Origin of the sequence: Nitrosomonas sp. PY1, from assembly GCF_022836435.1 — a bacterium.
GTDB lineage: Bacteria > Pseudomonadota > Gammaproteobacteria > Burkholderiales > Nitrosomonadaceae > Nitrosomonas.
Window position 1 is genome coordinate 1,268,772 of record NZ_BQXC01000001.1, and the last position, 922,746, is coordinate 2,191,517.

Here is a 922,746-nt window from a genome sequence, read left to right on the forward strand (position 1 = left end):
GTATTTGACCGCGATTGTTATTGCGCGCAACACGGTGCTGCACAGTAGTTGAAAAATCCCGAATTACAGCATAGTGATTCGAGGTAATGACTAGTTTTGCCAAATCCCGCGCAGTAGAAACATTGCCTTGATTTAAACCGGTTGCATCGGCAAATCGACTGTTGGTCATGCCGATTTTTTGAGCTTTTTGATTCATGGCACGAACAAATGCTTGCGTTCCACCGGGATAAGTACGTGCTAACGCCGCAGTAGCGCGATTCTCTGAAGACATCAGTGATAATCGTAATAGTTCGTGGCGTGCATAATTGCTTCCGACAGGCAAACGCGATGAACTGTGCCTTAGCTTATCTACATCCGCTGCGGTAATAGTAATTCGATCATTCAAAGGTAAGCGCGCATCAAGACTAACCATCGCTGCCATTAATTTAGTGATTGACGCGATCGGCATCACTTTGTCAGCATTTTTATCGTATAAAATACGCTTGTTTTGGGTATCATAAATAAGTGCTGCTTGCGATTTAATATCTAATTTATGGGGGGATGCAAAAACTGTATAAGAAAAAAATAATAGTGCCAAAGACAAGGGAATCGTTGGATTTATCATTGCTGATCTCCCAAGAAAAAATTTATAAAGTTTTTACAACACCGGTTTGAATGAAACTGAGAAAATAAACGCTGAATATAGCAATAATAGCTACCTTCAATTGACTGGAGCGTTATCACCAATCTACAGTGAAATTGCATGATGCAAAGAACTGAAGATCTGAGAGCGTGATAAGATCATTTGAATTATTTATTGTTTAAAATAAAACATTCTGTTTTTTAGAAAACCTATTTATTATAATGAGTTATAATTTCTCTATAAGGGAGAACATTAATAATATAATTCTAACACATTGATGTTTTAAATAAAAGATATTAAAGGGGCTTTTAATGCAAATGCTTCATCATAATCGTTATTTTATTTTTAACAATCTTTCCAACTAAAAAATACAATGCCATGCATAAACAGACGCCTGTGTTATTACGCGTTATTAGAATGACTCGCTTAACTTTGCATGTGCTTTCTGGAGTCATTCAGTCGTTAATCTACCCACATATGTTGTTGCACTACCAGCAACGAATGATGCAAAGATGGGCAGTCGAATTGCTGACATTACTTAACATCAAGCTGTATTGTCATGGAAAACCACCGGGAGTAGACGTACCGCGAGCATTGTTAGTATCCAATCATGTTTCTTGGCTAGATATTTGCGTATTAATGGCTGTGTGTCCAACTCGTTTCGTCGCCAAATCGGAGATTGCAGCGTGGCCAATACTGGGAATGCTATGCAAAAATGCCGGTACATTATTCATAAAACGAACGCAACGCAATGACACGATGCGAATCAATCAACATATTTGCGAAGTATTAGAAGTTGGTGAGCGTGTGACTTTATTTCCTGAGGGAACTACAGCAGACGGTACTTATTTGAATCATTTTCATGCTTCTTTGTTGCAATCTGCGGTGACCGCCGATGCGTTGGTTTGTCCCGTGGCTATGCGCTATCGGAATGCTGATGGCGATGTCTGTTCTGAAGCGGCTTATATCGATCCATCATTAATCTTGTCCCTACAGCAGATTTTAGCGCAGCCACGTATTGATACGGAATTGTTCTTTGGCGAACCAATTCCGGGTGGCATGAAGAACCGCCGCGAACTGGCTCGAATGTCAGAAAGTGTTATTGCGGAAATGCTAATGTTGCCCGTTCGTTACAAGCAACCTGAAATAATTTCCGGTCTTCCAATCTGATTGCAGATAGCTGTCTTCCCCAAACGCACCCGCTATCCAAGGCAATGAGATCTTTCCGTTGATATAATCCGAGCGCTGACCAATGACCACAGATAATCGTGTATTGATTACTTGCGCGATTAGGTAGGTCAAACCAAGGTAAATGATCACGTGGAATAGATTGCAAATCACCTTTAAAGGAAAGATTCATGCCGCCATCCAAAGTACACACCCGCATGCGCGTCATAGCATTGACAATCACGCGAAAACGCTCGAACCCCGTCCATTTTTCTTGCCAGACCCTGGGTTCGTTTCCATATAGTTGTATACTCTGTTGAGAATAATCGTCCTGCTGCAATATACATTCGACTTCTTGTGCAAGTTGAGCTGCTTGCGGAATTGTCCATGAAGGTAACAGGCCAGCGTGTACCATAGCAAAATTATCTTCATGATAGAACAAACGTTGATGACGTAACCAATAAAGCAAATCTTCGCAATCTGGAGCATCTAATAGCGATTGGAAGGTATCACTCGAATGTTGTTGCGATACTTTTCCAGCCACCATCAGTAGATGCAAATCATGATTCCCCAAAGTGATGATCACACAGTGATTCACTTCATCCATTTGCTTGATAAACCGCAATAACTCTAATGAATTTGGACCGCGATTGACGAGATCACCAACCAGCCATAATCTATCTAGCTTGGGATCGAAATGAATTTGATCTAGTAATTCCAGAAAGGATTTAAAGCAGCCTTGAAGATCACCGATTGCATACGTGGCCATTTCATTATTAGCACTTGTTAGAATTAACGCAAACCTAAGACATCTTGCATATCGAATAGTCCGTTAGGCTTATCGGCAAGAAAACGAACTGCTCTCAATGCACCCAATGCAAATGTCATTCGGCTGCTGGCTTTATGCGAGATTTCAATGCGCTCACCGATTCCAGCGAATAGAGCGGTATGATCGCCGACAATATCGCCACCACGGATTGTGCAAAACCCTATTGTTTCAGGATTTCTTTCGCCTGTGATGCCTTCCCGTCCATAGACAGCTACTTCATTCAAGTTTTTTCCTAGAGTTTGTGCGATGATTTCTCCCATCTTCAATGCTGTACCGGAAGGAGCATCGATTTTATGTCGATGATGAGCCTCGATGATTTCAATGTCATAGCCCTGATTGAGGATTTTTGCAGCAACTTCTAGTAATTTGAAAGTGACATTAACGCCGATGCTCATATTTGGGGCAAATACAATAGCAGTGTTTTTAGCGGCTTCTTTGAGTAAAGCTTTTTCTTCAATGGAAAAGCCCGTGGTCCCAATAACCATTTTCACATGGTTCTCTAAACATACTTTTAAATGTGCTAGTGTGCCTGCTGGCCGTGTGAAATCAATTAATAGATCGCAGCCTTTTAGAGCTGAGCTGAAATCACTGGAAATCGGAACACCACAGGGCGATCCAATCAATTCACCAGCATCTTTGTTTAAGAAAGGGCTATCAGGCTTCTCTAATGCCGCGAAAAGTTTCATATCGGTTGCCTGTGTTGTAGCTTCCAATAAAGTGCGGCCCATGCGTCCGGAGCTGCCTGCAATCGCTATTTTATGCATGTTGGTTGATTGTAATGAGAGATTGACAATAATTTAAACGATCAATGCGACAATATAAATTTAGGCTATTTTGTTTCTATATTACTAAAACTGGAGCTATTAGGATCTTCGCTATCCTTTTCCATTCGTTCAATTTTTACAAGATCTTTTTTTGCTTTATCTTTGGGATAGACCTGATGGCTTTCGGTGCTTGTTAGGAGTTCATTTTCAAAAAAAATGGTTAATCTTTTTTGTTCAGATAGTTTGCCTTTGTCACGAAAAATATAGACATAATCCCAACGATTCTCACGGAATGCATCGACGATCAACGGCGATCCCATTACGAACAAAACCTGAGATTTCGTCATCCCAGGCTTAAGCATCTCAGTCATTTCGTCAGTGACGACATTACCTTGCTGAACATCAATTCGATAAGGAAATGGCGGTAAATAAGAACATCCGGTAAATAATAAAACGAGCAGAATACACGCCTTTGCGGTCATATTGTAAATATTGATGTTTCCAAAGTGAGCATAGCACTATATGATACAACAAATAAATTTATCAACAGAGGTAATACGTATGGGTAATTCTGCTGATCTGAAATCTATTGGTCTTAAAAATACAGGCCTTAAAACCACCTTACCGCGACTCAAAATATTAAACCTGTTTGAACACAGTAGTGTACGTCATTTGTCGGCTGAAGATGTGTACAAAGAATTACTAAACGAGGGTGAAGATATCGGTTTGGCCACGGTGTATCGCGTTTTAACACAGTTTGAGCAAGCCGGACTATTGGAACGTCATCATTTTGAGAGCGGTAAAGCTGTATTTGAACTTAAAAGCGATGGTCATCACGATCATTTAGTGTGTTTACAGTGCGGTAAAGTGGAAGAGTTTTATGATGCCGAGATCGAAAAACGTCAAATGCTCGTTGCTAAGGAGCGCGGATTTAAGTTACAAGAACATTCTTTGTCTCTTTATGCGGATTGCATAAAAACCGATTGCGCTGATCGCCGGAAATAGTTGCACGTAACTATCTAAAATATCTATTGTGAGCTTACTACGATCCTGAGTTTAAAAATGAACGATAAAATTCGCTCGCTGACTGAGCGTATCGGGAAAAATGCGCTCAATGCTACTTTGCTATTATCATTTGAAATAATGGCGCAAAGTACAGTGTTAGAAAGTAGCCTGACCAAGGATTTTGATACGTGCGTGGCTCGTATAGCCGAGCGTGCCAAAATGGAAGGCATCTCGAATCAAACTGTTTCACAAACATTAAGCAGGGCCAAACAAATACCGAAAATCATTGAGCTAGATCGGCGTCAGCCAGAATTTTCGCAAACTTTCGCAAACTATTTCAATGTGCGTATCAACGAAGAGCGCGTGCAGCGCGGACGGGAGCTATTAAATCGGCATCGTACGCTTTTGAATCAAATACAAAAAGAGACAGGTGTGCCAGGGCATTATCTGGTTTCATTTTGGGGATTGGAAACAAGTTATGGCAGTCATTTTGGCGACTGGAAAATCACCGACTCTTTGGCAACACTGGCTTGCGATTCACGGCGCGGCACTTTTTTTACCCAGGAATTGATTAATGCCATGCGTATCATTGATGCGGGCGATATCATACCTGAGCGTATGATTGGCTCATGGGCCGGCGCTATGGGTCATATGCAATTCATGCCTTCTACCTTTTTACATTATGCTAAAGATATGGATGGCGACGGTCGCCGTGATTTATGGGGCAGCATACCGGATGCTTTTGGTTCGGCAGCAAACTTTTTGCGGCAAATGGGGTGGGTTCCTGGATTGGAATGGGGGCAGGAAGTCAGATTACCAGAAGTGTTTGATTATACTTTGTCAGGAAGAGGACAAATGTTAAGTCAATCTGAATGGGCAAAGTTGGGCGTATTAACTGCTTCAGGTGCTCCGTTGCCATTGAACGAGCAAAAGTCAGCTTTATTAATTCCCTCAGGTTATCAAGGACCGGCATTTCTAGTAACCAGGAATTTCCAGGTCATTATGCGTTGGAATCGCTCGGAATACTACGCCATTTCGGTGGGTCATCTGGCGGATCGAATTTCAGGAGGGGGCGCTTTACATCGACCACCGATATCCGATTCTATAAAAATAACACGTGAGCAAATACGCCAACTGCAAAAAGATCTGCTCACACTGGGTATCGATGCCGGTGAAATTGATGGCGTACTTGGATCTACCACTCGTCAGGCTATTAGTCATTTTCAACAACACACACAGCGTATCGCTGATGGTTATTTGGATCACAAACTGTTAATCGCCATTCGGCAGGCCGCTCAATCAAAATCTTCTTTGAGTAATAACTAATCAAAACTTACGTAAGACTCGAGCCATTGGCTCATACCGGCTTTTGCAATACGGAATGGAAAATTGAATCCGCAAAGGTCCAAGATAAAACACTCTGATCCATTTCATATTTATAGGTTATTTTTTCTTTCTTTTGTTTCAATCCTTGAAAAACTAAACAATAATAATTATCATTATCCTTCTTATCATTATTTTAAAGAGGTTAAAAGAGAATGTACTTATTCAATCAACTTATAGTCAAGATAAAGAATATAGCGATTATGAGTTTTATAATGCTTCTTGCTTGTAGTAGTAGCGGTGTTTTTGCAGTAACCGCAAGCGTTGCAGATATTCAAGCAGCTGTTGTTGCTTTCCAAACTATAGGAAGTTTACGTCAAGAATCTCCGATTAATGGTGACGCAATTGCAAATGCATATACCGGAACATTACAAAGCTTGGCAATAGAAGTTGACGAAGCGAATAATCTTGAGTTAAACAAGGATATTCAAGTAGCAATTGAAGATATTAAAAACGGTAAAGATCCTGCATTAGCAGCGCAAGTTATCGATAAAACGCTACAACGTGTTTTTTATCAGTCGATATGGAATCGTATTACGGCTATTCGTGATGAATTCAGTACAAGCAATTCAGATGCGTTGACGCAAACACTTTTGCAAACGGAAGCGGCTTTTGTGGCAATTGAAAAAACTGTTGCAAGAGAGAATCAAGTACTCACCGCCGATAAAAAGGCACTCGAAGCGGGCACTAATCCAGGCCTGGATGCAGCGATTAAAGCTTCATTTGCCAGAGTCAAAACAGCATTGAATAAAAGTAATCCAGATGAAGATTTTGCGACCATTCAAGTAGAACGGTATGGCATTCGTATGTCGCTCGCACGTGCATACTATATCGGTGTATTGCGTGAAATCTCTGGAGTTATCAGTAATCGAGATGCTGATACCGATGAAGCGCGTGAAGCATTAAAGGAGGGTGAAGTTTTTTATCGCATTATCGAACCGCTGATTGCGCGTGATAACCCGGCAGGAAGTGCATTTCTGAAGTCTCGTTTGACTGGTAGATTATCGGAAATTGATGCAGATACCATTGTTAGTGAATTAAGTAAGGGATTGATTGGTCGTGTTAAGGCAGAGATGAATGGACAAGCGAGTGCTGTTGGTAGTGATCGCCCGCAAGCAATGGCTGAAGCTGCTGGCGCAGCTTATTTTGCCAAGATTATGTTTCCAGACATTGAGTTACGTTTAGGTACAGCGGCGCGAGTTGGTCTTGAAACAGAGTTTAATAATTTGCAAGTGGCCAGTAGCGAAAACAACGCCGAGAAATCTACGCAAGCGCGTGACGCAATTACCGTTATTCTGGTTAATTATGAAAGCGCGCTGAATGTTGCAAAATACGAAACTTCAACGACTACAATCATCATTGATGAGGCTGTTAAAAGCTTTCAAGCGATTGCTGAATTACGCAAACAAGCAACTATTGATGGAAATGCTATTGAAGCGGCTTATCAGGGCGATTTGCAAGAACTGACAAAAATTATTGACCAAATATATGGCTTATCGATTGACAGCGATGTGTCATCCGCCATCAATGCAATTAAAAATCAAATCGATGTACCATTAGCTGCCCAGATAGTCGACAAGTCATTACAACGTGTTTTTGCCATTGCAGTATATGACAGAACGACGTTGGTGGCTCATCAGTTTGATACCCTTTCTTCCGATCAATTGATCTTGGAGTGGGATAGGGCTTATTCAGCTTTTCAGGCTATTAGTGGTACAGCTTCACGTTTTAACAAAGTACTCACAAGCGATAAAAAATCGCTACAAGATGGCCGAGATCCTGATTTGGATTATCAGATTCTGCGGGCTTTTGAATATGGTAGACATACACTTGATAAAGCTGATGAAGAAAACCGTTTCGATGTATCGATAGCTCGTGAAAACATCGTTTCATCATTAATCAGAACATATCTGATTGGTGTTTTGCGAGAAGTTGAAGGAATTATTGGTAGTCGCGATACCGATGTTGCTGACGCACGAGAAGCTCAGGTCGAAGGTGAATATTTCTATCGTATTATCGAAGGATTTATCGCGCAAGACAATTCGTTCGGCAGTAATCGTATTAAGGCACAGCTAATCGGCGATGATCTCGCTGCTGTCTCGGCAAATGAGATCGTCAGTGATATTAGCAAGGGCATGATTGGGCAAATAAACGGTAGTATTAATCAAATTGCAGCAACATTTTCAACGGATAAAAATCAAGCGTTGATAGCAGTGGAAGCTATTGATCTGTATGCAAGTAGTTTTCTACCTGATTTGGAATTGCGGTTGGATACATTACGCCGGGTGAAGATAGAAAATGCCATTCGTAATTTGAAATATGCCATTCAAACAACGGATTCTGAGCAAGCAATTGCTGCTAAAGCCGTGATCGATGATGTTCTTTCCCAATATCAAGGGCAATTGATCTAGCAATCAAAGATAATTTGCCTAAGAAATTACGGTAAGTTATTTTCAGAATAGCCTAAGTTTCGCCATCAGTTACCATTAACCAAAGCGCTTGATATGCCCTCTCGATGTATATTCGAGAGGGTAGGATGTATATTGTCATGTAAACGTACATACCGTAGATATGGTAATTTCATTTGACATTGAGTAGCGCGGTTTTCATTTGAAAAATATTAATAATGTGTAATTGCTGTATTTTTTGTAATGAATTAAATAAGAAATAAAATATGAATCAGTGTTTATGTAAGTTATTTGTGGCAGTTGTATTATTGATTACACTTCCAACTCTGTCCATTGCTGCGGAAAAAGCATCTAGTATTTCAGCAAACAATCGTCATGGAATTGACAAAACCGTTAGTACTCATGGTTTTATTGATTTTAACAACGCCTTTTTTAAAAAAATGGGAACTAACGATAGAACATGTGCGACTTGCCATGTTCCTACGGAAGGCTGGACAATTACACCAAAAGGAATTCAAAAACGTTTCCGACAAACAGCCGGTCTAGATCCGTTATTTCGCTTGGTAGATGGCGCCAATTCTACAAATGCTGATGTTTCGACTATTGAGAAACGTCGTCAAGCTTATAGTATGCTATTGAATAAAGGCAATATACGTGTTGGTATGGGTGTACCAGCGGATGCTGAGTTTGAGTTGATTGAGACCGATGATCCGTATGGTTTTGCGAATGCATATGAATTATCACTATCTCGAAGACCCATGCCAACCACGAATCTAAAATTTCTTAGCACAGTGATGTGGGATGGACGCGAAACAACCCAAAGCGATATTTCTACGGATTGTATCTTTGGTTCAACGACATGCTTTTCACCTGTGGCTTCTGATTTGTCGATGCAAGCCAATCATGCAACACGAGGTCATGCTGAAGCTTTGGCAGACCTTACTGATGCAGAACGAACCGAAATCGTAAATTTTGAGATGGGATTATTCACCACACAAATAGTCGATAATAACGCGGGGAGTTTGACGAGAAATAGAGCGAGTGGTGGACCTAATTTTTTGATGACTCAAGATTATTATTTTGGTGTTAATGACACTTTGGTTGGGGATTATCGGACTCGTGAATCTTTCGATTCCAACGCTATGTCTTTATATAACGCTTGGGAACGTTATTTCGGTCGTACAACTAATCAAACAGAAAGAGCGCGCGGTGCAATTGCACGTGGCCAGGCTTTATTTAATAACAAATTGATTCAAATTAGTGGAGTCGCCGGTATTAATGACGATCTGAATATTACTGTATTGGAGGGTACTTGCACGACATGCCATAACACACCGAACTCAGGTAATCACTCAACCCCTAGCCGCTGAATATCGGTATTGCGGATGCATCGCGTCGCACACCGGATATGCCTTTATATACATTAAGAAAGAAAGTAACTGGGGAAATTATACAAACTACTGACCCAGGTCGTGCGCTACTAACAGGCAGATGGAAGGATATCGGTCGCTTCAAAGGACCAATATTGCGTTCTGTTGCGTCACGTCCACCGTATTTTCATGACGGCTCAGCAAAAGATCTGAAAGCAGTTATTGATTTCTATGATCAACGCTTTAAAATACATTTGACCGAAAGAGAAAAAGCAGACCTAGTAGCTTTTTTAGCTGCTCTGTAAACTTTTCATCGCCAAACACTAGGGATTCAGTATATGGGCTATTATCCTGTAATCCCTAGCGATAATATCGATATTTGATTTGTTTGAGGCTAACGCTAATTAATTCCAGCATCGCTCGAATTGACGTTACAGTAGTAAAGTATTCTGTTAACTTCCTTTGTTGGCGTAGTATTAAACGGTCTTTTCTCGCGCACAACATCAACGTTTACTTAGATAAAATAATCTCTTGATCATTTCTTCGGTAACAGCATTTTAGAATCTTTATTTTTTCTTGACAATTCAAATAATCCACAGTGAAGATGTGACTAAAAAGTAATTTATAATTTTCCCATAAAAATCATTCATTAAAAATAAGTGTATGATATTAAAAGGATTAATAATGTAGAATAATTAATCAGGTTTAGAAAAAAACCAGAAAATACATATATTAAGCTGCCCGATTTGCGAGTTACTAACAAAGTTATCCACAGATTTTGTGGATAATAATTACTTTCAAATTTTTTACTTGATTTGTAAGCCTAACGTCAAACCAGCTCATAAGATGGCTAGCGATGCCAGGATTGCAACAAGGAGTCAAATACTCAAGTAACCTAGCCTACGGATTATCACAGTCACTCAGCTCGCTATCGATACCGAAGCAACGCTGAATTAAGAAAAATGTCCGGTGGCTTGCGGGTTATAAAGACAAGACCACGCTGATTGATCATAATGGCCACAACGGTTTGGTGATAAGAGCAGCTACAAAAATCCGCTGTCAATACTGTGTGATAAAGCTAAGATGAAACAGGTACGAGATCCTATGCGTTACCATGAGCTAACCAAATCACATATCTGACTATTCTATAGGCCATGGTATTTGGCTTGAAAAGATTGTCAAGATTGTATGTTGAGGATTACTCTGAGCCGCACAATCTAGGCTATCATGTACAGATGAATTAGATTTCTCACGTGCGCGTTCCTGGCTTGCTAATCAAGCGGTAATTTATGGCTAATAGAAACCCTGTTATTAATAAGATTATTGAATCTAATTCAATTTCAGCGTAAAGTGCTAATTCATTACTTGCAATAGATTTCTCTGTTTTGAAATAAGTGATTCATTTTTATTTATAGGAAAGGGGTGTTGTATTATGTTGCTAGAAAAAAATTATAAACCGCTCGTTATGCAGCGTTTCTTAGGTACTGTAGAAGTTTCCAAGCCTTCGCCGCCTGTTTCCGTGACTTTTGAATCACCGGCACTTGAAGTAATGACAGATTTTCGTAAAATACAGGCAGCTGTGATTTCACCCGAAACCCCAATGGAAACAGCTAATATCTATATGATTCAGCGTGGTGTTCGTACGTTACTCGTGATGCGTGACAACGAATCTTTGGCTGGTATTATTACTGCAACCGATATTCTGGGTGAAAAACCTATGCGATTTGTTCAGCAACGTGGCATCAAGCATAATGAAATTTTGGTGATGGATATTATGACACCGCTAGATATGCTAGAAGCTATTTCTCTTGAAGATGTTGAGCATACACGTGTAGGTAATATCATAGCCAGTTTGTATGAGGGTGGTCGCATACATTCGCTAGTAGTGGACAATGCTGGGCATACTGACCTATCGAAAATTTGCGGTATTTTTTCTTGGACTCAAATAGAAAAACAGTTGGGCAGAAAAATTACGGTTCCGGTCAAAGTTGCAAAAAGCTTTGCGGAAATTGAATCAACCTTAATTGCAGATTGATAAAAGTTGATTGTGAATATGCCGGATATATTGATTCCGGCTGTTTGCGCTAGCGAGTTAGTTTATCTCGCAATAATTCTATAAATTCTTGGGTGTGGAATAAGCTTTCAAGTTTTTAATGCCCGGATGTCGTTCTCACCATCAATAAGCTATAATCACGAGCTTTTATCTAATTCGCCTAACTAAATCGTGTTGCAAGGAATCAAAGTCGCATGCGTGCGCGGTGATCGAGAACTCTTTAGGGATATTGATTTTTCTCTTGAAACGGGTGGCTTATTGCAAGTACATGGCCCTAACGGTAGTGGGAAGACAAGTTTGCTACGTATGATATGTGGATTATTATCTCCCGCTTCAGGCAGAATTTGCTGGAATGGCGCCTCTATCGAAACTTTAAATGAAGAGTATTTTGCTTGCACTACCTATATCGGTCATTTAGGCGGTGTAAAAGATGATTTAACAGTAATCGAGAATTTATGCATCACGAGTGCAATGGCTGGATCTGAAATCAACTTTGATGACGCAACTAAAGCACTTGATACTATCGGTCTAAGCGGTCGTGAGCATTTACCGGTTAAAGTATTATCGCAAGGTCAACGGAGGCGAGTTGCTTTGGCGCGCTTATTGGTATGCAATACGGCATTATGGATTTTGGATGAGCCATTTGTAGCTTTGGATGTGGTTGCAGTTCAACTGCTCAGAGAAATATTAGAGCGACACCTGCAACAAGATGGCATGGTGGTAATGACGACACACCAGGAGATTGATATTAACGCATCATCGATTACTCAATTACAATTATCTTGATGCTATGTTTTTGTGGATTATAAAAAGAGATCTTTTGCTAGCAGTTCGCCGGCGATCTGATGTGCTGGTCACGTTATTTTTTTTTGTTATTGTTGTGAGTTTGTTTCCGCTGAGTGTCGGGCCGGAAATGAATTTACTAAGAACCATGGCTCCTGGAGTCGTTTGGGTAGCAGCGTTATTGGCTTCGATGTTGTCATTGAATCGAATGTTTTCTAGTGACTATCAGGATGGCACATTGGAACAAATGCTAATATCTCCACAATCATTATCACTTCTGGTGTTAGGAAAAACTTTAGCGCATTGGTTAGTAACGGGATTGCCATTGGTATTGATGGCGCCAGTGCTTGGCATACAATATGATTTGCCGAGTGATGCATTGTTCGTTCTGGTAATTTCGTTGTTAATTGGAACTCCAGTATTAAGCTTGATTGGTGCAATTGGCGCTGCACTGACATTAGGACTTAGAGGTGGCGGGGTGCTGGTCTCATTATTAGTATTACCTTTATATATTCCGATACTGATTTTCGGCTCTGGCGCGGTTGAAGCCAATATGGCTGGTGTTGATTTTGCCGCACACTTATCATTAATTGGTGCATTTTTTTTAGTATCGCTGGTTTTTGCACCATGGGTGACGGCATGGTCTTTGCGCGTATCGTTAGAATAATTTTTGTTTTTGTAAATCGTCTATCAAATATGACATATACTGTCGTATCAATTTTCTTTGCAAATAGAAAGCAATTTTTCATTGCTTATTTTTAGTATAGAATCACAGGTTAAGAAAAATAATCATAATGAGTAAAGCTATTTTATTGAGTTGTACTCATTTTATAAAAAATTCAAACTAGCGCGATTTACTGTTTTATTTTATGGCAATTAATTGGTTTAAATACTCCTCTCCCGCAAGTTTTTATGTCTTAGCAGGAAAAATGGTTCCTCTGTTTTCAGTGATGGCAATTATCTTGCTGATAATAGGGCTGTATGTTGGATTTTTTGTTGCTCCGACAGATTTTCAGCAAGGCGAGGCTTATCGGATTATTTTTATCCATGTACCCGCTGCGTGGATGTCTATGTTTCTTTATGTGGTAATGGCTTGTTGGGCAGGTTTTGGTCTGGCTTTTAACACGCGACTTTCTTCTATGATGGCTACAGCAATCGCTCCAACTGGTGCAATGTTTACTTTTCTTGCACTTTGGACAGGATCACTGTGGGGCAAGCCAATGTGGGGGACTTGGTGGGTGTGGGATGCGCGTCTAACTTCGGAATTGATTTTATTATTTTTATATATCGGTTTTATGTCGCTACAGGCTGCAATTGATGACCCACGCCGTGCTGACAAGGCAGGTGCGATTATCGCATTGGTGGGAGTGGTGAATATTCCGATTATCTATTTTTCGGTACAGTGGTGGAATACCTTGCACCAAGGCGCCTCAGTCAGTATTAACCAAGCACCAGCGATGGCATCAACGATGTTGACTGGGATGCTTATTATGGTATTTGCCAGTTGGATGTATTCCATTGCGGTAATATTAAAGCGCGTCCGTATTATCATTCTTGAACGAGAAAGTCACACGGCCTGGGTAGCTGAACTACAAAAGGAGGGAGTGGCGTAATGAATTGGTCTGGCTTATCAGAATTTCTCTCTATGGGGGGATATGGATTTTATGTCTGGGGCTCTTATGCAATGACACTAATTTGTGTTGCGGGTGAAATTCTGCTGATTTCAAATCGCCGTCGAACTTTGGAAAAACAATACGGTCACACCAGTGGCCTAGATCAAAAAAGAGATATAAATGAAACCACGTCATAAGAAATTGGCAATGATCGTCGCAGGTGTAACTGCGTTAGGTATTGCTTCTGTTTTGGTACTCAATGCATTTCAAAGTAATTTGGTTTTTTTCTTTAGCCCTACTCAAGTTGCTGCGAAAGAGGCTCCTATTGGAAAAAGCTTTAGGATCGGTGGGCTGGTAACAGAAGGAAGCGTGCAACGCGAAGGTATGAGTACTACAGTACATTTTTCTGTCACTGATACTAGTCACACTATTCCCGTTGTATATACAGGGATACTTCCTGATCTGTTTAAAGAAGGAAAAGGCGTTGTGGCACAGGGAAAAATGTCAGATAAAGGAGTTTTTCAGGCTGATGAAGTATTAGCCAAGCATGATGAAAACTACATGCCACCCGAAGCCGCAGAGGCTCTGGAGAAAGCAGCAAAGGCACAGAAAGCATCATTATCTGAATAGGTTTAATATTATATTTATTCTATATAAAATAGAAAGCATATAATATATTTGTTTTAATTAATTTGTTTCATAGATTAATCAACAAAACAAAAGTACAACCTCAAAGTTGCATTCAGAAGAATCGTCATTAACTCTACTATAACATAAGCTTATTATGATTCCAGAAATTGGTAATTTTTGTTTAATCCTGGCGCTTCTCTTGGCGCTTACTCAAGGGACATTGCCCCTCATTGGTGCGGCACGCGGCATTTCATCCTGGATGGCAATTGCTCGACCTGTTGTACAAGGGCAGTTTGTTTTTATTTTTTTGGCTTTCTCATGTTTAGCCTATTCTTTTGTGACTAGTGATTTTTCAGTCATGAATGTGGCGAGGAATTCAAATACGGAGCTGCCTTTCCATTTTCGACTAGCTGCTACTTGGGGTTCTCATGAAGGATCGCTATTACTATGGGTACTAATGTTAGCTACCTGGTCAGTCGCAGTAAGCGTGTTTAGTAAGCAATTGCCCGACGATATTGTGGCTCGTGTTATTGGTGTTTTAGGCTTGGTCAGCGTAGGTTTTCTAGCATTTTTGTTATTTACTTCTAATCCGTTTGATCGCTTATTACCGGCAGCTCCGGAAGGCAGCGATTTGAATCCGTTATTACAAGATGTCGGTATGGTTGTACATCCTCCGATGCTATATATGGGGTATGTTGGATTCTCGGTTGCATTTGCATTTGCTATCGCGGCGCTATTGAGTGGAAGATTAGATGCGGCTTGGGCGCGATGGTCACGGCCTTGGACAATTGTGGCTTGGGTTTTTCTGACCGTCGGTATTATGATGGGCAGTTGGTGGGCCTACTATGAACTAGGTTGGGGGGGATGGTGGTTTTGGGATCCGGTAGAAAATGCATCATTCATGCCATGGCTTGTTGGTACCGCGTTATTACATTCATTAGCGGTAACCGAGAAGCGAGGAAGCTTTAAAAGTTGGACTGTATTATTAGCGATTTGTGCTTTTGGGCTAAGCTTGTTGGGCACATTTCTAGTTCGCTCAGGCGTACTAACTTCAGTGCATGCTTTTGCCACAGATCCTGCGCGCGGCATCTTTATTTTGGTATTTTTAGTGGTTGTTATTAGCGCGTCATTGATATTGTTTGCGTGGCGCGCACCCAAAGTTGGAATGGGTGGTAAGTTTGACTTATTGTCACGTGAATCGTTATTACTGGCGAATAACCTGTTGCTTTTAGTAGCGGCAGGTAGTGTTTTGTTGGGTACATTGTACCCATTGATTATTGATGCTCTGGGGTTGGGAAAATTATCAGTTGGTCCTCCTTATTTTGAGGCGGTATTTGTTCCTGTTATGACACCCGCGATTTTTCTGATCGGTGTTGGTCCGATTGCTCGTTGGAAGCAAATGAGCCTACCTACTTTAGCCATTCGATTACGTTGGGCGTTTGCTGTAAGTGTTGTTTCTGCGTTGATCACTCCCTATCTCATGGGTGAATGGAAACCGCTTGTCAGTTTCGGTATGCTGCTAGCATTTTGGATAATTGTATGTGTAGCGGTTAATTTAAAGCATCGCGTAAGTAATAGCGGTTCAGGTAGTATTTTTTCTAAGCTGATTCGTCAGTCCAGAAGTTATTATGGAATGCATTTTGCGCACTTGGGTGTGGCCGTTTTCATTATCGGTGTAACGCTGGTAAATGGTTATGAAACCGAAAAAGATGTTCGAATGGAAATTGGAAGCAAAGTCACAGTAGGGGAATACACTTTCCAGTTCAATGGTGTTAGTAATGTTCCAGGACCTAACTATAAATCAGTCATGGGAGATATCACTGTACTCAAGGGAGATCAAGTTTATCGTACATTGAACCCCGAAAAACGTACCTATAATGCATCGGGAATGGCGATGACGGAAGCCGCAATTGATACAGGGCTATTTCGTGATTTATACGTAGCTATGGGCGAGCCCCTTGAAAACAACGCATGGGTGGTACGCGTTTATCATAAACCTTTTGTAGATTGGATTTGGCTTGGATGTATGTTGATGGCTTTGGGTGGGATTTTATCCATTACAGATCGACGTTATCGTTTAAAAATTAGTAAAAAAGATCCTGTTGTTGTTAAAGATGGTGTTGATACTAAAAATCTGAAACCTTCTGCGGATACGCCTGTACCAACGACTGCTACTACACGTACTACATTAGCAACGGAGCATCAGGAATTATGATGCGGTATTTGATCCCGTTATTTGCTTTCATGGTATTAGCAGCTTTTTTGCTGGTCGGGTTAACATTGAATCCGCGTCAAGTACCTTCTCCATTAATTGACAAACCAGCGCCAGTATTTCAATTAAATCAATTGCATGATCCAGATAAAACTCTTTCATCAACAGATAACCTGGGGAAAGTTTGGTTATTGAACGTATGGGCCTCTTGGTGCGTTTCTTGCCGTGATGAGCATCCCTTATTAGTAGAATTATCAAAATCTGGTATTGTGCCTATCTATGGCCTTAATTACAAAGATGAGCGCACTACAGCAATGCAATGGTTAAAACGATATGGCGATCCTTATGCTGTAAGTATTGTCGATGCGGATGGAAAAGTTGGTATCGATTTTGGCGTGTATGGTGTTCCTGAAACTTATATTATTGATAAAAAGGGGATCATTAGACATAAACAGATTGGTCCGGTGACAGCTGATTCTTTAGAAAAAACAATCATTCCCTTAATTATTGAATTACAAAAACAAGCTTAGCGAGGGGATATGATTCAAGATAATCGTTTTCTTTTTTTTAAAGTATTCCAGCCGTATCTCATTACGATATTGCTGATGTTTACGTTAGTAGTATTAATGTTGATATCTGCGCCTAGTTGGTCAAAAGAAGCTATACCTGTAGCAGAAGACCCAGAAATCGAAAAGAGAATGCTAGCTATTACAGTAGACCTACGTTGCCTCGTTTGTCAGAATGAATCAATTGCAGATTCACGTGCAGATTTTTCCAACGATATGCGTCGTGAGATTAGGCAAAAAATCAAAGAAAACAAAAGTGACCAAGAAATTATTCAATTTCTAGTTGATCGCTATGGAGATTTCGTGCTCTACAATCCTCCGATTAAACCAACTACAATGCTTCTATGGTTTGGTCCTATCTTGTTATTTGTAATAGGGCTTATTTCGCTTTTGACTTATTTGAAGCGCCGACGAGAACAAATTGAAGAAGTTTCACTATCTGAAGCAGAACAAAAAAAAGCTGAAGCATTGCTCGGTGAGAAAAAAAGGTAAATTGCATGACAACGTCGTTTTGGGTTATTTCAGGTGTTTTTATTGTTGTTGCACTGTTATTTGTTGTGCCAACTTTATTAAGAAACAGAGATGGTAAGCAAAGTAATTTTGAACATGATACGTTAAATATTTCTGTTTACCGTGATCAACTAGCAGAATTAGACAGGGATTTACAGAACGATATCCTTACGCAAGAACAATACGATAAAAGTAAGCAAGAGCTTCAGCAACGAATGTTGCAAGATGTTCCTGATGACAAAACTGTTTTTATTAAAAAGAGCAGTAAGCTGCAGAATATAGCCACAGTCGTCATTATTGTAACGGCTTTACCTTTGGCCGCAGTTTCTATTTATCTTGCTGTTGGAGATACTCGAGGTTTATTACCTCAGGATCAATTGGCAAAGGTTACGCAACCTCACTCTGGAAATGAGAATGCTCTTGGGCATGATAACTTTGCTTCAGTTCTAGAAAATTTAATTGCTCGACTTGAGAAGAATCCCGGAGATATAGAAGGTTGGGTGATGCTTGGGCGTACCTATGCCATTATGGGGCAGTATAATGAAGCCAGTAAAACATATGAAAAATTAAATGACATTATTCCTAATAATCCGCAGATATTAAGTGATTATGCGGATGTTTTGGCTATGACTAATCAAGGAAATTTACAAGGCAAACCGACCGAACTTGTCTATGCAGCATTGGCGATCGATCCAGCATATCCCAAAGCATTAGCTTTGGCTGGAACGGCGGAATTCGAACAAAGCAAATATACACAGGCAGTCGTTCACTGGGAGAAATTACTTGATGCGATTCCTGCTGATTCGCAATTGGCTAAATCAGTCAAGGATAGTATTCAGCAAGCGAGATCGCTAGCAACTGGCAATGATCTGGAATCTCCAATTAAACATCTGGCACAAGCTGATGCGGCTCAGCAAGTTAAAACGGATACCCCTCCAATGATTGCTCAACAATCTCAGCCACAAGAACAGAAACCTGACCAAATATCGACGGGTATTTCCGGGCAAGTAACACTAAGTGGTGAATTGGTGGGTAAGGCGACACCAAATGATACTTTGTTCATCTATGCTCGTGCTAAAACTGGACCTAAAATGCCACTGGCCATTTTGCGCTTGAAGGTAAGTGACCTTCCAGCGACTTTCACTTTAACGGACGAAATGGCGATGATGCCTGCAATGAAAATATCCAGTTTTCCCGAGGTAGTGATTGAGGCAAGAATTTCTAAATCTGGACAAGCAGTCACATCGAGTGGTGATCTGCAAGGTTTCAGCGATCCAGTAAAAATCGGTACGAGTGGTATAGCTATCGTCATTAATAAACAAGTTCCATAGAGTAATTTTCTAAATAGATAACATTTAATTCATGATAGCGATCGACTCTGTTGTCAGTAATTTTGAATTACCTTCCACTAGTGATAAAAATTTTTCCTTAGCAGAAAATTTAGGGAAAATTATAGTAATTTATTTTTATCCCAAGGATGATACGCCGGGATGTACAACGGAAGGGCAAGACTTCCGCGATCACTGGAGAGATTTTATCGAAAGAAATTGCGTAATTGTTGGAGTTTCTCGTGATAGTATAAAATCGCATGAGCACTTTAAAGAGAAAATGCAATTTCCATTTGAGCTTCTAAGTGATGTTGATGAAGTGGTTTGTCAGCAATTTGGTGTCATGAAATTAAAGAACATGTACGGGAAACAAGTGCGTGGCATCGAACGCAGCACATTCGTCATTGATGCGGAAGGTAAGTTAAGAAAGGAATGGCGCGGTGTCAAAGTGCCCGGTCATGTAGAAGAAGTTCTGAATTTTGTGACGGAGCACTATAATAGCCTTGTGATTAATTAATAGGAAAAATGTACCTCACGACAGTTATATCGTAACTGTTCCATCACTCAAATCTGGTATGTACCATCTGCAAGAAATCTACTATTTCTGTCGCAATTCTTAATTCTACATTCTTCACGATCTCCTATCGGAAGCCTCGGTTTTATAACGATGATGATGTATCAATTCCATTTAAGAGATCTCTGCATAACTGCGTAAATTGGTTGGATTAATGAGAGAAGTATGCAAATGACAGTGTTACACGCCATTTTGGTAGAAAGTGAAGTTTTTTCCCTTTTTTAGAAGAATTTTCCTCCCTTATGCGATATCTGGACGGATTGCTCCCCTTAATGGCTGATCTACGGATGCGGCGGATTGCATCGTACTCCAAGAAACTCATATCATTGTAAACTTAAGTGATGCTTGAAATTATTGTATTCTTCACCACATAGGCATAAATCATTTTCGAAGGAGTTTTTTTTCATGCGTTTTGATAAATTAACGACCAAATTCCAGCAAGCGTTTTCTGATGCACAAAGCATCGCTGTAGGGCAGGACAATCCAACGATTGAGCCACAACATTTGTTATTGGCGCTATTGCAACAAGAAGATGGTAATACGGTGTCGTTACTGCAGCGCTCAGGTGTTAATACAACGGCTTTATTGGAGAATTTGCGGCAACAAGTGCAACGCTTACCCAAGGTAGAAAGCTCAGCGGGTGAGGTCACTATTTCTCGTGGTTTAAATAACTTATTGAATTTGTCTGACAAGGAGGCGCAAAAACAAAACGATCAATTTATTGCTTCGGAAATGTTTTTGTTGGCTGCACTTCAGGATAAAGGTGAGATCAGCGCATTGCTCAAGCAGTATGGTGCAAGCTATACAGCGCTTTCGCAAGCAATTAATACGGTTCGTGGCGGTGAGAAAGTTAATAGTGCGGAAGGTGAGAGTAATCGTGAAGCATTAAAGAAGTACACATTAGATCTCACGGAACGCGCGCGACAAGGCAAATTGGATCCGGTCATTGGTCGAGATGATGAAATCCGGCGCTCCATTCAAGTATTGCAACGTCGCACCAAAAATAATCCAGTACTAATTGGTGAACCGGGTGTTGGTAAGACTGCCATTGTGGAGGGGTTAGCACAACGTATTGTTAATGGAGAGGTGCCGGAAAGCTTAAAAGACAAACGCGTATTGAGTTTAGATATGGCAGCATTACTAGCCGGGGCAAAATATCGCGGAGAATTTGAAGAGCGCCTTAAATCGGTACTAAAAGAATTAACGCAAGATGAAGGCAGGACAATCGTTTTCATCGATGAGCTACATATCATGGTAGGTGCCGGCAAAGCTGATGGCGCAATGGATGCCGGAAATATGTTGAAACCCGCATTGGCACGGGGGGAGTTACATTGCATTGGTGCCACTACTTTGGATGAGTATCGCAAATATATTGAGAAAGATGCGGCATTAGAACGCCGTTTCCAAAAAGTGTTGGTCGGAGAACCCAGCGTAGAAGCGACCATTGCAATTTTACGGGGCTTGCAGGAAAAGTATGAAGTCCACCACGGTGTCGATATTACTGATCCGGCTATTGTAGCCGCAGCTGAATTGTCCAATCGCTATATTACCGATCGGTTTTTGCCAGATAAAGCGATTGATTTAATCGATGAAGCGGCTGCGCGTATCCGTATGGAAATTGATTCGAAACCTGAAACACTGGATAAACTTGATCGTCGGTTGATACAGTTGAAGATAGAGCGTGAAGCTGTCAAGAAAGAAAAGGACGAAGCCTCGCAAAAACGATTACAGCTCTTAGAAGATGAAATTACGAAAAAAGAGCGTGAATATGCGGATCTTGCTGAAATATGGAAAACTGAGAAATTTCAAGTACACGGTTCCCAGCAAATCAAAGAGGAAATGGAAAAAATCAAATTGGAAATTGATGCTGCCACTCGTAAAGGTGACTGGCAGAAAGTTTCCGAGTTGCAATATGGTCGCCTTCCTCAACTCGAAGCACAACTACAACAACCAGTTGATTCCAAAGTAGAGAAAACAGGAAAGCCTAGGCTGTTGCGTACACAAGTGGATGCTGAAGAAATTGCAGAAGTAGTATCACGAGCAACAGGTATTCCCGTTTCCAAAATGATGCAAGGTGAGCGTGAGAAATTGCTACTGATGGAACAAAAATTACATGATCGGGTAGTGGGTCAAGATGAAGCCGTGCGCCTTGTTTCCGATGCGATTCGGCGGTCACGAGCAGGTTTGTCGGATCCTAACCGTCCTTATGGTTCTTTCTTGTTTTTGGGTCCAACAGGAGTAGGCAAGACAGAGCTTTGCAAAGCACTTGCGGGATTCTTGTTTGATTCGGAAGATCATTTGGTGCGTATTGATATGTCTGAATTTATGGAGAAGCATTCGGTCGCTCGTTTGATAGGTGCACCGCCAGGCTATGTTGGTTATGAAGAAGGCGGTTATTTAACCGAAATTGTTCGCCGAAAACCGTATTCTGTAATTCTTTTAGATGAAGTTGAGAAAGCACACCCGGATGTTTTCAATGTTTTGCTACAAGTTTTGGATGACGGTCGCATGACTGATGGGCAAGGCAGAACTGTGGACTTCAAAAATACAGTCATTGTGATGACTTCAAATCTTGGGTCGCAAATGATTCAAGAAATGTCCGGCAAAGACTATTCAATAATCAAACAGGCGGTGATGGAAGATGTGAAAACCTATTTTCGCCCAGAATTCATCAACCGTATTGATGAGGTTATAGTATTTCATGCGTTGGATCAGAAGCATATTCAATCTATAGCAAAAATACAACTCCAGTATCTTGAAGCACGCCTAGCAAAATTGGAGATGAAGCTTGATGTCAGTGATGCTGCATTGGCAGCTATTGCACAAGTTGGTTTTGATCCGGTATTTGGTGCCCGTCCTTTGAAGCGTGCAATTCAGGCTCAGATTGAGAATCCACTGGCAAAAGAAATTTTATTAGGACGCTTTGTTGCAAAAGATACAATCAAAGTTGCGTATGATCATAATCAAATGATTTTCTCTAAGGCCAGCATTTGATGCATTGTTGACGTTTATATCCGATGGCTTGTAGTATGGTGATATTCGTAAAAAATAACTCGTAATGACTATTGTGAACTGCTGAATATTTAGTAACAGTTTCTGCAGTATCTCAAGATTCGGGTAAAATAGAGTTTTTTCACTGGATTTGATTGTTATGCTTAAAGGCAGTCTGGTTGCTATCGTAACCCCCATGCACGAAAATGGCGAACTTGACTTAGACAGTTTTCGTTCGCTGCTCGATTTTCATATTGCACAAGGTACTGATGGTGTTGTAGTAGTAGGCACAACCGGAGAATCACCGACAGTCGATTTCAAGGAGCATTACTTGTTGTTGCGAACCGCAGTGGAACATGTTGCAAAACGCATGTCCGTCATTGCTGGTACAGGCGCTAATTCTACTCGTGAAGCGATTGATTTATCGCTATATGCTAAAGAAGTCGGTGTGGATGCTTGCTTATCGGTAGCACCATACTATAACAAGCCTACTCAAAATGGTTTGTATCAACATTTTAGAACGATTGCAGAGGCTGTTGATATTCCGCATATCTTATACAATGTTCCTGGTAGAACAGTAGCAGATATTAGCAATGATACCGCTCTGCGGTTAGCTGAAGTTCCCAACATTATCGGCATTAAAGATGCCACCGGCGATATTGGACGTGGTTCTGATTTATTACGTCGATCGCCAAAAGATTTCCTTATTTTCAGCGGTGATGATGCCAGTGGATTAGCATTATTATTGCTTGGTGGACACGGTGTGATTTCGGTTACTGCCAATGTGGCACCTAAAAAAATGCATGAAATGTGTGTTGCCGCAGCAAGTGGCGATCTAGTAACCGCACGACTATTGAATAATCAATTACTTCGATTACATACCGATTTATTTATAGAAGCGAATCCGATTCCCGTTAAATGGGTTGTTGAACAAATGGGATTGATCCGTTCTGGCATTCGGCTTCCACTAACTCCCTTATCTAAGCAATATCATTCACTGTTATGGGAAGCCATGCAGCTTGCTAATATCCAAGTTTAAGGGGGAATAGTGTTAAAAATGAAGTGGCGGAGAATGTCGAGGCCTCTATTAGGGGTAGCATTTATTTTTTCAGTTACAGGTTGTAATTCATTTCAATTATTTCCAGAAACTAAAACGATTGACTATAAATCTGCCGGAAAAGTACCGCCACTCGATATACCACCCGATTTGATTAAGCCAGCAATTGATGATCGTTATGCTATTCCGGAACTCGATGCACCCACCAGCACTACTTTTTCCAGTTATCAAAATGACCGAAGCAATCCTTTTCCAGGCGGCGTCAAAACACCCATGTCGCCTACTTCAGTCGAAAGTGTATACATCGAGCGCGCCGGAACGCAGCGTTGGCTTGTGGTTCCCCAATCACCTGAAGCAGTATGGCCAGTTATTAAAGAATTTTGGCAAGAGCTTGGTTTTCTGATTAAAGTAGAAAGCCCGGAAACAGGTATTATGGAAACTGACTGGGCTGAGAATCGAGCCAAAATTCCACAAGATTTTATTCGTAATATATTTTCTACCTTCTTGGATAGTATTTATTCCGCCGGGGAGCGCGATAAATATCGTACTCGTTTAGAGAGAAATGAAGCCGGGCTGACGGAAATTTATATCAGTCATCGAGGTATGACGGAAGTCGTAGAGGGGGGTAATTTACAACGTACGATTTGGCAGCCACGTCCTGCTGATCCTGATTTGGAAGCGGAAATGTTGTCTCGTCTAATGCTTCGCTTTGGTGTTAGGGAAGAAAAAGCCAAATTGGAATTAGCGTCCAGTCAAGGTATTTCGGACCAACGTGCTTATATCGATCAATCGGCAGGTAATAAACTGGTGATTAATGAAGCGTTTGATCGTTCATGGCGTAGAGTCGGTTTGGCATTGGATCGTATCGGTTTTACTGTTGAAGACCGGAATCGCGCGGAAGGAATCTATTATGTGCGTTATGTTAATCCAGAGAAGGACAGCAAAAAAGAAGGTGACGGTAAAGGCATTTTATCGAATCTGATGTTTTGGCTTAACGAAGATTCATCAGACGGCAAAGCGATCAGGTACCGTATACAATTGAATGACACAAGTTTTAACAGGAGTGAGGTTGGTTTGCTCAATGATGACGGTACTGCAGTGGATTCAGCAACGTCGGGGAGAATTCTTAGATTATTGTATGAGCAATTGAGATAAAGTAGTTTTAACGAATATTTACCACTGTACCCTTTGTGATCCATCGACTTAATTGATCAATCTGCTGATTAGTTAATGCAATACAACCATTCGTCCAGTTATAGCTATGATGAATCTCTGGGTTTCCCTTGCCAATACCATGAATACCGATATGCCCACCTAGCGGGGTATTTTGGGGAGGTACTTTCCCCATCATTTTTGCATCCAAGATGGCTAACCAATTTTCGTAGCTGATCTTGTTTTCCAGGTATGCTTGTTTGGCATTCTCTAGGTTCGGGTAATCCAAACCAAAGAATCGATGGAAGCGGCTTTTCTCGTTAACCCAACCGATCTTAAATGTACCGAGTGGTGTCTTGTCATCTTTGGTAATTTTAGTTCGAGTTGTACCATAACGGCCAATGGATACATTCTGGAATACCACCTGAATCTTCTTTCCTTGCATGACCGATAGGGTATGCTCTTGAGTATCGATATCAATCCAAATGGCATCGTTCGCTTGGAGAGAGTTGGATACAACTATTAAACCGAGTATTCCTATCAGCAGCAGCGTTGAAGAATTACACAATCTAAGTCGTTTCATCGTTTGGTTCATATGCAAAATTTCAAATCACTATCTCACAAATGATGGAATTGAATCAGAGCTTCCCTGGTAATCGCTATACTACCCAGAACAATTTTTCTTCTCGCGCTTATACACGCACTATCATTACTTAAATAGATTCGCGACCAGATAGCGGCCCGTGTCGCTTTTTTCATCGCTATGCAACCAAACAGCGATAGCTCTACCGGTTGAACTGACCGCTAGGCGTGGTTCAGTTATGGAGCCGCGTACCGTCTCGAGTGAACTAGCGTTCCATTGATTAGTACCCGCTTGCCTGACGCTTGCCCAATTGTCCTGCAAAGAACCATCTTGAGCCTCTTGCCTCCATACTGCAAACGCTCTACCGCTGGAATCCAAACCGACTTCGGCACCTTGTTTAGTAACCCCTACAGTATTATTTGCTTCGATGATTGTTGGTGTCTCCCATTGGCCATTTTGAAAATAATTGGTAAAAGCGCTGACCAATCCTGAAGAGTCTAATTGACTCCATGAAGCTACCGCATCACCTCTTGCGTCCATGGCAACCCGAACAAAGGATTTGGTTTCCGCCACACGGCCCTGATCGAGGATTCTTACCGCAGGATCCCATCCATTAATGGGATTATAGTGCCAAGCAGCTACTTGAAGTGGATCAGCCAAATTGATCCGAGCAGGAGCAACCACAATTGCACTGCCGTTGTCGCTGATAGCTATTTCCGGTTGAACACCAGGACCTAATTCCCTAGGAGAGGAGTCCCAGGTATTGCTATCTAAACGGTAATGACTGACCCTGATGTTGGGAGTATTGATGCTCGACCATACCGCAATAGCGTCACCATTGTTATTAACTGCCACCTTTGGATTAAAGCTGGCATCAACTTGATCAGGAATATCCAGATCGATAGATTTTGCGCTTCCCCACCCCTGGCCAATGACATACCGATTGGCATGGATAAAAGACTGAACACCGATACGCTGTGACCAGATTACAATTGCGTTACCCATATTGTCCATAGCAACATCGGATTGTGGAAATCCTCCGCCGTCTGAAGAGTTTTTATTTTCTAGCATGACAGCAGTTTCCCAACCAGAATTTACCTGAAATCGCGCAGCCCAAGCATCGATTCCGGATTCTAACTGCTGCATCCATACAACCGTAGCATTGCCATTGGCATCCATGGCTACTTTAGGTTCATAAGCATTCTGAGTGCCACTGTCAAGTAAAGTTGGTCCGCTCCAAGTATCGGCAGTTGCATTGTAATGTACAGCCCAAACACTGTTGATACTGAAGTCAGAGTCGGTTTCAAGCCAAACCGCTACAGCATCGCCATTAGCACTGATGGCAACTTCCAGGTTATCAAAAAATTGTGCTGTTTGCTGAAATATCGGTTCAGCACCTCGCCACTTCTCTTTGGGGATCTGATTGACTAAATTGGATAAGGAATCGATTAATGCGGGAGTGCTTCCCCATGAATCTCCTATGACATAAGCAGCCTTGTCATTTTTGTTGACGCCTGTGTAAATGCCAGCTTCTGGATAGTATCGAAATAGCCAGGGCTCGATACTCGCTTGCGTAGTAGGATGACTAGAAAAGATTTGCGGGTTTGACATTTCCAGCCAATTAAGTACTCTCTCTGTATCGCTGACTACGTCAGCAAACGCGGAATTGAAATTGCAGGTTAGGAAAGCACCACATATCCAAGCACCTGAAGTTTTATTAATTTTTATCATTTGATGCTCCCAAGGAATTCAAAAATAGAAATTATCACACTTAAATCCATAAGCATCAAATACCTCCTTTTCCTATATGTCAACACAATTATTTAGTTTTGTTAGCAGAATAAGAATAGTTGGATTAGATGATCGTTTTAAGCAACGACCTAGTATGCTTCAAATCTCTGATGCTGCATATCGATAACCACCGATTGCACCCAAGATGAGACCTAATGGGGTTGCAATGAAAATGCCAACCAAAGGTCCTTGACTGGTATCTTTAATAATAGCCATGGATCCTAGAAATACCAACGTGAAAGAAATTCCACCGATGATTAATGCGCCGCTGACAATCGCAATACCTTTTCCTGTGCGCTGCCCAGAAGTAAGTTGCCAGCCAAACCAGCCGGATAACAGCGCGAGCGCAAGTGAAACTGTAACATTCAGCCAAATAGGTAAATTGCTGGTAATCGTAAGTATCGTGCTAATAAAGAACAGTACGAGTAAAAATGAAAAGAATGAGGCAAGTATTTTAATAAATGAAAGCATTGCAATATTTTTTATAAGATGGGATTTTAACAATGCAGCATTGTAATATATCCTTGTTATATTTGAACCTAGAAACCTTACGTCTCACTGCATAGTGAGCTCACTTAATTTGATAGAAAGAAAACCAACTAAGATTTCTGGATTGAAACCAGCATAATGAAAAGTATAGATTTATCAAGACGAAGCATATTGAAGCATGGTCTGCTGGCAGTGGGTACATTTATGGGTAATATCTTGTTACCCACACCAATGCAAGCTGCGCTACTGCGGCTAGCCTCCACAGAAGAATTATTACCTCCCGATGAAAATGGCGTACGTTTACCGGCAGGTTTTCATTCACGTATTGTTGCCAGATCTGGGCAAATACTTTTTAAGTATCAGTGGCATGACGCTCCAGATGGTGGGGCAATTTTTGCCACTGAGGATGCGGGATGGATTTATGTTTCGAATAGCGAGTTGGATCATAATACAGGTGGCGTTGGTGCGTTACGCTTTGATCGATCGGGAAAACTCATTGATGCCTACTCGATTTTAAATAATACCAACCGTAATTGCGCAGGCGGATATACCCCGTGGCAAACATGGCTTTCTTGTGAAGAAGTTACAAAAGGACGGGTATGGGAGTGCGATCCTTTTGGCAAAAAAGAAGGTCAGGTCAGGGTTGCTTTGGGTTTGTTCCGACATGAAGCCGTCGCTGTGGATACGATCAACAAGCAGATTTATTTAACCGAAGACGAAACCGACGGATGCTTATATCGTTATACCGCGAGATCTTTTAATACTACGCAAAACCATCCGAATCTAAATGATGGGTTTTTGGAAGTAGCAGAAGTGCTTGAAGGTTCTGCAGGCAAGGTTCGTTGGCATGTATTGCCGGATTCTATGGCGCAATCTACCTTGACGCGTTATCAGGTCGACAACGCAACACACTTTAATGGCGGAGAAGGAATTTGGTATCATCGCGGTGCGATTTATTTCACCACTAAAGGTGATGATTGCGTTTGGATGTATGACATACCGCAACAAGCGCTCAGTATTGTCTATAGTCGTTCACAGTATGAATCACAGGTACTGACCGGAGTCGATAACATTATAGCCAATCAAGCTGGGGAATTACTGGTTGCCGAGGATGGTAGCGATATGCAAATTGTAGTGTTAGTCGCTAATAAAGCGTTTCCCTTGCTGCAATTGGTAGGGCATGAACGTTCGGAGATAGCCGGCCTTGCGTTCAGTCCGGACGGTAGTCGCTTGTATTTTAGTTCACAACGGGGGAGTAGTGGATATAACGATGGTGGTATTACCTACGAAGTTACCGGACCATTCTGATTCGATCTTTGTATATAAATGGTTTTCACTTGCACTTGATAAACTTATAAATCATCTTATCTTTCTTTATCACAAGCATGCGGGTTGTATGCAAAATCAATAAAAGGGGCAGTGAATTTGGAATTTAAAGATTATTACAAAATACTCGGTATTGCACGAGAAGCTACTGTGGACGAAATCAAAAAAGCATTTCGCGGGTTGGCACGTAAGTATCATCCTGATGTATCCAAAGAAATCAATGCCGAAGAAAAAATGAAAGAGGTTAACGAGGCTTATACGGTATTATCGGATCCCGAAAAGCGAGCAGCCTATGATAATTTAGGACAAGGTAGGGATTTTCGGTCGGATAGTGGTTTTCAACCACCTCCAGGTTGGGATGCTGGTTTTGAGTTTAGTCACACACATAGCGATGATTCACAGGCTGCCGATTTTAGCGATTTTTTTGCAGAGTTGTTTGGTAAACAAATGCGAGGAAGGCAACCATACGGCGAGCATAAAATGCAAGGTAACGACCATCATGCCAAAATCATGCTAGATCTGGAAGATGCCTATCACGGTACGACACGTAGTTTGACTTTACGCGCACCGAAATTGGATAACCAAGGTCACGTTACCTTTGACGAGCATACTTTGAATGTACGAATTCCCAAAGGTGTTCATGCTGGGCAAGTTATCCGTTTGGCAGGGCAGGGCGGCCCCGGTACGGCGGGTGAAAAGGCCGGTGATCTTTTTTTGCAAGTTGAATTCAACCCTCATTCGCGATATCGAATCGAAAATAAAGATGTTTATGCTTCTTTGCCTGTTGCCCCTTGGGAAGCAGCACTGGGCGCAACCATTAAAATCCCTGTTCCGGATGGATTTGTTGAGGTTCGTGTACCAGAAAATTCACAGTCAGGGAGAAAATTACGTTTGAAGGGAAAAGGTATTCCTGCTGCGACATCGGGAGATTTATATTTGCTATTGGAAATCATATTACCACCCGTTTCGAACAATAAAGAGCGCGAATTTTATCAAACTATGGCACGAGAATTCGCTTTTAATCCACGCCAGAATTTGGGAGTTTAAAGTCATGTCTGACGAAATTGATGCAACATTGTTGGAAAATGCCATGCTTGATTTAGACAGATTGGCACGATGCTGTCACGTTAGTCGCGAATGGATTATTGAACATGTTCAATGTGGCGTATTACTCAATGATGATTATATGAAAGCGGATCCTACAACTTGGATATTCGATAGCCGGAGTTTAATTCGAGTCAAGCGAATCATACGTGTTGAAAGAGATTTTGAATGCCATCCTGAATTGGCTGGGTTGGTTGCCGATTTGATCGAAGAAGTTGAGGTGTTGCGTACGAAAATTAATATCACAGAAATCGGGAATCGCTAACGTGATTTTGCGCTTACAAAAGAGCTTTGAGTAATATGGAAAACATCACACAAATTTTCTTACGACCTCTCTATAATATCGTGCGTTCAATTGCATGGTAATCAGTTGAATACAACCTTTTGTGAGTTCCGGTGAAGTTCTGCCATTTTAATGACATCTGGTTTTGTACGTTACATCATTGTTGTAAAACATGAATAAGGATTGGAGAAGCTCGATGGGCCAGGATGGAACCTTTGCACGCCTCATTAGGATTACATTAATTGTTTTTGTGGCGACGCTGTTGTTACATAGTTTTCTGTATCACTATTTTCCAGATGTATTGCAACATAATTTATTAAATGGTAACAACCATTCAGTTAATGCCGAGCCACGTATTGTGCAAGCACGGGGTACTTTAGCGGAAGATGAAAAAAGTACCATCGAATTATTTGAGAATTCACGGGATTCAGTTGTTTTTATTACGACGCGTCAGCGTGTCATGGATGCTTGGACAAGGAATATTTTTTCTGTACCCAGTGGCACCGGCTCAGGATTTATTTGGGATAACGAAGGGCATGTGATTACCAATTTTCATGTGATCAAAGGTGCGAGTGAGGCAACTGTGCGGGTTACCGATGGCAGTGATTATAAAGCCTCATTAGTCGGTGCAAGCCCTACGCATGATATTGCAGTGCTGCGAATCAATACGCGCTTTCAACAGCACACACCAGTTCCTATCGGCTCAAGTAATGATCTTAAAGTGGGACAAAAAGTATTTGCCATCGGTAATCCATTTGGATTGGACTGGACGCTGACTACGGGCATTGTTTCAGCCCTGGATCGTTCGCTACCCAGCGGTGACGGACGGAGTATCGATAATCTAATACAAACCGATGCTGCTATTAACCCCGGTAATTCCGGTGGTCCGTTACTTGATTCTGCCGGCCGTCTCATCGGCATCAATACAGCAATTTATAGCCCAAGCGGTGCTAGTGCAGGAATTGGTTTTGCCGTACCGGTCGATACGGTCAATCATGTCGTACCGCAAATTATAAGCCGGGGTAAATATATTCGCCCCGCCATGGGCATTACCGTCGACAGTAAACTTAACAGACGCTTAGCCGAGCACCTGAAAATTAATGGGGTCATTATTTTAAGTATCAGCCCCGGATCGGCTGCCGAAGAAGCTGGACTGAAAGGCGCCACGGTTACCGCCGAAGGTAATATTGTGGCAAACGATGTCATTGTGGCAATTGATGGTAAGTCGATTGATTCAGTCGACAAGTTGTTCTCCCGCATTGATAACTATAAAGTCGGAGACACTATCAAGTTAACCGTACGTCGCTATGGTGATCGAAGTGAAGAAATCGAGGTGCCAATTACATTGCAACCGAGTGAATAGCCTACAATGCCAGAAACAAAAGGCAATATGCCGACAAACGAATGTTCTCTATATGATTTGTTGAATAGAAAGTCATTTTAAAACAATTTAATTAAGCGATTCATGCTTCAAAGGAAATCTTATGCGTAAGAAATTAATTGTGCTTTTTGATGGCACTTGGAAAAACACTAATTCGAAATCTCCTAATTCTCTTGATGGCGGTAGTCAACCCGTTACCAATGTCGTTCGATTCTTGGAGGCACTCAAATCAACGGATAGCCATAGGAATGTACAACTGGTGCATTACGTACCGGGTATCGGCACACGTAAATTTGAACGAATACTTGGTGGTGTTTTCGGTTATGGCATTAGTAGCGCTATCAAAGAGGCTTATTCATTTATCGCGACGAATTACGAACCCGGTGATGAAATCTATTTGTTAGGATTTAGTCGTGGCGCTTACAGTGCGAGAAGCTTGGCAGGTATGATTCACAATGTTGGGATATTGCAAAGACGCTTTCTTTATCTGCTTGATGATGCTTATGATCATTATAAATCTCGTGATCAAGCCTGGCATCCTGATGCTGAAAATTCGATCAATTTCCGCAAACAATTTACATGGGGAGATAATTACAAGCAAATTCGCTTCATTGGTGTGTGGGATACCGTTGCTGCATTAGGTTCGCCATATGGATTGCTCTTTTCAAAGCTAATTGATTATTTGTTTAATCGACATTTTCACGATACCAAGCTGAGTTCTAGCGTTCTGAATGCTTGCCAAGCGGTTGCAATAGACGAGAAGCGTTGGCCTTATCGACCCGTATTGTGGGACCATCAATATGAAAAAAACAGTTCACGTATCGAGGAGCTTTGGTTTCCAGGAGACCATGCTTGTGTCGGCGGGAGTGATAAAAGTACGGGATTGTCTGATATCACGCTTGAATGGATGATGCGTAAGGCTAGGGAATATGGTTTAAGAATAGATACGCAGCTTATTTCTGATCCGATTTTTTCCCCAGACTTTCTCGAACCTATACCTGAAAGAGGATTCTCGAAGTGGATTTACCGAATTGCCACGCTTTGTATTGTCAAGTTCCCAAGTATCTATTATGTGAACGATGAGGATAGGCCTTTGATTAGGCATATTGGCTGGAATGGTGATTATTTACGGCCGATTCGGGATATGAAAGCAGTTAGCCCAGAAGCGAAGATTCGAATGGAAATGAACAAAAGCTATCGCTTATACAATTACGTTGGTAAAGCAGACGCATTCGATAAATCATAGAAACCGCTCAAGTGTGATTCTTGCAGAAGGAGGAATCACGCTGTAACAACAGCGACAGTATGTTGGATAATAGGCGGTTCACTTTTACAACTGTGCCGTGTCAGGTCTGATCGGAGTTAAACACATACAGCACAATTTATGCGAGGGTATCCCGAATTTTGTGTAAACGGTGTTTGTATTAATGGACAGGCATACGCTCCTCGAACATAATGGCAAACCTGTTGAGAGCGGCTTTCCAGTTTAGCAGAGGCATGGTCCATTTGTGGCTGATGTTCATCAGTGCCAGATAAAACAATTTCAGCAATGCTTCATCGCTGGGGAATGCCCCCCTGTTTTTGGTAACCTTGCGCAATGACATGTTTATCGACTCAATGGCATTGGTGGTGTAGATGATCCTTCTGATTTCTGGCGGGTAGTCGAAGAACGGAATGATGCGCATCCAGTTGCGCTGCCAGGATTGCACGATGGATGGATAGTCTGTTCCCCATTTTGCCTCGAACTCAGCCAACCGGGTTTCGCCTTCCACAACCGTGGCAGCAGTGTAAATCAGGCGCAGATCGGCAGCGACTATCTTGCGTAGTTTCCAGCTGACGTAGTTCAGACTGTAGCGCATCATATGGACGATACAAAGCTGAACGGCTGTCTTGGGGTAAACTGCTTCGATGGCTTCAGGAAAGCCTTTTAGTCCATCAACGCAGGCAATAAAGATGTCCTGTACACCGCGATTCTTGAGTTCGGTCACTACCTGTAACCAGAACTTGGCACCCTCGGTCTGAGCGATCCAGATGCCGAGCAATTCCTTTTCGCCAGCCAGGTTGATGCCCAGAGCCAGATAAACCGCCTTCACCCGAACCGTGCCGGTATCCCTGGTTTTAACGTGAATGCAGTCCAGATAGATAATGGGGTACAGCGCATCCAGCGGTCGAGATTGCCATACCTTAACATCGTCAATGACCGCATAGGTGACTGACGAGTCAGCGTAGGAGAAACCTCGACTCCGTATATTTCTTCCAGATGTTCCTGAATCTCCCGCACCGTCATGCCGCGGGCATACAGTGACAAAATCTTGTCGTCGAAGCCCGTCCAGCGGGTTTGATGCTTGGGAATGATTTGTGGCTCAAAACTGCCGTGGCGGTCGCGGGGAATTTCTATCGGCAATTCGCCAAATTCACCCTTCAGCGTCTTCTTGCTCTTGCCGTTCCGGGTGTTGCCGGCAGGGTTGGCAACCAGCTCATTGTGGCCATGACCAAGGTGCTCTGCCATCTCGGCTTCCAATGCTCGCTCGACCAGTTTCTTGGTAAGTTGCTTGAGCAGGCCATCTTCACCTATCAAATCTTCAGGTTTCTTATAATCGGCCAGAAGCCTGTCAATCAATTCGTTTCTTACAGTCATTTCTTCTCCTCGAAAAGTAATAGCAGTTTCCTGCAAAATGACCGTTTACACAAAAATTCTTACACTCTCATTTATGCAGCGATACTATGCCAATCTGCTCGCCAAAACTGACAGCCCTCTTTCTGACAAAGCACGCTTTAATTTCTGCTGAAAGCTAGTATCCCTTGTGCTATCAGCTTTTTATCGATAGCTTCCGCCGAGACTGGACGAGAAAAATAATAACCTTGTCCGATATCGCAGCCAAATTTTATGAGCTTATGCATTTGTTCACCGACTTCTATCCCTTTTCCTACTACCGATAGATTCATATTTTTACCTAAATTTATAATCGTGCGAACGATAGACTCTGCCTTGATATCGCTTACTAAATTATTTACAAAGGATTGATCGATTTTAAGCGTATTGATTGGGAAGTGTTGCAAATGTTGCAGCGATGAATATCCTTTGCCGAAATCATCAATTGCTACTTTAATGCCTGCTTCATTGATCTGATTAAGAATACTGATGGCTTTGTCAAGATCATCGATCAAAGTGCCTTCAGTAATTTCAATTTCGAGTAAGTGCGGTGGAAAATTCAGTTCTTTGAGAATACCAAGTATGTCATCGACTAGATTTGGCGCGCGGAATTGCCGTGCAGATAAATTAACTGCAACGCTTACTTGCATTTTATGAGATTGATTCCAGTTTAAAACTTGTTGACAAGCTTCTTTTATGAGCCATGCACCGATTGGAATAATCAGTTTGGTTTCTTCGGCGTACGGAATAAATTTATCAGCATCCATTAAAGTTCCATCATCTGTGCGCCAACGTACCAGGGCTTCTACACCGATAAACTTCTGGTCGGAAAAACGAATTTTGGGTTGATAAGCTACCTCAAAGCTCATATCTTTCATAGAATGATGGAGTGCATTAATCATTTTTAGGCGATATTCTGCCCGAGCTGTCATTTCCCACTGGAAGAATTGCACTTGGTTCTTGCCCAAGTTTTTTGCATGATACATTGCTAAGTCAGCATGTTTGGATAGCTTTTCTAGTGTATCCCCATCATCCGGATATATGGCAATACCGATACTTGCACCTACCCGTATTTCGTTGGGTGGAATCATAATGGCTTCATTGATTGATGCGATCATCCTGCTGGTAAATGAACCGATTTGCTCTGGTGAATTAATATTCGTCAGTAATATTGTAAATTCATCGCCACCAGAGCGCGCAGCAAGATCAGGTTTTCGTATGCAGTGCTGAATGCGTTTGGCTACTTCTATCAATACCTTGTCACCTGCGCCATGACCGAGTCCATCGTTTACATCTTTGAACCCATCTAGATCTAAATAAACCATTGCAAACGATTTTTTAGCGCGGTGATGATGATTTAATTCCTGCTCAAAGCGTGCTTCAAAACCGGTTCGGCTCAGTAATTCGGTTAATGTGTCAAAATTCGCTTGCTTCCAAATCATCGCCTCGTTTTTTTTCAGTTCTGATATGTCTGAAAATACACAAACATACTGATCGATAACACCATTATTATCCAGCACAACACTGATCGTTAACCAAGTAGGGAATTCTTGACCATTACTTCGAACTTGCTGTACTTCACCTTGCCATTGTCCTTTATGTTTAAGCAATATTCCCATTTCATCGAACACATTATGTTGTTCAATAAATTGCTCAGAACAGAACAGTTTTATATCTTTATCTTTGACCTTTTCCAATAGGTAGCCGGTCACCTTTTCTGCAGATGGATTCATTGAGCAAATACGGAAATTTGCATCGCATACAATGACTGCTTGATCCATTGTGTTAAATACTTGGGCAGCTAATTCGGCATCTCTTTCGCGTTCCAGCGCTTCACTCAAATCCTCAATGAAAGAGAAGCTTAGGCCACTTCCATCAGGGAATAATCGACTCGTGACACTCACGGGCCAAGTAGTTCCATCGGCTTTTACGTGTTGTGCGCGCATTTGTGCATGTCCTTTTTGCGCAAGCAGAGAAAAGTAGGTCGTGATTTCATCCGATGAATGGCTGGCATCCAAGTTGCCGATATTCTTTCCAATTAATCTAGATGCCTGATACCCACTGGTTCTAGCATAGATATCATTAACAGCTACAATCGTTCCATTCGGTTTTGTTTCTAGATATCCATGAGAATACACACCAATCGTCATTGAAGCTTTTGTTTCAGCAAGCTGCCGCGTTTGTTCCATCTGTGCAATATCTGATTGAACTGTGCGGGCCATTTTGTTGAATTCACGAATTAACTGACCAATTTCATCGTTACTTTTTGTTTGAACAGTGACGTGGTAATTTCCGGTAGAAATCTGCGAGGTGCCTTTGACCAGCTTCTGGATTGGTTTAAGGATTTGTCGATTCAGCAGAACTAAAGCCGCTGCCAATCCGAGGATGATAGCAGCCAGTTGAGCCCAGGTTTGATACATTAACTGCTTTTGCTGGTCTTCTAAAAGTGAGGTTTCTCGTTCGGTACGGGCTCTTACCAGTTTCAAGAACCCGTCAATAGGCGCCATAATATCTGCTTTTGCACGGTGGTACTCTAAACCATGTACCAACCCTCTTGCTTCTTCTAGCAATAGATGTCTATTTATGTCCTCAGTAGGTAAGGACATCGCGCGCATTACCAGGCCCATTGCATCGGATTCCAACTTGACCAATGCATCTGAACGTAATTGTGCTGTTGTGAGTAAAGCAAATTCTTCTTGCTCAAACCCTATTTGTGCCATTCGCTTCATCAGAGGGATTTTTTGTAATCCTCCGTCTTCTGGTTCGCGTTCGTTTGGAATAATGAAATCCCAATATACGCCATCGAAATCAACAGGCCGAGGATTCATTCCATCACGAATAGCCAATATTTTATAAAAATAATCCCGGTATGCGTCATTACCAGTCACCACATAGGTACGAACCATGCGAGTAAGGTCATCAGAGCTTTGACGCAATTCATTGGCTAAATGAATAGACTCAATATTATTTTCTCGGGTGAAGATCAAATGTTCATTGAGCGATGATAGTTTCACAACATTCAAAACTAGAAAACCAGAGATAATCGCCGGTATAGCTAGGGCAATAGCTGCGGTTGTCACTATCTTCACTTAAATCTCCTGATATCGCATTCGGTTAGCCATCGCACTCTCACGGTAAAGTTAATTTCACAGCTATTAACTTCCTTAGGATATCAGCTTTATGGTTCTGAGTCATTTTCCACCTCTAATAAGGATATGATTTACTCATCAGAAAGGTGATGACTTCTACTTCGGTCAGCTTAATCTCATCGATATGGTAATTTTGTAATTTGTGTTGATTCAAACTGATAATCAGTAGCTTTTGCACAAAAGACTTTTATCAGTATGATTGTGGGAATTTTGCAGGAATTTATGTATCGCTGTTGACGGTCTTTTTCGCATATTCATCATTACGATCAATCGATATAGAAGATAATTGATTTTTTCTTAAATTTGGTTCGCAAGTGTTGAGTCGTTGAATTTCTGCAGTACTACGAGCGATTTGATTTACTTTAAAAATAGAAATTGCACCAATGAGGTCTTTGGCTTGTTGTTCCAAAGATTTCGCAGATGCCGCAGCTTTTTCGACAAGTGCAGCATTTTGTTCTGTAACTTCATCCATTTGCGTAACAGCTTGGTTGATTTGTTCAATACCCAAGCTTTGTTCGACTGAGGCTGTTGTAATTTCTGACATAATTACAGTGACCTGTTGAACTGCAGAAACAATGTCTTTCATCGTTTTTCCTGCCTCGCTTACCAGACTGTTCCCACTTTCAACTTTTTCCACAGAATCATTGATAAGGTTTCTGATTTCTTTGGCTGCAGTTGCACTTCGTTGAGCAAGATTTCTAACTTCTGTAGCAACAACAGCAAATCCTCGACCTTGTTCACCAGCACGGGCTGCTTCTACAGCAGCATTTAAAGCTAAAATATTAGTTTGAAAAGCAATTTCATTAATGGTGTTGATGATACTTACAATCTTGTTTGAGCTATCGCTAATCGAAGACATGGTATCCACCACTCTATTCATCATCTCTCCACCCTTAAGCGCAATATCACTGGCATTCGTTGAAAGTTGATTGGCTTGCTGGGCATTATCGGCGTTTTGTTTTACAGTAGAAGTAAGTTCTTCCATGCTGGATGCTGTTTCTTCGAGCGAGGAAGCTTGTTCTTCCGTGCGTTGTGATAAATCTAAATTACTTTGCGCTATTTCATGAGATGTTTGTCGTACTAGTTCGGCACTGTTACGAATATCTGAAACAGTTGTTCGGAGATTAATTCTCGTTTGCCCGAGTGAATTAATCAAAGCACCGAACTCATCAGAAAATTCGTTAGCAATGGTGGTTTGCAGATCGCCGGCTGCGAGTGTATTTGCTATTTTGATAGCTTTGTTTAAAGGTTTTAGCGTATTTTTTTTGAGGAGAATTCCGGCCCCGCACATTAGTAGGACACCACTTACAGCGGCGATTGGAATAAAACTGCTCAACCATGATGGAGTTGTCGTCGTTTGCGCTAAACCCCACCACCCGGCACCCGCAGCGCCTAATAATATTAGCGTTGGTATAGACAAATAGAATGCGATCCGTTTCCCTAACGTTATCTTGAAAAATGAAATAATTTTTCCGATCAAATCGGTGCGAACAACGGCGCCATTTTTTATGGTGAGATTTTTGGCCTCCCTATTAATAAATTGGTGATATATTGGCGCTACTGTGTCGATCATCTCGCGTGATGGTTTTGTGCGAACAGACAAATATCCAATAATCGTTCCGTTTTTTACTAGTGGCGTAGCATTACCAAGAACCCAGTAAAAATCTCCATTCTTACGGCGATTCTTAACCAAACCGGTCCATGGTCTGCCTGCTTTAAGTGTTTTCCATAAATCTTCAAATGCTTCTGGCGGCATATCAGGATGACGCACTATGTTATGCGCTTTACCGATTAATTCGTCCTCAGAAAATCCACTAACCTCTATAAACGTCTGGTTTACAAATGTAATCCTTCCCTTTGTATCGGTGGTTGATAAAATGAGTGTGTCATCCCCGATGGGATATTCTGTATTCGAAACGGGAAAATTGACTCGCATATGGCTATTTCCTCACGAAAGTACAAAATTATGCAGTCAATACGAGTTTCTTAATGTTAAAAAAAAGAATGCTAATGACCTCTGTTTTGTTAAATCACAACCAAGTTTATGGTCATGTTAAATTGACTGGGAGCTCATTAATAACCGTAATGCCCAAAAACGGCATATAAGAATATCAAGCGATGTTTTTACGAAAGCCAAGGGATTCTGAGGATTGATTACAATCGCATCAGCATAATTTGCCTAATTTCCTCGTCGGTTAGCACAATAGGATTGGTTTTCATGCTACTACCGCGACAGTTCGCAATTACACTATCGAGTTGATCGTGTTGTAATCCATAATGTGATAGGCGTGGCAATGCCAATTCTTGTGTCCAATTGGTTAGTGTATTCAGTAAAGCTTCATAAGCAGCTTGATGCGTAGCGAAATGCTGTTGACACAGTATTTCAGCAGCGTGTGCATACTTCATTAAGGCTGGATTATCCGGTTCTCGAGCTTGCATGCTGGTAATATTGATTTTGCTGGCAGCAGCAACTAAAGTACCGCAAACCACGCCATGCGGGATCGGAAAAAATGCCCCCAAAGGTGATGCAAGTCCATGTACTGACCCTAATCCAACTTGTGCCAGTGTGATCCCTGACAATAACGCGGCATAAGCCATTTTTTCTCGATTCCGGTGCTGCTGCTCCAAATCTTGATAGTACAGTGGAATCATTGCGCTACAAACAGCTTGTAATCCGCTGATTGCTAAAGTGTCGGTAAAATGATTCGATTTGATGGAAACATAGGATTCCAATAATTGCGTTAATGCATCCATGCCATTCGCAGCGATGATGTCAGGTGGGCAATTTAATAATAAATCCGGATCAATGATGGCATATTCGGCAACCAATTTATCGTGGCGAAATGATTTTTTAAAGCCGTTCTTTCCCTGTACGCTGAGAACAGCGTTCTTAGTAGCCTCGCTGCCTGTACCTGCAGTAGTGGGTGCTGCAATAAAAGGAATAGCCGGTCCTTCGTAAGGCAGCTCTGGACCAACACCTTCTAGATAATCCATCACGGAGCGCTGTACCCGCAACAATCCAGCAACAGCTTTGGCAGCATCTAATGCACTACCGCCTCCAATACCGACAACCGCATCAAAAGTATAATTTGAAAATGCCTGGACGGTAGCATCAACCCAATCCGGCGAAGGTTCTTGAGCTATGGTGCAATGCTGCCAATGGATTTTATATTGCTTTAATTGTTCGATTAAAACAACCCAGTTATCGGTTTCTACGAATGAACGCGCACCGGTTATCAGTAAAACTCGGGAACCGTAAGATTGAATAATACCCGGAAGCTTTTTTATGACGCCTGAACCAAATTCAATGCGAGGCAATCGAGCAATAGAAAAATTAAGCATATCAAGTATTGACAACTGGATAGAGGCCTTGGTATACAACGCCATGGCGTGGCTCCGTCATCCAATCTGCGACTGTATCGCGCCAAACCGAATAATGCTTGGTTTCTTTATGTGCCGCTGCATCTTGTTTTGTTTTATAGGCTTCGTAAAAAACAAACTTCATTGGATCTTCAGCGGACTGAAGAATGTCAAAGTGCAAATTGCCTGGTTCGAGAATTGAATTTTCGTGATTTAATTGAGAAGCTGCTTTGAAAGCTTCAATTTTGTCGGATTTGACAGAGACGTAAACGATTGTAACGTGCATTTTTACTCCTTGAACGGTTTAGAGGTTGTGTAGTTCAATCTAAGTTTTAGTTTTCAATGCTACTTTTAATGCTATCGGATTTATATTTCCACCGTAACCATATCCTTAATCGCCTAAATTCATTTGCTTCAATTCTGTCTGGAAGTATTACGACGCTACAAAAAGGCGATAGCAATACTGGTTTTTCAAGCTTGAAAATTAACACAGTCAGCACGGGTGTAACGAATGAATTCGGCATAATCAGGCAACGGATCGATTTTTTCGATCGTGTGGTAACTGTATATTGCATCTTTTCAAACAAATCAAAAGCAATCACTGCATTATTGCTTAAAAGCAAAGCGTCTTGCCTCAAGTAATAAATACAGCTAAAGATTATGGCGAGAATGATTAATATTTTAATCGTTACTGTTAAAGTTAATAGCCAAATGATAATCACCGCTACGCAGTGACTAGTGATCAGTATCACTGCAAGTAAATAAGAAGGTTGTAAATTAACGTGTATGTGATCGAATTTGTTTGTCATCAATCCAAAAAACTCAGAAAAACCGATAAATTAAAATGGCCTTTGCTATGATTGCAACTTTTGCCATTAATCATATGATTCTTTCGCATATTAATAAAAACAAACCAACCAAATCATAAATGAAAAACGGATCAACACCTTTTAATTAGGTCGAGTAAAACACGAATGGATCATAATATTACGCTTATTTCTACAATTGCTGCCGCGTTCGGTTTGGCGCTTGTTTTTGGATTTATTGCGGAGAAAATTAAAGTACCGGCATTGGTAGGTTATTTGCTTGCTGGAATTGTCATCAGCCCTAATACACCAGGCTATGTTGGGGATATTGGAATTGCTGCGCAGCTTTCTGAGATTGGAGTAATGCTCTTGATGTTTGGTGTGGGCTTACACTTCTCTTTGAATGATTTACTTGCGGTCAAGCGTATTGCGGTACCCGGAGCTATTGTTCAAATGACTGTGGCAACAGTACTGGGAACTATCGTGGCCATGAGTTGGGGATGGACTTTCGGGAGTGGTTTGGTGTTGGGGCTTTCCTTGTCCTGCGCAAGTACGGTTGTTTTATTACAGGCCATAGAATCGCGTGGTTTGCTTGAAAGCATGAATGGTCGAATTGCAGTTGGTTGGCTGATTGTTGAAGACTTGGTCACGGTATTGATTCTGGTTTTACTACCGACTTTTGCAGTCATGCTGGGTGGATCGGATTCAACCGCGGATCCAGCCAATTCTTGGTGGATGAATATAGGCATTACGCTACTATTGGTTTTCGTATTTATTGCCATCATGTTGATTGTCGGACGACGGTTCTTACCTTGGTTATTATTGCAGGTAGCGGGAACTGGTTCACGGGAATTATTTACACTCACTGTGATTGCTTCGGCTATTTGCATTGCTTTTATAGCTGCTAAATTATTTAATGTTTCGTTTGCATTGGGTGCATTCTTTGCTGGCATGGTCATGCGCGAATCGCACTTCAGTCACCGTGCGGCGGAAGAATCCTTGCCCCTGCGGGATGCTTTTTCGGTATTATTTTTTGTATCCGTTGGCATGTTGTTTGATCTGCATATTTTTGTGGATGAGCCGCTGCAAGTCCTCAGTGTGGTCGGCATCATTATTATCGGTAAATCTTTAGCAGCATTGTTGCTAGTATTGATATTACGTTACCCTTTGAGCACCGCACTGACAGTTGCTGCAAGCCTAGGTCAAATTGGTGAATTCTCATTTATTTTGGCAGGACTAGGTGTGTCACTTGGATTGTTATCGTCGCAGGGAATGAGTTTGGTCCTGGCGGGTGCAATTATTTCTATCGCGTTCAATCCCATTGCTTTTGGTGCGGTTGCGCCGATTCGAAACTGGCTATTGAAACATTCGGCATTGGCGCGTAAATATGAAAATCGAGATGACCCGTACGCTGAATTACCGATGAATACCGAAAGTAAATTCCTTCAAGGGCAGGTTGTTTTGGTAGGGTATGGGCACGTAGGCAAGCGAATTGGGGAAGGGCTCATGGAATATGATATTCCGTTTGTCGTTGCAGAACAAAAGCGGGAACTGGTGCAGGATTTACGCAAACAGGGAATCAAAGCCGTATCGGGTGATGCTGCAGAACCTTCCGTTTTGATTCAAGCACATATTACAAATGCTACCATGCTAATTATCGCAACTCCTGATCTATTTGATACGAAGTCAGTAGTTGACACGGCTCGTACCCTTAATCCAGAGATTGAAATTGTTGTTCACGCACGTACTGAAGATGAAACGATGTTATTACGAAAATATAATATCGGCACGATCTTCTTTGAACAGGAAGAATTGGCGAAAAATATGACGCGCCATATACTCAACCGTTTCAATAGCAAAACTAAAAAAGCTTAAGTTTAATGGCTATTAAATAAATACGACCTAAATAATTTAATTAATTCGCATGGGGGCGCGCAGTAATGACTGAACAATCTTATATTGGTATCGATCAAGATGAAAATGGCGGTTTAACGCATTTAGGTCGCATCGTTAGAGATGCTTGGGTCTTTGATATTTTACCTGAAACAGAAACCTGTGCAGGTTGGGATAGGGGACAGATGCAAGTTTTATATGAGAAAGTCTATGAAGCATGGGAACCATACGCGCATTTGCCGAGCCGATTACCGGATGATTTACGCAAACGACATACAGAAATCTATGCAACAGCTATCACGCACGCCAAGAAAAAAGGCTGGAATGCAGAACTCAAGGATGATGATTAAAAGCTTTATTGGTGCGTTGGAAAACGAATAATCCGTGCTGGTCCGTCGAGTTTTTCCTTAGTGACTAACAATTGAAGCGCAGTTTGGAATTCACTGTGTAAGCGTCGCGTCATTTCCGATATGTTTTCTCGATAATAAACGGCTTCATAAGCAACTGGCTGGTCCAACGCGTCGCGTGCATGTGGGTTAAAATTTTGCCAGGCCAAATCAATCCAACATTTGCGTTCTCCATCGATAAACACAAATTCTTCACGGTCTACGATGGCCATATATTGCATGCTTCGGATCGGAACGAATAAATGTTGTGTAGTACAACGAGCCAGTAAAGTAATTGCCAGGTTGTAAATGTTTGCGGGAAGATAACATGTCTCGCGCTTGATTTCAGCATCTCTATAACAAGTGATTTCCATAATTTTTTGAGTTTCTAATAACAATATTAGAAAATTAACCGATTAAATTTTTAATATTTCAAGCCATTAATTTCTACTAATAAATCTCCTCAAATACGTGTGAAAACAAAAGAAAAGCTACCACGCGCGCGAAGCAATCTAAAAACCATTGCGACTTTACTGCCTTATTTACTGGAATTTAAAAGTAGAGTCATTATTGCGCTTAGTTTACTGATCCTGGCAAAACTTGCCAACGTATCAGTACCATTAGTTCTAAAAGAAATTGTCGATGCATTAGATTCTTCGCGTACTGTATTGGTTTTACCGGTTTTTCTGTTATTAGGTTATGGCGCTTTACGATTAAGCAGTACTTTATTCGGTGAGCTGCGTGATGCGATTTTTGCTAAGGTAACGCAACGCGCAATTCGACGAATTGCTAATCGGGTTTTCTTGCACTTACATTCACTATCCTTACGATTTCATTTAGAGCGTCAGATGGGTGGCGTTTCCCGTGATATTGAACGTGGTACGCGCGGCATTTCTTTCTTGATGAATTTTATGCTGTTCAATATCTTGCCCACGTTATTAGAAATCGGGTTGGTAATGATCATTCTCATCAATCAGTATGATATCTGGATTGCCATTATTACATTTACAACCTTAATTGCCTATATCGCTTTGACATTAATCGTAACTGAGTGGCGCATGATTTTCCGTCGCACGATGAATACCATGGATTCAAAAGCTAACACACAAGCAATTGACAGCTTATTGAACTATGAAACGGTCAAGTACTTTGGTAATGAAAACTGGGAAGCGCAACGCTATGATATACATTTACAGTCCTGGGAAAAAGCCGCTATCCGCAATCAAGTATCATTAGCTACGCTAAATGCTGGACAAAGCGCAATTATTGCGATTGGCATGACACTATTGATGTTCTTTGCCGCGGATAAAGTAATCGAAGGTAGCATGACGCTGGGCGATCTGGTATTAATCAATACCATTATGCTACAACTATACATGCCGCTGCATTTTTTGGGTTTCGTGTACCGGGAAATTAAACACGCATTAGCTGATATGGAACAAATGTTTCTATTACTGAATGAGAATCGTGAAATCCAAGATAAACCAGGCGCCCAGGCACTTAAAATTACAAATGCTAGCGTTCGATTTGATCATGTTAATTTCAGTTATGAATCTAATCGACAAATTCTATTCGATATCAGTTTTGATATTCCAGCAGGGCAAAACGTCGCTGTTGTAGGTCATAGCGGTTCCGGAAAATCTACTTTGGCGCGCTTGCTATTTCGTTTCTATGACGTGCAATCTGGCAGTATAACCATCGATCAACAAGATATTCGCGATGTCACACAACAAAGTTTACGGGCTGTACTAGGTATTGTGCCGCAAGATACCGTGTTATTTAATGACACCATTTACCACAACATCGCTTATGGGCAACCGGATGCGACAGAGCAAGCCGTTTATTCGTCAGCAGATTCTGCGCATATTCATAGCTTCATTGGGGGCCTTCCGAAGAAATATGAAACCATTGTTGGCGAACGTGGTTTGAAGCGTGCTTATCCGGTTAACTCCCAAGGTAGCTAGATGTAGTAGTGGGCCGTGATTTTTTTGTATAAAGTTCAGCATACGTCGGCGCAGTGACATCACCAGCAATGCCAAGCAGGGAACGGAATGCGTTGAAAGGGTAGAAACGGCGGTTGAATCGAAACGTGAATTCGTTGAGATAGGCTTGCAGGTGTTGCGGGCTGACGCCGTGGTGAATGCCACGTAACCATGTTTTGAGATTGGAGAACACGAGGTGAATGATGGGCAGAAAAGTTTCGGCAACTTGCATGTCGCCACGTTCCGCAACGGCGGTATGAAGATACCCTCGCTTTTCAAGCGCCGCGTAGCCGCTCCAGTCATCGGTAATGATGGTGGCGCCTGGCGTAACGACGCGCTCAATGAAACCGCCCAACGATTTGGCACTGCGGTCTGGCACCACAGCGAGCCGAACACGTCCGGCGTAACGCCCAGTCCTCCGCTTATTGAGGCTGCCACCGTGCTTGCGCTGTTTAACCTCGACCGCACCGGCGACGAGAACCATGTCGTGAACGCCTCGACCCTTGCCGCGAGTACGTCCTCCGACGTAGGTTTCATCGGCCTCGACGGCATCGAAGGGGTTGCCACCAATCCGATCTTGGTCGGGACGCACCATGCCGACCCGCAGTTTGTGGAGAATCTGGAAAGCAGTCTCATAACGCGACAGCCCGAGTTGCCGCTGGAATTGGGCAGCAGACATACCGGGTGTTTGGCTGGCAACCAAGTAGGCTGCCCAGAACCATACGGAGAGAGGTGTGTGGGTGCGTTCCATGACGGTGCCCGCAGTGAGGCTCGTGTCTCGGTTGCAGTGACGGCACCGACAAACGCTGGGGCGATTGGCGAAGCGATAAGGCTCTCCGAGTGTGCCGCAGTAGTCACAAACGAATCCGTCGCTCCATCGGGCGCGCTCAAGATAGGCCGCGCAGGCCGCTTCGTTCGGGAACAGTCGCTGAAAATCAGGAAGCGAGCGAGGGAACGGCAAATCGTCTCGCTCAAGCACGTCGATAACCATGACCACCTCAGGTTGGCGCAGATGCTCAACATACTACCGGTAGTGGGCTTGGGAGACAACCGGATAAGCACGGTTTGAAGTTATCTGGAGGGGAGAAGCAACGTGTCGCTATCGCTCGGACAATCCTTAAAAATCCAGCCATCCTAGTATTTGATGAAGCCACTTCAGCGTTAGATTCTCAATCTGAAAAACACATCCAGACAGAACTCAAACGCATTGCCCAAAACCGCACGACATTGACGATTGCCCACAGACTTTCAACCATTGCCGATGCTGACCAGATCCTGGTTATGGATCAAGGTCGCATTGTTGAACGGGGAACACATCTAAAGTTACTTGCGATGGGGGGAATCTACACGAGGATGTGGAAATTACAGCAGCAGGAAAATTGCAATTACTGATTATAAAATATAATTATTAATATTCAATTGGTTGATATCGATTATGTTGTATCGAATAAGGTTTATGTTCCTAAGATGACCAGCCATAGTGATACCACCTTATTTCATAAAAGAATTTCTGGATTATCCACAAAATCTGTGCATAACTTTGTTGATAACTTGTAAATCTAGCAGTTTAATCCATGTATTTTTAAGGCTTTTTCTTGACTTGATTAATAACTTAACACTGGAATATTATTATAAATATCAGTAAGTTAATTTTTTGCAAAGAAATCACTATCAATAAAGCATGAATATTGTCAAATTGTGGATTGTTTAGCCGGATGGCGGAAAGCGCGTGGGGCTGCCATTAGCTGCGGAAAAATATTCAAATTGGTGCGTTGCTTTTATATGAGGCGCAAGGTGCCATCATAAAATACCTTGGGAAATAAAATTACGAACACAAAACTACTTTATTGAAATTTATCGGTAATACAAGCAAAAGAAGGTGGATGCTTGATGAAGGGGCTCTGAGAACTAAAACACTGATTTCATAAGTCAAGGGAATAAGGTGTCCGAAAATAATTCCCAGTAAATAGTAAACATATATTGGGTCAATTGCTAGCTAACTAGCAAACAGTATGCTACTAATTGCATATATAATTAACGGTTAGTGACTACTTTCTGAAATGTTCAATTGAATCTAAATTTTTATCCACTCTTGATTATTTCTCAACCATGCGTCCAATTCTAAAATCCAGCAAATTGACCAACGTCTGTTATGACATTCGCGGCCCTGTATTAGAGCGCGCTAAGCAAATGGAAGAAGAAGGGCACCGTATTATCAAGTTAAATATCGGTAATCCGGCGACATTCGGTTTTGATGTGCCAGAAGAGATTTTACAAGACGTTATCCGAAACTTGTCGGATGCTTCGGGTTATTGTGATTCGAAGGGTTTGTTTGCCGCGCGTAAAGCGATTATGCATTACACCCAAGAAAAGCAAATCAGGAATGTGCAGTTAGATGATATTTTTATCGGTAACGGCGTGTCTGAGTTAGTGGTGTTGACGATGCAGGCTTTGCTGGACAATGGGGATGAAGTACTGATTCCCATGCCGGATTATCCATTATGGACGGCTGCGGTAGCACTGTCAGGCGGAGTAGGGCGGCATTATCTATGTAATGAATCAAAAGATTGGCTACCGGATCTGGATGATATGCGTGCCAAGATTAGTAATAGAACACGCGCCATTGTCATCATTAACCCCAATAATCCCACTGGTGCGTTATATCCTAAGGAGCTATTGCTTCAGATTATCGATATTGCTCGTGAGAATCAGTTAATTATTTATGCTGACGAAATTTACGATAAAATTCTCTACGATGGTGTAGCGCATACGTCTGTTGCGTCTCTCGCTGATGATGTTTTGTTCGTGACTTTTAATGGATTATCAAAGAACTATCGCGCTGCGGGTTTTCGTTCAGGTTGGGCGGTTGTTTCTGGTGAAAAGAATCACGCGCACGATTATATTGCGGGATTAAATATGTTGGCTTCTATGCGCTTATGTGCCAATGTCCCATCACAATTTGGAATACAAACCGCGTTGGGAGGCTATCAAAGTATTTATGATTTAACCCTGCCAACAGGGCGATTAATGCGGCAGCGCGATATTGCCTGGCAGTTACTCACAGAAATTCCGGGAGTAACTTGCTATAAACCCCAAGCGGCTTTATATCTATTTCCTCGCTTGAATCCAGAAATTTATCCGATTCAAGACGATCAGAAGTTTGTGCTTGATTTACTATTGGAAGAAAAAGTTCTGTTAGTGCAGGGTAGCGGTTTTAATTGGAAGCACCCGGATCATTTTCGTGTGGTATTTTTACCTAATGTAGATGATCTTACCGAAGCCATCGGTCGTATTGCACATTACTTACAGCGTTATCGAAAACGTTATAACACAGATCATACATATTCTGTCGCTTAACTTTTCCTTTGCTGGCTCATTTATAATCCCCAACTGATTATTACATTTTAAATTTTTATGAAACCTATCCATATTGGCATTTTAGGTGTTGGTACTGTCGGTGGCGGCACATTTACCGTACTCAAACGCAATAGCGAAGAAATTGCACGCCGCGCCGGACGCAAGATCATCGTCAAAATGATCGCTGACAAAGATTTACAAAAAGCGCGGGAACTAGCTGGCAATGAGGCCGTAATCACTGATAATGCCCATGAAGTGACTTGTAGTCCTGATATCGATATCGTTGTGGAGCTAATCGGCGGACAAACAATTGCGAAGGAATTGATTCTTGAAGCAATTGTGCATGGCAAACACGTTGTAACTGCAAACAAAGCGTTACTGGCGAATCACGGTACGGAAATTTTCGCAATGGCGCGTGAAAAGGGTGTCATTGTGGCTTTTGAAGCGGCTGTTGCAGGTGGAATTCCGATTATCAAGGCGTTACGTGAAGGCTTAACAGCCAACCGCATTACTTGGATTGCCGGAATTATTAACGGTACAGCAAACTTTATTTTGTCCGAAATGCGTGAAAAAGGACTTTCGTTTAATGACGTGTTGGGGCAGGCACAAAAACTTGGCTATGCTGAAGTAGATCCAACTTATGATATCGAAGGAATAGATGCAGCACATAAAATCACCTTGATGTCGGCGATTGCGTTTGGTATCCCAGTACAATTTGATAAAGTCTACACCGAGGGAATTACAAAACTAACCGGTGAAGACATCCGTTATGCTGAAGAATTGGGATATCGTATTAAATTATTAGGTATTACCAAACGAGTAGCCAAAGGCATTGAATTACGGGTGCATCCAACACTGATTCCTAACAAACGTTTGATCGCCAATGTGGAAGGGGTGATGAATGCGGTGGTTGTTAAAGGCGATGCCGTCGGTGCTACGCTATATTATGGCGCGGGCGCAGGCGCCGAACCAACTGCAAGTTCAGTGATTGCCGATCTGGTGGATGTAACACGTATGCAAACTGCGGATCCCATGCATCGCGTACCTACTTTGTCATTTCAGCCGGATTTGTTGTCTGATATACCCGTGATCTCGATGGAGAATGTAGAAACATCTTATTACTTGCGCATGCAAGTCGTAGACAAGCCGGGTGTAATGGCTGAGATCACCCGCATTCTGGCAGACAATCATATTTCTATTAGCGCGATGATTCAAAAGGAAGCGAGCGATGACTCAGACGAAGTCAGCATCATTATGTTGACCCATATCACCATTGAAAAAAACATCAATGCTGCAATCAAACATATCGAATCTTTGCCGGTGGTAACTCAACAGGTTTTTCGTATTCGTATTGAAGAATTAAATAAATAGCCGCAATATGCATTACATTTCAACTCGCGGTGGAATGCCGCCAAAAACTTTTACCGAAATCCTGCTAAGCGGCTTATCTCCCGATGGTGGATTAGCAATACCTGAAACCTATCCCAAGATTACATCGGTCGAGCTTAGTAACTGGCGTAATCTAAACTATCAAGCGTTGGCTTTTGAAGTGATTTCACGGTTTGTGGATGACATTCCAAAGGATGATTTACGTAGGATTATCCAACAAACGTATACTGCAGAAATTTTTGGAAACGCAGATATTACGCCACTGAAAACGCTGGAACCAGGATTGCATATTTTAGGATTATCGAATGGCCCAACGCTGGCTTTTAAAGATATCGCGATGCAATTACTTGGTAATTTGTTTCAGTATCAACTGATAAAAACCGGAGACGAGTTAAATATTCTTGGCGCTACGTCGGGTGACACGGGTTCCAGTGCCGAATATGCCATGCGTGGTAAGCAAGGTATCCGCGTGTTTATGCTGTCGCCACTCGGTAAAATGAGTCGCTTTCAAACAGCGCAGATGTTCTCGTTGCAAGACGAGAATATTTTTAATATTGCCATTCGTGGTGTTTTCGATGACTGCCAAGATATTGTCAAAGCGGTTAGCAATGATCACGCTTTCAAGAAGGATCACCGGATTGGTACGGTCAATTCGATCAATTGGGCACGCATTGTTGCACAAATCGTGTATTACTTTAAAGGCTATTTTGCCGCTACCCAGACCAATGATGAGCAGGTATCATTTGCTGTTCCTTCGGGAAATTTTGGTAATATTTGTGCGGGACATGTAGCCAGAATGATGGGTTTGCCAATTAAGCATTTGATTTTGGCGACTAACGAAAACGATGTACTCGATGAATTTTTTAGTACTGGTATCTATCGTCCACGTACTACTACTGAGACTAAGCATACGAGTAGTCCGTCGATGGATATCTCCAAAGCTTCAAATTTTGAACGGTTTATTTTTGATTTAACTGATCGAAATGCAAAGCAAGTTGCACAATGGTGGTCGGCTGTCGATTTGGGAAAAGCATTTGATTTATCGGCGTCACCGTTATTTCATAAGACTAAAGACTTTGGCTTTCTCTCTGGCAGTAGTAATCATGCGACACGGATCGTAACAATTCGTGATATTTATAAACGCTATCAAGTACTTGTTGATACGCATACCGCAGATGGCCTGAAGGTTGGACAAGCTTATCGTGAAGCAGGAGTGCCATTGATCTGCTTAGAAACCGCACTACCAGCAAAATTTTCTGAAAGTATACAAGAAGCTATTGGTTTTGAACCGGAACGACCTGCCGGTTTTGAGAATCTAGAAAATCTTCCGCAGCGCTTTGTAATTAAAGATTCTGATGCAAAAGTAATCAAAGCGTATATTAATGAGCACAGTATAAAACCTTAGTCATATAGCAAAAATATTCAGGTTGATGCGTTCTACATTTTTACCTGATAAGGATTTTTTTTGTTGCATCATTTCTTTCTCTCGGTTAAAACTTATAATTTACCGACGCCAAGAATATTCAGCCCAGGATTTGCCACCCAAGGTGTAAAACCCAGTTGAGATATTTGTTTAGAAGTCTTTTGCGCTAATTCTTTTTGTTCTAAATCTACGTAGTCAATAACGATTATTTGTAGCCCAAAAATCAGCTGTTTTTCAACAGGCCGTCTGAACTACTACACTTCATGTAGTTTTTGATACTCTTTCCCTTGTCCCTTAACATAGTTCCGTATCGTGTGTTCATCACCATGACGACCAACAGTACTCGCAAAATAGCTAACACTTTGCACTAAAAAATGAACATGATCTTCGTCTGTTCCAATCTCCAGAAATTTCAACTGGTAGCGCTTTTCCAGTTCAAGACAAACATCTCGCAGTGTCTTATCTACAGCATCATCGAACACAGCTCGACGATATTTCGCCGGAAATAACAGGTGATAAAGCAACGTTGTTACGTTATCCCACTTATGTATATATTCGCTCACGCAAATATTTTACGCCCCAAGCGGCGAGGAATTAAACCCGGTAGAGATTTAACAAAGTGTAAATTATATGGAAGGGGTTGAGAAATGAAATTGAAACTTGATAATGCCTTACTAATTTTTTGCCATGCTTTGAGCAAAATATAATCGTATTTTACATAATATAAATTATTAGCAATTAGGTTATGACTTTTGCTTTAGCTTTGGAATTTTAGCTATGCAAAATATATTTTTTACCAAAGTGAGTGAAAAACCCAGTTCGAATTTAATGCGCTTGGTCCCAATTGTCTCCAATACCGATCTCTACTAATAAGGGAACATCGAGTGTTAAAACGCTTCCCATATGTTTTGGTAAATATTCTCGAAGCAGGCTTATCTCTTCTTCTGGCGCTTCCAATACTAATTCGTCATGAACTTGCATAATCAATTTGCTACGCAATTTTTCTGTCCGTATCCACTTTGTCACCGCGATCATGGCCAACTTAATAATATCTGCGGCAGTTCCTTGCATTGGCGCGTTGATAGCGGCACGTTCGGCGCCCTGACGACGATTACCATTACTGTGATTAATTTCAGGCAGCCATAATCGACGCCCTAAAACTGTTTCCACATAACCGGTTTGCCTGGCTTTTTCTCGAATATGTTGCATATATCTCTCCACACCAGGATACCGTGCAAAATAACGTTCCATGTAGATGTGCGCAGCACTGCGTGAGATGCCAAGTTGCGATGCCAAACCAAATTCCGACATACCGTAGATCAAACCAAAATTAATTACCTTGGCATATCGCCGTTGTTCCTGATCGACTTGCTCCTGCGTGATACCAAATATTTCTGCGGCTGTCGCTTTATGAATATCTTCACCAGCGGCAAATGCTTTTAATAAACCTTCATCTTGAGAAATATGCGCCATGATGCGTAACTCAATTTGCGAATAATCGGCAGAAATAATTTGATATCCGCCTGGTGGCGCAATGAAAGCTTCTCGAATTCTACGACCCTCTGGTGTACGGATAGGAATATTTTGTAAATTGGGATCAGAACTTGCCAACCGGCCTGTCACCGCAACAGCTTGCGCATAATTAGTATGTACACGATTAGTATACGGATTTTTCATCAATGGCAATTTATCGGTATAGGTTGATTTTAATTTCGCCAAGCTTCGATATTCCAACAGAATCTTCGGTAGCGGGTAATCCAGTGCAAGCTGTTGTAATACATCTTCATCGGTAGAAGGAACACCCGTTGGTGTTTTTTTGATTACGGGTAATTTAAGCTGGTTAAACAAAATATCCTGAATTTGTTTTGGAGAATTCAAATTAAATGGTTGATTAGCTGAAGCGTGCGCTTGTAATTCCAACGTATGCAATTTCTTTCCTAAATCACTGCTTTGCTGTTGTAACAACGCATAATCCAGCAAAACCCCGTTACGCTCGATCTCAAACAATACATCCAGAATAGGCATCTCCAGATTGCAATAAAGTGCACGTAGGCGTTCAATTTGCTGTAACTGTGGAAACAGCGTGTTATGCAACCGCAATGTGATATCGGCATCCTCGGCCGAGTATTCTGTAGCAACATCAATGGTAACTTCCTCGAAACCAATGCGGTTAACGCCCTTCCCTGTCACATCATCATAACGAATCGTTTGGATATCGAGATGCCGCAGTGCCAAATTATCCATACTATGCGAGCGATTTGAATCCAGTACATACGATTGCAGCATGGTGTCATGCGCGATGCCATTTAACTGTATGCCATGATTAGCAAATACATGTTTATCGTATTTTAGGTTTTGTCCCAACTTAAGCTTAGTCTCATCCTCTAACCATGGTTTGAGCAGTACCAATGCCGTTTCTAATGCAATCTGTTCGGGTGCTCCGGCATAGCAATGTGATAAAGGAAGATACGCAGCATGTTCCGTTTCGATACAAAATGAAATCCCCACCAATTGCGCTTGCATCGGAGATAAGCTAGTCGTTTCGCAATCAATCGAAACCAATGACGCAACCTTCAGTTTTTCCAACCACGCTTGTAATGCTGATTCCGTCAAAATGGTCTCGTACCGTGCTGTATGCGTTTGAGTAATTAGGTTATTAGATACATGATTCATCGATCCTTGTTGAGTGATGATTTCCCTGGACTCATAATCGATTTGCTGGCGCAATTCCCGCAACGATGCTTTCATATCGAGTTTTTGGTAAAGGGCCTCAAGCTGTTTATGGTCCTGTGGCTGGAAAACGAGATCTGTGATTTTGACTGGTAGATCTACGTCGCACTTGATGGTGATCAATTCACGTGAAATTTCGAACCAAGCTAGCGATTTGCGTAAATTTTCACCTACCACACCCTTAATTTCATCAGCGCATGTGATGATTTTTTCCAATGAACCATACTGCGTTAACCATTTCACCGCAGTTTTGGGGCCGACTTTTTCGACACCCGGAACATTGTCAGACGTGTCACCTACCAACATCAAATAATCCAATATGCGTTCCGGTGGTACACCAAACTTCGCCAATACCCCTTCTGGATCCAAAGTTTCATTACTCATGGTATTTACCAGAGTAATCTTGTCACTTACTAATTGTGCAATATCTTTGTCACCAGTCGATATCATGCAATGCCAACCGGACCCAGTTGCCTGCTTTGCCAATGTACCAATGACGTCGTCCGCCTCAACGCCGCCAATCATCAAGATCGGCCAGCCCATTGCACGAATACAAGCATGCAAGGGCTCAATCTGAGCGACCAAATCTTGCGGCATGGCAGCTCTATTCGCTTTATATTCTATAAAAAGGTCATTGCGGAAAGTTTTGCCTTTTGCATCAAATATACACGCGCTATAATCTGCCCGAAACTCTTTGCGCAAGCGACGTAGCATATTTAAGACTCCATGAATAGCTCCCGTTGGCTCATCATTTTGGTTACGCAAATCTGGTAGCGCATGAAAAGCACGATATAAATATGATGAACCATCTACCAATAACAACGTTTTCATTATTATTTTTCCTATGAATCAACACAACAATCATAAACCATTCATTCAATCAGTTTCTGACCAACCTTGGCCTGCAAAAGAATCCTGGCGATTATTCAGAATTATGGCAGAGTTTGTTGAAAGCACGGAGCGTCTTGAGGCAATTCAACCTGCAGTAGGTATATTCGGCAGTGCGCGCACTCATCCCGATAGCCCACATTATCAATTGGCCGAGCAGATTGCGAGAGCGTTATCTGATGCTGGTTTTGCAGTGATTTCCGGTGGCGGTCCAGGAATTATGGAAGCCGCTAATAAAGGCGCTTATTTGGGCAAATCGCCGAGCATTGGTTTGAATATCCAATTACCGCATGAACAACAAGGCAATGACTATCAAGACATCAGTCAAACCTTCAAGCATTTCTTTACGCGAAAATATATGTTTGTCAGATTTTCTACTGCTTATGTCGTGATGCCGGGAGGGTTTGGCACTATGGATGAACTGATGGAAGCACTTACTTTGGTGCAAACCGGCAAAACTCGAAAAATGCCGATTATTCTTGTCTATTCGCAATTCTGGCGTGGACTGGTAGATTGGTTTCAAACGATGCTGGTATCGGAAGGTTTTATTTCTTCAGATGACATGGATTTAATCCAAGTAATTGATGAGCCTAGCGAAGTAGTCAACGCAATTTTTAAATATTATGAAACCAAGGGATTTGAGCTTTCCGCTGCAGAGCGAGAAATTCAACTCAATCTGTAAGCTACAGTAGCTAATTTTATGTACAATGATGAAGCTTTTTCTTGGGTAGAAATTCTTATGCACCGATTTATTCTGACACTGTTATTCTTGAGTTTTCCGTTGCTTGGCATGGCGCAAACCGAGCAATCCCAAGAACCTAAAAAATCCATGGATCACCCTTCTCATCCGAAGAATCTTATTCCTTTACCGGAACCCGAACCACCCGAATTATCGGAAAACCAATCTGATCCGGAATTAGAAGAGCAAGTCACCATTATCAAACGTGGAGAAGATACTATTGAAGAGCATCGAGTCAATGGTGAATTGTTAATGATTAAGGTCATTCCACGCATTGGACCTCCCTACTATCTAAAGAAAAATACCATTGTGGATCATCATGCACACCCCAATAGTGATGCGGGAGGACCCAATGTCAGTCCACCCATGTGGCAGTTTTTTAAATTTTAATATTTCTTCTGCAAAAATACGATCATCACTTCTTAATACACAATTACTCATGTCGGTTTTTACGCGTATCACAGAAAATGAGCTTACTATTTGGTTGAAACAATACAAGTTGGGGCAATTGCTTAATCTCCATGGTATTGCATCAGGTATTGAGAATACTAATTACTTTGTAATCACGACACAGGGAAAGTTTGTACTGACACTGTTTGAGAAGCTAAACAGAAACGAACTCCCTTACTATCTCAATCTGATGCTGCATTTATCAAATCACGATATTCCATGTCCAACACCTATTCAAAATATCGACGGTCAAATTCTCGGAGAATTAAACAATAAACCAGCAGCAATTGTCAGTTTCTTATCAGGAGAATCTCTGTCTCATCCCACTCCGGAACATTGCCAGGCGATAGGTGCGGTGTTAGCAAAAATGCATCTGGCTGGCAAGAGTTATTTACAATATATGCCGAATCCACGCGGCTTACAATGGTGGCAGGCCAAGGCGTGTGAAATCGATCCTTTTTTGTCCAATGACGAAAAAATATTGTTGAAATCGGAATTAGCTTTTCAAGCCGACCAACGCCATGAGAATTTACCGAAAGGAGTGATTCATGCCGACATGTTTCGCGATAACGTTCTATTTTTCAATAATAAGCTTGGCGGTATTATCGACTTCTATTTTGCTTGTAACGATAGCTTATTATATGACTTAGCTATTGTGGCTAATGATTGGTGCATGAATGAAGAAAAAACACTCGACACAACACGTGTATACTCACTATTAAAAGAATACCAACAAACTCGTCCGCTTTCTACGATTGAGAGAGCGGCGTGGTCCAGTATGTTGCGGGCTGCTGCGCTCAGATTTTGGGTTTCACGCATGGTTGATTTATATTTACCGCGCTCCGGAGAATTAACGCATGCAAAAGATCCAAATCACTTTAAAGCAATATTAGAGAACCATCGCGAAAGTGTAACAGAGCTCGCATAACGCATTATCTCAGAATGTATTAATTCAGTTTCGATTTTGGAGAATACAATAATGGAAATTCATCAAGTCAATGCCAAGCAAGGATTACAGTGGCTTCTAAGTGGTTTTTACTTGTTTCGCCGTGCGCCGATACCTTGGGTACTCATTTGTGGAGCTTTGTTTCTCATTGCAATCTCCGCTGCTTTAATTCCTTTTATTGGAAGCTTTATTTTCACTATGGCCTATCCTGCATTGATGGGTGGCATCATGCAAGGATGCCGTGCATTAGAGGAGGGAAAACCGCTCGAAATTACCCATTTATTCTCTGCTGCAGAAAGTAATTTCGCCGCACTGATTACCATCGGAGGTATTTACTTAACAGGCTTAATTTTGATTTCTGGTCTTGCTGCATTAATTGGTGGGCCTGCCATGACGGATATGTTGTTATATGGAAAACGAGTCGATGAAACACAGCTAATGGGAGTAGCAAGCAGCATGCTCACTTCACTTCTCATCGTATTAACACTATCAATACCCTTGATGATGGCCAGTTGGTTCGCGCCAATGTTGGTCGTATTTCATAAGATGCCCCCTGTGATGGCTATGCAACAAAGCCTTCTTGGGTGTCTGCGAAATCTTATTCCACTGTTATTATTTCTTATCACATCTACGATATTAGCAATCATTTGCGCCTTACCCTACGGTGCAGGATTGGTGATTCTGATTCCAACCATGTATGCCGCAATGTATGCCAGCTATAAGGATATTTTCTTAGGTGAACCCATTCGATTCAAAGATCATGAAACACCGGATGCGCCTACCCGTTGGCACAATACTGAAGATTCTCCCAAAAAATCGGAACACGATGAGAAACCTGTAGAGGATGTCATTCCGCAAAATAATGACTCTGACACCAAAAGTAAATAAAAGTATAAAAAGATAGATATAATTCACTGCTCATCTGAAAATTTCCTACCATCTAGAACCTTTGTGGTAATCTGCTTCATGTCTTAAGATTTCGATCAGCGGCAGCTTGCAAAGATGAGTATTTTCCACTTTCAATACTTTTAAGCTTCTTACCTCATCAATTCTATGGAAGTTTTTGAAGATACGCGCAGTTAATTTTCTACTTCTGTAGTGGAATAACAGCTCGAAATAATGTAACTAGAACCCCAAACTAGCTAATAAGTCATCGACTTGATCTTGACTACTCACCACATCGCTTACATTTCTAGTATTAGTCACAGGCCCATTCATAAGTCCCACATCTATATTAGATTTCTTGCTAGGGGTATGTGTAAGTAATAATCCTACCAAGTCTTTTTCTAAGTCTTGCACCATATGTATAATTTTTTTTATTACTTGACCAGTAAGATCCTGAAAATCCTGTGCCATCATGATTTCTAACAATTGCTCATTAGTAGCGCGGGTTTGCTCAGGAATCCTATCTAAGTAGCTTAAAGTATCAATCAGCAGCACCTTAAATGCTTCAGCATTTGAGTTTGTTTGTTGTGATTCCAGAGCTCCTTTCCATCGCTCAGACAATTTTATTGCATCTGCCGATAATTTATCTTGAATGGGCATTGCGATTTCAGTTGCAGTTAAAGCACGATCAGCAGCCTGCTGTGTTTTGTTGGCGACATAAGCTAATTTATCTTGTGCTTCAGGCACTTCACTCGCAATTTTTTCCAAGCGCTTATCATATCCTAGCTCTCGCAAACTATCGTGAAAATTACGAGTTAATTGACCAACTTGATCAATAACATTTTTATCGAGATTAATTTCATTACTTTCAACGGTACCAATTTCTGATATTGGCGTTACTTTAGACAGTTTGATAGGTTTTTTAGGTTTTTTGGATTTAATTAAATCGATATCGTCTGATTTGATTTTAGCAAGACATTTGATATTCATGCTGAACTCACTTTATATTAATAATTTAGTTAATATTTATGCTTTTACTGCAATTTTAGCCTGCATATTTTGGAAGATTTTGTTCAATTTCTCCTCAAGGACAGCTGCTGTGAAAGGTTTTACGATGTAACCACTTGCGCCAGCTTGGGCTGCAGCAACAATATTTTCTTTCTTAGCTTCAGCTGTAACCATGAGTACAGGGATATTTTTAAGCGCTTCACTAGCACGTACATTCTGAAGCATGGTAAGACCATCCATATTGGGCATATTCCAATCGGATACGATAAAATCAAAGTCCCCATCTTGCAGCTTACGCAGTGCCGCTGCACCATCCTCAGCTTCATCAACATTGACAAATCCTAGTTCTTTTAGAAGATTGCGAACAATTCTACGCATCGTAGAAAAATCATCCACGACTAAGAATTTCAAGTTTTTATCGGGCATCTCTTTCTCCATAAATATAAGTACCAATTTTTGTAAGTTACCGGTGATAATTAGCCTTGAGTAAATTAATTAATTTACTTATCCCTAGTTTTCTTTATAGCTTTTCTATCGACAGCTAAACTCGAAAGTTTAGAACAAATATATTAAAAAGACCCCTGCACAACCTCTCCTGTCAATGCAATACCCCATTAAAATAGGGGCAAGTTGGAGCAAGAGATGCAGATGAGTTTTGGAATATTGGAATTGGAGATAATGTTCTGATGAAGATTGATGCGCTAATTGAGTGGGAGGAATTACGTCCGAAGCTTACGGGTTTGTACAAGCGCTAATTATCGCATGGTGGAAGGCAGGAACCGTTTGATGGGCTGATGATGTTCAAAGCAATCTTGCTAGGTCAATGGCATAGTGGAGTTGTCTCATTTTGACAGACAGTTTTTCACTGAGTCGGGAGTACCTCGACCTGTGAGAGGGGATTGCAGTTTATCGTAATTTGATTTTGCTCCTTCAATCTTTTTTCAAAATTGTTAGATGATAAGTATCCCAGCCCAGAATGCCTGCGAGTTGGGTTGTACCATGACTCGATCCAGGTAAATATGGTCAGCCTTGCTTCGGTTTTATTTTTCCAGGAATACCTGTCGATCAACTCACATTCCAGAGAAGCAAAAAACTTCCAGCCATCGCATTGCCATAGGCATCGCCCACACTGTCCATCGAGGGATGCACACCCATTTCCCTGCATCGCTTGCCAAACTCAACACTGGTATATTGACATTGTTATAAATGATGTAATCATTTGCATCCAATGCCTTTGAGCCAACCCTGAATTGACTGGGCTGCCGGGGTTCCAGTAGCTGTTAGCTTGGTAAATACCGTATTTTCTAACTGTGTATGGTGTCGTTGATTACGCTATAGTATGTAATTGTGTCGATATGTCCTTTACTGGTGAACTTGAAAACATCATTGCCACCCCCACCCGCCAAAATATTATTTCCTTTACCACCATCTATCTAGTTTGTCATTCCCAGTTCCGCCCTTGAGCGTATCATTACGTCAATAAGCTGTAGTCTGAAACCAAGGTGTCCACGCCTGTTGTGCCAATCACGTTACCTTTAGTTGCATAGAATGTTGCCATGTCAGTCTCCTAGAAAATTTTTATTACAGATTTCTTGCAATAGAGCCAATAAGAATAAGCTGGCGAATGATATTAAAAAGTGAGGCGGCGAGTTTCTCATGACTGTTCCTTCTATCATTTTAGTACATGGGAAACACATGGGAAAAATAAACACTCTTTTTTTCCAAAAAGATTTTACTATACATAAACTTGATGATTAGTCGGAGGAATCCTCAACATTATATTGCTTATAAGAATTTTTTGCATTATTAAATTCCACCGGGCAGGATAATACCCTACTTATTAAAGAATATTAAAAACGAAGCGCACCGATAAAGCAGAAAAAATCAATATTACACTTCCGCCCGATATGTTGAATGTTATTAGGGAAAAAGTGAAGGATAGCCGGGAATCCGAAGGCGGCGCCAGATCATTCGATTCATGCCGAGACGAGCGATCTTGATGACATATATTTTCATTCGAATTTTCATTCGAAGACAATACTCAACTTGGTTAAACTTTGAGTATCACTCCGATTTTAGGTGCACGAAAGGCTAAATAGGAATATACCACACTCTCCGTCATTGCGCACAGTTACAAAAAACAGGGGATCATGCCCCAGCGATCAAGCATTGCTGAAATTGTTTTATCGAACATCAGCCAGAAATGAACCATGCCTCTACTGAACTGGAAAGCCGATCTCAACAGGTTTACCATTATGTTCGAGGAGCGTATACCGATCCATTAATACAAGCACCGTTTACACAAAATTCGTGACACCTTCGTGGTTTCCACACAATTACCCCACCAATGCACTCTTAAATCTTAGTTACAGCATTGATGAATTAATGCATATCTAGTACTAACGTACTAATACCAAAGTACAATTGTCACAGCTATCAAAGCAACTAGAATATCACGCTTCCTAGCGTACCTCGAAAATATTAAGTATCAGGCAAAAACCCCAAATTCTGAGATAACACAGTATTTCACAGCAGATTATCCCGGAATAGGTTTTATTGTAACAACTACTTAAAGGAGCACTTGCAATGGGATTTGTGAACGAAAGATTAGAAAATCATGAGTGGCAAACTATTGATCGGGAGCGGGGTATTGTTCTCAAACGTGTAGGAGGTGGAGGTCCAGAAGACTCTCCTTACGACTTTAATCTAAATATCGCAGGCGAGAGCGTCAATTTTACAGCTTATCAAAAAATAATTTCTTTGGGACGTGAACAGGGCTACGACATCGAGTGGCAAGTTTTAGCGATTTATGCGCCATCTCATATGAAGCAAGATAAATTAAGTTTACACAGTCTGATTACAGAAGCTCTCGATGTATTTGGTTTTGCAGCTTCAAGAAAAAATGTCAAAAATTTGACTGTCACTTTTGCATTCAATGTATAGGAATTCTAACAAATGAATGCATCCAATGCGCTGAATGAAATTACTGCCAATGAAGCCGCGGGCAACCCGATGTCGGTCAATGAGCTGCGGGCACTAGCGAACTCTGTCGATGCCAGCACTGGAAATTCAACTTTGTTGCTATGGAGTGGTGGTGTAGGAAAAGACACTAATTCAAACGGCGAGAAAGAATTTAAAGCCAAAACTATTGCGGAATCACTATCGAACGGCTCTTCTGTTAAAACAATCGCAGACACGCAAATAGGGAAGTTATTAAATAATATTGATTTTCAAACAGCCCTTGAAAATGCTGCCAACCGTGAAGGATTGAATTTTAAAGCTTTATATTTAGGAACTGATGCAAACGGCATACGCATCAACAATACCAGTTTCTGGGACACGGCATCAGCGCGATTGGTCGATGGTCATACTGGGGATTTTCGTTTGATTATGCCTTCCGCAGCAATCGGTAGTGTGGCTGTAGAAACCGAGATTCCAACACTATTGAACAAAGCATCATTATCCGGACAGAAAATCAATGGCGTCGATCTCAAAGACTGGCAAGATCGCTATCAAGTAGACAAGCTACTGAGTGGCGAAAGCACAGCAAAGTCCGAACTCGTCAAATTGATTGGTTCGACATCCAAAGCGGATTTGGCCGATATGCGAATCGGCAAGGATGCGGCTGGCAAATTGTATGTTGATACCAGTAGTTATCTGGGGAAAACATTGGGGTTGCCCACCAAGGATATTCCAACAGGAACTGAGATAACCCGCCTGGCATCATTGGAAAGCATGCGCTTAAGTTATAGCGATATGACACAGTATGTTAAATACGAAGGTTTACTGAATAAAGCAGGATGGGTCGGAGATATTCTGGGAACAGCGCTCGCTATCGCGCAGGCACAACAAGCTTATAACAGCGGCAAACCAACCGAGGCTGGTGCCATCTTAGCAGCCCATGTCGGTAGTTTGGCAGGTGGCATTGCGGTTGGGTATGGCGCTTCACTTGCAGCGGGGCTTTTACTTGTGCCTGGCCTGAATGTCGGTATTGGAACCGGTATGTTAATTACTGGAGCCGCTGGGCTTGCAGGCGGTTATTTCGGTGGATTGGCCGGAGAGAAGCTTTTCGAAGATTTGTATATGAACATTTCAAGTTTCGATATGGCGCTTTTTTTCCAGGATCTAAAGAGTGATTATGCTTGGGCAATCAATCGTCTTGGTGATTTGTTGATGCAAAATATCGGTGAACTTGCTGAGATATCAAACACTGTTAACAATTTCTTCCTGCAATTCAAAAATTGGACTCCGCCGCGTACTGATCCCTTGGTACTCGATTTGGATAACGATGGGATTGAAACCATCGGTATTGGTAGTGCGGTGGTAATGTTCGATCACAATGCTGATGGTATTAGAACTGGTACGGGCTGGGTCAAAAGCGATGACGGCTTTCTAGTGCTGGATCATAACAACAATGGTACGATCGACTCGGGTCGTGAGCTGTTCGGTGTCGATACCATCAAATCCAATGGCAACCTCGCCACCAATGGTTTTGATGCCTTGTCTGATTTGGATTCCAATGGGGATCATGTATTCGATCAGAACGATGAGCAATTTGCGCACGTACAGATCTGGCGTGATTTTAATCAGAATGGCATTTCTACCGTAAATGAATTGTTTTCTTTATCGGAACTGGGGATTATCAGCTTTAGTTTGAATGCCGCCACTCAGAACGTCAATTTGGGTAATGGTAATGTACAAACCGCTGCCGCTGCACATTTAACGGTCGACGGAACCGGTCAAACGGGTAATTTGGATTTGGCCAACAATCCGTTCTATCGGGAATTCGTTGATACTATTCCACCCACTGAACAAGCGCTTAATTTACCGGATACCGTAGGCTCCGGCTGGGTGCGGGATTTGCGCGAGGCGGTTAGCTTATCCCCTGCGGCTGCAGCTGTTTTGACAAACTACGTGAGTCAAACAAATTATGCGGACCAAAAAGCTTTATTGGATGACTTACTATCCGCTTGGGCAAATACCTCGACGATGAAAAACAGTGTCGAACAAGCCGACCAAAAGGGTTATTTCTTAATCTATTTGCCATCTGGTCAAACACAAGCAAGCTATGATCAGCATATGGGATATTGGAACACCTCGGATACCAATATTCTCAATGCGTTAACACCAGAAAAACGCGCCTCATACGAATTACTACAACATCAACAGCAAGAATTTAACGCAATGATTAGCGTGTTGGAGTGTTTCAATGGCACCCCTTATGTCACAGTCGCAACAGATCGGGTGACATTAGGCAATGGTTCACAAGTTATGGTCGGTACCGTGCCCGGTATTCAAAACTCTGAACGAGTGTTTGTATCCCTCTTTTCGCAACAAATCGAGCTGATGCAACAAAGTTACGGAACACTCAAAGAATCTGTTTATGGTAGTTTAGTGCTACAAACACGTTTAGCACAGTATTTAAATAAAATAGTATTAGATGTTGATGCGTCCTCGCAGACTTTTGTCAATTTTACAGCGATGGATACTGCGTTAGAAAACAATAAAGCCACTAACCCATCAAATACCTTAGCTGATCTCATCGAACTCAATAAATATGCTGGTACGACTTTACAAAGTAATGACTGGACTGGTTTGGACATGCTACGCAATTGGATCGACCAAAGAATTGCTGGAACACAGACTGAAGCAATCCTTCAAGATTTAGGGGTGAGTGTTATTGAAAAAAGTGCATTGCCGGATGATGTTGTCTTTAGCGGAGCAAGTAATGCAAACATTAATGGACTAGCTAACAATGATTTTATCAATGGTGGTATCGGTAATGATGCGTTGTATGGCAATGCTGGAAATGATTCACTATATGGGGGCAGCGGGCGCGACTCTCTGATGGGGGGAGATGGTAATGACACGTTACTGGGTGACGATGATTCAGATGCGCTGTATGGCGGTAATGGCAACGACACTCTCAATGGTGGATTGGGTGCTAACGATTTACTGTCAGGCGATGCGGGCGACGATACCTATCTGTTTGCAGCCGGAGATGGCAACACCACGATCAACAATTACGATGCCGCTGCGAGCCGAAGCGACGTGCTACGCTTCGGTGCAGGTATCAGCCCAGCCAATGTTTTAGCGACGCGCTCCGGCAGCGACCTAAAGCTAACGCTGCAAAGCACTGGAGAGGTCATCACGGTGCAATACTACTTCTATAGCGGCGGTACCCAATATACCCTCAATGCAGTTGAATTTGCCGACGGTACCAGTTGGAATGTTGCGACGTTAACCGCGATGGTATTGCAGGGCACTTCCGGTGCTGACACGCTCACGGGATTTGCCACCGATGACACAATCAGCGGACTGGGCGGCAACGATATGATATTTGGAGCTGCAGGTAACGATACCCTATCGGGTGATGCCGGTAATGACAATTTATATGGCGAGGAAGGCAATGACATCCTGAATGGCGGGGATGGTCAGGACAATGTGTATGGCGGTAATGGCAACGACACTCTCAATGGTGGATTGGGTGCTAACGATTTACTGTCAGGCGATGCGGGCGACGATACCTATCTGTTTGCAGCCGGAGATGGCAACACCACGATCAACAATTACGATGCCGCTGCGAGCCGAAGCGACGTGCTACGCTTCGGTGCAGGTATCAGCCCAGCCAATGTTTTAGCGACGCGCTCCGGCAGCGACCTAAAGCTAACGCTGCAAAGCACTGGAGAGGTCATCACGGTGCAATACTACTTCTATAGCGGCGGTACCCAATATACCCTCAATGCAGTTGAATTTGCCGACGGTACCAGTTGGAATGTTGCGACGTTAACCGCGATGGTATTGCAGGGCACTTCCGGTGCTGACACGCTCACGGGATTTGCTACGAATGATATCATTAATGGTCTAGGTGGTAATGATACGTTATATGGCGGTGATGGCGACGATTCTCTCAATGGTGGTACCGGCACGGATTGGTTATATGGCGAGCTAGGAAACGACATCTATATTGTAGATAATGTCGGTGATACCATTACTGAATCTGTCAATGCAGGCACTGATATAATTAGCAGTAGCGTTACTTACACGATTCCAGCAAATGTAGAAAACCTTACGTTAACTGGGACGTTAGCTATTAATGGAACAGGCAATAGTTTAAATAACACCATTATTGGAAACTCTGCCGTTAATCAATTAAGCGGTGGTGTAGGAGACGACACATTAGATGGCAAACTGGGTAACGACATACTTAGTGGTGGTGCCGGCAAAGACAATTTTAATCTAACAACTTCAGGAAATATCGATACAATCACAGATTTTGTTGTAGTTGATGATACGATTAGATTAGAAAATGCGGTGTTCACCAAGCTAACAACCACTGGAACTCTGGCAGCCAGTCGATTCAAGATTGGTACTCAAGCAATGGATGCAGATGATTACATTATCTATAACAGTACCACGGGTGCTTTGTACTATGATTCCAATGGTAATGGTGCAGGTGCTACAGTACAAATTGCAATGATCGGCATTGGATTAAGCATGACAAATGCGGATTTTGTAGTCATTTGACTTTCAGTATAGCGTTGTGGTCTTTTTCTTCTAAGGTAATTGTTGGGTTATTTGTAGCAGTCAGTAGTTAGATACTAATTGAATGAGTTATACGAGATATTAAAAAGAATAGTGACTGTGGGACTACTTTAAAATGTCTGGAAAAGAGTTTTACGATAGCTTATGTGTTAGTTTTGAAATTATTGATTGTAGGAGCGCAGGATATGAAACTGCCAAAATTCACAGATACTTAGTATTCTGCGCGCTATTTCCTTCTGTTCTGGTCAATTTAAATCGGAGCACTTCACAACCCTAATTTGGTAGAAAGTGAAGTTTTTTCCATTTTTTAAGGGAGTTTCCTATCTTAGCTGGTTATTGCACTGCCAGACGAGGTCGTGCAGGAGTATTTAAAGGATAAAGATATACTGAGTTACTAGGAATGCCGTAAGAATTCCTTCGTAAATAATATGTTACCAAAAATTTATTGATCGCCACTTTCCACGTGAAATACGTGAAGTATACGGTGTACAATAGGAGCAAGAATTACGCCAGTAACAAAAACAACAACCAAACCGCAATATAGCGCATATAGGCCGGCAAAAAGCTTGCCTCCATAAGTGATTGGTGTGCTTACTGGTCCCATCCCTCCCAAGAGCATTGATGTATTTAAGAACGCATCAATCCAATTGAGATTTTCCAATACATGATAACCAACCATACCAATGAGTAATGAAAATGCTATGAGTATGAATGAAATAAAACAGCTCTGCGCTAGCCGAATAATAAATTGATACAAAGAAATTACCGGCTGGTTTCGATGCTCAAATTTGGAAAGAAATCTTTTCATTAATGACCTAACACGCAATATATAAAGACCGTGAATATATTGTTTTCTTTTGAATACTGTTCTGGCGAACAACAGTATTTACCTCAAATATTGTGCTTGATAATCATCATAGATACAGAATCTACTTTATTGCAGCACAAACATATTAATTTTTTCTTTAAATAGGGTGCGTTGCATTTTATCTCAGTCATCCACCACATCCTGCCCTGGAAATAATACATCGGCAAAACCAAATGAGCGAAAGTCCTGAATCCGCATTGGGTAGAGAATCCCTTGCAAATGGTCGCATTCATGCTGTACAACCCGCGCATGGAATCCACTGACACTACGGTCAATAGCCCTACCAAATTGATCTGTTCCTTGATAACGCAATTGTGTAAAGCGCGGCACAATACCACGCATTCCAGGTACGCTGAGACAGCCTTCCCAGCCACCCTCTTTTTCTTCCGATAACGGGGTCAAATGCGGATTCAGCAAAACCGTAAAAGGAACTTCGTCTGCATCGGGATAACGTTGATTCTTTTCAAAACCAAAAATCACTACCTGTAAATTCACACCAATCTGCGGTGCGGCAAGGCCTGCACCGTTCAATGCTGTCATCGTGTCTTGCATGTCTTGTAGCAAAACTTGTAATTCGGCCGTACCGAAATGCGTCACTTTTTCAGCTACCTGTAGTAACCGAGGATCTCCCATTCTCAGCACCGGTTTAATCGCCATAACAACTCACGACATATTCCAAAATTTTTCTAACCTTAGTCATTGCTTGCTCCAATATCTCATAACCTTCATGGCAATCTACCACATTGATATGACTATTACGTCCAGCCGCATAGCTAACCACTACGGCAATGGTTGCATAGTTTAATTCCATTTCACGCGCCAAAATCGCTTCGGGCATTCCGGTCATACCCACCATATCTGCGCCATCTCGCTCGAGCCGGTTAATTTCTGCCGCTGTTTCCAATCTTGGACCTTGTGTGGCAGCATACACGCCTCCATCCAGCATTTCCAGATTCGCATCATGCGCACCTTGCAACAATAAAGCGCGAGTCGGTTCACTGTATGGAATAGTAAAATCCGCTTGCTTAAAGCGCTGCTCGGTATCTTCAAAAAAAGTAAATTTGCGGTTATGGGTATAATCGATGATCTGATTGGGTATTACCAGTCGTCCTGGAGCCAAATCGGAACGAATTCCTCGCACTGATGTAATTGCTATCACGTGCGAAGGTTGTAGCGAATGAAGTGCGCAAATATTGGCGCGATAATTGATGGCATGGGGTGGAATGGTAAAATTATGTCCGTGCCGTCCTAGAAAGGCAACCTCATGATTCCTGATTTTACCGAAGGTAAACGGGCCTGAAGGCTCACCATAGGGAGTTCGGATAATCTGCCGGTGGAATATTTCCAACCCCGGTAACTGCGCCATTCCATTACCACCAATAATTGCAAGCATGCTCTTCCTTAATTACCGATTATTGTTTTCATCGCATAGATCGCTGGCAAATTCCGCCAAGCACCGTGTATATCCATGCCAAACCCAAATACATAACGATCAGGCACAGTGAGCCCCACAAAATCCGCTTGAATGGGTTTGCGGAGCCCTGTTTGTTTTTCTATCAAGACTGCACTATAAAATGCCTGCGCACCTTGCTGCAAAGCCTTCTCGCGAATAGTTTCCAGAGTTAATCCAGCATCCAGGATGTCATCTAGCACCAGAATAGTTCTATCACGTAATGCTTCACTCGGCGCCACCTGCCAACGGACTTTACCCGCTTGTAGTCGTTGGTCGTAACGCTTAACTTGAAGATAATCAAAATCCAAGGGAAATAATAGTCTCGGTAACAGCTGTCCGGCAAATACCACGGCACCGTTCATGACGCATAACACCAGCGGATGTTGCTGTGACAAAGCTTGGATTATTTCATCAGCCATACGCTGCAATGCTTGCATCACATCACTCGCAGAATGAATCAATTCTGCATTTGCCAATATTTGTTCGGCTTGTCGATGCGACAACAATGGTGACTCGTTCATTAAAAGCTATTGATTGCGATAGTATAGTTATTATGATGATGCTTTTGTATTGTATAACAAACAAGCTCTTATCCAATAGACGGTATGTTGTATGCCTGATTGAATCGGCAAAAGACAAACACACTTGCCATTCGCATTAGCCGGGGGTGCTACGATAATTTTTGGATAACTATCTAACGATTGTCATACTACACACCTAGATTGGGTCAATCTGTGGTGACATCCTTAATCTCCTTAATAAGGTAGCAATTAATGTACTGCCATCCTAAAGAATAAATCTTTATCGTCGAAAAAGAGTAAGGTAAAACTAATAAAGTTGATGAGGATGAATAAAATGAAAACCATAGCATTTTATATCGTAACAATTTCTATTGTAATTAGTCGCCCCTGAAAAAAGCCTCGACGATTGCTATTTTTTGGGGTGGATCAGATTTCCTTGCTGCATGTAGAAAACAACTTTCGCTGGTTGAAGTTTTCATTAACAAATTGGGGTAATTTGCGTTTTTCGCCATGAGAAGAACAGCCAAAGAATGGCCAGCAGCCATTGTCTCAGATTCCATGCGCAAGCAGCCATCAATAGATTGATACGATCTCCGATAGCACCTTTTAAATAATTTCTGATCAACCTAAAATCCGATTTCAAATGACCAATGATGGGTTCAATCGCTGCACGTCTTCTGCATTGCTTTCGTTTCTTGTCCCTTTGATAACGAGTATCTTGTTTGAGTGCTTTCCCCGGCAAAATAATACTCGTGCCATTAACTTCTCGCTTGCCGCGATAGCCGCGATCACATACTGCTTGTTTGACGGCTTTGCCGCGAGATGCCTCAACATGACGCAGTATTTCCGGCAGCGTATGATTGTCATGCCGGTTTTGTTCGTGACTGACTACACCGACGATCAGATTGCCTTGCGCGGTGCTTGCTATCGATGCCTTGCTGCCATATTCGTATTGTTTGTGGTCTTTTCCTTTGGCCACGCAGTACACCTGCGGCTCGTGCAATGAATAGATCTTGTTTGTGTCTTTAGATTGCTGCCTTAAAATGCGCTCATACATCAGAAAATCTTGTTGGTAGCACTCAAATAAACAGTATTGCGGCAATTCTCGGCGCAGTTCCCGTATTAAGATGCCCGCAATCGTTCTAAGCCGCTTTAGCGCTCGCTTGGCCTTTGCTCTTTTGGTGACGTGACGGAAATGCCGAATAGCCAGACGCAATGATTTTACTTCTTTGACGAAAGTACGCCGCTGTTGAACACCATGCGCTTGGGCTATCTTGTTTAGTCGGTTGATGATTCTAATTGCCAGCTTGCTATCTGTCGGATAGGCGATGTTCTTTTCTTGCACTGTCGTGTCAATGTGAACCGTGTCTTCCAGCGCAGCTTCTCCATGCAAACCAACGCTCATCTGGAAAATACGCTCAACACCTTCAGCGCCAATGCGCTTACGAAAATGCACCAACTCCGTGCTGTGGCAGGGCAATCTTCGCTGAAACTCTTTCATCCCGCAAAAAGCCTGGTAATACGGATTGCGTTTCCACTGCAATACTACTGCTTCATCGCTCAAGTTCTCTAACTGCTTGAGTATCAACAATCCAACCAGCAGCCGAATCGGTTTACTGGGTGCGCCTAATCCTTCGCTGTAGTGTATTGAAAATGCTTCGTCAAACTCAAACCAAGGTATTTCCAATGCAAGCTGTAGCAATGGATCAGAACGATCAAGCTGCAATAACAGGTCAGTCTCAAACAAAACTGGGTTGGTGCAAAGTTCTACTGAGTGTGAGCATCTGTAATCACCATTTCGACCAGAATTTAGCTGCAATTTTAGCATTTCTGGCCGATCGGATCACACACATCTCTGTATTTCTTCTCATTATCAAATAGTTGTACTTTCTTCAGGGACGACTATTTAGTGGTTGTAATACTCCACCCTCAAGAATTGCTCCAATGCATCAGAGTAGTAATCAGTATACAAATTATGATTGCAAAAAATTATCAAAAACATTGAGTAATTTAGATACAACCATTTCAGCACAAAAAAACCAACTGCAATCGGATGCAAACATGGATGCTGGAATCGTCGCTGGTAGTTTGATATTATTACCCGTTGGATTATTTGCTTTAGCGGCAACTGGAAATGGTGATCTAAAAAATGAATACGCCAAAAACTTAGGCAAACAATTGGCTTTAAGGGAAGTCATCGAAGAAAAGGAATGCGATATTTAACATTCACAGTTAACAAGGTACCGAAATTTTCATGCGACTTGATTGTGCTTGATAAAAAACACTAGCTTCACTCAGACGTGTAGTCAAAATTGTTCATTTGACGGTTTATTCCTATACTCCCCTACTAATATCGATCGAGATTACGAGGTGATAACCAAGTAATTAAGACCCGAGCATAGAATTACAAGATCACAGGAATTGACTGTTTTTTCTCGCTTGTTCGTACACTTCGAAATCTTGACGGACGTATTCGCGTAACATCGCCATCAACGGTACTGGTATCTCTGCAGACATATCCTTTTCCACCACACGATGTTCAACTTTCAATTTATTCATCAATTTCCGCGCGATCGATGAAACTAATTCAATATAATCATTTTGATGTATCGATTTAGGCGAAACATTCTCGCTACCTAGAATTAGCTTTTTACCAACTTTGGCGCTCATGTATGTAACGAACCTACTCATTTGATCATAGCAAAAGATTTTCTCTACGCCGATACCCCCCGTTGCATTTCGCAGCATGTCAAATTGACAACCAACTTCTGCAAAAGCAGGCTTGTTTTTGGCAACATAAGCTTCAACGAATTCTACAAAACTAACGCCATGCGTAGAGTTATGATGCGCAGGATGATTCGGATTTCTTAGTTCCGAACGAGCCCTAAATCGGTACCAGCTATATAACCAAGAAACCGGCTCACGAATCAAACAAATAGTCTCCAAGTGATTGACACCGGTTTTTCCAGCAATAAAGGGCTGAATAGATTGTTCGTATTCTAGAAAAGTAGTATGGCGCAGCGCAGGTGTTCCAACAATGACAATGTCACTATGCGGTAACAACATCGTCTCGCTGGATGTTGATGCACACTTTGGCATGCACAGAAAAACAAAATTATTTTTCAAACTAATCAGCATATGCTTTCCTATAACGAAAAATCAAACAATGGGCCAATCGCGGGATATTACAAGCAACAATGAATGCGTATTCTAAATGTTTCGTATACGATATTTAGCATGAAAAAACACATAAATGATCCTTACTTCACGCTACTGCTAATGGTTCTGCAACAGTGCCATGAATTCATCTTCATTAAGTAACGCGATTGCCAAATCGACTGCCTTATCATACTTACTACCGGGATCGATTCCCACCACCACATAATCGGTTTTCTTTGAAACTTGGCTACTCACCTTGCCGCCCAGCATTGCTATTTTCTCTTTGGCCTGTTCACGGCCCATGCCCGATAATGTACCAGTTAATACAAAAACCTTACCGCTTAATGGGCTAGTAATGGCATCCAATTGCGATGATTGGCCTTCGTGTTCTTCCCAATGAATACCACTCGCACGCAATTGTTCGATCACCTCTTGATTGTGCTGTTCAGCAAAAAAATTAACAATACTTTGCGCCACAATAGGCCCAACATCTGGTATTTGTTGTAATTGAACGTCATTGATTGCCATCAATCGATCCAAACTACCTAAATACTTAGCTAAATCTTTTGCAGTAGTTTCCCCAACGTTACGAATACCTAACGCATAAATGAAACGTGATAATGTTGTGCGCTTACTTTTCTCTATGGCTTGCAAAATATTATTTGCCGATTTTTGTGCCATGCGTTGTAAATTAGCCAGTGCTGACAAGCCCAATTTGTATAAATCCGCGGGCGTACGCACGATGGCATGGTCGACCATTTGTTCGACTAATTTTTCCCCTAATCCTTCGATATCCATAGCACGCCGCGAAGCAAAATGAAGAATCGCCTGTTTACGTTGTGCGGGACAAAACAAGCCACCCGTGCAACGGAACACGGCTTCATCAGCATAACGCACGACATGAGAATGGCACACCGGGCAATGTGACGGCATATGAAATACTTGTGCCTGTTGCAAACGCTTTTCAATGATAACCGAAGCTACTTCCGGTATAACATCGCCCGCACGCCTTACTACAACGGTATCCCCAATACGTACATCTTTTCGCGTAATTTCATCGATATTATGCAAAGTTGCATTGGTTACGGTTACACCACCGACAAACACTGGCTGCAAGCGTGCTACAGGAGTCAGAGCGCCTGTTCTACCAACCTGCACGGCTATATCGATAACTTGTGTCAGTGCTTCTTGAGCAGGAAATTTGTGTGCGATTGCAAAGCGTGGTGCACGCGAGACATAGCCTAGTTTTTCTTGGTCAAGCACAGCATTAACCTTATACACCACGCCATCAATATCGTACGGCAAGTTTTTGCGTTGACTACCAATAGATTGATAATAAGAAAGCAATCCTTCCATACCAGAAACAGTTTTTACTTCCTTGGCTACGGGAAAATGTAATGAAGCTAAGTAATCCATCACATGACTTTGCTTGTCTCTCGGCAGGCTCGGGTCATCGAACTCCCCTACTCCATAAGCAAAAAAAGCCAACCTCCGAGTTGCCGTAATTGTTGAATCCAGTTGCCGCAACGATCCAGCCGCTGCATTACGAGGATTCGCAAAGGTTTTTTCGTCCATGCGAACTTGGCGCTCATTGAGCGCCAAAAAATCCGCCTTTAGCATCAATACCTCACCTCTAACTTCCAACAGTGGTGGAGAATGATCGTGTGGCAAAATCAATGGAATCGCGTGAATAGTTCTTAAATTTAACGTGATATCTTCCCCAATATACCCATCGCCGCGGGTAGCGCCTGCTTTAAAAATACCTTTCTCGTAGCGTAAGCTGACAGCAATACCGTCGAATTTCGGTTCCGCCATATACTCCACCGAATTACTCAGCAATACTTCCCGCACACGTCGATCAAAGGCTTGGATATCTTCATCCACAAAAGCATTATTTAAGGAAAGCATGGCGACGCCATGTGCGATTTGAGAAAACTGTTTTAATGGTGACGCGCCAATGCGTTGTGTCGGTGAATCTATTGTAATTAATTGTGGATATTCCTGTTCAAGTTGCTGTAATCGGATGAATAATTTGTCATATTCCATATCCGGAATAACTGGGTCATCAAGCGCATAGTATTGATGGTTATGCCGCTCGATTTCAATACGCAAGCTTTGTATTTGCTGTTTTATTTGTTCAATCTCTGCGCACATTGCTATTTTAATCTATATCCATCCAATATCAGGTTAATGAAACCAGATTCATTTTGTAAAAACCTTAAATTACATGCAGACGATCAATGCCAATATTGGGTATGATATAACATCATATATAGAGAAGCTTCGTTTTGTATGGCTGACAACAAACTCAAAATTCGCATTCAACTACAACAGTCTTCAACAAAAGTAGACGAACCTTATGAAGAAACACCCTCATCCGAGAGTGATTTTAAAGAACAACCATTTGATTGGAAAAAGATTTCTATTGCCGCTGCATTGGTAGTTATTTTATTGGGATTTATGATGTACCTGCTTCTGAGCGATAATGAGAGCACATTTAACCCAGAACAAGATATCGTTCCATTGGTTGATCGAGTAACTACCTCACAAGAAAATCAATTTACAGCAAATCCGTCTGATCACCCAGCCAATACCTTAACGGCTATTCCTGAATCCAGCTCTTCTATCAAAAATAACAGTAATGATGATGACACATCAAAAGCGCCATCAAAAATCGACCCTATTACTATCCCGATTCGAACTAAACCAGAATTAACTGAAACCCCAAAGAAGGGAACAATCCTTCCTGCGCGAAAGCCCCATCCACCGAATAAAACATCCACCATAGTTGCAGAAGACCCATCGAATGCAAAAACATCTAGCAGCGCTCAAGTTCTTAGAGCGCAACTCACGCACGCGATTAAACACAGAGAACCCGTGGACAACATTGAATCCATCTCGCTTAATAACGGAGAATCAAAATCTGTTTATTTCTATTTGCACTTAATCAATCTGCAAGGCAAAGCCATTCATATTGTTTGGTACCACAATAATGAAGTCGACTCAAAGCTAACCATGCAAATTCACAGTAAAAATTGGCGAACTTATGCGAGTAAACATATGAATCAACGCCGTCTGGGTGCATGGCGCGTTGAATTAATGGATGATTCTGGAAGTACCCTAACAGTAAAAAATTTTACTGTGCTTCAATCTTGAAATTACTTTGACAGATTCAAGGACAATCGTATGAAATTTTGCAGCAATTGCAGTGCTAGTGTCGAATTACGTATTCCTGAAGGCGATTCGCTTCCACGATATGTGTGTACCGTTTGTCATATAATCCACTATCAAAATCCTAAAGTCGTCGTGGGCTGCATTCCTGAATGGGAAGACAAGGTGCTTTTGTGTCGCCGCGCGATAGAACCTCGTCTTGGTTGGTGGACTCTGCCCGCTGGTTTCATGGAAAATAACGAAACATTGGAACAAGCGGCAGCACGTGAAACACTCGAGGAAGCCAACGCTCGAGTAGAGATCGGTGATTTATATGCTGTTTATAGCTTGCCTTACATTAGTCAGGTTTATTTTCTATTTCGTGGCAAATTACTGGACTTGAATTTTAAACCGGGTATTGAAAGCTTGGAGGTAGCACTACTTTCGGAACACGAAATTCCGTGGCAAGATATGGCATTTCGCGTAATACATGATCCACTTAAACGATATTTTGAAGAACGTAGCCGTAACGCATTGAGGTTTTACATGGATACTATAGATAAACCCCGCACTATCAGGGAATAACTATGTTTTCTATACTCGTATATTTAAGCAGCAAGCGAAATTTTTAAATTTTAGATTCTCTGTTAGCCAAGTTATAATATGCCATTTACACGACCATCTATGACGCGCCTACTCCTATCATTACTGTTGTATTTCTTGGTTTCTTCGGTATCGGCTCAATCGCAAAACATATCGATTGCAGCAAAAGCGTACATGCTTTCGGATTTTCAAAGTGGTCAGGTTTTAGCGGAAGAAAATGCAAACGAACGTATTGAACCGGCGTCACTTACCAAATTGATGACAGCTTATGTTGTCTTTTCAGCGCTGAAACAGAATCGTTTAAGCTTAGAGCAAATCGTACCCGTTTCAGACACTGCGTGGCGCATGATTGGTTCACGCATGTTTATCGAACCCAAAAAACAAGTCACAGTCGGCGAGCTAATTCAAGGCATGATCGTACAATCCGGCAACGATGCTTGTATTGCCTTAGCAGAGGTTGTTGCTGGTTCGGAAGCTAGTTTCTCTGAAATTATGAACAAAGAAGCAAAGCGGCTAGGTATGAAAAATACGCATTTTACCAATTCTACTGGATTGCCTGACCCGAACCACTATACCACTGCGCACGACTTGACATTACTGGCAACTGCAATCATTCGAGAATTCCCAGAATTCTATCCACTCTACTCACAAAAAGAATACACCTATAACGGTATCACGCAACCCAACCGGAACCGCCTGCTTTGGCTTGATCCACATGTCGATGGCATGAAAACAGGATGGACCAAAAATGCTGGATACTGTTTGATTACCTCTGCCACGCGCGACAAAAGACGATTGGTATCGGTCGTCATCGGAGCAAAATCAGATCACGCACGCAGTGCTGAAAGTCAGAGACTGCTTAACTTTGGTTTCCAATCTTACGAAACGCTCTACTTGTATAAGAAAAACGATACCTTAACCAAAATACCTTTATGGAAAGGGGCCAAGAACGAATTGAAAGCTGGCGTTAATCGTGATGTCTATTTTACTATTCTTAAAGGTCAATCCGATAAACTCAAGGCTTCTCTGGAATTTAAGCAACCACTCATCGCACCTATCCAACTTGGACAAGAAATCGGCGCGGTAAAATTCACCTTAGACGATAAGACTGTAGAAACTTACCCATTAGTTGCTTTAGAGCAGATAGAAACTGCCAGTATTTTTGGTCGCGCATGGGATAGTGTTAAACTGCTTTTTAATTAATCCGATTCGCAAATTACCCTTAGGTTGCTGATATGATCTACTTAAATGGCAAATTCATGCCAATTCATGAAGCTTTCGTTCCTGTTCTGGATCGTGGGTTTATTTTTGGCGATGGCGTATACGAAGTGATTCCAGTGTATTCGCGAAAGCTATTCCGTCTCAATGAGCATCTCAATCGTCTGCAGCATAGTTTAGATGGCATTCGACTTAAGAATCCCCACTCTAGTGAGGAATGGCAGCACCTACTGGAGCAACTAATTGATTACAATGATAGTGACGATCAATATATCTATCTTCACATCACTCGAGGTGTTGCTAAGCGTGATCACGCGTTTCCTGTTAATGTAGCACCGACTATTTTCATCATGAGCAATCCGTTATTACCACCCGCGACAGCACTACTGAGTAGCGGTGTTTCTGCCATAACTGCTATCGACAATCGCTGGGTTCGCTGCGATGTAAAAGCAATTTCATTATTGCCCAATGTATTGCTTCGACAATTGGCAGTCGATGTACATGCTATTGAAACGATATTAATTCGCGATGGTTTCTTGACCGAAGGCGCTGCAAGCAATATTTTTGTCGTAAAAGATAATACGCTACTAGCGCCGCCCAAAAGTAATCTGATGCTACCTGGTATTACTTACGACGTGATACTAGAATTGGCGGTCACGCACCATATTCCACACGAAGTTCGACAAATTTCGGAAACTGAGACTCGAAATGCTGACGAAATTCTACTCACCTCTTCTACTAAAGAAGTACTTCCCATCACAACTTTAGATGAAAAACCAGTAGGTGATGGCAAGCCAAGTATAATGTTCAATCGGTTGTATACACTATATCAAGACTTCAAAAACACCCGTATGCGCGATTCAAGCTAATCATGTACATACTGTATGATAGTAAATTCGATCATCATTCTTGCACATAAGGATTGTCACTATTGTCCATGGAAGAAACATCTCTTATTGAATATCCATCTGATTTCCCGATTAAAATTATGGGAAAATCACACGACCACCTTGTACAAACAGTGGTAGATATCGTTAAACGCCACGCACCTGATTTTGATGAAACTGCTATGCTGACAACACGATCTAGCAAGCATGGCACTTATTTAAGCATAACTTGCACAATACGCGCCACTTCTCGCCCACAACTGGATGCTTTATATCAGGCGTTATCTAATCACCCCATGATCTCTGTAGTGTTATAGGTAGAGTCACATATGCTGCACGCTACATCTGCTGTTATCGAACAACCTTGCTTCCTAGTGAAAAAGCTCGGATTAGTTGACTATTGCACAACTTGGCAAGCCATGAAAGATTTTACTGCCACAAGAACCAAGCAAACTCATGATGAAATTTGGTTGTTACAACACACGCCTGTATTCACACAGGGTATTGCAGGAAAACCAGAACATATCCTAAATGCTCACAACATTTCAGTGATAAAAACCGATCGAGGTGGTCAAATTACCTACCATGGCCCTGGGCAGATTATCGCTTATTTATTATTGGATATTCATCGCTTGAAAATTGGTGTGCGAGAATTGATACGAAGTATAGAAAATGCGGTGATCGGTCTGCTGGCAGAATATAACGTTAGCGCTACTGGATGTATTGAAGCACCTGGTGTGTATGTTGGCAAAGCTAAAATCGCTTCGATGGGATTAAAAATTAAGAAGAATTTTTGTTATCACGGTATTGCATTGAACGTTGATATGGATTTAGAACCGTTTACATATATTAACCCTTGCGGTTATCCAGGACTACGTGTTACGCAAACCAAGGATCTTGGAATTACTGATACTTTAGACAGCATAGCTTTAAAGTTAGCCCAACAAATGCAAGAAAAACTCCTTCATAGGAATATTAAATCATCATGACAGTAGACTCCCGGCAAAAGGGGATAGACAAGACGGCACGTAATCCCATTAAAATAATGCCACAAAGCCGCGATACATTGCTACGTAAACCCTCATGGATTCGAGTGCGGGCATCTCATGGTGAAAACTTTCACAAAATTAAAAGGCTTTTGCGCGAACACCAGCTGCATACGGTATGTGAAGAAGCCTCATGCCCAAATATTGGTGAGTGTTTTGGTAATGGTACCGCAACCTTCATGATTCTGGGCGATTTGTGTACACGCCGTTGTCCATTTTGCGATGTGGCGCACGGTCGACCGAAGCCGCCTGATATCAATGAGCCTTTGCATTTGGCGCAATCCATTGCCGCAATGCGGTTAAAATATGTGGTCATTACCAGTGTCGATCGCGATGACTTAAGAGATGGTGGTGCACAGCATTTCGCAGACTGTATTCGAGAAATCCGTGCGCACTCTCCATCCACAACAATAGAAATCTTAGTTCCAGATTTCAGAGGAAGATTGGAAACTGCATTGGAAAAGCTAATTGCCACTCCACCCGATATACTCAATCACAATCTAGAAACGGTTCCAAGACTTTATAAACAATGCCGCCCGGGCGCCGATTATGTACATTCACTGAAATTGCTCAAAGATTTCAAATCATACCTACCGCACCTTCCCACCAAATCCGGATTAATGCTTGGGTTGGGTGAAACAGATGAAGAAATTATGAATGTATTGCGTGACTTACGTGAACACCAAGTGGAAATGCTTACAATAGGCCAATATTTACAGCCAAGTACTGGCCATCACCCTGTGATGCGTTATGTATCACCAGAAGATTTTAAAGTTTTTGAACGTACAGCACTTGATATGGGATTCAGTCATGCAGCCTGTGGCCCCATGGTTCGATCAAGCTATCACGCGGACCAACAAGCACATGAATCAGGTTTATTAGCTGAAATAAGAAACTTAGGTATTATTGATGATGTATCCGATCAATGATCATTGATGATTTCAAAATTATGGGTAATATCAACCATCTGTTTTAACATCATAGAAGCTGAGCAATATTTTTCTGCAGAGAGGTGAATTGCGCGTTCAGCCTGTTGAGGTTTTATATTGTGGCCAGTGATGATGAAGTGCAAATGGATATGAGTGAATACTTTTGGGTCAATCGTGGCTCGCTGCGCCGCAATCTCAACTACGCAATCCGTGATATCTTGGCGTGCTTTCTTTAGAATCATAACCACATCAAAAGCAGTACAACCACCTAATCCCATGAGAAGCATTTCCATAGGGCGCGGCCCAAGGTTCTGTCCTCCGGCTTCCGGTGCACCATCCATTAATACGGAATGTCCGCTTCCTGATTCGGCCAGAAAACTAACGTTTCCTTTCCATGAAATACGTGTCTTCATTATCTATCAATCACTGAAATAAATAAGAATATCATTATTAGCACAAAGAAAAAGCCGACACAAATTAAGTGTCGGCTTTTTCTAAAAGTACAAATTCGGGCAGATTTATTTCAGTGTCAGAATAAATTCAGCCAGTACTTTAGCGTTGTCGTCACTTACTGCAGTATTTGGTGGCATAGGAACTGGACCCCAAACATCTTTACTACCACCTTTGATTTTACCTGCCAAATAGGTGGCTGCATCAGCTTTATCAGCATATTTAGCCGCAATGTCTTTCAAGCTCGGGCCAACCAATTTGGTATCAACGTTATGGCAGTTCAAACAACCACTATTTTTTGCTAAGTCCGCATTAGCGAAAACAACCCCATTCAGTAACAAAGCTGAAGCAGCAATCGCTCCAATTAGAACTTTTTTCATATTTCTTCTCTTCCTTATTGAAATTATAAAAGGGCTTTTATTTTACCCTGAACTTTAACGACTTGCAGCAAATCCTGCAGTTTGATGCTACTGATAAGTAATGAACTATCATACCTATCCTTGTATCCATTAGATGCAACCACTAAAAGATACGTTACTAAGACTAAACGGAAAATTTATTAGTTCCGTTTAGTTTAGAAAAAATAAACCAAGAATTTTTACTACGATATTTTATTTTTCAATTTTACTTAAATTGGTTCAATCTTTGTTAAACGATTAAACGCGATCCTTTTTCTATTTACATTTAACAAATAGATTGCGCGATGTCATTGAGCGAAATTGCGAAATATATGCCGACGATGGTGCATAAGGATTCTTTTTGAGATCATGCACTGCAACTGAGAATGGAATAACTGCACCACTTTGGTTGAGTATATTGTATCCGCGCGTATTGCAGATTTCTCCAGCTTTCTCTAAACAGTGACTAAAATTCATTTCACTACCACTGCAGTTGATGTTATATCCTTTCGTTCCATCGGCAAAATAGATTTCGCGATGAGTAGCGCAGCCTTGAAATAACATTACTATGATTGTCGCAGCAGCAATAAAAAAAGGACTTCGTCGATCTGTCATATGTAATGTAATACTGAAAAAAAAGAGTTATTAGTATATTAACGCTAAATTCTACAGGATTCTTAAAAACGATCGTTAACATTATGATCAAAAAATAAAACTCATTCAACTCCAAGGAGCAATTGTCCTTGCATCATGCTACCACACAATTTGCTAAGCCAATTAGTCCTTTAGCTCGACGTGGCCTCCTCTACACCAAGGAGTGCAAAAAATACATTTATATTTTTGTATGATCAGAAAACAATATATAAAAATATGGTACACAGAGCCCATAGCAGTTCAAGTATATTTACTATTGTTATTTAGTAAGGAAATCGCGAGCTATCTTTCATTGTCCAGTTCATCCATAGCAATAAGTGGCAACTCCAATCCAGGAATCTCAGGCAAAACACTGCCCGCGATACCTTGCAAATCTCCATACATGCCAACCGTCGATTCAATAACGCCTCGAATTTGTATTTCACGTTTTGCCCAAAGGCGTGTCATGACTTTACGTTCCTTATCTAAATCTGCTTGCATGTCAGAAAATTTCTCTACAATCGCCTCAATCCGATGTCTAAATTTTGCCCCTGTCAAATAACTATAAATTAACTCCATTTTAGTTTCTTGACCTTGTTGCGCTTGGCGTACATTGGCAATTTCAATAAGTGATTGACGTAACGCAATTGCCAATGGAATGGCCAAACGCCATTCCACTACCCATACACCGTCTAGCTGGCAAAAAGTTTCCATATTTTTAGGCAGAATATTGGATACTAAAATCGCTATTTCTGCTTTGGCTGTGCGCTGGTCTCCTTTAAGTTTAGCTAACCAAGCATCACTCCAATTTTTCGTTCTTTTGGTTTCCCATAAAATGGCACCGCACGCTTGTCCATTCGAATTCACTATTTTTTGCAACACATCGCCTCCAAACTCACCTTTAGCAATAGGTTCGATGCGATCAAATGAAAACGCAGAACGCAGAGCAGCTTCTAATTCAAGTTCTAGTGTCTCACCCTGTAGTTGCTGCGACCCCTGTTCGGCTTTACGTTTTAACTCATCAATTTGACGTTGCATCGAAGTAATCTGCGCTTCTTTCTCGGTGACTTTGAGTTTTAGATCATCTTCAACCTCTTGTTTAGCTTTTTGTCGTACTTGCATAATGGATGCTTGTACGCGCTTTTCTATGGTTAAATCCATTTCTCGCTTCGCATCATCTAATTCACGTTCCTTGCGCAACCAATTTGCTTGGGCTTTCTGCGCTTCTTCCAATTTTAGATCTCTCTGATGCAAAACTTGTTGTAATTCTGCAAGCTGCTTCGATTTTTCTTCCAAGTCAGCAGTTAATATTAATTTCGCTTTTTTGGCTTCATCCGCTGCTATTGTGATACGTTCAGCCTTTAATCTTGCTGAAATTTTCTCTTCCAGTTGATTCTGAGCATCTTCCAATGTCTTTTGATGATGTCTTAATACAGCTTCACGTTGCGATATATCAGTCTCTTTTTGCAGAATCTTCGCTTCGTATTCCAGTTGTGTTGCTCGAATCAGCGGAGCAGCCAACGATTCGGTTAATTTGATTTCATTGGTGCAATGCGGGCAAGTAATTGTCGGCTCATTCATGTTTATTATCTGCTATCAAAAGAGTGAGTGGTAGAGCCAGAATATATAGCAGAACCACAAGAAATAAATGTTATTTTAGCTGACTGATATGCTCAACAGCTTGTTGCAGAATCCGATTTCTTTCTTGTTTAGGTAACTCGCTTATTTGCTTAATAGTTTCATAAAATTTACCCATATCACCATCAAGTTGCGTAAGAATTGCTTGGAATGATGGTACGGCTTGCGTATAGATAGAAACTGTCGCTAATAAAGCATTATTTAAGGGTTGCGCAAACCATTGATCATAGCTATTAAATTCAGGATTTTCCGCTTTAATGCGTAGAAACTCTTCTCTTAAATCTCGATAAATGATTGATTTTTGAGTGCGCTTATCGGCATCACTCGCATTGGAATGAAACAACTCGAGTAGTCGCTGGCGATGTTTTAACACCAAATTAATAAATATCATCTCATTTTCATAGCGTACCATTAAAGCCATTTGCTCTTGATCGGTCCCCTTATATTTAAACCAGCGTCTGATGCCTTCATGCTCCACAGCGGTAGCAAAAGACTCGTTAAAGACCGTATCGTCAGGTACAAAAAGAATTTGATGTGCCAATTCATGAAAAATAAGACGCGCCAAGTTCATTTCAGAATAACCGATAAAAGTGTTGAGTACTGGGTCGCTGAACCAGCCTAATGTAGAATATGCACGGATACCACCTACATGAACATCGTATCCTTCCTTTCTAAGTTCCTCCGCAAACTGCTCAGCACTCGCTTGTGAAAAAAAACCACGATAACCGACACAACCAATCTGTACAAAGCACCATTGCTTAAGTGACACAGAAAGCTCGGGAGCAGCAAAAACATTCCATACAACAAAGGGGCGTTTTAAGTCGGTATAACTCGTATAGCTAAGGTTTTCTGGTAACTTTAAATGGTCCGTAGCAAATTGGCGTAATTCAACCACCTTAGTTAAGGCATTTTTGAGTTTAATATCAACATCCGGACTGGAAATAATACGACTAATCGGCTGAGAGCGATTGATAACCTCAAAATGACCACTGATCGCTTGAAAATAATAAGGTAAGTTCACGCAAGAGCCGAGCCAGATAATTTGACCGCCTACCAATGCAGTTTTCCATGTGCGAGCAAACCTTGAACTCACATTAGTCTCCTAGAAGAAAGCGATTCATTGTCATTAGTCTAATGTCGAAGGTATTTATTTCTTCCTCTAATATTACAAAAAACATTGCGCATTTCTCTTCTAACACATTAATTTATTTAAAAATTACCATTCAGAATTGCAACCTAATTAAACCACTCTTTACCAAAAGGCTTTATTTATTCATAAATAAGCCGTTCTAATCCCGGTATTTTTATAAAACAGCGCTAATTACGTAAAAATCATCTTTTGAACCACCACCATATGATAAGCACATTTGAAGAGCTACTAATTTTAGGTATAACGTCAGAAAATCGTCCATTTCGTCCTAGCGATTGGACTGAGCGAATTTGTGGCGTAATTGCCGGTTATGATAAAAATGGAAGATGGGTTTACTCAGAATTTGCACAGCCTGTCATTCATGAAGGGCGCGCTAGTATTAGGGTAAAAACCGTACTGGAGAAAATTGATCCGAATACTTACCAATTTATTATCAATTTTGCTCATAACAATCAACTCCGTATCATTCCTGCTGGGAAAATTACCCCTACTCTCGATATTATTCCAGCTGCTGTCAATGCTAAAAATTTTGAAAATAATTCTAATACAGCTGAAGAATTTGCCTTTTCATTTAAAAAAACAATGACGACAATCGTAGCACTGCAATAGGCAACCAAATTACTTTCATTCAGAAATTTCTAATTTCTTTAATTTTGATTATAAAGATATCTACACAAAAGAAACTCTCTCACATTAATTAGTATCTAAGTATCTGTAGTCATTTCCATCTTCATTAGTTAAGCTAAATCGTTTATTCAACTATGAATAAAGCGTGTAATCACCGAGGAGATTGTTATTAGTAATCTCCAAAATTCAGTTATGATGTAACCTATTTTTTGTGAAGAAGATGTGAAGCAGTTACTCCGATACATTCTCAGAAAGTTTTTATGCAAATTTCATCTCGATATTTATTATTATTGAATTTTTTTGTCTTTGGATTTTTTTCATCGACTACATTAGCACAACCATCCACTAACTTTCCCATTGGAATTGACTCATTATCGCCACCGGCATTCTCACCGCCATCAACTATTGATTCCGAAGCATCGTCTGTTATAAAGCCTCTAATACGAAATGAAAATGAGTCAGATTACCCTCCTCCTTTATTGGATGAGCCTAAAGGACCCATGGTATTGCTAAGTATTGAGGAAATACAACAAATGGGGCTACGTGCCAACGGCATGGTTCAAGCGGCTCGTTCGCAAGTAAGCATATCTCAGGCAGGTGTCGTTGCGGCCGCACAGTATCAGAATCCGGAAGTCATGTTCATGATGGGACCAGCCCACTCAAGAGTTGGAGAAGCCGTTTCAGGACCATTTAATCATCAGCGGTCTATAACGGTAGTTCAACCGATCGAAAACCCATTTATGCGAAGCGCACGTATTAGTGCATCAGAATCTACTGTGAATGCCACTCGCGCTAGTCTTGATCAGGTCAGCGCAGATATGGCTGCGTTGTTACGGGTGCGCGCTTATGAGTTATTGCTCCGAGAAGAACAAGCAGAAATGGAGCAAAATATCCACGACTTACTGAAAGAAGTTCGCCGACGAATTGCTTCCCATGTTGAAAAAGGCGAAGCGGCACGCTTTGAACTGATTCGCGCCGAAACTGAGGTACAAAATGCAGTCAACCGTAGAGATGCAGCGCAATTGACCGTACACCGTGCGCGCGTGCTGCTGATGCAACTCGCTGCAGGTTCACTACCGCTCAATTTTAAAATAAAAGGCTCCCTCAAAGATCCTATAAATTTGCCGCCTTTAGCGGAGCTCCGTGAACAAGTACCACAAATTAATCCGGATATCGTACGATTAGAAGCCGAGCGCGAACGCGCCAATAAGCGGATTAGTCAAGAAAAAGCAACTATTTTGCCTTCCATCAATTTAATTTATACAAATTACGAAGAGCAGCAATACTATTCAAATTCCGCAGGTATTAGCGTTAGACTTCCATTATTCTACCAACGTCGTGGTGAGATTGATACGGCGGTTCATGATTCAGCTCGTATAAGCGAAACATTAGAATATCGGCGGTATGAAATCGCGCAATTATTTGAAGCAGCATGGCACGCTCTACAAATTGCACAACGCCGTGTCGCTTCATTTGAAGGCGGTTTAATTAAGGAAGCAGAGAATGCTGTAAGAGTCGCAGAAGCTGCCTATAAATTTGGTGAACGCGGTCTGATTGAATTTCTTGATACACAAAGGATTTTACGTGGGATTTTAGCCGATTCATTACTAGCGCGTTTTGACCTGCAATCAGCTGCGGCTGAAATTGATCGCTTACGCGCACACTACCCCAAGGAGTTAATAGTCGAATGAAAGCTATATGGATACTGATTGGTTTTGCTGTAATCGCCTCATTAGGAATGGGGTGTAGCGATAACGAATCCAAAGATGCCTCCAATAATGAAAGTGCAGCATCAGAAGAACGCGATTTCAATAACATTGTTGCTCGGCCCGATGTAGTAGATCGCCTTAAGTTAGGTTTCCCCACTTTAGTTGATCTTGCCGATAGGATACAAGTTCCCAGTCGCGTTCAAGTCGATGAAGAACGAACTGCGCACATGGGTTCTTACGTAACTGGTCGTATCATTAATTTATTCGTCATCCTAGGTGACTATGTAAAGCCCGGACAAGCTTTGGCGCGCATTACCAGCCCTGACTTAACCAATTCACAACTGGCTTATCTGCGGAGCCTGTCACGTGTTGTTGTGACGCAAAAAGCCTCAGACCGTGCGCGTCACTTATTGGCTGCGGATGCTATTCCTGTTGCCGAAGTGGAACGCCGGCAATCCGAATTAGAGATTGCCAAAGCTGAAATGGCTGCATCAAGAGATCAATTGATCCTTTATGGTATGGGTGAAGACGATATTAAAAAGCTGAGTAAAACAGGAAAAACCCTACCCTGGATCGATATCAGAACCAACCGAGAAGGTTACGTAATTGCACGCAATGTAATTGTAGGTCAAGTGGTGCAACCTTCTGATTTATTATTTCAGATTGCTGATTTATCTTATGTCTGGGTGATCGGTGATGTTCCTGAGCAAATCGCTCGAGAGGTTGAGTTGGGGCAACATGTTGAAATTAATGTTCCTGCTATCGGTAATCATTCGTTAGATGGTGTCATCATATTTGTATCAGACACCATTAATCGCTTGACGCGTACTGTGATGACCCGTGTTCTGGTCGAGAACTCGGAGCGCAAACTAAAACCCGATATGCTTGCTAATATGCATATTACGGATCCACTGCATAAATCAATCGTGGTGCCTGAAACTGCAGTTGTTCGTGAATTAAATTTGGACTATGTTTTTATATCTACAGGAGAAAATCGCTTCCAAAGAATTCCCGTCGAACTAGGCCCGGAGTTGGAGGGCTTGCGACCTGTGATAAAAGGACTTTCTACCGAACAGAAAATTGTAATTGAGGGTGCATTTCATTTAGATAGCGAGCGTAAGCTTGCAGAACTGGAGTAGCAGGATATGGCTACCATAGTTCGTGCAATGCTAAATCAGCGTTTGCTAGTGTTGGTTCTCGCACTTGGCTTATGTATAGCAGGTGGATTTGCTGCCAAAAATTTGACAGTCGATGCATTTCCAGATGTCACCAATATTCAAGTCCAAGTAGCCACAGTTGCGATAGGACGCAGTCCAGAAGAGATGGAGCGATTAGTCACGGTACCCGTTGAAATTGCCATGACTGGCTTGCCTGGATTGGTTGAAATGCGCTCAATGAACAAAAGCGGGTTATCACTTATCACGTTGGTATTTACTGATGAAACCGACGTGTTTTTTGCGCGGCAATTGGTCATGGAAAGGATTATCGATGTCACGCCGCGGTTGATTCCTGGCATTACACCCGTTCTTGGACCGGTTTCTACCGGTTTAGGCGAAGTGTATCAATACACTATTGAGCATCCTAGTGACGGTAAGCGCTCGTTAACTGAGCAAGAGTTAATGGATCGTCGCACCATACAAGATTGGGTGGTTAGGCCCATGCTACGATCAATACGCGGTGTAGCAGAAATCAACTCCATTGGCGGTTATGTCAAAGAATATCAAGTCTATGTCGATCCAAACAAATTGCGACATTACGATCTTACACTTGCACAGGTAGATCTTGCACTAGCCAGTAACAACGCCAATGCGAGCGGTAACATCCTCGCGCTACACTATGAGCAATATCTGATCCGCGGTGTTGGACTCATCTCTTCGTTAGAAGATATCCGTAACATTGTACTAAAGGAAACGAACGGCGTTCCTATCTATGTCAGGGATGTTGCAAATGTTGTGTTTGGTGGGGAAGTGCGCCAAGGCGCCAGTATCAAAAATGGCGATACTGAATCGGTTACTGGGGTCGTCATGATGCTGCGCGGCGGCAATGCAAAAGAAATTGTTAGCCGCATTAAAGAAAAAGTCGCCGAAATTAATGAGCGCGGAATTCTACCGGATGGATTGCAAATCGTTCCTTTTTACGACCGGACAGATTTAGTGGATAACGCATTACGAACTGTGCAAAGCACATTGATGGAATCACTCATTCTCGTCATTGTCGTACTATCCGTTTTTCTTGGTACTGTACGCACGAGCTTTGTTGTGTGCTTTACCTTAATTATCACACCATTAGTGACTTTCATGGTCATGAATCATTATGGCATGCCCGCCAATTTAATGTCACTCGGTGGACTTACTATTGCACTAGGGATGATGGTCGATCCAACTGTTGTAGTTGTAGAAAATATCTACCAACGTCTGGGAGAAGCCAAAGATACTGGAAAATCAAAATATAACGTGATCGTCGATGCAGTCGCAGAGGTAGGAACACCGGTTATTTTTGGCTTAGTTGTTACTGTATTGGTATTTTTACCTTTAATGACACTGGAAGGCATGGAAGGAAAAACCTTCAGTCCACTTGCTGTCACCATCTCAATTTCACTATTTATTGCATTACTTGTATCGCTCATGCTATCGCCAGTGCTCTGTGATTATTTGCTGAAGGGCGGCAGTGAAGAAGACACTCGGATTATTGCCATAATGAAAAACGGTTATCTAAAGGTTTTTGATTTGGCATCACGTAACCAGAAAAAAGCGATAATGATCGCTATCAGTTCTCTAATGGTAGCCTTTGCGTTATTCCCGCTCTTAGGTAAGTCTTTCATCCCTATCATGAAAGAAGGTGCGGTAACCCCTGTGATTATTCGTGCACCATCTATTTCTTTGGATGAGGCGATCAAAATCGAAATGGAAGGAATGAAAGCTATTGCGGCAATTCCTGGAGTCAAATCAGTCGTCTCTAAATTAGGTCGTGGAGACACCGCTGCCGATCCAGCTTCTCAAAATGAATCTGATCCGATTGTCGATCTTGATCTGGTGAACTCAGGTCGCACACAACTTGAAATCGAGGAAGATATTCGCAAAGCATTGACCATACTGCCTGGTGTAAACATTGTCATTTCACAGCCTATTGCGCAAAGAGTCGATGAAATGGTTACTGGCGTTCGTTCACAAGTAGCTGTTAAGATTTTTGGCGATGATTTAGAAGAACTACGAAAATTATCCGAACAAGTCGCACGTATCGTTAAATCAACGCGAGGTGCCCGAGATATTCGTATTGAACGTTTATCTGGACAACAAGAATTGACGATTAATATTGATCGCCGTGCTATTGCACGACATGGATTGAATGTCTCGGATGTCAATGAATTGATCGCTACCGCAGTTGGAGGTAAAGCCGTTACACAAGTTTTTGAGGGTGAGAGGCGCTTTACCTTATTGCTCAGATTTCCAGAAGAAGTTCGATATGATGTAGAAGCCATTAAAGAATTGTTACTACGTCCTGCAACCATAATAACGGGAAAGGAAGGAGCCGGTGCAGGTGGCAGATTGGTTCCACTGAAGGCTGTTGCGGAAATCAAAGTAGTTGATGGACCAGCAATTATTTCACGTGAATTCGCACGGCGTCGAGTTGTTGTTGGTGCCAATGTGCATAACCGTGACATGGGGGGATTCGTAGCAGAACTACAAGAACGCGCGGCCAAAGAAATTAAGCTGCCCCCCGGATATTATTTTGTCTGGGGTGGACAATTTGAAAACATGGAACGCGCGATGGCTAAGCTTGGAGTGATTGTACCAGTTACCTTGGCAGTCATTTTCTTTCTGTTATTCATGTTATTTAATTCCGTCAAAATGGCGATTCTGATTTATTTGGTGCTTCCGTTTGCATCGGTAGGAGGAGTGGTTGGTTTGTATCTTACCGGACAGTACCTATCGGTGCCTGCATCGGTAGGTTTTATTGCTGTCTGGGGCACATCGATCTTAAATGGCGTAGTATTGATTTCGTTCGTACGAGAATTGCGTCAAAAAGGCATGAGTATTGCAGAAGCCACTCGAAAGGCCTGCTCTCAACGTTTCCGTCCTGTTATGATGACTGCTGCAACAACAATACTAGGGCTAGCACCCTTTTTGACAGCAACCGGACTCGGCTCCGAAGTTCAAAAACCACTAGCCATTGTAGTGATTTTTGGTTTGACTACTGCTACCATGATGACGATGGTCGTTATGCCAATAATTTATCATTGGTTTGATGATATAGTGACAACAAAAGAAAGTGAAACTGAAGGTGAATCAACTGACGCAAAAAATGTAACCGTATCACCGGCTATCAAGTAACTGACCTACTTAACCAGTGCTTACTCAGAAAAATATATCGTTCATTGATTCAAACCATTACAACAGATGAAATATTTCACCTGTTGCTTCACAACAAAATGCCCTGGGGTAAGCCTGGAGTCATGACTATTCTGTGAATATTGTTGAGGTATCGTGGATATGAATACACGATAAGGAACTATGCTAAGAAGCAGAGAAGGATATCAAAAATTACATGAAGTAGGCGGTTTGCTTTTTTCTAACTTCCCATGTCCCACAGTTCTGATACTTCGCTCCATAGGGTAAATCAATAAACTCTCCTACAGCAAGGCTATAAAAAATCTCAAGTTTATCTTCACTCTCATAATACCTAATAGCCTGGTAACTGTATGTGATACAAAGGATATATAATTTATGGATTTTAGAAAAATAAAGTGGTTACAAGAGACCCCCTTGATGAAACTACGCAAGCAAGATTCTCTTAAACATTTTATATATGTCGTATTAACACGCCGTATTTTACTCGTAACATTATTGTTCTCTCTCGCACTTTCAGCAATTGTTCATATCAGTGTCAATAACAGTTTATACGAGCATGTATTCATAACAGCACACGATCGCTTTGAAACACTACGCGCCAGAACGAATGAGTATCGAGAAAACGACGGTGTTTCTTTGCAACAGGCTGTGGACTTAGCAATTAACGCCTTGTCTGCGATTCAATACGATAAAAGCATCGGTAATTTTGTCCATTACCAAATAAACTCCCTTAGTGAAGGTATCCTGGTCGATAGATACGATAATGACTATCCTTATATAGACAAAGTAAAACAGCATATCGCTGATACACAATTTCAGTTTTCGGAAGATACCGGTACTTTACATGAGATCATCAAATTCGATGATCGAAGCTACGTTCACCTTATCATGCCTCTTTACAATAAAACCGGCGATTTGATCGGCCATCTAAGAGCGATGTTCGCACTCACACAAGCTACTATGGATAGATTAAAGAATGAAGTGTATGCCACGATATTTTATGCGGTACTAATCGTTATACTGACAACGGCAATTTTATATCCTGTAATCATTCACTTAACTCGAAGACTTGTAGCCTTCTCTATTGATTTGCTGGATTCCAATATTGAAACACTTCAAGTTCTAGGTAATGCCATTGCTAAACGAGATAGCGATACCAATTCGCATAATTACCGGGTTACCATCATCGCAACTCGTCTTGCGGAGAAAATCAATTTACCAGACCAACAAATCGAATCATTAATCAAAGGGGCATTTCTACATGATGTAGGAAAAATTGGTATTTCTGACAACATACTACTAAAGCCGGGAAAACTCACTGAGTCGGAATTTACTCTTATGAAAACTCATGTGGAAAAAGGGCTTGAAATAATTAAACGTTCCAAATGGTTAACTGATGCAAAAGATGTTGTCGGCGGTCATCATGAAAAATACGATGGCAGTGGTTATCCTCACAATCTCAAATCAAATCAAATACCGATTAATGCTCGCATTTTTGCTATTTCTGATGTATTTGATGCGTTAACTTCTAAAAGGCCTTATAAAAAGGCGTTTACCTTTGAAGAAACCATGAAAATTATTATAGAGAAAAGTGGCTCTCACTTTGACCCTGAGCTTATCAAACATTTTACATTGATTGCCGCTGAACTTTATCAGGAACTATCGGATAAGAATGACGAAGCATTACGAAAAATATTAAATGATATTATTCAAGAATATTTCTCTACAGGAATAGACTCCTTATCATATTAATATATGTATGGGATGATAGTAGATCAGGTTAAGTCCGAACCCACAATGTTCGAGTCGAGTTAACGCCTTGACTCCTCGAATTAGCAACAATATGCCTTTTCAAATTTAGTTGCTAAGATATTTCCGATTAGCTCCAACAACCCGCAATTAACCACTCAATCCACTCCTGATGAGATGCTTTGCGAAGAAAAGAACTCATCAGTTATTATTTTGTATGATCACTATGCTCCGGATGTTGGATACGCAAGCGCAATACAGCTAATCGGTAATCGCACCTACACTGGCACTGGACACCAACTGAGCGTATTTAGCCAAAACACCCCGATGATAACGCGGTTGCGGTGCTTTCCAAACGGTACGGCGTTTCTCTAATTCAACATCGGAAATATTCAATTGCAATAGCCTTTGTTCTGCGTCGATTGTGATCGAATCACCCTCTTGTACCAAAGCAATATTGCCGCCGACATAGGCCTCCGGTGCAACATGCCCAACCACCATGCCATACGTGCCTCCTGAAAAACGTCCATCGGTAATCAATCCAACCGAATCACCCAAGCCTTCACCAATCAAGGCGGAAGTCGGTGACAGCATTTCTCGCATACCAGGACCGCCTTTCGGTCCCTCGTAACGAATCACCACTACATCCCCTGGTTGAATTTTTCGTGCCAAGATAGCTTGCATGCAAGTTTCTTCCGATTCAAAAACACGGGCTGGGCCAGTAATTTTAGGATTTTTAATACCGGAGATTTTGGCAACGCAACCTTCAGTCGATAAATTACCTTTCAAAATCGCCAAATGCCCTTGCGCATACATGGGATTACTCCACTGACGAATGATATTCTGATCGGTTCGCGGTGAATCCGGAATATCTTTTAATATCTCCGCAATTGTCTGCCCACTGATCGTCATACACTCTCCATGCAACAATCCGTGCACCAACAGCATTTTCATGACCTGAGGAATACCACCCGCTTGATGTAAATCTGCCGTCACATAACGACCCGAGGGCTTCAAATCGCACAATACCGGTATCTTTGCGCGAATGATCTCAAAATCATCAATGCACAGCGGAACTTCCGCAGCATGTGCAATAGCAAGAAAATGCAGCACGGCATTGGTCGATCCTCCTACGGCCATGATGACTGCAATAGCATTTTCAATGGATTTTCTCGTAATGACATCGCGCGGCAAAATTTGTTTTTTGATGGCATTTACTAATACCTCAGCCGACTGACCTGCGCTGACCAATTTCTCATTATCTTCAGCCGACATGGTTGATGAATAAGGTAAACTCATACCCATCGCTTCAAAAGCAGATGACATCGTATTGGCGGTAAACATACCTCCGCAAGAACCGGCACCGGGACAGGCATGTCGCTCGACTTGCAGTAATTCCGCGTCATCAATTTTCCTGGCGCTATACTGACCCACCGCTTCAAACGCACTGACGATAGTTAAATCTTGTCCTTTATAGTGCCCGGGTTTGATCGTGCCGCCGTACACAAAAATCGCCGGGACATTCATTCGTGCTATCGCAATCATTGCCCCGGGCATGTTTTTATCGCACCCACCAATCGCAATCACGCCATCCATGCTTTCCGCCTGAATACACGTTTCGATCGAGTCAGCAATGACTTCACGCGAAACCAGTGAATATTTCATGCCTTCGGTGCCCATTGAAATACCATCGGATACCGTAATTGTGCCAAACATCTGCGGCATTGCGCCCGCCTTGCGTAAAGCCGATTCTGCCCGCAATGACAAATCATTCAATCCTTTATTGCACGGAGTAATGGTGGAATAGCCGTTGGCAACCCCGACAATAGGTTTGTTAAAATCTCCGTCACCAAAACCAACTGCTCGCAACATTGCACGATTAGGTGCGCGAGAGGCGCCTTGGGTAATGGCTTGACTGCGCTTGTTATCTGACATGCTGACTCCTGAAAATATTTTTAAAGATAAATTGCGGTTTATGACAAAGAACACATCGGTGCACTTGATATAATGACCTGCATTTTACCGTAATTAGGATAAAAACTATGCTCGTTCATCCGCAAATTGATCCGGTTGCTATTTCGATCGGCCCTGTGTCCATTCATTGGTATGGACTGATGTATCTCATTGGTTTTGTATTATTCATTGTGCTCGGACGTTATCGAATCAAGCATAGCCAAAATTCTGTGTTTACCCAGGAAATGTTGGATGATGCCTTATTTTACGGAATGTTGGGAGTGATCATCGGTGGACGTTTGGGTCATGTATTGTTCTATCAACCCGGCTATTATTTAGAGCATCCTTTAGGTATTTTTGCCGTTTGGGAAGGCGGCATGTCCTTCCATGGTGGGCTTCTCGGTGTTTTTATGGCAATGGTTTTAGTCGCTCGCAAATATCATTTGGCCTGGTTACAAGTGATGGATTTCATTGCACCGCTGGTTCCTTTGGGACTAGGTGCAGGACGCGTCGGTAATTTTATCAATGCTGAATTATGGGGTAGGACAACTGATGTTCCGTGGGGAATGGTTTTTCCTTATATCGATGAACTACCACGGCATCCATCGCAACTCTATCAATTTGCATTGGAAGGAATTGCCCTTTTTATATTGCTTTGGATCTATTCATCTAAACCGCGACCAATCGGCGCCGTATCGGGTATGTTTATGCTAGGGTATGGTGTATTTCGCAGCTTTTCGGAATTTTTCCGCGAACCGGAAGATGGATTTATGGGGATTTCAACATTAGGAATCACCATGGGGCAATGGTTGTCTATTCCTATGATTCTAGTAGGAATAGCGCTTCTAGTTTGGGCAAACAATCAAAAAGCAGATTTGAAAAAACAAAAAACAAAAACTAAAAAAAACCAAAAATAATAAGCCACTTCGTCTATTATTATTGTTATAACTCCGTGGCTTATAAAACAACACTACATTAATTATTATTATTGTAAAAAACTGCTTAAAGTTTTCTTATTTTTTTGCGGCGGCGTGCGGAAAGACCTACAAGCCCTAAACCAGCCAATAACATCGCGTAATTCTCTGGCTCTTGCACAGGTAGTGTCTGCAAAGCAACTGAATATTTCCCCACCGACGCTGAATTTCCTAAATTTCCACTGACATCTAAATAATATTGCCCAGCCTCAAGATTACTAATAGAATTGGCGGGGCTTTCACTAGAAAACTTCGAATGCAAGGTACCTTCACTTAAATGGGTATCATTCCAGACACCAATGGTCAGTCCCGCTATTCCCAGTAAATTAAAGCTACCTAAATTTAGCGCATAGGTGCTTACAGGATTGGTCATAGTTGATAACGTGGGTATAGTGAAATTGACATACTCTGAAAATGATGAACCGGGCGTTCCATTTAACGTAACTGCTAATATGCTAGGTGATGTTCCAATGATGCCCATATTATAAGGATTAAATTCTGTCCCAGTGCCGTTTGCATTCACAACACCGGCATTGGCAACACCGGTTGTTATCAATACAGCTGTTGCTACCAAATTCAGCTTAAAATTAAAACTCCTTTTCACTATAGAATCTCCAAACTAAATTTAAAAGAAACAAACTGAAAATTACTTGCAACAGATTGAAATAAGAAGCATATCTGTTTATTTTCCTCAAGTAAGTGGAACGAATTTTATAGAAATCATCTATCTCTAACTATAGGAGTTCATTACCTTTTTTCTAGTACATTTATACATACTGAAAATATCGTAATGTCACTGATGGTATACTTCAGGTGGCTTATCTTTATGGGTATCTATTTTATACTTCAAAAATATAGCGTTACACAAACTCTCCACTGGAATTGGTGCAGCGTCTTTCTTCATGGCTTCTCTATTCGTACACTTAGGTAAACACTCATGCAAAAACTGCTAATTCACGGTGGAAAACCTCTCCATGGTGAAATTTCAATTTCTGGCGCAAAAAATGCCGCACTACCGATCTTATGCGCCGCCTTATTGACTGATGAATCCTTGCAAATTGGCAATATTCCCGTCCTACGCGATATTGAAACCATGCTAACACTACTCAATCAAATGGGTGTCAGTGTGATGTTGTCAGACCATAATGCATCGGACATTACGCTCTCAGCAAAACAACTTAATAATCCAATTGCACCCTATGAGATGGTTAAAACCATGCGTGCATCGATTCTCGTACTCGGTCCTTTATTAGCTCGTATCGGTCAAGCCAGAATTTCCCTGCCCGGTGGCTGCGCCATCGGCTTGCGCCCAGTAGATCAGCACATTAAAGGTCTACAAGCCATGGGAGCAGAAATTTCTATTAATCATGGTTATATCAATGCGGTCGCAAAAAAATTACAAGGTACACGCATCGTATTTGACATCGTTACTGTCACTGGAACAGAAAATTTAATGATGGCTGCGGTACTTGCGGATGGCGTAACAGTCTTAGAGAATGCCGCACGCGAGCCAGAAATTATCGATCTTGCCAATTGTCTGATCGCGATGGGTGCAAAAATCCAAGGAGCAGGAACCGATGTGATTACAATCGAAGGACAATCATCGCTACATGGTGCAAAATATTCGGTCATGCCAGATCGTATTGAAACCGGTACTTTCTTAACCGCTTGCACTGCCACCGGTGGCGAGATTCGTCTCAATAACACTAGCCATCAATTACTAGGTGCAGTGATTGATAAGCTCACTGAAGCTGGTGCACAAATTAACGTCAACCATAATCAGATACATTTAATTATGAATTCACAGCCTCGGTCAGTGAGTTTACGCACCGCACCTTACCCTGCCTTCCCAACCGATATGCAGGCGCAATTTATGGCGCTTAACTGCATCGGTGCTGGAACAGCAATTATCACTGAAACAATTTTCGAAAATCGTTTAATGCATGTTCAGGAATTAAAACGCATGAATGCGGATATTGAAGTGGAAGGTAATACTGCCATCATTCACGGCATTTCACACTTAGACGGAGCACATGTAATGGCCACCGATCTGCGCGCATCTGCAAGTTTGATTATTGCCGGACTGGTTGCTCATGGTCGAACTACGATTGATCGAATCTACCATTTAGATCGTGGCTACGAAAATATCGAACAAAAACTCTCAATACTTGGTGCCAATATCCAACGTATTAACTAAGAAGCCTTTAACGGTACTCATTAAAGGCTTTTACAGTAAAGTAAAGATCTATATATCAAAACTTCTGTAATTTATAGCTCACAACAACGGTTGCAATTTTCTTATTCAATCCCATTACTGGAACGACTAAAATCTTATTATTGTTAACATCCGATTTAACAGTAATTTTTTGTAAATTGAGTACTTCTTTAGGATACAAATCATTGGCCTTGGATTCTTCAAACCGTTTATCCGTTGAAATCAATAACTGACCTTCATCGTTGATCAAATCAACTCTTTCAGTATTTTTCATTTTGACGACTTCGCCCAGATATTGCTTGATTTGATCAATATTGTTACGAATCAACTCACCACGCACAGCCCATGAAAGTATTTGACCAAATCGCTCTTCTTCCTTTACATATTGCTGATCAGCATACTCACGTGCTTGTTGAGTGATTGACATACGCTCACTCTCAAGCTTTTTCGCCATATCGGACTCTACCTTACCGACAGCAATGGATTTCCAAGCAAAAATGACTATAATAACCCCTATCAGCACCAACAGATATCGACCGGGAAATTGCGTTGTAGGTACATTCCGCAGCCAATCCGCCTTGTCTTTTAGGTGTTCGAGAACTCCATCCATTGTTTTAACAGGCTCAATAGAGTTTTTCTTATTTGTCATCGATCACTCTCCTCGTATTATAACGTTGTAATTAACATCCAAAGGATGCAAATTATCCCCTAATCCTAACTGAAGTGAAAGTAAAACCTACTGCGAGATCACTATCTTGTGGCAAGAATCTCTATTATCACGAACACCGTAACTTTTTTGCGACACACCATTTGGCAATAACTTTGGCTGATCATCAATCACGTAATTAAAACACCTGTCACTATTAGGCCATTCGTTATGCTTTATAATGACTGCTATCGCATTACATTACTGAAAAACTTTCAGAATTAAAAATTATCACAGCTATGAATAGCAATAATTCTCAACAAAATAATAAAAAAACCTGGTCTGGAAGATTTACCGAACCTGTTTCTGAATTGGTCGAGCGCTATACTGCATCAGTTCCATTTGACTATCGGCTTGCGGAATATGATATTCAAGGCTCATTAGCTCATGCAAAAATGCTTTCTATTCAGGGCATTATCAGCAACTCGGATCAAGTAGCTATAGAGCAAGGACTGACTCAGATACGCGATGAAATTCGTAACAATGAATTTACTTGGCAATTAGCGCTAGAAGACGTGCATCTCAACATTGAAAAACGCTTGACACATTTGATCGGTGATGCCGGCAAAAGACTCCACACAGCTCGTTCGCGCAATGATCAAGTTGCAACTGATATTCGCTTATTTCTACGTGCCTCGATTGATAGAATATTATCTTTAATCAAAGATCTACAATATGCCTTACTCAACCTAGCCGAGAAGCATATTGATACCGTGATGCCAGGGTTTACGCACTTGCAAGTAGCTCAACCTGTCTTATTCAGCCATCATTTGATGGCCTATTTTGCAATGCTTAAACGCGACACTGAACGGTTATTAGACTGTCGTAAGCGAGTTAACCTATTACCTCTGGGTGCCGCAGCACTCGCCGGAACAAGCTATCCGATTGATCGTCATTTGGTGGCTAAGCTTCTGGATTTTGAGGGAATTTGCGAAAACTCGCTTGATGCAGTATCTGACCGAGATTTTGCGATTGAATTTTGCGCCAGTGCAGCGCTGATTATGACTCACCTCTCTCGATTGTCAGAAGAACTTATCCTCTGGATGAATCCACGGTTTGGTTTCATTGAATTGGCTGATCGGTTTTGCACCGGGTCTTCCATCATGCCACAAAAGAAAAATCCAGATGTGCCTGAATTAGTTCGCGGTAAAACCGGCCGTGTTAATGGTCACCTGATTGCGTTGTTAACACTCATGAAAGGCCAACCGCTGGCCTACAACAAAGATAATCAAGAAGACAAAGAACCACTTTTTGACACCGTTGATACTTTGATCGACACCTTGCGCATTTATGCAGAAATGCTTTCCGGTGTAACAGTTCATCATAATACTATGCGCCAATCGGCATTACGAGGTCATGCAACGGCTACCGATTTAGCCGATTATCTGGTCAAAAAAGATATTCCTTTCCGAGATGCGCATGAAATCGTTGCAAAGACAGTGCAATTTGCCGAACAAAAAGGCTGCGATTTAAGTGATTTACCGATCCATGAACTACAGCAATTTTCGGATCGTATTGAAGCTGATGTATTAACTGTACTAACATTGGAAGGTTCAATCAAAAGCCGCAACCACATTGGTGGAACCGCACCGGAACAAGTTATGGCAGCCCTTCAAAAAGCGCGACAATGGCTAGAAAACGAATACATTCAACCCCGCTAAGCTTACTTTTAATACTGCATTGACAATGCGGATCGCTTTTTAACAAAAATTACATAAGCAGACCGACATAACTTACTGCATGGATCCTTGGAATGACATCAGTCAGCAAATTGCTACAATTACCCAGCGAAAATTTTTCATAAAAGAAAAAAGGCTACTAACAGGTGGATGTATCAGTCAAAGTTTCAGAATTTCTAATGGCACTCAAATTTATTTTGTCAAACTAAATAGCCGAGAAAATTTAGCGATATTTGATTCGGAAGCCGATGGATTAAATGAAATCCAGCAATCCAAAATCATCCGCATACCCAATACTATTTGTGTGGGTCACAATGCGCAATCAGCTTGGTTAGTGCTTGAATATGTCGCACTTCACTCCGAAATACAGAGTAGCGCCCAGAAATTAGGCACACAACTCGCAGCCATGCATCGCATCACGGCCAAACAGTACGGTTGGAAGCGTGATAATTTTATTGGAAGTACTCCCCAAATCAACACTTGGTCGCACAATTGGATTCGCTTCTGGCAAGAGAAACGACTCAGTTATCAACTTAAGCTTGCTGCTCAAAATGGCTACGGTGGAAAATTACAAGTCTTTGGAGAACGCTTACTCACCGAATTGGAGCATTTTTTCCAAAATCGACAGCCACCGTCATCGTTGCTGCACGGCGATCTATGGCAGGGTAATTATGCTTTCGATAGCAACAACAACCCTATCTTATTTGATCCAGCCGTATATTTTGGCGATCGGGAAACCGATATTGCGATGACAGAGCTTTTTGGAGGATTCTCTCCCGCTTTTTATTCCGCCTATCAAAATGATTACCCATTGGATTCTGGGTACAACATGCGCAAAATAATCTATAATCTCTATCATATATTGAATCATTTAAATCTTTTTGGAAATAGTTATCGACCTCAAGCAGAGCATATGATGGCAACACTGCTTGCTGAGGTTCGATCTTGAGCTTGATCGATTTAACGTTTCCTACATTTTTTATTTTCTAGGCCAAATCCTTTATATTTTGACTATTGATCCATGACAAAGTATGTATTTGTAACAGGTGGCGTGGTTTCTTCTCTCGGTAAAGGTATCGCTGCCGCATCCTTGGCTGCCCTCCTGGAAACCCGTGGAATCAAAGTCACGATGCTTAAACTCGATCCCTATATCAATGTAGATCCCGGGACCATGAATCCATTCCAACACGGTGAAGTGTTTGTTACCGAAGATGGCGCAGAAACCGATCTGGATCTTGGGCACTATGAGCGCTTTATCAGCACGCGCATGACCAAGCATAATAATTTTACTACCGGACAAATCTACGAAAGTGTCATTCGCAAGGAAAGACGAGGCGATTATCTTGGTGGAACCGTACAAGTGATTCCTCATATTACCGATGAAATAAAACGCTACATTCAAGCTGGCGTGGGTGATGCGCAAGTCGCGATTATCGAAATTGGCGGTACTGTCGGAGATATTGAATCACTACCCTTTCTAGAAGCCATACGCCAAATGGCTGTACAAAATCCACGAACAGACACTTGCTTCATTCACCTCACTTTATTGCCTTACATTGGTTCTGCTGGAGAACTTAAAACCAAACCGACGCAACACTCGGTAAAGGAATTAAGAGAAATTGGTATTCAACCCGATGTTTTACTATGCCGATCCGATCGCGAAGTTCCACAAGAAGAACGCCGCAAAATTGCACTTTTTACAAATGTTCGAGAAGAGGCTGTAATTTCTGCGGTCGATGTGGATAGCATCTATAAAATTCCTGCTTTACTGCATGAGCAAATGCTGGACGAGATTATTTGCCATAAACTGAATATTCTCGCCAAGCCGGCCGATTTAAGCACATGGAAAAAATTGATTTATGCATTGGAATATCCAAAACATATCACTACGATAGCCATTGTTGGGAAATATGTTGATCTGACTGAATCCTATAAATCACTTTCTGAAGCGCTGATCCATGCGGGCATTCATACACAAAGCCGGGTCAATATATGCTATATCGATTCTGAAAATATTGAGAAAGAAGGAACAGGCTGCCTAGTCGGTATGGATGGTATTTTAGTACCGGGTGGATTTGGTAAACGTGGCGTTGAAGGAAAAATTATGGCGGTGCAATATGCGCGTACCAAACATATCCCCTACCTCGGTATTTGTCTTGGATTACAGCTTGCAATTATCGAATATGCGCGCAACAAAGCTAACATGAAAGGTGCACATAGCACTGAATTTAATTCTGATACGCCCTTCCCAGTGATCGGGCTCATTACTGAATGGCGGACGCGCGATGGACAACTGGAAACTCGTGATGCGTACTCCAACATTGGTGGTAGCATGCGCCTAGGTGGCCAAGAATGCCTACTGAAAAAAGGATCGTTGGCGAATAAAACTTACGGCGCAGAAAGAATTATTGAAAGACATCGCCATCGTTATGAAGTGAATAGTGAGTTCATCCCTCAATTGGAGCAAGCAGGGCTTTGCATCAGTGGTTTATCGAAGGAAGAAAATTTATGCGAAATGATAGAATTGCCAGAAACCGAGCATCCTTGGTTTTTAGCGTGTCAATTTCATCCTGAATTCACCTCCAGACCGCAAGCTGGCCACCCTCTTTTTAAGGCCTATATTCAGGCAACGCTTACCGCCGCCAAAAAATACTCGACCAATGACGATAAAAAACATCAGGCTGTTAGCACAGCTTTATAAGTATCTTATGGATATTCAATCATCATAAACGTACAGTAGTAATAACCATACCATTAACAGGAAGACAGTAGATGAGTGCAATTGTAGATGTCATCGCCCGTGAAATTCTCGATTCTCGTGGCAATCCAACCATTGAAGCCGATGTATTGCTGGAATCAGGTGTGCTTGGTAGAGCCGCCGTTCCCTCGGGTGCATCCGTTGGTACCCGCGAAGCGGTAGAGTTGCGAGACAATGATAAACAACGCTATTTCGGTAAAGGTGTATTGAAAGCCGTGGAAAGTGTCAATGGCGAGATTTCTGAAACACTCATGGGATTGGATGCGGTTGATCAAAGTTTTCTCGATCAGGAATTAATCGCATTAGATGGCACAGAAAATAAATCAAGACTTGGTGCCAATGCAATCCTGGCAGTATCGCTTGCAATCGCTAAAGCCGCGGCAGAAGAATCTGGTTTGCCACTCTATCGATATTTAGGTGGCGCTGGATTGATGTCGATGCCTGTTCCTCTGATGAACGTGATCAATGGTGGCGCTCATGCTAACAATAACATCAACATGCAGGAATTCATGATCGTTCCGGTTGGAATTGAGAATTTTCATGAAGCTGTTCGCTGCGGCGCTGAGATATTCGCCACATTAAAGAAATTGATTGATCGTCGAGGTATGCCAACAACTGTTGGCGATGAAGGCGGCTTTGCTCCCAATCTGGAAAATAACGAAGCAGCACTGCAATTGATTGTGCAAGCGATTGATGAAGCCGGTTATCAACCAGGCAAAGAAGTGGCTATTGGCATCGATTGCGCCAGTTCAGAATTTTACAAAGAAGGCAAATACCATTTGGATTCCGATGGATTACATTTGACTTCTGCACAGTTTGTCGATTATCTATCATCCTGGATTGATAAATATCCAATCATCACGATTGAGGATGGCATGAGCGAGCATGACTGGAAAGGCTGGGAACTTCTCACAGAAAAGTTAGGTAAATCCATTCAATTGGTGGGCGATGATATCTTTGTGACGAATACTAAAATTTTGCAGCAAGGTATTCAATCTAAAATAGCCAATTCAATACTGATTAAAGTCAATCAAATCGGCACATTAACAGAAACTCTTTCCGCGATTGAAATGGCAAAGCGCGCAGGCTATACTGCCGTAATTTCGCACCGATCAGGCGAGACCGAAGACACCACTATTGCCGATATCGCTGTTGCCACTAATGCACTGCAAATCAAAACTGGTTCATTATCCCGTTCTGATCGTCTGGCAAAATACAACCAATTATTGAGAATTGAAGAAGATTTAGGGGATGCAGCGCAATACGCAGGGCGAGGCGCTTTTTATCAACTTAGATAATGAAATTTTTAGCACTCATTCTGTTTGCACTGATTGTCTTACTGCAATATCCACTTTGGTTTAGCAAATCCAGTTGGAAAAGAGTTTGGCTAGCAGAGGAAGAAGTCAGTGCCGCACGTCAAAATAATCTGGCGCTCCAACATCGCAACGATATGTTGGAAGCTGAACTCAGTGATCTTAAACAAGGCTTTGAAGCCGTTGAAGAACGCGGACGCAGCGACCTAGGTATGATCAAGCAGAATGAAATTTTATTTCAAATTGTCAGAATTGAATCACCTGCTCCTAAGCAAGAAACTTTACCAACAAAGACTCTAAATGATTAATCCACGAATGACTGGTTGCACGACCTACCTCACTCAGTAACATCCCTTGCCGAACTCTTATTGATTTTTTTAAACTAACTGATAAACATTTTTCAGTATTTTAGAATTACTTGAAAACTAACTAACTAATCCTATATTACTATCGTTTTTAGCGACTGTTTTATTATCTACGGAGTTAATGAATGAAAAGAATCGTACTTTTTTTAGTAACTAACTTGGCAATTATTCTGGTTCTAAGTATTACGCTAAGGTTATTGGGATTTGAAAGAATTCTGGATGCGCAAGGAATCGGGCTCGATATCAATTCGTTGCTTGTATTTGCAGCCGTTTTTGGGTTTGGTGGCTCGCTGATTTCGCTCGCGATGTCCAAATGGACCGCAAAACGAATGACTGGCGCTCAAGTGATTGATATGCCACGCAACGCTCAAGAGCACTGGCTATTCACCACGGTACAAAGACAAGCGCAAGCAGCCGGTATCGGTATGCCAGAAGTAGCCATCTACGAAGCATCGGACGTCAATGCTTTTGCCACTGGCATGTCGAAGAATGAGGCGCTTGTTGCGGTCAGCACCGGATTACTCAATAACATGAACCAAGATGAGGCTGAAGCCGTGCTTGCACATGAAGTCAGCCATATTGCTAATGGCGATATGGTCACCTTGGCACTCATACAAGGTGTTGTTAATACTTTTGTTATCTTCTTTTCTCGAGTGATTGGTCATACAGTTGATCGTGTCATATTCAAAACGGAAGAGGGTCATGGACCTGCTTTCTGGGTCACCACGATCATTGCCGAATTACTATTGGGAGTACTCGCCACTATTATCGTAATGTGGTTTAGTCGACAACGCGAATTTCGCGCTGATGCTGGCGGTGCAAGCCTGGCAGGTAAAAACAAAATGATTGCAGCGTTACGCAGATTGCAAATCAATTCGCAGCAACCGGCGCAACTTCCGGATCAACTTGCCGCATTCGGCATTTCCAGTGATGGTAGTAACAGCCTAAGCAATTTATTCAGAACGCATCCAACTCTGGAAGAAAGAATAGCTGCATTAGAAATGCAAAATTAATAACTTTGAAGACCCGTCATAGCCCGTGCTTCCCAAAGAAAAACCCAATGAAAATCCACAAGTCGTTTTTTATCGGAAGCACGGGAGTGTTTGTTCACATCAAAATAATAAAGCGCAGTGAAATAATCAAGGATCAATTTTAGTAATTTTAGTACCCTGAATACCAAGTCCAGCCATTAATCCTTTTTGATCAAAAACAATTGCATAAATATCGTCTTTAAGCGTAGTCGAAGATAATACTTTTCCAAAACCCTCATCGACTACTACTAAGCTTGGACCTACACCAATTTCCCACCCTGAGCTGTTGTCTATATAAGATAAGGCATCAGTATTCATAAAAAACAATACATAGCCAAATTGTTGTACCCCTGCCTGCAATCCATATGAAGCCGCAATACTATTATAATAGCCGACCGTTTTACCTCCTTGCAAAAGTGCTCCTTTGCCATATTGGGCGCCAGCTATAAAACCTGCTTTCAGGATACTAGGAAAAACAAGAATTCCGACTGCTTTCTGCCCTAGAATTTTTGCACTTGAGTCTGTTGCATAAAGCTTATTTAATGCAGTTGTAGCCTCTTGGTCAATCTGGATAGCTTCGACCGATTTTTCCTGGGCTGGTTTTTGTGTCGTCGAAGTTGAAGTTGAAGTTGAAGTACTTTGATTATCAGAAGTTGACTGACAAGCAGATAATAATACGAATAGAACCATTGTTATCCAGACAATATTTATTTTAATCATAATGCTACCTTTATCTACAATGTTTTTATAAAAGAGAGAATTATCAATTTATGACCACCGCACTGGACTATATTTCAGAACCTGCTTGCAGTAGTTATAAAGTATTTAGATGTTGACTGCCACGTTAACGCTTGGAATTTTGAATTTTATCGTTGACGCCAGAGAGTACTCCGCTGGCAATCTTCCCTATAAGATCAGCCGTTGCGTGTACCAAACTAACACCTGTTTCGAATTGCGCTTGCCCTATTGAAGCAATTTGCTGTTTAAAGACTTCAAGCGTCTCTATCAGTTGCGAACCTACCGCAGTACCGTTATTTTTTGCATGCTGGCCTAAGTCATGCAGAATATCAGCAATCGGTCCTTTTGCCGCATTTGCAGTGTTATGCAATATATCCAAAAACAAGCTTTCCAGACTTTCCAGTTCAGAATGTGCTTGCTTTAATTCTTTCTCAGAAAATTTTTGAGTTTGACCAGCCGCTTCTTCCAGAGCTAGCTTAGAAGCTTGAGCAAAGCTTGCCAAAGCAGAATCTAAACCGGCGACAGCTTCGTGGATTTGTGATTTTGCGGTTTGCGTTTGATTGATAACATGCTGTAGTTGTTGCGTTGCACCATCATGAACACCTTGTATGATAGCGGTAATGATTCTCTGTAATGAAACCAAATCCAAATGATGCGCATTCATAGCATTCAGAGTCAAATGGCGCACTGTTTCTCGTGTATGTAATCCCTTCGCTACAGCTTCTCGTACTTCTTCTTCCAATGCTTCAAGGTGGAAAGTATTATCAGCTTTATCATCCTTCATGATTAGGAATCCTATATTGTATTGGCGTTTATCTTGTACTCATTTTCCCCCTTTCATTCCGATTAGGTCAAGACCGTTCATATAAGAACTTAGCACTTTGGGTATCGTGACACTACCATCGCTATTCTGATAATTCTCTAATACCGCCACTAAGGTCCGCCCTACTGCCAAACCAGACCCGTTTAAAGTGTGCAATAAAGTAGGCTTTCCATTCTCATTACGGAAGCGTGCTTGCATGCGCCGTGCCTGAAATGCTTCGCAATTACTACAAGAAGAAATTTCACGATAAATATTTTGTGCAGGTAACCATACTTCGATATCATAGGTTTTAGCCGCTGAAAAACCCATATCGCCAGTACATAAAGCCATTACACGATAAGGAAGATCAAGCAATTGAAGAATCTTTTCCGCATGACCGACAAGTTGCTCCAGTGCTGAATAAGACTGATCCGGATGCACCAACTGAACTAATTCAACTTTATCAAATTGGTGTTGGCGGATCAATCCACGCGTATCTCGACCATAGCTACCAGCTTCGGAACGGAAACACGGCGTGTGCGAAACATATTTCAACGGCAGCTCTTGCATCGGTACGATTTCGTTACGCACCATATTCGTAATTGGCACTTCGGCGGTTGGAATCAGATGGAACGATGTCCCATTGTCATCTTTAGATACGCCACCTGCCCGAACTGCAAATAAGTCTTCAGAAAATTTCGGTAGTTGCCCAGTGCCACGCAAGCTATCGGCATTCACTAAATATGGTACATAAATTTCCGTGTAACCGTGGTTTTGCGTATGTTGATCCAACATAAACTGCGCCAATGCTCGATGTAGTAAGGAGAGGCTGCCTTTCATCACACTAAAGCGCGCGCCACTTAACTTAGCGGCAGCTTCAAAATCAAGTAATCCCAGTCCTTCACCGATGCTGACATGATCTTTAATCTCAAAATCAAATACTCTAGGTGTACCCCAGTTACGCATTAGCACATTGCCCGTTTCATCTTTACCTTGTGGTACGCTGGAATGAGGTAAATTTGGAATTTCCAGCAAGATTTTCTGCAATTGCTCTTGAACTCGCTCCAATTGAATTTCAGCTTGTTTCAATTCATCACCGAATTGCGCAACCTCTGTCATAATCGCAGTAGCATCTTCGCCTTTACTTTTTGCGTAGCCAATTTTCTTCGATGCGGTATTACGTTGTGCTTGCAATTCCTGTGTTTTGGCTTGAATGGCTTTTCGTTCCGCTTCCAGTGCACTAAATACATCGCTTGGAAAAATATAACCTCTTTTTGCTAATTCGCGAGTAACATTATCCAGATCGGTACGTAGTTGTTGAATCTCTAGCATGTAATGGCTCCAAAACCCAATAATTTTAGAAAGTTATATTTTGCGACTGGCTTGTTCATCCAAAGAACGTAAATAAGCGAGTTTCTCTTGAATCTTTTGTTCCAAACCATAACCAGTCGGTTGATAAAAATTGACTGCCGGCATACCCTCTGGAAAGTAATTTTCTCCAGCCGCATAAGCATCCGGACAATCATGCGCGTAACGATAGTGATCGCCATATCCTATCTGTTTCATGAATTGCGTTGCCGCATTGCGCAAATGAACAGGAACGGGGCGTGATTTATCCTGTGCAATAAACTGACGTGCTTTATTGTAAGCTTTATAAACCGCATTGCTTTTTGGCGCGCATGCCAAATATACGACTGCTTGTGCTAATGCTAATTCACCTTCGGGACTGCCAAGTCGTTCAAAAGTCTCATAAGCATCCAATGTCAGCCGCAAAGCACGTGGGTCCGACAAACCAATATCTTCGGTTGCCATACGCACCAACCTTCTTGCAATATACAAAGCATCGGCGCCACCATCCAACATACGACAAAGCCAGTACAGCGAAGCATCCGGAGCTGAACCACGCACAGATTTATGCAACGCCGAAATCTGTTCATAAAAAGTATCGCCACCCTTGTCAAACTGGCGTGTATTACGTGAAAGTGTATTAACAATATAATCTTTACCAACCTCAAACGCCTCTTTAGGCTCAATAGCATGGTCGATTTGCTCCAATAGATTGAATAAACGACGCGCATCTCCATCGGAAAATTCGATTAATAATTGGCGAGCATCATGAGTAAACTGTAGATGCGGAAAAACGAGCTTGTTCGCGCGTTCAATCAATTGCGATAATTCCAATTCTGATAAAGTCGTGAGTATGTAAACTTGCGCGCGCGACAATAACGCATGATTGATTTCAAACGACGGATTTTCCGTGGTAGCACCGATAAAAGTGATTAATCCTTGCTCTATATACGGTAAAAACGCATCTTGCTGAGATTTATTAAACCGATGAACTTCGTCGACGAACAAAATCGTATGCCGCCCTTTTTGCTGCAATACCAACTCCGCTCGATCCATTGCATGACGAATTTCTTTAACGCCAGACATAACTGCTGACAAAGCAATAAACTCACTATCGAATGAATTCGACATAATGCGCGCCAACGTGGTTTTCCCGGTTCCCGGAGGTCCCCACAAAATCATCGAGTGTAATTTACCGGACTCAAATACGATACGTAAAGGCTTTCCGATGCCTAGTAAATGATTCTGGCCAATAACATCGTTTATATGCTTCGGTCGTAATTGCTCCGCAAGAGGCGCTTGAGGAAGATTGGCTGAAAATAGTACGTTATCATTCACGGATGACATCGGCGTTAAGGGGTGGCGTGAAATTGAACAAACTCTCTGATAGTTGCGGATTCTTTTCTAATTCTGAAAAAGTCAGTAAAGTCGTCTGACCTAAGCTATCTCGTAACGCCATCAGCTTGAGGATACCTTGTGGTGAAAAAGCCATTTGAATAAATTCGAACGTGGTTTCTTTATTTTTAGGAACAGCTTCTAACCACTCCATACCATCTTGCAAGCCAAGCTCTGTTAAATCAAAATTTTCTTCCAAATTGCTATTACCCGCTAATAAGGCAGCCGGGCTACTGCCAATTGCGAGATTAAACGGCCTTATGGTTACTTGATTCAGATCATGATCATAAAACCAAACTTCTTTTCCATTACCTACAATGAGTTGCTCGTAAGGTTTTGCATAAGACCATCGAAATTTTTCAGGGCGTTCAAATTGCATCGAACCTTTAGAATCTTGAATCGTGCGTCGACTCTTGTCATAGAGTGTCTGAGAAAAGTTAGCACTGACTGTACTAGTTTCGGCAATAAATTTTTTTAAATTATCAATTGCGGCCGCTTGCGCTGACATAGGTATCAGGCTGATCAATAATAACGTAAAGAAATGGCTTGAAATTGGCATATGCGTAAAATGTCATAATTTAATCAAATGGTATTGTGCGCGCAAAATGCGCTATTCACTTCGTGATGGCGCGAGTACTTCACGATTGCCATTGCTTTGCATAGCAGACACCAAGCCTGTTCGCTCCATTTCTTCGATAAGACGTGCCGCACGATTATAGCCTATGCGTAAATTCCTTTGCACTAAGGAAATCGAAGCTCGGCGGGTCTTAATAACGATAGCGACAGCTTCATCATACAAAGGATCAGATTCGCCTTCTGATGATTTCTTTGCCTCTAAAATACCTGACATTTCGTTTTCTTCATCATCGGTTTGCAGGATTTCCTCAATATAACAAGGCTCGCCGTGCTCTTTCAAATATTCCACAACTTTATGCACCTCATGATCCGCGACAAAAGCACCATGAACACGTTGCGTATAGCCGCTTCCCGGAGGCAAATACAACATATCGCCTTGTCCAAGCAAGGCTTCGGCACCCATTTGATCCAAAATGGTACGGGAATCGATTTTGCTGGATACTTGAAAAGCAATCCGAGTCGGAATATTGGCTTTGATCAAACCGGTAATCACATCGACCGAAGGACGCTGTGTCGCTAATAGAAGATGGATACCCGATGCGCGCGCCTTCTGGGCAAGCCTTGCAATAAGTTGCTCAACTTTCTTCCCAGCAACCATCATCAAATCAGCCAATTCGTCAATAACTACTACAATCATTGGCAATTCGTCCAAGTATTCCGGTGCTTCATCTGGACCCAATAAAGGATTGATTACCGGTGTTTCCCCTTTTGCGGCATCTTTTATTTTTTGATTATAGCCACTCAGATTGCGCACTCCCAAAGCTGACATTAATTTGTAACGCCTTTCCATTTCAGAAACACACCAGCGCAAAGCGCTTGCTGCTTCACGCATATCGGTTACAACTGGTGTAAGTAAGTGTGAAATACCCTCGTAGACGGATAATTCAAGCATTTTAGGATCGATCAAAATGAGTCGTACTTGCTCCGGTGTAGCTTTATAGACCAAGCTCAATATTACTGCGTTGATAGCCACTGATTTTCCCGATCCGGTAGTACCTGCAACGAGTGCATGAGGCATTTTGGCGAGATCCGATACAATAGCACGACCGCTGATATCCTTACCCAAAGCAATTGTGAGTGGTGAAGCGGAGTCTGCATAAGCTTGGGAACCAAGAATTTCTTGTAAACGAACAATTTGCCGCTTCGGATTTGGTAATTCTAACCCCATGCTGGTCTTTCCAGGAATGGTTTCTACTACACGAATACTCGCCACCGATAGTGCGCGCGCAAGATCTTTGACTAAGTTAATGACTTGGCTGCCTTTAACACCCACTGCCGGTTCAATTTCATAACGCGTAATGACCGGACCAGGAAATGCGGCAACCACTTTAACATCTACACCAAATTCTTTGAGTTTGCGTTCAATCAAGCGTGAAGTAAATTCCAGCGCTTCTTTCGATAAAACCTCAAAATCTTTTTCGGGCTCATCCAATAAATGTAGCGGTGGTAACGAAGAATCCGGCAAATCGGAAAATAACGATGCTTGTTTTTCTTTAATTATCCGTTGAGATTTTGCAATAGCTGAAGTAGGTAATTCAATGTGCAAGGAAGGTGTTTCCTCAATACGTTTCTTCTCATTTTCAACCAACTCGTCACGCACACGTGCTGCGAGCATTCCAGCTAATTTATCTCGTCGTGTTTCCCATTTGTTAATAATGAAAAAAAACAATTCTTCGATTTGTTCACCAATTTTTTCTACGAATCGCACCCACGACAAGCCGGTAAACTGACTAAATCCAACCGCAATCAGAGTAAGCAGTAGTAACGTCGCACCTACAGCGCCAAATACTTTGGAAAAAAAATAACTGATAGCATTGCCAAGAATGCCCCCAGGCGCAAGCGGAAGCGAAGCGTTGATGGTATAGAAACGTAACGACTCTAATCCGCTGCTGGCTATCAGTAGCAACAAAAAACCACCGATAGAAAACATGATCGATTGCTTATCAAAAATACCGCCGGAATCAATTCTGCGATAACTCCAAGCAATCATCGAAAGAAAAAAAGCAATCCACCACCACGCAGATACTCCAAATAAATACAAAAGCAAATCAGCCAACCAAGCACCGGCATATCCTCCAGTATTTTGGATTTCATCAAAAGCTCCGCTGTGCGACCATCCCGCATCGCCTCGATCATAGCTTACAAGAATCATGATCAGGTAAAGTGCAATACCCACCAACAGTAGATAGAAAGATTCTCGCAACAATCGGGCTACTTTGGGCGAAAAAGCATGGCTTGCTGATTTCCTAGCCATAGGTTTGTTTATAAGACTCATTGAGACTCTCGTTATGCCTTTGTCTAAGCGCTACTACCAATTATATAAGATTAACGAAAGGATGATCGTTTAATGCACACTAAAATTATAAGCATCAATAATGCCTATAATTTTAGTGGTTGATAAAATTTACAAAATAGCAATCAAATAATAGCGCTTTAATTTGAAAGATTCTCTCACTGGATAGTTAATCCAAATATTGACCTGGCAAAATGAAGCGAATCGCTTAATTAGCTCTTGAGCGAGACAAAATCGCTGGAACGATATTTTTGTCTTTGTTATTAGCAATCTCCGGCAAAGTGGATACTTGGTGCTTTTCGCTTTGCTTCGAAAGTGACAAAGCGGCTTCAGCTCGTTGATATAAATTTAAACTGCTATCATTTTCTTCGAGGGTGGAAACCCCAATGCTAGCAAAAAATTTATTATTCATTCCATTGGCTGTTGGGAAAGCAGTTTTATTACGAATAATTTCACACACATCTTTTGCTTCGGATAATTCTGTTTCGGGAAACAGTATCACAAATAGCTGTTTATCAATTTGATAAAAAAGATCCGATGTTCTAATTTTAGATCGGATATTACTTGAAATCTTTTGCATAATTTCCACTATGGAATACTGAATTTCTTGATTATGAGCCAATTGACGCAAATCAATGTCAATTAATGCAATCGATAAATTCCGCCGATAGCGTTGGCAACGAAACGTTTCTGTGTTGAGATCAACACTAAATGCGTGCATGTTTTTAAACCCTGAAACAGGGTCAATCAAGTTATTTGTCAATAAAGCAGACATATCAACGTTAGTCTTCTTTATCTTAGTGACCATAATTGTGGCACATACAATCAACAGCAACGTAAGAATTCGATTTATAAAAGAAACTTCTAGCGAAACTACTATATTCCCCGGGGAAAAATAAAAGCCTAGTACAACGAATACAAAGCTTAATATTGAAACAACGTAAGTAAAGTAAGTACCACTCACCCATAAACAGCCAAAAATGACCAATGCATAAGGTATACCCGCAGCCACTCCCACTCCAAGTGGTAAGTTCAAATCAATAATAAAAATGAATATCGTGGCAAAAAAAATAATCAGACTATTTGGAGAAATTGAAATTTCCCTGAAAAAGAATTTTAAGATAACAGCTACCGAATGAATATATTCGCGCATTTGATTTTATTTTAAGCTCATGAAGGCTTGAGTATTTGAATTAAAAATAATAACCGTTTTCGACTTCGCTTCTTATAATTCCAAAAAACTATCAAGACAATAAAAAATAACTTTAAGAACAGTGCATTACCAAATAACCCTCTTAAACCCTATGACCATACTGATTATAGTTTAATAATCCGGGTTCCCGCAATCCGATCATGTAAAAATTGCCGATCACGATCAAAAAATATCCAAATAATTCCAATGCAGAAAAAAGGATAGACAAACAAAGCCAAGAGATAACGTGTTATAGCTTGCTTCTTAGTAACGCCTTCCCCATTCGCACCAACCAAACGTAATTTCCATGTCTGCATAGCAAGTGTTTGTCCTCCATGCGTCCAAAACCAAATGAAATACAATCCCATGATGGTTAGTAAATAAAATTGATAAAGAGGCTTAAAATACTCACTATTCATTTTGGAAAATAAAGGCACAAAAATGAAACTGGCTATAAAAATAATAGCTAACAGTAATAGAAAGTCATAAATCAGGCACAAAATACGTTGCCATAACTTAGGAGTTACGTGAGATGTTATTGTTTCTTGCATAGCTATTATTTCAGGCCATTTCTTGTTTGGTTAGTGATCATTACGTATCATCAAGCGACTATTTGCATAACCCAGCAACAAAATAAAATTCATAGATACAATCCAATTCGTAGTCGACATTAAGATTATATCTCGCATAACCAACAAACAATAAAGTATGAATTGACCACACTTACAGATTGATAATTATTATCGTTTCGGTTAATATTCATGCTTATCAAAGTACTTTTAATCCATTATATCGAAGATCAATCGACTATCGCCATCAAACAGATCACAAGTCAAAGCAGTTTTTGTTTTTAAGTATGCAAACACTTTTATTGTCTCAGAATAAGTATCAAATTTCTCAGCGCAGTATTATATCCTTGCCGGGCTTATTGTTTGTTTTGGCCATTCACGCTGGATTATTATATTTTTTTTGGAATCAGAAATTAATCCCTCCTCCAGAGAAAATGGTGACATTATTTGCGCAATTGATTACGCCAGCAGTACCTATTCGTGAGCAAGCACCTAATCCTGTCAACCTAAAACCTCAACCAGTTAAAATTGAGCCGGTCAAAAAACCACCTCCCCCGGTAAAAGTTAAAGAGCAACAAATGACTACTAAGACAGCAACGAAGCCTGAACAAAAAAAGGTTGAATTGCCACAAAAACACACTTCCGATTTTCTCAACAAAAATACTACCGAGTCAGAACCCACCACGGTAGCTTCTGCTCAACCCACGCAAATGCCGGTGGCACCAATAACGCTATCGTCAGAATTGTCGGTTTCTTGTCCACAGCAAGCAGCGCCTGTTTATCCAGCGATTTCCAGACGCATGAGCGAAGAGGGAAAATTAGTTTTGCGTGTGGAGCTCGATGAAAAGGGTTATGTTGATAATGCGAAAGTAATTAATAGTAGTGGGTATGAGCGCCTTGATAACGCTGCATTAACTGCGGTAAAGAGCTGGCATTGCAATCCATCGCTACGCGATGGCCAGCCGGTTCGAGCAGTTGCACTGCAACCTTTTAATTTTGTTTTGCAAGGAAACTAATAGATATGGAACATGGTCTTGGATTCGCAAGTTTTCTTGCGCAGATCGATGAAGTAGGCATGGTTGTTTTAGCATTACTTGTTTCACTTTCTGTGGCAAGCTGGTATTTAATTATTACAAAAGGCATCGCAAACTTTGTTGCAAAACGTCGTGCCGAATCTTTTCTTGCTCGCTTTTGGAGCCTCGATTCACTTCGAGCGGCAAAAATAGATTTCAAAGATCACGAACCTGATAATGCATTTGCCGAGTTGGCCAAATTGGGTATTAATGCTGCAAATGACTCGGAAAACTATCATTCTCACAAGCTTGCGGCAGCAGGCGGTCTCAGCGAGTTGATTACTCGCACATTGCGTAATGGTATCGATCAAGAAGCCATGCGGGTTGAAAGTGGATTGACTTTGATCGCTTCAGCCGGCTCAGCCGCCCCTTATATTGGCTTGTTTGGAACGGTCTGGGGCATTTATCATGCTTTAATCCAAATTGGCCTTTCTGGTCAAGGCACGTTAGACAAAGTAGCTGGACCAGTTGGAGAGGCCTTAATCATGACCGCATTAGGTTTGGCTGTAGCTATTCCAGCTGTGCTTGCATATAACGCCTTCGTGCGCAGGAATCGAATATGGCTGGCACGTTTGGAAGCATTCGCACATGATCTTTTTACCCTAATTACTGTCAATGCAGATAAAGCATCCACATCAACAGCGGGTCAAATGAAACATTCTGCAGAGCATACCGATTCACCATTAACACCCTATAATGGTGCAGCAAATGCTCAAGCAATTTCTACAAATGAGAGGTTATAGCGATGGCTTTTGGTGGCGACATACAAAATAGTGGCGGCCAAGTACCTATGTCCGAAATCAATGTTGTCCCGTTGGTTGACGTCATGTTGGTGTTATTGATCATTTTCATTATTACTGCGCCATTATTGACGCATTCTGTCAAAATCGATTTACCGAAAGCTGACAACGTACCTAATATTACACAAATCGAAAATATAGAATTAGCCATTCAAGCAGATGGCAGTCTATTCTGGAACGGTCAGCCGGTAGAGTTCAATGAATTAACATCACGCTTTACCTCGACAGTAGCTGAAGCACCGGAAATCGAACTGCATATTCGCGCAGACAAGCTGTCTCCCTATCAACATGTTGCTCGTGTAATGAGTACTGCGGCTAAAGCAGGGGTAGCAAAAATTGGGTTTATTATGGACCCTTCCGAAGAATAAACCCCACGAAACACCAAACTCATTTCATAGAAGAAATAGGGCTTACTTAATCGAACTCATAATCTTCTTCAGGATTAGTCTTTCTCCGTTTGGAATGAAAATTAACTAAGAATCAGCTCGGGGCTTACCCCCGAGATTTCCGTTAAAACACACTGACGATCCCTACGAAATAATGCGCACGACAAAACACTTTGGCAACGTGTTTTAGGAAAAAAATTACCTAATCCATCCACACGCATGATCCTGAAGTAACCTATCATTTTTCAAGTGGCCAGCCAATCAATAACACCGTAATCGTAATAATTGCTGTCAGAATATTCATCGGTATGCCGGCTTTCAGGAAATCGATAAAATGATAACGCCCGGGACCGTACACCATCATATTGGTTTGATAACCAAGCGGCGTAGCAAAACTCGCAGAAGCAGCCATCATGATCGCCAAAACGAAAGGCACATTGTTTAAATCTGCCTTTCCCGTAATTTCCAGTACGATCGGTAACATCAACAAAGCCGCTGCATTGTTAGTAATGACTTCGGTCAATATCGAAATGGCTATATAGGTTAGAATCAACAATAACCAGGGTCTGCCTCCACTCAAATCGACAATATTCTCCGCCAAATACTTCGCCACACCGGTTTTTTCAAGTGCCACTCCTAAAGCAAAAGAACAGGCAATGGTAATGATCACTTTCAAATCCAAGCTCCTTTCTGCTTGATTCGCAGAACAACATCCGGTCAAGATCATCAAACCTGAGCCAATCAGTGAAGCATTTAGCATGCTAATGATCTCGAAGCTTGCCAACGTAATAATGCTCACCAAAATAACCCAGGCGATATAAGCCTTTTCATGTCTTGGTGATTCTGTTCGCAAATCACTAATCACTAAAAAATCTTTGTTATATTTTTGGCGGCTAATGAAAGCGGGTCTGGCTTCAAGTAATAACGTATCGCCGGCTTCCAAGATAATGCTGCCGAGATTTCCTTTGATGCGCTCACCGTTCCGGGCAACCGCCAGTACTGCTGCGCCATATTGAGCACGAAATTTCGCCTCTCGAATCGCAAAACCGAGCGCTGAACAATGTGGCGAAACAACAACTTCCACCAAGCGCCTTTCAGCATGCCGTAAATTAAAGGTCTCGGTTTGTTCTTCTTCGGTAGAAGGCACAATTCCGTTAATCCGCAGCAAATCTGAAATAGCTTCCGTATCCCCGGCAAACACGAGCCGATCTCCTCCTTGTAGCACTTCCTCCGGTGAAACAACCGTGATCGGCATACCATTACGATCGATCTCTACCAAGTAAATTCGTCGCAAATGCCGCAATCCAGCTTGTTCAATAGTTTTTCCGACTAAAGGTCCACTTGGTGCAACGGATACTTCCAAGGTAAATTCACGTAAATTAGCAAAAGTATGATCTTGGCTATGATCTGGTAATAACTTTGGGAAAGTTAACCACATGAGTACAAAACCTGCGATAGCTACCGGCAGTCCTACTGCAGTAATTGAAAACAAAGAAAAACCGACTTCTCCTGTAAGTGCTTGGTACTGCCCATTGACGATCAAATTGGTGCTAGTACCAATTAAGGTAACTGTACCACCCAGTATTGCCGTATAGCTAAGCGGAATCATCAGTTTAGAAGGCGAAACACCAATCTTCCGACTCCAACTATATATGGCCGGAATCATGGTTGCCACAACCGGCGTGTTATTCAGAAAACTACTGAGAAAAGCAACCGGCCAAAACATACGGTTCAGTGCGGCACGAGGAGTTCTAGGTCTACCCAGCAACAAATTCACTAATAAATCAATCGCACCTGATGCATGCATACCCGCAGCCACAACAAACATGCCGACAACGGTAATAAGCCCAGAATTACTAAAACCACTTAACGCATCATTGGCCTTCAAAATTCCAGTCGTGCTTAAAATCGTCAATGCACCGGCCATAATCAGATGAGGACCTACCCGAGTAAATATCAATGAAGCCAATACCGAGACACACAATCCTAATACAAACCAGCCCTGCCATTCCATAACCATACTCCTGAAAAATTCTGCAATATATACTTCGATAATTCAATTGAAATTAATAATTCGTTATATTTAATAGTAACGTGCGGTGCGATTTTGACATCATACGATAACAGAGCAATTTATTATGTATTTGACATACTTAAATGCTTCTTACAAAAAATCAATTCAATAATCATCAATTCAGTCCATGAACCGAAATAAATCGATTTTTCATATCACTTGACTTAGTGAGCGCATGACCTTTTCAGGTCTTCAAAAGAGACGCGCAGGTCGAATCCTGGTAATATCCTCAGGCGGCACGATTGGGTGCGTACAGAAGGAAACTGTAATACCGTTATGACAAAAGTATTCATCAGTTATAGTCACGATAATGCGGCACATCAACAACGAGTTTATGCGCTGGCGGATCGTTTAAAAAGTGATGGTGTCGATATTATACTGGATCGGGATTGGGATCGCTTTGGTGGTCCTGATGAAGGCTGGGATAAGTGGTCGGAAATGCAAGCCGAAAAAACCGAGATCGTCCTATCCGTATTTACACCGGAATATCGCAAATGCTGGGACGGCGACCAAATTCCCGGCATGCGCCTCGGCGCAATCCACGAACTCAAGGTACTTTATCGACGGCTTTACAATGCCGCTTCACAAATCAATTTCTATCGCATTCTGATCTTCGACGATGATCATCGTAACAGTATTCCGACTTTCTTGGCGGGATTGCCAGCCTTCGATGTTCATAGGAACTATACTGAAATTTTGGCTTGGCTTCGCCTAAAAGGCGCTGCTGCTTCTAATCAATCCGATATCAACTTGACCTGGCCCATCATACCCACTGAATACCAGTGGGCGCTAGCCGATCGCAAAGAGACATTTAAAGCATTTCAAAGCATGGTCGAGCAAAAATCACCATACCGTATCCTGTTGATCCAAGGCGCCAGCAATACCGGCAAGACCATACTGCTTCGCGAATTATTCAAGCTAGCACAATCGATTAATTTATGTTCGGTATTACTCGACTTGAAAGGTTGTCCCAATCTAAACGAATTGCTGGATTTATTAGCACTCGATGTCGATTCAAGTGTCTTACCGTCATTTCACAGCGCCAACGGATCAGCACGAAAACTTGCTCTATTGAAAGATTTGGAAAACTTAAAAACACCTTTATTAATCGGATTCGATACTTATCAACACATTGCACCGGATATCGCAGAATGGCTGGAAGGTCAATTTTTGCGCCGCATCACGCAATGCCCTGGATTACTGGTGCTAATTTCCGGCCAAGCAGTACCAGACCAAGTCAGATATCCGTGGAACGATCGGGCGGAATTGCATCGGTTACAACCCATTCGCGATATCCAATATTGGCGCGAATATGTGGATCGAGTTTTGCATAATACGCAAATCACCACGGACCACCTCGAAATGTTGATTCACGTGTATCAAGGCGACCCCGGTCAAACCAGTGCTGTGTTGCGGTCATTCTCCGGTAAAAAAGAGTGTTAATAGGCAAACCATGGATATACAACAAACCCTCAATCAACTCCAGCAAGCACAAAATGATCCAGATCCGCAAGCACTGACAGTAGCAACGGCCCAAATCGCCTGTGCTCGAATTCATCCCGATTTGTTTGAAATCTTGCAGGCCGCTTCGATCCCGCATTGGTTCGATATAGAAATACTCGCCCACCTGTTGCATACCGACACCGATACCGCGTCGTATTGGTTAGATCGATTGAAACAATTGCCCATGGTCGAGAGCTATGCTGCACGTCAAGCTTGGAATGTACACGAGACGACTCGGTTGGCACTGCGTAGCTCACTATTCAATACCGATTCGGAACAATTTAAGGCGCTCTCTAAACGTGGTGCGGATTACTTTACCGGCTTGGAAGCATTTCATCGCATTGAACACATTTACCATGTATTATGCATTGGCGATCCTAGCGCAGCCAAACAATTGCTCGCTCTCTATCATGATTGGCACCGTACCGGAGAATACGATGCGCAACAAACTTTGGCGCTGGTATTGCAAGAATTGTTACAGAAAAACTTACTGGACGGTGTAAACCTTGGCAGAGCACTGATCACCCGAGGTTGGATTCGTACCGGCCGCATACCGCTCAAACAAGTCATAGCCCAAACCCGTCAAGCCATGGCTTTATTCGTGAAAGCCGGAGATAAATATGGCGAAGCCGACGCTCATCAATGGCTGGGCCGCACCCTGCAAGCTCAAGGCGATCTGAAAGGGGCACTGCAAGCATATCAAGCTGGATTGAACATCATGCATCAGCTATGCGAGCGCGATCCTGACAATAGCGATTGGCAGCGAGACCTGTCGGTTTCGCATAACTGTATAGGCAGAATCCTACAAGCTCAAGGCGATCTGAAAGGCGCACAGCAATCGTATCAAGCTTATATGGCTATCATGCGCCGATTATGCGAGCGCGATCCTGACAATAGCGATTGGCAGCGCGAGCTGTCGGTTTCGCATAACTGTATAGGTAGTATCCTACAAGCTCAAGGCGATCTGAAAGGCGCGCAACAAGAATATCAGACTGATTTGAACATCATGCATCGACTATGCAAACGCGACCCTAACAATAGCGATTGGCAACGGGATCTGTCGGTTTCGCATAACTACATAGGCAGTATCCTACAAGCACAAGGCGATCTGAAAGGTGCACTGCAAGCGTATCAAGCTTATATGACTATCATGCGCCGACTATGCGAGCGCGATCCTGACAATAGCGATTGGCAGCGCGAGCTGTCGGTTTCGCATAACTGTATAGGCAGTATCCTAAAAGCACAAGGCGACCTAGGAGGCGCGCTGCAAGCATATCAAGCTTATATGGCTATCATTCGCAAGCTATGCGAGCACGATCCTGACAATAGCGATTGGCAGCGGGATCTGTCGGTTTCGCATAGCTGTATAGGCAAAATCCTACAAGCACAAAGCGATCTGAAAGGTGCGCTGCAAGAATATCAAGCTTATATGGCTATCATGCGCCGGCTATGCGAGCACGATCCTGACAATAGCGACTGGCAGAGGGAGTTATCGGTTTCGCATAGTTGTATAGGCAGTATCCTACAAGCACAAGGCGATCTGAAAGGTGCGCTGCAAGAATATCAAACTCATATGGCTATCATGCGCCGGCTATGCGAGCGCGATCCTGACAATAGCGATTGGCAGCGGGAACTGTCGGTTTCGCATAACTGTATAGGCAACATCCTAGAAGCACAGGGTGATCTGAAAGGCGCGCAGCAAGAATATCAAGCTCATATGGCTATCATGCGCCGACTATGCGAGCGCGATCCTGATAATAGCGATTGGCAGCGGGAACTGTCGGTTTCGCATAACTGTATAGGCAGCATCCTACAAGCACATAAAAATTTAACCGAAGCACGGACGCATCGGGAAACAAGTTTAGCAATCATGCAACGCTTAATACAACTCGACGCCACAAATATTCAGTGGCAGCAAGACCTACAAGAATCTCTTCAGGCTTTGGAAGCTTTAAAAAATTACATGCAGCAAGACCTACAAAAATCTCTTCAGGATTTAGAAACTTTAAAAAGCCGTACCGACAAACCCGATGGTTAGAATAACCATTTGCACGTCATCGATAAGCCCCAGATCAAAGTATTGTAAAGATTACGATCCATTCTTCATGTGGTTTTTAGCAATCCAGTTTAGTATTCACGATTCAGGATTTGATTGCAGCGCATGAGTCCAGTACAGCATAAAACCGGTGAACAACATACCACCGAACAAATTGCCTGCGATCACCGGAATACCGTTCCACAACCACCAATCCCACCAAGAGATGGGAGCACCCAGTAAAATCCCCGCAGGAATGACGAACATATTCACAATCGCATGCTCATAGCCCAAACCAAAGAATGTCATGATGGGCAACCACATCGCGACAATTTTTCCAATCGTGGCTGTCGACGTGAAAGCCATCACAGCGCCCAGCGTCACCATCCAATTACACAAGATCGCACTGGTAAAAGCGGTTACCGTTCCATCCCAACCCAATTTTGCGTATTCGAGCGTCTTAGCCTCCGCGATCATGATCGTGCGTTGCAACGCTGGTAGCGTTTCCGGGTCGACCGTACCCATTTTGGTCGCCACGATACAATACAAATAAGCATACGTTACACTGCCCAAAAAATTCCCCAGCAAAACCCAAAACCAATTCTTCAATAACGATTGATATGAAATTCTATGATCTTTGACAGCAATCGGTATCAACGCAAAATTACTGGTTGCCAATTCCAATCCAAGCAGTACGATCATGACTAAACCAATTGGAAACACCACTGCACCCACGATCCCCCACCCGGTTTGTGTTGTTGCCAGTATGGCCAACGTAGTGGCATATCCCAAAAAAGCGCCCGCCAGAAAACCGCGAATCAATAAGTGCTTGACTGGTAAGGCAGCTTTCTTAGCACCTGCCTGTAGCATGCTTTCAACAACGTCATGTGGTTTTACGTAACTCACGCCCGCGCGCTCCTTCCATTCAAATCAAATCGGCAATTTTACTGTATATAGTTGGTTTGTGATGCAAGCGCATCGGCTTCCGGCAGAAAAATTTGCAGCAAATCATTCAGGAAACGCTTGCCTAAAATAGTGGGTTTGATATGAAAAGCATTACTTACGATTAAGCCACGCTGTTCGGCTTCTTGTAATTGCGATTGAATGACATTCAGTGACAATCCGGTACGTTCCTGAAACAACTTCGTCTCAAATCCATTATGAAGCCGCAGAGCATTCATCATGAATTCAAAGCTGCGATCAGCATTTGAAAGTACCTGTTGCGTTTGAGTGAACGATGCTCCATCGCGACCGCGCGCCAGATATTCCTTGGGTTGTTTGTAACGCATTTGTCGAATAATTTTATCGGCAAAGCTGATTTTACTGTGCGCACCCGCACCGATACCAAGATAGTCACCGAACAACCAGTAATTCAAATTATGCCGCGATTCTTTTCCCGGTTGGGCGAACGCCGAAGTTTCATAGTGACTATAGCCTTTCTGCCGCAAGGTTAGTTCGATGCTGTCCTGCATCGCAGCGGTTTGTTCATCATCAGGCAAGGATGGTGGATAACGATGAAACAGCGTATTCGATTCCAATGTCAGATGATAGGCGGAAAGATGCGAAACACCGAATGCACAGGCCGTATCGATATCACGTTGCGCTTCGGCGAATGTTTGCCCAGGTAAAGCATACATCAAGTCCAGATTAATCGTATCGAAGTTATCTTGAGCAATTTCCACGGCACGCAATGCTTCCTGATCGTCGTGCACACGACCGATTGCTTTCAACCGATCGGGATTAAAACTTTGAATACCGATGGATAATCGGTTAATTCCGGCCAATCGATAATCTGCAAATTTTTGTGCTTCAAAAGTCCCGGGATTAGCTTCCAGCGTAACTTCGGCAAAATGCTCCAGTGGCATCAAAGTGCGCACTGCCGTTAAGATTCGATCAATCGAAGATGCGCTGAACAAGCTCGGCGTGCCACCACCAAAAAATACGCTGTTGATCCGCCTACCCCATACATCTGATAATGCCATTTCTAGGTCGCGCATCAATGCTGCGACATAGCTCTCCTCCAGCAACGATTGCTCATCGCCGACGGAATGAACCGCATGCGAATTGAAGTCGCAATAAGGGCATTTTTTCAGACACCACGGAATATGAATGTACAAACTCAATGGCGGTAATGCCAGTAATTTAGGAATCGTACTCATTACAATTTTGCTTGAATAATAAGCTACGCCAGCTTGCGTAATGTGGACATGGGTGGCGTCGATAATGCGGCGCGCGTTCCGAGCATGCCAGCCACTAACACGATGAAAGCGCCTAACGGCGTTGCAATCAACCCAATCCAAGGATTAAAGCGATATTCAAAGTGCAAGATATGTTCAGCGATGACATAACCCAGTATACTCGCCCCTGCGGCTGCCAATAATCCTGCTAGCCCACCCAGCAATACAAATTCTACCGCCCAGGCGCTTTGCAGTTGTCGCCGATGAGCACCTAACGTACGAAAAATGGCCGCTTCATAAATGCGTTCATCCTGCGTAGCCGTGATGGCGGCATATAACACCGAAAACCCTGCCAGTACGGTGAATATGAAAACAAAACGAACCGCTTGCGATACTTTCTCGATCATTCCTTGTACTTGATTGATCACTGTCGCCATATCGACCACGAGAATATTCGGAAAAGCACGCACCAACTCATGCATGCTATTCGATTCTGCGGTCGGAACATAAAAGCTGGTGATATAACTGAGCGGATACTGTTCTAGCAGGCCAGGTGGCGTAACGACAAAGAAATTGACACGAAAGCTATCCCAGTTGACTTTCCGGATACTCGTTACTGGCGCAGAAAAGTGACTGCCTGCAATGTCGTACGTTAATTCATCACCAAGTTTAATGCCAATGGTTTTAGCAATCCCTTGCTCAATCGATAACTCGGGTTTGGGTTGCGCAGAACCTCCCCACCAGATACCCTGAGTCACTTGATTATCCGAGTTGAGCTGACTCGTCCATGATAAGTTAAATTCGCGCCGTATATGCCTTTCTGCATGTAAGTCATGAGCAAAATCCTCCGGAGCAATCATTTTGCCGTTAATCTTGATCAACCGCCCTCTTACCATCGGAAAAAACTCTGGATACTCATTACCCTGCTGTCGAAAAAATTTTTTTAAGGAATCCAATTGATCTGCTTGTATATTAACCAGAAAATAATTGGGTGCATCAGGCGGCAAGCTGGTATGCCAATCTTCAATCAAGTCATCTTGAATCAATGTCATCACAAATAAGGCCATTAGTCCCAAACCCAATGCCACAACCTGCAAGATACTCGATATTGAGCGACGGTGAATACTTGCCAAACCATACCGCCAGGTGTTGTTTGTATGCTGTCTAAAACTTGCAAGTAATTTGATTAACAACCAACCAAAGCCACCAAATAGCAATATGGCCAAAATGAAACCCGTGACAATATATAGGCCCATACTTAAATTCTGCGCTTTCCAGATAAAAAGCGCTGCCAATACCGACAAACCCAATAGATAGCCAATTAACCCATGCTTATTGGATAGCCCGATGTCCCTGCGTAACACTCGCATGGTTGAAACACTTCGCAAATTCAGTACCGGTGGTAACGCAAACCCCAACAATAATACCAATCCAATTGCAAAACCATGAATCACTGGCCAAACACTCGGCAACGGCAAAACCGTTTCAGTGAGCCCTGTTAACCAAATCGATAAGATTTCCTGCGTAGCAAATCCAATCAAGCACCCGATACCACTGGTCATTAAACCAAGGTTCAGAAAATAAACAACATACAAAACCAACAATTGATTTTGGCTTGCTCCTAAACTGCGCATAATCGCGCATCCATCCAAGTGCCGTTGTGTAAATTGACGTACCGCTAGAGCAATTGCTGCAGCCGCCATGACAACCCCCGCCAACGCAGCCAGGTTTAAAAATTTTTCCGATCGTTCCAATGCTTCCTTGATTTCTGGTCGCGCATCACGAATACCTTCAATACGTTGCGCTTTATTCAAACGCATTTGAGCCCAATGACGAAAACGCTGCACCATTTCTTCATCTCCTGCAACCTGAAGGTTATAGGAAACACGACTGCCAAGTTGAATTAACTCGGTTTTCTCAAGATCGTCAGCATTCATCAGGATACGTGAACCCATGCTGATAAAACCTACCGAATGATCTGGCTCGCGCGCGATAAATTCACTCACTTGCAACTGAATTGCCCCAACATCAATACTGTCGCCTTTTTTCAACACAAGCTGGCGCGACACTTTTTCATCTGCCCAAATCGTGCCTGATTGCGGAATACCGCTTGCGGCCTGCCATATTGATTGCGCTGCTATCGAAGATAAATCAATCGACGTATCGGAGTGTAACTGTACACTGCCTCGCAGCGGATATCCTGCAGTCACGGCACGTATTTCAGTTAATAGACTGTGTTCCCCATTAGAAATCATGCTGGGAAATTTAATAATCTCAGCGGTCTTTAATCCCAGGCTTTCCGCTTCTTTTTGAAAAATATCCGGAATCGGTTCGCTGGAAATAATGAGCAAATCGGCGCCCAATAATTGATTACTTTCACGAGCCAGGGCGTTTTTTACTCGGTCGATAAAAAACTCCACAGTGGTCATTCCGCTGATCGCAATCATCAGTGCAACGATCAAGACATTCAACTCGCCCGCCCGCCAATCTCTGTATAACATACTGAAAGAAAGTTTATAAATGGATTTCATGATTGCTAAATTATTTTGCCATGAGACAAGCGAATTTGACGTGAACAGCGCCGTGACAGGATTTCATCATGTGTTACCAAAACTAGCGTAGTACCTTGTTCACGGTTAAGTTCAAACATCAAATCTATAATTTGCTCACCCGTTTCTGCATCCAAATTACCTGTCGGTTCATCCGCTAATAACAATTTTGGCGTGGAAACAAAAGCACGAGCAATTGCAACACGTTGTTGCTCTCCACCTGACAACTGTTTGGGATAATGATGCAAACGTTGCGCAAGCCCAACACGTGCCAGTAATTGACGTGCCTTTTCAGATGCCCGGTCAGCATTCGCTAACTCTAATGGCAACATGACATTCTCTAAAGCAGTTAGCGCAGGTAACAATTGAAACGATTGAAAAACAAACCCTAGCACTTTGCTTCTTAAAGCTGCGCGTTGATCTTCATTTAATAAAAAAATATCTACTTGATCCAAATAAACTTTTCCTGAGGTTGGAAGATCCAAACCCGCCAATAATGCCAACAACGTCGATTTTCCAGAACCGGATGCACCGATAATGGCTACTGTTTCTCCAGAATTTATTTGTAAGTGGATATCTTGTAGTATGGTAAGGTGCGTATCACCCGTACCAACTTGCTTGGTCAATGCACACACCGAAAGAATAGATTCTCGATCGCCCTTATTAATCATGAAAAAAAATGCCTTAATTCTTTTATTATTACTGATTGTTTTTACGATACCGATTGCGAAAGCAACACCTACAACGATTTTAGTTTACGGTGACAGTCTTTCTGCAAGTTTTGGCATACCGATCGAAACAGGTTGGGTGTCATTATTGGCGCAGCGCCTAAAAGACCAGTATACCCATTACCAGGTTGTTAATGCCAGTATCAGCGGCGAAACCACGCTTGGAGGGCTTAACCGGATTGACCAAGCACTTGCCGCTCACAATCCTGGCATTATCATTATTGAACTCGGCGCAAATGACGGTTTGCGTGGAACATCTATCCAAACTCTGTACGAAAACTTAGCAGCTATGATTCAAAAATCACAGAAAAATAACACCCGTATTTTACTCGTAGGGATGCAACTTCCCCCCAATTATGGCATGAGCTACACACAAAAATTCAAAGAAACTTTTATACGTTTAGCAAAAGACTACCAAATTCAATTAATACCTTTTTTATTCGAAGGATTCGCTGGGAGTCCTGATTTTTTCCTGGCAGATCGCTTGCACCCCAATGAAATAGCACAACCTAAGATTCTTGAAACCATTTGGCAAGGGCTGGAACCGATGTTAAAAAATCATTCAAGTTCGGCGTCCAATTGATTAACGAATCCTTGTAAATCCTTGGCGAGTGGCGCATGTAATTCCATGGGCTGATTAGAAACGGGATGAGTAAACTGCAAGGTGTGAGCATGCAAGAACATACGTGACAAGTGCAATGCATAATCGGATCGAGTAAGCTGTTTATTGATTTCGAAGTTTCCGTATTTATCATCACCTACAATAGGAAATCCATGGTATGCAAGATGAACGCGAATTTGGTGTGTACGGCCGGTTTTCAATTCAGCATCCAGCAAACTAAAGTTATTCCAGTTTTTCTTCAATCTAAAGATGGTATGAGCTGGCATCGATTTAATCATCTCGTTGTTGTTTCGCTCTTTAACCACGGCCACGCGTCGCTCACCATAAGCGGTTGTGTACTTATGCAATGACAACTTAATATGTTGCACCGAATTAAGCCAATTTCCACAAACCATAGTCAGGTAGTGCTTGCGCGTAAGCCCGTCGCGGATCTGCCGATGCAACTCTACTAGCGCATGACGTTTTTTAGCCAACATCAATAAACCTGAGGTTTCTCGATCAAGTCGATGTACCAGTTCAAGAAACTTCCAAGAGGGATTTTGTGCACGTAATTGCTCAATTACGCCAAAACTGACACCACTCCCACCATGGACGGCAATTCCTCCTGGTTTATCAATCACTAATAACGCCTCATCCTCAAAAAGCACACGAAAGGTGAAAAATTTCTCAGGAGCAAGAGTTGCTGGCGCGCAATCTTTTTCAGACAAACGAATCGGTGGAATTCTTAGAATATCGCCAAATTGTAAACGATAATCCGCGCGAATTCTTTTTCCGTCTACGCGCACCTGCCCGCTTCTCATCAATTGATATATATGGCTTTTGGGTACATTCTTAAACCGTTTAAATAAAAAATTATCGATTCGTTGATCGTATTCTTCGTTAGCGATTTGAATTTTTTGTACCATATGAATAGAACTTTTTTTTTGTTGGCTATTCATAGTTTATTTAATATTTGCTTTATTTTTGTAGATCCTTGGATATAATTCCTAAGGATTTATGCAATTGTTTAATTTTGTTACGTTAGGGATAGTAGTACAATTATATTATCATCGTATTTTATGATGTAATTGATACAGTCAATTAAAATATTTACAGAGACTGCTTGAATTGGAAAGGTTCTTTTTTGAAATTTGACTTATAATCTTCTAGGCTAAGAAAATTCAGCCAGACTCAAAGAAATGAGAAATATTGTTCTTATACAATAACAAATTAAGTGGCACGCAATCACTATTTATACCTCTTCTGTCTGCAGCGGATTTCGGTAGGAAATGGATAATTTTTCAAGAAAAACATATAATTGACAGATTCTTTTATAGAAAGTTATTACAATATCTTCGTTATTACAACTGCATAGAAAAAATGAAACAATCTGGTGCTTCCAAGTACCGACATACTAACAATTAAGATATTCAAGGTTTGTTGTAAATGAAACGAATGTTATTTAATGCGACACAGCCAGAAGAGCTACGGGTTGCTATCGTAAACGGTCAAACACTTATTGACTTAGATATTGAATCTATTGGCAAAGAACAAAGAAAAAGCAATATCTACAAAGCTGCGATCACACGTGTAGAGCCCGGCCTTGAAGCTGTTTTTGTTGATTACGGTTGCGAGCGTCATGGCTTTCTGCCCTTCAAAGAAATTTCCCAATCTTGCTTTGAAGATGGCGTAGACTTAAGTAATTCCCGTATTCAAGATCTTCTGTACGAAGGACAAGAGATTATTGTTCAAGTGGACAAGGATGAGCGAGGCAATAAAGGAGCCGCCCTTACCACTTATATTTCCCTTGCAGGACGATATTTAGTTTTAATTCCCAATAACCCGAATAGCGGTGGCGTATCTCGTCGGATAACCGGCGAAGAACGCAATGACCTACGTGAGGTTTTGGCGCAGTTACAAGTACCCGATGGGATGAGCATTATTGCCAGAACTGCGGGTATTGGCCGGAGTGTAGAAGAACTACAATGGGATCTAAATTATTTAACACAACTCTGGTCTGCGATCGAATCCGCAGCAAATAATCAAGACGGTGTTTTTCTTATCTACCAGGAAAGTAGCCTAGTTATCAGAGCGATTCGCGATTATTTCAATCACGAGATCGGCGAAATTTTAATCGATAGTCGAGAAATTTACGAACAAGCCAGTCAATTCATGTCGCATGTCATGCCTGCGAATGTGGATCGACTAAAATATTATCAAGATGACATTCCTCTTTTTTCGCGTTTCCAAATCGAACATCAAATTGAAACGGCCTATTCAAGACAAGTTTCTCTACCCTCCGGCGGCTCTATTGTTATTGATCACACCGAGGCGTTGGTATCTGTAGATGTCAACTCCGCCCGTGCCATTCGGGGATTGGATATTGAACATACTGCTTTAAATACCAACCTAGAAGCAGCGGAAGAAATTGCACGTCAACTGAGGTTGCGAGACTTAGGTGGACTAATCGTAATTGATTTTATCGATATGGATGTTCAACGCAATCAACGCGACGTTGAAGCCAAACTACACGAAGCACTTAGGCAAGATCGTGCCCGCATTCAAGTTGGAAAAATTTCCCGCTTTGGTTTATTGGAGTTATCTCGTCAGCGCCTAAGACCTTCCTTGAGCGAAGGCAACTATCTATCGTGTATTCGTTGTAACGGCACAGGTTTCATACGTGGAACAGATTCGTCTGCTCTGCATATACTACGTATCCTTCAAGAAGAAGCCCTGAAAGAAAATACCAATACGCTCCATATCCAATTACCTGTCGATGTTGCAACATATTTATTGAATGAAAAGCGCTCTGAAATATACGATATCGAGGTCAAGCAAAAAATTAGTATCGTACTAATTCCTAATATCTATATCGAAACCCCGAATTACACCATAACACGCTTACGTCACGAAGACATCAAATCTAGTGAAATACCAACCCCAAGCTATAAAATGGTTGAGAAAAACAGCGAGGAAAGCGTTTATCAAACAACATTTGACAAAAAAGCCCAACCCACAAGACCGCAAGCAGCCGTTCAAGGCGTTACCCCAACTCAACCAGCGCCCATTCGTGAAGAAAAACTAAAAGAATCTTCGCTCATTGATAAATTCTTTGGTTGGTTTAAACCTGTAAATAGCAAAGCAGACGAAGAGATTAATCAATCCACCGCAGAAAGGGCAAAATCATCTGAGAAACCAAGAAGGTCTCGCCGTGGGAGAAACAAAGGAGACACCAATCAAACAAAGCAATCTAGGCAAAAAAAACCACTAAATGCCGTAACTGATTTGAATATCAATGAGGAAGCAATTGTCCAGAAAGAAATGAAATTTGAATCTAATGAGAGCACGATTGAGTTTTTTCACGAGACCGATTCAAAATCCGATGATAGCTCCGTATTAATTGAAAAAGAACATCTGGACGATGCCTCTCCAAAATCGGATAACAGAAGACGTTCACGTCGATTTCGTGGCGGCAAAACTCGCAACATGTCCAATCGGGCGCGAAACTCATCAGACAATGAAAATGTGATTATTGTTTCTGAGAACTTGTCGAATACTTCTGATTTCGTGAATAACTCCTTAAATCAAGAATCTCTTGAAGAAAAAGCATCTGGTACGCTTGCCGAATACGTAAGTAACCTGAACACTGCAAGCAACAATGATTCATACATTAATACGACACATGAAAGAAAAGAAAATTTCTCGAGCAACGCTCAGCCATTAACTGAAGCACCGCCAGAAGACACATCAAGTACATTTGACGTTAGCAAGGAATTACAATTAGGCATCGAGAAAAGCGGACTGGTTATGGTTGAAACGCCATCCGAGAAAATCCAAGAAACCATTTATGAAGGAACCGCAACGCCCAAAAGAACAAGAAGAAGAGCTAGAAATGTAGAAACTACCGAGATTGGTCCACTTATGCAAGTAGAAACAAGAGATTAATATTTTTATAGTCCGAGTTAGTAGCTGAGTAAAAGGCTATAAAACATCTTCGCATGTTACTTAAGCATGTTCCTTAAGAATCTGCTAATAATATAAAGAGCAAATTCTTAAGGCTGTACAACTTAACAGTTAGTAAGTTGTCTCGCGTGAAAAATCTTGCCATATGAAATGTGGCGTTACGGATGGTTTCGTGGGAATAAAAAAAGTTGCCACATCTAACACACCAACCAAGCTACGCCCTACCGTATGCATAACCCCCATCGCCAAACCAATAGTAGCGCCATAAATAGGTCCTTCGTTTCGCGAAGTCAAAGCAATATTCTTTGGTAATTCTACCCACCCTGTTAAAGCATTGGTAAAACCTGTAACCAATTTCTCTGAAGCGTTACCAAAATAACTGTCGGATGCAAATGTATTGGATGAGAACAACAAAACGACAATACTAACCAGAGAAAATTTAATAACTGCATGCATACGCATATTCCTCATAAAAATGAATAGGATCGACACGATTAATCTAAATTAAATAATCTTCCCTATATTTAGTAGAGAAGATAGCCTGACTCCTAGAAAAATTTTAACGGTTTACAACCAAAGCCTCAATTCCATTTATATAAAAATTGGTATTTAAACTTTGACATCTCCATTTTGTTGCAAAAAAAAACAGCTTTCCCATAAAAGCAACGATTTATAACTCGTACCTATTTACATTGCAATTAATCACATGCATGATGTCGACCGAAATGACCCTGATATAAACAACGTTATCAGTTTCAATTCATACAAAGTACGAAAAAAATATTAACTTTTTAGTTGACTTAAGAAAATATCATAAAATGCTTTTTGTAAGCATAAATGCATATTCATAGGTCTATTTGGTCGTTCATTTTTTTAAACAGGACTATCTTAATGAAAATCGCTCGCAATCAAAAAGGCTTGGAAAACAATGCGATTCCACTTTCTCCTTCCCGAAACCCATTTTACGATGAATATAACAAGGAGGTCATAAAGAAACTTCAGCAGAAACTCATAAAGGTCATTATTTTTATGAGTTTTTTTGTTTTATGCGCAATAAATGTCAGTGCCATGGATGTTTCCATGAAGCCCATTTCCGACAAGCTGATTCTTAAAACCGATGATACTAAATGGATTCGGATTGGAGCTGGCTATCGCGGGACTGTTGCTTGGACAGAAAACATCGGCACAGGCAACCTTAGTGAAGGTCGATATAGCAATGATAATGCCCGTATTTATTTAAATGGGCAATTCGGTCCTTACCTGAAATTTGAAGTCAATACTGAATGTTTTTGGTGTAATAACACGAAATCAGGCGACAATCCAAGAATGTCATATAACATTTTGGATGCCATTGTAAAATTTGAATACAACCGCTACCTAAATGTTTGGGGTGGCCGTATGCTTGCTCCAACCGAACGGGGAGAATTGAGCGGTCCCTTTTTTCAATCGACACATGATCCCTTTAGAACACCTTTCTTCTCACAGGATTTTAGTACCAGTTTTAGCCATAACAATGGAGCTGGAAGATATGGTCGCGATGATGGTGCAACCTTCTGGGGCAGTGCAGAACCTAAAATTGTCCCTGGAACTTTTGGCTATGCAATGGGAATTTTTCAAGGACTACGTTCGACTAATACCTTTGGCCCGAATCCAAATGATAATGTTCTAATGGCAGCGCGTTTTACCTATAATTTCTTAAACCCTGAAAAAAATCCTGGATACTATACAGCGCAGACCTATTATGGTAAGGCAGGCGATATTTTGGCGCTTGCATTTGGTATGTCTTATCAAAAAAACGGCGCCGGCTCTTCTGCTCATCGAAGCGACTTTCTAGGTTTTACAGGAGATCTCTTGTTTGAAAAAGTATTGCCTAACAATATGGGTGTAGCGACTGTTAACTCAGAATATAAGCAATTTTATGCGAATTACGACGTTGCAGCGTTTAATGATCGTGATTGCTTTTGTATGTTTGATGGTAAATCATGGACGGTAACCGGTCTGTATATGTTTCCGATGAAAGTCGGCATCGGAAATTTCCAACCTTATGGGCGCTATACCAGCATTCAACCCAATAGCAGTAATGATAGAAATCGAGAGGAAATTGAAGCTGGCTTGAACTACATTATCGATGGCTTTAATGCACGTATTTCTGCATACTATCAACATGGCGATCTTATAACAAGAGGGTTAAATTATTCCCCTTTTGCGGTAGGTGGCCCAGCGCTTGATGTTTATAAACTTTCTTTTCAACTACAGATCTAGCGCTCTGGTATTGAATAGATACTAATACAAACTTAAAATGCCAATATCCGCATATAAAAAAGAAATATTCGAACAACAGCGGGAAAAAGTAAGCGCTTCGGGGTACTCAGATCCAAATCAGTTGATTGATACGGAATCAGGTTCTGAGTACACCCCATTACAAGCCAAACTTTCACTAAAATTCTCAGAAATTGATGGAACAACGCGATTAGTTGAAAAAGATCGATTTGGTCCTTTATTAGTACAAAAACCGCTCTATCCAGAAGGAAATGAGATTTGTCACGTGGTGGTTATCCACCCCCCGGGAGGTGTGGTCAGTGGCGATGAACTTGAACTGTCTGCAAAGATAGGTCCATCGGCAAAGGCTCAAATTACAACGCCAGGGGCTGCCAAATGGTATAAATCCAATGGTAGAACAGCTCGGCAGGCCATCAAAATTGACGTTGATACAGGCGGCATGCTTGAATGGTTACCGCAAGAAACTATTTTCTTCAACAATACTAGTGTTGCAATTGACCACCAGGTATCGCTTCAGGACGATTCGATTTATCTAGGTTGTGAAATACTGTGCTTCGGCCGAACTGCATCAGGAGAAATTTTTAATAACGGGAAGATTAAACAACGTACAAGCATTAAACGGAATGGTAAAACAATCTGGCTTGAACAAATCAGTTTAAACGGTGAAGACTCTGCGCAAAATAGATCGTTGGCGCTTGGTAAACACACAGTATGTGCTACCCTATTATTATCAGGAAAATTGATTCCTGCCGCCGTTATTGATCAAGCACGACAAGAGTGCATCAGCATTATCAATAACAGAGGTCAAGTCGGTATATCTCAACTCAAATCAGTATTAGTTGTACGCTATTTGGGTCCTTCCAGTGAAGTAGCTCGTCAAGTCATGCTTTGCTGCTGGAATTTATTTCGTCAGGAATTCTTTGGCCGTATCGGAATCACTCCACGCATGTGGAATACATGATAAATCAATTTTAGCTCATAGAGGAGGGATATCCAATTATCTCAAGCATCAAATAATATAATAAATTAAATTGTTATTTAACTCAGGAGAACCTAGGAGAAAGACTATGGACTTAACACCAAGAGAAAAAGATAAATTACAAATTTTTACTGTAGCCATGCTTGCCGAAAGACGTAAAGCGCGCGGCTTACGTCTTAATCATCCAGAAGCTGTTGCACTGATTACCTTTGCTGTTCTAGAAGGCGCCAGAGATGGTCGCACAGTGTCAGAATTAATGTCAGCCGGTCAAAAAGTTTTATCTCGTGATGATGTAATGGAAGGCGTTCCGGAAATGATTCCAGACATTCAAATCGAAGCCACATTTCCTGATGGAACCAAATTGGTAACCGTTCACAATCCAATCATTTAATAATCAAAAGTGGAGAGAATAATGAGAATACCTTTAATTCCAGGTCAAATCTTCCCAGAACCCGGTGACATTGAACTCAATGTAGGAAGGAAAACAAAAACAATAACTGCGGCAAACACCGGAGACCGCCCTATACAAATTGGTTCGCATTTCCATTTTTATGAAGTTAATGAAGCAATGAAGTTTGATAGAGAAGCCGCCTACGGCATGCGTCTGAATATTATGGCTGGTACCGCTGTTCGCTTTGAGCCAGGACAAGAAAGAACCGTTGAATTGGTGGAATTGTCTGGTGATCGCACAGTGTATGGCTTTAATCAAAAAGTGATGGGCAAGCTTAAATAAACTTATAACAAACAATTTTATAGGAGCAATAACATGAGCGTAAAAATCCCCCGTCATGTATATGTAGAAATGATGGGTCCCACAACAGGCGATCGGATTCGTTTGGCGGATACAGAGTTATTTATTGAAATCGAGAAAGACTTTACAACCTATGGTGAAGAAGTAAAGTTTGGTGGCGGTAAAGTTATTCGTGATGGTATGGGACAATCACAACGTAATCATAATGATGTCATGGATACGGTGATAACCAATGCAGTTATTCTTGATCATTGGGGCATTGTTAAAGCGGATATCGGCATTAAAGATGGCAAAATTGCTGCCATTGGTAAAGCCGGAAATCCGGATATTCAACCTAATGTCACAATGGCAATTGGTGCTGCGACTGAAATTATCGCAGGTGAAAACTCAATTGTAACTGCAGGTGGTGTGGATACGCATATTCACTTTATTTCACCGCAGCAAGCTGAAGATGCGATGATGAACGGTATTACTACCATGCTAGGCGGTGGAACGGGCCCTGCAGTTGGAACAGCTGCAACTACCTGTACACCAGGGCCGTGGCATATCCATTCAATGCTCAGAGCTTCTGACGGTATAATCATGAACACAGGTTTCTTTGGTAAAGGTAATGTGAGCTTACCAACACCGAATGAAGAACAAGTTCTCGCAGGTGCTTGCGGCTTGAAACTACACGAGGATTGGGGAACCACTTATGCTGCCATCGATAATTGTTTATCGGTAGCGGATAAACTTGACGTGCAAGTTGCCATTCATACCGATACAATTAATGAAGGTGGTTATTTAGAAAATACCGTCAAAGCGTTTAAAGATAGAACTATTCATACTTTCCACACCGAAGGTGCAGGTGGTGGTCATGCACCAGACATTATTGCAGTAGTTGGACAAGACAATGTATTGCCGTCTTCAACCAATCCAACACGTCCTTATACTTTCAATACGCTTGATGAACATTTGGATATGTTGATGGTATGTCATCACTTACATGCCAACATTGCTGAAGACTTAGCTTTTGCTGAATCGCGTATCCGCAAGGAAACAATTGCAGCAGAGGATATTCTGCATGATATGGGCGCTATTTCAATGATGTCGTCAGATTCTCAAGCAATGGGACGTATTGGTGAAGTGGTATTGCGAACATGGCAAACTGCTCATAAAATGAAAATCCAACGCGGGTCTTTAGCAGAAGATACTGCACGTAATGATAACTTCCGTGTAAAACGCTATGTCGCTAAATATACGATCAACCCAGCCATTACACATGGAATTGCTCACGCAATCGGTTCTGTAGAAGTTGGTAAATATGCTGATTTAGTCCTCTGGAGACCGGCCTTCTTTGGTGCTAAGCCATCCATGATTTTAAAAGGTGGTATGATCGCCGCAGCACTAATGGGTGACCCTAATGCTTCGATTCCAACACCACAACCTGTCCATTATCGTTATATGTTTGGCGGTTACGGTGGCGGTATCAAAACATCCTGCTTTACATTTGCTTCAAAAGCCTCATTAGCTGCAGGTTTAGTTGACCAGTTGAAATTGGATAAAACACTTATTGAAGTAAAAAATACACGTAACCTTCGCAAGAAAGATATGATTCATAATGGCTTGACTCCTAAAATGGAAGTCGATCCAGAAACTTACGAAGTACGTGCAGATGGACAGCTATTAGCTTGTGGTCCTGCATATGTGTTACCAATAACACAACGTTATTTCTTATTTTAATAATGTAGCACTGTGAATGCTCCTTGCTTTTCATGTAACTGATTAATGAGAAGCAAGGATATTCTATCTTTCCAAATGCTTTATCAAAGATATTTGTTGTATCGCGACATCACAATGTTCGCTGTTCTTCTATATAAAAATAGATATAACTAAAAAGATAACCCAATGCTTACCCTAAACTCAAAAATAGATCATGCAGAATCGATTTCCTCTGATCTTGTACTTCCTTATGAAATGCGTGAAAACAGCCGGCTCAGAGCCACTCTCGCCTCGGGTGAAGAAGTCGCAATTTTAACCACGCGCGGTACTGTTTTACGTAATAACGATTTACTTAAGAGCGATGATGGCCGTGTGATCCGTATAGTCGCCGCACATGAGCCAACTTATAAAATTACATGTAAAACACCCTATGATTTATTACGTTGCGCTTTTCATTTAGGCAATCGACACACACAGACTCAAGTAGGTGAAGGCTTTCTACGCATCCATTGCGATTCTGTATTAAAACAAATGCTGGAAGGACTAGGCGCAACAGTCGTTGATGAAAGCGCGCAATTTGAGCCTGAATCTGGAGCCTATAGTGGAGCAGCAGGTGGTCATCACCATAGCCACGAGCATAGTCACCACGACGAGCACCATCATCACGATGGGCATTATCATGCGCATGGTCCTCTCGCACCGATTCCCATTAGACAAAAAATACATCGACCATCTGATTCACAATCGAAAAAGGATTAGAATCATGCAATCGACTCTTTTACTTCGATTATTGCAGCTCGCAAGCCCTTCCCTACCTATCGGTGCTTATACCTATTCACAAGGACTGGAGTCAGCTATCGAAAAAGGATTTGTGCATCATGAACAATCTGCACGCGAATGGATTACCGAATCACTTAATATCATTGGAGATTTTGAGGCTCCGATAGCTTGGCGACTCATGCAGGCTTTTTCTCGCCGCGATTCTGAAGCAATTATCTATTGGACAGAATGTTTTATTGCGGCACGAGATACCTCGGAATTCCGTGCTGAAACAATTCAGATGGGGTATTCCTTAAGCAAGCTTATTACCGATTTAAAGATTGCGGATAAATCTCTTCAATCAATTTTATTACATCAATCAGAAATTCCCTTACCAACCGCCTTCGCATACGCCACAGAAGCGTTAGGCGTGCCGCATGAAGCTGCATTACTGGGAATGTTATTTTCATTGGTAGAAAATCAAGTACTCGTTTGTGTCAAATCAGTTCCATTGGGACAAGTATCGGGCCAGAACCTATTATTTTCACTACACCCAATCATTGAATCGATCGCTCAGCATGCGCAACAACTCGAAGACGATGAATTATCGAACTGGGCACCTGGGTTATCGCTATTATCGATGCAGCATGAGATGCAATACAGTAGAGTCTACCGCTCATAACCTCACTATACTAATATTATGAATAATCAATCAAATCCACTTCGCGTAGGTATTGGAGGACCCGTTGGGTCCGGGAAAACTGCGCTATGTGAAGCACTCAGCAAGAAAATGCGTGATCGCTATGAAATGGCTGTCATTACAAATGATATTTACACGAAAGAAGATATGGAAATCTTGTTACGTGCCAACGCTCTTCCTCCAGAACGCTTGATGGGAGTTGAAACTGGCGGATGCCCACACACAGCGATTCGCGAAGATGCTTCAATTAATCTGGAAGCTATCGCACGCATGACAGCCGATTTTCCCAATCTAGATTTAATTTTGGTTGAATCGGGTGGCGACAACCTTGCATCAACATTTAGCCCCGAGCTTTCGGATTTAACAATTTATGTGATCGATGTTTCTGCGGGAGAAAAAATACCCCGCAAAGGTGGACCGGGCATCACAAAATCGGCACTGCTCGTTATTAATAAAATAGATTTAGCACCTTATGTCGGAGCCAGTTTAGAAGTCATGGAACGTGATGCCAAGAAAATGCGGGGTGATCGACCTTTTGTATTTACCAACTTACACACAGGAGAAGGTGTCGATCAAATTGTAAACTTCATTGTTAAGCAAGGCTTATTAGATGAAATAAAACATCGCGCATAAGGAGCTTGTTATTTAATCAAACCAGAAACCAGGCACCATTCAAAAATTCTATTTGTATAACTGTAATTTTAATTATCTTTTCTTAAAAATTTTAGGAGTAATCACAATGGATTGGTCTTTATCGATTGACAAAGCATTACCCAGGCCTCTACGTGTCATCTTAAGAGGTGTTGGACAAGTATTCTTTTGTTGCAATGCTGTAACCGGCTTGATATTTTTAATTGCTTTGTATGTAGGTGGCATCACTGCGGGTCTGGCTGCAACCGTAGGTGTAATTTCCAGTACTGTCGCTGCTTATGTGCTAGGTTTTTCAGAAGATGATATCGATGCGGGGTTATACGGTTTCAATGGAACTCTGGTCGGTCCTTGTTTATTCTTGTTTCTTGAAAATACACCACAGCTCTGGCTGTACGTTGTACTTGCCTCTATATTATCGACTGTGGTTTTAGCTGCCTTGATGAGAATTCTACAACCTTATAATATCCCTGCATCTACATCGCCGTTTGTTTTAACCTGTTGGATGTTTATGGTTGCCGTATTCGCTTTTGATAGCTTTTCACGTGCTCCGGCACTACCTGCAGCAACCACACCAACTGAAATAGCGGATACTGCCGCCGCTGCAGTAGAGTCTGCAAGCTCCATTGGCGCTTGGTTTGGCTCATTCACCAGCGAAGTAATACAAGACTGGTACACAGCTATTACCAAAGGTGTTGCAGAAGTCATGTTTGCTGATAGTATCATCGTTGGTATATTGTTCTTGATCGGTATTGCAATTACCTCAATGCGCGGCGCAGTCATGGCATTCTTTGGTGCTATCGTTGGTGTAGTATTTCCAATACTGCTCGGTGCAGATGCAGGTGTTATTAAAATGGGATTGTATGGCTTCAATCCAGTCCTTACAATGATGGCAGTTGGCTGGGTTTTTCTTAAACCAACTACTGGAACTGCATTACTTGCATTGCTTGCAGGAATTCTAACAGTCATTTGCCAAGGAGCCTTGGGTAGCTTCTTAACCCCCATCGGATTACCTACACTAACGTTCCCATTCGTTCTGGTAATGTGGATGTTTCTGTTCGCAGCAAGCAAATCCAAATATTGGTCGAATTAAATTGACACTCACCTAAACAATATCTGCTTTAAAAAACTTTTAATTAAAAGCCTCTTCCATAATTATGGAAGAGGCTTTTAACATCGAACGCAGCTATATCTGAAGTGTCGAAAGAAAATAACATCAGGAAAGGCACGCGATGAAAACAATTATCACAAGCATCATAAGTCTAGCAACTATGATGTTACCTATTATGGCTATATCAGAGATAAAAACTTTAAAATCAAATCAAACAATTAACTCAAAAACAGAATATATTGTTTTGGGAATGGGTTGTTTTTGGGGAGCCGAGAAACGCATGAGCGAAATATCTGGCGTCCTTAATGTAGAAAGCGGCTATGCCGGTGGCGATATTCCTGACGCCAATTATCAACAAATATTAGATTACGAGAAAGCGCTTCGCTTTGGGAAAGTCAATGGCCGCAACCATGCCGAGGTCGTCAAGGTAACTTTTGACCCAACAGAAATAACACTGGAAACTGTTTTAGCAAAATTCTGGGAAAACCATAATCCGACACAAGGTGATCGCCAAGGTAATGATGTGGGTAGTAACTACCGAAGCGCTATTTATTACCATGACGAAACTCAAAAAGACTTAGCGCTAGCATCCCGAGAAACCTATCAGCAAGCAATGAATATCGCAGGACACGGTACAATTACAACTGAAATCCTACCATTGAAAAATTATATTACTGCTGAAGAATACCATCAGGATTACATTCAGAAAAATCCCAATGGATACTGCGGTCTTGGTGGTACTGGCATAAAATACCCAATATCAGAGCGAAAATCCTCACAAAACGCACCCTTAAATAAAATTACCACAACCGATCATATCAATCCGTTAGTGGGTAAAGATTTAGACTTCACACAACAACTGGTTGTTTTCGAAACTGAAAATTGTGAGTTTTGCAAACAATTTGAGAAAGATATTTCTAGTAACTGGAAATCAGAACTACCTATTACTGCAACAAAAAGCACTACCCCCCCTGTCGGGTGGATATTGGAAAAACCATTATTTGCAGCTCCTACCATCGTACTATTCAGGAACGGTAAAGAACTAGCCCGTTATACAGGGTATAACGGAGAAAAATCCAATTTTTGGAAATGGTTGGGATTTCAATTGCTCTCACCCGAACAGCAGAAAGTTGCTTTTGAGCAAAGCACCGAGCCGCCATTTACGGCAACCAATTTAGATGAAAAACGCCCAGGTAAGTTTGTCGATCCGATTACTGGCGCCACACTTTTTCTTAGTCAAACCAAATTCGATAGTAAGACCGGTTGGCCCAGTTTCTTTGATCCAGTGGAAGGATCTGTTACACTCCATGACGACAATTCGCATGGTATGAAACGAATAGAAGTCCGTAGCGCCAGCTCCGGTATTCATCTTGGACACGTTTTCAACGATGGCCCTCCTCCCAGTAACAAACGTTATTGCATCAATGGTAATGTATTAAAATTCATTCCGGATTAATGAATGCCTTTCTCGTCAATAGGTAACATAAGTTTGGATAATGATGATCATTTTTCTATAACTCAAGGCAAACCATCAAGCTTCTCGCTATGCGGTTAAATTTCCGATAGTAGTGATCCACGCAACTTTGATATTGATCAAGGATACCATTATCAAATAGAACTCATTTGAAAGACCTCTGCATAACTATGTTTTTGAGCTTTTGATGTATGCTGATATTCATGGAGTCCGAAGTTTCATAAAATGAGGGGATGAAATGGAGGATAAGAATGGAATTACCGCGTACACAGTATAGTTAGGAGTTTCGTAAGGAATCAGTAAAGTTTTTCAAAGCAAGTGGATTGACGTTGGCTGAAGCGGTAAAGCGACTGTCATTACCCAATGGGGACGCTAAAGAACTGGGTTTATGCTGACGGGGAGAACTCGCTGCGGTAGGCAAGCGTCAGAAGGCGCTGACTGAAGTTGAACTAGAGCTATCCAGAGTGAAACGGGAATTAGCGGAAGTGAAGCTGGAACGTGATGTTATAAAAAAGTGTGCGACGTATTTCGCCAAGGGGTCGCGGTGAGATACGATCTGATCGAATCGCTGCGACAAAGCTATCCGGTTACGCTCATGTGCCGGGTGCTTGAATTCAAGGTGACGACTAATTCTAAGCATAATCTGCCAATTGTCCCCAATATTTTAGAACGGGAATTTACTGTTAGAGCGCCCGGTAAAGTATGGGTCAGTGACATGACTTACATTCCTACCGATGAAGGTTGGTTGTATCTGGCTGGAATAAAAGATCTATTTAATGGCGAGTTAGTGGGCTATGCGATGAATGAGAGAATGACAAAGAGCCTGGTTATGCAAGCATAATTTCGTGCAGCTGCAAGTAAACATTTAGATCAAGGTAGCCAATACTGTGCGCACGATTACCAGAAGCTATTGCAACAATTTGGCATAACCGCCTCCATAAGCCGCAATGGAGACTGCGATGACAATGCCCCGATGGGAGGAAGCTTCTGAGGGATACTCAAAACCGAACTGGTGCATCACCGGAGATTCAAAACACGCCAACAAGCCATCACTGAGATTACCGAATATATCGAAATATTCTATAACCGACAGCGCAAGCAAGAAAAATTGGGCTATTTATCGCCTGTGCAATTTTCGCAGCGATACTATGCAAATCTACTCGCTGCTTAAACACATGGACTCCATTTTTGACAGCACACCTCACTAAGATCATGAATGGCTGTCATAGCGTTTTTCTCCACACAAGTCGATTATAAAAAGCTTACGAAATTCCGTGTGCGGCGTTATGCGGATCCTTGCCCAGACGCTTGCGGCGAAATTCCTCAGTCCAGCGTGGAAAAACATCGGTATGAAGATCGAAGAGATCAAGCACACGGCCAATGCTGTGATCGACGATCTCGTCGACCGAAGATGGCGCGGTGTAAAAAGCAGGAACCGGCGGAAAAATAATGCCGCCCGCTTCCGTCACAGTTTGCATATTGCGCAAATGAATCGTACTGAGCGGAGATTCGCGCACGAGCAATACGAGACGCCTGCGCTCCTTGAGTACGACATCGGCGGCGCGTGTTAGCAAAGTCGAAGTTACGCCTGAAGCGATTTCAGCAAGACTGCGCATGGAACAGGGCACGATGATCATACCCATCGTCTTGAACGATCCTGACGAAATCACAGCTGCAACGTCATTGATGGAGTGAACGTGATCTGCGAGGGATTCAAATTGTTCGCGCGAAATATTACTCTCATAGGCGCGCATCAATTCGGCAGAGCGTGATACAACCAAATGCGTCTCGACCTTCAGCGACCGTAAAATTTCCAATGTGCGCGCCGCATAAACAATACCTGTTGCACCCGTAACACCAATAATTATTGGTTTATTACTTGCCATAATATACGCCCCATCTGTATAACAATAACATTCCAGCTTCAGCATATCATTTTCAATTTACAAGAAGCAACTGTAACTAATGTGTCCACATTTTAGCGGGGTCTTTTAATTTAAATTGAAGGAACTTCGAGAATGACCAAGTATGACCAGGAATTAGATGGCGCAAAACTACAAGTCTGCTTACATCACCTGAGTTTCGCCAGTAGATGGTGGAGTTGGTAGCATTAGGCAAATGCCTCAAGCAATTATCAATTACTTTGTCAGAAATCTATCGCCCGAGTCCAGAAAAGATTCTCAGAAATCTTCGCCGTGCATGGGAAACCGGTAGATTATGCAAAAATGATATTCTGATCATTTGTTGCCGGTTTCTCTGAGAGATTCGTGACTGACATCATCAGTAAGTTTGAGAATAGTCCGAGGCTGGTGGCAAACCAAGCACGCAACTCAATGAGCAAACCTTCATCTACCGAAGATAATCTAGCTCCGACAAACACCTAAAGATTGCTCCAAATCCGCCAAAATATCGTCAATATTTTCGATACCGACGCAAAGCCGAATCATATCGTGCGTGACTCCCGCGCTGATAAGCTCTACATCGGTCAATTGACGGTGAGTTGTGGATGCTGGATGCGCAGCCAAAGATTTAGCATCTCCGATATTGACCAGTCGTTTAAATAATTTTAGTGCATCATAGAATTTCACACCGGCATCAAATCCCCCTTTAATGCCAAAAGTGATTAATGCCGACGGGCGGCCTTTCATATATTTCTGTGCGAGCGAGTAGTATTCGGATGATGGTAAACCGGCATATTTAACCCATGCGACACCAGAGTGCCGTTCAAGGTATTGCGCAACCTTGAGCGCATTCGCGGTATGCCGTTCCATACGCAACGACAAGGTCTCTATACCTTGCAAAAGCAAAAAAGCATTCATTGGTGATAAAACCGAACCGGTATTTCGTAATGCGACGGTACGCACACGCCCAATATAAGCCGCCGGACCGAATTCCTGTGTATAAACGACACCATGGTACGCCGGTTCTGGATTATTGAGCATCGGAAAACGGTCCGCATGATCCTCCCAGAGAAATTTACCGGAATCCACGATGATGCCACCCACGGATGTTCCATGCCCACCCATATACTTGGTTAACGAATGCACGACAATATCTGCACCAAATTCGAAAGGTTTCATCAAAACCGGCGTGGGTACCGTGTTATCGACAATCACTGGAACACCGTATCGATGTGCCATCGTGCAAATAGCTTCCATATCCGGAATGTTTCCTGCCGGATTACCCAGCGATTCACAAAATACCGCCGCTGTTTTATTATCGATCAACGGTTCGAGACTCGCGGGATCATCGTCTTTGGCAAAACGCACCTCGATACCCAACTTAGGCAGCATGTGCGCAAATAGCGTATACGTCCCACCATAAAGCAGTGGCACGCAAACAATGTTATTGCCCATCTCAGCGATATTGATGATTGAATAGTGAATAGCCGCTTGGCCAGAACTGAGTACCAAAGCTGCCACGCCCCCTTCCAGTGCGGCAACCCTCTGCTCCAGCACACCGTTGGTCGGATTCATAATGCGCGTATAGATATTGCCCGGTACGGCGAGATTAAATAGGTCTGCACCATGCTGTGCATTATCGAATTCATAGGCAACGGTCTGGTAAATAGGGACTGCCACCGATTTAGTTGTTGGGTCGGTGTTATAGCCCGCGTGAATTGCGATTGTCTCATCTTTCATTTGTTTGTTTTGCTGATATGACTTTAGAATGAATAAAGTGTAGCAGGTTTATGCTTGCAATCCAGGATTGCAACTCATAAGGAATAAATTTTCAATCCTATTTCATGAAATTTTATCGCCTCATAAAGCCATCAAATGATCTTGTTCATCCCTAATCATGCTTGTTGAATCAATTTAGCACTGACAGACATAGAAAGAAACAGAGTATATCCACCCTTCTCTCCTATCATTCAATCCCTTGCGATCTAAGATAATCTTCATAATTACCTTTGAAGTCGTTAATACCTTCCGACGTCATTTCAAGCACTCGCGTAGCCAGTGACGAAACAAATTCTCGGTCATGAGAAATAAAAATCAATGTGCCGGTAAACTTTTCCAGCGCGCTATTCAGCGATTCTATCGATTCCATATCCAAGTGATTGGTCGGTTCATCCATCAATAAAACATTCGGTTTCTGCAAAATCAACTTACCAAAGAGCATACGGCCTTGCTCTCCACCGGAAATAACACGGGTGGATTTTTTTACCTCATCGCCTGAAAACAATAATCGCCCCAGCGTACCACGTATCGTTTGATCGTCATCACTGCCTTGCCGCCACTGATCCATCCATTCGGTCAATGACAGATCTTCTTCAAAATCGGCCGCATGATCTTGTGGAAAATAACCGGGACGTGCCTTCTCAGCCCATTTGATCTCGCCGGAATCTGGTATTAGGTCACCCGCAAGGCAACGCAACAGCGTGGTTTTTCCGATGCCGTTAGGGCCAATGATGGCGACCTTCTCGCCAGCTTCGACGTCAATGCTTAAATGATTGAATAGCGGTTTGTCCAAGCCAGAAAAACCCTTGCCGATTGCTTTAATGGAAACCGCCAGACGATGTAACTTATCTCTGTCATCCACTTCAAAGCGAATGAACGGATACTGACGACTGGAGGGTTTGACATCTTCCAGTTTAATTTTCTCGATCTGCCGTGCGCGACTGGTTGCCTGCCGAGCCTTCGATGCATTCGCAGAAAAACGGCTGACAAACGATTGCAAATCGGCAATCTGTGCTTTCTTCTTGGCATTATTAGCCAGCATGCGCTCGCGCACTTGGGTCGAAGCAGTCATGTAGTCATCGTAATTACCAGGATAGATTCGCAATTCACCATAATCCAGATCAGCCATATGCGTGCATACGCTGTTCAGAAAATGTCGGTCATGGGAAATAATGATAATGGTATTCTTGCTGGCATTGATAACATCTTCCAACCAGCGGATGGTATTAATATCGAGATTGTTGGTCGGTTCATCCAGTAATAGAATTTCCGGATTAGAAAATAAAGCCTGTGCCAGCAACACGCGTAACTTGAATCCGGGAGCAATCGCGCTCATCGGTTCCTGATGCTGATCGGAGGAAATACCCACCCCAAGTAACAACTCTCCGGCGCGCGCTTCTGCTGAATAACCGTCCAACTCGGCAAACTGAGATTCTAATTCGGCGGCGTGCATATAATCATCTTCGGTAGCATCCGGGTTGGCATAAATGGCATCGCGTTGCTGTTTGATACGCCACAATTCCTCGTGCCCCATCATCACCGTGTCGATTACCAAACACTCTTCAAACGCAAATTGGTCCTGGCGCAGCTTGCCCACCCGTTCACCGCTGTCGACCGTAACATTACCAGCAGATGGCTCAAGATCGCGGCCCAAAATTTTCATGAAAGTCGACTTGCCGCAACCGTTCGCGCCAATCAACCCATAGCGGTTACCCCCACCGAATTTGACGGAAACATTTTCAAATAGCGGCTTGACGCCGAATTGCATGGTGATATTGGCGGTTGTAATCAAAGTGGATACCTACAGATAATGGTTGCAAGAAAGGGGTACATATTTTAAACGTTTTTCAATGGAACTGCTGGATTATGGTGGACGTTGCGTTGATATCAACTGCATAGAACTGAGGTTGATGGGTATGCTTCGCAAGTATAGAATCTTCGAGTATGAACACAATACTTTCTTACGATTAAGCTTGAGGCGACGACAGTCTTATTAAGGTAGTCTGAGTATTGGTGCAGCTAACCCACGTAAAAAGGAGATAACATGGCAAAAATTGCAAAGAACACGATCTGTCTCTGGTACGAAAATGACGCCGAGGGTGCTGCGCGATTTTACGCTCAGACATTTCCCGATTCATCAGTCAGCGCGGTGCACCGCGCTCCAGGGAACTATCCATCGGGTAAAGAAGGGGATGTCTTGACTGTCGAATTCATCGTAATGGGCATCCCATGTCTCGGACTCAATGGTGGGCCTGCGTTCAAGCACACTGAAGCATTCTCGTTTCAGGTTGCGACCGAAGATCAAAGTGAAACGGATCGCTATTGGAATGCGATCGTCGGCAACGGTGGCCAGGAGAGCGATTGCGGCTGGTGCAAGGACAAATGGGGTATTTCTTGGCAGATTACACCAGTTGTCCTGACGAAAGCATTCACCAGTGCTGACCGCATTGCCGCCAAACGAGCGTTTGATGCGATGATGACGATGAGGAAAATCGACATTGCCGCAATCGAAGCGGCATTTCGTGATTAATATGCAAGTGGCCTAAAATCCGCATAAGGTGAAAATTGAAAACGCTCCGTCGGATGAAAGTGCTCCACCTAGATAACATGCCCGGTCTTGAATTAACACATATCACCAGAATCAGCACGATAAGTTAAGAATGATATTAGGAATCTCAGCCCATCCAACGGTTGGTTTTATCTATCCGGTACCACCTGCAATAATTCACGCTGCGGTTTAATGCGCCATCGTTTTACGCGACGATCATCCAATCACAGATAATGAAAAATACCAATCAGTGAAGCGCCTCCGGTTGCATAAATGAGTGGACTATCCCAGGTATGAGGAGAAAACGCCTCGGCTAGCGTGATCAAGGCCGGCATTACTAATAGAGCAACCAATAGCTGATTAGCACTGAAATATGGTTGAAATGCCAGTATTGCAATCACCGTTGTCACAAATACGCATGCGCTGCCTAAATAGCTTCGAACATATCTTTGCTTGGTAAAAAGTGCATATGTGGTATATTTTTTCTTGCCAAATCGTATGCCGACGGGTTCTGCAAGCCCATCGCCGATACCGTTGGCAATGATGATGATCATAACGAGCGGCAGCATCTCACGGCTTTCGAAATAAATCAGCAACGGAATCAACACCAAGTAACTGGCAATAAACTGGGTGTATAACCAGGTCAAGGTAAATGGCCGATCTTCCGGCCGATCGAACGAACTGAACATGATGGCGAGTACCCGGAAGTTACTTCGCATAGGTTCGATGAAAAATGTCAGATAAACAAATGCGCAGATTAAATCGATGAGAAATGTTGATGGGCTATACGGGTATTCAATGATTAACGACAGTAACGAAGGAAGAAAAAAGAATGCGAAATGATTAACTTTACGCGTGTAGTTAACTTTAACGTTCCGATGAATGACCAGTAATCCGCACGCATAATGAATCAAAAAAAGTAACGCATAGAATATGGCATGATGCAACCAGAATTCGAAAGGAATCGGCATGTACGAATTGACAATGGCTTATCAGCTTAATCGCGATAACATTTTACGGTACCACATTGTAGCCGATTATTTGAGCTTGCCTGAGTTGAACGTCATCGTGGCGATTAATAACCCGAGCCATTGAAAAACCAGCGAATCGATACAATATAAAATTCAGCATTCCGAATTGCACCACCCAAGTCCTGTTTTAACACCATAATGGTGGCACAGACGAACGCGATGAAGCACGATAAACGAAGGAACGAACCGCGTAACAAAGCGATTCGCTCGCGCAGTGAATTAGTCAGCGTCCTTTAAATGAGCATCAAAATATAAACTTAGTATTTACACCTATGAAAACTCCAAAAAGAATTGAACCGCTGATCCAGGATGGCTTTATCGATGAGGTTATCCGTCAATTAATGAGTGGCAAGGAAGCTTCAGTTTATGTGGTTCGTTGCGGCGAAGAGATACGCTGCGCTAAAGTGTACAAAGAGGCTAACAAACGCAGTTTCCGCCAAAGTACGGATTACACCGAAGGTCGCAAAGTAAAAAATAGCCGTCGCGCACGCGCCATGGAGAAAGGAACTCGATACGGACGCAAAGCACAGGAAGAATCCTGGCAAAGTGCCGAGGTAGACGCCCTTTATCGGCTCGCTGCTGCGGGTGTGCGTGTACCCAAGCCACATCATTTTCATGAGGGCGTATTACTGATGGATTTGGTAACCGATTGCAATGGCAACGCAGCTCCGAGACTCAGCGAGCTTGTGCTGACTGCAGAGCTATCTCGTGAATATCATCGCATACTCATTACTCAAGTAGTTCGCATGCTGTGTGTAGGGATTATCCACGGCGATCTGTCTGAATATAATGTGTTGGTCGACAGCACCGGGCCTGTGATCATCGATTTGCCGCAAGCTATCGATGCATCTGCCAATAACCAAGCGTGTAAAATGCTGTTGCGTGATGTCGAGAACCTGGCAGTTTACTTCGGTCAGTTTGCACCTGAGTTGCTAGCCACCCGTTATGGCATGGAGATATGGTCACTCTACCAAAGCGGACAGCTCCATCCGGAAAGTGTTTTGACCGGACACTTCGAACCCATCGAGAAACCAATCGACCTTCAAAGCGTTCTACGCGAAATCGACGACACGCTGAAGGAAGAAGAAGCAAGGAGGCTTTATCGTGCATTGCAAACCCATCAATAAGATACGGTTTGGATTCGCCGTAGGGAATAACGATTAATACATGCCTTGCTCGCGGCTATTCAATTCTACAGAGTAGCCATTTTTCTCCTTGAAGATAAATCTTGCTATTTAGACCTGGAGTCCTCCAGTTTGCTTCCTACATCTACGGTGTGCTCCGCTCAAGATAGCGCCGATTCCTTCGAGGATGATTTATCGGTTTAGTGGTAATCAATAGGCTCCATTATTATGAATAATACCCTGCAAATTTATGTCTGTGTCGATACAGATTGTCGTCAGCACAGCGACTGGTCCAGGAAATCATGCCTATGAGATGCGTACAAAAATCAATAAAAATACTTAAATATTCCAACAAGATGTCACCTATTATTTGTTAGAATTTTTTGTGATTGAACTGATTGCATCCTGTTTTGAATGTTTTTTATCGGACCTTAAAAGATTACATTCTTTACTGTTAATATAGGACTCTCCACCAGGAACTTGCATGATTTCTTCCCGCGACAAGGATATCATTGTGTTAAATTTAGCATTTATTTTTCCTAGTTTGCTGATTTTAATGGACATTATTTTTCTCCTGTAAAAAATATTCTAGAAATTCGAGATGCTGTTTTCCGAGAGGCACTTTATTTTCAACCGGACCCAAGCAATTGATAGTTCTGTCATGACCATCTCTGCTTTTTTATTTTTTAACAATTAGTTGCAAATATATTTCTTATTAATGCCATTAAAATCTATGGCGTATACCAACAGTCCATGTGTTTCTGTCGCGATCCTTGATATTGCTTTGATCGTCAACATTGACTCTTTGGTAACCACCAAAAATGGATGTTCTTTTAGATAAATTATGGATAGCGCCCAGGGTAAAATTTTCAGAATTTTTCTTATGCAGCGCATCAACCGCATGTGCGATGGTCATCCCTCCTTGTGCAACGAAGCTAGTGTTACCCCACATATACTGACCGCTCGTAAACCAGGTGTAACCATCCCCGCCGGGATTCATAGCAGAGTTACATTGCCGAGTGGGATCTCCAATATCACCAAGGGCTGCGGCGTTAGAGCACGTTGCCGCACCTAATGCATTGCTTATCCTTTCAAATTGTCCCTGAAGTTGGTAATTTTTATATGCCCATACCCCTCCGATTCGACCTACTTCTTCGGTTCTAAGGTGAGCGAAAGGATTGTGTTTTTGCTGAGAACTGGCGTTGTCTCTGGAATATCCGCCGAATATAGCTAACCTGTGATCCAAGTAATGAAACTCATATTTCGTGCCTAATTGAACATCCCATTCGCCATTAGCTCCACCCGTGTTTCCAATGTTATTGCCAGCTCCCCCAAGTAATCCGCCTAGATTTGCTTCTAAGCGACTGGAATCGCCCGGCATAAGCATGGCAGCAAACGTAAAGCCATTGAAATTCACTGAATCGAATCGTAAAACGCTGTTGACAGCAGTATAAGCTCCAGATCCCAATCCATTTGCGCTGGCAATCATCGCTCCACCGCTTCCAGCAGCTTGTAAAGCAGTGTAAACAAGTGGATCAATGGTCCAACCGCCAATATAATCAGCGAAAAGTGAATGAATTCTCCCAAACTTTAGAATTCCAAGCGAGTCTTTGGAAAAAGCGACATACTGTTCTCGCGCCCCGGTTGGACTACCTGTTCCGGTACTAAAACCCCAATCTATCATGCCAATCGCCTTTAGTCCGTTTCCTAGATTTTCTGAAATACGAAGCCCCCAGGATGAAAAAAAGGTTGGATCATTTAAAGCTGTTTGACTAGAAAATCCTTCGACATGCACCGCATGGTATTCCGACTGTAAACGCCCAGTGATTACTAACTTGGTCCCAACAGCATAATCAATGGGTATTAGTAAAAATAACAAGCCAAAAACTAAGCTTCTAGCAATTCTTTGACACATAAATAACACCCCTTTAATTTAGAAAAATAGGTTTATTTAGTATCAATTCACAAAATAAATCGGTCTGTGGTTTATGTCACTTCCTAAGGAATTTAAAATATAAAAATTCTTATATCTTATCTATAAATGATAATGGAATAAAAATTAACTAATTAATAATCAATTAATTAAACTTATCTATCTAATATAAATCTCAAGATACAACATATCTGTGATTTATATCACCTCCTTAGGAAATTTATATTGATATACTGACACCTGACTTATCGATACCAGAATTTTTTATTAGATAAGTCATTGATAAATTTAAATGGGGGAGTTTAATCATGACCAAAAGAAAGAGCTTGACAAACATTATTGCTATATTATCAGCATTGGGTATAGCAATATTCGCAACTGGAATTGCTCTTGGTGAAACGGGGAGAGCCGCAGTGCCGGATCAATTGAACATTGCACCACCTCAATATCCGAACGTTTATAACAATTATCTTCAGCCAGTAGCAACGGCCATCGACTACTATAATGGTATGTTGTATCTGATCAACTATGACAATGATAAGCTGATCATCATCAACCCAACCAGTTTAAATGGATGGCCAGGTAATGTTCCTTTGCAACATACGCTGGTATTGCCAGAGGGTAACAAATTCTACGTAACCTCTGACAATACGAAAGAGCATCCTTCTTATATCATTGCTTTAAGAGTTAATAGCATTGATTGGGATAATAAAAGCGCTGTCATAACGGTTGAGTCAGTAATGGCCGCGGATACTCCGGACAATCCAAGTGAATTGCCGCATGTTGAAGCGATCAATAACAGACAACCGATTCCAAATTGGTTAGTAGGTCGTGGTACGCAAATTCACGGTCCAACAATACTGCCTTACTCTGACTACATATACTTTACCGAATTTACTTCGGATAGAGTGCGTGTGGTTAACCACAAAACCAATGAGTTAGTAAGTGGTGTAGATCCTATTGTGATACCGGGATATACCGAGCAAACGCATGGGGTAAATTTTAATCGCTCTGGAAGTGTAGGCTTGGGAACTGGGTATTTTTTCGATAACAACATCATTGATATCTACAAGCCAAATCGCGAAACAGGAGAATTACGTGCTGTTGGTCAAATTATGTTAGGAGATGAAAAACAATATGCTGCATTAACGCACTTCACCTATTGGATCGATGAACGCTATGCTGTCACTGCTACAATGCAATTTGATAAAACTTCTCTGACCCCTTCTAATACACGAAAAATTATTCCACCAAGTGTTTGGTTGTTGGATACACAGGAAGCCACAGCGAAGAAAATTGTTTCCCAAGCAAAAAACGTTAATGGACATGGCGTTTTTCGTTCACCCTCTGACATATCTATTGTCAATGGAAAGCTATATATCGCGGAAGAAGACTCATTGGACAATACGTTTGCTGAGGATGGATATGTTTCGGTATTTGATTTATCCGATCGCAATCATCCAAGATTTATCAAACGTCTAGGACCCAATCAAGGCTTTCCTCCTGGATATGCAGTAGCTCATACCATTGCTCCGACAGCAGACAATCGCTTCTTGTTGGTAGCCAGTTGGGTATCCGGTTATGTCGTAAAAATCGATACAGCGACAGATACTGTCGTCAAAGTTTGGGGCCCGGAAGATGGCTTGGTTAAACCACATGGTATCTATGCGTCCGGCGGTTTGCGTTAAACTCACGTTGTATTAGCTCGATCCGGCTTGTGCAAAATTCCCATGAGCCGGGTCTCCTGAACTCCAGAATTAGCAAACCACAAAAGGATTGCCAAATGAAAACCTCGATTCAAAAGCAAAAGATCCTGTTGCTACTGATAATGACCGCTTGGGGATTATTGATACAACTTGATGTTCAATCAGCTACTGTTATCCTAACCCGCCCAATAGCCTTGCAAGATAACGTGATCTCCTTGTTAAATAAAGCGCACGGAGCGGAAAAGCAACAATGGAAACTTGTCGTATTTGGGTTTGTTCATTGCAAAGATGTTTGTCCCTTATCGCTAGCCAATTTAGCTTTAATCGTAAAAGCTGCGGCACAAGAGAAAATCAACTTAGACGGTATTTTTGTAACAATCGATCCGGATAGAGACACGGCAAGCGTTTTATCTCAATATACAGAGAGCTTTGGTCCCAATGTAGGATACCTAAGATTGGAAGGAGAGAAATTAGATTCTTTCAAAGCCACTTTTGGTGTCGAAACCATTTTTTATACCAAGAACGAAGGGAATCTCAATCATTATCAGGTTGATCATAGTACCTCAGCATTTTTGATAGACCCGGAAGGAAAAATAAGAGTAATGTTTGATGCACTTAAAGATGCCAATAATATTACTCGCTTATTTGTTGATAAACGAACATTATTCTCAAAATGAAATCTCTCTTGATCATAGCAATATTATTACTCGCAGCAACAAATATTAACGCAATGGAAATTAACCGAGATCCTCGCACAATCATTTCTTTTCGGGATAATTCAATATCGCCAGAGCTTGATATACTGAGGGTTACAACCGATATTTCCAATGATGAGCAGTTGTTATTCCGGATAAGAAATAGAGGGGAGTCAACCGAAGGCAATGAAAATAATTACTTTATCTTAAGTATGTTACATAACAAGCATTATTTTTTAGTTGTACCGCTTAATACACAACAAGAAAGTATCGTGTCAATTTATGAAACATCCTTAGAGAACCCCGATCTATCCTTATCGCAAGATTACTCATCGACTCAAGAAAAAGATTTAACAGTAGCGATGAGCCGAATTACAAACGGAGTCGTATTTTCTGTTCCCATCGCTTGGATTGATTTTAGCAAAAATATTGGCTTTGACGCTTATACTGCTAAGCTAATAAAGCAAGACAATAAAATGCAAGTTACGCATATTCATGATCAAGCTATTAAAAGTAAGACACAAGAGAAAATGTTCCCAGCAATAACGCTTTTTAACAAACTTTGCGCACCAAAACGGCTAGCAGAGAAATAAAATACCCCACCAACTGCGGAGTATTAATTGAGGTATGCTACTAAAAATGAAGTTCATTGAATTCAAGTAGTTTTGCATAGTATCGCCACGTATAGGTTATGCTAGCGCATAGGCAACCTTTCCTGCTTGCAGGAAAGGCTATTGAAGATTTCTATATATTTAGTAATTAGCCATGCTTTGATCAGTACGCTGTCAAAGAGACAGGATAAGTAGCTGCGTAAATCAAGACAATACCAAGGCCATACAATTAATTATATGATCGTCAACACGACGAAATGACACTCGATGAAGTTAATTAAAGTATTGTATTGAGAAAATTCCGTAGAATTCTATAATTGATCGAATTAGACTAGGTTTAATTGCATTACAAAAGAAGTTTAAACGTTTTTTGATATTGATAGATTGGATGACGACTAAAAGCATGATTCCTGTCTCATCTAATAGTTTTCCTTAGATTAAAACCAAGGTTTCCCCAATTTATCTCTGGCATTGGAGTGATTACTATAGAACCATGTTAAGAATTTTAATTTGGAGGCAACAATCATGAAAACGCAAAAACCTGTTACCGTCATCGCATTAATAGCTGCTTTATTTTTTGTTGCTTTGCCTTTCGGTTCTGCAAGCGCGGAGCAATCAGTTACCACAAGCAATCATACGCAACTTGCTAAACATCATGAAGCTTTGTTGAAAGAAGCCGAAGCGAAGCTTGAAGAGCACAGAGTGGCTTTAGAAGACTATCAATCGAATTTCCAATATTATGGTAGAAGAGGCCAAGAATTCCAATCTCACGAAACTGCTAATATTCGTGAATACGAAAAAGAAGTAGCTGAGCACAGGGCTCAAGCAGAATTGCATTACAAATTAGCTGCTGAAGAAAATAAATCAACGACATTTGCCAGTAATGGTAACGCATCACAAGCTAATTAATAGAGAACTACCGCTTTAAATAAAAAAGCCGCTTACAAGCGGCTTTTTATTATCTAGTTACATAATATCAAAATAGAAAATACACCTTCGATATTATACGGTAACTACCCCCATCTATCACCAAGCCGAAAATTGCACTTGTTATAAACGGCTTCTTCAAGCAAAATCTTCTCTAGCCTCGACCAAACTTCATCATTGATCGAATATTACCATCCAATGTTAATAGACCGTAGAATCTTGGTACTTATACAACAAAAAAACGATTCTTCAATAAATAAAAAGATTAGTCAATATGAGTAAAACTGTCTCAGAAATTATCGTCGATGTTCTCATTCAGTCTGGAGCAAAGCGATGCTATGGTATTGTTGGGGATACAATCAATCACTTCACTGATGTGATCAGTAGAACCAGTCTTGAGTGGGTGCATGTTCGTCATGAGGAGGTTGGTGCATTTGCAGCGGGTGGCGAAGCCTACATGACCGGAGAACTAACAGTCTGCGCAGGCACCTGTGGTCCAGGTAGCCTGCACTTCATTAATGGCATTTATGAAAGCCATCGCAATGGCGCACCAGTTCTTCTCGTTGCATCCCAGGTTGATCGTATTCAAGAAGGGCTAAACTACCCACAGGAAGTCGATCAAGTCAAAATATACGAGCAGTGCTCGGTGTTTTGTGAAAGTATTCGCCACCCTGATCAAGCGCGACGGATTACCGTAATGGCAGCGCAAGCTGCACTCATGAAACGCGGCGTAGCCGTAATTGTGGTCAACGGTGATATGTTCAATGAAATCTCCGATGACGATATCCCTTGGGCTGTACATCGTTCTACCCCAGTCATTTATCCAGACGAAAATCACCTAGAAAAAATGGCAGAAATGATCAATGCCGCCCAAGGAGTCACAATTTATGCTGGGATTGGCGCGCGAAACGCTAGAAAAGAATTGATGATGCTGGCTGAAAAAATCAAAGCACCTATCGCTCACACATCTAGATCTAAAGAATTTATCGAACCCGACAACCCATATAACGTTGGAATGACAGGTATTCTCGGCAATAAAGCCGGACTTCACGTTTTCCAGAACTGCGATCTGCTACTGTGCATGGGCAGCGATTTTGCCTATACGCAGTTTTATCCAGAAGACGCTCGAATTATTCAGATTGACACTGAACCATTGCACATTGGTCGCCGCACACCTGTAGACTTAGGACTGGTTGGTGATGTAGCTGCAACCGTGAAAGCTATTTTACCCAAGATTCTAGATAAAAATGATGACGGTTTCTTAATATCCGCTCGCAAGCAGTGGCAAAAAGATATAGAAGCTTATAGCCATCACGCCGAATCCGGCGAGGATCTTATTCATCCGCAAACGGTCACACACATGCTGGACGAATTGGCTTCAAAAGATGCTATTTTCACTTCCGATGGCGGTTCACCAATAGTTTGGTTGTTACGTCACTTAACGGCTAACGGGCAACGGCGCTTCCTGACAAGCTTATCGCACGGCACGATGGCAAATGCCTATCCACAAGCGCTCGGTATCGCGTTGGCATATCCTCATCGTCAAGTCATCGCAATGTGCGGAGATGGAGGCATGACCATGCTGATGGGGGATTTATTAACACTTGCGCAAGAAAATATCCCGGTAAAGTTGTTGGTGTACAACAACCATTCTTTAGGATTTGTTGAAATGGAACAACGTGTCGAGGGACTGTTGGATAATTTTACTGGTTTGAAAAACCCAAATTTCGGAGAACTAGCAAAAGTCTGTGGATTAGAAGGCTGGCAGGTCAAACGAACCAGTGACCTAGAACCCGCTATGAGAGAATGGCTTGCCTCTGATAAACCTGGCATCCTGGATGTTCATGTCAATCGAATGGAGCTTGTTATGCCACCGGAAATTAAAGTATCCCAAGTTGCATCGACGGCTCTCTTTGGTGTTAAGGCCGTACTAAACGGGCGCACGGACGAAGTAATCGCTCTGATTCGTGATAATTTTGTACGATAAAAGAAAAATCTTTTATAAATCGTCCTTCTTTTCTGGTCAATTTTTTATAATAATTTGTTCAAGCATCCCGTTCAAAGGAGGAAGTTTCAACGATCTCTAATCTCTACGAGCGTGGCGTTTAATCTTTTTAATTTGCTCCACGCATAAAATCCATTAAAAATGCATAAAACATATTGGCTTGATCGTTGGGAACGTAAGGAAATTGATTTTCATCAAACCGATATTAATCCCTATCTACAAAAATACTGGCATCGTCTCGCCATACCATCTGGCAGTGAAGTATTTGTACCGATGTGTGGCAAAAGCCACGATATGCTTTGGATTTATCAACAAGAACAGGCAGTTTTAGGTGTTGAATTGAGCGATTCAGCCGCATTATCTTTTTTCCAAGAAAATAATCTACCCCTCACGCGTACGGAATTTGCTCCATTCATTCAGCTAGAATACGATCATTTACAGATCTTATGTGGCGATTTCTTCGATCTAACAAAAGAGCATGTACAGCATGTGCAAGCTGTTTATGACCGCGCCGCGATGATTGCACTTCCACCTGAAATGCGTAAGCGGTATGTCAATCATTTATTGGCTATTTTACCGAAAAACTCCCCTATTCTCCTGATCGCACTTGACTACCCGGATTTGGAAATGTCAGGGCCACCTTTTGCTGTAACATCGCAAGAAGTCTTAACAAGCTACTGCTCCTATGCCAATATCGAGCTGTTGGCACAACACGATGTTTTACTGCAGAACCCACGCTTTCAAGAGAGAGGCTTGAGTCGATTATGTGAGAATATTTATTTGATATCCAATTAAAATCATTAATAGAGACCTTACATGGGCGCCCACAATTTGCAAGGGATTCGATTGTTGATGATGAATTGGTTTAGATTGCAGCCATACATTCGGATTATAGTTGGAGAAGGTTCTCCTATCCCTGATGGAATTCGCTAAATAGCCCCTGATCATTGCAGCGCACTCGAAGTGCCAGGTCTCGTTAAGGTTAAGCTATTTACGGTCTTACCAGATTCGCCATCATGTCATGATTGCCCTAGCAATCTGTGAAAAATTGTCCCTATTTAAAATACCAGTCTGTTTTATCGATTGTTAATCAAATTAATTCCAATACCAGTTACACTGGTACGCAGTTGGCCTTAAAGGAAGTGCCTTTGGTCAGGAGTGCCCAAATAATACGCGCATTTTTGTTGGCCAAAGCGACTGCCACTACATTTTTATTGCGCCTGGTCAATATTTTTCCAAGCCAGTTGTCAGATATTTCCTTGTTATCGGCATACCGGATTACGGCGCGTGCACCATGAATTAACAAGGTACGCAAATAACTATCACCCCGTTTGCTGATACCGAGCAAGACTTGCTTACCTCCGCTTGAGTGTTGTCTGGGAACCAGACCTAGCCAAGCCGCTAATTGCCTGCCGTTCTTGAATTCTCGTGCGTTACCTCAGGTGGCTACGATGGCGCTTGCGGTAATGGGGCCAAGACCAGGGATTTTTGCCAGCTTCCGGCTGGCTTCGTTATCTTGGTGCCAGCGCTGAATTTGTATTTCCAGTTCATTGACTTGCCTATCTAGTTCTTTCAGGTGATCAGTCAAGCGTGCTAGTAATTGTCGCATGGTCTGTGTCAGCCCGTTTTCACCATCTTCTAGTATGTCCGGTATTTTCTGAGTGATCGTGCAAATTCTATGAGATAAAACAATGCCAAATTCAGCAAGTAAACCACGTATTTGATTTCCCTGCGCCGTCCGGGCTTTCACAAAACCTTGCCTTGCTCTATGTACCGACAGAATCGATTGTCGCTCAACGGTCTTTTTGGTGACAAAACGCATCGTCGGCCGGCCTACTGCTTCGCAGATGGCTTGCGCATCTGCTACATCATTTTTATTCGTTTTGACATATGGCTTGACAAATTGTGGTGCCATAAGCTTCACCGTGTGACCGTAGAATTCCAATTTCCTAGCCCAATGGTGTGCGCTGCCGCAAGCTTCCATGCCGATCAAACAGGGTTCAAGGTTAGCAAAGAATTTCGCCATCTCACTTCGGCGCAACTGCTTGCGTAACACAGCTCTGCCTTGCGCATCCACACCGTGAATTTGAAATACTTCTTTTGCCAAATCAATGCCTATCGTTGTAATCTTCATGTCGGACGCTCCTCTCTTGTTTAGTGGGCTTTATTGCACCATTACTTTGGCACTTCGATGCCGTTTAGGGTAGTGGGCGTCCATTCCATTATTGCAAAACCCCATTTCTTAAAATCTTATATCAATAAAAACAATAATCTGGAAATGTGTCAAAGGACTTTTGCAATGATATCAATATGTTGAAATATTCGCTGCTGCCTAATGCGCAGGATGTTTGGGCGGAAATATACAATTATTATCCATCAATAATTTTTCAAATGCCTTTGCCTTAATAGGCTGCGAATATAAAAAACCTTGCCCGTAATCACACCCGAGACGCATCAATAACTCCTGTTGCGCTTTTGTCTCAACTCCCTCTGCAATAGTTTTAATTTTAAGCTTGTGCGCCATCACAATAATCGCCTCGACCAAAGTGCGATCAGTTTCATTTTCCATCAATTGATTAATAAAAATCCGATCTATCTTTAAATAATCAATATCAAACTTCTTGAGATAGGATAATGACGAGAAACCCGTACCGAAATCATCGATCGATACCTCAATACCATTATTGTGGAACTCGAGTAGATGCTCTTGAACAACCGATGAGTCCTTTAATAAAAGGCTTTCGGTGATTTCAACATTAATACTGTTACCGGGTAATCCGAGCCGCTCTAGCTCCTTTAACCAGCTAAACTTATTCATAAACTTGAATTGTAGCGGTGACATATTGACGCTGATCTGTACATTACAACCCCACCGCTCAGAGCACTGCTGAATCAGCGCGATGGCATGCTTAAATACCGCATCACCCACTTCTAAGATCAAACCACTCTCTTCTGCCAGAGGAATAAAAACACTCGGACTAACTAACCCTCGGCGCTGATGATTCCAACGCACCAACGCTTCTCCTTTCACAAAACAACCACTTGATAGATCGATGATAGGTTGATAATACACTTGCAGTTCATTTTTCTCGATAGCTTGACGCAGGTCGCGAATTAATATCATTTTCTCATGCGCTTCGCGTTGCATGGATGGAGTAAAACACGAAAAACGATTACGCCCTTCATGTTTTGCGGCATACATTGCTTGATCGGCGTGCTTCATTAGAGTTTTCATCTGCATGCCATCATCTGGATAGAACACGATCCCGATACTGGTCGAAATATAATAATCCGTTTGGTTACGATCAAAATTAAAAGGCTCGTTCAAGCTCTGAATAATACTCTGCGCAATTAGTCTGATTTGCGTGCGATTAGCGATCATTGATAAAATTACGGCAAACTCATCCCCTCCCAAACGGGCTACGGTATCCTGCTCCGTGATACAATTCTTGATACGGATAGCAACCTGCTTTAATAATTCGTCGCCTTTATCATGACCCAAAGTATCATTGATATCTTTAAAATGATCTAAATCTAAAAATAATAATGCTAGCAACGAACCATTCTTGCGAGATTCTTGAATTTTCATCTCAAGCCGGTCTTTAAATAAATTACGATTTGGTAATCCCGTCAGTGAATCGTAATTCGCCTGGAACAAAAGTAACTCATCTTTCTTTTTCTTTTCGGTGATATCGGTAAATTGCGATACATAATAATGAATGCAATTATCTTTGTGGCGAATCACGCTAATGCTGACCCACTTTGCATGTAGCGTACCATCTTTATGTTTATCCCAGATTTCACCTTGCCAATGATCATCGTTAAAAAGTGTTCGGCGTATTTCTTGATAAAAATCGGCATCATGACACCCAGAACGCAAAAATTCCGGACTTTTACCTTGAACATCCGTTAAGGTATACCCCGTCATTCGTGTAAAAGCTGGGTTTATTTGTATAATCAAATCATTTTCATCGGCCACCATAATCGCTTCGCTACTCGATTGGTAAATGGTTGCGGCCAAGCGCATCGAATCGTAGGTATGCTTTTCTTTAGTGATATCCTGATAAGTTCCCAGCACACCAATAATTTCATTGCGGTGATTTCGCAGCGGTACTTTCGATGTCCTTTGCCACAGAATCCTTCCATCGGGCGAATTACGGGGCTCCTCGTAAGCCAGCTTTGAGAGACCTGTATCAATTACATGGCGGTCATCATTACGATAAATATCCGCATGTTTCTTGCCATGCAAATCATAGTCGTTTTTACCAATAATTTGCTGCATCGATTCCGCCCCATTATCCTTAGCAAAAGCTGAGTTACAGCCGATATAATTTAATTCATTATCTTTCCAGAAAATTCGAACGGGAGCCGTATCGATAATTGTTTCCAGAAGATTGCGAGACTCGACTAACGCTATCTCCTTCATCTTCCTATCGGTAATGTCCGCAATAGTACCTACATAACCCAACACATTTCCTCGACAATCACGTTCTGTTTGCGCGCGCCCAACAATCCATTTAATTTTTTGCTGCTGAGTTTGGAATCGATATTCCGAAACGAATTGCCTTTGTTGCTGTACGGTATTACGCCATTCGTATAGAACGCGCACTCTGTCGTCGGAATGAACGCAGTTAATCCACGCGGACCCCAACACCATTTCATCGCACACATCGGCAATTTCACACCATCGTTCATTCACGTAAACATATTCCCCTGCAGCATCGGTTCTAAAGATACCGATGGGCGCTAGCTCTGCTACGCTACGAAAAAGCTGCTCATTGTCGCGCAAAGTTTTTTCAATATTTTTTTGTTGGGTAATATCAATAATAATGCCACGCCAACAGGTCGCCTTATTTTTATTGCGCTGCGGAATAGAATAGCTCCATATCCATTTCTCACCGCTTGATGTTTCAATAGGATATTCATAAACCCACGGTACTAAATTCTCTAAAGAATTTTGCAAAGAAGCTTCTAAAGCTGGAATAAATTCGAGAGGGACCTTATCGAAAATAATTTTCACATTGGCCATACATTCAGCTGCAGTATAACCAATCAAGTCAACAACACTTTCACTAATAAAAGGTAAAGATCGATATTTTTCTTCATCAACGCAAAACTCAAAAGCAACACCGGGAACGCTTTTGATAAAATCATCAAAGCGCTTATCACGTATTCTGAAACTAGTGGAATCTTGATTGAGTAAATGACCTAAATCTGGTTTCATCGTTAAGCATTCATCCCTTTATTTAATGATTAAAAGCTTATACCGAACACATCGATTACAATACTATGTAGCAAATAGTTGAGATTAACACATCATATATATTTAATTAACAACCACATAAAAAAATCATAACCACCTTCTAACAGAGTGCATAGTGAAAATTACAGGTTTAGCTGGAGCAGTTGTTTTAAGTTTAAGCCGAGCGAACTTTATTCCTTTTCATACATCTTTGTCACATTGCGGTAAAATCCACACTTTCATGATAATTTAGAAGCTGGTAGTAAACTTCTAAGTATGTTTTTTTTATTCACAGGTTACTACTGTATGTTTATTAGTACGCTTGATCTTTTCAAAATTGGTATTGGCCCATCCAGTTCACATACTATGGGTCCGATGGTAGCAGCTAAGAACTTCCGTGATCTTCTGGAAAATTTTATTTCCAACAATACCGTTTCCGATTTTCTTCATGTCCGTTGCACGTTGCGAGGATCGCTTGCTTTTACTGGTAAGGGTCACGCCACCGACCGAGCTGTTACCTTAGGTATGTATCGACATACTCCGCAGGCTCTGGCAAAAATAGATGTCAACACACTTTTCCAAGAACTCTGGCAACAGAATTCTTTTTATACCGATAACGATAGATTAATTCACTTTAAGCCTATCGAAGACATCGTTTTTGATCGTAGTGACCCGCTTCCTGAGCACCCTAACGGTATGATCTTTCAGTTGCTCGATGGCACAGGTAAAACGCTACTTAGCGAAACCTATTTCTCAATTGGTGGAGGCTTTATTTCAACCATTGCTGAAATTGGACAAATCGTCGCACCTCTCAAAATTGAACCAGTACAGTCGTGCGGTTTCCCTTTTGAGAGCGCCAATCAAATGATGAAAATGTCACTCGATAGTAAGTATTCGGTGAGCTCTATGAAACGTAGCAATGAGCAAGAGCGGATGAGTGAAATAGAACTGAATCAAGGTCTCGATGCGATCTGGGATGCCATGCGCACTTGTCTAGAAAAAGGACTGATCACGGAAGGAAGGTTACCGGGTGGGCTCAATATCAAGCGTCGTGCAGTTGCTTTATATCAGCAACTACAAAACCAACCAGACAAAGCCAATATGAACGATTGGCTTTGTGCTTACGCAATGGCTGTAAATGAAGAAAACGCTGCAGGCCATATGGTTGTTACTGCTCCAACCAACGGAGCAGCCGGCGTTATACCAGCAGTCATTTATTATTTAGTTAAACACGAAGGTATTACTCTCGAACAAGTGCGTGATTTTTTGCTAGTTGCAGGTGCAATTGGCGGATTAATCAAACACAATAGCTCAATTTCAGGAGCAGAAGTGGGTTGCCAGGGCGAGGTAGGCTCTGCTTCGGCGATGGCGGCGGCTGGCATATGTGCTGTTAAAGGTGGATCCACGGAGCAAATCGAGAATGCTGCTGAAATCGCGTTAGAGCATCATTTGGGAATGACTTGCGATCCAGTCGGTAGCCTTGTTCAAGTACCTTGTATTGAGCGCAACGGTTTTGGCGCAATCAAAGCTTATACCGCTGCGTCGCTTGCCATACGTGGAGATGGTCAACACTTCATGTCACTCGATAATTGCATTGCAGCAATGAAACAAACCGGATTGGAAATGTCAGTAAAGTATAAAGAAACTTCATTAGGAGGCTTAGCCGTCAGTATCACGGAATGCTAAGACGTTCTTCCGGAAATTTAAGACATATCCAATCAGACTGAAAACTATATGTATTCTTGTATGGTGGATACTCGCTTATTTTTTGATTTCTGTAGATGTCACAAAAATTAAAGTAGTGAATGTGCGATTCAGCGTTTTGCTGGTAAAGTTGCTCATCGTCATGTTTTTCACATAACGAATATGATCGCCTTTCTTGACCTGCGTAGTAGGTGCGGCGATCCAGAAACGCCCCCCTGCATTTTCCAGCTCCATATAGGTATAACCAGTTGTATCAATCACATCAACCACCACACCTTCATTTTTCGCCGAACTGTCATTGGATAATTGTATATTTTGCGCGTCTTGCGGCTCATGATGCAACGCCATGACATTAAATGAATAAAACATCAACAAGGTAATTAATGATAAAAAAGAAATCTTCATAAGCACTACTCCGAAAGTTACAAATAGATAATATCTGCGTATCATACACTGTGGCGTTATTTAGCATCAATCCTATTATCTGCAGCAATATTGTCTTGCCTTACTTTTTCAAACATACAAATCGCAGCTGCTGCAGCCACATTTAATGATTCTGTTTTACCAGGCATTGGAATCCTAATAACCTCATCAGCTTGTTGCATCAACTCGGAAGATATCCCGCTACCCTCATTACCAAACACGAAAGCTACTGGGCCTCGTAATGAAATATCAAACAGGTCTTTTGTTGCAGTAAGCGAAGTAGCAACCACCTGACCCGGGAAGCCTTGGGCAATTTTAACTAAATTACTATTTTCATAGATATCTAAAAAGAATTGTCCCCCCATACCTGCACGTAATGTTTTGGGCGACCAAGCATCACTACAGTTATTCGATAAATAAGCGTTATTGGCATTAGCTGAAGCAGCAGAACGTAAAATAGAACCAAGGTTGCCAGGATCTTGAATATTTTCTAGCAACAGGGAAAAATCTTCCACAACATTATTGTCAACTTTCTCTACCACCGGTTTAGCAATGATTGCTAATATACCCGTGGGCGCTTTAACCGGAGAAACTATCCGCATTAGCGCATCACTTACAACCACAATCTTTGGCAAAGCAACGCCCAAAAGCTCATGTAAGCTTTTTGAATTGTCGCAATGTCGAAGATAGGATTCGCTGGCAATGACTTGCTCAGGAAAGCCCCAAGCGGCTCGATATGTTTGTATCAAATGCAAGCCATCAAGCAATGTCAAGTTTGTTTCTTTGCGATAATGCGTGGATTCTTCTAGTTTGATTAAACGTTTAATCAATGGATGCTGACGAGAAGTGATCATCGCAACCGATCAATATTAAAATCAGCTATGCCACTAATCTTTAAAGCGATATTCTGCTGATCGTGCGTGAGCTTGTAAACCTTCACCATGAGCCAATACCGAGGCAATCCTACCTAATTTGGCAGTATCTTGTGGTCCTACTTGTATCAAGCTACTCCGCTTCTGAAAATCATACACGCCAAGTGGTGAGGAAAAGCGGGCAGTACGAGAAGTCGGCAGTACGTGATTGGGTCCCGCGCAATAGTCGCCAAATGCTTCGCAGGTATTTTTACCAATAAAAATAGCGCCTGCATGATAGATTTTATCAAGCCATTTTTCTGGTTGATCAATCGATAACTCTAGATGCTCAGGTGCAATTTTATTGGATATTTCACATGCTTCATCCAAGCTTCGCACTTGAATTAGGGCGCCTCGATTTTTCAATGATGTACGAATAATCTCCTGCCGAGGCATTTCCGGTAGCAACCGCTCGATACTCTGCATAACTTGCTTTAAAAATACTTGATCGGGGCATAGCAAAATCGACTGTGCCATTTCATCATGCTCAGCTTGAGAAAATAAGTCCATCACGATCCAATCAGGATCGGTTTTACCGTCACATATTACTAAGATCTCGGAAGGACCCGCTACCATATCGATCCCGACAATACCAAAAACGCGCCGCTTAGCAGCGGCCACATAAGCATTGCCTGGACCGACAATTTTATCGACTTGTGGTATGGTTTCCGTACCATACGCTAACGCACCAACCGCTTGCGCACCACCAATGGTAAATACACGATCCACCTGACTAATTGCTGCGGCTGCCAAAACCATATCATTTCTTTCCCGATCTGGTGTAGGCACTACCATAATAAGTTCTTTGACCCCGGCAACTTTAGCTGGAATGGCATTCATCAAAACCGAGGAAGGATAAGAGGCCTTGCCCCCAGGAACATATAAGCCAACTCGATCGAGGGGCGTCACCTTCTGACCTAATAGACTATTCCCATCCTGATACTGCCATGAAGCTAACAGTTGCTTTTCATGATAGCCGCGAATCCGGTCGGCTGCTTGCTGTAAAGCTGTACGTTGCTCAATCGGCAAAATCGCTAAAGCATGTTGCAAATCAGCATGTGTTAATTCCAAGTCTTGTGCAGCATTAATCGAAAGTCGATCAAAACGATTGGTGTATTCTATGACCGCACTATTTTTTAATTCACGGACATCGGCAAGAATCTTGGCAACGGCAACATCGATTGCATCATCCTGCGCGTTTTCAAAAGCCAGCAGCTTGTCAAGATTTTGCTGAAAATCAGTATCGGTTGAATTGAGTTGTGTTATCTGCACCATCAGTAAATAATGAACATCTCTATATTATTTTTTAACCGTTTCATTAAATGCATCCAAAATAGGTTGAATCGCTTGAGCTTTTAATTTTAACGCCGCTTGATTAATAATCAATCTCGCCGAAATGGGTACGATCTCTTCCACTGCTTTTAAGTGGTTAGCTTTCAAAGTATTCCCGCTGGATACCAAATCAACAATTGCATCAGCTAGTCCGACTAAAGGCGCCAGCTCCATCGATCCATATAATTTGATCAAATCGACATGAACACCTTTATTAGCAAAGTGTTCTCGCGCAGTTTGGACATATTTCGTAGCTACGCGCAGTCGTGCACCTTGTCGTACTGCAGACTCATAATCAAATCCATCTGGTACGGCTACCATTAGACGGCAGCGTGCAATATTCAAATCCAACGGCTGATAAAGCCCTGCCCCGCCATGTTCCAATAGCACATCCTTACCCGCGACACCGAGATCGGCCGCACCATATTGCACATAAGTCGGCACATCCGTAGCTCGCACAATGATCAATCGAACATTGGAACGATTGGTGGACAAAATCAGTTTGCGCGATGATTCTGGGTCGTCGCTAGCAATGATTCCGGCCGACTTAAGTAGCGGCGTAGTATCCTCGAAAATCCGCCCTTTTGATAAGGCGATGGTGATATCCGTCATAAAACTAGAATCTTACTCGAGATTGGCTGCAGCAAAATCCCAGTTAACCAACTTATCCAGTATCATGTTCACATAATCTGCACGACGATTCTGATAATCAAGATAATAGGCATGTTCCCATACATCAATGGTCAATAACGGACGAAGGTTTTTGGTGATTGGCGATTCAGCGTTACCGGTCTTAGCAACAGTAATTTTTCCGCCATCAACCACTAGCCAAGCCCAGCCGCTACCAAATTGCGTAACAGCAGCTTGTGCAAATTCCTTCTTGCAATTCTCTATACTGCCAAATGAAGCTTCAATTTTTTGTTTTAATGTACCAGTCGGTTCACCACCGCCGTTAGGCTTCAAGCTATGCCAATAAAACATATGATTCCAGACCTGTGCAGCATTATTAAAAATTGCTGCCTTATCAGCCTGTCCAGCAGAAGCTTTGATAATCTCTTCGAGAGATTTACCTGCCAAATCGCTATTTGCAACCAAATTATTCAAGTTATCGACATATGTTTTATGGTGCTTGCCATAGTGAAAACTCAAAGTATTCGCAGATACTACAGGCTCAAGCGCATTATTAGCATAGGGTAATGGTGCCAAAATGTATTGTGAGCCGGATTGCGCAGCCTTAGAAAAATTACCAAGATTGTAATTAGACATTATTTTCTCCTTATAAAAAAGCCGATTCTGATTCTTCAAATATCATTCATTGTAAACACAGTATTCCATTAAGTTAGTCAAGCAAGAAGAAAAAACTTAAGCAGAATTAGTTTATTCTTGTGAACTTGTTTCTGTAGTGAACGTAATTTTACTATGCCCAGCTAAGCGAGCGGCTTCCATGACTGTAATGACGGATTGGTGTGCTGCTTTTGCATCAGCATTTATGATGATGAATGGATCGGTCATATTTTGCGTAGCAATTTGCAATGCATCGCGCAAACTTTCGATACTAATAAATTTAACGGGGATTAAATTGATAGTATATTCTCCTGTAGCACTTACGGTGATATCAATCGTATTTGGTTTTTCAACATTCTCATTGACTTCTTCCGTTCCCGCTTGTGGCAAATTGATTTCTAATTGCGCAAATTTTGAATAAGTCGTCGTTACTACGAGAAAAATCAAAATCACCAGCAAAACATCAATCATAGGTACTAAATTGATTTCTGGTTCATCATTTTGTTTACCGCGCTGAAAATTCATAAAACTATCTATAATGTTGTTAAAATGAAGAAAAATCAGTTTGAATTGTTGTAAGTTTAGTGATTGAAAGAAATCAACTGCAATCCATCTAGTATAATACCAATTATGCTTCTGGTTAAAGTGAATCCAATAAAATTACCGGGCAACAAGCATTAATAAACAACTGACAAATATTTGGCTGTATTTTTAATAAGGAAAATAATGGCCCACAAAAACCTATCATTAATTTCTTCCACGGATGAAAAACGTGTGATTCAACCATCAGTCAGTGTGGTGATGGGCAGTAAAAGTGATTGGCCAGTCATGCAACATGCTGTTGATATTCTGAAAGAATTTCGTATCGATTACGAAGTAAAAGTTGTTTCAGCACACCGCACACCTAATTTAATGTTCGAATTTTCCGAACAGGCAAGAACACGTGGCATTCAATGCATTATCGCCGGTGCAGGAGGAGCAGCACATCTGCCTGGCATGATTGCAGCGAAAACCACACTCCCTGTGTTAGGTGTTCCAGTTAATTCAAAATATCTACAAGGTGTTGATTCATTACTTTCCATCGTACAAATGCCAAAAGGGGTTCCTGTTGCCACGTTTGCTATTGGTGAAGCCGGCGCAACTAACGCTGGATTATTTGCTGTTGCACTACTAGCGAATAACAATAGCGAAATGAACGCACGGCTCAATCAATACCGACAAAAACAAGCCGAATCAGTACTGACGGTCGATTTGAAATAATGCGCAACAAAATAATGCCTGGAGCCATGCTCGGCGTACTAGGTGGCGGCCAACTAGGTAGTATGTTTGTAACAGCTGCGCAGAAAATGGGTTATTTTGTAACAGTATTGGATCCATCTCCGGACAGTCCGGCTGGACGCATTGCAGACGATTTTATTTGTGCAAACTATACCGATCAATCGGCATTAAAAAAAATTAGTAACCAATGTGCTGCGGTAACCACAGAATTTGAAAACATTTCTGCCGATGTATTAGAAGCACTATCTGCTCATTGCCAAGTTAGTCCTGATGCGGCAAGTGTTCGTACAGTGCAAAACCGAATTACTGAAAAACAGTTTCTGGCAACAAATGGTTTTACAATCGCACCCTATTGTGTCATTCGACACGCTGAAGATTTGTTAACACAAGGCGTGGATAATTACTTACCAGGCATACTCAAAGTCAGTCAGTTTGGCTATGATGGCAAGGGGCAGAAACGCGTTGAAAATGCAGCTGATCTTAAGTTGGCTTTCGAAGCACTGAATCATTCTGTTTGTGTTCTAGAGAAACTCATACCGTTGAATTTAGAGGTTTCTGTTGTGGTTGCTCGAAGCGCCACTGGACAAATAGAAATTTACCCAGTCTCAGAAAATCAACATGTTAATGGTATTCTTGACATTAGCATCGTTCCAGCGCGCATTACAACATCCCTGGCTAATCGTGCGCAAATGGTAGCTTGCCAGATTGCTGAGAAACTTGATTATTGTGGTGTTTTGTGTGTGGAATTTTTTGTGTCCGCCACAGTCAATGGTGAGTTACTTGTTAATGAAATTGCTCCACGCCCGCATAACAGCGGGCATTATTCCCTGGATGCTTGCATCACTTCGCAATTTGAACAGCAAGTTCGAACATTATGCCGCCTCTCACTTGGCGAAACCACGCAACATACGCCTGCCATTATGGTCAATATGCTGGGAGATTTGTGGCATAACGGTGAACCGAATTGGAATCATGTATTGCAACACTCTTCGACAAAATTGCATTTGTATAGAAAAACTGAGGCTCGACCGGGCCGAAAAATGGGACATTTCATAACCCTAAATAACTCTTTAGAAACCGCATTACAGCAGGCCATTGCCATCAAAAACAGTCTTAACTTAAACTAATAAAACACATCACATGATAACTACCGACGCTTTATTTGAAAGCACAATTCAAAGCCTGCCGCTGGTGCATCGCGGTAAAGTGAGAGATATCTATTTTGTTAATGACGAGCATCTATTAATCGTTCAAACCGATCGTTTATCCGCATTTGATGTCATCCTGCCAACTCCCGTTCCTGGTAAAGGAAAAATTCTCACCGCACTATCGGCCTTCTGGTTTAAGAAACTTGCACACATACTACCTAACCACTTAACATTTATTGATCCCGAATCAGTAGTAGCCGAAAACGAGCGACATCAAGTGCATGACCGTGCATTTGTCATTCGCCGATTAAAACCATTGCCGATTGAGGCCATCGTGAGAGGTTATGTGGCCGGTTCCGGATGGAAAGACTATCAGCAAACCGGTGAGATCTGCGGCATTTCAATTCATCCTGGATTAGATTTAGCAGAAAAGCTACCTGGTGGTGCTATTTTTACACCTTCCACCAAAGCACCTGTCAACACGCATGATGAAAACATTACTTTTGAGGTCGTTGAAAAAAAATTGGGCGACATACTGGCTGCATTAGTACGTAAAAAAGCCATCCAGTTATATTCTGAAGCGGCAGATTACGCCATACAACGCGGCATTATCATTGCGGATACCAAATTTGAATTTGGTCTTGATAATGCCGGTCAACTTTATTTGATTGATGAAGTATTAACACCTGATTCATCACGTTTCTGGCCAGCGGATCAATATCATACCGGGGAAAATCCACCGAGCTTTGATAAACAATTCGTGCGTGATTGGCTGGAACAACAAAATTGGAACAAAAAAGTACCTGCACCAGAACTATCGAAGCAGGTTCTGCAACAAACGATAGAAAAATACCAAGAAGCCTTACATTTACTAACTACCAATGATTAAAAATCTTTTTTGTATATTTTTATATTGAATAGTTTCTATTGAAACCAAGAGGCGGGCTATCAACTTCAACTTTTACATGATCTAAATGCTTTTGGACAAGTCGCTATTAATCCGCCTGAAGGTTCTCTCGTTTGGTCCGGTTCGTTTAAAACCTGTAACAATCTTGAAAAATGCCGGGGCTCCCGAGTCCAAATAATATAATTGGCTTTCAAATTATTTTTAGCAAATGAAAGCAGTTCTTGAATTGAAGGCTCTCTAGTCTTTTTATTGTGTTGTGTCATTACGTAATTAGATTGCATCACAGAAGGCGCTATTGGAACAATTCCAGAAAGTTCCGGATAATAGTGATAAATACCCTTACTGGTATTTTTGGTTTCTGGTGCATTCATTGACGGGTCTTCAAGGAAAATATCAGGCCCACTGAGTGCTGTTCCTATTGATTTCATTCTATCTGTAAATGACTTAAGAATTGACCTAGGATGATTGACAGATTGTAATGTAACCGTGTTAGGAAAAGATCGACGCATTGCTTGATGCACAGTCAGGAGATTTATAAAAAATTGATCCGTTTCCGTTGTGGTAAATTTTGTTAGCGGCTCTCCTAGAGCCGTTTCAGGCAGTCCAATTCCTTCAAAATAAGGATGCGCATTGTAACGCTCCCCAAGTGCTTGAAACAAGGCAATCAAACGATCACGAACCAAAGGATTCCACAATTTAATATTTTCACCTTTTGGTTTTTTTTCTCCATAAGTTACAAAAATATAAGTACCATTCTCATATTTATCCGCTTTTAAATAATCCGGTACAGATTTATACTTCGGATTAAACGATTTTGTTTGTATCAGAATAAAGAGACGCTTTCCTCTTTTTGCCAATTCATTAAGGATAGCGTCAATTGGCGCAAAATTATATACTCCTTCAGAAGCCTCCAATTCTGACCAAGCGTATCGAACTTGTAATCCTCGTAACGCTTGTGTTTGTTCAAGCTCTGCATAAACATTCTTCATGTAGGCAGGATTATTTTTTCCGTGCCCCATCGTTGCATAATAGTGCCCAGGATGCCATTTAACGCCATCGCTTGCAAAAGCTGCTCGAAAAGGGATAAGCATAACAACGACCAAAATCAATATTGATTTCCAAAAAGAATGATTCTGAGTGTATGTGATCATTTTTGAGAAAAATAAACTACCTAATACTATTTAATAATAATCCAGAAATATTAAATCATGCTTGATCGGGTTCGGCTCAAGCAATCTAAGAAAACGATATTGTTATTTATAATCAACATTATTATGAAACCTTGAAACCTTTGAGTGACGCCACTCAAACCCATTTCAGCTTCCTAAGATTATTCCAAAATGGCCCATATTTTCCCCATTCTTTGGGTCCTAGAGCCGGCATCCTATCAGCTAATATGATAGCTCAGAATGCGATAGGTCATTAGCATTCCGAGAAATAGGTATCTACAAGTAGCAGAAAACTTATCAAATGTTGCATAGCTAAATGCAAAACGGCATTTTGATTAACTGGTCTTTTGAGTTAACACCTATTTAGATTTTATGCTTGCTTAAAATACGGCTAACGCTTATATCAAGCATTTGATTAAAAGCGAGTGTTGTATCAAAAAGGCAAACTCTGCGAAAGCGGAGGGCGCAAAGTCACTGATCTAACGGGTTAAATCCCTATGATGGCAGGACTGCCAAGAGCGCATTCGATTCACAGGCACTGTGTATATTTTAGTGCTTCTAAGAAACGATCTGTATGCGTAACAACGCAGTTCTTCCTTTTCTTATCATTAAGGAGGAATTTTCTATGAAAACCAACTTCGAGTTCCCATCCACTATCCCATTAGCGATGGCCCCTTACGGTTCTGGTTCTAATTATAAACTTAAGGCAGCATTTATAGCAATATTTATTTTTATAGTGTTTATAGTGTTATTTTCTTCGGGAATTATCCATGCTGCTGATGGCGTTAAGTGGCATCCTGGGCATTATTATCAGCTTTTAGGTGGAGCAAAAAACAATCCTAAATTTATGATGGATGCAGTATATAAAGATTTAGTAAATACGCCAGCATTACGAGGAATTCAAGTGCGCTATATGTGGGGAGATATTGAAACCGCAAAGGGTCAATATAATTTTGCATCAATTGATAAGCATTTAGCAGAATTACAGAAACGAAATAAACGTTTGGTCATTATGATTCAAACAAAGTCTTTTAGTGCGAATTCAGTAACCTATGTTCCACCTTATCTAAGAAGCGTTGAGTATGATGGCGGCGTTTTTACTTTCTCTGGCTCAGGTCCAAACAAACCTACGGGTGAAAATTTAAAGTTGTGGAACCCTTTGGTTCGTGACCGTTTGTCCGAGTTATTTCGTGCCCTTGGAAAACGTTACAACGCACATCCTTATTTTGAAGGTATCGGAATGTCAGAGACAGCTTTAGGTGCCCCATTGAATCCTGTAACAGGCACTCAGACTAACGATTTCTATAAAAACTTACATATGGTATTACAAGAGGCTCGCAAAGCCTTCCCCAATACCATGGTGATGCAATCAGTAAATTATCCGAGACCAATTATTGCTCCATTAGTGGAAACTTTGAAGAAAATGGGGGGGGGTCTCAGTCATCCCGACACATACCTTGAAGAACGTGGATTATTAATGGAAGGAACAAAATATACTCCGCCGGGTGTTTATACACACTATCCAAAACTCTCAGGAATCATACCGCTAGCCCCTACAGTTATGCATCATAACTATGCAAACACTAAAAGCGATTCATCCGGGTATAAACCTACCGTATCTGAGTTACTTGATTTTTTGAGAGATGATTTAAAAGCCAATTACATTTTCTGGACCCGCGACCCCAAGTATTATCAGGGCGTACTCGAAATGCTCAATTGGAGTGCACAAAAAGACAAGGATGCTGGCGGATTAAGCACTACTTGCCCAAGTACTTATAGCTCTTGCGTGCAATAAAATAGCTAGTTAGAGATCAAGAACAACAGAAGATGTGCGGATTATCCGCATATCTTCTCGTTTCATCGTAATAATCGGCATAATCACCAATTATTTTTTTATGATTTGGTTATCAACCTTTTTTACACCATCAATGATCCAACTATGCATATTCACACGTGTAAGTTGATCTTCACTAATAACAAAACCTGTCAGCGATACATTTCCATCGGTTACTTTGACTTCAACATTACTTCCTTGCAAAGTAGGATCAGATTGTATTGCAGCCATGATTCTGGCATAGATAGTGGAATCGTCATAGACCGGAGCAGAAGGCGGTGGCACCCAAGATTTATGGGTTTTCTCGGCATAGTTCTCACAACCGGTTAACATAAATAACATAATCAACGGTATTAGCAAAAATATGAATCGTTCGTAGCAAGTTTGCATGATAGTTTTCCTGATTTTATTTTTTTAGCTGCTTCAGTATGATTATTTTATGCTCAAACTAGCTTTCGTAATAGACTAATTGTAGCCTGCTAGTATTAGCTATACATTTCTATGAGATAAATATACACAAAGCAAGTTAGCGATTCTAACAGTTATTTTCTCCATTCTTCTGATTCTACTGTATCGCTAAACCTTCACTGATCAATCCGTAGCTTACTACTTTTAATTCAAACTAACCCTGATGTAAAATTTTTCTCAAATCCGGTATTAATTGCAATGCCAAAGAACACCTTTTGAACGTCTTCTGTAAAAAATAAGGAAACCATAGAATCCTCGCCATGCAGATAGGATATTTTTTTACTATTTAAGCTTTCTATTACTGCACTAAATATGAATCAATCTTTATTAATTTGATCATTAACATCGCTTTTACTTATTGATCAACACAACTTTTATTTAATTCTGTATTCTCAGCCAGCGGCAGGATATTCGGATAATCCTTACTAAAATGCAGGCCACGACTTTCGTGACGCAATATGGCACTCCGTACAATTAAGTCGGCTGCATCCACGAGATTTCTAAGCTCCAAAAGATCGCTGGTGACGCGAAAATTCATATAATATTCATTAATTTCTTCACGTAATAACTCAATCCTTCGTTGAGCGCGCTGCAGACGTTTAGTAGTGCGGACTATTCCGACGTAATTCCACATGAATCGTCGCAATTCGTCCCAGTTGTGTGCAATAACTATTTCTTCGTCGGCGTCCGTTACTCGACTTTCATCCCAATCGGGTAATTTAGGAGGTACATTAATTTGTTGATTCACGATATCGTCAGCTGCGGCATGACCAAACACCAGGCATTCGAGTAGAGAATTACTGGCCAGCCGATTAGCGCCATGCAACCCGGTATGCGCAGTTTCGCCAATCGCGTAAAGATTGTTTAAATCCGTTCGCCCGCATTTATCCGTCGCAACACCACCACAAGTATAGTGAGCAGCCGGAACAACAGGGATGGATTCTTGGGTAAGATCTATCCCAAGTTCCAAGCAACGAGCATAAATTGTTGGGAAATGCGACTTAAGAAAATCTGCTGATTTATGTGAAATATCCAGATATACGCAATCCAATCCTCTTTTTTTCATTTCAAAGTCGATGGCGCGTGCCACAATGTCACGTGGCGCAAGTTCAGCGCGCGCATCATGCCAAGGCATGAAACGCTCGCCATTTGGCAATTTCAGAAGCCCGCCCTCGCCCCGAACCGCTTCACTGATCAGAAACGATTTGGCGTGCGGATGATAAAGACAAGTCGGGTGAAATTGCACAAATTCCATGTTAGTAATTTTGCAGCCAGCACGCCAACCCATTGCGATACCGTCTCCGGTCGCAGTATCGGGATTCGTCGTATACAAATAAACCTTATTAGCGCCCCCGGTAGCAAGCACGGTATTCTGCGCAGTAAAAGTAACAACGTGGCCTTTTTGCTTATCAAGAATATAAGCACCCAAGCAACGCCTTTCATGGTCCGGTGTAGTAACACTCAAACGATCGCTAGTAATCAGGTCCACCGCAATATGATGCTCAAATACTGTGATATTGGGATGCGCCATTACTTTTTGTATCAAAACCTTCTGTACCGCGTTACCTGTTGCATCACCGCTATGAATGATTCGTCGCACACTATGCCCACCCTCCTGCGTCAGATGATAACCAGTTTCATGCTCAGAGCTTCGAGTAAAATCAACCCCCTGCTCTATCAACCATCGAATGGCTGACGGCCCATTTTCGGTCACATAGCGCGTGGCGTTTTCATCACATAATCCAGCGCCGGCAATTAAAGTGTCTTGAACGTGCTTAATAGCGGAATCATCGTCCGATAAAGCCGCAGCAATGCCGCCTTGTGCCCAACCACTCGCACCAGCATGGATGGTTTGCTTAGTAACAATACAGATTTTTTGATGATCCGCTAAACGTAATGCCAGTGTAAGCCCGGCTAATCCACTGCCAATAATCAGCGTTTGAAAATAATGGTTCGACATATCGATTGAATAATTATAAATTTCGCGTTTTTAAGTTGCTACTGTAAACAACTAGATGTGATTAAGCCAATACGTTTTAATTGAGAACAATGAAGGACTGTAATGTTATTCTAGTCCCGCATCACATTTCCAACATAATTGAAAATTATCGGGATTTTCTTCACCGCATTGCCGACAATAAATATTATTTGTTTTAACTGTTGCCTGCTCATACGATTGCACCACACGTTTACTGCGTTCATAATCTTCATCCCTTATAATCCATACCTCAGGATAAGCATGAACAAAAGGTATATCCCCTGCTGCTCCTTGTGCGTATTGGTTAAACAATCTCGCCGGAATAAAAGCATGCTCAAGCAGATTCAGTACTATTTGCGCCTCTATTAAATCATTGGCCGAGTATACTTTTTTCATATTAAAAATGAACAAACAAACTAAGAAAAATATATGTGGTTTCGTAATTTACTAGTCTATCGCATTACCAGCGGCAACATTACGCTAAACGAACTTGAGGAAGCTATTTCCCAATGTCCGTTACAAGCCTGCATGCAAACCGAAATGCAAAGCCGTGGTTGGGTTCAACCACACGAAGAACACAGTAGTTTTGTTTATGCCTTGGGACAACAGTGGCTAATTGCATTGGGAACAGAGAAAAAATTGCTGCCTAACTCCATTGTGAATCAGCATGCCAAAGATCGGATTGCAAACATACAGCATATACAAGGATACAAACCCGGGAAAAAACAAGTCCGCGATATCAAAGAAGCAACACTGATTGAACTACTACCCCGTGCATTTACGCAAAGACATAAAATATACGCCTGGATTGATGCAATTAACAATCGCTTAATTATCGATACAGTCAGCCCAAGTAAAGCAGATGAATTTATCGAGAGCTTTCTAAAAGCGATGCACAGTATCGCTTTAGCACCTCTGGAAACCAGAATCTCCCCTGCCACGGCCATGACACAATGGCTCTCAGGCGAGGATTTATCATCCATTTTTACCATTGATCGTGATTGTGAATTACAGAGCATGAGTGACGAAAAAGCCACAATTCGTTATACGCACCATGAATTGAGTACGGAAGAAGCATCACGGCACATTCGAGTGGGTAAAAGAGTTACCAAACTGGCTTTAACCTGGCAAAATAAAATATCATTTTTATTATATGACAACCTACAAATCCGTCGCATAGCACCCCAAGATATCCTCAGAGAATCTACCGAAAGCGACGAAGATTTATTTGCCAGCGATTTTATATTGATGACAGCCGAAGCCAGCCAGCTCATTTCAGATCTAATCGAAGTATTGGGTGGCGAGGATTGATCCGTAACCAATTGTCTCTACAAAACTCCATTTCTTAGAATCTAACACCGATACGCGAGTAAGTTGAAAATGCGCCAAAAGACTTATAAATGCAAATACCAATTTCACCGAAACTCAGTATTTTTATTCATTGGTGTGTACTTTATGCGGCGTTTCAATTGGTGAGACACGCCAAACGATGTTGCCTACATCATCGGCCACGAGCAACGAACCTGTTTTATCGAGTATAACCCCGACCGGCCGTCCTTGTGCTTCCTCTTTTGCATTTAGAAAACCGGTGAGAAAGTCAATGGGCATACCGTTCGGCTTACCGTTATTAAATGGAACAAACACCACCTTGTATCCAGCTAGAGGATCGCGATTCCATGATCCATGCTCGCCAATAAAAGCTCCTTTATCGAAAGGCGATGGCATTGAATTACTCGAAAAAGTAAGCCCCAAGGGGGCAACATGCGTACCAAGCGCATAATCTGGTGCAATTGCCTTAGCTACTTTATCCGGACGAGGTGGTTTAACTCTCGAATCCACGTGCGCACCAAAATAGCTCCATGGCCAACCATAGAATGCTCCATCCTTTACAGAAGTTAGGTAGTCTGGAACAAGGTCGTTTCCAATTTCATCTCGCTCGTTGACGACTGTCCACAACGTATTAGTTTCTGGCTCCCAAGCCAATCCATTAGGATTGCGCAATCCACTAGCATACAGACGCTTCTCCTTGGTCTGGATATCTATTTCCCAAATGGCGGCCCTACCTTCCTCGATCTCTAATCCATTTTCGCCAATGTTGCTATTAGAGCCTACTGTCACGAATAGTTTTTTGCCATCTGTACTGGCGATTATATTCTTTGTCCAATGATGATTAATGCCAGCTGGCAGATCTGTGACTTTGACGGGTACAGTATTGATCTCGGTCTGGCCATCAGAATATGGAACTTTGACAACGGCATCTGCATTCGCAATGTAAAGCTCATTGCCAACCAACGCCATCCCAAAAGGTGACATTAAGTCTTTCATAAATACCGATCGGAGCTTTGCGGTTCCTTCAGGCGTGATCCCGCGAAGAAGGGTAATTTGGTTAGCACTGGAAACATTTGCTCCAGCGCGTCCCATCAGAATTGACTGAGCCTTTCCTCGAATCCAAGCATAAAGTCCACTATCATTAGCTTGATTATCTGTTGGCTTAGGAGGTCTATTACTCTCCGCCACAAGAATATCACCATTAGGCATTGTGTAAAGCCAACGAGGGTGAGCTAAATCACGCGCAAAAGCAGTAACTTGAAAACCTGGCGGAGCAGATGGCGCTGTCGCTGCAGGCCACCCTACTGCTTCGGCTATCTTAATGGTAGGAATCAAAGTGGTGGTTGGCTCTGGTAAATGAGGATTGGGTCCCACGCCAGCTTCAAACGAAGATTTAGAAGATATTTTATAACTTGTCAGCATAACAACCAAAAACATCAATACTAAAATTTTATATTTCAAGGCCATTTTGTCTCCTGTTTTGTGTCTTTGTCTTGCGACTCATTTTTCTTTTTGGTTCTTTCGGGATATCTGCGCGATTAATTCTCACGTAAATTGTTTCAAGATTGGCTATCTTCCATCTTATGATATTGCCAAAGAAGCACCCATTGTGATTTAAGCAATTCGGTAATCTTCTTAAATGACTTGTTATCGCGTTTTGAATTTTCGGTGATGCAAGTATTTCGCTACTGTGGGTCTCTTCCATGTATGCTGATGTGTGATCAGCATTTCTATTTTTTAACCTTGCAAGCTCTCCATTGCGTTTACAAAGTGAATGAACACTTTGGGCATGAAAGGCACTCTCAAAAAAATTAGATAGTGCTTGACAACAACACGTATGCGATCGAATAGCCTCATTGCATTGACTCAATCGAGCGGTGCCTCACCGCTCCCTCTTTGAATACAACCACACACCTTTTATAAGGCTATGTTCCATCTTTAATTCTGAAATCCCTAACACAAATTCAATCAGTGTCTTCTGGTCCTCACCTATCAATGCAGGTTCTCTCGTTTTCGCTTATAAAACTTACGATTGCCTCCAAACTTCTGACTATATTGTACGTGCGGTAGTCCCACCTCCATCCTTCATTGCATGAAACTTCGGATTAATTAGGAATCAGCATACCTTATTATCTATGCTTGTCAGCATGATGTGTTTTATCAAACCGCCACGGAACAAATCGATCCGATCAAAAATATTAATATTTTCCTAAATTGTCACAAGCTTTGCATATTCCACTAGCAACCACTTGATTCCGGAATTTTCAAAATTAACCTGCACGCGCATATCGTTACCGGTACCTTCAAAATTAACGATAATACCGATGCCGAATTTGGCATGAACAACCTTTTCACCCATTCTCCATGGATAAGTCGATAAATCATTTATCGTTGAGCGACTCCACTCTTTCGGTTTCGTATTGCCTGCTTTGGAATTGAATGTATTGATCGCAGGCTGCGACTGTAACCATTTTATGCAATCTTCAGGAATTTCATGTAAAAAGCGCGATACAACATTGTAGCGCGTCTGGCCGTGCAGCATGCGGCTTTGCGCAAAGCTTAAATGCAAACGACGACGTGCACGCGTCATCGCCACATACATTAGGCGTCGTTCCTCAGAAATACCGTCATTTTCATTCAAACTATTTTCATGAGGAAAAAGTCCCTCTTCTAATCCACTTAAAAATACAGTATGAAATTCCAATCCTTTTGCGGCGTGTACAGTCATCAACTGCAGTGCATCTTGGCCACTTCCTGCTTGATGTTCTCCAGCTTCCAACGATGCGTGTGCAAGAAATTCCGTTAAGCTATCATTACCCGTCTCATGTACAAAACTGGTAGCAGCATTTACTAATTCTTTGAGATTTTCCAGCCGCTCTGCGCCTTCACGTTCTTTGGCATAGTGCGTGATTAATTCACTAGAATTGAGCATTTGTTCGACAATTTGCGGTAACAATAAAGTAGCGCAGCGCTCACGTAGTGCCACTATGCGCTGTACGAATCCGGCAATACCTTTGAGCGTTTTTTTTGAACCTTCTTGCAGCATTAAGGAATCTTGCCCACCTGATTGCTGAACAGCCGCTGCCCATAGACTTATACCGTTCACTTTAGCCATAGCTTGTAGTTGTTCCAGGCTACGCGTTCCAATGCCACGCGCTGGAAAATTGATTACCCGTAATAGCGCGTTATCGTCTTCAGGATTAGCGATTAAGCGCAAATAAGCGAGCGCATGTTTGATTTCCTGTCGATCGAAGAAACGCATGCCGCCATATACCCGATAAGGTATCGCCGCATTAAATAAGCTATGTTCTAGTATGCGCGATTGCGCATTCGATCGATACAGCAATGCCATATCATACAGCGCAATACCTTCAGCGCGCAGAGCCCTTACTTCATCGACGACAAAGGCCGCTTCGTCAAAATCACTCAGCGCATTGTAGGCTCTTACGGGCTCACCTTTACCTTCTTCCGTCCAGAGATTCTTACCCAAGCGATTCGCATTATTACCAATCAATGCATTGGCTGCATCCAAAATATTGCCATGCGAACGATAATTTTGTTCGAGTTTGATGATTTTCGAGATATTAAAATCCCGCTCAAATTCTTTCATATTACCCGTATTAGCACCGCGAAACGCATAAATGCTCTGGTCGTCATCGCCGACAGCAAAAACCGCCGCACCTACTCCTTGAGCAGCTTGCACGCCAGCCAAAAGCTTAATCCATTGATATTGCAATGTATTTGTATCCTGAAATTCATCGATTAAAATATGACGAAATCGTTCACGATAGTGTGCGCATAAAATCTGGTTGCGTTGTAGCAATTCATAACTGCGTAGCAATAATTCCGCAAAATCGACCACCCCAGCTTTGTAGCATTGTTGTTCGTATACTTGATAAAGCTCGAGCAAACGAGATGAAAAAGTATCATCCACGGTCACAAACGCAGCGCGCAAACCTGCTTCCTTGGCATTGTTAATAAACCATTGCAGTTGTCTGGGAGCAATCTTTTTTTCATCCACAGATAAATCTTTCATCAACCTTTTTATGAATGCCAATTGATCGGAAGCATCCAGAATCTGGAAAGCTTGTGGTAAACCGGCATCTTGGAAGTGTGTTCTTAACAAACGGTGGGACAACCCATGAAAAGTACCGATCCACATACCTTTTGGGTTAATCGGCAGCATTGCGGTAATCCGTGCCAGCATCTCCTTGGCAGCTTTGTTCGTAAAAGTTACCGCGAAAACGCTATGAGGACTGGCTTGCCCGGTTTGAACGAGATAAGCAATGCGTGTTGTCAATACTCGTGTTTTACCACTGCCAGCTCCTGCCAAAACTAGTGCTGACTGATGTGGTAGTGTGATTGCTTCTAGTTGCTGCGGATTTAAATCAGACAATAACGAGCTCATAAAATAAAGATGGCCGAGAAAATCCCGGCCATTATTATGAAGTAGTTGAAAAAAATAACTGATTCAATGTTCCAAAAATTGGAGTTTCTACAATCCTTAAGAACACTCAAACAAAGACATCAAAATGATTGTTATGCTCTACTTTTTGCAACAATATCCAGAATTAATGGCGTTAAAATTAATTCAATCGCCATCCCCATTTTGCCGCCAGGAACGACAATCGTATTGGGGCGAGACATGAAAGAATCATGAATCATATTCAACAAGAAAGGAAAATCGACCCCTTGTGGGTTTCTAAAACGAATCACCACCATACTTTCGTCTAAAGTTGGAATGGCACGCGCAATAAACGGATTGGAAGTATCAACAGTCGGGACGCGCTGAAAATTAATATGTGTACGTGAAAACTGAGGTGTTATATAGTGCACATAGTCATGCATGCGCCGTAAAATGGTATGCGTGACAGCTTCGGCAGAATAACCGCGCGCACTGGTGTCGCGGTAAATTTTTTGAATCCATTCCAAATTTACAATAGGTACTACACCTACGAGTAAATCAACATGCTTTGCTACATCCGCGTTATCAGTTTTTACACCGCCATGCAATCCTTCGTAAAATAACAGATCGGAACCCGGCTCAATGTCTTTCCAAGGAGTGAAAGTACCTGCTTTTTGCTGCCAGGGTTCGGCTTCTTCATCATTATGCAAATATAGACGCGTTTGTCCTTTACCACTATCGCTATATTCCTTGAATAAAGCTTCTAATTTCTCAAACTCATTCGCTTCTGGACCAAAATGACTGATCGAACGTCCATTATTCTTTTCAGATTCCGTCACCGCTTTTTTCATGGCCTCCCGGTCATAGCGATGAAAACTATCGCCTTCTACGATAGTTGCTTTAAGTTTCTGACGGCGAAAAATCTGTTCAAAGCTGTTTTTAACTGTTGAAGTACCTGCACCTGATGATCCGGTTACCGCAATAACCGGGTGTTTTTGCGACATGCTAATTCCCCTTAAAATATCAAAAAACGAAAAAGATTAAGATTTCGTATCGTTACCACACTTACAGTATTGCTCTGCGAGTCTGTTATCATTATTTTTCTCACAGTAAAGAACAGAAAGTGAAATAACGATCCTAAAAATTAAATAGTTGTAAGTTAAAATATGATCGCTTGAAATTTATTCAAATAACTTAAAAGCTATTATACCAAGTTCATGAAGGAATTATCTTTCGTATTATTCTATATGTGCCATAGCTTTAAAAGTTACCAGAATTCACTCGCTTCTATGCGGTTTATGTAGTCTTATGTAAGCAACTTCTTGACTGTTCCCTGTAAAATGAATCGCGCATCAAAAAAGCATGGTTAAAAATACTTTCATAACTGAATACTTTTCAGTTGAACTGTATAGAATTATCAATCGGTTTAATTGAACATACTTGGTATTTAATTCAAATAGGCTTTTATTGATGAAACAATTATCTATATTTATGTGGAGAAAAAATGAATCTTGATCGTGTAGGCTCTGGAAATGATATTCCTAATGATTTTAATGTCATTATTGAAATTCCAATGAACTCAGATCCTATCAAATATGAGGTCGATAAAACCACTGGAGCAATGTTTGTTGATCGATTTATGTCAACGTGTATGCACTACCCTTGCAACTATGGCTATATTCCACATACGCTATCGGATGATGGCGACCCTGTAGATGTTTTAGTAATTTCACCCGTACCGTTAATCACAGGCGTCGTTGTCCGGTGCCGACCATTGGGTGTATTACGAATGCGCGATGAAGCGGGTGAAGATGCTAAATTGCTGGCTGTACCCATCACAAAGCTATGCAATCTCTACGAAAAAATCGCATCCTGCGAAGATTTACCCGAGCTTGTTCGTTCTCAGATTTCTCATTTTTTCTCGCATTACAAAGATCTGGAAACAGGAAAATGGGTTAGAATCGAAGGTTGGGATGGCGTAGAATCCGCAAAACTAGAAATTACCTCAGGAATTGAACGCTTCAACTCCACCAAAGATAAACCCATGTTCTAGTATGACTCTCCAATTTATCGAGACTTCTGTTTGAATAAGCAAAGCGGCAAAGCTACGATATTAAGTCGATGGCTGTTGTCGCATCATGCTGATTAAGACAATGTTTGCTACTACCATTACCACGCCAAATATCAACCAGACTTTTCCCATTTTTTTGGCATCCGGGTGATCCTTGCGCAAATAAGCAAACCCCATGAGAAGCCCTACTACCGGAAATATCACCGTTGCAATCATAATTGTAATATTCAGACCTGTGGACACAACAGGTTTATGTTGATTATTAGAATTCTGCGTAGACATTTTTAATCAATTCCTCTTACTTAAGTGCATTATTTTTATTGAACATCTGATACCATTTTCGTAAAACCTTCATAAAACCGCACTGAGGTCAGCTGCTTTGACAGTCAGCTGACCAGTTTTATTCCCTTATACTTTCACAAACTCTTAGTAAGTATGCTAATACTTACAAACACTTGATCCATTTATCAACAATCCGCTTGGTTGTGGACAATATAAATCATAACCAAATAGCGTTTTAAAAGCGAATGTAGGCCTCTGCTGCCAAATCAGTGATGTCGGATTGGTCTTCGCAACTTCTGGCTCAGGGGCATGGAAACACCGTGCAACATCTTGATAAAAAGCCTGACGCTTCCAATAATCCACGTGAATACCATCCGGTCCAAACCAATGTGGATCTTGTTCATACAACGTAATACCTTTGCGCAGCGCCAGCGCAATCAAACCCGCATGCAATTCACGCGCACGTTGCACCGTAATGTCTCGTGGCAACCGACAAAAAGGGTAAAAAATATTCCGAAAAAACAGATACCGTCTCTCAGTAAGACTTTCAATTAATGCAAGTGGTAGGTTGGTTATAACGATTTGCGCAGATTGTTGTTGCAATTGATCGATACATCGCTCAACACTACCCAAAATTTGCCCAGGTAATAATTCATACAATATGTCATTGCCAATATCTGTCAGCAATGCATAACTGGGTAGCGATTCACTGGCGGCAAGCCGTGTCCACAATCCACTATCAAGAATCCCCGGTAATCTACGTTGCATGATACTACTGCAAATACCATACGCACGACCGTGCCCTAGCGCCACCAATACCTCACTGGGACTACCTAGCCGCTGCTGTACAATTTGGATTGCCAATCGCAGCGAAAGCGTCAAATTACTCGCACCTAATAAAATGATACGGTTTATCACAATATCGAAGATACTTTAGTTTTCATTGATCGCCTGTAATTCAAAAGCATTTCATCTAAATGCTGAAATAGTACCGTAAAACTGAAATGATCCATAAGAATAAGCGTAATCTTTAGATAAAATCGAGAACTGCGATTTTGCTTCACGTTTTTGACTCATGCATTAATACTTCGGCTTCGCGCAATAAAAAATCTCGGAACGTATTAGCAACATTTGAAAGTCGCTTATTTTTCCGGTTAACAACATGCCAGTAACGCATGATTGGAAAGTTTTGGATATCGAGAATTTTCAATCGCTCGGTTTCAAGCTCCAATTCAACGGTATGCTTCGACATAATACCCAACCCCATACCTGCTTGAACAGCTTGCTTAATTGCTTCGGTGGTATCTGTTTCCATCCCTTTGTTAATTTTTATTTCATGAGCGGCAAAAAAACGCTCCATTGCGCTGCGTGTTCCTGAACCCGATTCACGCACCAAAAATATTTCACTCGCCAATCGCTCCACTGCAATATTTTTTTCCACGCATAAAGAGTGACTTGGCGGAGCAACGACAACTAATGGGTTTTCCATGAATGACTGACTATCAATATCCAAGTGATCGGGTGGTTGGCCCATAATTGCCAAGTCGATCAAATTATCGTTCAGTTGTTTCAGAACCGTTTCGCGATTGGAAACATTCAAGCTAACCGTCACACCTGTATAACGTTGACAAAACTTCGCCAATAAATGAGGAGCAAAATAATTTGCAGTAGTCACCACAGAAATATTCAGCTTACCGCGCTCCATTCCCTTGAGTTCATCCAAAGCCACTTCCAGATCAGCTAATTGCTGTGAAATCGCTCGACTATACTGATACAGTTCTTGTCCCGCTTCGGTCAAAAAAATACGTTTACCAAGCTGTTCAAACAGCGGTAAATTTATGTTATCTTCAAGTTGTTTAATCTGCATCGAAACAGCGGGTTGAGTTAAGTACAACTCATTCGCCGCACCTGAGTAACTCAAATTTCTTGCAACAGATTCAAACACTTTCAGTTGTCTTAAAGTAACATGCAACATAATATAATAGCCTTATCAGTTTTTATTAGTATAAGTATAACCTTATTGCTTGTATCAATAATATTGATTTGTTCTTATAGATATTTATCGCTATAGTGTCAGTTATCAGGTTGTAGTAATTTTAGTCACAGTTGTAATACAAATCCGACAGTCAGTGCTTTTATGCTGACTCTAAATTAGAATGAATTGGAGAAAATATCATGGCAAAAACGTATAACGCAGGTGTTAAAGAATACCGCCAAACTTATTGGATGCCCGAATACACCCCTTTAGACACAGATATTCTGGCTTGTTTTAAAATTACCCCACAACCCGGGGTAGATCGCGAAGAAGCTGCTGCAGCGGTTGCGGCTGAATCTTCCACAGGTACCTGGACAACAGTTTGGACAGACTTGTTAACCGACTTAGATTATTACAAAGGCCGCGCCTATCGCATTGAAGATGTACCTGGTGACGATACTTGCTTTTACGCTTTTATTGCTTATCCAATCGATTTGTTTGAAGAAGGATCTGTTGTCAACGTGTTTACCTCCCTCGTTGGTAACGTATTTGGCTTTAAAGCAATTCGTGGATTGCGTCTGGAGGACGTCCGCTTCCCCATCGCCTATGTTAAAACTTGCGGGGGTCCTCCACATGGCATTCAAGTTGAAAGAGACATGCTCAATAAATACGGACGCGCTTTATTAGGCTGCACGATCAAACCGAAACTTGGTTTGTCTGCTAAAAACTACGGTCGCGCTGTTTACGAATGTTTACGCGGCGGTTTGGATTTGACCAAAGATGATGAAAACGTCAACAGCCAACCTTTTATGCGCTGGCGCCAACGTTTTGATTTTGTTATGGAAGCCATTCACAAAGCCGAACGTGAAACTGGTGAACGCAAAGGTCATTATCTGAATGTGACCGCACCAACCCCGGAAGAAATGTATAAACGAGCAGAATATGCTAAAGAAATCGGTGCCCCGATCATTATGCATGACTATATTACCGGCGGTTTCTGTGCTAACACAGGTCTAGCAAATTGGTGTCGTGACAATGGCATATTACTGCACATCCATCGTGCAATGCATGCTGTGATTGATCGTAACCCGCATCACGGTATTCATTTCCGTGTACTCGCCAAAGTTCTTCGCTTATCCGGTGGTGATCACCTGCATTCAGGTACAGTCGTCGGTAAATTGGAAGGCGATCGTGGCGCCACATTGGGCTGGATCGATTTGATGCGCGACAGCTTCATTAAAGAAGACCGTAGCCGCGGCATTATGTTCGATCAAGATTGGGGTTCTATGCCTGGCGTGTTCCCAGTTGCTTCCGGTGGTATTCACGTTTGGCACATGCCTGCATTAGTAGCCATTTTCGGTGATGATGCTTGCTTACAATTTGGTGGTGGTACTCTCGGACATCCATGGGGTAATGCTGCTGGTGCAGCGGCAAACCGAGTTGCGCTGGAAGCTTGCGTAGAAGCTCGTAACCAAGGCATTGAGATTGAGAAAAAAGGTAAAGAAATTTTGACTGCAGCAGCAAAAAGCAGTCCTGAACTTAAAATTGCTATGGAAACATGGAAAGAAATCAAATTTGAGTTTGATACCGTTGATAAGCTAGACGTAGCCCATAAATAAAAACTTACTTTCGGTGCACTTTCAAATCCGCATTGAGATTGCACCAAAAAAATCATCTAATTAGGAGTAGTATAAATGTCAGAAATGTTGGATTATAAGAGCCGTCTCAGTGAGCCAGAAAGCCGTAGATTTGAAACATTTTCTTATCTACCAGCAATGAGCACCAAGCAAATCAAACAACAAGTGGAATATATTGTCAAAAAAGGTTGGAATCCAGCTATTGAGCACACGGAACCTGAATACTTGATGGACAACTATTGGTATATGTGGAAATTACCGATGTTTGGCGAAACCGATGTAGCGCGCATTCTAGCCGAAGCTGAAGCTTGCCATAAAGCCAACCCCAAGAATCATGTTCGCTTGATTGGATACGATAATTTTGCTCAAAGCCAAGGCGCTTCAATGGTGATATATCGCGGAAAAACGGTTTAAGCGGAAACGGGTTTCTAACCCTGAAACCCCCATTTCCTCTTATAAGAGGCTGGGGTTTTTTTCCGCCATACGTTTCTAGTATAAGAACTATAAAAGATATTAATCGAACCTTATTACAAAGTATTCAAGAAAAAACTAAAAAAGGTATTCATAAGGAGTCCACCATGAGTAAAATCATCGACCAATACCGCGTTACTAAAGAGCCTTACTACCACTCGGTTACTGATGAAGTAAAGCTATACGAAGCAGCTTATTCAGTACGCATGCCAATGATGCTAAAAGGCCCGACCGGTTGCGGAAAAACCCGCTTCGTTGAATATATGGCATGGAGATTGAAGAAGCCATTAATTACGGTTGCTTGTAACGAAGACATGACCGCATCCGATCTGGTTGGGCGATTCTTGTTGGATGCCAATGGTACACGTTGGCAAGATGGCCCCCTTACTGTTGCCGCCCGCTATGGCGCTATCTGCTATCTTGATGAAGTGGTTGAAGCGCGTCAAGACACGACTGTAGTGATTCACCCTTTAACCGACAACCGTCGTGTTCTACCGCTTGAGAAGAAAGGAGAATTAATTCAGGCACACGCTGATTTCCAAATTGTCATTTCTTACAATCCAGGCTATCAAAGCTTGATGAAGGATCTAAAACAATCCACTAAGCAACGCTTTGGTGCGTTGGATTTTAATTACCCTAGTCATGATATTGAAAGCGAAATTGTTGCGCATGAATCGGGAGTTTCACATGAAATCGCTGAAAAATTAGTATCAATCGCTGAGCGTGCGCGCAATCTCAAAGGCCATGGTTTGGACGAAGGCATTTCAACACGTATGCTTATTTATGCCGGTAGCTTAATTGCTAACAAAGTGGAAGCGCATGCCGCATGCCGCGTTGCTTTGGTGCGCCCAATCACAGATGATCCAGATATGCGTGACGCGCTGGATGCCGCTGTCAGCACATTCTTTAACTAAAAAATTGATTCCCTATCAGTTATTGATTCGCACAACTAACGGGTGTTTTTATGAGTATCAATCTAGATGACTATCAAGAATTACTGGAAGACTTAGAACCAGAATCCACCGAATTGCTTCATCATGCCTGGCCGGAGGCCGTCAAAGTTTTTTCACCACGTGGCTTAGATAACTACTTAAAAGGTGTTTCTGCACTACGGGGGTTAGGACGTGGACGCAGCCTAGTGGATTGCTGGATTGATGAGATACCATTAGTTGCTAAGGAAATCGGTGAAGATATCATCGGTGATTTGGCAACCTCAGTGCTATCGTTAGCCTCCAGGACTTCTGGCGCAGTCATCGAACTGGTACTTGCGACCTCACCTACCGCTGCCAAACGACTTGGCGATGCGCATTTGTTCCAAAATTACCTGCAATTTCTGAATACACTTGTTGCGCAAGCACCTCGTGGTATTCGTCCGATGCTGAATAAGCTGGATATTTTGTTTAGTCAATTGACTTTGGGTGGATTGCGTCGTTGGGCTTTGTGGGGTGCACACGCCTATAGAACCGATTACGAAGAACAAATACGCTACTTTGGTTTGGATTCCAAGGAATCGCTCGCGCTACTACAAAAAGAACGCAAAGGGACGCTATTTGTCGACGTACAACGTCGCATCAATATGTACCTGAGAGCCCTTTGGGGGCGTGATTTCTTCATGAAACCCACTTCCGGCGATTTTGAAACACGCGAAGGCTATAAACCATTCATAGAAAATTATTTTATCCACCTACCCGATGCTTACGATAACGTCGGCGATATTACCGCTGTCGAAGTATACCGTGCGGCGGCCGCCCATGCGGCGGCTCATTTGGTTGAAACCAAACAGCCCATCTCTGCAGAAAGCTTAAATCCAATGCAAATGGCTGTTATTGCTGTCATTGAAGATGCACGCATTGAGGAACTATCGATCCGACGCTTTCCGGGTTTACGCAAAACTTGGGCCGCACTACATTTTGCGACTTCTGACATGGATACTACCATGGGAAATTATCTGGATCGTTTAGCACGTGCATTGCTCGACCCGGAATATCAAGACAAAGATCCATGGATCAAAGAAGGACGTCAGTTATTTAAAAACGCTCATAGTGCAATCGACTCGCAACAAATTTCTTGGGATATTGGTGTACAACTAGCACATAGTTTTACTAGTAAAAATATACCATTTAATATTCGAACCGATGTATTGACTGCGCCGTACCGAGATGACAATCGTTATTTCTGGGAATTTGAAGAATTTGATTTTAACAAATCACTATCCGCTGGTTATGATGCTCCCAAACAAATCCGCAAATATGTCAATGTGATGGAGTTTGCCAATGAAGTCGAGGTAGAAACCGCTGGTGATGATGCTCAAGAGATTTGGGTAATGGGTAGTGAATTTTTCCCTTACGAAGACAGCGGTATCTCCTATAACGAAACAGAGGGTAGAGAGCCGGTCTCCGCGCCATATCATTATTCCGAATGGGATTATCAAATCCAATTAGAACGGCCAGATTGGGCCACCGTACAAGAGAAACGCACACCGATGGGTGATATGCAATGTATCGACGCGATTGCTCAACAGTACAAGCGCGAAATTGCACGCATGAAATTTTTGCTAGACGCTATGCAACCACAAGGAACACGGCGCATCCGAAAACTCGAAGATGGTGATGAAATAGATATCAACGCGGCGATCCGTTCAATGATCGATATCCGTATGGGTATGCAACCAGATCCTCGTATTATGATGCGTTCTGTACGCAAAGTTCGAGATATTTCTGTATTAGTATTACTAGATTTATCCGAATCCACCAATGAAAAGGTGGTCGACCAAGATTATACCGTGTTGGATTTAACACGCCAGGCAACCGTTCTGCTTGCCAATGCCATCAATAAAATTGGTGATCCTTTTGCCATTCACGGCTTCTGCTCAGACGGACGGCATGACGTTCAATATTATCGCTTTAAAGACTTCGATCAACCTTATGACGAAATTCCAAAAGCACGCTTGGCAGGCATGACAGGTCAGCTTTCAACTCGAATGGGTGCTGCAATGCGACATGCCGGTCATTATTTAAAGCTACAAAAATCAGCGAAAAAACTGCTACTCGTTATTACCGATGGTGAGCCTGCCGATGTTGATATACGTGACCCGCAGTATTTACGTCAAGACACCAAGAAAGCTGTGGAAGAAGTAGGTCGAGCAGGTATCATTACATATTGCATGAGCTTGGATCCACGCGCAGATCAGTATGTATCACGTATTTTCGGTGAACGTAATTACTTAGTAGTGGATCATGTGGAGCGATTACCAGAAAAATTACCGATTCTATATGCCGGATTGACAAGATAAAATTAGGTATCTATGCTTGAAGCATCAATAATCCATAAAATACCGATCCCTTGAAACTGCATTTAGCAAATTTTGCTCAACAAAACATTTTTACCGGATATGGAGATAACTATGTATCAATTAACCAAATCCGCCATGAAAAAAGCTTGATTGTATTACCTGATCATTTGGTTGATCAATGGCCCGTGAAATCTGTATCTGATATGACTATTGAGCATTTTAAGCATTTACTATCTTATCATCCGGAAATTATCCTATTAGGTACAGGCGCCACCCATCAATTTCCAAAGCATTCACTAATGATCGATGTACTGAAAATGAACGTTGGAGTGGAAGTTATGACTACGCAAGCATGTTGCCGCACTTATAATATTCTAGTTGAAGAAGGCCGACGCGTTGCAGCAGCCATTATTGTTTGATTAATTCTCGCAAAATCAACTAAATATATTCAGTCTTCTAAGTCATTTTTTAAGGCCTTGCAAAATTAACGCGCCTTATAAGAATGAAGAATGTATTTCTTAACTGAGGTTACGAAGAAATATGAGCAAAAGGATCAGAAGAGCATTGCACACACTGGAATGCAAATTGGAATCGGTGCCATTACAATAGCCTGAATCTCTTATATTTGATGCGCATATCACGGCATTTGCTTGCTTTGGTAGCTAATAAGCAGTGTACCTCGTCAAATTAATTTGAGCCAAGATAGTAATTAAGAGGTGGTAGTTCATCGCGATTGGTTAATAGGTTTTATTAGCACAGAACAACTGGCGTCGCAAAACTAAGGTTTGTCGTTTTATTTTTTCACGTTTATTCAGAATAAGATTGCCTCGATGATAAAAAGGCATCAGATGGCCCTTAGATTATTCAATGACAGCCGTCGAACTAAAGTATCTCATAATTCAGACGCTTACAAGTATCTTAAGTTGTCACTTGGATTACGATATTCTATCCATACAGGAAGTTATTTATTTCAAAAACAGAGAGAGACTTTATTATGAAACACCACATGAAGCAGATTATCTTATCTACGTACACATTTTTACTGCTCGGAAATATCCATTTTGCTTCGGCCGATATTGACAGTGATAGCGAAATATTGCTCAATTGGGCTGAAAATAATTATTCACAATATTTTTCAAACCATCAGGTTACACAGAAAATTGATCCTTGGATTTTTAGGTTTTACCCTGATACGGGTATTTATGCTGGTGTGAACAGAAACGATAACAATGTCTATGTACTGGGAGGACCTTGGGCAGATAGTCCGACACTAATCGACACACTGCCAAATTTGATGGTGCTGGCAAACTCCGGCAATAATAGCATTCCTTCGTGCGATACTGCTACCGCACCGGCTGGATTAGTTTATACACAAAGCGGCAATGTCATCAATGTCACCACCAACGGCAAATGTATTTCACTACCCACCAACAATAACTTGTGTCAGGTACCCCAACAAGCAGCAGCAACTGGAATTTCAGTATTGACGAACTACGAGGTGCTCTCGTCTGAATTCAAAGGATTTAAGATTGATATCCCTGGTATTCCAAATCCATTCGAGTCTTATGCTAATAATTTTTCCAAGAGCAAACATTGCACCATCAACATTCCCGCAGAAGGAGCCAACTTGACTATAAACTCCGATGTCTGCTACGACATGACTGCACAATTTGGTGATCAATATGAAAACATTCCTGGAATTACGATTACTCCACCGATTACACTAGCGACTAAAAGTACAGCTATCAACCAGAGTGTTCCAGATTGTTTTGCTACTGACGCTGAGTCGATCTACGATGCATTCGCCAAAGAACTCTGGATCAAAAAGGATGGTGCTTTCGTGAAACAATAGTCAATAATTTATGGTGAGATAATGGAATGGACGCCCACTACCCTAAACGGCATCGAAGTGCCAAAGTAGTGGTGCAATAAAGCCCACTAACCCAGAGAGGAGCGTCCATATGAATCGCCCCGGGTTTTCCGGAGACTGTTTGTCTTGAGTCAAACCGCATCGGTTGGCTCTCTTAGTTGGCGATAATATGCCATTTCAAATTCTGCCGGTGGAATATTTCCAATCGGCTCCAGTAACCGGCGATTGTTAAACCAATCTACCCATTCCAAGGTTGCAAACTCCACATCGTCGATATTGCGCCACGGGCCGCGATGCCTAATCACCTCGGTCTTGTATAGTCCATTAATTGTTTCCGCCAGCGCATTGCCATAGGAATCTCCGACACTGCCAACAGAAGCTTCAATATTGGCCTCAATCAGGCGTTCCGTATAGCGAATCGACAAATATTGGCAACCGTGGTCACTATGATGAATTAACCCCTCGATTTTCCGTCGAGCCCACAGTGCCTGTTCCAGTGCATCAAGTACCAGACCGGTCTGCAATGACCGGCTGACCTGCCAGCCAACAATGTATCTGGCAAAAACATCGGTTATAAAAGCTACATAAACAAACCCCGCCCACGTTGCAACAAAGGTAATGTCTGCCACCCACAATTGATTGGGCCGGATTGCCGTAAATTGCCGGTTGACCTTGTCGGATGGCCGGTAGAGCGAATCATCTGCAACGGTTGTCCAACACTTCCTGCCGCGCCTGACACCTTGTATCTCAAGCTTCTTCATCAATCGTTCGACGGTGCAGCGGGCAACATCAATACCTTCTCGCAACAACTGCCGCCATACTTTGCGAGCACCATAAACACGGAAATTGCCTTCCCATATCCGCTGTATATCGAGTTCCAATTTTATGTCGCGCTTGATGCGGTCAGGCAACCGGTCCGCATCTCGCTCGCGCGCTTTATGTGCGTAGTAGCTCGACGGGGCAATCCAGATTTCATTGCAGATTGGCTCGACCCCGTATTTTGCTTTGTTGCTATCGATAAATGTCACCATTATTTCGGTCGGCGGTCGAGCTCCGCCTGTGCGAAATAGGCCGATGCCTTACGCAATATTTCGTTGGCACGCTTTAATTCATGATTCTCCCGTTCCAATTCCTTGAGTCGTTCACGATCCAATGTCGACATACCGCCTCGAATTCCTTGATCCGTCTCCGCTCTTCTTACCCAAGTGCGCAACGTCTCCGCTGTACAGCCAATCTTCGATGCAATCGATTTGATCGCCGACCATTGCGATTCATGCTCTGCCTGATGCTCAAATACCAACCTAACCGCTCGTTCCCGTACTTCCGCTGAATAACTGATTTGATTTTTCATCTCTCCTCCTCTCAAATCATTTTATCTCCGGAAAACCCGGGGCGATTCAACTTCTTCATCGTAGAATCTCCTGTCTTTATAAATTACTAGAAAATTCTACTGCTTTGCTCCTCTAATTTTGGGGGGATTACCAACCGACCGTGTTTAACGGATACAGCGATTTAAGAGCCCCTAATACTGGTTTGTCAATGAGAGAACGATTTCAGGTTTAAGTAAGTTATGTGGTCGCGCCATAACACTAGTAGCTGCTGGTGGAGCGTGATTTCATAAAAGCGCACAACATATTCTCCTAAAAAATCGCAGTGAGTTACAATTTCATTGAACTCTTGCGACAAAGTGAAATTGGCAAATATTGAAATAGTGTGTATAAAATAAATTTATACTGTCTGCATTGACCAGCAATCAATAGCGCTAATGTTTTAGCGATAAATGTTTCAGAAAAACCAATGTATTAGTAGAGAAATCTTTGGACTGAATTGTACTTGGTTTTGTACTTAACCACATCGCGAAAACCTTAGAAGCAGACTCTCGGGCTAGAAAGATAGGAATATAAGATTATGGCATTAGAAATTCTATTGGATCGATTCCATGGATACCCAAAAATTTGGAAAAATATATCAGCCCTAAGAATCTAAGAATAAAGAAGAAATATTTCTAATAAGATGGGTTAAGAGTACAAAACTAACAGGAGTGTTTTGTTGAAACATAGGCAATGTTAATGAGGAGGCTATTCGTTAGGATATAGAAAATCAACTCAATGTAATGAATGAAACAGAAGAGATTTTTAAGCAATTATCGCTCTTCTAAAACTTGATCGTTTACGATCGAGTTCTTTATAAATGACAATTGACGAGCTTCTTTTTTTCTCGTCAGAAACTAAAAGGGAGAAAGATATGAGTATGGAAAGTGAGATGAGGGCGAAGTTTGGAGGGGTTTGGAATTCGCTCCTTTTGCTTTTTGTGGTAATTGTTTGTATACGTTTTGCTAGCCTTGAGCAAGCAGGAGAAAGTCTAGCAGAAAGGATTTTATGTGGCATCCACTTGTTTTTAGGGTGTGTTGCCGCTGGTTTTTTGTTAGGGATCTTAAGAATTTTTCTAGGATTTTCTAATGATACTTATACACGCGCACCGGCATCAGCCAATTTCACTCAAGGCCTTAAATATGGGATAGTAGTGGGTGGTATGTTGATTTTTATCATTGGCATATTACAGCTCGATAATTTTTTAGGTGTATTCCAACCCATTGCAAATGGATTAATAACAAAATTGACTGGGATTTTTGCATAATTCATGCCTACCTACCTATCACATCAAGATTAAGTAATCGTTGATCTTGATGTGATAAGGTTGCTAGGGTAATCCTCCCATTATTAACCGAAGTTAAAAGTAGAGTTAATGTTTTAATTGATCGAGTTTTTGTTTTGGTGTGATTCCTCCAATGGCCATGTTAGGGCGTTTATGGTTATAAATCTACAACCATTGAGTTGCAAAGTCCTGAACATCGGCGATTGATTCAAAGCGGTGATGGCTCAGCCAGTCGTACCGTACAGTTCTGTTGTAACGTTCAATGTATGCGTTTTGCTGAGGTTTTCCGGGTTGTATGAACTCCAGCTGTATGCCGTTTTTTGCCGCCCAGACAGCGAGTACGCCGCTGATGTATTCAGGGCCGTTGTCACAGCGAATCCGTTTGGGTTTGCCGCGCCATTCGATCAGGTGCTCCAGTGTGCGTATGACGCGTTGCGCAAACAAGGAGAAATCCACTTCGATACCTAACCCCTCACGGTTACAGTCGTCCAGTATATTGAGTAACCGAAAGCTGCTGCCATTCCCCAGTTGATCATGCATAAAGTCCATTGACCAGGTTTCATTGATTGCTAACGGTACCGCCAGCATTTCCGGCTTGTCACGTTTGAGCCGCTTTTTCGGCTTGATCCGCATATTCAGCTCCAGTTCCCGATAAATACGGTAAACACGCTTGTGATTCCAGGAAAAACCTTTCACGTTGCGCAAATACAGAAAACATAAACCAAACCCCCAGTTTCGTTGGTGATGTGTCAACCGAAACAGTCAATCAGCAATTAGACAGTTATCCGTACTGAGTTTAGCTTGATAACGGTAACACGTCTCGCTGACACCATAAGTTTCGCAAGCCAGGCGGATACTAACCTTTCCCTGCTGAACAAGCTGTTTAGCCATGTCGCGCCGCCGCCTGGGTGCTACCACTTTTTTTCGAGTGCCTCCTTGCGTAACTCGGATTTTAACCGTTCCTCGGCATACATCTTCTTCAACTGCCTATTCTCTTCTTCCAGTTCCTTGAGCCGGGCTATCATCGACGCATCCATGCCGTCATATCTGCTGCGCCATTTATAAAACGTCGCATTACTCATGCCATGTTCACGGCACAATTCAGGCACCGGAACGCCTGCCTCAGTCTGCTTCAGTATCGCCATGATCTGACTGTCACTAAATCTTGACTTCTTCATCGTAGAATTTCCTGTCTTTATAAATTAATAGAAAATTCTACTTTTGAACCCTGTTATTTTTCGGGGGAATTACCCTAGGAACTCGTATTGTGATTTGATTTTTCTCCTTCAACTTTCTGCCAAAATTATTGAGTAATAGGCATCCAAGCTCGAAGTATCTGTGAGTTGGGTTGGGTTGGGTTCTGTCGCAAATTTTAGCGTGTGGTGTTAGTCTTGGTATTTTCCTTATCGCCGCAACACCGATCATGCTCACTTTCAAAGGTTGCCATTACCCGAAAGCTATCATCCTTTATGCCGTTTACTTTTATGTCCGCTACAGCGTGTCGTACCGGGACCTGGAGGAGATCATGGCTGAGCGCGGTGTCACTCTTGACCACGCCACACTTAACCGGAATCTGTTGCAACTGTTGGGGAAAGATCGGATTGGGGTGTAGTTGAGCGTTATGTAAAGAATCAAGGAAAACCAAAAAAAGAACTGCATCAACTTGAGCTTTTCTAATACCCCGTGGTCTTGCCACGGGGTTGTTTATTTTTAGGGATGACTACTTACACTTTCGTTTGAAAAATTCTTCTGCCTGATCTGTAGGTAATGGTTTACTTAGATAATAACCTTGAACGTCATTACAAGATTTATTTCTCATGAAATTCAACTGCGTATTAGTTTCCACTCCTTCAGCTGTTACTCTCATATTCATACTAGTAGCCATCGCGATAATTGCCGTAGCAATTGCTCCATTATCCGAGTTTTGCTCTAAGTTACGAACAAAAGCCTGATCAATTTTTAATCGATCAATAGGAAAATTCATTAGTCTACTTAAGCTTGAATAACCAGTTCCAAAGTCATCAATGGCAAGCTGCACACCGACTTCTTTGAGTTGTTTCAATACCTCGATTACAAGCTCTACATCATTGATTAATGCACTTTCAGTCAATTCCAACTCCAGAATGCCTGGATCCAGCATGCTCTCAGCTAATATACCACTTACCATGGAAGCAAAGCCATTATGAAGAAGTTGTCCAGCTGAAACATTGACTGCGACACGAGTAAGTGGAATTCCCTGATCACACCATACTTTAGTTTGGTGGCAAGCTTTTCTTAAAACCCACTCACCAATATGAATGATAAGTCCCGTTTCTTCAGCAAGAGGAATAAATTCAGTAGGTGGGATTTTCCCTAATTCTTTGTTTTCCCAACGTAGCAAGACCTCTACACCATTAAAACTGCCTCCTTCAATATCAAATTGCGGTTGGTAGTGCAAATAAAACTCTTCACGTTCAATTGCCTTACGCAAATGGCTTTCCATGGTTAATTTTCGTACTGCTCTCTCCATCATGAAGTTGGAAAAATAACAGTACATGTTTCCGCCTGATCGCTTGGCATAGTACATTGCAAGATCAGCATTTTTAAGGAGATCTTCTGTAGTCTCACCATCATCTGGATAGATTGCAATGCCGATGCTGGTGGTAGTTGTAAGTTCGTGTTCACCAAAAATCATTGGTTGCGCCAGTTTTATTCGAATGCGCTCAGCTACAATAGCCGCATCTTCATTACGTTCGATTAACGGTAACAATGCAGTAAATTCGTCGCCCCCTAATCGTGCAAGTGAAATGTCGCTTGAACTAGTAACTACTGGTTGCGCAAATGTATCGCTAACTCGAATACTTTTTTGTAAGCGCTCGCTTGTTGCTTGCAGAACCAAATCACCTAAGTGATGACCTAATGTATCATTAATACGCTTAAAACCATCGAGATCTAGAAATAATACCCCTAACTTCAATTTTTTGCGTTGTGCTAAACCAATCATTTGTTGCAAGCTTTCTTTAAAGAGATGCCGATTAGGCAATTCAGTTAAGTCATCAAAGTATGCCATTTGGTGCAAACGCTGTTCACTTTGCAACAACTGCTGGGTAGTGTTACTACCTTTAAGCATGTACCGAACGCGATAACTTAGCAGAGGGATGTTGATTGGCTTAGTAATAAAATCGGTAGCTCCAGCTTCATAGGCTCTGTTAATTGATTCGATGTCTTCTAATCCTGTCATCATCAGGATTGGCAAGTGTTTTCCTTGGGGCGTATTTCTCAGTTCATAGCAAGTAGTATATCCATCTATCCCCGTTGGCATGATTACATCAAGAAGTATTGCATCAATTTTATTATTTTTAAAAAGATGCAATCCTTCTTCGCCGCTTGAAGCTTCAAGTGTATTCATACCAACAGCTTGCAGCGTTTTTGCTACAACCAATCGTATCAAAGGATCATCATCAATAATAATGACGGTTGATTGGGATGACATATCAATGTATTCCAGAGTTGATTGGTAATGAATCTAGATAAGATTTCAGCGCTTTGCAAGCTTGTAAAAATTGTTGTTTAATTACAACTAAGGCTTGACCAGATACGTCATAAATATCATTACGAGCCTCATTTTCAACGTTTCTAAATAGCTCAGCCAAGCTATGGGCACCTACCTGACTGCTGCTTGATTTAAGTGTGTGAGATGTCATTCGTATGGCTTTAAGATCACCGATGTTCCAAGCCTGCTCAAGGTTTTGCATTAATTTGTTGGAATTATCAAGATAGGTACTGATAACTTGTTTAAGTAATTCATCACCATAATCAGCCTCTAAAGAACGAATGGATGCTAGAGCATTCGGATCAATATGACCTTGATTATTAGATGGTTCTAACTCTGAAGGATTATTTTTTGATCGAATTGAGTTTGAATGACCTAGCCATAATTCAATGATATTGGCCAAGTCTTTAGCTTTTATGGGTTTCGCTAAATAATCATCCATACCAGTTGTCAGGCACTTTTCTCGATCTCCTTCTATCGCATTGGCAGTTAGCGCAATGATTGGGAAGTGATGCAATCTGCCAACGCTTTGTTGACGCCTAATCTCGGTAGTTGCCTTGTATCCATCCATTTCAGGCATCATGCAATCCATTAATACCAAATCGTAAGCTTTATGTTGTACGGCATCTATTGCCTCTAATCCATTTTTTACTACATCAACGATGTAACCAAATTTACGTAGCATTCCCAAAGCAACTGCTTGATTAACAGGGTTATCTTCTGCTAATAACAAATGCCCTTGCGTTGTAGATGAAGATTGCGTGTCAAATTGCTTCGCGGTATTTTGAGAAGTAGAATCTACGGATTGCAATAACGTATTTAACGTATTATCAGTTATTTGCAATGACTTTGCTTGTACTAAGCATTGATATAGATCATTTTTTCTAATGGGTTTTGTTTTGTAAACTGCAAACCCAGTTTTCTTTGCCTCGTCAGCTTCACCTTTATAATGTGTTGAAGTCAGCATGATGAGGGGAATTTTATTCCAATCTTGATTAGCTTTAATCTTCTGTCCCAACTCTAAGCCATTCATATTGGCCATTTTCATGTCTATCAAAACAAGATCATAAGCTTGGTGATTTATAGTAGATTCATATAATCTATCCAATGCTTTTTGTGCGCTGGATACCGAGTCTACAAGCATTCCCCAAGATTTTGTATAGGCACTTAAAATACCACGACTGGTGGCATTATCTTCCACAATTAAAAGCCTAACTCCGGTTAGCTCGGAATTTTGTTTCACTGATTTCTGCGATTCAGTACAATTTCCTATCAGTAAAGGCAAAGTGAAAGAAAACGTGGATCCTTTACCAAGGTGACTATTTACTTTAACTTCAGTTCCACCCATCAATTCCACCAGTTGTTTTGATATTGCAAGACCTAGCCCCGTACCGCCATACTTGCGGGTGGTAGATCCATCTGCTTGAGAAAACGCTTGAAACAAGTGCGGTACTATGTCTTGGTTAATACCAATTCCGGTATCAATAACAGTAAAACAAATTCCAATTTGGTCGATATTTTTATTGCTATTTTGTTTGATGGCACTGAAAGTCGAATCTAAGCTTACATCAACAACAACCTCACCATATTCAGTGAATTTAATAGCATTCCCAATTAAATTGCCGAGAACTTGCCTTATTCGGGTAGGATCTCCCTTAACCCATTCAATGACACTTGGATCAATGCGATAGTTTAACTCCAGATTCTTACTATGCGCTCTCTCAGAAAAAAGCTCATTAACATCTTCAATTAATTTATATAAATCAAAATCTATGCTCTCTAATTCGAAACGACCAGCCTCTATTTTAGAAAAATCGAGAATATCATTAATAATCGATAACAATGATTCGCCTGAATTATGTAATACGTTTATGAAATGAAGTTGCTGCGAGTTTAGTGGTGTATCCAACAATAATTCGGCCATTCCGAGCACGCCATTCATTGGAGTACGAATCTCATGGCTCATTGCAGCCAAGAATTGAGATTTTGCTAGGTTGGCAGCCTCAGCATTTTCTTTTGCATGCCTTAATTCAATGGTTCTTTCTTCAATTTTATTTTCCAGATCAGAATGATACTGTACCAATTCCTTATCTCTAATTTGTATCTGTTCAAGCATACTATTAAAGGCATCTACTAAAGTACCAACCTCATCGTTTTCAATATGCCGAGTAACACGGAAAGAATAATGACCTGAACGAGAAACTTTTTCTGCTGTTGTTGATAAATCATAAATAGGTTGTACTACCCTAGATGTCATACGTTTTGCTAAGAATGCGGCCGCTATGAAAGCGATTAGCATTGATAGGGCAGAAACCATAAGACTCCATCCTAATTGCCTCCACATTGTTCCTAATGCATATTTAATTTTCAAATTCCCAACATATTCTTCTCCTACTACAACGGGTTGAATGATGTGCAGATCTTGAAATGGCAACCAACCAGGAATCCATATTTGATTTTCATTAGTTAGGCTGGCTATTTCTTCGCCATCATGCGTGGTTAGCGATGCTTCAATGATAGAAGGAATTTGTCGCAATGAATTTAGAGTTTCTTGAGCATTCTTATTATCCAGGAACGCTAGAGATGCTTGCGAGTTATTGGCTGTTACTCGCGCAAGTCCAGTAAGTTGCTCTTCCGCAATATTAAGTGAATTTTTAATTTTATTAACTGTCACCAGAGCAAAGACTAATAGCATTGAAGAAGCTAGACTGATAAAGATAATTAATAATAGCTTATCAGTGATAGAACGACTCTTCCGTGATAATAATCTTGTTATCATTATTAGATTAAATTGGATTCCAGAATAAGACCATTTAATGGTTTTAACGTCCTCTTACATCGCGAGCTATTTGTAAGAGTTGAGCGTTAAGTTTAAGTCCTGCGTATTTAATACGCTCGAGATCAATTTCAAAGCTTAATGTTTTGCCATTATTGATTAAGATAATCATACCGCCCATATCGAGAAATTTATTAGCATTGCTGACTATCAATATCGGTTTATGATCTGTAATCTTGAGCCATTGTTGGATTTGGTCTATATTTTCTTCTCGTGATAGATACAATAACTGACAGTCACTTTGAAATTCACGGAAATTAACACGCTGAATTATTACTCGCTTACTTTGAATCAATCGTCCTGAGATGGTATCAAGTTCCTTGAAAACTTGATCTTCGGTAACACAGAGTTTTAATTCTTCCGTAACTATTCCATCTGGCCATTCAGTAAATTTAAGAAAATTAAAAAGAAAGGCTGCTATAAGGGATTGTTCGCTAGCAGTAGTTGATGCCATAGATATGGAGACATGGGCAATATTAATAGTTACCAGGGCTAGCACAAAAATAATTGCCCGAATAATAATCCGGAATTGTCGCAACATATTTAGAAGGATTTTTCCAGTCGGAATCTTACAGTGCGGCCATCCATTCGAATCACATCCTGAATATGCTCGGGACCACCCACCATCTGAGGATGTTGGTTTAGTACATTATAAAGACCCAAGGACGCTTCGAAACCATAAATAGGTTTAGTCAACGACAGATTGATATTAAATATGTGATAAGCCGAGGCAGAATGATGACCCAAGGTTTGTCGGTTATCTACAAATATTTCCTCGAAACCGAGACGCAATCGATTATTGAATAGCGGTTCTGCATAATGCGCTTTAACTAGATTTTGTGGTGAATTAATAGCCTTGGACCAATGGTTATTGAGAAAATCGTCACGCATATCTGTATTATTATACGTCCAAGATATTTTAAACAAGCGACCATTGTCCCATCTTTTCTCACCTTGTAATTCAAAACCTAAACTTCTTGCGCCACCGCCGTTCATGAATTTTTTTGAATCGGGGTCTGGATCAGGATAGGGGTTTTGTATTAGGAGCTTACTTAAATCATTAAAAAACAAAGTGCTTAAAAACCTAATTCCATCGGTAGGATACCACTCAACAATTGCTTGATAGCTTTTGATCAATTCTTGACGGTTATTTGGGTTACTCACGTTCGTATCCAAAAGAATATAATCTCTTTCGTAAATATTAGGGGCGCGAAAGGCCGAACCGTATAATAATTTGCCGGTGAGAGTTGGAGTGATATTCCAAATTAAACCGACTCTTGGATTTACCTGGATATTTTTTATTAAATGATGATGATCTACACGAATACCAAGATTCAACATTAGGTTATCTGAAATTCGATACTCATCTTGCAAATAACCACCCACTCTCACACCATGATTATTGCTTTGATTAAATAGTAGATACTCAGGTACATAATCGAAGTTGGTCATTCGCTGGCGTTGATCGTATTGAAAATCAATGCCGGTTATCCATTTATGATTTTCAAAATGAGTTCCAATCAATTTGAACTCACCACCCCACCAACGTGCCGAAGTTGCATCTTTGTTGATGGCTCGATATGATGCGGCTTCATTATTGGTATTGAGATAAACTTCATTGCTATGATAATCATACCAATGATGGAAGCCGCGTAACTGTAACGCTAAGTTTGCATTAATAGATGTGTTATAGTCCAAATCGACAAATGTTTGTCGATCAACCATGGTAAACGGTTTATCATTAAAAATGGCACCAAACGAAGCTGTAGGAATTTGCTTAGAACGGTCTACGTAACCTGCGCTTAGTGTAAAACCCCGGTAACTAAGTTGGCCAAACAAACGACTACTACGTTCCCGATCAAGGTTACGTGCAATACCGTTATTCGTATCAATGAATTCCGGAAAGAATAAGCTTCCATTTCCCCGGCTTGAAAATTGCGAGGCATTGAACAGTAAATTAACACCATTATCCCATTGTTTGCCATAAGTGAAGCGACCGCGGTAAGTATCCTGGCTTCCTACTTCGCCAGTTAATCTCAGTCCATTAATATCCTTTCCTTGCTTGGTAATGACGTTAATTACGCCGAGTAAAGCATTAGCACCGTAAATGGAGGAGCCTGAACCAGGTATATATTCGATACGATCAATGATGTTCATGTCTAGCATGAAATCTTCGCCAAGGAAGCCTTGATCAAAAATGGCATCATTCATACGTCTTCCATTGATCATAATCAGAATCCGTGAGTTATATTCACCGACTGGCCCAAAGCCTCGAACACCGAGGTAGGTATAGTTACGGTCGTTACGCACGTACAAACCTCGTATAGCGTTAAGCGCATCTGACAAAGTTCGCCAATTAAAACTACGGATATCTTCTGCCGTCAAAACTTCAACCGAGGATGGCGCTTCTGAAGATTTTTGTTTGAATCGAGAAGCGCTTTGCACTTCTACATTTACAAGTTGAGTAAGCGGCAGATCAAAAATATCTTGTTTCTTATTAGTTCCTGCAATAACTGTATTTGCTAAAAGAAAAAATATTAAGAAGCTATATAAACGATGTATTAAATAGCATTTCTTGTTTTTTTTCATAAGGTGTAGTTATTGATTTACCATAGAAAGAAGCTAATCGATATCGAAAATAAAAGAGACAAATACTCTTCAATATAAGAATTTGTCACTAATGTGTTCAGCTTATTGTGCAACGTAGATATCTCATTGCTTTCATTGGATTAAAGGGCTTTATTTCTTCCTTTGAAGTAGAAAGCATAATAATTTGCTGCACTAAGCTCCAATGAGTGAATTAGAGCCTGTTTTGGCACTCTTTTTTATCGAATGTTGGGGATTTTTGTGTGGTTTTAATATTGATTAACCACCTAAGATTTATGATTGTTTCTTTAAGGCAGTGGTATTGAAGTGTCGCGCATGAGTTTCTCGGATACGATGTAACGCGTTGTACCCGGAAAGGGAATTTCTTGAGGTAAATTGTTCATTTATTGGACTGAGATCCTATAAAAAAAGCGATCGAAGTTTATTATTCTTCGGTACGATGTGTGAGTCATTCCGCGTATTCTGAGTTGCTGTTTTCAAAATGTGCTACTGATAGGAATCAGGAAGAACCTGAACGATAGCAACCACTCCACGAGAATTAATCAAATAGGGATCTAAAATCGAGTAAGCAGGAAAAATCAAATCATCTACATCAATGCAATTTTTTCTTGAGAAATTACGCAATTCTGATCATTGTAAAGAACAATATAAGCTCATTTTCTGATAGTAAGTTTCACTTATTAAGCATTCGCGCCAATCGCGTCTAACTCGCGATAACAAGATATCAAACCAAATTATTTTCATGATATCATTCTAAAAATGATAATGATTATTATTTGTAGTTTTATTACATAACAACCAGAGAAGGTATCAATTTATGAAAAAACGGATAAAACCAATGCTAATTGGGGTCGCAACTTCAATATTCGCTGCCGCTTCACATGCCGAGCCACCAGAAGCACCAAAGCTATATATTTCCACCAATGGTCCGCAAGTTAGCTTTTACTGGGATGAGGTTTCCAAGGCTGATAATTATATTTTAATCGCGTCTAATTTAGATGATGGATCGCCCTTTGGCCAATTTGATTTAGGCGCCGGTACTCGATTGAATGCTCCTTTGCCTGAGGGATCCGGGTTTTTTGTTTCGATCCGCGCAGAAAATGCGGATGGAAATAGTAATTTTTCAATACCACACTCACTGGTGGTTCCATCTATTTCTACAGCAGCGCCCTCAATAGAACAGGTGATTCAAAATTACGCACGTAATGTAATATTGAATACCTACTCTGATTTGGCCGAGCAAACAAAAATACTGCGTGCGGCGATTATCGAGTTGCAATTTGAGAAAACAGATAAGAATCTCTATAAAGCCCAAAACGCATGGCGCAACGCGCGCCTTCCTTGGGAGCAATCTGAAGCATTTGTATTTGGTCCCGTGGACACTAACGAATTGGACCCTGCTCTAGATAGTTGGCCAATAAATGCTACGGATATACAAAATATTGTAAAGAGTGATACTCCCCTAACGACAAAAGCTGTTAGTACATTTGACCCCACATTAAAAGGCTTTCATGTCATTGAATACTTATTATTTGGTAGTAATAGCAATAAAGCAGCTTCAGAACTAACGGATAGAGAGCTGGCGTACCTAATTGCAGCAGCTAGTGTACTTTCTAACGATGCTCAAGCATTAGTTGATGCATGGAATCCTAATGACGGAAATTATCTTTCTGTATTTTCTCAGGCTGGCGCAGGTAGTACGGCTTATCCTAGCCAAACTGCTGCGCTACAGGAAATGCTTATTGGCATGATTGGAATTGCAGATGAGGTGGCCAATGGAAAGCTTGGTAGGCCACTTACACAACAGGATGCTAACTTTATTGAGTCTCGGTTTAGCGCCAATTCGCGATCTGATTTTATGAATAATATTAGAGGCCTTCTAAATGTATATACTGGGAACTACATGTTATCCGAAGGCCCCGGTTTGGATGCTTTGGTGAAATCAGTTAATCCAGCATTAGATGAGGCCATTCGTGATCAAATTGAAAAATCCATTGCTGCAATTTACGCAATACCTCAACCATTCAGTGAATCTATTATTAATAATCGTGCACAAGTGCAAGCCGCCGTTGACGAAGTGAAGGCATTATTATCAATACTCATAGATAAGTTACTGCCATTGGTTCCCGCGGTTTAACAAAATGGCAGTGTTTTACTGAACTTGAGTATCGAGATTCATTTAAAGATAAGCGTTAAAACGCTGCCAGTAAAATAAAATTCCTGTTCTGTTATTTTTGATAAAACTATGAAATACCGTATTTTTATTATTTTAATCATATTAATGTGCTGCGGTTCAATCGTACAAGCTGCGCCCCCGTTAGCTCCCATTATAGCTTCTTCTGTCGAAGGTAATCGCGCTAGCGTCAGTTGGCTGCCAGTCGATGGCTCTAGAGCATACAGGTTATATTGGCTTCCTTATCCGATGCCTAATCCAATCGAATCGATCAATAGCATGGATCTTGGAAGTGAAACACAAATATCTGCAGAATTGGACGATGGGACTATGCTCTATGTTGCCTTAACTGCTTATAATCAGGATGGAGAAAGTGCTTTTTCGAATATAGAAGTCATTGCTATTAATAATGAGCTTTCTGGTGGTAGCACAACTATTTTCAACGAAAGCAGTTCTGCTTTTAGTAATCCAGCTCCGAATCTTAGTCCTGAAGGATTGTCTCGGCACTTAGCAGGTGACTCAGAATTTGAACAAAGCTTCGTTACGGCTCCCGCATTAATCAATGCTGGATTGGGGCCGGCATTTAATAGCAATAGCTGCATATCGTGCCATCCTAAAGATGGTCGTGGGCGCCCCCCTGAGGAGGGTGGAATATCTAATTCATTTTTCCTCCGCGTTAGCCTTCCTGGAGTTGATTCAAAAACTGGAGGATCGTTGGCTGTACCTGGGTTTGGCACTCAGCTTTTTGATAAAGCGGTATTTGGTGTTCAGCCGGAAGCCACCGTTAAGACAACATATACCGAAGTCAATGGAAAATTCGGTGATGAAACTCCCTATCAACTACGTAAGCCAACCTTTACTATTACTGACCCTTATATCGACTTGCCGAGCGTGTATTTAATTTCGCCTCGTGTTGCTCCGCCTGTATTTGGGCGCGGCCTGCTAGAAGCTATTTCTGATGAGACTTTGCTTGGTTGGGCTGACGAACATGATTTGAATAACGATGGCATATCCGGTCGTGTTAATCGAGTTTGGGATGTGGTTACGCAAACGACTGTAATCGGCCGCTTTGGACTTAAAGCTAACAATCCTTCAGTATTGGTCCAAAATGCTGGCGCATATCATAGTGATATGGGTATCACCAATGAGCTATTCCCGATAGAAAGTACTGTTGGTCAAACCCAGAATAATAGCGCGAACGATGGACCGGAACTCAAGCCTGGCGTTCTCGATGATGTAACATTCTATATACAAACATTAGCGGTACCTGCACGTCGCAATATAAATGATCCTGTCGTAAAAAAAGGGCAAATACTATTCGATCAAGCTGGTTGCGCCGCTTGTCATATTCCTACCGTAACAACCGGTGTTGTTGATGGCGTTCCAGAAATTTCTAACCAGATTGTTCATCCTTATACTGATTTATTACTTCATGACATGGGTGAAAGACTTGCCGACGACCGGAATGATTTTATCGCGAATGGGCAAGAATGGAGAACTCCTCCACTCTGGGGAATTGGCTATACTGAAGTTGTCAATGGCCATACTTTTTTTCTGCATGACGGACGTGCACGTAATTTAACAGAAGCCATTCTTTGGCATGGTGGTGAAGCAGAATCTTCCAAAGAATATTTTCGCGTACTTTCCTCTTCTGATCGGGATGCTTTAATTAAATTTCTTGAATCGCTGTAATGTTTATGCTGCTTAATCTCAAACTGGTTTTGACCAATCCCAAGAACATTAAGAGACTATGTATGTGAGGGATTTATCTAGGCAGGTTAAATGAGATTCTGTCGCAAATATTTAAACGAGGTACAGCGAGCACACCCTTCAGGCAAAGTTATCCTGCAAGAGTAGCAAACTACTGAAATCCGGACAACCCTTGTCGGTTCAGCTGCCCCTTTCGGATCATGTGTGCGGTTTCAATGCCAGCCAGAGTCGCCTCGGCAGAATGGAATGCCTTGAAACCCAGCATAGGCCGGGTGATTCTTTTGATAAATCTATGGTCTCGTTCGACGATGTTGTTCAGGTATTTGATTTGGCGAATCTCAACCAGGTGGTGCCAGCCAAGCCACAAAAGAAGAAGGTTGAGGTTCAACAAACCGGCATAATTGGCTCCACTTTTGTCGATAACGACCTTTTCTAGCAGCCCGTTTGAGCCTACCGTGCGCAGAAAGAAATTGGTGGCTGCTTCTTCGTCGCGGCGTTCGGATAGCATGAAATCCAAGGTATCGCCGTACTTGTCGACGACGGTACAGAAATCCATTGCCTCTTGACCTTGATATACTTGATGACCCAGCGGTTAAGTGTGGCGTGGTCAAGAGTGACACCGCGCTCAGCCATGATTTCCTCCAGGTCCCGGTACGACACGCTGTAGCGGAGGACATAAAACTAAACGGCATAGAGAACGACAGCTTTCGGGTAATGGCAACCTTTGAAAGTGAGCATGATCGGTGGCGGTGACAAGGAAAATACCAAGACTAACACCACACGCTAAAATTTGCGACAGAACCCTCTGATGATGATCGGAGATTCCAAATTATTTGCAGTGCAATGTGGTTTTGCTCACTGCATGTTCCGCATCATATCAAATATTATGGGTGTGCTGAGACCAGCCACATAACACCGGAATCATACCGGCGATGTGACATTATGCTGAATAATCAATGATGAGCCAAGAGTCATGGGAAACGACAATAATCAAGATTCCAAGAATAGCCTGATTTCGATTCTGTTATTGATCATGCTCGCGACCGGTACACTGATTAATCCGTTAACCAGCTCACGGCCATTCGACCCGTTCAATCAAAAATTGCCATTATTGGATGAGCAAAAGATAGATGCCCGGCTTTGGCAAGACCCAATCGTGGCAACCGAGTAGTTTCTCAATAACAGTAAAAAAGCAAAGGAAAATGACCATCGTACTTATCATTCGATTGCCAATTTTATTGGAGAAATTGGGCAGGAAATCAGTGATAAAACTAACTTGAAAGTAATTGCCGTAAGCATACCGGGTAGTTCTTACTCCGAACCGGTTGAGTACCGGCTTCGCTATCGCTATGCGGTTGCATCTGCATTGGGTTCAAGTGAATATACACCGCAGGACAATGAGCATATTAGATATTTTCATCTAGACACAGAACCAGAACCGTCCCCCAGTTGCGGTGTTTGCAGTGTTAATGGCGTCGACGCCAAGATTACTTTACCTTATGAATGGTACGAGAGTAGCTCCCAATCAGAAAAAGTATTGGTTATCTGGTTGAACGAAGACAGGATTCCGAAAGGAAAATATCGAGATTTTATTGGTTTTCTATATCAAGAATCGAAGAAAATCGAGCCAAAAGTTAAAAAATTCGATTTTTCCTTGATTGGACCAACCAATACGGCTTTATTGATGGAGCTAATAAATAACGATCCGATAGAGAAAAATGCGCAATCATTCAGGATTTTCTCAGCCAGTGCAACGATCTCCAATAATGTTTTATCAAAAGAAATTAAGCATGGCATCGATCATACTTGTTCCAATAAACCAGAAGATGCAAGAATTCAATGCCTATTGGATGAACGTTCGATTGTACGTACGATTGGGCAAGACAGAAACCTAGCAACAGCACTTCTTTGGGAATTGGAACAACGCGGCGTTAATCGTAAGAATCCAATCTTTAAAAAAGACTGCAAAGATCAGTTGATACTCATTAGCGAGCAAGATTCTCTGTATGCCAGAAGCCTGGTTGAGCACTTTCGTTCCAGTTTAGCGAAACAATGTGGCGGAAAAGAAGGATTGATGACAAATTTTACTTATTTGCGGGGCTTAGACGGAAAATTACCTGGACTCGATGAATCGAATAAAAAATCGCAGAGTGAAAAGAATACCCAAGAACAAAAAAATCTTTTGACCCCATTCGACGATGCATCACCCGAGCATGCCGAAGGCCGCAATCAATTCGATTATTTGAGGAGACTGGTCGACAAAATAGAACAGTTGGGTTCCGCTGATGACAATAGGGATCCCATCAAAGCAATCGGAATCATCGGAATCGATGTTTACGACAAGCTTCTGATTCTGCACGCATTAAAGGATAGTTTCAAACATAAAATTTTCTTTACCACGGATCTGGATGCACGTTTTCTGCACAAAGATCAATTTACATGGGCACGTAATTTAATAGTCGCCAGCAATTTTGATTTTGCTCTGCATCCAAAATTGCAAGGTACGACGATGCCTTTCAGAGACAGCTATCAGACTTCGATGTATTTGGCTACATTGTTGGCTGTCAATCCGCAGGCAACTGAAGATTGGGTAAATATTTGGATGATTCAATATAGCAACAATTTTCAATCCAGGATAATTCTAAATAATCAATTCAATGCGTTGTTAGTTCCGCAAATTTTTGAAATTGGTAGAACACAGGCTATTCATTTAGCATCGCCTTCCAATAAATTTCTCGATGAGTGGGTAACTAATCCTATTCTAAAATTTACTGAGTCTAAGGAAATTATTAACAGTAATTGTTTGGTAAACAATTTCATAGCATGCAACACCATCGAACCGGATCGTACTAAACAGATTGATTGGTCTATCATTTACATTACTTCAATATTACTCATTTTCGCTGCTTATATTTCCCGTGGCTTCTTTAACAGGCTGTTGAGAAACGTTTTCAAGCCGGCCGATACAAAGCAAAAACAGACAAGGAAACACAGTTTATACGTAATAAATGAATATGTTAAGTCTGTTTTTAAAACCGTAGCGACATTACTATTTGCTTTTCTTTTGCTGTTTCTTTTGTTGTTTTCGATCTACAAAGATAATTATCCGACTCATGCGGACGGAGAACCATTCTTATGGTTGGAAAGGGTGAGTGTCTGGCCCAATCTGGTTATCCGATTTTTGGGAGTTATTGTGATGATTCTTCTCTTTATATATTTTTTTTACCACGATAGAAAACAAGAGATCGAAGCCATCGAGAATAATTTCGGGCTATGTAAAAAAACTTGCTTGCGAAGTTGGCCAGTAGCTGTTCGGAATGGTCCATTCTTAAATCTTCCCGAGACAAAAAGAACGCATATTGATCATTTATGGCCTGAGTACAAAAGCGCTATTCAATGTAAAGAATCAAAAGGATACCTTTGGATTTTTCTGGTTAGTGCAGTTTCTTTGGGATTTACCCTATATGCTTTTTGGGGACTGGGTTATTTAAACTTTCCAGCACGCGGTATTATTACATTCTATTCTCATTATATCATTGTAACTATTCAGTTTTTTATATTATGGGGATTGGTTTTCTGGGTTGCTTATGAAGCAATCGCATGCAGACAGCTTATTGAAGGAATAGAAATTGACCAAGCCAACCCAAACAAAACGGCATGGTCGTCGGAAATGCGCAAACGACAAAAAATAATGACCGGACTTCCGGTAGACAAACTAAATCCCTATTTGCATTTTTTATTGATCACCAAATTGATTAAAAGTATCAATAGCATCATTTATCTACCATTTATTCTAATGCTGATAATAGCGATTGGCCGCAGTGATATTTTCGACAACCTGGGATTCTCACCGGCGTTAATCCTTGTATATATCTCGGCATCCGCATATCTAATCGCCATTTTGTATTTGTTGAGAAAAAGTGCTGAAAAGCAATGCGGAATGGTATTGCAATACTATGAAGACTATCGGATGCGCTTGGTGGCAACTTCATTTCATCAGTTAAGCAAAATAGATAACTTGCTGACCGAGATCCGCAATGTGAAGCAAAGTACTTTTGTGCAAATCCTACAGCGACCGGCATTGCTTGCATTTCTTTTACCGGGCGGCGGTATTGGCTTAACAAGTATTATTGAATATCTGTACAATTGAGATTGAGACCGAATGTGTCCATTATCTGTTACAAACGAGAACGGCGGTTCTGAATAACGATTTACACCGTCATTTCGAACGCTGGTATCCTGGGTTAAAGATCGAGAAAAATGCGGAAAGACCCGCATCAATCTTGAAAATGGCGGCCTGATTTGAAAAACGGTTCTGTCGCAAATTTTAGCGTGTGGTGTTAGTCTTGGTATTTTCCTTGTCACCGCCACCGATCATGCTCACTTTCAAAGGTTGCCATTACCCGAAAGCTGTCGTTCTCTATGCCGTTTAGTTTTATGTCCTCCGCTACAGCGTGTCGTACCGGGACCTGGAGGAGATCATGGCTGAGCGCGGTGTCACTCTTGACCACGCCACACTTAACCGCTGGGTCATCAAGTATTCCAGGGCACTTGCCCAGGTAGCGAAGAAAAGGAAGCGCCCCGATAACCCGTCATGGCGGACTGATGAGACCTATATCGAGGTCAAGAGGCAATGATTTACCTGTACCGTGCCGTCGACAAGTACGGCGATACCTTGGACTTCATGCTATCCGAACGCCGCGACGAAGAAGCAGTCACCCATTTCTTTCTACACACGGTAGGCTCAAACGGCCTGCCAGAAAAGGTCGTTATCGACAAAAGCGGAGCCAATTATGCCGACGCGACCCTGGCTGGCATTGAAACCGCACACATGATCCGAAAGGGGCAGCTGAACCGACAAAGGGTTGTCCGGATTTCAGCAGTTTGCTAGCCTTGCAGGATAACTTTGCCTGAAGGGTGTGTTCGCTGCACCTCGTTTAAATATTTGCGACATAACCGATTAACTGTAAGACGCCCAGGACGAATGCGCCCATTCGCATAAAAACGTTTAAAATAAACCATCTTCTGCGTTTTACCAATTTTTTTGAGTTGCTTTAAAATGGTAAGTGTTACCTCATGAGTTTCAGCAGCATATGCATTAATAAGCAGAATTTCCCCAGCTTTACAGTCTTCTGAAGAAAGCTCATTTGTTCCGGCAAGCCACATCTCTCCTTTCTCTTGTGTAGTTAGTGCCCAGCCCAAAAAGCCAACAATTTGTTGTTTATCTGAAGCAATTAGATAATGGCCGCGATTAATTTGTCCAACTAGAATTCGAGACCAATGGCCAAATGGCAAGCCCGCAAAAGCAGGTTTTGTCATTAAATAACTAACGATCAGACCAAGTGCTTGCGCAGATTTTAGTCCAGATAAGAGCTGAATGTCAGGTGTATGTATTAAGGAGTTATTTTGCATAGCAAGAAGACAACAAGCTAGATTTTAAATGCCTATCTTTGCAATCTTCAGGTGGACCCTCCTATGCTGTTTAGCGGTCTTTATAGGCACTTAGATACCATTTAAGATAGCGAGCGTCCATTCCCTTAGGTCACAAAAACCATAATAAGTACACAATAAGAATTATCATTGGAGATAGTGGTAAATGACTGCCACAAAATCTCCCGCAGAAAGAGAGGAAACACCGCCTACAATATTTACAGGATCAACAGTTGCAAAATGATAACTGTCGCCACTTATATTAGAAGTTGGGTTATACCATATATTTCCACTTGCAGTATCAACATAGATGCCACTTAATTGACTACCATTGCCATTAAAACCGTAACCTTCGAAATAATTACCAGCATTTAATGTTTTATCTGAATTAAAAACTAATCTGTCAAATACTCCCACCATTCCTAAACCTCTGTCTAGACCAATTAGATCCTCTGATGCATTAAACGATGAAATAGTATCAATACCCGTATAAGATTCAAAATCGAATCTGTCCGCACCGGAACCGCCTATAAGTTTGTCATCACCTAATCTCCCTACGAGAGTATCATTGCCTTCACTACCCTCTAGAAAATCGTTTCCAATTCCTCCATCAAGGAAATCATTGCCTCCGCCACCTACCAGATGATCGTCCCCAGTTCCACCATACAATCTATCATCCCCACCTGCTCCTTTGAGCGTATTACTTACACTATTACCTTGTATTGAATTGCTAAGATCATTCCCTTGACCACTAGAAGCAGTATTTCCCGTTAAGTTGAGGTTTTCGATATTGTTGGGTAAAGTTAAGTCAATAGAACTATTAACCGTATCAAAACCTCCAAAAGAATCAATTGCTTTATCAGAAGAGTTATCTATTACATATTGATCGTCACCGGCTCCCCCATACATAGTATCAGCACCAGTTCCGCCGTCCAGATAATCATTGCCAGCATATCCTTGCAAGATATCATTTCCATTTTTACCAAAAATTGTATCTGCAGAACTAGTCCCTTTTAATTCAGGATAATAAAACCAAAAAAACCCTGATCCTTGAAAAGTATTATTGTCATTTGCGTTAGTACCATTGATTAGTGCCATTTGGAGCCTCCATTTTTCTTAATAAACAATTTGTTTAGAATAAAATTTAATTGGTGCTACACAAATTAATTTATCAATACTCGCGTTACAGATCCGTTACAGATTGGAGGATAATTGGCAGGAGATTTTTTTGAAGAAGTGAGTTCTTGTATTTTTGCTTTATTGAATATTGGCGATCTTATGATAGAGGGCTTGAATACCCGCGGATGGGTTAATACTCAGGCGATTCTGAAGAGATTGACGGCAACGCTGATAAACTAACACTGCATCATTATGCCGATTAAGTTGTATATAGATATTCATGAGATTAGTGTAGAAAACTTCTACCAAAGGCTCGATATCAATGGCTTTTAGGTAACATTCAATGGCACCCTCCCAATCACTATTTTGTTCAAGCAATTTCGCATATTGCTCAATTATCCGTGTGTAATGTGCCCGTAATTGATTGCGAGAAGTAATTGCCCAAGGTGAAGTTTCCCCCTCTAAAAAATGACCTTGGTAATAATCCAGTGCTTTTTGCAACAATAGCCGGTCGCTTACTACGTTCTGCTGATGTGCGATGTGATCAAATGCCCCACAATCTGTCCACACGTAGCCGTAATCTAGGGATAAATATTTGTCCTCCAAAATAATTGCCTGATCAAGTTGCAGCAATTTACGCAAACGATGCAAAGTTGTCCTGAGCGCTTGTTCCGCGGCATCCCCCATAGAATCTGGCCATAAAGCATCTATTATTCGCGCTTGATTGATTGCTTTTCTACCATGAGCACATAAGTACTTCAGGAGTTCCAATGGTTTATGCTGAGCTTTTCCATGAAATCGAAGCGGTACATCATTGAGATGTATCTCAAAGCTTCCAAGTGTAAAAATTTTAATCGGCCATGGCCAAAAATCCCCCTCGGCGGACTCAGCTTTGATGTTACGACGCCGAATCACGCTTCTCACATACTCAACTTCGATGCCATGCTCTAGCGCTAACGAAAATAATCGCGCCATCATTTGTGGACGCCACCATAAATTGAGACATAGAAAATCATTCTCACAAGCAACTCGCAAACCCGCACGTAATGAAATGAGCGCTTCTTCTGTGTCATATTGCTTTAAATACGAATAGGCCATTATCAACAAACAATGATGTTCTAAAAATGGACTTCGGAAAAGGCGTGCGTATTGAATAGACTGATGAAGGTGAGTACGAGCAGCTTCCATTTCATTGATTTCAATCAACACTTGTGCCAAACATGAGCGAGTAGATTCTACTAGAAATGGTCTTCCTACTTCTTCATGATGCTGAAGCGCTAAGGTGATCTTCTCTTGTGCAAAGAAAAAGTCGCCTTTCAAAAACTCAATCCCTGCTTTCAAAAAATGGAATTGAACAACTTCATGTTTACGATGCACAGAAAGATTTTTTTCAAGTTCATCCAGACAAATTTGTGCTGAAATAACATTTCCAGAAGCTAATCCACCGTAGACACCTGTGGCCCACAACAGTACATTCAATACAGGTATACCCGCTTCTTCTGCAATTTGAAGTGTTTTATTGAATATTTGATCAGAATCTTTATGGGTAGCTGTTGTTGACCAATTATATGCACCTTCAACAACTCCCCAAAGAATGTGCAATATCGGAGGTACAGATATATTCCTCAACAGGAGATTAACTTCATCAATGATACGTCGAGATTTCCGCGTATCACCACGCCATAGAGGTAACCATATAATGGAAACTGCAGCGGCTATCCTAAGGGAAGGATCTACTGCAAAATATTGTAAATTATCAAATCTTTGCTCAAGTATTTCTAGAAAGGGGTGATGCGGCGCCGCATAAATAAGTCCTTGAATACTAGATAAGAATTTTAATTCAACTTCGAGTGATGGAAAATCTCCGCATTCTCGGAAAAGAGATTGCAGCTTTTCTGCCCAAACTATTACTGGTTTGATATTGTCTTCTGAATAAGTGTATGCTTCTATTATTCCTGCACCAGACAAAAAAAGGCCCGAAAAATCATTCTTAACTTGGAAACCATTAAATGCCCTTTCAAAGTCATTCTTAGCGTCCTGCGGAGTAAACAATACAGAACTTATTCCTCGCCAATAAAGCAACCAAGGTTCCTGATTAACAATCTCTGCAGGCAGCATAGCAATAGCTTCTTGCAGGGTCTGATGTCGCCCTTGAGTAAGTAAGGCCGATGCTTGCCTATTTGTCATCTTGGTAAACTCTTGCCATTTTTCCGCTTTTGTTAGTAATTCTGCGGCAACCAAGATTTCGCCTGATTGTTCAGCAATACTAGCTCCAACGCATCTTAATTCTTGTAGCTCTGATTTAGTGAAGTGGTTAAGCGCCCGATCCAGCAAGTACTCACGAAATAACGCATGGTACTGATAACTAATCTCGTCACCACTCATACGCCGATCGGTAAATAATTTACGGCGATAGAGATAATTTAACCATTCTTTCGCTTTTGCGCTTTTACCCATTTCTGTTGCTGTTCTAATGGTCAAATGCGATAAAATAGCTGTGCGCATCAGGAACTCACACATCTCTGCCGGTAATTGCTCAAATACCTGGCCAGTAAAATAATGAAACACGGTTTCCATAGTGTCAGATTGAGAAATCTGGTTGATCGTCCCAACTTCTTTAACGCGTTCCATCATCAGCACTAACCCGGCTATCCAGCCATTGGTTTGTTCTTGCAGTAGAGTTAATGTTTCTTCAGTTGAATCAAGCAGATCTGTAGCCGCCACGATTGCTCTCGTTTCTTCTAACGTTAAACGAAGATCGTCCCAATTGATTTGCCCTATCCAATTATTTGCTAACGCACGAGCTAGTTGCGGTGGCAGGTCTGTACGACTAATAACAATCAACTTGTGTACAAGCGGGAGCTCAGAAATGATCACATCAATGACGGTATGAAATGAGGACTCAGGGATAACTTCCTGATAATTATCCAGTACCAATATGAATGGCTCTGTAATCGTAGAAAAAAGCTTACGAAAAAAACGGCGGGCAAATCCAGGAAGATCCGACAGATATTCAGGTGTTAAGAGCGGCAAGAACGAACGTTTACGTTTCGCCGCTACCTGCCCTGCCAAACCCATATAATAGAAGAATGTCGCCAGATCCGCATCACCACTATCAACCTGGTACCAGATCGCGGTTAATTGACGCGCATCTAAATAACTTGCCACAAGCGTTGTTTTGCCTGCTCCCGCAGGACCTGCAATCCACACCACAGGATAATTTGATAACCCCTTTTCTAGCTGAGTATGCAAGCGGTCTCGGCCAGCAACACCCGAAATCCTCGGTTGGGTCAGCTTTGCAAGCGCTATTTGTCTTGGCACAGATCAACCCCTTCAACATGTCGATTCATGTCTAATATTGACATAAATCGATAATTAGAGCTAAAACCTTGCATGAATCAAACAAATTAATACGTGAATACTTTATTTATTTGGGAAATTTAATGAAAAATTGTTTCTTTCAAACCACTTAGTCCACATAATTGATCTCAAAATCTAAACATCATGATACCTTCTATTGAGCTTTGGAGTAGGTGAATGATAATTCGCCGCTCTTGTCCAGATATCCCCTTGATCATTCTTGATATGTAGCGGTATACCAAGCAGCCAAATTATAAGCACAGCAACCTGCAGTTGATACATGATCAGGTGTAATGCCATATTCAAGAGAAAACTCAGTTAAACAGCATTTAACGACATCACATTTTCGTCAGAAAAATTCATTATTTTTATAATAGTATTATAATTCATAGTATTAGGTGAATTTGTTAGATTTAACAACTCAGAAGTTGGTTGCTTATTTTCTCATATGGAAATCAAAATTTTTTCATTTGTTACCCTAATTTTTCATCCAGATAAATGCCAGTATTTGCCAATCAGTAACAGATCTGTAACGCACAAATTGCTAAATTAATTCCGTAGCGCAGTGAAAATACTTTAATTTTAAATATGGAGGAACATCATGAGAGAAACTTCTACATTAATATTTGTAGGAATAATGGTTATTAATAGCCCAAGCTGGGCAATGGATGATGATTCCCAGAAAACACATGCCCAAGTCAGCCCTACAGTAAATTTTGGTGAAGAAAAAGAAAGACCAGTAATAACCAATAAAAAAGATATTGCACCAGGAAAACAAGATCCTAGAAATCTTCAATTAAATGAAACTAATAAAAAACAAGCTAGAGATACAGCACGACGAGTACCCAGCTTTTAATTTTTGGAGAATTAATTATGTGTAAGCAATATACGCTAAATCTAGTCGTAACAATTTTTATTTCATTTTTGTTAGTTACAAATGCTCACGCATGGTTTCAGTTTAAGAACAGTACATCAAGTACTGTTTGGGTAGCTTTTCAATGGTATTCACCAAATTCTTGCGCTAATGATGCGCAGCATGATGGTGGATTATGGGAAACAAAAGGTTGGTATAGTATAGCTCCTGGTCAAACTAAAATAGTTTTTGGATCAGATTTACAGAGCACAGGTAATAGGTATTATTATTGGTACGCTGAATCAAGCAACGGATCTGTATGGAGTGGAGCATATAATACTTACGTACCCAGCACCGCTTTTGATTGGTGCCTTAACACTGGTTCAACCAACTCCAGAATTGTAGGATTCCGCGAAAAATATATAGGAACCTCTAATAATTACACAGTTAATTTAACTCCATAAACATATCAATTTAGATTGTTCGGCAATTATTACTAAACTTTAAATTTAGATACTTATGGATATTTAAAAATAATGCCGGTAAGGAATGGAAAAAATAGTTACTATCTAGAGAAAATTATTATGGAGGATATTGTGATTAATCAATTAATTAGATTAAGTTTGGTCGCGTTCTTATACTTTCCATTTTTTGCACATACCAGCCAATTCGATAATACTCTTTGGTTGGGAAATAATAAAGTCGCTGATTTAGGAATACTGAATGTTGATCGGAATGGGAAAATATTGCGCCGAATTTTTAATGCCGAAGCAACAGGAATTGCTATAGATAAGAATAAGAACTTAATATTTTTTGGCGTTCATACAGGAGAAATTACGGCTCGAGACCTCAATAATCCGGCTTTAACTCTCAAAACCTTGAATCCACCAGTTTCTATTGGCAGTGATATGGCTTTTGATGGAAAGTTTATTTGGCGTACAGATGTTAATAACAGAGAAGTACAAAAAATTGATCCTATAACAGGTTCGGTTGTTTTTTCGTTTGTACCTGATTTCTATGTGATCGGAATAGCTTGGGATGGTCGTTATTTATGGATGAGCGAATCGTTCAATTTACTCGACAAGGAATACCAACCGGAATTGAGTTTCCTACTCGTGTAGTAAATGATTTAGTGGGAGGGTTAGCTTTTGATTCAACAGATAATACTCTATGGCTTGGAGCAAGAAACAAACTCTATCATTACACTACTGCTGGCGTTCTACTCAGGACAGTACCGATTGCTACTGCCGGTCGCTTTATAGATGGCCTTGAATTTCAAGGTATTGCTGCTTGCTTTCAACAATAGCACACCTAACATGCTTAAGAAGTAATAATTTTGTAAGATAATACATTACAGGATTCTGTCGCAAATATTTAAACGAGGTGCAGCGAGCACATCCTTCAGGCAAAGTTATCCTGCAAGGCTAGCAAACTGCTGAAATCCGGGCAACCCTTGTAGGTTCAGCTGCCCCTTACGGATCATGTGTGCGGTTTCAATGCCAGCCAGGGTCGCCTCGGCAGAATGGAATGCCTTGAAACCCAGCATAGGCCGAGTAATTCTTTTGATAAATCTATGGTCTTGTTCGACGATGTTGTTCAGGTATTTGATTTGGCGGATCTCAACCAGGTGGTGCCAGCCAAGCCACAAAAGAAGAAGGTTGAGGTTCAACAAACCGGCATAATTCGCTCCACTTTTGTCGATAACGACCTTTTCTGGCAGGCCGTTTGAGCCTACCGTGTGTAGAAAGAAATGGGTGACTGCTTCTTCGTCGCGGCGTTCGGATAGCATGAAATCCAAGGTATCGCCGTACTTGTCGACGGCACGGTACAGGTAAATCCATTGCCTCTTGACCTCGATATAGGTCTCATCAGTCCAGCATGACGGGTTACCGGGGCGCTTCCTTTTCTTCGCTGCCTGGGCAAGCGCCCTGGAATACTTGATGACCCAGCGGTTAAGTGTGGTGTGATCAAGAGTGACACCGCGTTCAGCCATGATCTCCTCTAGGTCCCGGTACGACACGCTGTAGCGGACATAAAAGTAAACGGCATAGAGAACGACAGCTTCTGGGTAGTGGCAACCTTTGAAAGTGAGCATGATGGATGGCGGTGACAAGGAAAATACCAAGACTAACACCACACGCTAAAATTTGCGATAGAACCACCCAATGGACCTCCTCCTTCTGATTTAAATTCAGATGAATATATCAAACCAACCTTTTCAGTAAATCTTTCCCTCCCAACTCCAAGAATAAGAGAACCTCTTCAGTAAACCTATCTCCCAATTTGTTGACAAATATGGCGCAGATGGAATGCAATTAATCCAAATCACTTTCTCGAATAATACGAGCAAGATCGAGAAAATTTTGCGCACCGGTTTTATACATAATATGCGATTTATAAATTTCCACGGTGCGATGACTGATTCCCAGACACGAAGCAGTTTCTTTATTTGAAAGCCCTTGTATCGCTAAAACCATGACTTCACGTTCGCGTTTGGTTAGCTTCGCCAAGCGCGACGTCATTTCCTCGTTACGTACCAGGGCACTGACTCTTTTTTCCGCTTCTGAAAAAGCAATGTTTATGCTGCTAAGTAATTTTTCTCGTATTACAGGTTTTGTCAAAAAATCTAGTGCGCCAGCTTTCATGGCTCTCACACTCATCGGGATATCGCCATGCCCTGTCAGAAAAATAATGGGTAATACAATTTTTCGCCGCGATAATTCTTCCTGAAACTGCAATCCATCCATCAACGGCATTTGTATATCCACAATGATACAGCCCAAAAAACTTGCGTGGTAAACACTTAGAAATGCTCTTGCGCTAGCGAATGACTGAACGCTCATACCTGCCTGTTCAATCATCATAGCAAGGGAATCCCGCACGGCTATATCGTCATCTATAATAAAAACACTTGGTTTATTATACGTATTCATAATGTAAAAGGTAGCGTGAAATGGAATTTAGTTCCAGCTTGAGTATTGCAATTCACCCAAAGCTGTCCTCCATTGATTTCAATTAAAGCCCGGCTAATGGGAAGCCCCATGCCGATACCTGTTGGTTTTGTGGTAAAAAATGGTTCAAAAATTCGTTCCGCAATTAAAGTATCAAACCCCGATCCATTGTCTTGCACGGTTACTAGCGCCATTCGCGTATCCATCGTAATATGCATGGCGGTTGTAATTGTTAGTGTTGGTGATTCAATAGCATGCATGGCTTCAATAGCATTTCTGAACAGATTAACCAGAACTTTCTGTACTTGATTACGGTTACATTGAACATCTGGAAGATCTGGTTGCAGATTCAGTACCGGATCAAATTCGCCATAATTATCAAAATTGACAATACTTAATGCGTCATTGATAAGCTCATTGAGATTCGACCGTTCGGTAATCAGTTTTCCTTTTTGTAGAAAAGCCATGAGTTCATGCAAGCTTCTACCAGCACGCTGCGCTTGACTAACACAGCCATCCAGCGCTCGCTTTAAATCATTTGAATTAGGAACTTTGTTATGCAGCTCATGCAGCGCCACTTCGCTATAAGCGGAAATGGCCGCGAGTGGTTGATTGAGCTCATGAGCAATTGCGGAAGCCGTCAGTGAGGCCACTTGTTGTTTAAAGATGTTTTCTGTTTCGTTACGTTGCACTTGCAATCTTTTCTGTAGATTTTTTTGATCGGTTATATCTCGTGTAACGCCAATGAGTCGGTAGGGTTGATTATTTTCAAAATAAACTCGCCCTCGTGCAGCTATCCAGCGTGTAATCCCATTAACAGAATTGACGACACGATATTCCACTTCGAATTCACCACTGCTGTTCGGATCCATTGCACGATTAATGGCAGACTGCCTAGAAACACGATCTTCCGGATGAATTCTAGCGATAAATTCGTCATAACTTACGGTTTTGCTCGCACGCTTGCCCCATAACATGCTCATTTGCTCGTCCCAATAAACGATATTGTGTTTGAAATCGTAATCAAAAATACCCAACCCTGCTGCCTGCTTTGCTAGGCGTAATCGTTCTTCACTGGCACGAAGCGCTTCTTCAGCCTCTATTCGACGAGATGCCACGCTGAATGTAATAAGAACATACAACTTTTGTTTTAGTTTAATAGGGCTAAAACCGGTATCCAGTAATATTTCTTTACGATTACGATCTTGTACAGCGAATCCATTACCGGCGCTGATTGGATGTTTGAGCGGGGTGTTTAAAAATAGCTCTCGATAGTGGTGATACTGCTTGCGATACCTTGGAACTATCAAAAATTCGATGTTTTTCCCTTCAAGCTCATCCTTGCTATAACCAAATATCGCTTGTGCCATCGGATTCACCTGCACAATTTGACTTGAATCATCAATTAGCAGCAGCGCATCCACTGCTGCATCAAAGAATGTTTCAAAGCTTAATTGTTTGAGTTCATGAATCACATTTAATTCTCACTAAATAACATTCAGCATTTTTTAAAGCTTACGCCAAAAAAACGTACATTTCTATGAATCTTCCAATGTATTAGGGTTTTACCATAGGTATTTATACGAATATTGCTAGCTATTTTTCTTAGGTACTATCCTTGTACGAATGGATATGACGACATTTAGTGGAAATTTACTTTATTCGAAGCTCACTTTAACCGTAAGGGATCAAAAATTTAAAAACACCTCGAAAATGAACAGGTAGAGTCGGAATACGAACCTATAAATCTCAAATCGAGTTTATTTACAAATGTAAAAATTCATTGAGAAACCGTGCTACAGCAGAAGGTAGTTAACCCAATGATAGCTGTATTTTTTTAACATACGAATCAATCTAAACACCGCATTTCGAAGGGAAATGTAAATTGATTACTTTCATTCAATTAATACAATAATGAGGAAAATATAAAAATGTCACTCTCCAGCCTTCTCGTACCAGCAATATTATTTTTCGCTCTGGGAATGTTCGCTTGCATAATCAAGTCTGATTTGAAATTCCCACCTGATATGCACAAGATGATTGTGATTTACTTGTTGATCGGTATCGGGCTTCATGGCGGCAAAGAGCTTGCCGCATCTCATCTGGCAGACGCTATTCCTGCAGTATGGGCAGCACTAGGATTTGGTGTAGGCTTACCCATCATTGCTTATATAATCTTACGTTGGCTCGGAAAAATTGATCCTTTAAATTCCGCAGCCATTTCTGCACACTATGGTTCAGTAAGCGCAGGAACCTACATGACCGCAGTCGCATTCTTGGGAGGGATTGGTGTGACTTATGAACCCTACCCTGTAATTATGTTGGCTATTATGGAGTCACCAGCGATCATGATTGGCTTAGTACTCGCCGGTTACTCTCGAAGGATCATGGGCGCATCGAGTGAGACATCCACAGCAGCTAAAAAAGGAATGATGAAGCATTTGTTAATCGATGCTTTTACAAACGGTAGTATTTTGCTGCTGTTCGGTTCCATGGCAATTGGTGCAGCGGTTTCCGAAGCCAGCTACCACAAGATTGAACCGTTCTTTGAGCTTATTTTTATGGGTGCGCTATGCATCTTTCTCTGTGACATGGGAATGGAAGCAGGTAAAAGGCTATCGGAATTCAAATCAGTAGGCGTCTTCCTTGTTAGTTTTGGGATTGCTATGCCATTGATTGGCGCGGCATGCGGATTAGTCGTTGGACATTTCGTCTTAGGTTATTCAGTGGGGGGCATTACATTGGTGACGGTATTGGCAGCCAGTTGTTCCTACATTGCGGTCCCTCCGGCAATGCGACTTGCGGTTCCTGAAGCTAATCCATCGTTCTATCTGACTTTATCGCTTGGAGTAACCTTTCCATTTAATGTAGTAGTTGGTATCCCTACTTATTATGCAGCAGCCCAATATCTGCATGAAAGTTATTATCCTTGGTAAGGTTTGTTTCTAACATTTGGCAGTTGATTGTAACAATAATCTATCAACTGCCGGATGTGTCTAAAAAATGCAATCTATAAGAATTGAATGACTCTAATAGTTTTCGAAGTCTGAAAAACAGGAATATATACATAAACTTTCTTTTGGAGATAATTATGCCACTAGGATCTGAAATTTTAAAAAAAATGAAACGCATTGAGATCGTCATTAACGAGGATTCTCTTGAGGAAATGTTGGAATTGCTGCGAAATGTTGATGTTCGCGGATACACTGTTATAAAAGGTGTTGGAGGATTAGGCTCAACCGGTGAGCGAGATCCAGATGCTTTTGCTTTGGAGCAATCGAACGCTTTTTTAGTATTAACATGCGAAGAAGCCCAAGCCGATAAGATTGTTCTGAAATTGCAACCCGAGCTAAAGAACTTTGGAGGGATGTGTGTGCTAACTGATTGCCATTGGGTTCTAGGACCAAAAGCATCTTATTAATGAAGATTAAAATAAATTGTTGGAGACCTTTGCAAAAACCTTTTGATACATCTTCAGGTTACTGTTTTTATTGATATTAAGTTTCAAGAAATGAGGTTTTGCAAAGGCCTCTGTATGTCTCTCATGCAAAATGCTCAAACTCCTCTCTGGGGAGTTTAGAGTCGCGCAACTCTCTGAGAATTCATATTATCCTCATCGAAATATGGAGAATCAGTCACTTCTTGGCTTGGCGGTACTATTACTTGATAAACCAACTACCGTGGTCTGACGTTGGCATTGAAGAATGGCTTGTACTTGCTTTTGAATAAAGATCATCAGAAAGTAGTAAAGGAAGTGGGCATCAATGACAAGATTCTCCTTTAGTGTTTTCGACACAGCACTATGCGGTTGTTGCGGGTCGGCTTCTTTGTATTTGCCGATCCGCCTAGTTGGTTTCCTTGCTGTGTTTGAAGCATACACTCAACTTCAGTGGTGACGAATAGATCATTCGATGATCGGAAAATGTCGTAACAGTATTTCAACGGCCAGAAGCACTACGCACCGAAGAACCATTTAGTTTTGATTTTCCTCATTCCTCATTCGACTCCAATTTGGTTTGATCAAATTTTCTCAATGCATTTTCTTTGCTAAGTAACTCTAATAACACTCATCAAACTCAGTGATGTTTTTAACACGGCAGTATCTAAGCGTTTTTTTACTAAGCATAATTTTTACGAAGATCCTTTGGAGACCACTCAATATATTGTTTTTATTAGCATTAAGTTCCAATAAATAGCGTTTCGCAAAGTTTCCTAAGTGTTTCACCTTAGGTAGTCACCCGAATTTTTCCACCTTATATTTCGAAGTATATTCAAAAACATTAACCGACAATATTGGATTTGTGATTTGGCATAACATAATTATAAAGGAGAAGATCTATATGTCCCCCCCTAGAAGTAGCCTCACTTACGGAATTGCCTTATTGCTGATGGGATTTTTATCGAGCAACGATTCACTCGCAGCTGCAATAGAGGATACGAAAAAGAAGAAACCTAATCGAACACAAGTTGCTAATGCGGATGTAAAAAAACTCGATCAAGTACCAGTTATTGCGCAAAACCCTACAACCGGGAGCGCAAGATCATTCAGCACAACAGAATCACCCGGGCGTACAGTGTTTGATTTCGATAACCTACCACATTTGATGGAAGAACATAAAACTCCGCTAGCGGCACTTATGCCTGATTGGCTCAATGTAGCCATTGAGCATCGGACACGATATTCCTTATATGACAATGGTTTTACTCGAAATATTCCCGGCTTTAACGACATGGTTCATCAGCGCACAAGGTTTTTATTTGAAGTCTTTAAGGCTACGGATCCCCTGAAGTTTACGTTAGAACTCACAGATATCCGCGCACCACTCGCTAATTATGGTCAAGCTCATTCAAATGTTTTCGCCAACCACTTTGATTTTACCCAACTTCACGTTGGTTTGAATTCTCAAAACTTTCTGGGAACAGGGTATGCCGCCAAGTTCGAGGTTGGGCGTTTTGTTATGGATTATGGTGAAGCGCGTTTGATTGGTGGACATCGGTGGGGTACTTTATCGCCTACCTTCGACGGCATGGTATTCACGGTCGGCAATGAACGAGAGAAATGGGGATTGCGTGTATTCGGTACGCGCCCGGTTAATCGTGAGCCGACGCATCTCGATTGGAATACTCCGGCAACATACTTTTCAGGTGCGCAAATTACCAACCGCGATATATCCTGGGCTAATGTAGATGCTTATTTTTTCCAGTTAAATGAAGGTAATAAAATGAGGCAGCGTAATTTATCAACGACAGGTTTCCGATTGTTTGCCAAACCCGTTACCGGTAAACTAGATTATGAAATCGAATCCATGTATCAGTTTGGCGATACTCGTGACAAACACCTTTTTGCGCATCGTCATCATGGCGAGGTGGGTTATTCCTTCAAAACAGCTATGCCTTTCCGCCTGATTTATTTGTTCGATTATGCTTCCGGAGACCGTGACCCTGACAAGAATTTTGATATTTTGTATGCAAAGCGACGAGTGGAATATGGGCCAACCGGAATGTTTGGACCATTCTTCCCTTCCAATCTTATGTCACCCGTAGGTTTTCGTGCAACGCTGATACCAACGCCAACGGTCAAACTTACAATGTCGCATCGCGCCTATTGGCTGGCTGATAAACATGGCGCTTATGTCGGTAGCGGTCTGCAAGATACAACCGGTAGAGCAGGAACTTTTCTGGGTAACATGCTTGATGTCAGTGTTGGTTGGGATCCGCAATGGAGTTATTTGAAACGCGTAAGTTTTGATGTCGGTTACAGTCATATATTCAAAGGTGATTACTTCGATAAAGTGGCACAAAGCCCAGGTTCGGCTGACACCAATTATGGATACATGATGACGACTATCAGATTCTAAAGGGTATGCGTGACGCTATTGGCTCAATATAGTTAAATATTTGTTAAACCTGAACAGTATAAAAAGAGTTAGTAATTATGAACATTACATACAAGGAGTTTATAGCATGAGTGGAAAGAAAATTATCGACACAAAAAAACTTGCTGGTATGGCCTGTAACGATACGTTAGGAGAATTGAATAAGCAAGGCATTGCGAGGAGAAAGGAATCGGACCTAAAGCTACTATTTTTGACCACATGAGTAGTACAGAATTTAACGATGAATTCATGAGAAAGGTAGCTTTAATTTTTGATCACATGAGTAGTACAGAATTATCGATTAGTAACTACTTGAACCGAAATCGAAGAAAAATTGCGGTGCAAAAATATTCAAGATAAAGTTGATATAGCTTCTCACTTATTGATTGAATGGTCGGGGCGAGAGGATTTGAACCTCCGACCACTTGCACCCCATGCAAGTACGCTACCAGGCTGCGCTACGCCCCGAACAGAAAATTATAGCAAACTAGAAAACTTACTTTATAAAAAACTTACTTTAAAGAATTTATTGCCAGTTGAAAGTACTATGAAGAAAGAATAGACATGATGCTTCTAACCTGATGTCGAATATAGTTTAAATCTACTGTGGACATCGAAGGGTTATTGACTTTAGATGCTGGTGGTATCGAGGATAAATTCTTTGATTTTGTGTCGGCATTAATCAATCGACTACGTGCCCCATTGATAGTGAATCCTTGTTCGTAGAGAAGTTCTCGAATTCGACGTATCAACAGCACCTCTTGATGTTGATAATAGCGTCGATTACCTCGACGCTTAACCAGCTTCAGTTGTGCAAACTCCTGCTCCCAATATCGCAATACATGAGGCTTAACATCACATAATGTACCAACTTCTCCAATCGTGAAATACCGCTTGGCCGGAATAGGAAGTAAAGCATTATGTGGTTTTTTGTTTTCCATGGTAATTTTTTTCAACCAAAGTCTTTAGTTTTTGACTAGCATGAAATGTTACGACACGGCGTGCTGTAATAGGAATCTCTTCTCCCGTTTTAGGGTTTCTACCTGGACGTTGGGGTTTTTCTCGTAACTGAAAATTACCGAATCCTGATAGTTTTACACTATCATTATTCTGCAACGCAATTCGCACTTCCTCATAAAAGAATTCCACCATATCTTTTGCTTCGCGCTTATTCAAGCCCACGTTTTCAAATAATAAATCTGCTAATTCAGCTTTGGTTAATGCCATATTTTTACTCCATTTCGATAATAATTGCTATAAGCTTTGTGCTTATAGCCCGATTCACGCGAAATGCCGCCATGATCGAAACAACACTTATTTATCCATTACGTAACGTTGCACAGAATCGATTTTCTAGTATTTTTATCAATTTTAATACTTCAGAATCCACTTCTATGTCAGTCAATGTTTTCTCAGTATCTTGTAACAATATACGGAATGCAAGACTTTTTTTGTTATTTTCCATACCTTTACCGCGATAAATATCAAATAAGGCAATATCGATCACTGTAGGAGATTTTTCCTCATTCATACAGGACAATAATGTCTGTACATTAATATCGTTATCTACAATGATGGCAATATCGCGTTGTACAGGGGGAAATTTAGATATCTCCTTGGTTACATGAATTGCTTGAGGAAGCAAATGCTCTAAATTGATTTCGAACAACACAGTATTTTTTTGCAAATCGAATTTTTTTTGCCACTTGGGATGCAATTCCCCTAGCCAGCCGATGGAATTATCCGCAATAATTATTTGTGCGGATTTACCGGGATGCAAAGCAGGATGTGAAATTTTCTTGAAAAGTATTGCTGAATTACCGCACAAATTTTCAATATCACCTTTAATATCATAGAAATCGGCACTTCGAGCAGGTATACCCCATTGTTCAGGAACAATATCACCATAAATCAGCCCCGCTAATTTCTCTATTTGTACACAATCAATTTCAGTGGATCTGATGAAACAACGTCCAATTTCAAATATCCTGACTCGTGATTGTTTGCGGTTCAAATTAAATTGCAAATTAGCGATCAGTCCACCAACCAATGTACTTCGCATTACGCCCATCTGACTTGCAAGTGGGTTTACTAGCTTGATTGGTGTGTCATTGCCTGCGAAATCCAGCTCCCAGTTTGCATCAACAAAGGCATAATTAATAACTTCCTGATAATCACGATTTACTAATGATTGTTTAATCTGCTCGACAGGGCGAATATTCTCGATTGCCGGCAACATTGCCATACGAGCTTGCGGATAATGCGCCGGAATCCGATCATAACCGTAGATACGCGCCAATTCTTCGATTAAATCTTCTTCGATTGTCAAATCAAACCGATAACTGGGTGGCGTTACAGTAAAACTACCATCTATCTCCAAGAATTTGAATTTCAATCGTTGGAAATAAGTCTTGATTTGCTGTACATCTAATTCGATTCCTAGTATGCGTTGGATGCGAGTTCTTCGCACTTGAATCGGAGATCTGGCAGGAAGCTGATAACGCTTTTCAACAATAGGCCCCGCTTGTCCTCCACAAATAGTTTGAATCAAATATGATGCGCGATCAATAAAGTCGTGCGTTGCAGCAAAATCGACACCACGCTCAAAGCGATAAGCAGAATCGGAAATAAAGCCTAGTTGAAACGATTTGCCACTAATGATCGATGGCATAAAAAATGCGCTTTCCAGAAAGATATCCACGGTGCCATCGGTTACACTACTATCTAATCCCCCCATAATACCCGCCAGAGCAAGCGGTTTACTTTCATCTGCAATAATAAGCATATCAGGCGTAAGATTAACGATATTATCGTTGAGTAATGTTATCTTTTCACCTGACTTCGCATAGCGCACCTGTATCGATCCATTTATTTTATTCAAGTCAAATGAGTGCAGCGGCTGACCTGTCTCTAATAAAATATAATTGGTAATATCAACGATTGGGTTAATTGAGCGAATACCACTTCGTTCCAAACGCTGTGTCATCCACAAAGGAATCCTCGCATTAATATCTATTCCTTTGATTACTCGGCCACAATATAGTGGACATGCCTCAGGAGCCATGATATGCACATCCAAGACATCTTGGATATCAACTAAGGTCGCAGGTGATTCTAATGGTATTAATTCGCTAGCAGTAATCGCAGCTACTTCACGTGCCACTCCCAGTACGCTTAAGCAATCCGCACGGTTCGGCGTTAAACTCAGAGTAAAAATGCGATCATCAAGCGAAAAATAACTACGAAAATCTTTGCCTACCGGGGCGTCTTCCGGTAATACCAGCAAACCATCGGCTATTTCAGCCAGACCCAATTCTTTCGCCGAGCACAACATACCTTCAGACTCAATACCGCGTAATTTTGCTGATTTGATTTGTATTCCAGGTAGGTTAGCCCCTATTAATGCACACGGAACCCTCATTCCTTCGCTAACATTAGGTGCTCCGCAGACAATCTGTAATAAATCAGCCTGTTGATTAGCTTTAACTTGACAAACCTTCAAACGATCTGCACTGGGATGACTTTTTACTGAACATACTTCTGCCACTACCACCTTGTTAAAAGTAGCAGCAACAGATTCTACACTTTCCACTTCGATACCCGCCATGGTTAATACATGCGCAAGTCGCTCGCTAGACAACGATGGATTAACAAATGTGCGTAGCCAATTTTCCGAGAATTTCATACCAACCTATTTGTATTGGAATGCCAAGACAAAAATAACCTTAATTAAATTGTTTCAAGAACCGTAAATCGTTTTCAAAAAATAACCTCAGATCACTGACACCGTAACGCAGCATGGTTAAACGTTCAGCACCTATACCAAAAGCGAATCCCACATATCGTTCACTATCAATTGAAACATGTTTAAGCACGTTTGGATGCACCATGCCACACCCCAGAACCTCCAACCAGCCAGTGTAACTACAAATACGACAGCCCTTTCCATTACACATAACACAAGCAATATCCATTTCAGCTGAAGGCTCTGTAAAGGGAAAAAAGGAAGGCCTAAATCTTACCGATAAATTATCTTGCTCGAAGAAATGCGCCATAAAATCAGCTAATACACTTTTCAGCGCAGCAAAATTAACATTTTCATCAATCCATAGCCCTTCGACTTGATGAAACATTGGCGTATGAGTTACGTCCGAGTCACAACGATACACTCGACCGGGAGCAATAACTTTCATTGGAGGTTGATGATTCTGCATATAGTGAATTTGCACCGGTGAAGTGTGTGTACGCAATAAATTACCATTATCGATATAAAATGTGTCATGCATTGCACGCGCAGGATGATTTTCAGGAATATTCAATGCAGTAAAATTATAGAAATCTGTTTCAATCTCTGGCCCAGAAGCAACATCGAACCCGATTGAATGAAATAATTTTTCAATTCTTTGCAAAGTTTGAGTCACGGGGTGCAGACCACCGCTACGCATTCCTCTACCGGGTAAAGTTACGTCCAAAGCTTCTTCATTAAGCTTAATAGCCAATTGTTGAGCGTAAATAGCCTCACGACGATATTTGAGTGCTTCTTCTAATTGATTTTTTGCTTGATTTATTTTACTTCCCACAAGCGGGCGTTGTTCAACCGGAATTTTACCAAGCTGTTTAAGAAGTCCTGTCAGTACGCCATTCTTACCAAGGTAGTGTACTTTGATATTTTCCAACTCAATGGAGTCTTCAACACGATTCAATAACTGCGTAGCTTCGCTAACGATTGCTTCCAGGTTTTCCATATCAGTAGATTACTCATATCGACAAGTAATTTAGAAGAAATTTGAACAATAAAAAAGGAGGTAAGGTATTTATCCCGACCTCCTAATATGACTTCCAATACTTAATTAAGCAGCAAGACTGGTTTTTGCTTGCGCTACAATTTTCTCAAAAGCGCTTTTATCGAATACTGCAAGATCGGCTAATACTTTACGATCAATGTCGATGCTTGCTTTCTTCAATCCATTCATGAACACACTATACGATAGACCGAATTCTCGTGCAGCCGCATTGATCCTTGCAATCCATAATGTACGAAATTGTCTTTTACGTTGACGGCGATCTCTATACGCATATTGACCTGCCTTCATAACGGCCTCTTTAGCTATCCGATAGACGTTTTTACGACGCCCACGATATCCTTTGGCAAGCTTTAGTATCTTTTTATGGCGCGCATGCGCTGTAACACCACGTTTAACTCTTGGCATAATGAATTCTCCTAATTATGCGTATGGCATCATGGCGCGAATAGAATCAGCGTTGGTAGCATGCACGCCAACAATACCCCGCAATTGTCGTTTGTTTTTGGTTGTTTTTTTAGTCAAAATATGGCGCTTAAAAGCCTGTGGGCGCTTAATACTCCCCCCCGGGCGAAACTTGAAGCGCTTTGCAGCACCACTTTTGGTTTTCATTTTTGGCATACGAACTCCTTTTATATGAAACTAGGTATTTCCAGATTAGAAAATTTTTAAAACCCAGTAATCACTATTTTTTAAAAACTAATTTATATTAACCATTAGGTCGTCAAGCTAGGGTCACTTACAGTTGCTTTAGGTGGCGATGTTCTTTCGGATTTCCCATCTTTCCGTTTAGGCGACAATACCATCACCATTTGGCGCCCTTCCATCTTAGGAAATTGCTCTACTATTGCGTAGGGTTCCAGATCAATTCTTACTCTTTCTAGTAAACGCATACCAAATTCCTGATGCGCCATCTCCCGGCCTCGGAAGCGTAGTGTTACCTTAACCTTATCGCCTTCATTCAGGAAACTGGTTACGTTCCTCAGTTTAATATTATAATCTCCTTCGTCAGTATTCGGTCTGAATTTAATTTCTTTAATTTGTACTTGTTTTTGCTTCTGTTTCGCATCATGCTTCTTCTTGCTTTCTTGATATCGAAACTTACCATAATCCATTAAGCGACACACAGGAGGCTGGGCTGTCGGCGCAATTTCTACTAAATCAACACCAGCTTCATCGGCCAGCTCAATTGCTTCAGTTAGTTTAACAATTCCAATTTGTTCCCCATCTGCACCAATTAAACGTACTTCCGGCACATCTATCTCATGATTAATGCGTGCTGCTTTTTCCTGAACTATGACATTTCTCCTATCAAATTAAGAATTATTTCTTTGTGGCTATCTCTTCCTTTAATTTATTCACAAAATCCTGTACGGTCATTTGACCTAAATCTACACCACCCCTATTACGAACAGATATTTTATCAGTATTCATCTCTTCATCACCGACAATTACTTGATAAGGAAGCTTTTGCAAACTGTGCTCGCGGATTTTATAGGTTATTTTTTCATTTCTCAAGTCCAAACTGGTCCTGATCCCGCTTTGCTTTAAGTGAGTATGCACCGATTGCGCATACTCACTCTGCCCCCGAGATATATTCATTACCACCACTTGTTCAGGCGCCAACCACACGGGGAAAGCACCTGCGTAATTTTCTATCAAAATACCAATAAATCTTTCCAATGACCCTAAAATAGCTCTATGCAACATTACAGGAACTTTGCGTGTGTTATCTTCTGCCACATATTCTGCACCTAAACGATTTGGCATTGAAAAATCTAATTGTAGCGTACCGCATTGCCATACCCGACCGATAGAATCTTTTAATGAAAATTCGATTTTAGGCCCATAAAACGCTCCTTCCCCAGGCTGCAATTCCCACTCTAGTTTTGCTTCACCCAAAGCAGCTTTAAGCGCGTCTTCTGATTTGTCCCATTGTTCATCTGAACCCACTCGTTTCAAGGGACGAGTCGATAGTTTTACCAACAGCTCATTAAACCCAAAGTCGGTATAAACAATTTTAAGTAGATCAATGAATTTAACAACTTCACTTTGTATCTGTTCTTCGGTACAAAAAATATGCGCATCATCCTGAGTAAAAGCTCGGACACGCATAATACCATGCAATGCGCCCGATGCTTCATTGCGATGACAGGAACCAAATTCTGCTAATCGAATGGGTAATTCACGATAACTTCGCAAACCTTGATTAAAAATTTGCACATGGCCTGGACAGTTCATTGGTTTAATTGCAAATTCTCGTTCATCTGAATGAGTTGTAAACATGTTTTCTCTAAAGTTCTCCCAGTGTCCAGAATCAACCCAAAGGTTTTTATCCAGTATTTGCGGGGTACGTACTTCTTGATAATTGTTTTTATCTAATAAATCTCGCATATACTGCTCAACTTGCTGCCATAATAACCAGCCTTTTGGATGCCAAAACACCATACCTGGAGCCTCTTCCTGGGTATGAAATAAACTTAATTGCTTACCAATTTTTCGGTGATCGCGCTTATCCGCCTCTTCTAATCGATGTAAGTAGTTTTTCTGATCTTCTTTACTAGTCCAAGCTGTACCATAAATACGCTGCAGCATTTCATTTTTTGAATCGCCGCGCCAATATGCTCCAGCTACTTTCATCAACTTGAAGACTTTCAACTTTGCCGTACTGGGCACATGCGGTCCTCGACAAAGATCTGTAAAATCACCTTGAGAATAAAGTGATAAAGCTTCAGCACTGGGTATAGCCTCAATGATTTGAGCTTTATAGTGCTCACCTTGTTCTTTAAAAAAATTGATTGCTTCTGTGCGCTCCAGTATTTTCCTCCGTACCTTAAGATCACGTTTACTGATCTCAAACATTCGTTGTTCAATTGCATTAAGATCTTCAGGCGCAAAAGGGCGTTGATATGAAAAATCATAATAAAATCCGTCTTCAATAACAGGACCAATTGTCACTTGAGCTTCAGGAAACAATTCTTTTACCGCCTGAGCCAACAAATGTGCGCACGAATGACGAACGATTTCTAATCCTTCCGGATCTTTCTCAGTTATAATGGAAAGATCTGAATCTTCAGTAATTAGACTGTCCACATCAACCAATTTTCCATTCACTTTCCCGGCGATTGCTGCTCGTGCTAAACCCGGCCCGATTGCCATTGCAACCTCCATAACGCTAACAGACTGCTCAAATGAGCGTACGGATCCATCTGGCAAACGAATTTCTGTCACAAAAACTCCTTTTCTCTTTCCATAATCATTGATTAAACGCACCCTAAAACACAAAAGAAGGTATATATTTTGCTCAAAATAAAACGCTCTTTCAATGCAGTATTGCTTTATACCAATTATTCATTTTTTGTAAACCACGGAAGATTTTAGGTGCAAAACCAATCGCAACAGCATCAACCAAGCAATACCAGGCAGCCACCCCGCTAGGTGGATTTCCTTGTGTCCAATTAAAAACTGGCTCAATTGGTGCCCATCGCCAGGTTCCAGAAGCTGTTCCGACAATTTCCAGCCATGTGCAAATAAAAAAAGCACCCAAATACACCAATGGTGATCTTCCCTTGAAAATACAAAGAATAAAAATACAAAATAAAAATGCACCTACTTGATCACCCTGTTCAGGTATACCGCTAATCCCCCATAAAGACCATAATCCACCTGTTATAAAAACAAAACTTGCTATTTTTTTTGCGTGCATCAAAAAGAATCTAGAACGTGCAAGCGCAACAGCTGTTAAGTAAACCATACCATGGCCTGGCGGTACATACAAAGGAACATTGCCAAAGCGGTAGGTATAACCTTCCATATAAATGGATGCAAAATGCTCACCAGCAGTTGCAAATGCAACGGCTATGATTACTTGCATCCTTACTTCACGATTCTCTCCAATTAATAACCCAATTAAAAAAATCCAGGCGATAACCCCCAATAAATTTTGAATTTCAAAGCTAGCGCTGCCATCAATCACCAGGCTTACGCCCACACAAAAGAATGTGAAACCCGCAATAAAGTAATTTCGATTTTGATGTGGATAATTTATATCTGGTTTCGGAAAATGATCTAGCATTACTTATTTTGTTTAGATGTCAAATTAATAAAAAACCCGCAATAGCGGGTTTTTTATTAAAGATAGTTTAATCAATTTAATTTGAAAAATATTTATTAATTAATCAAGTAGCTCAAATAGCTTTATTAAAAAAATTCCACATTGATCAATTCAATTATCTATTTTTTAATAGGCTCACTGAAGCCGTTGTCGTCTTCGTCTTCCTCTTGATCTTTGTCACTATCATCCTCATCATCGCTGTCGTCGTCAGACGATTCGGCGTCACCAGTACTCGAATCGGATGATTCTTCAGATTCGGACTCTTCTTCCTCATCGTCCTCTTCTTCCTCTCCCTCACTACCTTCTTCCTCTTTCGCCAACACCATCTTGCCCGCAGCTAAACTCGCATTCAAGTCCGTCTTCGCTACCTCTTCATGCACCAAATTCTGATGACAATCTATACACGTCGCACCTTCCGTCTTCAACTTCTTATGCGCTTCCTGTGCGTCCGCTCCAGGTGGATTCGGGTCCCTATGACAATCTCGGCAAGTCACACTGTCCCATTTCTTCAGATTCATCCGCGCATCGTGCGCCATGATCAACCGACGTTCGTTAAATTTCTCTAGCGTCGAGTAATCGTTAACCAACTCCAAGTATAACTCTCTCGCACCATCTACCGCATGCGTATAGAGCGCTAAGTGGAAATTCTTGAATCCTTGCGGTATGTGACAATCCTTACATCCAGGATTTACCCCCAATGCACCATAATGCGTCGAGTCCTTCAACTCCTTCTGCGTGTACGTCATCGAATGACAGCTGGTACAAAACTCTTCCGTCGATAACGCCGCTTCCCCTCCAAATACTACCGCAACCAGTACTATCCCCAACAGTCCTCCTGTCAGGAGCGTACCTATCGCACCTTTCTGTAATCCTGTCATTACTCTTTCCCTTTCTTATCTTTTTTGTCCGCAACCTTTTCCTTAGCATTCGCTTGGAATTCATCGTGGAACTTGAATTTAGGCTCTCCTACAAAAGTCCCGTCCAATTTGTAGTGCTCGTGCATCGCCTTCACGTCTTTCACCATCTTGTCAAAATCAAATGTGTATTTCTTGTCAACTTCCGGTGTAAACGGTGTATACGGCGCTTTCGCTCCTTTCCACGGTGAACCTTCATAGTTCAGATGGCATGCACTACATGCTTCTTCAAACTGAAAGTCTTGTCCTTTATCAGCCAATACCTTACGTTGCATGGTGGTACCCTTGCTTTCAAAGGCTTGCCCACCTTTACGGTGATCTCCACGATAGGACTTGCCCGGTCCATGGCAGGATTCACAGCCAACCGCAGCAAGTGGCTTCTTCGCAGCTTCAATGGTGTATCCACCTTTCTTGCCAAACCCATCTACGTGGCAACCTACACAGTCTTTATCTTGTGTATAGTCTTTCTCCGGATCAAGCTTGGCTTTCACTTTGGCTTCCTTGCGCGCGCCCGGCTTCAGCGATTCCATCGCCTTAGCATGCGCCGTATCTTTCCATGACTTGGCTTGCGATTTGTGGCATGAACTACATTTGGTACGACCTTCAAATGTGTCGGCTAGTACTGTGCCAGTAAAAAATGCGCTCAACGCTAGTACAACAAAACCATATATCACTGTGTGCTTCATCTTTCCTCCTTGTTGTGCCTGTCTTATTCTATTTTTCTATTTGCCACTACGCCGTGTATTGTACGCTATCGTCAGATTGTGTAAATATTTTGTCGCGACCTCAATTGCCTTTTAGCGCTTTACGGTATCTTGTAAACCCAATAACCACCTTGCTGGTAGGCCACTGGCGCAATGTCTTGCTCAGTCGGCGCCGTTTTGTCCACAAACGGCAATAGCCTCGCTATCAGTGTCTCACTACTCATTTCATCACTTAAAAAGAATACGCGAATTTCATCGTCCGCTAACGATTGGAGTGTATAGGTGTGGAAATCGTTTTCTTTCAGTTGCACTTTCATGTGATTGATCATGCCGTGCATGTTGCCAGTCAATGGGAAGTTCTTATAGGCAACGCCAATTTTATCCGGGTACATGAGACCCAGCTTGTATAAGTCGGTGACATGAATAACCAGATACGCTTCTCGGTCACGGCCAATCAGTTCGCGTAGTTTCTGAATGCCCTGTTGCGCAGGAAGCGCTAAAGCAGCACTAAACCGCTTGAAATTTTCTTGTTCCTGCGAATCTGTCGTATTACCCCAAAATGCCGCTTCGTAGGCTTGTATGGCCTTACTTTGCTCAAGCCACGGTAACGGCAGTATCAGCGGTTCGTTTAAATGGTCGGTAAACAGCGTGTCTCGGCCCGTTAGAAGTTTGATTTGCCGCGCTGTGTCCCACCAGGATAGTATCAGTGATTCCGGCGCCGCATGTTTGCCAATGACTGTCACTAGCTCCATCAGCTCACTGGGCTTCTTTTCTAAATTATAGAGTACCTCTGCGGTGTTGTTTTTCCAGTCCAGTAATACCGGTGCATCGCTACCCTTTCGAGCAACTATCATTTCCGCAATCGGCTTTTCTACATCGATTGTCTTAACTTGATATCGCTCTAGCTTTAGTTCCGGCCAGTTACTCAGGTCTATTTTCGATATCCGCTTCTTGTCGCCTTGGTCTAAGGGTATCTGTTCATAACTGTAAAAAACTGGCAGCGGTTTAAACCACAGATAAAAAAACCACCCCAGCAAAAGCAAACCTCCCGTCACTAGAATAATCCCCAGTGACGGGAGAAATTTGTCTCCCGACCGCACTGCTTTTCCCGTGCGGTCAGTCGCGTTCACGTCTATCAAACTTGTTCGCTTTGTTTACGTTTACGCCAGCCTACTAAGGCCAATGTGCCCGCTAGCAACATACCGCCTCCCAAACCACCCAGAGAAATCTTCTCGGTCGTGCCGTCTAGGTCTAACAGGCTTCGTTTGCTTGATGATTCAAGATTTTTAACACGTTCTTGCAAGGCAATCATCTCGCGGATACGTGTGTTTGCATCTTGAATTTCAACATACGCACGATTCATCGGTCCCCAGCCTTCTGTGTAAGTCCATCCACCCGGATTCACGTGGGCTAGGCCTACGTGCATCTTAGCCAGATCATTTTCATGCATTTCCAATACCTTCAGTTCCAATGCCGCAGGACTGTTGCCTTTCGACCAGAATAATTGGGCAAAGTATGCATAGCCTTCTTTTTCTGGTGGCGGAGGTGCCGGACGGTTGGTCTTCTGACCCGTCAACAAGCCTTCTTCGTATAGCTTGTGCACAACATCATTGGCTTCTTGGTATTTGGCCAAGCCTTCCAAAGTGCCTTTGTCCATCAACTCAAGGTAAGAACGCGCAAAACGTTCTGAGTGACATTGCGTACAGGTAACAACCCATGAGTCTAAACGAGTCTCTGCCCATTCGCTTTTGATGTTCTCAGCTACACCCGGCACAAATGGATAGTTCGCCCAGCGAATCTTCCTAACCATATTGTGCGTGAACTCACCTTCATATTCCATGTGGCAGTAAGCACAGGTCGGCGCATTTTGCTTGCCTACCGCAAATGCATCTTTCAGTTGAACTTCCCAGTTCCACTTGTCTCCCAGCATCGCTACCATCTTGCCGTGCTTAGACATCGAGTACGCTTCCCAGTTGTTATGGTCTACACCACTATGACAGGTCGCGCAAGCTTCCGGTTTGCGTGATTCAGCCGCTGAAAACTCATGGCGTGTATGGCAAGAATCACATTTGTTTTGATTGGTATGACACATAGAGCAGCCTTCCGCTACTTCACGTTGCGGCATCGCAGCCCATACCGTCGTCTCTACGTTCGCTTTATAGTCCAGCGCATGCGATGGACGTCCATCCGGCCATTGACCGTGCGGCCATATCATCGTGTCTCTTTCCGATTCACGCTCAGCAAATTCTTGTAAGTGACAAACACCACACACGTCTGCCGTCGGCATACGTATGTCTTTGGTATGGTCCGCTTTTTTCTTCGTACCAATGTCCACGTGACAGTCTATACAACCAACTTCCTTCAGCTGCTCGTCTTGTCCCAGTCGCCCCATCGAACGCAAGTTCTTCTCAACATCTTCTAACTTGCCTTTCTTGTAATAGGTCGGGTCTTCCGGTTTCAAATTCCGAATCTTGTCTAAGTTCGAATGACTGCTGCGCTTCCATGCCTGCACCCATACCGGCGATTCGTCCGCATGACATTCCACACATTCCTTGCGGCTCGCTACTTCTTTGTTCGTCGTCGGTGATTTGTAAAATGTCGCCGGATCTAAATAAATCCCATACGGTATCGGCTCCCAATATTGCGCTAGCGTACCCCTGCCAGCACCTTGCTCCGGATCCTTGTAACGCTTCACTAACGCCTCATGCAACTCCTTCGGCGTTACCTTCGCACGGTCTATCTTCAATGCCTCAAATAACTCGTTCGGTACACTCGGCATGCTGTTCGCTTGCACTAACCCAACAAACATACAGCCTAACATTACCACCTGTGCCCTCAGCCATAACTTCATAGCCATCTCCCATCTCCCCCTTTTTAATTTAAGCCATTGACTTAATTGCAATCGATAATCGACTCTTGTAGCGTGCGGCTTTATTCTTATGAATAATTCCCTTGCTTGCAATAGAATCGACTATACCAATAGAAGTATTAAATGCAACTTGTGCTGTTGCCTTGTCTCCAGATTGGATCGTCTTTCTAATAGATTTAATAGCAGTACGCAATTTTGATCTTAAACTTACATTATGAATTCTTTTTTTGATTGCTTGCCTAGCACGCTTCCTAGCTTGAGCACTATTAGCCATAAACCTCAATTCCTATAATAAAATGGTCACGATCATACTTTTTTTTTGGTGGTATTGCAACTTAGCCAAAGTATTAACTACTCCTTTTTAATAAATTCTGTAGCTGACTTTAGAAATTAAACAATAGACCAAAGAGTTATGTGAGTCAGTTTAAATACCCTTCCGCTCTTTATTCTTAATTTTTTAGATACTAATCCCCTACCATTTTCGACTAAGTGCTTCCTTTCTCAATCTATGCATATATTTTATATACCTCAATAACTCGGATCGTACATCAGCGACTTCACATAACTATCCAGATCTTCGGGTAATTGAGTTTTAGCGAGACCTTCCTGTATGGCAACTCTGCAAATGGCCACCGCAATTGTATGTGATACTGCACGTACTCGCGTGATTGCAGGATAGATTGCGCCCGCGCTTAATTCTTGATCAGTAACAGACTGCGCAAGAATCTCAGCCGCCACCAAAAACATTTTTTGTACCACAAATCGCGCTGAACTAGCGTAAATACCAAGCCCCACGCCAGGATAAACATATGCATTATTTCCTTGCGCGGGCCGAAACCACTTATCAGCGTAACGCACCGGCTCAAATGGACTACCGCTAGCAAAAATTACTTTCCCTTCACTCCATTGATAAGCTTGTTCAGCAGTACATTCAGTGTTAGATGTTGGGTTGGATAAGGCGATAATAACCGGATGTTGATTAGCATGGGTCATTTTCCGAATAATAGCTTCAGTAAATGTTCCGGCAACACCTGTGGCACCGATTAGTACGTCTGGTTTAATGTGATCAACCGCATCTTCGAAATTGTACTCAGGATACTCCCGAGTAAATTTCACGATACGTGGTTTAACATTCGTACTCTTAGTTGTTAACAATCCTTCTCGATCAACAATCCAAATACGCTGGAGTGCTTGCGATTCGCTTAAGCCTGCCGTACAAAATGCAGCCACCAATAGCTCCGCTACTCCGCATGCAGCAGAACCAGCACCCAAAAACATGACATTTAAATCGGTAAATTTCTTACCGGTAATACGGGATGAAGCGTAGATGCCAGCCAGGGTAACCGCAGCCGTTCCTTGTATGTCATCATTAAAACAACACACTTTGGATCCATAGCCATCTAGAAATTCAAAGGCATGCGGTGTTACAAAATCTTCAAAATGAATTAGTGCACCAGGAAATCTTATTTGCACTCCTTGAATGAACTCATCAATTAATGAACGATAAGCATCCCCATGGATTCTTGAATGTGGATACCCCAAATAGAGTGGATCTTCTCGTAACGCCTTGTTATTGGTACCCACATCCAACATTACTGGCAGACAATGCGCTGGATTCAACCCCGCACAAGCCACATAAAGTGCAGTTTTTCCTATCGATATACCCATACCATTCGCACCAAGGTCTCCCAATCCAAGAATTCGCTCACCATCTGTTACAACCACAATGCGCACATCCTTTTCAGGCCAATTCTTTAGAATCTCCGCAATATTACCGCGATCCTCAGGGGTAATATAAAATCCCTGGGGTTTTCTAAAAATATGTGCAAACCGCTTACATGCCTCACCGACCGTAGGAGTGTAGATCAATGGCATAATTTCTTGGATATGATCAATCAGCGTACGGTAAAATAGTCGTTGATTGCGTTCCAACAATGAGTTTAAGAAAATATATTTCTCGATATCACTGCTTTTGCTGCGCATGCTTTCTAGAACGCGTTCTTTTTGCTTATCCATACTTGCCACGTCATAAGGTAGCAGTCCACGTAAGCCATATTGCTCACGTTCAGCACGTGTAAATGCAGTGGACTTAGTGTGCACTGGATCAGTTAACAACGCTTTGCCAATTAGCATAATTATTACTCGCAGTTCATGAAAATAGTATCAAATGAATGAAGACTTTTTATGAAACCCATTTTGCAATCCGCTATTCGAATACAAAAACGTTACCACAATTATTACTGCTATTTACTTATACTTTTTCTGTTCCATTGAATGAAAAGCATCATTAGCAGAGCAAAATCAGATCATTGCAAGCAAGGTCATTTAAAATATTTCTTGTAAAAAGTTTTCGATTGATTGATAGGCTCTTTTTGCTGCAACCTCATTGTACATCGTTCCCGAACTTGGATTGTTCGCTTTTGGATTGGTAAAAGCATGCACCGTTCCACCATAGATATGCATTTGCCAATCCACGCAAGCTTCGGTCATTTCGGTTTGAAAATCTGATACTTGTTCCGGAGGTGCCATGGGATCATCATGTCCATGCAAGCAAAGCACTTTAGCGGTTATTTTTTCATTACTTGTTTTTCCCGGCGTCAAAATACCGTGTATGCTGATAATTCCCGCTACATTAGCTCCAGATCTCGCCAGTTCTAATACGCACATACCTCCAAAACAGTACCCCATCGCAGCGATCTTATTGGCATCGACTTGCGGTAACTTTCTCGCAGTATGTAACGCAGCACCAATTCTGCGTCGAAGTAAAACCCTGTCTTGTGCAAACGGAGCCATTAGCGCACTATTTTTTTCTACATCACCATCTACACCGAAAATACCCTTACCATACATATCTAAGGCAAAACCTACATATCCCATATCCGCAATTTTTTCGGCACCTTTACAAGCCAATTCTCTGCGTCCTACCCAGTCATGCGCCACTAGTACTATCGGCTTCTTCGCATCACTTTCATGGTAAGCCAGATAACCTTCCAGCTTTGTATCACCATCTTGATAATCGATTGTTTTAGTAATCATAGCTTCATCCTTTTTTGGTTTCTATTAATAACATTCATGAAATTCTTGCGGAAAAATTCAATAAATAAAAATCCAATTCGTTAACAGTCTTGTCTTATCGCTTCGCCACTAACACTAAAATCTTTAGTACGCGGGGTATCAGCAATAAGAATTCTTGACATTCAATACAAGTTAGTTGTGTTTATGTCGGAAATTGTACATCTTCAACCACTCAGAAGGAGCTTTTGCAATGAAGTCTTCAAAAAAAACAGTGTCTTTAACATTCCTTATCGTTATTCTATCATGCATAAATAGCACAGTATTCGGTGATAGCATTGCAATCAAAGATAATCAAATATTTATTGCTGATAAAGGGTTAACCGCTAAAAATCTGCTTACAGGACAATCCAATCAATGTCTTATCCCTCCATTATTAGATCCCAGCGGCAATGATGTTACCAATTTATTATCAACCGCCACAGATGTTGTTATTAAACGTAATCTTGCCGTGGTGACAACACACCCTACTAATGATCAAGGTAACACAACCACGGATACCGTTATTGTCGATGTTTCAAAATGCCTTGATAAAAAAAATATCCCGGTTAAAGAGTGCATCTCAACAGTTGATATGGAGAAAGGAGTACTGACAATTCCTTGTGTAAAATTCAATGATAATTACCTTACTGTGAATATGGATCGACGTGGCAATTCCTCTAATTGGGAAGTTACTTTTTTGAAAGATAATACAACAATGACCGGCTACAAACCTGAGGATGACGAATCCGATGATGATTCAGATGATAGCGACTCTCAAAACAAAGCAACCAAACGATAATACCATTTAACAACCACATCTTATAACCAAGGAGCAGTAATCAAAATAGCGACTCTGCTCCGTCAATTAAATTTCTCCATCTATAATCGACAGAAAATCTGCTGTAACTTCAAGCTCAATTCGATGTACGATGTCAGTACGTTATTTATTAGTTAAGGAGGAAAGTATTATGACGAATACTTTACAGCGATTTTCATACATAATTTCTAGCTTATTACTGTGTATGGCAGCCAATCCAGGTTTTTCACAAGATATGCCTACACAAAAGCTGCTGCCACTAGAGCTTTCCACTCAAGCGGCAATGGCTGCCATTAAAAAATGCCATGATGATGGTTTTAAAGTCAGTGTCGCTATCGTTGATCAATCAGGATTACTTAAAGTACAACTAAAAGCAGATGGCGCTGGTCCTCATACTTTAGATAGCAGTCGGCGCAAAGCTTACACTGCAAGTAGTTTGCGAGATTCTACCCATAAATATGCAACTTTAATCGCTCAACGACCTGAATTACAAAGTTTGTCACATTTGAACGATCACATTCTATTACTTGGTGGTGGATTTCCAATCAAAATAGGTGGCGAAATCGTTGGTGGCATTGGTGTCGGTGGCGCACCTGGTATTGAATTCGATGAAGCTTGTGCCAGAGTGGGATTAAAAGTACTAAAAGCGGAAGAAGTCTATGAAAAAAAATAATATAGAACTATTTACTGCATAGCATAACGCTGTACCGAATAAACATTTCTTCGAGAAATAATCGGGCATTCAATGGATGATACGATAGCTTCTGATGAGTGCTCAATTCTCTGAGAAATGCCGTATAAGCGATCAAATCAACTTGCTTGCTTAAAATTTGGATGGCCGGTAATAGTTTTAAATAGTAACGAACTCTACCAGTGACTCTATAGCTCACAAGGTCATAACACCATTTTTGCAACCAACCCACTACCGTTGATAAATGAATTTGTTGTAACGATAGTGCCAAAGCAAATGGATCGAAGTTTTGTCCTTGTTTTATTGAATCAACAAAATACTGATGAGGCACTGTGAGTTGCTCTCGAACAAATGACCATGTCAACAAAGGCGAAAAATCATTTAACGGTAAAATTAGTTCTGAATCGTTAATACTATGCTGCTTTAACCACGCAATCGACACTTCGGTACTAGGTGCCGGCATCACAACTTGCTGGCAGCGACTACGGATGGTTGGCAACAAGCGCTGTATTTGATGTGTCACCAAAATAAACAAAACATTCGCCGGTGGCTCTTCAAGTTTCTTCAGCAACGCATTGGCCGCAGCATGCGTCATCGTTTCAGCAGGATAGATGAGAACAACTTTATATTCCTTTTGGTGACTGGTCAGGTAAATAAAATCGTTTAAGTAACGAATTTGATCAATACTGATTTGTTGGCTAAGGTTTTTTTTACTTTTCGATAGTGAGCTCGATCCTTTATTTTCTTGATCAGCTATAGCAATGGTGTCTGTGGATAGTGCTTCTGGAATCACACAGTGAAGATTAGGATGTCCACCTTGTTCAAACCATCGACAACTTAAGCAAGCACCACAAGCGATATGTTCGGTTGTAGTTGAATGACACAATAAAGATTTAGCCAGTTGACGCGAAAACGTATATTTGCCAATTCCCCTTTTTCCGGTAAGCAATAAAGCATGACGCCAATATTGCTGATTTTTCAGCAATATTTGCCAGATTTCTTGCTGCCATGGATAAAGCTCAAACATGCTTTAACAAGGGTTGCAAAGCCTGTTCAACTGCAATCTTTACTGCTTCCAGGCTGAGGCCACCATCAATCCTACAAATGCGTTGTGGATACAAATTAGCGCGCTCCAGATAGGCTTCTCTCACACGCTGGAAAAAATCAAATTGTTCTTGTTCAAAACGGTCTGCATGTTTGACTTGCTTAACACGCTGTTGTGCCAATTCCACCGGAACGTCAAAATACAGTGTCAAATCAGGCTGTAAATCGCCTTGCACCCATTGCTCAAGGGTAACTAATTTGCTATTCTCCAGTTCTCTACCGCCGCCTTGGTAAGCAAAACTCGCATCGGTAAATCGATCCGATATGATCCATTGTCCATTCGCCAAAACCGGCAAAATGACTTTATCAAGATGCTCCCTCCGCGCTGCAAACATTAGCAATGCCTCAGTTTCTGCATGCATCAAAACCGTTTTATCCAGTAACAATTGACGCAACTGCTCACCTAATACAGTGCCTCCAGGCTCTCTAGTTACAATATAGGTTATACCATGACGTTGTAGGATCTCAGCAAGCCAAGCAAGTTGCGTGGTTTTTCCAGCACCATCAATACCTTCTACCGTAATGAACTTACCTTTCATACGTCATTTGCTAAACCAGTTATCAACTTTGCTATTATAGCTAGCATGTCAAGTATAAGCATTTGCATTCGCTTTTAATCTAAGAGAATCCTTAAAAAGTAACTTATAATCAAAGGCATATTACTGAAAATTTGATAGAATAGATGATAATGACAATCAGAAATACAGAATCCAAGATTTCTTCTAGTATTATCTCAAACTCGAGCATCAGTAGGTTTTTATGCTGCAGCATACAAATTTCGTGAAATCCCAAAATAAAAAATATCTTGATACATATTATGTATATTGATGCCGATGGCTTGCTAAATACTGCACATTTTATTTTTTCTCCCAACTATGACGATCGACCCCATGGAATAGACATCAATCTGCTCGTTATCCATAACATCAGCTTACCCCCCAATGATTTTACCGGCAATGGCGTAATTGATCTATTTACCAATCAAATTGACCCACAAGCACATCCTTATTATCAAACACTCGCTGGCTTAAAAGTCTCAACACATTTTTTTATTCGCCGTACCGGTGCCGTAATTCAATTCGTCTCCTGCAATAAGCGTGCCTGGCATGCCGGTATTTCATATTGGCGAAAGAAAGAACGTTGCAACGACTTCTCGATTGGCATTGAATTGGAAGGCAGCGACACGATTGCTTTTACTGATAATCAGTACACACAGTTAATTGCGCTTACACAGTGCCTATACCAACGATACCCGATTCAAGATATCGCAGGGCACTGCCATATTGCTCCAGAACGAAAAACAGATCCAGGGCCCTATTTCGAATGGCAACGATATCTGTCAGCACTTAGAAATGACAATAAAGAATTTCAATAGCATGCATCCTTTTATCAGAACGACTCATCAATGGCAATCTGCTCTTGAGTAACATCACGTACTGAGATATGCTGATATTCAAAGAAAGAATCCGAAGTTTCATAAAATGAGGAAATGAAGGATAGGAATGGAGTTACCGCGTACGCAGTATAGTCAGGAAGATTGACATTGCTTGAAGCGGCAAAGCGACTGTCGCTGCCCAAGGGTACGTTAAAGAACTGGGTTTATGTTGCTAAGTAGAAATTGAAATTCAAGGTGACGACGGATTCTAAGCATCATTTCCCCATTGCACTCAATATACTGAATCGAGAATTTAGTGTGTTGCACCTAATAAAGTATAGGGTAGTGTTCCTATCGATGAAGGTTGGTTGTATTTAGCTGGCGTAAAAGACCTATTTACCTATTTAATAGCGATCTGGTGGGCCGCCATGAATGAGAGAATGACCAAGCTTCTATGGTAGCGTCTTAGTAAATTGGCCTGTTGAGAAACTGCAATCACACGACGAGCCCGTGTAAGAGGTGTTAAGTGAACGCTCCTTAGTACTTTTTACCAAATGAAATTGATAAATAACCCTATGTCTTGCCCAGAGCCATTTATTAGCATCATGCGGTTTTGAATACACCGATCAGCCTCAGTCTGTCTTTATTTTGTACAGCCCGAAGTAAATCCCGAATAAAAAAATCTTGTGCTTTGTATGCGCTATCAGTATCTTGATCTATTGAAGAGATTCTTACCAACATACCATCTGGAATCTTCCCTGTTAGGCCATATTTTAGTTGCTGCATTTTTTGCTCTAACCCAGGCAACACCGCTTTATCTCCTACCGTCACCCAGTAGGTAATGGGCTCATTACGATTTCCTTTCACGGCCAACAGTCGTTTTGCTGGTAATAACCCAAAATCAGTATTTAATTGCTTAGAAGAATTATTTGAAATTTCAAACCCTTGAACGTAATAGCATACCTCGGGTTTATGTAATGACAGATTATCTCCTCGATCCCCTCCATAAGCGATGGAAAGCATAATACGATTACCCTGCGAATTAATATATGTCCTAGCTAATATTTGATTATACAGCTTATCAAGCTTAGCCTGAGTATCTGCATCTACTTGAAGAGGTACTATCGATTGATCGATTTTCCAATCAGCAAATTGTGGTGGAATCATCGCATCAAGATTAATCTTTTCCTGCAAATCCGCTATCTTCTCTGTTGGCGTCAGCGCTAATGTTAGTGCGGCTGAGAATATCATCAATATGCCTAGAAACAAACTCGTGATCATCGACTTCTTCATCACTTTTCCCCCCTAAGAACATGCACCAAAGGCGATAATTATGATAATGCAATTATCGTGCGTAAGGACGCAATTCCTTACTAACGTATCTTTTATTAACAAAGTACTGCAGAATTCCATCGACACTAAGAATAAGTATCAATGCACTGGCAAATAAAACCATTCCAGCAAAATCATGAAGAAAGCCTTGTCCTGCCGCATCACCAAAATGATATGTGATTAAAGTAAGAACTATTACCCGAATAACATTGGCAGAAAAAGAGATGGGTACGATCAGGATTGCCAATATGGCATTACGATAAACCGAGCTATGATTTACAAGATTCAAATAAAATAATCCAAGCGCTTCTAGTGTTAGTAGTGTCTGCAGGCCTGCGCAAGCATCCGCCACCAGAAGCTGGTATTGCCCTATTTGCAAAACAACCCCATTCCTAGCTATCGGATAATCAAACAAAAACAGAGTTTGCTCGGCAACATATGAAACTGCCATTTTCATTGGCATGGTTAGAAAACTTACCAAGGATCCTGGCAGCGGAATCATGAACAACAAAAAAAATAATGGAAACCACATTACCTTTAGAGCCACAAATCCTTTCTTTATCAGTAATATGGCGGACAGCATCAAAATAAATGAGCTAATCTCGAATACCAGTATTTGCTGCGAACGTCCGATGACATAAAACAAGAGGCCAACAAAAAAAACAGCCCATCCAATACTTGTAACTGACCGACCATCACTTACTTTTAACATACTTGGCCACTGACGAATCATTAGCCAGATCGATAGTAATAAAACAATTGGGCCATGTGCTTGATCTTCATTCGTCCATAACCCCGTCGCTAGGCTATAGAAAGTAGGCACATACAAAACTAACAGACCTACTGCAATAGGCAGCCAATTAGCAGCAATTGATCTCGAATCAATAAACTGATAAATCGACATTCTTGTCAGTGTTAAAAATCAATTAATACGGATCCCACCACCTCTGCACCACTACGATTAATTTGTTCATTCATGATATTCACATCTGTTAGGCGTGTGTTATTCTCATGTACAATCGCTAATGCTCCTCCTATCCTAGAAGTAATCGTTAACGCATCAACACCACTTGAAAAAGCCAATGTATCATAAAGAATGACGTCGAATTGTTTAACCAATTGACCGTTCAATTCATCAAATGAAGCGCGATTCAGAAGCTCCAAAGGATTGGGAGGGAGAGTTCCCGCAGGCAAAACCGATAAATCTACGAAAGAATCAATCCTAGAAATGACTTCAAAAATATTAGCGCGATCGGCAAGAACGTCAGATAATCCTCTTTTATTTTTTAGATTAAAAATCTCATGTTGCTGCGGGCTTCGAAGATTTGCATCGACCAAAAGTGTCCTTTCTCCTAATTGAGAGAATACTACGGCAAGATTTGCAGTAAAGAGGCTAATACCGTCGTTAGGGTTGCAACCAACCACCGTTAAGGCTTTATGGCCCGTGGCAAACCATCGTAATACCAACTGACTTCGAATAGCTCGAAAAACTTCTATTTGATTTCCAAATGGCTGATACGCAACGACTAATTCTGGAGAATGATTTCCTTCACCAGGTAATAAATAGGGATAATCAAATTGCTGGGCTAGTACTTGTTGAATATCACCTTCGGTAACCAATCCTAGCTGAAGTGCAGCCTCACCGAAGCGTAATCCATTTTCTTTCTGAAAAAGGAGTATATGTTCCGCCTCGATAGGTGTAATCTTACCCATATCCAGAAGAATGCGACCGATACTATATTTATGCATAGTAGACGGACTCATGTTAGCAAATCCGGAATTATTTGATTGCTCTGTTTCTGAGGAACTTAGTGTATTCATTCGTCATTCCTTATTTAGAGGTTAAATTACGGGGTTGGAAAAAACTCAACCAAGAATTCAACTTCGATTCCTTTTGCTTAGGTTTCCCCCACTGTACCACACCAAGCACCGGAGCTTGAAACACATCGACCAAATCTTCCGCAGACCGCACACGCTGATCAACCATTTCAACAATTAGACTAACTCCCAAGCCCAGTAAAGTGCCTAAAAATATCGATACAAAAACATTCAACAATACTTTGGGGCTATCAGGTTTATCTGGAACTTTTGCGGTATCCAATATGGAGACACTTGATAAATTGGATTTTCCTTCAAGATCTGTTTGACTCAATCGCTGCATAGCACTGTTGTAAGCTTGTTGAGCACTTTCAACTTCTCTTGTTAACAGTAGCAACTCATCTCTAGAACGATTTAATGCAAGCACCTTATTTCTTTGCACTTCTAGAGCTGCACGTAATTCTGAAATTAAGCCGGCTGAAGTCTTGTTGGTAAACTTAAGATGATTGTTAAGTTCTGATCTTAATTTACTCATTTCAGCGCTTGCACTTTTGTAGCTAGGGTGATTACGCCCATATTTCTGAGCTATCTCAGAAAACTTAGATTCTGCTTGTGACAATTCTATTTTTAAGTTAGTAATAATAGGATTATTCGCCATTGACGTTGCTTCATCGTTTTGGTTTCCTCCTATCAAACCAGATTCTGCATTGACCAATTGAGTCGATAAATCATTTAATCGCTTGGTTTCCACATCCAAGCGAAGGTCGGCGTCAATAATCCCTTTCTCATCACGATATTGTGTCAGTTTTTTCTGGGCAATCTCCGCTTTACTGCGTAAGTCATTTAATTGCGCAGTAAAATAGCCAGCAGCCTTTTGCGAGGGCTCAGCCGTTAATCGAACATTTATTTCTTGATATGCATATGCAAAAGCATTTGCAACAGCGGCAGCAAATTCAGCATCCGTACTGGTATAGTTGATATGAATAACCGTACTATCGCGCGCAATATCAAGATACAGGTTTTTTATCAAAGAATTAGCCAACCAATTACGAATATCCAGATTGCTTTCACTTTGTTGATAATAAAACTTTGCGATATCGCTTTGATCAAGCTTTAGCTGATCCACCACCATCAATGCCGTTTGGGTGCTTCTAATCACATCCAATTGCGTAGCCAAATGACTGGCTATCATGGGTGCAGATATGATTGTCACCCCTGATACCGGATCGGGACTCTGGGTAGTCACTAATACTGTTGCAGTTGACTTGTAATTGTTAGGTAACAATAGGCTAACAATTAGAGTAGTCATTACTGTAACCAATAGCGTAAAAAGCATAATCTTCCAACGAGCTATTAGAATCAAAAAAAATCGGTGATAGTTCATCTTAAGATCTCATTCCCATTGAAAAATTATAATTACCTCGATTAACAAATAAATACATTCCTTTCAAATCTTTTTCTTAGCACTAAAATAGGCTTTCTCTGACATAGATCACATCATCCGGTTGTATCAGATCATTTGGCTTAGCATCCAAGGTTTCAAGATTACCATTCGCATCACGACGCTGAATTTTTAGCCCGCGCTCAGTCCCTTTTGGATTCAAGCCCCCTCCCACTGATAAACCTTGAGTCACTGTCATATTGCGTTCCAATCGATAAGAACCAGCTCGCTGTACCTCGCCATAGATATAAAAGCGCGGCGCTCTTTCAACATAAATGAGATCGTCGCTTCTTACCAATATATTACCCGCCATATCATTTGATTTAACCATATCCAAAACATCAACGGTTTGCTTGGTCCATTTATCGCCATCCAATCGTATTAGCGTCACAACTTCCTCTCCTTCGGGAAGAATTCCTCCCGCCATGGTGAGAATATCCGTTAAGCTACGTTTACCTTCGATCGGATAGCGACCTTGATTACGCACGTTACCCAACACGGAAACCATTTGACTTTGTAATGAAGAAGTCAAAATATTAACTTGTGGATTACGAATAAGATCCCGGCTCTCAAGTAACTTTGCAAGCTTTCTCTCGGCTGCAGCGGGTGTTAAGCCATCAACTAACACTTCTCCAATCAATGGGAAGGTAATATTTCCTGCATCATTTACTTTCGTTTCGGTAGTTAAATCTGGATGTCCATATACAAAGATTTTGATGGGGTCACCTGGCCCTAGTACGCTTTCCTTCTTGCCTGCTGCCAACACAGTATTACCGCAAAGCCATGAAAGCAAAAAGAACATCAACAAATACAATTTTGATTTATTTGTCACAAGCAACATTATTTTACGCTCCTGGTTAAATGTATTTAATTTTGTTTGGTCAGTATAAAATATCGCATTCAAAACATGATCTATTTTAAACCCATCATACCACGTTCGATTGATTGTTCGATTGGCATTGAATTGGACTGATTTAAATTATTACTGTTATTCTCAAGACCTTTTTTCTCCAAGAAAGACTCCGATGACGGTGTATTCGTATTGGCGTCTTTCAGGCTTAAATCGGGTGCATTTTTTCCAAAATACTCTATCTTCGCTAAAGAACGTAACCGGTTAATTTCCTCTTCCGATGCATACTTATATTTTTGATTAGCTAGAAACTTAATAATCTGAGGTGTAGCTAAATCAAGTGATAGTGGATTTTCTTTAATCGCATTAACAGCAATCAGAAGATTATGAGTGCGTTCTTGCATAACAAAAATATGATTTTTACCCTTCTCAAGTATCCTATTCACTATATTCGATGGCAAATCGATGGTACTACGTAGCACCAAATTACGAGTATATTGAATGCCTCGCTTATCCAACCAAGCAGTAACTTCATCGATAGATTTTGCAGTATCCAGTACTGCCTCTAGTTCTTTATTTAAATCATTTAAGGCAATTCGAACAATTGTCAGATCAAATTGTTTGTGTTTCTCAAAATACTCTGAATTACGTTGATAAAACGCCTCGATTTCTACTTGACTCGGCTTACCGAGTTTACTGGTAATTTTTTGCAAGTAAGCCTGCGCAATGACCTGTGCATTAGCTCGTTCGCGCGCTTGCATTACTTCGGGTGTTCGATCAAGCTTGGTACGTACGGCCTCATCTACAATCAATTGACGGGTAATTAATGATTCTAGTATTTGCTTACTTGCTGCTTCAAATTGCTCCGCGCGTATGCCCGCTCGCGCTAGTTCATCATTAAGCTGAAGTATGGTTATTTCATTTCCATTAACGCTTGCTAACGCTTGACCTGGCTTCTTTTCCGCGCTTTCCTTAGCATCACCACAAGCCGACAGCAAAAATACAATTATCAATACAATCAATTTCAATTGATTTGTGCAGTTTAATGCTTGCATTACACGATCCTTCATTTTTAAGAAGTTACAATAATTCAGATGTATCTACTCGTGCCTACACACGTCGCGATTAACCTATTGTAAATAACCGAGCCAATTATAAACTCTCTAATTTTAAGAAAAATATGGAAAAAAACATGATATCCACTCTATTTCTATAAATGAATCTTTTTGTATAAATAAACTCATCCACAATCCCATCAAACTCTCAATCTATCCTAAAGAGCAATAAAGCATTTACTTCGTATTTCTGGATAATTTTTAGGTGTAATAAGCTAGTAGTCTAGCATTTAACCCGAGATTCACTCTTATTGAAGCACAGCAATCGTTTCAATAATTCATTGACCGCTCTTCGTGGTGCAGCGATATTTAAACGCATAAAACCACTTCCTTCCGTACCGAATAAAATCCCAGGACTCATACCAATACCCACTTGATGTACAAAAAAATGCTTCAATTGTGCGTCAGTCATGCTCCAAGCACGAAAATCAAGCCACATCAAATAGGTTCCTTCAATCGGTGTGACTCTAACCTCAGGCAAATGGTCGTATAGAATTTTTTGTACGGCGTCACGAGTATCTTGCAAGTAAGCTAACAATGCTTCTAACCATTCCTCACCCTCGCGATAGGCCGCTTCGAATGCAACAATGCTAAAAGGATTAGCTGGATTGATATGTAAGTTACTAAATACGCTTTTGACAGCATTACGTGTAGGCTTATCAGGAATAATCAATGCGGACAAATTGAGACCGGGAATATTAAACGTTTTGCTCGGTGCAACAGCAGTAATGATTTTAGCAGCATCGTTTGATAACATTGCCAGAGGATAGTGTTGATTGTTCGCATAAATCAGATCGGCATGAATTTCATCTGAAAAAACAATCAAATTATATTTTTCAGCAATCCCCAGCAATCGCTTCAATTCCTCGGGAGACCAAACACGCCCTACCGGGTTATGCGGGGAACATAGTAACAAGAAACTAGCATCTTTAGCACACTGCTCGAGATGATCAAAATCAATGATATAGCGATTATACTGTTGATTCTCTATGCGCAGCGGATTATAAATCAAGTTCCTGTTCGCTTGAGTAACTGCAGAAAAAAAAGGGAAATAAACTGGCGGTTGCACAATAACGCCATCACCCGGCTGAGTCAGTGCAACAATCGCAGCATTGATCGATGGCACAACACCAGGACACATAACTATCCAATCACGCTGAATGTCCCAATGATAACGGCGTTTTATCCATACAATCAGTGCCTCATACAATCCCTCAGGGAACATCGTATAACCATAAATCGGATGCGCTGCTCGCTGTATCAACGCCTGTGTCACTGCGGGTGGCGCAGAAAAATCCATATCGGCCACCCAAGCCGGAATAATATCGCTCCTCCCAAACATGCTGTAACGCCCATCATACTTTGTACTACTGGTGCCATCTCGGTTAATTTCCTGATCGAAATCAAAGCTGCCGCTCAAGAGATTTTCTCCCAGATAGTCACTTCAGAGAACGTATGTTGGAACTTCCGTTTGGTCTCACGAATGACAAAAGGCACTGCTTGTGGGCCTTGAATTAACCTAAAATGCTTACCTAAAATTTCCTTTAAACCATCCAGCGTAGTGAAATTCTCTCCGTCTCGCTTGAATCCACCGATCCAAGATTCTTTTTTGGTATGTTCTGCCAACCAAGTATAGGGCGAAGCAATCAATAATAAACCGGATGGATTGATGCGCGTATGAATGTTATTGAGCAATTTTGCAGGATCGTACAAACGGTCGATCAGGTTTGCAGCCAGAATTAAGTCATAGCCAGTTAAAATGGATTTCAGATTGCAAGCGTCACCCTGATAAAACTCGACTTTATCCTTGATACGATCTAAACCCAGATTTACCAATGTACTCTCTTTATAGCTGACTAAATCACCTTCATCAGTAAGCACGTAGCGCAAAATACCGTGCTGAACAAGCTGAACACCTTGACCGATAAAACGCGCGGAGAAATCGATACCAGTAACAGACTCAAATGCGCGCGCTAATTCAAATGTTGCTCGACCAGATGCGCATCCCAAATCTAATGCCTTTCGCTTAGGTCGATCACCCATCGCTGCAATTGCGATTTCTGCTAAAGCTTTAGCAAAATTCGGCACATCAAAATAGGTGTCACCGTAATGAAACTCAGCGTATTCGGATAACAACTTATCCGTTTCATAGCGTGAGCTTGTCTGTATTGCCGGTGCTTCAGAAATTACATAACGAAAACCTGCGTGTTGAAAAAAGTGTCGACGAAAAGCATAGCGTGCACTTCGTAACGACTCGTTACCACAAGAAATCCATGAGCCACCTTTGATCAAGTTATGCTGGCCATCAAAAGTTGGCGTAGTAAAATCATCGTATAGCGGATGCACATCAAAGCCCGGGAAAGGATAAATCGGTGTCTCGGTCCATTGCCATACATTACCAACCACATCGAAAAATTCACCATGCTTAAATTCCGTTACCGGACAACTAGATGCGTAGTGATCCAAATGCAAATTGCCGTTCGCAGGCGCATCGATCGGTACTTCGGATAATTGTCCAACATCGTACAATCGATACCATTCATCTTCAGTCGGCAAACGGACAGATTGCGCTGTAACTGCTGCCTTCCAATTACAAAATGCCTTGGCCTCATGATAATTCACTTCCACAGGCCAATCCCAAGGCATAGGAATTTCTTCGGTCATGATACGCAAATACCAATCCTCACCTTTTTTAATCCAGAAAACAGGATGCACTGCTTGCGTAAATTTTTGCCAAGAACGTCCTTCTTCCTGCCAATATTTTTCAGATTGGTAACCTTGTGCTTCAATAAAAGCGAGAAATTCTTGATTAGTTACTAAGTATTTGCTTGCTTGAAACGCTGGAATATCGATTTGATGCAAACCAAATTCATTGTCCCAACCATAATACTCGCAATCGCTCTTATTTTTATTGAGCATCACTGTCCCTGCCGCAACCGGAAGCATTCGATTTTGAGGTGCTTGGGTAGATTTCTGGCAAGCTTTCCAATCAGCATGCGGTTGCACAAATTTAAGTGCATGCTGACGAATTAGCACTGATGAAGTTTCTAAATGAATACGCTCATGTTCAATACCCATTAGGATCGGCCACCAAGGACTTTCCCAAGTAATCGGCAGTACTAATGGCATCTGCGTAATTAGTTGATCAATCCGAGTGCGCATAGCGTTGCGATATTCGCGCACCGCTTGCACCGTAGGCCAGTTGTAATGTGTACTATCGAGATCATCCCAACTCATCTCATCCACACCAACCGCAAACATCGATTCTAATTTGGGATTAATACGTTCGGATATCAAGCCCGTAAGAATAAGCTTATTAATATAAAAGGTTGCAGTATGCCCAAAATAAAAAATGAGTGGGTGGCGCAATGAAATCGGTTTTATATAATACGCTTCATCAGAACGCAACGTCTCAAAAAGCCGCTCATAACAATCGAGCGTAGCGTGAAAGTATTTCTGAATCTCTTTGCGTTTTAACTCGGGGTTATTACCATTCAAAAAAGGTGTTCTGAGGAATACTGATCTTGACATATTATTATTAACTAATGTTTCACCTGTTGGAGCATTATAGCCTTTCATTTTTTCGCAAAACACAATTCCCTTAAAAATCACTAGCCATTCGGTATAAAGCTTGAAGTTTTTATACCGGGTTCAGTTAATGCTATTTGGTTAGAGTAACGGAAATCACCAAAAGTTGATACCAGTGAATCCAATATTACATCTCGTACTGATGCAGCAGTTTCAGCTACTTCAATCATCTATAAATTCTCAATGCCATTCTGCAATATAGTTCACATCAAAATAAAGTATCGCCCACCGTAAGTGGCGGAATATTAATTGCGATTGTGCTCTTCAATTCGCTATTGAAGCCATTTTGATCGATAACGCCAGTACCAATCGAGATTCATAAAAATAAAGAAGAATTTCAAAATAAGATTTAAGGAGCATAATTTATCTGTAATCTTAAACAGCAGTAGTAGTTGTTGTTTTTTCCGTAATCTTTTTTTGAATAAATTGAACCAAAGTCCCCAGTGTTTTGAACGTCGCAGCACTGATTTCGTCATCATGGATTGAAATTGAAAACTCTTTTTCTAGCGCTAAAATAATCGATACTATAGAAACCGAGTCGAGTTCTGGAATATTACCTAATAAATAAGTATCCATAGTCATGGCATCATATCGATTGGTTAGTGCCAATGTACGCTTGATAACTTTTTTTATTTCAATATCGAGTTTCATTTTGATCTAACAAAGAGTCATTCCTTAGAATACTTGAATAAAACATAAGAGTGAAATATGAAGGTGAATAATATTTTTTCAAATATCCCAGTCGTTCAACAAGAGGAGCTCTTTGAAGTTCTAATAAGAAATGATGCCATCAGAATAGAAAGGATTATTTCAGCAAGTCAAACATACCAACCATCCGATGATTGGTATGATCAAGAAAAAGATGAATGGGTAATAGTGTTGAAAGGAAGAGCAGCGTTATCTTTTGAGAATCAGCCAACAATTCATCTCGATGAGGGAGATTACATCAATATCCCCGCTCATGTGAGACATAAAGTGAGTTGGGTAGATCCAAACAATAAAACAATTTGGCTTGCCATTCACTATTAAGGAGCGACTCGCATTTTCATAAATAATCTGAATTAATGCGATACCTGTTTACCATATTTCTGACGGAATTTCTCAACCCTCCCCGCGGTATCTACAATCTTTTGTTTACCGGTATAAAATGGATGACATTGCGAGCATACTTCAATATGTAAAGGCTTATTCAAAGTAGAACGTGTATTGAACACGCTTCCACAACTGCAAGTTACTGTTATTTCGTTATAATCAGGGTGAATATTTTCTTTCATGAGATATGACCTATCGCTTATAAAAAGCAAACCTATAAAATATGGCATTATCCTTTAATGTCTTAGTCAGCGCAACCATGTAGAACCTACGTTAACCTTGTAACCTTCATTCTCAATAAGGGTATGCAAAATTGAAATTACATCAAGATTACATCGTATTGCTCCTGCGTGTAAGATTCCTCAACCTGCAATCTGATAGGTTTAGCAATAAAATCCTCTAATTGGGCCAGACTTTGTGATTCTTCATCCAAAAACAAATCAATTACTGGCTGCGAAGCTAAAATACGAAACTCATTGGCCTCAAACTGCCTAGACTCACGTAACAATTCACGCAAAATTTCATAGCAAATGGTTTGAGCAGTTCTAATCTCACCTCGCCCGTGGCAAGAAGGGCACATTTCACAAAGTACCTGTGCCAGGCTTTCACGAGTCCGTTTGCGGGTCATTTCAACAAGTCCAAGCATGCTAAAGCCACTAACATTCACTCGTACACGATCCTTTGATAAGGCTTTATTGAATTCTGTCAAAACGGCATTGCGATGCTCTTCAGAATCCATATCAATAAAATCACAAATAATAATGCCACCAAGATTTCTTAATCGTAACTGGCGAGCGATTACTTGTGCTGCTTCCAGGTTTGTTTTTAAAATCGTATCTGCAAAATTGCGGATACCAATAAATCCCCCGGTATTTACATCCATGGTAGTTAGTGCTTCAGTCTGATCAATAATCAAATATCCGCCTGATTTTAAATCGACTCGTCGAGCTAGGGATTTCTCAATTTCCTCTTCTACACTATACAAATCAAATAATGGTCTATCCCCCGTATAAACACTAATTCGATCGGTAATGTACGGCATAAAATATTGCGAAAAATTAACTAATCTTTGATAATTTTCACGTGAATCCACTAATATTCTAGCCGTATCTTCATCCACAAGATCACGCAGCACCCGATGGCTCAGATCCAAATCTTGATAGAGCAGTGAAGGTGCAGATATGCTCGTGCTTTTTTGCTGGATATCGTGCCATAGCTTATGCAAATACTCTAGATCGGAGCACAGATCCTTATCATCAGCCGTCTCAGCCATAGTACGGATGATATATCCTCCTTTCTCTTCTTCTGGAAGCAGCTGTTGTAGTTTCTCCCGCAGCAATTCACGTTCACCATCATTTTCAATACGTTGAGAAATTCCAATATGTGATTCTTGTGGCAAATAGACTAATAAACGCCCTGCTAAGCTAATTTGTGTCGATAATCGCGCACCTTTAGTTCCAATAGCATCTTTAACTACTTGAACCAATATGTTGCTACCTTCGTGCAGCAGTTTCTCAATCGGTTTGATATTGGTTGCTTCGCTTTGATACAAGCTCCAGATATCTGCAACGTGTAAAAATGCTGCCCGATCTAAACCGATATCGATAAAAGCTGATTGCATACCCGGCAATACGCGACTGACACGACCGCTATAAATATTTCCAACAATACCGCGACCGCTCGTGCGCTCAATATGAAGTTCTTGTGTTATGCCCTGTTCTAGAATAGCTACTCGGGTTTCTTGAGGCGTAATATTGACAAGAATTTCATTATTCATTGTGACAAATCAAGCAAAAATTTCAATGCCGATTTCTTCTAATAGCTGCGCTGTTTCATATAAAGGCAGGCCCATTACACCACTATAGCTACCAGATATTTCAACGATAAAAACCGCCGCCAGTCCTTGGATCGCATAGGCGCCCGCTTTATCTAGAAAATTGTTTGATGCCAAGTATTTATGGATTTCATGCTCAGTAATTTGTCGAAAACGAACAGTTGTTGCTGTTAAACGGATTTGTATTTGATCTTTAATTCCCAGTCCTATTGCGGTTAAAACTTGATGGGATCTGCCAGACAAGGCCTTCAACATTTCTTCAGCTTCGTGAATATTCTTTGGTTTACCTAGAATAATGCCATCTAGAATAACAATCGTATCAGCCACCAATACCGGTAAAATCGGAAATTTACGTTGTAATATCCGCTTATACCCTTCACTTGCTTTTGCTCGAACAATCCGATAAATATAGTCAGTCGGTGACTCACCGATAACTGGCTTTTCATCTACATCTATGGGACGACCTAAGGTTTCTCGCATTAATAAAAGGTTAAACTTAATTCCAATTTGTTTAAGCAACTCTCGTCGTCTCGGGCTTCGAGAAGCCAAGTAAATTTGTTTGTCAGAAAACATTATTAAATCAATAAAAAACAGTAAATGAATTGAGTGCGATCATATTACCGCACGATCTAATAATGCAATAGCTTATCTCAATTTATACTCAATTAATTTCGATGATAAGGATGACCTTGCAGCACCGAAACAGCGCGATAAAGTTGCTCAGCCAATACCACACGCACCATTGCGTGCGGTAATGTTAAATGAGATAAAGCGAATGTTTTGTGCGCAGCACGTTTGAGGCTTGAATGCAGTCCATCCGCGCCACCAATAACAAATGCGATCGCACTACTATCCAATAACCATTGATTGATGGCCCGAGAAAATTCTAAAGTTGTCCATTGACTTCCATGCTCATCCAACACAATCATTCTACAAGCAGTAGGCAGCGCTGCAAGAATTCGCTCCGATTCAGAACATAGTAATTGTTCTATCGTTTTTCCACTGCTGCGTTTTTCAGGCCTGATTTCAATTAACTGTAAGGATATTTCATGCGGTAACCGCTTAATATATTCATTAAAACCTTGCTGAATCCAACTCGGCATTTTGTTACCGACCGCGATAATGAAAACTTTCATGTTCGATTGAAACAGTCATCAAAATATTTTTTGATTTAATGCCATATCTATCTTCATTAACGGAACCATAGTGCTTTCAAATCGTAATATTCACGTATTGCCGGAAGCATCACATGCACAATTACATCCCCTAGATCTACCAACAACCATTCACCCGTTTGCTCGCCTTCTACGCTATAAACTACTCCACCAGTTGCTTTGGTTTTTTCCGCCACATTACGAGCAAGGGATTTGGCCTGTCGCGTCGAATCCGCACTAGCAATCACCACATACTCAAACATCGATGTTATTTTTGATACATCGATGACATCTATGTCGTAGCCCTTAATATCCTCAAGTGCATCAACCGCAATATTTACAAGCTCTTGAGAATTCATATTCTCTCTGTATAGATATGATTCGTTGAAATATAATCAGAAACTCTGTCCGGAAGCAGGTAACGCACACTTTTATCCACACTGACGAGATGGCGAATTTGCGAAGCCGATATTTCTAGTAGCGATGTTTGAGCAATATAAATCAAACCTGCTGATTGCTGAGTTAAATAATTGACCGATATAGTGCGTCTCAACATGAACTCCTGCACAACTTCTTGCGGTACAGTTTGATTGTCATAAATAGCGTCATAACCCGGACGCGCAACTACAAGTAGGTGGCATAAATTGAAAATTTCACGCCACTGATGCCACTGATTGATTTTGATAAATGCATCGATCCCTAATATAAAACATAGAATGCGGTTGTCGACCGATTCACGTTGAAATTCACGGAGTGATTCAACCGTTGTACTTATTCCAGGTCGATTGATTTCACGTTCATCAATCGAAAATCGATGATTATTTTGAATGGCTAAGCGAATCATTTCTGTGCGCTGGTGCCTTGTTCCAATCGGTGCCCCCCTCAAGCGAGGCTCACCTGATGGGACAAAAATAATATGTTGCAGATTTATAGAATCAATTAATTCTTCGGCAACACGCAGATGACCAAAATGAATCGGATCAAACGTTCCACCATAAATTCCCACCAAAGAAGGTTTGTCAGCATCCACTAACTAAAACGCTCGCTTCTGCAAAAATGCCCTTTCGAAGAGCTCATCATAGTAAAGCCAAGCGCATATCGGTCAAAACCTCAACTAAATGCGTTGTAAATCTTGCTGCTGAGGCACCGTCAATCACACGATGGTCATAGGAGAGCGATAACGGCAGCATGAGTCTGGGAACAAATTGTTGATCACGGTAAACTGGCTGGATGCGCGCTTTTGAAACGCCCAAAATAGCAACCTCTGGTGCATTAATGATAGGCGTAAATGCGGTTCCGCCAATGCCACCCAAGCTTGAAATCGTAAAACTCGCACCTTGCATATCAGTTGGTTTTAATTTGCCGTCCCGCGCTAAAGCTGCCAGTTCAGATAATTCATTCGCAATTGCAATAATGCCTTTTTGATCAACTTGTTTGATGACAGGAACCATCAATCCACTAGGCGTATCGACTGCAAATCCGATATGATAGTAATGCTTGATGATTAGTCCAGTATTACCTTCTACAGAATGATCTAACGATGCATTAAATTCCGGGAATTTTTTTAGTGGCGCGATCAATGCCTTCATCAGAAACGCAAGGAAAGTGAGCTTAACCATATCTTTCCGGTTACTTTCATTGAATTCTTTCCGCATATCTTCCAAATTGGTAATATCGGCTTCATCAAATTGCGTCACATGTGGAATCATAACCCAGTTTCGGTGCAGATTCGAACCAGAAATTTGCTTAATACGCGATAAAGGCTGCAATTCGATTGGGCCAAACTTAGCAAAATTAACTTCCGGCCAAGGTAATAAATTAAGCTCGGTACCAGTGGTACTGCTTGTATTTCTTGATTTAGATAATTCCGCTTTTACAAATGCTTGTACGTCTTCTTTCAGAATTCTTTGCTTAGGTCCACTACCAACGATCAATTCCAGATTGACACCAAATTCACGCGCCAAACGGCGAATCGATGGGCTAGCGTGTGCTTTTACCGGTATGTTTAATGGTGTAGTGGATGATTCTATTGCTTGCGGCAGCGCTGCTTGGGTTAATGGTACAGATTGTTTTTCGGCTACCACCGGCTGTGATGGCATCGCTGGTTTTTTTTCCGGCGCGCTTTCTTTTTTTTCATCCTGGCGTACCGCTTCATTTGTGGCGTTTTGCTCAGCTTCAATAGCCAGAATCGCGCTGCCTTCTGATACTTTATCACCGGCCTTAATATAAATTTCTTTGACTACGCCGGAATACGGTGATGGGATTTCTATCGTGGCTTTTTCCGATTCAAGTGTGATTAAAGAATCTTCCTTATTCACTTCGTCACCGACTTTGATCAATATCTCAATCACCGGGACATCTTCAAAATCCCCAATATCTGGTATCAGTACTTTCTTTAATTCAGCCATTCTGTCTTTACTTTATTTTACCGTCTACACCGTAGTTGGATTTGGTTTATCAGGGTCAATGCCAAACTTTTGAATCGCTTGAACGACTTTCTCATGAGGGATTTTCCCTTCTTCCGAAAGCGTTTTGAGTGTTGCAACAACAATATAATATCGATCAACCTCGAAAAAATGGCGTAATTTCTCGCGTGTATCAGAACGACCGAAACCATCCGTACCTAACACTCGATATTTTCCTGGAACAAACTCGCGAATTTGGTCTGCATAAATTTTCATATAATCGCTTGCGGCGATCACAGGACCTTGCCGGTTCTTCAAACAATTCTCAACATGGGAAAATCGTGCCGATTGATCAGGATGCAACATATTCCAACGTGACACATCTAGCGCTTCGCGCCTTAATTCATTGAAGCTGGTTACACTCCATATATCCGCAGTAATATTGTACTCTGCCTCGAGTAATTCAGCCGCCGCAATCACTTCACGCAAAATAGTTCCTGCTCCTAGAAGTTGCACATGCAACTCACCACTGTTACCTCCTTCGCGTAACAAATACATGCCTTTCAAAATATCATTTTCAGTATTTTCAGGCATTGCAGGATGCTCATAATTCTCATTCATCACCGTAATATAGTAATAAATGTCTTCTTGTTCTTGATACATGCGACGCAGACCATCTTGAATAATGACTGCAAGCTCATAGCAAAATGCGGGATCATACGATACACAATTAGGGATAGTGGAAGCAACCAAATGACTGTGCCCATCTTCATGCTGCAATCCCTCACCATTCATGGTAGTACGTCCAGCCGTACCACCAAACAAAAAACCTCGACAACGCAGATCGCCCGCCGCCCATGCCAAATCACCGACACGTTGAAAACCGAACATAGAATAAAAAATAAAGAAAGGGATCATCTGTACGCCATGTGTGCTATAAGCTGTTGCGGCAGCAATCCAAGAAGACATAGCGCCTGCTTCATTGATACCCTCTTGCAAGATTTGCCCGTTTTTATCTTCCTTATAGTACATCAATTGATCTGCATCTTGCGGCGTATACAATTGCCCAACGGACGACCAAATTCCTAACTGCCTGAACATTCCCTCCATACCGAATGTACGTGATTCGTCGGCCACAATAGGGACAACATGTTTACCGATTTTCTTATTTTTAACTAACGTATTGAGAATTCTCACAAAAGCCATCGTGGTCGAAAACTCGTGTCCTGCCTCACTGCCTTTTAAGAGCGCCTCAAAATCGGACAATGGCGGTATTTCTAGTGGCTGCGCATGCGTCCTACGGCGATGTAGCGCTCCCCCCAATGCTTTTCGACGTTCTTGCATATAAACATATTCAGGCGAGTCGCTCGCTAAGGTCAAATAAGGAATTTCATCGATCTTGTCGTCAGGAATATCCAAGCCAAATCGATTACGAAAAGCTTTCAATGATGTGGTGCCCATTTTTTTTTGCTGATGTGTGATATTTTGCGCTTCACCAGCCTCTCCCATTCCATACCCCTTGATAGTTTTGGCAAGAATAACGGTAGGTTGGCCAGTATGCTTCACTGCCTCCGTATAAGCTGCATAAACCTTATAGGGATCATGACCGCCACGATTGAGGCGCCAAATGTCATCGTCCGACATATTGGCCACCATTTCTAGCAGCTCTGGGTATTTACCAAAGAAATGTTTTCGCACATACGCACCATCTCTGGATTTGAAAGTCTGATATTCCCCATCCACGCATTCCATCATGCGCTTCTGTAACAATCCTCGAGTATCTTTAGCCAACAACGGATCCCAGTATGACCCCCAGATTACTTTGATTACATTCCAGCCAGCGCCACGAAATGCGCCTTCTAGTTCTTGAATAATTTTGCCATTGCCACGCACGGGACCATCTAAGCGTTGCAGATTGCAATTAACAACAAAAATGAGGTTATCAAGCTTCTCACGAGACGCCAGCGAAATCGCCCCCATAGATTCGGGCTCATCCATTTCCCCATCGCCCATAAACGCCCATACTTTTCTATTCTCAGCTTTAATCAATCCGCGACTATTCAAGTATTTCATAAAACGGGCTTGATAAATCGCCATCAGAGGACCCAATCCCATTGAAACAGTTGGAAACTGCCAGAAATTAGGCATTAGCCATGGATGTGGATAAGAGGATAAGCCGTTACCCCCCGTTTCCTGGCGAAAATTATCCAATTGTTCCTGGCTGAGCTCTCCTAGCAAAAAGGCATAGGAGTAAATGCCTGGGGAAGAATGGCCTTGTACATAAACCAGATCACCATCATGCCCTTCAGATGGCGCATGCCAGAAATGATTATAACCAACGTCATACAATGTAGCAGCAGAAGCAAAACTAGCAATATGCCCACCGACATTGGTATTTTTATTAGCGCGTAATACCATTGCCAGAGCATTCCAGCGCACATAAGAACGAATCCGATGTTCAATCGCATTGTTTCCTGTTGAACGCACTTCTTTGCCAACCGGAATGCTATTGATATAAGCAGTGGTCGCGGTATATGGCAAATAAGCGCCAGAACGTCGCGCTTTCTCAATTAGTATTTCCAATAAAAAATGCGCGCGTTCCCCCCCTGCATTAGCAATAACAGAATCCAACGCATCCAGCCATTCCTGTGTTTCTTGCGGGTCAATATCCGGTTGTTGTTCCATATTTGATAATATTTAAAATTAAATTATTTTCTTGTGATGTTTGCGCGCTCAGCTGCTAGAATCGTGTTGCCCAACAACATAGTAATCGTCATAGGTCCGACACCATTCGGAACCGGAGTGATATAACCGGCCACTTCTTTCACAGACTCAAAATCCACATCACCGCACAGCTTCCCGTCCGGCAATCGATTAATACCTACATCAATCACTGCAGCACCTGGTTTTACCATTGCGGCGTTAATCATGCGAGGTTTACCGACCGCGACAACAAGAATATCAGCGCTGCGAGTAAAATCAGGTAAGTTACGTGTTTTGGAATTACATATTGTCACAGTAGCACCTTGCTCCAACAACATAAATGCCATCGGTTTACCAACAATATTACTACGACCGATGACCACTGCATGGCGACCCTCGATCGGAATACGATTGCGATGTAGCATTTCCATGATACCAGCTGGCGTGCAAGGTGAAAAAAGGCTATTGCCCGTCACCAAAGCACCCACATTGTACAAATGAAATCCATCGACATCTTTTTCGACTGCAATCGCACTAATCACCCGATTATTTTCGAAATACATCGGTAGCGGCAATTGAACCAAAATACCATGAATATTGGTATTCTCATTTAGTGAATGAATACATTGCAAAACCTCGGCTTGCGATGCGTCACTTTGAAAACGATGTACTTCCGAATAAATTCCGGCTTCGCTGCACGCTTTCACCTTGTTCTTGACATAAATGCTCGATGCAGGGTCTTCACCCACAATAATAACAGCCAAACCCGGCTTTATACCTTGTTTTATTAACTGTTCAGCACGAGACTTCCATTCTAGGCGAACCAATTCAGCTAATTTCTTACCGTCGATAATCTGCACATTATTCATTTATTATTAGAATGTACAATTAATTGATAATGCCATCATTCAACAACGTACAAATAAATTAGCACAATACAAAATATCAAGCATCTTGTTTCAACCGTTGCGCTTTCTTAATTTTTGAGCGGTACATCAAGATGCCAATTAAAAATACCGGGATCACGAATAATGCTGCGGCTATCAATCCAGCGGCGAGTATTGCGATCGCACTATTTCCTGGCATAAACAAAGTAACAAACCAAATCACTACGAATGCAATCGATAAGCCGCCATAGAGCATAATTTTGCGAAATCGATCATATATCCGCCAGAAATCGCCTGAAACCTGCATGTCATCCACATAATGATCGAATATTTCGGCCAAGCTGTTATCATCTGGTTCAGATTCATAACCAACTGCGACTGCCAAGGCGTTGCGATCATCTTCTACTTTTGACATTTTTCGAAGAAACTCAATCCGCTTATCCGCCTGACGTTTACTTAAGCCATCTTGAATCAAATTAGCTTTCAGCGCTGAAAACGCCAGTTCGCGCGCATCATTTGAGTTATTTCCCAAAGTTTCAGCATGACGCCACATCACACCTAACAGGTACAATTGCGTCATCAATCCTTGAAACTCGGGCGCAAAATCGTAGCCTTTATCTTTAATGCGCTCAAGCTGCTTTGCGATAACCGCTTGCGCATGCTCAATACATTGACTGATCGTTGATGCATCCGCCACCACAACCTTAGGATTCAATTGCCCTTCATTTGATTTACCAGAATCACTAATTACTTCTTTTTTCATTTAAATTCCTATGCATTGCTGTCCCCAGAGACGATTTGTATTATATACCGGCTAAGTATCTCGATACTTAGAAAAAATAATTTATGGATTGAATCAAAGTTAACACAAAGGGATCGAAAATGATCTCTGGGTCGAGCTTAAATAATAAAATTAATATCTGGATCGCGCTATGACTTAATCTTAATCGTTTTTAAGATTAAGTCGCTGGCAAATCGCAGAAGTCAAGCCAGCCGAGTTTAACGTATAGAAATGCAATCCTGGTGCACCCGCTGCCAATAATCGCTCACATAAATCTGTGACTACATCCAATCCAAAAGCGTGAATCGAATCGATATCATCAGAATAATTTTCTAATTTTTTACGTATCCATCGCGGAATCTCCGCACCACATGTATCTGAGAATCTGGTCAATTGAGAAAACTTGTTAATCGGCATGATTCCTGGAACCACCGGAACATTTAATTGAGCAACTTCACACAGCTCTATGAAATGATAATAAGCATCTGCATTATAGAAATACTGAGTAATGGCCGAATTGGCTCCCGCTTCAATTTTTCGCCTAAAATTTTCAAAATCAGCTTGAGCCGAACGAGCTTGGGGATGATATTCCGGGTAAGCTGCCACATCAATATGAAACCAATCTCCAAATTCTTGCCGAACAAAAGCAACCAATTCGCTTGCATAACGAAACTCACCTGCTTGCGCCATTCCAGATGGAAGATCGCCTCGCAGCGCCACAATATGCCGAATGCTCGCTTGATAATATTTCTCTAATATCTCTAGAATATTGTTCCGGGTCGATCCAATACAAGACAGATGCGGTGCAACCACATAACCTTTTGCTTTCATTTCCAGTACAGTTTCCAGAGTACGCTCTCGAGTCGATCCTCCAGCACCGAAAGTTACCGAAAAAAACTTAGGGTGATACTGAGCAAGTCGACTGCAAGCTAATCGAAGCTTTTCGACTCCTTCAGCTGTTTGAGGCGGGAAACACTCAAAGCTGTATGTAACAGGGAATTTTTTTTGTGAATCCATTTTCCATAAACCTTTTATGCGAGCCTTAAATTAACTCGCATAATCATCAATGTAACAAAATGACAAGTACGAAATTATCAATAACGATACATTGCTGGCTTATAGGGCCCGTTTTTATCCAATCCGAGATACTTGGATTGTTCATCTGTGAGTTCGGTTAGCTTTGCACCAAGCTTCCCAAGGTGCAAGCGTGCAACTTTTTCATCTAAGGATTTAGGTAACACATACACACTTTTCTCATATTTCGCGCCGTTTTGCCACAACTCCATTTGCGCCAATACTTGATTAGTGAATGAACTTGACATCACAAAAGACGGATGTCCCGTTGCACAACCTAAATTAACCAGGCGACCTTGCGCTAAAACAATAATACGGCGACCGGTAGGAAACAACACATGATCAACTTGAGGCTTGATATTTTCCCACGAATATTTTTGAATCGAAGCGATATCGATCTCTGAGTCAAAATGACCTATATTACAAACAATCGCCTGATCTTTCATTTTTAGCATGTGATCATGGGTGATCACGCGCAAATTACCGGTTGCCGTAACAAAGATATCGGCTTGCTCACAAGCGCTATCCATAGTAACAACGCGATACCCTTCCATAGCGGCCTGCAAAGCGCAAATCGGATCAATTTCGGTAATCCAAACTGTTGCACCTAAACCGCGTAATGATTGCGCACAACCCTTACCGACATCTCCATACCCGCATACGACAGCAATTTTTCCTGCAATCATTACATCGGTAGCTCGTTTGATACCATCAACCAAAGATTCTCTACAGCCATAGAGATTATCGAATTTAGATTTTGTAACAGAATCATTGACATTAAATGCAGGAAAGGGAAGTTCGCCATTTTTTTGCATTTCGTATAAACGATGCACGCCGGTTGTCGTTTCTTCAGTTACGCCACGAATTCTGGCCAGATTTCGCGAATACCAATGGCGATCAGAAGTCAATTTGCTTTTTATCGATGCAAATAACGCAGTTTCTTCTTCATTAGTAGGATGATCAATGAGAGTCGGATTTTTTTCAGCTCGGGCACCAAGAATCAACAATAAAGTAGCATCACCCCCATCATCCAAGATCATATTGGCACCTTCAGTCTGTCCACCCCCCCCCCATTCAAAAATGCGGTGCGCATAATCCCAATAATCTTTTAGCGACTCACCCTTATAAGCAAAAACAGGGATACCTTTTGCTGCAATCGCAGCAGCGGCATGATCTTGCGTAGAAAAAATATTACAGGAAGCCCAGCGCACTTGCGCGCCAAGCACCACAAGCGTCTCAATAAGTACCGCTGTTTGAATAGTCATATGTAAAGAACCGGCAATACGCGCGCCAGTCAGCGGTTTTTGATCAGCGTATTCAGCACGTAATGCCATCAAACCAGGCATCTCAGTTTCTGCAATCGCTATTTCTTTACGCCCCCACTCAGCCAGGGATATATCGGCAACTTTATAGTCAATAAATGAACCAACCTCAGGATTGAGCACAGCGTTCATAATTAATCTCCTTAACAATATGAACGAGCGCCGTTGTAACGATATCTTCGATACCAAGCCTCACGAGAAAAACCGTTGCAGCGCTCCTTGATATGTCAGAAAAACTTCAGGGGTTATTGCACTAAATATAACCTCGATAAATTGATAAAAACAATCGGAGCTTACAACCCCGCATCTGCGCGGAGCTGTTCTGCTTTGTCGATACGTTCCCATGTAAAGTCATCATCATCACGACCAAAGTGTCCATAAGCGGCTGTTTTTGTGTAAATAGGACGTAACAAATCAAGCTCATGGATAATTCCACGTGGGCGCAAATCAAAATGCTTTTCGATCAGCTGTATTATTTTTTCATCATCGATCTTACCAGTTCCGAAAGTATTTACCATTAATGAAACTGGTTTTGCAACGCCTATCGCATACGCAACTTGTATCTGGCATTTATTGGCAATGCCCGCAGCAACGATATTTTTTGCAACATAGCGTCCGGCATAGGTTGCAGAGCGATCTACCTTAGAAGGATCTTTTCCAGAAAATGCACCCCCACCATGAGGTGCACTACCACCATAACTATCAACGATGATCTTGCGCCCTGTTAACCCGCAATCCCCCATTGGCCCACCCACCACAAAACGACCAGTTGGATTAACCAAATATTGAATGTCAGAACCGATCATTTCTTCTGGCAATACCGGTTTAATGATTTCCTCAATCACAGCGGACTTTAAATCTTGATAAGCAATTTCAGGATCATGCTGTGTTGAAATCACAATCGTTTCAATACACTTCGGCTTGCCATTCTGGTAACGAATAGAAACCTGCGATTTTGCATCCGGGCGTAACCACGATAGACGACCATTTTTCCTTAATTCCGCTTGCCGCTCAACAAGACGGTGCGCATAAAAAATCGGCATTGGCATGAATTGTGGTGTTTCATCACAAGCGAAACCAAACATTAGGCCCTGGTCACCAGCACCTTGATCCATCTCTTCCTCTTTAGAACGATCGACACCTTGTGCAATATCCGGAGATTGTTTATTGAAGGCTGTTAAAACTGCACACGTAGTCGAATCAAAGCCAACATTTGAACTGGTATAGCCAATATTCTTAATTGTTTCGCGCGCAATAATATTGTAATCAACTGATGCGTGTGTCGTGATTTCTCCCGACAACACGATTAAGCCCGTGCTACACAACGTTTCACATGCCACTCGGGCATTCTTATCTTGCATCAAAATTGCATCTAGGACAGCATCAGAAATTTGGTCTGCAACCTTGTCAGGATGACCTTCTGAGACCGACTCAGAGGTAAAAAGATAATTATTCATAGAAATAAGGGGCGATATATTCGTAAAAGCTGGAAAAACCGTGAAGTATATCGCTTCCTAAACTATATTTGCTATATTTGAAATATCGAAATGAAAACTAAAAGTGTTACTGCCCTATTTTGTATGAATCAATCATCATATCGTCACGGGCATGAGAACACACGATAAAGAGATATAGGTAAATAATATCAAAGCGATATGAAAATTGGATAGCTATACCTTTCTAATTTCTCACACCATGCAAGCTCTGATACTTTACAAAAAAGACATTCGTTAGGTTAGCTTCTTCTCAAAATACGTAATTGTTAATCCGGAAACTTTCGGGATGCCCAAATTTACCGGACACAAGTCAATTTTACCTGTTGGGTAATAACCCCTTCGGCGATAAAATGCGATCAATTCTGGTCTTTGCGATACGACAAACATCACAAGCTTGTGTACTTGCATTTGATCTGCAGCAAAAGCTTCAACTCGATCCAAAATATATTTCCCTAGTCCTTGTCCTTGAAAATTAGGATGAACGGAGAAAAAACCCAGGTAAGCAACAGCGTTTATGTGCTTTCTTATATGAGCGCATGCGATTAATCGTTGCAACTGATTAATCGCAAAAAAATGTGTATTCGGTTCCATCAAGGTTAATTCTATTTCTTGAAGGGTTGTTCTATTCCCTCGAATAATAGATGACTCATTGGTCCACCCTTGTTCACCGCGATAAGCCAAGTTAACCAAATCACAAATTTCCTGTGCTTGGCTAGCATTTGCTTTTTGAAAAAGCAAATCGCAAGGATCGACTAAGCCCATAGTGCAAGAACAAACACAGTAACCTTACAACTTACACTAACCCTAGCAGTGGATCTTTATTCAACGCAACCAATACTATATAAATAAAAACACATTGGGCTCCGATCCATGCTGCAATACGTGTTTTTTTTGTTTGACCGAATCGTATTGCAATCATCCCTAGAAAAATATAGATCAGTAAGCCAATCACTTTTGCAGTCAACCAAGCATTATTCAGCGGGTCCTGCTGAATGAGTATGGCCAATGCAATAGCACTGGCAAGCAAAATAGTATCAATAACATGCGGTAAAATTTTAACCCAGCGCTGCCGCAAGTTATTTGAATCCTGCATCAACCAAATGCCACGCAAAAAAAATAGCGAGTAGCTGATTACGGCGCTGCTGACATGGATCATCTTTAACAATAGATAACTCATGTTGATTAGCGCCCGAAAATCAACCAACCATGACTACCAGCCACTGCACCGGCAATCGTCAGGAAACTCAATAACAACAAAAAAAGATGTTTGCGCTGAATGTTATCGAATGTTTCTGAAGTGATATTTTTTTCGCCAGAATTAGTTGATTGATTTCGACGACTACGCGGTTCCATGATGAATAACATCACACTAAAAAACAACCAGATCAATACCATCAGATGCATCCACCAATACTGCCATTGCGTGAATCGCTCCCATGCATTGAGTACATAAGTCATGTAGAGACCACTTAAGCCAACCAATAATGTTGCGTAACGTGCGTGTGCAGCAAAGCGTCGTCTGATACGCTTAAAAATCCCCATCGCTTCAATTGGCGATTGCATTTGCGATAAAGATGGCAGCAAAACAAGCGTCACCATGGCAACGCCCCCTATCCAGACAACTACTCCCAGAACATGCAATACTCTGGCAAAAACCAATCCATCCATAGCAAAAGATATTTAAATATTATTTAGATAGCGATACTGAAATATTCCGAGAACCCAAGATACCTCCCATCGATCCGCCGAGTACGATCAAGGCAATTCCTAGCCAAGCAATGGGTGTCACCGCTTGATCCCAAAGAAAGAGATCCCATAAGCTTGCAAATAGCACCGTACTGTAACCGAGAGAGGTCACAACCAACGTAACACCTTTATGAAAAGCACGGGTCATTGCTATTTGCGCAAGTGTTGCAGTGATCCCAATACCCAATATTACCAGTAATCCATGCCAAGTTATCATACTAAATGTAGTCAACAACAACCATGCACCGGTACCTAAGGTAGATATCAAGGTAAAGTAAAATACTACGTGCCATTCGGATTCACCTAGATTTCCGAGTTGTTTCACATTCACATAGGCTAATGCAGCAAAGAAGCCCGAAGCAATTCCAATCAAACCTGCAAACCATTGATCTTCAGGCAATGCTGGCCGTAACAAAACGATCACGCCCATAAAACCAAGTAAAATAGCAAAAACCAGCGACCATTGAAGGTGCTCTTTTAAGATTAGCGTGGAAAACAAAGCCACAAATAACGGCCAAGTGTAATTCAACGAAACTGCTGTTCCCAATGGAAGCTGTGTTAAGCAATAAAAAAACATAAGCAGGCTGATTAAACCTGTTACACCACGCCAACAATGAATACGCCAATGCGGTGTCATGACAGAAAAACCATGCGAACGAATAATGGCATAGGTAACCCATACGCCAAACAGAGAGCGATAAAATACAAGCTCAATACTGGAAAAATGTATTGCGCCCAGTTTAACCAATACACTCATGCAAGCAAACAAGAATGCAGCTAATAACATCCATAGCGAACTCAATTAATCATTCCCTCAAATCCGTAAAAAAATAAAGAATAATCACACGTAGCGTTGCATCTTCTGTCGTAAGAATCGATGAAATTGTTCTAACCCCTCTTCCATGGGAATTTGATAGGGTCCAATTTCATTGATGCCTTGCTCGAATAAAGCACGACGCCCTGCAGTCATCATCTTACAAATCTCGTCATCTTCCAAAGCCGTTTCTTGATAGGCTGCCTGCTCCGCTTCGACAAAATCACGCTCAAATAGTGCAATTTCTTCCGGATAATAAAATTCCACGGTGTTTCTGCAATTTTCCGCATCGGTAGGCCATATCGAGCTAATTACCAAGGTATATGGATACCATTCCACCATAATATTCGGATAATAAAGTAACCATACCGCACCATGCGAAGGTAACTCGCCTGCCGTATACTGCAATACTTGGTCATGCCATTTAGCATAAACCGCACTACCAGGCTTTTGGAAACGCGCACGATCGATCGCCACCGTTTGTACGCTATACCATTCGCCAAATTCCCAATTCAATCGATGCGTATCAACAAATCCATTCAAGCCTGGGTGAAACGGTTCTACGTGATAATCTTCCAAATATACTTCAATAAAAGTTTTCCAATTACACGCATAGTGATTTGTTTGTACACGATCTAGAACATAGCCAGAAAAATCAAAAGCTTTTAGTACACTCAGTTTTTCCATGTCTCTGGATATGTCGCGTTTGCCATTGAATAGCAATCCATTCCAATTCTTTAAAGGCGTTTTATCCAGATTCAAGCAAGGGTTACGTTCAAAATGCGGCGCACCAAGTAATTTGCCATCTAAAGCATATGTCCATCGGTGAATAGGACATACAATGCTTTTTGTGTTGCTTCTCCCCTTAAGTAAAAGCGCTTGTCGATGACGACAAACATTAGAGAGTAATTCGACGCCATGATTGTTTCGCACCAATACTTTGGCGTCATTCGTCCATTCAGGTACGTAGTAATCCCCAATATTGGGCACCATTACTTCATGGCCCACATAACCAGGCCCTTGATCAAACAAAATACGTTTTTCTATTTCGAGAATTTCGGGATTCAAATACCATTCGATGGGAAGCTGTGTTGTCATTTCTGACAACCGTGAGATCTCAGCCATATTAGACATATAAAACCTTTAACCACCTCCAAAATTGAATAAAAACAGCCCATAATAGGACTAATACAAAAGAAAATAGATTGCTTGGTTATAATAACAATCTTGATAGTAAAATATCAGTGTTCACAAATACCCGAAACAATTCAAAAAAACAATTGTACAAAACTGAATTATTTAATTTAACCCAAAAGAGAGCATCTGAATGAAATCTATTCACTCATTAACAAAACTTTCCTGGCTAACTGTTCTACCTGCTGCATTAATCGCTAGTTTAACCGCTTGTGATGGAGGGGGTGAAAAAAACCAGGATGCTACCTCGTCATCCAATTCCAATGCCACTGCTTCGGTTAAAAGAACCACACAAACAGGTCCAGCGACCGGTATTTTAATCGATTCTCCTGTTTCGGGCATTTCCTATAGTGCGTCATCTGGGAAATCAGGCGTAACCGACGACAAAGGTCAGTTCAATTTTAATCATGGCGACAAAATTGAATTCAAACTCGGCAATTTGACTCTGGGTAATATCCCAGGTTCATTGATCGTCACGCCAATCGAACTCGCCGGAGACAGCGATAATAAATTACAAAATCTACTTGTTTTATTGCAGTCATTAGACTCTGATAGCGATCTTACCAACGGCATATCGATATCACAAGAAACAGCCAACGCAGTCAGCAACAAGATCAATTTAGACAGCGATCCAACAACCTTTGCTGAAACTGCGCAATTGCAAAGTATCATGGAAGCAAGCAACATCACTGGAAGCGTAAGATCTCCTGATGAAGCGCGCAAACATTTCTTATCACAAGGTGTGGCCTTATTGAATGCGCAAATTTGGGTCAGCTTCGATAATCAAAACGCGAGTGTTTTACGTGTAGCGGGCGATGGTAGCGGAGAATATTTACACGGTGACGCAAGAGTGGATGACTCCTGCGATGAAAATCGCGTGTGCGGCGGAAAAACTATTTTCCAATCCGGTGTTGAATACGGTATCGCAGAAGCAACCGATTTTGATAATCGAGGATTTAAATTAATCAGTAAACCCTCAGTAGACACCAATTTAAAAGGCGGACTTTCCAATCCTGGCCCAACGCGCCGGATGCGTACTGACGGTTCTGAGTTAATCCACTCCGATATTGTGACCGTACAAAGAGCGCGTGAAAAAACCAGTGTTTTTGGTGAGCTCTTTCACATTGCAAAACCGATCCAACTCAGCAATGAAGAAGAAGTAGCAGAAAAAGAAATTAAAGAAACGCGCTTTGCCAAAATGGATAATGATGCTTCCGGAATCGTCGGTGCTTGGGCTTATGACAAGGAAACCATCAAAACACCGACATTGATATTTTTCCCGAACGGAAAATTCATGATGATTGACCCGACCGGTGAAACACAAAAAGCCGAGCAGCAAAAATGCGCAAAACCGGGCATTGAGTTTTCTTCTTATGCTTACAATAAAGGAGCAAGTAAACTCAATCTGACCAGTTTTACGTATAACACGAATGGATGCGCCGGTTTTTCAGATCTGGATACGGCCGTCGATCTGGTTATTCAATCCGATGGAAGCACTGCAAAGCTGAGCAAACCTGGAGAGGATGCTATAACACTCTATAGAGTTTCTCATTAAAATATTCCAAATAGTCATACAATATCGCTCGTCACCCACTAAAAATTGATCAACTTTTAGTGGGTGAATGCTTTGAGTACCGATGACATTACAATTACTTCACCGATTGCCTGATTGCGCCATCATACCAATATCGTTATTTGGAATTTACTCGCTGCGTTGTTTCTTGAAATTATTCAATTCTGGAGCACCCAATGCACAATCTGTAACAATCGATTCCAAGTTCCAAGCTAGTAATCAACCCCCTTAAAAACACTAATCCGATTGAAACTGAATATCCATTAATCTTATGCCCATTGTCCGGGTCGCACTTAATGTTCCTGTCAACACACTGTTCGACTATTATGCAGAACGTGCAAGTCAAGAAAACATAGGGTTGCGCGTTAGCGTACCTTTCGGAAAAAGACAACTCGCAGGCATTATCATGGAAGTGACTGCCGATACAAAGGTTTCTCCTGAGAAACTCAAAGCAATTCGAGATATTTTCACTGATAGCAGGCCATTACCGAAAGAACTTCTGGATTTATTCGCTTTTTGTAGTCAGTATTACCATCATCCGATCGGAATGGTTATCATAAATGGACTTCCTGCCGCTTTGCGTACCACCAAGCCCATTAAGCAGCAAAAAGATCGTTCTGCAACATGGCGCGATACACAATTAAGTTTAACCGATGTCGGAAAGCAAATCGCCTTATCCAGTATTCCGAAGCGTCAACGAATTGCACGCAGCTTACTTGTCCGTTTTCAACAAGTCGATTCGATACCCGGTGAAGTATTTAAAGAAGATTCTTCGCGCATCAAGCAACTCATTCAACAATGGCTAGAATTAGGATGGATCGGCGCAGATACCCACCATTCTGAACGAGATAACACAGTAACCGACAGCAGCATCCCAACGCTTACAGTAGAACAAAATCACGCAGTCAACACGATATTATCTGCCCAGAATCACTTTCATGTCAGTCTTTTACACGGCATTACCGGGAGCGGTAAAACCGAGATTTATCTACGTTTAATCGCTGCCATGTTGATGCATGATAAACAAGTTTTGGTGCTTGTACCGGAAATCAACTTAACACCGCAACTCGAAACCATCTTTCACAATCGATTTCCATGCACAAATCTAATCAGCTTACACAGCGGAATTAATGATACGGAACGCTTACAAGGTTGGCTACAAGCACAATCCGGCGAAGCGAAAATTGTATTGGGAACAAGGCTTGCTATCTTTACACCACTACCGAATTTGGGGCTTATTATCGTCGATGAGGAACACGATCACTCATTCAAGCAACAAGACGGGTTGCGTTATTCCGCGCGCGATTTAGCGATATTCCGCGGCAAACAGATGAGTGTTCCGGTAATTTTGGGTTCCGCCACGCCTTCACTGGAAAGTTATCACAGTGCTATTACCGGACGTTACCGCGTCATTCAATTGACTGCTCGCGCTATCAAAAACGCCACACTACCAACCATTCAAACCATCGATACGCGAACTCACAAAACATTCAACGGGTTATCGCAGCCTTTGCTGCAAGCACTACGGACCAATTTATCCGAACAGCAACAAAGCATTATTTTTATCAACCGCCGCGGTTATGCACCAACCCTGCTGTGTAAATCCTGTACTTGGGCAGCAACCTGTGCACGTTGCTCCAGCCGTTTGGTTGTTCATCTGCAAGACAAAGATTTGCGTTGCCACTATTGCGGCCATCAAGAGCACCTACCAATCCACTGTCCTGAATGCGGTAATCAAGACCTCACACCGTTTGGGCAGGGCACACAGCGCGTGACTGAAGCATTGAGCACTTACTTCCCAAACGCACGTATCTTGCGTATTGACCGCGACAGTATTCGCCGCAAAGATGCATGGCGTTCCATTCTACAAAAAATCCACAAACAGGAAATCGATATCTTGGTTGGCACTCAAATTCTGGCTAAAGGGCATGATTTTCCGAATCTATCACTAATAGGGATTTTAAATTCGGATAATTCGCTCTACAGTACCGATTTCCGTGCCAGCGAGCGACTATTTGCGCAACTCATGCAAATTTCCGGTCGGGCCGGGCGTTCCAATAACAAAGGACAAGTCTTGATTCAAACAGAATTCCCCGATCACCCGTTATATCAAGCACTGCAAAGACAAAATTTTGATGCTTTGGCTAAAAGTTTACTCATGGAGCGAAAAATCGCTGGCTTTCCTCCCTATACGCATCAAGCAATATTACGAGCCGAAGCACATCGTATTGAGACAGTTATAGATTTCTTAAGCACTGCTGCAAAACTTGCCAAAGACCATGAGTCAATCGAGCTATTCGATCCAGTTCCTGCACAGATGCTGCGTTTGAAAGGTATGGAGCGCGGTCATCTCCTGGTACAGTCCTCTTCACGTAGGCAGTTGCAGATTTTTTTGCTCCAATGGCAAAAGCAGCTTAGCATGGTACCCGCTCAAAAGATCCGTTGGATATTGGATGTAGACCCCGTTGAATTGTAGTAACCCCATACCCACAGATTGCATTGATGAATTCAACAGTATCCTAGATACTTATTCCAATGGATAAAACAACACTGCCGCATACCCCCCAAAATACCAAACCAAAGCCAAAGCGTAGGCGTGTCGCAACCATACGAAACAATCATAGCGATTACAAAAACGATCATCCGAGAAAAAGAAACCAAAAAATACAACCCATTGGGCTAAAAAAGAAAATATGGCTAACTATCATCGAAATGATCAGCTTGAGCGTCACCGCTATTTTTGCCATTATCATGCTGCTTGGCCACTCCGCCAGTCGCCTCTCGGGTACTAGCTTTTGGAACAACCTATTACCGTTTGCAGTCGGTATATTAGGCTTAATCGTGACAGCAAGTATTTTTCTGGTCGGTTGGTGGAAATTAAAAAAATGGCTTAACCAGCACTCGGAATTTCTCAGCCCGACTCTATCGTTGGCATTAATGCTGATGGTTTCCTGGTTGATAACGCATGATCAAGTTACATTAGCTTACGGTCATTTTCGCACATTGGTTGGCGGCAAGGCAGAAGTAGGACGCATAACGATTTCGCATCAAGTGTATGCAGCTTACCGCCGGCATGATTCAGCACAATTACAAAAAATGATTGATCGTTCACAAGAATTCCGACGGGCAATTGAAGAAGCGGCTCGTTCTTTTAACATTGATGTCAATCTGTTACGCGGCATTGCCGCGACGGAATCATCTTTTATTCCACGTAACAGCAACGACGGTGGCAAAGGATTGTTTCAAATTACCAGAATTCCAACTCCAGTTATTGCAGAAGCCCAAAAAGGTCTCGGCTTAGAAAAAATTAATTTGAAAAATGATCGCCACAATGCTTTTGTCGCTGCCGCCACATTCAAACATTACTTGGCAGAAATGAATAACGACCTGTTTCTGGGACTACTGGCCTATAACATCGGCCCTGCAAACGGAGGATTACGGTTTATCATGCAACAATACGGAGCCACCGACTTCATCACGATACAACCGTATTTGCAAACGCTACCGCGTGATTATCCTATCCGAGTTCTTGCTTATTCTCTGGCATTTCGTATTTGGGATAAAAAAGGCAAATTACTTGCATATGAAGAAGGTAATAATGCCATTCACATTCAACGTATTGGCATTCCAGGATTGAGTATTGGTTTGTAGCGCTTCATAAGAAACTAAGGACTTTTATTAGATAATCGTTACCACGCAAATATAGCGTTCGAAAACAATAGACCTTTTGTTCAATTCCAATAAGACATGATCGCGCTTATGATGCTTTAATTCTCCATACCTTCAGGTAGCGATTGGTGTTAACGCGCAATAAACTTTTAGCTTTTGTTTTAGGGGCTGGATTGCTTCAGCTACAAGCAGAACTACTATCATTACAGTGGCTTTGGATTTTATTGCCAGTCACATTATTGTGCATTGGCTTATGGCAATATTCTAATGAATCGGCTGCTTTAATACGCCTCAAGCAAGTAATGCTATGGTTTATTTTTTTCGCCTTAGGCTTTTTTTGGGCAACAAGCTACGCTCATTGGCGTCTAGCAGATTCGTTACCTGCCGAATGGGAGCGCAAAGACATACAAGTCATTGGTGTCATCGCAAGCTTGCCGCAACGACACACGCATTCCGTGCGTTTCAAATTTGATATAGAGCATACTCTCACTGAAGGCGCATACGTTCCAAAACATATCTCGTTGTCTTGGTATGCACACCAAGAGTCACCATCCGATATCGTCACATTGTCGCAACTAAAAGCAGGACAACGCTGGCAACTCACTATTCGCGTCAAACAACCACATGGCAATGCAAACCCACATGGATATGATTATGAAGCTTGGGCACTGGAACACAATATTCGTGCAACCGGCTATGTTCGCTCCTCAACATTTAATAAATTACTACAATCAATCGTTCATCACCCAAAGTACTGGATTGAACACTTGCGAGAAGCAATACAACAACGATTTGAAGAACGACTGCCTAATAGCCCTTATGTCGGTATTTTGCAAACATTGGCAACCGGCGATCAATCTGTAATCGCGCGAGATCAGTGGGAAGCGTTGACTCGTACAGGCACCGTTCATTTGATGGCGATTTCAGGATTACATGTCACGCTGGTTTCAGGTTTAACTTTTGCACTGATGCTGGCTTTATGGCGCAGAAATACTTATTTATCATTGTATCTCCCAGCACGTAAAGCAGCCATTGCTGGTGGCTTACTGGTAGCTTTAGGCTATGTGTTGCTGTCGGGTTTCGCAATTCCGGCACAACGTGCTTTCTGGATGCTTTTTGCAGTAGCTGTTGCCGTCTGGCGTGGTCACATGATTTCGCCGGTGACAGTATTGCTATGGGCATTGTTTTTGGTCGTGTTATGGGATCCTTGGGCAATCCAATCAACAAGCTTCTGGTTGTCGTTCGGAGCAATCGCCATAATTTTATGGATTACAGTAAATCGACTAGATGCTATTCAAGGATGGAAGCAATGGTTTCGTATTCAATGGGCTATTACATTAGGTTTGATGCCATTGTTATTAGGATTGTTTCAACAATTTTCATTGGTTTCTCCACTGGCGAATCTGATTGCCATTCCTTTTATGAGCTTAGTGGTCATTCCGCTGACGCTGCTCTCAACGCTCCCCTTACTCGATCAAATTCTGCTACCGTTAGCACACGCTGTATTGTCTTTCGGTATGACATTGATACAATGGCTAAGCGATATTCCTGATGTCATGTGGCAGCAGTATATGCCGCCGCTTTGGGCAATATTTGTTGCAATGATCGGAATAATCTGGATGCTACTGCCGGGAAGTATAGGGCTCTATTGGTTCAATGGCTTTCCTGCGCGATGGTTGGGACTAATCGCACTATTACCACTCTTTACAACACCCCCATCCAAGCCTCGTAATGGGGAACTATGGTTAACCGTACTGGATGTCGGACAGGGATTATCGGTAGTGGTACGCACCGCAAATCATAATTTATTGTTCGATACGGGTCCCAATTTCGGTGAAGCTGATAGCGGTAGCCGAATTATCGTTCCTTATCTACGCGGAGAAGGCATTCATCAGCTCGATACACTGGTCATATCGCATGCTGATTCCGACCATAGTGGCGGTGTTTTGTCAGTGATCAAAGCAATCGACGTTAAAGCAATAACATCATCGTTAGAGATTGGGCACCCACTGCAACAACAATTCCCCGATCATGCACGATGCAGCAATGGAACTATTTGGGAATGGGATAACGTCCAGTTCGAATGGCTGCATCCATCTATTACGGCTTACAACAAAGTAACTGGTAAAACGAATGATCGAAGTTGCGTGCTAAAAATAACCAGCTCTCATGGGAGTGTATTATTACCTTCGGATATTGGCTTTAAAGAGGAGCATGCGTTGTTAAATCATTTTTCTGAGAAATTACCTGCGACGGTATTGATCGCACCGCATCACGGGAGCAATTCATCATCGTCAGCAACTTTTATACGGACAGTGAATCCAAAGCTTGCGATATTTCCAGTTGGATACCAGAACCGCTATAGCCACCCACACCCTGATGTTTTAATGCGCTATCTCAATGAAAACATACCCTCGTTCCGCAGTGACATACACGGTGCCGTTTTGATACGTTTCGCTGACAATCACCATAGCGTCGATCATTGGCGGGCATTACACAAACGCTATTGGCATCATATCCAGTAAACCAGACGATACGCGACACCTACATCCCAATGGCATCCTTGAATCATGCATCGATATTTACGCATTGATTATCGCCAGAAACTCATCGCATACGCCAATTGCGATCAATCAAGTTATGAAAAATTTATATTCAATATTCATTCGCCCAATAATAGGATTACCTGCAATATCTCTCCCGTCGAGTTTGATTTGGCGTATTATCATTAGCGAGAGGAATCAATTCGTGTGAATAGCCTTCGAAAAACACGCGATGATTCAAGACGACGAAACTAAATCTTTATATAACCAACAATAAAAGCATTATTTGTTGATTGTTCATTGATAGGAGTTTTCTTGTGTCAAAATACATTGTATGGTTTGATCAGTTGACGATGAAAAACGTAGACTTGGTCGGCGGGAAAAATGCTTCGCTGGGAGAAATGATCAGTCATCTTTCTCAAGCAGGCGTTAATGTACCAACGGGTTTTGCCACCACGACCCAAGCTTATCGGGAATTCCTGGTTGATAATGGACTGATTGATCGCATCAATCGTGCATTAGATACCTTGGATGTTGACGATATCAATGCACTGACAACCACAGGTAAGACAATCCGTTCCTGGGTGCTTGACGCGGCACTACCGGACGCCATTTTTCATGCAATATCACAAGCCTATGAAGAGCTTGTCGCCAATAGCGGCAATCATGATGATATTTCGTTTGCGGTGCGCTCATCGGCAACTGCTGAAGATCTGGCAGATGCATCGTTTGCCGGTCAGCAGGAAACGTTGCTGAATGTTCACGGAATTGATCAAATTATTGCTGCGATCAAAATTGTGTTTGCATCACTATATAATGACCGGGCGATCGCTTATCGCGTCCATCAAAAATTTCCACACGATAAAGTACTTCTATCGGCTGGCGTTCAAAAAATGGTGCGCAGCGACCTGGGTGCCAGCGGCGTAATGTTCACGCTCGATACCGAATCCGGATTCCGGGATGCTATTTTTATTACATCCGCCTATGGTTTAGGTGAAACGATTGTGCAGGGCACTGTCAATCCCGATGAATTCTATGTTTATAAACGCAATTTGACACTAGGTCATCCTGCGATTCTCTCCCGGCGGCTCGGCACCAAAGCCATCGAGATGATCTATGGCGACAAAAAAAACATCAATGATACATTCACGCTGACGCGTCATGTCGAAGCCGAACGCTGCTCCCGTTTTTCTTTATCGGACAATCAGGTGGAAGCGCTGGCGCGTCAAGCCATGATTATTGAGCAACATTATGGCCGTCCGATGGACATTGAATGGGCTTTGGACGGGATGGATGGACAGTTATACATCGTACAAGCACGCCCCGAAACGGTTGAAAGCCGCTCCAGCCAAGTCATCGAACGATTCAAGCTAAATGACCCAGGAAACGTGCTGGTCGAAGGCCGCGCGATAGGCCATAAAATTGGCCAGGGCACAGCTCGCTTGATCACGGGTACCGATCAGATGCATGAAATTCAGTCCGGCGATGTATTAGTGACCGATATGACCGACCCGGACTGGGAGCCTATTATGAAACGAGCCTCTGCGATAGTGACCAATCGCGGAGGACGCACTTGTCATGCAGCGATTATTGCACGTGAAATGGGAATTCCCGCGGTGGTGGGTTGTGGCGACGCAACGGTGCGTATTCAGGATAATTCCACGGTTACGGTTTCTTGTGCCGAAGGGGATGTGGGATACGTGTATGCTGGATTATTGCGTTACGAGCACACTACCGCCAACACCGGCAAATTACCGGATTTACCGGTAAAGATCATGATGAATATCGGCAATCCGTCGCATGCTTTTGCATTCTCCCGCATCCCCAATCAAGGAGTTGGGCTTGCCCGATTAGAGTTCATCATCAACAACATGATCGGCATTCATCCCAAAGCGCTCTTGGAGTTTGATCAATTACCCGATACGTTGAAAACTGAAATTGGCAAGCGCATCGCGGGATATGCAAATCCGGTCAATTTTTACGTGAATAAGCTGACCGAAGGCATTGCCACATTAGCAGCCGCTTTCTATCCACATCCTGTGATTGTACGCACATCCGATTTCAAGTCGAATGAGTATGCTAACTTGATTGCTGGCAGCCGTTATGAGCCGGACGAAGAAAATCCGATGATCGGTTTTCGTGGCGCATCGCGCTACCTTGCGCCGGCTTTCCGGGATTGCTTCGAGCTCGAATGCCAGGCTTTGCGAACGGTACGCGATGACATGAAACTAACCAACGTTGAGATCATGATCCCGTTTTGCCGCACACTGACAGAAGCCGAGCAAGTAACGCAATTACTGGCGACACAAGGGTTGATACGCGGAAAGAACGGTTTGCGCTTGATCATGATGTGCGAAATCCCTTCCAACGCGGTATTGGCAGAAGAATTTCTGCAATATTTCGACGGCTTTTCTATTGGTTCGAATGACATGACCCAACTCACGCTCGGTATCGACCGTGATTCCAGTTTGGTGTCGCATTTGTTCGACGAGCGTAATCCGGCCATCAAGAAACTGCTGAAAATGGCAATCGATGCATGTCATCAGCAAGGAAAATATATCGGTATTTGTGGACAAGGACCTTCAGATTACCCGGATTTTGCTTCCTGGTTATTCGAGCAGAAAATCAGCAGCTTGTCGCTCAATCCCGATTCCGTGGTTAAAACATGGTTAGATTTGGCAAAATTGCATCGTGACTAAGCAGAAGCGTACGGTTTTTTATTTGTCGGATCGTACAGGTATCACGGCGGAAACACTGGGACACAGTTTACTGACTCAGTTCGATGGCATCGAATGGGAAACCGTTAATGTACCGTTTCTGGACGATCTGGACAAAGCTCGGGCGGTATTGATACAAATTAATCATGCGACCGAACGCGATGGTTATCGCCCTTTGGTATTTAGTACTTTACTGAAACCAGAAATCCTAGAAGTCATCAAACAAACGAACTGCCGCGTATTTGATTTTTTTGAGACCTTTATCAATCCTATCGAACAAGAATTAAACCTGCCTTTTGCCCGTATGGCCGGGCGATCGCATGGCTTACAACACCATTTATCTTATTTCAAGCGGATTGCTGCGATCAATTATGTATTGGCGCATGACGATGGCGTCAATCCTAAAAATTTTGATCATGCGGATATTGTTTTAATTGGAATCTCCCGTTCCGGAAAAACCCCTACCTGCCTGTATTTAGGGCTGCAATACGGCATTGCGGCTGCCAACTATCCGTTGACCGAAGAAGATATGTCCGCTTTGCAACTGCCCACGGTATTGGAAAATTTCAGAAACAAAATATTCGGACTAACGCTGAGCGCGGCACAATTGCATTTCATCCGCGAAGAACGCCGCCCCAATAGCCGGTATGCGTCATTGGCACAGTGCCAGCAAGAAATTTCATGGCAAGAATCGCTGTTCCAGCAATGTAATATTCCTTATCTGGATACGACGCATATTTCTATTGAGGAAATCAGCGCCATCATACTGAATCGTTGCGGGTTGAAGCGTCAGTTATACGGTTAAAAAACTGGGCGGGTTGACCGTTAAGTGTGATTTTTCTCACGGAAAAATTCCTGAAAAGCTGCTAATCTTAGGGCTTATTTTATTGAATATCGCTGATTGCTGTCGATCATAAAAACAAACGTCCCAAAACATGCCCCCTTCACGCCCGGAAATCTTCATCAGCGCAACCACCCGCGATCTCGGAACCTGCCGACAACTCATCAAAGAAGTGTTGTTGACCTTAGGCTGCACCCCTGTGGAGCAAACCAATTTTCCACCTGAGGCAGGTTCGGTGCATGCCATGCTGCGCAAGCGAATTACCGATTGCCATGCTGTCATTCATGTGGCGGGCGAAGTCTATGGCCATGAACCGCAGCAGCGATCAGCGGGTGAGCCTCGGCGCAGTTACACGCAAATGGAATATGACATTGCGCAGGAATTGGCCAAACCCGTCTATGTTTTCATCTGCAACGAAGGATTTCCTTACGATGCTCCCTCCCTTGAGGGTGAAGCGCAAAAGACTCTTCAACGGTTACACCGCGAAAAGCTCCGCGGGCTTGATGCACTTTATGAAACGGTTACCTCACGTGAACAGTTGGAGAAACGTATTTATGCTTTGCCAATACGTACCGAGCAACTCATCAAAGTGTTAGAAGCAACGCAACAAGAGCGAGATGAAGCAAAATCACGCATCCAGCAAACTGCGGATTATAAAATTCTAAAAGAAAAGCTGGAAATGGCTAAAAGGAATGCCGCAAAGCTTCCAGGAGATCCGGATTTTATTCAGGAACTTCGGCAAGCTGAAAAGAATCTAGAAAATTTTACGCAAGGCATCATTAAACTCGCTGAAGAAATCAACACAATGCCGATCAATAGCGATCGAGGCAAAAAAGCTAGAACATACTTTGAACAGAGAGACTATCAGGCCGCTCGCGACATTCTGAATGAAAAGGAAATGGATGTTGAAATGCAGGCACTTTTAAGAAAAAAGGAGCTTTTAAAACAACAAGAGGAAGAAAACCAAGCACAATTGGATGATTTGGCTGCCGATTACCTTCTAAAAGCCAAACTTACTGCGTTTGACTACCAATTGAATGAACAGCGCATACCTCAAACGCGCCAGTATTTTGAAAGGGCGTTAGCGCTTGGCAGAACACCGGAGCGGTTGTTTGCTTATGCTCACTTTTTACAAGAGAATAATCAATTTTCAGATTCAGAAGCGCTTTACCAGGAAGCTTTAAACGCATACCGTGCACTGGCCAAATCCAATCCAGCGGTGTATCTGCCGGATGTAGCAACGACGCTCAATAATCTGGGCGCATTGGTAGCAGACGACAGTAGCAGGCGCAATGAAGCCGAGAAACACCACCACGAAGCTTTAAATATTCGCCGCGAACTGGCCAAGGCCAATCCGGCGGTGTATCTGCCGGATGTGGCGATGACGCTCAATAATCTGGGATTATTAGTAGCAGATGACAGTAGCAGGCGCGATGAAGCCGAAAAGCTCTACCAAGAAGCTTTAAACACATACCATGCACTGGCCAAATCCAATCCGGCGGTGTATCTGCCTAATGTAGCGAATACGCTCAATAATCTGGGATTATTAGTAGCAGATGACAGTAGCAGGCGCGATGAAGCCGAAAAGCTCTACCACGAAGCTTTAAACACATACCGTGCACTAGCCAAATCCAATCCGGCGGTGTATCTGCCGGATGTAGCAACGACGCTCAATAATCTGGGTATTCTGGTAGCAGATGACAGTAGCAGGCGCGATGAAGCCGAAAAGCTCTACCAAGAAGCTTTAAACATCTGCCGCGAGCTAGCAAAAACCAATCCAGCGGTGTATCTGCCGGATGTGGCGATGACGCTCAATAATCTGGGTATTCTGGTTCAAGCTGACAGTAGCAGATACGATGAAGCCGAAAAGCTCTACCAAGAAGCTTTAAACATCCGCCGCGAGCTAGCAAAAACCAATCCAGCGGTGTATCTGCCGGATGTGGCGATGACGCTCAATAATCTGGGTAATCTGGTTCAAGCTGACAGTAGCAGGCGCGATGAAGTCGAAAAGCTCTACCAAGAAGCTTTAAACATCTGCCGCGAGCTAGCAAAAACCAATCCAGCGGTGTATCTGCCGTATGTAGCAACGACGCTCAATAATCTGGGTGTTCTGGTTAAAGCTGACAGTAGCAGGCGCGATGAAGCCGAAAAGCTCTACCACGAAGCTTTAAACATCCGCCGCGAGCTAGCAAAAACCAATCCGGCGGTGTATCTGCCGTATGTAGCAACGACGCTCAATAATCTGGGTAATCTGGTAGCAGATGACAGTAGCAGGCGCGATGAAGCCGAAAAGCTCTACCACGAAGCTTTAAACATCCGCCGCGAGCTAGCAAAAACCAATCCGGCGGTGTATCTGCCGAATGTGGCGATGACGCTCTATAATCTAGGAATATTGGTAGCAGATGACAGTAGCAGGTACACTGAAGCGGAGAAACTTTATCAGGAAACTTTAAACCGTGCTTATCCGGTTGTCTCCCAAGCCCACTACCGGTAGTATGTTGAGCATCTGCGCCAACCTGAGGTGGTCATGGTTATCGACGTGCTTGAGCGAGACGATTTGCCGTTCCCTCGCTCGCTTCCTGATTTTCAGCGACTGTTCCCGAACGAAGCGGCCTGCGCGGCCTATCTTGAGCGCGCCCGATGGAGCGACGGATTCGTTTGTGACTACTGCGGCACACTCGGAGAGCCTTATCGCTTCGCCAATCGCCCCAGCGTTTGTCGGTGCCGTCACTGCAACCGAGACACGAGCCTCACTGCGGGCACCGTCATGGAACGCACCCACACACCTCTCTCCGTATGGTTCTGGGCAGCCTACTTGGTTGCCAGCCAAACACCCGGTATGTCTGCTGCCCAATTCCAGCGGCAACTCGGGCTGTCGCGTTATGAGACTGCTTTCCAGATTCTCCACAAACTGCGGGTCGGCATGGTGCGTCCCGACCAAGATCGGATTGGTGGCAACCCCTTCGATGCCGTCGAGGCCGATGAAACCTACGTCGGAGGACGTACTCGCGGCAAGGGTCGAGGCGTTCACGACATGGTTCTCGTCGCCGGTGCGGTCGAGGTTAAACAGCGCAAGCACGGTGGCAGCCTCAATAAGCGGAGGACTGGGCGTTACGCCGGACGTGTTCGGCTCGCTGTGGTGCCAGACCGCAGTGCCAAATCGTTGGGCGGTTTCATTGAGCGCGTCGTTACGCCAGGCGCCACCATCATTACCGATGACTGGAGCGGCTACGCGGCGCTTGAAAAGCGAGGGTATCTTCATACCGCCGTTGCGGAACGTGGCGACATGCAAGTTGCCGAAACTTTTCTGCCCATCATTCACCTCGTGTTCTCCAATCTCAAAACATGGTTACGTGGCATTCACCACGGCGTCAGCCCGCAACACCTGCAAGCCTATCTCAACGAATTCACGTTTCGATTCAACCGCCGTTTCTACCCTTTCAACGCATTCCGTTCCCTGCTTGGCATTGCTGGTGATGTCACTGCGCCGACGTATGCTGAACTTTATACAAAAAAATCACGGCCCACTACTACATCTAGCTACCTTGGGAGTTAACCGGATAAGCACGCTTTAAACATACGTCGTGAACTGGCCAAAACCAATCCAGCGGTGTATCTGCCTAATGTAGCGAATACATTAGGCGCACTTGGTTATGCGCACCTACACTGGCAGCAACCCAAGCAAGCAGAAATTTATTTGAAGGAAGCGATAGAACTGTTGATGCCGCTTGCCCAACACGCCCCGCAGCTTTTCAATTGGAAGTTGGATTTTGCTAAGCAACTATTACAACAAGCTTTGAATACACCCGATACGAAATAAAATCGACTTAAATTCCTCAACCCAATTTTTAAGAACCCGCACAAAAAACCGTCAGACCGTTCCACCATTCTCGAGCCATTGACGGCAATCTGCGGTCAATGTGCGCTTACAAGCAGCGTCATAGAGCGCCAGTTCTTCATCGGAGAGTGTATCGCGCCAACGGTTGTTGGTTCCCTTGTGCATAAAAGTTTTCGCGCCTCCTTTCCAGAACCGCCCTCCCCCCGGTGCATACAGTTCTCCTTGGCGTTTCATTTCCGAAAAGGAAATCGCTTTGATGATGCCATCCCAGGCTTGCTCCGGTACGTCAATTTCTAAAAATGCGGCGATGCGGCGAACTTCGCGTTCGGTATCCGCGAGCATATCGGCATAGTGAAACAACTGAATGTTAGGCAGGTGGCGAAAATTCCACCAAGATTGAACATTCGCAAGATGTGACCAATATGGCCAACCGTCGGTTTCCCACACGAACGAACCACGGGTCATCCAATTCCGCCAGAAGGCATGAATATCGCCCGATGGCTGCGGAAGTTCGTCTCCCACTCGCCCAGGCAACGCATTCAGCAGCATAAACATTTCGTCATTCATACCGGTGTAGTGATTCCACAACGACATGAAAACATCGCGGGCATCACGGGCAACATAGAGGTATTTGATCTTTTCATTATAGGGCAGGCCATCGAGCGGCAAATGCGTCTTGATAAAGCGGCGGTGTTGCTGCGACTTCAAATTATTCAGAACCACTTCGAGCGGAACAATCCGCATATCCAGCCACGGAGACATTTGCGCGGGTGGAGCCGGAAAATTCCCATCCGGAAACAGTAAATGCGCAACGATTGCTTGCGCCCAGGTTGTCCCTGCCTTGTACGATGTCGTAATGACGATATCATCTTCGCGCGATTCGAAATAATCCCAACGCGTACTGTCGAAGTGATGGTTCTGATAGATGTGTATGTACTGCGGCAAGTCTTGCATCTAAGCGCCTCGTAATTAAATATTGCCAGTATTTAAAATATAGAGATGTACCCGGTTTGGCAAGCAATTTCAGTATGCGGCTAAAGCAGAAAATACAACTCCGCATTTATTTCAGTTGCTTAGATGTAATACTCTTCATGATTTATGGATGATTGGTGTGGACTGGCTTGGCCCTCCTCTCCTGGAAAGCTATATGCGCCTCCACGTGGTGCCTTGTGCGCTATCCTCCAAGACAATCCCTTTGGCAAGCAGTTGCTTACGAACGTTATCCGCATCGGAATAACGGCTCTCTGCGCGTGCAGAAACACGCTCACGGATTAATTGTGCAATCTCATCTTCGGTTAATACATTTGAGTCATTGCCAGATGGTCTACTTTGCAGGTAATCTTGCGGGTGCTGCTGTAACAATCCTAACAAGCCACCTAGCGATTTTAATAAAGCTGCCAGTTCCTTCGTGCCACTTTTATTGATTTCACTGGTCAATTCAAACAATACCGCTATCGCTTCCGGTGTATTGAAATCATCTTCCATCGCAGCTCTGAATCTTTCAGCATAAGTATTATTCCAGTCGACCGCCGATGAATGGTTATTAGTAAAATCAACTTCTTTGAGTGCTGTATACAAACGATCCAAAGCCAGCTTGGTGTCTTTTAAGTGCTGATCGGAATAATTCAACGGACTGCGGTAATGCGCGCGCAATATAAAAAAACGCACGACTTCTGGTTGATAGTAATTAAGAATTTCCCGAACGGTAAAGAAATTCCCCAACGACTTTGACATTTTTTCATTGTCAACACGTACAAAACCGTTATGCATCCAGTAATTTACAAAGGGATGATCATGTGCTCCTTCGCTCTGCGCGATTTCATTCTCATGATGCGGAAATTGCAAATCTTGACCGCCTCCATGAATATCGAACTGAGCACCCAACAGTTGACCGCTCATCGCCGAGCATTCAATATGCCACCCCGGCCTTCCTCTTCCCCACGGCGAATCCCAAAAAGGTTCGTCAGGTTTGGCTGATTTCCATAGAACAAAATCCAACGGATCTTTTTTATTGGAGTCGATTCCAACCCGCTCTCCTGCACGTAAATCCTCCAGTGATTTTCCGGACAATTTACCGTAATTGGGGAAATCATGGACTGAATAATATACGTCGCCATTGGATGCGTGATAAGCCAAATTTTTCTCGACCAAGGTGCTGATCATACGAATCATAGATTCAATATAAGCAGTCGCACGGGGTTCATGTGTAGGTTGCAACACACCTAACGCGGCTGCATCCTGGTTCATGGCTTGGATATAGCGATCCGTCAAGGCTTCGATTGATTCCTGGTTTTCTTGCGCACGCTTAATAATCTTGTCGTCCACATCCGTGATATTACGAACATAGTTCACCTCAAATCCGCTGATTTTTAGCCAGCGAATGACCATATCGAATACGACTAGAACCCTCGCATGCCCCAGATGACAATAGTCGTATACGGTCATACCGCAAACATAAATTTTTACTTTTCCCGGTACCAATGGAACAAATTCCTGTTTTTCTCGAGCAATTGAGTTGAAAATTTTGAGCATAAAAAAATAAGCGGATTAATTGTAGAATTGCATTACTTCTTGGTAAAATTCTAGACACTCAGTGCTAAATTAGCGAAACTCGCATAGCACGATAAGTATAGCATACCGCCGGAACTGAGGCTTTCATCACGTTTACAACCGATAATCTTAGGCCAATTCTTCTTCACTTAAACAGGAAAAAATATGTATAACCGCGTTAGTCTGTTTGTATTGCTTTTCTCTTTTCTGTTCTTATCATCAAATGGTCATGCAGAAAATACCACTGTAGAAATAAAAACCAACTTGGGAAATATCGTCATTGAACTTGATTCCGACAAAGCACCCAAAACAGTAGCGAATTTCTTACAATATGTAGACGATGGTTTTTACAAAAATACAATTTTTCATCGTGTTATTCCAAACTTCATGGTGCAAGGCGGCGGTTTTGATGCCGATCTGAATCAAAAACCTACACGCCCGCCAATACCGATCGAATCCGATACCGGTTTAAAAAATGACATCGGAACGATAGCTATGGCACGCACTGCTGATCCCAATTCAGCGACGGCACAATTTTTCATTAACGTTGCCAAAAATGATTTTTTGAATTTCAAAGCACCTAATGCCAGTGGTTATGGCTATGCGGTCTTTGGTAAAGTGACCAAGGGTATGGATGTGGTGAATAAAATCGCCTCGATACCGACAGGTCCTTCTGGTCCATTTTCAAGAGATGTTCCTAAAACCGGTATTATCATTCAGGATATCGCTCGTATCTCGAATCCAGAAAAAACTCATCAATAATTCAATAACAAACTGTATCAATTAAGGAAGCACTATGGTCAAACTACATACTAACTTTGGCATTATCACTCTGGAATTAGATCAAGAAAAAGCCCCCATAACCGTGGAAAATTTCTTGCGTTATGTCAATAGCGGGTTTTACGATAATACGATATTTCACCGCGTCATCGACGACTTCATGATTCAAGGCGGTGGATTAGAATCCAATATGAAACAAAAAAACACGCAATCACCGATTCAAAATGAAGCAGCGAATGGCCTAAAAAATGACGCTTACACTATCGCCATGGCAAGAACTACCGATGTTCATTCAGCTACCTCGCAATTTTTTATCAATGTAACCAATAACGGTTTTTTAAACTACCAATCTGCAACACCGCAAGGCTTTGGCTATTGCGTTTTTGGCAAAGTTGTTGAAGGCCAGGATGTCGTCGATAAAATCAAAAAAGTAAAGACGGGAGACGCTGCCGGACATCAGAACGTACCGGTTGAAGATGTCGTTATCGAAAAAGCAGAAGTCGTATAACCACAGATGAATCTTTCAGATGATTACCGCCATAGAGAAGAATCTGCAAGCGACGCACGAAAAATTGATGCAATAATAGGATGGAGCCATCTGCAAGCTCCAAACGCTGATTAGTTAGTGTTGCCTTAAATCCTTTATTGCCGTCTTCTTTGCTAAAGGGAGAATCGACATGGATAAATTAGGGTTTTCCGATTGTTTTACTGGCAGCACTATGGGCTGCCAAACACTACGCTGAGTTTCTTTCAGATCATTAATGCTCGCCGTGACATGATGTTTGAGATGATTGAAATCTCGTCACAAGAGCAATTATTCTTACAGCATTATCTGGATTTCTAAGTTTGGGTGGATGTGCAGTCATGGACAGCAATACACCGAGCCGGTCGAAATATCGTAATCCTGATGAAACAAATGAATTGCGACTCGCTTCCAATAGCGTCGGCGAAGGAGGCCCTGTTTTGCTCATCCATGGCATAACTGAATTCGCAGAAAATGATATTTTCCCCATACTGGGGAATTTTTTTATTTTTTCCGAGCTGTCTGTATGAATTGGTCAGAAACCTTATTGAGACAATGTTTGCCTTGCTCAAGGTCCGTAAGATTCGATAGTGTTGTCATTGCAATATTTTCTAAAGCGGTGATGGTAAAAAAAGCTTGATGTCCAGTGATCAGAACATTTGGAAATGTTAATAACCGCGCAAAAATATCATCCTCTAGAATTTTGTCTGAAACATCTTCAAAAAATAAGTCGCCTTCTTCTTCATACACATCAAGCCCCAAGTATCCAATTTTTCCGGACTTCAAATGCTTTATTACCGCTACAGTATCAATAAGCGCACCTCTGCTCGTATTAATCAGCATAACGTTTGGTTTCATACACGCCAATCTCTTGTCATCAATTAAATGATAGGTTTCGGGTGTCAGCGGGCAGTGCAAACTAATAACATCGGATTGTTTCAGGAGACTCTCTAAATCGGCATATTTAACGCCGTATGTCGCACACCGCTCATTGGGGTAAGGATCATAAGCGAGCACCGTGCAACCAAAACCAGACATGATTTTACAAAAAACCGAGCCAATTTTCCCCGTGCCAATGACTCCAATTGTTTTGGCATTCAGATTAAAACCCAGCAAACCTTCTAGTAGGAAATTATTCTCTCTTACCCGATTATATGCGCGATAAATTTTCCTATTTAAGCCCAGTATCAACGCAACGGCATGTTCTGCCACACCATGTGGCGAATATTCCGGAACTCGAACCACCGTAATATTCAGTGAAGCAGCAATACCCAGGTCTACATTATTAAAGCCAGCGCAACGAAGCGCAATGATGGCTATTCCCAAATCCGATAATTTTCTAAGGCAACTCTCGTCGATCTCATCATTCACAAAAACACAAACTGCTTTGAATCCTTTTGCCAGCGGCGCTATCGCCGTATTCAGGTGCGCATCGAAATAAGTCAACTCATGATTAAATTCGCTATTGGCTTGATCCAAGTATTTTCGGTCATAAGACTTAGCTCCAAATACTGCAACCTTCATTGATGTAATACCTCCCTATCATCTTGCCTTAAAGCCGCAAGGTCATTTTTTAAGTATGCTTGTCTTCGAGAAGAATGATCTCAACTATTATTGCAAGTATTTTATACCCTTATAAATAAATACTTGATTAGACAACAAATCAAGACCAGGCTTGTCATATAAAAAAAAATCATTTTCCCATTGCAAAATTTCTGGCAATTTATTGCGACTGATAGATTTTTCACCAACCAATGATAAAAACTTACAAACCGCACCTGCCCAAACATCAATCGGTGTCCGCCACACACTACTTCCAGCAATTTTAGGATTATATGGATAGGCTATATATTTTTTTTGCAGAGAGTCCCCTTGGAAGTTGCCAATTGCCAGACTTGGTTTGATAAATATCGCTGGTATAAGCGCTAATTCATCCTTTAGTGAGTTCTGGTTAATTTGATCAGTATCAAACTGCTTTAGCCATAAAATGGCAATTTTATTTTTCTGATAGATCGCCTCTGAATTATTAATTATCTCTAGCATCCCATAAGTACTAGCCATTTTAGCAGCAACAGCAGCAAGCTTTGTACTAAGGGAATTTTTCGGTTCAGAATAAATACGTAATTGCATATAGCCTTCTGCTTTAGCAGATTTTAACAAAGCCAGTATTTGAGACTCAAGACCTGGGAAGGGAAACACCCAGTTACTTTCATCGGGTGGATTTAACACCGAGAATGGTAGAACTGTCGGTACGTTATTGTGTTGCATTGCTTCGACATATTGTTGCTCCCAACCTAGTAAGAAAGGTGCGAGAACCAATGCATTCATATTTTTTGACAAACGGTTATTCAACTTAATCATTGCATCTTCCGGCGTATCGAAATAAAGCATATCGATGGCCGTAATTGGAGAACCATTTTCTGTTGTAGGACAATTTTTAAGCTTTGAATCCAATGCATCGGCGAGTGTATTCTGTCCTGATTTTGGAAGCAGACCCAAAATAATCAACCGGTTTTGTTCTGTATGTTCTGGTTGATCAATAGTACCAAGATAAACGATTAAGCCATTTATTTCGTCGTCTGCCAAATCAAAACGAGGCATTATCGGATCCAATCTTCTGTCAGTAGCTGTTAAACCCGTTCGCAGTACTTTAGAAAAACTTGATTGATCGTAGGACATGCTGGAAGCAGCTATACGTCTTGCTGGATAGGGTTTGCTCAGATTCAACCAACGAATATCAGGCGCCTGAACAAATGCTTCTCCACCACCGCGCGCATCGCTTCCATGACAACCGATACACGCAATTGCAGCACCTTTCAAGGAAATACTTTTATGTATCACTGCACCTATTTCTCTACCGTCTCGTCCGATCCCTTTTTCATAAATTGAACGCCCCAGATCTACCGGATCGGTTGCCAATGCAAGATTGATATCACTAATTAAGTAGAAACCAAGCAAAAGCGTAACAGTGTGTAGCCACGGCACTTTTACTCCCCAGCCAAACGAAGTAAATCAGCCACGATACGCTCAGGTGGCGAATCCGGTCGCAATTTAATCCAGTGGGCGTTACGTGCGTGGCCAGCAATTAACATAGTACTATGATTGCTTGGATTGCCAGTCCACTGATTGAGGCGACTCAAAATTTTTGTCATGGTTACTTCATCCGCTGTGAGAAACCACCATCCAGGAATATTTGCTTGTTGCTTCTCCGCAAAAGCCTTTAATGCTACTGGACTATCCCGTTTGGGATCCACAGATAACGACAAGAAAGCAATCTGAGTACCGAAATGCTTTCCCAATTGCCTACGAACAACTTGCATTTTTTGTGTTTGTATTGGGCAGGCATCTCGGCAATTCGTAAAAATGACATTGATCAATACCACATGATGGCTCAGTAAATCGCTGACAAATCGATGTGACGCGCCATGCTGGTCAATTAAAAGATCATCGCCAAAATAAGTACGCGCACGTTCCAATCGATTCTCCGTCTGCGCATCAACAGTCGAGGCTTGAATGGTTGTCGATACCAGATCAATCAATCCCAACAGCATTGATAGCGTTATTATTTTCATCATTTCCCCAAATTATCTTTAGCAAGTATATTAATTGCTTCAATGATATTTTCCGGCAATGGAATACCAATCCAGCGTAACCAATTATCAGTATCAACATTACCGACCAGAATAATTGGTGGATGATCTTCGGGACGTCCGGTTGGCATCCCAAACGCTTTCAATAGCTGATTAACTTCGGATGGTCTTCCGGTCAACCAATACCAATATTGCCCCGCATTAAATTTCTTCGCGTATGCGCGTAATTTATCCGGCGTATCCTTCGCGGGATCGACAGAAATAGAAACCAAAATAACGCCTTTCCCCAATTGATCCTGCAATTGCTTTTCAATAGCTTGCATAGTGGCACTGAGTACCGGGCAAATCGTCACGCAGGAAGTAAAAACAAAATTCACAAGTGCAACTTGACTTTGTAACAAATCCAGAAACCGATGTTCTTGATTCTGATCATCCAAAACGATAATGTTAGGCAAAACAAGATGCGTTCGATGTGCGGTGTTTATTTTTTCTGGTTTTTTTGAGTTCTCGGATGGCTGCGCCCATAGCGTAGTTGCTATCAAGGCAATCAAGATAACGCTAAGCTTTGCAAACATTAATTCCCCGAAATGTTTTTTGATTTTTCTACGAGTACGGTGGAGAAAGTGGATTTTAATGGTCTATTTCCTTCAATATGAACGTAATAACCGCCACTCTGCGTAAGTCTCCCACTGGTAAACCACTCTCCCGGCTTTTCAGGGTCGGGTTGCATTGACCAGACTGTGGAGATTCCACCTTGCGCAGAAACAATCCGTAATTTCAATTGATCGACAAGCAATACCGCATCAGCAGTTGGTTTTTTAACTTTGACGCGGAAACTCACCGGCAAATCAGTGCTCGTTTTTTGCACACTGTCACTGAGCCAGTATACGGCTGTGGCATCATCGCCACCCGCGATTGTAGTCGTATCAACCTTTAATCCTAAGCACTCTCGCAATACCGGTGCTTCACTCGCCAAAGCCAATACCATACGCCCCGCAGAAGGCAAGCGAATTACCGTTGAATATTGCCCAGGCTTTAGTTCGCGTAATCCACGCTGCACTACCATCACTGACATGGGTGTATGCCCAAATGTCTTTAATCCGGAATTGGGTGCATTCATACCTTCCATATAGTGATAAAGTGTGCGCTCAGAAGGTGTTGCGAAAAAGGCACCAGAACGACCCAATGTCAGCGACATACTGGAAGCGCGAGGAAGATTCTGCGTTTCCGACAATGCATCTGCACCTGTAGGTATCAACTTCACAATCGGTTGCTGACTATCAAGGCTACTGAGCGACAACAATCCAATTTGCTCACTTTGCAATGTCCGAATATATGCATATTGCTCAGAAAACAAAATATCGTATGGCTGCCCAGAAAGCGTAATGCGGTGTCTTTCCTTACCGGTTTCGATATCAAGCACATGAATCCAGTGCTGACTGGGGTTGACTGTCAATACATAGCGCATATCTGGCGTTAATTTGATCGGCCCCAAACCAGGTTCCAATACCAGGTCATCGATTGGATTTCCCCGCGCATCAAAGCGATGAATTCGCCCAGCCTTAGCATTGATAATCCACAGCAATGACTGCTTGTCTACAAAAAGTAATCCAAGTGGCTCAAAACCCAGATCAACTTCACGTATCGTTTTTAAGGAGACTGCATCGACGATGGTCATCGACTTGCTTTGTCGGTTGCTGATAAAGGCATATTGGCCATTATCAGAAAAAACAATTTCGTGATAGCCGGAAGGTAAGGGAATTCGCGCTATGGATTTATCATTCACTGTATCGATAATTTCCACCGCATTTTCCTGCGCACTTGCTCCGGTCAAACCAACCCACAACAAACGCTCATCGGGTTGCAATGCCAAGCGTGTAGGTTGACCGGGAAGAACCAAATGATTCAGTACGCTCAGCGTCTGCAAGTCGGCGATCGCCAGCTTCTTTTCATTGGGCAATGCCACGAATAACCGCATATCATCACTGGTTTTGATCCAATCGAATCCTTTTCCGTCCAGCTTCATTGCGCTATACAAACTGCTACGTCCGCTAAAGCTGACCGACGGGTCCAATACTGATACGCTGGATTCAGCGTCCAGGCTCAGCACATAGTAACCGGTCAGATCCAACAACGGTCTTTCGATCAGGTTACCGCTGAGATAACGCGCCACTCTTTGCCTGCAAACGGGTACAGCGCCGGATATTGCATCGGTTTCGCGATCCAACCAAGCGCCAATACGCCAATTGCTCAGCGGTTGATCATCTGCAAGGCGTTTACCATCAAGCGATAATCTTACCCATTGGCCCGCTTGTGGTACCGCTGGAGCAACCTCCTCAAGCGCCTCGATACGAACATTTAGTTGTATGCCCTCTCGCTCAACTGTCCGGTCAACGTAACGTGGCAAATCTGCCTGTGCAGTTGCCATCGAGAGCAATTGCATCAGGCAAATCAAAATCAAACGTTTCATGGCGACACTGTATTAGCGGCTACAACATGGCAATTGGTTCTTAGCGTTTCAGGACCGAATCCGCCATACCCGGCTTTTTCTGGAGCATCTTCGACTCGGATTAATGCCCATAAGCCATTGGTAATACCAAAACCACCATGATCGCGCCAGAGATAGTCTCCTGTTACACCATACTTGCCACCCGCTCTTGGAAAGATCAGATCAAAATGCGCCATTGGCGTCAAACTTTCCTGACCACCTAAGTGCATGGCTAGCGCATTCTCACCGATACACTTGGATGGCGTACCCCAGCCCGGATGGAACTTCCATTCGCCGTCATAGAATCCGTATTGATTACCGCCTCTAGGGTATCCTTCAGGATGGACAAATTCTGCCAGGTAGGGATCGCGCATCCAACTATGACCATGCAATTCCACCGTTGAACCACGTCCCGTGCCTGTCGGCATCAAAGCACGAATGCGCATCTCCTGACCGGCATAGGCTTTCATGATCGGTACATAGGGTTCATTAACTGGTTTGTCGGCACTGATGACTGTACCGATTCTAGCGCCCATACGAAAGACACCATCTTCTGCGATATGCGCCGTCACAACTTTTTCTCCATTGCTACAGCAAGTATTGCTGAACGCTTGCCAGGCGCTATCAGCCCCACCAAATCCAGCCTTTCCGAATGGCGCATCGGGCGGTAATCCAAAGCGGAACCACAGCGGTTCTGCGCCGTAATTAATCGCCATATGGCCGGAATCATGCGCGTCCTCGGGAGCCGTCTGTGCTGGATTCTCACCGGCTTTCTCTTTCTCGGCCGCTAAATTCGCGATCGCAGATCCATCTTTATAACGTAAATTTAGTCCCTTCTGATGCACCATCACTAGATCGCGGAATTTACGTTTCTCTTTTTCTGTTGCGGTTCGATATGCCACATCAGCCATGGTTCTGGTATAGCGCAGATTAACCCTCCCGACATCCAGATGTTGTTGGCGATCAAAAACCTGATCTGTTTTCTCTGCCCATGTGGCGCCTTCCGGTTCTATCACCAGCGCGCCAATCGCTCCTTTTTGACCTTGTTTGATGCGATCAGGTGGAGTTAGGTTGACGCCACCGTATTCAATCGGAACGAAATGCGCCATTTGCTCAGGCTTGCAATCTTTTGGTACAGGAATTCCATTTTTTGCAATGTGTATCAGCCTAACATTTCTATCATTTCTTCCATCTTCATTTGAATTCTTTTGCTGGAATTTCACAATAGTTGTTGGGCGACCTCTACACTCGGCCAAGCTATTCATGGCATGTAATATTTTCACTCGATCAAACAAAATAAGATCTTTATCTTTAAGCTTCTCAAGCTGCAGTTCTTTGAGGACATTACCAACGCAATCTTTTTTTACCTCTCCCAATCCAAGTTCATATTTTGCAAACAATATACTTCTCATGAACTTGGCTAATATCCAATTGCGGAACAAATCCCATTGATCTCGTATCCCACCTGTCAAGTCGTGCACTCGGTTATATTCATCTGTTCCTGCTTGACGCCATAATTTATACAATCTCCAAATAGAGTCTTTTGTATATTCTGTTTCTATATTCTTTTGAAAAAAACTGGCTGCAAAATTTCCGGCAATCCGGTCATCCATCTGTGTGAGAATATTTTCAATAAACTGACCATAATCATCAAAATTAAGGGATCCGGAAGACAAAGAGCTTATGTACGGATAAGTAAAGCTACTAAGATTTTCAATATCGCTATCAACTACACACGCATTCTGTGGAACTTCTATCTTACCTGCGTACCATGTATACCTTTTAATGTTATCGGGGGCTACCGTACTCTCAGTATTAAATCCTATATTATTACCATCAGATTCTTGTACATCGTAACTGACCATTTGTGGATGCAGGCCAATATGATTGGATGGGCGAATCAGATTATTATTAAATGATGTTAATGAGTTATCAATATATTCTTTCTGATCACAGTTTTCTTTTTCCTTTCTGTGAGTTAAAGATTCTTTTCCTAAATCGGGGCAATTCCGGGGAATAATTCCAGAAACGGAGGTATAGCCATCAAGATCCGGCATATCATTCGGATTTTTCGGCAATCGATTGGTGAGTGTAACCTGGATACAATCACCGGCTGCTGCTCGCAATATTAATGGCTCTAATGGAGCATCTGGTTTTAAATAACCATTCTTCAAATCCTCATCGCGAACAAACATAATTGCAGTTGGGTCATGTAATGGCCCGGCACCATATTTTTTGGTTTCAACGACTCTTCCAAACTCATCCACGATCTCGATGCTGATTTCTGTTGCCCGTGGGTTATAAACTAGCGATCCGCCTTTAATATCTAAGTTCGATGAAAATGGATACGAATCAGATTTTTGTTCAGGGATTTTTACCTTAAGATCATTGTTAAGCACCTTATTCGCTAAAACAGCAGAAATTTGATAAGACCTTATAGGTGCATCCGACGGACAGACATTGTCTAACCTCTCATGCGGATTGTCTTTGTTAAAAACGCCAACGGCTAGGATAGTCGGCACATCATTAACAGGCAATGCGTGCAACAACTGTTTTTTAGGTGGCGTTACATTATAGGTTCGAATTGCGCCCCATACACCACTCCAAAATCCGTCCTGGCTGGCATCAACTGTATACATGCGGTCATTAATGCCAACCGGTGATTCGTAATCAATTATTCCTGCTTGGAAATTGAATTGCTCCGACAAACCTGCGTTTTGTGCGTTACGTCGGCCTGAATGCGGTGATTGACCGTAACCGGAACCTCCCTGCAACCAGGAAAGCCCGTTGATTGAAGCATTATGTTCGTGTTCGTGTGACCCGCCTTGAATTTTAATTTTAATTTGATCGCCAGAGTAAGCCCGAATAAGTGGAGTAAATGGGTCGCCAGGATATCCGCCAGAAGTTAAAGGCTCATATGGCGTATTTCCCAGTTCTGTATTCAATGCTGCTATAGCGCGATCATCTCTGGTTTGCATTGCAAAAGCCAGATCACCCTGCTTACCATCAGCCTGCATTCCTTTTTTACCGTCCGGCCCAAGTTTGTTGGGATCATAAACACGGGCACCGATCGGCTCATTACGATAATTCACCACCATCATACCGACATCGTCGGCTGAAATCGCCTCAGGACATGGGCGAAGCGGTTGTTCTTTGGAATTGTATAAACTTAGATCATTAAAGTTTGTGTCAACATTATAGATCGCTCCAGGCAATACCTCTGATCCTTTACCACCGGGGCAAATCGGTTCAAATGCAAGAATGTCGGGGAATACCGGTTGAGCAGGTTTTCTAACCGAAGGATTGATGGCAAAACGGAAGCTATCGGGTGTTGGTTTTGCTTCTTCTTTAGGATCAAATAACCAACCAACTCCTTTTTTATTGACGCCATAATAAGCGCCCTTTAAGTAAGCATGCTGGAAATCACCGAATTGAAGGAAAAACTCACGGTGCGAATCATCGCCTTTCAAGCTGCAATCACCATCTTTATCAATATCGATACATTTGCCATTTTTATCGATAATAGCCGCTTGCCAGGAAGTTGGGCCACCGTCGGTACGTGTATAAAGCTTTTCACCAGTTTCATTATGCCGCCATTCAGATCCCGGTGGTTCCGTCAACATCGTGGCATAAAGCCCTAATTGTTGGTGCGTAGAAGGTCCTAAGTGATCATGTGTAAAAGTCGTCCCTAATCCTCGATGGATCCCTTGACGATTCACGATTGGATCAGAAAACCAACGTTGCAAAGTCGTGCGTGCCCCCAACCAATCACAAGCACCAGGTATGCCATACTTGACCTGGAATTCGAGCAACCCTTTATCTTCTTTACGCATACATTCATTAAATTTTTGATCATTCTCAGATTTTTCCTTACACAAAGTTTCTGCTTTTCTTGTGGCCTTATCTAAGGTGTCGCGCCATAGTGTCAGGCAATTATTTCTTTGATGGCTAGAGATTTTTTCTCCGTTGAAATAGACGTGAATCTTCGGTTCCAAAAATTCTGGAGAAATTAATTCTCCATTGGCCCCATAATCAGAAGGCGGGATCACTTTATTATTCTTATTAAATTCATTCCATTTATTAATCGCGTCGATACGCTCACGAACCGTATCCGGTGAGAATGTACCATCTTCATAATTCCAACCATTCGCGCTACCGTCCGCCGAAGTCAAATCCCACTTCGGCAAATGAATATGTTGCCCGATGACATCCGTTGGTGTTGTAATTTGATAATCATCGGCGTTAAAAATTGCGGGTATTAGATTCGTGTGCGCATACATAGCACAATCAAAAGTATTCATCCGCAAGACAAGCGGCTCAGGCGCTTTCGGGCGCTTTCCCTTTAATTCACTTTCTGGAAGCATTATATTGAGTAATGGCTCTACATCTTCCCATAACGCCAAAATCCGCTGCTGCGGATAGTGATACCCCAGTTTATTAAAAACCACATCTAACTGTATATTGGCGCCTTTATAAATACGTGGACTATCAGCACCGAACTCGATTCCTCCGGATAGCGATGATTTGACGTTAATGTATTGATTGTTCCCGACATAGGTTCCACCAAAAAACCGGCCATCTTTACCTTTTTCTAAGCGTTTGCCATGATCATCCATACATGGCTCATTGAATGGAGCTCCAGGAATTGGTTCCGCTCCATTGGTAACAAAAACTGAAGGAATAGCCTTGCTTTCTTTCTCTTCACTACCCTCTTTTTTGCTCACTACAATCTTATGTGTGGCATGCTCACGCTCTGCATGATAGGCCATTGCCATTCGCTCAAGTTTTGTACCTTGTTCCGGGTAATAAATTGGCATGGCTTCTTTAATCAACTTTAAAGCAGAGAAACGATCAAATTCCGAATACGACAATCCATTTGCTGAATAACCTGCTAGGGCGTGACGAGGTAACCCTCCATCGCCACCTTCAAGCCCAAGTGTTTTACCGATGAATTCCGGACATTTTTTTTCATTGCACATATCCAGAGGAGGCGTGGTTGGGCGCGAGCCCACTGATACAAATTGATTTTTATCGACTTCCTTTCCATCTTCTGTATAAGTGGCTACACCTGCCATCCAAAATGGATATCCAGGATTGGGAAGTTTAATTCCCGCCGTTTTCTTTTTCTCTGTTTGTTTGTCATCTTCATCATTTTGAGGAATATTCTCAGCATTCTCATCTGGAGGAATATCGACGACCGCAACCGATCCATGTTCCATGCCATCCAGTCTTCCTATGCGAGGTTTAACGCTCACATCAAGCGGCATGGGTGCCATGCCTTTTCCAGGTAATGGAACAATTGCCGGAATCGGAACACCTGCTACAATTTCGCCATCGGGCAATGCGCGAGCAGTTTTTGCTGGTTCACCCGACATTAATTCAAATGGTTTTTTATGATAATGCTTTGTGAGATCAAGCTCAGCAGAGTCTTCGCTGACGGCTAATTTCGTTCCTGCCTCAAACACATCATGATTACGCCACAGATACCACATACCTTGTGCGAAGTGTGGATAGAAATGACAATGGAAAATAGCATCGCCTACGGTTTTATTGCGATTGCCTGATCCACCAAAAGCAATTTCATAGGTATAACCTGAACCTGGCCCTATGCCTTGTGCATCGATATAATTAGAGTTGTCGTCATTGGGGTTGAATAACCATTGATGATTATGTAAATGGAAAATATGTTGTTCTTTACCAGAATGCAAATTACGAAACTTTACGAAATCGCCAATGTAACTATGGTGCACATTTGCGGGATCATGCGGATAATAGGCTTTTGTCGCGAATTGATCGGCTGGTTGTTCGCAAAACTTCCTCCTTTCTGCTTCATAATGAGGGTCCGGTATTTTATTGCCTTCAGGATCATCCGGGTTTTTGACCATTCGAATATATTCAGGTTGGCATTGGCTGATCACGAGATTAGCCGGTTTGTCTACTAACATAGCTGGATCGCCCACTGCGAAAGACGATAAAAAGAATTCCTCGTAAGCACAATCTAGGCAATCGTGCATAGGACCGGCTTTTAGTCGATTGGCTATGATTTCCGCACCAATGCCACCAGAACCATAATTAATCATAAATGCATCCCGAACTCCATGGAGCGTATGCCCTAGCTCAGGATGTTCGAAGAAATATGGAAAAGCTTGCGTTGCGGCATTTTCATCGTGAAAAATCGAGACGAATTCACGGAAAGGTTCCAGGCGATTGGGTAAAGTAGGATTACGCTCCCCGATCTTCTCAAGTGGATAAGTATCATTGGGAAAACTACCATCAGCATTGGGGCCGATAATCATTGCGTTGATATCGCCATGAATAATACGATTATCTTTCTCCCGTACCATATTCAAAATAGGTTTGCCAGCTTTTCCTTCCTGACACCAAACTCCATTGATTGCACAATCATCGGGATAGGTTGCTTCATAATTGACAATAGGATGTCCGTCTGATGTCGTTCCGCTAGTTGCTAGCCGTAACTCTTCTTCTGTTACTTGGGCGCGATAAAAACGCGTTTTTTGGCTGCTCTCTTTACTGCTTGGTTGTACTGTTACCGCACCAAACAATCCAACTCCGCTATTGCCTGAAGTGCCTTCACCGCCAAAAACAGCACCATCGCTGCTAACGAGATAAGCGCCTTCATTTTCCGCACGGAAGCAGTAAGTTCTGGTTTCACCGGGAGCGGGCGAAGCCAAACTGTTTTTATTTTTTCCTACGTAGGAACTGTCATCATCAATACTGGTAACCAGCTCCAGTCCTTGTGGGTGGAAACCGGCATTACGGCTCGCTACCTGATCATCGCTGGTATAGATTTTGTGGAGATCGGAAATGCCCAATGGGTAGCTCGTGTCTGGGTCTATATGCTTGTTGATAGGCGCATGTTCCAGCGGGTGATCAATCTCTTTTAGCGGATCAGGATAATCAAAGGGATTGGCAAAGTTGGGTTGAGAAAATGGAAGATGCTTCAATTTTTTATGCAACAAATTAGTAAAATTCACTTTTAAAAAGCCACCTGCTGCTACACGCAACACTAATGGGCGTGGCCTCAAATCGGGGCGTAAAGCGATATCACGACTCTCATTTCGTTTTTTTACCTGTTCAAATAATTCTTCTTTATCGTAATCAAGTGTTTTCCGGCTTTTTAAATCAATGACATCGTGCCGTAAGGCATACATCATCCAATCAACATTCTGCGCACCCAAGCGATTAAAAATCATCGGATGATCGATTGCCACCACATCGGCTATTAAGGCTGAATCTGGGCAACTTACAGGTCTTGAAGCAATAATAGAGTGAGTATCAGAGATTGGCTTTAGATTTAGAGTCGGTTGAGCGAATGTCGCTCCTGCCGTAATATGAAGTATTAATAACCAAAAATAATTTTTGATTTTCATTTTTCCCTCCAGGTGGTTATTTCTTTAACTAAAGCACCGCATAATTCGACTAAACACCTAAGAATGCCTGTGCCGTTAAAACTGGATATGAACAAATGTTCGTACTAATCGATAAGCATGTCAATCAATAAAAAAACATATTTACTTATTGAGACCTTTGCAAAACCCCACCTCTTAAAATTTAATGTTAATAAAGAAATAATATGAAAATATACCAAAGGACTTTTGCAAAGACCTCTTATCGTATTATGGCTATTCGGATAAAAGCCCAGCAAACACTAGAAACAGCATAATCACGGTATAAAAAACGAATAACAATGAGAATAATGATAAAAAATAAAATGATTGAGCAAAACTTAAAATTATTTGGTGTAGCAGCAGAAAAAAGCAGGTGGTTATTGGTAATTATTGGACTATTAATCAATGTTTGCCTTGGATCTATTTACGCATTCAGTATTTTTAGAAAACCTTTGGAATCATTGTGGGAGATCACTTCAAGTCAGAGCGGTTATCCATTTATGGTTTTCCTGGCCATATTCGCAATTACGATGCCACTGGCAGGAAACCTGATGGCAAAATGGGGACCCAAGAAAACCACGATGCTTGGTGGCTTACTCGTTGGAACAGGGTGGGTTGCTGCAAGCTTTTCTCCAAATATCACCATCCTAACTCTTTTATATGGTGTCATCGGCGGCGCAGGGGTCGGCATTGTTTACGGCTGCCCGATTGCGGTTGTTGCAAAATGGTTTCCACAAAAAAGTGGTTTAGCAATTGGCTTAACGGTTATGGGCTTTGGTGTATCTGCATTGGTAATGGCCCCACTCATGAAAGCAATGATCGATCATCCAGATATTGGAATACTTCAAACATTTCTTTATTTAGGAATCTCACTGGGAATCGTGATCCTGCTCTTAGCGCAGTTATTGAGTTTTCCACCAACCGGATGGATACCCGCAGGAACAAAACTGACTGCAGTAATTGCAACGACCACCACCTCAACCTCGGATCTTAGCAGACAAGAAATGCTCAAGACACGTCATTTCTATGCGTTATGGGCTACTTACACGATCGGTTGCCTGTCTGGATTAATGGCCGTTGGAATAGCATTCCCTATTGGAACAGAAATTACCAAGCTAAATGCAGCCATGGTGGCACTCGCTGTTTCCTTATTTGCGGTATTTAATGGCCTGGGGCGACCACTTTTTGGCGCCATGACCGATAAACTGGGCCCGAAATACACCGCCATTATCTCATTTGCCATGATACTAAGTGTATCTCTACTCGTGTCTTTTTTTGAACAAGGAAGCACGATACTGTACCTATTTACATTCTGCATATTATGGATGTGTTTGGGAGGATGGCTTGCAATAGCTCCCACATCGACCGGAATATTTTTCGGAAAGAAGCATTATGCACAGAATTACGGAGTGGTATTCACTGCATTTGGTGCTGGAGCTATCCTAGGAACGCTGATATCCAGCAATATTAAAGACATTACGGGAAGCTATTTGGGTATGTTTCCGATTCTAGCGGGATTAGCAATCCTTGGGATGATTATTGCTGCTATCGGACTAAGTCCCATAAAGAATAAGTCGATTGAAAAGTAGGCGTGATATCAATATTTGTAGAGGATACCTACCGATGCAATCATATAAAAACAAAGTATTTTTCTCAGAGCAGAGCTGCTTATGAAGAAAATAACTCAATGAACTGATAATCTAATATCAGTGGCTTGCAAGTAATTTTGCTCGGTATTTAAGTCCAATAAAGTAAGTGGATGCTGCTCCAACCAGGCATCAGGAAATATTAAATCGATGCTATCTTTATTGGTATTAACTGCGATCTTTGAAAGATCAAGAGCAGTTCTTCCGCGATGCAATACAACTGCAAGTCGCAATAGTACGCAAAGTTTCATCAATGACGCTTTAGTGGGAGCGACAATCGATTGAAATTCTTCGGTTGGAAATTTACGCCGATGACTTCGAACAAGCATGGCGAGTTTTTTTTGATCTTGTTGAGAAAATCCTGCCAGATCCGAGTTAGCAGTTAAATATGCGCCATGTTTGTGATACTGATAATGTGCAACGGATAGACCGATCTCATGAATCATCGCTCCCCACATTAGAATTTTTAAATCGACCTTTTCATCCAATTGCCAATTCTCTCGTACCTGATCAAACAGTGCTTTAGCCGTACCTTTAACACGATTAGCTTGTTGTATGTCAATATTGTAACGATTAGCAACGGCAGTAATGGTTTTATCACGAATATCTTCGTTATGTGTTCGGCCAATCAAATCGTATAATAATCCCTCGCGTAGCGCTCCATCCGATACATTCATTTTCTCTAAGCCAAATGTTTCAAAAATTGCCAGTAGTATAGCCATACCGCCGGCAAAAACAGGCTTCCTACGCTCGGATAATCCTTCTAGGTTTAGCGCTTCGCTGTCACCAATTGCAATCAAAAGCTCTGTCAAGCGCACTAACGCTGAAGCAGTAATGCCAGAATCGCACCAACCTTGAGATTGAACGACGTCACGAATCGCCAAAATTGTTCCGGAAGATCCCAATGCATAATCCCAACCAACGCTCTTATATAGATTGCCAATCGATTCCAATTCTTGCATTGCAAATAAAGTAGCTTTGCGCATTTTTTTGGATTTGATTTTCCCGTCTTCAAAAAACCGTTGCCCCATATTGACGCATCCCATATGTAAACTCTCAGTTTGGAAGGTGTCATAACCCTGACCGATAATAAGTTCAGTACTCCCACCTCCGATATCAATCACCAATCGTTTACTCGTTTCGTCATATGTACTGTGGGCAACTCCCGAATAAATGAGCCTTGCTTCTTCGCGTCCAGCAATAATTTCAATTGAGTGCCCTAAGGCCTCATGTGCTTGCGATAAAAATAATTCTTTGTTGCGAGCCAATCTCAAGGTGTTTGTTCCAACCGCACGTACATTAGTTGTTGGGATCTCTTTGATACGCTGACCGAATCGCTGCAAGCACTCGAGTCCTTGTTGTATGGATTCTTCCGATAAATCTTTTTTGCTGTTCAGCCCAGAGGCTAGTCGCACCATTTCTTTCATGCGGTCAATAACTTGCAAATTGCCGTCGACAAAGTTGGCGACAACCATATGAAAGCTATTCGAACCTAAGTCTATAGCCGCATAAGATTCTTCTAAAGCTGACATTGTAAAATAGGAGAGATTCAGGAAGTAAGAACGTTACTTCCATGGATGGGAACGATAGAAATCAAACTTATGCTGCATGTCAATACGGGCATCGTTAGGACGGATTCGGTAGGTATGTTAATGGGTCAACGGGCTTACCATTTTTACGAATTTCAAAATGCAATTGCACTGTATCTGAATCCGTATTTCCCATTTCCGCAATCTTCTGTCCTTTGGTTACCGAGTCACCTTCTTTCACCAATATTTTACTGTTGTGCGCATAAGCACTAAGATAGGTATCGTTATGCTTAATGATGATTAAATTTCCATAGCCCCGCAAACCATTACCACTATAAACCACTGCGCCAGATGCCGAAGCTAGAACAGCCTCTCCAAGTTGCCCAGAAATCTTTACACCTTTAGAATTTTTGGAGAAAGTCGAAAGGATTTTTCCATTGGCTGGCCAAATCCAGTCGGCAGACAAATCATGGGAAGTTCTTTCATTCTTTTGAGCTTCCGCGGAAGGCGCTGGCACAATTCGAGTATTTCTCTCGACCGGCGGGGTAGTTAGTTCTGATGTATTATTGGATGATACTGCTGCGGCACTCGATGTAGCAGCCATGGGCATCATTCCCGCTTGTGTATTCGACCGTTTTAACTGTGCCATATTTTGCTCTGAATAAGGCAATTTAATCGCCTTGGGTGTTCTTTTAATATTATCGTGATGAGCAGTAACGCTTGCATTACTAACAGCATTTTCTGGTGGCATGGCTACGCTGGATGACGGCACTGATTCTGGCATGCTCTGAATGGGTTGATCGGTCAAAGCGTATAACGTGGGCTGAGAATCAGGCTTTGGAATGTATAAATTAAGTCTTTGACCGATTTTAAGTGAACGAGGATCAGAAATATTATTCCACTCTGCTAGTTTTTGCACATCAATACCATGAGTCGTACCAATGCTATGCAAGGTGTCGCCCCTTTGCACGATGTGGTATTGGTTAGTTAAATCCCCGATTCTACTCGTTCCAGATTGCACTGCGCTTACTCTTTCTCGATCGACAACAGGTGCAGGCTTTTGTGTAGTACTACATCCAATCAAATAAAAAATAGCCACCCAAAAAGGTAGGTTATGCTTTTTGATGGAAATCAATCCTCCAAATATCTTTAAAGTAGCATCTCGATATTTTTTGTTGATTGTTAGTAGCCCTAAACTATTCGTCATATCGGATATCCTCAGTATCATTACTTTTTAACCACACCTGATAGCAAAGGTACAAAATTCACTTCTTCTAATATTGTTTCAGAATAACCTGTACTAGTACGTTCAATCATGTATAAATTCTGCTTTTGCGTCCCTTTCGGAAAAACCATGCGCCCTCCAATATTCAGTTGCTCCAATAACGAAGACGGGATATGTGTAGCAACTGCTGTCATGATAATACCATCAAATGGAGCTGCTTCTGCGAAACCATGCAAACCATCGGCGTGCCTTAAATGAATATTTTTAATCTGCAGTTCTTGCAAGCGTATGCGCGTTTTAGTCAACAAAGGACCTATGCGTTCAATCGAGTAAACTTTCTCAGCGATACATGCCAGTATTGCTGTTTGGTAACCACAACCGGTACCGATCTCAAGTACCTTACCTAATGGTTCATTAGCGCGCAGCAACTCACTCATGCGCGCTACAGTCCAGGGATTCGATATTGTTTGTCCATAGTTGATTGGCAGTGAAACATCCTCATAGGCTCTGCTTGCCAGAGCTTCTTCCACAAATATATGCCGGGGTAAAGAACCTATCGCTGATAAAACGACCTCATCAGCGATACCTTGTGTACGTAGCCGTTCGACCATTCGCAACCGCGTACGTTGCGACGTCATACCAATTCCAGAATGACGAACACTCACCAATGAACACCCATAAGAATTTTTAAGTTACTGAAATCTATTAACTATTATATCTTGTTATTTAACCAAGTATTGATTCGATCCAATTGATCATAGCGAGTAAGATCAATTTGTAATGGTGTTACAGAAACCATTTTGTTTTCAATAGCATAAAAATCCGTCCCCTTCCCTGCATCTTGAACAGGTCCCGCCGCACCAACCCAATAAACAGACTCCCCACGAGGACTTTTCGTTTTAATGACGGGTTCTGCTTTGTGACGGCGACCTAAGCGCGTCACTTCAATACCTTTAATTTGATCATAATCAACATTGGGAACATTGATGTTCAATAATACCGAACCGGCAATATTATTTCTGCTAAAACGCGTAACCATATCCACTGCAACGCGAGCAGCTGTTGTAAAATTACCATCAGACGCATCTACTAGCGAGATTGCCAATGAAGGAATTCCAAGTAGAAATCCTTCTGTAGCTGCAGCAACGGTTCCAGAGTAGATGGTATCATCGCCCATGTTAGCTCCGTCATTGATTCCTGATACGATCATGTCTGGCATGATGTCAAGCATTCCTGTTACTGCTAAATGCACGCAATCAGTTGGCGTTCCATTGACAAAATAAAAACCTGTATGCGATTTATGGAGATTCAATGGACGATCCAACGTCAAAGAATTACTTGAACCGCTGCGATCTCGTTCAGGTGCCACTACAATAACTTCTGCAATTTTGGCAAGATGTTCCGCAAGACAAATAAGACCGGGTGCAAAATATCCATCATCATTACTAAGTAATATGCGCATTTTATTAATTTAAAGGAGATTGAGAAAATTTTCTATTTTGTTAGTTATAAGGTTTTGATCATTCTTTTGATCTGATCACTGAATATATTGCTTCCTAACTAAAAACAGATGCTTCTTAAGCATTTAACAGCAGATTTGACTGAGTATACAACCTTAACGTATATTTCGAATCGGAAAGAGTATTTGTTTTGCCTATCTATAAACATCAACGAATAAATTCACCATATGAAAAAAATGCACAGAGTCGTCATAGCCTTTATCATGGTCGTGTTTTTCTCAATCGCAGTCGCCTGTACATCAAATACCAAAATGATAGGCTCCTGGACCAATCCTGAAAAGAAAAGAGGCGAGTATCATGACATCGTAATTTTCGGTATTTCAGAAAATATCATCAGCCGAAAAGCCTTTGAAAATCACATTCAAAATGCATTGATCCAGGATGGAATCAAAGCATCCAATTCTTCTGTAGTCATTCCTCAAGGCAAAAAACTCATCGAATTTGAAAAGGAAAAATTCATCAAAACCCTTCAAGCTCAGGGGCATGATGCAGTTTTGACCGTTGCTCTTTTGGATAAAACCACTGAAACCAGATACGTGCCTGGAACTGCAATGTATGCTCCACCCATGGCATATGGCGGATATTATGGTTCTTATTGGGGATATTACAATTATTATAGCCCTATGATGTATGATCCTGGATACTATACCACCGATAAAAATTACTTCTTAGAAGCCAACGTGTACGATGTAGAAACAGACTCTCTGATCTGGTCCGCTCAATCTGAAACTACCAATCCGGATAATCTGGAATCCTTTGCTAAAAGCTTTGCTAGTGTGATTTCAGAACAATTGATCAAGGATGGAATCATTATCAAGAAAAAATAAAAACACTTGGACTAGCTTACAGAATTTACGGTTCCTTTTTCTTTTCGATACCTACGCATCATTCGAGTCCATTATTCGAATCTATTTCACATTCGCTCACAGCAGAAAATTTTGAAAATAAAAACTAAGTTTTAATTGATAATTTTTTGTAATTCGGAAGCTATTTCATGACTGAAGATTCCGGTTACTTTACTTTGTGTTTCGACAATGTCGGCAAAGTCATTACTACCGGCTGTCTGTGTAATAGCACTTTTATGTGCATGTACGGTCTTGCCGTCTGATTTTCTTCGAATGGTCCAGTGCGCGGATAGCTGAACCTTGTTGCTAAGATCCACATCAAAACGTGCAACTTGAATAATCACCTGATAATCAATATCTTTTGAATTATTCCAAGGAAGTGTGGTAACAAATGCATTGTTCAACAGTATTTCCAAATTATCGGATAGCACTCTCAGAAAATTCTTATCCAGCGGTTCAGCCCAACGGTGATAATCATTGATAACAATTTCCGCACCAGGGTCTCGGCCTCGTACTATGATTGCCGATCTGTCCAAATATTCCGGGAATTTTACCGGTCCCAAACCAATTCGTACGCTGGAGGCACCTGTTGAAGAGGCATTTTCACGGGTATTATCCTCAATACCGGTTAACATATAGTATTGAGTAGGCTGTGTAGAAACGCACCCTATCAGGATTAAACCAGATGTACAGATAACAATGTGCGATATTAAAAGCCGAATTCTTGAGAGTACCATTTATTTTCCTGTTCCTTTTCCGTGTATCAATACTTCTGGATGATTCTCCAGCATATCAGCCAACGTTCGTATCGATTTCGCGGCTCGTATCAATTCATCCATTGCAGTGTTTACTTTATAAATTGTTGGTGATTCTGTATCACTTAGCTCCTTGAAGTTGGTCGCTGCAGTATCAATTCTAGATAGCGTGCCTTGTAATCCATCCAGCAACCGTTCAACTTTATTCGACAAAGGGATGAGTCTAGCATCGGCTGAATGCGCTAGGGAATGTATCGTTGCCAGTGTCGTTTCAAGTTCTCGAATTGATTGACCCAATTCCGGTTTGTTAGCCAAGTGGGAAATTGCCTTGGCAGCTGAGGACAAATCCTCGACCAGTGAAGACAATTCAAACTTCTCCAGTTTCTTTTCCAGCAGTTCCAGCGTGGATGGTATAATGGGAATCTCGATTATTTTGTCATCATAGTCATAATCACCATCATCACCATCATCGTCATTCCCACCGTAGTACCTGTACGCGGTTCTTGGATGGAAATCTAACTGTACATAAAACTGGCCTGTTATTATGCTTTGCGTCTGCAGCTGAGCACGCAAGCCGAATTCTTCTACTAATTTTTTTGCGGTTTCCTTAACCGGTTCGGTTTTTTTCTTCCCGACAGGTATAACATTACCGGGATAAAACTCTGCAACGACGGGAATGATTATCTCTCCTCTAGTAAAATCCTGAACCAGAGATATATGTTTAACGATACCCACTTGTACACCGCGCATAGTAACCGGTGCTCCAACACTTAGTCCATTGACAGAGCCTGAAAAGTACATGACAAAATCATGCCTCTCTTTAAAAAACCCTCCTTTACTCAATAAAACAATAGTCACAATGCTCAGAATAAAACCACCCAACACAAAAAGCCCGATGATGGCGGGATTTGCTTGCTTACTCATATTTCTCCTCGATTTAAGAAGGATCTCACTTGCGGAATATCGGATTTATCGCGCAGAATTTTGGGGTCACCAGTGGCTAGCATTGTCTTTGATTCAGCATCCAGGAACACTGAATTATTACCAATAGTAAAAATACTGGCTAGCTCATGCGTCACAACTACAACTGTTGCTCGCAAGCTATTGCTTAACTCTAAAATCAGATGATCCAATCGTAATGAACTGATCGGATCCAGCCCTGCCGAAGGCTCATCAAAAAACAGAATCTCTGGATCCAATGCCATGGCACGCGCTAGACTTGCTCGTTTCTGCATACCGCCACTGATCTGAGAGGGATAGAAAGTTTCAAATCCCGATAGACCAACCAGTGCTAATTTAAAGGAGACTATTTCAGCAATCTCCTTTTTGGATAATCGCGTATATTCCCCCAAAGGCAGCGCGATGTTTTCTGCCAGTGTCAACGAGCTCCAGAGCGCTCCCGCCTGAAACATAACACCAAAACGGCGCTTGATTTCTTCCTGTTGATCCGGTTGTGCTTTCCAGAAATTCTCATCACCAATGAATATATCGCCGCTGGCAGGTGGCTTGAGTCCGATCAGATGTTTCAGCAAAGTACTTTTGCCGCAACCGCTACCACCCATGATAATAAATATATCACCTCGATTTATCGTGAAATTGAGATTACGTTGAATAACGTAATCTCCATAAGCCATGGTAAGATCGCATACTTCAATATGCGGACGAGCGCTTTGTCGAACAGCAGCAGTGCCTTTTTGGTGGACTTCAGAAGGTGATGTCATTCAATCAAATTCCCAGATTATGAAATAGCACGGTAAGCAGTGATGCAAATATCACAATCAATAATATACCGGTCACTACTGCCGATGTTGCCGCCTGTCCTACTGCTTGAGCGCTACGACCGCACTGTATTCCTCTGAGGCAACCTGCATATGCGACTAAAATGCCATAAACCGTACCTTTGGCGATTCCAACCGCAAACTGATTCAGATCAAGCGCACGTACCGTTTGATGGTAATACTCAAAGACTCCAATATCAAAAACAGTGTAACCGATGATCGCCCCGGCTAAGATACCGACAATTCCAGAATAAATTGTCAGCAGTGGTATCATTAAAATCAATGCTAGCAAGCGTGGCAACACCAAAAAATCCATAGGTGAAATTCCTAAAGTTTTAAATGCATCGATTTCTTCATTTACTTGCATTGTTCCAAGCTGTGCGGCAAATGCGGCACCAGTACGGCCTGCAATAATAATTCCTGTCATCAGTGCACCAACCTCGCGTACCATACCGATACCCACAAGATCAGCAACAAAGATTTGCGCTCCAAACTGACTCAGTTGTATTGCTCCCATATAAGCCAAAATCAATCCAACCAGAAAGCTAATAAGCGATACAATTCCGAATGCTTGCGGTCCGACTTCTTGCACAATCATGAAAAAATCGGATTTCCGATATTGTGCCTTGCCAAGCAAAAAACGCTGAAAAGACAATATTATTTCACCTAGAAAGGCGAGCATTCCTATTGCGCCACGGTACCAATCTAAGGTTGAATTACCCAATTGCGTAACGAAGTTTTGGGAAGTCTTTTTTTTGTTGGTATTAGGATTGGGAGTTTCAATACTTGCCAAATCCATCAAACGATGCACGCCATCTGGCAAACCGGAGTGATCAATTTCCATTTGGTGCTGTTGGGCAAATTTAAATAACCCAGAAAGGAAAATCAGTAAGCTGGTATCCCAGTCGGCCAATGCTTGGCTATTGAAACTTACCCGAGTGCGTGTCGTATCGCGCACTAATGACTCAATATCAGTAAACGACGGATGATTCTGCTGTATATGCCAGCTACCCGTCAACACAATATTCAGTTCATTCGTGCCAATCTGATTCAAATCAACTTTAGCCGTGGATTGTTTTACGATAGTTGCTTGCATGGGTACTGAATATTGATTTTTTTGATATATCAGATTGATTTAAAAACGGAACTCAAACTGAGGTTTCAGATCAGTTTGCGGTGCGGAAAGCTTATCGAAGCTATCGAGAATCCTACTTGGATGTTGTTCATTATTATCTACGTGGTGAAATTCAATCCCTTTCCAGCGATATACCCTAGACGGCTCATCGGTATGCTCGGGCCATTGCCGTGCCTTGGTTCCGGGATTAGGTGTCTTGGTTCCGGGGTTATTTTGTGACTGGGTACGACGATTGAATTCTGAATCGGATAACCGCTTATTATAAAATTCATCTGGAAAATCAAGCTTTAGCTTTGTTTCTGCCATGACTATAGAAACCAATAATACTAGCAATATGGCAAATACTCTCCGATCACATATCGTGCAAGCGATCCGATCGAATGAAACGGCTGCCATTATTTCTTTTTCCAGTCTAGCGATTCAAACCAATGCTTATGTCTGGAGGAAATCCATCCATCCGCATCACGAACAGTAATCCAAGAATTAAGATAATTCAGGAATTCCTGATCGCCTTTATTGATGGCCATTCCAGCTTTGTAGCCAAGCAAGGGCTCTTTAAGCGGGGTGTCTACTTTATCGGGATATTCAAGTGCCAGATAGCGTGGAATTGGTGTCGAATCGAACCACGCATGAATTTCATTATTCAATATGGCTTTTCTGACATCGTAGTGTTGTTTAAATGATTTTATGGTGGCTTTCTCAAATATTTTTCTGGCTAATTGCTCGGGAACAGTATTGCTTACCACACCGATTGTCATTTCAGGGTGATTCAATTCACTCAAAGAATTAATATGGGCTGTTTTTGAAAGCGAAGCTGCGACATCAAACCCTGCAGATGCATATGCATTGGAAAAATTGGCACGCAATGCACGCTCCGGCGTTATCGCCATACCAGATATGATAATATCAATCTGCTTTGCCTCAAGAGCATCGATCAATTGTGACCATTCAAGAGTAACAAAGACAGGTTGAACCCCCAGATCTTTCGCAAGCTGTTTAGCCAACTCAATTTCAAATCCGATTAAGTCGTTCGCTTGGTTCTTAAAAGCCCAAGGTTCGTACAGCGAAACGCCAACGCGCAGTTGCCTGGATTCCAACGCTTTTTCAAGAACACCAGCATGGGTATAGTTAGTGAAAACCAGAAAGATCATTACAAAAAACAAAGACTTTATTTGATTCATACAGTTAAACGTCATTTTGTGATTCAATAATTAAATTACATGATTAACCAAATACAAAGAATTAAGCAACAATTGATCAATCCTGAATAATATTCAGTAAAATCCTTTCCGTTTAAAAATAATATATCTCTTTCGCATGATGTGGTCCGCTGAACCCGATGAGTCTGGATTCTACTCCTCATCTTTTAAGACGAAGAATCTATCGCTAAAAACAAATTTGGCTCGAGCAAAGAAATCAAATCTCTGAGCTTATTTTTTTAACGGGTAACGCAAAAGCAACAATATAATCCCTCTAATCACTCGGGTTGTAACGAGCGCCACTAGCCGTCGTAACTACGAATTAGCATCCTGTGCATCCATCAATATAAGTCATCGGGGTCGTTTGCGCGCCCGAAGGTAACCTATCCTGCCAAAGAACTTCGCCTATTTCCACATCATACGCGCGAAGATAATAATCCTGTGTGTTTCCATGAAAAACACACACACCCTTGTTGTCATCGGCCGTCCAAGGCTTGGCATACCAACAAAAAAACCTAAACTCGGTTGGATAGTACTAATAGTATAATCTTTTGCAGTGTCTGTAGGTTGTTGTCAAATGAGTTGTCGACTACCAAATCGATTCCGGAAATTATCCCCCATGGCGAGCTTGTTTAAAGCTGATTCGACACAGCATGTGATCAATTGGCGTGCTCCCCACATACGTTTTTCACTCAAGGACTTCGTTCCAATTGCGGGCATTCCGACTGAGAATGATTGCGTCTCGGCATAATCCTCACCATTCGAAGTCTCATTTCGCTTGAGTGCAAAGCACTGCTCAACTTTAGTTACCGGTTCACCTGTACGGCGGTCAAGTACAAAGATTTTTACCACGCTTGGTTACCTGAATCAACAACGGGATTGTACCGCCATTGTCATCGGGCATATCGACAAACATCGGCTGCACTGGCAGATCGCAATCCCAAATATCATGATTGGCCCCAAATACGGCGACTTGTATCAAGATCAAGCGCTATGATGGAAGAGTTATATTCGTCATCGAAATCCCGTCTTTTCCCTCCATAATAATAGCCAGGAAGAGGTAGATTGGTAATAGATGGATTGCCAAGATCCCAAGCCCAAATCTGCGCACCTGTCTTCGCATACTGTTCCATCCGAAGCACATAACGATATAAGACAGGTGTCAATCGTAGATAGAATAATCGTGAGCAGCAACCATCAACCCAAAACCTGCAAGCGTGTCATACCAAGATTCATCAAGCGAAATCAGATAAACTCCACCAGGTGCAAAGGGAAGTCCTACAATACCCAAGATCACCGCATAAAATAACCCCATGTGGGCGATTTTTCATTTATTATTCCCCATGTAACCCGAATAAGTGATTAACTGTTATTAATACAATCACTTATCCAACCGCTAATTAGTACTTCATCCCTTTTTAATTACCTTTCAATCGAATAGTAATTGAATTTCTAAGAGTTTCTCGAAGATTATCAGGTCTAAGTCAACCGCATCAATTGACCCTTCCTACTGGCGATCATATGCCATTTCGAATTCTGCATATGGAATATTTTCAACCGAATCCAATAAGCAACTTGACAGCAAAACCAAGAAGAAACAAAAGTTCAATAATCAACTGAAGAATGTCATTGTGTTTTTTGTCACAACACAGATTAGCGGTATAGGGTATATCGTATTCTTCCTAAGTATTTTTATCAAATAAAAGCAAAAATATGTTGTTCAGCTTCCATTAATTCTTTTTTAATATCCTTGGGTTTCACGAACAACATAAAAAACGAATTCAATCATGTCAAAGTCGCATACACAGAATGTAAGTGAAACACAACCGAAATCGAACGCGATTGAATGGTTAGCCTTGATTGATGAGCAATTCCGGAAACAAGACTACCATCAGGCCCGTAATTTGATTTTGAAGGCGTTATTGATTTTTCCAAACTATGCTGTACTTCTGGATCGGCTGCTCATGGTGGATCCTCACTGGAGTAAGCCGATTGTCAGTCGAGGAATTCATCTCGCCATACCGACAGAAAGTGATTTTTCCTTTTTGCAGCAATGTTATGACAATGAAGCATTCATGCAGCAACTGCTACCAATGGGAAGAAAAAAGCAAAGCGCCGAAGCAATACTGCATGCACTCAAGAAAAGTGAATTTTCCGTTGCGCATTACCGGAGCATGCACCGAATCATCAAAAAAGCGGTGTGTTCCAATCTTGAACAACCCCTTGCTCAATTCAATTTAAAACCAATCGGACTAGCGAGTCTGGTGGATATTCAAATCGCCCACAGACGGGCCGAACTGCTCATCGGCATCCCCGATCAGGCCGAACGCCAGCGAGCAACGGCTGTTGTCATGATGCTCATCATGGATCTGTCTTTTAATCAGATTGGATTGCATAAATTGACATCACTCGTGTTGGCCAATAATCCTCATTCACAGCGAAGTACAGTAGCTATTGGGTTTACTCAAGAAGGTCTGCGTCGGCAGCATTTGTGCGACCCTCAAACCAGGCAGTGGATGGATTGTTATGAAAACGGCATCGTTGCTGATGATTTTTATCACAACCCGGTCATCGCTCGTATATCAAGGCGATTGATTGGACGGAATATTACTGTAAAGCCTGTTTGAAGTATAACCAACTGAGAGGAGGAATTGGAAAATGACGGATTAATGACCGTGTATTGACTGCATACTTAGAAAGTTAGAAATAAAACATCCATTAATTTGTTAATCAAGTAACTCAATACTAAGGAAATATTATGGCTATTTATATTGGTAGAAATGGAAACGATACTCTGGTTGGTCTGGATGACGTATCCGATGATTTGACGGGTAAGTTAGGTAATGATGTTTTGATTGGTGGTGATGGATTTGCAAAGGACTGGGCGCATTATGACAATGCACCAGCCGCAGTGACAGTCAATCTTGCGGCTGGTACTGCTAGCGGAGGAGATGGCAACGATACTTTAAGTGGTATTGAGGGTGTGACCGGTAGTAAATTCAACGACACGTTGCGCAGTGGTACCGGCTTCAATACCAGTATTTTATTTGGCGGCGCCGGAAATGACACACTGGTCGGAGACACCGGTTCTGATTTTCTGAAAGGAGGCGCAGGTAACGATGTCTTAACAGGAGGAAGTAATTACGATACAGCCGATTATTCCGATGCCACATCATCGGTAAACGTCAACCTCAGGACAGGAACAGCAACTGGGGGCGCTGGAAAAGATACGCTTTCAGGTATTGAACAAGTGATCGGCAGCGACTTCAACGACACTTTGGTTGGTGGAATTGATGTTTCCGATTTCGGCAATTATGTCTTATCTGGTGGCAAAGGCAACGATTCCATAGTGGGAGGCGATAACGCTTTCAACGTACTGGATGGCGGTAATGGAAATGACTCGTTAATCGGAGGCTTTGCCGATGATACACTCATTGGGGGATTGGGATCGGATACCCTGGTTGGTGGAGATGGTTGGGGAACCGATACCGTTTCTTATTTTGGAGCACTTTCTGCAGTAACGGTTAATCTGGAAAATGGAACAGCCTCTGGAGGAGGAGGAAACGATATTCTGAAAGGAATTGAGGACGTTGAAGGTAGTATGTTTACCGATACTTTAATAGGTAATTCTAGCGATAATACTCTATTTGGCTATGATGGAAACGATGTTTTAGTGGGAGGAAATGGTAATGATTCACTGACAGGCGCAGATGGTAATGACTCGCTGACAGGTGGAGATGGTGATGATCAGCTCACTGGTGGATGGGGAGATGATGTCTTGACCGGAGGCAAGGGTACTGATTGGGCCTCTTTTTATGGCAGTGTAACTGTCAACTTGGCTAATGGAACTGCCACAGGAGAAGAAGGAAATGATACTTTACAAGGAATTGAAAATGCTACCGGAAGTTTTTCCGATGACATTCTGATCGGCGATGCTGGCAACAATACTTTAGACGGGGGAGATGGCAACGATTGGCTGACTGGAGGACAAGGAGACGATACTTTGATTGGAGGTAAACTTGTCGATTGGGCCAGTTATAGTGATGCCACTTCAGCCGTGACGGTAGATCTTGCTGCAGAAACTGCAACAGGCGGTGCTGGTAACGATACGTTACGGGAAATCGAAAACGTTCAAGGCAGTAAGTTTAGCGATACTCTGAAGGGTGACGATAAAAGTAACAGTCTGGATGGCGGAAGTGGATATGATACGCTCAAGGGGGGTGATGGCGATGACACCCTCGACGGACAGCAAGGCAAGGATACGCTGACCGGCGGTGCCGGCAGCGATATTTTCAAATTCACCGTGAATGGTTCCGCTGATAAGGTCACCGACTTTAGTGTGGCCGACGATACCATCCAACTAGAAAGCAGCGTATTCAAGGCGCTAACGGACACAGGTGTATTGGCTGCTAATCAATTTAGGGTGGGAACGAAAGCTGCGGATGCCAATGACTTTGTTATCTACAACGATACAACCGGCGCTTTGCTGTACGATGCTGATGGAAATGGGGCCAATGCAGCGACTCAGGTTGCTATTGTAGGCGTTGGGTTGGACATAACCAATACCGATATCATCGTAATCTAGAACAAGTTCCGAAAAAAGCCCGGAAATGGCAGATACTCCATTTCCGGGCTTTTTGTATCTGTTTTTTCCGATACAAACAAAGCACCACCAACGCAAAGATTTGAATTCAGCAGCGGAAAATAGAAAAGTAGAACAATATATACGATATGATAAACTGAGGAGGCATTATGAAGGTATGATAACTATGGTGTGAATGCCTGTGGTTATCTATGTGAAATGCCAACAAATCCTATAGTACATTACCAGTATATCTTTTAGCAAAACCCAACACATATGTACCTAGGGTAATTAAGCCCTAATCCGTAAGATATCTCTCAAGAAGCAACTGTTTTGTTTTCTCATAAATTGACCTCTGGAGATATATCATGCAAAAGCTGTTTAAATTTATATCACTCGCATTTGTTTTGCTAACCAACCCATTTTCAATATTTACTGCACAAGCAGATTTTGTTTCATATCCTAATATGGGATCGGCTAATACACAAACCTATACTTTTACTGCCACATCGACTGGAGAAATCGGTGCTTATTTTTTAGGAAGTTCGGCAGCTTATACAAATACCGTCTCATTGTTGGTAAACGGTGTTATTACTCCGGAATCATCATCCGGTTTGTTTAATAACCACACTTCTAATTTTGGTGACTATATCGTTTTTGGACATGTAAATGCAGGAGATACGCTAACGTTCCAGTTAAATGTATCTGACACAGGGCAAACATGGTCTTCAAACACATCTCAAAATACTGATCATAGCAATCACATTTATTCCGCCTCTTATAACGGAGATTCCGCTCAGCACATTCCGGCTGGAACATATATTGGATTTGAAGATATCTATGGAGGGGGCGATCTTGATTATAATGATGAATCTTTCCTCTTTACCAACATCAGTCACGTAAGCCCTGTACCGGAGCCTGAAACCTATGCAATGTTACTGATAGGGTTAGGTTTAATTTTTGGATTTACCAAGCACAATAGGAGAAAAATAAGAATTTAGATCTGAAGGTAGTAGAAACTGAGGAAGATTTTCTCTAGACGCTTTTGAAATAAATATTTCATTCATAGATAGAAACAAACTCGTAATATTGAGGCCCCACACCGCCAGTAAAGCGAGTTTGTGATACCCCGATTGATTCTCAGATCACATAATGTTGTTGTCATTAAGCAAAGTATCTCTATTGATCGAGAAAAGCTTTGAGCAATAGTTTCAGCTTGGAATCCTACTCCCTATAGTTTGGCAAAATCTCTTATAATAAGAGAATAACCCCTCGATTTCTTGTTTTCTAACGCCCCTCTAAACTAAAAATTGTGTTTTGCTAGTTTACTAAACTGAATATAGTCCTCGTCTATGAAAGCCATTTCTGCATATTCTTTTGATCTACAGCAACGAAGTATGGCAGCGGTTTGGCACCCATGTAGCATCATGAAGCAGCATGAAAATCATGCTTTGATTCCGATTGTACGTGGAGAAGGTACTTGGTTATATGATGCCGATGGCAATCGCTATCTTGATGCAATTAGTTCTTGGTGGGTTAATCTGTTTGGACATTGCAATCCTGATATTAATGCTGCAATACGTGATCAACTCGATAAGCTAGAACATGTGATGTTAGCCGGGTTCGCGCACGAACCAGCAATACAACTAGCGGAAAAATTAAAAAGCTTGACTGCGAACCTACTCGGGCATTGTTTCTATGCCAGTGACGGTGCGTCTGCTACAGAAATTGCTTTAAAAATGAGCTTTCACTACTGGCAATTATCCGGTAAGCAACAAAAAACCAATTTTATTCATCTAAAAAATAGCTATCACGGTGAGACACTCGGTGCATTATCTGTAACAGACGTTGTAATTTTCAAACAAATGTATGCTCCCTTACTACGTCAATGCGCTACCATGCCAACTCCTGATTGGCGCTATGCAGACGCTGGGGAATCACATAAAGATTATGCGCTTCGCGCCGCAAGTATGTTGGAAAATTATTTGGCGCAGCACCATGCAACTACCGCTGCATTCATTCTCGAACCCTTGGTTCAAGGTGCTGCTGGCATGGGTATGTATCACCCTGTTTACTTGCAACGCGCCAGAGAGATTTGCACACAATACCAGGTGCATTTGATTGCTGACGAAATTGCGGTTGGTTTCGGTCGAACAGGAACTTTATTTGCCTATGAACAAGCTGATGCTGTACCTGATTTTTTATGCTTAGCCAAAGGACTTAGCGGTGGATATTTGCCACTTTCCGTGGTAATGACTTCCGATAATATTTACCAACCCTTCTATGATGAAAAATCATCTCGCACCTTTCTACACTCTCATTCACACACTGGTAATGCACTCGCATGTCGAGCCGCTTTAGCCACACTAGATTTATTTGAGCAGCAAGATGTAATCACAAACAATCGTGGAAAAACAACATATTTAAACAAAATTTGCGAACCGCTTGCCACACATCCCAGAGTACGAAATTTTCGTAATTGCGGTATGATCTGGGCATTTGAGTTTGAAACTGAAGAACATGATTTCGCAACACAGTGTTTTCAAGCCGCATTAAAACAGCAATTACTGCTGCGTCCGTTGGATAAAACAGTTTATTTTATGCCGCCGTATATTATCAATCAGCACGAAATGAATTTACTCGTTAGCGGGACACTCAATGTACTAAACACATTATCAAAATAATCCCCTAAAAAACTACCCACGATTATTCTCAATCGCCTTACGAATGGCTTCAGTGAAATCTTCAGCCGAAAACTTAACTACATACGCATCTGCACCAGAAGATTTAACGAGGCTTTCATTGGCCTCACCCGTCAATGATGAATGGATCATCACCGGAATAGATTTGAATCGATGATCGCTTTTAAGTTTACGTGTCAAAGTAAATCCATCCATTTCCGGCATTTCCAAGTCGGTTAACACTAAAGCAATTTTATCTTTGATTGTTTTACCCTCAGCGACTGCTGCATCCGATATTGCTTGGATTCGCTCCCAAGCCTCTCGCCCGCTTTTGGTCATAATAAATGACGCACCTTGCTGAGCAAGTCCTTTCTCGATCATACCACGTGCGAGCGGAGAATCATCAGCAACAAGAATTGAAGCTCCTGCCAGTATATTAGCCTTAACAACACTTCTTTCTTGCACCAAATCACCCGTGGCATTTGGTAAAACATCACGCAAAATTTGCTCTACATCCAATACCTGCACCAGAGCTGAATCAGCATTACGATCTAAGCGTACGATACTGGTAACCAGACCTGCCCCCCTTCCCTCGGCCGGGATGACCTGATCCCATTCCAGGCGTATGATCTCACTGACTTCTTCGACAGCAAAAGCCTGTGTAGATCGCGCATACTCGGTAACCAATAGGATTGGAGTATCTTTTTTAGGCACACATCCAACTACTTTAGGCAGATTGATGACAGTGATAATCTGGCCGCGTATATTAGCAACACCCATCACGCTGCTGTGTACATTGGTAAGCGCGGTAATCGTCGGCATCACCAAAATTTCCCGAACTTTGAAAACATTAATACCAAATAACTCGCGGTGATCTGTTCCTGGAGCCTCACCTAACCTGAACAACAACAATTCAAATTTATTGCTGGCCGTTAGATTAGTACGTTCATCTATCTCATGTAAAGCTGTGCTCATGAACCGCCCCCGCAGAAATAAAGTAAGTTAGGCACCGAGTGTAGCTTACTTCACTACCTAAAAAAGGAAGAAGCAGTACTGAGAAAGGACTGCTTATCTAAATTTTAAACCCCAGAAAAACACTCTCATCATCAAGATCGCTTCTAGAATCGTTATGATCAGACTCCAGCTTATCCGGGGCTTCTCCGGTCTATTCAACAATGCCTTGCAATCTATCAACGTTCAATTGCCATTTAGATGGATCTTCAATACTATCGATACTATCCGAGCCCTTCGATAGATCTATAATTTCTATAGGTATATGCATATTAGATCGCACTGAAAAAAATACCTTGATAATCGGTGTAACCAGGCTTTTTTTCGATTGCTCAAGCACCACACCGAGACGGCCCGATTTGAGTTTCAGTAACGTGCCACTTGGATAGATGCCGATAGTTTTGACGAAAGCATGAAAGATTGTTTCATCGAAATGTCCTTCTCTCCATGCCGTCATTTTGCTAATCGATTCGGCTGGCCCCCAGGCTTTTTTATAACATCGATCGGAACTGATCGCATCATAGACATCACACACCGCACCCATGCGGGCAAACAAACTCAAGTCGTCGCCCGATATTTTCTCAGGGTAACCTCGACCATCAACGCGCTCGTGGTGATGCAAACACACATCCAAAGCCACATTGTCAACTTGGTAGCTCGCTTTAAGTATTTCCCAACCGTGCTGCGGATGCCGCTTTACGACATTAAATTCTTCATCCGTCAATTTACCAGGTTTGTCCAATACTTCACTAGGAATTGCCATTTTCCCTACATCGTGCAATAGCCCCGCCACGCCCGCCTGTCGTGTTTGACTCTCAGACAGCTTCAATTGCTTCGCCAATGCAATCATCAACATGCACACCGCAACCGAATGCAAGTATGTGTACTCATTAGCATTCTTTAATCGCGCCAAACTCAGTAGCGCACTTGGATTCCTCTCGATCGAAGATTGAATGTCCTCCACCAATCCTTCTGCTCCCTGAACATCCAACGCCTTCCCTAAACGAGCATCGCCAAACATCGACGTTACAACCTTTTTAGCCTTAGTGTGTATTTTTTTTTGCAACAACCAATTCGTCGTCAAATGATACTTGTTTCTTAATCGCTGGTTGCATTTTAACCGGTTCAGATTCAGGCTTCTCAGGCTCAAATTCAGGCTCTTTAGCAGATTCCGAAACCACCGCTACTGCCGCGACATCAAGTCCTTTATTCGTATCAATCCATATTTCATGGACTCCAGAATGAATCAATTTTTGTAAATCTTTAGGATCATCCAACTTAAAGGATTTTTTCCAGAATGGATGTTCCAACCAATTCCCACGCAGCTCATGGATATACATTCCGAGGCAGACTTCGTTAACATTCACTTTTTTGATCATAAGGCGGAATAGTAATAAACCAATTTATTAACTTGATAATTAATATCATACTGCTCTATGCGCTCTATCGAAAATTATAATATCTTAGAAAGAACTAAGACAATTTAACGAATTGTTCGTTTATCTTGCTTAATTTCTCTGTAAATGCTTGTAGTCGCTCTTTTTCCTGAAGCACCACACTTTCCGGAGCGCGTTCAACAAAACTCACATTCGAAAGCTTTGCTTGCGCTTTGGCTATCTCTGCTTGTATCCGAGTCATTTCCTTAGATAAACGATCACGCTCGGCTGGTACATCAATTTCAACTTTAAGCATCAGTCGAAAATCTCCAACAATTGAAACCGGAGCACCGACGTTCGGTAAATTTTCTGAAATATGCACATCAGAAAGCTTCGCTAAAGTAGATAAGTAAGGTGAGAATTCATTCAAAGTTCTAGGATCACCAGTAACCCACAGCGGTACTTTAGTGGCAGGAGATAAATTCATTTCACTGCGTAATGTACGGCACGCATTCACCATATCTTTCAGTAAGGCGATTGATTCTTCCGCAAGCGAATCAATTCGCTCTAGATTTGCTTGTGGATATGGTTGATTCATGATGCTAGTACCCGTTCTTCCAGCAAGCGACGCAACAGTTTGCCACAATTCTTCGGTAATGAAGGGAATAATCGGATGCGCTAATCGCAGCATAGCTTCCAACACACGCACCAACGTCCGGCGAGTAGCGCGTTGCACTGCAGCATCCTTATTATTCAGTTGTACTTTGGCCAATTCCACATACCAATCACAGTATTCATCCCATACCAATTCATAAATCTCTCTCGCAGCGAGATCGAAACGAAAATCACTGAATGCCTGTGCAATGTTGTACTCAGCCTGTTGCAAACGACCGATTATCCAACGATCTGCCGCATGATAATAAAGTGGCTGTGACTCATCCAAGCCGGTATCCTCACCGTCACAATTCATTAAGACATACCGAGTCGCATTCCATAATTTGTTACAAAAATTGCGATAGCCCTCGCAACGCTGCATATCGAATTTGATATCGCGGCCATGCGATGCCAGACTCGCAAACGTGAAGCGTAACGCATCTGTACCAAATGCCGGAATTCCTTCTGGAAAGTGTTTACGGGTAGTTTTTTCTATGGCCTCGGCCTGCTTGGGATTCATTAAGCCCGTCGTACGTTTGGCAATCAGTTCCCGTAACGTGATGCCGTCGATCAAATCGAGTGGATCCAACACATTGCCTTTGGATTTACTCATTTTCTGACCTTCAGAATCACGAATCAGTCCTGTGATATACACTTCTTTAAAAGGCACCTTACCGGTGAAGTGCAACGACATCATCGCCATGCGCGCAACCCAGAAAAAAATGATATCAAAACCTGTGATCAACACCGAAGTCGGTAGAAATGCTTTGATCTCGGCAGTTTCATCTGGCCAACCCAAGGTTGAGAATGGCCATAATGCGGATGAAAACCATGTATCCAATACATCTTCATCCTGTTTCAATTGATGAGTACCGGATAATTTCTGCGCTTCTTCCAAGTTGTGTGCAACGAATACATGGCCTCGATCGTCATACCACGCAGGAATGCGGTGTCCCCACCAAAGCTGGCGCGAGATACACCAGTCTTGAATATTCTCCAGCCATTGATTGTAAGTATGACTCCAATTATCCGGAGTGAACTTAATATCACCTTTTGCCACTGCGTCTAAACCGCTTTTTGCCAAACCTTCCATTGCCACATACCATTGATCAGTCAACATCGGCTCGATAATTGTATGCGTGCGATCTCCTCGCGGAGCCATTAATTTATGATCTTTAATTTCAACCAACAAGCCTTGTGCATCCAAATCGGCAACAATTTTCTTCCGTGCATCAAAGCGATCAAGCCCCTGATAAGTGACTGGTGCATTTTGATTGATTTTGCCATCTAGTGTCAGGATATTAACGGGTTCGAGTTGATGTCGTTGTCCAATCTGATAGTCGTTAAAATCATGTGCTGGAGTGATCTTAACGCAGCCAGTACCGAATTCTTTGTCGACATAACTGTCCGCAATAATCGGAATCGTTCGGTTACACAACGGTAGCTGTACTTGCATCCCTATCAAATGCTGATAACGTGGATCCTCCGGATGCACAGCGATCGCAACATCACCAAGCATTGTTTCAGGTCGCGTGGTAGCCACCACCAGCGACTCGGTTTGGTGAGTGCTATCGGCTGGACTCGTTGATGCTAACGGATAACGAATATGCCACAGTGAGCCATTTTCTTCCGTCGCGACAACTTCCAAATCGGAAACTGCCGTTTGTAGTACCGGATCCCAATTCACTAACCGCTTACCGCGATAAATCAATCCTTCACGGTACAAACGCACAAAGACTTCCACGACAGCGCGCGATAACGCCACATCCATCGTAAATCGTTCGCGCGTCCAGTCACAGGAATTCCCGAGCCGACGCATTTGCCGCGTAATAGTTGAGCCCGATTGTTCTTTCCACTGCCAAACACGTTCGAGAAAAGCTTCCCGCCCCATTTTGCGGCGATCCAGATTCTGTTGATCCAATTGACGTTCAACCACGATTTGCGTTGCAATACCAGCATGATCGGTACCTGGTTGCCACAAAGTGTTTTCGCCAAGCATGCGATGATAACGCGTTAATGCATCCATCAACGTATGCTGAAAAGCATGCCCCATATGTAATGTGCCGGTGACATTCGGAGGCGGCAGCATAATGCAATAGGCAGAAGAGTTTTCTGTCATTTCCGGCTTAAAATAACCGGCTGACTCCCAAATCGAATACCAACGATCTTCGATTCGTTTTGGATCAAAGCTTTTTTCAAGTTCCATGGAGTGAAGAATAAATGCGACGGATAAAAACCGCTATTATAGCGGATGAGGTACTGTATGCTACAGGGCCATCAAGTCTCGATATTCAGCAGATTATTTTTAAATTAAAAGATTGTGTTGTACTATGCTTCCTAGTCGATGCACTCAATACGTTAGCTAATGATTCAGCAAAACGTAGCAAATCACCTAGCTAGTGGAAAGGTCATTTCATTTATGAATCAGCTTAACCAGATTATCCGAATAAATACCTATTCATATACTGCACCGATGTTTCTAGACTCACGCTACTCTCAGCTTTTCAAAACATGAAATTATCCGCGCTTTATTGGCATCGATTTACTCCTCTGCACATTATTTTATGGCCGATTAGCCTAGTCTACGAGTTGTCCCTGATAACTAGAAAATTATGCTATTGGCTGGATATTCTTCCGTCCACTAAATTACCCGTTCCAGTTATCAGTGTTGATGCTATCAGCATTGAGGCTAATGGCAAGACACCGTTAATACTCTGGTTAGTCAATAACTTGGCGAGACACGGCTACACACCCGGAATTGTGATTCGCAGAAACTTTAGCGCAAAACCGCCTATTGCCATTACATCCGCCACGACACCTGAAACCACTGATAGTGACACACTATTATTTACACACCATCTCGGCGCCACTTGCCTGATTTGGACAGGCAATGATCGCATTCAAACGGCCCAAGCACTACTGTATGCTCATCCAAATTGCGACGTGCTTATTTTTAGCGACATACTGCAATATCACCAACTCGAGCGGGATATCGAAATAACCTTGGTTGATTTTTCCGATTATGCCTACGGCAACGGACTTTTATTGCCTGCTGGTCCATTACGCACTAACCCTCGGCGACTAAATCAAGACAGTATTATTCTCGTAGCCGGAGGAGAACATAATTTTACAATGATCACCGATAATTGGCATACAAAGTATCCAATTAAATGGATCACAGAAACAGTGTATAACGTACTTAAACCCGAAAACCGTCGATTATTATCAAGCTTCGAAGAAATACCGATACATGTAATAGTCGATGAAAGTGACGAAGAGTGGATGTTTGCTGCGATACAAACAGCCGGACTAAATACTGGTGCCATATTACATTCATTCTCGGAACATCATCGATTTGTAGCAAATGACTTCGACTTTCCCCCGAATGAAGTCATCCTCATGTCTGAAAAAAAAGCTCTGTTGTGTCAAAATTTTGCCACTGAGGTACTATGGGCATTGCCAGAAGAAGTCTGGATAGGTATTGAGTTTGAAAACACCATTTTGAAGCAACTTAAAATCAAAACCGAGCAATGCTGAGATGTGCTGTCAAAAATGGGGTCCATGTGTTTAGGCAGTGCGTAGATTTGCATGGTACTGCTGCGAAAATTGCACAGGCGATAAATAGCTCAATTTTTCTTGCTTGCGCTGTCGGTTATAGAATATTTCGATATATTCGGTAATCTCAGCAATGGCTTGTTGGCGTGTTTTGAATCTCCGGTGATGCACCAGTTCGGTTTTGAGTATCCCCCAGAAGCTTTCCATCTGCGCATTATATAGCAGTTACCCTTGCGGCTCATGGATGCGGTCATGCCAAATTGTTGCAATAGCTTCTGGTAATCATGTGCACAGTATTGACTACCTCGATCTGAATGAGCAATGAGTCCCTGATTTGGATATTTACTTGCAGCTGCACGAAATAATGCTTGCATAACCAGACTCTTTGTCATTCTCTCATTCATCGCATAGCCCACTAACTCGCCATTAAATATGGTCTTTTACGCCAGCTAAGTACAACCAACCTTCATCGGTAGGAATGTAAGTCATGTCACTGAACCATACTTTACCGGGTGCTCTAATAGTAAATTCCCGCTTCACTCTGGATAGCTCTAGTTCAACTTCAGTCAGCACCTTCTGACACTTACCTACCGCAGCGAGTTCTCCCCGTCAGCATAAACCCAGCTCTTTAGCGTCCCCTTGGGTAATGACAGTCGCTTTGCCGCTTCAACCAACGTCAATCCACTTGCTTTGAAAAACTTAACTGATTCCTTACGAAACTTCCTGATTATACTGTGTACGCGGTAATTCCATTCTTATCCTCCATTTCATCCCCTCATTTTATGAAACTTAGGACTCCATGAAAATCAGCATACTTCATTTCAAATCAAGCAGTTTCTCTAGCAGCTGTGCTTTTGTCATGTTATCGCTGTACCAAAACTCGGCGATGGTATGCTGCAATTTTGTTCGCAAATGTTCTTTCATGGTAATTCTTGTGGAGAAAATCCGTTTAGAAGGAATACCCAGCGAGGCATACCGGTCCCTGATGCATGGTAGCAATTCGCTGGCGCTGACATCCTTGCGCACTGGCGTTGAGCCTTTGTGGTTCGCGAATGTGACTTGCTGCTGACGATCAAGCAGAAATGCCTGCATGAGGGCTTGGCCGTCAATCAAGGATGGCTGCGTTAGCCGCGGATAGGCTATCGAATCGAGCGCGATGATAAATTGTCCGTCCGATTCTGGTACTGGAGCGCAAAGATAATCGCGATTCACCGTCAATCCAGCCGCAACAAATTCACCGAGCACCCAATCTCCCATGACCAGCATTGCGGCTTTTCCATCCATTACGAACTTGGTCGCGTCGCTCCAAGATTTCATTAGTCCAGGCGAGGGGCGGTAGTGACGAAGTTGATAGAGAATATCGAGAAGACGCTGAAATTCCTTCGATGAAAGAACGCTGAGATCCTGTTCCTTATAGAGTCTCTGATAACCTGAACGACCCAAGATGCTGGCCACAAGATTCGAAAACAAAAACCGAGTCGTCCATGGATCGTCGCTGATGGCAAGAGGAGTGATGTTGTGCTCATGAAATAGCTGCGCTTGTTTTAGCAATTCGTCCCAGTTTTTCGGTGGTTTCAATTTGAATTTTCGGTATAACTCCGCGTTGTACCACACCCAGTTCTCGTTGTGTATCGTTACGGGTTGAACGACTACTCGATTACCGACTGTTATCAAATCCATGACGAAGTCATGCATGAAAGATTGCCATTGCTGTTGTTCAACTACTTTATTCAATGGATAGGTAATACCTAAATTGTAGAGGTGGGTAATATCCTCACCAGTTAGCAATAGCACGGCTGTTGGTGGAAAACCTGCGGCGAAACGCATGAGTAGATCCCGTTTCATGTGCTGGTAGTCCGCTTCGCTGGACGAATACCAAATACCACCCCGGTTCTTTACTTGGGCGGAAATAGTATTGAGGGCGCTTATCTCGCCCGGGGATATCCAAAAATGAAGAAGATCGACTACTGGCGATTCTTTAGCAGCCTCCGCATTGGAGAATGGCGTGAATGGTGGGGTGCACCACAAAAACATCAGCAACATGATCATCGCGACGGCTCTGGGAGAAAGAGTCATTGTGTTTTCCTTAGAGTAGCGCGTGCGCACCAGCGCTTCTCCATGTCAGGAAGCGCTTGTATTAACGAATCGATTTCCATAGCTTCGGAAAAATAATAACCTTGGCCATATAGACCACTTGATCCTGAAAATGACTTGCACTGTTCGGGAGTTTCAATACCTTCGAGCACGACCGACATCCCTAGCGTGTGAGCCAGATTTACTATACTGTTAACGATTTTTCCCGCATTGACATCGTTAATCATGTCTCGTACGAACGATTTGTCGATCTTTATTACATTGCAGGGAAAATTTCTTAAGTGAACGAGCGATGCATATCCCGTGCCGAAGTCGTCTAAGGCCACCTCGGCACCTAGCTGGATGCATTCATTCAAGTTGTCTATGACGGTGTCGTGAGAACGCTGAAAAAATACATGCTCCAGAATTTCGATACTTAGCCAACTTAAATCCCGTGTGCCTGTTAACGTCATTATTTTGTTGATCATTCGCTTATCGACAAGGAAGCATTGTGGCATATTTACGTGTAGCCTAAAACCCTGCAAAGGTAAGTTGGACAATCGATTGAGATGATTGCCGACTTGTTTTAGAATGGTTTCCGTGAGCGCATACTCCAACTGGAAATCAATAATGATGTCTATGAATCTTCCCGCGGCTATCAGGCCGTTGTCCGTTCGCCATCGCGCCAATGTTTCAAATCCGACGATCCGAAATGTGGTCAGATCAACGATGGGTTGATAACAGGGGATGATATCGCTTTTTCGAATGGCCGATAGCAGTTGCTGTGCTTTGACTTCTCTGGCGGCTTTCGTCGAGGAATCGCTCTTGCTGTAGATGTAATAATGTCCTTTTTTGTTCTTCTTGATTGACCGCAGAGCGAAATCGGTTTTGCTCAGAGCGTTCTCGGCGCTGTCACGTAGATCAGGATGCTTAATGAATCCCCCGATAGATACGTGACATGGAATTTCAATCCCGTTGAACAGCGCCGGTGACGACAAGACCGACGATAAACTCAATAGATATTCATCGACATCTATTTTATTTTCATTTCGATCAATCAACAATAAGAATTCGTCTCCACCCAAACGGTAGGAATAAGAGCCTTTGGAGAATTGAGAACGGATAGCTTGGGCAACGTGATGTAACAAGGAGTCACCCGCGGTATAACCATAAACATCGTTAGTGGACTTGAATTCGTCCAAATCGATCAGCAGGATTATCCACTCGCGAGGCGACTCTTTCACTTTCTCTTCGTAAAATGAGAGAAAGGCGCGTCGGTTTCCAATGTTTGTCAGCGGGTCGAGCAAAGCCAAGTCCAGTAACTTATTTTGATAAGCCTCCAGTTTGGCGTGCTCGTTTTTCAATTTTTGAAGCAGCGGTCTGATTGAACTGAAGAAAAGCATTGCGAGCAGGACGAAGCTTCCGATCAAGTTGATACGATTTAACTTATTTAAACTTTCGATATATAAAAAAGACCGTTTATTCAGTAAAGTTAAGTAGGCACCCAATTGCTGCTGCATGATGCCATCGGGGGCGAGATCTTTGATAATGGGTGCCCACAAGGAAAATCGCCATTCGATTAATTTAGGGTCGACTTCTCTCAATTGGCTTAAATTGACAGTTAGTCTGTCAATAGTTGTCCTCAACCCGTCCAGATCCGGCAATAAAAAATCCGAAGCTATCATTGGGAACGATAATTCATTGAGTTTGTTAAGATGTTGATCAATATGCAGTTGCCGCGATGAAACTTCCTCGGCTAGCTTGCCAAGCTCCTCTTGCCCTTGTTTGATGAGATAGCTGGGCCTTTCTTCCCTTTGGAATGCCGTTAAGAGCATGACAAGTATTTGCGAGATACGAGTGAAACTTTCTTTTTGTTTCGTTATCTGCTTAACTAAATGTGAGGTTTCGCTCTTGGCGTTGATGAGATGACGATATAGAAAGAAGTCAACCGTGCTGATCATGGAAAGCAATAGCATCCACGTGATCATCAAGGTGCGAATTTTTGAAGTAATTCTTCGGATCGATAGAGATGTTTCGTGATTCGAGGAAATATTTTCTCCTGTCTTGCTTATCTTTTTCATTGATCTATCGATAAACCAAACCTGGTTGAATTGTTTTTCAATGCTCGCAAGCAATTAGAATTAGATTCACCCTCGATTCATGGATACAACATAAAACTAACCTTAGTTGTAAGAAAACGCAGGATTACTTACAAAGTGGTTAATAAAAGTAAGTGCCAAGTATTTCATAAGAGGTAACATTGTTCAACTCTTATGAGGTTTGACGATACTGTTGTGGTTCAATAAAACCAGATACCTTGTTAAGAGAGCTTACTATTAACTAGCGAGGTGAAGGATGAAAGAATCAGGAAAGCGAAGTCTCTATCCAGAGGAATTCAAGAAGGAAGCTGTATCACTGGTTACTGAGCGCGGCTACACTATTGCAAGCAGTCCAAGGGTTGATACGAGTGAGAAGAATCTGCAGCGGTGTGTCAAGCAACAAGCGCAAGAAATAAACGACCCCGTGGTAAGACCACGGGAAATCGCAAGTTGATACAAGCACCGTTTACACAAAATTCGTGATACCTTCAATTAAATATCACTCCCTCTCATTCACCTATTTCGTTCTTATCGCGGAGCTCTTAGATAGTGTTAACAGGCTCTAGATTTCGCCGCGAATAGATCGTTCAAGTTCATCTTCCTGACATCTCTGATAGTTGACCCGGTAACATCGGCACTTCAATCCAGGGAACCGGAGTTATCTAGCGTCGTGGACGCTGATGTACGGCGTTTGTCGGTGCTTGCCTGCATGATGATGCGAGAGCCACGGTAACCGATGCTATGATTCCATACCCAGTTCAAGGCGACACTGAGGCGATTTTGCGCACCGATCAGAAAGTAGATATGCGCAAGCTTCCAGACCCACCACGCAAAGGCACCACGCAACTTCACCCGTCCCATGTCAATAACTGCCAAGCTGCGGCCGATGGTTGCCAGGTTTCCCTGGTGCTGGTATTTGAAGGGTTCGTCAACGGGCTTTCCCTTCAAGCGCCGTCCAATGAGGTTGGCGACGTACCTACCTTGCTGTTTGGCTGCCGGGGCGATGCCCGGTACAAGCTTCCCGTCGGCCATGGCGCATGAGGCCGTATCGCCGATGGCGAAGATCTCCGGATGACCAGCCACCGTCAGGTCAGGGCCAACGATCACTCGGCCAGCACGATCAGACTCCACATCCAACCAGCGGGCCGCTGGGGACGCCTGAACCCCGGCGGCCCAGATGATGATCTTGGCCAAAAGGGACTGGCCACCATACACCACGCCGTCCGCCGAGCATTCGGTAACCGGAGTACCAAGTACGACCTCGACTCCGAGCTTCTCAAGCGCCTGGCGCGTATAGGCCGAAAGTTCCTCCGGAAAAGCGGACAACAGACGCGGACCAGCCTCGATCAGTACAACACGCGACGTGCTCGGGTCGATTGAACGGAAGTCATGCGCCAGCGTGTCTCGTGTAAGCTCAGCGATGGTTCCGGCTAATTCAACCCCAGTGGGGCCACCACCGATGATGACGAAGGTCTGTAGCGCGGCACGCTGCTGAGGATCGCTCGTGCGCTCAGCCTCCTCGAAAGCCATGAGGATGCGGCCTCGAATGGTCACAGCGTCTTCCAACGTCTTCAACCCCGGTGCGAAAGCACCCCATTCGTCATGTCCGAAATAGGCATGGGTAGCGCCTGTCGCGAGCACGAGAGTATCGTAAATTTGCCGTGATCCAGTGTCCAGAATGATCTCGCGCGTGTCCTGGTCGATACCTTCCACTTCCGCCATCAAAGTATTCACTTCCGGGCGATTGCGAAAGAGATAGCGGATAGGCCAGGCGATCTCCGATGTCGAGAGAGACGCTCCTGCAACCTGGTAAAGCAACGGTTGAAACAAGTGATGGTTGCGCCGATCGATGATCGTCACATCGACCTCGGCACCCGCAAGCTGGTTGGCAACCTCGATCCCGCCGAAGCCCGCTCCGATGATGACGACGTGATGCCGAACTTTAGTGGTCTCCATGACCTGATCTCCTCTCGTTCAACGTTTCAGCGCCGATGCATGGTATGCCATATGCTCGCCAATGAAGCTGGCAATGAAGTAATAGCTGTGGTCGTAGCCTGGGCGCAGATTCAACGTGAGCGGATGCCCTATCTCGTCACAGACCTTGCGCAGTAGATCGGGCTGAAGCTGGCGCTCCAAGAACTCGTCGTCCAAACCCTGATCCACCAGCAGCGGCAAACGCTCCTGCACAGTGCGGATTAACTCCACAGTGTCGTACTGCTTCCATGTTTCCCGATCGCTACCCAGGTAAGCCTCGAAGGCCTTATGCCCCCAAGGAACCCGAGTGGGAGCGACGACCGGCGAAAAAACTGAGACGCTTCGATAGCGGCCCGGGTTGCGCAAGGCGATAACCAGAGCACCGTGCCCCCCCATGGAGTGACCGCTGATGCTTCGTTCCGCCGTCACTGGAAAATTGGCTTCTATCAGTGCCGGCAATTCCTGCACGACGTAGTCATACATCCGATAATTCGCAGCCCAAGGATCTTGTGTTGCATTGACGTAGAAACCCGCCCCCTGTCCAAGATCATAGCCAGAATCATCGGCAACGCCTTCGCCACGAGGACTGGTATCGGGTGCGACGACGGCAACGCCATGTTCGGCCGCATAGCGCTGGGCTGCGGCTTTTGTGATGAAATTCTGTTCGGTACAGCTGAGGCCCGACAGCCAGTACAACACCGGTACTTTGCTGTGCCGTGCCTGCGGTGGCAGATAGGCACCGACCTTCATCGTGCAACTAAGCACCGTGGATTCATGCTGGTAGACGTCCTGCCAACCATCAAAGCTGGCGTGATGTTCGACGCGTTCCATGTTGTTCTCCTGTATTAAAACGAGCAGCGCTGCAATCGCGCGCCAGGACGGCAATCCGTCAAAAAAATTTCTCTTCCGTGTCGCGGGCGTGCTCAATCCTGTACACGACCTACCAATCACTATATAGGCACCAGAATCGCCGTGACCGGTACCCAATGTCGTAAACAACAATCGGTATAGGCGCGTGTGCCAGCCCTTTCAGAACGCCTCAATGCCTGTGTTTTCAGACGAAGGTGTACGAGCAAACCTTATTACCCGCCGGATCACGCAGGTAGGCCGCATAAGCACCCGGCAAGTGACCACGCGGACCAGGCTGACCCTCGTCAGTGCCGCCTGCGGTAAGGCCGGCGGCATGGAATGCATCTACTTCGGCGGGAGTTGCGGCAGCGAAGCCGATCGTTACGCCATTGCTAGAAGGTGCTTCACCGTTGCCAGGACGGGCAATGATGAAAGCAGGTTTCTCACGACCGAAAAGCACCCAGCCGTTGTTGAAAGGACCGAGGTTCTTGATACCAAGGACACCCAGAGCGGCGTCGTAGAACGCGGCCGACTTCTGAACGTCGATGGCGCCGATAAAAACGTGCGAGAAAGCGCCGTCACCGGAGATAACTGGATTGGACATGATTGGTCTCCTTTATGCTTAGTGTTTGATGTTGAGAATGGATGATTAGAGTGGCCTATGGATCAGTAGTGGATCACTGTGCGAATCGATTTGCCCTCGTGCATCAGATCGAAGGCTTTGTTGATATCGTCGAGACCCATGGTGTGGGTAACGAACGGGGCGAGATCGATCTCGCCTTTCATTGCGTCTTCCACCATACCGGGAAGTTGGGTGCGTCCCTTGACGCCACCGAAAGCCGAGCCCTTCCAGACCCGGCCAGTGACCAACTGGAACGGACGGGTCGAGATTTCCTTGCCTGCACCGGCAACACCGATGACGATCGACTGACCCCAGCCCCGATGAGCAGCTTCCAACGCCGAGCGCATCACGTTGACGTTACCAATGCACTCGAAAGTGTGATCAACACCCCAGCCCGTCATTTCGATGAGAACCTCGTGGATCGGCTTGTCGAAGTCCTTGGGGTTCAGGCATTCGGTCGCGCCGAATGTGCGGGCCAGTTCGAACTTGGCCGGATTGGTATCGATGGCAATGATGCGACCCGCCTTGGCCTGACGTGCACCTTGGATCGCAGCGAGACCGATGCCGCCGAGACCGAAGATGGCCACCGAGTCACCCGGTTGCACCTTGGCCGTGTTGCGAACAGCGCCGATGCCGGTGGTCACACCGCAACCCAGCAGGCAGACATGCTCAGGATTGGCATTCGGATTGATCTTGGCTAGCGATACCTCGGCCACCACGGTGTATTCGCTGAAGGTCGAGCAGCCCATGTAGTGGTAAAGTGGCTGGCCGTTGTATGAAAAACGAGTTGTCCCGTCGGGCATCAATCCCTTACCTTGGGTCGCGCGAACCGCGACACACAGATTGGTTTTGCCGGACTTACAGAACAAGCACTCGCCGCATTCGGCGGTGTAGAGCGGAATGACGTGATCACCAGGTTTCACACTGGTCACGCCTTCGCCCACTTCCACGACAATGCCCGCACCTTCATGACCCAGCACGACCGGGAAAAGACCTTCTGGGTCATCGCCCGACAAGGTGAAAGCGTCGGTATGGCAAACGCCGGTATTCGTGATCTTGATGAGAACTTCGCCCTTGCGCGGCGGCTCAACATCAATTTCGATGATTTTCAGCGGTTTTCCAGGCTCGAAGGCAACTGCTGCACGTGATTTCATGATATTGCTTCCTTTTTAGCTAATTATCTACCCTCATCGAGGGCATCTTGATGCCTCTACCGCAGATAGGATCGAACGATAGAGGCGATTTCGTTAATCGACTTATTCTGTGAACCGTTTCTAATTTCGCTACCGGGAAACCCTTCCCGCAAATAACTTTCTAGAACCGTAACCATCAAGCCATTGATACTCCGCGAACAACCATAAGCCGCTGAAGAACCACAAAATAACACCACTCACATAGGCACTTGCAGTACTTGCTTCTTTTCTCGCGGATTGAGTAGTATCGAACACCGCTCCACTTGGCACGTCACCGTACAATACTACAATACTCAATACTCAATACTACTCGATAGTTGCTGATACCGTTTTAAAGTTAAACCGCCGGCTCTGCTGCAAAAAATTCGAATTCCATAATAGCGACACGACCTAGGCAGTATCATTTTGAGCTGTATCAGATGGCATCACAAGCCAGCCATAGCTGGTAGATTGATGAGAGACCTTACATGGACGTATATGGACTCCTCCGTTTTGTGTGAGATTTTTTGATGAGGTTTTAGCTGAAGCACTTGCACTCGTATATCCGGCCTGTAATGGGATCTGTTTATTATATCCCTGACCTTGATGGAAATTCGCTGCTGGGGCCTCATCGCCCACTCGTGATCATAAGCCACTGTCCATGTATCAGGCTTCCCAGCTGCGGATGTACCCGCTTTACCATCACTCGAAATCACACTGCAAATCAAAGAAATCTATTACGTTTGTAGCATACCTCTATTTACCCTAATATTGGTGGCAAGCCAATACCGTATGCTAATGTTGTCTAGAGTTATCCATGGTGGCTTGACGCTGCACCCTCAATAGTGCTGAGCGACAAGTCGCTGTGGATAACTCGGGTCATAAGCGCAGTCGTTAGTAAGTACCGCCCAGATACGCCTTGCCGTTCGGTGTGCCATCGCCACCACCACTTTGTTGAGAGTCTTTCGTTGCAGCATTGCCTGTTGCCAACTGTTGAGCTTGTCGATACGTTTAGCATAGCTCAGGGCTGCACGAGCACCATGCACCAGCAGGCAACGCAGATAGATATCGCCGCGTTTGCTGATGCCCTGCAACTGGGTTTTGCCGCCGCTGGAATTTTGTCGCGGAACCAGCCCAAGCCAGGCTGCGAACTGGCTGGCGCTCTTAAAGTTCTGGATATCGCCAATCGATGCCACTACAGCCGTAGCAGTCAGCGGACCTACTCCTTCGATCTGCAGGATACGCTGACATTCCTTGCTGCTACGAAGATGCGATTCGATCTGCTTATCGAATACCTTGATCCGGCAAGTGAGATTGGTCAGCTCCTGAAAGAGTGAGGAAAACATTACATTGAGATCCCTGGGTATTTGGCTATCTTGTGAACTGATGATCTGTATCAGCCGTGTATTGAGCTGCTTGAAGCTCCGCGGAATAGTGATGCCGAACTCAGCCAATAGGCCACGAATCTGGTTGCCGAGTGCAACGCGTTGTTTGACGATGCCGGCACGTACGCGGTGTAACACAAGCACTGCTTGCTGTTCCTCACTTTTGATCGGTACAAAACGCATATTCGGACGTGTCACTGCCTCGCAAATTGCCTCCGCATCACGAGCATCATTCTTGTTGGTTTTGACATAAGGCTTGACAAACTGAGGTGGCATCAATCGTACTGTATGTCCCATATCCGATAGGCATCTGCCCCAATAATGGGCAGACGAGCAAGCTTCCATGCCGATCAGACATGGGGAAAGTTGTGTGAAGAATTCAATCATCTGTCTGCGAGAGAGCTTCTTCTTCAGGACAGTAAATCCTGACGGATTAGTGCCATGTATTTGAAAAACGTTTTTGGCAAGATCAATTCCTATTACAGCAACTTGTTTCATTTTGGTCTCCTCGGTTAGTTAAAGATACTACCGTACCCCTTCCTGGAGGGAGGAGTCCATTCCATTGCCCACAATTTGCAAGGGATTCGATTGTTGATGATGAATTGGTTTAGATTGCAGCGCACTCGAAGTGCCAGGTCTCGTTAAGGTTAAGCTATTTACGGTCTTACCAGATTCGCCATCATGTCATGATTGCCCTAGCAATCTGTGAAAAATTGTCCTTAATGAATGACCCCGCTCCAAGGGGCGAGGTATCAGAGCTGTGATATGTGGGAAGTTAGAAAAGTGCAAGTTGCCTATCTTCATGTAGTTTTTGATACTCTTTCCCTTGTCCCTTAACATAGTTCCGTATCGTGTGTTCATCACCATGACGACCAACAGTACTCGCAAAATAGCCATCACTCCAAAAATCACCGCCCCAGAGTCGCTTTTTGACATGAGGACACAAGCGAAATACTTCACTTGCTGTATTGCTCTTAATTACTGTTACCAGTTTCGTTACGCTATATGAAGGAACACTTTGCACTAAAAAATGAACATGATCTTCGTCTGTTTCAATCTCCAGAAATTTCAACTGGTAGCGCTTCTCCAGTTCAAGACAAACATCTCGCAGTGTCTTATCTACAGCATCATCGAACACAGCTCGACGATATTTCGCCGGAAATACCAGGTGATAAAGCAACGTTGTTACGTTATCCCACTTATGTATATATTCGCTCACGCAAATATTTTACGCCCCCAAGCGGCGAGGAATTAAACCCGGTAGAGATTAAAACGCCAGATCCTATAATCGAGAAGATGACCGTGCAAAGACCTTCTAACATCATTCTGAATCAGTGCGTTTTGTCAACTGTTTGGACGTTTGTAATGATTTACTCTCATGAGCTTGCGTCGATAGTGGCGTGTCATTTGCAGCAATAGGTGATGTTTTGACACCAAGAAATTTTGCCAGTTTATTCAATAATAATTTGATGAACCGCCATAATTTTGGTAATGCCCACACCGAAAATCCCATGAAAATGACAAATAAAATCAAAAAAACTTCTGGGTGATTTAAAGCAGCCCACATCCCAGAAAGCACCAAAACATCTTCTGTCAAAGACGCAGACCAATTAGATACGGGTTCTGGAGAAGTATTTATCATTACACGCGCACCCGATTTTGTAGCGTGTGTAGTAGCGGCAACACTCCCCCCCAAGAGTCCTGCGGCAACCTCTAATGCTGGCGTGGTATCACCCACCGTTCCAGCAGCAAGCATTGCACCGGCAGGAATACGAATAAAAGTGTGAATGGTATCCCAAGCCGTATCAGCACCTGGGATTTTATCCACGAAAAAATGAACAACATACATAACCGCTGCCGCACCAATTACCAGAGGATCTTGTAGTACGGACAGTTCGCTAGGCAAATCAATATGACCGGTAGAACCACCCAACCCCAAAATGGCAATCACTGCATAAATATTAATACCGCTTGCCCATGAGCTTCCAAGCATCAATGCAAGCGTAGCCATCAAGGCCTCATAACTTTCCATAATTCTATGAATATCGGATATTGATTCTGAGCATATTGTAATTAGAAATCGATAACACAGGAAATATGGAAATATCGCTAACCACCTTAGATTTAATCCAGCAATACATTAGAGTGGATTGGCACGCAATATTTTAAGCAGTTCGTCATACAGGTCATCATGACGGTGATTAAAACGAAACTCCGTTTCTTTTAAGTGCAAAAAAAATGTTTGCATCGGTATTCCGTTGAATTTTGCTAATCGTTGTTTGGTATAAACCCAGAAGGATTCTATATCATTTTCACCCGTCTGAGCACGATTACTATCGACAGAATGAAGCTGATACAATTGCATACGCATACCTTGGTATACACCAATCAAAGCCTCATAACCACTTAACCCCAGTTGCTTAATAACACCCTCCTTCGAGGCAACATTATCGGATTCTAGCAGTTTTATATCAGATTCCACTTGAGAAGGAAGAATCACTGTAAAAATATCATTTTGTTGCTTTAGAATCCCGTAAACACCTAATAAATTAGCGTTATTATCAATCGACTGAGATGGCATGGCCGGTATTTTCGTCAAATCCGCATGTATGTCTGTAGCACTCTGATATAGAATTTCATTGTTTTCTTTGATACGCTGGCGTATCTTAAGATAAATTGTATCGTGCTTATCCGGTTAACTCCCAAGGTAGCTAGATGTAGTAGTGGGCCGTGATTTTTTTGTATAAAGTTCAGCATACGTCGGCGCAGTGACATCACCAGCAATGCCAAGCAGGGAACGGAATGCGTTGAAAGGGTAGAAACGGCGGTTGAATCGAAACGTGAATTCGTTGAGATAGGCTTGCAGGTGTTGCGGGCTGACGCCGTGGTGAATGCCACGTAACCATGTTTTGAGATTGGAGAACACGAGGTGAATGATGGGCAGAAAAGTTTCGGCAACTTGCATGTCGCCACGTTCCGCAACGGCGGTATGAAGATACCCTCGCTTTTCAAGCGCCGCGTAGCCGCTCCAGTCATCGGTAATGATGGTGGCGCCTGGCGTAACGACGCGCTCAATGAAACCGCCCAACGATTTGGCACTGCGGTCTGGCACCACAGCGAGCCGAACACGTCCGGCGTAACGCCCAGTCCTCCGCTTATTGAGGCTGCCACCGTGCTTGCGCTGTTTAACCTCGACCGCACCGGCGACGAGAACCATGTCGTGAACGCCTCGACCCTTGCCGCGAGTACGTCCTCCGACGTAGGTTTCATCGGCCTCGACGGCATCGAAGGGGTTGCCACCAATCCGATCTTGGTCGGGACGCACCATGCCGACCCGCAGTTTGTGGAGAATCTGGAAAGCAGTCTCATAACGCGACAGCCCGAGTTGCCGCTGGAATTGGGCAGCAGACATACCGGGTGTTTGGCTGGCAACCAAGTAGGCTGCCCAGAACCATACGGAGAGAGGTGTGTGGGTGCGTTCCATGACGGTGCCCGCAGTGAGGCTCGTGTCTCGGTTGCAGTGACGGCACCGACAAACGCTGGGGCGATTGGCGAAGCGATAAGGCTCTCCGAGTGTGCCGCAGTAGTCACAAACGAATCCGTCGCTCCATCGGGCGCGCTCAAGATAGGCCGCGCAGGCCGCTTCGTTCGGGAACAGTCGCTGAAAATCAGGAAGCGAGCGAGGGAACGGCAAATCGTCTCGCTCAAGCACGTCGATAACCATGACCACCTCAGGTTGGCGCAGATGCTCAACATACTACCGGTAGTGGGCTTGGGAGACAACCGGATAAGCACGAATTGTATTAACCGACCGTACAGAAATGCGCGTTAACTGCGCAGCTTTTGTTGCAGTTAGATCCAATGCATAGCAACGTACAAGCTTACGAAATTTTGCTTCTTTGATTCGAGAGCGGAAATAGTATTTATTTTTGGTAGTCATTTTTATTTTTATTTTTATAAGTTAGTAAATCAATGAATAGCCTGGACATATTGATTTTCTGGGCTATTTCATTGACCATTGATCACTCTACCACACCATAAAAACTCCCAAATAGTCTAGTTGTCAGAAAGTTAATAGTAAAAACATCCTATAAATCCCTTAATAAAAAGATCTTTTTAATGGGATTTCGTTCCTGAAGATTCTTAAAATAATGAATAAGCATAGCCAAACACGCCATGCTTTCAAATTAATGACGTTCTATTTTGCTTAGGTGGTTTATATGAGGTCAGGTTATGAAAGAAACGAAATCAACTTGATAAAACTGACAATTACTGAATCCGATATGAGCAACCGGCAACCTCTAATTCTGTGTGAGAAATAATCAAATGCAGTGTACGGAGAATAAAACGACGACTTGTCCCTGATTTTCGTTTATTGTTTCATGCCATTGACGAACTTAAAATTTTTTTAACCAGATGAGCCGATTGATCGATTAAGAATCGATACCGTTGAAACCATGACTGCCAATTGCCATGATGGCAAGCTGCGATCAATATTGCTTGATAAAACCAAAATCGAAACAAGTTTCAGGGTATGGTTTTAAAAAACAGATTGTTGACTTTGTGGCAGTTACAGCATAATCGCTTTACCGCCTAAACCAAGAAGTGGCGCCATAGCGCCTTTATCTCTTGGTTTCTTGCAAAAAAACTACCAGAATTTATAGAATTTGCAATGGAAAATAATGGTTTTGCAAATATCTCCATCAATCTCTAGATTGGTAATAGGATTTGTGTGTAATCGCAATGGTTTTATCGTTACCTGTTCCTGAATGCTGAATGTTTACAAACAACGTATGCGGATCCTTACCAAAATAAATGCCCGTACCTTCAGCCGATTTGTCTTTTAACGATGCAAATAAATGCACGCCATCACTGTATCCATCTCCGTCTTCATCAGGCATTGCAACCCAAATGTCACTGTTGTCATTATCTTCAACAATCCATAATTTGCCATCCGGACCATAGGCCAAGTTATCTGGACGCTTGAATCCAGTCACGCCGCGGACTGTATTCGTTGGCTTGATCTCGAAAGGAACATTTACACCGGGCTGCACAAAATAACTCACTTTAGGCGTAACTCCTAACTTGACTGCAAGTATGGCTCCTGGGCCATCGATGTTATTAGGATCTGTGGCATCTTCGCAAGTCAGTGCAGCATATAATGTATTTCGAATACGTTCTAAATCTTCTGGGCGACAGAAAGGTGTCGCATTGACTTCTTGAGCAGCCACTCTGGCATTAATCTGAACCTGATTCATGTCCAAAGCTATCCACTCAGCCTGACCGACTTTCATTCCATTTTTAACCCGTAGCGCATACAATTGGCCACTGCTCAGATCACCATAACTGTCTGGAACGAATTTATAGATCGATCCTTTTCGATCTTCGTCAATGACGTACACATTACCTTCTTCATCAACTTCAATGCCTTCATGCGCTAATGATCCCAACATTGGCCGTACTTTAATTTCCTTGATCTCGGTTGGCGCATCCTTTTCAAACTTCATTTCATACAGCATGCCACTTTGTGCTCTGGGTGCATCAGGGTCTGGGAATTGTGCAGTAATGGTTTCTTCAGCAAACAGGATGGATCTCCAAGGTGTCCACACAAGACCATCGAGTGCTTCCCAATCGGTACGCTGAGCAAGAATTTTTGCCTTTCCTGTTTTCAAATCCACAACTGAAACTGCACCTCCTAAGAAAGGCTCTGCTCCAGGGCGCATTTCGTGAGTACGATAAAGATATCTACCAGCGTGCTTTCCGGTTTCGTTGACGGTATTCATGTCAGTCCAATCGCCAGAATTTGGGTAGATATCTAGATCCGATTCATCAGAAATAATGCGTTGCGTGAATCCTTTCGGAATCACCCAAGGCTTACTGTTGAGAATTGCTGGGTCCGATGTTGTTTGTTCGTAAGCGGAAGCAGCTATTGGCCGGAATTTCATCGGGCCATTTACAAATACTGCATCTGCATAAACCATTGTTGTCAGCGCTATGCAAGCGGGCAACGCTAAAATTGACTTCTTCATGAATTTTCTCCGATAAGTTCGCAATCGCATTGAAAAAAGAGAAGGATAAGTAAGCACCATGGGCTTTTTCCTCATAGCTACTCTAGCGTTACTATATGAATTTCTGATGTCAGCAAAATGAATCTTTTGTGATATTTTTGCGTCAGCGGCTTCGAACCGCAGTGACGTTCAAAAAAATCGCTGAAACCGGGGAAGTTCCAGCGATTGAGGCTACAATGAGAGAACTACTTATCTACAACGTGGTACGTTACGTTAATACTTTTAATTGAAGGGAAAAGTCCATTCTTGAGTCCAATCATCATTTTGGTCCTTGAATGCACCTATATAATCAACCAACGTGAAGAACGGATCGTTAACCGCTATGCCCCCTAACGTCAATGGTGAACCGGCTGTCGGCAAATAACCGCTCAACACGGGATCAGCAGCATGGTTGCCTGACTGCGAAGTAAACCAGTTTTCAACAGTAAATGTGGCACCTTCACCCTCTTGATAATTGACCGCACAGTTCACATATGAGTTTTGCATGGTTAATGTACCGGATAAGGCTCCTGGAGCACCTGCGCCAATAAAGGTAGCTGGACTATCAATCATTAAGCAGACCGGAGAGCCTACAATCACCGCGTTCAAAATATTACCGCCAGTACCACGGCGCAACAATATGCCTTGTGTAGCAGACTCACCAGAACGACCGATAATGGTTAGATTCGACAAAATCGGTTGCGTTTTTGGAAGGCTGTCGTGATTTTTCTCGTTATTGTCTGCTTCGATTCCACGGTCACCTACATTGGGGTTCTGTTTAATCAAAACAAATTGTGCTTTACCTTTCCAGCCACTGGCCCAATCCAAAGAATCATCCTGAGCATTGGTGATCACCAAGTGTTTCATTTGCGCCGTACCGCCGAAAATCTCGATACCGTCATCCAAACCTTCATGCACTTGGACATAATTAATCACCGTTCCAGAACCAACGCCATTTAACGTAAAACCGTTGAGTTCTTCATCTGGGCGCACAGCAGTACCAGCAAAACGAATCTGCACATATTTCATAACACCGCTGTTGTCAGCAGGATTGTTACCGCCAAATAATTCTGAAACAACCGCTTCATATGGAATTTCACATAAAGGCACGCCGTCATTACAACCATTCACCGGCGCATTGCCAGAAATCAGAAATCCACCCCAATCTCCGGCAGATTGTTCCGTTGATCCGGTCATCACGATAGGATTATCGGGCGTACCTTCTGCCATGATTTTTGAACCCCTTCGAATCCAAAGATAAGAGGATTGATCACCTTGTCCTGGCATGCCGACCACTTTGGTTCCTGGATTGATCGTCAAAGTGGCGCTTTGTGCATTATCGCCACCGACAAATACAGGCCCCTGTAACAACCACTCGATGTTCTTTGTCAGAGTAGCATCCGAAGTAATCGTACCACTCAGAATACAAGAATTTGCCGTCGGCCCTTGTTGCGCAAAAGTGGGACAGCCTCCAAAAGCATTATTCGCCAATTGGTCAATGCTGAAACTCATAGGATTGGATCCTGGAACATACTTTAATTTGACGTAAAACTTGTCCGCACCCACTTCCACCTCTTGGATATGCACAGACTGAGTATCACCGTCGTATACATTACGTTGCCCAGTAACCGCAGCAATAGGCTGCGCACTTACCAATTGCAATTGACCGCCAACTAATTCTAGTTGCGCATGATAAAAGGTCGACGCTCCGTCGCCGAGCACTTCAATTACCGGCATATCCACCAGGCCCGTTGCCGGATCATAAGTAGCCGTTGCTGCGTGTGTATTGAAAGCAATTGCGCTTAATAAAACTGCGGACGATGTTACTACTTTCGATTTTATTCGTTTTAACTCAAACATGACTGACTCACCTCCAGTTGTTATATTTAGGGTGAGTCAATGTAACAAAGCAACATGACAATCATGTGACGCTTATATGTCAGTGTCACCTATCTTTTCACGGGTTTTATTGATTGTCTATCGCATTAAAGTGCCTATTAAACACATCGAACGCTGGTAAATAGCGATTGTCTGGAATAAAAAGTGGAATTCATTGATAGTTTATGCAGTAAGCAGACTTGTATTTCTATCGAATCTGTGATTTGGAAGAAAGAATCTCGCTATCTTTTATAGCAGGTCAATTGAGCGAAGAACTAGAAGTTATAATGCCTCTTCTGTTCCTGCTTCGAGGGTACGTATGACCCGGCACGGATTCCCAGCAGCAAAGACACTCGCAGGAATATTCCGTGTAACAACGCTTCCCGCGCCAATTACAGAACCAGCACCGATGGTAACTCCAGGACAAATGACTGCCCTGCCGCCAACCCAGACATGATCTTCAATAGATATAGCCTTCCCCGACTCAATCCCCTTGTATCGCTCGGCTGCATTCATCGGATGAGTTGCGCCATATACATGAACACCAGGTCCCAACAGCACATTGCTTCCGATCTTCACAGCAGCAATGTCAAGAATGACGCAGTCGTAATTCAGGAAAGTGTTCCGACCTATGTGAATATTGTATCCATAGTCGCAGCGAAACGGCGCATTGATCGTGACGGATTCGTGTGCATCCATGAGTTCTTCAAGTATGGCGGTTGCTCTTGCAATTGCTCCAGGCGGCAAATTGTTAAATTCGTAGCAAAGCATACAGGCGCGTAACCGGTCCGCGATCAATTGCGGATCCATTGGGTCATAGAGTTGACCACCAACCATCTTTTCGCGCTCGCTCGGAATACTCATGCAGGTGAGATACGATACTTAATGTTGAAAATTATCCGGTTCTAGTATATCGAAACATGGGGTGTATATGTACCCGGTAACTTTGATCTGCCCTCAAGGAAACGGCGTGTTAATAGATTATTTTTCAAAGCATATCGCTCGTAGTTTACCGAGCTCATGCAATCAATACCAAAGTATCGCCTGATGCGATTGTAATACGCCTCGATATACCAAAAAATTGAACGCCTTGCTTGATTACGCGTTTTATACTGCCCCGATATACTAGTTCTGTTTTCAACATATGAAAGAAGCTCTCACAAACGGCATTATCATAACAATTACTCTTACCATTCATACTGCACTTAAGTTGATATGAATCGCCCCGGTATTGAACTGACCCCAGAAGTCAGTTATTCACCGGAAATACGGGAACGAGCGGTTAGGTTGGTATTCGTCCAGCAAAAAGAGCATAAATCGCAATGGTCTGCGATCAAATCGATTGCATCTAGGATTAGTTTAACAATCGCCGGTTACTGGAGCCGATTGGAAATATTCCACCAGCAGAATTTGAAATGGCATATTATCGCCAACTAAGGGTGTCAGTTAATGCGGTTTAACTCAAGGCAAATAGTCTCCAGACCGGGGCGATTCAATTAGTGTTGCAATTGGCTTGATTGTCAAAGTAGTTTGGAGTGCATTTTTTAGTTAGTAATCTCACTATTCTTCTCTTTCGGCAACGATTTCAGCTCTTATAAAAATTCGTTGAATAACAGGAAATCAAAAATGATACCTCTCATTAAAGCATTCTTTGATTCGGCAACGTGGACGATAAGCTACGTTGTTTTTGATGAGCCAAAGGGAAGTTGCGCTATTATTGATCCAGTTCTGGACTACGAACCAAAATCAAGTAGAACAAGCACCCGCTCAGCCGATAAACTGATTGAATTTGTTAATCAACAACAATTATCTGTGGTATGGATACTTGAAACACATGCGCATGCAGATCACCTATCATCTGCAGATTATCTTAAGAATAAACTGGGTGGCAAAACTGCTATTGGTAATAATATCCCTATCGTTCAGAAAACCTTCAAAGCGATCTTTAACATGGGCGAAGAGTTTGTTACGGATGGCCATGATTTTGATCACCTATTTGCTGATGGCGAATTATTCCAGGTGGGTAAATTAACAGCTAAAGCTATCTCCGTATCAGGTCATACACCTGCTGACATGGCTTATCAATTTGGCAATGCCATCTTTGTAGGTGACACACTTTTCATGCCGGATATTGGCACTGCTCGCGCCGATTTTCCGGGCGGCAATGCATGTCAGTTATTCAGGTCTATTCAAAAATTACTGGCTTTCCCACCGGAAACAAGGCTATTGATGTGCCATGATTACCCGCCCGCCAATCGCTCTGCCGAATGGGAAAGCACAGTTGCACAACAACTTGCTCATAACATCCACGTACATCATGGCATCAAAGAGGATGAGTTTGTAACAATGCGTAATAAACGCGATGTCACGTTAGAGATGCCCAATTTGTTATTACCCTCGATCCAAGTAAACATCAGGGCCGGAAAATTACCGCCGGTCGAAAAAAATGGCGTTGCGTATTTCAAAATACCAATCAACCTTATTTAATCAGAATCTTCCAGGGATATTGCTTCATTCTAAAGGCCTCTGCATAACTGCGTAAATTGGGTTTTGACTAATGAGAGAAATATCCAAATGACAGTTGTTACACGTCATTTTGGTAGAAAGTGAAATTTTCTCTTTTTCAGAAGAGGTTTCCTCCCTTATGCAACATCTGGACGGATTGTTCCCTTCAATGGTTGATCTACGAAGACTTGAGGCATGCTGTCAAAAATGGAATCGATGTGTTTAAGGAGCGAGTAGATATGCATAATACTGCTGCGAAAATTGTACAGGCTACTGATCATTAACCGCAGCATTATTTTCATCAATGTGTACAATGGAGCTAGGCGAGAATGGCTATTCTACCGTTGATAATCAATCATGATAATGAATCGTATTTTATGTGAGGAGGCTCCATGTCGATATCCAAGTACCCTATTATAGACGACCTGGAAGTTCCTGAATTGATGTTCAATTCATGGCAAGAAACCGTAAATCTTATGGCTGAAATTTTCTTGATACCTACTGCGCTCATTATGCGAGTCCACGCAAGAGACCTTGAAGTATTTACTGCAAGCGGCAATAAGGAGAATGTTTTTCGACGAGGTGTAAAATCACCTTTAGATATGAATCATTATTGCGAAACTGTCATGACTACGCGAAATGAGCTGCTAATCCCCAATGCACTTAAAGATCCCAAATGGAAAGAAAATCCCGAAATTACCCTTGGCATGATTTCGTACTGTGGCTTGCTGCTTACTTGGCCTCACGGAGAAATCTTTGGAACTATTTGCATACTCGATAATAAGGAAAACGCCTATTGTCAACAATACTTTCAAATATTAAAGCGCTTCCAACAAAGCGTACTTTATGGACTGGAAACCATTTACCAGAAAAATTATTACGCGAAAGAAGCGCATACAGCCAATGAAAAACTTAATATCATGTTGCAAGCATTGGAACAAAGTCCCCATGCTATTGCCATCACTGATATGGAACTGAATATTATCTACACCAACCAATGTTTTGAAGAATTACCTATGTCTTTCAATAATGAAGCATCTGATAAGATGCTGGAGAGATTATTAAAAAATCAAATTTCTAACTTGACTGAAGAAGTTATCCGACGCGAATTACTTGCCAATAATTATTGGGAAGGGGAAATTCAAAATCTGGATAAGAACAACTGCCAACATTGGGAACATATACGAATCAGCAGTATTCTGGATAGATCTGGAAGCCCCAATAACTATCTGCTGATCCGAGAAAACATCACCGAACAAAAAATACATGAAGACAAGCTCCGCCAGCTTGCATTATTCGATCAGTTAACTGGATTACCAAACCGTAGGCTGATTATTCATCGGTTAAACCAACTAATCGAAGATGCTCAAAAGAATGGGCAAAAAGTAGCTGTTATTTTTCTCGACTTTGATAATTTTAAAAAAAATCAACGATACCATGGGACACGAGAGTGGTGATGAATTGATCGTTAATATCGCTGGTCGGATAAATACCATCCTCCGTACAAGCGATACACTGGGTCGATTTGGGGGGGATGAATTTATCATCTTGATGAAAAATACGAGTGATATTTCGTCTATTCAACAGCTAATGATCAGAATTAGTGATTTATTCAGCAAAGGTTGTCAAATTAGGAATCGCAATTTCCTGATATCTGTAAGCATGGGAATTGCCATTTATCCTGAAGATGGCGACACTCCGTCGCTTTTGATTAAAAACTCAGATACGGCAATGTATCATTCCAAACAAAATGGCAAAAATACCTATACATTCCATACAAAATCGATGAATCAAATAGCTGAATATCAAGTAAAGCTCGAAGAACAGCTTAATAAGGCTTTGCAGCTTCACGAATTAAAGGTATTTTATCAGCCTCAAATTGACATCGCTTCAAGAAAATTAATTGGATTTGAGGCGTTAGCACGCTGGCATAATTCAGAATTAGGTGAAGTTCCGCCAGATGAATTTATTCCCTTAACGGAACAAACTAATCTAATCGTTCAGATCGGTGAATTTGTTTTGGATCAAGCATTGATGCAACTTTCAATCTGGCAGAAGATGCAAGGCCAACCATTAAAGATGGCAATTAATTTTTCGCCACGCCAATTTTACGATCCATCATTGTTCAGTATGATTGAAACCACACTGGCAAAACACAAACTCAGTGCTAATAGTTTGGAAATCGAAATTACCGAAGGACTATTAATGAGTAAAAATTCACATGTATTTGATACACTGACCCGGCTCAGAGCGTACGACATAATGATAACTATGGATGATTTTGGTACGGGTTATTCCTCATTAAGCTACTTAAACCGATATCCATTCAACATGATTAAAATCGACCGCAGCTTCATCAAAAATCTAACAACCGATACACAGAGTCAGCACTTAGTTAGTTCTATCATCACCATGACACATGGCATAGGTTACAAAGTTACTGCTGAAGGCGTTGAGAATGTAGATCAGTTGAATATTTTATCTCGACTTCAATGCGATTATGCACAAGGTTATTATTTTGGAAAGCCCTCGTCTGCAGAAGCCATATGCCAAAAATATTTGTGAAATATGCTGTCAATTTAGCGTCAAACGCATGTATATATAGAAGTTTTTTCTAAAAAGATAACCGTACACTCAGATTAAATATTCGACCACGACGAAACTGGCGTGCAATTTCATCACCTTGCATGATAACTACATCATCATCCAAAAGATTATGTGCGGATAATTGACCGGACAATCCTTTATATAAATTCTGGCTCACAACGAAATCAAGCTGATTGAAAGGTCGCTCATATTTATCCGGCGCGCCTCGTATTCCTGCCGCCATGATTCTTTCACTGGCAACGTTATACAGTAGAGTTGCTTGTGTTTTCCAAACGGGATTGTCATAGCCTAATTGTAAATTCACAATATGTTCAGAATGTCCCTGCAAAGGTCTATTGTTGGTTGTTTGCGCTTGCAAGTTTTCGGCATTGAGTTGCGCATTCGATAAAGACCACGTGTAGTTCCCTCCGATGTAAAAATGATGCAGCGCCGGATGAATAATATCGAGTTTTTTCATCAATTCCAACTCTACCCCATAAACCTTACCTTTATCGATATTCTGGTAAGTATTGAGGCCAGCCGTTCCTTGAACAGCGATCAATTCAATCGGATTCGTCAAATCTTTCCAAAAGAAACCAGCAAATATATTTTCGGTTGGAGACAAATAATATTCCCAACGTGCGTCCCAATTGGTAATAGCTGTCTGTTTCAATTTTGGATTACCGATTGTTTCCTGATTAGTGTTCATATCAAAAAATGGTGCCGCTGCTAATTCTCTAAAATCTGGTCTCGACAATGTTTGACTAAACCCTGCGCGCAGTTGCTGTTTATCACTCAGGAAAAGCGTCGCCACAACGGATGGCAACATATCCACTCGGCTGAGTGCAGCCGTTGTCGCTTGGCCATTACTCAACACGGTATGTACTTTCTGATCGTTATCTTCCCAACGCAATCCACCAGTAATGTTGAGACGATCATATGACAATAAATCTACCTTACCATAATAAGAAAAAAGGTTTTGGGTAGCATGATATTGATCGCTTTTACGTGTCACATCTCTAAGCTGGTAGCCATTGGGACCTATATACCGGGGAGTCAAGATGCTCTCCAAGGAAGGCTGTGAATATACCTGAGAGTTATTAGCGTCGGGCCCGAATCGGAAAAAGCTGAATCGTTGGGAACCGGCTTCTCTATTTCTAGACTGATCAATAAAGCCGCCACTAAAGGTGACTTTATGTTGATGTGACAGTTGCAACGGTAATTTTCCATCAACGCGCCAGCTATTATCTTTATCGGTCAAGTTTGAGTACGAAAGGGTATTACTGTCGACCCGCTGAGCAAAAATAAACTGCCCCGTTTGTTGACTCTCATCGTAACGGTAATCGCGAGTTTTGGGCTCGTCTCGCTTGGCTGTGGCATCGGTATATAACCAGTTAATCGTAAAATCTTTCAATCGATCAAACCGGTGTTCGCCACCAAATTGATTCATCAATAACTCGTTAGAAAAGAATCTTAATCGTGTTTTCCGAACATCGGTCGTTTCAGCATCGGTAAATCCTTGCGAAATTCTTGCTTCATCAATGGATTGGCGCAAAAACATCGTTCTAGCAAAGAGCTTATGCGTATCTTTGTATTCCAATTCCGTCGCTGCATAGCCCGTTATGTGGATCTCACGTAAGGAACGCTGCACATCGAGGTCTTGAACTTTTGTTAAAGACTCGGAAACATATTCACGATTGATTTCATTCTGCTTCCTAAACTCTTGTTTCCAACCACCTGCGGCAATATAGCCCAATCTAAAATCCCCCAGTGAAAAACTATCTCCCATGGAAGCTTGGAAACCCGTATCCGGCGCTTGTTTTTTCTTTTTCACATCCCAAACACCGGAGATATCCTCACCCATGCTTTCAAGCTGAGTCGAAGTAACGCCATTGGGATTAAACACAGACGCCGGTTGTAAATTCCCATTCTGAGTCGCATCAGCAATCGAATCCGGCAATGCGCGCGCACCATCATCATAACTGGTAAAATCTATGCCTCCGCCTTTATAGGTCAAACCATCTTGAAAGGTCGTTCGATCATTGATACCCACTTGCAGATTAGCATTAAAGAAAAATTGATCCGGTATGCCACGGGTGCGCATTTCTATTGTTCCACCAGCAAATTCCCCTTGTCTATCGGGCGAATAGGTTTTTTGCACCAGCACGCTTTCAAGAATATTCGTTGGAAATAAATCGAGTGGAACAACCCGACGGGTAGGGTCTGGGCTTGGTATTGCAGCGCCATTGATTAGCGTAGTAGAAAATCGTTCTCCTAAGCCACGAATAAAGATAAACTGGCCGCCCACCAAAGTCAGCCCCGAAGCCCTCCGCAATGCAAGAGCGGCATCACTATCGCCCGCCCGGCTAAATTGCTCAGCGCCTATAACCGTTGCAACCGATGTTGCCGATTTCTGTTCCTCAATCACCGAAGCAATGGTACCGGCCAAATGCGGTTCTAATACCACGTATTCAGCCAACTCAACACCGGCGGGTGTAAGTTTAAAATTCAGATTCGTTTTGAGATCTTTTTCGATCTTAACTTCGTCTTGCGTTTGACTGCTATAAGCGCTATGCAGCAAAGACACGCTATAACTTCCAACAGGTATCGTAGCCAATAAGATACCGTGCTCGTCGGTACGGAATTTTTCTTTCAGGCCACTCAAAAACACTTGCGCATCTTTAACCGGCTTCCCGTTTTCGACCGAAACTACTTGCACTCGCAAAAAACCCTTGCCCAAATCGCGCTTGACGATATCATTGCCATCCGCACCAGCGATTGTGCCAGCAACAGAGCTTTCAATATTCAATAGCGGTTTTTTACTCCCTGAAAAGAAAGTCACTAGTATTTGCACATTCTCAACCGTGCGCAGCGGTAATTTAAAAGAAAAGCTTTGATCTTTGGTTTTGATATGGATCTGGTAGGAGCCGGGCGGCAATTTTGCTGCCAGACTACCGTTGACATCTGTTTTCAGCGGCGCATTATCTGCCGCTTTCCAGCTATAAGTCGAAGGGGATGCTTCAAAAATAAGCTTTGCGGTAGTTTCCTCAGCCGATTCGCTACTAATAATCAATTCTGCATCTTTGATCGGAAGACCATCTTGGAATAGATGAATGGCAAATTCCGCCATGTCTTGATTGGCTTGTGCATAAATGGACGAACTTACTGTCAACCCAACCAGCGGTATCATTACAGTCCTAAAGAAATAACTTACAATTTTCTTGCTATTTAATTCTAAAAAATTCTTTATATCAGCGTTCATGAGGCAAATTAATCCCTTCTTCACGGCCACACTATGTGCTCGTGAAAGTATTTTTATGATTAATGGGTAGATTGTTTCTAGCTAAGTACTAGCGCGATGAAGAGAAAATAGAAATGTCATTGATGATAGTAATCTTCGAATTATGTACATTGCCAAGGTTCATCTTTGCAAATCTCCATCAAGCGACGCAGTTCGGTACCCTTCCGGAATAACTCTGCATTGGTCAAATGGTCCAAGTGTTTAGCCGCTTGTGGAAAGCGTCGATTAGAAAAATAGGCATATGCCAAGGCATAGCGCACATCTTGGTCTTCTAGCAATCCAGTACGGTAGAGACTGGCTTCCATATTGGCAGCACCTTCAAATCGCTTGAGCGCCAATAATATGGATAGCCGCTGTTTAAGCTTTACTTTCTGATCGTTGATACTTTCATTCAGTGTCAACGCAACATGAAAGCGTCCTGCACGTCGATAAAGCTCTGCGGCTTCCGCTTGTAATTTTGGATTAAGCAAAGCTGCTTGTTCGAGAATAAAAGCCGCTGAATTAAGCTTGCCTTGATCCAGATAGGTATGCGCCAGAAGTTTCGCAACCATTTCATTGTCTGGAAACTGTAATCTTGCCACTTCCAATATATTGAGCGCCTCGGCATATTCCTTGCTCATTCTCAGCGCATTTCCAAGCGCAATATAATCTGCAGCAGAGGCTTCGGAGCGTTTCAAGAAATCCCGCCCTAACCGCACAGCCTCCTGATAAAGTCCTAATTCCACAAAATAAAACACTTGGCGCTTTTGAAAACGAAAATCAGTAGGAAATAGCCGTTGCCCTTCATTTAAAGCATTAATGGCGGCACCGACATCTTGCAAATGCCAATAGGATTCCGCTTTCATACTTAGTAATGTGGGATTTGTATTGACCTGATTCCCCGCTTTCTGAATAGCATCAACGGTATTTTGATAGTCTTTCAATCCAAAATAGCTTTGAGCCAAATGAACATAAATCGCTGGGTCATTCTGTCCATTTTTGATTGCAAGCTGCAAGCTGCCTTTAGCCGCTTCCAGATCATTCAGGCCCATGTATGTCAAACCTTGCAGTGTATAGAACCGCGCCAGATCAACCTTCTTATCTTCCAGATCAACGCTTTGCAAAGCCAGTAATGCTCTGTCATGATGACCATCTCTGAGCATCACCGCAGCCAGTTCAATATGATCGATTCCATCTTTTGGTTCTTTTGCCCAGCTAAAATTGCTACAACAACTCAGCAATAAGACGGTAATGAAAAAAATCCGGTAGTTCATGATTATTTAAACTATTATGCTCATCCACCTATCAAGACAGATCGAAGCGGATCTTTTGCTTGGCCCAAACTCTCACGGTGTCACCCTTATATTTGGCCGGCTCAAAATGCCATGAGCGAATACCCTGCAAGGCTGCTGTATCAAAAATACCGGATGGACTCGATTCCAGCACTTGCACCTGATTGACCGATCCATCGGTCTCTACCAGTACTGACAGCACAACATAGCCTTTGATACCGTTTCGTTTAGCAGTTGGTGGGTATTTAAACGCCCCCCGTGTAATTGGCTTGGGCGGAATGTCGACCAAATCGGCCGTCATGACTGCATTACCAGTCTTGCCTAGCAAGCGATCGTCTAAGTCCCCGCCTTGGCCACTATCAAGCCCTAGCAACCCTAGATCGATGCCAGACAAAGCAGTATCCAGACCTTTAAAGGGTGCCGGTGCCTGAGGGCGAGCTACTTGTTTCTTAGGTTCTATTTTTTTAATTTCTTTTTTAGGTTCCTGTTTAATTTCTTTATCGATGCTGATTTCAGTCACCTCTTGGGGAAGCGATTTCTCAATCTTTCCCATAAAGTGGTTCATCAACACCACCAATCCGAATACCAACACCAAACCAAACAACATCGCAACACCCCCTGCAATGTGTTGACTCATTTTCATCGTTCCTGTCATCATTTTGATTTACCCCGCTTCTTTTTTCGTTGCAACACCGACACTTTCAGCGCCGGACAATCTTGCTTGATCGACCACTTCCACCAGTTTTCCCGCAGGTACACCTTCATCCGTCACGACCAAAACTACCTTGCTGCTCGATGTGCTCAACAAATCACGTAATTTGCTCTGTATCAACCACAAGCGAATCGGCTCACCATCCATATAAGTATCGCCATTACGATCAATAAACAGGCGAATCGCCTTACTGGATGCGGTAACTGCACTACTGGCTTTGGGTCGTTCCAATTCCAATTTCATATCTTTGACAAAAGTCGTTGTTACCATAAAGAAAATCAACAAAATAAAAACAATATCGATCAGTGGCGCCATATCGATGGTGGCTTCGGCTTCAACGGGTTCTTGATTTCTCATAAAATTATGCTCCGTGTGATTGTGATGGCTGCGTTTGATGACACAATAGATCTTTTACTTGTGCGAGATCTTGTTCAATCTGCTGTTGCTTGCGGTTTAGTATGCTATGCACCAATAAACCTGGGATAGCCACGGTCAATCCCATTTGTGTAGTAAACAGTGCTTGCGAAATGCCACCGGCAATGCCACCCGATTGAGAATACAATGTCATGGTAGCCAATGAATCGAATGTCTCGATCATGCCAATTACAGTACCCAATAATCCCAACAGCGGCGCAATGAGAATCACTACTCGCACCAGCACTGAAAATTTCCCAAGCTCTTTCTCATAACCATAGAAAGCCGCATCCAAGTGGCGTCGCAAATTTTTAACGCCTTGATGCTTGAGTTGGAGACCTTGTTGTATGGCTTGTACAACGATATTGCTAGACAAAGGTGCATCGCGCTGCTGCTGATAGTACTGCAACAGATCGCGAGTACCCATGCGCTTAGGTTTGGGTTGCTTCATCAGCCAAAAACGATATCCCAATCCATACCACAACAATAAGATACAGATCATCAGCGGTGGCATTACAACACCACCTGCTGCAAACAGTTCTTTGATCAATACGATAAGTTCTGCAATCGTCATATCAGGCCGGGTATGGAGTTAAAGTAATAGAGCTTTCGGATGATTTTTCCATAACCTGCTCAGTACTACTTCCACCTAGAAATACGTTGATTATCCGTAATGCCGAATATTCCATATCGCGTTTGATGCTGCGCGACCACGAAGTCAACAACGAGCCCAACAATAAAGTCGGGATGGCGACAATCAAGCCCAATTCTGTGGTAACTAAAGCAATCGCAATGCCCTCAGACAGCAGCTTTGGATCGCCGGTACCAAATTCAGTAATCATGTCGAACGTTTCGATCATGCCGGTCACGGTCCCCAACAAGCCCAGTAATGGCGCTATCGAAGCGATGACAAGAATAGCTGATCCAAAACGATCTAGCGGACCGGATTCCTGCAAAATCGCTTCATATACAATGCTCTCCATGTGATCACGATCATCTTTCAAATGACGCAGTGTATAGTGCAATACTCGACCAATTGCTGACGAACCATCTTCGCATTGCTGTTTTGCAACCACCAAATCATCGGCATCCAATTGCTGAAGAATCTGCTGCGTCATATACTCGGTATCTGCGCTATTACTGCGCAACCAATAGCTCCGGGCCATGATCAGCAGTAAAGCGATAAACCCCAATATCACAATGACCCAACCGATCGGTCCACCCGAATCGATGACGCTCTTGATGGTTTTTTCCGGTGTTTCTTGCACTGCATTGGTACGTGACTCGAATAAGTACAATTGCAGCGCATCAGGTTGTTGATCGTTATCCAAAGCCGCAGCAGTCTCAGCACCCGAAGTTTTCCATATCTTAAAATCTCCACCACCCGCTGGTACTAGGCTCCCCTTACCTTCCGGGCTAACACCAAAAGCTGCGATATTGCCTAAATGAATAATATTGCCTTGCGTTTTTTTGCCATTTTCCAGATAAAAATGACCGGGCCTAGTTTGAATCGCACTCAATTCACTCAACAGCGTCAGTGCCCGTGTAAAAAAGTAACCTACTTTGTCTAGATCTCTATTTTTGCTATCTTTAAGCTCGATTGGCATCTCGATCGCATGATTTTTCAGTGTGGATTCAGCTTGTAGAAACATTGTTTCCAATGCATCATTGCGCTCGGTAACTGCCGCTTCTTTACGCTCGCTTTCGGTTAGCTGGCTAGTCAATTGATCGATCTTGGCAGAACGCTCCACGGATGCGCGTTCCAGTACTCCAATCTTGCTTCCCAGTGCTTGTTCCTCGCGACTCGCGCTAGCTTGATAATTTTTCAATCGATCGATTAATTCACGTCTTTGTGCTTCCAAGAAAGCATATTCACGCTTGTATGCAGTTTCCAAATCAATCTGTTTGGGCGCATTATTCTTTTTCTTCGGTGTTGTGGTTTCGTTGCTATCTCCACTAGCCGTTGCGGAAGCTTTTTCAGTTTGCTGTGGATTATTTTGTGCTTGAGCATGCGCTGAAACAAAAATGCTACCGAGTAGTAATCCAATGATGATGTTTTTTTTCATTTTCTTAACGGGTTCGGAATTTCGAAATAGCCTTGACGAATTTGTTTCTTCAAGGAATCGAACAAGATTTTGATACGCTCTACATCATCGGCACTATTGACCACTTCAAATTTCCAGTTACCTTCTGTCGAGCGTTTAGCCATACCGCTACGGTTATCCCTCGTTTGAAAAAAAAGAAATACCGTGCCCAACTTGGCAATATCCACCAGCAAATTCTCCCCATTCAGTTCGACGGTTTGCTGATAAATACCATTTTCCTTACTCAAACGAACCTCGTCTTCCACCAAGGCCCATGCCTGATTGATCGCTTTATTGGGGTCGATTAGCTGATTATTGATACTATTTTCAAGATTGGTGACCGCTTTAAGCCGGTCGTCCTTTTTGAATGGAAATCCTGCTTGAATATAATTTTTGTAATCATTCAAAATCGTTAGTAGCACAGGCTTCAGCTTATCGCTTGATTGTTCCGCCTTTTGGGTACTTTCTGTTAATTTTTCGAGAGAGTTTTGCAGCTTTTCAACACTCAGCTTTTGCCTTCTTTCTTCCACGCTCAAATCTGCCAATTGCGAATTCAATGCCACCGTCCGGCTGCTATGCTTTTCTTTTTCCATATCCAGCTGTATTTGCAGCGTTTCGACTTCTCCACGAATCTTAGCCAATGATTTTGCAAGATTTTCCAAGTTATTGGCCATTGATGGAAAAGATAAAAGAATCAATGCAATCAATAAAATACCACTTGAAACACTTCTAACGATACGTATACCCATATACTATTTGATGAAATTAAAATTACAGGATGTCGGATCAAAAATATCAAATACCTGTGATAGTCGACATTACGAATACTATCGATTGAATATGTCACTTTAATGACGAATTTATGTCAGCAAAGTAACTGCCTTTGTGCATACCTACTTGATTGATAGCACTACTAATATCAATCAGCCTATGAAGCAGAATTAGAATTAGCCACTGTAAAATAACTGACACGGTAATGTCATAAAACTGCAATGACTTATTTATAAGATGGCAAAAATTTGAATTATTATTTATTGATTATTCATGGAGCAAGTCATGGTTGTAACAATTCTACTGGTTGAAGATGAAGTGGCGATTCAAGAACTTATCGCGCTAAATTTGAAACGTGCTGGGTATTCGGTTCTCTGCACCGAAAGAGCCGATCAAGCCAAATCACTAATCAATAATGTTTTACCGGATTTGGTATTGTTAGACTGGATGTTGCCCGATGTAAGCGGACTGGAATTTGCTCGCAAACTCAGGCAAGAAGAGCGTACTCAATCGATTCCTATCATTATGCTGACAGCCCGCACTCAGGAAAATGACAAAATTTCCGGATTGGAAGCCGGCGCCGACGATTACATCACCAAACCTTTTTCACCCCGCGAATTACAAGCCCGCATCAAAGCGGTGCTGCGCAGGCGCTTACCGGAAATGTCCGAAGAAATCATTGAACTCGGCGGATTAAGGCTTGATCCGTCCACACATCGAGTGCATGTCAGAAATAATAACGGTTCATCACAACTGACCGAAATTAATTTGGGTCCCACCGAATTCCGCTTGCTGCATTTTTTGATGGCTTACAAGGATCGCGTTCATTCCCGTGCGCAACTATTGGATCGAGTGTGGGGAGATCATGTGTTCATCGAAGACCGCACTGTCGACGTACATATCCGTCGGTTACGCAAAGTTTTAGAAGCCGTTTGCAAAGAAAGCTTAGTGCAAACGGTGCGAGGCACGGGTTATCGATTCTCGGTCGAATACCAAGAGCCAAGCATAGGGTAGCGAAGAAACCAAAATCTGAACGGAACCAGAATGTTTTATTTCTGGTCCATCCCAGTACATCGTGGGCTAGATAGTCCTTGCGCCAATCAGCATCAAATAGCGAATACAATTCATGTTATAGTAACCAGGTACATACAATGTACATAAAATTGTTATTTTTTATAACTACTAAGGAAAAACATTCATGAAATATTCAATTTGTTTTATCGCATTATTTTTTGCAATTTCGCTGGCTGCTTGTGGCAAACCAACCGCACCTGAAAGCGCGAGTTCTGATAACTATGGAACAACGCACGAAGGCAAGCCAGCCGAAGGTCGCAATGAACTTCCAAGTAATAAATAAGTAATCAACAGACTACTTAGATAACTTCTTTAGTTTTTAAGTAAGTATACGTTTTAATATTATGAGTCAGTATTAGAAGTTTTCTCCAAATGACGATTGGAATCATTAATCAGAATCATCATTCAGAAACTTCCAGGCAATACCTGTAGGAATGCTATTTCTGTTCCTACAGGCGCTAAGACCCTAAGATTCTTATTGTAGATAAGTTTTCAAAAAATAATTTCCGCTTTTTTTCGCCCACGCTCCTCATTGACTGTAGTCATTAGCAGAAAACCACTTATAAAAAAACCTAAAGTGCTAAGTAATGCTATGCGGTGGTCGCCTTCAAACCAATAAACCATTCCACCATACGTGATTGGGCCAATAATTGCGGATAATTTCGTTGCTAACCCCCACAATCCAAAGAACTCTCCTTGCCGCCCCAAGGGAGTTAATTTCCCTACCAATGCACGCCCTGCAGATTGCGCACCACCCAACGCAATACCGATTAAATTCGCCGCAACCCAAAACAGCATACTGTCCGTGGCATAATAAGCACAGGCAATGGCTCCCGACCAGATCAACAAAGTAATCATAATGCAACGAACCGAACCAAATTTATCTTGCAAATAACCGAAAAATAAAGCGCCAATTGCAGCCGTTATATTCACCACTATAATCAAGACAATCGTGTCTTGTGTCTTGAATCCCATAACTTCTTGCGCATATACAGCAGCCAGCACAATCACGATATGAATCCCGGCATAATATGTCGTTAACGCTAACAAGAACCGAAATAAATCGGCGTATGCGCTGGTATCCCGCAATGTTGTTCTTATGCGCGTAAAACCCGCAGTCAGAATCTGCGCAGTGATGGGTATTTTCTGAATAGCACCCCTCTCTCGCAACCACAGAAGTGTCGGTAATGCAGCTAAACCAAATATAACAGCAACAATCAAAGTAGAAACCTGAACATAATGCGTAGCATCGTATCCCTGCTGTTCTGCATAAGTCACGTAACCGAGACATAGTATCAATGTGAACAAACCGCCTAAATAACCCAATGCCCAGCCATAGCCAGACAACCTCCCCATCGTTTCTACATCGCTGATTTCCGGTAAAAAAGCAGCAATTAGATTTTCACCACTGGCAAACATGAAAGTAGCTAAAACAACCAGCACGATGGCCCAATAAATATCGCCAGGCCCAATTGTACTAAGTAGCGCTGTAAACAATACACAACCTACGGTTGAAATAAACAAAAAACGCTTTTTAGTACCCGAATAATCCGCAATGGCGCCAATCACGGGCGCACTGACCAATACCAATGCGTTGGCAGCAGCCATTGCGAGCGTCCACAGTAATGTCGCTTGATCATTACCTTCCTCTCTCGCGACTACCCCAACGAAATAGGCATTGAAAACAGCAGTCAAAATGACTGTGGTGTAACCCGAGTTAGCAAAATCATACATACACCAAGCAAAGCGCTCGCGTTTCGTAACCGGGTTACAATCATGATAGGATGACATGCTATATCCGATTAATCACAAGATATATTGTGACTCTTATTTTCCAACCATTTTTTCTGGTACAACCCAAGCATCGAACTGTGCAGCAGTCGTATATCCCGTTGCAATCGCCGCATCTCTCAGCGATGTACTTTCGCGATATGCTTTCTTAGCAATTTCAGAGGCCTTGTCATAACCAATATGAGGATTAAGTGCAGTAACGAGCATTAAGGAGTTGTGCAACAAAAGATCAATACGCTCTTCATTGGCAGTTATGCCGACTGCACAGTTACTATTGAAGCTCACGATAACATCCGATAGCAATCGCACGCTTTGCAAGAAATTGTGAATAATCATCGGCCTCATGACATTCAATTCAAAGTTTCCCATAGCCCCACCAATGTTGATTGCAACATCATTTCCCATGACTTGGCAACATACCATTGTCATCGCTTCTGACTGTGTTGGGTTCACTTTTCCCGGCATAATTGAACTACCCGGTTCATTCGCGGGAATTTGCAATTCGCCAATACCACAGCGAGGACCCGAAGCAAGCCAACGAATATCATTGGCAATTTTCATTAATGATGCGGCTAATGTTTTTAACGCGCCATGCGCATGCACTAACGCATCGTTACTAGCCAAGGCCTCAAATTTATTAGGTGCGCTGATGAATGGCAATTCAGTTAAACGTGAGATTTCTTTCGCTACTTGCTGCGCAAACTCCGGATGTGCATTTAATCCAGTACCAACAGCGGTACCTCCCAAGGCCAACTCAAACAGATGGTTCATTGAGGCTTGAATATGTTTCAATCCATGGTCGAGCTGTGCGACATAGCCTGAAAACTCCTGTCCCAATGTCAGCGGTGTAGCATCTTGTAAATGTGTGCGCCCTATTTTCACGATATCGGAAAATGCTGCCATTTTTGCCGCAAGCGTTTCGCGCAACAATCTTATAGCTGGCAACAGCCGATGAGACAATTCCTCGACGGCAGCCACATGCATTGCTGTAGGAAACACATCATTGGACGATTGACCTTTGTTAACATCATCATTCGGATGAATTTTACGATCAGCGCCACGCCCCCCTCCCAACAACTCAGAAGCCCGGTTTGCCAGCACTTCATTGACATTCATATTAGTCTGCGTACCGGAGCCTGTTTGCCATATCGCCAATGGAAACTGACTTGCATGATCTCCTGCTATGACCTCATCAGCCGCCCGAATGATGGCTGCAGTGCTAGCAGCATCCAATAATCCCAAATCATGATTGACAGTGGCAGCCGCACGCTTAACCTTTGCCAGCGCAGCAATCAGCGCAACCGGCATTTTCTCGGTAGAAATCTTGAAATTCTGGAACGAGCGTTGTGTTTGCGCTCCCCATAATACGTTGGCAGGCACCTCCACAACGCCCATCGCATCCTTTTCTTTTCGAAATTTCACAACTTTGATCCCCTTCCTAATTTGATCAATGCATTAATCCCAGCTCAATGCTCCGCCTGTTTGATATTCCGTGACCCGAGTTTCAAAAAAATTCTTCTCTTTTTTCAAATCAATCATTTCAGACATCCATGGAAATGGATTGCTGGCATTCGGATACAATGCATCCAACCCAATTTGCTGGCAGCGTCGATTGGCGATATAACGTAGATATTCCTTAAACATTGCAGCATTCATACCCAACACACCACGCGGCATGGTATCTTCGGCGTAGCGATATTCCAATGCCACTGCTTTTTGCATGAGCCTAGTGATTTCTTCACGGAATGCTTTTGTCCATAGATGTGGATTCTCCATTTTAATTTGGTTAATCACATCAATGCCAAAGTTACAGTGCATCGATTCATCACGCAAAATATACTGATATTGCTCAGCCGCACCGGTCATTTTATTTTGCCTACCCAATGCAAGAATCTGTGTAAAGCCCACATAGAAAAACAATCCTTCCATAATACAGGCAAACACGATCAAGCTTTTTAGCAATTGCTGATCAGTTTCCAGTGTGCCGGTTCTAAAACTTGGATTCGTCAAACTATCGATAAACGGGATCAAGAATTCATCTTTGTCACGAATCGAAGGTATTTCATGATACGCATTAAAAATCTCACCCTCATCTAAGCCCAGTGATTCAACGATATACTGATATGCGTGCGTATGAATGGCTTCCTCAAATGCTTGACGCAACAAATATTGTCGGCATTCTGGATTGGTAATGTGACGATAGGTACCCAACACAATGTTATTCGCCGCCAATGAATCAGCCGTTACAAAAAAACCCAGGTTGCGTTTTACTAAACGACGTTCATCATCAGATAATCCATCTGGGTTCTTCCAGAGCGAAATGTCGCGGCTCATGCTGATTTCTTGCGGCATCCAGTGATTAGCGCAAGCATTCAGATACTTATCCCACGCCCATTTATATTTAAAAGGCACCAATTGATTCACATCGGATTTACAGTTGATAATCTGCTTATCTTCCACCGAAACGCGTCGATTAGCATTTTCAGCAATATTCTCCATTGCAGTTACATCCTCATGGCCTACTGCTGTTCGTTGCAGTAAAGACGATTGCACCTCTTCATTACGACTAATTATGGAAGAATGTATCTTGTTCGCTACCGAAGCTTCGGATTGAGTCGATTCGTCTTCAAATGTCAGCATGCTTTATTGCTCCTTAAGTTTTATTGGAATGATTGATTGAATTACTGGCATGATTCACAACTTTCATCATCAATCGCACAATATTTGATTTCAACCGAGGTCATCTCCATTGAGGTATTGACTGCTGCAATGCCATTCATCCCACTTTTGATACCGCTATCAGCAGGTACCGCATTTAATGAGCCTGCTCGCACTGTCGATTTTTCGGCAGCAGTGGCTCCCATAGAGCGCAAGTAATACGTTGTTTTCAAACCACGAACCCACGCTAACTTATAAGTTTCATCGAGTTTTTTACCTGATACACCTCCCATGTAAATATTCAGTGACTGTGATTGATCAATCCATTTTTGCCTTCTTGCACCCGCTTCGATCAACCAACGCGGATCGATTTCAAAAGCAGTGGCATACAATGCACGAACTTCTTGCGGAATGCGATCAATTTTACTGACCGCACCATCAAAATACTTCAGATCGGCAATCATCACCTCATCCCAGAGATTAAGTTTTTTCAGATCGTTAACAAAATATTTATTGGTGATAGTAAATTCACCGGACAAGTTAGACTTGACATAAAGATTCTGATAGCTCGGCTCTATGCTAGCCGAAACACCCACGATATTAGAAATGGTTGCCGTCGGCGCAATGGCTAAACAGTTTGAGTTACGCATACCATATTGTTGAATGCGCTGACGTAAAGCATCCCAATCCAACGTTGTCGATAAATCTGTTTCGACAAAGCCGCCACGCTCCTTACGTAAAATTTCTAAGGTATCATGCGGTAGAATGCCGCGATCCCAAAGGCTTCCTTTATAACTGCTGTAGCTTCCACGCATTTGTGCCAGTTCGGTGGAAGCCCAATAAGCTTGATACGCAACCGCTTCCATCGAGCGGTCCGCAAACGTCACTGCAGCCTCGGAGCCGTATGGAATACCCAGTTGATGCAGGCAATCCTGGAACCCCATGATACCCAACCCAACTGGGCGATGCTTCAAATTTGCATTGCGTGCTTTGGCAACCGCATAAAAATTGATATCAATCACATTATCCAGCATACGCATTGCAATACTGATGGTGCGCTTCAGTTTATCCATATCTAGCACCCCATCTTTCAAGTGCGCCGCCAGATTAACCGAACCCAGGTTACATACAGCAATTTCTTTATCATTGGTATTTAAGGTAATTTCCGTACATAGATTGGAACTATGTACAACACCCATATGGTTTTGTGGCGAACGAATATTGCACGGATCTTTAAAGGTAATCCACGGATGGCCCGTTTCAAATAACATACTGAGCATCTTGCGCCACAACTGTACCGCAGGAATTTTCTTGTACAGCATCAATTCACCACTTTCCGCCTTGGCTTCATACGCCAAATAAGCTTGCTCAAACTGCTGACCAAATTTTTCATGTAAATCGGGTACATCTGAAGGAGAAAACAACGTCCAATCGCTGCCATCCATCACGCGCTTCATAAATAAATCCGGAATCCACGTAGCAGTATTCATATCATGCGTGCGGCGGCGATCATCACCGGTATTTTTACGTAACTCGAGAAATTCCTCGATATCCAGGTGCCAACACTCCAGATAGGCGCATACCGCTCCTTTACGTTTACCACCTTGGTTGACAGCGACTGCGGTATCGGAAACCACCTTAAGGAATGGCACCACCCCTTGCGATTTACCATTAGTACCTTTAATTCTCGCACCCAAAGCACGCACTGCTGTCCAATCGTTACCCAATCCGCCTGCATATTTGGCTAGCAAAGCATTTTCCTTAATGGCTTCATAAATACCATCAAGATCGTCTGGAACCGTGGTGAGATAACAAGAAGACAGTTGTGAACGGCATGTACCAGAATTAAACAATGTAGGTGTTGAACTCATAAAATCGAAGCTGGACAAAACTTGATAAAATTCAATCGCACTGGCTTCGCGATCTATTTCATTCAAAGCCAAGCCCATGGCAACTCGCATAAAAAAGGCCTGCGGCAATTCAATGCGCTGCTCTTTGACATGCAAGAAATAACGGTCATAGAGTGTTTGCAAACCCAAATAATCGAATTGCAAATCACGATTTGCATCCAGAGCTGCAGCCAAGCGTTTCAAATCAAACTGGCCTAACCGCTCATCCAAAAGATCTACTTCGATACCACGTTTAATAAAGAGTGGGAAATAATCTTGATAAGATGAAACCATCGCTTCTTGGGAAATTTCTTCACCCAATACTTCATGACGAATGTTATTCAGCAAAAGTCGCGCGGTTACATAGCTATATGCGGGATCCTTCTCAATTAAGATGCGCGCCGATAAAATCGTCGACTTTCTAACCTCATCCAGTGACACGCCATCATACAGATCTTTTAAAGTCGCTTGTAATATCAATGAAGCATCAACGCCTTCCAATCCATAGCATGATGACTCAATGAGTGCGGATAGTTTTGCAATATCCAAAGGAATGCGCCGAGCATTATCCGTAACATAACGTGTTTCCGTTCGAGTCGCTTCATTCTGCTTTAGCAATGCCCTTTCCTGCGCGCGTGCCTCACGATATAGTACGTACGCACGCGCCACATCATGTTCACCCGAACGCATCAACGCCAGTTCGACTTGATCTTGGATATCTTCAATATGAAATGTACCACTATCCGGTTGACGCCTCAGCAATGCGTTCACCACATCGTTAGTCAAATAAGTTACCACTTCACGCACCCTAGCCGATGCCGCACCTTGACCGCCATCTACAGCAATAAATGCTTTGGTCATAGCAATGGATATTTTGCTCGGCTCAAACGATACTACCGCACCATTACGACGAATGACTTTATGTTGTAAAAAATGCACTTTTTGAGTGCCGTTACCGCGATATATTTGACTTGCAGAAACAGGTTTGAGACTAGTATCTTCCGTTACGCATTGCATAAGCGATCTCCCCTGATGAATAAAGAAGGAAATAAATCTCAAGAATTTACTGGAATAAATTAATGAAATTTCATTTTTCCAATATATAACACAAACATACAATATATAGTAGTTTAATATAATCAGAACCACATAAATTGTGCTTAACAGTATACGAATTTTTTATAAAAACAGGAAGATTTTTTTAGAAAAATTGAACCGAAGCAAAGTAAAATAGCGTCAATAAGTTGAACTTATGAGCTATTTTGCATGGCAATGATAAGGAGATGATTATGTATAGATGGACGTTGGGCTTAGCACTTATCGGCTCGATTATCTTGAGTGGTTGTGGTTACAACACATTGCAATCAACCGATGAGCAGATCAAGGCAAGCTGGGGAGAGGTATTAAACCAATACAAACGGCGCGCCGATTTGATTCCCAATGTGGTTAGCACGGTAAAAGGGTTTGCTAAACACGAAAAAGACGTTTTGATCGGTGTTACCGAGGCACGCTCCAAAGTAAGCACCATTCAAGCAACCCCAGAGTTGATCGACAATCCCGATGCATTCTCCAAGTTTCAGCATGCACAAGGAGAATTATCCAGCGCCCTGTCGCGCTTGATGGTAATTGTAGAAAAATACCCGGAACTCAAGTCAGATACAAATTTTCGTGATTTACAAGCGCAGCTTGAAGGTACTGAGAATCGCATCACTGTTGCTCGCAACCGCTATATTCAGGCGGTAAAAGATTATAATGTTACTGTGCGTTCTTTTCCCAGCAACCTGACGGCTATGATGTTTGGATATACGGTAAAACCGACTTTCTCAGTTGAAAATGAACAAGAAATCGTCACGCCACCAATAGTCGATTTTAATTCAAAAGTTGCACCTGAGAAGTAATGCATTGTCCAATAGTGTATCAATAACCCTTTAGCGGTGGTTTATGTATATGCGAAATAGGTTGGTTCTAATCATACGAATGTGGCACAGATATTTGCTAGCAATCAGTTTAATTGCGATCATAGCAAGCGCGAATGCCTGGGCACAATTGGCCATTCCCGAGCTCAAATCTCGTGTTACTGATTTGACTGCGACGCTATCGTCTAACGAAATGGCGCTCATAGAACAAAAACTCAGTAATTTTGAAGAAAAGAAAGGTAGTCAAATAGCTGTGCTTATCGTGTCAACCACACAGCCAGAAAGTATTGAGCAATATGCACTACGCATCGCAGAAAGCTGGAAGCTGGGACGAAAGAATACCGACGATGGCGCGTTGCTTGTCGTCGCTAAAAATGACCGCAAGCTTCGAATTGAAGTAGGCTATGGCCTGGAAGGTGTGCTATCCGATGCTAAAGCCAAACAGATTATCGAGCAAATCATTATTCCTCAGTTTAAAAATGATAACTTCGTACAAGGAATTGAAGCGGGTGTTGACGCCATGCTGCAATTGATACAAGGGGAGCCGCTTCCATCTCCCATCACTCCAAAAAAAGAAGGGGGTTTCACGGATTCAACAAAAACTCTGGACATCATCGTTCCCATACTGATCGGATTTTTTATCCTGGGAAAAATATTGGAACCGCCACTAGGACGCCTGGGGGGAGCTGTTATTACGAGCATTGGCGCAGGATTTATCAGTTGGTTATTAATGGCCTCCATTGCTATTGCCATTACCGTAGCAATTTTTGCATTAATAATGGGGCTTTCTCACAGTCCTGGCACAGGCATTTACCGCGGTGGGCGTAGTCATTGGCCAAACGATTCATACAGAGGGAGTGGCGGAAGTTTTGGTGGCGGAGGATTTAGCGGAGGGGGTGGCGGATTTGGTGGTGGTGGCGCATCTGGGAGATGGTAAATGAATTTACTGCGTATTCTACGTCATTTTAAAACAGGTCAACTCTCATTACGGCGAATTTTTACGGATACCGCTCTAGCAGCAATTGAGCAATCTATACAACGCGCGGAATCGAACCATGAAGGAGAAATTTGTTTTGCTGTCGAAGCATCGCTGAGCACAACCGCATTACTCAATAATCAAACCACGCGCGAGCGAGCGATTGAAGTGTTTTCTCTATTACGTATCTGGGACACCGAGTGCAACAACGGTGTATTGATCTATTTGTTATTAGCTGATCGAGATGTGGAAATTGTTGCAGACCGGGGTTTAAATACCAGAATAACCGACATCCAATGGCAAGCAATTTGCCAAAAAATGGAACGGGCGTTTGTACAGCAGCAATTTGAAACCGGCGTGATCGAAGGAATTCATTGCATTAGCATGTACTTGAACGAACATTTTCCCTGTCATGGCACCAGTAAAAAAAATGAACTCTCCAATAGACCTATTGTTCTTGGGCGTACACCCAGAGTTATTAAATAACATCAAACGGTAGCTCTGCCTGTAATGGTATAGCGGAAGCATTATTTTCGTAATGAAAAGGAGATAATGAGCTTACCCTGACACCTAACAAACGAATTTTCTTCTGAATAACAATACGTCGCAGGCATTCTCTTGTCGCTGCAAGAATTCTTATCTCATCATCGGTATAAGTCGAAAGAGTGATATTTCGCGTCAATGTCTGAAAATCTGCAAAACGCAATTTGATACAAATCGTTCTACCAATATAGTTCTTACGTTTCAAATCCTGCGCCACTTTCTCACATAAATTATTCAATGATTCCGTCAATGTAGCACGGTCACGATATAAATCGAGATCACGCTCAAATGTTGTTTCTCGGCTTATCGATTTGGTTTCTGGGTTGGTAATAATCGGACGGTCATCGATTCCCTGCGCCGCTTCCGCTAACCATATTGCATAGCTATGCCCGAAATAGTGCTTAAGAAAGCTTAATCTTGCCTGTGCTAATTCTCCGATAGTATAAATACCTAAAACCGCAAGTTTTTTAGTAGCTTTAGGGCCAATTCCATTGATTTTTTTGACTGATAATGGCCAGATTCGATCAGGGATATCCGATATTTCCATAATCGTCAAGCCATCTGGTTTTTCCAGATCCGAGCAAATTTTTGCCAACAGCTTATTCGGCGCAATACCAATAGAACAATAAAGCCCGGTGGCCTCTTTCACTGTTTGCTTAAGCAAATTGCCCAGCGTCTTCGAATCATGGGGAGATTGCGTCAAATCAATATAGATTTCATCAATGCCGGAATCTTCGATCTGAGTTGTTAATTTTGCCACCGCAGCTTTGAACAGCTTAGAATAGTATCGGTAATCAGCAAAGTTTGCAGGCAATAAAACCGCATTGGGCACCAGCTGAGCAGCTTTCATGATGCTCATCCCAGAAAACACTCCGGCTACTCGCGCTTCATAAGTAGCCGTTGTAATGACGCCACGCCCAACGTACTCATGTAACCGGTGAACACGTAACATACCATCAGATTTAGTAGTAGGTTGTTGCTCCGTTCGTCCGCCCACAACAACGGGCAAACCGCGTAACTGAGGGTAGCGAATCAGTTCGATCGATACGTAGAAAGCATCCATGTCCAGATGAGCAATTCTGCGAGGAGTAGCGTTTTTCATTGCTATCGATGCCAATTCCAAGAAGTGAGCACATTTTTTATTAATTGAAAGGCTCTAGGCTACCATAAGCAATTTGTTAGTCCGGTAGGATGTTAAAGAAACAGAAAATTGTAACTATTACATTAGAAAACAATCCAGCTTCTACATTGACAATCTGCTAGCAAAGTAGCTCTGTTGCTAATTAAGAATCATAACGCAACGCAATTAATCGATGGTATGACATTTTAAAGAAGTAATCTATTGAACCCTTAAGAGTAGATTGCTGTGATAGTGAAAATTGATGCGGGTATAATAGTTTGACAGGTGCAAGATACTCCAAGATCGCGTATTGGTATCCATGGCGACATCGGGATAAGCGCGGCTTCCTCAACGATACCGAGTCGTTTTAGCCTTCACCAAACGGTAGCCTGCAAAGCTTAAGAGTACGCCAACCAACTTAAATACATTTAAAGAATCGGAATAGTGCTAGAAAAACATTCTGATAAGCTTGCCGGTGCGCTAGATAGCTCATCAGATATGACTAACTTAATAGTCAAAAGCCTTGAGAAATACAGCATAAACCTTCGTTATTCAAACAAACATAAAATTTAATAAGCGATATCATAAAGCAAGTTATGGTGGAAACTTTGAACGTAAACGAATATTTACTTTAATTAAAGCCTCCTCCATTAATTAAATAATAACCAATTCATCATTAAAAAATAACTTTATGATTTATAGAGAAATAAAAAACAGGATTGCGATGATCACCGTACTGAGCATCATCGCCATAGTAGGCTCTATCAAAAGTTTTACCGTACTTGGCGGAGACCAATCCTTATTTGTTGTCATTGCACAAATGTTCGATGCCGGAAAAATTTTGTATAAAGATTTATTCGATTTCAAGCAACCAGGTATTTTTATTTTTTATTTTTTCGCTGGAAAAACACTGGGGTGGAGCGATGTTGGCATTCATTATTTCGAGTTAGGCTATTGGTTAATATTTTCGCTAGTTCTCTATTTTTCTATTAAACAATATTCACTCTTCTATAAAAACGAATTAAGTAGCAGCTTATTTCCACTATTCGTTATTGGCGTTTATTACTGCAATGCTGCCGCATTACAACTCACGCAACTTGAGGCACTGATTAATGTTCCCTTATATCTAATTGTCTGGCTACTAGATAAAGCATACAAAAACAAGATTAATTTATTAATAGCTTACTTCTTAGTAGGATTATTGATGGGCATCGTGGTGCTTTGTAAATTAATTTATATCCCGATTATTTTTGCCTTCATGCTTATTCATTTTATATTTTGCTTGAAGAATAAAGGGTTAACGCACATTCTGGTTACACAATTGCCCCCAATAATTATTGGTTTTGTTATTCCAATCATCATTTTCTTGAATTATGTTTTTACGCACCACATCGAGAATTTAGTCACTGATATCTTTTTTAAAATACCTACACAGGTTATCAACTTAGGAGACCAAGTACATCCAGAAAGATTATTGAACTCAATCAAATGGTTCGGCAAGCTCATGATTATTTATTTAATATTAGCTGCTATCGGTATTTTTCTGACTCCCAAAAAAGAATTACATTTTTTTGGCATGATCATCGCTTGGGGAATCATCGGATTTGCACTCATTGTCATACAAAAGACTTCTTGGTGGTCTTACCATTTTCAACTGCTGTACGTACCCATTGCGTTATTTTCTGTACTTGCTTTGGATTATTTGATCTATCACTTACTGGTTTATGTGGAACTCAACAATTCACTCAAAAGAATCCCTATTATTCTGATTATTATAGCTTTTGTTACTCACAACCAATTCAAATCCTTGGAGATTAGTCTATACTCCCAAAATTATGCAAGATTGCTCGGCTATGATTATGCAAAAAACCATGTACTATCGGTTCTCAACCTATTGAAAGAAAAAGATACTATTTATGTATGCGGTAACCCTAGAAAATATTTAATCACATCACGACTACCAGAATTAAGCACTAATGGTTGGATTCTAGAATATCAACTAGATTATCAATGGGAAAATTTCTATCAGGAATTCCGAAATAAGCCGCCCACTTATTTATTTATCAGCAAGGAATACGAAAACCTCATTCCAACGAAACAACCTAAATTATGGAGTTTTATCACTGAAAAATATAACCAATTAAGCCTTGAAGAAACCGGTATATGGTACAAGAACTCAAAAAATTGATGGCGTTATGAAACTTAATGTATTTAGATCGATTGACTGTTTATACAACCAGGATCTCTGTACAATCCTCTTCCATCCTGCAAATCCTTATATTTATTGATTAATAACTTCCGAAAAATTACGTTTCTCAAAAAACAAGCCAATCTAATTTCTGTTTCCACAATGTTTTTATTACGCTTTCCAGGAAAAAGATTCTAATGCTTGGTCATTTATTTGTGAAAATTATTATTCATAAATTCCTCATCATAGAAAAAACAAAGGGAAGATTATATTTCCTAACCTCTATTTTTTTGGTAAGATCCAACTGGAACGGATAATCATAACAAGTATAATCAATGATGGGCTTTGAGCCCATTTTTTATTTGTAGTCACAACTATGGAATTGGAAGTATTAATAGCATCAACTCTCGAAGGAATGGGTTATGAGTTGGTAGAAATAGAACAATCTGCACATAATAAATTATTGCGAATATTTGTGGATAAAAATGAAGGAATCGGTATTGATGATTGCGTATTAATAAGCAATCACCTTACTCGTTTACTAACAGTAGAAAATATCGATTATGGTCGCTTGGAGGTATCGTCGCCGGGGCTAGACAGGCCTTTACGAAAGGAGTCTGATTTTACTCGTTTTAAAGAAGAAACGATCAAGTTAAAACTACGCATTCCGCTTGAGGGGCAAAGAAATTTTATAGGAATTTTGCGGGAAGTTAACAATGGTGCGATTAAGCTTGAAGTGGAAGGAAAATTATTGAATCTTGAATTGAGCAACCTCATGAAAGCTCGCTTGGTTCCAAAACTTTAACCGCATTAGATTTGAATGGAGAACTATGAGCCGAGAAATTTTACTGCTGGTAGATGCACTAGCGCACGAGAAAACTGTCGAAAAAGAAATAATCTTTATGGCACTTGAACTCGCATTGGCATCTGCTACCAAAAAGCGCTTCCAAGAAGACATAGACATTCGGGTTTCCATTGATAGACAAACGGGTGATTATGAGTCTTTTCGTCGATGGCTAGTAGTAGATAATGGAGCAATCGAAAATCCGACACGTCAGATTACACTTGATGATGCGCAGAAAATACATAACGCTATTCAATTAAATGATCATCTTGAAGAACCTCTTGAAGGGATTGAATTTGGTCGCATTGGTGCACAAGCAGCAAAACAAGTCATTTTTCAAAAAATTCGTGAAGCGGAACGGGAACAAACGCTCAATCAATTTCTCGAAAGAGGAGATTACTTGATTTCTGGCACCATAAAGCGCATTGAACGTGGCAATGCGATAATTGAATCTGGAAAAATTGAAGCTGAGTTATCGCGTGATCAAATGATTCCGAAAGAGAACCTGCGTGTAGGTGATCGTGTTCGCGCCTACTTACACAGAATTGATCGAGCCGCACGAGGCCCGCAACTCAAGCTCTCGCGCATTTCACCGGAATTTTTGACAAAATTATTTGAGCTGGAAGTTCCCGAAATAGAAGAAAGGATGATTGAAATTAAAGTAGCTGCGCGCGATCCAGGTTCACGCGCAAAAATCGCGGTCAAATCAAACGATCCACGGATCGATCCGATTGGCACTTGCGTTGGAATGCGCGGCTCACGTGTACAAGCCGTCATCAGTGAACTTGCTGGTGAACGTATCGATATTATTCTATGGTCAGATGATCCTGCCACTTTCATCATTAACGCCCTAGCACCTGCAGAAATTAGCAGCATTATGGTTGATGAAGAAAAGCACAGTATGGATATTGTCGTCGACGATGACAACTTGGCACAGGCAATTGGACGAGGCGGACAAAACGTTCGACTTGCCTCCGAATTGACAGGTTGGGATCTGAATATTATGACTGTTGACGAATCTAAAGCCAAGCACGAAAAAGAAACTTCACAAATTTGCCAGATTTTTATGGAGAAGCTGGATGTCGACCAAGAGATTTCAGAAATATTGGTGCAAGAAGGTTTTTCTACGCTAGAAGAGGTTGCTTACATTCCTATAAACGAGATGTTAGAAATCGAATCCCTCGATAAAGATATCATTCATGAAATACGTAATCGAGCTCGCAATGTATTGCTGACCGATGCTATTGCTAAAGAAGAAAAAGTCGAACATATCTCCGGCGATTTACTGGCACTCGAAGGCATCGATGATGATATCGTTCGCCAATTAACGTCGAACGGTATTAGTACCCAAGCTGATTTGGCTGACTTGGCTGCAGATGATTTGGTTGAAATGACAGGTATTGAGGTTGAACGCGCTAATCAGCTTATTATGAAAGCACGTGAACCGTGGTTTACTTAATATTGAAATATCATCAATAAATAATACGTACTGAATATTATAGGATTTGCTGATAATTTTGATTACAGAGAGGTTATAGATTACAAATGGCTCAAATCAGTGTAGAACAGTTTGCTAATGAACTAGGCCTGCAACCAACCGTTTTACTAGAACAGCTTAAAGCTGCTGGCGTAAAAAAAATCATGGCAGAGGATGCTTTAACCGAGCAGGACAAAACACAACTTCTTGAATATCTGAGGAAGACACACGGCGCCTCAGAATCAAAAAGCAGAATCACCTTAACGCATCGTCAAACCTCGGAAATCCGAAAATCGGATAGTACCGGACGTCCTAGAACGATTCAAATCGAAGTCAGAAAAAAACGCGTATTACAAAAAGTGACCACGCAAGCTTTAGAAGAAAATCCAAAACCAGTGCCTGAAGTAGCTGTTAGCATTTCAACACCACCTACCCAGGAAAAAAACAAAGAGTTTGTGATCGACGCAGAAGAACTTGCTCTGCGCCAGGAAGAAGCTAGAAAACAAGCAGAACTAATCGCTCGTCAAACAGAAGAAATTAAGCTAAAGAAAACTCGCAAGAAATCTGAAAAATCGGATGACATCAAGAAAGAACCACAATCAGCGATCTCTGGCACAGAAAATCTTCCCGCTCCCAATGAATCCGCTGACCAATCATCGCATCAATCTGCAGAACCTGCAGCAGCCGTATCATCAGAAAAAGCACCAGAATCCAAGGTTTCAGCTCCTTCATCCGGTAATCTTTCTTCCGAAGGTACATTGCACAAACCGGTAGTTACAGCAACCGAGAAAAAGAAAAAGCAAATCAAAGAACAAGCCAAAGAACAAAGTGTTTGGAAAGATGATAGTATCAAGAAGCGCGGCTTCAAGACACGCGGAGAAGTCGCAAATAACCAAGGCTGGCGCGCATCACCACGCAAAGACAAGCACAATAAGCAAGTTACGACAGATGAATCTAACCTACATGCATTTTCAGCACCGACCGAGCCAATCGTTCGAGACATCATGGTACCTGAAACCATCTCTGTTGCCGCCCTCGCTCAGAAAATGTCCATTAAAGCCGCCGATGTCATCAAAGTGCTAATGAAAATGGGTAGCATGGTTACCATCAATCAAATGCTCGATCAAGAAACCGCAATGATTGTTGTGTCAGAAATGGGGCATATCGCGAAATATGCGGAGATTGATAATCCAGAAGCTTTTCTAGCTGATAATGAAGCTTCAAATACAGAAGCGGCGCTGGATCCTCGTGCGCCAGTTGTTACCGTTATGGGACATGTAGATCATGGTAAAACCTCACTATTGGATCATATTCGACGCACTCGAGTAGCAAGCGGAGAAGCAGGAGGGATCACTCAGCATATCGGTGCTTACCATGTCGAAACGGATCATGGCATGATCACGTTTTTGGATACACCGGGACATGAGGCATTTACTGCCATGCGCGCACGCGGTACTAAAATAACCGATATCGTCATTCTAGTTGTCGCTGCAGATGATGGCGTTATGCCACAAACTATTGAAGCAGTACACCACGCAAAGGCAGCCAAGATCCCAATCATTGTTGCCGTCAATAAGATTGATAAACCGGAAGCCAATCCTGAGCGCATCCGCCATGAACTGGTAAATCATGAAGTTGTTCCGGAAGAATGGGGTGGCGATACGATGTTTGTCGAAGTATCTGCAAAGGCGGGTACCGGAATCGATTCGTTATTAGAATCTATTTTACTGCAGGCTGAAGTACTGGAGTTGAAAGCCCCTACCACTACTCCCGCAAAAGGTGTCGTAATCGAATCACGATTAGATAAAGGACGTGGGCCAGTGGCGACCATTTTAGTGCAATCCGGAATTCTCAACCGCGGAGATGTATTATTGGCGGGCGCAGTATATGGAAAAGTACGCGCCATGAATGATGAAAATGGTAAAGCCATCAAATCGGCAGGCACATCCATTCCTGTGGAGATTCAAGGCCTTTCTGAAGTACCTGAAGCGGGAGAAACAGTCATCGTACTCAATGATGAGCGTAAAGCACGTGAAATTGCGTTATTCCGACAAGGCAAATATCGCGATGTAAAACTTGCCAAACAACAAGCAGCAAAGCTCGAAAACATCTTCGATCAACAAGATGACGTAAAAATTCTCGCACTGATTATCAAATCGGATGTTCAAGGCTCATGTGAAGCATTAGCTTATGCACTACAAAAACTTTCCACAGATGAAGTCAAAGTCAATATCGTTCACAGTGGCGTAGGCGCTATCATTGAATCAGACATTAATCTTTCCCTTGCTTCAAAAGCCGTCGTCATCGGTTTTAATGTTCGGGCTGATGCCAGCGCTCGTAAACTGATTACCTCGAGCGGCGTCGATGTACGCTACTACAATATTATTTACGAAGCAGTTGATGAGATAAAAGCAGCGCTTTCCGGCATGATGTCACCCGATCGCAAAGAAAACATACTGGGCATGGTCGATATTCGCGAAATCTATCGTATTCCTAAAGTTGGTACTGTGGCTGGATGCTATGTGTTGGATGGTATTGTAAAAAGAAATTCTCAAGTCAGAGTTATACGCGATGGTTTAATTGTGCATAGTGGTGAACTGGATTCATTAAAACGTTTTAAAGATGATACTAAAGAAGTACGCGAAGGATTTGAGTGTGGTATCTCCTTGAAAAATTTTAATGAAATACAGGTAGGCGATCAACTGGAATTATACGAAATCGTCGAAACAGCACGTACTTTATAATTTTTGCATTCAAAATAAATGCTTACACGACAAGAAAATTCTCGTACATTACGCGTTGCCGATCAAATACAACGTGAATTGGCAGACCTGCTGCGGCATGAAACCAAGGATCCGCGAGTTAAGAACATCACAATTACTGCGGTTGAAGTCACCCGAGATTATAGTCAAGCAAAGATTTTCTATTCCATACTGGGTGATTCCGAAGAAATTTTTCTCACACAGAACGGCCTGGAAAATGCCAAAGGTTTTCTACGCTCACAGTTATCGCATCGTATGCAGTTACGAATCACACCGCAATTAAATTTTGTTTACGATGAATCGGTGGAACGAGGTACGCGCTTATCCAAATTGATTGATGATGCTGTCGCACAAGATAAAGTTTTGCAACAAAAGAACTCTGATCAATAGTCGTTTTTCATCTAAATCCACATCTCTCCCTGAATAAAAACACTCAAGAAACCAATCCACGAAACATTAGTGGTGTTTTGTTATTGGATAAAGCATTAGGCGCTTCGTCCAACAAAGCCGTTCAATCGATCAAACGACTCTTCTTTGCCACCAAATGTGGGCATACTGGAACTTTGGATCCGATGGCCACGGGTCTATTGCCTCTCTGCCTTGGAGAAGCTACGAAATTTTCCGCCATGCTGTTGGGTGCCGATAAAACCTATCAAGCCACTTTAATACTGGGATACCTCAGCACAACCGGCGATACCGAAGGTGAAATCAGCAAAGTGATCAATGATGATTTTTGCCCCCCAACTCGACAATACTGTGATCGCATACTGACACAATTTATCGGAACGATCACCCAGATTCCTCCCATGTATAGCGCACTTAAATACCAAGGAAGACCGCTATACGCCTACGCTCGAGACGGAAAAACAGTAGAACGAAAAGCACGCCAAGTACAAATTTATCAATTACATATTGAATCATTACAAGAATATGAATTGCGTTTAACGATCCACTGCAGTACAGGAACTTATATCAGAACGCTGGCTGAAGATATTGGTAAAGCTTTAGGATATGGCGGTGCTTACTTGACACAACTTCGTCGCACTCGGATCGATTGTTTTGATATTGCTCAAGCGCAGACGTTTGCAACGTTAGAAAAATTGGATACCGTATCGCGTGACGGATGTTTATTGCCTATTGATTGTCTGTTGCAAAAATTCCAGGCCATCACATTAGATGACGCAGCGGTGCTTCATATTACACAAGGACGAATTGTTTCGGATCAACTGAAAAACGTACTACCGAAGGACACTTCTATTAGGCTTTATAATCCACAGCAGCAATTCTTGGGGTTAGGAACGGTTACTCATGATCAGAAAATCATAGCGAAACGCCTACTTGCAACTCATAAATACTCAATTATCTAGTTCGGAACATAAAATACACTGCGCCAACCATGCATAAGCCTGCCCACAAATAATCGAGTTTCAGCGGCTCCTTCAAATAAAATAGCGCAAACGGTACAAATACCGTCAAAGTGATTACTTCCTGAAGAATTTTGAGCTGCGCAATAGTGAGCACCGTAAATCCAATCCGATTGGCTGGCACTTGTATCATATATTCAAAAAACGCTATCCCCCAACTCACCAGCGCAGCAATAATCCAGGGCTTATGATTGAGTTCTTTCAAATGCGCGTACCAGGCAAACGTCATAAACACATTGCTCATAGTCAGTAAAACGATCGTTTGCCAAATCTCTTTCATTCAGATAATACGCTTTTTTTAAAAACCTAACTCCTGCCACATACCGTCGACTCTTCTTTTGACCGCTTCATCCATGGTGATGGGCTTTCCCCATTCCCGATTCGTTTCACCAGGAAGTTTATGCGTTGCATCCAACCCCATCTTTCCACCCAATCCAGAAACAGGGCTTGCGAAATCGAGATAATCGATCGGCGTATTTTCCACCAACAATGTATCGCGCACAGGATCAACGCGTGTGGTAATTGCCCAAATCACCTCTTTCCAATCACGTATATCGATATCATCATCAGTCACAATAATAAATTTGGTATACATGAATTGACGCAGGAAGCTCCAGATTCCAAACATTACACGCTTGCTATGCCCGGCATATTGCTTTTTCATACTTACCACTGCCATGCGGTAAGAACATCCTTCCGGTGGCAGATAAAAATCGACAATCTCGGGAAATTGTTTTTGCAATAATGGTACAAACACTTCGTTCAGCGCCAAACCGAGGATTGCAGGTTCATCGGGAGGCTTACCCGTGTAGGTGGAATGATAAATAGGATTGCGCCGCATGGTCATACGATCGATCGTCAAGACTGGAAACGTTTCTTGCTCGTTATAGTAACCGGTATGATCGCCATAAGGTCCCTCCAGCGCCGTTTCTCCGGGATGAATCACACCTTCGAGCACAATTTCAGCGCTGGCAGGCACTTGCAAGTCATTACCAATGCACTTAACCACTTCGGTTTTGGCGCCACGCAACAACCCAGCAAACTGGTACTCACTCAAGGTATCCGGTACCGGTGTTACAGCCCCCAATATCGTTGCTGGATCCGCTCCCAGTGCAACCGCAACGGGATAGGGTTTGCCTGGATTCATCAAGCAAAACTCGCGAAAATCCAATGCCCCGCCACGATGCGCCAACCAGCGCATGATAACTTTATTAGGAGCGATCACTTGTTGACGGTAGATACCCAAATTTTGCCGAGTTTTGTTCGGCCCTCGCGTTACGGTCAGCCCCCAAGTAATCAGTGGCGCAACGTCACCCGGCCAACAAGTTTGGATCGGAAGTTGACGCAAATCTACCTCGTCACCTTGCAGAATCACTTCTTGACAAGGCGCGTTGCTTAATTCTTTGGGCGCCATATTCAGCACTTGCTTTAATAGCGGTAGCTTATCCCATGCATCTTTCAATCCTTTGGGTGGGTCTGGTTCTTTTAGGTACGCCAACAATCGACCGACTTCGCGCAGCGCTTCTACCGATTCCTGTCCCATTCCCAAAGCCACTCGCTTAGGCGTGCCGAATAAATTACCGAGTACCGGTATGTCATAACCTTTCGGGTGTTCAAATAATACGGCAGGTCCCTGTGCTTTGAGCAAGCGATCACAGATCTCGGTCATTTCCAATATAGGATCGACTTCGGCTTGGATACGTTTAAGTTCTCCCGTGGATTCCAATTGCGCAATAAAGTCACGCAAATCTTGATATTGCATATAGGATGCCTTGTTTGATTAAGTATGCGGAAAAACCAGGAAATCGATTGCAATACCTAAGAACACAACCATTCCCACCCAATTGTTATGCAAAAATGCTTTGAAACATAACGCACGATCGTGATGGCGAATGAGCATATATTGATAAACCATCAAACCAATTGCTATCATGAGTCCTACGTAATAAACCAAACTCATTTGTTGCAATCGCCCAACCACTATCATCAAGGCGATAAAGCTCGCATGGCATAACATGACACCCAACACATCATAGCGCCCGAAAGTAATGGCTGATGTGTGAATGCCAATTTTCAAATCGTCCGGTTTATCGACCATTGCATACGCGGTATCGTAAGCAATCACCCAAAACAAGTTGGCGAGTAATAAAACCCACACGATCACTGGCAAGCTATTCGTCTGAGCCGCAAACGCCATAGGGATTCCAAAACTAAATGCAACGCCTAGATATGCCTGCGGTATGGCAAGAAAACGCTTGGTAAACGGATATGTCCCGGCCAAGAATAATGCCGGAACGGATAATAATATCGTCAATTGATTCAAGGGTAGAATCAATATAAAGGCACATATGCTCAAGCCAGAAGCAAGTACGATGGCTTCTCGAGAACTCACCTTCCCTACTGCCATGGGACGATGCTTGGTACGATCAACGTGTGGATCGATGTGACGATCTGCAAAATCGTTGATCACGCAACCGGCCGAGCGCATCAAAACCGTACCTGCGATAAAAATAAACAAGATATGCCAATCGGGTACACCTTGCGCGGCGAACCACAATCCCCATAACATTGGCCATAATAGCAATAGAATACCAATCGGCTTATCAAGCCGCATCAATTGCGCGTAGATTTTAATTCGATCTGAAAAATTCATATTGGCAAATTTAGAATGCTTGGCAAGAATACTTCCGTCACTAAGATTGACTGCCCATTTAGGGTAAATAGCGAACGCCGCGCCCACAAACTAGCGGGCTTGATAGGCAGTGACACACAAGCCCGGTCATACAGAAAATGTCCTTGCTTAACTTTCTTGAACTCCAGAGGGGTACGCTTAACTCGTGGATTATTGAATAACATCGTACCTAGCGATTTATTACCTAGTCCATTTAGCCCGCGCCATACACCTCGTAAGTTTCGACGTGTTACGGTCGAATGCGCAAAAACCACCGGTGTTTCACCGCAATATAGAAACACTTCACGCACCATCACTAGCTCATCAGAACGAGCACCCATGACACGCAATTCATCGCCATAAATTCTGCTAAATGCTTGAAATATCGGCTTAACAAAAAATTGCTCACAACAATCTTGAATGCGTCGCGTCAACGAACCTCGATCTTGCAACCAATACCTCTGGCGGTAACAAACCGACACCAAAGTCGTATGCCATGTCTGCGAGTGTGTGCTACTCATAGCCATGAAAATTGTTCAACGAAATCGCACCCATTACACGTACAGAAGTTCCTACCGAGTGATTATTAGAATAATGCACAGAATTATACAATAGTTAATAATATGGCAAGTTAGGCGGTTCATATATCTTACTTATGAAATCTAGATTTCTGCTGGCTGCCATTTTCCATTTCGCTACGATTTTGGAATTGATCCCGTATCCTTGCACCTAAATGTTCAGTCTCTCTTGACCATATTTATCGCTCGATCACTGCTGAAGATTCTTGCGATGCGATTAAGATTCTACAATCCTAGAAATCCACCGGATTGGTGGCTCCATAGCTGCGCATACAGTTGATTATTAGCAATGAGCTTGGCGTGGCTACCCTGCTCTACAATTCGACCTTTATCGAACACGATCAATCGATCCATTGCAGCAATAGTAGACAAACGATGTGCGATAGCAATAACCGTTTTACCTTCCATTAATTGGTATAAGCTGTGCTGAATACCCGCTTCGACCTCCGAATCCAGGGCTGATGTCGCTTCATCCAGTACCAAAATAAGCGCATTTTTTAACAATACGCGAGCAATGGCAATCCGCTGCCGCTGACCTCCTGAAAGCGTGACGCCGCGCTCACCAACGTGCGCATCATAGCCCGTACGGCCTTTAATATCTCTCAATGTCAGAATAAATTCATGCGCTTGCGCTTGTTTTGCAGCAGTAATCATTTGCGCATCAGTGGCATCGGGTCTGCCAAACAAAATATTATCGCGAACGGAGCGATGCAGCAGAGATGTGTCTTGCGTCACCATGGCAATATTGGCGCGCAAGCTATCTTGCGTCACGGCGCGAATATCTTCCCCATCGATGGTAATATTGCCATGCTGCACGTCGTAAAACCGCAGTAGTAAATTGACAAATGTTGATTTGCCGGCCCCTGACCGACCAACAATGCCAACTTTCTCACCCGCGACAATATGCAAATCGAGATTGTCAAAAATTTGCGCTGAATACTGCGCATTGGAATGATAAGCAAAGCCCACATGATTAAAGCTAATCGCACCATCTTGAATGTGCAAGTCTTTGGCATCAGGGCTATCAACGACTTGCTGTGGCTTGGATAGTGTATTGATACCATCTTGAACAGTACCGATGTTTTCAAATAACGCATTGACTTCCCACATCACCCAATGCGATAAGCCCGTTAAGCGAATGGCTAAACTCATGACAATGGCAATTGCACCCGGCCCGATATCGCCTTGCAGCCACAAATGAATACCCATTGCGCCCGTAACAAATACCAAAAGCATATTAATAATCCAAACACAAACGTTAAGCCCAGTCGACAACCGCATCTGTGGATGAACCGTTGCCATAAATTCCTCCATGCCGGCCTTAACATATGCCGATTCACGTTGGCTCTGGGAAAAAAGTTTCAGTGTCAAAATATTGGTATAGCTATCGACGATACGTCCGGTCATGATCGATCGCGCATCTGCCTGCAATGTAGAAACATGCTTAAGACGCGGCACAAAATAACTCAAAATAGCGATGTATAAAATCAACCAAGCCAGCAAAGGTAAACACAATATTAAATTGGCATTGATAATTAAGGTGAACGTAGTAACCAAATAAACCGAAACAAACAGCATGACATCCAATAGCTTCAATACTGTTTCGCGGACTGCCAGCGCGGTTTGCATGATTTTTGTCGCAATACGTCCGCTGAATTCGTGCTGAAAAAAAGTATAACTTTGTCCTAACAAATAACGGTGCGATAGCCAACGCACTCGCATCGGAAAATTACCCATCAATGTTTGATGAATCACAGCAGAGTGCAATAACACCAATGTCGGAATTACCAATAACACGAAAACCGACATGATCAGCAGGACTACCCATTCCCTAGCAAAAAAATCGACGGTATTTTTCTCTGCCAACCAATCCACTAATTGGCCAAGCACACTGTATAGCATCGCTTCACTGATAGCCAAAAGCGTAGTTAATACTGCGAGTATGGCTAAATGAACTTCAATACCGCGAACGTAATGGCGACAAAACTGATAAACCCCTTTAGGTGGCTCTACTGGATGCTGCGGCGGATAAGGATCAATGAGTCGTTCAAAAAACCCAAACATAGATCAACTGCTAGTAAGTTGCTCAAATATTCTGAAACCAGCGACATAAGTACCGATGGCAGAACCTAAAGTCGACAAGATAAAAGCCAATAATGTACGGGTAACACGATTATGCCACCAGCCCTTTGGCGTCGTAGCATCAGTTCTAAGTCGATTGAAATCTTCGACTTTCGGTTTCCGTAGATAAACTTCAACGGCTGCAACCACCATACCTGCACCGATGGTCGGGTTTAACGAAGTGATAGGCGCCGCAAGAAAAGCAGTTAAAATAGAGAGCGGATGCGCAAACGCAATCGCTGCACCGAGCGCAGAAAGCCCTCCATTGATGACAATCCAATCGATCAGCATGGCCGTGCCGATATCCGGACTGCGGGAAAAACCAATCACAAAATCCGTGACGATCAGTGCCACAATGACCCATGGAATAATTTTTAACCATTTCGAAGACTTAGGAATCGTGTCAAGTGTTGCAATAGTAACATCTGGATCGTTAACCGATTGTTCCACCAATTGCTTCGCCATTCCAGGTAAATGCCCGGCGCCCACAACCGCGAGAATATGCTGATAATTATTTTCTTGGCACTCTTTAACCAGTCGCGCCGACATATATTCATCCCGTTCACCGATCAATGGGCGAAATAAATCATGCTCATTTTCTGCAAATTGTGAAAAAGAACTTTCTAGCACATCGCCCTGCTTTAATTTTTCAATTTCTTCAGCACTGACCTTTTCATTACTGATCACGCTAGCAAGCAAACCTGCAAATAAATTAAACCGCTTCCACCAAGGTACATTGTGGTAAATCCGCTTCATAGTAGTACCAATCTCACGGTCAATCAGCATTACAGGTAAATGTGCCGCTTGAGCGTTTTTAATCGCAACGCGCATTTCAGCGCCCGGCTCTATGTCGAATTGCTCCGCCATCCGTTGCTGAAAAGCACTCAACGCCAAATTGGCTGCAACCATGCTGGCTTGACCTTTTTTAATCACCTCAAACAAATCCATTTTGGCAATTGCGTCCGGATTAACGATCACCTTGTATCGACTCGGACATAACTCAACGGCCACCGCATCATACTTCCCCGTAGCAATCAGCTCTTCAACTTTATCGGCGCTAGCCTTGGAAACATGTGCCGTTCCCAGTAACGTTACGGTACTGTTATTAACTTTAAGCGTTTTAATGGGTTCATCAGCAAGTAACCCATCGGTATTTGGCACGGAAGAATTATTCATCAGTAGTTGGGGTGTTTATAAAACTTAGGAAGTTAAGCTATATAAGATAGCGCTCAATCTCGTTTATAGATGTAACAAAAATAGAATTCTAAAACTATAAAAATCGTACCACAATTCACCAATGACATGACAATTTTGCATCCACTCATCCCGTATTACCGAGTAATCAGCAATAGAGTCTGTAAATAGTGAAACGCAAAGTCAAACCGTAACAAATGCTGGATCATGGGCTGTAGCGTCTAAAGACAATCATCCAGCGGCAAGAGCATATGCTACAAGAAACAACGCATTCCTTCTTTCTGTAGCTGTACGTACATCTCACCGGTATAACATGGGACTAAACAGCTAAGATTATGGTCTTTATGAAATAAGAGACGAGGTTTTGTCGAGAATTACAAAATACCGACAGAATCTAAAATTTTTAGATAATCACAATAAAACCAGATTATTCCGATGTATCAATTCCGGCTCCGCTACGTATCCTAATATATTTTCGATTTCATGCGTAGTTGTTTTTAAGATTCGCTGTGTTTCCATGGCATTGTAGTTGATCAATCCACGGGCTATTTCCTTACCCTCTTCATTCAGACAGACCACCGCTTCACCGCGCTCGAAATTTCCTTCGACTTGCGTGACACCGATTGGTAATAAACTTTTTCCATCAAGAATCAGCGCATTCGCTGCACCTTGATCGAGCCGCACACTACCACGAACCTGCAAATAGTCGGCAAGCCACTGCTTACGCGCTGCCAACACCGGAATTTTGGCTTGCAAATGTGTACCGATCACTTCACCCTGACTGAGGCGAATGAGTACGTTTTCTTCATGCCCAGAAGCAATCAAAGTATCTGCACCGCTGCGTGCTGCGCGCTTGGCGGCAATCACCTTACTTTGCATACCGCCGCGGCTGATATTACTACCCACCCCTCCCGCCATTTTCTCCAATAGCGGATCCCCAGCAGTGGCTTGATACAATAACTGTGCATCTGGGTTTTTACGTGGATCGCTGGTATATAGCCCAGCCTGATCGGTGAGAATGACCAAAATATCAGCCTCAATTAGATTAGTCACTAAAGCGGCGAGTGTATCATTATCGCCAAAGCGGATTTCATCTGTGGCAACAGTATCATTTTCGTTGATAATTGGAATGATATTAAGTTTTAGCAACGTCGTCAGCGTTGAACGGGCGTTAAGATAACGCTTCCGATTGGATAAATCTTCGTGCGTCAGCAATACTTGAGCTGTTTGCAATCCATAATGAGAAAAAACCGAAGCATATGCTTGTGCCAAACCCATTTGCCCTACTGCCGCTGCGGCTTGCAATTCATACAATGCAGTCGGTCGGCTATCCCAACTAAGACGCTGCATACCCTCCGCAATTGCACCAGAGGAAACCAAAATAATTTCTTTAGCTTGATGTTTAAGTGTAGCAATTTGCCCAGCCCATTCCTCCAATGCTACATGGTTAAGTCCTTTTCCTTGATTGGTAACTAAGCTACTGCCTACTTTAATCACAATACGGCGTGCCTGCTTCAGCATACGTCATCCCCTTGATTGAGATTATCAAGAGCAGTTTCGGTGTTCGCTATCGGTGCAAGTTGTTCGGGCGTTAATACGTTTTGTTCTAAATACTCCATAATGGCATATGTCAGTTGTTTACAGCCTTCTCCTGTAAGGGCCGATATCATAAAATAGTTTTCTTTCCAGCCCAATGCTCGAACAAATTCTTCGCAAGCTTCAGCTTGCTTCTGCAGAGGTAGCATATCGATCTTATTCAGTACCAACCAACGCGGTTTTCGATACAGCAATTCATCATATTTTTGCAGTTCCTTAACCAGCGCATGCGCTTCATGAACAAGATCGGTATCTTGATTTATTGGTGCCATGTCAATGACATGCAACAACAATCGAGTTCTCGATAAATGCTTCAAAAAACGATGCCCCAAACCAACACCCTCGGCCGCACCTTCAATTAATCCGGGAATATCGGCCATTACAAAGCTACGGTTGGCATCGATGCGTATGACCCCTAAATTAGGTTCCAATGTCGTAAAGGGATAGTCCGCGACCTTCGGACGAGCCGCCGAGACAGCGCGAATTAATGTAGACTTACCCGCATTGGGCATACCCAATAAACCTACATCGGCTAATACCTTTAATTCAAGTTTCAGTTCAAATTCTTCGCCCAGTTCACCGTAAGTAAACTGGCGCGGTGCACGGTTGGTGCTTGATTTAAAGTGAAGATTGCCTGCTCCCCCGACTCCACCTTTGGCAAGCAACACCTTCTGCTGATCCTGTACTAAATCTGCAACAATCTCTTCAGTATTCAGATACTTGATCAGTGTTCCAACCGGCATGCGCAATACGATATCTTCAGCACTGCGACCATAGCGATCAGATCCCTGTCCGTTCTGACCGTTCTTGGCACGGTGGATACGTGCAAAACGATAATCAATCAAGGTATTAATGTTGCGATCAGCGATTGCATAAATACTTCCACCACGACCACCATCACCGCCATCTGGACCTCCACGGGGAATATATTTTTCCCGACGAAAACTCGCTACGCCATTACCACCTTTACCCGCAAGCACCTGGATGACCGCTTCATCAATGAATTTCATAACAATCAATTTATTCCTGAATACATACGGTTATACCACTTTCCAGTTACAAATAAAAAGCCCCATCGTTTTAAGATAGGGCTTCATGAGATAGAAGGTTAATTCTTTATACTGGTAATATACTGACCGTTTTACGCTTAAGCGCGCCTTTAACAGCAAAACTGACCTTTCCGGTAATCTTTGCAAATAAGGTATGATCTTTTCCCATCCCAACATTTTCACCTGCATGAACTTGCGTACCACGTTGCCTAACGATAATCGAGCCGGCAGGAATTAATTCGCCGCCATAACGTTTTACACCGAGCCGCTTAGAATGTGAATCACGACCATTTCTTGAACTTCCGCCTGCTTTTTTATGTGCCATTTATTTTACTCCTACTCCTAAGCCGAGATGCCAGTAATCTGAATTTCGGTATAGTATTGTCTATGTCCTTGGTGTTTCTGATAATGTTTACGGCGACGCATTTTGAAGATGCGAATTTTATCATGGCGACCTTGTGACAAAACGGTTGCATTCACCTTTGCACCGCTAACCAGTGGATTGCCAACAGATACTTGATCGTTATTCGCAACCATCAACACTTGGTCAATGACTAATTCATTTCCTGCTTCAACGCACAGCTTTTCAACTTTGAGCTTCTCGCCCACTTGAACTCGGTACTGCTTGCCACCGGTTTTTATTACCGCATACATAGTATAAACTCCAAATCCACATACAACAAAACGCGCTATTATAACGATTTACCGACTGTTTGTGCATAAAAATATACCGTGTTATTCATTTATATTCATGCTGCAACCCTTCTTTCTCTCTTTTATGCTTGACACTAAGCCATCGTCATTTCTAACATAGCGCTTTCTTTAAGGTCACATTGTGTCAATCGAATACATAAAAAGTTTCATCGCTCGGGATATGGATATCGTTGATGGCGTTATCCGAGAAAAACTCCACTCTCATGTTGCTCTCATCCGTCAGGTTAGCGAATATATTATTAACAGCGGAGGTAAGCGTTTACGACCAGCGTTAGTCATTTTGTCAGCAGGCGCTTTTGGTTATTCCGGAAAGTTTCATTACAATCTTGCAGCCATTATTGAATTTATTCATACCGCCACGTTGCTACACGATGATGTAGTAGACGAATCTCAACTGCGCCGCAATCAAGAAACTGCCAACGCTTTGTTCGGCAATGCTGCCAGCGTGTTAGTTGGAGATTTTCTTTATTCAAGAGCGTTCCAAATGATGGTAGAAATCGATAATATGCGAGTCATGCAAGTTCTAGCAGACGCCACGAACACCATCGCCGAAGGCGAAGTTTTGCAACTTCTCAATTGTCGCGATCCTAATGTTACAGAAGAGAGTTATTTACAGGTTATTCGCTACAAGACTGCCAAGCTTTTTGAAGCAGCCAGCTACCTTGGCGCAATATTAGGCAATGTATCTGACAAAGAAGAAGAAGCGATGGCGGTATATGGCATGCATTTGGGAACGGCATTTCAATTGATTGATGACATTCTCGACTATTCTGGAAATAACAATGACATCGGTAAGAATCTCGGTGACGATCTTGCTGAAGGAAAACCGACATTGCCGCTGATATACGCAATGAAGACTGGCACACAACGCCAAGCTGATATTATTCGAAAAGCAATAGAAGATGGCGGACAAGACGGTTTCCAACCCATCCTGGACATTATCCAGCAAACAGCTGCTTTGAATTATGCCAGAAATTGCGCTGAGTCGGAGGCCAAAGCAGCAATTGCAGCTATTCAATTTTTACCAGAATCCGAGAATAAAAAATGCCTGCTCGATTTGGCAGATTTTGCAATTACTCGTAATTATTAAATTTAATTGATTATTGCAGCACCATCAATATTTTCTCGACAGAAAATAGATTCAAGGGTTGTAGTAGATCGGGTTAAAACTGAGTTCAGTTTTTCAATATTTCTTAACTGTTGTGTTTAGGTATTCCACAGCATCTTCTTCAAACATGTTTAGCGAAATTCCAGAAGTTTTCAATGCCATTACTAGTGATTCTTATTTTGTGTAAACAGCGTGAAGGTGATTAATTCGCTCATGGTTGCAGCAGTCCGATAAAACCGGACGCTTTATTAAGTTCTTTTTCAAATTATATTGGTGTCACATCACAAGTTTATTACTCCTGAAGATGAATTCTTAAACAGATTTGGATAATGACTTACCATGACCACTAATCAAATAATCCTCCGACTGCATTTCCATTAATCGTGAAATCACGCGTTCAAATTCAAAACCAATGTTGCCTGAACAATACAATTGTTGAGGTGGCGCCACAGCGGAACATAGAAATTTGACGTTATGCTCATATAATGCATCAATAAAGTGCATAAAACGAATGGCCTCGCTAGTGTTTTCATCCGTAAACTGCGGGATCGCAACCATAATGACAGTATGATAAGTTTTTGCAATGGCAAGATATTCCGCAGCACCCAGAGGACTCGCACAAAGGCGCTTGAAAGAAAATACGGCTACGCCACGTGCCGATTTGGGAACAAATAATTTACGTCCTTGAACAACCAATTCACCACTTGGTACTTTGTCGCGATCCGCGATATCGCGATCTGTCAATCGAAAAAAAATGGTCGATAGTTTCGCTGTTGTTTCTTCATTCACTGGATGGAAATAGGTTTCGACGCCTTTCAAACGATCATAACGATAATCTACCGGACCATTTAACGGAATAATCTCCATTCTTTCTTTGATGCGATCAATGAAGGGCGTGAAATGATGCCGATTTAAGCCATCTTTATAAAGATCATCTGGCGCTCGGTTGGATGTGGAGACAACTATCAGACCTCGATTAAATAACTCTTGAAAAAGACGTGCAACCACCATTGCATCGGCAATATCGGTAACCTGTAGTTCATCGAAACACAGCAGTGTGGTTGTACTGATTATTTGGTGTGCAATAGCGGGCATCGGATCATCAAAATCAACTTTTTTATCAAAAACAATATTCTTTAAAGCCAGCTTGCGCTGCTGCATCGAAAGGCTATGCCAGCTTCTTAAACGCTCATGAATATCCAGCATGAATTCCTGAAAATGTACACGTCGTTTGGTAGATAACGGTGCAGTTTCATAAAACAAATCCATTAGCATAGATTTTCCACGACCAACGCCACCGAATAGATAAACGCCTTTAGGAGAGCTTGAAACACTGTCCGTGTGAGAAAATAAGCGCGATAGCCAACCGCCGCTTTGCGCATTGGGAGGGGAATACTGATTTAACGCTTGATGCAGATGCTCCAAGGCATCGACTGCCCTGGCTTGATCTGGATCAGGTTTGAGTTCACCATCCCGCATTAATGCAAGATACTCAGCATGGGGGGTATGTTCTTTATCGATAGCCATCGACTAATCCGAGAGAGGATAATGGCAAATCATTTGCAATTTATGCATATATCTCGCTTTTGATATCGTATTTTCATTCTACTTTACAGATTATTCGAAAAATTAGAGTTTCCGTTTCAATTCCGGATAGAAAGCAATCCAATCGCACCTGTTTCTTCCTTACTGCATATTCTTGTCAGATAGATTGTACAATCACTCGTTTTCAAGTAACTGAAGCTATACTTGAACAATTCTATTGCCAGCCACTTACTCTCCCGCTCACACCTACAAAATAGAAGACTCCTAATTGTATGAAAGTACCTTCAGAAGCATTCAGCGCACGACAAGACCATATCTCACTGTAATTCCTTGCAAAATATGTCGCACACTTTTTTATGTAATCACATTCTACCTGAGATGGAGCGTAAAAATTACTGGCATTGTCGGGCGGTTATCGCGGGTCTGAAGCGAGTTGAACGGATTTGAAACAGCGCGGCCTTGAATGTGCGCCCGAACTGGCGGTTGGTGACGGTGTCTTGGAATTGTGGAAAGCTATTCCAAATGCTTGCCTCAGACCGATCAACAGTGTTGTTGGATGACTGGTTGAAGTACTATAACGGGAAATGTACTCACCAAGGAAAAATCTGCTGCGAGCGCACGCCAATGCAAACTTAATTGACGCAAAAGAGGTATGGGACGATAAAATCACCTCATTGAATAGCTAAACTTGATCTAACAGGTACATCATCAAATCGGGGATTGCCAGATCGGGTCTGAATTACCACAATTTAATAGCTTTTCTGAGAGACGTATTAGTCAGGATATCTACAATCGCCCACACATCTAATCCTAAAACCATTAAACCAAACAATCCTCCGATCTGATCCATTTTGTGACTCCAATAGCTTTCCGTAATGTCTTCTACCTAACTTTAGAGCTAAAAAACTAATCTGCGGCTTTCCCTTATAATCGTTTCAGTAATGGCTTTCACTTAGCTATTACTATTATTTACTGCCTGTTATTTTAGCGACAATATAGCCAACGAAAAAAGCAATAGCGACACTGGTAACAGGATTTTTCCTCACGCGAGCACTAATTTCTTCCAAGCCATCGTCCGCAGCTTGTTGTGTATCACGTATTTTATCGGTTGCTTTTTCGCTGTAATGCTCAAATTCTCTTTCAATTTTATCGCCAATATGTTCAATACCTTTTTCACTGATCCTTTTAATATCTTCCATTAACTCGCTGACTTGAGCTTTAAGTATTGCAAGATCTTGTTTTAACTCTGCTTCAGTTTTGAGTTCCTTAAGATCTTTTAAGTTGCTTGGATTGGGTGTAGCTTTTTCCTGAGCCATGGAAATCTCCTATAAGTATGATAGTAATGGAATGCACTAAATGATAGAAACTACATATAACTGCACTATAGCGTCGGGTCAGTTATATCAGAACAAAAGAAGAAACTCTATGATTAATATTGGATACAAAATAGTCATTGCGCTAGATTTTTTTACTTGAAGCGAACTTATAAAAAGATTAAAACTTTTTTGTATTCTTGTTGTAATCTCTAACTCTATGTAGTTCACTATATAGAGAAACAATCATAATGAAATTATCTTTTGTTAAATCCGATACATCATATTCATTTATTTCGATGTTGATAAGTATTGCCTTGGTATTAGCATTTATGTACTGGGCGCGAGTTATTGTAATTCCCGTTGCATTATCGATATTAATTACTTTTTTATTAGTACCCACAGTCAACTGGCTAGAAAAAATTTATATTCCTCGTGTACTCGCAGTGATACTGATGACAGTTATTTCGTTGTCATTATTTTTGGGAGCTACCTATGCCATTACTAAGCAAATCGACAGCTTGGTAGATTCATATCCGCAGTATGAAGACAATATTACTGCAAAAATTTCTCAAATTAATGAGCAAGGCAGTAGTGGCCTATTTGATAAATTTCATAGCGTAGCAGAGCGACTGTATGAGCAATTAGAGCAAGCTCAGAAAGACTCTAAAATCCAAAAGATATCCTCTTCAGGAAGTCAGGAAGCGTCACATGCACAACCAGTAAAGATCGTTGAGGATAGCCCATTCCATTTCTCTGCGTTATGGGGAATCGCAGGTCCTGTACTTGAGCCGTTAGCAAACATTGGCTTAGTGATTGTGCTGATAATTTTTATGCTAATTAACCGAGAAGACTTACGTGACCGGTTCATTGCACTGGTCGGCATTGGTCAAATGACCGATACCACACGTGCACTCGAAGATGCAGGGGACAGGATCAGTCGTTACCTATTAATACAATTATTTATTAATTGTTGTTATGGTATGGCAGTGGGTATAGGTTTATGGTTGATCGGTGTCCCATACTTCATATTATGGGGTTCATTCGCGGCATTGTTGCGTTATATTCCTTATTTAGGCGCTTGGTTGTCCGCTTTGCTGCCAATTGCTTTGAGTTTACTGATTTCGCCAGATTGGAGCATTGCGTTAATGGTTATCGCACTATTCTTAATGTTGGAATTGGTTACTAACATGATTGCTGAACCAATGCTATATGGACGTGGTATAGGTGTATCACAAGCGGCGTTACTCGTTACCGTGGCATTCTGGGCGTGGCTATGGGGCCCCATTGGTCTTATATTGGCTTCTCCTTTGACAGTTTGTTTGGCAGTTTTAGGCCGACACGTCCCTTTTCTTAAGTTTCTCGATATTTTGCTCGGTGATCGACCCACTCTATCGTCTTCACAGCGTTACTATCAAAGACTCTTAGCCAAGGATGAAGATGAGGCTTCCGATATTATTGAAAGATACATTGAAGATGACTCCATGGTTCATGCATTCGATAAGATTATTATTCCAGCGTTGTCATTGGCAAGAGCAGACTTAAGATCAGGCAAATTGGATGAACTCAGCCATAAAGAAATGGTGGAACTGAGTGGTAGTATTCTGGAAGATCAACGTAGTGAAATGTATGTTATCGAATCAAAAGAAAAGAAAACAGAAAAAGAAAGCAACGATGGAGCCACATCCCCCTTGCCTGTAACTTCCGTGTTAGCTGTTCCTGCGCGTGATTCGACAGACAAGTTGCTGGTTGATGCCTTGTCGATGTTACTCGATCCCAGTCGTTTCGAGATTCATGCCTCACCTGGAGGCATAGTGTATGATATTTTAGCTGATGTTAAACGGCGTACTCCAGATGTGTTAGTGATTTTATCCGTTCCTCCAGGAGGAGTTGCGCATGTGCGTCATATTTGTAAACGTATTACCGCACGATTTCCAGATTTACGTATTGTCGTTGGACGGTTAGGCTTGTACGAGGAGGATCAGGAAGAAAATCGTAGACGATTAAGTGAAGTAGGCGCTGATTACATTGTTTTTAGTTTGGCAGATGTGGTATCGGAACTTAATAAATTATCAACATTAGATTAGTGACTCTATGGTACACGGTTACTACTTTCCTTTTTTAAGGTGCAACAAAATACCAAATAGCTATTGAGCTTTATATCAATAATTTAAAAATAAACAAATAAATAGTTATGAGAATAATAATCTTAACCTTAATAAGCTTATTGGGAGGATCGCAGGCTTATGCTTTTGACATCAATCCATTCAAAAAATATGATGGCAGCCATGAGCTAGTTCTTAATGATGAAAATACCCAAAAAGCCGCTGGCGTTGTTGCAAGCATCATTATTCACCCGGTTCATGAGGAATTGACTGTTCGATCATTTAATTTAGTCAAAGAACGGAGAATGCCAGGTTTTGAACGTATTAATGATGAATTGATTGAGACAGTAATTCGTGGTGTGCGATGGAATGATGATCCGCTCAACTTATTACCGGATCATCCTATAGCTTGGTTTGATAATTTTAAGAACGCAAGTGAAAATTCTGATCGCATTACCAGTCATTACGATTTGTTTTATCGTAGCCATCACCACGATCTACAATTCTTGCATGCGATGGCTTCTTCGGATCAGGAAAAAGCAGGGGATACACTAAAAGCAGTTATGATGTGGTCCGAGTTTAGCTACAAAGTAGCGAGTGGATTTATTCCTATTCACACGCATTTAGATAAAATGCATCAGTTTTTGTCACCTGAAGCTGCACGAAGCTTTAAAAAACATTTTACCCATGATGGGTTACGTAAAAAATGGACACCAGCTTATTTATTTTCGCTAAAGTGTATTCGAGAGAAAGTGGGATCTAATTTATTTACGCCTCTGGATTGCTCAGAAACAGATTGGCGGCCAATGAAAAAGAATGTGCAAAATATCGCGTTAGGTAGCTTGTTGCATGTTATTCAAGATTCATTTTCTGACAGTCACGTTTCCCGGAATCCAGAATATGAAGGCGAATATTCTTTGATTCATGGTCGATCCAAGATAAATAATTTTAATGCTTATACCAAGCAGAGCTTCAATTTACATCGTGGCGCCGATGGTTATCCCCGTGATTTTGAAGCCGCTATGAGTGAACAGGATTTAAATCTTGAAGAGGCTTGTGCGCAAGTCATATCCAATGTATTGCTCGATCGGAACAAATCGAAAAAAGGAACGCACTGGCGCAAAACTGCGAATTATTTAGAAAATGGCGTTTTTCGCATTATCAATCCTAATGCTTTAGCTGGCGCCGGTAAATATGAATGACCCCGCCCCAAGGGAAGGTTAGATGTGATCGAAACAACAAAAACGGGAGATCAAAAACAAGTTGCCGCTTGATTCTCCGTACACCAGATTTGACTATAGCTCAATGACTAACTAGATCAGCAATATTAAGTATTTCTATCAATTCAAGTTCAATTGCTAAAAAATTTTGATTAAGGCTCTGAATGGGTTGATATAAGACCCATACCAACAGTGGATGATACGGCAAACCTATTAGAATTATCCCAAAGAATCATTCTAACTAATACCTCTCTAAATGAAACAAGCTCAAAAACAAAGATGTTTGTATGACAAAGAGAATATTAATCGTTTCATTACTGCTGGCAATAGCTTTTCATATGTATTACCTATTCACCGATGATGGCAGAGTCTTAGCGTTTGAATTAATTAGCCTGCTTGTTGCATTTAACTGCTCAATGATGTTGTTGGCAGAAGATTAATTTCCACAACAAATTTAGGTTAACGGATGTGTAAAATTTTGAGAAGTGCATTTCAAAATGTGAGTAATTTTAGGTATCTAAAAAATTAGCTCATTATTGGCGAATGCTGATAAAGCATTTTATAGACTCTCCTCGCAAGTAGCTACTGAATATTAGATTTATATAGGGTGTACTATAATTCTATTCATTCAAAGATTGAGGTGTGGAAAATTGAGAGATTTGCAGCAAGAAATTGATTGTAATGTGCAAAGTGCTTTACGAGAAGATTTAGGTTTAATTGGCGACATAACAGCTTCTTTAGTTCCAAATCATAAACAATTACGGGCTGAAGTAATTTCTCGAGAAAATGCAGTATTGTGTGGTACAAAGTGGTTTGAATCCTGCTTCTTAGCATTGTCATCTGAGATAGAAATCTACTGGTTTGCATTTGATGGTGACTATGTTCAGGCAAACGATAAGCTGTGCCAAATTCAAGGAAATGCGCAAGCATTGCTGACTGCCGAACGTTCGGCGCTGAATTTCTTGCAACTATTATCCGCGGTAGCTACGCAAACCAGGCACTTTGTTGATGCTGTTGCTGGCACTACAGCGACTATCGTTGACACAAGAAAAACTTTGCCAGGACTACGTATTGCGCAAAAATATGCTGTCAAATGCGGCGGTGGCACCAACCATCGCTTAGGTTTGTATGATGGTATTTTAATTAAAGAAAATCATATCTTGGCTGCAGGAGGGATAGCAACGGCAATAAAAGATGCACAGGCTATCGTGCCCTTAGGTGCATTTATTCAAATTGAGGTGGAGTCATTGAATGAATTGGAGCAAGCATTAACAGCCGGAGCAGAGATGATTTTATTAGATAATTTTACCCTCGAGCAGATAAAAGAAGCGGTTGCTATTACTCGATACCAGCATGGACATAAAAAAATCATTCTAGAAACATCAGGCAATATAACGTTACAGAACGTGCGTGAAATCGCTGAAACAGGTATCGATAGAATTTCGATTGGCAGTTTAACTAAAAACATACATGCCATTGATTTATCATTAAGATTGTACGATTTACAGCCTCAATTGTATTAGTCCATTTAGCTTGAATCTGCTATAAAGCTTCTGTACGAGATTGAGCTAGCAATAAAAAACTCACTAGGTTACTGGATTTAGAGTTTTTGTATAACCTAACACCAAAATAATTATAAGAACAGAAGATAGGTAATCAAAGTAGGTACCTTCCCCCAAATTAATTGATGCCAGCGTGATTTTCTGGCATCAAAGATTCTATATTTTGCGTATGTTAAGCGAAATGATTATGAAAAGTGTGTATTGCTTTGGGATCTAAGTGGTTGATGGTTGCCATAATTTGCTCGGGATCAGCGAGGGAAGGTGCCATGCTCCAACGATCCAATGCAGCATTGCCAATACGTACCATGCCGGTATGATTGTCTTTGACTACATCAAGCTCAACTTCATAATCAAAGAATCCTAGTTTGCGGCGCAGTAATTCAATATCGCCAGGAGCTCCAGTGAGAAATTTCCAATTTCCCTGAATGCCAAAATTTTCGGCATAATGTTTAAGCACTACCGGCGTATCCAATTCTGGTTGCAATGTGATCGAATACATGAAAACATCTCGCCCTGCACGTTCACCAAGCATATTTTGTACTGCAAGCAGATTGGCAGTCGTTTTCGGACAAGTATCGCCGCATTGCGCATACATCATATTAATCGCAACTACTTTGTCGCGAATCAAGTCATCATAGAAACGAACGGCTTTCCCTTCATGGGTATATACCGTGACGTTTGGAAACGGCGCAGAAGTATCTCCATCCCATGTGCTTGTTAAGGCACTGCTGCCGAATTTATCCCAAGTTGAGCTTAAACCAATGGCGCCCAGCGCGCCCAAACCAACTCCAGTCAGTATTTTTCTACGGGAATATATAGCATTTTTTATTTTATTCATAATATAACCCTCTTTAGTCAACGATATCCCAACGTACCATCATGGCATGATCCTCATGGATCATATTGTGGCAATGCATGACATATTTACCGGGGAAATCTCGGAATCGCATGAATAACCTCACCCTTTCACCCGGCCCTAATACATACACATCCTTCCGCCCTCTTTCGTGAGTCGGTATGGGTATTGCTACTCCATTCCTGAATCGATTTAGAATGTGCCCTTCCTCGAAATGGATATGGACCGGATGTGCCCAGCCACCGGAGGGATTATCCAAGTCCCATATTTCTGCACCACCTAACTCAATCCGTGCAGCGGCAGAATTAACGTTGACTAGCTTGTCGTTGATGCTCCAGAAGCCATTTCTACGGGAAAATACCCACCGCCTAACGGGTGCGGCGGCGATTTCTGCCGCTGTTGGACGACGAATGGCACGCAGCGCAGTCGGAACACGGCTCACATCTGCTACTGGAGGATTACGGTTTACAATAATTTTCATTATCCGAGTACCCGGAGCTTGTACTGCACCCGGGCCACGGGTCGAAGTTTGCGTTAAACGGTTGACGAGATAGAGTTCTGTGTTTAATGCAAAACGAGAAAAATCTACTACGATATCCCCCCGTTCAGCGACGCCTAATCGAACTCTCGTTTGGTTTTGCAACGGCGCGGGTAAAAGGTTACCGTCGTTAGCGATATAGGTAAATGGCTGCGCTACATTTGCAGTATTAACCAAATAAAACTCATAAAAGCGACTGGGTCCAGCATTCAATAAGCGAAAACGGTACTTACGCCGAGCAACATTGAGTACCGGTTCAATTTTGCCATTTACGGTGATCTTGTCACCCAAAGTACCTTCAGGGTCAAGTTGATCGAAAATATGAATTCCATTGACATCGAAGCGTTTATCCTGGAATGCTAATGGATAGTCGTACGGACCGCTTGGTAATCGCAATGCAGCCGGATTAGTATCGCGCTCATCCCCCGAATCGATATCATCATAGATTAAATAAAATCCGGCCATACCGCGACTTGCGTTGGCTGCGGTAAAATCTAAGCAATGATCGTGGTACCACAGCGTACCCAATGCTTCACGTTTGTCACCACCGACCGGATTGCTCGTATTGGTATTGCTATTTGGGTTTCTTGGAAACTCATCGAATCCGGCATAGATATTTGGATAAAATTGATCTTTAAATTTTCCTGGTTTATTGAGTGTTGGCCCTGCTTTAGTTTCACTAAAATAATCGCCCGGAAATCCGTCGCTCTCAGAAGGCGTATGTAGATTATGCAAATGCAAACTGATTTCCGGTGTGCCAAACCCCGTATGATTAGCTGGTAACTGGTTATGTAACCGAACAATGACCGGCCGACCGTAGCGTGCATGAATGGTAGGATTTGCATAAGGATTACCATTTGCATCCTTGCCCATATATTGCCAGCTTAATTGCGGCGGATAATCTGGATGAAATACATGATTCGTAATAGCCTGAGCTTTTAGCTCATAAGTATCCGCCTCATCGGGTGGAAGCGTTGGCTCATTGAAAAACTCACCCCAGCGTTGATGATCGTTCCGTCCGCACTCATCAAAGTCAGTGTTGGCTCCGCCTTGTGGGATAAGATTATTATCCGTAAAAAGATCCGTTTGCGGTAACGGTTCTACTGCATCAGGTAGCGTTACTAACCATGGTGTTGTTGCTGGACTTGGCGGTGGTGCCGGCGGAGCAACCTGTGCTGTGCTTTCTCTCGTGGTTAAAATAGCGGGAGCTGCTAGCAATGTAGCACCAGTTGCTTTGAAAAATGTGCGCCTCGATGTATCTACTATATTTAAATCATTGGTACTTTTGTGCCCAAGATCCTTTTCTTTTTGTTTCATTCCATCCCTCTCTTTTTATGGATCTACAATTCGCCTCTACAATAACCAAAATTAATGTAAATCAATGGAGTTACTTTTTAGTTTTTGTTATTTACTTGAAATACCTTAAATTATTGCGAGATAGACGATCGCAGAATCCTATAAGCAGAGGATTTTTCTGTAAATAAGCGAAATGCCTGTTTTCATATAAGTAGTGACTTAGTTTTTGTTCATTTCTGATACAAATTACTAATTAAGTAAATACTTATATAAAAACAGGCATTTCGCTTATTTATTTATAGCATTAGCTACTTTAGTCTGTGACATGTAGCGATGGATGCGATTTTTAAGAATTTGAGCAAAGTAACATCAATACTTTTGCTATCCAGATGAGCATGGATGTGTTCATCAATTAAATTGCAAAAACAGAAACGGATAGCAATACGACTAATGCTAAGACATTAAAAATCGCCGAAAGAGCAGATTAGCACGCATCAATAATAATAACAATAATAAATGAGGCGATTAAATGGCAAAGCTTAATAGAGCAGACCTTGATTTTCTATTACAACAAATTCTTATTTCCGAAAGTGATTCAGCTGCGCAATTAGTGGGTAATTTCGACACACTTCCTATACTGGTCGGGAGTCCATTGTTACCGAATGGCTTAAGAAATGTAAATGGCACCTATAATAATCTGATAACGGGACAATCTTTGTATGGAGCAGCTGATCAAGTTTTTCCCCGTTTGTTGACACCGTCATTTAAAAACGGTGAGGAAGTCCCCGTAGGCTTCGGCTTCAATCCGAATCAACCCGAAGGTAGTTCAACTTTTTATTCACAAACCAGCGGCTTAGTATTTGATTCTAAACCACGCTTGGCAAGCAATTTGATAGCTGACCAAACAGACAACAATCCTGCAGCGGTAGCTGCTGCGGCACAAACAAACGGTTCGGAATTGGTAAATGGTGTCCGCATGGATGGCACACCTTTTCAAACCCATTTTATTCCAAATGTAACTCCCAATGCCGGAGCAGATGCCCCCTATAATTCCTGGTTTACCTTATTTGGACAATTCTTCGATCACGGCTTGGATCTGGTAAATAAAGGTCAGAGCGGAACAATATTTGTACCTTTGCAACCTGACGATCCACTTTATAATCCGACCCCTGGAGCAGCCAATTTTATGGCTGTGACGCGTGCAACTAATTTGCCAGGTGCTGATGGTATTGTTGGAGATGATCCTTCAACGCTGGGCATCGACGAAAGTGCCGATGATATTCATCAACAAATCAACCAAACAACGCCTTACGTCGATCAAAACCAAACATATACTTCACACCCTTCGCATCAAGTGTTTTTACGAGAGTATGAGCTGAAGGAAGGTAAGCCTGTTGCAACAGGACGATTGATTGAGAATAGTGCGACTGGAGATGGACTTGCTACTTGGGCAGATATTAAGACGCAAGCACACCAATTGTTAGGAATTAATCTTACCGATGCAGATGTAACCAATCTGCCATTAATCCTAACCGACAGTTATGGCAAATTTATTCCGGGTGCCAATGGTTTCGCGCAAATGATCGTCGGCGTCGGAACAGACGGTATCGCAAATACACCTGATGATAATTTGGTTGAAGGCGATCCTTTGGCTAATGGCGGATTGGGGGTTGATATACCAGTCAATGTGATTCGTACCGGACATGCATTCTTGGACGATATCGCTCATAACGCCACGCCGCGTAGCAGCAATGGCACAATGAAAACCGCTGATACGGACAACATTATTAATACCACCCCAGTTACATCGGGCGAATACGATGATGAATTACTAAATGCTCATTTTATTACGGGTGATGGACGTGGTAATGAAAACATCGGCCTGACGGCGGTTCATACGGTATTCCATGCGGAGCATAATCGGACTGTTCAGAACATCAAAGACCAGGTCACCGCAAGCGGTGATAGCGCATTTATTGCACAATGGAAATTTCCGGATGGTTCATGGAATGGTGAGCGCTTGTTCCAAGCGGCAAAATTTTCCACGGAAATGCAGTACCAACATTTGGTATTTGAAGAGTTTGCGCGCCGTGTTCAGCCTAACGTTGATGCATTTGCCGGTTATAACAGCACGATAGATCCTGCCATCATGGCTGAGTTCGCGCATGTGGTATATCGCTTCGGTCATTCAATGCTGACTGAAACGGTTGACCGAACCAATTTGGACGGTACGCTGAACAATAATGACATTGGATTGGTACAAGCATTTCTTAATCCAGTTGAATTTGGTGCAGACTATGCCAATAATTTTGATGCAGCGGCAGCAGTAGTTAATGGTATGACGCGACAAGTCGGAAATGAAATCGACGAATTTGTAACAGAAGCATTGCGTAACAATTTGGTCGGATTACCACTTGACTTGGCTGCCATTAACATCACACGCGGCCGCGATACAGGCATTCCATCGCTAAATGAAGCCCGGCGTATGTTTTATGAAGATACCGGTCATAACAGCGCTTTATTGCCTTATGACAGTTGGGCTGATTTTCAGCAAGGATTGAGACATCCGGAATCTCTGGTGAATTTTATTGCTGTGTATGGCCAGCATCCATCTATCCTGAATGCAATAACCATGAGTGATAAACGAGCTGCGGCAGATTTATTAGTTAATGGTGGAGATGACGCTCCAATTGATCGTGATGATTTCATGAATGGTACGGGTAATTGGGCCAATTTACCATCAGGCGCTACAATCACTGGCCTTGATGATGTAGATTTCTGGATTGGCGGTATGGCCGAAGAGCAAGCACCATTCGGTGGCTTGTTAGGATCTACATTTAATTTCGTATTTGAAACACAAATGGAGAAATTACAAGATGCGGACCGATTCTACTATCTTGATCGAGTAGCCGGTTTAAATTTCTTGACCGAATTGGAACAAAATTCCTTCGCGGAAATGATTATGAACAACCTGCCTGGTGCAAAACATTTACCTGGCAATGTGTTTTCAACACCTACTTATACATTCGAAGCAGCTAATGTTGGAGCAAGTGGCCCCATTTTGAATGATCCTGGTACTGCTTATAATGAAACCTCGTTGCTGGTTCGAGACAATACTTTAGGCGGGCTAACCATTCGCTACAATGGTCAAGGACATGTTGTCATGGGAGGTACTTCTGGTAATGACAGAATGCGCTCCGATGCGGGTTCAGACACTCTCTGGGGAGACGGTGGGGACGATAGATTGGAAGGCGGCGTCGATAACGATTTTCTATTTGGTGGTAGCGGCAATGACATCATTACCGACGCTTCCGGTGACGACACCATCAAGGGTGGAGATGGTCATGATGTGATTAATGCCGGTCCTGGTCTTAATATTATTTTCGGAGGATCAGGACAAGATTTTGTCATTACCGGTAACGATGCCTCAGAGCTTTTTGCGGGCGAAGGCAATGATTTCATTTTTGGTAATATCGCTAATGGAATCGTAATGGGTAACGAAGGTAGCGATTGGATTGAGAATGGCGGCGCAGGTGCTCAGGTAGGCGATAATAACGATCCTTTCGGACGGGATCCGATTCGTGGGAATGATGTGTTTATTGGAGGCGGCAATGCCGATGGATTCGTCGGGGAAGGTGGTGACGACATTATGAATGGCATGCTTGGCGCCAATCGGAGTGATGGAGGCAGTGGATTTGATTGGGCATCCAGTGATGGTAAGAATACTGCAGCCAATATCGATCTAGCATTGGCTATACTACCGGGCCCTTTTGTTCCGACCACAGATCGTTTCAACTTTGTTGAAGCTGCATCTGGGTGGAATTTTAATGACACGATACTGGGTGATGATTTAACGGCTACAGAATTAACATTGATCGATCCGATATCAGGGCAAAACAATGCATTGGATAACGCAAATAACCCAACTGGTGGCGGACATAGCGCTGCGGACAGAATTGCTCAGATTAATGGATTAAGCACGATCTTGGGAGGAGCAACTGTTTTTAATTCTGGTAATATTTTATTGGGCGGTGGCGGTAGCGATCTGATTCAAGGTCGCGCTGGTGACGATATCATCGATGGTGATGCTTGGTTAAATGTCAGGATCAGCGTTCGTGATAAGCTCAATCCGAATACTGAAATTGCGTCTTTTGAAAATATGACGACCACATTGAAAAGCGCAATGCAGAAAGGGACATATAGCCCCGATCAACTCAAGATTGTGCGTGAGATTAAATACACTGCCGCACCTACGGACATAGATACCGCTGTTTATCAGGATCTTTTCTCCAGTTACATTCTGACGTTTAGTAATAGCTCTCCAGGTACAATTTTTATCGATCACACCATTATACCCAACGGTGGCGGTGGCGCTCGAGATGACGGAAGCGATACATTACGTAACATTGAACGAATACAGTTCCTTGATAAAACAGCCTATATTGGTACATTTGCCGATGATAATCTGGTTGGAACCGCTAATGATGATGTGCTCTATGGCTTAGCAGGTAACGATACACTCAATGGCCTAGGAGGGCTAGATATACTGATCGGTGGTAATGGCAATGACAAATATATCATTGATACTGCAACCGATACGATTACGGAAACTACTGGCGGCGGTATAGACGACACCGTAGAAAGCTCTGTCACGTATACCTTGGGACTAAATCTTGAAAATCTAACTTTGACTGGCAATGGCGCTATCAACGGCACAGGAAACGCTACTAATAATATTCTTATCGGTAACAACAATAATAATACTTTGAGTGGCTTGGCCGGGAATGATACTTTAGAAGGTGGTGGCGGTATTGATATTTTAATAGGAGGTGCAGGTAATGATATCTATGTGGTGGATACCAATACTGACACGATTACTGAGGCTCTCAACTCAGGTGTTGATACCGTACAAAGCTCAGCGACATTAACTTTGACTAGTAATATTGAACGATTAGCGTTAACAGGTACAAATGCAATTAACGGCACGGGCAATGGGCTAAGCAATTTGATCACTGGAAATTCTGCTAATAATACATTGGACGGTTCAACTGGCAACGATACGTTAATCGGTGGCGAAGGAAATGACATACTGGTCGGTGGGGGTGGCGTCGATTCACTGACAGGTGGAAACGGTAACGATAGTTTTAGGTATTCTATTGTCAGTGAATCATTACCAAGCGGAAAAGATACTATTGCAGATTTTCAAAGTGGTTCTGATGTCATTGATCTTTTTACCATTGATGCAAACTCAGGAATTGCAGGCAATCAAGCGTTTGTGTTTATTGGAAGTGCCGCTTTTACAGCAGCCGCTCAAATACGTTATTCGAATGGTCTGTTAGAAGCAAACGTTAATGGAGTACTTACCGCTGATTTCCAAGTTCAATTGACGGGAACACCTGCATTAGTAGCAAGTGATATTGTTTTGTAATTTTATTAGAACATGAAAATGCATAATTCCGCTTTTAAGTGAAAATAAAAGTCGGAATTATGCATTTGTAATACCATGAAGAGAATCGCTATTTTTGAATAATATTGTAGTTAATAGCCATACGAATAAGTTGCGTAGTATTTTGCAAATCCAACTTCCGCATTAAATTGAGTTGATGAACACTGACTGTTTTAGGACTAATTGAGATTTTTTTAGCGATAGCAGTATTAGAGTATCCCTCGGCGACCAACTTAAATATTTGAAACTCTCTGTTGGTAAGAACATCTAGTAGTGTTTCATGGTTTTCTGTACGTGTTGCATGCATAGCAAGTGTTGTGGCTAAATCTGATTCAATGTAGGTTTTTCCTAAGCTGACTTGTTGCACTGCGTGTATCATTTCTCCAATACCGCTTTGCTTGCTGATAAAACCTGTAGCCCCTGCTTTTATCGCACGATAGACCATGGTTACGTCGTTTAGCATGCTAAAAATTAAAACCCTTGCCATAGCATCGTAACTCAAGATACGTCGCATCGTTTCAAAACCACAAATTCCGAGCATATTTAAATCAAGAATAGTAACGTCAGGTGTAAACTGTTGCCACATCTGGTAACCACTTTCGCCATTATCGGCTTCACCAATGACAAGCATGCCAGGATTGCTTTCCAACAATCTACGATAGCCGGTTCGAACTACAGGATGATCGTCAATCAATAGAATGGTGATTTTCTTGTTCATGGTAGGTAGCGTTAGTTTTTTGCGAAGAAAGGTAATCGAATCGTAATTTCTGTACCGAGATCTTTAGCGCTTTTGATCACCATTCTGCCATCCAATGTAATGACGCGCTCACGCATGCCAACAAGCCCAAGTCCTGTCGAGTTTGCTTGGAAGTTAAAACCTTTGCCGTTGTCTTTTATCTTCAGCAGCAGGAACTCAGCTATTGGATTGTCCATAATAGTTTCACGGCTTAAGAATACGTCAATCTGTGATGCGTCTGCGTGCTTATAGGCATTGTTTAATCCTTCTTGTATAAGGCGAAATATATTAATATTTAGCCTCTCCCCAAGTACTGATAAATTACCATTGAGTTCAAACCTGAGAATGGTGCCGGCGTTATGTGATATCCACTGTTTTTTAAGCTCATATAGCGCATCAGGCAGCCCAAGCGTATCCAGCAATATCGGTCGTAATCGATGTAGCATGTTACGGATGACTTGATGCATTTTTTCAGTGCATTCTTTAATCGCTTGGGCACTGGTAAAAATGATCGATTTTTTATCGGTATGATTGAGAATAACTTCATTTTCGACGCGAATAGCGGTAAGCCATTGGCCTAGAGCATCATGCAGTTCACGAGCCAGTAAACGACGCTCTTTTTCTTGAATACGAAACAATTCCTTCATTAATTGCCGATTCTCAATCAACAAATCATGATTAAGATTAATCATTTTTTTCAATTGACTAATATCGGACATCATCATGCGGCACATATTTTTGCTACTAATTACGGTACTTTCTAGTCGCACATAGCTTAAGACATCATCAATATTGCCTATTTTTAGATCGATAGAAGTTTTTCTTGATGAAGAAAAAGTTTTTTGTAAATAGGCCACAAAAGCTTGTTTATCAATATTTGCAAAATAGTCCGAAAAAATCTTACCAATAAGAGTGTGGCGCTCTGCTTTAAGGAGAGATGCTCCGGTTAAATTAATTGAAAATATTCTTCCATTATTATCGAGTGTTAAATACCCAACGGGTGCATGGTCATAAAGATCAACATAGCGATTACGAGACTTTTCCAATTCTTGCTGTTTAAGCTGAAGTTGATTGGAAAGTAATTGCATTTGATTATGCAATTCAAAGTCAACCAGTCTGCGATATTGGCTTCGCTGATTCATGTTAGTTTGAGAATGATCAAAACAATATTTAAATTTGTATGAGAATCATCAAATATTAAACTCAACAAGTCAATAATAACTCTTTTATGGTTATTTTTTTTCGATGATATTGAATTATATCGACTCTATGTGTGTTTAATTGAGTATTTATGATCCAATCAGAAATCTCAACTGACTATTTGAGTAAGCATTTGCTTATTAGATTGGAGTTGAAGCAAGGTTTTCCATTCATTGTTGGATAATGGGCAACGCGCTTACCAAGAGTTACGTGCACAAATGGGGTATTTCAAAAGAATCAGCCTCTGTACTAATGACAGACCAGCTGATCCTTCGAACTGGTTATGTATACACACGAAACCAGATACCCAAAAAACCACACTTACAATGAAGCCGAGATGAATTGCTGAATCGAATTACGAGCCATGGCTACTGATAGCATGTAGCACACGGGTTCATGATCCTACCTTTGAAGAATTATCAACGATCTAGTAATCCGGTTTGCTACAGCCACTTCATCAATCCCATCTCCATGGGATGCGTCAACAAGGGGTGATGCGGATAAATACGGATAAAATATTCTTGCCGTCCGCATAGCTCAGGTGTCAGCTTTAATGCAAACAAATGCTCTTCACCTTCTCGTTTGTTGGTAAAAACAAAAGGGAGACGCGTAAAATTGTGTAGTCGCATCGTTTTGAACTGCCGGTTGATTAGTAGCTCAACCACAACATCCTGAGGTTCCAATTGATTCAATCGCACAGCTACTTGTAACGCCATAGCTTCACCGAAACTTACGCGCTCGAGCGGCGTGTCTATACGGCGTATTGTAATACCATGCCAAGCATTTCGTATTTTAGTTTTCCAAGCGGCTATAGTTTTCGCATCAGCAAAATCGTTTTGTGTATAGCGCCTACTTTTGTCACTCGCGGGCAGATAAAATTTGTGCACATATTCGTTGACCATGCGAATACCGTTGAAACGTGGCATGATTGATTTCATGGAATGCTTGGCCATTTTGACCCACTCTGTCGAATAACCATTTTTTCCATGACTGTAATACAACGGTACTACTTGATCTTGCAATATTTCATACAAAGCGCGGCTTTCTTCTTTGTCGCGTTGCACAGGATCCATATTTTCAAAACCAGGCTTGATCGCCCAGCCATTTTTGCCATTGTAGCCTTCACCCCACCAACCATCAAGTATGCTCAAATTAATGACACCGTTGATTCCTGCTTTCATGCCAGAAGTTCCACTGGCTTCCAACGGATAAATGGGGTTATTCAACCAGACATCGACTCCAGCCACCATGCGCCGCGCCAAACCCAAATCATAGCCTTCAATCAATATCAATCGCCCTTCAAATTCAGGAAGGTGTGCAATTTGACTGATGCGGCGAATCAAATCCTGACCTGGCACATCAGCAGGATGAGCTTTACCGGCAAAAAGCAGCAATACCGGACGACCTTGATCCAATACAATCTTACGTAACCAATCAAGATTATCAAATAACAAAGCAGCACGTTTATACGTTGCAAAGCGTCGGGCAAAGCCAATCGTCAAAATATTAGGATTAACCGGATCGACGATTTTCAATAATCGATCTAGATGTGCTTCAGAACCACGATTTCTGGTATTTTGTTCGGTCACTTGTGCACGAATCCGATAAAACATTACTGACTTCAATGTTTGACGAACACTCCAGAACAAATGATCTGGTATTGCATCAATACCTGACCAATACTCGGTTTCGCACATTTTGGTACGCCATTCATGGCCAAGATAGCGATCAAATAAATCAGACCATTCTTGCGCCAAAAAGGTAGGAACATGCACACCATTGGTAATATAATCCATCGGACTTTCTTCTGGTTCGATCTCAGGCCATAATTCCCGACAAATACTGGCAGAAACTCCACCGTGGATCTTACTGACACCATTATGCGTGCGTGAACCATGTATCGCCAGCGCCGTCATATTAAAATCCGAGCTACCGGGAATATGTCCCAGCGACATGAATTGTTCTTGGGAAATATTAAAACGTTGATAATATTGCGCGAAATATGTTTGTATCATTTCGATCGAAAAATGATCATGTCCGGCCGGTACTGCAGTATGTGTGGTAAATACTGTATTAACCGCGACACTCTCTAACGCAGTAGCGAAATCCAATCCTTGTTGTACTAAATTATTGATACGTTCTAATATCATGAAGGCTGCATGTCCTTCATTAATATGCCACACTGTCGGTTGGATACCCAATGCTTGCAGTGCGCGCACACCACCCATGCCTAAAATGATCTCTTGCTCGATACGCATGGTTTTGTCGCCACCATACAAATTTTCTGTAATGTTACGATCTTCAGGTGAATTCTCTGGTAAGTCGGTATCAAGCAGATACAAAATAACATTACCAACTTTGACTTGCCATATTTTGGCAATCACATTGCGTTGCGGAAGCTCAACGGTAATCTGCACGCTTGTTCCATCCTCACGCAACACGGGTGTAATGGGCAGATCCTCAAAATCTGAGGTTGTGTGTGTAACTTGCTGATTACCCTGGCTATCAATGATTTGAGAAAAATAACCTTGACGATACAGCAAACCGACTGCAACAAACGGCAAGTGCATATCACTGGCCGATTTACAATGATCCCCCGCTAAAATTCCCAAACCACCGGAGTAGATTGGTAAACTTTCATGAAACCCAAACTCAAAGCAAAAATAAGCAATTTGATCGTGTTTGCTGAGTTCCTTTGCTTCCTTCTTAAGCGACGATTTATCATGGTACGAATCATAAATCGATAGAATACTTTTGTAGGACGCCATAAAAACACGGTCTTCAGTGACTTTTAGCAAGGCTGATTCATCAACGCGCTTAAGAAATGCCTTCGGATTATGTCCTACCACTTCCCACAAATAAGGGTCGATGCGTGCAAATAATGTGCGAGTATCACGATCCCAGCTATACCAAAGGTTATTAGCCAATTCTTCCAGGCGCCCTAATAGCTTAGGAATCTTCGGATTAATAGTAATGATAAAGGCCGTCCTAGAACTCATCGCAATACTCCTCATTTAAAATTAGGCGCAATCTTAACAGGTTAAAAAAGAAAAAATGCTGATTTAATAATACTTTTAATGTTTATTTATTTGAATTCAGCAAATCACATGCCGCTAGTCGAGCACCTAGCAAACCAATTTCAGGATTGATTACCACATGCACCGGAATTTCACGCATTAATTGGGAAAATCGACCCTTATCACAAAAAGCCCGTAGAAACCCCCCGCCCTTCATGATTTCAAGAATTTTCGGGGCAATACCGCCCGCAATATAAACACCGCCACGACACAACCCCACAAGCGCGAGATTACCTGCGTAGGCACCATAAATGGTAACAAATAATTCCAATGCCTGTATCGCAACACGATGACGTTGTTTCAAAGCAAGTCTCGTAATCACGGCACCACTGTCCTCTGGTAAATCGCGTACGATCGGATCATCTGCTTTTTGATGGTCTTGTAGAAACTTAAAAATATCCGTTAACCCTGGGCCAGACAACAAACGTTCCACGGATACATGACCGAATTTTTTCTGCAACGCTTTCCATAAATCTATTTGTAAATCATCGGTCGCAGCAAAATCGATATGTCCGGCTTCAGATGAAAAAGGATGGCGGCGACCGTCAACCCAAGCCGACCATGATACGCCCATACCGGTGCCTGCTCCTAAAATCACACGCATTCCTAGCGGATGCGCTAGCCCTATTTGCAAAACCTCTAAATCATGACTCGATAACGCATCAATCCCAAGAGCCGCCGCCTCAAAATCATTTAGTATCATCACTTGTGGAAGCGAGCATTGCGCAGCGATTTCTGAGCTATCGATAACCCAGTTCAGATTAGTCAACTTCGCTTTCTGGTGATCGATAACGGGACCCGCCACAGCAAAACACGCGGCTGAAATTGTTGGATTGATTTCTGCATGCTGCAAAAAATCTTTGACCATATCAACAAATGAAATGTATTCCTGACTCGAATATTTACGGGTCAATACCACATCAACCCCTGCATCATCTATTTTAGCCAACTGCAATAGTGTTTTGGTGCCACCAATATCGCCATAAAAAATATGAGTTTTCAATTCAGCAGCCATCACTTTAAAATTTTAGAAGTAACCATATGCCAACGGATAACATTGATCCATACACATTAAGAATTATACCTTGAGTACAAAGCTCGTATGATTGTGATCGCCATTTGACATACTGGTATTCATTCAGTACATTCCATCAATAAATAAGTTTATTTTTAATGACTTGGCTATTAATTTTTTATAGGTAACCTATATATGCTCGATCCCTTAATCATCGCCAAAACAAATGACAATGAACTGGCCCTGCTACCAGCCATGTCGAACCGGCACGGCTGCATTACCGGTGCAACGGGTACTGGCAAAACAGTCACACTGCAAAAGCTAGCGGAAAGTTTCTCAAGTATTGGCGTGCCTGTATTTATGGCCGACGTCAAAGGTGATTTGAGTGGAATTTCTCGACCTGGAACACCCTCAGAAAAAATGAAAAAACGGTTAGATATGCTGCAAATCGATACGCCAATCTGGCAAGGCTATCCAGTCACTTTATGGGATGTTTTGCAAGAAAACGGACACCCGGTTCGCGCGACCATTTCCGATATGGGACCGCTATTACTGTCGCAACTTTTGAGCCTTAATGAAACGCAAGAAGGTGTACTGGCGCTAGCTTTTAAAATAGCCGATGACAATGGGTTGTTACTACTGGACTTGAAAGACTTACGCGCATTATTACAATTCATCGGTGACAACGCAGCAGAATTCAAAACACAATACGGCAATGTTTCATCTGCTTCGATCGGCGCAATTCAACGCGGCTTATTGCAGATTGAACAGCAAGGCGGTGACAAGTTTTTTGGCGAACCCATGCTGAACATTGAAGATTTGATGCAAACAATAGACGGGAAAGGTGTCATCAATATTTTAACCGCCGATAAATTACTTAACTCGCCCAAGTTATATAGCACCTTCCTACTATGGATGCTATCGGAGCTATATGAGAATCTGCCCGAAACCGGTGATCGCGAACAACCCAAGCTCATTTTCTTTTTCGATGAAGCACATTTACTATTCAGCACGGCAACACCTGCATTGCTGGAAAAAATCGAGCAAGTAGTACGCCTGATCCGCTCCAAAAGCATTGGTATTTATTTCGTGACACAAAACCCATTGGATATTCCAGAGAAAATTCTTGGTCAATTGGGTAATCGCATTCAGCATGCATTGCGCGCATTTACACCACGCGATCAAAAAGCAGTCGCCACAATCGCAGAAACCATGCGCCCGAACCCTGGGTTCGATATCAAACAAGCCATCACAGAGCTATCAGTAGGCGAAGCATTGATTTCTTTTTTGGATACCAATGGCTCGCCCAGTATAACCCAACGTGCTTTTATTTTTCCTCCGACTAGTCAAATCGGTCCAATCACGCCCGATGAGCGCAAGCAATTGATCGAATCTTCCTTAGTTGCAGGTGCTTACGAGCAGGCTGTGGATCGCGAAAGCGCCTTTGAGATGTTGCAAGCTCGGATTGGCAGTACAAATCACCCAGAAAAATCGTCGGAAAAAAATTTCCCTAGCAATCAAGAATCAAACGGCAGTGTTGGACAACAAGTAGCTGAAGGTATTTTAGGAGGACTTGGAAGTTTGGTATTCGGTTCAACAGGAAAACGAGGTGGACATCGCGATGGTATGATCAGCGCGTTTGCGAAGAGTGCTGCACGCTCGGTAGGAACATCCGTCGCACGCGAAATTACTCGAGGATTACTTGGATCATTATTGGGTAGCACGAATACCAAAAGAAGACGTTAATCGGACGCTCAGAGCAATCAATTGCGTTCTTCTTCATCCATGCAAGAACAAACAGAGCAGGAGGAAATATAATCATACCTCCTGCTCTTGATTGAAATTGTTGCTAATTTTTCAGCATTTCTTTCTTGATTCTCCATCCTGGTAGAGCGTCGTCAAATATACGCACAGTATCCATACCGCCTTTAAAAAAAGCCGCATCTTCAGGAGGAGGAATCGTCCTATGCTTAGCACCTATCGCTAAGGGTTCAGTATTGACACAAACAGGACCAGGAACCAGTACAGGAGATTTACCCGCCAACACACCATTGATATATATCCTCAAGATGGTGCCATCGTAAGTCGCTGCCACATGCGTCCATGTATCCATAGGCACGGTTCTACTACTATCGAGTATAAAGTAGGAAGCACCATTACGACACCCCCCAAAAAAACCACCGACCCTTACCTTGCGAGTATCCTCTCTGATGTTAACCCAGAAAGAACCCGCTTTCTCCATCAGTTCTTGTCTATCCCATGTGCTGGGCTTGAATTTTATCCAAGCCATTATGGTGTAATGGTTAAAATCGAAAATAGGATTATCAGAAACCAGAACGAAATTATCAATTCCATTCAGTTTTAGAGCTCTTCCACCAGAAATACCTGTAGCAAAATGCCAAGCGCCGCCACCTTCAATATCCCCATTGAGATCATTTCCGCTGGTATCGGATACAATCGATCCATTATCCGATGCAAACTTATACTCTAGAACTAAACTCTCCGCAAAAACAGAAATTGGAAAAAATAAAAAAAGAAAAAACAAACCTGATTGCAAAGAAACGAATTTTCTATTATTCATGATTTGAATTTGAGCACCAATATTAGCGAGAAAATTGAATTGTTTCGCTATGCTACTGTTAATTGTGCAATAAATTTTCTTATTTATTACACAATTGCTCTAACATAGCTCTATCGTTTTACTAATCACGCAGATATTGAACGGATACGGATTTAGAAGCATTTGGCCCAAGAGTTCCTAAGCCATACTGGATCGTACTGTTATAATCTCCATATAGCGGGTCACCACTAGTTAAATCACTTGGATTACAAGAATTATCTAGGAGAGCTGTCGTTTTTGCATCATAAGTCGTTGATGTTGGAGATCTCGTGATGTGTCTGAGGCGAACCGCATAAGGAATGCTTGTACTCTTGGTTCCAAAAGCCGAAGAAGAATCTCTTACTGAATGATGCCATTCATCATAGATAGAATTGATATCAATATTGGTAAGCCGTCTCAATATAACATCGTTAACATTGGCACCGGTTAGATTTTTAACAGTCATTTTGATGTTAAACGAACGATCCAAATTCGTTGGTTTAGAAAGCTCTTGAACCAAACTCATTTTGCCATCAGTAGTATTACGCGTGACTTTGCAGGTATTTCCTACACAAGTGCAGGTTGCAGGACCAAATCCAGATTCAAGATAGTTGGTGCTATAGCGCGAAACACCCGAGCTACATAAAGCATATCCTTCATCGAAAATATGATCTTGTTGATTCGAGCCTTGGAAAAGTAAAATATTTCCTTCTTTAGAAATGGTAATTTTTGGTGCGCCCGTGAAAGTCTTACATACAACATCGCCGGCAGCAAGAATTGCAGCGGCCTTATCTCCTCCTTTCTCATGGCTAATTTTTCCCGCATTGACTGCTCCTGCAAGGAACAACAAACTCATTGAAACCAGCGTTAACACTGACGATACAATCGATTTTTTCATATATCCTTCTATTTTTAATAGTTTAAATTTCGTAAAATTATTACTATGAAACCCATTGCTGCTACTTTTTATTACACGAGGCCAGTGAAACGCTTTGGAGATGACTACTTTCAGTTCTAGCGTTTTTAATTGTGAGAAGCTAGCGCAATCTAAATCATCTTGTTTAAATGGTCAAATCAATTTACTCCTAGTTGGAATATAGGATATAAGTCCCAGAATTTCAGTGTAAAACTCAAACCAGATAGCGAAAGAGAAAAATCCAATCTTGAAGTATTTTTGCTGTCATTTAGTTATCTGCAATTATTGATTTCTATCAAAGATCATCACCTCCAAGATAAATGAACCAACCATCTCCAGATGACTTTTCTAAAAACTAATATAGTGGAGGGAAAGAGTGAAGTGCCCAGAAAACGATCATTACAGTAGGTTTGTTACGATTAGTGCTCGAGAAGCATCGGTGCGTCGGCATTCACAGCAAGAATCGTAACAAACTGCTGCAATTCATTCCAAATATCACCATCCACAATACCTTTCATCATACGATCCATTCTGGCGGCATGAAGGATTGCTTGTCGCAGAGATTCGAATTTGAGTTGCTTAACTGCATTCATGACAGTTTTTTGGCGATTTTTCCATATTCTCTCCGTCTGCAGTAATGATGCGATAGGGCGTCCGCTATTGATACCTTTTCGAAGATTGATTAATTGACGGATTTGTTCGGTTAGCACAGTTAATATCAAAAGCGGCGCCATACCCTCGTTTTTCAAAGCACTCAGAATGCGGGCAAAGCGCTCTTGATCCAAAGCAATCAATGCGTCAGCCAATTGATAAACATCGTAGCGCGCCATATTAAAAATAACTGCACGAACTTCATCCAAAGACAAGTGCCCGGCTGGATAAACAAGTGCCAGTTTTTGTATTTCTTGATGTGCTGCCAATAGATTACCTTCAACCTGATCTACCATAAATCTAAGCGTCGCGGTATCAGTTTTTTGCTGTTGCTTCTCAAGTCGCTTTGCAATCCAATCAGGCAACTGCTCGCGCTCAATTGCATTGAACGGAATGACAACGCCTCTATTTTCGAGTGCTTTGAACCATGCTGCATTTTGTGTAGCTTTATCGATTTTCGGCAGCGTCACTAGCGTTAGCGTATCAGGTGGAATACTGGCACAATATGCTTCAATCATACCCCCCCCCTCTTTGCCTGGTTTCCCTGATGGAATGCGGATATCGATGATTTTACGCGAACCAAATAACGATAAGCTATTACTGGCATTGCGTAGACTCAACCAATTAAAATGCTGTTCGACCGTATAGATTTCTCGTTCTGTATAACCCAACTGTTGCGCGTGGAATAGGATTAAATCCATTGCTTCCACCATCAACAAAATTTCATCGCCAAACAATACATACAACGAAGCCATCGACTTTCGCAAATGATCGGCAAGTTGCTCCGATGATATCCGCATAGTTACAAATAAATGCCTATCAAAAAGAAAGTAGCAAGCTATCCTTTTCGCTTTAAGAAGTTGGTTCTTCGGGATTCGGTTTATACGTAGACAAACGCCAAAGAATCTGTTGAATTGCATCTGCCTGCATGTCTTTTATTAATAAATTTTCTTCGAAGCCTTTAGCGACAATCTGCTCATCCAAAAACGGTAAAATGCGTGCCAATAAGATTTCCGTTGGTGGAATGATTTGAATCCTTTGTTGATTGACTACGCGGTAACTAACGCGATACACCACATTAAAATCCCGCACACGTCCACCTCCCGAAAGTGACAAAATGCTCTTTTCACTGACAGCGCCGATGATTTCGATCATTGCATCGGCGTTATCGGGCTCCATCACCACTTTAGTAGTTGGTGTCGTACGTATCGCCCGCTCCAAGTGAACGCCAAAAATTTGCCCAGGTCCATCCGGCGCTAACACATACAGCGATTTGAACGGCAAAGATACTGTCTCTCCGCGCAATTTAAAGCCGCATGCGGTCAAAATGAATACAGCAATCAGAAATACCGAAATAAAACCTGTATGTTGCTGGAAATTATATTTTCTATCCATAAAACACCTTAGCAAGCCAGTTAGAGGCAATTAAAAAACTATTAAATGACGATGTTTACCAACCGATTAGGAACAATGACAATTTTTTTGATGCTTTGTCCATGGATAAATTTCTGCACATTCTCATTCATTAACGCGGTCTGCTCGATGGATTCTTTTGTTGCGTCACTGGCCACGTTGATTTGCCCACGCAGCTTCCCATTGACTTGCACGATCAAAATTATCTGGTCTTGTGCCATGGCAGCTTCATCCGCGCTTGGCCAGGATTGGTCAATAAGTTCGCTGCCGGGTCTTAGTTCTCGCCACAATTCATGGCAAATATGCGGCACGATAGGAGCCAGCAATAAAACAATATACTCCAACGCTTCTTGCATCAAATTGCGGCTGTTCTCATCATCACCCTGGCATTTGGTGGATAGGTTATTGATCATTTCCATCACCGCCGCGATCGCCGTATTAAAAGTATGGCGCCGCTCCAAATCATCAGTTACTTTTGCAACGGTTTGATGCAACTGACAGCGCAACATTTTGAGTTCAGTTGGTAACGCTTGCAGTATTGCAAAATCTACCCTCACCGCACCTAGCTCTAGGTGCAAATACACTTGCCTCCACAACCGCCTTAAAAAACGGTACGCACCATCTACCCCAGCATCCACCCATTCCAAAGTTTGTGTCGGAGGACTGGCAAACATCATAAATAGTCGAGCAGTATCCGCGCCATACTCATCCACTAATTTTTGTGGATCGACGCCATTGTTTTTCGATTTTGACATGGTGCCAATACCGGCCGATATCACCGGCAAATGATCGGTTGACAATACTGCACCCGTGCGTTTTCCTTGCTCATCTACTTGAATATTGACATCGGCAGGATTGTAATACGTGATGCGCCCAGTATCCGCTTTACGGAAAAAAATTTCATTCAGCACCATGCCTTGCGTCAATAGATTGGTAAAAGGCTCATCCAATTTCAACAAACCCAAATCCCGCATGACCTTGCTCCAGAAGCGCGAGTACAACAAATGCAGAATGGCATGTTCAATACCACCAATATATTGATCCACCGGCAACCAGTAGTTAGCACGCTCATCGGTCATTTTCTGTTTTTGATCCGAGCACGTATAACGCGCGTAATACCAAGAGGAATCAACAAACGTATCCATCGTATCGGTTTCTCTGCGTGCGACTTTGCCGCATTTCGGGCAGGAGCATTCATAAAAAGACAGTGTTTTGGCCAATGGATTGCCCGAGCCATCGGGCACCAGATCTTGCGGCAATACGACCGGCAATTGATCATCCGGCACCGGCACCACACCACAATCGGCGCAATGAATCAATGGAATCGGACAACCCCAGTAACGTTGGCGAGAAATGCCCCAATCGCGCAATCGATATTGTACGCGTTTATTACCGAGGCCTTTAGCTTCAAGATCGGCAGCAATCGCATCCACCGCAGCGCTATGACCAAGGCCATCGTATTTACCCGAATTAATGCAGACGCCTATTGCTTTGTTTTCATACCATTCTTGCCATTGAGAAGTGGAAAAAGGTGTATCAATCCCACCACTACCGTCTCCGCTTCCATCCCCAGAACCTGCTCCAGAGCCTGTTCCAGCACCATAACCACTTCCATCACCAAAACCGTCTTCCCGGCCTTTTGTAATCACTTGTTTGATTGGGAGTTGATATTTTTTTGCAAACTCAAAATCACGCTCATCATGTGCAGGAACCGCCATGACGGCACCTTCGCCATATCCCATCAGTACATAATTGGCTACCCACACCGGCAGTTTGTTGCCACTGAGCGGATGAACCACGAATAAACCGGTGTCCATGCCCTTTTTTTCTTGCGTTGCCAAATCCGCCTCTTTGGCGGATCCTAATTTGCATTCGTGGATGAAGCTTGCCAAGTCCGGATTGTTTTGAGCAGCATACAGTGCGATCGGGTGTTCCGCCGCAACAGCAACGTAAGTCGCTCCCATTAAAGTATCAGCACGCGTGGTAAATACTTTAACATCCTGCGGTGTACCAGATAACGGATCCGCTGAAAAAGTAATATCCACACCATAACTTTTACCGATCCAGTTCGCCTGCATGGTTTTGACACGTTCCGGCCAACCCGGCAAAGCATCCAAGGCTGTGAGTAATTCATCGGCATACTGAGTAATCCGCAAGTAGTACATTGGAATTTCACGCTTTTCTACTGGCGCCCCCGTTCGCCAACCACATCCGTCGATTACCTGTTCATTCGCCAACACGGTTTGGTCAATCGGATCCCAATTAACTGTACCGGTAGTTTGGTAAGCCAAACCTTTCTCTAGCATACGTAAAAATAACCACTGATTCCAGTGATAATAACTGGCATCGCAAGTAGCGATTTCACGATCCCAATCGATACTCAACCCCAAGCTTTTAAGCTGTTTGCGCATATACGCAATGTTGTCGTAAGTCCATTTTGCGGGAGAAACATTATGTTGCATCGCAGCATTCTCAGCCGGTAAACCGAACGCATCCCAACCCATTGGCTGCAGTACGTTATATCCCTGCATACGGCGATAACGCGACAACACATCACCAATGGTATAGTTACGCACATGCCCCATATGCAACTTGCCAGAGGGATAAGGAAACATCGATAAACAGTAAAACTTTGGCTTCCCTGGTTTTTCAACGGCTTTAAATGCGTTAGCCTGCTCCCAACGAGATTGCGCATTTTTTTCAATTTCTTTGGGGTGATATTTTTCTTGCATGAAATTAATCGGTTTTGATGGTTAGTGGAAAGTGCATTATTATAGCGCCAACTGTATCAACAAGTTGCATCCCACTACTTGCTCCGCTTAATCGAGACGAAAGCCTACTTTGATTTTCACTTGAAAGTGCGCCACTTTGGCATCTACAATGTGGCCACGCGTTTCCACTACCTCAAACCAGTCCAAATTGCGTAAACTCTTACCAGATTTGATGACCGCTTGCCGAATGGCATCATCACTGCTCACAGTAGAAGAGCCTACCACTTCAATGACTTTGTATACATGTTCGCTCATAATCAAATACCTCTTCGTTTTATTGGAAGGAACAATGTTTATATCATAGTTTACATAGGTATTGATTTGAGAACTCTAAAATGCCATATTAACTTCCACGGTCATCGCACTATCAACGTATAAAATATCACTCCAAGTAATATAATAATGTGGCACCTTTTTACTCCTATGGAAAGCTCTGATTATGACTATTAAACGTAACATGTCGTTTATTCTACTGATGGTGGCAACGCTTGTGGGTTGCTCGACCACTCCCACCGGAAGGAGTCAGCTTGCATTTATGCCCGATGCCGAATTGGACGCGATGGGCTTGCAAGCATTTAATGATCTAAAGAAAGAAAAACCGATCAGTAACAACGTGAAAGAAAATGAATTTGTACGCTGCATTGCGGATGCGATCACACATGAAGTAGGTGGAAAATGGGAGGTAATCGTATTCGAAGACAAGTCATTGAATGCATTTGCATTACCCGGTAGTAAGATTGGTGTCTATACCGGTCTGGTCGATTTGGTAGATAACCAACATCAACTAGCAGCGGTAATTGGGCATGAGATCGCTCACGTACTTGCACGGCATAGCAATGAACGCATGTCGCAACAAATGGGTACCAAAATCGGCATGAGTGTGGCCTCCATATTGATGCCGCAAACAGCAGCGGGACAAGCTACCCTAGGATTGCTAGGCGTAGGTGCGGAATATGGTGTAATTATGCCATTCAGTCGTTTACACGAAAGCGAAGCCGATATCATCGGATTAGATCTGATGGCAAAAGCGGGTTTCAATCCGACAGAGAGCATTACGCTCTGGCAAAAAATGTCGCAAGCCAGCCAAGGATCTCGCCCTGTAGAGTTTTTGTCAACGCATCCATCGCATGAAACACGCATCGAAGAACTACGTGAACATATGCCTAAAAGCATGGAACTCATGCGCCAAGCACATGCTATCGGTAAAAACCCGAATTGCCAAAAGTAATAACACGCTTTAACGCAATCATTTTAATTCAGGCTCATTAGCCGGAAAATCCAGTTCAATTTTTGCACCGTCTGGGTCATGGAAAAACAATTGCCATGTTCCAAAACCTTTTAGACGATGCAGATCATATGGAATGCCGTGTTGTTTCAATACATCAACCGTTTGTTGCAAATGACTTGCACTAAAAGCCATATGATCAATCACACCAGCAGGTCTTTCCGGCATAGGCTTACCCGCTATGATGTGCAAAATGGCCTGACCACCTGCATATAGCCAGGCTCCCGGGAAGGAAAAATCCGGCCGGCTACCTTCTTTCAGGCCGAGTATTTCTACGTAAAAACTTTTGCTGCGATTTAAATCACTACTCAATACGGTAAAGTGATTCATACCTTGTATTGTCATAGATATTTTTCCTGTCTTCAATAATTTAGTAAATCATCTCGCAAGTATCTTGCGCTTGTTCTGCCTGCTTATAGTCAAAATAGTTTGTTTTTCACTGCCTTATTCAATCTTTCTAAAATTAAAACCATTTTACAATATTGACTACTATTGATATCAGCAAGTCTTTCTATACTCAATAGTTAACTGGTAATGCCTACCATGACTCAATGCATTGATTTTATCAATATGGCTATGTTTTAAATAATAGGCAAAAAGGAGCATTATTTATGTCGCAACAATCTGTATGTGCAACGACCCAATCATTCGGTGAAGTCACAGAAAATCCAGTGTCTGGAGAATTTTTAACCCTCCGTTTAGGTGCTGAAGAATATGGTATCGACATACTTAAAGTACAGGAAATTCGTGGCTATGATGCCATTACCCAAATAGCCAATGCTCCAGAGTTTATCAAAGGTGTTGTCAATTTGCGTGGTGAAATCGTACCGATTGTTGATATGCGTATCAAGTTCCATTTAGGTAATCCAACATACGATCAATTTACCGTCGTAATCATCCTCAATGTAGGTATCCGAATAGTTGGCATCGTGGTGGATAGCGTCTCCGATGTACTCAATTTGACCAGCGAGCAAATACGCCCTACTCCAGAATTAGGTTCAGTCATTGATACAGAATTCATCTCCGGCTTAGGAACCGTTGATGAGCGCATGCTAATCCTGATCGACATAGAAAAATTAATGAATAGTGCCAGCATCGGGTTATTAGAAGAATGCTGACTGACCGTTAATTTTGTGTATTTGATAGAGATTAAATAATGAGCAATCAGATAACACTGGGGAGAATGTTATGTTTGCAAAATCAACAATAAAGTTTCGTTTGAATTTTGTTCTAGGAATATTTGTAACACTGATGATTGGCATTGGAATATTAGGATTGTACGGCTTAAATGAAACCAATAATGCCTTGAAAAGAATTTATGAAGACCGTCTAATAACTTCGCAACAGTTGGGAAAAATCCTTGATTCCTGGTATCAAATCCGCAAACTGACGGAAGCCAGTATTGATATAACCGAGACTGAAAGCGCCAAGAGAAATTTAGACGCAGCAAACAACCTAGTTAAGCTAAATGAAGGCATATGGGAAGAATATTTAAAAACTCAATTAACCCCCGAAGAAGTCATACTCGTTAAAACGAAAGAAAATCAACATGTGCAATACATGGAATCCTTTAACCGAAGCCTAAAATTAGCCACTTTAGGAAATTTCGCAGATGCCAAGAAAAATTTTCTAAGCGATACCATACCTAAGTTTGATGCATTGCGAGATACCGTTTTTGCATTACTGAATTTGCAAGAAACAGTAGCAGCGGAAGAACTATCCGCATCACAAAATAACTTCAATACCTTATTCATGGTATCCACATCTACCATAATCATAAGCGTTATACTGTCGATTATTTTTGGTATACGGTTATCAAAATCGATTATCGATCCTTTAGATGATGCAATCGCCATCGCACATAAGGTTGCGCAAGGAGATTTAACCTCCAACGTCGTGATATCTGACACTAAAGCAGAGACTGGGCTATTACTGCAAACTTTAAAAGTGATGAACGATAACTTGGTCAATTTAGTCGGTCAGGTGCGCATAAGCACCGATCAAATTTCCACTGCATCGAGCGAAATTGCATCTGGCAACTCCGACTTGAGTCAACGCACCGAGAAACAAGCCTCAAATTTGGAAGAAACCGCCTCATCGATGGAAGAATTGAATTCGACGGTAAAACAAAATGCTGATAATGCAAATCAAGCTAACCAATTAGCAGCCAGCGCATCGGAAGTTGCTACAAAAGGTGGGGAGGTGGTCGGTCAGGTTGTACAAACCATGAGTTCCATCAATGAAAGTTCCAAAAAAATTGTTGACATTATTAGCGTTATTGATGGTATTGCATTCCAGACCAATATCTTAGCGCTGAACGCAGCGGTTGAAGCAGCGCGCGCCGGCGAACAAGGTCGTGGTTTTGCGGTGGTTGCAACGGAAGTTCGTACATTGGCGCAACGATCTGCCGCTGCGGCCAAAGAAATTAAGGAATTAATCAATGATTCGGTTGCTAAGGTTGATGAAGGTACGCGCTTGGTGGATGAAGCTGGATATACGATGGAAAAAATCGTCACTTCCGTAAAGCGCGTAACGGATATCATGTGTGAAATCACTGCGGCATCTCAAGAACAAAGTACCGGCATTGAGCATATCAGTCAAGCTGTCACTCAAATAGACGAAACGACACAGCAAAACGCAGCATTGGTTGAGGAAGCAGCTGCTGCAGCAGAATCAATGCAAGATCAAACCAGAGCATTAATGCAAGCAGTCAGCGTATTCAGAATTTCTAATGGTCGTGCACCTTCAGCATCTGTAAAAAAGAACAACCACTCCAACGCCCTGGCTACGGTTACCAAAATTCAGAACCGAGAATCTACCGGAATGAAAGCTGCAACGAATTTCAACAAACCAATATCGGCGTCTCGTAAAACTACCGCAAGCGGTGGAGAAGACTGGGAAGAATTTTAATTCTGACACTAAATGCACCGACTCAAATCTGAGTTGGTCAGTAACTCATTTTTTAGAGAATTATCGGATCAGATTTGAGCTAATTTTTACACGGATTGTTTTGCGGAATTATTCACAGATTTCGCTTGTTTGTAGATCCGCCGGTTATGTCAATATGGGCGCCTTACAATCCCTTTACACGGTCCGGCTATTATAACGCGAATTATTCATCACTTTCTCGGGTACGTTCTTGGCGCGAGGCAAACGTACTTCCCCAAGAAGCAAAATGTGTTTTACTGAAAAACACTCGTTGATCCGGTGTTTCGTCTATCGATTCAAGCGATTCTACTAATGCGACACGGGGTGCAAGTCCGGCAAAATTGGCGACTTGAATCGATAGCCCTGGGCGCGCATTAAGTTCAATAATCATAGGACCTTTATCTCGATCAAGCACGAGATCAGCACCTAGATAACCCAACCCAGTCATCTCATAACAAGCTGCAGCAAGTTGTAATAATTTATCCCAATGCGGTATGACTAGTTCTGAGAAAGTTTTCTGTGTGTCAGGATGGTGAAACACTGTTTTACCAAACTGCACCGCATGCAATGCGCGGCCTGTTCCAACATCAATCCCAACACCCACAGCGCCTTGATGCAGATTGGCTTTGCCATCAGAGGCATGCGTAGTCAACCGCAGCATTGCCATGATCGGATAGCCTCTGAATACAATAATCCTAATGTCAGGGATACCCTCATAGCTATAATCAGCAAAAACTGGATCCAATTGAATTAACGATTCGATCATGACAGTGTCGGTCTTTCCTCCTAGACTGTGCAATCCACTGATGATGTTTGAAACATGACGTTCAATATCGACCAATTGGAGCACTTCACCGCTCGGTTTGAAGTATTGCTGATGCTCATCATGCTTAACAATCACCAGAATTCCCTTCCCTCCACTACCTTTAGCCGGTTTAATGACAAACTGTTCATGCGGCTGAAGGATTTCTCTCAATAACTTCACGTCATGCTGAAATTCAACGGTGCCTAATAGAGTTGGAACAGCAATCTGGGCTTTTTGTGCGAGAAGCTTAGTTTTCAGCTTATCATCCACCAAAGGATAGAGGGAACGTGGGTTATAGCGAGAGATCAAACCAAAATTTCTCTGATTCATTCCGATGATACCCATACTGCGTAGTTTCTTAACGCTGGTGAGTAGCATTACGTCTTTCCAAAGAATGGAAACGATACAATTCCGACAAACGGTAGCCGGTATATTGCCCAAGTGCGAGAATGAAAGCCAAGTTGACTAACATCAGTTCAGGAAAATTAAACGTGAGATACTCAATTGTTCGATTCGTCATAAAAAGATAAGCAATAATGGCAGTTAATAAGCTACCACCACCCTGAATCAATACTTCACGCGGCCCATCTTCTTCCCATAACACGGACATTCTTTCAATGGTCCAGGAAAGAATAATCATCGGAAAGAAAGTCACCGTCATGGCTTGATCGATGCCAAATTTGTTACTGACGATACTGATGCCAGCCATAATCATGATGACTACAATAATCACCGCGGATATACGCGCGACAAAGAGTAAATTTAAGCGCGATAAATAGGAGCGAATAAGTAATCCGGTACTAACCACCAATAAAAAAATAATAATGCCGCTGACAAGTGTCGTTTGTATCAAAGCCAATGCAATCAGAATCGGCATAAAAGTACCCGATGTTCTGATGCCGATCAGTAGTCGCATGATTACCACAATTAGTGCGCCAATGGGCAGCAGCAAAATCATCTTGAATGCGTTTTGTTGTTCAATCGGTAAACTATAAATGGAAAAATCCATGAATGTAGCTTGTTTGCTTAAGTTATCCTTTACCGCCAGATTGCGGGTTGAATGCACATTCTTGATGATCGAAAAAGAAATTTGCGAATCCTTTCCACCAACAACATCGAGAAGCGATTCGTCGCCGCGTTGCCATACTAAAAAGTTTTTCGGTTTTCCAGTTTTCCCAGTAGCTTGATTAAACAGCAACCATTCATTACCTATATAAATCTCCACAAAATTACTTAGCGATTGCCTACGGCGATTATTTTGCAAATAAAGGCCGCGTACAATGCGGGCACTGATACCTTCCAACGCCAGTAAATCAATAATAAGCTGTGTCTTGTAGTCTTCAGTAGCTTGTTCCTTTAACAATAAACTCCGATTCTGATTGGGAGTATTGGAATTGAGTGTAACGATTAATTCACGAACCAATATTTCGGTATTGGCTGATTTGTTACGCACTTGCTCCAATAAGGTAGTAGCGGCCGTTCTATGCAGTTCGTCAAACTCAGGTTTCTCGGGCTCTGTCGGCAAATCGCTTGCCTGTTGAGATGCGACAATATGATCAGCTTCATACATACTCAAGCGATAGTACGCTGTTTGCGGACCGGAAGCCGTTCTCTTACTCCATTGCGCACGCCTCCCCGCTGTAGAGGGCAATTCACTAAACCCATAATCCGGTGAAGCAAATTCTTCTTGAGTAAAAATGATTCCGGGTGTTTGTGGTGGAAGCGCAAAAGAAACAATCACCGGATTGCCGCGTGCGGTAAAGTCGATTTTAGCTTCAACCGTCCAAACGGACTTTTTATGATCGGGCAATAAAGGAAATCCCAATACATAGTGCTTGTATAAAATCAAACCGATACCCAGGCTCATCAGCAGAATAACCAAAATATAGAGCCGCAGCTTGGCGTTCATGGCTTAGTGGCACCAACTGGAGGCATAGCGCTATCGACTTTCGTCATATACCGTTCACTTACATCGACAACCGCAAGATCGCGTAAAAGATTGCGTCCAATCAATACTTGGTGTTTGAATTTACTACGATTCTCCAAAGTAAAATCAATTAATTCATTGATGCTGCCTAATGTAACCCGCATTCTTACTACCGGGCGTTGTTGTGCTTCCCTGTTGCCACGTTCTTTGATTTTTACATATCGGCGCAAGCGCCGGGTAATTTCTATAATCTCATCGGTCTGCGGATTTCTCAAAGTAAACTTCACATATGGCTTACCATCGCGCTCAAACTCCGTGAGTGTTATGGCATTTAAAGAAGATGTACGGGCGCCCGTGTCAATACGTGCACTGAATTCGAGTCCCGGAGGATCCAAGTAAACATACTCCAAACTGCCAAATACGACTTTATTTTTAATCTGCTGCAATCCTGCATCTGTTTTTGTGGATGGGTTACCATTGGTTGTCGGCAAACAATCAGGCTGCTGCGAATCCGGATTTTCCCCGGATTCATCGGAGTACTTCACTGCATGCTGATCTTCTAGCGACTTCTTTTGCGCCACCAGTTCAGCAAATAAGGTCACCAGCTCAGATTCTCTGGTATTAACATAAGCCTCACGTTCCACCAATCTATCCTCTCGAGCGCTATCATTACAAGCGGATAATATTGGCAATGTGCAACATAAAATCAACAAGCGGATCGCGTTAGACCAAGCACGATAGACAGTCGTCGCACACATAAAAATTAAATTCATTACAGCGAGAATCAACCAAAATATTAACGAATTTGCTAAGAGTGGCACTCGATCTATGATCATGGATTGAATTTTTATTCGATAAAACTAGCATGAAAATTACCTGGATACTACGGCTTCGTTAACTTAATCAGCGTAGTAGCATTTTTATAGGTACAAGCATAACGATGAATACCCAAGCAGTGTGATGTAACCGTAAGCTGATAAGCTCCAGGTGCTTCATGTTGCGTATCGAATTTGAATTTAAACTGGCCTTGTGAATCACTTGGATAGGATTTATCCACGATGATATGGCCGTCAGGATGCAGCAATTTAAAATTTAACAACACATCTGCCGTAGGTTTTTCTCGATACATTACCCAGCCTTGCACAACAACAGTATCACCAGCAGTATATTGGCTTTGTAAACTTTCGATGACCGGTTGAGAAATATGCGTTGCCCATGCCTGACTCGTAAATCCAAACAGAATCAACGATATTAATGCAATGTGGTATGTTTTTTTAAAAAATATCGACATGATGATATAAAAATTATGTGATTTTGGGGTGCTAGAAATATAAGAATGAAATCAGTATTTATTTCTTTGGTAAAAAAAGATCAGTAATGGTTCCCTCGGCTATTTCAGCGGCAAACAAAGTAGTTTCAGAGAGCGTTGGGTGAGGATGGATCGTTAAGCTCAAATCTTGCATATCCGCGCCCATTTCCAAAGCCAAAACTGTTTCAGCAATTAATTCTCCGGCATTGATACCGACGATACCGGCACCAAGGATCCGGCGCGAATTCTTTTCAAGAATCAATTGTGTCAAACCTTCTTCTCGCGACATGGAAATAGCACGCCCACTAGCAGCCCAAGGAAATCTGACCTTTTCATAATCAATATCTTGTTTAATCGCTTCTTTTTCTGTCAATCCCATCCAAGCAATTTCCGGATCGGTATAAGCAACGGAAGGAATCGTACGCGCATCAAAAGCGACTTTGTGTCCAGCAATCACTTCAGCGACAAGCTTGCCCTCATAAGTTGCTTTGTGTGCCAGCATCGGCTCTCCAACGATATCTCCAATTGCAAAAATATGATTTAGATTGGTGCGCATTTGCGAATCCACTGGAATAAACCCTTGCTTGTTCACGTGAATACCGATTTCTTCCGCACCGATTGCATGTCCATTCGGGCGGCGCCCAACCGCCAACAAAATTCGATCGTATACCTGAGCATCAGGAGCATTTTCACCTTCAAAAGTCACTTCCAGTCCCTGCTCGGTCGCAGCAATCTGCGTGACTTTGGTTTTTAAATAAACCGCTTCGTAACGTTTTTTGATCCGCCGCTGCAAAGGTTTTACTAATTCGGCATCAGCACCGGGAATTAACTGATCCATCCATTCCACCACTGTAATTTTACTACCGAGAGCAGCATAGACCGTGGCCATTTCCAGACCAATGATACCGCCACCGATAATCAGCATGCGTTGCGGAATATCCTGTAGGGCTAGCGCAGCCGTTGAGTCCATCATGCGTGGATCTTCATATGGAAATCCTGGAATACGCGTAACACTGGAGCCGGCCGCAATGATGCAGTTCTCGAATGAAATTGTTTTTTTACCTGACTGCGTTTCTACTTCTATTAAGTAAGGATCGGTAAATTTTGCAGTGCCATAAACGACTTCTACCTTACGCTGCTTGGCCAATGCGCTTAATCCTTTGGTAAGCTTGCCAATAACCGATTCTTTCCAATTACGTAGCTGATCGATATCAAGCTTTGCTTTACCAAAAGTAATGCCATGGGCTTTTGCATCTTCAGTATCGGTAATCACTTTAGCCGCATGCAATAGCGCTTTGGATGGAATACAACCTACATTCAAGCACACACCGCCTAACGTTGGGTAACGCTCGATCAATACTACATTTTTCCCGAGATCTGCAGCACGAAAAGCAGCCGTGTAACCACCAGGACCAGCACCAATCACAACAACATCAGCATGTATGTCCCCGGATGCAATGGTAGGCTTCGGTGTATTAGCAGATTGTTGTGTGGTATCGGAAGATACCGTACGGTCGACCGCTGGTTTTGCATGATCATCAGCATCCGGGATCGTTGACTCTGGTAGTTTCTCGGGAGCATCTGCTTCTGCAACTGCTAGCGTTAACAAAACCGAGCCTTCCGATACCTTATCACCCACTTTAACTTGAATTTCATTGATTTGGCCCGCTTGTGGAGAAGGAATTTCCATCGAAGCTTTCTCAGTTTCTAGCGTAACCAGCGCTGTTTCTTTCTCAACGATATCGCCTGGAGCGACTAATATTTCAATAATGGGAACATCCTTGAAATCACCAATATCGGGTATTTTTATTTCAATCATGCGTGTCATATTTTGCACCGTATTTACTATGTGTAACTCTAACTAAATTTCAGTGGGTTGCGTACTTCGTAAACAGATTAGGATTTACAGTAACCGGGTCGTTGCGGTTTTATCGATTACTGTCTTACCTCACCATTACCCAGTACGATAAATTTTTGACTGGTAAGCCCCTCCAAACCCACAGGGCCACGAGCGTGAATTTTATCAGTGGAAATGCCAATTTCGGCACCCAGACCATACTCGAAACCATCAGCGAAACGCGTTGAAGCGTTGACCATCACTGAGCTGGAATCGACTTCTCGGAGAAAGCGCTGCGCATGCGAGTAATTTTCAGTAACGATAGCATCCGTGTGTTGCGATCCATATTGCGCGATGTGATCAATTGCCTGATCCAGGCTATCAACGATGCGAATGCTTAAAATCGGTGCCAAATATTCTTCATACCAATCCTGTTCAGTTGCAGCTTTCATTTGTGGTACCTTGCCACAAGCTGTATCATCCCCTCGCAATTCTACGCCTTTCTCTATATAAATTTTGCTCAATGCTGGCAATACCTTGTCCGCAATCGCTCGATGAATCAACAGTGTCTCCAAGGTATTACACGTACCGTAGCGCTGTGTCTTCGCATTGTCAGCAATCCGAATAGCTTTATCGATATCAGCCTGTTCATCAATATACACGTGGCACACACCATCTAGATGCTTAATGACCGGAATACGTGCTTCTTTTGCTATTCGCTCTATCAACCCTTTACCGCCACGGGGTATAATCACATCGACATCATCCTGCATCGTGATCAATTCCCCTACTGCAGTGCGATCGGTCGTTTCGATTACCTGCACCGCGGTTTCTGGCAAACCTGCTTTTCGTAGACCTTCTTTGACGCATGCCACGATCGCTTGATTACTATGAATAGCTTCTGAGCCCCCACGTAAAATAGCTGCATTACCTGCTTTTAAGCATAATGCCGCTGCATCGGCAGTTACATTGGGACGTGCTTCGTAGATAATGCCAACGACTCCCAGCGGCACACGCATCTTACCCACTTGGATTCCAGAAGGTCGATAACGGAGTTCGCTGACTTCGCCCACCGGGTCAGGTAGAGCGGCAATTTGTATTAAACCTTCCGCCATTGTCGCAATGCCTTTTGTAGAAAGTGTTAGGCGGTCAATCATTGCTGCTTCCAATCCTTGAGCACGTGCGCTATCCACATCTTTGTTATTAGCTGCTAATAACAAAGCTTCATCCCGGCGAATAGCATTAGCCATTGCTATCAATGCATTATTTTTTGTTGCCGTATCCGCTTTGGCGACTAATCGCGATGCTGCGCGCGCCATTTTTCCTACGGTTTGCATATATTGCTTAATATTGAGTATGTCCATGTATTAAGAATGAGTAACTGTTAAAATTGCTGGTCGATCAGTATGGCTATAGTACAAGATGTAGCTCCGCTTGGTTAGGGAGTTTTTTATTATAAAGGACTCGACCGTAAGCAACCGGGTTTTAGAAAAGGGATAACTGGTCAAACCTTCCTTCACTTCACCCATCACTTTGATTTGATTTTTTTACACATGAACGAATAATCTCTTCGTTAGCCTCGCCTGCCTTCAATAAAATAGCTTGTGCCCCCATAGTACACCAACCGGGTACTTTCGTTTCTATGCCCACGACCGGCCTAATTGACCGACGAATTATGTCAATTTATTGTCAGATTGATCCTCTGTGGTACTGTGGTAATAAAATACAGTGCAAAAAATAGATTCGATACGAGATGCTATCGTCGCAATACAATGCATGTGGCGTGTTGAGTAACTCTTAGCAGATTGATAGAAATACCATTTTTTCCATTTTCGACATCAAGCAAAAGGTAAGCACAATATTTTTTATGATTAAGCGCAAGCATCGAGTTGAAGAAGTTGAAGAAGATGAAGCAGACAATGGCAATCGTTCCATGTTGGTAATGTCGTTGTTGGCAATTGGAATCGGTATTCTTACGGGCCTCGGTGCTGGCATTTTTCGAGCATTGATTGCTCTGATTTACAATATATTTTATTTAGGTCGATTTTCTTTCGATTATGATGCCAACCTGCTTGATCCAGTTAGTCCATGGGGGCCATGGATCATTTTATCGCCAATCATCGGTGGCATTGTGGCCGTCTGGTTGGTGCGTAACTTCGCACCTGAAGCCAAAGGTCATGGTGTACCTGAAGTGATGGATGCAATCTTCTACAAGGGCGGGAATATTCGCGGTGCGGTAGCGGTAATCAAATCACTGGCCTCGGCTTTTTCCATTGGCACGGGTGCGGCCGTCGGCCGCGAGGGGCCAATTATTCAGATTGGTGCCGCACTCGGTTCGGCCTTTTCACGTATGCTCGGCCTGACAACTACGCAGAAAATCACGCTATTGTCCGCTGGCGCAGGGGCCGGTATTGCCGCAACATTCAATACACCGCTAGGCGGCGTATTGTTTGCGGTGGAAATTCTTTTACCGGAAATTTCCAATAGAACGTTTCTCCCGGTGGTACTGGCCTGCGGAGCAGCAACCTATGTAGGGCGATTAATATTCGGTGTTGCACCGGCCTTTGTGGTACCAGACCTTACTCATGCGGCAATCAGTGGTGTAACGATCTGGGACATCGGCGTAATTGCCGCTCTAGGTGGCGTTTGTGGTATTGCCGCCTGGGCTTTTGTCAAAGGCTTGGCATATATGGAAGACTTTTTTCCAACTCTGCCGGGTGGAGCCTATGTGCAGGTGGTGCTAGGTATGTCGGTGATTGGCTTGATGATGTATGGTTTTACCTTGGCAACCGGTCATCCTTATATCAATGGCGTCGGCTATGGCATGATCCAAAGCGTATTGGATGGACATATGATCGGCGTACAACTGTTATTGCTGTTGTTTATTGCCAAATTGGCGGCAACATCGATCAGTCTAGGTTGCGGTGCATCGGGTGGAGTATTTTCACCATTGCTGTTCATGGGAGCGGCGCTTGGCGGTGCAATTGGCGTTGTAGCCAACATGTTTTCGCCAGATGCAGCAAATCCAACGGTTGCTGCCATGATTGGTATGGCGGCCATGGTTGGCGCCGGAACGGGAGGCGTCATGACTGCCATTGTGATGATTTTTGAAATGACGCTCGATTATTCCATTATGGTACCGTGCATTTTGACGGTGGCAATTGCCTCTGGTGTGCGCCAAGCATTGATATCCGATACGGTCTATACAATCAAGTTGCGTCATCGTGGTCACCAAATTCCACAAGATCGTCATGCCAACCTGTTTCTGGTCGAGCAGACGAAAAATATTATGGAAACAGAGTTTCTTGTCGTTGAAGCTGGTTCGCGGTTGATCGACATACTGCAGAACCACGCGAATTGTACCAGTGTTATGCCGCCAGTGGTGGTTTCCCGTAATAGTCACATTGTTGGTTTAGTGCCGCCACGTTCGAGTCTGTGGCCTAAACCGCTTACAGATCCGAATTTGATGGTGGATGAATTGGCTGATCTAGATGTACTATTGGTGCAAGAAAATGATCTACTGGGTCGATTGTTTTTTCGCATGAAGTGGCACAACAAAGAAGCGGCCATTGTAGTTACTGGTGATGGCGTACCACGCGTGGAGGATATTCGCGGTATCGTTACTAAACGTGCAATTGCCAACACGGTTATTGCCTCATCCTCTTGAATAAAACTCTTCTCAACCGTTCAACATTACAGGTTTCTTGCCTGATAATGTTGCTTGAGCACACCCCATTACTTCACCCAGTAGCGTAATATGTCGCGGGTATCGAAATACAAATATGTATTGGATCTGACTCCAAGATAAGATCCAATGTAAGAAGATCCAAATTTGTTGTACTCCCAAATATCTCCGGTGGAACTCTGACGCGTACCATAACACCAGCCACATGGCTTTCCCCAAGAAGCCAAAACTTGATCTTTTGTCATGCCAACCATGATGTCTTTATTCATGATTGTTCTTCTTATCTCTGGAGAGAGGTCTTCTCTGGACAAAACATCGTTCCTGGTTTTTTCGTAAGCCGTAGCACATCCTGAGGTTATAATTAAAAACGATATAGCTGTTACCAGATTCTTCACCATTTAATATTTGTCTCTTATTATTTAATGACCATTTTTGTGAGATTCACGATTCCCAAACAAATATTACTCTCATTAAGATTACCTTAAAGATAATTATATTAATAGCACTCAAATTGCACTTTCTGACATTTAGAAAGGTATCTGCACGATCAATTTGGCATGATCGCTTCCATGAACCGTAAAAGTGACGGCTATGATTAATGCCTCAATGGAAAACTTCTGGGAAATACTTAAAAATTAGATTTCTTATCCCAGCAAGTGTATTTTAAAATATCCTTGCATAATTTTAAACCTTAATGTGGTGATTTGAACTTATGAATTTTGGCATTGTAGGACTCGGGCGAATGGGTGGAAACATGGCACGTCGCTTGTCCCAAAAAAACATCAGAATTGCGCTAATGAACCGGACGCTCAGCATAGCAGAAACTTTGGCCGCAGAAACCGGGCACATAGCATGTGTGGATTATGCCGCATTCGTGAAAGCACTCGAAATACCTAGAATCATATGGCTAATGCTTCCTGCCGGTGATGCTACTGAGACCGCATTAGAAACCTTGCTGCCGATGCTATCACCAGGTGATTTGTTGGTCGATGGCGCAAATGCGCACTACAAAGATGATATCCGTCGAGCGCAGCGATGTAGTGATTTCAATATTGAATTCTCCGATGCTGGTGTATCAGGAGGCATTTGGGGACTGGAAAACGGCTACTGCATCATGCTAGGAGGGTCGGAAATTGTGGCTGAACGCTTGCAGCCTTATTTGCAAGCGCTTGCACCCACCCCATCCACAGGATGGTTACATACTGGCCCCGTCGGTTCTGGGCATTATGTGAAAATGATTCACAACGGCATTGAATACGGCATGATGCAGGCTTTCGCCGAAGGATTCGCCATGATGAAAAACAAATCTGAATTTGCTCTCGACTTAGGGGCAATTGCAGAGTTATGGCGTCATGGCAGCGTAGTACGCTCTTGGTTACTCGATTTGTCGGCTGAGTTTCTGGCCAATGACCAATCCTTGGATACCATTCAACCTTTTGTCAGCGATTCTGGAGAAGGTCGATGGACCGCACTCGCATCTGTCGAACAAGGAATTCCCACCCCGGTAATGTCTTTGGCATTGGCAATGCGTTTTGCATCGCAGGGTAAAAACGATTACGCAGCAAAGATTCTAGCAAAAATGCGCCAAAGTTTTGGCGGACACGCCATCAAGGAGAATTAATATCGCTTCCATAAGGGAAAAACCCTCCGAACCACAACCATGTTCGTTTATTATTTTCGGAGCTACAGGTCATTTGACAGCCACCAAGCTTTTGCCAGCTTTGTTTCATTTGGAAAGCTGTGGACGTATAGCAAAGAATATGGCCATCACTGCTTTTGCCCGGCGCGAATGGTCACTGGATCAATGGAAAGCACATGTCTGCGATTCACTGAAAGATAAAATCAGCTCGCAGCAACACAAAGCTATTCTAAAACGATTTCTCAAGCGTTTCCGTTACCAGCAAGGCAATTTTGATGATTTGGCAGCTTATCGACAACTGGCCGATAACTCACAATGCGAATCACCATGCACACAAACAGTATTTTATCTAGCCATCAAACCTACAGTTTTTTCGACTGTGATTAAAAATCTGGAACTGGCTGGACTTAACAAACCTTGCGGCACAAGTCGCATCGTAGTGGAAAAGCCTTTCGGACGAGATCTAAATTCTGCTCGCGCACTCAATCAATTGCTGCATCAATCGTTTAATGAAGAACAAATTTATCGTATCGATCATTTTCTCGGAAAAGAAATGGTGCAAAATTTGTTTGTATTTCGTTTTGCCAATACGTTAATTGAATCACTATGGAATCGAAACTATATTGATCATGTAGAAATCACGGTGGCAGAATCGACTGGTGTTGGGAATCGCGCGGACTATTACGATCAAGTAGGTGCGCTGCGCGATATGGTGCAAAATCACCTGCTTCAACTGTTAGCTGTAGTCGCAATGGAACCCCCCTGTTCACTCGATGCTGATGAATTACGCGATGAAAAAGTTAAAGTGCTTCGCACCATTCGACCGATTCATAGCAACCAAATCGACGAATACTCAGTGCGAGGTCAATATACACAAGGCAATATGGATGGAGAGCAAGCTGTTGGTTATCTACAGGAAAAGAATGTTAAGAAGGATTCCATTACCGAAACTTTTGCAGCCGTAAAATTCTATATTGATAACTGGCGATGGAGTGACGTACCTTTTTATTTACGTACGGGCAAACGATTAACACAGCAATCCTCCATGATTGCCATTCGTTTTAAGCTTCCGCCGCAACAACTTTTTCGTGAAACGCTTTCACAAGCAATTGCACCGAATTGGATGCTATTTTCTATTCAACCAGAAAAATCAATGAAGATCGAAATTCACGCCAAACAACCCGGCCTTGGCATGGAAACACGTATAACGCAAATGGATGCCAATTTCCTGAAAAATAATGAACAAGGCTTAGATGCTTATGAAACACTACTACTCGATGTCATCGAAGGCGATCGTTCATTGTTCATCCGTTTTGATGAAGTCGAAATGGCTTGGCAAGTCATCGAACCGATTCTGAAACATTGGCAGAAAAAAGCTACCGCTATTGCGATTCCCACCTATCCCGCAGGAAGCTGGGGGCCTGAAGACGCTAATCAGTGGTTCTTCAACAGCCAAAATCAAGATTGGCGCAATACGTCTTGAAACGATCTGCTGATTCAATGAATAGGAATATACATTGCTTTGTGTAAAATCTATTAGGATAGATTACTTATTGACCCTAATAGATTTCTTGAATAGAAAACTCCCAGATTTAGAAAAACTAATAAACAACCTCGTGGCAAGACCACGGGAAATCACAAGTTAACACAATATGGTTTATCACGGTTTTATCAGATAACGGGATTAATTGATATTGGCAATTTAATAAATTTGATTCGAATCTTTCTCATGATCGGCCGTGTTATCTTTTGATAAAATTCAACTGAATAAATTGAATTTTACAAACTGGCATTAAAAACTCGATTACATATAGATTTAATGCAAAAACATCTGATCAACAATCTACCAAAACCTCAACACACAAGATCGAAATTTTCATTAAATACAACATGCTAGAAAGCGAATCTTCACTTAAACAACAAATTGTTAGCGATCCCGATGAAGTACCTTTAATTCTTCATTCGCATATCAATCAACCCATTTCAGACCTATCCCTACTTCAAAAATCCTTGCTATTCGCGGAATTATCCATGATCGCGTATAACGATCCTGTTGAGGCCGAACGTGCTGTTAATCTCATGGGCTTTCCCACTAGCATTTTCTTTGATTATGATGGTGCGCAAGGTTATTTTTTTGAGAACGATCACGATAGTGTCATTGTCTGTCGCGGCACTGAACCTAATGAATGGAACGATATTCACGCAGATACCAATGTGACAACCGTAATAGCCGAAACAGCCGGACGTGTACACCGTGGCTTCAAGCAAGAAGCTGATGATTTATGGCCTCTGATTGAGAAGCATATCAAAGGACTCAACAAGACTTTATGGTTCACGGGACACTCATTAGGGGCAGCCATGGCCACGGTATGTGCTTATCGATGTCGTATCTCGAATGAATGCGCCAACCCGAAAGAACTCTATACGTATGGTAGTCCACGTGTCGGTAACAACCGCTACGTTAATTTTGCAAAACTAACGCACTACCGATGGGTAAATAACAACGATATCGTGACACGTGTTCCACCGATATGGATGGGCTACCGTCATACCGGTATAGAAATGTATCTCAACCGGAATGGCATGATAAAAACACTCAATTATGCTGCGAAACGACTTGACCGCTGGCATGGATTTCTTCGGGGACTGAGAAGGTTTCGCCTCGATCATTTCTCGGATCACAGCGTACATGAATATATCACGCATATCTTAAAAGCCGTAAAGAGAGAAGAAGACTTAAAAAAATTAAGTGGTTAATCTCCTTCATCCTTCAAATTACTACAAAAACCGAAACGATTTAGATTATTCGGCGGATCGAAATTTAATAGGTGTTTTGCAATTGTTAGTCTTGTTCCTTACGCTCTTTGTATTTAATTTCTCGTAGCAATGAATTCAGCCTTAGAAAAATTATTCGCTTTCCATCGTTTTAATAAATGCATTCGCTTCATTGATAGATTTTTCCATCGACGCAACCAACGTGGAAACATCGGATTGAATGTTTCCCAATTCACTTTTCAGCGATGCAATCGCGCGAGCATTCAGGTTGTGTTTTAAAAACATCACCTGATCTTGAAAAACTTTCAGTACTGGATGAATTTTGGCTTCGGCTTGTTTCATCGAAGCGATTAACTGACGGTAATGTTCTTGTGTTGCTGTAAGTTTTTGCTGGCTGCTTTGTTTGAAACTCTGATTGCTGTATTGCGTAATTTCCTCTTTCCACTCAGCAAACAACGCATTCGATACGCTTTCGATATCGGCGATTCTGGTCCTGACTTCTTCCGCTTTGCTGCTGCTTTCTTCATAAGCATCGTTGAGTCGTTTGTAGGTATCCTCCAAATCGCCGCCTTTGAAATTAGTCGCGGCCGTAAATTGCTCCAATGCGGACTTGAATTGCTCTTTAGTTTCTTCTTGTGTATCGCGTGCTTTCTCAACACGGTACACCATCACGTCACGCTTGGGAATCCCGATTTTTTCCAAACTTTCCAAGTACATCGTGGAACATGCACTCAGCATCAAAAAGACAGAAGCCAGCAATAAACGATACGAGCAATTCATAAGATGATCTCCGAAAAAATGTGCGCAAAGTATACGCGAAACAATCCTCGATTGAATACAGCATGCACGAATCAACAATCAGCGCAGCACGCCACGGCGCAATAATTGCCGCAACGCAACCAATCCCAGCAAAATCGGATGACGGCGTAGCATCGGAGTAACCTCAATTCGCACCCCGGTATGCCGCTCGATTTTCCACACCGCATACTCGACACCGTTGACAAACGTAAACACCGCTTTTCCCAATCGTAGCAAAGACAAGACCCGCCCCTGCCAGCGGCGCAAACGCCAACGCCAATGCGCTTGCCGTTGCATTGCAGGCGTGGTCAGGCAGCGATATACTCCATCTTGCTGTTGTAGCAATAATGACGTCAGCATCGGACTTGCCGCTTGCGTCCAGCGAATAAACACTGGCAGATTGGTTTGCGCTAAATGACGCGCGCGCGTCTCCTTCTCAGCACGTAGCTCGGATGCATAAGTCAGCATTAAACAGCGCGTCCAAATTTCTTCTACATTCAATTCTCCGGCCTCGATCGCAGGCACTCCTGATTTTAAAAAAGTCATAACCGAGTGCGCGATCGCCATATGAATCCGCTGATGAACCGCATCGTCACGCGCAAATAATAAACGCGAAGGCTGCGCAAAACGTGCCCAGATATAGGAATGAAACCAGAACTGCGCACCGCGCTCAAAATCAGCCGTTGAAATGACAGCGTATTTCGCTCGTAAAGTTTTTCCTTGATGCGCTACTTCGAGATAAAACACGTTTGGCGGCAACCATCCATTGAAAAGAGCTAGCAATCTTTGCTGGGGGTAAGCTTTACGGTAATCATCGACCAATACATACAAATCAACAATGCCTTCGTCCAAGCTGCAATCGGAATGCAAGCACGAACCATACAACAACACTGCATCCAATGAATCCGAAAAGCGTGTCGTTAAAGCTGTAACGAAAGATCCCAGTTCCAATGGAACCGACAAATTGCTTTGTGCCGCGACTGCATCGATCAATTCGGCCGGCAATCGATGATCTGCTGCTTGGAAATTCGTATCCATGGTCGCTATATCACTAGAAACGTAATTGGGGGAGTCGCTGAGATCCGCAAAGGTTCATTTTGGTTGTCGGAGCGATATAATTCACCGTCCACCACATACTCATCCTTCACATAAAGCGATAATGTTTGCATATTCCGGCTGAAGTAGCCGTCCGACTCTTTCAACTGCCCCCCCTGACCTGTCAACAACGGCCATAGTGAACGCAAAAGCCGTCTTGGATGCTGCTTAACCCAAGTAACATGCAAAGGTAATGCCTCCTTCCCCCAATAAGGACGCATATTCAGTAAGATTCGATGCGATGCACTGATCAGCGCAAACAAAAAAACACCTTGATGTATGCGCTGTTCAGATTCAACGAGCTTCATTGTTACCGGCATCCAATCGGTGTGGTGCCGTCCCAATAGAATGCCAAACAGCGCTTTCATTACAGAATACAGCATAATCAAAAAAGTATAACTATTCCCTGTAATTCCTACTTGTTTAACCGGACTCCTTGAAAACTTTACCCCGCGCGCCACCAGACCCAGCGCAAAAAACATACCGTACAATTTATTGATACCCGCTTGTTCGATACAAAATGCAGCACGTTGCACCAACTGAGGAGATAAAGGTTTAGCCAGATAAGCCTGTAAGCGATGTAGCACCTGATCTGGCTTACCTTTAATTCCTAAATCAAAAGATGTCATGTTGGTGGTACCACCGGGCACAATCAGTAAAATGGGCCAGTCATCACAGGATTTAAAATACTGGAATAAATGTGCAAAAATTGCATGCGTAGTGCCATCCCCCGCTACAATCACCAGTAAATCAATTTGCACTTGAAGCAATTCATCGAGTGCAATTTTAAAAGAAGCCGCATCGGTACCTTCACGAAGTACGATAGCGGGTATTTGCTGCAAAATCTGTCGAATTTCTAACAACCTAGTTCGTGCTCGACCTCCGTTCGGATTCAGCAAGCAACCGATCTTAGCCGAGCCAGTTTTTAAACGATCAATTCTTTGTGGCAACAGCATTGGGTAAAATTATTAATAATTCAGTGCAATGACTTCGTTGACAAGCTTCTTATATCCAATGGGGCACGCGTAAATATTTTTACCGCCCATTGATCGCGATCATGCGCGGGATCAATATCTTGTAACCAAGATCGCAAACTACCCTCTTTATGTTTAGTTAGCCAAGCAATCATCAAACGCCAAATCAAAACGCCCGTCGAGATCAAATGCCACACCACTACTAGTGCAAGACCCAAAGCAGGCTGCCCAATCAACCAAGAAAATGTGAGCAAAAGCAAATTTGGATTGCGGCGCGCAGTGATCAACCGGCTAAATGAATCCAATCTACGCCAAATAAAAATATCGAATGGCGCTAAAGAAAACTGGAAAACTCCTTCGCATAGCCGACCGCCAATGTAACCGACAAACATCAAAAAGATCAGTATTTCAAATCCTGGAATTGCCTCGGCTGTACCAATCAAACCTGCCCCCCAAGCCAAATACCATAATGGCGGATGGATAATATCCAAACCATGATCCAGAACATCACCAAGTCTGCTCGATGTGACAGTTACGCGCGCCAGCTTACCATCCACGGTATCAAGGAAAGTCATGATCCATGCCATCAACAAACCAATACCATAAAAACCGCCCCAAAACGCCAGCCCAGCGGTGACCGCCAAAATGATGCTCAAATAAGTCACGTGATTCGGCGACCAACCTTTACGTACACAGTAATGCGTTACCCAAAATGCCGGTTCCGGCCACAACCACTTGGTAATGAAGTCTGTAACACCTTTATAAGAACCTGAAAACAGCTCTCGCTCCAGTAGTGTCCGATTCGCTTCATTGATCGGCAAAATGTACGGTGGATCCTTTTTCTTCAAGTTTTGCTGAAAGTCAATTTGCAGATCATCCAAACCAATCCTCGGAATAGTCAACAAAGCAAATTTATAATTATGATCCTTATCTTTATCTAAATTCCTTAGCAACTGCTGCGCATAATCCCCATCGGTACGTATTGCAGCTGGACATCCATCCACACTATACAATGCGACCTTCTTGTCTAACCCCAACAATGCATTAAGTACACGTCCGTCAAATAAAAAATTAGCATTGAGAAACAACGTCGCTGCACCAGAAGGTATCTTGTCGACACTGTCTACAAAAGTAACATTTGTCTGCGTGCTGAGCATGCGACGCAAACGCTCCTGTCCGGTCAATCCCCAAATTTTTGGCTCGCCGTCACCAAAAAGATAAATATAAGTAGTTGTTGGCATACTTGATCTATACCTGATTTACAAATGAAATGAAAAAACTATCAAAGATTAGTACTCATTGGATAGGAAATATACATACTAACAGAAGCCAATCATTACTAGCCACATCAAAAGACTTTGCGTAACCACAGGTTCGCAATCAGAATTATAGTAATACTGGGCGCAAGCGCTACAAATATCGGATTGAGATTCAATATCAACCCTGCGTTGGCAATGATTTGATCCAGCAAATAAACCGCTACACCGATCAAAGCAGCAAAAACTAGCTTATTACTTAAACCGGTGCGGATAGAGCCAAAAACGAACGGAATCGACAATAACACCATCGCTACGGTCATCAATACGCTTCCAAGTTTACGCCATAGTGCCAATCGATAAGAATCAAAATCTTGTCCGGTAGCACGCAAAAATTCAGTATGCTGTGCAAGCTCAATGGGTGAAAGACTCTCCGGTGGCTTGGTTAGCGTGCGAATATCATCAGGACGCAAAAAAGAACGCCAATTGAGTGAATTCAAATGTGCCGCAGAAATTCCGTTGCTTGTGAATGTTCGCGTAATAACATCATGCAATTCCCAAAGATCGTCATCAATAATTTGCGCAGACTCCGCCAAAATATGTGAAGCCAAACGGCCTTCCAAAGAAAATTGCAGAATCTCAACACCAACAGCCTGCCTCGAGTGCAGCATTTGACCGATACGAATAATATTATGCTCATTACGCGCCCAAATACCCAAATTTCTTCCCAATTCGGCACTTAAATTTAGCGCCAATGCACGATAGGTAATCGCCTTTTGTTGCAATTGCGGCGCAACAAATTGCTCCAATACAACAACGCTCAATAACAACAACGCTCCCGCACTGAGCGATGCCAAGCTAATTCGCTGCGGTGAAAGGCCAGCCACACGCATTGCGATAAGTTCCGAGTGCACCGCCAACCTTCCTAGTGCAATGACCGTACCCAATAGCGCGACAAACGGCGCGATCTGGATGAATCTTCGCGGCATCAGCATCGTCGTGTATAAAAAAGCATCTTTCGTACGGTACGTACCTTTACCGGCATCATCCAACTGATCGAGTAGATCAAAGAAACCAAATAGCGGCAACAAAATTGCTGTGGCGATCAGAAAACCCCATAGCACTTGAATAATCACATAGCGGTAAAGTATCATGCCTGCTTCCCGAACCACTGATATTTCAAGAAAAACGCATATAAGCTGAGTCCAATCAACACCGACACATCTAACCACCACATCCCTGGAAAAGTTCCTACTACACCATTCTCCACCCAGTTTTTTGCCAATCCACTCAAATTATAATAAGCCGCAAACAATAGCGCGGCAATTAAATAGGTTCGATCCGTCTTATCCCGTCGCGGCGAAATGCGAATAAAAGTTACCGCAAGCAACGCCAGCAGAATCGTTGCTAACGGTCGGGAAATACGCCATTGAAATTCAGCAATGTCACGCGGCTCGTCCGATTCCCATAGTGTTCGTGTAGGTGCAGCTTTACGACGGTAATTGAGTACATAATCGGTATTAATATAATAGGTCATGTTTTCAAATTCTATTGCATCATCCACGCTGGCATCGTTACTAATCTTATAAATGATGCCATCAGACAATTGGATATAAGGTTTTTCCTCGGATGATAACGGCTGAACTTGGAAAGCCTGCTTAGCGATGACTATTTCGCTGTTATGCGGATTCTTCACATAGTGAAAAATGTGCTGCATCTGCTTGATCGAATCATTTTTTTCTTGCACATAAATCACCCGGCCGGAACGCTCACTACCGTGAAAACGCCCGGCCTGGAAACGATTAGTATTTAATTCCGCTTCGGCTTGCGCATCAAGAATATAGCTTTCTGCGTATGCCCAGGGACGAATATAAGAGGACAAAATACCGCTGATAATCCCTATGGGTATAGCAACGGTCAAAACCACCCATACGATACGAGTTGTACTGATTCCAACTGAACGAAGCACTGTCAACTCATGGTCTTTATTCAACCTGCCAAGTCCGATGATGACAGAAATATATAAAGCAATTGCAATTAGTACTTCTAACGAGATTAGCGTCTTAAGAAACACCAGCTTGAAGAGTGCAAAAATACCAAGTGATTCAGTCACCGCACCAGCAAGCAGTCTTGCACTGCTGAAACTGGCAAATAATCCGGTCAGAATCAATATGACTACCGCAAAAGGTAGCAAAATTTCACGTGCGATATAACGGTCGATCAGCTTCATCTATTAACAATTCCAGCTTATTCCTGCACCCTAAGCATTCATTTTTTTACTTTTTAATAGCAATTCCACCAACTGCAGATCTGCCACTTTATCTACATCAATTCCCGCACAAGGATCATCCAATTCAATCGCGCGTATCGCAACACCCGATTTTTCTGACACTGCGGCCAGGCCTTGCTGCAATGTCAATGTCCCTAGTAGGTAGGCAATCACGGTTCTAAAACCGAGTACGCGAGCAATCAATTTCCATGGCTTTTTGCGTAAATCTTCAGCTTGGCGCCAGAAATTCACGAGAGCACGCCCTCGAGGCGTAACGGTAAACAAATTGCAGCCACAAAACCCTCCATCGTGCAATCGTATCACTGTCCGTTTGGCATCGGGAGAAACTGCAGCAATGCGCTCTTGTTTCACGATACCGACAGTAGCATCCCCGGCGATCACACTCGATTGCTGCAGAAATTGCTGCACAATCGCCGATGTTAACAAAGCATGATCCGCAGTGGTGATTAATACAGAAGTGTCCGCCGGTATTTGCTGCAATGCGCTATTCGCACTGCGACTGGGTGAATCCAGATTAGGAATCCATGTCACCTGTCCAGAGTCAATTCGCCGTTGCAATTCAGGGCAATGATTATGCAGTGTTTCTGGTGGGCCGCACAGAATGATTGAAGTAATTTGCTGGCAAGCCTGCAGCGCATCCAATACGCGAATAATCATAGGGATACCCCCTACCTCTGCAAAAGCCTTACACGCAGCACCGGTAAATTGCGTAACCGGGTCTTTTCCAGTGCGGTCTGCGGCTAATACTATGGCAGCAAATCGCTTATCCGTATTGTGATTCTTTGTACTCACAAGTTTTTTTGATAAATACGATAGCGCTTGTATTCTTTACTACCAATACTTTTGAGAATATGCCGCATGGGTAAGTTATCTTCCAATATCCAAGATAATTCGACTTCATCTATCCCGCGGGCCAGTCCAGCGTGACGTGGCGCATCAATGATCAAGCATGCTAGCGCCAAGCCTAAGGGCGTATTCTGGAATTCCTTGCGTACTCCCATCAACGGAATACGGCCGCTACGGATCTGATTATTTTTGATCCGCTTAATAATTTTCATCCAACCAAATGGAAATAAATTACCGTTCAGTTCAGGCAATACTTCGTTTAAATTGGGTAAGCCCACCATAAAAGCTGCTGGCACACCATCCACTTCAGCAATTTGAATAAATTCATCTGGTAACAGCCACTTCAAGGTACTGCCCAGCTCGGCAAATTCTTCTTCAGTAAAAGGTATAAATCCCCAGTTTTCACGCCAGGCATCATTGAAAATACCTCTGAGAATTTCCATTTCCTCAGTCAACCTATTGCGCTGTAAAGTACGCAGTTTAATTTTTGACGAAAATCGATGTATGACCGCCTTCATCACGGCTGGAAATTCAAAATCGACATTGATTTTATACGCCAGCATATCCTTTGCCGGAACATATCCCTGTCCTTCCAACAACCGCCCATACCAAGGTGCTGAATGAGTCATCATAATCATGGGTGGCGTATCGAATCCATCCACCAAAATTCCAATCTCTTGATTGATCGAAAAATTAAATGGCCCAGTAACATACCGAATACCCCGTGCAGCTAACCAAGCTTCTGCATGCAGCATCAGCGATGCAAAAACTTGCGCATCATCAATACATTCCATAAAACCAAAATGGCCGGCGTCAAAACCGTAACGCTCGCGATGAAGTTTATCCACCTGCGCGCTGATACGCCCAACTGGCTGTCCATCTCGATAGGCAACCCAGAGCTGCCAATCACCATGTTTGGAATAAGGATTGAAATGTGATAAATGAAAGCGCCGCTCAAGCCTGAGCGGCGGAACCCACATGGGATCATCCGCATAAATACGCCAAGGTACGTTTATAAACTTACCCACATCATGGTAGGTCATTGCGGGACGAACGATTACCGGTGAATTACTAGCTGCCAACTGTTTAGCCATTGCGATGAAAAAGAGTCAAAGCGAACTGTAAGTGTTTTAAACTAATCCACTTACATATGAGTATATTTAAGTAGGTCATCCACCAGTTTATGAAAAACTTCTTTAGGGTCTTTTGCAGGCACCTCTTGTTGATCGCCGGTCATTACTTTGGGCCTATAAGCATTGGCTTCGCATTGTTCATCGGTAATATTGCGACAAAAATCTCGAAAATTATTCCAGTCGGTATTGTACTGAAGCAAACGATCTTGGCGAATAAATAATCGCAACACTTCAAAATTATGTTGTAACTCAGGCATGCGTACTGCAAAAAATTCCTGAATGTTCTTAGGCCAAACTTTGTGCTTCGGATATAAAGCCGCAAACTCTGTCTCAATCGTATTACGAAAATTCTCAATCGCATAGGAACGCCGCTTGCGATTAATGATTTCGATAAGAATCCCTCCCATGATCGCAAAAGTAAATAAAGCAATCGCCCAAAACGGCACCATTTCGATATATTTGGTTATCTGACTGATATTCTCGTTCAAGGTTATTTCATTCCTAGATTAGTTTGAATAGCGAGATCAATACCCATTCCTATTCAGATGAGCTTTGATTGGTAATTTGTTATCTTGCCACAGTGAAACTGATGTATCAACAGATAGTCATTATAGCCAAGTAAAGCGCTGACGCACTGACCTACTCAATATTCCTTGTAGGATTATTGAGAGTAAATTTTGCGTCAATCCTTTTATTTTACAGCGAACTGAAATAATTGCATCACAGCAGCAAATTTGCATTGACCTAGTATAGTCAATTGCGCTATTTTTGTTTCCTTTTTCACAATCAAAACTACCTGTTGATATTTTTTGTTTTTTTGCTGCATTTAATTCTTATGGCCAAACCTTCCAAAAACACTACTGCTAACACAGAACCTGAAAGTTTCGAAGCAGCTTCGGAAGAATTGGAAAAAATTGTAGCTGATATGGAAGCCGGGCAAATGTCTCTGGAAGCATCCCTCGTGGCTTATCAACGTGGAGCCGAGCTACTACAATACTGCCAAAAAAAACTTCAAGGTGCGCAACAACAAGTTAAAATACTTGAAGGTGACATGTTAAAAACTTTTAATACTACAAACACAAACGATCTTGATGACCGCTGATTTTCAGAACTGGGCCAGTGATTGTCAGGCACATATTGAAGTTTTTCTTGCATCCAGGCTTCCTGCCATTGATTGCATTCCTATCCGTTTACATAAAGCCATGCGCTACTCTGTTCTAGGTGGCGGCAAGCGAGTACGCCCTTTGCTCGCTTTTGCTGCGGGTGAATTAGTGCAAGCCGATAAAGCCCGTGTAACCATTGCAGCCGCTGCTGTTGAGCTCATTCATGTATATTCGTTGGTGCATGACGATTTGCCTTGCATGGATAATGATGTTTTGCGGCGTGGCAAACCAACTTGCCATGTGGAGTTTGACGAAGCAACCGCACTACTAACGGGCGATAGTCTACAAACCCTCGCTTTTGAATTACTTGCAGAAAAAAAGCTATCCGACACACCTGAGATACAGTTAGAGATGATTGCTCAGCTGGCTCGAGCTTCTGGATCACGCGGCATGGCTGGTGGCCAAGCGTTCGATCTTGATAGTGTCGGTAAAACATTGAGTTTGCCAGAACTGGAATTTATGCACATTCATAAAACCGGCGCATTGATTCGTGCTGCTGTGATGTTGGGTGCACGTTGCAGCAACCACCTGAATGAAGCACAATTAAAACAATTAGATCATTTTGCCAAATGCATCGGCTTAGCATTTCAAGTAGTTGACGATTTGCTTGACGCCGAAGCCACGACCGCTACACTTGGAAAAACTGCCGGTAAAGATGCCGAAAACAACAAACCAACGTATGTCAGTATTCTAGGTATTAACCAAGCACGAGAATTGGCACAGAAATTACAACATGATGCCTATCAAGCTTTAGATCATTTTGGTGATAATGCGTTAAGATTATGTCAGGTGACTGACTTTATTATTCAACGCAAATTCTAATTACAATTCTTTCTTAACTTTTTAGACTCTGAATGTATCCACTGCTCGATACCATTAATTTACCTTCACAGTTACGTGAATTGGACCCAAAGAGATTACCGCAATTTGCCAACGAATTACGTAATTTCCTTGTTGAATCGGTAGCCAAAACCGGTGGACACTTATCCTCTAATTTGGGCACGGTTGAACTCACCGTTGCAATGCACTATGTTTTTAACACACCTCATGATCAAATTGTGTGGGATGTGGGCCACCAAACATATGCCCATAAAATCTTAACAGGGCGACGGGAAAACATGAACAAGCTGCGCATGCATGGAGGCATTGCCGGCTTTCCACGGCGCGATGAAAGCGAATATGACGCTTTTGGTACCGCACACTCCAGTACCTCTATCAGTGCTGCATTAGGTATGGCGGTAGCGACACAGCTGAATCAGACGTGCAAGCGTGCCATTGCAGTCATTGGCGATGGCGCCATGAGCGCTGGCATGGCGTTTGAAGCACTGAATAATGCGGGTGTAATGGATGCCAATTTACTGGTGATTCTCAATGACAATGACATGTCGATCTCTCGGCCTGTCGGAGCGTTAAATAACTATCTGGCCAAATTAATGTCCGGGCAATTTTACGCAACAGCACGGCGCGCCGGTGAAAAAGTATTGGGCGTCATGCCACCGATGCTTGAGCTAGCAAAACGTGCTGAAGAGCATGTTAAAGGAATGGTTACACCAAGTACCTTGTTTGAAGAATTCGGATTTAACTATATCGGACCAATTGATGGTCATGACCTGAATGTTTTAATTAAAACATTAAACAATATCAAACAGCTCGATGGACCGCAGTTTCTACACGTCGTTACCCGCAAAGGTGCTGGCTATAAACAGGCCGAAGACGATCCAATTCTGTATCATGGTGTCGGAAAATTTGATACCAAAAAAGGAATCACTCCCAGCAAAACCATTGCAAAACCAACTTACACACAAGTTTTTGGAGATTGGTTATGCGATATGGCAGCACAAGATTCTCGCTTAATTGGTATTACTCCCGCCATGCGAGAAGGCTCCGGATTAGTTCGCTTTTCACAGGAATATCCGACGCGCTATTTTGATGTCGGTATCGCCGAACAACATGCCGTTACTTTTGCAGCAGGTGCTGCATGTGAAGGACTAAAGCCTGTTGTAGCTATTTATTCAACTTTCCTACAGCGCGCTTACGATCAATTAATTCACGATGTCGCAATTCAAAATCTACCTGTTGTTTTTGCCATTGACCGTGCGGGGCTCGTTGGTGCCGATGGCCCTACACATGCCGGAAGTTTTGACTTGACCTATTTACGTTGCATACCTAATATGACCGTAATGGCTCCCGCCGATGAAGATGAATGTCGTCAAATGTTGTATACCGCTTTTAAGACCGATACGCCCACGGCAGTTAGATATCCAAGAGGCAGTGGTAGCGGTGTACCGACTCAAAAAGAAATGCGCATGCTGCCGATCGGACGTGGCGAAATTCGCCGCCAGGGAGAAAAGGTTGCTTTATTGTCTTTTGGCAGCATGCTGACTCCTTGTCTTGCTGCCGCAGAAGAATTGAATGCTACTGTTGTCAATATGCGTTTCATCAAACCGTTAGATGATGAATTAGTCGCCTCACTTGCAGCCAATCATAGTTTGCTAGTAACTGTAGAAGAAAACACCATCATGGGTGGTGCCGGCAGCGCGGTCTCGGAATCGCTCTATAAACAGAAAATCTACACTAAAATGCTTCAATTAGGTTTACCTGATACGTTTATCGATCAAGGAGACCATGCGCAAATGCTTGCTAATTGTGGCTTAGACAAAGATGGCATTATCGACTCAGTGAACTCAATGCTATCGAATGAGTCATTATTGTAAGTTTGCTGTAGTACGTGCGAAGCCATTAGTAGGTCGTTAAAAAACATATTCGAACATCGGCAAGTACCACAAACCATTTTTCAGACAATATACTATTAAAAAATAGAATGCCTTGATCAGAAGGAGAAAAATAACGTGAATAAACAAATAGACCTGCCAATTGCAGATGTACAAAGCACTCCAGATACCCGTCATATAGCGATTGACCGAGTGGGCATTAAAGCGATACGTCATCCGGTTATTGTTGCAGACAAAGACGGGGGAATTCAACATACCATAGCTATTCTCAACATGTATGTTAACTTGCCACACAACTTCAAAGGAACGCATATGTCTCGTTTTGTCGAGATTCTAAACAGCCGAGAACGCGAGATCTCGGTAGAATCCTTTGAATCTATTCTGCGTGAAATGGTAGAGAAATTGGAAACTGATTCTGGGCATATTGAAATGAGCTTCCCTTATTTCATCAACAAATCAGCTCCTATCTCTCAGGTCAAAAGTTTACTCGATTATGAAGTGACCTTTATTGGCGAGATTGTTAAGAATGAATATATTTTCACCATGAAAGTCATTATACCCGTAACCAGCCTATGCCCTTGTTCTAAAGAGATCTCCAGTTATGGCGCACATAATCAGCGCTCACACGTATCAATCTCGGTGCGTACAAATAGCTTCGTTTGGATTGAAGATATGATCAGAGTCGCAGAAAATAACGCTTCTTGTGAACTATATGGCTTGCTTAAACGCCCTGATGAGAAGTATGTCACTGAACGCGCTTATGACAACCCGAAGTTTGTCGAAGATATCGTCAGAGACATTGCCGATACGTTAAATCGCGACAATCGTATTGATGCCTATGTGGTGGAATCGGAAAACTTTGAATCCATACATAATCACTCGGCTTATGCGTTGATCGAAAAAAACAAAAAACACCATTAATAGCTTTATAAATATATAAGCCTGAGATTTCGTTTAAGCTATAGTGCTTGTTGTTTGGCAAAATCCTTTAAGCGAAATCCCAAAACCCACAGTGCAGCAAAGTAACTTGCCGCGCCCAAACAAACAATCCAACTCAGCTTTACCACACGCTCCAAAGTGGAATTGGCTAACCAACCGGCGTGATCACCAACTGTAAACCACAGAACGCTTCCCATAACCGCCAGTGCTACTAATATTTTAATAAAATACATAGCCCATCCCGGCTGTGGTCGATAGATATTTTGACTGCGCAATTGATAATACAATAAGCCGGCATTTAAGCACGCACCCAACCCTATTGCCAGCGCCAATCCAGTATGTTTAAAAGGAATTATGAATGCCAGATTCATTAATTGAGTGGCAACGAGTGTAATGATGCCGATTTTTACCGGTGTTTTAATATTCTGACGAGCATAAAACCCTGGTGCCAGAACTTTTACAAGAATCAATCCAATTAACCCAACGCTGTAAGCAATCAATGCTTCACGCGTCATCCACACATCGTGATCAGTAAAAGCACCGTGATGGAAAAGCGTTGCAATCAACGGCGTCGATAATAATCCCAAGGCCAACGCAGCAGGGAAAGTTAGCATTATGGTCATGCGTAATCCCCAATCCAACAAACGTGAGAATTCATCAGCACTGTTGCCGCTATGATGTCGTGCAAGCGAAGGCAACAAAATCGTACCCAATGCCACCCCCAACAGTCCGGCAGGAAATTCCATTAATCGATCTGCATAATAAAGCCAAGATACACTCCCAGTAACCAACAATGAAGCAAAAATAGTATTGATCAACAAACTAATTTGACTTACCGATACCCCAAAAACTGCAGGTCCCATCAATTTAATCACCCGCCAAGCACCACTTTCTCTAACATTAAAACGAATCCGTGGTAATAATTTGAGGCGCATCAAAAAAGGTACCTGGAAAATCAGCTGCAGTACTCCGCCGATAAAAACCGCCCACGCCAACACTAAAACAGGCATTTCTACATATGGGACAAGCCATAGCGAGCAAGCAATAAAAGACAGATTCAAAAAAGCGGGCGTAATCGCCGGAATACTAAAATTCCCATAGGTATTTAAGATACCTCCGGCTAAAGCAACCAATGAAATGAAAAAAATATATGGAAATGTGATGCGCAGCAAATCAACCGTTAAAGCAAATTTATCGGGGTTATTTAAAAAACCCGGAGCGCTGACATAGATAATTAAAGGTGCCGAAATAATACCAATCAGCATAATTACAAACAATGTAACAGCCAAAAGCGTGGCAGTGTGATCGATTAAATCACGTGTTTCCTCGGCAGAACGCGTATTTTTATACTCCGCCAAAATAGGAACGAAAGCCTGTGAGAATGCCCCTTCAGCAAATAATCGCCGCAACAAATTGGGGATACGAAAGGCAACAAAAAAAGCATCGGTTGCCATACCTGCACCAAAAATTCGTGCAATGATCATATCACGTGCAAAACCGAGAATACGCGATATAAAGGTCATGCTGCTAACCGCAGCCAAGGCTTTGAGTAGATTCAAAGTTTATGCAATACGCAATTATGAAGCATGAAAAACAGTATCAATTATTTGGGATTAAAAATTGTGACTTACTATGTAAAAAAACGTCTCAGTTTCTGAATCAAACTTTCTCTCTCCCATTTCCAATGTAAGCAATATTCAGTACCTACCTCAGGATTCTCAATATCCGCTTCTATTCTTGTTTGTCCAGTAACGACCGGTGTTACCAGTGTTGCCTCAATGCCATTTTTTTTACAATACAATCTTGCCGAAGAAACTGCGCGTCCTTTGGGCAAATCCACAACCAGACTCAATTGTCGCGTATCGCTATCCACCACATGCGAGAAAATTCCTTCGGGGTGTGTATAAGCTCCCTCGCACTGATAAGATAAAACCAGATCACAGCCATCCGTTACTTTAATCTCCGCCGGAAACCTTGTACAAACTTGATAGCCATCATCAGTATTTATTTTCGCGACAGGATCGCGATCATTCACCCGAATGTTGTTAATACTTCCGATAGCACGAATAATTCTAAACCAGTATTCAGTACTGCCAACATAACAAGCTCTTGTCCTTTGGATTTGCCTTACTGTTGCTTTGTTGCCACCCGTATCGTGCACGGTTAACACTTTATTTAAACGATCAATCGTATGTGTCGACTTATTTTGTTCAAATTGATCATAAATTAAAACTGATGCGCTTAAAACAAATAGCAACCCCATCACTACATATGGCGTAAACAGCGCCACCAGCACCCCAAAAAGTACTATGCAGCTATTGAGATAAAAAACAATTTGGTTGGACCTATCAAACATACAAAACTCCCCTTCTTAATTACCTTGTCACAATATTTTCGTTAATCGCAGAGTTTATCAGAGATAACCGGCAGAAAAAATAACACAGCAAATCCCTAGAATAGCCAAACACTGTCTTATATAGGTAAGAAGCGATACGTGACTCCCAAAATAAATCAATTAAAAATCGATTTATCTAATTAAAGTTTGGCGAATTCAAGTCGTTAAAATCTAGGAATAATCGCTCCACAACAACGTTACCCAACCATTAATCAGTTAAACTTGCTTGGAAGAGAATAATGAAAATCCTTGTAAACTTTAAATCAGGTTTTAAACAAACTTTTATCGTTCCTAAAGAAATGCTGACGGTAGATTTTAGAAATATGGCTAGGGAAATTGGTGGAAATATTGAAAGTATCGAATTTTCATTACCCTCACGCCAGCAAAAATCAATGAGCTCCAGAGCGAATCTCAGTATCGGTATCGTTCAAATACCAGACAAACGATAATAGAAAACTCAAGAGCTATTATCTAAAACTCAAAAAGGTATATCATCATCCATATCGTCAAAACCACCGACTCTTTTGGAAGCACCTGTGTTTAGATCTTGAGCATTTTCTTCATGATCGACAGGTGCTTCAAAACTACCGCTTCCCGTTCGACTTCCTAGCATTTTCATATCCGTTGCAATAATGTCCGTTGTATAGCGCTCGATTCCATTTTTATCTGTCCATTTACGTGTTTCCAATCGACCTTCAACATAGACCGAACGGCCTTTTTTTAAATACTCTCCGGCAATCTCGGCCAATTTTCGATAAAATGTCACTCGATGCCATTCAGTTTTCTCTTGCTTCTCGCCATTCTTGTCTTTCCACGTATCGGTAGTCGCGAGCGTAATATTCGTGACTGCTTCGCCACTTGACATATACCGTGTTTCTGGATCTTTCCCTAAATTTCCGATCAGTATCACTTTGTTAATCGATGCCATTTATTTGACTCCTTCCTCAAGTAATTTAATGACGCTGGTTTCATCAAAACCTTGCACATCCACTTTAAGATAAGCTACTTCTTCATTAACTATTACCAAAGCTTCGTAGACACCTGGCAATTCCGCGAGCCTGCGTGATAACTCCTGAGACTGCCCCAAATCCATAGCTTGCACGGAATACATTTTAGAACGAACCGCAGCCGGTGCTTTCATTGTGATGGCCAATATTAACCACACGATCAGCAGCAATCCACAGAAACCATAAAGCGATTGACTGCCAAAGTTGCCAAATAAGTATCCCCCAACAGAAGCTCCTGTAAAAGCACCAAGAAACTGTGTACTACTATAAATACCGATCGCTGTACCTTTTGCTCCAACGGGTGCAATTTTAGAAATTAGCGATGGAAGGCTCGCTTCTAGCAAATTGAATGCGGAAAAAAATACCCACAAAGCAATTGCAGTAGCTGTAATCGAATCTGTAGTAATTGCTAATAAGATTTGCCCTAATAATAAAGTAGCAATAGCCACAATAAACACCTGTTTTAACTTGGATTTTTTTTCTGCGTAAATGATGGCGGGAATAATGCAAGCAACTGAAAGAAGCAGCACAGGCAAATATATTTGCCAATGATCATTCGCTCCCATACCCGCGTCACGCAAAGTCAGAGGCACAACCAACCAAAGCGCCATCAACGTTGCGTGCAATGCAAAAATGCCATAATTTAGGCGTAATAATTGCCTGTCGCGTAACACATCTCGAAAGCGAGTTGCAGCAACTTCTGTGTCCGAATGAAAGCGGCTTATTTGTGGATCAGGGATTATTTGCTTTACCACCAGCATTGCCAAAACAGCCAGAACTCCGGTCAAAATAAAAATCCCCGGTACCCCGATCCATTGATTCAAGGTTGGCGCTATCGTCAACGAAATTGCAAAGACCATACCAATAGTCATGCCTATCGTCGCCATTGCTTTGGTACGATGCTCTTCTCGCGTTAGATCAGCGGCAAGTGCCATCACAGCAGCTGATATCGCTCCGGCACCTTGGATAACACGGCCTATAATCACCCAATAGATATCTACAGCAATCGCCGCAACCAAGCTACCTATCGCGAATAAAATTAGGCCAAAATAAATGACCGGTTTTCGCCCAATTCGATCGGATAGCCAACCAAACGGAATTTGTAATATTGCCTGTGTTAAACCATACGCACCTAAGGCAACACCAACCAGTGTGTAATTATCTCCACCAGGCAAATCTTCAGCATAAAAAGCAAATACCGGCAAAATAATAAACAACCCAAACATACGCAACCCATATACCCCTGCCAAACCAATGGCTGCGCGCAATTCTAATGGGGACATTTTTTCAGATGAGACAGACATGAATCAGAGATTGTGATATTTCTAAAAAGTTGGGTATATTAACAGGTTGACCAATACATAGATAGCCGATGGAATTTATAAAAATACGCGGTGCACGCACCCATAACCTAAAAAACATTCACCTTATCCTCCCCCGCAACAAGCTAATTGTGATTACCGGATTATCTGGGTCGGGCAAGTCTTCGCTTGCCTTCGATACGCTTTATGCAGAAGGCCAACGACGCTACGTTGAATCACTTTCTGCTTACGCACGCCAATTTCTACAGCTTATGGAAAAACCGGATGTTGATTTGATCGAGGGATTATCGCCTGCCATTGCAATTGAACAGAAAGCCACTTCACATAACCCGCGTTCGACCGTCGGCACAGTCACAGAAATCCACGATTATCTACGCTTACTGTTCGCCCGCATCGGCGATCCTTATTGTCCGGAACATCACATTATGTTGTCGGCGCAAAGCGTTTCGCAAATGGTGGATCATGTTTTGCAATTGCCTGAAGAAACACGCTTAATGATCCTTGCGCCTCTAATCACAGAACGCAAGGGAGAACAAACCGAACTGTTTGACGAATTACGCGCGCAGGGTTTTGTCCGGGTACGCATTGATGGCGAAGTATACGAAATCGACGCATTACCAAAGTTACAAAAAACCAAGAAACATACTATTGAAGTCGTTATCGACCGACTCAAGGTTTCCTCAGAAAGCAAACAGCGACTAGCGGAGTCTTTTGAAGTAGCGTTGCGTCATTCTGATGGTAAAGCACTCGCGATAGAGATGGATACCCATACTGAGCATCTTTTTTCCGCTAAATTTAGCTGTCCGGTCTGTAGTTACTCATTATCCGAGCTGGAGCCTAGATTGTTTTCGTTCAACAATCCACTGGGGGCTTGTGCTAAATGTGACGGTTTAGGGCAAATTACCTTTTTTGATCCGACACGGGTAGTTGCTTTCCCTCACATATCATTAGCGGGAGGTGCTATAAAAAATTGGGATAAACGGAATCAATTTTATTACCAATTACTCGCTGGACTTTCGGAACACTATCAATTTGATTTAAATACGCCATTCGAGAATCTCGATGAATCCATCCGCACCATTATTTTGTATGGTTCCGGCAAAGAAAAAATACAATTTTCTTATTACACGGATAGTGGAAAAAAATTCCAAGATATTCATGCATTTGAAGGTATCATTCCCAATTTGACTAGGCGTTATAAAGAAACTGATTCGCAAACAGTACGAGAAGAATTGGCCAAATACTTAAACGCTCAAGTATGCCCGGAATGCCAGGGAACACGGCTGTGCCAATCTGCACGCCACATTCAAGTTGCAGGACAAGCCATCTATCAAATTAGCGCACTGCCACTCAAAAAAGCACAGCACTTTTTTGATCATATTGAATTATCAGGACAAAAGAAATCAATTGCTGATCGCATCATTAAGGAAATTTCCAGTCGTTTACAGTTCCTTAACAATGTTGGATTAGATTATCTTTCGCTTGATCGATCTGCGGATACGCTATCGGGCGGCGAATCCCAACGAATTCGGCTTGCCAGCCAAATCGGTTCAGGTCTAACCGGTGTAATGTATGTGCTTGATGAACCTTCCATCGGACTGCATCAACGCGACAATGGCCGCTTGTTAGAAACACTCAAAAAACTACGCGATCTAGGCAATAGCGTTATCGTAGTAGAACATGATCAAGATGCGATAGAAATTGCGGACTATGTCGTCGACATGGGTCCCGGTGCTGGCGAGCATGGCGGTTATGTGGTCGCACAGGGTTCTCCCCAAGATATCCAGCAAAATGACGCTTCGATGACTGGTCAATACTTATCGGGTAAGCGTTCGATTCCTATCCCGCAACACCGACACCCTCCCGCTACTGACCGTATGTTACGGATTGAAGGCGCATCAGGAAACAATCTTAAGGCCGTCACACTAGATTTACCGGTTGGTCTGTTTATTTGCGTGACCGGGGTATCAGGATCAGGTAAATCGACCTTAATCAATGAAACGCTTTACCGAGCAGTCGCTCGACACTTATACGGCAGTAATGTGGAGCCTGAAGCCTATAAAAGTATAGAAGGACTGGCCTTTTTCGATAAAGTCATCAATATGGATCAAAGCCCAATTGGGCGTACACCTCGCTCCAATCCAGCAACCTATACCGGGTTGTTCACACCAATCCGCGATTTATTTGCCGGCGTACCGCAAGCACGCGAACGCGGTTATGCGCCAGGCCGGTTTTCCTTCAATGTGAAAGGCGGCCGTTGCGAGTCTTGCCAAGGCGATGGCGTCATTAAAGTAGAAATGCATTTTCTACCCGATATCTACGTCACATGCGACGTTTGCCATGGCCAGCGTTATAACCGAGAAACCCTGGAAATTCAATATAAGGGCAAAAACATCAATGAAATGCTGCAAATGACGGTTGAAGTAGCGGCTGAGTTTTTTTCTGCCGTTCCGGTTGTGGCGCGTAAATTACAAACACTCCTAGAGGTTGGCCTTGGTTATATTACTCTAGGGCAATCTGCGACCACACTATCCGGTGGCGAAGCACAGCGAGTAAAGCTTTCGCTTGAACTCTCTAAGCGCGATACAGGGCGTACTTTATACATTCTTGACGAGCCTACCACAGGATTACATTTCCAAGATATCGATTTGTTGTTAACCGTTCTGCATCGGCTACGCGACCATGGCAATACCGTTGTGGTCATCGAACATAATTTAGATGTCATCAAAACCGCCGATTGGATCATCGATCTGGGCCCTGAAGGCGGCGATGGCGGTGGTCGTATCATTGCAGAAGGCTCTCCAGAAGCTATCGCAAGCAATAAAGAAAGCTTTACCGGCGAATATCTTTATCCGATTCTTACCAAATGAATCTGAATCCACGAGACTTTTTATTGCACAGTTTTACTGCGGCGATAAAAGCAGCCGATCCCTTGCTCCTTGTTCCACAGTATTTACCTAGGCCACCTAAAGGGCGAACTTTCATCGTAGGAGCTGGCAAAGCCTCTGCTGCAATGGCGCTTGCCACAGAAAATGCTTGGCCACAAGACATACCGTTAGAAGGTATTGTTGTCACGCGTTATGGACATACGCTACCCACCCGAAGAATCAAGATCATAGAGGCCAATCACCCGATTCCGGATAGCAATGGTGAACACGCTTCAAAACAAATAATGTCCGCCATCCAAGCACTTCATGCTGAAGATTTGCTGCTGTGTTTATGGAGTGGCGGCGGCTCAAGCTTGCTACCTTTACCTATTTCAGGTGTCTCACTACAAGATTTACAATACGTCACTCGCCAATTACTCAGTTGCGGCGCCAATATTCAGGAAATCAACACCGTCCGCAAGCACTTATCGGCAATGCAAGGTGGAAGGCTTGCCGCTGCTTGTAAAGCCCCTATTCTCTCGTTGATCATTTCCGACGTTACCGGAGACGCTGCCACACATATCGCATCGGGACCTTGCGCACCCGACCCGACGACCTGTGCCGATGCATTGGCTGTGATTAACCGCTACAATCTTCAGGTATCCTCGAACATTCGTGAAGTATTATTCGATACAACAAACGAAACACCCAAACCCGGTGATGCAGTTCTCAATCACGTCAAAAACCAAGTGATCGCAACAGCCCGCCAGTCTCTGAATGCCGCCACACAACATTTTCGTAGCATCGGTATTCATTCCCTGATATTAGGCGATACTGTCACCGGAGAAGCACGAGAAATCGCAAAATCCTATGCTGCTTTAGCGCGCGAAATCCGCTTGCATCCGCAACAAAATATCAAAGCACCTATCGCATTACTATCAGGTGGAGAAACTTCCGTCACGATCAAAGGTCATGGGCGTGGCGGACGAAACACGGAGTTTCTGCTCTCCTTATTGATTGCGCTCGATGGAGTCGAGAATGTCTATGCATTAGCTTGCGATACGGATGGAATCGACGGCAGCGAAAATAATGCCGGCGCAATAATTACACCCGATTCCTTAACAAAAGCACAACGGCAACAGCTAGATCCAACTGCGTTTTTATGCAACAACGATGCATACACCTTTTTTGCCCGATTAGATGACTTAGTGACAACCGGGCCCACCTTTACCAATGTCAATGACTATAGGGTCATTCTCTTGCTATAGCTTATAGTTTTTTACGCAAACGCTTGATACCATAAAAAATAATCAAAACTACGATTGGAATAGCGATACCCGTTAACAATTCTACATTGATATCATTGCCAGCCGCTTTGAGTGCTTTGAATCCATACCCTAATATACTCAACAAATAATAACTCAATACCACGACCGACAAGCCTTCCACTGTTTCTTGCAAACGCAATTGCAAGTGCGCGCGCTGATCCATCGATTTCAGCAAATCCCGAATCTGTGCTTCCATCGACAAATCGACTCGCGTTCTTAATAAAGCCGTTGCACGCTCTAAACGGGTCGACAATATTTCCAATTTAGAATGAACGAGTTCACACGTTCCCATAGCCGATGATAACCGTTGAATCATAAACTCCTGCAACATCTGCAATCCTTCGATGCGTTCCTCGCGTAGCTCGGTGATACGCAGCTTCACAATATCGTAATAGGCACGGGAAGCATTAAAACGATGACTCGTTTGCGCAGATAGGCGTTCGGTTTCGGCAGCCAATTTGGTCAATTCATAAAGCAAGCGTTGCTCATCTTCAATACAGCTTGCTTTGACGCTATCGGCTGTTATTTCAGCCAGTCGTTGATCGGCGCGCGCCAACTGCGGAATGATGGTTCGGGTAATCGGCAAAGGCAACATCGCTAACATGCGATAGGTTTCAATCTCCAGCAAACGCTGTATCAACCGCCCCACCTGGCGACTACGCAAGTTTTCGTCATGAATTAAAATGCGCCCAAAACCATCTGCATGAATTTGGTTGTCACTCCACACCGTCGCGGCTCCACCTGCAACCTTCGAACCGATCACCGTTCCTGACGTAAAAAACGCTGACAATTCATGCAAGCTTCGTTTTGGGCGTGTTCGATCTTCCAGCACGATATGCGCTGCCACCAATAATTCACCGGGTAAACGATTCAACCAATCTTGCGGTACATATTGAATAGCTGGATGTTCGAAAGGTACTTCAAAGAATTGCGTGCGATAAATCGTATACGTTGAGTACTCGGTATGCCGCTCCCAGCGTAAGCGAAACTCACCACAATCCACGCTGAATTCGTTTTCATGCGCACCCGGAGGGTTGACTTGGAAACGCGTACATAACTCATCAATCAACTGCCGCTCTTGTTCTATCCAATGGCGGTCCGATAATAAAACCAAATGCGAAAGCTGCAATGGCGGCACCAGCAGTTCATACACAACCGCATTGAGTTCCGCATGCAGTTCCTGTCGCCCCGTATATTCAGGAATTGTAAGTGTTATAGCATTCGTAGCCGGAGTCGGTTGAATTGGTGAAGGTGCTGTTAAATTCACTAAATGACCCAATCATGTTTAATAGATCTCATAGTGTAATGCAGAATCATTGCATTGCCATGACCATATGATAGAAAAAATTGGTTGCGATCATTCTGTCAGAATTACGCCGGAACGATAGGGTTGCGACATTTTGCAAAGATCGCGTGGTCCATGCAACAGCGGTTGATCAATAGCTTTTACGCAAAAAACGAAGTAATGGAATGGACGAGCCATGATCATTTCTGGTGTATGACAGGAGAAGAAAGCAATGTAACCCGTTGGTAGAGATCTCGGCAGATCAACCAATAAAAAAGGAAGCACCGCAGTGACAGATAATAATATTGTCTCTAGACTAGCAGAAGTAATATGTTAGTCTAGAAAGATGTTAAGAAATAGTAAATTAAGTGACTATTCAGTTAAAAAAATAATTCAATGCTTTTGCATTGATATACCTGCCAGCAAAGCGGCACTGCTGTTGGGCAAAAATCGTAACACGATTAATCGTTGGTATGGCATATTCAGGCAAGCAATATATGGCCATCAGACAGCGCTAAAAGACAAGTTGTTAGGTAGAGTGGAAGTTGATGAAAGCTATTTTGGTGCGAAACGTCACCGTGGTTATCATGGCAAACTCAAACGCGGTCGCGGCACATTAAAACAACCCGTATTTGGTGTTTTTGAGAGAGACGGCAGGGTATACACCGAGATAGTACCGGATTGTAAGCGCTTGACTTTGCAAGCGGTAATACTGGGTAAAGTATCTATTGAAAGTGTCATTTATAGTGACGGCTGGCGTGGTTATAATGGTTTGGTAGATGTAGGTTATTCCAAGCATTTTCGAGTATCGCATGGTAACAATGAATTTGCCCGGGATGGCCACTGCCACATTAACTGTATCGAATCGTTCTGGAGCTTTACCAAGCGACGGCTGGCAAAGTTTAACGGCGTATCAGTTAACTTTGAGCTGCATTTAAAAGAATCTGAATGGCGATGGAAAAAGCAAACGGGTGCGGCGGGTTACATCATATTCAGAAAAACTCATAGCCATCGCTTCAATACGGTTGTTTTAAAACATTATTGTAACGCCAGATCCTATAATCTGTAGTAGTTCAGACGGCCTGTTGAAAAACAGCTGATTTTATGCTCAGGCTGGTTTATATAGAAAAAGTTCGGATATGTGCTTAAAGTAGGACTGATAGTTTTGTGCACTCAATATTTCTTTTCTGAAATACGGATATCTTCTTAGATACCAATAAATATCAAATAATTGCTTAATGATTCGCTTAATATTCTGGGCCATTGCAGTCATCAGAGCTTGAATCGATACTTTTTGTAGTCCCCGGTAACGGGCACGCCTTAGTCCATGGAATTGCTTGGCTTCAGCGAATAACCCTTCTATCGTCCACTTTCGCAGTATCATCTTGGAGATAAAGGCCTTGGTTTCCTGCCGTGCACGAACCTTATCGATTTCCTGCTGATGCGGACTCCGATAGACAAATCGAGCTCTGCTTTTGGCCGATTCCGGTAAGCAATCAGTTCGCCTGGGACACATGCGGCAGTGTCCGCCCATGATTCGGTATCGTTTGATCAGCCCGTTATCCAATTTTTCATACGGATAGAGAAAATATCCTTCTGGACATTGGTATCGATCAGTTTGACCGTGATACTTGAACGTAGTGGGCGTGAGTTTGCCGTTACCAAGGCGAGCATCGTGCAGGGGTATATAAGTGCGTATTTTGCGTTGCCTGAATGAACTATAAGTGGGTCCCCGGCCATATCTACGATCAGCAATCACTTCTTGAACGTCAAAACCCATCTCATTACATAAATAGTCGATTCTGGCAGGAAGTATAGGACCTTCATGGGTAGCGCCCGTTGTGGTATAGCAATCGGTAATAATTCGCGTCTTTACATCAGCGCTATAGTGAACCTTATATTTAAGACCGCCCTCAGTGCCTTTACGATATACCATTGTGGCATCCGGGTCTGAGGCACTGACATGGGTCTGATTGGCTACCCGGCGTTTGCGTTTTCCATGCTGAAAATCATGATATTGCTTCTCATATTGCTTTAAAACTCTGGCGTCAGGGTCGGTATCCTCGCGCTTCACCAAGGAATTCATGGAGGCGTTAGCTTTCACGAGCGTCGCATCAGCAACAATTTGCTTGCCGGTAAATCGACCTTGCTTTTGCCATTGCAGCAGTATCAGTTTAAATATTTGTCGGTATCTGGATTCTCCCATTCTGTCCCGTATGCGGGTTAATGAGGAGTGATGCGGTACAGGCAGGTCAAGGGGGAGCCAACAAAACCAGCGATATGCCAAATTTAAGTGGACATCACGGCAAAGCTGGCGGTCAGACTCAATCCCAAACAGATAACTGATCAATTGCATCCGAAAAAACAATACCGATCGATGGAAGCTCGTCCATTGTCCAAACAGTAGAGCTCTCCTGTCAGATCATACAAAAAGTCTAAATCTAATAGCTTATCCACCTTACGTAACAAATGATCCTTAGGAATGAAGCTTTCCAGATCTATCGTCGAGAATAATTCCTGTTGATGCGTTTGCTTGCCTTGCATTGATCTTTATCGGCAGTAGATAGTGAAGCTCCTATTTTATTATTAACTCAACGTAGTATTTGGGGTTTTTCAACAAGCCGTCTGAATTACTACACGTTAGTATCGTTTTGGCCTGTACTACATTTGGCATTTCTGAGACCTGCTATCGTTATCGGCCGGTTCTCAACGATGAGAACAAGGAAATCCCGGTTGGTTACTACGTTTGACGGCTTGCTACAAGCGCTGGGACTTTGGTTTATGTTTCCTTTATTTGCGTAATATGAAGGGTTTTGGATGGAATCACAAACGTGAGGCCTTTGCACGGTGGAAAGCAGATTTAGCTGCGCAATGCGGTACAATTTGTTTTTGAATTTTACGAGAAATATCTCTTTGTGCTTGTTGATTCATCAACGATTCCTTGAAAACAGTTCAATTTATCAAAACTGTTAACCGAAGTCGTAAGATTCATAATTCAGCTTTGCCTAATAACACGCCATTTTAGTTTTTTGTATCTTATTTAAAGTAAGCGGTATTGACCAATCAACATCAAAACGTTAACATCACTCTCCTTATCCGTTCCCTGATAGCTCAGTCGGTAGAGCGACGGACTGTTAATCCGCAGGTCCCAGGTTCGAGCCCTGGTCGGGGAGCCATTTAACTCAGAGAGTTAGCTGACTTAAAGCTCTGATTAACATCTTTAGCGTGACAAGAACGTGACAGCGGAATTACTTTGCTGTCTCTTCCCGTTTCAATCCTAGACGCTGCAAACGCAAGATTCTCAGTCGCAAACTTGGCATAACGATCCACCATATTGCGTGATTTCCAGCCGCCCAAGTCTTTTAGTTCATCACAGCTCGTTCCAGCCTGCCGATGCCATGAAGCCCAGGTATGCCGTAAATCATGAAATCGGAAATCTTCCAATCCTGCTTTCTTAATCGCATTCATCCAAGCCGTATTGGTTAAATCCCAAAGAATCGGCTGATTGCGATAAGTAAAACAAAACTGCTCATGCTTACCCACTTGTTCCTGTAAAACTAATATCGCATCCGCATTTAACGGAACGCCTCTCGGCGTGCCATTTTTAGTACGACAACCATGCAGTATGTCGATCTAAATCGACTCGATTCCACTCCAATCCGGTTATCTCACGCGCCCGGCAATCTGCTTCGGTAATCCCCCCAAAATTAGAGGAGCAAAGCAGTAGAATTTTCTATTAATTTATAAAGACAGGAAATTCTACGATGAAGAAGTCAAGATTTAGTGACAGTCAGATCATGGCGATACTGAAGCAGGCTGAGGCAGGCGTTCCGGTGCCTGAATTGTGCCGTGAACATGGCATGAGTAATGCGACGTTTTATAAATGGCGCAGCAGATATGGCGGCATGGATGCGTCGATGATAGCCCGGCTCAAGGAACTGGAAGAAGAGAATAAGCAGTTGAAGAAGATGTATGCCGAGGAACGGTTAAAATCCGAGTTACGCAAGGAGGCACTCGAAAAAAAGTGGTAGCGCCCAGGCGGCGGCGCGACATGGCTAAACAGCTTGTTCAGCAGGGAAAGGTTAGTATCCGCCTGGCTTGCGAAACTTATGGTGTCAGCGAGACGTGTTACCGTTATCAAGCTAAACTCAGTACGGATAACTGTCTAATTGCTGATTGACTGTTTCGGTTGACACATCACCAACGAAACTGGGGGTTTGGTTTATGTTTTCTGTATTTGCGCAACGTGAAAGGTTTTTCCTGGAATCACAAGCGTGTTTACCGTATTTATCGGGAACTGGAGCTGAATATGCGGATCAAGCCGAAAAAGCGGCTCAAACGTGACAAGCCGGAAATGCTGGCGGTACCGTTAGCAATCAATGAAACCTGGTCAATGGACTTTATGCATGATCAACTGGGGAATGGCAGCAGCTTTCGGTTACTCAATATACTGGACGACTGTAACCGTGAGGGGTTAGGTATCGAAGTGGATTTCTCCTTGTTTGCGCAACGCGTCATACGCACACTGGAGCACCTGATCGAATGGCGCGGCAAACCCAAACGGATTCGCTGTGACAACGGCCCTGAATACATCAGCGGCGTACTCGCTGTCTGGGCGGCAAAAAACGGCATACAGCTGGAGTTCATACAACCCGGAAAACCTCAGCAAAACGCATACATTGAACGTTACAACAGAACTGTACGGTACGACTGGCTGAGCCATCACCGCTTTGAATCAATCGCCGATGTTCAGGACTTTGCAACTCAATGGTTGTAGATTTATAACCATGAACGGCCTAACATGGCCATTGGAGGAATCACACCAAAACAAAAACTCGATCAATTAAAACATTAACTCTACTTTTAACTTCGGTTAATAATGGGAGGATTACCCCACTACATTTTTCTTACAGAAAAATTCTTCAAAAACTGCTATCTTGTAACTTGTGCATTAGCAGCTCCCCGTGTTACTTGAGCGGGTTCCCGTCTAACTGGTAATCGGTACGAATGTCTCAATTATTTTTATTTGTTTTTTGAACTAACCATGTATAGGGAAGAATGAAAACATCATGTTTCACGCTGTAATGATAATGCTTGTTGTTTTGTCTCTTTTTTTTCTCAGTGCTTGCGCGTCAAATGAGCCATATATCAAGCATAATACAAAAACTGAAGAAGTAATAAATGAAAAAGACTTACCTCCTAAAGTTTCGCAGGCTTTATCAAAGGAATACAGCAAGGAAGGATTAGTCTATAAGCGAAAACGAAAAGATGGCGTAACTGGTTACGTGATAGAATATAAAAAAGACAAGGAGAAGTTCGCTATCGCATATAGCGAAGATGGAAAACTCCTAAAAGAAGAAAAAGAAATAGAATTCTCAGATATACCTCGTAGTATCAGAACATCTGTTGACAAAAAAATATCCTCATATTATCCCGGCTACAAAATTATCTCAGTCGAAAAGGCTTACATACATCAAGAGATGTTATTGGAAATTGTTTTCTCCCATCCAGAATCCGAAACAGGACTTGTTGAAGCAGCTTTCGGATATCGTACTGGTACCTTTAGAGAGTTTATAAATATAAAAATGGAATCCATCGAAACTCTTTACTAAAACGTTAGTCACCATTGATACTCTTATAATTTGTGAAGGTTCGCTTACGTCTATTTGTTACATTTCTGATCTTTAGCGGTAGTGTTTGCGCAGAAACACAATCGAATTATGGAATCCGGTCCCAAATATCTATAACCAAAGCTGTATCCGGTCGATGGGATGTGAATTTTTATGGCTCGGATAGCGCTCTCATAGATGAAAAATCTCATGGGCACGAGAAATCACTCTCTGATTTGCAGCAAATGTTCCAAGTCAGTCCAATTTATAAATATAGTCCTAATTTTAATTTTGTCTTTTTAGGTTATACCTATCAAGGATCTGGTTTTTTCTTAAAGGACTCTGCTTATGAGAACCGACTCTTCCAGCAAGTTGTTTATAGAAAAAATTCAGATTTTGGAGTGTTTACTCATCGAGTGCGTCTTGAAACAAGATTTATTCAGAATGAAGAACCTAATGAATCGCTAGTAAGCACAAGGCTTCGTTATCAGCTTGGATTTCTCATGCCACTAAAAGGCGACAGAATAGAGAATGGAAAATTTTACTTAAATGCTTACAATGAATTTTTCTTCAACCTCACAGGAGCTGGGAATTCCGTGTTTAACGATAATTGGAGTTATATCGGAATTGGCTATAATACGTTGCGGTATGGGAAGTTTGAGACGGGCCCTTTAGTGCAAAGGGCCGTTATTAATCACCATCATGATGTACGTTATACCACGATGTTACAAGTTAATTGGTCATATGATTTTTGATCTAGCAATCAGGGAGCAAAGAAGAAAAACCAAACCCCAAATAACTTTCCATAAGGTTTACTGTATTAGATTTGATATACGCTCAATACCATCATAGTTAGTCATTTTCAGCACCCAGATTTATCCAGCTGGGTAATCTACAGTGATTACCCAGATTGAGAAGGTTTGTCACCAAGTTTTTCGCTATGCGATTAAATTAGAATCTAAATTACAAAATCCGGAACGTGTATTTTTTCTTTATTCGGAGAAAATAGGTTTATCCTTTTCGGTTTAATGAAAATTGTGTCGTTTTTTACAAACTGCAGTTCACGAAATTGCTCTTTACTTATTTCAACCCGAATAGGAGTTTTTTCCCTATCGTTACTACGTGTCACTTCTAACCTAACAATCGGACCCAATGCCGTAACCTGATTCACTTTGGCTGCTATGCCCGTTTCATCGCCATTTGCTCTCAGAACTTCTATTTCATGCGGACGAATATACGCGATAGCAGCGGTTTCTTCGTCACTTGCCAAATGTCCGTGCGTTTTAATTTCAAGATCATCAATCCAAAGCCGGCCGCGGTGTAATCGGCCATGAAAGGAATTTACGTTACCAAGGAATTCGTATACGAATGGACTTGCTGGATGTTCATATACTTCATCAGGCGTACCGATTTGCTCGATTTTTCCTTCATTCATGACTACAACCCGATCAGCGACTTCAAGGGCTTCCTCTTGGTCGTGAGTTACAAATATACTGGTAATATGCATTTCATCATGCAATCTTCTTAGCCATGACCGCAATTCTTTCCGAACTTTCGCATCCAAAGCACCAAAAGGTTCGTCCAGTAGCAATACACGCGGCTCGACAGCCAATGCTCTTGCCAATGCAATGCGTTGACGTTGTCCTCCGGAAAGCTGATGTGGATAACGATCAGCTAACCAATCCAACTGAACCAGTTGCAGTAATTTTATTACCCGCGATTGTATCTCTTTATTGTTAGGTCTAAATTCCTTAGGCCTAACACGTAAACCGAAAGCGACATTTTCAAAAATAGTCATATTGCGAAACAATGCATAGTGCTGAAAAACAAACCCTACTTGGCGTTCACGCACATGTTGATCAGTAGCATCTTTCCCATGGAACAACACTTGCCCGCTATCAACGGTCTCAAGTCCCGCAATTACACGCAACAAAGTGGTTTTTCCAGAACCAGAAGGTCCAAGCAGGGCTAGTAATTCACCTGCATTAACTTGCAAATTGACATCCTGTAACGCTGTAAAATTGCCAAACTTCCTGGACAGATTTAGAACTTCGATACTCATTTTTCACCTCGTTCTTTTAAATTCTTTTTATTATGAATTTCAATCAGTGTTTTTAAGACTAGAGTAACCAACGCCAGTAAAGCGAGCAGCGACGCTACAGCAAACGCTGCTGCAAAGTTATATTCGTTGTACAGTATCTCAACATGGAGAGGCATGGTGTTAGTACTTCCTCGAATATGGCCAGAAACTACCGATACGGCACCAAATTCTCCCATCGCTCGGGCATTACATAGAATCGCACCATACAATAAACCCCATTTGATATTCGGCAGCGTTACTTTATAGAAGGTTTGCCAGCCGCTAGCTCCCAGAACCACCGCAGCCTCTTCTTCCTCTGTGCCTTGCGCTTGCATGAGAGGAATTAACTCCCTCGCAATAAAAGGAACCGTGACAAATACAGTTGCCAAAACGATTCCTGGAACAGCAAAAATAATCTTCATATCATGTTCTACTAACCATGATCCAAACCACCCTTGCAATCCAAACACCAGTACATAGATCAATCCGGAAACAACAGGAGAAACCGAAAAAGGCAGATCAATCAAAGTAATCAGCAAATTTTTACCACGAAACTCAAACTTGGCAATCGCCCACGCCGCCGCGACCCCAAAAACCAAATTCAAAGGCACAGCAATTGCTGCTACCGTTAAAGTTAATTTGATAGCGGAAAGCGCGTCGGGATCAGTAATTGCAGCCAAATAAACATCCACTCCTTTTTTGAAGGCTTCATAAAATACTGAAATCAATGGAATAAACAAAAATAATGTTAGAAACACAAACGCCAAAGCGATTAGCAACCATCGTACCCAATCAGGTTCTTGCGTTGCCCGCTGAATAGACGTTTGCGGAAGTGCAGAGATACTTGTGGTCATTATATTTTTCTCATGTTTTACTACTGCGTCGACGACTCCACCATTGCAGTAGATTAATGATTAATAACAAAGTAAATGAAATTATTAACATCACTACAGATAGCGCGGTAGCGCCTGCATAGTCGTACTGCTCCAGCTTAGTAATGATTAATAGGGGTGTGATTTCGGAGACCATTGGCATATTTCCAGCAATAAAAATAACCGAGCCATACTCGCCGATAGCACGTGCAAAGGCGAGCGCAAATCCTGTCATCAATGCTGGGAAAATTACCGGAAAGATCACCCGTGTAAATGTTTGAAACCGATTAGCACCGAGCGTGGCTGCGGCCTCTTCCAACTCGGCCTCAATGTCCTCGAGCACTGGTTGTACAGTACGTACCACAAAAGGAAGGCCGATAAAAGTTAGCGCCACAAAGATACCCAGTGGAGTAAATGCCACTTTGATACCTAATGGCTCTAGAAATTGACCAATCCAACCATTACCTGCATACAAAGCCGTCAATGCAATACCGGCAACCGCTGTTGGCAATGCAAAGGGTAAATCGACCAAAGCATCGACAATTTTTTTTCCGGGAAAATGGTAACGTACCAATACCCAAGCCACGAGTAAGCCAAAAACTACATTCATAGTTGCTGCTGCCAATGATGCGCCAAAGGTTAAACGATAGGAAGCCATCACCCGTGGTGTTGTGACAATAGACCAGAATTCAGGCCATGTCAGTTCAGCCGTGCGCAAGAATGCAGCCGACAAAGGAATTAGTACGATTAAACTCAAATATACTAAAGTGAATCCAAGTGCCAGATTAAATCCTGGCAAGATGCTGTGCTGCTTTAAAGTAACCAAATCTGACTCCTATTACTTTTGTTGTTTTTGTTGTAAATGCGTATAAATTGATGGTGAACTCAGAGTTTCTAAAACCGGCAAAGCATCAATGCTTCTGATTGCTTGTTGTGGTTCGCTGAGTAAATTTCCTTGCAAATAATCCACCTTTGCTCGCAACGCAGCGGCTAATTCGGCAGATGTTACAATTTCACCTGCTAGCAATTTTGCGTCGAAGCTATGAACCGTATCTATCAGCTCGTTAATGGATTCATGTTTCAGTAAATCGTAAGCGCCGATTCGTACGATATCTGGATATAAGCTTCCTAACTCCACCATCCAGTCACTTCGAGTGCCGCTGTAATTGGCTGCGATTTGATAGCCACGAGACCGATAATTAGCGATGACATGCTGCAGAAGTTTCCAATTTCGATTCACGATTGCCGGGATTTGTATGACAACTTGTGATGTCCTCACCCCAATCAAATCAAGAAAATTCTCAAATGCCTGCCCATGATCGTCTTTAACGCTCTCCAATAAGCGCGGATGCACATCGACCAATAAATGGGTTAATTTGGAAGTATTATTAAGATGATAATTGAGCGCATGAATTACCCGGCACAAACGATCCAATCCAACAAGTTGTTCGTCTTTAGATGCTAAAGAAAAAAAAACCTGCCATGGCCAAAGCGCTACATCTTCATCCGATTTAGACCGGATATAGGCAGCGTGACCAATAGTTTTGTTTTGATCAACGCTAAAAATAGGCTGAAAAACACTTGTTAGCTCGCAATGGTAAAAAAATCCACTGATCCAATTATTCTCACCACGTTTTAGCGAGTAATCTGTCGCGGATTGAATAAGTTCAAATTCATCTTTACTGCTAGAAATAGTATGTGCAAGTGCGTTCATGATACTTTCTCCGTCGGAACTGCTATCAACATCGTTTGATTTTTCAGTAATGGTCCTATGAGGACTTCAATAACTGAGTCTGTTCGCTGTCAGTAAAATCACAACAATACTTTTCACTTGTTTCATACATATTGCGTAATTTGTGCTTCAGCTCATTAACAGAGCGGCGGCAAAAAATTAATGGGATACTACGTTGTTTCGCTTTCTTTTTTATTGAGTAAGCAAGGCTGTGACTGATATAGTCGCAAATCACAATTACTATCCGTATTTCATTAGAAAACACGCGGCTATTAAACTTTCTTTTGCGACCATCCCAATGCTCGACAGGCATAGCGTGCTGCGTAGCAAACACTTGTATGAACGAAGCAATATAATCCCCCCCGACGATTAGAATGGTCATGATTAATCCTTTTTTGTGAGTGCGTGAAGCGTGTTGCTATTTCAAGTAAATCTGATCAAATGTTGCGCCATCGGCAAAATGAAGCTTGTGCGCATTTTTCCAGCCGCCAAAAGCTTCATCGATCTTGAATAATTCAATTTTGGGAAATTTACTTGCAAATTTCTCCGCAATTTTTGCATCGCTTGGCCGGAAGAAATGCTTACTCGCTATTTCTTGGCCTTCTTCTGAATATAAGTACTGGAGATAAGCTTCCGCAAGCTCACGTGTGCCACGCTTATCAACGACTTTGTCGACTACTGAAACTGCAGGTTCTGCAAGAATGCTCAGCGATGGAACTACAATTTCAAATTTATCTGCGCCGTATTCTTTTAATGCCAAAAAGGCTTCATTTTCCCAAGAAATTAAAATATCTCCCACACCTCTCTCGACAAATGTAGTAGTTGATCCACGCGCACCCGAATCTAAAACCGGGACATTTTTATAAATCGATCCAACAAAATCTTTTGCCTTATCTTCCCCGTACTTTCTTTTACCATACTCCCAAGCAGCAAGATAATTCCATTGAGCGCCACCAGAGGTTTTCGGGTTTGGAGTGATGACGGAAATGCCCGGCCGTGCTAGATCGTCCCAATCCTTAATGCCTTTGGGATTACCTTTTCGAACTAAAAAAATGATCGTCGAAGAGTATGGCGTACTGTTGTGAGCTAAACGTTTCTGCCAATCTTCTGGAATCAGTTTGGCACGCTCGGCAATCGCGTTAATGTCATTTGCTAAAGCAAGCGTTACAACATCCGCCTCTAAACCGTCTATGACCGATCTGGCTTGTTTTCCTGAGCCACCATGCGATTGTCGAATCGTGACTTTTTCATTTTTTTGGGCCTGCCAATGTTTGGCGAATGCCGCATTAAACTCTTGATATAACTCACGAGTAGGATCATAAGAAACATTCAATAGTGTTTTTTCTGCCAACACGTTGCTTGTAATAAATAAAGCCATAGTGAATAAAATTGTTGCAAGCCAAATTTTGGTTTTCATCATTTTTCCTTTTTATTAAAATTTGAAAGTACCTATAACAAACTGATTAATACTTCAAAGTATAGAAAATCCGTGTCTCCTGAACGTTGGTCGACGCAAGGTTGTTGGTGAAGCACATCGCAAGAATTTGCTGCAATTCGGTTTTTGACAAAGTCTCCCGCCGTAAAATGGGTGTAACCCAAGATGGTATTAATTCGTGGTGTGGGTTGATAGCGTATGCGTCCTTCGAATGCATGGCCACCGAAATCACCACTTTGTCCAGTGCGGTCGCGATTGAATCCGGGGTCTTTAACGGTGTTACTGATATTGCCATCGAGAATATCGAACATGCGATCGGTTCTACTAGCCAGCCAATACGCACCATAACCAAGCTCAAACCCGATTTTCTGAGTCGGAGAAGCTTCAAACCTGATTTTCGGGGACTTAAGATTCTCATAGATCACATAGTGATCGGCTGACCAAGGTCGTGCAAACCCAAAGAAGCGATCAAAACGGTTGTCGACATTGTCGTTGGGATTCTTGTCACCGGTGGCATAACCATAAAACAACCCAACCCGAGGCTTCCATGCGTGGTCGAAGTTTTTACCGATCTCGATGGTATACCCATGTGCATCCATACGATTAGTGCCTGAATACCCTAGTTGCTGGTTATAACTAACATCGAAATCGAAGAAATTACCTACTTTCCCGTAAGCGCGGAACCCGGGCATATGAATCTCTCGATCCAATCGGTTGGTTGCAGTAAAGCCGTCCGGATCCGCTGTTTGCTTTTGACCCAAATAGTAAGGCTGAATGGTAATGATGTCAGACCATTTACGCCAAGTGCCGATGGCACCGAAGAACCATAGATGATGATTAGCTTTATCAAACTTAGTTTGCAATCGTCGAACGGGTTGCATGCCAAATAAATCAAGCTCCCAGTCATTGGCTTCTTTTCCTAGAGTAAGTCGGAAGCCCTCGAAGCTGTTGGTCGTATTGCGCCATTCATTTCTAGCGATAAAACGACGATCGGTAGCTTCATAAGCAAAACGGCCAACACGAAACCTGATTGGGCGGTCTTGATTTCGATTATCTACACCCAATCCCCTTTTAAAATACAACTCTCCGTATGCATTAATAAGGTCATATTCATTCCTTTCCTGATCCGTACGGACATACTTACTGTTATAAGATCTGGAGTCTTGGAACTCAACCGCAAACCGGAATGGATCCAGGATATCTTTGATACCGATCCACGCACGATGACGTAAAAAGAAGGGATTGTCTGTTCCGCCTTCAATACGCCGTATGTCATCATGGCGCATCTCATAACGTGTACGGTGCTCAAGACCAACCTCTAACCAATTGATATTATTATATCTCTCTACCCCAATTTCACTTAATTTCCGCACATAGCGAGGAGGGTCAGAATCTGGATTGGTAGCGTAGCTATTCGAGCGCTGGTGATAGCTAGTAGTGATTTGTTTATTTGCAGCAGGTACGATAGTAGGCAGAGATTTTTCAACCTCAGCAGATTTAGCATCTTGTGAAGATTTTTTATCGGCCGTTGCATTTTTGTTGGCGCTATTTGCTTGAACAATTTGCACAATGTCCTGTTGCATTGCTTGAAAATCAATGGATTTTTTTTGATCGGATGCAGCATGATTAGAGCTTATAAAAAGTATGCTCAATAAAACAATCTTCCAAAAAAGATTCAATAACCTCATTTTGTTATTCCCCTAAGTAGCTTCTTTGGCAATCCGGTTGATTCACTTATTATTAAGTTACTCAACCTTCTGTTTTGGTCGGGTATCACGTTGTCTTTAAAAATAGAAAGATGATTTTGATTTGACTATTTAACGCAAAACTCACTAAAGGTGAGATAGCTTGCATCTTACGATTCCATGATCGTTTAGCAGAAATTTTTCTCGATATTCTATTTGTACAACTTTGTTGTCATGGACGACTACTTCCACTGATCCATATTCGATGCTAGAAACAATGCGCAAAATTTCCTGCACAACAGTTGCCGGCAATTTATTATCGGTATTTGTATCTTCTTCTTTAAGTGGTGAACGCGTATCCATTTGATTTCTTATTTATCAATACGAGTAATGAAGGATGCGAAAGATAACAGCATTTTCTTATAATACAAAATACTGTTTATATATTAACTAATAGCTATTAGTTATATAACATGCGCTGCTTAGAAAATTCAGCATTGCAAAGTAAGCTTGTGAACAACAGCTCAGATTTTTCCGATTCTCTATTCACCTAACTTAGAGGATATGTCAACTTCTCCTAAAAAGCCGTACACTTTTGGAAGAACCTTAAATTTAAAGAGATTGGCTAATTTGAAATGTGCTGTCAAAAATTGAGTCCATGTGTTTAGGCAGCGCGTAGATTTGCATAGTACTGCTGCGAAAATTGCACAGGCGATAAATAGCGCAATTTTTCTTGCTTGCGCTGTCGGTTATAGAATATTTCGATATATTCGGTAATCTCAGCAATGGCTTGTTGGCGTGTTTTGAATCTCCGGTGATGCACCAGTTCGGTTTTGAGTATCCCCCAGAAGCTTTCCATCGGGGCATTGTCATAGCAGTCACCCTTGCGGCTCATGGATGCGGTCATGCCAAATTGTTGCAATAGCTTCTGGTAATCGTGCGCACAGTATTGGCTACCTCGATCTGAATGAGCAATGAGTCCCTGATTTGGATATTTACTTGCAGCTGCACGAAATAATGCTTGCATAACCAGGCTCTTTGTCATTCTCTCATTCATCGCATAGCCCACTAACTCGCCATTAAATATGGTCTTTTACGCCAGCTAAGTACAACCAACCTTCATCGGTAGGAATGTAAGTCATGTCACTGACCCATACTTTACCGAGCGCTCTAACAGTAAATTCCCGGTTCAGAATATTGGACGCAACCGGTAGATTATGCCGGGAATCAGTTGTCACTTTGAATTTCAGTTTTTGCTTGCAGCGCAAATTCAATTTCTTACGCAATGTTCGAACTCGGTAGGGTGTGGTCTGTACTCCGCGATCGGCCAAATCACGATGCAGACGCAGTGCGCTGTAAGTCTCTCGTGTACGTTGATGTGCAGCTAGTATCTCTATTTCCAATCTTGCATTCTCCAGCTTACGCTTACAGAGCGGACGTGAGCTTCGCGCATGAAAACCACTTTCAGAAACATCAAGCACCCGACACATGAGCGTAACCGGATAGCTTTGTCGCATCGATTCAATCAGATCGTATCTCACCGCAACCCCTTGGCGAAATACGTCGCACACTTTTTTATAAAGTCACGTTCCAGCTTCACTTCCGCTAATTCCCGTTTCAGTCTGGATAGCTCTAGTTCAACTTCAGTCAGCGCCTTCTGACGCTTGCCTACCGCAGCGAGTTCTCCCCGTCAGCATAAACCCAGTTCTTTAGCGTCCCCATTGGGTAATGACAGTCGCTTTACCGCTTCAACCAACGTCAATCCACTTGCTTTGAAAAACTTTACTGATTCCTTACGAAACTCCTGACTAGACTTACTGCGTACGCGGTAATTCCATTCTTATCCTCCATTTCATCCCCTCATTTTATGAAACTTAGGACTCCATCAAAATCAGCATACATCATAAATACATGACCTCATTTTGACAGTACATATCACGTTAAATATTGATCCCTCATCTTATCATCGCGGTGGGGGCGGTGGTGGATTACCAGATGGCGGCGGCGGTGGCGTAAAACCGGGTGCTGGTGCAGATGATCTTTGATAATTATTACTTGGAGCGTCATTACTAATTCTGCCATCTATCGGTACGCGATGCCCTTTTGCATACATGCATTGAATATAGCTAATATCGTAACGACGCTGTGCCTCATAACCAGAGGTCGTAGCACTCCCCGAGCCCATCAGTCCACCCATTAATAATCCAGCTCCGGCACCAATCGCAGCGCCTTCTCCTCCTCCCATCGCAGCACCCGCCGCAGCTCCAAGACCGCTACCAACGGCTACACTCTGCAAACCGCTAGTATTGTAAGCAGACTGCACAGACTTCCCTCCTAATTGCTCAATAGCATACTGTCGGCAAGAAAACTCATCCGCGCGAAACTGCTCAAAATTTTTTCCTGAACCAGGTAGAGTCATAACGCTCGGCCCGGAAGGCATATTGACACATGCCGATAATAAAAAAATGGTTGATAGTATACAGATAACGATAAGCTTATGTTTTAACATAATTTTACCTCAAAGTGTTATGGTGCGGATGGTCGTGCAGGAACAAGTATCCAATTCCGTGAGCAGTCTTTAACTGTCGGATAATAACCAGCCGGATTCTGACAGTAGTGCCAATAACCTGCTCGCGGCTGAGACACGTTAGGTTCTTCTTTCTGAATATAAACGGGTGGCCTTACCGGAACCGTAACGATCGGTGACGTATAAATCGGAGGACGCATAAAAAATGGATCCCAATAATAAGAACGGTAATTATAGAACCCTGGAGACCAAATACCGGGGCGGTATACCCCTGCACCATAATAACCAGGATAATATCCACCGCTACCCAAGCTGATCCCCCAATTAACGTGATGATGATGTCGGTGTCGATGAGATTCTCCCGCCCAAACGGTATTCATCATTACTATCAACAAAATGATGAACCAGCTCATCAAGCAAATAAAATGCGATCTGAGATTTTTCATACTTTTGCCTTATATTTAAAATCTTTACTTTCCGTTTCATTAGACAATAATGAATCACTTTTAATTACACAACGAAATAGTATAGAAATTATAGGCCTTAAAACTGAATGAAAACTGAATCAAGTTATTCGTTTTTATTTCCAATCATACTTTATTGGATTCTGATTTTAGGAGCCTCGACCAACCATAATCCATTATTCATGGCTTGTTGTCCATCAAATGTTACGTAACTGTTTTTTTCATGATGCGGCAACTGGGAAATGATCGCGCCAAGCGATTTTAGATCTTGGGCAGCTATTAGAACGATAGGGGCGCCGTTAGGCGATCTTGTTATCCAAGCCTGCGCCGTGCTATTCGTTTTAATTTCATCAGACAACGGTGATATTTTGTGTGCGGCAATGAACTTCTCTATCTCGAACTGTAAACCGATCACGAGCATAGGCTTGGCTGGCAGTTCCTGCGATACAGTAACAATCCGAGGTGAATGTTTTTGTAAACGGATGGCGAGAAATTTAGCCAGTTCACGAACATCCGTTCTCTGTGACAACAAAATGGTTCGTGTATGTCGATTAGATATCACTGCATGTAAGCTAAGTGGTATTTCATCATCAGCTAATTTCCTCAACACTCGGAAATCAGGATCAAGCGTAACCGACAATGGCTTATTCACTGAAGTTAACATAAATGTTTGTTGTCCTTGCGTTAAATTCAACCACTGAAGCTCGGTATCAGATTGGCTTTGAATATTGACAGGAACACGGAGCTGATAGACTGGGTTTGTTTGATGCAATGTGAGTGTAAAACCATGAGTATCGGAACCTTGAGATACGCCTTTTGCGTTCTGAATGAAAAGATCTGGAATACCATCGCGATAAATCCATTGATCAAAAAAACTTCCCAAGTTTCTTCCAGAGATAATTTCAAATAATTGCTGCAATTGCTGCCAAGAAGTCGCTTGGAAGCGCCGTGTTGTCCAAAGCGCTTGTATTGCTTGTTGAAAAATAGCTTCACCCAAACAATCTCGCAACATTAAGAAAAACATTGCTGCTTTACATTTCTCTGCATGTTCCGTACCAGGTATCACGGTACTCAGAGAAACGCCTTGCCCGATAGACAATAAGGTTAAATCATACATCCACGCTAAACGCATACCACGTGCTTGCTCGCCATTAAACCGCTCTTGGATAGCATGGTCCGCCATCAACATAATCAATCCATCAGTCCAATTGCCGTGGTGATGCTCGGAATAAACACCATTACCCCACCAATTACTCAATATTTCACGAGCAATTAAAATATCGCCATGATTCAACAACAATTTCAACATGTCGGCGCTAAGATAGGCGAGCGTTGGAAAACTGAGATTATTCGATTCCAGATGAGAAACTATATTAAATTCAGTATAAGGATACGCACCTATCTGCGATTCATACATCGCCAAATACCGTTTCGCCAAAGCTAAATAATCTTGGGAGAGATGCGCAATTCGTTGATGAAAATAAGTACGTAACTGGATCGAACGTCCATTACTCCCTTGGTACGTTTGCTTATTGATTTCATAGGATCCCATAACAAGGTTGATACCTTCAGCCGGATACAAAAACTCAAAAGTCGCGCGATATCCTAGTAACGAATCCTGCTCGTGAACGATTTGACCTGGCACCAATCCTCGTTGGCCTGGTGGCAATTTCAATTCTAGCTGATAGCTGGCAAGCTCTCCCACCACACGCGGGTACCATAAAGACGCATCTTGTAAGGAGGCAATTGGTTTCTCATTAAGCTCGAGAAATTGTAAACCTTCCGAGTGAGTCAACAAACCTTGCCAATGAATCTCAATTTGATGTTGTGAGTTGAGGATAAACGGAATATGCCAAATATGCGGTTGATCGACCTGTCGCCGTCCGACACCTAGTTCTCCATCGTTGAAATATGCTTTAGTCACATCAAAAGCCGACCCAAGCATTAATTTTAATTCTTTGGGTCTTTGAATCGTGATGATACTTTTACCTTTCAGCGTACCTTCAATTGGATCGATCTGCACGACAATATCGTAATGAACCTCATTATTTTTGACCGCAAATGATTTCACCTTAGGCGCAGCCGAAACCCATTGTGAAAAAAATCCGATCGAAAATATCAGTAGCGTAAAACAGCAAAAGCGACTCATCATAAATGACATAAGGAAATATTGTTACCTATATTATTTTGGTGGAAATTTAGCAATAACTTGCATTTCTGTATTATTACGACTGATCGTTATTGGCAACCAAGTACCAGGTGCCTGCCGTTTTACAATGTTAATCACATCTTCAACTTTCGAGATAGGCATACCTGCCATTTTTAGAATGACATCAGAGTCTTGCAAATTCGCAGTCTCAGCAATACTATTTTGTTCAACTTGTAGCACAACAGCACCACCACGGCCAATTTCATATCGAATGCCTAAACGTTGAAACTGCGGTTGAACCTCGTTGGATGCGTACGGTAAAACACCAAATACCGCATCAGCAAACCCTTTTACCAATTGTTTACAGGAACGGTCAGTGTCCCACGGTAATAGTGCAGCAATATTTTTCACGCTCAGATCCCGCAATTGGTGCGCAACGCCATAACCATACACAATATGACCTGAACCCATAATACCCACTACAAGCGGTGATTTATGTTTCCCTGATTTTGCCAAAGGCTGCTGTAGCACCTGCGCCATCGCACGATCCCACAATTGTTGCCCACCGACAAATCGTCTAAAGTCCGGATCGTCTCGAGTAATTTCGCCTTGCCTGCTAATTTTTCGATCGTGCTGCTTATAAATGGGTAGCAAATAGTCCATATAAGCCTCACTCGGTTCTGCGGGACGAGTCAATCCTTCACGCTCCTCGACAGGTACACCATAAAAACCTTTTGCTGCAACCTTATGTCGTAAATTGTGTTCGATATTCAAAGCCAACATCGGGATGCGATTCATACGTGCGAAATGAAACAATGGCAAATACAAATTAGCATCGGTATTCCACACGCGGTCCCATTCGGCAGCACGTAAAAACTCTTTTTCAGTCAACTCACCAGCGACCCAACGATCCAACACAGATTGGATGCGGCGCGGGAACATTTCGAAGCCTATTACCATATCCGGGCGTTCGGCATACAATGCCATTAATGCTTGCAATTGCCAGCGATGATGATCGGCGTTGACGTGCGTTTCCCCCAATAATACGATGGATGCTTTAGCGGCGCGGGCCATGATGGCTTGTTGCGATGCTTTACCTGAACCCGGAATCATCCAGTCTCCCACTGCAACGCATTGATCCGACTGCGATGTCTTGTTTGGAGTATTTTGACTCCATGCGTAATTGCCATAACTGCTCAGAAGCCAAACAGTTAAAATGAAGAATCTATAGCTGAATGTTATTTTATGTAATGTCATAATCAGTATCCTGTTGCAAGTAAGTATTTTTGAAACTAGCCGATCCACTTCCGTGCATTGCGAAATAATCGCATCCAAGGTCCATCTTCCTGTTGAACCGATTGGTCGGGGTACCAGGAATGCTGCGAAATGCGGAACACTCTTTCCGGATGCGGCATCAGCACATTGAAGCGCCCGTCAGGTGTAGTCAGACCGGTAATTCCTTGCATTGATCCATTAGGATTGTAAGGGTAGTTCTCTGTTATTCTGCCTTGATTATCAATAAAGCGCAGCGTTACAAGATTAGCCACATTGTCAGATGCATCGGCTGCAAATTCAACCCTTCCTTCGCCATGCGCAACAGTAATCGGCATACGGCTACCCACCATTCCATCGAAAAAAATGGAAGGTGTTGGTTGAATTTCTACCATAACGAAGCGCGCTTCAAATTGTTCTGACAGGTTACGTTTAAAGCGTGGCCAGCTCTCGGCTCCGGGAATCATTTTCCGCAAATGACTCATCATTTGACAGCCATTACACACACCCAATGCAAAGCTATCTTGCCGTTGAAAGAATGCTTCAAATTCATCACGTGCACGCGGATCCAATAAAATGGATTTAGCCCAACCCTCACCTGCACCCAATACATCACCGTAAGAAAACCCACCACAGGCCACGATACCTTGGTAATTTTTAAGCGATATCCGCCCAGACAAGATATCACTCATATGCACATCAATCGCCGCAAACCCAGCACGATCAAATGCAGCCGCCATTTCGACATGGCCGTTTACGCCCTGTTCGCGCAAAACAGCCATGCGTGGACGAACATTGGTTTGAATATACGGTGCAGCAATATCATCCGCCGCATTAAATGACAAATTAACGTGAAGTCCAGAATCAGCAGCATCCAAAATACGATCGTATTCCTGTTGTGCACATACCGGGTTATCGCGTAGCTTCTGCATGCGATGCGTTGTTTCTGACCAAATACGGTGTAAATCACAGCGTTTTTCGGATAGCAACGACCGATTATTACGCATCAATCGAATCTCATCGACCGCGTTCACGTGCCCAATGATAAAACTACTCTCGCGCAATCCAACATCATCCAAGATAGCCATCACTTCAGACCGCTGCTCAGTACGAATTTGCAATACCGCACCCAGTTCCTCATTGAATAAAACCTCCAGCAGTTTTTCCTGAAAATGCCTCCCCGATTGCTCAGGATGCAATTCAGAGCCATCCAAATCGCTGCGATGCGGATCAAAACATAATTGATCGAGATTAATTGTGATGCCAACATGTCCGGAAAAAGCCATTTCGCAAAGTGTTACGAACAATCCGCCATCGGAGCGATCATGATATGCCAGCACTTTGTTTTCAAGGTTTAGGCGTTGGATTGCTGCAAAAAATGCCTTAAGCCGCTGTGTGCCAATTTCACCATCAATGTTCGGAGCATTATTTCCGATTTGTTTAAATACTTGCGCTAATGCTGAACCCCCCAAACGATTTTGCCCTGCGCCCAAATCAATCAATATCAATTCGGTTACACCACAGTCATTGCGCAATTGTGGTGTCAGTGTATTACGTACATCGGTAACGCTAGCAAAAGCCGACACAATCAACGACAAAGGTGCGATAACCTCTTTATGTGTCACTTTACCGCATTCCTGGTCAATATCTTGCCAAGCAGTTTTCATCGACATGGAATCCTTACCGACTGGAATGCTGATCCCCAACTGCGGACACAACTCCATACCGATACTGTAAACCGCATCATACAATCCGGCATCTTCACCTGGATGTCCCGCTGCCGCCATCCAATTAGCCGATAATTTGAGCTGTGCAATGTCCGCAATTGATGCCGCGGCAATATTCGTAATTGCCTCACCTACTGCCATACGTGCCGCTGCTTTTGTATCGATCAAGGCCACCGGTGTGCGTTCCCCGATCGCAAACGCTTCTCCTAAATTCGTCTGAAATCCTTGACTGGTAACAGCCACATCGGCTACCGGTACCTGCCAGGGTCCGACCATTTGGTCACGCACTGTCAAACCACCAACACTACGATCTCCAATCGTAATGAGAAAGGTTTTATCGCCCACGGTCGGTAGCCGTAATAGACGATAAACCGCTTCACGCAAACTTATATCTGACAAATCTATCGCAGGCAAATGCTCGTTTTGATGCACCACATCGCGCAGCATTTTAGGAGGCTTTCCCAATAACACGGATAGCGGCATATTGACCGGAGCCATCTTAGATTCAGAATCAAGAACTACTAACTGCTCTTCTAAGGTCGCCTCACCTATGACTGCATAGGGGCAACGCTCCCGTTCGCAAATATCGTGAAATAAAGCCAATGATTCAGGTTTTATCGCCAGCACATAACGTTCCTGGGCTTCATTACTCCAGATCTGCATCGGTGACATGCTCGTCTCCTCAGATGGCACTTTTCGCAAATCAAAACGCCCTCCTCGACCGGAATCATGTACCAATTCAGGAAAGGCATTGGAAAGCCCTCCTGCTCCCACATCGTGAATAAATAAAATAGGATTCTTCTGATCGGCGCTTTCTAACTGCCAGCAACGATCGATCACCTCTTGAGCACGTCTCTGCATTTCCGGATTACCACGCTGCACTGAATCAAAATCCAACGTTTCGGTATTACTGCCCGTATCCATGCTAGAAGCCGCACCGCCTCCCAATCCTATCAACATGCCAGGACCGCCTAGTTGAACCAACAACGTGCCTGCTGCAAATTTTTCTTTATGCACATGGTGATCGGAAATTTGCCCAATTCCACCAGCCAACATGATAGGTTTATGATAACCCCGCATTTTTCCGGCAACACGCTCCTCAAAAGTACGAAAATAACCTGCCAGATTCGGTCGGCCAAATTCATTATTAAATGCCGCGCTACCGATCGGACCTTCCAGCATGATTTGCAATGCCGAGCTAATGCGGTTTGGTTTACCGTAGATTGCATGATTGTCTTTTGACAAGGAATCATATTCCCACGGTTGCAAACCATCCGGAATATTCAAATTGGATACGGAAAATCCGCTCAAGCCAGCTTTCGGTTTGGCGCCTCGTCCGGTTGCACCCTCATCGCGTATTTCACCTCCCACACCGGTTGCCGCACCCGGAAAAGGCGAAATCGCAGTTGGATGATTATGCGTTTCTACTTTCATCAACCAGTGCGTTTTCTCATGTGAATACCGGTATGTTTGCTCATTTCCCGGATAAAAACGTGCAATCGTACCTCCCTCAATGACACTCGCATTATCCGCGTAAGCAACCAAAGTACCCTGCGGGTGCGCCCGATGTGTATTACGAATCATGTTAAAAAGCGATCTATCCTGCGGCTTGCCATCAATTACCCAATTCGCATTGAAAATCTTGTGACGACAATGCTCGGAATTGGCTTGGGCAAACATCATCAACTCAACATCGGTGGGATTGCGATGTATTTGCCGATAATAATCGAGTAAATAATCCATTTCATCTTCCGACAAAGCGAGTCCCAACGCTTTATCCGCTTCATACATCGCACTGGCGCCACCAGAAAGAATGTCAATAATCTGCAACGGCTTCGGCGTCAATTGTTGAAACAATAATTCGGCATCCGCCAATGTATAAAATACCGATTCAGTCATGCGATCATGCAGTAAGCGCATCAGTCGATGTCTATCCCGCGCAGAAAATACTTGGGTAACTTGCAAGTGAAATGCAATACCACGCTCGATACGCTCAACTTTCCTAAGTCCGCAGTGGTGCGCGATATCCGTAGCTTTACTTGACCATGGCGAGATGGTACCGAGACGGGGCAACACGAGAAAGAATTCCCCAGGATACTGATAATGTTGTTGTTCAAGATTAACATTTAACAACTCGCCCAAAGCGATCATTTCATTCGATGTTAATTTGCTTTGCAAGTTACAAAAATACCAATACTCAGAGTGTATCGCTGTTACCGATGGATTACATGAAGTAATTTGCCGCAGTAATTTCTGCAAACGAAAATCAGAGTGTGCGGGCTCGCCACGAAATTGAAGCATTAGTAGAATGTCGATTAGTAATAAAGAAGTGATTTTACACGAGAAGCCATTCCAACCGTTTATCCTATTCAGCATTCAACCATAAGTACGAAATTCATCTCTATGCAAAACAGTGCCATTTATCTTACTGAACAAATACGTAGCATTGAACACACAGTTTTCGCATTACCTCATCCACCAGACTTGATGATGCGCGCAGGATATGCAGTAGCGCGAATCACTCGAAAGTATTTCCTAAAAAACATAACGAGTGCTCAAATATTAGTATTAGCAGGACCCGGCAATAATGGCGGAGATGCTTTTGTCGTAGCGCGTCATCTAAAAGACTGGGGGCATGCAGTGACAGTTGTATTTACAGCAGATACAGAGCCCATGCCGCATGACGCAAAAAATGCTTTGCAAGCATGGCAAACCGCTGGAGGCAAAACGATCACGTCAATTCCCAATGAAACTGTGTATGACGTGATTATTGACGGATTATTCGGCATCGGATTGGATCAATCCCAATCGCGCCCGATCGAAGGCACTTACCGACAATGGATTGCAGCGGTCAACCAGATGAAATGCCCCGTCTTGTCATTGGATATTCCATCCGGATTAGGCAGCGATAACGGCAGCATTTACGGGATAGCGATACAAGCCACGATTACAGTGACTTTTATTGGCTTAAAGCCAGGGTTGTTCACGAACTCTGGCCGTGACTGTTGCGGGCGGGTGATCTTGGAAACATTGCATATTCACCCCGATCATTTTCCCGAGCCGCATAGTTGGTTACTAACTGAATCCTTAATACAATCTTTATTGCCACCACCCCGAGTGGCTAACAGTCATAAGGGGTCTTACGGCAGCGTTGCCATCATCGGTGGATCCGATAGCATGATAGGCGCGCCATTACTGGCCGGGCGCGCTGCTTTGCATTTAGGATCCGGTCGAGTATACGTTGGCATGCTTGCACAATCAGCACCTGTTGTAGACTTTTTGCAACCAGAACTGATGTTGCGCACACCTGCTGACTTATTCGCGGTTGAGTCCCTTAGCTGTATTATTGCCGGTCCAGGCATGGGTACTTCGGAACTTGCACTTGAGTTACTGGCGTGTGCGATCGACATGCCGGTACCGTTAATATTGGATGCCGATGCACTCAATCTCATAGCCCAGCAGCACGAAATCGCACGAAAAATCAATCAGCGTAAAGCACCGACTTTGCTAACACCCCACCCAGCCGAAGCAGCCCGCCTGCTTAATTGCACCACAGTTGCAATACAAAACAACCGCATGCAAGCAGCCTTACAGCTTGCGCAACAATTCAATTGCCAAATTGTATTAAAAGGCGCTGGCAGTATTTGTTGTTTATCCGATGGTCAACGTTATATCAACATCACAGGTAATGCCGGACTTAGTACCGCAGGCACAGGCGACGTGTTGACTGGCATGATTGCGGCCTTTTCTGCGCAAGGCTTGGAACTTGGACACGCATTGTTGCTGGGAGTCTATTTGCATGGCGCCGCCGCCGATGATTTATTGCAAGAAAATCACGGTCCGGTGGGCATGACTGCATCTGAGCTACCTACTCGTGCACGTAAACTTCTTAATCATAAAATACATCAGCTTGGCTTAGGAAGAACAATACATTTTAATTCCTAAGTTACGGTATTAAAGGTACATTCTACTGCAAACTTGGTGTTATCATTTTCAAGGGTTCATCATGCAGTCATGCCTTAACAAGGCCGTTGAAAAATCATCTGCGATGCCGCTACGGCGCTAAAAACAAGCTCATAATGCTTTTTTATCATACATAAACTACGTTTTTGCTTATTTTTCTTGCACTGCTTTTCTCGAAAATATTTTTCAGCGGACTGCTCATTGTTTAAGTGATCGAGAATGCAAGATTTGAATTGTCATCGATAATTTTCTTGCAGCAAACCCCGGTAATTTATCGTGAATCGATATTCACGGAATTTTGCTAGAAATCGTATTCAATAATTAACACAATAAAGTAAAAGGAAATAGTAATGGCAACATGGCAAGAAGTTTTAAACTCCTATAATTTAGATCAAAAAACTGCGGTAGATTTTTTGATGGCAAACGTTAACAATCCTGCGGTAATTTTTAAAGCAGCTCTCGACAATGGCGTGACGGTTCAACATCTCAGTGATATTTCAGGCTACTCAACCAACACCATCAGAAACTATTTCGCAGCTTCTAACCTGGATAGCACATGGCTTGATGAAGTCAAGGTGCTGTCGAATATCAAACTGGGGAATCTCGAGCAATTGGTGGATTTCAACAATCACACAGGAGCTCTGTCGACATCCACGCTGAGAGACCTCGTTAAGGGATCTTTGGAAGACCCGGGAGATTATGAGAGTTTTTTCCGATCAGAATATCTTTACCAAGAAGCGGATGGTATATATACGCCCGATGAAACAGGCGTACCACACTTGGGAAATATTCAATCCACCCCCGAAAATTTGGAATCGATATTCTATGGCACTTTGATCAATTTCTTAAATGTATTGGATGAGGAAGAATTCAGTGCACTTCTCAACCTTCCTGATCCACCATTGGGCAATGTAGACGACTATCTTGCAATCTTATCGGAAGCAGCGAAAGACAGTCCTGCAGTACCCTACTCCGATGATTTTCTACAAGAAAACACGGTGAGCTATGCTGCTAACTTGATCGACAATCATTGGAATCCAAATCCTACATCGATAGGCATTCTCGATGGCAGTCCTTTTTTAGAGTTAGTCATCGCTTAATTTTCTAAGGAAGCCATTTTCGGCTCTGTTGCAAAAATAGAATCGTTTTGAAAACCAACACAGGCAAACATCCTGTGAAAAATTCATCATGCACTCATTCACTTATTCTTTGCAACGGAGTCCTCGAATCCGATCAATGCGTTCCGCGCAGCCATAGCTTCGATCGTTCGACACTATCCTATCCAGGGCTCAAAACCTTTCCACTTCAACCGCATCTCTATCAGCCATGCTTGCCATTCAGTACAATATCGTGTTTAATCCCTGAAGTGTAAGTCTTTTTCATACTTATACTGTAATGCTTGGAACGGTTTTTCTCCGTACTTGATCGAGTAATTTTTTAGCGGACGGCAATGTCTTATACATTACGTTATACCTTAAGGTGAGATCATGCCATTCACGCCACTACACATGGGAGCAGGAGTAGCTTTAAAAGCAGTAACGAGAAACAGCTTTTCTCTGGTGGTATTTGGCGGATCGCAGATTGCTATAGATATTCAGCCTTTGGTTGTCATGCTGACGAACAAAGGCGAGTTGCATGGTTTTTCACACACAATTTTGGGCGCAACATTAATAGGCTTGTTTTGTGGGTTGGCAGGCAAGCCTATCGGCGAGTTATTTTTGCGGCTAATCCGTAAACCAGGCTATCTGCCTATTGATTGGCGTGTTTCATTTGGCAGCGCGTTCATTGGCACATATAGCCACATATTCATAGACAGTATCATGCATTCTGATGTCACGCCGCTGTCACCATTCAGTACAGCAAGCCCACTATATGGCATTATCAGTATTGAAACATTGCATGTTTTGTGCCTTGCTGGTGTTTTTGTAGGTGGCTTGGCTTATTGGGCAGTGGAGAAAAAATGCAAAAAAACATAACAAGTCATTCAAGTACGTCCAGCGCTTTGCGCTTCACTGGACAACTCCAACTCCATAATAGACCACACAGTCGAGAGAAAATTGTCCTCGCAGTTGCAAAGGCATCGCGCTACAGAAATCCTGGCGTGACACAAATCAGCAAAGCAAGGAAGAGCATGATAAAGCTATCTTCGGGAGGGACGCTCCAACAGCTGGCTTCGGCTTCGCCGCCTGTTCTCGCGCTCCTCAAGCTAAACGTTAGGCATCAATTGGCTTCATCATGACACCACGCACACCTCTGCCAATCGATGGTTCACTGCAGACTGAGTATTACCACCTGCAGAAAACCATCGAAGACTTCGATGGCCGAATCCTCATCATCAAGGCCTGGAGCGTCACGTTCGGCTTGGCTTCACTGGTCGGAGCGTTCGCAAGCAAAGGCCAGTTGGTCTTCCTATTCGCATCTGCCGGCGCGTTGATGTTCTGGTTGCTGGAAGCGCTCTGGAAGAGCTTTCAGATTGGATACTATGAGCGATTAAAGCAGATCGAAAGCCACTTCCGAAGCGAAACCGAATTAGAGTTCGCTCATCAGATCTCAACCACGTGGCAACAATGGTGGGAGTCGCAGACTTGGTGGGTTTTGGCCAGAGTAGGAATTTGGGTTCACGTTGCCTTACCTCACCTATTCGTAGTCGCAGCGGGTCTTGCTTGCTACTTTACGGTCACGTTCCCGTCGGCAAAGTGACGTCTCACTCCTCCGCCAAGGAGCAGTCGTCACATGCCAATATATTCACAGTCCTGAACAAACGATATCCAGGCGATGGTAGACAACGCATCTATCGTGAGCACTTGGAGTACATAGTCCACGAATTCGCGCAAAGCAGCTTTGCCGATCCAAATTTTCTCGTTGAAATCACATCAAGATATGAAACCAAATTCTGAGAGACCTTTGCAAAAGCCCTTTGATGGATCTTCAGGTTACTGTTTTTATTGATGTTAAATTTCAAGAAATGGGATTTTGCAAAGGTCTCCAGCAATGTTGATGAACTCGGAAAAATCAAAATGGATGCAATGATTACGTTCCTCAACGACTACGAAGAAGGTAGAAAATCAGGAAGATACATTGCAGCCTCGTTACCAACACTGCCATTTGAAAATAATACTTTAGCCTTGTGCTCACATTATCTATTTTTATATAGTGAGCATGTAAACCAAGAGCAACACTTATTGTCCATGAAAGAGTTATGTCGTGTAGCCAGTGAAGTTGTATACCCATTACTTTCAATTGGTAATAACAATAAGTCACCGCATCTCGAACCTGTGGCAATGGCTTTAACCGACATTGGCATTAGTATTTCATTGGTTCCCGTTGGGTATGAGTTTCAAAAAGGAGCTACTGAAATGTTGGTAGCAAAATATACCTAATTTACGCTCAAGCGGGACTGCGCAAAAATTATGCTTTTACTTCGTCTCTTAGTGCCACTTTAGACCGTACACCTCACTCGTTCCGGTGAAAGATACGTAGGGCTTATTGACAACGCCCCGTCCACACATACAATGTATATCTATGATTAAATTCGAATGGGATGCGACCAAGGCGGATTCAAACAAGAAGAAACACGGCGTTTCCTTTGAAGAAGCACAATCTGTTTTCTACGATGAGTTCGCCGTGCAATTCTTCGATGAAGACAACTCCACATCGGAAGATAGATTCTTGATGCTTGGCTTTAGCCATGAAGCACGCCTCCTGATTGTCTGCCATTGCGAGCATGACCGAAGCAATACCATTCGAATCATTTCAGCACGGAAAGCCACAAAGAACGAAAGCATATTTTATCGAGGTATTAAGTCATGAAAACCGAATACGATCTATCAAAAATGAAATCCCGCAAAAATCCTTATGCGATCAAACTTAAAAAGTCTGTCACGGTGCGTTTAAGCGAAGATGTGATTGGTTATTTCAAAGAAATGGCTGAAGAAAAGGGCATTCCATACCAAAGCCTGATTAATCTCTATCTGCGTGACTGTGTTTCGAATCATAGAAAAATTGATATTACCTGGCAATAAGCGCGCTGACCTCACAGCCAAGCGAGATGCTGCACTAACTACCGTGGCAAAAATGAAGTCAATGGAACGCAAATCGTTTTACTTTACTAACAAGATTCAATAAACGATCTCGACATTTTCCGTTTTGAAACGCGTATGCAACGCTTGCAGTAAATCATTGTGCAAAATCACTTGCCAATTTTTTCCAAACTCGATCGGGCTTATGGCAAATTCATTACGGTAAACCAAAGTAATCGGGCAAGCGGCTGGAAGACTATTTGATTCAACGATCGGTACATCCGCTGTGTATAGCGCCAGTAAGTTTTTAAGATTCGCGACAGATCCAATTGTAGTGGCATCGCAATGAATTTTAAGTTGCTTGGCAAAGCGTGTGCGAATTTGCGCGAGGTCATATAATTGCTCAGCAGTAATTCGGAGTTCATCGTCGCCTTCGTTATTATAGTTCCGGTTACTGATTTTCACTTCGACGATCAGGAGTTGGTCTTCTTTCAGCCGTGCCCGATGAACATCGAACAGCTCATTAAAAACGACGACTTCGACCCGTGCGTTGCCATCATCCAAATTAATGACAGCCATGCGGCCACGACGCGTCATTTGAATGCGAATCGAGTGGATAATGCCGGCAATCAATTGTGTTTCGCGCTGTGGGCTTAACTGATCCAAACGTGTGCGAACGAAACGCTTGAGTTCCGAGGCATAAGTCTCATAGGGGTGGCCACTGAAGTAATATCCCAAGCCGATTTTTTCTTGGTGCAACTTTTCACGCTCTGACCAAGCCTGCGTTTGAACAAGTTGCATTTTCGGCAACGGTTCGCTGGTTTCAGCAAACAAATTAGCTTGATTGGACGATTGATTCATTTGTTCGGCTGATTCAATCGCCATTCCGACCGAAGCCAACAAACTATTACGGTTGCCATCAATCAAATCAAATGCGCCGACGCGTATCAAAGATTCTATGGCGCGGCGATTGACAATGCGCCGGTCAATTCGGTTACAGAAATCGAACAAATCATCGAAAGAACCGCCACTTTCACGTTCTGCAACAAGCATATTAATCGCTGACTCGCCCGATCCTTTGATTGCGCCCAAACCAAAACGAATGGTTTTGTCATTCACCGGAACAAAGTGATATGTCGATTCATTAATATCGGGTGGCAAAATGGTCAGTCTGTTCGCCACGCTATCCTCAATAAAAACATGAACCTTATCGGTATCATCCATATCAGCAGACAAACACGCCGCCATGAACTCGGCTGGATAATGCGCTTTCAGATAGGCGGTCTGAAAAGCAATCAACGCGTAGGCGGCTGCGTGAGATTTGTTGAAACCGTAACCCGCAAACTTTTCCATCAATCCAAAAAGCTCGGTCGCCTTGCTTTTATCCAAGCCATTATTAACTGCGCCTGCCACAAAAATATCACGCTGTTGCGCCATTTCTTCGACCTTTTTCTTGCCCATCGCGCGACGCAGCAAATCTGCGCTGCCGAGACTGTAACCTCCAATGACTTGGGCAATTTGCATCACTTGCTCTTGATAAATCATGATGCCATAAGTAGGACCCAGGATCGGCACGAGGCGGGCATCAAGGTATTCAATCTGTTTTTTACCATGCTTGCGCTCAACAAACTCCGGAATCAAATCCATCGGACCGGGCCGGTACAATGCCACCAGCGCAATGATGTCTTCAAAACAATCCGGCTTGGCGCGCTGAAGCAGGTCTTTCATGCCTTGCGATTCAAACTGAAATATGCCGACCGCATTACCTTTGCGCATCAATGCATAGGTTTTTTCATCCTCCAACGACAACGTTTGCAAAGAAAAAATATCGCTATGCTGTACTGCATTGACTTCTGATTGCTTCTGAGATTCACGGATATAACTCACCGCACGGTCGAGTGTAGTCAATGTTTTTAAGCCCAGAAAATCGAATTTGACCAGGCCAATTTTTTCGACATCGTCTTTGTCAAGCTGACTAACAGCCGACTCAGCCGATTCAGTACAATAAATTGGGCAAAAATCGGTAATATCGCTAGATGCGATCAACACACCTCCAGCATGCATGCCAATATTGCGCGTCACGCCTTCAAGACTTTCAGCGAGCTCGAGCAAGTTACGCACATCTTCTTCCTGGTCGGCACGCTGATTGAGTTGCGGTTCCAATTGACGTGCCTTTTTTAAGGTCATGCCGATTTCAAAGGGCACCAGTTTGGCCAATTGATCAACGAAATTGTAAGGCAAGTCCAATACCCGGCCTATGTCCCGAATCACCGCTTTTGCAGCCATCGTACCAAAAGTAGCTATTTGCGAGACTTTACCGGTGCCATAACGTTGCTTTACGTATTCAATGACCAATTCACGTCGATCTTGGCAGAAATCGATGTCAAAATCCGGCATCGATACACGCTCTGGATTGAGAAAACGCTCGAATAATAAATCGTATCGTAATGGATCGAGGTCCGTAATACCGAGTGAGTAAGCTACTAACGAACCCGCGCCAGATCCTCTTCCAGGACCAACCGGAACATTATTTTGCTTTGCCCAATTGATAAAATCAGCGACGATCAGAAAATAACCGGAGAATCCCATTTGAATGATCGTGTTGACCTCGAATTCCAGTCTCGCTTGATATACTGCCACCCTACTTTGACGTACTTCATTTTCAGGAAACAATTGCGTCAAACGTTGTTGCAATCCTGCGTTGGCTTGTTCGCGCAAATACTGTTCCAAGCTAACTCCATCGGGCGTAGGAAACAACGGTAACCGATTGATGCCCAACTCCAAAGTTAAATTACACCGTTTCGCAATCTCAATGGTATTTGCCAAAGCGCTTGGAATGTCAGCAAATAACTCAACCATTTCAGTTTGCGTTCTAAAATACTGCTGTTCGGTAAAACTCTTGGGGCGACGTTTGTCCTCCAAAACGTAGCCCTCGGCTATGCAAACACGCGCTTCGTGTGCCCGAAAATCTTCTGGATTCAGGAACTGCACGGCTTGTGTAGCAACCACCGGTAAATCGCATTGCTGTGCTAGCAATAAAGTGCTTTGGATCAAGGCTGCTGTATTTGCATGACCATCGCGTTGAATTTCCAAATAAAATCGATCGGGGAACAGTATTGACCATTGTTGCGCGAGTGTTTTTGCGAACTCAAAATTTTGATGTGTCAACGCGATCCCAATCTCTCCCAAGCGCGCACCGGATAGTGCAATCAAGCCTTGCGTACCCCACTCTGTCGCATGAAGCCACGTAGACTTAATTTCTGCACGACCATGAAACTGGTTTTCACGATATGCACGCGATAGCAGTCGCGAGAGTAATAGATACCCTTCGCGCGATTGACACAGCAGTAGCAAGCGATAGGGCTTATTTCGATCTATCTCATTGGTGATCCATACATCGCAACCCACAATCGGCTTGATTCCATTTTTGTACGCAGCTTGATAAAATTTTACCAATGCAAATAAATTGGCCAGATCCGTCAATGCGAGTGCAGGCATCTGGTCTGCCGCCGCTTTAGCGATAACCTCCGGGATCCTGATAGTACTATCCAAAATGGAATATTCGCTGTGCATGCGTAAGTGAACAAAGGCGGGATAAGTTGGCATGATGTACAATTCAAGTCAGCGCATTAAACTATGAATACAATCGAACACTATTTTACCTTATGTTGAAATCACCTGAACTGCTACTTCCTGCCGGATCATTGGAAAAAATGCGGATGGCGTATGCCTTTGGCGCAGATGCCGTCTATGCGGGACAACCCCGTTATTCATTGCGTGCACGCAATAATGAATTTGCTTTGGAGCAAATCCAAATAGGCATTACCGAAGCACACCAGTTAGGTAAAAAATTTTTTGTTGCCAGCAATATTATGCCGCATAACGCTAAAATTAAAACTTATCTCGCAGATATGGCACCCGTCATGGCACTGAAGCCAGACGCGCTGATTATGGCAGACCCGGGATTGATCATGTTAGTACGCGAACAGTGGCCAGACATGCCGATTCATTTGTCGGTACAAGCCAATACCGTAAATTATATGGGTGTCAAATTCTGGCAAAAAATTGGTTTGACCCGCGTGATTCTATCGCGCGAATTATCACTGGATGAAGTTGCACAAATTCGCGATTATTGCCCCGACATGGAATTGGAAGTATTCGTGCATGGTGCATTATGCATCGCTTATTCTGGACGCTGCTTACTTTCCGGCTATTTTAATCACCGCGACCCGAATCAGGGAACCTGCACCAATTCTTGCCGTTGGGACTACAAAGTAAAGCCCGCTGAAGAAAATGCCAGTGGTGACATCGAAACTATCGAAAAGATTGACTTCAATTTTGGACAAGCCATGCAGCAATCAAATCAACAAGATATCTCGGGCAAGGGTTGTGGTTCGATTCCACGCCATCCATTGGCTGACAAAGTTTATTTGATTGAGGAGAGCGAACGGCCGGGACAATTGATGCCCATTACGGAGGATGAGCATGGCACATACATCATGAATTCTAAGGATTTACGGGCGGTTGAGCATGTAGAACGGCTCGTGAAAATTGGCGTCGATTCGTTAAAAATCGAAGGCCGTACCAAATCGCTTTATTATGTAGCGCGCACCGCGCAAGTCTATCGTAAAGCAATTGATGATGCGGCAGCTGAAAAACCGTTCGATCCACGACTGCTGGGTGAATTGGAAGGATTAGCAAACCGCGGCTATACCAGTGGTTTTTACCAACGCCACAGTACACAGGAAACACAAAATTATCTGCGCGGTCATTCAGAATCCAACCGCAGCCAATATGTCGGCCATGTAACTGGGTTTGACAATGACAGCGGATTAGCCGAAGTATTGGTTAAAAATCGCTTTCAAATTGGAGATCGGCTGGAAATCATTCACCCCAGCGGAAACGAAATCATAGAGCTATCACACATGCTCGATTCAAAAGGCCAATCAGTACAAGTTGCACCGGGCAGCGGTCATCGGGTGCAAATTCCATTTACAAAAAATATTAAAAATGCATTTGTAGTTAGATTTTTCTAAAAAATAAAACTTTACACTGTACTCACATTGCATGTCTTGTATAATTTTCCCACGAAAACTCATTCGTAAAAAACTATAACGATAACTTCAACCTAAAATTTGCTACTTTAATAGGGATATTTGTGATTTGATTTTGTCTTATCTGTAAATTAACCGCAGATATTCAAAGTAATAATAACATCACTTACTCTTCAAATTCAGTACTCATGAATCGACTTCGCATTCTATGATTCTGATATCACAAAGGAATTCAACTATGGCTTCAAATCAATTGTTCACATTTAAGAACGCCTGCTTCTTGACTCAAAAATATTTCGTAACATTCACAATAGCAATTTTATCTGCGTTATCCCTATCCACCGAAATACAAGCTGCGGTACCTGCTGGATTTACGCAAACCAATATCATCAATAACCTCAATAATCCAACACGGATGGCAATTGCACCCGATGGCCGTATTTTTATTACCGAACAAGCCGGGCGCATCAAAATTGTGGAAAGAGGTCAATTGCAGGTACAACCATTTCTAAATATCGCTACACGCGTTGATAGCCAAGGAGAACGCGGATTACTAGGAATTGCTTTTGATCCAAATTTCTTGGTAAACCAATGGGTCTACGTTTATTACACCAGCAAGTATCCGACTATCCATAATCGCGTCAGCCGCTTTAAAGCCAATGGCGACACAGCGCTATCCGGCAGTGAAGATGTATTACTCGACATTCAACCATCCGGCTCTCAGACAAAACACAATGGTGGTGCAATTGGTTTTGGAACAGATGGGAAGCTCTATATTGCGGTAGGTGATGGAGACGTTCGCAGTAATGCACAATCTTTATCAAACTTAAAAGGTAAAATACTGCGCATTAATAAAGATGGCAGTATACCGAGCGACAATCCATTTTATCAAAGCACCGTTGGTGTCAATCGCGCCATTTGGGCAAGAGGATTACGTAATCCTTATAGTTTTGATGTACAACCCGGCTCCGGACGCATTTATGCCAACGATGTCGGAGCAAGTGCCTGGGAAGAAGTCAACCAGATCATCAAGGGCGCAAATTACGGCTGGCCAATCGTTGAAGGGAAAAGTAGCGATACACGATTTCGTAATCCCATTCTCGCATACCAGCATAATAATACTGCGCCTTGCTACGCAATTGTCGGCAGCGCGTTTTACAATCCAATCAATGATCGATTTCCAAGAGATTATGTAGGTGATTACTTCTATGGCGATTTCTGCGGTGGTTGGATTCGCCGCTATGATATTGCAACGAAAACATCCTCTTCTTTTGCTTCCGGGCTGGGGATGATTGTCGATATTCAAGTATCTCCTGACGGAAACATGTATGTTCTAAGAAAAGAAAACGGAATCATACAGATACGTTCAGGAAATTAGCATGGCGACTTAAAAACACGCGTTATCCTGGAACTCAATGAATACTCAAATAAAATGCGCATCATTCAATACAACTTACAACTCCCATTGCACCGCAAGTAATAATCACCGGGATAACGCCAATTTTAAACCGCACTAAAGCCAACGATCCAACGTCTTTCTACCAAGTTCCTGGTGCAGGATCGCAATTTGGCTAGAGAGACCGCCAAAGTTGATAAACCCCAATTTCAACCAATATCCAAAAGTTTCATGAAATGAAACGGGTTGCGGATATAATTTGGGCAATTGTGTTTTACGCACGACAAACCGCCACCCGATACAGCGACACTCGAATTTCAAGTGTCTTTTAAAGAATTAGAAAAATGTAAGTTTTTGAGCGCAACTACATTACCAGGAAACAGCTCAAAAGAACCAATCACAACCCATAAAGTAGCTTATCTGGATAGCAAATAAACTCTACTAGCCAGATAAGAATAATCATAATTTGTCATTTAATAGCCCGAATCCATTGGCCTACTTGGATTCAACATTCTTTGTTGGCTATTGGCCGGAGGCGGACTGTTTATATTCAACCGATTAGTTTGCGCGGGCATGCTTGAGGCGGATGGATTGGCCGGACTCATCATGGGTATTTCCTCACGAGGTTTTGCGGGTGCATCTTCCGCTGTCTTAGCCTGTGCGTCATCAGGATTGGATGGAGAAACACCTGCACCGCTCTTGTTGCGACTGATTAAAGTCGAATCAGATTTTTCGGTTTGCCCGATATTTTTCTTGTCATCCGTAACATGTTTTGGTACAGGTGGCAGCGGATTGGCCAATAATGATGTGCCAAATAATCCTAGAAGCAAACAACCGATAATACGCAGAAAATGGCTTTTACTTTTAAATCTATCCATATCAATACTCCTTTAATAATAGATATCACAAACAAGACCATGGCTTTACTGCAGTCATACATTTATAAGCATAGTCTACGCGGGTAAGATTCACAATCCTTTTATAGTCACCTGATAAGAGTATCCGCGATATTGCAATTTCACTCACTGGATTATTGTTTAAACTCAACTCTGATTAAAGAAATTGAATATCCTTTCCGGCAACCAATCCAATCTGCCTGGAAATGCACCTTGTAGAAACCCAGCGTGTCCGCCTTGCTTGGGAAATTCCAGCATCACCTTGGACGATACTTCTTGCTGTTTAGGTAAGACAGAAGCTGGCATGAAAGGATCGTTGCACGCATTGATAATCAGAGTAGGTACGGTTATTTTTCCTAACCATTGCTTGCTGGCAGAAACGTGCCAATAATGATCGGTATCACGAAAACCATGTAACGGTGCCGTCACCAGGTTATCAAAATCATAAATAGTGTTACATTTCTTCAGTGCTTGACGATCAAATAACCCAGGAAATTGCTGAAGCTTATAAAAAGCTTTGCGTTTCAATGTCGCTAGGAAATGCCTCGTATATACTTGATTAAAGCCGTTATCCAATGCAGCCCCCGCCGCTGCCAAATCGAGTGGAACAGAAATGGCAGCCACACGTGAAACCAGGTTGTTTGCTTGTTGGTTCTGCTCCCCCAACCATTTTAATAATGCATTGCCGCCCAATGATACTCCCACAACAAACAACGGTTGCGAAGATCGACTCTTCACACGTTGTAGCATTTGCTCGATTTCTGCAGAATCACCAGCATGGTATGCACGCGCTAACCGGTTAGGTGTTCCAGAACAACCACGAAAGTGAATCACCACAGCAGACCAACGATGCTTCACCAAGGTATTGATAGCACTAATAATATAGTGACTGGAAGAATTGCCTTCCAAACCGTGAAAAAAAACCACCAAAGGAGAATGAGCAGTACCATCGACCCAATCCACATCGACGAAATCGCCATCATCCAACTCCCAACGCTCCCGCCGATATTGAAACAGTCTCGCCGGCTTAAAAATGTAAGGATAGATAGTTTGTAGATTCCCTCCAGGCAACCAAATCGGAGACGAATAAGTAGAAACAGCGCGTAATCCTGGCATCGTTCAAAACGATAGAATCGACTTTTGATAGAACTGGGTAATTTGTCTGAGCACGAAAATGGCTTACACGAGCAAGAAAAAAGGAAAACGAATATTGATCAATCGAAACTTAATCGCTTTTCACGATCAACTTCCACAAGTTGGCCGTCATCCTAGAATCCAGCTCATACAGCATTTCTTGAAGTCAATCAATCTACGATTGATTGACTATCCTCTCTATCGACACTTCTCAGATCTAGCTTTGAAATATTACACAGATATCTACGCCTCTAACAACGGACTAATTGGATACTCTAAAGCTTCTTTCATCGCCACCAAGGCCAGCACAGCTTCTCGACCATCGATGATGCGATGATCGTAGGAAAGTGCTAGATAATTCATTGGTCGGACAACAATTTGACCATTTTCCACAACGGGTCGATCTTTGGTGGCATGAATACCGAGAATCGCACTTTGTGGCGGATTAATGATTGGCGTTGACAGCATCGAACCAAATACACCGCCATTAGTGATCGAGAAAGTACCACCACTCAGTTCTTCCAGCGTGAGCTTACCTTCCTGTGCGCGCTTAGCAAAGTCTGCTATTTGTTTTTCAATCTCTGCTAATGTCAACTGATCGGCATTACGAATCACTGGAACCACCAATCCACGAGAACTTCCCACTGCAATGCCTATATCATAGTAATCGTGATAAATAATATCGTTACCATCAACGGAGGCATTAACAATAGGAAATTTCTTCAATGCCGCAACAACTGCCTTTACAAAGAATGACGTGAAACCTAGCTTGACACCATATTCTTTCTCAAATTCCAGTTTATAGCGTGCGCGCAGATTCATCACAGCCTGCATATTAACTTCATTAAAGGTCGTTAAAATCGCCGCTGTCGATTGTGATTGCACTAATCGTTGCGCAATCGTTTGACGTAAACGAGACATCGGTACCCGACGTTCTTTCCGAGAATCACTCGGTGGCAACTGATTCGCATCGGTAGATTGTTGCGGCAAGAATACTTCTGATTTCGCCTGTGATTGCGGTGGCGTTGCTCGCGCAACCTGTTCGGTAGTATTCGTTGCTTGCTTATCGACCAAAGCCTGCACATCTTCTTTTAGAATACGCCCCCCTAATCCTGTGCCTTTGATGTTAGCAATATCGGAAGGGTTCAAACGATAATCATCCGCCAATTTACGCGCAGCAGGCATCAATAGAGACTCCGTTTGCGATTCCTGAGATGCGGTAATCGTCTTATCAGCAGATGCTGCAGATTCTTTGGGCTGAATGTCCATAATCGGCTTGGTTTCTTCCGACTCTTTATCTTGTGCCTCTTCGACCGCAGCGTCCGTATCAATCACTGCGATCACTTCGCCACTGGTAACGGTCGAACCATCAGGCTTTCGAATTTCTTTCAGCACGCCAGCGTTAGGCGCAGGCATTTCCATCACAATTTTATCGGTTTCGATATCGATCAAATTTTCCGAGCGTTTAACCGATTCACCAATTTTTTTATGCCAAGCTACCAAAGTAGCTTCAGCAACGGATTCTGATAACACAGGTACTTTCACTTCGACGAGCATAATTTTTCCTTTGACTAAATTTTGTCTCTGAAAGCCGCTTCTATCAACTCATTTTGGGTAAATTTATGCCTGGCTGCATAACCCACTGCCGGCGACGCGGCTGACACACGCAAAGCATAATCCAATATTTGATTAGGCCACATATGCCGCAACAGATAATGTTGGATTCTATGCCAAGCGCCTTGATTGCCGGGCTCCTCTTGACACCATATCACTTCTTTCGCATTTTTGTAGCGATCAATCTCGGCCTGAAACTCTTGATGCGGAAATGGATATAATTGCTCCAGGCGAATAATCACCATATTGGTGATATTCTTCTCTTTCCTGTAATTGATTAATTCATAGTAAATTTTTCCACTACAAACAATGATACGCCTAATTTTTTTAGCATCCAGATCATCCACCTCAGAAATTACTGGATAAAATTGCCCCTGAGCCAAATCTTCCAAACGCGATGTGGATTCCTTAAGTCGCAACATACTTTTTGGACTCATGATAATCAGCGGTTTACGTAATGGACGAATGACTTGCCTGCGTAACACATGAAACATTTGCGCGGGCGTAGAAGGAATACAAATCTGAATATTATAATCCGCGCAAAGCTGTAAGAATCGCTCAAGCCGGGCGGAAGAATGTTCAGGACCCATTCCTTCATAGCCATGTGGCAACATCATCACCAACCCACACAAACGCCCCCACTTAGCCTCACCGGAAGCAATAAATTGGTCAATAACGACTTGCGCACCATTGACGAAATCGCCAAATTGCGCTTCCCATATGACTAATTCATTGGGTTGCGTTGTAGCATAACCGTATTCAAAACCAAGCACGGCTTCTTCGGATAACATTGAATCGATAACCACGAAATCAGCCTGCTGAGGATCAATATGGCATAACGGTACATAAATTCGCTCACCTTGATCCGTAACAACTTGATCACGTATCACCGCATGGCGATGAAAAAAAGTACCACGTCCAGAATCCTGTCCGGTTAACCGAACACCATGGCCTTCCTGCAATAGAGAGGCATAAGCTAAATTTTCCGCCATACCCCAATCAACCAATAGCTTTCCTTCGCCCATCGCACGGCGATCCGTCATAATTTTCTCAACGCGCGAGTGCAACTTGAAATCAGCAGGAACATCCGTTAAACGCTTGGCAAGCTTCTTTAGCGTCGCAAGCGAAATACCCGTTTTAATACTTTTGTTCCACTTAACCGGCTTTAAAAAGGGAGCCCACGCGCTGGTCGCTTTATGATCATAATAATGAACACTTTTATTGGGATTCGTCCCCGCGTCCATAGCTGTACGGTAGGCCTCAATCATAGCATCGGCATCTTCCTTACTGATGATACTTGCCGCAACCAATTTATCAATATACAACCTCATTGTACCGGGATGCTTATTGATGATTTGATACATACGCGGTTGTGTAACCATCGGTTCGTCTTGCTCGTTATGGCCTTGACGGCGAAAACACACCAAATCGATGACCACATCCTTGTGAAAGCGCATCCGAAAATCAAATGCCAACTCTCCAACCATCAATACTGCTTCTGGATCATCGCCGTTCACATGAAAAATAGGCGCTTCAATCATTTTCGCCACATCCGTGCAATAAAATGTCGAACGGCTATCTCTTGTATCAGAAGTGGTAAACCCTATCTGGTTGTTAATAATGATATGCACCGTACCACCAGTGCCAAAACCCCGTGTTTGCGATAGATTCAGCGTTTCCATGACCACGCCCTGCCCTGCAAAAGCTGCGTCACCATGAATCAAGATCGGCATCACCTTATCGCCGACGAGATCTTTTAAAACATGTTGCCGCGCTCTCGCGGATCCTTCTACAACCGGATTGACGATTTCCAAATGCGAAGGGTTAAATGCCAAGGCTAGGCGCATCACCCCGCCTTGCGTCTGAATAGCTGAAGAAAAGCCTAGATGATACTTGACGTCACCGGATGGTAAATCGTGCGGTTGCGTTCCTTCGAACTCTTGGAATAAATTAGCTGGCATTTTCCCAAGCGTATTGACCAATACATTCAACCGAGCACGATGTGCCATACCCATGACGATCTGCTGCACACCCGAGGCCCCTGCGCGTTGAATCAAGCCATCCAACAAAGGAATTAGGCTTTCGTTACCTTCCCCTGAAAAACGTTTTTGTCCTACGTAGCGGCTGTGCAAGTAGCGTTCAAGCCCCTCTGCGGCTACCAACCGTTCTAAAATATGACGCTTATATTCATCGGAATAATTTGGAGTTGATCGCTGCCCTTCCAAACGTGCTTGTATCCATCGCTTTTGTTCCACCGAAGAAATATGCATATATTCGGTACCGATAGAATTACAGTATGTATCGCGCAGAATCTGTAGTATATCGCGCAAGGTCGCATGTTCAGGACACACTAAAGAACCGCTGTTAAATACTTTATCTAAGTCCGCTTCGGTGAAACCATAATGAACCGGATCAAGCTCTGGCACATCAACCGGCTGAACCAATCCAAGCGGATCTAACTTTGCTTGGCTTAGTCCATGATATCGATAGGCGTTAATCAGTTGCAGTACGGCAACCTGCTTACGGTCATCCGACTCAATCGGTGCAACATCAACAATTTTTGGGGATTCTTCAGTCGTTTCATCGACTGCTACCGAAGCGCCATTGCTGGGTTGCAGATTGACTTCAACACTCGCCTGATCAGCCTGCATGGTATCGAAATAATCACGCCAGATCGGCGCCACAGAATAAGGATCATGCAAATAATTATCATACAAAGCTTCGATAAAAGCAGCATTTTCCCCATACAAGACCGATTGATCGATTTTTGAACTATTCATAAGTTAAACAAGTTTATTAAAAATCAAGCTATCTTTTACTATAGGCAGCCGGAATATCGCGCATCGTCGCTCCTTCATATAACTGACGAGGACGGCCAATCTTATAATCCGGATCAGAAACCATTTCGTTCCATTGCGCTACCCAACCGACCGTTCTCGCCATTGCAAAAATAGCGGTGAACATGATAGTAGGGATACCTAATGCGCGTTGCACGATACCCGAATAAAAATCGACATTCGGATAAAGTTTTCTAGAAATAAAATAATCATCTTCCAACGCAATTTTCTCAAGTTGTAGCGCTAGCCTAAATAACCGATCATTATGTAACCCCAGTTCATTCAGAACTTCATGGCAAGTCTCCCGCATCAATTTAGCACGCGGATCAAAATTCTTATAAACACGGTGACCGAATCCCATCAAACGATAATTGCTGTCTTTATCTTTGACGCGTTTGATATATTCGTCAATGCGCGATACATCGCCGATTTCTTCCAACATATTCAAGCAAGCTTCGTTCGCTCCGCCATGTGCCGGACCCCATAAACAAGAAATACCCGAAGAAACGCATGCAAACGGATTAGCGCCACTGGAACCGACCAAACGCACCGTCGAAGTCGAAGCATTTTGCTCATGATCGGCATGCAAAATCAGAATACGATCCAATGCCCGCACAATCACAGGATTGGCGACATATTCCTCCGAAGGCACAGAAAACATCATGTGTAAGAAGTTTTCCGCATAACTCAGGCTGTTCTTCGGATAAACATAGGGTTGGCCAATGTTATATTTATAGGCCATTGCTGCAATGGTCGGTAGCTTGGCAACCAATCGGAAAGCCGATTTTTGCCGATAATCCGGATCAGAAATATCCAATGCATCATGATAAAAAGCCGACAATGCACCGACCACACCGACCATCACAGCCATTGGATGCGCATCGCGACGGAAACCGTTAAAAAACCGCACGAGTTGCTCGTGCAGCATTGAATGTTCTTTTATGATTGTATCGAAAGAATTCTTTTGCTCTGGCGTTGGCAGTTCACCATTCATCAACAGATAGCATACATCGATAAAATCGCAATGCATGGCCAATTGTTCGATTGGATAGCCACGGTACAACAATATGCCTTTTTCACCATCGATGAATGTAATCGAAGATCTATTGCTGGCTGTGGATAAATAACCCGGATCATAGGTAAACATACCGCTTTGCTTATGCAAAGCACGGATATCAATGACATCGGGGCCCATCGTTCCAGATAAAATCGGCAGCTCAATAGGCGCTGAACCATTATTAAGATTTAAAGTTGCTGTTTTTTGTGCCATATTCTCTCCACCAGTTACTTACAATTGACCAGTATGCGCAATGCATACTTTATTTAAAGAATTCCCCAAAATACTACACGCAAAAAATTAACTCTTTTGCAGTAGATTCAACACGATAAGTAAACGATTGTCTTTTAACACTTGCCGCCCTGTGATTAAATCCCATAAATCATTATCTGGCAAGTCAAGCAAACGCTCAAATTGCTCCAGTTGTTGATTATTTAATTGTAGGTAATAGGAATCTAGGAAGCGCTGCAGAATGATATCCAACTCAAGCATCCCACGCCGACAACGCCAGCGCGCCCGCTCAAACTCTTTCATACCATTCTTTTAACCATCATGTCCTTAATTTTACCAATCGCGCTGGTTGGATTTAAACCTTTAGGGCATGCATCCGCACAATTCATAATAGAATGACAGCGAAATAACCGGTAAGGGTCTTCCAGATAATCCAATCGCTCGGCTGTCGCTTGATCACGGCTATCGGCTAGAAAACGATAAGCTTGTAGCAATCCCGCAGGACCCACGAATTTATCAGGATTCCACCAAAAAGATGGGCACGATGTCGTGCAACAAGCACATAAAATACATTCATACGCTCCGTCCAGTTTAGCCCGGTCTTCCGGAAATTGTAATCGCTCAGTCTCGGGCGGCGGATCATTATTGATCAAGAAAGGTTTGATCGAGTGATATTGTTGATAGAATTGCGTCATATCAACAACCAAATCACGAATGACCGGCAATCCAGGCAAGGGACGGATTTCAACTGGCTCTTTCAAACTACTGATCGGTGTGATGCACGCCAAGCCATTACGGCCATTGATGTTCATAGCATCCGAACCGCACACCCCTTCACGGCAGGATCGGCGCAAGCTCAAGCTATCATCTATCGACTTTATCCGTAGCAGTGCATCCAGCAGCATTTTGTCAGTACTGGATAACTGCACGTCATAATCGTGCATGTAAGGCTTTTCATCTTTATCGGGATCATAGCGGTAAATAGAAAATTTCATGTCAGACTCCAAATGATAGGAAAGTTGCTTAGAAGCAATCACAATGACTCAGTACAGTGCAGAGTATACAGATTTAAAACCAGATTAACATGTATGATTTTAGCGGGATCAAACAGCTCAGCTTGCAATACGCATTCTAAGCAACCTTCCTTTTCCCAATAGTCGAAAAAATCAAATCCTCAGAGGTGTTGCGATCAAATAAAACCGGATTAAGCTCTTTTTCAAGTGCTATCGGTGCCGCATCATCGATCGCCGTATGAATATGTTGAGAATTATAGTAACCCATCTAAGCATAATTCCGGCAAGGTCAACATGATGATTATCGATAATACCGTTATACTTATGCATGCAATTGATATCTCTAATAATTCCAGTTGTGCCGTTCTCCCCGAACATGACAACACCATGCATAGAGGGCGTCATACATTACCATTCCATGTGAAAGCATTTCATGGTCATCTTTAAAATTGTGCGACAAACCTAATGATATCGCCAATAGGCCAGCACACTGGGGAGTCAGTTCAAGACGATCCGTATCGGCACCACGCACGATGACAGCCAAATCTTGAAGCGTTGGATTAGTCAGATTATATTTCTTGAGGAATGTATCAAAGCTGCATTCCTCGCCCACATGGGACAATTCGACATTCGGTATATCAAATGGAATTGCACCAGTGGATTTAGCCACAGCTATTACACAATCGGACGGCACAAATAAGAATTCAGGCTCTTTGTCAATAAATCGAGTAATCAGCCAGGGACAGGCGATTCGATCAATTTTAGGGCGCTCGCGTGTGATCCATTTCATAATTCACCTCACAGAAAAATCTTCAAAATTAACCCAGTGACCGCACAGGCCGCTATGACTTCAATTACGTTGCGTTTAAAGCGAAACAGCGCGATAGCCGCCATCAAGGCAATTAAGGCCGATATCCAATCAAATGTGCCGGCAAAACCATTCGGCCACAGCACATAATAGCCAAAGAACATGGCTAGGTTTAAGATGACCCCGACAACGGCTGCCGAGATCGCGGTCAGAGGCGCGGTAAATTTTAGATTACCGTGGGTGGATTCCACCAGCGAACCGCCGGCGAGAATGAAAATGAAAGACGGCAGAAAAGTAAACCACACCACCAGTGTCGCTGCAGCGGCTCCAGCTAGAAATAGCATGTCCGGACCAAATAGCGCATTTACATAGCCCCCAATGAAACCTACGAAAGCTACTACCATAATCAGCGGTCCCGGAGTAGCTTCGCCAAGTGCCAAACCATCAATCATCTGTGTTGGTGTGAGCCATTCGTAAAATCCAACCGCACCTTGATAAATGTAGGGCAATACCGCATAAGCTCCCCCAAAAGTCAGCAAAGCGGCTTTGGTAAAAAACCAACCCATCTGCGTCAATGTGTGATTCCACCCATAATTGGTTGTTAGCAGCACTATCGGCAGCAACCATAACAAACCGCCAACCATCACTATCTTTGCCAACCGTGACCAAAGAAAACGCGCATGTTCTGGCGTCGGTGTGTGGTCATCAATCAATGCTGCACCATAAGATTTGTTTGCCTGCCCATGCCCGCCACCAACCTTGAAATGGCTGGGTGAGACACGTCCACCTACATAGCCAATCAATGCCGCACTCGCGACAATGATCGGGAATGGAACATTTAGTGCGAAGATTGCAATAAATGAAGCTACTGCTATTGCCCATAGCAAATTATTTTTTAGCGTTCGCGAGCCAAGTCGATATGTTGCTTGCATCACAATAGCGGCTACCGCCGGTTTGATGCCATAAAATAGGCCAGCAACTATTGAAACATCGCCGAAAGCGATGTAAATCCATGAAAGTGCAATCAGAATAAATAAAGAAGGTAATACAAACAAGGTTCCGGCAAGGATTCCACCCCATGTACGATGCAACAGCCAACCGATATATATTGCAAGCTGCTGGGCTTCTGGCCCTGGTAGCATCATGCAGTAGTTGAGTGCATGCAAGAAACGTCGCTCTGAAATCCAACGCATCCGTTCGACTAAATCCTGATGCATGATGGCGATTTGGCCGGCTGGTCCTCCAAAGCTGATGAAGCCAAGCTTTAGCCAGTACCAGAAAGCCTGCGATAATGTAATTTGTTCAGGTGGTTGCGTGTTATCAAGAAACTGTTGCTTCGGTACGTCCATTACTCCTCCTTGGAATTACCCAATTATAGAGCAGTCCTTGGACGAAGGATCGTCTTAAAGCGGGGAGGCTGCTTTATCCCCAATTGCGGCTATTGTCTACTTACCGGCGATAAAAAGCAATATAGCAAGATGGTCTTTTGTTGATTGGTAAGCGGCAATAAGATCATTCCCTGCCGCATTTTTCTATGAATTGATAACCTCATGAATCCCAGCAGTGTATCCACAAACGAGCCCAGTCGCCAGAAACCCGCCTAGGCTGTGGCCGGGGTAACCGTGAACGTTGGCTTCAATGTGCCATCGCTCAACCAGGTTTGAACTTGGGTTTTAAGGCTAGCATACTGTGGCTGCAATACCGTGGTGCCGAAGATTGCAATCGGTAAACCAGCAAAGATGTCACCTGGATCTGTGATTTCTGTGCCACGGATGGCTAGAAAAGTTTACTCAGTATTCTTATCGGCGAAAACTGTCGCTGACAAGCCGGTGGCTGGGTCATTGTATTGGGTTACTACGCGGTAGGTTGTTGCAAAGGTAATAGCTTGAACTTCAGAAAAACTTGCAAATACCAATGCTGCTCGATCTGGTGCCCCGGTATTCAAACTTGCATAAGCTGCTAATGCTAATTCAGCTTGTTTAAAGTATTCTTGATTCATTCTTTACCTCTCATCTATTTGGATAAAAACACGCTGAACTAAAAACGAATCTGTAGCTTTATCAGGACATCTAAAACTTGATTCATGCCAAGGTCCTGGTATGTCACCACCTTTTCTCGCATAGCTAATCGAGTCTCCAAGTATTTTTGAATCTGATCGTCTTATTATTTGAAAATGATCTCTTCGCATACTAGGATTTCCTTCCTTCAATTTCGAGACATTCCAAGCTAAGTAATATTCATCATCGTTATTTAGCTTTTGATATGGAAATGTAGTAATTTTTTGTGTGTATCGAACAAACTTCTCCGCTGGCAACTGCACCGTTTCATACACCTTAATCCCACCATCAATCGCGCAAAGCCGCCGCACTTCATCATCCAGTTGAGCTTTGCTCGGACCTGCACAGGCAGCAATAAGCGGTAGCATCGATAAAAAAGCAAAGAAAGTTTTCATATCGCAAGTCTCCATTGGAAGGTGATCTTCGTTCTAGCTTCAGTCAGTGTTAATGACAGAAGCACAATACATCGCAATCATTTGATACTCAATGATTTATTAAAAAATTTTATTCAGTGATACCGGACGCATCAACCAAGTTATTGGGTTTATTAGGTGTGAGGTTTAGCGGTAGCGTGAAGTAGTCGTGCGGACAAATCCACAAAAAGAATGAAGATAGCCCAAATCCTGTTACATAAGTTGCACATACGACCCTCCACGTTGCAACTTGGATTATTTTGGATTTGTGCGAATAAAAGATTGGCGGAGGCGGTGAGATTCGAACTCACGGTAGAGTCACCCCTACGGCAGTTTTCAAGACTGCTGCCTTAAACCGCTCGGCCACACCTCCGAATTGAGGCCTGTATCATACCTTTATGTCGTGCAATTGACTAGCCTAAAAACAAAGATCTTTGCAGCAGTGACTTTGGTTTGATTTTCGCCGCTTTCTCTCTATGGTTATGCCTCACCGGCAGTTAACCGCGCTACGATTTCTATCAAACAATGGATAAGACTATTTTTCCGGCAGGAATGCCTGCGTACAAGTATCTAATCGCTTCTTGAAAATATGGTCCCTGAATTTTCTACTCTTTAAAATTTTTCCAGTATGGTAATCTGGCTCTTCTAAGAAATTACTGAATAATCCTCATGCATCACTCCGAGCGAAGTGAAGAATCTTATACAATCGATAGGGTAGATTTTTTATCCTATTCCAAATGACAATTACTCAGAATTTTCTTAATCTCAAAGTCTTATATTTTTTCCTAGGTGGTATATGAATAATTTAATCTCAAAGCTGGGCTGGCTGTCACTTTCTCTTGCCGGTGCATTTGCTTTTGGTGCTATTGCGTTAAACCGCGGAGAATCGATCGGCGCGATTTGGATTGTCATAGCGGCGATGTGCGTATATTTGATTGCTTACCGTTTCTACAGCCTATTTATTGCGAGTCGTGTGTTGAGAGTGGATGCAACACGCATGACACCTGCGTACAAGCATAACGATGGTTTGGATCATGTGCCTACAAATAAGTATGTACTGTTCGGACATCATTTTGCTGCAATTGCCGGAGCGGGACCGTTGGTTGGGCCGATTTTAGCGGCACAGATGGGGTATTTACCCGGCATGCTGTGGTTACTGGCTGGCGTTGTGTTTGCAGGAGCGGTGCAAGATTTCATTGTGTTATTTGTTTCAACTCGACGTAATGCCCGTTCGTTAGGTGATTTGATCAAATCAGAGCTAGGGCAAATACCGGGCATGATCGCATTATTTGGCGCGTTTTTCATTATGCTGATTCTATTAGCGGTATTGTCTTTAATCGTGGTCAAGGCGCTGGCCGAATCACCCTGGGGCTTATTCACCGTTGCAGCAACGATCCCTATTGCGCTATTCATGGGAATTTATTCGAGATTCATACGTCCTTGCGCGATTGGAGAGGTTTCGTTGATTGGTTTCGCACTATTGATGCTATCCATCGTAGCAGGACAATATGTACAGGAACATCCTGTTTGGGGAGAATTTTTTACCCTGACCGGTGAGCAATTAACTGGGTTATTGATCGGCTATGGTTTTATCGCATCCGTGTTGCCAGTTTGGTTATTATTGGCGCCGCGCGATTATTTATCGACATTTTTGAAAATCGGCACGATCGTTGGGTTGGCGATTGGCGTGGTGATCGTTTCACCCGAGCTCAAAATGCCAGCATTAACACAGTTTATCGATGGCTCCGGGCCGGTTTGGTCTGGTGATTTATTTCCTTTCTTGTTTGTCACCATTGCGTGCGGTGCGATTTCCGGTTTTCATTCATTGATTGCTTCCGGCACGACGCCGAAAATGATCCAAAATGAAACTGATGCGCGCTTCATTGGCTATGGCGCCATGCTGATGGAATCGTTCGTGGCCATTATGGCATTGGTTGCGGCAGCGGCATTAGAACCGGGAATCTATTTTGCAATGAACAGCCCGGGCGCAATTATTGGCACAACAGCGGAATCAGCAGCGCAAACCATTTCGCAATGGGGATTTTATGTCACACCGGAGATGATTAACCAAACAGCGCAGAATGTTGGTGAGCACAGTATTATTTCTCGTACCGGTGGCGCACCGACATTGGCGGTCGGTATGGCGCAAATCTTATCGGAAGTGATTGGTGGCACTGCAATGATGGCCTTTTGGTACCATTTTGCCATTTTGTTTGAAGCTTTATTTATTTTGACTGCGGTCGATGCGGGTACTCGCGCCGGCCGATTCATGTTACAAGACTTGCTCGGATCGTTTATTCCAGCAATGAAGCGTACCGATTCGGTCATAGCCAGTTTGATTGCTACCGCGTTTTGTGTGTCGGGTTGGGGTTATTTTTTATATCAGGGTGTCGTGGACCCATTAGGTGGTATTAATACCCTATGGCCATTATTTGGTATTTCCAATCAAATGCTAGCAGGCATCGCGCTGATTTTATGCACAAGCGTGTTATTTAAAATGAAACAAGATCGCTATGCTTGGGTTACGGTAATTCCATTGACATGGGTCAGTGTGTGTACTTTGACCGCAGCCTGGCAGAAAATTTTTCATGATAACCCGCGTATCGGTTTTCTGGCACACGCCCGACAATACCAAGAAGCCATTGCGCAAGAGATAATACTGGCGCCTGCTAAGTCGATTGAACAAATGCAGCAAGTTGTCTTTAACGATTACGTGAATACATCATTGGCAGCTTTATTTATGTTGGTGCTAATCAGCATGCTGATATTTGGCGTGAAAACCGCATTGCAGGCCCGTGTAATGAATCAGCCAACAGTGCAGGAAACACCCTTTGAATTGCTCCCCTCCCATGTGATGCCACAAAAATAACAGGAGAAACAAATGATATTTGAAATATTCAATACCACAATGACACGTGTAAAGCAAAGCATGCGACTGATGGTGGGTGTGCCCGATTATGAAGCTTATGTGAATCATATGAAAGCAGCTCACCCGGAGCAACCGGTGATGTCATACCCAGAATTCTTCCGTGAGCGCCAGGAAGCGCGTTATGGTGCCAAAGGAAGACTAAATCGCTGTTGTTAAAGCATTCTAGTGTCGGTGGTGGCGTTTCTTGGTTTGTAATAAAACCAGAACAGCACCACCGCCTCCATCCGATGGTTTCGCTTGATAGAAAGCCAGTACGCTAGAGCACTGCGCTAACCAATGACCGACTTGTTTTTTCAATATCGGATCGCGATTGGGTGAACTGAATCCTTTGCCATGGATAACACGAACGCACCGAAATTGGTTTTCAGTACAGTTTTCCAAAAATGCCATCAATTCCTGACGGGCGATATCGCGGGTATAGCCATGCAAATCTAAATTATCTTGAATTGGCCAATAACCCCGGCGTAGGCGACGAAGTGTTTGATGTGACACACCAGGCCGAGCAAAAGACCAATCATCACCCGACTCAATGGATGAAATAAGAGAATCATCAGTAGTTAAATCTACAGAAATATTGATCAAACCAGGCTTTTGCTTCCTGGGAATTGATGTTATCGAGCGCTTGTCCGGAACTATCCGATTGGGAGTGGATAGCGGTGCCACGTCCCGCATAGCATTTCGAAATAAGGCATTATCGCTAATATCACTTAGCATCGCAGTTTCTTTTGTATCACCGTCAGAATCATTCATTTGCCACTTTGTAGCTTGTCGCCATTATCGTTGTTAGGATTGTTTCAAATGATCCAGATATTTCTCGGCATCCAAAGCAGCCATACAGCCGGTTGCGGCACTTGTCACAGCTTGACGGTAGATATGGTCTTGCACATCTCCAGCAGCAAATACTCCAGGAATACTGGTGGCAGTTGCATTGCCCTGATTACCTCCGCGCGTAATGATATAACCTTTTTCCATGTCTAACTGTTCAGCGAAGATATCGGTATTAGGTTTGTGACCAATCGCGATAAACACACCGTGTAGGTTGATTGTTTGTATAGCATCGGTTTCGGTACTTTTAATACGTATACCAGTAACGCCGGATGCATCCCCTAAAACCTCATCGAGTACATGATTGAGCGCCAATTTGATATTGCCGTTGCGAACTTTTTCCATAAGTTGATCAACCAAAATCTTTTCCGAACGAAATTGATCGCGGCGATGTATCAATGTGACCGTACGCGCGATATTTGCCAGATAAAGTGCTTCTTGCACAGCAGTATTACCCCCACCGACTACTGCAACATCCTGCTCTTTATAAAAAAAGCCATCACAAGTAGCACAACCGGAAACACCGCGCCCCATAAATTGTTCTTCCGAAGGCAAACCTAGGTACTGTGCCGAGGCGCCCGTGGCAATGATTAATGCATCACAGGTATAAGTTCCTTGATCGCCAGTGAGTGTCATAGGCTTTTCAGATAGTTTGACTGTATGAATATGATCGAAAATAACTTGCGTATTGAAGCGTTCCGCATGCTTCAAAAAACGCTCCATCAAATCCGGTCCTTGCACGCCCATCGCATCGGCAGGCCAATTATCGACTTCGGTGGTTGTCATTAATTGGCCACCTTGTGCCAAACCAGTAATAAGGACAGGATTGAGATTGGCGCGTGCTGCATAGACTGCTGCAGTATATCCAGCTGGCCCGGAACCAAGAATGAGCAATTTGTGATGTTTGATAGTCATAAATTTGTGATTGTGGATTTAATTAAACTGAAACAATATTGTATTGGCAAAATATGCATTCTTTGTGACTGACCGTTTCGCCGAATCATTCCATATCACTTTCTAATTAGATATATCCATGCTATGGCTTAATCAAGCGACTCGTTACAGATTTTTGCTGCAACATGGTACAAAATGGACTGCTTAGAAAAATCGAACCAATCGCCGGATTCCTTATGACTAGCACCGTTGGGTGTAGTTGCAGCGTTTTTATCAGGATAAAATAGTAACGTAAGAATTCTGGCTTTGTGGTCGATACAATTAAACTCGTAATGCGTTTTTAATGAGTGAAACCGACCGGATTGTTGTTTCTCATAACTCGATAATACCCAAGCTTTTCTAAAATGTTCATTCTTGTCGATAGTTTCCCAATCAACAAAATGCTTTTCCCCGCGTTTGTTTCCTTGGTCAATCGCAGTCCATTCTGCTTGTAAAGGTAACGCAAAGAAGGTCAGAAAAAATAGTATCAGTAATCGATTTGTCATTGTTAACAATTCCGATGAATAAAGCTGCTTAGTTTATGAATGTATTAGATTTCGCGAAGAAAATGCAATATTCATGCAGGATGTTGTAAAAGTGTATTATTTTGCAATAAAAAAGTTTCCACTGTGGAAACTTTGGTCTATTCTTAGCGACGGGTCTCTCAGTGCCAAGTTTTTCTTCAACCAATGTCAAATTACATATCGATCAGCGTGCTTTATGCACGTTTTATTATATCTGGAATAGTTGTGTTTTTTTATAGTCACAGTTAGGCATATTATAAAGTTTTTTATTTTGGAAATCTTTAGAACTGTTACAAACCGCTAGCAATGTTATATATCTTCAACTTGGAGTTAAGTTAATTATGGAAGAACTAAATCAGGCCTGGGTGATGTTGAAGCTCGGTGGCGTTATTATCATACCGCTGGTGGCGTTAGCCATAATTGCAGTGGCAATTATGCTTGAGAAAGCTTTTATTTATTGGCGTTATGCGCGACTATCTAATGATTTGTTAAATCTGGTAGAAACTTATGGTTTTAAATGGAATGACTTAGAAAAAATTCTTTCAGGATTGGATAAACGACATTATTACAAACGCTTCTTCGAGGTAGTCATTTCCAATCGACATAAACCCGCTTGGTGGACTGAATCACGCGCCGCCGATGAGGCGCAAATCATTGAAGAATCTTTGGCGCGTCGTCTTTGGGCACTGGAAACGATTGTTACCGCAGCACCGCTATTAGGGTTGGTAGGAACTGTGGTTGGCATGATGCGGGCTTTTCAAGTGATCGGAAGTGAAGGCGTTGTTAATCCTACCGCAGTAACGGGTGGTGTTGCTGAGGCATTGATTGCAACTGTAGTGGGATTGGCTATTGCACTAGTGGCTTTATTCGGCTTCAATTATTTTTCCCGTTTACAATCATTGACAATGGATGAAATGGAGCGCTTGGGTACACGATTAATCGACAATATTCGACTCGATCAGCAGAGAGATTCTCATGAAGCTTCGTAAATCTCGCGTTGTTTCAAAGGGTAAAATCGAAATCATTCCGATGATTGATGTGATGTTTTTTTTGCTTGCCACGTTCATGCTGGCATCGTTATCAATGCAAAATCTGGATTCTCTGCAAGTCAATTTACCTGAAGGCGAAGCAGAAAAATTAAGCGCCGAGAAACCTGTAACACTTTCGCTGACCAAGGACAGTAAAATTTATATCAATCAAAAAACGGTTACATTGGATACATTAGCCGAGACACTTAAACCGCTGCTTGCGGATTCTAAACAAAAACTGATAGTTTCGGCTGATAACGAAGCTCCACAAGGTATTGTGGTACAGGCGATGCTTCGAGCCCGGAAAGCTGGAGTACAGCATTTTCTTATTGCTGTAAAACATAAATAGCGCAGATCATATGGCGAGCTCCAGATCTCAAGAGATTCGTCTATGGTGGCCACTACCACTAGCGGCTCTGATATGGTTGCTGATAACTTGGGGGGTAGGTTTCTTACTATCGTTACCAGAAGTCGAGATCGATACACCTCCACCAATTGCTGCCAGTTTTATTGATCTCAACGAAACGGAAGATGCAACAAACTCTTTGCCCGCTTCCGCGCCAAGCGCTCCAACACCACCGCAAGAAAAGCCCGTACCAACGGAAGTAGCGCCTAAGCCAGCACAAAAAATGCCAGCTCCATCTGCTCAAAGCCTGCCACCAGCACGTCTACCGAAACCGAAAGTCGCTGATAAAGCCGTCTCTAAAAAACCCGAAAAAACCACCCCAGATCGATCCATTGATTTATCGGATTTTATTAATAAGAATCGGGCCAAACGTGGTGAGCCTGGGATCTTCGATCACCTTAATGATATGCCGCCGAATAATGCATTGTCTTCGCCTAATGAAGCGCGTATGGCCAATGTCAGGCGGAATCTACAAACAGCCGGTACGAGTGGCATATTTCAGATTCTCCGGATAGGACCTCGTACCGCTGAATTCTCATTTCGCGCATGGACAACGGGACAAAGCAATCCTCGTTTGCAATACATTCAAGTAGATGCCGGTCCGGACGGTAGCGTTGAACGCGCCATTATTCGGCGCATGATTCAATTGATCCGGGAATATTATAAAGAGGATTTTAATTGGGAATCCCATCGCTTACACCGTGTGGTGGTTTTATCTGCACGTGAAAAAGACACCAAAGGACTTGAAGATTTTTTGATGCGAGAGTTTTTTGTAAATTAACAGTGATTCACCATAAAACACCCACATCTAAACCCTAACATCCACCGATTTCTCCTTATTGATTGCGGCTAATCTATCTCAGTCTATCGGCGCTAAAGTGACCGCGTAGCAACATCGGCGAGCAGTGTCTCCGCCGCCAGTTTACCGAGATTATTAGACGCCAGCGGGCTATCGCCGGTAAGTAGGCGGCGATCCTTGTGAACCTTCCCAGTAATATCGGAATTAAGGATCTTGACACCCAATTCGCGCAGGCGCTCTCCGACCAGCCAGGGCATCGGACCGGGAATGTAGCCGATCTCGATATTGGCACCGGTATCTAGGCTATCAGGAAAAACGCAGATCTCATAACCACGAAACAAGAAATCTTCCTTCTTCTCGCCAAGGCTCGCGGCAAGCAGCCCGGCTGGTCCGTGACACAGTGAAATCACATAGCGATCATTGTCTCGTGCCCAGAATAGCGCTTTCTTCACATCCTCACTAAAGGGAACATCGTTCAGAACGCCATGGCCTCCGGGAATAAATACGCCGATATAATGATCCAAATCCTTTACAACATCTGGCAGCTTCTTCGGTGCCTTGAGCTTGGCCCGATACTTTTCATACGTTGCCTTGACAACCTCGTCTTCCTGAGGGAAGGCCCACATCTCAAGCTTCACCGGATCGCCAGACGGTGTGGCAATGTCGACTTCAAACCCCGCAAGATCCATATGATACATCGGCAGCAACATCTCAACCGGGTGATTGCCGGTGGAGAAGAACTTGCCGTTCTTCATCATCAGGTAGCGCTCTTGCGATGCAATCATCAGTACTTTCCACTTTCCACCCTTATACGGGTTAGGATAGGTCGTACCGTCGAAATCTGTCTTCGAAGAAGTGTACTGGGTAAGTGAATAAGGCGACGGGAAACAGGCGTTTTCTTCCGCCGTATCAGGAGTTGGTCTGCGGTCTTCTTGTTGTGTGTCGTTCATGGATTCTCCTTGTTACATGTAAAAATTATTCGGGTTATAGCACAATATTGTTTACTGGGACAATGAGCGTAGGTAAATCTTTTTCATTGAGCATATCCCGCAGATCTATTGCTATGGTACGACTCATCGAAGCCATCGGTATATCATTTGTGCCGCCTTCAAAAGGGTTTTCTGTGGCCTGCTGCTGGCCCCACTCGCTCCAGCGAAATAAAAACCAGGAAACCACTACAGAAAGGGTATGTGAACCATATAAGATGAACTCCCAGCGAACGTCATATAAAACTGTGGGGATTGCGGCTATGAGAATGAGTGAATAAATGTCTCTTCGAGTCCATTTTAAGGACTCACCTACCCGGTAATAATTACCCGTAGCATATTTTAGTTGGCTGATTGTAACGAAAACTTGCAGTTGTAGACACCCTAGCCAAGTATGAGCTTCACTAAATCCCAAATATGCAAAACGGCCAGCTGCACTCGATACTAGTACATTCAACTACGATTGCTAAACTTACCTTTATATTTTTGAGTAAGCTCTAGATATGCAATGCACGATTATCGGCACCCAGCGCTGCTTCATGTAATGCTTCTGATAAAGTCGGATGGGCATGAATGGTACTCGCAATATCCTCACTGCTAGCGGAAAACTTCATAGCAATCACAGCTTCTGATATGAGTTCAGAAACATGAGGGCCGATCATGTGAATTCCCAACACTCGATCTGTTTTTTCATCCGCCAAGACCTTAATAAATCCAAAAGAGTCACCAATTGATCGCGCCCGACCATTGGCCATAAAAGGAAATTGTCCAACTTTATAGGCGATATCGGCGGCCTTAAGTTGTTTTTCATTTTTCCCCACCCAGGCTATTTCTGGAGATGTATAAATTACCCAAGGTATCACATTAAAATCAACGGGTTCGCATTGCTCAATAGTCTGATTTTTTTCTAAATGTGCAATCGTTTCTGCCACCGCCATACCTTCTTCCGATGCTTTATGTGCTAGCATAGGTCCACGTACCACATCACCAAGCGCATAGATATTGGTGAGGTTAGTGCGACAGTATTCATCTACTGCAATAAACCCTTTTTCATCCAATGCTAAGCCATTTTCATCAGCACCAAGTCCAGCTGTATTTGGAATCCGACCGATTGCAACAATTAGTTTATCCACTTCAAGCGTTTGCTTCTGCTTATCTGCATCTGCGTAGCGTAATGTTATTTTATTTTTTGTCACTTTAACGGATTCGATTGCAACACCCGTATGAATCTGTAGACCAAGTTCTTTATTAAAGATATTTTTTGCTTCTTTAGCGATTTGATCGTCCGCTGCCATCATAAATTCTGGCATAGCTTCTAGAATTGTTACTTCGGAACCGAGTCTTCGCCACACGCTTCCCATCTCAAGGCCTATAACACCCGCCCCGATGACACCCAATCGCTTGGGTATTTCAGTTAAAGATAAAGCACCGACGTTATCAAGAATTTTATCGTTGTCAATCATCGAAAGCGGGAATGGCCTTGGCACCGAGCCGGTTGCTATGATGACATATTTGGCCTGTATCGTTTGTGTACTACCCGCATCCTCCACGGCAACTGTCCACTCTTTTGCGGAGTTGGATTGCTTTTGTAACGTTCCCTTACCGTGCATCGATTTGATTTTATTCTTCTTAAACAGTGATGCGATGCCTGCTGTAAAGCTAGTAACTATTTTCTCTTTGCGTGCAATCATCGTGGAGACATCTATGCCAGCATTTTCGCAATGTATGCCGTGCGCTGAGAACTTGTGCTGGAGCTGAAAGTAATTCTCTGAAGAATCAAGCAATGCTTTGGATGGAATACAACCAACATTCAAACAAGTGCCGCCAAGGCACGGTTTTCCCTTGGGATTTTTCCAATCATCAATACACACAGTATTCAAACCCAATTGCGCACATCGAATTGCCGCAACATATCCACCAGGTCCTGCACCAATCACTGCCACATCAAAAATATCAGACATAATTCACCCTAATCCTACAAAATTTTCACTAACACGTTCTAATTTAGAGTAGAAGCTCTTATTTATGCTTTTTTAATGGAATCGATTTCGTCAACAGCTTGTATGTAATCTTTCTGTTCCCGTAATTTTAACATCGAGTCGGCAAGCTGCTTGGCATGCATGCGAGCCAAGCGCAAACGGCTGGTTGCTAGCATATCCCATTGCAATGCCTGTAGAATTTCATCAACGCCATCCTTATTATTACACACTAATATCATGTCACAACCTGCAGACAATGCGGCTTGGGCACGTTGCAGCATAGTTTCGCAAAATTCAACCCCTGCCCCACGCATAGTTAAATCATCCGAAAAAATGCAACCGTCAAATTGCAACTCAGTACGTAAAACCTGCTGTAACCAAACAGCAGAAAAACCGGCCGGCTTCTGATCGACTTTTGGGAAAATAACATGTGCGACCATTATCCCAGATACCCCATAATCAATCATTCGGCGAAATGGTATTAGATCTATTTTGCCGATATCATTCAAAGATCGATCATCCACACAAGCTTGTAAGTGCGAATCCGCTTGAATATAACCGTGACCGGGAAAATGCTTTGCAACTGCAAGCATACCACCTTTCTTGAGGCCTTGCGTAATACACTGCGCCAAATTTATAACAACATCCGGATCGCTATGAAAAGCACGATCGCCAATCACGCTACTCGTGCCATGATCGATATCCAGAACAGGTGTAAAACTAAAATCGATTCCGCAAGCATTGAGCTCTGCCGCTAAAACATAACCTACTTGAAAAGCCAAATGCCTTGCAAGTTCAGTCCGCTGATCCCAAATCACGCCTAATTCTCGCATCGCGGGTAATTTGGTAAACCCTTGTATAAAACGTTGCACACGGCCACCTTCATGGTCAACCGCGATTAATAGCGACGGTGTCCTGAGTGCATGAATGTGCTGGGTTAATTGTGATAATTGTGCGATATTCGAATAGTTTCGCGCAAAAAGAATCACGCCGCCAACCAGTGGATGCGAAAGCCTATCAATATCGATTTGCGTTAGTTCTGTACCGGCAATATCGATCATTACCGGTCCTAGCTCAAGTGATAGTGACATAGTTATTTTTCCAGTACGACAAATGCACAAACCACATTAACTTCATCGCTGATCGAAAGATGATGCCGCGTGATTCCTTTATCGCTGATCAGCTGACTGAGTTCTGGGTGAAATTTGAAAAAAGGCTTTCCCAATTCATCGTGGGTAACGATTATGTAATTTAAGCTAACTGGATGACGTAACCCCGTACCCATTGCTTTTGATAATGCTTCTTTTGCGGCAAAGCGACTAGCAAGAAAAGAGACACGCTTGCTACTAGCATGATATTCCAGCAATTCACTATCCGCCAGAATACGTCGCGCAAAACGATCACCATAGCGACTCAATGACTGTTTGATTCGATAAGACTCTACAATATCAGTACCTATGCCATAGATCATTGCCGTGCTTCAAGCATCAATCTTTTCATTTCTTTTACTGCTTGTTCAAAACCAACGAAAATTGATCGAGCCACGATAGCATGACCAATATTGAGTTCAGAAATACCAGCGATAGCTGCGATCGATTGCACATTACTATAATGTAAACCATGTCCAGCATTTACTTTCAAACCAAGATTAATACCTTGTTGGACGGCTCTTTCAATTTCGGTGAAATAAGTTTTTTCCAGTTCCGGTGTCGTCGCGTCTGCATAACTACCAGTATGAATTTCGATAACGGGAGCACCCGCACGTGCAGCCGCATCAATTTGATATTCATTTGCATTAATGAATAGCGAAACACGAATATTTGCATCAGCAAGCCGATGACATACCCGCTTGATGTGATCAAAATATTTAATCACATCCAAGCCACCTTCCGTGGTCAATTCTTCGCGTCTTTCGGGTACCAAGCAAATATCATGCGGCTTTATTTTGAGTGCGATGTCAATCATCTCATCAGTCACAGCACTCTCGAGATTCATTCGGGTTTTCAGCCGTTCACGTAAAATTGCAACATCTTGATCTTGGATATGACGCCTGTCCTCCCGTAAATGCAATGTAATCGCGTCTGCTCCCGCTGTCTCTGCAATCAAAGCAGCTTCGATTGGACTAGGATAGATCGTTTTACGTGCCTGCCGTAATGTTGCAACATGGTCTATATTGACACCTAACTCAATCATTCTTTTCGTTTCTTTTCTTTTAAGGCATCAGTATGAATTTCCATCTGCCGCACACTATAGTTCATATCCAAAGCTCTTTAAAACCGCCTCATTATTGACCCAATCTCTTTTAACCTTGACCCAAACCTGTAGAAATACTTTTTTCCCGAATAGTAATTCCATCTCTTGACGCGCTTTCATTGCAATTTGTTTAAGTTTCTCGCCATTCTTTCCAATGATAATCGCTTTTTGATTGCTTTTTCCAACAAAAATTGTGGCATGAATCCGAATCAACTTTTCTTGATCAATAAATTGATCTATAACGACTGCTGTTGAATAAGGTAACTCATCGCCAGTTAAACGAAACATTTTTTCACGAATGAATTCACCAGCAATAAGATATTGACTGCAATCAGTAATTTCATCACTACTATACAATGGTTGCGAAATTGGCAAGTAACTATAAATAGTGCTGAGAAGCTCAGTAAGCTGTATTTTTTGTGATGCACTGACCGGTACAATTGCAGCGAAATCAAACTCACTCGACATTCTCTGCGTGAATGGCAACAGAAGGTTTTTATCAGCCATCAGGTCTATTTTATTCATCACTAAAATGACAGGAATATCTTTAGGTAGCTCGCGCATTGCAACAATATCACGCTCGCCAAATAGCATGACTTCAATAACAAACAATACCACATCGACACCATGCATTGACCGCCTTACCACACGATTCATCGCTGAATTTAGGCGACTGGAAAACTGTGTTTGGAAACCAGGAGTATCAATAAAGATGTATTGCGCATTCGATTCAGTCAAAATCCCGTTAATTTGAAAGCGAGTGGTCTGCGCTTTCTTGGAGGTAATGCTGATTTTTTGCTGCAACAACTGATTCAGCAAAGTCGATTTGCCGACATTTGGACGCCCAACAATGGCAATATGCCCAGTGCGAAAATTATCCATCACTGACATACTATGATAACTCTGACATATAATGATATGGATTCACAACATTTTATCGATTTTGTAATCTCGATAAGTTCTCATAGGCAAGCTTTGCCGCCTCCTGCTCAGCACTTCGTCTGCTAGTGCCCTCACCAAAGGTTCGCAAGCTAAACTTTGGCACATTACACTCGACTTTAAATTTTTGTTTGTGCGCCTCACCTGTCGTAGTAACGACTATATATTCTGGAGGAGTCATTTTCCTGCTTTGCAGAAATTCTTGTAACAAAGTTTTGGGATCTTTCTTTTGAACACCTATATCAACGGTGTTCATCAAAGGTTGATATAGCGCAACCACAACAGCTTCCACTTGAGCAAAGTCACTATCCAAGAAAATCCCCCCAACAATCGCTTCAAAGGCATCTGCGAGAATGGAAGGCCGCATGTATCCACCACTTTTAATTTCTCCTTCACCCAATCTGATCACATCATTCATTTGTAATTTTAATGCCAATTCACAGAGTGCTTGCTGATTAACAAAGCTTGCACGAATCCGTGACAAATGCCCTTCGGGTAATTGTGGAAAAAATTGGTAAAGCATGTTCGCAACAATACAATTCAGAATCGCATCCCCAAGAAACTCTAGGCGCTCATTGTGCGAAGCACTATGGCTTCGATGTGTAATTGCTTGGATAAGTAACTCAGATCGCTTAAAAGAGTATCCAAGTCGACCACAGAATGCATGCAGTGAGTGCGAACGGAGACTACTCTGCATGATAGCAAAATACTAAGAACGAGGCGGAATGAATCAGACCATCACTCACTGGTAGCTTCAAAATCAATCTTTAACGATAGGTTAGAAACCAGAGGTATTTGTTTGGAATACTGAGTGCTTAGAATAGTCCGCCCATTGACTTTGTTTATTTTTATGTCTTGCGCAGTAATGGATTTAATATTATCAATCTGAGCTCGCTTAGCAAAAGCCAGCCTAATTTGATTAAAATCGGAATCTTGTATACCTACCTCTTTTGCCGTTGCCACTAAGTTTTTCTGAATGGAGGAATATTCTAAATAGGCAGGGACTAACTTCATACCTAACAGCGACAAAAGGATTAGAAAAAATGAAACGACTAATAAACCAGATAGACTAAAGCCCTTTTGCTGCTGTATTGCCGTGAAATAATACATATCTCCCCCTTCACAGAAAACCCTATTGAATAGACAGACCAATACGACTTAAATCATTAAAATTCCACCAAATCATAAAAGCTTTACCTACAATATTTTCTTCTGGTACGAATCCCCAATACCGGCTATCACTACTACTGTCGCGATTGTCACCCAGGGCAAAATAATTTCCTGCAGGAACTTCACAGGTAAACCCTGTCCGATTATATTTGCAGTTTTCACGAAAAGGATATTGCCGGATATTGGAATACTGTACTCCGCTGGCATCTTGGTTGATCAAAATAGAATGTTCTTCATCACCCAAATGTTCCGAGAAGCGATCCGAATAGATATAGCCAAAACCCGACTCTATATACTTGTAATCCTCTTCGTATTCCGTCTTAACGGCTTCGCCATTAATTGTTAGTCGTTTATTGTGATATGTAATTACATCACCAGGAATACCGACGACTCTCTTAATGTAGTCAATCGAGGGGTCTTCTGGATATCGAAAAACTAAAACATCTCCACGTTTTGGTTCACTGATATCCCATACTTTCTGATTGATCACAGGAAGACGAAGACCATATGTATATTTATTCACCAAAATAAAGTCACCAACCAGTAAAGTTGGAATCATTGACCCTGAAGGAATTTTGAAAGGTTCAATTACAAAAGACCTCAGTGTGAACACGATCAAAATAATTGGGAAAAAACTTTTAGGATATTCTACCCACCAAGGTTCATTTTGATCAGATGCTCGCTGCTTTCTTAATAAGAAAATATCCAGTAACCAAATAGCACCGGTTAGCAACAATAAAACAAACAAAATTAAAGGAAAATTCATTATGTTCCCTTTAAAAAACCAAATATAATCCAATTATCGTCATTGGATAATGATATGTTAAATGAAATGCAAATTTGCATAAAAAATTTCTACAATTACAGCATATTGTCATTATTTATTATCAACCTGCAATATTGCTAAAAATGCCTCTTGTGGAACTTCCACATTGCCTACTTGTTTCATTCTTTTTTTACCTGCTTTTTGTTTTTCAAGCAATTTTCGTTTACGCGTTATGTCACCACCGTAGCATTTTGCCAACACATTCTTACGCAATGCTTTAACAGTCTCTCGCGCTATAATGTGCGCACCAACCGCAGCTTGTACAGCAATATCAAACATCTGTCTCGGAATTAATTCACGCATTTTTTTTACCAATTCCCGCCCTCTATATTGGCTGCTATTTCTATGAATGATAAGTGACAACGCATCAACTTTATCACCATTAATTAACACATCGAGTTTTACTAAGTCAGAAACTCGAAACTCCTTAAATTCATAGTCCAATGAAGCATATCCTCGACTAACGGATTTTAATCGATCAAAAAAATCCATGACCACTTCGTTTAAAGGCATTTCATATGTCAACATGACTTGTTTTCCCATATATTGCATATTCATTTGATTGCCACGTTTATTGACACACAAAGTAATCACTACACCTACATATTCTTCAGGTACAAGTATGGTTGAGGTAATAATCGGCTCGCGAATCTCAGCAATCTTCGAAAGATCTGGAATTTTAGAGGGATTTTCAATCTCGATTAAGGTTCCATCGCGTAACAGCAGTTGGTAAACTACTGTGGGTGCAGTAGTAATTAGATCCATGCCGTATTCTCTTTCCAGACGCTCTTGCACAATATCCATATGCAGTAGCCCAAGAAATCCGCAACGAAAACCGAAACCCAAAGCTTGCGAGACCTCTGGCTCAAAATGCAAGGAAGAATCATTGAGTTTTAACTTCTCTAATGCCGAACGCAATGCATCGTATTGATTAGATTCAATCGGATATAGCCCAGCAAATACTTGCGGCTTAATCTCCTTAAAACCTTGCAAAGGTTCTGTAGCAGGGCGATTCAATAAAGTAACAGTATCGCCGACCTTGGCAACATGCAGCTCTTTGATACCCGAAATAATAAAACCCACTTCTCCTGCATTTAACGAATCTCGATAAACAGATTTCGGCATAAAAATACCGACCTGTTCACACAAATGTGCGGTTTGGCTTGCCATTAATAGTATTTTATCGCCTGGTTTTACCATGCCTTCCATCACTCTCACCAGAATGACGACGCCAACATAGTTATCAAACCAAGAATCGATAATTAGCGCCTTGAGTGGTGCGCTTGAATCTCCCTTTGGCTGTGGAATTTTCACGATCAAAGTCTCAAGAACTTCTATAATATTTTCACCTGTTTTAGCGCTGATCCTGACTGCATCTTGTGCATCAATACCAATAACTTCCTCAATATTTTGAATGACTCGTTCAGGATCTGCTGCAGGCAGATCAATTTTATTGAGTACAGGAATAACTTCGACACCTTGCTCAATCGCGGTATAGCAATTAGCGACCGTTTGCGCTTCCACTCCTTGCGATGCATCAACAACTAACAACGCGCCTTCACATGCCGCCAACGAGCGTGAAACTTCATAAGAAAAATCGACGTGTCCTGGCGTATCTATCAGATTCAACAAATAAGTTTGTCCGTTTCTAGCTTTATAGCGTAGTGCGACAGTTTGTGCCTTGATCGTAATTCCCCGTTCTCTTTCAAGATCCATGGAATCGAGAACTTGCTCCTCCATTTCCCGATCCGATAATCCCCCGCATAAGTGGATAATGCGATCAGCAAGCGTCGATTTGCCGTGATCAATGTGAGCAATAATGGAGAAATTACGAATGTGTTGCATTAGTCCATTGTATACAAGGAATAAATAAAGGGTAGGAAAACAAGTTCAAGATAGTTGTCTTCGATCTTTTTTAGGAAGATAAGATTGTTAATCAAATGAAATTAACAAAAGGCAGCATTCTAGCGGATTTTGCCAAGATAATCATCTAAAGCTGAGACATCAAGAAAATGATAACAAATCACTTGATGATTTGGGGATACTAATACAGGTATTTTTTCTCCATACATAGCTATTAATTCAGGATCTGAATCAATATCTATTACTTGAAAATCGAGCGATACTTGCTCGGGTAAATTAGTTAGAGCAAGTATCATTTGTTGACAAAGATGACAATCCTCACGAATATATACAATGAATCTACTAGGTTGTTCGATTCCTTTTAGTGACGAATCGTTACTTCTTAAGGTCGTCATTTAATTTCATTGTGATGAAATTGATTACATCTCCTCTTTTAACCAGCAGAGCTATATTCTTACCATTTGGCACTTGATTTAGCATTTCATTAAAATGCTCAGTATTTTTGACATCTTTGCTATTAAACCCAAGAATTATATCACCCACCCGAATTCCCGAACGGCTCGCAATACCCGGTTGAATACCTTCTACTAACAAGCCATTTGTAACATCCAATTGCTTTTTCTGTTGTGACGTTAATTCACTTAATGCCAGCCCAAGGCGATTAGTGATAGGCTCTTTTTTACTTTTCTGCTTTGATTTACGATTTTCAGCCACATCATCACTCGGTATCTCGCCCACCTCGACTTTAACAGTCTTTATCGAGCCATCCCGCCAAACTTGTATTGACACCTTTGAATTAGGTTTAGTGTTACCAACTATGCGCGGCAAATCAGCTGAAGTCGCAATATCTTTATCATCAAATTTCAAAATAATATCTCGCGCTTTGATACCGGCTCGGTCTGCAGGACTATTTTTTTCAACCGATACAACCAATGCTCCATTGTTATTGGCCAAACCAAAAGAATCAGCTATGTCTTTTGTAACTTCCTGAATCATTACACCAATTCTTCCTCGATCAATTTTTCCATTCGTTTTTAACTGATCAGCAATTTCGGTTGCAACATTAATGGGTATTGCAAAAGATAAGCCCATAAAACCACCCGTCCTACTGTAAATCTGGGAATTAATTCCAACAACCTCCCCTTTCATATTAAACAGAGGACCTCCAGAATTTCCAGGATTAATTGCAACATCAGTTTGTATAAAAGGCACATAATTTTCTTGCGCAAGTGAACGCCCTTTTGCGCTAACAATACCGGCAGTTACACTATGCTCAAAACCAAAAGGTGAGCCAATTGCAATCACCCATTCACCTACTTTAAGATTATCAGGGTTGCCTTGCATCACTTTTGGCAAATCATTGGCAGTAATTTTGATTAGCGCGATATCTGTCTTTTTATCTGTGCCAATTATTTCAGCAACAAATTCACGTTTATCGTTCAGTTTGACGGTAATCTCATCCGCGGTTTCTACCACATGCGCGTTTGTCAAAATATAACCATCTGAGCTTATGATAAATCCAGAGCCTAAAGACCTAGGTTCCGATTTTCTGGGCGCGGAAAAAGGTTGCATATGACGCTTAAAGAATTCATAAAAAGGAGAGTTCTCAGGTATTCCAGGTATCTCAGGTATCTCAGGAAATATCTGTTGGTTTATATCATTAGTGCTTTGTGTCGCACTAATATTAACCACTGCAGCACCATACTTTTCCACTAGACCTGTAAAATTAGGCAACTCATTAAGTTGCGCACTAGCTGTACTAGAACAAAAAAACAGAAAAAATAATAAGTATTTTAACATTGCCATGCTTACCTTATTTTTACAGTCAAAATTTCAATAATCATAAAACTAAAACGCCTTTCTAATATTTAAGATATTCTTCGGAATTCAAAATTGTAACGAAGATAATCTATGAAATTGCAACAGGATAATAATATAAAGTATAAGAAAAAAACAAATTGATTTTCTTGTGAATACTTGTAATTTAACGGTAGATAATAAGTGATGAAGATACAGCACAAAGCAAAAATAGAAATTCAATCAATCTAGTCACTAACAAAAAACGAAAAACATTCTTTTTTTACATTGAATTAGTCTTCAGATTATTAGTGAGTAAAAAATATACTATTATGTAATTACGGTTTGTTATTCGGTGATTTCTTTTTTGTGATACTCAATGGATCTCGGTGTACTATTATTTTGTCTTTGAGCACTTATATAATTTGTATAAATAGGCTGCATTTCATTTTGCAATAACAAAAGATTACTTCTCTCAAAAACCACCGGGCCATTTTTTATCGGTTGTAATTGTGAAGAAACGGTTATGGGAACGACACTGTGGTCAATAGTTTCCTGCATCTTCTTCTCAGCGAGAATCTGCTTATCAGCCTCTTGTGAAGAGTGATCCAAACCAAGCCATGTAGAAATACCCAACACAACAGATGCAGCTAACGCAAGCGTAGCAATTTTACGTTTCTGTTTTTTAAATAACAGTAATTCCGATACGTTAGGAGAATAAATAATGGGCTCATCCTTAAGCTTGGTAGCTACAGCTTCAGACAAATTCATAGAAAGCTGAGATGATTGCCTAAGTGCGTCACCGATAAGATGGTAGGTTTCCCAATGCTGCTTTAATTCACTATTTCTATCAAGCATCTCAACCACTCGCGAAACATCTTCACTTTCTAGCTCCCCATCCATTAGGGCAGATACTTCATTTTCCAAAATTACCACCTCCTATCCTTACTAGTTCCTAAAAGAGGGCGCAACTGCTCCGATATCGCTTCACGTGCACGAAAGATTCGCGAGCGTACTGTGCCTACTGGGCAATTCATAATAGTTGCAATTTCTTCATAACTTAATCCATCAATCTCTCGTAATACTATTGCCGAACGCAATTCCTCCGGCAGAATATCGAGTGACTTACTTACCGTTTGGGCAATTTGTTTACTCATTAATTCACTTTCGGGTGTATTAACTTCCCTCAGCAAGCTATTATCTTCAAAATCTTCAGCATCTTCATTATTAACTCCTTCTATAGTCGGAACTTTACGTCCTTGTGATACTAAAAAATTCTTGGCAGTATTAATTCCAATTCGATATAACCACGTATAGAAGGCACTATCTCCACGAAAAGACGGTAGCGCTCGATAAGCTTTGATGAAAGCTTCTTGTGTCACATCCTCAACCTCAGCCGCATCACGAATAAAATGAGACAATAGCCGAGCTAATTTACGTTGATATTTAATAACGAGTAAATCAAATGCATGTTTATCCCCGTTTTGAACTCTTTCAACTAATTGCTGATCGACTTCTCGATCACCCATACCCCTTGTTCCTCGAACATTTTATAAATCTCGACCTAATCAATCTTATTCGGCCAAAAGTTCAGCATAATGACACAATCAGGTCAGGATATCTACTCAAAAAATGTCAAGAATCAGCGAATCGCAATACTCACAACAAAGACAATTGAATTATCTAATTAGTTCATAATTTCATCAATCGATAAACGAATTAAAAACCGAATAGCACACACTTAGAGCGAAAAAGCCTGCCATGACCATCTCTACATCAGCATACTTTCTCGCCTCAATCGCTATACCAGTCCATTATCAATAATTCATCTGCAATTTTTACTCCAACATCACTACTTTAGTTCGCTATTATGCTGATCGGAGAGAGTCAAAGGAACCTTAATTCACCGACTCATGCAGCATAATTTATAATTTGTCCAGATTTTAAGTGTTAAGCAGAAGAAGCTAAAATAAAAACTGACCATACCAAATGTGAATTTATAATGTTTGTACTACCAACTGTAGTACGCCTATATTGATATGCAGCGATAGTAAAAATCTAAAAATCGCCAGATTTAATTAATCCCAAATAACCATTTTGAAGCGCTCTTTAACGATGCCAAAGTAATTACACTTCCAATCACTTTGTGCAAAGAAATCCAAACAATGCCACTGATCCTTTAACTTCAGCATATTAATTGCAGCATCATCCCAATCGATCGAAGCAAATTTAATTTGTAATTGTTGCTTACGATGCTCTACTTCTTCGTAGTTAAAACCATCGTACTCCCAATGCAATACCTCAAATACATTGCCAGATCGATCGACGTAATCCATACTAAAATCCAGTCCCCATTTAGGGCGCATTCTGATTAATTTATATACCAACGGATTAGTTTGCGCCCATTGCTGCAATTGCTCCAATGCCTCACCGCAATATCCTTTACGCTCAAATAATAAGCTGTGGTTGAGAACAGCGCCCTCTAGCTTACTTTGTTGGGTAAACCATGCTGTTTTCAAAGCATGTCGATGATCTCGATGAGCATGAAATGGCGCTAAGTTAGTTTGGGCAAAACGCTGCTCTAATTTTGTCAAATCGTAGCCATTCTGATCGAAAAGTGCCAGATCAATCGCTGAGGGAGATGAAGTTTCATCAACTGGATTATTCCAATATCCCTCAGAATTAAACTGATTATCGGTTAGAGCGATATAAGACATGGCTTAAAAAGTATACTGGTAAAAATATGTGGCAATAAGATTCAATTATGCGGGCATTAATTTTTGCTAGGGTTTCGTTTTTGAAAAAAATAGTAGATGCCAATTCCAATGACACAAGCTGCGATGAGCAGTAATATAATTTGATGCAGGTATTCCTTGATCAGTGCTTCATTTCCGCCAATAAAATAGCCTAGCAAGGTTAAAATCACGACCCAAATTCCAGCACCAAGACTGGTATAAAAGCAAAAAACTGCTAGATTCATCCGTGCCAGCCCAGCGGGCAAAGAAATATACTGACGTATTACCGGGATCAAGCGGCCTGTCAAAGTTGAAATGTGACCGTGACGAGCAAAAAAACTCTCCATTTTCTGCATATGCTTTTCTTCGAACATGACATATTTGCCATATTTGATTAGTAATTGACGTCCTAATCGAATCGCCAGAAAATAATTAATCAAAGCGCCTGCCAAGCTTCCTAATATGCCGCACAAAATAGCAATAACAATATTCATTTCACCTTTTGCTGCCAGATAACCCGCAGGTATCATGATTACTTCGCTCGGGAAAGGAACAAAGCTGGATTCAATCAACATGAGTAGAAAAATACCGGAATATCCTAAACCACCTATAGTATCGACAATCCAACGAACAATATCTGTAAACAAAGCTTGCGCCTTAATATAAATTAAAAAAGAAAATCATATACCTGTTATGATCAATCGATAATTAAGAAATGCTGAACAAATTAGCGATTAATATTTGTTTAAACAACAGCCCCATCGTTTTCCAATGGTTTCTTCTCCAAAGAAACCAAATCTTCTCTTTTAACACCCAAAAGCATAATAATAGAACTTCCCACCATGATTGATGAATAAATACCAAATAAAATACCTATGGTTAAGGCGAGCGAAAAATAATAAAGTGTTTCTCCGCCAAACAATAACATGGCAATGACTACCAATTGTGTACAACCGTGCGTAATAACCGTACGCGACATAGTTTGAGTAATGGCATTATCAATTACTTGTGTCACCGATGCTTTTCTCAATTTACGGAAATTTTCTCGAATACGATCAAAAATGACCACCGATTCATTCACCGAATAACCGAGAATCGCAAGTACCGCAGCAAGCACGGTGAGCGAAAATTCCCATTGAAAAAAAGCAAAGAAGCCAACGATGATAACCACATCATGTAAGTTCGCGATCATGCCGGCGATACCAAATTTCCACTCAAACCGTACTGCCAAATAAGCAATAATTCCAATTGAAACGAATAATAACGCTAATGCGCCATTTTCTAGTAACTCTTCACCTACTTGCGGCCCAACAAACTCAACACGACGAATTTCTACAGCGGAATCAGCTTGTTTAAGAATTTCAAAAACATGTTCCGATAATTGTGCGCTGGATACCTCCGTTTTAATGGGCAAACGAATTAGGACATCTCGTGACGTTCCAAAATTTTGCACGCTGGCATCGGTAATACCTTTAGTAGCCAGTGTTGTTCGTATTTCTTCCAGATTAACAGTCTGTTGGTAATTAACCTCTAAAATTGTTCCGCCGGTAAAATCTATCCCTAGATTTAATCCCTTGGTTGCGATAAAAAAAATAGACAGGACAAAGGTCGCAATTGAAATAACAGCGCCTATCCGACGCCAACGCATGAACGGAATGTCGTGATTAAATCTAAAAATTTCCATAGTTGTTTCCTATAAAGAATGCGCTGCTATAGTGTTTAAGTAATGTTCGGCGATTTTTTCTTGCGTTTATTTTTACCTTTGTTTCGTGATACACCAATATTAGGTTTCATCGTTGAAGCCTCGGTCGCAATCTCACTTTGAGAATGGGAGGGACTGTAAAGGTCTGATTGGGCAACGGATTGCTCAATATTGGCCTCCGATTTATCTATAACGCTTGGCGTGCGCTCGTTGGGTTCAGAAAGTTGCTCGCCAGGTGCATCAAAAGCATCTGACATCTCGTCATTTCTTTCCTTTCCCTTACCTTTAGGTATCCATATCTTCCCAATAGGTACAGTATTTAATCTGCGATTTCCATATAGTAAACTCACTATGCCACGCGAAACAAAGGTTGCGGTAAATACCGAGGTTAGAATCCCCAAACACAACACGACAGCAAAGCCTTTCACTGGACCAGAGCCCAATGCAAATAACGCAACACCGGCAATCAAAGTTGTAATGTTGGAATCTAAAATAGTACCGAAAGCACGTTCATAGCCACTTTGTATAGCCTGTTGCGGTGACGCGCCTGTGCGTAATTCATCACGAATCCTTTCGTTGATCAACACATTGGCATCAATTGCCATACCCACCGTTAGTGCCAGTGCAGCCATACCTGGCAAGGTAAGGGTAGCTTGCATGATCGATAATAAACCAACCAGCAGCAATAAATTAAGCGCCAACGCAATGACTGAAATAACGCCAAAAGCAGCATAGTAAATCGCAACGAAAACAGCTACCGCTAGAAACCCATACAATGTCGAATTAAATCCACGACTAATATTTTCGGCACCTAAGCTAGGGCCAACCGTACGCTCTTCGATAATATCCATCGGTGCGGCAAGCGCACCAGAACGAAGCAGCAACGCCACATCTCGCGCTTCCGTATTGGTCATACGACCACTGATCTGCACGCGCCCTCCGCCAATCTCCTCGCGAATAACCGGAGCAGTGATAACCTCGGCTTGATTTCTTTCAATCAAAAGAATAGCCATTCTTTTGCCAACATTGTCACGCGTCAATTGTTTAAAGATACGCGACCCACCACCATCAAGATTAATATGGACTGCAGGTTGATTATCTTTATCAAAGCCTGGTTGCGCGTCAGTTATATGCTCGCCAGTTAACAAGACTTGTTTTTTTACCAGCAATGGACTGCCACCGCGTTCTTCATACAATTCCAACCCCGCGGGCACTTGTCCACGTATCGCCGCATCTAAGTCGCGCGCATCATCCACCATACGGATTTCCAGCGTTGCCGTACGCCCCAAAATATCTTTCGCCTTGGCCGTATCCTGAACCCCTGGTAGTTGAACAATGACGCGATCTTTTCCGGCTTTCTGAATGATCGGTTCTGCTACCCCTAGCTCATTAACACGGTTACGTAATGTCGTGATATTCTGCATCACAGCAGAATCTTGCATGCGAATCATTGCTTCTTGCGTGATTGTAGCAACAAGATCGAAGCGCTCTCCGACTCGCTCATGCACAAAACCCAGATCGGGATAATTTGATTTTAACTCGGCTTCTGCTTGCGTACGTGATTCTTCATCACGAAATTTCAGAATTATTTTCTTATTGAGCCTTTCGATACCTGCATAGGAAATCTTTTTTTCTCGCAAAGTAGTCCGCACATTCGAGCCATAGCGCTCAAGAGCCTTATCTAAAGCGCCTTGCATATCGACTTCGAGCATAAAATGCACGCCACCACGCAAATCTAATCCCAAATACATCGGCAAAGCGCCTAAACCGGTTAACCATTGCGGGGAATTTGGTAATAGATTCAATGCGGTAATGTAATCTTTACCGAACGCCGATTCGAATAAATCCTTGGCTCTAATCTGCGTATCGGTATCAGCAAAACGCACTTTGACACTATTACCTTCGAGAAAAATACCGTCTGCCTTGATATTGGCTTGTGTCAGTGTTTCTTCAACTTGCTTCAGTAGTGCAGTGTCAGCATTTAAAGATGCGCGCAATGGTGAGATTTGTACGGCTGGCGATTCACCATAAAAATTCGGCAAGGTATACAGCAGCCCAAGTACAACAGAAACTGCAATGATGAGATATTGCCAAAGTGCAAAACGATTCATGGATGTTAGTATGTATTAGGGAGTTACAAAGACGGAATCAAAAAATCAGGAAAACGACGCAAACAAAACTTATTTATTGGATTGTTGCGTATTTGATTGATTGGTATCTTCCGTGGTGTTGGTACTTGTAGTTTCTGCCGTTTCACTTGATTGTGATACCGTACTATTACTGTCTGCTGAAATAGACTTTCCACCTTTGCTTTTTGTAGTTGATTTACCTTTGGGGTCAATGCTTTTCAGTGAGCCTTTAGGCAACAGAGTTTGAATCGAAGATTTAAGTATGGTTACTTCAACAGCAGGTGCCACTTCTACTATCACATACGATTCGCTTACATTCATCACTAACCCTAATATACCGCCGTTGGTAATGATCTCATCACCACGCTGTAAGGCATCGACCATTTGTTTGTGTTCTTTGGCACGCTTAGATTGCGGGCGTATTAGCAAAAAATAAAATAAAACAAAAATAGCAACCAGGGGTAGCAAGCTCATCAAGCTTGCATCAGCTTGCGCCGGTGCAGCAGTTTGCGCAAAAGCATCGCTTATCAACATAAAGCTCTCCAAAAACATTTAAAAAGGCATATTTTAGCATGCTGCATGCTCAGCCAGAAATTCTTGTGCGAATTCTTGAAATTGCTGTTTCTCAATAGCGTTACGAATTTCTGCCATTAATTGCTGATAATAGAACAGATTGTGTACGGTATTGAGGTGTGCGCCTAGCATCTCATTGATACGCTGCAAATGATGCAGATAGGCTAACGTGAAATTTTGACAGGTATAGCAGCCGCATTGCTCATCAGGTGGTGACTTGTCCAGACGGTATTGACTATTGCGTAATTTAATAACGCCACGGCGCGTATATAACCAACCATTGCGTGCATTGCGTGTTGGCAGCACACAGTCAAACATGTCGATACCTTGCGCAACTGCATGCACAATATCCTCAGGAGTACCCACGCCCATGAGATAACGTGGTTTGTTAAAAGGCAGTAACGGAGCAGTATGATTCAAAATACGTTGCATATCGATTTTTGGCTCGCCCACCGATAAACCGCCAATCGCATAACCATCAAAACCAATCTCCTGTAAGCCTGCTGATGATTCATTCCTAAGTTGTTCAAACATACCCCCTTGCACGATACCAAAGAGTGCGTTGGCATTATTACCATGTGCTTGCTTGGAGCGCTCTGCCCAACGCAAGCTAAGCTCCATAGAAGTACGAGCGGTTATGTCATCAGCCGGGTATGGCGTACATTCATCAAAAACCATAACAATATCGGCATTTAGTATGCGTTGAATGCGCATCGATTCTTCCGGTGACAAAAAACAACGATCACCGTTGACGGGCGATTTGAAGTGTACGCCTTGCTCAGTGATTTTGCGTAAATCTCCCAAACTGAAAACTTGAAAACCACCAGAATCCGTTAATATCGGTTTGCGCCAGCCCATAAAATCGTGCAGCCCTTGATGCGCATCAATCACTCCCAATCCCGGCCGGAGCCACAAATGAAATGTATTGCCTAATATAATTTGTGCTTGAATTTGCAGAAGCGCTTCGGGTGACATACTTTTTACCGCACCATAGGTACCCACCGGCATAAAAACAGGGGTTTCAATGATGCCGTGCGCAAGTGTTAACGTGCCACGGCGTGCATGATGATCGGTAGTATGTAGTTCAAATTTCATGACTTATGATTTCTTTCGATTAACATCGCATCACCATAGCTGAAAAATTGATAGCGCCGATCGATTGCATGCTGATAACCGCGTTTAATTATATCCATGCCGGCAAAAGCAGCAACTAACATCAACAATGTTGAACGCGGCAAATGAAAATTAGTCAGTAAGCGTTCAACAATACGGAAGCGATAGCCGGGTGTAATAAAAATATTTGTATCTCCATGACCCGCAACTAACCGTCCATCGTGCTGCATTGCACAGGCTTCCAATGCACGTAGCGAAGTTGTTCCTACCGCTAAAATGCGCCCACCGTTTTCCTGTGCTTGTTGAATGATATCAACAGTCTCCTGTGGAATATGAAACACTTCATTGTGCATGGCATGATCCTCAATTTGGCTAACACGGACCGGTTGATAAGTTCCCGCTCCCACATGTAAAGTCAGATAAGCAATGCTGACACCAAGATCACGCAGCTGAGTCATGATATCCATATCAAAATGTAGCCCGGCAGTAGGCGCAGCAACCGCGCCTGGATTACTTGCGTATACAGTTTGATAACGTGATTCGTCCAATTCCGTAGACTCTCGAGTAATATAAGGCGGCAGAGGCAATTGTCCATAACAATCCAACCAATCATCGACAGAACGACTATTGTCGAAATACAAGCGATAAAATTCACCAGCACGATCTACCACGGTTACTGGAATCACATCATTTAAAATAAGCTTAGAATTTACCTTGGGAGCATGACTAGCACGAATCGATGCCAATACGTGATGGTGATCGAGAATTCGCTCGATCATCACTTCCACTTGTCCACCGCTCTCTTTTTTTCCGAATAACCGTGCTTTTAGCACTTGCGTATCGTTAAAAATCATCACATCACCTGGCTTAAGGTAATCTGGCAAATCAACAAACCTGGTATCTTGCCACTCTCGCAAGTTATTCAGATAGAGCAAACGGCTGCTGGTTCTTTCTTTGGCGGGAAATTGCGCGATTAGGTCCTTGGGCAGATCAAAATCAAAATCCTCAGTTTTCATATGCACATTATACCGGGGAAGTGAATTTTCGCCCATGCAGCTTGATGTACTAGCGCTTTTCAGTGATAATTGCGCCTTGCTTAATTTATGAAACGTAGCAAAAAACTAGGTAAGTTTTTTGCCGGGATGGCGGAATTGGTAGACGCACGGGACTCAAAATCCCGCGATGGTGACATCATGGGGGTTCGATTCCCCCTCCCGGCACCAAAACAACATTTCAAATAGTTTCACATCGCATCAAATTCCTTGAATTAACTGGCTTTAAGAGGAAATGATAGCTTCAGACTGTATCACAAAGTATCTGTACATACCATAGTTTTAATGGTACTTTTGTTGGTAGATTTGATACCATCAATTTTGATACCAACAAATGATCACGGATGTACTGATTCGGCAAGCCAAGCCTAAGGACAAGCCTTACAAGGTCAGCGATGGCGGTGGCCTGTATCTTTTGATTAATACCACAGGCAAATACTGGCGATTGAACTATCGTTTTGCTGGTAAGCAGAAAACCTTGGCGGTAGGTGTTTACCCAGCAGTATCACTTGTCGACGCCAGAAAGAAGCGTGATGAAGCTAAGGTATTATTAGCCAAGGATATCGATCCTTCGGTAACCAAAGCACTCAACAAGCGAGCGGCACGTACCGCGGCGGAAAGCACCTTTCAAGCCATAGCATTGGAATGGTATGCAAAGAATCGGCATATCTGGACGGAATCAACGGCTACGACCATTTATCGTTTTCTGGAAAAAGACATATTCCCTTGGTTAGGCAATCGCCCGATCAACGATATTACCGCACCAGACTTGCTGGCGGCACTGCGCAAGATAGAAAGTCGAGGCTTTCATGAGAAAGCTCACAGATGCAGAATGTATGCAGGCATGGTATTTCGCTATGCGGTAGCGACCGGACGCGCTGAACGCGATCCTAGTGCAGACTTAAAAGGTGCGCTGACACCGATTAAAACCAAACACTATGCCAGTATCATCGATCCAAAAGCCATTGGTGCACTCGTTCGCGCCATAAAAGGCTATACAGGCTCTTTCGTTACGAAGTTCGCTTAGCTTTGCCCCGCTCCTTTTCGTTCGCCCTGGCGAGCTTAGACATGCCGAATGGTCAGAGATCGATTTTGATCGTAAGGAATGGCGAATCGCAGCGCATAAAATGAAAATGCGTGAGCAACATATCGTGCCACTATCACCACAGGCAATTGAAATCCTTCAAACCGTCAAGTTACTGACAGGCGACGGGCAATATGTTTTCCCGAGTATCAGAAGCGGATCGCGTCCTATGTCAGAAAATACCATCAATGCCGCACTAAGACGTTTAGGCTATGAAAAAGAAGAAATGACAGGTCACGGCTTCCGGTCAATGGCAAGCACTCTCCTACATGAGCATGGATGGCCGCATGAGGCAATTGAACGACAGTTAGCACACGCTGAGCGTAATGCTCTGTCGTAGCAGCTTATAACTATGCCGAGCACCTGCCTAAGCGACGGGAAATGATGGATTGGTGGGCGGATTACTTGGATGAGTTAGCGACAGGGGCGAAGGTGGTTAATATTAAGTAATGATTGAAAAAGAATACGAAACTAAAGATGAGCATGATGAGCGAGATGCAGCATTTTGGGATGCAAATATTGTTTTTGCTAAACTCGCTTTAGGTCATCAACTAGAAGATACAATCATCAATAATGCCGCAGAAGTATTGACAGCTTGCGCTTTAAATAATGGCGATCATTTTGAATTAGCTTGTTTTATCGTTGCGTTTTCGGATTTTGTGGATGCCAACAAACCGCCACCAATGGCTATGTTAAGAGGGCTGCGAAACTCGCTAGAAAGATTTCGTTGTGAAACAAAGTCAATGGATAAAGCCTTTTATCTTAATAAAGAAAGAAAAGGCAGGCCAGAACACTCTTCTGTTGATAGAGCGTTAGGTAGGACGATTGCCAACCATGTAGTCTATTGGGTTAGTAAAGGCAACACCTTAGAGGAAGCTATAGAAAAAACTGCGGAATATTATAAAAAAGAAACTACTAGAATTTCAGAAACAAAAATAAAACGTGATTATTTGAAATATAGGAAAATAAAAAAATCATTTAATCAATAATTAATGACCCTGAAATTTAAAAACCATCACACTATGATCACTGCGGATCTTTTAATAACACTCAAGATTACGCAATAAATATTCTAGTTTTTACCTATTTTTTTAGACAGCACAATAAATATGGCTCTAGACTAGTAGAAGTGATATGTTAGTCTAGAAAGATGTTAAGAAATAGTAAATTAAGTGACTATTAGTTAAAAAAATAATTCAATGCTTTTGCATTGATATACCTGCCAGCAAAGCTGGCACTGCTGTTGGGCAAAAATCGTAACACGATTAATCGTTGGTATGACATATTCAGGCAAGCAATATATGGCCATCAGACAGCGCTAAAAGACAAGTTGTTAGGTAGAGTGGAAGTTGATGAAAGCTATTTTGGTGCGAAACGTCACCGTGGTTATCATGGCAAACTCAAACGCGGTCGCGGCACATTAAAACAACCCGTATTTGGTGTTTTTGAGAGAGACGGCAGGGTATACACCGAGATAGTACCGGATTGTAAGCGCTTGACTTTGCAAGCGGTAATACTGGGTAAAGTATCTATTGAAAGTGTCATTTATAGTGACGGCTGGCGTGGTTATAATGGTTTGGTAGATGTAGGTTATTCCAAGCATTTTCGAGTATCGCATGGTAACAATGAATTTGCCCGGGATGGCCACTGCCACATTAACGGTATCGAATCGTTCTGGAGCTTTACCAAGCGACGACTGGCAAAGTTTAACGGCGTATCAGTTAACTTTGAGCTGCATTTAAAAGAATCTGAATGGCGATGGAAAAAGCAAACGGGTGAACTTGCTAGTGAACTATGGCAGCTCATCAGATTTTATTAATCTCTGCTAGTCTAGAGCCTAAATATTTATTGCGTATCTTCACTTCATGAGGTTACGTATAATGTCAAAAAGAAGAGCATAAAAAAGTGGGGTGTATTTTTTTCAAATCAAGCCGCGATTTTCAAAATTGCTGCAGGTTTTTCTGCATTTTTCTTGATCTTTAACCCCGGATACCATCGTTCAAAATGACGATGTAAATCGTTATTCAGAACTGCCGTTCTCGTTTGTAACAGATAATGGGCGCCTTTATGTGTCCATTGCATTTGCTGCTTCTTAACCATTCGTTTGGCGACGACTTCGTTAATCGTCGACTCCACAAAACTGGTCGAAATTGCTTTGCCATAGCGCCACTTCTCGCCGTAATTTGGAATCAAATGTTGGTTATTTCGAATATAAATGTCCAATTCGTCCAAGTGCTTTAGAAATTTCTTTCGGTTTGTATAACGAATTGTTTCATCACCGCTAACCACTATACAATCCTCGATTCGGTCTAGCGCTCTTTCAACATTGCCATGCCAAAGGTACCATTTGGTGCTTTCTAAGGCTTTGGTGATTTCCGCCTCTGCATCGGGATCCGTATGCACCATCCCTTTGGCAAATTGATTGAGCACCGTGAGTTTCATCGTTACATGGAACCAATCTAGAATATGCTCAGATTCCGGGTACATATAGTATTGTAAATCTCTAATATTGTCGGCACCGTCCGATAAAAAGGTAATCTGTTGATTGGCCTGCATGCCTTGTTCTGCCAATATGTTCATTAAGCGTCGCTGTGGCTTATCATCTATTTTCTGGACAAAACCGAATTGTTTAGATGGCTGGGTCGTCGAAAACGATTTTCCAGCGATAACCTCAAAGTGGGTATTTTTCTCATGCCAATTACAAACATAACCCCCATCAATGCCAACAGTCATCGGCTTATCTGGCTTCGGCAATTTCCCCCAATCTCTCGGACATCCCGATAAATGATCCGGCTTTCCTTCGAGCTCTGCCTCCTGGCGTTTGGCTACTTTGTGAAGATGATTTCGCACGGTAACGGGATTCAATGACTGATTCACCGGTAATACATCGTGTAGTAGATGTGCGGTTGAACCATAAGACATTAATGAGGCCCATTTCGTTTCGATATACAGTAACTCCGGACTGGTATGCTCGAGTAACCATTCGGATAACAGACTGAATGATTCCGTCGATGAGTTGGCGCAGGCACAGTGATAAAGGCGCACGTTTGGTATGGAAATGATTCCAAACAATGTTCTAAATTGGAAAGTGTGGTAGCTTTTGATCGTACGTTTCTTGTGGCAGCCCGGGCAATCTTGATGAGAAGCAGAGTAGCGTTCGGCTTGATTGAGAACCATCGTTTTCTGCAATGCTTGTAGTAATTGCTTTGATTCCAAAAGCGATAAACCCAAGGTACTTCCTGATTCACACCTCTTATCGAGATGAATAATGTCCTCGATCGTCATGTCGCCAGATGCCTCTTCAATGACCACTTGTATTTTAAAATGCATCATCGGCCTCCGTCAAATAAGTAGCAATACTATCTTGGATCATATTATGCTCTTTCAGAGCGACAGGGTCGCTAAACGATGATTGATCTTTTTGCGATTAAACCACACCGCATCCAGCGCTTCTATTTGGTCGCGAATATCGCCCACCTTGGTGGATTCATCCGAATTAATGATCACTTTAATGAGATCCATCACTCGTTCAACTTCATCGTATCGAGCGGCACCAGGCATGCCATTGCCCTTCACACAAAATGGGAACGTAGGCGAAGTCACTCTCGCTTCTATCGCTTCAACCCGGATGTCATGAATCCAGGATTCGAAAAAATTATATTCGTAAACAAACCGATCGCCCACATCAAAACCAAAATCGTCAATAAATACCGAATGAGCATCATCAGAAAAAGACGGTCCTCCTACATAGGCGATACCATAATCTTTCCCATAAATGTGGAAACGGTGCAAATGCTCACTGTCCCAGTTAAAAACGATTTGAATCACATGGTGAAAATCAGCTAATGAGGTATGACCGGGAATCCGAAGACGACGCCAGATCATTGGACTCACGCCGCGAAGAGCGATCTTGATGACATACATTTTCATTCGAGACAATACTCAACTTGGTTAAACTTTGAGTATCACCCGGATTTTAGGCGCACGAAAGGTTAAATAGAAATACACCCCACTTTTTTATGCTCTCACAAATGGATGAAAAGAGATTAGCATCATTTCTGCATCACCTAACTATTGCTCGCAATCATTGTGCCCATCATGGGCGTATCTGGGATAGAAAGATGACAGTTAAAATGAAACTGCCAAAAAACCCGAAAAATTTGGCTAGCGCTTTAAATGAAAGCAAGGATGTACATGGAAAATTATACAATACCCTTGTAATGCTCAATTTTTTATTAAGTATAGTTAGTCCGGCATCGCAATGGCGAGGTAAATTAATAACACTTCTGGAGGAATCATCCGTACACGCATCCACAGCTTCAATGGGCTTCCCTAATGAATGGAAAAGCTTGCCATTTTGGGCAAAAAGTTAGGGTTATGATGAGTCAAAGGTCATGGAATTCTGGGATACGATTAGGATCGCAATCTTTTATGCTGATTGTAGCGCTTTAAACAATTCGAGCCAGTTCTGTTAATAACTGTACGCAAGAATAAAGAAAGATAGACTCAGCTAAATTTGTAAACAATTATTAGCTATTTTAAACAGAACTAATCTTTAGGGACAAATAGCTTATTGATTTAATTCCCGATTTGTTTAGAATGAGCGGCTATCTAAAGGGGAGGATCATGGAAGGAAATTTCATTTTCGCCAAGCTGAAGCAACTACTGATAGCTTTTCCCTTTCTTTTCCTGATTTCTCTCAGCAATACGAATGTCTATGGGTTTGAGCGCGGGCCGTTGGCAGTTTCACCTGGGTCGCCATATCATTACGCTAATTTACCCGTATCTGCCTGTAAGGACGAAATAAACTCACATAGAGGAACGCCATTTTTTCCTGTGCCTGGTCCAGAATATGTGGATATTTTGAGTATAACTGTAACTTATGCAGACCAAAATGGTTATCCGATTTCTTCTGGTCCAGCTTTTGCTTATAGATGTAATGCTAGGGTAAATTATATATCTCAAAATATAATTACAGATATTAATGCTGCAGCTTGGGTTTATCCCGTGTGCTATGTGGGAGATTTAGTTTCTGGCACGAATACAAGCGACATGATCTGCACGATTCCCGATCATATTCCAGACAAAGGAGCAAACGCTGGGCAACCACAATTTGGATCATGCGCAGGAAACCCGATCAACACAGCCACGGGTAACAAGTATGCTGAAGAAACCGATATTGCAAGTTCCGGTGGACTAAGCTTCTCACGTTATTACAACTCAACCAGTTTATCTGGTGGATCTTCAGTAGATTCATCCTGGAATCATGCTTTTCAGCGCAGTTTATTTATTAACTCACAAACGATTACGGCTAGCCGCCCCGATGGAAAAACAGCTTATTTCAAGTTAGTCAATTCTGTATGGGTGAATCAACAAGCAGGCGGTGATACGCTGACTCAAATAGCAGGTGGAACCAGCTGGCAATTGACGACATCGGATGACGAGATTGAAACCTACGATACGTCTGGTAGGTTGTTATCGATTGTTGATCGCAACGACCGCACGCAAACGTTGAGCTATGACGCTAACGGTCGCTTGATTACGGTGACAGACGACGTGGGCCGTGCCTTGAGTTTTACTTACGACGGTTCCAGCCGCATCAAAACGATGACCGATCCAGGCAATGGCGTCTATCAATACGCCTATGATACCAATGGCAACCTCACCAGCGTGACTTATCCGGACGGTAAAATCCGTATCTACCATTACAACGAATCGGTTTACACCAGCAACGCCAATCTACCGAATGCACTGACCGGCATCACCGACGAAAACGGCGTGCGTTTTGCGACCTATACCTACGATACCCAAGGCCGAGCAGTGGTGACCGAACACGCAGGCGTCGTGGAACGCTATGTGCTGGGTTATAGTACCGATGGCAGCAACACGATGGTGACCGATCCGCTGAATAGTCAATACACACACTACTTTCAAACCATCCTGGGGGTTGCCAAAAGCACCGGCCAATCGCAACCGGCAGGATCGGGATGCAGCGCTGCTTCAAGCGCAATCACTTACGATACAAACGGCAATGTTGCGAGCCGCGCGGATTTCAATGGCAATAAAACCTGCTATGGCTACGATCTGACGCGAAACTTAGAAACCGCCCGCATCGAAGGTTTGGGTAGCGGAGTCAACTGCCCAACCGACTTGGTCAACTACAATCCCGCATCTGGAGGCCAGGAGCGCAAGGTATTGACGAACTGGCACGCGAGCTTTCGTCTACCGATCAAAGTTACCGAAGCCGGACGGGAAACGACCATCAGCTATGACAGCCACGGCAATGTCACGCAGTATCAACGCAAGGACACGGCCACCAACGCCACGCGCACTTGGACGACCAGCTACACCTACCACGCGAGCATTCCTGGCGTGATCCTGCAAAAAACCGAAAACGGCCCGCGTACTGACGTCTCCGATATCACAACCTACAATTATCATGCACCCGATGCGAGTTGTAATGGCGGACACCTCGGTTGCCGCGGGCAAGTCTCGAGCATTGCCAATGCATTGGGTCACGTGACGCAAATCACCCGCTACAATGCACACGGCCAACCGGAAGAAATCATCGATCCCAATGGACTGACCACAACGCTCGCTTACGACGTGCGCCAACGGCTGTTGAGCCGCACGGCAGGTACGCAAATCACCGGCTACCAATACGATAATGCCGGGCAGCTCAAGAAAATCACCCTGCCGGATAACAGCTTTTTGAGCTACACCTACGACGGCGCGCATCGTTTGACCGATATTGCCGATAACCTCGGCAATCGCATCCACTACACGTTAGATGCCATGGGTAACCGCACCCGGGAAGAATTGTTCGACGCCGGTAATAATCTTGCAAGAACCCAGCAACGCGAATATGACGCGCTCAATCGCCTTTGGAAAACCATCGGCGCACAAACCCAAACCACGCAATACCAGTACGACGCGCAAGGTAACCTGAAGCAGATTGCCGATCCACTTTCGCATGCGACGCACTTTCAATTCGACACGCGCAACCGCCTAAAGCAATCGACCGATCCGGCCAATGGCATAACGCAACAAACACTGAATGCACTGGATCAAATCACGCAGGTATCCGATCCCAGGAACATCAACACCACCTACGCGTACAACGGTTTTGGCGATGTGACGCAGGAAATATCGCAAGACCGGGGCACCACGACCTACACTTTTGATGCTGCCGGCAATGTCAAAACCATCACCGATGCCCGTGGCGTCAAACATACCTATACCTGGGATGCGCTCAATCGCCCGACCAAACGCACGCATACCACGGTTACCGGCGTGCCAGGGGCTACCCAACTCGTTTGGAGTTACGATACCGGCGCCAATGGTATTGGACGACTGACCGGCATGACGGACGAATCCGGTTCAACCAGCTTTGGCTACGACATACATGGCAACCTGCTCACTAAGACGCAGATCGCCAAGATCGGCACGATCAATTACACGCAAACGCTCAGCTATCAGTACGACAGCTTTGGTCGCCAGAGCCAGATGACGTATCCGTCCGGCACGCAAATCACCACCACCTATGGTGCCGATGGTCGCGCAAATGAATTACGCATCAATGGCAATCTGCTCTTGAGTAACATCGCGTACCAACCGTTTGGCGAACCCAAAAGCTGGGTGTGGGGCAATGGTCAAGCGTATACACGTACTTTCGACACCGATGGACGGCTTAAAACCCACCCGGTTGGCGGCGATACGCGCACGCTCACCTATGATCTGGCCAGCCGCATCACACAAACCACGGACACCAACCCGATCTACAACCGCAGCTTCGACTACGATGTGAACGATCGGTTGACGAATCAATCGGACAACACCAGCTTTAAAATCTGGAGCTATGACGCCAATAGCAATCGCACGCAATATGAAGCGGGCAGCGCAACCTACGTATATACGACCGCCGCCAACAGCAATCGCCTGCAAACGGTGTCAGGGCCAATGACCAAAACCTACACCTTTGATGCCGCAGGCAATCCGCTGAGCGATGGTTTGACGACCTTTACCTGGAATGCCGCCGGAAAACTCGCAACCACGGTCAAGAGCGCCAAGACGCACACGTACAAATATAACGCGCTCGATCAACGTATCAGTAAGAACGGTCCGGTTAATCCCAAGCAGATCTTCTACTATGACGAAGCAGGACAACTGATCGGCGAATACACGGACAATGCGGCTACTACCACGCCGACCAATGACTGGCTGGTTAGACAGGAAACCGTGTGGCTGGAGGACATTCCAGTCGCCGTGATCAAGAAACCCACCGCTACCAGCGCAATCCAGGTTCACTATGTTCATGCCGATCACCTCAACACTCCGAGAGTGATCGTCAACACCGCGAACACCGCCGTCTGGCGTTGGGACAACGTGCACGCATTCGGCGCCAACCTGACTGACGAAGACCCCGACGGCAACGCACAACTGTTCGAATACAACCCACGCTTCCCAGGGCAGTACTTTGACAAAGAAACTAGTCTCCATTACAACTACTTCCGATACTATGAACCGGAAACCGGAAGGTACCTGACACCTGATCCGATTGGGTTGGCGGGGGGAATGAATATTTATGCCTACGTCGGCGGGAATCCGCTTATATACATTGATCCATACGGCCTTTGGTGGATTCCTGGAAAAGATTCTCTTCCTCAGAGTTTTGCCGATTTTACTACGGGTGTTGCAGACGCAGCATCGCTGGGTCTAGGGCCTCTAGCAAGGAGTGCACTTGGTGTAGATGGCGGAATTAATAGATGTTCATCGGAATATTCGGTAGGACAATGGGTATCTCTTGCCCTTGGTGCTGGGCGGATGGCGTACGCGAGTATTGCTAAGCTTGGCGCGGTTACAGCGGCAGATGGTGCAGCTGCTATGGCTTTCCGAAATGGATTAAAAAGAACCATGAGAGGGCCATTGGCAGGGTTAGGCTATAGAATTAAGAGTTATAGGGACTTAATGCAGAAATATGGTTCCGATGAGGCTATTCAGGCAGCGGCAGGGCGAACTAATCGCGCTGTTAACGCTGTGGGGGCAAATTTTTCCGTAGGTGGAACAGTTGGTGCGGCCAGCTCTGATTGTGAGTGTCAGTGATGAGAAAGATTATTCATATTCTTATTTGGTTGGTTATATCACTTTTGACTGGTGCAATGAGTAACTATTTTTTTCATTTGGATTTTTGGTTGTCTTCCTTCATCGCAGGAATTGCACTGATTGCCAATGGATTGATTGCTGAATGGGAAGATCGTAAGACTATGTAACGAGAAAAAGACGCAGGATTTATTCCTTGCCATATACACAAAGCCTGGCTGACGAAGACCCTGATGCAACAGCAAATTATTCGAATACAACCCACGCTTACCTGGGCAATACTTTGGGTTAAATCCCATAAAGGTACGTAATAAGTAATAAAATAATCACTAACACCATGAATTGTAGTTAAAAATAATGATCTCCTACCTCCCAAGATTTTGAGTGTTTGTTGTACCTTAATTTAGAAATTGAAGAAAACGAAATATTTATTTAATTACAAAAAATTAGCAATAAATCTATTGGTAATTACGTACCTTTATGGGATTTAACGCATCATTGGAGAAAGTAAAAATAAATTTAGACATGAGATGATAAAACTTGATTAGGAGTATTATGGCAACAATATCCCTTTATTTGCGAGTTTGATAGATTTACTTAAAATAATCGATATGTGCCGCTATTGTTAGCATTTCAATGATATGTTTTTAAGATATTTAAAATTTGAATGAATAGGTATTTTTTTAATTATTCTAATGAATGGTTGTGCCATCACAAGTAATAATGAAAAATTAAACAATAAAATAGCATATGAGGGTTGGTATGGTCTTGGTTTAGGTATTACACCTTCTTCAGGAATCGCAATTCAATACGAATTTTTGTCTAATGTTCAACAGGAAATAACGCTAACAGCAAAAGAGCTTACGGGAATTATCCTGGAAACATTACAACAAAGTAATTCAACCCAAGATTTACAGGAACAGAATATTTATTCCATTGAGGATAGTGTAAACAAATGGACTGTATCTTCAATATATCATGACACAATCACTACAGACTGGAAATCTATTAAAGGGCGAAAAGCTGGGGTTCTGTGGTGGACGAAAGAGTATGAATGTCAAGTAAGTCACAAAATTACCATTAATAAATCTTTGAAAAGTCCTGATCAGTCATTAAATTATAAAATAGCAACTATAGTAAGAGAGCGTCCCAATGATAATTATTCATGGAAACTTGCCAATCCGGAATTAGGGAGGCTTTCGTACGAGAATTTAAAAAATAAAATTATTTCAGCAGTAAATTCTGAAGTGAAAAAAAGACGTGATCCTAGAGGTAATTTATAAGTAATGAAAATTAATACGCTTCAGGCCATTTTAAGTATCCTAATTGTTACGGTGTTTTTGGGAGTTACTGCTGTTGTAGCATTAACTCCAGTTTTAGGTGGGTACCCTCCTGAGCCTTACACAGAGCATCGTAAAACTTTTTCTGCTCTTTATTCAGGAATTATAGAGCTTATTGTAGGTTTTTTCTTTGGCAGGCACCTTGATAACAAAGATGAATAAATTTTAGGCTTTCTCATTTTTAGGGGCTGTAGTAGATCAGTTTAAATTTGAGTCCAATTTTTCAATATTTTTAGTTGATGTTTAGGTGTTCCATAGTTGAATCTAAATTCACATTCTTTAAGAAAAGATGGAAATGACTCTTTGGGAATTCCATTGCATTTTCTTAAAACACGTTTGGCCTGATTCCAAAAATTCTCAATCTGATCTTGCTGTAACTTCCAGTACAAAAAATTCCAGTAACCTAACTGTACTTTCCTTTATAATCTACAATGACTTATCTTCATTTGATCAGCTTAACAACTAAGCTACTACAGCCCCAATTATTCTAAACATAATTTCTCCAAACTTTCTTCAGAAAAAAGATCTTCGTCTTCTAAATATTTCCAAAGAAGTTTGTGTACATATTCATGTAAAAGTTTTGTCATTGACACAACATCTTTATCTTTATTGTCACCAGAATGAACAATACTTGATCTAATAGCATAAATCTTTTTCCCTTCTTTAAATACTTCATTGGTGGGAATAGAATAATGTTTATTAATAAATTTTGCTAGTCTCAGGCTAAAGCGATAGCTTAATTCGCTACTTACTCCAGGAAGTAACAAGATCTCTAAGATTATTGATAATTCTAAGAATCTACTTTCAGAACGAATTTTGTCTGACATTGCATTAATATAAATTTCAGATATGAGATTAAATTTTCTAGTTTTATTAGCATTAATTTGCGCAACAAGTTTAGTTACTTTGTCTACCTCCGCTTGTGCGACAGTAAGTGCTGGAAGATTTAAATCATAAAAACAATTTTTCATGATTATTCGACATGGAATTGGATCTCCGTATCCAATATACAAAGAAGTACTTGATAATTCCAAAAGTTTTAATGCAAGATTAAATTCCTCAGCTGAATTTGATTCGGAAGTGATAAGAATATAATTGCTGGATTTAAGATGGTGTTTATTCATAAATAAAACGCCGTCTTCATAAGAAGAAAGTTGCTTGCTGTTATATTCAGTCAATAAACCATTTTCCCCAAAGGTTGTGTTAGTAATTCCAAATATTCTTTCCCTATCATTATCATCCATATTTCTTATAAGTAAATTTTCATTTATTTTAAATTCTTTAAGATTAGAGCTTAATCTAAATGGAAATTGATAAGAATCGATAGTCTCGGGTTTTGTCATACTTTAAGTGAAAGAATTTTTATAAATCAAAAATAATGAATAAAGTTTCTTTGATCGATGGTAGATACTCGCTTTCTAGCGTTCCTTGTTTTTTACCGATCCGGGAAATATCAACCGCACGCAGTTGTTTGAGATTGATATGTCGGTCTTTATCTAGGCCATTATGATTACTCGGTATCAAGTTCACTGCAAATGGCCAAGGCTTATGATTTAGAAGTAAAGGCGCCACAATCAGAGTTTTTGATTGGATATTCACCAGATCACTTTGAATGATCACGCATGGTCGGAGTTTTTGCGTTTCAGCACCTTTGGTGGGTTCCAAATCAACCCAGTAAATATCAAGCTGCTTAAACTCAATCATTTGAAAGACCATCGGACAGAGTTTTTTCCCATTCCTTCAATTCTTGCTGATAGTCAGAATCTTCGGCTTCCTCTTGGTTTGCTCTTAGCAAAGCTTGCCTGAGATGATTTTTGCGTTCCTGCTTTAGAAGCTCATTAATATATGCACTGCGATCGTCACCGGCAATATTATTGAGAAATGCATAGCTCTCATCATCTAAAGTAATGGTCGTTCGATGTGCCATAGAATTATCACGTCAAAATGAATACATTATTATCATACTATAATGTACTCAAACATTACACTCTATCAATTAGAATAATGATGTTTCTATATGTGATAATGTCCTTTATCACATATAGAAACAATAGTAAAATTCAAGCATTCAAATTGCTTTTTTACCCGATTAAAAAATGTCGAATCTCACTTCTCTGACAAAAATTTCCTGTCCGACACTGGTCACTGCATCCGGTGAACGAGCCAGACTTCGTTTCTTGGAATTTTTTGCATCCAATATCCGAAATCCTCACACTCGACGTGCTTATGTGCGTGCAGTTCTGGATTTTATGAGTTGGTGCCAAACCGAAGCCCAGGTTGCCGCATTGATCGATATCGAGCCATTACATGTTGCCGCGTGGATTGAGCTGCAAACCAGACGATTGTCAGCTCCGAGTGTTAAGCAACATCTTGCGGCTATACGTCATTTGTTTGATTGGCTGGTAGTCGGCCAGATTGTAGCATCCAATCCGGCATCTTCTGTCAGAGGTCCCTCGCATCGAGTAAAAACCGGGAAAACTCCCATTCTGGATAGTGAAGATACCCGGCAATTATTGAACAGTATCGATATCAGCAAACCTTCCGGATTAAGAGACCGTGCACTCATAGCATTGATGGTTTATTCTTTTGCAAGGATTGGCGCTGCTTTGGCGATGAAAGTAGACGATGTTTATACGCAAAACAGAAGACTCTGGGTGCGCTTGCACGAAAAAGGTGGAAAACGACATGAAATGCCCTGTCACCATAATCTGGAAGAATATTTAAGCACCTATATTAATGAAACCAATCTGCGGGATGATCCTAAGGGTTTTTTATTCCGTACCGTTGGCCGCGGAACTGGACAATTAACTTCCTCTCCTTTAGTACAGGCCAATGCACATGCCATGATACAACGGCACATCAATAACTCTGGCATAGCCACCAAAGTTGGTAATCATAGCTTTAGAGCTACCGGCATTACTGCGTACCTGAAAAATGGCGGCACATTAGAAAAAGCGGCAATCATGGCCAATCATTCCAGTACAAGAACAACACAACTATATGATCGGCGGCGCGATGAAATGACGCTCGATGAAGTGGAAAGAATTATGATTTAAATATTCCAAACGGCGCGAAATAATTGTAGAGGCGGAACTTTCGGATCAGAGCAAAAATTGCCTACCAAGAATAAATAATCAATAGTTTCATAAAGCCCTAATAATGTCACACAACTTTGAAGTATTAGTTTGGAATATATATCACTAAGTGATATGATTAAACCATGAAAGATGTTGGATGACAGTATACAAAACACGATGGTTTGCCCGTTGGGCAAATAAACAAGGAGTACCCTCGCTCAGTCCTGTACGCGAGATGGCTGGTGGACTGTACGATGCTGACCTCGGCAATGGATTATTGAAGAAAAGAATCGCACGATCAGGACAAGGAAAGAGAAGTGGTTTTCGTACATTGGTTGCTACCAACAAGGGGGATCGTTGGGTATTCTTATTTGGTTTCCCTAAGAACGAACGCAGCAACATCGACAAAGATGAAGAAATTGCGCTAAAACTGTTGGCGACTCACCTATTATCACTAACAGCTCAGGATCTCGATCAAGCAATAAATATGGGAGAATTAATAGAGGTTAATTGCAATGCGGAAGACTAGATCAATCATTCTCGAAGCGGTTCATGACACAGCCAAAGGATTACGCAAAGCTGGCGTGCTTGATCAAGTTACGATGCGCGAATTCGATCAATTGTGCTTGCAACCTATTGAACCACTAAAACCAGAGCAGATAAAACAGATTCGCGAGACTACACGTGTAAGTCAAGCGGTGTTTGCTGCCATACTAAACACAAGTGTTTCGACAGTACAAAAATGGGAAATTGGACAGAAGCGGCCAACAGGCACTGCGCTTAAATTGCTGCATCTCGTACAAAAGCGCGGCCTGGAAGCCGTTGTTTGAACCTATAACTTCTCATGGTCTTGTGAGATCATCCTAAAAGTTCGACTACCATTAAAATATGGGATTACCTCTGAATACTCCGGTGAAGCGATTTTTTTCTTGCGCTGCTAACAACCTGGAGACACCCCATTTTTTTGTACTTTCCGATATTCTAGGAATTCTTGATTTATTATGCATAATTATCTATGATTGTATGCCTTATAGAAGGGAGTATTATGAGAACTACTCTGGATTTACCCGAGCATCTGTTGAACGAGGCAATGCGTATAACTAATACTAATACTAAAACAGCGGTGATTATGTTGGCGTTAGAAGAGTTAATTCGCAAGACAAAGGTTATCGAGCTCAAACAATTTAAGGGAAAAATAGAACTGGATATCGATCTCGATAATATCCGGAACCGTCGGTAATGGCAGTTCTAGTGGACTCTTCCGTCTGGATTGATTATTTTCGCGGGGGCCATCAATCAGCTGAATTGAGTCATCTCATTGATGAGAACATAATCGTTATCAACGAATTGATTCTAGCTGAATTAATTCCTTTCTTAAAACTGAAACGTCAACTGAGAGTTATAGAATTGCTGAACGAAGTAAAACGACTGCCATTACAAATTGATTGGAATGAGATTATCGAATCGCAATGGCAGTGTTTGGAATCCGGATCAAATGGAATAGGCATTCCAGATCTCATAATTGCACAAAATGCGAAAGAAAATCATTGCGAGATATTCTCTTTCGATAAACATTTCCAAATATTGACCCGAATAATTAAAGTCAGATTGTATAATCAGAATTGACATTTTTCATTGAGTGCTTTTTTAAGCTGATGAGTAAGATAGGACTGATTCCAGCAGATGATGCTATTCTGTGAACTTTCAAGAATAAATAAATTCTGTAGGGTTTTTGTCTCCTATTGGGCTAATTTTACCTTTTCGAGGGGTTGGGCAATAATAGCCGGTTCTGTGAGAGCATAAAAAAGTGGGGTGTATTTCTATTTAACCTTTCGTGTGCCTAAAATCCGGGTGATACTCAAAGCTTAACCAAGTTGAGTATTGTCTCGAATGAAAATGTATGTCATCAAGATCGCTCTTCGCGGCGTGAGTCCAATGATCTGGCGTCGTCTTCGGATTCCCGGTCATACCTCATTAGCTGATTTTCACCATGTGATTCAAATCGTTTTTAACTGGGACAGTGAGCATTTGCACCGTTTCCACATTTATGGGAAAGATTATGGTATCGCCTATGTAGGAGGACCGTCTTTTTCTGATGATGCTCATTCGGTATTTATTGACGATTTTGGTTTTGATGTGGGCGATCGGTTTGTTTACGAATATAATTTTTTCGAATCCTAGATTCATGTTGTGGTCAAATAAATCCGGACACTTTATTAAGTCCTTTTTCAAATTCTATGGGTGTCATATCATCAATCGTTGTATGAATACGTTGAGCGTTATAGTAACCAATATAAGCATGGATATCAGCAATGGCAGATTCTCTGGTTTGAAAAACATTACCAGTCAGCCATTCACGTTTCAAGCTACTGAAGAAACGTTCAGCAGGAGAATTATCCCAACAGTTTCCCTTTCGACTCATTGAGCACACCATACCATGCTGTTTAAGCAGTTGTTGATAGGCATGACTAGCATACTGGCTTCCGCGATCGGAATGATGAATCAATCCGTGAGGAGGATTACGTAGATTGATTGCCATCAATAATGCCCGAATCACCAATGATTGCTTCATTTGCTTATCCAGGCTCCAGCCGGTCACACGACGTGAGTACAAATCAATGACTACCGCCAGATATAGCCAGCCCTGCAATGTCCAGATGTAGGTAATGTCAGTCGTCCATACCTGATTGGGTTGTGCTGGATTAAACTGTCGATCCAGTATATTAGGTGCTATCGGGTAAGAATGTTTGCTGTCTGTGGTTAACACAAATCGGCGCTTACGTTTAACAATCAATCCCAGTTTCTTCATGAGAAAACGTACTCGATATCGACCTACTTTAAAGCCTTCTTTGCGTAATTGCTTCATCATGCGTCGGCTACCCATGCTTTCTCTGGATTGAATAAAGTGCATCTTTATTCTCTGACACAGATTCCAGATTTGGCTATCTATAAGTTTTGCACCCTTTTTTCGCCAATCATAGTAAGCGCTGCTACTCACCCCCATCAATCTACAAAGCATAATCACTGGATAATGATTTTTCCGCACTTGAATGAAACCATATTTCACTTCATTTCTTGCGCAAAGAAGGCACTGGCCTTTTTTAGAATTTCTTTCTCCATGCGCAGCGTTTTTACTTCTCGCCTGAGACGATTTAGTTCTGCACGTTCATCGCTTATTCCTTGCACTTGTTGCTTGACCCACCGCTGCAGATTCTTCTCACTCGTATCAACTACTTGGGCTGCTTGCACAATAGTGTAACCGCGCTCAGTAACCAGTGATACAGCTTCCTTTTTGAATTCCTCTGGATAGAGTCTTCGCTTTCCTGATCCTTTCATCCTTCACCTCGCTAGTTAATAGTATAACTCTCTTAACAAGGTAGCCGGTTTTATTGAACCACAACATCATGACATCCGGGTTGAAGCGATAGAAGCGAGAGTGACTTCGCCTACGTTCCCATTTTGTGTGAAGGGCAATGGCATGCCTGGTGCCGCTCGATACGATGAAGTTGAACGAGTGATGGATCTCATTAAAGTGATCATTAATTCGGATGAATCCACCAAGGTGGGCGATATTCGCGACCAAATAGAAGCGCTGGATGCGGTGTGGTTTAATCGCAAAAAGATCAATCATCGTTTAGCGACCCTGTCGCTCTGAAAGAGCATAATATGATCCAAGATAGTATTGCTACTTATTTGACGGAGGCCGATGATGCATTTTAAAATACAAGTGGTCATTGAAGAGGCATCTGGCGACATGACGATCGAGGACATTATTCATCTCGATAAGAGGTGTGAATCAGGAAGTACCTTGGGTTTATCGCTTTTGGAATCAAAGCAATTACTACAAGCATTGCAGAAAACGATGGTTCTCAATCAAGCCGAACGCTACTCTGCTTCTCATCAAGATTGCCCGGGCTGCCACAAGAAACGTACGATCAAAAGCTACCACACTTTCCAATTTAGAACATTGTTTGGAATCATTTCCATACCAAACGTGCGCCTTTATCACTGTGCCTGCGCCAACTCATCGACGGAATCATTCAGTCTGTTATCCGAATGGTTACTCGAGCATACCAGTCCGGAGTTACTGTATATCGAAACGAAATGGGCCTCATTAATGTCTTATGGTTCAACCGCACATCTACTACACGATGTATTACCGGTGAATCAGTCATTGAATCCCGTTACCGTGCGAAATCATCTTCACAAAGTAGCCAAACGCCAGGAGGCAGAGCTCGAAGGAAAGCCGGATCATTTATCGGGATGTCCGAGAGATTGGGGGAAATTGCCGAAGCCAGATAAGCCGATGACTGTTGGCATTGATGGGGGTTATGTTTGTAATTGGCATGAGAAAAATACCCACTTTGAGGTTATCGCTGGAAAATCGTTTTCGACGACCCAGCCATCTAAACAATTCGGTTTTGTCCAGAAAATAGATGATAAGCCACAGCGACGCTTAATGAACATATTGGCAGAACAAGGCATGCAGGCCAATCAACAGATTACCTTTTTATCGGACGGTGCCGACAATATTAGAGATTTACAATACTATATGTACCCGGAATCTGAGCATATTCTAGATTGGTTCCATGTAACGATGAAACTCACGGTGCTCAATCAATTTGCCAAAGGGATGGTGCATACGGATCCCGATGCAGAGGCGGAAATCACCAAAGCCTTAGAAAGCACCAAATGGTACCTTTGGCATGGCAATGTTGAAAGAGCGCTAGACCGAATCGAGGATTGTATAGTGGTTAGCGGTGATGAAACAATTCGTTATACAAACCGAAAGAAATTTCTAAAGCACTTGGACGAATTGGACATTTATATTCGAAATAACCAACATTTGATTCCAAATTACGGCGAGAAGTGGCGCTATGGCAAAGCAATTTCGACCAGTTTTGTGGAGTCGACGATTAACGAAGTCGTCGCCAAACGAATGGTTAAGAAGCAGCAAATGCAATGGACACATAAAGGCGCCCATTATCTGTTACAAACGAGAACGGCGGTTCTGAATAACGATTTACATCGTCATTTTGAACGATGGTATCCGGGGTTAAAGATCAAGAAAAATGCAGAAAAACCTGTAGCAATTTTGAAAATCTCGGCTTGATTTGAAAAAAATACACCCCACTTTTTTATGCTCTCTAGAAGGTCTGAAGGTGCCTGACTAACAGAAACCTCGAGGTCGTCTTTGGTTCAATGATGGTAGTTGCCTTCGGCTGCGACCGGAATATCGTAATCATGTTTGGAGCTATGATTTTGTTTTGATCCGAGACGCATACGGTCGCAAGATTCGTATGCTCACCATGATCGACGAATTCAGTCGAACCTGTCTGGATATTCATTGCGCCAGGCGCATTGGCGCTGATGAAGTGATCGCCCAATTGGCCAATGCAATGATAGTTCATGGCATTCCAGAATACATTCGCAGTGATAATGGACCAGAGTTTGTGGCCACTCGATTGCGCAAATGGCTGGCAGACATCGGCGTCAAAACAGCTTATATCACGCCTGGCAGTCCTTGGGAGAACGGTTACTGTGAAAGCTTCGACGGAACGCTACGTGATAATTTACTTAATGGTGAAATCTTCTATGGGGTGCGGGAAGCTCAGGCTATCGTAGATCAATGGATTCGTGAGTACAACACTATCAGACCTCATAGCTCATTGGGTTATAAACCACCAGCTCCTGAAATCATAGTGACTCCATCATCACGAAATTTACATCCTTTCATACACTAACGTATGATACAAACCCTCTCTCATCAATTGGTACTAAATCGACAGCAGTTCAGCAACACCAATGCCTTCTCGCAACAACTACCGTTATACTTTGCAAACACCACAAATCCGGAATTTGCCTTCCCAACGTGTTGTATATCGAGTTCCAGCTAATTCCTCATTCAAGAGTCATCACTGAGCATCGATTGGATTCAAACAACGGGCGCAACAGAAATGGCTCCGGATTCAATCGAATCGCACCTGGCTTGCATCAAAACATCACCAATACCTTGCAATAATAAATCAGCACGAATGATCTCGAAATGACCGGCTTCAATTTCGAACGAATGAATCTTGGCGGGGGTAATCTGTTGTGCAAGTGCGGCACGATGGCTCTGTTCACGGTCCGATGCCCACCAGCACACAGGATTTGTATTAAGCACTTCTAATCTTTCTATTTGCAACGACAACATTTTCAAACGTCGTGCTACTAAAAAAACAGACGCCAGTTCATCTGTTCCCATGGCGACATAGCCAGTGGTTTTACAAGTGCCTGATTGGCTCGTGAAAGCAGCGTCGAGTATATCTGTCACCACTTGCTTGGTTGCATCCGTTTCCGGTGAATAAGCAAATGCACTCGACAATACACTATCAGGCGCCACACCAGGAGCAACAATGGTCACAAAATCGGCCAGATCTTGCTGCCAGCTATCCGATTGTGATAGTTCCACACCCGGAATGTACGGATCTATCAATCCCAAAAAAGCCACAGGCTGGCGCTTAGCTTCAAATATTTCCGACATCAATATCGCCAGCGTTCCTCCCAAAGACCAGCCGGCAAGATGCACTGGACCTTCCGGCTGAACAGTGCGAATCAAGGCACAATAATCTTGCGCCATCTGATGCAACGAAACATCCTGATGCGCTGGATCGGCAAGCATGCGGCAAGGCAAACCATACACTGTGCGTGCTTCCTGCAAATACCGTGCAAGCGGTTGATAATCGAAGACCGTCCCCAATCCCGCATGAATACAGAACAAGGGGTGCCGGTCGCTATCAACAACCGGCTGATTCAATATCAGCAAACCAGTCGTAGCCTGCTGATCAGTCAATCCTAGCAAGCTTGCAATAGTCGGTTTCTGCATCAGATCGCGTAACTTAATATTGAGATTCAGATGTTTCAGATTCCGGATACGAGCAATAACTTTGAGGCTGGATAGTGAATCACCTCCCAAGGTGAAGAAATTATCCGTTTCACCGACTTGTTCCACACCTAGTACTTCCTGCCAAATTTCAGCCAATGCCCGTGCTTGCGGCGTGGATGGCACACGAAAATTATTACCAATCGCTTCTGGCTCAGGCAATCGTTTACGATCCAACTTACCACTCAGTAATCGAGGCAATTCATCCACGGCAATCCAATATGACGGCACCATGTATTCCGGTAGCTGTTGCGTTAATGATTCTTTCAACCGGGTTAGTAACGATTGCTTCATGGTTCGGTTTACTGGCAAGATGTAAGCCACCAGTTGCGACCCGTTGTTGCCTGTGTGCACAACTATTGCCACATCGGTCACGCCACTCTCCACACGGATACGCGCCTCGATCTCACCCAACTCGATCCGGAATCCGCGTATTTTCACTTGATCGTCGGCACGCCCAACGTACTCAATATTACCGTCATTCAGCCAGCGCACCAGATCGCCAGTACGGTATAAACGTCCACCTGCAGAATTGAATGGGTCGGCGACAAACCGTTCCGCGGTCAATCCCGCTCGCCCCAGATAACCTCTGGCCAAGCCATACCCGCCAATATACAGTTCACCCACAACACCATCTGGCACCAACTGCATACTGGTATCCAAAACGTAGACCGTGCGATCCCCAACCGGACGGCCAATCGGCGCATAAGCGCAATCAAAACTACTTGCGGTATCAGTTTTCCAGATCAACGGCGTCACCACGGTCTCGGTCGGCCCATAACCATTGATCAATCTATCCGATCGCAAAGCCTGGCGGATCAGGTCATAAGAGGCTTTTGGCATCGCTTCGCCACCGAAAACATATAGCTCAACCGGAGGTGGATCGGTTCTGGATGACGCCCATTCGGCAATCTGACTCAAGTACGCAGGCGGAAAGGCAGCATTGGTAATTCCATAATGATGCAAGGCATCATAGGTTTGCTCGACCGTCCATAATTCCTGATCGCGTACCGCCAATCCAGCGCCAACCGTCAATGCAGTCAACCAGCGCTCATGTGCGCCGTCGAAGGAAAACGACATGAACAACAGCTCGCAAGAACCAGGATGCATCTCGTATATCTTTGCGGTTGCCTGACAGTGCATCGACAACGGACCATGTGTAACACCGACGCCTTTGGGTAGGCCGGTTGATCCAGAAGTGTAGATAACATACGCCAATTGCTGTTGATGCACCGCAATTACCGGATTTTCTGTGTGTTCGAAATTTCGATCAATGTCTTCCAGCACAAGCTGTGGCACATCGCTGTCAAAAACATGCCGGGTAAGTATCGCACGCTGCGTGATCAATAACGATAATCTGCTGTCTTTGATCATGAACTGCAACCGCTCGGTTGGATAATCTATATCCAGCGGTACATAAGCAGCGCCTGTTTTTAAAATAGCCAGGAATACCACGATGACATCGAGCGACCGTTCCATAGCCACGCCGATACAGGTTTCAGGCACCGCACCTAGCTGCATCAGTTCATGCGCCAAGCCATTGGCTCGCAAATTCAGTTCAGCATACGACATCTCCTGCTCACCCAATAACAAAGCAATCGCATCGGGTTGTACTGCCGCATTACGCTCGATCAGCCGGTGTACCGGATGGTAATCTTTTGTTACGAGTGAAAAATCGGCAGTACTACGTAGTGATAGTAATCTGACACGCTCTCGTTGATCGACCCACGACAATTCACCGACGGGACGAAGCGCATCAATCATCATTTCACGCATCAATGATTCCATGTGCGAACGCAAGTTTTGCACAAAACTTTCGGTGAAATCATTACAGCTATAAGCATACTCAATTTCCAACGTGGTTCCGATAACGACTTGCAAATCCATTGCATAACCCGTCATTCCGTTGCTTTGCATGACGCCGAACCGCAGATCATCGCTTTCCGAATTGCGCAATGTGGCGTCAATCGGATAGTTCTCAAAAACGACAATACTATCGAATAGAGGCTGGCCGGAATAACCTGCCCAGCGCTGAATATTCGCCAGTGCGGTGTGCTCGAAGTCTCGCAAACGCACATTTGTCTCCTGCAGCGCTCGCAGATATTTTGCGACAGTTTGGTGATTGCGGCGTGGCACCGGCACTGGAATGGTATTGATGAACAAGCCAATCATCTCATCCGAATGCGCGAGACTCAATGGACGCCCCGCCACCGTGGCACCGAATACGACGGTTTCTTTGTTGCAATAGCGCTGCAACAGCAATGCCCAGGCGGCCTGAACAAAGGTATTTAACGTGATGCGATGGCGTTGCACAAAGTCCTTCAAACGATCAGTTTCATCCACGTCCCACCGAGTATAAAGCAACGCAAAATCCGTCGATCTATTTCGAGGTGCAACCTGCCTAACGGCTTGTGCCAGCAACGTCGGCCCTTCCAACTGAGCCAGCTCGCTTTTCCAGAATTGCTGCGCCGCCTGGTTAGGCTGTTTTTCAAGCCAGCGTATGTAAAGCCCATAATCCGGACCAGCTTGACGTAACGGTTTGCCATAATATTCATCCAGCCAATCACGAATCAGCAAGGTATGGCTCCAACCATCAAATAGAATATGATGATGTGTCCAAATTAACTGGTGGCGGTTTTCCCCGATTCGAATCAAGCACAATCGCGCCAACGGTGGATGGAGGAAATCGAGCTCCCGTTTTAATTCCGTTTCGGCGTATGCTGCGATCAATTGCTGAAGATTGCCTTTATCCTGCCAATCTAATTGTACAACCTCGGCAACAGCACTTCTAAATACCATCTGCAATGGCCTTGAAAGCCCAGAGCGCCATAAAAGACCGGTACGCAACACTGCGTGCCGGTCTATCATATGCTGCCAAGCTTGCTCCATACGGTCGGTATCGAGTCCGTCTACCGTCACGCTGATCTGGTTAACATACAACCCCGTACCCGGCGTTTCCAGCGTATGAAACAACATACCTTCCTGAGTGGGCGACAATGGATACACATCATCAACTCGATCCTTCCTAATTCCCAGTGAAGCAATCATTTCAGCATCGAGATAATCATCCAGTCCGGCGCGTTCCACTTCCGCCTCGATTATTGTGGTTGATCCGATATTCTCCGCCACCAACGCCAGCGCCGCCACAGTCTGCTTCTCGAACAACTGCCGCGGTGTAATTTTCCAACCGGCCTGATGTGCTTTCGAGACGATCTGCAAGCTCAGAATCGAATCTCCTCCCAATTCGAAGAAATTATCATACCGACCTAAGATTTTAACGCCCAGCACTTCCTGCCAGATTCCGGCCAATATGACCTCAACTTCCCCCTGTGCCAACTCATAACCAGATACGCCGGAAAATTCCGCCTGTGGCAACCGTTTACGGTCAATCTTGCCATTGGCATCGAGAGGCAGTTGATCCAGTATGACAAATGCTGCCGGTAACATATAGTCGGGCAAAACAGATGACAGTGCCGCACGAATTTCTGCAACGGTGAGCGATTCATCCGGAAATAGCGTCAGATATGCTACCAATCGCGTACCGCTGGCCGCAGCTTGTGCCAATACAACTGCTTGACGAACTTGTGGAAGCGATAGCAAGTGCGTTTCTATCTCACCCAATTCAACTCTATAGCCACGGATTTTGACTTGATGATCCCACCGTCCCAGGTATTCGATCTGTCCATCCTCATGCCAGCGCGCCAGATCTCCGGTACGATACAACCTACCGCCCTTTCCATCGAATGGGTCGGCAATAAAGCGCGTTGCGGTTAAACCCGGCTGTTCCAGATAACCCCGCGCCAGCAATTCCCCACCGATACACAATTCTCCGGTTTGGCCACAAGCAACCGGAAGCAGATTATCATCCAGTATATAAATCCGGCGCGATGGCAACGGCTTTCCAATGGCGACAGGCTGCCATTGCTGTCGCTCGTCATGTCGATAGTCGCGACAATCAAACGCAGTCGCGGTGACCACTGCTTCGGTAGGCCCGTACACATTGAATAACCTAATGTGATCCAAACCGACGGCATGCCATTTTTGTAACGATTCCGGAAGCATGCTTTCACCACCGACGTTGATATGCCGCAGCGCAGAATAGCGTTCGTGCTGGAGCTGGTCACATTGACTGAGTAGAACGGACCAGTAAGCTGTGGTCAGATCAGCAATGGTGATACGTTTGTCGTGCAATTCACGATAGAAAGTTGCAACATCCCATAATTGCGAATCACGCAACACAACTGCTGCCCCATTGCATAATGCGGGAAAGAGTTGATCGATAAAAGCATCAAAATTAATGGTGGAAAACTGCAATATGCGATCGTCACACCGCAAACCATAACTGAATGCTGCCGCTTGAGCATGTTCAGCCAGAGCATGATGGGCCACACCGACACCTTTCGGCTTTCCGGTCGAGCCAGATGTATAGATGACATATGCCAAATGCTCCATGTGTAATACCACATTCGGATCGTGTGCCGGAAAACCGCTGAAACCCGATGCATCCAGCTCCACAATCGGACAAGTCACCGCTTGTTCGATTTTTGTGCGAACACGACCGTGCGTCAATAGCAGAGCAATACCGCTATCTTGGGCAATATGTGCCAGGCGTTCGCGCGGATAATCCGGATCCAATGGCACATAAGCCGCGCCAGCTTTCAATGTGGCTAGCAAGGCGATAATCATTTCAAATGATCGATCCAATGCGATACCGATCCGCTGTTCAGGTCTGATTCCAAACGCAATCAGATGATGCGCCAAGCGATTTGCCTGTATGTTCAATTCCTTGTAACTCAGTTCCCGATCCCCTAGAATCAGTGCCGCCGCATCCGGATGCAGTGCAGCCTGATGTTCAATCAGCCGATGCACCGGTTGCACCGCATCATGATCTCGCGTATTAATCCCCCAGTTCTGCAATTGCTGCCATTCTGCATCACTCAACAGCGTCAATTCACTTAAGCGTCGATTTGCATCTATGATCATCTCGCGCAGTAGCTGTTCAACCTTTTCAGCAAAGCTGGCTATAGTCTGAGGCTCGAATTCTGCGCATGCATAGCCGAAATGCAAAATCAATCCATCGTTTTCTATCACCGACACTGTCATCGGATAATGGGTTGTTTCATGAACCTTGACGCCGGAAAAAGTCAGTCCCCCTGGTGTGTGCTGTTGTAGAGTTGCGTCGACTGGATAATCTTCGAAAACCACGATACTATCGAACAGCCCTGTGCGTTGATAACCAGACCAGCGCTGAATCTCGTACAATGCCGCCTGTTCATGCTCACGTGAAGTCAGGTTTTGCAATTGCAAATCGTGCAACCACTGCCCAACAGTCCATTCTGGTTTGAAAGTAATTACGACTGGTAATGTATTGATAAATAAACCAAGAATATGGTCGGCATCAGGTAGCTCAGCCGGCCTTCCGGCTACCGTAATACCGAAGGTTATCTGTGATTGCCCGGTACGCTGCTTCAAAACCAGGGCCCAGGCAGCCTGTATGAGTGTATTCAGAGTAATGCGTTGCTGTACCGCAAACCGCGATACAGCCGATATCAATTCGGATTCAAGCACATGGGTATATTCTGCAAAACCGGAGTCAGCCTGCAACTTACCACTGGACGAAACTAGCCGTGTAGGTTCAGTAATCGTGTGCAGCAACTTCTTCCAATAGTGTTCCGCCGCATCCGTATCACGACCGGAAAGCCATTCAATGAAATCGCGGTAGCGGCTAGCCGCTAATGGAGGTTTCTCTCCGCTATAAATCCGCAACACTTCGCCCAGCAGTTGCGAAGTGCTCCAGCCATCTAGCAAAAGATGATGAAGTGTCAGAATCATGTGTGACTGTTGTCCGCAGCAATGCACGAGAACAATTTTAATCAGCGGTGGTTGATCCAAGCGGAATCCGGTTAATAACTCCGATTGTGCCAGCGCATCTAGTGCTACTTCCACGTCATGCTGTGAGACAAAAGCCCTGTGGCGCCAATCGTACTCGGTGAACGGTAAAATTGCGGTCTTTGCTACCCATTGTAGCGGCACTTGCCCTTCCGTCAAAAACCCGGTGCGCAAAATCGAATGCCGGTTCACCACCGTTTGCCAAGCCTCCCTGAATCGCGCAACCGAAAGCTTCATGATATTCGCACGTAATTGATTCACATAAGCTCGGCTATCGGTTTCAAAAACGCTATGAAATAAAATACCTGTTTGCAGCGGCGAAAGCGGATACAAATCCTCAATCCGTTCGATTGCAACAGGCAAATCATTCAGCTCGCTCTGAGAAACACGCACCAACGAAAAATCTGAAGGTGTAGCAACACTGACTCCGCTGGTACAATGCGCGATGATTGCACCGAGTTCCTGCAACAGGCGATGCCCCAATGCTGTTATCGCAGTCTGTACATGACGCGCCGAACTGAAATTGATATCGATACACAACTCGCCACGGGTAACATAACAATTGATAGCCAGATCATGAGTTTGCGGCATACCTGGATCAATCAGATCGCCAACCGGTTCATCAGCGAGTTGCCACAGAGAATCTGTCGTGAAACTGGCATCCAATTGTCCAAGATAATTGAATACCACTCGAGCTTGCGGTAATGCAGCGATGATCTGCCGTTGCTGCGCTGAACCGTGATATTTGAACAGCCCGTATCCTATTCCTTTGTTCGGTATTTCCCTTAGTTGTTCTTTGATTTTCATGATGCGCTGCGGCAAATTACCATCAGCATCGAGCATTACCGGAAATACGGTCGTATACCAACCAACCGAACGCGACAAATCGATATCCCGAAAAAGATCCTCGCGTCCGTGGCCCTCAAGATCAACGATGATATTCTGTTGCTCACATTCATCTCGCAACGCACCAGCCAATGCGGTTAATAGCAAGTCGTTCACTTGAGTGCGATAAGCGGACGGCGCATCCTTGAGCAATGCACGAGTTTGCTGTTGATCCAGCATTACCGTAATTTTGGTGCGATTCACGGCATCGTTGGCACCCTGCGGAAAATCACACGGTAGTGTGACCGGTATACCTTTCAAGTTTTGCCAATAGTCAAATTCGCTTTCATGTTGCAATGGATATTGCATCAAGCGCCGCGACCACACAGCATAATCGGTAGTCGCTCCGGGCAAATCGATATCATTTTGTCGTGCTGCCTGACGGTACGCCATCTCGAGATCTTCCACTACGATGCGCCAGGATACACCATCGATCACGGTGTGATGAATCACCAGCAGCAAACGCTGAGTATTATCGATCCAATCGATCAGCACCGTATGCAACAGCAATCCTTGCTGTAAGTTCAGATTACGCTGGGCAGCGTTACAAATGGCCAGAAACTGTGCTTCATCTTCTGCTTGTCTGACCCACAAGTAATCATGTTGCGATGCAGTGCTGGCTGTTTGCTGCCAAAAACCATGGGCATCCTCATCAAAACGAAAGCACAGCGCGCGATGGCGTTGCACCAAGGTAGTGATCGCTTGTCGTAGCCAATCGGCTTGTAATTTTTCCCGGCATTTCAGCAACACAGCTTGATTCCAATGAGATCGAACCGGTATCAATTGCGCAAAAAAATCCCGTTGCACCGGCAGTAGTGGAATCTGCGTCAAATCATCAATTCGGCCGAATTGTAAAGCAGCCTGATCACTTGTTTCAACAGGCGTTGCTTTCTGCGCTAAAGCAGAAATGGTTTGGCATTCGAACAGTTGCCGTGGTGTGATTTTCCATCCGGCACGGCGAGTTTTTGTGACTATCTGCAAACTCAGAATCGAGTCTCCGCCTATCTCAAAAAAATTATCATGACGACCGACACGGGAAAGATCTAGTACTTGTGCCCAAATATCGGCCAAGATATTCTCCACCTCGGTCTGCGGCACCTCGTATTCTTTGTCATGCGTAAATTCTGGTTGCGGCAGACGATCACGATCAACCTTGCCACTGGCATTCAGTGGCAAATGATCCAGAATCATGATCGTGGATGGCAGCATATAATCCGGTAATACGTGTGCCAATGATTCGCGCAAAACCCCACCGTCTTCCACCCGATCTTCATGCAGCACGGCATAAGCGATCAGCCTAGCTCCATGCGGACCTTCTTTGATTGCCGCAACAGCCTCCCGTACTGCCGGCTGTCGTAACAATTGCGCTTCGATTTCACCGAGTTCGATACGGAAACCACGAATTTTGACCTGATGATCCAAGCGTCCAAGATATTCGACTTGACCGTCGCGCCGCCAACGTGCTAAGTCGCCGGTGCGATATAATCGATCGCCCGTCTGACTGAACGGGTCAGCGACAAAACGCTCGGCAGTCAAACCGGGACGATTCAGGTAGCCGCGTGCCAATCCGACTCCACCCAGATACAATTCTCCTGGCACACCAACTGGTACCGGGTTCATATCGGTATCGACGATATAAGCGGTACGATCCCCCACCGGTGAACCAATCGGCAAATAACTTGAATCGAACCGGGTATCCGAATAGGCTTTAAAAATAAGCGGCGTGATGACTGTTTCCGTAGGGCCGTAGCCGTTGATAATACGCGGCGGTTGCAGGGTTTGCTGCACAAATTCGAAAGCGCTGCGACTCATCGCTTCCCCTCCTGCCGTATATGATCGAATCGGTAGGTTGCGCCCACCATTGCCGGCAAATTCAGCCAGCTGCTGCAAATAGCTTGGAGTAAAACAAGCAATGGTAATACGATGTTTGGCGATCTCACTAGCAGTCCGTTCGGCGGCCCACAATTCATAATCTCGCGGCATCAGTGTCGCGCCAAAAGCCAGCGGCACCAGCCAGCGTTCGTGTGCACCATCAAAATTGATCGAAGCAAACTGGAGCTCACGGTCTGCCGATGTCATACCGTACAACTCACCGATCGATTGCACATGCATCGCCAACGGTCCGTGCGCGACCGCCACTCCCTTTGGTTTACCGGTGGAGCCGGAGGTATAGATGATATAAGCCAGGTGTTCAGGATGTAGCGCCACGCTCGGATTGTCTTCCGGATAATCCGCAAAGGTTTCGGTATCCAGTTCCAGCACCGGGCAATGTTGCGCGCAGGGTATCTTTGCCCTGACGTGACTTTGTGTCAGCAGCAATCCGATGTCGCTATCGGTAATCATGTGTTGTAACCGCTCCGACGGATAATCCGGATCCAACGGTACATAGGTACCGCCTGCCTTTAATACCGCCAGCAGCGACACCACCATCTCGATCGAACGCTCTAATGCAATGCCTACCCGGCTCTCCGGTTTAACACCCAAAGCGATCAGGCGGTGCGCAAGTCGATTGGCGCACCGATTCAGGTGCGCATAACTCAGCTCTTTATCTTGGAAGATCAATGCAATCGCATTCAGCTGTTCCTCAACACGGCGTTCGATCAAGTGGTGCACGGGTGCAGTACCAGCATAACGCTGTTCGTTGACCCCCCACTTCAGCAGTTGATCCCATTCCGCCGTACTCAATAGATTCACATCACCCAGGCATTGCTGCGCATCGTCTGACAGATGCTGCAACAGACACAGATAATGTTCGCTCAGACGTTGTATCGTGTCCGCTTCGAACAATTCCGCGGCATAAGTGAAACGTGCTGCGATCTGTCCGTCCGGAGTCTCCACCGTATCCAGCACCAGTTCGAATTGCGCACTGCGTTCACCCGGTTCGAATTCGCTCACCGTCAGCCCGGGTAATTGATACAGCGCGCGGTAATCCTCGCGCAGGTGGTTGAACATCACCTGAAACAGCGGATTCTGGTGCAAGCTGCGTTCCGGTTGCAGCGCCTCGACCAGTTGTTCGAACGGCAAGTCCTGATGCGCCTGTGCACCGAGTGCAGCATCACGGACTTGGCCGAGTATCGCCGCAAGCGTCATGTGGCTATCGATACGGTTGCACAGTACTTGTGTGTTGACGAACAAACCGACGATGCGTTCGGCTTCCGTGCGGTGCCGGTTGGCGACCGGCACGCCGACGCGGATATCGTTTTGTCCGCTGTAGCGGTATAACAACATCTGAAAACCGCACAGCAGCACCATGAACAGCGTGACGCCGCGTTCCTGCGCCAGGCGCCGCAACCCGGACGCCAATGGCGCCGGAAATTGAAAGCTCGTGTGTGCAGCACAATAACTGTTAACCGGCAATCGCGCATGATCCACCGGCAATTGCAAGATCTTGTGCGTATCGCCCAGTTGCGCGCGCCAATAAGCCAATTGGCGCTCTTTTTCTCCGGCTTCGAGCCAGTTACGCTGCCAGATCGCATAATCGGCATACTGCACCGGCAATTCCGGCAACTGCGGCGATTGCCCTGCCAGGCAAGCCCGGTAGCATACCGCCAGTTCATCGATGATGATGCGGTTGGACCAGGCATCGGAAATGATGTGATGCATCGCCACGATCAGATGGTGTTCGTGCCCATCAATGCGGATCACCGCCACACGCAGCAGCGGTCCTTGCGTCAGATCGAACGGCGTCGTGACGATCTGCTTCGCTTCCTGCGCCGCGCGTTGCTGCCGCAAATCCGACGGCAATGTGCTCAGATCGATTGTTTGCAACGAAAAATCGTCAATCGCTTCGATCACCTGCTCCGCTTGTCCATGCGCATTGGCACGGCACACCGTGCGCAGCGATTCGTGCCGCTGCACCAGTATGCGGAAACTCGCCTGCAACGCCGCAACGTCCAGCTCACCGATCATGCGCAACGCTGCGCTCAAATGATATGCCGTACTCTGTGGGTCCAGTTGCCATAAAAACCAGTGCCGTTGCTGCGCATAGGATAATGGAACCGGGTCCATGTTCGCACGACGCACAATTTGCGCTTGTTGTGGTGCCGTTTGATTGCCGGTTTGAATTCTTAACGCCAATCGTTGGCGTTGCTCGGGCATCAGGCGCGCACGCCGTTGCTCCAATTCATGCTGCTTATTTATCATCAGGAACACTCAATCTCATCGAGTAATCTGGTTTCCACCAACGCGGCCAAACTAGCGATAGTGGGCGATCTGAAAAAATCGGCGGGATGCAAATCAATGGCAAAACCGGTTCGCACCCTCGCTAACAGTTGTACACCGAGCAACGAATCGCCGCCCAGTTCGAACAAATTGTCATCGATACCCACGGTATCGATACCGAGCAAGCTCTGCCAGATTTCCGCGATTTTGCTTTCCAGATCATTGGCCGGTGGATTGAAAGGGGTTTGCAACGCCGGTCTGGGAAACCGGTTGCTTTTCGTTTTCTCGGAGGGTATCAGAGCCAGCGGTTGCGTCAGTAGATCGTGCGGCGATTGACGCAGCCGTTCGGACAAATCGCTGGTGGATACGATGATCTGCGGAATGTCTGGGCCATTCACGATCAGCTCGAACAATTCCGCGCCTTCCCCGGGTGCAATCCCGATGCCTTCCGGCATGTCCATATCGGCGGCCATGCCGACTTCGCGCCAGCTGTCCCAGTTGATGGAAATAACCGGATAGCGGCCTTCCCGGTAAGCAACTTGCGCACTCGCATCCAGGTAGGCATTGGCTGCGCAGTAATCGATCTTGCTCAACCCTCCGGCAATCGTTGCCAAGGATGAACACAACACCATAAAATCCAGCGCTTCATCACAAAAAGCCGCCTGTAACGCTTGCATGCCTTGCACTTTTGGTGCTAAAACACGCGCGATGGTTTCATCAGTTTTAGTCGTCATCAAACCGGAACTGACTTCCCCGGCGGCATGGATAACGCCATCGATCCTGCCGAAATAGGCGCGTGCGGTTACCGCCGCTGCCTGTAACTGCCGGGTATCGGCGACATCCGCCTGGAGCGGCAGAACCTTGGCGCCAATTGCCTCCAATTGCTGAATTGCCGTAATCTTTAGCCGTAACGACGGATTCATTTCATCCGTCAAACCATCCTGCCAAACTGCTCTTTCGGGTAGATCGGTACGCCCCAACAGAACTAGCTTCGCGCGGTAGTTTTGCGCCAAATAGCGCGCCAGTGTCAGCCCGATTCCTCCCAGACCTCCGGTAATGAAATACACACCTTCTTGCTTAAAGCGTTGTTTCATCGTTGCCAACTTATCGACTGGCAGATAGTTTTGAATCCAGCGATGCGGGCCACGATATCCCACCAAGGTGTCATCGCTATCCATTTGCGACTCGGCAATCAACTGCCGGATCAGTCGTAACGGTATATCACCCACCGCATGCTGCGACTCGATATCGATAATCCGACAACTAAGATTGGCATATTCCTGTGGCATCACTTTACAAGGACCAATCAGCAGTGATTTCAAGGGATGCAGTGTCTCGCTGCCAGTCACATCCGCCATTCCGTTGGTAATCAGATTGATAGTGATTTTTGTGCCTGACGATGTAGCGCTTTGCGTGACTTCCAGTGCTTTGGCCAGATTCAATACGCTATAGAAATTTCTGCTAATGCCTTCTTTCAGAGATTGAACGCCTTTGTCACCGCTCACGCTCCACAAATGAAAAATTTGCCAACCTCGGATATTTGCATCATCGAACCTACCCAGCAATTGCACGAAGTCATCCGGTCTGTCCGGATTGATCGTATATTCGGTATCGTTAGCTTGCCGGAACGATTCGCCTGCGGTAACCACGACCGGATGTGCGCCTTGATCAATCAGAGCAGTCACAAGTGCAACCGAAATGGCATCTTCATTACTGAAAATTAAATAGCGATCATCTTGTTTTAGCATCCGTGTTTTTTCCACATCGACAGCCGTGCGTTGCCATGACGGAACGTACAACCAATCCTGAATCGAGTTTATATGTTTCGTCCTTGATTGGGGTCGGTTTGCCGCAACCGGCTGCGAGATCTGTTGTTGATCCGCTTCGATCCAATACGATTTCCGTTCGAACGGATACGTCGGCAAGGAAACACGGCGGCGGCGTTCCTGCGCATAAAAACCGATCCAATCGATATCGACACCATGCAGCCAGAGTTTCCCTAATGTTCGATAAAGATGCTGTTGTATAGATTGAACTTGGCTCGAGTGCGGCAACGATGACACGATCAATTGTTGTGGTTGCGCCGATGGATGACGCTGCGCCAGCTTGGTCAATGTTTCCCCAGGGCCTACTTCCAGCAATATCATGTCGGGTTGGTTCAACAATTGCTGCAAGCTATCGTTGAAACGTACCGTAGCGCGCAAATGCTGTCCCCAGTACTGCGCATCGGTGGCTTGTTGCGGTGTAATCCAGTCACCGCTGACATTGGAAAAGAAACGGATGGCAGGCGGATTCAACTTGAGTTTGGCGACACGCTCAACAAATACCGGTAACAACGCATCCGTCATGACGGAATGAAAAGCATGCGAAACATGCAATCGCCGGCAAAATACACCCCGCTCGCTTAGGTTCTGTTCGATAGTATCGATTGCCGCAACAGTTCCGGACAACACACACAATTCCGGCCCATTGACTGCCGCCAAATTGCAACCTTCGATCAGATAAGGCGCGAGTTCGGGTTCGGGCAGCGAAACCGCCAGCATGGCGCCGGACTCCATTTGTTGTAACAGAGAACCGCGCATCGCCACCAGCCTCAATGCATCCTCCAGCGTGAACACTCCCGCCAGACAAGCAGCCACATATTCGCCGATGCTATGACCGATCATCGCTGCCGGTTGAATACCCCATGTCATCCATAGCCGTGCCAGTGCATACTCGATCACGAACAGCGCCGGTTGCGTCACTTCGGTCTGTTCAAGCCGCGCGGCAGCGATCGACCGTTCCTCGTCGTTTTGCGGCAACAGCAACGCGTGCAAATCGTAATCCAGATACGGTTGCAATAAGCGCAAACAACGATCCAGCTCGACTTTGAAAACCAGTTCGCGCTGATACAAATCTTGCGCCATTCCGACATGCTGCGCCCCTTGACCGGGAAACATAAAAGTGACCGGATGATGTCCGTCAACCGATCCTTGCGAAAGAAAACTCGCACTATTCCGGCTGTGCAGCAGCGACACGGCATCATCATGATCCCAGCACAGTGCAACGGCGCGATGGGCGAAATGTTTCCTGCCGAGCTGCAAGGTGTAAGCGACATCTGCCAGCGCCAGTTGCGGGTGTGCGGCCAAATGCTGCCGCAGATTCGCCACGGCTTGTTCCAGTGCAGCGGAACTGCGAGCCGAAATGGTCAGCAATTGCCAATCACGCGATGAAGTGGATGGTTCTTGCGTTGGCGCCTGCTCCACGATCACGTGCACATTGGTACCGCCGATGCCGAACGAACTGACTCCCGCACGGCGCGGCAGCGCGCCGACCGGCCAGGCTTTGCAGCGCGTGTTGACGTAAAACGGACTGCTGTTGAAATCGATCTGCGGATTGGGTTGTTCAAAGTGCAAACTGGGCGGCAGCATTTCATTTTTCAGCGACAACACGGTTTTGATCAGACCCGCCACACCGGCTGCGGCATCCAGATGTCCGACATTGGTTTTGACCGACCCGATAGCGCAAAAACCGCGCTGCTCAGTGGTTTCCCGGAAAGCCTCCGTCAATGCGGCGATTTCTATCGGGTCACCAATTGTTGTACCAGTACCATGTGTCTCGACATAACTGATGGTATCCGCAGAAATACCTGCGATTGCCTGCGCAGCTAGAATCACTTCCGCCTGTCCTTCGACGCTGGGTGCGGTATAACCAGCCTTAGCAGATCCGTCGTTATTGACGGCCGAGCCTTTGATCACGGCATGGATGGTATCGCCATCCGCCAATGCATCGGCCAGCCGTTTCAACACTACGATACCGGCACCGCTGCCGATCACGGTACCGGCCGCCTTGGCGTCGAATGCCCGGCAATGCCCGTCCGGTGACAAAATCGCACCGGGTTGATAGTAATACCCTTTGTCATGCAACAAATTAACCCAGGAACCGCCGGCGAGGGCCATATCCGTTTCGTAATTCAGCAGACCGCGGCATGCCACATGCACCGCAGCCAATGAGGTCGAACAGGCCGTCTGTACTGTAATTCCAGGTCCACGTAAATTCAGCTTGTAGGCAACCGTGGTAGTCATAGAATCCTTGTTGTTACCATTCATCAGGCCCTGCAATGCAGAAATATCCTGTTTGTTCGCCATGCGATCGCTGGCCAGCAGATTGAGCATCAAATAGGTATTGACGCCGCATCCAGCATATACACCAATCTGCTGAGCATAGCGGCTAGCATCGTAACCTGCGCTTTCCAGCGCTTGCCAAGCCACCTCTAGAAAAAGCCGGTGCTGCGGATCGGTCTCCGCCGCCTCGCGCGGGGTATAGCCGAAAAAAGCGGCATCGAAGCCGTCGACCCCGGTTATCTCCGCACTGGCTTTGATGTAATGCGGATCGGCCAGTGCTTCCGCAGACACACCCCGTTCAAGCAATTCCTGGTCAGTAAAAAACCGAATCGACTCAACGCCATCCCTCAAATTTTGCCAGAACGATTCGGTATCGTTCGCCCCAGGAAACCGGCACGCCATACCGATCACTGCAATATCGATGGATGCAGCATCGGCTAATTGTTCGGAGTTATCCATTAATTTATTTTCTCCAATTTCTGTTTTCTTGACAGGAAAGCACTGCGTTGCCGCTGTGCTCGTTGTAAATGGCGAGGCAAGGATGAAACTGTATGCATTTCACTTTGCCCAAGAAATCTGGCCAAGCTGGCTACTGTGGTGTATTTGAACAAGTCGACAATGGCCACCGATATGTCCAATTCGGCCTCCAGGTTTTGCTTGACCTTGATCAATAACAGCGAATGGCCACCCAAATCAAAAAAATTATGGTGCAGCCCCACTTGCGGAATGTGCAGCACCGCCGCCCAGATTCCGGCAATCTTCGCTTCCAGATCGTTAACCGGCGGATCGTAATCGGACGCATCCGAATGATCCGGTACGGGCAGCGCCTGCCGGTCGATCTTACCGTTTGGCGTGAGCGGCAGCGTATCGAGGAAAACGATCACCCCCGGCACCATATAGTCCGGCAGTACCGCCGACAATACCGTTTTCAACGTCGGCGCATTCCTGTGTCCGGCATCCGGCATACCGACATAGGCGATCAGCCGCAAACCGTGCGGACCGTTCTGCGCAATCACGGCAGCCTCACGCACATGATCCAGCGCCAGCAATTGCGCTTCGATTTCACCCAGTTCGACGCGAAAACCACGCAACTTGATTTGCTGATCGGCACGCCCCCAGTATTCCAGTTGAGCGTCGCTACGCCAGCGCACCAGATCGCCGGTGCGGTACAAGCGTCCTCCCTGCGGATCGAATGGATCGGCGACGAAACGCTCGGCGGTCAGACCCGGCCGGTCGAGATAGCCGCGCGCCAAACCTGTGCCGCCGATATAGAGCTCCCCGATGGCACCAGAGGGCGCGAGATTCAATTCCGCATCCAGCACGTAAGCACAGCGCTTGCCCACCGGCTGGCCGATCGGCATGAATTCGCCATCCAGTTGTTCTAACAAATCCTGCCCAGAATCACCGACCCAGGCGGTCGGAGTGATGATTGTTTCGGTCGGACCGTAGGCATTTACCAGCCGCGCTTGCCGGAATCGCGCACGCGCTGCGGCAACGTCGGCGGTATGCCAGGCTTCGCCACCGACAATACAGACCCGGACCGAATGATCGATCCCCTCCAGCAATGGCAGAAGCATGCGCAAATAGGCCGGTGGCAGATGCAAACGATTGATGTGCTGCGTCGCGATGAGCTCGGCAAATCCCTCGCCTGCCAGTTGTTCCGGAGAAGACAATACCAGAGCAGCGCCCGCCATCAACGGTGTCATCCATTGTTCCGCAGCCGCATCGAAGTTGATGGAAAAAAACATCAATTCCCGGTCACCGGCGCGCACATCATAAACCGGCTCGATTGCAGCCAAATGCATCGCCAATGCGCCATGCGCCACTGACACCCCCTTCGGCCGTCCGGTCGATCCCGAGGTATAAATGACATACGCCAGATTGTCCAGATGCAGTACAACCATCGGATTGTTTGTATCGCCTGCTGCGGTGATTGCATGATCGAGCTCGACCACGGTCAGATCATCCCCTGTCGGCAGTTTTTCGAGAAATTGCGATTGAGTCAGCAGCAAGCGAATGCCGCTGTCCTTGATCATGTAATCCAGCCGTTCTTGCGGATATTCGGGATCGAGCGGCACATAGCAGCCGCCAGCCTTCAGTATGGCCAACAACCCGACCGGCAAAACGGCTGAATCACGCGCCACGGCAATACCCACACGCACTTCCGGTCGCACACCTAGATTGATCAAGCGGTGAGCCAACTGGTTGGCGCAGTTATTCAATTCGGCATAACTGAGTTGTAACGACCGGGTAACGATTGCAACCGCATCGGGATGCTTTTCGGCTTGCATTTCGAAACGCTGCTGTACCGGTGAACCATGCGTGAAATTCGCATTCGGTTTTCCCCGGGTATGCAGCAACCGAATTTCGGCTTCATCCAGCAATGCGATTTCGCCGATGGCTGTTCCGGGGTGCGTAGCGAGCGCCTGCACAATGCGCAGATACTGGCTTGCCATCCGCTCCACCGTCGCCCGATCGAACAAATCGGCCGCATAAATGAAGTGACCGCTGAGCTGTCCATCGGGCGATTCGACCGTCTCCAGGCGGAACTCCAGCTGACCGTCGGACTCCGGCAAGGCATACCCGCTGGCCTGCAATCCCGTGTACTGCTGCAACAGCCGGTAATCCAGTTGCACATGATTCAACGTGACTTGAAACAGAGGGCTGTGCCGCAAATCCCGTTGCGGTTGGAGCGCTTCCACCAATTGCTCGAATGGCAAATCCTGATAGTCCTGAGCGTTGATCGCATCCTCCCGCACCTGCAGCAGCAATTCATCGAGCGTCATGCGCCCGTGCAAGCGCCCGCGCATGACCTGGGTATTGACGAAAAATCCGATCAGCGATGCCGTCTCGATCCGGTTACGATTGGCAACCGGTACACCAATCCGGATATCCGGCTGCCCCGTGTGACGGTACAGCAGCACCTGCAAAGCGACGAGCAGAGCCATGAATAAGGTGATCTCCCTGGCTGCCGACAACTGCCGTAACGATTGCACGGCATCATCCGGAAAATCGAAGCGGTAGCGTGCAGCGCGATAATGCGTCACCGGTTTTCTAACATGATCGACCGGTAGGCGCAGCACGTCGTGTTCCGAGCCCAGGTAATTCTTCCAGTAAGCCAGTTGCCGGTCTTTTTCACCTGCATCCAACCAGCGCATCTGCCATTGCGCGTAGTCCGCATATTGCACCGGTAACGCCGGCAGACTGACCGTCCGTTGTTGCACGTGCGCCTGATAACCGGCTGCCAGTTCATTCAGCAATATTTGCAGCGAAGCAGCGTCGGAAATGATGTGGTGCATCACAAGTACCAGAATCTGTTCGTGACTGGTTAACCGGATCACCGCAACTCGCAACAAGGGGTCACGGGTCAAGTCGAATGGCTGCGACAGCAAGCGCGTGACTTCCATTTGAATACGCCGGTCGAGCTCCGATTGCGATATCGCTGTCAGATCAATCTCCGGTATTGGCAGGTGCAGCGACGGCAAAATCACCTGTCCCACGATACCGGTGCCACTAATGCCGTAATTCGTGCGCAGCGTTTCATGGCGTTCGATCAAATCATCCAAACTGACGCGCAGCGCATGCAGATTCAGTTCGCCCGTCAGGCGGACCGCATGCTGAACATGAAAAGCGGTACTACCCGGGTCGAGTTGCCACAAAAACCATAACCGCTGCTGACCGTACGACAAGGGTAACGTAGCGGTGCGTTCGCATTGGGTGATTCTGTGCTCATCGTTGATCCTCCCGCCTTGCACTCCCCGATTCGCGATCAGTTGGCGGATGATCGCCGCGCATTCATGCAGTCGCGGGTTTTGAAACAAATGACGCGCAGTAAAAGAAATTTGCCAATGATCACAAATCCGGGCAACTGCTTGAATCGCTTTGAGTGAATTGCCGCCGACTGCAAAGAAATGATCGTCGCGGCTCGGTCCGGTGCTCCCCAGTATCGCTTCCCAAATGACGGCGACCTCACGCTCGGTATCATCCTGGAACGCTTGATCCATTCGATTGCCACCGCCGAGCGCGAAACGACCGTATTCATAGATTGCATAAGCATCCAGCGTATGATCGATCCAGCCTTGTCGGCACGCGGCACGTTGCAACTTTCCACTCGAAGTTTTAGGCAATGCGCCGGGATTCAACAATACGGCGACCGACAGAGATTCATGACAACTGGCACTGACAGCTTCTGCGAGTACTTGTACCAAAGTTTCCGCGCTGACCAGTTTTTGCATATTGCGCGATATTTCGGCGGCGACACCGATGCCTTCGCCTTCTTCGCTCTCCACGGAAAATACTGCGACCCGGCCTTTGCGCACTGCATCGACTTCATCCTCGATGATCAGTTCTATATCCTGCGGATAAATGTTTTGTCCGCGCATGATGATCAGATCCTTGAGTCTTCCCATGAGGTAAAGCTGCCGTGCATGCACGAAACCCAGATCGCCGGTACGCAACCAGCGCGACCCGTCATGCTGCACAAATGCTACCGCGGTTTCTTGCGGGCGCTGCCAGTAACCCTGCGCCAGACTGTCACCGCTGGTCCAGATCTCGCCAACCTGATCGTCCGACAATGCAATATGTGTCTCCGGATCGACGATTCTGACGGCATGGCCGGATGCCGGGAAACCACAGGCAACGACCGGAATCCCTTGCTCGGATCGCTCCGCTCTGCCTTGCGCCAGTAATTCAGGTGAGAACTGCTGCGCTTTCATGCCTTCACCGCGCACCCCGCCGGTCACGAACAGTGTGGCTTCCGCCAAGCCGTAGCAAGGATATAGGGTTCCCGCAGGAAAGCCAGCCGGTTCGAAACGCTCGACAAAGGCACGCATGGTGTCTCGCCGTACCGGTTCGGCACCGCAGAAGGCAACCCGCCAGCAGGACAAATCCAATGCCTGCAATTGCGAATCTCTGATTCGATCGGCGCACAGCTGAAAGGCGAAATTCGGTGCACCACTGACCGTGGCACGATAGCGTGAAATGACTTCCAGCCAACGTACCGGGCGCTCGATAAAAAACTTGGGGGTCATCAGGATTACCGGCACCCCGCGGTGAAGCGGCTGCAACAACCCGCCGATCAATCCCATATCGTGATACAGCGGCAGCCAACTGACAAAAATATCGTCGGCAACGATCGACATGCCCTCTTCAAATGCCCGTGCATTTGTCATCAGGTTATGATGACTGACCATGACTCCTTTCGGAACGGCCGTTGAGCCCGAGGTATACTGTAAAAAAGCGATATCCTCAACTTGCGGTTCAAGTACTCGCCAATCCAGCGAACGGTTATCATCGACGGTATCAACGGTCAACACCGGAATACCGCCTAACTGCATCGTGCCGGCATCATTCAGCAAAGGTACGCCGTCACGGATGGTCACGATGCATTGTGCCCGGGCATCCGCAGCGATTGCCAGCAATCTTGCCATATGCTGCTCTTTTATCGTTTCCGGTGGAAATACCGGCACTGCGATTGCTCCGGCGTAGAGACATGCAAGGAAACCGATCACGTAGTGCTCATCGTTTTCCATCAGCAACAGCACTCGCCCACCTGGCATCACATGGCTCTGCAATTCTGCTGCGAAAGCCTTTGCACGCTGATCAAGCTGCCGGTAATCGAAGCGCTTCTCCTGCCAGCCGCCATTCACTTCGGATACGGTTATCAGTGCTGTATCATCGGGCCTTGTCAAAGCCAATTCTTGCAGGTGTGTTACCAGATTCACCGGAAAATCACGACTCGGAATCAATCTTGTGTTCATAACAATTTTCCTGGGGTTGCCCTAATGATAGGAAGTACCTGATATTTCAGATATGAAAATGTTAAAAATTCCCTGTCTCATGGTGATTACTCTGAATTAGTGAATCAAAGCCAGTGCCGCAGCGTAATTCTCTGGAGCTTCAATTGGCCAGGCGCGGATATTCCCCCAATCCGGATGTTCATGCGCGATGCAGTAACGACTACCAGGTTCAGGCAACACGGAAATGTCTTGCAGATTCTCCGCAATCCCCAGTCCCAGGGCTTTCAATACCGCTTCCTTCGCTACCCACAGATCGACAAACCGTTTTTCCGGCCAACATGCCCGGGTACTTTCCAACGGCGATAACACATAATGGATTAACCCGGTGATATCGCGATCGCACCGTTCGATGTCAATCCCGATTTTGCCCGCTGAAGACATGGCAATCAGCGCAAAACTACCGGCATGAGCGAGATTGAATTGAATTTCGGTATGTTGTGCCAGATAAGGCTTACCGAACGCAGTGATTGAGATGGTTAACCGTTCAGGCAAAATCCCAACACGCTCAGCCAGCAATCGCTTCAATGCAGCGCGCGCCGATACGAAGCGGATCTGGTCTTGATAGTGATGAAAACTTCGCGCCCGGAATTGTTCTGTTACGCTGAGAAGTGGCCAGTCGTACGCTAACTGTGCCGAGGTAAATGCGAATTCGAGCAACCATGCATCGATATTCTCCGGTACTGCCTCAAGCCGTCGCATAGATGTCACACCTCCCCCCTTCTTGGCTCTCAAGCAAGCGTTTCTTTACAACATGGATGAACCATTCTTCCGATTGTCGCAGAAAGAAATGTCCGCCGTCGAACCAATCGAGTGTAAACGTTCGACTGCCTTCCTGTTGCCATAGATTCAGATTGTTCGCCCCGATCGTATCTGACCTGCCGCCGAAACAGCGAATCGGAACAGGAAGTGGTTCATGCTTTGTATATTGAAAACTGCCGCATACGCGGTAATCGATCCGTAGCAAGTCCAATATCATGGCCAGCAATTCTGGACTGTTGAGTACTTCTTCCGGCGTGCCGCCTTGCTTACTCAAGTCCGCGATCAATGCGGCTTCAGTGCAGATTTTTTGATAGCGCTGAGTATCTTGCTGTGCCGGAGCCGCACATCCCGAAACCATCAACACGTCCGGCAGGTGCGCTTTCAATCGATGTAAATGCTGTGCGATACCATAAGCCAACAACGCTCCCATACTATGGCCGAAAAGCGCGTAGCTTCCTTGAGCCGTCAATGCAATTTCCCGACTCAGGATGTCAACCAGCATCCGGTAATTTTCTTGTGGATTTTCACCCAAGCGGCTACCACGCCCCGGTAATTCCACTGGAACTACTTCTATCCATGAAGGCAACAATCTTTTCCAGCGCAAATACATCATCGCGCTGGCACCTGCACACGGCAAACAATAAAGTATTAAGTGGCGAGACATATAAATACCCGCCTACGACGCATTGTCCATGAATTGCCGCAGACTGAGCGGACGCATGTCGGTCCATACATCCTCGACATAACTCAAACAGGCTTTTTTATCACCCATAAACCCGGCATCACGCCAACCATCAGGTATTGCTTTCCATTCCGGCCACAGTGAATACTGCTCCTCGTGATTGACCAATACCCGGAACACACCATCTTCACGATCGAAACAACTCGTCATTGCTATTTCCTTATCAATTAAATTCAATCATTATATTAATGAGAATAAGAATGCTTCTTACTCCAATAGACGAATCAATTTAGGAAAAATCCAAGGAATTTATAAAACTTTTAAGTTTGGTCCAGCTTATGACCTTCTGGATAAAGCTTCTTTGCAATGACGAACAGCGGTATGGATTAGAATGTTTACTAAAGAAACAGATATTTGGAGTTCTTCCGCAATCATGCGTTGCGTGTATCCCTCAAGATGATAAAGCTCAAATACCCTGCGAGTTCTCTCCGGAAGCTCGCCTAATGCCATCACTATCAGATTTAAACTCTGAGAGTGCATCAAATAGATATCCGGTGTGCGTAGCTTGTCAGGCACTAAAAGACCTTCTTCTTCACTATCGAACAAACCTAACTCGAACATGGAACGACGATATTGATCAATTGCCATATTACGCACAGCCTGGAATAAATAGGCAATTGGCTGTTTTACTTCCGATTTATTATCGGGACAGTCCAGAATCTTGAGATAAGCATCGTGAATCACATCATCAGCTCGATCCCAGTCTCCTAAAATCTTAAATGCGACTCGCCGCAATTGCGTTCGATGCGCAATAAATAACATATCGACTTGCAAATCCCATCCATCTTCAGCATTCATAATAATGAATCAATTGGCTGGAAATTAAGGCGGCATGGTTGTGCGGAACTCTGTAGATTAGTAACTCGGAATAGTATCTTTCGCCCACCAATAATGATTGACCAACAATACGATATTAGAACCGTATACTTAATTTTCTTTCTCCCAACCATGACGTTATCTCCAAATGAGTGGCGTGATAGCTGGCTGGCAAATAATGTGAGTTTGTTGGCTGGCTAGAAGTTATTTTCTTACTGTTAAGCTAAGATACAAATATTGTTTAACGGTGCAGATCTGATTAAATGAGAATATTCAGGCAAATCCAAAAGTTAAATTGATAATAATAATTATTATCAATTAAATTGTAAAATTTAAATGGAGAGTATAAAAAAGTGAGATGTATTTTTTTCGGTTATGTCGCAAATATTTAAACGAGGTGCAGCGAGCACATCCTTCAGGCAAAGTTATCCTGCAAGGCTAGCAAACTGCTGAAATCCGGGCAACCCTTGTCGGTTCAGCTGCCCCTTTCGGATCATGTGTGCGGTTTCAATGCCAGCACAGGGTTGCCTCGGCAGAATGGAATGCCTTGAAACCCAGCATAGGCCGGGTAATTCTTTTGATAAATCTATGGTCTCGTTCGACGATGTTGTTCAGGTATTTGATTTGGCGAATCTCAACCAGGTGGTACCAGCCAAGCCACAAAAGAAGAAGGTTGAGGTTCAACAAACCGGCATAATTGGCTCCGCTTTTGTCGATAACGACCTTTTCTGGCAGACCGTTTGAGCCTACCGTGTGTAGAAAGAAATGGGGGGCTGCTTCTTCGTCGCGGCGTTCGGATAGCATGAAATCCAAGGTATCGCCGTACTTGTCGATGGCACGGTACAGGTACATTGCCTCTTGACCTCGATATAGGTCTCATCAGTCCGCCATGACGGATTGCCGAGACGCTTCCTTTTCTTCGCTACCTGGGCAAGTGCCCTGGAATACTTGATGACCCAGCGGTCAAGTGTGGCGTGATCAAGAGTGACACCGCGTTCAGCCATGATCTCCTCCAGGTCCCGGTACGACACGCTGTAGCGGACATAAAAGTAAACGGCATAGAGAACGACAGCTTCTGGGTAGTGGCAACCTTTGAAAGTGAGCATGATCGGTGTTGCGGTGACAAGGAAAATACCAAGACTAACACCACACGCTAAAATTTGCGACAGAACCTTTTATTGCAAGTCCTTATAAACTCTGGGATTCTGGAAGATTATGCAACCTCCGCGCAGTGCTGAAACTGGCTTTTCCGGGTGGATTCCAATATCACCGAAATACAGGACTTAGAACCGCTGAAACCCCATTACCGTTCAAGGTGTTAGGGAGGCTAGAAAGCAAGCAAATTGAAGTGGCGGAGACGGAGTGTGAATCTTCGAACCGCATTTTGGAGGTTTTAGAGGAATGGAACGACTATCTCAAGCATAATGTTCCGTACTATCAGGAGCCGTTACCATGAGCGGCTTTCTCAATATTCAATCGGTAAAACAGGCATTCTCGGCTGCCGTCGCCCAATCACCTAAGAAGGGAAAACGTCGCAATACCCCGCCGTTTTCCCTGCGCTTGACCATTGACGAACGCAAGAGGCTCGATGAAATGGCGGGCAGTCAACCGCTGGGCTCATATATCCGTAATCGCTTGTTTGCTGAAAAGGTTGAAAAACGCCGCACGGTCAGAAAGCCCGCGCCCGATAGCGCCATGCTGGCTTTATTACTGAGCGAATTAGGTCAATCGCGACTAGCTTCCAATATTAACCAATTGGCCAAAGCCGCTAATATGGGAACATTGGATATAACGCCTGAAATCGAGCGTGAGATCGAGCAAGCCTGTAGTGAAATCCAAGCCATGCGGGCATTACTCATTACAGCGCTTGGCGTAAAATCGGTAGACGGCGAATGATCCTTGTCGGCAACCAGCGAGGCGGGGCAAAGGATTTGGCTCTGCACCTGCTCAAACAAGAAAACGAGCATGTCGAAGTTCATGAGGTGCGTGGATTTGCCTCAAATAATCTTATGGCTGCACTGAATGAAGCCCGTGCCATCAGCCGCGCCACGCGCTGCAAGCAGTTTCTATTTTCTCTCAGTCTCAATCCACCTAAAAACGAAAGTGTTTCAACAGAAACATTCGAGCAGACCATTGATCGGATCGAAGAGAAACTTGGATTAAACAATCAGCCCCGCGCCATTGTGTTTCACGAAAAAAATGGGCGCAGGCATTGTCATGCCGTATGGTCGCGGATCAAGGTGGATGAAATGAAAGCGGTACAGCTTTCTTTCCCAAAGAAAAAATTAATGGAATTATCGCGTGAATTGTATCTCGAACACGGCTGGACTATGCCAGATGGTCTTAAGCAGGCTCATGCACGTGATCCGCACAATTTTACGCTGGCCGAATGGCAACAAGCCAAGCGAATCGGCAAAGACCCCAAACAAATTAAAGCAGTATTTCAGGAATGCTGGTTGCTCAATAAAACGCAGAATGCTTTTGCAAATGCATTGAAAGAACACGGCTATGTGCTTGCTCGTGGTGATCGACGCAGTTTTGTCGCGGTGGATCATCGGGGCGAAGTGTTTGCTGTATCCAAATGGATTGGTATCAAAACCAAAGAAGTACGCGAGCGCCTGACCGATGAAACAGCGCTTCCATCGGTGAATGATGCCAAAATTCAGATTGCCAAGGATATGTCAGCACGGTTGGAAAAGATCTCTCAACAACAAGAAATTGCACTTGAATCTCGACGGGCTGAGCTAGAAGAAAAACGCCAAATGTTGATACACCAACATCGATTTGAACGAAAAAAACTACACGATGCCCAGCATTCATACTGGCAGCACAAACAGCAGGAATGGCGGAACAATTTCAACACAGGTTTTCGCGGCCTGTTTGATCGACTTACAGGCAAGCGCCATAAAATCGAAGAACGCAATGAACAGGACGCATGGAATGTCGAAATGCGCCAGCAGAAGGAGCGCGACGCGCTCATTTTTCAGCAGCTAGAAACCCGCCGTACCCTGCAATCGCGCATCGAGCGACTGGAATCATTGAAAACTTATCGACTAGATGAATTGGAGCACGACAGATCGAAATATCAGGCCATGCGCGAGCAGCGCCTTGAACAGCTTGAGATTCAACGCCAAGAACAAAACCGGGATCGACCGCGCTCGCGCCAGCGCGGCCATGATTGGACGCGCTGACGACTGAGTACATTCAGGCATCAGTGATTCCAGAATATATGAACGGTTTCATACCCGGCCTCAATCGTAAAAACATCGCCGCTTAAATCCATATCCCGGCCCATTCGCTCAAAATCGATATAATAAGAAAGGTTCTCTGGAATCTGCGTAGTTTCCTCGGTCAATTCCTGCGCATAATCGGCCAGCGATTTGTAACAGCCGCAATAATTTTCCTCGGCGGCAGTTCTGGCATCCTCCAAGTCACCGCCAAAATGATTCAGCAATTCACCGCCTTCATATTCGCTCAAGGTATAACCGCTAAACCCTTCATAATCGTGAATGGCGTACTCTTCTGCAAAACCTTCCGGACTTTTAGCCAACATTTCATTAATCTGTGCTTTGATAACGTCCAGATCATCGCAGGCATTGATCCATACACCGTGCAATTTTCCATTATTGTGGGCGGCAAGATCGGCAACATAAATTCTGATTTCCTCGCTTCTGTAAGGTTAAAAAACAACCCCCCGCTGGGGTTGGAAAACCCCAGAGAAAAACGAGTGAAGCGAGCGCAACACAGGTTCTGGTGGAAACAAGTCAGGGGGAACCGCCCGGTCTGCACAAACGCCGCTTGCGGCGTGTGGAAGATTGGGGGATGACTTGGTGGACGCAGGTTCTGTGTTAAATTAATTGATTCCCAGCGGGGGAGTAAAAAAGAATGAACCGGAATGGTTCACAATTTAGGAGTCTCATACTTACAAGAAATAGCACGTGTTGCGTACGCTATTTCGGCTGGTTTAGCTAAATCCGGGCGCTGAGCTCCGAAAATACTCCTGATTTTTTCCAGAGGTCACGATTGCCCACCACATAAAGAACCTCTTGAGCACGCGATACAGCTACGTTCAACAGGTTAGGCGACCCACCCGCCCATGCCCTGGCACCGATCTGGCGGGCAAGCGGCGCTCCAAGAACGAGAATAACCGCCTCTGCCTCACGACCTTGCACGGTATGCACAGTACCGATCCGCTCGTAAGGCCAGCGGTTAGAGTTCTGGACCCAATCGATTAGTATGCCGCTCATCCGAATGCGTTCCCGCAACCGATCTTGCACAATGACGAAGGGTGTAACGATATAGATATTTGGCTCTATTCCGGCGCTTTTCAGACGGAGGAGCATCTGCAAGACATATTCGCCTTCCGATTCACACCATTTGTCTTGACCTTCGCCTTCTATATGATGCCATGCTGGTGGGCCTAGAACGTCCATTACGCATGATTGCTTCGGGGCTTTCGCTTGCACCATGAGATTTTCATAGGCAATGGAATTCGAAATTGAGAACATTGGATCGGCACACCGACGGTGAACGAGAAGAGGAACACCGACCTCACGCGATCCTGCCTTCGTCTCAAAGGATGAAAAGCAGGGCGTTGCGGCGTCTGCGAGAGTCTGTGCAGAGGCGGCGGGCGCATTGAATCTTGTTTCATCTATCCTGAATTCCCGGCAGATAGCTTCTGTCAGTTGATCAGGCAGAACGACAACGGGTTCGATCTGCAAGGGATCACCCACGACAACCGCTCGTTTACATCGCATCACAGCACCCACAGCGGTTTGAGGAAGAGCCTGCCCTGCTTCATCAATCAAAAGCCAGCCAAGTGTGTCCGGTTCAAGCCTTTCAAACATCCGCCCGACCGATGCAAAAGTAGTCGATACGACAGGAACGGTGAGAAATAAGCTCGACCAGAGATACGGGATGATCGCATCTTTCTCTGGCGACCCAAAAGACCGCACACCAAAGGAGTCCATGAGAAGACCGAGATTATGGCGCAAGGGTTTCGCAGCGACATCTATGAATGCGCGATGTAATTCCATAGCGGCTTCAAATACCGTGTCCCGTGCACGCGAGGCCGTTGTATTGAACCAAGGCGATGCAAGCTGACGCTCTCTATGACTACCCTCGAAGTAGCGGCGATTAATGAGCGTGCCCCCCAAGGATAATTCGAGCTCTTCAAGCTCCGTTTTCAGTGCTGAGGATTCCTCTTTCACGCGCGTAAATTTTGAATTTGCCGCTGATATTTCTTGCTGCACAGAATTCGCTGCACGCTCTTTCTCTTCCTGCCGCTCTGTTGTTGCTTGTTGATTTTTTGTCGCTATATGAAATTTCTTTGTTGCGCTTTCATATTGAGTTTTCCATTCCCGGTAAGCCTTGCGATGAAACAAGCGGCTAAATAATGCAGGTTTCACTTGGACAACACCCTGCAATGTCAATTGCGCTTCTTCAAACTCTTCATTCGCCCTCCGCTTTTCGCCTTCGGTGGTTTGCAGTTCATCCTTCAACTGCTTCATATATTCGCTTAACGACCCCAAATCCGCTTCCAGCTTGGAAAGGGTGTCTTTCGCATTTTGAAGGAGCTGCGGCAGGTCTGCGGCGCGTGCTGCATCGCTTAGGATTTTTTGGGAAGCCTTTTCCGCGCTCAAGAATTTTTTGCGTGCTGTACGCCAGCGATTGAGGGCTTCCGTTTTATCCGACGGGGGGTGCTCGTTTGTGACGATCAAGGGTGGGCGGTCATATTTCTTGCCATCCTCGTCTGTTGCGGAAATCACAGTGGGTGTACCGCTTACATGTTGAAGATAACGGGAAAGCCCAACGTCATCATCCCACCAAAACTGTTGGCGAAACCGTGCACGATTGGCAGCATTTCCTAAAACGGCGGCAATCAAGCCCCATGTATCGCGCTCAAGCAGTGAGTTGGACACCGTCTTAAAATACCCTTCTGTAAAAGCATCTGTCGCGACAGCTTCTATACTCGGCAATTCGGCGCTGACATTTTCAACAGCCTTGTTGTTGGACGAAGCAACGACAATCTCGAAACCACGCAAGCGCTCGTCTAGCTTATAAAGCCACAGAAACGCATTTCCTCTTTTTATCCTGAGGTTTGTGTTCTCGAACGCGTCTTCCGGATCATTGAAGGTTGACATGATCTTCGCGCGTTCAGTGACGACATGGGCGACGATATCCCGGAGAAGTGTAGTTTTCCCGGTTCCGGGCGGCCCATTCACTGCAAGAATGCCATCATGCTCCAGATTGTGCGCCGATAGGTTGACGGCGGCTTGTTGCAAGGCCACGAGCGGGTGCCTCCCCTTGGCTGGCCATCGTCCAAAAGGAATTTTGGAAGGGTGAAGCGCATCGGCGAGAGCATTCTGATCTCGCAAAAGATCTCTGCGCTGGCTCGGCTTGTCCTGCCCGACATAGCGACGAAGATTTGGTGTTGCCGTGTTGGATTTGAAAAGACTTCCCGCTTTATCGAGATCAGAGAGATAAAAGGAGTTGAGGAGCAAAGCCTCGGGCAGATCGTCGGTCTTGAAATATTGATAAGATTTCACCGCGAAATACGGAGACGCAACCATATTATCCGGCAATTCGAGTTGGACAACTAGCCAGTCATAGATTTGCTGGATATTCTGGCGCGTCAGCGGAAGCAGATTGCCGTCATCGTCTTGCAGTCTGATCCGTTTATTGAGTTCTTCAAGCAGCGAACGCTCTGCTGAAGGCCAATCCCCCAGTACTTTGAGATTGCCTTTCAATGCGACGGGAACACCCCAAGCAAAGCTGGAAACAGCTACCGCGTCGTTGTCGGGCGGATACCCATCGCGGTCCACGACAATCGCTGCCAGTATGCTTTCGCCGTTCTTAGGGGGTCGTTCATCACGCTTGTCGGTGTAGACCGTCAATAGCTGTGTGATGGCAGGCTCCATTTGAACCGTGCCGAGGACGATTTGATAATAGAGACGATAATTCGGGCGAGATCTTTCTCCGCCATTCTCCCAAGGCAAGGCATCATCCAGCTTTGTAATGCGGTTACGCTCCCCACCAGCAAGGTCCTCGGGCTTTAAGAAGCTCTGAGGCGATAAGACTTCCAGTGCAGTCCATGCCAGCATGACGCGCTCGGGTTCTGCCATGCTCGACAGATTGGTTTCGGCACGCGGAAAGACAATCCGCTGGGGAGCAGAAGTTTGCTCAGGTTTATCGCTCAACCCCTTTACAGCCTTAGGCAGTTTAATGGACTGTGGCGCATCGTCTTGTGGCAAAGGTCGCTCGATTCCGTCGTGACCTTGTGATTTTGGACGAATAGACGATGCAGATTTTGGAAGAGCTTCCAATACCTGAACGGTTCGGTTTCTGAGGTCGGTTGCTCGCTTCGTCTTGCGGTTCTCAAGCTCCAAAAGAAGTGTATTCAGAAATGCAGGATCATGCTTTTTCGCATCGAACAGCTCTTCTAATTCATGGATACCAAAATTAATCAGCGGACGCATGTCAAATCAATCAAGAATAAACACCGCATATCAAATATGTATTTCTTCCTGTGGTTTCCACGGATTGATATTCTGGATTTTTATCCCTAGTTCGGTTCTCGCCTTATCAAGCTCATAGGTTTTTTGAAGGTTCAACCATAATTCCGGGCCGGTGCCGAAGAACCGTCCTAACCGTAGAGCTGTATCCGCTGTCAAGTCGCGTTTGCCACGAATGAGCTGTGAGATACGGTTTGCAGGCACATCGATTTGCCGCGCAAGCTCTGTTCGCGTCATACCAATTTCCTCCAATTCATCGGCAAGAAATTCGCCGGGGTGAATAGCTTCTCTCGTCATGTTCTGTTCCCTTTCTCTATATCCACTTAGTGATAATCCACGATTTCCACATCATTTACCCTTTCATCCTATGTAACGCAGACACGCCATTGTTGGTAGCTGCCTCAATTTACTATTTACTCTTGCGGTTACTTAATACCGAATTAGCATAACGTGCAAATATAGCGGGTATTTTATCCGTAAGAATATTTCCTAACCAAAGAGGGTCATTGATATCAGTAAGTAGATATGGATCGGCAGCCTCCAAGATCGCAACTATCAAACTCCATTGACGCTTGGGAGTAGCCGATGGGAAATCGGAAAAAAGCATACGAATATAACCCTCTCTTCGGTGATGCTCAAGCGCAACGAGGGCGGCGTACCTTACTTCACTGAAATTCTCATGTTCTGCTAGATGATCAAGGGCATTTGTAACCTCAGGAATAGGCAACCATTTAGCTAATTCAGCAGTTACTTTGCGTTCAAGTGAGCTTAATCCATTCAAATGACTAATGATATGAAATGAAACGATTTTTGGATCAATCCTCCGCAACGACTGCCCGACAGCGCGGCTAAAGGATTCACGCTGTATTAATATCGCCGCATCTATAAGCTTCTCGACTGCATCCTCAGGCGCTATGCGAACGAAAAGATAGCAGAGTTCACGTTCTGATTTAGGATAAGATTGGATTGCTGATTTAATAGCTTCCACAGCCCGTGTTGCATCGAATTTTGCCAAACCTTCAATAGCCCGAAGTTGCTGCGTTGGCATGATTGAGTCAATTACAAAGGCAGCGTCAAGAATTTTCTCACGTAAATTTGGTTCATTTACTTCTGCAGCAATATCGTATAGTGCGTCTTGAAAATAATGCGTACGTTGGCAGTATTTGACAGCGGCATTGATACTTTTTTTTCTGCTTACTGGATTCTCATATAATGCGCGTATTATTTGATCTTCATGTTTTATAGATTGATTAGTATTTTGTATTTCTAGTAACTCTGCTACTAGTTCGAAACCACGATTACCCATATTGAGCAATGCATTAAGCCCCCAAGTTGAATTCGATTTTGTGTAAGCCAAGCGATTCGCAAATTCCATAAATTCATCTGAAGAATCTCCGAGTTCCTCGAGTGCGATGCACGCATAGCTTGCGACCGAGCTTTCCATGTCTGTTTTTGTAATAACCGAACGAATGGCAGGGATAAAATATGAATCATTACTGAGCCACGCAATAATCAATGCATTTAGCAGTTCAATTTCTGACGAAGCTGAATTCTGAAGTGCTTGTAGTGCCTGTTTGGTTAATTTCTTTGACATTTGGCCACGATGACCTCGAAGCCTTACAAGATCTTTCGGAACTTCGATAATGCCGCTGTGTTTTAATGCTTCAAGCAAAATTGCATCACTTCCAATTGCGGCAAGAGCAGTTATCGCTTGATAAAATTCCATATACTGCTTTGATTTTCCATTTTCATCATACGTAGTGGGACGAGAGGCAATCTCTGCAAGTTTTTTGGCAATGTTTTGATCAGGGCGAACAAATGCCCAGTTTAACCCGCTATGTCGTACCCAGTAATGCTCGCTATCAAGTTCTCGTTTTATAAGAAGGGTAATGGCATCGCCTCCCATGAGAATCAGAACACGACGTGCATTTTCGCGAAGATGGTTAAAAGTTCTACTGTTTGTGTCTAGTTGACTACAAGCGATATCAGCAATCATTTCTTCCAGCTTTCCACCAGCTTTAGCTTCAAGTATTGACAATAATTCTGGATTTGTTATTCGCCCTAGAAAATCCAATGATCGATTAAGCCAATTTGGCTCATCTTTGGTACCTGCCATTAAATGTTTTTGCAATTTTTCTTCAAGTGCATTTAAAATAAATTGCAATATTGCAGCATTAATCTCATCTGGTCGTTCACTGAAAAAATTTTCTATTAGTCGGTGCCCGCGAGACTCAAATTTAGCTAGTTCAAGAATACGTTGGTGCATTAATTCAGGTTGAGCACGCAAAAGAATTGGAAGCCATTGGTTACGTGAAAAGTAAATTTCAGATTCTTGAACTTCTGCAAGTCGGTTAATTGCAGCCAAGGGCTCAAGGACTGACAACGCTACAAACGCTGCAACGCAAGCATAATCTTCCGAGCATGATAGATATTTAATTACAAAATCTTTCTTCTCATAATCTGAGAAGCGTGCAATACAATGAAGAAGGCTGCGCGGCTTATTTGTTGGAATTTTATCTATTAGTACATTCTTAGTTTCTTCCCAGATTGCCTTCGCATTCGAATGTTCGAGCACCTTAAGTTGAAATCCAAGCTCTGAAACTAATTCAGTATTCGCGTCAGCTATGATAATGCGATGACGGAGCCAATCTGGATTTAGTGCTATTGCCGCGCGTAGCGCAGCAAAATAGTCTTGATAATCTATGTGGCTATAATTGTCTGTTTTGGTTTCCCACGCTTTATAACATTGTTGATGAATTTCCCACAAACGATCAAGTTGGTTGGTATCAGGTATCACCTTCAGTATTGCAATAGCAACTTTTTGTCGGCTCCAGCAAGGATTCTTCAACAATAAGTCTATAGTGCTCTTCAAATCGACACTTTCTTGTCGCGCAAGATTAACAAAAGCCTTGCCAATCAGGCTAATGTGATAATCATCATTTGAATCGGCAATGATTACTGTCAGCCGATAAAGAAGAACAGCAACAGCCCGATCACCAAGGGTTGGCAATAGATAAGTATACAAATCCTCTCCATAACTTCCAAAATATCGGCTATCCTCAAGTTGTAGAATAAGCCGGTTAAGTATTTCTGAGTTTTGCTCGTTCTCTGCCAGTAACCACAATGTATCCATAGTTACATAATTGAGATGCCTGTGGATGGGTCGGTATTCATCACCAAACTTGCCAGCGAGGAGAGATCCCAGATCTGCGACCAACAATTTTTTGCTTTGGAGCTGATGCACAAGAGATTTAGCTACAGCCCAATTTAGTAATCGATCATGGGCAAATGCGATCTCGCCATTATCAAGACAATGTAGCCATCCGGCGGCATCCAAACGTTCAAGCGCTAAACTGTCTAGGCCAACATCGCTCCAATTGGATCGAGGTAGTGGATATGGTTTTTCTTGGTACATATAAGCAGCGAGCGAGGTTACAATTCCTTGGTCACCATGCCGACCTTTCTCAACGATTCTGAGCCAAAATTCTTCAAAGATTTCATACTCACTGTGTAATGCATTTTGTATTGAAGCATAGGGAAGTTTAAGAAAAATGCTTGCAAGAATTGGATTGCGCAGAAGTTTCTTCATGTCAGCAGGAAAATCGACCCACTTTTGACCATTTTTCTTCAATAAATCATCAAGCTCGTTTATCGAAAAATTATCGACATAATGCACATGAATAGAATCTTCATCAGTTAGTTGGAGTGATTGCGCTGTAGTGTTCGGAACAGTTAAAGCAAGATGCATATCCAATCCGATCCAATCTTGACGTACAAGATCGCGCGCCAAATCAACGTCTTGAATATCATCAATTGCGATGATTACTTTAGGCGTTTTTATATTAGGTGCAAGTTCATATAAGAATTTTGATACGCCGGTAAGATTCTTCTCGGAAGTATTGTTGAGCCCCGTTTGCCACAAAGCACTTGCAGTACGGGACAACAACGTTTCAGTAGACTTGGCTGTAGGCACCAAAATGGCAATTTGATTTTTTTCTTTATAGGTTTGTAGCAACTTTACAAGTTGCCATGTTTTGCCTACACCACTTTTTCCAGTAATTAATAACACTGGTTTATTGTTTGGCCACTCGGGTGCATTGCGTACATCCTGATCAGGTTTATATCTGATATGTGACAGATGACGGCGCGTCAATTCCCTCATTGTTTCAGAAAGTACAGCCACTTTTCTTAGTCGATCTGGACTGAGGCCAACTATATTAAACAATGCATTAATCTTGTTAAGATCGAGTCGCGCTTCGCCTTTGCTCAACATTTCAAATAATTGACCAATTAGATCGGTTCGAATTTTTTGCTCATCTCCAAGATCAGGAACGTAGGGACGCAAAATTATTTCAATCTCTGCAGCAATGTCATTCGCATTAATGCAGAATTTCATATCAAAACAGGACAATAGATGGAAGATAATTGAAATTTCATCTCTATTTTCTTGCCTTTGGCTATCCCGTGTTACTTTAGCGATATGATTTAGGAAATCACGATTGGTACCACTGAAATCAGTGCAGAATTTTTTGTACTCAACGATGTCAAGATCATTTGTATTGGTGGCTATCTTTATTTCATTCAGAAAAGCAGTAAAAGTTTCTAACCTACCTGGACGACCATCTGTTACAAATCGATAAATGGCATGTTTAGGGAGTGATGGATGAACAGCTTTACGAAGATCACGAAGGACAGACATTATGTCCGAGACAGCCCAAGTCCGATTCTTTCTGGTCTTATATTGTTCTACAAGATAGGTATTGGACGCTTCAACACATGCATCTCCACCACAACGAGGTTCCAGTACAAGACAGGCATTCTTGATTTCTTGGCCGTTCAATTTTCCTGATAAAGTAACACCAGCTAACCAACCGATATGGTGAATAATTTGATAAAGAAAACCATTAATTGCAGCAGGGCCACCAGCTTGCGTCATTTCAGTATTTCTTCCAAATTTTGGGCATTATTTCAAATAATAAGACCATATATTTTTAACTACACAATCAGTATTATTTACCTCTAAAAGTAGTTAAAAAAACACATAGCGATTTACTTATAAAAATTTCATAATTTATCAGAGAATACTTGCTATATTCAATTGGCAGAGTGACGATCAAGATATTGAAAAGGACTAAAAATACTTTTTGGATATGATGCCTTGAAAGAAACCGAAACTGACGTGGTCAAGTAAAACCGGACAACTCAGTTAAGCAACTTTCTTTACATTTTCAATTTCTACCTCATATTGATTTGGGCTCTTGTACCCCAGGTATGAGTGCAGTCGATGACTGTTATAAAACATGGAAATGTACTGCAACACATCTTGCTGAGCTGAGAAACGAGTTTGATAATGGCGCCAGTGGATTCGCTCCTGTTTGAGGCTGCCAAAAAAGCTTTCTGCCACAGCATTATCAAAGCAATCGCCAGTGCGGCTCATACTACCCACAAAGCCGTGTATTTCCAGAAGCCTCCGGTGCTCCCTGCTGGCATATTGCGACCCGCGGTCCGAATGTACTATCAGTCCTGCTTGCGGCTGACGCTGCCAGATAGCCATTCTTAATGCATCACAAACCAGTCTGGCCTTCATTCTTGGACTCATGCTCCAACCGACTACTTTCCTGGAAAATAAATCAATGACCACAGCCAGATACAGCCAACCTTCCTGAGTCCAAATATAGGTTATGTCGCCAACGTAGACTTGATTGGGAGTTGCAACATCAAATTGCCGATTTAGCTTGTTCTCAAATACCGGCTTCTTGTGATCGCTATGGGTTGTCACTTTGTATTTCCGGCGATGTTTGACTTGCACACCGGCTTCCCGCATCAGGCGTCGAGCCTTCCAGCGACCAACCGGATAACCCAGCACATTCAGTGCTTTTCCGATTCTGCGGCTGCCATAACTATAATTGCTGGATTTTGCTATATCCCGCACCGCTTCAAGTTTTTCCTCGTGACGCTGGTTTTCAGAACAATTATCAACGCACCGAACGTAATCATAGTAGGCGCTACGACTTACACCCAAGAGTTGGCACATCAAGCCAACAGGATAGGTCTTTTTCCTCTGGGTAATGAGCGAATACTTCACTTCGTTTCTTCGCTTCAATCCCCGTTGCTTCCTTTAGTATTTCCCTCTCCAGCTTGAGCTGCTTGATTTGCGCTTTCAACTGCCGGATCTCTTCCTGCTCTGGCGTCAGCTTCCCATTACCCCGGAATGACTGATCAGCATCATCTGCCTGGTATTCCCTGATCCACCTCCTCAACATATTGGGCGTGATCTCAAGGTTTCGTGATACTTCTGACGTCGTGTGACCCTGATCCAATACCAGGCTGATCGCATCCAATTTAAATTCTTTTGTATATTGTTTTCTCGTTACCATTTCTTCCTCCAATTAAGCTATTTTCTCTTAACTGGGGTGTCCGGTTTCAGTAAACCACGTCAAAGCATCCATATCTTCAATGGCATTTTGAAGTTCCTTGTAATCTTCAAATGAAACCATATCGTCTTTGACGACCTTCAAATTGTCACTGGCTTTTTTTGTTTCGGAACCCATGATTATCGCCTCACACTGCATTGATATAACGTAAAGCGCCGACAAACTCATCAAGAGTTTCAATTGATCCTGTTGGATGAATAGGCCGTAACTGTTTAGGTATTTCTGGTTTGCCCTTCGCTTCCAGGAGCATTGCTTCTAATTGATGAACATCCACAAGACGCTCTATCTCCGCATAGCTGGCAAGACCAAGCAACAAAGCGCGATTGATAGCTTTTCGTTGTTCCTTATCCAAACGAAGATAATTCTCTTCAGGCTTATTGTTTTCTATAACTTTTAAACTGCTGACTGTATTACTTTCGGAACTCATGATTTCCTCCGGTGAAAGTTTCGTCAGCCTTTCGTTTTATTCGATAAAACCACTATCTGAAAATTGAACCCTCAGAGTCACAGCACAAAAAATTGTTGGTATATTTCAAAACCTAAGAAAACAAAATCATTACGAAACAATCATCATAAAGTTATTTGCGGTTCCCCCTCCCGCATTTTTTGATACTTTCGATCTACCATCAGAATCACTAATCCGATTGGGTCTGTATTGACTATACTGTCAGACTCAGAACTACTAGAATTAAAAATTATGGTAATTAGATAACGTCACTCATGATAAGGCTAAGTCCGTTAACGTCATTAAATATACATGTTAATCTATATAAATAGTTTTAAGCGGTGGAAAACCGTTAAATTCAACCGATGAGTATGAGTTGGTGTAAGCCCCCGTCGTCAGCCAGTAAAGCTTGTCTCCAATAGCTAGATTTTGTGGAAGCTTGTAACCTGATTGCTCGTACATGATATCGGTTGAATCACAAGTGGGGCCTGCTAATATCACGGTCCCTTCATCATCGTTACGCTCCATCTTCGGTGTATAAACCGGGTATTTGATTGCCTCACCTAAGGTTTCAATCAAGCCCTGAAATAAACCGACATCAGAATAGACCCAGCGTGTCAGATCAGTACGAGATTTCCGAGAAATCAATACTACTTCGGAGACTAAAACCCCCGAACCTGCCACTAATGATCTACCGGGTTCAAGAATAATCTCGGGAATATCGTCTCCATGGTCATCCTTAAGGTATCGAATGATTTCTTCAGCATACACTTTAAATGGATTAACCTCGGAAATATAGTTTGCCGGAAAACCACCCCCCATATTGATCATTTTCAGCAGAATATCTTCTTCATATTTCATCCAGTCAAACATATATTTGACTTTTGATAGCGCGTCATCCCATACAGCAATATCCTTTTGTTGACTGCCGACATGGAAAGAAATGCCATAGGGCTCTAAACCAAGCTTCTTGGCATTCACCAACAAATCAATCGCCATATCCGGATGACAACCAAATTTACGTGATAACGGCCACTCAGCGGTATCCCCGCCTTCTACCAAAATACGAACAAAAACCCGTGAACCTGGTGCATTCTCGGCAATCTTCTGTATATCAGCCTTTGAGTCGGTGGCATAAAGACGCACACCTTTGTCATAAGCATACTTGATATGGGCTGCTTTTTTGATAGTGTTACCATAAGAAACTCGATCAGGTGTAACTCCGCTATCAAATACCCGATCTAGTTCAAATATAGATGCACAGTCAAAATTGGATCCCAAGTCACGCAATAAATTAATTACAGGAACTCCAGGATTCGCTTTCATGGCGTAATGAATCTTTGCATTGGGAAAATACGTCACCATTTCTTCAAATTTTTGCTTAATCAGCGATAAATCTACGAGCAAAAATGGTGTTTCATACTCAGCCGCAATCTTCTGGAATTTTTGCCATTGCACTTCTGAGAAGTAATCTTTGATTTTGATCATGGTGATTTCTCTCTGTGACCAGTGTTATAGATGGGTACCTTGTTGAATTAAAAAAGTACGAATATTGCTACTAGCGACCGCTAGCTAATGCTACTTTAAAATTCAAATGAAACACTGCAAATTTTCCATGGATGGCAATCGAGATGATTATAGGACGAGAATTGTACCTCAGCTTGCCAAGTCAGGGCCAGCGGCTTGTATCACTCGGGACAAGGTTTTACAGGCTGCACGCATACCCAACCCCATTTGGAGAAGTGTACCGATTGGAATCGATCGGTTAAGGACTAATGTGAGAACGCGAAACAGATTGGCGCTACCATCTGGCTTAACGGCATTAAGCAATGCGCCAGGTGGCGAAAATTCGACAGGATCAACGATGGCACGTACCGCAATGAAAGGAATCGCAGCATCTGCTGCAACTGTTGCAACCGCGCTGCTTTCCATATCCACAGCACAAGCACCTGTTATTTCCGCAAGATTAAGCTTGGATTCCATTGTAGTGAGCGGCTCAACACTATTTACCAACACACCATTAACGATTACTGTGTTGCTGGATAACCGATGCTGTAGGTGATTGCGCCAATCTAATGCAACTGGTAATAAATTTTCACCGTAAACCGCATCTGGCAGCACTAGATCGCCTGGTTTGAGCTGCGCATCCAATGCACCTGCTACACCAAAACTTACCAATCTCGTTACCCCAGCATCGCATAGCTGCTTTGCAGCTTTTCTTGCTGATTCAGCCCCCATACCGCTAAGCCATAGCATCGTATGCTGGTTAATTACAATTTTTTTGTTCATTGGGATAGGCAGTGACGTTACACAGCGCGCTTCGGCACGTAACGCCACCACCAAGCCAGTTATATCCACCGAATCAATCTCGGGTCAGTACACGATAACGTGCAAGCGCCCATAATGGGAAAAACTTTGAGTACCCATAGTAACGCAAGTAGAATACTCGCGGAAAACCTGGTGCAGTAAACCAAGGTTCGTCCCACAAGTGATTATGTTCTTGCTGTGACAATATATAATTAATTCCTCTGCGAACCGATTCACTTTTGACTTCACCGGCTGCCATGAGTCCCAATACTGCCCAAGCAGTTTGGAAAGTCGTACTAGTTTTAAGAAATTGACCCGCTATCTTTTCATCAAGATAAGAATCATTCGTTTCGCCCCATCCCCCATCAACACGCTGTACTGACTCTAACCACTGCACAGCTCGGCGCACAGATGCATGCTGCATATCAAATTTGGCCAAATAAAAAGCTTCCAACACAGACCAAGTACCATAAATATAATTGGTCCCCCAGCGACCAAACCAAGAACCATTAGATTCTTGTTCGCGTAGCAGAAAACCTATGCCTCGCCATACCTCCAATTGATGCTTGCCATATTTACCAAGCAATCCTACACATCTTGCTGTCACATCACTGGTAGGTGGATCGATAAGAGCGCCATGATCGGCAAAAGGAATTTCATTTAAATAATGATACACATTATCAATATCGAAAGCCGCAAATCCGCCATTTTTCGATTGCATTCCAGCTAACCAGTTCGCTGCACGCTCTAACGCGTATTCATGTCGTTCCAAGCCGCCTTGTTCTAGCGCCCAAGCAACTGCAGCCGTATCATCTAAATCCGGATAGTGTGGATTAGCATATTGAAAAGCCCATCCACCACCCGCCAAATCTGGTCGCTTATCACGCCAATCACCAGGGGCCTCTAAAACTTGCTGTTTTACTAACCAATCCATCGCGCGGTGTACAGGCTCTTGATCAGTCTCAAGATCTTCTTGTAATGCAAGACTCGTTAACACGGTATCCCAAACAGGCGATGTACAGGGCTGACACCAAGCTCGCTCTCCTTCATCAATCAGTAAACCACGAAGTGCGTTGCGGCACTTTGCACGACTGGGGTGATCGTAACTGTAACCTAATAGAGCGAGCGCTTCATGTGCATTGACTATGGCTGGAAAAATTGCGCCTATACCGCACTCCCCGTTTAAACGCTCTAATACCCAATGTTCTGCAGAATTAATCGCTGCTTGACGCAATGATTGCGGAAGCTTTGGCTCATAGCGCGACAGCAAGCGCTCAACCGCCATAAATACCCGCTTCAACAAAGTATCAGGTTTTGGAAAATAGTTTTGCTCTTCTTCGGGTGGTGTAATAAATAATTCGCGGATATCCACCTTCTTTGGATTAATCGCTTTAGCCTTCAAAGTGCACAGAATTGACAGAGGCACCATAACAGTGCGCGACCAATAAGAAACTTTACTCAAATGAAACGGTGCCCATTTTGGCAAGAAAATTAGTTCAGCAGGCACTACAGGTACCGCTCGCCAAGGAATTTGCTGATACATAGCGAGCAGTAAACGTGTAAATACATTCGCTTTTGCAGCTCCCCCTCTTTGTAGAATTGCTTCGCGCGCGCGCTTCATATGCGCATCTTCGGGAGAATCACCAACTAATTTTAGTGCGTAATAAGATTTAATCGTACAACTAATATCAAATGCTCCATCATAGTAAAGCGGCCAACCCCCATGATTCATGTCCTGTTTGTCACGAATAAAACGGGCAATTTTATTTTCCAGAACAACATCCACTTCATCCATAAAGTGCATCATCAGTATATACTCGGCCGGAATTGTGCAGTCGGCTTCGAGTGGAAAACACCAATGTCCGTCTTTTTGCTGTAACGCCAAAATGGCAGAACGAGCTTGAATAAATTTTTCCTCAAGTTCATTGAGATCAACCGTCTCTTGATTGATATGAGACACTTCAACAGAAGTTAGATTGTTCTTTCCCTTCATCGTAACTGATCGTTGATATTGCGATATATCATGAATTGCTTGGGGTCTATTCATAGTTTTCTGGGGGTCCTATTTAATACAAACATTAAAGAAATGATCAATTTCACTCGAGCTATAAATTATAATTTTATGAATTATAGTGCTTTTCCCATAAAATCTCAGCATATAATCATCGAGTATTGCCAAACTCCCGTCATCCTGGGCAAAAGCTCAAACTTCTACTTTTTACCATCTTTATTAAAGGGATTATCCTGAAAAGGCTCGTAATATAAATCCAATGGCAGTTTACCGTCATTCACTAAGAATTCACGTTGTTGCATAGAAGCTTCTCTCACGAATAGATAAGGGTCAATAGCCGCTTCATCGCGAACTCTCATCGGACCAACCAAGCGAGCCCGTTTATCGAGAGCACCAAGAAAGCCTAATGGAACTGTGATAGGAGAACCAATGATAAGACCTGTATAGAAAAGTGCATTGGTTAAAAGACCGACCGGTATGCCTGTAACATCACGTTGACTACTTGGCCCGAGTAGCGGAATAAATAGATAAGATCCTGGCGTAACTCCCCATACCCCAAGTGTCTGCCCAAAATCCTCGTCATGTTCCTGTAATCCCATATGCGTTGCCATATCAAACAATCCAAACAAACCAATTGATGAATTAATGGCAAAACGTAACGTATCTTGAAATCCCTGTTTAAACTTACCTTGCAAAAAATCATTCAATACCACATTGGGATATGATAAGTTATCATAAAAATTCCCAATGGAGCGCTGCGCGGCATTCGGCACATAGTCAATGTAGGTATTGACAATCGGCATAAATACGGCGCGATCAATGCGGTCAGTAAAATCATACGCAGCACGATTCATATCCTCATGAGGATCGACCGCATCTAGCTGGTGGTCACTCGATTCTGGTGTTGAAACACAGCCCTGAAAAAGCAAAGCAACGAACACGACTAAAACACACAATAAAAAATGCTTCCTAAGAATACAATCCACTGTAGTTAAAATTGGGATATTTCTTTTCATTTATAAGTATTTTTTCATACTTCTCTTACATCTGACAAAATGCAGTGACCTTGTATTGATCTGTTCTAAAGTGATTGACAGCTTCCGCCATCAAGACTTTTCGTAGCAATTCTTGTGAAACACTAAATTTATACCTCGTTTTGCTACTGCTAAAAAACATACACACTCTTCTCGAATTTACAAAGTCTAAAATTCTTCTCATGGTCGAACTGACTAAACGATCCTCCTATTACCTACCGACAAAGCTGCGGTTTAGTAACCTTTTGCTCAAAAAAATAAAACAATTTAATAAATTTTCTTGCGGAACAATTGATTCAGTCAAAATTACACGACCACCTCAATTCATATTTATTGCTGATTAGAACGATTCGTGCACTCGTAAGGTTGACCAGATTAAAATTGCTTTCATTTTCCTTAAAAAGACTCAAATCCACCGGGAAGAATCAATTTTCTCGCTCGCCATGCACCATTTCAATTAGCTTTAATGCTTGCAATTCCATTTCAAGTACAAAGCCGTCGACTTTTGCACGAAAATAACGGTAAAAAATCATACTCGGTATCGCTACTAATATACCAAACGCTGCATTATATAACGCGACCGAAATTCCATAGGCTAATTGCGCTGGATTACTGCCAGTGGGAGAATTAGAACCAAAAATTTCAATCATACCCACTAACGTACCAAATAACCCCATCAACGGGCTTAATGCGGCAATCGTACCCAATGTTGTCAGATAGCGACTCAAATCGTAGGCAACCGCTCGACCAGATTCTTCTATGGATTCTTTCATTATCTCGCGCGATTTTTTGATATTTTTTAACCCGGCCGCCAGGACCTCTCCTAACGGAGAATGCTTCTTCAAACGCTCAATCATTTCTGAATTGACGCCATTTCTCTGATACTCACTAAACACCTTAGAAACAAGATCCTGCGGTGAAATTATCTTCAAACGCAAAGCCCACATCCGCTCAATAATGATACCCACGGCAACAATAGATGCAATGATGATTGGCCAAATAGGCCAGCCGGCTGCTTGAATCAAAGATAACATGCATAAATCTCCTTAATGGCAAATGAATTGGAATATGCTACAACAAGGAACATTTTACCCAAATCCGCTATTTTATAACTTTATCTGAGACTTTGACAGTTGATGATTAACTAAATCATGCTATCCAATTCTAGCTCAATCGATATACTTTAATTTTTCATCCATAATTTCTATGATTTGCTTAATGATTAGTAAATCCATAAAAGTTGTAATCACTATTATGAGATTACCCAGATACCCTCTTACCTCTATTTTTCTATTTGACAGAAGGAAACATTGTTATCCATGAGCCTGCCTTACTCGCTAGAAAATTCGACATCTCGCATACTGACCATTAGCGAATTAAACCGCAACACAAAGCAGTTCTTGGAGCAAAATATCCCTTTATTATGGGTGCAAGGAGAAATTTCCAACTTGAAATGTTATCCCTCTGGACATTGGTATTTTTCTTTAAAAGATAACGCTGCCCAGATTCGTTGCGTTTTCTTCAATCACAAAAATTATGCAATAGATTGGCAGCTCAAAGACGGCATGCACATCGAAGCTCTGGCGCGGGTAACTATTTATGAGCCTCGCGGAGATTATCAACTCAATATCGAAACCATACGTCAAGCAGGCCTGGGGAAACTGTATGAAGCATTTGAACGATTAAAATCCAAGTTAGAAAATGCTGGATTATTTTGTACCGAAAATAAAAAAACGCTATCAAACTTTCCTAAGCAAGTTGGCATAATCACTTCACCTAATACCGCAGCGTTACGCGACGTAATCGCTACGATGCAACGTCGTACTCCCTCTCTTCCTATCATCATCTATCCCACATTGGTGCAAGGAAAAATGGCCGCTACTGAAATCGCCCATGCCATAGAGATTGCATGCCGACGCAAGGAATGCGATGTATTAATTCTTTGCCGTGGGGGAGGCAGCATAGAAGATTTATGGGCATTTAACGAAGAAATTGTTGCACTTGCTATAGCCAATAGCTCTATTCCAATTGTCAGTGGTATCGGTCACGAAACAGATTTTACTATTGCTGATTTTGTCGCGGATCGACGTGCGCCAACACCGACCGGTGCAGCTGAATTGATTGGTCAAGATCACTCCGAACTGAATCATCATCTCAAAAAGCTATTTGCTCATTTAAATCAGAGCGTACTTCACCAAATAGAACGGACGATGCAAAAAATTGATACATTCTCCTATCGACTCATCTATCCAGGAAACAAAATTCAGCGTCAGGCGATACGCTTACACTACCTAACAAAGCAATTAAACAACACCTGGAAACATGTAATAGAAAAAAAAACATGGAAGCTAAATCAGCTTAGAAAGCACCTTCTAACGAATAGCCCCAATATCTCACAAACTTTGATACACACAGCAAAACTGGCAATGTCTCTAAACAATGGTTTTTCTCGTTATACTGAATTACGACTACATCGCATCAAGTCACTCGATTCACTACTAGCGCAATTGAATCCACAATTAATATTAAAACGTGGTTACAGCATTACGTATAACATCAGTGACGGCTCATTGATACGCAGCACGAAACAAATTAAACCGGGCGATAATATTCAGGTAAAATTCGCTCATGGATCCTGTGAAGCACATATCAAGAAAATAAGTAATGTCTGATACATTACTTGAGGATACAAAACTTAAATACGCTTTTCTTGATCAAATAAAATAATCCCTCTATGTCAAAAACATTTCTTATTCTAGGTACGCTCAATACTCTTATTTGTATTTTATTAGGCGCTTTCGGTGCTCATGGTCTGAAAAAAATGTTATCCAGCGATATGCTGGCCGTATATAACACTGCTGTGCAGTATCATTTCTACCATGCTTTCGGTATTCTTATAATTGGCTTATTATTACAGCACTTTCCCAGTTCGCGACTGATTCCAATTGCCGGTTGGTTAATGCTCGTTGGTATTGTTCTATTCAGTTTCAGTCTTTATGTTATAAGCATCTCTGGAGGCATACCGGGTCTCGGTATTGTTACACCTTTTGGTGGCATTTCATTTCTGAGTGCATGGTTGTTGCTTACCTATGCAATATGGCGAGGAAAATAATAGCTATTAAATGAGATTAATCTTTTTATTAATTTTTTTAAGCTGCATTAGTCTTTTAGGCTACGCGCAGTACCTACAGCACGTCCAAGGATTATTACCATGCCCATTGTGCGTAGCGCAGCGCGTTGCTTATTGGCTGATCGGTGTGACCGCTTTAATAGCTTTTCTGCACAGTCCTAGTCTGGCTGGGAGTCGCTTCTACAGCATTTTTATAATGCTTTTCGCTTTCGTGGGAGGTATTGTCGCTATCCGTCATGCATGGCTCATACGCTATCCGGAGTCATTTGAGTGTGGTATCAGCCCTGAAGAAGCCTTTCTTAATGCTTTGCCAATCGCAGAATGGTGGCCTGGAATGTTCGAGGCCAACGGTGACTGTGCCGATATAGACTGGAATTTTCTCAGCTTAACGATACCTGATTGGTCATTTTTTGCTTTTATTGCATTTTTTCTCATAGCATTTTTCCTTATATCAAAATACAGGAAAAATCTAAACAATAAACCTATTTAAACGGAAAATCACTTAACTTTACTACCCTCTCGGATGGTGTTCTGCATGAATTTGTTTTAATCTTTCACGCGCGATGTGTGTATAAATTTGTGTCGTTGATATATCAGAATGCCCGAGTAACAACTGTACGACGCGCAAATCTGCTCCATGGTTAAGCAGATGTGTGGCAAATGCATGTCGTAACGTATGCGGGGAAAGTTGTTTAGTAACACCGACTAACAATGCATAGCGTCTGATTAAATACCAAAATGCTTGCCGAGTCATTGCAGCACCACGCATTGTTACAAAAATAGTATCGGTTACTATGTCCTCTAAAAGCTCCGGACGAGCCTCTTTAGTGTAACGCTTAAGCCAACTCAACGATTCCTCGCCCAAAGGTGAAAGACGCTCCTTTCTACCCTTACCCATTACCCTGAGAACTCCGGCATCCATACTCACTTGTGAGTACTTCAAATTGATTAGCTCAGAAACACGTAAACCTGTTGCATAGAGCACTTCTAACATCGCTCTATCTCTCAATCCGAGTGGCTGCTTAACATCAGGCATACTAAGTAGCTTCTCAACTTCTTCTTCAGTGAGACTTTCTGGTAAACTGCGTACAAGCTTAGGTGTTTCAATGTTAAGACTTGGATCTGATGTGATTCTTCCTTGTCGCAGCAAAAAACGGTAAAAACGTTTTAGACTGGAAAGTTCCCTGCTGGTAGTGCTAGCTTTAATCCTGGCAGATACACGCGAAGCAAGGAATTCAAGTAAATCCGAGTGCGTAGCTCCAGTCAGTACGGGAACATTATCCTGCTTTCTTATTCTTAGCCAGTGACTGAAAAGTCGCAAGTCATTTCGATAGCTATCTAACGTATTACGCGACAATCCATCCTCAAGCCACAAAGAATCAGAAAACTCATCCAATAAGCTCGCATCCAGATCAAGCACTTTCATGTTGCAATAACCACCTTTTAATTTCAAGAGGATTGCCATCACTTGCATTCATAAAACCACCTAAGCCACCATTTTTAGCTATAACACGATGACAAGGTATGATAATCGGTAGGCGGTTTGCTCCACAAGCTCGTCCAACTGCTCTAGGCGCCGAATGCAGTTGTTTTGCTATTTCAGCGTAGCTTGTTGTTTCACCGGTCGGAATACTCTGGATTGCTTCCCACACACGACGTTGATGAATTGTCCCACCAATATGTAGATTCAAATCGAACACAAAATGCGGTTCGGTCAAATACGCCTTTAACTGATTACAAACCTCTTTGGCCAAATGATTCGTGGGTGGCAGAAGTTGAGTATCCAGTGGTAAATACTCAATATCTGTCAACCAATCTTCTTCAACTAGAATTCCCAGAACTGCAAAAGGAGCAAGTAACCGTGCTTATCCGGTTGTCTCCCAAGCCCACTACCGGTAGTATGTTGAGCATCTGCGCCAACCTGAGGTGGTCATGGTTATCGACGTGCTTGAGCGAGACGATTTGCCGTTCCCTCGCTCGCTTCCTGATTTTCAGCGACTGTTCCCGAACGAAGCGGCCTGCGCGGCCTATCTTGAGCGCGCCCGATGGAGCGACGGATTCGTTTGTGACTACTGCGGCACACTCGGAGAGCCTTATCGCTTCGCCAATCGCCCCAGCGTTTGTCGGTGCCGTCACTGCAACCGAGACACGAGCCTCACTGCGGGCACCGTCATGGAACGCACCCACACACCTCTCTCCGTATGGTTCTGGGCAGCCTACTTGGTTGCCAGCCAAACACCCGGTATGTCTGCTGCCCAATTCCAGCGGCAACTCGGGCTGTCGCGTTATGAGACTGCTTTCCAGATTCTCCACAAACTGCGGGTCGGCATGGTGCGTCCCGACCAAGATCGGATTGGTGGCAACCCCTTCGATGCCGTCGAGGCCGATGAAACCTACGTCGGAGGACGTACTCGCGGCAAGGGTCGAGGCGTTCACGACATGGTTCTCGTCGCCGGTGCGGTCGAGGTTAAACAGCGCAAGCACGGTGGCAGCCTCAATAAGCGGAGGACTGGGCGTTACGCCGGACGTGTTCGGCTCGCTGTGGTGCCAGACCGCAGTGCCAAATCGTTGGGCGGTTTCATTGAGCGCGTCGTTACGCCAGGCGCCACCATCATTACCGATGACTGGAGCGGCTACGCGGCGCTTGAAAAGCGAGGGTATCTTCATACCGCCGTTGCGGAACGTGGCGACATGCAAGTTGCCGAAACTTTTCTGCCCATCATTCACCTCGTGTTCTCCAATCTCAAAACATGGTTACGTGGCATTCACCACGGCGTCAGCCCGCAACACCTGCAAGCCTATCTCAACGAATTCACGTTTCGATTCAACCGCCGTTTCTACCCTTTCAACGCATTCCGTTCCCTGCTTGGCATTGCTGGTGATGTCACTGCGCCGACGTATGCTGAACTTTATACAAAAAAATCACGGCCCACTACTACATCTAGCTACCTTGGGAGTTAACCGGATAAGCACGCAAGTAACTTAGCTTGGTAGTGCTTCATTGAATCAGTCATGTATTTTTTATAATTCAAGTTCTAGCAAATCAAATTCAATTGAATTCAATTGTTAAATCCTTCTGAAAGAACTCTTACATACTGAATCAGACCAGAAAATAAAAATTAAGTTTCTTCAGTTCTAATTCTGTTTATATTAACTTGCACAAAGCCTAGGAATATATTATCACCATATTCACTCAAGATTTAAGTAATAACAGCTCATTCAATCTCTTCACAAAAGCTACTGGATCTTCCAATTGCCCACCTTCTGCTAATAACGCCTGATCAAATAGCAAATGACTCCAATCGGTAAAATTCTCTTCTTCCAATTTCAAACGCTCAATCATAGGATGATGTGGGTTAATCTCGAGTATAGGTTTTGTATGTTGGATTTTTTGTCCTGCCGATTTCAGCAATCTTTCAAGATTCCCTCCCATATCATAAGTATCGGCTACAAGACAAGCTGGCGACTCGGTTAAGCGAAAAGTCACACGCACATCTTTGACTTGTTCGCTCAGAGTAGTTTTCATTTTTTCGATCAACTCTTGATAGGCATCCGCTTCTTTCTTTTGTTCTTCTTTTTCAGCCTCATCTTCCAGATTACCTAAATCTAACCCGCCTTTCGCAACCGATTGCAAAGATTTTCCTTCGAATTCGCTTAGGTTAGTTACCAGCCACTCGTCGATACGATCAGATAACAATAAAACCTCTATATTTTTTTTACGGAATACTTCTAGATGAGGACTATTTCTTGCTGCTTTGAGACTATCTGCAGTTACATAATAGATTTTTTCTTGCCCATCTTTCATACGCTGAATATAGGTACTCAATGCTACACTCGGCTCGTCCGAATCACTTTGCGTAGTAACAAATCTCAGCAATTTTGCGATTCGATCACGGTTAGCAAAATCCTCTCCCACGCCTTCTTTGAGAACTTGACCAAATTCACGATAGAATGTTTTAAATTTATCATTTTCCGCATCACCCTCGTTACTTGCTAAATCTTCAATCAAACCTAATACTTTTTTTACCACCCCGGCACGAATAGAATCGATATCCTTTGATTCTTGTAGAATCTCACGCGAAACGTTTAACGGCAAATCATTTGAATCAATTACACCACGAACAAAACGCAGGTAATTCGGTAACAGCTTCTCGGCATCATCCATAATGAAGACGCGCTGCACATACAATTTAACACCACGACGATGGTCACGATCAAATAAATCAAAAGGTGCGCGTGAAGGAATATAAAGCAATTGAGTATATTCTTGCTTACCTTCAACCTTGGCATGCAAATAGGCTAATGGTGGCTCAAAATCATGTGCCACATGTTTATAGAATTCCTGGTATTGTTCTTCAGTAATATCGTTTTTGGAGCGCGCCCATAATGCGCTCGCTTGATTAATCGTTTCATCTTCATCAATTATTTGGTTTTTCTTATCTTCGTGAGACCACTCTTCTTTCTTCATCACGATCGGCAATGTAATGTGATCGGAATACTTTCGAATGATATTGCGCAGTCGCATTCCATTGAGAAACTCATCCTCATCTTTACGCAAATGCAAAGTTATCTCAGTGCCACGAGTATGCTTTACGATTGCTTCTAATGTGTAATCGCCTTCGCCTGTCGACTCCCACTTCACTCCTTGCTCTGCCGTTAAACCTGCTCGTCGTGTAATTAATGTGACTTTATCCGCAATAATGAATGCCGAATAGAAGCCAACACCAAATTGCCCAATCAAGTGCGCATCTTTAGCTTGATCTCCTGTTAAAGAATCAAAAAATTCTCGAGTACCTGATTTAGCGATCGTTCCAATATGATCAATAACTTCCTGCCGTGACATGCCAATACCATTGTCAGCAATCGTAATGGTCCTAGCTTCACTATCATAGCTTATGCGTATTTTTAATTCTGAATCAGACTCATACAACGAAGCATTGATCAAACCTTCGAAACGCAACTTATCTGCGGCATCCGAAGCGTTTGAGATTAGCTCGCGCATAACGATTTCCTTATTGCTATATAAGGAGTGAATCATCAGCTTGAGTAATTGTTTTGCTTCTGTTTGAAAATTTAAATGTTCTTTGATCGTTTCAGCCTTCACATTAATCTCCTGGTAAACTTAGTTTCCTTCACAATATAGCGCCAAGAATCAAAAATTCAAGTGAGCATCGAGAATTCTTGACATAATCTTTAGAAATAAAGAGATAGGAAAAAAGAAAGAGAATACTCTAACGAGTATCATTGGATGCTGTTATATAAACCCAAAATGAAGAGAACCAGCCAATAAGTCTTTTAGAAAATTAAACGACTATAACTGCTACAGAATACTGCACTAACGTGTACAGCTACATAGAGTTTTGTATGGCATATAAACTAATTCCCATCAATGCCTGAGGAAAAATACCCAGAGCCAAAATTGCTATCCCATTAGTGCTCAGTAAGATTTTCACATCACTATTAGTCAAAATAGGCTCGTTGGTTTCAGGTTCATCAAAATACATGAATTTAATGATCCGTAAATAATAAAAAGCACCAATGAGCGAAAACAACACCGCCACAACAGCCAACCAAACAAAGCCAGCATTAACTACCGCTTGCAGCACCGCTAATTTCGCATAAAAACCAATCATCGGTGGGATACCTGCCAGGGAAAACATCAACAATAAAGTTATAAAAGCGTACCATGCATTTCTTTTACTCAACCCTTTGAAGTCGCTTATATTTTCCGCTTCAAAACCACTCCGGCACAGCAACATGATCATTGCAAAAGTACCCAGAGTCATTAACACATAGGCAATGACATAAAACAGCGCTGAGCTGTAACCATTGACATCCACACTAATGAATCCCAATAATAAAAACCCCATATGAGAAATAGTTGAATATGCCAGCATGCGCTTTATATTGGATTGCGCGATCGCTGCAATATTCCCTATTGCCATTGACATAACTGCCAGGATCACCAACATACCCTGCCAATCAGACGCCATTTGCTCTAATCCTTCAATCAAAAGGCGCATGATAAGAGCAAACGCAGCGAATTTTGGAGCAGAACCGACAAACAGAGTTACTGCAGTCGGGGCGCCTTGATAAACGTCCGGAACCCACATATGAAATGGTGCCGCACTTAATTTAAAGCTAATTCCCGCAACAATGAATACCAACCCTACCACTAAGACTTCTTTGGCATTCACTCCGTTTTGAATTGCTTTTGTTACCTCGGTTACTTGTAATGAGCCTGTTGCACCGTATATCATCGACATTCCGTATAACAGAAATCCTGAAGCCAGGGCACCCAGCACAAAAAACTTCATGGCTGCCTCGGTTGAAACAACCGAATCGCGTCGTAGAGCAACCAATGCATACATAGATAGCGAAAGAATCTCTAAACCTAGGTAGAGCGTCAGGAAATGACTAGCCGATATCATAACCATCATTCCCAATGTCGCAAACAAGATCAAGCTAAAGAATTCACCGCGCAACATACCGCGATCAGTAATATAAGTGTGAGAATAAATTAACACTGCCGATACCGTTCCATAGGTCATCAACTTCAGAGTATCCGCCAATGTATCATCTACGAACATGCCTGAAAAGGTCAGTACTATCTCGTTGGAGAACGAACTAAAAGTCAGCACTGCACAACCAAATAAAGTAGCTTGCGTCAATAAATAAGTAACATAGCGTCTATTCTGGCCCACGGTCAAATCCGCCAACATCACCACACACACCATAATCAACATAAATATTTCAGATGATGCCGGTGCAAAATCGGGTGGCATAAAACTCATTCGTTCAAATCCTTTAATCGGAGAAATATCATTAACTCAACATTTATCATAACTTGCTATTACTGACATGAACTAGCAACTGATCAATAGTCACGTGCATTACTTCTGTCAACGGGAATGGATACACACCAAGCCACAGCGTGAATATGGCTAAAATCGCTAATAGCGCGAACTCTCGTTTGGAAATATCCTGCAATTGTTCGACAGCATCATTAGCCACTTGACCAAATATCACTCTTTTGTACATCCAGAGGGTATAGGCCGCTCCCAAAATTAAGGTCAGCGCAGCAAAAAAAGCATACCAAAAACTAATTTTCATGGCACTCATAATCACCATAAATTCACCGACAAAACCGCTGGTCCCTGGCAATCCTGCGTTAGCCATCGCAAATAGCATAAAAAAAGCCGCAAAAACCGGCATCTTATTAACTATCCCGCCATAATCGGCGATTTGCCGTGAGTGCATGCGATCATACAATACGCCCACACAAAGAAACATAGCACCAGAAACAAAGCCATGCGAAATCATCTGGACCATTGCACCTTCAACACCATATGCATCAAACAAAAAAAATCCCAGAGTGACAAACCCCATATGCGCAACCGAAGAATATGCAATGAGCTTCTTCATATCTGCTTGCATAAGCGCGATCAAACCAATATAAACCACTGCAATAAGCGATAACACAATCATCATATCCGCTAAATAATGACTGGCATCAGGTGCAATCGGCAAGGAAAACCTAAGAAAGCCGTATCCACCCAATTTCAAAAGGATTGCCGCTAGTACCACTGAACCACCCGTCGGTGCTTCAACGTGCGCATCAGGTAGCCAAGTATGAACTGGCCACATAGGGACTTTAACTGCAAAAGCTAGTAAAAAAGCAATAAAAATTAAAATCTGTGGTGTTAGCGGTATGGCTAATTGATGATAATCCTGTATGGAAAAACTTCCTTCTGATGTTTTATATAGGTAAATAAATGCAACCAACATCAACAAAGAACCCAACAAGGTATACAAGAAAAACTTAATAGCTGCATACACGCGATTTGGACCACCCCAGATTCCAATAATTAAAAACATTGGAATCAGAGAAGCTTCCCAAAACACATAAAACAGCATCGCATCAAGCGATGAAAACACGCCATTCACAATACCTGACATTACCAGAAACGCACCCATGTACTGCGATACTCGTTCCTTAATGACTTCCCATCCGGCAATCACAACAAGTGGAGTAATGAAGCAATTGAGGAGAATCAATGGCATTGATATACCATCGACACCAATATGATAATTTACATTAAACCGTTCAAACCACACATAATTTTCGACAAATTGCATGGCCGTTGACCCTATGTTGAATTGGGTATAAAGCGGCAAAGCAACCATAAAACCAAGAGTGGATCCCACCAATGCAATATAGCGGGCGAATTGTGCATTCCGATCATGCCCCGTTGCGAACACAGCTACACCAAACAAGATAGGCAACCAGATAATCAAACTTAGCAATGGAAAGTCAAACGACATACTTATTCCGTTTATTTATTAGTTCTTATGAATTTCAAATATATTTTTGATGAAAATTTATTTTCTGAGATAAGCTTTAAATTATTCTAAAATTTCCTATCACACTCTTATTTTAACCATAGCGTTAAAATAACAAATATCCCTACAATCATCGTAAAAGCATAATGATAAATATAACCAGTTTGAAACTTGCGCACTATCGAAGCCGTAAACTCAACAACACGCGCAGTTCCATTTACAAAAAAGCCATCGATTAATTTGATATCACCGTACTTCCATAACGTATTACCTAATATGCGAGCCCCCCCGGCAAAAATCCATGAATATAATTCATCAATATAATACTTACGGTCTAATAAGTGGTACAAAGGATATAGAGTATTTTTGATTTTTTCCGGTAGGTCTGTTCTTGCGCTATATAAAAACCAAGCTGTAAAAATACCTGCAACGGAAAACCAGAATGGCGCAGTTAACAAGGCGTGAGTCATCATTCCAAAAACACCAGTAAATTCTGCGCCCAATTGCTCAATCGCATCATGCTCAGAGGCAATATAAATTGCATTAGAAAAATAATCACCAAACACAACCGAACCAATAAACCAACCCGATATGACAGCAGGGATGGCTAGAACAATCAAAGGTAAAGTTACCACCCAAGGCGACTCGTGCAAATGTTCCTTAGTATGAGAATCCATACGTGGCTGACCATGGAAGGTCATAAAAACCAGACGAAATGTATATATTGCGGTCACAAATACCGTCGTTAAAGCACAAAAATAAGCGAATTCAGCGCCAGGGATATCGGCAAAATGTACTGCTTCGATAATCGCATCCTTAGAAAAGAAGCCAGAAAAACCCGGCACGCCGCAAATGGCTATTGAAGCAATCAGCATAGTCCAATAAGTAATAGGCATATATTGCTTCAACCCACCCATTTTTTGCATATCTTGCTCATGGTGCATAGCAATAATCACTGAACCTGCACCTAAAAACAACACTGCCTTGAAAAAAGCATGAGTCATCAAATGAAAAACTGCAGCTGAGTATGCGGAAGCACCTAATGCAATCGTCATATAGCCAAGCTGCGACAAAGTAGAATACGCGACAACACGTTTGATGTCTGTTTGCACCACGGCAACTAAACCCATGAATAAAGTCGTTATACCGCCAATAACTAATATCATCGACAGTACTGCATCGGACAGTTCAAATAATGGCGACATGCGCGCAACCATGAAAATCCCTGCTGTAACCATCGTGGCCGCATGAATCAATGCCGAAATTGGAGTAGGTCCTTCCATCGAATCCGGTAACCATACGTGCAGCGGAAATTGAGCTGATTTACCCATGGCGCCGATAAACAAAAGAACACAAATGACTGTAACAACAAGCCACTCAATACCGGGAATGAGCTCAATTTTCTTGTCTGTAATATCCGATGCGTGCTCAAAAACATATCCATAATCCAGCGATCCAAAATGAACTAAAATCAACGCAATCCCCAGCAAAAAACCAAAGTCGCCGACGCGGTTAACAAGAAAAGCTTTCATATTGGCATAAATAGCCGTGGGTCTCGTGTACCAAAAACCGATTAACAAATAAGACACCAATCCTACCGCTTCCCAACCGAAGAATAACTGCAGGAAATTGTTGGACATGACCAACATCATCATGGAAAAAGTAAACAAAGAAATATAACTAAAGAAGCGTTGATAGCCAGAATCATCATGCATATATCCAATGGTATAAACATGCACCATCAGTGAAACCAGGCTAACCACCACCATCATCAATGCCGATAATCGATCGATTAAAAAACCCACTTCAAAGCGTGTATCTCCCGAAATCAGCCAAGTATAAACTGTGCCGTTAAAAACATTACCTTTCAATACATCAAAGAAAATAAAGATAGAAGCAAGCAGCGAAATGGAAACCAGGGCAATTGTGACGCGGTGACTCCACACGCGGCCAATGCGTCGACCAAATAAGCCGGCAACTATTGCTCCCAGTAAAGGTGCTAATGGCACTAAAAGATAAAGTAATTGCATATCAGATGAATTATTCAGATTTTTCTTTGACTGTAAAACACATAAAAAACGTTAACCTTTCAGTTTATCCAGATCATCCACGTTAATAGTTCGTTGATTGCGAAACAATACAACAAGAATCGCTAGACCGATAGCTGATTCCGCTGCAGCCACGGTGAGGATAAAAAATACAAAAATCTGCCCTGAAGTATCCTGCAAATAATGAGAAAACGCCACAAAGTTCATATTGACCGCCAGTAGCATCAATTCGATTGACATCAATATAATGATGACATTTTTTCTATTTAGAAAAATGCCAACGATGCCAATCGAAAACAAAATTGCACCGAGTATTAAATAATGTGATAACGATATCACGTTAAATTCCTTTTTCGTAAGAACACTTAAAGACTAGATAATTTTAAGCTTATTATGGATTTTTCTTTTCTGCTGGCATCGATACGATACGCAAACGATCTTTCTTTTGTACGTTGATTTGCTTTGCAGGATCAACAATCTTCTTGTCTTCACGATGACGCAGCGTCAACGCTATTGCAGCAATCATCGCAATTAGTAGTAGCACAGCAGCCAGCTCAAACGCATAAACATACTCAGTATAAATTAAACGCCCTAGTTCTTTGGTATTACTGTAATCCGCAGCATGCGGTGCTGGCACTGGCATTTTGTCCAATCCAAAATACTTGCCCATTAATACAATCGAAATTTCTCCAACCATGACTAATGCTATTAAGCCACCAAAAGGAAACCACTTCCAGAATCCTTCCCGAAGCCGATCAAGATTGATATCCAGCATCATAACAACAAACAAAAACAATACCATCACCGCACCGACATAAACTAACACTAAAGCAATGGCAAGAAATTCTGCTTCCAACAGCAACCAAAGCCCCGCACATGTTACAAAAGAAAGCACTAATAACAATGCCGAATAGACTGGATTACGGAAAGTAACAACACCCAATGCCGAAGCAATTAGAATTGTAGAAAAAATATAAAAAATAATATCTTGAAAACTCATTATGTATGAATACCGTTATTAACGATAACGTGCATCTGTTTGTCGATCTTTGGCAATCTGCTCTTCATAGCGATCACCCACAGCTAACAACATTTCTTTGGTATATATAAAATCTTCTCTCTTCTCGCAGTGATACTCCAGAATACGTGTCTCAACAATCGAATCTACTGGACACGATTCTTCACAGAAACCACAAAATATGCACTTACTCAGATCAATATCGTAGCGTGTAGTACGCCTTGTTCCATCTTCACGTTGCTCCGATTCTATCGTGATTGCCATCGCTGGACATACTGCTTCACATAATTTACAAGCAATACAACGCTCCTCTCCGTTTGGGTAACGACGTAATGCATGCAAGCCGCGAAAACGCGGCGATTGAGGTGTCTTTTCTTCCGGATAATGCACAGTAACCTTGGGTTTAAAAAAATACTTACCCGTGACTGCCATTCCTTTAAACAACTCAAACAACAAAAATGTATTAAAAAATTTCTTGATACGATTCATAGTATTTTCTCCATTTAGAACCAGATATTTAATGGAAATACACTCCGTACCGATTCAGGTAGTTGCATTATAAGACCTAAAACCACAATCCAGATTAAAGTAATTGGAATAAAAACCTTCCAACCTAATCGCATAATCTGATCATAGCGATACCTTGGAAAAGTCGCTCGAAACCAAAGAAAAAAGAATAGAATAAATGCTATTTTCAGTAATAGCCAGACAAAACCAGGTATCAATGTAAAAGGCATGATATCAATAGGTGGTAACCATCCGCCCAAAAACATAATTGAGGTCAATGCGGCGACCAGTATCATGTTCGCATATTCTGCCAAAAAGAATACAGTGAATGCCATACCTGAATAATCGACATGAAAACCCGCGACGATTTCAGATTCTCCTTCAGCCACATCAAAAGGAGCGCGATTGGTTTCTGCCACACCCGAAATCAGATACACTAAAAACATCGGAAAAAGTGGTATTAAATACCAATTTAGAAAGCTACTGCCTTGCTGTCCACTTACAATGTCGCCTATATTTAGACTTTGCGACATCATCAGCACGCATACTAATGCAAACCCCATAGCCAATTCATAAGATACCACCTGTGCCGCCGAGCGCATCGCCCCCAGAAACGCGTATTTCGAATTAGAAGCCCATCCGGCGATAATAATGCCGTATATCCCCATCGAAGTCATTGCCAGTATATAAAGCAGTCCTGCGTTAATATCTGCAAGCACTAATTCTGGAGAGAATGGAATAACGGCCCACGCCGCCAGAGCGGGCATAATTGTAAGTACTGGTGCTAAAATGAATAAGAACTTATTTGCTCCTGTCGGAATAATAATTTCTTTCATAATTGCCTTGACAGCATCGGCAATCGGTTGACCCCAGCCCCTCAACCAAGGAATGCCAAAAAAAGTCACCCGGTTCGGACCAACACGAATTTGCATATATGCAATGATTTTCCTTTCTGCAAAAGTAAGATAAGCAACTCCTAGCAACAAAGGCACGGCAATAGCCAAAATAAATACTATATTTGTCGTCAATGAAAACAGCATACTCCCCCACTGCGTTCCAAAGAACTGAACAAAATATTGTTGGATTGTTTCCATTAACCGCAAACCTCGCCTATCATCATTACATTTTCTCTACATTGATTGCGCCAAACAAATCACCTAATAACTGAGTATCGGGATGGGCGCAAGCAATACGTACACAATTATTCGGTAATTTATCATCACAATCTGTTTGGAGCTGAATAGTATTCCCGCCTTGCTGTACTTTAACTGTGTTTCCTATAGAAATGCTCAATTTCGACATTAATTCTGAAGACATCCATGCCTTAGGTGGTAAAGCATCATTTGTTTGTTGTAGTGATTCCGCGCGCCTAACAATTGGATCTGCTCGATAAATTGGTACTTCACCAATGCGTTGCAAATTATGTTGATCAGATTCACTTATTTTAAAATTAAAATCTTTCAATACATTATTCAAGTGGATTGTAATATCAAATTCAGGCGGAAATACTTCGGTACGAACCTGTTCCGATGTATCGTAATCAAATTTATCCAATGTCAGTAAATTTGCCAGCACGCGCAAAATTTTCCATGCAGGACGCGCTTCACCAAGTGGCGAAACGACACCATTGAAGCTTTGAATTCGTCCCTCTGTGTTAACAAAAGTACCCGAAGTTTCTGTAAAAGGCGCCATTGGCAATATTACATCAGCATAATCAAGCGCATTACCTTTATACACACTCATCGATACTACAAATTGCGCCTTTTCTACAGTCTCCAATGCTTTTTGTGAATTGTATGCATCAAATTCCGGCTCAATGTTCATCAATAACAATGCGCGACATGGTTCCACCGGAAGATCTGCCGCGAAGCCTAACATTTGCGCTGCATTCAGCCCAGAAGAATTATGCGCCTCGCTATGTTGGGTATTCCTTAGCGCAAACACGTTAGGTATTGCACCTGTCAAATAAGCACCAACACTGTTTGCTGCTTCACCCAATACGCCAAAGTTTGCTCCAGTAACTTTCGCTATCAGACTGGCCAATAAAGTTATCTTTGAATAATCAGGATGATGTTGCGCTAAATTACCTAAATAAACCGATGCTGAAGTAGTATTCTCAGCAAGGCTAGTAGCAATCGCAAAAAAACTTGAATTCGTTTCAACAATCAACGAATCAAGATACTGTTGAATATCATCAGAAACTTGTAATCCACTGATTTGAACTACCATTTTTAATATTTTTGCTAGCGACTCAACAATACCATCGGGTGCAACAATTATTTTATGGCCTAACTTAGTTAATAAATCATCATCAACCGGGTTGATTATACTTAACCGCATGCCATTTTTGACTGCTTGGCGAAAGCGCTGTGCAATTAGCGGATGATCTTTTCTGAGAGTACTGCCAACGACTAACACGGACTTTAAGTGCGACAATTGCGCAATACTATTTCCCAGCCAAGGAGCGCCTTGCAGGTATTTATCACCGCGGAAATCTGATTGACGCGCACGATGATCGACATTATTGCTACCCATCGCTCGAATTAATTTTTGTAACAAATAAAGTTCTTCGCAAGTACTATGAGCTGATCCTATTGCGCCGATGCTCTTTGCACCAAATTCATTTTTTATAGCAAGCAACTTAGTCGCTGTAAATTCTAAGGCTTCTTGCCAATCGCATTCACTCCAATAACCATCACGTTTAATCATTGGTCGAGTTAATCGATCTTCAGAATTTAGGCCTTCATATGAAAAACGGTCTTTATCCGATAACCAGCACTCGTTAATATCTTCATTTTCTCGCGGCAATACACGCATTACCTTATTTTGCTTTACTTGAACAACTAAGTTCGAACCTAATCCACAATGCGGGCTAATAGATTTTCTACGTGACAATTCCCAAGTACGCGCAGAATAACGGAATGGCTTACTGACCAACGCCCCCACTGGACAGAGATCAATCACATTGCCGGATAACTCGGAATCAACTGTTTTTCCAACGAAAGCTAAAATCTCAGAGTGCTCTCCTCGACCAATCATTCCAAGCTCCATAATCCCAGCAATCTCTTGACCGAAACGAACACAGCGTGTGCAGTGAATGCAACGCGTCATATCGGTAGAAATCAACGGTCCCAAATTTTTATTGGTAACTACACGCTTCGATTCTGTATAACGCGACTCACTCGCACCATAACCAACAGCCAAGTCTTGTAATTGACATTCACCGCCTTGGTCACAAATCGGACAATCCAACGGGTGATTAATCAACAAAAATTCCATCACACCTTTTTGTGCCGTTACCGCTTGTTGCGAATGGGTAAAAACTTTCATGCCATCCATTACCGGTGTTGCACAAGCTGGCAATGGTTTAGGTGCTTTCTCAACCTGCACTAGACACATACGGCAATTAGCCGCAATAGATAATTTCTTGTGATAACAGAAATGCGGAATATAAATGCCAATTTGCCTTGCACCATCCATAATGGTGCTACCTTTAGGAACGGATACTTGCTTACCGTCGATTTCTATATTGATCATCAGGCTAAACTTGTTCGGTTGTATTCAAATTCTATGTTTAATAAAAAATCAGACCATGCATTTTTTATGTTCAACGTGGTATATAAATTCATCTCGAAAATGCAGAATCATGGCTCGTACCGGCATAGCGGCTGCATCTCCTAATGCACAAATAGTACGTCCCTGTATGTTATCCGCCAAATTATTGAGTAAATCCATATCTTCTGCACGTCCCTTTCCGTGTTCAATGCGATTTACGATTCGATATAACCATCCTGTACCTTCTCTACATGGTGTACATTGACCGCAGGATTCCTCATAATAAAAATACGATAATCGTTCAAGCGCTCTCACCATACAAGTTGTCTCATCCATGACGATAACAGCTCCGGAACCCAACATTGATCCTGCTTTTGCGATGGAATCATAGTCCATATCGATATTCATCATAATATCTCCCGGCAAAACCGGCGACGAAGAGCCCCCAGGAATACAGCCCTTTAGTTTTCTTCCACCACGCATACCTCCGGCCATTTCTAGCAATTTCACAAAAGATGTACCCAATGGAATTTCATAATTCCCCGGTTTATTAACATGACCCGATATGGAAAAAATCTTAGTACCTCCATTATTGGGCTTTCCTAATTCCAGATATTTTTGTCCTCCATGTCGAATAATCCATGGAACCGAAGCAAATGTCTCTGTATTGTTAATTGTAGTCGGTTTACCAAAAAGACCAAAATTTGCGGGGAAAGGGGGTTTAAAACGTGGTTGCCCTTTTTTACCTTCAATGGATTCCAACAAGGCGGTTTCTTCTCCGCAAATATAAGCACCATACCCATGATGATTATATAGTTGAAAACTAAATGATGAACCCAATATATTATTCCCAAGAAAACCAGCAGCACGAGCCTCATCCACAGCTTCTTCCATACGCTCATAAACAGCCCAAATCTCACCGTGGATATAGTTATAACCCGCTTTGACACCCATTGCATAGGCAGCGATGATCATACCTTCGATCAACAAGTGAGGATTATATCGCATGATATCGCGATCTTTGAATGTTCCTGGCTCACCTTCGTCTGAGTTACAAACAATATATTTATCGCCTTCATACCCCTTCGGCATAAAGCTCCATTTTAAGCCTGTTGGGAAACCCGCTCCGCCACGACCTCGAAGTGCTGATTTTTTAACTTCTTCTATAATCTGCTCAGGGCTAATATTCTCCGACAGTATTTTTCTAAGTGCAGCATAGCCTTCGCGTTTTTCGTAGCTTTTCAGATGCCAGTTATCAGGATCGGAACTATCAACACCATGCATAAGCGTTAGCGGATACTGATTATTCATCGCTCAGATCCTTTAACAATTTATCAATCATCTCATTCGACATGAAACTGCACATCCGCTTATTATTTACCAATAAAACTGGCGCATCACCACATGCACCGAAGCACTCGCCTTCTTTTAAAGTAAATTTCCCATCGGTAGTTGTCTGATTAAATTCAATACCAAGCTTTTTCTTGATATACGCGGCGGATTCATTACTTCCAGATAATGCACATGGCAGATTAGTACAAACCGTAATCTTATATTTACCTACCGGCTCCAGATCGTACATATTATAAAACGTTGCCACTTCATACACTGCGATAGGAGGCATATCCAAATATTCTGCAACGAAATTGATTGTTTCGTTCGCCAACCAACCTTTTTCGTCTTGCGCTATAGCAAGTGCAGACATTACCGCCGATTGCTTTCTATCACTCGGATATTTTGCAATCTCTCGATCTATTTTCTTAAGAGAATCAGCACTTAACATCTTTATCTGTCAATTTCACCAAAAACTATATCCTGTGTACCAATAATTGCAACAACATCGGCGATCATATGCCCCCGGGACATTTCATCCAATGCCGCTAAATGTGCGAATCCTGGAGCACGTATTTTAAGTCGATAAGGCTTATTCGCACCATTCGAAACCATATAAATACCAAACTCACCCTTAGGATGCTCTACCGCCGCATAAACTTCACCCGGCGGAATATGGAAGCCCTCAGTAAACAACTTGAAGTGATGGATCAATTCTTCCATATTCTGTTTCATCTTGACCCGAGATGGCGGCGCCACTTTATGATTATCGACTATTACTGGTCCTGGATTTTTACGTAACCAATCCACACACTGCTTAATAATACGATTAGATTGACGAAATTCCTCGATACGCACCAAATAGCGATCATAGCAATCACCATTGACCCCCACAGGAATATCGAACTCAACTTGATCGTATACTTCGTAAGGTTGTGTTTTTCTCAAATCCCACTCGACCCCAGACCCCCGTAACATTGGTCCAGTAAAACCAAGCGCCTTTGCTCTCTCAGGCGAAACAACGCCAATATCTACCAGCCGTTGCTTCCAAATTCTATTATCTGTAAGCAGGGTTTCATATTCATCTACATAGCCTGGAAAACGATTGGTAAAGTCCTCAATGAAGTCCAGCAAAGTACCTTCTCGATTCGTATTACGCAGCTGCGTTACTTTTTCATTATGAATCTTAGAAGACTGATAACGTGGCATTGTATCCGGTAAATCACGATACACTCCACCAGGGCGATAATACGCTGCGTGCATCCGAGCACCAGAAACAGCTTCATAACAATCCATCAAATCTTCGCGCTCACGAAATGCATAGAGAAACATGGTCATTGCACCCACATCTAATGCATGCGCTCCAATCCACAAAAGATGATTCAGAATTCTTGTAATTTCATCAAACATCACCCGAATATACTGAGCTCGGACAGGCACTTCGATTTCTAATAATTTTTCAATGGCCATGACATATGCATGCTCATTCACCATCATTGAAACATAATCCAATCGATCCATATAAGGCACCGATTGCAGGTAAGTTCTATTTTCCGCTAGCTTCTCGGTCGCCCTATGCAGCAATCCAATATGCGGATCAGCACGACGCACTACCTCACCATCCAACTCAAGCACTAACCGCAAAACCCCATGCGCAGCGGGATGCTGAGGTCCAAAATTCATGGTGTAATTACGTATTTCGGCCATAAATCACTTAAAAGAATTATTATTGATGCACATTAACATTTTTTGAACAAGTGTCAAAACTCTGTATCTCCGTAATGCTCTTCGCGTATTACATGCGGTGTTATTTCACGTGGCTCGATGCTGACGGGTTGATAAACTACCCTCATTTGTTCCGCATCATAACGCATTTCCACATAGCCACTTATTGGAAAATCTTTGCGAAATGGATTCCCAACAAAACCATAATCCGTCAGAATCCGACGCAAATCAGGATGTCCGGTAAAAACAATTCCATAAAGATCGAATGCCTCCCGCTCAAACCAATTTGCAGCGGGCCAAATATCACTAACCGAATCTATTACAGGTAATTCATTATCTTCTGCCAATACTCGAATGCGCAATCTATGATTGAGCTTTACTGACAATAAATGATAGATAGCCGCAAAACGTCGCGCGCGCAAGCCTGTTTTTACTGACAGCTCATCACCATAGGTAAAGTAATCAATTCCACACAAATCGATTAGGGTATCAAAGCCAAAGGAAGGATGATCGCGCAGTGTTTCACATGTACTCAGAAGATTACTGGCCTGAGTGACAATTGTTATTTCATCATGCCGCTTTTGCAAGCTAACCAGTTGGTCAGAAAAAATATTTTTTAAATTATTCTCGAGATCTTCGAGTCGAATACTGATAGACATGCTCTAAGCTAACGCGCAATGGTATTGGTACGATGAATTTTATTTTGCAATTGAATAATACCGTAAAGCAAAGCTTCTGCAGTAGGCGGACATCCTGGAACATATATATCTACCGGCACAATACGATCGCACCCTCGAACCACTGAATATGAATAGTGATAATATCCACCACCATTTGCACAAGATCCCATGGATATCACCCAGCGCGGCTCTGCCATTTGATCGTAAACCTTTCGTAAGGCAGGTGCCATTTTATTGCACAATGTACCTGCTACAATCATGACATCCGATTGCCTCGGGCTTGGCCGAAAAACGATACCAAACCGATCAAGATCATAACGCGCTGCTCCAGTTTGCATCATTTCTACCGCGCAGCACGCCAAACCAAAAGTCATTGGCCACATCGACCCAGTTCTTCCCCAATTAATTACCGAATCTAAACTGGTAGTAATAAAACCTTTATCAAGAGCTCCTTCTATCCCCATAACTTCAATCCCACTCTAATGCGCCTTTTTTCCATTCATAGATAAATCCGACGACTAAAATTCCCAGAAACACCATCATCGCAAGAAAACCAAACAATCCGATTTCATCAAGAACCACCGCCCAAGGAAAAAGAAAGGCAATTTCCAAATCAAATAATATAAATAAAATAGCAATCAGATAATACCGCACATCAAATTTCATACGTGCATCTTCGAATGCTTCGAATCCACATTCATAGGGAGAAAGTTTCTCGCTATCAGGATGGTTTGGCGCCAACAACCAGCCACCAATCATACATCCGGCCCCCACTATGAAACCTATTATCAGAAACAACAATATTGAGAAATAATTATCAAGCATTATTTAGTATGAATACAAAAATCGTAAGAAATTTCATTTATAAAATTATTTGGTGCCGACGGCGAGACTCGAACTCGCACAGCTTTCGCCACCGCCCCCTCAAGACGGCGTGTCTACCAATTCCACCACGTCGGCAGGAAAATCCTGGGGTTTCTATCTTATTCTAGTGCTCAGTTAATTTAAATTTTCTCTAAGTAATATGCATGCAAAACTTAATTTGGTATCTGATCAGCTTTTGAATTACCGGCACCATCAGATGATCCATCGACGTCACCCTGCTTTGCTTTCTTAGTTTCAGCGTTTGATTTTAAATCACTTTCATTCATATCAATAACGCTATCCATAATACTATTATCGCTCTTGGTTTGATTAGCGGAAAGATAGTTTAAGCTCATGCTTGAAATAAAAAATAGTGTCGCAACAATGGCTGTCGAGCGACTTAAGAAATTAGCGGATCCACTTGCTCCAAACAGACTCCCTGCCGATCCACTACCAAAGGCAGCTCCCATATCCGCACCTTTACCATGCTGCAACAAAACCAAAACAATCAATATGATCGCTAGTATTACATGCGCCGCCCAAACCAAAGTTTCCAATGCACTATACTCCTAATAATTATTGACTTGCGGCCCGACAAATCGCCACAAAATCATCAGCAACCAAAGATGCGCCACCGATCAGCCCCCCGTCGATATCTGGCATCATAAATAATTCTTGAGCATTGCTCGCTTTCACGCTTCCACCATATAAAATTAATAATACATCAGCAATCACCGAATTCTGATTCGCAATTATTTTTCTTATGAATGCATGAACATCCTGAGCTTGTTGTGGCGATGCCGTTTTACCAGTACCAATGGCCCATACAGGCTCATACGCAATTACGGCTTGATTAAAAAAATCAATCCCAATGGATTGGATGATCGCATCCAATTGCTCTTTAATAATTTTCTCTGTAATTCCCGCCTCACGCTGTTCATACGTTTCACCAACACACAAAATCGGTGTGATTCCAGCACGCTGCGCTGCTGCACATTTCTCTGCCACAACCTCATTAGTTTCGCCATAAATTGAACGGCGTTCAGAATGACCGACGATCACAAAATCACATGCGAAATCAACAAGCATTCCAGATGAAACTTCACCTGTATATGCACCCTTGTCAAACTGTGACAAGTTTTGTGCTCCCCAGCTTACCGAAGTATTCTGCAGCATAGCCTGCACAGACGGCAAGTAAGGAAAAGGCACACACACGGCAAACTGCGCTTTTTCATGCATGTTAGAAACATTCGTAACAACTGACTCGAGTAATTGCCTATTTTCAAGCAAGTTACCATGCATTTTCCAATTACCAACAACAAGCTTCTTACGCATTTTCAATTTTAATTTTTTTGTTATTTCTCAGAGCCGTCGATCCTACCTAGGATTCACTGTTGAGTCAATCTATCTTATTAACTATTGGATAAGCATTTCACTAAATATTTTCTTTTGCTTCACAAGAAAAATAATTCCAATTACTTTAACCAAATCGCCCAGTAATATAATCCTCTGTCTGCTTATTTTTTGGTTTTATAAAAATTGTATCTGTCACACCAAACTCAATTAATTCCCCCAAATACATGTACGCCGTATAATCCGACACTCTCGCAGCCTGCTGCATGTTGTGCGTCACGATCAATATGGTAACTTTATTCTTCAGATCTGTGATTAGCTCTTCAATACTAGCTGTAGCAATGGGATCAAGCGCAGAAGTTGGCTCGTCAAACAATAAAATTTCTGGCTCTGTTGCCAACGCGCGTGCAATACACAACCTCTGTTGTTGTCCTCCAGAAAGATTAAAGGCTAAATCGTGCTGGCGATCCTTTACTTCTTCCCATAAAGCTGAATTCCGTAATGCCAACTCTACACGCTCATCAAGGATTGCTCGTTGCTTAATTCCTCTGACACGTAATCCATAAGCCACATTTTCATAGATTGATTTAGGAAAAGGATTCGGCTTTTGAAATACCATACTGATACGCATGCGTACCTCAATCGGGTCAACGTTCTGAGCCAAAATATTTACATCGTCAGGATACAGAATAATCTCGCCATCGTAGCGATTACCTGGATATAAGTCGTGCATACGATTAAAACAACGCAGAAACGTTGATTTTCCGCAACCAGAAGGGCCAATTAACGCAGTAATTTTTTTATCATGAAGCACCATATTGATGCTTTTTAATGCGTTAAATGTTCCGTAGTAGAAATTGAGATTCTTTACTTTAGATTTATACGTTATGGTTTCAATTTGTTCTTCTTGAGCAATCTGCATTATTTCTTTTACCACTTTATTGTCTTTCGCATACGGTAGCGTAAATAAATAGCCAATCCGTTCATTGCCAAAGTCATCACCACTAAGACAAGTCCAGCAGCAGCAGCATTGAATTGAAAAGCTTCTTCTGGGCGCGAAACCCAGTTAAACATTTGAATCGGCATTACCGTGAATGGTGCCGTTAACCATTCAAACGATAAAAACGGAAATTCATTTTTTATAGGTGCTGGCGGCAAAAAGGCTATAAATGTCAAGGCACCAATTGTGATTACAGGAGCCGTTTCACCAATTGCGCGTGCCAAACCTATAATAATGCCTGTCAAAATACCCGCCGATGAATAAGGCAATAAATGATCAATTACAGTTTGCCACTTAGTCGCCCCGAGTGCATATGCTCCCTCACGAATCGCTATCGGTATGGCACGTATTGCCTCCCGTGTCGCAACTATGACCACAGGTAATATTAATAGAGCCAAAGCCAAACCAGCTGCCAAAATACTCTGACCAAACCCTAATTGGTATACAAATAATCCTAGAGCTAGTAACCCATAAATAATCGACGGAACTCCAGCCAAATTAGTTACATTAATCTCGATTATTTCAGTTAAAAGGTTTTTCGAAGCGTATTCTTCAAGATATACACCAGCACCGATTCCAAGAGGCACAGCAGAAGCTGCGGTCACAATCATAACCAAAGTCGTTCCAACCCAGGCTGATAAAATCCCAGCCATCTCAGGACGTCGTGATGGAAAGGAGGTAAAGAAATCCCATGATAATCTGGGTGCACCATCTATCAACATATGCGCGAATAGCACAATAAACGTCATGACTGCAATCATCAATGCAAGAACACCTGCAACAGTAAAAGCCAAATCCCACTTTCTATGCTGATCAATGATTCTTCTGATTTCTTTTAAGTTATTAATATCATTCATAGAGATTAGTATTTTCTAGAATAGTGCTTACCTTATCTCATCTCAGAATCTTTCTTATGAGGAAATTCAATCATACTTTGGGTGATTGAGGTCCCTTAATCTAATAAACTTCCCGGTATCTTTTACGCAAAACATGACCAATGATATTAAAAATGAGCGTTAGTATCAGTAAAGTTAATCCCGCAGCAAATATCGTTTGATATCCAATACTACCGTGCGGCAAATCCCCAAGACTCACTTGTACTATATACGCAGTAATTGTGGCTGCTGGTTCCATAGGATTCCAAGTCAAATTTGGCTGCATCCCAGCAGCAATTGCAACAACCATTGTCTCTCCAACTGCACGGGATATTCCCAATATATAAGCAGCTGCGATACCAGAAAATGCTGCCGGCATAACGACACGAATCGCTGTTTGAAAACGTGTCGCCCCCATCGCATATGACCCCTCCCTTAAATTCATAGGCACTGCTCGCATGGCATCCTCCGTCATTGAACTGACATAAGGGATAATCATAATACCCATTACCAATCCCGCGGAAAGCAAGTTAAATCCTGGCAGCTCTGGAAAAATCGCTTGCAGTAACGGAGTTACAAATAACAATGCAAAATAACCATATACTACCGTTGGCACTCCTCCCAATAACTCGAGAAAGGGCTTGGCTACCTCTCTCACGGCAAATGGAGCAAATTCGGAAAGATAGACAGCAATAATTGTCCCTAATGGCAATGCCACCGCTAAGGCTATGAATGAGCTCACCAAGGTGCCAGATACTAAAGGCAAAATTCCATAATGAGCGTCATCAAACAGTGGCGTCCACTGAGTATCTGTTAAGAAGTCCCAAAGCGATACATGCTGAAAAAATACCCAGGATTCCTTCAGCAACATCGCTATGATCGCGAACATAATCGCAATTGAAAGCACTGCAGATAAAAACAAAAGGAATTCTATGAATTTTTCATGTAAATGGCGACGAAAACTAAAACCAAGCTTACTCACCTTGTCAGTTTTATTATGTGGCCACTCCGTCACTTCTAGGAATCCTTTTGTTTTTTGTATTAGCTGTTACTAGATCAAATCTAATTTAAGTTAATTAGTTTTTTATCCATAAGACGAAAATCATAGGCGATTTATTATAAATACAGGTTTATCCTGTAAGGGGAATGCACTAAATTATTCTTCATCATCCTCATCATCGCTGTCGTCGTCAGACGATTCGGCGTCACCAGTACTCGAATCGGATGATTCTTCAGATTCGGACTCTTCTTCCTCATCGTCCTCTTCTTCCTCTCCCTCACTACCTTCTTCCTCTTTCGCCAACACCATCTTGCCCGCAGCTAAACTCGCATTCAAGTCCGTCTTCGCTACCTCTTCATGCACCAAATTCTGATGACAATCTATACACGTCGCACCTTCCGTCTTCAACTTCTTATGCGCTTCCTGTGCGTCCGCTCCAGGTGGATTCGGGTCCCTATGACAATCTCGGCAAGTCACACTGTCCCATTTCTTCAGATTCATCCGCGCATCGTGCGCCATGATCAACCGACGTTCGTTAAATTTCTCTAGCGTCGAGTAATCGTTAACCAACTCCAAGTATAACTCTCTCGCACCATCTACCGCATGCGTATAGAGCGCTAAGTGGAAATTCTTGAATCCTTGCGGTATGTGACAATCCTTACATCCAGGATTTACCCCCAATGCACCATAATGCGTCGAGTCCTTCAACTCCTTCTGCGTGTACGTCATCGAATGACAGCTGGTACAAAACTCTTCCGTCGATAACGCCGCTTCCCCTCCAAATACTACCGCAACCAGTACTATCCCCAACAGTCCTCCTGTCAGGAGCGTACCTATCGCACCTTTCTGTAATCCTGTCATTACTCTTTCCCTTTCTTATCTTTTTTGTCCGCAACCTTTTCCTTAGCATTCGCTTGGAATTCATCGTGGAACTTGAATTTAGGCTCTCCTACAAAAGTCCCGTCCAATTTGTAGTGCTCGTGCATCGCCTTCACGTCTTTCACCATCTTGTCAAAATCAAATGTGTATTTCTTGTCAACTTCCGGTGTAAACGGTGTATACGGCGCTTTCGCTCCTTTCCACGGTGAACCTTCATAGTTCAGATGGCATGCACTACATGCTTCTTCAAACTGAAAGTCTTGTCCTTTATCAGCCAATACCTTACGTTGCATGGTGGTACCCTTGCTTTCAAAGGCTTGCCCACCTTTACGGTGATCTCCACGATAGGACTTGCCCGGTCCATGGCAGGATTCACAGCCAACCGCAGCAAGTGGCTTCTTCGCAGCTTCAATGGTGTATCCACCTTTCTTGCCAAACCCATCTACGTGGCAACCTACACAGTCTTTATCTTGTGTATAGTCTTTCTCCGGATCAAGCTTGGCTTTCACTTTGGCTTCCTTGCGCGCGCCCGGCTTCAGCGATTCCATCGCCTTAGCATGCGCCGTATCTTTCCATGACTTGGCTTGCGATTTGTGGCATGAACTACATTTGGTACGACCTTCAAATGTGTCGGCTAGTACTGTGCCAGTAAAAAATGCGCTCAACGCTAGTACAACAAAACCATATATCACTGTGTGCTTCATCTTTCCTCCTTGTTGTGCCTGTCTTATTCTATTTTTCTATTTGCCACTACGCCGTGTATTGTACGCTATCGTCAGATTGTGTAAATATTTTGTCGCGACCTCAATTGCCTTTTAGCGCTTTACGGTATCTTGTAAACCCAATAACCACCTTGCTGGTAGGCCACTGGCGCAATGTCTTGCTCAGTCGGCGCCGTTTTGTCCACAAACGGCAATAGCCTCGCTATCAGTGTCTCACTACTCATTTCATCACTTAAAAAGAATACGCGAATTTCATCGTCCGCTAACGATTGGAGTGTATAGGTGTGGAAATCGTTTTCTTTCAGTTGCACTTTCATGTGATTGATCATGCCGTGCATGTTGCCAGTCAATGGGAAGTTCTTATAGGCAACGCCAATTTTATCCGGGTACATGAGACCCAGCTTGTATAAGTCGGTGACATGAATAACCAGATACGCTTCTCGGTCACGGCCAATCAGTTCGCGTAGTTTCTGAATGCCCTGTTGCGCAGGAAGCGCTAAAGCAGCACTAAACCGCTTGAAATTTTCTTGTTCCTGCGAATCTGTCGTATTACCCCAAAATGCCGCTTCGTAGGCTTGTATGGCCTTACTTTGCTCAAGCCACGGTAACGGCAGTATCAGCGGTTCGTTTAAATGGTCGGTAAACAGCGTGTCTCGGCCCGTTAGAAGTTTGATTTGCCGCGCTGTGTCCCACCAGGATAGTATCAGTGATTCCGGCGCCGCATGTTTGCCAATGACTGTCACTAGCTCCATCAGCTCACTGGGCTTCTTTTCTAAATTATAGAGTACCTCTGCGGTGTTGTTTTTCCAGTCCAGTAATACCGGTGCATCGCTACCCTTTCGAGCAACTATCATTTCCGCAATCGGCTTTTCTACATCGATTGTCTTAACTTGATATCGCTCTAGCTTTAGTTCCGGCCAGTTACTCAGGTCTATTTTCGATATCCGCTTCTTGTCGCCTTGGTCTAAGGGTATCTGTTCATAACTGTAAAAAACTGGCAGCGGTTTAAACCACAGATAAAAAAACCACCCCAGCAAAAGCAAACCTCCCGTCACTAGAATAATCCCCAGTGACGGGAGAAATTTGTCTCCCGACCGCACTGCTTTTCCCGTGCGGTCAGTCGCGTTCACGTCTATCAAACTTGTTCGCTTTGTTTACGTTTACGCCAGCCTACTAAGGCCAATGTGCCCGCTAGCAACATACCGCCTCCCAAACCACCCAGAGAAATCTTCTCGGTCGTGCCGTCTAGGTCTAACAGGCTTCGTTTGCTTGATGATTCAAGATTTTTAACACGTTCTTGCAAGGCAATCATCTCGCGGATACGTGTGTTTGCATCTTGAATTTCAACATACGCACGATTCATCGGTCCCCAGCCTTCTGTGTAAGTCCATCCACCCGGATTCACGTGGGCTAGGCCTACGTGCATCTTAGCCAGATCATTTTCATGCATTTCCAATACCTTCAGTTCCAATGCCGCAGGACTGTTGCCTTTCGACCAGAATAATTGGGCAAAGTATGCATAGCCTTCTTTTTCTGGTGGCGGAGGTGCCGGACGGTTGGTCTTCTGACCCGTCAACAAGCCTTCTTCGTATAGCTTGTGCACAACATCATTGGCTTCTTGGTATTTGGCCAAGCCTTCCAAAGTGCCTTTGTCCATCAACTCAAGGTAAGAACGCGCAAAACGTTCTGAGTGACATTGCGTACAGGTAACAACCCATGAGTCTAAACGAGTCTCTGCCCATTCGCTTTTGATGTTCTCAGCTACACCCGGCACAAATGGATAGTTCGCCCAGCGAATCTTCCTAACCATATTGTGCGTGAACTCACCTTCATATTCCATGTGGCAGTAAGCACAGGTCGGCGCATTTTGCTTGCCTACCGCAAATGCATCTTTCAGTTGAACTTCCCAGTTCCACTTGTCTCCCAGCATCGCTACCATCTTGCCGTGCTTAGACATCGAGTACGCTTCCCAGTTGTTATGGTCTACACCACTATGACAGGTCGCGCAAGCTTCCGGTTTGCGTGATTCAGCCGCTGAAAACTCATGGCGTGTATGGCAAGAATCACATTTGTTTTGATTGGTATGACACATAGAGCAGCCTTCCGCTACTTCACGTTGCGGCATCGCAGCCCATACCGTCGTCTCTACGTTCGCTTTATAGTCCAGCGCATGCGATGGACGTCCATCCGGCCATTGACCGTGCGGCCATATCATCGTGTCTCTTTCCGATTCACGCTCAGCAAATTCTTGTAAGTGACAAACACCACACACGTCTGCCGTCGGCATACGTATGTCTTTGGTATGGTCCGCTTTTTTCTTCGTACCAATGTCCACGTGACAGTCTATACAACCAACTTCCTTCAGCTGCTCGTCTTGTCCCAGTCGCCCCATCGAACGCAAGTTCTTCTCAACATCTTCTAACTTGCCTTTCTTGTAATAGGTCGGGTCTTCCGGTTTCAAATTCCGAATCTTGTCTAAGTTCGAATGACTGCTGCGCTTCCATGCCTGCACCCATACCGGCGATTCGTCCGCATGACATTCCACACATTCCTTGCGGCTCGCTACTTCTTTGTTCGTCGTCGGTGATTTGTAAAATGTCGCCGGATCTAAATAAATCCCATACGGTATCGGCTCCCAATATTGCGCTAGCGTACCCCTGCCAGCACCTTGCTCCGGATCCTTGTAACGCTTCACTAACGCCTCATGCAACTCCTTCGGCGTTACCTTCGCACGGTCTATCTTCAATGCCTCAAATAACTCGTTCGGTACACTCGGCATGCTGTTCGCTTGCACTAACCCAACAAACATACAGCCTAACATTACCACCTGTGCCCTCAGCCATAACTTCATAGCCATCTCCCATCTCCCCCTTTTTAATTGCTTCACTACTTAGTATTTTCGGTAAAATCTATACAGCATTATCAGCAGATACCTCTAATTCAATACCCAGCTCTGGAGTTTTGTTTTGATTCTTACGTTTATTATGGAATGACAGCCCTGTTCCAGCTGGAACAAGTCTTCCAACAATAACGTTTTCCTTAAGGCCACGTAATTCGTCTTTTTTACCCATAATTGCTGCTTCCGTTAATACGCGCGTCGTTTCTTGGAAGGATGCCGCAGAAATGAACGAATCTGTCGATAGTGATGCTTTAGTGATACCTAACAACATAAATTCATAAGTAGCCGGAATTTTTCCTTTACTGATTAAGCGTTCATTCTCATTCAGTAAATCCGCACGCTCAACTTGTTCACCTGGTATAAATGTCGAATCTCCAGCATTGATAATTTGAACCCTTCTGAGCATCTGGCGCACAATGACTTCAATATGCTTATCATTGATCCTAACACCCTGTAAGCGATAAACATCCTGAACCTCATCGGTAATATATCGCGCCAAAGCTTCAACACCTTGTAAACGTAAAATATCACGGGGATCAGCCGGTCCATCGACAATTACCTCGCCTTTATTAACTACCTGACCATCATGAGCCGTAACATGCTTATCTTTTGGAATCAAATATTCATGCACAGCACCCTCAAGATCTGTAATAACAAGTCTCTGCTTACCTTTGGTATCTTTACCAAAAGAAACAATTCCTGTCACCTCAGCCAACAAACCGGCATCTTTTGGCGATCTCGCCTCAAACAACTCGGCTACTCGAGGCAAGCCGCCAGTAATATCTCTGGTTTTAGATGTTTCTTGTGGAATTCTTGCCAAAACTTCACCTACGCTTACTTGCTGACCATCGCGCACTGTAATAATACAGCCGATCTGAAATGTAATACCAACGGATTGATTGCCGCCAACGATCTTGATTTCATTGCCATCGTCATCCAAGAATTTAACAAGTGGACGCAATCCCTTGGATTGAGCCACACCGCGACGTTTTGGATCTATAACTACTAAAGTAGACAATCCAGTAACTTCATCAATTTGTTTCGCAACGGTTACGCCTTCCTCAACATTCTCGAAGCGAACCTTACCCGCATATTCGGTAATAATCGGACGTGTGTGAGGGTCCCACGAAGTCAAAATTTGACCGGCTTTAACAGTTTCTCCATTGCGAACTAATAAAGTAGCGCCATAAGAAGCCTTATGTCTTTCACGTTCCCGTCCGCTTTCATCTTGAATAATAATTTCGCCACTTCGAGAAATGGCAATTAATTCATTTTGCGCATTTGTCACATACCGCATGGTAGAAGAATAATGCGCAGTACCGCTTGATTTACTCTCAACTTTGCTAACAACAGCAGTTCGAGATGCGGCACCGCCAATATGAAACGTACGCATCGTCAGCTGCGTACCGGGCTCACCGATTGATTGTGCCGCGATAACGCCAACAGCTTCACCTACATTGACTAAGCTGCCACGGCCTAAGTCTCGCCCATAACATTTTGCACACAGACCATAGCGAGTCTCGCATGTTAATGGTGTGCGTACTTTAATCTCATCAATACCCATCGACTCAATCAAATCTACTGCATCTTCATCCAATAAAGTACCCGCAGTAAAAACAACACTTTGATTTTCAAGGTTAATGATATCTGTCGCTACAACTCTACCAAGAATTCTCTCACGTAACGGCTCGATTATTTCTCCGCCTTCAACTAAAGCTTTCATTACAACACCATTGCCTGTATCGCAATCATCCTCAGTAACTACTAAATCTTGCGTAACATCCACCAAGCGACGCGTTAAATAACCTGAATTTGCTGTTTTTAAAGCTGTATCTGCCAATCCTTTACGTGCACCATGAGTTGAAATAAAGTACTGCAGCACATTCAAACCTTCACGAAAATTAGCTGTAATTGGTGTCTCGATAATTGATCCATCAGGTTTTGCCATTAATCCACGCATACCAGATAATTGCCGGATTTGTGCTGCTGAGCCGCGTGCACCCGAGTCAGCCATCATATAAATAGAATTAAATGATTCTTGCGTGACTGGTTTACCTTTACTATCGGATTGAATTTTATTGGTTACTTGATCAAGCACAGGCTCCACACCCAATTGATTCATCATCGCTTTTGCTACTTGGTCACCCGCGCGTCCCCAAATATCCACTACCTTATTGTACCGTTCTCCCTGCGTCACTAACCCAGAAACATATTGTCCCTCAATCTCTTTCACCTCTTTTTCTGCCGCGGCAATAATATCGCCTTTTTCTACCGGCACGAGCATGTCATCCGCACAAATTGAAATACCAGCGCGAGTTGCGTAAGTAAATCCAGCATACATGAGCTTATCTGCAAAAATTACGGCTTCTCGTAATCCGCATCGTCTGAAGCTAGCATTGATCAGTTTAGAAATTTCTTTTTTCTTAAGCGTAGCATTTAGTAAAGAAAAAGGCATTCCTGGTGGAAAAATTTCAAATAATAATGCGCGTCCCACAGTGGTTTCATATCGACTACTTTTTTCAACGATTTCATTCTCGCTATTTTTATCATACTCTTTAATTCGTACGGTAATTTTTGCGTTCAATTCTACGTTGCGACTTTCATAGGCACGTGATACCTCATCCACATTCTGAAATAACATACCCTCGCCTCGCGCACCTACCTTTTCTCTCGTCGTGTAATACAACCCAAGAACAATATCTTGCGAGGGCACAATAATCGGTTCTCCATTAGCAGGCGACAGTACATTATTGGTTGACATCATCAAGGCACGACATTCCATTTGTGCCTCTAATGAAAGTGGCACATGAACGGCCATTTGATCGCCATCAAAATCCGCATTAAATGCAGCACATACCAGCGGATGCAATTGTATGGCTTTACCTTCAATCAGAACTGGTTCAAAAGCCTGAATCCCCAAGCGGTGTAATGTCGGCGCTCGATTGAGCATCACCGGATGCTCACGAATGACATCCTCTAAGATATCCCAAACTACAGGAGTTTCATTCTCAACTTCACGTTTCGCAGCTTTTATAGTACTAGCAATCCCCATGAGCTCTAATTTATTAAAGATAAATGGCTTGAATAACTCAAGTGCCATTTTCTTAGGTAAACCACACTGATGTAGTTTAAGTTGCGGCCCCACCACGATAACCGACCTACCAGAATAGTCGACACGTTTACCCAGTAGATTTTGACGAAAACGACCGCCTTTACCTTTAATCATATCGGCGAGAGATTTGAGTGCACGCTTATTGGCACCCGTCATCGCTTTACCGCGACGACCATTATCGAGCAACGAATCAACGGCTTCTTGCAACATACGTTTTTCATTGCGCACAATAATCTCTGGCGCTTTCAATTCAAGCAAGCGTTTTAAACGATTATTACGATTAATAACTCGTCGATATAGATCATTAAGATCAGAAGTTGCGAAACGACCGCCATCCAGTGGAACCAAAGGGCGTAAATCTGGAGGCAGTACTGGAAGTACAGTGAGAATCATCCACTGCGGTTTGATGCCTGATTTATTAAATGCCTCCAGCAGCTTGAGTCGTTTGGAAATTTTCTTGATTTTTGTTTCGGAACCAGTGCTTTCAATTTCTTTACGTAAATTCTCAATCTCAGCAGTAATATCCAGATTGCTTAACAAATCACGAATTCCTTCAGCTCCCATACTGGCGCTAAAGTCATCACCGTATTCTTCGGTTTTGATAAGATAATCGTCTTCAGTAAGTAATTGACACCGAGATAACGGTGTTAGTCCGGGGTCAGTCACAACGTATGCTTCAAAATATAAAACCCTCTCGATATCGCGTAAAGTCATATCTAGCACCATACCCAAGCGAGAAGGTAATGATTTTAAGAACCAAATGTGCGAAACCGGAGTAGCCAACTCAATGTGTCCCATACGTTCACGACGAACTTTAGATAAAGTCACTTCAACGCCACATTTTTCACATATAACACCTCGGTGCTTGAGACGCTTATACTTTCCACACAAACATTCGTAATCCTTGACTGGGCCAAAAATTTTGGCACAAAACAAACCATCTCTCTCTGGTTTAAATGTACGATAATTGATGGTTTCTGGTTTCTTAACTTCACCATATGACCATGAGCGAATCTTCTCTGGAGACGCCAATCCAATTTTAATGGCGTCAAATTCTTCCTTTTGAACAACCTGTTTAAATAAATCTAGCAGTGCTTTCATTTGTCACTCCCATAATCAGGGACAATATTGGTTCTTGTTATAATTCAGATAGTAATCAGAGAACGAAATACAGTTCTGGCTAGCATAACTGCATTTTTATCATCGCCAACAATCAATGCTGCTCCAAATCAATATCCATTCCCAATGATCGGATCTCTTTAACTAACACATTAAACGACTCTGGCATTCCTGCATCAATTTTGTGATCTCCCTTAACAATACTTTCATATACTTTGGTTCGCCCAGTTACATCATCAGATTTTACTGTCAGCATTTCTTGTAATGTATAAGCAGCGCCATACGCTTCTAGTGCCCAAACCTCCATCTCACCGAAGCGTTGTCCACCAAATTGCGCCTTTCCACCCAACGGCTGTTGCGTAACCAAGCTGTAAGGGCCCGTTGAACGAGCATGCATTTTATCATCCACCAAGTGGTGCAATTTCAGAACATGCATATATCCTACCGTTATGGATCGATCAAACACTTCACCCGTACGACCATCGTATAAGGTAACTTGACCTGATCTAGGCAACCCCGCCAATTCCAACATATCTTTAATTTCACCTTCGGTAGCGCCATCGAATACCGGCGTTGCGAAAGGAACACCTTCTTTCAAGTTCTCAGCAAGTGCCAAAATGTCGGTATCGCTCAACGCAGAAATATTTTCCTTATTACCACCCGAGTTATAAATTTTATCAAGGAATTCTCTGATTTCTTGGACGTTTTTTTCCATCCTTAACATTTCATCGATTCTTTTCCCAAGACCTTTGGCTGCCCAACCCAAATGCACTTCGAGAATTTGCCCCACATTCATTCGCGAAGGAACACCAAGTGGATTTAATACCACGTCAACAGGTGTGCCATCGGCCATATAAGGCATATCCTCTAAAGGAACAATTTTTGACACAACCCCTTTATTACCATGGCGACCTGCCATTTTATCCCCTGGCTGTAGGCGACGTTTAACGGCAATATAAATTTTTACCATTTTTTGCACACCGGGTGCTAACTCATCCCCTTGCGTCAATTTCTTTTTCTTTTCTTCAAAAGCTACATCAAATGTTTTACGCTTTTGCTTTACACTTTCATGTACTTGCTCGAGCTGTATGCTAGCTTCTTCATCCGCTAATCGAATATCAAACCAAAAATGTGGATCAAAGCTCCGCAAATACTCTGAAGTAATTTCCTTACCTTTACCCAGTTTCTGCGGTCCGCCAGTAGCGATCTTGCCAACTAATAAACGCTCTAGACGTTCAAATGCATCTTGTTCCATAATCCGCATCTGATCCGCCAAGTCCTTTTTATATTTGGCAAGTTCATCATCAATGATTTGCTGCGCTCGCTTATCGCGTTGTATTCCTTCTCGTGTAAATACTTGCACATCAATAACAGTCCCTGAAATGCCAGACGGAACACGTAAAGATGTGTCTTTTACGTCAGATGCCTTTTCACCAAAAATAGCACGCAATAATTTTTCTTCAGGAGTAAGTTGCGTTTCACCTTTAGGCGTCACTTTACCAATCAACACATCACCAGCTTCGACCTCTGCGCCAATATAGACAATCCCTGATTCATCGAGTCGACCGAGTTGGTTCTCAGAGAGATTAGGAATATCTGCTGTAATTTCTTCAGTACCCAGTTTAGTATCTCTACTAACAACTGATAATTCCTCGATATGAATGGAAGTAAAACGGTCTTCAGCAACAATACGTTCAGAAATAAGGATTGAATCCTCAAAGTTATAACCATTCCATGGCATAAATGCCACTAGCATATTTTGCCCTAGCGCAAGTTCGCCTAAATCAGTCGAAGCGCCATCTGCAATTACGTCATCTTTGTCGATTTTGTTGCCGACCTTAACTAAAGGTCTCTGATTAATATTGGTATTTTGATTAGAACGTGTATATTTTGTTAGGTTATAAATATCCACGCCAACTTCACCAACAATAGTTTCATCATCATTAACTCGAATCACAATCCGCCCGGCATCAACATAATCGACAATTCCACCGCGACGTGCACGAACTGTTGTACCTGAGTGAACTGCGACCACCCGCTCAATTCCGGTACCTACAAGGGGTTTCTCTGCACGCAAGCAAGGAACAGCTTGGCGCTGCATATTGGATCCCATAAGTGCACGATTTGCATCATCGTGTTCTAAGAAAGGAATAAGCGATGCAGCAACTGAAACAATCTGCGCAGGTGCGACATCAACATATTCAATGCGATCAGGCGAAGAAAGAGTAAATTCATTTTTATTTCGACAGGAAACAATTTCACTGATAAATTGATTCTCTTCATCCAATGCTGCATTTGCTTGCGCAATAATAAAATTACCTTCTTCGATTGCAGAAAGATAGTCAATCCGTTCCGTTACCTGACCACCTTCTACCCTTCTGTAAGGAGTTTCAATAAAACCATAGTCATTAGTTCTTGCATAAAGTGCTAACGAATTAATAAGACCAATATTCGGTCCCTCAGGGGTCTCAATAGGACACACTCGACCATAGTGCGTTGGATGAACGTCTCGAACTTCAAAACCAGCTCTTTCACGCGTCAATCCTCCCGGCCCTAAAGCTGAAATACGTCGCTTATGCGTTATTTCAGAAAGGGGGTTGGTTTGATCCATAAATTGAGATAATTGACTCGAACCAAAAAATTCGCGTGCTGCTGCAGAAACCGGTTTTGCATTGATCAAATCATGCGGCATCAAGTTATCCGATTCTGCTTGGCTAAGACGTTCTTTTACTGCACGCTCTACACGAACTAAGCCAGATCTGAATTGATTTTCTGCCAATTCACCTACTGAGCGAACACGTCGATTTCCTAAGTGATCAATATCATCAATTTCACCTCGACCGTTACGCAATTCCACTAAAATTTTAATGACTGCAATAATATCTTCATTGGATAACGTAGAAGATCCTTCTAATTCGGTGCGTCCCACTCTACGGTTGAACTTCATTCTTCCCACAATGGACAAATCATATCGCTCTTCAGAATAAAATAATCCGTAAAACAACGCCTTAACAGCTTCTTCCGTAGGCGGTTCTCCAGGACGCATCATACGATAAATTGCAACCTGTGCAGCCATTTCATCGACAGTTTCGTCAATTCGGAGTGTTTGAGAAATATACGCACCATGATTCAAATCGTTGATGTAGAGCGTATTAATTTTTTTAATATTGGCCTTTCGTAACTTAGCTAATAACTCTTCCGTAATTTCATCGTTCGCTGAAGCTACAATTTCGCCAGTTTCCTTATCAACAATATGCTGCGCAAGAGCTCTGCCAAACAAAAAATCCTCAGGTACATCCAGTTGTTTAATGCCCATTTCTTGCATCTCACGAATGTGCTTGGCTGTAATACGTTTGTTTTTCTCAACAATCGTATTTTTATTTTTAGCAACAATATCAAAGCTCGCCACCTCACCTCTTAATCGCTCTGGCACCAATTCAAATTGAATACCCTTATCAGAAAGGTAGAAACAGTCAAATACGAAAAACTCTTCTAATATTTGCTCAATCGTACAACCAATCGCTTTTAATAGTGTAGTGACAGGCATTTTGCGACGGCGATCTATCCTAAAATAGAGACAATCTTTAGGATCAAACTCAAAATCTAACCAAGAGCCACGATAAGGAATAATACGTGCAGAGAATAATAATTTTCCTGACGAGTGCGTTTTACCACGATCATGCTCGAAAAAAACTCCGGGAGAACGGTGTAACTGAGATACGATCACTCGTTCCGTGCCATTAATCACAAATGAACCGGTTTCCGTCATCAGAGGGATTTCCCCCATATAAACCTCTTGTTCTTTGACTTCTTTAACCGTTGGCTTCGAAGACTCTTTATCCATAATCGTCAACCGCACACGCGCCCTCAGTGGTGATGCATAAGTGAGGCCACGTTGTTGGCATTCTTTGACATCGAATACGGGTAACCCTAATTCGTAACTTATGAAATCCAGTCGTGCATTTTTAGTGTGACTCTCAATTGGAAAAATTGAATTAAAAGCAGCCTGAAGCCCTTGATTCTTACGCTTATTCGGTAGCATTTTTTCTTGCAAGAAAGCAGCATAAGATTCCAATTGAGTTGCGAGGAGAAATGGAATCGGCAATACACTTGCACGTTTAGCAAAGCTTTTACGAATACGCTTTTTCTCGGTGAATGAATAACTCATGAATTTTCTCCGAACGAAGAAGATAAGAAATTGAAAAAGCTTAAATTAATGATAATTATCACTATCTTATATAATTGCTGATATTTTCATGAAAGCTTATTTATGAAATACCAAAAGGCCGGCAAGATTTAGAATCTACCAGCCTTAATTCTGTCTACCGACAGATTATTTAATTTCGCAAGTTGCCCCAGCTTCAATCAATTGTTTTTGAATTGCTGCAGCATCCTCTTTCGATATACCCTCTTTAAGAGGCTTCGGTGCGCCATCGACTAAATCTTTAGCTTCTTTTAATCCCAAACCTGTAATTGCTCTGACAACTTTAATAACATTTACTTTACTTTCACCCGCAGTGGACAGGATAACAGTAAACTCTGTTTGTTCAGCCGCCGCAGGAGCAGCTCCACCTGCACCACCAGGCGCGGCAACAGCAACAGCTGCGGTTGCAACGGCAGATACGCCAAATTTTTCTTCCATTTCTTTGATTAATTGCGACAACTCCAATACGGTCATATTTGCAATTGCATCTAATATTTCAGCCTTTTCTACAGCCATTATTTTCTCCTGGTTAAATTATGTGTGTTAATTACGAGTTAAATAGAAGTATCATGAATTTTTACTATCACGCACCATCGCTAAACCACGAACAAATTTCGTCGGAACCTCGTTAAGTGTTTGAACAAATTTACTAATAGGTGCTTGCATCGTTCCAAGTAATCTAGCCAATAATTCTTCACGGCTAGGCAATGCAGCTAAAGCAGAAATTTCTTCTCGAGACATAACATGCTGTCCCATTGCTCCTGCTTTAATAACAAATTTCTCATTTCCTTTTGAAAATTCGTGTAGTACCTTCGCAGCTGCAACAGGATCAGCGCTTATACCATATACAAGCGGGCCAACCATATGCTTAGCTAATTCTGCATAAGGTGTATCAGTTACAGCACGTCTTACGAGAGAATTTTTAATGACTCGAAAATAAATTCCCGATTCACGTGTTTTTGCTCGTAATTGGGTCATCTCACCCACTTCTATTCCTCGATATTCAGCAATAATAATAGCTTGAGCATTCGCTACCTGTGCACTTACTTCCGCTACAATTGCTTTTTTATCATCAAGATTAAGACTCAAGGTACATTCTCCATCAGTAAAAACAGTGTTTGATTAGATAAGTCATACGCCTCATATTTATTTCCAAACACTATATAAACTGGTGACCATATAACCAGGAAAATCATTCCCGTTTGGATTCACCATCTACGCTGGGCAAGTCATTAATAAGCCACACTATAAAAACTGTGTGGTGATTTATCTCTTTCTAGGTTTAAGCCATTACAAAAACATTTCATACTTTTATGTTCTATATGAAAAGACACTGTGTAAGCCCCAACGGTCTTTGATAATCTACTTGAATAAGCTTTTATGCGAAATTCAAGCAGTCCAAAGTTCTTCATTGCTGCACAACGCTAGATTGATCCACCCGCACACCAATCCCCATCGTGCTGGAAAGGGATATCTTTCTTAAATAAATCCCCTTAGATGCTGCAGGTTTTGATTTATTTAATGCTTCTATCAAAGCCAATAAGTTTTGCTTCAATGCATCAATCTCAAAAGACGCTCGACCAATTGTACAGTGAATAACTCCCGTTTTATCCGCTCTAAATTGAACTTGTCCAGCCTTCGCATTCTTAACAGCACCGGCAATATCTGTCGTGACAGTTCCAACTTTTGGATTTGGCATCAAACTACGTGGGCCAAGAATCTGTCCTAACTGACCAACCACTCTCATGGCATCTGGACTCGCAATTGCCACATCAAAATTAATATTTCCCAATTTAATATCAGCAGCCAGATCATCAAAACCAACAATATCTGCGCCAGCCTCCTGCGCCTCTTTTGCTTTGTCGCCTTGCGCAAATACTGCCACACGGACGGTTTTTCCGGTTCCCGCTGGTAGAACAACCGATCCACGCACAGCCTGATCCGATTTTTTTGCGTCAATACCGAGATTTACCGCAACATCTATAGACTCATTGAATTTCGCTGTTGCATATTCCTTAACTAATGCTAGTGCATCGTTCAATGGATAAATCTTACTACGATCAACCTTTCCAATGATGGCTTTATAGCGCTTTGATATATGTGCCATTTTATATACCCTCTACCTCAATACCCATACTTCTTGCACTACCCGCAATAGTCCTAACCGCAGCATTTAAATCTGCTGCAGTCAAATCTGGCATTTTTGTCTTTGCAATTTCTTCCGCTTGGCTTCTACTCAATTTACCCACTTTATCCAAATGCGGCCTAGCACTACCTTTGCCAACGCCTGCTGCTTTTTTGATCAAGACAGATGCAGGGGTAGTTTTCATTACGAATGTAAAACTTTTGTCTGCATATGCGGTAATAATCACGGGAACTGGCAAGCCTGGCTCCATTTTTTGTGTTGCCGCATTAAAAGCCTTGCAAAACTCCATGATATTCAGTTGACGCTGCCCAAGTGCAGGTCCAATAGGAGGACTAGGATTTGCCTTGCCTGCTGGTACTTGTAACTTAATATAGCCGATTATTTTTTTTGCCACTATTTTCTCCTTGAGGTATAAGCGAACAACCTACTTGTTCTCCCTCATAAATTAAGATTTTTCTACTTGATTAAAATCCAACTCCACCGGCGTAGGTCTACCGAATATAGAAACCGAAACTCTAAGCTTGCTTTTATCGTAATTTACATCTTCAACATTACCATGAAAATCTGTAAAAGGTCCTTCTCTTACACGAACCGCCTCTCCCATTTCAAACAATATCTTGGGTTTAGGCTTTTCGATACCTTCTTGAATTTGTTGGAGAATATTATCAACTTCTTTTTGACTGATTGGTGTGGGTCGCATCGCCGATCCTCCCACGAATCCCGTAACTTTATCGGTATTCTTTACCAAATGCCATGATTCATCCGACATTTCCATTTCGACCAGCACATAACCAGGGAAAAATTTCCGCTCACTGATACTTTTCTGACCGCTTTTCATTTCAATAACTTCTTCCACTGGAATTAAGATTTGACCAAACTTATCTTGCATACCAGCGCGCTCAATACGTTCTTTTAATGCACGTTGAACGCTTTTTTCATACCCTGAATAAGCGTGAACCACATACCATTTCTTATTCATTCACTTTCCCTTTATGGAAGCTGTTACACTTCTTGATTCAAGAGCAATTTTACAAGTGACATCAAGGCAGCATCTATTAACCATAAGAACAAAGCCATCGCAATAACAAACGCAAACACCACACCTGATGTTTGAAGAGTTTCTTTGCGGTTAGGCCAAACCACTTTTCTAGTTTCTTCTATAGATTCTTTAGAGAATGCGTAAAATTCCTGCCCTTGCGTGGTAAATTTAGCAGCGATCCCAGCCAGCAAGAATCCAATCAGAATTGAAAGAACACGCAACACCATTGGACTTTCACTGAGATAAATAAAACCCGCAATCCCTACGATAAAAAATACTAATACTAATAAAAGCTTCAGTTTATTCACACTAACAAGGTCCTTTGCATCCCAGTTCTAGGCATAACAGCAACCTATCTATAAAATAGTTACACATCTTTTGGAGTAATATGACAAGCTTTATATTGCAATTTAGAAAATCATTATACTAATTATATTTTTTGCATTTGCAGTTTCTCTCGAATAATAACGTGGCAGGCCAGGAGGGCATCGAACCCCCAACCTTCGGTTTTGGAGACCGACGCTCTGCCAATTGAGCTACTGGCCTTTATTATTAACATTTATGATATGAGAGTTCTTTCGTAAATAAAATTCAATTCTCTGAAACAAAATAACAAATTACTCAATAATTTTTGCGACGACACCGGCGCCAACGGTTCTTCCGCCTTCTCTTATCGCAAAACGTAAGCCTTCTTCCATCGCAATCGGCGCAATCAAATTGACTGTTACCGATACATTATCTCCTGGCATCACCATCTCCGTACCAGCAGGTAACTCAATCGCACCTGTCACATCAGTCGTCCTAAAATAAAATTGTGGACGATAACCCGGAAAAAATGGTGTATGCCTACCGCCCTCTTCTTTACTCAACACATATATCTCTGCTGTAAACTTGGTATGCGGCGATATACTACCAGGCTTCGCCAACACCTGACCCCGCTCCACCTCTTCTCGCTTCGTACCGCGTAACAGTATGCCCACATTGTCACCAGCTTGACCTTGGTCCAGCAATTTCCTAAACATCTCGACACCCGTGCATACCGTCTTTAGCGTCGGCTTAATACCTACAATCTCAATCTCTTCCCCAACTTTGATTATGCCCCTTTCCACTCGACCAGTAACCACAGTCCCACGACCAGATATCGAAAAAACATCCTCTACCGGCATAATAAACGCACCATCAATTGCGCGCTCCGGTTGCGGTATGTAACTATCCAATGCATCAGCAAGCTTTAAGATCGCACCTTCACCTATATCACCAGAATCCCCTTCCAATGCCTTTAGCGCTGACCCTACAATAATCGGAGTATCATCTCCAGGAAATTCATATTTCGACAGTAACTCGCGAATTTCCATCTCTACCAATTCAATCAACTCAGCATCGTCGACCATGTCCGCTTTATTCATGAATACAATGATGTACGGAACACCTACTTGACGCGCCAACAATATATGCTCACGCGTTTGCGGCATCGGACCATCTGCTGCAGATACCACTAAAATCGCCCCATCCATCTGCGCAGCACCTGTAATCATATTCTTCACATAGTCCGCATGACCCGGACAATCCACATGCGCATAATGACGCTTCTCTGTCTCATATTCCACATGTGCCGTGTTAATCGTTATACCCCGTGCACGCTCTTCAGGCGCCGAATCAATTTGCGCATAACTCTTCGCTTCCCCACCAAATTTCTTCGTCAATATCGTCGTAATCGCCGCCGTCAGCGTCGTCTTACCATGATCCACATGACCTATCGTCCCTACATTTACGTGTGGCTTCGACCGCTCAAATTTACTCTTCGCCATGATCCGCTCCCTTTTTTACGTACAAACCCTTTAATTCACAATAATCTTAGCCTATGGAGCCCATGACCAGGATTGAACTGGTGACCTCTCCCTTACCAAGGGAGTGCTCTACCACTGAGCTACATGGGCAAGCATAACTCTATTTAATGCTTATTCGCTTCGCAATGATTTACACAATTGGAGCGGGTGAAGGGAATCGAACCCTCGTCGTAAGCTTGGAAGGCTTCTGCTCTACCATTGAGCTACACCCGCACAAATACTACTAAGAATATGCTTTACCATCACTTGCAAAATATACAACCTCGCTAGGCCATACATTTTTACCACTAACCAATTGACTTGGTGGAGGGGGAAGGATTCGAACCTTCGAAGGCAGAGCCGTCAGATTTACAGTCTGATCCCTTTGACCGCTCGGGAACCCCTCCAAGCGAAACCGCGAATTATGAATATTTTACTGCTATAAGTCAATCTGATAGTAATAAGTGCCACAGATAGATTAGAAGATTACGGATACTTTAGTCATAACACTCATCTCATTGATAAGCTAAATCAGGCGGATACGTGGATCAACTAAAGTATAAGATATATCCGTCAAAATAAGCCCGATGATGTAAAGCACGGACCCCAAGAACACCATTGACCGAACAATAGCAAAATCCTGAGAATTGATTGCATCAATCGTATAGCTACCTAGACCGGGAACACCAAAAAACGATTCGATTAACAAGCTTCCCATAAATAGCAACGGCACAACTGCAATTGCCCCAGTCATAATTGGAATCATCGCATTTTTTAAAACATGCTTGAACAATACCAAATACTCTGCCAACCCTTTGGCGCGTGCTGTACGTACATAATCTTTATTCATTTCTTCCAAGAAAATAGTTCGATACCAACGAATATTTGCTCCCGCGCTGCTTAGTATTCCAATAATCACCGGCAATATCAGAAACTTGCTGATGTCCAGCCCGTCTCCATATCCAGAAATAGGCACTAAACGCCATAACTTCCCTAACAAAAACTGCCCCGAGATGATATAAAACAGACCTGAAATCGACATCAATGCCACACACAAAACCATACCCCAGAAATCAATATAAGTAGCCCGAAAAAATACCATCAATAACGCGAAACTCACATAGCTTGCTAGTCCTAGAAAAAATACTGGAGCCGCAATTGCCAGACTGGGCAACATGCGTGATTTCATTTCTTCGGCAATATCACGCCCATCATCTGCTTGACCAAATTCAAACAAAAACATTGCAACCGATTTTTCAAAAAAAATTGTCTCAGTCAATTGATTTTTCAGGTTTTCTTTTTGCGAATTGAAAAACAATGGCTTGTCATAACCTTTATCAGACTTCCACTTTTCTATCGCTTCAAGAGTCACGTGCTTCATCCCCAATTGCATACGTGCCATATCATCCGGTGTATTCACAACAAAAAAAAGCGCGAAAGTAATCAAGTTCACGCCAATTAAAATTGGAATAGCATACAAAATACGTCGCACAATATAGTCAAGCATTGCTATTTTATGCCTCGTACCTATTGCTTAGTATTGCCGTACTTTTCTCTCGACGTCGAAAAGCAATTATTGCAGGAATGCTTCCAACTATCAGCAATACAAAAAACACTAAAATTGGTCCAACTACAGGCGTATTCCATTCTTTTTGTTTGTCCTGTCGCATATCTCCATCAATCTTGAAATACTTAAGCGTATTATTGGATATCCTATTGGGTTTCACATTTTGATACCAAGCATGATACAAACCAAAATCCTTAGGGTGATAACCCCATAGCCAGGGTGCGTCATAACGCAATATCTCCACCATGCGATCGATCAACAGCTGCCTTTCTGGGTTATTATCCATATTCTTCATTCTTTCGAAGAGTTGGTTATATTCAACGTTATCATAATTCGCTGCATTTTCACCGCTATTCCCGACCTTTCGTTGCGGTCCGTATAGCAAAAACAAAAAATTCTCAGCATCTGGATAATCTGCATTCCATCCCCATTCAAAGATTTGTGCGTTACCTTTACGGATCTTATCTTGGAATCGATTATAGTCCGTGCTGCGTACTACCAACTGAATATTAAGCTTTTGAAATTGTTTACGCATCCAGTCTAGTTTAGACTTGTCGTCAGCACCACGCGCTGTAACATCGTAATAAAGCACCAACGGTGATCCTGTTTCTTGGTTGATGCCATTAGGATACCCCGCTTCTTCCAGGAGTTTTTTTGCTGCTTCGATCGATTTTCGCTTAGCTTGCCCATCAATCCAATCATAAACAATTGGATTCATACCTCCCTTACCATCTCGATATCCTATAATGCCTGGAGCAATCGGCCCATGCGCCACCAAACCACGACCATTCGCAAAAATCGATATGAATTCTTCATAGTCTACTGCGATGGAAATCGCTTGACGTAATTTCCTTGCTGCCTCACGTTCTTTGGCGCTATCGCCGCCATCACCCACAATCGGATTCAGCATGTTAAATCCCATGTAATAGGTTGAGGCAGCAACTGTCGTTTCCAATCGAATGCCTTGCTCGGCCATTTCTTGCGTGACTATAGTCTCCCCATACCCCGTCAATTGTATTGCCTGATCAAAGCTATCTGAACCAATTCCAGCAAAATCATAATATCCCTGCAAGAATTTGTTCCAGCGTGGAATATTTTCTTTCTCACGTGTAAAAATGACTTTATCAATCAATGGAAGCTTCTTATTCGCATCAATCAGCAATCCTTTCTCTTCGTCTTCTGGCATTCCATCAACAGGATAGCGTTCTTCATGAAAATTGGGATTCTTCTCCAACACCATGCGTAAGTTCGGATCATTCTCTGTCAACATATAGGGCCCCGTACCTACCGGAAACCAGTCCAATGTTAAGTTTTTCTTTATTAATCCTGGCTGTGAGTAAAACAAATCGACTTCCCATGGAATTGGGGCAAAAAATGGCATTCCCAGCCAATAAGAAAATTGTGGATATTTCCCTTTAATTTTAATGCGATAGGTATAATTATCAATTACCTCCAACCCATCCAAGGAGTGCTTCCTCAAATCCAAAAAATAATGATCGCGCGTTGTCTGCGAATCTACTTGTTTCAATAACGCAGCATACTCCCTAAGTCCGATGATATAGTCTGCCATTAACTCAAAAATTGGCGAATGCAATCTCGGATGCGCCAAGCGTTTAATTTGATAAACATAGTCTTCTGCTACTAACTCACGCGTACCTGTTCGAGAAAAGTCGCTTGGTTTGGAAACTTTGGCTGTCTCTTGCTCACTGAGTTGATGATAAAGCCATTGATCGTTCTCATCTTTTGCGAATGCGGGATGCGGTTGATATAAAATACCAGGAACAATAGTAATTTGGTAAACACTATAAGCTATCTCATCAACGGACTCACCCGATACTAAATTTTCATTTTTATCCAGATACTGAATCATTGGAAGTTCTGTCGCAGTCGCTGGAATCAGTGTGAAAGGGCGCTTGAGATAGTGATACTGTAGCGGGGGCTCATAAATCTGTGCAGTAAATTGAATCTCACTTGAACTATATGATTGCACTGGATCAAGATGCTTTGGTCGTTCGCTAAATACACTATACAAAACATTTTCTTGAGCATCCTTTTCTGAATACGGATTATTCCAAACATTCAGCTCACACGAAGCCAGCAACAAAAGATAACTGATTGACATTACAACAAAGCTTATTCTTTTTAACACTGAATAATTGATTTTTAGGTTCAAAATGGCTCTCTGAATGAGTAATTTACTCATATTATCTTATTTACGAATCGCAGCCTCGCTATCATCAGCTATAATGACACGGCTTGATCAATATTAAAGGAAATTTCATGGGATTTCTCGCCAATAAACAAATACTCGTAACCGGCCTACTCAGCAACCGTTCTATTGCCTACGGCATCGCCAAAGTGATGAGGCGAGAAGGCGCAACCCTAGCATTCACTTATCAAGGTGAAGATATACGTGGTCGAGTTCAGAAACTAGCTGCAGAATTTGATTCCACCTTATTATTTCCTTGTGATGTAGCTAGTGACGATGAAATCATGGCTTGTTTTGACAATCTGAAGCAGCATTGGGATGGATTGGATGGCATCGTACATTCTATCGCATTTGCGCCTCGCCACGCCCTTTCTGGCGATTATCTGGAAAACATAGATAGAGAAGCGTTTCGCATTGCGCACGATATTAGCTCTTATAGCTTCTCTGCACTCGCCAAAGCAGCCTTACCATTGATGGAAAACAGAAATGCCGCACTCCTCACTTTAAGCTATTTAGGTGCGGTACGAGTCATGCCAAACTATAATGTAATGGGACTAGCCAAAGCCAGTCTAGAGGCAAATGTGCGTTTTATGGCTTCTAGCCTAGGCCCCAAAGGCATTCGCGTTAATGCGATTTCCGCCGGACCGATCAAAACCCTAGCTGCCGCGGGCATTGGAGATTTTGGAAAATTGCTGGGATATACTGAAAAAATTTCACCGTTACATCGCAATGTAACTACCGAAGAAGTTGGTAATACGGCTGCCTTTTTATGCAGTGATTTAGCAAGTGGAATTACCGGCGAGATTACTTATGTTGATGCAGGTTTCAATACTGTTGCTTTCGATATTAGAGCTTCTGAAACCTAAAAATAGAGCTTCTGAAACTCCTAAAAACCATCTTGATTTATTTTTACGTCATATTGCTTTCTAAGTCCAGATAGATAGGCTACTGTTTCTTCTTGAGTGATCATTTGTTGTAATTGTTTCCTGAAGGCATCAAGCTTTTCCTTCTCCATAGCACTCGGTTCTATAACTTTACTGATCCTCAACAAAGTAAATCCATCAGGGCTTTCTAATCCGACATATACCGGCAATTCCTTCGTATCTGCTTTAAAAACAGCATGCAGTTCTTCAGAATTCATATTTTGCGAACGCATATAGGATACCAATTTTGGCTCATCCCATGTAACCTCCTCTGTATCATGGGAAGTTGCTTGTTGAAGCTGTGCCAGCTTTTTCTGTCCAATTTCGATAGCTTTAGCTCTCGCGGCTTTCTTTTTCAATGTCTCGGTTATCTGAGTTTCAACCACTGCAAGAGGCTGAACTGTCTCTGGCTGATGCTCAATGACACGCGCTGCAGCAAATGTATCAGGTTCAATTTCTATTACTTCGGTAGATTTTTGACCGGTAATCGCATCGCTTGAGAAGATCGCCGATAATAAACGGTCATTGCTCAGTATCGGCAATTCAGAACCATTCTTAGTTAGCCACTCGCTTTTATTAATAATCAAGTCGAGCTTATCCGCCACAGCCTGTAAATTCTCATTTTGCTCATAAACCATGTTACTAAAATCTTCAGAGATCTCTCCAAAAATTTTTCCAGCTGCTTGTATTTTCAATTGCTGTTCAATTTGTTCACGCACTTCCTGTAACTGAGGCCTCTTTTCCGCCTTAATATCATTCAACTGAATCACATGAAAACCGAAATCTGTTTCCACAACATCACTAATTTCGTTTGTTTGCATTGAAAAAATCTGTTCTTCAAAAGGCTTAACCATAACGCCGCGACCAAAAAATCCAAGATCACCGCCACTATTAGCTGAACCAGGGTCATCTGAAAATTCTTTTGCAATTTCCGCAAACCGTTCGGGGTTTTGTTTAATCTGCTCTTGTACTTTCTGTACTTTTTCTCGAGCCAATTGTTTGTCTTCTGGCGAAGCGTCTGCGGCTACACTTATCAGGATATGACTCGCTTTACGTTCTTCTGGTTGGACAAAACTATCGAGATGTTCGGCATAATAAGCTTCAATGGCTTCATCGCTAATCACTTCTTTTTTAGCTACATCAGCTAATGACAACACCACATATTCCACACGAACCTGCTCAGGCAAATAAAAGTCCGCTTGATTTTTATCATAATAAGACTTTATTTCCGATTCACTCGGTTGTATTTCAGAAACAAATTGTTCTGTTTTGGTAATCGACTGACTGACTTCACGTTGCACTTCACTTAAATAGGATACTTTTTTCGCGACTATACTTGGTACAAACGCATTTTCACTATATCCATCCATTAACTGCTGTATCATCAATTCTTTACGTACACGCGATTCAAAAAGTGCTGGCGTCAATCCTTGTGCTCGCAATAAGTCTTCGTATTGCTGTTTAGAAAATTTACCATCTTTTTGAAATGCTTGGATTTCCCGGATGGTTTTGATGATTTGCGAATCCAGCACGACAAATCCATTCTTTTCCGCTTCCGATTGAATCAAACGTTGCTGAACGAGACGTTCCAGCACTGAGTTTCTAACTTCAAAGTTATCTAGCATCGAACTATCGAAATTAGCACCCATCATCCCACGAACGCGTTCATGATGGTCTCTTAGTGCCTGTTCAAATTCGCGCCGCGAGATTTTATCACTCTCAACAATAGCAACGAATCCATCGTCACCTTTATCACGATACGATTCTACCCCCCAAAACAAAAATGGCAGTACCGCTAATGCCATAATGATTTGAACAATACGTTTCTTACGATTGACAAAATCAAACACGAAATGAACCTAATTGAATATTAAGATTGATATGCGATATTTTCACAAAGAGTGAATTCATGGCGGAGTGGACGGGACTCGAACCCGCGACCCCCGGCGTGACAGGCCGGTATTCTAACCAACTGAACTACCACTCCCTACAAACTAAAAACTAAAGCTTGATACTAACGATTTAACTGGTGGGTGCTGACGGGATCGAACCGCCGACATTCGCCTTGTAAGGGCGACGCTCTACCAGCTGAGCTAAGCACCCCAGCAAAGTGCGCTAGTTTACTGCATCTTTTAGCGCTTTACCAGCACTGAATTTTGGAACTTTGGCTGCTTTGATTTTTATGGCAGCACCCGTACGTGGATTACGACCTGTACGTGCAGCTCGTGTACCTACCTTGAAAGTGCCAAATCCGACTAATGTTACACTTTCATTTTTTTTAAGGGCTCCTTTTATTGCAGACAACGTTCCGTCCAAAGCATTTCCAGCAGCAGCTTTAGAGAGTTTAGTGGATTTTGCGATTGCTTCAATGAGTTCGGATTTGTTCATAACATTCCCCTTCAAAGTTAATGGTAATTAAATCACAAGCAAATACTGCAAGCGCACTTATATCAAGCCATCAAAGCTTGGTCAAGATAATTAAAGCACTTCAGTCTCATGATTTATCAATCTTTTTTTAATTACGCTCAAGACAAGTTCTATTTATAAAAAATATTTTACCATAAAAAACAACAATATACAATAATAACTTAAAGAATATGTAGAAGTCTATAGCTATCAATACGTTTCTGTTTTTTGTTCGCGATTTAACAACACTTCTACCGCCGAACGAGGAGATACTCGTTCATGAAGAATGCTATATACCGCCTGCGTAATCGGCATCTCGATATTTAACTGGTCCCCCAGCTGCAAGACCGATTGTGTTGTATGCACTCCTTCTGCAACATGGCCTAATTGTGCAAGAATTTCATCGATTGACTTTCCTTCCGCAAGCATTAATCCGACCCGACGATTGCGTGATAATTGGCCGGTACTCGTTAAAATCAAGTCACCAATCCCAGTCAAACCCATAAAGGTCTTTAAATCGCCACCTAATTTCAATCCCAACCGAGTTATTTCAGATAGCCCTCTAGTAATTAAAGCGGCGCGGGCGTTACTTCCAAACCCAAGTCCATCAGAAATCCCCGCTGCTATGCTGATCACGTTTTTTATTGCACCACCAATCTCTACGCCAATAACATCTCGACTAGTATAAATACGTAATTTCGAACTATGCAAACTAGCTGCCAGCTGCTTGGAAAATTCTATATCTGTTGAAGCCAACGTTAGTGCAGTCGGTAAATTTCGCGCTACTTCATCAGCAAAACTGGGGCCAGATAAAACACCACACTGCGACATGCGTCCCGGGCACTCTTCTTGAATGATTTGGTGAGGTAATTTGGCAGTACTAGGCTCAAAACCTTTACACCCCCACAATAATGGAAGTTTAATTCGAGATACTATAATTTCTCTTAAAGTTTCACGTAAGCCTGAAATAGGAACCACAATTAGTGCAAAATCAACCTCTTTTAGAGCATCCGCAAGTATAGCTGAGACAGTGACAGTTTTGGGCAGAACATAGTGCGGTAAATACCGTTGATTAATACCCGTTGCCACCATTTCCGCGGCATGATGACTATTTCTAGTCCAGAGATTTATCTGATGATACGATGACAAATTTATCGCTAAAGCTGAACCCCAAGCACCCGCGCCTAATATCGCAATTCTCATGAACCCCAAACCTGAATGCTCTTCACGTACCCCATTTGTCCATCTAAGTGACGCACTTTGATCCAACCTGGATTGTCAGCATCCATCCATTCCATAACAACATTTTGTTCAGCCTGAAACAATAGCGCCGAATTAGCATCCGGAGCTTGATGTACACTTGCAATAGGAGCGGTAACAACAACGTAACGCTTATCACTTAAAGCTTTTTTTTCTATCCAGGCCAGTACTCCGCTACTATCCCTTACCTTCACCCAATTCTCGACATCTACGATTATCTCAACAGGGTAATAAAGACTCGCCACATATTGTTTCCCTGCTTTCAGAGAAGGCGCGTCGTACATTATTGCACCGTTCTCAGCAACAGAGAAATATGACATTTCAGCCAAGACATAATTCGAAAAACACAACCCCACTACCATTAAAGCAGCGCGTAAAGAATGTGAAAATCTCTTCATTTATTCCCCATACCAATCATTAAAACGTTTAGCTTGCCCCATTCACGGCAGAATCTGGTTTCTTTTGACGATATATAGCCTCAAAATTAACTGGATTAAGAATAACTGGCGGAAAGCCCGCACGCATAACGATGTCCGACACCACTTCGCGTAAATACGGAAAAATAATATTTGGACATCCAATACCCAATAACGGTCCAATTTCATCTTCGGAAACATTGTTTATGCGAAAAACGCCGGCTTGTTGAGCCTCCACTAAAAATAAAATTTTATCTTTAATTTTTGCTGTTACAGTAACCGTTAATAAAACTTCATAGAGACCATCACCCAAGCTTTGATTTTTACCGCCAAGCTGCATATTAATTTCAGGAGTCTCTCTTTCCAAAAAAACCTTGGGAGCATTCGGAATTTCTAAAGATAAATCCTTAACATAAAGTTTTTCTATTGCAAATATCGGGTGTTGCTGTTGCGCTGGCTCGCTCATATCATTTTTATCCAAAATTAGTATTAAGCATTAGTTTTTCTTATATAGCTCTTGATCTCAAACCCCATCAGATTGCAAGAGTAAAGTTGACAATTCACCTTTGTGGTCTAGCAATGACAGATCATCATAACCGCCAATATGTTTTTCATCGATATATATTTGCGGTACTGTGCGTCGACCGGTTTTAGCCATCATTTCATGACGCAAGTCAGAATTTAAATCCACACGGATTTTTTCGATATCCTGCACACCTTTTGCTCGTAATAAATTTTCCGCCATCCTACAATAAGGACAAGATCCCGTCACATACATAGTAATCTTTGACATCAATTTCCTTCATCGCTTTACTATAGGGAGATTCGCTCTTTTCCAAGCATCAATTCCACCCATTAAATTAAAAATCTGGAGAAAACCATTCTTTTTTAACAGAGCACTTGCACTACTGGATCGCACCCCTCCACGGTAAATCATTACAATGGGCTTATCTTTGTATTTTTCCAGCTCTTTCCAACGCTCCCCCATTCTTTCAGCAGGAATATGCTTAGAATTTGGCAGATGCCCATTGGCATATTCACTGTCGTCGCGCACATCGACAATCACCGCATTTTCATAATTAATTAATTTCACAGCAGCTCTAGTATCAATTTCTTTAACCCCGCGTTGCACTACCAAGGTCCACAATAGTATTAAGCCACTAACAATTGCTGTAACCAAAAAAATTAAATTTTCAATTCTTAAAAGAAAGTGATTTTGAAATAGTGATAGATCCATGTTGATAATGTTATAGCTTTAATAATTTTAAGAAATTTACTTCGATTGAAAAATGCCGGATTTTATTTACCATATTTTATATGGGCACGTATATTAACACTATGTCTGCAAATTAATAATCTATATCGTCTTTGAGTAAGCCACACTTGATATAGCTTAATTGTAAGCAGAATTCGTTATTTAAGAATGTATAAATGCACGCAAAGGTACTGCAAATAACTCTAGAATATACTAGAATATAGGGATTTTATTTCCGCACTACAATTATTATTTCCATTCCCACTCTAAAAAACATGAAGAAAATTGTTCTCCTGAGACACGGAGAGAGCATTTGGAACAAAGAAAACAGATTTACCGGTTGGACTGATGTAGATTTAACACCGCAAGGGATACAAGAAGCCAAGAATGCCGGGCAGCTCCTTAAAAATTTAGGCTACTCGTTCGATATTGCTTACACTTCTGTGCTCAAGCGAGCTATTCGCACCTTATGGATTACCCTCGACGAAATGGATCAAATGTGGATCCCCATTGAGCATACTTGGCGTCTAAACGAAAGGCATTATGGGGCATTACAGGGACTAAATAAGGCCGAAATCGCTGCACAATATGGTGAAGAACAAGTTTTGATATGGCGTCGCAGCTACGATGTAAAGCCGCCCGCTTTAACACCGGGCGATCGTCGTTACCCCGGTTCCGATCCTCGCTACAAAAATCTAACTGCCAATCAATTACCGCTGACCGAATGCTTGAGAGATACTGTAGAGAGATTCTTACCTTATTGGGATACCATTATTGCGCCGCAAGTAAAGTCTGGCAAAAACATAATTATTGCAGCTCACGGTAATTCATTACGAGCATTGGCACAATATTTAAATAATTTTTCTGAGGAAGAAATACTCAATTTCAATATCCCGACAGGTATTCCACTGGTTTATGAACTAGATGACAATTTGAAGCCGATCCAAAGCTATTACTTAGGAAATTTATCTGAAATACAGCAATCTATTCAGTCAGTTGCCGATCAGGCAAAGACAAAGACTTAAAACATTAGTAACCATTTACTCAAACCAAAAAATAACTATAGGCTAGGATATTTTTAAACAGATTGGATAGTTCTTTTTATCAAACCCAATTATGCCGCGTCCGCTCCCTTATAAGAGGACACTGTATCTGTTTTCTGATATTTTTTTGCTCATCACCAGTTTTTTCTGATAATCAACAAAAACTAAAGTCAGTGCAAGAGCGTATTCAATCCTTACAAAAGGATTTAGCGCACAAAGAAACAGTCAAGCAAAATACTGCGATTAAAATACAGGAAACTCAGCGCGCTATTACCGATATCACGCACCAATTACAAAAACTAACAGAAAGTAAAAAAACGGCCAATCAGGAATTGCAACATTTAACAACACAACTACATCAGCTTGGTCATGAGCTTATAAAAGAACGAAGCCAGCTAGAGCAATTGTTCTATCATTATTATGTAAATGGGCAACGTAACTATCTACAATACATTTTTAATCAGAAAGATCCCAATCAAATTCTCAGGGACATGTATTATTTTAAGCAGCTACTGCTGGCAAGTTCGGATAGCATCCAGAATCTACTAAATCATCAGCAGAGGATAGCAAATCTGTCAGAAGCACAGCAAAAAAAGCAGCAGGAAATAAGTACCATACAATCGCAATACGTCTCTCAGCAAGAAAATTTGGCGCAAGAAAAAAATAAACATCAAACTATGCTTACACAGGTTTCAGGCCAAATTACACAGCAGCAGCAAGAAATTAATAAATTACGTAATGACGAGAAGCGCATTTCACAACTCATCAGCAAAATTACTCAGGCTATTCGCCAGCAGCAAGCACGAGAAGAAAAGCGTGCGAAAACATCTCAAGAAAAAACGACTATTAATGGCAATAAGCCCCCAGAAACTAAAGCATCCAATTCATCGCCTCAGTTATTGAAAGGCACACTCAAATTACCAGTTCGCGGGAAACTTATGAATCGTTTTGGTGACCAAAGATCTGGAAAACATGTAATTTGGAAAGGACTTTTTATTCAATCCGATGCAGGCAATGAAATCAAAGCGATTACCGATGGTAAAGTTGTATTTGCTGAATGGCTGAAAGGTTTTGGAAATTTGCTCATCATAGATCACGGCAGAGGCTACATGAGTCTTTATGGTAATAATGAGACACTCCTCAAACAAGTTGGCACAATTGTTCGAGCAGGTGACACCATTGCTATTGTTGGAAATAGCAGCGGCAATCTTGATTCTGGGTTATATTTTGAACTACGCTACAATGGTAAGCCGCTTGACCCCCTAACCTGGATAAAAATAGAATAATGAGTGCCTTAGAAAGTATTTTTAAAAACATACACAAATCGATCAGTGCGGAGAATGCATCATGAGTCATATTGTTAAGAAATCTGGATTATTAATCGTTGGCATAATCGCTGGCATCATGATCAGTTTGAATTTCTCTGCCATTGCAAAGAAAGAGCATTTAGAGACAGTTCATCCGCTTCCTATTGAAGAATTACGAACTTTTGCACAGGTTTTCGGGCGCATTAAAAGTGATTATGTAGAATCCGTAGAAGACAAAAAATTAATCACCGAAGCGATTAATGGAATGCTGGTTGGCTTGGATCCGCACTCGTCCTATCTTGACAAAGACGAATATAAAGAACTGCAAATAGGTACCCAGGGCGAATTTGGCGGATTAGGAATACAAGTTACCATGGAAGATGGCATTGTCAAAGTTATCTCTCCCATTGAAGACACCCCCGCATTCCGCGCTGGCATTAAAACTGGTGATCTGATTGTGAAACTGGACGACAAAGTCGTCAAAGGCATGACACTGAATGATGCCATTAAAATGATGCGTGGCAAACCAAAAACCTCTATTAAAATTACTATTGTTCGTGAAGGTGAATCAGAACCCCTGATATTTAAGCTGGTTCGAGATATTATTAAGATACAGAGTGTAAAATCAAAAATGATTGAACCTGGGTATGCGTATATTCGCATTACACAATTTCAAGAACAAACCGGTGAAAATCTAGCACAAGCCATTAGAACATTATTTTCTCAAAATGATGGTGCAATGAAAGGCTTAATTCTGGATTTGCGTAATGATCCGGGAGGATTGCTAAACGGCGCAGTAGCGGTCTCTGCAGCGTTCCTACCTGAAAATGCATTGATTGTTTATACCGAAGGACGTAGCGCCGATGCAAAAATGAAATTACTTGCCAGCCCAGAATACTATTTGCGTGGCTCTGACGACGATTTCCTAAAAGGACTACCGAAAGAAGCGAAAACTGTTCCGATGATTACGCTGGTTAATGGTGGATCCGCCTCAGCTTCTGAAATCGTAGCAGGTGCTTTACAAGATCATAAACGCTCAATAGTAATGGGTTCGCAAACCTTCGGTAAAGGCTCAGTTCAAACCATATTGCCACTGGGTAACAATACTGCAATAAAGTTGACTACTGCACGTTACTACACACCAAACGGTCAATCAATACAAGCTAAAGGAATTACCCCTGATATTCTGGATAAAGCCGATAACGACGATGAAGGGAATCGACTACGCGAATCCGATTTGAATCGCCATCTTTCGAATGGAAAAAATGATAAGAAGAATAAGACATCTACGAATTTGGATTCAGCGATACAAGTAGAAAAAGCTATTCAAGAGACTTCAGATGAAACAAAAGGAGAAAAAGTCAAAAGTAAGAAAAGCAAAAAACCACTGGAATTTGGCTCTGAAGAGGACCAATTACTCGCTCAAGCCATGAATTACTTTAAAAATGATGCTGCTACATCACCTCCAACACTCAAAAAGAAAAGCGATAAAACCGATAGTTAAAATGTTGTGAATGATCATCAGCTGATTAGATATAGCCGACATATTCTGTTGCCGGAGATTGATATTGAAGGACAAGAAAAACTTAATCGATCACGTGTATTAATTGTAGGAGTAGGCGGATTAGGTTCTCCGGCTGCGATGTATCTCGCAGCCAGCGGTATTGGATACTTAACGCTTTGTGATGGTGACCAAGTAGATTTAACCAATCTACAGCGTCAAATTATTCATCATACTGAATCAATTGGTTTAGCAAAAGTTGACTCAGCAAAGCAAGCTCTTACAAAAATCAATTCTGGAATCGATATAACTATAATTCCCCAACGAGTCGAATCAACTGCATTACAATCCCTCTTACAGGATGTTGATATCGTTATCGATGCTAGCGATAACTTCCAAACGCGCCATCAAATTAATCAAGCTTGTGTAAAGCACAAAAAGCCTTTGATTTCAGGAGCAGCGACACGATTTAACGGACAAGTTACTGTTTTTGATACACGATACCCCAATAGTCCGTGTTACCATTGTCTGTATCCATCCGAAGGAGAATCAGACGATATGCCATGTGCCGTAATGGGCGTATTCTCACCTTTAGTTGGTATCATAGGCAGCATACAAGCAGCCGAAACAATAAAAACCCTACTCAATATCGGTGATAACCTACAAGGTCGCTTACAGTTATTGGATGGTTTAACGATGAATTGGCGTTCGGTAAAGCTTCATAAAGACCCACATTGTGAGGTATGTGGAAACATCTAAAGTTATGCCGGAAAAATAAGATATCTGAAAATAACTGATAAAACTCCTATTCGTTAACACATCGTGTTGTTTTTTACAGCACTCTAAAGGCGGCAATAGCTACCAATGTTGGAGGTATAGCCGCAGCTAATAACCCCAACGGGTGGATAGACTGCTCGTCAAACTTACTTTTAAGAATAGAGAAACCTGCTGGATTGGGTGCATTTGCTATCACTGTTAAACCTCCACCTGTCACCGCACCTGCCACTAAAGCTATTTTAAATTCCTCAGTCAGCCCTTCCACCAACGAACCTAAATATGTCAGTGCGGCATTATCAGTCACTGCAGTCAGTGCTGTAGCGCCAAAGAAAACAGCCGTTTCATTCATATTCATTAATAAGGGCTGAAGCCACCATTGCTGTTGTCCCCCCAGAACCACTAATCCTGCCAGGAAAAAAGCAACCAACAAAGCTTCTCGCAAAATCAATGGACTTTGATGACGTTGATAGGCCGTCGTATAGCCAAGAAAAAACAGAAACATCCCCATAAACACGACGGGATGATGCGCGAACACAACCACCAACACTAAAAAAAACAAATGGATCAATACAACGGATAAGGGAATTTTATGGACAACCGGTTCTTCATCCTTTACTGGATCTACTCCGCTGAATTCTCGACGAAACAACCAAGTTACTGCAAGCGCATTCGCCAAAACAGCAATCGCCGCCTTCCAACCAAAATTTGTTAGCATAAACATAATATCCCAATTCCATTTTCCAGCCACCATTAAGACGGGTGGCGCTGCAAATGGCGTTAAAGTACCTCCTATTGAAATATTGACAAATAACACACCAACCGTTGCGTATTTAAAGCGTGTTGATATATTCCGACTAAACAGTGTTTCGCGTAGCATCAATGCTGCCAATGTCATTGCCGCAGGTTCGGTAATGAATGACCCGAGTAGAGGAACAAAGGCCAGTAACAAAAAATACATAACCATGCGCTGGTTGAGTGGTACCATCATTGCTATACGCTGTACCGCGTCCGCAACAAAATCCAGAATGGGACGCGTTCCAGCAATCACCATGATGACAAAAACAAACATCGGTTCGGTAAAGTTACGTGACTCAAGATAAGCAATTGCGTCATGTTCTCCGCTAAGCGCAAAAATGAACAAGATCAATATCATTGCCCACAAACCAAAAACTACCTCAACCTCACCCAACAGATGCCAGACACCAGCATGTTGTGGCTGAATATGCGCAAGATGCTCAAAATACTTGGTTGAAAATGTATGCGTTATAGCTAATGCAAACAATATTGCTGCAATCAATTGAATCGAGGTAGGGTCAGTCATATTTTTATTTTATATATCTCTAAATACCACGTAATAGTTCATTTATGCCTATTTTAGAACGTGTTTTTGCATCAACCTGCTTGACAATGATGGCGCAGTAAAGACTGTACTTCCCATTCTCCGAAGGCAAATTCCCAGAAACCACCACCGAGCCAGCTGGAATACGCCCGTAACTGACTTCCCCGGTATCGCGATGATAGATTTTAGTACTCTGACCTATATAAACTCCCATCGAAATTACAGAATTTTCTTCGACAATAACCCCTTCCACAATCTCTGAGCGCGCACCGATGAAACAGTTATCTTCAATGATAGTTGGATTGGCTTGTACAGGCTCCAGCACGCCACCAATACCGACACCACCGGACAAATGCACGTTCTTGCCAATTTGTGCACAAGACCCTACCGTCGCCCAAGTATCAACCATCGTACCTTGATCAACATAAGCGCCAATGTTGACATACGAAGGCATCAACACCACATTTCCCGCTATAAATGATCCTTTCCGCACGGCGGCAGGAGGAACCACACGAAATCCACCATTCCGGAAATCTCTGGAGCTGTAATCAGCAAATTTTGAAGGAACTTTATCAAAATAATTGGAAAAACCGCCTTTGATGAAACTGTTGTCCTCTATGCGGAAAGACAACAATACGGCTTTCTTGATCCATTGATGCGTAACCCAACTATCATTGATTTTCTCGGCTACGCGCAACTTACCGCTATCCAGCATAGCCAAAACTTGGGCAATGGATTCTTTTAAGCTAGCTTCAACATTTCGAGGGGTAATATCTGCTCGACGTTCAAAAGCCTCTTCAATGATGCTTTGCAATTCACTCATATTGTTGTTCCTTTATTGGAATATCTCTTAATTTAAATCGCTTATAAAATCCTTAATCCGCTGCATGGCTTCAGCGCACTCTAAAGGCGTTGTTACCAGCGCGATTCGCACGTAATTTGCTCCAGGATTGACGCCATGCACATCCCGAGCCAGGTAACTACCCGGCAGCACGGTAACATTATAGTCCTGATAAAGTCTTTTGGTGAATTCAGTATCACTGATTGGTGTCTCTAACCAGAAATAAAAGCCCGCATCTGGCATCTGTATATTGATCACATCCGACAAAATCCGCATTGCATCAGAAAATTTTTGCGTGTACAAACGTCGATTTTCAATTACGTGCGTCTCATCATTCCAAGCGGCCGAGCTTGCTGCTTGCGTTACCGGGCTCATAGCAGAACCGTGATAAGTTCGATAGAGCAAAAATTTTTCCAATATTTGAGCGTCACCCGCCACAAATCCAGAACGTAGTCCCGGCACATTGGATCGCTTTGATAAACTATTGAACACGATTAAACGTGGAAACCCATACCGTCCCATTTGCTGTGCCGCATCCAATGCACCTAAAGGAGGGGACGCTTCAGCGAAATAAATTTCCGAATAGCATTCATCCGATGCAATTATAAAACCATAACGATCTGACAACTCAAATAATTGTTTCCATTCTCCCAAAGTCATGACACGACCGGTAGGATTACTAGGCGAGCAAACATAAACGAGTTGCGTGTTAGACCAAATCACGTCGCTGACCTGGGAAAAATCACATGCAAAGTGATTTTTTGAAGATGCATTTATGAAATATGGCTCAGCACCTGCTAACAATACAGCACCTTCATAAATTTGATAAAACGGATTCGGGCAGATCACCATCGCCCTATCCTTATCGGTATTTATAACCGCTTGCGCAAAAGAAAATAACGCTTCGCGGCTACCGTTCACTGGGATAACTTCAGTATCAGGATTGATTTCCGTCAAATTAAATCGCTTCTGAATCCAATTCGCCAAGGTGTTTCTGAGCGAAATAGAACCCAAGGTCATAGGATATGCTGACAATCCATTTATATGGTCGATCATCGCTTGTCGAATAAACTCGGGTGCAGCGTGCTTCGGCTCACCAATCTGTAAATTAATCGCAGATAGTGCGCTATTGCGCGTCACACCACCAAGCAGCTGTTTTAATTTCTGAAATGGGTAAAGTTGCAACTGGTTCAGTTTTGGATTCATGACAAGTAATGAATGGTAATCACTGCTTAAATTTAATTACCGTTATCAATGCGAAATAAGCCTTAATGAATTCTGAAGTGTGGAATTCGAATTATAAATCGCACAGGAAGGAATAACCAACAAAAAACCAAAATTGATGACACAGGTAATACACCAACAATTCCCCAAGTATTTTTGGCCTAAATTGTCAGTGTATGCCTGATGAAGGATAACGCAAATTTTACTTCAACCGCCTAAAGCATTAAAAAAATTTATGACTAGAGTTAATAGGTGGATGCATCTTTTGCAAAGCAAATTTTTCCCCCAAGATTATGCAAATTTTTTGAAAATCCATGCGAATCACTGCAGGTTTCTGCTTTAAGTAAGCTGCCAGTATTCTGGAATCTGTTGTTTCTAAAACAAAGCATGCTTCTACTAAGCGTTGTAACGAAGGAGGTAATGTATTATATCCATCAATAGACTCGATAAGGCGCGCTGCATGCAGCTTTGCACGTCGCATTTGACCAGATTCATAAAAAGACTGGGTGTTTCTTTGTTTGACCGATGACGTGTTTACTACATCTGTTTTCAGATCAATTTGTGATTGTAATTGCTTCATTTGAACTCACTCCTTACTACTTTTTAAGGATAATCTCAAGATAGCAAATGTATGTGACAAGAATATAACAAAGAATGTTAATTTTTTGTTATTGCACTCTATCTCATAAAAAAAACAAAATAACAATGCGACAAATTGTCACCTTGTTTACAGCCATCATTCAATAATATTATGATGGAAAATATTTTTTCAACTTTCATAAAAATGCCACGTGTTTGATTTGAGATCCCATTATAAGGATGTTACATTTGTATCTCCCTTGTTTGTCACTCATAGGAAGAAAAATGTTCCACTTTGTTTTGATATTTTTGTTTGCCGCAGCTTTTCTTTCGGACCAACATGGCGGACATTGGCTATCCACGGCTCATGCGCAGCGATTACAGCCAGAATTTACTGTACAACAGGTTGCAACTGGTCTTAAGCTTCCTTGGGGAATGGCATTTCTACCTGATGGTAGTATTTTGGTAACCGAGCGCATTGGTCAACTGCGCATCATTTCCGCCAATAGCAAAATATCCGACCCGATTCAAGGTGTTCCAGAAGTATTTTTCAAACAACAAGGTGGCCTACTTGATGTTGCTCTTGATCCCGAATTCTCTAAAAACCGACTGATTTACCTCTCTTATGCTGAACCGGAAGGCCATAAAGCAAGTACCGCAGTTGCTCGAGCGGAATTAATTCATGGTCAACTCAGAAACTTACAGGTAATTTTCCGGCAGTTGCCCAAAACTGGGGACGGCGTTCATTTCGGATCACGCTTAGCATTTGCACGCGATGGCAATCTTTTCATTACACTGGGTGATCGTGGTAGCCGCGCCCATGATGCTCAACAACTGGATAACTATTTTGGTAAAATTATCCGCATCCGTCCTGACGGAACAGTGCCGCCTGATAATCCATTTGTTAAAAATCCGCAAGCAAAACCGGAAATATGGTCCTACGGTCATCGCAGTATTCAAGGTGCTGCCATTCACCCTAAAACTGGCGAACTATGGATACATGAGCATGGCCCTAAAGGTGGCGATGAAATCAATATTCCGCAACCTGGGAAAAATTATGGTTGGCCATTAGCATGCTATGGTTCCCATTATGATGACACACCGATTAAAGACGAGCATGCCGAACAAGGCTTCGAAGAACCCATTCGCTATTGGACTCCATCGATTGCACCCTCCGGCATGGTGTTTTATACCGGTAATCAATTCCCTACGTGGCATGGCAACCTGTTCATTGGTGCATTGGCCGGAAAACGCATTGTACGTTTAAGCACAGATGGCAATAAGATCACACATGAAGAACAGTTACTTATGGATATGGCTCGTTTTCGCGATGTGAAACAAAGCCCCGATGGGACACTATATTTACTCACCGATGATATTAATGGAAAACTATTAAAAATAGTACCCAACGTTCAATCTTAGTAAATTGCATGTTGTCATCATAAATTCGCAGATTCATCTCCAACAATCCTCTAATATTGATAATTTCTTCTGTGATTACTATACATTTTCTATGCATTACAATGGAATAGTATAAACAGGCTGAGATTAGATAAAGCATTATTATAAAAACTAGTTATCGCTAATGGATACCACTGACCTCAAAAATCCAACGCTTTATATCAACCGTGAACTGAGTTTACTCGAATTCAACCTACGTGTGATTGAGCAGACAAAAGACGAAAATCTCCCTTTGTTAGAAAGATTGCGCTTTTTATGCATTGCCAGCACAAACCTGGATGAGTTTTTTGAAATCCGTGTAGCAGGACTCAAACAACAAGCAAAATATGGCTTAACACAGACTGGCCCTGATAATCTATCCCCGGCTGAAGTACTAGTGCGTATCAGCGAAACAGCGCACCGATTTGTCGAGGAACAATATCAGGTCTGGAATGAAATGATGATACCGGCGCTCTCCAAAGACAAAATTCGCCTGCTACGTCGAGCACAGTGGAAACCACAAATGAGTCGATGGATTCATCGTTATTTTAGAAATGAAGTATTACCGGTACTAAGTCCTATCGGACTGGACCCCGCTCACCCTTTTCCCAGGGTACTCAATAAAAATTTGTATTTCATCATATCATTAGATGGTAAAGATGCATTTGGGCGTGATTCCGGTCTTGCTATCGTGCAGGCACCTCGTTCCCTTCCTCGTATTATCCAAATACCTGCACGGTACAGTGGCGGCGATCATGATTTCATTTTACTTTCATCTATTATCCATGCCCACGTCAGCGACTTATTTCCAGGTATGAATGTAACGGGTTGCTATCAGTTCAAGGTAACGCGTGACAGCGATCTGCTCATCGATGATGAAGAAACGGATGACTTATTGCGTACCTTGGAAGGCGAGTTACCTTCTCGCAGATTTAGCGATGCCGTTCGGCTTGAAGTAGCCGATAATTGCCCTGACGAATTAAGTCATTTCCTATTGCAAAAATTTGAACTGCGCCAAGAGGATCTCTATCAAGTAAATGGCCCTGTTAACTTGAGTCGATTATTGGCAATTTGTGATCTGGTCGATCAGCCGGAACTAAAGTTCCCAGGATTTACTCCTGATATTCCGCGTCGTTTAGTAAAAAACACATGTATTTTCGATACCTTGCGCAATGGCGATATATTGCTGCACCACCCTTTTCAATCATTTGCACCGGTCATTGATTTTTTACGCCAGGCAGCCACGGATCCCCATGTACTGTCGATCAAACAAACGCTTTATCGCACTGGAACTGAGTCGGTCGTAGTAGAAGCATTAAAAATTGCTGCGCGCACGGGCAAAGAAGTCACCGTTGTCATTGAATTACGTGCAAGATTCGATGAAGAGGCTAATATCGAGTTAGCTAATGAATTACAAGAAGCTGGCGCGCATGTGGTATATGGCGTAGTTAATTACAAAACACACGCTAAAATGATCTTGGTAGTACGAAGAGAAGGCCGTAGTCTACGCCGTTACGTTCATCTAGGCACCGGTAATTACCATGCTAGAACCGCGCGGCTGTATACCGACTATGGCCTACTCACCAGCGACAAAGCAATTGGTGAAGACGTCAATAAATTATTCCATCAACTCACTGGACTCGGTCGAGCCGGGCGCTTAAAAAAACTGCTGCAGTCACCTTTCACATTACATAAAGGAATCCTAACTTATATCGATAAAGAAATCAGCTTAGTCAATGAAGGCAAAAAGGGATGGATCATTGCTAAAATGAACGCATTGGTCGACCCAGAAATCATCATAGCACTTTATCGTGCTTCTCAAGCCGGTGTAAAAATTGACCTGATCGTTCGGGGCGTATGCTGTCTTCGCCCAGGAATCAAAGGGGTATCAGAAAACATCAGCGTACATTCTATTGTCGGACGGTTCTTGGAACACACGCGAGTATTTTATTTCCATCAAGATGGGAAAGAGTTACTATTTTGTTCGAGCGCTGATTGGATGACGCGCAACTTGCATCATCGTGTGGAAGTATGCTTTCCGATTGAAGAAAAACGGACCAGTGACACGGTTATTGAATTGGGTCTGCTGAATTATCTTTCCGATAACATGCAAGCTTGGTCATTACAAAGCGATGGTTCCTATAAGCGACTAAAACCCGGTACACATAAGCCTCGCTCCGCACAACAATTATTACTAGAGCATTATTGTAAATAATATAGCGATTATGTAATTATTGCGTTTAATCTTTTCCAATGATTGCGGCCACACACCCGACTCCCAATGGATTATTTCCAGAATGCAAGCAATCCACCCAAGAATTCCTACAATCTATTGTTTTTCAGGTATACCCTCTTGAAAATGAAGCTTTGCAAAGCACTCATCTATTTATAGAAAGGACATATTACTTAGACAAATAGTACATCTGTCTCATAACCAAGCTCAAATGAATTGATAAAGTCGATCGATAGCGAATGGTCATTATTTGACTTTTTAGTTTTAACCAGATTCACCATCTAGTAAAAAAATATTCCGCTGATTTAACTTTAACTTACAAGAATTTTTGTTTGGAGCTTGTAATCATGACAATAAAGCTATTTATTAGTATTCAAAAAATCATACAAAATACTTTCAGGAAAATACTGTTAGTAGCTATGATATTTTTAAGCACTTCCATGCCAGTTCTGGCAACCAACTCAACAGCCCATTTACAAGGCGTTTTCGGGCCATTGCATGATTGGCCAATCATTCCAATTGCAATGATGTTAATGCCAGACGGAAGAGTATTTGCTTATGGAACAAACTTAGCAGGCATGCAAGGCGCCAAAATGCATTATGTCGTTTGGGATCCTTCTTTGGGTACGGGATCAAACGCATTCACAGTATTACCAAACATCACAGACACCGATATTTTCTGCGCAGGTCAATCCATGATACCAGCTACCGGTCAGGCATTGATTGTGGGTGGTGATGCGCTGGTAAATGGATTACGTAACTATGCTAACAGCGATGTCAACATTTTCGATCCTGCCACTGATACTTTGATACGCCAATCCCATCAAATGGCCTATAAACGCTGGTATGCAACGACGGTTGCTTTGCCAAATGGTGAGCATGCAATATTGGGTGGACGTAATGACAGATTTTTTGCGGGAAATACTAAGCTGCCGGGCACTACAGCCTCATATTCTCCTATTCCAGAAATCCGTACCCTTGATGGAAACTGGCGCTCGCTTACCACTGCCGAAGATAATTATGCTTATGGTGCACTGGGCTCATCCTCTTGGTACTATCCGCGCGCCTGGGTGAATCCACAGGGCAAAATTTTTATTCTTGGGCACTATGATGCTGCATATAAGCTTGATATCTCAGGTACAGGCACGATTACAAAATATCCAACGACAAAACCCAAAGGAGGACGTTGGGAATTACCTAGTGTGATGTTTGCTCCAGGAAAAATCCTTTCATTACGTAGAAATAAAACTGCCGTTACCGTAAATATCAATAGCAGCGGTGATCCTATTGTCTCGTCCGCAGGTACCGTAAGTATGGAACGCCTGTATGGCAGCATGACTGTACTAGCCGATGGCAAAGTCTGGGTAAATGGTGGTTCTTCATCGGGCAATACCCTCACGGGCGCCACATTGACATCGGAACTCTGGAATCCAAACACAAATACATGGACAGCAACTGCAAATGCTTCCGCAGTAAGACTTTATCATTCGGCTTCGATCTTACTACCGGATGCAACGGTTATGACAGGGGGGGGCGGAGCACCGGGCCCGATTAAGCAAATGAACGGTGAAATTTATTATCCGCCCTATTTATTCAAAACCGACGGCAGCGGAGAATTTGCCCCACGTCCCACAATCATTGACGCACCATCTAATACGATTACCTGGGGTCAAGATTTCTCTATTGAAGCGGATGAAGTTATTCATCGTGTAACGCTACTTCGATTAGGCGCCGTTACACATAACATTGATGTGGAAGTTCGTTTTTTTGATCTACCTTTTTCGCAACCTAATAATATTGTAACGATACAGTCGCCAGCAACAGCCAATATTGCTCCCCCGGGGTTTTACCAGCTATTTGTTTGGAATTCTGTAGGTGTGCCTTCTATCGCCAAAATTATTCATATTCATTAAATATCGAAAAACAAACCAAACGATATTATTATGAATTAGAAAGATTTTTCTAACCCCAGGGTCTTGACAAGAAACTAATTCTTTCTTGTGATTCCGAATAACAGTATAATTCCTGCTATTCTTTGTACATATACATAATAATGCCTAATGCCACCAAATATTATTCAGTGATTGGTGGATCGATTCTTAGAGGGGTTAGAAAAAAAATGAAGCCACCTATTCGTATAGCCGTTACAGGCGCAACAGGACAAATTACTTATAGTCTGCTTTTTCGTATTGCTGCGGGCGATATGCTAGGTTATGACCAGCCGGTCATACTGCAACTGTACGATATCACCGAAGCGCAGCATGTTTTTAAAGGCACTGTCATGGAATTAAATGATTGTGCCTTTCCATTATTAAAACAAATTATTACAACAGATAATCTCGAGATTGCTTTTGGTGATGCTGATATTGCTTTGTTAGTAGGTGCGCGCCCTCGTGGTGAAAATATGGAACGAAAAGATCTTCTCGCTGCGAATGGTTCGATTTTCATACAACAAGGAAAGATGCTCAATGCAGTTGCCAAAAAAAATATCAAGATTCTTGTAGTAGGAAATCCTGCTAATACCAATGCATGGATTGCTCTAAAAAATGCTCCTGATCTTGATCCTCGTAATTTTTCCTCCATGCTACGGCTCGATCATAACCGTGCGTTATCTCAAGTTGCACAGAAAGTTAACGCTCCTGTATCAGAAGTCAAAAGAATAATTGTATGGGGTAATCATTCCAGTACGCAGTTTCCGGATTTAAGTCATGCTCTCGTTAAAGACCAAAAGGCTCTTTCATTAATTAATGACCCCAATTGGATAGAAGGTAGCTTCATTCCCACAATACAGGATCGTGGCGCCGCCATCATTAAAGCTCGTCAAGGAAAATCGAGTGCTGCTAGCGCTGCAAACGCTATTATTAATCATATGCAAGATTGGATTTTTGGCACTAAGGAAAACGATTGGGTTTCGATGGGTGTTATCTCAACAGGATGTTATGACATACCAAGCGGCTTGTTTTACGGTTTCCCAGTAACTTGCAGTAACGGTCAATATAAAATTGTAGAAGGATTAGAAATTAATCCTTCTAACTACAAGAGAATGCAAAAGAGCTATCAAGAATTAATTACTGAACAAGGAATGATTCAATAGCATCTATGGAGCAGTACAAAAAATACACCTTTAAGTAAATATTTATTGTAAATTCCCTTCAAGCAAATCATTTGCTCACACGGGTATTCCAGTAATACTCGCGTCTTATCCATATTTTTTCCGATTTCGTCGCCTTTTGTTATGCGCTGTTCGTAACTCGGATTCTGTCGGTGGCGCTGGCTTCTTATCGGAATAAGGATTGTGCCCAACTTTAAAATCGACACGTAACGGAGTACCTATCAGCTTAAAAGTTTCACGAAAGAAATTCTCTAAATAGCGCCGATAACTTTCTGGTACATGTCCCAGCATGCTGCCATGTACAATAATCAAAGGTGGATTTGATCCACCTTGGTGAGCGTAACGCATTTTAGGTCTTGACATACCTCCGCGTGGCGGAGGGTGTCTCTCTACCGCCGCAATCAAAGCACGCGTCAACTTCGGAGTAGGCAAATTTATCATTGCAGCAGTATAAGCTTGATCAATAGAAGGTAATAACTTACTGATACCTATGCCATGCAAAGCAGAAATATAATGCAGCTGTGCAAAACTTAAAAATTGCAGCTTGCGATTCAATTCACGCTTGATTGTATCTCTCTGGTATTCATCTAAATCATCCCACTTGTTGACCGCAATGACTAATGCGCATCCTGCTTCTAAAATAAATTGAGCAATATGTGCATCTTGATCTGAAATTTCACTATGCGCATCAAGTACCAATACGACCACATTAGCATCCTCAATCGCCTGCAATGTTTTGATAACCGAGAACTTTTCTATAGTTTCATTAACTTGACCTCGGCGTCGCAATCCGGCGGTATCAATTAACGTATAATTCTTGTCCTTGTGCTGAAAATCAATATAAATACTATCGCGTGTTGTACCGGGTTGGTCAAAAACAATCACCCGCTCTTCACCTAGTAATGTATTGACTAAAGTAGATTTTCCTACGTTAGGTCGCCCCACAATTGCAATTTTGGGATGCTTATCTTGTAGCAACCCATCCGTTGCATCTGAAAAGTCATGCAATACCCATTCGACCAAGTCATTAACATGATCGCCATGCATCGCAGATACAGCGCAAGGCTCGCCTAAGCCCAGTTCATAAAATTCAGCTGTTACAACCGAAAGCGCCATACCCTCCGTTTTATTAACCACCAGTACAATTTTTTGCCCCGATTTACGCAATTGTTCTGCAATGATTTTGTCATGCGCAGTAACACCTTGCTTCCCATCGACAACAAATAGAACTTTATCCGCTTCATCAATTGCTTGCAAAGTTTGCATTGCCATAGCGCGCAGAATGCCTTCTTTAACGACAGGTTCGAATCCTCCAGTATCCATGACCAAATAAGGCTTATCGCCAACTCTTCCCTGTCCATAATGGCGATCACGAGTCAAGCCAGGAATATCTGCCACAATAGCATCCCGTGTCCGTGTCAAGCGATTAAATAAAGTTGATTTGCCAACATTCGGTCGTCCAATGAGAACAAGGGTAGGTTTCATAGTATCAAGTCACCACTATCCATGAAGCACATTGCGTGTTCAAGAACAGGGAGGCCAGAAAAAGGTGAAATAGTGTGAAGCGCTATTGAGCTAAAAAAGTATCTACAGAACAAAAATATCAAATCATCAAAAATTAGTACTAAATACAAACACGCCCCCCTTCGCCGTTTGCACTGCAAAACCATCATATAGTAAAGTAGGTGGTGCTTGTATACGACTGCCATCGGTTGCTGAACGTGCAACTAAAGTTCCATCATAGTTACGCAACAAATTTACAAAACCCTGATCATCACCAACAATCACATATTGTCCTTGTATCATAGGCCGGGTCAGTCTTTTACTTCCGAGTCTTGATTGTTTCCACATTCCTGCGCCACTAACCAGATCATATGCAGCCACAACCCCTTTTTCTTCAGTGACATACACGTAATCTTTATCCATCGATAATCCGGCACTACTGGATGATTCGCGCGACCATATCTGCGTACCATCATTTAATACAAAACAACCCAATCTCCCTTGGTATGCAACAGCACACACAAATTGATTACTCACCACGGGCGCACTCGTAATATCCGTAATTCTCTCCAGTTCGGTAACACCGCGAGGAAATGATACGGCTACCTCCCATCCTACGTTACCGTTAAACGAGTTCAATGCAATCAATTTCCCTCCCGGGAATCCGGCAAATACAGCCCCATGCGCCAATGTTACCCCTGCTGTACTTCGTACAGTCAGTGAAGGTGTTGCGCCCTGATAGACCCATTTACGCGTTCCATCAACAACATCCAATCCAAAGATTCGCCCATCCAAAGTTCGGACGGCAACAATATTGTTATATACCTGCGGTGGACTCAAGATCTCACTTGTGACTGATGACTGCCAAACCATTTGGCCCGCATCATTATAGGCCAGCACCTCACCTTTGAATGTGCCAACTAAAACCAACTGCCCATCAACACTTACACCGGCAGAAAATTTTCCATCTGTTTTAAGTTGCCAGAGTTGTTCTCCAGTTACTGCATCAAATTTTGTCACCCCGCCCGTTTCATCAGCGACATATAATGCGCCACTATCATAGGCTATCTGAAAATACCCAATACTGCTCTCTTTAACTGTAGCTTTCCATTTTAAAGGAATCTCCTCAGCCGTTTTAAGCGTATCTAGCTCTTCTTTGTCGTAGACAATTTCTTCGTCTGCCACAAAAAAATCAGATAATCCCGTGCTCATTGACTCCACCATAGGGGAATCCAATGGGTTGGGTATGCTACTACAACCTATCAGCAAAAAAGTCAGTATTACGAAGAATGAGGAGGATGACCAGAATTTGGCGCTATGTATTTTCTGCACCATGCGTCTAATCAAGTATTTATTCAACTTCACCCAATGCATCCAATTTCATTTGGACAATATTGTAGTAATTATTGGTTTTGTTTAATTTCTCAATCGCTTCCTGATAACTTAATCTCGCCTCGGAAAATTTATGGTTTGCAACTAGAATGTCTCCTTTGCGATCCAGATATAAGCCCGAGAAATTATCGCCATGCGGAACACTAATTGCTCTTAGCGCTTCATCATATTTTTCTTCATCCAATAGAATACCAGCAATCCTCAAGCGAGCCAAATCACGCAAAGAAGATTCCTTTGCATGATCAACCACCCATTGCAAACTCTCTAGCGCGCGCTTGGCATTACCATTTTTTTCATCAGCTTGTGCTGTAATGAATGCAGCGCGCGAAGCATAACCACTGGATGGATAACCTGCCATTACTAACTGTGCCGCATCATTAATTTTCGTTGCATCATCTGAAGCTTGAATTTGCTGCAACAAAACATATAAATCAGCCGCTTGGTAGGCTTGCTTTTGTTGATAGTATTCCCACGCCTTCATACCTCCCATGGCAAATAATGCAACAGTAAGTAGAATGACCAGCACCGTCCCGAATTTATTCCACCAAGCCCTAAGTCCGTCAATTTTTTCCTGCTCTTCAAGAGAATAAGCCGCCATGCTATGTTCCTAGAAAAATGATTAATTATTGTTTAATAAACTGCATCACATCATTCAAGTTTAACCTGACTTGCTCAGACATTTGACGTAATGATTTCACTGTAACTTGATTTGTTTTTACTTCCTCATCACCAATGATCAAAGCGTAATAAGCACCAGATGCATCAGCTTTCTTCATTTGCGCTTTGAAGTTTCCGCCACCGCAATGCAAAATAACATCTAACCCTTTATCCCGTAAAAATTCCGCACACTTCCAAGCATAATCGCGCGTGGTTTCTCCTTGATGGACAATGTAGCAATCTAGATTGGATTGCATTTCTGCAGGATCATGTTGATCCATCAAAGCCAGCAAGCGCTCGACCCCCATCGCAAAACCGCATGCTGGAGCTGATTTACCTCCAATCTGTTCAATTAAACCATCATAACGCCCACCTGCGCATACCGTACCTTGTGCGCCTAATTGATCGCTAACCCACTCGAACACAGTACGATTGTAATAATCAAGCCCTCTTACCAGTCGCAAATTGATCATAAAAGCAATTCCCTGATCTTGCAAAATAGCTTGTAGCTCATCGAAATGATTTTTTGATTCTGAATCTAAATATTCTATTAATTTAGGCGCATTCTCGATGGTCTCCTGCAACTCCGGATTCTTACTATCCAAAATGCGCAGTGGGTTAGTATGCAGCCGCCTTAATGAATCTTCATCTAGCTTATTACGATGACGCTCTAAATATTCAAGCAAATGGGTGCGATAAGCCGCGCGCGTTTCGCTATTTCCCAAAGTACCAATTTCAAGACGCAAGCCCGAAATTCCAAGTAGCTTCCACAATCTCGAGCACATAATCATCAACTCAGCGTCAACATCAGGACCACCGTACCCCAATGCTTCAACACCGACCTGATGAAATTGCCGATACCGCCCTTTTTGTGGTCTTTCATGCCGAAACATCGGGCCAAGATAATAAAGTCTTTGTGGGCCGCTATATAACAAGCTGTGCTCAATCACCGCACGCACGCAAGACGCTGTACCTTCAGGACGCAACGTTAAACTATCATTATTCAACTGGTCCGTAAACGTATACATTTCTTTCTCGACAATATCAGTCACCTCACCGATCGAGCGTACAAACAAATCAGTCTGCTCGAGAATGGGGGTACGTATATTCCGGTAACCATACGATGCAAGCCACTGATGTATGACTTGCTCAAAGTAAATCCATCGATAGGTTTCACTTGGCAGGATGTCATTCATCCCGCGAATAGCCTTGATGCTACTGACCATCAGATATGTTTTCTTGGGTACTTTTCACTGACATAATTGGCAACAATTTGCCGAAAATCGCTGGCAATGGTATCCCCTTTTAACGTGACCGTTTTCTGACCATCGACAAATACTGGTGCGACAGGACTTTCACCGGAGCCAGGTAGGCTGATACCGATATTTGCATGTTTGCTTTCGCCTGGCCCATTTACCACACACCCCATCACTGCGAGTGTCATATTTTCTACACCCTCATACTGGTCACGCCATATCAACATTTCATCACGTACATAGGCTTGTATGCTTTCTGCAAGCTCCTGAAAATACGTACTAGTTGTACGGCCGCATCCGGGACATGCCGCTACCAAAGGAACAAAAGCACGCAATCCCATTGTCTGAAGAATTTCTTGTGCAACAACCACTTCTCGCGCACGAGAGCCTCCTGGCTCAGGAGTTAATGAAATGCGAATTGTATCGCCAATGCCTTCTTGCAGCAAAACAGCTAAAGCTGCAGACGACGCAACAATTCCTTTAGAACCCATGCCTGCTTCAGTAAGCCCCAAATGTAACGCATAATCACAACGCGCTGCCAGCTCGCGATATACCATGATTAAATCCTGCACGCCGCTTACTTTACAAGATAAAACGATTTTGCTACGACTCAATCCAATTTCCTCAGCCTTAGCTGCACTCTCTAGCGCTGATGTAATCAACGCTTCGCGCATAACATACTTTGCATCTTGTGGATTGCTGGAAGCTGCATTTTGATCCATGATTCTTGCCAGCATCTCTGGATCAAGGCTACCCCAATTAACTCCGATTCGAATCGGTTTATCGTACTTACATGCGCTTTCAATCAACGTGGCAAATTGTTCATCGCGTTTTCTTCCATGCCCCACATTACCTGGGTTAATACGAAACTTACCCAATGCTTTAGCACATTCAGGATGAGCCGTTAGTAATTTATGACCATTGAAATGAAAATCACCAATCAATGGCACATGACATCCCATATCGTCAAGATTCGCACGAATACCCGGTACAGCAGCAGCAGCCTCCATTGAGTTCACAGTAATACGTACCAATTCGGAACCTGCTCGAGCTAGCTGCATTACCTGCTCAACAGTAGCTGCTTCATTCGCAGTATCAGTATTGGTCATTGATTGCACCACAATCGGCGCATTACCACCAATTTGGATATCGCCAACGCAAACTCCAACACTCATTCTGCGTTTACGAGACAAGCCATTCTCAGACATAATAAATAATTGATTAAACCATGTAATGATTACAGATTAGGAAACCCACGGCGCTATTGCAGCTTAAACCGAGCAGTTCCATCTTGCTTTTTATAGGAATCGATATTAATTTCTTTGTCATTATAGGTGAGATTAACGCCAGATGCATTGCCAATCACGATACTAAATGGCTTCTTCCCCGTTAATACTTGTTCGCTGCCCTTTTTACGCACTTGTTCTAAAAGAGATGCACCCTTTCCATCCACAACTTTAATCCATGAATCAGCAGTAAATGTGAAATATAAACTTCCTTCATCTTCGGCCAACAAATCTTTTTGGGCAATTTCCTCTTCTTCAAGCGCCGCATACTTATTCTCCATGGGAGAAACGGCTTCTACAGTTCGGGCATTTTGCTTACCCAATGCTTCAAAAAGCTTTATGCTATCAAAAGATGAAGATGCATCTTTTCTCGCCTCGTTATTTAAATTTTCGGGTGCTTTATTAACAGAAAGATCAGTTTCATTTTTTGCCGAACCAGAAATCGGCAGTTGAATTTCTACCGACCCTTTTCCACTTTCTGATTTAATGCCTTTTTCAGTCATTTCACCGACGGAACTCTGCAGCCACGTATTATTTTCCAGGATATAGTAAACCCCAAAAATCACTAATAAAAGCATTACAATTGATATCAAGCGACTACCACCCAGACTTTCTCTACGATTGGCAGAAAAAGATAATTGCTTATCTTTAAATGGTATACGTTCTTGGGCTGAAAGTATCGGCGAGTTACCCGGTAACGACTCCAATAATGGTGCAGGCTCTAATTGAACGAAGTTGGCGTAATTACGTACGAAGCCACGTAAAAAAGTACGTCCAGGCAATTTATCGAAATCTTCTTTCTCAATAGCTTCAACTTGCTTAACCGAGATTCGCAATTGCCGAGACACATCTTCGGTACTCAATCCTCTAGCTACTCTCGCATTGCGCAATACATGACCAACGCTATGCACGAAATTGCCCGAATGAACATCATCATTTACTAACGTACCCGCACCAACACTGTTATCATTATCCAAGTTCATAGTTATGTATCCATTTTATAAGTCGCAGTAGATTCAATCTATCTTTGAAACTAAAAAACTAACCATTCCAACTTCTACTAATTGATTTTTCCTTCTCGTACTGATACCGCTTCTTTCGAATCGGGAAATCGCTTTTGTAACTGAAAAATATAGCTATCCGCGCTCATTTGATCACCGACGGCTTGTTCAATTTGAATCGCTAACAAAAGACTTTCCGGGGTTGGTGAATTGTTTTGCATTAATTCAACCAGTTTTGATTTAGCCTCAACCAATTTACCGCGCCGAAAATCCATATCGACTAGAGCGAGTAAAGCTGCGAAGTATTTAGGTTGTATTAATAACGCTCGACGTAAATATGTCTGTGCTTCATCGTAGCGTTCGCGTTTGATTTCGCAGATTCCTGCATTGGTTAATGCCATCTCTGGCGTAGCATACAACGGATTCTGTATGGCTTGTGTAAATTGCTCAATTGCTTGGTCCATTTGTTGAGGAACGCGTTGGCATAAGAACCAGCCATAGTTATTGCGTATTTCAGCATCCTCTGGTGTTAATTTCAAGGCTTGTGTGAAATTCTGCAACGCTTTCGCATCGTCATTTAACTTCATATTCACTAACCCCAGTACATTATAAGCGGGCGCATAATTAGGCTCGGCTTTTAACGCTTCATCAACTTCCTCCAGAGCGACATCCATCTGCCCTCGGTTATAGTATTCCCCAGCTAATTCGGTATGTACTTTAGCGCTTTGGAGTGCACGTGCACTTTTTTCTTCTTTGGTCGGTTCAGCAACCTTCGGTTGTTGCTGTACACAACCACCAAATCCTAAGACAAGAATCAACAAAGCTGATATTGGCGCAATAATCTTTTTCACTTGACGTAGTTTTGAATTTACATACTAATAGCTGCCGTACGGCGCGTTCTATCCTTTACTTGCCCTGCCAACTGACCGCAGGCGGCAGCGATGTCGCCTCCTCGAGTTTTTCTGACCGTAACAACATAGCCTGCTTGCATCAAGATATCACGAAAAACACGAATATTCTCCGATGCAGATCGTTTGTACTCGGAGCCGTGAAACGAGTTAAAAGGAATCAGATTAAACTTGCAAGGCGTATCTCGAACCAACTGAATCAACTCACGCGCATGTAGCGCAGTATCGTTAATGCCATCGAGCATTACATACTCAAAAGTCACAAAATCTCGAGGAGCCACGGCAAGATATCTCCTGCAAGCCGCCAGCAATTCTTGAATCGGATATTTCTTATTAATAGGTACCAAATGATCTCGTAACGCATCGTTTGATGCATGCAATGATACGGCCAATGCTACTGGACAGCGCTCACGTAACCGATCCATCGCAGGGACCAATCCTGAAGTGCTTACAGTAACACGCCGCCGAGATAAACCATAGGCATGATCATCCAACATCAGGTCCAGCGCCATAGCCACATTCTCGAAATTGGCTAGCGGCTCACCCATTCCCATCATAACGACATTACTGACAAGGCGCTCCGAATCAGAAATATCATTTGAAAATTGTCGCAAATCCTCTCGAAGTAACTTATTGGCAATCCATAACTGTCCAATAATTTCCGCGACAGTCAAATTACGATTGAAACCCTGCTTACCGGTCGAACAGAAAGTACAAGCCAGCGCACATCCGACTTGGCTAGAAACGCACAATGTACCACGGTTTACTTCAGGAATAAAAACAGTTTCAATAGCATTTTCAGTACCGACTGACAATAGCCATTTACGTGTTCCATCAGATGCGACATGATCAGAAATTACTTGCGGTGCTTCAATAACCGCTAAGTCAGTCAATTTATCGCGTAAGCTTTTTGCTAAATCGCTCATGCTGGCAAAGTCAATTACGCTGGATTGATGAATCCAGCGTAATAATTGCTTCGCACGAAAAGGCTTTTCGCCGATTTCAATACAAAAATCAGTCAATCCTTTTGCATCAAAATTAAGCAGATTCGCAGTCACTATTTTCAATAAGTAATCAAGTACTAACGTGAATAAACATTCAGAGCAGGAAAGAAACAAGCAATTTCGACTGCCGCCGTTTCTGGAGCATCTGAACCGTGAACGGCATTCGCATCGATACTGTCGGCAAAATCAGCGCGAATAGTACCTTTGTCCGCTTTTTTAGGATCAGTCGCCCCCATCAAATCGCGATTCTTCTTGATGGCATTTTCACCTTCTAAAACCTGCACCATTACCGGCCCAGAAGTCATGAACTTGACTAAATCCATAAAAAAAGGACGGCCACGATGCACCGCATAAAATTGTTCAGCATCAAATTGAGACAGGTGTACCATTTTTGCTGCGATAATTTTCAAACCATTTGATTCAAAACGTGAATAAATTTGCCCAATAACATTCTTTGCAACCGCATCCGGTTTAATAATGGACAACGTTCTTTCAACTGCCATCAAATACTCCAATAAGATTCGTTAATTAATCGTTCATTTTAACAAAAATCTGTTATCGATTCGGAAAAACATCGAAACGATTTTGTACACATGCACTTAAGCAGAATAAGCCAATCTATCTCGTTGCATATTCATTGACGACTTAAGTCGGTCGATTGCGAAAGTAATTTTTGTTACGATAATAAGATTTATCATTGTTGTTTTTATCCCAATCAGGATATCCTAACAAAGGAACAGGCGTTAGGTCAGCATTCGAGGAAAAAGATTCTAATAAATGCAGCCTCAGCATTACGTCCACAGCTGCCAACTGTTCTGGCACTGCCTGCTCAAAAAAGCTACTCTGCACATGAAAGCACATTCCTTTACCAGTCATTCCGATATACGGATTCAATGCTTTTTCATATAACCCATGACCGAATACATAAAAACGCATCTCCGATAAAACAGCCGAACGCTCATTCCAAAACAATTCCTCCCAGCAAAATGCTTTCAACATACTAATCAGTTTAACACTGCTACTCACAACGATAACACCCGACTCATCAAAAATTGTTACAGCATCTCTTAGCGGACTGCGTTGTTTAAAATTATGCGCGGATTCCAAATGCTGTGAATGAAAGTGCAAGTAATTCAATACGGATTTAGCAATGGGAAATACCTGCCAAACCAATGCGTTAAAAAAATCATGCCAATTACCGAAACGCGTAGGAATCTCTCCGGTTAAATAGATTCCTGTTTCATAACTTCCTTCGACTCCTACTTTGCTTGCGTGTGGCGGAACAAAACAAATACTTTTATCGGATTGCGTGCGCATTTCATAGCCTTTGAGTGCATTCAAATGATTAAAATCATCATAGGTTGGCCATTCCCGCATACTCTCAATGTATTCTTTAAACTGCAAGAATGAACCAAACATAGGGGATAGCGCCATAAAATTGGCATTCCAAACTTGCGGTGGCATAACTTAAGTCGAATAAGAAACCGAAGCTATTGGTACAATTGGACAGTATCCGTCTGAGTAGTTTTTAGGCGTAAAAGCTCTAACTGATGTAAACCGAAATGAATAAATGCCAGTGCTGTAAAAATCGGCGCAAAAAAATTCAGTATAGGAACAAACTGCATCAACCCAGTCAGTAAGCCCAGTACCCAGAGAGCATATTTATTGCGCATCACGACTGCTTTAATTTCTTGTTTATTCGCATGCTCCGATAGCGCATCATAACGAAATAATTGCTGATTCATAAATGCCGCAGCAACAAAAGGAACAACAAACCCAACACCTATCGTCCACAAAGGCAAAGTAACAATCCAGATTACGATAAAAATACCACTGGCTAGCAGTGTATTCACCACACTGCCAGTTACGCCACCACCATTTTCCCGCATAAGCTTTGGATAACTTCTATCAGCAACCAACTTTATCAATGCTGGCATTACAAAAATAGACGTGATTATCAGGGTAGTGATGATAACCAAAGGACCTATGATCAAGATATGCAAAAGAAACTGAATGCTTGAAGCAAGCCACGGCGCTTGAATATTGGCCAATCGCTCTCCAATGCCCATCAGATCGAATGCTTGATACATCAAGACCGATAATTCATCCCAAAAAATATATCCAATGCCGAACCAAAAGGTCGCTGAAAGCATTAATGGCCAAATAATGATCCAAGCAACTCGGAGCCTAAATAAATCGCGCAATGCATTAACAATTGCTATAAAAACGGAAGACATATTGATAAATTTTATTAATTAAAGGATGTTATTTTCAGAATAGGCACTAATGATACTATTGTGTGCGTATCATAGTTTATCGGTATACTAACCATCAAAGATATTTCTTACTTCTCTACGACGCATCCATTAAGGAGAACACATGAGTAATGCATTTTTTTATGTTTTTATTTATTTTCTTGGTTATTACGGTTCAAACGTTCTAAATATGTTGACTGTACGCCCAATCATCACCAATCGCTTTGTTGCCGCACTCATTCCAGTTTATGGCTTTGCTTTTACACACACCTATATGATTGTCAACAAGGCGCCGCCTCCAGGTATCACTATCGAATCCACAATATTTTTTTCAGTTATTACACCTCTTGTGTTAATAACGGTCGGTGCAATTTATTTTATGTGGCGTAGCAAAGACAGACAAGATGCGGAGTTAGATCAAACAGCGCAGTCGAGTATTGATCAACGAATTACCGAATCCACTGAAGCTCATATAGCAGAAATTCCCGAGCAAAAAGCACAAGCATCGGAAAAACCTGAGTTATCCGGTACAAAACCGCTACAAGATAGCAATAAAACACGACACTAGAATTCCGACCAATGGTTATCGATCGATCAGAGACCTAGAAGACTCTATCCTGGTGAGTGCATCTTCTCGACAGCCACATGTTCCTTTTGCGCGCTCAAAGTACCCTGCTCAATGATCGCTAGAGTTAGCCTTGAGATAGCAACGCGTTTCCCGGTTGCCTCTTCGGTGATGTCGGTTTGCCATACCTGTGTACGCTTACCAACGTGCAATGGAGTGCATGTGCCAATGACGCTACCTCGAGTTACCGCGCGAATATGATTAATATTAAGCTCCAATCCGACCGCACGGTATTTGTCTGGATCAATTGTCATCCACCCAGCAATACTTCCCATGGTTTCAGACAAAACACAACTGGCACCACCATGCAAAATACCAAAAGGTTGCATGGTACGATAATCTATCGGCATCCCTCCTTTTAAAAAATCCGCACCTATTTCAATGAAATGAATACCGATATATTCCGCCATATTTGCATTACGCAATCCTTCGAGATATTCAACCGTATAATCTTTAAACCAAATTGATGTCATTTTCTCAGTTTAATTTTCTTTAGAAAAATCAGCACGCTACAAAATTCAATTCACTTATCTTCAATTCAGAAGCGCCAAAATAAAAAAACCGCCAGATGGCGGTTTTTTTATTCAACCTCATGAATTAATGACCTTCTTTGCCTTTACCACCATATGGGCGTGGATCAGCACCTTCTTTCAAACAATTACCATTACCATCAAGACCATGTGGGCACTCAATGGATTCGCCCTTCATCATTTTCTCATAATTTGCTTTTTCGGTTTCAGGTAAAGCTTGTTCAGGTCTACCACATGCTGACAGTCCAAAAGCGAGTATTGCAGCCAAAAGAAGTGTATATTTCATTTATTTTATCCCTTTTAAAATATTTAACTTTAAGTTAGATCTTGCAGTATATAACGAATTTGACGAATCGTTACGCTTTTTTTCGCCAAAAAATGACACAATAAAAAATAATTATATAGAAAACAATGGATTAAAAACCTAAAATCATTTAAATTTTCAAAGTAAGTATCTCATCTAACACTCGCAACACTCCGTTTTGCCAATTCGGCAAACTTAGTCCAAACATTTGTTCCAATTTTGATGTATCTAGTCGAGAGTTTAACGGACGCTTCGCCGGCACCGGATAGTCGGTACTTGGAATTGCAATGAGTTGACTGGGTGGTTTAGTAAAATAAGTATACTCTCGCTCGACATATTTCAAAATAAACTGAGCAAACTCGTACCAGCTCGTGCATTCTTTGGCCGTCAAATGATATAGCCCGGATGCTGTAGATTGAAACTTTAATGTATGCACTGCATGCGCGGTCACATCGGCAATCAGTTCAGCGCCAGTTGGAGCACCAATCTGATCATTCACGATACTCAGTTTCTCACGCTGCTGTGATAGTCGCAAAATCGTTTTGATGAAATTATTCCCATGCGCCGCATAAACCCAACTGGTGCGAAAAATCAAATACTGACATCCGGATGCAATGATATTGCTTTCTCCTTGCAGTTTGCTATTTCCATAGACATTCAGTGGATCAGGTAGATCCGTTTCATGATAAGGCTTATCACTTTCACCATTAAATACATAATCCGTTGAATAATGAATCAAACAGATATCACGTTGCTTAGCTTCTTGAGCTAATAATGCCGGCGCTTGGGCGTTAAGAATATCGGCTTGTTTCGCATCGCTTTCGGCTTTATCAACTGCTGTGTAAGCAGCCGCATTGACAATAACATCTGGTGCAACACTTTGGATCGTCTGACGCACATCATCAAAACGCATCAAATCGCCACATAGTTCTTGACTGGATGAACTTAACGCTACTATTTCTCCTAATGGCGCGAGGCTGCGTTGCAACTCCCAGCCAACTTGCCCATTTTTACCGAATAATAGAATTCTCATAATGTTCGTTGCTGGTAGTTTTTTTCAATCCATTGACGATAAGCGCCTGTTTGAACATCTGTCGTCCATTGCTGATTATCCAAATACCAATGAATAGTTTTACGGATACCGGTTGCAAAAGTTTCTACTGGTCGCCAATTCAATTCACGCTTGATTTTTGTTGCATCAATAGCATAGCGCCTGTCGTGTCCAGGGCGATCGGTAACGTGCGTAATCAATTGTAGAAACTGCCTATCTGGATAGATTTCTGTCAAAAGTTCGCAAATTGTTTGAACAATCTCGATATTGGCTCTTTCATTCCATCCTCCAATATTATAGGTATCCCCAGGTACTCCCATTTCCAAAACTCGGCGAATCGCTATGCAATGGTCCGTTACAAAAAGCCAATCCCGAATCTGTAGACCATCGCCATAAATAGGCAAGCTCTTTCCTGCCAACGCGTTACAGATTATCAAAGGAATTAATTTTTCCGGAAACTGATAAGGTCCGTAGTTATTCGAACAATTCGTAGTCAGTACGGGCAACCCGTACGTGTGATGATAAGCGCGAACCAAATGGTCACTCGAAGCTTTACTCGCCGAATACGGACTGTTAGGTTGATAGCCGTGTGTTTCAGAGAATGCTGGGGAATGCGGTGCTAGCGATCCGTACACCTCATCAGTAGATACGTGCAAAAAACGAAAATCGGATCGGGCTACATGATCCAATTGTGCCCAATAAGCACGGACGGCTTCCAATAAACGAAACGTACCCAAAATATTCGTTTGAATAAAATCTTCCGGACCATGAATCGATCGGTCGACATGACTCTCTGCTGCCAGGTTTACGATAGCACGCGGTTGATATTGCTTCAGAAGTCGCGTGATCAGCTCGACATCACCAATATCACCTTGGATAAAAATATGTCGAGTATCATTTTTAATACTGGATAAATTTTGCAAATTACCGGCATAGGTCAATTTATCGACATTGACAACACCCTCATCACTCTGCTGCAACCAATCCAAAACGAAATTACTACCGATGAATCCTGCTCCACCCGTTACCAGAATCATTCAGGTTCCTTTATTTATGCTTTTAGTATGTTCAAATTCCATTAAGCAGTGTTTTTTATCTAGAAATCTTTGCATTTTCCAGGCTTAGTTATTTTCATAGGGTGCCAGACTGGCAAAACCCCCATTTCGCCCGATTTTACTTGAAAATCACAATCGATACCGATGCCAGGCACCCAAATCAATCGATCTTCACAAAACAACAAAGGTAATAATTTACGATGCCAGGGAGGTATAAAAGCTTCTTGTAATAAATTTTTCAAGCTGCGGTTCGGACGATTACACGCCGGTTTAAAACTTTCCCCACCCACACGCAAACGAATCGCCAACAATCGGCTAGCTATTTTTTTTCGACAAATACCTTGGCTCTCAGACCAGGAAAATTCGATTTTTCCATACGCATATTGCATTTCCTGCCCAATTTCATCATTCCAAATCACGCTTTCAGAATCAATGAGGTATCGTTCGTGAGCTTGGATTGGTGCTGATTCAATTTTGTGCAAAATATATACAGCTCCTTTAAAGCAGCGAATTTCATAATCAACCAAATCAACTCTAAGCTGAGCATCGTCGCGCATTAATAACAACTGCTGCGTCAAGTTTTCCATTGTCCCAGTGTTGGGTAGCTGTATTCCTTGACGCACTAACGTATACCGTAAAAGATTTTTCACGCGCGGTGCCTCTAGTCTGCGCAAACAACTTAAATCAAGCTGCCCAGAAACCATACACCGTTCACTGTCTATTTCTGCCAATTCATCCAATAATGCGGAAGCTTCGGAAAGATGGCGACTTGTTCTGGTCAAGGTCTTGGCATAATTGGTGTAGCGCTTTTTTAATACCGGCAATACCTCGTGGCGCAAAAAATTTCGATCATAAGCCGTATCATCATTACTTTCATCAACTACCCAAGTTAAGTTGTTACATTGCGCATAGCGTTCTATTTGATGCCGCGATACGTTTAATAATGGTCTTAATAGTTTAGCTCGATGCCGTTGCTGTTGCTGCCGAATAACCGGCATTCCGCTTAACCCTCTGATCCCCGCACCGCGTAATAGTTGCAATAACAAGGTTTCCGCTTGATCGTCCAAATGATGTGCCAGCACCACATAATCCGCCGAAACTTCACTGAAAACACGGTAGCGCTGTTCGCGCGCGGATGCTTCCAGGCTCACGCCTCGTGCTTTACGGACATGCAAATAAGTCACCGAAATAGAAACACCGTAATCATAGGAACGCTCACAACAGAATTGAGACCATCTCGTCGCATTATTACTGATACCATGATTGACATGTACGGTCGACAAAGTAAATTGCATTTGCCGTGAAAATATCGCCAACACGTCGAGTAACACCATCGAATCCACACCGCCACTCAACGCAATGCATAAATGCTCACCTTGTTTCACATGCGTGTGCAATACTTGTTCAACCTGAGCGGACAGATCGAGCGGTTGATGATTCGGCTCAGGCTTCCTTAAATGATCCATAAGCCATTAATCGTTCATGGCGTTTTTTCAACAGCGCATCGATAGAAAGCGCTTGTAATTTATGCAACGACTCTTGCAATACAGCATTCACAGAATGCATGATGACCGAGTAATCGCGATGAGCACCGCCAATCGGTTCAGGAATAATGCTATCGATTAAATTCAAAGCCTTGAGACGATCAGCAGTAATCCCCATGATTTCCGCCGCTTCAGGAGCTTTATCCGCGCTTTTCCACAAGATGGATGCGCAACCCTCGGGTGAAATAACGGAATACGTTGCATATTGCAACATATGCACAACATCGCCTACCGCAACTGCCAAAGCACCCCCGGAACCCCCTTCGCCAATGATGACACAGATAACCGGTATTCGCAGTTCGGCAAGCACGTATAGATTTCTACCGATTGCCTCTGATTGCCCTCTTTCTTCAGCATCAATGCCTGGATAAGCACCAGGTGTATCGATAAAAGTAATCAGCGGCAATGAAAATTTTTCCGCTAAACGCATCAAGCGCAGTGCTTTGCGATAGCCTTCCGGTTTAGGCATACCAAAATTACGGTAGATCTTTTCCTTGGTATCCCGCCCTTTCTGGTGTCCAATCACCATCACTGGTTGTCCATTGAAGCGCCCTAAGCCACCGACTATCGCGTGGTCATCGCCAAAATTGCGATCGCCATGCAATTCTTCAAAATCAGTGATTAAGTGATGAATATAATCTAATGTATAAGGGCGCTGCGGATGTCTCGCCACTTGCGAAATTTGCCAAGGCGTCAACTTAGCATACATACTTTTCGTCAATGATTGACTTTTTGCTTGCAGTCGCTCGATTTCAGACGAAATATCCAATGCAGAATCGTCTTGTGCAAAGCGCAGTTCTTCAATTTTGGATTCAAACTCTGCAATATTTTGTTCAAACTCCAGGAAAGTAATTTTCATGTAGGCTGAGATATAATCTTAAAACCTGAAATGATACAGGATTTATCAGTAAATCGGCATGCGACGCAATTAACTCAACGGTATACAAAATTGGCTGTTTTATTGACAGTATTAACAAATGATTCGCACTAGCAACATAAAACGGCGTTGCATTCTTCGAGCATTGGGCATTATTTTCTGTTCACCTATCGCTTCGGTATTAACTTTGTCGCAGGTATCCGCCAATTCATATTTAAAGCCACTTAATAAGCCTCGCATCGCTTGGCGCACACAACTTTCGCTCGAAGCTTATCAAGTGTTATTCGAACATCATACAGAGGAGCCTAATAGCAGCGAACTCAATCACGAGTACCGCGAAGGCACGTTTATCTGCGCCGCATGTTATCTACCGCTGTTCCAAAGTCAACACAAATATGAAAGCGGTAGCGGCTGGCCAAGTTTTACACAACCGATTACACACCATGTTGGTACCCAACCGGATCATCAATTCGGTTTTGCGCGCACTGAATATCACTGCATCCGTTGTCACGGACATCAGGGTCACGTCTTTAACGATGGACCGCTTCCAACTAAACAACGTTGGTGCAACAACGGATTAGCTTTAAATTTCGTGCTTAAGGCCGACCCGCTCCCCTTACTTCGAAGCTAATCATACTTACATGAACATTTCTCCTTTAATTTCTTTAGGAAACATTACACCAGAATGCTTTTTACGCGAATACTGGCAAAAAAAACCTTTGCTGGTAAGAAATGCAATGCCCGATTTCAACGGTCTACTCTCACCGGCCGCATTAAAAAAACTCGCTTGCCATGACGAAACCCAATCCCGGATCGTTATTCATGAGAATCAGCAATGGCATTTACGGCACGGCCCGTTCCGCAGTCAGGATTTCAGGAAATTATCTGGCAAGCAATGGACTTTGCTAGTGCAAGAAGTGAATCACTTCTTACCGGCAGCGCGCGATCTGTTGACACAATTCCGCTTTATTCCACATGCGCGTTTGGACGATCTGATGGTTAGTTATGCTCCGAAAGGCGGAGGAGTCGGTCCGCACTTCGATTCATACGATGTTTTTTTGCTGCAAGGGCTTGGCACCCGGCGCTGACAGATCTCCGCACAACCGGATCAGACATTGATCGCCGATGCACCATTAAAAATCTTAGAACACTTTCATGTCGAACAAGAATGGTTCCTTCATGCCGGTGATATGCTTTACCTGCCGCCACAATACGCCCACAACGGTATTGCGGAAGACGATTGCATGACTTATTCAATAGGTTTTCGCGCACCGAGCCATCAAGAATTGATTGAACAATTCCTCATCTATTTGCAAGATTCGATCCAAATCGAAGGTTGGTACTCAGATCCAGATTTGCAATTGCAACAGCATCCTTCCCGCATCGGTTCCGACATGCAACAACAAGCACGCAACATCCTTAAGAAAATCCACTGGAACGAAATGACGGTGGAGGATTTTCTTGGTCGCTACCTATCTGAGCCAAAATCACACGTATTCTTCGACCCACCGGAACAACCCATGACGCAGCGTCAATTTCATAAACATCTACAGGAAAATGGCATCGCGCTCAACTTAAAAAGCCGCATGCTAATTACCGATAACGCCTTGTTTATCAATGGTGAAGCGTATCCTGTCAACAAGCCTGCATTTATAATCCTGGCCAAACTGGCTGACAACTATATGTTGCCCGCCGCAATGCCTATCGACAAAGAAACAGAAGCATTGCTGTATCAGTGGTATCTGAGTGGTTATTTAGATTAAATTGGATCAGCCACTCAGAACATACTTACCTTTTCCTTTCACTAGGTGCCAATGCCAGTTGCCAACTAGGCGGGTACTTGGCTTCCAGCAAACCGGTCAGGCGAAAGTTAATCCATTTACGCGTGGGTATTTCCAGGTGCCGGTAACTCCAGACCGCTATTAAAATAACCGAACCGAGCATACCCGCCACAAATAGTATGGATCCCACGACACTACTTTCCACTGGCAACCCGGTGAAACTTTCCCAATCCTGTTTTGCAATAAACTGGATCAGGTAATGCCACATATAAATGGAAAATGACAATACTCCAATCGTGTGTAGATAGCGCGTGTCCAGACACTGGCATAAGTAACCACGGTCTTCCCAGGTCACCAACACGATCAAGGCCATCCAGCCAATCACTAGAAGATCGTTTACGCCAAAGTGGAGCGAAAGAAAAAGTGCAATACAGGCAACAATCTGAATACACGTCAGGCATCTTTCTGACAAAGTAGAAATCGCGCTACGCGCTAAGAACAACAACATGCCGATAGTAAAAGCGGATGCGGCGCGTATGGTAGACAAACGAAAGTTGTCATTGACATCGCTATTCGTCGCAATACATAAGCAGTAGAACAGCGCTGCCATACATGACAGCACAACCAGAACCAGCTTACGTTTAGCGCTATTGATAGTGAGAAGCGCAGCAAAGACCAGATAACAAAAAAATTCCGCACTCAGCGACCACGAGGGGAAATTCCACGTAACCCAATCAAACATGCCCCACGAGTGGACCAGAAACAGGTTGGCGGCTAGTGATTCGGCAGTGCGCAAGGACCCGTCGAACACACAGCAATCCTCGCCTCCAGAATCCCGATTGATCAGCGCCAGCAGCGTAAAAAACAGTAATGTTGCCAACAATGTAATGAAATGTAAGGGATAAATTCTGGCAATCCGCGCAATCAGATAATGCATAGCATCACGCATGCTATAGCGTCTGGGATGTTCGATGTCATACACATAAGCCATCACAAACCCACTGAGAATGAAGAAGAAATCAACCCAAAGATAACCTTTGTACAAAAAGAAGGTAATTTCATCGGGATCGATCGATGAATGCAAATAATATCGAAAATGCACGAAGACAACCATCAAGGCTGCCCAGCCACGCAAAGAAGTATGCGAGCGAATTTCTTTTTTATTTAAAATAGAAGTCATAAAGCAAGCTTTCCAGTGATGCCCCTCATTATTGCTAGCAAAAAAAAGGGTACTATTTATTACTATTGATAGAAATATGAGTGTTGATATACCAGACTAAATTAGACAGTTACCGGGTAAAGCGGATATCTGATGTTTGTTAGATGAATATGGCTACGTATTATAAAGGCATTGAGCAATGAATGCGCTTTTTAATATCAAACTCATTATTAGGTAAGAACGTAATCAATCTTAAAAATTCCCATCACGATGGCCGCGATGGTTCTGTTGCAGGAAATCTGTATTGTAGCTTAGCATTGGTTTTTTAGATGAGCAGAAGCAATGAGTGATTTTAAATGGCGGAATTACCAGGACGGTATCATTTTGGGCTGTGTCAGATGGTACTGCAAATACGAAATCAGTTATCGTGAATTGGAAGAAATGATGCTGGAACGGGGATTTGAAGTAGATCACCCAACGATTTATCGTTGGGTTCGGCATTATGCACCGGAAATAAAGAAGCGCCTACTATGGATGGTTAAGGCAGCTATTTCACCCACTTTTTTCAATTACAGGATGAAAGTATGGATTACAAAATTTTATTGACGATTTTCGCCACCGTATTTCTCGCGGAATTGGGCGATAAAACGCAATTAGCCACGATGCTGTTTGCTGCCGACAAGGAAGTCAATAAATTGACCGTATTTGTCGGAGCGTCTTTAGCTTTAATTATTGCCTCCGGAATCGGTGTTTTAGCCGGTAGCTTTTTATCGGACACAATCAATACTCGGTACTTGCATTACATTGCAGGTGTCGGATTTATTGCGATTGGAATCTGGACGCTAATGAAAGCATAATAACCATTAAAAACAGCCTATAAACCCTGTAATATACTATCAACATTTCACTCCAGCCCTTCCATTAAGCGAGCTACTCTTGTAAATCATCATTCCCATGTCCGGTTTTGGCGAGCGGTTTCGCCGTGCCGGATACACCATACCCAAACCGTTGATTGAAATCGAAGGCAAGCCAATTATTGCGCACGTTATTGACTTATTTCCGGGAGAAACGGATTTTATTTTTATTTGCAATCAGCAGCATCTCGATGAACCGGATTATCGCATGCACGTCATCCTGCAGCATTACTGTCCTTCCACTAGAGTTATCGGCATTGCACCACATAAGCTCGGACCGATCAATGCAGTACGTCAAGCGGAACACTTACTCGACCCCCAATTACCGGTGGTAGTGAACTATTGCGATTTCACGTGTTATTGGGATTGGCAGCATTTCAAGCAATTCATTACAAAAAATCAATGTGCCGGCGCAATTCCAGCCTATCGTGGATTTCACCCACATTCGTTGGGTAACACCAACTATGCGTACATGCAAGAAATAGGCGGCTGGGTACAGGATATTCAGGAAAAACAACCTATACCGAAAACCGAATGGATGAGTTCGCTTCCAGCGGCACGTATTACTTCGCGTCCGCTCGGGGGTAGATATACCCGGGGTAGGATGTGCCAGGAAAAAATGTCACAACTTCAAGAAAATGACGCTTGCCCTTTTTGGATTGTAGATCAGTGCTTCTAAAGCTTGAAGAAAACACTGAAAAATACCTTATTTTGAAGCAGTATCGTTTGAACACTTCTTTCTAAGAGAGTTCATCTTATTCTTAATAATCATTCTATAAACTAAAGCTCCAGGAGCAAAAAAACGACAATAAAACCAGTCTAAATTAAAGACATTATCTTCAAAATCATCATCCAAAAAATATTTGTTTCTTAGAATGTTTGTTCTGTCTTTAGAATTTAGATCTTTCATGCGCTCAACTATTCTTAGTTGTTCCAAAGCTATAGTTTCAACGTGAGATAAATCAAACACACGAGATGAAATGTCTGTCACTTTTTCCTTTTGTGTAGAATTTATTTCTAATAGAGTCTTATCTAATACTGCTCTTATGCAATAAACGGCCTCCTCAAATGATTTTCCTGGAATTTTTTGTATTTGAATAGATGCAAGTTTAAATAAAATTTCCCACATATTATAGTAAATAATAAACAAAGGAGGCAGAGACATTGATGAAGATTCGCCGTAAGTCTTTGTAACATACTGCGCCGATCTAAACAGCGTAATAATTCCATTTAATGAATTTGAAATAATATCACTCTTAGAGTCGAACGTTATTTCGTTATCACTCTCCGACTCTAGCACGCGTGATAAATACTCACGGCCTTTTAGCCATAACATCGTGGAATAATATCGAATACTGTAAGGCAATATTTCACCTTTTATAAGTTGATCTCCAACATCTTTTTCCCTACTTATATATCCATCGCCATCAACCGGTATTCTAATGCTATTAATATTTTTAACAATTAATTCTTCCCAATACATAGAAGCTATAATTAATTGACCAAAAACCGAAAAATGCTGATTCATTTGTTCTTGTAAAAATGAAGGATGCAAGAATAGATCTCTTGGATTTCCTTCAAGTTCGAATGGCTTGGGTAACTCGGTATTACCCAAGTTTCTTAAAGAGGTAGTTTTAATAAAATGCGAAAAAGCTTTCCCAGTGTTATAGCTGATATGTTTTAATGCGCTCTCTTGAGCCACATAAATAAAGTAATTGCTCTTTCCTGTTGAAGCGTTAGAATCACTATGAAAATTGTCAATTTTTTTCTGTATATACTTTATTGCTTCTTGAACTGTAATCGATTTATCTCTTCCATCTTCTTCATCTTTTATCTCTACAGTACAGTTTGATGAGAATTCTTCCGATATAATTTGCCTCCAGGGGAGAAAATCCAGTAAGGCGGACCACATCATTACGATGCTCAACTTTGAAATAGCAGTATTAAGGTTTAGTCGCCCTTGAGAAAAATAAGATGCAGAGAGATGCATTAATTTAAAGGCCGGAATCAATTTAGAGTGATTATCTTCAGATTTTAGATTATGCCTATTAATATTTTTATTTTTAATTTCCTCTTCAAATTTATCTAAATTTTTAGGATTAAAATGTTTAAATTCAAACTCAGATTCATGGTGAATTTTTCCTAAAAAATCAATCAGATATGATAATGACTTGACAAGAACAGAACAAATTGCTTCATTAGAGTTCTTGTCCTGATAACAGGATCTTTCAATTTGCAATTCTTCATATAAGCGATTACTTTCTTCGACCAATAAACTAAACGCTGCTTTTAAGTATGCGTTACCTAGTAAAAAATATGATCTCTCGCTTGCATGGTCAACAGAACGAGCAACATCCAAAAATGTACGATATGATGTTTTTGGGTTTTCAAGAAAAAGCAAAAGTACTGCTTCACGATATTTAGTTACATCCGTTGCGCCTGGTAAATCAGAGAAGTTGCTTGTATCGTGAAGATAATGAATTCCGCTTCTTTTTAGGTTCAAAAAATTTTTTGCCCACCTGGGTTGTTTTAATACATCCCATTTCGAATCATGGCTTTTAACGCCTGTACTCAAAACAATTTTTAAACATTCATCTGCCCTAATCTCGGCATTTAGGTAAATTGCTGAAGCTTTAGCATAGCTTCCAACACGTTCTGCTACCGATCCCTGCCTCAAATATACTTCAACCAACTGTAATATAACGTTTATCTTGTCAATATTTGATGTGTAAGACGAGATCTCTTTATTTAGAATATCTATTGCTATCCCATAATGAATTTGAGCTTCGTCATAGGATTGTTCCCAGAAATGAAAATTTCCGACAACAACATGGATTGAAGCTAAAGCAGTACTTCCATAATTCTCATCTGTATGTGAATAATGACTAGAAGTAATTAAATTCCTGAAATGTTGTTTTACAGAATCCATCGCATTGAGTGAAAAACTAAAAGCGGCAGATTCATCATCATTAATATTTGTTATGAAGTGAATTTCTTTTTCGTGCAGAAAACTAAATCGGTATCTATAAAAACCATTACGAATCCTTCTTATATGATTTCTAAGAACAGTATATAAAATTACATCTAATATCTTTGCTAATTCGGGAGAACTATGTATGTTGACTGTTTCGTACATTCTCAATATATTTTCTCTTGAAAAACCGAAGCCATGATATTTTAGTATTTGATGGAATAATGAGAAGGCTGAGACTACTAATTTGTCATCCGAATTCATAAGAATCCTACTCAAATTATGATGAAACATTATGTATAAATTGGATGCCAGAATAAATCTTTGAATATCAACTGTATAGAATACAAGGGAATATCCAGTTGATTCATCTTCTTTTGTGCCTTCTTCAACAACAACAAAAGACTCGAATAACGTAATTAATCTTTTGTAGTTTCCCCAAGAATGCAGGGTTAAGAAGTGCAAAAAAATTTTTAGTATGAAGTTTGTTTGAATACGCGCGTCTTCATTTATGGTTTCTGCAAATTCCCGAAGTGTCAAGTAAGTGTATTTTTCCTTCGTTCCTTCCTTAAATTGTTTTTTTTGATTTTTTGATAAAAGATGTGAAACTAAGAATGCCTCGATCATAGAATCAAGTAAATACACTTGCTGATCAGAGTGATCAGTTAATAAGCTTGGAATATAGATATGATCATTAAACAAACTTTCATACAATGAATTTGTACTACCTCGCTCTGATAGGTATGCATCATACATATCCCTTCCGGCTATAAATATGAATTTTGCATTTGAAGCGGTAACAAGATTTTTTAGATCTCCCAATATTCCATCAACTTGTTTCTTTCTAAGCTTTGTTTCTTTAACTAAGTCTAAATTTTCTGTGCCATCATTTATAACATTTCCAGTTAGTTTATCTAACTCGTCGAAAATAAATATTATTTTTATATCTTCTTTTTCTACTATATTATCAAGAAATCTCCTGAGTCTATCTTCAATTTGATTATTATCTAAAGGCGGTCTTAATTCTTTTGCTCCATAAAAAAAGAATTTGTTTTCAATTTTGAATTGTTGTTCGTATGCAGCGTGTATTTCGTTCTTGAGCGATAGAATTTCAAGATAGTGTTTAAGGATAGGTTTTTTTTTGGCTGTGGATGAAGAAACAGAAGATACAATTCCAAAGCAAATTAGCGAAGAAAAAGTCCACAGTGCCAAAACTAAAATAGGCTCACTTAGACAAAGATAATTGTTAATTTGATTTGAGGAGAGTAATAATAAAGAAAGTAGAAATAGCGAACTCAGAATAAATGTTTTATTTTGTTTTAAAACAAAATAATCCAAACAATCATATCGACTTTGCCCCTTTCTTATTCTTTGTTCAAAGTTGTCTTCTAGTAAAGATATCATGCTGAATAAAACGGTTCTAGAATCTAATTTACTATCGCTGCCAAGATTGATACGAACATCAATCCAATCCTTTTTAGATTTATCGAAAGTGCATTGTTTGTTTTGCGCTTCTTTCAGTGCTTCTTCTACAAATCTTGATTTACCAGCGCCTCGATATCCTGATACTAAATATGATCCTTTTGAACCGTTTATTAAATGATCAATAAGCCTAGTAAGTAATTTTTCCCTACCAAGGAAAAAGGGATCTTGGTTTTCGTGTTCTTTAGTTCTATTTTCTTTTCTTTTACCTAAAGATCTTCTATTACTATATTCAAAATCTCCTAGTTTCAGTTCAAATGTAGGTTCTTTTTCGATATCTGAGCTATTGCAGTTATTCAATTAATCATCCTTGATCTAATATTTCTTTTTGCAGTAACTTTACTTAAGGCTAAGTTACTACAGCATAAACTATTTATTTATTTTTGGAAAAAATAAATAAGAAAAGTATATTTTTTAAAACTTTCATATACTTATAAATAATGTATCATTAAGTATGTATGACTACTTTTTCAAAAGAATTCTAATTGCCCACCGAATTTCTCCATTACATTTAGCGCCCTCCAACCAACGATATACCTGCCTCGAACTTTTACCGAGCTCATGTGCGAGTTTAGGGACTGTCCACCCATGAGCAATCAGCGCTTTCAGCTCATCAACAACAGGCCCAGATTGCAAATTTAAAGAGTTAAAGTTTTGTAGAGAAATTTTTCTATAAATAGCGGTGTAAAAATGTACCACTGAGGGATACTAAAGTATGAAGTTTTCACTGATTATTCCTTGCGTGCTTATCCGGTTGTCTCCCAAGCCCACTACCGGTAGTATGTTGAGCATCTGCGCCAACCTGAGGTGGTCATGGTTATCGACGTGCTTGAGCGAGACGATTTGCCGTTCCCTCGCTCGCTTCCTGATTTTCAGCGACTGTTCCCGAACGAAGCGGCCTGCGCGGCCTATCTTGAGCGCGCCCGATGGAGCGACGGATTCGTTTGTGACTACTGCGGCACACTCGGAGAGCCTTATCGCTTCGCCAATCGCCCCAGCGTTTGTCGGTGCCGTCACTGCAACCGAGACACGAGCCTCACTGCGGGCACCGTCATGGAACGCACCCACACACCTCTCTCCGTATGGTTCTGGGCAGCCTACTTGGTTGCCAGCCAAACACCCGGTATGTCTGCTGCCCAATTCCAGCGGCAACTCGGGCTGTCGCGTTATGAGACTGCTTTCCAGATTCTCCACAAACTGCGGGTCGGCATGGTGCGTCCCGACCAAGATCGGATTGGTGGCAACCCCTTCGATGCCGTCGAGGCCGATGAAACCTACGTCGGAGGACGTACTCGCGGCAAGGGTCGAGGCGTTCACGACATGGTTCTCGTCGCCGGTGCGGTCGAGGTTAAACAGCGCAAGCACGGTGGCAGCCTCAATAAGCGGAGGACTGGGCGTTACGCCGGACGTGTTCGGCTCGCTGTGGTGCCAGACCGCAGTGCCAAATCGTTGGGCGGTTTCATTGAGCGCGTCGTTACGCCAGGCGCCACCATCATTACCGATGACTGGAGCGGCTACGCGGCGCTTGAAAAGCGAGGGTATCTTCATACCGCCGTTGCGGAACGTGGCGACATGCAAGTTGCCGAAACTTTTCTGCCCATCATTCACCTCGTGTTCTCCAATCTCAAAACATGGTTACGTGGCATTCACCACGGCGTCAGCCCGCAACACCTGCAAGCCTATCTCAACGAATTCACGTTTCGATTCAACCGCCGTTTCTACCCTTTCAACGCATTCCGTTCCCTGCTTGGCATTGCTGGTGATGTCACTGCGCCGACGTATGCTGAACTTTATACAAAAAAATCACGGCCCACTACTACATCTAGCTACCTTGGGAGTTAACCGGATAAGCACGATTCCTTGCTATAACGAGTCCGCCAACCTCCCTTTATTGCTGGAGCGCTGCAAACCTTTGGAGATGCAGTCCGGTATTGAAGTCATCCTGGTTGACAATGGCTCAACCGATCGCTCACCAGAAGTATTGCAAAGCTTATTACCCCAATATCCAGGTTGCCGCAGTATACGCGTAGACAGTAATCAAGGGTATGGGTATGGCTTTGGCATTCTATCCGGTCTCAAAGCGGCCAAGGGAGAGATTCTCGGTTGGACACACGCTGACATGCAAACTGATCCGCAGGATATGCTGCAGGCATGGCATTATTTGATCGCTACGGCAACAACAGCTTTATCAAAGGACAACGCTACGATCGTCCTTTCATGGATGTGGCATTTACCATCGGCGATGGCCAAACCGATGTGGGACATCAATGCACAACCGACGCTTTTTCCGCGTGATTTTTTTCTTACCTGGCATTCACCGCCGCATGATTTCTCATTGGATTTATATGCTTACTATCAAGCGCAACGACAAGGATTAGCGGTGCATCGCTTCCCCGTTAAATTTGGTGAACGGGCGCATGGTGTATCGCATTGGAACGTCAATTGGACAGCCAAGTGGAAATTCATTCGTCGCACCGTTGACTTTAGCTTGCAACTGAAAAAAAATATCTCGGCATGAAACTCATTGCTCACCGCTGCAATACCATCAACGAGCTACGTGCCACGGATTCACAATATGGCGTTGAAATCGATATCCGTAGCTTTGATGGTCAACTGATTCTACAACACGATCCATTTCTCAACGGTGAATTACTGACCCGATGGATCGATGCCTATCAGCACGGAACTTTGATTCTCAATATCAAAGAAGAAGGATTAGAAGCACGGCTGATCGATCTGATGCGGGAAAAAAATATTACGGATTATTTTTTTCTCGATCAATCTTTCCCGTTTCTAGTGAAATGGTCAAAGGCTGGAGAGCGCCGCTGTGCGGTGAAAGTATCCGAATTCGAGTCGATTGAAACCGCTTTAACATTGACCGGCAAAGTGGATTGGGCATGGATTGATTGCTTCAGTCGCTTTCCCTTGAGATCGCATGATGCGCAACGGCTCCGGACAGCTGGCTTCAAGTTGTGCCTGGTTTCCCCAGAATTGCAAGGACGAGACGCGCATAGCGAAATTCCCGCCTTGGTAAAATTGCTTAACGAGCACGTTATCGCTGCCGATGCTGTATGTACCAAACGTGCCGATTTATGGGAGCAGCAACTTCCTAAAGCATGAAAAAACTACTACTACATGAACAACCATAACGATCAGATACGAGCGCAAATCATTCAGTTTTGCGCTGATATTGGAAGTAATCCTTTGTTGGTACAGGGCGCGGGTGGTAATGTGTCATGGAAAGACTCTGGCACATTATGGATCAAAGCATCAGGAACCTGGTTGGCTGAGGCGGATCAACACGACATTTTCGTTCCGGTCAATCCGAATGCACTACAACACGCTATTCAGCAACGTAATTTTGCTGTAACTCCTCAATTGATAGATACGCGCGAATTAAAACCTTCGATTGAAACGCTGCTGCATGCGCTAATGCCACAGCCAGTTGTAGTTCATTTGCATGCCATCGAAATATTGGCCCATTTGGTACGAGCTGATTGTGAAAAAACTTTGATAACGGCGCAAGGTGATTCGTTATCGAGTGTTTTAGTGGCTTATCATAAACCTGGGGAAGACCTTGCCCAAGCAGTTTACGATGCGATCATGCAGAAACAAGATGTTGATGTCGTATTTTTAAAAAACCACGGTGTGGTGCTAGGTGGATCCAGCATCGCAGATATTGTGACAACACTCAACACGCTGATTACCATACTTCAAACTCCGGTTGGCGCAGCGGATCATACACGCCCTATTCCTGTTTCTAGACACCCGAGTTATGTGCCAATTCAAGACACTACATTACATGAATTGGCAACCCATTCAACGTTGTTTGACCGACTCACATCCGACTGGGCACTTTACCCCGATCACGTCGTATTTCTTGGTCCGCAAGCATATACCTATACGAATTGGGAACAGACCGAAACCCTATTCGCCATAAGTCCCAATGAAAAACCTGAATTGATATTTATCCGCGACCATGGTGTCTTTGTCACCCGTACCTTCAGTATCGCAAAGCAAGTTCAGTTACGCTGTTATTATGATGTCATCAAAAGGCAAAAAGCCGGTACTATGCTGACATCGTTATGCCATAATCAAATTGCAGCCTTACTCAATTGGGACGCGGAAAAATATCGTATGCGTTTAGCAAATATCCCCTAAATGTTTAACCTAAAAACGCCATGCTGAAATCTGCCCTTTCGTATCTACAATTTTTTCGCGACTGGATGCTACATAATGAAAGCACGCAACCGCTGAACGACGATCACCCCCTGCGTCCAATCCTGTTTTTCCTATTGTGTGTTGTTTCATCCTGTATCTATGTCGTTGCGCTGCAGTACCAATGGTTATTGAGTGGCGAAATGTATGCTGAGATGGCGACCAATTACTTCCTCAATGCAAATAGCCCTTCGTTATACGACAATTTATTTGCTACCGATGCAGGATATATTCCATTGTTACCGCGCATGATTGCTTTGCTAGGTAACCTTTTAAATCTCCCAGCATCGGTTATTCCTTATTTTTATAGCAGTTCTGCCATTATCCTTGCTGCTGTCATGATCAGTACGTTCTGTTTACGCCCTTTCCGTATCTTGATACAAAGCGATGCATTACGCTTTTTAACGGCCATTGCGGTTACCATGGTGGCTGATTTTGAAACACGAACATTCATTAATTTTTCGTATTTTTCAGCTTTCTTTATCGCCACTATCACGGCACTCGCTTTTGTTGAAAAGAACCGTGAAGTTCCTTGGTGGTCATGGTTTATCCCCTTATTAATTCTTTCCAAACCGGCTATTCTTGCAACGCTTCCAGCAATGGTAATTACAGCGATGGTCAGTAACCACCGTTTCCGCAACATTACGATTGTTTCTACAGTACTGGGCTGCCTGCAAATCATTCAGCTATTTATAGATCGATCGAATCATTCCGTGATTTTTCAAGCTTCTGATAACACGCTATCGTTAAAAATCACTGCTACCATTGAATACGCTTTAGGGTTTATCGGAAAAATTGGAATAGGTCCTTTTTTTCGTGAATTACCAGCTTCTACGAGTATTTATATAGGCATGATGCTTTTTAGTCTTATGATCTTGTTCATTCTCTGGCGACGAAAAGCATCGGGAGTTCTTGCATTGATCGGCTTATCATTGCTATTTTTCCAATCCATGATCAATGTATTTGCAATGAACGTTTCATGGAACCAGGATCTGCTTCATCTCCAACAACTTGCTCTTAATCGGACAATCATTTTGATGTTTTTCGGCATGGCGCTAGCTCTCAGCGGGGTCTTTGCATTGTTTACCATCAATGTTGCTCTCCTTCAGAGAAATAAAATGACGATTTCAGTTTTCCTGTTTGTATTCTGGTTTGTATGTTCCGGTTGGGCCGCTTGGGGGGTTAAAATTAGCAAATCCCCTTCGTTCCGGGCTATCTATTCCTCGCAGTGGCAGCACATGGCATCGTTGATCGACTCGAATGTGTCTCCTCTATGCGTCCCCATCGATCCAGCAGGCTGGTATTACTTGAGAAATTGCCGACAAATAGATCCCGATCCCGCATTACATCCGCTGATGCCAATTACTTTTGACTCACTTCTTTTAAAGCAAGCTCATCAGTCGATTGCCATTCAAATCCCTAAGAATCTCACAGGTTCGCAATTACTGGCTTTGGGAATCGTTGTCCGCCCCTACGACAAAGAAACTTCCTATCCAATTCAGGCCGATGCAGTCTTCACCTTAAAAAACGGTGAGATTTTATCGCTCTCGGGTGAGCGTCAATTAAAACTCTCAGGTGGACTCATCACAATCCACACGAATGCTGCCATTCCTATCCAAGCAATCGAAACAATAACATTACAATTCGATCAACCCGTAATTGTGGGAACGTACTTTAGTCAACTGGAACAGAAGCCCATAATCTTTTGGATGGGAAATTAAAAATCCGCATAGTGTCTTTTTTATTTGATAATCGTGTAAAATAGCGCAGTTTTCCTACTGTAATAGGTTAGTAATTCGTGACGTTCTATGTTCAGAAGTATGGTGGCACCTCAGTCGGTAGCACTGAGCGGATTAAAAATGTAGCCCGTAAAGTCGCCAAATTCCATTCGCAAGGACATCAGCTAGTGGTAGTCGTTTCAGCCATGAGCGGTGAAACCAATCGACTAATCGCGCTCGCACATGAAGTACAAGCGTTACCTGATCCACGCGAAATGGATGTAATGGTATCCACCGGCGAACAAGTTTCGATTGCACTATTATCTATGGCACTCAAGGAACTCGGTGTCAATGCTAAAAGCTATACCGGATCGCAAGTCAGAATCTTAACTGACAGTACTCACACCAAAGCGCGCATACTGAATATCGATGAATCTAGAATCCGTACCGATCTTGAGGCCGGTTATGTCATCGTTGTTGCCGGATTCCAAGGTGTCGATGAAAAAGGCAACATTACTACGTTGGGTCGCGGGGGTTCGGACACTACGGGCGTTGCATTAGCGGCAGCACTCAAAGCCGATGAATGTCAGATTTATACCGATGTGGATGGCATTTACACCACTGATCCACGTGTTGTTGCTGAAGCCAGGCGCTTAAACACCATCACATTCGAGGAAATGCTCGAGATGGCTAGTCTTGGCTCTAAAGTGTTGCAGCTCAGATCAGTTGAATTTGCAGGAAAATTTAAAGTCAAGTTGAGGGTGCTTTCCAGCTTCGAAGAAGACGGACAAGGCACGCTGATTACTTTTGAGGAAGACGAGAATATGGAACAAGCCGTTATTTCAGGAATAGCATTTAACCGAGATGAAGCAAAAATTACGGTCGTTGGCGTTCCTGATCATCCGGGTATTGCTTATCAGATTCTGGGGCCAGTTGCCGATGCCAACATTGATGTGGACATGATCATTCAAAACGTTGGGCAAGATGGGTTAACAGACTTTTCATTCACAGTTCATCGCAATGAATTTAATAATGCAATGAATATCCTTAAAGAAAAGATTCAGCCACATATTGGTGCCCGTGACGTCATCGGAGGTGATAGAATCGCAAAAGTTTCCGTTGTCGGTGTTGGCATGCGCTCACATGCCGGTATCGCTAGTAAGATGTTTCGCGTACTCGCTGAAGAAGGCATCAATATTCAAATGATCGCAACATCTGAGATTAAAATATCCGTAGTAGTTGATGAGAAATATATGGAATTAGCGGTTCGGGTTCTGCATAAAGCATTTGATCTGGAACAGGCTCTTTGAGTAGCTGGCTGCTGCAAGTAGCAGTCGTGCTGAGTTTCAAAATTACTAATACTGATCATTTATCGTAACAAAACCGGAGAGATGGCCGAGTGGTCGAAGGCGCTCCCCTGCTAAGGGAGTATAGGCTCAAAAAGCTTATCGAGGGTTCGAATCCCTCTCTCTCCGCCAATTCAATTTGCTTACTTCCGAGCCTCCCTAACACCTTGAAAGATAATGAGGTTTCAGCGGTTCTAAGTCCTGTATTTCGGTGATATTGGAACCCACCCGGAAAAGCGAGTTTCAGCACTGCGCGGCGATCACTCAACCGCCCGGAATCCCAGAGTTTATAAGGGCTTGCAAGAAAATCCAGAGCGGTTCTAAGTGCCGCATCGTATGAACGCATTGGACGGAGGGATTGAGTCGATTTTTCAACCAGAACTGCTTTGTCGGTTTCCAGTTGCTTAATCCGATTTTCATACGCCTTGATCATCGTTTGGCTATCCGTTTCAATTAATCTGTCCATCAATTGTTCAATGGACTGATCCAGCTTGCGTATTTCTTTTTCCATCGAGTGCCCGCGCTGCGCAATTTGTGCCTGCCGATAATTCCACCAGACCTCGAACATCTTTGTTGCGGTTTTGAATAATGGAACGGATGGCACAAGCTGGTGCAGCAGGCTCACGAATTCTCCCTCTAATTTATCGCGGGCAATGGCTTTACCGTAGCCCTCACAGCGTTTGGTAAAGCAATAGTAGTACGGATAATGCTTGCTACGGCCCTTCGTCCAGCATGCGGTCAATGGATTATCGCAGTCGCCACACCTTACTGCTCCTCTCATCGGGAAATTTTCGTTTAAGTCCTTCCGCGCCGCTATCTTGGGTTTCTCTTGCATGCGCATCTGGATTTTCTGATAAGTTTCCAGCGAAATCAGCGGCTCGTTCTGTGCCGGACGCAGAGATACATCCATGATGTCCGATTGAATATGTCCGGCATAAATTACCCGGCTTAAAATCCGGTTTACATGCTCGTTGCTGACTTCGCCCTTGGCATCTGTCGGAAACTCTGGAAACTGCTCAAAAAAGCGTTTCACTTCCGCCCTGATTTCAAAGCGTCCGCTGGCATAGCCTTCCAATCCTTCAGCTACGATACTGGTTAGCGGTTCGTTTCTAACTAAAACTTTTCCGTGACCGGGTTTCGAAGCGTACTTATACCCAATCGGCGCAAAATGCACCCAATAGCCATTGAGCATACGCGCTCGTCTTCTGTTACGCGTTTGTTCGGCATTTTTCTGCCGATGATGCTACGACACGCTGGCAAGTAAGTGCTCTACGAGGATGGAATCCGAGTCTTCTCCGAACGTCATACTGGGTGAAGCTAATTTCGCACCTACGCTCGCAATTTCTGTCCGTAAGCGAATATGGACCTCCATCCCCCTAGCGAGCCTGCTCACATCATCCACTAAAATTGTAATATTATCTTTACGATGCGCTCGCAGGAATTTGAGCATCGCTTGCATACCGGGTTGATCAATCAGCGAGCCGGATTGAGAATCCTGAAATACTTCGACCACTTCCATATTCCGATAGCGGGCAAACTCACGGCAACGAGTGGCTTGCGAAGCCAGACCATCGCCTTCTTTCGTCTGCCGCTTGGTGGATACCCGACAATAAATTACCGCTTTATCCATTGTTGCTCCTTTCGCCGTTTGTCTTTTCAGTGGCTGGTTCAGTTTGGTCGGTTTGCCGTTTCGCCTCAACATCTTCGTCATTAAATGCCTTGCAAAGCGTTGGAGGCATCAGCATATGCACTGCATCCATATCTAAATTAAGATCAACCATCATGCGCATAATATCCCACACAGTAGCCAGATATTCATTTTCCTCCTCGGTTGAAAAATCGCAATCAGCCAAGTCTCCCCGAAATGCGTCACAATCCAATACAGGGACAGGAATGACTTTCTGTTTGTTTTCCTTCTGTTCTGCCGTATTGTTACTCATCTTCGCCTCCTTGAATTATTCAAGGCGCTGCCTTGAAAGGGTTATTTATTCATAATTTCGTGTCCCTCCCTGTCGTCTAAAACACGAACAAAAAGAGAACATATTCTTTTAAAGCTGGCAATAAAAAACGTACCTCGTGTATTCAATTTCCGGAACTATTTAACGTTCTGTCCCGTGACGGCACTGCCTTTGTTCCTCCCGATCCCTATGCATGGAATGATCGGGACTTTCCCGCCGCTGTGCACGTTGCCGCTCCAGTTCATTCAGCCGGGCTTCCCGCTGTTCGCGCAGCCATGCCCGGTTGAACGTTTCGCGGATGGGCGCTTGTTCATGTTCGGGACGAAGCTCCAGATGCGGTTTATCCCGTTTCACCATTTCCGATCCGCCGCTTCGTTCACTGTCGCCGCGCCGCTGCGCTTCGGTCAGTTCCATCGCGTTCAATTGTTTGGCGATATAGGGATCGCGGGCATAATCGAATTCCCGGCGCTGCAAAGGCGCGTTGCGAAAGCTATCAGGTACATCGTTCGCAAAATCCGGATGCTTGCCTGAGAAGCTTGTCGTTTGCGTCGACAATTCGTCGCCATAACGTTTATTAGCGTTCGTACCCATGATCGCGGGTTCGGGTATTGTTTACAGGTTGTTGTTTACTTCGTTCATCCTGATAGTCCTGCATGCGCTGATCCCTTTGCTCACGCAGCGTAATGCGCCCGTCCATCGGAATACTGTCCAGTACCAGTTCAGAACCTCGTCCATCCTTGTGTTTCCACATCGCCCCGATGCGATTCCAGTATTCCTTGCCATTGCTTGTTTCTCGCACCGTATAGGCAATCTGGTCGGGCTTGCGTCCTGTATGAGATTGAGTAGCATCATTCGGTGTGTCGTTTGAGTTTCTATTGCTCATTGTTATCTCCTGTCGTTGTGGTTAAAAATTTAAGGTTTTTTTCTGTCGATAATCACGATCACGGGGCATTCACCCCAGTTATCGAATTCCCTCAATCCTCCTCCGCCCAGATACAAGCAATCGCTATAGACGCGGTATCCATTGAATTCTTTGTAGGTGTACCAAACCAGCAGATGAGGGCCGACTGGTGAGATCATCAGGTCTGCAACCAATAGCAAGAACCAATGGCGCAGTAGATAAGCCATACTGCGAAGGCCAACCGATAACCATGCAAAAGGACGGAATTTTTGAGGTGAATACATTTTCATGAGTTGCTCCTATAGGCGTAGTTTGACTTTTCTGCGAAAAGGCTTGCCGTGGAATGGATTGATGCCCACTTGCGAGCGCCAAGGCTCGATCTCGGCGTAAGATACAGGTTCAAACAAAATCGGACGGTATTGGCGCACGAATAAAATACCTTTCTTCATGCGCCGGATTTCGTCAGGCGTAGCTAACGGGCGGCCCACTTCACTAATGGTTTCATTTAAGCCTAGATGCTCGATGGATCGATTGCCGCCCATGGCTATTACAGACTGTTCTCCCAGCATTTTGGAAATCATTTCTAGCGTTTTAGGCGAGCGCTGGCCGGGCAGGAATTGTTTGATCTCAGTTTCGCTAAGAAGAGTATCTAATGCCGTTTTAGAGTAAGTCCGCTCAAAAGCTGCAAAATCCTGAAATATTAGGTGAAGACGAATCCCATACGATCTGCCCCACGTCAGCAGGCTCTCCAGCCCATTGATCTTGTAATTCGTGGCTTCATCCAGAATGAAATACACAGGGCGATCTTTGGCAGGATGACGCTTCATTGCCGTCGTACAACACCACTGCATTAAACCGATATAGGCTTTATAAGCTTCCATACGGCTGGCATCGGCTACGATGAAAAGCGTAGTCGGTTTCTTGCCTTCCTTGAGATCGCGCATAGCAAAGGTAGAGCGGGCCATGGCGGGCGCCAAGCGTCCGAAGGCGAATGGTGCCAAGGCTTGTTGCGCTCCGGTGATAAAGCTATCGAACGTGCGGCTGTCGCCCGACATCAAGGCAATGAGATTAAGTGCTCTGGCTCTGACCAGCTTCGCGAATTCGGCGACATCCTGTGGGTCGTGAACCTTTGCCCATTCGGTACGCTCGATTGGAAAAGGGCCATCCGGGTGTGGCTTTCCATCGATATCAACACCCGTAATCCATCTTGCCAAATCCTCGAGACGCTGGCGATTTTCTAGCAATAACGCAACGGAAGACAGCATTGCGTCATATAAATCAATCATGATTTCAAATATAACACCTATTGAAATCAGGGATCTACTTCCTTCCCTGAAGTAGGAATTATCGGTTTCCTTACCCGCCGGTTCCGGTAGTATCTGTGCAGCCATCTCGCGCAAATCATCCATCACATCCCGCAGACCTCCGGGACGCATCAGATCGTCGGCAATGATATCGAGCGGATTGTATGAATCGCTTGGACCGATAATATCCGACCATAAATTGGCGGGATTAAGTTTTCGAACAATTTCGCCGCGTTTTTCTAAAGCAGATTTCAGCATAACTACTAGCTCTGATTTAAAATCCGTCACAACTTTTCCGTGCCGAATGATCAAAATAGATGGAATCACTGTATAAATTCCCTTTCCGGAACCCGCAGAAGCTATGGTCAAGGCATTCGAAACAACATCGAAAAAGAGAGCGGGTGAAGAACTTCCTGCAAACCGTCCCCAGAAAGGTCCGCTATTATTTTTAGTTAATCCGTCTTTGAATTCCTTGAGTGTGGACCAAGCGGCGCTACCTTTTTGCCTTGTGGGTTCATGACTAGCTAAAAGATCGATGTAGTGTGCGAGATTTTCAAGCAAACGGATTAGGGTTTTTAGACTGGCAAGGACTGCCGACAAGTAAATTAAAGCACTAAGCCAATCTATGCGGCCATCAAGAAGCGGCGGATTGAGACTGGTTGCCCACCACACCAGTCCGGCTGTGATGCTTAGGAGCGCGAGCAGACTGGTGGGATGTTGATTGGAATATTGGCGAGCCATCGCTTTTACCCTGCGGTATGGCCTTCGCGAATGCGGATAAACGTAGGCTTGACTGCGCCATTACCTGTAAAGTAGTCGCGCCAAAAGGTGGTCAATTCTTCTTCGTTCTTACAATATTTTAGGAAATTAGGGTGACCGTAACCATAGCGCTGCAATAGAAGCACTGTCACATCGATACCTTCCAGTGAGTCTGGCATCAACCGTTACTGATAGCTTTCTTGTTTGCGAAATATGCGAAATGGCGGCATTTGGTTCTGTTTGATGCAAAATTGCGCGGTATCTGAGTTTTGCAAAAGGTCGCTAAGAAGAATTAATCGGCTGCCCGGCATGAAATCCTTCATGTGTGAAACATTCTTGACCATTTCCAGCATTGGCGATTGCGAAACTTGCTTGCGCGATTCATCCGGTATTGGTGACAGCATCGCATCGACTTGCGGAGCGTAAACATTCTCATACAGGCGCTGCTTTTGTTTTCTCAGAAAACCTACCGATGCGCTTTGCGCACCGATCTCATCAAGGTCGTCAGAAGTTTTCGCTGTGCCGCAAACATGGAAGCGGGCTTTCGGTGTCGAACTGATCTGGTCGCCTTCAGTAGTGATGAAACTCAGGCGTTCATTGAATTCCAGACTGGCATACAATTCATCCAGATAATGTCGCACCGAGCGGTGCTGCTCTACGTTCAACCGAGGCTCGCTGGCATCGAATAGCACAAAGGTGTTGCGTTGTTTGATATCCTCGAAACAGCCATATTGATCCGGTGTCGGTTGGCCGAAAGTATTAAATGCGGCATAACCCATAGCCCCCGTGCACACAGCCAATACGGCGCTCAATGCGATGATTTTGGGTAAATCTTGCTTTTTGTTTCTTCGTCTCATGGAAATCTCCTAGAAAATTAAGATTGAATAGGTTTAAGCATGCCGTTTCAGTACATCGCTCAATCGCTTGAGCGCCGCTGCTTTTGCCTTGGCCAATGCGGGATCGTTCTCGCTACGATGGGAAGGATGGTAAAACTCGGGTAACTCGATTTCGGTTGCATCGTTAAAGGGAAAATGATTGAGCAGGCCATCCGGGATAGCGATTTCTCGGCCTTCGAGCACTGAGTGCGTGTTGATGACCCTGATAGCTTCCGCCGAGAATTCGTTTTCAGCAGCGCGGGTTGCTTCTTCAAGCTCGCGGGATGCCTGATGGCATTCAGCAACCTTTTTGTTGTATTCTTTAATTGCTTTTGACTGAGCAGTGATTTGATCTTGCGCATCATCTTCAACAGAATCGCAAGCATCCTCGATTTCTTCTACGTAATCTTCATACGACTGATACAGATCGTCATGAGCGGCGGTAACGCTTTGCTGATATGTGCTGTAATCGCCGTATGGGTGACTGAAACCCGTTTTCCCTTTATTAAACGAAAAGACAGCAATGCAAATGTTGAGTAGAACAAGAAAAACAGCTTCAGGTGTTACGATCAATTCATGGTAATGCGCGAGTGAATGACCGATTTTGTCCAGAGATTCCGTTGATCTGACTAGTCCCACAGTCAGAATAAAGAAAACCATCACAGCGATAAACACTTTGAACTGCCATTTGGCGCGATCTCGAATGGCTTTAATTTCTTGCGTATCGGTATCCATGCTGCGTGAACCGTAATTCAAGAAACGCCCGATGTAATATCCCCCACAAACAGCTAGAACCACGTTCGTCAATGAGATTAAAGAACTGACAAGCAACGCAGCAAATGGCCCGCTGACCATGTGGGCGTTATACAGGAATGAACTATTAACTCCTGCATCGATGAACACGCAAATACCGATCAACAGCACGGATATCACGAGGTTCGGTGTGGAAGACTTATCGATGAGATTATGAAGTACGGAATATGCCCTCTCAGCTTGTTGGGCTTGATGCAGCGCATGAGCTTTTATAGGAAGCATCTGCTCAGCCCGAGTGATAATGCTATCGAGTTTTTGTGTGATACCTAGATTCCCGGTAATCGAGGGAATTTTAAGTCGGCTTTTAAGATTAGCCGCTTCCTTACAACGTGTTGAAAGTTTGCTTGCCATCAACTCTAGCGGCCTCTTAAGACCATTATAAATATGGCTTATGGTAGTAAGTAATCCATATATTCCTCTCAAAAAATGGACAAATTCATATTTGGGAGGAATCATCGTACTGCGAAGCTAAGCGCAGGAACTATCACCAATTTCATTGAAAATTAGCGCAGATTCTCTGCGCTAATTCTTAAATTTTTAATTAAATAAAATAATTGACAAATCATATACTTGCCTGTTAATCATGCCCGAGAAAGGATTACGGCAAATGACTAAAGCTAACAAAAAAGTAAATCTAGCTATTAAGGATGTAGATGGCGCAGCACGTTATGCTTTTGATATAGCTTGCAAATCTTTAAATCCATCGAAAGGAGAAATCATTTCAGAAATGATGCTACTCAAAGCAATTGAAGTTTTAGGTCCAGAGAGAGTGGAATACTTACTACAAAGATATGCTAAAAACCTAGAGTTGGATGAGCTCTTGAAAAAGAAGAGTAATAGTCAACCACCTGAGCCCCTATAATGAAGTAAACTCAGAAACTTACAATCTCTTATAATCTTTATTATTTCGCTCCGGCAGCATCAAAATTATAAACGTCTTAATATATGAGCAGCTTAATCTATTAATAAAGGCTCATCTTTGGTAACGAAAATTAAAATCTACAAGGATTCTCTAAATAAATTTAAACAAGAGTATCAAGAATTTAACTATCGCCATTTATTAGATGCCATCGTTGATGATGTTTCTTATACTCAACGGTCTATATATGAGAAAGATATAGCAATTAATCCACTGTTCAGTGGCGAGGATTATCATTTCGCAAATACGTAACTCCTGCGGATTCTGAAAAGAAAAAAATATTTAGAGATCATGCCAAATTTAAAGAAGCAACAAGCATTGGATACAAAACTTTTGAAGCTGTAGGTCGGCAAGGTCTTTCTCCTGATTCCGCGCTCAATACAATTTTTTGGTCAGCTTCTGTGCAAGGATATACAAGTCTCACTAAATTTTTATTCGATTTTGTTGAGTGCTTTCGTCCAAAATTTGAAAGCTTAGATGAGTTTAGAGCGTTTAGAAAAATTATAAAGAAACTTAAGAAATCTTCCTCTACCAGCAGTTTCACCACTACCGAGAATAAAAATATTTCTCAAAAGCCTATTACTAATCAAACTAACGTTAATCAATTTTTTGAGTATTTAGCGGGGTATTCGAAATCAGCTTTGAGCAACTTTAAAGCATCGAATCCAATTCAACAATTAGACTATTTATCATTAGAAGAGCACCATTTATTTCAAATCATACTAGAAACAGCAAACAGTAAAGCCGTCCATACTGATCTATCGGGAAGGCGAATTATTTTTAATTTTTTAAAGTTGATTCCCGAAGAAAGAATAGATGTCTTTAAGCATATTTTAGAAAACAGAGTAATGCAGTACGCTGATCAATTCGGTGTATCTTCCCGCACGATATACCGTGAGCTTTCACGATATGCAGAAGTTGAGGAAAGGCTATCGATCAATGCCGGATAAGCCGAACAAAATCCGTCACTACCGCACCTACATGGATATGTACGGAAAAATGCTGCAAGATTTATCACATTCTGAAAATTATATCACTCGCCTGATCAACAATAACAAACTGGATGAATTTGAAACGAGCCTGCGAGCGTTGATCGAAAAATCTTTCAAGCGCTGATGTAGTACAAATTCCATTCGGCACTACAAGCCACTTCCCGCTACGCGCAAGAGGTGCGGGGTACTACACATACTACAAAATGTTCCATTTTTTCGTCCCCCCGCATCTTGGCAAAGGGGCCCACTGCGTGCCCCTGTTGCATACCCCCGACTTAGTGGTGCAGCACAGGCATTGAGCCTTCTTGCGCCACTGCTGCGCCGGTCGAGCACGTTAAAAGGTATGCTCCCGCCAACATTCATCGATCACATCTATGCGGTTTGGACACCAGAAGCGAATCGGCATTGCCTTGCTGTAAAGCGAGACATTTACCATATATACCGCTATATTCACTCAATGGATACACGTACACCCGATCAACGTCGGCGCATTATGCAATCCGTCAAGACTAAGAATACCGGACCCGAACAGCAAATCCGAAAGGCCTTGTTCGCCGCAGGTTATCGTTATCGCCTCCATCGCAAGGATTTGCCAGGTTCTCCCGACATCGTTTTTCCTGCTAGAAAAAAGGCGATCTTTGTTCATGGTTGTTTTTGGCATGGACACAACTGCCCGAAAGGTCGACTGCCCAAATCCCGTATGGACTATTGGGGACCTAAGGTCGAAGCTAATCGTACTCGGGACAACCGGAATGTCATTGCCCTCAGCGCGGAGGGCTGGAATGTACTTGTCATCTGGCAATGCGAGCTTACCGATTTTCCAGTTGCTTTCGACCGCATCGTAAGATTTGTGGAAGGCAATCAAAATTCGATCGACTTTGAATCCGTCCGATGTTAAACTTCGTCTATGACGAATCGTGTAGCCCCTAAAAAAAAGACCATAACCCGTCCAGTAGGCATTGATCTATTTGCTGGCGCAGGAGGTATGAGCCTTGGTTTCGAGCAGGCAGGCTTCGATGTTGCCGCCGCTGTCGAAATCGACCCCATTCATTGCGCTATTCACAAACGCAACTTTCCAAATTGTATTGTTATTCCGAGCTCGGTAGCTGACTTGACTGGCGATGGAATCCGACGCATTGCAGGACTTGAAGGGCGCGAGATCGATTGCGTGTTCGGTGGGCCACCGTGCCAAGGATTCTCGATGATCGGTCAGCGAGTCCTCGACGATCCACGCAACAGTTGTGTTATGGATTTTGTAAGGCTGGTGACCGAGTTGGATGCAAAAACGTTCGTATTCGAGAATGTCAAAGGACTCACTGTTGGAAAGCAACGTGCCTTTCTTGACGAACTTGTGGAAGCTTTCAAGGTACGTGGATACCAAGTTCGTATGCCTTGGCGCGTCCTCGATGCAGCTAGTTACGGCGTACCCCAGCATCGCGAACGTTTGATTCTGTTCGGCGCACGAAAAGATATTGAGGTTCCAGATTACCCCTTAGCAATAACTAACCCTGCTGATGGGAAACGAAATATTCGGGGCCTGCCATTCGGTCCAACTTGCGAAGATGCACTCGGCGATTTACCCAATGCGGAGTGCTTTGAAACCCTCAAGAAAAGCGATGCGGTGAGGACTAATGCTTTCAAAAAGCCCTCGGATTATGCCGCTGAAATGCGTTGCATGACTGAAGGTTCATGGCATTTAGGATACGTGCGCGATTGGCACGCTCATTTTCTGACCTCGAGCGCACGTACTGTGCACACTGTGATTTCGAAAAGGCGATTTGCGATTACAAAACAGGGTGAAGTCGAGCCCATCAGTCGATTTCTCAAACTTTCTCCGACAGGTCTGTCGAATACGCTTCGTGCAGGAACAGATGGGGCGCGCGGTGCTTTTACCAGCCCGCGTCCGATCCATTACAAATATGCACGCTGTATAACGGTTCGGGAGATGGCACGACTTCATGGTTTCCCCGATTGGTTCCGCTTCCACGCGACTAAATGGCACGGCGCACGACAGATAGGAAATGCCGTACCGCCCCCTCTGGCACGCGCCATTGCAGCGAAAGTTGTTCAAACGCTCGGCGTAAGTATCAAGGCGGTGAAAGTAATGCAGAAACTTGGCGACGCTAAGTTTCTTTATATGGAGATGTCGGAGGCTGCCGAGCATTTCGGAGTAGCAAAACCATCGTCGAAGCGCGACCGAAAAAGTGGCGCGAAGAAACGCAAACAATCGGAAATTGAAGCTGCTCATAAACGCTGGAAGGTAGTCAATGGTTAAAACCGATACCAACCGTTATCGAACGCTAATTGAGCGGATTTTTTTTAACCACTGGACCGAAGGAACGAATGAATTCGAATTTGCCCGAATTGAAATCGAAGAGCATGCGAAGGAACAAGAAATCGCTCTACCGAAGAATCTCGGCGACCTAATTTATTCGTTCCGTTTCCGTATTCCATTGCCGCAGAAAATTCTCGAAACACAACCAGAGGGACTTGAATGGATTATTGAGGGAGCTGGACGAGCACGTTATCGCTTCCGTCTCGTTACGATTACGCGAATTGTTCCGAGCAAAGCACTTGTAACCATAGCAATACCGGATGCGACACCTGAACTTATCAGAGGATATGCATTAGATGACGAACAAGCTTTGCTAGCAATCGTACGATATAACCGCTTGATCGATACTTTCCTCGGGCTTACTACTTACAGTTTGCAGAACCATCTTCGAACGACTGTTTCGGGCGTAGGGCAGATTGAGATCGACGAGGTATATATCGGACTCGACAAATACGGATGCCACTATGTCATCCCAGTCCAAGCAAAAGGTGGTAACGACCAAATCGGTATAGTGCAGATCAGGCAAGACCTCGCTTTCGCCGCAGAGAAATTCCCCGATATGCGCTGCCGATCGATTGCAGCGCAATTTATGCCGGGCGAGATAATAGCTCTCTTCGAGTTAACTTTAGACGACAGCCAAGTGAAAGTTGTCGAAGAACGTCATTACAAGTTGGTGCCCGCTAATGAGCTCGACAAAGAAGCAATTCGATCTTATCGTACGAGCTCCTAGTTATATGTAGAAAAGTAACGCAAATTACAAAAAAAACTATTCACCCCAACTAATTAATGAAAAAATTATCGATAAAATTAAAAAATTGCTACGGAATTAAAAATCTCGAAGAAGAAATTGATTTTTCCAAAAAAAAAGCACAAGTAATTTATGCTCCAAATGGAATCATGAAAACTTCGTTTGCACAAACCATGTGCGATCTTAGTAATAATGAGGAATCAAGAGATCGAATTTATACTGATCGCGAAACTGAGAGAATAATTCAAGATGAAAACAACCAAAAACTTCAACCTGAAGAAGTTTTTGTAATAAAACCGTATGAAGCAGACTATGAATCGCCCAAGCTTTCCACTCTGCTTGTCAATAAAGAGCTTAAGAAAGAATATGACGAAATTTTAGCTGAGATCGAGATAAAAAAAGAAGCACTTTTGATTGAGCTAAAAAAAACCTCCGGCCTTAAAACTGAAGTTGAGGAAGCAGTATCGCAAGTTTTCACTAAAGAAAAAAATAAATTCCTAGTTGCGCTAGGAAGGATTGAAAATGAAATACTTTATGAAGAGAAAAATGATTTAGAAAAAATATCTTACAACAAAATTTTTAACGACAAAGTTGAAGACTTTTTAAATACTAAAGGATTTAAGGAAAAGCTTGCGGAATATACCAAAATATATGATCAAATTTTAAGTAACTCTACTTTTTTTAAAAAAGGAATTTTTAATCATTATCAAGCAAGCGAAATTGCGAAAAATTTAAAATCTCATGGGTTCTTTAAAGCAGAGCATTCGGTGTATGTGAATTCAGATACCCAGAAAAAAGAAATCACTACAGAAAAACAATTAGAAGACTTAATTCAAAAAGAAAAAGAAACTATCTTAAGTAGTACTGATCTTCAAAAATCTTTTGAAGAGATTGATAAAAAGCTTAAAAATGAAGACTTGCGTTCATTTAGGGAATACTTACTTAACAATCAAGATATTCTACCTGAACTATCCAATCTTGAACTTTTTAAAGAAAAACTTTGGAAATCCTATCTCGTTACGCACATAGAACTCTTTAAGGCTCTTATGGATGTCTACAATAAGGGCAAGAAAAGAATTCAGGAAATTACAGATGAGGCATCGAAACAAGCCACTCGATGGCAGGAAGTAATAAACATTTTCAATAGACGATTTTCTGTTCCTTTCAAAGTAGCTATTGAAAATAAGCAAGACGTAATTTTGAATCGTGTATCGCCTAATATTCAATTTCAATTTCAGGAAAATGGAGATTCTCCACGACCTATTGAAAGAAACAAGTTGGTGGAAGTGCTTAGCAATGGTGAAAAAAGAGCACTATATATTTTGAATATTATTTTTGAAGTTGAAGCTAGAAAAGAGGAACATCAAAAAACATTATTTGTGATAGATGACATCGCAGATTCATTTGATTACAAAAACAAATATGCCATCATTGAATACTTAAATGACATTTTGCACGAAGGTGATTTTTATCAAATAATTTTGACTCACAATTATGATTTTTTTCGCACTGTAAGTGGGCGGTTGCAACTATGGGGCTACAATTACAACACGATAAAATCAAAAGATGGAATAAAATTCGTTAAGGCTGAACATTACAATAATCCATTTAAAAAATGGATAAAAAATTTAGATGTTGATGAGAAGCTTATCGCTTCAATACCGTTTGTAAGAAATCTTGCTGAATTTTGTGGACATGATGAGCATGAAACAAAATTAACATCTCTGCTTCATGTAAAACCAGATACTCATACATTAAAAGTAATTGATTTGCAGAACATATATAGAGAAATCCTTCATAATAAAGCTGATTTAGTATTAACTAATCCTCAAAAAAACATAATAGATTTAATATTTGAAGTCGCAGAAAAAATATCTCAGGATACTGAGATGGAGGTGGAATTAGAGAAAAAAATTATTTTATCAATCGCGATTAGATTAAAAACAGAAGAATTCTTAATTAAAAAAATCAATGATAATATTTTTGTAAATGAATTAAAAAATAATCAGACTCTAAGATTAGTGGAAAAATACAAATCCCTATTTAAAAATACACCCGCTGAGCAAGAAAACATTAAAACGATTGAACGGGTTAATCTTATGACTCCCGAGAATATTCATATCAATTCATTTATGTACGAACCTATCTTAGACATGTCTAATGAGCATTTGAAAAACCTATATCAAGAAATTCAAGCTTTGAGAGCTTAATTTCAGTTTTCTCGCAAATATAATATCAGCCATTTTCATCACAAATTTTCATTTCCTAAATCTATAATTCTGCAAAAAACTCAAAGATAAAAGGTTTTTGCCATATACGCTAATTTTGCACTCTCATATCGGATTGGTATCAAACCTGTCTGAACAGGACTTTCCAAGGTATTGTTTGTTTTTAGATTTAAAGCAATTCTAATAAGAATACCGATTATTGAAGCTAATAAAGTGAAGAACGCAATTTTTTCATTGCTACTTAATAAATCCCACTATTCTCGCATTTTTATTTCTCTAAAAAACAATTAGAAATTTTAAACACTTATCTCAATCGTTTTTTAAGTTCCTTAAAGGGGAAAACCTTCCCCTGCTGCAACCGCAGCATAGCTGCGTTTTCCGGCACCCCCATCTGCGGGGATACCCCGTAACGCCCCATCTATTGTGAACCACCATCGGTTCACTTTTTGATTTTTACTTCCCCCGCTGGGAATCAATCAATTTAACACAGAACCTATCTCCACCAAGTCATCCCCCAATCTTCCGCACGCCGCAAGCGGCGTTTGTGCAGACCGGGCGGTTCCCCCTGACTTGTTTCCATCAGAACCTGTGTTGCGCTCGTTTCACTCGCTTTTCTCTGGGGTTTTCCAACCCCAGCGGGGGTTGTTTTTTTAAACCTTACTAAAGCGAGGAAAAAATGAGTGAAGAAATCAGAATTTATGTTGCAGATTTAGCTGCCTACAATAATGGAAAATTGCACGGCGTATGGATCAAAGCCTGCGATGATCTGGACGTTATCAAAGCACAGATTAATGAAATGTTGGCTAAAAGTCCGGAAGGTTTTGCAGAAGAGTACGCCATTCACGATTATGAAGGGTTTAGCGGTTATACCTTGAGCGAATATGAAGGCGGTGAATTGCTGAATCATTTTGGCGGTGACTTGGAGGATGCCAGAACTGCCGCCGAGGAAAATTATTGCGGCTGTTACAAATCGCTGGCCGATTATGCGCAGGAATTGACCGAGGAAACTACGCAGATTCCAGAGAACCTTTCTTATTATATCGATTTTGAGCGAATGGGCCGGGATATGGATTTAAGCGGCGATGTTTTTACGATTGAGGCCGGGTATGAAACCGTTCATATATTCTGGAATCACTGATGCCTGAATGTACTCAGTCGTCAGCGCGTCCAATCATGGCCGCGCTGGCGCGAGCGCGGTCGATCCCGGTTTTGTTCTTGGCGTTGAATCTCAAGCTGTTCAAGGCGCTGCTCGCGCATGGCCTGATATTTCGATCTGTCGTGCTCCAATTCATCTAGTCGATAAGTTTTCAATGATTCCAGTCGCTCGATGCGCGATTGCAGGGTACGGCGGGTTTCTAGCTGCTGAAAAATGAGCGCGTCGCGCTCCTTCTGCTGGCGCATTTCGACATTCCATGCGTCCTGTTCATTGCGTTCTTCGATTTTATGGCGCTTGCCTGTAAGTCGATCAAACAGGCCGCGAAAACCTGTGTTGAAATTGTTCCGCCATTCCTGCTGTTTGTGCTGCCAGTATGAATGCTGGGCATCGTGTAGTTTTTTTCGTTCAAATCGATGTTGGTGTATCAACATTTGGCGTTTTTCTTCTAGCTCAGCCCGTCGAGATTCAAGTGCAATTTCTTGTTGTTGAGAGATCTTTTCCAACCGTGCTGACATATCCTTGGCAATCTGAATTTTGGCATCATTCACCGATGGAAGCGCTGTTTCATCGGTCAGGCGCTCGCGTACTTCTTTGGTTTTGATACCAATCCATTTGGATACAGCAAACACTTCGCCCCGATGATCCACCGCGACAAAACTGCGTCGATCACCACGAGCAAGCACATAGCCGTGTTCTTTCAATGCATTTGCAAAAGCATTCTGCGTTTTATTGAGCAACCAGCATTCCTGAAATACTGCTTTAATTTGTTTGGGGTCTTTGCCGATTCGCTTGGCTTGTTGCCATTCGGCCAGCGTAAAATTGTGCGGATCACGTGCATGAGCCTGCTTAAGACCATCTGGCATAGTCCAGCCGTGTTCGAGATACAATTCACGCGATAATTCCATTAATTTTTTCTTTGGGAAAGAAAGCTGTACCGCTTTCATTTCATCCACCTTGATCCGCGACCATACGGCATGACAATGCCTGCGCCCATTTTTTTCGTGAAACACAATGGCGCGGGGCTGATTGTTTAATCCAAGTTTCTCTTCGATCCGATCAATGGTCTGCTCGAATGTTTCTGTTGAAACACTTTCGTTTTTAGGTGGATTGAGACTGAGAGAAAATAGAAACTGCTTGCAGCGCGTGGCGCGGCTGATGGCACGGGCTTCATTCAGTGCAGCCATAAGATTATTTGAGGCAAATCCACGCACCTCATGAACTTCGACATGCTCGTTTTCTTGTTTGAGCAGGTGCAGAGCCAAATCCTTTGCCCCGCCTCGCTGGTTGCCGACAAGGATCATTCGCCGTCTACCGATTTTACGCCAAGCGCTGTAATGAGTAATGCCCGCATGGCTTGGATTTCACTACAGGCTTGCTCGATCTCACGCTCGATTTCAGGCGTTATATCCAATGTTCCCATATTAGCGGCTTTGGCCAATTGGTTAATATTGGAAGCTAGTCGCGATTGACCTAATTCGCTCAGTAATAAAGCCAGCATGGCGCTATCGGGCGCGGGCTTTCTGACCGTGCGGCGTTTTTCAACCTTTTCAGCAAACAAGCGATTACGGATATATGAGCCCAGCGGTTGACTGCCCGCCATTTCATCGAGCCTCTTGCGTTCGTCAATGGTCAAGCGCAGGGAAAACGGCGGGGTATTGCGACGTTTTCCCTTCTTAGGTGATTGGGCGACGGCAGCCGAGAATGCCTGTTTTACCGATTGAATATTGAGAAAGCCGCTCATGGTAACGGCTCCTGATAGTACGGAACATTATGCTTGAGATAGTCGTTCCATTCCTCTAAAACCTCCAAAATGCGGTTCGAAGATTCACACTCCGTCTCCGCCAAATACCCTCCAAGCGTTACCCAACATTGCCAACAAAGTCTTTATAAATAAACAGCATCGAGATAATTTAGCCAACTATTGGCGTTTGCCTACTGCAGCCAGTTCTCCCCGTTTTTCAGCATAAACCAAGTCTTAAGCGTACCCTTGGGTAGCGACAGTCGCTTTGCCGCTTCAACCAGCGTCAATCCACTTGCTTTGAAAAACTTAACTGATTTCTTACGAAACTCCTGACTATACTGCGTACGCGGTAATTCCATCTTCATCCTCCATTGCATTCCTCATTTTATGAAACTTCGGACTCCTTGAATATCAGCATACCCCACTTAAAGATAAACTTAGAATTACACCGAAATGAAAAATTCGTTTAATTTTGCAAAAGTCTCATATAATCGCCAAGGCGTTGTCGCCAAAATCTTTGTGATAACTTAGGCCTTCAAGTAGTAAAACACCATTTTCTCAAGGGATCATCATGAGCATTTCATACAAATGCATAAAACTTAAATTTATTACAATTTTCTTTACTGGAATTTATGCCGCGGCAAATTCTGCAATAATAAATGCGGAATGGTCAATTAGAGGATTAGGCAATTTAGGTGAAACCGATAGTTTTGTAAGTGCAATTAACGACTCTGGCCGGATAGTGGGAAACTTTCTTAACAATGGCGTTTATCATGGTTTTATATCAGGTAATGACGGTATAGGTATGACTGATATTAGTACCTTGGGTGGAACCGAGAATTTTGCTCAAGCGATAAATAATGTCGGGCAAGTAGCGGGTGAATCAACCAATTTTGATTCAATTTTTTCCCATGCATTTATAACAGAGTCTGGCGGGAAAAATATTAATTACGTAGGTAATAACATAGGGGTTAATGAAACAGTTTATGGCATTAACGACTCTGGACAAATCGTCGGAGATTTTGATTTTATCAATGCTAGCGGTTTTCATGCTTTTATCACGGGCTCTAACGGTAATGGCATAACGGATTTGGGTACGCTGGGAGGGTTATATAGCTCAGCTACAGGCATCAATAATTCTGGACAAGTGACGGGATGGGCTCAAAAAGGAAGTGGCGGCAGTGTTTCTGTTGATAGCCATGCTTTTATTACCGGGCCTAATGGCGTAGGAATGATCGATTTGGGCACATTGAATGGTAATTTCAGTGTTGCCAATGGTATCAATAACTCTGGACAGGTCGTGGGAAATGTGGGAGAAGTTAGCGATATTTATTATCATAACGCATTCATTACAGGGTCTGACGGTATGGATATGACTAACCTCGGTACATTGGGGGGCTACTTCAGTGATGCGCTTAGCATTAATGACGCAGGGGAAGCAGTTGGCTGGGCTGAAACGGCAAGCGGAGATATTCATGCTTTCTTATATAGTCATGGAGGGGTAACTGACCTTTCGTTGTTAGATGTGGTCACCGCTGACGGATGGAAAAGCATTTCCTCGGCTATTGACATCAACAATAATGGGCAAATCATAGGAAATGGAGTTAACGCTCATGGCGCATCCGAAGCTTTTTTGCTGTCCTATACGCCTGATACCATATTTACGCCGAATCCCATATTTATTCCATCGCCTCCTCCGCCAATTCCTGAACCTGAAACTTATCTCATGTTATTGACTGGATTAGGGGTGATTGGTTTTATGGCGAGGCGAAGAAAATATAACGAGACCTTTGCAAAAGCCCTTTGATATATTTCCAGGGAACTGTTTTTATTGATATTAAATTGGCTCTAGGCTAGCAGAAGTCATATGTTAGTCTAGAGCCATTCATAATAAGCCACATTGTTGTTTATGCTATTAAATAGAGCATTATGTGAATCCCACCTTCGTCAAATACCCTCCCACTGTTACCCAAGATTTCCAACGGAGTTAACCGAAAGTTAAAAGTAGGGGTTAACGCACTAATTGAGCGAGCTCTTGTTGTATTGGTATTATTCTCCCGATAATCGTGTTAAGCCGTTCGTGATTATAGATCCACAATCATTTTGTTGCACAGTCCTGGATTTCGACAATTGGCTCAAAGCAGTGTGCATAGCACCCCATAACGCTCGGTTCTACTGTAATGCTCAATGTGGTGGCATTTTTGCTGAGATTTACCCTGTTCAATGAATTCCAACTGCATTCCATTCTCTTTACTGTCCAGCTAATTATTGTGTCACCGATATATTCAGGTATTGTCGCAGCGAGTCCGGTTAGGTTGTCGCGGCTCGCTCCATTCGATCAGGTAGTTCAACGTACGTATGACCGTTCTGCTGGCATGTAAAATGTCGCTTTGCACCTAGCTTGGACACCGTAATTCCTGTTTCAGCTTGTTTGAGTATCGCCATGACCCAGTTTCACTGAGCCTCGATTTCTCCATTACAGAATCTCCTGTCTTTAAGTTACAAGAAAATTCTACTTTTAAATCTTGCTATTTTCCAGGGAGACTGCCATTCGGTAATCTCGTTCTAAATAATTACCATCCAATTTTAAGAAAAATTTTGCAAATTAACCACATGAAAGAATTCAACATTAAATATTGAATTTAACAAAAGATAAGTGGCCTTTTTAATAAATGTTAATTTATGTAACGTTGAATATCTATACCATGCGACAAGTTAGGTCATCATGACTGACAAAAACATAACCACTTACAAAGTTAGTTAACTCGCCTTTGTTATAGGTTTGTCATTTAAATTTTTTAAGGAAAATATTATGAATTGGGATGAAATCGAAGGAAATTGGAAGCAACTCAAAGGCAAAGCCTTGGAAAAATGGGGTGAAATCACCAACGACGAAATGGATGTTATCGCTGGAAAAAAAGATCAATTAGTTGGTCAAATTCAGGCTAAGTACGGCGTCACAAAAGAAGAAGCTGAAAAGCAAGTCAAAGAATTCTCAGACAACTGTCGTTGATAACTAATAAAACTATTTCTTTTACTAATCAGGGGCTAAGAACTTCATAACTTTGAAATAGCATAGCTCCAGATTCAACAGTCTGCTGATAAGCAAACTGATTAATTGGAGAAAAAGTTGAAGAATGCTATATGCTTGGCTTTGATGATAAAGGCTACTCAGGGTTTATCGGTTGGTTCAAATGATTTTATTAAGTAACTCAAATTTTAATTATTGCCGATAACTATGTAGAATCGAAGATGATACAAGCTGGGCTTGTTTGTTGATAAGGACGGTAAACCAATTTTTCTTATCATTGAGTACAAACAAGGGATTATTTTTCTGTAAAACAGATATATCGCCGCACTCTTCACCAATATCAAAACAGAGTTAGAATTAATAGATTTTTCGCGTTGGTTTAGCAAGAAAGTACTGAATCAGTTTGTTTATTAACAGAATTATTTAGGTAACTTTAACAAATCTTGCAAGAAATCAATGAAAGTAAAAAAACAAGTCTGTGAAGCTCGTAACAAAGTTTTTAGCAATAACAAATACAATCATCTGTAATTAATACTAAATTTATAAAGGAATATAAAATGAATAAATTCGTTAAATTAGTGATATTGAGTAGTTTAGCAGCTTTTATTTCTGCTCCATTAATTGCTGCCGAAACAATGAAAGAAAAAACAGAGGCAGCGACCAATGATGTTACTCGTGATGCCAAAAAAAGCATAAACCGTATTGAAGAAGCCGCATGCACTGAAGGCGACGTCGAGTGCTTAGCTCAAAAAGCTAAAAACCGCCTAGATGAAGCGAGTGATGCAACAAAAGATAAAGCGACAGAATTAAAGAATAAGGCTGATTAATAGCTTATAGTACCTAGTCAACCTTTATCTGGATAAGACTGATATTTTTCTGTTTAAGGCGAGTATCAGTCTTTATTTTTTAACCGACTCGTTTTTTTCTGTCAAGCTCTTGAATTTCCGATTGATCGTAGGCTAATTTTCGCAAGCCTTTCACATCGATCAAATGAATATGGTGCTTTTTCTTAGTGACAAAATCCATCTTTTCCAATCTATTAAAAATACGGTGAGTATGAATGTAGGAGATACTTAGAACCTCACTCAATTGAAGTTGGTTGATAGGAAAATATTTAGCATCTTCTTCTGGAATACCTACCAAATTTAAACGAGAATAAAGAAGTGTTAGTATTTGTATCATTGAATTAAAGCTGCTCGATGCAGTCAATGAAATGATTCGTTTTTCTAATTCTCTTTGATATCTCTCCCTTTTTCTCAAAATTTGAAATAGCAAATAAGGTCTGGTTTGAATCTTTTCCCAGAATGAAGCCTTTTCAATTCCTAATACTTTTACGTCAGTCACAGCTTCTATCATATAAGGGCTCTTTTCAGTTTCATCGAATTGCAGCCCGACGATATCGCCCGGCAAAACATAATTAACAATTTGTTTATGTTCATCTCCAAAAATTTTATGACTATTCGCCCAGCCTTCTAAAAAAATATAAATTTTATTGGGTTTGTCATTTTGATAAATAAGGTACTGCCCCGCTCTAAAGCTATACCTTGTACCGAATATATCCAGAATCCATCGGTTGGATAGTTCATGCAAAGGTAAAGAATGAACAATTTTTAAAGAGCTATTTGGCATAAGATATCCTAAGTTGTTGGTTGAAAATTAAAATCGCCAGTAATGATTTTTAGATAATAGCCCACATGACTAGTTTCCCTATTTCATTAAATGTTATTCAACTAACAAGTCTTTTTCCGCTTCCTTGTCATGGAAACGTGAGCATAAAGTGCTGCTTGCATGTTACTTACACAGATTGAATTGCTATTTCGTTTTAGTACCTTAGGTAAAAAATGAATCAAGCGCAGCTTTCCGGTTTGGATAGTTTGAAGTATGGCGATTTTAGTGGAATCCAAAGCTTCATAAAATGAAGATATGAGATAGAGAAATAAATGGAATTACCTCGCACGCAGTATCGTCAAGAATTTAGAGAGCAATCAGTAAGGTTTTCAAAGAACGTGGATTGACATTGATGGAAGCGTCAAGGTGACTGTCATTACCCAGTGGAGACGCTAAAGAACTGGGTTTATACCCTCCAAGCAGGGGTGCGCTTGCACAAATAATCAATGGATCCAGATACGGCACCTTTTATCGCCATGTAACAAATTACGCTTGTTATAAATCGCTTCTTCAAGCAGAATCTGACTTTGATCGATAAAGTCGAGATCCAGTCGGGAGCCCATGTTCATGTCGACAAAGCTTATTGCAGCCAAAAACATCGCGATGCCTTGAAATCACGCGGCATCAAAAACGGCATTCAAGATAAAGCCTTGGAGAACAAATCGTTGATTGCGCGGCAAATACAGCGCAATCGCTCGATTACGAAAGCCCGCTATGTGATAGAACGTACCTTTGGCAGTCAGACACGCTGGTTTGGTAGCAAGATCCTGCGTTACCGTAGTCTGGCCAAAGCACATGCCTGGCATATCCTGCAGGCTATGGAGTATAACCTGAAAAGGTTGCCAAGATTGTATGTTGAGAGGCTTCTACCACCACAACCACAAGATAGTTGCGTCTTTTAACCAAGCAATGGCGCAATAATGTCTTTATCACTGGTTTTTTTTGCTCTTGCAGCAATCAGAGGGATGGGCATGAAATTGAATCTCTAGTGATCTTTTTATTCGTTGGCTGGACAATGACTATAGCTCGGTGTACATATGAGAGGGATAAGCGCAGAAAGATTGATGGAGTTATTTTCAGGAGATTGTGGCAATGGGCTTTTTCGAATGGCCGTGTGAACTGTTTTTCAGTGTTTGCACCTTTTTTGTAGCGACAAAGGCTCTGTTGGCATTGATTCTATGCATTATCACTGGCGGGATGATTTTCATCGTAATAAAACAAATAATCAAGGATTTGAAGAAATAGCACTCAGGTAAGGCAGTGCATGAGGTTGAATCAGTGAGTTTCATACAATCCCATGAATACCGGCAAACATACTAAAAACGGGTAAATTTAAGGGTAATTTCTTATCCTTAAATTTACCTCCCTTCAATACTCCCGCACATAAAATTTGACTTGGCGAACGGTCTACAAGCATAAAATTGTAGGCTTTCACCCGCCCCCTGGTTATGCAGTAGTTTGGTAATCTGTGATAAAAGGCATAACAAATGCCCCTACTAACCCGTGCAGACCAATGCTCATACCATGACACAACGGCACATTAATAATTCTGGCATAGCTACCAAAATAGGCAATCATAGCTTTATGAGCTACCGGCATTACTGCCTACCTAAAAAATGACGGAACTCTAGAAAAAACAGCGACTATGGCCAATTATTCCAGTACAAAGACAACACAACTATATGATCGACGTCATGATGAAATGACGCTCGATGAAGTGGAAAGGATTATGATTTAAGCGCCTTTCAAAATCGAATTTCATCAATATTTACTAAAATTGATATTAGAACTATTGGAATTGCAGGCTCCACTGCGTCTGCTTGGAGTAATAGTGAATATTTCTCCTGCTGAGGCAAAAATTACTATAATCAACATAATAAACACTTGAACAAGAATATTTCACTTTAACCAAATTGCCTCCGCAAAAGCCGTGGCTAGCCAGAGTTTTTATATGTTAAATTTATCAATACTTAAGATCGACGCACTCAGTGACGTGCTAGAACGTAATTATCGCGAAGTATTTGGTCCCGATGAACCGATTTACGCTACGAAGCTGGGCCTGGCGGCAAAACTCGTTTTGGAGATGATCGCAAACAGTGATGCCCTATATCACGATGTAGACCATACAATAATGGTTACCTTAGTTGGCCAAGAAATCCTCCGTGGTAGACATATAAAGACCCAACTAGCACCGGTGGATTGGTTTCATTACACTGTAGCGACACTATGCCATGATATTGGTTATGTACGTGGTGTGTGCGCAGCCGATACAAGGGATTCGTTTGTAATTGACGAGGCAGGTAATCGAGTAACGCCACCTCGAGGAGCATCCGATGCATTTTTTACGCCATATCATATTAGTAGAGGCAAGATCGCGGTTAGGGAACGCCTTGGACCATTAAGTTATTACGATGAGGAACGAATAGCAAGAGCTATTGAGTTAACTCGATTTCCGGTGCCAGACAAAGTAGATCATCGTGAGACGAATACTGAAGCTGGGTTAGTACGTGCCGCGGATTTGATTGGTCAGCTTGCTGATCCGAATCATCTTTTGAAACTCAATAGGCTCTACTATGAATTCGTTGAAACGGGAGAAGCTATTAAACTTGGGTACAAAAGTCCCGCTGATCTTGTCGATTCCTATCCAAGCTTCTATTGGAATATCGTCTCACCCTACATTGGTGACGCGATAAAATACTTAGAGCTCACTCAGGAAGGAAAACAATGGATTGCTAACCTATATAGTAACGTGTTTGTGGCTGGAAAAATGCAATATCGACTAGGTCCGGATCGATAGTATTGAAACGCTGATTAAGCATTGGCGTAACTTGAGTTATGCTGATTTTCAAGGAACCCAAAGTTTCATAAAATGAGGGAATGAAATGGAGGAAAGAATGGAATTACCGCGTGCGCAGTAAGTCTAGTCAGGAGTTTCGTAAGGAATCAGTTAAGTTTTTCAAAGCAAGTGGATTGACGTTGGTTGAAGCGGCAAAGCGACTGTCATTACCCAAGGGGACGCTAAAGAGCTGGGTTTATGCTGACGGGGAGAACTCGCTGCGGTAGGCAAGCGTCAGAAGGCGCTGACTGAAGTTGAACTAGAGCTATCCAGAGTGAAGCGGGAATTTACTGTTAGAGCGCCCGGTAAATTATGGCTCAGTGACATGACTTACATTCCTACCGATGAAGGTTGGTTGTACTTAGCTGGCGTAAAAGACCATATTTAATGGCGAGTTAGTGGGCTATGCGATGAATGAGAGAATGACAAAGAGCCTGGTTATGCAAGCATTATTTCGTGCAGCTGCAAGTAAATATCCAAATCAGGGACTCATTGCTCATTCAGATCGAGGTAGCCAATACTGTGCGCACGATTACCAGAAGCTATTGCAACAATTTGGCATGACCGCATCCATGAGCCGCAAGGGTGACTGCTATGACAATGCCCCGATGGAAAGCTTCTGGGGGATACTCAAAACCGAACTGGTGCATCACCGGAGATTCAAAACACGCCAACAAGCCATTGCTGAGATTACCGAATATATCGAAATATTCTATAACCGACAGCGCAAGCAAGAAAAATTGGGCTATTTATCGCCTGTGCAATTTTCGCAGCAGTACTATGCAAATCTACGCGCTGCCTAAACACATGGACTCCATTTTGACAGCACATCTCATTTTTAGAATAAACGGAGTATAAGTTGACTGTAACAATTCTACTGGTTGAAGATGAAGTAGCGATTCAAGAGCTTATCGCGCTAAATTTGGAACGTGCTGGGTATTCAGTTCTCTGTGCCGAAAGAGCCGATCAAGCCAAATCACTGATCAACAATGCATTGCCGGATTTGGTATTGTTAGACTGGATGTTGCCCGATGTAAGCGGACTGGAATTTGCTCGCAAACTCAGACAAGAAGAACGTACTCAGTCCATTCCTATCATTATGCTGACAGCCCGCACTCAGGAAAATGACAAAATTTCCGGATTGGAAGCCGGCGCCGACGATTACATCACTAAACCTTTTTCACCCCGCGAATTACAAGCCCGCATCAAAGCGGTGCTGCGCAGGCGCTTACCGGAAATGTCCGAAGAAATCATTGAACTCGGCGGATTAAGGCTTGATCCGTCCACACATCGAGTGCATGTCAGAAATAATAACGGTTCATCACAACTGACCGAAATTAATTTGGGCCCCACCGAATTCCGCTTGCTGCATTTTTTGATGGCTTACAAGGATCGCGTTCATTCCCGTGCGCAGCTATTGGATCGAGTGTGGGGAGATCATGTGTTCATCGAAGACCGCACTGTCGACGTACATATCCGTCGGTTACGCAAAGTTTTAGAAGCCGTCCGCAAAGAAAGCTTAGTGCAAACGGTGCGAGGCACGGGTTATCGATTCTCGGTCGAATACCAAGAGCCAAGCATAGAGTAACAAAAACGAAAAAATCGGCTTTCCAGAAATTTATACGAATTGCCCAGCTGCATAACCAGATGACCATGCCCATTGAAAATTAAATCCACCAAGATGCCCAGTAACATCCACAACTTCTCCGATAAAGTATAATCCAGGCACGCGATGGGATTGCATGGTTTTCGAAGACAATTCATGCGTATCCACACCACCGATCGTCACTTCGGCTTTTTTATAACCAACAGTGCCACTGGGAAAAATCTGCCAACTATGCAATCTGTTTGCAATACGTTGCAGCTCAGCATCAGAATACTGCTGCATGGACTGAATTTCGAGCGATAACGCATTGCAAATATGTTTACACAAAACTTGTACAAACCGTTTTGGTAAATAGCGCGACAATACGTTGTATAACAATAAGGAGCTATGCCGAAACTCGGTAAATATTTTCATGGCATTCTGGCAAGGCAATACATTGATGTCAACAGCTTGGTTAGGTTTCCAATAAGATGAAATTTGCAAAATGGCGGGGCCGCTTAAACCACGATGCGTAAACAATACTTGCTCACGAAATACAGCACCATTACAACTCACCTCCGCCTCAATGGAAAGCCCTGAGATATCCTTGAATTCCGTAAAGTCCTCAGTATTGAAAGCCAAGCCGACCAATCCAGGCTTTGGCGGTACAACAGCAATCCCAAACTGATTGGCAATTTGATAGCCGTAACCACTCGCGCCAATTTGAGGAATCGATAACCCTCCTGTAGCAATTACTAATGAAGCAGCTTCGATCACATTACGTTCAGTCGTCAGCAAGAACCTTTGCGTTACGGATTGTGATTCGTCTGCTACACGATACTTCACTTCTTTAACACGCGATGGCATTTGCCACTCAACTCCAGCCACCGCACATTCTTTCTGCAACATAGCAATGATTTGCAATGCGCTATCATCACAGAATAATTGCCCAAGCTTTTTTTCATGATAGTGAATGCCATGCTTTTCAATACGTGCAATGAAATCTTGCGGCGTATATCGCGCCAATGCAGAACGGCAAAAATGCGTGTTATTGGAAATAAAATTGTCTGAGGTACAGTGTCGGTTGGTAAAATTACAGCGACCGCCACCGGAGATTCTGATTTTTTCTGCCAACTTATGTGCATGATCAATCAGTATCACACGTCGCCCGCGCTGCCCAGCTTCAATTGCGCACATCATACCCGCAGCACCTGCACCTATGATGACTACATCTTTAGATAGTCTATTCGCAATACCGGAGCGCACGATGACTGAGGTGCTTGCTTATACAACAGAAGTAACTGCAATAGCTTTACCAGTAACTGGAATTGGAAGTCATCTCCAATCGATGAGCGATCATCATGACAATAAACAAGAAAAATGACAAACCGATACGGATGCTCAGTGATCTGACCATGCGCGTGGAGTGACCTTTATCCTTGTACATGTAGTAAAGTGCAGAAGCCATGCTGTACACAATAAATAGAAAAACAACAATAGCAAAAATTTTCAAAATTGATCCCTATCAAAATTCACCTACTTGAAGTGTAGCCGAGTTTAAGCATTTGTCCAATGACTACTTTTATCTCAAAACATAACAGAATCAATTTCCGAGATTGCATTTCGTGCTAAAAATACCGACCATTCGATAGTACAATCTGCGATTATCCGAATGAATTGACTCCCAAACCCATTCACTCTTTATGCATTTATCACCCGCTATCTTTCTAATGGGTCCCACCGCCAGCGGCAAAAGCCAGATTGCCTTAGAGATTACAACACACTTCCCGGTTGAAATTATTAATGTGGATTCTGCACAAATCTATCGTTATATGGATATAGGCACCGCCAAGCCTAGCTCTCTCATATTGCAGCAAATCCCGCATCATCTTACCGATATCATCGATCCGGTGCAGCACTACTCAGTCGCTCAATTTCGTCAGAACGCATTAGCATTGATGCAAGACATTACTGCGCGCCATAAAATACCCCTGCTAGTTGGCGGCACGATGTTGTACTTTAAAGCGCTACTGGAAGGTCTCTCTGAATTACCCTCGGCAGATAAGAATTTGCGCTCAATGCTTGAAAAAGAAGCATCAGTGGTTGGTTGGCCCGCTATGCACCAGAAACTTCTACAGCTTGATCTGGAAACTGCCAAACGAATCCAACCAACCGACAGTCAACGCATCCAACGCGCATTAGAAATTTGCTTGCTAACGGATAAGCCCCTATCTGAAATCATACAAGCTTCTCAACCTTCAGTCGACTTCCCCTACCATCCGATTCAGATTGCGTTGATACCTGACAATCGAAGTGAATTGCATCATCGTATCGCAAAACGTTTTCAGAACATGCTAAGCAGCGGATTAGTTGAAGAAGTATCCTTACTTCGCAAACGCTTTCCTGAACTCGATACACAACACCCCTCCATGCGATGTGTCGGATATCGTCAAACCTGGCTTTTTCTGAACAATCAAATCAGCCGAAATGAGCTGCATGACAAAGGAATCGCTGCCACACGCCAATTAGCAAAGCGACAACTAACATGGTTGCGTAGCTTAAACAAGCAATATCCTATACAAACATTTGACTGCTTATCTTCTCAGCTCTCACAACAAGTAATCCATTTCTTGACCACCCAAATCGACAGAATTCAACTCCGCTGACAGAAGTAACCAATATAACAAGGCATACTCCAACCATTCGGGCGGCATAAAATCCTAATTCTCTTATTAGTGTGAGATCTCTCACAGATTATAGGGTGTTATATCAATAGCATCCCTCATTGCTGTAGCAATTTCCTAAAAAACAATGAGGAGCCATGATGAAGCAAATAGTAGCTTTAGTCGCCATCTTATGGATGACATCTATTCATGCTGAGGCAGATTACTTCCATCGAGATTCTAAAATTTTTGGTACTGTCTTAACGGATAGCTCTCAAATCAATGAAGTTATTCCGCATACCAATGCATTTGGATTTGCACCCAATACTATCGATGATATTACTGAATATCTCAATAGGAATGACAGTCGGCTTTTACCTGTGATTAGTATTAGTCATCTATTGCTTAACTCTGAAACTGGACTATACCGACACAATGTAAATAGCATCATCCAAGCAATCGAGAAAGCTGATATTCACAATCATGAGTTTTTATTTTTAATTGATGAACCCTTATGGATAATTAGATCCACCTGCAAAGAAAAAAATCAACCTGCCGCTTGCAATGAGATTACTAACAACTACGCTAAAACATTAGCAACCTTCCGTAAAGTCGGTAAATTACTACGGCAAAGATTTCCAGGCTCAGGAATCATGCATATAGAGTCATGGGCAGAATTAGCCATACAAAAACAACAGCGACCTCATAATCACGTAATTATGCTTGATGATGCGGAATTCTTGGGTTTCGATTGTTACGGCGACATTGATTCCTGCGGATCACATGAGTATGGCTATCGCAATCAAATTGAATACGGAACTTGGGTATGGGATGCCATGCTTGCACTGGAATCTCGGAAACCAATCAATCGCAAGTTATTCTTGGTTCCTGGTTCCTTCCTAATGGATGAAGGCCCAAACGATATCGATAGATTACTCAAGCAATTAGGATTTTATGCTTGGGTTCTACAAGCATCCGATAAGATCGGCGGGTTTGGCACGTTCTTGTGGGGCGATATGATTGAAAATGGAAAATACTTTACCGGAGCGAGAAACATCCGGTCAGTTGCTGACTTCCTTGCGAATATCGCGGAATATTATAATGTAAAAAACTGACAGCTTTGCCACCACACGGCTAGCGATAAATGAAGCTACTTCTATCAGCGAGCTGCTCTAATCATAGCTATTAGTGAAGATTATTAAAAATATCTTGCCACATTTTAATGTTCGCACTTGCCCTGCATGAAATACTTCCGCATCCTAACAAAACGAAAGGCAGCATAGCTAACAAACCAAATAATTCAGAATTCATTTTTCAAAACTTACAAGATTCTTAAAAAACAAATAAAGGCTACAACGATTCAAATATGCCAGCGGCACCCATACCGCTTCCGATGCACATTGTCACCATACCGTATTTTTTATGATGACGGCGCAAACCGTGCAATAAAGTCGCCACGCGGATAGCACCGGTTGCGCCCAATGGGTGACCTAACGCAATTGCTCCTCCCAATGGATTAACTTTTTCACGATCCAAGCCCAGATCACTAATGACCGCAAGACTCTGCGCGGCAAATGCCTCATTCAATTCGATCCAGTCTAAATCATCCTGCTTCATATTGGTTTGCGCCAACACCTTGGGAATGGCCTTGATCGGACCAACCCCCATAATTTCAGGTGGCACACCGGCTACCGAAAAACCAACAAAACGAGCTAAAGGGGACAAATTAAAGCGCTGCATTGCTTTTTCATTCATGAGTACGACTGCACCCGCACCATCTGACATTTGCGAACTGTTTCCCGCCGTCACCGAACCTTTGGCAGAAAAAACCGGCCGTAATTTCGCTAGAACTTCAAGGCTAGTATCAGCGCGCGGCCCCTCGTCCGTATCCTTCAGCGATTCTTGCTCTAGAACCTTATCGGTTTCTAAATCAGGTCTTTCTTCTATTACTTGGTAGGGAGATATTTCTTGTTTAAATTCACCTGAACCGATAGCTCGCAACGCACGTTGATGGCTCGTCAAAGCAAATTCATCCTGAGCTTCGCGGGAAACATGCCATTGCTCGGCGACTTTTTCACCCGTCATTCCCATACCATATGCTATTGCGACATGTTCCTGGTTTGTAAAAATAGCCGGATTAATTGCTATTTTATTGCCCATCATGGGTACCATACTCATACTTTCTGTACCAGCTGCGATCATAACATCCGCTTCTCCAAGACGAATTCGATCAGCAGCCAAAGCCACCGATTGCAAGCCCGAAGCACAGAACCGATTAACGGTCATACCAGAAACACTATTTGGAAAACCTGCCAACAGTAATGCGACACGAGCGACATTGATTCCTTGCTCTGCCTCTGGCATGGCACAACCAACGATTACATCATCAATCGCAGCGGGATCGAGTCCCTCACATTGTTTCATGACTGTTTGCAGCACATGCACCAGCATATCGTCCGGACGTACATTTCTAAACATACCTCGCGGCGCTTTACCAACCGGTGTACGGGTAGCGGCTACGATATAGGCTTCTTCAGTTTGTTTGCTCATGAAAGTCTCCGAGAATCGGGAAGATTAATCAATTTCGTAATGGTTTACCAGTTTTGAGGGTATGCTCAATGCGTTGCTGTGTTTTTTCGGTTGCTATCAACTCCATGAAAGCAGCGTGCTCCAACTCAAGAAACCACTCTTCATCCACCAAACTACCAGGCGTTAAATCACCTCCACACATGACATATGCAATTTTTTTACCGATCAAATAATCGTGTTCTGAAATAAACTGGCCTTCAAACAAATTAACGAGTTGTGCTTGTATGGTTGCAATACCAGTATTGCCTGCAACTGGAATTTCTCGTACGCGCAGCGGTGGACGATAGCCAGTTTCTGCCATTGCTGATGCTTGCGCTTTGGCAACATGCAGCAATTCAAAACGATTCATCACAATGGTATCGGAATGACGTAGATATCCAAGCTCTTTCGCTTGCTCTGCACTTTTCGCCAATTCGGCCATTGCTATTGTTTGGAAATAGTTTTTTAACCGTGGAAAAGGATCCCCATCAACCGCATTTCGCGCAGCCTTAAGCGCAAATTCCTTACACCCACCGCCGGCTGGTAACAAACCAACGCCTGCTTCAACTAGACCGATATAGCTTTCCATCGTTGCCACAGCCCGATCACAATGCATGACAAATTCGCATCCACCTCCCAAAGCCAAGCCATCCACCGCTGCAATCGTCGGAATCATAGAATAACGCAGTGCTAATGACGTTTGGTGAAATTGTCGAACCATGCGGCTGACTTCATTCAACTTACTGGCCATCAATGCGTCAGCCATATCCAATTCACGCGCAGCTTTTAGTATCGTCTTTTGCGTAGTTTTTATAAATTTTTTGAAAAATTGCTGGAACACTGACGGCGGCGCAGGTCGATAACCTGACGGTTTTGATTTTTCAGTCGCTTTTTGTAAATTGGCGCCCGCAGAAAATGGTGGTTCTGTTTGCCAAATCACCAATGCGCGCCAGTTCTTTTCGGCTTCTGTAATGGCTTCTTGTATGCTTTGCATTACTTCAATGCCGATGGTATGCATTTTGGTGTTGAAGCTTAGAATGGCGACTTGATCAGCATCATCCAGATGCCACATTCGAACTGCGTTATTTTCAAAAATCGTTTTACCATATTCCGTTGCTTCTCCGACGAGACGGTCCGGAAAAAGCTGGCGCCGATAAACCGGCAGTCTTGAGCGGGGCTGCAATTGGTCGAAAGCTGGCGCATAAGAGCCTTGTGGTGTATGTACGCTTTGCATACTACTTTGCGCGATTTTATATACCCATTGCGGTAACGGCGTAGAACTCATACTTTTCACTGAGGCGATATCTTGCTCGACCCACTCGACGATTTGCTTCCAACCCGCAGCTTGCCATATTTCAAAGGGTCCTTGATTCCAACCGAACCCCCATCTCACGGCCAAATCAAGATCTCTAGTATTGTCTGCAATATCTTCCAATTGTACTGCGCAATAATGGAATAAATCCCGGAAAACCGCCCAAAGGAACCGAGCTTGTTGCTTTTCGGCAGTACGCAATACAGTAAATTTTTCTACCGGACCGCTAAATTTCAATAAGTGTTTGATATCTTCATCCACTTTGCCTTCCGATAACCGATAGCCTTGTGTGGCTAAATCAAACACATGAATCTCGCCATTTATTTTTTGGTAAACGCCGCGCTTAGCTTTCTCCCCCAACGCACCGGAATCAATCAAGCCTTGCATCCAATTGGGTACTTCAAAATAGCGATGCCAAGGATCATTCGGTAGTGCATCGCGCATAGTATTAACCACATGCGCTAAAGTATCGAGCCCAACCACATCGGCTGTACGAAACGTGGCACTTTTCGGTCGTCCGATCAGCGTGCCGGTCAATGCATCAACCTCATCGAAACCAAAACCAAATTCTTTCGCATGATGCATGGTCGCTAATAATGAAAACACACCAATGCGATTAGAAATGAAATTCGGTGTATCTTTGGCACGAACGATACCTTTTCCGAGATAAGTCACCAGAAAGGCCTCCAGATGATCCAGAACACTGGCATCACTTGATTGGCATGGAATGAGTTCCACCAAATACATATAACGCGGCGGATTAAAAAAATGTACGCCACAAAAACGATGTCGCAGCTTTTCAGGAAAAGCTTCGGCCAACTGGTTGATTGAAAGCCCCGAAGTATTGGATGCAAAAATAGTTTGCTCGCTCAAATGTGGTGCGACTTTAGTATACAGATCACGCTTCCAATCCATACGCTCGGCAATAGCTTCTATCACCAAATCACACTCTTTAAGCAATCCCAAGTCTTGCTCATAATTGGCGGGACGAATGGACCTGGCTTTGCTTTTGACTGATAAAGGCGCGGGCTTTTGTTTGTCCAGTTTTTCTATTGCCTTGAGTACATTGGCATTCGGATTCTTTTCATCCCCCGGCAATTCAAACAACAGCGTTTCAATATTGGCATTAACCAAATGCGCTGCAATTTGCGCACCCATGACGCCGGCACCTAATACGGCCACTTTTCGGATAATAAAGCGTTGATTATTCAATTTCGCTTCTCCTGCTTGATTCAGTCGTTGAACAGATCTCTACTACGATCGTAATCCAGAAATAGAGAACACTATACGTACCAGCACATGTCATTTTACTGATAATGAAATTGCCGTCTTAGATTAGAAATATAACGTAAAGCAATCGATATCGCCAGCAATCTTCTGAAAAAAGCGAACTTAAGCGCTACCAACACAAAGCAGAAAAATTTATCACTGCCATATTGCTAAAAATTGTTCCGCATTAAATCCTACTGTTGCGCGTTTCCCATCCGTTAATAATGGTCGTTTGATCAAACGACCATTCGTTTCCAGCAAATTGAATATTTCTTGAGGGGTCAGTGTAGGAAGTAATTGCTTAACATTAAGCTGACGATATTGTTCTCCGCTTGTGTTAAGCATTTTTTGCGGTAATACATTAGCCAGAGCCGAAATTCTAGCCACCTGAGCCGCATTGGGAGGACTCTCTGTAATGTCGATAAATTCGTAGGCCAGCTTATTTTGCCGTAAATATTGCTCGGCCTTGCGGCAATTCGAACACTTTTTGTAACCATACAGCAGAATCACCATAACGAAGTTAGTAAGCAATTACGAGCGAATTGTCAGTCAAGGATCTTCTCCGCCCTTAGGTCCCCAAAAAACTACCCATGTGATGAAATCGGAAGAAAAATTTTCAAATCGATGCTCAACATGCGCAGCAACGAAGAATACCATTCCCGGTGCAAATAAATGCCGCTCCCCAGCAATAACCAACTCACCCTGGCCAGAATAAATAAAATATAACTCATCCTGATCATGAGGAGTCTGGATATCTGTTTCTTTAGGCGTATAAATCTCAACAGACATGGAACCATGAGCGAATGCCAGCGCAAACGGCTCACCCATTGGCCATTCGTCACTCGCTTTACCCGGAATTTTATTTAAAAGCTCCGCAATAGCCGCTTTCATTCGATTTCCCTAAATATTTCTAATAGTATCAAAACATCAGCAGATGTTTCTTACTTTTATTTTTCGCTTTTGTTAATCAACCGAGTAACAGCACCAATGGCTTCGTTACACATTGCATCGCGACTCTGATCATTAGCAATTTTAACAAACTCGCTATCCCCTTCTCCTCGCCCTTTATCAAACTCGGCTTGAATATTAATTCCGAGCTCGCGATAGGTTTTCTCGCCACCCGCCATATTCGCATCAAAACTTTCTTTATATGCGACGAGCACTTCACTTGAAGCTCCACATCGCTCAATAAATTGATGCATTCTTCCTGCATTCAAAGCGCTCTTCAAAATAAAATCCTTAGCACTGCCACCGCCTGCCAAAGGATGCTGCTGCGCGTATGCCACAGAAGTAACAAAAAGCAGCAGCCCTAACAAGCTTAATACATTTAGTATTAACATTCTTTTCCGAAGTTTATTTTCGTGATCTGTCATAGTATTTATTCAATTCAAATTATTCCTCGTTTAATCTGCCGATAGCTTCACTTAAAGTATCCAGGATGGTAACACAATCACCTGTTAGCAAAAAAATTCTCAATTTCTGATAATTCGCGTGTACGCTTCATGGGCGGCAAGCTTTGCCATATCTGCTTACCGTAGGCTTTAGTAATTAAACGAGGATCACAAATCATCAGTACCCCTCGATCTGTTTCATCTCGAATCAACCGCCCAGCACCTTGCTTTAAATTAATCACCGCACGTGGTAATTGGTATTCAATAAAAGCATTTCTCCCTTCAAGATTGATCTTTTCAATTCGAGCTGATAACACGGGGTCATCAGGCGGCGCAAAGGGCAGTTTATCAATAATGACTAATGAAAGCGCTTCTCCCCGCACATCAACACCTTCCCAAAAAGATTGACTGCCAATCAAGATAGCATTTTTCAATTCCCGAAATTTCTCTAAAATATAGGACCGCGAGCCTTGGCCCTGTAGCAACAAAGGATAATCCAATGCTTCAGCAGCTTGCAGCAATTCATAAATACGCTGCATTGCGCGCAAACTAGTACATAAAAAGAAAGCTCGACCGCTACTGGCACGCAATACCGGCAATGCTGCCTGAACCACCTGATCAATATAGCTTGGATGATTAGGCTCCGACAACCCTGTTGGCACATACAACAGCGCTTGTTCAGGGTAATTATAAGGACTCTCCCAGTATGCGGTATGCGCTGAAGCCAACCCCATTTCTGCGATGTAGTGCGCGAAATTCTGCTTAACGGACAAGGTAGCTGAAACAAAAATCCAAGCTCTTGCCGTCTCGCTGAGTTGCTTTTGGAAAATATCCGCAACGGATAATGGCGTTATGTTTAATTGTAGCGCTTGATGAAAAACCTCAATCCAACGTATCTCACTTTGTGATGACTGTTCGTCACGCCACCGCTGCATAAAATGCAAGTGATCGGCTGCACGTTGCCAGCAATTTTTTAATCCTTCTGAGCGTTCGGCCTGATTTTCTAAAAACTTAACCAATTCAATTAATTGATCGATAGCGTTATTGAGCGCATAGTTAAAATTTTTATTTTTTCCTAGCATTGATTGCGATAAACGGATGTTTTCTTCTGGGATAGTTAAGCGAAAATCGCGTACGCTTTTTTCGAAACCTGCATTCATCAATGAAAGCGCTTGAAAATCTCTTGCTGCTTCAACAGCCTCAACTTTAGTGTCGCGCACTAATTCCAATAATTGACCTGTACTAACCGATTCACCAAAAAATAGACTGGCAGTTTCTGGTAATTGGTGCGCCTCATCAAAAATAACCGTATTGCATGCCGGCAGTAATTCATTCAAACCTTCATCACGCAACATTACGTCCGCAAAGAATAAATGATGATTGACTACCACAACATCTGCTGATAAAGCTTGTTTTCGCGCCTCCATGACAAAACAATTCTTGAAATTTGAGCATTCTGCACCGAGGCAATTGTCTCGCGTTGAAGTTACCATTTGCCATATGGATGCATTTTCTGGAATTTCACTTAATTCACTTTTATCACCAGTCTGGCTGACACGAGCATAACGCTCGATGGATTGTAGATATCGAATATCTTCACGTGTCGTAAAACTGGTACGATCATCCTGCAAACTCTTTTCCAAATGATAGTGACAGATATAATTAGCACGACCTTTCAATAAAGCAACCGTAACCGGGGTTTTTAGTGCTGCTCGCACGTTTGGAATATCTCTTCTGAAAAGCTGGTCTTGTAATGTTTTGGTTCCTGTGGAGATAATCACTTTACCACCATTGAGCAAAGCGGGAACTAGATAAGCGAGTGTTTTCCCCGTTCCTGTACCCGCTTCTGCCACCAGAATTTGTCGCTTGTTAATCGCATTGTCAATAACATTCGCCATTTCCAATTGCTGGCGGCGTGCGTGAAATTCTTTAATATAGCTTGAGAGAGCACCGTCTTCTGAAAAAATTGATTCCATATCAAACATAGGTGTGTAATAGCGCGATTAATCCTGGACATTGATGATTGAAAAAACGATGATTCGTCAAAAGAGAAACAATTTAATAATGAGTGAGCGCAAATAAACAATATCTTAATGAATGCATATAGATTTACAATTATAATGTCGTCACATTTTTTTAGAATTAGAAAGAATGCGATTCAATTTTGATGTATTCTCCCTCATGCTTATAATGAAGGTATTAGATTAGATGAACTCCGTCTCAAATGTGTAATTATTCAGCCGCCGATAAAGCTCCTTGATTGAAAGTAAAACAGAACTAGGAAAATTACTTTGCTCAAGTCTGAAAATCTATCTGATTGCCATCCCATCTTCTCTATATTTTTCAATAGGCAGCTTTTCCAGAATAGTTGCATTTTACTGCTATTGTGCCTGCTTCCACTGACTGGATTAAGTGATGAGTTGCCAGCCACTCAATCTTCCGAATTGGACGAAAAATCAAAAGCGACCGTTAAACCACAAAGAAAGCCAGTTTATATTGAAGCGGATAATATTAGCGGATATTACAAACAAGAGGTAGAAGCAAGCGGAAATGCCGAATTACGGCACGGCAACGACATTTTAGTCGCTGATCGCATGAAATACTTTCAAAAAACCGAAGAAACAGAAGTCGAAGGAAATATTTATCTGGATAGAGTAAAAGAAATTATCACGGGCGATCACTTAAAACTCAATCTACAAACCAATGAAGGTCATATGTCCGACCCAAAGTATTACATAAAAACTGGCAAAGGTCGGGGAGCAGGGGAAATACTTTTTTTTGAAGGTAAAGATCAATATCGCATCGAAAAAACCAATTATACCACTTGCCCTGAAGGCAATCACGATTGGTATATTCGTGCGAGCAGCTTAAAAATTGATCACAACAATGAAGTTGGTACAGCCCGTAACGTCAGCATTGTGTTCAAAAACACACCGATTTTGTATTCCCCATGGCTGGATTTCTCTTATAGTGGCAAGCGTAAAACTGGCTTACTGACTCCTTTATTGGGCTATAATGTTCATACTGGATTTGATACGGCGTTACCTATTTATTTGAATATCGCCCCTAATATCGATGCAACCGTAGCCCCCCGTGTAATGACCATGCGTGGCTTTATGCTAAGCAACGAGTTGCGTTATATGGGAGAAAAGATGTATGGGAACTTACTTTTTGATATTCTTCCGATGGATATCAACACCAACAAAACCCGCTGGGGTGTTTTGTTCACACATACACAAAACTTCGGCAGAGGATGGCAAGGGATACTCAATTACAATCGAGTTTCCGACGATCAATATTTTCGAGAATTGACGCCCAATCTTTCTCAAACCAGTTTGACCAACCTCTCCCAAATGGCAGCTACATCCTATAATGGTCGCTTAGGCCTTGATGGCACGATCAGTTTCGACGCGCTGGTTCAACGTTTCCAGACCATTCAGGACAGAATACCATTATTTACCTCACCCTATGCACGCCTGCCTTACTTATCTTTGGCGGCCAACAAACCCAGTTTTGGGGGGTTGCTTGAGTTTGGCTTAAATAGCAGCTGGGGAAATTTTGAGCATCATGCAATACGAACCGTAGAATCAACCAAATTTCTACCCGATGGACAACGCTTTGTAATTAACCCACACGTCAGTATGCCGTTGCAAAATGAATATGGTTTTATCAAACCCAAAATCGGCTTTCACTACACACATTACAGTCTATCGCATCCTGTTCAAGGCTATGAAAACAGGGGTACAAATCATGATCGCGCTCTACCCATTTTTAGTGTGGATAGTGGAACAACATTTGAGCGACCAACCCAAATGAGTGGCATCAAATTCACACAAACATTGGAACCACGATTGTTCTATGCATACATTCCCTATAGTAATCAAAAATATCTTCCCGTCTTTGATTCGGCAATCAATGACTTTAATTTTGCACAGATACTGCAAGAAAACCGTTTCAGTGGTAGTGACCGTATTAATGACGCAAACCGATTAACCGCTGCATTAACAACTCGCTTTGTGGAACAAGAGACCGGTATCGAGCGACTCAGACTCGCTGTCGGTCAAGTATTTAACTTTAATGATCCTAAGGTAAAGTTTTTAGAACCCCAAGTCACAAGCGGAAAATCCGATTTTGTCGCTGCCATTTCTGGACGATTAACACCGCAATTGAGTACTGACGCTAACATTCAGATGCATGAAAAGGGACTGGAAATTCAGAAAGTTCGCTCGGGCTTGAGTTATCAACCCGAACCTGGGAAAGTTCTCAATTTTGGCTATCGGTTTACACGTCATGTTTTGGAGCAAGTTGATTCATCGATTCAATGGCCTATTATCCCTAATTTGCACGGCGTCGCACGCATCAATTACTCGCTAAGAGATGATAGGGTTCTAGCGGGGCTTGCCGGTATTGAATATAATTCGTGCTGTTGGGCTCTACGGCTCGTCATGCAACGCATAACAACTGCAACACAAACTACCACCACTGCTTTTTTTGTACAGTTGGAATTAAAAGGTTTGATGGGAATTGGCAACAATCCGCTACAAGTATTGCAAAGCACCATTCCTGGTTATACCAGCATTTATTAATTAAGATAACACGCTCTTATTACGCTTATTTACCTAGCCTTATCAAACATGCATCGAAGAAATCATTTTCATCTTCTTCTATTGGTCGCATTGTTAGCGCCCCACTTGATAAGCGCACAAGAAACACTTTCTGATTCCGTCGCACAAGACATTCCTACCGATACACAGGTCAGCAAACCTCTTAATCGCATTATTGCAGTAGTCAATGAAGACGTGATTACCGAAAAAGAACTCACAGACGCTATCAAAACTGCCACTAAACGGCTGCAATCGCAAGGAGTTCACATACCCGACGACCCGAAACCACTCCACAACCAAGTTCTCGAAACAATCATTACTAAACGTATTCAACTACAACATGCGAAAGAAACAGGATTAGACATCAATGACAATGAACTCGATGAAACAATTAATCGCATTGCTGATGAAAACAAAATGTCCTTACCCGAATTCTCAAGAGTACTCGAGAAAGATGGTATCGGCATAGAAAAATTTCGACAGGAAATACGTGATGAAATGATTATTTCACGCCTCAGAGACCGTGAAACAAAAGCACAAGTCAATGTTACCGATGGAGAAGTCGAGAATTTTCTTCGGACGCAAGATACCTCATCGATTGGCAGTGATGAATACCGCCTTGGGCATATCCTGATAGCAATGTCTGAAAACATGAACAGTGCACAAATTCAACAAAGAAAAGAGCGTGCAGATTTAGCTTATGAGAAATTAAAAGAAGGTGTCGATTTTTCTAGAGTTGCGTCAGAATTTTCCGATGCAGCTGATGCAGCACAAGGTGGAATTGTCGATTGGCGACCTGCATCACAATTAGGCCCACAATTCGTTGAATTGCTTGGTACGCTTCAGCCGGGTGATTTGACACAAATCATCCAGAGTCCGGCTGGCTTTCATATTTTCAAATTGGTGGATCGCCGTACACAAGAAGTACCCACAGTGATTATAGATCAGACACAAGCACGGCATATATTAATAAAAATTAATGAGTTAAATTCCGATGCTGATGCAAAGCTTAAGATCGTCAAACTAAAAGAACGCCTTGATAAAGGCGAGAACTTTGAAGAACTTGCCAAACTTTACTCGGAGGATGCCAGTAATAATTCCGGCGGAAGTCTTGGCTGGCTATCTCCAGGCGATACCGTACCCGCTTTTGAACAAGCCATGAATGCCTTGGCGCCAGGTCAAATCAGCGAACCGGTTAAATCACAATTTGGTTGGCATTTGATTCAAGTAATCGAACGCCGTACTCAAGACATTAGTATCGAGCGACGCAAACAAGCAGCTCGCCAAGCAATACGTGCCCGCAAATCCGACGTAGTCATTCAAGAATGGATAACACAACTACGCGATCAAGCGTATATTGAATTACGCCTGGAAGACGACGATTAGTGAGACCAGATCGATTGCCAACGTTGGCCTTGACTGCAGGTGAACCTGCCGGTATTGGTCCTGATTTATGCATACAAATTGCACAGCAATCCATTGCATGTAAATTAGTGATTATTGCGGATCGGGAATTATTGCAAATTCGCGCGCAGCAACTTAAGTTACCGATACAAATTCAAGATGCTTCCATTCATAGCGACATACACAAGCCAGGTAGCTTGAATGTATTGCACATTCCATTGTCACAGCCGGCATTACCCGGAAAGTTAAACTCGCACAATGCACAATACGTACTAAAAACACTCGATATTGCAATCGCGGGATGCCAATCGGGCCAATTCGATGCCATGGTAACTGCCCCCGTTCACAAAGGTATCATCAATGATGCCGGCATTACGTTTACCGGACATACCGAATACTTAGCGGAAGCTACGCGAAGCCCTGTCGTAATGATGTTAATAGGTGGCAATATGCGTGTCACAATTGCGACCACTCACATACCCCTCAAAGATGTAGCAGCTGCGATTACACCTCAACTTATCGAAAATAAACTACGCATTATTCATCAGGACTTGATCGATCGCTTTAAAATCAGCAAACCACGCATTGCCGTCGCGGGGCTCAACCCACATGCAGGAGAGTCAGGTCATTTGGGCCGCGAAGAGATTGATATCATTATCCCGTCAATAGAGAAATTAAATGCCGAAGGTATGCGTTTAATCGGTCCCATTCCTGCAGATACACTTTTCAATCCCTCACAACTGAATCAATATGATTGCATTTTTACCATGTACCATGACCAAGGATTACCGGTACTTAAACACGCAAGCTTCGGTGGTGGTATTAACGTTACTTTAGGACTCCCAATTATTCGCACATCAGTCGATCACGGCACAGCTTTGGATTTAGCCGGAACAGGACAAGCACACCATGGCAGCTTAATCGCTGCAATCAATATGGCCATTGAGCTTGCCAATATTCAGTTTGCTTAAATGCAGCATATCCCACGTAAACGTTTTGGTCAGAATTTTCTAATCGACCCATACATCATCGCTAACATTGTTGCCGAGATTAATCCACAAAAAGACGACCGTATGATTGAGATTGGCCCTGGACTAGGCGCACTAACCAATCCACTGTTACAACGCCTTAATCATCTATCTGTGATCGAAATTGATCGCGATATCGTTGCGCGACTCAAAACACTATTTTCTCCGGATAAACTGACCATTTATGCAATTGATGCCCTTAAGTTTGATTTCTCATCCCTGGGTAGTCAACTTCGCACCGTTGGAAACTTGCCTTACAATATTTCGACGCCTTTGTTATTCCACCTAAGTCAATATTCAGAAAACATTCTCGATATGCATTTTATGCTGCAAAAAGAAGTAGTGCAGCGCTTAACTGCGAAACCTGGAGTATCGGATTACAGTCGCCTTTCAGTAATGATGCAATACCACTTTAATATGACACATGTTTTCAACGTGCCACCGCAATCATTTTCACCAGCACCTAAAGTCGATTCCGCTATCATCGAAATGATTCCTCGACCCCGAAAAAATAAAAACGCTCACAATGAGCTATTATTCTCGCAAATTGTTTTAGCAGCGTTTTCTCAACGTCGCAAAACATTGAGAAACACGCTTCAGCAATATTTGGCTGCTAATGATTTCAATAAAATTGGCATCGATTCAAGAATGCGCGCAGAAAATTTATCGGTAGAAAATTTTGTCACGATTACAAACCTTTGCTACTCTAGAAAATAGAATTCGCATTCGATTATTTAGGCGCCAATCACAGCACAACAACATATCTCATTGAATATAATAATTATTTATTTTCCCCTGATATTACCAAGCGGGATTGATTGTGATAAACTAACCAGCAGCTAAATCAGTTTCCGTAGTTTAAGCTGTTTATAGCGCTTGCATATTTAATGACTTCATATCGAGGAAATTAGATTTTTATAACAACTAGAAATAAAGAAACTTTTATCGAAAAGGAATACAAATATGGATCTTTTTGAAAAGATTGCCAGTAAATTCGTTACCGATACTAACAATGACGGTAAGATTGATGCACAAGATGTTGCTAACACATTTAAAAGCTTGGTTTCTGAAACTTCAGACTCAATCGATCTAAATGGCTTGGTAGAGAAGTTTAAAAAAGCGAATTTATCCGAGACAGTTTCATCTTGGTTGAGTAATGGAGAAAACAAGCCTATTACTGCTCAACATATTGATGAGGTTTTTGATACCGAAAAATTAAAAGCCTTTGCAAACTCTTTAAAAATGGAAATCACTGAAGCAAAAGAAATGCTTGCAAAAGCCATTCCAAATTTAGTCGATAAATTCAGCAGTGACGGTAAACTGTTGGATATCAAATCTACAGATACCACCAGCTTACTCGACAAAATTAAAAAGCTGTTCTAGTTTCTGATGTTTCAATAGGCCGTTGGAAAACGCATTGAATGTAACCGATACAAGAGAAAAATGAGAGTCTATACTCAACGCATGAATATCTTGAACCTTTTAAGTAACAGCAACGCAAATAGTTTTTCAACGGGCCTGCAAGCAAGCCCGCTTATATCAGTGCAGAGCAGTAGATTTTCTGCCCATAATCTTCTGAATGGATATTGTTACCAGTAAGGTCACGCCACCAGCAGTAACTCCAACGAACGCGTTACCCAGCATCTTAATCAGATTTTTTACAAAATCACCATTCGAATTTTGTGCTAATGCATCCAGCCAACTTGTTAAATCAGGTATCCCATGTACTAAAATTCCGCCACCAACCAGAAACATAGCTGCAGTCCCAATAATTGAAAGAAAACGCATTAACCAGGGGGCTATCTGCAATATCGATCTTCCAATAGCTCTGAGAATAATCGAACGGCTATGTTGCAACCACAAACCAAAATCATCCATTTTGATAATGAAAGCGACGAATCCATAGACTATTACCGTCATAAACAATGCAATCGCACTCAATACGCCTATACGTACCATTAATGTCTCAGTAGCTACGACACTTAAACTAATGACAATAATTTCAGCCGACAAAATAAAATCTGTCCGAATCGCACCTTTGATTTTATCTTGTTCAAAAGACGCCAAATCGGCCGTTGGATCTAAGATATGCGGTAACTGGTCTTTCTCCTCTATCGCTTCTTTTTGATCGCGTAAGAAACGGTGCGCTAACTTCTCAAAACCTTCATAGCATAAAAAAATACCCCCCATCATCAACAAAGGCACCACCAACCACGGCACAAAGGCACTAACTAACAATGCAGCAGGAACCAAAATGGCCTTATTTAAAATAGATCCCTTAGCAACTGCCCAAATCACTGGTAATTCTCTGTTGGCCTGCACACCTGTAATTTGCTGCGCATTCAAGGCAAGATCGTCGCCCAATACGCCAGTAGTTTTTTTCGCAGCCAGTTTACTCAATGCGGCCACATCATCCAATACACTGGCAATATCATCCAGGAGAGCTAATAAGCCTGCAACAGCCATAATTATATAAACACCATAAAATTATTGATTATAATCAAATAGCAGAAGAATTTATTTTAATATCAAGACTGAACAGCACAACGCATACCAATCTGAACGTTCGGGATTATACGCATGCCATATCTTATGGCAACTTCCTGGCAACAATTCAAATAGCTGATCTATTCAATAAAGAATCACATCAATCGCGCTATATATTCACCAATGTGGTGGCTCATAAAGATTAGCGTTAGCAAAAATTGCCCTTGTAATCAACACCGATTACTAAAAGCGCCAATCAAGCTGCAAGCCACCAATATTGAGCTGCTCTGAATAGTGGCCAACCAAAGTATCGGCACTTACACCTTGCTTATTTATTGCCAAATCACCCACAAATAAATGCGCATAAGCACCATGAATGTGAATATTTTGAGAAAGCGCGTAAGTAAAACCAAAGGTCAGCCAATACCTATCACCATCCGGAATCCTAGGAGATCGGAGTTGCGCTCCAGAAACTGGACTTTGATCATATGCAAAGCCACTACGCAATGCCCATTTATTCGATTCTGATTGATAATTAGCGCCGAATGCATACCGCCAAGTATCACGCCAATTTAATGTTAATGTATCATCCGGTTGTATTGATGCAAAATCTGTTCTCAGCTCACGTATTAAACTCCAGTGCGTCCACAAAGCATCGGCCGACAAAGTCCAATGCGGTGTAATACGATAGGAAAAACCAAATAGCACATTATCGGGTAATGTTACGGAAGCCTTTGCGTGAGTATCAATGAACTGACCTCCTCGTGTAAACATGGCAGCATTATCTGGAACCGAGAAGTCTACTTTGCTATGCACATCATGTGATACTCGGGAACGATAACTGGCACCCAGACGAAAATTCTGAGTAAGTGCATAAAAAGCCCCAAAATTATAACCAAAGCCGACACTATCGCCTTTCAAAGAAACATGCCCATCATTTAATTGTGGCAGCGCGCCTTGACTGAAACACTCAGAAGGATTTCTGAATTGCACGCATATTGCGCCGAAATCTATCGCGTTGGTCAATGTCGTTTGCATATATTGCACATTAAAACCAACTCCCAATGAAAACTTTTCTGTTACTTTAAACGCAACCGAGGGATTAAAATTGATGTGCTTCAGTTCGGAATCCAATGCCTGATATCGCCCTTTCCAATCGGAATTGTAGCTATTCTTCATACCAAATAATGTATTGACCCCGAACCCAAGTGTTATCCGATTAGTCAATGGATGCACATAATACATATTGGGAATAAAAGCCCAATTCCCAGCATTTCCACCATCATTGCCTAGTAACGGGAAACTACGAGAAGCGGAACCAAAATGTGAACTATCATTGTGAAAATTAACTGATGGCGCAATCACATAACCCGCGACCGAAAGTAGCCTACTTTCGCTTTGACTCATCGCGGCAGGATTAAAAAATACTGTACTGGCATCACTAAAATTAGTCGGCGCACCAGAAAACGCTTGACCCATTTCCTTAGCACTTTGTTCCATCAGCGCAATACCACTACCGAACGCCGACATTGCCGGCCAAAGTAAGATACAGCCCAGGAAATTAAATATTCTATGCCAATAATATATAATGGCACGGTACGGTTGAATCATTGCTATTCCTGATAAAAATTTCACACCGTCAAATAAAGAAAGATCCGTGTTTTTTATTATCTGTTTTTCTCTACGGGTATAATCTGATTATGCAATCGGAAAGATAACTATTTAAACACTCAATAAAATGATTTGGAAGATATTTTTATCAATTAAGTATATTTAGATTCCTACGGAAATTATCATATAAACTCAATCCAGACTTGAAATGAAGGCTGAAGAAAAACAATCAGATCTAAATCACCTGGATAAAAATCACTTATCTGATCGGTCTAATCATTCCAATGCAGTGCTTGCAGAGCAAATCAAATTACTCTATTTTCAAACAAATAAGGCGCTAGCAGCCTCGTTATTGATATCTTTTGCCTACGCTTTCATTTTATGGGATCACATTTCTCAGCCGATATTACTGGGCTGGTTTTCCGCGATTTGTTTACTAACTTTCGCCCGATTCTTACTAGCAGCTACTTATTTTCACAAGAATCCCGACAATGCAGCATCTCTTCAGTGGGGTAATTATTTTCTTGTCGGCGTAGGGCTATCTGGAATTCTTTGGGGTATCGCTGGAGGAGCTTTCTTTGTTTCAGACGATATGCGGAATCAGCTGCTTCTTGCCTACATCCTGGGAGGAATGATTGCGGGCGCAATGGCTGCTTTATCTTCATACCCCGGTGCCTTTTTGCTATTCACAATTCCTGCTATCGCGCCTTATACTTATCGCATATTCACTCATCCGAATCATGATCACATCGTAATTGGCACTACCGTTTTGCTTTTCGCTTTTTTGATGTGGTGCATATCACGTCGACTGTATCAAACCATCATTGATTCATTAAATCTTCGATTTGAAAATCATGATTTGATTAATCATTTACAACAAGCACATAAATTACAGAACACTGTAAACTCAGAATTACAAACCCAGATTACCGAAAAAAATCTTACGCAACACGCATTGCAAGCATCAAAACTCGAACTCGAACAACGTATTCTAGAACGAACAGCCGAATTAGCTCTATCAAATGACCGCTTGTATCGCGAAAAAGAATTGTTCCAAGTTACTCTAGCCAGTATTGGCGATGCCGTCATCACAACAGATGCAATGGATCGAATCAACTATCTCAATCCAATCGCAGAAATATACACCGGATGGAATAGTGATAAGGTTCATGGTATTCCGATACAAGAAATATTCCGAGTTAAGGATATCATCAATCAGAATGTTATTGGAAATCCACTCTTTATTGATTTATCTTCAACCGGGACAGGCAAATCCAAAAAGAATCGGGAATGTATACTGACACGTAGGGACAAACATGAATTCATCATTGATTACTCGGTGGCGCCGATACGTGACCACCAAAACCAAATCATCGGTAGCGTATTGATTTTTCGCGATGTAACTGAACAACGTAAACTAACCGACAAACTTACTTATCAAGTCACGCATGACTCTCTAACCGGTTTGTTAAATCGCGGTGAATTTGAGAAGCGCTTAAGAAAAATACTCAAATCATTTCGCCAGTATGATGTTCATGCACTGTTATTCCTAGATTTGGATCAATTTAAGACCATCAACGACACTTGTGGACATAGTGCAGGCGATGATTTACTACGACAGGTCACCGCGCTGTTAAACTCTAAATTACGCACCAGAGACACGCTTGCGCGACTGGGCGGTGATGAATTCGGTGTTATTCTAGAGCACTGCCCTGAAGAAGAAGCTTTACAAGTTGCAAATACTTTACGGGAATTAGTACAGGATTTTCGTTTTCAATGGCACGATAAAACTTTCTCCATCGGTGTCAGCATTGGCCTCTATTCAATTAATCGCGCCAATCAGGCATTAGAAGATGTTTTGAATGCTGCCGATAATGCTTGTATGGCTGCTAAAAACCAAGGTCGGAATCAAGTACAGATCTATCGCGAAGAGGATTTTACGGCACAGGACAATAATGAAGCTCAATGGCTACCACGTATCCAGAGTGCCATAACAAATCAGAATTTATGTCTTTACTTCCAACCAATTGTTGCCATTTCCCATTCCAGTAACTTGAAGGAGCATGGTGAAATTTTAGTGCGGCTTTATGGCGAGAAAAATCAATTAATCCTACCAAATTCTTTCTTACCCGTAGCTGAACGCTATCACCAAATGCTAGAAATCGATCGTTGGGTCATTAAAGAATCGCTAGAGCTCATCAATATTCGACTTAAACAACAATCAAGAGGACTGTATGTTATCAATCTATCTGCACATGCCCTTAATAATGAAAACTTTCTAGATTATGTTGTCAACCACCTTAATCAACAAACTTTCCATGCTTCGAATATTTGCTTTGAAATTACGGAGAATATTGCACTTGCCGATTTACAACGCGCAGTAGAGTTTATTGGTGCACTCAAAAATTTAGGTTGTCATTTCTCGATGGATGATTTTGGTGGTAATCCATCTTCTTTCAGTTATTTAAAGAATATTCCTATCGATTACTTAAAAATTAATGGTCAGCTTATTAGAAACCTCCGCAATGATACAATTGATCGAGCCATGATCGAATCAATCAATCACATTGCACATCACATGAAATTAGAAACCATCGCAGAATGGGTTGAAGATATTCAAACACTACAGTTACTCGAGGAAATTGGTATCGACTATGTACAAGGATTTGGTTTAGCTAAGCCATACCTATTCTCCTCAGCAGCTCCGCAAAAACAATACATAATTCACTAGTTGGTAACAAGTTACCCCTTTAAGAATGGTTGGGGTTTTTCGGCTCGGCAAGACGAGTCTCCAATGCATCCGCTAAAGCACTCCGTTCGAGATTATTCATTTCAATACCTACATCTTTTAAAGCAACATCCAACACATATCGGATCGGTGAGTTTCTTTTAGTTTGCAATTGCATAACAGATTGATGCAGCACTACCATTTCTGAGAGTATCGGTATATTGCTTGTGTCCAGCTTTGGTCTATCTCCACTAGATTGATTCGATTCGGGATTTTCGTTCTGCATGCTATTAGTCCCACTTTCAAGCTGATTCTGATATTTATTCAGTAGGTTACTAAACTTTTCAAGTATTTCTGTATCATCAAGATCTGCAGAAGAGTCGTTTTCAAACATAATAATGTGCCAAATCAATAATTTTAAGAAAGTACAGAATCATTTAAATCATAATGTTGAATATGCAATCCCATTTGCTTATAGTTGCGGTAGCGCTCACGGGCATTCTCACTGTCTTGATTGGATAAATCCGCGATTTCAATCAATCGATCAAATTGTTCAAATAACGGCGGACATTGATCATGCAAATTCAATAAAACATCATAATCTTGATCTGAATGAATTTGATTGCTAATAATCGCGGGTGACAGCTTATATACTTGCTCATTGTCTTTACCTAGCGCTGAACAATGCGGCACAAAGCTAATTGCAGAAAAAGTCCACAGCAATTCATCCATCTTTTCCGCCAAAGCAACATCGGGGGTATAAATAAGCACTCGCATATTTTTCTGAAGCGCTTTAGCGCAAAGACGACAGGCTGTGACTAATTTGTCACGTGCACCAGAATAAAAATAAATCTGTGTCATTCACGTTAAAATGGCTAAATCAGTTCAAAAATTCCATCAAAATTAACTATTAACCTGCGATTGCGTCATCAAGAATTGACATAATAACGGAACAGGGCGTCCAGTAGAGCCCTTATCTTTACCTGATTTCCACGCAGTTCCGGCAATATCTAAATGAGCCCAACGGTATTTTTTTGTAAACCGTGACAAAAAGCACGCAGCTGAAATCGTTCCTGCGGCCCGACCACCAATATTTGCCATATCGGCAAAATTACTTTTCAGCAAATCTTGGTATTCATCCCACAAAGGCAACTGCCATGCGCGATCGCCAATTTTCTCACCGGCCGCCAATAATTCTTCCACCAAATCATCATTATTTCCCATTAATCCACTCGTAAAATTACCAAGCGCAATGACACAGGCCCCTGTCAGCGTGGCAATGTCAATCACTGCTTTGGGTTGAAAGCGTTCGGCGTAGGTCAAGGCATCGCATAGTATCAGTCTACCTTCCGCATCGGTATTTAAAATTTCGATTGTCTGCCCTGACATGCTGGTAACCACATCACCCGGTTTGGTCGCTTTTCCACTGGGCATATTTTCCGTTGTAGGGATAATACCGATAACATTAATGGGCAATTTCATTGCTGCAACAGCATACAGTGTCCCTAATACACTGCCTGCCCCACTCATATCGAATTTCATCTCATCCATATCTGCTGCCGGCTTAAGCGAAATTCCACCGGTATCGAAAGTGACACCCTTCCCTACCAGCACATAGGGATTATCTTTCTTCTCTAATCCGTAATATTCCAAAACAATCAATTTAGCTGGTTCATGACTACCTTGCGCAACAGACAAGAGCGATCCCATACCTAGTTTTTCCATATCTTTCTCATCAAGCACGTCGGCTTTAATTTTATGCGACTTGGCTAAATCTTTTGCCTGTTTAGCAAGATACGTAGGTGTACAAATATTCGGCGCCAAATTGCCTAAATCTTTTGCCAAATTCATTCCTTGTGCAATGGCCAACCCTTGGTGCATAGCACGCTCGCACACTTCGAGTTCAGCGCGATTCTCGATATAACAAATCACTTTCCGCAAGCTGCTCGTTTCATCATCAGGATTACTTTTAAGTCGATCGAATCGGTAATTGCTACCGACTACTTGAATCACAATCTGGCAAACTTTCCAATCGTTAGTACTTCTTTTCATTGAAAAATCAGACAGGAATAAAGCCACATCAGTTACTCCCGTTTTTTGCAAAGTGGATAAAATCGAGCCAATTACTCCTTGCAAGGATTTTTCATTGAATTCTTGCTCCTTACCCAACCCGACTAACAACACTCTTTTAAATAAAGTACCTGGAACATGATGTAATAATAGGCAAGTTCCAACTTTACCTTCCATGTCTCCTAAGGTCAGTAGATTTCTAATATACCCTTGAGAAGCTTTGTCCAGAATCTTCGCTGAATTAGCTAATTTCCTAGAATCAAAAACACCTACTACCGCACACGCACCCCTTTGTTTTTCAGCGTTTCCCACTTTAATTACAAAATCCACCTTAGACTCCTTTTTATGAAATTGTCCTAATTATTTTTCAAGATTAAGTAGCATAGCACTTCAACATTAAAAAGAATAACATCAAACATACAATCAGTTATGTTTCTAAGGAAAATAACCTCTTTTTCCTGCCCTACTCAAGCTAAGCATATGAATAACCTTTATACTATAATGACTGCTTATTGCTGATTGACCAATTAATGTATTTGAGTTGAGAGAATGATTAAGTGCTTGATGACAATATAAAACGTCGCCTAGATTTTTGCACCACACTACCTAGTCTGCCAGCAGTTGCTGTAAAAATCATTGAATTAGCCAATGATCCTGATGCAGATATCGGCACCGCATGCCAATACATCTCAATGGACCCAGTACTATCCGCCAAATTACTTAAAACAGCCAATGCACCTTTATACAAATCTCGGCGAGTTGCTACTAATATCCGACAAGCTGTTAGCATACTTGGCACCCACTCCGTTATCGTAATAGCACTCTCTTTCTCATTAAGCAATTCATTAATGAAGGGATCACGCACTGGATATTTGGCTTCTTTTAATCACGACAATTTCTGGCGCCGTTCCATCACTTCAGCGCTTGCCTGTCGTGCACTTGGAGAAAAGCTAAACTTAAGCTTTTTAGATGATTTATTGCTCGCAGGGCTAGTTCAGGAAATTGGCATCCTTATTTTTTCAGCAATCATGCCTGAAGAATATGAGCCACTCTATTCAGCGCACAAAAATCATGATTCATTGCTGAAAGCTGAGCGTAAAGTCTTTGGATTTGGGCATGATGAACTAGGTTATGCTTTGCTTAAAAAATGGCATATTCCTGACTATATTGCATTATGTTGCGTTGCCAGTCATGGCCATCCTGGTCCAAAAGATCACGGGCCTACACTGCAAGCCTGTGTTGCCACATCCCGTTATTTGGCTGGTTATTTTCTTTTTCCGCAAGAAACTGACAAGCTTGATAGCATGGTTGAGTCCGCGCACGAATGGCTAGGTGTGGATTGCGAAACATTACTTGAAGTCATCAAAATTATGGAAACCGGTTTAAAATCCATCGAAGATTTGTTTGATATCAGCATCTATGGATCGTTGGATGCTGCAACAATTATGTCCGAAGCAAAAGATTTATTAATAGTCCATAATTTAGCAAAAATTAAGGATTTAGAAGAAAAATCGCAACGAGATGGGCTAACAGGTGCTTATAATCGCCTTCATTTCGATGAAACGCTACTTCGTGAATTTCATTTATCCACGCAATACAAGTTACCCCTCACCATAGCTATTATCGATCTAGATTACTTCAAGCAGATTAACGACAGCTACGGCCATGCAGCGGGCGATGCACTCCTTACCGCAGTAGTAGGCGCGATCTTCGACCAAATACGTCAAGACGATACGCTCAGTCGTTTTGGTGGAGAAGAATTTGCTTTAATTTTACCCGGAACCACATTGGCTGCATCAAGAAATCTTATTTCACGCCTAAAAGATTCTATTTCAGCCATTAACTTCAAGGTCAATAACAATCGAATTGTTAATATCACAGCTTCAATCGGTGTAGCCTCGAATGAAGTAGACACGAACAATTTTCTTACGCCATTGGACATGATAAAAGCCGCCGACACTGCGCTTTATGCGGCCAAAAACTCTGGCCGCAATCGTATCATCGAATGGCATCCTTTGTTATCATCATTCAAATTTTAAAAAATTCTTCTGTCTTTTACATGAATCTAATCATCCAAGGTCTGGACGTCAACAATAGTGATTTACGTGCGATTGCAAAACTATCATTCGCCGATGGCATTGAAAAAATCACCGGGCAAGCTTTCCGCTTAACGCATGCAATGCATACGGAAAACAACATAGAAATTGCGGAATACTGTGCACAAGCGCAATTGGACTTTGCTTTCGTCGATCCAGCTCGTAAGCTGTCTGATTTCAAACTCATCGCCATGGATATGGATTCCACTCTCCTCGCGGTTGAAACCATAGATGAAGTCGCTGACATGCTGCATATCAAACCCCAGGTGGCTGAAATTACATTACAAACCATGCGTGGTGAAATAAGTTTTGAAGAAAGTCTGACTCGTCGTACTGCGCTTCTGGAAGGCCTGCATCAAGATATGTTACAAAGCGTGTATGACGAGCGCATCAAGCTAAGCCCGGGTGCCGAAAGAATGCTGCAACAAGCAAATAAACATGGTATAAAAACTATGGTCATTTCTGGAGGATTTACTTTTTTTACAGATCGCATTCAAGAAAAGTTACGATTAGATTTTTCGAGCGCTAACGTATTAGAGATCGAAAATGAAAAACTTACCGGAAAAGTAGTAGGGAAAATTCTCGGCAGGCAAGGCAAAGCTGAGAAACTCAGAGCGATCCAACAGCAACTCGGAATACAAAGTGCGCAAACAATTGCAGTCGGAGATGGTGCCAACGATTTGGATATGATGCTTGAAGCAGGAGTAAGTATCGCGTACCACGCCAAACCCATTGTCAAACAACATGCTACTTATGCCATCGACTATGTAGGACTGGATGGTATCATTAGTTTATTTGCTGGTGACTGAATTACACACCATCCGCATTAAAAACCGAAATACAAACCAGAGCAATATGCATATGCGTAAAAAACAAACTCAAGATTAACTTGACTTAATACTATCTCTATTCGTTTTTGTATGTTTATCGATTCCCATTGTCATCTTGATTTTCCTGATCTGGCCAAAGATCTGGATATACTGCTAGGAAATATGCGAGAAAATCAAGTCACGCATGCACTTTGTGTTAGCGTCGATTTGCCCAATTTCCCTCGCGTCCTTGCTTTAGCAGAGAAACACCAAAACTTGTTTGCTTCTGTAGGCATTCATCCTGATTATGAAAATCAACGTGAACCCAGTGCCGATGAATTGGCTGGATTAGCCGACCATCCTAAAATTATCGCTATCGGTGAAACTGGTTTAGATTATTACCGATTGCAAGGTGATCTGGAGTGGCAGCGGGAGCGTTTCCGCCAACATATTCGTGCCGCAAAAAAAATCCGCAAACCGTTGATCATACATACACGTTCGGCAGCAATCGATACATTACGTATTATGCAAGAGGAAGGCGCGCATGAAGTAGGTGGTGTAATGCACTGCTTTACTGAAAGCTGGGAGATTGCTGAGCAAGCCATCGCGATGAATTTCTATATCTCTTTTTCGGGTATCGTGACTTTCAAAAATGCCGTGACGCTCAAGGAAGTCGCCAAAAATGTTCCATTAAGCCGAATATTAATTGAAACAGACTCTCCCTATTTAGCACCGGTGCCTTTCCGTGGCAAAACCAATCAACCTGCATTTGTACGATACGTAGCTGAAGAAATTGCAAAACTTCGTCAAGTCCCTATAAATGAAATTGCTACCGCTACAACACACAATTTTTTTGATTTATTCAAACTCAACAAAAATGAATTGCAATCGCATTAAACTGAATTTTTTGACGATTTCAATTGCTGCAATCACATTTTTATTATCACTCAATGTCGCAGCGGATGTTCAAAGCGATTTCTTTCGTGCCATTGATAAGGATAGTCTATCGTTAGCTTCTGAGGCTATTAAAAACGGCGCCAATGTTGACCAGCCCAATCAGCAAGGCTATACACCACTGATGATTGCAGCACAAACAGATAATTTAAGGTTAACGAATTTCTTGCTGGAACTCAATGCAAACCCAAATCTGCGCAATCAACATGGTGAAACAGCAATTATGCTAGCCAGCTATTATGGCCGTACCGATATGGTAAAAGTACTCTATTCGAAAGGAGCGGAAATTCATCATGCTGGATGGAATCCGCTGATTTATGCATCAACCAATGGCTTTCTGGATGTTATGTGCTTCTTGCTTGATGCAAAAGCAGATATCAATGCGGTCTCTCCGAATGGTACAACCGCATTAATGATGGCTGTTAGAAGCAATCATTATGCCGCAGCAGAGCTATTGTTGGAACGCGGTGCCGATGTCAATATTCGCAATGAAAATGGCGAAAACTCGCTTAACTGGGCAGAAAAAGCAGGCTACTCTAGTATTGTCAGTTTATTAAAAAAACATGGCGCCACACAATAATTTGATTATTATCACTATATGCTTAGATAGAAAATGAAATCACTGCAAGGTAAAGTTGCACTTGTAACAGGTGCTTCCAGAGGCATCGGTGCAGCAATTGCGTTAGCGTTAGCTAGAAATGGCGCTAAAGTAGTCGTTAATTATGCGCAGAATCAATCGGCGGCTGACAGCGTATGCACAGAAATCCTCAAATGCGGCGGCGAATGTATCGCAGTACAAGCCGATGTCAGCGATCCAGTTGCAGTCAAAATGCTTTTTGCCAAATCCATCTCGCATTTTGGCACAATTGATCTGCTCATTAATAATGCAGGAATTCTAGTTTTTAAAGAAATAACAAATATTCAAGACGATGAAATGAATCGAATCATCGATATTAATTTCAAAAGCGTTTTCTATGCTTTACGAGAAGCCACTACTAAGATTTCTGATAATGGTCGGGTTGTAACAGTTTCTAGCACCGTAACACGTATGATGCTACCTAAATATGGGATTTATGCTGCGACTAAAGCTGCAATTGAACAATTAACGCGAACTTTTGCTTGGGAAATGGGGACACGCGGCATCACTGCGAATATCCTGTCACCAGGACCGGTCGATACGGAATTATTTCGGACAGGAAAAACGATTCAAGATATAGAGCGCATGTCGGCAATGGCTGCATTAGGCCGACTTGGAGAAGTCGATGACATTGCCCAAGCGGTTTTGTTTCTAGTCAGCGATGAAGCTCGATGGATAAATGGGCAAAATATCGCAATTAATGGCGGAATTATCTAAAAACCAAATCATGCTTGCGGAGAAATAAATGCGCATTGGCGTACCCAAAGAAATTAAAATTCACGAATCCCGCGTGGGACTAACCCCCGCTACGGTGCGCGAGCTAATTGCCAATGGGCATCAAGTAATGGTGCAAGAAAATGCCGGGTTACCGATCGACCTGGGAAATGATAAGTATCGCGAAGCTGGAGCACAAATAGTTGACACGCCCGAAGAAATTTTCGCACAAGCGGACCTAATCGTTAAAGTTAAGGAACCGCAGAAATCTGAAATCCCGTTGTTACGTGAAGGCCAGGTAATTTTTACTTACCTGCATCTGGCACCCGATCCGATTCAAGCTAAAGGCCTATTGAACTCTGGTTGTATTGCAATTGCTTATGAAACTGTCACAGATAAATCAGGAGGACTACCTTTGCTTGCACCAATGAGTGAAGTTGCAGGCCGCATGTCGATTCAGGCAGGCGCACATGCATTGGAGCTCAATCAAGGCGGGCGAGGTATTTTACTCGGCGGTGTTTCAGGCGTACCCCCAGCACAAGTCGTGGTCATTGGTGGTGGGGTGGTCGGAACCAATGCGGCCAGGATTGCGATGGGCATGGAAGCACACGTTACACTGCTCGAAAAATCGATCCCTCGCCTCCAGCAGTTGGATTCTTTATACGGATCAAGATTAAATACCATATTTTCGACCACCGATGCACTGGAAGAATACGTTACCACAGCAGATTTGATCATTGGTTCAGTATTGATTCCCGGCGGCGCAGCACCAAAACTGGTCAACCGCGAAATGGTAAGCCGTATGAAGCGCGGTTCGGTATTGGTTGATGTAGCTATCGACCAAGGCGGTTGCTTTGAAACTTCAAAACCAACTACATTGGCTGACCCAATTTTTACTGTTGATGAGGTGGTGCATTATTGCGTTTCCAATATGCCCGGTGCAGTCGCTCGTACTTCAACTTTCGCTTTGAATAATGCAACGCTGCCATTCGTATTAGCATTGGCCAATAAAGGCTATCGCAGAGCGCTTACCGATGATCAGTATTTTCGTGATGGTTTGAATGTGTATCGCGGACATTTAACGCATGCTGCCGTTGCACGGGACCTTGGTATAACGCACACAGATGCATTAAATGCGTTAATATAGTTCGTCACAACTTATTTTAAGAGTGAATACATCCAGTAAGATTAGCTAACAATACTCTTACTTACTGGGAAAAATGCGATAAAACTATTATGAAATATTTGCTTGCCTTAGCTTTGATTTTATTTTTTGCCAATACCCATGCAGTAGCCGAATGGAAAAAAATTGGCGAAAGTGAAAAAAGGGACGGCTACACAGCCTATGTCGATTTGACTTCAGCTCGGAAAGCAAACAATCGAGTCAAAATGTGGGTCCTTTTTGATTACAACAAAGAACAAAAAGTTTCTGGCTTTAATTTCTTGTCTGAAAAAATTCGCCGCGAATATGATTGTGAAGAAGAACAAATGCGAATGTTGTCCTTTGCACTTTTTAGTTGGAATATGGAAAAAGGAGACTTGGTGCGTTCCTATAACCAGCCTCAAAAATGGGAAAAGATTCAACCTCAGAGTATGAATGAATTAGAGTGGAAAGCCGCTTGCCATTCAACGATCAAATCATAAACACTTGAATTTGATACGCAGTTGCAGTTTCAAATTTTTTGCCAGAATTTCTGGCAACGGCAAGCAGGACCGCGCCTCTGCTCACCGCTACCGCTTCTTACACAAATATCCAGTTTGTACTAGCTCAACACACTAACATCATCCCAAGAAATCTGATCAGGATGCACACCCACCAACGTGATAGAAATACCAGGGCCGAAATCTACAATAAAATTATCGCCTTCCTGGCGAATTTCATGAATAAAGCTAGCCAAGTGATCTTTTGACGTTAAACCTAGCCCCGTATCGAATACCAGAGTATCGTCGTCAGAAAAGAAATCCCCAATTCTTAGATGACTCGCCTCGCGAATCACAAAATCATCAGACCCTCTGCCACCATGACAATCTTCACCACCACGAACAGCAATGAAATCGTCACCATCGGTTGGTAAATACTTGAGATCATCCTTCAATTCAAAGCCGTCACCAATCCATTGCTCAGAAATACGGTTGTATACACCGCTACCATCGGTATCGGCATAGCGCGTAATTTCCGTTCCGAATGGCTTGGGCTCGCGATGCTCCACCACACCATTTGCATCAACTGTATAAATATCATCCGCATCAATTGATTTTGATTGATATGAACCATCTTTAAATTCGAAAACCTGGGTAACCATACCATTATTGATCGTAAACTTGAATTGTTTATGACTTCCTGATTGAGGAGAGTCATCATTAAAATCATCGCTTCCAGAACTCATTTTTTTCTCCTAATTAGAATTAACTTAATTCCAATTAGATTACAGTGCATCGAGAAAAACAATGGTACAAATTCCCGATTATGCGGTGATACTTGTCATACACCCTACTCACTTACTGTTTGATTGGATTACGTTGCGCTGCTGTAAGTTGATTGCCCCAATCTGCAGGCAAATTTTGTACCCAGCCGTTATAAACCACCGGAATCGGTAATATCCCTTGCCCATCTATGCCTGTATTGGTTGCGATTACATCATCGCTAACTGTTGCACTTTGAGAAAACAAACCGATTCTACCAACCACAGCAGCATCGACAGGGCTTCCGTCACCGTTTGGATCGGGATCAACAACCAACATACGGTTAGAAAATTTACTGGAAACATAGGCATAATAACCGCCGCCTTTGGTCGGTTCGGTATTGAATGGCATATTTGTGGCGCCGGTAGGATAAATCAAACTGGTTCTGGTGTGTATAGTATTTGAATTGCCAGAAAAATGAACGATCCCGCCCCAAGGGGCGAGGAATTAAACCCGGTAGAGATTAAGAATAGCTCCATCACTAACAAAGTCCACGTGCAAGGTCACTCTGTAAATCTTGAACAGCTTCTAATCCAACAGCGATTCGCAATAATCCATCAGAAATACCCGCCGCATCACGGGCATCTTGGCTAATTCTCGCATGTGTGGTAGTAGCCGGGTGAGTTAACGTGCTTTTGGTATCTCCTAAATTAGCTGTTATCGAAATCAACTGAGTTGAATCAATTACTCGCCACGCCGCTTCCTTTCCACCTTTTACTTCAAAAGCAACAATACCTCCACCTGTTTTTTGTTGCTTCTTCGCAAGCTCATGTTGAGCATGTGATGCCAGTCCTGGATAAAACACCCTCACCACATTCGGCTGAGATTCCAACCACTGTGCCACTTTCAGTGCATGATTCGAATGTGCTTCCATGCGTACTTTGAGCGTTTCAAGTCCTTTCATGATCACCCAGGCATTAAACGCACTGAGTGTAGGACCAGTTGTACGCAAGAAACCAAAAATACCACCATCCATCAACAAATCTCGCTTACCTAATACGGCCCCACCCAACACTCTACCTTGCCCTTCCAAGTATTTAGTAGCGGAATGAATAACAATATCGGCACCTAATTCAAGGGGTTTCTGTAGCGCAGGTGTACAAAAACAATTATCGACAGCTAACCAAATCCCTGACTTCCGAGCTACGGCTGATAATGCGGCAATATCCGATATTTCTGTCAACGGATTGGAAGGAGTTTCAAGAAAAAAAAGTTTAGTATTCGGTTGAGTCGCGGCTTGCCATGAAGAAACATCCGTAGCCGATACAAAAGTGGTATCGATATTAAACTTTTTCAGAATATTATTAAACAGATTAACCGTAGAACCGAACAAACTTCTGGATGCAACAATATGATCGCCTGCAGCAAGCAAACCCATTACACATGAAAGTATCGCAGACATGCCCGATGAAGTGGCAATGCATGCCTCTGCTCCTTCGAGTACAGCAAGGCGTTCCTCAAAGGCCGTCACAGTAGGGTTGGTAAACCTTGAATAAATATTGCCTGGCTCACTACCGGAAAAACGGGCTGCTGCTTGCGCTGCACTATCAAAAACGTAACTCGACGTCAGATAGATTGCTTCTGAATGTTCGTTAAATTGACTGCGATGAATACCGGTATGCAGCGCGAGCGTTTCCGGTTGCAAATGATCAGACATATAGATGCGTCTCAAATAAATAATTAAAAATCTGACACCAAGCTTGTGATACGTGCTACATCAACTAAATAATTCTATTATGAATACATGAAGTTCAGAAAGATCTCAATCAGGAACCACCAGACTCAAGTCTAGCTGCGTATTAGGATGAGAACGTGTCAATGGCGGGCAAGCTCGCTGTAGCTCAATCCGCTTTAGGTATTCCGCAGTTACATCTTTAGTTAAATAGATTCCATCAAAACAAGAAGTTTCAAACTTATCCACTTTAGGTAGCGCCTTTGAAACAGCCAATTTAAGTGCATCCAAATCCTGAAACACCAGATAATCAGCACCAATCTCTTGGCAGATCTCATCCGTACTACGGTCTGTTGCGATCAATTCCTGCCTTGTCGGCATATCGATTCCATACACATTAGGAAATCTAACCGGAGGAGCCGCAGAGGCAAAATAGATTTTGTTAGCACCTGCTTCCCTACCCATTTGTACAATTTCACGGCTAGTCGTACCACGCACGATAGAATCGTCAACCAGTAAAACATTTTTCCCGCGAAATTCCACACTAATTGCATTAAGTTTTTGTTTGACAGATTTGCGCCGTAATTGCTGGCCAGGCATAATAAAAGTTCGCCCAACATAACGATTTTTTACAAACCCTTCGCGAAAGTTAACACCCAATTGATAAGCCAGTTGTAATGCACTCGGGCGGCTTGAATCCGGTATCGGAATTACTACATCAATATCCAAGTGATGCATGGATTTCTTAATTTTCTCAGCCAAATGCTCACCCATATTCAACCGCGCCTCATATACTGAAATACCATCCATCACCGAATCAGGGCGTGCCATATAAACATACTCGAATATGCAAGGATTCGAAGAATATTCCGTAGCACACTGTTTATTATAAAAATTACCAGCTTCATCAATAAAAATTGCCTCTCCCGGTTTAACATCCCGAATCAGTTTAAAACCAAGCGTATCTAATGCGGCACTTTCTGATGACACCAAAAATTCTGTTCCATATTCATTCTCTATCGAACCGAAGACTAATGGCCTGATACCAAATGGATCTCGAAACGCCAGTAATCCATACCCTGCAATCATAGCTACTACGGCGTAAGCACCTCGACAGCGTTTATGCACGCCAGCCACGGCAGTAAAAATAGCTTCAGGATCCAACTGATAATTACGCGTACTCGCTTGTAATTCATGCGCAAAAACATTGAGCAGCACTTCAGAATCGGAATTGGTATTAACATGACGTAGATCGGTTCGGAATAACTCCTCATTCAATTCCGCTGCATTCGTCAGGTTTCCATTGTGACCGAGAACTATACCGAATGGCGAGTTGACATAGAATGGTTGCGCTTCGGCTGTGGAGCTCACAGATCCGGCTGTCGGATAACGCACATGACCAATCCCCATATTACCAGCGAGAGCACGCATATTCCTGGTACGAAACACATCTCGCACCATACCAAGACCTTTATGCATATGGAAAGTATTGTGTTGCGCTGTAACAATACCACCCGCATCTTGTCCACGATGCTGTAGTGTTAGCAATCCATCATAAAGCAGTTGATTAACAGGCGATTGCGCAACTACACCCAAAACTCCGCACATAAAGAAACCTCATTCGTTTCAATTACTTGAACTGATCAATAACAAATAAAATTATCAAAAAGCACAAATAAGTTCTAAAAATCAATAACTCTCTTTTCTACTGAAATTAATATGTTGCGCTAGGTCTTCGGGTAACCAAGTTACAACCTGATTTGCCACCATTTCTAATGGCGCACTGAAATAGGCCTGCTGCCAAAACGATTGTGTCGGAATCTTCGTCAATCCAGCTATGAGCACAACGACAGTCACGATAATCAGTGCTCTTAAAAAGCCAAACAAAGAACCGAATAATCGATCGATAAACCCCAATCCGATATTCTTGATCAAAGCAGTCAATAACATCGTAAGTAATGCAGTATTCACTAATACCGTGAGAAATACCAGCACAAAAGTAACTAAAAACCGTAATGTCTCGCCTACAACAGCATCTGGAAGAAATTGTACAAAATAGGATGTATACGCGCCTGCTACAACAAATGCCGCAATCCAGCCAGCAATCGACAGCACTTCACGGACGAATCCTCGGGTGATACCTAAAATAACCGATACCAAAAAAATAACGCATACAACATAATCAAAAACAGTCATTGTCAAGAAATCGTTCTCGCGTATCAAAATCCTATGTTTCTAACAATAAATGCTCAAACGCCGATAATCACTTCATTATTTGGAAGTGATCACACCATCAAAACCCAATTTATTTAGTTTCTTCAATTCATTCTCTGCAACGCTTCTTGAAGCTAGTGGGCCAATCCGCACGCGAGTTACTTCGCCACTACTGGTTTTAATAATCTCTGTGTAGGCTCGGAATCCACTCATAACCAAATTTTCTAATTGTTGCTTAGCCTTTGATTGGTCGGAAAAAGCCCCCAATTGTATCACCACACCTCCTTTAGGAATCTCAGTCGTACCGATAACATCGGCAGTGGCATTAGCAGTATTATTTGAACTATTTGGAAGATGTGTTGTAGAGACTGCCGGAGACTTTGGTTCCATTACTACCGTTACACGCTTAGCATCTATTTTTGGCTTGATACCAGGTATAGGAAGACGTTTTTGCTCGTCTTGAATCGCTTCAAAATCATCCACGAATGGCACATTCTCCTTCATGGAATCAGGAAGCTGATTTGCTTCTTGAATCAGGTCATTCGATGGAATAGATTGCTTAGGCAAATGAACTGGAGCAGTGTTATTACCCCTATCTGCATCATGCAAGTTAATGACGACTTCCTGCTGTTCATTACCCGTTTTAGGCTCGTCAAAAATAGCAGGCAGCACGATAATTGAAACTATCACCAAAACAATCGCTCCAACCAGTCGCCTTCTTGCGCGTTTTCGCAGTAACAGCTCTTCTTCACTAATATTTTTGTTCATTTATAATCCAATGAAAATATCTTTCAAAGCGTCTTCCAGTGCCTCAGTACATCACCCACCGTATAGAAGGATCCAAACACACAAATTCTATCATTTTTAGTCGCTTGTCCACAGGCAAAAACGAATGCATCAATTACATTTAAAAATGACAAAACACCATTTTTGTCAGCACTAATACCGGCATCATATAGCTGACTACAAATATAATCCGCCGTTGCTGCACGTTCGGAATGAACGGATGAAACCAACCAAACATCAATCTGCTGTTTTATTTGTGAAACGACACCCGATATATCTTTATCTGCAAGCATGGCAAAAACCGCATAGGTTTTCCCGGTCGGTTTAGTTGCTGCTAAGTTACTCGATAGCACCGAAGCCGCGGCCGGATTATGTGCCACATCGAGAACAATCATCGGGTATGTAGATACGACTTGAAATCTTCCCGGTATGATCGCTTCACTCAATCCATCGCGAATATTTTGCATCGTCACCGGCAATATGGCTTTAAGTGCATCTAAAGCAGCCAAACAAGTACTAGCATTTTGTAATTGTTTCTGACCTCGGAGTGCAGGAAATGGAAGTGAGTATCGACAATCTTTTGGTCCCCAGTAATCCCATTGCGATAACTTATCAACATAACCGAATTGTTTATTCAGCAACAACAAATCAGGATCGATTTGATTGATTTGTTGCCATACCTTGCTTGGCAAATCCGTCTCAGCACAAACCGCAGGTTTTCCTTTTCTAAAGATAGCAACTTTTTCACAACCTATTTTTTCACGGCTATCACCGAGATACTCCATATGGTCAAAATCGATACTCGTTACAATGGAACAATCTGGGGAAAATACATTAACTGCATCCAAGCGACCACCTAATCCAACTTCCAAAATTGCTACCTCTACCTCAGATCGAATAAACCAATCCATTGCCGCTAGGGTGCCAAATTCGAAAAAAGTCAGCGATATATGACAAGATTCTCTAGCTTCATTGATACGTTCAAATACTCGGCATAAGCTTTCATCATCAACTTCTACTTTGTTAATGCGCATTCGTTCGTTATACCGTAACAAATGAGGCGATGTATAGCACCCGACGCGATAGCCTGCTCTCGTTAGGACAGCTTCAAGTATGACGCACACTGAGCCTTTACCGTTTGTGCCGGCGACAATAATAAGAGGGAATTTAGGATTTAAACCGAGTTGCTCTTTAACTCGACTAACTCGCTCCAGACCCATATCAATCATTTTTGGATGAATAGCCTCAAGATAGGCTAACCAATCAGACAGTGAACGTAATGAGGGATGGATGTCTGAACTCCTGATCAATCAATACAGATTATAATCACTGAAAAACATTGTGTTAGTTCACAGCCGACCGGCACATCAATTGCATACATAAATTGGCGATCTTTTCGCGCATTTGTCGACGATCAACAATCATATCGATTGCACCGTGTTCCAATAAAAATTCTGAGCGCTGAAACCCTTCTGGAAGCGTCTGACGAACCGTTTGCTCAATTACGCGCGGCCCGGCAAAACCGATCAATGCATCCGGTTCAGCAATCACAATATCCCCAATGAAAGCGAAACTAGCCGACACACCGCCCATAGTAGGGTCTGTCAGAACAGAGATAAAAGGCAAGTTACAATGACTTAATCGTGTTAAGGCCGCAGATGTTTTTGCCATTTGCATCAATGAAAACAAACCCTCCTGCATACGAGCGCCGCCACTGGCGCTAAAACATACAAAAGGCATTTGCTGTTCAATACACGCTTGTATACCTCTAACAAAGCGCTCACCTACTACTGAACCCATCGATCCACCCATAAAACCAAATTCAAACGCCGCCACAACAATCGGGAGGTCTTTAATTCTTCCTTGCACGACCACCAGAGAGTCATTCTCATCAGTGCCTTCTTTCGCTTGTGTTAAACGATCAACATATCGCTTGCTATCTTTAAACTTCAATGCATCAATGGCAATCACTTCGGCACCGATTTCCATACGATGATCAGGATCCAGTAGCCAATCAATCCGACTACGAGCGGAAATACGATTATGGTAGCCGCACCTCGGACAAACGTTTAGATTCTTTGCAAGATCCGAATAGTAAAGCACAGCCTCACAATTTTTACATTTGCTCCACAAGCCTTCCGGTACAATCTTCTTTTCACCGGCTCCCTTCTTCTTAATTTTTGGTGGAATTATTTTTTGAAACCAGCTCATACGTATGTTATGCGGAAAAATCCGTTCATCACTCTATTAATGTTGTTCGTCCATCGCCTGACGAAAACTCGTCAGCAGTACCCCTACTTTTGCTAATAAGTCGTCTTGTTTCGCATGCTCAATTTCTTCAATAATTCGACTCCCTATCACCACCGCATCAGCTAAGTTAGCTACAGCCCAGGCTGTAGCGCCATCGCGTATACCAAACCCAACACCAATAGGAATCGCAATATGTTTTCGTAACTCTTTTAACATCATGTTTACATTTTCAAGATCGAGATGCGATGCACCAGTTACACCTTTTAAAGAAACATAATACACATAACCTTTGGCGAGTTTGGCCACATGCTCCATCCGAGATTTCGGTGTAGTCGGAGATAACAAGAATATGGCATCAATGCCATATTCATTAAGACATTTCACCCATTTTCCTGATTCTTCTGGAGGATAATCCACAATCAATATTCCATCAACACCGCATTTTTTTGCTTTGCTTGCAAAAGCTTCATACCCCAATGCTTCGACTGGATTAGCATAACCCATCAGAACGATTGGTGTATTAACATCTACTTTTCTAAATTCCTCAACAAGGTCCAGCACTTTATTAAGGCTAACTTGATGCTTCAAAGCGCGTTCGGTTGATCTTTGTATTGTTGGACCATCCGCCATAGGATCGGAAAAAGGAACTCCCAATTCAATGATATCAGCGCCCGACTGTACCAATTGATGCATCAGTTGAACGGTTACTTCGGGGTATGGATCGCCTGCAGTGATAAATGGAATCAGTGCCTTGCGATTTTGCATCTTCAGATTTGCAAATGTTTGAGCAATTCGATTCATAATCTAAAACCTAAAGTGACAAGCCAGACATTTGCGCCACGGTTGCCATATCTTTGTCACCACGCCCAGATAAATTGACCAATAATAACTTATCCCTAGGTAGAGTTGGCGCATATTTAGCCGCATGAGCCAGTGCATGGCTTGACTCTAACGCGGGCATAATACCTTCATATCGGCATAAATCATGAAAAGCCTGCAATGCTTCATGATCAGTAATTGCAACATACTCTGCTCTTCCACAATCTTTAAGCCAAGCATGCTCCGGTCCAACACCGGGATAATCCAATCCAGCCGATATTGAGTGTGTTTCGACAATTTGACCATTCTCATCCTGAATAAGATAGGTACGGTTCCCATGCAATACACCAGGCCTCCCTGTAGACAAAGTAGCAGCGTGTTGCCGGGTCTCAATACCCTTGCCTGCGGCTTCAACACCGATCAAGCGAACACCACTATCATCAATATACGGATAAAACAAGCCAATTGCATTAGATCCACCACCAACACAAGCAATCAGCGCATCGGGTTGGCGTCCGAAAAACTCTTGCATTTGTACCTTAGCTTCCATACCGATAATTGCTTGAAAATCCCTTACCATCATCGGATAAGGATGAGGTCCGGCTACCGTACCAATAATATAGAAAGTATTTTCGACATTAGTTACCCAGTCTCGCATCGCCTCGTTCAGCGCATCTTTCAATGTGCGCGATCCAGACTCAACGGGTACAACCGTAGCACCCAGAAGTTTCATACGATATACATTGGTTGCTTGCCGCTTCACGTCTTCAGATCCCATATATACGACACATTCCATGCCGTACCGTGCAGCCACAGTCGCGCTCGCAACACCATGCTGACCTGCTCCCGTTTCCGCAATTACCCTTTTTTTACCCAAACGCCGTGCTAGCAGAGCCTGACCAACAGTATTATTGATTTTATGCGCTCCAGTATGATTTAAATCTTCCCGCTTTAATAGAATCTGGGCGCCACCTAGATATTCTGACCATCTTTTCGCATGATAAATCGGACTTGGTCTACCAACATAGTGCTTTAGTTCATAAGAGAATTCGGCCTGAAACTCAGGATCGGTACGATAGTATTCATATTTTTGGCGCAAATCTTCCAGCGCTGAAATCAATGTTTCCGCTACAAAAATTCCACCATAGGGACCAAAGTGGCCGTCCCGACCAGGAAGATCATAAGTACTCACCGCTTAACCCCCTGCATAAAAGCAAAAATTTTTTCTTCGTTTTTAATTCCTTTAGAAACTTCTACCCCACTAGAAACATCAACAGCCCATGGCCGTGTTTCCCGAATGGCATTTGACACATTTTGCGGGTTTAGCCCACCCGAAAGTATCAATGGCAGCGGCAATTGTTGTGGAATAAGGCCCCAATCAAAAGTATGCCCAGTCCCTCCAGGTATACCGGGCGTATACGTATCGACAAGTAAGCCTTTGGCAGCTTTATACTGCTGTGCATATTGTAGCAAATCCGTATCTTCTTTCATTCTTATTGCTTTGATATACGGCACAGCGAATTGCGCACAAAATTCAGGTGATTCATTACCATGAAATTGCAATAAATTTAATTTAACTGCTTTTATGGTTTGCTCAACCCAAGACACATCCGGATCAACATAAACACCGACAACAGTAACAAAAGAAGGTATCTGACAAGCAATAGAGTAGGCTGAATCAATATTAATATAACGAGGGCTTTGTGGCCAGAACACAAAACCAATCGCATCTACACCAGCCTTAACGGCTGACACAGCATCCTCACGGCGAGTAATCCCGCATACTTTAACACGTACCGACATAATGCTATTGATTATATAATATCTCTGGCACTAAAGGCATTACAGAGAAATCTGGTAATGCCCATTGGTCGGGATAAGACACTTTTGCCAAATATAAACCCGCTGGTGAAAATGTTGGTGCCGCTAGCATACGGTTACCACCTTGTAGTAAGTCTTGCATCCATTCTGGGGGATATTTGCCTTTACCAATGTATACCAAATTACCGATAATATTTCTGACCATATGTTGCAAAAATGCATTCGCACGCAAATCAAAAACGATTAAATTACCGTAGCGCTGTATTTGTAAGTGTGTAATGGTCCGTATGGGCGACTTTGCTTGACATTCAGCTGCTCGAAAAGAAGAAAAATCATGCTCACCCAGTAGCAGGTTTCCTGCAATTTGCATTTTCTCCAATATCAACGCTTGATGAAACCACCCTACCTTTCCTACCTGTAGTCCTGGGCGTGTGGGTTGATTCAGAAGCAGATAAAGGTAGCGCCGTTCAAGTGCACTGTATCTTGCATGAAAATCTGATAAAACCTCAGTTGCCCAGCGAATTGCAATGTCATTCGGTAATTTTGCATTCACCCCGCGTATCCACGCACTAATAGGACGCTTCGATTCGGTATCGAAATGCACAACCTGATAGAGTGCATGTACACCTGCATCAGTACGACCTGCTGTAGTAACATGAATTTTCTCTTGCGCAATTAGAGACAAAGCCAGTTCAAGAATATCTTGAATTGCGCAGCTCTGGGGTTGACTTTGCCAACCACAATAACGACTTCCGTCATACTCCAGTACTAAACAAATTCGCACGAACCAGTACTACTTCTATTGCGTGTTTTGAACAAATTTAATTATCAATGCAAATTGTTACAAGCTCTTCATTAGCTTTTTAGCAGCTCTTTTTTGTTTTGCATCTCCATCGCGAATAACTTCTTCCAACATTTCTTTAGCACCTTCTTTATCATCCATTTCTTGGTATGCTTTTGCCAAATCAAGCTTAGTTTCAACCTCTTGCCATTGCTCACTATTCTCACTTAAATCTGATTCCTTATCTTTTTGAGCAACAGAATCAGCGCTTTCAATATCCAAATTTATGCTTTCCAAACCCAATTCAGGAACAATTGGAATAACTTTTGAAGTAGTATCAACTTCATCAGAATCGAATTGCTCTGAGATACTTGGTTCATCCATTAGCTCCAGTGCACTCGGATGATCATGGTTTGGCGCACTTGCTTTATCGCTTTTTGCAAGTTTTGCATTCTGAATAGCGTCATCTGCTAAATTAATTGCATCTTCAGAGAAATCAAAATCGATCGTGTTGCTTTGGTCAGTGTTTGATTCAGTCACACTGTCAAAATTCAGTACCGTTTCTCCCACTTCTAAATCTTTTACTGATTCGTAATCCGAAGAATCGATCTTGACTTGATCGTTTTGGACAGATTCATTCGCATCCGACAAATCAAATTCTGTTTCGTAATTCACTTGGACAGGATGCACGTCAGTATTGATGCCATCATCAGTCAAGTCAATATCTCTCGATTGATGAGAATGCTTTGTTTCATTATTTTCCGAATCTATCTGTAGCTGAGAATCAAATTCAGCCGCATCCGACTTCTCGGGAAGATTTGCGTATAAAACAGTATTCTGTTCAAAATCTTGATCTTCTTCATTAGATTGCTCAGCACTCGCAGCACTCTGGTAGGTTGAATCTTCATCGCTCGACTCAGCATAACCATCTGCCGCAGCAACTTGTTGTGCGCCGGACATGGCCGCCATTCTCGATTTCATCCTAGAGGAAAAGCCTTCTGCTGCTTTGTCGTTTTTATCATCATCTTCTTTATTTTGCCGACGCTTACGCACCCACAATAATGCGGACAACAAAGCCACCATTAAAAAGGCACCCACATACTCAATATTGGCAAAAATCTGATCGGTTAGTGACATCTCCTCATCATTCGTATCTGATACCGGTAGTGGTAGCGATGCCGGCATTACCGCTTCCACAGGCGCCGACTGTTCGGTAGGTGTTGTTCCCGCATCTGGAATTGTTACATCTACTTGATCGTTTTCAGTTACCGACTCACTGTCTTGCTGTAACTGTACGGATGACTGTTGAGGAGGTTGTGCAATCACAGCCTCAGGCCTAATTTCCGGTTCAGTTGCTACTTTGCCAGTGGATTCCGCTCTGACTTGCGCTTGAGCAAGTGTGGCATCTTTCAACTCTAAAAGTTTTTTTAAATTCTCAACGCTTTTTTCAAGCATTGCCACACGTTCATTCGCTTCTTTAAGTGAAAGGTTTTTTGCGATAGCATCTTCTTCCATCATACGCAAACGGTCTGCCACATTTGATGGAGCAGCAGAATCTTTATTACCATCCGTTTGTAACGCACTGGATAAGCGCAACACTTCTTTAGGTTCCACATTCGAGCTAGTCGCTTGTTTCTCGATTCGAGTGGTAATTTTGCCTTGATCTGATTGACGTATCGTTCTCCGAGAAGATTCATCACGGGATGAAGACGCTAATCTTGAGCGATAGTTTTGCCAATCAACCACTTGCACACGAATTTCTGAGTTCGCCGATTTTTTGTCGATCGCATCAGCTTCACTTTTCTCTGGTATTTTCAAAACCGCACCAACTCTCAGCAAATTCATATTGCCAGCAATAAATGCATCACGATTGGCACGATAAAGCGCAACTAACATCTGATTCAAGTCAACACCTGCGGGCAATACTTGACGTGCGATCACTGACAAATTATCACCAGGAACGACAGGACCGTAAGTTCCTGTCGTTCTGTATGCTGAAGAATTATTTTCAGTTGGCGGAGCTTGCTTGTCTTTAGGCGGTATTTTTTTAGGTATCTCTGATTCTGTAAGCTTATTTTGCTGAGGTGCTGCCACGACAGGCGATGCAACACTTGGTGCGGTGACTTGCTGCGGAGAAGATTCTGCTGGATCCAGCAATACCGCATATTCGCGCAGAATCCGACCAGACGCCCAATTCAATTCTACTAATAAATTCAAAAAAGGATCGTTGATCGCTTGTGGTGAACTAAGCTTTATATAAGGATTGCCATTTACTCTCGATTCGACAGAAACTTTAACTGTTGAAAAAAAAGGCTCATATTGAATACCAGCCTGAGCAAACGCCTCTTGCGATGCAATGCTCGCCCGAAGTGAAGGAATCTCACTTTTATTGGCAGTAACAATATCGATTTCAGCACTCAGTGGTTGCCCTAAAGCAGACATGAGCGATAATTTACCCAGTCCTGCTGCAAAAAGTACCGAGGGAAGGAACAAAATGATTAAGAACAAGCTTACTCTAAAGGAAGTTTTATACACTGAGATACCCTCTTTCTTTTAAAAAATAAATATTACGAGGCCAGCATTACAACGTAGATGCTCAAATGTGCTACGTTTTGGATATAAACCGATCATTTAGTAAACTGTTATTCAATCACATAGGCAACTCATTTTAAATTTTAATTTAATAACGCAAGAACTCAGTGTTGAATTAATATCCGCAGCATTCTGCGTAAAGGTTCTGCAGCTCCCCATAATAACTGATCGCCCACGGTAAAAGCAGACAAATACTCACCCCCCATCGCCAATTTACGCAGCCGACCGATATTAATCGACAAAGTGCCCGTCACAGCGGTGGGTGTCAGCTCTACAGTTGTTTCTTCACGATGATTAGGTACAACATGAACCCACTCATTAGCGTTTGAAATAATTTCTTCAATTTCGTTTAGAGGAATATCTTTCTTCAATTTAATGGTCAGCGCTTGGCTATGGCAACGCATCGCACCAACACGCACACAAATACCATCGACAGGAATTTGATGATCAAATCGACCTAGAATTTTGTTCGTCTCTGCCTGCCCTTTCCATTCCTCTCGACTTTGTCCATTTGCAATTTCTTTATCAATCCAAGGAATCAGACTGCCTGCCAATGGCACGCCAAAGTTTTCTGTTGGAAATTTTTTATCGCGTAATGTTTCTGCTATCTCACGATCGATATCGAGTATATTTGAGGCAGGATCATCCAATAAATCCTTAGCCGCGCGATGCGTTTCTCCCATTTGTTGTATCAGTTCGCGCATATTCTTGGCTCCTGCTCCAGACGCCGCCTGATAAGTCATGGCGCTCATCCATTCCACCAAGCCTTTTTCAAACAATCCTCCAACTGCCATCAGCATCAAGCTCACGGTACAATTGCCGCCAATATAATTTTTTACTCCATCTTGCAATGCTTGCTCAATCACAGGTTTATTGATCGGATCAAGAATAATCACAGCGTCCTTTTCCATGCGCAGTGCCGAAGCTGCATCGACCCAGTAGCCCTGCCAACCAGACTGGCGTAATTGACCAACAATCTTATTGGTATAGTCACCACCTTGGCACGAAACTATGATATCCATAGCGCTGAGCTGTTTAATATCGCACGCGTCTTGCAATACCGGAATTTCTTTTCCGATATCTGGGCCTATCCCGCCTTTTTGTGATGTTGTAAAAAAAACCGGATCAATCAGTGAAAAATCATCTTCTTCACGCATGCGTTGCATAAGCACAGAACCTACCATGCCGCGCCAACCAACAAAACCAACTTGTTTCATTACCCTATTTACATCCTAAAAATTAACAAAATGGCAAACTAGTAAAAATACTCGATAAATATTAACTTATTTTATAAAGTTACAACAAATGATTTAGCAGGGTGTTACTATTTAATTTAATTATTTGTAACATTTTCATGTAATTTAAATTCTTGAGCTACAGTAGCGACAGTACTGCATCGCCCATAGCTTTGGTCCCAACCACAGGCATATTGGGTTCGGCTATATCTTTTGTTCTCAATCCAGACGCCAGTACTTTTCTTATGGCTTGTTCAATCCGATATGCAGATTCTTCATGATTAAACGTATAGCGTAACATCATGGCCACTGACAAAATCGTCGCCAATGGGTTGGCTAGGTCTTTACCAGCGATGTCCGGTGCTGAACCATGAATCGGTTCATATAATCCTTTATTATTCTGATCCAAGGAAGCCGATGGAAGCATGCCAATTGAACCTGTCAGCATCGAAGCCTCATCAGACAAAATATCGCCAAACATATTGCCTGTAACCATCACATCAAATTGCTTAGGGTTTCGTACCAGTTGCATTGCTGCATTATCTACGAGCATATGGGAAATCGTGACATCCGGATAGTCTTTGGCTACTTCTGTTACAATATCACGCCACAACTGTGTACATTCCAACACATTCATTTTATCTATAGAGCACAATTTTTTCTGGCGCTTCCTAGCTGCTTGAAAAGCTACGTGTGCAATGCGAAGAATTTCTGATTCACTGTAGATCATCGTGTTAAAACCAACACGATGACCATCACGTATATCAATACCACGCGGTTCGCCAAAATAAATATCACCCGTTAGCTCACGTACAATTAAAATATCCAAACCCGCAACGACATCATATTTCAAACTGGATGCACTCGCCAACTCGGGATATAAAATAGCCGGACGAAGATTAGCAAATAAATTCAGCTCCTTGCGTATAGAAAGCAAACCTCTCTCAGGGCGTTGGTGACGCGGCAATGCATCATATTTTGGCCCACCTACTGCACCCAATAAAATTGCATCAGCCTGACTGGCTAAACGATGGGTCGCTTCAGGGTAAGGCTCCCCGGTCGCATCGACAGCGCAGCCCCCAATTAAACCATATTCCAATTCAATTGGTAGACCGTCAGCTTTTAATGCCTCTAACACGCGAACAGCTTGTGCCACGATTTCTGGTCCTATGCCATCGCCTGCTAATACTGCTAATTTCATAATATTTGATTAATCATTTCATTTATTAGAATAACCAAGGTTGTTCTTGACGTCTTTTATTTTCAAAAGCCTTGATTTCATCCGCATGCTGCAGAGTAAGTCCGATCTCATCCAATCCGTGCAATAAGCAGTGCTTACGAAAAGTATCTATTTCAAACTCAAAGCTCCTATTGTCAGGTGTACAAACACTTTGCTTTTGAAGATCTACGGACAATTGATAGCCTGGATGCATTGCAACCGCCACAAACAGTAAATCCAATATCGCCGTATTCAAGACGATCGGCAGCAATCCTATCTTAAAACAGTTATTAAAAAATATATCTGCAAAACTCGATGCAATAACGACTCGAAAGCCATAGTCCTGTAGTGCCCACGGTGCATGTTCCCTGCTCGACCCACAACCAAAATTAGCACGCGCTAATAAAATTTGAGCTCCTTGATATCTGGGCTGGTTCAACACAAACCCTGAATTAAGCTGACGCTTTGATAAATCCATACCCGGTTCTCCATGATCCAGAAAGCGCCACTCATCAAATAAATACTGACCAAAACCGGAACGCTTGATGGATTTGAGGAATTGTTTGGGAATAATCGCATCGGTATCGACATTAGCGCGATCAAGAGGTGCAACTAAACCAGTAAATGTTAGGAATTTTTCCATTGGATTATGCGAACACACATATTAAAGTAAGGAAGTTATTATAACTTGCGCACATCTACAAAATGCCCAGTAATAGCAGCAGCAGCTGCCATAGCAGGACTCACTAGATGCGTTCTTCCACCAGGTCCTTGCCGTCCTTCAAAATTTCGATTAGAAGTCGAAGCACAACGCTCTCCCGGGCCCAAACGATCATCATTCATAGCCAAGCACATCGAACATCCTGGTTCACGCCACTCAAATCCAGCCGCCATGAAAATCTTATCCAATCCTTCACGTTCGGCTTGTTGCTTAACCAATCCTGAACCGGGAACCACCAACGCCAGCTTTATGCTTGAGGCAATTTTCTTATCTTTTACTATCTGTGCGGCTGATCGTAAATCCTCAATACGCGAATTTGTACATGAACCGATAAAAACCTTATCAATGGTAATTTGTTGAATTGGAGTGTTAGCTTTCAATCCCATATAATTTAGCGCAAGTTGTATATTCTTACGTTTCGTTTCATCAGTAACATGCGCAGGATCTGGCACTCTACCATCGACATCGACAACCATTTCGGGCGAAGTTCCCCAAGTAACTTGGGGTTTGATTTGTGCGGCATCCAATATTACCGTTTGATCAAAAACAGCGCCAGGATCACTATGTAAGGTTCTCCAGTAAGCAATCGCACGCTCCCACATCTCTCCTTGAGGAGCAAAAGGACGGCCCTTGATATAATCAATCGTAACATCATCCACGGCTACGATGCCTGCGCGTGCGCCCGCTTCAATTGCCATATTACACAACGTCATTCGCCCTTCCATTGATAGCGCCCGAATGGCGCTACCAGCAAATTCAATCGCATGCCCATTACCGCCAGCCGTGCCAATTTTACCGATAATAGCCAGTGCGATATCTTTTGCGGTAACACCCAGGCCTAATTGACCTTCAACAAGAATACATAAGGTTTTCGATTTCTTCATCAGCAAACATTGCGTTGCCAAAACATGCTCAACCTCAGAAGTACCAATTCCAAATGCCAAGCACGCAAAAGCACCATGCGTACTGGTATGCGAATCGCCGCATACCACCGTCATACCTGGTATCGTTGCTCCTTGCTCCGGACCAATAACGTGTACGATACCTTGACGCAAATCATGCATTTTGAATTGAGTAATACCCAATTCATCGCAATTTTGATCGAGTGTATCCACTTGTAAACGCGAAAGTGGATCATGAATTCCCTGACTCCGATCAGTTGTTGGTACATTATGATCAGCAACAGCTAGAATGGAGTTCAGTCGCCATGGCTTACGTCCAGCAAGCTTTAGGCTCTCGAATGCTTGTGGGCTCGTCACCTCATGCACTAGATGACGATCAATGTATATCAGTGACATGCCTCCCACGTCAGTTGATTCAGTCGGAACTATGTGTTGATTCCAAAGTTTATCGTATAACGTTTGCATCCTATTTACTCAAAATTCACATTAGGATGCAATTATCCCATAAAGTTCTAAAATCAAACAAACTAAACAGATGCATTAATTGATGCATGAATAGACTTCATTTTCCATAGGATCAAAATTAAACTGATACCCACAATCGCAGCGCTAATTGAAAAAGTGATATCAGGGCCCAGCTTTTCCCACGTATAGCCGCTAAATACTGCACCAGCCGCTCCCCCTAATCCATAAACCACACTAGAATATATCGCCTGTCCTTTAGCTTGATGGCGTCCTCGAAAAAAATGATGAATAATCATCATTGCTGCGATATGGTGTGCGCCGTAAGTTGCCGCATGCAATATCTGTGCGAACACTATCAATAGTGGCCACTCAACACACCAGCCAATCAATAAAAAACGAACAATGGCAGAAACAAAACTAAAAACAAGTATAAGCTTTAGGCTAAAATGCTTCAGTAACCAAGGCATCAGAAAAAAAATTCCTATTTCGCAGATTACACCAATAGCCCAAGTCCATCCCACGAATCCCTTGGTATAACCATGCTCAACCAAATAAATTGAAAAAAAAGTATAATAAACCCCATGTGCAAATAGCATAAACAGGCTAACGGACAAAAACAGTATTACTTCCGGGCGTAAACAAATCTCCCGTACTGAATGATGAAACGTTGCAACTTCTCCGATTATCTCTTTCTCGCGAACTTGATAAGAAAATATGACAATAAAGGCCTTTAAACTCAATATAATCCAAAGTAACCAAAAAATTTCTATCTTATCCAGAACATAACCCACACCAATTACTGTTAAAACAAATCCTACTGAGCCCCATGAGCGAATACGGCCATAGTGCATCGTACGCTCGCCTAAATGTGATAGCGTTATAGCCTCCATCAATGGTAACGAAGCGCTCCAAAAAATACTCATCAACAGCATAAACAAAAATATCCAACTAAAAGAATCTCCAACAAAAAAGCCACAAAAAGTAATTAACCCCATCACTGCAGCGACTTGAACAACTCGAGCCCGTTTTCCAGTGTAATCAGCCACCCATCCCCAAAATGCCGGAGAAAATATCCGTGTAACGAGTAATAATGACATCAGCAAGCCAATCTGCAATGAATCAAAATTTAATGATTGCAGATATAAAGTCCAGTAAGGTGAGAAAGCCCCTATCAAAGCAAAATAAAAGAAATAAAAACCAGAGAGTCGCCAATAGGGTAATAAAGGTATATGGTGGGTCAGTTGAAACAAAGACATACAATCTGATTCCTATAAATAAACTCAATTCACATCGAAAGATTTTAGAAGCCTGGAATCAATGGCAATTTCATGAAATCAACTAGAAAAGTATGCTTAATTGATAAATTATGTTACGCATCAACAAGATTTCGGTAACGAACGAATTAGTCATTCGTGGTATTCCTTGACAAAACATACAGCATCACTATAATCCACCCTTTGTTTCTGAAGCTTTCTAATCAAACCGTAGCGAAGCTTCATAATGCGGGAATAGCTCAGTGGTAGAGCACAACCTTGCCAAGGTTGGGGTCGCGAGTTCGAGCCTCGTTTCCCGCTCCACATCACCATCAGAAAACAAATTTGCACATGTTGGTGATCCACACAAATAAGGCGGGGTGGCAGAGTGGTCATGCAGCGGCCTGCAAAGCCGTCTACGCCGGTTCGATTCCGACCCCCGCCTCCATCGCACTATTTATTTCAATATTTATCACCGACACTACTTTGAGCCCCTTACATATAGATTCAATCCACTAGCGCGGATCAAAAAAGATATATACGAGAAATAGTAAGACAGTGATTTTAATGTTATTGATGCTTCTTTATCGTTTCTGCAATATGTTCGGCCCAAAAATTGATGCGATCTTCGGATTCTCCCTCTACCATCACTCGTATCAGTGGTTCTGTACCGGAAGAACGAATCAAAATTCGACCGCTATTCTTAAGTTCAGACTCAGCTTCTTTGATTAATTCCTTGAGTTCACTGTCAGCATTCCATTGATAAGATGGGGGTACTTTTACATTAATAAGCCGCTGTGGATAAAGCACCACCTCTTGCGTAAATTCTGCCAGTGTTTTTTGTGAATCTCTCAATGCATACAAAACCTGCAAAGCTGAAATAATACCATCGCCAGTAGTATGTTTATCCCTACATATAATATGGCCAGAACCCTCTCCCCCAATCTGCCAATTTTTTTCTTGTAGTAACTCTAAAACGTATCGATCACCGACATTAGCACGCAAGAAAGGAATTTTATGTTCTTTAAAGTGATTCTCAATCGCTAGATTTGTCATTAAAGTCCCCACCACCCCTCCAGTAAGTACTTTTCGCATTTGACGATGCTTAGCGATAATATAAATCAGTTGATCACCATCGTATACCTTGCCCGTTTCATCCACCATCATCAAGCGATCACCATCACCGTCCAATGCAATTCCTAAATCAGCGCCATGTTCCTTAACAGCATGTTGTAACGTTGCACAGTGCGTAGCACCACACTCATGGTTAATATTCAGCCCATCTGGGTCTACACCAATAGCGATAACCTCGTCAGCGCCTAATTCATGCATTACGTGTCTAGCAATGTGATAAGTTGCGCCATGTGCACTATCGACTACTATTCTTAATCCATGCAAGTCAAGTGGATAAGGAAAAGTACTTTTACAAAATTCGATATAGCGCGCATCAGCATCGCGTAACCTACGAACCTTTCCAAGCTGAGCGGACGGCTTAGTTTCTATCGGTTTATCTAATTCCGCTTCAATTTTGTGCTCCATATCATCAGGAAGTTTGGTTCCTGCAGCGGAAAAAAACTTGACACCGTTGTCTTCAAACATGTTATGCGATGCTGAAATCACAATCCCTGCTTGTAGGCGTAGTGCTCGGATCAAATAAGCAATTGCAGGTGTGGGCATTGGGCCTGACAAAAACACATCTACACCAGCTGCACATAATCCAGCTTCTAAAGCCGATTCAAACATGTACCCAGACACTCTTGTATCTTTACCAATCACTACCGTAGGACGTTTTCCCTCCATAAGATGCCAATCTGCATCCGCTAAGGCTTTACCGGCGGCATATCCCAAATGCATGACAAATTGCGGTGTTATTGGGCCTTTCCCAACTCTTCCTCGTATACCATCTGTGCCAAAATATTTTTTAGTCATATTTCCAGTATTTAATAGTTAGGTAAATGAAAAAATAAGAAGTAACGTACAGTTACTGATAATCTTTATACCGCATGCCTCATTGCCGAATAGATAGCTATGGCATCTTTTGTAGCCTTAACATCGTGCACTCTGACAATTTTGGCACCTTTAATTATGGCTAGCAAGGCGGCAGCTATACTTTCATGAATTCTTCGGTCAACACTATTGCCAGTAATACCGCCAAGCATAGACTTTCTCGATATCCCTACAAGTATTGGGACACTCAATGTAATTAATCGGTCGAGTTGCTGTAATAATTTATAATTGTGTTGCAATGTCTTACCAAAACCAAAACCTGGATCAATAATAAGTTGCTCTTGAGAGATGCCTGCAAGCTTTGCTGCGTCAATTCGATGCTGCAAAAAAATTTTCACCTCAGAAACAATATCCTGATACTGAGGATTACTTTGCATGTCAACAGGGATACCTTGCATATGCATTAAGCAGACGCGCACATGACGATATTGCGCAACTATATCCAATGCTCCCGGATTGCGTAATGCATGAACATCATTAATCATAAAAGCACCCGCATTAATAGCTTGTTTCATAACCTCGGGTTTTGAAGTATCGACAGAAATAGCTACATTTCGACCCGAAAGTCCCTCCAACACTGGAATTACACGATGCAATTCCTCATCAATGCTAACAGATTGACTACCAGGGCGAGTCGACTCACCGCCAATATCCAGTATATCCACACCCTCATCAATGAGGCTCATTGCATGCGCGATGGCCTGTTGAGTCGATTGGTAACACCCTCCATCTGAAAAAGAATCGGGTGTCACATTAACAATCCCCATAATGAGCGGACGGTTAAGTGAAAAAAGTTGGCTGTATGATAGTAAAGTCAATTGCAAAAAATTGAGTTCTGCAAGCTAAAATGCGGGATGCGATTTAAAATCGCATCCCGCATTTTAGCTTATTTAGCTTAACCTTTACTCAACTTCTTTCACTATTTCTTGTGGCGTTGATTTGGGTTCCTCTTTAGCATCCGACGCAGGCGATGAAGAATCACCGCTGGTTGTTGAAGACATTGATTGAGGTGGTTTTGGAGGCCGAGGTTCGCGACCTTCCATAATATCCTTGATCTGATCACTATCAATAGTCTCCCACTCCAACAAAGCCTTAGTCATCGCTTCAATTTTGTCTTTATTCTCTTCAATCAACTTACGCGCCAATGCATATTGCTCGTCTACAATACGGCGTACTTCCACATCAACTTTTTGCATGGTTGCCTCACTCATGTTTTTATGAGTAGTTACTGAGCGACCGAGAAAAACTTCACCCTCATTCTCACCATAGACCATTGGGCCGAGAATATCTGACATCCCCCACTGAGTTACCATTTGCCGAGCCAATTCAGTTGCGCGCTCAAAATCATTCGATGCTCCAGTAGTCATTTGTTTCATGAAAACCTCTTCGGCAATACGACCACCGAACATTACCGAAATTCTTTGTAGAATTTCTTCGCGCTCCATACTAAACCGATCTTCAGTAGGCAATTGCATAGTTACACCCAAAGCACGTCCTCGCGGAATAATCGTTACCTTATGAACCGGATCAGTCTTAGGTAACAATTGAGCCACTACAGCGTGCCCCGATTCATGATAAGCAGTATTCCTGCGTTCATGCTCTGGCATTACCACTGAGCGCCGCTCTGCACCCATGAAAATTTTGTCTTTCGCACGTTCAAAGTCATCCATATCAACCAGACGTTTATTACTTCTGGCAGCAAATAACGCCGCTTCATTGACCAAATTTGCAAGATCCGCGCCCGACATACCAGGCGTACCACGCGCCAGAATATCTGCTTTTACATCGGGTGAAAGTGGCACTTTGCGCATATGCACATGAAGAATTTGCTCACGTCCACGGATATCAGGCAACGGTACAGTAACTTGACGATCAAAACGACCGGGGCGCAACAATGCAGGATCCAACACATCGGGTCGATTGGTCGCAGCAATGACAATTACTCCCATAGCCCCTTCAAATCCATCCATCTCAACCAATAATTGATTCAGAGTTTGCTCACGCTCATCGTTACCTCCACCCAAGCCCGCACCACGCTGACGGCCAACCGCATCAATTTCATCAATAAAAATGATGCAAGGAGCATGTTTCTTAGCTTGCTCAAACATATCACGCACTCTAGAAGCACCTACACCAACAAACATTTCAACGAAATCAGATCCAGAAATACTGAAAAAAGGAACCTGTGCTTCACCAGCAATCGCACGTGCAAGCAGCGTTTTACCGGTTCCTGGACTACCCACCATCAATACGCCGCGTGGAATACGTCCTCCTAATTTCTGAAACTTAGACGGGTCTCGTAAAAATTCGACCAGTTCAGCAACTTCTTCTTTTGCTTCTTCACAACCGGCAACATCGCTGAAAGTAACTGTATTGGCTGATTTATCAAGCATACGCGCTTTACTTTTACCAAAAGAGAAAGCGCCACCGTTACGTCCGCCCCCTTGCATTTGCCTCATAAAGAAAATCCAGACCGCAATGAGCAACAACATTGGAAACCATGAAATAAAGATACTCATCAACATTGAAGGTTCTTCTTCTGGTTTGGCTTCCACAATAACGCCGGCTTTCAATAAATCGCTCACCATCCAAGGATCTGATGGCGCGTAGGTCGTGAAGCGTCTCCCATCGGATTTTGTGCCTTTAAGGGTACGCCCCTCAATAACTACTTTAGCAATTCTGCCTTGATTCAGCTCAGTAATAAATTGAGAGTATTCCATCGGTACTTGCGTCGGTTGACGTACGCTAAATTGATTAAATACTGTCATCAACACAAGTGCAATCACTAGCCAAATGGCCATATTTTTTATTAAGTTATTCAAAATAGCTCCTTGGTTTGCACCTTAAACATCGATTAATCATTCTAACCCTATTTTTAAAAATATAATACAACAGAGTTATACCTCATTCATCTCTCTCTAAAACAGTAAAAAGCCGCGCTTACTTTGTTTATTTAGTTCCATCATTCAGAAAATTAATTATCTTTTTCATAATTTATTTATTTTCTTCATTCCCAACAAATACAATTCATTACTGCGGTTACGTGAAGCTTTAGGTTTTCTTATTAATACATTCTTAAAAAGTAAGCGCATGTCACGCAAATAAGAATCAAACTCGCTCCCTTGAAAAACTTTGACTAAAAAACTCCCATCTAAGTTCAGTTGCTCTACAGCAAAAAGTAATGCCAATTCTGCCAGATACATACTTCTTGCCTGATCATTCGTCACGATACCACTAATATTTGGTGCCATGTCAGAAATTACAAGATCGGGTTGATTGTTACCAAGTTTCTCCTTAAGTTTTGAAACCGCGCTTTCTTCGCGAAAGTCGTCTTGTATGAATTCGACACCAGGTAGTGGCTCCATATCCAAAATATCTAACGCAACAACCAAGCCATGGTCACCCATGGTGCGACGAACGACTTGGGACCAGCTTCCAGGTGCCGCACCTAGGTCAACGACAGTCATGTTTGGCCTAATCAAGTGATCTCGCTCGGCAATTTCAAGTAGTTTGTAAGCCGCACGAGAGCGATAGCCTTGCATCTTTGCTTGCTTAACATAAAAATCACTCACGTGCTCTCGCATCCAAGCGTTGCTGGTTTTCCCTTGTTTCATCCAGTAAAATGAAATATTTTTGATGGAATTTATGTTAATACTGACTATTGCTCAAAAACGAGAACTCAAGGCACGCGCTCACCCGATCAATCCTGTCGTAATTATCGGCAAAACAGGACTAACATCAAGTGTTATTAAAGAGCTCAATTGTGCTCTTCTAAGTCATGAGTTGATTAAAGTTAAAGTTCAAGTGGATGATCGCACACTTAGAAATGCACTTTTCGAAGAAACCTGCCAACAGCTTGATGCTGCACCTGTACAGCATATCGGTAAGATTTTTGTGATCTATCGACCTAAACCTGAAGATTCGAATATCAAACCAACAAAGCAATGCTCTGAAAAAAATAAGCGCACCTCAGCTCATCGAACAAAGCGTAGCTTTCAAGGTTAAACCTCAGAGGTTATTAGTACTTCAATAATATCAAATATACTTTACATTCAATATTTCGTACTCTCGAAGACCACCGGGTGCTTGCACTTCAGCGACATCACCTGAATATTTACCAATTAAAGCGCGAGATATTGGAGAGCTAATCGATATTTTCCCTTCCTTAATATTCGCTTCATCGTCACCTACTATTTGATAAGTAACCATATCACCGCTTTGCAAATCTTCCAACTCAATGGTAGCACCAAATACACAGGCTCCATCCGCATTAATTAAAGCCGGATTAATAATTTGTGCACTAGAAAGCTTGCTTTCTAATTCAGCTATCCGCCCCTCAATGAATCCTTGCCTTTCCTTCGCCGCATCGTACTCAGCATTTTCTGAGAGATCGCCATGCGAGCGAGCCTCAGCAATTGCCGCGATTACTGCGGGGCGGTGCACCGTTTTCATTTCATGCAACTCTTTGCGTAGCGCCTCTGCACCTACGACCGTAATTGGAATAGTACTCATTGTAATCTTTACCTTTTACAATAACCGTTTTATCATTAATTAGCGATAGCCAAAGGGATTAAGTAGCACACGGCTTTAGCTGGGCATGTAATTTTTGTAAATTATATGTTTGCAATTCGTGTCCACTATTGGTTATACCAACGCAAGCAGCACGGGCTCCTGCCAAAGTCGTGTAATAAGTAACTTTACCCTGCAGTGCAGCGCGACGGATAGAATAGGAATCACGAATCGCGCTTGGTTGATTTTTTACTGTATTAATAATCAAACTAATCTCACCATTCTTAATCATATCAACAATATGCGGTCTCCCTTCTGCAACTTTATTAATAGCAATCACATTAATACCAGCTTCTTTGATAACAGCTGCAGTGCCACGAGTAGCATAAACGGTGAATCCAAGTTCCGCAAGCGTTCGAGCGATTTCTACCGCATCCAGCTTATCTGAACGCTTGACACTGATAAAAATTTTACCAGCACTCGGTAATCGCACATCGGCAGCTAACTGCGATTTAACAAAAGCCTCTGCAAAAGTCACACCCATCCCCATTACTTCGCCCGTCGACTTCATTTCTGGTCCAAGTATGGTATCAACTCCGGAAAGCTTAATAAAAGGAAAAACAGCCTCTTTAATCGAATAATAGTGAGGCACAATTTCTTTAGTTATTCCTTGTTCAATTAATGTTCTACCCGTCATACAACGAGCTGCGATCTTCGCCAACTGTAGTCCGGTCGCTTTCGAAATAAACGGCACAGTGCGAGAAGCCCTAGGATTCACTTCAAGCACATATACCGTGTTATCTTGGATCGCAAACTGCACGTTCATTAACCCTACGACTTGCAGCGCACGCGCCATCTCTCCCGTTTGACGACGCAGCTCAGCCAACAACTCTTGTGACAAATTAAATGTTGGCAAGGCACACGCCGAATCTCCGGAGTGCACCCCTGCTTGTTCAATGTGTTCCATGATTCCACCAATTAAAATGGTTTCACCATCATAGATTGCATCAACATCTACCTCAGTAGCATTATTCAAAAAATGATCCAACAAAACAGGAGAATCGTTAGAAACCTTTACTGCTTCTCTCATGTAGCGCTCTAAATCAGCTTTTTCATGTACGATCTCCATCGCACGACCGCCTAACACATAACTTGGACGCACCACCAGCGGATAACCGATTTCTTCAGCTACTAGCAAAGCCTCGTCAGGACTGCGAGCTGTTCGATTAGGTGGTTGCTTGAGTCTCAATTGCTGAAGTGTACGCTGAAAACGTTCTCGATCTTCAGCGCAATCAATCATATCTGGACTAGTACCGATAATAGGCACGCCGTAAGCCTGCAAATCACGTGCAAGCTTTAAAGGTGTTTGGCCACCATATTGTACGATTACACCTTCAGGTTTTTCGACCGCTGCAATTTCAAGTACATCTTCCAGAGTGAGTGGTTCGAAATAAAGCCGATCAGAAATATCGTAATCAGTCGAAACGGTCTCCGGATTACAGTTAATCATAATGGTTTCAAAACCATCTTCGCGCAAAGCCAGGGCCGCATGCACACAGCAATAATCAAACTCGATACCTTGTCCGATGCGATTTGGGCCGCCTCCCAACACCATCACTTTTCTATTATGAGTGGGGCGCGATTCACATTCGTCTTCATACGTTGAGTACATATACGCTGTATTGGTTGCGAACTCGGCTGCACATGTATCAATTCGTTTATAAACCGGATGCAAACCAAAACTATGACGGCGCTCCCGAATCATGGTTTGATCTGTATTGAGCAATTTTGCTAAGCGCCGATCAGAAAAACCACTACGTTTTAGCTTACGTAAAGCTTGCTGATCCAGTGCGGACAAATCAACTCCTTTAAGTGCCTGTTCCTGCCTCACCAGATCTTCTATCTGTGCGAGAAACCAGATATCGATATGTGTCAATTGATGGATCACTTCTATCGACATATCGCAGCGGAAAGCATCCGCGATGAACCAGATTCTTTCGGGACCGGGATTTGCCAACTCACTGCGAATAAGATCTAGATCCATGGTTTTTTCATCCAAACCATCGACCCCAGTTTCCAAACCCCTTAATGCTTTCTGCAAGGATTCCTGAAATGTTCGACCAATCGCCATAACTTCACCAACAGACTTCATTTGAGTGGTCAAGCGATCATTGGTTTGTGGAAACTTTTCAAAAGCAAACCGAGGTACCTTCGTCACAACATAATCTATGGCTGGCTCAAACGAAACCGGTGTAACGCCACCGGTAATATCATTACCCAGCTCATCTAAGGTATAACCCACAGCAAGCTTTGCCGCCACTTTTGCGATTGGAAATCCTGTCGCTTTAGAAGCCAGAGCAGAGGAACGAGAAACACGCGGATTCATTTCTATTACCAACATACGGCCATCATCAGGATTGATAGCAAACTGCACATTTGATCCGCCAGTTTCTACGCCAATTTCACGCAATACTGCAATCGCCGCATTACGCATCAATTGATATTCTTTATCGGTCAGTGTTTGAGCTGGTGCTACGGTAATCGAATCGCCAGTATGCACACCCATCGCATCGACATTTTCAATGGAACACACAATGATGCAATTATCCCGTTTATCCCTAACCACCTCCATTTCAAATTCTTTCCAACCGATTACCGACTCTTCAATTAGTAACTCCTTGGTTGGGGAAGCATCTAGGCCACGTTCGCAAATCGATAAAAACTCTTCCCGATTGTATGCAATCCCTCCGCCACTCCCACCCATGGTAAATGAGGGCCGAATAATAACCGGATAGCCCACCATCGCTTGCACTTGCATGGCCTCTTCCATACTATGCGCTACAGCAGAGCGGGCCGAACTCAAGCCAATGCGAGTCATAGCTTGCTTGAATTTTTCACGATCCTCCGCCATATCAATGGCCTCTCGTGAAGCACCGATGAGTTCAACACCGTATTTCTTCAAAATACCATGCCTCACCAAATCCAGAGCACAATTAAGCGCCGTTTGCCCACCCATAGTAGGCAGCAAAGCCTCGGGGCGCTCTATCGCGATAATCTTTTCCACCATAGCCCAAGTAATTGGCTCAATATAAGTCGCATCAGCCATTTCTGGATCAGTCATGATAGTGGCCGGATTAGAATTCACTAAAATAATCCGATAACCTTCTTCTCGCAAAGCTTTGCAGGCTTGCACACCTGAATAATCAAACTCACAGGCCTGACCGATGATAATCGGCCCGGCACCGATGATGAGAATAGATTTTATGTCGGTACGTTTAGGCATGCTCTCTCTAAAAATAAGTCCATTAGTTCAAGTTTTTTATGATGAGAATCACTATAAGATTGTAGATCTGTGGCTTTCCATAGCCTTAATGAAACGATCAAACAGATAATCAGCATCGTGAGGTCCGGGACTGGCTTCGGGATGGCCTTGAAAGCAGAATGCTGGTTTATCAATAAACTCAAAACCCTGCAAGCTCCCATCAAACAATGATCTGTGGGTAATTCGTATATTTTTTGGCAACGATTCCGCATCTACTGCGAAACCGTGATTCTGACTAGTGATTATCACTTTACCGGTCATGACATCTTGAACTGGGTGATTAGCACCTCTGTGCCCGAACTTCATTTTTACGGTCTGCGCACCGACGGCCAGACCCAATATTTGATGCCCTAAACAGATGCCAAAGATAGGAATCTTACTATCTAGTAATGCTTGTGCAGCAGAAATGGCATAATCACAAGGCTCCGGATCTCCTGGACCATTCGAAAGAAATATCCCGTCAGGTTGCAATGCCAAAGCTTCCTGTGCATTAGTCTGAGCCGGTAGCACAGTAATCTTGCACCCTCGTTGCGCCAATTTACGCAACATGGTGCGTTTAATTCCAAAATCGTACGCCACAACATGATATCGATGATCCTCTCGAACCACATAGGTTTCACCAAGCAACCACTCTCCTTCATCCCAGTTGTACGGATTTTGGCAGCTAACTACTTTGGCAAGATCCATTCCGGATAGCCCCTGAAATGTCCTTGCAGCCTGCAAAGCCTGTTGCTCACTAACGAACTCACCAGCTATTATGCAACCGGATTGAGCGCCTTTTTCGCGTATGATTCGTGTCAATTTTCGCGTATCAATCTCAGCAATTGCTACAACATTCTGAGACTTCAAAAATTCTTGCAACGTTTGTGTTTTTCGGTGATTACTAGCAACAAAAGAAAGATCCCGTATCACCAAGCCTGCAGCATGTACTTTTTCAATATTTCCTGATTCAATATCATGCGAATTCGCACCGGTATTTCCAATATGCGGATAAGTTAAGGTAATGATCTGCCGGCAGTAGGAAGGATCCGTTAATATTTCCTGATACCCGGTCATTGCCGTGTTAAAAGCAACTTCGCCAACAGTTACTCCTGAAACCCCAATAGACACGCCATGAAAAATAGTCCCATCCGCAAGTACTAAGATGGCGCGCTGATAGTGTAACACAAAGAAACTCCTTGGAAATCAACAGGATATTGGAATACTGACATTACAAACTTGCTTAAGATAACAACCGCTTGTAGGCGGTGATTATACTTGAAATGAACATGCTTTTGCATTTTACTCTACAGCACGAAGACGCCACCGCTTTGTGCAACTTTATGTAAGTCTGCGCAAGCTTAGTTTAAATAGCGCTATTGATAAAATGCAAAAAATCAACATATACTTTTCCCTCGTAAAAATAATAGTTTTTAGAATGAAGAAATAATTTTCTAGCATTAAAATCATTCAACCCCACAGAAACACACTGCAACTAATTACATTTACGCTGTCCCAATAAAAGTACACCTACTAATTGACCAGACCTTGACAGACCTTAAAAATCTTTATTTAACTAAGGAGAGTTGTTTATGCGTACATTAATCATCATTGTGTTAGTCATTTTTATCGCTGGATACGTCACTTTAATGGTGCAGCATTTTTGAAATATTTCCAACTTTATATCAATAATATGCAGGGATACAGTTTTGTATTTCACATTAATCATTTATGTGAATTTTTTTAACTTTAAATCCATCATTTCAAGTTTACTGTATGCCATTATTCAAATTCAACTGCATGCTTTTTATATTACTGACAGTTATTACTCTCTTAGCGCATCTTTATCTCGAGCGGTTTCAACCCACAGGTGCCGACTTATTAACCGCCTCATGGTCCACTCGCACTTCTGGAAAAAACCAAATCGATATCGGCAAAGACCTTATTCGTATTTCCTCGAATGATCCTGAAACGATAACTTCAGCGTTTCAATATCTACAGCAGGTTCCCTATGGCCAGCTAGTGATGTTCTCAGCAGAAATAAAAAGCCATGATGTTATCAAGGGAGAGCGCCCTTGGAATACCGCTAGGGTCGCGATCACACAAAAAGTTAATGAAACACATGACCAATATCTACCACTAGTAGTCCAATCACTGATTGGCACGAATGAATGGAAAACCTATCAAGAGCACTTTTATATTCCTCCAGATGCAAAAACTGTCCGTTTCTCAGTAGAATTGCACCACGCAACTGGATTACTTGAAATCAGGAACTGGCGTTTATATCCTGTCATACAACTGACACCATATTCATGGAGCAGAGATATTATCCTATATGCATGGGGTGTTTTTTTTATGATACTCATCGGCTCTTGTTTTTATACTCAGCAAAAAAATTTCTTGCTACGCTTTCTACTAGTTTCTTTTTTTGCTGTCATTATTATTGGTATAAGTTTACCTGGTGATATCAAAACATTTATATTTGAAAACATTGACATTCAGATTGACAGCGCCAACCCACTATTTAGTCCTATCAGCGTGTTACCGTGGGATTTATCCAAAGTTGGGCACTTTGTTTTTTTTCTGGGATTCGGATTGGTGCTACGATTGACAGCCAAGAATACTGGTACGTGGAAAGTTTTGACAATAATCATTATGATGGCATGTGGCACTGAATTGGTTCAAATTTATATCGATGGACGAACACCGCTTGTAAGCGATGCCTTCATTGATACAACGGGCGGTACTCTTGGTATTTTCTTTGCAAGAGTTGCAGCATACCCATTTAGATAATCAATTCACATTTCTAACGCTAATATGAGGCATAAAAACGACCATACACAAATTATTTATAAATCATCGCGTATTATTGACTTACTCAGATTGCGTTAAGATCGAGAGAATGTGGTAACTCACATCGCAAAATTAGAAATTAGTAGTATCAATTTCGATAAATCTAAATATAATTTCTGCGTTTCTGTGTTTAACTAAGCAGGATCACTACTTGGTTTGTCATTTACGCAGAAGATCTTCACAATGAGTGATATTTTTTTCTTATGGAGAGAAACAATGAGATTTACCAATAACAAAACCTTTACAACGATTATTCTTTTATCAGCCACAATCACACTTTTCGCTTGCAAACCGATTATTGAACCCAAACACAAGCAAAGTAAAGATACGGCAGCAGAACCAGCTAAAGCAGCAGACGCAACGCCTGCACCAACAACGGCACCGGCACCGGCACCAGCACCAGCACCGGCCCCTGCAGCCGACACAATTGGAGATGTTAAAAACATACCAGTTCTACCAGGCTCTGCAGTAGCAGACAATACAGCCGATGATGCTGAAATGATGGTTGAAGTAGAAGAAGAAGTAACAGAGCGTGTTGTCGTAGCTACGCAACCAGCAAAAGACGCTAGCGCTATAAATACTAGAGACGATGGTAATGATGTGGTGCTTTCATCACCTCAACTAATGCGCGAAATACAACAAGCACTGGCCGACCGTGGTTTTAATCCAGGTCCAATAGATGGCAGAAGTGGCGCCAGAACCAAGGCAGCTCTCAGTAATTTCCAAGATCAACATGGCATTCCTCCTGGCAGGTTGACTAAAAAAACACTACGCTTACTAGGTGTTGATTTCTAATTGGAAAATATCGCGGTATAAAGTTACACCTTAACTTTCATCAATACACCAGGAAAGTATAAGTTTTCCTGGTGTATTTCCTTTTTTTTGTTTTCTGCAATCTTTCGGTTTGTTGTATTCATTTCACTTTTCAGCATAACCGTCTTGTATTCAATGCTTTTTGTCGATTTAAATTTGCCATCATAAAAAGCATGTTTTATAGTGCTGACTAATACATTGATTGAAAAATGATCTATGAGTGAAGTTTTCTTATTCACGCCATAAATCTGTTCAATCGAGAAACCAATGTTTATCAGGCATGCCCTTATTTAAAAAATTCAAGGAGGTTTTTAATGGGAGTTCCATTACGCCAACAAATCGCAGTTGGCACTTACTTAATCAAACAAAAATTAAAAGGCGTCAAAAAATATCCATTGGTTCTCATGTTAGAACCTTTGTTCCGTTGTAATCTTGCATGCGCAGGTTGCGGAAAAATTGCGCATTCCGAAGATATACTGGATCAAAGACTCTCCTACGATGAATGCATGCATGCCGTTGATGAATGCGGTGCACCTATGGTTTCAATTCCAGGCGGTGAACCATTGCTACATAAAGAAATGCCGCAAATTGTTGAAGGCATCATCCGCCGTAAAAAATATGTCTATCTGTGTACTAATGCGCTACTTTTGAAAAAACGCATCAACGATTACAAACCTTCTCCCTACCTCACGTTTTCCATTCATCTGGATGGCATGAAAGAGCGTCATGATGCCTCGGTATGTCAAGATGGCGTATTTGATCGTGCTGTTGAAGCTATTCAACTGGCTTTGAGTAAAGGATTTAGAGTCACCGTCAATTGCACGTTATTTCAAGGTGAAACCCCGGAAGATGTCGCTGAATTTCTGGATTACGCGATGGAATTGGGTGTTGAAGCCGCTACGATTGCTCCCGGATTTAGCTATGAAAAGGCACCGAAGCAAGATGTATTTATCAAAAGTAAAGATACCAAGGTTCTGTTCCGCGGCATTTTCGAACTGGGTAAAAAACTAAAACGCAAATGGCGTCTGAATCATTCCGCGCTCTATTTAGATTATCTAGCAGGTAATCAAAATTACAACTGCACCCCCTGGGGCAATCCAACCCGGAATGTTTTCGGTTGGCAAAAACCCTGTTACCTGTTATCGGACGAGGGCTATGCAAAAACTTTCAAAGAATTGCTTGAAGATACTCCTTGGGAAAAATATGGTACAGCGAACAATCCCAAGTGCGCGCAATGTATGGCACACTGTGGTTATGAAGCGACGGCCGTGGAAGACACCCTGCATAACCCTTGGAAAGCTTTCATCACTTCTTTAAGGGGACCGCGCACAAAGGGTCCTATGGTTGAAGAACCTACACCAAAGTGGACAATGGAAGAAGAAAAAGCTTTTAAAAAGCTTGATGAAATTCCGGTAACAGTCATCAATAAATAATATCGCACCGACTATCCAATTTAATTCTGAAATTTTATTGGCATGTTAGAAGTCTTGGAACTAGTCGAATATTTAGCGATTTTTGGTGTCGTTTGCTGGTATGCAGTGATATTTCTGCCGTGGCGCCCTTGCGAAGTTCGCGAGAAACTCGAATGCCCTGTTTCTGTAGACGAGCCGCCAATAACTGATCCACCAGTAACTGATATTACCGTTTTAATTCCTGCTCGCGACGAAGGCCTCTATATTCAGCGCACGCTAGCAGGGGTTAAACAACAAAGCGTGAAAACGCAAATCATCGTCATCGATGATCAGTCGTCTGATGATACCGCAGAACAAGCTCTCGCATGCAATGCACAGGTAATCTCGGGAACATCACCACCACCTGGTTGGAGTGGAAAGCTATGGGCACTTCAGCAAGGGCTACAGCATGTCAAAACGCCTTTTACGTTACTATTGGATGCTGACATCGAATTAGCACCGGGAATTGTCGCTGAATTGCACAAAAAAGCATTAGCAGAAAACCTTTCTTTAGTATCATTAATGGCGGAACCGCCAATGATGAATTTTATCGAGCGGCTTTTAATGCCGGCGTTTATCTTCTTCTTTAAGCTACTATACCCATTTAATTTAGCCAATAAAATGACCTCCCCCATCGCAGCAGCAGCAGGAGGGTGTATTTTAATAAAAACGGAAACGCTGCACGCTATTAACGCCTTTTCGAGTTTGCATACCGCATTGATTGATGATTGTACTTTGGCCGCATACGTAAAGCGCACAGGAGAACGTACATGGATTGGCTTAAGTCATGCCGCCCGTAGCCATCGAGGATACTCTGGGCTAATGCAAATATGGAATATGGTAGCGCGTACGGCATTCACGCAACTGCGCTATTCATCGGTTTTGCTAATCTTATGCACTTTTATTATGATCGCAATGTTCTGGATAGGACCAATGGCTTTCTTATTTTCTAGTACACAACTTTTATTGCTAATCGGCATGTTCAGTTGGATTGCGATGTTTTTTGCCTATATCCATACTTTGGTTTATTATCAACGGTCAATATTATGGGTGCTGGCATTACCCCTTATTGGCACACTGTATCTTGCCATGACCTGGACATCAGTACTGCGGTATTGGAATGGAGAACGTGCTCATTGGAAAGATCGTCGCTATGAAAGCAAAGCAAATAATTAACATGAAACTAATTATCAAATTCAAGCTTGCAGTGTTGCTACTGCTAGTCAGCATAACGGTTATCGCTGACAACAATTCACTTAATGAAAATCCAGAACAGGTCATCGTCCAAATGCAATCATCCCTCATTGAAGCAATGAAGAATGGTGAAAAACTGGGCTATGAAGGTCGCTTCAAATTTCTTGAACCAGTTATTGATCAATCACACGACATTGAGCTAATTATCAAAACGATTCTGGGTTCAACCTATTGGGCACAGTTGGATAATGAGCAAAAACAACTGATTATAAAAACCTTCAGAGAACTAAGCATTGCAACCTATGCAAGTCGATTCACACAATATGAAGGTGAACAATTCGAGGTCATTGAGCAACGCGACCTGCCACATGAACAAAAGCTTGTACGCAGTCAATTGATAAAATCAGATGGTGGAACAGTTAATTTTGATTATGTTTTGCATAAAACCGAACAAGGATGGCGTATTGTCAATATCCTATTTGACGGTGTCAGCGATTTGGCTATCAAGCGCGGCGAGTATCGGGCGGTAATGCAGCGTGACGGATTTCAAGCTTTGATCGAATCACTCAAAGAAAAAACCGCATTAGCACAACAAAGCTAATCCTCAAATTTCGAACATCTTAATACAACTTTTTAATCTTGGAAAACCCCAATCCTTCGGATCAGCGCATTTTTGGACGCTGGGCTGGTACCACATACCGATATGCAATCTGGGTTATTCTCGCTTTATTGTTGCTCACAGCTTGCAGTATAAAATACATTGCTGATAATCTGGAGGTAGATACCGATACCACAGATATGCTTTCGGAAGACATTCCGTTTCGCGCAAATCATATTCGCTATCGGCAATCGTTTTCTCAATATGAAGACACACTACTACTAGTAATTAACGCTCCTACTCAAGAACAAGTACATTCAGCAGCTAAACGGCTCAACACTTATCTGCAGGAAAAGCGCGAACAATTTCCAGAAATCTATTATTTAAGCGGTGAATTGTTTTTTCAACAAAATGGATTGCTATTCAAAAACATTGATGAATTAAGCCGCATCACCGATCAGCTAGCCTCAGCTCAACCGCTGGTTGCCCGCATAGCCGAAGATCCTAGCCTGACGACCTTCTTCGCCATTCTAACCGAGGCTATAGAAGCATTACGAACGGGACAAACATTAGAACTCGGATCAGTATTTGATCAGGTCAGCAACACCATTCATGCACGCTTGGCCGGGAAGCCTCATGCACTCTCATGGCAAGCATTGCTCAGCGGCGAAATTCAAAAAGGCAATTATCAAGAATTTATCGTCGTTAAGCCAAAGCTAGATTATTCACAGATATTTGCTGCGAAAGAATCCATCGAATTGATACGGAATGCAGCACCAGGATTAGGATTCTCCCTCGAATCGGGCATTACATTACGGATCACCGGTGAAGTTGCACTTGCACATGATGAAATTGATAGCGCCATGCACGGTGCGCAAGAATCCGGCTTATTGGCATTGGTGCTGGTAGCGATTGTGTTATATCTGGCGCTGCGTTCGGTTGGAACTTCTATCGCTGTAGTAATCAGTTTAATTGTCGGATTGATATTGACGGCGGCGTTTGCCGCCCTTGCTGTCGGTCACCTGAATCTGATCTCGATTGCATTTGCCGTGCTATATATTGGATTAGGTGTTGATTATGCCATTCATTTTTTATTCCGCCTTGAAGAATTGAAAAATACCCGAAACCCCGATGTAAAAGCCATATCCGATACGGGCAACGATGTAGGTCAGGCACTTCTGATTTGTGCCATTACTACTGCGATTGGTTTTTATGCTTTTATACCAACGACCTATCGCGGTATAGCGGAATTGGGAATCATTTCTGGCACCGGTATGCTGATTAGCTTTACCGTCACTATGACGCTTCTTCCGGCATTACAGAAATTTTTTCCGATACCCACGACCAAGCAAACTTCTTTAACGAATACTTTAAAACCAATTAACAGAATTCTGGATTTTGCCGGTCGCTCACAAAAACTGATCCTGACAAGCACGGCCATCGCAATCATCGCGGCAGTAATCATCACACCACAGATCCGATTTGATTACAACTTGCTGAACATGAATAATCCGCGCGCCGAATCGGTGATAACCTTTCAAGAATTGTTGAGTCATTCTGAGGATTCACCGTGGCATATCGAAATTCTTGCTGATAATCTGGTCGAGTTAGAACAATTAAAAAAGCGCCTCAAAGCGCTTCCTGAAGTGAAAACTGTCGTCAGTATCACGGATTTAGTACCGGAAGATCAAGAAACAAAAAATCAGCTAATTGCTGAAATGTCAATGACACTCGGTCCCATCTCTTTCGCAACACCATCGCATAATTCGAGTCATTCGCAAAAACAATCAATTGCTGCACTCGAAAAATTAATCGCTAAAATAAACGTTTTTCTTCAAGAGCGACATGATCACCCTGCTAATGCTTCGATACATGCTTTACTAGAATCTTTGTCTAAGCTCAAAACACAATTACTACTGGATAACCATTCGAATCATAAGAACGATCAACTATTGCAATCACTCGAAAGCGATTTGCTAAGCCTACTACCGGAATCGATTCAACGTTTGCAGTTAGCATTGGGCGCCAAACCATTCACACAGGAAACACTACCGGAAGCTTTCAGTTCACACTGGCACAGTCACGATGACCTTTATCGAATTTCAGTGTATCCGTTAGAGAACATCGATGATAACGACGCATTACGGCGCTTTGTTCGAGCTGTACAACAAGTAGCCCCGACCGCGACAGGCGTTCCAGTAATTAGCTTAGAAGCTGGAGAAGCGGTTGTGGACGCTTTTATTCACGCGTTTGCACTGGCGCTGATCGGCGTTATTGTAACGTTGTTGTTGATGTTACGCAGCATAAAATACACATTGTTAGCATTAGCGCCGCTACTATTAGCGACTTTATTTACCGGTGCATGCATGGTTTTGTTCGACTTGCCCTTTAACTTTGCTAACATTATCGCATTACCGTTACTACTTGGAACCGGTATCGATAGCAGCTTACACATTGTGCACAGAAGACGCAGTCAATCCGACAACAATCTCCTTCATTCCAATACCGCACGTGCAGTTTTTTACAGTGCTCTCACAACATTAGTTGGCTTTGGCAGTCTGTTTTTCTCATCACATCAAGGTACCGCCAGCATGGGATTATTACTAACAATCGGTTTATCAATTACATTGGTATGCGTGCTTGTCATACTACCGGCATTGTTGCAGTGGAATGATATCGACAAATCAACAAATACGTAACCACAATCTTGCTGTGCACTATCAATACAACCCGGAATCTTTGGTTCAATAAAGATATCACTGCTCTATTTTAGCCACCACGCACCAAAGCCGCCGCAAAAAAGCCATCGGTTTGATGTTGTTGCGGATTGATTTGCAAAAATTCTCCTGTATCCAATGCAATTTTCTGCTGTGCCAGCAATTCTGTGGAATTCAACACCGCAAATTGCGGTTGGCTGTTTAGAAAATTAGAAATAATCTCTTGGTTTTCTTCGGCCAAGAAACTACAGGTGGCATAAACCAAGCGCCCACCCGGTTTGAGTAGCTTGGCTGCAGCAGAGAGAATCGCGCCTTGCTTGGTTTTCAATTCTTCGATGCTTTGAGAAGATTGGCGCCACTTTAAATCGGGATTACGGCGCAGCGTTCCAATACCGCTGCAAGGTGCGTCAACCAGCACACGGTCAATTTTTCCTGACAAACGCTTTACTTTACTGTCGTTCTCATCATTGATTCGTTGGATATGCAAGTTGGATAAACCCGAGCGCTTGAAGCGCGGTGTTAAATTGCTCAGTCGCTTCTCAGATACATCAAACGCGTACAATCTCCCTTTTGAATTCATTAAAGCACCCAGCAATAAAGCTTTACCACCCGCGCCAGCGCAAAAATCCACGACCATTTCACCGCGCTTGGGCGCCAGCAAATAACCTAACAATTGACTTCCCTCGTCCTGAACTTCAATTTTCCCAGACAAAAACAATTCATGACGATTAATCATCGGTTTTCCAGCAAGCCGTATACCACACGGTGAATAAGGAGTGATTTGCGCATCAATGCCCTCTCCCTGGAGTATTGCAATAACTTCATCACGTTTCGCCAACAACGTATTCACGCGCAAATCTAGCGAAGCAGTTTTTTGTAGTGCAAGCCCCAATGCTAGGATTTGCTCATCGGATAAGTTAATTCTGAGTTTCTCAATCAACCAATCTGGAAGTTCAGCACGAATGGATAACGATAATCCATCAATCTTGATTCCTTTGATTTCGGCAAGCCACTTTTTCTCGGATTCACTGATAAAACCATCAAGCTCTCTTAAATTCAATCCGTGATATTTGATCAGATAAGCCAATACCAGTGCGCGCGGTGTAACCGGATGAGCCAAACTCTCAAGAAAAAAGCGGTGCCGCAAAACGCCAAACACTACTTCTGCGACAAAAGCGCGATCTTGTACACCGAGTATCGCATTATCACGAAAGAAACGCCGTATGATCGCATCAGCGGGAAATTCCAACGGCAACAATGCACGCATTGCAGCGATAGCCGCATTTAATTGGGATAAAATTATTGGCATCGGTTTTGACGTGCGGTTTCAGGTTTTGTCGATTTGCTGAAACACCGGCCATTACTGTAGCGGACATAAATACTAGTCACAGTTTTATCGATTTCTCGGCCATTTTCTTCAATCGAAACGATACGCACAGGCAGCATGTGATAATCCGGGGCAAGCCAAATCTTTCTTTTCAGCTTTGAGCCTTTTTCTTCCTGGCGCGTTATGGCAATCGTATTAAATTTCCCAAACGCAGTTTTAAAATGCTCCTCAGTGACTTTATACTGCGATAATCGAATCTGGTCATTATGTGCCACATACCGCTCCAACGATTCTTTTGGTGGCGGTGCAAAAATAAAGCTATAAGACATACTTAGACGATCCATGGTATCGGGAAAAAGCTTTTCTTTCGTCTCCACACCTTTGTGTTGTAAGGTAGCGCGCATATGATCCCAATCGAATACGACCGAACTGGGTTCTTTTTTTCCACGCTTTTCATATGCACGTAAAGGACGCAGTCCTTGTTTGGTAACCAAGCCTTCACTGTGACGCACTAAACTGCTCGGCTCAATGATTTTAAAAATACCTGTTGCCTGCGCTTCACTATTAATTACATAGCTATCACCTTTCTTGGTGTGCTTAATATCCATTACTTCTTGGATTTCGCCATCACCGATATCAGTAGAAACCTGATAACTGATTTCGATACGAACAGGAGTATCCGTTGCCCATACTGAAAAACTTAAAGCTGAAAATATAACAAAGAATGCGAAAAACCTCATTCAGTTAACCCTGGAGAATAAAGCGTTATTTGACTCATACAGGTATGGTTTATTTCTATTTGAACCATATCACCCGTTAACTTAAGTTGATCATCTACGAACCACCGCACTGCCTGAGGGAAAATGCGATGCTCTTGTTGTAAGACACGATTCGCCAGCGATGTTTCCGTATCTTCTGGCAATACCACAACAGCCGCTTGAATAATAATCGGTCCATGATCCAATTGTGGTGTCACAAAATGCACCGTGCAACCGTGAATCTTCACTCCCTCCCGCAATGCACGGTCATGCGTAGCCAGACCCGGAAATGCCGGCAGCAACGATGGATGAATATTGATCAACCGGCCCTGGTAACGATGCACGAAGTCATCGCTCAGAATACGCATGAATCCAGCCAATGCCACTAGTTTAGGCTGGAATTCTGCAATTTTTCCCGCCAACACTTCATCGAAATCTTTCCTATCCTTAAAATTTCGGTGATCGACAACGTAGGTTTCAACGCCTTGTCGTTGGGCGATCTGCAAGCCTTCTGCTTGCGGATTATTGCTGATCACGATTATGCGATCCACGTTGAGATCAGCATTCAACAATGCTTGCATATTGCTACCGCGACCGGAGATTAGGATCACCAGTGTTTTCATCAGAGCTACGTACTACATGAATTGCGTTGCTGAATGGGATCCGCGCGGCCTGATACAACCAATTTGCCAAACCGTCTCACCCAAGTCCTGCAATAATTGCATAGCCTTTGCAACCTGATCAGGAGCAACCACAATCACCATACCAATACCACAATTAAAAACTCGTGCCATCTCATAATCCGTCACATGACCGATTTGTTGGAGCCATTCAAATAAAATTGGCATCGGCCATGCATTTTTCTGGAGCACCGCTGCCATCGAATCGGGCAGAATTCGCGGCACGTTTTCTATTAATCCACCTCCAGTAATATGTGCCAAACCCTTAATCGGAATTCTCCTAATCATTTCCAGTACTGGTTTCACATAGACTCGCGTCGGCTCCATAATATGTGCTGCCAGTGTCCGCTCGTCAAGTAATTGCTGCAAATCAACCTGATGTGTGCTGATGATCTTGCGAATCAACGAGTAGCCATTAGAATGCGCACCACTCGATGCAAGACCAAGAACGATATCACCGCTTTCAATAGTATCACCACTAATAATTCGTTCTTTTTCTACAATACCCACGGCAAAGCCTGCTAAATCATATTCCCCGGCTGGATACATGCCTGGCATTTCGGCAGTTTCTCCCCCAATTAAAGCGCAACCTGCCAATTCACATCCTTGAGCAATTCCGCTAATGACTTTGGTCGCAGTCACCACATCCAGTCGCCCACACGCAAAATAATCCAGAAAAAACAACGGCTCCGCGCCTTGCACCAGAATATCATTGACACTCATGGCTACCAGATCGATACCTATCGTGTCATGTTGGTCGAGTTCAAAAGCCAGCTTTAACTTAGTACCCACGCCATCAGTACCGGAAACCAACACAGGATCTCGGTATTTTTTTGAAATTTCAAACAACGCACCAAATCCGCCAATACCCGTCAAGACTTCCGGGCGCAACGTTCTTTTCGCCAGTGGCTTAATGTTTTCTACCAACCGATCACCGGCATCAATATCCACGCCGGCGTCACGATAGGAAAGCGGTGTTGCATCGGAGGTATTACAACTGGATGAAGTCAAAATGAATTCTCACGCGATCCAAAATGAAAAATATACAAAGCGTCATTTTACCGCAAATCTGATATACAGGAGATACGGAAATGACTAACTAGCGCACATCCTATAAGCTGGATAAGCTGTACTCCTTCAGTCTTAAAGAAATCGCGGCGAAGCTGTTAGTGGAAAAACCTACCCAAAAAATATGCCTCAAGGATCGAGAAACGATACGTAGAATACTCCGTGCGCGAAAAATTTGAGATCATTCACTTGATTAAACAACCCAATTTATCAGTACGGCAGACATTGCTGTAGGTCAGTTTCGCAGATCTACTTTCTACAATTAGTCAAAGCACTATTAATCGAGCGACATAGACACATTGTAAGATCGTGTTCGTCAATTTGTTGATTACATCTGCACATATTGCTTTGGTATACGGCTTCAAAAAAATTCCCGGATTCAATGAAGCACATCAAAACCCAGTAAAACCCAATTTGCCAACATAAATATCGTATCACTTATCTCTTTAGATATTCCCTTATCATGTAAAGGTCTCAGTAAGTCTTTATGCGAGAACACTACACTTCTAACAGCATAAAGAAGAGAATGAATGGTATGATTTGCATTGATTTTACTTACAGCGATACCGCCGAATGGCGGTATTAGTTTTTTCTATTTTCGGGAGCTTTTGGATTCCAACCTCCGATTTTGTCGGCGGCTTTTTTTACATGTAGAGGTCTTTCATGTCTTTCAGTATAGCCAGTCTATTATCACAACATCGTTCCGATAAATTTGACTTGCATGATCGGTATTTAAATGCCCAAATGGTTAGAGTTCTCAAAACCATTGGCTACGATCGCAATTATCAGCGCGCTGTTGGCCAATATCTATATGACGAGCACGGTAATGAATACCTCGATCTATTAAGCGGTTTCGGTGTTTATGCATTTGGACGTAACCATCCGACGATGATTAGTGCGCTCAAGGAAGTACTGACTTTAGAAATGCCGGATCTGGTGCAACTTGATGCATCCATTCTAAGCGGCTTACTGGCACAAGAAATATTGACCACCACGCCTGATAATTTATCGCGTGTTTTCTTTTGTAATTCCGGAACAGAAGCAGTCGAAGCATCCATAAAATTTGCTCGCTACGCAACCAAACGTAACCGCATCATCTGTTGCGATCATGCCTACCACGGTTTAACAATGGGGGCATTGTCGCTGAATGGTGAGCAGATCTTTCGGGATGGTTTTGGTCCACTGTTACTCGACTGTGGCTCTGTACCCTTTAATGATCTTGCCGCTTTAGAAAAAGCATTGTGCAATAAGGATGTAGCCGCTTTTATCGTGGAGCCAGTGCAAGGTAAAGGAGTAAATATTCCTGATGACAATTATCTACCCGAAGTAGAACGGCTATGTAAACAATACGGCACACTATTCGTCGCCGATGAGATACAAACCGGCATCGGACGTACTGGAAAATTCTGGGCGATCGAGCACTGGCAAGTCAAACCTGACATGATTTGCATGGCAAAAGCATTATCAGGCGGCTTTGTACCGGTTGGTGCGGTCGCCATGACGCAGAAAATTATGGACAGTGTATTTAATCGCATGGATCGCGCGGTGGTTCATGGTTCGACTTTCTCAAAAAACAACATGGCGATGGCAGCCGGTTTAGCCAGTTTGGAGATTATCAAAACCCAAAAATTGGTAGAAAATAGTGCCAGAATCGGCTCGGAAATCGTCAATCGCTTAAATGTCGTAAAAGGACAATTTGAATTTTTTAAAGAAGCCCGAGGAAAAGGCTCTATGATCGCAGTCGAATTTAAATCCCCTAGTAGCTTATCTCTAAAAGCTGCTTGGATGATGCTCGAAACTGCAAACAAAGGATTGTTCTGTCAGATGATTACTATTCCTTTGTTTAAAGAACACCGAATCTTGACGCAAGTAGCCGGACATGGCATGAATGTAGTTAAGCTGCTCCCACCGTTGATACTGCAACAAAGAGACCTGGATCACATCATCGCTGCATTCAACAAAACGATTGCCGATACCCATCAAATTCCTGGCTCCATTTGGGAATTAGGCAAAAATCTTGCTACCCATGCATTAAAAGCTAAAGCGGGCTAGAATATATAAGGTCCATGGAAAATAATACACATACAGATAATTTAAATTACCTTTGGTGGTTACTCCTCTCGTGTGTAGCCGCTAGCTTGATCTATCTGCTCAGTCCGATTTTGACTCCCTTTTTATTTGCTGCTGTGATTGCTTACATCTGCAATCCAATCGTCACCTACTTAGCCAATAAAAAACTTTCCCGCACGGTCGGCACGATACTCGTCTTGATTATGTTGACGGGATTACTTGCAGCATTGGTGTTCATCATGATCCCGCTGATACAAAAAGAAACCAGTCGTTTCTTCGATAAGGCACCCGCCTATCTCGATATCATTAAAACTAATATTATCCCTTTGATCGAGACCAAGTTGGATGTAAATTTAGAACTCGACATGATTGCGCTAAAAGAGGCTTTTTCCGAGCACTGGAAAAGCGCAGGTAATTTTGCGGCAAAAATTATACCGTCATTGACTGTTGGCGGTATGGCAATTGTGGAATTCTTAGTTAATTTACTGCTGATTCCTGTTGTTTTATTTTATATGCTGCGGGATTGGGATCAATTAATAAAACTGATCGATGAAATGATTCCTCGATATTGGCATGAAAAGATTTCCATGTTGGCATTTGAAACCGATGCCATACTGGCAGAATTTTTACGCGGTCAACTCGCGGTAATCGTGTTAATGAGTTTTTTTTATATCACCGGCTTATGGCTGGTTGGATTAGAATTTTCTCTGCCGATAGGCTTGGTGGCTGGTATTTTAGTATTTGTACCCTACCTCGGTATGATTGTCGGTTTAACGCTAGCAATCCTTGCCGCCTTGATGCAGTTCCATGATTGGACTGGGATTATTTATGTAGGGTCTGTATTTGCTGTCGGTCAATTACTGGAAGGTATGCTCATTACACCTTGGCTAATAGGTGACCGTATCGGATTACATCCAGTCATGGTTATCTTCGCCTTACTAGCATTTGGTCAATTATTTGGTTTCTTTGGAATTTTATTAGCTTTACCAGTCAGTGCAGTGCTATTGGTATGGCTGCGTCACTTGCATCAACACTATCTGGAAAGTGAATTATATTCCGATAATAAACAAGACTAATCACACTAATGAGTTCCGTGCGCGCTGATTTTAGTAAGCAATTATTATTGGATATCCATGCTTCATTTGTGCCCACGCTGAACAATTTTTTACCCGGACGCAATATTGAGTTACTGCAATTACTTAAAAACGTTCTTTTACGGCACGAAAAAGAACGTTTCATTTATTTATGGGGCAATCCTGGGTGCGGCAAAAGCCATTTATTGCGAGCCATGATTACTGAATCTGCCTCTACCGGTCAAAATGCCGTGTTCTTTTCTGCCGACAAACAACATGATTTCTTAACATCGATCGACATCGATTGTATAGCTATTGACAATATCGACGCATTGAATACTCCCGGTCAAGCAGAATTATTTAAACTGTATAACCAACTACGTGACGAGAGCGAAGCTATATTCTTAGCAAGCGGTTCCGTCGCTCCAAAATATTTGGATATGCGGCAAGACTTGGTAACGCGCCTAGGATGGGGATTAGTTTATCAAATACACGATCTGAATGAAGAAGAAAAAATACGTGCACTGAAAAAGCACGCTGCCAATAGCGGCTTTAATTTATCACAAGACGTTTGCCTATACTTATTGCGGCATGGCAAACGTGATCTATCGTCGCTAATGATGATTATTGATGCATTGGATCGTTACTCGCTTGCGAACCAACGCCATATTACAGTTCCTTTATTACGAGAATTATTACAGGTATCTTCATGAATTTAGCATTATTTGATTTGGATAACACACTTATTGCAGGCGATAGTGATTTTCAATGGGCACAATTTCTAATTACAAAAAAAGCACTCGATCGCGAGTTACACGAAGCTAAGAATATCGAGTTTTACGAGCAGTACAAAGCCGGCACATTAGATATCCATGAATTTCTAGACTTTCAACTCAAACCACTGGCACGTCATCCACGCGCTCAACTGGAAGCTTGGCGCAGCGAATTCGTTCAGAAAAAAATTGCACCGATTATTGCTCCCGGCGCCCGCCCTTTGATCGAAAGACATCAGTTAGATGGCGATCTGTGCATTATCATTACCGCTACTAACAGCTTTGTTACTACACCAATTGCACAACTATTGGGAATCGATCATCTGATTGCAACCGAACCGGAGCAGAAAGAAGGCGAATTCACGGGCAGGATCACAGGCACACCCTCGTTTCGGGAAGGTAAAATCGAACGACTGGAGGAGTGGCTCGACAAGCACAATTTAACATGGCTGTCGTTTTTGCGTAGTTGGTTCTATAGCGATTCCCTCAACGATTTGCCACTCATGAGTAAAGTCACCCATCCAGTCGCAGTGGACCCCGATGTCACACTCAAAAACCATGCGGAAAGAAACAATTGGCCGGTCATCAGCTTACGCTAGTATCGGCAAACGTCATCCATCCTCACGCCGTAACTGTGGGAACAAAATGACATCACGAATGCTCGGATTATCCGTCAACAGCATTACTAAACGGTCAATGCCAATACCCTCTCCCGCTGTTGGCGGCAAACCATATTCCAGCGCACGAATGTAATCAGAATCATAGTGCATCGCTTCAATATCACCAGCATCTTTAGCTTTCACTTGTTCCAGAAAACGCGCAGCCTGATCCTCTGGATCGTTCAACTCGGAAAAACCATTGGCAATTTCACGTCCGGCAATATATAGTTCAAAACGATCAGTAATATCTGCATTGTTATCATTACGTCTCGCTAATGGCGATACTTCTGCCGGATAATCAACAATAAACGTTGGTTCAAACAACAAATGTTCGGTAGTCTCATCAAACAATGACAATTGCAACCCACCAATACCATCGTTGCTATTGTAATGAACACCGAGCGATTCCAATGTATCAATCAAAAAACCTCGATCATAAAGCTGCGTATCGGTATAACTCGGATGAAACTTCTGAATCGCCTGCGTGATTGTCAACCGCAAAAAAGGTTTTGACAAATCGATGGCTCTTCCCTGATAAGTAATTTGCTGAGTACCCAGGACTTTCTGGGCAACATCCGCAAACATTTGTTCGGTTAAATCCATTAAGTAAGTAAAATCCTGATAGGCCTCATAGAATTCCAGCATTGTAAATTCTGGATTATGCCGAGTAGAAATACCTTCATTACGAAAATTGCGGTTGATCTCAAACACTTTCTCCATACCGCCTACTACCAAGCGCTTCAAATACAACTCAGGTGCAATACGCAAGTAAAGCTCCATGTCTAGGGCATTATGGTGCGTGACAAAAGGTCGTGCTGAAGCACCACCCGGAATTGAATGCATCATTGGTGTCTCGACTTCCAGGTATTCACGAGCAACCAAGAATTCACGAATCACTTGAATCACTTTTGATCGCGTCGTGAAAGTTTTACGCGCTGCTTCATTGGTAATCAAATCCAGATACCGCTGGCGGTACTTTTGCTCTTGATCGGTCAAGCCGTGAAATTTTTCCGGTAATGGACGCAATGATTTTGTCAGAAGTTCCAGGCGCGTCACACGAATCGACAATTCCCCGGTTTTGGTTTTAAATAAAACCCCTTGCGCACCTAAGATATCACCCAAATCATGCTGCTTAAAAACCAAATGCGCACCTGCGCCGGTATGATCATCTGAGATATACAATTGAATCCGACCGCTCATATCTTGGATCGTTGCAAAGCTGGCTTTTCCCATCACTCGCTTGAGTGTCATGCGCCCCGCTACTTTAACCGCAACCTCTTCTACTTCGAGCTGCTCCTTGGCATGATCATCAAATTGATGATGCAATTGAGCGGCTAAATGCTCACGTCGAAAAGTGTTCGGAAAAGCATTGCCTACTCCGCGTAGCTCAGCCAATTTAGCACGCCGCTCTGCGATAATTTGATTCTCGTCTTGAATAACGAGTGAAGAATCTTCTTGAGTCATAAAATATATTTTTTAATTATTCTTATAGCACGATAACAACTTGTTTAAATCAGTAGGCCATTATACGCTGAGTGCTATGAGAATGCTCCAATGGAAACTTCCATGAGGAATTCTTCGCTCATACCGATGGGATTCCTGTAGCATGTTGTTTTCTCACATCGGATTAATAAGTAACCTTATGCCGAATATCCATCGAACAATAGTGTTACTTGCTTTGTTATTGCTACTAAACAGTTGTAGTTTGATGCGATTGGGGTACAACAACGGACCACAGTTAGCTTGGTGGTGGATTGATAGCTATCTTGATTTTAACCGAGAGCAAACACCGCGTGTCAAGCAAGCAATCCACAATTGGTTTAGCTGGCATCGCGTGACTCAATTACCCGAATATGCCGACTGGCTAGCTTCTGTACGCAGTCAAATCGACGGTTCATTGACATCAACCCAAGTTTGCAGTTGGTCGGAGCAACTACAACACATGCTCACACCCGCCTTCAACCAAGCCGCTCTACTTGCAGCTCCGCTGGTTCCGCAATTAACAGCTTCTCAATTACACCACCTCGAACAACGCTTCAGTAAAAGTAATAGCGAGCTCAGAGACAATTTTCTACAACCCGACCTGAATGAACGCAAACAAGCATCCATCAAGCGAACTACTAAACGTGTCGAAAATCTGTATGGCGACCTCGATAGACGACAGCAACATTTGATCGCTGTCAGCATTGAAAATTCACCGTTCAATCCCGAAGCCTGGATGATTGAGCGCCAGCGTCGACAACAAGATACCTTACGAACACTGCGTCAATTCATCAATGAGAAAAATGCTTCTACTGAGGAAATAGCTGATTCATTACAGAAAATCATTGAACACACTCATCGCTCGAATAATCCTGAATATCGTGCTTATCAATTAGAATTAACTGAATATATCTGCGATTTTATCGCTCGCATGCATAACCTTACCGCGCCAATCCAACGCCGTCATGCTAGTGACAAGCTAAAAGACTGGGAAATGGATATGCGCACGTTGACTGCTGAAAACCCTATCAACCCTACAAAACAATTACAGTAGCCAGCGTTTTGAATTTGCATCGAACTCGGAACTGAAGCACTACGTTATGGAATCAATCCAATTCTATTACATCTCATACATAAAAAACCCATTGACTCGATGACTATATTTGATTCACACCAGTGTTAATTTTTGGAAGCACCTATCCTATTTCCTTTCTTCAACCCCTGACGCACCTTCATTTGATCTGGATTTTAATGCAGGATCCAAATCCTGTTCATCTGCTTTATTTGCACGCTTTGAAGATTTATCTAATTTGCGTGATTTTATTTCCTTATTAATTTCAAATAAGAAAGTAATATTATCTCGGCGCACTTTGTCGTTTTTAAGCCATGAGGCGCATGTAATGATGCCCATTACAATCAAAATGATACTCAAAGCATCAACACCATCGAGAAAGATAAACGCAACACCGGTGGAAATAGCTAAAGCACCTATCAGCGCGGTCAATAATCCTAATTTTGAGTTTGCACCTTTATCTGCGCGATTTTTCAAAGCCTCCAAGTTATCTCGCGTTGTAACCAATTCTTCGTCTGTCCATTTTTTCATACTCATAACACGCTATTCCTCACTCATGATAATAGTAATTGTACAAAACCTTGAATCAAGCCGTCTGATTCACCCTATTTGAGTATCCACCATACTTCTTCTTACAGCAATAAAAAAGGCACCCAAAGGTGCCTTTTTATCCAATCAAACTCGATTAGAAATTGTGACGCATACCTACTGTGTAGGTGTTGCTGTCTCTAAACAAACTAGTACTATTACCGGCCTTATCATCAACCATACCGCGTTGATAACCACCGAACAAGCTTGAGCGTTTGCTCAGATTATGGATTAAGCCAACGGTAAATTGACTAAATTCACGTTTTGCTAAATCACCAACCGCTCCTGGAGCTAAATTCGTGGTTGAGTTTGCTTGCGACATACCACCTTGTGCAACCAAACTGGTATTACCCCAATCGTATTGACCACCGACGAACCACAACTGTCCATTACCACCTAAGTGCATGGCAGAATTACATTGGCCATAGGTATCTCCTAAACCCGTTGCCGGATTTCCCAAAGCTGCTTGATTAGAGCAAGTTGCCGCACCAATTGCATTGGTTACACGTTCATATTGCCCACCCAGTCTAAAATTCCGGAAGCTCCAAAATGCACCGCCACGCCATACATGTTCATTACTGGTCGTACCTAAAGTAGCCTGTTGCCGTTTACTAATGTTATCACGCGAATAGCCACCGAAGACGCCAAAATCGTGATCTTGTATTTTAGCATCGTATTTACCGGCCACCTGAAAATCCCATTCGCCATCCTCACCACCTGAATTAGATTGACTACCGCCCTGCGAGCTGGTAGCCGGATAAAAATTGGAAGGATCCAAACGATTTGCATCACCAGGCATCAAAATTGCCGCCATACTAAAACCTTCAACGCGTGGTGAATCATAACGAGCCGCGCTATTAACAAAACTGCTTGCACCAGAACCCAAACCATTCGCTGAAGCCGTCATCAGTCCACCACTACCAGATGCTTGCAGTGTTGTGTACGCAAATGGATCAATAGTCATACCACCCGCGAAATCTTTAAAAGGTGATTGAACGCGACCCAATTTCATTTCACCCCATTGATCATTAGCTAATCCAACCCAACGTTCACGAGCAATACCCAATGCACCGCTACCCGTACTAAAACCATATTCAACGCGCGCTTTGGCTTTCAATCCACCGCCCAATTCCTCAGTGATTTGAGCACCAAATTTTGAACGGCCTGTCTCGTCTCCAATTAGTGCTTGACTACTTTGTCCATCTTTATTGACTGTCGCATATTCAGCTTGCACACTACCAAATAATGTTACATTGGTGCCTTGAGCCGATGCAACCATTGGAGTTGCCAGTGCGCCAGCTACCGCCAATGAGATAAGTTTCTTCTTCATACGAAGTTCTCCTTTAATGTTAAAACGATTGGGATGTTCAATTCCACTAAAAATCAAGAAGTAGAACGCACAACATTAATCCGGACCCTCCACACTCAATTCGCATCTCGGAAGGTTTGATCAAATTGTGCACAACCCAGCCATGTACTGCAAGAAAAATTAGCGCTTCTTTGCAAAAAAAACTCTTTTTTGTTGTATGCGAGCAACACGATTGTTGTTTTTATGACTATGCCAACACCTAACTTATCGCAGTTAGCGAGCAACCAAGAAGTGCAAGTAACTGATAAAAATAGAATAAAAAATTACAATTCATCACACTTCCAAAGGGAAATAATTGTTCAAATCCACTTTGCATTTCATCCATTACTTTAAATTGATTTTGTACATATTGATGAATAATTTCCTCATTGATTTTACCGAGATCTTTACGCAACAAAGAGCATGAGACTTTTGCAAAAGCCCTTTAATTAATCTTCAAGTTACTATTTTCATTGATATTAATTCAAGAAATAGGGTTTTGCAAAGGTCTTTTTAAGTGAATATAATTTCGTTAACTTGATCGACTTGTTAAATCCATCAATAATTTTGAGGAAAGTCGTTAAGTATGAAAGAAAAAAACTAATCAATCGTACTTTATATGAGCTTCGCGAGTTATGTTTTCCATTGATGAAAAATCGCAAGCCAGATAAAACTGGGTCTAGTTAGCAGGTTTCTGAAAAACCCCGCCACTACAATTAATAATGCTAAGGCATGCCATTTTATTTTAATGACTCTGAGTCTAACAACCTTATTACTAAGCTTTGACGATGGCAAATTGGACTGATAGACTGAGATTGAAGACAGCACGCCTCTACCTTACTTTTTATCTATACTTTACGCAGATGGAAACTTATAAGCAACAAACACGCATTAGTAACAGGTGGCGGTGGTTTTATTGGCTCTCATCTAGTGCAACAGTTACTAGAAAACGGTGACTCTGTCAGAGTTTTAGAACTACCCGATACTCCTTTACCAGAAAATATAGAAATAATACGTGGATCAATCTGCGATCCTCGTATTGTTAGTGAAGCACTCTAAGGTATCGATCACGTTTATCACTTGGCAGCCAATCCTAATTTGTGGACGCACGACAAAAGCCACTTCAATCAAATCGATTTTGAAGGAACACGCACTGTACTTGCAGCAGTCGCCAAATGCGATATTGAAGTGATGGCGTATACTTCAACGGAATCAATAGCCCCTAGAAATGCACTTATCGATGAGCTGGCAGCGCCTGTGCAACGCACTCTTGCCGAAATGCCAGATCCATACTGCCGATCTAAATTCTTGGCTGAGCAAGAAGCCTACCGAGCAATCGGTCAGGGAATGCCAGTAATCATTGTTGCCCCAACACTTCCAATAGGTCCTGGCAATCGAAACATCACACCACCGACAAAAATGATTTTGAATTTTCTAAATCACAATATGCCTGCTTATCTCGATTGCGGTCTGAATATGATTGATGTGCGTGATGTTGCCAAGGGGCATATACTGGCAGCAAAACATGGCCGGATTGGTGGATATTATATTTTTGGAAATGAAAATCTGACACTCGCAACTGTATTGCAATGGATAGAAGAAATCACTGGTCTGCCGATGCCTAAAAGACGTATACCTTATTGGTTAGCTTTAGTTACAGGTGTAGTCTGAGTTGATTGCCGATCATGTAACTCGCCATCCACCGCAAGTTCCGCTGACAGGAGTTCGTTTGGTACGCAATCCTATGTTTTTTCATAGCAAGAAAGCTATTAAAGAGTTCTGTCTTCCACAAAATTCAGTACGGCAGGCTTTATCCGATGAAATTCATTGGCTATTTAATCAGAATGTTATCACTAGGCACTGCCACTTTTAAACAGAGCCTAACTTTTGTATATGTTTTTTGCCAAGTAGAATCTCGTTAAACCAGATAGGTATCAACGCCAGACAACATTAAATCGTATTGTGCTTCAACAATCTCTTTAATTGCTAAAGCCGAGATTCCCGTCACTAAATTACTTCTAGTTCCAAGCCAACCTACCGCATCATGCGCACCCAAATTAACGACGCTCCCTAAATCTTGATGTACATATGGCTCAAGTAATCCAGGAAAGCCAGCATGCCGCAATATATTACGAGCAGTCAATTTACCTTTTCGCACCGCAGCTTGTGCAGTACGCGCATTGCTTCCAATCGATTCATAGTTAGAATAGTCACCTGCCGTAAAAACATTTGGTAATACTTGATGATTAACGATTACCTGCCCAAATGCATTTGCCGACAGATTATTTTGCATTTCTTTACCTAAGAACACCAAGGATGCTATCGATGGCAATGCAAATCGTTTTTCCGTGAGTCTATTCGTTAATTGAATCTGACCGGATTGTTGCTGATAAAAATAGCAATTTGGATAAAAGTTAATTTCCAGGTCTTGCATGCGAGACTGAACATAATCATTAAAACTAGCAGGGAATAACTCTAGCACACGTCCCTTGGAATGCACCAAATTCAGTGTTGTTTCGCTATTAATTCTATTAAGAAAAAATCTCAATTCAAATAAAAACTGTATACCTGTCGCACCGCCACCCACGACTGAAATCGATGGATTCGATTGATTACTGCTATTCAATATTTTAGTAATCAGCTCTGATCCAGGTGTTGCCTCAAAATCTTTTAACAATAATTTCTCATGCGATTCCTCCACCACTCGATCTCGGCAACCTACTGTAACGACAAGATAATCAAAATCAAAGACCTCTCCGTCAACAATAAGTCGTCTATCCTCCTGGAAACGATGTAAATCTTGGCATGTGAAATCAATCGACGCTTTGATATGACGACAACCAAAACGGTTTTCTATGTCATGAAAAGGCACCAGAATATCTTCTAATGGATAACGAAATGTCTCATGCAGATGAGTCGTTTTGACGTGTTGATCTCTTGGATCAATGATGGTGATACTGGTATCCGATGCATAACGCGCAAGCGTTATTAACGTGGCCATACCGGCATATCCTCCACCAATAATCACTACTTTGATTTTTTTTTGCTTTGCTATGTTAAATGGCAACAGAGCCACATCATCTCCTTGGTTCAAAATTCCTCTTCAAACTCATCGTCAAGCACAACTATTGATTCCTCGCGCAGAATCCCGAGGAATCTGCTGTATTCGCCAATTTTTCTTCGCCCATTGCCAGAATGAAGCAATATCACCTTGCACAATTTCCGCTGGAGGATTTTGTCCAAGGAACCGTATTGCTTGAACTAAATACATTAATGCGCAAGATAACTCGATTGCTGGCGCGCGAGTTTGTTTACTCAATTTCTCACCCACTGAATTGATTACTACGGGCAAATGCATATAGTAAGGAGTATCATAGCCCAGCAACTGCTGCAGGAAAATCTGGCGTGGCGTAGAATCGAGCAAATCAGCACCACGTACTACATGCGTAATACCCTGTTGCGCATCATCGACAACCACAGCCAATTGATACGAAAAAAAACCATCTGCGCGACGTAAAATAAAATCGCCAATTTCCTGCTTGAGATTTTGCATGCATAGTCCTCGCAAGAAATCTTTGAATACAATTGGCTTATGATGTGTTCGAACTCGTAAAGCATGCGCATCTTTGACGAACATCGGTCCCTCACCGCAAGTACCTGGATAAATGGGGCCATTGATACCGACAATGCTAGAGTCCGCGATTTCTTTTCTTGAGCATACACAAGGATAGATTAGATCTCGTTGATTTAATTCATCCAATGCCGCTTGATAGTACGTTAAACGCTGACTTTGGTAAACGACTTGACCATCCCATTCCATTCCTAATGCCTCCAGTGTATGCAATATGCGACTTGCCGCTCCTTTAATTTCACGTTGCCGATCCAAATCTTCAATTCTTACGATCCATTGGCCATCATTAAACTTCGCATCCAGATAACTCCCCACCGCCGCAACCAACGATCCAAAATGTAGAGGCCCCGTAGGTGAAGGCGCAAATCGCCCGCAGTATGCGGATTTAGCGATCTTAACTCTATTTCCCAAAAAGTATTACCTATCAAAGTATTTCTGACCAAAAATACCAATACTCAAAATCTGTAATGTCATATGGCACAAATTGCGGCGGTTACACACATAGTAAATCGACTATAATTTAATTACGCATGGTTTCATAGCGAATTTGCTCATTCTATTTTTTATTTCTTAAAATTGCATATGCATATTCATATACTTGGAATTGGTGGTACCTTCATGGGCGGAATCGCCGTTATCGCACGCGAATCCGGATTCAAGGTGACGGGCTGTGATCAAAATGTCTATCCGCCAATGAGCACTCAACTCGAAGCTCAAGGAATAGAATTGATTTCAGGGTATTCCGCAGATCAAATTTCGCTGCGACCGGATTTATACGTAATTGGCAACGTAATTACCCGCGGCAACCCTCTGATGGAAGAAATTCTGAATCAGAACTTACCTTACATTTCTGGCCCGCAATGGTTATCAGAAAACATTCTGCGCCATCGTTGGGTTCTCGCAGTCTCCGGTACGCATGGAAAAACAACGACCAGCTCAATGGTAGCATGGATACTTGAGTACGCTGGATTCAATCCAGGGTTCTTGATTGGCGGCATACCCGAAAATTTTGGTATTTCCGCAAGAATAGGCAGCATACCCACCGACTCAAAGTTATCTGACGATAACGTCGAATTCTCTCCTTTTTTTGTCATCGAGGCGGATGAGTATGACACTGCATTCTTTGACAAGCGCTCTAAATTCGTTCATTACCACCCTAGAACGGTCATCCTCAATAACCTTGAGTTTGACCACGCCGATATCTTTCCAAACCTTGCTGCAATCGAGCGTCAATTTCATCATCTTGTCCGTATCGTGCCCAGCACTGGCTTACTCATCTCGAATGGTAGAGACGCTAACTTAAATCATCTGCTTCAGCAAGGTCACTGGACGCCGACCGAGGAGTTTGGCATTGAAACCGGTTGGCATTTTGCAATACAGCCCGATAATGGAGTAAAAATATTTTTTAAGCAAACTTATCAAGATAGTCTTTATTGGGATTTATTTGGCGAACACAATCATATGAACGCATTAGCCGCGCTATTGGCCGCCCGTCACGCAGGAATTCCGATCCAAATCGGTATCGAAGCCCTGATGCGCTTCAAGAGCGTCAAGCGGCGCATGGAAAAACGTGGCAGCATTAATGGAATCACACTTTATGATGATTTTGCACATCACCCAACTGCGATACGAACAACACTCAGTGGACTTAGAGCACATATTGGTAAAGAAAAACGTATCATTGCAGTATTTGATCCTCGCTCAAACACAATGAAAATGGGTGTTTGGAGAAACGATCTTGCGGATAGCCTTGCTGATGCCAATCAGATCTTTTGTTTTACCGCCGACGCACCATGGGCCAAAACAGCTCTGAATCAATTAGCAGGAAAAGCGAGTTGTCATGATGATTTGGGCCAAATGATTCAGGAAATTTGTATTACTGCGACACCTGAAGATCATATTTTAATCATGAGTAATGGTAGTTTTGGGGGAATTCACGAGAAAATATTGTTACAACTAAAAAATAGGCTGTTTAAATAAAAACACCTTTACCGTAACGGAGTATTAACTATGCTCTCAGTCTATTGTTTTCAGACACTCTCACACACCCCAGGGTAGAAAATCGAATCCACAGAAATTAAAAAACTCACACTCTCTAGTTACACAAACAATACCTAGCTTCCTGAAAACTCACACAGTGAAAATACCTTGCATCCCATATTAGTCAAGCGCATCCTACCACCAACATCAGGCAAGTCAATTACAAAACAACATTCAACTACTTCACCTCCCATATCGTGTATCAATCCTACGGCTGCTTCAGCAGTACCACCGGTCGCAATTAGATCATCAACCAACAACACGCGCTCTCCGGGTTGAATTGCATCAATGTGGATTTCGATACGGTCACTACCGTACTCCAATTGGTAATTTCTACCAATCGTTTCGGCAGGCAATTTGTTTTGCTTTCTAATGGGAACAAAACCTTTTTGTAATTGAAAGGCGACAGGGGCACCAATGATAAATCCCCGAGACTCGATCCCAACGACTTTATCAATACCTACATCCCTATAACGCAATGCAATTTCATCAATAGCTGTGTGAAATGCAACGGCATCTTTCAGTAAAGTAGTGATGTCACGAAACATAATTCCATCGCGTGGATAGTTAGGAACGACACGAATAAGAGAGCTAATTGGCATAATAATTTTCATTGATTTATGGTAAGAAATAATAAAGGCCTCAACCACTCTAGGTTGAGGCCTTCGATATTACTTAAAAGCTACACGAGATTTTTTTCTTACATCAAAAAAATCTTAGTGATCCATAGCAGCTTTTGCATCAAAGCTAGCTGGTTTTTTAAGTTGGATCATCATGTCGTCGTCCCATTTACCTTCGACATTCATGTGAAGCGCAGCACCTAGCAACACGGCTTCAATCAAGTTATGGCTTAGATAAACATACAGTCCTGGCTGTTTGAATTCATACGCAGCAGCAACTGCTGAGCCAGCAGGAACAAACCAAGTCTCTTGACTGGTTAAAGGAACATCGCTGAATGAACCACCAACCCAATATAGATCAGCATGACCACCTATTAAGTGTGGATAAGAAGGGCGGTTAGCTTGCGAGTGAATAAATAGAACTTTTTCACCAACTTTCGCTTTCAATGCATTGTCACCAGTAATTGCACCTACTGAACCGTTAAATACTACGTGCGAAGGAATAAGTCCTTTGGCAGTTTCCAACATTTCGTGCATACCTTCAGCCGGTGAAGCAAAAGATTTGTATCCACCTTTACCATCTTGCGGTAGATAAAAGTCTTGCTCGCCAATATAGAAAGCTTTGTCATACTTGTATTGCTTGCCTTTGTTATCTTTCAATCCATCACGCGGCAACACCATAACAGCACCATTCATACCAGAGATCACGTGAAAAGGAATCATCGTTCCTCCAGGTGCACAATGATAAACAAACACGCCTGGTTTAACTGCCTTCCAACGAAGTACAACTTCTTCGCCAGGTTGCACCAAGGTCAATCCTGCGCCACCTAAAGCGCCAGTTGATGCATGAAAGTCCACGTTATGCGCCAAGGTGCTGGTTTTTGGATTAGACAATGTCAATTCCAGATAATCACCCTCGTGCAAAACAATCAGCGGACCTGGAACGCTACCATTGAAAGTTAAGGCCCAAACTTTTGCACCAGGAGCAACTTCAATTAATTTTTCCTGGGTTTCCATACGAACTTCAACAATTCTCGGTCCGCCAGTCACGACTTGGTCATGCTTTGGAGCATTTGGTGGCGCCACCAATTCTTGTTTAATACGCGGTAATTTAGAATAATCTACTGCCGCCACAGCGGACTGCGATGCGGCAAAACAGAGCAATCCTAATCCTAAAACTGCCTGAACTGCTTTAATCATATCTCCCTCCATAAAAGATGAACTTTATGCTTGTTTTATTCTTTCGCAAAAAATCTAACCTGCCAAGTAACATTCTATAATTAAAAAATTATTTATCGATTACATCAGCATCTACCCTTTTTCTAAAGAGCCAGGGCGGAACGGCGAATATACACGTTCCAAGAAAAACTGTCCATGCCTCTCGCGCATAACATTCGGTAATAAAAGCCTTATTAATATTATTGTCATTGCAAGTTTAGCCTGTTTTATCCTTGCATTAATTTGATTTCCGCGGCCGCCAGATTTTCTTGTGTTCCTTTAAGTACCACCACATCGCCTGCTTCCAATCTCGTATCAACACTCGGCAATAATCCGCGGATATTGCGCCGACGCACAGCGATCACCTCTACGGTCAGAGTTTTTAAATCGATTTCTGCCAATGTCTTGTTAATAGCCGCTGCCGCTGGCAAGATCGTAAGCGTATGTAAATGCAAATGCGAGAACAGGCTATCATTCGCTTCACCCGCCTCATCCGATACCCCATGATAGAAACCACGCAGCAAGCTATAGCGTTCCTCGCGAATACTCCGGATACGACGCAATATCCTACCGGTAGAAATATTCACAAACATCAATGCATGCGATGCCAACATCAAACTTCCTTCCATAATCTCCGCAACTACTTCTGTAACACCTGCTTTTTTCAATACATCCACTTCTGATTCATCCATAACTCTCGCTACCACAGACAGTTCCGGGTGCAATTCTTGTACATGCGCAAGAACTTTCAAAGTGGAATGGATATTGTGATAACTCACCACAAGTACCTTGGCACGCATCAATCCTGCTGCGATCAAAACCTCACGTTTTGCGGCATCGCCATAGACAACTGATTCACCCGCAGTTCTTGCTTCATGAATACGCTTAGGATCAAGATCCAAAGCAATAAAGTTAATTGATTCTTGCTCCAGGATTCTTGCTACGCTTTGGCCGCTACGACCATAGCCGCAAATGATGACATGGTCTTGCTGCGACATCGTTTGTGCCGCGATAGAGGTAATCTGCATTGCTTTTTGCATCCAATCCGAACCATAAGAACGCCGAATGATGGATTCACTATACTCAATCAAGAAAGGTGCGATAAATAATGATAATACCATCGCTGCCAATACAGGTTGCAGTACGGTACTGCTGATCAACTGCAAAGCGCTGGCTTGCGCCAACAAAACAAAACCAAATTCACCCGCTTGTGCTAAATTCATACCCGTTCGAATTGCCACACTTAAATCGGCGCCAAATAAGCGGGATAATCCAATAATGAGCGCAGTCTTTAATACAATCAAGGTCAATAAAATCACGAATACCCAGAAAAAATTCTCAATGAGCACCTGTACATCAAGCAACATACCTATCGTGACAAAAAACAACCCCAATAACACATCCCGAAACGGCCTAACATCTTCTTCTACCTGGTAGCGATATTCCGTTTCAGAAATTAACATGCCGGCAAGAAACGCACCTAAAGCCATTGATAGTCCTGCCATTTGAGTCACCCAAGCCAAGCCTAACGTAATCAGCAATACATTCAAAACAAATAACTCAGGTGATCGTTGCTGCGCCACAACATGAAGCCACGAACGCATTAATTTCTGACCCAAAAACAGAATGATTGCTAGTACCACTGCAATTTTTACAAAAGCTATCAATAAATCGCTGGTTTCACTATCAAAACCAGAGCCCAGTGCAGGAACAATAACGAGTAATGGAATTACCATCAAATCCTGAAACAACAGTACACCAATAATTTGCGTGCCATGCTCGGAATTTAATTCCAAGCGTTCTGCCAGTAGCTTAATCACGATTGCTGTGGATGACATGGCAAGAGCGCCACCCAACACAAATCCGACATACCAATCCAAACCGATAAGCCACGCAGCTCCCATGACTAACGCAACAGTACATAAGACTTGCGCGGTACCGAAACCAAATACAAGGCGCTTCATAGTCACCAATTTAGGCAGACTAAACTCCAGGCCAATAGTAAACATCAAAAAAACCACACCAAATTCTGCTAAATGACGTGTTTCCTCGTCTTCAGAAATCCAACCCAATGCGTGCGGTCCGATAATCACGCCGACCAACAAATACCCCAACATAGGTGGAAGCTTTAACAAGCGAAATATCACTACGGCCATTACCGCAGTTACCAATAAAATAAGCACAGGCTGAAGAGGATCGGTCATAACAAATTAAGCAATAAAGAAAGCTAATGATCAATGAAGATACTGAATGATTGCTAGGTTCACAACCTATTCCTAACATAATGCTATAATGACGACGAATTAATACTTCAAATAGAAATGTCAATACCCCATCTTTCAACCGCATTACGCGGTCCGCTGCTTGATCTTGAAAACCGAATAATCAATGCAATGCCCGACATCGAGCATTGGCTACGAAAGAAATGGCGGGATCATACGATACCTTTTTATTGCTCGGTCGATTTACGTAACAGTGGATTCAAGTTGGCCCCGGTCGACACTAATTTATTCCCGGGTGGATTTAACAATTTAAATCCAGATTTCACCCCGTTATGTATTCAAGCCATGATGAGCGCAATCGAGAAAATTTGCCCAGATGCTCATAGCTTACTGTTAATCCCGGAAAATCACACACGCAATACTTTTTACCTGCAAAATATTGCCACATTGCAAGGCATCATGCAGCAAGCCGGACTTAATGTTCGCATCGGTACTTTATTACCGGAAATTTCGGTTGCCACAAAACTGAATCTACCTGATGGACAGAGCGTTACATTAGAACCCGTGATACGAAAAAATGGGCAATTAGGTGTACAGGGCTTCGAGCCTTGTGCTGTGCTGCTAAATAACGATTTATCCACTGGCGTTCCTCCCATTTTACAAGACCTAAACCAGATTGTAATTCCACCATTACACGCCGGCTGGTCCACACGAAGAAAGTCACGACATTTTGCAGCATATGATCAAATTGCCGAAGAATTCTCAACACTACTTGGAATTGATCCATGGTTAATCAATCCTTTCTTTACCGCATGTGGACAAATTAATTTTCGCGATAAACAAGGCGAAGATTGTGTCGCGAAGGCAATTAACCAAATACTCGATAAGACTAGGGAAAAATATCACCAATATGGAGTTAAAGAAGATCCATTTGTGATTGTCAAAGCAGACTCAGGAACCTATGGTATGGGTATCATGACTGTTAAAGATGGCTCTGATATTTATAACCTAAATCGGAAGCAGCGCAACAAAATGGCCGTCGTCAAAGAAGGATTGCCGGTTTCCAACGTACTCGTTCAAGAAGGCGTCTACACTTTTGAAAACATCAACCAAGCAGTTGCAGAACCCGTTGTTTACATGATTGATCGTTATGTTGTCGGTGGATTTTATCGAGTACATACTGGACGAGGCATTGATGAAAATTTAAACGCTCCCGGTATGCATTTTGTCCCATTGGCATTTGAAACCACTTGCTTGGAACCAGACACGAACCGGCCCAATTCGATTCCTAATCGCTTTTATTCCTACGGCGTCGTCGCCCGCCTTGCACTTTTGGCCGCTGCGCTTGAATTAGAAAAAGATCACGTTGAACTTGAGTTGAAGCAAGATTATTTGAAGACCCCCGAAGTCTTACCCACATAATCCACGATATGAAGCTAGCTTTTATTGTTGATCCGCTTGATTCGATCAAGATCAACAAAGATTCCAGTTATGCAATGATTTCCGAAGCTATTTCCCGAGGGCATGCTATTTATGTGCTTGAGCAACATGATATAGCCTTGGTTGACAATCAAGTCATCAGTAATGCACGTTCATTACATTTGAAATCTGCTTCCCAATATAACCCACAATGGTATGAACTCGGTCATGCTGAAAAGCTGTCCTTAACTACGTTCGATGCTGTTTTGATGCGTAAAGACCCACCTTTTGATTCAGAGTATGTATATAGCACTTACCTACTGGAATTGGCAGAAACACAAGGTGCCCTGGTAATCAACAGCCCTCGTGGCATCCGCGATCATAATGAAAAACTCGCTATCGCAAAATTTCCGCAATTTATTGCGCCCACGTTGGTTACCAGCCGAACAGCTCTAATCCGCGAATTTATTACTATTCATCGCATTGCCATTCTAAAGCCACTTGACAGCATGGGAGGAACTAGTATTTTTCAAGTCAGCGAATCAGATGCTAATCTTTCTGTCATTCTCGAAATTATGACACAGTATGAAACACGCACAATCATGGTGCAGCGTTATATTCCTGAAATTACACTCGGCGACAAACGAATATTGATTATTGACGGAGAAGCCGTTCCCTATGCCTTAGCTCGCGTGCCTAAGCCTGGTGAAACACGTGCCAATCTGGCTGCTGGCGGCATTGGAAAAACACAACCGCTTTCAGTGCGCGATCAAGAAATCGCAGCATTTATCGGTCCAGAATTAGTAAAAAATGGTTTAATGTTTGTCGGATTGGATGTTATCGGTGATTATCTCACCGAAATCAACGTAACCAGTCCTACAGGAATACAGGAAATAACTAAACAAAGTGGATTTGATGCGGCGGCAATGATAATCGACAGAATCGAAGCGATGGTAAACAAAAGAAAACAGGCCAATCGTCATATATGATCAGCCTGTTTGATTCATTCCATTCTCTATTTGCGATAAATATATTTAATGCTAGTGTAGTGTAACAGCTTCTTTTTCTTCGCAAATCAGATTTTCACAATACGTTTCATGTATGCCATCCAAGAATTTCCACAAGGCGTCGCAAGCCTCCTCAGTTGCGACTAAAATCTCTTCCTGTTTTTCCGGTGTATCCGCAAAACGCTCAATCAACGCCCATTCAGCTTGTGAATGATATACATCCGCTTTTTGATGCACCGAGAAGAATTCATATTCATCCGGATTATTCATACCATAAAACTTCGCCAATCCATCAATTTTTACTGCAGCGACGTCAGGAACTTGAGATTCAAAGGCATGTAGCGCCGCCAAACCTGCATAAAAAGGACGATTGATACAAATGCTTCTAAAGGTATTCACCAGATTTTGAGTCGTTGGCAATGCTGCGGCACTCGACAGTATCTTATCATCCGCACCCAAAGCAAAAGCGAATTTCTTCCACAATGCAGGGTGATTTTTATCACCATGCTCTTCATCAATCAAATTTTTAAGCACTTCCTGGCGCACGCTGATATCACCGCTATTAGTTTCTGAGTGGATATGCGGCGTATTAAAATGTACAGCACTTAAATAGGTGGGTTCAGCGAGTACATTATAGAAATACTGCTCTGCGTAATGCCGTAGCTGTTCTTTTGTTAACTGACCTGCCGTCCAAGCAACATAAAACGGATGTTTCAGTAAATGTCTGCTACTGATAATGGCATTCACTTTTTGTTTCAAAACAGTCGGTGTAATCATTATAAAAACTCCTTCTAAAACCGAAAAATGTAAAAAACACATCTATCATCGCTAAATAATATCTGTAAGTCAAATAAAGCCTGGATAGCCGCAGCCTTACTCATACTAGGATTAGGGTGTTGGATGCTTTTTGATATATTCAATGATATCACCGACATTACGAAAATTTTTCACTTCGTCCCCATCAAAGCTGATTCCAAATTTCTCTTCTGCATCGAATAACAATTGAATAGTATCCATCGAATCGAAACCTAGCTCCGAAAATTGCGAAGCAGTGGTAATCTCAGAAGCATCTATGTTTTCAACTTTTGCGCTAATAAACTCTAGCACTTGTGCTTCCAAATTTGTTGTATCCATCGTGAAGTAATATCCTGTTTAAAGATTAGTAAAAACGATGCTGACATTATTTCCGCCGAACCCGAATGCATTGCACATCGCCGTATCTACTTTTCTTTCTACAGCTTGGTTGGCTGTATAGTCAAGATCGCAGTCGGGATCCGGTTCAACTAGATTAATTGTAGGATGAATCATCTGCGTACGTAATGTCTGAATCGTCGCAATGGCTCCGATTGCAGCGGAAGCACCAATACTATGACCAATCATGGATTTAGTAGCACTGATCGAAAGCCTGCTCGCATGCTCAGCAAATAAATGTTTGATAGCACGCGTTTCGATAATATCTCCCAAAGGCGTTGAGGTTGCATGTGCGTTAATATAATCGACGCTGTCTGGCTTTACGCTGGCATCTTGAAGTGCCGTTTGCATTGCAGCCACCTGCCCCACCATATCAGGTGCCACGATGTGTGTCGCATCACAAGCACATCCGTAACCAGCAAGCTTCGCATAAGTTTTGGCACCACGACCCTCAGCGTTACTTTGCTCCTCAAGGACCAAAACACCAGCCCCTTCCCCCATAATAAATCCATCACGTCCGTTTGCAAAAGGACGTGATGCGTACTGTGGTTGATCATTAAAACCTGTTGATAGCGCATGCAATACCTCAAACCCTTTCATTGTCAAAGGTAAAACACAGGCCTCCGCGCCCCCCACGATAACAGTATCTGCTCTGCCTGAACGCAACAAGTCTAGCCCCATACCAATTGCATTCGCACCAGACGAGCAAGCCGTGCTGCATGTTAGGTTAACGCCTTTGAATCCGTATTTAGTTGCAATCCAAGCACCTGCAGAATTTGCCATGATGCGTGGTACAGTAAATGGTGGTATCGAGCGATCTTGAAATCGGCGTAATGCTGAGGATTCAAATGTGGAAAATCCACCCATCCCAGAACCCAGAACTACAGCTATACGGTGCGGAGAATAACAGTCTAAACCACCAGCATCTTCGATAGCTTGATTTGCCGCATGCAATGCGAATTGTGTAAAGCGATCCATTTGATCAATATATTTCGGCGTTAAAAATTCTTTTGGATCAAACTGCTTTACCTCTCCCGCTATTTTAGAGCTTAACTTCGATGAATCAAATGATTGAATTTTATCAATACCACTGACACCCTTGATAGCAGCGCTCCAGAATTGTTCTACACCAGTGCCAATAGGTGACACAACGCCCATTCCGGTTACGACAACATGCATACGAGATCTAAACTGAAGATAAGATAATAAGGAAGGTCAAAGTTATAAAATAAATAAATTACTTATATGTTCTTTTGAATATACTGAAAGTCCCATACGCTGTCAAACAAGGTTTGGTTTGATATAACTCGATAGAATACTGAAGCAGTCTGGTTGAGAGAAAACATTTTTAACTCAAGAAAAAACGATAAATCTACAAATCTGTGCCACAAAATTGATGCTAGAATTCTAGCGCCTCAAACCAAACATAGTGAAAGGAATAAATTAAACATTAAATTTAAGGCATGTATATTTAGGAAATTGAGAAAAGCTTGCTTTTTTGAATTGCTTTGAGTATGGCAAAGGTAAGAATTTTTCGATCAATTAACCAATTACTACAAAGGATTAAAATATGTTTGAAAGCCTAATTAAATGGTGTAGAGATTTCTTCAGTACTCAAGATACAGCAAACGCAACAAGCACGCCATCCAATCAACCACCACAGCCGAATAATGCTCGGGCAAACTATCACACTCTAGGTGAATTCAATCTTGGACTAGGTGCGATCGGCCCAGAAAATCGCACAGATGTCGATCAATCAGTTGTAAACGCTATGTACCAAACAATCGCTTCCGGGAAATTTAATATTCCAGTTGGCGATAGCGTACCGTCTATTTGTGTCGATGGCCGTTGCAACAAAGATGGCAAGCGCGAAGTATCGCCTTCTGCCGCAGGAGGTACGCTTAGTATCGTATATGGTGCAGATCTCGGTGGCGCATCTACATCCAGTGACACCAACGAAATCACGCTAGCAACAAGAATTTCGAATACGCTCAAGGAAAAGGGACACGCAATTGGTGTACATGGTGACGATCACAGTAACTGCGGTTGCGGTGCATGCGCTAAAGTAAAAAACATTTATCAACATATCGCAGAAAAAATCAACGATATCGTATCACTGACCAGTCAATATGGCATTACCCTATCGCAATCCGAGAAGGATCGTATTGTTCAACAAGCGCAAAACCGTTTAAATCAATCGAATTTTTTCGCCGAAGACAGATCCAGTGTACTGAAAAATTCTCAAGAATGCGGTTCGGTATATGAGGAGCTAGTGGGCGCACATAATGAACTTGGTATAGCATTGAATACGAAACCAGGCACCACGGTTGATCGCTCTGCAATCCGTGCACAATATGGCCCACAGTATGACATGTTTGTTGTAGACGCATGGACTTTTGCCAATGCCGCAAAAGCAATCAACAGCAATGAAGATGCCATGGCTACAGAATTGATCGCAAAAGCCATTACGTTGCAAAATGTAGCTACTGCCTCGGTTCTAGGACACGGATCTCTACGCATAATTCCTATCAGTTAAACAAACATCACACCTCCGGCCTTGCCGGAGGCTTTAATATTAAGGGTATTCGTTCTGCTATTCACAATCTTGGGCTGCGATATCACTTTCTAAACATTAATTGCTCGTAATCCTATTACGCTGCTCGGTATGCAATTAGTATTTCTGAGGCTTTACGCGTGTGACTTCAGGTATCGAAGCAGCTTGCCTAGACATGGACAAAAGGTCAATTATGATTGGATTAATAAATCTTCCAATTAATCCAATCCGGGTTACGGTAACTGGTGAAACACTACCTTGGCTAGAAAATAAGCGTGATTTGTATTCGAGCGTCTGTATCTGCCTGTGAGATATTGAGATGATCGTATAAGCTTAGCCAATTTGAATCAAGTTGACTGGCAGTCGATTTTAATGACATCAGTACTCACCCATAATGCCCCTGAAATAAACTTCAACCGGCATTCCATTCATCAGTCGATTATTGACTTGATCTATAAACTCCATTCGTGCAAGAACTGCTGAGCGCACAGTTTCGAGTGGACCACTTTCATCAGAAGTGGATTTCTGCACAATTCCAGGAACGGCAACAACTTTTGCTTTAGCAATCTCGCCATTAGGGAATTTGACTTGAGCAACTTGCCCAATAACCGCATAATTCTGGTGTTTTGGCGGGATAAATGCATCAATATAGATCGTATCTGGAATAATAATTTCCATCAACGGCTGACCTTTTCCAAGATATTCTTCCGGTTGTACAAATATCTCGGTCACCATTCCTGTAATGGGTGCAATAAGCTCTAGCTGCGCTACTTGATTGCGAATATTTTCAAACTCCAGCATCCTTTGATTCATATGATTACTGATTTGGATCATTTCAGGCGCTAGATTTTGCGCACTGTGTTGTGCTTTTTGTAATAACACCGAATTTTCCAAAGCGGCTTGATATTGGCTATGAATCGTCGCTACTTCCGCCTGTGTTGCGGCACCTTGCTGGAATAAAGATTCATATTGGCGTAACCGTTTGTGCAAGAAATCTTTTCGTTCTTGCGAGAATTTCAATAATTGCAGAGAGGCCGATTGGGATTGCCCGGCATGATCCAATAACTTTTGCTTTTCTCTCGCTAATGACGCAACTTCCATTTGCACGCGATCATGTTGTTCTTGCAACAATGTATTTGCCAATTGTGCTAATGGCTCACCCTCCATCACTCTTTGCAAGGGTTGCACCCATATCTGCTGAACATGACCATCAACCGGAGCCCGCATCACAAAATTAGTGACTCTGATCCTCCCATTCGCTTCAATCGCAACGCCATCCCAAATAATCAACCCTAATAGATACAGCAAAGGTAGGCTAACTACCAGCACGATTAAATACCAACGCCAGGATTTACCTAAGCGCTTGGCATGACTGTATTGAACAAGCAATCCCCGATCATGATCAGGGCTCATAGCCTCGGGCTGATTAAATCGAATTTTCATAAAGATAACTCTCAAAGTCCTGCCAAGATTGAATTACAATTCCACTAAAATTATGATTCTGGAGCTGAGTATTAAATTGCTGCATTGCTTCATTAAAAACAGCAGGAGATTGGCGAAAGTAACTGTTCTCCGGTCCTAATACCGGTTCCAGGCTTTGCGCCAGACTAAAAAACATACTTGGATGCTTATTCATGGCATCCCTGAGCGTTTTAACAATTGCACTGGTATTTATTGAGTAATACATAATGGCAATTTCTCGAATACCTGCTTGCTTGAGCTTGCACACAATACATAAATCAAACGATAACTTGTTATGTAAGTAGCGGTGATGCATACTAACTCCGACTGGCCAAGGTGAAATAGCGGTTGCTTGACGAACGGTTTCGACAAATGCGATTAATCGTTCTTTTTCAGTTAAGGCATCCTCAAGTTGATCAGGCTCTATATCCAGATGCAGCCCATCAAAACGAATATCTGCCAATGAACCAATAATTGTCATCAACTTGTTTCGATATTTTGGCAGAATCCAACTGGGGTCACCTAGTAGCAATTCCACCCTACTTCCATGACGATGCGCTTTTTCGATAAATTGATTAAGTTTGCCTGGATTGGCAGAAAATCTTAAAATTTGCTTTGCATTCAGCGAAATTAAAAAACGATCAATTTTCTCAATAGATTTTTGTTGCCAAAAGTATGGACGATCGACCAAATCCTCGAAATTCCATACATAGGTCGCAAACTTAACATCCACTGATGGTGTGCTTACCGGCAAAACAAACCCGCTGAATTGTTGCACTTCGGCATTCTTTTTCTCTCCATGAAGAAACCGCTTTGCCTGATTCAATGGTTCAATGAGCGAAACAATATCTACTTCGGCATCGTGATCTTTTGATTTATTGCTCTTAGCTGGAAGTGATTCGGAGATATATTGGCGTAAGCGGATATGTATCTTCCAATGCTCAGATTCTGCTTCGATATATTCTGTCGCAACACGGTAATAGGTATTAACCGCTTGCAGATATTTTTCCAATACATCGCCATCCATAACACGCATGCGCAGATCCCTTTCACGCATCAATTCTTTCGCCGCCGCCAGTCGAGTATGTAGGAATTTGATTTGTTGAATCGTTTGCTGATAATTATTAAAGAGTGTATGGAACTCATGCTGCAACTCTTGCTCGCGTCGAGCATATTCACTTCGGAAACTGATCAACTGACTATTCAAACGAGAACGTTCGCTTTTTCTGTAATTTACGATTTCGAGAGGCATCCTAAAATTAACACCAACAGCTCCACCGTAGCCATATTGCATCGAGTCTGCAGAAGGATATGGAATGGCCGGACCAACAAAAGCCGTAGTGGAAACATCCGACTCGATACCTTGCCACTTCTCGGTTTCTTGGGTGTTTTGTAAATTATCAATCTGCGTTCTAATAATTCTCAAATCCGGCTGATCATAATCCGCCGTAAAATTATTGGTAATTTCCGCCAATAAAGGTTTCACTGCCTCGAAAGGCATGACCGTCGAATTGGTTAGGTGAGATAAGCGATTCAATGCTTGTTCCCGATTATTGCGATATTCAATCCGGGTACGTTCAGCGCGATCAAAAGCCGAAAGAAATTCCAAATAATCGGACATAAATAACAATCCAGCTTCACGCCGTTTGCTGATGGCCTTTTCAAAACCCTCATCTCGCAAACGAATGTATGCCTCGCTCAAGGCCAACATCTTCTGCGAACTCCAATACGCCGCATAACTTTCTTCCAGAAAAGAAGCCGCTAAACGCCTACTCCATCCCAGTCGGATGTCTTCAATCTTAACTTGTGTAGCCGCATCATTAACTGCGCGCTGTTGCCTTTCAGCGCTTCCCAATAAAGGATAACGCAGTCCAATACGTGCCATGGGATCAAAAAACCGTCCGAAAGGCTCTCTTGCAAAAGGACTTTTTTGATAACCGGCTGAAATACCGCCAAATACTTCCCAGCCTCTCTGAGCCTCTTGTGCCAACAAATTAGATTGCTGTGCTTCCAGATCTGCTTGCGCTTTCAGTACAATCGCGGCTTGATCCAGTTTAGAACTAAAATCATTCAGCAATCTTACTTGCGCGGCCACATTGGAAGCCAATAGCGCTAGTAACAACCATAAAAGAATAAGCTTTTTCATTGCTTGCCCTTTTTAAGCACCCAAAGTGGCGCCATAGCGGAATCCAAATGTCCTTTATTGAATATTTGATTGAGAATGGCCACTGCACTCCAGGTGCGCCCGATAAACTGAAAGCCTGGATAAATCAGCAAAACCCAAAAAGCTTGACAATCCTCCAGCCTCCGATCTGAAAGCAGGACCAAATAAAGGATGTATTGAATGGAAACAAGTACGGTATAAAATAAATACACCAACACCATACTCAGCAAGAAAATATGGGAAGGAAGCATGACCGCCATGTATAACGTGTAAATAATAATAGAAAATGGCATGATGACTTGGAATAAAACGCCGTACCACAGTAGGAAAATGAAGTTTTTCCAACCCATTACAGATGCAGCAATACCGAATTTATGTTTATTCGCATAGATGTACCAGGTATCTCCATCCCAGCGTAAACGTTGCTTGAGAAAACCCAATAAACTCTCAGGTGCATCGGTATGGGAAACAGCATTCGGTTCAAAAGCGAATTTAAGTCTTGGATGGCGTACGTGATATTGTTTGATGCGTAAGGTCATATCGAGATCTTCAGCGGTACCTGTATTCCATCCACCAATTTTTTGAATAAAGGATTTACGAAAAACACCAAATGCGCCGGGTACATTGTTAATCACACTGAGTTGTGCAAAACCAAGCTTGCCCACTTGCATGGTAAGCATGTACTCAAGGCTTTGTAGCCGAGTAACTAGCGTACTCTTGGCATTACGTACTCGCATCGGCCCGGTTACCGCAACCGTATCGGGATCCCCAAAATGAGATACTGCACTACTGACCATTTGGTTATCAAACGAGGTATCTCCATCCAAGGCAAAGAAAACCTCACCTTGCGCACGACTCAACCCAGCATTAAGTGAAGAAACTCTGCCTCCCCTCTGAATTTTGGGAAGAATCGTCAAAGAGCGATTAGCATAATTTTTAACTAAAGGTAGCAATTCCTTAAGCGCCTGATAGGTCGGTAAATTCTTTTTCACACCATCAACCGCAGCTATGATTTCGATATGCCCCGGATAAATTTGCTCCAGTAAGGAAAGCACAGTATTTTGTACTGCCTTGCCTTCTGAATAGCAGGTGATCGTACAAGTTACACGTGGAGAATAAGGGGCAATCCATGGGATATCATTCTTTTTTCGATATAAATACCGTAATACCCCCAACCAATTGACCAAGTACAGCGGTAATTCCAGGAATAATACAAAAGGAATGAGTATAAGCACGTACTGCAGCTCACTATATTGAGCAATTGTTAAGCGAAAAACATACCAAGCCTCTAAAAACATATCCATTTAGAGCAACTCACCGGAAAGCCTTACCAATAGCAATTCTGCATCTTCTTGATCGGATAATTGATCCGAACTAATACTACAAAACCGATAAATAAGTTTTTGATCACTTTCTAGCACGAGCTGATTCATGCTGGCTTCTATTCGTTTATGAAAACCAACAAGCCCCTGTTTATCGGTATTTGGCAACAACAACCACAACATATTCTCGGCTGTTCTCGTCGAAAGATCGGGTGTACGCAATAGATTTCTCAACCGCTGCGCAAATGATTCCATCACCTGCAGCAATCGAGCATGACCTATCTCATCGACCAATTCCGTAAGATTGCTAAAATAAATTCCAAACAAACTAAAATTAATATTCTTATAACGATGAGATAGCACCATCATCCAATCCAAATCGTGGATGAACAATTCTTTGGATATAAAATCCAACTGATCGAATCCAGAAGACAAGTCAAAAACTTCCCCACGGAATGCAATCACCCTACCCCGATCACTAAGCCGCCAATGCTGAATTTCGTTAATGACTAATTCATCGGGTTTCATAGATTTCTCACACACAGCGCAACGCACTCGAATTTCACCTTCGCTAAATGTATGATTGCAGGATTGGCACTGATAATTCTCCAAAGGCCTATCGTAGTCACTACCGATATGGCGTAAATGCGTGTTGCATTTGGGACATTTCAACATGCCTGCATGCAGGAATTTATCCTGTGCATCGACACAGCCACAGGTAAAGCAATGCAAGGAGGGTCGCAGCGCAATATCAATTTCGAAACAATTTGGGCAAATATCGGTAAAACTTAAGTGTGCCGAACGACAATGTGTACATTCTCTTTGTCTATCAATGAGTGAAACTGGCTCCAATATTCTGGCAGCAGCCAATTTCCTTAACCATCCAAATGAATCGCCAGTATCGTTATTAAGCGCTTCTAATAATGTATAGCGATAATATCGAGCATTCTTCCATTCATGCTGCGGCTGAATAATGAAATCAGGGCGCAACCACAAATATTTGATTAGTCGCCCTTGCGGAGTAATACAGGCTTCAGTATTCTTAAATGATTTTGTTAAACCCTCTGTATCACTTATCTTTTTCTGTAGCGCAGATGGTTCTGTTAGTTGTCCATCCAGTAATTGGCTATCTAACGCAATAGACGATTCTGTAACAAAACAAAGTGATGCAAAAACTGTATCGTCCCGGCGAATCTCATTGATTATTGTATTGACATATTGCGCATCCTCGCCATCAATAATGAAGGCCAATGGAGCCATTTTTGTGAGTTTCCATTCAGAAAAATTGCTGTGACGTTGAATGCGATATAAATTCGCATATACATCAGGAAGCACAATATTATTAGGCGAAAAAAGTATCAGCATTTCTGGTGATTCCCATGAATCGATTCACATTGATTCAACCTAGTCAACGAGCACATTTTAATTTCGCTTTTCCTCTTCAAATTTTCTGCGCACTTTCGTAATATCTAAACAATTGCATTATTCATTCTCAATTTAGATAATCATCAAAGAAATAAAACAACTATTCCCCGCCTTATTACTACTTAACAATAGGAAGTAATGAAGGATATTTACCGGATTAAGACGAGAAGAAGACACCACCACGACCTGGAGCAATGCGGACTTACAAATCAAGCTCCTGAAGCAATCGACGAATAAAGAATCACCTGGATCATATTTCTGCTCCATCTGATTTTCTCTATGATTTGTTACAACAACAAAAAGTAACGCCACTAACAGATAGACATTTCAAAGCAACAGGTTTTGGAAAAGCACTGATACCACAAATTTTAAATACTTTTACATTGATATACTTATCAGACTGGAGAAAGCACCCACTGCAAGTATCATTTATGGTAATGGTTGGTACGGTTATAATCGTTCGTTAGATATAGGGGCGCTCCGAGCACTTTCGTGTATCTCATGACGGCAATGAATTTGTTAACAAACTATAGCAACTGATCAGATATTATTAGCTGCCGATAGTTTAAAACCATAAAAATAGAGAAAAATCTTGTGTATAAAATTAGCTTAATGAAATTAGGGTGGTATAGTTTTGCTGCCTTTTCGATGTTTGGTTGTTCAACCGTAGTTGTACAAGAAAATGCTTCAACGGTAGAATCTTCGAGTGGAAACTCTTCAATAGTTTTCCATTCGAATACAGAATCCGAGGTTCCGGTAAATCAATCTACTTCCGAAAAAAATATCTCTACAGTTCTTCCTGCTGAGCAAAATCCACAAAAACAAAACCCAATAACCAAGTTATCGAATGATGCATCGCAATGGCCCGTGGAAACCGGTATGGCTACATATTACGCAACGGAGATGGAGGGACGTTTAACGGCAAGTGGCGAACCATATTCACCTGAGTTGTTAACCGCAGCGCATCGCACACTACCCTTAGGAAGCATGGTGCGCATTACGAATTTAAATAATAATCAACAAGTCGTTGTGCGAATTAATGATCGTTGGGGTGGCGGAAGTGGTCGCGTGATCAATTTGTCGAAACAAGCAGCGGTCGATCTTGGATTTGGTTCTTCCGGTATGGTTTCAGTACGCCTCGATGTTGAATTATTATCTTCACAGAAAGCGATGCAACCAGCGAGCATAGCGCAACCATTACCCACACGCATTGAAGTGAGTGACCCAAAAAACCATTCAAAACTGAGTATTTGTCAAAATGAGGCAGATATACTGGGATTATCAGGGAGTTTTTATAACAATCATATCGCAGCCTGTATGATCCGGGGAAATTAGCTAGCTGGGTAAACAAAATCAGGTTCTAAGGCGTTTCCGACTAAGAATCTAAGCGGATTCATTACATTCTAAAGACTCTTGTGAATTCTAATAGGCGATGTCACTAAGTTGTCATTGGTAGATCGCAGCTTCATTTTTAGCATAGTAGCATTGACCAATCTTATAAAGGAAATTCATGAATACTTCATCGCATAAATGGCGTTTCTTTCGCTCAGGTGGCTTTGATCAAGTACGACTTGAAACAGGCGAAGATATAAAATTACTGACGGAGCTCGACCCTAAGCTTTGGGCGGCGCTGAGTTGCCCGACGACGAACTTGGAGTTTGATCAGAAAACCTTGGAGTTTCTCGATTCGGATAAAGATGGTCATATTCGCGTACCGGAAATCACTACTGCGGCCAATTGGGCTGCTTCGATGTTGAAGAATCCGGGAGATTTAGTAAATGGATCCGCCGCATTGCCTTTGGAGGCTATTGACGATAGCAGCGTCGAAGGTGCAGCCTTACTGGCGTCAGCCAAGCAAATATTGCATAACATCGGAAAAAAAGATGACATCACAATCAGCGTTGAAGACACCTCTGATTTAAATAAGATTTTTGCTAGCACAAAATTTAATGGTGACGGTATTGTTCCACCGGGCGCAGCGGGTGATGCTGACATCCAAGCAGTAATGGAAGAAATAATCACTTGTGTAGGATCCGAGCTAGATCGCTCAGGGTTACCCGGTGTTTCTGAAGAAAAATTCAATCAGTTTTTCACCGAGGCGCAGGCATTTTCTGAATGGTGGCTAGAAGCTGATCGAGATGCAAGCAATATCTTGATACTAGGTCAAGAAACCGAAGCAGCCAAAGCATCTTTTGATTGTGTTAAAACCAAAATAGATGATTACTTTACTCGCTGTCGCTTGGCAGAATTTGATCAACGCGCGAGCGAACCCTTAAATCCTGCACTAACGGGCTATGAAGCAATGGCAAGTAAGGATTTATCTGCCACATCTGAGCAATTGATCTGTTTGCCACTGGCAAAAATTGAAGCTGGGAAACCGCTCCCGCTTGAAACAGGAATCAATCCGGCATGGTTGCATGCAATTACCGAGTTTAAAAACAAAGTCGTTGTACCTTTAATCGGTAACAAAAATACTTTGAGCAATGCCGAATGGGAGGATTTATGCGAGAAATTCGCAGCACACCAAATCTGGCTCAACAATAAACGTGGCGAAATTGTTGAAAAACTCGGTATTCAACGTATTCGCAAGATTTTTTCAAATGGTTATCAAGAAAGCATTAGAGCATTAATTCAGAAAGATAAATCGCTTTCTAGCGCCTCCGATGCAATTGACTCGGTCGAGAAACTGATTCGTTATCATCATCATCTATTTCAATTACTGAATAATTTTGTATCGTTTCGCGATTTTTACACGCGACGTGACAAAGCAATTTTTCAAGCGGGGACACTTTTCTTGGATGGGCGTAGTTGCGATTTCTGTTTGCATGTTGTCGATGCGGCGCAACATAGCGGCATGGCGAACCTGAGTGGTACTTACTTAGCCTATTGTGAATGCAAGCGCCGGGGCGACGACAATCAGAAAATGAACATTGTTGCAGCATTTACGAATGGTGATGCAGATAATTTAATGGTCGGCCGCAATGGCATTTTTTATGATCGTAAAGGCCAAGATTGGGATGCTACCATCACAAAGATTGTTGAACATCCAATCAGCGTACGCCAGGCATTTTGGTATCCCTATAAACGGATAGGCAAAATGATTGGCGAGCAAATCGAGAAAATGGCCAGCGCACGCGAGAAAGCCGTACAAGCTCAAGCTGCATCGGGTATTTCAAGCTCCGCACAGTCGATCGAGGTAGGCAGTAAAACGCCGCCGGTGCCGTTTGACGTGGGTAAGTTTGCCGGTATTTTTGCTGCTATTGGCTTGGCAATTGGTGCAATCGGTACTGCAATCGCATCCGTAGTTACAGGTTTTATTAGCCTGACTTGGTGGCAAATGCCGCTGACAATATTAGGGCTGATTTTATTGATTTCAGGTCCTTCCGTTTTGTTGGCTTACCTCAAACTGCGCAAGCGCAATTTAGCGCCTTTACTCGATGCCAGCGGCTGGGCGGTCAATACCAGGGCAATCATCAATATACCATTCGGCGCTTCATTGACCAAAATGGCCACATTACCTCCGGGGGCGCAGCGTTCAATGGTAGATCCGTATGCTGAAAAAAAGAGTCCATGGAAGTCCTATTTGTTTATTTTGCTATTGTTAGGAGGATTCGGTTACCTTTGGTATGCAGGTTATATCAATGAAGGTACGGTTGATCAAATCCGTAAGCATTTTGCTGGTGAAGAACCAGCTATAACGATGGATAAAGCAAAGCCGGATGCTCCTGCAAAGGATGCAGATGCTAAGCCAGAAACGACCTCTACCGTTTCCGCCGAACCTGCTGCACCAACAACGAATGATAAACCAGTAAAAGAAGAGGCGCCGGCAGTTAATACAGAAACACCCGCTCCAGCCCCTTTACCTGCAAAAAATGTCCCTTCGGCTAAACCGGCTCCAGCCATTAAATAGGTTCCATCTGCTTCGGTTCAGTTGATACAAGCGGTAACCTAGTCCTATTTGCTTCTAACAGGACTAGGTTATTGTAAGAATGCTCCTGCCAGTAATACGATTACTTCAGAAAATTCGACTAACGCACCTGCAGTATCCCCGGTTGTTCCCCCGATACGTTCTAACATCATGTAACGCAACAATAAAAACATTGCAAGAACTGCCAACACTAATACATAACCGTTTTGTATAAACCCTATTGTGCACAGCAATACCACGATCACGGCCGCGATACATTTGCGGCGAGGGTGATAAGCGGATAAGCAAGCACCTAGTCCAATGTTTCTAACATAACGAGTTGTTAAAAATAACAATACCAACATCGTTCTGGCAAGTATTATGGAAGCTAATAGAGTAACCCATCCATCGACTTGGATTAAAACATGCAATGCAGTAATTTTAAGCAACATGACTAATACGATTGCAATGACGCCCATTGGACCACAATTGGGGTCTTTCATAATAGCGAGGGTTTTGTCGTGATCGCCCATTCCGCCCACCCAAGCATCAGCGCTATCGGAAAGACCATCCAAATGTAATCCTCCAGTTAACAAAACCCAAACAGTGAGCAGAATAGCAGCGCTTATCCAAGGCATTGAGAAACCACCCAATAACCAACCTAAACTGATTAAGATCATTCCAATCAATACACCGATCAATGGATAATAAGCTAAAGAACAACCAATTTCCTGTTCCGTGGGTTGGTCTTTTAAAGCGACAGGTATACGCGTCAGGAATTGCAAGGCAATGAGTACAGGTTTATGCATCAGATGGATGATAGGTAACGCTGATATCTTCTATGGTCTCGGTAATGCGTATAGCGTACTTATCTGCATGATTGACTTTAAAGGTTAATAAATTCTCCAGCGGTTGGTTCTGAATGTAGCAAAGAATGCTACGAATTACGCCACCGTGTGTAACCAGGAGTACCTTGTTACCGGCGTGCCGACGGATTAATTCTTGCCATGCCGATAGAATGCGACAGTTAAAATTCGATAACGATTCAGCATTTGGCGGTGTATTGATCAAAGGATTGTTCCAGAAATGCGCGAGTGCATCTGCATCAGTTTGCATTAAATCAGCAAGTGATCGATTTTCCCAATCACCGAAATGAATTTCCTGAAAACAAGCATTTTCAATGACTGGGATATCGTTACATCGTCCAAGTTCAGTCGCAAAAGCAGCGCAACGCTGGAGCGGAGAGGTCACAATATATTGCCATGAGGACGAATCGGCATTCTGTATTTTGACTGCTTGCCATAACTGCTGCCACCCTAAAACCGAGAGTGGATGATTGGTACTGCCGCAGTAACGGTCACTGTATTGTGTTGCACCGTGCCGTAATAAATCAATCTCGGTCAGCAAAATAAGTAGGCTGGCTGAATTGATAAAATTGAATCAAATTTTCTCGGAAACTTGCGCTTCCGTAAAAGTCGCCATTTCATTATGCAATCGGCAAGCTAATTTCAATAAACTGACTGCCACCGCAGCACCGCTACCCTCACCCAAGCGCATCTGTAAATCCAATAAAGGTTGTGCATTTAGTTTATCCAATACGAAACGGTGGCCTTTTTCTTGCGAAATATGCGAATAAATAAACCAGTGTTGACATCCAGGTTTGATCGATTCAGCAAGCAACGCAGCGACTGTACTGATAAAACCATCAACCAATACAGGTATCCCTATTTGCGCACAGTGTAGATAAGCACCAGTCAGTGCGGCAATTTCAAACCCTCCGAAATAACGTAATGCCTCCAAAGGGGAATTTATACTGTGTTGGTGGCATGCAAGCGCTTTTGAGATGACGCTAATCTTATGCGCGATACCGCGTGCATCCAATCCCGTTCCAGATCCAGTAAGCTGTGCCGGAGGAATATTAAGCAAACAACACGCCAAAGCAGTTGCACTAGTGGTATTACCGATACCCATTTCACCACCGATAAATAATGAATTAGGGTTGTTTGAGATTCGTTCAATGGCATCGTGACCTGCGTGCATTGCAGCTTCTAACTGATCGGCTGTCATAGCTGGCTGATACAAAAAATTCGCCGTACCTGGGCCTAGGTTGTAATTTCTGACAACGGGCAGTGTTGAAGTATCGTTAACCGTGCCTAGATTAATGATCTCTAATACTGCATCTTGTGCTCTAGCCAATACATTAATGGCTGCACCGCTTCGGGTAAAATTTTTGATCATTTCAACCGTGACCGATTGCGAAAAAGCTGAGACGTTTTCTGCGACAATACCATGGTCACCGGCGAATATCGTGATAAAGATCGAGTCGACTGAAGGCCGCCGAGTCTGTTGCAGCGTTGCCAAATGAATGGCTAATTCTTCTAATCGACCTAGTGATTTGGGAGGTTTTGTCAGCTGCGCTTGCCGTTCCTGTGCAAATTGAGTAAATACTGCATTAGTAACAGCAACAGGCGTGCTAAATAGCCAATCATAAGCAAGCTCTCGATTCATGAGCGCTCTCCTTTTAATATCAAAGGAAGCCCTGCAATAGTCATAATGACCTGATTGCAAAGTTGCGCAACGTCTTGGTGTAACTTGCCTGCTTCATCGCAATAATAACGACTTAACTCACCCAACGGCGTGACACCCAGATTCGTTTCATTACTTACTAAAATGATTCGCCCTGCGAGATTCGAAAGTGTATCGAGTAAGGCTTGCCGCTGTTGATTAAATTGCTCGGGATCATTTTGTACCAACAGATTGGTCAACCATAATGTGAGGCAATCAATCAATAAGCAATGAGAAGGAGCAGCATACTGCTGTAGAACAGCAGCCAATTGAATCGGTTCTTCGATAACCTGCCAGTGATCCGGTCGATGAGCTTGATGCAGCGCGACACGTTGCCGCATTTCTTCGTCTTCGATCGTTGCAGTAGCAACGTAAATCACCGGCAATTCAGTTTCATGAGCCAGCCGCTCTGCCAAGCGGCTTTTTCCCGATCGAACGCCGCCTAGAATTAAGGTTTTTGTATCTTTCATGACACTACAAATCAATGCCTTTTTGCGCTTGAATCCCTAGTTGAAACGCATGTTTAACGTCTTGCATCTCCGTTACTGTGTCGGCAACTTCACAAAGTGCATCTGGCGCAGCACGCCCGGTAATAATGACATGTTGCATGGGGGGGCGGTTTTTCAAGTCACGAATGACTGTCTTAGTATCAAGCCAACCAAACTTCAAGGGATAGGTTAGCTCATCCAATATAATCAAATCGAATGATGGGTCACTCAGCATTTCTTGCGCAATAGCCCAACCACGTTGCGCAGTAGCGGTATCACGCTCAAGATCTTGGGTGTCCCATGTAAACCCCTCTCCAAGGACATGCCAAACAACTGCGCTTTGTTTACGAAAAAATGCCTCTTCACCAGTATCCGAGCGACCTTTGATGAATTGCGCTACACCGACGCGCATATCGTGACCCAAGGCGCGCGCAATCATACCAAATGCCGCAGAAGATTTTCCTTTACCGTTACCAGTGTGAATTAACAGTAATCCTTGAGTACGATCAGCTTTGGCAATCGCGGCATCAACGATTTGTTTTTGTCGCTGCATGCGACTGCGATGCCGCTCAGAACGAGTTGTATCAGTCATTTGTGATGGATATGCGTTTGCTGCACAATGGTGGCTAACAAAGCATGCAATACAATAGCAGTCGCAACATAGAGCACGAAGGATTCCGCATACGAAGGGAAATATTGCATAAACCTAGCAGCGTATTCACCGAACGAAGTCTCACTAAAGCGTCCAGAGAAAAAATAAAATCCCCCGCTCGAGAAAAATTCGCAGGCTAACAATCCTGTAATCATACTGGCACCCAGCCAGGTAATGTTATGCCAAGAAAATTGATATTGCTTGGCGTACCAGCGTCCAGCAAACCATAGTGAAGCGTAAGCGGGAATTAAAAACAAATAAGCTGGTGTAATGCAAAAATCACTGACACCGCCCCAAGTATAAGCAACATAATCCAGACTCCATCCGAGAAGAAGCAATCCGAACAGAGGCCACGCAGGACATAAATAAATCCCGGCCAGAAAAAATACCGCCCAAGAGGCATCGGCCAAATTATGAGCCCAAACCAAGTTATAGCCCCGAGTGACGATCATCATCATAACCAGCAGTAGACCGATGATGATTTGATTGCGAAACGATAGTATCAGCATAGAAGTTCCTTATTAAGGTTGATAACGTACCATGGCAATAAAATTCCGCCCAGGTTGATTGAAAAAAGCCGCGGTTTCATAATGTTCATTAAATAAATTCTCAATACGCCCTTGTAGACGCCAGCGCTTGTTAATTAAATATTCAGCGCGCAAATCGAATTTAATGTAGCTATGCAGTTTTAAGGTATTAGCGATGTTATCGTAACGCTGTCCTTCAACCAATAATGTGGCACCGAGCATATAAGAACCGAATTGCCGGTCTGCATTGATGCGAAAAGATTGCTCTGCGCGCCGTGGCAATATATTACCGCGATTTGAATCATCAGAGCGGTTTTGTGGATCCAGCAAGGTTAAGTTGGTATTGAATATCCACTCCTTGATCTGCCCGCTAAAAACACCTTCAAACCCTCGAATTCGAGCTTTATCAATATTGGCAGTCGTAAATGTCATACTATCGAAGGCGATCAAGCGATCAATATGCGTTTCGAAAAAATTCAGCGACCAGTCTCCAAAGCTTATCTTACCACGCGAACCAAATTCATAACTGCGCGAATCCTCGGGACGTAGATGGGGGTTACTAAAGCCAGGAAAATACAACTCATTGAATGTTGGCGCTTTAAAAGCACTGCCAAAATTTGCTAGCAAGTGAACATTTTCAGTAAGCGGATACCCCCAACTCACATTACCGGTAACTCGGCTGCCAAATTGCTGGTTATCATCATGACGAATTGATAATAAAAAATCATGCTTGGCAATAGTCGCTTGGTGTTGTCCAAATACTCCCCAGTTAGTTCTGGAATCGACAGTGAAAGCCTCGGTGCTCTTGACATGGTCATTCTGGAAATCTGTACCGACAGTAAGTCGATGATTAGGATTAATGGTGAATTCATTCAATACGGAAACTGTAGTACGCGTCGTATTAAAACGCGTTTGAAACGCACGCCTAAGAAAATTGTCGGAGTCCTCGTGGCTTAATCCACCGATTAAACTTACTCGCCAAAAATCGGTAGGTGAGTAACGCACTGTGCCTCCAAAGACTTGTTGCATCATCTTTGCTTTGTTGACAAAATCACCGTCATATTCGGTTTTTCCAGAAGATTGCATGAAATTACCATCAATCTCTAACCCATTCTGGAAGCGATAGCCACCACGAAAACTACCCGCCACATTCCGATAACCATCGTGATCCGGTTCAAAAGTAAAACACCCTGCGGTGTAACTACCGTTGCAAGAATTGAATCCTCGTGTGCCAAATCCGCTTGCAGTTAGATTAATCCAACCCTGTTGCCAAGAACGCGATAAGCTGGCCGATCCCTCCAACGTACCATAGCTACCACCACCAAAATTAAATCTAGGAGTCAGCTTCTCACCGCCACCTTTACGCGTAAAAATATGAATCACACCCCCAATGGCTTCGGAACCATATAAACTCGAACGTGGGCCGCGCACAATTTCAATTCGTTCAATCTGATCGATCGGAATATTTTCAAATGCAGTCGTACCAGAGGTCGCTGAACCGACTTTAATATTGTTGATCATGACCAGTACGTGATCGGATTCGGTACCGCGCATAAAAACATCCGTAAATTTACCAGCACCGCCACTGTTAGAAATACTGATTCCTGGCAAACCACGAAATAAGTCCTGCACCGAGCGCACTTGTTGGCGCTCGATATCTTCGCGAGTGATTATGGTCATCGAAGCTAACGATGCATCGGCCGTTTGCGGTGTCCTCGTAGCGGTTATCACCATGGGCTTTTCTTGCTTGATATTATTTTTGGCTGATAGATCAGCTAAGATACTAAGCCCCAGTATCATGCCAACACCATAACGAATTTGAAGCATTCAGAGTTTCCTTTGTACACACCCGCACACAGTTAAAAATTGAAACTGGGATGAGAAAGGAAATAGGGAAAGACAAAAGCGTGCAACGTACTCCAAATATAGACTACGATCACATCATCTCTAATGCCTTCGATCGCCCTCCGCAATACCACAGTCATATTGGCTTCGGGCCGGTCTCCGGACTGATGAGTGGAATATCCCAATCCGCGCCTTCCCATGTAACAACACAGTGACGTGATGCAGATTGTTAGCTCATTTACCGTTGCGGGGGCAGTGCTGGCTTTGTTAATGATCGATAATCGGTCTACGCACCAGCTTCCCGTTTAACCATCAAAACAGATAATCTTGAGGGCACCTGAAGCAAGTCCCGAAGGCTACAGAAATGATTTTAGCGTGTCAAGTGAAGATGGAAGGAAGTTACCTCCTTTAACAGAGCAAGACCTTACATGGACGCCCACAATTTGCAAGGGATTCAATTGTTGATGATGAATTGGTTTAGATTGCAGCCATACATTCGGATTATAGTTGGAGAAGGTTCTCCTATCCCTGATGGAATTCGCTAAATAGCCCCTGATCATTGCAGCGCACTCGAAGTGCCAGGTCTCGTTAAGGTTAAGCTATTTACGGTCTTACCAGATTCGCCATCATGTCATGATTGCCCTAGCAATCTGTGAAAAATTGTCCCTATTTAAAATACCAGTCTGTTTTATCGATTGTTAATCAAATTAATTCCAATACCAGTTACACTGGTACGCAGTTGGCCTTAAAGGAAGTGCCTTTGGTCAGGAGTGCCCAAATAATACGCGCATTTTTGTTGGCCAAAGCGACTGCCACTACATTTTTATTGCGCCTGGTCAATATTTTTCCAAGCCAGTTGTCAGATATTTCCTTGTTATCGGCATACCGGATTACGGCGCGTGCACCATGAATTAACAAGGTACGCAAATAACTATCACCCCGTTTGCTGATACCGAGCAAGACTTGCTTACCTCCGCTTGAGTGTTGTCTGGGAACCAGACCTAGCCAAGCCGCTAATTGCCTGCCGTTCTTGAATTCTCGTGCGTTACCTCAGGTGGCTACGATGGCGCTTGCGGTAATGGGGCCAAGACCAGGGATTTTTGCCAGCTTCCGGCTGGCTTCGTTATCTTGGTGCCAGCGCTGAATTTGTACTTCCAGTTCATTGACTTGCCTATCTAGTTCTTTCAGGTGATCAGTCAAGCGTGCTAATAATTGCCGCATGGTCTGTGTCAGCCCGTTTTCACCATCTTCTAGTATGTCCGGCATTCGCTCGGCGATAGTATAAATTCTCTATGTACCGACAGAATCGATTGTCGCTCAGCGGTCTTTTGGGTGACAAAACGCATTGTCGGCCAGCCTACTGCTTCGCAGATGGCTTGACAAATTGTGGTGCCATGAGCTTCACCCTGTGACCATAAAGCTCCAGTTTCCTAGCTCAAGTCGGACGCTCCTCTCTTGTTTAGTGGGCTTTATTGCACCATTACTTTGGCACTTCGATGCCGTTTAGGTTAGCGGGCGTCCATTCCATTATTGCAAAACCCCATCTCTTAAAATTTCATATCAATAAAAACAGCAACCTGAAGATCCATCAAAGGGCTTTTGCAAAAGTCTCAGTAAATAAAATTCATTGACATTGACATTGACATTGACATTGACATTGACATTGACATTATCAATAATCTCTTAGATGATACTGTCACCATTGTCAATAAGGGCTAACACGTATAAATATCATAACGTATCTTTTGACTTCCGATGCTTGCTACTCATTTATTATCGCGCTGCAATTCAAGTGAGAAACGATCAGCTCGTTAGCACCATCGAATCGATTAGACCGTAGTATTTATATTGTTGGCAATGGCTAAAGCTTAAATCTTTTAAATTACTGTGCAAATTAAGTGCTACTTAATGTCTAGGGAGTTAAAAATGAAAAATATAGACGCCAGGTCTAAGCTGATTGGAGATTTTTTTGATCGTGATATAACTCAATTAAAAGAGGATTATCCTTCCATCGTGGAAACTAATACTCGGAAAAAAACTTTTCTTTATCGCCAAGGTGATTGCTGCTCCAATTTATTTTGGATAAAGAACGGTATTGTTAAGCTTTCTCATTTAACGGAGCGAGGAAATGAAATTACTATTGGTTTACTTAGAAAAGGAGATGTTATTGGTCGCCTTCAAGATAATTCCGTCGATCAGGATATAGATGAAACTGCGGAAGCATTGAATGAAGTTAATTGTTATCGAATATCACATAGCGATTTTAAGACGATGATGTCTCGTCAAACAGAGTTAGCTTGGCTTATCATTGAAGATATGTATGCCAGGAAGCAGAGAATAGAATCCAGATTAAGAGCTATTTTGACTCAGCCCATTGAGGTGCGAGTTGTATCTGCATTATTGGAATTGGCTGAGATGTTTGGAATAAAGTGTACTCAGGGTATACCTTGGAAATCCATTTAACTCAGCAAGAAGTAGCAGATTTAATTGGAGCAAGTCGCTCGGTTGTAAGTACGGTTTTGAATGACTTCAGAAATCGTGGAATGCTTGAATATACGCGCGAACAGATCTGTATTAATGACGTTGCTCTTCATGATTCTTACGGATTTTAGTACTCCCAACAACTCAGTAAAGTAAGTCTCCGGCTTTGCCGGAGGCAACTTAATTTGGTACGAAATGAAGCGAGACCTTTGCAAAACTATGTTTTTGAGCTTCTCTGTTCATTTTCGATATATATAAATCAAATACTTGTGATTTATATAGTCTAGAAAATCAGTTATGCATGGGTTTCATCACTGTTTTTCTGCGGCGATTTAATTGTCAGAATGCACGACTCTAAGTTGGCGACAACTATCATTTTCGTGAGGGAACTCGAATACCACTTCGGTCTGCCTCAAGGTCTCTTTTGCTTGGACTTGTTGCACCGCCAATACCGCGATAGAGGCAAATTCATGAACCATTGACAGATCGGTGAATGTGGGTTCGCACAGCGTTCGGTAACAAATGATGAAAGCACCCAGAACTTTGTCGTTTTCGTCCTTAAAAGGCAACGACCAACTCGCGTGAAGATTGGCTTTGTGCGTCAATTCCAGAAATTGATTGGCCACTGCATTGTAATCATCCGGCAAGCTAAGTGAAGCGCCATGCTTCAAACGGCTCGCACGCCTATCTAGTAATGAAATGGAAACCAGCATATTGGAGTTGACTTCTTCCAGGCGTTTTGCAATATCGTTCAAGATCGCTGGCAATGGCTGATTGGCTATGATTTGATTCAATACGGACTGGTGCGTTTGTCTGATTAACTCAATCCGCTTGTGCTTGCTGATATCCAGCCAAGCACCGACAACTTCACGCGGTTGGTCACCACTATTTTGCATCAGCCGCAGTTCGTCTAAAATCCAGATGAATCGTCCGTCATGATGAGAAAAACGGTAACCGTGCGTTAATTGATCTTCGGTAAGCAAGGTCGATTGACGCGCCACCGCCAATTCGCGATCATCCGGGTGCAAATGGGAAGGCCACCAATCCGGATTCAGCGCTTCTTTCGTCGTATAGCCAAGCAGCCGTTCCACATTCTCACTGACCCAAACGGGCTGCGGCACGCTCTCCATAAAACGAAGGTTGTACAACACCACCGGACTGGCAGCCAGCAAATAAAGGAGGCGCGAATTGGCTTGCCTCAGGCTGGCATTCTCACGCACCAGCTCGGTTTTCCGCTGCGCTTTTTCCAAGATGGCGGGAACTTCGTAAAAATAGCCTTCATGCTTGGGCAAATAATCTTCCACACCCAAATCTAATGCGCGCGCGACCACCATCTCACCGCCTTGACCGGTGATCAACACGATGGGCAGGTTCAACTTGCGCTCCTCGCGCAACAATCTGACAAGCTCAAGACCGTCCATTCCCGGCAAATGGCTATTGATCAGCAATATATCGAAATCAGCAATCTTCTCCGGATCGGCGGGCAACAACGCCAGGGCGTCTTGCGCACTCGATACTGCAGTAAGATTGATGTGTGGCGCATGCTGGGCCAGATGGCGATGCATCAGACAACTATCGAAGCTGTTATGTTCGACGTACAGCACCCGCGATGCCAACGAATTGTAATCCTCGCCTTTGCTGCGAAAACGCGCAAGCGCACTGCGCAATGTGTGCGGCAACCGCTCCAGATAGTTACCTTCCTTGATCAGATAATCATCTGCGTTGGCTTTAAATGCCGCGGTCGCCGCATCATAATCTCCGGATCCAGCAACCACCACCGCCAGCGGCAGCCGCCGCTTCCTGACGCTAATTACTGCTTCAAGACCCGAGCCATCGGGCAAGTGGAGATCCGTCAGCAACGCATCGTAATAGTCAGGCTTCTCGAGGCATTTCAAACCTTCTACCAGTAATGTCACCGTGGTCAATTCGATATCGGGCGCCGTCCGCGCCAGCGTACGCCGGGCAATATCGGCGTTAGTAAGAGTATTGTCGATATATAGGACTCGCATCGCAGCTACCTCCGTTCAGTTGAAAAACACACAAGGAGGAGAAGCTAAAATTCAGCGGGTTATCTTTAACACGGTGAATAAAGTGAGATGAATTTATCATGATGACTCCATCGTTATTCCAGGCTCTCCTGTGCTGTGCAGGCGACTGCAAATCAGAACAAGCGCAATTAGTCGATTGCTTTTATTACGTGAATTCGGTCTCTCTATTCTCTACTTCAGATTGATAATCAGTAAGTAAGCTAATAACGATAATGGTAATGCCCATCGCAATATAAAAATTTCTTACTGCCGCTTCGGTTAAAAAATCAAGAATAAAAGGTATGGTTATTAACAGGAAGCCAATCATGCGCTCAATCCAGTTATAAACAGTAAATGAAATCAGTTTGACTACCCCCAAAAGAAAACTCAGAAACCAAGGTAACAGTCAGATGTACTATCGCAAAGCCATAGGCAAGTATTACTGATAGTTGACCTAATACTAAAAACGTAGGAGCAAGCAAGAAAATAACGGCTATCAAAGAATCAAAATAACCGTGTATGTGCGGTGAGATCACTTTCATGGAGATGCTCTCCTGCATTAATTCTTGGTCACTACGACCTATAAAATAATACAGTGCATCGTTGGTGTCTGTTATCTACAAAACAAATTCACAAATACTTTGAGACCATACATGGAAGTTCACGATTTGCAAGGCATTCAATTACAGATGATGAATTGATTTAGATTGCAGCCATACAATCGGATTTTTGTTGAAGAACTGACTCCTATTCCTGATAGAATTCGCTAAATAGCCTTCTGATCATTGCAACGCACTCGAAGCGCCAAATCTCGTTAAGGTTAAGCTATTTGGAGTTGTCCCCTTTGAACGGACACATTATGTTCTGTTTAAAGGGGACAACTCCAACTCCACTATGCATCTACACCGTGAACTTGAAATACTTCTTTTGCCAAATCAATACCTATCGTTGTAATCTTCATGTCGGACGCTCCTCCCTGGCTTAGTGGGGTCTATTGCACCGCTACTTTGGCACTTCGATGCCGTTTAGGGTAGTGACCGCCCATTCTATTACCTCAGCAGATTCTTAAGGAGAAATAATGCGGCACACGATCGTTAATTGCACCTTCGAATGTCACGCTGGAGCAATCTTGGAGATATTCAACGAAGTCATTCGGAACACGACGGCACTCTACGATTACAAACCGCGCACAACTAAGAGTATGATGGACTGGTTTCAGGTTAAGACTACCGGAAACTTTCCGGTGATCGGTATCGAAGACAGCAGAGGTATGTTGCTTGCATTTGGAAGTTACGGCACATTCAGGGCTTGGCCTGCATACAAATACACTGTCGAACACTCGGTGTATGTTCATGCAGACTACCGCGGCCAGGGATTTGGCCGAATCGTGATGCAGCAACTGATCGCAGAAGCGCATAAAAACAACCTGCATGCAATGATTGGAGGAATCGACGCGACAAATACCAGCAGTATCACTTTGCATGAACACTTTGGCTTCAAGCATGTTGGCACCTTCCAACAAGTCGGATTCAAGTTCGGCTGCTGGATTGATCTGTCTTTCTATCAGCTATTGTTGGAAACACCTACGCATCCGATTGATGGTTAGCATCCTTGTAGACTGCTCGAATTTCCAATTCATTCAAAAGTGGAAAGAGTGTAAATTGAAAATTCGCATCACTTCCCCATACCCTAAGAATGTCGATGAACATCCAGTATTTTCAGTTAATCTGATCGAGTTGGCTGAGTTCTGTTCCGCACAATGACTATCTATTCAATTACTTTTTTCGTGTTATGGCGATACCTTTTACTATCTCATCGACATTGAAGTTATGAACTGAGTACCTATTTCAATGTAAAATCTTTACTATAAGACGCTCATCAATACCCAGTTCATTTAACTAATTAGCTCCCATATTCGCTATCATTTCAATCCTTTATCAGATATGAATTCGATTATCATTACTACATTCCATTCTAAATATTTATAGTAATTCTGTATTTATGAATAAATTATTTATTGCTTTCCTGATGATTTCATTAAGCTTTTTTAACAAATTTACTTACGCAGAAACTTGGACTCTACCACCGAACGGAATAGATATATTTGGTCAAATTAAAACGATAAAAGTTAACAGCAAAGACACTTTATTAGATATTGCGCGGCAGTATGATATAGGGCAAGCCGAGATCTTATTAGCAAACCCCAGTGTTGATCGTTGGTTACCAGAAGACAATGATGAAGTAATTTTACCGAGTCGCTACATTATTCCCAATGTTGATCGCAAAGGATTGGTAATCAATTTAGCAGAAATGCGAGTTTATTATTTTCCCGAAACCAAAAATAGCAATAATAAACCTGTCGTTATTACCCATCCCGTTGGTATCGGTAGAATGGATTGGATAACACCGTTAGGAACATCCAAAATTATAGAAAAAAAGAAAGATCCCACCTGGACTCCACCAAAATCACTTCAATTAGATCGCATTGCCAATGGCGAACAACCTTACCCGAGTGTTGTACCCCCGGGACCAACCAATCCTTTAGGAAAATACGCCTTGCGCTTAAGCATCACGGGAGGCAGCTACTTGATACATGGGACCATTAAGCCATTTGGAGTAGGAATGCGTGTATCAGCCGGATGCATTCGCATGTATCCAGAAGATATTGAAGCATTATTCAACAAAATCCCTGTTGGAACGCAAGTGCGCGTCATTAATGAACCCATAAAGCTTGGCTGGTTATTCGACTCACTTTTCATCGAATTACATCCTCCATTGGAAGAAGACCAAGAAAAATACCAAAACTATGAACGAAGAGTCATAACATTTATTAATGATTTTTTCGCTTCACAAGGTGATAAAAGAATGCAAAATATCGAGATTGATCAGGAAGCCTTAAAGCAAGCTATACTCAAAAAAAGCGGAATACCTGTTTTAATATCACGCTCCGATATTGAAAATACTTTAGCAATTAATCCGTAAATAAAAAAGGCTCTATTATTTCATAGAGCCTTCTTCCATAAAACAAAAAAACTAACTTATTTGTACATTGATTTGTTAAATGCACGACCAAGTCTTTCTTCAGTCGCAAGCGATCTTTTGTTAGCTTCATCCGCAATACGCAGTGCTTCACTGGCTTTGGAATTTGCCGCCGCCGCATCCGCCTTAGCAGAAGACGCATCAGACGCAACAGCATTGATTTTAGTTTGTAATTCCTCAAATTGTCCAGTCGTAGCACAACCTGTGAGCCCAATAAAAGCGCTTGATACTACCGCCAGTGTTAACATGCGAATTGAATGCTGGGTATTTACTTTCATTCCGATCTCCTCAGTAATTGATCCTATTTCCAAGATACATATAATATCCGCTATTTCACTAGCCACTGACATTTTTATGAATATCAGCAACCTGCTGGGATCTTATCCGATTTTTTCTGTGAAATAAACGAATTTTGCGACAAATGCTACTACCATAAGCATATTGTTACTTATTTGTCACAATATGCCATCAATGCTATCGGTGAAGATCAGCATTAATTTAGGCAGTCGTATTAATATTTTGCCCTAGGTGTGGCGGTAAACTTTGTATGGGGGAACTCTCAGGTATCGCTTCAATCAAAGTAAGCGCACCTGCCGCATTAATATCCATAGCCTTTTTAAGCACTGCAATACTTACCGCCTGATCGGTTTTTACGCTATTCATTGCAGTTGCAGTATTGGCGATATCAGCAATGTCCATTATATTCTCCTTACTTTAGGAAGATAATAAACTTAACGGAACAATACGCCAATATTTGAGTGGTTAGCTTATTACTCTTTTTTAAGGAATGTTGATACAGCTTTCTTAAAGTGATCTTTCCAATCCTGCCCAACTTTTAGCGGGATCTTTATAGTGAATTCTTTATCGTCTAAGCCTTTTCCAATAAGATAAATTGTGTAATATCCCAAATCTGTGAGTTTTAATGTGTGCGTCATCACACCAGATGCATGCTTTTGTGCCGGAATAACCAACATTTCCACCTCCTTGACAAGCGCCTTGTCTCGATTACCATCTGCACGTTCGTTCTCATCATCGATTCTTACTAAGCGCAAGGCCAAAGGAGTGTCACGAATGGATTCTGGATAGAGCAAATCGATACTAATGTCTAATATACCTGGGCCAGGCATTTTGCCGCATTGAATCGCAAGATTAGGTGTATGAATAGCATTCTCAGGCATTTCGTAATCACTCGAAAGATAGTAGCCAGAATAACCTATTGTCGCCGAGCTGGTTTCTATTGTGCAGGTACCACCACGAAAACCTTTAGGGTAAGTATCTGAAACATCTCCCTGAGAACTGGCCTGATACAATGCGCCAAAAGTTATAAAAAGCAAGAAAACTGCAATCCCCACCAGTATCTGATTTTTATGTGAAGATAACATTGATTGTGTCGGCATGAAATTCCTTACGATAAAAGGCCATTCAAAATTAGTAACGTAATTGGTTAAATAGTACTACAAGCATCATTTTTAATTATTAAGATTTTACATTGCAAATTACCTGAATCTAAAATATAACTTGATTTTATCAACGCACTTAAAAGGGAAGCAATCATCGTGTATAAAGAATATAAAGTATTGCATATCGTTGAAGGCGGCATTGGCACATTGTTTCTAGGATCGTCCGGAATTCCCATCAAGCAGCTAGAAACAACTTTGAACAAAGAGGCTGCAAACGGCTGGACATTGGTCTTTCAATTTGTCGAGAAAAAACGCTTTCTACTTTTTTGGGAAAGAGAAGCTGTCATCGTGACACTAGCACGCGAATAGAAATCAATCGGAGCTATAAGTTCGATGTATACTTTTAAGAATGGTTTCTCGCTCACTTCAGCATCAAATCAATTGTTATGAAATCAAAGCGACAGCTTGAGGAAGATGAAGAAGAAATTAGGACTCTAGTGCGCAGACTACCGAATGAACAACGATCCGTTTTTTATAGTCAAGTTGAAGAAAATTTGAAAGATCCTGACACATATGCTGCACTCAACTTTATTTTTATCGCTGGACTGCACCACTTCTATCTAGGTAAATGGATTCGCGGTACGATCAATATCACTATATTCCTGTTAGGTGTAGCATTCATCGTAGCAAACTATTTTCTGATTGGGTTTCTGATTATCTTAGCAATTAGTATTATTGAATTATGGGCACTTTTTCAAGCACAGCACATAGTTCATGCATACAACAATAAGCTTATGAAAGTGATTTACCAAGGACTAGCATGTAAGCAAATACATTCCGATAAATAACAAGATGCTTATGGCTTATGTTATGTTAGCGTTAGTTGGAGTATGCCTAACATCCATGCTTTTGCTAAAAAGCTTTAGAAAATAATTTGCGTACGAAAAGAAAATATCGACAGATGATCTCGTCTTACTGGGGTATTGTTCCCTGCATTACCAAGCATTGCTTCGGCAATACTGTAATTTGCCATAAAGCGAATATTTGGATGAGGGTACCAGTTCATACCCAAAGAGAGTACCTCGGACTGGCATTTAGAAGTACCCGTCTTGCACGGATTCTCCATTAGATTCTGGCTCGAATTTTCAGCAAAGTCATAACGCCCTACCAGTTCCAGAGCACCCCATTTTCCCATAGGTTGTGGTTTCCGAAAAACACCACGATCTTTACTGTAAATGGTTTGTTCTCCAGTTAAAAACCAACTCGCTTGCACGTAATAGGCATGAATCAATGAATCCTTGAGTGCGCCAGTAGTAGTTTGATGCGTGTTATCTAATTTTGAAATAGCATACTCACTCTGTAAAGTCAGAGACTTGAATGCGTACGCTGCTTCTGTGGAAAAAGTAGATTGGCTATTATGATCAGGCGCAACAGGTGCTGCACCTGCAGTACCCAGTGATAGCTTGAAGCCACTAAAACCACCGTACACATCAGTTACTTTCGCAGGCAGAGAATCTCGATTGGAAGTATCCCGACTGACAGAAAACCCCAAATGCAAAGTGTTATTTGCTTGATTAATCGGTAGCCAGTAAACGCGACCACCGTAAGTAACGCCTTCTAGCGGCAAACCTAAATGTGATAAGCTCATGACATTAACACCAACCCTCAGGTTATCCTTAACCACAGCACGGTAACCGATACCTGTTTGGAATTGCCGACCACTATACATACCCGAAGATGAGGTAGAAGGACGTTCACTAAAGGTTATATCGCTCGCGCTAGTAAGCTCTTCCATTCCCCGATAAGCCTTGAACTGACCAACAGTTAATTCCCCAGGTCCAATTTGGGTTGCTATCCATACTTCACGAAGGCTGTGCGGAAAAGGCGTCTTGACAGCATAGTTATTGTCAAGCCTGAAACTAAAACGCTGCACTTTTGCCGAGAACATGACGTAGTTCCTCCGCCAACTGAAACCATCATTACTATTACCGTCCAACAATTGACTACCAAATGCAGGATAATCAGCATGCGCATGATCCGGATAAAGTGAATGCATATCCATATAAATACGAGTATTCATTCCGAACTCATACTGACCGTCTGCAGACTTGATTTTAGGACCACTATTAAAAACGATGTCAGAAGCATGGCAGGAAAATATTACTACCTGCGCTATACATATACAGGAAAAACCGAAAATTCTTACAAAGCGCCTCATGTCTTGTCGAAGCGTGCAACTATTAGGTAAAAATCATTGTAGCGGATTGACCGCAGTACAATACTCACCTACCCAGTGTGCTTTAGTCTCTGCTGAAACAAACATCGGAGCACCATTTACCGCGCTATCGAATTCAGTACTACCTGCAAAGCTTTCCGTTGTAATGAAGGTACCTTGAGCCGTCCCATTACCTTGGAAATGAGAATTCTTGCAAGATAAATCCATTTTGTAACTATTGCCGATACGAGTGGCATTTTGCACAGTGCATCCTGAGCGATTCTCGTAAAAGTATGTTGGAATTTCCTGTTGTGCCATTTCTGCAGTAATACAAATATGCGAGATAACCGCACCATTATCAATTTTTGGCATCTTGATGCCATATTGGTTGGCAAGCTTTTGTAGCTGTTGCATATTCTCAGATGGAATATGCGGCACTAAAGCCAACAAATCGGATCGCGTAGTAACCTCCCACAACCCAACACGGATATGCTCATGCGCAAATACAGAAAATGACATGAATATACCGAATAGAACTAATACTGCATGGACCTTCATGGCATAAGCATAACCAACAACCAAAGACATTCTCTTAATTGTCTAGTCATATCGATTTGTCTTGCTTCTTCAAAAAAATCAAATCCCAAATACTGTGACCCAACCTAACACCACGTTGTTCAAATTTGGTGACTGGTCGATAATCAGGGCGTGGCAAAAAATCATTCGTGCTGTTTCGCAAACAAGGTTCTTGTTTCAGCACTTTCAGGATATGCATCGCATAATCTTCCCAATCGGTAGCAATGTGAATATACCCGCCAGGTTTTAAGCATTTACACAAACGATCTACCAAACTGGGTTGAATCAAACGGCGCTTATGATGCCTAGCTTTAGGCCAAGGATCAGGAAAAAAGATATGAACCCCATCCAAAGATTCCGAAGGCAGCATATAGCGCAAAATCTCAACCGCATCGTGCTGAATTATGCGCAGATTGGTCAAACCTAGGTCCTCAATTTTATTCAGTAAACTACCCACGCCCGGTGTATGCACCTCAAGTCCCAAATAATCATTGTGCGGATTTAAATGTGCAATAGTAGCGGTACTTTCTCCCATACCAAATCCAATCTCCAGTATTTTGGGCGCTTGACGGCCAAACACTTTCTCAAAATCGAGAATATCTCTCTGAAAAACAATACCATAGCGCGACAGCAATGTCTCGCAAGCGCGACGTTGCGCACTGGACAACCGACCTTGACGCAGAACAAAACTGCGAATCGCATGTTGTGTAGCCAGATCAATGCCCGTCATTGAAAATCAAACAGGCTTTGGGGCGCTTTTTTTATCACCAAGCGTTTGTGCAATTACACCATCGACCGGGGAACTAGGACTGGCACTATAGAGTTTTCTCGCCATACGTCCGGCCAAATAGGCTTCACGCCCAGACTCCACTGCTTTGCGCATTGCAGATGCCATCAGTACCGGATCTTTCGCCATCGCAATGGCGGTGTTCATCAACACACCATCGCATCCCAACTCCATCGCAATGGTCGCATCCGATGCCGTACCAACGCCGGCATCGACGATCACCGGCACTTTTGCATTGTCGATGATGATCTGTAAATTCCAAGGATTCAGAATTCCCATACCGGAACCAATTAATGACGCCAACGGCATGATGGCAACACATCCTATCTCTTCCAACTGCTTAGCAAGAATAGGATCATCCGAGGTATACACCATTACCTCAAAACCTTCCTTGATCAGAATTTCTGCAGCCTTCAACGTTTCCACCACATTTGGAAACAACGTTTTCGGATCGCCTAGAACTTCCAGCTTGACTAAGCTGTGGCCATCCAACAACTCCCTTGCCAAGCGCAAGGTGCGCACAGCATCGTCAACTGTGTAACAACCTGCGGTATTCGGTAATAAGGTATATTGTGACGGCGGCAAAACATCCAACAAATTCGGTTGATCCGCTGTTTGCCCGATATTGGTACGACGAATCGCCACGGTGATAATCTCCGCACCACTGGTCTCGACCGCTGTGCGCGTTTCATTGAAATCCTTGTACTTACCTGTGCCAACCAGCAAACGGGAAGTATATGATTTGCCGGCGATCACCAAGTTATCCATAAAATCCTTATACTGCATGCAATTAATTGTGAACAAGCAAAATAAACCAAGCACCTAACCGCCACCGACTGCCACAACGACTTCCAATTGATCGCCATGCGCCAATAATTGTTCGGAGAACTGGCTACGCGGCACGATTTCACCATTACGCTCAATGGCAAAGCGTTTACCGTGCAAGGCAAGATGATCAATCAGTTGCGTGACATTAATCGGTGCTTCAAATTGCTGAGATTGACCATTAATGGTAAGTTGTATCATGAATGACAAAGCTGGAGTCGATATTTTGGGCTGGCACAATAAACAATCAAAAATTAGATGAATTTTATCATGCAGTGATTGGCTCATTTGAGAAATTTATCGCTATCGTGATGAGTCGATTTGACATTGCTCAAAAAGAAAGCGTATGCACAAAAACATTGTTTGACTTTTAGAATCAATTTGGTTCGTTACAGAAAAAACACCATGAAAAATAATACAGTCGTTTGGTTTGAAATTTACGTACAAGACATGGAGCGCGCTAAAGCATTCTATGAGTCTGTACTCGCAATAAAGTTGGAGAAAATGCCAGCACCGACAACGGAAATGAATATGGAAATGTGGCGTTTTCCTTCAGATAAGGACACCGCTCAAACTACCTACGGTGCATGCGGCATGTTGATCAAAATGGAAGGCGTTCCCTCTGGCTGTGGCGGTACACTCGTTTATTTTGCTTGTGAGGATTGCGCGGTAGAAGCAGCGCGAGTTGCCGAGAATGGTGGCAGTATTTTCAAGGAAAAAATGTCTATTGGTGAGCACGGTTTTATCGTTCTCGCTAAGGATACCGAAGGCAATATGATTGGCTTCCATTCCATGGATTTCTAAAAATCTACTGCGATAGGCGGAATGCGTGATGTAACTCTTTCATTTGTAAGAAAGTCGGAATTTTTCTGCTTTTTCTATGAACAACTAGAGGCAATCAATCCAATTCAGTTCTCGGTAAAAAGCCTGGGCAGCCTTTTCAAATTACATGCCCATTACCACAGATGCCAAGATGCACTCCCCGCAACATACACACATGAGATGCCGTCAATCTAGCCCTGAAGCGCAATAGCACATGGAATGAAGTAATAAAAACCAGTACGGGATTTATAGCTTTCAACAATACCCAGTAATTTCCTGCGATTAATGCCACTTTCGTTAAGTAACAATATCATTGTTGGAAACTCTGATACCTACAGCAGGAATATCCGATACAGCATAATTAACTTGGTTTTCTGAAACGATATATCCTGTAGATCCCGTCTCAATTCGGATGGTCTTGTTGGCTGCATAACTACGAACGGTATTGTTCTGCACAATAGCATTTGCAACACCATTGACACGTATACCGCTATGGCCTTTAGTCATCATTATATTGTTATTGCGTGCAACAGCATTGGCACCCAACGTCATGCCTTGAGCAGAATTGCTAACGTTGTTATCCATACTGATATTATTCGCAGTGAACGACAAATTGCTATTTGCCGAACCAACCCCAAAAATTCCATAGTAATACGGTTTTGAAAGTACATTCCCCAAAATACTGACATTAGTCAAGTTGCCATTGAGTGATATACTTGCATAACCGTATTTAATTGTATTTCCATTGACGATGGTATCTGTTGCAGTCGATATTTTTATCGGATTGTGATAAGTATCCGATGCTTGATATACCATAGCCATGACATTTCCTGTTACAACCACATCTGAAACCCTACTCAAATTTATTCCGGCATTGTAAAATTGATTATTGCTGATATTTATTCTTGTTGCTGTTCCTGATCCAGTGTCAGAAACATCTACAGCTATCAGATCCGACGCAGCAAGAGGGGTGTCATTATAAAAACGGTTATCCGCAACAGTTATATCAGTAATGCTCCGATTGGGACCACGAGCCTCAATCATGTAAGTTGACATATTGATAATATCATTATCAACAATCCTGAATCTTGAATTGTCAACACTATCAATCTCGCCTACTCCAGCTCTTCCCAATTCAAGTCTATTTCCCTGAATCAGATAATCACGCGCACCGTTACTAACGGTAATAGATCCGCCGCTATGGCCAACCACAGAACCCTGTATATTTGTGTTGTATATGTAGTTGTTAGTTATCCTTGTGCCTTGGCTTCCAGATAAGTGGATACCGTTACCGTTGCAATTTGTAATAGTATTGGCATCAAATACATTTCCAATACTCGCATAATTTCCAGATCCAGTTTCTTGAATAGCCTCACCCGGAGCCGCATCGATTGTCACATCTCTAATCGTATTATTACTGTGTGCCGCATGTATTTCCGATGCTATCTCCCAACGATAGTATGACCAATTAGACCTATTACCGTTTAACGTCAATCCGAATATTTCGCACCCATCAGCCGTAAAGATCGTATCAAACGACAAGAATACCTTCGGAGACACGCAATTAAGACCGCCAGCCAATGTAAATGACGCTCCCATAACGCTAATTGTTTTAGTTGCAGTATCGATTGATGCTATTTTCGAATTTGATGTCGTGTAGTGAGTGCTGTCTACATACAACCCAATTTGCTGACCAACTTCAAACCCTGTTACATTAGCCACAACAATTGATGTTGCTCCATTCGTTATGGTAGCACTTGATGTTGTAATAATCTGATTGATACGTTTTACTATTGCACCATATCCGAATATTTTTTGTTTTGGCAATAACTGTATCTTGCGATCAACCAAATAGGTTTTTCCTGGTGTTAGGTTGATTATTCCTCCAACGCCGGCTGAATTTATTGCATTCTGAATCGTAGTAGAATCAATAGTCATATAACAGTCCACAAATAAATAATCTGATTTTCAATAGCTTTAGGAAATGTATCTTTGGATTTTCCGGAAGATTCGCTATTGACCTCAAACCAGGATCTCCTTTACTCATTGTAGTAGATAGTTGATGGAAGAAGGTAAAGGAGTCAATACTTGAGGTCTATCTGACTCAATACCGTTGATCGAAGAAGGAAGCAGTGTTTCGCGAATTGGCTGTGTATTTGAAGAACTGCTAGCTTGTGTCAAACTTTTGTTGCGAACAAGCCTTTTCAAAGTAAAAAAAGATTGCTGAGGATTATAATTATAATCAAAAATCAGCATGTTGGAGATTGTCTGTACTCTGCTGGTGTGAAATGAGTTAAACGAGCCTTTGCCTGCGCTGAAATCTGTCACAATCGAATTCACCAGAATAACCAATTCGTGTCCGTTAAAGTAACCCGTAGCATCCAACGATTCAAGTGGCTGTGGTGGAATAGTAAAATCCGGACCCCCCGAAGCAAAATACCCTAAAGCAGCCACGTGATCAATACATACATTTCCACTTGAATCAACAAATCTTGGAATACCACCCGTTAAGTTCAAACGATACATTCCTTGACCAAGATCTTCTATTACTTCAAATTTACTCTGGACAGGTAGCCCTGATGCTGTTACATCGCTATCGTTAGTGACATTAAAACAATCAATTCCATCGTAAACTATCGCTATGGCAAAAACATTACTACAAAAACCATGAAAAACTGCTAAACAAATCAACATTCGGATTATCTTCATGACAGCACCCTCCTGATTAAAAGCTAAACAATTCATTCACGATATTGGAATCGGCAAACTCCACTTCATAGAACTTTAAAGACTACGACCTTATTAGCTTGTATAATTTTGCAAATGTATCACCTACATACTTTATTTGCTCCGAAGTGTGTGCAGCATTAACGCTACAACGTACCAGAGATTTTCCTTCAGGAGCAGCCGGAGGCAAAATAAGATTCACATAAATGTTGTGCTCCAATAAACTATTCCACATAAGCAACGCTTGTTGCGGCGTATCTAGGATAGCAGCAATAACTGGCCCTGGATCTGGTCCTAATTGATAACCTGTTTCTTTAAGTTTTGTATAAAGCTGCGTGCAATTTTTCCATAACTGCGTGCGTAAATGGCTACCTTTGCGTAACAATTCCAAAGCTGCTCGTGTTGAAGCAATAGTTGCTGGTGAAGGCGATGCAGTAAAAATATAAGGATGGCTCACGTACCGTAATTGCTCAAGCTGGGGATGATTGCTAACACAAAAACCACCGATACTACATAGGCTTTTACTAAAAGTGCCCGTAATAAAATCTACTGCTTTGAGCAGCCCCGTTTTTTCTACCAAACCTTGACCTGTTTCTCCGAGTACACCTAGTGAATGCGCTTCATCAAGGAGTAAAATACAGCGGTATTTATTCTTCAATTCAATAATTTCAGCCAGAGGCGCCTGGTCGCCCAACATACTATAAATGCCTTCGGCAATAATCAATGTTGTTTCGGCACGCTCTCCTAATCTACGCAGCCGCTTTTCCATATCGGCAACGTCATTGTGTCGAAAGCGAACAATATCTGCGCCACTCAGTATGCACCCATCATAAATGCTTGCATGAGAATCGCCATCAATCAGCACGGTATCGCCCGGCCCAACCAAACCCGAAATCGTACCTAGGTTAGCCTGGTAGCCGGTAGTAAATACGATTCCTCCACTACACCGATAAAAATCAGCAAATTCCCTTTCCAAGGCTCGATGACCAAAATAACTTCCATTCGCCATCCGAGAGCCCGTAGTCCCAGTACCCTCTTTATCAAGAGCTTCGTGCGCTGCTTGAATACATTCCGGTGCAAACGTAAGTCCAAGGTAATTATTGGTGCCTAACAATAATACTCGCCGATCACCAATACGAGCCTCAGTAGCAGAGTATACTTCCTCAATTGGTATGCCAAATGCACCTACACCATCTGGCAGCAAAGACTTTCTTGCCGTTGCTGAGGCATCTAATTTCTCAAGTAAATTCATTATGATGCGGATTTAATTTTATGAACTAATTCGGCCAATTCATGAACCGTTTGTATATCTGTAAGCGCATTAATCGGAATTGAAATATCAAAAGCGTCTTCAATTTCCATAATTAAATTCAATAGCTTAATAGAATCTATAGATAATTGTGTGATAAGGTTTGTTTCGGGCGAAATACTCGCTTCGGATGCTTTAGACAAGTCGGCTAAACGATCACAAAGTAATTGAACTATCTGGTCGTAATCTGCTTCACTCATATATTATTTGTAGAATTTTAGATTTTGTTTAGATTACTTCAGATAATGAATCTTGTAAACGAATACGAGGCCTCCATTCAGGAAGTGCGTGTTGTATGGATGTGTTATCGCACACCCAATTAGTATGCTGCAATTCATTGACCTTACCAGGCGTCAGCATAGGAGAATACCGCAACAGTTTGGATAAAGCCAAATTCAAAAATGCGATGCCGCGAATCAGTGGATCAGGTATCGAAATACACCGAACGGGTCGCCTCCATTCACGTTGCACCAAATCCGATAAACTTTGATAATCATATCCAGTAGGGGTACCATCATCAAGCTCAAATATCCCCCTCACGGGTTTCTCTGAAGACAACCAACATAGCATGGCCGCAACTAAATCTTTTACATGTAGCAACCCGAATCGATTATGTATTCCACTCACTACAGGAAGTAGACCGCGACGCATCGATTGAAAAAGAGGCTTTAATTCTTTATCGCCGGGGCCATATACAGCAGTAGGGCGAAATACTGTCCAATTCAGTCGATCAGAGTATTGATACAAAGCCTGTTCCGATAAATATTTGCTCTGTGCATACCAAGATAGCTCCGGTTGCCTGGCGGCTAAAGACGAGATATACAAAAAACGTATGGATTGGGGCTGCTGAACGATTGCTTCCAGAAGATTTCGTGTACCCTGGATATTGATATCTGAGAACTCCTTGAATGAACCACCCCTAACAGTTGCGGCACAATGGATAACAGCAGATACATCACGAACCAAATAATTTAGTGCTACAGAATTACCTAAGTCACCTTGAATCCACTGAATTGATTCATTGCTAGGTTGATATTTTCGTCCAAGCGCGCGAACTTTATAACCATCCGCAATGAGTTTTTCCGTTAGATTCTTACCGATGAAACCTGTAGCCCCGGTTACAGCTACAAGTTTCAACATTTCTCCTTATCTATCGCCAGATTCCACAGCAGATAATTGTTGGCTATTCAAGTTTGTTCTTTGAATATAACCTTGCCTCGCTGCAAAACGCGATAGCTTTCCTGATGATGTTCTCGGTAAAGTATGAGGAGGCACCAATTCTACTATGCAGTTTACCCCAAACGCCATGTAAACTAACTGCTGCAAGCGAATTGTCAATGATTGACGTTCAGCAACCGCAGAAAGCCTACATTCAATTACCAATACAATTGTCGTTGCTCCGTCTTCATCACTAACACCAAATGCTGATGCTTCTCGAGATCTCACCTCCGGTTGTTGCTCCGCGAGTTCCTCAATATCTTGAGCACGTATATTGCGACCATTTACGATAATAACGTCTGTACGCCTTCCAGTGATATACAAATCACCTTCAAAGAGAAAACCTATATCGCCGGTATCTAACCAATTACCTAGCTTCAGCGCTTTGTTGGTCTCTTCAGCATTATTGAAATAGCCCGTCATTACGCTATCGCCATGTACTAAAACACTACCAACCATCATTTCAGGCACTTGTTCACCTGCTTCATTAACTATTCGTACGATATGTCCAGGCAATGGTCGACCGCAATTTACAAATTCACTTTGCTTACGCCCTTCTGCTTGTATTCGAATAGCAGTTTTTCTATCAATCAGAGCTTTACTATCTATTTGTATGCTTCTGCAGCCCTCATTAATTTTCGAAAAAGTTACAGCGAGTGTAGATTCAGCTAAACCATAGCAAGGTAAAAATGCACGCTCACTGAATCCAGCCGACGCGAACCTCTCAGCAAAATTCCTAAGAATATCAGGCTTAATCATTTCCGCGCCAATTCCCGCTGCTCTCCAGCAACTGAGATCCAAGTCTTTCAAATCAGAATCTCTTACTCGCATCGCGCACAGCTTGAGACCAAAAGGTTGACTGAATGCAACCGTACAACGATTACGGCTGATAATCTTCAACCACTGCAGCGGCCGTATAGCAAAATCCCTGGTAGCCAAGTAATCCACTGATATTTGCGTTACCATCGGAGCCAAAACTAATCCGACCAACCCCATATCGTGATAAAACGGCAACCAAGATGCCGAGCGATCATTTGGCTTTATTTCTAAGCCATTTTGAACGATTCCTTGCAAATTACACATTAAAGCCCGCTCAGTGATTACCACTCCACGTGATGCGCGTGTGCTCCCAGAGGTAAACTGCAAGTATGCAGTCTCACTCGGATGATTATCTTGAAAATCGACATCCTTAATAGGGAATTCGCTTAATTCTGCTGGAGTACCTACCCACTGCAAGCCTTCGACATGTTCAGCTGCCTCTTTCAAGAAGCCTACATAGTCAATATTCGCCAAAGCTATACTAGCTTGACCACTTTCAAGCATACCTCTAAGTTGTTGAACATATATCGCGTGACTACCAAGATTAACAGGAACAGGCATCGCGAATGGAATTAAACCAGCATAGCGACATGCAAAAAACAACTCAATAAACTCAGGAGAAGTATCGGCAATAATTGCCACTCGTTCGCCGCGAAACAAATTCAAGCCAAATAAACGTTTTGCCAAAACTCGCGCGTTTTCCCTTAATACACTATAAGGTAAAACTGAACGTAGATTCCCTTTGGCATCGTAAAAGTTATAGCCTGTAATTCCTTTTGCCGCATACTCCAACGCACTCGTTAATGTATCAAAACCCGCCAATCTTTGAGTTAGCGTATTGAGTGTGGGTGTTATTTGTAATTCGCTTGAAGGCTGAAAATCAAACGCTTGCGTTAGCGGAGCGTTCAACTTGGTTATTGTCGAACTCAAGATCTTCCCCTCGAAGTAATAGTACTAGTCATTTCGCTTCTTTCATTCAAAAGAGCAGAAAAACGCGGTCGCGTGTACCAACGCTGATTAATAAATAAAAAATCACATTCTTTTGGCTTGAAATTTATCATTCAAATCCTTACCGCTGACGTTTCTTAATAATATGAATATGTCATATTTGACCACACCGCAGCTTATATAAGGTGCTTTTTACTGTCAAGGCAATATTAAAATAGTGTTGCGCACAAACAACAATTTAGGTTCCATATCTTGCTCACTTCAACTTATTTGTAACAACGATTATATAAATAATGTTTACCGTTGAGCGTCTTCTAAAGACTCAATAAGCTTCAAACTGGCTATTTCATTTACTTTGAGAACTGATCACCATATGTCGTTTTCAAACAAAGCAATAGCTGAAACAAGAAATATACACCGACCTGAATTCTTAGAAGAAACCCGATCAATTACTCGGTAGTTTCATATAAAACAAATGGCGGGATCGATAGCATTTTTTTTAATTTTAGCTCTGCTAAACCAGGGATTTCGTAACCTTCTGCACTAAATACATACAACCTCCCTCTATTCTCCTTAAGAAACTGAATATCCGAAGCCGTGAGTGTTGAACAAAAAACAATCGGCTCGAAGTTCGTAGGCACGTATTCTGTACAAGGCTCACTATCATTTGGCCTTTTTTCTATCACAAAACTCTCATCACCAGAATTTTTTTTACCAAAATACCGCAACAATTCTACATAGCTTTGTAGCGAATGCTGCCCGATAGGTGCTCCCGACCAAGTTAAGTACGCTTTGGTATTAAATGCATAAAGATAATCTCCTATTTCCTTCGCTTTTAGAAACTCAATCGTCCAGCGTTCATACATAGGACGCACAAACAAACCTAGTTTTGAATCGTAAGACTGTTGATTGGGCTGAATGTTGCCTCTTCTGACTAATGAAGTGAATAAATACTGTTGAATTTCTGAAGGAAGGTGTGTAACTGCGAAATTACGCACATTTAATATCATAGAATAAGGAATTAGAGCTATCATCAGCGTCACAGAAAGCGCTAAAACAACTGGCAATATCCGCTTTTGTTTAGTAAATGCTTGAATGATTCGCCTCCACCCTTCCCCAGCAAGAATCAGTAATGGTAATACAATATAAAACGCCATACGCGATTGAACTGCGCGCTCACTCAGACTATCGATCAACAAGGGCAATAGTGAAAGCAACAACCAAATCATTGCGAAAAGAATAATAGGCTCACGCCACCGCAATGCCCCCACACACGCCCCAACCCAAAGCAATCCACCTGCAATGACGATAGAGAATATGCTTTTTAAGGGCGCCGAAAAAAATACTTCTTTTGCATCAGATGAAAATTCCAACAACACCTGTGGGTTTACTAAGGGATAGAACCACCACGCATAAACCAAATATAAAAATAACGAAACCAAGCTTGTGGCAGCAATAACGGATAAAGCATTTAGCCTTTGCATAAATATTAATGTACAAGCTATTAGCACCAAAAATATAACGCCAGGCAATACCGCATCGACACGAATAAAAAATAATAAGAACAATAAAACACCCGCACTTGATGCGACGAATAAAGAATCACGTTCAATCGCTTTTAATAGTGCAATAGCGAACAAAACCAATATCAGGAATGCAGGGGGCTCGCTGACAAAATGCCCTTGAAGGCCACGATAACTATCCGACGCGATATATGTTATTGCTGCAAAAAGATAGCCCACCCACCAAAATGAGTTTGCAAAATTCGAATCGAGCGCATTACGCTTGAACAACTTAATAATCTGATGAGAAAGTACAATTGCCAGTGCGATACCCAATGCCATAAAAACTCGGTATAACCACTGCATTGCTATTAGCGCAGACTCATTAGCGCCAAACAATCGCGTAATCTCGCTTAATAAAAGAATATGGCCGATACGCATAAAGTACCAATGCGCACCATCGCCAGGACCCAAAGGAATATCCTTAGCATATTGATGATAATCAGCTAAAGTATTTGTCTCTGCGGCGCGCTTCGAAAGTTGTAGATAAATAGGAGAATCCCAGTGCGTTTCCTCTAGCGGCATTAAATCCGAATGAAAAAATAGTCCTGCCAAAAACACCAGTACTAACACATGAGTCAAACGAATCCATTGCAAATAATTTTCAAACATATTGTGGAATTAGATATTGAAGAATCGAATAATCATTCGCATCACAGAAAATAATCAACCTGGCAATCACTTAAATCTTTTCTTAAGCTACGAAACTTATTCAATCAATCTTGCAGTTACGTATTTGTTATTTCATAACGAATATACACTATCAATCATGATAAAGCTTACATAGCTATCTTGTTCTATAATTACCCTTACCCAGAAATAACTCTCAATAATGATAGTTAATACAATTTAACTAAGAAATTTAGCGGCTCTCGCATAGCTCTTTTTTTAAAAGAATACAGTGTGAAAACAATTCGATATTACGTCAATAGCAGAGCCAAAAAACTTCTTTTGTCCTCTATTATAGGCATCCTGGGTATATGCCTATACGCATCGCCTCTTGGATCGCTGCTAGAAACAAAATATGGCTTAGATTGGTTGTTCAAAGCACGTGGAGCAATTTCTCCGCCAAGTAACGTTGTTATCGTATCCATTGACAAACCCTCTGCGCAACAATTAAACATCGATATTTCCACAAAAGAATGGCCGCGAAATATCTCAAAATGGCCGCGGGACTTGCATGCGCAATTAATTAAAAACCTTTCGGAAGCAGGGGCCAGTCTTGTTGTTTTTGATGTAATATTTAATACTCCTAGCGATCAACTCGTGAATGATGAAAAGCTTGCCTCTGCAATGAAGGAATTTAATAATGTTTTTCTAATTCACAGACTTGATCGGAATGATTGTGAGAATGCTCCCAGCAAACTTCTGCGAAAAAATGTTCGCATTGTTGAAGAATGCGCCAATGCGCTTCTACCGCAATTTGCGGCGGCTGCAAAAGCATCCACACCTTTTCTTCTGGCAAGAACACGTCAAACGAGGGACTACTGGATTTTTAAGGAAAGCTCTGGAGATGCTCCAACAGCACCGACTATTTTATTACAAGCACTGGCCTTACCGCTGCACAATGATTTTGTTCGATTGATATCCGAAGCTGATCCAAGCCTTAAAGAAAATTCCTTTCTAAATACAAATCCGATCGCTTTGCCTTTACATGACTTAGCTTTAGATTTTAGAAATTTATTTATTAAAAATAAGCAGTTAACTGAGAATACACAACATGAGTTACATAAAAATTCCTTGCTGAACATTGTTCAGAAACAGCGGATTCAGACTTTACTGAATATCTATTCTGGCGAGAGCAGGCGATATTTAAATTTTTATGGCCCACCTAGAAGCATCCAAACTATCCCCTATTATCAAGCATTACAAGCCACCAAAAATACAGATCCCGATAAGCTTTTCAATAAATTTGATTTTCAGGGAAAAATTGTTTTTGTAGGTTTTTCGGCAGCGACTTATAACGAACAAGATATTGGCAGAGATGATTATTACACAGTATTCTCGGATCCAAATGGCTTCAATACCAGCGGTGTCGAAATTATTGCGACAGCTTTTGCGAATTTGTATGAGAACAAATCTATCCAGTCGTTTCACTATACTGCCAATTTTGCAATACTATTCATATATGGCTTTATGATCAGCATGACATTGCTGTTATCACGTCATCGAGTATCATTTGTTAACAAAATCATTGCAACTGCTATCGTTATCTCAGTTTATTGGCTTTATGCGTATTCTTTATTTAAAGTGACTGCTACCTGGTTACCACTTCTTACTCCATTGTTACAAACAGCGATTGCTTTAATAGCAATTTTATTTTTTAAGCTATTTGATAGCCAACAAAGAGCAAGAGAATTTGAGTTACAGTTAAAAACAATACGTAATTTTTTCGGCTCAACATTTCCGAATAGCGCACTCGAAAAAGCGATTGGAAATAATCAAGATGAACAAGGTATCTACGGCTGCTGCCTAAATACCGATATCGAAAGTTATACAACAATCGCGGAACCACTAGAGCCCAAGCTATTGAGAGAACGGCTAAACGAATATCACGGTCTTCTTAAGGCTCCTATAGTCTCTCAAAATGGACATGTCATGGATATGCACGGCGATTCGATGCTCGCTGTCTGGATCGCCAATACTAATGATGACACACAAGCACGAATCAAAGCTTGCCAAGCATCGCTTGATATCGCCATGGCTATTGAACAATTCAATCACCAATCACACGAACATATGGCTTCAATGCCCACGAGATTTGGACTTCATTTTGGGGAAATGTCTTTACGAAGAGAGCAAGGTTCTTATAATGTAGTCGGCGATGTTGTTAATACATCGAATCGTATCCAAGACTCAAATAAGCTATTTAAAACACGCATATTGATATCTGGAGAAATCAACAAAGGATTAGATGGTTTTCTTATCCGTCCATTAGGCTTAAATTACTTGCGGGGTCGGATGCATCCTATAGGTCTTTACGAATTGATCAATTACAAACATTTAGCAACCTCCGATCAATTATTATTATGTGAAATCTTCAAAGAAGCCTTCATGCATTATGAATCACAGAATTGGAGCTTAGCAAAACAGTATTTTTCAGAAACATTAAAAGCTTTTCCACACGATGGACCAGCACAATATTTTATAAAGAACTGCCAAACTCAACTCTCTTCCAAGGGGTAACGTTATCCTTGGAAAACCATCCTTAAATTTAAATACTAGCTCCGACAATGGTCATAACATCGACCGCTTCTAAATTTAAGAGCTGCGCAATTTCTTCATAATCATCAGGTAATGCTGCATCATCCCAGCCATTAGCAGAGTGCCTAGCCAGATTCACTGCAAGAATCACGTTGCGAACCCTTTGTTGGTCTTGATTGTTGTCATCGGTCAATGCAATGAGCAGTTCAGGGAGTTCCCATTTAGTAGCGAGTTCTAATTGCAATTGATTAAGAGTAAACCCTAGGATATTTTGTTGCGCTGCAGCGCTCCTCATTGATTTATCTTTAATTTGCAGTTGTTTGATTTGTAACATTTCCTTCGGTGAGAAACACCACATTAATATCTCCGCAATATCATGCAAAAACGCCGCAATACGAATTTCTTCATAATGCAAATCGTGTAACCGAACGGCCCAATCAAAAGCATACTTTGAAGCAATATTGGCACGATGAACGGTTTTAAGTAGATAAACCAAAGCGGATGTGTTACTGCTTTGAGTCAAGATTTCTTCAACTAGAGGCTGAGCAGGTACTTGTTCAAGTGTCGTTTCCAATCCGAGCATCAATGCAATTTGTTCAACTTCAAACACATCGTGCTTTTGTGAGAGATGCTTATGTGATTGCATATATCGCAATAACTTTACCATCATAAAAGGATCATTTTTGACTATTTGGGCAAAAGCACGCGCATTCATATGTTGTGCATCTTGCTGGAATTTAGAGAGACTACGAGCTGTTTGCTTAAGGACGGGAATTTCAGCAAAAGTAAGAAAATCGACCCATTCTGATAATTTTCTTGGCTTATCTTGAGACATACTGAACTCCTAATATTGAATAACTTATCAAATCCTACGACACTCCTTAATCAATATTTAGGAAACAATGTCTTATAAATCCCTAGTTAGTCAATTTGCCGTTTAACATTTCCAACACTGCACCAATTCTCGTATATCGAATCCGTGTAATTCCCCCATTATTCACTTTGATCAGATAGAGATTTTTAGGAGAAATATCAAGTATTTGAGCAATAATGGCACGAATAACACCAGCATGAGTCACTATCAACACATGATTATTTCGATGACGTTCGACAATTTCTTGATAAGCAAGGCTGACTCGATCAATAAAATCACCTAGAGGTTCAGCACCGTCCGGACGTTGCTTGACCGGATCACCGATAAAGGCGCTATACTCTGCGGCACGATCAATTTTTACAGCATCATGACTCAACCCTTCCCACACACCGAAGCCTACTTCTTTAAAACGCGACTCGACCGTTACGTCAATCCCGTAACGCTCCCCTAATTCATGCGCAAATACTTGGCAACGTTGCAGCGGTGACGTAATAATATGATCCCATGTATTACATGCCCCAACTCCGCTCCACATTTGGGACCAACCTTTTTCAGTTAGTGGGTCATCAATAGCATAACCGCGGTAGCGATGCCCGCCGACTGGTTCTCCGTGACGAATCAAATCAATTATGGTACTAGGCATAACAATTCCAAGACACCCATGAATAACAAAGAAAATTTACTCTTGGAATCGAGCGAAGTTCCCTAGTTTAACAGTTCGGTCATTCGTTTTACTGGCAACACTGCGCGCAATTTTAACGTACTCAGCATACTCTAATTCATCTTCTTCATGGATCGGTGCAGACATAACGAAATCCGCATGACGGCGCGCCTCTTTCGCTTGGCCTTCGTCATATAATAGGTCGGCATAAAAGGCCCTAGTAATGACATCTTTAGGAAATAATTCATACGCTCGTTGTAAATGCATCAGCGCTTTCTGGTTACTACCGAAACTAACTGGAAAACCAGGAAGCAAATGATAAATACGACCCAATGCACGATGCGCACCCGCATTCTCATAAGTTTCATCCAACATAATAACTTTCAATAGCAGTCCTTCCATAGACCGTATTAAACGTAACGCATTGAGCATACCGCTATCTTCCGCTATTTTCCCCATCGTAACCGCCTTCCAGAAAAGACCTCGAACATCATTAGCATTCAGTGCAAGTGCCCGATTAGCAGTGGCAATACAGTTTTCAAGCAACTCCATCCGACGCTGCTTATTTACTTCAAGCTGTGCACGCATATACTCTAAGCGTGAAAGTTCAGCGATAGCCTCAGAATCCTTTGACTCTTGCGTTAAACCCCGCAACCACTGAATCGTTTCGAGCAATAAAGGTGTATCAACAGCATAACGCCATGCTGCCCATTCGATCTTTTGTTTGTTTTCAGGTGTCAATAAGGTTGCCGAGGATTGTGCATTACCGACTGGAATCCACAAAGAATAAAATAACCCAATAAAAGCAAAGGTATATTTTAGAATATGCAATGATTCTTTCATAGCTTTGATAAAAATAAACGTGTCATCGAATCAATCACTCAATAAAATGCAGCCTTGAATGGCTATTCTACGATATATGTTCATTATGTCGAGAGATTTCATTTATACTGAAAAAGGAGGGCTCACAAACTCCCCAAGTAATTAATATTCGTTTAATCGAATGTCTTACTGAAAAATTCATACATTATCGCATCAATATACTGGTTTTTATCTTTTCAAAGATATGCGCTGCCAGTGTAACAATCAGTATTCAGCTTTGCTGCTTCAGTATACCTATTTATTTTGTGGCTTCAAATCCATCCACACTCGCATATTATTACGATCTGCCAAAATTAAAAGACTGAGATAAAATCCACTAATTATCTCCACGCATCACTGCAAGCCAATGTAAGTTTATAACCTAGACCTCATCTTCGCTGCACTGATCGATTAAGAAACTTTTCTATCTTCAACCAATAACACGCGCATCCGACAACTATCTTTGATTGATAATACAACCACACCAGATTGCCGCAGTCTTTCCCTACCGAATCAATTCATTTTGTTTAAGCGATATACAAGCAAGAAATCACAAGAATTACGCAATCAATTGATTAATATATATTTACTCATGACGCGATAACAAATTGCGAGTCCTCGGAAATGCCACTATCGATATTATCAGTAAACTTCAGGAATTTTCTCTTAGCTTTGAAACGGAAAAACCACTCTATTCATAGATTACAGTTTGCAAATCAAATGAATAATTCACGATCACCAATGACATGCAACAACATTTCTTTAACAAAATAAATAACAAAGAGATAATCAACTTGTTCTACGCCAAGAATGATGTCATCAAAAATTTACCGCACCTCGTCCGGCAGGAATTTCTGGGTTAGAATGAGCCAGATACTCTTTTGAAGGATGCGGTTCCTCACAAACGCCACATTTTCATGGACAGTAACTCATAAACCATATAAATAATCTGCGGAAAAACCCTTACTCATGATCAAATGGATCTTAGTCATCACGATTCTAGCCCTCATTGTACTTTCATCCCGTTTCAGGAGATTTGCAGTAATATTCATCTTGATAGCATCAATCCTGGGTATATCGTTATGGCAATATCAAGAATATGAGAGAAACAAATCGAAAAGCAGTATTCTTCCTTCAGAATTGACTCTACAAAATATGGAATTCAAGCCTTTGGATAAGAATCACGAATTCCAAATGACAGGCCTAATCATCAACAACTCCGAGAAATATACTTTAAAGAGCATTACACTGACCGTAACAACGCAAGAATGCAATACCGATCGAACTAACTGCTTGACTGTTTCGGAGCAACAAGAAAATGTGTACATTACAGTACCGCCCCATCAAGCAAGATATTTTAAGAAAGATATCTATTTATATTCCAATCAAGATGTTAAAAATGATCTTATCTGGGGCCATTCGATTCGCTATGCGATTTCGGAGTAATCGCCATGCTGTAATCGCCTCACCATTTTAAGCAGATTTTGCTGACTGAAGGATTAATCTAGAAACCACGTTATCCACAGCCTTTTTGCATTCCTTTGTTTGATATACTGTTTGATTTGCAAGTGGGTCAATCGTCATGTCGACAGTCAAAGTGGAATTTAAGAACCTACAGGGCGATCTCCTGTCCGGTTTATTGGAAACACCTTCAAGTGAAACTCAAGCATATGCGCTATTTGCCCATTGCTTCACATGCTCTAAAAATAGCCTAGCTGCAGCAAGAATTGCTAAAGCCTTGGCAGATCAGGGAATAGCAGTTCTACGTTTTGATTTCACTGGAATAGGTAATAGCGAAGGAGATTTTTCGGATACCAATTTTTCTTCCAATTTAGAAGATCTAATAGCTGCTGCTGACTATCTTGAGCAACACTATGCAGCTCCAGAATTGCTGATTGGACACAGCCTTGGCGGCGCAGCAGTGCTCGCCGTTGCTCAAAAACTCCCATCTGTCAAAGCAGTATCCACTATTGGTGCGCCAGCAACCGCCCAGCACGTTCAGCATATTTTTCCTGATGGTTATGAAAAATTAAAAGAGCAAGCTTCAATTCAGGTAAAACTTGGCGATCAGCGTTTTAAAATTCACCAGCAGTTTTTTACAGATTTAGAAAATTATAACTCCGTAGCATATATCGAGAAGCTTAGAAAGGCCCTGCTAATATTCCATTCTCCGCTGGATAATGTCGTTTCCATTGATGAAGCTGCGAGAATTTATAGTGCAGCAAAACACCCCAAAAGCTTCGTGTCGCTTGACCAAGCCGACCATTTGCTTACACGACCAGAAGATTCGAGTTATGTCGCCGTTGTTTTGGCTTCGTGGGCCAGTCGCTATTTGACACAATCGGCTGATGCTCGGTCAGAAAATTCAACAGTCACTGCAATTGAACCGGGAACTGTGATTATTCGTGAATATGACAAAAAATTCACTCGTGAAATCCTAACACAGCACCATCGATTAATCAGTGACGAACCGATAGCAGTGGGAGGGTCTGATTTAGGATTGAATCCATATGAATTATTGTTGTCTGCATTGGGGAGTTGTACATCGATGACTTTGCGTATGTATGCCAATCACAAAAATATAGATCTTCAAGATATTCAGGTTGAGCTTCGCCATAACCGTGTACACACTGAGGATTGTATTAATTGCGATAAAGCTTTGAACATGATTGATATAATTACGCGAAAAATCACTCTAAAAGGGGAATTGGATCAACAACACCGTAAGCGTCTACTGGAGATTGCCAATCGTTGCCCAGTACACAAAACGTTACAAAATAAAATTCAAATTAATACTGAGTTAGCCAACTAATCACACAAAAATGCCAGTTGATCACGATATAGAAAAACAGCGCATTGATAAATGGCTTTGGGTCGCGCGTTTTTTTAAAACACGTTCACTCGCATCGGAAGCGGTTGAACGTGGACGCATCACACTCAATGGAGACCGAATTAAACCAGCCAAGCAAATCTCATCAGGTGATATTCTGATAGTACGTATCGAGAGTTATTCCTACGAAATTAAAGTATTAGGATTATCCGGCCAGAGAAAATCCGCGATGGAAGCCCAGAAACTCTACCTTGAAACGGATACGAGTCGAGAACAAAGAGAATTATTATCGGCCCGTCTAAAAGCACAACCACCACTATTTTATAACAAAGGGCGACCCACTAAGCGTGACCGGCGTGACATAGAGCGATTTTTTACAAATCAAGAGGATACTTAAATTGTGCAGATCCAGCGAAGAACGCAATTATTCAAACAAATCTCATTTTTAATATAAACCCAACTATATGATGGAAAATAAAACCTTTAATTTGAGCAAAGATGAATTAATGCAACAATCATTTGCACAAATGGATGTACACCTGCAAAACGCACATTATAGTCAAGCGCAAAAATTAGCATTAACTTGCCGTATTTTATTTGATAATGGCCATGATTCTGGGCTGGCTGGACAAATTACCGCGCGCGGTGAAATGCCAGGTACTTACCTAACGCAACGCTTGGGTTTAGGGTTTGACGAAATTTGTGCAAGCAATTTATTACTTGTCAACGAAGACTTGGAGGTTATTGAGGGAGATGGCATGGCTAATCCAGCCAACCGCTTCCATTCGTGGCTATATCGTGCCAGACCGGATGTACAGTGCATCATACACACGCATGCAATTCATGTCGCAGCGCTTAGCATGCTAGAAATTCCGTTAGAGATCTCACATATGGATAATTGCGTACTTTATGATGATATTGCTTTTTTACCCACTTGGCCTGGAGTTCCTGTGGGAAATAATGAAGGAGAATTAATTTCTCAGGCAATTGGGCATAAAAAAGCGCTTTTACTTGCACACCATGGATTATTAATTGCTGCCTCGAGTATTGAAGAAGCATGCATATTAGCACTCGCTTTTGAAAGAGCAGCTCGAATGCAACTATTAGCTACAGCTGCCGGAAAGATTCAACCTATAGATCCAGAGTTAGGACAAGAAGCACGTGATTGGATTTTGCGTGGACAACGTTGCGCGGTAAGCTTTGCTTATTATGCACGACGTAGTTTGCGTAAAAATATAGAATGTTTAGACTAAAGCTCTCTTTGAAATGAAATAAATTAGCAGCGAAGACGAGACGTATTTATATTTCGATAATAAAGAATTGTTTGTACCGATAGAACGTTTCGGTTAGAATTCCTCGTTCCCAGGCGCGTAGCTCAGTTGGTTAGAGCACCACCTTGACATGGTGGGGGTCGTTGGTTCGAGTCCAATCGCGCCTACCAAATCAAATTCCGCAGCAATCCAAGATCATCCATAAGCCCGTTTAAATACGGGGGTTTTTATTGTTTTAGCATCCGTAATAATCCGCAACGATTCTATTGCATCCAGTATCAAGTGGGGGTATAAATATGGGGTACATCTTAAAATATAAGAAACGATACCCCCAATGGATGTTGTAAATACCACCAGTCAAGGATCTGAAGGAAGGACTAGCAAGTCAGACCTTACTGATACTGCTATTCGTAATGCCAAACCCGGAGATAAACCCCGAAAGCTGGCAGACAAAAAAGGGCTGTTTCTGCTTATTCATCCAAATGGATCTAAGTATTGGCGATTGAAATATCGATATGGGGGCAAAGAAAAGATGCTTGCCCTTGGTGTTTATCCCGATGTTGGTTTAAGAGAAGCACGCGATCGTAGAGATGAAGCACGTAAGCTGCTGGCTAATGGGGTTGATCCAGGCATTGTCAAGAAGCAGTCAAAGCAATCAATCAGAGAATCTATTGAAAACAGTTTTGAAGCAATAGCCAGAGAATGGTTTGCGAAATATTCTACTGGATGGAGTAGTGAACATAGTGAGAAAACCATACGACGTTTGGAACGCGATATTTTCCCATGGATTGGCGGTCGACCAATTGCAGAAATAACCGCCCCTGAATTGTTAACTGTGGTGCAGAGGATAGAAAATCGGGGCGCATTAGAAACTGCCCACCGTGCACTGGGAAGCTGCGGGAAGGTATTTCGCTATGCTATATCTACTCAGCGCGCTGTGCGTGATCCATCGGCGGATTTACGAGGCGCATTACCACCGTTTAAGAGTAAGCATCATGCCAGCATTACTGATCCTAAAGCTATCGGTGAATTGCTGCGAGCCATACAAGGATATAAAGGTTCATTTGTTACTAGGTGCGCTCTGCAGCTCGCACCATTACTTTTTATTCGACCCGGAGAATTGCGCCGGGCCGAGTGGTGTGATTTTGATTTAGATGCATGTGAATGGAGAATTCCGGCACTTAAAATGAAAATGAAAGCTGTCCACATCGTGCCACTCTCTAAACAATCTATTTACATCCTTAAGGAATTACATTCATTTACAGGGCATGGCCGCTATTTATTTCCAAGCGTTAGAACACCTGATCGATCATTGTCAGAAAATACCGTGAATGCTGCTTTACGTCGACTAGGATATGAAAAGGATCAGATGACAGGACATGGTTTTAGAAGTATGGCCAGTACAATACTGAATGAACAAGGCTGGAATTTTGATGCTATTGAACGTCAGCTTGCTCACTCCGAACGCAATACAGTTAGGGCAGCATATAACTATGCTGAGTATTTACCTGAACGTAGGAAGATGATGCAGCACTGGGCTGATTATCTTGAGTCACTACAAATTGGCGCTTCAATCATTCCAAAGCTCCTTACATAACTAGTTTTCTCGACCACAAAGAAATCACAAGCATTTGATTTACATATATCGACAATGAACGAAAAAGCTCGAAAACATAGTTGTATAGGGGAATTTTTCAACGTTCAGTAAATTGGCTTGATTTTCTGAATCACTACTTTTTTATTCCACCCCTTCATTTTTTAGTAGGGCAAGTAGGGCGGAGTCCTTGAAACCATTATCATTGCTTGATTATAGCCGCCCTACTTTTTCAAAGTTACCACCTAAAGCAGTAGGGCGTGCCCTACTTTTAGAGGAGATTCTTGGATTTTTCTCTTATATTACTCTCCTGTTTTTAGTGATTCCGGTATCGATTCAGGCTTATTTAACGAGATCCTTGCAAAATCCCATTTCTTAAATGCTTAAAAATTTCTTTTTGAATTGCAGTATAAAAACACATCTCTTTGATCGATCTCTCGATCCACATTAACAACACAATTAGTACATTTTTTAGCATTGACTAGTACAAATGTTCCTAGGATTAGGAGTTCTGAAGCATTATTATGACTCCCCCGGATTTTTCTTTGACTTTCATTCCATTTGCAACGTGGAGGGTCGTATGTGCAACCTATGTAACAGGATTTGGGCTATCTTCATTCTTTTTGTGGATTTGAATCGCCCCGAGTTTTGAGGAGGCTCTAAATCTTGAGAGAATGGAGCCATGAACAAATCAAATAAATTTTCCCCCGAAGTCAAAGAACGAGCAGTTCGTCTGGTGCAAGAGCATCGCAGTGAGTATTCTTCGCTGTGGGCAACGATAGAATCGATAGCGCCGAAGATTGGCTGCACACCGCCGACATTGCATGATTGGGTAAAGAAGCATGAGATCGACACAGGCCTGCGAGATGGCATCACCAGTGAAGAGCGTCAGCATATCAAAGCACTGGAACGTGAAGTCAAGGAATTACGTCGCGCCAATGAAATTCTGAAACTGGCCAGTGCTTTTTTCGCCCAGGCGGAGCTCGACCGCAAACTCAAATCCTGAGGTCATTCATCGATCGGCATCGCGACACCCACGGGGTCGAGCCGATCTGCAAGGTATTGCAGGTTGCCCCGTCAGGATATCGACGTCACGCTGTCGAGCTGCGTAATCCGGCATTGCGCTGTGCCCGAGCTATTCGCGATGATGAGCTGATGCCGCAGATACAACGAGTCTGGCAGGTCAACCTGCAGGTTTATGGTGCCAACAAGGTATGGCGGCAACTCAAGCGCGAAGGGATGCTGGTAGCTCGCTGCACAGTAGAACGGCTGATGAAACGGTTGGGGCTGGAAGGTGTGCGGCGCGGCAAGATTGTCCGCACGATAGTTCCTGACAGGGGGCTGCCATGCCCACTGGATCGCGTGAACCGGCAATTCAAGGCGGATCGCCCAAACCAGTTGTGGGTGTCGGATTTTACTTATGTTTCCACCTGGCAAGGTTGGCTATATGTCGCGTTCGTCATCGACGTGTTTGCCCGGTACATCGTGGGTTGGCGCGTCAGTTCCAGCATGCACACGGACTTCGTACTGGATGCACTGGAGCAGGCTTTATACGCTCGGCAACCGGAGCTAGGTGCCTTGACTCATCACAGCGACAGGGGTTCCCAGTATGTTTCTATCCGTTATACGGAGCGGCTTGTCGAGGCTGGAATAGAACCGTCAGTAGGAAGCCGTGGCGATAGTTACGACAACGCACTGGCCGAAACGATTAATGGGCTGTACAAGGCTGAATTGATTCACAAACGAGGGCCTTGGAAAAACAGGGAATCTGTTGAATTGGCGACGTTAAACTGGGTATTCTGGTTCAATCGCCAGCGTTTGCTGGGATCTATCGGCTATATACCGCCGGAAGAAGCTGAGGCACAATACTACCGGCAGTTAGCCAACTCGGATTCTGCCAGTGTTACTTAAACCAAATAGCCTCCACAGAATCCGGGGCGATTCAGATTTGTCCGCACGACTACTTCACACCATCGCTAAACTTCACACCTAATAAACCCAATAACTGGGTTGATGCGTCCGGTATCACTGAATAAAATATTTCAATAAATCATTGAATATCAAATGATTGTGATGTGTTGTGCTTCTGTCATTAACACTGTCTGAGGCTAGAACGAGGATCACCTTCCAATGGAGACTTGCGATATGAAAACTTTCTTTGCTTTTTTATCGATGCTACCGCTCATCGCTGCTTGTTCCGGGCCAAGCAAGGGGCAACTGGACGACGAAGTGAGGCGGCTTTGCGCCATTGATGGCGGAATTAAGGTGTATGAGACGGTGAAATTGCCAGCGGGAAGATTTGATAAGTATGGGCAAATACGAATTCCGTACAAGGAAATTGTTGGGCCGGGTGATAGGTATTTCTACGAATCGTCTCAGAAATTCCTTGTTGAAGGTAATCCAGCAATGTGGCGAAACCATTATAAGGTGTTTCGAATATATGACAACAAGATTCTTGGAGAATCAGTTAGTTATGCAAGACGCGGCGGAGATCTTCCAGGTCCTTGGCATGGCACATCGTTTGGATGCCCTGAGAAGGCAAGTATTATTTATTTGAATATGCAGATATTTATTAAAGAATAAGGAAAAAACTATGAATCGACAGGTCGATTATTTTAAACAAGCAGAGTTAGCATTAGCGACATATGCAAGTCTACTTACGGAGATCCCTGATCCAGATGAATTGAAGAGAGTAGATTTTTCTGATTCTCAAGCTACTAATTTCTCCAACACCTACCGCGTAGTAACCCAATACAACGATCCAGCCATTGGCCTATCAGCAACAGTTTTCGCAGATAACGTAACTGAGGAAACTTTCCTTGCCATCCGTGGCACCGAAATCACCGATCCAGGTGACATATTTGCTGGTTTACCGATTGCAATCTTCGGCACCACGGTATTGCAGCCACAGTATGCTAGCCTTAAAACCCAAGTTCAAGCCTGGTTAAGCGATGGCACGTTGAAGCCAACGTTCACGGTTACCGGCCACAGCCTGGGCGGTTTTCTGGCCACAGGTCTCGTTGATGACCCTGCATTTGCCAGTCACATTTCGCACGCCTATCTTTATAATGCACCGGGAACAGGCGGCATCGTGGGTTCGTTTGCGGACACATTACTGGGATTCATGGGGCTATCACCATTGGGCGACTCCTCCAAAATCAGTAATATCGAAGCCGCAATCGGTGCAAACCCGATTGCCGGATTAGGTTTCAACGCTGCTCCGCCGATCGACATCATCATTGAAAACCAAACCCAAATCAGCGGCTCACCCCCTTCCAAAAACCACAGCCAACAGGCGCTGACCGATGCTCTAGCAGCTTATAACGCCTATTCCAAGCTAACGCCCTCCTTGGCACAGAGCCAACTGAATGACTTGATCGATGCTTTTGGCACCACGGAAAACATAACTTCTAATGGCAGAACCCTAGAATCCGCGCTGGATGCGCTGTATTTCATTGCTTCAACAGACAACGAAACCAAGATGAAAATCGAATGGAGGCTTGCTGCATGAAAACACTGCTTGTGATTTTATTTACGTTGCTACTTGTTGCTGCTTGTGTCGGGCCAAACAAAGCTCAACTGGATGCTGAGGTGGATCGCTTATGCGCCATCGATGGGGGTATTCGGGTGTATGAAACGGTGGCATTGCCGGCGGATAAGTTCAATAAATGGGGAGAAATCAATTTTTACAAACCCACCCAGAAAATCGAAGATACGTTAGGTCCGGAATATATCTATCAATGGGATATGCATTACTACAGAAAAGGTGATCCTTTTAGTCAAGGTGCTCAAGAAGTAGTTATGAAACGAGACCATATCCAGGTTTTTCAAAGATCCAGTGTGAAATTATTAGGTGAGCTGATTATGTATCACCGTGTTGGCGGTGATTTACCTGGCCCATGGATGCCTTCTTCATATCATTGTCCTGATAAATCAGTAGCAAGAGAATTTATTCTGTTAAATCGCATTTTTGTTAAGTCTATGGTGAAAAAAGAGAAATGAGTAATATTAATGTAGGGGCTGTAGTAGATCAGCTTAAATTTGAGTCCAATTTTTCAATATTTTTAGTTGATGTTTAGGTGTTCCATAGTTGAATCTAAATTCACATTCTTTAAGAAAAGATGGAAATGACTCTTTGGGAATTCCATTGTATTTTCTTAAAACACGTTTGGCCTGATTCCAAAAATTCTCAATCCCATTAATGTGATTCTTGCCTTGCGCAAATAACGTGGAATGATTAATCCGTTCATGGTAGAAGTGGCTCACATCAAGCGCATTGTAACTGCGATAACAATCTGTATAAACTACGCTGTCAGGTGCTATTTTTCTGGTTATCAGCGGCATAAGTGTTTCTGATTTAGTGTCGCCTACAACTTTTGTGTATACCTTACCACCACGCTTCAATATGCCGAACACAGCCACCTTACCAGCAGCTCCACGGCCACGTTTACCTTTACGAACGCCACCGAAATAGCTCTCATCCAACTCCACTATACCATCAAAGATTTCGTGAGATTCCCGCTCCAGATGATAAGCAATAACTTCACGTATTTTACGATAAAACAACGCGGCGCTATTGGGTTGTATTCCGAGTATATTGGCTGCTGATCTTGCTGTAACTTCCAGCACAAAATTCCAGTAACCTTAACTGTACTTTCCTTGATAATCTACAATGACTTATCTTCACTTGATTAGCTTAACAACTAAGCTAATCTACTACAGCCCCTGTTTTTATCTCTGGTTTTTTGCAAAAAATCCACCCAAATTCCTTAGAATTTCAACATTGGGTAGAGTTATTAAGAATTTGCAGCAGAAGTGCGTAGTTTTGCAGAGGCCTCTCTCTATACTCTAACAATTTGTAGCAACGGCTCAAAAGAGTATAACGCTGGCCTTCTTCCCGATGCCTCCTCTAATATGGTAATTAGTTTCTTTTCTAAAAGTATCCTTGTAAACCTTGCTGCACTAGGAGTAGGTATACCGCTTTTTGTTGTAAATTTATTGTTTCTAAATACGGGATAAGTAAAAATAAAATCTAATGCGCTAACACTCCATTTAGAAGCTAGAGCATCTGAAAAAATTACTTTCATTTCTTCATATAATTTTTGGATATTTTCAGCAATAGTAAGATTCTTAATTGCTTGCTGTTCAACAGCCTCAAGAAAGAATGCACTCCAACTTTCCCAATCACCGTTTGAAGATACATTTCTCATCAAGTCTATATACAAATCCTTATGCTCCTCCAGGTAGCCACTTATATAAAAATGTGGAGCTGATATTGTCCCTGTTGACCACAGCATTAAAGTAATCAACATGCGCCCGATACGTCCATTGCCATCCTTAAATGGGTGTAGAGCTTCAAATTCGATATGAGCCACTGCTGTCTTGACTAATATTGGGTGGTTGCTTTGTCCTATATATTCAAACAACTTATCAAGCCCTTCCTGCAATCTCTCGGGGCTGATGGGTATAAATAGAATGTTCTTCTTTACCTTATCAGCCAGATAGTTTTGCTCATTTTTAAATTCACCAGGTGATGCTGAAGCTCCGCGTCCAAAAGAAAGTAATTGCTGGTGAATAGATTTGATAAGTGATTGCGATAATGGATAACCGTTTTCTATTGATCGCTGAGCAGCTTGCAACGCAATCCGATAAAGATAAGTTTCAATAACCTCCGATCTCACAGAATGGGTATTTTCAATACCATCAGTGTGATCTGCCTCATATTTCAGAATCTCATCCAAAGTACTTACTGTACCTTCCATTCTGGAAGATATAATAGCCTCTTGATTTCTTAGCGGTGCAAGCAATATCTCACTATTGTGCATATTTTTCAGCATTTGATCGTAACGAGCTATTGCGGCTGTTGCTTTTAGAATGGGATCTATAAACTTAGTATAATCAAGTTTATTGGGTGGGAACTTATCGTAATGGTAGTTAACAGCATTAGCCAGATTAAACTGCATGGATCTCACTCATTAGTTTGAAGTTAATAATTAACCCAATATTAGTCACAAACAAGATAGACATCAATATTTTTGTTATTTTGATACTCAAACAGCGTAGACATTAAGTAATTCATCACAAACCTATTTGAATATCATATTTCTCTTATTCTGATATACAATACGTGAGGATTCATATTATTCATTGCAACCCATTAAAATCATTCTTTATTATTTCTACTGAAAAATTACTCGCTTTTTGAAAAGCACCTCCTTGTTTTTCGTATTGATTACCTAATATTTGAGCAATCCCAATCTTGACTTCAAATGTAAGAAAACGCTTCGGAGAATTTGTGTGTAGTGAAAAAACTTTGCACCCCTAAGCTATCTGCTGGCTTTCGCCCGCGATACCATATTCTTTACGGCGGTTGTCATGTTAACCGGAACAAGCTTGGTATCTTTATGAGCATTCTGGAACACCCTGAAGACTTCATCCGCGAAAGCTTGTCCAATTTCTTCAATACCGTCAAAGTCGAGAACTACCGTTTTGAATTTCTCAAAACGAAAAATCAGTCTTTTAGCTTGCGATCTTGATATCAGCTTTTCACCTTCATATTGCCCCAATCTCACGGGAACGATTGTTTTCGCGAATGTATATTCTTCGGGCGCTGCAAACTTGTCGAAGATTTCCTTGATTGTTCGTGTGGCGCCGTTTGCCAACCGCATCACAACGAGCGTACCGGGCGCATTCTTTGGCCGTTCGATCAACATATCGTCTAGCCCATCCTCATGCATGAAATGAAGGCTTCCGGATCGAATATCAAAAAGATCAAATACTTTACTGGAGAAAAAAATTCCTTCTCCGGAATGGTTTGCCGGGTCTGTTGTGAACTTACCCTTTGCCAGTTCTAAAATTGCTTCGCGTGGATCATACAAATCAAGAGCTTTCTGAATTTTATTGAAAATGCCCTCGCCATCATCGGCAACCCAAGCTTGCGTATATAAGGCGTTTCTCACACCCCAAATTGAAATCGTATTCGCGCCGGAATGATCGATTGCATTATTAACCATTTCAGTAAAACCATAGCGCCAAATATCCCTGACGTTATCGGGAAAATCTCTGACCAATGGTGCAAACAACGATGACCAAACAACATCTTCACGTAAGCCCTTTCTATTGTATTCCTGATGCACCCGGCGCAATTCTGCAAGCGTATATTCAACACCCCGTCCAACCCCATGCTTCACGATCAACCCGCTCGTGACAGCTTTACGCAATCTTGCGCTTGCCGCTTGCCGCGATATGCCCAAAGCATTGGCAAGTTTTTCAGAAACACTCTTTCCGCTATCAGAAATAAGCTTCAATAGTGTGTGCGTGGTTTCATCGATTTTCATTTGCCATATTAGTGTAAAGATTATTTGAATTAATTGTAAACTTTATGGCAAATAAATGTAAAGATTGAATAGGGGAAATGTAAAGCACATAGAAAATTTTTTGACTCGAAAACTTGAATTGCCCTGTAGAATATTTTAATCACTCCATAGTTCGACGGAACGAAAAGCGGATACCTTCAATCGCCTTGGGGTGACCTATCTTGAAGGATGCACTTTTGAAGGGAGTGTTTATGGCATATCTTAACGATAGTATTGACGTCATCACTGATGAATCAATGATTTTCATGTTTGATAGGTTGCCTGATCTAACTTCGTTAGAAAGATTTGGGTGCTTAACAATGGCGCAATGTGCTTCATTGATATGCTTTCATAGCGATATTGGAAAATCAGCTCCTACTGAAGTTGTTGGAACATACGTGATGCTTGCTTGTAAAGACGCTGCATCGGGGGAATTGCAAATCTTGAATCCTGATACGCTGCTTCCTTGGTCAGAATATTTAAAAATGATTAAATCGGGAATGTATAGTGATGACAACGAATTGCAAGCACCTCTGCCTACTCTTGGATGGCTGGTTCGTCTTGATGAATGCGAAAAGTGGTATCGATCTAAAGGTATCGAGATTGACCTATCGCACGTAAAACAAGAAATAAGCACGATAAAAAACCTTATTCAGCGCGAATCCCAAATTCACAAAGAAGAATTTCAAGGAATTGCGAGTGGGCAATGGAAAAATAATCCGAATCTTACGCAAGCAAAGATAATTGACTCCGATGAAATGGAATTTTATCGAAGGAATTACAGGGGAAAAAATACCCTTCGAGATTGGATTCGTGAAGTTGATCCAAGACCCAAAGAATCACGCCGTGGCGCACCAAAAAAATACCCGTCAATTTAGAAAAATGACATTTCAAGATATAACGGGAATTTTATCTATCATAAAATAGTTGCATCATGCCTTCACGCTGCAAATGGATTGTAGCGAATTCACACGGAGGCAATATGCAGCAAACAGAATCAAATTTTCAAAATCACTCTGTTTCGCCAGAACGGCTGATTAATCTAGATGAAGTCGAAAGAATTACCGGCTTCAAATCTTCCTATATCTACTCAAAGATTCAGAAATCTGAATTTCCCAAACCTGTGAAGATCGGTACCTCCAGCCGCTGGAAATTTTCCGAAGTTCAGCAATGGATTCATGATCAGATTGAAAGCAACGCGTCCAGCAAATGTGCGGAGGTGCGAGCATGAGCAATCAGCTAACTCCATCCGACCTGATGCGCCAAGCCGTGCTTACCTCTCATAGCTATTTGAGTTCAGCTATTCGAATCATTGATGAGGAATTAGGTGAAGGCTACGCCAAAGCACACCCTGAACTGATCGTTGGCTTTATGAAAACATCAGCAATGGATTTTCACACAGCAATCACGCATCAGAAGTTCGATGATCTGATTGCGGAAATCTGTGATTCACTTTTATGAGCGGGGATAATCATGATTAATCAAGTTATCCCGGCATCGGGAAATATGGCATTGTCGTGCAATTGCAGATTGCCGCCACCCCCAGCTGGTCAGATTCATGACCTGTTGCAAAAGTGGATTACAGATCATCCCTATCACACGCGGAAAGAACATATTCTTGCACATAGTCTTTTCCAGTGGTTAGAGCGGCAATCAAACGGAGGGTGTGCATAATGTTCCCGTTGACTTTGTCCCCTTGCAAGGTTTATTCTTTCGCTCAAGTGCTCAAAACACTTCAACAAGCGGAATGCCCCGCGCCCGATAGTCGTGGTTTTTTTACGTCCATAGTTTTTGCATGGCCGAGTGTTGGGCTAATAAAACACCTGCCTTGGCAGGGAATACGCCAGCCGTCTTGTTGCGGTTTTGAGCCCTCGGCCGCCCTCTCAAAAGGGGCGATAATCAAAATATCAACAAGGAGGCCAATCATGGCTGCTAACATCCAAGATGCGTCCGCATCAAGCAAAGAATCATCACACGTTATTCCCGAAGACCTGATTGTCATCATTGACTGTAGAGGCTTGGATATTACCGAATTTCACGGTACGAAAGCCATGCTAGAGAGCGAAGGAATAATTCCAGAAGGTTTCGAGTGGCCAGAAGGCTACAACAATGTTTATTGGAATGATGATCAGTTCGAATATTGGCTTAGACGCCATCGTCCTGAAGGCGCAAAAGGATCGCGCAAACAATTCGAAACCGTTGACTGGTTTCAACTGCGCTGGGATTTGATTGGCACGAACCCATTCAGCCGGAAAGTAGCGCGCAAGGAAAAAGAACTGAAAGACCTAATCTATCAGAATAGCCCGAAAGGCATCGCAGAAAGGGAATCACGCTTGGCGCGATATTGGAAGGCTCAAGATGACAAGCAGTTCCAAGCATTCAAAGCAAAAATTCCATGCCTTGCAACGACCGGTCGTGGTCGCAAATCTTCTCAAGCCAATATTAAGAACGTATCTATTGATGCGTTGCACGAAGCAATTCCCAATTCTATAGGCGAGAATAACAATGCCGAACCCCCAGCGAATTAAGCAGATTGCTGCCATCGCACTGGATAACATTGATGCGATTCTGGCGCATTGGCTACCCGGTGGCAAACGTGAAGGCTATGAATACTTGCCGTTAAATCCAAAAAGATCGGACAGCAAGCCGGGCTCATTTTCGATCAATCTGACTACCGGCGCATGGAGTGATTTTGCCACCGGTGACAAAGGGCTTGACCTGGTTTCTTTGATTGCCTATCTGGAAAATGAAACCCAAGGAAAGGCCGCCCAGCATCTGGCGGCTTTTCTAGGGATTCCACCAGAGCAAAATGACTCATCAAAACGCGCTATGAGCGATTCAAAAAAGATCGGTAATGGTAAACCATCAACCATTAAGAAAGAATCTGTCGATGTTGCCAGTCCGAGTAGTGATGGTGACGGCTGGCAATGTGTCATGCCGATTCCCAATAATGCACCGAAGCCACCTACAGCACATCCACGTCACGGTAAGCCTTCAAAGCGTTATCCGTATCATGATAAGAATGGCCAGGTTAATTTTTATCATGACCGATACGAGAAGCCTGAGGGTGAGAAAAAACAGTTTTCACCGTTGACGCTTTGGCAAAAAGGCAATAAGTACGAATGGCGGTTCAAGGTTCCAATTGGTTTGCGTCCATTGTATGGATTACCTGAATTGCTGAAATATCCTGATGCCGTCTGCTGGTTTACCGAAGGCGAGAAGGCCGCCGAAGCCCTGCAAAAGCTGCTGCCTGATCATCCTGTTTTATGCTGGCAAGGCGGAAGCCAAGCCGTGGGGAAATCGGATTATACCCCGCTTTCCGGGCGTGATTGTGCGATCTTCCCGGATTACGATCTACCCGGCAAGAAAGCCGCCGGTGATTTGGTGAAACGGTTAACGGTTGCGGGTGCGCGTTCGGTTCAGGTGTTGGATGTCGATCAATTGGAGCGCACACCCGGTGAGCCATTGCAGCCAGGAGACGATGCCGCCGATTTGGTGGCATGCGGCTGGGATGCCACCAGATTCGGTGATTTTTTGCAGCGTGAGGATGTATTCTTACCTGTTGCCAATCCCAGCATTGGGCAATCGAAGCCTGCCGATGAACCGCAAGCGGAAGCGGTGCAACGTGGTTTTGAATTGTTCGATGACGGTTTGTACTTTCTGGAACCGACTAAAGACGGGCGATTACGCCGCCGCAAGGTATGCACTCGGCTTGAAGTACTGGCACTGGCAAGGGATGCCGATTCACGGGAATGGGGTACGCTGGTTCGTTTTGCCGATCCTGATAGCAAGATTAAGCAACTTATTATCCCAGCCCGGAGTTTTAACGGTGACGGTCTGGAAGCCTCAGGCCGTCTGCTGTCCGAAGGTTTGACCATCGCGCCCAAGTCACGGCAATTGGTCATTGAATACCTGCAAACACAGAACCCCGAGAAACGCGCCCGAACCACTAACCGCACCGGCTGGCATGGTGCCAATGATGATCTGGTTTTTGTGTTGCCGGATGGTTCAATTGGTCAATCCGATGATGAATGGCTATTCAGTGATAACCGTCCTGATTCGAATCTGTTCCGGCAGCGTGGCACACTGAAGCAATGGCGTGAGCATGTAGCGGCGTTATGCATCGGCAATAGTCGTTTAACGTTTGCGGTGTCTGTTGCATTCGCTGCACCCTTGCTGCATTTGATTGAGATGGAATCGGGCGGCTTTCATTACCGTGGCACAACTTCCAGCGGTAAAACCAGTGCGTTGTATATGGCTGGCAGCGTATGCGGTTCGCCTGAGTATTTGCAGCGGTGGCGGTCAACGGATAACGGTTTGGAGAGTACCGCCCTATCACACTGTGATGCAATCCTGACATTGGATGAACTGAAAATGATCGATGCCAGAATTGCCGGTGAATCGGCTTATATGCTGGCCAATGGTCAGGCCAAGGTTCGGGCAAACCAGAACGGAGGTGCACGCAATACGGCTAAGTGGCGGCTGCTTTTCTTATCTGCCGGTGAACTGAGCCTAAGCCAACATGTGGCCGAAGTCGGCAAGAAAACACCCGCCGGAGCTGAATTGCGTATGGCCGATATTCCCGCCGATGCAGGACAAGGCATAGGATGTTTTGAAAATCTGCATGGTTTCGATAACGGCCACGAATTCGCCAAGGCTTTAGGTGTAATCGTCAATAAATATTACGGTACCGCATTTCCTGCTTTCATTGAACAGGTGTTAAAGAATCGTGAAAGCTTGCGTGATTCGCTGGCTGATGCCAGATTGAGATTCGAGAAAGCAACGCTCACCAGTGCAGCCAGCGGACAAGCGCAGCGGGTAGCAGCACGATTTGCCCTTGCGGGTGCTGCCGGTGAACTGGCTACCGATTGGGGCATTACCGGATGGCAACCAGGTGAAGCAATGCAAGCCGCTATCACTTGCTTCAAGGCATGGCTTCAGGCTTTTGGCGGTGAAGGGAATAAAGAAGATCGGGTAATGATTGAACAGGTGCGCCACTTTTTAGAATTGCATGGCGAGGCCAGATTTACCGATATTGAGCGAACGGTGGTCGACGATAATCACACACCGCGCACGATGAATAAGGCCGGTTTCCGTGAAAAGAATCATGAAGGCAATCTTGAGTATTACTGTTACCCGGAAGTGTTCAAAAAAGAAATATGCAAAGGCTTTGATTACTTGGCAGTTGCTCGATTGCTGATTGGGTTGGGTTATATGAAAGGCGATGGCAAGAATCTACAGCCCAAAGTTAGTTTACCGAGTGAAGGTAGAAAGCGGGTATTTCACATACTGCCAGCAATCTGGGGCGATGAAAATGATTGATTGGGATGTATTGATTAGGGCAGATAACGAGACAGAAAATACCAAAAATACCCCGAAAAGTAGGGCGCGCCCTACTGGTTTAGGTGGTGGCTTTGAAAAAGTAGGGCGGCCAGAATCAAGCAATGATAATGGTTTCAAGGATTCCGCCCTACTCGCCCTACCTGCCCTACTAAAAAATGAGGAGGTAGGACTAGAACAAGAAAATAATTCACCCGTTGAAGGCGTGGCTTCAGATAATTATTGCGCCACGGAAACGTATCCAGTAAATCCGATTGCAATGTGTTTGTTGTTAACCTGCTGCCATAAAGCAATATTCAATCGAGAAGAAACGATTGAGGCAATCATCAACCTTCAAACCATTCCACAACCTGAGCAAATCAGATCATGGGCAATACTCTGCCAAAAGCACGGCATTGATCCATACCGTATCATCTACCCATTTACTAACTCACCGAACAAGGGCACAAGCTGCCAGGGATGTAAGCATATAGAAATGGAGAAAATTCCAACCAGCAAACGTTCGGTATATCGCTTTGTTTGCAGTAAGCAGCATCAGATACTGGAAGCTTACTATATTCATGAGCGTGTACTAATTGCACCTGAATCATGCACTGATTACCTACCTACTGCATAACCAGGGGGGCGGGTGAAAGCCTACAGCCCTATGCTTCCAGACCGTTCGCTTACATTCATACGCAAAAAAACGAATTAGAGGGAGGGGGGGTTAAATTAACCATCACACTATCAGTTTGCTTTAATCCGAAAACTAAAATTCAGTATTAAATTAATTCCTATCAGGAATCAGATGTATTATCTGCTGCCAAGTCTGTACCGGGGGGTAGTTAAAAGTCTATAGCTTCTCGCTTATAGACCGTTCGCCTAGTCAAATTTTTATGTGCGGGAGTTTTGGAGGGGGGGTATATTCCGTTTAGTAGATAATCAAAGAAAGGAATAAAATACCCCCAGCATTATTTTTCTGGGGGTATAAATAGGGGTACATTCAAAATATGAAAAATTTATTTCTAATAGTTACAATTCATTAAGTGTATAATATGAACTCAATCGCGCCTACCATATCGCTAAAAACCACTTAAAAATCTAAAAATCCTTCACTTTCAGATGTAGAATGCTCTTTTTAAAGCATCATTCTTCATGATCGAACGACGCAATTTCTATCGAATACTGTATGCTCAACCAGATGCATCCATGGCAGTAATTCAAGAGAACTATCGGTTGCTAAAACAAAAGCTAAGAACGCAGCCTGACTTGACTAATGACGATTGGAATGAAAATTTACTCGAGACTGCCTATCAAACACTATCCGATCCAACAAAAAGGTCGGTTTATGATCATGAGTTACTCCGCTACTACCATATCGATACCCTTGCGCATGGCGCACTGCATACCAATACCAATACCAATCAATCGCGAAACAAGCAAACTAACAACAATCAATTCGGCGACTTAAAGAATTATTACCGCATTCTTCAAGTACAACCTGATGCGCCTGCCGCTATCATTACAGCAAGCTATCAAGCATTAATAAAGAACAATCCCAAAATTATCTCGTTACTGGATGAATCTTACCGCATCCTTTCGAATGAGAAAACACGTAAACAGTATGATACCTATCTAGCGAGTTTGCTAGCCGATAGAAGCAACGGAAACAATAACGATACACAAGCTCACTCTACCAACCCAATCGCAACTTCGAAGCATGCCGACAACCGCGAAAAGTCATTATCCTTGCAATCCTATCAAGCAATTATTCTGCATTATTGTATTTTCTGCAAAACACCGTACCGTTCTCAGGCAAATTTGTATGGAAATGAAAATTGTTTAGAGTGTTCCAGCCCCCTAACGCTACTAGAGCATGAAAGCCTTAAACTATTTCGGCGAACCATGAGACGTATCTCTATACAAGGCGATTTTCTATTTTATTTATTTTGGCCTGGAAAACCTTATTGTGGTTTTTTTCAAGATTTATCCTCTTCCGGCTTACGATTCTGGAGTCCACAGGCAGTTGATTTAAAAGAAATAATCAAAGTTGATGCGTCTAATTTACAAGCAATTGCAGAAATAACGCATACAAGTGCTGACAGAAGTGGTACTTCCGTTGGTGCTCGTTTTATTACCGTAAAGTTCGATCAAATTCGTGGAAATTTTATCTCAGTAAAGGCTTGAAGCAATAACTTGTTGCATTGGCATGCTCCCATTAACGAAAGCTTCTCTTTCTGAAGTATAAAATTATCAACCTACAGACAGAACGTTATCAGTCGCTGCAGTTTACGAAAAATATCTCTTTGCGTTTGTAGCTCCACCTACAGCTTCTTGAAAATAATTGGATTTACGGAGCCACCGACCGAAGCCATTATATTCAAAAACAAATATCCTGCATTTTTAACTGCGAGGGTAACATAACCTCAAAAAGAAATATCCATAACCCCTCTAATTGTGATAAATTTACGATGCAAGGATCAGATGCCCTAAAATCGATTCTTTACATAAAACTAATACAGGAGCTAACTATGAATAAATTTGTTATCGTGATTTCTATCGCAATTTTCGTGCTTGGATCATCTTTTGCTATGGCAAGCGGCAATAAAGAATCATCGCTTCCATATATGTCTGCACAAGACATTCTAAATAAAATGGCATGTGACGGTAAAAAAGACGGTGAAAAAATTAAAGACCGCATCGACGGTGAAATGGTCACTTGCCCCGCTAAAATCAAAAATCCAAAAAAATAATAAACTGTACTAGCTTAGTACCTGATCTGACAGCTACCGGTTCATTAGGTACCTGTCAGTTTAGCCCTGTATAAAGCACCCCGTTGGAAGTAGTTGGGTTTGTTTTAGAGTGGGAAGTTGAGAAATTTTCTTGTTATTTCGTTTATTACTTAGCTGATTTGCGCATAGTCCGCATAGCGAAGCTACATCATATCGTTAGATTCCGCGCAAATACAAGATCGGCTAGTTTGTACGCTAAACACATACCTACGGTTGATAATAACTTCGTCGAAAGCGCTATTTTTACCTCACCACACTGGGCAAGAAAACTGGCTGTTCATTGGTTGGGCACACCGAAAAACATGCCTCCATCATTTAAAATCCTGCTCGAGTACCGCAAAACGCAGTAGCTTAAATCTTGCACAATGATTAGTCGACAGTCCTCTCCCACCTCTGATCTGATAGTCGAATCTATGAATTGCCACTGCTTGCACCACACCAGAAACTATTGAAGCATTCGAAGGAATGCAAGTAGGGATAGGATTAGCATGATACATTGTCATGAGTGACAGAAATTATTACATCTCGGTTTCACTATATAATTTACTTGGGGCTGTAGTAGATTAGCTTAGTTGTTAAGCTAATCAAGTGAAGATAAGTCATTGTAGATTATCAAGGAAAGTACAGTTAAGGTTACTGGAATTTTGTGCTGGAAGTTACAGCAAGATCAGCAGCCAATATACTCGGAATACAACCCAATAGCGCCGCGTTGTTTTATCGTAAAATACGTGAAGTTATTGCTTATCATCTGGAGCGGGAATCTCACGAAATCTTTGATGGTATAGTGGAGTTGGATGAGAGCTATTTCGGTGGCGTTCGTAAAGGTAAACGTGGCCGTGGAGCTGCTGGTAAGGTGGCTGTGTTCGGCATATTGAAGCGTGGTGGTAAGGTATACACAAAAGTTGTAGGCGACACTAAATCAGAAACACTTATGCCGCTGATAACCAGAAAAATAGCACCTGACAGCGTAGTTTATACAGATTGTTATCGCAGTTACAATGCGCTTGATGTGAGCCACTTCTACCATGAACGGATTAATCATTCCACGTTATTTGCGCAAGGCAAGAATCACATTAATGGGATTGAGAATTTTTGGAATCAGGCCAAACGTGTTTTAAGAAAATACAATGGAATTCCCAAAGAGTCATTTCCATCTTTTCTTAAAGAATGTGAATTTAGATTCAACTATGGAACACCTAAACATCAACTAAAAATATTGAAAAATTGGACTCAAATTTAAGCTGATCTACTACAGCCCCATTTACTTTGTTTGATCGGAAACAAAGCTGCCAAAACTGAATCCACGATCAATACGAGCAAGTTCATCTGTGACTTTCAGCGAGAGATCGCTAACTGATTGTTCAGAGAAAATGACCTGACGCATTAAATTTTCTGCATACACTTGTTTATCCTTATATTGGCTATAGAATGCAAAGGTCAACGCAGCGATTCCGGTAACCGTGGTTTGCACGACTGCCGATTTAGCCCACTCTATTTCGCTCAGTGGATTAAAAATTATGTCTAAGGAGGGCCATAACAGAACACAGACCGCTGCGATACCGGAGAGCCAGAAAAATATCTTATTCAGTAGCGCGTAAGATTTTGCCTTGATATAGATATCGTAAACTAGCAAAAATTTTTGCTCCGCTTGTTGTTTATTTTCAGTTGATGCCTGTTTCTTTACAGACTCGGCATATTTCACTAGCAAAGAAGCACTGGTCTGATTTTGAGAATAAAAAGAAGAATCGTCGGAATCTGGTATTGTCACGATAATTTCCACATTTTTAACAGGAGCTTGCAGTAGAGAGTTTTAGTTTAAAAGCTTCTGCCAACTTCATTGCTGGCGTGATACCTCCAAGCGCCATGTTCGGACGCTCATTATTGTAAATCCATAACCAGTGCGTCGCAGTGAGTTGCGCCTCTTCAATGGTTGCAAAGTCATTCATCTCCGGCCATTCATGCCGAACAGTCCTGTTATAGCGTTCTACATAAGAATTCTGTCGCGGCTTTCCTGGTTGGATATAATCAAGCTGAATACCTCGATTTTCTGCCCAACAACGAAGCGTGCCGCCGATATTTTCCGGTCCATTATCACAACGAATCTTCCTGAGTTTGCCGCGCCATTCGATAATCCGATCCAGAGCCCGCGTAACGCGTTCTGATGGAAGCGATACATCCACTTCGATTCCCAACCCTTCACGGTTGAAGTCATCCAGCACATTAAAAGTTCGAAAGATCGGCCATTGGTGAGCTGATCAGCCATGAAATCCATCGACCATGTGTCATTGGGCTGTTCTGGCACAGCCAGTGGTTCCGGCTTCTCCCGCTTTAACCGCTCGCGCGGCTTGATCCGTAAATTCAGCTCCGGCTCACGGTAAATACGATACACACGCTTGTGATTCCATCCAAAACCCTTCACATTACGCAAATAAAGGAAACATAAACCAAAGCCCCAGCGCTTGTGGCAAGCCGTCAAACGTAGCAACCAACCGGCGGATTCCTCGTTCTCATCGGTCGATAACGATAGCAGCTCTCAGAAATGTCAAATGTTGCACACGCCAAAACAATACTAACAGACTTGTTCTGCACCAACCACTGTATTATCACCTTGCGCTGTGAGGGCTTTACCACTTTTCTCCTAGTACCTCTTTCGGCATCTGGCTTTCCGCATACATTCGCTTTAACCGTTTGTTTTCCTCAGCGCCATCACCTTCATTTCCGATAGCATGACTGCATCCATCCCACCATACTTGTTGCGCCAATTATAAAAACTTGCAGTACCATTCCATACTCTCGGCATAAATCAGTCACAGGAATTCCCCTTCCGCATGATTCAGTATCTGCATGATCTGGCTTTCCGTAAATCGTTGCTTCTTCATCAGTAAAATCCCTCTTCGTCTACGATAGAAAATTCTACTGCTTTGCTCCTCTAATTTTGGGGGGATTACCCCACAACCTGTGCAGAAAACAACAAAAGAAATGCCACGATGAACCCAGGAAAACACACCCAAATCGCGACTGACCAAACATATTGTATCACCTGCTTTTATCGGAAGGTGATTTCTAATAAAACTACTCAATTAATCGCTTTATTTTCCGTTTTAATCAATTCGAATCTATGCATGGATTTTCAGTTTTCGATTACTTACGTAAAAATAATGCCATTTAATTTTCAATAGATACTGAATCGCTGTACTTAGATTTTCTATACCCTATCGATAAACGTCATTTAAAGGAGAAAGTATGCGTAAGTTCTTAACGACTATCATTCTTACATTTCTATGTTCTGGAGTTGCACACGCTGCAACCAACATTAATACCGCCTCGCAAACCGAGCTTGAATCTTTACAAGGAATCGGTCCCGCTAAAGCAAGAGCAATTATAGAATACCGTGAGAAGAATGGCTCTTTCGCTTCTGTTGAAGATCTAAAAAAGGTTGATGGTATAGGTGCTGGAACACTAAAACAACTTCACGATGCAATCACTGTAGAAAACGAACAATCTACCGAATCCACTAAAATCAGCAAAAAAACAGAAAAAGAATAGCGAAATCAAATAAACAACTAATAATTCCATACAGCCTATGTAAGGAATTATTAGTTGTAATGCAATTATCTTTCAACAGTAGATTGTGTATGTGATAATCTGAATCATCTAGTATGAATTCAATTACATGTACAGAACCATTGAAAACTTTGTCGGAAACACGCCTCTTGTTAAGCTTAAACGATTACCCAACATCACCAGCAACACTATTCTCGCAAAGCTAGAAGGCAACAACCCCGCGGGTTCGGTCAAAGATCGCCCGGCCCTATCGATGATTCTTCGTGCACAAAATCGAGGTGAAATCACGCACGGAGACACACTCATAGAAGCGACCAGCGGTAATACCGGTATTGCATTAGCCATGACTGCCGCAATTATGGGATATAAGATGATATTGGTCATGCCGGAAAATTTGACTATCGAAAGACGCCAATCAATGAGCGCATATGGCGCAGAAATCATCTTGACCCCTAAAAGCGGAGGCATGGAGCAAGCTCGCGATATAGCCATAAAAATGCGCGATGAAGGAAAAGGTATCATTCTTGATCAGTTTGCAAATCCAGATAACCCATTGGCACACTATGAAGGAACCGCACCTGAGATATGGCGTGACACACAAGGAAAAATCACCCATTTTGTCAGCAGTATGGGAACCACTGGAACGATTATGGGTTGTTCAAGATTTTTCAAAGAACAGCGAGATGAAATTAAAATTATCGGTGTGCAACCACAAGAAGGTTCACAAATCCCAGGCATTCGTAAATGGTCTCCGGCATATCTTCCAAAAATCTTCGAACACGACCGAATTGATCAGTTATTACACGTCTCACAGCAAGAGGCTGAACATTTTGCTCGCCGTTTAGCCAGCGAAGAAGGCATATTCGCAGGAATTTCATCAGGCGGCGCTTTGGCGGCTGCATTACAAGTATCTTCACAAGTGGAAAACGCCGTTATAGTATTCATAGTGTGTGATCGAGGCGATCGTTATTTATCAACCAATGTTTTTTCGTGATTGATGCAACACCATTGAAAAAGTCTACTAAAAAATAGTATTCAGATTTTGCTGCAAAACCAAGTGATGATACGTTTATAGATGATATGCAATCCATTAACAAATTAATTCATCAATCCTTTATAGCGCATGCCAGAAGTTGATTTTTCATTACCTATCCGGGTTTACTATCAAGATACGGATGCTGGAGGTGTGGTTTATCATGCAACACATCTTCATTTTCTAGAACGTGCGCGCTACGAGTGGCTTAGAGAATTCGGTTTCACCGCAAATTCATTAATTGAAAGCCACGGTATCATATTCATGATACGTTCACTCGAAATTGAATATTCCAAGCCTGCAAGGCTCGACAATCTTTTAACTGTAACAGTCAAAGTTACACATATTGGGCGAAGTCGTATTACGCTATTTCAAGAAATATTGCTAGAAAATACCAAGCTCGTCAGTGCAACAATCCACGTTGTTTGTGTAGGCGTCACAACATTAAAACCCACCAGTCTTCCAATGCCTTTACGTGAAAAAATCGGGGATATTCAATGAATACAACAGTAACACAGGATATGTCGTTTCTACACTTAATCACTGGCGCAAGCCTGCCGGTGCAATTGGTCATGTTGATATTGACCATGATCTCATTTCTATCGTGGTGGCATATCTTTCGGAAGCTGTTTGTCATTCGCAGAGAAATCAATAAGACAGACGAATTCGAAGATATCTTTTGGCGCGGCGGCGATTTATATTCGCTCTATCAACGCGCCAACAATTCACGTTATGAATCTGGAAGCTTGGAACGTATTTTTGCTGCGGGATTCGGTGAATTTAATAAACACTCCGAAGATGCCGATACGGAAGTAGTTATGGAAAGTACCCGAAGAGCAATGCGTGCAACTTATCAGCGTGAAATGGATCGTTTAGAATCTCACTTATCGTTTTTGGCCACAGTGGGGTCCGTCAGTCCTTATGTTGGATTACTTGGAACTGTTTGGGGAATTATGAATTCATTTCGCAGTTTATCCAGTATGACACAAGCCACAATCGCACACGTAGCTCCAGGCATAGCAGAAGCACTAATTGCTACGGCAATGGGATTATTTGCTGCGATTCCTGCCGTAGTAGCTTATAACCGCTACGCCACCGCGACAGATCGATTGGCTACTCGATTTGAAAGCTTTATGGAAGAGCTATCTAATGTTCTGCAACGACGCTCCTTTCGATAATCAATATTAAAGCCATCAGCTATGTCACGCCGATCAAAACATCGTCTTATGAATGATATTAATGTGGTTCCCTACATTGATGTCATGCTCGTATTATTAATCATCTTTATGGTCACAGCGCCGATGATTAATCACGGGCAAATCGAACTCCCTCAGATCGGCAAGTCTTTGACTACTCCTACATTACCTTTGGAAATCATCATCAAAGCCAATGGAGATCTTTATTTGCGAGATCGAACAAAAACTTCTGTAGAACAAAAACTCAATAAAACAGAATTGATTGAAACAATCAAACAAAAGCAGTCTCAAAATCTTGAACAAGCCGTTGTGATAGCCGCTGACAAAAATGTGCGTTACGAGGAAATCATTAAAGTGATGGATATACTACAACAACACCAAGTACAGAAAGTAGGTTTGCTAACCCAACAAAAGTAAAACACCTATAATGAGTATCAACATACTCCATCTTCACCCTTATTCCGAGCCCAAGAAATTTTTATCTGGCGCGCTAGCATTGCTCATGCATATCATGTTCATTGCTATGATGGTTTTTGGTTTGAGCTGGAAAGATCCTGCACCAGAAGGCATGATGGTCGAATTATGGAGCGAACTTCCCAAACCTGTTGAAGAATCCACAGTATCTCGGGAACCACCGAAAGCCGCACCTCCTTCCGAGCCACTGAAACCAAAACCTACCGAGCCCCCTAAGGTTGAAGTTCCAAAAAAGCCAGAACTCAACAAGCAAACGACTCCAAAAGAAATCGCTCCACCTATTAAGAAATCTGATATTGAACTCAAACAAAAACCCGAACCGGTTAAAGAGAATAAACCAGATCCAGAAGAACTGAAGAAAAAAGAGCAGGAAGAAAAATTAAAGAAAATTGAAGCGCAAAAGAAGGAACAGGAACAACAGAAACAAGAATTAGAAAAAAAACAAGCTTTAGAAAAGCAAAAAGAAATTGAAAAGCAGAAAGAATTACAGAAACAGAAGGAATTAGCCGCACAAAAACAAAAAGAACAAGAAGCGAAAGCACGCCGTGAAGCAGAAGCACGGCATGCAGCACAGCAAGCTGCGGCAAGAAATCAAATAGCAGGGGAAATTGCGAAATACAAAGCAATGATCCTCGCTAAAATAAGAAGTCGGATTGTAATGCCGCCGGACCTTCCTGGGAATCCGGTGGTAGAATTCAAAGTAACATTATTGCCGGGTGGCGATATCCTTGATGTTAGATTGAGCAAGGGTAGCGGTTATCAGGCTTTTGATAGCGCCGTTGAACGCGCCATATTTTTATCCAAACCGTTACCTTTGCCGCCAAATCCTGCTTTATTTAACGAATTTCGTAACTTGAACATTACCGTACACTATCGTGAATGATTGCTATAATCAGCATACATTTTTGTATCCTATAAATTTATGTGTCATGCTTCCTAATCGACTCAAGCTCCTTTTCTGCGTGCTTATCCTTTCTTGCAGTTGGATAAGCTCTGCGTCATTCGCTCAATTGAATATCGAGATTTTTGGCGGTGGAGCGTCACGAATCCCGATCGCCATTGTTCCTTTTGCAGATGAAAATCGACTACAGCCAAATATCACCTCTGTGATCGGTGCAGATTTACAGCGCACCGGATTATTTAAATTGATAGATACTTCAGGCGCGTCCCCGCATACTCCCACCGAGGTCGTCTTCCCTGACTGGGTTGATCGCGGTGCTTCAGCATTAGTCATTGGGCGAACGATTGTGATGCCTGGAGATCAAGTTGAAATACAGTTTCGCTTGATGGACGTGTCAAAAAAGACTCAGCTAACTGGACTTGGAATCACCGTACCATCCTCTCAATTGCGATCTGCCGCACACCGAATTGCGGATATTATCTATGAAGCGCTAACTGGTGATGTTGGCGTGTTTAGTACGCGTATTGCCTATGTGTTAAAACAAGGAAACAAATACGCGCTTCAAGTAGCAGATGCTGACGGTTATAATGCCCAGTCGATCATTGAATATAATGAGCCGATAATTTCTCCGGCATGGTCGCCTGATGGCACTCAACTGGCCTATGTATCTTTTGAAAACAAAAAACCGGTGGTTTATGTACAAACACTGGCGACACGGCAGCGACACGCAGTAGCCAATTTCAAAGGAAGCAACAGTGCACCAGCCTGGTCACCGGATGGAAGACGTTTAGCCGTAGTATTAACCGGTCAAGGTGGATCACAAATCTTTTTAATCAATACTGACGGAAGCGGTTTACAAAGGCTTAGCAAAAGCTCTAGCATCGACACCGAACCCAATTTCTCTCCGGATGGACGGTATATTTTATTTACCTCTGATCGAGGTGGTAGCCCGCAAATCTACCGCATGGCTGTTGCTCAGTCAGAAAGCTCCCACGCGGAACGTATGACTTTTGAGGGAAATTATAATGTCAGTCCAGACTATAGCCATAATGGCAAAAGCTATACATTTATTCATCGCCATAACAATCAATTTAATGTGGCCGTGCAAGAAATCGGCTCACGCCAAGTACAGATACTAACCAACTCCAAATTTGATGAATCTCCTAGTTTTGCACCAAATGGCAAAATGATTCTGTATGCAACTGAAATTAATGGGCGTGGTATATTGTCTGCCGTATCAAGTGATGGCCAAACAAAGCAGCACCTATCAGTACAATCTGGTGATATCAGAGAGCCTGCATGGGGTCCGCTGCCGAAATGGAAATAACAGAATTGATTTTTTAATGACAGAGGGTAAATAAATGAAAAAGTTACTGAGTGTTTCTTTGATTGTTTTGTTATCTGCTTGTGCCAGCCAAACAACCCAGCCTGAGGTGGATGATTTAAATTCAGGCAACAACATGGGAAATACGAATTTATCGGGTTCAGGATCCGGTAGACCTAGTTATTTCAACCAGTTGCAAGACCCAAACAGTATCTTATCAAAGCGTACCGTTTATTATGATTTTGATAGCTATTCCGTTAAAGGTGAGTATCGGGAAATGGTGCTAGCGCATGCCAGATTGCTTCGTGACAATCCTGATGCTAGCATTATTCTACAGGGTAATACTGACGATCGCGGCAGTCGTGAGTATAATTTAGCACTAGGTCAGCGCCGTGCTGATGGCGTCAGAAACATGATGACATTAGCTGGTGCCGGGGATAATCAAATCGAAGCCGTCAGCTTTGGTGAAGAAAAACCTCGCGCGCTAGGAAGTGGTGAGTCGGCCTGGAGTCAAAACCGTCGTACGGATATTGTTTATCGGGGTGAGTAATGATGCTGATACGTGCTTCTTTGTTGATATTGATACTGTGGTGTAATACTAGCTATGCAGGATTGTTTGGTAATGATGAAGAATTGGAAGCATTACGTAAACAAATTAGTGCAATGGAAGCACGTATCGCTAAGATGGAACAGGTGCTGAATAATCAAGGTTTAATCGATTTATATAGTAAAGTTGAAACGCTAGGCATTGAGTTAAACAAACTCAATGGCCAAATCGAAACACTGAACAATGAAAATTCTTTATTGCAGAAAAGGCAAAAAGATTTTTATATTGATCTTGATAACCGGCTACGCTCAATAGAAGAATCCGGAGTTAAGCCGGCGACACCTTCTTCAACGGGGAAAAACTCTCGCCGTAGCCAGATCGAATCTTCACCGGAAGAGTCGGTAACAACTATTTCAGCTTTATCTCCCGATTCAAACATTGATGAAATCGAAAATGATGCATCGGTTGATTTACCAGAACCCAGCATATCTTCTTCTGATCTGATCAATAAGCCAATAGCAACTAACGAATTGATTGCTCCAACTGCGGTAGAAAACGATGCGTATAAACAAGCTTATGGAATGTTTAAAAATGGTGACTATACAAATGCCATCAAACAGTTTGAAAATTTTTTAATTGACTACCCTAATTCCAGTCTTGCACCGGGTGCTGCCTATTGGATCGGTAATGCACGTTATGCCTTACGTGATTATCAATTAGCAATTGACGCACAAAAGAAACTCATTAGCACCTATCCGGGTAGTTTTAAAACTCCCGATGCGCTTTTGAATATTGCCAGCAGTCAACGGGAATTGGGTGATCGGAAAGCAAGTCAACATACCCTTGAAGATTTGATTGCAAAATTTCCACAAAGCAATGCAGCAAAAAAAGCCAAACAGCGTTTGACTAATGTCAAATAGTCTTTCTAGTAGCAAAAGCACTATTAATCTTTTTTACCCTTATCAAAACGTACCTTTTTTACGGTAGTAGACTGTGCAAGCGTTAGAAACCGCAACCTTGCGAATCAGCGAGATATTTCACTCATTACAAGGTGAAACAAGCCGAATGGGATTACCGACTGTTTTCATCCGACTAACCGGATGCCCATTGCGTTGTCATTATTGTGATACAGCCTATGCTTTTACCGGTGGTAGCAACTTCACAATCGCACAAATTCTAACGCAAGTAGCTCAATATAAAACTCAATTTGTTACCGTTACAGGCGGTGAGCCACTCGCACAAAAAGCATGTCTACTGCTACTAACCGCTTTATGCGATGCACAATACTCGGTTTCCCTAGAAACCAGCGGTGCATTGGATATTTCCGAAGTTGATGCGCGCGTCAGTAAAATCATGGATATCAAAACACCCGATTCTGGCGAATCCGAGAAAAATAATTGGACAAACCTGAAACACCTGACTCAACGCGATGAAATTAAATTCGTACTATGTAACGAAGAAGATTTTCATTGGGCTTCGCGCATGATTCAGAACCATCAATTGCAAGAAATCTGTCCGATTCTATTTTCCCCTGTGTATTCTAACTTACCTCCGGAAACGCTGGCTGGTTGGATTTTACGCGATCAATTGCCAGTTAGAATGCAAATCCAATTACATAAATTGCTTTGGGGTGAAAGCCCTGGACGTTAGAATCAGCAATACATCATGAAAAAAGCCGTAGTATTGTTATCAGGTGGCTTAGATTCAGCAACCACATTGGCTATCGCTCGAAACCAACAATTCAAATGCTATGCGCTGAGTGTTCAGTATGGCCAACGGCATCAATCTGAATTAATCGCCGCCCAACATGTTGCCCGACAGTTACAAGCTCACGAGCATAAATTGATAACCATAGATTTGTCGACATTCGGTGGATCGGCTTTGCTTGATGAATCCATGGCTATCCCAACGAGCGGTACAGCTAATGATACGATTCCCACCACCTATGTTCCCGCAAGGAATACCATTATGCTATCGCTCGCACTTGCCTGGGCAGAAACCTTAGCATGTCAAGATATTTTTATAGGTGTCAATGCAATTGATTATTCAGGCTATCCTGATTGTCGACCGGAATACATCAAAGCATTTGAAAAAATGGCCAATTTGGCAACCAAAGCAACGATAGAAGGCAAAAAAATCACCCTACATACACCACTGATTCATTTGTCTAAAAGCGATATCATTCTTACTGGCATTGCATTGGGTATTGAATACAGCACAACGATTTCCTGCTATCAAGCCGATGACTCAGGACAAGCGTGCGGGTATTGCGATTCTTGTCGCATTCGAAATGCCGGATTTGTAGCAGCTGGAATCGCCGATCCAACGCGCTATCGCGCTTAAGCAGCAACTCACACAACATTAGATTACTCAATCATTTCATTA

788 protein-coding genes, 15 tRNA genes, 32 pseudogenes, 3 riboswitches and 2 other annotated features (1 of these 840 cut by a window edge) are annotated in these 922,746 nt (G+C 42.6%); of the genes and pseudogenes, 334 read left to right on the top strand and 501 right to left on the bottom strand.

Going from position 1 to position 922,746, the window contains the following annotated elements; genetic code table 11:
- Window positions 1–604: the 5' portion of a D-alanyl-D-alanine endopeptidase gene (gene pbpG / locus W03_RS06010; RefSeq protein ID WP_244072111.1), read on the bottom strand. It extends 275 nt beyond the left edge of the window; 604 of the gene's 879 nt are visible here — the first part of the coding sequence; the start codon lies at window positions 602–604; its stop codon lies beyond the left edge, outside the window.
- 396 nt (window positions 605–1,000) lie between these two features.
- Between pbpG and W03_RS06015 the strand changes: the two genes are divergently transcribed.
- Window positions 1,001–1,792, top strand: coding sequence for a 1-acyl-sn-glycerol-3-phosphate acyltransferase (locus tag W03_RS06015; RefSeq protein WP_244072112.1), 792 nt, complete (start codon window positions 1,001–1,003; stop codon window positions 1,790–1,792).
- Here the strand turns inward: W03_RS06015 and W03_RS06020 are convergent.
- The 3 genes from W03_RS06020 to W03_RS06030 form a co-directional block, all read right to left on the bottom strand.
- A complete protein-coding gene (locus W03_RS06020; RefSeq protein ID WP_244072113.1) occupies window positions 1,722–2,558 on the bottom strand; it encodes a symmetrical bis(5'-nucleosyl)-tetraphosphatase in 837 nt (278 codons plus the stop codon). The genes W03_RS06015 and W03_RS06020 overlap by 71 nt on opposite strands.
- Window positions 2,559–2,581: 23 nt before the next feature.
- Window positions 2,582–3,382, bottom strand: coding sequence for a 4-hydroxy-tetrahydrodipicolinate reductase (gene dapB, locus W03_RS06025; RefSeq protein ID WP_244072114.1), 801 nt, complete (start codon window positions 3,380–3,382; stop codon window positions 2,582–2,584).
- Window positions 3,383–3,447: 65 nt separating this feature from the next.
- Complete coding sequence (locus W03_RS06030) at window positions 3,448–3,864, bottom strand: outer membrane protein assembly factor BamE (RefSeq protein ID WP_244072115.1); 417 nt, start codon at window positions 3,862–3,864, stop codon at window positions 3,448–3,450.
- Between the two features lie 79 nt (window positions 3,865–3,943).
- Here W03_RS06030 and fur point away from each other — a divergent pair, with 79 nt between their 5' ends.
- The 19 genes from fur to bamC all read left to right on the top strand — a co-directional run bounded on the left by fur (window position 3,944) and on the right by bamC (window position 25,020).
- The gene (fur, locus tag W03_RS06035; RefSeq protein ID WP_244072116.1) at window positions 3,944–4,387 is read left to right on the top strand and encodes a ferric iron uptake transcriptional regulator; all 444 of its coding nucleotides are present in this window, start codon (window positions 3,944–3,946) and stop codon (window positions 4,385–4,387) included.
- A gap of 57 nt (window positions 4,388–4,444) precedes the next feature.
- A complete protein-coding gene (locus W03_RS06040) occupies window positions 4,445–5,713 on the top strand; it encodes a lytic murein transglycosylase (RefSeq protein WP_244072117.1) in 1,269 nt (422 codons plus the stop codon).
- A 260-nt stretch (window positions 5,714–5,973) separates the two neighbouring features.
- Window positions 5,974–8,181 carry a hypothetical protein gene (locus tag W03_RS06045; protein ID WP_244072118.1) on the top strand — a complete coding sequence of 736 codons (2,208 nt, stop codon included), beginning with the start codon at window positions 5,974–5,976 and terminating at the stop codon, window positions 8,179–8,181.
- Window positions 8,182–8,444: 263 nt separating this feature from the next.
- The gene (locus W03_RS06050; RefSeq protein ID WP_244072119.1) at window positions 8,445–9,548 is read left to right on the top strand and encodes a cytochrome c peroxidase; all 1,104 of its coding nucleotides are present in this window, start codon (window positions 8,445–8,447) and stop codon (window positions 9,546–9,548) included.
- A gap of 38 nt (window positions 9,549–9,586) precedes the next feature.
- Window positions 9,587–9,853, top strand: a complete 267-nt coding sequence (locus tag W03_RS06055; RefSeq protein WP_244072120.1) for a hypothetical protein — start codon at window positions 9,587–9,589, stop codon at window positions 9,851–9,853.
- 1,127 nt (window positions 9,854–10,980) lie between these two features.
- Window positions 10,981–11,583 carry a CBS domain-containing protein gene (locus W03_RS06060; protein WP_244072121.1) on the top strand — a complete coding sequence of 201 codons (603 nt, stop codon included), beginning with the start codon at window positions 10,981–10,983 and terminating at the stop codon, window positions 11,581–11,583.
- A 189-nt stretch (window positions 11,584–11,772) separates the two neighbouring features.
- On the top strand, window positions 11,773–12,387 hold the full coding sequence (gene ccmA / locus W03_RS06065; protein ID WP_244072122.1) for a cytochrome c biogenesis heme-transporting ATPase CcmA: 615 nt from the start codon (window positions 11,773–11,775) through the stop codon (window positions 12,385–12,387).
- Between the two features lie 4 nt (window positions 12,388–12,391).
- Window positions 12,392–13,051, top strand: coding sequence for a heme exporter protein CcmB (ccmB, locus tag W03_RS06070; protein WP_244072123.1), 660 nt, complete (start codon window positions 12,392–12,394; stop codon window positions 13,049–13,051).
- A 202-nt stretch (window positions 13,052–13,253) separates the two neighbouring features.
- Window positions 13,254–13,997, top strand: coding sequence for a heme ABC transporter permease CcmC (gene ccmC, locus W03_RS06075; protein WP_244072124.1), 744 nt, complete (start codon window positions 13,254–13,256; stop codon window positions 13,995–13,997).
- Window positions 13,997–14,194, top strand: a complete 198-nt coding sequence (gene ccmD, locus W03_RS06080) for a heme exporter protein CcmD (RefSeq protein WP_244072125.1) — start codon at window positions 13,997–13,999, stop codon at window positions 14,192–14,194. Before ccmC ends, ccmD begins: the two co-directional genes overlap by 1 nt.
- Entirely contained in the window at window positions 14,178–14,627 is a 450-nt protein-coding gene (ccmE, locus tag W03_RS06085; protein ID WP_244072126.1) for a cytochrome c maturation protein CcmE, read from the top strand. The genes ccmD and ccmE overlap by 17 nt, the downstream gene beginning before the upstream one ends.
- Window positions 14,628–14,781: 154 nt before the next feature.
- On the top strand, window positions 14,782–16,842 hold the full coding sequence (locus W03_RS06090; protein ID WP_244072127.1) for a heme lyase CcmF/NrfE family subunit: 2,061 nt from the start codon (window positions 14,782–14,784) through the stop codon (window positions 16,840–16,842).
- Window positions 16,839–17,369: a DsbE family thiol:disulfide interchange protein gene (locus W03_RS06095; RefSeq protein WP_244072128.1), complete on the top strand. Its 531-nt coding sequence runs from the start codon at window positions 16,839–16,841 to the stop codon at window positions 17,367–17,369. Before W03_RS06090 ends, W03_RS06095 begins: the two co-directional genes overlap by 4 nt.
- Before the next feature lie 9 nt (window positions 17,370–17,378).
- The gene (locus W03_RS06100; protein ID WP_244072129.1) at window positions 17,379–17,897 is read left to right on the top strand and encodes a cytochrome c-type biogenesis protein; all 519 of its coding nucleotides are present in this window, start codon (window positions 17,379–17,381) and stop codon (window positions 17,895–17,897) included.
- A 5-nt stretch (window positions 17,898–17,902) separates the two neighbouring features.
- A complete protein-coding gene (ccmI, locus tag W03_RS06105; RefSeq protein ID WP_244072130.1) occupies window positions 17,903–19,246 on the top strand; it encodes a c-type cytochrome biogenesis protein CcmI in 1,344 nt (447 codons plus the stop codon).
- A gap of 31 nt (window positions 19,247–19,277) precedes the next feature.
- Entirely contained in the window at window positions 19,278–19,760 is a 483-nt protein-coding gene (locus W03_RS06110; RefSeq protein ID WP_244072131.1) for a peroxiredoxin, read from the top strand.
- A gap of 462 nt (window positions 19,761–20,222) precedes the next feature.
- Window positions 20,223–22,811, top strand: a complete 2,589-nt coding sequence (gene clpB / locus W03_RS06115; protein WP_244072132.1) for an ATP-dependent chaperone ClpB — start codon at window positions 20,223–20,225, stop codon at window positions 22,809–22,811.
- Window positions 22,812–22,968: 157 nt separating this feature from the next.
- On the top strand, window positions 22,969–23,847 hold the full coding sequence (gene dapA, locus W03_RS06120; RefSeq protein WP_244072133.1) for a 4-hydroxy-tetrahydrodipicolinate synthase: 879 nt from the start codon (window positions 22,969–22,971) through the stop codon (window positions 23,845–23,847).
- Between the two features lie 33 nt (window positions 23,848–23,880).
- Complete coding sequence (bamC, locus tag W03_RS06125; protein ID WP_244072134.1) at window positions 23,881–25,020, top strand: outer membrane protein assembly factor BamC; 1,140 nt, start codon at window positions 23,881–23,883, stop codon at window positions 25,018–25,020.
- Window positions 25,021–25,027: 7 nt separating this feature from the next.
- Here bamC and W03_RS06130 read toward each other — a convergent pair whose 3' ends face one another.
- The 3 genes from W03_RS06130 to W03_RS06140 all read right to left on the bottom strand — a co-directional run bounded on the left by W03_RS06130 (window position 25,028) and on the right by W03_RS06140 (window position 27,862).
- Entirely contained in the window at window positions 25,028–25,600 is a 573-nt protein-coding gene (locus tag W03_RS06130; RefSeq protein ID WP_244072135.1) for a L,D-transpeptidase, read from the bottom strand.
- Between the two features lie 126 nt (window positions 25,601–25,726).
- The gene (locus tag W03_RS06135; protein ID WP_244072136.1) at window positions 25,727–27,331 is read right to left on the bottom strand and encodes a hypothetical protein; all 1,605 of its coding nucleotides are present in this window, start codon (window positions 27,329–27,331) and stop codon (window positions 25,727–25,729) included.
- Window positions 27,332–27,490: 159 nt separating this feature from the next.
- Window positions 27,491–27,862, bottom strand: coding sequence for a multidrug ABC transporter permease (locus W03_RS06140; RefSeq protein WP_244072137.1), 372 nt, complete (start codon window positions 27,860–27,862; stop codon window positions 27,491–27,493).
- Between the two features lie 156 nt (window positions 27,863–28,018).
- Here W03_RS06140 and W03_RS06145 point away from each other — a divergent pair, with 156 nt between their 5' ends.
- The 5 genes from W03_RS06145 (at window position 28,019) to W03_RS06165 (ending at window position 33,220) form a co-directional block, all read left to right on the top strand.
- The gene (locus W03_RS06145) at window positions 28,019–29,188 is read left to right on the top strand and encodes an alkaline phosphatase PhoX (RefSeq protein WP_244072138.1); all 1,170 of its coding nucleotides are present in this window, start codon (window positions 28,019–28,021) and stop codon (window positions 29,186–29,188) included.
- Window positions 29,189–29,305: 117 nt separating this feature from the next.
- A complete protein-coding gene (locus W03_RS06150; RefSeq protein ID WP_244072139.1) occupies window positions 29,306–30,253 on the top strand; it encodes a DnaJ C-terminal domain-containing protein in 948 nt (315 codons plus the stop codon).
- A gap of 4 nt (window positions 30,254–30,257) precedes the next feature.
- The gene (locus W03_RS06155; protein ID WP_244072140.1) at window positions 30,258–30,575 is read left to right on the top strand and encodes a chaperone modulator CbpM; all 318 of its coding nucleotides are present in this window, start codon (window positions 30,258–30,260) and stop codon (window positions 30,573–30,575) included.
- 190 nt (window positions 30,576–30,765) lie between these two features.
- Window positions 30,766–31,956, top strand: a complete 1,191-nt coding sequence (locus W03_RS06160; protein ID WP_244072141.1) for a S1C family serine protease — start codon at window positions 30,766–30,768, stop codon at window positions 31,954–31,956.
- A 121-nt stretch (window positions 31,957–32,077) separates the two neighbouring features.
- Window positions 32,078–33,220, top strand: a complete 1,143-nt coding sequence (locus W03_RS06165; RefSeq protein WP_244072142.1) for a DUF2235 domain-containing protein — start codon at window positions 32,078–32,080, stop codon at window positions 33,218–33,220.
- Window positions 33,221–33,398: 178 nt separating this feature from the next.
- Here W03_RS06165 and W03_RS06170 read toward each other — a convergent pair.
- The 6 genes and pseudogenes from W03_RS06170 to W03_RS13460 form a co-directional block, all read right to left on the bottom strand.
- Window positions 33,399–34,612, bottom strand: a pseudogene (locus W03_RS06170) (IS256 family transposase).
- Window positions 34,613–34,749: 137 nt separating this feature from the next.
- A complete protein-coding gene (locus W03_RS06175; protein ID WP_244072143.1) occupies window positions 34,750–37,716 on the bottom strand; it encodes an EAL domain-containing protein in 2,967 nt (988 codons plus the stop codon).
- A gap of 280 nt (window positions 37,717–37,996) precedes the next feature.
- Window positions 37,997–39,712 carry a PAS domain-containing methyl-accepting chemotaxis protein gene (locus W03_RS13370; protein WP_279600014.1) on the bottom strand — a complete coding sequence of 572 codons (1,716 nt, stop codon included), beginning with the start codon at window positions 39,710–39,712 and terminating at the stop codon, window positions 37,997–37,999.
- Between the two features lie 218 nt (window positions 39,713–39,930).
- Complete coding sequence (locus W03_RS06190; protein ID WP_244073706.1) at window positions 39,931–41,118, bottom strand: iron-containing alcohol dehydrogenase; 1,188 nt, start codon at window positions 41,116–41,118, stop codon at window positions 39,931–39,933.
- A gap of 1 nt (window position 41,119) precedes the next feature.
- Window positions 41,120–41,422 (bottom strand): antibiotic biosynthesis monooxygenase, encoded by a 303-nt coding sequence (locus tag W03_RS06195; protein ID WP_244072144.1) that lies wholly within the window; start codon window positions 41,420–41,422, stop codon window positions 41,120–41,122.
- 46 nt (window positions 41,423–41,468) lie between these two features.
- A complete protein-coding gene (locus W03_RS13460; protein ID WP_309296086.1) occupies window positions 41,469–41,945 on the bottom strand; it encodes a protein YgfX in 477 nt (158 codons plus the stop codon).
- A gap of 165 nt (window positions 41,946–42,110) precedes the next feature.
- On the opposite strand from W03_RS13460, the gene ybaL reads away from it, so the two are divergent.
- Complete coding sequence (ybaL, locus tag W03_RS06200; RefSeq protein WP_244072145.1) at window positions 42,111–43,817, top strand: YbaL family putative K(+) efflux transporter; 1,707 nt, start codon at window positions 42,111–42,113, stop codon at window positions 43,815–43,817.
- Window positions 43,818–43,882: 65 nt separating this feature from the next.
- On the top strand, window positions 43,883–44,185 hold the full coding sequence (locus tag W03_RS06205; protein WP_244072146.1) for a hypothetical protein: 303 nt from the start codon (window positions 43,883–43,885) through the stop codon (window positions 44,183–44,185).
- Between the two features lie 5 nt (window positions 44,186–44,190).
- On the opposite strand, the gene W03_RS06210 is transcribed toward W03_RS06205, so the two are convergent.
- Window positions 44,191–44,454: a hypothetical protein gene (locus W03_RS06210; RefSeq protein ID WP_309296087.1), complete on the bottom strand. Its 264-nt coding sequence runs from the start codon at window positions 44,452–44,454 to the stop codon at window positions 44,191–44,193.
- Between the two features lie 240 nt (window positions 44,455–44,694).
- On the opposite strand from W03_RS06210, the gene W03_RS06215 reads away from it, so the two are divergent.
- The gene (locus tag W03_RS06215; RefSeq protein WP_244072148.1) at window positions 44,695–46,185 is read left to right on the top strand and encodes an ABC transporter ATP-binding protein/permease; all 1,491 of its coding nucleotides are present in this window, start codon (window positions 44,695–44,697) and stop codon (window positions 46,183–46,185) included.
- Here the strand turns inward: W03_RS06215 and W03_RS06220 are convergent.
- Window positions 46,166–47,194: an IS1595 family transposase gene (locus W03_RS06220; protein WP_244070736.1), complete on the bottom strand. Its 1,029-nt coding sequence runs from the start codon at window positions 47,192–47,194 to the stop codon at window positions 46,166–46,168. The two genes, W03_RS06215 and W03_RS06220, sit on opposite strands and share 20 nt — an antisense overlap.
- Before the next feature lie 65 nt (window positions 47,195–47,259).
- On the opposite strand from W03_RS06220, the pseudogene W03_RS06225 reads away from it, so the two are divergent.
- The 4 genes and pseudogenes from W03_RS06225 to thrC all read left to right on the top strand — a co-directional run.
- Window positions 47,260–47,595: pseudogene (locus tag W03_RS06225) on the top strand (ATP-binding cassette domain-containing protein); the annotation flags it as partial.
- A 717-nt stretch (window positions 47,596–48,312) separates the two neighbouring features.
- The gene (locus tag W03_RS06230) at window positions 48,313–49,560 is read left to right on the top strand and encodes a pyridoxal phosphate-dependent aminotransferase (protein ID WP_244072149.1); all 1,248 of its coding nucleotides are present in this window, start codon (window positions 48,313–48,315) and stop codon (window positions 49,558–49,560) included.
- A gap of 57 nt (window positions 49,561–49,617) precedes the next feature.
- Window positions 49,618–50,931 (top strand): homoserine dehydrogenase, encoded by a 1,314-nt coding sequence (locus W03_RS06235; RefSeq protein WP_244072150.1) that lies wholly within the window; start codon window positions 49,618–49,620, stop codon window positions 50,929–50,931.
- A 7-nt stretch (window positions 50,932–50,938) separates the two neighbouring features.
- A complete protein-coding gene (gene thrC, locus W03_RS06240) occupies window positions 50,939–52,354 on the top strand; it encodes a threonine synthase (protein WP_244072151.1) in 1,416 nt (471 codons plus the stop codon).
- Window positions 52,355–52,626: 272 nt separating this feature from the next.
- On the opposite strand, the gene W03_RS06245 is transcribed toward thrC, so the two are convergent.
- Both W03_RS06245 and polA read right to left on the bottom strand, forming a co-directional pair.
- Window positions 52,627–52,935 carry a transposase gene (locus W03_RS06245; RefSeq protein WP_244072152.1) on the bottom strand — a complete coding sequence of 103 codons (309 nt, stop codon included), beginning with the start codon at window positions 52,933–52,935 and terminating at the stop codon, window positions 52,627–52,629.
- 262 nt (window positions 52,936–53,197) lie between these two features.
- Window positions 53,198–55,933: a DNA polymerase I gene (gene polA, locus W03_RS06250; RefSeq protein ID WP_244072153.1), complete on the bottom strand. Its 2,736-nt coding sequence runs from the start codon at window positions 55,931–55,933 to the stop codon at window positions 53,198–53,200.
- A gap of 13 nt (window positions 55,934–55,946) precedes the next feature.
- Between polA and W03_RS06255 the strand changes: the two genes are divergently transcribed.
- The 4 genes from W03_RS06255 to W03_RS06270 are packed head-to-tail and all read left to right on the top strand — an operon-like array spanning window position 55,947 to window position 59,013.
- On the top strand, window positions 55,947–56,672 hold the full coding sequence (locus tag W03_RS06255; protein ID WP_244072154.1) for a TIGR00730 family Rossman fold protein: 726 nt from the start codon (window positions 55,947–55,949) through the stop codon (window positions 56,670–56,672).
- Between the two features lie 18 nt (window positions 56,673–56,690).
- The gene (locus W03_RS06260) at window positions 56,691–57,119 is read left to right on the top strand and encodes a DUF2782 domain-containing protein (RefSeq protein ID WP_244072155.1); all 429 of its coding nucleotides are present in this window, start codon (window positions 56,691–56,693) and stop codon (window positions 57,117–57,119) included.
- 49 nt (window positions 57,120–57,168) lie between these two features.
- Window positions 57,169–58,107 carry a homoserine kinase gene (locus tag W03_RS06265; protein WP_244072156.1) on the top strand — a complete coding sequence of 313 codons (939 nt, stop codon included), beginning with the start codon at window positions 57,169–57,171 and terminating at the stop codon, window positions 58,105–58,107.
- A 51-nt stretch (window positions 58,108–58,158) separates the two neighbouring features.
- Window positions 58,159–59,013 carry a BPSS1780 family membrane protein gene (locus W03_RS06270; RefSeq protein ID WP_244072157.1) on the top strand — a complete coding sequence of 285 codons (855 nt, stop codon included), beginning with the start codon at window positions 58,159–58,161 and terminating at the stop codon, window positions 59,011–59,013.
- A 237-nt stretch (window positions 59,014–59,250) separates the two neighbouring features.
- Here W03_RS06270 and W03_RS06275 read toward each other — a convergent pair whose 3' ends face one another.
- The 3 genes and pseudogenes from W03_RS06275 to W03_RS06285 form a co-directional block, all read right to left on the bottom strand.
- Window positions 59,251–60,000, bottom strand: coding sequence for a protein phosphatase CheZ (locus W03_RS06275; protein WP_244072158.1), 750 nt, complete (start codon window positions 59,998–60,000; stop codon window positions 59,251–59,253).
- A gap of 36 nt (window positions 60,001–60,036) precedes the next feature.
- A complete protein-coding gene (gene cheY, locus W03_RS06280) occupies window positions 60,037–60,444 on the bottom strand; it encodes a chemotaxis response regulator CheY (RefSeq protein ID WP_244072159.1) in 408 nt (135 codons plus the stop codon).
- 436 nt (window positions 60,445–60,880) lie between these two features.
- Window positions 60,881–61,212 (bottom strand): annotated as a pseudogene (locus tag W03_RS06285) (integrase core domain-containing protein); the annotation flags it as partial.
- Window positions 61,213–62,136: 924 nt separating this feature from the next.
- Between W03_RS06285 and W03_RS06290 the strand changes: the two are divergent.
- The 3 genes and pseudogenes from W03_RS06290 to W03_RS06300 all read left to right on the top strand — a co-directional run.
- Window positions 62,137–62,303 (top strand): annotated as a pseudogene (locus tag W03_RS06290) (IS256 family transposase); the annotation flags it as partial.
- A gap of 301 nt (window positions 62,304–62,604) precedes the next feature.
- Complete coding sequence (locus tag W03_RS06295; RefSeq protein WP_244072160.1) at window positions 62,605–62,961, top strand: hypothetical protein; 357 nt, start codon at window positions 62,605–62,607, stop codon at window positions 62,959–62,961.
- A gap of 12 nt (window positions 62,962–62,973) precedes the next feature.
- Complete coding sequence (locus W03_RS06300; RefSeq protein ID WP_244072161.1) at window positions 62,974–67,545, top strand: calcium-binding protein; 4,572 nt, start codon at window positions 62,974–62,976, stop codon at window positions 67,543–67,545.
- A gap of 460 nt (window positions 67,546–68,005) precedes the next feature.
- Here W03_RS06300 and W03_RS06305 read toward each other — a convergent pair whose 3' ends face one another.
- From W03_RS06305 to W03_RS06325, 5 genes are all read right to left on the bottom strand, one after another.
- Window positions 68,006–68,371, bottom strand: coding sequence for a hypothetical protein (locus W03_RS06305; protein ID WP_244072162.1), 366 nt, complete (start codon window positions 68,369–68,371; stop codon window positions 68,006–68,008).
- 183 nt (window positions 68,372–68,554) lie between these two features.
- Entirely contained in the window at window positions 68,555–69,088 is a 534-nt protein-coding gene (gene def / locus W03_RS06310; RefSeq protein WP_244072163.1) for a peptide deformylase, read from the bottom strand.
- Window positions 69,078–69,824, bottom strand: coding sequence for an S-methyl-5'-thioinosine phosphorylase (locus W03_RS06315; protein WP_244072164.1), 747 nt, complete (start codon window positions 69,822–69,824; stop codon window positions 69,078–69,080). Before W03_RS06315 ends, def begins: the two co-directional genes overlap by 11 nt.
- Before the next feature lie 8 nt (window positions 69,825–69,832).
- Window positions 69,833–70,405 carry a hypoxanthine-guanine phosphoribosyltransferase gene (locus W03_RS06320; protein ID WP_244072165.1) on the bottom strand — a complete coding sequence of 191 codons (573 nt, stop codon included), beginning with the start codon at window positions 70,403–70,405 and terminating at the stop codon, window positions 69,833–69,835.
- A 478-nt stretch (window positions 70,406–70,883) separates the two neighbouring features.
- Entirely contained in the window at window positions 70,884–72,152 is a 1,269-nt protein-coding gene (locus tag W03_RS06325) for an IS5 family transposase (protein ID WP_244072166.1), read from the bottom strand.
- Between the two features lie 254 nt (window positions 72,153–72,406).
- Between W03_RS06325 and W03_RS06330 the strand changes: the two genes are divergently transcribed.
- Window positions 72,407–72,628: a hypothetical protein gene (locus W03_RS06330; RefSeq protein WP_244072167.1), complete on the top strand. Its 222-nt coding sequence runs from the start codon at window positions 72,407–72,409 to the stop codon at window positions 72,626–72,628.
- A gap of 189 nt (window positions 72,629–72,817) precedes the next feature.
- On the opposite strand, the gene W03_RS06335 is transcribed toward W03_RS06330, so the two are convergent.
- Both W03_RS06335 and ligA read right to left on the bottom strand, forming a co-directional pair.
- Complete coding sequence (locus tag W03_RS06335) at window positions 72,818–73,504, bottom strand: hypothetical protein (protein ID WP_244072168.1); 687 nt, start codon at window positions 73,502–73,504, stop codon at window positions 72,818–72,820.
- A 177-nt stretch (window positions 73,505–73,681) separates the two neighbouring features.
- On the bottom strand, window positions 73,682–75,718 hold the full coding sequence (gene ligA, locus W03_RS06340) for an NAD-dependent DNA ligase LigA (protein WP_244072169.1): 2,037 nt from the start codon (window positions 75,716–75,718) through the stop codon (window positions 73,682–73,684).
- Between the two features lie 138 nt (window positions 75,719–75,856).
- Between ligA and W03_RS06345 the strand changes: the two genes are divergently transcribed.
- The 7 genes from W03_RS06345 (at window position 75,857) to lipA (ending at window position 81,397) form a co-directional block, all read left to right on the top strand.
- The gene (locus tag W03_RS06345) at window positions 75,857–76,720 is read left to right on the top strand and encodes a DUF2914 domain-containing protein (RefSeq protein ID WP_244072170.1); all 864 of its coding nucleotides are present in this window, start codon (window positions 75,857–75,859) and stop codon (window positions 76,718–76,720) included.
- 30 nt (window positions 76,721–76,750) lie between these two features.
- Window positions 76,751–77,299 (top strand): NUDIX hydrolase, encoded by a 549-nt coding sequence (locus tag W03_RS06350; protein ID WP_244072171.1) that lies wholly within the window; start codon window positions 76,751–76,753, stop codon window positions 77,297–77,299.
- Between the two features lie 99 nt (window positions 77,300–77,398).
- Window positions 77,399–78,520: a D-alanyl-D-alanine carboxypeptidase family protein gene (locus W03_RS06355; protein WP_244072172.1), complete on the top strand. Its 1,122-nt coding sequence runs from the start codon at window positions 77,399–77,401 to the stop codon at window positions 78,518–78,520.
- 32 nt (window positions 78,521–78,552) lie between these two features.
- Window positions 78,553–79,404, top strand: a complete 852-nt coding sequence (locus tag W03_RS06360; RefSeq protein WP_244072173.1) for a D-amino acid aminotransferase — start codon at window positions 78,553–78,555, stop codon at window positions 79,402–79,404.
- Between the two features lie 68 nt (window positions 79,405–79,472).
- Window positions 79,473–79,739, top strand: coding sequence for a YbeD family protein (locus tag W03_RS06365; protein WP_244072174.1), 267 nt, complete (start codon window positions 79,473–79,475; stop codon window positions 79,737–79,739).
- Window positions 79,740–79,751: 12 nt separating this feature from the next.
- Entirely contained in the window at window positions 79,752–80,411 is a 660-nt protein-coding gene (gene lipB, locus W03_RS06370) for a lipoyl(octanoyl) transferase LipB (RefSeq protein ID WP_244072175.1), read from the top strand.
- Complete coding sequence (gene lipA, locus W03_RS06375) at window positions 80,408–81,397, top strand: lipoyl synthase (protein ID WP_244072176.1); 990 nt, start codon at window positions 80,408–80,410, stop codon at window positions 81,395–81,397. Before lipB ends, lipA begins: the two co-directional genes overlap by 4 nt.
- On the opposite strand, the gene W03_RS06380 is transcribed toward lipA, so the two are convergent.
- From W03_RS06380 to W03_RS06400, 5 genes are all read right to left on the bottom strand, one after another.
- Entirely contained in the window at window positions 81,391–81,810 is a 420-nt protein-coding gene (locus W03_RS06380; RefSeq protein WP_244072177.1) for an OsmC family protein, read from the bottom strand. The genes lipA and W03_RS06380 overlap by 7 nt on opposite strands.
- A 105-nt stretch (window positions 81,811–81,915) precedes the next feature.
- Complete coding sequence (locus W03_RS06385) at window positions 81,916–82,227, bottom strand: c-type cytochrome (protein ID WP_244072178.1); 312 nt, start codon at window positions 82,225–82,227, stop codon at window positions 81,916–81,918.
- A gap of 294 nt (window positions 82,228–82,521) precedes the next feature.
- The gene (locus W03_RS06390) at window positions 82,522–82,860 is read right to left on the bottom strand and encodes a hypothetical protein (RefSeq protein ID WP_244072179.1); all 339 of its coding nucleotides are present in this window, start codon (window positions 82,858–82,860) and stop codon (window positions 82,522–82,524) included.
- 321 nt (window positions 82,861–83,181) lie between these two features.
- The gene (locus W03_RS06395; RefSeq protein WP_244072180.1) at window positions 83,182–84,459 is read right to left on the bottom strand and encodes a DUF2130 domain-containing protein; all 1,278 of its coding nucleotides are present in this window, start codon (window positions 84,457–84,459) and stop codon (window positions 83,182–83,184) included.
- 70 nt (window positions 84,460–84,529) lie between these two features.
- Complete coding sequence (locus W03_RS06400; RefSeq protein ID WP_244072181.1) at window positions 84,530–85,609, bottom strand: aminopeptidase; 1,080 nt, start codon at window positions 85,607–85,609, stop codon at window positions 84,530–84,532.
- Between the two features lie 261 nt (window positions 85,610–85,870).
- On the opposite strand from W03_RS06400, the gene W03_RS06405 reads away from it, so the two are divergent.
- The 5 genes from W03_RS06405 (at window position 85,871) to W03_RS06425 (ending at window position 94,103) form a co-directional block, all read left to right on the top strand.
- A complete protein-coding gene (locus tag W03_RS06405; protein ID WP_244072182.1) occupies window positions 85,871–86,275 on the top strand; it encodes a DUF3579 domain-containing protein in 405 nt (134 codons plus the stop codon).
- A 278-nt stretch (window positions 86,276–86,553) separates the two neighbouring features.
- Complete coding sequence (locus tag W03_RS06410; protein WP_244072183.1) at window positions 86,554–87,984, top strand: TolC family protein; 1,431 nt, start codon at window positions 86,554–86,556, stop codon at window positions 87,982–87,984.
- Window positions 87,981–89,141: an efflux RND transporter periplasmic adaptor subunit gene (locus W03_RS06415; protein ID WP_244072184.1), complete on the top strand. Its 1,161-nt coding sequence runs from the start codon at window positions 87,981–87,983 to the stop codon at window positions 89,139–89,141. Before W03_RS06410 ends, W03_RS06415 begins: the two co-directional genes overlap by 4 nt.
- Before the next feature lie 6 nt (window positions 89,142–89,147).
- Window positions 89,148–92,333: an efflux RND transporter permease subunit gene (locus W03_RS06420; protein WP_244072185.1), complete on the top strand. Its 3,186-nt coding sequence runs from the start codon at window positions 89,148–89,150 to the stop codon at window positions 92,331–92,333.
- A 393-nt stretch (window positions 92,334–92,726) separates the two neighbouring features.
- On the top strand, window positions 92,727–94,103 hold the full coding sequence (locus tag W03_RS06425) for an HD-GYP domain-containing protein (RefSeq protein WP_244072186.1): 1,377 nt from the start codon (window positions 92,727–92,729) through the stop codon (window positions 94,101–94,103).
- Between the two features lie 258 nt (window positions 94,104–94,361).
- Here the strand turns inward: W03_RS06425 and ilvD are convergent, their stop codons facing one another.
- The gene (gene ilvD / locus W03_RS06430; RefSeq protein WP_244072187.1) at window positions 94,362–96,035 is read right to left on the bottom strand and encodes a dihydroxy-acid dehydratase; all 1,674 of its coding nucleotides are present in this window, start codon (window positions 96,033–96,035) and stop codon (window positions 94,362–94,364) included.
- 107 nt (window positions 96,036–96,142) lie between these two features.
- Between ilvD and lgt the strand changes: the two genes are divergently transcribed.
- Window positions 96,143–96,970: a prolipoprotein diacylglyceryl transferase gene (gene lgt / locus W03_RS06435; protein WP_244072188.1), complete on the top strand. Its 828-nt coding sequence runs from the start codon at window positions 96,143–96,145 to the stop codon at window positions 96,968–96,970.
- 85 nt (window positions 96,971–97,055) lie between these two features.
- Here lgt and W03_RS06440 read toward each other — a convergent pair whose 3' ends face one another.
- Window positions 97,056–97,631, bottom strand: coding sequence for an FxDxF family PEP-CTERM protein (locus W03_RS06440; RefSeq protein WP_244072189.1), 576 nt, complete (start codon window positions 97,629–97,631; stop codon window positions 97,056–97,058).
- Between the two features lie 333 nt (window positions 97,632–97,964).
- On the opposite strand from W03_RS06440, the gene murA reads away from it, so the two are divergent.
- Window positions 97,965–99,224 carry a UDP-N-acetylglucosamine 1-carboxyvinyltransferase gene (murA, locus tag W03_RS06445; RefSeq protein ID WP_244072190.1) on the top strand — a complete coding sequence of 420 codons (1,260 nt, stop codon included), beginning with the start codon at window positions 97,965–97,967 and terminating at the stop codon, window positions 99,222–99,224.
- A gap of 55 nt (window positions 99,225–99,279) precedes the next feature.
- On the opposite strand, the gene W03_RS06450 is transcribed toward murA, so the two are convergent.
- Window positions 99,280–99,891, bottom strand: coding sequence for a hypothetical protein (locus tag W03_RS06450; RefSeq protein WP_244072191.1), 612 nt, complete (start codon window positions 99,889–99,891; stop codon window positions 99,280–99,282).
- 296 nt (window positions 99,892–100,187) lie between these two features.
- Between W03_RS06450 and argH the strand changes: the two genes are divergently transcribed.
- From argH to htpX, 6 genes are all read left to right on the top strand, one after another.
- Window positions 100,188–101,609, top strand: a complete 1,422-nt coding sequence (argH, locus tag W03_RS06455) for an argininosuccinate lyase (protein WP_244072192.1) — start codon at window positions 100,188–100,190, stop codon at window positions 101,607–101,609.
- A gap of 79 nt (window positions 101,610–101,688) precedes the next feature.
- Complete coding sequence (locus W03_RS06460; RefSeq protein ID WP_244072193.1) at window positions 101,689–102,576, top strand: fructosamine kinase family protein; 888 nt, start codon at window positions 101,689–101,691, stop codon at window positions 102,574–102,576.
- Between the two features lie 72 nt (window positions 102,577–102,648).
- Window positions 102,649–104,328: a CTP synthase gene (locus W03_RS06465; protein WP_244072194.1), complete on the top strand. Its 1,680-nt coding sequence runs from the start codon at window positions 102,649–102,651 to the stop codon at window positions 104,326–104,328.
- A 71-nt stretch (window positions 104,329–104,399) separates the two neighbouring features.
- Window positions 104,400–105,683, top strand: a complete 1,284-nt coding sequence (gene eno, locus W03_RS06470) for a phosphopyruvate hydratase (protein ID WP_244072195.1) — start codon at window positions 104,400–104,402, stop codon at window positions 105,681–105,683.
- On the top strand, window positions 105,683–106,006 hold the full coding sequence (gene ftsB, locus W03_RS06475) for a cell division protein FtsB (RefSeq protein WP_244072196.1): 324 nt from the start codon (window positions 105,683–105,685) through the stop codon (window positions 106,004–106,006). Before eno ends, ftsB begins: the two co-directional genes overlap by 1 nt.
- Window positions 106,007–106,188: 182 nt before the next feature.
- The gene (gene htpX, locus W03_RS06480; protein ID WP_244072197.1) at window positions 106,189–107,076 is read left to right on the top strand and encodes a protease HtpX; all 888 of its coding nucleotides are present in this window, start codon (window positions 106,189–106,191) and stop codon (window positions 107,074–107,076) included.
- Between the two features lie 126 nt (window positions 107,077–107,202).
- Here htpX and W03_RS06485 read toward each other — a convergent pair whose 3' ends face one another.
- The 8 genes from W03_RS06485 to W03_RS06520 form a co-directional block, all read right to left on the bottom strand.
- Window positions 107,203–107,814: a YSC84-related protein gene (locus W03_RS06485; protein WP_244072198.1), complete on the bottom strand. Its 612-nt coding sequence runs from the start codon at window positions 107,812–107,814 to the stop codon at window positions 107,203–107,205.
- Between the two features lie 124 nt (window positions 107,815–107,938).
- Window positions 107,939–108,616 (bottom strand): DUF6781 family protein, encoded by a 678-nt coding sequence (locus W03_RS06490; protein ID WP_244072199.1) that lies wholly within the window; start codon window positions 108,614–108,616, stop codon window positions 107,939–107,941.
- Between the two features lie 39 nt (window positions 108,617–108,655).
- A complete protein-coding gene (serS, locus tag W03_RS06495) occupies window positions 108,656–109,966 on the bottom strand; it encodes a serine--tRNA ligase (protein ID WP_244072200.1) in 1,311 nt (436 codons plus the stop codon).
- A 33-nt stretch (window positions 109,967–109,999) separates the two neighbouring features.
- Window positions 110,000–111,328 (bottom strand): replication-associated recombination protein A, encoded by a 1,329-nt coding sequence (locus tag W03_RS06500; RefSeq protein ID WP_244072201.1) that lies wholly within the window; start codon window positions 111,326–111,328, stop codon window positions 110,000–110,002.
- Complete coding sequence (lolA, locus tag W03_RS06505; protein ID WP_244072202.1) at window positions 111,312–111,935, bottom strand: outer membrane lipoprotein chaperone LolA; 624 nt, start codon at window positions 111,933–111,935, stop codon at window positions 111,312–111,314. The genes W03_RS06500 and lolA overlap by 17 nt, the downstream gene beginning before the upstream one ends.
- A gap of 51 nt (window positions 111,936–111,986) precedes the next feature.
- Complete coding sequence (locus W03_RS06510; protein WP_244072203.1) at window positions 111,987–114,287, bottom strand: DNA translocase FtsK; 2,301 nt, start codon at window positions 114,285–114,287, stop codon at window positions 111,987–111,989.
- Window positions 114,288–114,513: 226 nt separating this feature from the next.
- Entirely contained in the window at window positions 114,514–115,458 is a 945-nt protein-coding gene (locus tag W03_RS06515; RefSeq protein WP_244072204.1) for a diguanylate cyclase, read from the bottom strand.
- Between the two features lie 164 nt (window positions 115,459–115,622).
- Window positions 115,623–116,048, bottom strand: a complete 426-nt coding sequence (locus W03_RS06520; protein ID WP_244072205.1) for an RDD family protein — start codon at window positions 116,046–116,048, stop codon at window positions 115,623–115,625.
- Window positions 116,049–116,353: 305 nt separating this feature from the next.
- Between W03_RS06520 and W03_RS06525 the strand changes: the two genes are divergently transcribed.
- From W03_RS06525 to W03_RS06535, 3 genes are read left to right on the top strand one after another with little or no spacing between them, the layout of a single operon-like run.
- The gene (locus tag W03_RS06525) at window positions 116,354–117,082 is read left to right on the top strand and encodes an energy transducer TonB (protein ID WP_244072206.1); all 729 of its coding nucleotides are present in this window, start codon (window positions 116,354–116,356) and stop codon (window positions 117,080–117,082) included.
- Window positions 117,083–117,087: 5 nt separating this feature from the next.
- The gene (locus tag W03_RS06530) at window positions 117,088–117,882 is read left to right on the top strand and encodes a MotA/TolQ/ExbB proton channel family protein (RefSeq protein ID WP_244072207.1); all 795 of its coding nucleotides are present in this window, start codon (window positions 117,088–117,090) and stop codon (window positions 117,880–117,882) included.
- A 2-nt stretch (window positions 117,883–117,884) separates the two neighbouring features.
- The gene (locus W03_RS06535) at window positions 117,885–118,307 is read left to right on the top strand and encodes a biopolymer transporter ExbD (protein WP_244072208.1); all 423 of its coding nucleotides are present in this window, start codon (window positions 117,885–117,887) and stop codon (window positions 118,305–118,307) included.
- Between the two features lie 256 nt (window positions 118,308–118,563).
- On the opposite strand, the gene W03_RS06540 is transcribed toward W03_RS06535, so the two are convergent.
- On the bottom strand, window positions 118,564–120,339 hold the full coding sequence (locus tag W03_RS06540; protein ID WP_244072209.1) for an SLC13 family permease: 1,776 nt from the start codon (window positions 120,337–120,339) through the stop codon (window positions 118,564–118,566).
- Window positions 120,340–120,675: 336 nt separating this feature from the next.
- Here W03_RS06540 and W03_RS06545 point away from each other — a divergent pair, with 336 nt between their 5' ends.
- Window positions 120,676–121,842 (top strand): SEFIR domain-containing protein, encoded by a 1,167-nt coding sequence (locus tag W03_RS06545; protein ID WP_244072210.1) that lies wholly within the window; start codon window positions 120,676–120,678, stop codon window positions 121,840–121,842.
- A 10-nt stretch (window positions 121,843–121,852) separates the two neighbouring features.
- Window positions 121,853–123,940, top strand: coding sequence for a hypothetical protein (locus W03_RS06550; RefSeq protein WP_244072211.1), 2,088 nt, complete (start codon window positions 121,853–121,855; stop codon window positions 123,938–123,940).
- Window positions 123,941–124,036: 96 nt separating this feature from the next.
- On the opposite strand, the gene W03_RS06555 is transcribed toward W03_RS06550, so the two are convergent.
- The 4 genes from W03_RS06555 to W03_RS06570 are packed head-to-tail and all read right to left on the bottom strand — an operon-like array spanning window position 124,037 to window position 129,334.
- Window positions 124,037–124,843, bottom strand: coding sequence for a formate/nitrite transporter family protein (locus W03_RS06555; RefSeq protein WP_244072212.1), 807 nt, complete (start codon window positions 124,841–124,843; stop codon window positions 124,037–124,039).
- Between the two features lie 38 nt (window positions 124,844–124,881).
- Window positions 124,882–126,096, bottom strand: coding sequence for a radical SAM family heme chaperone HemW (gene hemW / locus W03_RS06560; RefSeq protein WP_244072213.1), 1,215 nt, complete (start codon window positions 126,094–126,096; stop codon window positions 124,882–124,884).
- A gap of 23 nt (window positions 126,097–126,119) precedes the next feature.
- Complete coding sequence (locus tag W03_RS06565) at window positions 126,120–128,615, bottom strand: ABC transporter permease (RefSeq protein WP_244072214.1); 2,496 nt, start codon at window positions 128,613–128,615, stop codon at window positions 126,120–126,122.
- 35 nt (window positions 128,616–128,650) lie between these two features.
- Complete coding sequence (locus W03_RS06570; protein ID WP_244072215.1) at window positions 128,651–129,334, bottom strand: ABC transporter ATP-binding protein; 684 nt, start codon at window positions 129,332–129,334, stop codon at window positions 128,651–128,653.
- Between W03_RS06570 and W03_RS06575 the strand changes: the two genes are divergently transcribed.
- Window positions 129,333–129,974: an arylesterase gene (locus W03_RS06575; protein ID WP_244072216.1), complete on the top strand. Its 642-nt coding sequence runs from the start codon at window positions 129,333–129,335 to the stop codon at window positions 129,972–129,974. The genes W03_RS06570 and W03_RS06575 overlap by 2 nt on opposite strands.
- Here the strand turns inward: W03_RS06575 and W03_RS06580 are convergent.
- Window positions 129,950–130,951, bottom strand: coding sequence for an RluA family pseudouridine synthase (locus W03_RS06580; RefSeq protein ID WP_375792713.1), 1,002 nt, complete (start codon window positions 130,949–130,951; stop codon window positions 129,950–129,952). The two genes, W03_RS06575 and W03_RS06580, sit on opposite strands and share 25 nt — an antisense overlap.
- Before the next feature lie 487 nt (window positions 130,952–131,438).
- On the opposite strand from W03_RS06580, the gene W03_RS06585 reads away from it, so the two are divergent.
- The gene (locus tag W03_RS06585; protein WP_244072217.1) at window positions 131,439–133,937 is read left to right on the top strand and encodes an Rne/Rng family ribonuclease; all 2,499 of its coding nucleotides are present in this window, start codon (window positions 131,439–131,441) and stop codon (window positions 133,935–133,937) included.
- A gap of 129 nt (window positions 133,938–134,066) precedes the next feature.
- On the opposite strand, the gene W03_RS06590 is transcribed toward W03_RS06585, so the two are convergent.
- Window positions 134,067–134,411: an exosortase system-associated protein, TIGR04073 family gene (locus tag W03_RS06590; protein ID WP_244072218.1), complete on the bottom strand. Its 345-nt coding sequence runs from the start codon at window positions 134,409–134,411 to the stop codon at window positions 134,067–134,069.
- A 435-nt stretch (window positions 134,412–134,846) separates the two neighbouring features.
- Here W03_RS06590 and W03_RS06595 point away from each other — a divergent pair, with 435 nt between their 5' ends.
- From W03_RS06595 to W03_RS06645, 11 genes and pseudogenes are all read left to right on the top strand, one after another.
- Window positions 134,847–136,217: a porin gene (locus tag W03_RS06595; RefSeq protein WP_244072219.1), complete on the top strand. Its 1,371-nt coding sequence runs from the start codon at window positions 134,847–134,849 to the stop codon at window positions 136,215–136,217.
- Between the two features lie 37 nt (window positions 136,218–136,254).
- Window positions 136,255–137,196 carry an urease accessory protein UreD gene (locus tag W03_RS06600; protein WP_244072220.1) on the top strand — a complete coding sequence of 314 codons (942 nt, stop codon included), beginning with the start codon at window positions 136,255–136,257 and terminating at the stop codon, window positions 137,194–137,196.
- Window positions 137,197–137,302: 106 nt separating this feature from the next.
- A complete protein-coding gene (locus tag W03_RS06605; protein WP_244072221.1) occupies window positions 137,303–137,605 on the top strand; it encodes an urease subunit gamma in 303 nt (100 codons plus the stop codon).
- Window positions 137,606–137,626: 21 nt separating this feature from the next.
- Entirely contained in the window at window positions 137,627–137,947 is a 321-nt protein-coding gene (locus W03_RS06610) for an urease subunit beta (RefSeq protein WP_244072222.1), read from the top strand.
- A gap of 33 nt (window positions 137,948–137,980) precedes the next feature.
- Window positions 137,981–139,687: an urease subunit alpha gene (gene ureC / locus W03_RS06615; RefSeq protein WP_244072223.1), complete on the top strand. Its 1,707-nt coding sequence runs from the start codon at window positions 137,981–137,983 to the stop codon at window positions 139,685–139,687.
- A gap of 165 nt (window positions 139,688–139,852) precedes the next feature.
- Window positions 139,853–140,425 carry an urease accessory protein UreE gene (gene ureE, locus W03_RS06620; RefSeq protein ID WP_244072224.1) on the top strand — a complete coding sequence of 191 codons (573 nt, stop codon included), beginning with the start codon at window positions 139,853–139,855 and terminating at the stop codon, window positions 140,423–140,425.
- Between the two features lie 4 nt (window positions 140,426–140,429).
- Window positions 140,430–141,107 carry an urease accessory protein UreF gene (locus tag W03_RS06625; RefSeq protein ID WP_244072225.1) on the top strand — a complete coding sequence of 226 codons (678 nt, stop codon included), beginning with the start codon at window positions 140,430–140,432 and terminating at the stop codon, window positions 141,105–141,107.
- Between the two features lie 18 nt (window positions 141,108–141,125).
- The gene (gene ureG / locus W03_RS06630) at window positions 141,126–141,758 is read left to right on the top strand and encodes an urease accessory protein UreG (protein ID WP_244072226.1); all 633 of its coding nucleotides are present in this window, start codon (window positions 141,126–141,128) and stop codon (window positions 141,756–141,758) included.
- Between the two features lie 106 nt (window positions 141,759–141,864).
- The gene (gene yut, locus W03_RS06635) at window positions 141,865–142,866 is read left to right on the top strand and encodes an urea transporter (RefSeq protein ID WP_244072227.1); all 1,002 of its coding nucleotides are present in this window, start codon (window positions 141,865–141,867) and stop codon (window positions 142,864–142,866) included.
- Window positions 142,867–143,164: 298 nt separating this feature from the next.
- Window positions 143,165–144,340, top strand: a complete 1,176-nt coding sequence (gene msrB / locus W03_RS06640) for a peptide-methionine (R)-S-oxide reductase MsrB (protein ID WP_244072228.1) — start codon at window positions 143,165–143,167, stop codon at window positions 144,338–144,340.
- 299 nt (window positions 144,341–144,639) lie between these two features.
- A pseudogene (locus W03_RS06645) lies at window positions 144,640–145,529 on the top strand (IS3 family transposase); the annotation flags it as partial.
- Between the two features lie 91 nt (window positions 145,530–145,620).
- On the opposite strand, the gene W03_RS06650 reads toward W03_RS06645, so the two are convergent.
- The 3 genes from W03_RS06650 to W03_RS06660 form a co-directional block, all read right to left on the bottom strand.
- Entirely contained in the window at window positions 145,621–146,244 is a 624-nt protein-coding gene (locus tag W03_RS06650) for a UbiX family flavin prenyltransferase (protein WP_244072229.1), read from the bottom strand.
- Window positions 146,245–146,721: 477 nt separating this feature from the next.
- Entirely contained in the window at window positions 146,722–147,999 is a 1,278-nt protein-coding gene (locus W03_RS06655) for an O-acetylhomoserine aminocarboxypropyltransferase/cysteine synthase family protein (RefSeq protein ID WP_244072230.1), read from the bottom strand.
- A 226-nt stretch (window positions 148,000–148,225) separates the two neighbouring features.
- A complete protein-coding gene (locus W03_RS06660; RefSeq protein ID WP_244072231.1) occupies window positions 148,226–149,830 on the bottom strand; it encodes an ABC-F family ATPase in 1,605 nt (534 codons plus the stop codon).
- Window positions 149,831–150,082: 252 nt separating this feature from the next.
- Between W03_RS06660 and W03_RS06665 the strand changes: the two genes are divergently transcribed.
- Window positions 150,083–150,568: a VOC family protein gene (locus W03_RS06665; RefSeq protein ID WP_244072232.1), complete on the top strand. Its 486-nt coding sequence runs from the start codon at window positions 150,083–150,085 to the stop codon at window positions 150,566–150,568.
- 242 nt (window positions 150,569–150,810) lie between these two features.
- Here the strand turns inward: W03_RS06665 and W03_RS06670 are convergent, their stop codons facing one another.
- Window positions 150,811–151,557, bottom strand: coding sequence for a hypothetical protein (locus W03_RS06670; RefSeq protein ID WP_244072233.1), 747 nt, complete (start codon window positions 151,555–151,557; stop codon window positions 150,811–150,813).
- Between W03_RS06670 and W03_RS13375 the strand changes: the two genes are divergently transcribed.
- Together W03_RS13375 and W03_RS06675 are read left to right on the top strand one after the other, a co-directional pair.
- Window positions 151,556–151,681 carry a hypothetical protein gene (locus W03_RS13375; RefSeq protein WP_279600016.1) on the top strand — a complete coding sequence of 42 codons (126 nt, stop codon included), beginning with the start codon at window positions 151,556–151,558 and terminating at the stop codon, window positions 151,679–151,681. The genes W03_RS06670 and W03_RS13375 overlap by 2 nt on opposite strands.
- Window positions 151,682–151,889: 208 nt before the next feature.
- A complete protein-coding gene (locus tag W03_RS06675; RefSeq protein ID WP_244072234.1) occupies window positions 151,890–152,744 on the top strand; it encodes a PA4780 family RIO1-like protein kinase in 855 nt (284 codons plus the stop codon).
- A gap of 363 nt (window positions 152,745–153,107) precedes the next feature.
- On the opposite strand, the gene W03_RS06680 is transcribed toward W03_RS06675, so the two are convergent.
- Together W03_RS06680 and W03_RS06685 are read right to left on the bottom strand one after the other, a co-directional pair.
- The gene (locus W03_RS06680) at window positions 153,108–153,305 is read right to left on the bottom strand and encodes a hypothetical protein (RefSeq protein ID WP_244072235.1); all 198 of its coding nucleotides are present in this window, start codon (window positions 153,303–153,305) and stop codon (window positions 153,108–153,110) included.
- A 160-nt stretch (window positions 153,306–153,465) separates the two neighbouring features.
- Complete coding sequence (locus W03_RS06685; protein ID WP_244072236.1) at window positions 153,466–154,656, bottom strand: porin; 1,191 nt, start codon at window positions 154,654–154,656, stop codon at window positions 153,466–153,468.
- Between the two features lie 326 nt (window positions 154,657–154,982).
- Between W03_RS06685 and W03_RS06690 the strand changes: the two genes are divergently transcribed.
- The 6 genes from W03_RS06690 to W03_RS06715 all read left to right on the top strand — a co-directional run bounded on the left by W03_RS06690 (window position 154,983) and on the right by W03_RS06715 (window position 161,413).
- Complete coding sequence (locus W03_RS06690; protein ID WP_244072237.1) at window positions 154,983–156,362, top strand: YncE family protein; 1,380 nt, start codon at window positions 154,983–154,985, stop codon at window positions 156,360–156,362.
- 95 nt (window positions 156,363–156,457) lie between these two features.
- Entirely contained in the window at window positions 156,458–157,057 is a 600-nt protein-coding gene (locus tag W03_RS06695; protein WP_244072238.1) for an SCO family protein, read from the top strand.
- Window positions 157,054–157,668 (top strand): DUF1292 domain-containing protein, encoded by a 615-nt coding sequence (locus tag W03_RS06700; protein ID WP_244072239.1) that lies wholly within the window; start codon window positions 157,054–157,056, stop codon window positions 157,666–157,668. The genes W03_RS06695 and W03_RS06700 overlap by 4 nt, the downstream gene beginning before the upstream one ends.
- 543 nt (window positions 157,669–158,211) lie before the next feature.
- The gene (locus tag W03_RS06705; RefSeq protein WP_244070630.1) at window positions 158,212–158,595 is read left to right on the top strand and encodes a hypothetical protein; all 384 of its coding nucleotides are present in this window, start codon (window positions 158,212–158,214) and stop codon (window positions 158,593–158,595) included.
- Between the two features lie 292 nt (window positions 158,596–158,887).
- Window positions 158,888–160,600, top strand: coding sequence for a thiamine pyrophosphate-dependent enzyme (locus tag W03_RS06710; RefSeq protein WP_244072240.1), 1,713 nt, complete (start codon window positions 158,888–158,890; stop codon window positions 160,598–160,600).
- A gap of 159 nt (window positions 160,601–160,759) precedes the next feature.
- Window positions 160,760–161,413, top strand: a complete 654-nt coding sequence (locus W03_RS06715) for a thiopurine S-methyltransferase (RefSeq protein WP_244072241.1) — start codon at window positions 160,760–160,762, stop codon at window positions 161,411–161,413.
- A gap of 316 nt (window positions 161,414–161,729) precedes the next feature.
- Here W03_RS06715 and W03_RS06720 read toward each other — a convergent pair.
- Together W03_RS06720 and W03_RS06725 are read right to left on the bottom strand one after the other, a co-directional pair.
- Window positions 161,730–162,752, bottom strand: a pseudogene (locus W03_RS06720) (IS110 family transposase).
- A gap of 198 nt (window positions 162,753–162,950) precedes the next feature.
- Window positions 162,951–165,842, bottom strand: coding sequence for an EAL domain-containing protein (locus tag W03_RS06725; protein WP_244072242.1), 2,892 nt, complete (start codon window positions 165,840–165,842; stop codon window positions 162,951–162,953).
- A gap of 324 nt (window positions 165,843–166,166) precedes the next feature.
- Here W03_RS06725 and W03_RS06730 point away from each other — a divergent pair, with 324 nt between their 5' ends.
- Window positions 166,167–167,546, top strand: a complete 1,380-nt coding sequence (locus W03_RS06730) for an L-serine ammonia-lyase (RefSeq protein WP_244072243.1) — start codon at window positions 166,167–166,169, stop codon at window positions 167,544–167,546.
- Between the two features lie 75 nt (window positions 167,547–167,621).
- Here W03_RS06730 and W03_RS06735 read toward each other — a convergent pair whose 3' ends face one another.
- The 6 genes from W03_RS06735 to W03_RS06760 all read right to left on the bottom strand — a co-directional run bounded on the left by W03_RS06735 (window position 167,622) and on the right by W03_RS06760 (window position 172,039).
- Window positions 167,622–167,969 (bottom strand): hypothetical protein, encoded by a 348-nt coding sequence (locus W03_RS06735; protein WP_244072244.1) that lies wholly within the window; start codon window positions 167,967–167,969, stop codon window positions 167,622–167,624.
- A 56-nt stretch (window positions 167,970–168,025) separates the two neighbouring features.
- Window positions 168,026–168,841 carry an RNA methyltransferase gene (locus W03_RS06740; RefSeq protein WP_244072245.1) on the bottom strand — a complete coding sequence of 272 codons (816 nt, stop codon included), beginning with the start codon at window positions 168,839–168,841 and terminating at the stop codon, window positions 168,026–168,028.
- Window positions 168,842–168,874: 33 nt separating this feature from the next.
- Complete coding sequence (hisD, locus tag W03_RS06745; protein WP_244072246.1) at window positions 168,875–170,173, bottom strand: histidinol dehydrogenase; 1,299 nt, start codon at window positions 170,171–170,173, stop codon at window positions 168,875–168,877.
- Window positions 170,174–170,197: 24 nt separating this feature from the next.
- Window positions 170,198–170,842, bottom strand: coding sequence for an ATP phosphoribosyltransferase (hisG, locus tag W03_RS06750; protein ID WP_244072247.1), 645 nt, complete (start codon window positions 170,840–170,842; stop codon window positions 170,198–170,200).
- A 12-nt stretch (window positions 170,843–170,854) separates the two neighbouring features.
- On the bottom strand, window positions 170,855–171,496 hold the full coding sequence (locus W03_RS06755; protein ID WP_244072248.1) for a superoxide dismutase: 642 nt from the start codon (window positions 171,494–171,496) through the stop codon (window positions 170,855–170,857).
- 111 nt (window positions 171,497–171,607) lie between these two features.
- Complete coding sequence (locus W03_RS06760; protein WP_244072249.1) at window positions 171,608–172,039, bottom strand: biopolymer transporter ExbD; 432 nt, start codon at window positions 172,037–172,039, stop codon at window positions 171,608–171,610.
- Between the two features lie 201 nt (window positions 172,040–172,240).
- On the opposite strand from W03_RS06760, the gene purE reads away from it, so the two are divergent.
- From purE to W03_RS06775, 3 genes are read left to right on the top strand one after another with little or no spacing between them, the layout of a single operon-like run.
- Window positions 172,241–172,774 (top strand): 5-(carboxyamino)imidazole ribonucleotide mutase, encoded by a 534-nt coding sequence (gene purE / locus W03_RS06765; protein ID WP_375792714.1) that lies wholly within the window; start codon window positions 172,241–172,243, stop codon window positions 172,772–172,774.
- A complete protein-coding gene (locus tag W03_RS06770; protein WP_244072250.1) occupies window positions 172,774–173,919 on the top strand; it encodes a 5-(carboxyamino)imidazole ribonucleotide synthase in 1,146 nt (381 codons plus the stop codon). Before purE ends, W03_RS06770 begins: the two co-directional genes overlap by 1 nt.
- A gap of 13 nt (window positions 173,920–173,932) precedes the next feature.
- The gene (locus W03_RS06775; protein WP_244072251.1) at window positions 173,933–174,829 is read left to right on the top strand and encodes a phosphoribosylaminoimidazolesuccinocarboxamide synthase; all 897 of its coding nucleotides are present in this window, start codon (window positions 173,933–173,935) and stop codon (window positions 174,827–174,829) included.
- 65 nt (window positions 174,830–174,894) lie between these two features.
- Here W03_RS06775 and W03_RS06780 read toward each other — a convergent pair whose 3' ends face one another.
- Window positions 174,895–175,956, bottom strand: a complete 1,062-nt coding sequence (locus W03_RS06780; RefSeq protein WP_244072252.1) for a beta-galactosidase — start codon at window positions 175,954–175,956, stop codon at window positions 174,895–174,897.
- A 490-nt stretch (window positions 175,957–176,446) separates the two neighbouring features.
- Window positions 176,447–176,533, top strand: a riboswitch (cyclic di-GMP riboswitch).
- 108 nt (window positions 176,534–176,641) lie between these two features.
- Between W03_RS06780 and W03_RS06785 the strand changes: the two genes are divergently transcribed.
- Window positions 176,642–177,811, top strand: coding sequence for a glycoside hydrolase (locus W03_RS06785; protein WP_244072253.1), 1,170 nt, complete (start codon window positions 176,642–176,644; stop codon window positions 177,809–177,811).
- Window positions 177,812–177,901: 90 nt separating this feature from the next.
- Here W03_RS06785 and W03_RS06790 read toward each other — a convergent pair whose 3' ends face one another.
- The 3 genes from W03_RS06790 to W03_RS06800 all read right to left on the bottom strand — a co-directional run bounded on the left by W03_RS06790 (window position 177,902) and on the right by W03_RS06800 (window position 180,692).
- Window positions 177,902–178,240: a BON domain-containing protein gene (locus W03_RS06790; RefSeq protein ID WP_244072254.1), complete on the bottom strand. Its 339-nt coding sequence runs from the start codon at window positions 178,238–178,240 to the stop codon at window positions 177,902–177,904.
- A 433-nt stretch (window positions 178,241–178,673) separates the two neighbouring features.
- Complete coding sequence (gene nadB, locus W03_RS06795; RefSeq protein ID WP_244072255.1) at window positions 178,674–180,278, bottom strand: L-aspartate oxidase; 1,605 nt, start codon at window positions 180,276–180,278, stop codon at window positions 178,674–178,676.
- 105 nt (window positions 180,279–180,383) lie between these two features.
- Window positions 180,384–180,692 (bottom strand): DUF2007 domain-containing protein, encoded by a 309-nt coding sequence (locus W03_RS06800; RefSeq protein ID WP_244072256.1) that lies wholly within the window; start codon window positions 180,690–180,692, stop codon window positions 180,384–180,386.
- 33 nt (window positions 180,693–180,725) lie between these two features.
- Here W03_RS06800 and W03_RS06805 point away from each other — a divergent pair, with 33 nt between their 5' ends.
- Window positions 180,726–181,607 carry a recombination-associated protein RdgC gene (locus W03_RS06805; protein WP_244072257.1) on the top strand — a complete coding sequence of 294 codons (882 nt, stop codon included), beginning with the start codon at window positions 180,726–180,728 and terminating at the stop codon, window positions 181,605–181,607.
- 123 nt (window positions 181,608–181,730) lie between these two features.
- Here the strand turns inward: W03_RS06805 and W03_RS06810 are convergent, their stop codons facing one another.
- From W03_RS06810 to W03_RS06820, 3 genes are all read right to left on the bottom strand, one after another.
- Window positions 181,731–183,092: a sorbosone dehydrogenase family protein gene (locus W03_RS06810; RefSeq protein ID WP_375792715.1), complete on the bottom strand. Its 1,362-nt coding sequence runs from the start codon at window positions 183,090–183,092 to the stop codon at window positions 181,731–181,733.
- A gap of 742 nt (window positions 183,093–183,834) precedes the next feature.
- Complete coding sequence (locus W03_RS06815; RefSeq protein ID WP_244072258.1) at window positions 183,835–186,033, bottom strand: UvrD-helicase domain-containing protein; 2,199 nt, start codon at window positions 186,031–186,033, stop codon at window positions 183,835–183,837.
- 131 nt (window positions 186,034–186,164) lie between these two features.
- Window positions 186,165–187,034, bottom strand: coding sequence for a phosphoribulokinase (locus W03_RS06820; protein WP_244072259.1), 870 nt, complete (start codon window positions 187,032–187,034; stop codon window positions 186,165–186,167).
- A 500-nt stretch (window positions 187,035–187,534) separates the two neighbouring features.
- Here W03_RS06820 and ppa point away from each other — a divergent pair, with 500 nt between their 5' ends.
- On the top strand, window positions 187,535–188,083 hold the full coding sequence (gene ppa, locus W03_RS06825) for an inorganic diphosphatase (RefSeq protein WP_244072260.1): 549 nt from the start codon (window positions 187,535–187,537) through the stop codon (window positions 188,081–188,083).
- Window positions 188,084–188,143: 60 nt separating this feature from the next.
- On the opposite strand, the gene W03_RS06830 is transcribed toward ppa, so the two are convergent.
- The 3 genes from W03_RS06830 to W03_RS06840 all read right to left on the bottom strand — a co-directional run bounded on the left by W03_RS06830 (window position 188,144) and on the right by W03_RS06840 (window position 190,358).
- Window positions 188,144–188,383 carry a hypothetical protein gene (locus W03_RS06830; protein ID WP_244072261.1) on the bottom strand — a complete coding sequence of 80 codons (240 nt, stop codon included), beginning with the start codon at window positions 188,381–188,383 and terminating at the stop codon, window positions 188,144–188,146.
- Window positions 188,384–188,539: 156 nt separating this feature from the next.
- Complete coding sequence (locus W03_RS06835; protein WP_244072262.1) at window positions 188,540–189,301, bottom strand: hypothetical protein; 762 nt, start codon at window positions 189,299–189,301, stop codon at window positions 188,540–188,542.
- A gap of 142 nt (window positions 189,302–189,443) precedes the next feature.
- Window positions 189,444–190,358 (bottom strand): LysR family transcriptional regulator, encoded by a 915-nt coding sequence (locus tag W03_RS06840; RefSeq protein ID WP_244072263.1) that lies wholly within the window; start codon window positions 190,356–190,358, stop codon window positions 189,444–189,446.
- 197 nt (window positions 190,359–190,555) lie between these two features.
- Here W03_RS06840 and W03_RS06845 point away from each other — a divergent pair, with 197 nt between their 5' ends.
- The 6 genes from W03_RS06845 to W03_RS06870 all read left to right on the top strand — a co-directional run bounded on the left by W03_RS06845 (window position 190,556) and on the right by W03_RS06870 (window position 197,610).
- The gene (locus tag W03_RS06845) at window positions 190,556–191,977 is read left to right on the top strand and encodes a form I ribulose bisphosphate carboxylase large subunit (protein ID WP_244073710.1); all 1,422 of its coding nucleotides are present in this window, start codon (window positions 190,556–190,558) and stop codon (window positions 191,975–191,977) included.
- Window positions 191,978–192,052: 75 nt separating this feature from the next.
- Window positions 192,053–192,409 carry a ribulose bisphosphate carboxylase small subunit gene (locus tag W03_RS06850; RefSeq protein ID WP_244072264.1) on the top strand — a complete coding sequence of 119 codons (357 nt, stop codon included), beginning with the start codon at window positions 192,053–192,055 and terminating at the stop codon, window positions 192,407–192,409.
- 164 nt (window positions 192,410–192,573) lie between these two features.
- Complete coding sequence (locus W03_RS06855) at window positions 192,574–193,380, top strand: CbbQ/NirQ/NorQ/GpvN family protein (RefSeq protein WP_244072265.1); 807 nt, start codon at window positions 192,574–192,576, stop codon at window positions 193,378–193,380.
- Window positions 193,381–193,430: 50 nt separating this feature from the next.
- Entirely contained in the window at window positions 193,431–195,758 is a 2,328-nt protein-coding gene (locus tag W03_RS06860) for a nitric oxide reductase activation protein NorD (protein WP_244072266.1), read from the top strand.
- 50 nt (window positions 195,759–195,808) lie between these two features.
- On the top strand, window positions 195,809–196,177 hold the full coding sequence (locus tag W03_RS06865; protein WP_244072267.1) for an Mth938-like domain-containing protein: 369 nt from the start codon (window positions 195,809–195,811) through the stop codon (window positions 196,175–196,177).
- A 587-nt stretch (window positions 196,178–196,764) separates the two neighbouring features.
- Window positions 196,765–197,610, top strand: coding sequence for a hypothetical protein (locus W03_RS06870; protein ID WP_244072268.1), 846 nt, complete (start codon window positions 196,765–196,767; stop codon window positions 197,608–197,610).
- A 149-nt stretch (window positions 197,611–197,759) separates the two neighbouring features.
- Here W03_RS06870 and W03_RS06875 read toward each other — a convergent pair.
- Window positions 197,760–198,979 (bottom strand): IS3 family transposase gene (locus W03_RS06875; protein ID WP_244072269.1). Its coding sequence is split into 2 segments (ribosomal slippage): window positions 197,760–198,688 and window positions 198,688–198,979, totalling 1,221 coding nucleotides; the frame shifts between segments, so codons are not numbered across the junction.
- Window positions 198,585–198,701: a sequence feature (AL1L pseudoknot), on the bottom strand. It overlaps the preceding gene by 117 nt.
- A gap of 839 nt (window positions 198,980–199,818) precedes the next feature.
- Here W03_RS06875 and W03_RS06880 point away from each other — a divergent pair.
- The gene (locus W03_RS06880; protein ID WP_244072270.1) at window positions 199,819–200,265 is read left to right on the top strand and encodes a hypothetical protein; all 447 of its coding nucleotides are present in this window, start codon (window positions 199,819–199,821) and stop codon (window positions 200,263–200,265) included.
- 105 nt (window positions 200,266–200,370) lie between these two features.
- Here W03_RS06880 and W03_RS06885 read toward each other — a convergent pair.
- Window positions 200,371–201,461, bottom strand: a pseudogene (locus W03_RS06885) (IS3 family transposase).
- A 245-nt stretch (window positions 201,462–201,706) separates the two neighbouring features.
- On the opposite strand from W03_RS06885, the pseudogene W03_RS06890 reads away from it, so the two are divergent.
- A pseudogene (locus tag W03_RS06890) lies at window positions 201,707–201,853 on the top strand (IS6 family transposase); the annotation flags it as partial.
- A gap of 150 nt (window positions 201,854–202,003) precedes the next feature.
- Here the strand turns inward: W03_RS06890 and W03_RS06895 are convergent.
- From W03_RS06895 to W03_RS06910, 4 genes are read right to left on the bottom strand one after another with little or no spacing between them, the layout of a single operon-like run.
- On the bottom strand, window positions 202,004–203,755 hold the full coding sequence (locus tag W03_RS06895) for an EAL domain-containing protein (protein WP_244072271.1): 1,752 nt from the start codon (window positions 203,753–203,755) through the stop codon (window positions 202,004–202,006).
- Window position 203,756: 1 nt separating this feature from the next.
- Window positions 203,757–206,594 (bottom strand): response regulator, encoded by a 2,838-nt coding sequence (locus tag W03_RS06900; RefSeq protein ID WP_244072272.1) that lies wholly within the window; start codon window positions 206,592–206,594, stop codon window positions 203,757–203,759.
- A 43-nt stretch (window positions 206,595–206,637) separates the two neighbouring features.
- Window positions 206,638–207,192, bottom strand: coding sequence for a YfiR family protein (locus W03_RS06905; protein WP_244072273.1), 555 nt, complete (start codon window positions 207,190–207,192; stop codon window positions 206,638–206,640).
- Window positions 207,193–207,194: 2 nt separating this feature from the next.
- On the bottom strand, window positions 207,195–209,240 hold the full coding sequence (locus W03_RS06910) for a TonB-dependent siderophore receptor (RefSeq protein WP_244072274.1): 2,046 nt from the start codon (window positions 209,238–209,240) through the stop codon (window positions 207,195–207,197).
- A gap of 835 nt (window positions 209,241–210,075) precedes the next feature.
- Between W03_RS06910 and W03_RS06915 the strand changes: the two genes are divergently transcribed.
- Together W03_RS06915 and W03_RS06920 are read left to right on the top strand one after the other, a co-directional pair.
- Window positions 210,076–211,395 carry an imelysin family protein gene (locus W03_RS06915; protein WP_244072275.1) on the top strand — a complete coding sequence of 440 codons (1,320 nt, stop codon included), beginning with the start codon at window positions 210,076–210,078 and terminating at the stop codon, window positions 211,393–211,395.
- A gap of 108 nt (window positions 211,396–211,503) precedes the next feature.
- Window positions 211,504–213,123, top strand: coding sequence for a di-heme oxidoredictase family protein (locus W03_RS06920; protein ID WP_244072276.1), 1,620 nt, complete (start codon window positions 211,504–211,506; stop codon window positions 213,121–213,123).
- A 169-nt stretch (window positions 213,124–213,292) separates the two neighbouring features.
- On the opposite strand, the pseudogene W03_RS06925 reads toward W03_RS06920, so the two are convergent.
- Window positions 213,293–213,879, bottom strand: a pseudogene (locus W03_RS06925) (transposase).
- Between the two features lie 235 nt (window positions 213,880–214,114).
- Here W03_RS06925 and W03_RS06930 point away from each other — a divergent pair.
- The 3 genes and pseudogenes from W03_RS06930 to W03_RS06940 all read left to right on the top strand — a co-directional run bounded on the left by W03_RS06930 (window position 214,115) and on the right by W03_RS06940 (window position 218,045).
- Entirely contained in the window at window positions 214,115–214,312 is a 198-nt protein-coding gene (locus tag W03_RS06930; RefSeq protein ID WP_244072277.1) for a hypothetical protein, read from the top strand.
- A gap of 105 nt (window positions 214,313–214,417) precedes the next feature.
- Window positions 214,418–217,291 (top strand): hypothetical protein, encoded by a 2,874-nt coding sequence (locus W03_RS06935; protein WP_244072278.1) that lies wholly within the window; start codon window positions 214,418–214,420, stop codon window positions 217,289–217,291.
- 226 nt (window positions 217,292–217,517) lie between these two features.
- Window positions 217,518–218,045 (top strand): annotated as a pseudogene (locus tag W03_RS06940) (IS6 family transposase).
- Here the strand turns inward: W03_RS06940 and W03_RS06945 are convergent.
- From W03_RS06945 to W03_RS06955, 3 genes are all read right to left on the bottom strand, one after another.
- Complete coding sequence (locus tag W03_RS06945) at window positions 218,029–218,553, bottom strand: toxin-activating lysine-acyltransferase (protein ID WP_244072279.1); 525 nt, start codon at window positions 218,551–218,553, stop codon at window positions 218,029–218,031. The pseudogene W03_RS06940 and the gene W03_RS06945 overlap by 17 nt on opposite strands.
- 165 nt (window positions 218,554–218,718) lie before the next feature.
- Window positions 218,719–219,669, bottom strand: a complete 951-nt coding sequence (locus tag W03_RS06950) for a calcium-binding protein (RefSeq protein WP_244072280.1) — start codon at window positions 219,667–219,669, stop codon at window positions 218,719–218,721.
- A 159-nt stretch (window positions 219,670–219,828) separates the two neighbouring features.
- Entirely contained in the window at window positions 219,829–223,011 is a 3,183-nt protein-coding gene (locus W03_RS06955; protein ID WP_244072281.1) for a BTAD domain-containing putative transcriptional regulator, read from the bottom strand.
- A 640-nt stretch (window positions 223,012–223,651) separates the two neighbouring features.
- On the opposite strand from W03_RS06955, the gene W03_RS06960 reads away from it, so the two are divergent.
- The 3 genes from W03_RS06960 to W03_RS06970 all read left to right on the top strand — a co-directional run bounded on the left by W03_RS06960 (window position 223,652) and on the right by W03_RS06970 (window position 225,024).
- Window positions 223,652–223,906: a hypothetical protein gene (locus W03_RS06960; protein ID WP_244072282.1), complete on the top strand. Its 255-nt coding sequence runs from the start codon at window positions 223,652–223,654 to the stop codon at window positions 223,904–223,906.
- A 17-nt stretch (window positions 223,907–223,923) separates the two neighbouring features.
- A complete protein-coding gene (locus tag W03_RS06965; RefSeq protein WP_244072283.1) occupies window positions 223,924–224,367 on the top strand; it encodes a DUF1036 domain-containing protein in 444 nt (147 codons plus the stop codon).
- Between the two features lie 72 nt (window positions 224,368–224,439).
- Window positions 224,440–225,024, top strand: a complete 585-nt coding sequence (locus W03_RS06970) for a YncE family protein (protein WP_244072284.1) — start codon at window positions 224,440–224,442, stop codon at window positions 225,022–225,024.
- Window positions 225,025–225,314: 290 nt separating this feature from the next.
- Here the strand turns inward: W03_RS06970 and W03_RS06975 are convergent, their stop codons facing one another.
- The 3 genes from W03_RS06975 to W03_RS06985 all read right to left on the bottom strand — a co-directional run bounded on the left by W03_RS06975 (window position 225,315) and on the right by W03_RS06985 (window position 228,329).
- Window positions 225,315–225,998 (bottom strand): IS6 family transposase, encoded by a 684-nt coding sequence (locus tag W03_RS06975; RefSeq protein ID WP_244072285.1) that lies wholly within the window; start codon window positions 225,996–225,998, stop codon window positions 225,315–225,317.
- Window positions 225,999–226,218: 220 nt separating this feature from the next.
- Window positions 226,219–226,836: a response regulator transcription factor gene (locus W03_RS06980; RefSeq protein ID WP_244072286.1), complete on the bottom strand. Its 618-nt coding sequence runs from the start codon at window positions 226,834–226,836 to the stop codon at window positions 226,219–226,221.
- Window positions 226,833–228,329 (bottom strand): PAS domain S-box protein, encoded by a 1,497-nt coding sequence (locus tag W03_RS06985; protein WP_244072287.1) that lies wholly within the window; start codon window positions 228,327–228,329, stop codon window positions 226,833–226,835. Before W03_RS06985 ends, W03_RS06980 begins: the two co-directional genes overlap by 4 nt.
- 456 nt (window positions 228,330–228,785) lie before the next feature.
- Between W03_RS06985 and W03_RS06990 the strand changes: the two genes are divergently transcribed.
- From W03_RS06990 to W03_RS13380, 4 genes are all read left to right on the top strand, one after another.
- Window positions 228,786–229,790, top strand: a complete 1,005-nt coding sequence (locus W03_RS06990; RefSeq protein ID WP_279600018.1) for a sodium-dependent bicarbonate transport family permease — start codon at window positions 228,786–228,788, stop codon at window positions 229,788–229,790.
- Window positions 229,791–229,945: 155 nt separating this feature from the next.
- On the top strand, window positions 229,946–230,275 hold the full coding sequence (locus W03_RS06995; RefSeq protein ID WP_244072288.1) for a P-II family nitrogen regulator: 330 nt from the start codon (window positions 229,946–229,948) through the stop codon (window positions 230,273–230,275).
- A gap of 919 nt (window positions 230,276–231,194) precedes the next feature.
- Entirely contained in the window at window positions 231,195–232,712 is a 1,518-nt protein-coding gene (locus W03_RS07000) for an alginate export family protein (RefSeq protein ID WP_244072289.1), read from the top strand.
- A gap of 106 nt (window positions 232,713–232,818) precedes the next feature.
- Complete coding sequence (locus tag W03_RS13380) at window positions 232,819–232,953, top strand: hypothetical protein (protein WP_279600019.1); 135 nt, start codon at window positions 232,819–232,821, stop codon at window positions 232,951–232,953.
- Between the two features lie 168 nt (window positions 232,954–233,121).
- On the opposite strand, the gene W03_RS07005 is transcribed toward W03_RS13380, so the two are convergent.
- The 17 genes from W03_RS07005 to W03_RS07085 form a co-directional block, all read right to left on the bottom strand.
- Window positions 233,122–233,198: transfer RNA gene (locus tag W03_RS07005), tRNA-Pro, on the bottom strand.
- 77 nt (window positions 233,199–233,275) lie between these two features.
- A complete protein-coding gene (locus W03_RS07010) occupies window positions 233,276–233,671 on the bottom strand; it encodes a MerR family transcriptional regulator (protein ID WP_244072290.1) in 396 nt (131 codons plus the stop codon).
- Entirely contained in the window at window positions 233,649–233,957 is a 309-nt protein-coding gene (locus W03_RS07015) for an integration host factor subunit alpha (protein WP_244072291.1), read from the bottom strand. The genes W03_RS07010 and W03_RS07015 overlap by 23 nt, the downstream gene beginning before the upstream one ends.
- A 91-nt stretch (window positions 233,958–234,048) precedes the next feature.
- On the bottom strand, window positions 234,049–236,415 hold the full coding sequence (gene pheT / locus W03_RS07020) for a phenylalanine--tRNA ligase subunit beta (RefSeq protein ID WP_244072292.1): 2,367 nt from the start codon (window positions 236,413–236,415) through the stop codon (window positions 234,049–234,051).
- Window positions 236,416–236,455: 40 nt separating this feature from the next.
- Window positions 236,456–237,475 (bottom strand): phenylalanine--tRNA ligase subunit alpha, encoded by a 1,020-nt coding sequence (gene pheS / locus W03_RS07025; RefSeq protein WP_244072293.1) that lies wholly within the window; start codon window positions 237,473–237,475, stop codon window positions 236,456–236,458.
- Window positions 237,476–237,580: 105 nt separating this feature from the next.
- Entirely contained in the window at window positions 237,581–237,940 is a 360-nt protein-coding gene (gene rplT, locus W03_RS07030; protein ID WP_244072294.1) for a 50S ribosomal protein L20, read from the bottom strand.
- Window positions 237,941–237,955: 15 nt separating this feature from the next.
- Entirely contained in the window at window positions 237,956–238,153 is a 198-nt protein-coding gene (rpmI, locus tag W03_RS07035; protein WP_244072295.1) for a 50S ribosomal protein L35, read from the bottom strand.
- A 95-nt stretch (window positions 238,154–238,248) separates the two neighbouring features.
- Window positions 238,249–238,830 carry a translation initiation factor IF-3 gene (infC, locus tag W03_RS07040; RefSeq protein ID WP_279600087.1) on the bottom strand — a complete coding sequence of 194 codons (582 nt, stop codon included), beginning with the start codon at window positions 238,828–238,830 and terminating at the stop codon, window positions 238,249–238,251.
- A gap of 25 nt (window positions 238,831–238,855) precedes the next feature.
- The gene (gene thrS / locus W03_RS07045; protein ID WP_244072297.1) at window positions 238,856–240,763 is read right to left on the bottom strand and encodes a threonine--tRNA ligase; all 1,908 of its coding nucleotides are present in this window, start codon (window positions 240,761–240,763) and stop codon (window positions 238,856–238,858) included.
- A 91-nt stretch (window positions 240,764–240,854) separates the two neighbouring features.
- A complete protein-coding gene (locus W03_RS07050; RefSeq protein WP_244072298.1) occupies window positions 240,855–241,607 on the bottom strand; it encodes a hypothetical protein in 753 nt (250 codons plus the stop codon).
- 158 nt (window positions 241,608–241,765) lie between these two features.
- The gene (locus W03_RS07055) at window positions 241,766–242,524 is read right to left on the bottom strand and encodes a NapC/NirT family cytochrome c (RefSeq protein ID WP_244072299.1); all 759 of its coding nucleotides are present in this window, start codon (window positions 242,522–242,524) and stop codon (window positions 241,766–241,768) included.
- Complete coding sequence (gene cycA, locus W03_RS07060; protein ID WP_244072300.1) at window positions 242,524–243,246, bottom strand: cytochrome c-550 CycA; 723 nt, start codon at window positions 243,244–243,246, stop codon at window positions 242,524–242,526. Before cycA (W03_RS07060) ends, W03_RS07055 begins: the two co-directional genes overlap by 1 nt.
- A 119-nt stretch (window positions 243,247–243,365) precedes the next feature.
- On the bottom strand, window positions 243,366–244,394 hold the full coding sequence (haoB, locus tag W03_RS07065; RefSeq protein ID WP_244072301.1) for a hydroxylamine oxidation protein HaoB: 1,029 nt from the start codon (window positions 244,392–244,394) through the stop codon (window positions 243,366–243,368).
- Window positions 244,395–244,399: 5 nt separating this feature from the next.
- Window positions 244,400–246,121, bottom strand: coding sequence for a multiheme c-type cytochrome (locus W03_RS07070; RefSeq protein ID WP_309296089.1), 1,722 nt, complete (start codon window positions 246,119–246,121; stop codon window positions 244,400–244,402).
- Window positions 246,122–246,143: 22 nt separating this feature from the next.
- Window positions 246,144–246,407, bottom strand: coding sequence for a 30S ribosomal protein S20 (gene rpsT, locus W03_RS07075; protein ID WP_244072303.1), 264 nt, complete (start codon window positions 246,405–246,407; stop codon window positions 246,144–246,146).
- A gap of 254 nt (window positions 246,408–246,661) precedes the next feature.
- Window positions 246,662–248,266, bottom strand: coding sequence for an NAD-dependent malic enzyme (locus tag W03_RS07080; protein ID WP_244072304.1), 1,605 nt, complete (start codon window positions 248,264–248,266; stop codon window positions 246,662–246,664).
- Between the two features lie 192 nt (window positions 248,267–248,458).
- Window positions 248,459–249,169 carry a dienelactone hydrolase family protein gene (locus tag W03_RS07085; protein ID WP_244072305.1) on the bottom strand — a complete coding sequence of 237 codons (711 nt, stop codon included), beginning with the start codon at window positions 249,167–249,169 and terminating at the stop codon, window positions 248,459–248,461.
- Window positions 249,170–249,398: 229 nt separating this feature from the next.
- Here W03_RS07085 and W03_RS07090 point away from each other — a divergent pair, with 229 nt between their 5' ends.
- On the top strand, window positions 249,399–249,986 hold the full coding sequence (locus W03_RS07090) for a hypothetical protein (protein WP_244072306.1): 588 nt from the start codon (window positions 249,399–249,401) through the stop codon (window positions 249,984–249,986).
- Between the two features lie 169 nt (window positions 249,987–250,155).
- On the top strand, window positions 250,156–250,677 hold the full coding sequence (locus W03_RS07095) for a heme-binding protein (RefSeq protein ID WP_244072307.1): 522 nt from the start codon (window positions 250,156–250,158) through the stop codon (window positions 250,675–250,677).
- Window positions 250,678–250,684: 7 nt separating this feature from the next.
- On the opposite strand, the gene holB is transcribed toward W03_RS07095, so the two are convergent.
- Both holB and tmk read right to left on the bottom strand, forming a co-directional pair.
- Entirely contained in the window at window positions 250,685–251,722 is a 1,038-nt protein-coding gene (gene holB / locus W03_RS07100; protein ID WP_244072308.1) for a DNA polymerase III subunit delta', read from the bottom strand.
- On the bottom strand, window positions 251,715–252,338 hold the full coding sequence (gene tmk, locus W03_RS07105; RefSeq protein ID WP_244072309.1) for a dTMP kinase: 624 nt from the start codon (window positions 252,336–252,338) through the stop codon (window positions 251,715–251,717). The genes holB and tmk overlap by 8 nt, the downstream gene beginning before the upstream one ends.
- Window positions 252,339–252,616: 278 nt before the next feature.
- On the opposite strand from tmk, the gene ampD reads away from it, so the two are divergent.
- Complete coding sequence (ampD, locus tag W03_RS07110) at window positions 252,617–253,174, top strand: 1,6-anhydro-N-acetylmuramyl-L-alanine amidase AmpD (RefSeq protein ID WP_244072310.1); 558 nt, start codon at window positions 252,617–252,619, stop codon at window positions 253,172–253,174.
- 603 nt (window positions 253,175–253,777) lie between these two features.
- Here ampD and epsI read toward each other — a convergent pair.
- From epsI to W03_RS07155, 9 genes are all read right to left on the bottom strand, one after another.
- Window positions 253,778–254,467 (bottom strand): exosortase-associated protein EpsI, B-type, encoded by a 690-nt coding sequence (gene epsI / locus W03_RS07115; RefSeq protein ID WP_244072311.1) that lies wholly within the window; start codon window positions 254,465–254,467, stop codon window positions 253,778–253,780.
- 52 nt (window positions 254,468–254,519) lie between these two features.
- Window positions 254,520–255,410 (bottom strand): exosortase B, encoded by an 891-nt coding sequence (gene xrtB / locus W03_RS07120; RefSeq protein WP_244072312.1) that lies wholly within the window; start codon window positions 255,408–255,410, stop codon window positions 254,520–254,522.
- An 11-nt stretch (window positions 255,411–255,421) separates the two neighbouring features.
- On the bottom strand, window positions 255,422–256,327 hold the full coding sequence (epsG, locus tag W03_RS07125) for a chain length determinant protein tyrosine kinase EpsG (protein WP_244072313.1): 906 nt from the start codon (window positions 256,325–256,327) through the stop codon (window positions 255,422–255,424).
- A 10-nt stretch (window positions 256,328–256,337) separates the two neighbouring features.
- The gene (gene epsF / locus W03_RS07130; protein ID WP_244072314.1) at window positions 256,338–257,708 is read right to left on the bottom strand and encodes a chain length determinant protein EpsF; all 1,371 of its coding nucleotides are present in this window, start codon (window positions 257,706–257,708) and stop codon (window positions 256,338–256,340) included.
- Between the two features lie 82 nt (window positions 257,709–257,790).
- Window positions 257,791–258,606 (bottom strand): polysaccharide export protein EpsE, encoded by an 816-nt coding sequence (gene epsE, locus W03_RS07135; RefSeq protein WP_244072315.1) that lies wholly within the window; start codon window positions 258,604–258,606, stop codon window positions 257,791–257,793.
- Between the two features lie 71 nt (window positions 258,607–258,677).
- Entirely contained in the window at window positions 258,678–259,685 is a 1,008-nt protein-coding gene (locus tag W03_RS07140) for an EpsD family peptidyl-prolyl cis-trans isomerase (RefSeq protein ID WP_244072316.1), read from the bottom strand.
- A gap of 268 nt (window positions 259,686–259,953) precedes the next feature.
- Window positions 259,954–261,150: a MalY/PatB family protein gene (locus tag W03_RS07145; protein WP_244072317.1), complete on the bottom strand. Its 1,197-nt coding sequence runs from the start codon at window positions 261,148–261,150 to the stop codon at window positions 259,954–259,956.
- Entirely contained in the window at window positions 261,147–263,261 is a 2,115-nt protein-coding gene (gene ovoA, locus W03_RS07150; protein ID WP_244073712.1) for a 5-histidylcysteine sulfoxide synthase, read from the bottom strand. The genes W03_RS07145 and ovoA overlap by 4 nt, the downstream gene beginning before the upstream one ends.
- A gap of 432 nt (window positions 263,262–263,693) precedes the next feature.
- Entirely contained in the window at window positions 263,694–263,969 is a 276-nt protein-coding gene (locus W03_RS07155) for a phosphopantetheine-binding protein (protein WP_244072318.1), read from the bottom strand.
- Between the two features lie 57 nt (window positions 263,970–264,026).
- On the opposite strand from W03_RS07155, the gene W03_RS07160 reads away from it, so the two are divergent.
- A complete protein-coding gene (locus tag W03_RS07160) occupies window positions 264,027–264,347 on the top strand; it encodes a cupin domain-containing protein (protein ID WP_244072319.1) in 321 nt (106 codons plus the stop codon).
- 32 nt (window positions 264,348–264,379) lie between these two features.
- Here W03_RS07160 and rpmE read toward each other — a convergent pair whose 3' ends face one another.
- The 18 genes from rpmE to W03_RS07250 all read right to left on the bottom strand — a co-directional run bounded on the left by rpmE (window position 264,380) and on the right by W03_RS07250 (window position 281,760).
- Complete coding sequence (rpmE, locus tag W03_RS07165) at window positions 264,380–264,592, bottom strand: 50S ribosomal protein L31 (protein ID WP_244072320.1); 213 nt, start codon at window positions 264,590–264,592, stop codon at window positions 264,380–264,382.
- Window positions 264,593–264,729: 137 nt separating this feature from the next.
- Window positions 264,730–266,187: a ribonuclease G gene (rng, locus tag W03_RS07170; RefSeq protein WP_244072321.1), complete on the bottom strand. Its 1,458-nt coding sequence runs from the start codon at window positions 266,185–266,187 to the stop codon at window positions 264,730–264,732.
- Window positions 266,188–266,196: 9 nt separating this feature from the next.
- Window positions 266,197–266,817, bottom strand: a complete 621-nt coding sequence (locus W03_RS07175) for a nucleoside triphosphate pyrophosphatase (protein WP_244072322.1) — start codon at window positions 266,815–266,817, stop codon at window positions 266,197–266,199.
- Between the two features lie 92 nt (window positions 266,818–266,909).
- Window positions 266,910–267,380, bottom strand: a complete 471-nt coding sequence (gene rlmH, locus W03_RS07180) for a 23S rRNA (pseudouridine(1915)-N(3))-methyltransferase RlmH (RefSeq protein ID WP_244072323.1) — start codon at window positions 267,378–267,380, stop codon at window positions 266,910–266,912.
- Window positions 267,381–267,436: 56 nt separating this feature from the next.
- A complete protein-coding gene (gene rsfS, locus W03_RS07185) occupies window positions 267,437–267,757 on the bottom strand; it encodes a ribosome silencing factor (RefSeq protein WP_244072324.1) in 321 nt (106 codons plus the stop codon).
- Entirely contained in the window at window positions 267,754–268,428 is a 675-nt protein-coding gene (gene nadD, locus W03_RS07190; protein ID WP_244072325.1) for a nicotinate-nucleotide adenylyltransferase, read from the bottom strand. Before nadD ends, rsfS begins: the two co-directional genes overlap by 4 nt.
- Before the next feature lie 46 nt (window positions 268,429–268,474).
- Complete coding sequence (gene aceF / locus W03_RS07195; RefSeq protein WP_244072326.1) at window positions 268,475–269,806, bottom strand: dihydrolipoyllysine-residue acetyltransferase; 1,332 nt, start codon at window positions 269,804–269,806, stop codon at window positions 268,475–268,477.
- Window positions 269,807–269,830: 24 nt separating this feature from the next.
- Complete coding sequence (aceE, locus tag W03_RS07200) at window positions 269,831–272,488, bottom strand: pyruvate dehydrogenase (acetyl-transferring), homodimeric type (protein ID WP_244072327.1); 2,658 nt, start codon at window positions 272,486–272,488, stop codon at window positions 269,831–269,833.
- Between the two features lie 23 nt (window positions 272,489–272,511).
- The gene (gene folD, locus W03_RS07205) at window positions 272,512–273,375 is read right to left on the bottom strand and encodes a bifunctional methylenetetrahydrofolate dehydrogenase/methenyltetrahydrofolate cyclohydrolase FolD (RefSeq protein WP_244072328.1); all 864 of its coding nucleotides are present in this window, start codon (window positions 273,373–273,375) and stop codon (window positions 272,512–272,514) included.
- A gap of 76 nt (window positions 273,376–273,451) precedes the next feature.
- Complete coding sequence (locus W03_RS07210; protein WP_244072329.1) at window positions 273,452–274,156, bottom strand: hypothetical protein; 705 nt, start codon at window positions 274,154–274,156, stop codon at window positions 273,452–273,454.
- 180 nt (window positions 274,157–274,336) lie between these two features.
- Window positions 274,337–275,191, bottom strand: a complete 855-nt coding sequence (metF, locus tag W03_RS07215; RefSeq protein ID WP_244072330.1) for a methylenetetrahydrofolate reductase [NAD(P)H] — start codon at window positions 275,189–275,191, stop codon at window positions 274,337–274,339.
- A gap of 77 nt (window positions 275,192–275,268) precedes the next feature.
- Window positions 275,269–276,702: an adenosylhomocysteinase gene (ahcY, locus tag W03_RS07220; RefSeq protein ID WP_244072331.1), complete on the bottom strand. Its 1,434-nt coding sequence runs from the start codon at window positions 276,700–276,702 to the stop codon at window positions 275,269–275,271.
- Between the two features lie 18 nt (window positions 276,703–276,720).
- Window positions 276,721–276,797: riboswitch (S-adenosyl-L-homocysteine riboswitch) on the bottom strand.
- A gap of 66 nt (window positions 276,798–276,863) precedes the next feature.
- Window positions 276,864–278,027, bottom strand: a complete 1,164-nt coding sequence (gene metK / locus W03_RS07225; RefSeq protein ID WP_244072332.1) for a methionine adenosyltransferase — start codon at window positions 278,025–278,027, stop codon at window positions 276,864–276,866.
- 273 nt (window positions 278,028–278,300) lie between these two features.
- Window positions 278,301–278,804: a GNAT family N-acetyltransferase gene (locus tag W03_RS07230; protein WP_244072333.1), complete on the bottom strand. Its 504-nt coding sequence runs from the start codon at window positions 278,802–278,804 to the stop codon at window positions 278,301–278,303.
- A gap of 55 nt (window positions 278,805–278,859) precedes the next feature.
- Window positions 278,860–279,243, bottom strand: coding sequence for a SirB2 family protein (locus W03_RS07235; RefSeq protein ID WP_244072334.1), 384 nt, complete (start codon window positions 279,241–279,243; stop codon window positions 278,860–278,862).
- 5 nt (window positions 279,244–279,248) lie between these two features.
- Entirely contained in the window at window positions 279,249–279,734 is a 486-nt protein-coding gene (locus W03_RS07240) for a hypothetical protein (protein ID WP_244072335.1), read from the bottom strand.
- Between the two features lie 19 nt (window positions 279,735–279,753).
- Window positions 279,754–280,614 carry a DMT family transporter gene (locus tag W03_RS07245; protein ID WP_244072336.1) on the bottom strand — a complete coding sequence of 287 codons (861 nt, stop codon included), beginning with the start codon at window positions 280,612–280,614 and terminating at the stop codon, window positions 279,754–279,756.
- A gap of 39 nt (window positions 280,615–280,653) precedes the next feature.
- Window positions 280,654–281,760 carry an aromatic ring-hydroxylating dioxygenase subunit alpha gene (locus W03_RS07250; protein ID WP_244072337.1) on the bottom strand — a complete coding sequence of 369 codons (1,107 nt, stop codon included), beginning with the start codon at window positions 281,758–281,760 and terminating at the stop codon, window positions 280,654–280,656.
- Window positions 281,761–281,953: 193 nt separating this feature from the next.
- On the opposite strand from W03_RS07250, the gene W03_RS07255 reads away from it, so the two are divergent.
- The 9 genes from W03_RS07255 to W03_RS07295 all read left to right on the top strand — a co-directional run bounded on the left by W03_RS07255 (window position 281,954) and on the right by W03_RS07295 (window position 296,983).
- Window positions 281,954–283,375 (top strand): adhesin, encoded by a 1,422-nt coding sequence (locus W03_RS07255; protein ID WP_244072338.1) that lies wholly within the window; start codon window positions 281,954–281,956, stop codon window positions 283,373–283,375.
- Window positions 283,376–283,664: 289 nt separating this feature from the next.
- Window positions 283,665–285,869: a primosomal protein N' gene (locus tag W03_RS07260; protein ID WP_244072339.1), complete on the top strand. Its 2,205-nt coding sequence runs from the start codon at window positions 283,665–283,667 to the stop codon at window positions 285,867–285,869.
- Between the two features lie 59 nt (window positions 285,870–285,928).
- Window positions 285,929–287,044 (top strand): transglycosylase SLT domain-containing protein, encoded by a 1,116-nt coding sequence (locus tag W03_RS07265; protein WP_244072340.1) that lies wholly within the window; start codon window positions 285,929–285,931, stop codon window positions 287,042–287,044.
- A gap of 146 nt (window positions 287,045–287,190) precedes the next feature.
- Window positions 287,191–289,587 carry a DNA internalization-related competence protein ComEC/Rec2 gene (locus tag W03_RS07270; protein ID WP_244072341.1) on the top strand — a complete coding sequence of 799 codons (2,397 nt, stop codon included), beginning with the start codon at window positions 287,191–287,193 and terminating at the stop codon, window positions 289,585–289,587.
- A gap of 335 nt (window positions 289,588–289,922) precedes the next feature.
- Window positions 289,923–292,304 (top strand): phosphoenolpyruvate synthase, encoded by a 2,382-nt coding sequence (gene ppsA / locus W03_RS07275; protein WP_244072342.1) that lies wholly within the window; start codon window positions 289,923–289,925, stop codon window positions 292,302–292,304.
- Window positions 292,297–293,127 carry a pyruvate, water dikinase regulatory protein gene (locus W03_RS07280; RefSeq protein WP_244072343.1) on the top strand — a complete coding sequence of 277 codons (831 nt, stop codon included), beginning with the start codon at window positions 292,297–292,299 and terminating at the stop codon, window positions 293,125–293,127. The genes ppsA and W03_RS07280 overlap by 8 nt, the downstream gene beginning before the upstream one ends.
- Window positions 293,128–293,257: 130 nt before the next feature.
- Window positions 293,258–295,657, top strand: coding sequence for a tetratricopeptide repeat protein (locus tag W03_RS07285; RefSeq protein WP_244072344.1), 2,400 nt, complete (start codon window positions 293,258–293,260; stop codon window positions 295,655–295,657).
- A 33-nt stretch (window positions 295,658–295,690) separates the two neighbouring features.
- Window positions 295,691–296,719 (top strand): IS1595 family transposase, encoded by a 1,029-nt coding sequence (locus W03_RS07290; RefSeq protein ID WP_244070736.1) that lies wholly within the window; start codon window positions 295,691–295,693, stop codon window positions 296,717–296,719.
- A gap of 54 nt (window positions 296,720–296,773) precedes the next feature.
- Entirely contained in the window at window positions 296,774–296,983 is a 210-nt protein-coding gene (locus W03_RS07295) for a hypothetical protein (protein ID WP_244072345.1), read from the top strand.
- A 51-nt stretch (window positions 296,984–297,034) separates the two neighbouring features.
- Here W03_RS07295 and W03_RS07300 read toward each other — a convergent pair whose 3' ends face one another.
- Window positions 297,035–297,955, bottom strand: coding sequence for a sulfotransferase domain-containing protein (locus W03_RS07300; protein ID WP_244072346.1), 921 nt, complete (start codon window positions 297,953–297,955; stop codon window positions 297,035–297,037).
- Window positions 297,956–298,144: 189 nt separating this feature from the next.
- Window positions 298,145–299,533: a cysteine--tRNA ligase gene (gene cysS, locus W03_RS07305; protein ID WP_244072347.1), complete on the bottom strand. Its 1,389-nt coding sequence runs from the start codon at window positions 299,531–299,533 to the stop codon at window positions 298,145–298,147.
- A 183-nt stretch (window positions 299,534–299,716) separates the two neighbouring features.
- Here cysS and W03_RS07310 point away from each other — a divergent pair, with 183 nt between their 5' ends.
- Both W03_RS07310 and W03_RS07315 read left to right on the top strand, forming a co-directional pair.
- Entirely contained in the window at window positions 299,717–300,313 is a 597-nt protein-coding gene (locus tag W03_RS07310; protein WP_244072348.1) for a peptidylprolyl isomerase, read from the top strand.
- A 34-nt stretch (window positions 300,314–300,347) separates the two neighbouring features.
- Complete coding sequence (locus tag W03_RS07315; RefSeq protein WP_244072349.1) at window positions 300,348–300,839, top strand: peptidylprolyl isomerase; 492 nt, start codon at window positions 300,348–300,350, stop codon at window positions 300,837–300,839.
- A gap of 250 nt (window positions 300,840–301,089) precedes the next feature.
- On the opposite strand, the gene W03_RS07320 is transcribed toward W03_RS07315, so the two are convergent.
- The 7 genes from W03_RS07320 to W03_RS07350 all read right to left on the bottom strand — a co-directional run bounded on the left by W03_RS07320 (window position 301,090) and on the right by W03_RS07350 (window position 314,323).
- Window positions 301,090–301,344: a hypothetical protein gene (locus W03_RS07320; RefSeq protein WP_244072350.1), complete on the bottom strand. Its 255-nt coding sequence runs from the start codon at window positions 301,342–301,344 to the stop codon at window positions 301,090–301,092.
- A 14-nt stretch (window positions 301,345–301,358) separates the two neighbouring features.
- Entirely contained in the window at window positions 301,359–302,378 is a 1,020-nt protein-coding gene (locus W03_RS07325) for a 2-hydroxyacid dehydrogenase (RefSeq protein WP_244072351.1), read from the bottom strand.
- Window positions 302,379–302,465: 87 nt separating this feature from the next.
- On the bottom strand, window positions 302,466–303,839 hold the full coding sequence (locus W03_RS07330; RefSeq protein WP_244072352.1) for a cytochrome c: 1,374 nt from the start codon (window positions 303,837–303,839) through the stop codon (window positions 302,466–302,468).
- 2 nt (window positions 303,840–303,841) lie between these two features.
- Entirely contained in the window at window positions 303,842–304,429 is a 588-nt protein-coding gene (locus W03_RS07335) for an SCO family protein (RefSeq protein WP_244072353.1), read from the bottom strand.
- Entirely contained in the window at window positions 304,426–305,019 is a 594-nt protein-coding gene (locus tag W03_RS07340; protein ID WP_244072354.1) for an SCO family protein, read from the bottom strand. Before W03_RS07340 ends, W03_RS07335 begins: the two co-directional genes overlap by 4 nt.
- Window positions 305,019–306,914, bottom strand: a complete 1,896-nt coding sequence (locus W03_RS07345) for a YncE family protein (RefSeq protein WP_244072355.1) — start codon at window positions 306,912–306,914, stop codon at window positions 305,019–305,021. The genes W03_RS07340 and W03_RS07345 overlap by 1 nt, the downstream gene beginning before the upstream one ends.
- The gene (locus W03_RS07350) at window positions 306,911–314,323 is read right to left on the bottom strand and encodes a hypothetical protein (protein ID WP_244072356.1); all 7,413 of its coding nucleotides are present in this window, start codon (window positions 314,321–314,323) and stop codon (window positions 306,911–306,913) included. Before W03_RS07350 ends, W03_RS07345 begins: the two co-directional genes overlap by 4 nt.
- 326 nt (window positions 314,324–314,649) lie before the next feature.
- Between W03_RS07350 and W03_RS07355 the strand changes: the two genes are divergently transcribed.
- Entirely contained in the window at window positions 314,650–315,930 is a 1,281-nt protein-coding gene (locus tag W03_RS07355) for an OFA family MFS transporter (protein WP_244072357.1), read from the top strand.
- A 95-nt stretch (window positions 315,931–316,025) separates the two neighbouring features.
- On the opposite strand, the gene ppx is transcribed toward W03_RS07355, so the two are convergent.
- From ppx to surE, 4 genes are all read right to left on the bottom strand, one after another.
- The gene (gene ppx / locus W03_RS07360) at window positions 316,026–317,519 is read right to left on the bottom strand and encodes an exopolyphosphatase (RefSeq protein ID WP_244072358.1); all 1,494 of its coding nucleotides are present in this window, start codon (window positions 317,517–317,519) and stop codon (window positions 316,026–316,028) included.
- 94 nt (window positions 317,520–317,613) lie between these two features.
- Complete coding sequence (locus tag W03_RS07365) at window positions 317,614–318,723, bottom strand: peptidoglycan DD-metalloendopeptidase family protein (protein WP_244072359.1); 1,110 nt, start codon at window positions 318,721–318,723, stop codon at window positions 317,614–317,616.
- A gap of 20 nt (window positions 318,724–318,743) precedes the next feature.
- On the bottom strand, window positions 318,744–319,406 hold the full coding sequence (locus W03_RS07370; protein ID WP_244072360.1) for a protein-L-isoaspartate(D-aspartate) O-methyltransferase: 663 nt from the start codon (window positions 319,404–319,406) through the stop codon (window positions 318,744–318,746).
- Window positions 319,407–319,453: 47 nt separating this feature from the next.
- Window positions 319,454–320,203, bottom strand: coding sequence for a 5'/3'-nucleotidase SurE (gene surE / locus W03_RS07375; protein ID WP_244072361.1), 750 nt, complete (start codon window positions 320,201–320,203; stop codon window positions 319,454–319,456).
- A gap of 225 nt (window positions 320,204–320,428) precedes the next feature.
- Between surE and W03_RS07380 the strand changes: the two genes are divergently transcribed.
- Window positions 320,429–321,088 carry a hypothetical protein gene (locus W03_RS07380; protein ID WP_244072362.1) on the top strand — a complete coding sequence of 220 codons (660 nt, stop codon included), beginning with the start codon at window positions 320,429–320,431 and terminating at the stop codon, window positions 321,086–321,088.
- 131 nt (window positions 321,089–321,219) lie between these two features.
- Here the strand turns inward: W03_RS07380 and W03_RS07385 are convergent, their stop codons facing one another.
- From W03_RS07385 to W03_RS07425, 10 genes are all read right to left on the bottom strand, one after another.
- Window positions 321,220–321,741, bottom strand: coding sequence for a membrane integrity-associated transporter subunit PqiC (locus W03_RS07385; RefSeq protein WP_244072363.1), 522 nt, complete (start codon window positions 321,739–321,741; stop codon window positions 321,220–321,222).
- 102 nt (window positions 321,742–321,843) lie between these two features.
- Window positions 321,844–322,785 carry an MlaD family protein gene (locus W03_RS07390; protein ID WP_244072364.1) on the bottom strand — a complete coding sequence of 314 codons (942 nt, stop codon included), beginning with the start codon at window positions 322,783–322,785 and terminating at the stop codon, window positions 321,844–321,846.
- The gene (locus W03_RS07395; RefSeq protein WP_244072365.1) at window positions 322,782–323,582 is read right to left on the bottom strand and encodes an ABC transporter ATP-binding protein; all 801 of its coding nucleotides are present in this window, start codon (window positions 323,580–323,582) and stop codon (window positions 322,782–322,784) included. The genes W03_RS07390 and W03_RS07395 overlap by 4 nt, the downstream gene beginning before the upstream one ends.
- A gap of 4 nt (window positions 323,583–323,586) precedes the next feature.
- On the bottom strand, window positions 323,587–324,735 hold the full coding sequence (locus tag W03_RS07400; protein WP_244072366.1) for an ABC transporter permease: 1,149 nt from the start codon (window positions 324,733–324,735) through the stop codon (window positions 323,587–323,589).
- 39 nt (window positions 324,736–324,774) lie between these two features.
- Entirely contained in the window at window positions 324,775–325,170 is a 396-nt protein-coding gene (locus W03_RS07405; protein WP_244072367.1) for a hypothetical protein, read from the bottom strand.
- Complete coding sequence (locus tag W03_RS07410) at window positions 325,170–325,955, bottom strand: transporter substrate-binding domain-containing protein (protein ID WP_244072368.1); 786 nt, start codon at window positions 325,953–325,955, stop codon at window positions 325,170–325,172. Before W03_RS07410 ends, W03_RS07405 begins: the two co-directional genes overlap by 1 nt.
- A 340-nt stretch (window positions 325,956–326,295) precedes the next feature.
- Window positions 326,296–326,439 (bottom strand): hypothetical protein, encoded by a 144-nt coding sequence (locus W03_RS13530; protein WP_375792716.1) that lies wholly within the window; start codon window positions 326,437–326,439, stop codon window positions 326,296–326,298.
- A gap of 107 nt (window positions 326,440–326,546) precedes the next feature.
- Window positions 326,547–326,825 (bottom strand): hypothetical protein, encoded by a 279-nt coding sequence (locus W03_RS07415; RefSeq protein ID WP_244072369.1) that lies wholly within the window; start codon window positions 326,823–326,825, stop codon window positions 326,547–326,549.
- A gap of 95 nt (window positions 326,826–326,920) precedes the next feature.
- Window positions 326,921–327,106 (bottom strand): hypothetical protein, encoded by a 186-nt coding sequence (locus W03_RS07420; RefSeq protein WP_244072370.1) that lies wholly within the window; start codon window positions 327,104–327,106, stop codon window positions 326,921–326,923.
- A gap of 29 nt (window positions 327,107–327,135) precedes the next feature.
- Complete coding sequence (locus W03_RS07425) at window positions 327,136–327,288, bottom strand: hypothetical protein (protein WP_244072371.1); 153 nt, start codon at window positions 327,286–327,288, stop codon at window positions 327,136–327,138.
- Between the two features lie 472 nt (window positions 327,289–327,760).
- On the opposite strand from W03_RS07425, the gene W03_RS07430 reads away from it, so the two are divergent.
- From W03_RS07430 to bioA, 4 genes are all read left to right on the top strand, one after another.
- On the top strand, window positions 327,761–328,600 hold the full coding sequence (locus tag W03_RS07430; protein ID WP_244072372.1) for a GNAT family N-acetyltransferase: 840 nt from the start codon (window positions 327,761–327,763) through the stop codon (window positions 328,598–328,600).
- Window positions 328,601–328,731: 131 nt separating this feature from the next.
- The gene (locus tag W03_RS07435; RefSeq protein WP_244072373.1) at window positions 328,732–330,558 is read left to right on the top strand and encodes a calcium-binding protein; all 1,827 of its coding nucleotides are present in this window, start codon (window positions 328,732–328,734) and stop codon (window positions 330,556–330,558) included.
- Window positions 330,559–330,923: 365 nt separating this feature from the next.
- On the top strand, window positions 330,924–331,556 hold the full coding sequence (locus W03_RS07440) for a DUF4114 domain-containing protein (protein ID WP_244072374.1): 633 nt from the start codon (window positions 330,924–330,926) through the stop codon (window positions 331,554–331,556).
- 351 nt (window positions 331,557–331,907) lie between these two features.
- Window positions 331,908–333,239 (top strand): adenosylmethionine--8-amino-7-oxononanoate transaminase, encoded by a 1,332-nt coding sequence (bioA, locus tag W03_RS07445; protein ID WP_244072375.1) that lies wholly within the window; start codon window positions 331,908–331,910, stop codon window positions 333,237–333,239.
- A 12-nt stretch (window positions 333,240–333,251) separates the two neighbouring features.
- Here the strand turns inward: bioA and W03_RS07450 are convergent, their stop codons facing one another.
- The 4 genes from W03_RS07450 to W03_RS07460 all read right to left on the bottom strand — a co-directional run bounded on the left by W03_RS07450 (window position 333,252) and on the right by W03_RS07460 (window position 338,483).
- Entirely contained in the window at window positions 333,252–334,211 is a 960-nt protein-coding gene (locus W03_RS07450; protein WP_244072376.1) for a chemotaxis protein, read from the bottom strand.
- A 190-nt stretch (window positions 334,212–334,401) separates the two neighbouring features.
- A complete protein-coding gene (locus W03_RS07455; RefSeq protein WP_309296090.1) occupies window positions 334,402–335,268 on the bottom strand; it encodes an HD-GYP domain-containing protein in 867 nt (288 codons plus the stop codon).
- A gap of 22 nt (window positions 335,269–335,290) precedes the next feature.
- A complete protein-coding gene (locus W03_RS13465) occupies window positions 335,291–335,626 on the bottom strand; it encodes a DUF3391 domain-containing protein (RefSeq protein WP_309296091.1) in 336 nt (111 codons plus the stop codon).
- A 94-nt stretch (window positions 335,627–335,720) separates the two neighbouring features.
- On the bottom strand, window positions 335,721–338,483 hold the full coding sequence (locus W03_RS07460) for a valine--tRNA ligase (protein WP_244072377.1): 2,763 nt from the start codon (window positions 338,481–338,483) through the stop codon (window positions 335,721–335,723).
- Between the two features lie 14 nt (window positions 338,484–338,497).
- Between W03_RS07460 and W03_RS07465 the strand changes: the two genes are divergently transcribed.
- Both W03_RS07465 and lpxK read left to right on the top strand, forming a co-directional pair.
- Window positions 338,498–338,677, top strand: coding sequence for a hypothetical protein (locus W03_RS07465; protein ID WP_244072378.1), 180 nt, complete (start codon window positions 338,498–338,500; stop codon window positions 338,675–338,677).
- Window positions 338,678–338,788: 111 nt separating this feature from the next.
- Entirely contained in the window at window positions 338,789–339,814 is a 1,026-nt protein-coding gene (gene lpxK, locus W03_RS07470; RefSeq protein ID WP_244072379.1) for a tetraacyldisaccharide 4'-kinase, read from the top strand.
- Between the two features lie 30 nt (window positions 339,815–339,844).
- On the opposite strand, the pseudogene W03_RS07475 reads toward lpxK, so the two are convergent.
- The 3 genes and pseudogenes from W03_RS07475 to W03_RS07485 all read right to left on the bottom strand — a co-directional run.
- Window positions 339,845–340,366 (bottom strand): annotated as a pseudogene (locus W03_RS07475) (IS3 family transposase); the annotation flags it as partial.
- 282 nt (window positions 340,367–340,648) lie between these two features.
- Window positions 340,649–341,908 (bottom strand): ABC transporter substrate-binding protein, encoded by a 1,260-nt coding sequence (locus W03_RS07480; RefSeq protein WP_244072380.1) that lies wholly within the window; start codon window positions 341,906–341,908, stop codon window positions 340,649–340,651.
- The gene (locus W03_RS07485; RefSeq protein ID WP_244072381.1) at window positions 341,905–343,986 is read right to left on the bottom strand and encodes a bifunctional diguanylate cyclase/phosphodiesterase; all 2,082 of its coding nucleotides are present in this window, start codon (window positions 343,984–343,986) and stop codon (window positions 341,905–341,907) included. The genes W03_RS07480 and W03_RS07485 overlap by 4 nt, the downstream gene beginning before the upstream one ends.
- Before the next feature lie 274 nt (window positions 343,987–344,260).
- On the opposite strand from W03_RS07485, the gene W03_RS07490 reads away from it, so the two are divergent.
- Window positions 344,261–344,458 (top strand): hypothetical protein, encoded by a 198-nt coding sequence (locus W03_RS07490; RefSeq protein WP_244072382.1) that lies wholly within the window; start codon window positions 344,261–344,263, stop codon window positions 344,456–344,458.
- Window positions 344,459–344,643: 185 nt separating this feature from the next.
- On the opposite strand, the gene W03_RS07495 is transcribed toward W03_RS07490, so the two are convergent.
- The 14 genes and pseudogenes from W03_RS07495 to W03_RS07560 all read right to left on the bottom strand — a co-directional run bounded on the left by W03_RS07495 (window position 344,644) and on the right by W03_RS07560 (window position 358,795).
- On the bottom strand, window positions 344,644–345,960 hold the full coding sequence (locus tag W03_RS07495) for an NAD(P)/FAD-dependent oxidoreductase (protein ID WP_244072383.1): 1,317 nt from the start codon (window positions 345,958–345,960) through the stop codon (window positions 344,644–344,646).
- Window positions 345,961–345,978: 18 nt separating this feature from the next.
- Window positions 345,979–346,809, bottom strand: a complete 831-nt coding sequence (gene fghA / locus W03_RS07500) for an S-formylglutathione hydrolase (protein WP_244072384.1) — start codon at window positions 346,807–346,809, stop codon at window positions 345,979–345,981.
- 223 nt (window positions 346,810–347,032) lie between these two features.
- Complete coding sequence (locus W03_RS07505) at window positions 347,033–347,431, bottom strand: VOC family protein (protein WP_244072385.1); 399 nt, start codon at window positions 347,429–347,431, stop codon at window positions 347,033–347,035.
- Window positions 347,432–347,493: 62 nt separating this feature from the next.
- Window positions 347,494–348,603 (bottom strand): S-(hydroxymethyl)glutathione dehydrogenase/class III alcohol dehydrogenase, encoded by a 1,110-nt coding sequence (locus W03_RS07510; RefSeq protein WP_244072386.1) that lies wholly within the window; start codon window positions 348,601–348,603, stop codon window positions 347,494–347,496.
- Window positions 348,604–348,732: 129 nt separating this feature from the next.
- Window positions 348,733–348,939, bottom strand: a complete 207-nt coding sequence (locus tag W03_RS07515) for a hypothetical protein (protein ID WP_244072387.1) — start codon at window positions 348,937–348,939, stop codon at window positions 348,733–348,735.
- Window positions 348,940–349,460: 521 nt separating this feature from the next.
- On the bottom strand, window positions 349,461–350,504 hold the full coding sequence (locus W03_RS07520) for an IS110 family transposase (RefSeq protein ID WP_244070393.1): 1,044 nt from the start codon (window positions 350,502–350,504) through the stop codon (window positions 349,461–349,463).
- 277 nt (window positions 350,505–350,781) lie between these two features.
- Window positions 350,782–351,225 (bottom strand): IS200/IS605 family transposase, encoded by a 444-nt coding sequence (tnpA, locus tag W03_RS07525; protein ID WP_244072388.1) that lies wholly within the window; start codon window positions 351,223–351,225, stop codon window positions 350,782–350,784.
- 102 nt (window positions 351,226–351,327) lie between these two features.
- Entirely contained in the window at window positions 351,328–352,038 is a 711-nt protein-coding gene (locus tag W03_RS07530; protein ID WP_244072389.1) for a DUF4126 domain-containing protein, read from the bottom strand.
- A gap of 108 nt (window positions 352,039–352,146) precedes the next feature.
- Window positions 352,147–352,317: pseudogene (locus W03_RS07535) on the bottom strand (IS1595 family transposase); the annotation flags it as partial.
- Window positions 352,318–352,701: 384 nt separating this feature from the next.
- Window positions 352,702–353,730 carry an IS1595 family transposase gene (locus W03_RS07540; RefSeq protein ID WP_244070736.1) on the bottom strand — a complete coding sequence of 343 codons (1,029 nt, stop codon included), beginning with the start codon at window positions 353,728–353,730 and terminating at the stop codon, window positions 352,702–352,704.
- A 72-nt stretch (window positions 353,731–353,802) separates the two neighbouring features.
- Window positions 353,803–353,946 (bottom strand): annotated as a pseudogene (locus W03_RS07545) (IS1595 family transposase); the annotation flags it as partial.
- Window positions 353,947–354,709: 763 nt separating this feature from the next.
- A complete protein-coding gene (locus W03_RS07550) occupies window positions 354,710–356,035 on the bottom strand; it encodes an alkaline phosphatase PhoX (protein ID WP_244072390.1) in 1,326 nt (441 codons plus the stop codon).
- A gap of 261 nt (window positions 356,036–356,296) precedes the next feature.
- Window positions 356,297–357,913 carry a hypothetical protein gene (locus tag W03_RS07555; RefSeq protein WP_244072391.1) on the bottom strand — a complete coding sequence of 539 codons (1,617 nt, stop codon included), beginning with the start codon at window positions 357,911–357,913 and terminating at the stop codon, window positions 356,297–356,299.
- 300 nt (window positions 357,914–358,213) lie between these two features.
- Window positions 358,214–358,795: a sugar O-acetyltransferase gene (locus tag W03_RS07560; RefSeq protein ID WP_244072392.1), complete on the bottom strand. Its 582-nt coding sequence runs from the start codon at window positions 358,793–358,795 to the stop codon at window positions 358,214–358,216.
- A gap of 372 nt (window positions 358,796–359,167) precedes the next feature.
- Here W03_RS07560 and W03_RS13535 point away from each other — a divergent pair.
- The 4 genes and pseudogenes from W03_RS13535 to W03_RS07585 all read left to right on the top strand — a co-directional run.
- Window positions 359,168–359,296, top strand: a pseudogene (locus W03_RS13535) (IS3 family transposase); the annotation flags it as partial.
- Window positions 359,297–359,557: 261 nt separating this feature from the next.
- Window positions 359,558–360,418 (top strand): MBL fold metallo-hydrolase, encoded by an 861-nt coding sequence (locus tag W03_RS07575; protein ID WP_244072393.1) that lies wholly within the window; start codon window positions 359,558–359,560, stop codon window positions 360,416–360,418.
- Between the two features lie 410 nt (window positions 360,419–360,828).
- Window positions 360,829–361,893 carry a diguanylate cyclase domain-containing protein gene (locus W03_RS13385; protein ID WP_279600022.1) on the top strand — a complete coding sequence of 355 codons (1,065 nt, stop codon included), beginning with the start codon at window positions 360,829–360,831 and terminating at the stop codon, window positions 361,891–361,893.
- On the top strand, window positions 361,874–363,001 hold the full coding sequence (locus W03_RS07585; protein WP_279600023.1) for a bifunctional diguanylate cyclase/phosphodiesterase: 1,128 nt from the start codon (window positions 361,874–361,876) through the stop codon (window positions 362,999–363,001). The genes W03_RS13385 and W03_RS07585 overlap by 20 nt, the downstream gene beginning before the upstream one ends.
- A 49-nt stretch (window positions 363,002–363,050) precedes the next feature.
- On the opposite strand, the gene W03_RS07590 is transcribed toward W03_RS07585, so the two are convergent.
- From W03_RS07590 to W03_RS07620, 7 genes are all read right to left on the bottom strand, one after another.
- Window positions 363,051–366,284 carry a TonB-dependent receptor gene (locus tag W03_RS07590; RefSeq protein WP_244072394.1) on the bottom strand — a complete coding sequence of 1,078 codons (3,234 nt, stop codon included), beginning with the start codon at window positions 366,282–366,284 and terminating at the stop codon, window positions 363,051–363,053.
- 140 nt (window positions 366,285–366,424) lie between these two features.
- The gene (locus tag W03_RS07595; protein ID WP_244072395.1) at window positions 366,425–367,576 is read right to left on the bottom strand and encodes a lipopolysaccharide assembly protein LapB; all 1,152 of its coding nucleotides are present in this window, start codon (window positions 367,574–367,576) and stop codon (window positions 366,425–366,427) included.
- A 31-nt stretch (window positions 367,577–367,607) separates the two neighbouring features.
- The gene (locus tag W03_RS07600) at window positions 367,608–368,231 is read right to left on the bottom strand and encodes an energy transducer TonB (protein WP_244072396.1); all 624 of its coding nucleotides are present in this window, start codon (window positions 368,229–368,231) and stop codon (window positions 367,608–367,610) included.
- Between the two features lie 27 nt (window positions 368,232–368,258).
- Window positions 368,259–368,663 carry a biopolymer transporter ExbD gene (locus W03_RS07605; RefSeq protein ID WP_244072397.1) on the bottom strand — a complete coding sequence of 135 codons (405 nt, stop codon included), beginning with the start codon at window positions 368,661–368,663 and terminating at the stop codon, window positions 368,259–368,261.
- 4 nt (window positions 368,664–368,667) lie between these two features.
- On the bottom strand, window positions 368,668–369,294 hold the full coding sequence (locus W03_RS07610; RefSeq protein WP_244072398.1) for a MotA/TolQ/ExbB proton channel family protein: 627 nt from the start codon (window positions 369,292–369,294) through the stop codon (window positions 368,668–368,670).
- A gap of 1 nt (window position 369,295) precedes the next feature.
- Complete coding sequence (locus W03_RS07615; protein WP_244072399.1) at window positions 369,296–370,786, bottom strand: MotA/TolQ/ExbB proton channel family protein; 1,491 nt, start codon at window positions 370,784–370,786, stop codon at window positions 369,296–369,298.
- A complete protein-coding gene (locus tag W03_RS07620) occupies window positions 370,783–371,553 on the bottom strand; it encodes a DUF3450 family protein (protein ID WP_244072400.1) in 771 nt (256 codons plus the stop codon). Before W03_RS07620 ends, W03_RS07615 begins: the two co-directional genes overlap by 4 nt.
- 307 nt (window positions 371,554–371,860) lie before the next feature.
- Between W03_RS07620 and phoB (W03_RS07625) the strand changes: the two genes are divergently transcribed.
- Both phoB (W03_RS07625) and W03_RS07630 read left to right on the top strand, forming a co-directional pair.
- Window positions 371,861–372,589, top strand: a complete 729-nt coding sequence (gene phoB / locus W03_RS07625; protein ID WP_244072401.1) for a phosphate regulon transcriptional regulator PhoB — start codon at window positions 371,861–371,863, stop codon at window positions 372,587–372,589.
- A 184-nt stretch (window positions 372,590–372,773) separates the two neighbouring features.
- Window positions 372,774–372,932, top strand: coding sequence for a hypothetical protein (locus tag W03_RS07630; RefSeq protein WP_244072402.1), 159 nt, complete (start codon window positions 372,774–372,776; stop codon window positions 372,930–372,932).
- A gap of 209 nt (window positions 372,933–373,141) precedes the next feature.
- Here W03_RS07630 and W03_RS07635 read toward each other — a convergent pair whose 3' ends face one another.
- Genes W03_RS07635 through W03_RS07650 form a run of 4 tightly spaced genes read right to left on the bottom strand, consistent with a single transcriptional unit; the run spans window position 373,142 to window position 380,004 of the window.
- Window positions 373,142–374,440, bottom strand: coding sequence for an MFS transporter (locus tag W03_RS07635; RefSeq protein WP_244072403.1), 1,299 nt, complete (start codon window positions 374,438–374,440; stop codon window positions 373,142–373,144).
- A 36-nt stretch (window positions 374,441–374,476) separates the two neighbouring features.
- Window positions 374,477–375,862: a class II fumarate hydratase gene (gene fumC, locus W03_RS07640; RefSeq protein ID WP_244072404.1), complete on the bottom strand. Its 1,386-nt coding sequence runs from the start codon at window positions 375,860–375,862 to the stop codon at window positions 374,477–374,479.
- Window positions 375,863–375,895: 33 nt separating this feature from the next.
- Window positions 375,896–377,080, bottom strand: coding sequence for a ribonucleotide-diphosphate reductase subunit beta (locus W03_RS07645; protein WP_244072405.1), 1,185 nt, complete (start codon window positions 377,078–377,080; stop codon window positions 375,896–375,898).
- Between the two features lie 41 nt (window positions 377,081–377,121).
- Window positions 377,122–380,004 (bottom strand): ribonucleoside-diphosphate reductase subunit alpha, encoded by a 2,883-nt coding sequence (locus tag W03_RS07650; RefSeq protein WP_244072406.1) that lies wholly within the window; start codon window positions 380,002–380,004, stop codon window positions 377,122–377,124.
- A gap of 272 nt (window positions 380,005–380,276) precedes the next feature.
- Between W03_RS07650 and W03_RS07655 the strand changes: the two genes are divergently transcribed.
- From W03_RS07655 to W03_RS07665, 3 genes are all read left to right on the top strand, one after another.
- A complete protein-coding gene (locus tag W03_RS07655; RefSeq protein ID WP_244072407.1) occupies window positions 380,277–380,885 on the top strand; it encodes a LemA family protein in 609 nt (202 codons plus the stop codon).
- Window positions 380,886–380,964: 79 nt separating this feature from the next.
- Window positions 380,965–381,840: a YgcG family protein gene (locus W03_RS07660; RefSeq protein ID WP_244072408.1), complete on the top strand. Its 876-nt coding sequence runs from the start codon at window positions 380,965–380,967 to the stop codon at window positions 381,838–381,840.
- On the top strand, window positions 381,841–382,365 hold the full coding sequence (locus W03_RS07665) for a TPM domain-containing protein (RefSeq protein ID WP_244072409.1): 525 nt from the start codon (window positions 381,841–381,843) through the stop codon (window positions 382,363–382,365). It abuts the gene before it with no gap.
- On the opposite strand, the gene dinB is transcribed toward W03_RS07665, so the two are convergent.
- Window positions 382,358–383,524, bottom strand: coding sequence for a DNA polymerase IV (dinB, locus tag W03_RS07670; RefSeq protein ID WP_244072410.1), 1,167 nt, complete (start codon window positions 383,522–383,524; stop codon window positions 382,358–382,360). The genes W03_RS07665 and dinB overlap by 8 nt on opposite strands.
- 742 nt (window positions 383,525–384,266) lie before the next feature.
- Here dinB and W03_RS07675 point away from each other — a divergent pair.
- The 6 genes from W03_RS07675 (at window position 384,267) to truB (ending at window position 392,180) form a co-directional block, all read left to right on the top strand.
- On the top strand, window positions 384,267–385,730 hold the full coding sequence (locus tag W03_RS07675; protein WP_244072411.1) for a hypothetical protein: 1,464 nt from the start codon (window positions 384,267–384,269) through the stop codon (window positions 385,728–385,730).
- A 376-nt stretch (window positions 385,731–386,106) separates the two neighbouring features.
- Window positions 386,107–386,535: a ribosome maturation factor RimP gene (gene rimP / locus W03_RS07680; RefSeq protein ID WP_244072412.1), complete on the top strand. Its 429-nt coding sequence runs from the start codon at window positions 386,107–386,109 to the stop codon at window positions 386,533–386,535.
- A 25-nt stretch (window positions 386,536–386,560) separates the two neighbouring features.
- Complete coding sequence (gene nusA, locus W03_RS07685) at window positions 386,561–388,033, top strand: transcription termination factor NusA (RefSeq protein WP_244072413.1); 1,473 nt, start codon at window positions 386,561–386,563, stop codon at window positions 388,031–388,033.
- An 86-nt stretch (window positions 388,034–388,119) separates the two neighbouring features.
- A complete protein-coding gene (gene infB, locus W03_RS07690; protein ID WP_244072414.1) occupies window positions 388,120–390,795 on the top strand; it encodes a translation initiation factor IF-2 in 2,676 nt (891 codons plus the stop codon).
- Between the two features lie 18 nt (window positions 390,796–390,813).
- Window positions 390,814–391,203, top strand: a complete 390-nt coding sequence (gene rbfA / locus W03_RS07695) for a 30S ribosome-binding factor RbfA (RefSeq protein ID WP_244072415.1) — start codon at window positions 390,814–390,816, stop codon at window positions 391,201–391,203.
- Window positions 391,204–391,268: 65 nt separating this feature from the next.
- Complete coding sequence (gene truB, locus W03_RS07700) at window positions 391,269–392,180, top strand: tRNA pseudouridine(55) synthase TruB (RefSeq protein WP_309296109.1); 912 nt, start codon at window positions 391,269–391,271, stop codon at window positions 392,178–392,180.
- Here truB and W03_RS07705 read toward each other — a convergent pair.
- The 10 genes from W03_RS07705 to rplU form a co-directional block, all read right to left on the bottom strand.
- A complete protein-coding gene (locus W03_RS07705; protein WP_244072417.1) occupies window positions 392,173–392,517 on the bottom strand; it encodes a DMT family protein in 345 nt (114 codons plus the stop codon). The genes truB and W03_RS07705 overlap by 8 nt on opposite strands.
- Before the next feature lie 18 nt (window positions 392,518–392,535).
- Window positions 392,536–393,999: a 4-hydroxy-3-polyprenylbenzoate decarboxylase gene (ubiD, locus tag W03_RS07710; protein ID WP_244072418.1), complete on the bottom strand. Its 1,464-nt coding sequence runs from the start codon at window positions 393,997–393,999 to the stop codon at window positions 392,536–392,538.
- Window positions 394,000–394,017: 18 nt separating this feature from the next.
- Entirely contained in the window at window positions 394,018–394,890 is an 873-nt protein-coding gene (gene ubiA / locus W03_RS07715) for a 4-hydroxybenzoate octaprenyltransferase (RefSeq protein WP_244072419.1), read from the bottom strand.
- On the bottom strand, window positions 394,887–395,429 hold the full coding sequence (locus tag W03_RS07720; RefSeq protein WP_244073714.1) for a chorismate lyase: 543 nt from the start codon (window positions 395,427–395,429) through the stop codon (window positions 394,887–394,889). Before W03_RS07720 ends, ubiA begins: the two co-directional genes overlap by 4 nt.
- Before the next feature lie 282 nt (window positions 395,430–395,711).
- Window positions 395,712–397,550, bottom strand: a complete 1,839-nt coding sequence (locus tag W03_RS07725) for an ABC transporter ATP-binding protein (protein ID WP_244072420.1) — start codon at window positions 397,548–397,550, stop codon at window positions 395,712–395,714.
- 3 nt (window positions 397,551–397,553) lie between these two features.
- Window positions 397,554–398,783, bottom strand: a complete 1,230-nt coding sequence (locus tag W03_RS07730; protein ID WP_244072421.1) for a TraB/GumN family protein — start codon at window positions 398,781–398,783, stop codon at window positions 397,554–397,556.
- Window positions 398,784–399,212: 429 nt separating this feature from the next.
- Window positions 399,213–400,322, bottom strand: a complete 1,110-nt coding sequence (proB, locus tag W03_RS07735; RefSeq protein WP_244072422.1) for a glutamate 5-kinase — start codon at window positions 400,320–400,322, stop codon at window positions 399,213–399,215.
- Window positions 400,316–401,407, bottom strand: coding sequence for an Obg family GTPase CgtA (gene cgtA, locus W03_RS07740; protein WP_244072423.1), 1,092 nt, complete (start codon window positions 401,405–401,407; stop codon window positions 400,316–400,318). The genes proB and cgtA overlap by 7 nt, the downstream gene beginning before the upstream one ends.
- Window positions 401,408–401,513: 106 nt before the next feature.
- The gene (gene rpmA / locus W03_RS07745; RefSeq protein ID WP_244072424.1) at window positions 401,514–401,771 is read right to left on the bottom strand and encodes a 50S ribosomal protein L27; all 258 of its coding nucleotides are present in this window, start codon (window positions 401,769–401,771) and stop codon (window positions 401,514–401,516) included.
- Between the two features lie 17 nt (window positions 401,772–401,788).
- Window positions 401,789–402,100: a 50S ribosomal protein L21 gene (gene rplU / locus W03_RS07750; protein WP_244072425.1), complete on the bottom strand. Its 312-nt coding sequence runs from the start codon at window positions 402,098–402,100 to the stop codon at window positions 401,789–401,791.
- 181 nt (window positions 402,101–402,281) lie between these two features.
- Between rplU and ispB the strand changes: the two genes are divergently transcribed.
- A complete protein-coding gene (ispB, locus tag W03_RS07755) occupies window positions 402,282–403,250 on the top strand; it encodes an octaprenyl diphosphate synthase (RefSeq protein WP_244072426.1) in 969 nt (322 codons plus the stop codon).
- Window positions 403,251–403,580: 330 nt separating this feature from the next.
- Here ispB and zapE read toward each other — a convergent pair whose 3' ends face one another.
- Both zapE and W03_RS07765 read right to left on the bottom strand, forming a co-directional pair.
- The gene (gene zapE / locus W03_RS07760; RefSeq protein ID WP_244072427.1) at window positions 403,581–404,795 is read right to left on the bottom strand and encodes a cell division protein ZapE; all 1,215 of its coding nucleotides are present in this window, start codon (window positions 404,793–404,795) and stop codon (window positions 403,581–403,583) included.
- 983 nt (window positions 404,796–405,778) lie between these two features.
- Window positions 405,779–406,129, bottom strand: coding sequence for a YqjD family protein (locus W03_RS07765; protein WP_244072428.1), 351 nt, complete (start codon window positions 406,127–406,129; stop codon window positions 405,779–405,781).
- 296 nt (window positions 406,130–406,425) lie between these two features.
- Here W03_RS07765 and W03_RS07770 point away from each other — a divergent pair, with 296 nt between their 5' ends.
- The 3 genes from W03_RS07770 (at window position 406,426) to nadC (ending at window position 410,974) form a co-directional block, all read left to right on the top strand.
- Window positions 406,426–408,213 carry an AI-2E family transporter gene (locus tag W03_RS07770; protein ID WP_244072429.1) on the top strand — a complete coding sequence of 596 codons (1,788 nt, stop codon included), beginning with the start codon at window positions 406,426–406,428 and terminating at the stop codon, window positions 408,211–408,213.
- Between the two features lie 107 nt (window positions 408,214–408,320).
- The gene (locus tag W03_RS07775) at window positions 408,321–409,433 is read left to right on the top strand and encodes a hypothetical protein (RefSeq protein WP_244072430.1); all 1,113 of its coding nucleotides are present in this window, start codon (window positions 408,321–408,323) and stop codon (window positions 409,431–409,433) included.
- A gap of 668 nt (window positions 409,434–410,101) precedes the next feature.
- Complete coding sequence (nadC, locus tag W03_RS07780) at window positions 410,102–410,974, top strand: carboxylating nicotinate-nucleotide diphosphorylase (RefSeq protein WP_244072431.1); 873 nt, start codon at window positions 410,102–410,104, stop codon at window positions 410,972–410,974.
- A 211-nt stretch (window positions 410,975–411,185) separates the two neighbouring features.
- Here nadC and W03_RS07785 read toward each other — a convergent pair whose 3' ends face one another.
- Both W03_RS07785 and W03_RS07790 read right to left on the bottom strand, forming a co-directional pair.
- Window positions 411,186–411,851, bottom strand: a complete 666-nt coding sequence (locus tag W03_RS07785; RefSeq protein WP_244072432.1) for an SCO family protein — start codon at window positions 411,849–411,851, stop codon at window positions 411,186–411,188.
- Between the two features lie 13 nt (window positions 411,852–411,864).
- Window positions 411,865–413,724 carry a multicopper oxidase family protein gene (locus tag W03_RS07790; protein ID WP_244072433.1) on the bottom strand — a complete coding sequence of 620 codons (1,860 nt, stop codon included), beginning with the start codon at window positions 413,722–413,724 and terminating at the stop codon, window positions 411,865–411,867.
- A gap of 508 nt (window positions 413,725–414,232) precedes the next feature.
- Between W03_RS07790 and W03_RS07795 the strand changes: the two genes are divergently transcribed.
- A complete protein-coding gene (locus tag W03_RS07795; protein WP_244072434.1) occupies window positions 414,233–419,131 on the top strand; it encodes a peroxidase family protein in 4,899 nt (1,632 codons plus the stop codon).
- An 88-nt stretch (window positions 419,132–419,219) separates the two neighbouring features.
- On the opposite strand, the gene W03_RS07800 is transcribed toward W03_RS07795, so the two are convergent.
- The 4 genes from W03_RS07800 to glk all read right to left on the bottom strand — a co-directional run bounded on the left by W03_RS07800 (window position 419,220) and on the right by glk (window position 425,165).
- The gene (locus tag W03_RS07800; protein WP_244072435.1) at window positions 419,220–419,867 is read right to left on the bottom strand and encodes a response regulator transcription factor; all 648 of its coding nucleotides are present in this window, start codon (window positions 419,865–419,867) and stop codon (window positions 419,220–419,222) included.
- A gap of 11 nt (window positions 419,868–419,878) precedes the next feature.
- On the bottom strand, window positions 419,879–421,027 hold the full coding sequence (locus tag W03_RS07805; RefSeq protein ID WP_244072436.1) for a histidine kinase: 1,149 nt from the start codon (window positions 421,025–421,027) through the stop codon (window positions 419,879–419,881).
- Window positions 421,028–421,528: 501 nt separating this feature from the next.
- Complete coding sequence (glgP, locus tag W03_RS07810) at window positions 421,529–424,084, bottom strand: alpha-glucan family phosphorylase (protein ID WP_244072437.1); 2,556 nt, start codon at window positions 424,082–424,084, stop codon at window positions 421,529–421,531.
- Window positions 424,085–424,166: 82 nt separating this feature from the next.
- Window positions 424,167–425,165, bottom strand: a complete 999-nt coding sequence (glk, locus tag W03_RS07815; RefSeq protein ID WP_244072438.1) for a glucokinase — start codon at window positions 425,163–425,165, stop codon at window positions 424,167–424,169.
- A gap of 207 nt (window positions 425,166–425,372) precedes the next feature.
- Here glk and W03_RS07820 point away from each other — a divergent pair, with 207 nt between their 5' ends.
- Window positions 425,373–426,923, top strand: coding sequence for a helicase HerA-like domain-containing protein (locus W03_RS07820; RefSeq protein ID WP_244072439.1), 1,551 nt, complete (start codon window positions 425,373–425,375; stop codon window positions 426,921–426,923).
- Window positions 426,924–427,026: 103 nt separating this feature from the next.
- Here W03_RS07820 and W03_RS07825 read toward each other — a convergent pair whose 3' ends face one another.
- From W03_RS07825 to W03_RS07850, 6 genes are all read right to left on the bottom strand, one after another.
- On the bottom strand, window positions 427,027–427,758 hold the full coding sequence (locus W03_RS07825) for a LamG domain-containing protein (protein WP_244072440.1): 732 nt from the start codon (window positions 427,756–427,758) through the stop codon (window positions 427,027–427,029).
- 121 nt (window positions 427,759–427,879) lie between these two features.
- On the bottom strand, window positions 427,880–428,674 hold the full coding sequence (locus tag W03_RS07830; protein ID WP_244072441.1) for a hypothetical protein: 795 nt from the start codon (window positions 428,672–428,674) through the stop codon (window positions 427,880–427,882).
- A 437-nt stretch (window positions 428,675–429,111) separates the two neighbouring features.
- Complete coding sequence (holA, locus tag W03_RS07835; RefSeq protein WP_244072442.1) at window positions 429,112–430,143, bottom strand: DNA polymerase III subunit delta; 1,032 nt, start codon at window positions 430,141–430,143, stop codon at window positions 429,112–429,114.
- Between the two features lie 52 nt (window positions 430,144–430,195).
- On the bottom strand, window positions 430,196–430,738 hold the full coding sequence (lptE, locus tag W03_RS07840) for an LPS assembly lipoprotein LptE (RefSeq protein ID WP_244072443.1): 543 nt from the start codon (window positions 430,736–430,738) through the stop codon (window positions 430,196–430,198).
- Window positions 430,739–430,779: 41 nt separating this feature from the next.
- Entirely contained in the window at window positions 430,780–433,488 is a 2,709-nt protein-coding gene (gene leuS, locus W03_RS07845) for a leucine--tRNA ligase (protein WP_244072444.1), read from the bottom strand.
- Window positions 433,489–433,575: 87 nt separating this feature from the next.
- Complete coding sequence (locus tag W03_RS07850) at window positions 433,576–433,782, bottom strand: dodecin (protein WP_244072445.1); 207 nt, start codon at window positions 433,780–433,782, stop codon at window positions 433,576–433,578.
- 184 nt (window positions 433,783–433,966) lie between these two features.
- Between W03_RS07850 and W03_RS07855 the strand changes: the two genes are divergently transcribed.
- Entirely contained in the window at window positions 433,967–434,755 is a 789-nt protein-coding gene (locus tag W03_RS07855) for a M48 family metallopeptidase (protein WP_244072446.1), read from the top strand.
- Between the two features lie 18 nt (window positions 434,756–434,773).
- Here the strand turns inward: W03_RS07855 and W03_RS07860 are convergent, their stop codons facing one another.
- Entirely contained in the window at window positions 434,774–435,157 is a 384-nt protein-coding gene (locus tag W03_RS07860; protein WP_244072447.1) for a VOC family protein, read from the bottom strand.
- A gap of 266 nt (window positions 435,158–435,423) precedes the next feature.
- On the opposite strand from W03_RS07860, the gene W03_RS07865 reads away from it, so the two are divergent.
- Together W03_RS07865 and W03_RS13390 are read left to right on the top strand one after the other, a co-directional pair.
- A complete protein-coding gene (locus W03_RS07865) occupies window positions 435,424–435,930 on the top strand; it encodes a chemotaxis protein CheW (RefSeq protein WP_244072448.1) in 507 nt (168 codons plus the stop codon).
- A gap of 70 nt (window positions 435,931–436,000) precedes the next feature.
- Window positions 436,001–437,722 (top strand): methyl-accepting chemotaxis protein, encoded by a 1,722-nt coding sequence (locus W03_RS13390; RefSeq protein ID WP_279600025.1) that lies wholly within the window; start codon window positions 436,001–436,003, stop codon window positions 437,720–437,722.
- A 202-nt stretch (window positions 437,723–437,924) separates the two neighbouring features.
- Here the strand turns inward: W03_RS13390 and W03_RS07880 are convergent, their stop codons facing one another.
- The 6 genes from W03_RS07880 to W03_RS07905 form a co-directional block, all read right to left on the bottom strand.
- Window positions 437,925–438,923: an alpha-L-glutamate ligase-like protein gene (locus W03_RS07880; protein ID WP_244072449.1), complete on the bottom strand. Its 999-nt coding sequence runs from the start codon at window positions 438,921–438,923 to the stop codon at window positions 437,925–437,927.
- Window positions 438,904–440,454, bottom strand: a complete 1,551-nt coding sequence (locus W03_RS07885; protein WP_244072450.1) for an inactive transglutaminase family protein — start codon at window positions 440,452–440,454, stop codon at window positions 438,904–438,906. The genes W03_RS07880 and W03_RS07885 overlap by 20 nt, the downstream gene beginning before the upstream one ends.
- Window positions 440,451–441,245 carry a RimK/LysX family protein gene (locus W03_RS07890; protein WP_244072451.1) on the bottom strand — a complete coding sequence of 265 codons (795 nt, stop codon included), beginning with the start codon at window positions 441,243–441,245 and terminating at the stop codon, window positions 440,451–440,453. The genes W03_RS07885 and W03_RS07890 overlap by 4 nt, the downstream gene beginning before the upstream one ends.
- Before the next feature lie 110 nt (window positions 441,246–441,355).
- Window positions 441,356–441,763, bottom strand: coding sequence for a hypothetical protein (locus W03_RS07895; protein WP_244072452.1), 408 nt, complete (start codon window positions 441,761–441,763; stop codon window positions 441,356–441,358).
- 58 nt (window positions 441,764–441,821) lie between these two features.
- Window positions 441,822–443,609, bottom strand: a complete 1,788-nt coding sequence (gene lpdA, locus W03_RS07900) for a dihydrolipoyl dehydrogenase (RefSeq protein ID WP_244072453.1) — start codon at window positions 443,607–443,609, stop codon at window positions 441,822–441,824.
- Between the two features lie 107 nt (window positions 443,610–443,716).
- Entirely contained in the window at window positions 443,717–444,982 is a 1,266-nt protein-coding gene (locus tag W03_RS07905; RefSeq protein ID WP_244072454.1) for a glutamate-5-semialdehyde dehydrogenase, read from the bottom strand.
- 503 nt (window positions 444,983–445,485) lie between these two features.
- On the opposite strand from W03_RS07905, the gene W03_RS07910 reads away from it, so the two are divergent.
- The 4 genes from W03_RS07910 (at window position 445,486) to W03_RS07925 (ending at window position 451,699) form a co-directional block, all read left to right on the top strand.
- Window positions 445,486–447,285, top strand: a complete 1,800-nt coding sequence (locus W03_RS07910) for a chloride channel protein (protein ID WP_244072455.1) — start codon at window positions 445,486–445,488, stop codon at window positions 447,283–447,285.
- A gap of 730 nt (window positions 447,286–448,015) precedes the next feature.
- On the top strand, window positions 448,016–448,924 hold the full coding sequence (gene gnd / locus W03_RS07915) for a phosphogluconate dehydrogenase (NAD(+)-dependent, decarboxylating) (protein ID WP_244072456.1): 909 nt from the start codon (window positions 448,016–448,018) through the stop codon (window positions 448,922–448,924).
- A complete protein-coding gene (gene zwf / locus W03_RS07920; RefSeq protein WP_279600026.1) occupies window positions 448,896–450,425 on the top strand; it encodes a glucose-6-phosphate dehydrogenase in 1,530 nt (509 codons plus the stop codon). Before gnd ends, zwf begins: the two co-directional genes overlap by 29 nt.
- A 407-nt stretch (window positions 450,426–450,832) precedes the next feature.
- The gene (locus tag W03_RS07925) at window positions 450,833–451,699 is read left to right on the top strand and encodes a lipase family protein (protein WP_244072458.1); all 867 of its coding nucleotides are present in this window, start codon (window positions 450,833–450,835) and stop codon (window positions 451,697–451,699) included.
- Between the two features lie 150 nt (window positions 451,700–451,849).
- Here the strand turns inward: W03_RS07925 and W03_RS07930 are convergent, their stop codons facing one another.
- The 9 genes from W03_RS07930 to W03_RS07970 all read right to left on the bottom strand — a co-directional run bounded on the left by W03_RS07930 (window position 451,850) and on the right by W03_RS07970 (window position 460,597).
- Complete coding sequence (locus tag W03_RS07930; RefSeq protein ID WP_244072459.1) at window positions 451,850–452,497, bottom strand: DUF2959 domain-containing protein; 648 nt, start codon at window positions 452,495–452,497, stop codon at window positions 451,850–451,852.
- Between the two features lie 78 nt (window positions 452,498–452,575).
- Complete coding sequence (locus W03_RS07935; protein ID WP_244072460.1) at window positions 452,576–453,553, bottom strand: hypothetical protein; 978 nt, start codon at window positions 453,551–453,553, stop codon at window positions 452,576–452,578.
- Between the two features lie 5 nt (window positions 453,554–453,558).
- A complete protein-coding gene (locus tag W03_RS07940; RefSeq protein ID WP_244072461.1) occupies window positions 453,559–454,566 on the bottom strand; it encodes an acylglycerol kinase family protein in 1,008 nt (335 codons plus the stop codon).
- Window positions 454,567–454,586: 20 nt separating this feature from the next.
- Entirely contained in the window at window positions 454,587–455,825 is a 1,239-nt protein-coding gene (locus W03_RS07945; protein ID WP_244072462.1) for a CDP-alcohol phosphatidyltransferase family protein, read from the bottom strand.
- A gap of 107 nt (window positions 455,826–455,932) precedes the next feature.
- The gene (lptG, locus tag W03_RS07950; protein WP_244072463.1) at window positions 455,933–456,994 is read right to left on the bottom strand and encodes an LPS export ABC transporter permease LptG; all 1,062 of its coding nucleotides are present in this window, start codon (window positions 456,992–456,994) and stop codon (window positions 455,933–455,935) included.
- Window positions 456,991–458,070 carry an LPS export ABC transporter permease LptF gene (lptF, locus tag W03_RS07955; protein WP_244072464.1) on the bottom strand — a complete coding sequence of 360 codons (1,080 nt, stop codon included), beginning with the start codon at window positions 458,068–458,070 and terminating at the stop codon, window positions 456,991–456,993. The genes lptG and lptF overlap by 4 nt, the downstream gene beginning before the upstream one ends.
- A gap of 30 nt (window positions 458,071–458,100) precedes the next feature.
- A complete protein-coding gene (locus tag W03_RS07960; protein WP_244072465.1) occupies window positions 458,101–458,922 on the bottom strand; it encodes a nucleotidyltransferase family protein in 822 nt (273 codons plus the stop codon).
- The gene (locus tag W03_RS07965; protein ID WP_244072466.1) at window positions 458,919–460,070 is read right to left on the bottom strand and encodes an N-acetyltransferase; all 1,152 of its coding nucleotides are present in this window, start codon (window positions 460,068–460,070) and stop codon (window positions 458,919–458,921) included. The genes W03_RS07960 and W03_RS07965 overlap by 4 nt, the downstream gene beginning before the upstream one ends.
- A 50-nt stretch (window positions 460,071–460,120) precedes the next feature.
- On the bottom strand, window positions 460,121–460,597 hold the full coding sequence (locus W03_RS07970) for a hypothetical protein (RefSeq protein ID WP_244072467.1): 477 nt from the start codon (window positions 460,595–460,597) through the stop codon (window positions 460,121–460,123).
- 347 nt (window positions 460,598–460,944) lie between these two features.
- Here W03_RS07970 and W03_RS07975 point away from each other — a divergent pair, with 347 nt between their 5' ends.
- The 4 genes from W03_RS07975 to folE2 all read left to right on the top strand — a co-directional run bounded on the left by W03_RS07975 (window position 460,945) and on the right by folE2 (window position 464,925).
- Window positions 460,945–461,211: an exodeoxyribonuclease VII small subunit gene (locus W03_RS07975; protein WP_244072468.1), complete on the top strand. Its 267-nt coding sequence runs from the start codon at window positions 460,945–460,947 to the stop codon at window positions 461,209–461,211.
- Window positions 461,201–462,094, top strand: a complete 894-nt coding sequence (locus W03_RS07980) for a polyprenyl synthetase family protein (protein WP_244072469.1) — start codon at window positions 461,201–461,203, stop codon at window positions 462,092–462,094. The genes W03_RS07975 and W03_RS07980 overlap by 11 nt, the downstream gene beginning before the upstream one ends.
- Window positions 462,095–462,126: 32 nt before the next feature.
- On the top strand, window positions 462,127–463,986 hold the full coding sequence (gene dxs, locus W03_RS07985; RefSeq protein ID WP_244072470.1) for a 1-deoxy-D-xylulose-5-phosphate synthase: 1,860 nt from the start codon (window positions 462,127–462,129) through the stop codon (window positions 463,984–463,986).
- A 135-nt stretch (window positions 463,987–464,121) separates the two neighbouring features.
- Window positions 464,122–464,925, top strand: a complete 804-nt coding sequence (folE2, locus tag W03_RS07990; RefSeq protein WP_244072471.1) for a GTP cyclohydrolase FolE2 — start codon at window positions 464,122–464,124, stop codon at window positions 464,923–464,925.
- 38 nt (window positions 464,926–464,963) lie between these two features.
- On the opposite strand, the gene murJ is transcribed toward folE2, so the two are convergent.
- Window positions 464,964–466,502 carry a murein biosynthesis integral membrane protein MurJ gene (murJ, locus tag W03_RS07995; RefSeq protein WP_244072472.1) on the bottom strand — a complete coding sequence of 513 codons (1,539 nt, stop codon included), beginning with the start codon at window positions 466,500–466,502 and terminating at the stop codon, window positions 464,964–464,966.
- A 71-nt stretch (window positions 466,503–466,573) separates the two neighbouring features.
- A complete protein-coding gene (locus W03_RS08000; protein WP_244072473.1) occupies window positions 466,574–467,299 on the bottom strand; it encodes a hypothetical protein in 726 nt (241 codons plus the stop codon).
- Window positions 467,300–467,577: 278 nt separating this feature from the next.
- Here W03_RS08000 and W03_RS08005 point away from each other — a divergent pair, with 278 nt between their 5' ends.
- Window positions 467,578–467,787: a hypothetical protein gene (locus W03_RS08005; RefSeq protein ID WP_244072474.1), complete on the top strand. Its 210-nt coding sequence runs from the start codon at window positions 467,578–467,580 to the stop codon at window positions 467,785–467,787.
- A 29-nt stretch (window positions 467,788–467,816) separates the two neighbouring features.
- Here W03_RS08005 and ssb read toward each other — a convergent pair whose 3' ends face one another.
- Together ssb and W03_RS08015 are read right to left on the bottom strand one after the other, a co-directional pair.
- A complete protein-coding gene (gene ssb / locus W03_RS08010) occupies window positions 467,817–468,266 on the bottom strand; it encodes a single-stranded DNA-binding protein (RefSeq protein ID WP_244072475.1) in 450 nt (149 codons plus the stop codon).
- Entirely contained in the window at window positions 468,267–469,628 is a 1,362-nt protein-coding gene (locus W03_RS08015; RefSeq protein WP_244072476.1) for an MFS transporter, read from the bottom strand. It lies immediately after the preceding gene.
- Between the two features lie 89 nt (window positions 469,629–469,717).
- On the opposite strand from W03_RS08015, the gene uvrA reads away from it, so the two are divergent.
- Together uvrA and W03_RS08025 are read left to right on the top strand one after the other, a co-directional pair.
- The gene (uvrA, locus tag W03_RS08020) at window positions 469,718–472,537 is read left to right on the top strand and encodes an excinuclease ABC subunit UvrA (RefSeq protein ID WP_244072477.1); all 2,820 of its coding nucleotides are present in this window, start codon (window positions 469,718–469,720) and stop codon (window positions 472,535–472,537) included.
- 2 nt (window positions 472,538–472,539) lie between these two features.
- Entirely contained in the window at window positions 472,540–473,802 is a 1,263-nt protein-coding gene (locus tag W03_RS08025; protein ID WP_244073715.1) for a glycerate kinase, read from the top strand.
- A 1-nt stretch (window position 473,803) separates the two neighbouring features.
- On the opposite strand, the gene W03_RS08030 is transcribed toward W03_RS08025, so the two are convergent.
- Both W03_RS08030 and W03_RS13395 read right to left on the bottom strand, forming a co-directional pair.
- The gene (locus W03_RS08030; protein WP_244072478.1) at window positions 473,804–475,129 is read right to left on the bottom strand and encodes a DUF3422 family protein; all 1,326 of its coding nucleotides are present in this window, start codon (window positions 475,127–475,129) and stop codon (window positions 473,804–473,806) included.
- A 90-nt stretch (window positions 475,130–475,219) separates the two neighbouring features.
- Complete coding sequence (locus W03_RS13395) at window positions 475,220–475,345, bottom strand: hypothetical protein (RefSeq protein ID WP_279600027.1); 126 nt, start codon at window positions 475,343–475,345, stop codon at window positions 475,220–475,222.
- Between the two features lie 148 nt (window positions 475,346–475,493).
- Here W03_RS13395 and W03_RS08035 point away from each other — a divergent pair, with 148 nt between their 5' ends.
- On the top strand, window positions 475,494–476,216 hold the full coding sequence (locus tag W03_RS08035) for an IS1595 family transposase (RefSeq protein WP_244072479.1): 723 nt from the start codon (window positions 475,494–475,496) through the stop codon (window positions 476,214–476,216).
- A gap of 39 nt (window positions 476,217–476,255) precedes the next feature.
- Here W03_RS08035 and W03_RS08040 read toward each other — a convergent pair whose 3' ends face one another.
- Together W03_RS08040 and W03_RS08045 are read right to left on the bottom strand one after the other, a co-directional pair.
- Complete coding sequence (locus W03_RS08040) at window positions 476,256–477,503, bottom strand: transposase (RefSeq protein ID WP_244072480.1); 1,248 nt, start codon at window positions 477,501–477,503, stop codon at window positions 476,256–476,258.
- Window positions 477,494–477,691: a hypothetical protein gene (locus W03_RS08045; protein WP_244072481.1), complete on the bottom strand. Its 198-nt coding sequence runs from the start codon at window positions 477,689–477,691 to the stop codon at window positions 477,494–477,496. The genes W03_RS08040 and W03_RS08045 overlap by 10 nt, the downstream gene beginning before the upstream one ends.
- A gap of 95 nt (window positions 477,692–477,786) precedes the next feature.
- On the opposite strand from W03_RS08045, the pseudogene W03_RS08050 reads away from it, so the two are divergent.
- Together W03_RS08050 and W03_RS08055 are read left to right on the top strand one after the other, a co-directional pair.
- Window positions 477,787–477,980, top strand: a pseudogene (locus tag W03_RS08050) (IS3 family transposase); the annotation flags it as partial.
- 267 nt (window positions 477,981–478,247) lie between these two features.
- Window positions 478,248–478,323 (top strand) — tRNA-Asn (locus W03_RS08055).
- Window position 478,324: 1 nt separating this feature from the next.
- On the opposite strand, the pseudogene W03_RS08060 reads toward W03_RS08055, so the two are convergent.
- Window positions 478,325–478,829: pseudogene (locus tag W03_RS08060) on the bottom strand (site-specific integrase); the annotation flags it as partial.
- An 82-nt stretch (window positions 478,830–478,911) separates the two neighbouring features.
- Between W03_RS08060 and W03_RS08065 the strand changes: the two are divergent.
- The 3 genes and pseudogenes from W03_RS08065 to W03_RS08075 all read left to right on the top strand — a co-directional run bounded on the left by W03_RS08065 (window position 478,912) and on the right by W03_RS08075 (window position 481,511).
- A pseudogene (locus W03_RS08065) lies at window positions 478,912–480,002 on the top strand (IS3 family transposase).
- Window positions 480,003–480,216: 214 nt separating this feature from the next.
- Window positions 480,217–480,759: a hypothetical protein gene (locus W03_RS08070; RefSeq protein ID WP_244072482.1), complete on the top strand. Its 543-nt coding sequence runs from the start codon at window positions 480,217–480,219 to the stop codon at window positions 480,757–480,759.
- A gap of 161 nt (window positions 480,760–480,920) precedes the next feature.
- Window positions 480,921–481,511, top strand: coding sequence for a DUF2490 domain-containing protein (locus tag W03_RS08075; protein ID WP_244072483.1), 591 nt, complete (start codon window positions 480,921–480,923; stop codon window positions 481,509–481,511).
- 203 nt (window positions 481,512–481,714) lie between these two features.
- Here W03_RS08075 and W03_RS08080 read toward each other — a convergent pair whose 3' ends face one another.
- From W03_RS08080 to purL, 14 genes and pseudogenes are all read right to left on the bottom strand, one after another.
- Window positions 481,715–482,818 carry a sulfate/molybdate ABC transporter ATP-binding protein gene (locus W03_RS08080; RefSeq protein ID WP_244072484.1) on the bottom strand — a complete coding sequence of 368 codons (1,104 nt, stop codon included), beginning with the start codon at window positions 482,816–482,818 and terminating at the stop codon, window positions 481,715–481,717.
- Entirely contained in the window at window positions 482,815–483,690 is an 876-nt protein-coding gene (cysW, locus tag W03_RS08085) for a sulfate ABC transporter permease subunit CysW (RefSeq protein WP_244072485.1), read from the bottom strand. The genes W03_RS08080 and cysW overlap by 4 nt, the downstream gene beginning before the upstream one ends.
- Window positions 483,691–483,700: 10 nt before the next feature.
- Window positions 483,701–484,534, bottom strand: a complete 834-nt coding sequence (gene cysT, locus W03_RS08090) for a sulfate ABC transporter permease subunit CysT (RefSeq protein WP_244072486.1) — start codon at window positions 484,532–484,534, stop codon at window positions 483,701–483,703.
- A gap of 12 nt (window positions 484,535–484,546) precedes the next feature.
- Window positions 484,547–485,422 carry an EAL domain-containing protein gene (locus tag W03_RS08095; protein WP_244072487.1) on the bottom strand — a complete coding sequence of 292 codons (876 nt, stop codon included), beginning with the start codon at window positions 485,420–485,422 and terminating at the stop codon, window positions 484,547–484,549.
- 55 nt (window positions 485,423–485,477) lie between these two features.
- The gene (locus tag W03_RS08100) at window positions 485,478–485,822 is read right to left on the bottom strand and encodes a DUF2325 domain-containing protein (protein WP_244072488.1); all 345 of its coding nucleotides are present in this window, start codon (window positions 485,820–485,822) and stop codon (window positions 485,478–485,480) included.
- A 36-nt stretch (window positions 485,823–485,858) separates the two neighbouring features.
- A complete protein-coding gene (locus W03_RS08105; protein ID WP_375792731.1) occupies window positions 485,859–486,857 on the bottom strand; it encodes a sulfate ABC transporter substrate-binding protein in 999 nt (332 codons plus the stop codon).
- A gap of 32 nt (window positions 486,858–486,889) precedes the next feature.
- Window positions 486,890–488,563 (bottom strand): alginate export family protein, encoded by a 1,674-nt coding sequence (locus W03_RS08110; protein ID WP_375792717.1) that lies wholly within the window; start codon window positions 488,561–488,563, stop codon window positions 486,890–486,892.
- Window positions 488,564–488,707: 144 nt separating this feature from the next.
- The gene (locus W03_RS08115; protein ID WP_244072490.1) at window positions 488,708–488,923 is read right to left on the bottom strand and encodes a YezD family protein; all 216 of its coding nucleotides are present in this window, start codon (window positions 488,921–488,923) and stop codon (window positions 488,708–488,710) included.
- Window positions 488,924–489,224: 301 nt separating this feature from the next.
- Window positions 489,225–490,382 (bottom strand): annotated as a pseudogene (locus W03_RS08120) (IS3 family transposase); the annotation flags it as partial.
- Window positions 490,383–490,523: 141 nt separating this feature from the next.
- Complete coding sequence (locus W03_RS08125) at window positions 490,524–491,069, bottom strand: hypothetical protein (protein ID WP_244072491.1); 546 nt, start codon at window positions 491,067–491,069, stop codon at window positions 490,524–490,526.
- 17 nt (window positions 491,070–491,086) lie between these two features.
- Window positions 491,087–491,533, bottom strand: a complete 447-nt coding sequence (locus W03_RS08130; RefSeq protein WP_244072492.1) for a hypothetical protein — start codon at window positions 491,531–491,533, stop codon at window positions 491,087–491,089.
- Between the two features lie 151 nt (window positions 491,534–491,684).
- The gene (locus W03_RS08135) at window positions 491,685–493,622 is read right to left on the bottom strand and encodes a M1 family metallopeptidase (protein WP_244072493.1); all 1,938 of its coding nucleotides are present in this window, start codon (window positions 493,620–493,622) and stop codon (window positions 491,685–491,687) included.
- 111 nt (window positions 493,623–493,733) lie between these two features.
- A complete protein-coding gene (locus W03_RS08140; RefSeq protein ID WP_244072494.1) occupies window positions 493,734–494,957 on the bottom strand; it encodes a ChaN family lipoprotein in 1,224 nt (407 codons plus the stop codon).
- A gap of 35 nt (window positions 494,958–494,992) precedes the next feature.
- Window positions 494,993–499,000, bottom strand: coding sequence for a phosphoribosylformylglycinamidine synthase (gene purL, locus W03_RS08145; protein ID WP_244073718.1), 4,008 nt, complete (start codon window positions 498,998–499,000; stop codon window positions 494,993–494,995).
- Window positions 499,001–499,102: 102 nt separating this feature from the next.
- Here purL and W03_RS08150 point away from each other — a divergent pair, with 102 nt between their 5' ends.
- The 7 genes from W03_RS08150 to W03_RS08180 all read left to right on the top strand — a co-directional run bounded on the left by W03_RS08150 (window position 499,103) and on the right by W03_RS08180 (window position 504,684).
- Window positions 499,103–500,644 carry an NAD(P)H-hydrate dehydratase gene (locus W03_RS08150; protein WP_244072495.1) on the top strand — a complete coding sequence of 514 codons (1,542 nt, stop codon included), beginning with the start codon at window positions 499,103–499,105 and terminating at the stop codon, window positions 500,642–500,644.
- Window positions 500,645–501,012: 368 nt separating this feature from the next.
- Window positions 501,013–501,762, top strand: coding sequence for a hypothetical protein (locus tag W03_RS08155; RefSeq protein WP_244072496.1), 750 nt, complete (start codon window positions 501,013–501,015; stop codon window positions 501,760–501,762).
- Window positions 501,763–502,149: 387 nt separating this feature from the next.
- Window positions 502,150–502,638, top strand: a complete 489-nt coding sequence (locus tag W03_RS08160) for a metal-dependent hydrolase (RefSeq protein WP_244072497.1) — start codon at window positions 502,150–502,152, stop codon at window positions 502,636–502,638.
- A 259-nt stretch (window positions 502,639–502,897) separates the two neighbouring features.
- Window positions 502,898–503,362 carry a hypothetical protein gene (locus tag W03_RS08165; RefSeq protein ID WP_244072498.1) on the top strand — a complete coding sequence of 155 codons (465 nt, stop codon included), beginning with the start codon at window positions 502,898–502,900 and terminating at the stop codon, window positions 503,360–503,362.
- Between the two features lie 248 nt (window positions 503,363–503,610).
- Window positions 503,611–504,042 (top strand): hypothetical protein, encoded by a 432-nt coding sequence (locus W03_RS08170; RefSeq protein ID WP_244072499.1) that lies wholly within the window; start codon window positions 503,611–503,613, stop codon window positions 504,040–504,042.
- 142 nt (window positions 504,043–504,184) lie between these two features.
- Window positions 504,185–504,472, top strand: coding sequence for a BrnT family toxin (locus tag W03_RS08175; RefSeq protein ID WP_244072500.1), 288 nt, complete (start codon window positions 504,185–504,187; stop codon window positions 504,470–504,472).
- Window positions 504,469–504,684, top strand: a complete 216-nt coding sequence (locus tag W03_RS08180; RefSeq protein ID WP_244072501.1) for a CopG family antitoxin — start codon at window positions 504,469–504,471, stop codon at window positions 504,682–504,684. The genes W03_RS08175 and W03_RS08180 overlap by 4 nt, the downstream gene beginning before the upstream one ends.
- Before the next feature lie 96 nt (window positions 504,685–504,780).
- On the opposite strand, the gene dnaE is transcribed toward W03_RS08180, so the two are convergent.
- The gene (dnaE, locus tag W03_RS08185) at window positions 504,781–508,287 is read right to left on the bottom strand and encodes a DNA polymerase III subunit alpha (RefSeq protein WP_244072502.1); all 3,507 of its coding nucleotides are present in this window, start codon (window positions 508,285–508,287) and stop codon (window positions 504,781–504,783) included.
- 59 nt (window positions 508,288–508,346) lie between these two features.
- Here dnaE and yegQ point away from each other — a divergent pair, with 59 nt between their 5' ends.
- Both yegQ and W03_RS08195 read left to right on the top strand, forming a co-directional pair.
- Window positions 508,347–509,717: a tRNA 5-hydroxyuridine modification protein YegQ gene (yegQ, locus tag W03_RS08190; protein WP_375792718.1), complete on the top strand. Its 1,371-nt coding sequence runs from the start codon at window positions 508,347–508,349 to the stop codon at window positions 509,715–509,717.
- Between the two features lie 256 nt (window positions 509,718–509,973).
- Entirely contained in the window at window positions 509,974–511,113 is a 1,140-nt protein-coding gene (locus tag W03_RS08195; protein ID WP_244072503.1) for a sorbosone dehydrogenase family protein, read from the top strand.
- A gap of 491 nt (window positions 511,114–511,604) precedes the next feature.
- Here the strand turns inward: W03_RS08195 and W03_RS08200 are convergent, their stop codons facing one another.
- The 13 genes from W03_RS08200 to W03_RS08260 form a co-directional block, all read right to left on the bottom strand.
- A complete protein-coding gene (locus W03_RS08200) occupies window positions 511,605–512,009 on the bottom strand; it encodes a hypothetical protein (RefSeq protein ID WP_244072504.1) in 405 nt (134 codons plus the stop codon).
- A gap of 165 nt (window positions 512,010–512,174) precedes the next feature.
- Complete coding sequence (locus W03_RS08205) at window positions 512,175–513,143, bottom strand: YheT family hydrolase (RefSeq protein WP_244072505.1); 969 nt, start codon at window positions 513,141–513,143, stop codon at window positions 512,175–512,177.
- Between the two features lie 261 nt (window positions 513,144–513,404).
- Window positions 513,405–514,718: a 2-oxoglutarate dehydrogenase complex dihydrolipoyllysine-residue succinyltransferase gene (gene odhB, locus W03_RS08210; protein WP_244072506.1), complete on the bottom strand. Its 1,314-nt coding sequence runs from the start codon at window positions 514,716–514,718 to the stop codon at window positions 513,405–513,407.
- Window positions 514,719–514,732: 14 nt separating this feature from the next.
- Window positions 514,733–517,555, bottom strand: coding sequence for a 2-oxoglutarate dehydrogenase E1 component (locus W03_RS08215; RefSeq protein WP_244072507.1), 2,823 nt, complete (start codon window positions 517,553–517,555; stop codon window positions 514,733–514,735).
- Window positions 517,556–517,583: 28 nt separating this feature from the next.
- Window positions 517,584–518,882, bottom strand: coding sequence for a citrate synthase (gene gltA / locus W03_RS08220; protein WP_244072508.1), 1,299 nt, complete (start codon window positions 518,880–518,882; stop codon window positions 517,584–517,586).
- An 87-nt stretch (window positions 518,883–518,969) separates the two neighbouring features.
- Window positions 518,970–519,203 carry a succinate dehydrogenase assembly factor 2 gene (locus W03_RS08225; protein WP_244072509.1) on the bottom strand — a complete coding sequence of 78 codons (234 nt, stop codon included), beginning with the start codon at window positions 519,201–519,203 and terminating at the stop codon, window positions 518,970–518,972.
- The gene (locus W03_RS08230; RefSeq protein ID WP_244072510.1) at window positions 519,200–519,895 is read right to left on the bottom strand and encodes a succinate dehydrogenase iron-sulfur subunit; all 696 of its coding nucleotides are present in this window, start codon (window positions 519,893–519,895) and stop codon (window positions 519,200–519,202) included. The genes W03_RS08225 and W03_RS08230 overlap by 4 nt, the downstream gene beginning before the upstream one ends.
- Window positions 519,896–520,031: 136 nt before the next feature.
- Window positions 520,032–520,181, bottom strand: coding sequence for a hypothetical protein (locus tag W03_RS08235; RefSeq protein ID WP_244072511.1), 150 nt, complete (start codon window positions 520,179–520,181; stop codon window positions 520,032–520,034).
- Between the two features lie 75 nt (window positions 520,182–520,256).
- A complete protein-coding gene (locus W03_RS08240; RefSeq protein ID WP_244072512.1) occupies window positions 520,257–520,703 on the bottom strand; it encodes a chromate resistance protein ChrB domain-containing protein in 447 nt (148 codons plus the stop codon).
- Between the two features lie 8 nt (window positions 520,704–520,711).
- On the bottom strand, window positions 520,712–522,070 hold the full coding sequence (gene chrA / locus W03_RS08245; RefSeq protein ID WP_244072513.1) for a chromate efflux transporter: 1,359 nt from the start codon (window positions 522,068–522,070) through the stop codon (window positions 520,712–520,714).
- Between the two features lie 437 nt (window positions 522,071–522,507).
- Window positions 522,508–522,720: a hypothetical protein gene (locus W03_RS08250; protein ID WP_244072514.1), complete on the bottom strand. Its 213-nt coding sequence runs from the start codon at window positions 522,718–522,720 to the stop codon at window positions 522,508–522,510.
- 3 nt (window positions 522,721–522,723) lie between these two features.
- Window positions 522,724–523,173, bottom strand: a complete 450-nt coding sequence (locus W03_RS08255) for a hypothetical protein (RefSeq protein ID WP_244072515.1) — start codon at window positions 523,171–523,173, stop codon at window positions 522,724–522,726.
- Window positions 523,174–523,474: 301 nt separating this feature from the next.
- Window positions 523,475–523,564: transfer RNA gene (locus W03_RS08260), tRNA-Ser, on the bottom strand.
- 423 nt (window positions 523,565–523,987) lie between these two features.
- Here W03_RS08260 and W03_RS08265 point away from each other — a divergent pair.
- Both W03_RS08265 and W03_RS08270 read left to right on the top strand, forming a co-directional pair.
- Window positions 523,988–526,060, top strand: coding sequence for a carbon starvation CstA family protein (locus W03_RS08265; RefSeq protein WP_244072516.1), 2,073 nt, complete (start codon window positions 523,988–523,990; stop codon window positions 526,058–526,060).
- A gap of 39 nt (window positions 526,061–526,099) precedes the next feature.
- A complete protein-coding gene (locus tag W03_RS08270) occupies window positions 526,100–526,276 on the top strand; it encodes a YbdD/YjiX family protein (protein ID WP_244073720.1) in 177 nt (58 codons plus the stop codon).
- Between the two features lie 6 nt (window positions 526,277–526,282).
- Here W03_RS08270 and W03_RS08275 read toward each other — a convergent pair whose 3' ends face one another.
- The 3 genes from W03_RS08275 to W03_RS08285 form a co-directional block, all read right to left on the bottom strand.
- Window positions 526,283–526,870 (bottom strand): Smr/MutS family protein, encoded by a 588-nt coding sequence (locus W03_RS08275; RefSeq protein ID WP_244072517.1) that lies wholly within the window; start codon window positions 526,868–526,870, stop codon window positions 526,283–526,285.
- Between the two features lie 33 nt (window positions 526,871–526,903).
- Window positions 526,904–527,860, bottom strand: coding sequence for a thioredoxin-disulfide reductase (trxB, locus tag W03_RS08280; protein WP_244072518.1), 957 nt, complete (start codon window positions 527,858–527,860; stop codon window positions 526,904–526,906).
- Window positions 527,861–527,988: 128 nt separating this feature from the next.
- A complete protein-coding gene (locus tag W03_RS08285) occupies window positions 527,989–528,384 on the bottom strand; it encodes a surface-adhesin E family protein (protein ID WP_244072519.1) in 396 nt (131 codons plus the stop codon).
- A 359-nt stretch (window positions 528,385–528,743) separates the two neighbouring features.
- Between W03_RS08285 and W03_RS08290 the strand changes: the two genes are divergently transcribed.
- From W03_RS08290 to W03_RS08300, 3 genes are read left to right on the top strand one after another with little or no spacing between them, the layout of a single operon-like run.
- Window positions 528,744–529,391: a MotA/TolQ/ExbB proton channel family protein gene (locus W03_RS08290; RefSeq protein ID WP_244072520.1), complete on the top strand. Its 648-nt coding sequence runs from the start codon at window positions 528,744–528,746 to the stop codon at window positions 529,389–529,391.
- Complete coding sequence (locus tag W03_RS08295) at window positions 529,378–529,779, top strand: biopolymer transporter ExbD (RefSeq protein WP_244072521.1); 402 nt, start codon at window positions 529,378–529,380, stop codon at window positions 529,777–529,779. The genes W03_RS08290 and W03_RS08295 overlap by 14 nt, the downstream gene beginning before the upstream one ends.
- 10 nt (window positions 529,780–529,789) lie before the next feature.
- Window positions 529,790–530,617: a hypothetical protein gene (locus W03_RS08300; RefSeq protein ID WP_244072522.1), complete on the top strand. Its 828-nt coding sequence runs from the start codon at window positions 529,790–529,792 to the stop codon at window positions 530,615–530,617.
- A gap of 92 nt (window positions 530,618–530,709) precedes the next feature.
- Here W03_RS08300 and hchA read toward each other — a convergent pair whose 3' ends face one another.
- The 22 genes from hchA to queA all read right to left on the bottom strand — a co-directional run bounded on the left by hchA (window position 530,710) and on the right by queA (window position 551,716).
- Window positions 530,710–531,585 (bottom strand): glyoxalase III HchA, encoded by an 876-nt coding sequence (hchA, locus tag W03_RS08305; protein ID WP_244072523.1) that lies wholly within the window; start codon window positions 531,583–531,585, stop codon window positions 530,710–530,712.
- 34 nt (window positions 531,586–531,619) lie between these two features.
- On the bottom strand, window positions 531,620–532,078 hold the full coding sequence (locus tag W03_RS08310) for a hypothetical protein (protein ID WP_244072524.1): 459 nt from the start codon (window positions 532,076–532,078) through the stop codon (window positions 531,620–531,622).
- Window positions 532,079–532,118: 40 nt separating this feature from the next.
- Entirely contained in the window at window positions 532,119–533,582 is a 1,464-nt protein-coding gene (lpdA, locus tag W03_RS08315) for a dihydrolipoyl dehydrogenase (RefSeq protein ID WP_244072525.1), read from the bottom strand.
- Between the two features lie 62 nt (window positions 533,583–533,644).
- On the bottom strand, window positions 533,645–534,691 hold the full coding sequence (nagZ, locus tag W03_RS08320) for a beta-N-acetylhexosaminidase (RefSeq protein ID WP_244072526.1): 1,047 nt from the start codon (window positions 534,689–534,691) through the stop codon (window positions 533,645–533,647).
- Window positions 534,692–534,693: 2 nt separating this feature from the next.
- On the bottom strand, window positions 534,694–535,071 hold the full coding sequence (gene acpS / locus W03_RS08325; RefSeq protein ID WP_244072527.1) for a holo-ACP synthase: 378 nt from the start codon (window positions 535,069–535,071) through the stop codon (window positions 534,694–534,696).
- Window positions 535,068–535,793, bottom strand: coding sequence for a pyridoxine 5'-phosphate synthase (gene pdxJ / locus W03_RS08330; protein ID WP_244072528.1), 726 nt, complete (start codon window positions 535,791–535,793; stop codon window positions 535,068–535,070). Before pdxJ ends, acpS begins: the two co-directional genes overlap by 4 nt.
- A gap of 54 nt (window positions 535,794–535,847) precedes the next feature.
- Entirely contained in the window at window positions 535,848–536,744 is an 897-nt protein-coding gene (gene era, locus W03_RS08335) for a GTPase Era (RefSeq protein ID WP_244072529.1), read from the bottom strand.
- A 43-nt stretch (window positions 536,745–536,787) separates the two neighbouring features.
- Complete coding sequence (rnc, locus tag W03_RS08340) at window positions 536,788–537,489, bottom strand: ribonuclease III (protein ID WP_244072530.1); 702 nt, start codon at window positions 537,487–537,489, stop codon at window positions 536,788–536,790.
- A 41-nt stretch (window positions 537,490–537,530) separates the two neighbouring features.
- The gene (locus tag W03_RS08345; protein ID WP_244072531.1) at window positions 537,531–537,902 is read right to left on the bottom strand and encodes a DUF4845 domain-containing protein; all 372 of its coding nucleotides are present in this window, start codon (window positions 537,900–537,902) and stop codon (window positions 537,531–537,533) included.
- A 22-nt stretch (window positions 537,903–537,924) separates the two neighbouring features.
- Complete coding sequence (gene lepB, locus W03_RS08350) at window positions 537,925–538,728, bottom strand: signal peptidase I (RefSeq protein ID WP_244072532.1); 804 nt, start codon at window positions 538,726–538,728, stop codon at window positions 537,925–537,927.
- 111 nt (window positions 538,729–538,839) lie between these two features.
- The gene (gene lepA / locus W03_RS08355; protein ID WP_244072533.1) at window positions 538,840–540,633 is read right to left on the bottom strand and encodes a translation elongation factor 4; all 1,794 of its coding nucleotides are present in this window, start codon (window positions 540,631–540,633) and stop codon (window positions 538,840–538,842) included.
- A gap of 119 nt (window positions 540,634–540,752) precedes the next feature.
- A complete protein-coding gene (locus tag W03_RS08360; protein ID WP_244072534.1) occupies window positions 540,753–541,046 on the bottom strand; it encodes a glutaredoxin family protein in 294 nt (97 codons plus the stop codon).
- A complete protein-coding gene (locus W03_RS08365) occupies window positions 541,027–542,451 on the bottom strand; it encodes a DegQ family serine endoprotease (RefSeq protein ID WP_244073721.1) in 1,425 nt (474 codons plus the stop codon). Before W03_RS08365 ends, W03_RS08360 begins: the two co-directional genes overlap by 20 nt.
- Window positions 542,452–542,796: 345 nt before the next feature.
- Window positions 542,797–543,375: a sigma-E factor negative regulatory protein gene (locus tag W03_RS08370; RefSeq protein WP_244072535.1), complete on the bottom strand. Its 579-nt coding sequence runs from the start codon at window positions 543,373–543,375 to the stop codon at window positions 542,797–542,799.
- A gap of 2 nt (window positions 543,376–543,377) precedes the next feature.
- Window positions 543,378–543,977, bottom strand: a complete 600-nt coding sequence (gene rpoE, locus W03_RS08375; protein WP_244072536.1) for an RNA polymerase sigma factor RpoE — start codon at window positions 543,975–543,977, stop codon at window positions 543,378–543,380.
- A 549-nt stretch (window positions 543,978–544,526) separates the two neighbouring features.
- Window positions 544,527–545,165, bottom strand: a complete 639-nt coding sequence (locus W03_RS08380; protein ID WP_244072537.1) for a hypothetical protein — start codon at window positions 545,163–545,165, stop codon at window positions 544,527–544,529.
- A 56-nt stretch (window positions 545,166–545,221) separates the two neighbouring features.
- Entirely contained in the window at window positions 545,222–545,830 is a 609-nt protein-coding gene (locus W03_RS08385) for a DedA family protein (protein WP_244072538.1), read from the bottom strand.
- Window positions 545,831–545,928: 98 nt separating this feature from the next.
- Complete coding sequence (gene secF / locus W03_RS08390) at window positions 545,929–546,867, bottom strand: protein translocase subunit SecF (protein ID WP_244072539.1); 939 nt, start codon at window positions 546,865–546,867, stop codon at window positions 545,929–545,931.
- A gap of 35 nt (window positions 546,868–546,902) precedes the next feature.
- Window positions 546,903–548,996: a protein translocase subunit SecD gene (secD, locus tag W03_RS08395; RefSeq protein ID WP_244072540.1), complete on the bottom strand. Its 2,094-nt coding sequence runs from the start codon at window positions 548,994–548,996 to the stop codon at window positions 546,903–546,905.
- 69 nt (window positions 548,997–549,065) lie between these two features.
- Window positions 549,066–549,548: a preprotein translocase subunit YajC gene (yajC, locus tag W03_RS08400; protein ID WP_244072541.1), complete on the bottom strand. Its 483-nt coding sequence runs from the start codon at window positions 549,546–549,548 to the stop codon at window positions 549,066–549,068.
- 33 nt (window positions 549,549–549,581) lie between these two features.
- Window positions 549,582–550,682, bottom strand: coding sequence for a tRNA guanosine(34) transglycosylase Tgt (gene tgt, locus W03_RS08405; protein ID WP_244072542.1), 1,101 nt, complete (start codon window positions 550,680–550,682; stop codon window positions 549,582–549,584).
- The gene (gene queA / locus W03_RS08410; RefSeq protein WP_244072543.1) at window positions 550,679–551,716 is read right to left on the bottom strand and encodes a tRNA preQ1(34) S-adenosylmethionine ribosyltransferase-isomerase QueA; all 1,038 of its coding nucleotides are present in this window, start codon (window positions 551,714–551,716) and stop codon (window positions 550,679–550,681) included. Before queA ends, tgt begins: the two co-directional genes overlap by 4 nt.
- Before the next feature lie 120 nt (window positions 551,717–551,836).
- On the opposite strand from queA, the gene W03_RS08415 reads away from it, so the two are divergent.
- From W03_RS08415 to W03_RS08430, 5 genes and pseudogenes are all read left to right on the top strand, one after another.
- Window positions 551,837–551,923: transfer RNA gene (locus W03_RS08415), tRNA-Leu, on the top strand.
- A 163-nt stretch (window positions 551,924–552,086) separates the two neighbouring features.
- Complete coding sequence (locus W03_RS13470; RefSeq protein WP_309296092.1) at window positions 552,087–552,779, top strand: integrase arm-type DNA-binding domain-containing protein; 693 nt, start codon at window positions 552,087–552,089, stop codon at window positions 552,777–552,779.
- Window positions 552,748–553,176: a tyrosine-type recombinase/integrase gene (locus W03_RS13475; protein WP_375792732.1), complete on the top strand. Its 429-nt coding sequence runs from the start codon at window positions 552,748–552,750 to the stop codon at window positions 553,174–553,176. The genes W03_RS13470 and W03_RS13475 overlap by 32 nt, the downstream gene beginning before the upstream one ends.
- Before the next feature lie 109 nt (window positions 553,177–553,285).
- Entirely contained in the window at window positions 553,286–553,825 is a 540-nt protein-coding gene (locus W03_RS08425; protein ID WP_244072544.1) for a hypothetical protein, read from the top strand.
- Window positions 553,826–553,986: 161 nt separating this feature from the next.
- A pseudogene (locus tag W03_RS08430) lies at window positions 553,987–554,655 on the top strand (IS1595 family transposase).
- Window positions 554,656–554,762: 107 nt separating this feature from the next.
- On the opposite strand, the gene W03_RS08435 reads toward W03_RS08430, so the two are convergent.
- Both W03_RS08435 and W03_RS08440 read right to left on the bottom strand, forming a co-directional pair.
- On the bottom strand, window positions 554,763–556,166 hold the full coding sequence (locus tag W03_RS08435) for an ISKra4 family transposase (RefSeq protein ID WP_244073722.1): 1,404 nt from the start codon (window positions 556,164–556,166) through the stop codon (window positions 554,763–554,765).
- A 54-nt stretch (window positions 556,167–556,220) separates the two neighbouring features.
- Complete coding sequence (locus W03_RS08440) at window positions 556,221–556,766, bottom strand: plasmid pRiA4b ORF-3 family protein (protein ID WP_244072545.1); 546 nt, start codon at window positions 556,764–556,766, stop codon at window positions 556,221–556,223.
- Window positions 556,767–556,855: 89 nt separating this feature from the next.
- On the opposite strand from W03_RS08440, the gene W03_RS08445 reads away from it, so the two are divergent.
- The 5 genes from W03_RS08445 to W03_RS08465 all read left to right on the top strand — a co-directional run bounded on the left by W03_RS08445 (window position 556,856) and on the right by W03_RS08465 (window position 563,437).
- On the top strand, window positions 556,856–557,209 hold the full coding sequence (locus W03_RS08445) for a hypothetical protein (RefSeq protein WP_244072546.1): 354 nt from the start codon (window positions 556,856–556,858) through the stop codon (window positions 557,207–557,209).
- A 253-nt stretch (window positions 557,210–557,462) separates the two neighbouring features.
- Window positions 557,463–561,938 (top strand): RHS repeat-associated core domain-containing protein, encoded by a 4,476-nt coding sequence (locus W03_RS08450; protein ID WP_244072547.1) that lies wholly within the window; start codon window positions 557,463–557,465, stop codon window positions 561,936–561,938.
- Complete coding sequence (locus W03_RS08455; RefSeq protein WP_244072548.1) at window positions 561,938–562,105, top strand: hypothetical protein; 168 nt, start codon at window positions 561,938–561,940, stop codon at window positions 562,103–562,105. Before W03_RS08450 ends, W03_RS08455 begins: the two co-directional genes overlap by 1 nt.
- 525 nt (window positions 562,106–562,630) lie before the next feature.
- Window positions 562,631–563,218: a hypothetical protein gene (locus W03_RS08460; RefSeq protein ID WP_244072549.1), complete on the top strand. Its 588-nt coding sequence runs from the start codon at window positions 562,631–562,633 to the stop codon at window positions 563,216–563,218.
- Window positions 563,219–563,221: 3 nt separating this feature from the next.
- Window positions 563,222–563,437 (top strand): hypothetical protein, encoded by a 216-nt coding sequence (locus tag W03_RS08465; protein ID WP_244072550.1) that lies wholly within the window; start codon window positions 563,222–563,224, stop codon window positions 563,435–563,437.
- A 41-nt stretch (window positions 563,438–563,478) separates the two neighbouring features.
- On the opposite strand, the pseudogene W03_RS08470 reads toward W03_RS08465, so the two are convergent.
- From W03_RS08470 to W03_RS08485, 4 genes and pseudogenes are all read right to left on the bottom strand, one after another.
- Window positions 563,479–563,637: pseudogene (locus W03_RS08470) on the bottom strand (IS1595 family transposase); the annotation flags it as partial.
- Between the two features lie 120 nt (window positions 563,638–563,757).
- Window positions 563,758–564,618, bottom strand: coding sequence for a HEPN domain-containing protein (locus W03_RS08475; RefSeq protein ID WP_244072551.1), 861 nt, complete (start codon window positions 564,616–564,618; stop codon window positions 563,758–563,760).
- Window positions 564,619–564,637: 19 nt separating this feature from the next.
- Window positions 564,638–564,979 carry a type II toxin-antitoxin system PemK/MazF family toxin gene (locus tag W03_RS08480; protein WP_244072552.1) on the bottom strand — a complete coding sequence of 114 codons (342 nt, stop codon included), beginning with the start codon at window positions 564,977–564,979 and terminating at the stop codon, window positions 564,638–564,640.
- Complete coding sequence (locus tag W03_RS08485) at window positions 564,972–565,202, bottom strand: CopG family transcriptional regulator (protein WP_244072553.1); 231 nt, start codon at window positions 565,200–565,202, stop codon at window positions 564,972–564,974. The genes W03_RS08480 and W03_RS08485 overlap by 8 nt, the downstream gene beginning before the upstream one ends.
- 169 nt (window positions 565,203–565,371) lie before the next feature.
- Between W03_RS08485 and W03_RS08490 the strand changes: the two genes are divergently transcribed.
- From W03_RS08490 to W03_RS08515, 6 genes are all read left to right on the top strand, one after another.
- Window positions 565,372–566,331 (top strand): tyrosine-type recombinase/integrase, encoded by a 960-nt coding sequence (locus W03_RS08490; RefSeq protein ID WP_244072554.1) that lies wholly within the window; start codon window positions 565,372–565,374, stop codon window positions 566,329–566,331.
- Window positions 566,332–566,509: 178 nt separating this feature from the next.
- Window positions 566,510–566,881 (top strand): type II toxin-antitoxin system RelE/ParE family toxin, encoded by a 372-nt coding sequence (locus W03_RS08495; protein WP_244072555.1) that lies wholly within the window; start codon window positions 566,510–566,512, stop codon window positions 566,879–566,881.
- Window positions 566,868–567,182 carry a DNA-binding transcriptional regulator gene (locus tag W03_RS08500; RefSeq protein WP_244072556.1) on the top strand — a complete coding sequence of 105 codons (315 nt, stop codon included), beginning with the start codon at window positions 566,868–566,870 and terminating at the stop codon, window positions 567,180–567,182. The genes W03_RS08495 and W03_RS08500 overlap by 14 nt, the downstream gene beginning before the upstream one ends.
- Window positions 567,183–567,397: 215 nt before the next feature.
- Window positions 567,398–567,592, top strand: a complete 195-nt coding sequence (locus W03_RS08505) for a type II toxin-antitoxin system VapB family antitoxin (RefSeq protein WP_244072557.1) — start codon at window positions 567,398–567,400, stop codon at window positions 567,590–567,592.
- The gene (locus tag W03_RS08510; protein ID WP_244072558.1) at window positions 567,592–567,978 is read left to right on the top strand and encodes a PIN domain-containing protein; all 387 of its coding nucleotides are present in this window, start codon (window positions 567,592–567,594) and stop codon (window positions 567,976–567,978) included. The genes W03_RS08505 and W03_RS08510 overlap by 1 nt, the downstream gene beginning before the upstream one ends.
- 264 nt (window positions 567,979–568,242) lie before the next feature.
- Window positions 568,243–568,533 carry a plasmid pRiA4b ORF-3 family protein gene (locus W03_RS08515; RefSeq protein WP_244072559.1) on the top strand — a complete coding sequence of 97 codons (291 nt, stop codon included), beginning with the start codon at window positions 568,243–568,245 and terminating at the stop codon, window positions 568,531–568,533.
- Between the two features lie 13 nt (window positions 568,534–568,546).
- On the opposite strand, the pseudogene W03_RS08520 reads toward W03_RS08515, so the two are convergent.
- Window positions 568,547–569,688 (bottom strand): annotated as a pseudogene (locus W03_RS08520) (IS3 family transposase).
- A gap of 100 nt (window positions 569,689–569,788) precedes the next feature.
- On the opposite strand from W03_RS08520, the gene W03_RS08525 reads away from it, so the two are divergent.
- The 3 genes and pseudogenes from W03_RS08525 to W03_RS08535 all read left to right on the top strand — a co-directional run.
- Window positions 569,789–570,007, top strand: coding sequence for a hypothetical protein (locus W03_RS08525; RefSeq protein WP_244072560.1), 219 nt, complete (start codon window positions 569,789–569,791; stop codon window positions 570,005–570,007).
- Window positions 570,008–570,061: 54 nt separating this feature from the next.
- Window positions 570,062–571,465, top strand: coding sequence for an ISKra4 family transposase (locus W03_RS08530; protein ID WP_244073723.1), 1,404 nt, complete (start codon window positions 570,062–570,064; stop codon window positions 571,463–571,465).
- Between the two features lie 37 nt (window positions 571,466–571,502).
- Window positions 571,503–572,096: pseudogene (locus W03_RS08535) on the top strand (integrase core domain-containing protein); the annotation flags it as partial.
- A 191-nt stretch (window positions 572,097–572,287) separates the two neighbouring features.
- On the opposite strand, the gene W03_RS08540 reads toward W03_RS08535, so the two are convergent.
- The 8 genes and pseudogenes from W03_RS08540 to W03_RS08575 all read right to left on the bottom strand — a co-directional run bounded on the left by W03_RS08540 (window position 572,288) and on the right by W03_RS08575 (window position 597,536).
- The gene (locus W03_RS08540) at window positions 572,288–584,194 is read right to left on the bottom strand and encodes a non-ribosomal peptide synthetase (protein ID WP_244072561.1); all 11,907 of its coding nucleotides are present in this window, start codon (window positions 584,192–584,194) and stop codon (window positions 572,288–572,290) included.
- Window positions 584,194–588,774 carry a type I polyketide synthase gene (locus tag W03_RS08545; RefSeq protein WP_244072562.1) on the bottom strand — a complete coding sequence of 1,527 codons (4,581 nt, stop codon included), beginning with the start codon at window positions 588,772–588,774 and terminating at the stop codon, window positions 584,194–584,196. The genes W03_RS08540 and W03_RS08545 overlap by 1 nt, the downstream gene beginning before the upstream one ends.
- Window positions 588,774–594,074, bottom strand: a complete 5,301-nt coding sequence (locus tag W03_RS08550; protein WP_244072563.1) for a non-ribosomal peptide synthetase — start codon at window positions 594,072–594,074, stop codon at window positions 588,774–588,776. The genes W03_RS08545 and W03_RS08550 overlap by 1 nt, the downstream gene beginning before the upstream one ends.
- 96 nt (window positions 594,075–594,170) lie before the next feature.
- Window positions 594,171–594,812, bottom strand: a complete 642-nt coding sequence (locus W03_RS08555; protein ID WP_244072564.1) for a 4'-phosphopantetheinyl transferase superfamily protein — start codon at window positions 594,810–594,812, stop codon at window positions 594,171–594,173.
- Entirely contained in the window at window positions 594,799–595,536 is a 738-nt protein-coding gene (locus W03_RS08560) for a thioesterase II family protein (protein ID WP_244072565.1), read from the bottom strand. The genes W03_RS08555 and W03_RS08560 overlap by 14 nt, the downstream gene beginning before the upstream one ends.
- Window positions 595,537–595,548: 12 nt before the next feature.
- Window positions 595,549–595,764, bottom strand: a complete 216-nt coding sequence (locus tag W03_RS08565; protein ID WP_244072566.1) for an MbtH family protein — start codon at window positions 595,762–595,764, stop codon at window positions 595,549–595,551.
- Between the two features lie 126 nt (window positions 595,765–595,890).
- On the bottom strand, window positions 595,891–596,412 hold the full coding sequence (locus W03_RS08570; RefSeq protein ID WP_244072567.1) for a sigma-70 family RNA polymerase sigma factor: 522 nt from the start codon (window positions 596,410–596,412) through the stop codon (window positions 595,891–595,893).
- A 443-nt stretch (window positions 596,413–596,855) separates the two neighbouring features.
- Window positions 596,856–597,536, bottom strand: a pseudogene (locus W03_RS08575) (IS6 family transposase).
- A gap of 125 nt (window positions 597,537–597,661) precedes the next feature.
- On the opposite strand from W03_RS08575, the gene W03_RS08580 reads away from it, so the two are divergent.
- From W03_RS08580 to W03_RS08590, 3 genes are read left to right on the top strand one after another with little or no spacing between them, the layout of a single operon-like run.
- Window positions 597,662–597,886 carry a hypothetical protein gene (locus W03_RS08580; RefSeq protein ID WP_244072568.1) on the top strand — a complete coding sequence of 75 codons (225 nt, stop codon included), beginning with the start codon at window positions 597,662–597,664 and terminating at the stop codon, window positions 597,884–597,886.
- Window positions 597,883–598,326 (top strand): hypothetical protein, encoded by a 444-nt coding sequence (locus tag W03_RS08585; RefSeq protein ID WP_244072569.1) that lies wholly within the window; start codon window positions 597,883–597,885, stop codon window positions 598,324–598,326. The genes W03_RS08580 and W03_RS08585 overlap by 4 nt, the downstream gene beginning before the upstream one ends.
- Complete coding sequence (locus W03_RS08590) at window positions 598,323–599,621, top strand: relaxase/mobilization nuclease domain-containing protein (protein ID WP_244072570.1); 1,299 nt, start codon at window positions 598,323–598,325, stop codon at window positions 599,619–599,621. The genes W03_RS08585 and W03_RS08590 overlap by 4 nt, the downstream gene beginning before the upstream one ends.
- A 20-nt stretch (window positions 599,622–599,641) precedes the next feature.
- Here W03_RS08590 and W03_RS08595 read toward each other — a convergent pair whose 3' ends face one another.
- The 12 genes from W03_RS08595 to W03_RS08650 form a co-directional block, all read right to left on the bottom strand.
- Window positions 599,642–600,091, bottom strand: a complete 450-nt coding sequence (locus W03_RS08595; protein ID WP_279600089.1) for an antirestriction protein ArdA — start codon at window positions 600,089–600,091, stop codon at window positions 599,642–599,644.
- A gap of 307 nt (window positions 600,092–600,398) precedes the next feature.
- Window positions 600,399–603,908, bottom strand: coding sequence for a DEAD/DEAH box helicase (locus tag W03_RS08600; protein WP_244072572.1), 3,510 nt, complete (start codon window positions 603,906–603,908; stop codon window positions 600,399–600,401).
- 30 nt (window positions 603,909–603,938) lie between these two features.
- Entirely contained in the window at window positions 603,939–604,241 is a 303-nt protein-coding gene (locus W03_RS08605; protein WP_244072573.1) for a HigA family addiction module antitoxin, read from the bottom strand.
- Between the two features lie 112 nt (window positions 604,242–604,353).
- On the bottom strand, window positions 604,354–608,880 hold the full coding sequence (locus W03_RS08610; RefSeq protein WP_244072574.1) for an ATP-binding protein: 4,527 nt from the start codon (window positions 608,878–608,880) through the stop codon (window positions 604,354–604,356).
- Between the two features lie 270 nt (window positions 608,881–609,150).
- Window positions 609,151–610,321 (bottom strand): IS3 family transposase gene (locus W03_RS08615; RefSeq protein WP_244072575.1). Its coding sequence is split into 2 segments (ribosomal slippage): window positions 609,151–610,045 and window positions 610,044–610,321, totalling 1,173 coding nucleotides; the frame shifts between segments, so codons are not numbered across the junction.
- Window positions 610,322–610,348: 27 nt separating this feature from the next.
- Entirely contained in the window at window positions 610,349–610,495 is a 147-nt protein-coding gene (locus tag W03_RS08620; RefSeq protein WP_244072576.1) for a hypothetical protein, read from the bottom strand.
- Between the two features lie 10 nt (window positions 610,496–610,505).
- Window positions 610,506–610,805, bottom strand: coding sequence for a hypothetical protein (locus W03_RS08625; protein WP_244072577.1), 300 nt, complete (start codon window positions 610,803–610,805; stop codon window positions 610,506–610,508).
- A gap of 333 nt (window positions 610,806–611,138) precedes the next feature.
- Window positions 611,139–612,311, bottom strand: a complete 1,173-nt coding sequence (locus W03_RS08630; RefSeq protein WP_244072578.1) for a type III PLP-dependent enzyme — start codon at window positions 612,309–612,311, stop codon at window positions 611,139–611,141.
- A 168-nt stretch (window positions 612,312–612,479) separates the two neighbouring features.
- Window positions 612,480–613,181, bottom strand: coding sequence for a phosphorylase (locus W03_RS08635; protein WP_244072579.1), 702 nt, complete (start codon window positions 613,179–613,181; stop codon window positions 612,480–612,482).
- Between the two features lie 4 nt (window positions 613,182–613,185).
- On the bottom strand, window positions 613,186–615,177 hold the full coding sequence (shc, locus tag W03_RS08640) for a squalene--hopene cyclase (protein WP_244072580.1): 1,992 nt from the start codon (window positions 615,175–615,177) through the stop codon (window positions 613,186–613,188).
- A gap of 164 nt (window positions 615,178–615,341) precedes the next feature.
- Window positions 615,342–616,157, bottom strand: coding sequence for a VacJ family lipoprotein (locus W03_RS08645; RefSeq protein ID WP_244072581.1), 816 nt, complete (start codon window positions 616,155–616,157; stop codon window positions 615,342–615,344).
- Window positions 616,158–616,600: 443 nt separating this feature from the next.
- A complete protein-coding gene (locus W03_RS08650) occupies window positions 616,601–617,209 on the bottom strand; it encodes a MotA/TolQ/ExbB proton channel family protein (RefSeq protein WP_244072582.1) in 609 nt (202 codons plus the stop codon).
- Between the two features lie 285 nt (window positions 617,210–617,494).
- Between W03_RS08650 and xseA the strand changes: the two genes are divergently transcribed.
- From xseA to W03_RS08665, 3 genes are all read left to right on the top strand, one after another.
- Window positions 617,495–618,847, top strand: a complete 1,353-nt coding sequence (gene xseA / locus W03_RS08655; RefSeq protein WP_244072583.1) for an exodeoxyribonuclease VII large subunit — start codon at window positions 617,495–617,497, stop codon at window positions 618,845–618,847.
- Between the two features lie 62 nt (window positions 618,848–618,909).
- Window positions 618,910–619,287 carry a DUF423 domain-containing protein gene (locus tag W03_RS08660; RefSeq protein ID WP_244072584.1) on the top strand — a complete coding sequence of 126 codons (378 nt, stop codon included), beginning with the start codon at window positions 618,910–618,912 and terminating at the stop codon, window positions 619,285–619,287.
- Window positions 619,288–619,297: 10 nt separating this feature from the next.
- Window positions 619,298–619,795 carry a disulfide bond formation protein B gene (locus W03_RS08665; protein ID WP_244072585.1) on the top strand — a complete coding sequence of 166 codons (498 nt, stop codon included), beginning with the start codon at window positions 619,298–619,300 and terminating at the stop codon, window positions 619,793–619,795.
- Window positions 619,796–619,816: 21 nt separating this feature from the next.
- Here W03_RS08665 and xerD read toward each other — a convergent pair whose 3' ends face one another.
- The gene (gene xerD / locus W03_RS08670; protein ID WP_244072586.1) at window positions 619,817–620,731 is read right to left on the bottom strand and encodes a site-specific tyrosine recombinase XerD; all 915 of its coding nucleotides are present in this window, start codon (window positions 620,729–620,731) and stop codon (window positions 619,817–619,819) included.
- Complete coding sequence (locus W03_RS08675; protein ID WP_244072587.1) at window positions 620,718–621,116, bottom strand: methylated-DNA--[protein]-cysteine S-methyltransferase; 399 nt, start codon at window positions 621,114–621,116, stop codon at window positions 620,718–620,720. Before W03_RS08675 ends, xerD begins: the two co-directional genes overlap by 14 nt.
- A gap of 121 nt (window positions 621,117–621,237) precedes the next feature.
- On the opposite strand from W03_RS08675, the gene W03_RS08680 reads away from it, so the two are divergent.
- Entirely contained in the window at window positions 621,238–622,266 is a 1,029-nt protein-coding gene (locus W03_RS08680) for an IS1595 family transposase (protein WP_244070736.1), read from the top strand.
- Between the two features lie 232 nt (window positions 622,267–622,498).
- On the opposite strand, the gene htpG is transcribed toward W03_RS08680, so the two are convergent.
- From htpG to W03_RS08880, 40 genes are all read right to left on the bottom strand, one after another.
- The gene (gene htpG / locus W03_RS08685) at window positions 622,499–624,409 is read right to left on the bottom strand and encodes a molecular chaperone HtpG (RefSeq protein ID WP_244072588.1); all 1,911 of its coding nucleotides are present in this window, start codon (window positions 624,407–624,409) and stop codon (window positions 622,499–622,501) included.
- A 244-nt stretch (window positions 624,410–624,653) separates the two neighbouring features.
- On the bottom strand, window positions 624,654–626,099 hold the full coding sequence (gene nuoN, locus W03_RS08690; RefSeq protein WP_244072589.1) for an NADH-quinone oxidoreductase subunit NuoN: 1,446 nt from the start codon (window positions 626,097–626,099) through the stop codon (window positions 624,654–624,656).
- A gap of 46 nt (window positions 626,100–626,145) precedes the next feature.
- Complete coding sequence (locus W03_RS08695; protein WP_244072590.1) at window positions 626,146–627,630, bottom strand: NADH-quinone oxidoreductase subunit M; 1,485 nt, start codon at window positions 627,628–627,630, stop codon at window positions 626,146–626,148.
- A gap of 107 nt (window positions 627,631–627,737) precedes the next feature.
- Window positions 627,738–629,678, bottom strand: coding sequence for an NADH-quinone oxidoreductase subunit L (gene nuoL / locus W03_RS08700; protein WP_244072591.1), 1,941 nt, complete (start codon window positions 629,676–629,678; stop codon window positions 627,738–627,740).
- Between the two features lie 51 nt (window positions 629,679–629,729).
- A complete protein-coding gene (nuoK, locus tag W03_RS08705; protein ID WP_244072592.1) occupies window positions 629,730–630,035 on the bottom strand; it encodes an NADH-quinone oxidoreductase subunit NuoK in 306 nt (101 codons plus the stop codon).
- Window positions 630,036–630,087: 52 nt separating this feature from the next.
- On the bottom strand, window positions 630,088–630,696 hold the full coding sequence (locus W03_RS08710; RefSeq protein ID WP_244072593.1) for an NADH-quinone oxidoreductase subunit J: 609 nt from the start codon (window positions 630,694–630,696) through the stop codon (window positions 630,088–630,090).
- Window positions 630,697–630,714: 18 nt separating this feature from the next.
- A complete protein-coding gene (nuoI, locus tag W03_RS08715; protein ID WP_244072594.1) occupies window positions 630,715–631,203 on the bottom strand; it encodes an NADH-quinone oxidoreductase subunit NuoI in 489 nt (162 codons plus the stop codon).
- Between the two features lie 14 nt (window positions 631,204–631,217).
- A complete protein-coding gene (gene nuoH, locus W03_RS08720) occupies window positions 631,218–632,315 on the bottom strand; it encodes an NADH-quinone oxidoreductase subunit NuoH (protein ID WP_244072595.1) in 1,098 nt (365 codons plus the stop codon).
- A gap of 25 nt (window positions 632,316–632,340) precedes the next feature.
- Window positions 632,341–634,758, bottom strand: coding sequence for an NADH-quinone oxidoreductase subunit NuoG (gene nuoG, locus W03_RS08725; protein ID WP_244072596.1), 2,418 nt, complete (start codon window positions 634,756–634,758; stop codon window positions 632,341–632,343).
- Between the two features lie 48 nt (window positions 634,759–634,806).
- Window positions 634,807–636,060 (bottom strand): NADH-quinone oxidoreductase subunit NuoF, encoded by a 1,254-nt coding sequence (gene nuoF, locus W03_RS08730; RefSeq protein ID WP_375792733.1) that lies wholly within the window; start codon window positions 636,058–636,060, stop codon window positions 634,807–634,809.
- A gap of 19 nt (window positions 636,061–636,079) precedes the next feature.
- A complete protein-coding gene (gene nuoE, locus W03_RS08735) occupies window positions 636,080–636,559 on the bottom strand; it encodes an NADH-quinone oxidoreductase subunit NuoE (protein WP_244072598.1) in 480 nt (159 codons plus the stop codon).
- Between the two features lie 2 nt (window positions 636,560–636,561).
- Entirely contained in the window at window positions 636,562–637,815 is a 1,254-nt protein-coding gene (locus W03_RS08740) for an NADH-quinone oxidoreductase subunit D (protein ID WP_244072599.1), read from the bottom strand.
- A gap of 53 nt (window positions 637,816–637,868) precedes the next feature.
- Window positions 637,869–638,492, bottom strand: a complete 624-nt coding sequence (locus W03_RS08745; protein ID WP_244072600.1) for an NADH-quinone oxidoreductase subunit C — start codon at window positions 638,490–638,492, stop codon at window positions 637,869–637,871.
- Window positions 638,493–638,500: 8 nt separating this feature from the next.
- A complete protein-coding gene (locus W03_RS08750) occupies window positions 638,501–638,977 on the bottom strand; it encodes an NADH-quinone oxidoreductase subunit B family protein (RefSeq protein WP_244072601.1) in 477 nt (158 codons plus the stop codon).
- Between the two features lie 4 nt (window positions 638,978–638,981).
- Entirely contained in the window at window positions 638,982–639,338 is a 357-nt protein-coding gene (locus W03_RS08755) for an NADH-quinone oxidoreductase subunit A (protein ID WP_244072602.1), read from the bottom strand.
- Between the two features lie 50 nt (window positions 639,339–639,388).
- A tRNA-Leu gene (locus W03_RS08760) sits at window positions 639,389–639,473 on the bottom strand.
- Between the two features lie 77 nt (window positions 639,474–639,550).
- Window positions 639,551–639,934, bottom strand: coding sequence for a preprotein translocase subunit SecG (gene secG, locus W03_RS08765; RefSeq protein WP_244072603.1), 384 nt, complete (start codon window positions 639,932–639,934; stop codon window positions 639,551–639,553).
- A gap of 19 nt (window positions 639,935–639,953) precedes the next feature.
- Entirely contained in the window at window positions 639,954–640,712 is a 759-nt protein-coding gene (gene tpiA, locus W03_RS08770) for a triose-phosphate isomerase (protein WP_244072604.1), read from the bottom strand.
- A gap of 145 nt (window positions 640,713–640,857) precedes the next feature.
- Entirely contained in the window at window positions 640,858–641,652 is a 795-nt protein-coding gene (pstB, locus tag W03_RS08775) for a phosphate ABC transporter ATP-binding protein PstB (protein ID WP_244072605.1), read from the bottom strand.
- Window positions 641,653–641,660: 8 nt separating this feature from the next.
- A complete protein-coding gene (gene pstA, locus W03_RS08780; protein WP_244072606.1) occupies window positions 641,661–642,587 on the bottom strand; it encodes a phosphate ABC transporter permease PstA in 927 nt (308 codons plus the stop codon).
- 100 nt (window positions 642,588–642,687) lie between these two features.
- On the bottom strand, window positions 642,688–643,620 hold the full coding sequence (gene pstC / locus W03_RS08785) for a phosphate ABC transporter permease subunit PstC (protein ID WP_244072607.1): 933 nt from the start codon (window positions 643,618–643,620) through the stop codon (window positions 642,688–642,690).
- Between the two features lie 141 nt (window positions 643,621–643,761).
- Window positions 643,762–644,466, bottom strand: coding sequence for a NapC/NirT family cytochrome c (locus W03_RS08790; protein ID WP_244072608.1), 705 nt, complete (start codon window positions 644,464–644,466; stop codon window positions 643,762–643,764).
- Window positions 644,466–645,188: a cytochrome c-550 CycA gene (cycA, locus tag W03_RS08795; RefSeq protein WP_244072300.1), complete on the bottom strand. Its 723-nt coding sequence runs from the start codon at window positions 645,186–645,188 to the stop codon at window positions 644,466–644,468. The genes W03_RS08790 and cycA (W03_RS08795) overlap by 1 nt, the downstream gene beginning before the upstream one ends.
- Window positions 645,189–645,307: 119 nt before the next feature.
- Complete coding sequence (gene haoB, locus W03_RS08800) at window positions 645,308–646,336, bottom strand: hydroxylamine oxidation protein HaoB (protein WP_244072301.1); 1,029 nt, start codon at window positions 646,334–646,336, stop codon at window positions 645,308–645,310.
- Window positions 646,337–646,341: 5 nt separating this feature from the next.
- The gene (locus tag W03_RS08805; RefSeq protein WP_309296089.1) at window positions 646,342–648,063 is read right to left on the bottom strand and encodes a multiheme c-type cytochrome; all 1,722 of its coding nucleotides are present in this window, start codon (window positions 648,061–648,063) and stop codon (window positions 646,342–646,344) included.
- Window positions 648,064–648,115: 52 nt separating this feature from the next.
- The gene (gene rpoC, locus W03_RS08810; protein WP_244072609.1) at window positions 648,116–652,318 is read right to left on the bottom strand and encodes a DNA-directed RNA polymerase subunit beta'; all 4,203 of its coding nucleotides are present in this window, start codon (window positions 652,316–652,318) and stop codon (window positions 648,116–648,118) included.
- Between the two features lie 112 nt (window positions 652,319–652,430).
- On the bottom strand, window positions 652,431–656,504 hold the full coding sequence (gene rpoB / locus W03_RS08815) for a DNA-directed RNA polymerase subunit beta (protein WP_244072610.1): 4,074 nt from the start codon (window positions 656,502–656,504) through the stop codon (window positions 652,431–652,433).
- Between the two features lie 165 nt (window positions 656,505–656,669).
- Entirely contained in the window at window positions 656,670–657,056 is a 387-nt protein-coding gene (gene rplL / locus W03_RS08820; protein ID WP_244072611.1) for a 50S ribosomal protein L7/L12, read from the bottom strand.
- Between the two features lie 51 nt (window positions 657,057–657,107).
- Window positions 657,108–657,629, bottom strand: a complete 522-nt coding sequence (gene rplJ / locus W03_RS08825) for a 50S ribosomal protein L10 (RefSeq protein ID WP_244072612.1) — start codon at window positions 657,627–657,629, stop codon at window positions 657,108–657,110.
- Window positions 657,630–657,948: 319 nt separating this feature from the next.
- Complete coding sequence (gene rplA / locus W03_RS08830; protein WP_244072613.1) at window positions 657,949–658,647, bottom strand: 50S ribosomal protein L1; 699 nt, start codon at window positions 658,645–658,647, stop codon at window positions 657,949–657,951.
- Between the two features lies 1 nt (window position 658,648).
- Window positions 658,649–659,080: a 50S ribosomal protein L11 gene (rplK, locus tag W03_RS08835; RefSeq protein ID WP_244072614.1), complete on the bottom strand. Its 432-nt coding sequence runs from the start codon at window positions 659,078–659,080 to the stop codon at window positions 658,649–658,651.
- Window positions 659,081–659,131: 51 nt separating this feature from the next.
- Window positions 659,132–659,665 (bottom strand): transcription termination/antitermination protein NusG, encoded by a 534-nt coding sequence (nusG, locus tag W03_RS08840; RefSeq protein ID WP_244072615.1) that lies wholly within the window; start codon window positions 659,663–659,665, stop codon window positions 659,132–659,134.
- A gap of 23 nt (window positions 659,666–659,688) precedes the next feature.
- Complete coding sequence (gene secE, locus W03_RS08845; protein WP_244072616.1) at window positions 659,689–660,033, bottom strand: preprotein translocase subunit SecE; 345 nt, start codon at window positions 660,031–660,033, stop codon at window positions 659,689–659,691.
- Between the two features lie 162 nt (window positions 660,034–660,195).
- A tRNA-Trp gene (locus W03_RS08850) sits at window positions 660,196–660,271 on the bottom strand.
- Between the two features lie 71 nt (window positions 660,272–660,342).
- Window positions 660,343–661,533 (bottom strand): elongation factor Tu, encoded by a 1,191-nt coding sequence (gene tuf / locus W03_RS08855; protein WP_244071646.1) that lies wholly within the window; start codon window positions 661,531–661,533, stop codon window positions 660,343–660,345.
- A gap of 54 nt (window positions 661,534–661,587) precedes the next feature.
- A tRNA-Thr gene (locus W03_RS08860) sits at window positions 661,588–661,662 on the bottom strand.
- Between the two features lie 49 nt (window positions 661,663–661,711).
- Window positions 661,712–661,785, bottom strand: a tRNA-Gly gene (locus W03_RS08865).
- Between the two features lie 88 nt (window positions 661,786–661,873).
- A tRNA-Tyr gene (locus W03_RS08870) sits at window positions 661,874–661,958 on the bottom strand.
- A gap of 119 nt (window positions 661,959–662,077) precedes the next feature.
- The gene (locus W03_RS08875) at window positions 662,078–663,058 is read right to left on the bottom strand and encodes an ABC transporter permease (RefSeq protein WP_244072617.1); all 981 of its coding nucleotides are present in this window, start codon (window positions 663,056–663,058) and stop codon (window positions 662,078–662,080) included.
- A 7-nt stretch (window positions 663,059–663,065) separates the two neighbouring features.
- Window positions 663,066–665,240 (bottom strand): ABC transporter substrate-binding protein, encoded by a 2,175-nt coding sequence (locus tag W03_RS08880; protein ID WP_244073724.1) that lies wholly within the window; start codon window positions 665,238–665,240, stop codon window positions 663,066–663,068.
- 158 nt (window positions 665,241–665,398) lie between these two features.
- Here W03_RS08880 and W03_RS08885 point away from each other — a divergent pair, with 158 nt between their 5' ends.
- The gene (locus tag W03_RS08885; protein ID WP_244072618.1) at window positions 665,399–666,193 is read left to right on the top strand and encodes an enoyl-ACP reductase; all 795 of its coding nucleotides are present in this window, start codon (window positions 665,399–665,401) and stop codon (window positions 666,191–666,193) included.
- A gap of 20 nt (window positions 666,194–666,213) precedes the next feature.
- Here W03_RS08885 and W03_RS08890 read toward each other — a convergent pair whose 3' ends face one another.
- From W03_RS08890 to W03_RS08930, 9 genes are all read right to left on the bottom strand, one after another.
- The gene (locus tag W03_RS08890; RefSeq protein ID WP_244072619.1) at window positions 666,214–668,100 is read right to left on the bottom strand and encodes a SurA N-terminal domain-containing protein; all 1,887 of its coding nucleotides are present in this window, start codon (window positions 668,098–668,100) and stop codon (window positions 666,214–666,216) included.
- 60 nt (window positions 668,101–668,160) lie between these two features.
- Window positions 668,161–668,237: transfer RNA gene (locus W03_RS08895), tRNA-Asp, on the bottom strand.
- A gap of 40 nt (window positions 668,238–668,277) precedes the next feature.
- Window positions 668,278–668,353 (bottom strand) — tRNA-Val (locus W03_RS08900).
- A 12-nt stretch (window positions 668,354–668,365) separates the two neighbouring features.
- Window positions 668,366–668,638: an HU family DNA-binding protein gene (locus W03_RS08905; protein ID WP_244072620.1), complete on the bottom strand. Its 273-nt coding sequence runs from the start codon at window positions 668,636–668,638 to the stop codon at window positions 668,366–668,368.
- Between the two features lie 228 nt (window positions 668,639–668,866).
- A complete protein-coding gene (locus W03_RS08910; protein ID WP_244072621.1) occupies window positions 668,867–669,859 on the bottom strand; it encodes an NAD(P)H-dependent glycerol-3-phosphate dehydrogenase in 993 nt (330 codons plus the stop codon).
- Window positions 669,856–670,314, bottom strand: a complete 459-nt coding sequence (locus W03_RS08915; protein ID WP_244072622.1) for an SH3 domain-containing protein — start codon at window positions 670,312–670,314, stop codon at window positions 669,856–669,858. Before W03_RS08915 ends, W03_RS08910 begins: the two co-directional genes overlap by 4 nt.
- Window positions 670,315–670,342: 28 nt before the next feature.
- Complete coding sequence (secB, locus tag W03_RS08920) at window positions 670,343–670,798, bottom strand: protein-export chaperone SecB (protein ID WP_244073725.1); 456 nt, start codon at window positions 670,796–670,798, stop codon at window positions 670,343–670,345.
- 57 nt (window positions 670,799–670,855) lie between these two features.
- Entirely contained in the window at window positions 670,856–671,125 is a 270-nt protein-coding gene (gene grxC, locus W03_RS08925; protein ID WP_244072623.1) for a glutaredoxin 3, read from the bottom strand.
- A 9-nt stretch (window positions 671,126–671,134) separates the two neighbouring features.
- Window positions 671,135–671,569, bottom strand: coding sequence for a rhodanese-like domain-containing protein (locus W03_RS08930; RefSeq protein ID WP_244072624.1), 435 nt, complete (start codon window positions 671,567–671,569; stop codon window positions 671,135–671,137).
- Window positions 671,570–671,862: 293 nt separating this feature from the next.
- Between W03_RS08930 and gpmA the strand changes: the two genes are divergently transcribed.
- The 4 genes from gpmA to W03_RS08950 all read left to right on the top strand — a co-directional run bounded on the left by gpmA (window position 671,863) and on the right by W03_RS08950 (window position 676,197).
- Window positions 671,863–672,612, top strand: coding sequence for a 2,3-diphosphoglycerate-dependent phosphoglycerate mutase (gpmA, locus tag W03_RS08935; RefSeq protein ID WP_244072625.1), 750 nt, complete (start codon window positions 671,863–671,865; stop codon window positions 672,610–672,612).
- Between the two features lie 191 nt (window positions 672,613–672,803).
- Window positions 672,804–673,916 (top strand): murein hydrolase activator EnvC, encoded by a 1,113-nt coding sequence (locus tag W03_RS08940; RefSeq protein ID WP_244072626.1) that lies wholly within the window; start codon window positions 672,804–672,806, stop codon window positions 673,914–673,916.
- Window positions 673,917–673,977: 61 nt separating this feature from the next.
- On the top strand, window positions 673,978–675,441 hold the full coding sequence (locus tag W03_RS08945) for a S41 family peptidase (RefSeq protein WP_244072627.1): 1,464 nt from the start codon (window positions 673,978–673,980) through the stop codon (window positions 675,439–675,441).
- A 6-nt stretch (window positions 675,442–675,447) separates the two neighbouring features.
- Window positions 675,448–676,197 (top strand): molybdopterin-synthase adenylyltransferase MoeB, encoded by a 750-nt coding sequence (locus W03_RS08950; protein ID WP_244072628.1) that lies wholly within the window; start codon window positions 675,448–675,450, stop codon window positions 676,195–676,197.
- A gap of 73 nt (window positions 676,198–676,270) precedes the next feature.
- Here the strand turns inward: W03_RS08950 and W03_RS08955 are convergent, their stop codons facing one another.
- From W03_RS08955 to W03_RS08970, 4 genes are all read right to left on the bottom strand, one after another.
- Window positions 676,271–677,536, bottom strand: a complete 1,266-nt coding sequence (locus tag W03_RS08955; protein WP_244072629.1) for a putative Na+/H+ antiporter — start codon at window positions 677,534–677,536, stop codon at window positions 676,271–676,273.
- Window positions 677,537–677,555: 19 nt separating this feature from the next.
- Window positions 677,556–678,377 (bottom strand): 2,3,4,5-tetrahydropyridine-2,6-dicarboxylate N-succinyltransferase, encoded by an 822-nt coding sequence (gene dapD, locus W03_RS08960; RefSeq protein ID WP_244072630.1) that lies wholly within the window; start codon window positions 678,375–678,377, stop codon window positions 677,556–677,558.
- A 27-nt stretch (window positions 678,378–678,404) separates the two neighbouring features.
- Window positions 678,405–679,601 carry a succinyldiaminopimelate transaminase gene (dapC, locus tag W03_RS08965; protein ID WP_244072631.1) on the bottom strand — a complete coding sequence of 399 codons (1,197 nt, stop codon included), beginning with the start codon at window positions 679,599–679,601 and terminating at the stop codon, window positions 678,405–678,407.
- Window positions 679,602–679,842: 241 nt separating this feature from the next.
- Entirely contained in the window at window positions 679,843–680,199 is a 357-nt protein-coding gene (locus W03_RS08970) for a hypothetical protein (protein ID WP_244072632.1), read from the bottom strand.
- Between the two features lie 284 nt (window positions 680,200–680,483).
- On the opposite strand from W03_RS08970, the gene W03_RS08975 reads away from it, so the two are divergent.
- The 4 genes from W03_RS08975 to W03_RS08990 all read left to right on the top strand — a co-directional run bounded on the left by W03_RS08975 (window position 680,484) and on the right by W03_RS08990 (window position 686,965).
- Entirely contained in the window at window positions 680,484–681,620 is a 1,137-nt protein-coding gene (locus tag W03_RS08975; protein WP_244072633.1) for a PQQ-dependent sugar dehydrogenase, read from the top strand.
- A gap of 163 nt (window positions 681,621–681,783) precedes the next feature.
- A complete protein-coding gene (ppk1, locus tag W03_RS08980) occupies window positions 681,784–683,853 on the top strand; it encodes a polyphosphate kinase 1 (RefSeq protein WP_244072634.1) in 2,070 nt (689 codons plus the stop codon).
- A 365-nt stretch (window positions 683,854–684,218) separates the two neighbouring features.
- On the top strand, window positions 684,219–685,784 hold the full coding sequence (locus W03_RS08985; RefSeq protein ID WP_244072635.1) for a galactose oxidase-like domain-containing protein: 1,566 nt from the start codon (window positions 684,219–684,221) through the stop codon (window positions 685,782–685,784).
- Window positions 685,785–685,990: 206 nt separating this feature from the next.
- The gene (locus W03_RS08990; RefSeq protein WP_244072636.1) at window positions 685,991–686,965 is read left to right on the top strand and encodes a malate dehydrogenase; all 975 of its coding nucleotides are present in this window, start codon (window positions 685,991–685,993) and stop codon (window positions 686,963–686,965) included.
- A gap of 105 nt (window positions 686,966–687,070) precedes the next feature.
- On the opposite strand, the gene der is transcribed toward W03_RS08990, so the two are convergent.
- The 11 genes from der to W03_RS09045 all read right to left on the bottom strand — a co-directional run bounded on the left by der (window position 687,071) and on the right by W03_RS09045 (window position 698,227).
- Window positions 687,071–688,468 carry a ribosome biogenesis GTPase Der gene (der, locus tag W03_RS08995; RefSeq protein ID WP_244072637.1) on the bottom strand — a complete coding sequence of 466 codons (1,398 nt, stop codon included), beginning with the start codon at window positions 688,466–688,468 and terminating at the stop codon, window positions 687,071–687,073.
- A 126-nt stretch (window positions 688,469–688,594) separates the two neighbouring features.
- Complete coding sequence (gene bamB, locus W03_RS09000) at window positions 688,595–689,821, bottom strand: outer membrane protein assembly factor BamB (RefSeq protein ID WP_244072638.1); 1,227 nt, start codon at window positions 689,819–689,821, stop codon at window positions 688,595–688,597.
- A 16-nt stretch (window positions 689,822–689,837) separates the two neighbouring features.
- Complete coding sequence (locus tag W03_RS09005; protein WP_244072639.1) at window positions 689,838–690,476, bottom strand: tetratricopeptide repeat protein; 639 nt, start codon at window positions 690,474–690,476, stop codon at window positions 689,838–689,840.
- Between the two features lie 25 nt (window positions 690,477–690,501).
- On the bottom strand, window positions 690,502–691,761 hold the full coding sequence (hisS, locus tag W03_RS09010) for a histidine--tRNA ligase (protein WP_244072640.1): 1,260 nt from the start codon (window positions 691,759–691,761) through the stop codon (window positions 690,502–690,504).
- The gene (gene ispG / locus W03_RS09015; RefSeq protein WP_244072641.1) at window positions 691,761–692,999 is read right to left on the bottom strand and encodes a flavodoxin-dependent (E)-4-hydroxy-3-methylbut-2-enyl-diphosphate synthase; all 1,239 of its coding nucleotides are present in this window, start codon (window positions 692,997–692,999) and stop codon (window positions 691,761–691,763) included. Before ispG ends, hisS begins: the two co-directional genes overlap by 1 nt.
- Before the next feature lie 53 nt (window positions 693,000–693,052).
- On the bottom strand, window positions 693,053–694,060 hold the full coding sequence (locus tag W03_RS09020) for a RodZ domain-containing protein (protein WP_244072642.1): 1,008 nt from the start codon (window positions 694,058–694,060) through the stop codon (window positions 693,053–693,055).
- A 77-nt stretch (window positions 694,061–694,137) separates the two neighbouring features.
- Complete coding sequence (gene pilW, locus W03_RS09025; protein ID WP_244072643.1) at window positions 694,138–694,929, bottom strand: type IV pilus biogenesis/stability protein PilW; 792 nt, start codon at window positions 694,927–694,929, stop codon at window positions 694,138–694,140.
- A 17-nt stretch (window positions 694,930–694,946) separates the two neighbouring features.
- Window positions 694,947–696,044, bottom strand: coding sequence for a 23S rRNA (adenine(2503)-C(2))-methyltransferase RlmN (gene rlmN, locus W03_RS09030; RefSeq protein WP_244072644.1), 1,098 nt, complete (start codon window positions 696,042–696,044; stop codon window positions 694,947–694,949).
- A gap of 23 nt (window positions 696,045–696,067) precedes the next feature.
- Window positions 696,068–696,493 (bottom strand): nucleoside-diphosphate kinase, encoded by a 426-nt coding sequence (gene ndk / locus W03_RS09035; protein ID WP_244072645.1) that lies wholly within the window; start codon window positions 696,491–696,493, stop codon window positions 696,068–696,070.
- 142 nt (window positions 696,494–696,635) lie between these two features.
- A complete protein-coding gene (locus W03_RS09040; protein WP_244072646.1) occupies window positions 696,636–697,454 on the bottom strand; it encodes a DUF3025 domain-containing protein in 819 nt (272 codons plus the stop codon).
- A gap of 26 nt (window positions 697,455–697,480) precedes the next feature.
- Entirely contained in the window at window positions 697,481–698,227 is a 747-nt protein-coding gene (locus W03_RS09045) for an EI24 domain-containing protein (protein ID WP_244072647.1), read from the bottom strand.
- 142 nt (window positions 698,228–698,369) lie between these two features.
- Here W03_RS09045 and W03_RS09050 point away from each other — a divergent pair, with 142 nt between their 5' ends.
- A complete protein-coding gene (locus W03_RS09050; protein ID WP_244072648.1) occupies window positions 698,370–698,813 on the top strand; it encodes a hypothetical protein in 444 nt (147 codons plus the stop codon).
- Between the two features lie 44 nt (window positions 698,814–698,857).
- Here the strand turns inward: W03_RS09050 and W03_RS09055 are convergent, their stop codons facing one another.
- The 6 genes from W03_RS09055 to W03_RS09080 all read right to left on the bottom strand — a co-directional run bounded on the left by W03_RS09055 (window position 698,858) and on the right by W03_RS09080 (window position 704,213).
- Window positions 698,858–699,343: a hotdog fold thioesterase gene (locus W03_RS09055; protein WP_244072649.1), complete on the bottom strand. Its 486-nt coding sequence runs from the start codon at window positions 699,341–699,343 to the stop codon at window positions 698,858–698,860.
- A gap of 124 nt (window positions 699,344–699,467) precedes the next feature.
- Window positions 699,468–699,686, bottom strand: coding sequence for a hypothetical protein (locus tag W03_RS09060; protein ID WP_244072650.1), 219 nt, complete (start codon window positions 699,684–699,686; stop codon window positions 699,468–699,470).
- A gap of 148 nt (window positions 699,687–699,834) precedes the next feature.
- Window positions 699,835–700,737, bottom strand: coding sequence for a dTDP-4-dehydrorhamnose reductase (rfbD, locus tag W03_RS09065; protein WP_244072651.1), 903 nt, complete (start codon window positions 700,735–700,737; stop codon window positions 699,835–699,837).
- On the bottom strand, window positions 700,734–701,792 hold the full coding sequence (gene rfbB / locus W03_RS09070) for a dTDP-glucose 4,6-dehydratase (RefSeq protein WP_244072652.1): 1,059 nt from the start codon (window positions 701,790–701,792) through the stop codon (window positions 700,734–700,736). The genes rfbD and rfbB overlap by 4 nt, the downstream gene beginning before the upstream one ends.
- 59 nt (window positions 701,793–701,851) lie before the next feature.
- A complete protein-coding gene (tilS, locus tag W03_RS09075; RefSeq protein ID WP_244072653.1) occupies window positions 701,852–703,276 on the bottom strand; it encodes a tRNA lysidine(34) synthetase TilS in 1,425 nt (474 codons plus the stop codon).
- Entirely contained in the window at window positions 703,254–704,213 is a 960-nt protein-coding gene (locus W03_RS09080; protein ID WP_244072654.1) for an acetyl-CoA carboxylase carboxyltransferase subunit alpha, read from the bottom strand. Before W03_RS09080 ends, tilS begins: the two co-directional genes overlap by 23 nt.
- Window positions 704,214–704,331: 118 nt before the next feature.
- Between W03_RS09080 and msrB (W03_RS09085) the strand changes: the two genes are divergently transcribed.
- The 3 genes and pseudogenes from msrB (W03_RS09085) to W03_RS13485 all read left to right on the top strand — a co-directional run bounded on the left by msrB (W03_RS09085) (window position 704,332) and on the right by W03_RS13485 (window position 705,994).
- Window positions 704,332–704,862 (top strand): peptide-methionine (R)-S-oxide reductase MsrB, encoded by a 531-nt coding sequence (gene msrB / locus W03_RS09085; RefSeq protein WP_244072655.1) that lies wholly within the window; start codon window positions 704,332–704,334, stop codon window positions 704,860–704,862.
- 106 nt (window positions 704,863–704,968) lie between these two features.
- Window positions 704,969–705,508 (top strand): annotated as a pseudogene (locus tag W03_RS13480) (cupin domain-containing protein); the annotation flags it as partial.
- A gap of 165 nt (window positions 705,509–705,673) precedes the next feature.
- Window positions 705,674–705,994, top strand: a complete 321-nt coding sequence (locus W03_RS13485) for a winged helix domain-containing protein (protein ID WP_309296113.1) — start codon at window positions 705,674–705,676, stop codon at window positions 705,992–705,994.
- Between the two features lie 25 nt (window positions 705,995–706,019).
- On the opposite strand, the gene W03_RS09095 is transcribed toward W03_RS13485, so the two are convergent.
- Complete coding sequence (locus W03_RS09095; RefSeq protein ID WP_244072656.1) at window positions 706,020–707,192, bottom strand: acyltransferase; 1,173 nt, start codon at window positions 707,190–707,192, stop codon at window positions 706,020–706,022.
- A gap of 321 nt (window positions 707,193–707,513) precedes the next feature.
- Here W03_RS09095 and W03_RS09100 point away from each other — a divergent pair.
- The 3 genes and pseudogenes from W03_RS09100 to W03_RS09110 form a co-directional block, all read left to right on the top strand.
- A pseudogene (locus W03_RS09100) lies at window positions 707,514–707,696 on the top strand (IS6 family transposase); the annotation flags it as partial.
- 59 nt (window positions 707,697–707,755) lie between these two features.
- On the top strand, window positions 707,756–708,028 hold the full coding sequence (locus tag W03_RS09105; protein ID WP_244072657.1) for a TMEM165/GDT1 family protein: 273 nt from the start codon (window positions 707,756–707,758) through the stop codon (window positions 708,026–708,028).
- A gap of 97 nt (window positions 708,029–708,125) precedes the next feature.
- Window positions 708,126–708,764, top strand: coding sequence for an NTP transferase domain-containing protein (locus tag W03_RS09110; protein ID WP_244072658.1), 639 nt, complete (start codon window positions 708,126–708,128; stop codon window positions 708,762–708,764).
- Window positions 708,765–708,791: 27 nt separating this feature from the next.
- On the opposite strand, the gene W03_RS09115 is transcribed toward W03_RS09110, so the two are convergent.
- Together W03_RS09115 and W03_RS13540 are read right to left on the bottom strand one after the other, a co-directional pair.
- Entirely contained in the window at window positions 708,792–712,838 is a 4,047-nt protein-coding gene (locus W03_RS09115; protein WP_244072659.1) for an ATP-binding protein, read from the bottom strand.
- Between the two features lie 162 nt (window positions 712,839–713,000).
- On the bottom strand, window positions 713,001–713,237 hold the full coding sequence (locus tag W03_RS13540; RefSeq protein WP_375792719.1) for a helix-turn-helix domain-containing protein: 237 nt from the start codon (window positions 713,235–713,237) through the stop codon (window positions 713,001–713,003).
- A 114-nt stretch (window positions 713,238–713,351) separates the two neighbouring features.
- Here W03_RS13540 and W03_RS09120 point away from each other — a divergent pair, with 114 nt between their 5' ends.
- The 7 genes from W03_RS09120 (at window position 713,352) to W03_RS09150 (ending at window position 719,952) form a co-directional block, all read left to right on the top strand.
- Window positions 713,352–714,380 (top strand): IS1595 family transposase, encoded by a 1,029-nt coding sequence (locus W03_RS09120; protein WP_244070736.1) that lies wholly within the window; start codon window positions 713,352–713,354, stop codon window positions 714,378–714,380.
- Complete coding sequence (locus W03_RS09125) at window positions 714,319–715,056, top strand: glycosyltransferase (protein ID WP_244072660.1); 738 nt, start codon at window positions 714,319–714,321, stop codon at window positions 715,054–715,056. The genes W03_RS09120 and W03_RS09125 overlap by 62 nt, the downstream gene beginning before the upstream one ends.
- Entirely contained in the window at window positions 715,053–715,658 is a 606-nt protein-coding gene (locus tag W03_RS09130) for a phosphatidylinositol-specific phospholipase C/glycerophosphodiester phosphodiesterase family protein (RefSeq protein ID WP_244072661.1), read from the top strand. The genes W03_RS09125 and W03_RS09130 overlap by 4 nt, the downstream gene beginning before the upstream one ends.
- A 15-nt stretch (window positions 715,659–715,673) precedes the next feature.
- Window positions 715,674–716,699 carry a class II aldolase/adducin family protein gene (locus tag W03_RS09135; RefSeq protein ID WP_244072662.1) on the top strand — a complete coding sequence of 342 codons (1,026 nt, stop codon included), beginning with the start codon at window positions 715,674–715,676 and terminating at the stop codon, window positions 716,697–716,699.
- Between the two features lie 20 nt (window positions 716,700–716,719).
- Window positions 716,720–718,477 carry a hypothetical protein gene (locus W03_RS09140; protein ID WP_244072663.1) on the top strand — a complete coding sequence of 586 codons (1,758 nt, stop codon included), beginning with the start codon at window positions 716,720–716,722 and terminating at the stop codon, window positions 718,475–718,477.
- A 77-nt stretch (window positions 718,478–718,554) separates the two neighbouring features.
- Window positions 718,555–719,784 (top strand): aspartate kinase, encoded by a 1,230-nt coding sequence (locus tag W03_RS09145; RefSeq protein ID WP_244072664.1) that lies wholly within the window; start codon window positions 718,555–718,557, stop codon window positions 719,782–719,784.
- 75 nt (window positions 719,785–719,859) lie between these two features.
- A tRNA-Ser gene (locus tag W03_RS09150) sits at window positions 719,860–719,952 on the top strand.
- Window positions 719,953–720,451: 499 nt separating this feature from the next.
- Here the strand turns inward: W03_RS09150 and W03_RS13545 are convergent.
- The 10 genes and pseudogenes from W03_RS13545 to W03_RS09195 form a co-directional block, all read right to left on the bottom strand.
- Window positions 720,452–721,012 (bottom strand): annotated as a pseudogene (locus tag W03_RS13545) (zinc ribbon domain-containing protein); the annotation flags it as partial.
- A 51-nt stretch (window positions 721,013–721,063) separates the two neighbouring features.
- Window positions 721,064–721,450 (bottom strand): recombinase family protein, encoded by a 387-nt coding sequence (locus W03_RS09155; RefSeq protein ID WP_244072665.1) that lies wholly within the window; start codon window positions 721,448–721,450, stop codon window positions 721,064–721,066.
- Entirely contained in the window at window positions 721,443–721,760 is a 318-nt protein-coding gene (locus tag W03_RS09160; protein ID WP_244072666.1) for a hypothetical protein, read from the bottom strand. Before W03_RS09160 ends, W03_RS09155 begins: the two co-directional genes overlap by 8 nt.
- A gap of 159 nt (window positions 721,761–721,919) precedes the next feature.
- On the bottom strand, window positions 721,920–722,369 hold the full coding sequence (locus W03_RS09165) for a hypothetical protein (RefSeq protein ID WP_244072667.1): 450 nt from the start codon (window positions 722,367–722,369) through the stop codon (window positions 721,920–721,922).
- A complete protein-coding gene (locus W03_RS09170; protein ID WP_244072668.1) occupies window positions 722,353–722,661 on the bottom strand; it encodes a hypothetical protein in 309 nt (102 codons plus the stop codon). The genes W03_RS09165 and W03_RS09170 overlap by 17 nt, the downstream gene beginning before the upstream one ends.
- Window positions 722,662–722,690: 29 nt before the next feature.
- Entirely contained in the window at window positions 722,691–722,969 is a 279-nt protein-coding gene (locus W03_RS09175) for a hypothetical protein (protein ID WP_244072669.1), read from the bottom strand.
- A 9-nt stretch (window positions 722,970–722,978) separates the two neighbouring features.
- The gene (locus W03_RS09180; protein ID WP_244072670.1) at window positions 722,979–724,724 is read right to left on the bottom strand and encodes a type IV secretory system conjugative DNA transfer family protein; all 1,746 of its coding nucleotides are present in this window, start codon (window positions 724,722–724,724) and stop codon (window positions 722,979–722,981) included.
- A 5-nt stretch (window positions 724,725–724,729) separates the two neighbouring features.
- Window positions 724,730–724,921, bottom strand: coding sequence for a hypothetical protein (locus W03_RS09185; protein ID WP_244072671.1), 192 nt, complete (start codon window positions 724,919–724,921; stop codon window positions 724,730–724,732).
- Between the two features lie 6 nt (window positions 724,922–724,927).
- Complete coding sequence (locus W03_RS09190; protein ID WP_244072672.1) at window positions 724,928–725,599, bottom strand: hypothetical protein; 672 nt, start codon at window positions 725,597–725,599, stop codon at window positions 724,928–724,930.
- 33 nt (window positions 725,600–725,632) lie between these two features.
- Entirely contained in the window at window positions 725,633–726,781 is a 1,149-nt protein-coding gene (locus W03_RS09195; RefSeq protein WP_244072673.1) for a hypothetical protein, read from the bottom strand.
- Between the two features lie 256 nt (window positions 726,782–727,037).
- Between W03_RS09195 and W03_RS09200 the strand changes: the two genes are divergently transcribed.
- The 8 genes from W03_RS09200 (at window position 727,038) to W03_RS09235 (ending at window position 734,790) form a co-directional block, all read left to right on the top strand.
- On the top strand, window positions 727,038–727,292 hold the full coding sequence (locus W03_RS09200) for a hypothetical protein (RefSeq protein ID WP_244072674.1): 255 nt from the start codon (window positions 727,038–727,040) through the stop codon (window positions 727,290–727,292).
- A gap of 458 nt (window positions 727,293–727,750) precedes the next feature.
- Entirely contained in the window at window positions 727,751–728,299 is a 549-nt protein-coding gene (locus tag W03_RS09205) for a helix-turn-helix domain-containing protein (RefSeq protein WP_244072675.1), read from the top strand.
- A complete protein-coding gene (locus tag W03_RS09210; RefSeq protein WP_244072676.1) occupies window positions 728,289–728,465 on the top strand; it encodes a hypothetical protein in 177 nt (58 codons plus the stop codon). The genes W03_RS09205 and W03_RS09210 overlap by 11 nt, the downstream gene beginning before the upstream one ends.
- 219 nt (window positions 728,466–728,684) lie before the next feature.
- Entirely contained in the window at window positions 728,685–729,239 is a 555-nt protein-coding gene (locus tag W03_RS09215) for a very short patch repair endonuclease (protein ID WP_244072677.1), read from the top strand.
- Window positions 729,240–729,248: 9 nt separating this feature from the next.
- Window positions 729,249–730,616, top strand: a complete 1,368-nt coding sequence (locus W03_RS09220; protein ID WP_244072678.1) for a DNA cytosine methyltransferase — start codon at window positions 729,249–729,251, stop codon at window positions 730,614–730,616.
- The gene (locus W03_RS09225) at window positions 730,609–731,406 is read left to right on the top strand and encodes a hypothetical protein (protein ID WP_244072679.1); all 798 of its coding nucleotides are present in this window, start codon (window positions 730,609–730,611) and stop codon (window positions 731,404–731,406) included. The genes W03_RS09220 and W03_RS09225 overlap by 8 nt, the downstream gene beginning before the upstream one ends.
- A gap of 56 nt (window positions 731,407–731,462) precedes the next feature.
- Complete coding sequence (locus W03_RS09230) at window positions 731,463–733,634, top strand: hypothetical protein (RefSeq protein ID WP_244072680.1); 2,172 nt, start codon at window positions 731,463–731,465, stop codon at window positions 733,632–733,634.
- Window positions 733,635–734,328: 694 nt separating this feature from the next.
- A complete protein-coding gene (locus W03_RS09235; RefSeq protein WP_244072681.1) occupies window positions 734,329–734,790 on the top strand; it encodes an antirestriction protein ArdA in 462 nt (153 codons plus the stop codon).
- Window positions 734,791–734,810: 20 nt separating this feature from the next.
- Here W03_RS09235 and W03_RS09240 read toward each other — a convergent pair whose 3' ends face one another.
- The 3 genes from W03_RS09240 to W03_RS09250 form a co-directional block, all read right to left on the bottom strand.
- Entirely contained in the window at window positions 734,811–736,109 is a 1,299-nt protein-coding gene (locus W03_RS09240; protein WP_244072570.1) for a relaxase/mobilization nuclease domain-containing protein, read from the bottom strand.
- A complete protein-coding gene (locus W03_RS09245; RefSeq protein ID WP_244072569.1) occupies window positions 736,106–736,549 on the bottom strand; it encodes a hypothetical protein in 444 nt (147 codons plus the stop codon). The genes W03_RS09240 and W03_RS09245 overlap by 4 nt, the downstream gene beginning before the upstream one ends.
- Window positions 736,550–736,740: 191 nt before the next feature.
- A complete protein-coding gene (locus W03_RS09250; RefSeq protein ID WP_244072682.1) occupies window positions 736,741–736,908 on the bottom strand; it encodes a DUF1804 family protein in 168 nt (55 codons plus the stop codon).
- Window positions 736,909–737,120: 212 nt separating this feature from the next.
- Between W03_RS09250 and W03_RS09255 the strand changes: the two genes are divergently transcribed.
- On the top strand, window positions 737,121–738,356 hold the full coding sequence (locus W03_RS09255; RefSeq protein WP_244072683.1) for a PEP-CTERM sorting domain-containing protein: 1,236 nt from the start codon (window positions 737,121–737,123) through the stop codon (window positions 738,354–738,356).
- A gap of 503 nt (window positions 738,357–738,859) precedes the next feature.
- Here W03_RS09255 and W03_RS13400 read toward each other — a convergent pair.
- Window positions 738,860–738,994, bottom strand: a complete 135-nt coding sequence (locus W03_RS13400; RefSeq protein WP_279600067.1) for a hypothetical protein — start codon at window positions 738,992–738,994, stop codon at window positions 738,860–738,862.
- A 367-nt stretch (window positions 738,995–739,361) separates the two neighbouring features.
- Between W03_RS13400 and W03_RS09260 the strand changes: the two genes are divergently transcribed.
- Window positions 739,362–739,562, top strand: coding sequence for a CsbD family protein (locus W03_RS09260; protein WP_244072684.1), 201 nt, complete (start codon window positions 739,362–739,364; stop codon window positions 739,560–739,562).
- Window positions 739,563–740,137: 575 nt separating this feature from the next.
- Window positions 740,138–740,407 carry a hypothetical protein gene (locus W03_RS09265; RefSeq protein ID WP_244072685.1) on the top strand — a complete coding sequence of 90 codons (270 nt, stop codon included), beginning with the start codon at window positions 740,138–740,140 and terminating at the stop codon, window positions 740,405–740,407.
- Window positions 740,408–740,486: 79 nt separating this feature from the next.
- Here W03_RS09265 and W03_RS09270 read toward each other — a convergent pair whose 3' ends face one another.
- Window positions 740,487–741,209, bottom strand: coding sequence for a Crp/Fnr family transcriptional regulator (locus tag W03_RS09270; RefSeq protein WP_244072686.1), 723 nt, complete (start codon window positions 741,207–741,209; stop codon window positions 740,487–740,489).
- Between the two features lie 566 nt (window positions 741,210–741,775).
- On the opposite strand from W03_RS09270, the gene W03_RS09275 reads away from it, so the two are divergent.
- Window positions 741,776–742,150, top strand: coding sequence for a transposase (locus W03_RS09275; protein ID WP_244072687.1), 375 nt, complete (start codon window positions 741,776–741,778; stop codon window positions 742,148–742,150).
- Window positions 742,151–742,694: 544 nt separating this feature from the next.
- Here W03_RS09275 and W03_RS09280 read toward each other — a convergent pair.
- Window positions 742,695–742,847 carry a hypothetical protein gene (locus W03_RS09280; protein ID WP_244072688.1) on the bottom strand — a complete coding sequence of 51 codons (153 nt, stop codon included), beginning with the start codon at window positions 742,845–742,847 and terminating at the stop codon, window positions 742,695–742,697.
- 352 nt (window positions 742,848–743,199) lie between these two features.
- On the opposite strand from W03_RS09280, the gene W03_RS09285 reads away from it, so the two are divergent.
- From W03_RS09285 to phoB (W03_RS09300), 4 genes and pseudogenes are all read left to right on the top strand, one after another.
- The gene (locus W03_RS09285) at window positions 743,200–744,045 is read left to right on the top strand and encodes a hypothetical protein (RefSeq protein WP_244072689.1); all 846 of its coding nucleotides are present in this window, start codon (window positions 743,200–743,202) and stop codon (window positions 744,043–744,045) included.
- 80 nt (window positions 744,046–744,125) lie between these two features.
- Window positions 744,126–744,311: a hypothetical protein gene (locus W03_RS09290; protein WP_244072690.1), complete on the top strand. Its 186-nt coding sequence runs from the start codon at window positions 744,126–744,128 to the stop codon at window positions 744,309–744,311.
- Between the two features lie 53 nt (window positions 744,312–744,364).
- A pseudogene (locus tag W03_RS09295) lies at window positions 744,365–744,887 on the top strand (IS3 family transposase); the annotation flags it as partial.
- 56 nt (window positions 744,888–744,943) lie between these two features.
- Entirely contained in the window at window positions 744,944–745,672 is a 729-nt protein-coding gene (gene phoB, locus W03_RS09300; RefSeq protein WP_244072691.1) for a phosphate regulon transcriptional regulator PhoB, read from the top strand.
- Window positions 745,673–745,702: 30 nt separating this feature from the next.
- On the opposite strand, the gene W03_RS09305 is transcribed toward phoB (W03_RS09300), so the two are convergent.
- The gene (locus W03_RS09305; RefSeq protein WP_244073726.1) at window positions 745,703–746,869 is read right to left on the bottom strand and encodes an NAD(P)/FAD-dependent oxidoreductase; all 1,167 of its coding nucleotides are present in this window, start codon (window positions 746,867–746,869) and stop codon (window positions 745,703–745,705) included.
- 19 nt (window positions 746,870–746,888) lie between these two features.
- On the opposite strand from W03_RS09305, the gene W03_RS09310 reads away from it, so the two are divergent.
- Window positions 746,889–747,053 carry a hypothetical protein gene (locus W03_RS09310; RefSeq protein ID WP_244073752.1) on the top strand — a complete coding sequence of 55 codons (165 nt, stop codon included), beginning with the start codon at window positions 746,889–746,891 and terminating at the stop codon, window positions 747,051–747,053.
- Here W03_RS09310 and W03_RS09315 read toward each other — a convergent pair.
- On the bottom strand, window positions 746,982–747,137 hold the full coding sequence (locus tag W03_RS09315; protein ID WP_244073727.1) for a DUF2909 domain-containing protein: 156 nt from the start codon (window positions 747,135–747,137) through the stop codon (window positions 746,982–746,984). The genes W03_RS09310 and W03_RS09315 overlap by 72 nt on opposite strands.
- Before the next feature lie 235 nt (window positions 747,138–747,372).
- Here W03_RS09315 and miaA point away from each other — a divergent pair, with 235 nt between their 5' ends.
- Window positions 747,373–748,335: a tRNA (adenosine(37)-N6)-dimethylallyltransferase MiaA gene (gene miaA, locus W03_RS09320; protein WP_244072692.1), complete on the top strand. Its 963-nt coding sequence runs from the start codon at window positions 747,373–747,375 to the stop codon at window positions 748,333–748,335.
- Window positions 748,336–748,490: 155 nt separating this feature from the next.
- A complete protein-coding gene (locus W03_RS09325) occupies window positions 748,491–749,447 on the top strand; it encodes a hypothetical protein (RefSeq protein WP_244072693.1) in 957 nt (318 codons plus the stop codon).
- Window positions 749,448–749,682: 235 nt separating this feature from the next.
- On the opposite strand, the gene W03_RS09330 is transcribed toward W03_RS09325, so the two are convergent.
- The 6 genes from W03_RS09330 to W03_RS09355 form a co-directional block, all read right to left on the bottom strand.
- The gene (locus W03_RS09330) at window positions 749,683–750,882 is read right to left on the bottom strand and encodes an acetyl-CoA C-acyltransferase (RefSeq protein ID WP_244072694.1); all 1,200 of its coding nucleotides are present in this window, start codon (window positions 750,880–750,882) and stop codon (window positions 749,683–749,685) included.
- Between the two features lie 28 nt (window positions 750,883–750,910).
- Window positions 750,911–753,424 (bottom strand): 3-hydroxyacyl-CoA dehydrogenase/enoyl-CoA hydratase family protein, encoded by a 2,514-nt coding sequence (locus W03_RS09335; RefSeq protein WP_244072695.1) that lies wholly within the window; start codon window positions 753,422–753,424, stop codon window positions 750,911–750,913.
- 213 nt (window positions 753,425–753,637) lie between these two features.
- A complete protein-coding gene (locus W03_RS09340) occupies window positions 753,638–753,994 on the bottom strand; it encodes an arsenate reductase family protein (protein ID WP_244072696.1) in 357 nt (118 codons plus the stop codon).
- Between the two features lie 36 nt (window positions 753,995–754,030).
- Window positions 754,031–754,372 carry a cupin domain-containing protein gene (locus tag W03_RS09345; RefSeq protein WP_244072697.1) on the bottom strand — a complete coding sequence of 114 codons (342 nt, stop codon included), beginning with the start codon at window positions 754,370–754,372 and terminating at the stop codon, window positions 754,031–754,033.
- Between the two features lie 56 nt (window positions 754,373–754,428).
- Window positions 754,429–754,854: a hypothetical protein gene (locus W03_RS09350; RefSeq protein WP_244072698.1), complete on the bottom strand. Its 426-nt coding sequence runs from the start codon at window positions 754,852–754,854 to the stop codon at window positions 754,429–754,431.
- Between the two features lie 77 nt (window positions 754,855–754,931).
- Window positions 754,932–756,857, bottom strand: a complete 1,926-nt coding sequence (locus W03_RS09355; protein ID WP_244072699.1) for an ATP-dependent DNA helicase — start codon at window positions 756,855–756,857, stop codon at window positions 754,932–754,934.
- A 399-nt stretch (window positions 756,858–757,256) separates the two neighbouring features.
- On the opposite strand from W03_RS09355, the gene W03_RS09360 reads away from it, so the two are divergent.
- From W03_RS09360 to W03_RS09380, 5 genes are all read left to right on the top strand, one after another.
- Window positions 757,257–759,458 carry an LPS-assembly protein LptD gene (locus W03_RS09360; protein ID WP_244072700.1) on the top strand — a complete coding sequence of 734 codons (2,202 nt, stop codon included), beginning with the start codon at window positions 757,257–757,259 and terminating at the stop codon, window positions 759,456–759,458.
- 48 nt (window positions 759,459–759,506) lie between these two features.
- On the top strand, window positions 759,507–760,862 hold the full coding sequence (locus W03_RS09365; protein ID WP_244072701.1) for a peptidylprolyl isomerase: 1,356 nt from the start codon (window positions 759,507–759,509) through the stop codon (window positions 760,860–760,862).
- Window positions 760,862–761,851: a 4-hydroxythreonine-4-phosphate dehydrogenase PdxA gene (pdxA, locus tag W03_RS09370; RefSeq protein ID WP_244072702.1), complete on the top strand. Its 990-nt coding sequence runs from the start codon at window positions 760,862–760,864 to the stop codon at window positions 761,849–761,851. Before W03_RS09365 ends, pdxA begins: the two co-directional genes overlap by 1 nt.
- Window positions 761,852–762,625: a 16S rRNA (adenine(1518)-N(6)/adenine(1519)-N(6))-dimethyltransferase RsmA gene (gene rsmA / locus W03_RS09375; protein ID WP_244072703.1), complete on the top strand. Its 774-nt coding sequence runs from the start codon at window positions 761,852–761,854 to the stop codon at window positions 762,623–762,625. It abuts the gene before it with no gap.
- A gap of 246 nt (window positions 762,626–762,871) precedes the next feature.
- A complete protein-coding gene (locus W03_RS09380; protein WP_244072704.1) occupies window positions 762,872–763,291 on the top strand; it encodes a YidB family protein in 420 nt (139 codons plus the stop codon).
- A 156-nt stretch (window positions 763,292–763,447) separates the two neighbouring features.
- On the opposite strand, the gene W03_RS09385 is transcribed toward W03_RS09380, so the two are convergent.
- Both W03_RS09385 and W03_RS09390 read right to left on the bottom strand, forming a co-directional pair.
- Window positions 763,448–764,374 (bottom strand): DUF808 domain-containing protein, encoded by a 927-nt coding sequence (locus W03_RS09385; RefSeq protein ID WP_244072705.1) that lies wholly within the window; start codon window positions 764,372–764,374, stop codon window positions 763,448–763,450.
- A 264-nt stretch (window positions 764,375–764,638) separates the two neighbouring features.
- A complete protein-coding gene (locus tag W03_RS09390) occupies window positions 764,639–766,006 on the bottom strand; it encodes an OmpP1/FadL family transporter (RefSeq protein WP_244072706.1) in 1,368 nt (455 codons plus the stop codon).
- A 208-nt stretch (window positions 766,007–766,214) separates the two neighbouring features.
- Between W03_RS09390 and W03_RS09395 the strand changes: the two genes are divergently transcribed.
- Window positions 766,215–768,737, top strand: a complete 2,523-nt coding sequence (locus W03_RS09395; RefSeq protein ID WP_244072707.1) for an EAL domain-containing protein — start codon at window positions 766,215–766,217, stop codon at window positions 768,735–768,737.
- Window positions 768,738–768,756: 19 nt separating this feature from the next.
- Here W03_RS09395 and W03_RS09400 read toward each other — a convergent pair whose 3' ends face one another.
- From W03_RS09400 to W03_RS09410, 3 genes are read right to left on the bottom strand one after another with little or no spacing between them, the layout of a single operon-like run.
- Window positions 768,757–769,128: a hypothetical protein gene (locus W03_RS09400; RefSeq protein ID WP_244072708.1), complete on the bottom strand. Its 372-nt coding sequence runs from the start codon at window positions 769,126–769,128 to the stop codon at window positions 768,757–768,759.
- A 23-nt stretch (window positions 769,129–769,151) separates the two neighbouring features.
- Window positions 769,152–769,595, bottom strand: coding sequence for a DNA polymerase III subunit chi (locus W03_RS09405; protein ID WP_244072709.1), 444 nt, complete (start codon window positions 769,593–769,595; stop codon window positions 769,152–769,154).
- A gap of 42 nt (window positions 769,596–769,637) precedes the next feature.
- Window positions 769,638–771,134, bottom strand: coding sequence for a leucyl aminopeptidase (locus tag W03_RS09410; protein ID WP_244072710.1), 1,497 nt, complete (start codon window positions 771,132–771,134; stop codon window positions 769,638–769,640).
- A gap of 227 nt (window positions 771,135–771,361) precedes the next feature.
- Here W03_RS09410 and W03_RS09415 point away from each other — a divergent pair, with 227 nt between their 5' ends.
- The 7 genes from W03_RS09415 (at window position 771,362) to W03_RS09445 (ending at window position 777,658) form a co-directional block, all read left to right on the top strand.
- Window positions 771,362–772,843: a GGDEF domain-containing protein gene (locus W03_RS09415; protein ID WP_244072711.1), complete on the top strand. Its 1,482-nt coding sequence runs from the start codon at window positions 771,362–771,364 to the stop codon at window positions 772,841–772,843.
- 20 nt (window positions 772,844–772,863) lie between these two features.
- Complete coding sequence (gene serB, locus W03_RS09420) at window positions 772,864–773,709, top strand: phosphoserine phosphatase SerB (protein WP_244072712.1); 846 nt, start codon at window positions 772,864–772,866, stop codon at window positions 773,707–773,709.
- 111 nt (window positions 773,710–773,820) lie between these two features.
- Window positions 773,821–774,606 (top strand): TatD family hydrolase, encoded by a 786-nt coding sequence (locus W03_RS09425; RefSeq protein WP_244072713.1) that lies wholly within the window; start codon window positions 773,821–773,823, stop codon window positions 774,604–774,606.
- 10 nt (window positions 774,607–774,616) lie between these two features.
- On the top strand, window positions 774,617–775,243 hold the full coding sequence (locus W03_RS09430; protein WP_244072714.1) for an ankyrin repeat domain-containing protein: 627 nt from the start codon (window positions 774,617–774,619) through the stop codon (window positions 775,241–775,243).
- Window positions 775,244–775,276: 33 nt separating this feature from the next.
- The gene (locus tag W03_RS09435; protein WP_244072715.1) at window positions 775,277–776,017 is read left to right on the top strand and encodes a glucose 1-dehydrogenase; all 741 of its coding nucleotides are present in this window, start codon (window positions 775,277–775,279) and stop codon (window positions 776,015–776,017) included.
- 28 nt (window positions 776,018–776,045) lie between these two features.
- The gene (gene ald, locus W03_RS09440) at window positions 776,046–777,161 is read left to right on the top strand and encodes an alanine dehydrogenase (protein ID WP_244072716.1); all 1,116 of its coding nucleotides are present in this window, start codon (window positions 776,046–776,048) and stop codon (window positions 777,159–777,161) included.
- A gap of 89 nt (window positions 777,162–777,250) precedes the next feature.
- A complete protein-coding gene (locus W03_RS09445) occupies window positions 777,251–777,658 on the top strand; it encodes a surface-adhesin E family protein (protein WP_244072717.1) in 408 nt (135 codons plus the stop codon).
- 119 nt (window positions 777,659–777,777) lie between these two features.
- Here the strand turns inward: W03_RS09445 and W03_RS09450 are convergent, their stop codons facing one another.
- The 18 genes from W03_RS09450 to W03_RS09535 form a co-directional block, all read right to left on the bottom strand.
- Window positions 777,778–778,401 (bottom strand): hypothetical protein, encoded by a 624-nt coding sequence (locus tag W03_RS09450; protein ID WP_244072718.1) that lies wholly within the window; start codon window positions 778,399–778,401, stop codon window positions 777,778–777,780.
- Between the two features lie 112 nt (window positions 778,402–778,513).
- Window positions 778,514–778,828 (bottom strand): hypothetical protein, encoded by a 315-nt coding sequence (locus W03_RS09455; RefSeq protein ID WP_244072719.1) that lies wholly within the window; start codon window positions 778,826–778,828, stop codon window positions 778,514–778,516.
- A gap of 130 nt (window positions 778,829–778,958) precedes the next feature.
- Window positions 778,959–780,134, bottom strand: a complete 1,176-nt coding sequence (locus tag W03_RS09460) for an O-succinylhomoserine sulfhydrylase (RefSeq protein ID WP_244072720.1) — start codon at window positions 780,132–780,134, stop codon at window positions 778,959–778,961.
- A gap of 105 nt (window positions 780,135–780,239) precedes the next feature.
- On the bottom strand, window positions 780,240–781,757 hold the full coding sequence (gene purF / locus W03_RS09465) for an amidophosphoribosyltransferase (protein ID WP_244072721.1): 1,518 nt from the start codon (window positions 781,755–781,757) through the stop codon (window positions 780,240–780,242).
- Window positions 781,758–781,838: 81 nt separating this feature from the next.
- Entirely contained in the window at window positions 781,839–782,345 is a 507-nt protein-coding gene (locus tag W03_RS09470) for a CvpA family protein (protein WP_244072722.1), read from the bottom strand.
- Window positions 782,346–782,420: 75 nt separating this feature from the next.
- Window positions 782,421–783,131, bottom strand: a complete 711-nt coding sequence (locus W03_RS09475; RefSeq protein WP_244072723.1) for an SPOR domain-containing protein — start codon at window positions 783,129–783,131, stop codon at window positions 782,421–782,423.
- Window positions 783,132–783,154: 23 nt separating this feature from the next.
- Window positions 783,155–784,459: a bifunctional tetrahydrofolate synthase/dihydrofolate synthase gene (folC, locus tag W03_RS09480; RefSeq protein ID WP_309296098.1), complete on the bottom strand. Its 1,305-nt coding sequence runs from the start codon at window positions 784,457–784,459 to the stop codon at window positions 783,155–783,157.
- Window positions 784,460–784,493: 34 nt separating this feature from the next.
- Window positions 784,494–785,360, bottom strand: a complete 867-nt coding sequence (gene accD / locus W03_RS09485; RefSeq protein WP_244072725.1) for an acetyl-CoA carboxylase, carboxyltransferase subunit beta — start codon at window positions 785,358–785,360, stop codon at window positions 784,494–784,496.
- A 36-nt stretch (window positions 785,361–785,396) separates the two neighbouring features.
- Window positions 785,397–786,200: a tryptophan synthase subunit alpha gene (trpA, locus tag W03_RS09490; protein WP_244072726.1), complete on the bottom strand. Its 804-nt coding sequence runs from the start codon at window positions 786,198–786,200 to the stop codon at window positions 785,397–785,399.
- A 10-nt stretch (window positions 786,201–786,210) separates the two neighbouring features.
- The gene (gene trpB, locus W03_RS09495) at window positions 786,211–787,410 is read right to left on the bottom strand and encodes a tryptophan synthase subunit beta (protein WP_244072727.1); all 1,200 of its coding nucleotides are present in this window, start codon (window positions 787,408–787,410) and stop codon (window positions 786,211–786,213) included.
- Complete coding sequence (locus W03_RS09500) at window positions 787,407–788,021, bottom strand: phosphoribosylanthranilate isomerase (RefSeq protein ID WP_244072728.1); 615 nt, start codon at window positions 788,019–788,021, stop codon at window positions 787,407–787,409. Before W03_RS09500 ends, trpB begins: the two co-directional genes overlap by 4 nt.
- Before the next feature lie 4 nt (window positions 788,022–788,025).
- Window positions 788,026–788,823, bottom strand: coding sequence for a tRNA pseudouridine(38-40) synthase TruA (gene truA, locus W03_RS09505; RefSeq protein ID WP_244072729.1), 798 nt, complete (start codon window positions 788,821–788,823; stop codon window positions 788,026–788,028).
- Window positions 788,824–788,880: 57 nt separating this feature from the next.
- Entirely contained in the window at window positions 788,881–791,355 is a 2,475-nt protein-coding gene (locus W03_RS09510) for a FimV/HubP family polar landmark protein (RefSeq protein WP_244072730.1), read from the bottom strand.
- A 161-nt stretch (window positions 791,356–791,516) separates the two neighbouring features.
- The gene (gene asd, locus W03_RS09515; protein WP_244072731.1) at window positions 791,517–792,629 is read right to left on the bottom strand and encodes an aspartate-semialdehyde dehydrogenase; all 1,113 of its coding nucleotides are present in this window, start codon (window positions 792,627–792,629) and stop codon (window positions 791,517–791,519) included.
- Window positions 792,630–792,786: 157 nt separating this feature from the next.
- Window positions 792,787–793,848, bottom strand: coding sequence for a 3-isopropylmalate dehydrogenase (gene leuB, locus W03_RS09520; protein WP_244072733.1), 1,062 nt, complete (start codon window positions 793,846–793,848; stop codon window positions 792,787–792,789).
- A 25-nt stretch (window positions 793,849–793,873) separates the two neighbouring features.
- Window positions 793,874–794,509: a 3-isopropylmalate dehydratase small subunit gene (gene leuD, locus W03_RS09525; RefSeq protein WP_244072735.1), complete on the bottom strand. Its 636-nt coding sequence runs from the start codon at window positions 794,507–794,509 to the stop codon at window positions 793,874–793,876.
- A gap of 38 nt (window positions 794,510–794,547) precedes the next feature.
- Complete coding sequence (leuC, locus tag W03_RS09530; protein ID WP_244072737.1) at window positions 794,548–795,954, bottom strand: 3-isopropylmalate dehydratase large subunit; 1,407 nt, start codon at window positions 795,952–795,954, stop codon at window positions 794,548–794,550.
- 62 nt (window positions 795,955–796,016) lie between these two features.
- A complete protein-coding gene (locus W03_RS09535) occupies window positions 796,017–797,210 on the bottom strand; it encodes an MFS transporter (RefSeq protein ID WP_244072739.1) in 1,194 nt (397 codons plus the stop codon).
- A 246-nt stretch (window positions 797,211–797,456) separates the two neighbouring features.
- Between W03_RS09535 and W03_RS09540 the strand changes: the two genes are divergently transcribed.
- Window positions 797,457–797,531 (top strand) — tRNA-Gly (locus tag W03_RS09540).
- Between the two features lie 50 nt (window positions 797,532–797,581).
- A tRNA-Cys gene (locus W03_RS09545) sits at window positions 797,582–797,655 on the top strand.
- 122 nt (window positions 797,656–797,777) lie between these two features.
- Here the strand turns inward: W03_RS09545 and glmM are convergent.
- The 4 genes from glmM to W03_RS09565 all read right to left on the bottom strand — a co-directional run bounded on the left by glmM (window position 797,778) and on the right by W03_RS09565 (window position 802,828).
- Complete coding sequence (gene glmM, locus W03_RS09550; protein WP_244072741.1) at window positions 797,778–799,136, bottom strand: phosphoglucosamine mutase; 1,359 nt, start codon at window positions 799,134–799,136, stop codon at window positions 797,778–797,780.
- A gap of 65 nt (window positions 799,137–799,201) precedes the next feature.
- Complete coding sequence (gene folP / locus W03_RS09555) at window positions 799,202–799,981, bottom strand: dihydropteroate synthase (RefSeq protein ID WP_244073728.1); 780 nt, start codon at window positions 799,979–799,981, stop codon at window positions 799,202–799,204.
- A gap of 135 nt (window positions 799,982–800,116) precedes the next feature.
- Complete coding sequence (gene ftsH, locus W03_RS09560) at window positions 800,117–802,036, bottom strand: ATP-dependent zinc metalloprotease FtsH (RefSeq protein ID WP_279600068.1); 1,920 nt, start codon at window positions 802,034–802,036, stop codon at window positions 800,117–800,119.
- 165 nt (window positions 802,037–802,201) lie between these two features.
- Window positions 802,202–802,828 carry an RlmE family RNA methyltransferase gene (locus W03_RS09565; RefSeq protein ID WP_244072743.1) on the bottom strand — a complete coding sequence of 209 codons (627 nt, stop codon included), beginning with the start codon at window positions 802,826–802,828 and terminating at the stop codon, window positions 802,202–802,204.
- Between the two features lie 22 nt (window positions 802,829–802,850).
- Between W03_RS09565 and yhbY the strand changes: the two genes are divergently transcribed.
- Window positions 802,851–803,219: a ribosome assembly RNA-binding protein YhbY gene (yhbY, locus tag W03_RS09570; protein WP_244072745.1), complete on the top strand. Its 369-nt coding sequence runs from the start codon at window positions 802,851–802,853 to the stop codon at window positions 803,217–803,219.
- 30 nt (window positions 803,220–803,249) lie between these two features.
- On the opposite strand, the gene greA is transcribed toward yhbY, so the two are convergent.
- Genes greA through carA form a run of 3 tightly spaced genes read right to left on the bottom strand, consistent with a single transcriptional unit; the run spans window position 803,250 to window position 808,212 of the window.
- Window positions 803,250–803,726 (bottom strand): transcription elongation factor GreA, encoded by a 477-nt coding sequence (gene greA, locus W03_RS09575; RefSeq protein WP_244072747.1) that lies wholly within the window; start codon window positions 803,724–803,726, stop codon window positions 803,250–803,252.
- A 58-nt stretch (window positions 803,727–803,784) separates the two neighbouring features.
- The gene (carB, locus tag W03_RS09580; RefSeq protein ID WP_244072749.1) at window positions 803,785–807,006 is read right to left on the bottom strand and encodes a carbamoyl-phosphate synthase large subunit; all 3,222 of its coding nucleotides are present in this window, start codon (window positions 807,004–807,006) and stop codon (window positions 803,785–803,787) included.
- 51 nt (window positions 807,007–807,057) lie between these two features.
- Window positions 807,058–808,212 (bottom strand): glutamine-hydrolyzing carbamoyl-phosphate synthase small subunit, encoded by a 1,155-nt coding sequence (gene carA / locus W03_RS09585; RefSeq protein ID WP_244072750.1) that lies wholly within the window; start codon window positions 808,210–808,212, stop codon window positions 807,058–807,060.
- Window positions 808,213–808,824: 612 nt separating this feature from the next.
- Here carA and W03_RS09590 point away from each other — a divergent pair.
- The 6 genes from W03_RS09590 (at window position 808,825) to W03_RS09615 (ending at window position 816,632) form a co-directional block, all read left to right on the top strand.
- A complete protein-coding gene (locus W03_RS09590; protein WP_244072752.1) occupies window positions 808,825–809,817 on the top strand; it encodes a VanZ family protein in 993 nt (330 codons plus the stop codon).
- Between the two features lie 276 nt (window positions 809,818–810,093).
- Entirely contained in the window at window positions 810,094–810,672 is a 579-nt protein-coding gene (locus W03_RS09595; protein WP_244072754.1) for a peptidoglycan-binding protein, read from the top strand.
- A 332-nt stretch (window positions 810,673–811,004) separates the two neighbouring features.
- On the top strand, window positions 811,005–812,123 hold the full coding sequence (hpnH, locus tag W03_RS09600) for an adenosyl-hopene transferase HpnH (RefSeq protein WP_244072756.1): 1,119 nt from the start codon (window positions 811,005–811,007) through the stop codon (window positions 812,121–812,123).
- A gap of 42 nt (window positions 812,124–812,165) precedes the next feature.
- Window positions 812,166–813,317, top strand: a complete 1,152-nt coding sequence (locus W03_RS09605) for a glycosyltransferase (protein WP_244072758.1) — start codon at window positions 812,166–812,168, stop codon at window positions 813,315–813,317.
- Between the two features lies 1 nt (window position 813,318).
- A complete protein-coding gene (locus W03_RS09610; protein ID WP_244072760.1) occupies window positions 813,319–813,936 on the top strand; it encodes an ABC transporter substrate-binding protein in 618 nt (205 codons plus the stop codon).
- 38 nt (window positions 813,937–813,974) lie between these two features.
- Window positions 813,975–816,632 (top strand): efflux RND transporter permease subunit, encoded by a 2,658-nt coding sequence (locus W03_RS09615; protein WP_244072762.1) that lies wholly within the window; start codon window positions 813,975–813,977, stop codon window positions 816,630–816,632.
- A gap of 70 nt (window positions 816,633–816,702) precedes the next feature.
- Here the strand turns inward: W03_RS09615 and W03_RS09620 are convergent, their stop codons facing one another.
- The 4 genes from W03_RS09620 to purM are packed head-to-tail and all read right to left on the bottom strand — an operon-like array spanning window position 816,703 to window position 820,426.
- On the bottom strand, window positions 816,703–817,959 hold the full coding sequence (locus tag W03_RS09620; RefSeq protein ID WP_244072764.1) for an RsmB/NOP family class I SAM-dependent RNA methyltransferase: 1,257 nt from the start codon (window positions 817,957–817,959) through the stop codon (window positions 816,703–816,705).
- Complete coding sequence (locus W03_RS09625) at window positions 817,950–818,717, bottom strand: DUF3108 domain-containing protein (protein ID WP_244072766.1); 768 nt, start codon at window positions 818,715–818,717, stop codon at window positions 817,950–817,952. Before W03_RS09625 ends, W03_RS09620 begins: the two co-directional genes overlap by 10 nt.
- The gene (purN, locus tag W03_RS09630; RefSeq protein ID WP_244072767.1) at window positions 818,714–819,358 is read right to left on the bottom strand and encodes a phosphoribosylglycinamide formyltransferase; all 645 of its coding nucleotides are present in this window, start codon (window positions 819,356–819,358) and stop codon (window positions 818,714–818,716) included. The genes W03_RS09625 and purN overlap by 4 nt, the downstream gene beginning before the upstream one ends.
- A gap of 12 nt (window positions 819,359–819,370) precedes the next feature.
- A complete protein-coding gene (gene purM, locus W03_RS09635; protein ID WP_244072771.1) occupies window positions 819,371–820,426 on the bottom strand; it encodes a phosphoribosylformylglycinamidine cyclo-ligase in 1,056 nt (351 codons plus the stop codon).
- Between the two features lie 720 nt (window positions 820,427–821,146).
- On the opposite strand from purM, the gene W03_RS09640 reads away from it, so the two are divergent.
- From W03_RS09640 to W03_RS09655, 4 genes are read left to right on the top strand one after another with little or no spacing between them, the layout of a single operon-like run.
- Window positions 821,147–822,535 carry an aspartate aminotransferase family protein gene (locus tag W03_RS09640; RefSeq protein ID WP_244072774.1) on the top strand — a complete coding sequence of 463 codons (1,389 nt, stop codon included), beginning with the start codon at window positions 821,147–821,149 and terminating at the stop codon, window positions 822,533–822,535.
- A gap of 14 nt (window positions 822,536–822,549) precedes the next feature.
- The gene (locus W03_RS09645; protein WP_244072776.1) at window positions 822,550–823,629 is read left to right on the top strand and encodes an AI-2E family transporter; all 1,080 of its coding nucleotides are present in this window, start codon (window positions 822,550–822,552) and stop codon (window positions 823,627–823,629) included.
- 8 nt (window positions 823,630–823,637) lie between these two features.
- On the top strand, window positions 823,638–824,339 hold the full coding sequence (hda, locus tag W03_RS09650; protein ID WP_244072778.1) for a DnaA regulatory inactivator Hda: 702 nt from the start codon (window positions 823,638–823,640) through the stop codon (window positions 824,337–824,339).
- Window positions 824,336–824,998, top strand: a complete 663-nt coding sequence (locus tag W03_RS09655) for an HAD family phosphatase (RefSeq protein WP_244072780.1) — start codon at window positions 824,336–824,338, stop codon at window positions 824,996–824,998. The genes hda and W03_RS09655 overlap by 4 nt, the downstream gene beginning before the upstream one ends.
- Before the next feature lie 12 nt (window positions 824,999–825,010).
- Here W03_RS09655 and lysS read toward each other — a convergent pair whose 3' ends face one another.
- Window positions 825,011–826,522 carry a lysine--tRNA ligase gene (gene lysS, locus W03_RS09660; protein ID WP_244072782.1) on the bottom strand — a complete coding sequence of 504 codons (1,512 nt, stop codon included), beginning with the start codon at window positions 826,520–826,522 and terminating at the stop codon, window positions 825,011–825,013.
- A gap of 178 nt (window positions 826,523–826,700) precedes the next feature.
- Here lysS and W03_RS09665 point away from each other — a divergent pair, with 178 nt between their 5' ends.
- Window positions 826,701–827,594 (top strand): DUF6279 family lipoprotein, encoded by an 894-nt coding sequence (locus tag W03_RS09665; RefSeq protein ID WP_244072784.1) that lies wholly within the window; start codon window positions 826,701–826,703, stop codon window positions 827,592–827,594.
- Between the two features lie 147 nt (window positions 827,595–827,741).
- Here the strand turns inward: W03_RS09665 and W03_RS09670 are convergent, their stop codons facing one another.
- Both W03_RS09670 and W03_RS09675 read right to left on the bottom strand, forming a co-directional pair.
- Complete coding sequence (locus W03_RS09670; RefSeq protein WP_244072786.1) at window positions 827,742–828,149, bottom strand: hypothetical protein; 408 nt, start codon at window positions 828,147–828,149, stop codon at window positions 827,742–827,744.
- Between the two features lie 148 nt (window positions 828,150–828,297).
- Window positions 828,298–829,530: a porin gene (locus W03_RS09675; protein ID WP_244072789.1), complete on the bottom strand. Its 1,233-nt coding sequence runs from the start codon at window positions 829,528–829,530 to the stop codon at window positions 828,298–828,300.
- An 891-nt stretch (window positions 829,531–830,421) separates the two neighbouring features.
- On the opposite strand from W03_RS09675, the pseudogene W03_RS09680 reads away from it, so the two are divergent.
- A pseudogene (locus W03_RS09680) lies at window positions 830,422–831,219 on the top strand (NAD-dependent epimerase/dehydratase family protein).
- Window position 831,220: 1 nt separating this feature from the next.
- On the top strand, window positions 831,221–831,421 hold the full coding sequence (locus tag W03_RS09685) for a hypothetical protein (protein WP_244072791.1): 201 nt from the start codon (window positions 831,221–831,223) through the stop codon (window positions 831,419–831,421).
- Between the two features lie 45 nt (window positions 831,422–831,466).
- On the opposite strand, the gene W03_RS09690 is transcribed toward W03_RS09685, so the two are convergent.
- Window positions 831,467–832,624, bottom strand: coding sequence for an NAD(P)/FAD-dependent oxidoreductase (locus tag W03_RS09690; RefSeq protein WP_244072793.1), 1,158 nt, complete (start codon window positions 832,622–832,624; stop codon window positions 831,467–831,469).
- A gap of 39 nt (window positions 832,625–832,663) precedes the next feature.
- The gene (gene gluQRS, locus W03_RS09695) at window positions 832,664–833,590 is read right to left on the bottom strand and encodes a tRNA glutamyl-Q(34) synthetase GluQRS (protein ID WP_244072795.1); all 927 of its coding nucleotides are present in this window, start codon (window positions 833,588–833,590) and stop codon (window positions 832,664–832,666) included.
- Window positions 833,591–833,761: 171 nt separating this feature from the next.
- Between gluQRS and mpl the strand changes: the two genes are divergently transcribed.
- On the top strand, window positions 833,762–835,159 hold the full coding sequence (mpl, locus tag W03_RS09700; RefSeq protein ID WP_244072797.1) for a UDP-N-acetylmuramate:L-alanyl-gamma-D-glutamyl-meso-diaminopimelate ligase: 1,398 nt from the start codon (window positions 833,762–833,764) through the stop codon (window positions 835,157–835,159).
- 134 nt (window positions 835,160–835,293) lie between these two features.
- Here mpl and W03_RS09705 read toward each other — a convergent pair whose 3' ends face one another.
- The 3 genes from W03_RS09705 to W03_RS09715 form a co-directional block, all read right to left on the bottom strand.
- Window positions 835,294–835,821 (bottom strand): adenine phosphoribosyltransferase, encoded by a 528-nt coding sequence (locus W03_RS09705; RefSeq protein ID WP_244072800.1) that lies wholly within the window; start codon window positions 835,819–835,821, stop codon window positions 835,294–835,296.
- Between the two features lie 114 nt (window positions 835,822–835,935).
- Entirely contained in the window at window positions 835,936–837,039 is a 1,104-nt protein-coding gene (gene nirK / locus W03_RS09710; RefSeq protein WP_244072802.1) for a copper-containing nitrite reductase, read from the bottom strand.
- 245 nt (window positions 837,040–837,284) lie between these two features.
- Window positions 837,285–839,261, bottom strand: coding sequence for a monovalent cation:proton antiporter family protein (locus W03_RS09715; RefSeq protein ID WP_244072804.1), 1,977 nt, complete (start codon window positions 839,259–839,261; stop codon window positions 837,285–837,287).
- 117 nt (window positions 839,262–839,378) lie between these two features.
- On the opposite strand from W03_RS09715, the gene gshA reads away from it, so the two are divergent.
- On the top strand, window positions 839,379–840,701 hold the full coding sequence (gene gshA / locus W03_RS09720) for a glutamate--cysteine ligase (RefSeq protein ID WP_244072805.1): 1,323 nt from the start codon (window positions 839,379–839,381) through the stop codon (window positions 840,699–840,701).
- Between the two features lie 8 nt (window positions 840,702–840,709).
- Window positions 840,710–841,687 carry a glutathione synthase gene (gshB, locus tag W03_RS09725; RefSeq protein ID WP_244072807.1) on the top strand — a complete coding sequence of 326 codons (978 nt, stop codon included), beginning with the start codon at window positions 840,710–840,712 and terminating at the stop codon, window positions 841,685–841,687.
- Between the two features lie 51 nt (window positions 841,688–841,738).
- Here gshB and W03_RS09730 read toward each other — a convergent pair whose 3' ends face one another.
- From W03_RS09730 to fabF, 3 genes are all read right to left on the bottom strand, one after another.
- Entirely contained in the window at window positions 841,739–842,482 is a 744-nt protein-coding gene (locus W03_RS09730) for a CADD family putative folate metabolism protein (RefSeq protein ID WP_244072808.1), read from the bottom strand.
- A 111-nt stretch (window positions 842,483–842,593) separates the two neighbouring features.
- A complete protein-coding gene (locus W03_RS09735; protein WP_244072810.1) occupies window positions 842,594–842,839 on the bottom strand; it encodes an acyl carrier protein in 246 nt (81 codons plus the stop codon).
- 18 nt (window positions 842,840–842,857) lie between these two features.
- Entirely contained in the window at window positions 842,858–844,075 is a 1,218-nt protein-coding gene (fabF, locus tag W03_RS09740) for a beta-ketoacyl-ACP synthase II (RefSeq protein WP_244072811.1), read from the bottom strand.
- A gap of 391 nt (window positions 844,076–844,466) precedes the next feature.
- Between fabF and W03_RS09745 the strand changes: the two genes are divergently transcribed.
- Entirely contained in the window at window positions 844,467–845,432 is a 966-nt protein-coding gene (locus W03_RS09745; RefSeq protein WP_244072812.1) for a cadmium-containing carbonic anhydrase, read from the top strand.
- Window positions 845,433–845,828: 396 nt separating this feature from the next.
- Here the strand turns inward: W03_RS09745 and W03_RS09750 are convergent, their stop codons facing one another.
- Genes W03_RS09750 through W03_RS09765 form a run of 4 tightly spaced genes read right to left on the bottom strand, consistent with a single transcriptional unit; the run spans window position 845,829 to window position 851,762 of the window.
- Window positions 845,829–846,863, bottom strand: coding sequence for an HlyD family secretion protein (locus tag W03_RS09750; protein WP_244072813.1), 1,035 nt, complete (start codon window positions 846,861–846,863; stop codon window positions 845,829–845,831).
- Window positions 846,864–846,876: 13 nt separating this feature from the next.
- Complete coding sequence (locus W03_RS09755; protein ID WP_244072814.1) at window positions 846,877–849,057, bottom strand: TolC family protein; 2,181 nt, start codon at window positions 849,055–849,057, stop codon at window positions 846,877–846,879.
- Window positions 849,054–850,379, bottom strand: coding sequence for a glycosyltransferase (locus tag W03_RS09760; RefSeq protein WP_244072816.1), 1,326 nt, complete (start codon window positions 850,377–850,379; stop codon window positions 849,054–849,056). The genes W03_RS09755 and W03_RS09760 overlap by 4 nt, the downstream gene beginning before the upstream one ends.
- Complete coding sequence (locus W03_RS09765; RefSeq protein ID WP_244072823.1) at window positions 850,380–851,762, bottom strand: diguanylate cyclase domain-containing protein; 1,383 nt, start codon at window positions 851,760–851,762, stop codon at window positions 850,380–850,382.
- Between the two features lie 654 nt (window positions 851,763–852,416).
- Here W03_RS09765 and W03_RS09770 point away from each other — a divergent pair.
- Both W03_RS09770 and W03_RS09775 read left to right on the top strand, forming a co-directional pair.
- Window positions 852,417–853,157 carry a septal ring lytic transglycosylase RlpA family protein gene (locus tag W03_RS09770; RefSeq protein WP_244072825.1) on the top strand — a complete coding sequence of 247 codons (741 nt, stop codon included), beginning with the start codon at window positions 852,417–852,419 and terminating at the stop codon, window positions 853,155–853,157.
- Window positions 853,158–853,332: 175 nt separating this feature from the next.
- Window positions 853,333–855,732 carry an SPOR domain-containing protein gene (locus W03_RS09775; RefSeq protein WP_244072827.1) on the top strand — a complete coding sequence of 800 codons (2,400 nt, stop codon included), beginning with the start codon at window positions 853,333–853,335 and terminating at the stop codon, window positions 855,730–855,732.
- Between the two features lie 68 nt (window positions 855,733–855,800).
- Here the strand turns inward: W03_RS09775 and W03_RS09780 are convergent, their stop codons facing one another.
- The 8 genes and pseudogenes from W03_RS09780 to W03_RS09815 all read right to left on the bottom strand — a co-directional run.
- Window positions 855,801–856,538: an adenosylcobinamide-GDP ribazoletransferase gene (locus W03_RS09780; protein ID WP_244072829.1), complete on the bottom strand. Its 738-nt coding sequence runs from the start codon at window positions 856,536–856,538 to the stop codon at window positions 855,801–855,803.
- Complete coding sequence (locus W03_RS09785; protein ID WP_244072830.1) at window positions 856,531–857,136, bottom strand: histidine phosphatase family protein; 606 nt, start codon at window positions 857,134–857,136, stop codon at window positions 856,531–856,533. The genes W03_RS09780 and W03_RS09785 overlap by 8 nt, the downstream gene beginning before the upstream one ends.
- Before the next feature lie 33 nt (window positions 857,137–857,169).
- The gene (cobT, locus tag W03_RS09790) at window positions 857,170–858,237 is read right to left on the bottom strand and encodes a nicotinate-nucleotide--dimethylbenzimidazole phosphoribosyltransferase (protein WP_244072832.1); all 1,068 of its coding nucleotides are present in this window, start codon (window positions 858,235–858,237) and stop codon (window positions 857,170–857,172) included.
- Complete coding sequence (gene cobU, locus W03_RS09795; protein WP_244072835.1) at window positions 858,234–858,764, bottom strand: bifunctional adenosylcobinamide kinase/adenosylcobinamide-phosphate guanylyltransferase; 531 nt, start codon at window positions 858,762–858,764, stop codon at window positions 858,234–858,236. Before cobU ends, cobT begins: the two co-directional genes overlap by 4 nt.
- Before the next feature lie 4 nt (window positions 858,765–858,768).
- Window positions 858,769–859,374: a cob(I)yrinic acid a,c-diamide adenosyltransferase gene (cobO, locus tag W03_RS09800; RefSeq protein ID WP_244072837.1), complete on the bottom strand. Its 606-nt coding sequence runs from the start codon at window positions 859,372–859,374 to the stop codon at window positions 858,769–858,771.
- The gene (locus W03_RS09805) at window positions 859,371–859,943 is read right to left on the bottom strand and encodes a hypothetical protein (RefSeq protein WP_244072839.1); all 573 of its coding nucleotides are present in this window, start codon (window positions 859,941–859,943) and stop codon (window positions 859,371–859,373) included. Before W03_RS09805 ends, cobO begins: the two co-directional genes overlap by 4 nt.
- Window positions 859,944–859,955: 12 nt before the next feature.
- On the bottom strand, window positions 859,956–861,788 hold the full coding sequence (btuB, locus tag W03_RS09810) for a TonB-dependent vitamin B12 receptor (RefSeq protein WP_244072840.1): 1,833 nt from the start codon (window positions 861,786–861,788) through the stop codon (window positions 859,956–859,958).
- Window positions 861,789–861,938: 150 nt separating this feature from the next.
- Window positions 861,939–862,162: riboswitch (cobalamin riboswitch) on the bottom strand.
- A 367-nt stretch (window positions 862,163–862,529) separates the two neighbouring features.
- A pseudogene (locus W03_RS09815) lies at window positions 862,530–863,241 on the bottom strand (IS110 family transposase); the annotation flags it as partial.
- A gap of 491 nt (window positions 863,242–863,732) precedes the next feature.
- Between W03_RS09815 and W03_RS09820 the strand changes: the two are divergent.
- Both W03_RS09820 and W03_RS09825 read left to right on the top strand, forming a co-directional pair.
- Entirely contained in the window at window positions 863,733–864,269 is a 537-nt protein-coding gene (locus W03_RS09820; protein WP_244072842.1) for a Crp/Fnr family transcriptional regulator, read from the top strand.
- The gene (locus tag W03_RS09825) at window positions 864,236–864,418 is read left to right on the top strand and encodes a helix-turn-helix domain-containing protein (protein WP_244072843.1); all 183 of its coding nucleotides are present in this window, start codon (window positions 864,236–864,238) and stop codon (window positions 864,416–864,418) included. Before W03_RS09820 ends, W03_RS09825 begins: the two co-directional genes overlap by 34 nt.
- A gap of 201 nt (window positions 864,419–864,619) precedes the next feature.
- On the opposite strand, the gene W03_RS09830 is transcribed toward W03_RS09825, so the two are convergent.
- The 3 genes from W03_RS09830 to W03_RS09840 all read right to left on the bottom strand — a co-directional run bounded on the left by W03_RS09830 (window position 864,620) and on the right by W03_RS09840 (window position 866,856).
- Window positions 864,620–866,296, bottom strand: a complete 1,677-nt coding sequence (locus tag W03_RS09830) for a response regulator (RefSeq protein ID WP_244072845.1) — start codon at window positions 866,294–866,296, stop codon at window positions 864,620–864,622.
- Between the two features lie 184 nt (window positions 866,297–866,480).
- A complete protein-coding gene (locus tag W03_RS09835; protein ID WP_244072846.1) occupies window positions 866,481–866,642 on the bottom strand; it encodes a hypothetical protein in 162 nt (53 codons plus the stop codon).
- Window positions 866,643–866,655: 13 nt separating this feature from the next.
- A complete protein-coding gene (locus W03_RS09840; RefSeq protein WP_244072848.1) occupies window positions 866,656–866,856 on the bottom strand; it encodes a hypothetical protein in 201 nt (66 codons plus the stop codon).
- A 536-nt stretch (window positions 866,857–867,392) separates the two neighbouring features.
- Here W03_RS09840 and W03_RS09845 point away from each other — a divergent pair.
- Window positions 867,393–867,920, top strand: coding sequence for a GNAT family N-acetyltransferase (locus tag W03_RS09845; RefSeq protein ID WP_244072849.1), 528 nt, complete (start codon window positions 867,393–867,395; stop codon window positions 867,918–867,920).
- Window positions 867,921–868,315: 395 nt separating this feature from the next.
- A complete protein-coding gene (locus W03_RS09850) occupies window positions 868,316–869,296 on the top strand; it encodes a L,D-transpeptidase family protein (RefSeq protein ID WP_244072851.1) in 981 nt (326 codons plus the stop codon).
- Between the two features lie 56 nt (window positions 869,297–869,352).
- On the opposite strand, the gene W03_RS09855 is transcribed toward W03_RS09850, so the two are convergent.
- The 3 genes from W03_RS09855 to W03_RS09865 form a co-directional block, all read right to left on the bottom strand.
- Complete coding sequence (locus tag W03_RS09855) at window positions 869,353–869,631, bottom strand: Lpp/OprI family alanine-zipper lipoprotein (protein WP_244072853.1); 279 nt, start codon at window positions 869,629–869,631, stop codon at window positions 869,353–869,355.
- Between the two features lie 220 nt (window positions 869,632–869,851).
- Window positions 869,852–870,052, bottom strand: a complete 201-nt coding sequence (locus tag W03_RS09860) for a YjfB family protein (RefSeq protein ID WP_244072855.1) — start codon at window positions 870,050–870,052, stop codon at window positions 869,852–869,854.
- Window positions 870,053–870,123: 71 nt separating this feature from the next.
- Complete coding sequence (locus W03_RS09865; protein WP_244072857.1) at window positions 870,124–870,750, bottom strand: hypothetical protein; 627 nt, start codon at window positions 870,748–870,750, stop codon at window positions 870,124–870,126.
- Between the two features lie 159 nt (window positions 870,751–870,909).
- On the opposite strand from W03_RS09865, the gene W03_RS09870 reads away from it, so the two are divergent.
- Window positions 870,910–871,122 carry a DUF4177 domain-containing protein gene (locus W03_RS09870; protein ID WP_244072859.1) on the top strand — a complete coding sequence of 71 codons (213 nt, stop codon included), beginning with the start codon at window positions 870,910–870,912 and terminating at the stop codon, window positions 871,120–871,122.
- Window positions 871,123–871,199: 77 nt separating this feature from the next.
- Window positions 871,200–871,601 (top strand): TM2 domain-containing protein, encoded by a 402-nt coding sequence (locus W03_RS09875; RefSeq protein ID WP_244072862.1) that lies wholly within the window; start codon window positions 871,200–871,202, stop codon window positions 871,599–871,601.
- Window positions 871,602–871,675: 74 nt separating this feature from the next.
- Here W03_RS09875 and W03_RS09880 read toward each other — a convergent pair whose 3' ends face one another.
- The 5 genes from W03_RS09880 to thiS form a co-directional block, all read right to left on the bottom strand.
- Entirely contained in the window at window positions 871,676–872,833 is a 1,158-nt protein-coding gene (locus tag W03_RS09880; protein WP_244072864.1) for an OprO/OprP family phosphate-selective porin, read from the bottom strand.
- A 171-nt stretch (window positions 872,834–873,004) separates the two neighbouring features.
- Window positions 873,005–873,556: a DUF3617 domain-containing protein gene (locus tag W03_RS09885; RefSeq protein WP_244072866.1), complete on the bottom strand. Its 552-nt coding sequence runs from the start codon at window positions 873,554–873,556 to the stop codon at window positions 873,005–873,007.
- A 16-nt stretch (window positions 873,557–873,572) separates the two neighbouring features.
- On the bottom strand, window positions 873,573–874,274 hold the full coding sequence (gene trmB / locus W03_RS09890) for a tRNA (guanosine(46)-N7)-methyltransferase TrmB (RefSeq protein ID WP_244072868.1): 702 nt from the start codon (window positions 874,272–874,274) through the stop codon (window positions 873,573–873,575).
- 6 nt (window positions 874,275–874,280) lie between these two features.
- Window positions 874,281–875,099 carry a thiazole synthase gene (locus W03_RS09895; protein ID WP_244072870.1) on the bottom strand — a complete coding sequence of 273 codons (819 nt, stop codon included), beginning with the start codon at window positions 875,097–875,099 and terminating at the stop codon, window positions 874,281–874,283.
- A 54-nt stretch (window positions 875,100–875,153) separates the two neighbouring features.
- Window positions 875,154–875,357, bottom strand: coding sequence for a sulfur carrier protein ThiS (gene thiS / locus W03_RS09900; protein ID WP_244073730.1), 204 nt, complete (start codon window positions 875,355–875,357; stop codon window positions 875,154–875,156).
- Window positions 875,358–875,561: 204 nt separating this feature from the next.
- Between thiS and W03_RS09905 the strand changes: the two genes are divergently transcribed.
- Entirely contained in the window at window positions 875,562–875,960 is a 399-nt protein-coding gene (locus W03_RS09905; protein ID WP_244072872.1) for a VOC family protein, read from the top strand.
- 315 nt (window positions 875,961–876,275) lie between these two features.
- Here the strand turns inward: W03_RS09905 and W03_RS09910 are convergent, their stop codons facing one another.
- The 7 genes from W03_RS09910 to W03_RS09940 all read right to left on the bottom strand — a co-directional run bounded on the left by W03_RS09910 (window position 876,276) and on the right by W03_RS09940 (window position 885,173).
- Window positions 876,276–877,916 (bottom strand): right-handed parallel beta-helix repeat-containing protein, encoded by a 1,641-nt coding sequence (locus W03_RS09910; RefSeq protein WP_244072873.1) that lies wholly within the window; start codon window positions 877,914–877,916, stop codon window positions 876,276–876,278.
- A gap of 105 nt (window positions 877,917–878,021) precedes the next feature.
- Window positions 878,022–878,687: a hypothetical protein gene (locus W03_RS09915; RefSeq protein ID WP_244072875.1), complete on the bottom strand. Its 666-nt coding sequence runs from the start codon at window positions 878,685–878,687 to the stop codon at window positions 878,022–878,024.
- Between the two features lie 82 nt (window positions 878,688–878,769).
- Window positions 878,770–879,957: an aminotransferase class I/II-fold pyridoxal phosphate-dependent enzyme gene (locus W03_RS09920; protein WP_244072876.1), complete on the bottom strand. Its 1,188-nt coding sequence runs from the start codon at window positions 879,955–879,957 to the stop codon at window positions 878,770–878,772.
- Window positions 879,957–880,214, bottom strand: a complete 258-nt coding sequence (locus tag W03_RS09925) for an acyl carrier protein (RefSeq protein ID WP_244072877.1) — start codon at window positions 880,212–880,214, stop codon at window positions 879,957–879,959. Before W03_RS09925 ends, W03_RS09920 begins: the two co-directional genes overlap by 1 nt.
- Before the next feature lie 28 nt (window positions 880,215–880,242).
- Window positions 880,243–881,154 (bottom strand): NAD(P)-dependent oxidoreductase, encoded by a 912-nt coding sequence (locus W03_RS09930; protein WP_244072885.1) that lies wholly within the window; start codon window positions 881,152–881,154, stop codon window positions 880,243–880,245.
- Between the two features lie 6 nt (window positions 881,155–881,160).
- The gene (locus tag W03_RS09935; protein ID WP_244072887.1) at window positions 881,161–882,981 is read right to left on the bottom strand and encodes a fatty acyl-AMP ligase; all 1,821 of its coding nucleotides are present in this window, start codon (window positions 882,979–882,981) and stop codon (window positions 881,161–881,163) included.
- A 467-nt stretch (window positions 882,982–883,448) separates the two neighbouring features.
- The gene (locus W03_RS09940; RefSeq protein WP_244072889.1) at window positions 883,449–885,173 is read right to left on the bottom strand and encodes a hypothetical protein; all 1,725 of its coding nucleotides are present in this window, start codon (window positions 885,171–885,173) and stop codon (window positions 883,449–883,451) included.
- Window positions 885,174–885,512: 339 nt separating this feature from the next.
- On the opposite strand from W03_RS09940, the gene W03_RS09945 reads away from it, so the two are divergent.
- Window positions 885,513–887,747, top strand: coding sequence for a CHASE2 domain-containing protein (locus tag W03_RS09945; RefSeq protein WP_244072891.1), 2,235 nt, complete (start codon window positions 885,513–885,515; stop codon window positions 887,745–887,747).
- 28 nt (window positions 887,748–887,775) lie between these two features.
- Here the strand turns inward: W03_RS09945 and W03_RS09950 are convergent, their stop codons facing one another.
- From W03_RS09950 to W03_RS09960, 3 genes are all read right to left on the bottom strand, one after another.
- Window positions 887,776–888,600, bottom strand: a complete 825-nt coding sequence (locus W03_RS09950; RefSeq protein WP_244072892.1) for an HDOD domain-containing protein — start codon at window positions 888,598–888,600, stop codon at window positions 887,776–887,778.
- Window positions 888,601–888,682: 82 nt separating this feature from the next.
- Complete coding sequence (locus W03_RS09955) at window positions 888,683–889,282, bottom strand: histidine phosphatase family protein (protein ID WP_244072894.1); 600 nt, start codon at window positions 889,280–889,282, stop codon at window positions 888,683–888,685.
- Window positions 889,283–889,318: 36 nt separating this feature from the next.
- Window positions 889,319–890,143 carry a TRAP transporter TatT component family protein gene (locus tag W03_RS09960; RefSeq protein WP_244072896.1) on the bottom strand — a complete coding sequence of 275 codons (825 nt, stop codon included), beginning with the start codon at window positions 890,141–890,143 and terminating at the stop codon, window positions 889,319–889,321.
- 1,071 nt (window positions 890,144–891,214) lie between these two features.
- Between W03_RS09960 and W03_RS09965 the strand changes: the two genes are divergently transcribed.
- From W03_RS09965 to W03_RS10010, 10 genes are all read left to right on the top strand, one after another.
- Complete coding sequence (locus tag W03_RS09965; RefSeq protein ID WP_244072898.1) at window positions 891,215–891,607, top strand: hypothetical protein; 393 nt, start codon at window positions 891,215–891,217, stop codon at window positions 891,605–891,607.
- A 136-nt stretch (window positions 891,608–891,743) separates the two neighbouring features.
- Complete coding sequence (locus W03_RS09970; protein WP_244072900.1) at window positions 891,744–892,973, top strand: bifunctional alpha/beta hydrolase/OsmC family protein; 1,230 nt, start codon at window positions 891,744–891,746, stop codon at window positions 892,971–892,973.
- 10 nt (window positions 892,974–892,983) lie between these two features.
- Window positions 892,984–893,388, top strand: a complete 405-nt coding sequence (locus W03_RS09975) for an RNA-binding S4 domain-containing protein (protein WP_244072901.1) — start codon at window positions 892,984–892,986, stop codon at window positions 893,386–893,388.
- A 67-nt stretch (window positions 893,389–893,455) separates the two neighbouring features.
- Window positions 893,456–894,244, top strand: a complete 789-nt coding sequence (locus W03_RS09980; RefSeq protein WP_244072903.1) for an aldolase — start codon at window positions 893,456–893,458, stop codon at window positions 894,242–894,244.
- Between the two features lie 111 nt (window positions 894,245–894,355).
- Window positions 894,356–894,432: transfer RNA gene (locus W03_RS09985), tRNA-Val, on the top strand.
- A 164-nt stretch (window positions 894,433–894,596) separates the two neighbouring features.
- Window positions 894,597–895,859, top strand: a complete 1,263-nt coding sequence (locus tag W03_RS09990; RefSeq protein ID WP_244072911.1) for an integrase arm-type DNA-binding domain-containing protein — start codon at window positions 894,597–894,599, stop codon at window positions 895,857–895,859.
- 679 nt (window positions 895,860–896,538) lie between these two features.
- Window positions 896,539–897,767, top strand: a protein-coding gene (locus tag W03_RS09995; protein ID WP_375792707.1) for an IS3 family transposase whose coding sequence is annotated in 2 segments (ribosomal slippage) — window positions 896,539–896,830 and window positions 896,830–897,767 — 1,230 coding nt in all. Because the reading frame shifts where the segments join, the coding sequence is not laid out codon by codon here.
- Window positions 896,817–896,933, top strand: a sequence feature (AL1L pseudoknot). Its footprint overlaps the gene before it by 117 nt.
- A 234-nt stretch (window positions 897,768–898,001) precedes the next feature.
- Complete coding sequence (locus tag W03_RS10000) at window positions 898,002–898,439, top strand: hypothetical protein (RefSeq protein ID WP_244072913.1); 438 nt, start codon at window positions 898,002–898,004, stop codon at window positions 898,437–898,439.
- Between the two features lie 10 nt (window positions 898,440–898,449).
- The gene (locus tag W03_RS10005; protein WP_244072915.1) at window positions 898,450–899,367 is read left to right on the top strand and encodes a hypothetical protein; all 918 of its coding nucleotides are present in this window, start codon (window positions 898,450–898,452) and stop codon (window positions 899,365–899,367) included.
- Window positions 899,364–899,858, top strand: a complete 495-nt coding sequence (locus tag W03_RS10010; RefSeq protein ID WP_244072918.1) for a hypothetical protein — start codon at window positions 899,364–899,366, stop codon at window positions 899,856–899,858. The genes W03_RS10005 and W03_RS10010 overlap by 4 nt, the downstream gene beginning before the upstream one ends.
- Window positions 899,859–899,891: 33 nt before the next feature.
- Here W03_RS10010 and W03_RS10015 read toward each other — a convergent pair.
- The 3 genes and pseudogenes from W03_RS10015 to W03_RS10025 form a co-directional block, all read right to left on the bottom strand.
- Window positions 899,892–900,543: pseudogene (locus tag W03_RS10015) on the bottom strand (IS1595 family transposase).
- A gap of 154 nt (window positions 900,544–900,697) precedes the next feature.
- Complete coding sequence (locus tag W03_RS10020; RefSeq protein ID WP_244072920.1) at window positions 900,698–901,819, bottom strand: Fic family protein; 1,122 nt, start codon at window positions 901,817–901,819, stop codon at window positions 900,698–900,700.
- Between the two features lie 363 nt (window positions 901,820–902,182).
- The gene (locus W03_RS10025) at window positions 902,183–903,193 is read right to left on the bottom strand and encodes an STAS-like domain-containing protein (protein WP_244072922.1); all 1,011 of its coding nucleotides are present in this window, start codon (window positions 903,191–903,193) and stop codon (window positions 902,183–902,185) included.
- A gap of 230 nt (window positions 903,194–903,423) precedes the next feature.
- Between W03_RS10025 and W03_RS10030 the strand changes: the two genes are divergently transcribed.
- The 3 genes from W03_RS10030 to W03_RS10040 all read left to right on the top strand — a co-directional run bounded on the left by W03_RS10030 (window position 903,424) and on the right by W03_RS10040 (window position 904,672).
- Entirely contained in the window at window positions 903,424–904,089 is a 666-nt protein-coding gene (locus W03_RS10030) for a hypothetical protein (RefSeq protein WP_244072924.1), read from the top strand.
- A 104-nt stretch (window positions 904,090–904,193) separates the two neighbouring features.
- Complete coding sequence (locus W03_RS10035; protein ID WP_244072925.1) at window positions 904,194–904,442, top strand: AlpA family transcriptional regulator; 249 nt, start codon at window positions 904,194–904,196, stop codon at window positions 904,440–904,442.
- Complete coding sequence (locus W03_RS10040; protein WP_244072927.1) at window positions 904,439–904,672, top strand: hypothetical protein; 234 nt, start codon at window positions 904,439–904,441, stop codon at window positions 904,670–904,672. Before W03_RS10035 ends, W03_RS10040 begins: the two co-directional genes overlap by 4 nt.
- A gap of 274 nt (window positions 904,673–904,946) precedes the next feature.
- Here W03_RS10040 and W03_RS10045 read toward each other — a convergent pair whose 3' ends face one another.
- Window positions 904,947–905,138, bottom strand: coding sequence for a hypothetical protein (locus tag W03_RS10045; RefSeq protein WP_244072929.1), 192 nt, complete (start codon window positions 905,136–905,138; stop codon window positions 904,947–904,949).
- Between W03_RS10045 and W03_RS10050 the strand changes: the two genes are divergently transcribed.
- The 6 genes and pseudogenes from W03_RS10050 to W03_RS10075 all read left to right on the top strand — a co-directional run bounded on the left by W03_RS10050 (window position 905,137) and on the right by W03_RS10075 (window position 912,562).
- Window positions 905,137–905,739: a hypothetical protein gene (locus W03_RS10050; RefSeq protein WP_244072930.1), complete on the top strand. Its 603-nt coding sequence runs from the start codon at window positions 905,137–905,139 to the stop codon at window positions 905,737–905,739. The two genes, W03_RS10045 and W03_RS10050, sit on opposite strands and share 2 nt — an antisense overlap.
- Window positions 905,717–908,533: a DUF927 domain-containing protein gene (locus W03_RS10055; RefSeq protein WP_244072932.1), complete on the top strand. Its 2,817-nt coding sequence runs from the start codon at window positions 905,717–905,719 to the stop codon at window positions 908,531–908,533. Before W03_RS10050 ends, W03_RS10055 begins: the two co-directional genes overlap by 23 nt.
- Window positions 908,520–909,167, top strand: a complete 648-nt coding sequence (locus W03_RS10060) for a hypothetical protein (protein ID WP_244072934.1) — start codon at window positions 908,520–908,522, stop codon at window positions 909,165–909,167. The genes W03_RS10055 and W03_RS10060 overlap by 14 nt, the downstream gene beginning before the upstream one ends.
- A gap of 518 nt (window positions 909,168–909,685) precedes the next feature.
- Window positions 909,686–910,717, top strand: coding sequence for a DnaJ domain-containing protein (locus W03_RS10065; protein ID WP_244072936.1), 1,032 nt, complete (start codon window positions 909,686–909,688; stop codon window positions 910,715–910,717).
- 344 nt (window positions 910,718–911,061) lie between these two features.
- A complete protein-coding gene (locus tag W03_RS10070) occupies window positions 911,062–911,283 on the top strand; it encodes a hypothetical protein (RefSeq protein ID WP_244072939.1) in 222 nt (73 codons plus the stop codon).
- 627 nt (window positions 911,284–911,910) lie between these two features.
- Window positions 911,911–912,562, top strand: a pseudogene (locus tag W03_RS10075) (IS1595 family transposase).
- A 21-nt stretch (window positions 912,563–912,583) separates the two neighbouring features.
- Here W03_RS10075 and W03_RS10080 read toward each other — a convergent pair.
- The gene (locus W03_RS10080; protein WP_244072941.1) at window positions 912,584–913,090 is read right to left on the bottom strand and encodes a hypothetical protein; all 507 of its coding nucleotides are present in this window, start codon (window positions 913,088–913,090) and stop codon (window positions 912,584–912,586) included.
- A gap of 16 nt (window positions 913,091–913,106) precedes the next feature.
- Window positions 913,107–914,201: pseudogene (locus W03_RS10085) on the bottom strand (IS3 family transposase).
- Between the two features lie 364 nt (window positions 914,202–914,565).
- Between W03_RS10085 and W03_RS10090 the strand changes: the two are divergent.
- The 11 genes from W03_RS10090 (at window position 914,566) to queC (ending at window position 922,704) form a co-directional block, all read left to right on the top strand.
- Window positions 914,566–914,868: a ComEA family DNA-binding protein gene (locus W03_RS10090; protein WP_244072943.1), complete on the top strand. Its 303-nt coding sequence runs from the start codon at window positions 914,566–914,568 to the stop codon at window positions 914,866–914,868.
- Between the two features lie 127 nt (window positions 914,869–914,995).
- The gene (gene cysM, locus W03_RS10095) at window positions 914,996–915,880 is read left to right on the top strand and encodes a cysteine synthase CysM (RefSeq protein WP_244072944.1); all 885 of its coding nucleotides are present in this window, start codon (window positions 914,996–914,998) and stop codon (window positions 915,878–915,880) included.
- Between the two features lie 129 nt (window positions 915,881–916,009).
- Window positions 916,010–916,420, top strand: coding sequence for a tol-pal system-associated acyl-CoA thioesterase (gene ybgC, locus W03_RS10100; RefSeq protein WP_244072945.1), 411 nt, complete (start codon window positions 916,010–916,012; stop codon window positions 916,418–916,420).
- Window positions 916,417–917,097, top strand: coding sequence for a protein TolQ (gene tolQ, locus W03_RS10105; RefSeq protein ID WP_244072947.1), 681 nt, complete (start codon window positions 916,417–916,419; stop codon window positions 917,095–917,097). Before ybgC ends, tolQ begins: the two co-directional genes overlap by 4 nt.
- A gap of 21 nt (window positions 917,098–917,118) precedes the next feature.
- The gene (gene tolR / locus W03_RS10110) at window positions 917,119–917,532 is read left to right on the top strand and encodes a protein TolR (protein ID WP_244072949.1); all 414 of its coding nucleotides are present in this window, start codon (window positions 917,119–917,121) and stop codon (window positions 917,530–917,532) included.
- Between the two features lie 10 nt (window positions 917,533–917,542).
- A complete protein-coding gene (gene tolA, locus W03_RS10115; RefSeq protein ID WP_244072950.1) occupies window positions 917,543–918,472 on the top strand; it encodes a cell envelope integrity protein TolA in 930 nt (309 codons plus the stop codon).
- 46 nt (window positions 918,473–918,518) lie between these two features.
- Window positions 918,519–919,817, top strand: coding sequence for a Tol-Pal system beta propeller repeat protein TolB (gene tolB / locus W03_RS10120; RefSeq protein WP_244072952.1), 1,299 nt, complete (start codon window positions 918,519–918,521; stop codon window positions 919,815–919,817).
- 34 nt (window positions 919,818–919,851) lie between these two features.
- A complete protein-coding gene (gene pal / locus W03_RS10125) occupies window positions 919,852–920,364 on the top strand; it encodes a peptidoglycan-associated lipoprotein Pal (RefSeq protein WP_244072954.1) in 513 nt (170 codons plus the stop codon).
- Entirely contained in the window at window positions 920,364–921,281 is a 918-nt protein-coding gene (gene ybgF / locus W03_RS10130) for a tol-pal system protein YbgF (RefSeq protein ID WP_244072956.1), read from the top strand. The genes pal and ybgF overlap by 1 nt, the downstream gene beginning before the upstream one ends.
- A 73-nt stretch (window positions 921,282–921,354) precedes the next feature.
- The gene (queE, locus tag W03_RS10135) at window positions 921,355–922,011 is read left to right on the top strand and encodes a 7-carboxy-7-deazaguanine synthase QueE (protein ID WP_279600070.1); all 657 of its coding nucleotides are present in this window, start codon (window positions 921,355–921,357) and stop codon (window positions 922,009–922,011) included.
- Between the two features lie 15 nt (window positions 922,012–922,026).
- Window positions 922,027–922,704 carry a 7-cyano-7-deazaguanine synthase QueC gene (gene queC / locus W03_RS10140; protein WP_244072958.1) on the top strand — a complete coding sequence of 226 codons (678 nt, stop codon included), beginning with the start codon at window positions 922,027–922,029 and terminating at the stop codon, window positions 922,702–922,704.
- Window positions 922,705–922,746 lie beyond the last annotated feature (42 nt).

What these genes read in the sequence shown, in the direction of transcription:
- W03_RS06015 (WP_244072112.1), top strand. Translation starts at nt 1,001, where the DNA reads ATGCATAAACAGACGCCTGTGTTATTACGCGTTATTAGAATGACTCGC.
- W03_RS06020 (WP_244072113.1), bottom strand. Translation starts at nt 2,558, where the DNA reads ATGGCCACGTATGCAATCGGTGATCTTCAAGGCTGCTTTAAATCCTTT.
- dapB (WP_244072114.1), bottom strand. Translation starts at nt 3,382, where the DNA reads ATGCATAAAATAGCGATTGCAGGCAGCTCCGGACGCATGGGCCGCACT.
- W03_RS06030 (WP_244072115.1), bottom strand. Translation starts at nt 3,864, where the DNA reads ATGACCGCAAAGGCGTGTATTCTGCTCGTTTTATTATTTACCGGATGT.
- fur (WP_244072116.1), top strand. Translation starts at nt 3,944, where the DNA reads ATGGGTAATTCTGCTGATCTGAAATCTATTGGTCTTAAAAATACAGGC.
- W03_RS06040 (WP_244072117.1), top strand. Translation starts at nt 4,445, where the DNA reads ATGAACGATAAAATTCGCTCGCTGACTGAGCGTATCGGGAAAAATGCG.
- W03_RS06045 (WP_244072118.1), top strand. Translation starts at nt 5,974, where the DNA reads ATGAGTTTTATAATGCTTCTTGCTTGTAGTAGTAGCGGTGTTTTTGCA.
- W03_RS06050 (WP_244072119.1), top strand. Translation starts at nt 8,445, where the DNA reads ATGAATCAGTGTTTATGTAAGTTATTTGTGGCAGTTGTATTATTGATT.
- W03_RS06055 (WP_244072120.1), top strand. Translation starts at nt 9,587, where the DNA reads ATGCCTTTATATACATTAAGAAAGAAAGTAACTGGGGAAATTATACAA.
- W03_RS06060 (WP_244072121.1), top strand. Translation starts at nt 10,981, where the DNA reads ATGTTGCTAGAAAAAAATTATAAACCGCTCGTTATGCAGCGTTTCTTA.
- ccmB (WP_244072123.1), top strand. Translation starts at nt 12,392, where the DNA reads ATGTTTTTGTGGATTATAAAAAGAGATCTTTTGCTAGCAGTTCGCCGG.
- ccmC (WP_244072124.1), top strand. Translation starts at nt 13,254, where the DNA reads ATGGCAATTAATTGGTTTAAATACTCCTCTCCCGCAAGTTTTTATGTC.
- ccmD (WP_244072125.1), top strand. Translation starts at nt 13,997, where the DNA reads ATGAATTGGTCTGGCTTATCAGAATTTCTCTCTATGGGGGGATATGGA.
- ccmE (WP_244072126.1), top strand. Translation starts at nt 14,178, where the DNA reads ATGAAACCACGTCATAAGAAATTGGCAATGATCGTCGCAGGTGTAACT.
- W03_RS06090 (WP_244072127.1), top strand. Translation starts at nt 14,782, where the DNA reads ATGATTCCAGAAATTGGTAATTTTTGTTTAATCCTGGCGCTTCTCTTG.
- W03_RS06095 (WP_244072128.1), top strand. Translation starts at nt 16,839, where the DNA reads ATGATGCGGTATTTGATCCCGTTATTTGCTTTCATGGTATTAGCAGCT.
- W03_RS06100 (WP_244072129.1), top strand. Translation starts at nt 17,379, where the DNA reads ATGATTCAAGATAATCGTTTTCTTTTTTTTAAAGTATTCCAGCCGTAT.
- ccmI (WP_244072130.1), top strand. Translation starts at nt 17,903, where the DNA reads ATGACAACGTCGTTTTGGGTTATTTCAGGTGTTTTTATTGTTGTTGCA.
- W03_RS06110 (WP_244072131.1), top strand. Translation starts at nt 19,278, where the DNA reads ATGATAGCGATCGACTCTGTTGTCAGTAATTTTGAATTACCTTCCACT.
- clpB (WP_244072132.1), top strand. Translation starts at nt 20,223, where the DNA reads ATGCGTTTTGATAAATTAACGACCAAATTCCAGCAAGCGTTTTCTGAT.
- dapA (WP_244072133.1), top strand. Translation starts at nt 22,969, where the DNA reads ATGCTTAAAGGCAGTCTGGTTGCTATCGTAACCCCCATGCACGAAAAT.
- bamC (WP_244072134.1), top strand. Translation starts at nt 23,881, where the DNA reads ATGTCGAGGCCTCTATTAGGGGTAGCATTTATTTTTTCAGTTACAGGT.
- W03_RS06130 (WP_244072135.1), bottom strand. Translation starts at nt 25,600, where the DNA reads ATGAAACGACTTAGATTGTGTAATTCTTCAACGCTGCTGCTGATAGGA.
- W03_RS06135 (WP_244072136.1), bottom strand. Translation starts at nt 27,331, where the DNA reads ATGATAAAAATTAATAAAACTTCAGGTGCTTGGATATGTGGTGCTTTC.
- W03_RS06140 (WP_244072137.1), bottom strand. Translation starts at nt 27,862, where the DNA reads ATGCTTTCATTTATTAAAATACTTGCCTCATTCTTTTCATTTTTACTC.
- W03_RS06145 (WP_244072138.1), top strand. Translation starts at nt 28,019, where the DNA reads ATGAAAAGTATAGATTTATCAAGACGAAGCATATTGAAGCATGGTCTG.
- W03_RS06155 (WP_244072140.1), top strand. Translation starts at nt 30,258, where the DNA reads ATGTCTGACGAAATTGATGCAACATTGTTGGAAAATGCCATGCTTGAT.
- W03_RS06160 (WP_244072141.1), top strand. Translation starts at nt 30,766, where the DNA reads ATGAATAAGGATTGGAGAAGCTCGATGGGCCAGGATGGAACCTTTGCA.
- W03_RS06165 (WP_244072142.1), top strand. Translation starts at nt 32,078, where the DNA reads ATGCGTAAGAAATTAATTGTGCTTTTTGATGGCACTTGGAAAAACACT.
- W03_RS13370 (WP_279600014.1), bottom strand. Translation starts at nt 39,712, where the DNA reads ATGCGAGTCAATTTTCCCGTTTCGAATACAGAATATCCCATCGGGGAT.
- W03_RS06190 (WP_244073706.1), bottom strand. Translation starts at nt 41,118, where the DNA reads ATGCTTAATTTTTCTATTGCTCGATTGCCTCGCATTGAATTTGGTTCA.
- W03_RS06195 (WP_244072144.1), bottom strand. Translation starts at nt 41,422, where the DNA reads ATGCACGTTACAATCGTTTACGTCTCTGTCAAATCCGACAAAATTGAA.
- W03_RS13460 (WP_309296086.1), bottom strand. Translation starts at nt 41,945, where the DNA reads ATGACAAACAAATTCGATCACATACACGTTAATTTACAACCTTCTTAT.
- ybaL (WP_244072145.1), top strand. Translation starts at nt 42,111, where the DNA reads ATGGATCATAATATTACGCTTATTTCTACAATTGCTGCCGCGTTCGGT.
- W03_RS06205 (WP_244072146.1), top strand. Translation starts at nt 43,883, where the DNA reads ATGACTGAACAATCTTATATTGGTATCGATCAAGATGAAAATGGCGGT.
- W03_RS06210 (WP_309296087.1), bottom strand. Translation starts at nt 44,454, where the DNA reads ATGGCCATCGTAGACCGTGAAGAATTTGTGTTTATCGATGGAGAACGC.
- W03_RS06220 (WP_244070736.1), bottom strand. Translation starts at nt 47,194, where the DNA reads ATGGTTATCGACGTGCTTGAGCGAGACGATTTGCCGTTCCCTCGCTCG.
- W03_RS06230 (WP_244072149.1), top strand. Translation starts at nt 48,313, where the DNA reads ATGCGTCCAATTCTAAAATCCAGCAAATTGACCAACGTCTGTTATGAC.
- W03_RS06235 (WP_244072150.1), top strand. Translation starts at nt 49,618, where the DNA reads ATGAAACCTATCCATATTGGCATTTTAGGTGTTGGTACTGTCGGTGGC.
- thrC (WP_244072151.1), top strand. Translation starts at nt 50,939, where the DNA reads ATGCATTACATTTCAACTCGCGGTGGAATGCCGCCAAAAACTTTTACC.
- polA (WP_244072153.1), bottom strand. Translation starts at nt 55,933, where the DNA reads ATGAAAACGTTGTTATTGGTAGATGGTTCATCATATTTATATCGTGCT.
- W03_RS06255 (WP_244072154.1), top strand. Translation starts at nt 55,947, where the DNA reads ATGAATCAACACAACAATCATAAACCATTCATTCAATCAGTTTCTGAC.
- W03_RS06260 (WP_244072155.1), top strand. Translation starts at nt 56,691, where the DNA reads ATGTACAATGATGAAGCTTTTTCTTGGGTAGAAATTCTTATGCACCGA.
- W03_RS06265 (WP_244072156.1), top strand. Translation starts at nt 57,169, where the DNA reads ATGTCGGTTTTTACGCGTATCACAGAAAATGAGCTTACTATTTGGTTG.
- W03_RS06270 (WP_244072157.1), top strand. Translation starts at nt 58,159, where the DNA reads ATGGAAATTCATCAAGTCAATGCCAAGCAAGGATTACAGTGGCTTCTA.
- W03_RS06275 (WP_244072158.1), bottom strand. Translation starts at nt 60,000, where the DNA reads ATGAATATCAAATGTCTTGCTAAAATCAAATCAGACGATATCGATTTA.
- cheY (WP_244072159.1), bottom strand. Translation starts at nt 60,444, where the DNA reads ATGCCCGATAAAAACTTGAAATTCTTAGTCGTGGATGATTTTTCTACG.
- W03_RS06295 (WP_244072160.1), top strand. Translation starts at nt 62,605, where the DNA reads ATGGGATTTGTGAACGAAAGATTAGAAAATCATGAGTGGCAAACTATT.
- W03_RS06300 (WP_244072161.1), top strand. Translation starts at nt 62,974, where the DNA reads ATGAATGCATCCAATGCGCTGAATGAAATTACTGCCAATGAAGCCGCG.
- W03_RS06305 (WP_244072162.1), bottom strand. Translation starts at nt 68,371, where the DNA reads ATGAAAAGATTTCTTTCCAAATTTGAGCATCGAAACCAGCCGGTAATT.
- def (WP_244072163.1), bottom strand. Translation starts at nt 69,088, where the DNA reads ATGGCGATTAAACCGGTGCTGAGAATGGGAGATCCTCGGTTACTACAG.
- W03_RS06315 (WP_244072164.1), bottom strand. Translation starts at nt 69,824, where the DNA reads ATGCTTGCAATTATTGGTGGTAATGGAATGGCGCAGTTACCGGGGTTG.
- W03_RS06320 (WP_244072165.1), bottom strand. Translation starts at nt 70,405, where the DNA reads ATGAACGAGTCACCATTGTTGTCGCATCGACAAGCCGAACAAATATTG.
- W03_RS06335 (WP_244072168.1), bottom strand. Translation starts at nt 73,504, where the DNA reads ATGCCAAAGTGTGCATCAACATCCAGCGAGACGATGTTGTTACCGCAT.
- ligA (WP_244072169.1), bottom strand. Translation starts at nt 75,718, where the DNA reads ATGTGCGCAGAGATTGAACAAATAAAACAGCAAATACAAAGCTTGCGT.
- W03_RS06345 (WP_244072170.1), top strand. Translation starts at nt 75,857, where the DNA reads ATGGCTGACAACAAACTCAAAATTCGCATTCAACTACAACAGTCTTCA.
- W03_RS06350 (WP_244072171.1), top strand. Translation starts at nt 76,751, where the DNA reads ATGAAATTTTGCAGCAATTGCAGTGCTAGTGTCGAATTACGTATTCCT.
- W03_RS06355 (WP_244072172.1), top strand. Translation starts at nt 77,399, where the DNA reads ATGACGCGCCTACTCCTATCATTACTGTTGTATTTCTTGGTTTCTTCG.
- W03_RS06360 (WP_244072173.1), top strand. Translation starts at nt 78,553, where the DNA reads ATGATCTACTTAAATGGCAAATTCATGCCAATTCATGAAGCTTTCGTT.
- W03_RS06365 (WP_244072174.1), top strand. Translation starts at nt 79,473, where the DNA reads ATGGAAGAAACATCTCTTATTGAATATCCATCTGATTTCCCGATTAAA.
- lipB (WP_244072175.1), top strand. Translation starts at nt 79,752, where the DNA reads ATGCTGCACGCTACATCTGCTGTTATCGAACAACCTTGCTTCCTAGTG.
- lipA (WP_244072176.1), top strand. Translation starts at nt 80,408, where the DNA reads ATGACAGTAGACTCCCGGCAAAAGGGGATAGACAAGACGGCACGTAAT.
- W03_RS06380 (WP_244072177.1), bottom strand. Translation starts at nt 81,810, where the DNA reads ATGAAGACACGTATTTCATGGAAAGGAAACGTTAGTTTTCTGGCCGAA.
- W03_RS06385 (WP_244072178.1), bottom strand. Translation starts at nt 82,227, where the DNA reads ATGAAAAAAGTTCTAATTGGAGCGATTGCTGCTTCAGCTTTGTTACTG.
- W03_RS06390 (WP_244072179.1), bottom strand. Translation starts at nt 82,860, where the DNA reads ATGACAGATCGACGAAGTCCTTTTTTTATTGCTGCTGCGACAATCATA.
- W03_RS06395 (WP_244072180.1), bottom strand. Translation starts at nt 84,459, where the DNA reads ATGAATGAGCCGACAATTACTTGCCCGCATTGCACCAATGAAATCAAA.
- W03_RS06405 (WP_244072182.1), top strand. Translation starts at nt 85,871, where the DNA reads ATGATAAGCACATTTGAAGAGCTACTAATTTTAGGTATAACGTCAGAA.
- W03_RS06410 (WP_244072183.1), top strand. Translation starts at nt 86,554, where the DNA reads ATGCAAATTTCATCTCGATATTTATTATTATTGAATTTTTTTGTCTTT.
- W03_RS06415 (WP_244072184.1), top strand. Translation starts at nt 87,981, where the DNA reads ATGAAAGCTATATGGATACTGATTGGTTTTGCTGTAATCGCCTCATTA.
- W03_RS06420 (WP_244072185.1), top strand. Translation starts at nt 89,148, where the DNA reads ATGGCTACCATAGTTCGTGCAATGCTAAATCAGCGTTTGCTAGTGTTG.
- W03_RS06425 (WP_244072186.1), top strand. Translation starts at nt 92,727, where the DNA reads ATGGATTTTAGAAAAATAAAGTGGTTACAAGAGACCCCCTTGATGAAA.
- ilvD (WP_244072187.1), bottom strand. Translation starts at nt 96,035, where the DNA reads ATGTCAGATAACAAGCGCAGTCAAGCCATTACCCAAGGCGCCTCTCGC.
- lgt (WP_244072188.1), top strand. Translation starts at nt 96,143, where the DNA reads ATGCTCGTTCATCCGCAAATTGATCCGGTTGCTATTTCGATCGGCCCT.
- murA (WP_244072190.1), top strand. Translation starts at nt 97,965, where the DNA reads ATGCAAAAACTGCTAATTCACGGTGGAAAACCTCTCCATGGTGAAATT.
- W03_RS06450 (WP_244072191.1), bottom strand. Translation starts at nt 99,891, where the DNA reads ATGACAAATAAGAAAAACTCTATTGAGCCTGTTAAAACAATGGATGGA.
- argH (WP_244072192.1), top strand. Translation starts at nt 100,188, where the DNA reads ATGAATAGCAATAATTCTCAACAAAATAATAAAAAAACCTGGTCTGGA.
- W03_RS06460 (WP_244072193.1), top strand. Translation starts at nt 101,689, where the DNA reads ATGGATCCTTGGAATGACATCAGTCAGCAAATTGCTACAATTACCCAG.
- W03_RS06465 (WP_244072194.1), top strand. Translation starts at nt 102,649, where the DNA reads ATGACAAAGTATGTATTTGTAACAGGTGGCGTGGTTTCTTCTCTCGGT.
- eno (WP_244072195.1), top strand. Translation starts at nt 104,400, where the DNA reads ATGAGTGCAATTGTAGATGTCATCGCCCGTGAAATTCTCGATTCTCGT.
- ftsB (WP_244072196.1), top strand. Translation starts at nt 105,683, where the DNA reads ATGAAATTTTTAGCACTCATTCTGTTTGCACTGATTGTCTTACTGCAA.
- htpX (WP_244072197.1), top strand. Translation starts at nt 106,189, where the DNA reads ATGAAAAGAATCGTACTTTTTTTAGTAACTAACTTGGCAATTATTCTG.
- W03_RS06485 (WP_244072198.1), bottom strand. Translation starts at nt 107,814, where the DNA reads ATGATTAAAATAAATATTGTCTGGATAACAATGGTTCTATTCGTATTA.
- W03_RS06490 (WP_244072199.1), bottom strand. Translation starts at nt 108,616, where the DNA reads ATGAAGGATGATAAAGCTGATAATACTTTCCACCTTGAAGCATTGGAA.
- serS (WP_244072200.1), bottom strand. Translation starts at nt 109,966, where the DNA reads ATGCTAGAGATTCAACAACTACGTACCGATCTGGATAATGTTACTCGC.
- W03_RS06500 (WP_244072201.1), bottom strand. Translation starts at nt 111,328, where the DNA reads ATGTCATCCGTGAATGATAACGTACTATTTTCAGCCAATCTTCCTCAA.
- lolA (WP_244072202.1), bottom strand. Translation starts at nt 111,935, where the DNA reads ATGCCAATTTCAAGCCATTTCTTTACGTTATTATTGATCAGCCTGATA.
- W03_RS06510 (WP_244072203.1), bottom strand. Translation starts at nt 114,287, where the DNA reads ATGAGTCTTATAAACAAACCTATGGCTAGGAAATCAGCAAGCCATGCT.
- W03_RS06515 (WP_244072204.1), bottom strand. Translation starts at nt 115,458, where the DNA reads ATGCGCGAATATATTCATTCGGTAGCTGTTATCTTAAAATTCTTTTTC.
- W03_RS06520 (WP_244072205.1), bottom strand. Translation starts at nt 116,048, where the DNA reads ATGCAAGAAACAATAACATCTCACGTAACTCCTAAGTTATGGCAACGT.
- W03_RS06525 (WP_244072206.1), top strand. Translation starts at nt 116,354, where the DNA reads ATGCAAACACTTTTATTGTCTCAGAATAAGTATCAAATTTCTCAGCGC.
- W03_RS06530 (WP_244072207.1), top strand. Translation starts at nt 117,088, where the DNA reads ATGGAACATGGTCTTGGATTCGCAAGTTTTCTTGCGCAGATCGATGAA.
- W03_RS06535 (WP_244072208.1), top strand. Translation starts at nt 117,885, where the DNA reads ATGGCTTTTGGTGGCGACATACAAAATAGTGGCGGCCAAGTACCTATG.
- W03_RS06540 (WP_244072209.1), bottom strand. Translation starts at nt 120,339, where the DNA reads ATGGAATGGCAGGGCTGGTTTGTATTAGGATTGTGTGTCTCGGTATTG.
- W03_RS06545 (WP_244072210.1), top strand. Translation starts at nt 120,676, where the DNA reads ATGACAAAAGTATTCATCAGTTATAGTCACGATAATGCGGCACATCAA.
- W03_RS06550 (WP_244072211.1), top strand. Translation starts at nt 121,853, where the DNA reads ATGGATATACAACAAACCCTCAATCAACTCCAGCAAGCACAAAATGAT.
- hemW (WP_244072213.1), bottom strand. Translation starts at nt 126,096, where the DNA reads ATGAGTACGATTCCTAAATTACTGGCATTACCGCCATTGAGTTTGTAC.
- W03_RS06565 (WP_244072214.1), bottom strand. Translation starts at nt 128,615, where the DNA reads ATGTTATACAGAGATTGGCGGGCGGGCGAGTTGAATGTCTTGATCGTT.
- W03_RS06575 (WP_244072216.1), top strand. Translation starts at nt 129,333, where the DNA reads ATGAAAAAAAATGCCTTAATTCTTTTATTATTACTGATTGTTTTTACG.
- W03_RS06570 (WP_244072215.1), bottom strand. Translation starts at nt 129,334, where the DNA reads ATGATTAATAAGGGCGATCGAGAATCTATTCTTTCGGTGTGTGCATTG.
- W03_RS06580 (WP_375792713.1), bottom strand. Translation starts at nt 130,951, where the DNA reads ATGAATAGCCAACAAAAAAAAAGTTCTATTCATATGGTACAAAAAATT.
- W03_RS06585 (WP_244072217.1), top strand. Translation starts at nt 131,439, where the DNA reads ATGAAACGAATGTTATTTAATGCGACACAGCCAGAAGAGCTACGGGTT.
- W03_RS06590 (WP_244072218.1), bottom strand. Translation starts at nt 134,411, where the DNA reads ATGCATGCAGTTATTAAATTTTCTCTGGTTAGTATTGTCGTTTTGTTG.
- W03_RS06595 (WP_244072219.1), top strand. Translation starts at nt 134,847, where the DNA reads ATGAAAATCGCTCGCAATCAAAAAGGCTTGGAAAACAATGCGATTCCA.
- W03_RS06600 (WP_244072220.1), top strand. Translation starts at nt 136,255, where the DNA reads ATGCCAATATCCGCATATAAAAAAGAAATATTCGAACAACAGCGGGAA.
- W03_RS06605 (WP_244072221.1), top strand. Translation starts at nt 137,303, where the DNA reads ATGGACTTAACACCAAGAGAAAAAGATAAATTACAAATTTTTACTGTA.
- W03_RS06610 (WP_244072222.1), top strand. Translation starts at nt 137,627, where the DNA reads ATGAGAATACCTTTAATTCCAGGTCAAATCTTCCCAGAACCCGGTGAC.
- ureC (WP_244072223.1), top strand. Translation starts at nt 137,981, where the DNA reads ATGAGCGTAAAAATCCCCCGTCATGTATATGTAGAAATGATGGGTCCC.
- ureE (WP_244072224.1), top strand. Translation starts at nt 139,853, where the DNA reads ATGCTTACCCTAAACTCAAAAATAGATCATGCAGAATCGATTTCCTCT.
- W03_RS06625 (WP_244072225.1), top strand. Translation starts at nt 140,430, where the DNA reads ATGCAATCGACTCTTTTACTTCGATTATTGCAGCTCGCAAGCCCTTCC.
- ureG (WP_244072226.1), top strand. Translation starts at nt 141,126, where the DNA reads ATGAATAATCAATCAAATCCACTTCGCGTAGGTATTGGAGGACCCGTT.
- yut (WP_244072227.1), top strand. Translation starts at nt 141,865, where the DNA reads ATGGATTGGTCTTTATCGATTGACAAAGCATTACCCAGGCCTCTACGT.
- msrB (WP_244072228.1), top strand. Translation starts at nt 143,165, where the DNA reads ATGAGCGAAATATCTGGCGTCCTTAATGTAGAAAGCGGCTATGCCGGT.
- W03_RS06650 (WP_244072229.1), bottom strand. Translation starts at nt 146,244, where the DNA reads ATGGCAAGTAATAAACCAATAATTATTGGTGTTACGGGTGCAACAGGT.
- W03_RS06655 (WP_244072230.1), bottom strand. Translation starts at nt 147,999, where the DNA reads ATGAAAGATGAGACAATCGCAATTCACGCGGGCTATAACACCGACCCA.
- W03_RS06665 (WP_244072232.1), top strand. Translation starts at nt 150,083, where the DNA reads ATGGCAAAAATTGCAAAGAACACGATCTGTCTCTGGTACGAAAATGAC.
- W03_RS13375 (WP_279600016.1), top strand. Translation starts at nt 151,556, where the DNA reads ATGTACGAATTGACAATGGCTTATCAGCTTAATCGCGATAACATTTTA.
- W03_RS06670 (WP_244072233.1), bottom strand. Translation starts at nt 151,557, where the DNA reads ATGCCGATTCCTTTCGAATTCTGGTTGCATCATGCCATATTCTATGCG.
- W03_RS06675 (WP_244072234.1), top strand. Translation starts at nt 151,890, where the DNA reads ATGAAAACTCCAAAAAGAATTGAACCGCTGATCCAGGATGGCTTTATC.
- W03_RS06680 (WP_244072235.1), bottom strand. Translation starts at nt 153,305, where the DNA reads ATGTCCATTAAAATCAGCAAACTAGGAAAAATAAATGCTAAATTTAAC.
- W03_RS06685 (WP_244072236.1), bottom strand. Translation starts at nt 154,656, where the DNA reads ATGTGTCAAAGAATTGCTAGAAGCTTAGTTTTTGGCTTGTTATTTTTA.
- W03_RS06690 (WP_244072237.1), top strand. Translation starts at nt 154,983, where the DNA reads ATGACCAAAAGAAAGAGCTTGACAAACATTATTGCTATATTATCAGCA.
- W03_RS06695 (WP_244072238.1), top strand. Translation starts at nt 156,458, where the DNA reads ATGAAAACCTCGATTCAAAAGCAAAAGATCCTGTTGCTACTGATAATG.
- W03_RS06700 (WP_244072239.1), top strand. Translation starts at nt 157,054, where the DNA reads ATGAAATCTCTCTTGATCATAGCAATATTATTACTCGCAGCAACAAAT.
- W03_RS06705 (WP_244070630.1), top strand. Translation starts at nt 158,212, where the DNA reads ATGAAAACGCAAAAACCTGTTACCGTCATCGCATTAATAGCTGCTTTA.
- W03_RS06710 (WP_244072240.1), top strand. Translation starts at nt 158,888, where the DNA reads ATGAGTAAAACTGTCTCAGAAATTATCGTCGATGTTCTCATTCAGTCT.
- W03_RS06715 (WP_244072241.1), top strand. Translation starts at nt 160,760, where the DNA reads ATGCATAAAACATATTGGCTTGATCGTTGGGAACGTAAGGAAATTGAT.
- W03_RS06725 (WP_244072242.1), bottom strand. Translation starts at nt 165,842, where the DNA reads ATGAAACCAGATTTAGGTCATTTACTCAATCAAGATTCCACTAGTTTC.
- W03_RS06730 (WP_244072243.1), top strand. Translation starts at nt 166,167, where the DNA reads ATGTTTATTAGTACGCTTGATCTTTTCAAAATTGGTATTGGCCCATCC.
- W03_RS06735 (WP_244072244.1), bottom strand. Translation starts at nt 167,969, where the DNA reads ATGAAGATTTCTTTTTTATCATTAATTACCTTGTTGATGTTTTATTCA.
- W03_RS06740 (WP_244072245.1), bottom strand. Translation starts at nt 168,841, where the DNA reads ATGATCACTTCTCGTCAGCATCCATTGATTAAACGTTTAATCAAACTA.
- hisD (WP_244072246.1), bottom strand. Translation starts at nt 170,173, where the DNA reads ATGGTGCAGATAACACAACTCAATTCAACCGATACTGATTTTCAGCAA.
- hisG (WP_244072247.1), bottom strand. Translation starts at nt 170,842, where the DNA reads ATGACGGATATCACCATCGCCTTATCAAAAGGGCGGATTTTCGAGGAT.
- W03_RS06755 (WP_244072248.1), bottom strand. Translation starts at nt 171,496, where the DNA reads ATGTCTAATTACAATCTTGGTAATTTTTCTAAGGCTGCGCAATCCGGC.
- W03_RS06760 (WP_244072249.1), bottom strand. Translation starts at nt 172,039, where the DNA reads ATGAATTTTCAGCGCGGTAAACAAAATGATGAACCAGAAATCAATTTA.
- purE (WP_375792714.1), top strand. Translation starts at nt 172,241, where the DNA reads ATGGCCCACAAAAACCTATCATTAATTTCTTCCACGGATGAAAAACGT.
- W03_RS06770 (WP_244072250.1), top strand. Translation starts at nt 172,774, where the DNA reads ATGCGCAACAAAATAATGCCTGGAGCCATGCTCGGCGTACTAGGTGGC.
- W03_RS06775 (WP_244072251.1), top strand. Translation starts at nt 173,933, where the DNA reads ATGATAACTACCGACGCTTTATTTGAAAGCACAATTCAAAGCCTGCCG.
- W03_RS06785 (WP_244072253.1), top strand. Translation starts at nt 176,642, where the DNA reads ATGAAAACCAACTTCGAGTTCCCATCCACTATCCCATTAGCGATGGCC.
- W03_RS06790 (WP_244072254.1), bottom strand. Translation starts at nt 178,240, where the DNA reads ATGCAAACTTGCTACGAACGATTCATATTTTTGCTAATACCGTTGATT.
- nadB (WP_244072255.1), bottom strand. Translation starts at nt 180,278, where the DNA reads ATGTCGAACCATTATTTTCAAACGCTGATTATTGGCAGTGGATTAGCC.
- W03_RS06800 (WP_244072256.1), bottom strand. Translation starts at nt 180,692, where the DNA reads ATGAAAAAAGTATACTCGGCCAATGATTTAATAGAGGCGCAAATAGTA.
- W03_RS06805 (WP_244072257.1), top strand. Translation starts at nt 180,726, where the DNA reads ATGTGGTTTCGTAATTTACTAGTCTATCGCATTACCAGCGGCAACATT.
- W03_RS06810 (WP_375792715.1), bottom strand. Translation starts at nt 183,092, where the DNA reads ATGGCCTTGAAATATAAAATTTTAGTATTGATGTTTTTGGTTGTTATG.
- W03_RS06815 (WP_244072258.1), bottom strand. Translation starts at nt 186,033, where the DNA reads ATGAGCTCGTTATTGTCTGATTTAAATCCGCAGCAACTAGAAGCAATC.
- W03_RS06820 (WP_244072259.1), bottom strand. Translation starts at nt 187,034, where the DNA reads ATGTCGCAAAAACACCCGGTTATTGCGGTAACCGGATCATCAGGTGCA.
- ppa (WP_244072260.1), top strand. Translation starts at nt 187,535, where the DNA reads ATGAATCTTGATCGTGTAGGCTCTGGAAATGATATTCCTAATGATTTT.
- W03_RS06830 (WP_244072261.1), bottom strand. Translation starts at nt 188,383, where the DNA reads ATGTCTACGCAGAATTCTAATAATCAACATAAACCTGTTGTGTCCACA.
- W03_RS06840 (WP_244072263.1), bottom strand. Translation starts at nt 190,358, where the DNA reads ATGTTGCATGTTACTTTAAGACAACTGAAAGTGTTTGAATCTGTTGCA.
- W03_RS06850 (WP_244072264.1), top strand. Translation starts at nt 192,053, where the DNA reads ATGTCAGAAATGTTGGATTATAAGAGCCGTCTCAGTGAGCCAGAAAGC.
- W03_RS06855 (WP_244072265.1), top strand. Translation starts at nt 192,574, where the DNA reads ATGAGTAAAATCATCGACCAATACCGCGTTACTAAAGAGCCTTACTAC.
- W03_RS06860 (WP_244072266.1), top strand. Translation starts at nt 193,431, where the DNA reads ATGAGTATCAATCTAGATGACTATCAAGAATTACTGGAAGACTTAGAA.
- W03_RS06870 (WP_244072268.1), top strand. Translation starts at nt 196,765, where the DNA reads ATGAAGCAGATTATCTTATCTACGTACACATTTTTACTGCTCGGAAAT.
- W03_RS06880 (WP_244072270.1), top strand. Translation starts at nt 199,819, where the DNA reads ATGACAATTGACGAGCTTCTTTTTTTCTCGTCAGAAACTAAAAGGGAG.
- W03_RS06895 (WP_244072271.1), bottom strand. Translation starts at nt 203,755, where the DNA reads ATGTCATCCCAATCAACCGTCATTATTATTGATGATGATCCTTTGATA.
- W03_RS06900 (WP_244072272.1), bottom strand. Translation starts at nt 206,594, where the DNA reads ATGATAACAAGATTATTATCACGGAAGAGTCGTTCTATCACTGATAAG.
- W03_RS06905 (WP_244072273.1), bottom strand. Translation starts at nt 207,192, where the DNA reads ATGTTGCGACAATTCCGGATTATTATTCGGGCAATTATTTTTGTGCTA.
- W03_RS06910 (WP_244072274.1), bottom strand. Translation starts at nt 209,240, where the DNA reads ATGAAAAAAAACAAGAAATGCTATTTAATACATCGTTTATATAGCTTC.
- W03_RS06915 (WP_244072275.1), top strand. Translation starts at nt 210,076, where the DNA reads ATGAAAAAACGGATAAAACCAATGCTAATTGGGGTCGCAACTTCAATA.
- W03_RS06920 (WP_244072276.1), top strand. Translation starts at nt 211,504, where the DNA reads ATGAAATACCGTATTTTTATTATTTTAATCATATTAATGTGCTGCGGT.
- W03_RS06930 (WP_244072277.1), top strand. Translation starts at nt 214,115, where the DNA reads ATGGGAAACGACAATAATCAAGATTCCAAGAATAGCCTGATTTCGATT.
- W03_RS06945 (WP_244072279.1), bottom strand. Translation starts at nt 218,553, where the DNA reads ATGCAAAATAACTCCTTAATACATACACCTGACATTCAGCTCTTATCT.
- W03_RS06950 (WP_244072280.1), bottom strand. Translation starts at nt 219,669, where the DNA reads ATGGCACTAATCAATGGTACTAACGCAAATGACAATAATACTTTTCAA.
- W03_RS06960 (WP_244072282.1), top strand. Translation starts at nt 223,652, where the DNA reads ATGAGAGAAACTTCTACATTAATATTTGTAGGAATAATGGTTATTAAT.
- W03_RS06965 (WP_244072283.1), top strand. Translation starts at nt 223,924, where the DNA reads ATGTGTAAGCAATATACGCTAAATCTAGTCGTAACAATTTTTATTTCA.
- W03_RS06970 (WP_244072284.1), top strand. Translation starts at nt 224,440, where the DNA reads ATGCCGGTAAGGAATGGAAAAAATAGTTACTATCTAGAGAAAATTATT.
- W03_RS06975 (WP_244072285.1), bottom strand. Translation starts at nt 225,998, where the DNA reads ATGCTCACTTTCAAAGGTTGCCACTACCCAGAAGCTGTCGTTCTCTAT.
- W03_RS06980 (WP_244072286.1), bottom strand. Translation starts at nt 226,836, where the DNA reads ATGAATACGTATAATAAACCAAGTGTTTTTATTATAGATGACGATATA.
- W03_RS06990 (WP_279600018.1), top strand. Translation starts at nt 228,786, where the DNA reads ATGTCACTCTCCAGCCTTCTCGTACCAGCAATATTATTTTTCGCTCTG.
- W03_RS06995 (WP_244072288.1), top strand. Translation starts at nt 229,946, where the DNA reads ATGCCACTAGGATCTGAAATTTTAAAAAAAATGAAACGCATTGAGATC.
- W03_RS07000 (WP_244072289.1), top strand. Translation starts at nt 231,195, where the DNA reads ATGTCCCCCCCTAGAAGTAGCCTCACTTACGGAATTGCCTTATTGCTG.
- W03_RS13380 (WP_279600019.1), top strand. Translation starts at nt 232,819, where the DNA reads ATGAGTGGAAAGAAAATTATCGACACAAAAAAACTTGCTGGTATGGCC.
- W03_RS07010 (WP_244072290.1), bottom strand. Translation starts at nt 233,671, where the DNA reads ATGGAAAACAAAAAACCACATAATGCTTTACTTCCTATTCCGGCCAAG.
- W03_RS07015 (WP_244072291.1), bottom strand. Translation starts at nt 233,957, where the DNA reads ATGGCATTAACCAAAGCTGAATTAGCAGATTTATTATTTGAAAACGTG.
- pheT (WP_244072292.1), bottom strand. Translation starts at nt 236,415, where the DNA reads ATGAAATTCTCGGAAAATTGGCTACGCACATTTGTTAATCCATCGTTG.
- pheS (WP_244072293.1), bottom strand. Translation starts at nt 237,475, where the DNA reads ATGGAAAACCTGGAAGCAATCGTTAGCGAAGCTACGCAGTTATTGAAT.
- rplT (WP_244072294.1), bottom strand. Translation starts at nt 237,940, where the DNA reads ATGCCAAGAGTTAAACGTGGTGTTACAGCGCATGCGCGCCATAAAAAG.
- rpmI (WP_244072295.1), bottom strand. Translation starts at nt 238,153, where the DNA reads ATGCCAAAAATGAAAACCAAAAGTGGTGCTGCAAAGCGCTTCAAGTTT.
- W03_RS07050 (WP_244072298.1), bottom strand. Translation starts at nt 241,607, where the DNA reads ATGCTAGATCATTTTCCGAAACCAGATATAAATTATCCACATCAAAAT.
- W03_RS07055 (WP_244072299.1), bottom strand. Translation starts at nt 242,524, where the DNA reads ATGACAGGATTACAGAAAGGTGCGATAGGTACGCTCCTGACAGGAGGA.
- cycA (WP_244072300.1), bottom strand. Translation starts at nt 243,246, where the DNA reads ATGAAGCACACAGTGATATATGGTTTTGTTGTACTAGCGTTGAGCGCA.
- W03_RS07070 (WP_309296089.1), bottom strand. Translation starts at nt 246,121, where the DNA reads ATGGCTATGAAGTTATGGCTGAGGGCACAGGTGGTAATGTTAGGCTGT.
- rpsT (WP_244072303.1), bottom strand. Translation starts at nt 246,407, where the DNA reads ATGGCTAATAGTGCTCAAGCTAGGAAGCGTGCTAGGCAAGCAATCAAA.
- W03_RS07080 (WP_244072304.1), bottom strand. Translation starts at nt 248,266, where the DNA reads ATGCTAATTGGCAAAGCGTTGTTAACTGATCCAGTGCACACTAAGTCC.
- W03_RS07085 (WP_244072305.1), bottom strand. Translation starts at nt 249,169, where the DNA reads ATGATTACTAAAACAATCGATTATCAAGATGGTGATACAAAGCTGGAA.
- W03_RS07090 (WP_244072306.1), top strand. Translation starts at nt 249,399, where the DNA reads ATGAAGTCTTCAAAAAAAACAGTGTCTTTAACATTCCTTATCGTTATT.
- W03_RS07095 (WP_244072307.1), top strand. Translation starts at nt 250,156, where the DNA reads ATGACGAATACTTTACAGCGATTTTCATACATAATTTCTAGCTTATTA.
- holB (WP_244072308.1), bottom strand. Translation starts at nt 251,722, where the DNA reads ATGTTTGAGCTTTATCCATGGCAGCAAGAAATCTGGCAAATATTGCTG.
- tmk (WP_244072309.1), bottom strand. Translation starts at nt 252,338, where the DNA reads ATGAAAGGTAAGTTCATTACGGTAGAAGGTATTGATGGTGCTGGAAAA.
- ampD (WP_244072310.1), top strand. Translation starts at nt 252,617, where the DNA reads ATGTATATTGATGCCGATGGCTTGCTAAATACTGCACATTTTATTTTT.
- epsI (WP_244072311.1), bottom strand. Translation starts at nt 254,467, where the DNA reads ATGAAGAAGTCGATGATCACGAGTTTGTTTCTAGGCATATTGATGATA.
- xrtB (WP_244072312.1), bottom strand. Translation starts at nt 255,410, where the DNA reads ATGTCGATTTATCAGTTTATTGATTCGAGATCAATTGCTGCTAATTGG.
- epsG (WP_244072313.1), bottom strand. Translation starts at nt 256,327, where the DNA reads ATGAATACACTAAGTTCCTCAGAAACAGAGCAATCAAATAATTCCGGA.
- epsF (WP_244072314.1), bottom strand. Translation starts at nt 257,708, where the DNA reads ATGAACTATCACCGATTTTTTTTGATTCTAATAGCTCGTTGGAAGATT.
- epsE (WP_244072315.1), bottom strand. Translation starts at nt 258,606, where the DNA reads ATGTTGCTTGTGACAAATAAATCAAAATTGTATTTGTTGATGTTCTTT.
- W03_RS07140 (WP_244072316.1), bottom strand. Translation starts at nt 259,685, where the DNA reads ATGAAGGATCGTGTAATGCAAGCATTAAACTGCACAAATCAATTGAAA.
- ovoA (WP_244073712.1), bottom strand. Translation starts at nt 263,261, where the DNA reads ATGTCAAGATCAGTATTCCTCAGAACACCTTTTTTGAATGGTAATAAC.
- W03_RS07155 (WP_244072318.1), bottom strand. Translation starts at nt 263,969, where the DNA reads ATGAAACTCGATATTGAAATAAAAAAAGTTATCAAGCGTACATTGGCA.
- W03_RS07160 (WP_244072319.1), top strand. Translation starts at nt 264,027, where the DNA reads ATGAAGGTGAATAATATTTTTTCAAATATCCCAGTCGTTCAACAAGAG.
- rpmE (WP_244072320.1), bottom strand. Translation starts at nt 264,592, where the DNA reads ATGAAAGAAAATATTCACCCTGATTATAACGAAATAACAGTAACTTGC.
- rng (WP_244072321.1), bottom strand. Translation starts at nt 266,187, where the DNA reads ATGAATAATGAAATTCTTGTCAATATTACGCCTCAAGAAACCCGAGTA.
- W03_RS07175 (WP_244072322.1), bottom strand. Translation starts at nt 266,817, where the DNA reads ATGTTTTCTGACAAACAAATTTACTTGGCTTCTCGAAGCCCGAGACGA.
- rlmH (WP_244072323.1), bottom strand. Translation starts at nt 267,380, where the DNA reads ATGAAAGTTTTCATTATCGCGGTCGGTAACAAAATGCCGAGTTGGATT.
- rsfS (WP_244072324.1), bottom strand. Translation starts at nt 267,757, where the DNA reads ATGAATTCTCAAGAGCTTGTAAATATTGCGGTTGATGCACTTGAGGAT.
- aceF (WP_244072326.1), bottom strand. Translation starts at nt 269,806, where the DNA reads ATGGCTGAATTAAAGAAAGTACTGATACCAGATATTGGGGATTTTGAA.
- aceE (WP_244072327.1), bottom strand. Translation starts at nt 272,488, where the DNA reads ATGGAACAACAACCGGATATTGACCCGCAAGAAACACAGGAATGGCTG.
- folD (WP_244072328.1), bottom strand. Translation starts at nt 273,375, where the DNA reads ATGAATAATGTGCAGATTATCGACGGTAAGAAATTAGCTGAATTGGTT.
- W03_RS07210 (WP_244072329.1), bottom strand. Translation starts at nt 274,156, where the DNA reads ATGAAAAAAGAAGTAATTAGTGATTCTGGTAAATCAAATGAAGGGCAA.
- metF (WP_244072330.1), bottom strand. Translation starts at nt 275,191, where the DNA reads ATGGATTCACAAAAAAAATTCCCTGTTACATACAGCTTTGAGTGTTTC.
- ahcY (WP_244072331.1), bottom strand. Translation starts at nt 276,702, where the DNA reads ATGAACGCTGTGCTCAATCCTGAGGTTGGTTCATTTATTGACTATAAA.
- metK (WP_244072332.1), bottom strand. Translation starts at nt 278,027, where the DNA reads ATGAATAATTATCTTTTTACCTCTGAGTCGGTCTCAGAAGGTCATCCT.
- W03_RS07235 (WP_244072334.1), bottom strand. Translation starts at nt 279,243, where the DNA reads ATGAGTTATCTATTGTTAAAGATGATCCATGTCAGCAGCGCCGTAATC.
- W03_RS07240 (WP_244072335.1), bottom strand. Translation starts at nt 279,734, where the DNA reads ATGGATGGATTGGTTTTTGCCAGAGTATTGCATGTTCTGGGAGTAGTT.
- W03_RS07250 (WP_244072337.1), bottom strand. Translation starts at nt 281,760, where the DNA reads ATGTCTAATATGGCTGAGATCTCACGGTTGTCAGAAATGACAACACAG.
- W03_RS07255 (WP_244072338.1), top strand. Translation starts at nt 281,954, where the DNA reads ATGAAATCTATTCACTCATTAACAAAACTTTCCTGGCTAACTGTTCTA.
- W03_RS07260 (WP_244072339.1), top strand. Translation starts at nt 283,665, where the DNA reads ATGCCCATTGTCCGGGTCGCACTTAATGTTCCTGTCAACACACTGTTC.
- W03_RS07265 (WP_244072340.1), top strand. Translation starts at nt 285,929, where the DNA reads ATGGATAAAACAACACTGCCGCATACCCCCCAAAATACCAAACCAAAG.
- W03_RS07285 (WP_244072344.1), top strand. Translation starts at nt 293,258, where the DNA reads ATGCCCCCTTCACGCCCGGAAATCTTCATCAGCGCAACCACCCGCGAT.
- W03_RS07290 (WP_244070736.1), top strand. Translation starts at nt 295,691, where the DNA reads ATGGTTATCGACGTGCTTGAGCGAGACGATTTGCCGTTCCCTCGCTCG.
- W03_RS07300 (WP_244072346.1), bottom strand. Translation starts at nt 297,955, where the DNA reads ATGCAAGACTTGCCGCAGTACATACACATCTATCAGAACCATCACTTC.
- cysS (WP_244072347.1), bottom strand. Translation starts at nt 299,533, where the DNA reads ATGCTCAAAATTTTCAACTCAATTGCTCGAGAAAAACAGGAATTTGTT.
- W03_RS07310 (WP_244072348.1), top strand. Translation starts at nt 299,717, where the DNA reads ATGTATAACCGCGTTAGTCTGTTTGTATTGCTTTTCTCTTTTCTGTTC.
- W03_RS07315 (WP_244072349.1), top strand. Translation starts at nt 300,348, where the DNA reads ATGGTCAAACTACATACTAACTTTGGCATTATCACTCTGGAATTAGAT.
- W03_RS07320 (WP_244072350.1), bottom strand. Translation starts at nt 301,344, where the DNA reads ATGGGGAAAATATCATTTTCTGCGAATTCAGTTATGCCATGGATGAGC.
- W03_RS07325 (WP_244072351.1), bottom strand. Translation starts at nt 302,378, where the DNA reads ATGAAGGTTGCAGTATTTGGAGCTAAGTCTTATGACCGAAAATACTTG.
- W03_RS07335 (WP_244072353.1), bottom strand. Translation starts at nt 304,429, where the DNA reads ATGATGAAAATAATAACGCTATCAATGCTGTTGGGATTGATTGATCTG.
- W03_RS07340 (WP_244072354.1), bottom strand. Translation starts at nt 305,019, where the DNA reads ATGTTTGCAAAGCTTAGCGTTATCTTGATTGCCTTGATAGCAACTACG.
- W03_RS07345 (WP_244072355.1), bottom strand. Translation starts at nt 306,914, where the DNA reads ATGAAACGTTTGATTTTGATTTGCCTGATGCAATTGCTCTCGATGGCA.
- W03_RS07350 (WP_244072356.1), bottom strand. Translation starts at nt 314,323, where the DNA reads ATGAAAATCAAAAATTATTTTTGGTTATTAATACTTCATATTACGGCA.
- W03_RS07355 (WP_244072357.1), top strand. Translation starts at nt 314,650, where the DNA reads ATGATAAAAAATAAAATGATTGAGCAAAACTTAAAATTATTTGGTGTA.
- ppx (WP_244072358.1), bottom strand. Translation starts at nt 317,519, where the DNA reads ATGTCAGCTTTAGAAGAATCTTATGCGGCTATAGACTTAGGTTCGAAT.
- W03_RS07365 (WP_244072359.1), bottom strand. Translation starts at nt 318,723, where the DNA reads ATGACGAATAGTTTAGGGCTACTAACAATCAACAAAAAATATCGAGAT.
- surE (WP_244072361.1), bottom strand. Translation starts at nt 320,203, where the DNA reads ATGCGCATATTACTTAGTAATGATGATGGATATTTTGCACCCGGTCTT.
- W03_RS07380 (WP_244072362.1), top strand. Translation starts at nt 320,429, where the DNA reads ATGAAAAAAATGCACAGAGTCGTCATAGCCTTTATCATGGTCGTGTTT.
- W03_RS07385 (WP_244072363.1), bottom strand. Translation starts at nt 321,741, where the DNA reads ATGTTAACCGGTATTGAGGATAATACCCGTGAAAATGCCTCTTCAACA.
- W03_RS07390 (WP_244072364.1), bottom strand. Translation starts at nt 322,785, where the DNA reads ATGAGTAAGCAAGCAAATCCCGCCATCATCGGGCTTTTTGTGTTGGGT.
- W03_RS07395 (WP_244072365.1), bottom strand. Translation starts at nt 323,582, where the DNA reads ATGACATCACCTTCTGAAGTCCACCAAAAAGGCACTGCTGCTGTTCGA.
- W03_RS07400 (WP_244072366.1), bottom strand. Translation starts at nt 324,735, where the DNA reads ATGCAAGCAACTATCGTAAAACAATCCACGGCTAAAGTTGATTTGAAT.
- W03_RS07405 (WP_244072367.1), bottom strand. Translation starts at nt 325,170, where the DNA reads ATGGCAGCCGTTTCATTCGATCGGATCGCTTGCACGATATGTGATCGG.
- W03_RS07410 (WP_244072368.1), bottom strand. Translation starts at nt 325,955, where the DNA reads ATGAATCAAATAAAGTCTTTGTTTTTTGTAATGATCTTTCTGGTTTTC.
- W03_RS07420 (WP_244072370.1), bottom strand. Translation starts at nt 327,106, where the DNA reads ATGGAACAGTATGCGAAGACAGGTGCGCAGATTTGGGCTTGGGATCTT.
- W03_RS07425 (WP_244072371.1), bottom strand. Translation starts at nt 327,288, where the DNA reads ATGGGGTTATTTTATGCGGTGATCTTGGGTATTGTAGGACTTCCCTTT.
- W03_RS07430 (WP_244072372.1), top strand. Translation starts at nt 327,761, where the DNA reads ATGTCAAAGTCGCATACACAGAATGTAAGTGAAACACAACCGAAATCG.
- W03_RS07435 (WP_244072373.1), top strand. Translation starts at nt 328,732, where the DNA reads ATGGCTATTTATATTGGTAGAAATGGAAACGATACTCTGGTTGGTCTG.
- W03_RS07440 (WP_244072374.1), top strand. Translation starts at nt 330,924, where the DNA reads ATGCAAAAGCTGTTTAAATTTATATCACTCGCATTTGTTTTGCTAACC.
- bioA (WP_244072375.1), top strand. Translation starts at nt 331,908, where the DNA reads ATGAAAGCCATTTCTGCATATTCTTTTGATCTACAGCAACGAAGTATG.
- W03_RS07450 (WP_244072376.1), bottom strand. Translation starts at nt 334,211, where the DNA reads ATGAGCACAGCTTTACATGAGATAGATGAACGTACTAATCTAACGGCC.
- W03_RS07455 (WP_309296090.1), bottom strand. Translation starts at nt 335,268, where the DNA reads ATGTTTGGCGATGCTCGTTTAGGGAAGGCGTTGGATGTTCAGGGAGCA.
- W03_RS13465 (WP_309296091.1), bottom strand. Translation starts at nt 335,626, where the DNA reads ATGATCAAAAAAGTGAATGTTAACGAAGTCTGCCTCGGAATGTATATC.
- W03_RS07460 (WP_244072377.1), bottom strand. Translation starts at nt 338,483, where the DNA reads ATGGAACTTGAAAAAAGCTTTGATCCAAAACGAATCGAAGATCGTTGG.
- W03_RS07465 (WP_244072378.1), top strand. Translation starts at nt 338,498, where the DNA reads ATGCGACGGATAAAAACCGCTATTATAGCGGATGAGGTACTGTATGCT.
- lpxK (WP_244072379.1), top strand. Translation starts at nt 338,789, where the DNA reads ATGAAATTATCCGCGCTTTATTGGCATCGATTTACTCCTCTGCACATT.
- W03_RS07480 (WP_244072380.1), bottom strand. Translation starts at nt 341,908, where the DNA reads ATGACTCTTTCTCCCAGAGCCGTCGCGATGATCATGTTGCTGATGTTT.
- W03_RS07485 (WP_244072381.1), bottom strand. Translation starts at nt 343,986, where the DNA reads ATGAAAAAGATAAGCAAGACAGGAGAAAATATTTCCTCGAATCACGAA.
- W03_RS07490 (WP_244072382.1), top strand. Translation starts at nt 344,261, where the DNA reads ATGAAAGAATCAGGAAAGCGAAGTCTCTATCCAGAGGAATTCAAGAAG.
- W03_RS07495 (WP_244072383.1), bottom strand. Translation starts at nt 345,960, where the DNA reads ATGGAGACCACTAAAGTTCGGCATCACGTCGTCATCATCGGAGCGGGC.
- fghA (WP_244072384.1), bottom strand. Translation starts at nt 346,809, where the DNA reads ATGGAACGCGTCGAACATCACGCCAGCTTTGATGGTTGGCAGGACGTC.
- W03_RS07505 (WP_244072385.1), bottom strand. Translation starts at nt 347,431, where the DNA reads ATGTCCAATCCAGTTATCTCCGGTGACGGCGCTTTCTCGCACGTTTTT.
- W03_RS07510 (WP_244072386.1), bottom strand. Translation starts at nt 348,603, where the DNA reads ATGAAATCACGTGCAGCAGTTGCCTTCGAGCCTGGAAAACCGCTGAAA.
- W03_RS07520 (WP_244070393.1), bottom strand. Translation starts at nt 350,504, where the DNA reads ATGAAACAAGTTGCTGTAATAGGAATTGATCTTGCCAAAAACGTTTTT.
- W03_RS07530 (WP_244072389.1), bottom strand. Translation starts at nt 352,038, where the DNA reads ATGGAAAGTTATGAGGCCTTGATGGCTACGCTTGCATTGATGCTTGGA.
- W03_RS07540 (WP_244070736.1), bottom strand. Translation starts at nt 353,730, where the DNA reads ATGGTTATCGACGTGCTTGAGCGAGACGATTTGCCGTTCCCTCGCTCG.
- W03_RS07550 (WP_244072390.1), bottom strand. Translation starts at nt 356,035, where the DNA reads ATGAAGAAGTCAATTTTAGCGTTGCCCGCTTGCATAGCGCTGACAACA.
- W03_RS07555 (WP_244072391.1), bottom strand. Translation starts at nt 357,913, where the DNA reads ATGTTTGAGTTAAAACGAATAAAATCGAAAGTAGTAACATCGTCCGCA.
- W03_RS07560 (WP_244072392.1), bottom strand. Translation starts at nt 358,795, where the DNA reads ATGAGTATTCCGAGCGAGCGCGAAAAGATGGTTGGTGGTCAACTCTAT.
- W03_RS07575 (WP_244072393.1), top strand. Translation starts at nt 359,558, where the DNA reads ATGATACCTCTCATTAAAGCATTCTTTGATTCGGCAACGTGGACGATA.
- W03_RS13385 (WP_279600022.1), top strand. Translation starts at nt 360,829, where the DNA reads ATGTCGATATCCAAGTACCCTATTATAGACGACCTGGAAGTTCCTGAA.
- W03_RS07585 (WP_279600023.1), top strand. Translation starts at nt 361,874, where the DNA reads ATGGGACACGAGAGTGGTGATGAATTGATCGTTAATATCGCTGGTCGG.
- W03_RS07590 (WP_244072394.1), bottom strand. Translation starts at nt 366,284, where the DNA reads ATGAACGCTGATATAAAGAATTTTTTAGAATTAAATAGCAAGAAAATT.
- W03_RS07595 (WP_244072395.1), bottom strand. Translation starts at nt 367,576, where the DNA reads ATGAACTACCGGATTTTTTTCATTACCGTCTTATTGCTGAGTTGTTGT.
- W03_RS07600 (WP_244072396.1), bottom strand. Translation starts at nt 368,231, where the DNA reads ATGAGTCAACACATTGCAGGGGGTGTTGCGATGTTGTTTGGTTTGGTG.
- W03_RS07605 (WP_244072397.1), bottom strand. Translation starts at nt 368,663, where the DNA reads ATGAGAAATCAAGAACCCGTTGAAGCCGAAGCCACCATCGATATGGCG.
- W03_RS07610 (WP_244072398.1), bottom strand. Translation starts at nt 369,294, where the DNA reads ATGACGATTGCAGAACTTATCGTATTGATCAAAGAACTGTTTGCAGCA.
- W03_RS07615 (WP_244072399.1), bottom strand. Translation starts at nt 370,786, where the DNA reads ATGAAAAAAAACATCATCATTGGATTACTACTCGGTAGCATTTTTGTT.
- W03_RS07620 (WP_244072400.1), bottom strand. Translation starts at nt 371,553, where the DNA reads ATGGGTATACGTATCGTTAGAAGTGTTTCAAGTGGTATTTTATTGATT.
- phoB (WP_244072401.1), top strand. Translation starts at nt 371,861, where the DNA reads ATGGTTGTAACAATTCTACTGGTTGAAGATGAAGTGGCGATTCAAGAA.
- W03_RS07630 (WP_244072402.1), top strand. Translation starts at nt 372,774, where the DNA reads ATGAAATATTCAATTTGTTTTATCGCATTATTTTTTGCAATTTCGCTG.
- W03_RS07635 (WP_244072403.1), bottom strand. Translation starts at nt 374,440, where the DNA reads ATGTCATCCTATCATGATTGTAACCCGGTTACGAAACGCGAGCGCTTT.
- W03_RS07645 (WP_244072405.1), bottom strand. Translation starts at nt 377,080, where the DNA reads ATGCTGACATTTGAAGACGAATCGACTCAATCCGAAGCTTCGGTAGCG.
- W03_RS07650 (WP_244072406.1), bottom strand. Translation starts at nt 380,004, where the DNA reads ATGCAATGCGTAACGGAAGATACTAGTCTCAAACCTGTTTCTGCAAGT.
- W03_RS07655 (WP_244072407.1), top strand. Translation starts at nt 380,277, where the DNA reads ATGTATAGATGGACGTTGGGCTTAGCACTTATCGGCTCGATTATCTTG.
- W03_RS07660 (WP_244072408.1), top strand. Translation starts at nt 380,965, where the DNA reads ATGTGGCACAGATATTTGCTAGCAATCAGTTTAATTGCGATCATAGCA.
- W03_RS07665 (WP_244072409.1), top strand. Translation starts at nt 381,841, where the DNA reads ATGAATTTACTGCGTATTCTACGTCATTTTAAAACAGGTCAACTCTCA.
- dinB (WP_244072410.1), bottom strand. Translation starts at nt 383,524, where the DNA reads ATGAAAAACGCTACTCCTCGCAGAATTGCTCATCTGGACATGGATGCT.
- W03_RS07675 (WP_244072411.1), top strand. Translation starts at nt 384,267, where the DNA reads ATGATCACCGTACTGAGCATCATCGCCATAGTAGGCTCTATCAAAAGT.
- rimP (WP_244072412.1), top strand. Translation starts at nt 386,107, where the DNA reads ATGGAATTGGAAGTATTAATAGCATCAACTCTCGAAGGAATGGGTTAT.
- nusA (WP_244072413.1), top strand. Translation starts at nt 386,561, where the DNA reads ATGAGCCGAGAAATTTTACTGCTGGTAGATGCACTAGCGCACGAGAAA.
- infB (WP_244072414.1), top strand. Translation starts at nt 388,120, where the DNA reads ATGGCTCAAATCAGTGTAGAACAGTTTGCTAATGAACTAGGCCTGCAA.
- rbfA (WP_244072415.1), top strand. Translation starts at nt 390,814, where the DNA reads ATGCTTACACGACAAGAAAATTCTCGTACATTACGCGTTGCCGATCAA.
- W03_RS07705 (WP_244072417.1), bottom strand. Translation starts at nt 392,517, where the DNA reads ATGAAAGAGATTTGGCAAACGATCGTTTTACTGACTATGAGCAATGTG.
- ubiD (WP_244072418.1), bottom strand. Translation starts at nt 393,999, where the DNA reads ATGCAATATCAAGATTTGCGTGACTTTATTGCGCAATTGGAATCCACG.
- ubiA (WP_244072419.1), bottom strand. Translation starts at nt 394,890, where the DNA reads ATGAATTTTTCAGATCGAATTAAAATCTACGCGCAATTGATGCGGCTT.
- W03_RS07720 (WP_244073714.1), bottom strand. Translation starts at nt 395,429, where the DNA reads ATGAGTAGCACACACTCGCAGACATGGCATACGACTTTGGTGTCGGTT.
- W03_RS07725 (WP_244072420.1), bottom strand. Translation starts at nt 397,550, where the DNA reads ATGTTTGGGTTTTTTGAACGACTCATTGATCCTTATCCGCCGCAGCAT.
- W03_RS07730 (WP_244072421.1), bottom strand. Translation starts at nt 398,783, where the DNA reads ATGAATAATTCTTCCGTGCCAAATACCGATGGGTTACTTGCTGATGAA.
- proB (WP_244072422.1), bottom strand. Translation starts at nt 400,322, where the DNA reads ATGCTGAAGCAGGCACGCCGTATTGTGATTAAAGTAGGCAGTAGCTTA.
- cgtA (WP_244072423.1), bottom strand. Translation starts at nt 401,407, where the DNA reads ATGAAATTCATTGATGAAGCGGTCATCCAGGTGCTTGCGGGTAAAGGT.
- rpmA (WP_244072424.1), bottom strand. Translation starts at nt 401,771, where the DNA reads ATGGCACATAAAAAAGCAGGCGGAAGTTCAAGAAATGGTCGTGATTCA.
- rplU (WP_244072425.1), bottom strand. Translation starts at nt 402,100, where the DNA reads ATGTATGCGGTAATAAAAACCGGTGGCAAGCAGTACCGAGTTCAAGTG.
- zapE (WP_244072427.1), bottom strand. Translation starts at nt 404,795, where the DNA reads ATGGCTATCGATAAAGAACATACCCCCCATGCTGAGTATCTTGCATTA.
- W03_RS07765 (WP_244072428.1), bottom strand. Translation starts at nt 406,129, where the DNA reads ATGGCTCAGGAAAAAGCTACACCCAATCCAAGCAACTTAAAAGATCTT.
- W03_RS07770 (WP_244072429.1), top strand. Translation starts at nt 406,426, where the DNA reads ATGTTGATAAGTATTGCCTTGGTATTAGCATTTATGTACTGGGCGCGA.
- W03_RS07775 (WP_244072430.1), top strand. Translation starts at nt 408,321, where the DNA reads ATGAGAATAATAATCTTAACCTTAATAAGCTTATTGGGAGGATCGCAG.
- W03_RS07785 (WP_244072432.1), bottom strand. Translation starts at nt 411,851, where the DNA reads ATGAATAAAATAAAAAATGCTATATATTCCCGTAGAAAAATACTGACT.
- W03_RS07790 (WP_244072433.1), bottom strand. Translation starts at nt 413,724, where the DNA reads ATGAAACAAAAAGAAAAGGATCTTGGGCACAAAAGTACCAATGATTTA.
- W03_RS07795 (WP_244072434.1), top strand. Translation starts at nt 414,233, where the DNA reads ATGGCAAAGCTTAATAGAGCAGACCTTGATTTTCTATTACAACAAATT.
- W03_RS07800 (WP_244072435.1), bottom strand. Translation starts at nt 419,867, where the DNA reads ATGAACAAGAAAATCACCATTCTATTGATTGACGATCATCCTGTAGTT.
- W03_RS07805 (WP_244072436.1), bottom strand. Translation starts at nt 421,027, where the DNA reads ATGAATCAGCGAAGCCAATATCGCAGACTGGTTGACTTTGAATTGCAT.
- glgP (WP_244072437.1), bottom strand. Translation starts at nt 424,084, where the DNA reads ATGAGTTCTAGGACGGCCTTTATCATTACTATTAATCCGAAGATTCCT.
- W03_RS07820 (WP_244072439.1), top strand. Translation starts at nt 425,373, where the DNA reads ATGCTCGATCCCTTAATCATCGCCAAAACAAATGACAATGAACTGGCC.
- W03_RS07825 (WP_244072440.1), bottom strand. Translation starts at nt 427,758, where the DNA reads ATGAATAATAGAAAATTCGTTTCTTTGCAATCAGGTTTGTTTTTTCTT.
- W03_RS07830 (WP_244072441.1), bottom strand. Translation starts at nt 428,674, where the DNA reads ATGAAAAAATCGATTGTATCGTCAGTGTTAACGCTGGTTTCAATGAGT.
- holA (WP_244072442.1), bottom strand. Translation starts at nt 430,143, where the DNA reads ATGCGGATATCATCGGAGCAACTTGCCGATCATTTGCGAAAGTCGATG.
- lptE (WP_244072443.1), bottom strand. Translation starts at nt 430,738, where the DNA reads ATGGATAGAAAATATAATTTCCAGCAACATACAGGTTTTATTTCGGTA.
- leuS (WP_244072444.1), bottom strand. Translation starts at nt 433,488, where the DNA reads ATGCAAGAAAAATATCACCCCAAAGAAATTGAAAAAAATGCGCAATCT.
- W03_RS07850 (WP_244072445.1), bottom strand. Translation starts at nt 433,782, where the DNA reads ATGAGCGAACATGTATACAAAGTCATTGAAGTGGTAGGCTCTTCTACT.
- W03_RS07855 (WP_244072446.1), top strand. Translation starts at nt 433,967, where the DNA reads ATGACTATTAAACGTAACATGTCGTTTATTCTACTGATGGTGGCAACG.
- W03_RS07860 (WP_244072447.1), bottom strand. Translation starts at nt 435,157, where the DNA reads ATGACAATACAAGGTATGAATCACTTTACCGTATTGAGTAGTGATTTA.
- W03_RS07865 (WP_244072448.1), top strand. Translation starts at nt 435,424, where the DNA reads ATGTCGCAACAATCTGTATGTGCAACGACCCAATCATTCGGTGAAGTC.
- W03_RS13390 (WP_279600025.1), top strand. Translation starts at nt 436,001, where the DNA reads ATGTTTGCAAAATCAACAATAAAGTTTCGTTTGAATTTTGTTCTAGGA.
- W03_RS07880 (WP_244072449.1), bottom strand. Translation starts at nt 438,923, where the DNA reads ATGCTACTCACCAGCGTTAAGAAACTACGCAGTATGGGTATCATCGGA.
- W03_RS07885 (WP_244072450.1), bottom strand. Translation starts at nt 440,454, where the DNA reads ATGAACGCCAAGCTGCGGCTCTATATTTTGGTTATTCTGCTGATGAGC.
- W03_RS07890 (WP_244072451.1), bottom strand. Translation starts at nt 441,245, where the DNA reads ATGAATTTAATTTTTATGTGTGCGACGACTGTCTATCGTGCTTGGTCT.
- W03_RS07895 (WP_244072452.1), bottom strand. Translation starts at nt 441,763, where the DNA reads ATGTCGATATTTTTTAAAAAAACATACCACATTGCATTAATATCGTTG.
- lpdA (WP_244072453.1), bottom strand. Translation starts at nt 443,609, where the DNA reads ATGACACGCATGATTGAAATAAAAATACCCGATATTGGTGATTTCAAG.
- W03_RS07905 (WP_244072454.1), bottom strand. Translation starts at nt 444,982, where the DNA reads ATGGACATACTCAATATTAAGCAATATATGCAAACCGTAGGAAAAATG.
- W03_RS07910 (WP_244072455.1), top strand. Translation starts at nt 445,486, where the DNA reads ATGATTAAGCGCAAGCATCGAGTTGAAGAAGTTGAAGAAGATGAAGCA.
- gnd (WP_244072456.1), top strand. Translation starts at nt 448,016, where the DNA reads ATGAATTTTGGCATTGTAGGACTCGGGCGAATGGGTGGAAACATGGCA.
- W03_RS07925 (WP_244072458.1), top strand. Translation starts at nt 450,833, where the DNA reads ATGCTAGAAAGCGAATCTTCACTTAAACAACAAATTGTTAGCGATCCC.
- W03_RS07930 (WP_244072459.1), bottom strand. Translation starts at nt 452,497, where the DNA reads ATGAATTGCTCGTATCGTTTATTGCTGGCTTCTGTCTTTTTGATGCTG.
- W03_RS07935 (WP_244072460.1), bottom strand. Translation starts at nt 453,553, where the DNA reads ATGGATACGAATTTCCAAGCAGCAGATCATCGATTGCCGGCCGAATTG.
- W03_RS07940 (WP_244072461.1), bottom strand. Translation starts at nt 454,566, where the DNA reads ATGCTGTTGCCACAAAGAATTGATCGTTTAAAAACTGGCTCGGCTAAG.
- W03_RS07945 (WP_244072462.1), bottom strand. Translation starts at nt 455,825, where the DNA reads ATGCCAACAACTACTTATATTTATCTTTTTGGTGACGGCGAGCCAAAA.
- lptG (WP_244072463.1), bottom strand. Translation starts at nt 456,994, where the DNA reads ATGATACTTTACCGCTATGTGATTATTCAAGTGCTATGGGGTTTTCTG.
- lptF (WP_244072464.1), bottom strand. Translation starts at nt 458,070, where the DNA reads ATGAAGCTGATCGACCGTTATATCGCACGTGAAATTTTGCTACCTTTT.
- W03_RS07965 (WP_244072466.1), bottom strand. Translation starts at nt 460,070, where the DNA reads ATGGCTAAACAGTTGGCAGCTAGTAATTCACCGGTAATCGTTCGTCCC.
- W03_RS07975 (WP_244072468.1), top strand. Translation starts at nt 460,945, where the DNA reads ATGGCCAAACCTTCCAAAAACACTACTGCTAACACAGAACCTGAAAGT.
- W03_RS07980 (WP_244072469.1), top strand. Translation starts at nt 461,201, where the DNA reads ATGACCGCTGATTTTCAGAACTGGGCCAGTGATTGTCAGGCACATATT.
- dxs (WP_244072470.1), top strand. Translation starts at nt 462,127, where the DNA reads ATGTATCCACTGCTCGATACCATTAATTTACCTTCACAGTTACGTGAA.
- W03_RS08000 (WP_244072473.1), bottom strand. Translation starts at nt 467,299, where the DNA reads ATGTTTGATAGGTCCAACCAAATTGTTTTTTATCTCAATAGCTGCATA.
- W03_RS08005 (WP_244072474.1), top strand. Translation starts at nt 467,578, where the DNA reads ATGAAAATCCTTGTAAACTTTAAATCAGGTTTTAAACAAACTTTTATC.
- ssb (WP_244072475.1), bottom strand. Translation starts at nt 468,266, where the DNA reads ATGGCATCGATTAACAAAGTGATACTGATCGGAAATTTAGGGAAAGAT.
- W03_RS08015 (WP_244072476.1), bottom strand. Translation starts at nt 469,628, where the DNA reads ATGTCCCCATTAGAATTGCGCGCAGCCATTGGTTTGGCAGGGGTATAT.
- uvrA (WP_244072477.1), top strand. Translation starts at nt 469,718, where the DNA reads ATGGAATTTATAAAAATACGCGGTGCACGCACCCATAACCTAAAAAAC.
- W03_RS13395 (WP_279600027.1), bottom strand. Translation starts at nt 475,345, where the DNA reads ATGGCTCGTCCATTCCATTACTTCGTTTTTTGCGTAAAAGCTATTGAT.
- W03_RS08035 (WP_244072479.1), top strand. Translation starts at nt 475,494, where the DNA reads ATGTTAAGAAATAGTAAATTAAGTGACTATTCAGTTAAAAAAATAATT.
- W03_RS08040 (WP_244072480.1), bottom strand. Translation starts at nt 477,503, where the DNA reads ATGCAATTGATCAGTTATCTGTTTGGGATTGAGTCTGACCGCCAGCTT.
- W03_RS08045 (WP_244072481.1), bottom strand. Translation starts at nt 477,691, where the DNA reads ATGCAAGGCAAGCAAACGCATCAACAGGAATTATTCTCGACGATAGAT.
- W03_RS08070 (WP_244072482.1), top strand. Translation starts at nt 480,217, where the DNA reads ATGTTTCACGCTGTAATGATAATGCTTGTTGTTTTGTCTCTTTTTTTT.
- W03_RS08080 (WP_244072484.1), bottom strand. Translation starts at nt 482,818, where the DNA reads ATGAGTATCGAAGTTCTAAATCTGTCCAGGAAGTTTGGCAATTTTACA.
- cysW (WP_244072485.1), bottom strand. Translation starts at nt 483,690, where the DNA reads ATGACCACAAGTATCTCTGCACTTCCGCAAACGTCTATTCAGCGGGCA.
- W03_RS08095 (WP_244072487.1), bottom strand. Translation starts at nt 485,422, where the DNA reads ATGAACGCACTTGCACATACTATTTCTAGCAGTAAAGATGAATTTGAA.
- W03_RS08100 (WP_244072488.1), bottom strand. Translation starts at nt 485,822, where the DNA reads ATGACCATTCTAATCGTCGGGGGGGATTATATTGCTTCGTTCATACAA.
- W03_RS08105 (WP_375792731.1), bottom strand. Translation starts at nt 486,857, where the DNA reads ATGAAAACCAAAATTTGGCTTGCAACAATTTTATTCACTATGGCTTTA.
- W03_RS08110 (WP_375792717.1), bottom strand. Translation starts at nt 488,563, where the DNA reads ATGAGGTTATTGAATCTTTTTTGGAAGATTGTTTTATTGAGCATACTT.
- W03_RS08115 (WP_244072490.1), bottom strand. Translation starts at nt 488,923, where the DNA reads ATGGATACGCGTTCACCACTTAAAGAAGAAGATACAAATACCGATAAT.
- W03_RS08125 (WP_244072491.1), bottom strand. Translation starts at nt 491,069, where the DNA reads ATGTTAAAACATAAGCTTATCGTTATCTGTATACTATCAACCATTTTT.
- W03_RS08130 (WP_244072492.1), bottom strand. Translation starts at nt 491,533, where the DNA reads ATGAAAAATCTCAGATCGCATTTTATTTGCTTGATGAGCTGGTTCATC.
- W03_RS08140 (WP_244072494.1), bottom strand. Translation starts at nt 494,957, where the DNA reads ATGACATTACATAAAATAACATTCAGCTATAGATTCTTCATTTTAACT.
- purL (WP_244073718.1), bottom strand. Translation starts at nt 499,000, where the DNA reads ATGCTTCAATTTCGTGGCGAGCCCGCACACTCTGATTTTCGTTTGCAG.
- W03_RS08150 (WP_244072495.1), top strand. Translation starts at nt 499,103, where the DNA reads ATGCAAAACAGTGCCATTTATCTTACTGAACAAATACGTAGCATTGAA.
- W03_RS08155 (WP_244072496.1), top strand. Translation starts at nt 501,013, where the DNA reads ATGGCAACATGGCAAGAAGTTTTAAACTCCTATAATTTAGATCAAAAA.
- W03_RS08160 (WP_244072497.1), top strand. Translation starts at nt 502,150, where the DNA reads ATGCCATTCACGCCACTACACATGGGAGCAGGAGTAGCTTTAAAAGCA.
- W03_RS08165 (WP_244072498.1), top strand. Translation starts at nt 502,898, where the DNA reads ATGACACCACGCACACCTCTGCCAATCGATGGTTCACTGCAGACTGAG.
- W03_RS08170 (WP_244072499.1), top strand. Translation starts at nt 503,611, where the DNA reads ATGTTAAATTTCAAGAAATGGGATTTTGCAAAGGTCTCCAGCAATGTT.
- W03_RS08175 (WP_244072500.1), top strand. Translation starts at nt 504,185, where the DNA reads ATGATTAAATTCGAATGGGATGCGACCAAGGCGGATTCAAACAAGAAG.
- W03_RS08180 (WP_244072501.1), top strand. Translation starts at nt 504,469, where the DNA reads ATGAAAACCGAATACGATCTATCAAAAATGAAATCCCGCAAAAATCCT.
- dnaE (WP_244072502.1), bottom strand. Translation starts at nt 508,287, where the DNA reads ATGCCAACTTATCCCGCCTTTGTTCACTTACGCATGCACAGCGAATAT.
- yegQ (WP_375792718.1), top strand. Translation starts at nt 508,347, where the DNA reads ATGTTGAAATCACCTGAACTGCTACTTCCTGCCGGATCATTGGAAAAA.
- W03_RS08195 (WP_244072503.1), top strand. Translation starts at nt 509,974, where the DNA reads ATGGCTTCAAATCAATTGTTCACATTTAAGAACGCCTGCTTCTTGACT.
- W03_RS08200 (WP_244072504.1), bottom strand. Translation starts at nt 512,009, where the DNA reads ATGGATAGATTTAAAAGTAAAAGCCATTTTCTGCGTATTATCGGTTGT.
- W03_RS08205 (WP_244072505.1), bottom strand. Translation starts at nt 513,143, where the DNA reads ATGCCAGGATTACGCGCTGTTTCTACTTATTCGTCTCCGATTTGGTTG.
- odhB (WP_244072506.1), bottom strand. Translation starts at nt 514,718, where the DNA reads ATGCTCGTCGAAGTGAAAGTACCTGTGTTATCAGAATCCGTTGCTGAA.
- W03_RS08215 (WP_244072507.1), bottom strand. Translation starts at nt 517,555, where the DNA reads ATGAATAGTTCAAAAATCGATCAATCGGTCTTGTATGGGGAAAATGCT.
- gltA (WP_244072508.1), bottom strand. Translation starts at nt 518,882, where the DNA reads ATGGCACAAAAAACAGCAACTTTAAATCTTAATAATGGTTCAGCGCCT.
- W03_RS08225 (WP_244072509.1), bottom strand. Translation starts at nt 519,203, where the DNA reads ATGAAAGAGTTTGAGCGGGCGCGCTGGCGTTGTCGGCGTGGGATGCTT.
- W03_RS08230 (WP_244072510.1), bottom strand. Translation starts at nt 519,895, where the DNA reads ATGAAATTTTCTATTTACCGCTATGATCCCGATAAAGATGAAAAGCCT.
- W03_RS08235 (WP_244072511.1), bottom strand. Translation starts at nt 520,181, where the DNA reads ATGGGTTACTATAATTCTCAACATATTCATACGGCGATCGATGATGCG.
- W03_RS08240 (WP_244072512.1), bottom strand. Translation starts at nt 520,703, where the DNA reads ATGAAATGGATCACACGCGAGCGCCCTAAAATTGATCGAATCGCCTGT.
- chrA (WP_244072513.1), bottom strand. Translation starts at nt 522,070, where the DNA reads ATGGACGTACCGAAGCAACAGTTTCTTGATAACACGCAACCACCTGAA.
- W03_RS08250 (WP_244072514.1), bottom strand. Translation starts at nt 522,720, where the DNA reads ATGAATCAAGAATACTTTAAACAAGCTGAATTAGCATTAGCAGCTTAT.
- W03_RS08255 (WP_244072515.1), bottom strand. Translation starts at nt 523,173, where the DNA reads ATGAAAACTTTCTTTGCTTTTTTATCGATGCTACCGCTTATTGCTGCC.
- W03_RS08265 (WP_244072516.1), top strand. Translation starts at nt 523,988, where the DNA reads ATGAATAATTTAATCTCAAAGCTGGGCTGGCTGTCACTTTCTCTTGCC.
- W03_RS08270 (WP_244073720.1), top strand. Translation starts at nt 526,100, where the DNA reads ATGACACGTGTAAAGCAAAGCATGCGACTGATGGTGGGTGTGCCCGAT.
- W03_RS08275 (WP_244072517.1), bottom strand. Translation starts at nt 526,870, where the DNA reads ATGAATGATTCTGACGGTGATACAAAAGAAACTGCGATGCTAAGTGAT.
- trxB (WP_244072518.1), bottom strand. Translation starts at nt 527,860, where the DNA reads ATGACTATCAAACATCACAAATTGCTCATTCTTGGTTCCGGGCCAGCT.
- W03_RS08285 (WP_244072519.1), bottom strand. Translation starts at nt 528,384, where the DNA reads ATGACAAATCGATTACTGATACTATTTTTTCTGACCTTCTTTGCGTTA.
- W03_RS08290 (WP_244072520.1), top strand. Translation starts at nt 528,744, where the DNA reads ATGGAAGAACTAAATCAGGCCTGGGTGATGTTGAAGCTCGGTGGCGTT.
- W03_RS08295 (WP_244072521.1), top strand. Translation starts at nt 529,378, where the DNA reads ATGAAGCTTCGTAAATCTCGCGTTGTTTCAAAGGGTAAAATCGAAATC.
- W03_RS08300 (WP_244072522.1), top strand. Translation starts at nt 529,790, where the DNA reads ATGGCGAGCTCCAGATCTCAAGAGATTCGTCTATGGTGGCCACTACCA.
- hchA (WP_244072523.1), bottom strand. Translation starts at nt 531,585, where the DNA reads ATGAACGACACACAACAAGAAGACCGCAGACCAACTCCTGATACGGCG.
- lpdA (WP_244072525.1), bottom strand. Translation starts at nt 533,582, where the DNA reads ATGTCTGATATTTTTGATGTGGCAGTGATTGGTGCAGGACCTGGTGGA.
- nagZ (WP_244072526.1), bottom strand. Translation starts at nt 534,691, where the DNA reads ATGTCACTATCACTTGAGCTAGGACCGGTAATGATCGATATTGCCGGT.
- acpS (WP_244072527.1), bottom strand. Translation starts at nt 535,071, where the DNA reads ATGATCTATGGCATAGGTACTGATATTGTAGAGTCTTATCGAATCAAA.
- pdxJ (WP_244072528.1), bottom strand. Translation starts at nt 535,793, where the DNA reads ATGATTGAGTTAGGTGTCAATATAGACCATGTTGCAACATTACGGCAG.
- era (WP_244072529.1), bottom strand. Translation starts at nt 536,744, where the DNA reads ATGTCAGTGATGGATAATTTTCGCACTGGGCATATTGCCATTGTTGGG.
- rnc (WP_244072530.1), bottom strand. Translation starts at nt 537,489, where the DNA reads ATGCAGAGTAGTCTCCGTTCGCACTCACTGCATGCATTCTGTGGTCGA.
- W03_RS08345 (WP_244072531.1), bottom strand. Translation starts at nt 537,902, where the DNA reads ATGTATTATTTCACGGCAATACAGCAGCAAAAGGGCTTTAGTCTATCT.
- lepB (WP_244072532.1), bottom strand. Translation starts at nt 538,728, where the DNA reads ATGAATTTTCCTTTAATTTTGTTTGTTTTATTGTTGCTAACCGGTGCT.
- lepA (WP_244072533.1), bottom strand. Translation starts at nt 540,633, where the DNA reads ATGCAACACATTCGTAATTTCTCCATTATTGCTCACATTGATCACGGC.
- W03_RS08360 (WP_244072534.1), bottom strand. Translation starts at nt 541,046, where the DNA reads ATGACGACCTTAAGAAGTAACGATTCGTCACTAAAAGGAATCGAACAA.
- W03_RS08365 (WP_244073721.1), bottom strand. Translation starts at nt 542,451, where the DNA reads ATGTTAAAATACTTATTATTTTTTCTGTTTTTTTGTTCTAGTACAGCT.
- rpoE (WP_244072536.1), bottom strand. Translation starts at nt 543,977, where the DNA reads ATGGGTGATCGAGAAGTCGATCAGCAATTAGTTGAAAGAGTTCAAAAC.
- W03_RS08380 (WP_244072537.1), bottom strand. Translation starts at nt 545,165, where the DNA reads ATGTCTTATATCGCTCTAACCGATAATCAGTTTAATTCTGAGGGATAT.
- secF (WP_244072539.1), bottom strand. Translation starts at nt 546,867, where the DNA reads ATGGAAATTTTTAGATTTAATCACGACATTCCGTTCATGCGTTGGCGT.
- secD (WP_244072540.1), bottom strand. Translation starts at nt 548,996, where the DNA reads ATGAATCGTTTTGCACTTTGGCAATATCTCATCATTGCAGTTTCTGTT.
- yajC (WP_244072541.1), bottom strand. Translation starts at nt 549,548, where the DNA reads ATGTTGATAAGCGATGCTTTTGCGCAAACTGCTGCACCGGCGCAAGCT.
- tgt (WP_244072542.1), bottom strand. Translation starts at nt 550,682, where the DNA reads ATGAAATTTGAACTACATACTACCGATCATCATGCACGCCGTGGCACG.
- queA (WP_244072543.1), bottom strand. Translation starts at nt 551,716, where the DNA reads ATGAAAACTGAGGATTTTGATTTTGATCTGCCCAAGGACCTAATCGCG.
- W03_RS13470 (WP_309296092.1), top strand. Translation starts at nt 552,087, where the DNA reads ATGATCACGGATGTACTGATTCGGCAAGCCAAGCCTAAGGACAAGCCT.
- W03_RS08425 (WP_244072544.1), top strand. Translation starts at nt 553,286, where the DNA reads ATGATTGAAAAAGAATACGAAACTAAAGATGAGCATGATGAGCGAGAT.
- W03_RS08435 (WP_244073722.1), bottom strand. Translation starts at nt 556,166, where the DNA reads ATGCATTTTAAAATACAAGTGGTCATTGAAGAGGCATCTGGCGACATG.
- W03_RS08440 (WP_244072545.1), bottom strand. Translation starts at nt 556,766, where the DNA reads ATGAAAATGTATGTCATCAAGATCGCTCTTCGCGGCGTGAGTCCAATG.
- W03_RS08445 (WP_244072546.1), top strand. Translation starts at nt 556,856, where the DNA reads ATGCTCTCACAAATGGATGAAAAGAGATTAGCATCATTTCTGCATCAC.
- W03_RS08450 (WP_244072547.1), top strand. Translation starts at nt 557,463, where the DNA reads ATGGAAGGAAATTTCATTTTCGCCAAGCTGAAGCAACTACTGATAGCT.
- W03_RS08455 (WP_244072548.1), top strand. Translation starts at nt 561,938, where the DNA reads ATGAGAAAGATTATTCATATTCTTATTTGGTTGGTTATATCACTTTTG.
- W03_RS08460 (WP_244072549.1), top strand. Translation starts at nt 562,631, where the DNA reads ATGAATGGTTGTGCCATCACAAGTAATAATGAAAAATTAAACAATAAA.
- W03_RS08465 (WP_244072550.1), top strand. Translation starts at nt 563,222, where the DNA reads ATGAAAATTAATACGCTTCAGGCCATTTTAAGTATCCTAATTGTTACG.
- W03_RS08475 (WP_244072551.1), bottom strand. Translation starts at nt 564,618, where the DNA reads ATGACAAAACCCGAGACTATCGATTCTTATCAATTTCCATTTAGATTA.
- W03_RS08480 (WP_244072552.1), bottom strand. Translation starts at nt 564,979, where the DNA reads ATGATTGAGTTTAAGCAGCTTGATATTTACTGGGTTGATTTGGAACCC.
- W03_RS08485 (WP_244072553.1), bottom strand. Translation starts at nt 565,202, where the DNA reads ATGGCACATCGAACGACCATTACTTTAGATGATGAGAGCTATGCATTT.
- W03_RS08490 (WP_244072554.1), top strand. Translation starts at nt 565,372, where the DNA reads ATGTCGAATCTCACTTCTCTGACAAAAATTTCCTGTCCGACACTGGTC.
- W03_RS08495 (WP_244072555.1), top strand. Translation starts at nt 566,510, where the DNA reads ATGACAGTATACAAAACACGATGGTTTGCCCGTTGGGCAAATAAACAA.
- W03_RS08500 (WP_244072556.1), top strand. Translation starts at nt 566,868, where the DNA reads ATGCGGAAGACTAGATCAATCATTCTCGAAGCGGTTCATGACACAGCC.
- W03_RS08505 (WP_244072557.1), top strand. Translation starts at nt 567,398, where the DNA reads ATGAGAACTACTCTGGATTTACCCGAGCATCTGTTGAACGAGGCAATG.
- W03_RS08510 (WP_244072558.1), top strand. Translation starts at nt 567,592, where the DNA reads ATGGCAGTTCTAGTGGACTCTTCCGTCTGGATTGATTATTTTCGCGGG.
- W03_RS08515 (WP_244072559.1), top strand. Translation starts at nt 568,243, where the DNA reads ATGAAAATGTATGTCATCAAGATCGCTCTTCGCGGCGTGAGTCCAATG.
- W03_RS08530 (WP_244073723.1), top strand. Translation starts at nt 570,062, where the DNA reads ATGCATTTTAAAATACAAGTGGTCATTGAAGAGGCATCTGGCGACATG.
- W03_RS08540 (WP_244072561.1), bottom strand. Translation starts at nt 584,194, where the DNA reads ATGATAAATAAGCAGCATGAATTGGAGCAACGGCGTGCGCGCCTGATG.
- W03_RS08545 (WP_244072562.1), bottom strand. Translation starts at nt 588,774, where the DNA reads ATGGATAACTCCGAACAATTAGCCGATGCTGCATCCATCGATATTGCA.
- W03_RS08550 (WP_244072563.1), bottom strand. Translation starts at nt 594,074, where the DNA reads ATGAACACAAGATTGATTCCGAGTCGTGATTTTCCGGTGAATCTGGTA.
- W03_RS08555 (WP_244072564.1), bottom strand. Translation starts at nt 594,812, where the DNA reads ATGCGACGGCTTGAGGCAGTACCGGAGAATATCGATGCATGGTTGCTC.
- W03_RS08560 (WP_244072565.1), bottom strand. Translation starts at nt 595,536, where the DNA reads ATGTCTCGCCACTTAATACTTTATTGTTTGCCGTGTGCAGGTGCCAGC.
- W03_RS08565 (WP_244072566.1), bottom strand. Translation starts at nt 595,764, where the DNA reads ATGACGAGTTGTTTCGATCGTGAAGATGGTGTGTTCCGGGTATTGGTC.
- W03_RS08570 (WP_244072567.1), bottom strand. Translation starts at nt 596,412, where the DNA reads ATGAATGCTGAAGATGGATGGGATTTGCAAGTCGATATGTTATTTATT.
- W03_RS08585 (WP_244072569.1), top strand. Translation starts at nt 597,883, where the DNA reads ATGAGCGGCTTTCTCAATATTCAATCGGTAAAACAGGCATTCTCGGCT.
- W03_RS08590 (WP_244072570.1), top strand. Translation starts at nt 598,323, where the DNA reads ATGATCCTTGTCGGCAACCAGCGAGGCGGGGCAAAGGATTTGGCTCTG.
- W03_RS08600 (WP_244072572.1), bottom strand. Translation starts at nt 603,908, where the DNA reads ATGCGTCCGCTGATTAATTTTGGTATCCATGAATTAGAAGAGCTGTTC.
- W03_RS08605 (WP_244072573.1), bottom strand. Translation starts at nt 604,241, where the DNA reads ATGACGAGAGAAGCTATTCACCCCGGCGAATTTCTTGCCGATGAATTG.
- W03_RS08610 (WP_244072574.1), bottom strand. Translation starts at nt 608,880, where the DNA reads ATGACGCAAGCTGGTGGCCCTGCTGCAATTAATGGTTTTCTTTATCAA.
- W03_RS08620 (WP_244072576.1), bottom strand. Translation starts at nt 610,495, where the DNA reads ATGGGTTCCGAAACAAAAAAAGCCAGTGACAATTTGAAGGTCGTCAAA.
- W03_RS08625 (WP_244072577.1), bottom strand. Translation starts at nt 610,805, where the DNA reads ATGAGTTCCGAAAGTAATACAGTCAGCAGTTTAAAAGTTATAGAAAAC.
- W03_RS08630 (WP_244072578.1), bottom strand. Translation starts at nt 612,311, where the DNA reads ATGATCAAAATCAAAGATTACTTCTCAGAAGTGCAATGGCAAAAATTC.
- shc (WP_244072580.1), bottom strand. Translation starts at nt 615,177, where the DNA reads ATGAATAGACCCCAAGCAATTCATGATATATCGCAATATCAACGATCA.
- W03_RS08645 (WP_244072581.1), bottom strand. Translation starts at nt 616,157, where the DNA reads ATGAAAAGAAATATCCCAATTTTAACTACAGTGGATTGTATTCTTAGG.
- W03_RS08650 (WP_244072582.1), bottom strand. Translation starts at nt 617,209, where the DNA reads ATGTTATCTTTGATTCAAGCAGCCGGCTGGCCTATTTGGCCAATCATC.
- xseA (WP_244072583.1), top strand. Translation starts at nt 617,495, where the DNA reads ATGAGCCTGCCTTACTCGCTAGAAAATTCGACATCTCGCATACTGACC.
- W03_RS08660 (WP_244072584.1), top strand. Translation starts at nt 618,910, where the DNA reads ATGTCAAAAACATTTCTTATTCTAGGTACGCTCAATACTCTTATTTGT.
- W03_RS08665 (WP_244072585.1), top strand. Translation starts at nt 619,298, where the DNA reads ATGAGATTAATCTTTTTATTAATTTTTTTAAGCTGCATTAGTCTTTTA.
- xerD (WP_244072586.1), bottom strand. Translation starts at nt 620,731, where the DNA reads ATGAAAGTGCTTGATCTGGATGCGAGCTTATTGGATGAGTTTTCTGAT.
- W03_RS08680 (WP_244070736.1), top strand. Translation starts at nt 621,238, where the DNA reads ATGGTTATCGACGTGCTTGAGCGAGACGATTTGCCGTTCCCTCGCTCG.
- nuoN (WP_244072589.1), bottom strand. Translation starts at nt 626,099, where the DNA reads ATGAGTTTTATGCCACCCGATTTTGCACCGGCATCATCTGAAATATTT.
- W03_RS08695 (WP_244072590.1), bottom strand. Translation starts at nt 627,630, where the DNA reads ATGTCGTTTGACTTTCCATTGCTAAGTTTGATTATCTGGTTGCCTATC.
- nuoL (WP_244072591.1), bottom strand. Translation starts at nt 629,678, where the DNA reads ATGCAATTACTTTATCTTTTAGTGCCATTAGCACCTTTACTGGGAGCA.
- W03_RS08710 (WP_244072593.1), bottom strand. Translation starts at nt 630,696, where the DNA reads ATGAGTTTTCAAGATATTATTTTTTATATTTTTTCTACAATTCTAATT.
- nuoI (WP_244072594.1), bottom strand. Translation starts at nt 631,203, where the DNA reads ATGAATCGTATCAAGAAATTTTTTAATACATTTTTGTTGTTTGAGTTG.
- nuoH (WP_244072595.1), bottom strand. Translation starts at nt 632,315, where the DNA reads ATGGAAACAATCCAACAATATTTTGTTCAGTTCTTTGGAACGCAGTGG.
- nuoG (WP_244072596.1), bottom strand. Translation starts at nt 634,758, where the DNA reads ATGATCAATATAGAAATCGACGGTAAGCAAGTATCCGTTCCTAAAGGT.
- nuoF (WP_375792733.1), bottom strand. Translation starts at nt 636,060, where the DNA reads ATGCATGGTGTTGATAGTTCCGATCCTGATAACTGGCATCTGAAAAGC.
- nuoE (WP_244072598.1), bottom strand. Translation starts at nt 636,559, where the DNA reads ATGTTAAGTGCTGATTCTCTTAAGAAAATAGATCGAGAGATTGCAAAA.
- W03_RS08740 (WP_244072599.1), bottom strand. Translation starts at nt 637,815, where the DNA reads ATGGCCGAAATACGTAATTACACCATGAATTTTGGACCTCAGCATCCC.
- W03_RS08745 (WP_244072600.1), bottom strand. Translation starts at nt 638,492, where the DNA reads ATGTCTATCAGTATTCGACTCGAAGATCTCGAGAATAATTTAAAAAAT.
- W03_RS08750 (WP_244072601.1), bottom strand. Translation starts at nt 638,977, where the DNA reads ATGGGGATAGAAGGAGCTCTTGATAAAGGTTTTATTACTACCAGTTTA.
- W03_RS08755 (WP_244072602.1), bottom strand. Translation starts at nt 639,338, where the DNA reads ATGCTTGATAATTATTTCTCAATATTGTTGTTTCTGATAATAGGTTTC.
- tpiA (WP_244072604.1), bottom strand. Translation starts at nt 640,712, where the DNA reads ATGCGTAAGAAGCTTGTTGTTGGTAATTGGAAAATGCATGGTAACTTG.
- pstB (WP_244072605.1), bottom strand. Translation starts at nt 641,652, where the DNA reads ATGCAGATTGCTCAAGAAGAACAAATTGAAACCATAACGTATAAATCT.
- pstA (WP_244072606.1), bottom strand. Translation starts at nt 642,587, where the DNA reads ATGAATGATATTAATAACTTAAAAGAAATCAGAAGAATCATTGATCAG.
- W03_RS08790 (WP_244072608.1), bottom strand. Translation starts at nt 644,466, where the DNA reads ATGACAGGATTACAGAAAGGTGCGATAGGTACGCTCCTGACAGGAGGA.
- cycA (WP_244072300.1), bottom strand. Translation starts at nt 645,188, where the DNA reads ATGAAGCACACAGTGATATATGGTTTTGTTGTACTAGCGTTGAGCGCA.
- W03_RS08805 (WP_309296089.1), bottom strand. Translation starts at nt 648,063, where the DNA reads ATGGCTATGAAGTTATGGCTGAGGGCACAGGTGGTAATGTTAGGCTGT.
- rpoC (WP_244072609.1), bottom strand. Translation starts at nt 652,318, where the DNA reads ATGAAAGCACTGCTAGATTTATTTAAACAGGTTGTTCAAAAGGAAGAA.
- rpoB (WP_244072610.1), bottom strand. Translation starts at nt 656,504, where the DNA reads ATGAGTTATTCATTCACCGAGAAAAAGCGTATTCGTAAAAGCTTTGCT.
- rplL (WP_244072611.1), bottom strand. Translation starts at nt 657,056, where the DNA reads ATGGCTGTAGAAAAGGCTGAAATATTAGATGCAATTGCAAATATGACC.
- rplA (WP_244072613.1), bottom strand. Translation starts at nt 658,647, where the DNA reads ATGGCACATATATCAAAGCGCTATAAAGCCATCATTGGAAAGGTTGAT.
- nusG (WP_244072615.1), bottom strand. Translation starts at nt 659,665, where the DNA reads ATGAATAAGAAATGGTATGTGGTTCACGCTTATTCAGGGTATGAAAAA.
- tuf (WP_244071646.1), bottom strand. Translation starts at nt 661,533, where the DNA reads ATGGCGAAGAGTAAATTTGAGCGGTCGAAGCCACACGTAAATGTAGGG.
- W03_RS08875 (WP_244072617.1), bottom strand. Translation starts at nt 663,058, where the DNA reads ATGCTTGACTATATTGTGCGACGTATTTTGTATGCTATTCCAATTTTA.
- W03_RS08880 (WP_244073724.1), bottom strand. Translation starts at nt 665,240, where the DNA reads ATGTCAATCAGTTATCTTTTGTTGCTGGCTTCGTGTGAGCTGAATGTT.
- W03_RS08885 (WP_244072618.1), top strand. Translation starts at nt 665,399, where the DNA reads ATGGGATTTCTCGCCAATAAACAAATACTCGTAACCGGCCTACTCAGC.
- W03_RS08905 (WP_244072620.1), bottom strand. Translation starts at nt 668,638, where the DNA reads ATGAACAAATCCGAACTCATTGAAGCAATCGCAAAATCCACTAAACTC.
- W03_RS08910 (WP_244072621.1), bottom strand. Translation starts at nt 669,859, where the DNA reads ATGAGAATTGCGATATTAGGCGCGGGTGCTTGGGGTTCAGCTTTAGCG.
- W03_RS08915 (WP_244072622.1), bottom strand. Translation starts at nt 670,314, where the DNA reads ATGAAGAGATTTTCACATTCTTTACGCGCTGCTTTAATGGTAGTGGGG.
- secB (WP_244073725.1), bottom strand. Translation starts at nt 670,798, where the DNA reads ATGAGCGAGCCAGCGCAACAGCAACACCCGATATTTGCAATAGAAAAA.
- grxC (WP_244072623.1), bottom strand. Translation starts at nt 671,125, where the DNA reads ATGTCAAAGATTACTATGTATGTGACGGGATCTTGTCCTTATTGTAGG.
- W03_RS08930 (WP_244072624.1), bottom strand. Translation starts at nt 671,569, where the DNA reads ATGGATCTATCACTATTTCAAAATCACTTTCTTTTAAGAATTGAAAAT.
- gpmA (WP_244072625.1), top strand. Translation starts at nt 671,863, where the DNA reads ATGAAGAAAATTGTTCTCCTGAGACACGGAGAGAGCATTTGGAACAAA.
- W03_RS08945 (WP_244072627.1), top strand. Translation starts at nt 673,978, where the DNA reads ATGAGTCATATTGTTAAGAAATCTGGATTATTAATCGTTGGCATAATC.
- W03_RS08955 (WP_244072629.1), bottom strand. Translation starts at nt 677,536, where the DNA reads ATGACTGACCCTACCTCGATTCAATTGATTGCAGCAATATTGTTTGCA.
- dapD (WP_244072630.1), bottom strand. Translation starts at nt 678,377, where the DNA reads ATGAGTGAATTGCAAAGCATCATTGAAGAGGCTTTTGAACGTCGAGCA.
- dapC (WP_244072631.1), bottom strand. Translation starts at nt 679,601, where the DNA reads ATGAATCCAAAACTGAACCAGTTGCAACTTTACCCATTTCAGAAATTA.
- W03_RS08970 (WP_244072632.1), bottom strand. Translation starts at nt 680,199, where the DNA reads ATGAAGCAATTACAATCACAAATTGATCTGAAAACAGATGTAGTAAAC.
- W03_RS08975 (WP_244072633.1), top strand. Translation starts at nt 680,484, where the DNA reads ATGTTCCACTTTGTTTTGATATTTTTGTTTGCCGCAGCTTTTCTTTCG.
- ppk1 (WP_244072634.1), top strand. Translation starts at nt 681,784, where the DNA reads ATGGATACCACTGACCTCAAAAATCCAACGCTTTATATCAACCGTGAA.
- W03_RS08985 (WP_244072635.1), top strand. Translation starts at nt 684,219, where the DNA reads ATGACAATAAAGCTATTTATTAGTATTCAAAAAATCATACAAAATACT.
- W03_RS08990 (WP_244072636.1), top strand. Translation starts at nt 685,991, where the DNA reads ATGAAGCCACCTATTCGTATAGCCGTTACAGGCGCAACAGGACAAATT.
- der (WP_244072637.1), bottom strand. Translation starts at nt 688,468, where the DNA reads ATGAAACCTACCCTTGTTCTCATTGGACGACCGAATGTTGGCAAATCA.
- bamB (WP_244072638.1), bottom strand. Translation starts at nt 689,821, where the DNA reads ATGGTGCAGAAAATACATAGCGCCAAATTCTGGTCATCCTCCTCATTC.
- W03_RS09005 (WP_244072639.1), bottom strand. Translation starts at nt 690,476, where the DNA reads ATGGCGGCTTATTCTCTTGAAGAGCAGGAAAAAATTGACGGACTTAGG.
- hisS (WP_244072640.1), bottom strand. Translation starts at nt 691,761, where the DNA reads ATGGTCAGTAGCATCAAGGCTATTCGCGGGATGAATGACATCCTGCCA.
- ispG (WP_244072641.1), bottom strand. Translation starts at nt 692,999, where the DNA reads ATGTCTGAGAATGGCTTGTCTCGTAAACGCAGAATGAGTGTTGGAGTT.
- W03_RS09020 (WP_244072642.1), bottom strand. Translation starts at nt 694,060, where the DNA reads ATGAACTTGGATAATGATAACAGTGTTGGTGCGGGTACGTTAGTAAAT.
- ndk (WP_244072645.1), bottom strand. Translation starts at nt 696,493, where the DNA reads ATGGCAGTTGAAAGAACGTTGTCCATTATTAAACCGGATGCGGTTGCA.
- W03_RS09040 (WP_244072646.1), bottom strand. Translation starts at nt 697,454, where the DNA reads ATGCCACCGCAAGTTTGGAATGCCAATTTTATGGCGCTATCCCCTATG.
- W03_RS09045 (WP_244072647.1), bottom strand. Translation starts at nt 698,227, where the DNA reads ATGTCTTCCGTTTTTATAGCAATTGTTAATGCATTGCGCGATTTATTT.
- W03_RS09050 (WP_244072648.1), top strand. Translation starts at nt 698,370, where the DNA reads ATGAGTAATGCATTTTTTTATGTTTTTATTTATTTTCTTGGTTATTAC.
- W03_RS09055 (WP_244072649.1), bottom strand. Translation starts at nt 699,343, where the DNA reads ATGACATCAATTTGGTTTAAAGATTATACGGTTGAATATCTCGAAGGA.
- W03_RS09060 (WP_244072650.1), bottom strand. Translation starts at nt 699,686, where the DNA reads ATGAAATATACACTTCTTTTGGCTGCAATACTCGCTTTTGGACTGTCA.
- rfbD (WP_244072651.1), bottom strand. Translation starts at nt 700,737, where the DNA reads ATGAGAATTCTATTATTCGGTAAAAATGGGCAAGTTGGCTGGGAGTTG.
- rfbB (WP_244072652.1), bottom strand. Translation starts at nt 701,792, where the DNA reads ATGATTCTGGTAACGGGTGGAGCAGGATTCATCGGTAGTAATTTCGTT.
- tilS (WP_244072653.1), bottom strand. Translation starts at nt 703,276, where the DNA reads ATGGATCATTTAAGGAAGCCTGAGCCGAATCATCAACCGCTCGATCTG.
- W03_RS09080 (WP_244072654.1), bottom strand. Translation starts at nt 704,213, where the DNA reads ATGAAAATTACTTTCCTGGAGTTTGAACAAAATATTGCAGAGTTTGAA.
- msrB (WP_244072655.1), top strand. Translation starts at nt 704,332, where the DNA reads ATGATTCGCACTAGCAACATAAAACGGCGTTGCATTCTTCGAGCATTG.
- W03_RS13485 (WP_309296113.1), top strand. Translation starts at nt 705,674, where the DNA reads ATGACGGTGGAGGATTTTCTTGGTCGCTACCTATCTGAGCCAAAATCA.
- W03_RS09095 (WP_244072656.1), bottom strand. Translation starts at nt 707,192, where the DNA reads ATGACTTCTATTTTAAATAAAAAAGAAATTCGCTCGCATACTTCTTTG.
- W03_RS09105 (WP_244072657.1), top strand. Translation starts at nt 707,756, where the DNA reads ATGGATTACAAAATTTTATTGACGATTTTCGCCACCGTATTTCTCGCG.
- W03_RS09110 (WP_244072658.1), top strand. Translation starts at nt 708,126, where the DNA reads ATGTCCGGTTTTGGCGAGCGGTTTCGCCGTGCCGGATACACCATACCC.
- W03_RS09120 (WP_244070736.1), top strand. Translation starts at nt 713,352, where the DNA reads ATGGTTATCGACGTGCTTGAGCGAGACGATTTGCCGTTCCCTCGCTCG.
- W03_RS09125 (WP_244072660.1), top strand. Translation starts at nt 714,319, where the DNA reads ATGCTGAACTTTATACAAAAAAATCACGGCCCACTACTACATCTAGCT.
- W03_RS09130 (WP_244072661.1), top strand. Translation starts at nt 715,053, where the DNA reads ATGAAACTCATTGCTCACCGCTGCAATACCATCAACGAGCTACGTGCC.
- W03_RS09135 (WP_244072662.1), top strand. Translation starts at nt 715,674, where the DNA reads ATGAACAACCATAACGATCAGATACGAGCGCAAATCATTCAGTTTTGC.
- W03_RS09140 (WP_244072663.1), top strand. Translation starts at nt 716,720, where the DNA reads ATGCTGAAATCTGCCCTTTCGTATCTACAATTTTTTCGCGACTGGATG.
- W03_RS09155 (WP_244072665.1), bottom strand. Translation starts at nt 721,450, where the DNA reads ATGGATAAAGCGGTAATTTATTGTCGGGTATCCACCAAGCGGCAGACG.
- W03_RS09160 (WP_244072666.1), bottom strand. Translation starts at nt 721,760, where the DNA reads ATGAGTAACAATACGGCAGAACAGAAGGAAAACAAACAGAAAGTCATT.
- W03_RS09165 (WP_244072667.1), bottom strand. Translation starts at nt 722,369, where the DNA reads ATGGGTACGAACGCTAATAAACGTTATGGCGACGAATTGTCGACGCAA.
- W03_RS09170 (WP_244072668.1), bottom strand. Translation starts at nt 722,661, where the DNA reads ATGAGCAATAGAAACTCAAACGACACACCGAATGATGCTACTCAATCT.
- W03_RS09175 (WP_244072669.1), bottom strand. Translation starts at nt 722,969, where the DNA reads ATGAAAATGTATTCACCTCAAAAATTCCGTCCTTTTGCATGGTTATCG.
- W03_RS09180 (WP_244072670.1), bottom strand. Translation starts at nt 724,724, where the DNA reads ATGGCTCGCCAATATTCCAATCAACATCCCACCAGTCTGCTCGCGCTC.
- W03_RS09185 (WP_244072671.1), bottom strand. Translation starts at nt 724,921, where the DNA reads ATGCCAGACTCACTGGAAGGTATCGATGTGACAGTGCTTCTATTGCAG.
- W03_RS09190 (WP_244072672.1), bottom strand. Translation starts at nt 725,599, where the DNA reads ATGAGACGAAGAAACAAAAAGCAAGATTTACCCAAAATCATCGCATTG.
- W03_RS09195 (WP_244072673.1), bottom strand. Translation starts at nt 726,781, where the DNA reads ATGGCAAGCAAACTTTCAACACGTTGTAAGGAAGCGGCTAATCTTAAA.
- W03_RS09200 (WP_244072674.1), top strand. Translation starts at nt 727,038, where the DNA reads ATGACTAAAGCTAACAAAAAAGTAAATCTAGCTATTAAGGATGTAGAT.
- W03_RS09210 (WP_244072676.1), top strand. Translation starts at nt 728,289, where the DNA reads ATGCCGGATAAGCCGAACAAAATCCGTCACTACCGCACCTACATGGAT.
- W03_RS09215 (WP_244072677.1), top strand. Translation starts at nt 728,685, where the DNA reads ATGCTCCCGCCAACATTCATCGATCACATCTATGCGGTTTGGACACCA.
- W03_RS09220 (WP_244072678.1), top strand. Translation starts at nt 729,249, where the DNA reads ATGACGAATCGTGTAGCCCCTAAAAAAAAGACCATAACCCGTCCAGTA.
- W03_RS09225 (WP_244072679.1), top strand. Translation starts at nt 730,609, where the DNA reads ATGGTTAAAACCGATACCAACCGTTATCGAACGCTAATTGAGCGGATT.
- W03_RS09230 (WP_244072680.1), top strand. Translation starts at nt 731,463, where the DNA reads ATGAAAAAATTATCGATAAAATTAAAAAATTGCTACGGAATTAAAAAT.
- W03_RS09235 (WP_244072681.1), top strand. Translation starts at nt 734,329, where the DNA reads ATGAGTGAAGAAATCAGAATTTATGTTGCAGATTTAGCTGCCTACAAT.
- W03_RS09240 (WP_244072570.1), bottom strand. Translation starts at nt 736,109, where the DNA reads ATGATCCTTGTCGGCAACCAGCGAGGCGGGGCAAAGGATTTGGCTCTG.
- W03_RS09245 (WP_244072569.1), bottom strand. Translation starts at nt 736,549, where the DNA reads ATGAGCGGCTTTCTCAATATTCAATCGGTAAAACAGGCATTCTCGGCT.
- W03_RS09250 (WP_244072682.1), bottom strand. Translation starts at nt 736,908, where the DNA reads ATGGAATTACCGCGTACGCAGTATAGTCAGGAGTTTCGTAAGAAATCA.
- W03_RS09255 (WP_244072683.1), top strand. Translation starts at nt 737,121, where the DNA reads ATGAGCATTTCATACAAATGCATAAAACTTAAATTTATTACAATTTTC.
- W03_RS13400 (WP_279600067.1), bottom strand. Translation starts at nt 738,994, where the DNA reads ATGGCGATACTCAAACAAGCTGAAACAGGAATTACGGTGTCCAAGCTA.
- W03_RS09260 (WP_244072684.1), top strand. Translation starts at nt 739,362, where the DNA reads ATGAATTGGGATGAAATCGAAGGAAATTGGAAGCAACTCAAAGGCAAA.
- W03_RS09265 (WP_244072685.1), top strand. Translation starts at nt 740,138, where the DNA reads ATGAATAAATTCGTTAAATTAGTGATATTGAGTAGTTTAGCAGCTTTT.
- W03_RS09270 (WP_244072686.1), bottom strand. Translation starts at nt 741,209, where the DNA reads ATGCCAAATAGCTCTTTAAAAATTGTTCATTCTTTACCTTTGCATGAA.
- W03_RS09280 (WP_244072688.1), bottom strand. Translation starts at nt 742,847, where the DNA reads ATGCCGGTAGCTCATAAAGCTATGATTGCCTATTTTGGTAGCTATGCC.
- W03_RS09285 (WP_244072689.1), top strand. Translation starts at nt 743,200, where the DNA reads ATGTTAAATTTATCAATACTTAAGATCGACGCACTCAGTGACGTGCTA.
- W03_RS09290 (WP_244072690.1), top strand. Translation starts at nt 744,126, where the DNA reads ATGAAATGGAGGAAAGAATGGAATTACCGCGTGCGCAGTAAGTCTAGT.
- W03_RS09305 (WP_244073726.1), bottom strand. Translation starts at nt 746,869, where the DNA reads ATGATGTGCGCAATTGAAGCTGGGCAGCGCGGGCGACGTGTGATACTG.
- W03_RS09310 (WP_244073752.1), top strand. Translation starts at nt 746,889, where the DNA reads ATGATGACTACATCTTTAGATAGTCTATTCGCAATACCGGAGCGCACG.
- W03_RS09315 (WP_244073727.1), bottom strand. Translation starts at nt 747,137, where the DNA reads ATGGCTTCTGCACTTTACTACATGTACAAGGATAAAGGTCACTCCACG.
- miaA (WP_244072692.1), top strand. Translation starts at nt 747,373, where the DNA reads ATGCATTTATCACCCGCTATCTTTCTAATGGGTCCCACCGCCAGCGGC.
- W03_RS09325 (WP_244072693.1), top strand. Translation starts at nt 748,491, where the DNA reads ATGATGAAGCAAATAGTAGCTTTAGTCGCCATCTTATGGATGACATCT.
- W03_RS09330 (WP_244072694.1), bottom strand. Translation starts at nt 750,882, where the DNA reads ATGAGCAAACAAACTGAAGAAGCCTATATCGTAGCCGCTACCCGTACA.
- W03_RS09340 (WP_244072696.1), bottom strand. Translation starts at nt 753,994, where the DNA reads ATGGTGATTCTGCTGTATGGTTACAAAAAGTGTTCGAATTGCCGCAAG.
- W03_RS09345 (WP_244072697.1), bottom strand. Translation starts at nt 754,372, where the DNA reads ATGAAAGCGGCTATTGCGGAGCTTTTAAATAAAATTCCGGGTAAAGCG.
- W03_RS09350 (WP_244072698.1), bottom strand. Translation starts at nt 754,854, where the DNA reads ATGACAGATCACGAAAATAAACTTCGGAAAAGAATGTTAATACTAAAT.
- W03_RS09355 (WP_244072699.1), bottom strand. Translation starts at nt 756,857, where the DNA reads ATGTTTGATATGGAATCAATTTTTTCAGAAGACGGTGCTCTCTCAAGC.
- W03_RS09365 (WP_244072701.1), top strand. Translation starts at nt 759,507, where the DNA reads ATGCATCGAAGAAATCATTTTCATCTTCTTCTATTGGTCGCATTGTTA.
- rsmA (WP_244072703.1), top strand. Translation starts at nt 761,852, where the DNA reads ATGCAGCATATCCCACGTAAACGTTTTGGTCAGAATTTTCTAATCGAC.
- W03_RS09380 (WP_244072704.1), top strand. Translation starts at nt 762,872, where the DNA reads ATGGATCTTTTTGAAAAGATTGCCAGTAAATTCGTTACCGATACTAAC.
- W03_RS09385 (WP_244072705.1), bottom strand. Translation starts at nt 764,374, where the DNA reads ATGGCTGTTGCAGGCTTATTAGCTCTCCTGGATGATATTGCCAGTGTA.
- W03_RS09390 (WP_244072706.1), bottom strand. Translation starts at nt 766,006, where the DNA reads ATGATTCAACCGTACCGTGCCATTATATATTATTGGCATAGAATATTT.
- W03_RS09395 (WP_244072707.1), top strand. Translation starts at nt 766,215, where the DNA reads ATGAAGGCTGAAGAAAAACAATCAGATCTAAATCACCTGGATAAAAAT.
- W03_RS09400 (WP_244072708.1), bottom strand. Translation starts at nt 769,128, where the DNA reads ATGTTTGAAAACGACTCTTCTGCAGATCTTGATGATACAGAAATACTT.
- W03_RS09405 (WP_244072709.1), bottom strand. Translation starts at nt 769,595, where the DNA reads ATGACACAGATTTATTTTTATTCTGGTGCACGTGACAAATTAGTCACA.
- serB (WP_244072712.1), top strand. Translation starts at nt 772,864, where the DNA reads ATGAATCTAATCATCCAAGGTCTGGACGTCAACAATAGTGATTTACGT.
- W03_RS09425 (WP_244072713.1), top strand. Translation starts at nt 773,821, where the DNA reads ATGTTTATCGATTCCCATTGTCATCTTGATTTTCCTGATCTGGCCAAA.
- W03_RS09435 (WP_244072715.1), top strand. Translation starts at nt 775,277, where the DNA reads ATGAAATCACTGCAAGGTAAAGTTGCACTTGTAACAGGTGCTTCCAGA.
- ald (WP_244072716.1), top strand. Translation starts at nt 776,046, where the DNA reads ATGCGCATTGGCGTACCCAAAGAAATTAAAATTCACGAATCCCGCGTG.
- W03_RS09445 (WP_244072717.1), top strand. Translation starts at nt 777,251, where the DNA reads ATGAAATATTTGCTTGCCTTAGCTTTGATTTTATTTTTTGCCAATACC.
- W03_RS09450 (WP_244072718.1), bottom strand. Translation starts at nt 778,401, where the DNA reads ATGAGTTCTGGAAGCGATGATTTTAATGATGACTCTCCTCAATCAGGA.
- W03_RS09455 (WP_244072719.1), bottom strand. Translation starts at nt 778,828, where the DNA reads ATGCCATTCAATACCGAACCGACCAAAGGCGGCGGTTATTATGCCTAT.
- W03_RS09460 (WP_244072720.1), bottom strand. Translation starts at nt 780,134, where the DNA reads ATGTCTGATCATTTGCAACCGGAAACGCTCGCGCTGCATACCGGTATT.
- purF (WP_244072721.1), bottom strand. Translation starts at nt 781,757, where the DNA reads ATGTGCGGAGTTTTGGGTGTAGTTGCGCAATCGCCTGTTAATCAACTG.
- W03_RS09470 (WP_244072722.1), bottom strand. Translation starts at nt 782,345, where the DNA reads ATGACTGTTTTTGATTATGTTGTATGCGTTATTTTTTTGGTATCGGTT.
- W03_RS09475 (WP_244072723.1), bottom strand. Translation starts at nt 783,131, where the DNA reads ATGAACAAAAATATTAGTGAAGAAGAGCTGTTACTGCGAAAACGCGCA.
- accD (WP_244072725.1), bottom strand. Translation starts at nt 785,360, where the DNA reads ATGAGCTGGTTTCAAAAAATAATTCCACCAAAAATTAAGAAGAAGGGA.
- trpA (WP_244072726.1), bottom strand. Translation starts at nt 786,200, where the DNA reads ATGAATCGAATTGCTCAAACATTTGCAAATCTGAAGATGCAAAATCGC.
- W03_RS09500 (WP_244072728.1), bottom strand. Translation starts at nt 788,021, where the DNA reads ATGTCGGTACGTGTTAAAGTATGCGGGATTACTCGCCGTGAGGATGCT.
- asd (WP_244072731.1), bottom strand. Translation starts at nt 792,629, where the DNA reads ATGAAACAAGTTGGTTTTGTTGGTTGGCGCGGCATGGTAGGTTCTGTG.
- leuB (WP_244072733.1), bottom strand. Translation starts at nt 793,848, where the DNA reads ATGAAATTAGCAGTATTAGCAGGCGATGGCATAGGACCAGAAATCGTG.
- leuD (WP_244072735.1), bottom strand. Translation starts at nt 794,509, where the DNA reads ATGGAAAAATTCCTAACATTTACTGGTTTAGTTGCACCTCTTGATCGC.
- leuC (WP_244072737.1), bottom strand. Translation starts at nt 795,954, where the DNA reads ATGCAAACGTTATACGATAAACTTTGGAATCAACACATAGTTCCGACT.
- W03_RS09535 (WP_244072739.1), bottom strand. Translation starts at nt 797,210, where the DNA reads ATGTCTTTGTTTCAACTGACCCACCATATACCTTTATTACCCTATTGG.
- glmM (WP_244072741.1), bottom strand. Translation starts at nt 799,136, where the DNA reads ATGACTAAAAAATATTTTGGCACAGATGGTATACGAGGAAGAGTTGGG.
- folP (WP_244073728.1), bottom strand. Translation starts at nt 799,981, where the DNA reads ATGGGGATTGTTAATGTGACACCCGATTCTTTTTCAGATGGAGGGTGT.
- W03_RS09565 (WP_244072743.1), bottom strand. Translation starts at nt 802,828, where the DNA reads ATGAAACAAGGGAAAACCAGCAACGCTTGGATGCGAGAGCACGTGAGT.
- yhbY (WP_244072745.1), top strand. Translation starts at nt 802,851, where the DNA reads ATGGAATTTATGTTAATACTGACTATTGCTCAAAAACGAGAACTCAAG.
- greA (WP_244072747.1), bottom strand. Translation starts at nt 803,726, where the DNA reads ATGAGTACTATTCCAATTACGGTCGTAGGTGCAGAGGCGCTACGCAAA.
- carB (WP_244072749.1), bottom strand. Translation starts at nt 807,006, where the DNA reads ATGCCTAAACGTACCGACATAAAATCTATTCTCATCATCGGTGCCGGG.
- W03_RS09590 (WP_244072752.1), top strand. Translation starts at nt 808,825, where the DNA reads ATGCTTTTTATATTACTGACAGTTATTACTCTCTTAGCGCATCTTTAT.
- W03_RS09595 (WP_244072754.1), top strand. Translation starts at nt 810,094, where the DNA reads ATGAGATTTACCAATAACAAAACCTTTACAACGATTATTCTTTTATCA.
- hpnH (WP_244072756.1), top strand. Translation starts at nt 811,005, where the DNA reads ATGGGAGTTCCATTACGCCAACAAATCGCAGTTGGCACTTACTTAATC.
- W03_RS09605 (WP_244072758.1), top strand. Translation starts at nt 812,166, where the DNA reads ATGTTAGAAGTCTTGGAACTAGTCGAATATTTAGCGATTTTTGGTGTC.
- W03_RS09610 (WP_244072760.1), top strand. Translation starts at nt 813,319, where the DNA reads ATGAAACTAATTATCAAATTCAAGCTTGCAGTGTTGCTACTGCTAGTC.
- W03_RS09620 (WP_244072764.1), bottom strand. Translation starts at nt 817,959, where the DNA reads ATGCCAATAATTTTATCCCAATTAAATGCGGCTATCGCTGCAATGCGT.
- W03_RS09625 (WP_244072766.1), bottom strand. Translation starts at nt 818,717, where the DNA reads ATGAGGTTTTTCGCATTCTTTGTTATATTTTCAGCTTTAAGTTTTTCA.
- purN (WP_244072767.1), bottom strand. Translation starts at nt 819,358, where the DNA reads ATGAAAACACTGGTGATCCTAATCTCCGGTCGCGGTAGCAATATGCAA.
- W03_RS09640 (WP_244072774.1), top strand. Translation starts at nt 821,147, where the DNA reads ATGTCTTTCAGTATAGCCAGTCTATTATCACAACATCGTTCCGATAAA.
- W03_RS09645 (WP_244072776.1), top strand. Translation starts at nt 822,550, where the DNA reads ATGGAAAATAATACACATACAGATAATTTAAATTACCTTTGGTGGTTA.
- hda (WP_244072778.1), top strand. Translation starts at nt 823,638, where the DNA reads ATGAGTTCCGTGCGCGCTGATTTTAGTAAGCAATTATTATTGGATATC.
- W03_RS09655 (WP_244072780.1), top strand. Translation starts at nt 824,336, where the DNA reads ATGAATTTAGCATTATTTGATTTGGATAACACACTTATTGCAGGCGAT.
- lysS (WP_244072782.1), bottom strand. Translation starts at nt 826,522, where the DNA reads ATGACTCAAGAAGATTCTTCACTCGTTATTCAAGACGAGAATCAAATT.
- W03_RS09665 (WP_244072784.1), top strand. Translation starts at nt 826,701, where the DNA reads ATGCCGAATATCCATCGAACAATAGTGTTACTTGCTTTGTTATTGCTA.
- W03_RS09670 (WP_244072786.1), bottom strand. Translation starts at nt 828,149, where the DNA reads ATGAGTATGAAAAAATGGACAGACGAAGAATTGGTTACAACGCGAGAT.
- W03_RS09675 (WP_244072789.1), bottom strand. Translation starts at nt 829,530, where the DNA reads ATGAAGAAGAAACTTATCTCATTGGCGGTAGCTGGCGCACTGGCAACT.
- mpl (WP_244072797.1), top strand. Translation starts at nt 833,762, where the DNA reads ATGCATATTCATATACTTGGAATTGGTGGTACCTTCATGGGCGGAATC.
- W03_RS09705 (WP_244072800.1), bottom strand. Translation starts at nt 835,821, where the DNA reads ATGCCAATTAGCTCTCTTATTCGTGTCGTTCCTAACTATCCACGCGAT.
- nirK (WP_244072802.1), bottom strand. Translation starts at nt 837,039, where the DNA reads ATGATTAAAGCAGTTCAGGCAGTTTTAGGATTAGGATTGCTCTGTTTT.
- W03_RS09715 (WP_244072804.1), bottom strand. Translation starts at nt 839,261, where the DNA reads ATGACCGATCCTCTTCAGCCTGTGCTTATTTTATTGGTAACTGCGGTA.
- gshA (WP_244072805.1), top strand. Translation starts at nt 839,379, where the DNA reads ATGTCAATACCCCATCTTTCAACCGCATTACGCGGTCCGCTGCTTGAT.
- gshB (WP_244072807.1), top strand. Translation starts at nt 840,710, where the DNA reads ATGAAGCTAGCTTTTATTGTTGATCCGCTTGATTCGATCAAGATCAAC.
- W03_RS09730 (WP_244072808.1), bottom strand. Translation starts at nt 842,482, where the DNA reads ATGATTACACCGACTGTTTTGAAACAAAAAGTGAATGCCATTATCAGT.
- W03_RS09735 (WP_244072810.1), bottom strand. Translation starts at nt 842,839, where the DNA reads ATGGATACAACAAATTTGGAAGCACAAGTGCTAGAGTTTATTAGCGCA.
- fabF (WP_244072811.1), bottom strand. Translation starts at nt 844,075, where the DNA reads ATGCATGTTGTCGTAACCGGAATGGGCGTTGTGTCACCTATTGGCACT.
- W03_RS09745 (WP_244072812.1), top strand. Translation starts at nt 844,467, where the DNA reads ATGTTTGAAAGCCTAATTAAATGGTGTAGAGATTTCTTCAGTACTCAA.
- W03_RS09750 (WP_244072813.1), bottom strand. Translation starts at nt 846,863, where the DNA reads ATGAGCCCTGATCATGATCGGGGATTGCTTGTTCAATACAGTCATGCC.
- W03_RS09755 (WP_244072814.1), bottom strand. Translation starts at nt 849,057, where the DNA reads ATGAAAAAGCTTATTCTTTTATGGTTGTTACTAGCGCTATTGGCTTCC.
- W03_RS09760 (WP_244072816.1), bottom strand. Translation starts at nt 850,379, where the DNA reads ATGGATATGTTTTTAGAGGCTTGGTATGTTTTTCGCTTAACAATTGCT.
- W03_RS09765 (WP_244072823.1), bottom strand. Translation starts at nt 851,762, where the DNA reads ATGCTGATACTTTTTTCGCCTAATAATATTGTGCTTCCTGATGTATAT.
- W03_RS09775 (WP_244072827.1), top strand. Translation starts at nt 853,333, where the DNA reads ATGAATACTTCATCGCATAAATGGCGTTTCTTTCGCTCAGGTGGCTTT.
- W03_RS09780 (WP_244072829.1), bottom strand. Translation starts at nt 856,538, where the DNA reads ATGCATAAACCTGTACTCATTGCCTTGCAATTCCTGACGCGTATACCT.
- cobT (WP_244072832.1), bottom strand. Translation starts at nt 858,237, where the DNA reads ATGAATCGAGAGCTTGCTTATGATTGGCTATTTAGCACGCCTGTTGCT.
- cobU (WP_244072835.1), bottom strand. Translation starts at nt 858,764, where the DNA reads ATGAAAGATACAAAAACCTTAATTCTAGGCGGCGTTCGATCGGGAAAA.
- cobO (WP_244072837.1), bottom strand. Translation starts at nt 859,374, where the DNA reads ATGACTGATACAACTCGTTCTGAGCGGCATCGCAGTCGCATGCAGCGA.
- W03_RS09805 (WP_244072839.1), bottom strand. Translation starts at nt 859,943, where the DNA reads ATGCTGATACTATCGTTTCGCAATCAAATCATCATCGGTCTACTGCTG.
- btuB (WP_244072840.1), bottom strand. Translation starts at nt 861,788, where the DNA reads ATGCTTCAAATTCGTTATGGTGTTGGCATGATACTGGGGCTTAGTATC.
- W03_RS09820 (WP_244072842.1), top strand. Translation starts at nt 863,733, where the DNA reads ATGAAAAATATAGACGCCAGGTCTAAGCTGATTGGAGATTTTTTTGAT.
- W03_RS09830 (WP_244072845.1), bottom strand. Translation starts at nt 866,296, where the DNA reads ATGCGAGTCCTATATATCGACAATACTCTTACTAACGCCGATATTGCC.
- W03_RS09835 (WP_244072846.1), bottom strand. Translation starts at nt 866,642, where the DNA reads ATGATTGGCTTCCTGTTAATAACCATACCTTTTATTCTTGATTTTTTA.
- W03_RS09840 (WP_244072848.1), bottom strand. Translation starts at nt 866,856, where the DNA reads ATGAAAGTGATCTCACCGCACATACACGGTTATTTTGATTCTTTGATA.
- W03_RS09845 (WP_244072849.1), top strand. Translation starts at nt 867,393, where the DNA reads ATGCGGCACACGATCGTTAATTGCACCTTCGAATGTCACGCTGGAGCA.
- W03_RS09850 (WP_244072851.1), top strand. Translation starts at nt 868,316, where the DNA reads ATGAATAAATTATTTATTGCTTTCCTGATGATTTCATTAAGCTTTTTT.
- W03_RS09855 (WP_244072853.1), bottom strand. Translation starts at nt 869,631, where the DNA reads ATGAAAGTAAATACCCAGCATTCAATTCGCATGTTAACACTGGCGGTA.
- W03_RS09860 (WP_244072855.1), bottom strand. Translation starts at nt 870,052, where the DNA reads ATGGACATTGCTGATATCGCCAATACTGCAACTGCAATGAATAGCGTA.
- W03_RS09865 (WP_244072857.1), bottom strand. Translation starts at nt 870,750, where the DNA reads ATGCCGACACAATCAATGTTATCTTCACATAAAAATCAGATACTGGTG.
- W03_RS09875 (WP_244072862.1), top strand. Translation starts at nt 871,200, where the DNA reads ATGAAATCAAAGCGACAGCTTGAGGAAGATGAAGAAGAAATTAGGACT.
- W03_RS09880 (WP_244072864.1), bottom strand. Translation starts at nt 872,833, where the DNA reads ATGAATACTCGTATTTATATGGATATGCATTCACTTTATCCGGATCAT.
- W03_RS09885 (WP_244072866.1), bottom strand. Translation starts at nt 873,556, where the DNA reads ATGTCTTTGGTTGTTGGTTATGCTTATGCCATGAAGGTCCATGCAGTA.
- trmB (WP_244072868.1), bottom strand. Translation starts at nt 874,274, where the DNA reads ATGACGGGCATTGATCTGGCTACACAACATGCGATTCGCAGTTTTGTT.
- W03_RS09895 (WP_244072870.1), bottom strand. Translation starts at nt 875,099, where the DNA reads ATGGATAACTTGGTGATCGCCGGCAAATCATATACTTCCCGTTTGCTG.
- thiS (WP_244073730.1), bottom strand. Translation starts at nt 875,357, where the DNA reads ATGATACAACTTACCATTAATGGTCAATCTCAGCAATTTGAAGCACCG.
- W03_RS09905 (WP_244072872.1), top strand. Translation starts at nt 875,562, where the DNA reads ATGAAAAATAATACAGTCGTTTGGTTTGAAATTTACGTACAAGACATG.
- W03_RS09910 (WP_244072873.1), bottom strand. Translation starts at nt 877,916, where the DNA reads ATGACTATTGATTCTACTACGATTCAGAATGCAATAAATTCAGCCGGC.
- W03_RS09915 (WP_244072875.1), bottom strand. Translation starts at nt 878,687, where the DNA reads ATGAAGATAATCCGAATGTTGATTTGTTTAGCAGTTTTTCATGGTTTT.
- W03_RS09920 (WP_244072876.1), bottom strand. Translation starts at nt 879,957, where the DNA reads ATGAATTTACTTGAGAAATTAGATGCCTCAGCAACGGCAAGAAAGTCT.
- W03_RS09925 (WP_244072877.1), bottom strand. Translation starts at nt 880,214, where the DNA reads ATGAGTGAAGCAGATTACGACCAGATAGTTCAATTACTTTGTGATCGT.
- W03_RS09930 (WP_244072885.1), bottom strand. Translation starts at nt 881,154, where the DNA reads ATGTTGAAACTTGTAGCTGTAACCGGGGCTACAGGTTTCATCGGTAAG.
- W03_RS09940 (WP_244072889.1), bottom strand. Translation starts at nt 885,173, where the DNA reads ATGTTTGAAAATTATTTGCAATGGATTCGTTTGACTCATGTGTTAGTA.
- W03_RS09950 (WP_244072892.1), bottom strand. Translation starts at nt 888,600, where the DNA reads ATGTCTCAAGATAAGCCAAGAAAATTATCAGAATGGGTCGATTTTCTT.
- W03_RS09955 (WP_244072894.1), bottom strand. Translation starts at nt 889,282, where the DNA reads ATGCCTAGTACCATAATTGATTTGATTCGTCACGGAGAACCAGTCGGC.
- W03_RS09960 (WP_244072896.1), bottom strand. Translation starts at nt 890,143, where the DNA reads ATGAAAGAATCATTGCATATTCTAAAATATACCTTTGCTTTTATTGGG.
- W03_RS09970 (WP_244072900.1), top strand. Translation starts at nt 891,744, where the DNA reads ATGTCGACAGTCAAAGTGGAATTTAAGAACCTACAGGGCGATCTCCTG.
- W03_RS09975 (WP_244072901.1), top strand. Translation starts at nt 892,984, where the DNA reads ATGCCAGTTGATCACGATATAGAAAAACAGCGCATTGATAAATGGCTT.
- W03_RS09980 (WP_244072903.1), top strand. Translation starts at nt 893,456, where the DNA reads ATGATGGAAAATAAAACCTTTAATTTGAGCAAAGATGAATTAATGCAA.
- W03_RS09990 (WP_244072911.1), top strand. Translation starts at nt 894,597, where the DNA reads ATGGATGTTGTAAATACCACCAGTCAAGGATCTGAAGGAAGGACTAGC.
- W03_RS10000 (WP_244072913.1), top strand. Translation starts at nt 898,002, where the DNA reads ATGAAAACTTTCTTTGCTTTTTTATCGATGCTACCGCTCATCGCTGCT.
- W03_RS10005 (WP_244072915.1), top strand. Translation starts at nt 898,450, where the DNA reads ATGAATCGACAGGTCGATTATTTTAAACAAGCAGAGTTAGCATTAGCG.
- W03_RS10010 (WP_244072918.1), top strand. Translation starts at nt 899,364, where the DNA reads ATGAAAACACTGCTTGTGATTTTATTTACGTTGCTACTTGTTGCTGCT.
- W03_RS10020 (WP_244072920.1), bottom strand. Translation starts at nt 901,819, where the DNA reads ATGCAGTTTAATCTGGCTAATGCTGTTAACTACCATTACGATAAGTTC.
- W03_RS10025 (WP_244072922.1), bottom strand. Translation starts at nt 903,193, where the DNA reads ATGAAAATCGATGAAACCACGCACACACTATTGAAGCTTATTTCTGAT.
- W03_RS10030 (WP_244072924.1), top strand. Translation starts at nt 903,424, where the DNA reads ATGGCATATCTTAACGATAGTATTGACGTCATCACTGATGAATCAATG.
- W03_RS10035 (WP_244072925.1), top strand. Translation starts at nt 904,194, where the DNA reads ATGCAGCAAACAGAATCAAATTTTCAAAATCACTCTGTTTCGCCAGAA.
- W03_RS10040 (WP_244072927.1), top strand. Translation starts at nt 904,439, where the DNA reads ATGAGCAATCAGCTAACTCCATCCGACCTGATGCGCCAAGCCGTGCTT.
- W03_RS10050 (WP_244072930.1), top strand. Translation starts at nt 905,137, where the DNA reads ATGGCTGCTAACATCCAAGATGCGTCCGCATCAAGCAAAGAATCATCA.
- W03_RS10045 (WP_244072929.1), bottom strand. Translation starts at nt 905,138, where the DNA reads ATGATTGGCCTCCTTGTTGATATTTTGATTATCGCCCCTTTTGAGAGG.
- W03_RS10055 (WP_244072932.1), top strand. Translation starts at nt 905,717, where the DNA reads ATGCCGAACCCCCAGCGAATTAAGCAGATTGCTGCCATCGCACTGGAT.
- W03_RS10060 (WP_244072934.1), top strand. Translation starts at nt 908,520, where the DNA reads ATGAAAATGATTGATTGGGATGTATTGATTAGGGCAGATAACGAGACA.
- W03_RS10065 (WP_244072936.1), top strand. Translation starts at nt 909,686, where the DNA reads ATGATCGAACGACGCAATTTCTATCGAATACTGTATGCTCAACCAGAT.
- W03_RS10070 (WP_244072939.1), top strand. Translation starts at nt 911,062, where the DNA reads ATGAATAAATTTGTTATCGTGATTTCTATCGCAATTTTCGTGCTTGGA.
- W03_RS10090 (WP_244072943.1), top strand. Translation starts at nt 914,566, where the DNA reads ATGCGTAAGTTCTTAACGACTATCATTCTTACATTTCTATGTTCTGGA.
- cysM (WP_244072944.1), top strand. Translation starts at nt 914,996, where the DNA reads ATGTACAGAACCATTGAAAACTTTGTCGGAAACACGCCTCTTGTTAAG.
- ybgC (WP_244072945.1), top strand. Translation starts at nt 916,010, where the DNA reads ATGCCAGAAGTTGATTTTTCATTACCTATCCGGGTTTACTATCAAGAT.
- tolQ (WP_244072947.1), top strand. Translation starts at nt 916,417, where the DNA reads ATGAATACAACAGTAACACAGGATATGTCGTTTCTACACTTAATCACT.
- tolR (WP_244072949.1), top strand. Translation starts at nt 917,119, where the DNA reads ATGTCACGCCGATCAAAACATCGTCTTATGAATGATATTAATGTGGTT.
- tolA (WP_244072950.1), top strand. Translation starts at nt 917,543, where the DNA reads ATGAGTATCAACATACTCCATCTTCACCCTTATTCCGAGCCCAAGAAA.
- tolB (WP_244072952.1), top strand. Translation starts at nt 918,519, where the DNA reads ATGCTTCCTAATCGACTCAAGCTCCTTTTCTGCGTGCTTATCCTTTCT.
- pal (WP_244072954.1), top strand. Translation starts at nt 919,852, where the DNA reads ATGAAAAAGTTACTGAGTGTTTCTTTGATTGTTTTGTTATCTGCTTGT.
- ybgF (WP_244072956.1), top strand. Translation starts at nt 920,364, where the DNA reads ATGATGCTGATACGTGCTTCTTTGTTGATATTGATACTGTGGTGTAAT.
- queC (WP_244072958.1), top strand. Translation starts at nt 922,027, where the DNA reads ATGAAAAAAGCCGTAGTATTGTTATCAGGTGGCTTAGATTCAGCAACC.